Below are 748798 nucleotides of genomic sequence, written 5' to 3'. Positions count from 1 at the left end.
CGATGTCGGCTCATCACATCCTGGGGCTGAAGTCGGTCCCAAGGGTATGGCTGTTCGCCATTTAAAGTGGTACGCGAGCTGGGTTTAGAACGTCGTGAGACAGTTCGGTCCCTATCTGCCGTGGGCGTTGGAGAATTGAGAGGGGCTGCTCCTAGTACGAGAGGACCGGAGTGGACGAACCTCTGGTGTTCGGGTTGTCACGCCAGTGGCATTGCCCGGTAGCTAAGTTCGGAATTGATAACCGCTGAAAGCATCTAAGCGGGAAGCGAGCCTCGAGATGAGTTCTCCCTAAGGCTAAAAGCCTTCTAAAGGGTTGTTGGAGACGACGACGTAGATAGGTCAGGTGTGTAAGTGCTGTGAGGCATTGAGCTAACTGATACTAATTGCCCGTGAGGCTTAACCCTACAACACCCAAGGGGTTTTGACGGACTCAAGTAAGAACACAAAGAGTGTGTAAAGAGAGAGAGCGGTTGCTAGGACCTAGGAAGAGCAACCGCGGTCAGTTTTCCAAGATTTTAATGGGCGTTCCCGGGGCCTAGTCACCCAGGACCGAGAACCCCGATACAGAATTTGCTTGGCGACCATAGCGCTTTGGACCCACCTGATTCCATGCCGAACTCAGAAGTGAAACAGAGCAGCGCCGATGGTAGTGTGGGGTCTCCCCATGTGAGAGTAGGACATCGCCAGGCTTCCAATTTAAGTTATTGTGCTGAACACACAGTAATTTGAGTGGAGCGGTAGTTCAGTTGGTTAGAATACCGGCCTGTCACGCCGGGGGTCGCGGGTTCGAGTCCCGTCCGCTCCGCCACTTCTTCAGAAGCCCTGCTAGCAATAGCAGGGCTTTCTTTCGTTTTTGATACCGAAAACTTTCTCGCTTGAAACCTTCAGACTACACATTCGGCCGTAAGGTGAGTTATAGCGATATGGGGTTCATTTAAAGCTCCCTTGGGTTCAATAACGGCATATCTTATGGTCTGTTTTTGATGTTTACGACAGATCCCGCGACTTCCTTTTACTATCTGCGATGCTTCCCGACAAGACTGCTAAGATTGACATGATCCTTTTTCAGGCGGTGACACCATGAAGAAAAATCTTCTGTTGATCCTGTTTATTTGCATGTTTTTAATCGGCTTCTCTATGGCAGTGGCACAGGCTAATCCATGGGAAAAGGTACAGGCACCTTACCCTGGGGCTGAGAAGTCGATTGGAAGTTATGCCAATGGTTGTTTAAGCGGTGGAGTAGCGCTGCCACTGAAAGGTGAGGGGTATCAGGTGATTCGTCCGTCAAGGAACCGCTATTACGGTCATCCTGCCATGATTGCTTACCTCACCAAGCTTGCCAGAAAGACCAAGGGGTTTGGCCTGGATGATTTGATGATTGCTGATATCGCCATGCCTCGGGGTGGTAACTTCACCCAAGGTCACTCCAGCCACCAAACCGGATTGGATGCTGATATCTGGCTGAGCTTTGCACCAGAGTCGCTGACCCGGGATTCGCTCGAAAGCCCGGTGGCGGTAAGCATGGTGGATTTACAAAACTACGCCTTGAAGCGTGACAACTGGATGAAAGAGCACGCTATCCTGTTTCAGGTAGCCGCGTCAGAACCCGAGGTGGCGAGGATTTTTGTCCATCCGGTGATAAAAGAAACCTTGTGTGATATGGCATGGGAAGACAGACGCTGGCTGCGCAAAGTACGGCCGTGGTGGGGGCACCATTATCACATGCATATTCGCTTGCAATGTCCTGAGGGGAGTGTGAACTGTATCGCCCAAAATACGCCGCCTGCTGGGGATGGCTGTGGGGCAGAGCTTATCAGCTGGCGGCCAACATCGGCAGACCGCCAGAAAACGGTAGCGGCGACAGCAAAGAAAAAGCGTGTGAAGATAAAGCCGGGCCAGTGTGACGTCGTATTAGCCCAGTGATTCACGCAATCCAGAGATAAGAAAAGCGCCTGTCGGCGCTTTTCTACGTTAACCCAATGAGCGTTAAACCAGCCCCTGGAGTTTGACAAACTTTTCCATCAGCTCATCATTGGTTTCCTGATGTTTGGGGTCAATGATAATGCAGTTAGTGATTGGGCACACCGACTGACAGGTGGGTTTTTCATAGTGACCCACGCATTCTGTGCATTTGTCCGGATCAATCTCGTAGATCTCTGCACCGAAGGTGATGGCTTCATTCGGACATTCAGGATCACACATGTCGCAGTTAATGCACTTCTCGGTGATCAGCAGAGCCATCGGTTATGCACTCACAGTTTGAGGCACATTTGGGTTACGCGTATTCGCACCGTCAGCCAGATTTCGCATCAGCAGGGCAAAGTCCAGATCCATGTCTTCCGGTACCGGGATGTACACGAAGTGGCCATTGCCTTTGGCATCATCAATCTCTTCACCCTTACGGTTTTCCATGGTCTCCAGTGTGAACACAACATTGCCTTTTGGTGTCATCAGCTCCAGTGAGTCGCCGACGATAAATTTGTTTTTCACCTCGACTTCTGCCATGCCATCACGGCGCTTACCGGTGAATTCACCTACAAATTGTTGGCTGTCAGATACTGAGTATCCATAATCATAGTTTTGGTATTCACTGTGGGTGTGACGGCGCAGGAAGCCTTCGGTATAACCGCGGTGTGCCAGGCTTTCCAGCGTGGTCATCAGGGTTTCGTCGAACGGTTTACCTGCAACCGCGTCATCAATCGCCTGACGGTAAACCTGCGCAGTACGTGCACAGTAATAGAAAGACTTGGTACGGCCTTCAATTTTCAGCGAGTGAACGCCCATTTTAGTCAGGCGGTCTACGTGCTGGATGGCACGTAAGTCTTTGGAGTTCATGATGTAAGTGCCATGCTCGTCTTCGAAAGCGGCCATCAGTTCACCCGGACGGCGGCCTTCTTCCAGCAGCACAACTTCATCCGTCGGAGCGCCTTCGCCTAGGGTTGGTGTTACTTCCTGAACCTGTACAATCTGGCCTGCATCGTCTTCTTTCGCTTCGTGGACTTTATAATCCCAGCGGCAGGCATTGGTGCAGGTGCCCTGATTTGGGTCACGTTTGTTGATGTAACCAGACAGCAGGCAGCGGCCAGAGTACGCCATGCATAGGGCGCCATGAACGAAGACTTCCAGCTCCATGTCAGGCACTTCCTGACGGATCTCTTCAATCTCTTCCAGCGACAGTTCACGGGACAGGATCACACGCTCAACGCCTTGGGTTTGCCAGAACTTCACTGTCGCCCAGTTCACCGCGTTCGCCTGTACAGACAGGTGAATTGGCATGTGCGGGAACGCCTCACGAACCATCATGATCAAGCCTGGGTCAGACATAATCAGTGCGTCAGGGCCCATATCAACAACCGGTTTCAGGTCGCGGATAAAGGTTTTCAGCTTGGAGTTGTGCGGCTGGATGTTGCAGACCACATAGAACTTCTTGCCAAGGGCATGCGCTTCGTTGATGCCGATTTGCAGGTTCTCGTGGTTGAACTCGTTATTACGCACACGCAGGCTGTAACGTGGCTGACCGGCATAGACAGCGTCAGCGCCATAGGCAAAGGCGTAGCGCATGTTTTTCAGGCTACCGGCCGGGGACAAAAGTTCTGGTACAAACATAGTCATTGCTTCTTTTCATCTGAGTGTAAGTCAGGCCGCATCAAAAAAGTGGTGCGGAGGAGCGGCGATTCTACTGCGATCTTGTTAGCATAGCCAGTTCCGTTCAAGAAACTAATTGCAGAAAAGATTGTCTCTTGGATGAGTCAATACAATATTTAAAATGATTGAATGAATTGACACCAGTTAAAGAAGATAGGTATGTTGGCTCGGTATTTTCCGACGTAACTATGGTGGTGAAACCCTGCGACTTTGAGATGTGGACTGATGTACGAAATTAAAACCAAGAGATTTAGTAACAAGCTGTCTAAATCGTTGCTTGGCCTGATGGGCTTATCGCTGGTGACGGTAGCAGTGTCAATTAATACGCTGCAAAAAGAGCCGATCCGAATTGTCCCTCTCAACCTGCCCGAGTCTGTTGTGCCTGACTTGATACAAAAAGAAGAGGTGGCGAAAGAATCCGGCGACCTCGATCTCCCCGCGTACGAATACGCCATTCAGACCGGTGATAACCTGAGCGAGATTTTCATGCGGCTCGGGTTACCTTATTCCGAGTTGCTGAAGCTGATGGAAGCGGATCTGAACCACCTCCGGATTGATACATTAAGGCCGGGCGATATTTTACGATTCTGGGTTGATCCAACGGGTAAACATCTAAAAAAGCTCGAACTGGAATTCAACATTGCTTCAAAAGTGCAATATGTTCAGCTGGATGACGGCAGTTACGAGTTTAACGAAATAGTGATTCCCGGCACGTGGGAAGAAACGGTTGCAACGGGTGATATTCAGGGCAGCTTCTCTGTTTCCGCACGTCGTGCAGGCCTGAGTTACAACGACGTGCAGATGATTACCAATTTACTGAAAGACAAGATGAATTTCTCTCGCGATCTTCGGGCTGGCGATAAATTCGAGGTCGTGCGTTCAGAACAGTTTGTTGATGGGCAGGCCAGTGGGCAACGTGAAATCAAGGCGATTCGTATCGAACGTCGTGGTGAGCCTATCACCGCATACCTGCACACTGATGGCAACTATTACGACAAAGACGGGCAGAGCCTGCAACGTGCATTCCAGCGTTACCCGACCAACGGTAGGGAGCGCATCAGTTCGCGCTTTAATCCGCGCCGTAAGCACCCGGTCACCGGGCGTGTGTCACCGCATAACGGGGTAGACTTTGCGGTAAGGACGGGTACCCCTGTGCTTTCAACAGGCGATGGTGTGGTGGTGATGGTGCGTAACCACCCTTATGCAGGCAAGTACGTGGTGATCGATCACGGTAACCAGTATAAAACCCGTTACCTGCACAACAGTAAGATCCTAGTGCGCAAAGGGCAGCGTGTGACGCGTGGGCAACGCATTGCCCTGTCTGGTCGCAGTGGGCGTGTTACTGGCCCGCATATTCATTACGAACTCTTGATCCATGGCCGCGCTGTTGACCCGATGAAAGCCAAAATTCCGATGGCAACGTCAGTACCGCGTGGGGAAATGACTGCGTTCAAAAAGTCGGTTTCTGAATACGATAAGAAAATGCTGCAAGCGCAGTTCAGTTAGCGCGGACAGTGAAATCAGCACGGGGCACAATGCCCCGTTCCTGTTCTTGTTGAGTAAGAGAAAGGAAAGCGGTGTTTATTCGCCTTTGTCGATACCACCCAGTTCTTCATAGAGGTTTGGCAGGAAAGCGCCCAGCTCGCCACACATCAACGACAGGTCAGCATCAAGGCGTTGCGCGATATCTTCACGGTCGATGTCGGCATTCTGATCGCGAAGCTCTTCAGAAAACTTGATGCGCTTGATAGACATGTCATCACACAGCATCAGCTCGATGCGGTCCTGCCAGTTCAGTGCCAGTTTGGTCACCTGCTTGTCTGCTTCAATGTGTGCGAGGATTTCATCGCTCGACAAATCCTGCTGTTTACAACGGATGACACCGCCCTGTTCCAGAATGGCTTTGAGCTCTGCTTCTTCACCAATGGTAAAGCCTTTGGGGGCGTTGCCAGAACGCACCCACTCGGTCATGGCCAGCTCAACCGGTTTGTGGGTTTCCACCGGTACCACGGGCAGACTGCCAAGGGATTTACGCAGCAGCGCCAGAGTCTCTTCTGCTTTCTTTGCGCTGCCGGCGTCAACCAGTACCAGCCCTATTTGGGGCATGATTAGCGCATAAGTCTGGCTCATACGGCTGAATGCCCGAGGCAGTAAATCCATCACGATGTCATCTTTGATGCTGTCTTTTTCTTTTTTCTTCAGCGGACGGCCCTGTTCTTGTTCAAGGGTATCGACTTTGGCGTTCAGTGAATCTTTGATCACCGACGCAGGCAGCATTTTTTCTTCTTTGCGCGCACAGATAAGAATATTGCCATCGCTGACATGAGTCATCATGTCACCATGCTTGCCCAACGCAGTTGTCCAGCCAAACTTCTGCATGTCCTGGCTGCCACATGGCGTAAAGCGAAATTCAGATAGCTGTTTTTCGATATGCTCTGGGTCGAGGTCAATATCTCGGGTGAGGCGGTAGGTGAAAATATTCTTGAACCAAATCATGGCGAGGCTTTATCCATCCGGTAATGAGAAAGGCCACATGGTATTGCATTCAGGAAGGATTGTCGCTCCAATGGCGGTAATATTTGTTCTCCACTCAACACGGTGAGTACGCATTCTGTGATTAAAATCATCCACACCTCCGACTGGCATCTGGGCCATCAACTGCATGGTTTTGACAGAGACCACGAACATCAGCAATTTCTCAACTGGCTGTCTGATTTATTGATCACCGAGCAGGTTGATGTGCTGTTGGTCTCTGGTGATGTGTTTGACACCGCCAACCCGCCAGCATCTGCATGGCAAATGCTCTACCGCTTTCTGGCTGAGATATCTAAGGCGCTGCCGGATTTGGATGTGATCATTGCCGGGGGAAACCACGACTCACCCAGCAAGCTGGATGCACCTCACGATTTGCTGAAAGCCTTTGACTTGCACATGGTGGGAGGCATACGTCGTGACAATGACGGTAGCCTGGATACTGATCGCATGCTGGTGTCGGTTTCCGGGAAAGATGGCAGCAAAGCCATCGTTATGGCAGTGCCGTTTTTGCGCAGTGCTGATTTGCGTACCCAGCATCTGGATGAGGTGGATGATCGTTTGATTGCCGGTGTGGAAGACGTCTACCGGGAAATGCTGGAAGCGGCGGAGAAACAGCGCCATGGCGGTGAAGCCATTATCGCCATGGGGCACCTTTACATGGCATCTGGCCAGTTGTCTGAAATGTCTGAGCGCCGAGTACTGGGTGGCAACCAGCACGCGCTGCCTGCATCAATTTTTGATGACAAGATTGACTATGTGGCGCTGGGACACCTGCATCTGGCGCAGAAAGTGGCCGGACAGGAACGTATTCGCTATTGCGGCTCGCCCATTCCCCTGTCGATATCAGAGCGCGATTACAAGCATCAGGTATTGGGTGTTGAACTGGCCGATGGAAAGCTTGCCAGCGTCACTCCCCATTATGTGCCGCGCGCTGTCGATATCCTCCGCAAACCGTCCAAGCCCCAGCCGCTGGATGTGGTGCTTCAGGAGCTAAAAAACTGGCAACCGGATACCTTACCGCGTGAATCCCAGCCGCTGGTGGAAGTGCCAGTGCTGATGGATGCGCCACAGCCTATGCTTCGTGAAAAAATCCATGCCGCGCTGGAAGGCAAGCCGGTGCGATTGGCGCGCATTGCGCCGCATTACACCCAGCAAGGCCAGGCTGAACACTTTGCGGCCAAACGTCTTGATGATGTCTCGCCGGAACAGGTATTCCAGTATGGTTGGGAACAAAAATTTGACGGAGCGCCGCCGCAGGAAATCTGCGACGCATTCCACGCATTGCTCACCATGGTTGAAGAACAAGAAGAGGGTCAGGCATGAAAATCTTGGCGCTTCGTGGCGAGAACCTCGCCAGCATCCAACATCCTTTCGAGATTGATTTCGTCAACAGCCGACTGGGTGAAGCCGGGCTTTTTGCTATCACAGGTAAAACCGGTGCCGGGAAATCCACTCTGCTGGATGCGATTTGCCTAGCGCTGTATGACCGTATGCCACGCCTTCAGGCCAACAAGAAAAATGACGCAGAGATTGGTCTGGGTGACGAGGCTGCAAGGCTTAAAGCCAATGATGTACGCAGCATCCTGTCCCGAGGTAAAGCAGAAGGCTATGCCGAAGTGGACTTCAAGGCCAACGATGGTTCCTGCTGGCGTGCGCACTGGCATGTCCGCCGCGCCCGTGGCAAGGCAGATGGTCGTGTTCAGGCTTCTGAGCAATGGCTGGAAAACCTTGAAAATGGCCAGCGGTTTTCGGGCAAAAAACAGGAAGTGCTGGGCGAAATTGAACGTTTGGTTGGGTTGAGCTATGAACAATTCCGCCGCGCTGTGATGTTACCGCAAGGGGACTTTGCCGCATTTCTGAAAGCCAGCACCGATGAGCGGGCTGCGTTGTTGGAGCGCATGACTGGCGGGGAAATCTACAGCCGGTTGTCTGTCGCCGCCTACGAAAAATCCAAAGCTGAGAAAAATGCCCTGGAGACCCTGCGGGAGAAACTGGGGGGGATCTGTATCCTGCCCGAAGAAGAAAAAACCGAGTTGCGAGAAAAGCTGGAGGCAGAGAAAGCGTCACTGGAAGGTGTGTTGGCACAGCTGGATACCCTGAAAAACTACCGTCAAACCCTGGCTTCACATGCCGAACTGGAAAACGCGTTGGCAGCGGCAATTGCACAGAGCGAGGAAGCGGAAAAAGCATTGAAAGAGGCAACACCACGGCGTGATGAGCTCAGCATGGTCGAAAAAGTGCAGCCTGCCCATGCCGATTTTACCCAACTTCAGCACACACGGCTGTCGTTGACGCAACTAAAAAACAACATTGAATCGCGGACAGCAGCGTTGCAAACCCTAACTGGGGAGATCATCACGGCGACGGATGCGCTGACAGCATCGCAAAATATCCTGAGTACAGCACAGGCCCAGTGGGTGGAGGCCGAGCCAAAACTCCGCCGCGCGTCGGAGATGGACACAGAACACCGTGCCATCAAACAGCAACTGGACGATATGCAGGGTCAACTGCAAGAGCGTGATGGCAAGATAAACAAGGCGCGCGCTGAGTTTGAGCAAAAACGGCGAGCTCACTATCAACTGGAAGAGCAAATAGCGGCACTGAAACACGAACTGGCCCAATTCGGGGATTTTTCGGGGATTGCAGAGCAGTACCAACCTGTGCTGGATAACCTTGAGCAATACCTGGTTGCAAACCGACAATATGCGGAAGCGGAAGCGGAAATCCAGAAACTGCAACATTTCCAGCAACAGGTAGAGCGGGACCTTGCCGGTATTAGCCACCAACAGGAGATTCTGGCCAAAGAACGCGGGCAACTGGAAGAGCAGCTTGCCGACGCGGATACCGACACTCTGGAGAAAGCGCAGAAAGAGGACTATGCCCGTTATGAACAGCTTCAGCAGCGCCATGAGCATTTCCGCAAGCTGCAATATGCCAGCAATGAATGGTTGAACCTCCTGGAACACAAAGCGCGCCTGATCCAGGAAAAAAACAGCCTGACGTCGGTCATTGAAAGTGCCACCAAACAACTGTCGGACATTGAGCCAACGTTCAACACACGGGTGGCCCAATATGAAGAGGCAGAGCGGGCCCTAAACCAGAGCATGGCGGTAGTGAGCCTGGCGGAATACCGCAGCCAGTTGGAAGAAGGTCAGCCCTGTCCGTTGTGTGGTTCGGGGCATCACCCCTACCGCGAGCATAACCCGGTGGTTGAAGGTGTGCTGGGTAGCCAACGCCAGAGGCTACAGACGTTGCAGTCTGAATTGCGCCAACTGGAAAGTGAACGCCATTATTTCCATCAGCAGCGCCAGCAAGCGCAGCAACAAATGCCACACTGGGAGCAGCAGTGGCAGGAGTTGGACTACCATGTGCAACGCCAGAAGGCTCTACTGGCGCCGCTTCTGGAAGAAGCGGGTGAGGTCACTGAGTATTTGGAACATGATGATCCAAATGCATTTGGATCATGGGTAGACGAAAGCCATCAAAAGGCGAAAGAAAACTACCAGGAAATGGAAAGCCTTTATCACACGCTGGAAAACCGTCGCCAGCGTCTGGGGTATGTGCAGCGGTGGCAACAACAGCTCATGCAGTTGGGACAACGTGAAAACCAATTGCAAACTCATGCCCATCAGGTCGCCCAACAGAAGACGCAAAGTGATGAGCGAATCAAGGCGCTGCAGGAGCGCTTAGTGGCAGCGAAAGAAAGCATCCGCTCGCGTCATAACGCGCTGGACGATTTGTACGGAGACAGCTCTTGGCTGAATATGCTGCAGCACTATGGCGCAGAGCGTTATATCCGTGAGATGCAACAACGTATCAAGCACTACCTGTCACTTCGTGAAAAGTTGCAGGAGTGCGAAAAACAGCTCACACCTCTGGTGCCTGACATGGCGGCCCTTGAGCAGGCGTTGAAGACATTACAACTTCACCAAAATGAAGCCATTGACGCTTACCACATTCTGGCGGAGAAAGCGCAGCTGCAATACAAAGCGCGGAGGGCTGTGCTGGATGTCGACGATCTGGCTGGGTATGAAGCGTCACTGAAATCGGCGTTGGAAACAGCCCGTAGCAGGGAAAAAGAGTGTGAAGCCGTCTTGTCGTCACTGACCGAAAAGCGGGCTGCTGACAGGGCGGCGCTGGAAGCCGCAGAGGCACAGCGTAAAGACACTGACAAACAACACCGCGAGGTGGTGCACCGTTGGCTGAAATGGCAACAGACATTCAACCTGACTGAGTCTGCTTTGATCCAATTACTGGCCAAAGATGCGAATTGGGTAACCAGCGAGCGTGCTGCCCTGAAAGCCTTGGATGATGCCATGCAAGTTGCCAGCACCCTGCGCAATGAGCGAGAGGGCCGCTTACGTGAGAGTCAGGAGGCTGTCGATCAAGCGTTGACGTGGTTGACGGAGCGTGGCGCTGACGACGATGAAAAAGCCACGGCATTGAAAAACGCGCTGGATGTGCAGAAAGCGGAAATCGAAGAATCGGTGTTTTCGGTCAGGCGTACATTGGAGGCCTCTGAGCAGGCTGAAGCACAGGCAGGCGAACTCAGATCCCAGCTTGAAAAACAGCAGCAACACGCAGAAATGTGGATGAAAATTGCCGATCTGATTGGCTCTGCTTCCGGCAATAAATTCCGTAACCTGGCGCAGTCGCTCACCTTGCAACAATTGGTGTTGGAAGCCAATGTCCACCTGCAGGAACTGGCGCCGCGCTATGCGCTGCAAACCGTGCCATCCAGTCCACTTTCCCTGCAGGTGGTGGATCATGACATGGGCGATGAAGTACGCAGTGTTGAGTCGCTCTCCGGTGGGGAAAGTTTTCTGGTTTCGCTGGCATTGGCACTGGCGCTCGCATCGCTGGCCGCAGATACGCGGCAGTTAGGTTCGCTGTTTATTGATGAGGGCTTCGGTACCCTGGATCCGGACAGTCTCGAAATGGCGCTTGCCTGCCTTGATACCCTGCAGGCTGATGGCAGACAGATTGGCGTGATATCACATGTTGGCACATTGGTGGAAAGGATTGGCACACAAGTGACTGTTGAAGCGCTGGGCGGCGGTGTCAGCCGGGTACAGGTGCGGGGCTGAATGAATGATAGTCAGAAAATGCCTTTATTATTGGGCGGTTGGTGGCTGCATTTTTATTCATCTCTCACGGAAGGTCACAAAACTGTCATAATAGAATCACATAATGACACCCAAGAAATGCACATAAACCTCTAACTGGGTATGGAAAAATGGTAAGACGGATACTTGTTGTCGAAGATGAAGCACCGATTCGCGAGATGCTGTGCTTCGTACTGGAACAAAAAGGTTATCAGGCCGTAGAAGCAGAAGATTATGACAGTGCTCTGGAAAAAATCTGCGAGCCTTACCCTGAACTGATCCTGATGGACTGGATGCTGCCAGGCGGCTCGGGGATCAACCTGATCAAACACCTTAAACGTGATGAACTGACCCGACAGATCCCGATCGTGATGCTCACAGCGCGTGGTGAGGAAGAAGACAAAGTACGTGGCTTGGAAGTGGGCGCAGATGACTACATCACCAAGCCTTTTTCGCCCAAAGAGTTGATGGCACGATTGAAAGCTGTCATGCGCCGCGTATCACCTACTTCGCTGGACGATGTGATTGATGTGCAGGGCCTCAAGCTTGATCCTGTTTCACACCGCGTCACGTCCAACGATAAGCCGCTGGAGATGGGGCCAACCGAGTTTAAAATGTTGCACTTTTTTATGACCCATCAAGAGCGAGTTTACAGTCGCGAACAGCTTCTTAATAACGTATGGGGCACCAACGTTTATGTGGAAGATCGTACTGTTGATGTGCATATTCGTCGTTTAAGAAAAGCGCTTGAAGAGCACGGGCACGACAAGCTGGTACAAACCGTGCGTGGTGCGGGCTACCGCTTCTCAACGCGCATCTGATAACACATTGTTCATCTGTCGCCCGAAGGCCACCGGGCGATATCGTGGAGACATAAATGGTCGAAAGACTGACATGGAAAAAGCTGGCTCTGGAGCTGGCTTTTTTTTATCTACCCTGGTTTCTTATTGGCGGTTTTTTTGGCGGCCTTCCCTGGCTGTTGCTGCTGGCAACGGTGTTGGTGTTGTTGTGGAACTTCTATCACCAGCTCAAACTGTCTGACTGGCTGTGGAAAGAGCGCAGTCTGATACCGCCGACCGGCTCTGGGAGTTGGACGCCGCTGTTTAATGGCATTTATCGCTTACAAAAACGTAACCGCCGTCGGCGTAAAGAGTTGACGAATCTGATCCGCCGTTTCCGCAACGGCGCTGAATCTTTGCCTGATGCCGTGGTCGTGTTTGAGCATGATGGCTCGATTGTCTGGTGCAACAAGCTGGCACAGGAGCTGCTCGGTTTCCGCATGCCAGATGATGCAGGCCAGTACATTGCCAACCTTATCCGTACTCCGGAATTTATTGAGTACCTGGGGCGCGCAGAGCTTGGTGAACCGTTTGAGATGCGCTCCACGCTGCATGCCTCGAAAACCCTGGAGTTCCGAACCATGCCTTATGCGGAAGGGGAATACCTGATGGTGGTGCGTGATATCACCCAGTTGAAACAACTGGAAGGCATGCGCCGTAACTTCTTTGCCAACGTCTCCCATGAGCTTCGCACCCCGATGACGGTGCTGCGTGGTTATCTGGAAATGTCAGAAGATCCGGACATGCTGGCGGGGCCAATGTGGAATAAAGCCCATGGCGTGATGACAGAGCAGTTAACTCGCATGGAGAGCCTGGTGGAACAACTTCTGACGCTGTCGAAGATAGAAGCGAGTGTGAAAATCGCCCTTGATCAGAAAGTTGATGTGCCGGCGATGCTGGATGTGCTGGAAAAAGAGGCGCGGACCTTGAGTGGCGATAAGGCGCATGACTTTGAATTTGATATCGACCATTCCCTGAAGGTGCTGGGGGATGAAGACCAGCTTCGCAGTGCAATTTCCAACCTGGTGTATAACGCGGTGAAGCACACCCCGGCTAGCGCGAAAATCAAGGTTCGCTGGTTCAAGTCCCGAAAGGGGCCCCGGTTGGAAGTGATTGACAGTGGTGAGGGTATTGCGCCGCAACATATTGACAGGCTGACAGAGCGTTTTTACCGGGTGGATAAAGCGCGTTCACGTGAAACCGGCGGTAGCGGTCTGGGGCTTGCGATAGTGAAGCATGCGCTGAACCATCACGAATCCGAACTTGAAATTAACAGTAAAGTCGGCGAGGGCAGTACGTTTTCATTTACGCTCCCGGAGCGCCTGGCATGCTGATACGGGCTCTGATCTTAATTGGATTGTTATTGATGGTGCCACCTTCGCTAGCTGAAGATCACCTGCCTGCGTATCACCGCATAGAAAATGTGTCCGGCAACCTCTCGACCGTCGGATCAGATACCCTTGCCAATCTGGTGACCCAGTGGGGTAGCCTGTTTAAACAGTACTATCCCAGTGTTAATGTGCAGATTCAAACCTCTGGCTCATCAACCGCTGTGCCAGCATTGATCGAAGCCACGACGCAGTTTGGTACCATGAGCCGGGAGATGCACCCGCGCGAGATTGAACTGTTCGAGCGCAGGTATGGTTATCCCCCGACGGCCATCAAAGTGGCCATTGATGCGATGGCGATTTTTGTCCACCAGGACAATCCCATCGATGTGCTGAATATGAGGCAAGTGGATGCGTTGTTTTCCCAAACGCTGCGGTGTGGCGCCAATGCGCGCATCGAAAAATGGGGGCAGCTTGGTCTGTCGGGCAACTGGAAAAAACGGAACATTCAACGTTTTGGCCGCAATTCAGTCTCAGGCACCTACGGTTTTTTTAAAGATCAGGCGCTGTGTGACGGTGACTTCCGGCCAGATGTGAATGAGCAGCCGGGTTCCGCTTCTGTGGTGCAATCTGTCAGCACGTCGCTGAATGCCATTGGTTATGCGGGCATTGGCTACCGCACGGCTGGCGCAAAAATGTTGCCGCTGGACGTAGATGGCGAGCGGGTTTACGCCACTACCGGAAACGTGATCTCTGGGCGTTATCCGTTATCCCGCTATCTCTATGTCTATGTCAACAAAGTGCCGGGCAAGCCCTTGCCGCGCATGGAGGCTGAATTTATTAGGATGATCCTTTCAAGACAGGGGCAAGCTTTGGTGGGGGCTGAAGGATTTGTTCCCTTGCCAAAAAATCTGATTGAACAACAGCTTAACGAGCTTGACCTGTAACCATACAAACACGGCTTCCTTGCTCTGTCACCTTGACCTTGGCTTGGTTCCGTGTTTTATCCCTTTACCTTGAGCTTCCAGCCCACCGCTTCCCAATAGTTTTTCTCTGTCTCCAAGTCTGCAGCAAGCAGGGTATTCTGGTTTAACCCGTTTTCTGGAAAGGTGAGTGACCAACAATCATCGTTGGTCTCGAGTTTGACATCTTTTACCGGCTCCCCACTTCGCTGTACGTTGAGTACACAGGCCAGACGCAGTGAACGGATAAGCGGATAAATATGTTTTACTTTGAACAGGGTGAATTCAGGCATGTCTGCCAGCTTCAGCGCTTTGCGGTGAAAGCGGGTCAGAGTTGCCAGTACGGTTTGTTGTTCCTGATTAAAACCGGGCAGGTTGGTGTTTTGGAGGATATAGGCAGAATGTTTATGAAAGCCTGAATGGGCGATACTGAGGCCAACTTCATGGAGTAATGCCGCCCAGCTCAGTAAGATAGCCAGCTCTGCCTTTTTCGGACTGAGCTGCGGCTCTGCTTGAAGGTAAAAGTGCTCAGCGATCTGCTGCACATTCTCTGCATGTTGCAGGTCAATATGGTATCGCTGAGCCAGGTCCGAGGCAGTACGGCTTCGGATGTCGCAGTGCTGGAAGCGTTCTTCCATTTCATACAGCAGTCCTTCACGTAGTGCACCGCTGGAAAATACCATGCTGTCGATATTCAGGGCATGAAAAACCCCTGACAGGATTGCAAGCCCCGCGGCAAATACTGGTTGCCGCTCTTCGGGTAAGCCTGGAAGAGTCAGTGTTCGGGCTGATTTAAAGGTGATGACTTGATCAATCAGATCATCAAGGCGTTTTCGGGTGATGATGCCATCTTCGTGTCCACTGGCGATCAGCACTTCACGAATCGCTTTTATCGTGCCCGACGAGCCCATTGCTTCGTTCCAGCCACAATCTTTATATTGCCGGGCAATGCTTTCCAGCTTGAGTTCAGCGGTCAGTTGGGCTTGTGCAAAGCCTCTGACAGAAATCTGCCCATCGTTGAAAAAACGCTGGTTGTAGCTGACACAACCCATATGCTTGCTGGTTACAAGGAGAGGGTTAAAGCCGTTGCCGATCACCAGCTCAGTGCTGCCGCCGCCGATATCAACCACCAGTTTCTTACCTTCCCCCGGTTGGGTATGGCAGACACCAAGGTAAATCAGACGCGCTTCCTCTACCCCGGGAATAATTTCAATCGGATAGGGAAAAACGTTACGGGCACGCCGGACAAAAACCTGGCTGTTCCTGGCCTCACGCAAGGTGAATGTGGCCGCTACGCGCACATTTTGTTCGTCAAACCCCTGGAGACGCTCAGCGAACATGGCCAGACAATCGACACCACGATCAATGGCGGCATTATCCAGATTCTTGTGATCATCGAGCCCGGATGCCAAGCGTACACGCTGCTTATGGCGGCTGATGATTTGAAGGCTTTGCCCGACGACACGGGCAACGACCATATGGAAGCTGTTGGAACCCAAATCAATCGCTGCAATTTCCCGTGGCTTTTCAGTCGGGGTGTAGTCATTCATTTTTTTGTTTGCCTGCTTGACGTTTTTCCGCGCGTTCTACGTGTTTAAGGTATTCGTAAATGGCGAGTTGTGAGCGTACTTTTTTGCGATTTCCGCGTTTAACGTAAGCGTTTGACATCTTTTCGTCGAGCACACGCGCTTTGGCCCGGTCGAGAAACTGCAACTCGAGAATGTCCATAATGCGCTGTTTGAGGCGTTCATCCTTGATGGGCGCCCCCACTTCTATCCGGTTGTCAATGTTACGTGTCATCCAGTCTGCAGAAGAAATGTAGACATCGTGATCGCCCCCGTTTTCAAATGCAAATACCCGGGGGTGTTCAAGGAAACGGTCGACAATACTGATGGCTTTAATGTTATGGCTCAGCCCTTTTACACCCGGAATGAGTGAACACATACCACGGATGACCATGCGGATTTTTACCCCTTCATTGCTCGCTTTGTAGAGCAAATCTACCAGTCCCTTGTCGACCAGGTTGTTCACTTTCAAGGTGATCCCGGCTTTGCGTTTTGCCTTGGCATGCTCAATTTCACGCTCAATCAACCGGTATATCCTTGAACGTGAGTTGCGTGGGGATACAATCAGGTGTGAGAACTTGACCGGTTTGTACGGGTTTTCGATAAAGTTAAACACTTTACGTACTTCTGTGGTGAGGGATTTATCCGCGGTAAACAGTGAAAAGTCCGTGTAGATACGTGCGGTTTTTTCGTGGAAGTTCCCCGTACCGATATGGGCATATTCTTGAAGCCCGTCGTCCTCTCGGCGGGTAATTAAACAGAGCTTCGAGTGGATTTTAAGGCCCGGTGTCCCGAATACGACTTTGACACCTGCATCGGTCAGCATGCGGGCCCATTCAATGTTGGCTTCCTCATCAAAACGGGCTTGCAGTTCCACCACCACGGTCACGCGTTTGCCGTTATTGGCGGCGTCAATCATGGAGTTGATGATACGGCTGTTTTTCGCCACCCGGTAGATGTTTATGCGGATGCTTCTTACTTTCGGATCGAAGGATGCCTGACGTACCAGTTCGGTCATATGACGGAAGGTGTGGTAAGGGTAGTACAGCAAAATATCCCGCTCGCGGATGGCATCGAAGGCGTTTTTTCTGGTTGTGAAATCGGCTGATTCAATCGGGGGCAGCGGCGGGTTTTCCAGGTACTTCATCCCAACATTCGGAAAGCCGATGAAATCTTTAAAGTTGTGGTAGCGGGCACCGGGCAGCACGCTGTCATAATCTGAGAGTTTCAGCATCTGGATGATTTTTTTTACCATCTCATCGGGCATATCACGTTGGTAAACAAAGCGCACTGGCAAGGCAGTCAAGCGCTGGTCCAAACTGTCTGACATGTTTTCAAGCAGGCTGTGGTCGACTTCATTGGTCAGGTCGTATTCTGCATCCCGGGTCATTTTCATGGCGTAGGCTTCGGCACTGTCGTAGTCAAACAGGCCACTGAAAATTTCATCCAGACAGAGACGGATAATGTTGTCGAGCAGGATGATGGTTTTTCGGCGGCGTCTGCCTTTGGGCTCCGGCACCTTGATGAAACGTTCGATCTCATCGGTTGGGATTTCAATCAAGGCGTAATAGGGAAGCTGGTCTGCTTTTCTCAGTTCGATGGCCAGATAGGAGTAGGCATCTTTTAGAAATGCCAGCACATCCATATCATCTGTCAGGATAATCGGCGTGATGTGGGGGAGCAGGTTGCTGACAAAGTGTCTTTTCAGCCAGTTTTGCTGGTATTCGGTCAGTTGTCTTTCGTTGACCAGAAAGATGTGGCGCCGCGCCATTTCCAGCAGAATGTCGTTATAAAGGTGATCGAAATCCTGATTGAGTTTGAGGACTTTATTCTGGATTTTATTGAGGAGCTTTTTGGCTTTGTTGTCGCCACCTTGCTCCTCGTTGATCAATATGCGGCGCTTTACATCGGCAAACCGAACTTGGTAGAACTCATCGAGGTTGCTGGAAAAAATCCCCAGAAAGCGAACCCGTTCGATGATGGGGACGTTTTTGTCTGCCGCTTCCTGCAATACCCGTTCGTTAAAAGACAACCAGCTTAACTCTTTATCAATGTAAAGCGTCTCCTCGCTCATCCTTTTCCCTTTTTAGGCAATATCGCTTTCATCAAACTCCACGATCAGATCATCAGAAAGCTGTTCCAGTGCGTCACCAAGATCGTCCAGCGAGAGGGTGTTAGCGATGTCGAGATCAAACTCGGCGTTGAATATCACGCCGCCAAAATTGGCCGCGCTTTGAGTGTTTGTTTCCAGATTGTTGATGTTGATTCCAAATTTGGCAATTTCACGCGTGACTTCCTGAACTATCCCGGGGCGGTCGTTCCCTGTGACGGACAGCGTATGGGTGGTGGTATCCATTTCTGTTTGTGGTGTTGCGTTTGCGATAAGGACATTTAAATCGGGAATGCGGTTCAGCGCGTCTTTGAGTGCGTCAGCATTGTCTTCATTGATATCAATTTGGACAATGCCTGCAAATTTTCCTGCAAGTTTACTCAGGCTGCTGGCTTGCCAACTTCCCTGATGCTGGAATACGGTATCGGAGAGTGTTTCTACCAGACCTGGGCGATCTGTGCCGATGAGGGTGATAACTAGCTGCTTCATGGTCGAATCCTTTACGTCAACAGCGGAAGGGGAAATGCTCATTATTAGAGCGGTTTGAAACCCCTGTCTACCTTGGGCGAAACAAGCACTTCCGATCTGTGCCTCATATCAATGTTAATCGAGACTATCGATGTTTTATTACACTTTGATTTCGGGTGAGTAATAGCGTCTTAGAGGCTGGGCTGTCACATTTGTGTCATCAAAAATAAATATTATAAACCGCTTAACTAATCGATGAGGTACCAATGGCAAACGCCACCCATGCGCTGACCCAGGGAGATATCCGGCGGCGTTTCAAAGACAGACTTGCGCGCCTTTCCGTCACGGGTGGTGGCATTGCGGTGTTACTGGCGTTGTTGTTGATTTTCTTCTACCTCGCTTATGTGGTGTTGCCGCTGTTCAAAAGCCCGTCGGTTTCGGTTGATCATGTTCTGGAAATTGGTTTTGAGCATCCTGCCGAACAACTGGGCATAGATGATAATAACCAGTTGGGTTATCGCTATTCTGATCAGGGTATGTTGACCGTCTTTTCACTGGAGGGCGAAGGCAACGTCGTCGCACGTGAGCAGTTGGCTGTCGCACCAACCAGCTTTTATTCTCCCCATCCTTATGCCGGGATCAGTGCATATGGATTGAAAGATGGCACCGTCAGCTTTCAGCACCTGCGTTTTCTTTCCCACTATGTTGATGGCGTGCGCACGTTTACTCCGGATATCCAGAAACTGGATAGCGTGAAACTTGGGAACGGTGACCCTATTTCCAGCTTGTCTTTTGCCCAGAGAAACAATAGCCGGGTGATTGCTGCGGTGACGGGAAATATGCTCAATGTGGTGATTGATAATGCGGGCAAAGAGCAACATATTAAATTACCGACTCAGACCGGTGCCAATGTTGTGATCACCCCCAATGGGCGTAGACTGTTTGAATTGGCTGGTCATACGTTGAATGTGTATTCGTTTTCAGAGCGTGAGCTGACGCTGCGTGAGTCGGTCGATATTACCGCAGTAACGGGAGCCATGCCTCAATCCATGACACTGCTTGCCGGCGGTCACTCGTTGATGGTGCGCCTTGATGACGGCAGGATCACCCAATGGTTTGATGTGGCGAAAGCCAACCAGCGTTCGTTAACCATGGTACGTGAGTTCGCATCAGAAAACGGTCTGCTGGCGGTAGAACCTCACCGCAGCGTATTTGTGAATCTGTCATCCAGCGGGGCGTTGACGTTCTGGCACGCCCCGAGTGAGACCCAGGATGTATTCGATATACCGGATGTTGCTGGTCAGATTGATGCGTTGGCTTTTTCTCCCCGCGCCGATCGTTTGCTGGTTGAAAGGGGCGGCTCACTGATCCTGCTGAAGGTGGATAATCCGCACCCGGATGTGAGCATCGGTTCACTGTGGAAGAAAATCTGGTATGAAGGGTATGACGCGCCTGGTTACGTTTGGCAGTCAACCTCTGGCAGTGAGTCGTTTGAAGGTAAGCTCAGTGTCATGCCGGTGGTGTTCGGTACCATCAAGGTGGCTGCCTATGCATTATTTTTTGCCATTCCTCTGGCGGTTGGTGGGGCTATCTATACAGCCTATTTTATGCCCGCTAGCATGAGGAAAGTGGTAAAGCCGACCATTGAGATCATGGAAGCGTTGCCCACGGTAATTCTCGGTTTTCTTGCCGGGCTCTGGCTTGCACCTGTTATCGAAACTCGCCTTCCGGCTGTGCTCCTGATGTTTGTCTCTATGCCGGTTTCATTCCTGCTGTCCGCAGTTATTTGGGCGTTTTTGCCTAAGGTTGTCCGCAAGAAATTGCCCCCCGGTGGTCACCTGTTTGTGCTGGTTCCTCTGATATTGGTGTTAGGTTATGTGTCGCTCACACTTGGGCCTTGGATAGAAAATACCTTTTTAGGTGGAGACAGCCGGGTGTTTGTCACTGACGTGCTGGGTGTGAATTTTGATCAGCGCAACGCTATTGTTGTCGGTGTTGCGATGGGCTTTGCGGTGATCCCAACCATTTTTACCATTGCAGAAGATGCAATTTTTTCGGTGCCGAGCCACTTAACGAATGGATCACTCGCACTCGGTGCAACCCACTGGCAAACATTGACCCGGGTTGTGCTGCTCACCGCCAGTCCCGGGATTTTCTCTGCCATTATGATGGGGCTGGGACGTGCGGTAGGAGAAACCATGATTGTGCTGATGGCAACAGGGAATACCCCATTGATGGAATGGAATCCCTTTGAAGGACTGAGAACCCTGTCAGCCAATATTGCCGTGGAAATGCCGGAATCGGAAGTGGGCAGCTCGCACTATCGTGTGCTGTTTCTGACGGCATTCATTCTGTTCTCATTTACTTTTTTGTTTAACACTGTGGCTGAGTTTGTCCGCCAGCAGTTACGGGAAAAATACCGTGCCTTGTAACTTTATCATCGCCATCCATTTACGCGCTTTGAGGCCAGCAAATGCTTAAGCGGTTAAACAGCAGCTCTCCGTGGGTGTGGGTGACCGCCGGTATGGTTAGCTTGTGTCTGGTGGCAGTGTTGGGCGTGATGTTGTTGATTGGCTGGAAAGGGCTTGCCTATTTCTGGCCTGCACCTGTGTATGAATTCAAGATAGAAACACCCCACGGTGAGGATACGGTGTTTGGCCAGATTTATGGTGTTGAGATGGTTTCCCGCCAGCAACTGGAAGAAGCGGGTGTGACCCTGAAAGCCCCCAATCTTGATGAGTATCAGCGCTTGCTTATCAAGGTTGCTAACCGGGAGCGGGAAGCGCACGATTTTATCTCAGTGCTGCAACAGGACATTCTCTCACAAACCGCACCCCCCCATATAGCGGTCATCGAACGCACGGAAAATGGGGTGTTTTTTGGTATACCGGTTGGCTATATCGACGGTGGGAAACATGTGATTGATGCGCCGGATCACGTGTTTTTTGAACAGAAAATTGCCTCGGCAGATACCCGCAGAAAAGCGATTGCCCAGATTGAACAGCGCGAGATTAAGACGGTTAATTATCAGCTGACCGCGCTGAAAAATGAGAGGTCCGCTTATATCAAAAAGGGACAGGCGGTACCGGCAAAAGTGGAAGAAGGAATTGCAACGCTGCAGCTTCGCTATCAGTCATTGGAAGACGTGCTGATGCAGCGGCGCAATGAGCTGTCGCTGGACCGTTTAGTGGTGAAAGACCGCCATGGCGAGCCCGTTACTATCGCATTAAATGACGTGCTCCGGCTTTGGTATCCTAACAATATGGACTGGCCTGAAAAGCTGACACATTGGGCACAGCAAATTGCCCATTTCGTGACGGAAAACCCACGTGAAGCCAATTCTGAAGGCGGCGTGTTCCCGGCGATATTTGGCACGGTATTGATGGTGTTACTGATGTCTGTCATGGTGACACCGCTTGGTGTATTGGCAGCGGTTTACCTGCATGAGTACGCAGGTAAGAATACCTTTACCCGCATTATTCGCATTGCCGTGGTCAACCTTGCCGGTGTGCCATCGATTGTTTATGGCGTGTTTGGTCTTGGCTTTTTCGTTTATTTCGTGGGAGGCAGCATTGATTCGCTGTTTTATTCTGATGCGTTGCCAAACCCGACATTCGGTACGCCGGGGATACTATGGTCATCACTGACACTGGCTATTTTGACCCTTCCAGTGGTGATTGTTTCTACTGAAGAGGGGTTAGCGCGTATTCCAACGTCGGTGCGCCATGGCTCGATGGCGCTTGGAGCGACACAGGCTGAAACCTTGTGGCGTATCGTGTTGCCTATGGCAAGCCCTGCTATTATGACCGGGTTGATCCTGGCGATAGCGCGGGCGGCAGGTGAAGTAGCTCCTCTGATGTTGGTCGGAGTGGTAAAAGTGGCTCCGGCGTTGCCGCTGGATGCCAACTTTCCATTCCTGCATTTGGACAGAAAGTTCATGCACCTTGGTTACCATGTCTATGATGTAGGCTTTCAAAGCCCGAACATCGAGGCTGCAAGGCCACTGGTTTACGCCACGTCACTATTGTTGGTGACGGTGATTGTCAGCCTTAATTTGGCTGCGATCACTATCCGTAACCATCTGCGGGAAAAGTACCGCGCACTGGAACAAGAGATATAACCCAACATCGCTTTAAGAGGAATTCGCAACGAAATGATATCTATCAATGCCAATATTAGATTGCCAGGTCCGGTTGATCTCTCATCTCTTCCTGATGAGCAGACCGCATTGGTGATCCGTAATCTCAACCTGTATTACAGCAATACCCAGGCATTGTTTAATATCAATATGCGTATTCCCAAAGGGAAGGTAACGGCGTTTATTGGCCCGTCCGGTTGTGGCAAATCAACCCTGCTGCGCTGCATCAACCGTATGAACGATTTGGTGGATGGGTGTAAAGTTGAAGGTGAAATCCTCCTGCATGGCACCAATGTGTACGATGAAACCATCGATGTGCCTGCGCTTCGTCGACAGGTTGGTATGGTGTTTCAACGCCCCAACCCGTTTCCCAAGTCTATCTATGAGAATGTGATTTACGGTTTGCGCCTACAAGGCGTGAAAGAGGTACGTACGCTGGATGATGCCGTTGAGCGCTCGTTACGTGCCGCGGCCCTTTGGGATGAAGTTAAAGATCGCCTTCATGACAATGCGTTTGGTTTATCGGGTGGTCAGCAGCAGCGGTTGGTGATTGCCCGTGCTATTGCGATTGAACCGGAAGTATTATTGCTTGATGAGCCGACATCCGCACTTGACCCGATTTCTACGTTGACGATTGAAGAGCTCATTAACGATTTGAAGCGTAAATACACCGTGGTCATTGTGACACATAACATGCAGCAGGCCGCACGCGTCTCTGATCAAACCGCCTTTATCAACTTAGGCAAATTGGTAGAATATGCCGATACCGACACGCTGTTTACGACACCGAAAAACAAACAAACCGAAGATTACATCACCGGCCGTTATGGTTAAGGAAACACACGCAAATGGACAATCAAAATATCAGTCGCCACATTTCCGGTCAGTTTAATACTGAGCTGGAAGCAATCCGCACCCATGTGCTGGCAATGGGGGGGCTGGTTGAGCGTCAGTTAACGGATGCACTGCGTGCGATACACTATCAGGACATCGAGCTGGCAAAAAAGGTGATCCGTGAAGATCATAAAGTCAATTCGATGGAAGTGGCTATCGACGAGGCCTGCACCCGTATCATTGCCAAACGTCAGCCCACAGCCGGTGACTTGCGGTTAGTGATTGCCATTATCAAAACCATTACCGATCTTGAGCGAATCGGTGATGTGGCTGACAGCATCGCGAGAATGGCGCTGGACAATTTTTCCAATCACCAACAACCATTCTTGGTTTCACTGGAGAACCTTGGTCACAAAGCGGCGCGGATGCTGCACGATGTTTTGGATGCGTTTGCCCGTATGGATGTGGATGCCGCGATGCAGGTTTACCATCGTGATGATCATTTGGATAAAGAGTATGAGGCGATTTTACGCCAGTTGATGACGTACATGATGGAAGACCCACGCTCGATTCCCAATGTGCTTAAAGTGATGTGGTCAGCCCGTGCTATAGAGCGGGTAGGAGACCGCTGCCAGAACATCTGTGAGTACATTATTTACTTTGTGAAAGGCAAAGATATCCGCCATACCAACAAAGAGCAGTTGGAGAAAATGCTGAAATAGCGATTGTCTGGATGCAGATCTGAGAGGCAATAAAAAACCCGCGAAAGCGGGTCAGATTGCTGACTAACCCCGCTTTTTCAAGCGGGGTTTTCTTTTGTTAGCGGCCGAAGGCCGCGATCACGCTATTTTTCCATATTGTTATGTTCAGGCTGCTTTTAGCCCATAGACGCTAAATTGCGTCACTATCTGGACTATTTGGCGCGCATTGAGCCCAGTTTTGCGAAGATAAGCCTCCATCAGGGCTATCTTCTTGATGTTCTGTGCCGCTGCCGCCAGAAAGCACTGGATTTGTACTTTCAACAAGCCTCGGAATCTCGCATAGCGATGACCATGGTGCTGTTTGGCATCCGCGAAGCTGCGCTCCACCGTCTCTGCCCGTCGTCGGTACACTTTCTTTCCCCAGGCAGTCAGTCTCAGAGCGTTGGCATTCTCAACCGATTTCTCGAACAGGTGCCGGGTTATCACCCGTTTGTGGTTTTTACTCTTGGTGCAATCCTCACGCAGTGGGCAGGTTTTGCATGTCTGCGGATCAGAGTGATATTCACGGTATGCCTGACGGTTGGTGGTCTTGTAAATCAGCTCCTGTCCCTGAGGACAGAGATAGCGGTCCGTCTCTTTATCGTAATGAAAGTGCTTTTTCTTGATAGGATTCTTCGTACGGTGAGGCCGGCGGTATCCCATCACCGGCAGGATTTGGCGCTGCTCCAGTTCATGGCAGATAGTCGCGGTGAAGTAACCAGCATCAAGCCCGGCGGCAACAGGCGAGAGCGTAAAGCGCGCTAACGTGGTATCCAGACGAGCGATATACGGTTGGGCATCATTCACATTGCCTGGCGTGACATGGGTGTCGAGGATGATGCCGTGTTTGCCGTCGACGGTGCGATGGTCAAGGTAGAAGAAGCCCTGTGGTTTTTGGTCCCGTGTCATGAACCCGCTGTCTGGGTCGGTGGTGCTGACTTTGGTGTTTTTCTCAATGTGACCATCTTTCGGCTTGAGTGGGCGTTTTCCTTCTGCTGCGCGGTCAGCGTCAACCGCTTCATCCAACAGCTCGGCATAAGCGCTGACGTTTTGTTTCACTAGTTCGTTACGGTATTTACGCTTGTTGGCATTGGCTTTCAGGTGAGTGCTGTCGGTAAACAAGGTACGTCCATCGACCATGCCTTTGCTCATCGCCTGTTCGACGATACGGATGAAGATGCGTTCGAACACGTCGGTATCGTTGAAGCGACGGCGGCGATTCTGGCTCAAGGTGGACGCATCAATCACCTTTTCAGTGAGTGACATTCGCAGGAACCAGCGGTAAGCGACATTGACCTCGATGTCTTTGACGAGCTGGCGTTCACTTTTGGCGCCGAAGAGGAAGCCAAGGAGCAGGATTTTGAACAGGCGAACGGGGTCTATCGCAGGGCGGCCATTGTAGTGGCAATAGAGGTGGGCGACCTCGTCGCGGATAAATTCAAAGTCGACGGCAGCATCGATTTTGCGAACGAGATGGTTTTTGGGGACCAACTGTTCGAGTGTCACCATCTCGATTTCATATTGCTGAGGGCCAGGGTCTTTAAGCATGTCACCACATCCATGATTGGTTTGCTTATCCCTTATTAGATCAAAGCCCCAGCCAAATGGCCAGGGCTTTGTCAGCAGTCTGACCCGCGAAAGCGGGTTTTTTTATTGCACAACTTCAAAAAAACCGGAACTTGGTTGATAGTCCCCTTTCATGCCAATCAACAAGCTATTGTTGTCGAAAGAGAGGATCAGCTCTTTTTGCTCAGACTCTTCATGTCCGGGTTTCACATATTGAACAAAATACCAAGTTTTAGGGTAGCCAGATTCGACTAGCATTGGTGAGCCAAGCAAAAACTTAACTTGCTCTTTGGTCATACCGAATTTGAGCTCTTCAACCGCATTTTGGTCGATGTAATTTCCCTGATTGATGTCTATGCGGTAAACCAGCTTGTTGGCCCAGGAGCAACCTGAAAGGCTGATCAGAACAAGTGCTGCCGTAACGATCTTTTTCCAATGCATGACGTCTTACTTTATGTCCCAAATAAGAAATGATAATAAACGAGCTGGTAAGAGAAGTAAAAAATTCTTGTCTCAATTTATCTATTCAGCTGTGCATTTTGGAATAGTTTGTTTCTCAGGCAGCAACCAGTAATTCCTTGGCGTTTGCCAACGTATGCGCGGTAATTTCACTGCCACCGAGCAAACGGGCTAATTCCTTAACCCGTGATGGGGTATCCAGTAGAGCCATACGAGTTGTAGTTTGGCCGTTTTCACTGGTTTTGGCCACAAACATTTGCTGATGGCCGCAACCGGCAACTTGCGGCAGGTGTGTGACACACATAACTTGTGTGGACTCTCCGAGTTTGCGCAGCAGCTTACCGACAATGGCGGCTGTCGGGCCGCTGATGCCTACATCCACTTCGTCGAAAATCAGGCTTGGGGTATCAACTTTCTGTGCTGTTATTACCTGGATGGCGAGCGAGATACGTGACAGCTCCCCGCCAGATGCCACACGCCCTAGTGCCTGCATGGGTTGGCCGGGGTTAGTAGAAACCAGAAACTCGATATTGTCGATTCCCAGCGGTGATAAGTGGCTGGTTGGCTGGCTATCAAGGGCGATATGGAACTTGCCGTTTTCCATACTGAGTTCGTGCATGCTGGCTGATATCAGATTGTCCAGCTCTTTGGCATAACGTTTACGACTCTTGCTGAGTTTTTCTGCAGCGACCAGACATGCCTGATGTTTTAGATCTACATTGGCGGCCAGTTGTTCAATCTGATTGTCGCTGTCGTTCAGGTTTTCCAGTTCATTTACCAGAGTTTGATGGGTAGCGAAGAGCTCGTCTGGTGATACCTGGTGCTTGCGCGACAGGCGCATAATGGTTGCCATGCGCTCGTCCAGATAACTCAACCGTGCCGGATCCATATCCAGGCGATCCATATAACTTGAGATCTCATGGCTGGCTTCTTGCACTTGGATACACGCTTCATCCAGCATCTGGGTCAATTCGTTGAACCGGTTATCCATCGCAGCGAGCTCTGCCAGTTTTTGCTGGGCAAATTGCAGCAGTTGCATGGCGTTGTTTTCTTCACCATCACTCAACGCCTGCAATACACTTTGGCTGCCAATAGCGATGTCACCGCAATTTGAAAGACGGCGGTGCTCTTCCTCAAGCTCAGGATATTCATTTTCGCCTAATGCCAGTTCATTGAGCTCATTGACCTGATACTCCAGCAACTGGCGCTGTGCTTCCAATGCTTCTTTATTTTTCTCCAGTTGCTTGAGCTCATTCCTCGCCGCGCGCCAGTCTTGATAGCGTTGGCGCATTGTGGCGAGAAGGTGCTGGTGGCCAGCGTACTGATCGAGCAGTGTCAGTTGGTAATCATTTTTCATCAGCAGTTGGTGAGCATGCTGACCATGAATATTGATAAGATGCTGTCCCAGTGATTTTTGTTGGGAAGCCGGAACAGGACTGCCATTGATATAGGCGCGGGAGCGGCCTTCTTTGGAGATAACACGCCGCAAAATACATTCATCACCATCGGCCAGTTCATTGTCTTCAAGCCAACGTCTTGCGGCCGGGTTATTTTGCAAATGAAACTGCACCACAATGTCGGCTTTATCTTCGCCGGGGCGAACCATGGCAGCGTCAGCGCGATCGCCCAAGCATAAGCCTAATGCATCAATCGCGATCGATTTACCTGCACCAGTTTCACCGGTAATAGTGGTCATTCCTGGTTGGAAATCCAGCTCGAGTGCTTTAACAATGGCAAAGTTTTGAATTGTGATGTGTGCCAGCATGACTATATACCTGTATTTATCACCACCTGTTGTTTTGCACAGTATATACTGTGTTTGTATACAGTAAAGATGTTCAGGAATGAATTTGCCATCAAATTGTGATGCAGGTTAAAAAACAAACAGAGGACAGGCCGGGCATAAAAAGAGCAGCCTAAGCTGCTCTTTTTTATCGATATGTTCAGTTCCCTAAAATAACTTACTGGACCAACCCAGTTTGGTGCGCAGGGTTTTGTAGTAACTATAGTTTTTGGGGTGAATTAGCTTCAGCAGTGAAGGGCTACGGTAAATGTGGACTTCATCGCCCGGGTTCACCGGCAGGGAAACCTGGCTGTCGCAACTGACTTCCAGCGTGCTGCCATTGTCCGGCGACACCACCAGTTTGATATGACGTTTGGCATCCACCACTAAGGGCCGGCTCGACAACGTGTGTGGGAACATCGGCACCAGCGAAATAGCGTCAATGCTGGGCGACAGAATGGGTCCGCCACCAGACAGACTGTACGCGGTAGAGCCCGTCGGTGTGGAAATAATGATGCCATCTGAGCGCTGAGAAAACGCGAAGTTGTCATCGATATAGACTTCAAACTCAATCATATGGGCAACTTGCCCCGGATGAAGGACGGCTTCATTGAGCGCGGCGTTATGACTTTTTACTTGGCCGTGACGGTGAACTTCTGCTTCTAAGAGAAAGCGGTGATCTTCCACGTATTCGCCTGCCAGCACTGAGCTCAATGCTTCTTCATAATCATCAGGATCGAGATCGGTGAGGAAACCGAGGTTGCCACGGTTTACACCGACAACAGAAATATCAAACCGGGAAAGGACACGGGCAGCACCCAGCATATTGCCATCACCACCAATCACAATGGCAAGATCAGCTTTTGCGCCCAAAGAGAGCAGGTCGTGAAAATCTTCGGCAGGGATATCCAGGTAGTTATCAAGTCGGTTGTCGATCAGCGTGCGATAACCTTGATGTGTCAACCATTTATAGAGGCTTTCATGGGTTGCGACCGCATCGGGGTTTCGCGGTTTTCCGACCAAAGCAATAGTGCTAAAACGCTTTGCCATCTTGTTGATCCTACACTGTTTAGTGGCTTGAGTATAAGTGATTGCCCTTCCGTTGTCGTGCTTTCGGGGAACAGACACCTTGAAACGTGAGTATTCATCCCCATAATAAGCAAAACCGTCGAGATTGATGACCCAATGTATGAGATTTTGGGGCATCAACACAGTGTATTGTGTCGGAGAGAGCATGAGCAAAGAAGAAAACAAGATCCAGGAAGAAGAGTTGCAAAATGAAGCGGTGGACGCGCAGGCTGAAGAAAATGCCCTAGATGCTGAAACCGATGCAATGATCAGCCGGATCACTGAGCTTGAGGCTGCACTTGAAGCAAGTGAAGCAAAAGTCAAAGAGCAACAAGACAGCGTTCTGCGTGCACGTGCAGATGTGGAAAACATGCGTCGTCGCACAGAGCAGGAAATCGATAAAGCGCGTAAGTTTGCTCTGGAACGTTTTGCCAACGAACTGCTTCCTGTTATCGACAACATGGAACGCGCGGTGGAAATGGCTGACCGCGAAAACGAGACCCTGAAACCCATGGTTGAAGGTGTTGAGCTGACACTGAAAACCATGAAAGACGCGGTGGAGAAATTTGGCTTGAAAGAGCTGAACCCTCAGGGCGAACCGTTCAACCCTGAATTCCATCAGGCAATGTCTATTCAGGAAAGCGAAGAGCACGCACCAAACACTGTGATGCTGGTGATGCAAAAAGGCTATGAACTCAATGGCCGCGTTGTTCGTCCAGCAATGGTCATGGTGTCTAAAGCACCTGCTGGTAACGTAGACGAGCAAGCGTAATCGGCATTTTCAAAGAAAAACCCGCATGTTGCGGGTTTTTTCCATTTCAGGCCTTGAAAGCCAATAAGTCGCCCTTATTTAAGAGGCATCAAAAAGAAAATTTAAAAATTTTTCTTGTGCAGGGTTGAACCCTAAAACGCGACCCCCATATATGGGTTAACGTAACATAGACGTAAGACGAATTTTCGGAGAAAACCAAATGGGTAAGATCATTGGTATCGACTTGGGTACTACCAACTCATGTGTAGCAGTACTGGACGGTGACAAGCCACGCGTAATCGAAAACGCGGAAGGCGATCGCACAACGCCATCAATCATCGCGTACACCCAGGATGGTGAAACCCTGGTGGGTCAGCCAGCAAAACGTCAGGCAGTGACCAACCCAGAAAACACGCTGTTTGCAATCAAACGACTGATCGGTCGTCGCTTCGAAGACGAAGAAGTTCAGCGTGATATCGAAATCATGCCTTACAAAATCGTTAAGGCTGACAACGGCGACGCTTGGGTTGAAGCAAAAGGCCAGAAAATGGCGGCGCCTCAGGTTTCTGCTGAAGTTCTGAAGAAAATGAAGAAAACTGCGGAAGACTTCCTGGGTGAGGAAGTGACTGGCGCGGTTATCACTGTACCTGCGTACTTCAACGACGCACAACGTCAGGCTACCAAAGACGCTGGCCGTATCGCAGGTCTGGAAGTTAAACGTATTATCAACGAACCAACTGCGGCTGCACTGGCTTACGGCCTGGACAAGCAAGGTGGTGACCGCACTATCGCGGTATACGACCTGGGTGGTGGTACGTTCGATATCTCTATCATCGAAATCGACGAAGTTGATGGCGAGAAGACGTTCGAAGTTCTGGCAACCAACGGTGACACTCACCTGGGTGGTGAAGACTTCGACAACCGCATGATCAACTACCTGGTTGACGAGTTCAAGAAAGACCAGGGCATCGACCTGCGTAAAGACCCACTGGCAATGCAGCGTCTGAAAGAAGCGGCTGAGAAAGCGAAGATTGAACTGTCTTCTGCACAGCAAACTGACGTAAACCTGCCATACATCACGGCAGATGCGACAGGTCCTAAGCATATGAACATCAAAGTGACCCGTGCGAAACTGGAGTCACTGGTTGAAGATCTGGTTCAGCGTTCACTGGAGCCTCTGAAAGTGGCACTGGCTGATGCAGACCTGTCTGTTAACGACATCAACGACGTTATCCTGGTTGGTGGTCAGACCCGTATGCCACTGGTACAGGCAAAAGTGGCTGAGTTCTTCGGTAAGGAAGCACGTAAAGACGTGAACCCTGACGAAGCAGTAGCAGTTGGTGCAGCAGTTCAGGGCGGTGTACTGGCAGGTGAAGTGAAAGACGTACTGCTGCTGGACGTAACGCCTCTGTCTCTGGGTATCGAAACCATGGGCGGTGTGATGACCAAGCTCATCGAGAAGAACACCACTATCCCTACTAAGGCGAACCAAGTGTTCTCTACTGCTGAAGACAACCAAAGCGCAGTAACTATCCACGTACTGCAAGGTGAGCGTAAGCAGGCGATGTACAACAAATCTCTGGGTCAATTCAACCTGGAAGGCATCAACCCAGCGCCACGTGGCATGCCACAAATCGAAGTTGTGTTCGACTTGGATGCTGATGGTATTCTTCACGTTTCTGCGAAAGACAAGCAGACTGGCAAAGAGCAGAAGATCACTATCCAGGCATCTGGCGGTCTGAGCGACGAAGAAATCGAGAAAATGGTACAGGAAGCGGAAGCGAACAAAGAAGCCGACAAGAAGTTCGAAGAACTGGCGACTGCACGCAACCAAGCTGACCAAATGATCCATGGCACCCGCAAGCAAATTGAAGAAGCAGGCGATGCGCTGCCAGCTGACGAGAAAGAGAAGATCGAAGCGGCTATCAATGAGCTGGAAACAGCACGTAAAGGCGAAGATAAAGCAGCGATCGACGAGAAAGTGCAAGCACTTATCGCAGCATCTCAGAAGCTGATGGAAGTGGCTCAGCAGCAAGCACAAGCTGCACAAGCTCAAGGCGCCGGTGCAGAACAAACTAAGCAAGACGACGATGTTGTTGATGCTGAGTTTGAAGAAGTAAAAGACGACAAAAAATAAGACCGGAAACAATCACAGAAACAGGCTTTGCTACTGAAACAGGGCAAGGCCTGAATCGAAAGATTTAACCGTTTTATTTCGCACGGGCGCAGGAGGAACCTCTCCTTCGCCCGTAGTTGTATAATACGGGGCGAACTTCATCCGTCCGGTATAAAAGCAGGTGACAAGCAAAACATGTCAAAACGTGATTTTTATGAAGTACTTGGCGTAAGCCGCGACGCCAGTGAGCGTGACATCAAAAAGGCGTATAAGCGCCTGGCGATGAAGTACCACCCGGATAAAAACCCGGGTGATGAAACGGCAGCCGAGAAATTTAAAGAAGTTAAGCTGGCGTACGAAATCCTCACCGACGATCAGAAACGCGCAGCTTATGACCAATACGGTCATGCAGCCTTTGAACATGGTGGCATGGGCGGTGGTGGCGGCTTTGGTGGCGGCGCCGACTTCAGCGATATCTTTGGTGACGTGTTTGGTGACATTTTTGGTGGTGGCCGTCGCGGTGGCCAGGCGCGTGCGCAGCGTGGCGCTGATCTCCGTTACAACATGGAGCTGACGTTAGAAGAGGCGGTTCGTGGTGTAACCAAAGAAATTGATGTCCCTACCTATGTTGGCTGTGACAAGTGTGGTGGCAGCGGCTCTAAACCTGGTTCGTCTCCTCAGACTTGTGGTACCTGCCATGGTCAAGGTCAGGTACAAATGCGTCAGGGATTCTTTGCTGTTCAGCAAACCTGTCCAACCTGTCATGGTCGCGGTAAGATCATTAAAGACCCATGTGACAGCTGCCACGGTCAGGGGCGGGTGCAGAAGACCAAAACACTGAGCGTGAAAATTCCAGCCGGTGTTGATACCGGTGACCGCATTCGCCTGACTGGCGAAGGCGAAGCGGGTGAGTTTGGTGCACCGGCAGGCGATTTGTATGTGCAGGTGCATGTACGTGATCACCACATCTTCACCCGTGATGGTAACAATCTCTATTGTGAAGTCCCTGTGAGCTTTACTATGGCTGCGCTGGGTGGTGAGGTTGAAGTACCAACACTGGATGGCCGTGTAAGCCTGAAAGTACCGGCAGAGACCCAAACTGGCCGTATGTTCCGCATGCGTGGTAAAGGGGTTCAGTCAGTGCGTGGTGGTGGACTGGGCGACCTGATTTGTAAGCTGGTAGTAGAAACGCCAGTTAATCTCAGCAGCAAACAAAAAGAGTTGCTGCGTGAGTTTGAAGAATCGCTTGGCGGCAGTGCAGCGAAAAAGCACAAGCCTAAGTCAGAAGGCTTCTTTGATGGCGTGAAGAAGTTTTTTGATGACCTGACCAGCTAATTATCCGCACCCATTGAAAAACCGGCGACATGATCGCCGGTTTTTATATCCAGCACTTCCCGTTATCTGCAATAGCAACCCCTTGTTTTGTCAAATTAGACTGCTCAGAGGCGGCGTTGATAACCATGGTATGGCAATCCGTATCTTTGTCCTGCCGGGATGTGGATTTTGGTTTGGCCTGGATCTTATACACATTACTGCCAGAACCGCCGGTTGTTATCGAGAAATCATAGTCATCAGACACCTGGCATTTTGCACAAACCAAACTGTTGTTATCGGGATAACTGCCCGTCGCCGTGTATGTCTGCTCGGTATGGGTCTGGAGTTGATACAAATCTACCTGAGCGCGGCTGCGCTCAGACTTTATCAAATACTTTCCTACTGCGGGCATTGCAATGGTTGTGATGGCACCGATGATCGCAATCGCTATCAGGATTTCGATCAATGTCATACCTCTATGTAATGTCTTCGTGCTTGGCGTCATTTTTTGGTTCATTACTCGGAAAATCCAATTTAATTCCAGAAACCTACGTTATCGCCGTTGATAGTATGGAAACAAGGTACAGCAGACGCTAAAGGAATTTGTTGTGAGATATTGGAATCTACAGCGCGGATTTAGCTTAATTGAAATGATAACGACGGTGACGGTATTGGCAGTCATCACAGCCGTTGCTGTGCCAACGTATATCTCTTCCCATAAAGCAGCTGTGGTTGAAAGCAAAGCTTCTCAATTGCTTTCTGTGCTGGAAGTTGGCCAATCTGAGTCTTTACGCCGCCACCGTAATATTTATGTGCATTATGTTCCTGTAACTGAAACAGACAATGGTTGCATTGGACTCAGTGAGAAATCTGATGTGGAGACCTTTAGTTGCTCCGACAGCGAAGGGCTACAGAAAATCATATTAGAGAAGGGGGCTAAGGTGAATATTCAAGAGCCTGCCTTGACGGACCCGGCGAAACTTTTTTACTTCTCCCCGTTATCGGGTATGCCCTCGAATGACAAAACGGTGAAATTGGCCCACGGCGAAGAAACCGGAAAAGAGTCGGGCATTATGATTCGACGATATATGGGGTTGAAAGGTTGCAGCAATACGACAGTAACAGGGTGGGAGTCTTGCCCAACATGACACGCTCCCAGGGGTATACATTGGTCGAAATGATGGTGGGGATGACCGTCAGCCTTATTGTCCTTGCTTCTTCTTTGGCTCTTTTTACCGTCAATACAGAATTCGGCACAAAGCAGCTCAAGAATGACTTTCTGCGAACCCAGCTAAATATCATCGCAGACACCATGAAAAATGAAATCGCCCGGGCAGGGTTTTGTTTCGATTGCACTTTTGTAAATCCATTTATTCACGTCGATGCTGCTGGCGCCGCCTCATCAATATTGATTGATGACAGCGCTTCAAAGGTAATTGCGGGTGAGTGCATAAGATTCGCTTACAACCATGATAAGCGCCCAGGCGCTTTGTCTTTAAATAAAGATGATGCCAAGGGCTATCGCCTTGGCAAAGACAGCAACAACAATCCCGTCATCGAAACGTACGAGAACTGGAAAGGCCTGACTAATTGGAACTGCGGGAGTGACAGTTCAAATGGTGGTATATCAGGGTACTGGCGGGACATGACATATGATCGCTTGTACCTGGAGTCACTTAGCTTCAAACGCTCAATTCTTGAGGGAGTTGCCTCAACAAACAAAATCCAGACTGTCGAAGTGACGCTCTCCGCGTCATTGAAAAATGACCGAACAATAAAAGACACAGTGAACTTTACTGTGTACTTGCCGAATGTAGGTGTCTAGCGCATATGAATCGTCAAAACGGAATGGCGACACTGGCCGTTGTCAGTGGTGTGTTACTTATCGTTGCCTTATTTACTATATCAGTGGCAAGTTCAGGGTTTGCAGATATCAAAAAAGCCCAGAATCTCGTCTTGGATGCAAAACAGCGGGCAAAAGCAAAAGCTGGATTGGATTGTGCTATTGCGGTGTTTGAGCAAAAGGATCTCAATCCGAACGATGTTGGCTTTGATGCAAACTTTAATGTGTGTGAAATCACATCAGGAAGTGTGATTGGGGCTGACCCCCTTCCTGCGCACTGGGTGTTAACGTCGACCTCAGGCTATGCCTCGTCAAGTATTTTGATAAAGCACATTGGCGGCAAGCATGCAGCATTTAAAACGACCGGCGACCTTGTTTTAGAAGGTGGGCAAGATTGGACGTCGGTAAAAGGGAAATATCTTGGAGAGAAGTATGAATGCACGGCGATCATCGCAGGTGGTTCCGTCTCTATTGATGTCGGGAGCAGTGCCGCTGAATTCAAAACAATAACGCCTGAATGCGCCGATGATTACAGCACAAATGTCGCTGCCAATACCCCGAAAATTACCAATGATTTTGAGAGTGACATATTGGTCAACCAAAACGCGTTAACACCTGACGATCCGATGGACATCTTTGAAGAGCTTTTTGGGGTTCCCCGGGAGCAGTATCAAAGTGTGATTGATAAACATAACCCTAAGCAGATTCACATCGCCAATGGTGATATGGCGAGTTGTGGTGCAACAATTAAAAAACGGGTTGATGAAGGAGACAATGAATCCGGTGTTGCTGATTTTATCTGGGTGAAGGGTGATTGCCTGCTAGATGGAATAACCCATGTTGGGACTGATGAAAAACCTGTGACCATTGTTATTCAAAATGGGGTGGTTGCGGTAAATGGTGGCGTTGCGGATTTTAAAGGCACTATTTTTCAGTATGCAGATAGCTCAGCGACGGGTGATATGCGTATGTCCTCTTGGGGAGTCGAAGAAGATAACGGTGGTAACTTATCATGTACAGCTAACGCGCCAGTTGTCAGTCTGTGCAGCGAGCTGATTAATTCGGAAGACATGACAAAAGAGAAGTGGGAGTCGCTAGCATTTTTCTTCAGGGGGGCATTTACCAGCTCGGGAAGTTATATGGTAGATGTACCTGGAGGGACATCAATAATGAGAGGCTCATTCAATGGTGGTGCCCCTGATGATCCGAAAGGGTTTCTTTCCGGGAAGCTGGCGTTGGTTAAAGAGAGCATACATGACTTCTAACAAGGGCTTTTCGCTTATTGAAACGCTTATTGCTATCTTCGTGGTTGTTCTTTCAGGCGTAGGAACGCTTAAGCTCTACAGCTACCTCGAAGTAGAAAAAGCCAATGCACTGATGTTTACCGAAGCCAAGCAAATCGCTGAATCCCAAATGGCATTAATGCAAACACTGAACACGATAGGCTCTGCTTGTGACGGTAAAACGGTTGAGAATATACAAAGCTGCGTGATCGTTTTAGATGAGGATTCGGCATATCTTCTCACTGTTACGCCGACACAGACACTTCAGCACACGCCGGCTGGTGGTGTTGCCGCGACTTACGCAAAAGTATTAGATGTGAAAGTAAGTTGGGATGACAGAAACGGTAATGCACAAGCGCTAGTCTTTCCTGTGTCTGTTTCCAAGTTCACCAATTTGCTTAATTAATGATCTGTTGAGCGTTGTTTTTGGTTTTTTTCTAAAAAAATGCTTGTCAGTCGTCATTCACTCCCTATAATGCCGCCTCGCTGACAGTGATAGCGGCTCCTTTAAAGGTTTTTGTCCATGTCAGTGGGTGTAAGCTTCTTGGCTAAAAGTCTGAAAAATAAAGTCAAGAGGCAAGTCAACAAGGTGTTTTGAAGGTGTGCAAACCACACTGAAAAATCTCAAAATTTCTTCTTGACTTCATCGCCTGGCGGCGTAAAATTCGCAGCCCTGACGGTGAGAAGCAAAGCTTCTTAAAGTCAATGTTCTTTAACAATTTGACCTATGCAATCTGTGTGGGCGCTCGTCATTGATAGACAAAAGATTTATCAACGAACTGAGTGACCAATTCAAATTGGTACAGCCTTGAGCTGTTTTGATTTCACGTTTTCAAACGTGAAAACCAATAAGAGCACAGTCAATTTATATCAGTATTCGTTGAGCCGCCTTTGTTCACTTTTTCAAAGTGAGGAAGGGCAGAAAAGATTCTAATTGAAGAGTTTGATCATGGCTCAGATTGAACGCTGGCGGCAGGCCTAACACATGCAAGTCGAGCGGCAGCGACATGAACAATCCTTCGGGTGCGTTCATGGGCGGCGAGCGGCGGACGGGTGAGTAAAGGCTGGGAACCTGCCCTGACGAGGGGGATAACCACTGGAAACGGTGGCTAATACCGCATAATGTCTTCGGACCAAAGAGGGGGACTTTCGGGCCTCTCGCGTCAGGATGGGCCCAGTTGGGATTAGCTGGTTGGTGGGGTAAAGGCTCACCAAGGCGACGATCCCTAGCTGGTTTGAGAGGATGATCAGCCACACTGGAACTGAGACACGGTCCAGACTCCTACGGGAGGCAGCAGTGGGGAATATTGCACAATGGGCGCAAGCCTGATGCAGCCATGCCGCGTGTGTGAAGAAGGCCTTCGGGTTGTAAAGCACTTTCAGCCGTGAGGAAGGTAGCGTAGTTAATACCTGCGTTACTTGACGTTAGCGGCAGAAGAAGCACCGGCTAACTCCGTGCCAGCAGCCGCGGTAATACGGAGGGTGCGAGCGTTAATCGGAATTACTGGGCGTAAAGCGCATGCAGGCGGTCTGTTAAGCAAGATGTGAAAGCCCCGGGCTTAACCTGGGAGTGGCATTTTGAACTGGCAGGCTAGAGTCTTGTAGAGGGGGGTAGAATTTCAGGTGTAGCGGTGAAATGCGTAGAGATCTGAAGGAATACCGGTGGCGAAGGCGGCCCCCTGGACAAAGACTGACGCTCAGATGCGAAAGCGTGGGGAGCAAACAGGATTAGATACCCTGGTAGTCCACGCTGTAAACGATGTCTACTTGGAGGCTGTGGTCTAGAACCGTGGCTTTCGGAGCTAACGCGTTAAGTAGACCGCCTGGGGAGTACGGTCGCAAGATTAAAACTCAAATGAATTGACGGGGGCCCGCACAAGCGGTGGAGCATGTGGTTTAATTCGATGCAACGCGAAGAACCTTACCTACTCTTGACATCCTCAGAAGCCGGAAGAGATTCTGGTGTGCCTTCGGGAACTGAGAGACAGGTGCTGCATGGCTGTCGTCAGCTCGTGTTGTGAAATGTTGGGTTAAGTCCCGCAACGAGCGCAACCCTTATCCTTGTTTGCCAGCACTTCGGGTGGGAACTCCAGGGAGACTGCCGGTGATAAACCGGAGGAAGGTGGGGACGACGTCAAGTCATCATGGCCCTTACGAGTAGGGCTACACACGTGCTACAATGGTGCATACAGAGGGCAGCGAGACCGCGAGGTGGAGCGAATCCCAGAAAGTGCATCGTAGTCCGGATTGGAGTCTGCAACTCGACTCCATGAAGTCGGAATCGCTAGTAATCGTGGATCAGAATGCCACGGTGAATACGTTCCCGGGCCTTGTACACACCGCCCGTCACACCATGGGAGTGGGCTGCACCAGAAGTAGATAGCTTAACCTTCGGGAGGGCGTTTACCACGGTGTGGTTCATGACTGGGGTGAAGTCGTAACAAGGTAGCCCTAGGGGAACCTGGGGCTGGATCACCTCCTTACCGATGCTATGGATGCGAGTGTCCACACAGATTGTATAGGTTGAAAATGTAAAGAGTGGTTGAGGTACCCAAACCTCAACAAAGGTTGTGTCCCATTCGTCTAGAGGCCTAGGACACCGCCCTTTCACGGCGGTAACAGGGGTTCGACTCCCCTATGGGACGCCATTTTTAATCGCACTTTAGAGTGTTGTTAGAAATGGTGCTTCGAAAGAACATCACATGCTCTTTAACAATCTGGAAAGCTGACTAAACAACTTTGTTTCTACGGAAATAAAGATTGTTTGTAAAAGTTCTCAAAGGTTAACTCTTAGGAGTTAACACCAAACACATTCACGTGTTCTTGGAATTTGAGTCCGGCGAAATCGTTCATGTAAATGAACACCTTGGTTGTTTGAACCTACGAAACCTCTTGGGGTTGTAGGGTTAAGTGACTAAGCGTACACGGTGGATGCCTGGGCAGTCAGAGGCGAAGAAGGACGTAGTAACTTGCGATAAGCCCAGATAAGGCAGTAACAGCCACTTGAGTCTGGGATTTCCGAATGGGGAAACCCACTGGCATAAGCCAGTATCATTAACTGAATCCATAGGTTAATGAGGCGAACTCGGGGAACTGAAACATCTAAGTACCCGAAGGAAAAGAAATCAATTGAGATTCCGGCAGTAGCGGCGAGCGACCCCGGACCAGCCCTTAAGCTGATTGTGAGTTAGTGGAAGCCACTGGAAAGTGGCGCGATACAGGGTGATAGCCCCGTACACGACAACGCACAGTGAGTGAAAACGAGTAAGACGGGACACGTGTTATCTTGTCTGAAGATGGGGGGACCATCCTCCAAGGCTAAATACTCCTGACTGACCGATAGTGAACCAGTACCGTGAGGGAAAGGCGAAAAGAACCCCTGTGAGGGGAGTGAAATAGAACCTGAAACCGTGTACGTACAAGCAGTGGGAGCCCTATCACCAAAGTGCTTATCCGAGCATGAAGGTGACAGCGTGAAGTGAATTCACACTGTTGTCGTTGCGTTGTTTGCAACGACAAACCTCAAAAATCAAGCAGTAGGCTTGAGTGCTTTGGGATAGGGTGACTGCGTACCTTTTGTATAATGGGTCAGCGACTTACGTTATGTAGCAAGGTTAACCGCATAGGGGAGCCGTAGGGAAACCGAGTCTTAACTGGGCGATATAGTTGCATGACGTAGACCCGAAACCGGGTGATCTAGCCATGGGCAGGTTGAAGATTGAGTAACATCAATTGGAGGACCGAACCGACTAATGTTGAAAAATTAGCGGATGACTTGTGGCTAGGGGTGAAAGGCCAATCAAACCCGGAGATAGCTGGTTCTCCCCGAAAGCTATTTAGGTAGCGCCTCGGACGAATACTACTGGGGGTAGAGCACTGTTAAGGCTAGGGGGTCATCCCGACTTACCAACCCTTTGCAAACTCCGAATACCAGTAAGTAGTATCCGGGAGACACACGGCGGGTGCTAACGTCCGTCGTGGAGAGGGAAACAACCCAGACCGCCAGCTAAGGTCCCCAAGTTATCGCTAAGTGGGAAACGATGTGGGAAGGCTCAGACAGCCAGGATGTTGGCTTAGAAGCAGCCATCATTTAAAGAAAGCGTAATAGCTCACTGGTCGAGTCGGCCTGCGCGGAAGATGTAACGGGGCTAAGCGATACACCGAAGCTGCGGCAGTGTGTTTAGGCACATTGGGTAGGGGAGCGTTCTGTAAGCCGTAGAAGGTGTGCTGTAAGGCATGCTGGAGGTATCAGAAGTGCGAATGCTGACATGAGTAACGATAAAGGGGGTGAAAAACCTCCTCGCCGGAAGACCAAGGGTTCCTGTCCAACGTTAATCGGGGCAGGGTAAGTCGGCCCCTAAGGCGAGGCCGAAAGGCGTAGTCGATGGGAAACGGGTTAATATTCCCGTACTGCTGATAACTGCGATGGGGGGACGGAGAAGGCTAGGTGGGCCAGGCGACGGTTGTCCTGGTTCAAGTGCGTAGGTAGGTGAGTTAGGCAAATCCGGCTCGCTATATACTGAGACACGATGTCGAGACACCACGGTGTTGAAGTCATTGATGCCCTGCTTCCGGGAAAAGCCTCTAAGCTTCAGGTTATCAGTAACCGTACCCCAAACCGACACAGGTGGTCGGGTAGAGAATACCAAGGCGCTTGAGAGAACTCGGGTGAAGGAACTAGGCAAAATGGTACCGTAACTTCGGGAGAAGGTACGCTGCCCGCGGTGAAGTCCCTGGCGGATGGAGCTATGGGCAGTCGCAGATACCAGGTGGCTGCAACTGTTTATTAAAAACATAGCACTGTGCAAACTCGAAAGAGGACGTATACGGTGTGACGCCTGCCCGGTGCTGGAAGGTTAATTGATGGGGTTATCCTTAGGGAGAAGCTCTTGATCGAAGCCCCAGTAAACGGCGGCCGTAACTATAACGGTCCTAAGGTAGCGAAATTCCTTGTCGGGTAAGTTCCGACCTGCACGAATGGCGTAATGATGGCCACGCTGTCTCCACCCGAGACTCAGTGAAATTGAAATCGCAGTGAAGATGCTGTGTACCCGCGGCTAGACGGAAAGACCCCGTGAACCTTTACTACAGCTTGGCACTGAACATTGAGCCTACATGTGTAGGATAGGTGGGAGGCTTGGAAGCGGTGACGCCAGTTGCCGTGGAGCCATCCTTGAAATACCACCCTTGTATGTTTGATGTTCTAACTTGGCCCCATAATCTGGGGTGAGGACAGTGTCTGGTGGGTAGTTTGACTGGGGCGGTCTCCTCCCAAAGCGTAACGGAGGAGCACGAAGGTGGGCTAATCACGGTCGGACATCGTGAGGTTAGTGCAATGGCAAAAGCCCGCTTGACTGCGAGAATGACGGTTCGAGCAGGTGCGAAAGCAGGTCATAGTGATCCGGTGGTTCTGAATGGAAGGGCCATCGCTCAACGGATAAAAGGTACTCCGGGGATAACAGGCTGATACCGCCCAAGAGTTCATATCGACGGCGGTGTTTGGCACCTCGATGTCGGCTCATCACATCCTGGGGCTGAAGTCGGTCCCAAGGGTATGGCTGTTCGCCATTTAAAGTGGTACGCGAGCTGGGTTTAGAACGTCGTGAGACAGTTCGGTCCCTATCTGCCGTGGGCGTTGGAGAATTGAGAGGGGCTGCTCCTAGTACGAGAGGACCGGAGTGGACGAACCTCTGGTGTTCGGGTTGTCACGCCAGTGGCATTGCCCGGTAGCTAAGTTCGGAATTGATAACCGCTGAAAGCATCTAAGCGGGAAGCGAGCCTCGAGATGAGTTCTCCCTAAGGCTAAAAGCCTTCTAAAGGGTTGTTGGAGACGACGACGTAGATAGGTCAGGTGTGTAAGTGCTGTGAGGCATTGAGCTAACTGATACTAATTGCCCGTGAGGCTTAACCCTACAACACCCAAGGGGTTTTGACGGACTCAAGTAAGAACACAAAGAGTGTGTAAAGAGAGAGAGCGGTTGCTAGGACCTAGGAAGAGCAACCGCGGTCAGTTTTCCAAGATTTTAATGGGGAGTTCCCAGGGCCTAGTCACCTAGGACCGAGAACCCCGATACAGAATTTGCTTGGCGACCATAGCGCTTTGGACCCACCTGATTCCATGCCGAACTCAGAAGTGAAACAGAGCAGCGCCGATGGTAGTGTGGGGTCTCCCCATGTGAGAGTAGGACATCGCCAGGCTTCTAATTTAGGTTATTGTGCTGAACACACAGTAATTTGAGTGGAGCGGTAGTTCAGTTGGTTAGAATACCGGCCTGTCACGCCGGGGGTCGCGGGTTCGAGTCCCGTCCGCTCCGCCACTTATTTCAAGAGATCCTGACTCTTAGAAAAATAATAGGGGTGTAGCTCCAATTGGCAGAGCAGCGGATTCCAAATCCGCGTGTTGGGGGTTCGAATCCCTCCACCCCTGCCATATATAAGGCCTCGGCGGGTATGCCGAGGCCTTATTACATTTTGATGTAACACTTAGCTTAGATATCTGCGAAGATAGAGCGGGGCCGCCATGTGTTGAGTCTCATGAATGGAGCAGACTGCCACATAGAAAGAGTGTGCTTCCTCATTCTCCAAAATAATCCCGCTGAAGCTTTCTCCTTTTTCCCCCTGAACTTATACCAATTCCATTAATTAGCTAATTAGATTCGCCCAGCTCCTATAAAGCAAGGTGATATTGACCCTGTGTTTATCTTTTCGAAACTGTTCTCAGGCTGAAAAGCTTATTGATGATATCATCGTAACTCTCAAAGCGCCGGCCGATTGGTTACTTCGTTTTTGCCGTAACCAATCCATATCTGCTCTATAGTATTTAGTTCTGGAGAATAAGGCAGAATGTCATGTTACTGAATTCGGTCTGCAAGATACGCCAGATGTCAGCAGTCTCGCACTCATGATGACAAGTGGGTACTATCTACGATGCCGTTCAGTTTTTGTTCATGAAAGCGTGTTAAATTGCAGCTCTAGTGGAGAGGAAAGTAACAATGAAAAAACTGGTTTTATTTTTGCCTGTTCTACTCGTTGTTGGATGTACCAGCACTTCTACGTTTAACGCTGCTCTACATCAGGATTGGGAAGGCCTTGCTGAGCGCGATGTCTCTTTACAGCTTCCTCAGAGATCTGAATCATCGCTTTCAGAATTAGGGGCAATCGATCCCGCCGTACAAGCACTCTATATCTCTGCGTATCAAGTGTCTAAAGATGCTTTTTGTGACCCTGCGCGAGCATTTAAGATGGGGTTTATGGGGGAAAGATACGATGGCTTCTGTGATGACCGGAAGGACGGTTGGATCTTTTACCAAAACTGGAATATTGGCAGAGGTGCATCACAAATGGATCGCTTCCCCCTTTAGTGCTTCCTGAGTCAAAAACACAAAAAAGCTGACATAAAGATGTCAGCTTTTTTCGTTACGACAGGTTGAACACTTAGTTGTTCGCGTGGAGCTCTGCATTCAGTTCAACGGCCGACTTGTTGGTCAGGCATTCAATCTTACCGGTGATAGAGTTGCGGCGGAACAACAGGTCTGGTTTGCCAGCAAGGTCGCGTGCTTTTACAGTTTCTACTTCCTGACCGCTTGAATCCAACATAGTGACCTTGGTGCCTGCAGTGACATACAGGCCCGATTCGATGGTGCAGCGATCGCCTAATGGGAAACCAAGACCCGCGTTAGCGCCGAGCAAGCTATTCTCGCCGATAGAAATCACGATTTGACCACCGCCACTCAGGGTGCCCATGATGGACGCACCGCCGCCGATGTCACTGCCATTACCGACCATGACGCCTGCAGAAATGCGGCCTTCAACCATGCTTACACCTTCCGTGCCGGCGTTAAAGTTGATAAAGCCTTCATGCATCACGGTTGTGCCTTCACCTACATGTGCACCCAGGCGTACACGCGCGGTGTCTGCAATACGAACGCCCGCAGGAACCACGTAATCAACCATCTTCGGAAATTTATCAACGCAGTCAACGGTCAGCGTTTCACCTTTCAGGCGGGCTTCCATTTGGCGTTCCGCCAGCTCAGGCAGGTCGATTGGCCCCTGGTTAGTCCAGGCAATGTTGTGCAGCAGGCCAAAAATGCCATCCAGCACGATGCTATGTGGTTTTGCCAGACGGTGGGAGATCAGCTGAAGCTTCAGAAAGCCCTCTGCAACACTTGCTGGCTTCTCATCCGTACCCAGAATAACCAGTACCAGAGGCTGTTTGGAGTCTGCCGCTTTTGCTGCGAAGCTGGCTGCTGCTTGTTCATCTGCTGAAGAAAATGCGCTAGAAATCGCGCTGCATTGAGAGGCGTCGATGTCGAACACCTGATTGCCTTCACTGTAGCCAACAACATTTGAAAGCGCGGAAACCAGCGCGTCTGAAGGGTTCAATACTGGCGTTGGGAAAAACGCTTCAATGATTTTTCCGTCTTTATTTTTTGTCGCGGTGCCAAACGCAAGAGCAAAACTGGCCATGATGCGGGAATCTCCTTGTCTTTTTTATCTGCTGCTGAGTAAACCAGAAGCAGAATGATAATTGTGATTGCTGGGGACATCTTAAAGTGAACTTCAGCAAGATTGAAGGGTATCAGGGGAGAATACGCTGGATTAACGGTACTTGGGTAAAAATGGCGAGTGATAGACCGAAAATTGGTACGAAAATAAAATAAAAAACGCTCCATCCGGGAGCGCTTTGGGAGGAATCATGCCGCTTCGGCATCATCTTCTTTGGTTGTTTCAGCCTTCTTTTTTGCTGGCTTTGGCGCTGGTTTACGTTTCGCGCCCAAGGCGTAAAGGACTTCTTCACGGTTTTGTGCCAGGAAGAGAGACAGTTCTTCCCGCTGTCCTTCATCACCTACCACATCACTTTTACCCAGCAGTTCAAACAGCTCATCTGCCATGTCGAGCATTTTGTCATACGCATCAGCATCCGCTTTAGAGGTAAAAGTCATCTTCTCTTCTCCGTTGCGTTCAACCACATATTTGACGATAACGGCCATGGTTAACCCCTCTTAATTTGTCTACTGGCTGTTTATACAGTAGAGTAGTTCGACCTGTCTAGTCTAACCGTGATTACTGTGATGGCATTGGAAAAATTCTCAGATATCTATCTTCGAGCAGCAACGAGAAAGGGAAGCAACAGTGATTTAGAGCAACGCCTTGCTTATCCCAAACGTCAACAAGAACTGTGTGAGATCACCGATGATCGTTGGCTGGCAACGTTTAGCCAGACGATTTTCCAGTCTGGTATGAACTGGAAGGTGGTCCGAAACAAATGGCCGGGCTTTGAAGAGGTCTTCTGGGGATTTGACATCGAAAAGATGTGCCTGACACCTCCTGAAATGTGGGAGGAAAAAGCCACCAATCCTGCGATTATCCGTCACCTTGGTAAAGTCATGACGATTCCCCATAACGCACAAATGATTCAGCGTATCGCCAAGCAGCACGGCAGTTTCTCCAGATTTATTGCAGAATGGCCGGAAGACGACATTATTGGTTTGTGGGCGTACCTGAAGAAACACGGCAGCAGGTTAGGCGGGAATACCGGGCCTTACTCCCTGCGTTTGATGGGGAAGGATACGTTTATCCTGTCCGGTGATGTTGAAGCGTATTTACGCGCACACAAGATCATTGATGGCGGGCGTGATACCCGAAAATCATTAGATGCTGCACAGGCTGCGTTTAACCATTGGAAAGAGGAAAGTGGCCGACCGCTTTGCCAAATCAGCCAGATCATTGCCTTCAGCGTGGGTGATAACCGTTATTAATCGCGGATCTGCCACTTTGCTGCAAATGAAAGAAAACGCTCAAACAGTGGTGAATGGTATTTGCTTGTATGGTGGACGAGCCAATACTGGCGTCGCAGATCAAGGGGTAAGGTCAGTTTGTGCAATCGCTTGTTTGCAACCGCGTGCCGGGCTGCCAGGGTAGAAAGATAGGCTAACCCAAGCCCTGCCGCAGCACAGTTAATAATGGCTTCAGTGGTACGAAGTTCAAATGCAACACTCCAGTTTTCCAGTCGGGGCGCCAGACGGGACAGAAAGTGTTCCCGTGTTCCCGAACCGGTTTCTCTCAGTAACCAGGCATGGTTTTCAAGATCAAACAGTGTAATTTCCTCTCGCCTTGCCAAAGGGTGGTCTACGGTACAAACAATACACATTTCATCTGATAGCCAAGGTGCTATTTTCAGGTCTTCATTTTCCAGATAATGCTTATTTTCGCCCTGACCTTCGATAAGACCGATATCGAGTTCAAACGCCAGTATCCTGTCGATGATTGACTGGCTGTTTGATATCACTAATGTCTGGTCGACGTGATGACTTTCAGTCCGGAAATCCCGCAACAGAAAAGGCACCAGTTGGTTGCCAATCGTATCACTGGCCCCAATCCTTAAATGGCCGGTTAGCTCTTTATCTGAATTGAGCACTTTGGTGATTTCATCCGTACGGGTAAGAAGCTCATCGGCTAATGGCAGTAGCCGTCGTCCATGCTCGCTAAGGATGAGTCGGTTGTTGACCCGTTCAAACAGCTTGTGACCGAGCTGGTTTTCCAGTTCGGTGATAGCCATGCTGACAGCAGGCTTGGATAGGTAGAGCATAGCAGATGCGGCGGTGATGGTTTTTTCCTGCGCGACAGCAACGAATACCTGCAATTGGCGAAGTGATACAGACATGGTGAGAAACCTGGGTTATTCCTTATAATTAAGCTTAACTTAACTTAAGGTTAAAAATATTCAGATATACTAAATATCAATGCCGTTCTATCATATTTTATGTGTTTTTCTTCTAAAAAATGTGGCATAGCAATGCGTAGACGTATCAACTTACTTCCTACTCCAATGGCAGGTTTAGCCCTGGCTATCGCCAGCCTTGGCTGGAGCTGGGAAAACGTAGGTAACTTTGGTGGTCATGCCCAGACATTGGGCGCAATCATTGGTGGTGTGATGCTGCTATTGATTGCACTGAAATTTACATTCTCCCCCCAAGGCCTGTGGAACGATTTACAGCATCCTGTTGTGGGGAGTGTGGTGCCGACGTTTGCGATGGGGGTGATGATTGTATCGGCATCCATCGGGAAATGGTCACCATTGGTTGGCGATACTTTGTGGATGCTTGCAATTGTTGCGCATGTTGCATTCCTGGTTTCATTTATTTATCACCGCGCACGAGACTTTTCATTGACACACATGGTGCCAAGTTGGTTTGTACCGCCTGTAGGGTTGATTGTTGCGGATGTGGCTTTCTCAGGAAATCCGGTGCTTCGTCCTGTGGCAGATGCCATTATGCTGTTTGGGTTGCTGGCTTATGCGGTGCTGCTGCCCTTAATGCTGTATCGCCTGATTTTCTGCAGTGAAGTGCCTGATGCTGCAAAACCGACTATTGCGATTCTAGCCGCGCCAGCAAGCCTGTCTTTGGCTGGGTATCTGACTGTAAATCCATCGCCATCGCCAGTGCTTGTCTCTGTGTTGCTGGGAATTGCATTGCTGATGACGCTGGTTATTTACGTGTCATTTGCAAAATTGCTTCGGTTGCCGTTTTCTCCTGGATATGCGGCTTTCACTTTCCCTATGGTGATTGGTGCAACAGCACTGTTTAAAACGGCGGTTTGGCTTGAATCGGTCGGTGTTGCCGCTCACTACGTGAATCAGGTTTTTATCATAGGTGTGATTGAGTTAGTGGTGGCGACTTTGGTAGTCGTCTATGTAGCCATGCACTATCGCCGCTTTATCTCCCTGCAATGGAAAACGCCAGCAATGGCATAAAAACCAGGCCTGCCCTCGCGCAGGCTTTTTCATTTTAGGTTCCATGAGTTACGCTACGCGCATTCAATTGCACTCTTGAGAGCATTCCGCCACAATCTCTGCATTATCGTTCTCAAGAGTCTCACCTGTGTTTACTGTCTATCACTCTAACCAATTGGATCTGCTGAAAAGCCTGCTGGTTGCCATCATTCAAAGCAAACCGTTGGATAATCCATTCCAGAAAGAGTTGATCCTGGTGCAAAGTCCGGGGATGGCGCAGTGGCTGAAGTTAGAAATGGCGAAAGAGCAGGGCATTGCTGCCAACGTCGAGTTTCCGCTTCCTGCTACCTTTATCTGGCAGATGTTTACCCAGATTTTGGATGATGTGCCACAGCGCAGCTTTTTCAACAAAGAGGCGATGACCTGGAAGTTGATGACAGTACTGCCTGAAAAGCTCGATGAGCCAGATTTTGACGAGCTTAGGCGTTACCTTGATGGCGATGACGACCAACAAAAGCTTTATCAACTGGCGGGTAAGATTGCCGATATTTATGACCAGTATCTGGTATACCGCCCTGAATGGATTAAAGCGTGGGAGAATGAGCAGCCGGTTGATGAGCTGGCTGAGGAAAAGCGCTGGCAAGCAGTGCTTTGGCAGGCGCTTTACGACTACACCCTGCAACTGGGGCAATCCCCTTTCCACCGGGCAAACCTGTATGAAGAGTTCATTGATGTGCTTTCTTCTCACAAGGAAAAGCCGGAAGGGCTGCAGGGCATTGACCGGGTGTTTGTATTTGGTATTTCTGCCCTGCCACCGCGTTACCTGGATGCATTGAAAGCGCTTGGTGAGCACATTGATGTCCACTATATGTTTACCAACCCGTGTCGCTACTACTGGGGAGATATCCGGGATAAGCGTTATCTGGCAAAGCGCGCCGCCAGCATGGCGCCGCGAATTAGCCGTGCCAGCGATACGGAAGAGCCCGCACAGTTTGCCTTGCCGCTAATGGGGGAAGATGACACCGCAGAAGTCGGGAACAGCCTGCTGGCCTCGATGGGCAAGCTGGGGCGCGATAACTTACTGCTGATTTCAGAGCTTCAGTGTCATGAGGTCGACCAGGGGTTTGTTGAGGTTCCCCGTGACAGTCTGCTTCACCATATTCAGGCAGACATCCTCGACCTGGTTGAGCCGGAGAATATCCAGGAAACCCTGACCAGCGAAAGTAAGTTGCCGGTGTCTGCCGATGATCGCTCCCTGATGGTTGAAGTTTGCCACAGCCCAATGCGCGAGGTGGAAGTACTGCATGACAGGTTGCTGGACATGCTGGAAAGCGATCCAACCCTGTCACCACGGGATATTATCGTGATGGTGGCGGACATCAATGCTTACAGTCCGGCTATTCAGGCGGTGTTTGGCAACGCGCCCGGTGAGCGTTTTATTCCGTTTTCGATTTCTGACCGCACGGCCGATCAGGAAAGCCCGATCCTGACCACTTTCCTGCGTCTGTTGAGTTTGCCAGATAGCCGTTGCAGCGCGGCAGAGTTGTTGGAAATTCTCGAACTACCGGCCGTAATGCGCAAATTTGGCTTCGACAACCGCCAGTTTGAAAAAGTCAAACTCTGGGTTGAAGAGGCAGGTATCCGCTGGGGACTGGACGACAACACAGCCTCGCATTTTTCCCTCCCACATCAGCACCAGAATACCTGGCTGTTTGGTTTAAACCGCATGCTGTTGGGATATGCGATGCCAAGTAGCGCCGGCCTCTACAACGATGTACTGGCCTATGATGAAGTGCAGGGGCTGGAAGCCGAACTTGCCGGCAAGCTTGGGGCATTTTTCAGGGTGATGACTGCGACCCAAACTGCGTTGCTCGATACCAAAAATGGTGAAGGCTGGATACAGACCCTGACCTCGCTGTTTGATGACATGTTTGCGCTGGATACTGACGAGGAGCTTGCCGGACAGTTGATACGTACCCAGCTGGACAACTGGCTGACGCAATTGGACGATGCCGGGTTCACGCAGACGCTGGCTTTGCCGATTGTCCGTGACTACCTCAAAGAAAAGCTGGGCGGCGAGCGGGTCAGCCAGCGTTTTCTGGCCGGTCAGGTGAACTTTTGTACCCTGATGCCAATGCGGTCGATTCCCTTTCAGGTGGTTTGTCTTCTCGGTATGAATGATGGGGACTATCCCCGTACCATTGCTCCGGTCGGCTTTGATCTGATGGCAGGGCGCACCCGTGCCGGTGATCGCTCCCGCCGTGATGATGACCGCTACCTGTTCCTTGAAGCACTGCAATCGGCACAGCAACGCCTTTACATCAGTTATGTTGGACGTTCGGTGCAGGACAATAGCGAAAAAGTGCCGTCCGTGCTGGTCACGGAGCTGCTGGATTATTGCCGCCAGGGGTACTGTCTGGCAGGCGATCAATCCCTGCCTGAGCATGAGTCAGGTCAGCGTTTACTGGGCACCCTGGTGCATCACAATCCTTTGGTGCCATTCAGCAAACAGGCGTTCAGTCAGAACCGGCGTAGTTATGCGGCAGAATGGCTGCCAGCCGCGCGCGGTGAAGGTCATGCGGCGGCCCCGTTCCTTGATGGCCGAGCATTAAATCCGGCACCGGATCTGGATATCGGGGTCATTGAGCTGGCTGAGCTTCAGCGCTTCTGGCGGTTGCCGGTGCAGTATTTCTTCAACCGTCGGCTGAAAGTGTTTTTTGAATCCCCGGAAGGGGCGATGGAAGAAGCCGAGCCTTTTGCGCTTGATAACCTTCGCCGTTACCAGTTACGTGATGCACTCCTTAGCCATGTGATGGCAAAGGGTGACAGCGAGGCCTCGCTGGACGCATTTTTTAAACAGCAGAAAGCCAGTGGTGCTCTGCCATTGAGTCATTTTGGTGAACTGGCGCTGGAAAGTGAGCAGGCAGGCATTCTGGCACAGTACCAGCGCCTGAAACCTATGATTGCTGACAAACGCCAGGCCCTTGAAATTAACCTCACCCTTGTGACATCCCGGGGCACCGTGAAACTGCAGGGGTGGCTGGATGAACGCTACCGTGCAGGACGAATTCTGTACCGAAGCGGCAAGGTAAGGGCACAGGACAGGCTTTCAGCCTGGATTGACCACCTTTGCCAGTGTGCTGCGGGAGAGGCACTGGATACCTGCTTTATCGGTGTTGACGAAGATGTGGTGTGGTCGGCGGTCAGTGCAGAAAGCGCGATAACGGCGCTTGTTGATTATGTTGAGTATTACCTGGCGGGCACAGAAGCCCCGTTGGCGTTTTTGCCTAATACCGCCATGGCCGGTCTTTCTGCGTGTATCGATAAAGACGGTCACTGGTCAGAAGATGATGTCACTATGGACAAGGCACGCAGTAAGATGCGCGCGGCTTTTGAAGGGGGGTATATGGTGTCAGGAGAAGGGGAAAATACCTATATAGCGCGTGTCTGGCCACAAGCCGACGATGCGCTGCTTGATACCGTGTTTGAACTGGGTAAGGCGGTGCTGTTGCCGGCACTGGACGGTGAGAAAAAACCGGACTGAACCCGCGACCTGTGATGGATTGCTTTGGTCTGAATTCTACGCTTGCACGCCAATTACAAACTGTCACCGCATTGATAAACTAAGGACATTCTTCCCTTGAGCCAACATTGCATGTCAACCCAACTTCTTGAACCCATGACATTTCCCCTTCATGGGCAGCGATTGATTGAAGCCTCAGCCGGTACCGGGAAAACCTTCACCATTGCCGGCTTATACCTGCGCCTGCTGTTGGGGCATGGCAACAAAGACACCGCACACCCCCGGCCACTGAGTGTCGATAAAATTCTGGTGGTGACCTTTACCGAAGCGGCGACCCAGGAGCTCCGTGACCGCATTCGGTCACGTATCCATGATGCGCGTCTGGCGTTCAGTCGGGGGCACAGTGACGATCCAGTGATAAAACCCTTGCTGGATGATATCGCAGACCACGTTCAGGCAGAGCGCTTGCTGTTGCAGGCAGAAAGGCAAATGGACGAGGCCGCCATTTATACCATCCATGGTTTTTGCCAGCGAATGCTGACCCAGAATGCCTTTGAGTCTGGCAGCCTGTTTACCAACGAATTTATCACTGATGAGAGTGCACTGCGTGAGCGCGCAGTGGCGGATTACTGGCGTCGTCAGTTCTACCCGTTACCTAAATCGCTGGCAGGTGTGGTGTGTGGCTACTGGTCGTCGCCCCTGTCACTGCTTAAAGAAATTGGTCCTTACCTGTCCGGGCCTATGGTTACCATCAAGGCCCCAGACATGCCGGAAAGCCTTGATGCGTTGCACCAGCAAAACCTCGCGCGTATTGACGGGGTGAAAACCGCGTGGCTGGCCGCAGTCGCCGATTTAGAGGCGTTAATTGCCGGATCAGGCGTTGATAAGCGCAGCTACAGCAAAAAATCCCTGCCGAACTGGCTGAGGGAAGTCACAGACTGGGCTTCGCGCCCAGCTACAGGGTATGGATTACCCAAAAACCTTGATCGTTTTTCTGCATCGATGCTGGCGGAGAAAACCAAGAAAGGAGAAGTGCCTGTCCATCCGGTTTTTGACGCGATTGATACGCTGGTGGCAAATCCCCCAACGCTGAAAGACGCGTTAACAGCTCATGCCATCCGTGAGGTGCGGTTACTGCTGGCGCAGGAGAAGCGACGTTTTGGCTGGCTGTCATTTGATGACTTGCTTTCCCAGCTCTCCCAGGCCTTGGTGCAGGATGAGCAAGGGCTGTTGGCAGCGCGTATCCGAGAGTTGTATCCGGTTGCGATGATTGATGAGTTCCAGGATACCGACCCGCAGCAGTACCAGATCTTCAGTGACATTTATATGGCTCAGCCTGAGTGTGGCCTGTTTATGATTGGTGACCCGAAACAGGCTATCTATGCCTTCCGCGGTGCGGATATCTTTACCTATATCCATGCGCGCCGTCAGGTCGCTGATCACTACAACCTCGGTATCAACTGGCGTTCCACTGCCAGTGTGGTTGATGCCGTCAACCATGTGTTTAAAGAAGCGGCGTCGCCGTTTGTGTATGACGACGACATTCCCTTCACGCCGGTGGCGCATTCACCGGGCGCGGAAAAAAAACAGTGGGAAGTGGACGGCGTCAAGCAAGCTGCGATGACATTCTGGCTCGACGAAACCCTGGGCTTGGTGACCCGTGGTGATTACGAAACCCAGATGGCAGATGCCACGGCAAGCAGCATCCGCGAGGTGCTGACAAAAGCCGCTGAAGGTAACGCCTTTTTTACCAAGGGAGAAGCCCGTAACCCGGTGAAGGCGGGTGACATTGCAGTGCTGGTCCGCACAGGCAGTGAGGCGGCGAAAGTTAAACGGGCACTGGCAAGACAGGGGATTGCTTCCGTCTACCTTTCCAACCGAGACAGCGTGTTTTCCAGCCCTCTGGCGGCAGATGTGCAAAGGCTGCTTATGGCTGTCCTGACGCCTGATAGTGAGCGGACACTTCGCGCTGCACTTGCCAGTGGGCTATTCGCGTTAACAGCAGGTGAGATTGATACCCTCAACCACGATGAAAAGGCGTGGGAACGGGCGGTTGTTGAATTCTCCACCTACCAGAGTGTCTGGTTCAGTCGTGGCGTCATGCCGATGCTGCGTCAGGTGATGCAGCGCCGGGGTATTGCGGAGCGCTTGCTGAGTGAGGAGCAGGGTGAGCGGGCACTGACTGACCTGATGCACCTTGGTGAGCTATTGCAGCAGGCCAGTCAGACACTGGACAGCCACCATGCTTTAATTCGCTGGCTGGCCGATCATATCGATAATCCCAATGGCAACAGCGAAGAACAGCAGGTACGTCTGGAGTCAGAGCGCGATCTGGTGCAGATTGTGACCATCCACAAATCCAAAGGTCTGGAATACAATCTGGTTTACCTGCCGTTTGCCTGCAACTTCCGTCCGTCAGACCGTCCTTTCTTCCATGATGAGAACCACACGCCAACTCTGTCGTTGAGCGAGCCGGATGTTGCGATTGAGCAGGCAGACAAAGAGCGTCTGGCAGAAGACTTACGTCTGGTCTATGTGGCACTGACCCGTGCGGTATATGGCTGTTTTATTGGTCTGGCTCCCCTTAAAGACGGTAAGAAATCGTCCGGTGATACCGGGCTTCATAAGTCTGCGCTGGGCTATCTTCTCCAGAAAGGCGACGCGACAGACGCCGCCGGACTGGTTGCAGCGGTGGATGCATTGGTCGCTAACACAGACAGCATGGTAAGGCGCCCGCCGCCACCGCGTGTGGAAGGCCTGCTGGCGGTAGAAGCGGCGAGTGATGAAGCCATTGAAGCCCGCAATTTTACTGGCCATATCCGCCGGGACTGGCGCCTGACCAGTTATTCTGGCCTTGTCAAACAAGGGCATGCCAGCGCACTGCCGGATGTGCCGGCCTTCGATATCGATGCAGCCGAGGAAAAGCAGGAGACAGAAGAGACCCAGACGGAAGCCGCGCTGTCGATTTTCCAGTTTCCGAAAGGGGCGCGACCCGGCACGTTCTTGCATACCCTGTTTGAAAATGTCGGGTTTGGCGATGATATGTACAGTGAGGACGTCGCAGGGATGATCCGCCACGCCTTGCTGCTGGAGAACTACGACGAACACTGGGTGCCGGTGTTGCAAAAACTGCTGTCAGATGTGGTGAACCAGCCCCTGAATGCACAGGGGCTGACGCTGGCGCACATTGATGCGCCAGCACGTTTAACCGAAATGGAATTTGTCATGCCGGTAGAGCGGCTCGACAGCGGGCGGCTGAACCGCCTGATTGCGGAACATGATCCCTTATCGGCAAAGGCGGGGGAGCTGCATTTTGAAACTGCAAGTGGCATGTTGAAAGGGTTTATTGACCTGGTGTTTTGCTGGCAAGGGCGTTATTTCGTCCTTGACTGGAAATCCAACTATCTCGGGGGTTCCCCGGCAGATTACACCGAAGAGGCTCTTTGTCAGGCAATGATTGAGCATCGCTATGACTTCCAGTACCAGATTTATTCACTGGCACTCCACCGTTTCCTACGCCAGCGGCTGCCGGACTATGATCCCGCCCGCCACTTTGGTGGTGTTTATTATCTGTTTGTCCGTGGAATTGAGGCGGGAACCCGCCACGGTATTTTTTACACTGCCCCCTCGCCGGAACTGCTGGATGGGCTTGATGCATTGTTTTCTGACGGAGATGTGCTGAATGGCGATAAGTGAAAAACTCGAGGCCCTGTATAAACGCAACGCCATCCGGGCCATTGATCGCCAGTTTTCCCAGTTTATCGGCGAGCAGCTGGGGGATGAAAACTCCCCGGTTGTTGGCTGGGCAGCGTTGGTGAGCTTTGAGCTGGGGAAAGGAAATGTCTGTGTCGATCTCTCTGCCTTGGAAGGAGCGAGACTGTTTGATCTGATGCCGGCTGAATCTGCGTCGCTGGCCGCGTTGATGGTACCGGAAAATGCCCTTTCGATGCTCTCTGCTTCCCCGGTTGTCGGCGATGGCTCGCAGCCTACTCCTCTGGTGCTGAGTGGCAGCCGGCTCTATCTTTATCGCTACTGGGCGGCTGAGTGTCTGGTCGTCAGTGAGATTGCCAAGCGGAGCGGGGAGTTGCCGCTTCCAATGAACTTACGTTCGGTACTGGATGGGCTGTTCACACCAGATGTGGCTTTTCTGCGGGCACGCTATCCGCAATGGACTGACGAAGAAAAAGCGGCGAAGCTGGCAGATTTCTTTGATATCACAGACAGCAGCCAAATTGATTATCACGCACTTCAGGCGGCGTTGGAGGCCGGTGTCAGTGATAACGACGTGCTCAGCCACGTGCCTGACGGTGCAAGGCTTAACTGGCAGAAAGTCGCGGCAGCAGTCGCACTGAGTTCGCGCTTTGCAGTGATATCCGGCGGCCCGGGTACGGGAAAAACCACCACGGTGGCGAAGTTGCTTGCGGCCATTGTCAGCAGCAGTGATAACCCTAATGGGCCTGAAATCAAGCTGGTGGCACCCACCGGGAAAGCGGCTAACCGCCTGACAGAATCCATCGGTAAAGCAGTAGAGGCATTGCCTGTTACAGACAGTGTGCGGCGGAAAATTCCGGCGCAGGCATCGACGATTCACCGTCTGCTGGGCGCCATTCCTAACCGCGTCGAGTTTCGGCATCATCAGGGAAACCGGCTGCACCTGGATGTACTGGTGGTTGACGAAGCGTCAATGGTGGACTTGCCCCTGATGGCAAGGCTGTTGTCTGCGCTGCCAGAGCATGCCCGGGTCATTTTGCTTGGTGACCGTGACCAGCTGGCGTCGGTAGAAGCCGGGGCTGTGCTGGGCGATATCTGTTTGGGGGCAGGGCAGGGCTTTAGCCCGCCGCGGGCTAAGTTGCTGTCAGCACTGACTGGTTTTGTGCTCCCGGAAGCGGCAGGGCTCCCGGCAGTTGCAGACAGTGTCTGTTTGCTCAGGAAAAGTTACCGTTTTCATGCCCAGTCTGGGGTAGGGCAACTGGCATACGCCATTAATGCCGGAGACACCCGAACCCTGGATCGTGTTATTCAATCCGGTTTTCGTGATATTGCCCTTCACGAGCTCGATACTGATATCTACAGCGAGGCAATCCATCTGGCTGTTCAGGGCTACCGGCCCTACCTTACGGCGATGGTGGATGGCTTACCGCCCCGCGATGTGTTGCGGCGCTTTTCTGAATGCCGCCTGCTTTGTGCCCTCAGCGATGGGCCATTTGGTGTTAAAGGGTTGAACAGCGTGATTGAAAAGGCGCTGGCCAAAGCAGGGCTGGTTTCACCCGGCGAAGAGAGTTTCTATCCGGGACGCCCGGTAATGGTGACTCAAAACGATCATGGCCTTGGCTTGTATAACGGTGATATCGGCATTGTCGTGAAACAGGAAGAGGGGCTTCGTGTGGTGTTTGAAATGGCTGATGGCACGGTACGGGCTTTCTTGCCCAGCCGCCTTCCGGAGCACCAGACCGCGTATGCCATGACTATCCATAAATCACAGGGCTCTGAATTCAGTCATACCATTCTGGTGTTGCCGCCAACGCCGACACCAGTAATGACGCGGGAACTGGTGTATACCGGGGTTACGCGTGCCAAAGACAGACTGGATGTGTATGCAACCCGCGCCAGTCTGGAGCGGGCTGTGAAAAGGAAAAACCAGCGTTTCAGCGGGCTGGCAGACGCATTACGCGCCCGTTAAGGGTGAGCGTCAGTACCTTGGAGCGACGCTGCAGGTTATACAGCTCCTGTTTGGCATCCGGTAAGGCACTGACGTCAGCCTCGACAAACCCGTGTTCACGGAACCAGTGAATACTCCGGGTCGTCAGCACAAAAATGGTTTTTAACCCTGACTGCACGGCTTGCTGCTGAATGTATTGCAGCAAGTTCGTGCCCCGGTCGCTGTCGCGGTACTCGGGATGCACTGCCACGCAGGCCATCTCCGCACTTTGTGATTCCGGGTAGGGATAAAGTGCAGCACAACCGATGATCCGTTCATCCCTGTCTATCACGGTAAAGCGGGGAATTTCCTGCTCGAGTTGCTCTCTGGAACGGCGCACCAGGATCCCCTGTTCTTCCAGCGGACGGATAAGCTCCAGTATGCCACCGATATCATCAATGGTAGCCTGGCGGATACGCTCAGCGCTCTCGGTGACAATTTGGGTGCCGATACCTTCTACCGAGAACAGTTCCTGAATCAATGAACCGTCGACTTTATAGCTCAACAGGTGGCAGCGTGGCACACCTGAGCGGCAAGCTGCCACTGCGCCGCGCAGGAAGCGGATTGTCCCGGAATTTATATCTCCGGCCACTTCACGCTGGCGCAGGATTTCTTCGGCCTGATGGGGGAAGAGTTCAGACAGCACATTGCCGTCAGGGCCAATCACGCCCTGTAAAGAGCAGAACCCAATGAGCTTGTCGGCATTGAGTCGAATTGCAAGCTGGGTCGCCACTTCTTCTGAGGTGAGGTTAAAACACTCACCGGTCACCGAGCTTGCGACCGGACCAAGCAATACGATCGCATGCTGATCAAGCTGGCGGTGAACGCCTTCAATGTCGATCCGGCGGATCCGTCCGCTGTGGCAATAGTCGACACCTTCATCCACACCTAACGGTTGCGCGATAACAAAGTTGCCGCTGACGACATTGATCTGGGCACCTGCCATCGGCGTGTTGTTCAGGCTCATAGAAAGCCGTGCTGTGATATCCAGCTGAAGTTGCCCTGCGGCCTGTTTTACGACTTCCAGTGCCGCAGAGTCGGTCACCCTCACGCCTTTGTGATACGGCGTATCAATGCCCTGTTTTTCAAGTAACTGGCTTATCTGGGGTCTGGCCCCATAAACCAGAACCAGCCGAAGACCAAGGCTGTTCAATAGCGCTATATCATTGACGATATTGCTAAAATTGGCATCTGCAATCGCTTCACCGCCCAACATGATAACAATGGTCTTGTTTTGGTGTGCATTGACGTAGGGCGCTGATTGCCTAAATCCATTTACGAGTGCTGTACTGCGAAGTTTCAACACCTTACTCCATAAGTTTGATTTTATATGCTTTTATAGTGACTAATTATTCTTGTTTTGGCAAGGGCAGTGACACAGGTTCAAACTCTCAATGCCTAAGTTGGTCGGCATGAATGTCCCTTTTATAATATTATTGTTATTAATTGATACTATTTTCTCTTATTTGAGATTCCATTTGTGGGCATCATCGGACAATCTTTAACGCTTTTTGTCGTGCTGGTGGGCGGAACCGTTGGCTACCTTGTGGCGAACGATATTCCTATCTTCACAGAAGTGGATCAAACCGCGATATACGGGGAGTGGGTAGAGCAGGGTGTTCCTTCGTATGCGGCTGACCGTTTCGAAGTGCGCAAAGACGGTATCTATACAAAGGGAGCGCGCACCACCAGTTATTATGAGTTTACGGGCAGCAAACTGATTTATACCGTCGGTAATAACACCTACCTCTACACCGTTGAAGACACCAATACGCTACAGCGGGAAAAGCCGTATCATTACAGTACACCTTTTATTCGATATTAAGTTCAGAGCCTCCTGAAGTTTTAGCGTGAAACGTCGCTTTTGATTGCAGAAGCGAAGGGCTTCTGTCACCCTTTCTTTATTGATTTATCTGTCAGGAATTTCTGTGAAAAAAACACTTTTTGTTGTCGGCATTTCCTTACTACTTACCGCATGTGCCCGTCCGACTGATCGTGGTCAGCAATATGCAGATGGACACTTCGATGATGTTTTGAATCCTGTTGACATCGTAGCCTCCGACAAGCCGCGGGATTACTCCCTGTTTCCGGCGCAACTGGAAAAGGTGGAAACCCTGTCCCCGTCACTGGTCAACACTCACCGGCAGGTTTATGAGGCGGTAAAGGCCTGGCTGGCTGAAAGCGGTGAGCCAACAGCGCTGGCAGACTATGGACTCTCGCTGGAACAAATGGGCGGTGGTGACGGCTACGGCAATGTGCTGTTTACCGGTTATTTTTCACCAGTGATTGAAATGCGCCATCAGCCGGATGCATTGTTCCGCTACCCAGTCTATGCCATGCCAGCGTGCGGGGAGCGCTGCCCGACCCGGGAAGAGATTTATAACGGCGCTCTGGAAGGGCTAGGACTGGAGCTGGGGTACAGCGCATCACTGATCGACAATTTCATTATGGAAGTGCAAGGCAGTGGCTTTATTCATTTTGGTGATACTGACCAGCTTGAGTACTTTGCCTATGGCGGTAAGAATGGCCACCCGTATGTCAGTATCGGTAAGGTGCTGATAGAAAGAAACCAAGTGCCGCGTGAGAAAATGTCACTCAAGGCGATCAAAGACTGGGTTGCGGGGCAGGATGAGGCTGCCGTGATTGAACTGCTGAACCAGAATCCGTCCTATGTTTTCTTTACCCCGAAAGCCGCGCACCCGGTGACAGGCACTGCGGGTATTCCCTTGCTTTCCGGCGCTTCTGTCGCGGCCGATCGCGAATACCTGCCAATGGGAACTGTGTTGCTGGCAGAAGTGCCACAGCTTGATGAAGAAGGTAACTGGAACGGACAGCATGTGTTGAAGCTGCTGATGGCGCTCGATACTGGTGGTGCGGTGAAGAAAAACCACCTCGATCTTTATCATGGCATGGGTGAGGAAGCAGGCATTAAAGCCGGCCACCATAAGCATTTTGGCCGGGTCTGGAAGCTGACAAAACCTGCAGGGAATGAAGCACTGGCACAGCCATAACCGAGATATTGGCGATAAAAAAGGCGGGTTTCAAATCCGCCTTTTTCTTTTTATAAGAGTAACTTACTTAATCAGGCCAACTTCTTTGTAGTATTTCGCCGCGCCTGGGTGCAGAGGGGCTGACAGGCCGTCAGACACCATTTCTTCTTTCTTCAGGTTAGCGAATGCTGGGTGCAGGCGACGGAAATCGTCAAAGTTCTCAAACACCGCTTTCGTCACGTGGTAGATCACCTCTTCTGGTACCTCAGCAGAAGAAACAAACGTTGCACCTACTCCAAAGGTTTGTACATCACTGTCGTTACCACGGTACATACCACCTGGAATAGTCGCAGTACGGTAGTAGTCATTGTTTGCAACCAGTTTGTTTGATGCGGCGTTATTTACTTCTACCACCACACTGTCACACGCTGTGGTTGCTTCCTGGATAGCACCACTTGGGTGGCCAACGGTGTAAACCATGGCATCAATTTTGTTATCGCACAGTGCTTTTGACTGTTCCGCAGCTTTCAGCTCAGAAACCTGTTTGAAATCGTCCATGGTCCAGCCCATTTCAGCCATCAGTACTTCGATAGTACCGCGCTGACCAGAACCTGGGTTCCCCACGTTGACGCGCTTGCCTTTCAGATCGTCAAACGTTTTGATACCGGCGTCGGCACGTGCCACAACGGTAAACGGTTCTGGGTGGACAGAGAAAACAGCACGCAGGTCTTTGTAAGCGCCCTGGTCTTTGAATTTGCTTGAGCCATTGTAGGCGTGGAACTGCCAGTCAGACTGGGCGATGCCCATGTCCAGCTCACCTGCACGGATGGTGTTGATGTTGTAGATGGAACCCCCGGTAGACTCAACCGAACAGCGGATGCCGTGTTCTTTCTTGGTTTTGTTTACCAGACGACAGATTGCACCACCTGTTGGATAGTAAACACCAGTGACGCCACCGGTACCGATAGTCACAAATTGGTTAGCCTGTGCGGGTACGGCAGTTAAAGCAGCTGCAAAGCTCATTGCGGCCAAAGTTGGTTTTAACGCTTTCATGCTTTAGTCCTTGTCGATGATGTGATTGCTAACGCGGTGAGAATCCGCTGTTAATAAAATGTGAGTCCATTTGCGACGAAATTATCTGATAGTTGGTTTTTCGATCGCAAGAGATATGCCTCACGATTCAAAGCTACAGAAGATATTTTTTCTTAAATCTTCCGCAGAGTTGATAGATAACCCCATGCTTTGAGACAAGTTGGCGATTTGTTGTACAAGTTCAGCATTGTTCTTCGCATGCTGTCCCTTTAAATTTATTAGGTTGTTTTCAAAACCTACGCGCACGTCCCCGCCAAGAGATATCGCAGCTGCCAAACACTGGTGTTCAAACTGGCCAAATGCACAGGTTGCCCAGGAAATTTTCTCACTGGTTATGCGTTTAAGGTCGAATTCCAGTAAGTCTGCCGGTGAAGACAACATGTCTTTTTTGTACTTGCCCAGTACCAATAGTAGGTGATGGCCGCTATTCGGCAACGTTTTGTCATTAACCATCTGAAAATAAAGCGACAAGTCGGCGGCATCATACAAAATGTACTGCACATAGATTCGGCGTTCATTCAGTTCATGGAAAAAACGGCTGGCCTCTTTCTCAAACGAGGCATTTGGCCGTAACTCGCGAAGCGCAAGGGAGACAGCTTCGGGCTCAGTGCCACGCACCAGTGCCATTTGTTCGTTTGGTTGATAAAGGCCAACGGCCTCTGTGGTTAACTGGATTACAAGTTCAGTATCAAAACGGGCCCGTGTTTCCTCGAGCCATTCCTTGTTTAACCCAACATCCAGGGAGTGTTTACCTTGTGTGTCGCGCACATGCATGTGCGCCATGGTGGCACCGGCAGAGGCGCACTGTGACAGGCAGGTTGCCATTTCATCCATGGTCAGCGGTAATTGCTGGTGGTCATCCCTGCCACGCCTTGCACCATTGGGCGCAACAATAATCGTTCGTCCTTTTTGCACCTGATTTCCTTATCCAAATACGTGATCCAATGTGATTGCCAGACGTTTGACCAGCTCATCCATTTCTTTTTCTTTGATGATAAAGGGCGGCGCAAGCAGCACATGATGTCCACGTTTTCCATCGATTGTGCCGCCCATGGGGTAACACATTAATCCATTCGCCATCGCAGTCTTTTTCACTTCGGCATGCAGTGGTCGGGAGGGATCAAACGGTGTTTTCCCAGGTTTGTTTTCGACAAACTCCATACCGATAAACAACCCCCGGCCCCGGATATCGCCAACGAAAGGGTGATCATCAAAGGTTTGGTTCAGTTGATTGACCAGATACTCGCCCTTGTCTGCCACTTCACTGAGCACGCCAGATTCCAATACATCAAGGGTGGCACAAGCGGCTGCACATGCCAAAGGATGGGCCATAAAAGTGTGCCCGTGCTGGAAATATCCCGTGCCATGAAAAATGGCGTCATAGATTTTATCGTGGATCATCACGGCGCCAATGGGCTGGTAACCGGCCGCCAGTCCTTTTGCCATGGTGACTAAATCTGGCACGATGCCTTCCTGTTCGTAAGCGAAGTAAGTCCCGGTGCGTCCGCAGCCACACATCACTTCATCAAGGATCAGCAGGATGCCGTATTTGTCACAAATCTCCCGGATGCGTTTGAAGTAGCCTTCTTCTGCAACCAACGCGCCTGCTGTTGCACCTACCACCGGCTCAGCCACAAATGCGATGACCGTTTCCGGGCCGACAGCAAGGAGGCGTTCTTCCAGTTCATTGGCAACGCGCTGGCCGTATTCGAAATGGGTTTCGTTATCGCGTTTATCACGGTAGGCATAACATGGTGCTATCAATTCCCCATTCTGCATCAGGGGAGAAAAAGGTTCTTTTCGCCACATATTGCCACCAACACCCAGTGCACCCAGTGTGTTGCCGTGATAGCTCTGGCGGCGGGCAATAAAGCGGGTTCGTGTTGTTTCACCTTTTTCCAGAAAATACTGGCGTGCCATTTTCAGTGCGGCTTCAACCGCTTCCGACCCACCACTGACAAGATAGACATGGTTAAGGAGACCGGGGGCTTTGTCGGCCAATCGTGCCGCCAATTCTTCAGCTACAGGCGAGGTGAAAAAACCAGTATGAGCATATGGAATGGTACGGAGCTGGGCTTCTATCGCGCTCAGAACGCCGGTATGGCTGTGGCCAAGGCAGGATACGGCTGCGCCTCCGCAGCCATCGAGATAGTGGTGGCCTTTATTGTCAAAGAGAAATACGCCATCCCCGCCCGTGACTGTGGGCAATACTGAGTGACAATGTCTTTGAAGTATGTGTGTCATGATATCCCTTAGTGATGAATCCCTGTTGTTATTTTAATCAGTATGGACAGGTTGGAAATTGAACAGCAAACGATATAAATTTGTGGGGTATGCCAAAAATTCATAAGGATCATGTATGGCTATGGCAATACCGCCAATGAAAACACTGCGCACCTTCACCGTCGTGGCGCAAACCCTGAGCTTTTCCAAAGCGGCAAAGTTGTTGAACCTGACCCAAAGTGCCATCAGCAAACAGATTCAACACCTGGAAGAGTTGATGGGCTGTGCACTGTTTGAACGTGCCGGGGGGAAGGTGGAGCTAACGGAAGCGGGGCGGCGTTATTTACCCTCAGTGGTTGAGGCATTGGAAAACCTGCAGCATGCTACTTCTACCGTGATGCAGACGTCTGAAACCAAAAGCCGGATTGAGATTTCGGTACCCCCATCCTTGGCGAGCTTGTGGCTGATCCCTAGGCTTGATGCATTTAGGTGTGCTCACCCAAATATCGAGCTGGCGGTGCGCGCAAGCGTGACATCAGACAGCCACAATCGCTATCAGGGCGATATTGCGATCCATTGTCTGCCGCTGTCCACACATGAAGAAGACGCTGAGCTGCTTGTCCGGGAGCGGCTGATGCTGGTGGCTTCACCTCCAGTGGTTGAAGGTCTTTCGGGTATTGAAGGTCTTTTACCCTTGCCTGCTATCAGTCATATCACCAGACCACAAATCTGGAACCAGTTCTGGCATGAACTGGGGGTTGCGCCAAATAGCCCGACGTATGGCACGGGGGTTGAGCATTTCTACATGGCACTGGAAGCGGTGAAATATCAGCAGGGAATGGCGTTGATCCCCCAGTTTATGGTTCAGGACACCCTTCAGCGAGGTGAGGTTACCAATCCATTGTCACTGGGCTTTTCTAGTCTATATGGGTATTTTCTTTTCAGTCATGGCTATAAAAGGCGGCTGGGGCCTGTAAAGCAAGTGATAGACTGGTTGAAGCGGGAGATGGTACCGCCAAGCTTCCGGTGCGAATCCATGGACATTTTGCGGCCAAGCGAGTATAAACCGCAGTCCACGACGGAAACCGGGAAACAGAGCAAACAACTATGACAACGACACAAGCTGCATCAGAAAGCTACCAGCAACGTTTTGGTGGAACGCGCCGTCTTTACGGGGCGACCGAGCTTGAGATACTGCGCCAGTCACATGTCTGTGTGATCGGTATCGGCGGCGTTGGTTCATGGGCCGTCGAAGCACTCGCACGCAGTGGTATCGGCGAACTGACACTGATTGATATGGATGACGTTTGTGTTACCAACATCAACCGGCAAATTCATGCAATGTCCGGGACGGTTGGCCAGAGTAAGATTGAGGTGATGGCAGAACGAGTCCGGGGTATAAACCCGGATTGCAAAGTCAATTTGATTGATGATTTTATCTCAGAAGACAATATTCCCGAATACATCACCAAAGATTACGATTATGTGCTTGATGCTATCGACAGCATTAAGCCAAAGACTGCGTTGCTGGCATACTGTAAACGTAACAAGATTAAGGTTATCACCGTGGGTGGGGCGGGAGGACAAATCGATCCGACACAAATCCAGGTTGCTGATCTGACCAAAACCATTCAGGATCCGTTGGCGGCAAAATTGCGCAATAACCTGCGTCGTTTCCATAACTTCACTAAAACTCAGGGCCGCAAGTTTGGTATTGACTGTGTTTTTTCCACTGAGCAGCTCAAATACCCGCAACCAGATGGCTCAGTATGTGAAACCAAAGCGACCGCAGAAGGGCCAAAAAGAATGGATTGCGCCAGCGGATTTGGTGCGGCAACCATGGTGACTGCGACTTTTGGCTTTGTAGCCGTCTCGCGCATTATTGCTAAGCTTACTGCGAAGAAATAAGGCAGTATCTTTTCCAATAAAAGAAGGCCGCGAATGTTCGCGGCCTTCTTTATTCCAGCACGTTTCAAGCAACGCTGTTATGCGTCAGCTTTCGCGCGCGACTTCTTTGTGTTTGACTCAGCAATGGCTTGAACAGGAAGCACCTGTTTAACGTATTCACCGGGCGCTGCACTAATCACTGGGAAGTTTTCAGAACCTTGCGCATAAGGTTCCACTTTCTCTTTCGGGCTATAGGCAGATAGCCATGCATCCCAGTGTGTCCACCACGAACCGGCATTGTGCTCTGCTGACTCAAACCATTCGTCGGCAGACTCGCTCAATTCATCGTTGACCCAGAAGCCGTATTTGCCTTTTGCAGGATGGTTAACAATACCGGCAATATGCCCTGACTCACCCAGTACGAAGGTTTTGTTCCCTCCCACATTCTGGGCACCGCGGTATGTTCCTTGCCAAAGGGCAATATGGTCTTCTTTGGTAGAGATGAAGTAGCTTGGCACTTTGATTTTGTTTAGATCAATCCAAACACCGCCTACTTTTACACCTTTGTCCTGGACCAGTTTGTTGTTCAGGTACAACTCGCGCAATAAAAAGTTATGCGTGGCTGCCGCGACGTTGGTACTGTCGCTGTTCCAGTACAGCAAGTCGAAGTCTACCGGGCTATTGCCCTTGAGATAGTTATCGATGTAGTAGTTCCAGTACAGGCTGTTTTCACGCAGCAGGCTAAACGTCACACTCAGTGAGCGTCCATCCATATAACCGCGGGTGTTGTTTTGCAACTCTATTGCACTGATCAGGTTATCGTTGATGTAAGCGCCAACTTCTCCCGGCTGTGCAAAATCAAGCAAGGTGGTAAAGAAGGAGGCTGACTTGATGCGGGCTTTCATGCGTTTCGCTGCGTAGTAGGCAATCGTACTTGCCAGCACAGTGCCGCCAATGCAATAACCTGCCGCGTTGATTTGCTGCTGGCCGGTAATGTCTTCGATAGCTGATACAGCTTTCACCACGCCTTCCGTGACATAGTCGCCAAACTCAACGTTTCTTTGCTCAGCCCCTGGGTTGCGCCAGGACATCATGAACACAGTGTGTCCCTGTTCAACCAGCCAACGTACCATGGAATTTTTCTCGCGCAGGTCGAGAATGTAGTACTTGTTGATGAACGGGGGCACGATCAACAGTGGTGTGGCATTCACTTTTTCTGTCAGTGGACGGTATTGAATCAGCTCAAAGAGCTCATTCTTGAACACAACGTCACCTTGGGTGTTTGCAATGTCTTCACCAATGCGAAACGCATTGGTGTTGGTCATACGAACTTTAAGGATATCCGCGCTCGACTCGATATCTTCCTGAAGGCTTTGCAAGCCCTTCACCAAGTTTTCGCCGTTGTTTTCCATCGTAAGCTTCAACAGCTCAGGGTTGGTACCGACGAAGTTGCTGGGTGACATCGCATTAATGGCCTGTCGGGAGAAAAAGTTCAGGCGTTCTTTTGCCTTGTCATCTAACCCTTCGACAGCATTGATGGTTTCCAGATATGTGCGCCCAAACAACAGGTAAGATTGCTTGATGAAGTTATAGAACACTTCGTCTTGCCACGCTTTATCCTGAAAACGTTTGTCGTCTTTTTCCGGAGATACAACTTCCTGGCTGTTTGCAGCCAAAGCGACGCTTTGCCAGATTTGCAGTTGTTTTTCCCACCACTGCATTTGAATTTGCAGCATTGCAGCGGGTTGATTTGCCGCGCCTTCAAGGAGCTTGGCGGTATCTTCGATACTTTGCTCCTGCATGGCTTTATTCAGGGGGGTGTTTACGGCTGCCTTGCCTTGCTCAAGATCCTTCCACCATTGCTGGTTACTCTCTTGGAGTTTTACAAGGTAGTCCGAGAAGAAGTTCTGGTACATGTGTAAACCCTCTTGATCGGAAATAACGCGCCCTCTGCAGCGAGAGGGCGTGTCTACCTAAAATTAAGCTGGTTGACCAGCTTTCAGGTTTTCTGCAGTCAGTTGCTCCAGATCATCTTTAAATTCTTTGGCGATAGATTGTAGCTTCGCGCTGTCGTCCATCATTTGCTGAGACAGTTTGGTTAATGCGGCCAGTTGCTGGCTGCTGTATGCGGTCATTGACGTTACGTCAGTCACTTCGCTTGCAGCTTTTACTTGTGCCAAACCCATTTCGCTGTACGTTTTCACTGCGCTCAGTTGGAGCTCAGTCAGGGTTTCAACGTTTTTCGCGACCAGCTTGTTGAACTTTATATAAGGTGCCAGTGTTTTTTCAGTTTGCTCAGAGAATGCTTTAAACATATCGGTGTACATGGTGTTTCTCCTAAATGTAGTCATTAGATCCAAGGGGGTTAACGTTCTTAGCTATCAACACGTTTCACGACGACTGCCGTACCCATGCCGCCGCCAATGCAAAGCGAAGCGACACCCACTGTGCCTTCGCGTTTTTTCAGTTCGTGGATCAGGGAGACCAGAATACGGTTACCTGATGCGCCAAGAGGGTGACCCAAAGCGATTGCGCCACCATTGACATTCGCTTTTTGCAAAATGCTGTCAGCGCTCACATGGTGTGTGTCTGCCAATTGGTGGACAACACCCAACGCCTGGGCGGCAAAAGCTTCGTTAAGCTCAAACAGATCCACGTCAGAAATAGAAATCTCTGCTTTTTTCAGGGCTTGTGTTACTGCACCTACTGGGCCTAAGCCCATGATTTTGGGATCTAGTCCAACTTGCGCATAACTGGTGATTTCTGCCAATGGTTTAAGGCCTAGCCGTTGAACGGCAGCCTCTGAGGCAACCACTACTGCACTTGCTCCATCATTCAGGCCCGATGCGTTACCGGCAGTCACTGTTCCTTCGCGGTCAAAGGCTGGACGAAGTTTTGCCAGACCTTCTTGCGTACAATCTGCTTTGGGGTATTCGTCGGTATCAAAAACCACGGTCTGGCGACGTTGCTTGACCTCTACCGGCACGATTTCGTCTTTGAAACGGCCAGCTTCAACTGCAGCAACGGCTTTTTGTTGGCTTTGTTGTGCGTATGCGTCCTGTTGTTCACGGCTCAGGCCGACTTGCTTGGCAACGTTTTCCGCAGTGACACCCATGTGATATTGGTTGTAGACGTCCGTCAGGCCATCGTTGATCAACAGATCTTTAAGGCCTATGTCGCCCATCTTTTGTCCGCCGCGCAGTGAACCTGACGCAGCAAACGGGATTTGTGACATGTTCTCAACACCGGCAGCAACCACCACGTTGGCATCGCCACAACGGATGTGTGAAACGGCGTCCATGACCGCTTTCATACCGCTACCGCAAACCATGTTGATCGCATAAGCCGGTACCGATTCAGGAAGACCGGCAAAGATCGCAGCCTGGCGACCAATTCCCATACCTTGGCCTGCGCTGACGACGTTACCGAGAATGACTTCATTAACAGTTTCCGGTGCGACATTTCCTGCTTCCAGTGCCCCTTTTATGGCAGCTGCGGCCAGTTGTCCTGCGGGTACATCTTTGAGAGAACCGGTAAATGCACCGATCGCGGTACGTTTCGCCGCGACAATAAACACTTTTTCCATGTGTAACCTTTTTCCCGTTAGTTCATGTACAGGCCGCCATTGACTGACAGCGTTTCCCCGGTGATATAAGCCCCTGAATCACTGGCAAGATATGCGACGGCATCGGCGATTTCTTCCGGACGAGCCAGCCGCTTCATTGGAATCTCGCTTTTTATCGATTCAAGCACTTCATCGCGCATAGCTTCTACCATGGGTGTTGCAGTATAGCCTGGGGCGACAACGTTGGCGGTCACACCATATTTCGCACCTTCAAAAGCCAGTGATTTGGTAAAGCCAATCATGCCAGCTTTGGCGGCAGCATAGTTGGTTTGTCCAAACTGACCTTTCAGGCCATTAACCGAAGAAATGTTGATGACGCGGCCACCCCCTTTCTCGCACATGGCGGCAAAAAGGGGCTGGGTGACATTGAAAAGACTGTTGAGGTTGGTATTGATAACAGCATGCCAGTTATCCGCGGCCATTTTCTTGAAAAGACCGTCGCGGGTAATGCCAGCATTGTTGACCACAATGTCTATAGTGCCTTCTTCTTCAAGAAGTTTTGGGAGACGCTCTGCACATTCGGCGGTGTTGGTGACGTCCAGTTCAAACAAGCGGACTTGATCGGTGTTGAACGACTTTTCTTCGAACCACTCCTTGGCGCATTGCAGATTACCGGTAAAGTAGGTAGCAATCACGCGATAGCCCTGACTGACCAACTTTTCCGTGATCGCCGAACCAATACCACCTTTTGAACCGGTGATGAGCGCGAGTTTCTTCATTGATGACTCCATTCTTAACAACAAGCAATTGAAACATGACCCCTGTAACTGCATTTGGTTGTCCAAAAATACAGGCACCTATAATTTTATGATTTAGCGCAATAAGGGCTGAGATGACGGAAACTCAACTCATCTCGGAATATAATAGTTATTGTGTGTGATGGTTTTATGACCACAGAGATCCAAGATATACAATCTATTGAGTAAGGCAAAAAGAAAGAGAGGAGATTTAGAAAAATAAGATCTTGATCGACAATAAAGCGATATAAGTTAACTGTGTGTTAATTTTTGGTTTTCTGTTGGGTTCTTTTAGGTTGTGGTTTGGTTTTGGGGTGATTTGCTCGCTTATATCTCCTTTTGTGACCACTTTACGGTTTCAGTGAAACGGATAAAAATGAAAGTCATTTAAGTTAAAAAATAAAGCGTGGAGTTATCAAACAGGATTTTAGGATAATTGACCAGAAGTCTCAGTTTTATTGTGTTTTTTGTATGGTGAAATAGTCACTTTTGGCGATGTTTTTCAGGTGAATACACCGCCATGCAGTAGGTTTTATATATTTTTTATTTGTTCAACAATGGAGCGGATACCATTACTTCTGGATTGACTGAGGTGAGTGAGGAGATCCAGTTTTTCAAAGTAATGCTCAAAATTAAAGTGGCGAAGTGCTTGTTGTGACTTGCCTTCTGCGGCCGCCAATACAATAGCTAACAATCCTTTAACGATACGTGCATCGGAATCTGCAGCGAAAATGTACTTTTCGTCTTGTTTTCGCCAGATCAGCCAAACTTTACTTTCACAACCTGATACGGAAATACTTTCCGATTTTAATGACTCGTCAAGCGTTGGCAGTTTTTTACCCATCTGGATAACAAGGCGATACTTATCTTCCCAGCTTCGACACTGCGCCATTTGGTGAATGATGTCGTCGACAGAAATCGCGGTGCCAAAGGGATGGGATGGAAAAGTGCTCGTCATAGTATCGGCCTTCAAGTGTCAGGAGTTAGAGGATGTCGCACGCCTTTTGAATGGCGGTGATGCAGTGATCAATATCATCCTCGGTATTATACAGGGCAATAGAGACGCGGACACAGCCGTTAATGTTCAGGGCATCCATCAGCGGGTGAGCGCAATGATGACCGGAGCGTACTGCAATGCCTTGTTGATCGAGAAGCGTCGCAATGTCTGAATGATGGACACCTGCAACAGTAAAGGCCACGACACCGGCGCCTGGTTGCAGCCCGATGATGGTGAGATCTTCGATGTTTTCGATACCTTTAACCAAGCGTTGTTGCAGTGATGCGATATGGGCTTCTGCACCGTCTCTGTCTATATTTTCAACCCATTGAATGGCTTCAGACAGGGCGATAGCGCCGGCAATATTAGGTGTGCCTGCCTCGAATTTAGCGGGGGAATCCGCATATTGTGTGCCGGAGAAACTCACCTTTTCCACCATTTTACCGCCACCATGCCATGGCGGCATTGATTCAAGCAGTGACGGCTTGCCATACAGCACGCCAATCCCTGCTGGTGCAAACAATTTATGGCCTGAGAAAACATAGAAATCTGCATCCATGGTTGATACATCCACTTTCTCGTGTACCACGGCTTGCGCGCCATCAACAACAACAACAGCCCCGGTTTGATGCGCTCTTTCAATGACTGCCTCTATGGGGTTGCGCGTACCCGTCACATTACTGATGTGAGCAATGCACACCAGACGGGTTTTGGGGTTCAATCTTTTTTCAAGCTCAGATAACTCAAGTTGGCAGGTGGTGACGTTGACCGGCCACTTTACCACTTTGGCGCCGGTTTGCTCTGCGACCAGTTGCCAGGGGACGATGTTGGCGTGATGTTCCATTTCACTCACAATGATCTCATCACCGGGCTGGAGTATCTGTCGGGCATAGCTTTGGGCGATCAGGTTCAATGCTTCTGTTGCTCCCCGGGTCCAGATGATCCCTTTCTCTGGCGCATTCAGAAAGCGGGCAACCTGACAGCGAGCCAGTTCAAAGCGGTTGGTCGCTGCAGCGGTTAATGCGTGGGAACCGCGATGAACATTGGCGTTAGCACTGGAATAATACTGACTGATACTGTCGATAACGACCTGAGGCTTTTGGGCAGTGGCCGCATTGTCCAGGTACACCAGAGGCTGGTTATGGATACGCTGCTGCAGCGCCGGAAAGTCACGGCGGATAAGCGCTGCATCAAAAGGGTGGGTCGTCATGGTCTTGTTTCGCCTGAATGTGTCACTAACAGGAGGGAAATGATCGCCTTTTCGTGATATTAACTCAAGGGAAAGTCATCGATATAAAATGTGTTACACGGAGAAACTGCGGGTAAAAAAAAAGCACCGAGAAAACCTCAGTGCTACGACAAATTTTTTGATTGATAGGTTTCAAAAAATACAGCAAGTATGAAAGGTAGATGTCTCTACCAGATTCGGTAAAAACCGAAATATGCAAACACAACATCGCAGCCACAAAATCAGTCGAACATAGGGAACGAAAATCCCGTGGTGCGCGCAAACTATAGGTTTTCTCTGGAGCCAGAACAATCGACATTTTATAATGCTGCTCATTAGAAAATCTTATCTATAAGGAAAGGACAATGGCCCGTCGCCTTCCACCACTAAACTCACTCCGGGTGTTTGAGACTGCAGCCCGACACCTGAGCTTTACCCGTGCTGCCGAAGAGCTTTTTGTTACACAAGCGGCAGTCAGCCACCAGATCAAAGCACTGGAGGAGTTTCTTGGGCTCAAATTGTTCAGAAGGCGTAATCGCTCTCTGCTGTTAACAGAAGAAGGGCAGAGCTATTTTCTTGATATAAAAGATGTTTTTACATCTTTGGCGGATGCCACAGACCGTGTGTTGGAGCGAGGAGCCAAGGGGGCATTGACCATCAGTTTGCCACCAAGTTTTGCCATCCAGTGGCTAGTACCGAGACTGGCTGACTTTAACCAACAACACCCTGAAATCGATGTACGCATTAAAGCCGTAGACATGGAAGACGGTTCTTTAACTGATGATGTGGACGTGGCGATTTACTATGGCCGGGGAAACTGGCCGGGATTGCGTTGTGACGAGTTGTATCCGGAGTTTCTGCTGCCTGTATGCAGCCCAGAAATACTGAACGGCCCTAACCCCCTCCATAATCTGGAAGATCTGAAACATCATACGTTGCTGCACGATCGCTCAAGGAAGGACTGGAAGGCCTATGCCAAGCATTATCAGATTAGTGACATTAATCTAAACTATGGACCGATTTTTAGTCACTCTGCCATGGTGTTACAAGCAGCAGCCCTAGGGCAGGGGGTCGCACTGAGCAATAATGTACTGGCGCAACCAGAACTGGAATCTGGCCGCCTTGTCTGTCCGTTTGAGCATTTCCTGATGAGTAAAAATGCCTTTTACCTGGTGAGCCAACAAAAAGATGCAGACTCTGGTCGTATTGCGGCATTCAGGGATTGGGTTCTGGCAAAGGCCGCGGCAGAACAGGAGAGTATCTCTGCATGAGTACAGTCATCATTGATGGACCGGAATTGGCTGAACATACGTTTATTTTTGCCCACGGTGCCGGCGCAGGCATGGCACATGATTTCATGGCCGACGTTGCGGCGAGGGTTGCCAGCAAGGGTGTTCGTGTGGTGCGTTTTAATTTTCCCTACATGATCAAGCGCGCAGAAGATGGTAAGAAACGCCCACCTGACCGCGCCCCGGTATTGCTGGATACTTACCGTGACATTATCGCCGAATATGGCACGGAAAAAACCGTCATTGGCGGGAAGTCGATGGGCGGGCGAATGGCGAGCCACCTTGGTGATATCAAGGGGCTGAAAGGCATTGTCTGTCTTGGATTTCCGTTCCACCCACCGGGTAAACCTGAAAAAGACAAAGGAGAGCACCTTGCTACATTATCCGTGCCCACCCTTATTTTACAGGGAGAGCGCGATACGTTTGGTAACCGTGCTGAATTGGAAACTTACCCACTGCCAGAGAGCGTGCAGTTAACGTTTATTCCTGACGGAGACCACAGCTTTAAACCGAGAAAAGTATCTGGTCACACTGAAAGCGGAAACCGCCAGTTGGCGGCAGATTTGATCGCGAATTTTATCCAGAGAGTATGCCAATGAATGGACGACAATATGCTGCACTTGGCTGTGTGCTGGCGGGTGTAGCAGTGGCGTTGGGCGCGTTTGCCGCGCATGCACTGAAAGCGCAGTTGCCTGCTTACGAGCTTTCGATTGTAGAGAAAGGCGTCCAGTATCAATTCTGGCATGCCTTGGCCTTGATTGCCCTTGGTCTTTGGCATCAATACCAGCCGCTACGTTTACTGTCGGTTGCCTGCGGGTTTATTGCTGTCGGTATTCTTTGTTTCAGTGGCAGTTTGTACGGGCTTGCGCTGACGGATTGGACATGGCTTTGGCCCGTCACGCCATTGGGTGGGAGCTGCTTCTTGGTTGGCTGGAGCATGGCCACTGTTGCGCTCTGGCGCAAGGCTTGAGTTCACTGGCGGCCTTGATCATAATGTTGCGTCATTTTTATTGCTAACAGCAGGCCGAGATGAACCAGATTTTATTGTATTGCCGCCAGGGCTTTGAAAAAGAGTGTGCCGGTGAGATTCAGGACAAGGCAGCCGATGTTGAGGTGTATGGTTTTCCACGCGTGGAAAAAAACACTGGCTATGTACTGTTTGAATGTTACCAGCAAGGTGATGCAGAAAAACTGCTCAAGACACTGCCACTGAGCTCGTTGATTTTTGCGCGTCAGATGGTTGCGGTGGTTGGCAGCCTGACAGATCTGGATCCGGGCGATCGTATTTCGCCTATTCTGGCGCTTGGCGGCGAACTGCCAAAGTGCGGTGACCTGCGGGTTGAAACTCCGGATACGGCACAGGCGAAAGAACTGCTGAAATTCTGTCGCAAGTTTACTGTGCCGTTGCGTCAGGCATTGCGAAAGCGTGGCGTGCTGCTGGCAAAAGAAAATCCGAAAAAGCCGGTGTTGCATGTTTGCTTTACCGCGCCGGGGTGCTGTTTGGTTGGTTACTCGCTGACTAACAACAACTCACCACATTACATGGGAATCCACCGTTTGAAGTTCCCGCCCGAAGCGCCGAGCCGTTCAACCCTGAAGCTGGAAGAGGCGTTTCATGCTTTTATTCCACGTGAAGAGTGGGATGAACGTCTGGCGCCGGGCATGTGGGCGGTCGATCTGGGCGCCTGTCCCGGTGGCTGGACCTATCAGTTGGTGAAACGGTCGATGTTTGTTCACGCAGTGGATAACGGTGCGATGGCAGAAAGCTTGATGGATACCGGACAGGTGAAACACCATGCCGTCGATGGTTTCAAATTCGAACCACCGCGAAAAAATGTATACTGGCTGGTGTGTGACATGATTGAAAAGCCTTATCGCGTGGCGCAGTTGATGGGGGAATGGCTGATCGCCGGATGGGCAAAAGAAACCATTTTTAATCTGAAACTGCCAATGAGCCGCCGTTATGAGCAGGTGAAGGATGACTTACAGAACCTGAAGATATTCCTGATTGAAAACGGCGTGAAATTTGAGATGCAGGCCAAGCACCTTTATCACGACCGTGAGGAAGTCACTGTGCATATCCGGGTGCTGAGATGAAGGGGGCAGCCACTGGGCTGCCTTTTTTATGCGCCCTGCGCGGAGTAGCGGATATCCTGCAGGTTAAAGCCTAATGTGATGTCGGTTTTCAGTGTCGCGACCTGCTTACAGCGAAGCGCCAGTTCCTGAGTGCCTTCCAGCTTTTTCTGCCATTTGGGTTCGATGTCTTCAGCAGCATAGAGCTGTTCCAACGTGCCATAACGTTGCAATAGGGTTGAGGCCGTTTTGGGGCCAATGCCCGGTACACCGGAAACACCACTCGAGCTAATCCCGGTCAGGCCCCAGTAATCGGTCAACTGCTCTGGTTGTACGGCGAATTCTTTTTCAATAAACGGGCTGTCGAGCCAGCGTTGCTGGAAGTAATCACGAATCCGGACAGTGGGTTGCAGTAACTGACAATAGCCTTTGTCGGTTGACACTATTGTCACCTGACCGTCATGGTTTGCTACTTTGATAGCCAGTGTGGCAATCATATCGTCGGCTTCGTCACCGGATGAGAGCAGCGAATCCACGCCCTCTTCCCAGAATGCATCCTGAATGCTATCCAGCCCCTGTTGAAGTACCTCAGGCATCGGTTTGCGGCCTTGTTTGTATTCGGGTACCAGTTTCGCGCGCCAACCCCGGTCCTGCCCGGTATGGTCAAACACAGCGACAATGTGGGTCGGCTCAGAAGAGCGGATTATCTTGTGTAATGCCCGGGTGCAGACTTGTGCCGTCGATGCAATGTCCTCCGGATTGGGTTGTGCTGCGTGTACCCTGCGAATGAGGTTCATGGCATCAATGATAACAAGATGGATTGACATGGATTACCCAAAGAAAAATGGCCCGATAGGGCCATTCTAATTTGTTGAGCGGTAAATGAAAGCAGAATGACGGGCCATTGAAGACGATGGGTATTATCGTCCGTCAGAACCACGAATAATCTCATAACATGGAATGTACTCAGAACCTGGCAGTTTCATCCGTTGCTGTTCAACAAAGCCGCGAAGCAATTTGTCCATCTTTTTCATCAGCAGTGCGTCGCCGTTGATTTTGAACGGGCCGTGTCGCTCGATGATGCGGATCCCTTCTTCTTTCACGTTTCCGGCAACGATACCGGAGAAGGCCTGGCGCAGGGCTGATGCGAGAAGTTCAGGGCGCTGATTCATGTGGAGATCGAGGTTTGCCATGTTTTCATGGGTTGGTTCGAACGGCAACTGGAACTCGGGGGCGATTTTCAGTGACCAATTAAATGAGTAGGCATCCCCGGTGGATTGGCGGTGCTCTTTTACTGCAGGCATTCCTTGTTTGATAATGCGCGCGGCTTTGACGGGATCATCAATCACAATCTGGTAGTACTTAGTGGCTTCTTTACCGAGTACGTCGCGAATAAATTCATCGATAACCCGGAAATAATCTGCACTCTCTTTCGGCCCGGTCAGCACCACTGGCATCGGCTGGTCTGCATTTTCTGGATGCATCAGGATACCGAGCAGGTATAAGAGCTCTTCGGCGGTACCTGCCCCGCCAGGAAAGATAACGATGCCGTGCCCGATACGCACAAAGGCCTCCAGACGTTTTTCAATATCTGGCATGATCACCAGTTCATTTACGATAGGGTTAGGGGGTTCGGCGGCAATAATGGATGGCTCAGTTAGCCCCAGAAAACGGCTTCCCGTTACACGTTGTTTGGCGTGACCAATCGCTGCGCCTTTCATTGGTCCTTCCATCGCACCTGGACCACAACCCGTGCAGATATTCAGCTCACGCAGTCCTAACTCGTGGCCAACTTCACGGGTATATTGATATTCAACCGGGTTGATGGAGTGCCCGCCCCAGCAAACAACCAGGTTTGGATCTTTACCTGGTACCAGTGCGTTGGCGTTGCGCAGAATATCGAAAATCAGGTTAGTGATGTGGCTGGAATTGGTGAGGTTAAATATTTTGGCATGTTCAAGTTGAACGTTGACATGAACAATGTCACGAAGCACAGAGAACATGTGCTGCTGAATGCCACGGATGATTTTACCGTCGACAAACGCATGCTCTGGGGGATTAATCAGTTCAAGTTTGACGCCACGCTCACGGCGCATTACGCGGATGTCGAAAGATTTATATTGTTCTAGCAACTCTTTAGAGCTGTCAGTGTGGCTGCCGGAGTTCAGCACTGCTAACGAACAGTTACGGTACAGGCGGTAAAGGTTGCTTTTGGCCGTGTCTTTAAGCCTGTCTACCTCAAGTTGGGATAGAAGATCCATGGCCCCAACTGGGCTGATATGTGTGATCATAATCACCTCCTGTGTAGGGAAAGCACACTGTATTAGGGGGAGGGTGTGGATGACACCATTTCATTATTATCAAAATTTCTTTTCAATGGTTTAAAAATCAGTGTGTTAGTTAACCATACACAGAGATGTAGGGTTTAGCCAGTGCAGGGGATAAAAAAGTAGGCCGTAATTCAATTAACTGATTGAAAATTAATGGGTTATGCCAATATTAGTTTGTTGCGTCCATTATCCTTGGCGTTATAAAGGGCATTGTCTGCGCGTTCAAGAACGTCAACGGTGTTGTCATTGTCCTTGAACATGCTGGCACCGATGGAGACAGTGATCGTCAGGCGGTTATCTTTAAATTTGAATGGCAACTTCGCAATGGTTTCACGGACATTGTTTAACAGGACATTGCGGGTTTCCCCATCCGTATTGGGCAACAGTACCACAAATTCTTCGCCACCAAAGCGGGCGATAAAGTCGGTGTCACGCAGGCATTGATGAATCGTGCGGGCGACCACTTTGAGTACTTTGTCGCCCACCAGATGGCCATATTGATCGTTGACGCCCTTGAAGTGGTCAATATCAATCATGGCAAGGCAAAGCGGTGTCTGGTAGCGCATCCAGCAACGGTACTCGTGTTCGAGACGATCATCCAGCGCAGCCCGGTTGTAGACCTTGGTGAGAGGATCCAGCAGAAGTTTTCTCTCTTGATCGCCAAGGCGTTTGCGATAATCCATGGTTTGCTGATACAGGGCTTCCAGTTTCTGTTCATTGTACTGGAGCTTTTCAAGCAATTGTTGCTCACGCTCTTCCAGTGCACGGTTGCGGGTAACAAGAGAAGCAAGATTGACTGATACTTCGGAGATACTAGGCCGTAGATCCTCAAGGGTTTCCGCTTCCTTAAGGTGGTATTGGATTGATTCCACTGACGCGGCCAGTTCTTCATTCAGGGCGTTGCGCTGACTGGTAATGGCCAGTGAGCAGTCAATTGAACGGCCGTTATGACGCTGCACTATAGAGAGATCTTCATTGACCTGCGACAGGAACACCCGGGAGGCCTTCCGTTCGTTACGTGTACCATCAAGGATAAGCTGGACGGACTCCAGCGTCAGCTCCAGCAAGGTTTGTGCGTTAGGGGAAAGCAGCAGTTTGCTGCGGATATCCAAAAGTCGATCGCCTACCTCGCCATCAAAGTCGAGTTCGGTGATCAGGTGTTGAAGTTCGGTGCAAAGTTGGTTGATGCGATCGATGTTGAGCAGATCGCGGGCATTCATGCCGTTGGCGGGCAGGGAGAGTAACTTGAGTGCACGTTCATAAAGTTGCAGCAGTGACACCACTTTTTCTGTGCTGCCTTTTTGTTGCGCAGCAGGACTCGCCAGTAGTGTGCGTAAGTCGCGTTTCAGCTGTGCAGGCAGTCCAGGCAGGCACTTCAGCGTTTCCCCGCTTTGCTGGAATTGGCACTCCAGTGCATCTGTGGCTCGTTCTGTTACCTGATTGTATCTACTGACCATTCGCTCCACCAATGCAAGTTGTGGGATCAATCTACTGACATCTTCCTGTGAGTCAAGTTCACGGCAGATTTGTGAGAGGCGCTCATTAAGGCGGTCGTCGTCATTTACCCGGGATGCCACAATTAAACGTGAGATCAATCGTTTCAGGATCATCGCTTCGCGCCGCGATTTAAGGGCTAAATCTCGGGAAACCAGCTTGTAATGCTGCAACTTTTCTTTTAACAGGATGATATCTTCATCTGACGAGAAGTTGGACATAAAAAGGACTACATCTCCAAACCCCAATTCGGCACCAGAAGTGGCGGAAAATGGGGCTGCAATTCATGAATTGACACGTGCAACGACTAGCTATAACGGTTTAATGCTAGGACTATCAATAAATTGGCATCAGTTTTTGTCAGATTCGTGAACTATCTGTCAGTTAATACCACTGACTGCCGAAGTTTTAACCGTGAACAGTCCGGTCTGGATGCCATCCAGACATGCCTGACGGGCGTTCGAGTATGAAGTTAGCGTTGCTTGAATTCTTCGGCATGCTCCATGGTCTGTTTCAAGTTCGGAGCGGTGTGCGCTTGGGCGCGAATGAGATTAAACATGCACCGCTCTGAGTGTGCGCAGAGGGCGTGAACTGTGGGGATCTTTTGGGTTTCAGCCAGACGATGTCGAATTGAGGTGGGCGTCCACATAAGCGCGGATAAGCAAAGAGCAAGAAAGCAGTGCTGCAGGTAAGAGTCGCATGGCAGAAAATATCGTCCCCTGAGAAGAAAAACAGGCCCTGTTTCCAGAGCCTGTACGACAGATTATTGGCGCGCTAGACGGTTGTTTTCACTTGGCGTTTTACCCATGTTCGTACGGTATGGGTTGATGTCCAGCCCGCCGCGGCGGGTGTAACGCGCATACACCGTCAAAAGTTCCGGCTGACAGTATTTCATCAGGTCGGTGAAGATGCGTTCAACGCACTGTTCATGGAATTCATTGTGACGGCGGAAGGAAACAATATAGCGCAACAGTTTTTCACGGTTAATGCGCTTGCCTTTGTAGGCAATGCGAACCGAACCCCAGTCAGGCTGGCTGGTGATCAGGCAGTTGGATTTGAGCAGGTTACTGTTCAGGGTTTCAGTGACAACCGGGCCATCAGCAGCACCTTCAAGCAGGGCAGGGTTTAAATCGTAATTGTCGATTTCGATGTCCTGCTCATCAATATTTTCTCCCCCGAAGGCAACGACCGGGGTATTGGTGAACTCTTCCAGAGGCGACAGGGTGACATCAACATCCGCACCGGCACAGGCTGACAAATCCTTGGCAAGGGTATCAACCACTTCCTGCCAGCTTTCAAACTTGGTCTGGTTGAAGCTGTTCAGGTACAGCTTGAATGACTTGGATTCAATCAGGTTGGGCGTGGTAGCAGGGAGGCGGACTTCACCAATTGCAACTTGTGGCAGGCCTTTGCTGTTCAGCCATGACAGTTCGTAGAGCGTCCAGATGTCGTACCCGGTAAACGGCAGCGAATCACCCAGATTCAGGTCATCGCGGTTAAGGCTTCGTGGTACGGGTTGCAGCAGCCCTGGCGCATAATGTTCTTGATAGTCCGTTTTCTGACCCAGTGTCAGGCCAGCAAGTTCTTTTGCATCTTGATATTTGCTCATACGGTTTTGCCACGGATCGATTAGAATGCGCAAAGTTTACTGAATCTTGAGGAATCTTGCTAATGAATCACTCTGTCATCCATGCGCTTTGGTCTTTCAGTGCGCGCTTTGTTGATGCCTGGGACCAGAAACATGGTTCGAAACCACAAAGCGAGGGGTATCTTGGCCTAGCATCGCCTTGTGTGGTTCAGGAAACCGACGATGTGGTGATTTGGCAGCCGGTAAAACGTGAGACGCTGGCGGATTTCTCAAACGTAGAAGAGGGCATTGGTATTCGCCTGCATGACGATATCAAGGCGTTTTATGCAGGTCAGTACTGTGGTGATATGACGGCACGCTTTGATGGTCTGGCGCTGGAAATTGTCCAGGTCTGGAGTGATGAAGACCTGCCACGCTTGCAAGAGAACATGCTGGGCCACCTGCTGATGCAAAAGCGCCTTAAGCAGAACCCGACCGTGTTTATCGCTTCTACCCAGGATGAACTGGATGTGGTGTCAATATGCAATGTTTCCGGTGAAGTGATCAAAGAGCGCATTGGCACCCAGCAACGTGACGTGCTGGCGCCGGATGTTGAAAGCTTCCTTGGCCAGCTGGTGCCGGAGGTCTGACAGCCCATGTATGTGGTTGAACTTACCTTTGAATGTTATGACGACACCACCATCTCAGCCGTTGACCGTGCCGTAAATGGCCTGATGGATGCACTGCGTTACAACGGTCAGGTGCTGGGCCGAGAGTTTCCGATGGTGATGGGCGATGGACAATTTCACGTCCGTGCCGTGTGCCCGGAAAAAGACAGCCTGAACCCGAAATACAACAGCCCGCAGGTAAAACAGAAAACCCTGCAACTGACCGATGCCTGCCTGCTATCACCCAAAGTCAAAGTGCTGGGGCGGGATATCAATTCGGAAGAGAGTGCGCCGGATGTTGCGCGCAGCTGGCAGGTCATGTACACCACTTATGTGCATACTTGCTCACCGCTACGCTGCGGCGAAACCTTGCTTCCCATTCCGCTGTACCGTATTCCAGCGACCTTCAATGGCGATCATAAAGCGGAAGTGAAGTGGCAGACAGAGTGGCAGGCGTGCGATGAAATCCAGATGGCCGGTGCATTTAAAGCCGAGCATGCCGCACTGGCAGAAATTCAGGATGTAGACAGCCTGTTGTTCCGTAAAGGGTGGGATATCCGCGGGCGGATTGAATACCTGACCAAGGTGCCAACTTACTATTACCAATACCGTGTAGGCGGCACGGATGCTGACTCTGAACTGGCGAGGAAGTGTCCGAAATGCGGCGGTGACTGGTTGCTCGAATCACCGCTGCATGATGTGTTTCATTTCAAGTGTGACAGCTGCAGGCTGGTCTCCAACCTGTCGTGGGACTTTCAATAACTATGGATGGCGTTGCTCAAGGGCTTCAATGCGTTTGGTCAGCGCTTCCACCTGTGCTTCAAGCGCCTGTATGCGGGCGTTGGCATCGTCTTGTTTTTTCACCAACTCCACTTTAGGCACAGTACCATTTTTCTTCCAGCGCTGAAGTGCACTGATAATCAGTGGCATGGGAACCGGACTTGTAAGCCGGCTTTTGATTAATGCCACGCTGGGCTCTTTTCCGTCGTTGACCAAAGATTGAATGGCTTGTTCGAGCTGTGGGGTAAAATCAATGCTCATCGTGTTTTCCCTAAAATCACGTGTCCGCCATGGCAGCGAAGAAGACAGAGCATCATGAATACCCTAACTTTTTCCCTTGCGCAACAGGGTATCCAGGGTATCTATTTGTTCTACCCAATCCGCATCCTGACATTTTGCTTCTTCAAGGAACTGTTTTTGGCTGGCTGTCCAGAAAGCGGCGGTTGTCAGGTTTTCTCCTGCTTCCAACGAATGGTTGGCAATGAAAATGTCGATCGAACTAGCATCGGATGCCAACCCGAGTTGCCGAAACAGGTTTTCAAGATTGTGGTTAAACATTTCCATAAGTGCCCCCTCCTTTTGGGGTAATAATCCCGTAGGTTCTGTCAGTATAGAAGCCATGATTTGGGGTGGTTGGTATAATGGATGAGGTACGGTAAGCGGGCTGAAGGGTGCTGTTTCATGCAGGAGGACGGAAAAAGCGCTCACGAAACAGGACGCTAATTGTCTGGCACGTATAAACGCCCTGACATTTCGCGGTCTTCTCTTTTGGTGTGTCATTTACGATTCGCTGTCTCTTGATATGGATTCTATCTACTTAAAGAGAGTATTCTAGATGAAAATTCTGTTTCTTTTTTAACCATATTTTTGTCGCAGCATTTTCGTTTCAAGACCATGACTCGCTCCCTTGTGAGATATCTCTTACAATGGCGTGGGATTCTTCAGCTTGAGAGGCAGATTTCCCGAAAAGATGATTTTTCAATCACACTAAAAACAATAAGTTACAAAATTCGTCATTAAGCCTGTATAAAATTGTGACTTTAATCACCTGTTGGTTGGTTGTTTTGGAAATTGGTTAGCGTAATCTTTGTGTTGTCGGAAGGATACTGGCATACGGAACAGGAACTAACACCACGGACTTTGGCAGCTCAGGAAGAGTAGGTAATGCAAGGATTGTGTTACTGACAAGGCAAGGAAAGCGGATTAGGGATACGGAAGGAGCCGTACAGTAGGCAGGATGTTTACTGGTCAGGAAGACACTTAGGACAACCCAGGATGGGGGCTTAAGGAATCCACTTCAGGACGAAGTTAAGGACACCCTCAGGACGAGGATGAGAATCGAGACCGGGATAGCTCGATGGGTCAAGGTAGGACCGAAGGACACCTCCAGGAAGGAGAGATTAAGGATAACGCTGAAGGAATCAGCTACTGATCAGGGAATGATGCAGGGAGCAAATTTCGTAGCCGGATAGCTGCAAGTAAGACCTTAAGGGCGCGACGAAAGTCGCGCCCGTTCTTTTTTATTGGCCATAAAAACCTATCCAATGCCCTGTGCATTATTGTTCCACTATGGGATATGCTGGCATGTAAATCTCTTTGACCCGCATTCCCTGCATGACGGCATAGCCTTGATAGCAATCCAGCCCATTGACGGAAAATTCAAAGTGGTAGCGGGTTTGGATATTGAGTGGACCTTTCGGCCAACCCAAGGAATGGCTGCCCCTGGCAATCGATATCAACTGTAGTTGCGTTTGACGGCAGCGTTGCTGGATATAGTGTTTAGCCAGTTCACTCTGGCGCCGTTGTTGCCAGAACAGGCTGGCAACCAGTGCAATAACGAGTATCCAGAGCAGATCGCCAATCATAGATCACGCTTTCACAGATTGTTGTAATTGCTTCACTGCATCCAGCAGCGCCGGCGAGGCTGAGCCATGGAGCAATGCCAACACCTGTGGCCGAAGTTTGGGGATCATAACCAGATCGGCCACCATTTGCTGGAAGAAAGCCTGGTTGTTTTGTTCGGCAACGGCGATCAGGAAAGTATCCAGTAAGGTGTCTTTTGTCAGTGCTTGCCAGCAGCGTCCGGCAATCGCGATCAACATTTCACGGTGACGCAGCGCATCCAGTGACAGCAGGTGTTCAACCACGCGCTGGACGATTTCCGGTTTTGCTCCAGCCAGAGCACGGACATGAGCCGTTAACAGGAACAGGTCAGTTTCTTCGGCTGACAACATGGCGTGGATCTCTTCTTCAATCCGTATTGCCAGGGAATCCGCGATCGCGCAGTGTTCTAAACATCCCAACACCGCATATTTTGGGGGGGGCGGCATATGAGAGAGCGCTTTTCGCAGACGGGTGAGGTTGTTGTGCTTATCCATACGGGCACAGAGATCGGCAATGCCCTGAAGCCCAACGCCTTGCCATGCATCCCATCCCAGCTCACCGGACATGTAGTGTTGGGCATGATCATAATACTGGCTGGCAGGCTGGCGGAGTTTATCTGTCAGGAATGCGTGGAACATCGCCTTCTTATCATCCTGCGGGGTGAAGGTATACGGGTTGGCGGCCAGCTTTTCCTGCTCTTCTTCGGTGGGGGTTTTATCCAGCGTCGCGCCCATCGCTTGTGCTACGTATTGGATAAAGTCACCCAAAGCGGCTTGGTTTAACAGTCCCCGCTCATCCAGTGGCATTTTTAAAAACCAAATCCAGGGCGCCTGATCAGGCTGCCAGAAGGCGATTCCCATCTGTGCGTGTCGCTGCGTAGGATACGGATAAGGAATGCGGTTTTCTTCAATCGCCACAAAGTCGTTGGTATCAATCAGTGTGACCCGGCGGCTGAGGTCAAAAACCAGAAACTCACAATTGGCCTGGCTGAGAATTGTATTGAGAGAGAGCGTATTTTCCATGGTGACTTCTAATTCGGATTGCCTTCATTGGCGGAGAGTAATTTCCCCTAGTTTACCATCTATCCTGAGTGTGGCAGGTCAACAGACCCTATTTAGTGATATGCTTGCGACACTTTGATTTTTCAACCCACCGCGCGCAAAAGAGAGCAATTCTATGAGCAAGCACGAAAAAACCGGCGCTTTGATTCTGGCACTGAAGGAGGCCATGGAAAAGCATGGCCACTGGGAAAAGGAACCGCCGTCTGCGCAGGCGCTGGCAAGTGTTGAGCCATTTGCTGTTGATACCTTGAGTTGTGCACAATGGCTGCAATGGATTTTTATTCCCAAGATGGCGTTTTTGGTTGAGCACCAGCAGCCGCTCCCAACCTCTTTCGCGATTTCCCCTTACATTGAAGAAGCGATGAAGGGTCTTGATGGCCACAGTGACATTACACGGGCATCGCAAGATCTTGATACGCTGTTTACGCCGTAGAAATGATGCAGACTGAACTGGAAATACTCTACCGTGACGAGTGGTTGGTCGCGGTCAACAAGCCCTCTGGCATGCTGGTACACCGTTCCTGGCTGGATAAGGGGGAAACCCGTTTTGTCATGCAAACGCTGCGAGACCAGATTGGCCAGCATGTGTTTCCGCTTCATCGGCTGGATCGTCCAACATCTGGTGTGTTGTTGTTTGCGTTGTCTTCAGAAATGGCAGCTGAAATGATGCCAAAGTTTGCCGGTCGCGATATTCACAAAACCTATCATGCGGTGGTCAGGGGCTGGATTCAGGAAGAAGCGACGCTCGATTATCCACTCAAAGAAGAGCTGGATAAGGTGGCGGACAAATATGCGACGGCAGAACCTGAAGCCAAGGAAGCGGTGACAGAATATCGCCCTGTGGCGCATGCTGAGCTGCCGATCCCATTGGGGCGCTACCAGAGTTGCCGCTACACCCTGGTGGAAATGAAACCGCACACCGGGCGTAAGCATCAGCTTCGCCGCCACATGCACCATTTAAGTCACCCTATCATTGGTGATGTTAACCACGGTGACGGCAGGCATAACCGCTTGTTCCGTGAGGTGTTTAACTGCCATCAATTGCTGCTCCATGCTTCGCGCACTGCGTTCCAGCATCCGGTCACCGGTGAAAACATCGTGATTGATGCAAACGTTGATGACGTGTGGCGACGGGTCTTGGAAGGCTTGGGGTGGGGAGCTGAGCTCTGAGGAAAAACAGGTCCCAGGAACCTAGTTCCTAGGACCTTCTTTCTATAATTTTTCCAGATCGGATTCGATCTCAGCGATCTTGCTGGCGACCACTTTTTCCAGATGTCTGAGATCGCGAAGGATCTTCTGCTTCACATCATGTTCGGCCTGCTCATGGCGAACAATCTTGTCGAGCTCATCGACCACCAGTGACAGGCTGCGGTTAATCTCGGTTACTTCACGAAATCGGCCACTGCCGCTGTCAATGACCACATTCTTGCGCTGGCGCGGATATTTGAATTTCACACTCTTGGCGAAAAGTTCACCTTTGGCTTTATGGAAATAGATTTTCAGTGTGTCTGAATTGGCTTCCTGGCGCAGGGTGTAACGTTCAATGTTTTCAGGGTGTTCGATACCGATATTTCTCAGGTTCTGATACATGCATTACCCCTTTCTTCTACCAGACCACGGTATTGTTTATTTTAGCAGTATCCAGACAGCAGCCCCAACTCCGGCAACGATCAATGCCTGAGAGTTGTGGCTGAGATCGCCCCCCCGGTTAACCCGCATCATTCAACGCATCAAAGAGTGCATTTTTCAGTGAAGTCTGGGCCTCGTCGGTTAATGCCTGGCGCTCACCGTCTGTGACAATAAAGAAGTCTTCTGCCCGTTCGCCAATGGTGGTGATTTTGGCCGCCTGCAGTGAAACGCCTTCACGGGCAAAGACGGCCCCCACTTTTGCGAGCAGACCCGGAGTATCGAGGGCAATCAGTTCCAGTAATGTGCGCCTTCCAATGCGGGTGGGCAGGAAGTTCACCTGGGTTTTTACTTTGAATGCCATCAGCTTTCTAGGCGCACGTTTGACCGGAATCGTAATGGCGCCTTCTTGCATTAAAGCTTCTGCCACGCTTTCACGGATCCTGTCATGGCGATCCGGCTGAATGGCTTCATTATTGGCATCGAGCACCATAAAGGTATCAAGGGCAAAACCGTCTTTGCTGGTCATGATCTGGGCGTCATGAACGCTGAGGTTTCTCTTGTCCAGTGCCGCTACGACACGGGCAAACAGGCTGGGCTTGTCTTCGCTGTAGACAAAGATTTCCGTACCGCCGCGGGTCGCATTTTTGCTAATCAGCACCAAGGGATCTTTCCCCTCATGCGAGAGGATATTTTCACTGTGCCAGGCAATTTGCTTGTGGGTATGCCGCAGGAAATAGTCTGCTTTAAAACGTTGCCACAATAGTGTGATTTCACGCGGTGAATGACCATTCTTGCGCAGTAATGCAGAGGCTAACTGTTGGTTGTGGCGGATACGCTCGCGGATATCCGGTGGGTTTTCCAGACCCCGGCGCAGGGCTTTTTGTGTTGAATAATACAGTTCTGCCAACAGGGTTCGCTTCCAGCTGTTCCAGAGCTCCGGGTTAGTGGCATTAATGTCTGCCACTGTCAGGCAAACAAGGTAATCCAAACGTTCTTCATCACGCACTTTCTGGGCAAAATCAGTAATGACTTCCGGATCGTAGATATCGCGGCGCTGGGCGGTAACTGACATCAACAGGTGATTGCCCACCAGCCAGCTGACCAGGTTGGCTTCCGGGCGGGATAAGCCGTGATCAATACAGAAGTTGTACGCATCTACCGCGCCAATTTCAGAATGATCGCCACCTCTGCCTTTGCCGATGTCATGGAAAATGGCAGCCAGTAAAAGCAGCTCAGGCTTAGCGAGGCGGGGATAGACATCACAGCAGATTGGGTGTTTTTCACTGTTTTCTTCCTGGCTGTATCCGTTGATGTGTTTGAGCAGACGGATAGTGTGTTCATCCACGGTATAGGCGTGAAAAAGATCAAACTGCATCTGGCCAACGATTTGGCTCCACTGCGGCAAGTAGGCTGACAGAACGCCATGTTTGTGCATCAGGGGGAAGGCTTTATGCAGCGCATTAGGATGCCGGGTCAGTGTAATAAACTTCTCCTTGGCTTCCGGCAGATCGCACAGAAACCGGTTGAGCCGGCGACGGGCAGTACGCAGCTGTCTCAGTGTTGGCGCTGAGATCGATTCAATGGATTTGTCATCGGCAATGTGGAGGAACATATCCAAAATGGTGTCAGGACGCGCCTGGAACAGCGCCGGTTTACGCGCTTCAATCTGTCGGCCGTGGCGCTGGAAATCCTCACTGAGCACGTCAATTTTTTTGCTGTCCGGTTCGTCCTCAATCGCCCTGGCAAACAGACGGATCAGCATTTTATTCAGCTCAGAGACCCTGCTGAGGGTGCGGTAGAAGTCTTTCATCATCAACTCGACGCCGCGATTCCCTTCTCCCTGATACCCCAGTGTTTCGGCAACGGACGGTTGGTGGGAAAACGTAAGACGGTTGTCATAGCGACGAAGTTCGAGGTGCAGGGCAAAACGGATACGCCAAAGCATGGTCTGGCATTCATCCAGTTCACGGAACTCGGCATCGGTGAGAAACCCGTATTTGCTCATCTCACGCAAGCTGGTGGCACCAAAGTGGCGGCGTGCAATCCAGCTCAGGGTGTGAATGTCACGAAGCCCACCGGGGCTGGATTTAATGTCCGGCTCGAGGTTGTAGGCAGTGTCGTGATACCGGGCATGGCGCTCTTTTTGTTCTTTTACTTTTGCTTTGAAGAAGCGTTCACTGGGCCAGAATTGCTTGGCATGGATATGGTTTTTCAGTTCGTGATAAACGCGCTCGCTACCACACAACAATCGCGCTTCTTGCAAGTTGGTCGCAACGGTCAAATCGTCCTGACCCACTTCCATGCATTCAGCCAGAGTACGGACGCTATGACCGACTTCGAGTTTGAGATCCCAAAGCAGGGTAACAAATTCACTGATCCGTGCCTGGTAGGTGCTGTCGATGCCGTTTTCAGAGAGGATCAAAAGGTCGATATCAGAAAGAGGATGGAGTTCCCTGCGACCATAGCCGCCGACGGCAATCAGGGCGAGAGTAGGATGATGGTGAAACGAAAAATGCTGCCACAGGCGGTTAAGCAGGGCATCGATATAATCAGCACGTTGATAAACCAGATCAGTGACAGGTATACGGTTAAGAAAGTCAGCCTTTTGTTGTTCTCCAAACAGTGCCAGTTGCTGCTTGAGTTCGTTGAGGTTGAGTTGTTCGGTACTCAGTTTGTCAGGTGAGATCAGAATGTCGTTCATTGTCATCCTTGATGAAAAAAGCCGACGCAGAGGCCGGCTTTTTACTCATTATGCGTTGTTCAAGAAACGAGGGAGTGTTTCGTCACTGCGCAAGGTCAGTATTTCACAACCGGTGTCGGTGACCAGAATAGTGTGCTCCCATTGTGCGGATTTTTTACCATCAACGGTGTACACCGTCCAGCCGTCGTCTTCGTCCAGAACGGTGCCAAACTTCCCAGCATTGATCATCGGCTCGATAGTAAAGCACATACCCGGTTTCATCACCGTGCGGTCACTGTTTTTATAGTGAACCACTTGCGGCTCTTCATGAAATTCTGCGCCGATACCATGACCGCAATAATCCTTCACGATGGAGTAGCGTTTTGGGCGGCTTTTGATGAATTTCTGGATTTCTGTCCCGATATCACCAATGCGCGCACCGGGCTTCACTTTTTTCAGCGCCTGATAAAGGCTTTCCTGCGCTACATGGCACAGTGCTTTGTCTTCGGCAGAAACCTCACCAATCAGGAACATTTTTGAAGTATCGCCGTGGTAACCCTCTTTAATTACCGTAATATCAATATTGATGATGTCACCGTCTTTCAGTACATCACTTTTGCTTGGAATGCCATGACACACCACATGGTTGATGGAGGTGCAGATAGACTTGGGAAAGCCATGGTAATTGAGCGGCGCGGGAATCGCTTGCTGTATTTCGGTGATATATTTGTGGCAGATATCATCCAGCTCTTCCGTGGTCACGCCTGCTTTGACATGCGGTTCAATCATTTCAAGCACTGCGGCGGCAAGGCGACCGGCCTCACGCATTTTTTCGATTTCTTCAGCCGTTTTAATAGTGGCGCTCATTGCTTTCTCTCAGTTGGCTCCCTGATATTTAGGTCAATATCATTCAGGGAGGATGGGACTGCATTTAGTACATATTATCAATCGCATCGCCATGAGGGAACCTCGCCCAGCGACTCGCGCACTTTTTTATACTGGATTCACAGGCCATGTTTATGGTATAAAGCGCGCCGAAATGCGCCTTAATGGTTAATCGGGTTTCCCGGTTCTGTATAGGTGATTTCGATAAACACTTAATTTATTAACTCACACACATATCGGCACATACGCCGGGGTGCCCTTGAAGGGTCGGATGTATGGGATATGTGGAGGCCTAACCCCAAGAGGAATTAAAATGGCTACTGTTTCAATGCGCGACATGCTGAAAGCTGGTGTTCACTTTGGTCACCAGACCCGTTACTGGAACCCTAAGATGAAACCATTCATCTTCGGTGCACGTAACAAGGTTCACATCATCAACCTGGAAAAAACCGTACCAATGTTCAACGACGTACTGGCTGAGCTGACCAAAGTAGGTGAGCGCAAAGGTAAAGTACTGTTTGTTGGTACTAAGCGTGCCGCTAGCGAAGCTGTTAAAGCAGCAGCTGAAAGCTGTGATCAGTACTACGTGAACAACCGTTGGTTGGGCGGTATGCTGACTAACTGGAAAACTGTTCGCCAGTCAATCAAACGTCTGAAAGATCTGGAAACTCAGTCAACTGACGGTACTTTCGAGAAGCTGACTAAGAAAGAAGCCCTGATGCGCACCCGTGAAATGGAGAAACTTGAGAAGTCTCTGGGCGGTATCAAAAACATGGGCGGTCTGCCAGACGCACTGTTCGTTATCGACGCTGATCACGAGCACATTGCTATCAAAGAAGCAAACAACCTGGGTATTCCAGTGTACGCGGTCGTTGATACCAACTCTGACCCAGATGGCGTTGACTTCGTTATCCCAGGTAACGACGATGCGATTCGCGCAGTTCAACTGTACCTGAACGCTGCTGCTCAAGCATACAGCGAAGGCCGTAGCCAGGACATCGTCGCTCAAGCTGAAGACGAACTGGTTGAAGTCGCAGAGTAAGACACTTGCTCCTTGTGAGCGTTCTTAGCCATCAGGTTGTCACAGACAGTACTGTAAGCTAAGTAGGTTAGCAGGGGCCGCATTATGGCCCCTGATTTTTACCCAAATAGTTTCGAATCGAGGAATGAACAATGGCTGTTACCGCTGCCCTGGTAAAAGAACTGCGCGAACGCACTGGCGCAGGCATGATGGAATGTAAAAAAGCGTTGGTTGAAACTAACGGTGATATCGAACTGGCAATCGAAAATATGCGTAAGTCAGGTGCTGCGAAAGCTGCTAAGAAAGCAGGTAACGTAGCGGCTGAAGGTGCAATCATCATCAAAGAAGCTGACGGTGTTGCTGCACTGGTTGAAGTTAACTGCCAAACTGACTTCGTTGCGAAAGACAGCAACTTCACCACGTTCGCGAATGCAGTAGCGGATGAAGCTGCTGCAACTAAAGCATCTATCGAAGAACTGCAAGCGAAATTCGAAGACGACCGTGTAGCACTGGTTGCTAAAATCGGCGAAAACATCTCTATCCGTCGCGTTGCTTACGTGGAAGGTGCGTCACTGGCTTCTTACCGTCATGGCGAGCGCATCGGTGTTGTTGTTTCTGGTGAAGGCGACGCTGAAACCCTGAAACACATCGCTATGCACGTTGCGGCGTCTCGTCCTGAGTACGTAACACCAGAAGACGTACCTGCTGACGTTGTGGCTAAAGAGCGCGAAGTTCAGGTTGAGATCGCGATGAACGAAGGCAAGCCTAAAGAAATCGCAGAGAAAATGGTTGAAGGCCGCATGAAGAAATTCACCGGCGAAGTGTCTCTGACTGGCCAACCTTTCATCATGGAGCCTAAGAAATCTGTAGGTGAAATCCTGAAAGAGAAAGGTGCTTCTATTTCTGCCTTTGTACGCCTGGAAGTGGGTGAAGGTATCGAGAAAGTTGAAGGCCCAAGCTTCGCAGAAGAAGTTGCAGCTGCTGCTCAGAAAGGTTAATTTCTCTTTGAGCCCCCAAAGACCGCAGAACCCTGCGGTCTTTTCACAATCCCATCCGTAGAAGTAAGTGCCTAAAGGTAGTGACAATGACTACAAACCCAAAACCAGCTTATCAACGAATTTTGCTTAAATTGAGTGGCGAAGCGCTGCAAGGTAAAGAAGGCTTCGGCATCGATCCGGCGGTGCTTGATCGTATGGCGCAAGAAATTAAAGAACTGGTTGAACTTGGTGTACAAGTTGGCTTGGTTATCGGTGGTGGTAACCTTTTCCGTGGTGCAGGCCTTGCAGAAGCGGGTATGAACCGGGTTGTGGGCGACCACATGGGTATGTTGGCGACTGTGATGAACGGTCTGGCTATGCGTGATGCGCTGCACCGTGCCTATGTGAACGCGCGATTGATGTCAGCAATTCCTCTGAACGGTGTTTGTGACAGTTATAACTGGGCGGAAGCGATCAGTCAGCTTCGCAACGGCCGCGTTGTTATTTTCTCTGCCGGTACCGGAAATCCTTTTTTCACTACAGACTCGGCAGCGTGTCTGCGTGGTATTGAAATTGAGTCTGATGTGGTCATAAAAGCCACCAAGGTTGATGGCGTTTTCACCGATGACCCAGCGAAAAACCCGGATGCAGAGCTCTACAGCCACCTGACCTACCAGGATGTGCTGGAAAAAGAACTGAAAGTGATGGATTTGGCTGCCTTTACCCTGGCTCGCGATCACAAGATGCCAATTCGTGTTTTCAATATGAATAAGCCAGGTGCACTGCGCCGAGTTGTGATGGGTGAGCAAGAAGGCACACTAATTAATAACGGTTAATCAAAATTAGTGGCATAATCCCCATCGTTAGAAAAAAGAATCTTCAAGGATATTCTCGTGATCAATGAAATTAACGCAGATGCGAAAGAACGCATGCAGAAAAGCGTTGAAGCGCTGAAGAACACCCTGTCAAAAATCCGCACCGGTCGTGCGCATCCTGCATTGCTTGATGGCCTATCCGTCGACTATTACGGTGCATCAACGCCGCTGAAACAGTTGGCGTCAATTGTGGCTGAAGATGCGCGCACTCTGGCTATCACCGTGTTTGACAAGTCAATCACCCAAGCAGTAGAAAAAGCGATCATGACCTCTGATCTGGGCTTGAACCCAATGTCAGCGGGGACGGTGATCCGTGTTCCATTGCCACCACTGACAGAAGAACGTCGTCGCGATTTGGTTAAGATTGTTCGTGGTGAAGCAGAAGGCGGTCGTGTTGCCGTGCGTAACATCCGTCGTGATGCAAACAGCGAATTGAAAGCACTGCTGAAAGAAAAAGAGATTTCTGAAGATGAAGAACGCCGTGGTCAGGACGACATCCAAAAACTGACAGATGCTGCGGTCAAAGAAATTGACACAATTCTTGAAGCAAAAGAAAAAGAGTTGATGGAAGTTTAATTCCGGCTACACTCCGATTCCATTGCCAAAGCGCTGTGCCAGCAAAGCAGCACAGCGCTTTTTATTTGCGAAGGATTATGATGAGCTCCATATCTTCCCATCAAGAACTCGACCCCAGCCTACTCCCCAAGCACATTGCCGTTATCATGGACGGCAATGGCCGCTGGGCCAAAGCGCGTGGCAAAGCCCGTATGTTTGGGCATAAAGCCGGCGTAGACGCGGTTCGTAAAACGGTATCTGCTGCAAACCGACTTGGTGTACAGGTGCTTACACTGTTCGCTTTTAGCAGTGAAAACTGGCGTCGCCCAGAAGAAGAAGTCAGTCTGCTGATGGAGTTATTTGTCACTGTGCTGGGACGTGAAGTGAAACGCCTTCACAAAAATGGTGTCAGGCTCAAGGTAATTGGTGATACCACACGCTTTAGTCAATCATTACAGGATAAAATTGCTGCCGCCGAAGCCTTGACGGCAAACAATACCCGGTTAGTGCTGAATGTGGCGGCTAACTATGGTGGTCAATGGGACATTATGCAGGCAGTGAAAAAGTTGGCGGCTCAGGTTGAGCGTGGTGAAATTCCAGCTGAGCAACTGACTGAGGCCGACCTTCAGGTGCATTTATCATCTGCAGGTCTTCCCGATGTGGATTTAATGATCCGTACCAGTGGCGAATGCCGAATCAGTAACTTTATGTTGTGGCAAGCCGCCTACGCGGAACTGTATTTTACCGACCAGTTCTGGCCAGACTTCGACGAGACCAGTCTGACAGAAGCTATTGCATGGTATATTAACCGCGAGCGCCGTTTTGGTTGCACTGGTGAGCAAATCAAGGCCATGTTACAAGTAGAAAAATAAGAGGGTTTCGTTTGCTGAAACAACGTGTCTTAACAGCTGCAATACTGGCGCCGCTGGTGATTGCCGGTATTTTCTTTTTGCCGTTACAACTTTTCATGATTGCTGTGGCCGGCGTGACCTTGCTTGGCCTCTGGGAGTGGACCAAATTTGTGGGCACCACAACCCGTTTTCGAGCGTTTGTTTTTCCTGCTGTCTTGCTTTTGGGCTCCCTGTTTGCGCTTCCTTTGACCGGTAATGGATTGGAATTATCGGCAGCCAACGGCAGTGTAGTCGCTATTGCAGGTGCTGTATGGTGGCTGGTTGCGACCGTCATGGTGCTCAGATATCCCAAAGGAGCGTCAGGTTGGTCAGATAAAAATATCGTTCAGCAAGGCTTTGGCGTTTTAACGCTCTTGCCATTTCTGTGGAGTGTGTTGCTTCTTCGTGCTTACCAGTATGAACAATCCCCTCTGTTAGGTGCGAAGATGGTACTTCTGGTCTGTTTACTGGTTTGGTCCGCAGACACCGGGGCTTATTTTGCCGGTAAGAATTTTGGTAAACGTAAGATGGCACCGTCTGTGAGTCCAAATAAAACAGTAGAAGGGCTGATTGGCGGCGTGATCGCCGCTGTTGTTGTCACACTGGTCGCTGCATATTATTTTTCCATTCCCTTTTCTTCCCTTGCGATGTTAGGCCTAGTGGCCTTACTGACCGCCTTTGCTTCGGTCTTGGGTGATTTAGCCGAAAGCATGTTTAAGCGTGTTGCGGGTGTGAAAGACAGTGGCAGTATTTTGCCCGGACATGGCGGTATACTGGACAGGATTGATAGCCTGACAGCCGCATTTCCAGTTTTCACCGTTCTGTATTTCTGGCTTGTGTAAGAAAGTCACCGACGTTAAGTCGGTGACGTATATCTGGGCCTGATGAAACAAAAAATTGAGAATGCTATGCGTAAGATAACGATTCTTGGTGCGACCGGTTCCATTGGCACCAGCACGCTCTCTGTGATTGAAAAGAATCTTCACGCTTATGAAGTGTTTGCGTTGGCGGCGAATGCCAATGTGAATGACATGATTCTGTTGTGCCTGAAGTGGCGTCCTAAATTTGCTGCGATGGCAAACCCGGATGCTGCAGATGCACTGCGTCTGGCACTTCGCAACCAAGGCTGTTCGACGGACGTGTTGAGCGGTATTGAAGGTTTGTCCACACTGGCAGCGCATGATGAGGTGGATACCGTGATGGCGGCGGTAGTTGGGGCCGCAGGTTTGTTACCGACCATGGCCGCCGTGAAAGCAGGCAAACGTATTTTGCTGGCGAACAAAGAAGCCTTAGTGATGTCTGGGCAATTCTTTATTGATGCTGTTCACCGGTATGGTGCTGAGCTGTTGCCGGTGGACAGCGAGCACAATGCGATTTTCCAATGTCTGCCGCAACGTATTCAATCCCAACCGGGTATTTGCGACCTTTCCGCTGAAGGGGTGAGTAAAATCCTGCTGACTGGCTCTGGTGGCCCGTTTCGCTATACCGATTTGGACGTATTACCGTCAGTGACGCCTGCGCAGGCCATAGACCACCCTAACTGGTCTATGGGGCCTAAAATATCTGTGGACTCTGCAACTATGATGAACAAGGGTCTGGAGTATATTGAGGCAAGATGGTTGTTCAATGCTCAGCGTGAGCAGCTGGACGTGATCATTCACCCTCAGTCTGTGATTCATTCCATGGTTCAGTACCGTGATGGCTCTGTGCTGGCTCAAATGGGACGTCCCGATATGTGCACGCCGATTGCTTATGCCATGGCGTATCCAGCACGTATTGAAGCAGGTGTAAAACCACTTGATTTCAGTGAAGTGGGTGAATTGACTTTTCTCAAACCAGATTTCAACCGTTATCCCTGCTTAAAGCTTGCCATTGATGCCTGTTATGTAGGGCAGGCAGCGACCACCACACTGAATGCAGCAAATGAAGTGGCTGTAGACGCGTTTTTGCAACAGCATATTGGCTTTATGCAGATTGCTGAGGTTAACGATGCTGTGTTACAACGGGCAGAGCTCTCTGAACCTTCCTGTCTCGAAAGCCTCTTAGAAATAGATGACAAGGCGCGAGCAATAGCACGTCAAACGATTACGGAGTTAATGGAATGAGCGCCATACTTTGGAACTTACTGTTTTTCCTGATAGCCCTCGGTATCCTGATTGCAGTGCATGAGTACGGTCACTTTTGGGTTGCTCGGAAATGTGGTGTTAAGGTAGAACGCTTTTCTATTGGTTTTGGTAAAGCCATCTGGCAGAAAACCGGTAAGGATGGCACTGAATATACTCTGGCGATGATACCGCTTGGTGGGTATGTGAAAATGCTGGATGAGCGCGTAGGCGATGTGCCACCGGCGCTTCGTGAGCAGGCATTTAACAACCGTCCACTGTGGCAGCGCAGCGCCATTGTCGCGGCTGGCCCTGTAGCTAACTTTCTGTTTGCGGTTGTCGCTTATTGGTTGGTAGCGCTTATTGGCGTACCGGTGGTAAAACCCATTATTGGTGATGTGGTTCCACAATCTATCGCTGCGCAGGCCGGGATCGAGCCGGGAATGGAACTAACTGAGATATCTGGTATCAAAACGCCAGATTGGGAATCGGTTAACCTCCAGCTCATTGCCCATATTGGTGACAATGAAATGATGCTGGCGGTTAAACCTGATGAGCATGCAGGATACGTGTTAGAGAAAAAGCTCGAACTGGATGCCTGGTCTTTTGATCCTGAGTCCGAATCGGCACTGCGTACACTGGGAATGATCCCCTATCGCCCTGATATCACCAATGTGATTGCCCAGGTGATGGAAGGAAGTGCGGCAGAACGGGCGGGGTTGATGGTCAACGATGAGTTGCTGGCTATCAACGGTACGCCGGTTTCTGGCTGGGAGGCAGTGGTTGATTTGATTCGTGCTAATCCAGGCAAAGTCATTTCTATGGTGGTGTTGCGTGACGGTCGTGAGTTGACCCTGATGTTAACCCCTGATTCCAAAGAACAAGAAGGCAAGGCGATTGGCTATGCTGGGTTTGCACCTGAAGTGGCGCCTTGGCCTGAATCACACAAGCTGGTGCTGCAACATGGGCCATTGGATGCCATTCCTGCGGCACTGGATAAAACCTGGCAGGTTGTCACATTGACTGCTGGCATGATTAAAAAGCTGTTCACCGGTGACGTGGCAGTGAAAAATTTGAGTGGGCCTATCTCAATTGCAAAAGGTGCAGGGATGACCGCAGACTTTGGTCTGGTATACTTTCTTGGCTTTCTCGCACTGATCAGCGTTAATTTAGGCATTATAAACCTGTTACCGTTACCGGTTCTTGATGGCGGACACCTGTTGTTTTTTGGTATTGAAGCCGTGACACGTCGCCCCGTCTCTGAACGAGTGCAGGATATGGGATATCGGGTAGGCACTGCTGTCATCGTAGCATTGATGGCAGTCGCGATTTTTAACGATTTCGCCCGACTATAAACATTCAGCGTTTAGCAAGGAAATGTCAGAGCAAGCAATGGCGATGAAAAAACTTCTATTGGCCTCTCTTCTCTTCTCCAGTTCTGTTACGGCCGATGAGTTCGTAGTGGATGATATTCGATTTGAGGGGCTTCAGCGTGTCAGCCTCGGTGCTGCGTTGCTCGCAATGCCGGTAAGGGTTGGCGACAACATCGACGAAAATGATGTGTCCGGGATCATTAAATCTTTGTTTTCTACCGGTAACTTCGAGGACGTCCGTGTATATCGTGATGGTGATGACCTGTTGGTGGAAGTCATCGAACGGCCAACAATTGCCAGCATTTCTTTTTCAGGTAATAAGGCCATTAAAGAAGAAATGCTCCAGGAGAATCTCGCTGCATCAGGGCTCCGCGTGGGCGAGTCTCTGGACCGCACTAAACTGTCGAACATTGAGAAAGGTCTGGAAGATTTTTACTACAGTGTCGGTAAGTACAATGCGTTGGTCGATACCGTGATCACGCCTTTGCCACGTAACCGTGCCGATGTGAAGTTTGTTTTTACCGAAGGTATGTCCGCCAAGATTCAGCAAATCAATATCATCGGCAACGATGTCTTCTCTGATGAAGAGCTGAGAGGTATTTTCAAGCTCCGTGCTGATGTGCCCTGGTGGAACTTTCTGGCTAATGAGCAATACCAAAAGCAGGCATTGGCCGGTGATTTGGAAAACCTCCGCTCTTTCTACCTCAACCGGGGTTACCTGAAATTCCGTGTCGAGTCTGCCAATGTCTCTATTTCTCCGGACAAAAAGGGCGTATATATCACCCTGAATATCGACGAGGGAGAACCTTATACGGTCTCTGAAGTCAATTTCCGTGGCGGTAAAGACAGCGAAACATTTGCGTCTCTGGTCCAGTTTGACGTGGGTGAGACCTATAATGGCGAGAAAGTTACTCACCTTGAAGATGAAATCAAGCGCAAGCTGGGTGAGCAGGGCTATGCCTACCCACAGGTTTCGACCATTCCGGACTTTGATGATGAAGCCAACACGGTTGCGCTGAATGTGAATGTGGAACCGGGTAAACGTATTTACGTTCGCAATATTAAATTTTCCGGTAACCAAATCACTAAAGACGAAGTATTGCGTCGTGAAATGCGCCAGATGGAAGGCTCCTGGCTGAATGCGAAATCTGTCGAGACCAGTAAAGACCGTCTGAATCGTCTGGGTTTCTTTGAGACGGTGGATGTCCGTACCACCCGTGTGCCGGGTACTGATGATCAGGTCGATGTTGAGTATGTCGTAAAAGAAACCAATTCGGGTAGCGTCAACTTTGGTATTGGCTACGGGACTGAGTCGGGTATCAGCTTCCAGGCAGGCTTGCAGCAGGATAACTTTGCAGGTACTGGTAATCGCTTTGGTATCAACGCCATGGTTAATGATTTCCAGAAAAACCTGACATTAGATTACCGTGATCCTTACTTCACCCTCGATGGCATCAGCCTTGGTGGTAAGATTTTCTACAATGAGTTTGAAGCGTCTGATGCAAACATTGTTGATTATACGGATAAAAGCTATGGCACTAGCCTGACCTGGGGCTTCCCGTTTGATGAAATCAATTTCTTTGACTTCTCTTTGGGGTATACCCACCGCCAGATTGAGAATCTGGGGGGATATTACCAGATCCAGAAATTCCTGGACTCGATGGAAGATAATGTGACGGACGATGGGGGACTTGAAGTCGATGACTTTGATTGGTCTGTCAGTTGGACCCGGAATAACCTCAACCGTGGCTTTTTCCCGACAGCCGGTAGCTATCAGCGCGCGTCATTCCGTATGACTGTGCCTGGGTCTGACACCCAGTATTTCAAGTTACAGTACGATATACGCCAGTACTTTCCGCTTGATGAAGACCATAATTTCTCACTATTGATGCGTGGCCGACTGGGGTACGGTAATGGCTATGGTCAAAACGGTGATAACGATTACTTGTTGCCATTTTATGAGAATTTCTACGCTGGTGGTTATTCGACATTACGAGGCTTCCGCTCAAACACCGCAGGACCGAGAGCTGTATATGACCAAGGTGCGGGGAATAACCCGGCATTGGTGGGCAGTAATGACTCCGTTGGGGGGAATGCTATTGCTCTGGCTAGCGTTGAGCTGATTGTGCCAACACCGTTTGTTTCTGCTGAAATGAAAAATTCACTTCGCACCAGTGTATTTGTTGATGCGGCTTCTGTTTGGGATACTGAGTACGACTTAGACAATGCCCGGGTGATCAGCGGACAGGAATATATCTATGATTACAGCGATCCGTCAAACTACCGTGCGTCATACGGGGTAGCAATCCAATGGCGCTCACCGATGGGGCCTCTGGTCTTTTCGCTGTCCAAACCTATTAAGAAGTATGAAGGTGATGATGAGGAATTCTTCACCTTTACCATCGGCCGTACATTCTGATCTCAACGTTAGGAGAAAAGCTTGAAACCTACTATCAAAGCGGCGGGCCTTAGTCTCGCCATTGTTACTGCTTCCATGTATGCAACAGCCGCGGAAGCTGCGCAAAAAATCGGTTATGTTGCAACAGGGCCGGTGATTGCGCAAATGGCGCAGGAAAGCAATATCAACGAAAAGCTGCGCAAAGAGTTCAAAGATCAAATTGCACAGGTTGAACGTCTGAAAGCCGATTTGGAAAAAGGCGTTGAAAAACTGCAACGTAACGGCGAGTTGATGAGCGAGAAAGATCGCACAAAACTGCAGCGTGAACTTCAGTCTATGGATGCAGAGTTTAAACTGAAAGCAAAAAACCTTCAGGAAGATCAGCGTAAGCGTAGCGTTGAAGAAGAGCGTAAACTTTTTCAGAAGTTACAGAAAGCAATCACAGATATTGCCCAAAAAGAAGGCTATGACATGGTGATCGAGCGTCAGGCCGTGCTTTATGCCAGCCCGGAAGATGACCTGTCAGAAAAAGTACTGAAAGCAATGAAATAAGGTAGAGAATGGCTTCTATTACGCTCGCTGAATTAGCGGAAAAACTGGGTGCTGAATTGCACGGTGATGGCAGCGTACAAATCAGCGAAATCGCGGGTATGGATAAAGCTGGCGAAGGGCAAATTACATTTTTGTCCAGCAGTAAATACCGCAAGCACCTTGCCGAATGCCAGGCAAGTGCCGTGATGGTCAAGGAAGCCGACCTCGCTTACTGCACCGGAAATGCATTGGTGATGAAAGACCCGTATTTGGGTTATGCACTCACAGCACAACTATTGGACAGTACCCCTCCGTGTGCGACTGACATTGCACCGAGTGCGTATGTTTCACCTTCAGCCAAATTGGGTGACGGTGTCTCTATCGGCCACAATGCAGTGATTGAAGAGGGGGTTGAGCTGGGCGACAGCGTGCAGATTGGTGCGGGTTGCTTTATCGGTAAAAATGCCAAGTTAGGGGCAAACACACGCCTTTGGGCGAATGTGACGGTTTACCATGACGTGGTTATAGGAAAATCTTGCCTGATTCAATCTGGTACTGTTATTGGCTCTGATGGTTTCGGGTATGCCAATGACAAAGGGCGCTGGGTGAAAATTCCACAGGTAGGCCGGGTGGTGATTGGTGATCGTGTCGAAATTGGTGCTTGTACGACCATCGACCGTGGCGCGATCGAAGATACTGTGATTGCTGATGGTGTGATCATCGACAACCAGTGCCAGATCGCGCATAATGTCTCGATCGGTGAAAACACTGCCATTGCTGGCGCAACGGTGATGGCGGGCAGCCTTAAAGTCGGCAAGCAGTGCATCATTGGTGGTGCGAGCGTCTTTAATGGCCATATGGAAATCACAGATGGTGTCACGATCACAGGTATGGCGATGGTGATGCGACCTATCACTGAACCTGGTATGTATTCTTCAGGTATCCCTCTTCAGACTAACAAGGAGTGGCGCAAAACCGCTGCCCGGGTCCTGAAGATTGAAGAGATGCATAAACGATTGAAAGCCGTTGAAAAACAACTGGAAGACAGCGAGTAACCGCCATCCGCAATGGCCTACTCTGGTGGTTCTGTGTGCGTGGATTTTGAATGGAAACGCCCGTGAACCTGCAGTGTAGGCCATTTGTGTTCTCAGTCATTTCAACGACCTATAATAAGTATTTCACACGGGAATAAAACTTTGAGTCGCGAAAATAAAATCCTGACAGTTAACGAAATTAAAGACTTGCTGCCACACCGTTATCCTTTTTTGCTGATTGACCGCGTGACCGATTTTGAAGAAGGCAAATACCTTCATGCGATCAAAAATGTGTCAGTCAACGAGCCTCAATTTACCGGGCATTTCCCGCAACTGGCCGTTTTCCCAGGTGTATTGATCCTTGAAGCGATGGCTCAGGCAACTGGCCTGTTGGCATTTAAAACGTTTGGTCAGCCAAAAGAAAACGAGCTTTACTATTTTGCCAGCATCGACAACGCAAAATTCCGCGCGCCGGTAACCCCAGGTGATCAACTGGTTCTGGAAGTTGAATTTATCAAAGAGCGCCGCGGTATTGCTGCATTTACCGGTGTGGCAAAAGTTGACGGCAAAGTCGTATGCTCTGCTGATCTGAAATGTGCCAGAAGAGAGTTTTAACCGTGATTCATGAAACCGCACAAATCCACCCAACAGCCGTTGTTGAAGAAGGCGTAACGCTTGGCGCGAATGTCAAGATTGGTGCGTTTTCATTCATAGGTGCTGGTGTGGAAATCGGTGAAGGCACCGAAGTCAACACTCACGTTGTGATCAAAGGACCAACCAAGATTGGCCGTGACAACAAGATCTTCCAGTTCGCTTCTATTGGCGAAGAGTGTCAGGATTTGAAATATGCGGGTGAACCAACCACATTGATCATTGGTGATCGCAACACTATCCGTGAAAGTGTCACCATGCACCGTGGTACGGTTCAAGATAACGGCGTCACGAAAGTGGGCAGCGATAACCTGTTCATGATAAACGCGCATGTGGCGCATGATTGCACTATTGGTGATCGTTGTATCTTTGCCAACAATGCAACTCTCGCGGGTCATGTGACTGTAGGTGACTATGCGATTGTGGGCGGTATGAGTGCGATCCACCAATTTTGCACCATTGGCAGCCATTGCATGCTGGGCGGTGGTTCGATTGTGGTTCAGGACGTGCCGCCTTACGTGATGGCTCAGGGTAACCACTGCGCACCATTTGGTATTAACGTAGAAGGCTTGAAACGTCGCGGTTTTGAGAAGAGCGCCATTAAAGCGATTCGTGCTGTTTATAAGGTGCTTTACCGTTCGGGGAAAACTCTGGACGAAGCCAAACAGCAAGTGGCGGAAATGGCAAAAGAAGAAGAAGCGCTGCAGCTTTTCATCGATTTCTTTGCCAAGTCAAGCCGGGGCATCATTCGCTAATGACTAAGCCACTTCGAATTGGAATCGTCGCCGGGGAACTCTCCGGCGATATTTTAGGTGCGGGTTTTATCCGTGCGGTGAAAGAAATGTACCCGGATGCGGAATTTGTGGGCATCGGCGGTCCACGCATGAAAGCCCTCGGTTGTGAAACCCTGTTCGATATGGAAGAGCTGGCTGTCATGGGGCTGGTGGAAGTGCTTGGGCGGCTGCGTCGGTTGCTGCAAGTGAAACGTGAACTGGTGGACCACTTTATTGCCCATCCACCGGATGTGTTCGTTGGCATCGATGCGCCGGATTTCAACCTTCGGTTGGAAAAATCCCTCAAAGAAAACGGAATAAAAACGGTGCATTATGTCAGTCCCAGCGTCTGGGCCTGGCGACAGAAGCGTATTTTTAAAATCGCCGCTGCGACTGATCTGGTACTGGCGCTCCTACCGTTTGAAAAAGCGTTTTACGACCAATTTGATGTGCCGTGCCATTTTGTTGGTCACACCATGGCGGATGATATCCCTATGGTCAGCGACAAAGCCGCTGCAAAAACCTTGTTGGGACTGGAGCAGGATAAACGCTACCTTGCTGTTTTGCCGGGAAGCCGGGGCGGCGAAATGAAACAGCTGGCACCGGTGTTCATTGAAACCTGCAAACTGCTCAACGCGAAATACCCCGATTTGGCATTTGTGGTTGCCCTGGTGAATGAAAAGCGCCGGGTGCAGTTTGAACAAGCCTGGCAGCAAACAGCACCAGAGCTTGATTTTGTGCTGGTCGACGATACCGCGCGCAATGTGATCACCGCGTCTGACGCTGTGTTGTTGGCATCCGGTACGGTAGCGCTTGAGTGTATGTTGGTCAAACGGCCGATGGTGGTGGGTTACAAAGTGAATGCTATTACCGCCTGGATTGCCAGGCGCATGCTGAAAACCGAATTTGTTTCTTTGCCCAATATCCTTGCAGGCCGGGAGCTGGTGCCAGAGCGATTGCAGGAAGCCTGTGTGCCAGACATCCTGGCGCAAGACGTTTCCGGTTATCTGGAAAGTGACAATGGCGCTTTGATGGCTGAATTCACCCGTTTGCATGACATCATCCGCTGTGATGCCGATAAATCGTCGGCACAGGCCGTGCTGACATTGATAGGACGGTAGTCGATGGATTTCGAACCTTTTGTATACCCTGATGCCAGACTGATTGCCGGCGTAGATGAAGTGGGCCGTGGGCCGCTTGTTGGTGCGGTTGTCACTGCTGCCGTGATCTTAGACCCCAATAACCCGATTGAAGGTTTAACCGACTCTAAAAAGCTGACAGACAAAAAACGTGCTGTGCTGTTTGAAGAGATAAAAGAAAAAGCACTGGCCTGGTCATTAGGGCGAGCTGAACCGGAAGAGATTGATGAACTCAATATTCTTTCCGCAACCATGCTGGCTATGGAACGCGCAGTTGCGGGCCTGAACATCAAGCCTGATTTTGTGCTGATTGATGGCAATCGCGTGCCCCAAGGGTTAACGGTTCCTGCACAGGCTGTGGTGAAGGGAGACCTTCGTGTGGCCGAAATCAGCGCGGCTTCCATTCTGGCGAAAGTAGTCCGCGATCGTGAAATGGAAGCGCTTGATGCCAAATATCCCCAATATGGCTTTGCCAAGCACAAAGGTTACCCAACCAAGGTGCATTTTGAAGCACTGGCTACCCATGGTGCGATCCTTGAGCACCGTAAGAGCTTTAAGCCTGTTAAGAAGGCGCTTGGCATTGCATAATGCTTGTCAGGGAGAGGTTCACTCTCCCTGCATTCAATACCATAAATCAGTCACGTAAGAGTACTATGTCAGACCCACGCTTTATTCATCTCCGTGTTCACAGTGACTTTTCCATGGTCGATGGCCTTGGCAAAGTGCCGCCACTGGTTAAAAAAGTGGCAGAGCTTGGTATGCCCGCCATGGCATTGACTGACTTCACCAACCTGTGTGGCCTGGTGAAGTTTTATAACACGGCACAAAGCAGTGGTGTGAAGCCGATCATCGGCGCTGACTTTAAAATGCAGACAGACACCTTTGGTGATGACCTTTGCCAAATTACCGTGCTGGCTGCCAATAATGCCGGGTATAAAAACCTGACGCTACTGATTTCAAAAGCCTATCTTCGCGGCCATATCCAGCACCAGCCAGTGATTGACATCCAATGGCTGGCAGAGCTTAAGGATGGCCTGATTATCCTTTCTGGCGGCAAAAACGGTGATGTGGGTAAGGCGTTGCTGAAAGGCAATATGGCGCTGGCGGCGCAGTGCGCAGCTTTTTATCAGCAGCATTTCCCTGATGCCTATTACATTGAGCTTATCCGCACCGGTCGTGCCGACGAAGAGGCCTACCTGCACTTTGCCGTGGAGTTTGCAGAAGAGCAGGGACTGCCAGTGGTTGCCACCAATGAAGTGTGCTTCCTGACCCCGGATTTGTTTGATGCCCACGAAATCCGTGTTGCCATCCATGATGGCTATACCCTTGAAGATCCGCGCAGGCCGAAAAATTACAGCCCACAACAATACCTTCGCAGCGAAGAGGAAATGTGTGAGCTGTTCCAGGACATTCCGGAAGCCCTGGCAAACACAGTAGAAATCGCCAAGCGCTGTAATGTGACGGTGCGCCTGAATGAATACTTCCTGCCTAACTTCCCGACAGAAGGCATGGAAATCGGTGAGTTCCTGATCAAAAAATCCAAAGAGGGGCTTGAGGAGCGTCTCGAGTTTCTGTTCCCGGATCCTGAGGTGCGTGCCGAAAAACGTCCGGAATACGATGAGCGTCTGGACATTGAACTTCAGGTTATTAACCAGATGGGATTTCCGGGTTACTTCCTGATCGTGATGGAGTTTATCCAGTGGTCGAAGGACAACAACATTCCAGTGGGACCGGGACGTGGTTCCGGCGCAGGCTCGCTGGTGGCGTACGCCCTGAAAATCACCGATCTGGATCCGCTGGAATTTGACCTGCTGTTCGAACGTTTCCTCAACCCGGAACGTGTTTCCATGCCTGACTTCGATGTCGATTTCTGCATGGATAAACGTGATAAGGTGATCGATCACGTCGCCGAGATGTATGGCCGTGATGCGGTATCACAAATCATCACTTTCGGTACCATGGCAGCGAAAGCGGTTATCCGCGATGTCGGCCGGGTGCTGGGTCACCCCTACGGTTTCGTTGACCGTATTTCCAAGTTAGTACCACCCGATCCGGGCATGACACTGGCGAAGGCGTTTGAGGCAGAGCCCCAGCTGGCTGAACTCTATGAAGCTGACGAAGAAGTCCGCGAGCTGATTGACACCTGCCGTATTCTTGAGGGGTGTACCCGTAACGCCGGTAAGCATGCGGGTGGCGTGGTTATATCGCCTACGACTATTACTGACTTCGCGCCACTGTATTGTGATAGTGAAGGCAATTTCCCGGTAACCCAGTTTGACAAGAACGATGTGGAAACCGCTGGTCTGGTTAAATTTGACTTTCTCGGCCTACGTACCCTGACCATTATCGACTGGGCGTTATCGATGATTAACCCGCGCCTGGAGAAAATGGGTCAGGCGCCAGTGCGTATTGACGCTATTAAAATGGATGATCAGGCGTCATTCCGGTTGCTTCAAAACGCGGAGACAACGGCGGTATTCCAGCTTGAATCGCGGGGTATGAAGGAACTGATAAAGCGCCTGAAACCTGACTGTTTCGAAGACATGATCGCACTGGTGGCGCTGTTCCGCCCAGGGCCACTGCAATCGGGCATGGTAGATAACTTCATCGACCGTAAGCACGGTCGTGAAGCCGTCTCATACCCGGACGAAAAGTGGCAACACGAGTCACTAAAAGAGATCCTTGATCCCACCTACGGCATCATCCTCTATCAGGAACAGGTGATGCAGATTGCGCAGGTGCTCGCGGGCTACTCACTGGGGGGCGCTGATCTTTTGCGCCGTGCAATGGGTAAGAAAAAGCCCGAAGAGATGGCCAAGCAACGCGCGACCTTCGAACAGGGCGCGATCAAAAATGGCGTTGACGGCGAACTGGCGATGCGCATCTTTGACCTGGTAGAGAAATTTGCCGGGTACGGTTTCAACAAATCGCACTCTGCCGCCTACGCACTGGTTTCCTACCAGACGCTTTGGCTCAAAACCCACTTCCCGGCAGAATTCATGGCAGCGGTGATGACCGCTGATATGGATAATACCGACAAGATAGTGGGGTTGGTGGAAGAGTGCCGCCGGATGAAACTCACCATACTACCGCCGGATGTGAATGCAGGTCTTTACCGTTTCAATGTGAACGAGAAAGGTGAGATTGTTTACGGTATCGGGGCGATCAAAGGGGTGGGTGAAGCGCCGATTGAAAACATCATCAAGGCCCGTGAAGAAGGCGGATACTTCCGCGACTTGTTCGACTTCTGTGCCCGCATCGACACCAAAAAAGTGAACAAGCGCGTGATTGAGAAACTTATCCAGTCAGGCGCGATGGACAGGCTGGGACCACACCGAGCTGCCATGATGGCATCACTGGATGACGCACTGAAATCAGCCAGCCAACATCATCAGGCGGAAGCGTTTGGGCAAACCGATATGTTTGGTGTGTTGACTGCTGCTCCGGAAGAGGTTGAGCACAAATACACCAAAGTGCCGCCGTGGCCGGATAAAGTCTGGCTGGAAGGGGAACGAGAGACCCTAGGACTATACCTGACAGGTCATCCAATAAACAGCTATGTGAAAGAGCTGAAACATTACATCACCTGGCGCCTTGAAGATGCCCATGCCACTAAACGTGATGTGGTATCAACGGTCGCGGGGCTGGTGATTGCTGCCCGTGTCATGACCACCAAACGGGGGACACGTATCGGTATCCTGACTTTGGATGATCGCTCGGGCCGTATGGAAGTGATGTTGTTCTCAGATGCGCTGGAAAAGTATCTGGATCTCATCGAAAAAGACCGAATTTTGGTGGTATCCGGACAGGTCAGCTTTGATGACTTCAACGGTGGCCTTAAAATGTCGGCACGAGAAGTGCTTGATATATCCCAAGCGCGTGAAAAGTACCTGCGTGGTCTTGCTATCTCTGTGACTGACAGGCAAATTGATAACAAATTTTTTGAACGGTTCAGTGATATTCTGGTGCCACACCGTGCCGGTACAGTACCGGTGAACCTTTACTATCAGCGTGACAATGCGCGTGCCAAATTGGTCTTAGGTGCGGAGTGGCGTGTTACACCGGATGACAAGCTGATCGACGATTTAAAAACGCTGCTCGGCGACAAACAGGTCGAGCTGGAATTTGACTGATACTTAGGCCCCGTCAGGAATGGGCGGGGCGACGTTATTACCTGAACAGGATTCTTTCTCTATGAGTCTTAATTTCCTTGAATTTGAACAGCCAATCGCGGAGTTGGAAGCAAAAATCGAAGCCCTGCGTGTAGTGTCCAAACGCGGCGACGATCCAGAGGCTGTCAACCTGGATAAAGAAATCGAGCAATTGGAGACCAAAAGCGCCGAGTTAACCCGAAAGATCTTCAACGATCTGGGGGCATGGCAGGTTGCACAACTGGCGCGTCATCCCCGTCGCCCTTATACACTCGACTATACGGACCTGATCTTTACCGAATTTGAAGAGCTGGCCGGTGATCGCGCATATGCGGACGACAAGGCGATTGTGGGGGGGATGGCGCGTATCGACGGACGTCCTGTGATGATCATTGGCCACCAGAAAGGCCGTGAAACACGCGAGAAAGTGATCCGCAACTTTGGCATGCCAAAGCCGGAAGGTTATCGTAAAGCGTTGCGCCTGATGAAAATGGCTGAGCGCTTTAAGATGCCAATCATCACCTTTATCGACACTGCCGGAGCTTATCCGGGCGTTGGGGCAGAAGAGCGTGGTCAGTCTGAGGCAATTGCCCGTAACCTGAAAGAGATGGCAGGCCTGACGGTGCCGATTATTGTCAATGTCGTCGGTGAAGGCGGCTCTGGCGGCGCATTGGCTATCGGTGTGGGTGATTATGTCAACATGCTGCAGTATTCAACTTACTCGGTTATTTCGCCAGAAGGCTGTGCGTCTATCCTTTGGCGTGATTCTGATAAAGCACCACAGGCAGCAGAAGCGATGGGTATGACGGCGCCGCGCCTGAAAGAGCTGGGGCTTATCGATAACATTATCGAAGAGCCAATGGGCGGTGCACACCGCGATTTCGCGAAGACAGCAGAAAACATCAAGGCGCACTTGTTGACTCAGCTTGAAGAGCTGACACAAATGGATCCAGATGTTCTGCGTGAGCGTCGTTACCAGCGTTTGATGAGTTATGGTTACTGCTAAGTCATCTTGATTGATAACGAAAAGGGCCTGCGGGCCCTTTCCTGTTTTTGGGAACATCAACAACATGTTCCGGTGAGTAACTCTTCTGCTATGATTCGGGTAATTCTGTATTGAGAGGCACGTATGTTGTTCTCCCTGTTTGAAAATGTGCTTGATGCGTATACTCCCCAGCCGCGTCAGATTGTTCTGGCTTTCAGCGGTGGGGTAGACTCTCGTGTCATGCTGGATTTGCTCGCGACCTACCGGGATATTCATCCCCAGCACCGTTATCTCGTCATTCATATTCACCACGGCTTGAGTCCAAATGCCGACGAATGGATGATGCGCTGTGAAGCCTGGGCGACAGAAGCAGATTTTGCATTCAAGGGGATCCGCGTCTCCCTGAATCAGCGGGAAGGGAATCTGGAAAATGCGGCGCGTGAGGCCCGCTACCAAGCCATTCTCAACCACGTAGAAAATGACGCATTGGTGCTGACCGGACAACATGCTGATGATCAGGCTGAAACCTTCCTGCTTGCTCTCAAACGTGGCAGTGGCCCCGCCGGGCTTGCTGCCATGCCGGTAACAAGGCCATTGGGTCATGCCGTGTTGTGTCGCCCTTTGCTCAGTATCACCCGTGCAGTAATTGAGCGCTACGCTGAGGACCAGGGACTGAGCTGGCTTGAGGATGAAAGTAATCTGGACTGTCGCTTTGATCGTAATTTTATCAGGCAACAATGGTTACCTATGGCGCAGGAACGTTGGCCGGGGATGGTGAAAGCGATCAACCGTACGGCGCGTCACTGTGCTGAGCAAGAGGCGCTGCTGGATGAGCTTTTGTCAGGTTATGACCATCAGGTGATGCTGGCGGACGGAGGGCTTTCCATCAGCGCTTTGATGGCATTATCCGGTAACATGCAGACAGCGATGACACGGCGCTGGCTGAAGAAGACCGCAGGTGTAGTACCTTCGTCAGTGCAGATGCGTGAGCTTCAGGTTTCAGTGATTGAATCGGCACAAGATGCAAACCCATCACTTCAATTAGGCCCGGTAGATGTGCGTCGTTACCAAGGCACACTCTATGTTGTTCCACCTCACCAAGATGTATCGGCATGGACAGGTCAGCTGGAGATAGGAGAAACACTGGGTTTACCCGATGGCCTTGGGGAGATTGCACTTCAAACCGTGGGATTTGGAGGCAAGATAAGGGCACCGTTTGCCAATGAAACCGTGAGCGTTACGTTTAATCCTGAAGGGCTATCTGCTCACCCTGCAGGAAGGCTGGGTAAGCGAAAGCTTAAAAAGCTGTTTCAGGAATACGGTGTGCCAAGCTGGGAAAGACGCAGAACCCCGATCCTATTCTATGGTGCAAAAATTGCGGCCGTCGCCGGTCTGTTTGTGTGCGAGGGATTTGTTGGCGGGGAGTGTGAGCTTGTCTGGCACAAATGCCGTGCCTTCGATGCGTGAATACGTATAACGTGTAACAATTTAGTCAAATTAACCAAACTAACTGAAAAACAATAAAGTGAGGAAGTGATGAAACGACTGTTACCTTTAGGTCTGGCAGCACTGATGATGGCAGCACCTTCGTTTGCAGCAGGTGATGCTGAAGCAGGAAAAGCAAAAGCAGCAATCTGTGCGGCGTGCCATGGCGCAGACGGTATTGCATTGATCCCCGGGTACCCTAATCTTGCAGGCCAGAATGAGCAGTATCTGGTATCGGCATTGAAAGCGTATAAAAACGGAGAGCGTACCAGTGCACAGGCGATGATAATGAAGCCTCAGGCAGACATACTGAGTGATGCTGACATGGCTAACCTGGCAGCCTACTTCTCGCAGATGAAATAGGTGCAAGAGCAATTACGTAGAGAGCCATGGCCTTTGCCTTGGCTTTTTTTGTTTCCGGTGATCAATTCACCATATCTGTAGATGTTGCCGTGATTTGGATGTCATTGGTGTAAGCGCTACCTGATACATAGGCATTGCCTGAACACTCAAAACGGAAGCTAGGCGCTTCCGCTTTTGATGTTCTGGTGGTGCGATTACCTAAACTGGTTGTGCTCTGGCAGGTATTCAAACCCTGCAGTGGCCAGTTTGGCTTTCAGTGCGGCTTCATCAATATCGAAGTATTTGGTGAGCTCATTCAGAGAGCTGAATTCATCACGTAATTTCATGTTCACGATACTCATCAACATGATGGTATCCATGGCTTCAAAGTTTTTTAGGTTCATTATGCATCCTCGTGGTCACTGATCAGCAGATTCGCGGCGGCAAAGGCGGCTTGTTCACGTTTTTCTTCCGGAATGCGTTCATCAGATGCGATGGCATCCAAAGCGCGGATGGCGCAGGCAATGGCGCTTGGGATATATCCCTGCTCGCCGCTGCCAATTTCTGAATAGCGTTGGCGGATCAAATCGCAACATTCGTAGACTTTCATAGCCACTCCTTTCATAAAACCAAGGGAAATATAACGCAAAAAGCGCTGTAATGGAGCGTTGAAGCTTGATTGGGTGGGGTTAGCGGTGTCGAGACTTATTGCGGTACATGCTTCGGTCGGCACGTTCAAAGATTGACATATGATTGTCGCCCTGACGGTAGGTGGTACAACCGACGGAGCTGGAAATATTGTGGGCTGACAACAGTGAGTCTTTGGCAACCAAGGATTTAAGACGTTCATTTACCAACTGTGCAGATTCTTTTGTAGCCGGTGTCAAAATGACCGCGAATTCATCACCGCCAATGCGATAGCAGCGGTCAGAGGCGCGAATGGCTTCTTTTAGTAACAAGGAGAAGCGGCGTAGCACGTTGTCGCCATCTAAGTGGCCATAGGTATCGTTGACCTGCTTGAAGTTATTCATGTCGAAAATCATCAGGATCAGACCATGGTTGTTCCGCTCGGTCATTGCAATGGACTGGCGGAGATCCTGTTCAAAGCTGGTTCGGTTATTTAATCCGGTCAGGCTGTCAAGCAGGGCCATGTTGCGTACGCGGTTATATTCAATCGCATTACTTAAAGGGCCAGCCAGTAAACGGTGATAAGTATGGATAAGGGCAATTTCGTCATCATCGAGCTTGTAAGGGGTGCAGTATTGCAGCATGCCCAGCGGGGTGTTGGTGAATTTCAGTGAGAAGGTCTGGCGGTAGTCCGATGATCCTCCACGTCGGACGATATGGGAAATTTCTTGGTGCTCCCAGATCAGGCGGGTAATGTCGATTTGTTTTTCCAGCTCTTGGGTGAATACATCAAATAACGGCGCGATATCCAGCTGTCCTTGAAGTTTCTGCATCACCATCAGGCGTTGATCCGCGCCCAAAGGAACACGACGGGTTTGTATCGCCGCTTTTTTAATTTGTTCCAGTTGCGTACTCATCGAATTTGCCTCAGAAACCTAACACTGTCACTGTTTATGCTTTAATCAATAAAAGCAAAAAGCGTTCCAATTTTGAGGTGCTTTTGTACTTCATCAGTGAAGAGAGATCACTCGCCAGCGAGAAATGCGGCTAAATCAGTTCGACGATCCTGAGTGTCTTTATAACCCATGTCAATTAACTGATTGATGTATTTTGATTCAAACAGCAGATAACTGGTCATTGCCGTATCTTCAACGGGACTGATGCCCAGTATTCTCATCAATCCTCTTACTGCAATAGGCATGTCGCAGTAATGGCGTTCGACGAGTGGCTCAAAAGGCTCGGAAGGAGACAGATGGAAGGCATCGACTTGCCGCAATGACAGCGCTTCAGCTTTTGTCTTTGGCATGGCGTTAACCAGAGCATTCATACGATCAAGATGCTCAAGGTCTGCCGATAGCGTGTCGGCAAAAATTGCATCCATCAAGTGCCCGCCCAGAGCGGCCAGTCCGGGAGCATGGGCAAGGCCATGGCTTTGCTCAGATTGTCGGGGGTTTAAATCAATGATGAGTACCCGTTCTGCCCCCATTTTTAATGCAGGCCGTAATGGTGCGATTTGGTGAACGGAGCCATCGCCATAATAGCTATGACCAATTTGTGAGGCTGGGAATACAATAGGAATTGCGGAGGATGCGAGCAAGTGTTCGGTGGTGATCTGGCTGGGAATACCTATCGCTCGTGAACGCGTCCAGGGTTCAATATCCGGCTGTCCTTGGTAAAACGTGACAGATCGGCTGGTCTGGTAGTTGGAGGCGGTGATCGCCAGTCCCCGTAAATTACCTGTCATTATCTGGTGCTCTATCTTATTGAACTGAAGCACATTATTTAAGAGCGTACGAAGAGGGCGGTTGTCTAACAAACCAAAAGGGGGAGCGCAATGATACTGGGCCTGCATACGAGCAAAGCCTTGTCGGCCAATATGGTAAAACATGCCTGAAAATGAGCTTTTGAATATATCCGGTGTTGAAAGGTGAGTCCAAAGCCAAGACAGTTTTTTGACGCCGAGTCGGAAACATGACGCATGGCAAGCCAGTGAGGTGGCATTCAGCGCACCGGCTGAGGTGCCGCAATAAATGGTAAATGGGCTGTGATGTACCCGAGGATACCATTCCGCAATGGCCTTCAATACCCCGATTTGATATGCCGCACGAGCACCACCGCCTGTTAACAGTAAGGCGATATGCTTCTGTGGAGAGGATGGGGGCGTTTTGGCTACCATAACCTGACTACCTGTTGGATTGTCTTTCTTTTCAGTATGAACCAGAAGCGTTGCTTGGGTATAAAAAGGAGGGATACAGACTTCAGCCATGCTGGAAGACACTTACCCGTCAAAAGAAGAGAGAAGGCGTTGGGGGCGCTTTTATGAATATAATATCGTGAACGAAACGGCAGGTTTCAATGAAAATGGCGCCCTGTAAAAACGCCTCCAGTTGGAGGCGTTTGGTAGAACAGGCGAGTATTAAGCGAGTTTTGCTTTTAAGAACTCAACCATGTTTTCCATGTCTACCGGCACTTTCTCACCGTTACGGCGGTGTTTGTATTCAAATACACCGTTGTCCATGCTGCGCTCACCGATGATGATGGTGTGTGGGATACCAATCAGTTCCATGTCAGAGAACATGACACCCGGACGCTCTTTACGATCATCAAACAGCACTTCAATACCTGCAGCAGTCAGTTCTGCATACAGTTTTTCAGCCGCATCTTTAACACGCTCTGACTTGTGCATGTTCATTGGCACGATAGCCACAGTAAACGGCGCAATGGCGTCAGGCCAGATGATACCGTTTTCGTCATGGTTCTGTTCAATGGCAGCTGCCACGACGCGTGACACGCCGATGCCGTAACAACCCATTTCCAGGATCACGTTCTTGCCATCTGCGCCCAGAACGCCACAGCCCATTTTCTCTGAGTAATTGGTGCCCAGCTGGAAGATGTGGCCCACTTCGATACCGCGTTTCAGTTGGATAGTACCTTTACCGCATGGGCTTGGATCGCCCTCTACCACGTTGCGGATATCTGCCACGTCACCCAATTCAACATCACGACCCCAGTTGATACCGAAGTAGTGTTTGTCGTCGATGTTTGCACCAGCGCCGAAGTCACTCATCAACGCAACGCTGCGGTCAACGATAAATGGTACTGTCAGGCCAACCGGACCTAAAGAACCTGGGCCTGCGCCAACCACTGCGCGAATTTCTTCCTCTGTTGCAAACTGCAATGGCGCTTCAACCTGAGGCAGTTTCTCCGCTTTAATTTCGTTGAGCTCGTGGTCACCGCGAACCAACAGGGCAACCAAATCAGCATCAACCGCGTCAGACGCTTTCACGAACAAGGTCTTAACGGTTTTCTCGATAGGCAGGCCAAACTGTTCAACCAACTGCGCGATGGTTTTCGCATCAGGGGTATCGACCAGTGTCATTTCCTGGGTTGGTGCAGCACGTTCACCCGCAGGCGCAACGGCTTCGGCCATTTCAATGTTGGCTGCATAATCCGATTCGCTAGAGAAAGCAATGATGTCTTCACCGCTGTTTGCCAGTACGTGGAACTCGTGAGAGGCAGAACCACCGATTGCACCTGTATCAGCAAGCACTGGGCGGTAGTCCAGACCCATACGGTCGAACGCTGCACAATACGCAGTGTGCATCGCTTCATAAGATTTTTGCAGGCCTTCTTTGTCGAGGTCGAAGCTGTACGCATCCATCATCGAAAATTCACGGGCACGCATCACACCGAAACGTGGGCGCACTTCATCACGGAACTTGGTCTGGATTTGATACAGGTTCAAAGGAAGCTGCTTGTAAGAGTTTACTTCGTTACGAACCAGCGAGGTGATCACTTCTTCCGCTGTCGGGCTCAAAACAAACGGACGCTCATGGCGGTCAGTGAAGCGAAGTAGCTCTGGCCCCATCTTTTCAGAACGGCCTGTCTCTTCCCATAGCTCAAACGGCTGAACCACGGGCATCAGGGTTTCAATCGCGCCTGCGTTGTTGATTTCCTGACGAACGATATTTTCAACCTTTTGCAGCACGCGCAAACCGGTTGGCAGCCAGGTGTACAGGCCTGAAGCCAGTTTGCGGATCATGCCGGCACGCAGCATCAGCTGGTGGCTGACCACTTCTGCGTCATTTGGTGTTTCCTTCAACGTAGAAAGAAGGTATTTACTGGTACGCATCTAAGCTATCCGTTTATCTATTTACAGTAAGGAGGGTATAAGTGCGTCATATTACCAGCGAGAGACCTATTCACCAAAGGCTTCTATCGCTGTGACAGTGATAACGGGTTCATCAACGGTAAACTTTACATTCAAGTCAAATAAGTGAACCGCATACTCTTTGGTATCAGGTTTCCCCTTCTTATAAGCAGGCCTTGGATCCTGAGCAAGGACTTCTTTTATCACTTGCTGTTTATGCTGGCCTGACGGGTCTTTTAACAGCAGATAACTGGCAGCGTCGCTGAACTGGACGTTAAGTGTGGATGGTGCTTCTGCAGCATAGCCGCCAATAGCATCAGCAATGGCATCGGAATAAGGGATATAAGGTTTGATATCAATCACTGGCGTGCCATCGACCAAATCACAGCTGCTGATATCAATAATGATATGTCCTTTCTCTTGTCTTATACCTTTTAACGGAACCACAGACATACCAATCCCGTTCGGGCGGAACGTTGCCCGGCTTGCAAACACCCCAATACGTTCATTTCCACCCAACCGAGGAGGTCGGACAGTAGGCGTCCATCCCTGATCCAGGTTTTGGTTAAATAAAAACAGGATCCATAGATGGGAAAATTGCTCGATACCCCGAACGGTATCGAGATTATTGGCGTCATTTTCCAAGACAATCGATGCGATGGCACTGGGTGCCAGACCGGGTTGCCGTGGTACTGCAAACTTTTCTTTAAAGGGTGACTGTATATGACCGACAGGTGTCAGCGAATAGCTCATAAGCAAGTATCTCTTAATTCAATCGTTGGCACTTTACCATAGATAGCCAAATCACCAGTAAGGGGTGAGGAAGTGCGCCTCTACAGCTTCATAATGGCGGGTGCTTGCGCCACCAATGCATGTCATAATTGAGCTGTAACTATGTATAGAGGGTAGAGCTTTGGCCAGACCAGCGGTTTTTGTCGATAGAGATGGTGTCATTAATGTGGATCACGGCTATGTCAGTACCACAGATGATTTTGAGTATATAGACGGCGTCTTCGATGCATGCCGTGCATTTAAGGATATGGGCTATCTGCTTGTGTTGGTGACGAACCAATCTGGTATTGCACGAGGCTACTACACCGAAGATGAGTTCCTGAGCCTGACCGAGTGGATGGACTGGAATTTTGCCGATAGAGGTGTGGATTTCGACGGCATTTATTATTGCCCACATCACCCTGATTATGGCGATGATAAATACAAGCTGGACTGTGATTGTCGCAAGCCGCAACCGGGTATGTTCTTTTCTGCGCGAGACTTCCTGAATATCGATATGGGTAAGTCTGTCATGATTGGTGATAAAGCCGACGACATGCGAGCAGCAGAAGCGGCTGGCGTGGGTACGAAAATCCTGGTCCGTACGGGGAAGGCGATATCAGAAGAAGGTGAGAAATTAGCGACTGTCGTATTAGACAGTATTGTGGATGTGCCAGATTACCTACGCAATGCTAAATGAGGCGCATTGACATCGAGAACAACGCAGTTAAAGCAGCATTTTTGTCTAACACAGATTCTGTTTGGGCATTGAGCAACTGACCCGAAGAGTACCCTCAGTATTCCAATGACTGAGGGTATTTTTATACCTGTCGCCGTTGATATTGACAGAAGCATGAAGATGGAATGACAACCTGTGTAATTTGTGCATTGAGAGCATTTTCCTGTATTTCATGGCAGTTATTTCTCCATTTTTATGTAAAACAAAGAGTTAATAATGCTTATTACCGGACAATGACGTTAGGATCGGACAGGTTATGGCTGTGTATTTAATGATCTTGATCACAAAAATAGGGTGAATTGGCGGGAAATATCGTTTCAGGCCACGGTGGCGAATTAATACACGGCTAATAAATCATCTTTAATTTATAAAATGTTGTATTTCTATTTTACAATGAAATTTACAAGCATAAAATTCTAAATAAAATCCAAATACAGAACATGTAACTTATGCTTTCGGGGGTTGTATTGATAAATATTTTTTTGAGGGGTGATCGCTGATCGGATCCCATAAACGCTGCGATCTGACGATCTTGAGAGGATCCAGCGTCTGGCTGTTCGTTTTAGCGCCTTGGAATGTTTAGAATAGCGGCAGAAGGATCCTTGTGCATCCTTGGGTGAGCAAACTGCGAAGTGGAAGAGGTAAAGAGGCTGCAATGGAAAATCACTGCCCGGACTGTGGATCGGATCTGACATGGGATGATGGCATTTATCACTGCACGAAATGTGAAAAATGCTTTTTAAAACAGGCGTTTTGTAGGGTGTGTGATGCGCTGTTAGAAAAACTCCAAGCGTGTGGCTCGACCAGTTTTTTCTGTCATACCTGTAACGAGCTTAAATCGAAGTCGAGTGCGAAGATCGTATTCGAGCCGCAAAAAACGGTGTGAGACACCGCCTGTGATGTCCTGATCCTAGTTGACGGTTGACTGGATCTCACCATCACCAAATGACGAAATGATCTGATCCCCGGATTTCAGCATGGATACAGAGCGGATCACTTCCCCTCTCTCATTGCGGGTAATGGAATAGCCACGCGCCAGGGTAGCCAGCGGGCTGACCGCATCCAGTGTTTCCATCTTAAGTGCCAGTGCATGCTGGTGTTGGCGCAATTGCCTGCGCATTGCGTCAATAAGGCGTTGCTCCATATAGCCCAGCAGGGCTTTCTGTCCGGGGATTTGATTGGCGGGTGAGTAGCGTTCCAGTTTCTCAAGCGCCCTGTCCAGACGCTGTGCGTCGGTTTGCAGCCGGTAGCGCATGGATTGGTGCAAACGCCTTTTAAGCTCATCAAGCTGCTGTGCCTGATGCTGTATGCGTGCTTTCGGGTGTTGCAATGCCAGACGGTGTTGCAGCCGGGTCAGTTGCTCCTGTGAGCGGCTTAGATGGCGACTGAAGGCATGGGCAAGCCGGTCTGTGCGCTGTGAAAGCTGTTGTACGCGTACCGACGTATCCCGGCTGACAAGCTCTGCGGCGGCAGAAGGAGTAGGGGCACGCACATCTGCCACGAAATCTGCGATAGTCACATCAATTTCATGACCAACAGCACTCACGATAGGAATCGTGCTGGCAGCAATGGTACGGGCGACAATCTCTTCGTTAAAGCACCAGAGATCTTCGAGTGAGCCACCGCCACGCCCAACGATCAGTACATCACACTCATTGCGGCTGTTAGCACGTCCAATCGCCTGTGCAATCTGGATAGCGGCATCCTTACCCTGTACCTGCGTCGGATAGATCACGACTGGCAGGCTGGGATCGCGGCGTTTCAGCACGTGGAGGATATCATGCAATGCAGCACCGGTACTGGATGTCACCACGCCAACGCGCCTTGGCTGCTCGGGCAGCGGCTTTTTCAGGCTGGCAGCAAAGAGCCCTTCCGCGGCTAATTGCATTTTCAGTTTTTCGAATTGCTGTTGCAGCAGGCCGTCACCTTCCGGCTGCATGCTCTCAACAATGATCTGGTAGTCGCCGCGCGGCTCATATAAGGAGAGTCTTGCGCGCACCAACACCTGGTTTCCGTTGGCGGGCCTGAATGTCACGCGGCGGTTATTCCCCTTGAACATGGCACATTTCACCTGGGCCTGACGGTCTTTCAGGGTGAAATACCAATGGCCGGAAGTCGCCATGGTGAGGTTTGAGATCTCGCCAACCAGCCAGACAATACCCATTTCGTTTTCAAGCAGTAAACGAACTTCGGCATTCAGTCTGGAGACAGTGTAAATATTGGTGTTGGTGAGAGTCATAGCGAAATGCATCTTTTTTTCAGCAAGATGAAGCCATGTTAAAGAGGGCAAATCTGAAAGCCAAATGATTTCGCAAAAATCTGTAGCCAAACGTTTGCGCCGTCAGTATAATGCGGCGGCAATATTTTGAAGTCCCTCATATTATTTTGGCGTGAGATATTGCAATGTTACGAATAGCTAAAGAAGCCCTCACTTTTGATGATGTACTGCTGGTTCCAGCACACTCCACAGTTCTGCCGAACACTGCCGACTTGCGCACACAACTGACCAAATCTATCTCTCTGAACATTCCGCTGATCTCTGCGGCAATGGACACAGTGACCGAAGCGCGTCTGGCGATTGCGCTGGCTCAGGAAGGTGGCATTGGCTTTATCCACAAAAACATGTCTATCGAGCAACAGGCTGAACAGGTTCGCCTGGTGAAGATTTTCGAAGCCGGTGTGGTTTCCAATCCCATCACTGTGACGCCGGAACAAACCATTGCGGATGTGAAAGCCCTGACCGAAAAACATGGTTTTGCGGGTTTCCCTGTGGTAACGGAAAGCAACGAACTGGTCGGGATCATTACCGGCCGTGACGTCCGCTTCGTTACTGACTTAGGCCTGAAAGTGGCAGAAGTGATGACGCCGAAAGAGCGACTGGCGACCGTTAAAGAAGGTGCAAGCCCGGAAGAAGTACAAAAGCTGATGCAAAAGCACCGCGTAGAGAAAATTCTGGTGGTGAATGATGACCACCACATCGCGGGCATGATCACAGCAAAAGATTTCCAGAAAGCCGAGCGCAAACCAAACGCATGTAAAGACGAGCAAGGCCGTCTACGCGTGGGTGCAGCGGTTGGTGCCGGTGCCGGTAACGAAGAGCGTATCGCAGCACTGGTTGAGGCGGGTGTTGACGTTCTGCTTATCGATTCGTCCCATGGTCATTCAGAAGGTGTGCTCCAGCGTATCCGTGACACCCGTGCAAAATACCCTGATCTGCAAATCATCGGTGGCAACGTGGCAACTGGCGCGGGTGCAAAAGCACTGATTGAAGCCGGTGTGAATGCGGTGAAAGTGGGTATTGGCCCAGGTTCAATCTGTACTACCCGTATTGTTACCGGTGTGGGTGTTCCTCAAATCACCGCAATCTCTGATGCGGTTGAAGTGGCGGAACAATATGGCATTCCTGTTATCGCTGACGGTGGTATCCGTTTCTCCGGTGACCTGTGTAAAGCGCTGGTAGCTGGCGCATCGTGTGTGATGGTGGGCTCAATGCTGGCTGGTACTGAGGAATCTCCGGGCGAAGTTGAGCTTTATCAGGGTCGTGCATACAAATCCTACCGTGGCATGGGCTCTCTGGGCGCGATGTCTAAAGGCTCTTCTGACCGTTATTTCCAAAGTGATAACGCAGCAGACAAGCTGGTACCGGAAGGCATTGAAGGCCGCGTGGCATACAAAGGCCGCCTGAAAGAGATTGTTCACCAGCAAATGGGTGGCCTGCGCTCATGCATGGGACTGACCGGTTCTGCCACCATTGAAGATCTGCGTACTAAAGCAGAGTTTGTTCGCATTACCGGTGCAGGCATGACTGAATCACACGCACATGACGTGACCATCACCAAAGAAGCACCAAACTACCGTACTGGCCAGTAATTCACCGCCCGTATTTTAAAGCATGGGGGTGCAAGCCCCCTTGTACCGAAGACTTTTTGAGACAAGCTGAAAATGACCCAAAATATTCATGACCAACGTATTCTGATCCTCGACTTTGGTTCTCAATACACCCAGTTGATCGCGCGACGTATCCGTGAAATCGGTGTTTACTGTGAGCTATGGGGCTGGGATGTTGATGAGCAGGATATCCGAGACTTCAACCCAAATGGCATCATCCTTTCCGGCGGTCCAGAAAGCGTAACAGAAGCAGGTTCACCACGTGCGCCTGAATATGTGTTCAACGCAGGAGTACCGGTTCTGGGTGTGTGCTACGGCATGCAAACCATGTCTGAGCAGCTTGGCGGTAAAGTCGCGGGCTCAACAGAGCGCGAGTTTGGTTACGCGAAAGTGACATTGGATAACGCAGGTAGCTTGTTTGAAGGTATTGAGGATGCCATTAACGAAGACGGCAAAGGCGTGCTGGATGTCTGGATGAGCCACGGTGACAAAGTGGTGGAAATCCCGGCGGACTTTGTCAAAGTGGCATCGACGGACTCTTGCCCGTTTGCGGCTATGGCAAACGAAGAGAAACGCTTCTATGGCGTTCAGTTCCATCCGGAAGTGACACACACCCGTCAGGGGCACCGTATGCTGGAACGCTTCGTGCTAGACATTTGTGGTTGTGAACGCCTGTGGACACCGGCTTCTATCATCGAAGATGCGATTGCACGAATCAAAGAGCAGGTGGGTGATGATGAAGTGATCCTCGGCCTGTCTGGTGGCGTGGATTCGTCTGTGGTGGCGATGCTTATTCACCGCGCGATCGGTGACAAGCTGACCTGTGTGTTCGTAGATAACGGCCTGCTACGCCTTAACGAAGCACAGCAAGTGATGGAAATGTTCGGCGACCACTTCGGCCTGAACATCATCCATGTTGATGCGGAAGAGCGTTTCTTGTCAGCGCTGGAAGGCATCTCAGATCCTGAAGAGAAACGTAAGAAGATTGGTCACGTGTTTGTCGATGTCTTTGATGAAGAATCGAAGAAGCTGAAAAATGCGAAGTGGCTGGCGCAAGGCACTATCTATCCAGACGTGATTGAATCTGCTGCATCCAAGACCGGTAAAGCGCACGTTATCAAGTCTCACCACAACGTAGGTGGTTTGCCGGATGACATGGAAATGGGACTGGTTGAGCCGCTCAAAGAGCTGTTTAAGGACGAAGTGCGTAAGATTGGTCTGGAACTGGGTCTGCCTTATAACATGCTATATCGCCATCCATTCCCAGGGCCAGGTCTGGGCGTACGTGTGCTGGGCGAAATCAAGAAAGAATACTGTGACCTGCTGCGCCGTGCAGACGCTATCTTCATTGAAGAGCTGCACAAAGCCGACCTTTATAACAAGGTTTCCCAGGCATTTACCGTCTTCCTGCCAGTGCGCTCTGTGGGTGTGATGGGCGATGGCCGTAAGTACGATTGGGTAGTGTCACTGCGCGCTGTAGAAACCATCGACTTTATGACCGCGCATTGGGCACACCTGCCGTATGACTTCCTGGGCCGTGTATCCAACCGCATCATTAATGAAGTGGATGGTATCAGTCGCGTGGTTTACGACATCTCCGGTAAGCCGCCGGCAACGATTGAGTGGGAATAGCTCCCTTACTTCCTGTCAATATAAAGATAAAGGCACGCACTGCGTGCCTTTTCTTTTCTCTGAGTCCCTCTCAGTACCACGACACTTTTCCTTTACCAGGTGTTTAATACTCACTGCTTACGCCAAAAGTAACGCTTATGTTTCCTGCGTTATTTATTCTGGCTGTCTTTGTTTGTTTTGTGTTTTTATTGGTGTGTAAATTGAACTAATGTGCTGAAAAAATGGTTTTAATTGAGATTAGTCACTATCAATTTCGTTTCACATGTGTATTTTGTATTGCTTACCAATTATGACGTCGTTTCAAGCTTATCAGCGAATTCGATCATTCTATGCAAACACACTGTAAAAACTCGGAGCTTTAAATGAGTAACCATGCCATGAGCAATCGTCCTGACGCGCCAAGTGGCGGTATGGAAAAGTTCCTGAACTGGATTGAAAAAGCAGGCAATAAGATCCCTGAACCTGCTCTCCTGTTCTTCTATGGACTTCTAATTATATGGGGCCTGTCCGCCGTTCTTTCTCAGGTCGATTTTGGCCTGACCCATCCTGTTACTGGCCAGGCTGTTGAAATTAAGAACCTGTTGACGGGCGAAGCACTGGCGAATTTTCTGGCCAATATGGTGACGACGTTCACCAGTTTTGCCCCCATGGGGATTGTTTTGGTGGCGATGTTGGGCGTAGGCGTCGCTGATGCCTCAGGCTTTATCACTACTGGCCTGAAAAAAATGCTTAACGTGACACCGAAGAAACTGCTGACCCCGGCTTTGATCTTGGTTGCGATTGTGTCACACACAGCAGCAGATGCCGGCTACGTGCTGGTGATCCCACTTGGCGGGATTATTTTCCACGCTGCTGGCCGTCATCCATTGGTAGGGATTGCAGCGGCATTTGCCGGTGTATCTGGTGGTTTTTCTGCCAACTTTATTCCTGCGGGTATCGATCCATTGTTGGCTGGCTTTACCCAATCAGCTGCCCAGGTACTTGATAAAGACTATGTGGTGAACCCGCTGGCAAACCTGTACTTTACCGGCTTGTCATCATTTTTGATTGTGGCGATCGGCTGGTATGTGACAGAGAAAATCATCGAGCCACGTCTGAGCAAATTGCCTATCGACGAGGATGCAGAAAAGGCACCGGATTTGGGCAGCTTCTCGGAGATTGAAAGTAAAGCGTTCAACCGTGCAGGTCTTGCGATGCTTGCGGGCATTGCGCTGCTGGTGGTGGCTTTGATCCCTGAATCTTCCGCGCTGCGTTCTCCAGAAGGCGAGCTGACTGCATTCTCTGCGCCATTGATGAAATCTATCGTGCCACTGATCTTCATCCTGTTTGTGATCCCAGGGGTGGTGTATGGCCGCGTGGCAGGTACGTTTAAGACCCAGGGCGATATCATCAAAGCTATGGGTGATACCATGGCAACCATGGGTGCGTATCTGGTGATGTCTTTCTTCTGTGCGCAATTCCTTGCCGCATTCAGCCAATCAAATATCGGCACATTGTTGGCACTAGAAGGGGCGGCGTTCCTGAAAGCGTTAAATATGCCAGCGCAACTGACCATCGTTGGTATGATCCTGCTGACAGCATCTGTTAACCTTTTGATTGGCTCAGCATCAGCGAAATGGGCGTTGATTGGTCCAATTCTGGTTCCAATGTTGATGGCGCTGGGGATTTCTCCAGAGCTGTCGCAGGCGGCATACCGTGTGGGTGACTCAGTTTCCAACATTATCTCTCCACTGATGGTGTTTTTCCCGCTGGTAGTGGTGTACTGCCAGCGCTATGTGAAGAGCACGGGTATTGGCACTCTGGCATCGATGATGATGCCGTATTCGATTGCGATGCTGATCGGCTGGTCACTGTTCCTGATGGCATACTGGGCGCTGGGTATCCCTCTGGGCATCCAGGCACCTTATACCTATCAGCTCTGATTGTGTTTGCAAGCGGCAATATTCTATTAGCAGTAAATACAATCCAGAACAACAAAACCCGGCCAGTGCCGGGTTTTGTTATTTATGCTGCCTTACGGTGCTGTTAGCCCATGTGTCTGGCATGAAAACGCAGATGGTCTTCAATAAAGCTGGCGATAAAGTAGTAGCTGTGGTCGTAACCTTCCTGCATACGCAGTTCTAACGGATAACCGGCATCTTCTGCCGCTTGCAAAAGGTTTCCGGGTTTGAGCTGCTCATGCAGAAATTGATCTGCATCCCCTTGGTCAATCAGTATCGGCAAATGCTTACCCGCTTGCTTGATCAAAGCGCAACTGTCGTATTGGAGCCAGGTTTCGCGGTTTTCTCCCAGATAATGGGTAAAGGCTTTTTCACCCCACGGAACGGCCGCTGGGTTAACGATGGGGCTAAACGCCGACACTGAACGGTAATCGTCACTGTTTTTCAGGGCAATGGTCAATGCGCCATGACCGCCCATGCTATGACCGGCGATCGCTTTTACGTTGTTGACCGGAAAGTGTGCTTCGATAACAGCCGGCAGTTCTTTTACTACGTAGTCGTACATCTGGTAAAAACGGTTCCAGGGGGCTTCAGTCGCGTTCAGGTAGAAACCTGCACCAATACCGAAGTCGTAGGCACCGTCCGGATCGTCAGGAATGTTTTCGCCGCGGGGGCTGGTATCCGGTGCCACAATGGCTACGCCCAATTCTGCAGCCACGCGGTGCGCTCCTGCTTTTTGCATAAAGTTTTCGTCGCTGCAGGTCAATCCTGATAACCAGTAAAGCACCGGTACCCGGTTGGATTCTGATGCTTGTGGTGGCAGGAAGATTGCAAAGCGCATCTTGCAGTGAACCGTGCGCGAGGTGTGGGTATATTGTTTATGCCAACCGCCGAAGCTGCGGTTACTGCTGATATTTTCAAGGCTCATGTTTGGACTCCAAAGCAGGCGATGTTGTGCCGCCTGCGTGGGGTTTTATTGAGAAAGCGGCTTACTTGTCATAGTGGATGACAGAGCGGATGCTCTTGCCTTCATGCATCAAGTCGAATGCCTCATTGATGGCATCCAGACCCATGGTATGGGTAATAAAATCATCCAGTTTGAATTCGCCAGCCATGTAACGTTCGACGATTTCTGGCAATTCTGAACGCCCTTTCACGCCACCAAAGGCACTTCCGCGCCAGACTCGGCCGGTGACCAACTGGAATGGACGGGTTGATATTTCTTGTCCCGCGCCAGCTACGCCAATGATCACCGATTCCCCCCAGCCTTTGTGACAGCATTCCAGTGCTGAGCGCATCACATTAACATTTCCGATACATTCAAAGGAAAAATCGACACCGCCATCGGTCATTTCCACAATCACGTCCTGAATGGGCTTATCGTATTTGCTCGGGTTAATGCAATCAGTCGCCCCCAGCTTTTTCGCCAGTGCAAACTTACTTTCATTAATATCGATACCAAGGATACGGCTGGCTCCTGCCATGGCGGCACCGATGATGGCAGAAAGGCCGATCCCCCCCAGGCCGAATACCGCGACGGTATCGCCTTTTTGCACTTTCGCGGTATTTAATACGGCACCCATACCGGTGGTGACACCACAGCCCAGCAGGCACACTTCTTCCAGAGGCGCTTCCTTGTTCACTTTTGCCAGTGAAATTTCAGGCAATACCGTATACTCAGAAAACGTCGACGTGCCCATGTAATGATAGATAGGCTGACCGTCTTTGAAAAAACGGGTAGTGCCGTCTGGCATCAAGCCTTTGCCCTGGGTTTCGCGGATTTTCTGACAAAGGTTGGTTTTGCCTGACAGACAGAATTTACATTCGCCGCACTCTGGGGTGTAGAGCGGGATGACATGATCGCCCACTTCAACGCTGGTGACGCCTTCACCGACCATTTCCACAATGCCACCGCCTTCGTGTCCCAAGATGGCCGGAAAAATTCCTTCAGGATCGTCACCGGAGAGGGTGAAAGCATCGGTGTGGCAAACACCGGTCGCAATAATACGTACCAAGACTTCGCCTGCTTTGGGCAGCATGACATCCACCTCTTCGATACTGAGGGGTTTGCCCGCTTCCCATGCAACCGCTGCACGCGACTTAATAAATTGTTCTGCCATGAATACATCCTCTTTTTGATCTGGTCAGTCCCTTATCGTCTAACCCTAGGTGATATATGCAGGGGTAGCGAGTTCAGTTTTGTGACACGTTAAGTGTGACGTTTAGTCTATTTGTTTCTGTTTGTGTGATAATCCACTTTAGTGGCAATAGACTTTTACTGGTAGGGAACAATGTCAGATTGGCAAGGGGTTTCAGAGTTTTTAGCGGTAGTGGAGACGGCAAGTTTTACCAAAGCCGCAAAGCGCCTCGGTGCGTCGACGGCACATATCAGCCGACAGATCTCCCTGTTGGAGGAGCGTTTAAATACCCGGCTTTTATTCCGAACCACGCGAAAGGTGTCAACCACAGAAGAAGGGGATATTTACTACCAGCATTGCCGGCTATTGGCCGATGGTTTAAAAGAAGCCGAGATCGCGGTGACCCAGTTACATGAAACACCCAACGGCCACATCAAGCTGACTGCACCGGTGACGTATGGGGAAAAGGTCGTCATGCCGCTGATCCTTGACTTCATGGATGCGTATCCTGAGATCCAGATTGATGTTGATCTGACCAATGCCACCTTGGATCTTGTCGACGCCTCCTGTGATGTCGCTTTGCGTCTGGGACGTTTAACTGATTCCTCCATGGTGTGCAAACGTCTCTCAACCCGCCGCCTGATTGTCTGCGGTTCTCCGGCGTATCTCTCTAAACATGGCACGCCACATACCCTGTCAGAATTGGCTCAGCACAATTGTCTTCGTGGCCAGCATGATTACTGGCGATTCCGTGAAGAGGGGAAAGAGCGCTCGGTGCGGGTCAGGGGATTGCTTCGTTGTAACAGTGGTATTGCTTTGCTGGATGCGGCGATTCGTGGCAAAGGGCTTATCCAGTTGCCTGACTATTACCTGAACGATGCATTGGCTTCAGGAAAAGTGGTCAAGGTACTCAATGCCTATGAGGACATGGAAGAAGGGATTTGGGCCTTGTTTCCTCACCGCCGCTTACAGCCACTCCGGGTGAAATTGCTGGTGGATTTTCTGGCAGCGAAATTGGCGTATCACCCTAACAAACAGTGAGTGTTATACTCCACCGCAGAGTAAGCTTGAGATTAAAATACCGTGACACAGAGTGAATTAGATCAGCAGTTTATGCGCCGTGCGATGGCGTTGGCAGCCAAGGCCGAAGCAGAAGGAGAAGTGCCAGTCGGTGCTGTGGTGGTCCATAACGGTGTGGTAGTAGGTGAAGGCTGGAATCGCCTGATTGGCCAACATGATGCCACTGCACACGCTGAAATGATGGCACTGCGTCAGGCGGGAAAAAAGCTGCAAAACTACCGCCTGTTAGAGGCAGTACTGTATGTCACGCTGGAGCCATGCCCAATGTGCGCGTCAGCCATGGTGCACAGCCGGATTGGTAAGGTGGTTTTCGGCGCGCCGGATTATAAAACGGGGGCGGCAGGGAGTGTGATGAACTTGCTGAGTTACGACGGTGTGAATCACCATGTACAGTTTCAGGGCGGGGTGCTTGAAGAGGAATGCCGTGAGCAACTGCAGGCCTTTTTCCGCCGTCGCCGTCAGGAGAAAAAAGCAGAGAAAGAAGCGCGCAAAGCGGTGCAGGATCCTTCCAGAAACACCAGCAGTTAATAACGTTCGTCCATCATGGCAAATTCGCGGATTGCGAATGTACGCTGTCGCCACAGCACTTTTTTCAGGGCGACGTTACGCTTACGCTTACGGCGGTTTAATGCTGCACTGGAGTTACGGGCAAAACTGGCTTGGGCTTTTCGTTTTTTCGCAAACATCCGCACTTCCTTTGAATAAACAAGCGCAGTCATGTTCTGCGCTCTGAAGTTGCATTTATAAACACTGAGTGTGAATAGATGATGACAATGCTACAAGCTTAGCCGGATTTGTCGTTTTCTTCCTGCGACTTGGCATCAGTGGCTTTTTTACCGCCAATGGATTGCTCTTCAACCCTCTCTGTCTCATTGTTAACAGTGTCATCTGGCTCATCAACCTTGATGGTTTGTAACCCATCAAGGTTATCTGCCATGTCGCTGGCGATAGCCTGTGCTTCGTCCTGTTCATAGCCGACGATACTCTGGTAGTAACGACGGATATTTTCTACATAGCTCAGTGCTTCATAGCCGCGGGCATATCCGTAGCGTGTTTGCTTGTAGTACTGACGCTTAGCCAATAAAGGTAAGCGCTCTTTCACGTCCGCCCAAGAATCAGGGTTGCCACCTTGGGCTTTGGTTAGTCGGCGCGCATCCATCATATGACCAAATCCGATGTTGTAAGAGGCCAATGCAAACCAGATTTTTTCGTGCTCATTCACACTGTCCGGCACGCGGTGGAGCATTTTGCGAAGGTATTCAGCGCCACCGCGGATACTCTGCTCCGGATCGAGCCGGTTTTTAACACCGACAGATTTTGCTGTTGGCAGGGTCAACATCATCATGCCGCGTACACCGGTTGGTGAAACGGCGCGTGGATTCCAGTGTGACTCCTGATAGGAAAGCGCGGCCAGCAAACGCCAGTCAAATTCATCGGCGTATTTTTTAAACAGTGGTTCCCACTTGGGAAGCTTTTTATCAATAGCCCGTAAGAAGGCACGGGTATCAACAAAGTCAAAACTGTCGACATGGCCAAAATATTTTTCTTCCAGTGCCGCCAGTTCGCCGTTTTTGGCCTTTTTACCAAAAAATTCGATCATCAAGGCATAAACACTGTCGTCCTGTGATTTTTTCATAAACCAGGCTATCGGTTCTTCCTCTGTGAGGCTTAAGGCAACGGCGATCGAAGGGTGTGTGCGCTGTACTAGGGCGATATCCACGGAGTCAGCGATGGTGAAGTCGAGCTTGCCGTCGGCCACTTGTTTCAACAGTTCATCATCATCGGCATCTGTGACGCTCTCCCACTCAAGTTCGGGGGATTCACGTTGAATGGTCTGAAGGGTGAGTGCATGGCTGGAGCCTTCCACTACCGCAACACGGGCTCCACCTTTGTTTATTTCGGTCACTTTACGCGGGCGCCAATGGCCATTTTTGTACACCAGCTGTTGGGTGACGTAATAATACGCCGGCCCAGGGCGAAAATACTCGAGCCGATCTTTGGTGATAGTTAAGCCGGCGGCGATGATATCAACATCGTCGCGCTCTAAGGCCGGAAACAGGCCTGAGAGCGTATAGGCTGGCTGCATCTCAAGTTTGACGCCTAGGCTATGAGCAAACTGGGAGGCGAGTTCGTAGTCCAGACCGGTTGGGCCATCTGGGCCGATGTAGTAGGAAAGCTTGTTATTCAGCGTACCTACGCGTAAAACACCACGGTCACGAATTTTTTCCAGTGCTGTTCTGTCATCATACTTCCATTCGCATCCCGCAAGAAGAAGCGCCAGAAAAAGGCCTGTAAGCAGTTGATAGGTTCGTTTTACAGCGTTCTCGTTCAAAAAATTATGCCTACATCTAGAGTTTGGGGACTGTTATATCAAAGCTGGCTTAAAGCTGAAAGTTAAGCGGTAATTACAACTTGGCGAATGTAGCGAATAGTGGCAGGGAAGTATACCCAACTGCTGTTATCTAAATGATAGGTCATCAACATCTGTGGTGAATCATTGCGCAAAAATAGCAAGGCAAAAAAAGTTGCGCAAACGGTTGCGTCAAGTGTTACATCGCTCACTATTTTCCCCTATAATACCGGCCCGAAGCCATTATAAGTGATATCGGCATGACCGCTATAAATACTCCTTATGTGATAAATCATGGGGTTAGGCCAATATCACTTTAATCCATCGCTAACCGAGAGACGTACGCACATGGAAATTTTGCGTGGTTCCCCCGCTCTGTCTGAATTTCGAATCCAAAAACTGCTGGAAAGCTGCAAAAGTAATGATTTGCCAGTGACCAGCCTCTATGCTGAGTATATTCATTTTGCTGATCTCAGTACTCCTTTGAGTGAAGACGAAAAACAAAAGCTGGATCGCCTGCTTACTTACGGCCCGACCATCGCCGAGCATACACCGACCGGAACCCTTTTCCTCGTCACACCTCGCCCCGGCACCATTTCTCCTTGGTCCTCCAAAGCCACTGACATCGCTCACAACTGTGGCCTGAGTCAAGTCAAACGTCTTGAGCGCGGCACGGCTTATTATGTTGAACTGTCAGCTGACTTATCGGCAGATCAGCAAAAAGAGCTGGCTGGGCTGCTTCATGACCGGATGATGGAAGTGGTGTTTGCTGATATGAATGATGCGGCAACGCTGTTCAAGGAAGCGACACCTGCACTGATGACTGCGGTTGATATTTTATCTGGTGGCCGTGAGGCGCTGGAGAAAGCCAACCTTGAGCTGGGTCTGGCATTAGCGGAAGACGAAATTGACTATCTGGTGGAAAACTTCACCAAACTTGGGCGTAATCCTAACGATATCGAGCTGATGATGTTTGCGCAGGCCAACTCTGAGCACTGCCGCCACAAGATTTTCAACGCAGACTGGACGATTGATGGTGTCGATCAGGAAAAAAGCCTGTTCAAGATGATCAAAAACACCTTTGAACACAACAGCGACTACGTACTGTCCGCCTACAAAGACAACGCAGCCGTGATGGTGGGATCTAAGGTTGGTCGCTTTTTCCCCGATCCTGACTCCCGCCAGTACAGCTACCATCAGGAAGACGCACACATCCTGATGAAAGTGGAAACCCACAACCACCCAACGGCGATTTCCCCATGGCCGGGAGCGTCAACCGGTTCGGGAGGAGAAATCCGTGACGAGGGGGCGACAGGTATTGGCGGCAAGCCAAAAGCGGGACTGGTAGGCTTTACTGTCTCCAATTTGAGAATCCCGGGTTATGAGCAGCCTTGGGAGACGGATTTTGGTAAGCCGGATCGTATCGTGAATGCGCTGGACATCATGCTGGAAGGCCCATTGGGTGGCGCGGCGTTTAACAATGAATTCGGCCGTCCAAACCTGTTGGGGTATTTCCGTACTTACGAAGAAAAAGTTACATCGCATAATGGCGAAGAGGTGCGTGGTTATCACAAGCCCATCATGATTGCGGGTGGCATGGGTAACATCCGTGAGCAGCACGTTCAGAAAAAGGACATCCCTGTTGGGGCGAAACTGATCGTGCTGGGTGGGCCGGCGATGAATATCGGTCTGGGGGGCGGTGCAGCGTCTTCCATGGCATCAGGCCAGTCATCAGAAGATCTGGACTTCGCTTCGGTACAGCGTGAAAACCCAGAGATGGAACGTCGTTGTCAGGAAGTGATTGACCGGTGCTGGCAGCTTGGTGAGAAAAACCCGATTGCCTTTATCCATGATGTTGGTGCTGGCGGTATTTCCAATGCCCTGCCTGAGTTGGTGAATGATGGTGAACGGGGCGGAAAATTCCAGCTGCGTAATGTGCCCAATGATGAGCCGGGCATGAGCCCGTTGGAAATCTGGTGTAATGAATCACAGGAACGCTATGTGCTGGCGGTTGCACCGGAGAACATGGACGTGTTTGATGCGATTTGCCAGCGTGAACGTGCGCCGTATGCCGTCGTTGGTGAAGCGACTGAAGAGCGTCACCTGACACTGGAAGACAGCCACTTCGACAACACGCCAATCGACATGCCGATGGATATTCTGCTTGGCAAGCCACCGAAAATGCACCGTGATGTCACTTCGCTGAAAGTGGAAGGTCAGGCAATCGCCCGTGACGGTATCAACCTCGAAGAGGCAACCCAACGCATTCTGCGTTTACCGGCAGTGGCAGAGAAAACCTTCCTCATTACTATCGGTGACCGTACCGTCACCGGTCTGGTTGCGCGTGATCAAATGGTGGGGCCTTGGCAGGTGCCAGTTGCAAACTGTGCGGTAACAGCTGCGAGTTATGACACCTACCATGGTGAAGCCATGTCCATGGGTGAGCGCACGCCGGTTGCCCTGCTGGACTTTGCCGCGTCTGCGCGTCTGGCGGTGGCGGAAGCACTCACTAACATCGCCTGTGCTGACATTGGCGATCTGAAGCGTATCAAGCTCTCTGCAAACTGGATGGCAGCAGCGGGTCACCCGGGTGAAGATGCGGGTTTGTATGAAGCAGTGAAAGCCGTGGGCGAAGAACTTTGCCCGGCGTTGGATTTGACCATTCCTGTGGGTAAAGACTCAATGTCGATGAAAACCCGCTGGGAAGAAAATGGCGAGCAGAAAGAAAATACCTCGCCACTGTCGCTTATTATTACCGCTTTCGGTCGCGTGGAAGACATCCGCAAGACAGTCACGCCACAGCTTCGCACCGACAAAGGCGACAGCGCATTGGTATTAGTAGACCTTGGCCAGGGACAAAACCGTCTTGGCGCAACGGCACTGGCGCAAGTTTACAAGCAACTGGGTGACAAACCTGCTGACGTTGATAATCCAGAATTGTTGAAAGGTTTCTTCAATGCGATACAAGCTCTGGTGCGGGAAGAGAAACTGTTGGCCTACCATGATCGTAGTGATGGTGGTCTCTACGTCACACTGGCAGAGATGGCGTTTGCCGGGCACGTGGGTGTGGAAGTAGACATTAATACCCTGTCGGCAGAAGGCGAGTGCAACGACGAATTGGCTGCGCTATTCAACGAAGAGCTGGGCGCAGTGGTGCAGGTTCGCACAGAAGATTTGGACTCTGTGCTGTCAACGTTCTCTGCACACGGTCTGGAAGCGTGCAGCCATGTTATCGGTACCCTGAATGATGATGATACTGTCCGTATCTGGAACGGTGATGCACTGGTTCTGGAGCAAAACCGTACTGCGCTTCGCACTATTTGGGCGGAAACGACGTACCAGATGCAGGCTATGCGTGATAACCCAGATTGTGCACAGCAAGAGTTTGCAGCGAAGAAAAACGTGGCTGACCCGGGGCTTTCTGCAAGTCTGACGTTTGATGTACAGGAAGATATTGCAGCGCCATTTATCGCAACCGGTGCGCGTCCGCAAATGGCTATCTTGCGAGAGCAGGGTGTGAATTCCCACGTGGAAATGGCAGCTGCGTTTGATCGTGCAGGCTTTGATGCCAAAGACGTCCATATGAGTGATGTTCTGTCAGGCAAAGTTCAATTGGACGAATTTAACGGCCTCGTAGCGTGTGGTGGTTTCTCGTACGGTGATGTGTTGGGCGCAGGTGAAGGTTGGGCAAAATCTATCTTGTTCAACGAGCAGGCTCGCGACCAGTTCGAGCGTTTCTTCCACCGTGGTGATTCTTTTGCACTGGGTGTGTGTAACGGCTGTCAGATGCTGTCCAACCTGCACGAGCTTATCCCGGGAGCGGATCTGTGGCCGCGCTTTGTCCGCAATGAATCAGAGCGTTTTGAAGCACGCTTCAGCCTGGTACAGGTTCAGGACAGTCCATCTCTGTTCCTGAGTGGAATGGCAGGATCTCACATGCCAATTGCTGTCTCGCATGGTGAAGGCCGTGTGGAAGTGCGTGATGAAGGACACCTGAGCGCCATTGAGGCCTCCGGCACGGTTGCACTGCGTTATCTGGACAACTTCGGCAACGTGACCCAGTCTTATCCAGCAAACCCTAACGGTTCGCCAAACGGTATTACTGGCCTTACGACCCGCGATGGTCGTGTGACTATCATGATGCCACATCCTGAGCGTGTATTCCGTACCGTGGCAAACTCCTGGCACCCAGACAACTGGGGAGAGGACAGCCCTTGGATGCGCATGTTCCGCAATGCCCGCGTGAAGCTTGGCTGACCAGCATGGTTTAAAACCTAGACGTGTGACACAAGCCGCTACCTTCTGGTGGCGGTTTTTTATCTGATTGCATCCAGTATTGGCGAGAGGGTAAAGTGTTTTGGCAATTTTATGGAGAGAAATGCAATGGACAGTGCGATCAGCTTTACGCTTATTCCATCCGGACAAGTCCCGGAATCCCTAAAGCGCCGTTTTCCTTCTCTGGCGCAAGTGAATGCACCTGAAGTCACTCAGGAGATCCCGATGTTAGTGGCTGAAAAAGACGGTGAACCCGTTGCTGTGGCAGTACTTCAACATCAAAAACGTCACAATGGACTTATGGTCGAGGAAGCGACGCTGACCCTGCTGGAAGTGGATCAGGCAAGTCGCCTGCAGGGCATTGGTAAAACCCTGCTCAATGCGCTGGAAGCATATGCATCGACGGTGACATTTGAACTGAAAGTGGACTGTAGTGCAGTGATTGGTCGCAGACCGATGCAGGCGTTGTTGGCCAACTCTGGCTATCAGCCCCCTTTTGCCTGTGACGATGCCAACAGCATGGCATGGAAGAAACCTCTTGTTTAAATTATGCGTGAAAAACGCGCCAACCGGGTACGGTAAGGTTACAATTAACGTATTGAGCCGATTGCTTAATCCAGACTTTAAGGGAATGCGATATGAAAAAAATCGAAGCGATTATCAAGCCGTTCAAGCTTGACGACGTGCGTGAAGCGCTGGCTGAAGTCGGTATTACGGGTATGACAGTGTCTGAAGTCAAAGGCTTTGGTCGTCAAAAAGGCCACACTGAGTTGTACCGTGGTGCGGAATATATGGTGGATTTCCTGCCCAAAGTGAAGTTGGAAATTGTGGTGGCAGATGACGTAGCAGAGCAATGCGTAGAGACCATTGTACAAACAGCACAAACTGGCAAAATTGGTGATGGTAAGATCTTCGTGACTGATGTGGAGCGTGTAGTGCGCATCCGTACTGGTGAAGAAGATGAAGAGGCGATTTAGCCTTTCCTTCGTAAATCCAACAGGTTCTTAAGCGAGATAACATCAACGAACTAGCACATCGACCCGTTAAGTTATCCTACTAATAATGAACAATACCCTCAGTACTTCAAAGACCGAGGGTATTTTTTATATTTGCTCATAGGATCATTGAAGTTGATGATTTTACTGCCCCGAATGATGTAACAAATTCAGTATGAGAGGAGCTATAGACATCACTGGATATGTTTCTTTGCTGTATTTCTGCTCATTATGGCGAGGTTTCGCTCTCTTTTGACTGAAAAGTGATTTTTCTTAAGAAAGGTATTGCCAACAAAAAATTTCCCCCTATAATGCGCCCCTCGTCAGCACTGTGAAGTTTCCTGCTGGCTGGAGGAAAGCAAAAGTGCTTGACTCAAAAAAAGAGTTGCGTTTAAATCCAACTCCGCTCAGCGAAGCTGAGAAGGCTCTTTAACAATTTGACCTATGCAATCTGTGTGGGCACTCGTCATTGATAGACAAAAGATTTATCAACGAACTGAGTGACCAATTCAAATTGGTACAGCCTTGAGCTGTTTTGATTTCACGTTTTCAAACGTGAAAACCAATAAGAGCACAGTCAATTTATATCAGTATTCGTTGAGCCGCCTTTGTTCACTTTTTCAAAGTGAGGAAGGGCAGAAAAGATTCTAATTGAAGAGTTTGATCATGGCTCAGATTGAACGCTGGCGGCAGGCCTAACACATGCAAGTCGAGCGGCAGCGACATGAGCAATCCTTCGGGTGCGTTCATGGGCGGCGAGCGGCGGACGGGTGAGTAAAGGCTGGGAACCTGCCCTGACGAGGGGGATAACCACTGGAAACGGTGGCTAATACCGCATAATGTCTTCGGACCAAAGAGGGGGACTTTCGGGCCTCTCGCGTCAGGATGGGCCCAGTTGGGATTAGCTGGTTGGTGAGGTAAAGGCTCACCAAGGCGACGATCCCTAGCTGGTTTGAGAGGATGATCAGCCACACTGGAACTGAGACACGGTCCAGACTCCTACGGGAGGCAGCAGTGGGGAATATTGCACAATGGGCGCAAGCCTGATGCAGCCATGCCGCGTGTGTGAAGAAGGCCTTCGGGTTGTAAAGCACTTTCAGCCGTGAGGAAGGTAGCGTAGTTAATACCTGCGTTACTTGACGTTAGCGGCAGAAGAAGCACCGGCTAACTCCGTGCCAGCAGCCGCGGTAATACGGAGGGTGCGAGCGTTAATCGGAATTACTGGGCGTAAAGCGCATGCAGGCGGTCTGTTAAGCAAGATGTGAAAGCCCCGGGCTTAACCTGGGAGTGGCATTTTGAACTGGCAGGCTAGAGTCTTGTAGAGGGGGGTAGAATTTCAGGTGTAGCGGTGAAATGCGTAGAGATCTGAAGGAATACCGGTGGCGAAGGCGGCCCCCTGGACAAAGACTGACGCTCAGATGCGAAAGCGTGGGGAGCAAACAGGATTAGATACCCTGGTAGTCCACGCTGTAAACGATGTCTACTTGGAGGTTGTGGCCTTGAGCCGTGGCTTTCGGAGCTAACGCGTTAAGTAGACCGCCTGGGGAGTACGGTCGCAAGATTAAAACTCAAATGAATTGACGGGGGCCCGCACAAGCGGTGGAGCATGTGGTTTAATTCGATGCAACGCGAAGAACCTTACCTACTCTTGACATCCTCAGAAGCCGGAAGAGATTCTGGTGTGCCTTCGGGAACTGAGAGACAGGTGCTGCATGGCTGTCGTCAGCTCGTGTTGTGAAATGTTGGGTTAAGTCCCGCAACGAGCGCAACCCTTATCCTTGTTTGCCAGCACTTCGGGTGGGAACTCCAGGGAGACTGCCGGTGATAAACCGGAGGAAGGTGGGGACGACGTCAAGTCATCATGGCCCTTACGAGTAGGGCTACACACGTGCTACAATGGTGCATACAGAGGGCAGCGAGACCGCGAGGTGGAGCGAATCCCAGAAAGTGCATCGTAGTCCGGATTGGAGTCTGCAACTCGACTCCATGAAGTCGGAATCGCTAGTAATCGTGGATCAGAATGCCACGGTGAATACGTTCCCGGGCCTTGTACACACCGCCCGTCACACCATGGGAGTGGGCTGCACCAGAAGTAGATAGCTTAACCTTCGGGAGGGCGTTTACCACGGTGTGGTTCATGACTGGGGTGAAGTCGTAACAAGGTAGCCCTAGGGGAACCTGGGGCTGGATCACCTCCTTACTGATACTATGAATGAGAGTGTCCACACAGATTGTATAGGTTGAAAATGTAAAGAGTGGTTGAGGTACCCAAACCTCAACAAAGGTTGTGTCCCATTCGTCTAGAGGCCTAGGACACCGCCCTTTCACGGCGGTAACAGGGGTTCGACTCCCCTATGGGACGCCATTGGGTCGTTAGCTCAGTTGGTAGAGCAGTTGACTTTTAATCAATTGGTCGCAGGTTCGAATCCTGCACGACCCACCATCTTCACCACTGGGGATGTAAAACAAACAATGTGGGCGATTAGCTCAGTTGGGAGAGCACCTCCCTTACAAGGAGGGGGTCACTGGTTCGAGCCCGGTATCGCCCACCACTTTTTCTTTATGCTGCATTGAAGCCTTTCTCGTTTAGCGAACTAAACGTCGAAACACTTCATCTTGCTTAAAGAAAAAGGCCACTCGATGGGGCTATAGCTCAGCTGGGAGAGCGCTTGATTTGCATTCAAGAGGTCTGCGGTTCGATCCCGCATAGCTCCACCACGCTTTAAGTGTTCTTACGAGAATATTTAAAAAGTGGTTGTTCGACAGAACACATCACATGCTCTTTAACAATCTGGAAAGCTGACTAAACAACTTTGTTTCTACGGAAATAAAGATTGTTTGTAAAAGTTCTCAAAGGTTAACTCTTAGGAGTTAACACCAAACACATTCATGTGTTCTTGGAATTTGAGTCCGGCGAAATCGTTCATGTAAATGAACACCTTGGTTGTTTGAACCTACGAAACCTCTTGGGGTTGTAGGGTTAAGTGACTAAGCGTACACGGTGGATGCCTAGGCAGTCAGAGGCGAAGAAGGACGTAGTAACTTGCGATAAGCCCAGATAAGGCAGTAACAGCCACTTGAGTCTGGGATTTCCGAATGGGGAAACCCACTGGCATAAGCCAGTATCATTAACTGAATCCATAGGTTAATGAGGCGAACTCGGGGAACTGAAACATCTAAGTACCCGAAGGAAAAGAAATCAATTGAGATTCCGGCAGTAGCGGCGAGCGACCCCGGACCAGCCCTTAAGCTTGTTATGCGTTAGTGGAAGCCACTGGAAAGTGGCGCGATACAGGGTGATAGCCCCGTACACGACAACGCACAGTGAGTGAAAACGAGTAAGACGGGACACGTGTTATCTTGTCTGAAGATGGGGGGACCATCCTCCAAGGCTAAATACTCCTGACTGACCGATAGTGAACCAGTACCGTGAGGGAAAGGCGAAAAGAACCCCTGTGAGGGGAGTGAAATAGAACCTGAAACCGTGTACGTACAAGCAGTGGGAGCCCTATCACCAAAGTGCTTATCCGAGCATGAAGGTGACAGCGTGAAGTGAATTCACACTGTTGTCGTTGCGTTGTTTGCAACGACAAACCTCAAAAATCAAGCAGTAGGCTTGAGTGCTTTGGGATAGGGTGACTGCGTACCTTTTGTATAATGGGTCAGCGACTTACGTTATGTAGCAAGGTTAACCGTATAGGGGAGCCGTAGGGAAACCGAGTCTTAACTGGGCGTTCAGTTGCATGACGTAGACCCGAAACCGGGTGATCTAGCCATGGGCAGGTTGAAGATTGAGTAACATCAATTGGAGGACCGAACCGACTAATGTTGAAAAATTAGCGGATGACTTGTGGCTAGGGGTGAAAGGCCAATCAAACCCGGAGATAGCTGGTTCTCCCCGAAAGCTATTTAGGTAGCGCCTCGGACGAATACTACTGGGGGTAGAGCACTGTTAAGGCTAGGGGGTCATCCCGACTTACCAACCCTTTGCAAACTCCGAATACCAGTAAGTAGTATCCGGGAGACACACGGCGGGTGCTAACGTCCGTCGTGGAGAGGGAAACAACCCAGACCGCCAGCTAAGGTCCCCAAGTTATCGCTAAGTGGGAAACGATGTGGGAAGGCTCAGACAGCCAGGATGTTGGCTTAGAAGCAGCCATCATTTAAAGAAAGCGTAATAGCTCACTGGTCGAGTCGGCCTGCGCGGAAGATGTAACGGGGCTAAGCGATACACCGAAGCTGCGGCAGTGTGTTTAGGCACATTGGGTAGGGGAGCGTTCTGTAAGCCGTAGAAGGTGTGCTGTAAGGCATGCTGGAGGTATCAGAAGTGCGAATGCTGACATGAGTAACGATAAAGGAGGTGAAAAACCTCCTCGCCGGAAGACCAAGGGTTCCTGTCCAACGTTAATCGGGGCAGGGTAAGTCGGCCCCTAAGGCGAGGCCGAAAGGCGTAGTCGATGGGAAACGGGTTAATATTCCCGTACTGCTGATAACTGCGATGGGGGGACGGAGAAGGCTAGGTGGGCCAGGCGACGGTTGTCCTGGTTCAAGTGCGTAGGTAGGTGAGTTAGGCAAATCCGGCTCGCTATATACTGAGACACGATGTCGAGACACTACGGTGTTGAAGTCATTGATGCCCTGCTTCCGGGAAAAGCCTCTAAGCTTCAGGTTATCAGTAACCGTACCCCAAACCGACACAGGTGGTCGGGTAGAGAATACCAAGGCGCTTGAGAGAACTCGGGTGAAGGAACTAGGCAAAATGGTACCGTAACTTCGGGAGAAGGTACGCTGCCCGCGGTGAAGTCCCTGGCGGATGGAGCTATGGGCAGTCGCAGATACCAGGTGGCTGCAACTGTTTATTAAAAACATAGCACTGTGCAAACTCGAAAGAGGACGTATACGGTGTGACGCCTGCCCGGTGCTGGAAGGTTAATTGATGGGGTTATCCTTAGGGAGAAGCTCTTGATCGAAGCCCCAGTAAACGGCGGCCGTAACTATAACGGTCCTAAGGTAGCGAAATTCCTTGTCGGGTAAGTTCCGACCTGCACGAATGGCGTAATGATGGCCACGCTGTCTCCACCCGAGACTCAGTGAAATTGAAATCGCAGTGAAGATGCTGTGTACCCGCGGCTAGACGGAAAGACCCCGTGAACCTTTACTACAGCTTGGCACTGAACATTGAGCCTACATGTGTAGGATAGGTGGGAGGCTTGGAAGCGGTGACGCCAGTTGCCGTGGAGCCATCCTTGAAATACCACCCTTGTATGTTTGATGTTCTAACTTGGCCCCATAATCTGGGGTGAGGACAGTGTCTGGTGGGTAGTTTGACTGGGGCGGTCTCCTCCCAAAGCGTAACGGAGGAGCACGAAGGTGGGCTAATCACGGTCGGACATCGTGAGGTTAGTGCAATGGCAAAAGCCCGCTTGACTGCGAGAATGACGGTTCGAGCAGGTGCGAAAGCAGGTCATAGTGATCCGGTGGTTCTGAATGGAAGGGCCATCGCTCAACGGATAAAAGGTACTCCGGGGATAACAGGCTGATACCGCCCAAGAGTTCATATCGACGGCGGTGTTTGGCACCTCGATGTCGGCTCATCACATCCTGGGGCTGAAGTCGGTCCCAAGGGTATGGCTGTTCGCCATTTAAAGTGGTACGCGAGCTGGGTTTAGAACGTCGTGAGACAGTTCGGTCCCTATCTGCCGTGGGCGTTGGAGAATTGAGAGGGGCTGCTCCTAGTACGAGAGGACCGGAGTGGACGAACCTCTGGTGTTCGGGTTGTCACGCCAGTGGCATTGCCCGGTAGCTAAGTTCGGAATTGATAACCGCTGAAAGCATCTAAGCGGGAAGCGAGCCTCGAGATGAGTTCTCCCTAAGGCTAAAAGCCTTCTAAAGGGTTGTTGGAGACGACGACGTAGATAGGTCAGGTGTGTAAGTGCTGTGAGGCATTGAGCTAACTGATACTAATTGCCCGTGAGGCTTAACCCTACAACACCCAAGGGGTTTTGACGGACTCAAGTAAGAACACAAAGAGTGTGTAAAGAGAGAGAGCGGTTGCTAGGACCTAGGAAGAGCAACCGCGGTCAGTTTTCCAAGATTTTAATGGGCGTTCCCGGGGCCTAGTCACCCAGGACCGAGAACCCCGATACAGAATTTGCTTGGCGACCATAGCGCTTTGGACCCACCTGATTCCATGCCGAACTCAGAAGTGAAACAGAGCAGCGCCGATGGTAGTGTGGGGTCTCCCCATGTGAGAGTAGGACATCGCCAGGCGTCTAATTTTCTTTCACTTTTTAAGAAAGTGAAGACAAAAAGTACGTCAAAAGGCCATCCGCAAGGATGGCCTTTTTGCGTTACGTATATTGAAAATGTTTGACGGAAGATTACACTGTCCCGGATGGTCGTTTGTGTGTATTCTTCTGACTTTGCCTATTAAATGTAAATGCTGAGCGACCGATTACATAATGAAACAATTACGTAGTCTCTGGGTTATTCTCTTCTCTGTCTTTTTTGTTTGCGGTATCGCGTTTACTTATTTTTTTATTGATGTCCCTGATTCTCCACAACTTGCCTCGACTCATGGGCATGGGAAAGTGAGATGTCATGATTACCAGGATGCTTCTGTTATTGATGCATCAATGCCATTGAATATCGCTGTCTGGAATATTTATAAGCAGCAATTGGATGGTTGGGATACCGAATTGAAATCGCTGGCTGCAGAAAATGAGGTGATTTTACTTCAAGAAGCACAGAGTAGGCCTGAAATGATCTCGTATATTGAACAGGGCGGATGGCACAGTAACCAAGCCTATGCCTTTGCAATTAATGGCGAGATAGCGGGAGTAATGACACTGTCTAAGGCTAAGCCGCAAACCGTTTGTGCTTACACCAAGATTGAGCCATATCTGCGTTTGCCAAAAAGTGCACTTTACAGTGCTTTCAAACTGTCGAATGGTGAGATTCTGTCAGTGATTAATCTGCACAGTATCAACTTTACTTATGGTGTCAAAGACTATTCTGAGCAGTTGGATGCCTTGGTTGAGGCTGTCAAGTCACTAGAAGGTCCCTTGATCGTTGCTGGTGATTTGAATACCTGGAGCAATGAAAGACAGTCAGTAGTAAAGACTAAACTTGGCACATTAGGGTTACTGGAAGCTCGTTTCCAACCGGATCAACGACTGAGGGTTTTTAATCATCCTCTGGATCATTTTTTTTATCGTGGCATGCGGTTGGAGAGTGCAAGGTCGGTAGAAACAGAAGCGTCTGATCACGCCAAGATTGAAGTGAGACTTTTCTTTGCAGAAGAAAAAGGAGGCAGCGAATAACGCTGCCTCCTTTTTGCGGTTAGATGGCTCTCGACATTTCGTTGGGAACGTCAGCCATATTGTATAGGGGACGCATCGCCTTAAGCACATCTGAACGGGATATCACACCAACCAGACGATCATTCTCAAGCACTGGCAGGATGTGAGGCTTACTGATTTTTGCTTCACGTACCCGCTCTTTCAGAGGCTTATAAGAAAGGCTGGTTGCGATACCCATGTCCGATACCGGGTACGCTGTTTCTCTGTCGACCACCAGAAACTCTGCAACGTCTACCAAGCTGTCATTGCTGCTCAATGCAGTGACTTCCTCATTCATAAGGTCGCCAACGCATTGTGATGCATCAGGCAGGTAATCCTCACACCATAAATTCACCATCACATCATGGACAGAGAAGAAACCGACCACATGTTTCTGGCTGTCACAAACCGGTGCGCCAGTCAGTTGATTGGAAAGCAAGACATCAATAGCATCTACGGTGCGATCACTGGCTTTCAGGACGATGGGAGTGGTATTCATCAAGTCTTTTACTTTTATACTATTCATCATAGTGGAATCCTTACTTGCTTCGTGAAGAGTCACTGGCGAGTTGACAGCTTGCATATCTGGCTGTTGTAGTTGTTTTCTATAAATTCCCCAGTTGGCGAGTCCAACCAGGACGGCACCGCCTACAATGTTGCCGAGTGTCACTGGAACAAGGTTATTGGTGATAAAGTGGGACACAGTGAGATCGCTATACGCCGATGCTTCCACACCTAACTGCATCCAGAACGCGTCAGGCGAGGTGTGGGCAATGACGATGCCTAAAGGCACCATAAACATGTTTGCGATACTGTGCTCAAACCCGCTTGATACAAACATCGCGACTGGCAACATGGTCATGACGGCTTTCACTGCAGGGTTTGCTGAGCAAAAAGTTAACCAAATGGCAGTGCATACCAAGATGTTACAAAGTACGCCCAGAGTGAACGCTTCAAGCCAGGTATGATGCAATTTGTGTTGGGCGATATTCAGTACGTTTAATCCCCATTGGCCACCATCAAGCTGATATAGCCCAGCTGCTGCTACTAATATCATTATGATCATCGCACCGATAAAGTTACCGACATAGACTTTGCCCCAGGTACTGAAAAGTTTAGTGATGCCAACCTGGTTGTTGGCCCAACAAATGCTGGAAAGCACTGTGCTGGTAAACAGCTCGCCTTCAAAAATAACGATCAGTATCAACCCCATGCTAAAGGCTAGTCCGCCAATCAGACGGTTGGTGCCCCAATTGGTCGTGTCATTGCCGGTTGTTACTGTGATATAGAACATAAAAGCAAGGCCGATAAAGGCGCCTGCCAGTACAGCCAGGCTGATGGTTGCACTACTGCGTTTACTGATTTTTTTCAGTGCATACCTTTCAGCCTCAGACATCATTTCGGCTGCGGAGAATCCTTTTACTGAGACGAAGTGGTGATCAGAATACGCGGTTGACATCGCTTCCCCTCTTGCTTGGTTTCATAGTGTATTCCTTCTTTTGTGAGGCAGGCGAAATGCCTGACTTCCTTTTCAGACTAAATGAGGGTACGACATGTAGTACAATTGATAATCCTTTGTTTTATATTCAGTTTTATTGATGATTTTTTTAGAGTAGGTACAATAAATCCATAATAATAAAGAGGTTTAATGTTCGCCGCTTTTCTGGGGAGGGAAGTGATGCGCTATTCACTTAAACAGTTGGCAGTTTTTGATGCCGTGGCTGATTGTGGCAGTGTCAGTCAGGCTGCAGATATGTTGTCTTTGACCCAGTCAGCGACCAGTATGTCTTTGTCACAGCTGGAGAAAATGTTAGGAAGGCCTCTTTTTGAACGAAAAGGAAAGCGCCTTATCCTGACACATTGGGGATCTTGGCTGCGCCCAAAGGCTAAACGGCTGCTCCGGGACGCCAAACAAATTGAGCTGGGCTTTTACGACCAGCATTTGTTGAGTGGGGAGATCCGGCTAGGGGCGAGCCAAACCCCTGCCGAGCACTTGGTTCCAGACCTTATCAGTATTATTGATAATGATTTTCCAGAAATTCGAATTTCCCTGAAAGTGCACAGTACCAGTTCTATCATCCAAGGTGTGCTGGACTACCGTTATGATCTGGGGATTATCGAGGGGCGTGTTGATGATTGCCGTCTACATCAAGAACCTTGGTGTACTGATCATCTTACCATTGTTGCAGCTGCCCACCACCCTTTTGCTAAATGTGAGCGCGTGAGTATGGCGCAATTGGAGCAGGCGAAGTGGATCCTACGTGAGCATGGCTCAGGGACTCGAATGGCATTTGAAAGGGCTATCGCGGGACATATTGCTGATCTGGATGTGTGGCGGGAGTATGAGCATGTTCCGGTAATTCGTAGCTTGGTTGCTCATGGACAATATCTGACGTGTCTCCCCTATCTGGAGGTAGAGCGATATATTGATAATGGTAAATTGGTAGCGCTGACGGTGCCGGACTTGGATATTTCCCGCTCACTCTCTTTTGTTTGGCGGGCGGACATGGCAGAAAATCCATTGGTAGATTGTTTTAAGCGAGAAGGGATTCGCATGATGAAACGTCATCCGATGGTAATGTAAACCGGCAAATAAAAAAGCGCACGGTGAATACACTGTGCGCTTTTTCAGAAGTAAGAAGGTTATGCGCTGACTTTCGTCACATCGATATGCAGCTTCAGTGTTTGCCCTGGTTGTATATAAGAGTTCTTCTTCAGTGAATTCCATTTCACCAAATCGGAAACGGATACCTTGTAACGCGCAGCAATACCACTCAATGAGTCACCTTCACGGATTTGGTAAACAACAGTACGGATACGTGCGTTTTCCTCTGCTTTTTTCCAAATGACCAGATCTTGGCCTGTTCGCAGAGGATCTTTCGGTGCCATCCCGTTCCAGTGTGCTAGAGAGGCGTGGGACACGCCATGTTTCCTAGCGATAGACCATAAACTGTCACCTTTTTGTACTGTGTGAGTGAGTTTGATGTCACCATGTTTTTGGTTGGTCAGTTTAGCCAAGCGCTGGGGAGCGCTCAGCGTATACAGACTTTCATCTTCAAGCGATGTTGGAATAAGTAGGTGTTCGTCAACACGAATATTACTACCATCTATACTATTGGCACGTTGTATCATTTTGACGGTTGTATTATGGCGCTGGGCAATCAGTCCCAGAGAATCACCGCGTTTAACTTTGTACCGAGTCACTTTGATGCCTTGGTTATTATTTTCAGCAAGGTTATTGTTAAAACGTGTGACACTTTCTTTTGGCAGCAGCAGATGGTTTGCCCCTTCCGGCGCTGTCGCCCAATGGTTGTAACCTGGATTCAGGTTTTGGAGCTCAGATAAGGAGAGCCCAGCATAGTTGGCTGCCAGTGCCAAATCCATCTGCACACCGGGTTCTACCAGTTCAACAACGGGCTTATTCGCAATAGCGGGTAATGCTACCCCGTAGCGCTTTTGGTTTCTTATCACATCGGCGATAGCAAGCAGCTTCGGCACATAGCCGCTGGTTTCTTTTGGCAATGAGAGAGACCAGAAATCGGTAGGTAGGCCTTTGTCTTTGTTGTTTCTAATTGCACGGAAAACCCGACCTTCTCCTGTGTTATAAGCGGCTAAGGCGTGAAGCCAGTCACCATCAAATTTCTTGTGAAGGTATGCCAATAAATCCAATGCAGCATCGGTAGATGCAACAACATCGCGGCGACCGTCATACCACCAGTTTTGATCGAGACCGAAACGTCGACCGGTATCAGGTACAAATTGCCACAGGCCTGCAGCTCTTCCGTGGGAATACGCAAACTGGTCGAAAGCACTCTCTACTATAGGTAGCAAAGCAATTTCTAGAGGAATGCCTCTTGCTTCCACTTTTTCAGTAATGAGGAAGAGAAAAGGCTCAGCACGCTCCGCCACAATCTTCATATGTTGCGGATGCTTCAAATACCAATTTCGGTAGTGTTTCACACGCTCATTCTCAGGAATTTCCATCTTTAGCTGGATGGCAATCCGCTCCCAAACATTTTCTAGCGCCTGTGGGTTTATGGCTGGCACAACCTCCTTGACATGATCAGTGCTGACAGTTGTTTGCATACTGTCAGTTGTGAGAAGAGCTTTTGTTTGTTGCTTTGGTGTATTAGTCGTGGTCGCGACATCACTTTGGCCGGTAATTTGGCATCCTGCGAGAAACATCGATCCTGCTAACACGTAACGGAACATCATCACTCTCTGCACTATCAAAAAAAACGGTCAAATATTATACACAATACCAATTCTCACTAACAAGTGATTTGTATCAAAATTCATCTTTCCAGCGTCTGAGTGCTGCAAAAGTTTCGATATCTGTTAGATCACTCGCGCGCTGAACCACGGCGTCTTTAACACTGTCGATATGAGAGCGGAGGAATGGGTTTATACGCTTTTCCAGACCAATAGAGCTTGGTAGTGTTGGCTGATTTTTCGCCCTAACTTTCTTTGCATCAATAATATAATCATTAAGTGCAATATTGTTTGGTTCCACAGCATGGGCAAATTCTAGGTTAGATAGTGTGTATTCATGTGCACAAAACACCTGAGTATCGTCCGGTAGGGAAGCCAGACGTGTCAGAGATTGATGCATTTGCGTCGGCGTACCTTCAAACAGCCTGCCACAACCGCCAGAGAATAGGGTGTCGCCACTGAACAGCATTCCTTCTGCGTAATAGGCTATATGGTCGAGAGTGTGTCCAGGAACCTGAATGGTAGTGAAGAGGGTATTGAACAAGGTAAAACGGTCTCCATCTTTCAACGGATGGGTAACCATAGGAAAGCGATCACTATCAGGGCCGTAAATTGTCAGGTCAGGGAACGCTTTTTGCAGTTGTTGAATACCGCCGATGTGGTCATGATGATGGTGGGTTACCAGTACGCCATCTAGCGTTAATTTCATTTGGTTCAAGGTTGACAAAACTGGCGCGGCATCGCCTGGATCGACGACAACACAATGATTGTCATCATTTTTTAGCAGCCAGATGTAATTGTCATTGAATGCAGGTATGCTTGTTACAGATAGCATTGAATTTCTCCAGCTATAACTTAAAAAATACTATGAAGCCAGCACGCAGCCAACGCCCACTGGAATACCCTTATACGTGGGACCAATTCGCACACGGCGAGTGGGTTTGCACGCATATACAAACGCGTTTGGATGAATGGTTGCCCCGCCTCTTTGGTTACCACATGCTAAAGCTAGGTGGCCTTAGCTGTGAGCTTGTGACTGGGCATTGTAACATCCAGCATCAGGTCTGTATTGACAAGCTCAACCCTCTGCGCAATATGGAGGCCGATAACTACGATCTGCCATTTGTAGACAAAGCGTTCGATGTTTGCGTGTTGGCTAACCAGCTTGACTACACCGATGATCCCCATCGGCTGTTGCGTGAGATTGACAGAGTCATGATAGACGATGGTTACCTGATCCTCTCAGGAGTAAATCCCAGTAGTTTGATGGGGATCGGTCGTTTGATACCCTGGCGCAAGAATAAGTTGCCCTGGAATGGTAGAATGTTCACGCCATTGCGGATCAGGGATTGGTTGAGTCTATTGAACTATGAAATTGTCGACACGTCCTGTTTTGGGCTACTCCCTGCTACGCGTCACCGAACCTGTGGAGTGTGGTTTGAAAACGCGTGCTCAGAATTGCTTCCGGTCATCGGGTCGTTGTACTTTATCGTCGCCCGTAAACGCACTTACCCATTGAAACCAATTAAACCGAAATGGAAGCTTAAGAAGCAGTTATCGCCGGTTAGCCTGAACTATCGTATCGGTGACAACTGAAGCTAACACCATGGAGTTAGCCGACAGACTCAGGCATCTGGCTGGTAACCGGTATCGGGGCTTGTCGGGTTTTCTGCCGCTGTTCTTGCCAGTTCATCGCAGCGCTCATTCTCAGGATGACCTGCATGGCCTTTTACCCATTGCCAGTCGACAGTGTGGCGCTGGGTTTCACTATCAAGGCGTTGCCAAAGGTCTGCATTTTTCACCGGTTTTTTATCCGCCGTCTTCCAGTCACGTTTTTTCCAGTTGTGTATCCATTGGGTGATCCCCTGACGCACATATTGGCTGTCGGTTGTCAGGGTGACGTTGCAGGATTCTTTCAGGCTAGCTAAACCTACAATTGCTGCCAGCAGTTCCATCCGGTTATTGGTGGTGAGCGAGAACCCTTCGCTCAGCTCTTTTTCGTGTTGTTTATAACGCATAACAACCCCATAACCACCGGGCCCTGGATTACCGAGACAAGATCCATCCGTGAAAATTTCTACCTGCTTGACCATATTTGTTAGTATCTGTGGAAATTAATTGCCAAGTCTGACACAAGTGCCGCTATGAAAGCCAGTTACGACAGAATTATCGTTCTCGATACCGAAACCACGGGTATGAACCGTGAAGGTGGTCCGCACTACGAAGGACACCGCATCATTGAAATCGGTGCCGTTGAAATCATTAACCGCAAACTGACCGGTCGTCATTTTCACGTCTATATCAAACCCGACAGAGAGATCGATCCGGAAGCGATCTCCGTCCACGGTATCACCGATGAGTTTTTGCGGGACAAACCGTCCTATGCCGATATTCATGCGGAGTTTCTGGAATTCATCAAAGGGGCTGAGCTTGTTGCCCACAATGCGCCCTTCGATACCGGCTTTATGGACCATGAGTTCCAGATGCTGGACCCCTCTATCGGTAAAACAGGTGACTTCTGCAAGGTGACCGATACCCTTGCCATGGCGAAGAAAATCTTCCCAGGCAAGCGAAACAACCTGGATGTGCTCTGTGAACGCTATGGCATAGATAACTCGCACCGTACGCTTCACGGCGCATTGCTCGATGCCGAGATCCTGGCCGATGTTTACCTGTTGATGACAGGCGGTCAGACCACGCTCAAGTTTGGTGGTAGCGAATCAAGCGATCAGGACAGTGGGGGAGAAGCCATCCGCCGTGTTGAAGCCGGTACGAAAAAGCTAAAGATTATCCGAGCCTCTGCCGATGAACTTAAAGAACATGAAGCGCAGCTGGATGTCATTGAAAAGAAAGGCAGCTGCCTTTGGAGGCAACAGGAGAGTGTATGAAAACAAGGTGGGCTGGGTTTCTGCTCATTATGCTGACGGCGTTCAATGCCGTTGCGGAGCAGACATCGAATCGTGATATCCGGTTGTTGGACAACCGTTTCCGCATCGATTCCACCATCACCCAGGTCGCGTTTGTTATTTACCGTAAAAATCCTAGCAGACCGGTCATTCTTGTTCAGCCAGATGGCGCCAAGCTCTATGCATGGCGCCATCCAGATAATGTCTCCTGGCATCAGGAAGCGGATATGGACATTGTATCTGTAATGAATCCAATGCCCGGTCCCTGGCAAGCGATAGGCCGGGTTACGCCCGAAAATAAAATCCGTATCCTCTCTGAACTCAGCATGAAGGTTGATACCTTCCCGGATAGACTTTATCAGGGCGAATCCCTCAAATTCACTGCCCGTTTGATGCAGGGTGATAAGCCACTCAATCTCCGCGACTTTCTTGATCGTGTGGAACTGACAGTCACCTTCACCGAGTATCTGGAAAGCGTTGAAGACATTCCTGTCGACCAGCGCCCGCAATCAGTCTCATTGGGGCAGTTTAAAGATGATGGTGCCGGACTGGATGAATATGCTGGTGATGGCGTGTTTACTGTTGAATTGCCTATTAATGTGCCTCCCGGTAAGTACCGGGCCCGGGTGACATCTGGTAATGGGGTGTTTTTCCGCACCCTTGAGCAGGAAGTGTTGGTCTATCCCTCGCCACTGATGGCCACCTTCAAACAGAGCCGTAAGAAAGCTCTGCCGCATAATTTGCTGGTGGAGTCTGATATTGCGAGCGTTGAGCCAGGATCGATTGCGATCCATTCCGAATTTACCGATCCCAAAGGGAAAGCTTCCGTTTATCAGGGCGTGGTGAGCGGTGAAAACGCAGCATTGACGCTCGATATCGACAACTTTGAAGAGCCCGGCCGTCATACATGGCATGCCTGGATTTACGGCACAGAAAAGCTGTCCGGCCGTCCATTGACGTTCCATCTGCCAGAGCAGACATTTGCCGTTGCTGATTATGAAGCCATTGAGCAGGCCAAGCAGGAACGTGAGGCGCGTGAGGCCGAAAGAAAGCGTATTGAAGATGAACGCATTGCGGCAGAAAAGCGCGAGGCAGATCGCAAGATGGCGCTGATCACCATTATTGGCGGCAACATTCTCTTGCTGGTGCTTGCCATTGCTGGTTGGTTTGTGGTGCGTATGCTTAAACGTAAAAAGCTGGCGACAGAAACCGAAGAAGCGCTGGAAGCGCCACCTCCTGAAGATTCGGATAAAGCGACATAATGTGTGACGGTTAAAGAAAAAAAAGGAGAAGCATCCGGCTTCTCCTTTTTACGTTTGACGCTTTGTTTTAGGCGGCGTGAACGACTTTGTCCAGAGTATTGCTTGCGGTGGCAAGTTCCGCTGGGTCAAAATCATCAACGTTAATGGTTTCGAGGCGGCCTTCTTCCGCAATACGGAGGATCTCGGCCTCTTTCTCGGAGATAGCATCTTCACGAAGGCCTATGTCTGCCACCTTGTTGAGAAACATAAAGGGCAGTTTCTGGCCGGTCGCCTGACATACTTTTTGGTAGATAGGCTCTGCGGCCAGAATATCCAGCAAGGCTTTTTCAATCTTACCTACTGGGTTGTGTTCAGACGCTTCCAGGAACTGACCACGGCCAATACGGCTGCGGGTGTCGCCCGGCGTTTGCAAAATTGCAGCGACCTTTCCATCCAGTGAATCACTGGGTTTGGTGCGACGGATGCCAAACGGGAACAGTAGAACGCGAAGCGGCATGGCAACCCAGCGTGCCGGGAAGTTAGCAAGAAAGTCATCCAGTGCTTCTTCAGCCTGATACAGCGCATCTTGCATTCCCCAGTGAACCAGTGGCAGATCCGCTTTCTGGTATCCTTCATCTGCATAGCGCTTCATGGTTGCAGAAGCCAGGTATAGCTGGCTCAGCACATCACCCAATCGCGCAGACAGGCGTTCTTTCCGCTTCAGGTTTCCACCCAAGACAGCCATCGAGACATCTGCAAGCAGAGCAAGGTTTGAAGCATAGCGGTTCATTTGTTGGTAATAACGGGCCGTTTCATCTTTGCGTGGCACGCAGGACGTGCGGCCGTCGGTCAGGCCAAGCCACACTGAGCGTACCAGGTTGCTGATAACAAAACCGACGTGGCCAAACAATGCCTGGTCGAATCCGGCCAGAGCTTCTTGTTCATTGTCTTTGTAAGCGGCATTCATTTCTTCTAGTACGAATGGGTGGCAGCGGATCGCACCCTGACCGAAGATAATCATTGAGCGGGTCAGAATGTTCGCCCCTTCTACGGTGATCGCGATAGGGGCGCCCTGATAAGCACGGGCGAGGAAATTTTTCGGTCCTAGACAGATCCCTTTGCCGCCGACAACGTCCATGGCATCAATCACGCCACGTTGGCCGCGGTGGGTACAGTGATATTTCACGATAGCTGAAATCACGGATGGCTTTTCGCCCAAATCGATGCCTGCGACTGTCAATGCACTGGCGGCATCCATTACGTAAGCATTCCCGCCAATACGTGCCAGCGGCTCCTCAATTCCTTCCATCTTACCGATAGGCAGTTTGAACTGGCGACGGATGCGCGCATAAGCGCCGGTCGCCAGAGCAGCTGTTTTCAGGCCACCGGTTGAGTTGGAAGGCAGGGTAATACCACGGCCAACAGACAGACATTCCACCAGCATACGCCAGCCCTGGCCTGCCATATCAGGACCGCCAATGATGAAGTCGAGCGGTACAAAGATATTCTCACCGCGGGTTGGACCATTCTGGAAAGGCAGGTTTAGCGGGGAGTGACGGCGGCCAATATCTACACCCTCAATATCAGTTGGGATTAGGGCGCAGGTAATGCCGATATCTTGTTTGTCACCCAGTAGGCCATCTGGATCTTTCAGTTTGAATGCCAAGCCCAATACCGTGGCGACCGGTGCCAGAGTGATATAGCGCTTGTTCCAGGTAATTGACATCCCAAGCACTTCTTTACCTTGCCACATGCCTTTGGTCACAATCCCTTCATCTGGGATGGAACCTGCATCCGACCCTGCTTCCGGACTGGTGAGGGCAAAACAGGGAATTTCCAGGCCATTGGCGAGGCGGGGCAGGTAATAGTCTTTTTGATCTTTGGTGCCATAGTGTTGTAGCAGCTCACCCGGCCCCAGACTGTTTGGTACGCCGACAGTTGACGAAAGCACACCGGACACACCGGTCAATTTCTGCAGCACCAGCGATTGCGCATAGGCAGAGAATTCCAGACCACCGTATTCTTTCTTGATGATCATGGCGAAGAATTTGTTGTCTTTCAGGTATTGCCAAACCTCAGGGGGAAGATCTGCGAGTTCATGGGTGACATGGTAGTCATTGACCATTCGGCACACTTCGTTAACGGGACCATCGAGGAAAGCGCGCTCTTCTGCACTGAGACGCGGTGCGGGAATATCATGCAGTTTGTTCCAGTCAGGCGCACCACGGAAAAGGTCGGCTTCCCACCATACAGTGCCGGCATCAATAGCTTCTTTTTCTGTCTGGGACATCTCCGGCATTACGCGTTTAAACATTTTCAGTGCTGGTTTACTCAACCAGGACTCACGGAAAGTGCGGACATTTAGGGGAATGGCTATCGCGATAAACACCAGCCAACTGATCTGGCCAACTATGCCCAACACAGAGCCAACAATTAACATCCCCGCTGCAACAGCGGTAAACAGTTTCAAGCCAGCACGATGGTATGCCAGTGTCGCCATCAGTGCCAGAAACGTTATCAGGTACAGGGTTGTCGCCATTTTTGGATCTCCTTTTCCTTCAACCCAACTTTAAATGGTAAGAGGTCATACCACTTAATTGTAAGCAGATTTTTGCAAAAATGTAAAACGAAAAATCAATAAAAGTGTGCGCATCGATTAATCGGTGCATAGAAAGAAACAGTGTGTGATTTTCAGGCAATTGTTTTTTGGGAAAATCATAAGGTGAGGCGGATTATCGACAGCCTTATTCTTTTACAGGTACACTGCATCTAATTTTTCTGGGCGCTTGCCCTGCAACCTAATCTTCCCCTTTGGTATCTGTTGTACGGTGGGGAAACAATCAACATAAATAGAGAATTGCCCATGTACCAAGATCTTATACGCTCAGAGCTTAACGAAGCGGCCCAGGTGCTGAATGCCTTTCTAAGTGACGACAAAAATATCGCTGATATTGAAGCGGCGGCGAAGCTGTTGGCCGATTCGTTTAAAGCCGGTGGTAAAGTGCTGTCATGCGGAAATGGTGGTTCACACTGTGATGCAATGCATTTTGCCGAAGAACTGACTGGCCGTTATCGTGAAAACCGTCCGGGTTACGCGGCAATTGCGATCTCAGACCCTAGTCACCTCTCTTGTGTGTCGAATGATTTTGGTTATGAATACGTGTTCTCACGTTATGTGCAGGCTGTCGGCTCAAAAGGCGATGTGTTGTTTGGCTTGTCCACTTCCGGCAACTCAGGCAACGTATTAAAAGCGATTGATGCGGCGAAAGAAAAAGGCATGAAGACCATCATGCTGACCGGTAAAGATGGCGGTAAAATGGCGGGCTTGGCTGATATCGAAATTCGGGTGCCACACTTTGGCTATGCCGACCGTATTCAGGAAGTGCACATCAAGATCATTCACATCCTGATCCAGCTGGTTGAAAAAGAAATGGAACAACAAGGGTAACGTAAAGGGATGTGTGAACTGCTTGGCATGAGTGCCAATGTACCCACCGATATTTGTTTTAGCTTCACCGGTCTGATTCAGCGTGGGGGAAAAACAGGCCCCCACCGTGACGGTTGGGGGATTGTCTTTTATGAGGGCAAAGGGTACCGGACTTTTAAAGATCCTAACCCAAGTTGTGATTCAAAAATTGCTGAGCTGGTTCAGAGTTACCCGATAAAAAGCTGCGCCGTAATCAGCCATATCCGACAGGCCAATCGTGGCGAAGTCAGCCTGGTAAATACCCATCCCTTTACCCGGGAGATTTGGGGGCGATACTGGACCTATGCCCACAATGGTCAATTGACCGGGTATGAAGACCTGCCAACGGGACATTTCAAGCCGGTGGGTGAGACGGACAGTGAAAAGGCATTTTGCTACCTGTTGCATGAAATTGAGCAGCACTATCCAGACAAGCCGGAAGACATGACAGACGTGTTCCGTTTTATCGCCAGCCGTTGTGACAAGCTGCGTGCGCTTGGTGTATTCAACATGCTGTTCAGTGATGGCGATTATGTGATGTCTTATTGCACCAATAACCTTCACTGGATCACCCGCCGTGCGCCGTTTGGAAAAGCAAGCCTGATTGATGAGGAAGTGACGGTTGATTTCCAAGAAGAAACCACCCCCAATGATGTGGTGACAGTGATTGCAACCCAACCTCTGACCAACAATGAAACTTGGCACAAAATGCAGCCAGGGGAATATTGTGTGTTCCACCTCGGTGAGGTGATTACCTGTAACCGCGCTGAAATTGCGTTGCAATCAGAAAACACGATCAGTGGGTCTGCTTAGTCCCCACGCTTCCAGATAATAAAAAACGCGCTTTCACAAAAGGCGCGTTTTTTGTATTCAGTGTTGTATCCGGAAAAAAGGCGTTAATCGGCTGCGTAGCCTGACGGGCCTAAGGTTTCACCATCCAGAATAGCTTGCCCATCAGCCATCTTGAGCCTACCCTGACAGAACCAGTTAACCACCAGTGGATAGATTCGGTGCTCCTGCTCCTGAACGCGGGCAGACACACTTTCAGAGTCATCATCATCAAAAATGGGTACCCTGGCCTGAAGGATAACTGGGCCGCCATCTAGCTCCTCAGTAACGAAATGCACTGACGTTCCGTGTTCCTTATCTCCGGCATCAATAGCACGCTGATGGGTATTGAGGCCGGTGTATTTTGGCAATAGCGAAGGGTGGATGTTCAGCATTTTTCCTTGATAATGACGGACAAATGCTGGTGTTAGAATCCGCATGAAACCTGCCAGCACAATCAGGTCTGGCGCGTATTTATCAATAGCCACCATCAGCTGACTGTCGTATTGGTTTCGGTCTGGCATTCCTTTGCTGGTCACGACCAAGGCATCAATGCCCGCTTTTTCTGCCCGGATCAGGCCGTAGGCATCTTCCTTGTTGGCAATCACAGCGGCAATTTCAACGCCATTTTGTCCATGACAACGGTCGATAATCGCCTGCAGGTTGGAGCCGTTACCAGAAACCAGAACAACCAGCTTTTTCATGGTTACCCCTTGATCTCAACCTGTGCTTCACCGGTTACAGCTTTTTCTATAGAACCCAACAGCCAGGCGTTTTCACCTTCCTGATTTAGGATATCAATCGCTTTTTGCGCTTGCTCTGCCGGTAACGCAATGACAAGGCCAACACCACAGTTGAAGGTACGGTACATTTCGTGCTCGGTCACGTTACCGTTCTCTTGTAACCAGTTGAAGATAGCGGGCCATTCCCAGCTGTTACCGTCGATCACAGCTTTGGTGCCGTCAGGGAGAACGCGCGGGATGTTTTCCCAGAAACCGCCACCGGTGATGTGGGAAATAGCGTGAACCTCACAGCTTTCCAACATCTTGAGTACTGGTTTCACATAAATACGGGTGGGTTCCAGCAGGTGGTCAGCCAGAGTTTTGCCTTCAAGCTCTGTATTGACATCCGCACCGGATACTTCGATGATTTTACGGATCAAACTGTAACCGTTTGAGTGAGGCCCGGAAGACGCCACGGCAATGATGGCATCGCCCTGTGAGACTTTTGAGCCATCAATAATGTCTTCTTTTTCCACCACACCTACGCAGAAGCCTGCCACGTCGTAATCTTCTCCGTGGTACATACCCGGCATTTCAGCTGTTTCACCGCCGATCAGTGCACAACCTGCTTGCAAACACCCTTCACCGATGCCGGTCACCACGTTTGCGGCAGTATCAACATCCAGTTTGCCCGTTGCATAGTAGTCGAGGAAGAAGAGGGGCTCAGCGCCCTGGACAATCAGGTCGTTGACACACATGGCGACGAGGTCGATACCAATGGTGTCATGTTTTTTCAGATCCATCGCCAGGCGAAGTTTGGTGCCTACACCGTCAGTACCTGAAACCAGTACCGGCTGTTTGTATTTTGAAGGCAGTTCACAAAGTGCACCGAAACCACCGATACCTCCCATCACTTCAGGACGACGGGTGCGCTTAACAACACCTTTGATTCTGTCGACTAGGGCGTTACCTGCATCGATATCTACACCTGCATCTTTGTAACTTAGAGAAGACTTATTATCGCTCACGGGGGATCCTTACCGAGTTGTGGACTAAAAAGCGGCGCCATTTTAACAGTGGTATTTCAAAAAGGAAAACGTTTGCGTTAGGTTCAAAGTGGCGACTTTGAATGAAAAAGAAACAACCCGCTGTCTGTAGCTATTCGATTGGGTTTTCTTGTGTATAATCCCATGAATTTGTTTTTTTTCAGGAGTCTGTCATGAAAGTCGTCGAAGTTAAACACCCGCTGGTAAAGCACAAAATCGGCCTTATGCGCGAAGGTGACATCAGTACCAAGCGTTTCCGGGAGTTGGCGACAGAAGTAGGCAGTCTTCTGACCTATGAAGCGACCTCTGATTTTGAAACGGAAAAAGTGACCATTGAAGGCTGGAACGGTCCGGTAGAAATTGATCGTATCAAGGGCAAAAAAGTCACCGTTGTGCCAATTCTGCGAGCGGGTCTTGGTATGATGGATGGTGTGTTGGAGCACATCCCAAGTGCGCGAATCAGCGTGGTGGGAATCTACCGTGACGAGGAAACGCTGGAGCCAGTACCTTACTTCCACAAACTTGCCAGTAATATCAATGAGCGTATGGCGCTGGTTGTTGACCCAATGCTGGCAACCGGTGGATCAATGATTGCAACAATTGATCTGCTGAAAGAGCATGGGTGTGAGCACATTAAGGTGCTGGTACTGGTCGCAGCGCCAGAAGGTATTGAAGCACTGGAAAAAGCACATCCGGATGTTGAGCTGTATACCGCTGCTATCGATAAAAAACTGAATGACAAAGGTTACATCGTTCCGGGGCTGGGCGATGCAGGCGACAAGATCTTCGGTACCAAATAACCGAGTTAACAATATGGAAAAGGCTTCCAACCGGAAGCCTTTTTTCGTCTCCGCGTAATGCGTTAATCTTCTATCTGTGCGTTGTCGACAACATGGGTTTCGCCTAAGTCGTGCGGCAGGATAAGGTTCAGTACAATCGCCACGATACCGCACAGGCTGATGCCTTGCAGGCTGAACTCGCCGATACCAAATGCCATACCGCCAATACCGAACACCAGTGTTACCGCTACAATCGCCAGGTTACGCGCTTTGTGAAGGTCAACTTGGTTTTTGATCAGTGTGTTAAGGCCGACCGTGGCGATAGAACCAAACAGCAGGATCATAATGCCGCCCATTACAGGGACAGGAATGGTTTGTAAAACCGCCCCCAGTTTGCCAACAAAGGCTAGAACAATGGCTGTCACTGCCGCCCAGGTCATGATGGCTGGGTTAAATGCGCGAGTCAGCATCACGGCGCCGGTGACTTCACTATAGGTGGTGTTTGGCGGTGCGCCAAACAGAGAGGCTGCCATGGTGGCTACGCCGTCGCCAGTCATGGTACGGTGAAGCCCGGGCTTTTTCAGGTAGTCTTTGTTAGTAACATGGGAAATCGCCAGCATGTCACCCACGTGCTCTACTGCCGGAGCAATCGCGACCGGGATCATGAACAGGATAGCGTTGATGTTGAACTCCGGTACCGTGAAGTTTGGCATGGAAAGCCAGGCCGCATTCTGTACTGGCGAAAAGTCCACCACGCCGAAGAAGAGTGCCACCACATACCCTGAAACGATACCCGCCAGAATCGGTACCAGTTTAAAGAAACCTTTGGCGAACACCGACACCGCAATGGTAGTGATCAGTGATATTGCCGAAATCCAGAGCGCTGCGGAGCCGTCAATCAACTGGATGGCACCGTCGCCGGATTTACCCACTGCCATGTTGACGGCTGCCGGTGCCAGACCCAGACCAATCACCATAATCACCGGGCCAACCACGACCGGCGGCAGTAGCTTATGGATGAAACCAACACCACGTACTTTAATGATGCTGCCCATCAGAACATACACCGCACCGGCTGCCATGAGTCCGCCCATGGTGGCTGGAATACCCCAGCTTTGGACGCCGTACATGATAGGGGCAATAAAGGCAAAAGAGGATGCGAGGAAAATGGGGACAGAGCGTTTGGTAATCAATTGGAAGAGAAGGGTGCCAATACCGGCACCGAAGAGCGCAACGTTAGGATCAAGTCCCGTAAGCAATGGAACCAGCACTAACGCGCCAAAGGCAACAAATAGCATTTGTGCCCCTTGTAAAACTTGCATCATGACGCACCTTCCTGAAGTTTAAAAAAATCGCGGGATACTATCATGGTTTTCAAGGGCATTGCAGTAAGTTGTTATATACAGTCGACGAGAAACACAGAACCTCCCACTTTTTGTCAAAATAGTAGCGACGCAGTCACAAGCACAAAAGAGATGGGGGAGTGGCTCAGCCTTTTGGGGAGATGACGCAATTTCAGTGTTTAGCCATTGCTGACTGTAGGGCTTCACTTTATGATCAACGTTTAAACATCGAGTTATCTGGCAAAGTTATGTTACGAACTTTCATTTTCGTTTTGACGCTCGCATTGGGGCAAACCAGTGCTGTGGCCGCTTCATTGTTCCGTGCAGAAGTGGTATTGAATGACAGTGATACAGCAACGGAACAGGCGGCGAAAGAGACGGCGTTTGTTGATGTACTTATCCGTGCCTCCGGCCAGTCTGATGTGGATAATAACCCAGTAATCCAGAAGGCGTTGCCAACGGTAAATCAATACATCACCCAGCTTGGCTATGGTGATATAGACGGTCAGCGCGCGCTGTTACTTGCTTTTGATGATCGAAAAGTCCGTACCTTGCTGACACAGGCGCAGGCAACCTACTGGGGAACGCCACGTCCGGAAGTGCTTTTCTGGCTGGTGGAAGACAATGGATCCCAACGCAACGTGGTTTGGGAGCAATCAGCCTCGCCATTGGTTAATACACTGAAATCAGAAGGTGAGCGCCGTGGTTTGCCAGTGCTGATCCCCGTGGGGGACTTTGATGATGTTGTTGCGGTGTCGATTCCCGATCTCTGGGGTGGTTTCACCGGCCCTATTGCCGAAGCAAGTGCCCGTTACAACCCAGCAGGCGTCGCAGTCGTGAAGGTACACAACAACCGCATCAACTGGCAGTTATTCCCTAATGCTGCAGGCATTGGTAAAGATGCGCCGATAGAAGGTCGGGCTTCTGGTTCTCCGGAGCAGGCATTTGCGGCCATGATTGACGATATTGCTGATTTCTATGCGGAGCGTTTGGCTGTAAACCTGGGGGCGGCGGACAGCGGTACCAAGTTACTGAAAATCTCGGGTCTGGATGATGCTGAAGATTTCTTTGTGATTGAGCGGATCCTGAAAGCGATGAACTCGTTAGCGACGTTACGTCTGGAATCAATCACGGATGGCGCAGTGGTTTTCCGCATCAGTTTGCTGGCGTCTGAAGATATTTTCCATAACGAGATGATGGTTGATCGCCGTTTGCGCCGCGTTGAAGTTGCGCCGGCATCGGTGGTTGACAATATGCCTGAGATAACAGAAAACGCAGATGGGGTGATTGTCCCGGTTGAGCCCGCTTCAGAGGCAGTACCGGTTGAAACCGCTATCCAATACGAGTGGGTCGGATAGCGGTATCCCAAAGAGAATCAAAAAAGTAAAACTAGAAAAGCAGGTGGGGTCACCTGCTTTTTGAATTTATTCCTTGCCGCAATCCGGGTTACTGCCCGAAACGTGCTTTTTCTTCTTTCTCGACCTCTGAGAGCTTTTTCAATCCCAACCCCTGCTCTTGCCCCTTACGTTTGGCAAAATACACATTGCAGACAAAAGAGAATGAAGTCAGTATCAATTCGATGGTTGCCAGCCAGCGCTCGCCTTCATCCACCCAAAGGATAGTAAGGGCGTGAAGGAAATAAAACATCAGGATAAAGTTCGCCCATGCATGAGTATAGGCTTTTCCTGTCACGATACCTTTTAAGGGGAACAATAGCGGTGCCAGCCAGGCTATCGTAATACCGATAGGATTGACATGGGGATGGGGCGAAATCACGCCATGCCATAATGCCACCCAGCCGATCAGCGCCAGATAAGCACCAAGAGCCAGCGGCCTGAGTGTTGAACTCGAAGAAAACAACGGATAACTCCTTTTATCAATCTTTGAGACGTGAGGCGATCTCAGCCAGACGTTTCCCACCCGCAATCGCCAGATTTTTCTCATCCACATCCGGTTGGCGCCGGTGTTCGGCAGTGATGTGCGATGGTCCGTAAGGCGAGCCTCCGCCCTGTGTGGTGTGAAGTGCTGGCTCAGAGTGAGGCAGGCCGACAATCACCATACCATGGTGTAATAAGGGCAGCATCATGGTGTTGAGTGTGGTTTCCTGACCGCCGTGGAGCATCGAGCCTGAGGTAAAGACCATAGCAGGTTTCCCTATCAAGGTGCCGGCCAGCCACGTTTTTGCCGTGGTGTCGATAAAATGCTTTAGCGGCGCAGCCATATTACCAAAGCGCACCGGGCTGCCGAGAGCGAGTCCGTCACATGCATTGAGGTCATCAAGGGTAACATAGGGATCGTCAGGGATGGTTTCAGCCACTGTCTCTCCGGCAACGGCAAGCTCAGGCACTGTGCGAAGCCTTGCCACTGCGCCAGTGGCCTCCACGCCACGGGCGATCAGGCGGGCGAGGCTTTTCGTCCCGCCGTGACGACTATAGTAAAGAACCAGAATGTCTGTCATCACAGGATGGTCAGTACGTTTTCTGGTGGACGTCCCATTACTGCTTTATCATTGGCAACCACAATCGGACGTTCAATCAACTTTGGATTGTCTACCATCGCCTGGATCAGTTGTTCGTCGGTCGCATCTGCCAGTTTCAGCGCGTTGTAGATGTCTTCTTTGGTGCGCATCATCTGACGGGGAGAATCAAAACCCAACTGGCGTTGCAGGGTTTTGAGTGTGTTGGCAGACAGTGGGGTGTCAAGATATGCCACGATCTCGGGCTCGATGCCTTTCTCTTGCAGCAAGGCCAGAGTCTGGCGGCTCTTTGAGCAACGTGCGTTGTGGTAGATGGTGACTGACATGAAAGCTCCTTTAGTTTTTGTTATTAAATGCCTGACTCAGAGTTTCAGCTCAGCGCCACGCGCTTCCTGCACCCTGAGTTGGTCAATACGTGCATCGTAGCGGGCCTGATCAAGGCTGCCAAGTTCTGCAAGCTGACTGGCTTGTGTATAGTTGCTAATCGCTTTGTGCCATCGCCCTTTAAGCGCATACAGTTCGCCTTGTGCGGCAAGCGCACCGTGTCGGATCCCCTCACTGTCATACGCTTTGCGCAGCAATGACCAGCCGTTAGTGTCATTTGGGTGAGCGTGGGTGAATTTCACCAGCCCTTTTATCGCCGCATTATACCGGCCTGCTTCAACCAACACATAGTCACGGTTTAACAGTAAAACGGCATTGTTAGGCTGGCTTTCCAGTGCTTTGTCCAAGCGTTTAAGTGCTGAGTCGTAGCGCTTTTGCGCGACATCGAGATCTGTCATCGCATCGAGGTAAAAGCGGTTATTGGGCTGCGCTTTATAAAGTGGCGCCAGCAGCTTGCTGGCTTTGTCGAATTCGCGGGTGCCGATGTAGACCAGAGCTTTGCCATAGTTTAGCGACTGTGCCCGCGCCGGAGAGGCTTTTTTCAATTGGCGGTCAAACCAATCATGTGCAGCAGCATGGTCAATACCGGCAAAACGGGCGATGACCCGGGCCCTGGCCAGATGGTATTCCGGCGATAAGGGGACCGTACGTTTTGGGTATTGTTGAGCGCGTGATCGTGAATCAGTAATGCGCGAGTCCGGCAAGGGGTGCGTCAATAAAAACTGTGGTGGTTTGGATGCAAAGCGGTACTGATCAGCCATGCGGGTAAAAAACGTTGGCATGGCATTAACATCAAACCCTGAGCGCGACAGGGTTTCCAGACCAATGCGGTCTGCTTCTTTCTCGTTACTGCGGGTATAGTTGATTTGTCCCTGGATAGAGGCCGCCGCGGTCGCTTGTGCGGCAGCAATGCCGGCTTGGGGAGCCGCAACTGCCAGCATCAGGGATCCGACAAGGGCTGCCATGGTCAACGGCGTCTGTTTTGCCCGCTCTTCCATAGCCCGCGCTAAGTGGCGTTGGGTCAGGTGGGCGATTTCGTGGGCAACAACGGAAGCCAGTTCACTTTCGCTCTGTGCATGGAGAAACAGCCCTGTATGTAGGGCAACGTGACCACCAAAGAATGCGAAGGCGTTGATGTCACGGTCCTGTATCAGAAAAAAATCAAAAGGCGTTTTCACATCATTGGCGTTGGCCACCAGTGATGCACCGAGCGCGGAAATATATTCCACCAGCAGCGGGTCATTCACAATAGGCAGGTTGCCTCGGAGCGTGCGCATATATGCATCGCCGTACTCTATTTCCTTCTCTACAGTCAGGGTACCTGCCGCTGCGGTGCCGATATCAGGCAGATCGGTGTACGACGTCGCCATCACCGGTGAAGTCAGGGTAAGCGACGCAATAAGAAGGCTGATTGTGGCTTTTTTGAAAAGCTGCATGACTGACGTGGGTGCCTCCAGCACGCGAAATCAAAACGGGAACAGAATAGGTAGACAACGTTGCAGGTAAGAGGTTCTGAGCTTCATAGCAAGGTTTTCCAGATCCCCAAACTACTTATCCGCGTTGTTTGAGTATACAATGCCGTCGATAATAGCGGTCAGCGAGAAAGAATGGAAATTCAATCCCTTGATTTGCGTGAACAGCGTTGCCCTATGGCGTTGCTCCTGGCGAAAAGAGCCTGCGGCTCATTGAAGCAGGGACAGCAAATAGCGCTATACATCGCGGACAGTGGCGCGTTGAAGGACATCCCCCGTTATCTGGAAAAACATGGGTTTGTGTTTGAGAGTCAATCTGTTCAGGGAGCGACGGTGCTGAATGTCACTAAATTATAAACAGGAAAATACATGCTAGAAATGATTAACCGTTGGTACAAGCGACGGTTCTCAGACCCGCACGCAGTCAGCTTGATCGCGTTGCTTGTCATTGGCTTTGTTGTCATCTACTTCTTCGGTAACTTGCTGGCGCCGCTCCTTGTTGCCATTGTGCTTGCGTATCTGCTCGAGTGGCCTGTGGCCAAAATGGTCAGGCTGGGCTTGAACCGTACCCTCTCAGTGATCCTTGTGCTGCTGCTTTTTGTCGGCTTCATGATCCTGGCCTTATTCGGATTAATGCCAACCATCTGGAACCAGATCATCAACCTGATTGCTGACATTCCGACCATGTTCAGTGGTTTCCAAGACTATGTGTCACATCTGCCGGAAGCCTACCCGGAGCTTATCCAGCCACACATGGTGAACACTTTTATTGATACCGTGCAAAGCCGTGTGCTGGGCATGGGTGAAACGGTGGTTAAAAGCTCGCTTGCTTCACTGGTAAGTTTAGCAACATTGGCGGTGTACCTCATTCTGGTGCCACTGTTGGTATTTTTCTTGCTGAAAGACAAAGAGGAAATGATGCGATCATTTACCTCCCTGCTGCCGCGAAACCGCCGCCTGACCAACAAAGTCGGTGTGGAGATGAACGAGCAGATCTCCAACTACATCCGGGGAAAGGTGACAGAAATCATCATCGTGGGGATCACCAGTTATATTACTTTCGCCATTCTGGATTTACGCTATGCAGTGTTGCTCAGTGTGGCAACCGGCCTATCGGTGTTGATCCCGTATATCGGCGCGGCCGCAGTCACCTTGCCTATCTTTGTGGTTGCCCTGTTCCAGTGGGGGATAAGCCCGGAGCTGGGTTATCTTATGCTGGCCTACGGTATTATCCAGGCGCTGGATGGTAATGTGCTGGTGCCTATCCTGTTTTCAGAGGCGGTCAACCTCCATCCGGTCGCTATTATTGTCGCGGTGCTGGTGTTTGGCGGGCTATGGGGATTTTGGGGCGTGTTCTTTGCAATCCCCCTGGCGACACTGGTGAAAGCGGTTTGGCATGCATTACCGTCTCACGATCCTGACGGGGAAGTGACGGCGGAAACGAACAACTAAAATGATCTTGGCCGTGATAAAATAAGTACTGTTAGAGACCTGAATGTAGGTCTCTCTTTATTTTCCGCCAGCGTTCATTTGACTGGCTGTGGTGGTTAAGCGATTAGAATGAAAGATAGAGTCGATTTGTGTGCTGAAGGTCGTGCGTTGGCGTCAAACAACACCTTCACTGTTGGCATCGTGGGTGGTGGAGTCGCTGGTTCAACGGCGGCATTGAAACTTGCTGACATGGGGATCCAAGCCCTGTTGTTTGAAGCCGGTGAAAGCCTTGTCAGTGGCCCGCCAATCTGCCACCTTCATGCCGGTGGTAACCTGTATCGGGAAATTTCTGAGCAGCAATGCATTGCCCTGCTTGAACAATCCATCGCGACTGTCCGTGCGTATCCTCACTCGGTCAACCGGCGTCCTACTGTTATCGCGGTGCCCGTCAGTGACCCCGGTGAACCGGAAACCCTCCTAAACCGCCTCGATGTGCTTACTGAGCATTATCGTTTACTTGTCAAACAAGACCCCAATAATGCTGTATTGGGAGCACCAAACGACTACTATACCCTGTTCAGCCGAGAGGACATGGAACGGCTTGCTAGCCTTCCCTTGCCAGCCTTCCCGCAAACACCGGAAGAATGGATGATCCCGGTGGCGCACTATATGCCACACGACAGCTTCAAATACCCGCTGGTGGTGGTACAGGAATATGGACTGAGTGTATTCCGTTTGGCGGCAACAGCGGCATTGGGGCTGGAGCAGTCTGCACATTGTGAAATCAGATTTGGGCACAAGGTGACCAACCTGATTCCTGTGCAAGATGGCTGGCTGATTGAAGCGGCTGTCGACAATGGCGAAGTGGTCTCCTTCCGGGTTGATTTTGTTATCAATGCTGCGGGTTTCCGAACCGGCAAGCTTGATGATATGGCTTCACTACCGAGACGACGCTGGGTGGAATATAAAGCTGCGTATATCGCCCATTGGCCGTCACAACCTGGGCAGTGGCCGGAAGTCATTGTTCATGGTGAGCGTGGCACGCCTCAGGGCATGGCGCAGCTGACCCCTTATCCGCAGGGTTTTATTCAACTGCATGGCATGACACAGGACATTACCTTGTTTGATGGCGGCTTGGTGAAAAGTGATGCATCTTCTGCTTTTCCGCCTTTGCCTGAGAGCATGGTGGTAAAAGCAGATGGTGGCTGGGCATGGTCGGAAGTCCGCGAGAGGACCGAACGTGCCATTGCCCATGTCAGTCGATGGCTGCCAGCGTTTGAGCAAGCTGAAGTGGGCGGAAAGCCACTGTGCGGTGCGCAGCAGATCCCGGGTGACGATCCTAGCCTTCGCGCTGCTGATGCATCGTTTGAAGGTGAGCGTTATGCGCGGATTGAGCTGGTCAAAGCCTCGTCGGCATTACAGGCAGCAAACCGGATACTGGCACATTTCGAGAAACAGGGGTGGGTAACCCTGCCAGAGGGTTGGGATAGTGCATCACTGAGCCTGACTGCATCGTTGACTGAAAACAACGTGGTGGAAAAGGCCAAGCAACTAACCGCATTACGCGGATACCCGGAGGCGTTCGCCATTCCATTTCCGGAAAATAATCCCCTGAAAAAACAACAGGCCGTCAGCTGACGGCCTTTGGCTTTTACTCGCCTTTCAGGTAGTTGATGACCACGTCGTGATGGTCTTTGGTTTTAAACTTGTTGAACACATGTTCAATATGGCCGTTTTCATCCACCAAAAAGCTCAGGCGGTGAATACCGTCGTATTCTCTACCCATAAATTTCTTGCGACCCCAAACGCCGAAAGCGTCAGCCACGGCGTGGTCTTCATCACTAAGCAAGGTGAAGTTCAAGTTTTTCTTTTCTTCAAAGCCCTTCAGCTTTTTCACCGGATCCGGACTGATACCCAGCACCACAGTGTTTAATGCATCAAGCTCTGCCTTGCTGTCACGCAGCGAGCAAGCCTGGGTGGTGCACCCCGGCGTCATCGCTTTCGGGTAGAAGTAAACCAGTACCTTTTTTTTGCCTTTGAACTGGCTCAGAGAGACGGTGTTTCCGTTTTGATCTGGCAGAGAAAATTCAGGTGCTGGTGCACCGGCTTCGAGCGTTTGCATGTTTCTTCCTTTTGTTTTTTGTCGCGAGAAGCATTACGTTCACGCGAACAATATCGTTCATTTTGATGGCAATCAACCGTGCAAACACAGGGGATAAGCCCCGTCAGCAAGCTTGTTTTTGCCCCTCGCCAAAAGTACCATGGAACAAAACGCGTTTTTGGAGATGGAAATGTTTTCAGGAAGTATCGTGGCACTGGTCACACCGATGGATAGCTCTGGTGAAGTTGATTACACCAGTTTAAAAAATCTTGTTGATTTTCATGTCGATGCTGGCACAGACGCTATTGTCTCTGTTGGGACGACAGGCGAGTCAGCGACTGTCACCGTTGAAGAGCACATCAAGATTGTTCTGAAGACTCTCGAATTCGCTGACGGCCGTATTCCGGTGATTGCCGGGACGGGGGCCAATGCGACGCATGAAGCGATCACCTTCAGCAAAATGTTTGCAGGCACCGGCATTGCAGGATGTTTGAGTGTGGTGCCTTATTATAACAAGCCGTCCCAGGAAGGGCTGTATCAGCATTTTAAAGCGATTTCAGAATCCAGCGAACTGCCGCAAATTCTGTATAACGTACCGGGCCGCACCGTGGCAGATATGTTGCCGGAAACGGTAGCGCGCCTTGCCGAGTTCGATAACATCGTCGGTATCAAAGATGCAACGGGTGATTTGGATCGTGTTCGTCTTCACCGTGAACTTTGTGGCGAAGAGTTTATCTTACTCAGTGGTGACGATTTAACAGGCCTGGATTTTATTGCAGCGGGTGGCCACGGTGTGATTTCTGTTACCAATAATATTGCTGCGGCGCAGATGGCGAAAATGGTCAGGCTGGCACTGGCAGGCGAGATCGATGAAGCCCGTTCGATTAATGAGAAGCTGATGCCTCTGCACAAAGATCTTTTTGTTGAAGCGAATCCCATCCCTGTAAAGTGGGCATTGCATGAAATGGGCTTGATTGCTGATGGGACCTTGCGTCTGCCGTTGACCACTTTGAATGCGAAGCTGCAGCCGAAAGTAAGGCAGGCTCTGCTGGATGCAGGCGTGCTGTAACGCTTCTTTGGAGATTAAATGAAACCTGTTTTTAAGCTCGGCTTGAGTGCTGTGATGGCTACCATGCTGGTGGCCTGTTCGGGCGCTGACTCGCGCCGCCAGGCGTCGAGTGATTTTAAATACCTTGAAGCGGCGCCACTGTCCGATTGGAAAAGCCTGCCAGATCAACAACCGGACTTTTCCAACGCCTATCATATCCCTGCCAAGGAGTTTCAGGGGCCAGTGGGCCGGGATATTGATATTCGTCCACCGCAGCAAATCCTTGAGTTGATCCCGGGTGCGCGTTACGAGCGCAGTGCTGAAGGCATAACGGTTTGGGTGCCGCGTGAAGAGCAGACCGCACGTTTGTGGCAAACCATCGATGATATGGTTGCCCAATCGCACATTCCGGTTCGCACTTCATCGCCGGAAGGTATCGAGACAGATTGGGTGCGCTGGGCCATTGATGAAGATGAAGAAGTGATTGAGAGCCGCTACGTGGTGAAACCGGTGCAGGCGCGTGGGCGTTCAGGGTTTCATATTGAGATGGTGGAATGGAAACGTAATGGTTCGTCGGACAATCTGACTCAGGCTTCCCGTGACCGTTACAACGCGCAGATGATCAATATGATCACCGCACATTATGACGCAGATCTCCGCGAAGAAGCGCGTTTACGTGCGCTTGAATTAGTGAAAAACATTCCAATCAGTCTGGGCAAAGACCGTGGCGGTTCGCCGGTCATCATCGCCCGTGCAGCTTATGATGTATTCTGGGAGCGTTTCCCGGAGATGCTTAATGAACTGGGTTTCACTATTGAAGAACGCAACCGTTCCCAAGGCACATTGAGCGTGAATTTCACATCACCCGATGATGAGTTCTGGGAAGAGATAGGCGTGTTGCCGTTGCAGCTTGGCCAGAAGAAATACAACATCCTGCTCGGGGATTTGGGGAACCGTACCTCTGTCAACGTGACTGACAACACAGGCAAACCTGTGCAGGAGGACGTTCTGGCGGGGATGGTACCGGCATTTACCGCAGCAATTGAACGTCTGAACAATGAGTAAGTTCAGTAGGATGTAAAAAGAGGACGTTCAGGCGTCCTCTTTTTGTCTTTCCTTTCAGCAACAATCAATCGATGAGGCCGTATTCTTCTCTCAGGATAGTGATGATTTCCTGCTTTGGATTGGTACTGAGGTGTATCGGCTTACCGGTGATTTTTTCTGCAATATCAATGTAAGTGCGGGAAATATCCATCAAGGCGTCCACGGGCAGGGCGTTATCACGTGCCAGAGCTTCGCGTTCAGGCATTCGGTCTTTATTCAGCAGAATATCCGGGTCAGGGAAGTAGTTCAGTAGGAACTGGCGGAACCCTTCTTTCGAGTTTTCAACGATATTACCTGCGTTGTATTCACTGGCATCCCAGATGCGTGATGAGTCTGGTGTGCCGACCTCATCCATGTAGATCAGTTTTTCCTGGCCTTGTGCATCGGTGACATAACCGAACTCAAACTTGGTATCAACAAAGATCTGTCCGACGGCCTCCAGTGCCTGGCTGATCACCTCAAATCCCTCTTTTAGCAGGGTTTCATAGCGGCTGATATCATCGGCAGATGAGAAATTGAACGCAGCAAAGTTCTCTTCAATGTTCTTACGGGTAATGTTCACGTCATCCGCTTCCGGCACGCCAGGAATACCTTTAAGGATGCCTTTGGTGGAGGGAGTGATCAGGAGCTCTGGTAACGCTTTGTCTTTCTCCAGTCCTTCCGGCAGTTCGATACCACAGAATTCACGTTCACCTTTGGCATAAGCGCGCCACATCGAGCCGGTGAGGTATTTGCGGCAAATCGCCTCAATTTTAACCGGTCTGGCTTTTTGCACGATCCAGACAAAAGGGTGGGGAATATCAAGAATGTGGCTGTCGGCCAGTCCATGCTCTTTAAACAGCTTGAACCAATGGTTGGAGATAGCATTGAGTGCAGCACCTTTACCCGGCACGCCTTTTAACCCTCCCTCCGCGTGCCAGATGCAGTCAAATGCAGAGATGCGGTCACTGATCACCATGATAGCCAGCGGCGCGTCTGGGGCTACGTCATACTTCTTTTCCTGGATCAGACGTTTGCTGTCTTCTTCGGTCAGCCAATATACAGAGCGTACTTTACCGCTGTGAACGGGCTGATGGGTACGAATGGGAAGATCGTCGTTAATGGCGAGAACTTGATCCGCAAGGCTCATTGAGGCATTCCTATCTAAAAGCTGCCGGACGGCGGTCGTCACGGGCATGACTGCAATGCGGTGAGAGCGGCGACTCCTGACTCTCACCCTCCAAACGCATGCATAATACCAGAACTCGAACAGGGCTGTTATCGAAAACGCAAACGTTTGCTTAATTTTTTCTTTTGGGGAGTCTGGATAGAAGAAAGGCGAAAGTCAGTCGCCCTTGAAGGCGCTACCAGAAGGAGGATTTGTCGTCATTGTCTTCATCATCATAAGGTTTTCGCTCTTTTTTCTGCTCGCCATTCTGGTTTTCATCTTTTGGTTTGGGCTTCTGTTTCATCCCGAATTTGGCGTTGGCCGTATATTTGAGCGCCATGATATTGCTGACCACGACAGCGACCACAATAAAGATGATCACATACGGGTTGGTAAGGATGTCCATGATCAGACCTCGCACACGTTGGAGACGTATTGTGAATATATCCAATCCAGCGCATTAAGGACAGTTTCCCGCCCGGCGATGTCTGAAGATGCGATCACAGTGCGCAGTGCATCCGGTGTTAGAATGTCCAGCGTGCCCTGTGTGGTGGCAACATGGCTGATGTGCCAGGGTTCGAAAGCCACGCCTCCCCGATCTTCCCGGTAGGGAAGGTAGAAGCCGAAATGTTCCATGTTGGCTGTCAGCCATTCAAAAAAAGGCCGTTGGTGGCCTGAGAGATATTCCCAGGGTTCCAGCTGGATGTTTACGTCCTCAGGCAAGAGGTTTGAGGCATAGATATCGATATCCGTGCCCCAATGGTGACGGCTGGCGCCGGGCAGGGCAGACCAGCGCAATATCGCACGTACCTTTTCTTCCTCGCTGAGTGAAGCGGTGTCCAGTGGCAGACCTTCGCTATCAAGGATGGGCCGCAGCCCGTGAAACTTGTTGTCCCAAATCATCTGCTGGCGGGCAAAGTCTCGGAAACTGCTGGCAATGGTTAACGTAAAACCGGCTTTTTCTGCTGCGGTTTGCAGCTTGAGGAAGTCGGCTTTTACATTGTGGTGCACCAACCGACCATCTGTCAGTGAAAGCAGATGGTCCTGGGTTTGTCCTGTCAGGGAGGAAAGGGTCCAACTCATTTTGCCAGTATTTTCTCCAGTACCTTCTGGTACATGTCAGTCAGCTTTTCGAGATCGGCCACGTTAACGCACTCGTTCACTTTGTGAATAGTGGCATTCACCGGGCCAAGCTCAATCACCTGTCCACCCATCTGTGCGATAAAGCGGCCATCTGATGTGCCGCCAGTGGTCAACAGTTGGGGCTTTTCGTGGTTAACGTCATCTACGGCTTCCACCACGGCATCCAATAAAGATCCGGCGTCGGTCAAAAACGGTTTGCCGTTAAACGTCCACTTAATATCGTAGTCCAGGCCGTGCGCATCCAGTACCGAATGGGTGCGGCGCTGGATATCTTCATCCGTCAGCTCGGTGCTGTAACGCAGGTTGAACTGAACGTGGAATTCCCCCGGAATGACATTGCTGGCCCCGGTACCGGCTGCCACATTCGGGATTTGGAAGCTGGTTGGTGGGAAGTACTCATTTCCTTGATCCCACTGCATCGCCGTGAGTTCTGCCAGTGCAGGCAGTGCCTGATGAACCGGGTTATTGGCCAGATGCGGGTACGCAACATGCCCCTGAATCCCTTTAACGGTGAGGTCTCCGGTGATAGAGCCCCGGCGGCCGTTCTTGACTACGTCCCCCACGGCATGGGTGCTGCTTGGCTCGCCGACAATACACATATCAATGAGTTCGTCGCGCGCCATCAGGGTATCAACAACACGGGTGGTGCCATTGATAAAAGGCCCTTCTTCGTCGGAGGTGATCAGAAATGCCAGAGAACCTTTGTGATCAGGGTGTTCCGCGATAAAACGCTCTGTCGCCACCACCATTGCTGCCAGCGAACCTTTCATGTCAGCAGCCCCGCGACCATGCAGATACCCATCAATCACGGTAGGCTCAAACGGCGGTGTGTGCCATTGGTCTTCAGGCCCTGCAGGCACAACATCGGTGTGACCGGCAAAGGCAAACAGCGGCGCTTCCGTCCCCCGGCGTGCCCAGAGGTTGGTGGTGTCTTCAAACACCATGCGCTCAATCGTAAACCCCAGTGCTTCGAGGCGTTTAATCATCAGTTCCTGACACCCTGCATCGTCCGGGGTGACGGATGGACGGCCTATCAGCTCCTTGGCCAGAGACAATACTGCACTGTCTGTCATTGTGTTGCGTATCCTTTCTTGTTTCGGGTCAATCGTCCCGGGGTTAGTTGTTAAAAATGGCGTTGTATTCCTCGGCGTTAAAACCAAGGTGATAGGTGTCGTTGTGCACCAGCAGTGGACGTTTGATCATGGCAGGATGCACCAGCATCAATGCTATCGCGTTTGATTCGTCCAGGTTGTTTTTTTGCTCTTCAGAAAGTCCGCGGAACGTGGTGCCACGTTTGTTCACCAATGCTTCCCAGCCCAGTTTTTCCACAAATTGCTTGAGCATTTCCTGATTGATACCGTCTTTACGGTAATCATGGAATGTATACGGTTTGCCTTCTGCATCCAGCCACTTCAGCGCTTTTTTGATCGTGTCGCAGTTCTTTATCCCGTAAACCTTTGTGGTCATTCACAGTTTCCTCAGTCGCGTTTCATTGAGGATGCTAGATTGACATTGCACTGTGTTGAAAGCAAGGCGCAGCAGTATTGTCAGCAACAATGGTTATGGTGCTGGACACCTGAATCCTGAAAACATAATTCAAAATATTCTGTATTAGATTTGACTAATATTTGTTTGTTTAGTTAACTCTAATGTAAAGGTATGCAGGTCAGGGGAAATTGAACATGGCGCAAAATCTTCAGGAACAGGCGACAGAGGCGGCTAAAGTGCTGAGAATTTTATCTCACCCGGAACGGTTGATGGTGTTGTGCCAATTACGTGATGGGGAGAGGAATGTATCCCAGATGCTGCAAAACAGCACCCTGAGCCAGTCAGCGTTTTCCCAGCACCTGACTGTGCTGAGACAGGCTGGCTTGGTTGCCACCCGCAAAGAATCCCAGTCGGTGTACTACCGCATTGGTGACAGCCGTGTCGAAGGGCTGGTGAACGCCATTCAGGGCGCCTGGTGTGGTGATGTCCCCCGCACCTGAAAAACGGTGAAGGACAACGAAAAGCTTGATGACAGCGCAGGGGAGTAAGGGATGATTGCAGACAAGGACAACAATAGGCGCTTTGGCATCGTAGGCTGGTTTATGCAAACCGGCTTTGCACCGGTGTTGATGTTGCTGGCACTGGTTGCCGGAGTGGTAGCACTGATGATGACACCGCGGGAAGAAGATCCTCAGATTGTTGTCCCGATGGCTGATGTGATCATTTCTGCACCGGGATTATCGCCCCGTCAGGTAGAAAACCAGATCACTGAACCTGCTGAACAGTTGTTGTCGCAAATCGATGGGGTGGAGTATGTCTACTCGCAATCGATGAAAGGGAAAGCCGTGGTGATTGTCCGCTTCCATGTCGGCGAGAACCGCGAAGACAGCTTGACCAAGCTTTACACTAAGCTGTATGCCAACCAGGATATGTTGCCCGGTTCCGTAGAAAGCTGGGTGGTCAAGCCGATTGAAATTGATCATGTGCCAATTGTGGTCGGCGCGCTCTATTCGACCAACCCCGACACCACTGACAGTTACGCATTGCGCCGCCTCGCGGAAGAGATGACACAATCGCTCAAAGCCATAGAACAAACTCACCAGGTGACAGTGACAGGGGGGCTTCCTCGTAATATTCAGGTGGCGTTTGATGCAACTGCATTAGCCGCTTACCAAACCACCCTTGATGATGTCCGCTGGGCGCTGTCAGTGACCAATGTCCACCAAAAGGCGGGGCAGGTTAACGAATCCGGCCGAGTGTATACCGTGGAGTCAGGCCAGTTTTTCCAGTCGGCCAGTGAGCTGGAAACACTGGTTGTCAATGTGGTGAATGGCAAACCGGTTTACCTCAGGGATGTCGCTGACATCACTGACGGTCCAGAAATCCCTTCCAGTTACACCCTCTATTCCCCTGGCATGGCGCACCCTGACGCAGAGCCGGGTGTAAGCTGGCCAGCCGTGTTTGTTTCTGTCGCTAAACGCAAAGGTGCCAACGCGGTGTGGGTGGCTGAAGATGTACTGGCGGCCTTTGAGGACATTGAGGCTGAATGGCTGCCTCAGGGGGTTCACATCGATGTGATTCGTAATTATGGCCAGACCGCTGATGACAAGGTGACCAACCTTGTGTCGAGTCTGGGGTTGGCCGTGCTGACAGTGGTGGTGTTTGTCGGGCTGTTCCTCAACTGGCGTGCTGCACTGGTAGTAGCCCTTGCCATTCCGGTCAGTTATGGCGCGACACTGCTTCTTGACCTCCTTTTCGGCTACACCATCAACCGGGTGACCCTGTTTGCCCTGATCCTGGCGCTTGGTTTGATTGTCGATGACCCTATTGCCTCGATTGACAACATTGATCGCTATCTTCGCCGTAAAGGTCTGTCACGCACTACGGCAATAGCGCTGGCGATGGCTGAGATCCGCAGCGCCCTGTTAATGTCGACAGCCGCCATTGTGATTGTTTTCCTACCGATGTTTTTTATCACCGGCATGATGGGGCCATACATGGCACCTATGGCATTCAACGTGCCGGTTGCGGTGATTTTCTCGACCGTTGTGGCGTTTTTTATTACGCCCTGGCTGGCGCTCAAGTTGCTGAAAACGGCATCAGACAAAGGGCACTACCACCTGGAATCGACCCTGATGTATCGCGGTTACAAAAAAGTACTGTCAGCCATACTGGCAACCCGGGGCCGGCGGATCTCGTTTTTGGTAGCGATCGCGGTACTGTTTGGTTTGGCTGTCTCCTTGCCGGCCTTGCGTATGGTGCCTCTGAAATTGCTGCCCCATGACAATAAAAACGAGTTTCAGGTGGTGATTGATTTACCGCAAGGGCAGGCACTTGAATCTTCTGCGGCGGTGAGCCAGGCGCTGGCTGGGTACTTGCTGGAACAGCCCGAGGTGGTGTCGGTTTCCCACTTCGTTGGGCTGGCTTCCCCGATGGATTTTAATGGCATGGTGCGCCATTACTTCCTTCGTGCAGAACCGCACCAGAGTGAGCTTCGTGTTGTATTGCTGGATAAGACCCTGCGTCGCGAGCAATCGAATGAAATGATCACCCGCTGGCGTGACGGTTTGGAAGCCATTGCAAAACAGCATCAGGCTGATATCCAGCTGGTTGAAGTTCCGCCCGGCCCCCCGGTGATAGCCACTCTGGTGGCTGAAATCTACGGTGACGCCTTTACCCCGTACACCACGCTTGAAGCTGCGGGTGATGTGGTGGCAGCGAGGATGCGTCAGGAGGCTTTTGTGACTGAGGTGGCTACATCCTCTACTGATCCTCATGAGGTCTGGCGGTTTGAGGTTGACCGAGAAAAAGCCGCGTTGTCAGGCATTGCGGTGTCGGATATTAACCACACCATTCAGGCTGCCACTCAAGGTTTTGTTATCGGTGAAATGCAATTGGCGGATGAAGTGTCACCTCTGCCTATATTGATGCGATTACCCGCCGGTCAGCGTGACAGCCTGAACCAGATACTTTCGCTGTATGTGCGTGGAAGGGAAGGAGTAGCCCAGGTACTGACCGAGCACGGCATTGAAGCCGCCCCGCGTCCGCTCGTGCAGCTCAGTGAGTTGGGAAGATTTGTCAAAGCGCCTGTCGAACATACCATTTTCCATAAAAACCTTAAGCCGGTGGTGTATGTCTATGGACAGACAACCGGCCGTGTACCTGCTGAAGCAGTTGCCGACATGATGGTGGACTTTGGCGAGGAGCCCGGCGAAGTCCGTGATTTGTCATCGCGTCATTACTTCTCAAACGGTGCGGGGCTTGGCTGGCAGTTACCTGCCGACCTCAACGTGGTATGGAGTGGGGAAGGGGAATGGAAGATAACCCTGGATGTTTTTCGCGATCTCGGTATTGCCTTTGCCGTCGCCCTGCTGGGTGTGTATGGCGTGTTGGTTATCCAGACCGGGCTACCCGGCGTTTCAGGGGTGATCATGCTGGCGATTCCGCTGACCATGATAGGCATTATGCCCGGCTTTTGGCTGCTCAATGTGTTTACCTCTGAGATCAACGGTATTCCCAATCCTGTGCTTTTCACTGCGACTGCCATGATAGGCATGATTGCCCTCGCTGGCATTGTGGTGCGCAACGCTCTGGTACTGATTGAATTTATTCACCAGGCGCTGGCGGAAGGTGCAGAGCTGAAAGAGGCACTCTATCAGGCTGGTGCTGTCAGGATGCGTCCTATTTTGCTGACGGCAGGAACCACGATGCTGGGGAACATTGTGATCACCTTAGATCCCATCTTCAATGGACTGGCCTGGGCGATTATTTTTGGCATTCTCGCCTCAACAATCTTTACGCTACTGGTAGTACCCGTGGTGTATTTCATGATCCACCCTTCACATTCTTCCGGAAAACAATACACGCCAGAGACAGACGAACAAGGAGTATCACTATGATCCGAAAAGCTATCGCATTGACCCTGTCGCTCGTCGTTATGGCCGGAATATTTGCCTATATGGCCGGTGTGTTTACCCCTGATTTACCACAAAAGAAAGCCGTAGCGGCGCCAATCCCCAGTGAGGGATATGTTGAAGTGTCGCTGATTACTATGCCGCAGAAGCGGGTATTCAGTGGCACGGTGCAGGCGCACCAGTCAGCGGCCCTTTCCGCCCGCATTAATGCCCGGGTTGCGGATGTGTTGGTGGATGCCGGTGATTCAGTAAAAGCTGGCGATATCCTGATCCGGCTTGAAAATGAAGATTTGAGTGCCAGAGTGATCCAACAACAACAGGCATTGGCGTCAGCACAGGCAAGGGTCAATGATGCCCGGCTCAATGATGAAAGGGTCAGCAAGCTGGTAGCAAGAGGATTGCTCCCTGTTGCAGAACGCGATGCGATCAAAATGCGACTTGAGACCGCAAACGCCGATCTGGCTGGCCGCCGGGCATCTTTGTCCGAGGCAGAAGTGACACGGGGGTACAGTGTTATCACTGCACCGTTTGACGGCGTCATCCGCAATCGGGACGTGGATCAGGGCGACATTGCAACAGTAGGGGGCAATTTGGTGTCTATTTATAACCCCAACACGCTTCGTCTGGAGGCGGCGGTCAGTGAATCCGTACTTTCCTATGTTCAAGCGTCTGAGACTGTTGATGTGGTGCTGGATGCCAGCGGGGGGAGCCGGAAAGCGCAAGCACTGGAAATAGAGCCCGCAGCCGATGCCGCATCAAGAAGCTTTACGGTGAAGTTTGGTTTCGAGGACAAGACAGATTTGTATCCAGGGATGTTTGGCCGCGTGGCTATTCCTCTGACGCCAATGCAAGTATTGGCCGTACCGGAAAGTGCAGTGGTTTCCCTTGGTCAGCTTCGTTATGTGAATATAAAACAAGATGAGAGTAAGCCTCTGGAGCGCAGGATTGTCCGGCTAGGAGAGCATTTCGTCCTCAATGACACTCACTGGGTCGTGATTTCTTCCGGCCTGAATGAAGGGGAATGGATTCACGTGCCCAGATGAATGCGCATTCAGTTTGATCAAGCGCAATATCTCCTTTGCAATTCATTGAATAATGGGAAACAGTCATAATTAGGAGGTCTCAATGGAACTGAATCCGGTTTTTGCAAGAAGACTGTATCTCGCTTTTTTGGTTGAAGAGATGGAACGCCCTAACGTTCCGCGTTTAATTGAAGCCACAGGTTGGCCACGCCGTACGATACAAGATGTGATCAAATCGCTGGCCGGGTTAGGTATTGAACTCTCTTTTATTCAGGATGGGCGCCGCCATAACGATGGTTATTATCGCCTGACTGACTGGGGGCCATTCAAGCGCGAATGGGTTGAGGAGCGTAAGCAGGAGATCATGGGGACTCTGACGGTGTGAAACAAAAAACGCAGTAACAAAAGCCTGCGTTTTCTCGTTTACGATGCGTCGAGTGTTCCTGGCCTCAGGGCGTTTTGAACATACTTGGGTAGCTTGTTTACTACCAAATGCCACGAGCGGGAGATGATGTTTTGTAACTCGTCGGTTGGCAAGGGGCAGTGTTCGCCAAATTCTATCCATCCCGCCCTTGCCAGGTGTGGCGCAGGCCGACAACCAGGGATCCCTGCCATCATGATGAATAAATCTTCCGGCACCTTGCAGGCCATTTTCCCACCATCGTAAAAGATGCATACCATTTTGGTCTGGTGCACGCTGTAAACATCAACGCCGCCCCATTTGGTATCATGCCGGATACCAACCAATGATTCACAATAAGCTTTAAGTGCAGGGATATCCATTTACTTGATGATCCCTTTCTCCTTCAATGCGTTACGCAGAGTTTCAACACGCTTGCGGTTCACGCCAAAATCCGAATACCCCACGCGGGATTCAGAACGCACAATAAGCTGGTTGCCATCAATACGAAGCTCTAAATCATCAACAAAGCGCAGGATTTTACTGACACACTCTACACGCGCGTACCCCGGTTCCTGGGTTCCCAAACGGGTGCCCGGCATGCCGAGGGCGACCTCCAGTACCGGTGCCAGTGACATTCCTTGTTCCAGTTCAAAGGGCTCGACACGGAATGCATCACGGGTATCCAGGGTCGACACACAATTAGGCTTGTCGCCGCAAGGGGTTCGGGATTTATCAGTCACGCTTTCATCTCCTTGTGCGCATCCAAATATCAATAAGAGTGTGGCACCGACAATAGCGGTAGAAAGCGTTTTTTTCATGGCGATGTCCCTGTTATTGGTTGCTCAATACGAATACGGCAAACCCCGCCCAGCTGAGCACCAGCAGTACCCATGGCAGAAGGTTGCGTGATGTCGGCGAAGCGTGTTCGGTTTCAGTCACATTATGGTCATGTCCAACAATCGACTGCTTTTGTTTGCGCTGCTTTTTCCGTTCCTTATCACGTTCCCGCGCTTTGGCTTTTTGTTGTTTTTTGTATAACGCAATGCCTTTCTCGATGCCTTGGGCAATAAGCTTGGTCTGCTCCTTGGTTTGCCCCGGTTTTTGGGTGGCCTTGGCAATTTTCATGGCTTCTTGTTGTGTTTCCGGTGATGGCGACGCATTACTCATCGTATATTTATCTTTTGTTGCAGTACGTAGTAAGGGATTATACCGATGATAACGATTTGTCACGAAACCAAAATCTGAGAATCGTGTCAAAGTGATAACCCAGTTAAAAAGGAGAAGAACAAGTGATTTTAACGACAACACCGACAGTGCAGGGGCGGGAAATCACACAGTATCACGGCGTGGTGGTAGGAGAAGCTATTCTTGGCGCCAATTTGTTTAAAGATATTTTTGCCAGCATCCGCGACATTGTCGGCGGCCGCTCTGCCGCTTATGAACAAGAGTTGGCAAAAGCCCGTGAGATTGCGTTTCAGGAATTACGTGAACGGGCGCGGGAAGTCGGTGGCAATGCTGTTGTGGGTATCGACCTTGATTATGAGGTCGTCGGCCCGAATGGCGGTATGTTGATGGTGAGTGTCAGCGGCACTGCCGTCACTCTTGGATAAATGGGAGCAAGATAAAAGCCTTGGCTGAAAATTGTTGCGCCACTCCGCAAAATAATGTGCTAGGGCTTGGTTGCTATGTTAATTGCTGACAGAGTGATGTGGAGGGTTATGAACACTGTTTTTTAATGTGTCTGATCGCCATCAGGTGTCACAGACAATAACCCTAAAGACAATAAATTGATGAACACGCTTTTGTACCCCTCTCCTGACGACTATGACAAACACGGCAATGCCAAGCCAAACCTGATGTTCTGGCTGACCTGCTTTTTTCTGGCAAGAGCTTGGCTGGTGTTTGTGGTCGCAGGCGTTAGCCGTGAGCAAGGCAAGGATTTGCTCGCACTGTTTTATCCCAGCCATGACGTATTCTATTTGGGATTGGCTCTGGGTTTTCCGGCTGTCGCACTGATGCTGGTGGCAGGGAACCTTCACCGTTACCCGCCCTTTTTCGGGCGGATTTGGCGGGGTGGGAAAATCATTCTTTTAGCTGCGTTGTCCGGTGATCTGATACTGCAGGTAAGGCACCTGATGGTAGAACATTGGGCCTTTCACTGGCATGGCGCGCTGATGTTGCTGATAGCGGTTTGGCTGTTTTTTTACCTGTTAAGGAGTCGCCGCATGCAGTTTTTGTTTAAAGCCCCGATATCAAGAGTAGAAAAAAATGAATGAGTGGAAAAAAGGGCTTGTCTTGTTCAGCGCAATGCTAAGCCCACTGGCCATGGCTGATTGGCAGGTTGATGTGCACTTTGAGATGGATAGAGCAGGAAAACAGCACCGTGCGCAGACGTCAGTCTCTTTGGTGCCGGGTGAAGAGACAGTGTTGTTTGACAATGGTGAAGAGACAAGGGCGATCATTGGTAAAGCTGAATTACTGGAAGTGACGGCTGATGAAGTGAAAATTTCCCTTTTGGTTCAGGAGCAGTGTGATGATGGTGGATGGCGTACTATCATGTCCCCCGTGGTGAGCGCTGGGTTAAATACGCCCGCTTCCATCAACCAAAGTAACGAGCAATTGGATGAGTTTGCTTCTCTGAAGGTTGAAATTATGTCGGTGTAAGAACACAAAGCCCACTTTCCCGATCTAAAACAAAGCCTCTGACTCTCACCAGTGATATGCTATTTCTTATCACTGAAATGAGAACAAATAGTTTTTTTGGAGGTAACACATGGCGGTTTCTCAACCGGCAATTGTCGCTGAAACAGGGCCTTTTGCGCTCTATACAGTATTAAAGGTGACGGGCGCTATCTCTGATGTCCTGGCACAGTGTCGTACGCTTCACTCTCTTGTTGATGAAATCAATGCGCAGCAGCCCGGTGCAGATCTGAAAGCGGCCGTTTCTTTCTCGCCTTCATTCTGTGCGGCAAACAAGATTGCCACACCGGAAAACTTTACTGAATTTCGACCGCTTGGCGAGGGTGATACTTATGCTCCAGCCACTGATTGCGATATTTTCTTGCATGCGCACTCAAACCGCCATGACCTTAACTTCTTCCTGCTACGCAAGTTCCTGTCACCGATTGCATCATTGGTAAATGTGATAGATGAAACCTATGGATACCGCTATCTCGATTCCCGTGATATGACAGGTTTCATCGATGGCACTGAAAATCCGCAAGGGGAAGAGGCACGCCGCAATGTGGCCATTATCGCAGAGGGCGAATGTGCGGGTGGCAGTGTGGTGATGGTGCAACGCTATGTGCACAAACTGGCTGCCTGGGAACCGATGTCTGTTGAACAACAGGAAAAAGTAATTGGACGGACCAAGGCGGATTCTGTCGAACTTGACGATGTGCCAGCCCAATCGCATGTCGGCCGTGTTGATATCAAAGAAGACGGTAAAGGGCTGAAAATGGTGCGCCACAGCCTGCCTTACGGTTCTGTTTCCGGTGAGCACGGTCTGCTGTTTCTGGCGTATTGCCGCACACAACACGTGCATAAAACCCTATTGGAGAGCATGTTTGGTGAGCGTGATGGCAAAACCGATATGCTGCTTAGATTCACCACGCCAGTGACGGGGGCTTATTTCTATGCGCCTTCAATGGAAATATTGAAAAATATCTGATATTTCAATGTATTGAAAACACCTGATAACAATGAAAGCACCGCAGGCCGGTGCTTTTTCTTTGTCAATTTGTGACCTTGCTTAAACCGCGTTTTTCGATTCTTTGAGCCAGCGTTTGGAATCAATAATTGTCCTTCATGGCTTGCTGTTTTTCTCTCGACGGATAACCGCTTCTATGGTGTTCTCTGCCTTGTTCTTCTTTTTAGAGAGTCGTTGGAAATCTCCCTGATTGTCGTCTCCAGAACATGACGTTTCGCGAACTCTCTTTTACTGAGTGCGGAGAAATAGCGTGACCCAAATATTGCTTAATGGTGAATGGCGCCTGACATCCCTAACGGACGGTGAGATTTCTGTCCCTATCCAAATCCCCGGTGATATTCATAGTGCTTTGTTGGCGGCAGGGAGAATTCCCGATCCTTATTATGGCTGCAATGAAAGTCTGGTCCAATGGGTCAGTGAGCACGACTGGCAGTTGGAAACGTCATTTAATCTGGCGGCCGGATCATTGGAAGTGTCCGGGGTTGATCTTATCCTTAGCATGGTCGATACAGTGGCCTCTGTCGCCGTCAATGGAGAAGTGGTCCTGCTGTGCAGTAATATGTTTCGTGAGTACCGCACGGATATTCGTCATCACCTCCATGAAGGTATCAATACCCTGACAGTGACGCTAAAGCGCGCCGATCTTGAAGCCAAGGCGCGTGCTGGGCGTCTTCCATTTCCCGTGCCATGGGCTGAAGGCAATAACCAGATCCCCCATATGAATACGCTGCGTAAAACCCAGTGCCATGCAGGATGGGATTGGGGAATATGCCTTTTGGCTAGCGGTATCTATGATTCGGTTCGACTTCAGCCCGTGAATCAGGTGCGGTTGAATCACATCAGAACTTCCCAACAATGGCACAGCAATGGCCAGTGCGATTTGGCAGTGTCTGTCGATTGTTCCTCCCTGACTCCTAATGCTGTTAATGCAGTCTGCGAGCTCATCTCGCCTTCCGGAGAGCGATGGACACAGTTTTTGGATGTCACCCGTGGCACAACAGCATGTACTTTTTCCATCTCTGATCCTGAGTGCTGGTGGCCAGCAGGCTACGGTAACCAGCCGCTCTACACACTTATTGTGTCGGTGGATGGTCAGCAGATCTCCAAACGTATAGGCTTAAGAGAACTACACCTTGATACCACACAGGACGAGGCCGGCTCGGCGATGACCTTTATGGTGAACGGGAAAGCCATCATGGCAAAAGGGGCTAACTGGATCCCGCTGGATGCGATGCCGGGCAAGCAGACGCCGGTGCGTTACCGCCGTTTGCTGGAAGATGCCAAAGCTGCCAACATGAATATGATCCGTGTCTGGGGCGGCGGCATGTACGAGCGTGATTGTTTCTATGAGCTTTGCGACGAGCTTGGCCTGATGGTCTGGCAGGATCTGATGTTTGCCTGTGCCCTTTATCCTTCCACACCTAGCTTTATCAAAGATGTTGAGCAGGAAGTGGTGTATCAGGTACGTCGCCTGAGTGACCATCCTTCACTGGCCCTGTGGTGTGGTGACAACGAAGTGATTGGTGCGATTGGCTGGTATCCGGAATCAAAATCCAACCGTGAAAAATACGTCGTTAACTATGATCGCCTCAATCGCGTGCTGCAGGACGTGGTGGAGCGAGAAGATCCATCGCGCCGATTCTGGGCAAGTTCACCATGCAATGGCGAGCTAGACTTCGGTGATGCCTGGCATGATGACAATAAAGGCGACATGCACTTCTGGGATGTGTGGCACTCCGGCAAATCCTTCGATGCCTACCACAACATCAAACCACGTTTTTGCAGTGAGTTTGGTTACCAGTCCTGGCCATCACTGCCAACAGTGAAAACCTTTGCAGCGCAAGAAGATTGGAATGTTACATCACCAACATTTGAGCAACACCAAAAAAACGGCCGAGGCAACAGTATCATCACCGAAATGTTCACCCGCTATTTCCGTTTTCCGAAAAACTTTGCGCAAATGCTGTATCTCAGTCAGGTACAACAGGCGCTGGCAATCAAAACTGCCAGTGAGTACTGGCGTGCCAATAAGCCGGTATGCCGGGGCATTCTCTATTGGCAACTTAACGATTGTTGGCCTGTCAGTTCCTGGTCAAGCATCGAATACACCGGCCGCTGGAAACAGCTTCACTACCACGCCAAGCGTTTCTTTGCCCCACAGGCTGCCGTGTTTGTGGAAGAAGACAATGCACTGAATTTACACCTCATAAACGATGAGCATCGACGCTGTGAAGTGAATGGTCAGGTGACTTGGTACGACTGGCTGGGTGAGGTGATTGATACCTGGCCGGTAGAGGCGTGTTTGGGCGAAGACGACAACCAGATGGTTTGGCAGTGTGACCGCAACATGATCAACGAGCGTCAACACAAGGGCTTTTTCCATGTCGAGATTGACGTGGAAGGCACCCGTTTTGCCAATACCTGGTTTGATGATATCTACAAGCGCTTACCGTTACCAAAGGCTGATATTACCGTGGATGTGGCAGAGTGTGATGGCAGTTTGTTGGTGACGCTAACAAGCGATCTGCCTGCTTTCTTTGTCCACCTTGAGTATGAAGGGGAAGGGCGTTTCAGTGACAGCAGCTTCACCCTGATGCCTTGTTCTCCAGTGACGGTGAGTTATATCGGCAGTGCAGATATTGATGCGTTGAATGCTGGCCTTCATGTATATCAGTTGGCTGGTTCATACTGATAACTGATTGGGCAGTTGATGTTCGCCCAAATGTTGGACACAAAAAAGCGCAACCGGGAAGGCTGCGCTTTTTCTAGCACAACAAGCGTTACTTCTTGATACGCAGTACTGGTGTTTCACCAACAGAAACTGTACCAGAAAGCTTGTTCAGCTCTTTGATTTCGTCCATGTTAGAGATAACAACAGGAGTCAGGGTAGACTTCGCTTTCTCTTCCAGCATCGCCAGATCAAACTCGATGATTGGGTCGCCAACTTTCACAGTCTGACCTTCCTCAGCAATACGTTTGAAGCCTTCACCTTTCAACTCAACGGTATCAATACCAAAGTGAACAAACAGCTCGATGCCGTCTTCAGATTCGATAGAGAATGCGTGGTTAGTTTCGAAAATCTTACCAATGGTACCGTTTACTGGTGCAACCATTTTGTCGCCAGCTGGTTTGATCGCGATACCATCACCCACGATTTTCTCAGCGAAAACAACGTCTGGCACGTCTTCGATGTTTACGATTTCACCAGACAGTGGTGCGATAATTTCAATTGCGCCAGCATCGTTGCTGTCATCGGAAACCAGCTTCTTCAGTTTGTCAAACAGACCCATAGTGTTTGCTCCTAAGCGTTATCAATACTTTGCTGCTCTATCTTAGCAGACAGTGTTCTCGGCAATGAATTTTTCTACGTGAGCAGCGATTTCTTCTGCTGTAGGCATTGCCAGTGCTTCTTCCGCCATTGCTTTAACATCAGCAAAGTTAGCATTACGGATGATCTTCTTGATGCGTGGGATAGAGATACCACTCATGCTGAACTCATCAAGACCCATACCCATCAGCAGCAGAGTTGCGCGCTCATCGCCGGCGAGTTCACCGCACATGCCCGTCCATTTCCCTTCTTTATGAGAAGCGTCAATAACTTGCTTGATAACGGTCAGTACCGCTGGCGACAGTGGGTTGTAAAGGTGAGAGATCAGCTCATTACCACGGTCAACCGCAAGAGTATACTGGGTTAAGTCGTTTGTACCAATGCTAAAGAAGTCAACTTCTTTTGCAAGGTGGTGAGCGATTGCAGCAGCAGCAGGTGTTTCAACCATGACACCAATTTCGATGTTCTCGTCGAATGCCAGGCTTTCAGCACGCAGTTCTGCTTTGTATTCTTCAATCGCTTTTTTCAGCTCGCGGATTTCTTCGACAGAGATGATCATTGGGAACATCACGCGGAGTTTACCGTGTGCCGACGCACGCAGGATTGCACGTAGCTGGTCACGAAGAATTTCACGACGATCCAAGCTGATGCGAACCGCACGCCAACCCAGGAAAGGGTTCATTTCTTTTGGCAGATCCATGTATGGCAGATCTTTGTCACCACCAATGTCCATCGTACGGATGATCACAGGGTGGCCATGCATAGCTTCTGCCACTTCTTTATACGCTCTGTATTGTTCTTCTTCAGTAGGCAGTGCATCGCGGTCCATGAACAGGAACTCGGTACGGTACAGGCCAACACCTTCCCCACCGTTACGGTTTACACCGTCACAGTCTTTCACTGTGCCGATGTTACCGCAGACTTCGACTTGGTGACCATCCAAGGTGATAGCTGGCAAATCTTTCAGTTTTGCCAGCTCTTCTTTCTCTGCCAAGAAAGTGTCACGGATCGCTTTGAATTTGTTTAGTTCTTCTTCACTTGGGTTTATCACAATTTGGTTATTGATGGCATCAAGCACCAGCATGTCGCCATTTTTCACACGTTTAGTGATGTCGTTGGTGCCCACGATCGCCGGCAATTCCAGAGAACGGGCCATGATTGACGTGTGTGATGTACGGCCACCGATGTCAGTAATAAAGCCCAGCACATAGTCCAGATTGATTTGTGCGGTTTCAGACGGTGTCAGGTCGTTAGCAACCAGGATCACTTCTTCATTGATGGCGCTCAGTGAAACGATGTTGATACCCAGTGCGTTTTTGATAAAGCGTGAGCCGATGTCACGGATGTCAGTTGCACGCTCTTTCAGGTATTCGTCGTCCAAAGACTCTAGGGTAGTGGCTTGCTCTTCGATGACGCTATAGATTGCGTATTCAGCAGCAGCATTGTTGTCCTTAATGAAAGCTATGATTTCTTCTTCTAGCTCTTCATCTTCAAGCAGCATGATGTGACCTTCAAAGATCGCTTCTTTCTCTTCGCCGAAAGTTTCGCGCGCTTTGTTTTTAATCACTTCAAGTTGCTGTTTAGATTTTTCGCGTGCGTCGTATAAACGTGCGATTTCTGCGTCTAGCTGGTCAGCTGGAACTGGATTTTTGTTGATGACGATGTCGTCTTCTTGGAGTAGCAGCGCTTTACCAAAAGCAATACCAGGAGATGCCAGGATACCTGAAATCATAGCCTTATCCTACATTGATCAATTGAAATACTAATGGATAGAAATAGAGCTGGATTATTCCAGCTCGTCCATCAGCTTAACCAGGTGATCAACGGCTTCTTGAGCTTGTGCACCTTCCGCTTTGATAGTAACAACAGTACCCTTGGTCAGACCCAGAGTTTGCAGCTTGAACAGGCTGGTAGCGCTAGCTTCTTTACCGCCAGATTCTACAGTGATTTTTGCGTCAAAGCTCTTGGCTTCTTTAACAAACTGAGCCGCAGGACGAGTGTGCAGACCGTTTTCAGCAGTGATTTCTACTTGCTTTTGATACATGTTTTACCCCGATACATTATTTATTTAGGTTTATGTATTAAATATTCGGTTAGCTTAAACTGATTGGTCAGTTTTGGCTATCGATGGACGATAAACTAACCAAGATTTGAGTGCCCTAGCTTAATCCAAGTCAAACTTCTGTGACATTTTCGATCAAAACGACACCTGACTCACAGGTGAGGCGCTCATTATTTTTGAGCCCAAAAATAAAGGGCGAGGAATTTTTACTAGAGCAAGCTTAAAAAATCAAACAAAAAAGCCCCAAAGGGGGCTTTATCGTTGCCAATCATATGATTGGGTCTAGGTGCCCGATGGCTGTTATTGCTGATTTTCGAGCTCTGTGAAGATGCCGGCAAACAGAGCTGTACTCAGATAACGCTCACCAGAACTTGGCAGGATGGTGACAATGTTTTTGTCTGCGAATTCAGGCAAAGCAGCAATCTTGTTAGCAGCCACAACGGCTGCACCAGAAGAGATACCTGCCAGGATGCCTTCTTCTTCCATCAGGCGGCGTGCCATTGCGATTGCTTCATCTGATGTGACCAGTACCGTTTTGTCTACCAGTGACAAATCCAGGTTACCCGGTACAAAGCCTGCGCCGATGCCTTGGATTTTGTGTGGGGCAGGTTGCACGTCTTCACCATTAATAGTTTGGGTAATGACGGGTGATTCTGCAGGTTCAACCGCCACGGTGGTGATGGCCTTTCCTTTGGTTTTTTTGATGTAACGGCTTACACCGGTCAGGGTGCCTCCCGTACCGACACCGGAAACAAATACATCGATTTCGCCTTCTGTGTCTTCCCAGATTTCCGGGCCTGTGGTCTTTTCATGGATTTCCGGGTTTGCCGGATTGTTGAACTGTTGCAACATCAGGAATTTTGCTGGGTCGGTAGCGACAATCTCTTCTGCTTTGGCAATGGCCCCTTTCATGCCTTTCGCGGCTTCAGTCAGTACCAGGTTTGCTCCCAACGCTTTCAGCAGTTTACGACGCTCAAGGCTCATTGACTCTGGCATGGTCAGTGTCAGCTTGTAACCCCGGGCTGCCGCAACATAGGCAAGCGCAATGCCAGTGTTACCACTGGTTGGTTCAACCAGCTCAACGCCCGGTTTCAGTTTGCCACTTTTTTCTGCATCCCAAATCATGTTTGCGCCGATACGGCACTTAACGCTAAAGCTCGGGTTGCGCGCTTCAATTTTTACCAGCACTTTGCCGTTAGATACACGGTTTAGCCTTACCAGCGGCGTGTTGCCGATGGTGGTTGAATTATCTTCGTAAATTTTACCCATCTTCTCAGTTCCTTCGGTTTGCACGGTATTGACGCATTTCAGCATATCCATATTTGGTTTAAAGCAAAGGAATCGTTAGTTATATCTTATTGTTATCGCGTATTTTTTAGAATCAGTGTGCATAAAATATAGCGTGCAAAGAAAAAACACCTTTGCCTATTGAGACAAAGGTGTTTTTTTCTTGCAGGAATAAGAACTTAGTATCTGGCAAGATCACTGCGGTATTTATCTACCCACATCGCTGTTGCACCACAAACGGCGGCAGGCATAACAAAGAGGTTGAGAATGGGAGTCATGGTGAACACCATCACTAAGGCGCCAAAACTCATCGTAGAGCCTTTGTGTTCACGAAGTGTCGCCTTCATGTGAGGGAAAGAGACACGGTGGTTATCGAATGGATAATCACAGTACTGTATACCCATCATCCAGGCACTGAACAAAAACCAAAGTACCGGGCCAAGTGTCTGGCCGATAGCGGGAATCCACATCAATAGTAATAATCCCAGCGCTTTCGGCAGGTAATAGGCCAGTTTCTGCCATTCTCGTTTAAACACCCGTGGCAAATCCTTGATGATGCCTGTCAAGCCATCATCGGGTGGGCGTTTGCCAGTAAGTTTGGCTTCGAGATGCTCGGAAAGAAGGCCATTAAAGGGGGCGGCTATCCAATTGGCGACTGTGCTGAAAAAATAAGAGCAAATCACCAGCACCGCGATGGCAAGCAAGGGCCACAACACATAAGAAAGCCAGTTAAGCATGTCTGGCAGATAGGATAACCAGCCGTTTATCCAGTCACTTAGCTGCGAGAGGACAACGCCAATCAATGTGCCCATTAACAGCAGGTTGACGATTAAAGGAATAATCACGAAGCGACGGATCCCCGGTGTGAAAGCAAGGGAGAAACCGCGGATAAAGTAACTGGCACCGGAAACCGGCTGCTTGGCCATCTGGCTTGGGGTCATAGTGTCTCCTTGTTTACCCAAACATCTAAAAGCGAGTTTCGAACGTTGAGGTGATGACAATCAATATGATTTTGGGCTGCTTAAGCAAGATTTGATCCAATTGAAACCTCTCTTGCTGGTAAAATGAAGAAAAGGTCCGATTCAACCACCGTGTGTGGCCAGTGTTGAAGATATTGGTTTTTTCGTTAATGTCACGCGAAGAGATGATGTATACACTTATGTTATCTTTTTAGACCATAAAGTGGCAATTTATACCACTGGTGAATTATTGAGCCATCATATTGTCAAACAGGGTAGTGAATTTGTTTAATGTATGCTGGCGGGGTGTTTTCGCTGTGAGAGCAGTGACTTTTTCAGTGTTCTCGCGGTATGGACGTTAACTTTTACACGCTTTTTGGTACAGTAGTCAGCAATTTGTATGTGCGACATTGCCAAAGGTTGTACCGAGGTGTTTAGATAGGTCACAACCGCTCGCGGACTCTCGTCGTTAATTGGATAAATGCTGAGATTAAATGATGCAGGAATTGCGCCTTGTTTTAATCATTTTGGGGGCGGTGGCTATCGCCGCGTTGTTGCTCCATGGCTTGTGGACCAGCCGTAAAGAGAAACCTGCCAAGTTTGGTGAAAAGCCCATTGGCAAGTTAAGGAAAAAGGACGATTCAGGGTTTGACCAGGATGGAATTGGTTCTATTCGTGTGCTCAAAGCTGGCAGCAGTGAAAACCCCAAAACAGAGCGTAAAGAGCCTGGGTTACATTTCGGGGAAAAACCTGATGTCGATCCTCTTTTTGCCGGGCAGGATGAAACCACCGCTGTTCGGGAAAAAGATCAGGAAGATTTACCTTTGCCGACATTCTCTGCGGCTGATGCCGATGTTGATCTCGAAAAAACGCCACAAACTGTAGAAAAGCCTGTTGTAGACTCTCCAGACGTAGAAACTGGGCTTACAAAGGAAGTCGCTGAGGATGCTAAGCTTTTGCACAGCGAGCTGGTGGAAACGGTTGAGCCTATTGCAGAGGAAATGGTCGAAGACGCGCCGAAAGAGCCTGAACAGCAGGTTCTGATCATGAATGTGCAGGCCAGCAACAATGCCGAGTTTAATGGCGAAGAGCTGATCAACTGCCTGGAACAGCATGGCATGATCTTCGGTGAGATGGAGATCTTCCACCGCCATGCCGATTTAGCCGGTACCGGAAAAGTGCTTTTCAGTGCCGCGAATATGTTCAATCCAGGTAGCTTTCCATTGGCAACGATTCATCAGTTTACAACGCCGGGGATTACTTTCTTTATGACGTTGCCCTGTTATGGCGAAGCGGAACAAAACTTTAAGCTGATGTTACAAACCGCGCAGCAGGTTGCCGATCAACTTGGGGGACTGGTGACTGACGACAACCGTAACATGATGACGCCACAGCGTCTGGATAGTTACCGTGAAAAAATTAAACGCTTCCACGCCCATGCGTAATGGGAAGAGTTAACGAAAAACGCCCCCTCAACAACTGAGGGGGCGTTTTTATCGGTGCCAGTCTCTTTTTATTAGTAAAAGCCTTTCATTGAATGCGTTATGCCAGCCAGAGGCGGGCCAGTAAACCGGGAGGTGTGGTGATCCCTGTAGTGATTGAGGCAATCTTGCCCGCTTTGACGACAACGATAGTGGGCGTGGCCCGAACGTCCCAGAAACTGCTTACGAACTGTCGCTTTCTCAAGGCCTTGCGCGCTGACCACACTGCTGAGCTTGAGTCCAAGCACCGGCAAATGCGAGCACCAGGACTAAAAGAGAAAGTGTGATGTTGTCCCAGTTGAATGTCGATGAAGACAACATGTGTTCTGTCAGTTCGCAATCGCCTGATGCTGTGCTTTCGTTTGCCTGTGGGGTTTGTTGCGAAAGCCCGGGGACGGCGTCTGTTTTCAGGGGGCATACGTGAAAGAGGCCGGCGTTTTGCGACAGGCACACGAAAATCACCCACCAAACAAAGGCGAGTGCCCACTGTGCGCGATGTTTTGTCGACCTGCTATGCATTTTCTTCAATGTTATTCCGATTTCCACAGGCATTTTGTTGGGCGCCGGGCGAGATTGCAAGTGGCTCTGACATTCTATGAGTCTTAAGGCCGCAATAGCATTCAGTCTCTTTCCGTAAAAAGACCCAAATAGTACAAATAAATGTAAAAAAGCCCGCAAAGGCGGGCTTGGAATGAGGTGATTAAGGCTCTTCAGACACCGGTGTGGGCATGTAATGCTCAGGGCGCAGGTTGGTCATTTCAGGAATGATGGTTGCCACTGTCATGGTCGACCAGGTGCCGGCGACGATACCGATAAACATGGTCACAGAGAAACCATAAAGCGGCTCTCCGCCCAGCAGCCACAGTGAACCCACTGAGATCAGTGTGGTGCCCGATGTGATCAGGGTACGTGAGAGCGTATTGGCGATTGCACGGTTGTTAAGTTCAGTAATAGGCAAGATCACATTGGCTCTCAGCAACTCGCGGATCCGGTCAGAGATAATGATTGAATCGTTGAGTGAGTAGCCCAGAACTGCCAGCAATGCCGCCAACACAGTCAGGTTAAACTCCAGTTCGGTGAAGGAGAAAAAGCCCAGCAGCAGTACCACATCGTGTACCAGCGCAAGGAGTGCGCCGGATGCCAGACGCCATTCGAAGCGGAAACTCAGATAACCCAGGATCACCAGCAGGGTGATCAGTACGGCCAATCCTCCCTGTTCAGCCAGCTCCTGTCCAACTTGCGGTCCGACAAGACTGACATTAATCATTTCCACGGTTTGCGAGAACGACGTCAGGATAGGTTTCAGTTCTGGTTGTTCGGCCAGCATCTCTGGGGCGGCGTAACGTAGCATCCAGTCACCGGGCTCGCCTGCCGATACTACCGTTACAGGCTGGTGGAGCGCAGCTTCCAGTTTGTCCTGAATGTGGTTTGCCGTGAGCGCTGGATCAAGCCGAACTTCACTGATCATGCCGCCGGTAAAATCGAGGCCAAAGTTCAGCCCTTTGGTACCCAGGGAAAAAACAGAGAGTACCATCAGCACACAGGAGATCAGACTGCCGATACGGCGAAGTTTCGTTGCATTTTTCATTGTCACCATGGTTATACCCTCACACCACGACGTGAATCCTTACCCCAAACCAGATTGATCACCGCCCGGGAGGCGAAAATGCCGGTGAACATACTGGTCAGCAAACCTAAACCCAGCGTCAGGGCAAAACCCTGAATGGGGCCATTACCAATGGCGTAAAGAGTGGCTGCCGAAATCAGCGTGGTGATGTTGGAGTCCAGAATCGTGGCGAACGCACTGCTGAACCCTAAATCGATAGATTGCGCCAGGCTTCTGCCTTCACGGATTTTCTCTTTTATGCGTTCGAAGATAAGCACGTTAGTGTCCACTGCCATACCAACAGTGAGTACCAGGCCGGCAATCCCTGGTAATGTCAGTACTGCGCCTGGAAGCAGGGCAATCAAGCCAATCAACATGACCATGTTGATGATCAGCGCCAGATTGGCGACCCAGCCGAGTTTGCGATACCACACTGCCATAAAGAGAAGCGTCAGCCCCATACCCATTGCCAGCGCTGCAAAACCGTTCTGGATATTCTCTGCACCGAGGGAAGGACCAATGGTGCGCTCTTCGACAATGGTGACTGGCGCGGTGAGGGAGCCTGCACGCAGCAGTAATGCTAAATCCTGTGCGTCAGATAACGTACCAACACCGGTAATCCGAAACCGGTTACCGAGCTGGGATTGAATCGTCGCCACACTGATGATGGACGTGGTCTGTTCTGCTTTTCCTTCCGCGTTGCGGCTGTACTCGCTGTAAGCGGTCGCCATCGGTTTGCCAATGTGTTTGGCGGAGAAGTCCGACATTTTCTTGCCGCCAGTGGAATCAAGGGAGATGTTCACTTCCGGCATACCCATCTCACCCATGCTTGCACGCGCATCGACAATGTGATCGCCGGAAAGTACCGGCTTACGGTTAACGTGAACAGGGCGTCCATCCTGCTCGTGGATCACTATCGAACCCGGCTTGCTGTCACTGACGACCTCATAGAATGCAAGGCTTGCTGTCGCACCAATCACGTTTTTAGCGGCGGCAGGATCTTGCACACCGGGGAGCTCAATGCGAATGCGGTGGTCGCCCTGACGTTGAACCGCCGCCTCTGTGATGCCGAGCTCTTCGATGCGTGAACGCATGGTTTGAAGGTTCTGTTGAACCGTAAGGTTAGTGAGCGTTTGCTTTTCAGTTTCTTTCAAGCTGGCGATCAGGGTGTTGTCACCTTGGCCTTTGACGTCCCATTGTGGATATTGCTCACGCAGGAACTGGCGCAGCTCGCTTTCAGCGTGGCCTGAAGGTGCAACAATCTTTACGTTGCCATCACTGTTCACCTGAACGCGCACACCGCGCACGCGAAGTTCCCTGGCATGGTCACGGATATCATCTGCTGCTTGGGTTGCGTGGGCATGGAAAACCTGCTGCATATCAACATCCAACAGGAACTGAACGCCACCGCGAAGATCAAGGCCAAGTTTGATGGGTTTAAAGCCCATATCGAGCAACCAAGAGGGCGCCGCCGGTACCATTGCCAGGGCCACAATGTCCTCTTCAGGCAGGCGTTTTGCCAGGATCTGTTTTGCCACATTTTGCTGGTCGGCATTTTCCAACACAACGGTGGTCGTATTGTCTTTCTGGTCAATACGTGTCACACCGATGTCTTTGTTATTCATCAGGGTTTGGATAGTGACAGCTGACGGTGTGGTGCTTTTGTGTGAAATAAGGATGGCGGGATGCTCACCAAACCAGGAAGGCAGTGCGCTGAACAGCATGACAATGATGGTGGTGACCAGTACCACATACTTCCATGCTGAATAGTGATTCAGCAGAGTTGTTCGATTTGCTCGATTTTGTGTTGTTTTCTGCATAGCTCTCGCTCGTTACCGCAAACTGTTTACGGCAAATACATCAAATCTTCAGCCCGCAATGTGATTTGCGGCCATGTTGGGTGTGCTGACAGGGATCAGCGTAGATTTGAGGCTCAGGCTTGCGCTTGCGAAATAAAGCGATATTGGAGGTTAGAGTCTTTCCAGCCGGCAATCCGGTGTCGTGTGACAGGGGGAGATCGTGTCCAGTCATTCCCGGGGCTTAACGTCTCGTTGCTGTGATGATAATTGAGCAGTGTGGCAGTGCTTGCCAACTCAATCACAAGCTCATATTCCGGCTCAGCATTGGCAAGCTTTTCTGGAAGCCAGGAACCGTGCCGGAGTATCGTTAATGACGTCAACGTTGTGATTGGCGTTTGATGCCCATCGTTTTTGGGAATGAGCACATCCTGGGAAGCCGGTTTAGTGATTTCCTGAAAGGGTTCCGGCATGACAGGCGGGTTTTGGGTGGCACCTGCAAGGGAAGGCACAGAAAAAAAGACGAGCAGCAGCGTGAGCATAATGCCCAGAATGCGCGGATGTCTTTGTGCCAGGAAATGCATTGTGATGCCCATTGATAAAACTAACAGCATCATAATCCCGTGGACGCCAGGCAACAAGCGCTATTTCACGAGCGCGATTCTTTGGCGAGTTCGGTTATACTAACTGCCATTTTGAACCTGAAGCCACGACCATACGTGGCGAAGATAACCTTGGGCAGCAAGCATTGATGACCACAGACATTCAACAAAAACTGCAGTCGCTGAAAACGCAGCTTAACTATCACGGCCACCTCTATTACGTTGAAGATAAACCGGAACTGCCGGATGCGGAATACGACCGTATGATGCAGGAGCTATTGGCGATTGAGGCGAAACATCCTGAACTGGTGACAGCTGATTCGCCAAGCCAGCGTGTCGGTGGAGCGCCATTGGGTGCTTTTGAGCAGGTTCGCCATGAAATCCCGATGCTGTCTTTGGATAACGCGTTCGATGACGGCGAGCTGGAAGCGTTTGAAAAGCGTCTGCGTGACCGGCTGAATACCACAGAACGCTTTGTCTTTAGCTGTGAACCCAAACTCGATGGTCTGGCGGTCAGCCTGATGTATGAAAATGGGGTGCTGGTACAGGCGGCCACCCGTGGTGATGGCACAGTGGGGGAGAACATTACCCACAATGTGCGCACGATTCGCAACGTTCCCCTGCTGTTACAAGGTGAAGGCTGGCCAGTGCGCCTTGAAGTGCGCGGTGAAGTCTTTATGCCCAAAGATGGCTTTGAAGCACTGAACGAAAAAAATATCAAAAAAGGTGAAAAGACCTTCGCCAACCCGCGCAATGCCGCAGCGGGAAGCCTTCGCCAGCTTGACCCGAAAATCACCGCGACACGTCCACTTCGCTTTTACGCGTATTCCGTTGGCGTGATGTCTGAAGCTTTTGGTGATTCACATGTAGGCCGTCTGGAACAGCTCAAACAATGGGGCATTCCACTCAGCCCGGAAGTGAAAAAGGTCGATGGGCTGGAAAACGTCAAAGCCTACTATCAGGACATTGCCGCGCGCAGAAATGATTTGCCTTACGAAATTGATGGCGTGGTGATCAAAGTTGATAATATTGATACCCAGGAACGCCTTGGTTTTGTTGCCCGCGCGCCACGTTGGGCGATTGCCTACAAATTTCCTGCCCAGGAAGAAATCACGGTATTACAGGATGTGGAATTTCAGGTAGGCCGCACTGGGGCAATCACCCCCGTCGCCAAACTTGAACCTGTGTTTGTGGGGGGGGTGACCGTATCAAACGCAACACTTCACAACGCGGATGAAATTGCACGCCTTGGCGTAAAAATTGGCGATACCGTGATTATTCGCCGCGCAGGTGATGTGATCCCGCAAATTGTCAGTGTAGTGGAAAGCCGTCGTCCTGATGATGCCAAAGAGGTGGTGTTTCCCCATGAATGCCCGGTCTGTCAATCCCAGGTCGAGCGTGTAGAAGGCGAGGCTGTGGCGCGTTGTACCGGTGGCCTGATTTGCCGCGCCCAACGTAAGGAAGCTATCAAACACTTTTCATCACGTAAGGCGCTGGATATTGATGGCCTTGGCGACAAAATCGTTGAGCAACTGATTGAAAAAGAACTTATCAAGACACCGGCAGACTTGTTTAAGCTCACCGCTGGTCAGGTCACCATGCTTGATCGTATGGGACCGAAGTCAGCGCAAAACCTGGTTGATGCATTATCAAAAGCGAAAGAGACCACGTTGCCACGCTTTATTTATTCCCTGGGTATCCGTGAAGTGGGCGAGGCAACTGCGGCAAACCTGGCAAACCACTTCTTCACCTTTGAAGCGATTCGTGAAGCAACTGAAGAACAGTTGATAGAAGTGCAGGATGTGGGGGTGATTGTCGCCAAACATGTGGTGAATTTCTTCAATGAAGAGCACAACAAGACAGTCATTGATGCCTTGTTGGCGTGCGGTATTACCTGGCCTGCCATTGAGCAACCGGACGAGAATAAACCCCAGCCATTGGCGGGTAAAACCGTTGTTTTGACTGGTACTTTGTCTCAAATGTCCCGTAACGATGCCAAAGCTGCGCTTCAGGCGCTGGGTGCGAAAGTCACGGGCAGCGTTTCAGCAAAAACCGACTTGCTGATTGCTGGTGAAGCGGCGGGGTCAAAATTAACCAAAGCTCAACAGCTTGGCATTGAAATAGTGGATGAAGATGGAATGATGAGACTGTTGTCACGTTAATTTCAACCAACCTACTCCCTCTCTTACGCCGGCTTAATGCCGGCGTTTGCTATCCCGCATAATCACCGCTTTTGCGAGCCATCTTTAATAATTTTCACCTTGAATTTTCTGCTGCTTTATACCGCAAACCCAGTCTAATCACTTCTAAATCTAAGATGTGATAGTGATCTCAATAGGTATTCTTGGTTCGATTTTTAAATACAGGAATTCAATCAAATAGCTGAAAAATAATAATTTTTTATTTTTACTTTTGTTTTTTATCTAAATTGTCGATCTCGATCACGAACATAAGGGAACTTTGCACCGAGTCATATTTTTTTAATAACAAATAAAGTTCTCGTTGATGTTTTTTTATGTGCAAGTAGTCTGAGATTCATCGGTTGAGGGAGAGTTCAATCGGTGATGAAAAATCTAAAGCGATGAAAATGAAGCGTTTTAGAAAATCGAATAAACAAGTCATTGCTTCGGCGGCCAACCATAACAGCGATGACTTGGAATTCTGAAAAATCCCTTTTTAGGAGTTAATTCCATGGAAAAAATGTTTAAGCGTTCAGTATTGGGTGCAGCAGTAGCTCTGGCTGCAGTTTCTGGTAGCGCAAATGCCGCAATTGAGTTGGCAGGTGATGCGGTTCAACTCTACGGGCAAGCTGCTGGTAGCATCTTTATCTCCAGCCCAGACGGCAAAGACGACTCTGTTAAAGCTGACATCGAATCACGTATTGGCTTCCGTGGCCGTGTACAGTTTGAAGACTTCGGCCCTGACTTTATTTGGCAAATGGAAGGCGGCAATGCCAACAACGGCACTAACACTGGCGGTCTAGGTGCTCGCGATACCTTCTTGGGTTTCGACTTTGATGGTGTAGGTTCATTCAAGTATGGTCGTCAACTGGTAGCTGCTTATAACTACGTTGATTGGCCGCACTCTAACCCTGGTCTTGGCAATGTTTTTGATTGGAATAATGATATCGGTGCTGGCTTCAGTGACCGTGCTGACCATGTGTTACGTTTCGACTCAGCAAGCTTTGGCGGTTTTAACTTCCAAGCAACCGTAAGTGGTATGGGCGATTCAACTGATCAATTGGTTTCGAGCATCGCTGCTTCTTATTCTCAGGATATGTTTACAGTGCATGCCGGTGTATATGACCAAAAAGGTTGGGAAGAGAACGTTGCAGCAACAAAAGACTCTTACGAGTTCGATCCTGAAACAGGTGAAAAGAAACTTGTTCCAGGTAAGGCGGCTTCTATAGATAAGAAGGGCGACTTATCTTACTACATCGTCGGTGGTGCATTGTATCTCGGTGACGTAACTCTGACTGCTGCATTTAAATCAATGGAAAATGGCGTGACAAATGCCGAGCAAGATGCATATTCCGCAACTGCCCAATACATTGCTAACGGCCAATATGTATTCAAGCTGGGTTACGCTGCAACTACCGATTCTGACAACAAAGTTGGTTACACTCAGGATGATTCTGACACTGCAATCACCGGTCGCATCGGTTACCTTTTGCCAAGCGCATATTTGTACTTCGATGTACGTAACTATGACATGGCAAGCTACAACAAAGATGACAAGAAGTTTGAAGAAAACAAAACTACAAACTTCCTGATCGGTGCTGAATACTACTTCTAAGTTTTGAAGCATTCGTAGTACTATTGATGCGGGCGTCATATGACGCTCGCTTTTTTCATGGAGGGCTGTATGAAACGTATTTTCAAATCAATAGTTTTTCTTGGTGGATTAACCCCGCTGCTGGCTTTTTCACAAGTGACTATTAATCTCCACAAAGATGTAGAAGCACTTGTCGTTAATGGTGAAGCTCTTCCTATTTCAGTAATATCAAAATCTAAATTTGAATTAGAAAATGGCACAAACCAGCTTGTGGTTCGTGTTTCTAAGCTAGTTTCTTCTGGTTCTGAGTTTGATAAATTTAAGACAGACCCTTTAGTGATCACCTTTGATGCGAGCGACACCGATCTGACGATAATGCCTTCACGAGATATCACCGCAGAGCGCCAAATAAAAGACTTTAAGCAAAACCCTTCATTTACATTGGTCAGTTTAAACGGTAATCAAATCGAGTCTGAACAAGAAATTTTGCCTGCAGGCCCAGGTTTTTTACGCGATTATGAAAGAGAACTGGTTAAGTTTAATGAAAAACGTGGTTTAAGTTACAGCAAGTCTATGGCTGACACCAAAGCTGAGGCGTCCTCCGACATCAATGAAAAATCTAACTCATCGGTTTATCCTGTCAAAAATGCTGAACTGTCCAATGAGAACGCTTTAATTTTGATGCAAGCTGACTTTTTGAGAATGAGCGCAGAAGAGCAGAAAAAATTCTTGAGTTGGGCAGTGCAGAATGTTCGATCTTGAGTCCGGAACATCATACGCAATGAAGCAGGCTTTAAGCCTGCTTTGCTATTTTTAATGTTGCTACGTCAGAACTGGTTGCCCGGGTTTCTATCAAAACTACCACCTTCTGCAGTGCATAAAAGGGTAGGGATATATTGGGTTTTCCCGCCGCTCATCTTACATTTTACTAAGGGGCCTGCCTGCGTCGCCCATCCACCAGAGCTATTGGCCTGAGCATTTACGCTGATAACAGAAGTAAAACCCACTATAGCAATCAAAGCTACTAGCTTTTTCATCATTGTTCTCCTGACTATTTGTTATATGACTCGCAATTATGTTAGAGGTATTTTACATTTTTTGTTGATAAATAAGATGTGAACCTTATTTTTCGTCTCGAAGCTAAACGTGTGCAGATAAGCCCATGAACGTCACCCGTTTGTAAATATCCTCAGCAGCAGAGATTGTTCACTTCAGTCTGTGCGCTTACAATAAGCGCCAATCGGAAATGCCTCCGTTCAATTTAACAACGCTAAACGTTATAGGATTAACATGACAGTTAAAACTCGTTTTGCTCCAAGCCCAACAGGCTTCTTGCATGTAGGTGGTGCCCGTACTGCACTGTATTCATGGCTTTGCGCCAAACACGCTGGCGGTGAATTCGTCCTTCGTATTGAAGACACTGATCTTGAGCGTTCAACCCAAGAAGCTATCGATGCGATTATCGAAGGGATGGAGTGGCTGGGTCTTGATTGGGATGAAGGTCCTTATTATCAAACCAAGCGTTTTGATCGCTACAACGAGGTTATCGATCAATTGCTGGCTGAAGGTAAAGCTTACAAATGCTATGCGCCGAAAGAGTTGCTTGACGAAATTCGTGAAGAGCAAATGGCAGCTGGCGTGAAGCCCCGTTACGATGCAACTCACCCCAAAGTGATGGCTGCGAATGAGGCGGCGACGGAAGACTCGCCATTTTGCGTCCGTTTCCGTAACCCGAAAGAAGGCTCTGTGGTTTTTGAAGATAAAATCCGCGGCCGTATTGAAATTGCAAACAGTGAACTGGATGATCTTATCATTCGCCGTACTGATGGCAGCCCAACCTATAACTTCTGTGTGGTGATTGATGACTGGGACATGGGTATTACTCAGGTCGTTCGTGGTGAAGACCATATCAACAACACGCCCCGTCAAATCAACATCTATAAAGCAATTGGTGCACCAGTGCCTGAGTTTGCGCACTGTTCTATGATCCTGGGGGACGACGGTGCGAAGCTGTCTAAACGCCATGGTGCAGTCAGTGTCATGCAATATCGTGATGAGGGCTATTTACCACAGGCGTTGCTGAACTATCTGGTGCGTCTGGGTTGGTCTCATGGCGATCAGGAAATCTTCTCATTGGAAGAAATGATCAATCTGTTCAGCCTTGAGTCAGTCAGCAAATCAGCGTCTGCGTTTAACACCGATAAGTTACTGTGGTTGAACAACCATTATATTAAAACATCCGAGCCAGAGTACGTCGCCAAATACCTGCAATGGCATCTTGATGCAAAAGGCATTGATACTGCCCACGGACCGGCAATTACAGATGTGATCAAGCTGGTGGGTGAACGCTGCAACACCTTGGTTGAACTGGCTGAACAGTGTCGCTACTTCTATCAGGATTTTGATGCGTTTGAAGCTGATGCTGCGAAGAAGCATCTTCGCCCTGTGGCAAAAGAGGCATTGGCGCTGGCATTGGCAAAAGCGGAAAGCTTGGGCGAATGGACCACTGCAAACCTTCATCAATTGATTGCGGATGTTTGTGCAGAGCTTGAGCTTGGTATGGGCAAGGTTGGCATGCCGCTTCGTGTTGCTATTACGGGACAAGGCCAGTCACCGTCTGTTGATGCAGTCATGACGCTGGTGGGCAAAGAGCGTGTTGTATCCCGCATCAAACAGGCACTCCAGTTTATTGCTGAGCGCGAAGCCCAGTAATCACCGACTTTCTTGCTCTTCGTAAAGCCCTCGAAAATATCGAGGGCTTTTTTGTCAGATTGTCCGATAGATGTGGAGACTTCTCAATAAGAAATGAGAGACAGGTCAACCTATTAGATATTCTTTTTACCTCGACATAAAAAGGTTCCCACATTTACACGTTTTTTCCGTGATACAGATCTATTGAAGGAAGAGAAAGGTAAAATTTACCTTCTTTTTATGTTTTGGATTTTGCTTAATTAATTGATTTGAAAGGTAATATATTAATTTATGCTTTGATTTTGAAGCATTTCAAACTTCTTAAAGCCTCAGGTTTTATTTTTATTGCTCCGAATTAAGCTTTCGCCTCGTTGATATATGAAATCAATAAACAAAATCGGTGTCGTTTGCTTTCGGCGGCCAACTAAGAGCAAACGCAACTCTCTGCCGGTAAAACACTTTTTAAGGAGTTTTCCATGGAAATAGCTTTCAAACGTTCTTTGTTAGGTATGGCTGTAGCGGTAGCTGCCGTTTCTTGTTCAGCAAATGCAGCAATTGATCTGCATGGCGAAGCCGTACAGCTTTATGGTCAAGCAGCAGGCTTCATGCATTTAACAAATCCAGAAGTCGGAGATAGCGCCGCGCAAGCGGTTATCGAATCACGTGTTGGTTTTAAAGGCCGAGTCGCATTTGATGATTTTGGCCCAGACTTCATTTGGCAAATAGAAAGTGGCGATGCTAACAATACTGATTATGGCGCATTCGGTATGCGCGATACATTCCTTGGCCTAGATTTTGATGGTGTTGGTAGCTTCAAATTTGGTCGTCAGTTAATCGCTGCATACAACTATGTCGATTGGCCGCATTCTAACCCTGGTCTAGGGAACGTATTTGATTGGCATAACGCGTTAGGTGAAGTAAAAGACGGAAAACCAACTGGCATAGCTTTTGAAGATCGTGCAAATAATGTATTCCGTTTTGATTCTGCAACTTGGGGTGGTTTTAATTTCCAGGCTACCCTGAGTGGCATGGGATCAACCACCGATGCTTTAGTTGCTAGTATTGCGACTTCCTACTCAACTGATATTTTTAGTGTTCATGCTGGTTACTATGATCAAGGCAAATACACGGTAGATGTGGCCGCTACGGATCCGTCTTGGGTTTACAATAAAGATAAAGATGAGTGGGAAAGTAAGCCAGGTACGCCAAAAGGAACCAAAGAGGCTGGCGACATTTCTTACGCTATCGTTGGTGGTAGTGTGTTCCTAGGTGATGTTACCCTGACTGCCGCGTGGAAACACATGGAGAATGGCCTGACAGATAACAGCCAAGATGCATACTCTGCTACTGCACAATATGTAATTGACGGAACCTGGGTTCTAAAAGCAGGTTATGCCGCAACGTCCGATACGGATAAAGGTATTGACGATGGTTCTCAGGCAATTACAGGTCGTCTCGGCTACTTGTTGCCAAGTACTTACTTGTATATGGATGTGCGATCATATGATTACTATGGTGCAAACGAAGATAATGATGGCACTAATATCCTGATTGGTGCTGAGTACTACTTCTAACCTATTAAATCGTTTTCCTTACTTTTGACGGGTCTTTGTGGCCCGTTTTTCTTTCCTTGGAATGAGAGAAGGAAAAGGCTTAAGCTGAAGGGTATGAGTGGACGATTATAAGGGAAATCAATGGCGCTCCCACAGGGACTCGAACCCCGATCGGTCGCTTAGGAGGCGACTGCTCTATCCTGTTGAGCTATGAGAGCATTGGGCACCGATTCTGGGTAATGTCAGTGCCAGGCTGTTAGTATACCCAATTGTTTCCCAACGTTAAGGTTTTAAAAGTCTTACTGTGTGTGTTTGGTCACCAAATCACCGATCTGGATGCTGCCGCCAAATTCTACCGGTGCAACGGCCACTTCTGCAGAGCTTTCATACACCCGGGTGACAGTCAGCTCGATTTCACTTTTCTTCAACTGGGTGCGGTACATGCCGTATTGGTCGGTAAACGAAGCATTGTGCCATACGGCCAGTTTGTCTCCATGCTTCACACCATGGAGACGCCCGGCATTGATTTGCCCTGTTTGACCATTCATGGAAACGATTTCCGGTGTCGCTGCATGGCAGGCTAAGTTGCTTTCCAAATCCAGTAAGATATTGCGACTCATGCGCTGCGCCATTTCACCATAGGGTGACGCCCAGAAGCGCGCCGTTTTGGTATCTACCTTACTGTTACGTTCAAACGGCCAGGCGGCGATGTCACGATAGATGTTCTGATAAATTACCTCACCGGATTTTCCATCCAGCACATCAATAGAAAGCGCCAGTTGCCGGTTTGTCTGATCGTTTCTCAGTAGATTTTGATCAATCGTTGCTGTCATGTCTGTGATGGTGCCGACAAGCAGGTACTGTGCGCCTGTGTCTTCCGCCACCATTGCGGCAACATTTGGCTGGGTCGGGGAAATGGCATAAGGCGTGATCCCCTGAACGACAAAGCTTTGTCCCTGTGTCTCAAACTGGCGCTGTAAAAGAACCGTGAAGTCATCGCCAAACTGGAAAATACCACCCAAGGCGGCATGTTGGGGAGAAACAATATCAAACCTTCCCATCAACAACCCTTTTTTGTATTGGTGCTTGTGGCAAGCATTTGCCGTTGGGTAGATGTCTATCCGCGCTGTCAATTTCATGACGCCGCTTCTTTCTTTCGTTTCCAGCACCTGAATATGGCGGATTTCGTCGCCACTGAACAAATAGTTGTCTTTGGCTTCTTTTAAATAAGGACGAATTGCCGTCAGGCCGGCAATGTCAGCACCGGAGAATTTTAATGCTTGGTAAATGGCATCTTCGAGCGCACGTTCCCTTGCTTGCTCCCCACTCTCTAACACTGTGCTGACCCCGGTGACTTGATACCATGCGGCGTTGACAGACGCGGATGCCAGCGCGATACAAGCGACCAGAGGCTTAAGAATTTTATTGCGCATAACCTAGAGTTCCAATAATAGGTATAAAAATTGCTAGACCAGAATACATCGCTCAAAAAGCGGCAAGGTGGTTAGCCAAAAAAGCGAAAACATAACCACTGAATGCAAATAATGTTCCTGAAAATAGGGAAGAATCGTGGACTTGGGCTTTGCCCCTCACGTCATCGGTCAGCCTTTAAATGTGTCCGGAGCCAGACAATAATGAAAAACTGGATAGTGATATTACTGAGTCTAGCAACCATATCTTGTGCTTATCACCCGATCTATAACGGTAAAGAACCGTACTCGGGGAGCAAGTTTCTGTTACAGCAAACCCCACGACACACGTTGGATTACTTTATCGACGGTTTGGCGGATGAGTTGCTGGAAACCAACAACTATCTGACAGCAAGAACCCCGATGGCGGTGGTCTCTTTTGTTGATGTTGAAGAAATGGATGAAACCAACTGGCTGGGGAATTCTGTGACTGAAGGCATGATTTACCAGATGCAGCGCCGTGGATTCACGCTTATTGACTTTAAAAATACCGGGTCTATCCGTGTGACCAAAGAAGGCGATTTTTCTCTGAGCCGCGATTGGAAAGAATTGCACCCTGAGCAACAAATTGATTACGTGCTGACGGGCACGATGTTGCGACAGGGCGGCGGTGTATTGGTGAATGCAAGAATTATTGGTATGCGCTCCCGTGTGGTTGTTGCGTCGGCGCAGGGCTTTCTTCCTTCCGACCGTATAGGGCGTGATATTGATACATTACGTAAAGTGCGTATAGAAGACGGCGTGATCATTCGTGGTGATCAGCGCAAACACCCCACCGACACCATTATTTTGAAACCATAACTCAGGAGCGAGTATGAAAACCTGGTTATCCCTGGCAATGCTGCTGGTATTGACCGCTTGCCAACCTATTACCCAAATTCGTTCAGATGAGCTGTTGACTGCGGTGGGGACAGCGTCAATCAGTGCTCAACGGGGTAAAACCGAAGAAGAGAAGCAATTTCGAGCAATGCGCGCTTCGAAGTTGGAAGCGTATAAAGAACTGTCAGAACAAGTTTATGGGATCCGTGTCGGCGGCAATACCCAAATTGACGATCAACAGCTTGGCGTGGACAAAACCCACGGGGCATCAGACGGCATCATTCGTGCGGCAGAAGTGGTTGCCAGCTATAAAGTGGGCGACAGCTATGTAACTGAGCTTCAGTTGAATTTACGAAAGATGAGGAAAATGGCTGAGTATGGTGAGTCGCACCATGTGCCGAGAAACGATGCGATCATTTTCTGAGATCCAAAATCCCCTAAGGTTTACACGAAAAAAGCAGCATTAAGCAGCTTTTTTGATGCGTTTTGGAAGGTATTTGGACGAAATCAGGCTTTGATGTTGGTGCCAAGTGTGCGGCTGCCTGATGCTTGACCATCGGCATCATAAGTCATTTCATTTTTGCCGGCAGCTTCCTGGAACAGGTTACGAAGTTTGTGCATGCTCAACTGAGCCCGTTGCAGCGCGACACCATTCACGTCGTTTAGCTGGTGGCATTTTTCCAGGGAAGATTGGATTGTGGCAATCATTGCTTGGTTATCGTCAGATAACGATTGCAGCTCTGGGCATTTTGCCAACTGTGCATCTCGTAATTGGATAGCTTGGATCAGAGAGAGCTTGTGTTTAGCGCAGGCGTCAATATCGGCAGCTTTTCTGGAGGCAATGGCCGTGGTTTCCTGTTCCATAACGTCTAGTAGCGCGTTGACGTTGTCTGCCTGAACCTGAAGAAGTTGCTCAAAAGTGAAGGCCTCAGACATGGTAAGTTATTTCATCCCACGAAGATCGTCTTCGTGTTTCATCATATTTTCAGCCAGCCGATCGGCGTCGACTTTATAAGAGCCGTTTGCGATAGCAGCTTTGATGGCAGCGACTTTTGCGCTGTCGAAATGGGTCTCACTGGCCATCTGCTGGTTTAGCGCGCCAATTGCACGGCTTTCGTCACTCATAGAAAACGCATCGCCACGATGATTGCGCACTTCACCAGCCGAGCTGTTTTCAGCGGGACTGCTTTGGGTCTTGCTTTGGTTGCTTCTGTTCGTGCTCAATGGCTGACCAGAACGCAGATGATCGATACTTGCCATAATAAAGCCTTATCTTTGTCCGAACCTTCTGTTGCTCACGGTATCGGCCGCATTACTATGAACTTTAGCACTTAATTGCGCCTTGTTAGAATTTTACTATCACCTGACCGACTGCTGTAATTGTACCATCGACGATTCGGTTCGACTTAGTATTGCGGACTTTAATTTGTTCTCCGAGAGCGCCGTCACTTAATGCCGTGCCTTTTGCAATAATATTCAGTCCGTTACCCGCTGCTGTGATGATAACCTCGTCATTGCGGCAAACCATACAAATATCATTGCCGCTGATGGGCTCACCAATCCCCACAACGCGCTTCACCCGGGAACCGAGAAGAGTGGCGTTGTCAGTATACGTTTGACCGCGCTGGAAACGGGCATCGACCAGTTGGATAATCAGATCCTCTTTGGCAATCGTCACGCCACGATCAAGTGGCCTTTTTGCCACAACAACCGGTGTCAGCAAGCGGATCTGTACAGGCACATAGACCTGCCAGTTATCTTCTTTGCAGCTCACCAGAACGGTCACACTTTTGTTGAGGGATTGACGTCCCGGCACCTCTGTTTGCAAAGGCGAAGGGCAGTGGGAAAGCTGTAACCGGCTATCCAGGTTGCCAGCACGGACCTCAAGTTCACCATATTCCGGTGCAGTGATCAGTGTCTCGACATACGTTTCGGCAGCTTCTTTTACTGTATCGAGTTGACTTGACGGTGCAGCGGCTATAATTGAGCTAAAGCTATAAATAAATGTGCCGATAAAGAGCCAGACTAATCGTTGATAACACATATGTCACATATTGGTTAGTGTGGTGAATTTAGATGCAGTGAGTCTTTCAATTCGCATGCCAACATGTGTGGAACAAGGAAGTTGCTTGCTGCAATACGATAACTAGAACAGGGCAAATGGAGTTTATCTTATGTCGGGGATTCTTGATACGGTCAATCAGCGTACCCAACTGGTCGGACAAAACCGCTTGGAGCTGTTGACCTTTCGTTTGATGCGTAAGCAGCGATACGGCATCAACGTTTTTAAAGTAAAGGAAGTACTCCAGTGCCCTAAGCTGACTTCCATGCCCAATCTTCACCCACTCGTAAAGGGGGTTGCCCACATCCGTGGGCAAACTATCTCAGTTATTGATATGAGCCTTGCGACGGGGGGGTTGCCTATCACGGATCCGGAAAACCGTTTTATCATCATTTCTGAGTTCAACCGTTCAACCCAAGGTTTTTTAGTCGGCTCTGTCGAACGTATTGTTAACATGCATTGGGAAGCGATTTTGCCACCACCAGAAGGTACCGGTAGCTCTAACTACCTGACAGCAGTCACTGAAATCGAGGGTGAGCTTGTCGAGATCCTTGATGTTGAAAAAATCCTGAACCAGATTTCGCCTGTCAATGAAGAAATCAGTGAAGAACTGTTGGCGAACAAGCCTGTGTTCGAAGAAGGAGGCTCAGAGCCAACCACTGTGTTAGTTGCGGATGACTCGAGCGTCGCACGCCGTCAGGTGAAGCGGGCCGTAGAAAGTATTGGTTACAATGTTTTGCTTGCCCACGATGGTCGCGATGCCCTCGAAAAACTGCAAGGCATGACGGCAGACGGTACCATCAGTGATTTGGCGCTTGTTATCTCTGATATTGAGATGCCAGAGATGGATGGTTACACCTTAACAACTGAAATTAAAAAAGATGCTAACCTCAAAGATCTTCATGTAGTATTGCACTCCTCATTAAGTGGTGTCTTCAATGAAGCGATGGTGAAGCGCGTTGGAGCAGATGCATTCATTGCCAAGTTTGACCCGGATGAACTGGGTGCAGCTGTGATGAGCGCGGTAAAAGGTCAAGAAGACTAATCCATGACGAATATAGCGATTACAGATCAAGAGTATCGTGATTTTTGTAAATATCTCGAAAACAAATGCGGCATCGTGTTGGGTGACAGTAAGCAGTACCTTGTAAGAAGCCGACTCAGCCCGCTTCTTACTCGCTACAAACTGGCCTCGATGTCCGAACTGTTTCAACTTGTTCTAACAAACCGTAACCGCGATTTGGCGGTGTCAGCCATTGACGCCATGACGACAAATGAAACCTTGTGGTTTCGGGATGCCTACCCGTTTGAAGTATTGGCAAACCGTTTGTTGCCGGAAGTGGCGCAAAGTAAAAGGCCAATCAAAATCTGGTCTGCGGCCAGTTCTTCAGGACAGGAGCCGTACTCTATCGCCATGACCATTCAAGAAGTTCAGGCGAAAAAACCGGGTATGCTGGGAAATGTTTCGATTACTGCGACAGACATTTCGTCCACCATGCTCGAAAACTGCCGCGCCGGTGTTTATGACAACCTCGCACTTAGCCGAGGTCTATCGCCTGAGCGGAAACGCCAGTTTTTTGAAGATGCCGGTGAAGGGCGAATGAAAGTGAAAGAGACGCTCAAGCGCATGGTCACTTTCAAACCGCAAAACCTGATGGAAAGCTATGGCATGCTGGGCAAATTCGATATCATTTTTTGCCGCAATGTATTGATTTACTTCTCTCCAGAGATGAAATCTAAAGTGCTCAACCAGATGGCTGGCAGTCTCAACCCCGGGGGCTACTTGTTGCTGGGGGCGTCTGAGTCTTTAACCGGCCTGACGGACAGGTTTGAGATGATTCGGTGTAACCCCGGTATTATCTATAAACTTAAATAAGGCAGAGCTCCTCATTCACTAAAGCTCCTCACAGAAAAAGCGGCACAGATGTTGCCGCTTTTTTGTGCTTGTATTCCCTGACTTACCCATAATCCTTTCAATTCATTGTCTTTAAAACATAAATAATCCCAAGTGTGTAGGCGATAAAGTTGGCATCCAATTTGCAAAATATCCAGCATAAGATTTTGGAGGTGCCACATGGCGATAACATTCGACAAAGCGCTTGGCGTTCATCAACACACGGTGGGAGTGCGTGCTCAACGGGCGGAAACGCTGGCGAGTAACCTGGCGAATGCCAATACTCCAGGCTATAAAGCGCAGGATGTTGATTTCGAACAGGCACTGCAGGCGGCAACCTCTGGGGCAAACTTTGGCCTGAGTCGTACCAATGAGCGGCATATCCCTGCCTCCTCACAGATCACTGGCCAGAAAATGTACCGCATTCCAAACCAGCCTGATACTGGCGATGGCAACACTGTGGACGCGCAAGTAGAGCGTAACCTGTTTATGCAAAACGCGCTTGAGTATCAGGCGTCATTGGACTTCCTTGGATCCAAGTTCAAAAACATGTCCAAGGCGTTGAAAGGGGAATAATGGATGAGTCTTTTTAATGTGTTCAACGTAACCGGTTCTGCCATGAGTGCAGAGTCAGTCCGACTTAACACCACATCCAGTAACCTGGCGAATGCCAACTCTGTCAGCAGCTCTGCCGCTGAAACGTACAAAGCGCGTCATCCTGTTTTTGCCGCTGAACTTAACCGTTTCCAACAAGGCGCGAGTGTCCCTGTACAGGTAAAAGGCATTGTTGAAAGCCAGAAACCGCTGCGCGCAGAGTATAACCCTGAACACCCAATGGCGAATGCGGATGGTTATATTTACAAGCCAAATGTCAACGTGATGGAAGAGATGGCCAATATGATTTCGGCCTCCCGTTCTTATCAAACCAACGTAGAAGTTGCGGAAGCCAGCAAGCAAATGCTGATGCGCACCCTACAAATGGGCAAATAAGGTAGGAGTAAGGCACTATGAATCCTATTGACGGCGCAGGTGGAGCAGGGAGCTATATCGACCAGCTCAAAGCGCTGCAAGAAAAACAACGTGCAGAGCGTGGTGATACTGGTGAAAAAGTCACAGGCCAGACTGACCTTAAGCAAGAAGATTTCCTGTCATTGCTGACCAAGCAACTGGCAAACCAGGATCCATTCAAACCGGTGGACAATGAGCAGATGATTGCCCAGATGGCATCATTCGCGACTGTCGACGGTATTGGCAAAATGAACGAACAGTTTGGCTCCCTGAATGCTGCGATGACATCCAGCCAGGCGCTGCAAGCCTCTTCTCTGGTTGGGCAAGATGTATTGGTGCCGGGCAATGAAGGGTTTAAATCTGTAGAGGGGGGTATTGCCGGTATGGTGAAACTGCCGCAGGCGCTGAATGATGTGATTGTCCGCATCCAGAATGCCCGCGGTGAACTATTGAGAACGTTCAATATGGGCGCCAAGTCGCCTGGTGATCACCGGGTCGAGTGGGACGGCAAAGATGATGCCGGCAATCCACTGCCGGAGGGCAATTACACCATGAACGTCAGTGGCAACATTGATGGCAAGTCTCAGGATCTTGAACTTTCTACTTACGCAAACGTAAACAGTGTGTTGTTGGGGAATGGTGACGGCAACGTGATGTTGAACATCGCCGGGTATGCATCTCCGGTCAAACTCACCGAAGTGCTTGAAGTAGGCAAATCCAGTCTTGGCAACGTGAGCAAGGGCTAAAGGACAGAGGAGTTCCAGCAATGGCTTTAAATATCGCACTGAGTGGCCTGGCGGCGGCTCAAAAAGACATGAACACCACCAGTAATAACATTGCGAACGCCAATACTTTTGGTTTCAAAGAGTCGCGTGCTGAGTTTGGTGATGTGTACTCTGCATCTATCTTTTCTAACGCAAAGACCACCACAGGTAGCGGTGTACAAACCTCGATTGTGGCGCAACAGTTCCACGAAGGTTCCAGTATATATACCAATAACCCGCTGGATTTGCGTATCAGCGGTAACGGTTATTTTTCCGTGGCGAATGACAAGCTGGCGACCCAGGATAACGTGTTGACCCGCAATGGCGCTTTCCATCTGGATAAGGACAATAACATCGTTAACTCTGAAGGGCAGTTCCTGCTGGGTTACAACGTTGACAGTGAGACCTTACAGGTTGGCTCTTTTGAACCACGGGCACTGAACGTGCCCGATCAGTTTGGCCAACCCCGAGCGTCTGAAAATGTCGAGATTGGCCTCAACTTGCCGGCGGGTGGTTCGGAAAAAGATCCTGCTCTGTTTAACCCTGAAGATCCTGATACCTATAACAAATCAACTTCAGCGACGATTTTTGACTCACTGGGCCAACCATACAAATTGACCACTTACTACGTCAAAGATAACGTCACCCCGAACAAATGGGCGGTATATTACACAGCGACAGATGCCACTGGTGAGAAACCCCTTAGCCTGACCTCCGGTGAATTCACCAGTGCAAGCGGCCAAGTGGGTCACTCTGTCCAGTTTAACAGTGATGGTTCAGTCAATGCTGTCAATGGTGGTGCACCCATCCAAACCGTTGAGTTTGGTCCAGGTGGCGCTGGTCTTGAGATGAATGGCGCGGATGGGACGCAATCCCTGACCATCAACTTTGAAGAGCCTACCCAGTATGCGTCGCCTTTCGAGATGCGCAGGTTCACAGAAGATGGTGCAACCACAGGGTATCTGGCGAAAGTCGATATTGACCCGAAAGGCACCATTATGGCGACATACAGCAACGGTGAAAACGTGGCGCTGGGCCGTGTCGCTATGGTGCGCGTTTCGAACCAGCAAGGTCTTTCGCAGGCAGGGAACACCCAGTGGAAAGTGACCCAGCAATCCGGTGAAGCAATATGGGGCGAGGCCATGCAGGGTGCGTTCGGTAAAGTGAAAAGCGGTACTATCGAACAATCCAACATTGACATGACCCAGGAGCTGGTGGACCTCATCACTGCCCAGCGTAATTTCCAGGCCAACTCCCGTTCGCTGGAAGTGGGTAACCAGATGCAGCAAACGATTCTACAGATTCGTTAAGCATTGGTTTGAGTCCTTTTGCCGCCCGATCGCCGGGCGGCAATTCTTTTCCTAACACTGCTTTTTTCTACCCCTCTTTCTCGTCAAATCCCTCTCTAACATGTTGTAATTTAGCGGCATCATATTCTGGCACTCTTCTTGCTTTACTGATTGCATAAGCGAGAGGAGAACGTCTGAATGGATCGCGCATTATTTCTCGCCATGAGTGGCGCCAAACAAGATATGCAAGCGTTGCAACTGCGTGCCAATAACCTGGCGAACGCCAGCACCACCGGCTTTCGTGCCGATCTGGAGCAAGCCCGCTCGATGCAGGCATATGGTGAAGGCTTGCCTACCCGGGTGTTCAATATGACAGAGCGTCCCGGTTACAGTTTTGCCCAAGGTTCAACCATTACCACTGGCCGCGAACTTGACGTGGCGATAAAAGGTGACGGCTGGCTGGCGGTATTGGATGGCACCGGTCAGGAAGGGTATACCCGCGTGGGGAACCTGAAAGTTGATCAGACGGGCATGCTGCAAAACGGCCATGGTCACCTGATTCTGGGGGAAGGCGGCGCGCCAATTTTCCTACCACTGCCGGTATCCAAGATTGAAATCGGCTCTGACGGCACGGTGTCTGTGTTGCCTCAGGGCGCGCCACCGGAAGCGATGGAAGAAGTGGATCGCATTAAGCTTGTCCGCCCAAATAACGAAGAGCTTTTCAAAGACAAAAATGGTGTCTTCAAACCGGTGAATCCTGGCACCATTTTTGAAGCTGATGCAGGCGTTTCCCTGCTGACGGGGGCGCTGGAAGGCAGTAACGTCAATCCTATCAATGAAATGACCGGGCTTATCGACCTTCAACGTCACTTTGAAATGCAAGTCAAACTAATGAAAACCGCAGAGGAAATGGATCAAGCCTCCAACTCTCTGCTGCGCATGGGTTAATTGAGAGGAATTCAGTATGCATCCTGCATTGTGGGTGAGTAAAACCGGCCTGGACGCACAACAGACCAATATTTCGACCATTTCGAATAATCTGGCGAACGCCTCAACGGTTGGCTTTAAAAAGTCCCGCGCGGTTTTTGAAGATCTGTTTTATCAAAACATCAACCAGCCGGGTGGCCAATCCTCCCAGAACACGGAACTGCCCAGTGGCCTGATGTTGGGTGCTGGTTCCAAAGTGGTGGCAACGCAGCGCGTTCACACCAACGGCAACGTTCAAACCACCAATAACGCGCTTGACCTGATGATTGAGGGCGATGGTTTCTTCCAGATTTTGCTGCCAGACGGTAATATCGGCTACCAACGTAACGGCCAGTTCACGCTGAACGATGAAGGCGTGATTGTGACATCCGGTGCTGGTTATCCGCTGGAGCCAGAAATTGTGGTGCCACCAGATGCAATTCAGGTGACTGTTGGCACCGACGGTGAAGTCTCAGCCAGATTACGTGGACAACAGGAAAATGCCATTCTTGGCCAGATCACCACCGTTGATTTTATCAACCCGGGTGGCCTTGAGCCGATTGGCCAGAATCTTTACCTGCCTACAGGCGCCAGTGGTGACCCACAAGAGGGTGTGCCAGGGCTTGACGGATTGGGCAGCGTCAGACAATCAATGCTGGAAACCTCCAACGTAAACGTAACCGAAGAATTAGTGAACATGATCGAAGCGCAACGGGTTTATGAAATGAACTCTAAGGTGATTTCGTCTGTCGATCAGATGTTGAGTTACGTCAACCAGCAACTTTAAGGGAGTAACGCGCGGATGAAAAAGCTCATTGCGACAGCCATGATGTTGGCAACTGTATCAGGGTGTACCTTGTTAAATACCGACACATTGCTGGGACAAAACCAGAATGAAGTCGTGCAGGGAACAACGGAAACGGATGCGGTTGAAGGCAGTACCAATCCGGGCAATGAAGGCCTGATTGGCTTGCTGCGTGAGCGTGAAGACCCAGTAGCTGGTGATCCGAGCTGGGCACCTCTTTATCCTGTGCGCCAGCCGGAACATTACACCACCGCAACCGGTTCTCTGTTCAGCGCAGTCAGTGCGCAGGATCTTTATGATGACACCAAGCCCCGCAGCATTGGCGACATCGTCACAGTGATGCTGGAAGAGAAAACGCAGGCGAAAAAGAGCGCCAGCAGCGATGCGGCAAAATCCAGCGACCTGAGCATGGATCCGCTGGAATTGGGTGGCGAGGAAATCACTATTGGCGAGCGTAACCTGTCGTATGCGGCTGCCCATGACAATTCAACCAGTGGCTCAACCAGTGCAGATCAGAGCAACAGCATTTCCGGTTCGATTTCGGTGGAAGTGGTGGACGTCATGTCTAACGGCAACCTGCTGATCCGGGGAGAGAAGTGGCTGACACTGAACACCGGTGATGAATATATACGCTTGAGCGGCACGATTCGTCCGGATGACATTACGCCGGAAAACACCATTGCCTCAACACGCATTTCCAACGCTCGCATTCAGTATTCCGGTACCGGGGATCGTCAGGATACGCAAGATCAGGGATTCTTGGCACGATTCTTTAATGTCGTTCTGTAGTACCTAACCCGGCTGCCGGAGATTTGACGTGAAGAGTTGGCTGAAGCTGTTTTTGATTGCCCTATTAATTGCACCCGCAGCACAGGCTGCGCGCATTAAAGATGTGTCGGAAGTTGCGGGAGTGCGCAGTAACCAGTTGGTGGGGTACGGGTTGGTGGTCGGTCTTGCCGGCACCGGTGAGAGCACCCCGTTTACCGATCAAAGCTTCAATGCGATGCTGAAAAACTTTGGCATCCAGTTACCGCCGGGCACCAAACCAAAAACCAAAAACGTGGCGGCTGTTGCCGTCAGTGCTGAATTGCCGCCGTTTGCCAAGCAAGGCCAGAAAATTGACATCACGGTTTCTTCTATTGGTTCAGCGAAAAGCCTTCGTGGCGGTACTTTGGTACAAACCTTCCTCAAAGGCCTGGACGGTAAAGTGTATGCAGTGGCACAGGGTAACCTGATTGTCGGTGGCTTCAGTGCAGAAGGTGCCGACGGTTCATCCATCGTCGGTAACACGCCCACTGTGGGCCGGGTGACAAATGGCGCAACCGTGGAGCAGGAAGTGCCTTCACCGTTTGGCCGGGGTGATCATATTACCTTTAACCTGTTTGAATCCGATTTTACTACTGCCCAGCGTATGGCCGATTCCATTAACAGCTTCCTTGGACCGAATACCGCTTCTGCTATGGATGCCGCTTCTGTGCGTGTCCGTGCGCCGCGCGATCTGTCCCAGCGTGTTGCCTTCCTGTCTACCGTTGAAAATCTCGAGTTCGTACCGGCAGATGCGGCGGCAAAAATTATCGTTAACAGCCGCACCGGAACGATAGTGGTGGGGCAAAACGTGCGCCTTCGCCCTGCAGCAATTACCCATGGCGGTATGACAGTGACCATTAATGAAAACCTGCAAGTCAGCCAGCCGGGGGCTTTCTCCGGGGGGGAAACGGTGGTGGTGCCAGATTCCGGAGTGGAAGTAACAGAGGAAGATGGCCGTATGTTCCATTTCAAACCGGGTGTCACACTGGATGATTTGGTCCGTGCTGTGAACGGTGTCGGCGCGGCACCTTCGGATCTGATGGCCATCCTGCAGGCACTGAAACAGGCTGGTGCCATCGACGGTCAACTGATAGTGATTTAAGCCATGAAAGCACCTTTAGACACTGGATTTATCCACGATCTCAGCAGACTGGATGTTCTTCGCCAGAAAGCGGCGAGTGGTGAGCAATCAGATGATGCTCTGCGTGCGGCAGCCGAGCAGTTTGAAGCGCTGTTTACGCAAATGCTGTTTAAATCGATGCGCAGTGCCAATGAGGCATTCGAGTCGGATCTTATCGATAACCGCACTTCAAAATTTTATGAGCAAATGGCGGATGAGCAGCTTTCCAGTGCCCTTTCCCGTGAAGGCTCACTGGGGCTTGCTGATTTGATTATCCAGCAGTTTAAAGGGTTACAAAACAGCGAGCCGATGGATGTCGGCAACAACAGCGCCAGCGAACGTATTCGCCTGCAGCCCACAATGCCCCCCGCACCGAACATGACAGAAGATGAAGCCGCAGACCAAGTGCTGTCTCCACTTTCTGATGACACGGTGATTCCAAGCCCTCACATGCTGGCTCAACAGAATGCTGCGCCAAAAGTGGAAAGCAGCAAACCGTTTGAAACCCCTGATGAGTTTGTCAGTCGCCTGACACCTTATGCGAAAAAAGCGGCACGTGCGCTCGGTACTGACCCGGCTATTTTGATTGCCCAGGCGGCACTTGAAACAGGGTGGGGCAAGAAAGTGATTGCCAACGCCCGGGGCTCCAGCCACAACCTTTTCAACATCAAGGCAGATCCGCGCTGGGAAGGAAACAAGGTGGCGACCCAGACCCTGGAGTTCCATGATGATATCCCGGTGCAGGAAATGGCATCCTTCCGCGCTTATCCTTCCTATGAAGACAGCTTTGCTGACTATGTCAGCTTTCTGAACCGTAACCCGCGTTACACAACCGCGCTTCAGCAAACCGCAGAACCGGAACAGTTCATCCGGGGTTTGCATCAGGCCGGCTATGCGACTGATCCACAGTATGCTGACAAAGTGCTCAGCGTGTTTGACCGTGTGAAAGGCATGATGGCGCAATAAATATACCGCAGTAGGTAAAGGAGTGGTTGCGCTGTTAACGCACCCGACCGTATGGTTCCGGCCAGCCTGGCAATCATCGACGCTTGGCGACAATGGAAAGTGAAGGGAAATGACCGAACAGCAATCCAACCAGGACAACAGGCCAGAGCCTGCAGCACAGCCCCTCTCCCGTCATGCTAGGGGAGCTATCCGCCGCGATCCTTTTATCCGCGCATTTCTTGAAAAAACACCCAAAGACGTTGCTGACTCATTTACCGACGCCCAGTTGCTTCAACTGAAACTGAGGTTTGGGACACGGGCCAAAGCGCGCCATGTGATTGATTTCAGAACGATGTTAGGGGGCTTTGGCTGGAATTATTATCTGGTATTCCTGTTTGGTCGCAACCGACGGGAATTGACTCGCCCAGAACAGAAAGCGGCCTTTGCCGGACGGATTATCGCCCTGCTATTGGGCGGTTTTTTACTGTTTTCTGTGGTGATCACGTCCCTGTATCTGGTGAAGTCATTTGCCGGTATTGATCTGTTACCCAATTTTTCATTTGGCCTGTGGCACTGGCTCGGTTCATGACGTTTTTCGCCAAGCTGTGAGTGTTGGCAACTTCCAATTCCCGGCAGGCACAGGCATTGCGGCAACCCCTTGCCATGTGATGTATAAAACAACACCACTCTACCTCATTATATTTATATCCTATTGAAATAAAACATAAAAATGCCATGGCATGATTCTTGAATTATTCTGTTCAATAGACAATTTCGTAAGTTATGCGTTTGCGCATACGGGGGCTTAATGGGGTTTGATCTGCTGACGCTCGGTTCTCAGGGCGTTTTGACAGCACAGCGGCAGCTGAATACAACGGGTCACAACATCTCAAACGTGAATACTGACGGGTATAGCCGTCAGTCTGTTGAGCAGCGAGCCAACGACTCTGCCTATTGGTCGGCAAACCAATGGGGTCAGGGTGTCCATGCCGCTGCTGTTCGCCGGAACTATGACAAATTTGCGGTCAACGAATACAACATCACCACCTCGGCACTGGCACATGCCCAAACCCGCAACAGCCAACTCACTATGCTCGATGACATGATGTCTCACGCGGCCAAGAAAATTCCTGAGAACATGAATGAGTTCTACGGCGCAGTAAAAGGATTGGCCGACAGCCCCAGTGATATGGGGGCCCGTAAAGTGGTGCTTGAAAAATCCCGCCTTGTCGCAGCAGGTTTGAATGATATCAACAATGTACTGCAATCCCAGGAAGCCAATACCACGGTAGAAATCGATGCCACCCTGAAACGGATGAATGATATCGGTGCGGAGATTGTGGATATCCACAAAGCGATTCTGAAAGCCCAGGCGGCAGACAATGACCTGCTTGACCGTCACCAAAAGCTGATTAACGAGCTGTCAGAGTATACCCAGGTGAGCGTCAACCAACGTGATGACGGGCTTTACAATGTGATTATTGGCAGCGGGCATACGCTGGTTTCCGGGTTGCACTCCAGTGAGCTGCAAACCGTGCCCGGCACACCTGATCACCAGAAACGCCGTCTTGCGCTGGTGGAAGGCAAAGCCCTGAAACCTATCGATAATGCCGACATCCGTGGCAGGCTTGGCGCGATGTTTGAATTCCGTGACAATACGCTGGCACAAGCGCGTGATGAATTGGGCCGCCTTGCAGCCGGTTTTGCTATGTCAATCAATGAGCTGCAATCGCAAGGTTATGATCTTGGGGGGCAGGTAGGAGAAAACATCTTTGTTGATTTCAACAGCGATGATTTTGCCCGGGATCGTATTGTCAAAGCGTCAGATTCCACCGCAGCGCTTAAGGTTTATATTGACGACTTGGCGCAGCTGAAAATTGGCGATTATCAGCTGAAATTTGATGGCAGCCAATACACCCTGGTTGATCCGGAAAAGAACACGGTAGCGGTGACCCCATCCGGCTCGCCACCGTCGATTAACTATGATGGCCTGCGTATTCAGGTCGATGTGGGGCTGGTTGCCGGAGAGCGGGTTATCATTCGCCCTGTCAGGCAGGGTGCTGGCCAGATTCACGTCACGATGGAAGACCCGGCAAAAATTGCCGCCCAAAGCTATATCAGCTCAAAATCGATATTGACCGGGCAGGGAGATCTGAAAGTGACCCAACCCGGGGCACAGCAGGAATTCCAGGTTGCTATTTCACCGGATGCTACTCAGTTTGCGGTGCTGGATATGAAGGGCAATATCCTGCTTGCACCACAGGCGTATCCGCCAACAGCGCCGGTCACAGTGAATGGTACGACTTTTGAGCTGACAGACGGGGCTGCGCCGGAAGATGTGTTTGCCGTCAGTCTTCTGCCCGCCGATGGTGAAAATGGCAACCTGATCCGGATGCAGAAGCTGCAAACCCTGAAACTGATGGATGGTGGCCGTTCGAGCCTGATTGATGTGTATGAAGGGTTGAACACCGATTTGGGCGTGCAGAAAGCCTCCTTTGCACGGCTTGAAGATGTCAGCCGTGTTGAGCATGACGCCGCCGCAGGGCGCGTGGCTGAAATTTCCGGGGTTAACCTCGACGAAGAAGCGGCAAACATGATGAAATTCCAGCATGCCTATATGGCATCGTCAAGAATCATGACCGCGGCAAACGAAACGTTTGAAACCCTGCTCAATGCAACCCGATAAGGATCTGAGTGATGATTAGCCGTATTGCCAGTTTTCACAATTACCAGTCAGTGTCCAATGACCTGATGCGCCAACAGGTGAAGTTGCAGGATAACCAGGATGAGCTCGCGACCGGTAAGCGGGTGCTGACGGCCGGGGACGATCCTGTGTCGTCGATTTATATCCAGAACTTTCGCCAACAGGACAAGCAGCTCGATCAGTATGTAGATTCCATCACCCTGGCACGAAACCGCCAGACCCGTGCTGAAATCGCCATTGATGATGCCGAGCAACTGGTTGACAGCGCCAAGCGTAAAACCATGGAAATGATCAACGGCTCCCTGTCTGAAGATGACCGTACGGCGCACCGCCAGGACTTGAAAGGCCTTTACGACAACTTTATGAATCTGGTCAATGCGAAAGATGAGTCGGGCAATTTCCTGTTTTCTGGCACCCAGTCGAGCAAGCAGCCTTTTTACCGTGATGGTGCCCTGAATGTACGATATGCCGGGGACAGCTATCACCGTACCGCGCAGGTTGCGCCGGCGGTCGAAGTGCAAACCAGCGATCCGGGTGATGAAGTGTTTATGACGATCAAAAACCCGTTTGGCGATTATCAGCCCGAGTATGAATTAAACAGCGGATCGTTGCTGCTGCTGGCGCAGGCGAAAAACAGCAACAATACCGATAACGCCGAATATGCAGTCAGCTTCACTGTGGATGGTGCGGGGCAGACCACCTATGAGCTGACGCAGGATGGCAATGTGGTCAGCAGTGGGGTGTACGATCCGCAAACCGGTGTGCAATGGGGAACCCTGAGTCTTAGCTTTGAAGGTGAGATGCTGGATGGCGACAGAATTGTGCTGGAGCGTCAGGACACTTTTAACGTGTTTGATGCATTCAAAAAAGGCATTGAGCTTTCCTACGAGAGTATATTTGATGCGTCGGCCACCGCTGAATTGCATCAGGTGACAGAGCAGTTCTCCGCGGCGTTCAAGCACCTCAACAAGGCGCGTTCTGAAGTGGGGACCCGGCTGACAACCCTCGACAGGCAAGAGAGCATGCATAAAGACTTCAAACTGGTTCTGAACCGTTCACTCGGCACCATGGAGGATTTGGATTACTCCACCGCAGTGATCGACATGAACGAGAATATGCTGGCGCTGCAGGCCTCTCAGCAGGCATTTGCCAAGACCAAAGATCTCTCCTTGTTTAATTACATCTAACGCCATCTACAACCGGATTCTAGGACCTAGGACCTAGGACCTAGGATCCTGACTCTCTAAACTGCTCTTTCACCTTAACCAAACAATGCCCTGAACGCTGTCGGCGTCATCCCTTTGCTGGCTTTAAACTGCCGGTTGAAATTCGACAGATTGGAAAATCCCACCCGCTCAGCCACGACCGAAACGGGCGTTCTTGAGCGAACCAGCAGCTCACAGGCTTTGCCCAGCCGGTAGTTTTTAAGGTGATTGGAGAAGCTGTCAGCGAAGTGCTTTTCGAACATCCGGTAGACCGAGCTTTCACTCATGTGAAGATGACGGCAGATGTCCTGCACGGAGATTTGCGTGTGGTAATTGCCGGCGATAAACTGCTGCGCTTTTTCCAGTTTATCGAGAATGGGTGTGTCTTTCGCTACATAAAAGCAGAACGGGCGAGAGGTCAGCGTTTGCGCGGATTTGTCTTCACTGAGCAAAACGAGGATGTCGACCACCCGCACAAACTGTGCGGCGGGTTTCAGGGTCGATGCCCCCTTCATTAATGGGTATAACGCTGAGAATGTAGCCTGGGATAGTTTCAACCCTTTGTTGGCGCGCGCCAGCATGTCGCTGACGGCGGACAGTGCCGGAACCGTGGTTATCAGGGATTGAACCCAGGCCTGGTCAAGCCAGAGTACATGGGAGCTGCTGGGGCGCTCTGGCGTGGCGGTAGACGCGACACGGGTCAGCATGTGCGGCAAGCCGGGGCCGGTGAGATAGGCATGGTGGTGAGAGGCCTCGCCGATGTAGTCATCAATGATGATTTTACCGGGGGAAACGTTAAGCGGGTCGAAATACAGCACCAGCTCAATTTCATCATGGTAGTGCCAGCCACATTGCATGCCAATGTTGGATTGTGTGCAGGGGTAATCGGCAAAATGCCAGCTAGGGCTGACATCTTTTTGCACGCGCTCAATGGTGGGTTTCATCGTGCACTGTCACTGAATGTTAGTTTAATACTGTTTTACCCAGTTTGTCAGAAGCTTGGAAGCAGTTGAATGAATAGTATCAGTGGTTGCTGGATGGATATCACACAGCATGCATATTTGTTCTTAAACTGCAGCTTCGGGTTGTTGAGATATAACCGTCCGTCCCATTTTTTGTAAGAAGAGAGCAATGAAAACCTACGTGAGTTTTTTAACCAGTAAATCCTCATTGTGTTACCTGCTGGTCAGTTTGTTTGCTGGCCTGAGTGGCGGCTTTTTTTATCCCCTATTGGGCATTTTTGTTGTCGATGGACTCCATGCGTCATCGCTGCAAATGGGGATATTTATGGCCATTTCCATTCTAAGTGGCGTTGTAGTCTCGCAGCGTATTGCCAAGTTGTCCGATGTGGGGTGGGATCGCCGCCAAATCATCTTATTGGCTCAAAGCGCGTTTATTGTCGTTATGATGCTGTTTATGGTGATTCGGGATTTTTATTTGGCACTGGCGGTGATGATCTTCATTTCCAGCTTTACGGCGGCAGCGTTGCCACAGACTTTTGCGATTGGCCGTGAGTTTGCGGATAAAAACCTCGGTGACAAAAGTACCCTGTTTGTGTCGCTGATGCGTGCCATGATATCCCTGTCCTGGGTGATTGGTCCGCCACTGGCGTTTATTCTTTACGATGCGTTTGGTTTTAACGGTGCATTTATGTTTGCGGCTGCCAACATGATGATTTCGCTGTTGATTGTCTGGCGATGGTTCCCGTCAACCAAGCTGAATGAGACAGAAAGTAGTGATGGGTCGGCAATGCGCCAGCCCTGGCATAAGATTCCGGGCGCACCTTTGTACCTGTGTGCCGTTTTTATGCTGTTTATGGCCAATAATATGTATGTGATGTCGATTCCTTTGTATGTCACCAAAGAGCTTGAAATGGCAGGGGCAGTGGCTGGCCAGCTACTTGGACTGGCAGCGTTTGTCGAAATCCCGGTGATGGTGTTGGCAGGGCTTTGGGCCGCGAAAATGGCACCACAGCGCCTGATGGTGTTAAGTGCGGCAGCCGCTTGCCTCTTTTATACCCTGTTGTTTCATGCTGATACGCTCTGGCAAATGTATGCGCTGCAATTGCTGAATGGCCTGGCTGTCGGTATCAGTGCCAGTCTGGGTATGGTCGTTATCCAGAACAAAATGCCAAACCAGATGGGGGTGGCAACGACGTTGTTCAACAGCGCGATTATGGTTGCCAGTCTGGCATCGAGCATGACAGTTGGCGTGGTGGCAGAGCTTTATAACTATCACAGCGTGATGTTGGCGATGTTGCTTGCCGGCGCGGTGGCATTTGGCTTGTTGCTGCTGTCGGCAAGAGAAACCCGACGCCCGCCATGCCCTGCTGATTGGGTCGCAGATGCCTAATTGCCTGTAGTCGTTGCGGGTAATAGTAATCGACAAGAAAAAGAGAAGGTCAGCACCGGCTGACCTTTCTTGTTTGGGGTGTTTAGTCGTTAGAGTGGAGATGGCGGGCGATAGATTCCAACAAAGGATATTTGTTCTCCAGCATCGGCGGATAGAAATAACCAAGCTCGTTATCGCTGTTTAGTGCTTCTGGCTGTGTATAGTCTGCGTCATCGGTTCCAGCAAAGAAAACGTGGCAAGGTGTGCCGACAGCCGTGGTGAGCCGGTGAACAGCCGTACCTGCGGTAACAACGGCATCCAGCCCACTGATAACGGCGGCGGTGCTTTCAAAGTCATCGCGTAGATCCAGCCCATCCAGTTGTATGATGCGCACGCCGGACAGTTTCTCAATCTTACCCAGCTCTTTGCGGCAATCGCCGTATTGGAGGTTGATAAATACGGCATCCGGGCATTGTTTCACCAGATATGCCACTTCTTCAGCAACCAGATAATGCATGTTACGTGTGGCTGCGGTAAGCCCGCTTCGCCAACAGAGACCAACCAGTTTTTTCCCCGGATGTGCGCTGCGAATATCAGCCAGCTTTTCATGCCAGTGAGTTTGGGTCTCTTGCGACAGGTTTATATAACGGGATTGGTAGACGTGTCGGCCATACTGGTGGTAGCACATCCCCGCAAGGCTGCCGCCAGCAACCCATGACGTGATGTTGTTCATCACGTTTTCTGGGATATGAATACCTTCGCCTTCAATACGCTGGATAGGCACCATCTCCGCCTCGGGATAGGCGCGGTATAAGATAGAGGCAAGACGTGGGTCACAGGCTACATACACTTTCTTTGCGTTTTCCAACACCATGCCAAGGTTGTGGAAGTAGAGAATTTCATCCCCGACGCCTTGCTCTGGCATGACCAACACCACATCGTCTTTTGGTCGGCTAAGGTTCCACTGTGGCATATCGCCGCTGTATTGAAGACGGCGGTGGCAGGTCAGGCCCAGCTCATTGGCACGGTAATAGTTTTCCCATTCGCCCAAGGTGCGGTAAACAAAACTGACGTTAAAGCCCGCTTCAATATCATCGGGATGCTTGGCAATGTAGTCTTCCAGCAAGGTTTTCGCGGCGTTTGCCTCACCCTTGTACCAGAGCACTTCAGCCAGGTAGGTAGAAAGACGTAACCTGTTTGCCTCATCGGCGACACGGGCTGCCTGCTCAATATGCTGCTGGCACGCCAGAATCGCTGCCGGTATAAAGTTGTGGCGTGTACGCAGTAGCAGGAAACTTGCGGTTGCCAGCCTGTTCAGCAAATCACTGTCGGCAGGGTATCGCCGGAGAAAGGCTTTCGCCTGTCGGTATGCTTCCAGCCAGTTTTCTTCCCGTTCGTAGCTCAGTACGGTCAGGCGGCAAAACAACGGTTCGTCTGGCCAGGCGCTAAGGCCAAACCGGGCATGCTCTCGTGCGGCTTTGTAATCTTCTATTTTGATGGCGCTGTGGCTAAGAAGCACCACAACTTCTTTTTCAGCATCATCTTCATTGAAGGCGCGCAACAGGTTCTGGCGGGCAAGGCCGAACTTTTCTTCATCGATATAAAGCTTAGCCAGACCAAGCAGCGCTGCTGGGTTATCACCGGCAACGCTGATCACAGCATTAAAAAGCTGTTTCGCTTGCTCCAGGTTGCCGCTTGCCACCATTTGGTTGGCAAGCGTCAGGGTTTCCTGCACTTCTGCCTCTATCACCGCATTTTTGTGCGCACGGGTCTGGATGAACTGTTTTGCCGTGCGGCGGCTTTCACCCCGTTTGCCGATCGCGGCGGTAAGTTGTTGCCGCATTGCCAGCAACTCCTGATGGTCAGGCGCTGCGCCTAACAATGCGTCTACGATGTCCAGCGCCTCTCTGTTCATGCCGTGTTGGGCCAATAGCGCGGCTTTGTCAAACAGGATGGACGCATTGCCGGGCTCGACTGACAGGGCATGATTCAGCTTATTCAGGGCGTCCTGCCAGGCTCCGTCTTCACTGTCTAACACAGCCAAGACCTGCAGAACCGGCAACGCATCCGGCGCATGAGAAAGGATTTGCTCGAACACCTCTCGGGCTTCACACTTTTTTTGATGTTGGTAGAGCGAAACACCATGCTCAAACGCCTGTTCCAGTGTCATACCAAGTTCATTGGTTTGGGAGGGATTGTTCATAAGGGATCCATGTCTGTATTCGCGCAAAAAATATGACGTTTATTGAGAACTAAAGACAGCAAATACCGTGCCGGAAGACGCATTATTCATGGAGAGCTGTGTTTGTTGCTGTTTCATCAGATAAAAACGTCGGAGTATAAAATGTGATTCACCCCTCTTCTTTCCGGGAACTGGTGCTATGTTTATGAGGAGGCAAAGGTTGGGGCGGCAAGTTGCCGATTTTCTTGAGGATAAATGTAAAAAATTTGCCGTTTAGCTATATCACCTTAAATTGTAACGCATTAACTCATTGATAAATAACAACTTTAAATAGTTGGCATGCAAATTGAATAAGTTTCAGCATGAGGTGTCGGTGGTACTGATACCGTTCCTGATAACGAACTGAAGGCTGGTCCCGCTCAACATTCGGACAACTATGTCGCGGGGAGGCTGTTTCGCAAAATACGCGAAAGTCAAAGGAGAGCAAAATGGGTGTAACAGTTAACACCAACGTGTCTGCGATGACTGCGCAGCGTTACCTGAACAAGTCGACAAACGAGTTAAACACGTCGATGGAGCGCTTGTCGTCTGGTAGTCGGATCAACAGTGCGAAAGATGATGCTGCTGGTCTGCAGATTTCGAATCGACTCATTGCCCAGACCCGTGGCCTGGACGTTGCAATGCGCAACGCAAATGATGGCATCTCAATTGCCCAAACGGCAGAAGGTGCAATGCAGGAATCCACCAACATCTTACAACGTATGCGCGACCTGGCATTGCAATCGGCAAATGGTGCGAACGGTATCTCTGAACGTGTCGCGATTCAGGAAGAGGTATCAGCACTTCAGGACGAACTTAACCGTATCGCGGAAACCACTGCTTTTGGTGGCCGCCGTCTGCTGAATGGTTCTTTTGGTGAAGCTTCTTTTCAGATAGGTGCTGATTCCGGTGAAGCGATTATCATGGGACTCACCAGTATCCGTGCTGATGATTTCCGTATGGGGGGAACCGAGTTTATCGGCACGTCGGCGAAAACGGCAGGCTGGGGAGTGACGGCAGCAGCATCAACCCTGACATTGGCGTTTACCACCAAAGACGGTAACTCCATCAATCTCAATATTGATGCCAAAGCGGGCGACGATATCGAGGAATTGGCGACCTATATTAATGGTCAGTCCGATGAGATGCTGACCGCCTCTGTTGACGATGATGGTCAGTTGCAGATATTCATTGCCGAAGAAAAACTGGAAGGTAATGTCACCTTTGGTGGCGCGCTGGCCACATCCCTTGGGCTGGTTACCGGTACGGGTTCTGCCATCACGGCTCAGGATATTGATGTCAGTAATGTGGGCGGGGCACAGATGGCGGTGGGGATCATTGACTCTGCCATGCAGTATATTGATAGCCAACGAGCTGATCTGGGGGCAAAACAAAATCGTTTAAGCCATACCATCAGTAACCTGTCTAACATTCAGGAAAATGTGTCTGCGTCGAACAGCCGTATCCGTGATACCGATTTTGCGAAAGAGACAACCGAGCTGACCAAAGGCCAAATCCTGCAGCAGGCAAGTACCTCTATCCTGGCACAGGCAAAACAATTGCCTCAGGCCGCACTCAACCTGCTCCAGTAGCAGACAGCAACCTCCCTAAAAGCGGCAAGTCATTGCCGCTTTTTTTGTGTTTTCCCTTCTTTCAATCTCAGCTCTGCAACACACTAGATTTTTCTAACACTTTGTATCTAAAGCACTCTTATTGAATCGTCAAGATGCCAGAATAATTTTTCTCATTCCCCACTAAAGTTTTTTCTCCCGAAGGCGAAAACCTTCATAGCGCCATGATATTACGGTCTTTCACCGACATCACGAAGGTGTAAGAGAATAGGAAAAAAAGTGTAAAGGTTTTTCCAAACGGGCCGTTACATGGGGTGTGAGAGATTTAGAACTGGTTTTCCCTGGGTTGCTGGGCGGAAGCCGGACTTAGTACCAAAGGAGAATAGTTATGGCTATTACAGTAAACACTAACGTGCCTGCAATGACCGCTCAGCGCTACTTGAACAGTTCAACGGATTCGTTGAACGCTTCGATGGAACGTTTGTCTTCGGGTTTCCGTATTAACAGCGCGAAGGATGACGCAGCCGGTCTGCAAATTTCTAACCGATTGATTTCGCAAAGCCGAGGCCTGGATGTTGCAGTACGTAACGCCAACGACGGTATTTCGATGTCACAAACGGCAGAAGGTGCGATGGAAGAGTCCACCAATATCCTGCAACGTATGCGTGATCTGGCACTGCAATCTGCGAACGGTGCGAACGGTTCCCAAGAGCGTGGGGCGATTCAAGAAGAGATCGTTGCCCTGCAAGACGAATTGAACCGTATTGCAGAAACCACCTCTTTCGGTGGCGCGAAACTGCTGAACGGTACGTTTGGCACTAAAGCGTTCCAAATCGGTGCTGATGCCGGTGAAGCTGTCTTCATGGAGTTCAAGAACATCCGTGCAGATGAGGCCCTGATGGGTGGTGCAACCTATAAAGCGACGGTTGCTGCTTCTGTGGACATGGCAGCGTGGACAGCAACTGCCGGTGCAACCCTGTCTATGGCTATCACCAATGCTGACGGTACGACTGCAACCATCAACGTTTCTGCGAAAGCAGGCGATGACGTAGAAGAAGTGGCAACCTACATCAATGGTCAGGCAGATGGTCAAGTTTCAGCCTCTGTGACGGAAGACGGCGAACTACAAGTCGTGGCGGCTTCTGGCTCGGACGTGGCGTTTACCGGAGCTCTGGCAACGTCTCTGGGTATTGCCGGTGCGGCAAAAGTTGACGAAACTGTCCAAGATGTCGATGTGAGTACAGTCGGTGGTGCCCAGCGTGCAGTTGGCCTGGTGGACAATGCGATGCAATACATCGATTCACACCGTGCTGAGCTGGGTGCAAAACAGAACCGCTTAAGCCATGCAATAGCGAATCTGGACAATGTTAACGAGAACGTCAGTGCGTCTAACAGTCGCATCCGAGATGTTGATTTTGCGAAAGAAACGACGCAGTTCACTAAATCTCAGATCTTGCAGCAATCCGGTACGTCTATACTTGCACAAGCGAAGCAAGCACCGTCAGCTGCACTGAGCCTGTTAGGCTAACGGCGAGAAAATGACGGTGAGCTTGCCCCTCACCGTCAATAGCTAACAGGAGGTGAACTACGATGGACCTATCATCCGTTTCGACGTCATCCCTGTCCCATGTGACCCCACAGTCCGGCACAAAAATTGCTAGTAATCAAACTGTGGAGCGGGCGCAACCCAATATCACAAACCAGCAGCAGATGGCCGAGAATGTTGAAAAGCTGTCTCAACATCGGGTAGAGCAAGTCCAGCGGCTTGAAGATACCCGGAAGATACAGCAAGAACAGCTCGAAATGCTGGTTGAGCGACTGGATGAGTTTGTGTCTACCTTTAACAAAGGCTTATCTTTCCGACTCGATGAGCAATCTGGACGAAGTGTTGTCACTGTTTATGAAATGAGTAGCGGCGACATTATCCGACAAATTCCAGAGAAGGAAATGCTAGAGCTGGCACAGCAACTGTCCCTTCATGCCAGGGGGCTGGTTGCAGAAAAGGTATAACTGAGGTGAGTAAACCATGGGTGTAAGCGCAACAGGCCTTGGAAGTGGTATCGACATCAACTCCATCGTCAACAAAATTGTTGAAGCCGAGCGTTCGCCCAAACAAGAGCGAATCGTTAAGGGCCTGAATGATGTTGAAACCAACATCAGCGCTTACGGTAGGCTCAAAACTTCCCTCGATACGATGAAAGATTTGATGTACGACTTTCGCCGTAACAATACCTTCGCGGCGCGGAGCACAGTTTCAAGCAATGAAGAGGCTGTCTCCGCCTCCGCCGATCACCAAGCCGTTACCGGCGTATATTCCATCGATGTACAGCAACTTGCTCAGTCCCATAAACTGGTCTCTGACGGTTTGGATGCTGATACCGATTTTGGTGCCGGACAACTGACACTCAGTCTGGGCGGCCGCACCACCACTATCGATATTGATGCCAATAGCAGCACCTTGCTGGACGTTGTGCGATCAATCAACAGCAGCGCCAATAACCCCGGTATCAAAGCGTCTGTCATTAACGATGACAGCGGAGCGCGGTTGATTCTGGGGGGCGATAAAACCGGGGCGGAAAACCAGATTTCTGTTACCGTCAATGCACCGGTATCCTCGCCTTTGCAGGCACTGGCGTATAACCCCGCCAGCGCCACCAATTCCATGAATGAGATGCAGGCAGCATTGGACGCGCGGATTTTGATTGATGGCCTTGCTTCTGTTACCAGTGATACCAATACGTTTTCTGATGCCATCCGTGGTGTAAATATTGACGTAGCCCAACTGACATCTGCACCTGAAGGATCTGTGACCATCAAGGTGGAAGAGGACAGAGATAAAGTAAAAGCCTCGCTGGAAGAGTTTGTGGATGCGTACAATGCCTTTTACCAGGTGACGAAGGCATTGTCGAAATATGATCCGGAAACCCGGCAAGGTGGTCCGTTAGTGGGCGACAGCGTGATCCGTTCTGCCGTCAATCAAATGCGTTCACTCTTTTCGTCGCCGATTGAAGGGGCGCCGAATTCGCTGAGAACACTCAGTGAGCTCGGTATTTCGACGACCATGGAAGGGCGGCTGGAAATCAACTACGACCTGTTAGACAAACAATTGACGCGTAATTACGGTGCGCTTGAAGGCTTTTTCGGCGGAAACCAAGGGTTTGCCCGCAAGCTGGAAGAAACCGTACAAAACTTTACCGGGGTGGACGGTGCGATTCGTAACCGTGAAACCAGTTTGGGTGATCAGCGTATCCGACTGCAGGACGAGCAGGACAACCTTGATCGCCGGATGGAAGATTTAGAAAACCGCACATTAAAGCAGTTTTCTGCCATGGACAGTGCAATGGCCCAAATGCAATCCCAACTGGCAGCCATGATGAGCATTATGCCAACAACGACAGGATGAATATGCAAGCCTTGTTATCTCAACTGTCTGACATTGATGAGCAGCTTCTTGCTGTATTGTATTCAGAATCTGTCGATTCAGACGAGATGGCACGGTTATTGGATAAAAGAAAACAATGCCTGGCTGAAATTACTGTGTCGTCAGAAAAACCTGGACTCGCTGTTTGGACGGAAGCGACTGCCCGCACCAAGCGGTTATTTATCCTTATAAAAACACAGCGTGACAGTGCAGCAGCCCAAGTCAATCAATTTAAAAAAGGGCGTAAGTCAGTACAACTTTACAAAAAATTTGAGTAGGTGAGGAACATTATGAGAGGGTCACTTCAGGCCTACAAAAAAGTCTCCGTAGACAGCCAGTTAAGTGCCGCATCACCACACAAAGTGATCCAGATGCTGATGGCAGGTGCCATAGAACGCCTGATTCAGGGGAAAGCCGCAATGTCTCAAGGTGACGTGGCTGTGAAAGGTGAACGTTTGGGGAAGGCGCTGGATATTATTATCAGTCTGCGCACCTGTTTATCCATGGATGATGGTGGCGAAATTGCCTCCAACCTTGATGCGCTTTACGATTTTATGATCCGTCAGGTCTCGGAAGCAAACCGGGATAATTTAGAAGCGCCTATTGATGATGTCATTGATATTTTGCGCGAAATAAAATCAGCGTGGGATCAAATACCCGCTGAGTATCACAATATCACCTCTGCAGACGCATAAAACCACACTGAATTCACTAAAATCATATCTGTGTTGGCACTGGAGTCACAGCTTTATTGTGTCTCCGGTTGTCATATAGCAAGCAACAATTACAATGGTGACATTATTCAGTTATTAGCGACATCCGTTGCGCCAATAACTTAGAAGGTTTTAGGGCAGATATATCTCACACATGCAAGGTTTAACGAAGATTCTTGTTATCGAGGATGATGAACAGTTTCGTCATGATTTAGGCGTTATCTTGGAGTTTATTGGTGAGCAATGCCTGCTATGTTCAACCACTAAGCTAAATGATTCGCACTGGAAACAGGTTGAAGGTGCCTGTTTTCTGGGTAATATTCACTCACCCCAGCGCTTGTCACAAGTGCTTGATAATTTAGCGATTCATAACCATATTCCCGTTATTGCGCTTGCGAAACATAAAACGGAATTGTCAGGATTGCCAAATTTTGTCGGTGAACTTGAACTGCCACTAAATTACCCACAACTTGCCGATGCACTCCGACACTGTCAGGAGTTTTCGGGTAAACGCGGATTCGATATTCCACAACTTAGCCGAAAAAATACGCTATTTAGAAGCATGGTGGGTCGCAGTGACGCGATCGCCGATGTTCGTCATCTTATTGATCAAGTTGCTGGAACTGATGCCAGCGTATTAATTTTGGGCGAGTCAGGCACAGGTAAAGAGGTGGTTGCCCGTAACATTCACTACCACTCACAACGTGGAAAAGGCCCGTTTGTGCCGGTTAACTGTGGCGCAATCCCACCAGAGCTGCTGGAAAGTGAGTTGTTTGGCCATGAAAAAGGGGCGTTTACCGGTGCAATTTCTGCACGGAAAGGCCGCTTTGAAATGGCAGAAGGTGGCACACTGTTTCTAGATGAAATCGGTGATATGCCGCAGCCAATGCAGGTGAAATTGCTCCGTGTATTGCAGGAGCGTTGTTTTGAGCGGGTGGGTGGAAATAAAACCATTCGTGCTGACGTTCGTGTGGTGGCAGCAACCCACCGCAATCTTGATACCATGATTGATGAAGGCACATTCCGTGAAGATCTCTTTTATCGTCTGAATGTATTCCCGATTGAGATGCCTGCCTTGCGCGAACGCCTTGAAGATATTCCACTGCTTATTCAGGAGTTGATGGCACGTTTGGAAGCTGAAGGTGGAAATCAGATGCACCTTACCCCAAGAGCCATTAGTTCCTTGATGGAACACGACTGGCCAGGTAATGTTCGTGAGCTGGCGAACCTGATTGAGCGCATGATTATTCTCTATCCGGGGCAAATGGTTGATGTAAACCGGCTGCCGAATAAATACCGTTACAGTGATATTCCTGAATTCCAGCCAGAAACATTGGGCGCTTTTCAAGATCAGGAAGATCTGGAGCGTGATGCACTCCATGCTGTATTCGCCATGGATGAGCAGCCAGATGATATGCCGGGCTTTACTAATCCTTCGGCAGCGGGATTGCCGCCTGAAGGTGTGGATTTGAAAGCAATGTTGGCTGATCTGGAAGTTGACATGATCCGTCAGGCGCTTGAAGCGCAGATGGGGATTGTGGCGCGTGCTGCCGATATGCTGGGAATGCGACGCACAACACTGGTAGAGAAAATGCGTAAATATGGCCTGAATAAAGAAGATATCGCCTAAACGCATTTACCGGTTGAAATACGGTGTTAGACAATATGCAAGCGAAGTCATTTTTTTGACTTCGCTTTTTTATTTGTATTTATCTTAATTTGTTGATTTTAAAAGACTTTATGTTTGGCACGTAATCTGCTTAAGGCTGCTTAGCGTCAGAAAAGAGAGCGGAAAGCATTAAGCATCATGGAAGCCAATAATTCGCCACTGGGAACTGTTAATCAGCAGGTTCTCCGATACAAACAAGTATTAGATGTCATGCCAGCTGGCGTCATCATGCTCGATTCCTTCGGTCGTGTGGCGGAAGCCAACCCGGAAGCGCACCATCTATTGGGCACTCCGCTTGAGCAAGAACGGTGGGTGGATGTGATTAACCGGGCATTCTCTCCCCGTGAGGATGACGGCCATGAAGTATCACTCCGCGATGGCCGTCGCGTAAAACTGGCCATTTCCGCCTCAGATTCCGGCCAACTCATCCTTATCACAGATATGACAGAAACCCGCCTGCTGCAATCACGTGTCAGCGATCTACAGCGCCTGTCTTCACTTGGAAAAATGGTGGCATCGTTGGCCCACCAGGTCAGGACGCCATTATCGAGCGCATTGCTCTATGCTGCCAACCTTAGCACACCGAACCTGAGCGAACCGACCCGTCAGCGGTTTCAGATGAAACTGGTAGACAGGCTGCATGATCTGGAAAAGCAGGTAAATGACATGTTGCTTTTCGCTAAAGGCGGCGACAACAAAGTGGTGAACACCTTCACCCTGGAACACTTGCTCAATGAGTTTGAACCTATGGTGGAAGCCTTGGTGAGCAGTCAGCAGGTGGATTTTGAGATCAACGGTGATGATGAATCCCATATGCTGCTTGGCAACATGAATGCTCTGGCAAGTGCGCTTTCCAATCTGGTTGTCAACGCGATTCAGGTTGCGGGTAAAGGCTGCAAGGTGGTGGTAGATGCCCGAGTCATGCAGGGACAACTGTTTTTGTCGGTTGCGGATAATGGTCCCGGTATTGCCCCCGGACTACAAAGCAAAATTCTCGAACCTTTTTTCACTACCCGACAACAAGGCACTGGCCTTGGACTCGCGGTAGTCCAAATGGTCTGCCATGCCCATAAAGGCAGGCTGACATTGCAATCCCAACCTGGCCAGGGGGCTTGTTTTACGCTCTGCCTACCGCTGGCAGATAATGTCGACATCGCGCAACAAAAGGTATCAGGAGAAACACAATGAATCAGAGCAAAGTACTTATCGTTGAAGATGATGAAGGTTTGCGTGAAGCCTTGGTGGATACACTCGCGCTGGCAGGCTATCAGTGGCTGGAGGCAGACAGTGCCGAACAGGCGCTGTTACTGCTGAAAAATGAAACGGTCGATATTGTGGTGTCTGATGTCCAGATGGCGGGCATGGATGGACTGGGGTTGCTGAGAAATATCAAGCTCAACTACCCCAACCTTCCTGTATTGTTGATGACGGCCTACGCCAATATTCAGGATGCAGTCTCAGCCATGAAAGAAGGTGCGATTGATTACATGGCAAAACCCTTTGCACCGGAAGTGCTGCTCAACATGGTGAGCCGTTATGCGCCAGTCAAAACAGACAACAGCGATGCCGTGGTGGCTGACCCGAAAAGCCGGGCCTTGATTGCGTTAGCAGACCGCGTGGCGAAAACCGATGCCAACGTGATGATTCTTGGGCCGAGCGGTTCCGGTAAAGAAGTGATGTCCCGCCACATCCACCGCCAGTCAGTTCGCTCGGAGGGGCCGTTCGTTGCCATTAACTGCGCCGCCATTCCAGAAAATATGCTGGAAGCGACCCTGTTTGGCTACGAAAAAGGCGCGTTTACCGGCGCTGTGCAGGCGTGCCCGGGGAAATTTGAACAGGCTCAGGGTGGGACTATCCTGCTCGATGAAATCAGTGAAATGGATCTGGCGCTCCAGGCCAAACTGCTGCGTGTCCTTCAGGAACGGGAAGTGGAGCGTCTGGGGAGCCGGAAAAGCATTAAGCTGGATGTCCGTGTACTGGCGACCAGCAACCGCGATCTGCGTCAGTATGTGGAAGAAGGTCATTTCCGTGAAGATCTTTACTATCGCCTGAATGTGTTTCCCATTGCGTGGCCGCCACTTTGTGAGCGCACAGGTGACATTATCCCGCTGGCAGAACACCTTTTAACACGCCATTGCTGCAAGCTTGGGCAAGCCGCGCCCCTGCTGACTCAGGAGGCCGCCGAAAAGCTGACGCATTACCGCTGGCCGGGCAATGTCCGTGAGCTGGATAACGTGATGCAGCGGGCGCTTATTCTTTGTCATCAGGGTGTCATTGATGCTGGTGACATCCTGTTAGAAGGCGTGGACTGGAACGATGCGGGCAGCCTGCAAAATCTGGTTGCGGGTTGTGATGCCGTACCACCCAGTATTCAGCGCCGCGCATTATCAAACCATAATGAGGCATACCGTGGTGAGCCTGCGCCTGCTTCTGCTGACAGCCTTGGCAGTGAGCTTCGCGATCAGGAGTTTGCCATTATTCTCGACACTATTCGTGCCTGTGAGGGGCGACGCAAAGATGTGGCAGAACGATTGGGGATCAGCCCGAGAACCTTGCGCTATAAGCTTGCCAAAATGCGCGACGCAGGTATCGACATTCCGCAGTGATGTAAATTGCTCATAGCGTGATGATATTTTTCTGCTTGGCGTGATAATTGCATATCCATTAGTTGGATAACTTCAAATGCCCAGATTGGCGGGATTTGCCAAAGTTTTGACAGCGAGGACGACCTATGAAAATTACCCCGATGCAGCATGAAATGCAGACCATGGCATTGGAAGCGCAGAACACCGCCCGTGCTGCGACCGGTCAACAAGTCTCCCAGGATTTTGGCAAGCTTTTGTCTACTGCCATCAACCACGTGAATGGTATGCAGAAGACTTCTGGTGAACTGGCAACGCGTTTTGACCAGGGAGACCGCAATGTCAGCCTGTCAGACGTGATGATTGCGCGTAATAAATCCAGTGTTGCTTTCGAAGCGACGGTACAGACCCGTAACAAGCTGGTCGAAGCGTACAAAGAACTGATGAACATGCCTGTTTAAGGGAAGTAGGACCTGATTGTGGCGGAAGACAACGACAATACACAACTTGCCTTGAATGACGGTGCTGCGGCATTGCCTGCTACGGCGGACAGCGAAACGTCGCTGGCTGATCCTGATATGATGGAGCGTGACGTGACCCCCACCGGCCCACTGGGGGGGATGGATATTGCACGTCAGTTGATCCTCGTTGCTGCTGTTGCCATTTGTATCTCTCTTGTTGTGCTGCTGTTTATGTGGGTTCAGGAACCGGAAATGCGTCCGCTCGGCACCTACGAAACGGAAGAACTGATCCCCGTTCTTGACCATCTTGATCAACAGAAAATTGATTACACATTGGATGGCAATACCATTCGAGTGCCTGCCAAGGATTACTCCAGCATCAAGCTTAACCTCAGCCGTGCCGGCCTGAATTCCGCCACCGAAGAAGGTGACGATATTTTGATGCAGGATATGGGCTTTGGTGTATCCCAGCAGCTGGAACGTGAGCGTCTCAAACTGAGCCGTGAGCGCCAGCTTGCTGCTGCCATTGAAAAAATCCGCGCGGTCAGCAAAGCGCGGGTCTTGTTGGCGATGCCTAAGCAAAGCGTGTTTGTTCGTCACAATCAGGAAGCGTCTGCAACGGTATTCCTGACGGTTCGCGGTACGACCCAGCTGGGGCAGGAAGAGGTGGACTCCATCGTGGATATGGTGGCCTCTGCTGTGCCGAGCCTCAAGCCTTCCCGGGTGACGGTCACAGATCAACATGGCCGCCTGCTCAGTTCTGGCAGTCAGGATCCAATAGCCTCGCAACGCCGCAAGGAATATGAACTTGAGCGTAAGCAGGAACAGGCGCTTCGCGAGAAAATCGATGCGATTTTGATCCCGGTGCTGGGGCTGGGTAATTATACCTCTCAGGTCGATGTGACCATGGACTTCAGCGCCGTTGAAGAAACCCGCAAACGCTTTGACCCGGCCACACCGTCAACGCGCAGTGAGTATACACGCGAGAATTACAACAACACCGATTATGTGGCCGGCGTTCCGGGCGCCCTGAGTAATCAGCCGCCTGTCGATTCGTCTATCCCGGAAGATATTCAGGATTTGAGAAATGGGGGCGCTGGCGATAAAGGGTCACTGAGCCGCGAAGCAACGCGTAACTATGAACTGGATACGACGATCAGCCACCGTCGTGGGCAAACCGGCACCATTGCCCGCCAGACCGTGTCGGTTGCGGTTGACTATATTGCCTCGACCAATCCGGAAACCGGTGAAATTACCCGTACACCTGTCAGCGATGCCGAACTGGAGAAAATCCGCCGTCTGCTGGTCGGTGGTGTTGGATATACAGAAAACCGTGGCGATATTCTGGAAGTACTTGCCGTACCTTTTGTCGAACCAGAAGTGGTTTCACTGGGTGATGTGCCTATCTGGGAGCATGAAAACTTCAATGATTGGGTTCGCTGGCTGGCGGCATCACTGGTGATTATCGTGGTGGTATTGGTCCTTATTCGCCCTGCGATGTCCAAACTGATCAACCCAACGAAAGATGATGACGCCTTACTGGGGCCAAATGGTGAAATGCTGGGTCCGGATGGACTGCCTTTGAGTCCGGATGACGATATTGGTCTGATTGGGGCCGATCTTGATGGTTCGAATACGTTTGGTATGAGTTCTTCGAATCTCAACCTGCCTGATCTGCATAAAGATGAAGACCTGCTCAAGGCAGTCCGTGCACTGGTTGCAAATGAACCAGACCTTGCTGCGCAGGTCGTGAAAAGTTGGGTAAGTAACGATGGCTAAAGATGATAAAGAGTTGTCTGATAACACCTTTGATGTGTCGCAGCTGACAGGCATAGAAAAAGCGTCCATTCTCCTGCTCAGCCTGACTGAGCAGGATGCTGCCAGCATCATCCGTCATCTGGAACCGAAACAGGTCCAGAAAGTGGGCGGAGCCATGACGCAGTTGTCTGAACTGAGTCAGGATAAGGTAAATGCTGTTCATCGTCTTTTTCTTGAAGATATTCAAGGTTTTACTGCTATTGGTATGGGCAGTGAAGATTTCGTTCGTAATGCCCTCATTGCTGCACTGGGTGAAGATAAAGCGAATAATCTGGTTGACCAGATTGTCCTTGGCAGTGGCTCGAAAGGTCTGGATTCGCTCAAATGGATGGATCCACGTCAGGTGGCTTCCATCATCATTAACGAGCACCCACAGATCCAGACCATCGTACTGTCGTATCTGGAGCCAGAGCAATCAGCGGAAATTCTTACCCAGTTTGCAGAACGTGATGCGCTCGATCTTGTCATGCGTATCGCCAATCTGGAAGAAGTCCAGCCAGCGGCACTGCATGAGCTGAATGAAATCATGGAGAAACAGTTTGCTGGCCAGGCCGGTGCGCAGGCTGCGAAGATTGGCGGCTTGAAAGCGGCTGCCGACATCATGAACTACATGGACAATTCACTCGAATCGGCACTGATGGAACAAATTGGTCAAACCGACGAAGAGATGGCATCGCAAATCCAGGATCTGATGTTCGTATTCGACAATCTGGCGGATGTGGACGATCGTGGTATCCAGACAATTCTCAAAGACGTCCCACAGGAAGCCCTGCTCAAGGCACTCAAAGGTGCCGAAGAAGGGTTACGCGACAAAATTCTCCGCAACATGTCGAAGCGTGCGGCAGAAATGCTGTTGGACGATCTCGAAGCCATGGGGCCAATTCGTGTGGCCGATGTGGAAACCGCACAGAAAGAAATCCTGTCTGTTGCGCGCAAACTGGCCGATGCCGGCGAGATTATGTTGAGCAGCGGCGGTGCAGACGAATTCCTGTAATTCAGGGGCAAAGTCAACATCAATTACGTTTGAACACTGAGTTTTATAAGGTAGCTGCATGAGTTTAGAGCGTCGTCGCGGATATATTCGCACCAGCGAACAGTCAGAAGACGTTCTCGAGCGTTGGGATATTCCTGACTATAACCCGGTTGATGCACCGCCGCGTGACACGGCGATGAACTACGATCCAGGTTGGGAGCCGTCTGAGATCATTGAAGATGATCAGGAATCGGAGCTTGATCTGTCAATGCTGACTGCGGATGCTTTGGATGAAATCCGCCAGTCTGCCGTCGAAGAAGGCATGGCCGAAGGCCGTGAAGCGGGATTTTCTGAAGGAAAAGAAGCCGGTTTTGAAGAAGGGAAAACCGAAGGGTTCGAAGTTGGTAAAGAAGAAGGCTACCAACAGGGGCTGGAAGAAGGCCAAAAACTGATCGAAACGCGCTGCCAGCACCTCGACACTATCCTTTCCAAACTGGCATTTCCTTTAGAACAAGTTGATCACCAGGTGCAAAATCAGGTTGTAGATATGGTGCTGCATCTGGCAAAAGCGGTGATTCAAACGGAAGTACAAACCAATCCACAGGTGATCCTTAACACACTGCGTGAGGCGGTCAATGCACTGCCGATGGCCGGACGTCAAATCACCATTTATTTGCATCCTGAAGATTTAGACGTGGTCACGTCTGCACACAGTGTTGAATCACTCCGAGAACGGGAATGGCACTTGATTGCTGAACCTTCTCTCAACCGTGGTGATATTCAGGTTGCCTGCGGCGATTCTGTGGTGGATTACCGCATGGAAGATCGTATCTGTGAAATGTTGAGCCGTTTTGCCGGGCAAAATATCAGTAAAGGCCCTAACCCGCCGGAAGATGGGATGGGAGCTGATGTTCTTCAGGGGGCAGAACAAGTGGTAACTGGCGATATTCCTGAAATACTGGAGACTGAGCCAGTACAGGAAGATCCGGTTCAGACTGACTCACAGGCGAGTCAGTCTGAACCTGAGCGTGTCGACGAAGCGACAACAGACCTCTGTGATGAGGCAGGAGACGATAATGCTCAACCTGTCTGAACGTTTGAGTGCCCTGAAAACAGACCATTTATCTATCCGACCGGTTGCTTCAGGCAAGCTGGTGAGGGTGGTGGGCTTAACCCTGGAAGCCATTGGCTGTCGTGCGCCGGTTGGCAGCCTGTGTAAAGTTGAAACGCTCAACGGCACGGTTGACGCTGAAGTGGTTGGTTTTTCAGGCGAAACCCTTTATTTGATGCCGAGCGAACAAATCTCTGGTGTCTTGCCCGGCGCACGAGTGACCCCCATCATCGGCGAGCAGGGCATACCTGTAGGCCTTGAATTGCTTGGCCGTGTGATTGACGGCGTTGGCAATCCACTGGATGGGCTGGGCGACATTTTTACCGGCCAAACGGCTCCTTTCACCCCTGCTGTCATTAACCCGCTGGCAAGAAAGCCCATTGATGCGCCGCTTGATGTGGGCATTAAAGCCATTAATGGTTTGCTCACCGTAGGTAAGGGCCAGCGTATTGGTCTGTTTGCCGGTTCTGGTGTTGGTAAGTCGGTGACCCTTGGCATGATGACTCGTGGCACGACGGCACAGGTTGTCGTGGTTGGCCTGATTGGTGAACGTGGCCGCGAGGTCAAAGAATTCATTGACGAGATCCTCGGGAAAGAGGGTCGTGAACGTGCAGTGGTGGTTGCTGCGCCGGCGGATGCATCACCGTTAATGCGATTGAAAGGCTGTCAGACGGCACTGACCATTGCTGAGTTTTTCCGCGATCAGGGGTTGGATGTTCTCCTGCTGATGGACTCACTGACCCGTTTTGCTCAGGCTCAACGTGAAATCGCGTTGTCGGTTGGCGAGCCACCGGCTACAAAAGGGTATCCGCCGTCTGTGTTTGCCAAACTGCCTGCATTGGTAGAGCGTGCCGGAAATGGCAGCGACGGACAGGGGTCGATCACGGCCTTTTTTACCGTACTGACAGAAGGTGATGATCTGCAGGACCCGATTGCCGATGCGGCGCGGGCGATTCTCGATGGTCACATTGTGCTTTCCCGTGAAATGGCCGATGCAGGCCATTATCCAGCCATTGATGTTGAACGTTCGGTCAGCCGCGTGATGCCGAACATTGTCAATGATGAACATATGCTGATGGCCCGTGCCGTGCGGCAAGTGCTGTCCGTGTGTCGCAAAAATCAGGATTTGGTGTCAATCGGTGCTTATAAACCGGGCACGGATCAGGCAATTGATCAGGCTTTTACGTTAAAGCCGCGTCTGGATATGTACCTGCAGCAGGGCATGAAAGAGGTGGTGCCGTACGACATGTGTGTCAATATGTTACGTTTAACGCTCCAGTAGTAGGTGATGCATGTCTGACGGCGCGATGATACTTCTCATTGAACAGGCCAAAGAGCAGGAGCGTCATGCTCATCTGGCATTGATAGCAGCCCAACAGGAATTGCAAAGCTACTACATGCAAGTGGCGCAAATTGAGCGCTACCGCCTCGACTATTTCCGTCAGTTGTCTGAACGAGGTCAATCAGGACTGAGTGCCAGCAGTTATGGCCACCTCAACCGCTTTATCGTCCAGCTTGATGAAACGCTGGCAAAACAGCGCCAGGTGGCGGTGGATTTTGAAGACAATGTGGAACGTTGTCGAGAGCACTGGCAGACGTGTCGCCAAAAAACCAACTCGTTGGAATGGTTGGTGGAGAAACGCCAGAAGGAAGCAAGCATGCGGGCAGAACGTCTGGAGCAAAAGCAGATGGATGAGTTCGCTACCCTTATTTATCCCCGTCAGAAATCCACGTTCTAGCATTTTGGCCTGAAAATTGCTTTTACTTCGTCATAGCTTGCCGGATATACATGCCGGCCTTAAATGACAACGTGCCTGAAGCGGGATCATTATGAGCCAAACCAGTTTTTTACTTTCCGGTTTATCGAACAGTAACGCGCCTGTCAGCGAAGGTAAAGGCGTTGTGTCTCCAGAACTGATTGAAAATAAAGGGGAAGAATTCTTTTTTACGTTGGCTCAGCTGGTGTCTGGTGACAGTGGATCAGTAAACGCAACCGGGGAAGGTGTGTCGGTAACGGAAGATGTCACCGCCAGTGAAGACGTCATCAACCAGGTTCTTGCGACATTGCAGTCTGGAACCGAAGGGACAGACGGCGAAAACTTGGCGCTGGATGATGAAGCTTTTGACGCTGGTGATGAGCGGGTCGCGGCATCAGCCGAAAACGATGAAATTCTTGCGGATGTAGGTCGTAAGCATGTAGCGAAAAAAGATGGAGAAGTATTGCTGCAACGGCTGAATGCGTCAAACCAGGCACTTCAGGCTACTCCTGAACATGTTTCACCGGAATGGCAGGCCATAAAAACAGGCGTGGTGGAGACTGATGGCAAAAGCTTGCCGCAGCCATCAGTAAGCACTGAATCAGTAAGTAATGAATTAGCAGATACCGACATGCTGTCTCAGTCATCAAATACTCAGGGAGCTGTGAACCACGATACGGATATCAAATATTCTGCTAATACAGCATCAGGGCCATCGGCCGGGATCGTGGTTGATGCGCTGCTGTCCAAGCCTGTCAGCGACCTCACGGATGAAGAAAAAATCTTGATTCAGCACATGCTTGCCAACGTGGATACTGAGACTGCCCCTATTTTTATCCGTGCCCATGAATCTGATATTCAGCCTCTCAGCGACACGGAATTGATTGATGAGGTTGATGCTTTGCGTGTATCGACAGCGAAAGCGAGCGAACCTGGTAGTCCTGCCGATGCGCCGGCTCAGGTGGCACCTGAGTGGGTTGCGACCAAAGTCCAGCAAGATACTGTGATGCCTACCCAGCACACTCAGTTGGCTGATACCAAGGTGAGTGGTGAACCGGAAAAAGCGTTGGTGGATGTTCTGGCCAAAGGCTCAGCACCGGCTGTTGAGGCAAAAGGTCTGGCATCGGCTGTTCAGACAAATATAAGCCAGGCTGCATCGGCGGTACAGGCGGCGGTGAATCCACAGACACAACCGGCAGTGCCGCTCCCTGCATATGCAGCAATCCCTTGGACGCCAGCCGCGATGCAAAACAGCCCAGCCCAGACACAACCGGTAACCAGCCAAGCGATGCTTGAATCGACTGCGGCTCAACAAGTGGCAGAAATGGCGCACCGGGGGCCGGAAGTAAAAGTGGATCACTTGGCGCAACAATTGGCGTCAAGCCTTGGTCACACTGCCAGTACCACAGCCGCTAAACTCGATGCTGCCACGGTCCAAACGCCTTTGCAGATGAACCAGAATCAGGCTGAGGTGGCGAATGCGCTGTCTGAGCGGGTGAACATGATGATGTCGAAAAACCTCAAACATGTTGATATCCGCCTTGACCCTCCTGAGCTCGGGCGGTTGCAGATAAAGCTTTCCGTAAACCAGGACCAGGCATCGGTACAGTTCACGGTTGCCAACCAAGCCGCCCGCGATGTGGTGGAGCAATCCATGCCGCGCCTTCGTGAAATGATGCAGCAACAAGGCCTGCAACTGGCGCAGTCCTCTGTCCAGCAGCAAGATGCCGGTGGCAGGCAGTCGTTTGCGGGTAACCAGGCGTCATCAGGTGATGGTCAGGGTGGGCAGAATGGACAAGGCGGAACATCCCGGATCTCCCACGGGGAGGAGCAGGATGCCGATCATTCAGTGGTAAACCACGATTTCTACGTCAACACAGCCAAAGATCGTGTTGACTATTATGCTTAAAGTAGCACATTTGATGCGCTTGTTTTGGAATAGATAATGGAATTAATCCTAACTGAGGTCACTCATGGCAGATGAAGATATCGAAGCCGGCGGTGGTGGCGGTAAAAAGAAACTGATCATCATCATCGTTGCCGCATTGCTTTTACTCGGAGGTGGCGGTGGTGCGTTCTTTTTCCTGATGGGGAGCGATAGCGCAGCACAGGACGACATCGTATTGGAAGAGCCTGAACCTGTGAGTTTGCAGGCAATTTACGTGACGTTACCACAACCGTTTGTGTTTAACGTCACCGGGGATTCGCAGCAGCGACTGGTTCAGGTGAAAGTCCAGTTGATGGTGCGAGGCGACCAGAATGAGACACTGGCGAAGCAAAATCTGCCTTTGGTTGAACACAGCCTTCTGACAACATTTGGGGCGGCAACCGTTGAGCAATTGCGTACACCACAAGGACAGGTGGAAGTGCGCAAGCAGGCTGTCGATACCGTGCAGGCTGCAATGGAAAAAATTACCGGCAAACCTGTGGTTGAGCGGGTGTTATTTACTGGCTTTGTAATGCAATAGGTGCAATGTGACCGATCTCCTCAGTCAAGACGAAATTGATGCGCTCCTTCATGGTGTAGATGATGTTGAAGAGGACGACCAGGACTCCGGCAGTGAAGACGTCGGTGCCGCGTCTAATTTTGATTTCTCGTCGCAGGACCGTATTGTCCGTGGGCGCATGCCCACCTTGGAGCTGATCAACGAGCGATTTGCACGGCATATGCGGATCAGCTTGTTCAACATGATCCGTAAAACCGCAGAAGTGTCGATCAATGGTGTGCAAATGGTGAAATTTGGTGAGTACCAGAACACCCTGTTTGTACCCACCAGTCTGAACATGGTTCGCTTCCGTCCGCTGAAAGGGACAGCATTGATCACCATGGAAGCGCGACTGGTGTTTATTCTGGTGGAAAACTTCTTTGGTGGAGACGGGCGTTTTCATGCCCGGATTGAAGGGCGTGAATTTACGCCAACCGAGCGCCGCGTTATCCAGATGTTGCTCAAGCTGATCTTTGAAGACTACAAAGACGCCTGGGCGCCGGTGATGAGAGTTGAGTTTGAATATCTGGACTCGGAAGTGAACCCGGCGATGGCGAATATTGTCAGCCCGACCGAAGTGATTGTGGTCAGCTCTTTCCATATTGAACTTGACGGTGGTGGTGGTGATTTCCATGTGGTGATGCCATATTCCATGGTAGAACCGATCCGTGAACTGTTGGATGCCGGTATTCAGAGCGACAAGATGGATACTGACAAGCGCTGGTCAAAAGCGCTGCAGGATGAAGTCATGGATGTGGAAGTGTCGCTGACAGCAAAATTGCTGGAAACCACGCTTTCTCTACGCGATTTGATGGAGATGGAAGCCGGTGATGTCATTCCAGTAAAAATGCCGGACGCCTGCACGGTTTACATTGAGGATTTGCCGACTTTTCGCGGCAAATTGGGGCAGTCGAATGACAATCTGGCCATCAAGATAACCGACAAGCTTAAGCGTCCTGAAGTGATGAAGAGTGATGTCACCTTGTTGGAAGACGAACCGATTGAGTTGCTGGAAGACATTAGCGACTTAGGCGAGGCAACGGAAGAATAATTAACACGTTGGTAGATAATCATGAGTGATGTAGAAGACGATTGGGCGGCAGCGCTGGCTGAACAGGCTGAAGTGGAAGGCGGTGATGATGTACAGACTGCCCCGTTGGATGAACTGGTGGATGAAACGCCCCCCATCAATGCTGACGAGGCCCGTAAACTGGATGCGATTCTTGATATCCCAGTCACCATTTCGATGGAAGTGGGCCGTACCAACATCAATATCCGCAACTTGCTGCAACTGAACCAGGGCTCAGTGGTGGAACTTGATCGCCTGGCCGGGGAATCGCTGGATGTGCTGGTAAACGGCACCCTGATTGCCCACGGCGAAGTGGTGGTGGTGAACGACAAGTTCGGTATCCGGTTAACGGACGTGATCAGCCAAACAGAACGTATTAAAAAGCTGCGCTAACCCGATATATAAATGGATTCAAAGGCTTGACGCCTGCCGCATTGCGGTGGGCGTTTTTTTAGGCCTGAATTTTGCTTGGAAGGGGTTATAACCCGAATGAGACAGGCTGAGAAAGAGAGTTCATGGTTTCCCTGCAACGAATTGCGATTGGATTAATGTTTGCCCCGGCGGCCCATGCAGCCGCACCCGACGGTCAGGATCTTGCCACAACCCTGGGGGCATTGGTGCTGGTTATTGGCGTGATCTTTGGCTTGGCCTGGGTGCTGAAGCGTATGCAGGTTCCATCCCTGATGGGGGCCAAAGCCGGGCTGAAAGTTGTCAGCCAGCTGCCGCTCGGTCAAAAAGAGCGTGTGTTGGTATTGGATGTGAATGGTGAACAGGTGCTGGTCGGGGTAACGCCCCAGCAGATCACCTTGCTCAAAACCCTGAATAATCCGATAGAAGAAAGTGAACCTGCGAAATCTTTCTCTTCCCAACTTAACCAGATACTGAAGAAAAATGATGCGCCTTAAATCTGTCACTGCCATTTTTCTGGCGCTCTGTTGCATATTTGTCACACCGTTTGTACTGGCGGAAGAAGAACCGGCACCGGCAACAGAAACTGTCACTGAAACCCTGATTAACGATGCCGGGGAAGCGTCCCTGATCCAAGCTCGTAATGGCGGCGGCATTCCAGCGCTGACCATGACCGTCAACCCGGACGGCACTGAAGATTATTCAGTCACGTTGCAAATCCTGGCGCTGATGACAGCACTGGGCTTTCTACCAGCCATCGTGATTTTGATGACCTCCTTTACCCGGATTGTGGTGGTGATGGCGATTTTGCGTCAGGCCATGGGCTTGCAACAGACCCCCTCAAATCAAGTTATTATCGGCATCGCCATGTTCCTGACCTTGTTTATTATGTCGCCTGTAATAGACCGGATGAATGTCGCCGCTGTTCAGCCTTACCTCAATGAGGAGATCACGGCGCGCGAGGCGTTTGATCGCGTGCAGGTGCCATTGCGCGAATTTATGCTGCAACAGACGCGGGTTAAAGATCTCGAAACTTTTGTCAATATGTCCGGTGCACAGGTCACGGAAGCCGAACAGGTGCCGATGACGGTGTTAATTCCGGCCTTCATTACTTCTGAACTTAAAACGGCGTTCCAGATTGGGTTTATGCTTTTCCTGCCGTTTTTGATTATCGATCTGGTGGTGGCTTCGGTCCTGATGGCGATGGGGATGATGATGCTGTCGCCAATGATCGTCTCGCTGCCGTTCAAGCTGATGCTGTTTGTGTTGGTGGATGGATGGAACCTCATCCTTTCCACACTCGCTGGCAGCTTCGGGTAGGAGTGGGTTATGGCACCAGAGGCTTTTGTTGAACTGTTTCAGGATGCGCTCTATCTCATTCTGATCATGGTGTGCGCCATCATCATTCCCGGCCTGATTGTCGGCTTGCTGGTGGCAATATTTCAGGCTGCCACCTCCATCAACGAACAGACATTGAGCTTTTTGCCGCGTTTAATTGCCACACTGGTGGCATTGATGGTGTTCGGTCACTGGATGACGCGCATGCTGATGGAGTATTTTTTCCGGCTGGTGGAAGAAATCCCCATGCTGCTCTACTGATCAGGCCAAGGGCATGGAGTATCCGACAAGTATCATTCTCGACTGGTTAGCGCAGTATTTCTGGCCGTTTACACGCATCTCCTCAATGATGATGACGATGACGTTTTTTGGTGCCCGTTTTGTGCCTGTTCGCGTTCGCCTGTATCTGTCCCTGGCCATTACATTTGCTGTGATGCCCGCATTGCCCCGGGTGCCTGAAACGGTCGAACTGGTCTCCTTTGGTGGCTTTGTTATCCTTGCCCAGCAGATTTTGATTGGTATTGCTATGGGCACGGTGACCCAGTTTGTTATCCAGACGTTTGTGTTGTTGGGCCAGATTATCGGTATGCAATCGAGTCTGGGTTTTGCCTCCATGGTGGACCCAGCCAACGGCCAGAATACCCCCTTGCTGGGTCAGTTTTACCTATTCGTCGCCACCATGATTTTTCTCTCTACTGATGGGCATTTGCAGATGCTTAACCTGGTGGTGATGAGTTTCAAAACCCTGCCAGTGGGTGACATGCTCGGTGCTGCTGATTACCGCGCGATGGCAAGCTGGTTTGGCATTATGTTCAGTGTGGCTCTGGGGATGGCGCTGGCGGGCATTATCGCATTGCTGACGGTGAACCTTTCTTTTGGTGTGATGACCCGTGCGGCGCCACAGCTCAATATCTTCTCGCTTGGTTTTTCGTTTGCCTTGCTGGTGGGCCTGTTGATTTGCATGTATCTGTTAAACGGTATCTTGCCGCATTACCTGAACCACTGGGACACAGGGGTGAATGCCATCTGTGATCTCATCCGTCTCAACTGTGCTGTCGGCGGAGGTGTCTGATGGCAGAGAATGATGGTCAGGAACGGACAGAAGACGCTACACCCCGAAGGCAACAGCAGGCGCGGGAAAAAGGTCAGGTACCGCGCTCAAGAGAATTGGCATCCGTCGCCGTGCTTGTGGTAGGCGCCGTGGCACTGATGTGGTTTGGAGAGAGCCTGGGTAACGCCTTGATGGCGATGATGCGAAAACTCTTTACGCTCACCCGTGAGGAGATTTTTGATGTTACCTCGCTCGGGCTTATCGGCTATGGTGCCATTTTCCATATTTTCTGGCCTATCACCTTTATTCTGCTAATGCTGTTTATTGCAGGCCTGATTGGTGCGTCGGCTTTGGGAGGCGTCTCTTTTTCGTGGGAGGCGGCAAGGCCCAAATTGTCAAAAATGAGCCCACTTCAGGGCATCAAACGCATGTTTGGTAAGCAAAGCTGGGTTGAGCTTATCAAGTCTATCCTCAAAGTGGCATTGGTGTCTGGCGTTGCGTTTTATCTTATGTGGGCCAGTCTCAATGATTTCTATCAACTGAGTATTGAAACCTTCCCCACTAACCTTTATCACGCGCTGGATATCCTGCTCAATTTCGTGTTGCTGATCTGTTGTTCTCTGCTGGTGGTGGTCGCCATTGATGTGCCGTTCCAAATCTGGCAGCACAATGAACAACTGAAAATGACCAAGCAAGAGATAAAAGACGAATACAAGGAAACCGAAGGAAAACCCGAGGTGAAAGGGCGTATCCGGATGCTACAACGGGAAATGGCACAAAGACGGATGATGGCGGAAGTGCCATCGGCTGACGTGGTGATCACCAACCCGGAGCATTACTCAGTGGCCCTGCGTTATGACAGTAAAATGGATAAAGCCCCGGTGGTGGTGGCCAAAGGCTCTGATTTCCTGGCACTGAAAATCCGTGAAATTGCTGCAGAACATGACATCACCATTGTGCCTGCGCCTCCGCTTGCCCGTGCGGTGTATTACAGCACGGAGCTGGAACAGCAAATCCCGGATGGCCTGTTTACCGCCATCGCACAATTACTCGCTTATGTGTTCCAGCTTAAGCAATACAGAAAAGGACGGGGACGTAAACCCAAACCGCTGGCTGACCAACAATTACCAATACCGCCGGATTTACGTCGCTGATGTGACACTGAATGGATATCGTCTTATAACTGGCTGATAAATGGTAATTTTAAAAGTGGTTCGTTTTTTGCTTCTAAGGTTTAAGACATGAAGCCCTGAAGAACATAAAACGACACATGAAGCTTTCTTTGCCGTTCTACGACAAGGTCCAGGACAAAATCCCTTTTAAGCGTGGGCAAGCTTTCCCCGCTATCGGTGCGCCGCTCCTGGTACTTTCTACTCTCGCGATGGTGGTGCTGCCGATGCCACCATTGCTGCTCGACCTGATGTTCTCCTTTAACATTGCGCTTTCTCTGGTGGTGCTGTTGGTGACGGTCTATACGCGAAGGCCGCTTGATTTCGCCGCATTTCCTACAGTCCTCCTGATAGCCACCCTGATGCGCCTTGCGCTAAACGTGGCATCAACCCGGGTGGTACTCCTGCATGGTCATGAGGGGCCGGGAGCAGCGGGACAGGTGATTGACGCTTTTGGTTCTGTGGTGATTGGCGGTAACTATGCCGTTGGCTTAGTCGTATTCCTTATCCTGATGATCATCAACTTTATGGTTGTCACCAAGGGTGCAGGCCGTATCTCTGAAGTCAGCGCACGTTTCACCCTGGATGCCTTGCCGGGTAAACAAATGGCAATTGATGCCGATTTGAATGCGGGCCTGATTGATCAGGAGCAGGCGCGTACACGCCGCCAGGAAGTGACCAAAGAAGCAGATTTCTATGGTTCGATGGACGGTGCGTCAAAATTTGTTAAAGGGGATGCCATCGCCGGTATTTTAATTCTGGCGATCAACATTATCGGTGGCCTTTCCATCGGTATGATCCAGCATGATGTCAGTTTTTCTGACGCCATTGAAATCTACACCCTGTTGACCATCGGTGATGGTCTGGTCGCGCAAATCCCATCGCTGTTGCTGTCGATTGGTGCCGCCATCATGGTGACCCGCCAAAACACTGACGAAGACATGGGCCAGCAGGTTGTTTTTCAGCTGGTCGATAACCCAAGAGCACTGATCATTGCCACTGGCATTCTGGTGGTGATGGGGATTGTTCCCGGTATGCCGCATATCCCTTTTTTGACGCTGGCACTGGTTTGTGGCGGATTTGCGTTTTGGAAAACCAAAGAGCAGGCCAAGACCAGAAAAGAAGCCGAGGAAGCCCCAAAACAGGATGTGGTGGCACCAAAACCAAAAGAGCTGTCATGGGATGATGTCCAGCCTGTTGATGTGATTGGTCTTGAAGTGGGCTATCGCCTTATCCCTATGGTTGACCGTGATCAGGGAGGCGAATTGCTTGACCGTGTGAAAGGGGTGCGTAAGAAACTGTCTCAGGACTTTGGTTTCCTGATCCCGCCGGTACACATCCGCGATAACCTAGAGCTGCCGCCTAACAGCTACCGCATCACCCTGATGGGGGTTGCGGTAGGTGAAGCGGATATTCGTCCGGATAAAGAGCTGGCTATCAACCCTGGTCAGGTTTTTGGCCCAGTGGATGGCGAAGGCACGGTCGATCCGGCGTTTGGTCTTGAAGCTGTGTGGATTGAAAAAGCCCAGCGTGAGCATGCGCAGGCACTTGGTTACACCGTGGTGGACTCGGCGACCGTATTGGCGACCCATCTCAGTCAGATGCTGACTAACAACGCTGAGCGTTTGCTGGGGCATGAAGAAGCGCAGAACCTCATCGATATGCTGGCGAAACAGTCACCACGCTTGGTAGAAGGCCTGATCCCGGAACAAATCTCACTGGGCGCAGTGGTCAAAGTGATGCAAAACCTTCTCAATGAAGCCATTCCTATCCGTGATGTACGGACGATTATCCAGACCCTCTCCGAGTATGCACCGAAGAGTCAAGATCCCGACATTTTAACCGCAGCAGTACGCATATCATTACGACGATTAATTGTTCAGGAAATCAATGGAGTAGCGCCTGAACTGCCAGTAATTACGCTGGTTCCAGAGCTGGAACAGATATTGCATAAGACTATGCAGGCATCAGGCGGTGAATCGACAGGTATTGAACCGGGTCTGGCAGAGCGTTTGCAACAGAGTCTGTCAGAGGCCACCCAGAACCAGGAGCTGCAAGGGGAGCCTGCAGTGTTACTGACTTCCGGGGTGTTGCGCTCAACACTGGCCAAGTTTGTGAAAAATACCATCCCATCGTTGCGTGTCCTGTCTTATCAGGAAGTGCCGGATGAAAAACAAATAAGAATTGTAAGGGCGGTTGGCAACTGATGTACGCATTAGTAACTCAGGACGACGATTTTGAAAATTAAACGATTTTTTGCCAAAGACATGCGAACAGCCTTGGCCGAAGTGAAAGAAGCACTCGGTGCCGATGCGGTGATCATGTCGAACAAAAAAGTGACGGGTGGCGTCGAAATCGTGGCGGCAGTGGATACTGATGCTCCTGCCCGTGACATGCGTAAAGAAGCGGCCAGAACTCAGATGGCGCAAAGCATGGATCGCGCCCATCAAGCCCGTCGACTGGCCGATGACACTGTCCATGTTCGCCGTGACATCAATAAGGAAGCAGCACGTAAGCCATTGGGTAGTGCGCTGGGCAGCAAGTTTTCCAGTTTGCTGGACCGTTACCAGTCACAACTTACGGACAGCAAACCTGCTGCTGAGTCCCAGCAGGAAGCCGATTCATTGAGTGCATTGCTGGCACGCCAGAATGACGCCCGCCTTCGCAATAGCGAAAGCTCGCATGACGTCCAATCATCCCGTCGACAACATAGTGAGGCCAATGGCAGCAGACATGGCACTTACAACACTTCAAACGGGTTTTCACGCAGTCAGCAGCAACAGAAAAGCCAGGAGCTTGACCGTCTTTATCGTCAAAAACGTGATGAAGTGGACCGCCGTGATCCAAAGCGTGATGACCGTTTTTCAACCCGCAGTGAATCCCGAAAACAGACTACACGCCCTGGCAATGAAGAAATCGAAGCGATGCGCAAGGAAATGGCCACCATCCGTAACCTTTTGGAACACCAACTTTCCGGATTGATGTGGCAGGAAGTGGAGCGTAAAGAGCCGCTTCGCGCCATGTTGATAAAACGTTTGGAAAAAATGGGCATTTCACCGGTGTTGGCTGACCAACTCGCGGGTTATATTCCGGAAGATACCCCTCCTAACGAAGCGTGGTCTGAATTACTTGAACTGGTGGCTGATCAGGTGATTACCACCAGTGAAAACCTGCTGGAGTCTGGCGGTGTGATTGCCCTGCTTGGCCCAACCGGTGTTGGCAAGACCACCACCATTGCAAAACTGGCAGCAAGAGCAGCGATGGACTTCGGTCCTGAAGATATTGCACTGGTAACCACAGACACGTTCCGTATTGGCGCCCATGAACAGCTTGCAACGTACGGCAGAATTTTAGGTTGCCCGGTAAAAGTGGCTAAAGATGCGGATGAGCTGGCCGATATCCTGTATCAGCTACGTCACCGTCGGCTGATCTTATTGGACACCGCAGGCATGGGCCAGCGCGATCTTAGGCTATCAGAACAACTTGATACGCTGATTCAGAACAATGGTTCACACATTCGAAGTCTCCTTGTATTGCCTGCAACTTCCCAGCGCCGGGTGCTGCAGGAGACGATTGATCACTTCCGACGTATTCCGCTTTCAGGCTGTGTACTGACGAAGCTGGACGAATCCCTCAGTCTGGGAGAGCTATTGAGTGTAACCATCGAAAACGCCCTTCCGGTCACTTACCTGGCAGATGGACAGCGAGTGCCTGAAGACATTCGTCAGGCAAATGGGAAATACCTGGTTAATAAGGCGAGTGAGCTGATGGATCAAGATTCAGAGCAGCGAAATCATTTCTGGAGTCATGATGTACCAGAGTCGAATGCGGCGGACTTTTATGATTGAGACAACCATGCACGATCAAGCTAGCGGCCTCCGCCGCCTCACAAACCCGACTCGCACTAAAGTTATTACCGTCACAGGTGGCAAAGGTGGTGTAGGCAAAACCAACATCACACTGGGTATGGCTGCAGCCATAGCCAAACAGGGAAAAAAGGTCATGGTGTTGGATGCGGATCTTGGACTGGCAAATGTTGATGTCTTGTTAGGTTTGCGTGTCGGGAAGAACCTCAGCCATGTTATGCAGGGGGTGTGTGATCTGAAAGACATCATTCTGGAAGGGCCCCATGGCATGAAAATCATCCCAGCCTCTTCTGGTATGCGTGGTATGACAGAATTGAGCACGGCCCAACATGCAGGACTTATCCGGGCATTTGGAACGCTGGACGAGGATGTCGATGTCTTGCTGGTGGATACCGCAGCCGGGATTTCTGACATGGTGCTTAGCTTCTCCCGGGCAGCGCAGGATGTTCTGATGGTGGTCTGTGATGAGCCGACATCCATTACCGATGCCTACGCGCTAATCAAGCTGCTAAGCCGTGAACATGGTGTGACGCGTTTCAAGGTTGTTGCCAATATGGTGCGCAGTTATCGGGAAGGACGCGATTTATTTACAAAATTAACGCGGGTAACAGAAAGATTTTTAAATGCTAATCTAGAATTAGTAGCGTGTGTTCCATTAGATGAGCATGTGCGTCAATCTGTGAAGAAGCAACGTGTGGTGATCGATGCATATCCAAAGTCTCCGGCGGCGCTTGCATTGAATGCGCTGGCGAATAAGGCTTTGACCTGGCCTGTACCGCGCAATCCAGGTGGGCATTTGGAGTTTTTTGTAGAGCGGTTGTTAGTTCGGGATGAAGCGGCGGGGGATTACCTCAGTGAATAAAGCGCTCACCTATAGCAGGACAGGCGCTTCGACGGAAACGGTGTTTGAACAATACGCCACACTAGTGAAGCGCATCGCCCATCACCTGGTTGCCCGCTTGCCGCCGAATGTGCAGGTTGAAGATTTGATTCAGGCAGGCATGGTGGGATTACTGGAGGCGCAGCAAAACTATGATGCCTCTAAAGGGGCCAGTTTTGAAACCTATGCCGGCATCCGTATTCGTGGTGCCATGCTGGATGATATCCGGAAAGGAGACTGGGTACCACGCTCTGTTCATAAGAACAATCGCCAAATCAGCGAAGTGATTGCCCAATTGGAAGGCGAATTAGGGCGGGATCCAAAAGACAAAGAAATTGCGAAACGCCTAGGTATGAGTCTGGAGCAGTACCATCAGGCTCAGAATGACATTAATGCAGGACGACTGATTGGTATCGTTGACCTGGGTGTTTCAGAAGATGCTTTCGTTACAGAAAGTCATCGCGACGAAAACCTTCCCTTTGAGGAGGTAGCCGGGGACAGCTTTAAATCGCATCTTGCGAATGCCATCCGCGGCCTTCCTGAAAGAGAAGCTTTGGTTCTCTCTCTCTACTATGACGAGGAACTTAACCTCAAAGAGATAGGGGCCATTATCGGGGTCAGCGAATCCCGGGTTTGCCAGATTCAGAATCAGGCAATGCAGCGGTTACGGACCAAGCTTTCCGCTTGGTCGAAGTAAGTTTTAACAATAATAAGGAACCTCACCGGAGGCCACTTTGGACACAAACATGAAAATCCTCGTTGTTGATGACTTTTCAACAATGCGACGTATCGTTAAAAACCTCCTTCGTGATCTGGGTTTCAACAATACCGTTGAAGCAGATGACGGCCTGACAGCACTGCCAATACTTAAAAAGGGCGGTATTGATTTTGTCGTCACTGACTGGAATATGCCTGGCATGCAGGGCATTGATTTGCTCAAGAACATCCGTGCTGATGATGATCTCAAACATCTGCCAGTCTTGATGATCACTGCAGAAGCGAAGCGTGAACAAATTGTTGAAGCTGCACAAGCTGGCGTAAATGGTTACATCGTGAAGCCATTTACTGCCGCTACGCTCAAAGAAAAGCTGGACAAGATTTTCGAGCGCATGTGATTTCCCGATTCGCGCAGTGAAGGACTAAAGAGACGATGATAACACTCGACCAAGCTAAAGAGTTGGTCAGTCTGCTCGAAGAAGGGAATCAGGACGCCGCGAACGAATTATTGGTGAAAGTGACCAGTGATACGCGTAATCCGCTCTTCAATGAGGTAGGTAAACTGACTCGGCAACTTCATGATTCGTTGGCAAATTTCCGTTTAGATCCACGTATCAGTGATCTGGCGAATAGTGAGATCCCAGATGCTAAAGATCGCCTGAACTTTGTCATGGAAAAAACGGAACATGCAGCAAACCGCACCATGGATGCGGTTGAAGCCACGCTTCCTATTGCCGATAACCTGCAAGAGTGCCTTTCTCAGGTGAGACCCCAGTGGAATAACCTCATGGGGGGGCGGATTGACGTTGCAAGTTTCAAAGGCCTGTGTCACCAAATCGACGGGTTATTGACACAGGTAGAAGGGGATACCACCAAGCTCCATAGTCAATTGACCGAAATCCTCATGGCGCAGGATTTTCAGGACCTGACAGGTCAGGTGATCCGCCGTGTCATTGAATTGGTGCAAGAAGTAGAAAAACAATTGGTTGAAATCCTGACGGCATTTGGTCTGGACGAAGATCACAAAGAACCAGAAACAGAACAACAATCTGACATTGAGGCGGAAGGTCCTGTTATCTCTGAACAAGAGCGTCAAGAGAAGGAAGTGATGCAGAGTCAGGATGATGTTGACGACCTACTTTCCAGTCTGGGCTTCTAGGGGTGCGTTATGAGCTTTGAAATGGATGAAGAAATCCTGCAGGACTTTTTGATTGAGGCAGGTGAAATTCTTGAATTATTGTCTGAGCAGTTAGTTGATCTGGAAAAGACCCCAGATGACCGGGATCTGCTTAATGCAATTTTCCGGGGTTTCCACACGGTTAAAGGTGGCGCAGGTTTCTTGTCACTCACTGAACTGGTTGAGACATGCCACGGTGCAGAGAACATCTTTGACAACCTGCGTAACGGTGGCCGTGAGCTGACATCAGAAGTGATGGATACCATCCTTCAAGCGCTCGATACTGTTAACGAACAGTTTGCCTGTGTTCAGGAGCGTGAAGCGGTTCCTGCTGCAGAACCCTCGCTGATAGAAGCCTTACACAAATACAGTCGCCCAGCCTCTGAGGACGAAGATACGGAAGCGGCGGCACCAGAACCGGAACCAGAGCCAGAGCCAGAGCCCGTCGACGAAGCCACTGCTGAAGGCGAAGAAGCAATCGCCGGAGATTCTGTTGACGATATCACCGATGATGAATTTGATCGCTTACTGGATGAGTTGCACGGTGCAGGCAAAGGACCACAAGCCGGTGACAGTACGTCGACACCGTCGGTTGATGCAGCCTCATCCGGTGGTGATGACATTACCGATGATGAATTCGAAAAACTACTCGACGATCTTCATGGCACAGGAAAAGGGCCACAAGCTGGTGATGCGGCGACACCTCCTCCGCAAAATGTGTCCGTGGAAAGCCCGGACAGTGACGAAATCACTGACGATGAATTTGAAAAGCTGTTAGATGATCTTCATGGCAAAGGCAAGAGTCCTATCGCCAGTGAAGCATCAAAGACCGCTCCAGAGCCACCCAAAACACCAGCGCCGAAGGTAGAGCCTAAGCCTGCTCCTGCTCCGAAAGCAGAGCCAGCTGCTGCTAAACCACCTGCTGCTGTGGCGAAGCCGCCTGCCAAAGCTGACGACAAAAAGCCGCCAGCCCCTCAGGTTGAGCAGACTGTACGTGTGAATACATCAACTCTCGACACTATCATGAACATGGTAGGTGAGCTGGTGCTGGTGCGTAATCGTCTGGTGAGCCTGGGTGCAAACAGTGACGATGAAAACATGGCGAAAGCCGTGACCAACCTTGATGTGGTCACTGCAGATCTTCAGGGCGCGGTAATGCAAACACGGATGCAGCCCATCAAGAAAGTGTTTGGCCGGTTCCCCCGCGTTGTCCGTGATTTGGCGCGAAGCCTGAAAAAAGACATTGTGCTGGAAATGCGCGGTGAAGAGACCGATCTGGATAAGAACCTTGTTGAAGCACTGGCTGACCCCATGGTCCACTTGGTGCGTAACTCTGTTGACCATGGTATCGAAATGCCGGATGTGCGTGAGCAAAAAGGCAAACCCCGTACCGGGACCATTACCTTAGCGGCCTCACAGGAAGGTGACCATATTCTCCTGACCATCGAAGATGACGGCGGCGGTATGGATGCGGACAAACTGCGATCTATTGCGGTAAACCGCGGTGTAATGGATGCGGATGCTGCCGCCCGCCTGAGTGACACCGAAGCCTATAACCTGATTTTCGCCGCAGGTTTCTCAACCAAAACGGAAATTTCAGACATTTCCGGCCGTGGCGTTGGTATGGATGTAGTGAAAACCGCGATTACCCAGCTAAACGGTACGATTTCGATCGACTCTGAGCTTGGCCGTGGCACCATCATCTCAATCAAAGTTCCACTGACACTGGCGATATTGCCAACACTGATGGTGGGGATCGGAAACAATCCCTATGCCTTCCCGCTGTCAAATGTGAATGAAATCATCAGCCTTGACCTCTCTAAAACCAATACGGTTGATGGTCAGCTGACGCTGATTGTACGTGAGAAAGCGATCCCACTCTTCTACCTGCAGGATTGGTTATGCCCACGTCGTGGTATCGCCAACCGCGAGGTGGGTCATGTGGTCATCATCCAGATGGGTCACCAGCCAGTCGCTTTCGTGGTGGATTCACTGATTGGTCAGGAAGAAGTGGTTATTAAACCATTGGATGAGTTATTGCAGGGCACGCCGGGTATGGCGGGGGCCACCATTACCAGTGATGGTCACATTGCGTTGATCCTTGATGTGCCGAACCTGCTTAAACGATACGCTGGCCGATAATAACCAAAAAGGAATGACATGGCAGTGAAAGTATTGGTGGTGGACGATTCAAGCTTTTTCCGCCGCCGCGTGAGTGAAATCATCAACGGGGATCCCCGCCTTGAAGTCATCGACTGTGCAGTGAACGGGAAAGAGGCGGTAGAAAAAGCGGCAACGCTGAAACCTGACGTGATTACCATGGACATCGAGATGCCGGTGATGGATGGCATTACTGCAGTTCGCGAGATCATGCAGAGTAACCCGACGCCTATCCTGATGTTTTCTTCGTTAACGCACGATGGGGCGAAAGCCACGCTTGACGCTTTGGATGCGGGTGCTCTCGACTTCCTGCCAAAGAAATTCGAAGACATTGCGCGTAACCGCGATGAGGCCGTGAGCCTATTGCAACAGCGAGTCAATGAGATTGCTCGAAAACGTGCATTCATGAGGCGTCCGCCGACTGCGGCACGTCCTGCTGCGGCAACATCGACACCAACCCGTGCTGCTACTGGCAGCACGCTGACACCCTCAACAACGGCACGACCTTTACCTGCCGGTCGTTTTAAAACCAGCGGTAAGCGCTATCAATTAGTGGCGATTGGTACGTCTACCGGTGGCCCGGTGGCGTTGCAAAAAGTGTTGTGTGGCTTGCCTGCCAATTTCCCGTTGCCTATTGTGCTGATCCAGCATATGCCATCAACCTTCACCGCAGCGTTTGCCCAGCGTCTTAACGGTCTTTGTAAGATCACGGTGAAAGAAGCGCAAGATGGCGATCCACTTCAGCCAGGAACCGCATATCTCGCACCTGGCGGAATGCAAATGATGATTGATGGCCGCCCGGGCGCTGCACGGGTGAAAATTATCGATGGCGGTGACCGGATGAACTACAAACCGTGTGTCGACGTTACTTTCGGCTCAGCAGCAAAAATCTATAACGATAAGGTGCTGTCAATGGTACTGACCGGTATGGGTGCAGATGGCCGTGATGGGGCAAGATTGTTGAAACAACAGGGCTCAACAGTCTGGGCGCAGGATGAAGAGAGCTGTGTTGTTTATGGTATGCCGCAAGCGGTCGCGAAAGCGGGTATTTCAACAGAAGATTTGCCGTTGGATCGTATCACTGAGCGTATTCTCGTTGAGCTCAATCTTGTTTAAGGAGCGGCTGTGATAGTCTGGAGCATTGCAAACCAGAAAGGGGGCGTGGGGAAAACCACTACCACCATTACCCTCGCTGGGCTTCTCAGTGAAAAAAACAAGCGTGTGTTGCTGATTGATACCGATCCGCACGCATCGCTGACGACGTACCTGAATTACGATTCGGAGCAGCTTCCCCGCACCTTATTTGATCTCTTTCAATTGCAGGAGATAAACCGGGATACCGTCAAACCGCTGATCCTGAATACTGAATACAAAAATCTCGATATCCTGCCATCACACATGTCATTGGCGACGCTTGATCGCGCCATGGGCAACCGTGGTGGCATGGGGCTTATGCTGAAGAAAACCCTGGCTTGTCTGGAAGATGAATATGATTACGCACTGATTGACTGCCCACCCATTCTCGGCGTGATGATGGTTAACGCGCTGGCGGCGAGTAACCGTATCCTTATTCCGGTACAGACCGAGTTTCTGGCGATGAAAGGCTTGGAGCGTATGGTGCGTACTTTGCAAATCATGCAAAAGTCGCGGGCATCTACGTTTAAAGTGTGCATTGTGCCGACCATGTATGACAAACGCACCCGTGCTTCGCTAGAAACCTTGCAGGAGTTGAAAGTGCGTTATCCGGATCAAGTTTGGACGTCTGCTGTGCCCATTGATACTAAATTCCGTGATGCAAGCTTAAAGCATATGCCGCCTTCGTATTACGCAAAAAATTGTCGCGGCGTGTTTGCTTACAAAACGCTGCTCTCTTATCTGGAGAGACTGGAACAGGATGAAAGATAGCCGTGCCATGTCCAGTGTTCAGGCACTGGATGATTATTTTGATGCCTTGCTGGAGGAAGGTGATTCCCTGCCGCAAGATCACACGGATGTGGCGCTGCAAGCGGTTGACCATGCAATCGATGAAGAGGCGACGTTGGCACCTCAGCCTGTAGTGGTTGAGCCAGTGGGACAATTCAGTGGGACAACACTGACCGAGGATAAGCGCGATCTGTCATCGGTTGAAAAACTCCTCAGCCAGCTCAAGCTGGACGAGGATATGGAAGTAGAAGTCGAAATCTTGACGGAAACAGACGTATCGACAGACAGCAAGTTAGCCGTTGATGTGGATACTGAGGTGCTTACTGGAGCTGTAACCGAAGTGGCGACTGAAGTAACAGAAGAGGTTGTCACTGATACTACTGTTGACACAGATGTCTTCACGGAGCCAGAGCTCGAGATCGCCGTTGGGGAAACCGTTACTGAAGAAGTGACAGGTTCTGTTGATATAGCGACTGAGACCGAATGTGAAGCCGATGTTCAGACCGATGAGGATACAGCACCGCCTTGGCAGAATATCGCCTCAGAATATGCTTTTCAGGTGTTGTTTTTTGAATCGTTTGGTGTGGTTTACGCAGTCCCACTCGCGGAACTGGGCGGAATTCACCGGCTTAAAGAGTGTAACCACCTGATTGGAAGGCCGGATTGGTATTTGGGCCTTCAGACTGAACGGGATCAACAGTTGGACGTGGTTGATACCGCGAAGTGGGTAATGCCAGAAAAAATAACGGATAACAGCCATCGCGAAGACTATAGTTATATTGTGACTTTGGGTAACAGTAAATGGGGCTTGGCTTGTAATGCCCTTCTAGGGACAGAGTCACTCAGTGGTGAACAAGTGCGATGGCGTGAGCAAGCTGGCAAACGGCCCTGGTTGGCTGGTTTGGTAAAAGAAAAGATGTGCGCTTTGATCCACGTTGAAGCGCTGATTGCCATGCTGAATCAAGGTATTGATGCCAATGCGTTGGCGTAAATGACGTAGCACAGCACGTAAAGAGGAAAATAAATGTCTCAGGTAGCTGAAGTTCAAAAAGAAAACGTGAATGACGAGGTCTTGCAGTGGGTGACTTTCCAGCTGGAAGACGAAACCTACGGCATTAATGTCATGCAGGTTCGGGAAGTATTGCGCTACACCGAAATCGCACCGGTACCGGGTGCGCCAGACTATGTGCTGGGCATCATTAATCTTCGTGGTAACGTGGTAACAGTGATTGACACCCGTTCACGATTCGGTCTGGTGCAAGGTGAAGTGTCAGACAACACCCGTGTGATTGTCATCGAAGCGGAATCCCAGGTGATCGGCATCATGGTCGACAGTGTGGCAGAGGTGGTGTACCTCAAAACGTCTGAAATTGATACCACGCCAAGTGTGGGTACAGATGAAAGCGCCAAGTTTATTCAAGGCGTGAGCAACCGAAATGGCCATTTGTTGATCCTAGTTGACCTGAACAAACTGCTCTCTGATGAAGAGTGGTCAGAGATGGCCATGCTGTAATGCCCGACATTGTGCAGTATTGGTTACCACTGGGGATTTCACTCAGTGTTGCGGTTGTTTCTTTGTTGTTGCTTCGTAGGGAAAAGGCAGCGCGCCAGAATCTGGAGGCAAAATTTCAGGCTATGGAGCTGTTGTATAAGAATGCCCGCCAGCAACATGAAAGTCTGTCTAAGCAGTTTAATGAACTGCGCGCGGGTTCTATTGGCATGAGCCAGAAACTCGCAGAGCTTGCACAGCGATTCGACGAGTTGCTGGAAAAGCAAAACGAGATGGAAATGCATGACCAGGATGGTCGGCTTTATAGCCGGGCCAGTAAAATGGTGGAGCTGGGCGCAGACCTTCGCGAGTTGATGGAAGAGTGTGATTTGCCCAAAGCAGAAGCTGAACTTCTGCTAAGCATCAGGAAACAGCGGGCAACAAGGTAGATATTATACCGTTTTGTTTACCACAAACCCCTCCCATCCGGGCGGGGTTTTGCCGTCCAGGTACCAGGCAAACGCAATGAGCTCTGCGATCACCAGGTAAAACTGTTCTGGAATTTCATCGCCCACTTCCAAGGCTGACAGCCAGTTCATTAATGCTTCGTCGCTGTGGATCAATCCCCCGTTTTTCTCCATTTCCTCAATCAGTATTTCAGCCAGTTGATCATAGCCTTTGGCGGAGACCTTGGGCGTATTGATGCCATCATATTTTAAGGCAATGGCACTTTTGGGCTTTTTCATACTTGAATATCCACTCCTGATGACACAGTTTCTGCCGTACTTTCATCCAATGGGGTGATGTCGCAGCGCGCCAGCACCACATGGTGCTGGCGAAGTTTTTCTTCCAACAAAGGTACCGCCTGTTCGAGTTGATGGCATAAGCCTTCTGAATCTGTTGAAAAAGAGAGTGCCAGAGCATTGCCTTCCAGTTCAGCGGTAGCCGTCAGGTGGCGGCTTTTCGACAATGTCAGGTTTACGGTTACGCACCAGCGCAACTTTTTACGCTTTTTACAGGTCTTCTTTTCTACCTGAATATGTAACGGGGACAGAAGGTTATCCCTAAAAGGAAAAAGCCAGTGGTGATCGCCGGGTTTGGTTTGTTCATTGACACGTTGTTCTGCCAACAACATCAACATTGCTTTGAGCTTGCCGTTACTTTCGGCGTCCGGGGATGACGTATCAAGCCGTTTTAGCGCCTCAAGCAATGCTTTGTCAGGTGCTTTGCTGGCTAGCCATGTTGCTGCCAGTTTGGGATCAGAAGGCATCATCATCTGTTTTAACAGTGTGGCCATTAACGTCGCATAGGGTGATTGTTCCAGTTCAGTGCGTTTGATTAGGGGGAAAAGGTTCAGCAAACCAAGTAATTGCGATAATTGTGACTGTTGCAGTGCTTTGTTGTCTTGCTGTATTGCACTCAGGGTAGGGCTTTGTCCTGATACTAACCGGTTTTTCAGGGGGATATTGCGAAGGGATGCCTGAGCTAATGCATTGATGTGGCTGATATTGTCTATTTTCATGTTTGCTCACATTTGGTAACGCTTAGGGCATATACCCGACCATGCTACTGAGAGTAGGATCTGATTACTTTATTGTCATTAGCGAGACCTGTCGGTTAACGATTTTTAACGCCTCTATGATATTATCGAGCAAATTTTTCATTACTTTACCGGGAAAGCCTATTTCTCATGTTGGAAGTGCGCCAGCTAAGCTGCATTCGCGACGAACGGATGTTGTTTGAAGATCTCAGCTTTACGTTATCACCGGGTGATCTTGTTCAGATTGAAGGGCCTAATGGCGCAGGAAAAACCACGCTTTTGCGCATTATTGCAGGCTTGGGTTTGGCGGAGTCGGGAGATGTGCTCTGGCAGGGAGAACCTGTCAGTCGGGTGCGCGAAGCGTTTTACGGAAACTTACTTTTTCTGGGGCATAGTACGGGCGTAAAGCGCGAAATGACCGCCTTTGAAAACCTGGCATTTTACCAGCGTATGCACGGTGATACCGATGAAAGTGTGCTTTGGGATGTTCTGGCCCGTGTGGGGCTTGCCGGGCGCGAAGATGTTCCGGCAGCGCAGCTCTCAGCAGGTCAAAACCGCCGGGTAGCGTTGGCAAGGCTTTGGATCAGTAAATCCAAACTCTGGGTGCTTGACGAGCCATTGACCGCGATCGATAAACAGGGAGTAAAGGTGCTGGAGACGCTATTTGAAGAACACGTAAATAGTGGGGGGATGGTGTTGTTTACCACTCATCAGGATATGTTCAGTGGCAACCCAACGTTGCGCCGTATCAGGTTGGGGGCGTAATGGGATCAGCGATGCTCTACATGATCAGGCGTGAACTGCTTGTCGCATTCCGTCGTCAGTCTGACATGCTAAACCCTCTGTGGTTCTTCATTATTGTGATCACTTTGTTTCCGCTTGGCGTTGGGCCTGGGCCCAACCTATTGGCGGAAATTGCCCCCGGTATCATCTGGGTCGCAGCTCTTCTGGCTGCGGTGTTGTCTTTAGATCGTCTGTTTCGCGATGATTTTATGGATGGCTCGCTGGAGCAGATGCTGCTAATGCCAGAGCCCTTATCTGTGCTGGTGTTTGCCAAGATTTTGGCGCACTGGATGCTCACTGGCCTGCCGTTATTGATCATTAGTCCGCTTTTGGCGGTATTACTTTCTTTAGATTGGGAAGCTTACAAGGCGGTGGTTCTGACCCTGCTTATCGGCACGCCAACGTTGAGCTTTCTTGGCGCTATTGGTGTTGCACTGACAGTCGGGCTCCGAAAGGGGGGCGCATTGCTCAGCCTGCTTGTTTTACCGCTGTTTATTCCGGTGCTTATTTTCGCGACATCCGCGATTGATATGGCCACAAATGGATTTCCAATCAACGGTCAACTCGCTATTTTAGGGGCGATGTTGGTTGGTTCAGCAACACTCTCGCCGTTTGCGGTTTCCGCTGCTCTGCGCGTGAGTATTCAATAACTATTACATATTTAACTGAGAGCGAAATTGCAATGTGGAAATGGCTTCATCCATATGCTAAGCCTGAGGCAACCTATCAACTGTGTAACACGCTGTTGCCGTGGTTTACGGTTTTAGCTGCGCTATCCCTGATCACCGGTACTGTCTGGGGACTGGCATTTGCACCGTCAGACTATCAACAAGGTGACAGCTTTCGAATCATCTATATTCATGTTCCTGCGGCAATTTGGTCGATGGGGGCGTATATGTCGATGGCTATTGCTGCCCTTATTGGCTTGGTCTGGCAAATCAAAACATCAGACTGGGCCGCAGCGGCGATGGCTCCTGTGGGAGCGGTGTTCACCTTTATCGCATTGGTGACTGGCGCAGTGTGGGGTAAACCCATGTGGGGGGCCTGGTGGGTGTGGGATGCACGCCTGACCTCTGAACTGATCCTGCTTTTCCTCTATCTGGGCGTGATTGCGCTTTACAATGCCTTTGATGACGACCGTACAGCCAGTCGGGCGGCTGGTATTCTGGCTATTGTGGGCGTGATTAACCTGCCTATCATCCATTTTTCGGTGGAGTGGTGGAACACACTGCATCAGGGCGCGACAATCACCAAGTTTGCCAAGCCTTCGATTGCAACAGACATGTTGTGGCCACTATTGCTGAACATTTTTGGTTTTGCATTTTTCTTTGGTGCTGTGACCCTGATGGCATTGAAAAATAATATTCTACAACGCGAAGCGCACCGTCCTTGGGTTCGCGAGCTGGTTGAAAGGGGATAAGCTATGCATTTTGATTCCTTCTCTTCATTTCTGGCAATGGGGGGGTACGGCGCTTACGTCTGGAGCTCCTTTGCGATTACGTTTGCCGCGATGGCGTGGGTTGCTTTGGCAACACATTTCACCCGCAGGAAACTTTTTAAAGACATTAAGAACAAAGTTGCCAGAGAGCAACGCATTAAGAATGCCCAAAAAATGGAGAACACGCTATGAACCCGAGACGCAAGAAACGACTGGGGTTGGCGCTTGCCCTGGTGTTTGGTGTAGGTGCCACGATAGGTTTGGTGTTGTATGCACTGAACCAGAACATGGATTTGTTCTACACGCCAACAGAGCTGGTTAATGGTAAGCCGGATGGTACTAAACCCGAAGTTGGTCAACGCCTGCGTATCGGTGGTATGGTGGTGAATGGTTCCGTTCAACGTGATCCCCAGTCTCTGAAAGTGAGTTTCCGTGTGGCCGATATTGGCCCGGAAGTCACGGTGGAATTTGAAGGCATTCTTCCGGATCTTTTCCGTGAAGGGCAGGGCATTGTTGCACAGGGTGTGCTGGTTGATGAGCGTACCGTGTTTGCGAATGAAGTGCTGGCAAAACATGATGAAGAATACATGCCACCAGAAATCGCAGAAGCGATGGATAAGGCTCACACGCCGCTTGATTACACCGAGCAGCAAAAACAGGGTAGCTACTAATGATTGCAGAATTAGGGCACTTTGCCCTCATTGTCTCTCTTGGGTTTTCCATCTTGCTGAGTATTTATCCTCTCTGGGGGGCTCACGTTGGAAACCAATCAATGATGCGTTCTGCGCGTCCACTTGCCATCGGCATGTTCTTGATGCTGCTGATGTCTTTTTTCGCTCTAAGCTGGGCGTTTTACGCCAATGATTTTACGGTCACTTACGTGGCAAGTAACTCAAACAGTGCTTTGCCTTGGTACTACCGCCTCACTGCAGTATGGGGTGCGCACGAAGGTTCATTGTTACTGTGGGTGCTTATCCAGGCAGGATGGACGGTTGCGGTGGCGGTGTTCAGCCGTGGTATGCCGCTTGAATCTGTTTCTCGCGTGCTGGCGATCATGGGAATGATTGGTGTCGGCTTCCTGCTGTTTATCATCCTGACCTCTAACCCATTTGAGCGTACCCTGCCTTACTTCCCGGTGGATGGCCGTGACCTTAACCCGTTGTTGCAAGACCCAGGGCTTATCGTTCACCCGCCAATGCTCTATATGGGATATGTGGGCTTCTCAGTCGCCTTCGCCTTCGCGATTGCGTCTCTGATGGCGGGCCGTTTGGATACCGCCTGGGCGCGTTGGTCACGTCCTTGGACGACAGCAGCTTGGGTGTTCCTGACACTGGGCATCGCGCTGGGCTCTTGGTGGGCTTACTATGAGCTTGGCTGGGGTGGCTGGTGGTTCTGGGATCCGGTAGAGAATGCCTCATTCATGCCATGGCTTGCCGGTACTGCGCTGATGCACTCGCTGGCAGTCACGGAAAAACGAGGTACTTTCAAAGCATGGACTGTTCTGTTGGCTATTTCGGCGTTTTCGCTCAGTCTGTTGGGGACATTCCTGGTTCGTTCCGGCGTACTGGTGTCGGTGCATGCATTTGCGTCTGATCCTACCCGTGGCCTGTTCATTCTGGCATTTCTGGTTATCGTTATCGGCGGTTCGTTGTTGCTTTACGCCTTGCGTGCTTCAGACGTCCGCGTGCGCGGTAATTTTGAGTTGGTTTCCCGTGAAAACGCGCTGCTGGCAAACAACATTTTGTTGGTGGCTGCATTAGTGGTGGTTCTGTTAGGGACGCTGTTGCCGCTGGTGCATAAACAGCTTGGGCTGGGTTCAGTGTCTATCGGTGAACCTTTCTTCAATCTCTTGTTCACTTGGTTGTCTGTTCCTTTTGTTTTCCTGCTGGGTATCGGTCCACTGATTCGCTGGAAACGTGACAACCTGAAGAATGTGAAGAAAGAGCTTATCTTTGGCGGCATTGTGTCTGTCGTGCTGGGCGTTGCACTGGTTGCGGTCTTCGCCGATGTCTTTATGCCGTTGGCTGCGCTGGGTGCAGTGATGGGGCTTTGGGTGGTCATTTTGTCAGCTATTGAGGTCTACCAGCGTGCAACCCACCGTCATGATCTGGTAACGGGTCTGGGGAAACTGGGCCGCAGTCATTGGGCGATGGTGCTTGGGCATGTTGGTCTGGCGATCACCGTTCTCGGTATTGCTATGGTGCAAAATTACGATATTGAACGTGATGTAAAAATGGCGCCGGGTGATCGTATCGTACTTCAAGGCCACGAATTCCATTTTGCAGGCCTGCGTGATAAAGACGGCCCAAACTTTGATGGTTATATTGCTGATTTCGATATCTACCGAAATGGCAGACGCGTGAACACGTTACATGCTGAAAAACGCTTCTACAATGTGCAGCGTTCCATGATGACTGAGGCGGCGATTGACCGTGGTGTCACACGCGATCTGTATGTGGCAATGGGTGAGCGCCTGGATGATGGTTCATGGGCAGTACGTATTTATTACAAACCGTTTGTCCGCTGGATATGGCTAGGCGCACTGGTGATGTCCATAGGTGGCCTGCTTGCGATGTCAGATAAACGCTATCGTTTTCGTCAAAAGGCTAAATCGGCAGTGTCTGCCGAGCCGGTCAAGGAGGCTTAAAGGTGAAGAAACCTTTACTCTTTATTCCGTTTGCACTGTTTATGTTGCTGGTGGCGGTCTTCTTTGTGCAGTTAGGTAAAAACGCAGAGGGTGACGACCCTACCAAACTTGAATCTGTTCTTGTCGGTAAACCTGTGCCGGCGTTTCGTCTTGAAGATCTGGCCGAGGCTGGGAAACTATACGATCAGGATATTTTCCATGGCGAGCCCTTACTGCTGAATGTGTGGGCGACCTGGTGTCCAACCTGTTATGCCGAGCATACTTACCTGAACAAGCTGGCTGCCGAAGGTGTCAAAATCATTGGCCTTAACTATAAGGATGATCGCGTGAAAGCGATTGGCTGGTTGAACAGTCTGGGGAATCCATACCTCGTCAGCTTGTTCGATGGTGATGGCCTATTGGGACTGGATTTGGGGGTGTATGGCGCACCGGAAACGTTCCTTATCGATGCTGACGGGATCATCCGTTACCGTCATGTGGGTGACGTGAATGAGCGTAACTGGAACGATACCCTACGTCCTATGTATGAAGCGCTGGTAGCGGAGGCAAAAGGCTGATGAAACGGTTTTTATTGGCAATCCTGCTGGCTGCGGGCGCGGCATTTTCCGTGTCTGCGGCGATCGAAATCTATGAGTTTGACACACCGGAGCAAGAAGAGGCGTTTAAAAAACTCGGCAAAGAGTTGCGTTGCCCTAAGTGTCAGAATAACAACATTGCGGATTCCAACTCCGGGTTGGCACAAGATCTTCGCCTGAAGGTGTATGAAATGCTCAAACAGGGAAAAAACGAAGACGAAATTGTTGATTACATGGTGGCGCGTTACGGTAACTTTGTGACTTATAATCCGCCGTTGACGGCCTCTACATTTATTTTGTGGGCGGGACCCGCCCTGTTTGTGATCGTAGGTTTTACTGTTCTGGTCATGCGTAGCCGAAAACCCAAGGCAAAAACAACTAACGCAGAACTTGGCCGTGAAGAGCTGGCGCGTCTGGATGCTCTGCTCAATGAAGGTGCTGCGCAAAACAATAATAAGGATAACAACGGATGACTGAAATGTGGTTCTGGCTAATTACCGCCTTAATGATACTCGTCTCTGTTGGCCTGTTTGTGTGGCCGATTTATCGCGGCAAAGATCAGGATGAAACAGCAAGCCGTGACGAGCTGAACAAGGCGTTTTTCCGTGATCGTATGGCCGAACTGAATGAAGAGGCGGAAGAAGGGCTGGTAGAAAACCAGAGCGAACTGGCGCTGGAATTGAAACAATCCTTACTTGACGATATTCCTGTCAGCGAAAAAAACATGTCGCAACATAAAGTGCCCCTGATAGTGCTGGTGCCGGGTATCCTTATCTTGATTGTTATGAGCTATGGCCTTTATAGCACCATGGGTAACTATCGCGAAGTGGTGTCCTGGCAAGAGACTGCATCACGTTTGCCTGAGCTTTCTAAGCGTTTGATGTCGGAATCCGACGAGCCAATGACCGATCAGGAAATGGCCGATCTAACGTTGTCGTTACGCACTAGGCTCCAGCAAACCCCAGACGACGCAATGGGGTGGCTGCTACTCGGTCGCATTGGCTTGGCAAACCGTGACATACAAACGGCGGAAGGGGCGATGGCGAAAGCATACAACCTGATGCCTGACGATAGCGATGTTAAGGTCGGCTACGCCCAGTCACTGATATTGTCTGGTGATGAACAAAGCGGCAATGTTGCGCGTAATTTGCTGCGTGAGGTGATCAAACAGGATCACAGTAACCTTCAGGCGTTTTCACTGCTGGCGTTTGATGCGTTCGAACGCGGCGCCTACGACGAAGCGATTGGTGCTTGGTCGACGATGAAACAGTTACTGCCTGCTGATGATCCGCGGATCTCCATGCTGGAACGCAGTATCCAGCGTGCTGAAGCACAAATGGGTATTGGCAAGGGTGGATCTGTGACTGTGACTATTTCGCTTGATGAGCAAGTCCAACTACCAAGTGAAGGCGTATTGATTGTTTCTGTTCATTCTGCGGATGGTGCACCAATGCCAGTTGCTGCCAAACGCCTGCCACTCAGCCGTTTTCCGGTTAAGGTAGAGCTAACAGACACAGACAGTATGATCCCGGAACGTTTGCTTTCTTCTTTGCCAGAAGTTATGGTCAAAGCGCGTATCGATAACGACGGGAATGTCATGACACGTGATGGCGAGTGGTTTGGGGAAACCTCGCCATTTGAGCTGGGGGGTAGTGCTCAGTTAGTGATTAACCAAAAGTCATAACTGTTTTATACTGTCAAAAAGAATGATAAAGGGCTGGTGTAAACCGGCCTCTTTTTTACCTAAGGGGCAAAAAGTAACAATGTGGAAACAACTTATCCTGGCAGTTGGCGCGCTGGTATTTGTCAGTGGTTGTGCCCAATCGCCCGCAGAGTCTCACGCTGATGCAGAAACGAATGAGACGTTTGATGTCTCTCATCCCAGTGATCCTTTTGAGGGTTTTAACCGCGTAATGTGGACAGTGAACTACGATTATCTTGATCCTTACATTGCCAAGCCCGTGTCACTGGCCTACGTCAATTATGTGCCAGAATGGACCCGAACGGGTATTTCCAACTTTTTAGGTAACCTTGAAGAGCCAGCCAGTATGGTCAACAGTATCGTAATGTTGGATGGGGAGGCTGCGCTTACCCATTTCAACCGCTTCTGGCTAAACACTGTCTTTGGTCTTGGTGGCCTTATTGATATCGCCTCTGCCGCAAATATCCAGAAATTGGGTGATCGCCAGTTTGGGGATGCCATGGGATACTACGATATTGGTCAGGGACCTTACTTTATGTTTCCTGTCTATGGCCCCATCACGTTACGGGAAGGGGCGGGCGATGTCGTTGATGGCTTGTATCCCCCTTTGTCATTGTTAACATTTCCACAATCTGTGCTCAAGTGGTTGTTTGAAGGTATGGAGGACAGGGCGGCATTGGTGCAGCAGGAAAGTTTGCTAAACAGCTCGCCGGACCCTTACGCTTTTGCCCGTGATGCCTATTTACAGAATAAAGCGTTTAAGGCAAGGGGCGGCGTCTCTGATGAGATTGAGCTCGATGATCAATACCTGAACGATGATCTGTTAGATGAAGTTGATGATTATTGACAGGGTTTAACCAAAGAATGCCACTCACAGGAGTGGCATTTTTGTGTTTACTGTTTACAGAAGGCTTAGAAGCGGTAAGTTGCCTGCACACCTGCCAGCCAGACATTGCCAGATGTTTGGCCTTCAAAAGCACCGCCGAACAATACAGAGCCCAGATCTGAGCTGATACCTCTGCGCGGTTCTTTCACATCAGCATCTTTGGCAAAAATGTAAGTAACGCCAGCATCCAGCGTCAGGTTATCAGAGTAGTTGTAACCTGCACCCAGGCTTAACCACAGGCGATCCGTTTCTGGAATCGTAATGGTACGGTTTACATCATTCACTGCGGAGGTGTCATAAGCCACACCTGAACGCAATTGTGTCTTGGTATTCAGCTGATAGGTTGCGCCGATAGCAAAGCGGTAGTTATCTTCCCAGTTTTCCTGTTTAACCGGTTGGTTGGGCTGGGAAAGAGACGGGATATTGGCTTCCAGTTTTTCGAAAGTGCTCCAATCGGTCCAGTTGATGCTGGCATGCACAGCCACTTTATCGGTGAGTTGGTGGAAGCTTGCCATTTCTGCGGTTGCAGGCAGTGTAAGCTCCATGCTTCCTGGAAGCTGGGCCGATGTAGAACCAAATGCCAAACCTGTCGCATAGCCATCCAGCTTTAGATCGACGTTTGAGCGGTAGTTAAAGCCAATGCGGTTACGGTCATTAATTTGCCAGACTGCACCTGCCTGCCAACCCCATGCTGTGTCATCACCCTCCATATATTTGAGAGCAGTTCCTGCGGGGGCTACCTGACCACCAGAACTTTTCGCACCAATGCTGCCTTCACCCAACACATAACGAACACCGACACCTATTGAGAACTGGTCGTTAATGTTGTAAGCGATATTTGGATTGATTTCGACAGTGGTTACAGAAGCTTCGTTACCAAACTGGGTGCCTTTAAAGTTGTCATCCAGCTTGGTATTCATACCAAAGTTAGAGCTTAGCGCCAGGCCCAGGTAAATCTTGTCATTCAGCTGGTGGGACAGATAGAGGTTTGGAATAAACGCGGCGTCAGCAAAATTTTCTGAGGATGTCGCTGTTTGGGTTCCAGTTAGGCTTGTCGTTGTTCCTTCAACATCAATATTTGGGTCAACATAGATCATTCCAGTAGAAATCTGTGTGCCGTCCAGATAAGTCAGCATCGCCGGGTTGCGGAATTGTGCTGATGCGTTGTCTGCCATTGCTGCTTCACCGGCATAAGCGCGGCCTAGGCCGGTTGCCGAATATTCTGCCAACTGGAAGCCCGCAGCCATTATAGGTGTGGAAGACAGTGAGCCAAGTGCTGCAGCAATCGCCAGCGGTAGAAATTTATTCTTATTCATTAGAGTTTTTACTTAATTTATAGGTCGCTACAGGGTACTTCCCCCACTCTAATATGCAATTTTGACGGAAGGTTTTGTGTGTTTTTGGGGATATATTTTGTTTATTTTTCTTGTTGTAGTTATAAATTCTATTTTTAATTGAATGGAAACAGGTGTACGCTGAGTTTCGGCGAACACGTGTTTGTTTTTCTTGCCAATCAAGCGCACTAATGTACGCTGAAATGTACTGTTATCAATGGAATATTTCCTGATTTTTACAAATTTGGGCGAACAAAAAGGGGAGCAATTGCTCCCCTTACATTCGGTATAAATTCAGATTAGAACTTGTAACTGTACTGGATACCGTATAACCAGGCATTTGCACGAGTGGTTGCACTGATGCTGGTGATCCCATTTGACTCTTTTACCTGAATATCTTCGCCCATCAGGTAAGTGACGCCCAGATCGATACTTGCTTTTTTGCTCCAGTTGTAGGTCAGGCCTGCAGATAACCACTGGCGATCAGAATCAGGCACTGAAATGGATTTTTTGCTATCTTGCGCACTGGTGTCATACATATAACCCGCACGCAGTGCCCAATCTTCGTTAACGGTGTAGGTACCACCGAGAGAATAGTGCCAACCGTCTTGCCAGTGATACTCATTTAGCACGGTACCGTTGGTGGTTGTTAACGTGTCAAACGTTTTCCATTCAATCCACTGCACGGAGTAATGAACAGCAAATTTATTGTTCAACTGATGGAAACCGGAGAACTCGGCAATGTCTGGTAGGCGCATCACCAGATCACCGCTCATGTCTTGCAAGCCCGCCATATAAACCATGTTGCCACTTGCTTTGATATCGGGGCTGTGACGATAACTCAGGCCAAAACGATTGTTATCATTCAGCTCATAAACGACGCCTGCATTCCAGCCGAAACCTTCACCCTCTGCGTCAACGTTTAGAAGCGCACTACCCATGCCTAAGCCCGAACGTTTTAATTTGCCTGAGCCTGTGATGAAGTCGATACCTGCACCAATGCTGAATTGGTCGTTAATACGATAGGCACCACTCAAACCGACATTAACGGTTTTCAGATCTGTCAGGCCGCCGAATTCATTGGCTGCGTATGTGTTGCCAAATTCAGTCTTAGTGCCAAAGTTGGAGTAAATGCCAGCACCGACTGAGAATTTATCGTTGATAGGGTGGGCATAGAACAGGTTTGGCACATACGAGATGTCCCCGATTTGCTCTTCATTGAGCGCAGAGTTTCCCAAAGGAGTTGAGTAAGTTGTGTCTTTAACAACCACATCGGTGTCGATGGCAATGACGCCCAAAGAGAGTTCAGGGGAATCAAACAGTGCCATTGCCGCGGGGTTACGTGCCATGACTGATGCGTTATCGGCAATCACGGCATCACCGGCAAATGCTCGGCCAAGACCGGTGGCCGATTGACCATTGAGTTGGAAGCCAGCAGCCAGTGCTGACGTGGAGCTTACTGCAACAGCCATGGCTACTGCTGAACGAATAAACAGACGCTTCTTATTCATAATATGAATTAATCCAGTGAGATTTATAATTTTTCTGGTTTTTTATGCTTATAAAAAAGGTGCGCGGATTCTATTGTGAAGGTACTGGATTGGAAATCTGACCAGTTATAAGACAGTGTATTGTAATCGAAATAGCAGTGCGTAGGTGTCTGTTATTTTAGGAAAAAGAAAGGAGAGCACCTTACTCTCCTCTAATTGTAATAGTTTGTATCAGGCTTTCTGGTTCAGGTGTAATTTGAGTTGCTTAGCGACAGGTATGATGTCTGAGCCTTCTTTGCCTACCACAATCACACTGCTGTTATTTGCAGCGGGCATAGATACTGCTTCCATGTTGCCGTCACTGTAGCTTTCTATCGCTGGGGATTTTTGAGGCACAACGAAGACGGTGAAATTCTCTCCTTTATTGTCTTTGATCACCATATGAACGGCATGGTTATTGGCAAAACTGCAGTGATTGATGTAAGAGACTTCCCCAGGTAATTTACCGTTGAAAGACTGACCGAGTGGTGCAAGCTTGGCATTCACTTGTGTGAGGCTGGCCCCTTCATACACGCCGCTGATGAAGCTTTCTTCGTGGTAGTAGTGTGCTAACGCAATTTGTCCCAACTTGGTTTGTCCCGGTGAGACAGGCAGTGCTTGCCAGTTAAACTGGCCCAGCATGATGCCAAACGCAAAAGCCACAGAAGCAGCAATAGCCAAGTGAAAACGAGGCTGACGAGCCTCTCTTGTGACATCACTGCTTTGCTTGAACAACACTTTATCAACCAGATCATCCGGTACTTCAACGCGAAGAGTTTGATCGAGCAATGCATCCAGTTGATCCAGTTCTGAAGCCAGCTTTTGATTGGCAGGTGAGGCGGATCTTGCTGATAACAATTCTGGGTCTTTGTCTTGGGGATCGGCCAGAATGCGGCGACGGAATTCGAGCTCATCCATTTAGCGCACCTCTCTGACTTGGTGTTTGATTATCCATAGACTCTTTCAATTGGTTTCTTGCCCTGAATAAGCGCGTCATGACGGTATTTTTATTGAGATCCAGAATTTCTGCGATTTCTTCACCGCTGAATCCAGCGACAACTTGTAATACCAATGGCTCGCGATATTCGGGGGCCAAACGCAAGATCTGTTTATGAAGCCACTGCTGCTCTATCGACGCTTCTTCACTGGGGCGAGCATTGTCGGCAACCTGATGGTCGTCAATATCGACCAATTCAAGTTGTTTACGCTCAAACCGACGTGCGTTTTCCCGCCGAAGAATCGTAATCAGCCAGGCTTTAGCGGCATTGTCATCCTGAAGGCTATCAAGCGAGCGCCATGCACGTAGGCAGGTTTCCTGCACCAAATCTTCCGCCACATGTTGGTCTTTCGTCAACCAATAAGCGTAGCGATAGAGATCCCTGTGCCAGGCTCTCACGAGCGCTTCGTATCGTCTCTGTTTTTCCATATCACTAGAGACCTGGGACTCGGACTTTTTATTTCCAAAAAAATGTAAAACCATTTTATCGTCCTAAATTTATTGGCTTAGGCGCAGACGCCAGCTCTGGGTGACGATGGTACTGAAAAAAGCGCAAAGTCATATAGTAATAATTATACCCAAACCCCCTGAAGATGCAGGATTCAGATCGTGTGCCATCCGGTCAATATTTACCATCTGGCTACGAGTGTCCGTAGTTTTACAAAACAAAATGACAAATAAGGATTACTGATGAGTTGTTTTTCTCGATATTGAGCCCTGTGTAAAAAGTGAATTTATGCGCATGGTTGTTTAGTGATGCCTTACTGCAGCGTATTTCTATTCATTATTTTGATAACTCATTCAAAGATCGTGGGTAATCAAACAAAAAATTGATCTGCTTCAACATCACTTGTTGAGGTGTCGGTATAGTAGGCGTTGTCATCTGGTGACGTGTTACAGGCTTCGTTGGTTTACCGAACTTGTTTCGTGGCACCGTGTTGAGCAAGATGACAAACTTCCTTTTTGAAGGCTGACTTTACTTTCTCCTCAGGTCGATGACCTGATTTGCAATTGGCTTTACGTTAATTGATTTAACACGTGATTGCTTTCCACATACGTTACCACACTCATTGAGTGTGGTTTTTTTTGTTTTTTACTCTCAGTTATCCGCCCGCAAAGTGCATCTTTCATCGAGCCCTTATTTCCAAAAATGTCGCTACGATCTATGTTTGTTGAACGGAATTAATTAAAACGCACGTTTTAATTCGATAACAAATTGGTTACACTCTTTCTGGTCTGACCTCTAATTATTACCAAGGAGCGGCAATGAACTCTCCCCAGAACCTGACAACGCGTCAGGGTGAACGTATCGCTGTGGTGGCGGGATTACGTACCCCGTTTGCACGACAATCGACCGCTTATGCCGGTGTACCGGCTGTTGATCTCGGCAAAATGGTTGTTAGCGAAATGCTAAATCGTACTGACATCGATCCCAAACTTATTGACCAACTGGTGTTTGGACAGGTTGTCCAAATGCCAGAAGCGCCTAATATTGCCCGAGAAATTGTGTTAGGCACCGGCATGAATGTTCATACGGATGCCTACAGCGTTAGCCGCGCGTGTGCGACCAGCTTTCAGTCTGTGGTCAATGTTACTGAAAGCATCATGGCTGGTGCGGTGGATATTGGGATAGCCGGTGGGGCAGACTCTTCTTCTGTGCTGCCTATCGGTGTGTCAAAGAAAATGGCCGCAACGTTGTTGGCACTCAGTAAAGCCAAAACCATGGGCCAGCGCTTAAAACTCCTGAGCAAACTCTCCCTTAAAGATCTGACACCGGTGCCTCCCGCTGTGGCGGAATATTCAACCGGCCTTAGCATGGGGCAAACCGCTGAGCAGATGGCGAAAAGCCATGGCATCACCCGTGAGGAGCAAGATGCGCTGGCGCATCGCTCCCACACTTTAGCGGCAAAAGCCTGGGCTGATGGCCTGGTGCGTGATGAAGTGATGACGGCATTCCCTGAACCGTATCGTCAGTGGATTGATAAAGACAATAACGTCCGTGAAGATTCGACCATTGAGGGTTATGCGAAACTGCGTCCGGCGTTTGACCGTAAACATGGTTCCGTCACCGCTGCAAACAGTACGCCGCTGACCGATGGTGCCGCCGCTGTGATGCTGATGCGTGAAGGTCGGGCAAAAGAACTGGGTTTAACCCCGCTGGGTTACATCCGCTCTTACGCATTTTCGGCAATCCAGGTTGAGCACGATATGTTGATGGGCCCGTCTTACGCCACACCGATTGCGTTGGATCGCGCTGGTATTTCGCTGGCTGATCTCACCCTGATTGATATGCATGAAGCATTTGCGGCGCAGACATTGGCAAACGTGAAAATGTTTGCGTCAAAGACCTTTGCCGAACAGAAACTGGGTCGTAGCCAGCCGATTGGTGACATCGATATGGACAAGTTCAACGTGCTGGGTGGGTCGATTGCCTATGGTCACCCTTTTGCTGCAACCGGTGCGCGCATGATCACCCAGACCCTGAATGAGCTTCGCCGCCGTGGCGGTGGTTTAGCATTGAATACAGCCTGTGCAGCGGGAGGCTTGGGTGCAGCGATGATTTTGGAGACGGAATAATGACGGAACAAACAACCTCAACAAACGGTGCGTTTTCGCTGCGCTATGGCAACGACGGTGTTGCCTGGCTGAGCATTGATGTACCTGGCGAGAGTATGAACACGCTGCAAGCAACGTTCGTTGATGAAGTCAGTGCCATTCTGAGCGAGCTTGAAAACAAGGGTGACATTAAAGGTCTGGTACTTTACTCCGCCAAGCCGGATAACTTTGTGGCTGGCGCGGATGTCCGTATGCTGGATGCCTGCAAGACAGCCGAAGATGCACAGGCCATTGCCGAACAGGGCCAGCAGCTGTTTTCCCGGATTGAAAAGCTGCCTTTCCATGTGGTCGCTGCGATTCATGGCCCTTGTCTGGGCGGTGGCCTTGAGCTTGCGTTGGCATGCCACAGCCGGGTTGCCACAGACGATGACAAAACCCGTCTGGGGTTGCCGGAAGTACAGTTAGGCCTGCTGCCTGGCTCTGGCGGAACACAGCGTTTGCCACGACTAATAGGTGTGGCAGGTGCGCTTGATATGATCCTGACCGGCAAACAGCTTCGAGCCAAGAAAGCGAAGAAAATGGGGGTAGTCGACGATGTTGTGCCGCCGTCTGTTTTGCTTCGTGTCGCTGAAGAGCTGGCATTAAAAGGCAAGCCAAAGCGCAAAGGGACCTGGCAGGACTGGGCGATGGGCGGCAACGCACTGGGTCGTTCCGTGGTGTTTGAGCAGGCCGCCAAGAAAACCCGTGAGAAAACCCGCGGCAATTACCCGGCAACTGAAGCCATTCTTGATGTGATCAAGTACGGCTTGGACAAAGGCATTGAGAAAGGGCTGGCGCTGGAGGCCAAGTGCTTCGGTGAGCTGGTGATGTCGCCAGAATCTGCTGCGCTTCGTAGTATTTTCTTCGCCACCACAGCGATGAAAAAAGAAACCGGTGCAGATGCTGAGCCGCGCCTGGTGACAGGGGTGACCGTGCTGGGTGGTGGTCTCATGGGCGCGGGCATTGCCAATGTGACGGCGACGAAAGCGAATATTCCAGTGCGTATCAAAGATGTCGGCAATGATGGCATTCTCAATGCGAAGGCTTATAGCTATAACCTGCTGGATAAGAAGCGCAAACGCCGCATTATCTCCAAAGCGGAAATGCAAAAGATGATGGACCGCATCAGTGGTACGACGGATTATTCCGGCATGAGCCGCAACAATGTGGTCATCGAAGCGGTGTTTGAAGATCTGAAGCTGAAGCACCAGATGGTTGCTGAAGTAGAAGAAAACCTGAGTGAAGACACCCTTTTTGCCACCAATACGTCTTCGCTGCCCATCCATCAAATCGCGCAAGGGGCGAAACGTCCTGAAAATATCGTCGGCCTTCATTATTTCTCGCCCGTAGACAAAATGCCGTTGGTGGAAGTGATCCCCCATGCGGATACGTCAGAAGAAACGGTTGCGACCGTGGTGAAGCTTGCCAAGAAACAAGGCAAAACCCCGATCGTGGTGGCCGACAAAGCTGGCTTTTATGTCAACCGTATTCTTGCGCCTTATATGAACGAAGCGGCGATGACCTTGCTTTCCGGTGAATCGGTTGAGCATATTGACAATGCCCTGCTGGATTTTGGTTTCCCGGTGGGTCCTGTGACCTTGCTGGATGAAGTGGGCATTGATATCGGTGCCAAAATCAGCCCAATCCTGCTTAATGAACTGGGTGAGCGTTTCCGTGCGCCGGATGTATTCGATGTGATGCTCAACGATGGCCGCAAAGGGCGTAAGAGCGGTAAAGGTTTCTTCGTCTACAAGGGCAAGAAGAAAGAAGTAGACAAGCGTGTTTATACCCTGCTGGGTGTGGAGCTGAAAAGCCAGCTGTCTTCCCATGAACTGGCGCTTCGCTGTGTGCTGATGATGCTGAATGAAGCGGCACGATGTCTGGACGAAGGTGTGGTGAAGTCGGCGCGTGATGGTGATATTGGTGCGGTCTTTGGTATTGGCTTCCCGCCATTTCTCGGTGGACCTTTCCGTTATATGGATCATATCGGTATCCCACGCTTGGTGGAGATGCTGGCGCAGCATGAAGCCAAATATGGCGAGCGTTTCGCGCCCTGTGAGTTGCTCAAGGTTATGGCAGGTGAAGGAAAAACATTCCACTAGCGATAGCGCTTACGTCCGAAAAAACGATCCCCAGACATACAATCTGGGGATTTTTAATGCTTTTTCCTGAAAGCGGCAATGGGGACAGGTTCTACTCAGCTGATCCGTTCAAGGCGGTTGCGGCGAAAGGCGGTAATGGACGAGATCTCTTTCAGTCCCTCTGGGCCACACTGGTTGGGGTGAGCACTGCCACAACTGTGCATGACCAAGCGATCAGAGGTTCTCGGCTTTAGTTGCTCCACGACAAATTTCACCATATCAGCCCGCGCCATGTTGCGGATTGCTGCCGCTACTTGCTGTCGTTGGGTGAATTCACTGTCTTTGTTACTGATGCTGACCCACAAACGCTGTGCCCGGGCGCGTAGGTTGGCGTCAGGCTCTTCGATCTGGGCTATCAGGCCCTGCTTGCTGGCCTGCCACTGAGATTCATTCAGTTCCAGCAATACCAGAAAGAACGCATTGAGAAAATCATCAATGGCTTCCATCAATTTGGTTGGTCCTGCCAACGGGGACTGCACATAGAAAATCAGCCCGGGGTGGCGGTTAAGTGGCATATTGCCGGAGCCGACCATATAACCCAGTTGCTGCTTGGTGCGAAGCTCATTAAAGAAAATGGCTGACATTAAGTGTTGTGCAAACGTAAATAGGGCCACATCCTTCGGCGCAGTACCATGGCTCTGGTAGTAAATCAGCACTGCGGAATCCTGACTGTCGCACGTTAAGTGATACGACGCACTACCCGCACCTTTGAGCAGTACCAGAGGGCGAATAGACTCCTGATAACGCTGGTCATGGACGTGCAGAGCATCTTTGATGGTTTTTCCAAGTGCCAGGGTTTGGTGCTTTTGCCAATTGCCGTAAACAAACATCTCAACGTGCAGTTCAGACATTACGCGGTGAACAAAGTCTGGTAGTTCAGAAACCTGTAGCGGTTCCAAGGCTTCAATCAGGGCTTCATACGGCGGATTATTAGGTTGTAAAATCCCCGTCATGGCGTTGTACAAGCGGTTAATCGGCTTATTTTGAGTGGCGTTTTTCCAGCCACGGAGCAACTGGGTTTTTATGACATCGAAACGTTCCGGTTTGAATTCGCGGTTGGCAAATTTCTCCAGCACCAAATCCATCAGTAGCGGCAGTTTTTCGTTAAAGCCGCTGAGCGTTAACGTCACGCCGCCCTGGTGGGCATATAGGTTGTAGTTGAGTCCTGCAACTTCTGCGGGGTAAGCGGTCTCGTTGATGGACTCCATCAACATTTCGACGCTGACACGTGTCTTCACAAGGTTTTCGATCGATTCCACAGCATGCGGGCTGTCTATCGCAACGTAAACGACCCCTTTGGGTACCCGAAACTCGGTATCTTGGAGGTGCCAGAGCCTGAATCCAGGCAACTCCTGGACCATTTCCGGTAAGGTACTATCGGGGGCTTCCAGCTCTGCTGGGTCAAGTTCGTAACTGATGAAGGGATTTGGCTCTGGCAGTGCCAGGGTCGGGGAAATATGGGGTGCCCGCCATTTTTCAAGCTGGGCCGAGGTAAAGGGGTTGACACTGTACGGCGTGTCATACCAGTTCGCGGTACGGTCATGCTTGCCGCCTTTGGCAATCAGGGTCAGGCGAAGGTTCTCTGGTGTCAGGTACCCCAGCATCTGGCGGATCAGCGTCTCGTCATAGCTTTCCATCATGTAATCGCCATACAACACATCATCATCCTGATAGTGCTGCATATTGAGCACCAGATGACTCACGGTATCGATAGGGCGTGAAGGTTCCTGGTAGCGGAATGCCATTTCCTGCACTGCGCGTTTTTCCGCATAGCGCCATTCATCCATCCCGTGCTCGCGGATAAGGTGTATCGCCTGAAAGATGTAGGTGACGATATCGTCAATCTTACTGAGACCTACTTCGGTTAGGCTGACACTGACAGTAAATTCGCGGAAGTTCGAACCGCTAATCCCACCACCGGCGGAGAGGTTGTTGATAAGTCCCTTATTTTTCAACAGCGACATCACGCTGCCAGCCCCCTCATACCCCAACAAGTGGGCAATATAGGAAAGGGGTTTGATTTTGTAATGTTCGTCGGTCGCTGGCAGGGAAAATGCCAGTGTCAGTTTGCGTACATCTTTTAGCGGCTCAATGCTGACAAAATGCTGTGTCTGCGCTTTATCGACAAAGGGGACATCAGGGACAAAAGGGGCCAGATCATGATTAGGTATCGCGCTGAACACCTGTTCGGCGAGTGTTTGCAATTGATCCAGCAAATACGGGCCGGTAATGGCGGCGTTCATCAGGTTCGCACTGTAATTGGCCTTATAGAAAGCAATTAATTCATCACGGATCAGGCTCCCATCACGGTCAGCCAGCGTATCGAGGCTACCGACGGAAAATTTAGAGAAAGGGTGTGCTGGGTTGATGGTCTCTTTTTGAACCTGATAAATGCGGCGGACATCATCCTGAAGCTTCAGGCGATATTCTGAATCCACTGCATTACGCTCTTTATCTACGGCTTCTGCGTTGAACAGGGGAGCTGAGAAAAATTGGCCAAATCTGTCCAGTGCTTCTTCGAAATGTGATGACTGGATGTCAAAGAAAAACGTGGTGTTCTCGGTACCGGTCCAGGCGTTGTTGTGGCCCCCGTGTCTGCTGATAAAGGATTGAAACTCACCGACAACCGGATATTTTTCTGTCCCCAGAAACAGCATATGTTCAAGGAAATGCGCAAGACCTTCCCGCTCTTCGGGATCGTTGAAGTGGCCGACATTTACGGTCAGTGCGGCAGCACTGCGGGTCGCCTGTGCGTCTTCTACCAAAAGGACCCTCAGTTTGTTCGCCAGAGTGATGAGTCGGTAGCTACGATGATCGTTGGGACTGATTTGCACAAGGCACCTTTATGCGTAGGATCTGTTGACCACCGAAGGTTAACAGACCCTAGTGGCAAGTAGTAGCAAGGTCTTAATTATGACCACCTAAGTAAATTGAGGCAAACATCTGTGCGGTCTGTCGTTCCAGAACGGAGACTTGGCTGGTAGCATATCCAAGAATAATCAAAATCAGCTGTTGTGATATGCGAATTTATATTATGCGCCACGGTGAAGCGCACACTTTTGCCGCCAGTGATGAAGAACGCCCTCTGACTGAACGCGGTGAACTGCAATCTGTCGATATAGCGCGCTGGTTAGCACAGGCACTGCCAGACGGAAAACTGGATTTGGTGCTGGTTAGCCCATACCTGCGCGCCCAGCAGACCTGGCAGGCATGTGAAACAGTGCTGCCACCGGCGAAGCGGGTACTGACAGAAGATGGCATCACGCCATATGGTGACAGCGAACACGTGGCTTCCTATCTTCGTGCCCTCGTGTCGGTGGACGCTCCCTCTTCGATTCTGGTGGTTTCACATTTACCGTTGGTTGGCTACCTCACCGCAGAATTTGACGCGGATATGCAACCGCCGATGTTTCCGACATCCTCGGTCTCCTGCATTGACTATGATGCAGCAACCGGAAAGGGCGAAGTGCTTTGGATGAAAAGTCCGTCACAGCTGATGGGATGTGCGTCCTGACAGACAGGAAATGCATTCAGTTTTAAACAGAAAAAACGCCCTGTTGAGCGTTTGTTCTGTTCACCATTCCGGTTACTTCTCCGGGATGTCAATTAATACCAGCAAGGCACCGTCGCCACCAAATTCCAGTGGTGCCTGATGGAAAGCCAGCACATCCGGGTGTTGGGCCAGCCACAGCGGCGTTTTCTGTTTCAGGATATGCTTACCAATACCGTGCATCACGCAGGCACAGCTAATGCTTTCTTTGATGCAGGCTGCTATCAAAGCGCCCAGTTCACGCTTGGCCTCCAGTTGTGTCATGCCATGTAAATCCAGAAACATATCCGGCACATATACACCACGGCGTAGCCTTTTCACTTCGTACTTCGAGACGTCCGAACGCGCATACTGGGTAGGCCCGTCTTCTTTCAGCAGAGGCTCAAATTCGTCAGAAAAATAGAAGGCATGGTCGCGGGCGGTCGACGCTAACTGCTTGTTGCGTCCTCGGTTTGTTGTCTGGCGTCTGGGCGGGTTTATGGTATCCTGCTGTAGTTTTTTAACGCCTTTCACCGCATCGCGGAACAATGACAAATCATCATCGTCTGGGATCGGGGATTTCTTACTCATAAGTCAATTCCAAATTTTGTTAGCTGCATTGTACTTAAAATAAGAACAATGTCTGCTCTCCTGTTGGAATTGGCCTTATCGCGCTGCGATGAGGCTACTGGAGGCCATTTTGGATAGAATTATTGTTGATGAAGTCGTCAATGAACTGCGTACACTGCAGGACATGCTACGTTGGACAGTAAGCTGTTTTAACGCTGGGGGCATTTATTATGGGCACGGTACGGATAACGCATGGGACGAAGCCGTACAACTGGTGCTGCCAACGTTATATCTGCCCATTGATGTGCCTGCGGAAACACAACATGCGCGCCTGACCACCAGCGAACGCCTGCGTATTGTCGAGCGGGTGATGCGCCGCATTAATGACCGCACTCCCGTGGCATACCTGACCAACAAAGCCTATTTCTGTGGTCTGGAATTTTATGTCGATGAGCGGGTGCTGGTGCCACGTTCACCAATTGGTGAGCTGATCCAGAACCAGTTCCGCCCTATGCTGGAGGTTGAACCAACACGCATTATGGATTTGTGCACCGGCAGTGGCTGTATCGGTATTGCGTGTGCCTATGCCTTCCCGGACGCTGAAGTGGATCTGGTGGACATTTCAAGCGATGCGCTGGAAGTGGCAGAAATGAACGTGCAGGAACATGGCCTTGAACAACAGGTTTTTCCTATCCGCTCAGACCTGTTCCGCGATCTGCCTAAAGACAAATATGACCTGATTGTCTCTAACCCGCCTTACGTGGATGAAGAAGACATGAACGCGCTGCCGGATGAATTCCGCCACGAACCGGAACTGGGGCTGGCTGCCGGCAGGGATGGCCTGAAGCTGATGCGGCGCATTATTGCCAACGCGCCGGATTACCTGACAGAGCAGGGGATCCTGATTTGTGAAGTCGGCAATTCCATGGTGCATGTGCAGGAGCAATACCCTGAGTTACCATTGACCTGGCTGGAATTTGAAAATGGCGGCCACGGCGTGTTTATGATGACCTATCAGGATTTGGTCAGCGTTGCCGGTGAATTTTCTATCTACAAAGACTAAACCCGGTATTTAACCCAGGGAAAAGGCTGAAATCACGGATTTCGGCCTTTTTTGTATTTGGAGAGCTATTTTTGCTTTATTTGTTGAAACCAGCCCAGTATTCGCGGGTGTTTCTGTCGGGACAATAAAAAAGCTTTTGCTTCTCAATCCCGGTTATGTTTCATTAAGTGCATGCTAGAGCGGCTGTTTAGCGTCAGCCGGGATGAAACAGAGGAAGTCATGGCAGGCAATTCAATAGGTCAGGTTTTTCGGGTCACCACCTTTGGTGAAAGTCATGGATTGGCGTTGGGCTGTATCGTAGACGGCTGCCCGCCGGGACTGGAAATTTCAGAAGCCGATTTACAGGTTGATCTGGACCGTCGCCGTCCGGGCACCTCAAAATACACCACACAGCGCCGCGAACCGGATCAGGTGAAATTTCTCTCAGGCGTGTTTGAAGGTAAAACCACTGGCACGTCGATTGGCCTTATCATTGAAAACACCGATCAGCGCTCGCAGGATTACTCCAAAATTGCAGATCGTTTCCGTCCGGGCCATGCCGATTATACCTACCATCAGAAATATGGGCATCGTGATTACCGTGGCGGTGGCCGCTCATCTGCGCGTGAAACGGCCATGCGCGTGGCCGCCGGTGCCATCGCGAAGAAATACCTCAAGCAAGAGTTTGGTATTGAAGTCCGCTGTTACCTCTCGCAGATGGGGGATGTCACCATCGACAACGTTGATTGGGATCAGGTCGAACAAAACCCGTTCTTCTGTCCAGATGACACTAAGCTGGACGCGCTGGATGCACTGATCCGTACCCTGAAAAAAGACGGTGACTCCATCGGCGCCAAACTGACGGTAGTGGCAAGTAATGTGCCTGTCGGATTGGGAGAACCGGTTTTTGACCGCCTGGATGCGGACATTGCTTATGCCCTGATGGGGATCAACGCGGTAAAAGGGGTGGAAATTGGTGATGGTTTTGACGTGGTCAACCAACGCGGCAGTGAGCACCGTGATGAACTGACGCCGGAAGGTTTCAAATCTAACCATGCCGGTGGCATCCTTGGCGGTATTTCTTCTGGTCAGGATATCGTTGCACACCTTGCCCTGAAGCCAACTTCAAGCATCACGGTACCGGGCGAGACCATCAATGTTGATGGCGAAACGGTTGATGTGGTTACCCGTGGTCGCCATGACCCCTGTGTGGGTATCCGCGCAGTGCCGATTGCTGAAGCTATGGTCGCCATTGTGCTGATGGATCACCTGCTACGCCACCGTGCCCAAAATGCAGGGGTGCAGACCACCACACCGAAGATTTAAGAGCTTCGCGGTACTGGAGCCTAGGAAGAGCAGGAGCTGGGCCCTAGGAAAATAGATCCTAGGAAGAGCAAAGGCCAAGACATGAAGAAGGGCTGATGGTTTAGCGCCACCAGCCCCTTTTATTTTCTCTTTTCTGTACTATCGTTTCCCAGGACCCAGGACCCAGGACCCAGGACCCAGGACCCAGGACCCAGGACCCAGGACCCAGGACCCAGGACCTAAGACCTAAGACCTAAGACCTAAGACCTAAGACCCAGGACCTTCTTTTCCCAGGACACTTTGTTCTTCCGCTTCAAAACTAAACACCGGCAGGCACCAGCCAAACTTGACCGCAGACATGCGGAAGACAAAGCCTGTTACCAGCGTAGACAGGGTCGCGGTATTTTCATCGATGCCAAACTGACTGCCGTAAGTCATCAGTGCCCAGTACATGGCACCGGCAAAAAATGCCACCGACGCATACAGCTCTTTGTGTAACACCATAGGCTGGCGTGCACACAGCAAGTCACGCAACAGACCACCAAAAATACCGGTCACCAATGCAGACACCATACAAATCAGCGGTGACAGGCCCATATCCATGCCCACGCGGCAACCGATAATGCTGAAAGCAATCAGGCCAAGAGAATCGAGCCGGACGAAAAGCCGATGGTGACGGGCAACCCATGATGCCATCCAGGTTGTCAGAATGCCGGCAACACAGACAATCACCAGATAATGTGGGTTTGCTACCCAGCCCAGCGGGTAGTGACCGAGCAAAATATCACGCACGGTGCCGCCCCCGATCGCTGTGCAGGCAGAGACCAGCATCACACCAAACCAGTCCATATTTCGACGGCCAGCGGCCAGCGCACCTGTCATGGCTTCAGCGGTAATTCCAACAATGTACAAGGTCGATAACAGCATGGTATTCAGTCAGTTGCATTTAAAGTGGCGATTTAGCGCAATCATAGATGCGATTAATCTCCCAATCCAATGAAAGGTTGTGAACCCACGTATGAATTGAATTCATCAATAAGGCAGGTGAAATGACCTAAAACGGTGCTTTTTGCTGCGACATTGACCTCATAGACAGGTAAAATGCTGCCATATCCTGATTTGATGTAACTTCACGATTACAATTCACCCGATGCAACACGATTACAACGACCTGATTTCTGTTTTTAACCAAACGTTTATTGAATCTTTTAATACTGAATTATTACTCGGGGGTGATGAGCCTATCTATCTGCCCGCAGACAGTGAAAACCCGCGTCACCGAATCATTTTTGCCCGTGGTTTCTTCGCCTCTGCGCTGCATGAGGTGGCGCATTGGTGTATTGCCGGCCCGGAGCGACGGCTTCTGGAAGATTATGGCTACTGGTATCAACCTGATGGGCGGGATGAGAAAACCCAGGCTGAATTTGAAAAGGTTGAAATTAAACCTCAGGCGGTTGAATGGATTTTGTCAGCCAGTTGCGGCTATCGTTTCCGGGTGAGCTGTGACAACCTCAATGGTTCGTTTGAGCCAGACCGCGCCGCATTTACCGCAAAAGTACGGGAACAGGTACTGGTCTATCTGGAGCAGGGCATGCCGGCACGTGCCAAAACCTATTCAGATGCATTGAGAACGTTCTATAATCGACCCCCTTTGACGCCCGACGACTTCCCAGAGAGTGAGTAATGATCCAAGAATATGAAGAGAAAATCCTCGACTTGATTGATGCTATGGTAGAAACCGCGTCTGATGACGAATTGTTTGCCAGTGGCTACCTGCGTGGTCATATCTCGCTGGCGGCAGCGGATTGCGAGCAGGAAGGGATGGATGAGGTGGCGACACTGAAAGCGCGCGTTGATGAAAGCCTGAAAAGCAATGCCAATGAACTGAATCCGTCTGATCAGGTATTGGTGCGCAACTTCTGGGCATCCTTGCAGGAACAGGCAGGCTAAGCACTACAACAATACAGAAGAAGGCGCCGGGTGGCGCCTTCTTTGTTTTTGTGGAACTCAGGATTTACAGTGCTTTGCCTTTCAGCAGCTTTCTTACCCACATACGTCCAGGGTGCAGGGCATTGAGCACATCCACCGGCAGTGGCAGCGGATGACCACAAAGCTGGGATGCCAGCAGCTCACCCAGAATCGGTGCTGAGGTCAAACCGCGTGACCCCAGAGCTAGCAGGCTGTAAAGGTTAGGGTAGACCGGCACATCTTCGGCGTTGTCTTTTTTGTCACGCAAATCGCGGTAAACGTTTTTCAACGCGTCAAAGTCGCACACATCTCCGACATACGGCAGATGATCGCGGCTGGCACAGCGAATGCCCACCCGGCCAGCGCCATGGTTGGTATCAATCTCTTTTGGCCATTGGGCAGGAATACAGTCCACCAGACGCTGCTTGTTATCTGCCTGATCGGCCATACGAAAATCCATCGACACATCGTTTCGGCTGTAGCTCGCACCAATACAGTGGGTATCGTTTTTCGGATTGGCAGGTGTGAGGTAACCGTCATAACAGAGGACGGTTTTCAGCGCCTTCAGTGTCGGCGTGGTGTTGATATGAGAAACCTGCCCACGGACCGGATACGCCGGAATCGGCGCGGTCTGCGCAAACTGGGTAAATTTGTGGCCGTTGGCAATCACCACAGTATCGTGGGTAAATGTCCCCTGATTGGATATCAAGGCCCAGATCTCTCCCTGACGCTTGATATCAGTGACTTCGGTATTGTAGTTGCAGGTCAGCAGTCCGGTTTTTTCCGCGTTGGTAATCAGCCCTTGAGTTAATTGCTGCGGACACAGCCACCCGCCAAGGGGGTAAGTTACTCCACTGTGCCCGGTTTCTATGCCGGTCAGTGCTTCGGCTTCTTCTTGGGTCACGCCGTGGATCAGGGGCTCCGGGAAACCGCCGGTCAGCATCTTCGCCAGCTTATCGGCACTTTTTTCATCCCAGCCCAGTTGGGTCACACCGCAAAGGTCATGATCAAAAACGACAGCTTCCGCGGCCTGTTCAATAAACTGGCGGGAAAACAGGAATGCGGGGGCGAAAAAGCGTGAAAGGGCATCGTTGCTGCCGTTTAACAGCGGGTATACCGCACCCTGACGGTTGCCCGATGCGGCGAGCCCCGGTTTGTTATGCTCGCAGTAAAGTGTCACAGCCTTACCACGACGAACCAGTGCCAGTGCCAGCGTCGCACTCGCCACGCCACCGCCGATAATGGCGATGTTGTTGTTGCTTTGTGGCGCTGTCCGTTTGTACCACGGGGCTTGCTGGTTAGGCTGGTGGCGTTTGACTACCGTGCCGATAATCATGTCGCGCTTGGTGCCGTAGCCTTTGGTTTTCTTCATCTCAAAGCCGGCATCAATCAGGCCTCGACGGACAAAACCTGCGGCCGTGAACGTGGCAACGGTACAGTCCTGTTTCGCCAGTCGTGCCATGCCATCGAACAGCGTCTGGCTCCACATCTCCGGGTTTTTGCTTGGCGCAAAGCCATCCAGGAACCAGCAATCCACAATACCGTCATCGGATGTCCATACTTGCGGCATACAATCTTTGATGTCGCCAAACCACAGGTCGAGGGTGATCATGCCGTCGGCCAGTACCAGACGGTGGCAACCCGGCACGGCCGCTGGGTAGTGTTTGCGAAGCGCGTCGGCAAACTCCGCCAGTTCTGGCCATGCCGCGTGGGCTTTTTCCAGATCGGCTACCGACACCGGAAATTTTTCGAAACTGATGAAGTGCAGCTGGCTCACCTGTGCATCAGGGTTTTCCTGTCGGAACCTGGCGAACCATTGCCAGACAGCCAGAAAGTTAAGGCCAGTACCAAACCCGGTTTCGGCAATCACGAAGCGGTCGCGGGCAAAATCATGCCAGCGTTCCGGCAACCGGTTTTGTTGCAAGAACACATAACGTGTTTCTTCCAGCCCGTTGGTATTGGAAAAATAGACGTCGTCAAAGTTGTCTGAGACCGGCGTACCGGCGTCATTCCAGTGAATTTGGGCATGTTCAATACGGGGTTGGGTCACAGGCCTTACCTTAATAAAAACGGTGTTTGCACATAGAGCGCGGATTCTATCGCCAATCCAACAGAATATACAGAACAGGCAGCGTGTCTGTGTCAGTATGGGAAAAGTTTCAGCGTACAACTGTACACTAGGAAAGCTGACCACTTTAGCGGATCAAAACCGCTATCATCGGTGCGAACTCGAATTGTAGGAACAAAAGATGAAACGAGCCGTAATTACAGGTATGGGAATTGTTTCCAGCATCGGTAACAACGTTAAAGAAGTGCTGGAGTCATTAAAGACGGGTAAATCAGGGATTAGCTTTTCCCAACAGTTCGCAGACATGAAGCTTCGCAGTAATGTCTGGGGTGATTTAAAGCTCAATCCTGCTGATCACATTGATCGTAAAAAGTTTCGTTTTATGGGTGATGCCGCAGGCTTCGCTTATCTGTCCATGGAGCAGGCGATTGAAGATGCCGGCCTGACAGAAGATATGGTCTCAAATGACCGCACCGGTCTGGTTGCCGGCTCTGGCGGTGCCTCCTCCATCAATCAGGTCGCGGCGGTTGATACGCTGCGTGAAAAAGGCGTGAAGCGTGTTGGCCCTTACATGGTGCCACGTACGATGTCTTCAACCGTTTCAGCCTGTCTGGCAACACCGTTCAAAATCCGCGGTGTGAACTACACCATGAGCTCTGCCTGTGCGACCTCTGCACACTGTATCGGCCACGCAGTGGAACTTATCCAACTGGGTAAACAGGATATTGTCTTCGCAGGTGGCGGTGAAGAGCTGGATTGGTCACTGACCATGATGTTTGATGCCATGGGCGCATTGTCGACCAAATATAACGACAATCCTGAAAAAGCCTCCCGCACCTATGACGCAGACCGCGATGGTTTCGTTATCTCTGGTGGCGGCGGCATGATGGTGATTGAAGAGCTGGAACATGCACTGGCACGTGGCGCGAAAATCTACGGTGAAATCGTCGGTTATGGCGCGACGTCTGATGGCTATGACATGGTTGCGCCGTCCGGTGAAGGTGCCATCCGTTGTATGAAGATGGCGATGCAACACGTTGATAGTGTTGACTATATCAATACCCATGGTACTTCAACGCCCGTCGGTGATGTGAAAGAGTTGGGTGCGATTCAGGAAGTGTTCGGTAACAACAGCCCAGCCATTTCAGCGACTAAAGCCATGACTGGCCATGCGTTGGGTGCGGCAGGTGTTCACGAAGCGATTTATTCCACCATCATGCTGGATAACAATTTCGTCGCACCGAGCATCAACATCGAAAATCTGGACCCGGCTGCGGAAGGGTTGGATATCGTGACCGAAACCCGTGAGACAGAGCTGAAAACAGTGATGTCCAACAGCTTTGGTTTCGGTGGCACCAACGCCACGCTGGTGATCAAAAAATACGAGGGGTAAGCGCCAACAGCTCCCAGAATTTTCCGGGACGTTTAACAGACGCAGGTATATATCGTTGAGAGCCGATTTATATCTTTCAGATCCTGGATTTTGCCCGGTCAATTGACCGGGTTTTTTCGTTTTATCTGACGCTGAAAAGCGTCACAATAGCGTCAATGGAACATATGTAGGGTACACGCCGTTGAACATTCTGATTGATGAAAACATGCCATATGCTGCTGAGCTATTCGGCAAGCTGGGCAAAGTAACTGCCAAGGCAGGACGCACAATGACTGCCGACGATCTGGTTGACGTTGATGCATTGATGATCCGCTCTGTTACTAAGGTTGATGAAGTACTGCTGGCGAAAGCGAACAAGCTTAAGTTTGTCGGCACCGCAACCGCAGGCACTGACCATGTTGATGTCGATTTACTGGCAAGCAAGGGCATTTTCTTCACCGCCGCGCCGGGCTGCAACAAAGTCGGCGTCGCCGAATACGTGATCAGTGCACTGCTGGTGTTGAGCCAGCAGCAGGGCTTTTCAATCACTGAGCGGAAAGTGGGTATTGTTGGCGCAGGTCAGGTTGGCAGCTACCTGTCGAAATGCCTTTCTGCGCTGAACATCACCCACCTGTTGTGTGACCCGCTGAAAGAGGCAGAAGGTGACGTCCGCGAATTTCACTCCCTGCAAACACTCATCGACGAGTGTGATGTGCTGACCTTCCATACCCCGCTGACCAAAACCGGAGAGCACCCGACTTATCATCTGGTAGGTGATGCTGAACTGAAAGCCATGAAGCCCGGCACCATACTGATCAATGCCGCCCGTGGGCCAGTGGTGAGCAATGATGCCCTGAAAGAGGCGCTGAAAACACAAGCGCTGACTGCGGTGCTGGATGTGTTTGAGTTTGAACCGGAAGTCGATCTGGAGCTGCTGCCACTGCTGGCATTTGCCACCCCGCATGTTGCAGGCTACGGGCTGGAAGGCAAAGCGCGTGGCACCACCATGATTTACAACAGCTACTGTGAATTCCTGGGTATCCAGGAAGAAAAAGTCGAAGCGGCTTCCTTGCTGCCGGTTGCACCAATTCCGAAGGTATCACTCAGCAAACCCTGGGATGAAAGCGACCTGATGGCGCTGTGCCAGCTGATTTATGACATCCGCCGCGATGACGCTGAGTTTCGTCGTGCCATGGCGGATGTTGAACATCAACGCGCAAGCTTTGACCGCTTGCGAAAGAATTACTGGGACAGACGTGAGTACAGTGCAATTACAGTAGCGGGCGAGGCCGGGTTTGGGTTAGAGTCGCTCGCTCATTTAGGTTTTACCGTAGAGGAATAATCATGACACAAGAATTCGATGTGGCTTATGACGTCGCTGTTTTAGGTGCCACAGGCGCGGTCGGGCGCACTATTATCGAGGTGTTGGAAGAGCGTAAATTCCCTGTGCGCAACCTTCACTTGCTGGCGAGTGAGCGCAGTGCCGGTGAAACCATTCGATTTAACGGAAAGAGTGTCCGCGTTAAAGACGTGGAAGACTTTGACTGGAGCCAGGTGCAAATCGCCCTGTTTTCCGCCGGTGCAGAATTGTCAGACCGCTGGGCACCCATTGCTGCAGATGAAGGCGTGATTGTGATTGATAACACCTCACGCTTCCGCTACGACTATGATGTGCCGCTGGTGGTGCCGGAAGTTAACCCGGAAGCGATTGCCGATTTTCGTAACCGTAACATCATTGCCAACCCGAACTGTTCGACCATCCAGATGCTGGTGGCGCTGAAACCTATCTATGACGCTGTGGGTATTGAGCGTATCAACGTGTGTACCTACCAGTCAGTTTCCGGCTCAGGTAAAAAAGGTATTGATGAACTGGCAGGCCAGACGGTGAAACTGCTGAACAGCCAGGAAGCGGAGCCTAACACCTACAAAAAGCAGATCGCATTCAACTGTCTGCCGCACATCGATGAGTTTATGGATAACGGCTACACCAAAGAAGAGATGAAAATGGTGTGGGAAACCCAGAAAATCCTGGGTGATGACTCAGTGGCGGTCAACCCAACCTGTGTGCGCGTACCGGTGTTTTATGGCCATGCAGAAGCGGTTCATATTGAGTGCCAGCAACCACTGGACGCGACAGAGGCGATGGATCTGCTGTCCCGAGCGGAAGGGGTCGAAGTCTACTACGGTGAAGACTACCCAACCCAGGTCAAAGAGGCGACTGGCAAAGATCATGTGATGGTGGGTCGGGTGCGCAATGATATCAGCCATCCAAATGGCCTCAACATGTGGGTGGTCGCGGACAACGTGCGCAAAGGGGCGGCAACCAACTCAGTACAAATAGCGGAACTGCTTATCCGCGATTACCTGTAATCCTTCTCTTCTTACCAAAGGTCAACAGACCCCTGGCTTGTGAACTAAAACAACCGGCAGCAGTGATTTGTTGCCGGTTGTTTGATCACAAAACACAGTTTTATCTTCCCACACTACAGTTTTCAGCTGGGCTTCCGATATAGTTAGGGAAATAACCAGTAATATCAATCGCAGCAGGTGGTTAACGCCTTGCCCCCATCATTTCAACGGGTAAAAGAAGTGCTGTGATTGCGAGTTTTTTCTGCCATAGGGGAATGCGGGCAGTGTCTGACCCAGATTTTTATAACGCGATAAAGCGAACTCTCTTATCCACCTTCTCGGGCTGTCGTCTCGGCAAAACCCTTGTTGTCTCGTCATTATTACTGAGCCTTGGTGCGACATTCTCTGCGCAATCCGCTATCCGCATTCTTGGTCCTGTGGAAGAATCCCCGCCTCCGAGCGCGGCTGAGCGTTTGGCGCCCCAGTCCGCTGTTCAACGTTCCACGGTGAACCGCCGCCAAACCGTCGGTCCCACACGTGACTTTGATACCCTGTGGTCTATCGCCACCCGCTACCAACCTAACAACGGTGTCACCGTTTACCAGACGTTAGGCGCCATTTTCCGCCTTAACCCGACTGCTTTTGAAGATAACAATATTCACGGGCTGATCCCTGGCAGCACACTGCAAATGCCGACACTCACGGAAATCCGCCGTGAAAGCACCGACGATGTAGCAAGCCGGTTGCAGATAGATAAGGCCCGTAAAGAAGCACAGCGTATTGCCAACCAGCCGCTGAGCCAGCAGGTTCAGGCACCGGCTGTGACACCAAAACCTGCACCCAAGCCTCTGCCTGAAACGGCTATGGCAGAACCTGAAAAGCCGCAAACAGCCGATACTATGGCTGAGAATAAGCCAATGGCGGAGAAGGAGAAGGCCGCGCCTTCTGCGGATAGGGCGGGTACTCCTGAAAAACCGACCATGGATGCGGTACAGGAGCAAATCAATGAATCGGATTTGCAAATGGGCAAGCTGGTTGAAAGCAACCACATCCTGAAGATCCGCCTGGCAGAAGTGCAAAATGAACTGGTGGCACTTAAAGACCAAATGTCTGCGGATGAAGACCTGACAGAAGAGATCCGACAGTTTCTCGATATGCAGCGTATGCGTCAGGAACAGATGGAAATCAAAGAGCCTTCATTCTTTGAATCACTGATGGCAAGCCCCCTGATGCTTGCAACCATGGCCATTATTCCCGCGCTACTGGTCATTGGTGCAGCCGCCTTCTTTATTATGCGTCGGCGTAAAGAGGAAGACATGGATGTCAAAGAACCGGAAGGGCTGGATGGCGAAATGCCAGAGGTACCAGTAGCCACAGTGGCTGATGTCGAAGATGAAACTGACGATCTGATACTGGAAGACGATGAGCTTGAGGTCACTGATGAGACTGACGCTGATGAATTGTTCGGTGATGATCTATCGGGCTCAGATCTTGATGATATTAACCTTTCCGATTCGTTCGAATTGTCGGAAGAGAATACCCAGGACACCCAGGCAGAAGACGATCATACATCAAGCTTGGATGTTGATTTGGATGATGATTTTGACATCAGTACAGATCTGGATGTTGAGGCCAGCGCTGATGGCGCAATTGGCCTGAAAGACATGGAGTTAGCGCTCGATGAGATGTCTTCGCAGTCTGAAGCGCCCGAACTCAGTCCGGACGAAGCCCTTGCAGCAATGTGGGAACAATCCCTGGGCGGTGATAGCAATGAAGACGTTGACGATATCGATGCACTTTTGAATGCGGAACAATCCGGGGATGCCGGTGAACCTGAGACGGGGCAAGAACCGGACACCGAACCTGAGTCAACCGCTGAGCCTGAGCCCGTTGCGGAAAATGACAGCGAACCGGAAACGAACGAAGCCCTGTTTGATAACGTGCTGAATGATGAGCCAGAAGTGGACTTATCACAGGATATCGATCTCTCTGATGATGATATCGATGACCTGATTGGTAATGCGCACGCTGACAGTGCCAGTGACAACATTGAGGCTGACGACGATGAAGTGGTTACAGATCCGGACGCCTTGCTTGATGAAATGCTCGACGACAATCTTCTCGAAGAAGACGCTCAGCTTCTTGACGCGGATGAACCAAGCGGGCTGGCGGATTTATCGCCGGAAAGCGAGGACACCGAGGATCTGTCACAGACGGATGCCTTGTTGGATGAGCTGATCAGCGATGATGGTCTTGACCCACTTGATGAGAGTGCACTGCTTGATGAAACCCTTGATGACGACGACCTGCTGGGTGACATGTTGGCCGAAACACAGGAAGACGAGGTTGACTTGGGTGAAACCGATGTGCTTCTTGACGAGTTGGTTGATGACGGTGACGACCTCAATGACGAAAGTGCATTACTCGATGACGTCGCCGACGATGACCTGCTCAGCGAAGATCTGATCGGTTTTGACAACGCACTTGATATTGATGCCAGCGAAGAGTCAGTGACAGAGCCTGTCGGTGATCTTGCCAACGTAGAAGCAGAAGAAGAGGCAGACCAGACAGCTGCCGCGCAAGAGACAGCTCTTCAAGAGCCGGCACAAGCAATGGGCGAGGATGACACAGGCTCAATGGAAGCGCTCGATGCCCTGGTTGAAGACTCGGCACCACCGGAGAACAAACTAACGCCTGAAGCCTCAGAATCAGAGTTAGAGCTGCTTGATGACGTGCTTGAACAGGATGACATTGACGGCGTGCGCGATGGGGAGACTGAAACTGCTGCTGAAGATGTACCTGTCGAAGAGCCTGATGCCACACAAGAAGATATGGATCTTCTGGACAGCCTGCTTGATGAAAGGGCTGAACCAGAAGCGCTGTCAAATGAAGATGCGTTGGATACGCCGGTTCAACCGGATGAGCTTGAAGCAGAGGCAGAGCAGGAAGGGGAACAGCCACTGGATCTCTCGTCGTTGCCAGAGTACGACGAGGAAGCCGCGCTGGCTGACAGTGAAGGCGAGCCTGAGCCTGCCAGTGACGAACGGCCAGAAGAGGACGATGATGATGCGCCGCTGGATTTGGAAAACTTGCCCGAGTTTACTGAAGAAGATGCTGCCAGTGAGTATGACATCGAGCTGTCCCAGACCGATGACACAGACGTTGTTGAACTTGATGGGGCACAAGATGATGAGAGACAAGAAAGTGCCGAAGAACCCCAAGAACCCTCTGCCGAAGATGAGCCGGTAGAAGAGCAACCGGAGGCATTTTCAGCCACCGAGAATAACACTCTGGCGTTTCCGAATGTTGACCCTATCAGTCTGGATGAGCTGGGTGAGTTTGATGAAGATGCTGCATTGGGTGCAGCCCTGGAAGAGCAGCGGGAGTTAGAGGAATTTAGCAAGGGTGAAGACGTTACCCAACCATCGGCACCGGTTTCACAGGCGCCATACCGCGCTGCTGAGCTTGATGACCTGGCGCAGATGGAAGATGACGACCATCAGGTCGCCGGGCTTAACATGGAAGCGTTGCTTTCTGAAGATCGGGAAGAGGCGCCCGCAGGGCTTGGTGATTTTGAAACCGAAGAGCCCGACATTCCGGAAGAGGAAAGTGATGTCTGGCGTGCAGAGCAGGCACCGGAGCCAGAGCTGGAAAGCGAAGATTGGTCAGAACAGCCGGAAGTGCTGGGCGATGAGATCAAATCCATGGATCTGGAAGGCGATTTGGATGGCCTGTTGGATGATGTTGAAAGTGAACTGGTTGAAGAAAGCGAGCTGAAAGAGGACTACATCAGTATCGATGAGCTGATGAAAGATGATGGCGAGCCCCAGGAAGATCCAGATTCCATGAAAATGGATTTGGATGTCGGGCTGGAAGACTTCCCGGATGTCCTGAGTGATATCCAGCCTGCGGATGTTGACAGCGCCGGTGAAGCGGCAACCAACATGGACTTGGCGAAAGCGTATCTGGAGATGAATGACATTGATGGCGCTATCCAGCTTCTTGAAAAGGTGATGCAGGGCAACGATCCAAACCTGAAAGAAGAAGCCAGAAAGATGATTGAGAACCTGAACTGATCTCCATCATCAGGAAAGCAAAACGACAATAGCGGGTTATCCCGCTATTGTTTTATCCGGGGGATTATGCAGAGGCTCGGCGGGATACTGCCTCTACCCGGAATTTGGGTATATAATGCGCCGCCTTAGTTAACCAGCAAGACAGAGAAAACACGATGAGAATTGCCCTGGGTGTGGAATACGATGGTTCCCAGTTTTACGGCTGGCAGCGTCAGCGTGAGGTGCCAAGCGTTCAGGAACACCTTGAAAAAGCCCTGTCCAAAATCGCCAATCAACCGGTCGAAGTGCAATGTGCTGGCAGAACCGATGCTGGCGTGCATGGCACGGGCCAGGTGGTGCATTTCGATATCGAAGGTTCAAGGCCATTGCGTGCCTGGACCATGGGGGTGAATACCCACTTGCCTGATACTATTGCAGTGCGTTGGGCCAAAGAAGTGCCTGATGAATTTCACGCCCGCTTCTCTGCCACGGCGCGCCGTTATCGCTATATCATCTATAATCATGCGTTACGCCCGGGTATTCTTCGCCATGGTGTCAGTCATTATCACGGTGAGCTGGATGAAACCCTGATGCACGAGGCAGGGCAGTACCTGCTGGGCGAGAACGACTTTACCTCTTTCCGGGCGGTGCAATGCCAGTCTAAGAGCCCGTGGCGTAATGTGCACCATATCAATGTGACTCGTCAGGGACGTTTTGTGATCATTGATATCAAGGCCAATGCTTTTGTTCACCATATGGTGCGGAACATCACAGGCAGCTTGATTGTGGTTGGCCGCAAAGAGCAAAAGCCTGAATGGATAAAATGGCTGCTAGAAGCGAAAGATCGCAATCTGGCCGCGGCAACAGCCAAGGCGGAAGGGCTTTATTTGGTCGAGGTGGAGTATCCGCCAGCGTTTGAATTGCCCTCTTCGCCGGTTGGGCCACTGTTTCTGCCAGATGAACAGCTTTAAGGAAAACTTGTCTTCTTGTTACAGAACAAGGGAGACAGAAATTAGACAATCAATAGGTAGTACCAGTTTTTTGTCCAAAGTCTTAACAAGTTGTGTTTTAATTCTCCGTTGAATTCGTAGATATCCAGGCCACTTGCCCACTGATGCCGAATGCGCGTTCATGATGAACGGAACAGTGCACAGTTATGTTGTAAGCGGCGAGTGTTCCAATTGAAAAGGTCGTTCATGAGCTGGCTTGAAAAAATTCTGACAAAAAGCAACATCGGTTCTTCACGTAAGGCATCTATTCCAGAAGGCGTCTGGACCAAATGTTCATCCTGTGAGCAGGTGCTGTACCACGCCGAACTTGAGCGTAACCTGCATGTGTGTCCTAAATGTGACCATCACATGCGTATGACGGCGCGTAAGCGTCTGGACACCTTCCTTGATGAAGCCAACCGCGTTGAAATCGGTGATGAGCTTGAGCCGAAAGATTTGCTCAAGTTCCGTGATTCGAAAAAATACAAAGACCGTCTCTCCGCCGCACAAAAGTCAAGTGGCGAGAAGGATGCCCTCATCGTGATGAAAGGAGAGCTATTGGGAATCCCGGTAGTGGCTGCGTCGTTTGAGTTCACCTTTATGGGCGGCTCAATGGGGGCGGTGGTTGGTGCACGCTTTGTGAGAGCGGTTGACGCGGCCATTGAAAATAACTGTGGTTTGGTGTGTTTCTCTGCCAGTGGCGGTGCCCGTATGCAGGAAGCGCTGATGTCGTTAATGCAGATGGCAAAAACCAGTGCGGCACTTGAGCGCCTTTCTGCCAAAGGTTTACCGTTTATTTCTGTCCTGACGGATCCCACTTTTGGTGGCGTAACAGCAAGTTTTGCGATGTTGGGCGACATCAATATCGGTGAACCCAAGGCATTAATCGGTTTCGCAGGCCAGCGTGTTATCGAGCAAACTGTGCGTGAGAAACTGCCGGAAGGCTTTCAGCGAAGTGAGTTTCTGCTTGAGCACGGTGCGATTGACATGATTGTCGATCGCCGTGAAATGCGTCAGCGTATCGCAAGTTTGCTGGCGAAGATGACCCATCATGAATCACCGCTGGTGGTGTCGGTTGACAAGCCGTTGGAAGGTGAAGTGATTGAAGCTCAACCGGTAGAAAAAGAGTAGGTGGAATGTTCACCTGCATGTCACATCAAAAGAGCGCCTTATGGCGCTCTTTGTCTTTTAGCTGATATGATTGGACCCAACTATCGCATGGTATAGAAAACACAGAAAGAAGACGGAATGTCAAAACTTGTTACGCCAGGCGCGACAGCGCCATTGACTGCATGGCTGCAGTATTTAGAGTCGTTGCATACCAGTGCCATTGATTTAGGGCTGGATCGCGTCTCTCTGATTGCCAATAAAGGTAAGCTCACCAAACCAGCGCCCAAAGTGATTACGGTGGCAGGGACCAACGGTAAAGGTTCCACGTGTGCCATCATTGAAAGCATTCTTCTCAACGCTGGATACAAGGTCGGTGTATACAGCTCTCCTCATCTTGTTCGCTACAATGAACGTGTGCGTATTAACGGGCAGGAACTGGATGATGAGCGTCACACAGAAGCCTTTGCTGCTATCGAGGCACTTCGTGGCAACACCAGCCTGAGCTTTTTTGAGTTTGGTACGCTGGCTGCGCTTTGGTTGTTTCTCGATAACAAGGTCGATGTGGTAGTGCTGGAAGTAGGGCTGGGTGGCCGTTTGGATGCGACGAATGTGGTTGACCATGATGTGTCGGTGATCACCAGCCTGGCAATAGATCATGTGGACTGGTTGGGCGATGACATCGAAGTCATTGGTTTTGAAAAAGCGGGTATTTTCCGAAGTGGTAAACCAGCAGTCTGTGGTCAGCCTGAGCCCCCGGCGAGTGTCGCGGCCCATGCCGACGACATTGGTGCCAACCTGCATCAGGTCGGGTATCAGTTCCATTATGAAAAACAAGGCGATGTGTGGCACTGGCATTGTGGTGCGTTTGATCTGTGTGGCTTACCGATACCTAACTTACCATTGCCGAATGCCGCTACGGCGTTGATGGCGCTTGGGTTATCGGAGTTGACTGTTACTGATGAGCATATTGTTGATGGGTTGTCGTCCGTCAAACTGGCAGGGCGTATGGAGTGTGTATCAAAATCCCCCCTGATTCTGATGGATGTGGCGCACAATCCACATTCTGCCGCGTATCTGGCCACTCAGCTCAATGTGTTGAAAGCGGAAAAAAACGGCAAAGTTCACGCCGTTGTTGCTATGCTCCATGACAAAGATATTGCCGCGACAATCGAGGTGATGAAACCAGTCGTCGACCATTGGTATCCGGCCTCGTTGAGAGGCCCGCGCGCCGCACCGTGGACGCAAATCACTGCGTATCTGCCAACGGGCATTGAAGGTTTTGAGTCTCCGACACAGGCGTTTCAGGCGGCGCAGGCAGCCTTGGCGTGGCAGGGAGATATCCTGATTGTTTTTGGTTCATTCCATACCGTCGGTGAAATCGCCGATTACCTCAGTAAAGAGGAGTAATTGTGGCAACCCAGTTTCAAAACCGACTCGTCGGTACCCTTATTCTGGTGTCTCTCGGGGTTATCTTCTTGCCGGATGTCTTTGACGGTGAGAAGGCACATTATGAAGAGAGTTACCAGGCTATTCCTCTTCGTGAAAATGTTGACGATGCTGTGTTTGCTCAGCCAGTCAAAGCGCCGGAAAAAGTGGAGAGTTTTCTGCCGTCTGAACCGGTTGCGGTGACCATTGACGGCGATAATGGCTCCAGTGAATTGGAAACAGCGACACAAACAGTTACACCACCGAAAGAAGGCTACAGTGATTCAGCCTGGATCATCCGTCTCGGAACGTTTCGTAACATTGAGAATGCGAAAAACCTGGTCGCGACACTTCGTAGCAAAGGATATGCTGCTCAATTAATGCCAAGGGACATTAAAGAAGGTGATCTGGCGCGAGTGGAAGTCGGGCCGGATGTCTCCAAAGAAAAGCTTGAGTCGATGACGGCAGATTTGGAGTCTTTGACAGGTTTGAAAGGCCAACTGCTTAGATTTAACCCACTCAACCCATAAGAAAACGTTTGCGTCGTCATTTTTTCTGTTAAAATGCGCGCGAATCGCTCAGATGATTAAGCAATGAATTGGATAGATTATCTCATTATTGGCGTGATCGGCTTTTCTGCTCTGATTAGTTTGGTCCGTGGATTTGTTAAAGAAGCACTGTCACTGGTGATCTGGTTTGGCGCCTTCTTTGTTGCAAGCAACTTTTACCCGCAACTGGCGGCTTATTTTACTAACATTCATGATGACATGATTCGTAATGGTGCGGCGATAGCGGCACTGTTTATTGCGACCTTGATTGTTGGTGCGGTTGTTAACTATGTGATTGGCCAGTTAGTACAAAAAACAGGTCTTTCAGGTACAGATCGCGTGTTAGGGGTTGTTTTTGGGGGAATACGGGGCGTTTTAATCGTTGCTGCCTTACTGTTTTTCCTCGATGCATTTACGGGCGTTGCCAACAGCCCAGAGTGGAAGCAATCACAGTTAATCCCTAAATTTGGGGTAGTGATTGAGTGGTTTTTTACATATTTGGAGCAAAGCTCCAGCTTTCTGCCTAAGGTGATCTAACGTTTTTCCGGCGGCATTCAGACTGGCGGAGAAACCTGTGACGTTTCCTGGGCTCAATTTTGCGTTACAAGGAACAGCATACATGTGTGGGATTGTTGGGATCGTGGGTGAGACCCCGGTTAATCAGTCGATTTACGATGCATTGACAGTACTTCAGCACCGAGGTCAGGATGCAGCTGGGATAGTCACTATTGACGATAACCGTTTTCGTCTGAGGAAAGCGAACGGTTTGGTGAAGGATGTTTTCCAGCTTAAACACATGCAAAGGCTACAGGGTACAGTGGGTATCGGACACGTTCGATACCCTACTGCAGGCAGTTCAAGTGCCTCGGAGGCACAGCCATTTTATGTTAACTCACCTTACGGTATTACGTTGGCACACAATGGTAATCTTACCAATGCCAATGCGCTTCGTGAGTCGTTATTTGCCCATGACCGCCGCCACCTCAACACCACTTCCGATTCAGAAATACTTCTCAATGTCCTTGCGCACCAAATTGATAAAGCTGCTTCCCATCCACTGACCGAAGAAGATGTGTTTCAAGCCGTTCGTGCAGTGCACCAGGAAGTCAAAGGGGGCTATGCGGCGGTGGCAATGATTATCGGCCATGGTTTGATCGCCTTCCGCGACCCGAACGGTATTCGCCCGTTATGTTTGGGCAAACGCAACGTAAATGGCCGCGAAGAGTATATGGTGGCCTCTGAGTCAGTGGCTTTGGATGCCGTGGGTTTTGACTTCGTGCGTGATGTGGCACCAGGCGAAGCCATTTACATCACGTTTAACGGTCAGTTATTTACCCGCCAGTGCGCGGATAATCCCATTTTGTCTCCCTGTATTTTTGAATTTGTTTACTTTGCCCGCCCTGATTCTTTCATTGATAAAGTGTCGGTGTATGGTGCACGGGTAAAAATGGGCCAGAAGTTGGGGGCGAAAATTCGTCGTGAGTGGGACGATCTGGATATTGATGTGGTTATCCCTATTCCAGAGACCTCTTGCGATATTGCCCTGGAGATCGCCCAGGTACTGGATAAACCTTATCGTCAAGGTTTTGTGAAAAACCGTTATGTTGGCCGCACCTTCATCATGCCGGGCCAACATCTACGCCGTAAATCAGTACGCCGTAAACTGAACGCAATTCGTTCGGAATTCAAAGACAAGTCTGTACTGTTGGTGGATGACTCTATTGTACGCGGTACGACATCAGAGCAGATTGTTGAAATGGCACGGGAAGCGGGAGCCAAGCGTGTGTACATGGCATCTGCTGCACCGGAAATCCGTTTCCCGAATGTATATGGTATTGACATGCCAAGCGCCAATGAGCTGATCGCCCACGGTCGTGAAGTGGATGAAATTTGTAAGACCATCGGCGCCGATGGCCTGATCTTTCAAGATTTAAACGATCTGGAGGATGCGGTCCGTGAAGGCAATCCGGATATCAAACGTTTCGAGAGTTCGGTATTCAGTGGTGACTATGTGACCGGTGATATCAATCAGGAATATCTGGAATACCTGTCAAGCCTGCGAAATGATGAGGCCAAGGCGTTGCGTGAGCAGCAGCAAGAATTAGCAAACCTTGAGATTTATAACGAGAGTTAACCTCGATATAAGGGGATACTGCTTTTATGCACAAAAAACGCAGCCAACGAGCTGCGTTTTTTGTGTTTGCTAAAAAGCACGTGCACATTTAAAAACAGTTATTGGACGAACATCGGGCCGAAACCCACATTCCACATGATCACCGAACTGGCAATAATCGCTACCAGTAAAACCAGCCCACAGGTTACTACCGAACTGGCGTAAATAAAGCCACGCTCTTCGGGAATATGCATGATAATTGGTACGCCAGTGTAAAGTAGATACACTGAGTAGGCGATACCCAATAGCCCAACAAGCATGACAAACCACACTACCGGATACAATGCTGCTAATCCAACCATAAAGATGGGGGTCGCAGTATAAGCTGCCAACTCCAATGCCTGCGTATAGGTTGGGGTTGAGCCAAAAGTGCGGCTCATCCAGAGTGTCAGGTAAGCCAGTGCCATCACACCAGTGATAAGGGCGAAGTACATGGCGAAGGCGATGATGATTGCACTTTGTTGTGTCAGAAAAATGGGGTCACCTACGCCGATTTGCCAACCGATATGTACGCTTGAATAGTATGCACAAAGGGGAGGGATAAGCGCCATGATAGCAGCATGCCCTAAACTGCTCAGTGCTCCTTCATGGCGATCGTCAATATTTTTCCATTCTTCTTTTGGATGTGTATAGAGGCCGAACAGATGTCCCAGAACCATAAGTCGCTCCTTCCAGTCGCGGTCACCAGCATTATGTATCCAACAACAATCAGACGTCGATCGTGTTGTTACATACTAATAACATTTAGTGCTGCAATATGCAGTTCGCAAGTTTTCATTGCGAAATGTGTGACAGCTTGTAATCACTTATCGAAACTGGGACACAGGGTGATCAACATCCCTCTTCCTTATTGGGAGAATGAAAATAACGCATCGAAAAGTCGATAAATACACGAAGCTTTGCAGGCAGGTGGGTTTTGTCGTGATACATCAGGAAGATATCCCTTGGCTCGGTGGTCCAGTCAGGCAGGATTTGTTGCAATTCACCAGATTGAATGTCTTTTTGTACCAGCACATCAGGGATTAACGCGATCCCCAATCCATCTTTTGCTGCTGCCCTCACAACCCTGAGCTCTGATGCTTCGAAGCGTCCTTGGTCTGAAAGACAAAGCTGTTCGCCACTCTCGTTTGATAAACGCCAGCGCATCAGGGGCCAGCCTTTGAGCAGCGCGTGTTTGGACAAATCTGTTGCATCGGTGATCGGGGCATGAGATGCAATGTATTCCGGACTGGCAACCAGAATATCCCGCACAGTGTGGAGCCGCCTCGCTATCATGGTGGAATCACGTTGAGGGCCTATCTTGAAAAAAGCGTGGCGATCATCAAGGTGGGAGGGCGTGGTATCACTGAATAAAGACAGATCCAGCTTGATATCAGGATAGGCGTTGAGAAATGCACTCAACATCGGTTGTAGCATTTTCATGGCAATGTTTGAGGGAGCAGCAAGTCTCAACGTACCCGATGTGCCATGGCAGCACTCCGACAAGCTCTCCGTAGCTTCCAATAACTGTTCAAGAAGTGGTGAACACGTATCGTAAAAGCTTTGTCCCGCTTCCGTGAGTGCCAGTTTACGTGCATCACGATGTAGTAACTTTATTTGGATATCTTCTTCAAGTGCCTGAATACGGCGGGTCAGTGTTGCGACAGGAATGCCTGTTTTTTTTGATGCCTGTGTGTAACTACCATTCTCGACAATTAGCCGAAAGAGATTCAGATCATCTAATTTCATTGGGTTTCACGATGTTGCGAGAGTCTTCACCAAAAAGCGGTATTTTAACTATTTGAAGTTAACAGGTGTTGAATTTCGTTGTCTTATGTCAATAAGTAGGGAGCTTGAAGTCGGTTGACTGTGTCAGAAAGCAGAAAATATATGAAATATTTTCTTTTCTGGATACAGAAAGTTAAGCCCTTCTAAGGCAACTATTGTGTGTTTGCAGCAACCTGGCCCTGATTTTCAAACTATTCTATTAGGAGCTAACGCGCTCCCGTTCAGCGTCAGCAGCCCAAAGGAAACAGGAGAACATAAAGTGTTAGAAGGAAAAGAGGTTCTCATTGTTGAAGATGATCCTATTTTTAGCCGGATTATCAGTCACTTTCTTCGTAAGGAAGGGTGCACAGTAAGAGAAGCTGAAAACGGCCTTGACGGACTAAAGGCTTTGCGGGAGGGAATTCCTGACCTCTTGCTAAGTGATCTTTCTATGCCTGTAATGACAGGGTTGGAATTTGTTGAAGAAGTCAGCATGGAATACCCGATGTTGCCAGTGATAGTAATTTCCGGCACGGGGGGGATGGCTGATGTTGCCCAAGCTCTACGCTTTGGAGTGAAAGACTTCCTGATAAAACCCATTGAGGACGTTATGGTAGTCAAATCTGCCATCCTATCCGTTCTTGAAGAAAATGATGGTGGAGTGAGTAGCGATGCAGATTTCTCTCAGCAATGGTTTAAGGTGTCCCAAGATGGCGATCAACCATTGACAGAAGAATTGAAATGGCACCTGGAAGACTTATTGGATAACCCAGGCAACGCCAGAGATCTATTGATGGGACTGATGCCAGAGCAAGATTCGCAACAAGGTGATTGGCGGTTGTCTTATCACTCACTGCAATCTGCCGATATCAGTCCCATTGTGCTTGATTATACTTGGATGATGGACGGTAAGATGGCGTTTTACATGGTCGACAGTGCCTCTGCCGGTGAAAACGGCACAGCGACGACTTTAATGATCCGCGCTTTCTTCAACGAATACCTTCGTTCACAAATTGCTGATGAAAAAGGATTCATTCATCTTGTTCATCAAATCGAATATGCGATAAAGCGCTCTACGTATGCCAGTCCAATTCGCGCCATGTTTGGTATTTTAAATGCGTCGGACAATCAGCTGGATGTGTTGTCAGCGGGGTTAAATGCGGTGGTCGATGGAACGGGAAAAGCCGTGATTGTAAAAAATAACAACCTGCTTGGTATCGACGCCGCTAGCATACGTTTCCAGACAATTGATTTATCGGGCGGAAGTGTACGGGTATCACTGAGTGAGATTGGATTGACGAGTTTTAGTTTAGACATCCAAAGATTGGACGCCTAATCCCTCGCGTTATCATGTCGAAACCGCCCATCCGGGCGGTTTCTATTTTCTGCTCAAAAAGCAAACAATTATGCAGTGAAACTATGATGCAGTGCAGACTATTTGCCTTGTTAAAGGGAGAGGGTGTTGCTGCTGAAAGGCGAGCCGAATATACTCATTAGTTGCATTTCAAAGACGTTGTAACAACTGGCTAGCGAAAGAAATCAACGAGGACAAATTTTAATGGATCCATGGTATCTGCTCTATTGCAAACGCAGCGAGCAACAACGCGCAGAGCAGCACCTAAAACGACAGGGCGTCGATTGCTATTATCCACAAGTGATGGTGGAAAAAATCCGTCGTGGCAAGCGCTCCAGCGAGTTGGAACCGCTCTTCCCTAATTACGTCTTTGCCTCATTCGATCCTGAAAAAATCTCCTTTACGACTGTGCGTTCTACTCGTGGCGTTGTTGATTTTGTTAGACAAGGCCTGATGCCAACAGTCGTTCCTGCCGAACTTATCACTCACTTGATGGCACATGAAGACAGTGATGAGCAGCGCGAAGCATTAAGTGATGTATTCAAACCTGGTGACCAAGTGGAAGTGCTATCAGGTCTATTCGAGGGAACCGAAGCCATTTACAAGGAAGCGGATGGCGAGCTGCGCTCAATTCTATTGATCAATCTCATCAGTCGTCAGGTTGAAGTCTCTACAGAAAATAAAGTCATCCGTAAGAAATAGCAGTATTGAACATCGATACTATCGCGTGTTTTGGGAACGAGACCTAGGGGCGGTAGCGTGATTGATGGATTTAGATCAAAGAAGGAACTTTGACAGATATCACAACGCTTGATGGCCAATGTTTTAATTACTTATATTTTCAATCCTACACTAAATAGCTAACCCTAATAGTGTTACATCGGTTATGGTCTATTAAATTACAAGGCTTTACGGCAATGTGATTCAAGATCAGTTGCAGCACATGCTGCCAGCTAAAAGCGACAATACCTGAGCAAAGTGCCTGCCAGAGCCTGAGATCTACAATTAGGAACAGTTATTTAGATCATGATTTAAATTTCCTCAACTAGTTTGTCATGGAGTTGTCCATTGAAAACAGTAATAACTTACGGAACATTCGACTTGTTTCATGTAGGGCATATCCGGCTTTTAAAAAGGCTTAGTGAGCTTGGAGACAAGCTTATTGTAGGGATATCTTCTGATAGTTTTAATGAACTTAAAGGAAAGAAATCTTTTTTTTCCTATGAAGAAAGAGCAGAAATTGTGGCTGCTTGTAAATATGTTGATGAAGTTTTTCCTGAGAATTATTGGGAGCAAAAGCTTGAGGATATAAAAAAATATGATGCTAGTGTTTTCGCTATGGGAAGTGATTGGAAAGGGAAGTTTGATTACTTGTCAGATTTCTGTGAGGTAATTTACCTTCCACGCTCAGAGGATATTTCCACGACACAAATCAAGAAAACATTATCATCGATGAATAGAAATGAGTTAGAGAAGATTGAGCGTTCTCTTCATGATGTGATTGAAATTGTAAAAACGATGTCGCAAGACTAAAATTGAGAATTTAATATGCTGAGCAATAAAAATGTACTTATTACAGGTGGCACGGGATCTTTCGGTAAACAATTCATTAAAACTATTTTGAGACAATACTCAAAAGTGAAAAAGATTATTATCTTTTCACGTGACGAACTGAAGCAGTCTGAGTTAAAACAACAGTACCCTATAAATGAATATCCACAGCTTCGTTTCTTTATCGGGGATGTGCGCGACAAGCAGCGTCTCATTCAGGCCTGTGAAGGTGTTGACGTCATTATACACGCCGCCGCGATCAAGCAAGTTGATACCGCAGAATATAATCCAACAGAGTGTATCAGAACTAATGTTGATGGTGCTGAGAACGTTATACATGCAGCACTTCAATGTGGTGTAAAAGACGTTGTTGCACTTTCTACAGATAAAGCCTGTGCCCCAATCAATCTATACGGTGCAACAAAGCTCGTTTCGGATAAACTCTTCACAGCCGCGAATAATATTAAAGGCTCAAAGGATATTCGCTTTAGTGTTGTTCGCTATGGTAACGTTATGGGCTCACGTGGGTCAGTGATTCCCTTTTTCCTTAATAAACGTGCAGAGGGGAACTTACCAATTACTCACAAAGATATGACTCGATTTAATATTTCACTGCAAGATGGTGTTAATATGGTGATGTATGCACTTAAACATCATCTTGGAGGAGAAATTTTTGTTCCAAAAATTCCCTCATATAAAATTTTGGATGTTGCAACAGCGATAGCTCCTGAATGTGAGATTAAGATTGTCGGTATTCGTCCAGGCGAAAAATTACACGAAGAAATGATCACTGATACCGATTCTTTAAATACTATTGACTTAGGCAAGTACTATGCGATTTTGCCATCAGTTTCATTCACCTACACAGAGTCGGAATATTTGGCTCACCATAAAGCAGAAAAAGTGCCATTTGGGTTTAAGTACAATTCTGGTACTAACACAGAGTGGGAGACCGTCGAAAGTTTAAGGTCTCTGGTTCGTGAACATGTTGATCCGAATTTTACTGTGTGAGATGAAAAGTGATCCCTTACGGCAAACAAGATATTACGCAGCAAGATATTGATAGCGTTGTAGAGGTATTGAAATCTGATTTTTTGACCCAAGGACCGAAAGTTCCTGAGTTTGAAAAGACTATCATAGATCATACGGGTGCAAAATATGCGCTCGCAGTGAACAGTGCTACCTCAGCGCTACATATCGCTTGTATAGCATTGGATTTAGGCCAGGGTGATTGGCTATGGACTTCACCTATTACGTTTGTTGCTTCTGCGAATTGTGGGCTTTACTGCGGTGCAAAGATTGATTTCGTTGATATTGATGAAGCTACTTACAATATGTGCCCCAAAAAGCTGGAAGAAAAGTTAATCAAAGCGAAAGCTAATGGGACATTGCCGAAAATTGTAGTGCCAGTACATTTGTGCGGTCAGCCATGTGACATGCAAGCGATCGGAAAGTTGGCGAAAGAATATGGATTCAAAGTTATTGAGGATGCTTCTCATGCGATCGGTGGCAAATACCATGATAAGCCAATAGGAAACTGTGAATATTCAGATATCACTGTATTCAGCTTTCACCCAGTTAAGATAGTAACAACAGCGGAAGGTGGTGCAGTTGTTACAAACAACAAAGCACTCGCAGATAAGATGGCGCTTCTGAGAAGTCATGGTATCACTCGTGATCCGGAACAGATGGAGGAGGAAAGCCATGGAGGTTGGTACTACCAACAAATTGCCCTTGGTTTTAATTACCGTATGACTGAATTACAAGCTGCGTTGGGCATCACCCAAATGCAGCGTTTGGAGCAGTTTATCGAAGCAAGACATCGTTTGGCTGCACGATACAACGACCTATTGAAAAAGCTTCCAGTTGTACTGCCTTATCAGTTAGAAAACACTTACTCCGGATTACATTTATACGTCATCTGTTTAGAGCTGGATAAAATATCCCTTACTCATAAAGAAGTGTTTGAGAATCTTCGAGAAAAAGGTATTGGTGTTAATTTACATTACATTCCAGTTCATACTCAACCTTATTACAAAAAGATGGGGTTTAGTGAAAATGATTTCCCTGAATCTGTAAGGTATTACCGAACAGCTATTTCTTTGCCGATGTTTCATGCCATGACCAATGAGCAGCAGGATGAAGTGATTCGTACTTTGTCCGATGTACTGAAAGGTTAATGTATGAATATTGCAATTATTCCTGCCCGGGGAGGCAGTAAGCGAATCCCCCGAAAAAATATCAAGCTTTTTCATGGTAAGCCGATGATTGCATACTCTATCGAAGCTGCTCTGCACGCGGACTGTTTTGATAAAGTTGTCGTCTCGACTGACGATAATGAAATCGCTGAAGTAGCGAAACAGTTTGGGGCTGAAGTGCCATTTATGCGTCCAAAAAATATTTCTGATGACCATGCAACAACGATGGACGTCATGCATCATGCTGTTTCGTGGTATCAAAAACAAGGGGTGGCATTAAATGCCGTTTGTTGTCTTTACGCAACAGCCCCATTCGTGACCGGTGAGTATCTAAAAAAAGGGTACGATCGTTTGATACAGACCAATGCTGAGTTTGTATTCAGTGCAGCGACATTTGCGTTCCCTATTCAGAGGGCGATTAAGCTGAACTCTGAAGGATGCGTCAATATGTTCTCTCCAGAACATGAATCGGCAAGATCCCAAGATTTGGAAGAGGCATATCATGATGCTGGCCAATTCTATTGGGGAAAAGCAGATGCTTTCCTACAGCGTAAAAGAATCTTTGCGCAACATTCAAAAATAGTTTTATTGCCAAGAAATTGTGTACAAGATATCGATACTATTGAAGATTGGCACTTTGCGGAAGCTTTGTTTTCCCTTTTGGAAAAAAGGTAGGTAGCGTATGCAAATTGTTATACGCGCAGATGCGTCATTCGATATAGGTAGTGGCCATATTATGCGTTGTTTGGTTTTAGCGGATGCATTAAAGCGAAAAGGGCACCAAGTGTCGTTTGCATGTCAGCCATTGCCTGGAGATTTAATTTCTTACATTAAAAAGCGTGGTCACCAGGTCACTGAACTTAACGGAGCACGGGAATCGCAACGAGCTGAAAATATTCCAGAGGGCTATCAGTCTTGGCTACAACGTTCTCAATTAGATGACGTTACGGACTTTTTGGCACGTGTATCTCACGCGGATGTTGTCGTTACAGATCACTATGCCATAGCTGAAGAATGGCAAAGTGTTGCCAGAGAAGCTTTAGGATGCAAAGTTATTGCGATTGATGATCTGGTGCGCAGCCATAATGCTGAAATCATCATTGATCAGACGTTGGGACGAAAGGCAAGTGAATACAAAAATGCAGCAGTGGTATTAGCAGGCAGTGAATTTGCGTTATTGGCCTCAATGTTTGCGAAAAAACGCGAAATGGTATTGGATGGTCATCAACTGCAATCTCCTATTAATGTACTGGTGTCGATGGGGGGAGTAGATGTACCGAACGCGACTTTGCAAATCCTTAACGTACTTATTGACCAAGAAGATATTTTTATTACGGTTCTGCTGAGCTCGCGAGCCCCACATTATCAAGAGGTTGTCCAATGGACTGCTCAATATGACAATGTTGTTCATCATGACTTCACTGAGAATATTGCTGATTTGATGCAATTAAATGATATAGCCATTGGTGCACCTGGGACAACAAGCTGGGAGCGGGCATGTTTGGGGCTCCCTAGCGTAGTCATCCCACTCGCGGATAATCAAAAAACAAACTGTGAAAAGCTGGTTCATCAAGGTGCAGTGGAGGCAGTTCAGCTAAACGCAATTCAAACTGAGTTACTACCAGCCTTTAATAAGATTAAACAGAATTGGTTGAAATATCGTGATGCTAACTTAGCAATATGCGATGGGCTTGGTACAAACCGTGTTGTAGAGAGTATAGAGAGAATATTTTGCTCAGAAGATGATCACAGCATTGAATTACGACGAGCGAATGAGAATGATATTCCCATTGTCTATCAGTGGCAATGCCATCCTGAAACGCGTAAGTATGCACTAAATCCAGAAAGACCTTCCTGGGATGAGCATGAAAAATGGATGCGAAAAAAACTTACTTGCATTCAAAACTACTTCTACATAATAACTTTTTCAAAAAACCAAAAACCGGTTGGGGCATTGCGACTTGACCGAATATCAACGACAAATTATCTCATCTCTATTTTCATAGATCCCGACCATTACGGAAAAGGTATTGCACAGATGTCGTTGGCTAGAATTGATGCGATACATAAAAATATAACAATCCACGCTACAGTATTGAAAAATAATCTGGCATCACAACAGTTGTTCTTAAAAGCCGGTTATGATCGATGCTCAGAAGAAACGTTTATTAGAAAAAATGGGGTTAAATGATGAAACCATTTATTACTATAAATGGCCGTAAAATCGGCCCAGATTATCCGCCTTATATCATTGCAGAGCTGTCAGCGAATCACAACGGTGATATTAACCGTGCTTATCAGATTATGGAAGAGGCCAAGAAAGCTGGTGCGGATGCTATTAAACTTCAGACATATACCCATGACACAATTACAATAGATTGTGATACGGAAGACTTTCAAATTCGCGGTGGGCTTTGGGATGGGCAAACACTCTACCACTTATATAAAAATGCTCATATGCCTTGGGATTGGCACAAACCTCTTTTCGAAAAAGCCAAAGAGCTTGATATCACGATTTTTAGTTCACCTTTTGATTTTACAGCAGTCGACCTCCTAGAAGAATTAAAATCACCTGCTTATAAAATCGCATCATTCGAACTGATTGATTTGCCACTTATCAAACGGGTAGCGCAAACAGGAAAGCCGATGATCATGTCTACTGGCATGGCAAACGAGAGAGAAATAGAAGAAGCAATTCAAATGGCGAGGGATAATGGCTGTCAGGAACTGGTCGTCTTGCATTGTGTGAGTGGATATCCAGCTCCAGCAGAGCAGTATAATCTAAGAACAATTGCTGATATGAGTAAGCGTTTTGGTGTACTGGCAGGGCTTTCTGATCACACAATTGATAATGTGACTGCTTTGGCTTCTGTGGCGTTGGGTGCGTGCCTGATTGAAAAACACGTGACAATGGACAGAAATGGTGGTGGTGTAGATGATAGCTTCTCACTTGAGCCCAATGAACTTACTGAACTATGTCGTGATACGAAGATAGCTTGGAGCACTTTGGGTAAAGTTAATTATGAAAGAACAAAAGCAGAAAAAAATAATGTGAATTTTAGGCGCTCCTTATATGTTGTTCAAGATATTAAACAAGGGGAAATTTTTGATGCCAATAATATAAGAAGTATTCGTCCAGGATTTGGTTTAGCACCAAGATATTATGAGGTTGTACTTGGGAAAAAAGCGGTTTGTGATCTTAAAGCTGGTACTGCATTGAAAGTTGAACATTTCTGAAAAATATAATTTGTTATACTATGATTTTATTGTTAATGGTTTATTTCATGATGCTGCCATATAGATATATAAATTCGATTGGTTGGATGATGTTTTCTTGGATGGGAAAATAATTAGTTTTAATTTTTTCTATCTTTTTTCTGTATAACTTAACCATATGATTCTACTCTAGTAGATAAGTTGAATACATTTTGAAACTATCGGTATTGCACAAGTAATAAATATATTTCTTGTTTGGGTGACGAAAATGAAACCGAAAACGCCTGAACTGACAGAACATGACCTCTTCCGCCTTGAATTGGTCAACATGATTAACCTGAGGCACGAGCTGGTGAAACTGGCTGGATTGATTGACTAGTAGCAATCACTCAATGTTGCCTTCGAGCCTTTATATCAGGAAGGGCAACCTGGTAACAGCATACGATTAATGTGTGGGCTCCATTACCTCAAACATGTCTATGTCCTGTCCGATGAGGACGTCTGTGCCCGATGGGTAGAAAACTCCTATTGTCAGTACGTTTGCGGCAATGTGTATTTTGAGCATCAGTTCCCGATAAATCCCTCGTCAATGACCCGCTTTCGCCAACGTCTCGATGAAGAGTGGGCAAAGCGTTGCTTCAACTGATTGTTGATGCCGGTGTGAAGACCGAAACCGTCAAGCCATCGAGTTTTAAACAGGTGGTGGTTGATGCCACAGTGATGGAAAAGGCCGTCGCGTTTCCCACCGATGCCAAGCTGTTGAAACGGTGTCGTGGACATCTGGCCAAACTCACTCAGAAGCAAGGTATTGGTCTTCGCCAAATCTATGCGTGATTAGATAAGCGTGCCCTTTTGAAAGTCGGGCTCTACGGTCATGCCCGGCAGTTCAAACGAATGCATCGGGAGGTCAAACGGCGTAAGACCTATTTGGGTGGGCTGACCCGGGATATCCAGCGCCAATCGGTTAAACATACTCATCTACCCCCGTTTTTGAAGAGAAACTGGGTCAGGCGGAGCGCCTTCTCACACAAGGGAAAACAGGCAAAAACAAGTTGTACCGTCTGCACGCGCCGGAAGTTGAGTGTATCGCCAAAGTCAAGGCGCACAAGAACTATGAGTTTAGAGTGAAGGAGGAGATTGTCACCACGCTGAAGGAGCAATTTGTGTTATGTAGTCAGGCGTTCCCTGGTCGCCCTTATGATGGTCATACATTGTTTCGCAGTCTGGGAGAAGCCTCTCGGCAGGCAGAAAAGGTCTTGGTTGATCGAGATTACCGGGGCTATCTGAAGCAGGGAGATGACTGCTTTACCATTCACATAGCAGGTCAAAAGAGAGGCTTGACGGTGCATGAGAAACAAAAGCCTAAACGACGAAATGCGACAGAGCCGCACATTGGGCACATGAAGACAGACGATCTATTAGGAGGAAACTCCCTACTGGGTGAGTTGGGCGATGCCATCAACGCCGTACTTTGTAGTGCAGGGCAGAACCTGAGAATGTTCCTTAAGAAGCTGCGGCGTCTTTGGGTCGGGATTGTAGCGCAGATAATGAGCCATCGAAGACCTGTTATCAGACAAGGGTACTATTGCTGCTAAGCAAGCGCGGCTGTCTGAAGAAAATGGAAGCAGATATATCAGCTTCCTTATTTTTTCTTGAGTCTTTACGATAAAAACGGCTTTTTCAGGGGAAATAATTATTAATTATATTTTCTTAGTAATCTGGTGTGATTAGAAAATTAATAATACATCCAATAGGTTAGATTTATTTAAAATCGAAACTTATAAAATAATTTACAATTTAAACTTAAGAGCATCTTATGAAAAATATCCCAACAATACTTGAATGTACCCTTCGTGATGGCAGCTATGAAATTGATTTTCAATTTTCTAAAAAACAAACCTCTGATATATGTAAAGCACTTGATACTGCTGGCTTTGAGTTGATAGAAGTAGGACATGGAGTAGGTCTTGGGGCATCAGAGAAAAATATTGGAGTTGCTCTAGAAACAGACGAAGTTTATATGGAAGCTGCTGCTAATAATGTGAAAAATGGTAAGTGGGGGATGTTTGCAATCCCTGGTATTGCTGAAAAACATCACCTAGATATTGCATCAGATTATGATATGGATTTTATACGTATTGGTTCAACAATTGAAGATTTTCCTAAGAGTTCGGAGTTCATAGATAAAGCTAAGTCACTAAGTATGATGACTTGTGTTAACTTTATGAAATCATATACATCGAAACCAGAAAAGTTAGCTATAGCTTCATCTGCCGCGTTTGAAATGGGTGTAGATGTTGTTTACGTAGTTGATTCTGCTGGGGGGATGCTTCCTAACGAAGTCAAGAATTATGTGGAAGCAATAAAAGCGGAGAATACAAATGCAATCGTAGGTTTTCATGGGCATAACAACCTAGGCTTGGGTATTGGAAATGCACTGGCTGCTTTAAATGCTGGAGCCTCCATTATTGATACATCATTACAGGGATTCGGTAGAAGTGCAGGAAACACAACGACAGAACAAATGCTAGGGTGCCTAGCACGGATGGGGATCGAGGGAAAGATTGACCCAATAGTTGTTATGGATATTGGTGAAGAATTAATTAAACCATTAATTGAAAAACGTGGCCTAACTTCTTTAGATACTGTTTCTGGCATATCTTTATTCCACTCAAGTTACATGCCAACAATACATGATATGTCAGTAAAATATCGTGTTGATCCTAGGCTATTGATAGTGTCTGTCTGTTCGGAAGATATTGTGAACGCAAATGCTGAGTTAGTAGAAAAACACGCTAAACTAATCGCTGAAGAAAATAATAAGAAGGGGGCTTGGAAACCAAGCTATAAAAACTACTTTATAAATGAACAGGCATCCCTATGATACTAAATCTTACATTAAGAACACAGAATCCTGTCATTGAAACTGAAGAAGTAACTATCACTTATGAAGATTTAATGCATAGAATTGAATTTTATAGTGATGAATTTGACAAGTTAGGTTGGAATAAAGGAGATCGTATTTGTTTAAAGATAGATAATGATCTTGAATTTTTTTCCCTGATTTTGACTTGTTTTTGGAGGGGCATCATAGTTTGCCCTTTATCAGCCTCAGTAAATAAATCTTATGAAAAGATGATAATAAATATTTTTAATCCAAAAGCAATTGTAAATGAATTAGAATTATTTGGAAATTACTCAAAAGATAAAAAGGTTAAAAGTATTGCCCCATTTGATGAGAGCATAATGGAATTACCTGCTCTTGTTACATTTACTTCTGGGACAACAGGAGTTCCCAAAGGAGTCGTGCATAGCCTAGGTAATTTATTACGATCTGCTAACACATTTAATAATCATAACATGCTTGATGAACGTACACGAATGCTGAATGTTATGCCTAAGTATTACATGGCTGGTATACTTAATTCTTTCTTGTGTCCGTTACTAGCGGGTGGAACTATTGTATTAAACGAGACATTCACTGCTGCCAATGCTGCTACATTATTCAAGAGAATGAAAAAACATAATATTAATTATGCTTGGCTTAGCCCCTCAATGCTGCTGTTGAGTATAAAAATGTTGCGAGACGAAAGAGTAATAAATTGGGTTAGAAAAAACAATCCAACTCTATTTGTTGGAACCGCTCCATTACCTGAAAAGACAAAAAATATTGTAAAAGAAAAGTTAGGCATTGAAGTGCTAGAGAGCTATGGCACAAGTGAGCAACTGTTCATTGCATGTGCTAAGAAAGGAAGTGGTGATAGCTGCAATGTTGGACCTGTTTTAGATAACATTGAAGTAGAAATAGAAGAAAAAGATGGGTCTATAATAGTTAAATCACCTTGGTCAATGCTAGGTTATATAAATGCAGAAGGTTTAGGTCAAGATACTGGAGACTTGGGAATAATTAAGGACGGGTGTCTTGAAATTATTGGAAGAAAAAAAGATATCATAATAAAAGGTGGGCAAAATATATCTCCTGTATTTATTGAAGAAAATGCCCTAAAATGTAATGGGGTATTTGACGCTGCAGTTGTAGGTATTAATCATGATTTTTGGGGTGAAGTACCAATACTATTCATTATACCAGAAAAAGATTATGATAAAGAATTGTTATCTAGCCAGTTAAGATTATTACTCCCATTTGAATTATTTCCAGAGGAAATAATAACATTAACAGAGTTTCCTAAAACTGTGACTGGAAAAGTTATAAAAAGTGATTTAATTAAGAGTTTGAATTTATGTTAATTGGATTTTCACACCTGACATATAATTGTAGTAATGTAGATAAAAAAACAAGTGAGTTGGTAAATAAAGGATATAAAATTGATTTTGAAGAGAAAAATATTTCAAATAATGTTTTTAAAAAACCATTTTTAAGACACTATGCTCCAAATCATGATATTACACTATTAAAGCACAATGACGAGTACAGTATCGAATTAATTAATCATAATGTTATTGAATTTGATATTCAAGACAGAATTGAATATGGTAAAGATGTCATTGTTTTTGTAAATAACCAATATATAGAAAGAGAGCTTGAGTTTTGGGAGTTACTAGGTCTAACAGTAAATGGACACAAAATATCTCTAAAAAGACCAATAAAAAATTGGTGTCTGGAATTTAATATAATTAAAAGTAATGAAAAATTTAAAGAACAAAAACTTGACCTTAAAGGTATTACATCATTTGTTTTCATTGTTAAGAATATTACTGATTTAAAAGATAAAATAAAGTCTAAAGTTAAAGTGATAACAAATATATTTGATGTCTTCGTCAATAAAAAGAATCTTAACATTTGTTTTGTAGAGTCACCAAGTGGGCTAATAATTGAACTTATAGAGGTGCAAGATGAAAATAATTGATTTATCTATGACACTTGAAGAAGGAATGCAAACATTTTCTGCACACTGGCATCCGTTTTATGAATCTACCCAGCTTGGTAGACATGGGATAGAAAATCGAGAAACAAGAAAAATAGTTTTGGGTACACATACTGGAACTCACATTGATGCTCCGAGGCATTTTATTAATGATGGCGAAACAATAGAAAATATACCTCTTGATCATTTAAATGGTAAAGCTACGATAATTGACTGTACAATGTTTCCTGAAAAACATGAAATAACAAAAGATGAATTAATATACTTGTTGAATAATAAATGCCCTAAACGGTTGATAGCAAGATTTGATTGGGATTTAAAACTAAATACAAATAAATATTATATTAATCATGCTTTTTTTTCCGAAGATGCTTGTCAGTGGCTTGTTGATAACGATTGTATTCTCCTTGCCCTTGATACACCGCAACCAGATAATCCATTAAATGGAAGAGGAGCAGAAAAAGATGCTCCAAATCATAAAATTTTGCTGGGTGCTGGCACAGTAATAGTAGAATATTTGGTTGATATAAGAAAAATTGCATCTAAAGAGGTAATGCTCATCGTTGCACCATTAAAGATAAAGGACGGAGATGGTGCCCCTGCTAGATGTTTTGCAATTGAGGATATTTAATTAATGGACATAAAGGTTAAAGTGATCGATTGGTTTAAATCAGTATCCGGAAAAAAAGATTTTAGCTTGGAGTTGAATTATTTTGATCAAGATTTAATTGACTCATTCGATGTGATTTTATTAATGGAGTTTTGTGAAAGTGAGTTTGAAATACATTTTTCTGAAACTCAGTTTGAAGATCGAAGGTTTTCTACAATAAATGGATTATGTGAGATTATTGGAGAATTAAAGGAGTAAAAATTGAAGCATTGTTACACTAAAACTGACTTGAAAAATACCTTTAAACAAGTCGGTATTGAAAAAGGAGACTTGGTGTTTTGTCATACTAATGTAGGGTTTTTAGGAATGCCTGAAGGAGCAAAAAATAAGGAAGATGCTTTACAGATAATTCTGGATGCATTAATTCAAGTTATTGGTGAAGAAGAAGGGACTTTAGTCGTTCCTACATTTACTTACTCATTTTCAGAAAATACAGACTTTGATCCTGAAAATAGTAAGTCAAACTGCGGCATGTTTTCTGAGTATGTAAAAGACCTCCCAAATAGCATTAGAAATCATGATCCTTCAGTATCTGTAGCTGCCATAGGTCTATTAGCTAATGATATATGTGGAGAAACACAAGAAAATACCTATAGTGAGAAGGGAGTCTTTGGCAAGATGTTAAGAAGAAACGGCAAAATACTTAACATTAATTTTGATGCTGGGTCAACATTTCTTCACTATGTCGAAAGATCTTTAAATGTTCCTTATAGATATGATAAAACTTTCGTAGGAAAAATTATCATTAATGGAGTGACAAAAAAAGTAAGAAGCACAATATGGGTACGTAACCATAATATTGAAAATAGTGAAGCGTATTTTGGAGAATTTAATAAATTAGCTGTAAAAAAGGGACTTTATGTAAAGGAAAGGTGGGTAGGGGAATAATTGGATGTATATCCATGCATGATGCTTTTCATCTTGTAGAAAAAGAAATCGTTAAAAATCCTTGGCTGTTAACGAATAGAATGAACAAGTAATGTTTGAAATTAATAATATTGGAGAGTATATGTACTCTCTTGCTGATGAGTTATTTCCAATCAATAGAAGCTTAACTGGTAAAGGTGTTAGGATAACACTTTCTATTTTAAAAAGAGAACTACCAGATTTGGAAATAAATTTTTTTTTAAGTGGTGATAAAGCGTTTGACTGGGTGATACCCAAGGAATGGGATGTAAAGTCTGCTTATGTGGAAGATATAGATGGTAATCGAATTATTGACTTTAAAGAAAACAACCTTCATCTAGTAGGATATTCAATACCAATAGATAGGTATATGACAATTGATGAATTAAATAAAAATCTATATTCATTACCTAACCAACCTGATGCAATTCCTTATATAACATCATACTATAAAAAAAATTGGGGATTTTGTCTGGCACACAATCAACGTCAAGTGTTACTACAAACACCTAATAAAATAGTAAAGGTGAAAATTGACTCCAAACATTTCGATGGAGTTATGAATTATGGAGAACTTTATATAAAAGGAAAAAGTAATAAAGAAATTTTACTTTCTACTTATATTTGTCATCCGTCTATGGCTAATAATGAACTGTCTGGGCCTGTTAATGCAGTAGCATTAGCTAAGTACATAAGTTGTAGAAGTGATAATAATTATTCCTACAGAGTTCTTTTCCTACCAGAAACTATTGGTGCAATTAGTTACCTTAGTAAAAATCACCTTGATTTAAAGGAAAAAGTTGTAGCAGGTTTTATATTAACTTGTATGGGTGATGAAAAATCTTACTCATTCATGCCGAGTAAATATGGTAATACTCGAGTAGACAGAATTGCTGAGTATGTAATGAATAATTATGTTGATAAATATTCAAAGTATTCATTTTCTGAACGAGGTAGTGATGAGAGACAATACTGTAGTCCCGGGATTGAGTTACCAATAGTATCTATAATGCGGTCGAAGTATGCGGAGTATAATGAGTATCACACATCGCTAGATAATATGAAGCTTATATCACCTAGCGGATTGGAAGGAGCTTTCGATAAGGTAAGTAAGTGTATTGAAATACTTGAAACGGATGAAATTTTCCATTGTAAACTTTTATGTGAACCACAACTTGGTAAGCGAGGACTTTATCCAACAGTAAGTACTAAAGACACAGTAAATCAAATTATGCCTTTGAGAGATGTTCTAATGTATTCAGATGGAAGTAACTCTCTTTTTGATATCGCAATGATAACAGGACACGATTATTTTGAAATTTTAGAATGTTCTAGAAAGTTACTAGAAAGTGATTTAATTGAAAGAGTTTAACATGGATTTAAACATAAGAACATTAAGGCATAATACAATGTTTTGGGGTTTTTTCCAGAATATGGAAGTAAAGTATATTAATTATATCTCTAAGACCTTAAGAATTAAAAAGGTTCATGTGTCAAAATCTTCTGTAAATTATAATATATTTAGGTTGGTATCGAGAAGTGCAACACCTGAAAAAAATTATATATTACCATTAGGTTGGATGGAGAAATTTATAAGTAATCATTTTTATGAGTTTATTTTTAATTATGACAGATACTCAAGTAAATTTGAAAAAAATGCTATAACGGCACACGAGGATAAAACGCACTCTGATTATTTATGTGCTATTAGATATTATTTAAATTTTTTTTACTCCACATTTAAACATCATGATATTAGTCAAGTTATATTTAATAATCCACCTCATCAAGGCATGGATCATGTCATATATTTTTTGGCGGAGGAAATGGGGTTGGATATAAATATACTCTATCAAACAATTATACCAAATAGATTTTTCTGTTATAAGAAGAAATCTGATTTCGGTTACTATGAAAAATTTATTACGTATACAAATGCAGGAGATTATTCATTTGAAAGAAAATTTGAGAAAAAGCTTTTCTATATGGAAAAAGGAGATACATCAAGTCTGTTTGTAGTAAAGGGAATAGTAAGAAAAATTGGTCTATACAGTAGAAAAATACGGAAATTAATAAAGAAATTCAAAAATAAGAATGATTTTGAAAAACTTATTGATCATCGAAAGAAGAAGTTAAGATCTAAGATTGTATATAACTCTCACTCAAGGTTTTACTTAAAGCATAGTAAAGTAGCAGAATCTATTGATATAAACCTTGACGAAAAATTTGTCTACTTTCCATTGCACTATCAACCAGAGCTCACAACGTCTGCATTAGGTGGTTTATATAATGATCAACTTCTAGCCATTGAGAATCTTTCTCAGGTCTTACCTGATAATTGGATGATTTATGTTAAAGAAAATCCAAAGCAAGGGCATTATATGAGAGAGAAATCGTTTTATGAAAGGTTATCGAAAGTCAAAAGTGCTAAATTAGTAAGTAAGAATATTTCCACATATGATTTACTCAAAAGCTGCAAAATTGTTGCTACGATCTCAGGGACAGTTGGTTGGGAATCTTTAAGTGGGGGTAAGCCCGTCGTCATTTTCGGTATGGCATGGTATCGAAATTTCACAGGTTGTTTTAAATATACACATGATATTGACTTAGCAAGTATATCCGAACAACAAGTTAATTATGATGTTTTACAAAATGAGGTAAATGAATTTTCAAATTCATGTAATAAAGGAATTATATCTACTGCATATACAAAATTATTTAATGATTATAATGTAAATATGAATAATACTTATTTACTTAACTTTTTCGATAAGTTAACTAGAGTTGAAATGTGATTTAGGCTTATGAGCTATCTTTTGAATGCAGTAAAGTTATGTACTCTTTTTATCATTGACTTATTTGTTACAAAAAATAAAAAATATATAACCTTATACACATCAACAAATGTACTAGATGCTAATCTTTTATGTATAAATAGCTATATTAGCTTTTATCATAAAAATCATGTTGTAAAATGTCTTAAAAATAATGAAGTCACTATAACCAAAAATGGATTGATATGTCTTTTCCACATGATGCGAAGTCATGTTATTATTGTTGATCATACAATCCCAAGATATATTAGTAGCTGTAATCGAAAAATTTATAATACTTGGCATGGTATACCAGTAAAGAATATTAGATATTTGGATAGTAGTCGTTTTAATATTTCTTTCTTAAAAAGAGAAGCAAGAAAACTTGATGGATTAGTTTGTTCTTCTGAGTTAGATAGGGCTGTTATGTCTGCATGTTTCCAAGTTGAACCTAATAAATGCATTATATCTGGTTTACCTAGAAATGATATTCTATTGTCAGAAAAATTAGAATGGTTTGATGATCCTCAAGAAAAAACTCTTATTGAAAAAATAGCAGGTAGAACTGTGATATCTTGGATGCCAACATATCGTGGAAATTGGTACGAAAATAATGAAGTAGCTCCATTTAACCTTTATGAAGAGTCTCGTTTATCAGAAATCTTGAGTAAAAATAATGCGGTACTTATCGTTAGGCCACACAAGTTCAGTAAAATACAATCATTAAACATTCTAAATTCTAGAGAACAGATCATAGAGGGAGGTGAATTTACTATTACAAATACGATACTTAAGCATACAGATATATTGATAACTGATTATTCTAGTGTTTGGATAGATTATTCTCTCATTTCAGAACGTATAATTCTATTTACATATGATAAAGACGAATATGAAGATGAGCGCGGAACAATATATCCTATTAAATCAATTTTTAAAGGGAAAATAGCTAGCGATTGTGATTCTCTTTTTTTTCAATTAAAGTATTACTTTGATAATTTATCCTTTAAAGATATAAATAACGATAGAAATGATAATAAACTTTTTTTTAAATTTAATGATAGCAATAATACAAGACGGCTTATAAATGAAATACTTTCATCTACTTAAGAAGTTTAATTTGAAAAAAATATTCATTAGATTTAATGTTATCGAATTTAATAATGATATAATATTAGATAAATCAATTAATTTATTCCAACCAATAAGAGTGTTTTTAAGTTTATTTAGCATACAACAGGCGAAGAAATATTATCTTACTTCAGATTATTTTTCCTACTCCAAAGTTATAAATCAATACAGGGATGTTTTTTATAGTTTAGGTTTAGTAAAACCCTTATTAAGAGCTGCACTCTTGTCTGGTGATAATAAAAATGCAAGGATCTTAATGATATATTCTATTGTTGCCGATCCAAGGTGTTGTTCTTTTTATATGTTTCTTCGATTGGTTAAGGAACATAGAATTGATGTAAATGATTTTGTTGATGAATTAAGTAGAATTTTATCCTTTGATGAAATAAAGTTATTCGAATTATATTATTATAAAATCGTTGATAGTGAATACGAATACTCGAATGTTATAGATATAATATACTCCAACTTTATTTCAATGAATTATGACTTAAATGTTAATTTGTATGAATCATCAAAGAGGGAATTTTTCAATTTACCTACACACTGCGTTGATATAGTATTGAAATCATTTATTTTATCTAATAAAGAAACGAAACTTGGTCTAATTAATGAAATTGTTTTTAAACGTGCATCAAGCAAGCTAAAGACTGAGTTCTTTTTGTCATTAGAAATGGTTCGTGAAGGAATGAGCGAAAAGAAAAACAGATATATGGCAGAGTTTCTTGGGAGAAAATATTCTAATAATTTTGTTAATTCAGTTCTAAATATTGATAAAGAAAAACAACTTCTAATTATCAACTCCTGGGGGCCAGGGGATGATATACGTTTCTGCACAATTATTCCAATTTTACAAGAATTAGGCTTCCATAAAATAACATTTACATGCGATCCGAGGCTATTTAATCTTTTTAATAGACTCTATCCGGATGTTAGTTTCATTCCTTCAATCAGAGATAAGGTTGTTACATATCAGAATATCATTCATTTTAATAAATTAAAACATATAAAATTACACCATATTCTTGATAATAATGTAGGTTATCTGATAGATGGGGTTGAACAGTTTACACTTATAACTAGTTTGTTGCCGATATTGAATTTTTCCAAGCCTACAAAAATAGATAAGTTAAGAATACTCAACGGGTATTTACCATCAAAAGAGTTGTCTTCTTTTATTGACGATTTGAAATTATCTAATGGTCTTTTGGTAGGGGTATCATGGAGAAGTATGTATAATGATGGTGTTAGAGGGATAGATACATTTGATATAAAATTGATAGATAAAATTTTCAAGGATACAAATGATGTAAAAGTCATATCTCTTCAATATGATCTCTGTGAATCAGACATAAAATATTATCATAAATCAAATCATAAAAAATTATTTATCCCTCCGATAAATCAAAAAGATGATTTTTTGGCAGTCTTATATCTTATGAACCAGTTAGATTTAATTTTAGCGCCAGGAACTACTGTTCTTGAAATTGCAGGACTTTCGACAACCGATACCATCGGTATGTTGGTAGATCCATTACAAAAATATAGAGTTAATAAATATAAAGATATATGGTTTGATAACTTGAGGTACTTAATGAAACCTGGCACTTGTTCAATGGAAGAGTTGGTGAATATTGTTAAAAAGGAAGTGACACGAATTGAACATGACACGAAAAATAAGTATAAACTTTAGAAAGTTTTTGGGTGTAAGGATAGAAAGTACTTTAAGAACAATAGGTATTGAGATAATTTGTTTTTTAGGAAGAATATTAAGCCACTTTTTTCTAGTAAATGAAAGAAAAATTATATTTGAAAGTTTTAATGGTAAATTCATATGTGATTCGCCTCTTTATCTATTAATTTCTCTGAACAAAAAAAAATGTAATCTGGAAATTGTTATTGTTTTTGATAGTCAGATAAAGACTAAAATTACTGCTGAAAATGGCAATAAAATACAGTGGGTTAAGTTTGGTACATTTCAATATTATAGAGAGTATTTCACTTCAAAGTATTGGGTGGCAAATTGCCGGTTGCCTTTTTTACTTTTCAAGAAGAATAACCAGGTATTATTTCAAACATGGCATGGAACCCCCCTAAAGCGATTAGGTTTTGATATAGAAATTGATAACCACCCAACTAGTTCTTTAAAATCAATACAACAGGCATATAGAATTGAAGGTAAAAGAACTGATTATTTTCTTTCAAATTCTAGCTATCTAACTGAAAAATTGAAATCAGCTTTTTGTTTGAAAGAGAATCAGATATTAGAGTTTGGATTACCTAGAAATGATTTGTTATTGGGAGAACTAGAAAACCAACAACTTATCCAGCAGCTAAAGAATAGATTAGAGTTACCTTTAGGAAAGAGGGTTTTGTTATATGCCCCAACATACAGGGATGTTAATTATTTGAATGGTGAATATTTCACGCGGAACCTTCTTGATGTTGAAAATTTTGTAGATACATTTGGTGACGAGTATGTATTAATGTTTCGAGGGCATTATTTTACATCAAATATAAAAAGTAATAGTTCCTTCATTGATGTATCTAAATACCCGAATATAACAGAGCTGTTGTTAATTACTGATGTTTTAGTCACTGACTACTCAAGTATAATGTTTGATTTTTCTCTAACTAATAGAAATATATTTCTTTTTCAGACAGATTATAGAGATTATTCAAACAATATCCGTGGTGTTTATTTTGATATTAGGCAAGTAGTGCCAGATATATGCTGTGATACTGTTGAGGAACTAATAAAGAAGATAATGAGTTGTGATACTCATACATCTAACTCTTCCTTTCTGAAGGATGAGTTTTCCAAAGATGGTTTGGTAAATAGTTCAGATTATTATATCGACAACTATTTTTTTAAAAGTTTGAGTAAATAAGATGAAATTTTTTAGTGCCATCAAGATTATATTTCGGCGCCTGATTCAAGATTTTTATATAATAAGAGAAATACATGCCCTTGATTATGTTTTGGCTGGTGTGCAAGTATATAAATTGTCTTTTTTTTATTTTCTTGGTGGATTTCTAAATATGCTTGTAATGTTTCTTCCAATTAAAGTTTTTCTGCTAATGTCTGGTGTTAGTCAGATTAGTAAGTTTACTGATCTTAGAGGTGAATATGGTTCAGAACTATTTGTTACAGGTTTGGTGTTTTTAATTTCAAGTGTTTATTTGGTTAATATATTAGTTCAACTTTATACTAGTCGTTTGGAAAAGACCTCTCAAAAAAAGCTTGTTGATGAAACATATAGAACAAAATATGGTGAATATGGAAATGGTTTTGTTTGCTACTCTTTTCGAGTTTTTTCTGGAATTATTGGAGATATAATAATGTTTTCAATATCGACATTACTTTTCTTTTTTGTCTCTCCAACGTTTTGTTTTATTTTTTTACTAAGTCAGATTTCTTATTTATTTATTGTTAAGTATTTTGTTTATACTAACAATAAGTTTCGATTTCTTGATAGAATGCATTTAGAGAAAGGACAAGCAAACAACATAATAAGCAGTTCTTTTTTTATATTTTTATTTGGTGGAATTGTTTTTTCCTTCCATGCTACTGAACTATCAGTTGGTTGGGCTATATTGTTACTTTTACTTTCACGAATTGCTAACAATTCAACTAAGGGAATGTTGAATAAAATACAAGCCATTAAGAAGAAATTAAAAAGAATATGAACAATAGAAAGTACAATTCTCATAGATTAATGATTATGTTATCTGGTTTGATTCCATCATTTATTTCATTATTTTTGAATAGAAATAGTTTGAGAGTTACACTTAATTCTGAATTTAACACTGAATTTAATCATAATACAAAAACACTTTTTTTCTTTCTTATTAACAATTATCCAGAATTTGAGGTTAAATTTGTTATTGCAGATAAAAAAAAGAGAGAGTTATTACTACACCAATATGGTGACCATTTTATAGGAAACAGTAGATTTTCTGACATCTATTATATATTGACATCAAAATATTGGTTCACATCTTCATTAGAAACTCCAGTTGGAGGTGTATTTCATTCCTTTCGGAGAAAAGTTTTTCATTTGGGTCATGGCTCACCAATAAAGGCTATTGGTCTTCTTGAAGGTTACTCTAACTGGCTAAAAAAGGCTTATTATAGAATGGTTAGGACTAACTTCAGCTTTTTTATATCTAGTTCCGATTTGTTCGATATTGCTTGGTCAAACTTTATTGGTGTGGGGAAGGAGAAAGTAGTACGTGCGGGTCAACCTAGAAATGACAATTTAACAATTAAAGATGAGATGAATAGTAGTAAAAAAATTCTTTATGCACCTACTTGGAGACCTTTTTCTGATACACTTTTATTTCCTTTTATTGATTTCTCACCAAATGATTTGAGTTCTTTTCTCTCTGAAAGAGCTCTTGAATTGCATTTACGATTACATCCAAATTTTGAATCTAAACTTCCTGACAATATAGCTCGGTTAGACAATATAACAATCCTAACTAAGGAAAAAATTGACGATATTAATGTCGTTTTAAATCAATATGATATTCTTATTACTGACTATTCAAGTATATATGTAGACTATTTACTATTAGATAAACCTATTGTTTTCATTCCTTATGATTTTGAGGAGTATAGAAGTAAAATAGGATTTTCCATAGACTACTGTACTCTTAGCCCTGGGCCTAAACCAACTACATTTAAATCTCTGCTTAGAGAAATTGATCAGTATATTAAAAATGAAAACTATTACAGAGAAGAACGCAGCATTGTTAACGGTTTGTTAAATCCCATTAAGAGCGGGCACTGTCAAAGTGTAGTTGATATTATGTAGTTGGCCTATAATAAATGATCAATAAACCAGTGATGTGCTATTCCCACTCCATTTGGATCAAAGTTTAACGGTATAAGATCCGATATATCATAGGAAAAGAAGTTGTTACATTTATAGTCTCATCTATAATTTTAGGGGTGATAACAGTTTTCACAATAGATTACGCCTTTTACTTGCAGAGTATTCGCTTCGCTTTTTAGATAACTGAATAAGCTTAGAGTCATCAACTGTAGGGGCAAAGCTTAGAGGAGCTTCCTTTAGTAATCTAATCATACTATCGTCGTCGTATTTGTCACTGAGCTTTTGAATATATTCTAGAAGCCGTTGCATTTCTCCCCAGCTAAGCTTGTCTTCACAGGCTGTCATTATTTTAGGATGAATCGTTCCTTCTACATTGTCACCCACTAAGAGCTCTTCAAATAATTTTTCACCGGGTCTTAACCCTGTAAATACAATCTCTATTTCGTCTTCTGAATTGCATTCTTTTCCATCATTAGTGTCCATCACTACTTCTTTCATGCCCATCAAATGGATCATTTTCCTTGCCAAATCCAGTATTTTGACGGGCTCTCCCATATCTAATACGAAAACTTGCCCATTCTTTCGCATGGATCCGGCTTGAATAACTAACTCAGCAGCTTCCGGTATCATCATAAAATAGCGAGTAATATCCGGGTGTGTAACGGTTACAGGGCCGCCTTTTCGAATCTGATCGCGAAATAGGGGGACAACTGAACCAGAACTGTCGAGAACATTACCAAACCGTACCATTGAGAAGCATGTTGTATCCTGTCTATCTGAGAGTGATTGCAATACCAACTCCGCCAGTCTTTTACTGGCTCCCATAACATTTGTAGGCCTCACAGCTTTGTCGGTAGAAATAAGCACGAAGTCTTGAACACCACTTTCAATTGCGGCTTCAGCGCAAAACCATGTTCCTAACACATTGTTACGTACGCCTTCAATGATATTGGCTTCGACAAGTGGGACATGCTTGAATGCTGCTGCATGGTATATTGTTTTGACTTTATGTTGTTCCGTTACCAATTGAACAAGCGTCTTGTCTTGTACTGATCCTAGAATACTTATAATTGATGTATTGAAGCCTAGGGTCAGCTTGGTTTGTTTCAACTCCCTCTCAATCTTATATAAGTTGTACTCGTTGAGTTCAAAAAGAACTAATCGATCAGGTTGTTGCTTTATGATTTGTCTACATAGTTCAGAACCGATAGAACCTCCCGCGCCAGTAACCATCACCGAACGATTCTTAATACATCTCGCCAGCAATGAGTCGATTGGCTGAACGGGCTTTCTACCAAGCAACTCAGCTACATCTAAATCTCTCAGTTCTGAAATCTTGGCTTTACCACTTGCCAGATCATCTAAAGAAGGTACGGATTGAACCTCTAAAGGTAATGCAGTCAGTTTTTCAACCAGTTTGATCCTATCGGCTTTGTCGATATTGTTGATGGCCAGTAAAATCTTCACGGGTTGGTAATGCGTCAGCAATTTATCAAAGTCACCAAATTTGTGGACTTTGAGTCCCAGCAGTATTGTTCCGCGTTTACCTGGGTCATCATCGAGAAAGGCTACTGGGTGATATTCATTACCTTGCTGCAAGGCATAAGCTAAATCTCGTCCAGTAGCACCCGCACCGTAAATGAGCACATTAGGCTTTTTTCTTTTCCACTGATGATAGTAAAAAGCGCGAAGTAAAATTCTTGGGCCGCCCAGAGCCAGAATTGCCAGTCCGGCGTAAATAGCAGGTACACTTCTCGGTACAAATGCCTGGAATAAAAAGCCAAATACAGGTACAGCTAATGATGAAACCAACACCCCCAAGAAAATATTAGCCAACGCCGGTACAGTGATGTATCTCAGAACAGCTCTGTACATCCCTAACTTAACAAATACGGCAAGCGTGACGAATACCGTACACGCAAAGGTTGTGTATTGCTCCAGTGACAGGTCTAGTATTGGTTTATCCAATCGCAGGGCATAAGCAGCATAAAGAGAGAGCCATATCGCTAGAAAGTCATATGCGATACTGAGTCCGCGTTTTTTGTAGCGAGGTGTCGACAAAAACATTTTGACTGGTTTGAGCATTTACTCGAGCCCTTTTGACGTTACATTTTGCTTAGACTCGTCCTAAAGAAGTAGAAAGCGAGCTGGAATGATGTCATCAGTATGACACGTAATATGGCCCTAGTGTGGAAGTAGCCAGTAGCAAAGCGTTGACTTTTATTACTTAAGTGTAGGTACAATATCGCCAAGGTGAAATAGTGTTGTGAGTAAAATGTGAGATTATTAGTTACCGGTGGTCAAGGTTTTGTCTCCAGTCAATTTATCAAATTACTTCAAAGAGAAGGGATAGAATACATCAGGCACGTAAGAACGTTTGGGGAAAAGGATGACTTTGTCGCTGATTTAACCCAACACGTTGATTGGCTGGACGCTTTATGTGGGATCGACGTAGTTGTTCACTGCGCCGCTCTTGTTCATCAGCCAGACATAAGCCTCACCGATACTTACCATGCCGTTAACGTGGAAGGCACGCTCACTTTAGCACAACAAGCAGCCAATTCTGGTGTAAAGCGTTTTGTTTTTCTCAGCTCTATTAAGGTTAATGGAGAGAAAACGGAAACTGGCTGCCCTTTTACAGAAAGGGTCACTCAGCCTCCATCCGATCTTTATGGCAAATCGAAGTATCTCGCCGAGCAAAGCCTGAGGGAAATCGCGAAGAGTACAGGAATGGAAGTGGTGATTATTCGTCCGCCATTGGTCTATGGACCGGGTGTAAAAGCGAATTTTCGTGCAATGATGTCATGGGTAAAAAAAGGGATCCCCTTGCCATTTGGTATAACCGGTAATGCGCGAAGTTTGGTGTACATTCACAACCTTACCGACTTTATCTTGCTATGCTGTACGTCACCAAAAGCCGCGAACCAAACATTTTTGGTGTCAGATGGTGTAGATGTGTCTACATCCCAGCTATTGAGTGCACTGAGTGACGCGATGGGTAAAAAAAGCCGGTTGTTACCTGTACCTAAATGCATCATGACAAGCTTACTTTCGCTGGCAGGAAAAAAAGCGGTCTCTCACAGGCTATATGACAATCTGCAAATGAATATCGAACATGCTAGAAGCACGCTAGATTGGCAACCTCCCTTTTCCTTTGAGCAAGGCATTCAAGAAACCGTCGACGACTTTATGAAAAATGGTGAGAGGTAATTGATGTACAGAGTGATAGATTTGACGGTTTCCTTTATTGGCTTTTTGATTCTGTTACCAATACTTATCCTCATAATCATTTTGGGCTATTTCGACACGGGGTCTCCCATTTTTTGTCAAACGCGTGTGGGCAAAAATCAACAACCGTTTATGCTGTTCAAGTTTCGGACCATGGCGCTTGATACTGAATCGGTGGCGACGCATCTCGCCAGCGCTTCCTCTGTGACGAAACTTGGTCACTTTCTTCGCAAGACAAAACTGGATGAATTGCCTCAGCTTATCAACGTTCTGAAAGGAGAGATGAGCCTGGTGGGGCCGCGTCCCTGTTTGTTTAATCAACAGGAGCTGATTGCAGAGCGGGAGAGCCGCGGGGTTTTTAAGGTGTTGCCAGGCATTACAGGTCTGGCTCAGGTGAATAATATAGATATGTCGGCACCTAAACGCCTCGCAGAATGGGACCAGAAGATGATTCAGTGTCTTACATTGAAGCGCTATTTTACTTACATTGTTCAAACCATCACTGGTGGTGGTGCCGGTGATAGGGTCAAAAAGCAGCCATAATGGCCACTACTGTATCCCTTGCTGCTACTTCCTTATCGTTTCTTGGTGAGAGAAGCGTTTTTAGCCATATTAATTTCCCTTCATAGGTGTTTTTGCCTACGGCTTCTCGGTGAAACGTAACATAACAAACCCAGGCAACTCGCCATTTTCTGCAATCTAAGATAGACTGCGCCCCCAGATAAAACCCCAAGAGTGTTTCTAATGTCCGTGTCAAATGTTTATGTGATTAGCCTGAAAAGAAGTGTTGAACGCCGTGAAAAGATTGCTAAAGAAATGGCAGAAAAAAACATTGCGTTTACGTTCTTTGATGCGGTGGATGGGCATTTGGGAGAACCTGAGCTTGCGGCTGATTATGATTATCGTAAACGCCTTTGGTTAACCAGTGGCAAAACGCCAAGTAAAGGTGAGCTGGGTTGTTATGCCAGTCATTATGCATTGTGGCTCAAATGTATAGAGCTTGGTGAGCCTATCATTATCTGCGAAGATGACATTGAACTTCATGAAAACGCGAAAAGCATTGTTGAGTACGCCTTGATGGCTGCCAACGAGTACGGTTTTATCAGAATGCAATCTGTCTGCAAGGGGAGCGCTACTACTGAGGTAATCAAAGATGGTGAGTTTTCTCTTCACCTGATGAGGGATAACTACGGAGGTCTTTGTGCTTATGCTATTTCACCAAAAGCGGCATCCAGATTGATTAAACACCGCTGGTGTTTCCCTGTTGATTGTTTTGTCGGTGCCAATTACATTCATGGGCAATATTCCTACCAGTTAGAGCCATGTTTTATGGCTGATCACATTGGTAACGAATCAACTATCCAATTTGAAAAAATGGAAAAACCGCCGTTCTACCGTAAGTTATCCCGCGAACTGTATACGCTCTATAAGAAAATCATGCTTTCGATCATGTATTGGAAAAAATGTCGGGCGCTAAACGTCAAATAACCTCTTGAAATATTGCGCACATCCTGTGCGCATGTCCATAACCTACTAAACTTACATATATTATTTTTCTGCTAGTTGAAGATGTCAGCGATCACTTTTCAAAATATTATCCCATTCAATAAACAGCGTCTTGAGGCGCTATTTTTGCTTAGCCCTCTTGCCGTCTTGTTTCTTGGCATATTTAACATCGCGGAAACCAAATCAATACTTTCCCGATTGATCCCCTTGGTTTGCGTGTATTGTCTGTGGTTTTACCGTGATGCCCTTAAGCAAAATTGGCAGGCTGCGCGCACCCGCCCACTAATGATTACCAGTCTCGTGGCCTTTTTCTACTTTGGTTTTCCACATTTGCTGCGGGGGGATGAATTTGCTTTTTCACGCACGTTAGTGACCTGCCTGATTTACCTGCTTATGCTCCCTTGGGCACAGCTACCCCGTCACTATTTGACGAGGATGTTGATTTTCGCAGCGATCTTGTGTGGCTTGAATGCCATGTATGAATTTTGGGGCTTAGGCATACAGCGGGTTGGTGTAGCGACAAACCCGATCCCTTATGCCTTGTTTTGTGCATTTATGGTGCTGGGTGCATTACACCAATGCTTGATGGCGAAATCATGGCCATGGCGCATTGTTTCCTGGTTGGGTGTTGCGTTGGCTGGCACGGCAATCGTGCTAACAGACGTGCGCGGCGTGATTTTATTCTTGCCAGTGGTCATGGTGTATATGGTATTGCGTATTGTCCAGCCATCCTTTCGCACGTATTTGATGGCGCTGCTAGCGGTTGCACTGTTGTGTGGGCTGGGATACAAAGCCTTTGAAGACAAAATTCAACAACGCATTGCGGTCACAGAGTACGAATTCACGCAGATTGCCAATGGCAATTTTAATACATCGATTGGTATTCGCCTTACCCTTTGGCTGCAAGGAAAAGAAATCGTATCCCAAGCGCCAATTTTTGGTGTAGGCGATGATGCACTTCGGGAAGATATCAGTGCGCGATTCAACCGTGGAGACTCTAATCCTCCCCACCTGCACAACCAATATTTTGATACTTTGGCCCGGTACGGTGTTCTTGGGTTGATGGTGCTGTTAGCGTGGTTTGTGTCGCCACTGCTCTATGTTACATCTTCTGCCCCCCATGGCGGAGTCGGTTTTTCGCTCGATCCGCTGCTAAGCAGTTTGATGTTGATGGTCGCGTTAGCGGGTCTAACCGATGTGCCGTTCCATCACACGCATCTGGTCTATTTGTTTACCTTGTTTACTGGTGCCTGGCTGTTTATGCCATCAGAAGCAGGTAACGAAACGGCTTCAGTACGTTAGCCATCGCAGCGCATATCATTGCTTTACTTTTTTGCATGCTGAAATTTACCATCCCTCTCAGACTTTGTCTGTGAGGGATTATTTTTCTCCCCGCTCGGGCATCATGGTGTGAAATGAAAACCCACACGGGATCGGTAACATGCACATCATTCATCACGGCGCCAAAACCGGTGTGACAGGTTCTTGTCACCAATTGACCACCGAAAATGGAAAGCTCCTTATCGATTGTGGGCTGTTTCAGGGCGATGAAGTACGCGCTTTAGAGATAGATTTTGATGTGCAGGATATTGATGCATTAATCTTAACCCACGCACATATCGACCACATTGGCCGATTGCCCTGGCTGCTTGCCGCTGGGTTTACGTCACCCATTTATTGCACATCCGCTACGGCAAGCCTCGTCCCCTTAATGCTGGATGATGCATTGCGGTTGCAGTTGGGCCTCAACCATAAAGAGAGGCAACGTATTCTCAGGTTGATACAATCACTGATTGTTCCCGTTCACTATGGCACCTGGCACAGTATCAAGCGCCAATCTCACCCTGTTGCCGATATCCGCTTCCAGCCTGCCGGTCATATCCTTGGATCTGCTTACGTAGAAGTGACATTGCCGACTGGGGAGCGCCTCGTTTTTTCAGGCGATCTTGGTCCCAGTCATACGCCATTGCTGCCTGATCCCGTGTCGCCTGAGCGTGCAGATATCCTGGTGATTGAAAGTACCTATGGGGATGGCATTCATGAGTCTATCGAAGCACGCGCCCAAAGGCTAAAAGCACTGATCAACCGATCGCTGCTTGATGGTGGGGTGATTTTGATACCTGCATTCAGCGTTGGGCGCACCCAAGAGTTGTTATTCGATATAGAAGCCATCATAGCCACACAACTGAATGAGGCTGAAAAGCAGGCATGGTCAACCCTTCCCGTGGTGCTGGATTCGCCAATGGCCGCCAAGGTCACGGAACAATACCGGACGTTTAAAGCGCTGTGGGGAGAAGAAGCCAAGTGGCGGGTAGAAGCAGGCAGACACCCACTGGCATTTGAGCAATGCATTACCATTGATTCCCACCAGGATCACCAGGCGCTCGTCAACCGTCTGAAACAAACCGGAGAGCCTGCCATTGTGGTCGCTGCCAGTGGTATGTGTAATGGCGGGCGCATTCTAAACTATCTGGAAGCCTTGTTACCGGATGCCAGAACGGATGTCATTCTGGCGGGTTATCAGGCAAGAGGCACACTGGGGCGCCAGTTGCAGCAGGGATTAAGCCAGGTGGAAATCGACAACCAATGTATTGAGGTGAATGCCCATATACACACCATGTCCGGGTATTCTGCCCATGCGGACCAAGCCGATCTGCTTGCCTTTATTCAGGGGATCCCAACAAGGCCTAAAGAGGTGCGTATTGTTCACGGGGATCACGACGCTCAGGAGGCACTGGCAAACGAAATAGGCAAGCGCGGACTGGCAGAGCGGGTAGTGATGGGAAAAGAAAGATAGGCGAAAAACGGGAATGCTCCCGTTTCTCGCCGTTTTATTTTGCTACCTGTTTGTTCGTCACCTCGTTATTCACTACTTGTGGGTGAACTCCGAGCGGGGGTAGCGTGCATCTGTCATGCTGTAAAGGCTATATTTTCTCGTCAGCATTTGGCCACCATCGCGGGAAAGGGGCGTCCAGCCGATATAGGCGCGGTTAGCACTGGGTTTAACGGTAAAAATGTCAAACGGAATGGAAATATAAAAGCCTTTGTTAAAGCTGCCTTCGCCGAACTCTTCAGCCGAAAGGTTGGTTTTGGCAACATAAGCACCGGCAATCACACCACTGTCAAACTGCTTTGAAATATCCAGGGTGATCCCTTCATCCTCTGCCAGATATTTACCGATACTCGCTTTGATCAGCAAATCATCAAACCAGCGCCACTCCGGGCGGTAATAGGTGGTGAAATGCCCTGTCGGTGTACCGGTTTGTACCCGGTAATAGCGGCCTGTCGTTGGGTCAAAATGGCGCTCCTGGGTAAAAATTCCCCACTCAGAATTCGGATCGCGTTGGGCCACATAGTTCATGTCGATGCCAAACGCCCAGTTGCTGTTCAGCGGACGGTACAGGATTTCCCCCCCGACACCGGCAAACATGGTTTCCAGATAACCGCCATAAGCCTGAACATAGACACTGTCACCAACCTTATCAAACGCCGTCAGCTGCAAGTTATTCACACGTACTGTGTTGTCAGAGATATATTGGCGAACCAGGGTACGAACCCGTTTCAGATCTGTGCCATCAGGCGGTACATCGTACTTGAATTTGTCATAGTTATCGTAAAGGTTAACGTAAACGCCGCCACTCAACTCCACATGATCGCCAAACCAGTAACTGGCCCCGGCCGCAATTCCCACATTGAACATATAAAAATCTTCAGAGCCACCAATTGACTGCTGAAGGTTGGGTGACACACTGACAGACCAGGGCTTACGGGTGTCTACCTGCAGCGTTCCTCTTGGCGAACCGGGATCAACCCGCCGCGTGGCATCTGTCACGCTGGCGCCGATATAATCCTGATTCGCTACCTTGCGATAAGCCTCTGCGTCAATCACTGTCTGGGTAATAGGCTGGTTGGCTTTTTCTTCAATCAGCGTAAAGTGCGTGGCTGTAGATCCTGTGTTTGCCAGGATCATCGCCGCTTTTTCATGGGCAATGTCGCGGTTACGGTATTTAGACTGATTGCCCACGACGGTCACCGAATCATTGTCGGCATAAACCTGAGTATCGCGATAACCTGCAATGTCCGCTAAATCAACGGCAACTTTATCCCAGTCAATGTCAGCAACATCGTTTTCCTGCTTGCCGTTATACGTCGGTGTTGGAGTATCTATCCAGTGTTGCGACAGGGTGTTGAAATTGGTTTTGAGTGTAAAGCCCAGCGTCCAGGTGTTTCCTCGCTCATAACTGGCGCGAATGTCTCCCCAGCGGCCAAAGCGGTACACCAGGCCATAGTTGAAGTCGGAATCTTGCGTTATATTGGGTGCAAAATCAGAGGCATAGTTATTGCCGTCATACTCCACTTTCAAGCGAAGTGGCTCCCAAGGCGTCTGGTATTCCACACCGCCAAACACAGACATACAGCCTGTAAACCACCGATCGTAATCAAAGCTGCCCCCTTTGCCTTTGTAAGAGGTATCCCGCCCACAATCGACATCACCGCGATCATTGCCGCGAAGGTTTGCACGGTTCCCCAGATAACCCCAGCCAACACCTAATGTGACATCCAGTGGCCCAATATGCTTGCTGGCCGCAATATACTCGCCATCAAACAACCCGGTTCCCCCCAGATCGCGAAGTCCTACCGAGGTTTCCGGCAACCAGTAACTCTCTTCCCAAAGGCGCAGCTTTACGTCAATGCCTTTATCGGTGTAATAGGTGTCACCACTGAAGTTCACATCACCGCTGTAAAGGCGCTCAGGCACCTGGGTATAGCGGATAGTTGTCTCCAGCCACGGCATCAACTGTAAGGATGTATGATAGTGGTGATAATCATGGTTAAACGTGGCACCCAGAGAAAACTCGCCTTCCGGCGCAACACGGCCGGTTGGCATTTGCATCAGGCCGACGCCGCCGAAATCACTTTGTGTCGGCTGATAAGGTGGCAGGGAAACAGTGTTCGCGATAACCGGCAGGGCATGCAGTACCGCGAGTGATAAGGTGGATAATTGGAAAAATCGACGGTACATGACTACATCACCCGATGTTGAAGAAGACGTGGAAGCGTATCGTTCAGCGACGCAAGGCCGAAGGGCAACCGCTGAAAAGGCACAAAGATAACCGCCCCTGGCGCAACGTTTTGGTGCTGTGCGTTCCAATAGGCGGTGTGATGGATAGCCAACTCACCATTGGGGGAAATAACCGCCACATCGCTGATCCCAAAGCGGTTTAGCGTGGGTGACTGGGTAAGGTATTCGCGTGCGCTGGTAAGAGCAGTGAAAGGCAAAGTGTGTGGCTGGGTAACCGCTCCAATCACAGATACCTGTTTAGCACGCGAAGGCAGGATCAATGTCACCTTGCCTGTTATCAGAGGATTAGTGTGACTGCCAGCCAGGTAATGGTCTTCATCCAACGGAAGGGGAAGACGTTCTCGGAACGTGGCGTTTTCGACATAATCAATCAACGCATCGACCGCATTGGCATACGTCGGATCATCTGCCCATTCAGCGCGTAATGTCTTTAAATCCTGTTTCACGCTGTCCAGAAGTTGTGCCGTTTCTGGTGACAGCACATGGTTGAAAAGCGCAGCCCCTTGCCAGTCAATCACATTGCTTTGATGCGCTCCGGCGGCAAGGTGGGGGCGAATAACCGCAGCGCTTTCGGAAACCAGCTGGGACACGCGGGGCGGATGTTCAAAGGTGAGAGTGAACCCGGTTTTGCCCTCGATAGACGGCGTGACGAATACCTGCGTGTTGTCGCTGGCTTGCGCAATCAGGGGAAGACAAAGCACGGCAGGTAATGCGCAGCGAAGGAAACGACCAGACACGAAAGAAGAAAAGGAGAGCATAGCGTTATTCCTCACCGGCAAAGGGTTTTAGCACTGTGATTTCAATGTCTGCCAAGCCTGGCGCAGGGGTTTGTCGACTGGCGATCACCCGCCCGCTTGAGGGAGAAATCCAAAACGCGTTCTCAAACTGCACACCAAGCTCGGCGGCGCTGACAGATTCGATAAACAGCAATGCCTCCACCGGTTTTTCATTCACCATAATGGTTTGCAGGCCACGGGGCTCAAAGACAGCATTGAGCGTTACACCGCTGTAATTCCCTGGTTGCCAGTCAACCTGTCTGACCCATGTTCTGGGCGTGCTGGCATTTAACAAGCCTAGAGCCAAAGGATCGGCTTCGTCGCCATAACTGGCCGTCAGGTTGCCGCCAAGCAGGTTCACAGTTTTTACCAGCCGTCCGCTTTCGGTCACCAGCATTTCATTGTTGGCTGAAAGCCATTTCAGGCGGTGAGTGCCAGAAAGTGCGGGGTTGGTGGAAAAGGTGTTCTCTGCATAGGCAAGCACAAGAAAAGCCTGTGCGCTGCCTTCAACCGTGGCGTACAGGCTGGCATACGGCAGATCGATAACCTGCTCTGGTGGCAAAGTAACATCGTCATAGCCAAACAGTGCCAGTGACAGCGTGTCTTGAACGTCTTGGTACTTTTGGCTGCACCCAGAGAGGAGGCTGACAAAAACAAGCGCCAGCATTGAAAAGGTGAGGGGTTGTTTCATCTTCATACTACGTTGTCACCCGCAATTTGGCTGCGGTATCTAAAAACAAGAAAACCGAACAGCTTTCACTGTCCGGTTTCATTACAACCCAACGGCAAATTAGCCTTGGGTAGTGACGGATGTCGTTGTTGCTGTGTCGTTGTCTGACGCATCAACTGCAACCACGGCAGCGGCTGCGACAGCTGCACCAATCGCAACACCGGTTGCCGTTACACCACCTGCCGCTGCACCGGTTGCTGCAGTCGCAGAACCTGCCGCTGAACCAGATGTGGTCGCAGTTGTTGATGTCGTCGTTTCAGTTGCTGCCAGCGCAGGAACAGACATCAACATTGCAGCAATGGCTGCAATCGCTGTTTTTTTCATAAGGATACTCCGTATCAAAAATGTATTGCCTGTCTATAAAAAATAACCAGGTACTTGAAATGCTAAACAGTTGACACAGGTAAGTAAACCTAAACATGACTCAAAAATGAGATTTCATTTTCTATTTTGAGAAAACGAGACATCGCTGGAGCATAATTGCCCCTTGTTGCTGTGCTGAGTAGAAAAGAGCGTCGAGAAATGAAGGTGCTAATGCTGACTACCTCTGATATCAACACGTGCTTAAAGAGGCAAAAGTGCGCGTACCTAAAGATGATGTCCGCCTAATTTTTGACACATTATTCACACTTATTTTTCTTTTCCCTGATTGTAAATCCCTCAATCTTCATTCGCTCCTTCCGTTGTATCTGAAATTATTCAACTTAAAAACAATTAGTTAATCTTTGTTTGTTTGCTTTGTAACACGCGTTTGGGCTGTAAAAATTTTACGTTTATACCCGTACAAATTTATACGCAATTAGTGTTACACTCTGTGCGCCCTAAAAATGAGACATATGTTTCATGTTCGATTTATCTACAGATAATGGGCACACAGTCTAAACATCACACCAAAATTTGAGCTCCCGCGTAGATTAGGAACGACACCTAAGGGCGGTAGCGTGTCCAAAGCGCACGATACGCGAGAGGAAACTGTTAGATTAATGAAGATAAGCAAAGTATTAATAAGCGCATTAGTGGCCACTTCTTTGACGGGATGTGCGATGCCGGGAAGCCATTTGTCCGTGAGTGGCAAGCCGCATGCCGACGTACCAGAAGAGGATAAGGGCATCGACCAGTGGGTGACAGTTCACCGGCTGGAGCCATCCACGATTTCTTCGTTCAAACAAAGCGAAGCAGCAGCCCAATCCAATCCGGAGCTGGATGCGGCGCTCACCCGTTACGAATACCGCGTGGGCCCGGGGGATATCCTGAACGTGACCATTTGGGATCACCCAGAGTTGACTATTCCAGCTGGTTCGTATCGAAGCTCCAGTGAATCCGGAAACTGGGTACACGCTGACGGCACCATCTTTTACCCCTACATCGGTACGGTAAAAGTAGAAGGGAAGACCGTCACCGAAATCCGTGATGATATTGCCCAGCGGTTGGCGCGTTTTATTGAAACCCCGCAAGTCGATGTCAATATCGCAGCATTTCGCTCGCAGAAAACCTACATCACCGGGGAAGTCAATAAACCCGGCAAACAGGCGATCACCAATATTCCGTTAACCCTTTTGGACGCCATCAACAATGCCGGTGGTTTGGCAGAAAATGCAGACTGGCGAAATGTTAGCCTGACACGAAATGGCGAGGAGCAAACCGTCTCGCTGTATGCCCTGATGCAACGCGGCGATTTAACCCAAAACCGCTTGCTGCAACCGGGGGACATTGTTCACGTGCCAAGAAATGACACCCAAAAAGTGTTCGTGATGGGCGAAGTGAACGAACCCAAACTGCTCAAAATTGATCGCGCCGGCATGAGTTTGACAGAAGCCCTTAGTGAAGTCGGCGGTATCAATGAGCTCGAAGCCGATGCCACAGGCGTGTTTGTGATCCGTGCTGAAAAGCGGAAAGAGCAAGAAGTGCAGAAGGAACAGGAAGAGCAGGCGCAGAAGATTGCGAGCATCTACCAGCTTGATATCAAAGACGCCTCTGCACTGGTTCTTGGCACGGAGTTTGAGCTGCAACCTTACGACATTGTTTATGTCACCGCCGCACCTATCACCCGTTGGAACCGTGTGATCCGTCAGCTGTTGCCAACCATCACCGGCTTTAATGAACTGACCGAAGGTGCATTAAGGGTGAAGACGTGGCCTTAGGGTTTAAGAGCGGGACCTAGGGAAGAGCGGACCTGGGTCCTGGGAAGTGTATGAAGAGCGGGACCTGGGGAGAATGGACCTGGGTTCTCGGAAGTGCATTAAGAGCGGGACCTGGGGGAGAGCGGACCTGGGTTCTGGGAAATGCATTAAGAGCGGGACCTGGGGAAGAACGGCCCTGGGTCCTGGGAAATGCATTAAGAGCGGGACCTGGGGAAGAATGGACCTGGGTCCTGGGAAGTGTATGAAGAGCGGGATCTGGGGAAGAATGGACCTGGGTCCTGGGAAATGCATTAAGAGCGGGACTTGGGGAAGAATGGACCTGGGTTCTGGGAAGTGTATGAAGAGCGGGATCTGGGAAAGTAAAGAGTGGACGTATGGAATACGAAAAGCTGAGAGTGTGGCAAGAAGCTTTTGCACTTGCTTCTCAAGCATATAAAGCGATAGGGAATTGTAAGGACTATTCACTCAAAGACCAGATTCGTCGCTCTGCAGTATCGGTTCCGTCAAATATCGCAGAAGGCGAAGAGCGGGAAACCATAAAAGAATCGGTGAGGTTTTTGTACATCGCTAAAGGTTCTTGTGGTGAACTCTATACTCAGCTGTTACTTGCCAGAGACTTCGGTTACTTGGATAAAGCGATATCTAACAGTCTGTTGGGCAAAGCGAAATCTGTAAGCAAGATGATCGCTTCGCTAATAAAGTATCGAGCTGGCAATGTGAAAGAAGCAGATGCTAGCTATTGTATTGACAACAAAATAATCTAAACAAAATCCTGCAGGACCCAGGACCCAGGACCCAGGACCCAGGACCCAGGACCCAGGACCCAGGACCCAGGACCCAGGACCCAGGACCCAGGACCCAGGACCCAGGACCCAGGACCCAGGACCCAGGACCCAGGACCCAGGACCCAGGACCCAGGACCCAGGACCCAGGACCCAGGACCCAGGACCCAGGACCCAGGACCCAGGACCCAGGACCCAGGACCCAGGACCCAGGACCCAGGACCCAGGACCCAGGACCCAGGACCCAGGACCCAGGACCCACAATTGGCTTTAAATTCTATGTTCAACAAAATCCTTGTCGTCTGTGTTGGCAACATCTGCCGTTCCCCTACAGGCGAATACCTTCTAAAAAGCTTGCTGCCCGGGAAACAGATTGATTCCGCGGGCATTGCCGTTGAAAAAAGTAAACTGACAGGAAGACCGGCTGACAGCATGGCTACGCAAGTGGCGGCTGAGCACGGTATCAGCCTGGAAGGACACGCCTCAACACAACTCACCGAAGCCATGGCCCGAGAATATGACTTGATCCTGGTAATGGAAAAAGGCCATATCGACGCGGTGTGCAACATTGCGCCCGCGGCAAGAGGGAAAACCATGCTATTCGGTCAATGGATAGGACAAAAAGAGATCCCCGATCCACACAAACAAAGCCGAGAAGCCTTCGACTTCGCCTGGACACTACTGGACGAAGCCGCAAAAGCCTGGGCGAAAAAGCTGTAAAGGACGTTAAGGGCAAAACGAGAAATATAAGAACGGACCTAGGATTGTTTTCGGACCGGCTTTTCCTAGCTCCCGCTTTTAGCTCTACCTAGGGCCCAGGACCGGATTTTCCCAGTTCCGCTTCTAGCTCTACCGAGGACCCAGGACCAGTTTTTCCTAGTTTCGCTTCTAGCTCTACCTAGGACCCAGGACCGGATTTTCCTAGCTCCGCTTTTAGCTCTACCTAGGACCCAGGACCAGTTTTTCCTAGTTCCGCTTTTAGCTCTACCTAGGACCCAGGACCGGATTTTCCTAGCTCCGCTTCTAGCTCTACCTAGGATCCAGAATCGGTTTTTCCTAGTTCCGCTTTTAGCTCCACCGAGGACCCAGGACCGGTTTTCCCAGTTTCGCTTTTAGCTCTACCGAGGACCCAGGACCGGCTTTTCCCAGTTTCGCTTTTAGCTCTACCCAGGGCCCAGGACCGGCTTTTCCTAGTCCCTTTTTTTCGCTCTACCCCGAGCCCAATATCGCTATAATCAACAATTTTAACTGGCATTTATGACTACATCACACATTTCCCAAGCCCGAACGACAGATTCTGACGAAATCGATCTGGGCAAGCTGTTTGGCATTCTGATTGATGCCCGTTGGATGATTATTTCCGTAACAGCCCTGTTTGCCGTGTTTGGCGTGGCCTATGCACTGTTGGCAACCCCCATTTACAAAGCCGATGCGCTGATCCAGGTAGAACAAAAAAGCAGTGGTTTACCCGCGCTGGGTGAAATGGGCGAGCTGTTTGCCAGTGAATCATCATCCACCACGGAAATTGAAATCATCAAATCCCGGATGGTGCTGGGTAAAACCGTTGACAAATTTAACCTGACGACAGTTGCACAGCCTGACTACTTCCCGGTGATAGGGAAAGGCATTGCCCGCCTGACAGACAGCGAAAAACGCATTGATATTGCCCGTTTTGAATTGCCAGAGCATGAAGAAGAAACCGCGTTTCGTTTAATTGTTACCGACGCTGAGCGGGGTACATACCGACTGGAAAACAGCGATGGTCGTGAAGTGCTGGTGGGTAACGTCGGCGAGCCCGCCCAACAGAACGGATTCAGTATAATGGTGCGTAGCCTGAAAGCGGAAGACGATGACAGCTTTTCGGTAACCAAGCGCAGCCTGTTAGATGCCATTCAATGGTTGCAGGAAAATCTGGGCGTGAGCGAACGCGGCAAGCAAAGCGGTGTGCTGCAGCTTTCCTTTGAAGGGGAAGATCGCGCCCTGATTGAAGCCTTGCTTGACGATATTGCCACCAACTACTTCCTGCAAAACGTGGCACGTAATGCGGCGGAAGCAGAGAAAAGTCTGGAATTTCTAAACAAAAGCCTGCCAGACATCAAATTTAAGCTCACCGCCGCAGAAGACAAGCTGAACGCTTTCCGCCAGAAAAATGAATCGGTCGATTTAAGTCTGGAAGCAAAAGCAACACTGGATGTGATGGTTAAACTCGAAGAGCAATTAAATGAGCTGACCTTTAAAGAAAGCGAAATCAGCCAGCGCTTCACTCAAGAACACCCTGTGTATTCCGCGCTGCTGGATAAAAGACAAACGCTGCTGCAAGAAAGGGAGCGGATCATAAAACAAACCCAGAAACTGCCAAAAACCCAGCGTGAAGTGCTGCGTTTAACCCGAGATGTAGAAGTTAACCAGCAAATTTACGTGCAGCTTCTGAATAAAGTGCAGGAACTGAAAATTGTTAAAGCCAGCACGGTGGGCAACGTGCGCATTCTGGATGAAGCGGCTTCTTACACACGCGCCGTCAAACCGAAAAAACCGCTGATTGCGGTATTAGCCACCTTGTTGGGTGGCATGCTGGGCGTGGGCATTGCCCTGCTAAAAGTGGCCTTTAACCGAGGCGTTGAAAACCCAGATGACATCGAAGCCATTGGCCTGCCAGTATATGCCAGCCTGCCACTTTCTGATGGGCAGCAGGAGATTGAAAAGAAAATCAAAAAACAGCAGGGTCTTGCAGCAAAAGAGGCGCTGCTGGCAGAAGTCAACCCTGCGGATCTGTCCATTGAAGCACTGCGAAGCCTGCGAACCAGCCTGCACTTTGCCATGATGGAAGCCAGAAATAACATCCTGATGATTTCAGGCCCAAGCCCAGGCATTGGTAAATCGTTTGTTTCCGCCAACCTTGCGGCCGTGATTGCCAAAACAGGACAAAAGGTACTGCTGGTGGATGCCGACATGCGTAAAGGCTACATGCAGCGCCACTTCGGCTTGAAATGGGATAACGGCCTTTCAGATATGCTGTCCGGACAGGCGGAAATCCAAGCGGTTGTTAAATCCAGTGGTGTAGACAACCTGGATGTGATCACCCGCGGTAAAATCCCCCCTAACCCGGCAGAGCTTCTAATGCATCCGCGTTTTAAAGCATTCACCGAGTGGGCATCAGAACATTATGATCTGGTGATTATTGATACCCCGCCGGTGTTAGCTGTGACTGACCCTTCTATTATCGGTGCACACGCAGGCACCACGCTAATGGTCGGCCGCTTTGGTAAAAACCCGGTGAAAGAAATTGACGTCGCCAACGAGCGTTTTGCCAAAGCAGGCATTGAAGTCAAAGGCTTTATTCTGAATGCAGTCGAGCGAAAAGCCAGCAATGCCTATGGCGGAAATTACGGGTATTACAATTACAGTTATAAATAAAAATGGCGCCTATACCCGTGATCATTGAAGATGCTTGATTTTCATTGGTATGAGGATCATGCTACGCCCCATGAAAGTAACTCTGACCTACAAGCAAAAACATGAACTCGAAAACCAGCACGATAAAACGCATAATGGTCGAGTGCGTGACCGCATTAAAGCGGTACTGCTTGCTTCTGAAGGTTGGAGTACTGCCATGATTTCCCAAGCCTTGCGCATTCATGAAACAACCGTTCTCCGTCACCTTCACGATTACGCGCAGTCCGAGAAACTCAAACCTGAAAATGGTGGGTCCAGCAGTCGCTTATCGGCTTCACAGACGATGGCGCTCATCGAGCACTTAACAGAGGTGACCTATCACCATACTCACCAGATTGTTGCCTATGTTCTGGCGCAATTCGGCGTCTGCTATACCGTCGCTGGCATGAACAAGTGGCTGCATCACCACGGTTTTAGCTATAAAAAGCCTAAAGGTGTCCCTCACAGGTTTGATGAGGCTAAACAGCAAGAATTTGTCGATGCCTACAAGGCACTTAAGTCCAGCTGCGGCAAAGAGGAAACTATCCTGTTCATGGATGCGGTTCATCCTACTCAAGCCACCAAACTCTCTCATGGCTGGATACGTACTGGGCAGGACAAAGCGATTGAAACCACGGGAAGCCGCAGTCGCCTCAACATTGTGGGGGCATTAAATCTCTCTGAGATTGGCCGCACTGTTATCGATAATGACGAGAGCATCAACAGCGAAAACATCGTTAGGTTTTTGTGCAAGCTGAGAGAAAGCTACCCACTGACGCATAAGCTCCACCTCATTCTGGATGGTGCAGGGTATCACCGAAGCGACTTAGTAAGAGACGCCGCCTTTGTGCTGAATATCGAGCTTCACTATTTACCGCCCTACAGTCCCAACCTCAATCCGATAGAACGGCTTTGGAAAGTGATGAACGAGCAGGTAAGGAACAATGTCTACTTCAAAAGTAAACGGGATTTTGAAGCTGCCATTGGCCGATTTTTCACTGTGATCCTTCCAGAAATCGCAGGCTCTTTAGCGTCTCGTATTAATGATAACTTTCAAGTGCTCAATCCTGCATCTTCAAGTTGAATGGGTATATACCTTAGCGTTTTGTCTCATTTCTATACGCTTCTGTCTTACGTCAATCTAATTAATTCCTGATTGTATTGCTTCCAGTTGCTGATTTTGTAATTGGCTTTGCCATCATCTGTCACTCGTTTTGAGGTTCGAATGATCTGATCTTGGCGACGATGATTAGTTCAACGATTTAGGAAACAACGCCACTTAAAGGTGAAAACCTGATTATTCATTTTTAAAATAACTTGATTAATGTGAACGTGAAAAAACAAGATTTTGATGGTATTGACTAATTATGAATATTGACCTTAGGGAATTCCTCAACATATTGGGCAACAAAATAAATAGTAATGGATTGAAAATTGTCATGATAAGAAATTATGACAAACTACCATTTGAACTATCAGGTAACGATATTGATATCATTGTAAATGAAAGCGATATAAATATCTGGATTGAATCACTTGAAGCAGTATGTAATGAACTTGGATTGAAGTTATTGATTGATCGTAAACTAGATTATTGCTACAAGACTACAATTCATAATGATAATTTTAGGCTAGAGTTGGATCTAAATTTTAAACTTTGTTGGAAAGGTGTTAAGTTTTTTGATACATATGAATTAATCAACAATGCTACACTACATGAGTGGCCCATTTGGAAAGGTCAAGAATATGAATCTGCATATGTAACATTTCACCACTCTTTCTTATATGGTGGGTTTATCAATAAAAAATATACATGTATGTATGAGGTTCTTTTAGAAAGCAAAAATATAGGCAGGTTTAGAAGTGATCTAAATAAAATAATGCCAAGTATTGCCACTTTTTATTTGGAAAGGAAAATAAAAAGTGGGGATTTTAACTTAAGTCGATTTACTTCCAATTTCATTCGAGTTCAAGTGATTTTAAAAAACAAAGTCAGAAATTTATGCTCAAAATAACTAAGAATTTAAGATTATTAGGGATAGTCGAACAGTTCTTAAGTAGTGGAGGAACATTTTTATTTTTTTTATTCAGTTCAAAATATTTTGGAATAGAAAGCTTTGGCAATTTTGCATATATGTATACTGGAGTTCAGTTAGTATATACTATATTCTTACAATGGATAATTTTACCAAAAGTATCATTTGAAAAAAAAATAAATTCTTTTAAAGCATCTTCTACCTTTATAAAGAAGTTTGCATTAATTGTTTTGTGTATACCCATTTTCTGGTTAGTGTACATCTCAAATTTAAAACAAGAAGTTACATTTGAATTAGTCATGAGGTGGCTAATATTTACAATAAGTTATTGTGGATTCGAATATTTAAAAATAAGCCTGATAAAAAGCGAATCCGTAATGGAGTTGATATTAATTCAGATAGTTAGATGGCTAAGTGTAGCTGCTCTTATATTGGTAGAGAAAAGTATATCAATTGCTTTCTTTCTACCAATGTGTATAATATTTTTCCTATATTTAAGAAAGTATAGATATAACTCGGTTTCAACAAAAGAGAAGACGTATAATTACTTATTGGTTAATGCAATTTCTAGCTGTGTCAATAATATGATAATTAATATGGCTTTGATTAATGTCAGTGTTGGAATAGTGGGTTCTTTGTTAGCATTCAGATCTGCAACGAATTTTATACCGCTAATTCTCCAATATATTGAGACTCATCTTGCTAGTGCAGCAAAAAATAAAAATCTAGCTAATGTAATATCGAAAAGTGTATTCTTATGTATCCTATATATTTCGATTACATTAACTCTTATTTCGATATTTACGTATGAGATAATTGTTAGCAAGGTGTGGGGAGAAGACTATTTAGCTCATGGCGAGCTATTCCCTATGCTTGTTTTTATTGTATTGGTACAAGCCATAGGAAGAATAAAAAACACAGAACTCAGACATAAAGGAAAAACAAAAGTATACATGTATAATTCACTTGTTTTTCTGTTATCAACAATGTTTTTAGTTATATTAACCAATTTTGATATGCAGAGCGATATATTATTGTCATCTATTTTATTTATAATGGTAATTACACCAGTAATTCAGTCATCTATTTCGACACTAGCACTAAGGATAAAATAAAAATAATGAAAATTGTTCACATAACGTTAGGGTCACTTAATCCTATTAGTTCAAATGGAATTAATAAGGTTCTTCTCTCTTTGTTACCTAGAATTAAAAGAAAACATGATGTTGAAATCGAGGTGATAACTGTTCGTAAAAAGAACACAAAGGAGATCGAGCAAATAGAAAGAGAAGGAATAAAAGTTACATGCTGTAAGACTGTGAACACATTGGTTAATTATATTAATGAGGATAAGAAAATAAGTATCATACATTATCATAATGTGTGGTCCATATATAATATAGAAATACAAAGAAAAATAAAAGATAGAAGATTACCATATGTAATATCTCCGCACTCTGGTTTTTCTTTTGATAGAGTTAGAGGAAGTAATTACATTGCCAAGAGATTGTTTCATAGTATTCTTCAAAGAAAATTTTTAGATGGAGCCAATGCAATCCACGCACTTTGTCCTGAAGAGTTGTATGAAATAAGTGGGTATACCAATAATACTAGATATAGAATAATCAGCAATGGGATTGATTTTATCCCATCAAAAATAGACTTAAAAAAAAATATAAAAAATAAAATAAATTTTGGTTTTGTGGGTAGAATAGCTGAAGAGAAAAACATACTTGAACTAGTGAAAGCATTCCATATGGTTTCATTAGAATCAGAATATGAGTTAAAGTTATATCTTATAGGAGGTTATGATGGAACGTATGGTAAGTTGGTAAATAAATTAATTTCATCCTTAAAAATTGAAGATAAAGTAAAATTAATAGGTCCTAAATATGGTAAAGATCTAGAGTCTTTCCAAGAGAAAATAGATATATATACTCATGTTTCTAAGTCTGAAGGTTCTTCTATTTCCATATTGGAAGCACTATCTAAAGGGAAAATATGTGTACTGTCGAGAACCTCAAACATATCATATTACTCTCAACATAAAGCATTTCTTATGTGTGAGCCAACAGCAGTACATATTGCAGATAAAATGACAGAAGCCCTCAGTATCTCAACCGGAAACGAATCAAAAAAAATGATAAATAACGCATATGAGTTAGTACAGAGTGAATTTTGCTGGGATAGACTGGTTGAAAAGTATCATGCAATGTACAAAAGTATTTTAGAATATAGATGATATGTTTATAAATTCTTGCTTTTATATCGCCCTCAGCAGCTTATACTTTTTTCTTTCGATCATGGTAGCCTTGAAGCTGGGAGGTGATGCAACATTATATATAATTGCACTACCCATAGTATTATCGTTAATACAGTCATTGCATAACAAAGATATCGCAAAGATATTGTTCTTAATTTTCTTTATCTTGTTCATTATTGTTGAACCCTTTATTTACCTTTTTAAATATGAAATCATGCCCACGTGGTTTGAACAATCATTGCCAAGTGTTTACCTAAAGTATGAATATTTTCATGTTGTAAATTTGTTTATGGGATCTTATTACTTAGGATTGTTTTTTTCATCGTTGCGTTATAATAGAGTTAGCTTACTAGGTGTAACGTCACAGACTAAGTCAATAAGAAGTAACACTGATTTAAAAAGGTTTGGATATCTTGCGTTACTGTTTATTTTTGCTTTAGGACTCTATCCATATCTGAAAAATGGGCTTAATGGCATGATAATATTGCTACTAAGCGGTAGAGAAGATGGCTTTTCTCAATTTGATATTCAAGCGGTAGCTAATACCAATTTCCTATCTATTCTTAGTAACTTTCTAATCGCTACGGGAGTTATTTCTGCATATCTATTATGTGCTAAATGTTATGAGAGTAACTTGGGGAAGATATTACTTATTTTAATACTCTTGCTATCAACTCTGATTATTGCAAGCGGAGGAGGGCGCACTAGAGTCGGGTTTATTATTGTTCCATCTTTGTTTCTCTATATATCATATACATCTTTTAGAATAAAAGAAAAAGTAAAAGTTATTGTATTTTCATTAGCTTCATTACTATTAATATTCTCAATGGTTAGTATTCGTGACCAGGGAGTGTTAAATTCCGAAGATATTAAGTTTGAATTAAAAGGTTTCAATTTAAATAGAGAGCTAGCGTTTATACTTTCCAATAAAGATGAATTTCCTCTAGCATGTAAGTCAACCATTACTTGCACAATTATAGCTCCGATAGAGACTACGCTCAAATTTGTCACTAATCCTATACCAAGATTTTACTATGAAGGTAAGTACTTAGACCCATCATTCGCATTTTATAATAAGTTACGTTTGGGAGATGCAGGATTATATAAAGGGTCTAATATTACACCTACTGCTATAGGTAGATATTTTATGCTTTACGGTATTCCAGGAGTTTTTTTTATAGGTATATTATTTGGCTTTCTATCGGAGTTCTGTGATAGCGGGATAAGAAAAAACAATTACGTGTCCACATTCAAAATTATTATGTTGACTATGTTGTCATACTACTTAGCTCAGTCAGTAAGAGATTTTAATCCAGGGTGGTTATACCCATTATTGTTTACTGCAATATCCTTCCCTTTTATAATTGGAGAAAAAAGTGATCGTTTTAATAGGCCCTGATGGTTGTGGGAAAACTACAATCGCTGAAAAGATTATCAGTAATAAAGCTTGCTATGATGAGATTAGGTCTAAAAATTTTGGTATTATTCCTCAAGCAAAGTTTATCAATAAAGCCATGTGCCGAATTTGTGGTAAAGACTATATAAATAAATATGAACATAAAGAAGGAGAATACATGGCAGGTATGAAACATAGACCAAACTCTTTATTTAAGGAGGTGATTTTGTTTATGTGGTATCTTTTGGATTACATCCTTGGTCATTTTCATGGTAAAAGGAAAAATATAATATTCACTAGATATTATTATGATTACTTTTATCAGAGACAACATATTAATCTTCCAAAGTGGATGCCGATAGTTTTTCATTGTTTGATCCCAAAGCCAAGTTTTGTTTTTTTTCTGCATCAAAACCCTATTGATATATACAATAGAAAGCCTGAACTATCTCTTGAGGAAATACAAAGACAGAATGAAGAAATTATTAAGTTAAAAAATCGTTTTAATATAATTGAAGTTGATGCATCAAAAGGTATTGATGCAACATACATCCAAATCCTAAGAATTCTAACTTAATAAGTTTTGTAAAAATGCTTTCAATAAGATATAAAGACAAGGTCGTTTTCGCTTGGCAAAAAAAAACTAATAAAAAGTCCATAAGTAGAACTATTAATGGGTTTAGTTCTAATACCTTAAAAAGAGCTATTTTTAAGATTGTTTGTTATTTTTGTTCAATGCTATCAATTGGTAGACATTTAGATGATAAAACTGAACTTGCAGTTTCCATAATTAAAGATAGGTTAGAGAAATATTTCAATATTGAGCTGTTTTCTGTTCTTTGGTCTAATTCAGAATCATCAAGGGAACGATACTATATAAAGTTTTACGATCATAAAGGAAACTGTCTTAGCTTCACTAAACTTAGCTTTGAAAACTATAGAGATAGAATAAGAAACGAGGCTCATTGGCTCTATTTTTTCTCTGGTCAGAAATCTATTAATTTTGAAGTCCCAGATGTTCATTTGTTGTTGGAAAATGAACTATTTATAAGTTTATCTGTGCAGCCTATCAGCTCTGATTATTTCAAGTGTGATATCTTTACTTATCCAAACATGGAGAAAGTATTAGAAGATATTAAGTTTGAATCTAGCAGCATAATTAGCAAAGAAGATTTCTTTAAAACAATAAATGAGAATCTTTCTGAAATCAATATTGAATTTACAGAAAATGTCATAACTAGTCGGAATCACAATGATATAGGTTCAGAAAATTTTTTTGTATCAAAAGTAGGCAAGCCCATTTTAATAGATTGGGAGTTTTGCTCTGATTTTTCTCCATTCTATGTTGATCAGGTTTCTTCTTGGTTAGGTTATAATTGCAATAGAATAAAAAATAACACTATAAGTTTAGAATGTCTGAAAATTCATTTTCAGAATAAAGAAATATCTTATCAACAAGTGATGTATTCATTGATATATCTGTCGTATGTAAAGAAGGACTCTTTGGCTCAGCGCTTGCTGAGGAGGAAAAAGTTTATAAGGGTATCTTCTTCTTACTTCCCAGCACTAGAAATGGGAGGTGCTGTCACCGCTGATTTTGGTATAGATAAGCTGATTTCAAAATTCACTGAATTAGAAGTTATGACTACCAATGCAGGTTTGGAAAATAAAATATCCCAAACATGCACTCATTTACTAGAAAATATACCGGTCACTTATTATGAGTATAGCATTGGGAGAAACTACTCTCTAAGTTTTAAACTTTTGTTAGATTTGTTTTTTAAACTTAAGGGTACTGACCATGTTCTGATTTCTGGGATCTGGAACATTCCTGTACTTTTGGCTCCTATGATGTGCAGAGCAAGAGGTGTGGAATATACAATATTCCCTCATGGATCTTTGCACCCAGAGAAATTTATCTTGAAACACGAGATCGTTAAGCACTTAATTTTAAAGTTAATTGTAAAGAAAAGCATCATTAAGGCAAAGTATATTCAAGTTGCTACTAAAGATGAAATGGAAGGTATTAGATTTTTACTCCCAAATATTTGCAATAGATTCAAATTGCTTCCTTTTCCGGTTGAGGACTGCCCGATTTATTATGAAAAAAAGAGCCCATTTGTTCGTCCTAAAGGCTTTCTTTTCGTTGGAAGACTAAACTATATAAAGGCCGTAGACTCTCTTGTGCAAGCTTTTGAAAAAATTAATTTTTTATACCCAGAACTAGTGCTCGAACTTATTGGTCCAGAAGAAGGGATTTCATTTAAAGACCTTATTTCTAAGGTTGGCGATTCAACGAGGAACAAAATCAGTTGGCATGGATGTCTGGCACGGGAAGAGTTAGAGGCTTTTTATAAGGATGACTATATTTTGGTTGTTCCGTCACACTCTGAAAATTTTGGAATGGTGATCATCGAAGCAGCAAGATTCTCTATGCCTTCTATTGTGTCGAGGCATGTTGGGCTCTCTACTCTTTTATCTGAATATTCCGCTGCTTTTATTACTGATAATGATGTTGACTCTTTGTTTAACACTATGAAAATGGCACTAGATGATACAAAAACTACGGAAACTGTATCAAAAAATGCAAAATATTTATTTGAAAATAATTTTTCGGAAAGTGTTATTGATATTCGACTTAGAGAGCTGTTTTTATGACTGTTTCAGTTTTAATACTAACACTCAATGAAGAATTAAACATTAAAAAATGTCTAGACAGCTTATCTTGGTGTGACGATGTCGTAGTTTTAGATTCTTACAGTTCAGATAACACAGAATTCATAGCTAGTCAATATACTAACGTTAGAGTGATAAAAAACAAATTTAAAGGCTATGCTTCTCAACGAAACTTTGGTTTGAAAGAAATAGACTATAAGTATAATTGGTTGTTAATGTTAGATGCTGATGAATTGATTGATGATACATTGCTTTCTGAAATCAAAAAGGTAACATCAGTTCCAAGTTCTGATATATCACTTTATAGATTTAGACGAAAAGACTTCTTTTTTGGTGGGTGGATAAAAAGAAGCAGTGGTTACCCAACGTGGTTTGGACGTCTAATGAAGATTTCAGATGTTAGTATAAAAAGAGAAATAAATGAGGAATATATAACTGAAGGTGGAATAGGTTATTTGAATGGGCATTTACTACATTATCCATTTTCAAAAGGTATGGAGTGGTGGTTTGAGAAACATAATCGTTATTCATCAATGGAAAGCATCCAAAAAAACGATGATAACGATGAGGTCTTAGAGTTTAATACTTTATCGATTAAAGATGCAGTGAACCGACGTAGGCTTATAAAACGTATCCTTTACCGTTTGCCATTTAGGCCTCTGGTAGTGTTCTGTTTACTTTACTTTTTTAGGTTTGGTTTTTTGGATGGTAAAGCTGGTTTTAGATTTTGTCTGCTAAGATCAATTTATGAATACATGATAGACATTAAATTTTTAGAATATAAGTATACAAGAAAGAAAAATGAAGAAAAATAATAACACAAAAGTTGCGCTAATCACAGGTATTAATGGGCAGGATGGTTCATACCTTTGTGAGCTTTTACTTTCTATGAATTATGAAGTTCATGGTATTATCAGGCGCTCATCCTCATATAATACTCAACGCATTGATGCGGTTTTTAACAGCAAAGATAATTTGAGGTTACATTATGGAGATTTGACGGATTCTTCAAATCTAATCAGGTTGGTTAAAGAAATTCAACCAGACGAGATATATAATTTAGGGGCTATGTCCCACGTCGCTGTTTCTTTCGAGTCCCCTGAATATGCTGCGGATGTAGATGCGCTAGGTACTATCCGCCTTTTGGAAGCAATCCGAATTAATGGGCTAGAAAAGAAAACCCGTTTTTATCAGGCTTCTACATCAGAATTATATGGTGAAGTGCGTGAGATCCCTCAGAGTGAAACAACACCTTTTTATCCGCGGTCACCATATGCAGTTGCTAAGATGTATGCTTACTGGATTACAGTGAATTACCGGGAATCATATGGAATATACGCTTGTAACGGCATTCTATTTAATCACGAATCTCCTCGCCGTGGTGAAACCTTTGTAACGCGTAAGATCACTCGAGCTATTGCAAACATATCTCAAGGTCTGGAGTCATGCCTTTACTTGGGTAACATGGATGCGCTTCGTGACTGGGGACACGCGAAAGACTATGTACGTATGCAGTGGATGATGCTGCAGCAAGAAGTTGCAGAAGATTTTGTTATTGCAACGGGTAAGCAGATTTCGGTGCGCGAGTTTGTCCGCATGTCAGCTAAGGAAGCAGGGATTACACTCGAGTTTTCTGGTGAAGGTGTTGGCGAGGTCGCGACAGTTGTTGATGTCGATAATGATAAGGCACCTGCTGTAAAAGTTGGTGACGTTATTGTCCGCGTTAGTCCTAAGTTTTTCCGTCCGGCAGAAGTAGAAACGCTTCTTGGTGACCCATCAAAAGCAAAAGCAAAACTTGGATGGGTTCCTGAAATTACGGTTGAAGAGATGTGTGCAGAGATGGTAGCTGCCGACATTGACAAAGCTAAGCAGCACGTCCTGCTGAAAGAGCATGGCTTTGACGTCGCAATTTCTCTTGAGAATTAAGGGAGAGAGGCATTGGAAAAGAAAAGAGTATTTGTAGCAGGTCACAAAGGAATGGTGGGTTCTGCAATTGTACGTCAATTGTCAGAACGTGATGATGTAGAGTTGGTCGTTCGAGATAGAGCTGAGTTGGACTTACTCAACCAATCAGACGTTGATGAATTTTTCGCTAATAACGCGATTGAAGAAGTGTATCTAGCTGCTGCAAAGGTGGGTGGTATACATGCCAATAATACTCTTCCCGCTGAATTCATCTATGAAAATTTGATGATAGAATGCAATATTATTCATTCTGCTCATCGTCATAGTGTCCAAAATTTGTTGTTCTTGGGTTCGTCTTGTATATATCCAAAGTTTGCAGAACAACCTATGATCGAGTCATCTTTGTTGACTGGGGTGCTTGAATCAACAAATGAGCCTTATGCGGTTGCAAAGATCGCAGGTATTAAGCTTTGTGAATCATACAACCGTCAATATGGTCGTAATTATCGCAGTGTCATGCCGACCAATTTATACGGTATTAACGATAACTTCCATCCGGAAAATTCGCATGTCATCCCCGCACTAATGCGCCGTTTTCACGAAGCCAAACTAAACAATGACCGAGAGGTTATTGTTTGGGGAACAGGCACACCTATGCGAGAATTTTTGTATGTTGATGATATGGCTGCTGCCAGTATCCATGTGATGGAACTGCCAGACAACACATATAAAGCATGCACTCAGCCGATGCTATCTCACATCAACGTTGGTACTGGTGTCGATTGTACAATCCGGGAAATGGCCGAAACGATGGCGAAGGTGGTAGGGTTTAAAGGCACTATTTTCTTTGATGCGACTAAACCGGATGGTACGCCACGAAAACTCATGGATGTATCACGCTTGGCTGATCTGGGTTGGAGATATTCGGTTGATCTAGAAACTGGTCTGTCCAAGACCTATCAATGGTTTCTCGACAATCAACACACCTTCCGCAATTAAAAACTGATAACCATGACGCAACGATTAGATATTGATACCTTCAAAACGGTCGTTGCATCTACCCCATTAGTATCGATTGATCTTATTGTGCGCAATAGCATCAATCAGGTTTTACTTGGACTTCGAAGCAATCGCCCTGCTCAGGGCTATTGGTTTGTCCCTGGTGGGCGTATTTGCAAAGACGAAACATTTGACGAAGCATTTTTACGTCTTACATGTATAGAACTAGGTAAACCAATTCACATAGAAAACGCTAAGTTTATTGGTCCTTATCAGCATCTTTATGACGATAACTTTAGTGGTGAGAAATTTTCCACGCATTATGTCGTTTTAGGGTATGAATTAAGCACAGAGTTATCATTGTCTGAACTTCCGCAAGACCAGCACAATAAATATAAATGGTGGAATATTGACGATCTGTTAGATAGTACAAAGGTACATGGAAATACTAAAGCCTATTTCTCAGATTTATACAAATAATTACAAGGTAAAACTATGTTATTACCCGTCATTATGGCAGGTGGCTCAGGAAGTCGCCTCTGGCCGTTATCCAGAACGCTATACCCAAAACAGTTTTTGTCTCTCACCAAGAATGCAACAATGTTGCAGGAAACAGTAAATAGACTTCAAGGCTTAGCTCACCAACCATCGATTTTTATTTGTAACGAAGAACATAGATTTATCGTTGCTGAACAGTTAAGAAAAGCAAATATCAATAATAACAGTATAATTCTTGAGCCCATGGGAAAAAACACCGCTCCAGCAATAGCACTGGCTGCATTAAAGGCAATTGAGAGTGGTGAAGATCCTTTATTGTTGGTACTAGCAGCAGACCATGTTATTCAAGATACTCAAGCATTTGTTGATGCTATCGAAGTGGCCAAACAGAGTGCAGAGAATGGAAAGTTAGTCACTTTCGGCATCATTCCAAGTCGTCCAGAAACAGGTTATGGCTATATTCGTAGTGGTGAATCTATTTGTGAGAATACTTTCAGGGTCGATGCATTTGTTGAAAAGCCTTCTCTGGATATTGCTCAATATTACTGCGAGTGTGGTGATTGTTTTTGGAACAGTGGGATGTTCTTATTCAAGGCATCAAAGTTCATTAGGGAATTAGAAAATTACTCACCCGAGATCCTGAGAGTGTGTAGAAAGGCTTTGGATAACGCTGAAGAAGATCTGGATTTTTTCCGTATTCCAGCAGATATCTTTTCTGAATGTCCGAGTGATTCTATTGATTACGCGGTGATGGAAAAGACAAACGATGCAGCGGTTGTGCCTCTAGACGCGAAGTGGAGTGATGTCGGCTCTTGGTCATCGTTATGGGAAGTCAGTCCGAAAGACAGTGAAGGCAATGTGATTCAAGGTGACGTGCTGACGGAAAGTACTTCGAACAGCTATGTGTATTCTCAAAGTAAGCTTGTTGCTACTGTCGGTGTCAAGGATTTGGTGGTGGTCGAAACTAAAGATGCTGTTTTAGTTGCTCATAAGGACAAGGTTCAAGATGTTAAGAGTATCGTGAACCAACTTTCAGATAATGAGCGCTATGAGCACCTGCAACATAGGGAAGTTTACCGTCCTTGGGGAACACATGATGAAATAGCTGCTGGTGATAGATTCCATGTTAAGCACGTAACGGTGAAACCAGGTGAAAAAACAGCCACGCAGATGCACTACCATCGTGCAGAACATTGGATTGTAGTAAAGGGCACAGCAAAAGTAAGAAACGGGAAAAACTGCTTTCTCCTGACAGAAAATGAGTCAACTTACATTCCTATTGGAGAGCCTCACTCCATTGAAAATCCAGGGCAAATTCCATTGGAACTTATTGAAGTGAGATCAGGTGCCTACCTTTCTGAGGATGATGTTGTACGTATCGAGAATTACGGCGTAGGGTATTAATGAAAGTAAGTATTATTACAGCTACATATAATAGTGCAGGCACTATCATTGACACGCTTCGCTCACTTGAAGTGCAAACGTATCAAAACATCGAGTATATCATTGTTGATGGTGATTCAACAGATAATACTCTGAATGTGATCTCAGAAAACTGTACACGAGTAAAAACTATTATCTCTGAAAAAGACGCCGGTATATACGATGCCCTTAATAAGGGAATAAGTGTTGCAACAGGTGATATCGTCGGATTCTTACACTCTGATGATGTTTTCGCATATCCTGATGCTGTGGCTGATATTGTATCAACCTTCGATAGAGAGAGCTCTGATGCAGTATATGCTGATCTCCAGTATGTCGATAAGTTAAATATTGAAAAAGTATTAAGGAATTGGGAGTCAAAGCCTTATAGCAGGGAAAAAGTGACTAGCGGTTGGATGCCGCCACATCCCACTTTCTATATGAAGAAGTCACTTTATGACAGACATGGTTACTTTGATCTTTCATACAAAATATCAGCAGACTATGACTCTATTTTGAGATATTTGTGGGTGAGAGAGGTGAAATTGTCCTATCTCCCAAAAGTTCTGATCAAAATGCGTGTTGGTGGTGCAAGTAATCGCAACCTATCGAATATTATTAGAAAAACAAATGAAGATATTCGCGCATTAAAAAATAATAATATTCCTTGGTTTAAGGCAATTATATTAAAGAATACTTCCAAGATCCCTCAGTTTTTTAAAAGGTCATAACATGTTTATTACTTCCAATGTAATAACTGGCTCTGGTGTTCAGTTTGGTACGAGTGGTTCACGTGGTTTGGTTGAAGATTTCACCCCCGAAGTATGTACTGCGTTTACCTATGCATTTATTGGTTCAATACGTGATAAATTTAATTTTGATTCAGTTGCTATTGCGATTGATAATCGACCTAGCAGCCCAAAAATAGCTAAGGCTATTATCAACGCAGTAAAAGAAATGGGCCTAAACCCAATCTACTATGGTGTAGTTCCAACACCCGCATTGGCTTATGTTGCTATGCAAGACGCTATTCCTTGTATTATGGTAACAGGCAGTCATATACCTTTCGATCGCAACGGCCTTAAGTTTTATCGTCCTGATGGAGAAATTACTAAAGATGATGAAATCGCGATTTTGAATGCTGGTGTGGAGTTTACTCTCTCAAGCGATGGGTCGGCGTTAGATATCAGTACAAGAGCAGCTGAAGTTTATATAGAGCGCTACACTTCGCTGTTTAACTCTCAATTTCTAAAGGGGCGTCGAGTTGGCATCTACGAACACTCTAGTGCTGGGCGTGACTTGTACGCAAAAATATTTGAAAGCTTGGGTGCAGAAGTGATTTCACTGGAACGTAGTGATCAGTTTATTCCTATCGATACTGAAGCGGTATCAGAATCTGACAAACTGAAAGCATTCAATTGGTCGAAAGAACATGACTTGGATTTTATTTTCTCCACAGATGGCGATGGTGACAGGCCATTAGTATCAGATGAGAAAGGGAACTGGTTGAGAGGTGATATTCTAGGGTTGTTGTGTGCGAAAGAACTGGGTATTGAAGCGTTAGCACTACCCGTCAGCTGCAATACTGCAGTAGAGCTTTCGGAGGCTTTCACACACACTACGCGCACTAAAATCGGTTCGCCGTATGTGATTGCCGAGTTTGATGACCTGGCGAAAACTTACAAATCAGTTGCTGGTTTTGAAGCAAATGGTGGCTTCCTTCTAGGGACAGATACGGTGTTTGATGGTGTTACTATTAAAGCGCTACCTACACGAGATGCGGTTCTGCCTGCTTTGATGTTGCTTTCAGCATCAAGAAGTACTCCTATTTCTCAAATGGTTGAACAGCTTCCGAAGCGCTATACGCATAGCGATCGTATACAGAATTTTGCAACCGAAAAAAGTGTAGCGATATTGGAAGTAGCTAAAGCAAAATCTGAACTTTTTCTGGCATCGTTGGGATTTGAAAATGTGCAAGTAGAGAGCACAGATCTGACGGATGGTTTGCGCATTACTTTAGTGAATGGCGATATCATTCACTTTAGGCCTTCAGGGAATGCTCCTGAACTTCGCTGTTATGCTGAGTCAGATAGTGAACAACAAGCTCATTTTCTTGTAACGCAAGCGCTGACCAAAATTCAAACTACTGCCTTTGCTTAAATCTGCAAGATAACCATGAAGATTGCCATTGCTGGGACAGGCTATGTCGGCCTGTCCAATGCGATGTTATTGACGCAAAACTACCATGTTATTGCTGTCGATATCGTTGAAGAAAAAGAATTCTTCCATTCAGAAGTGATCACCGATTTAGACGCGTTCAAGGCGAAAGCAGACGTGATTGTCTCAAATCGTATGACGGAAGAACTATCAGATGTGATGGAGAAGGTGTATACCCGGGATCTTTTCGGCTGTGACTAGATGACAGTTGCAAGTTTCTGAATAGCTTTCGTATCTCGCATCGAATATCCCATTGTTCTTATCTCTGTTCTCTACATCCATAGGGCTCTATTCCTGAGCCCTTATTTTTCCAACAACAAAACCGAAAACATCATGTTATTGCCAATCTTAACCACATTTCTGCTGTCTTTTGTGCTGCTTTTCTGTTTCCGGAAGGTGGCTAAAAAGATTGACTTGGTCGATAAACCGAATGCGCGCAAGCTGCATCAAGGGGCGATCCCTTTGGTGGGGGGCGTGTCGATTTATAGCGCGATTTTGTTGGCCTCCCTGTTATACCTCGATATCACCCAAGAAGACTGGCTATATCTGGGGTGCGGTGCCGTGTTGATTGCGGTTGGGGTGCTGGACGATAAGTTTGATATCAGTTTTAAGGTGCGTCTTGCGGTGCAGGCGGGCATTTCCCTGTCTATGATCTGCTTTGCGGGGCTGGGCCTTGAACACCTTGGCAGCATTGCCGGTAACGTGCCGTTAGTCTTGCCGGATTGGGTGAGCTATGTGGTAACGATTCTTGCGGTGATCGGGGCCATTAATGCCTTTAACATGGTGGACGGCATCGACGGGCTGCTGGGCGGGTTGGCGTCGGTATCATTCAGTGCGCTGGCGATGATGTTCTGGCTGCATGGTCATACCTCGCTTGCCTTGAACTGCCTGATGTTTATTGCGGCGCTCATTCCGTATATTTTGCTGAACCTCGGTATTCCGTTGGGGCCGCGGTTTAAGATTTTTATGGGCGATGCAGGCAGCATGCTGATTGGCTTTACTGTGGTGTGGTTTCTTATTCGTGCCTCTCAAGGCGAAAGCGACAGTACCATTCGCCCGGTGGCAGCGTTGTGGTTTATCGCCCTGCCATTGATGGACATGGCAACCATCATGACGCGTCGCATCCGTAAAGGGCACTCGCCATTTCAACCGGATCGTGAACATCTGCACCACATTTGCCAGCGTATTGGATTGTCGCCACGCATGACACTGGGGGTGATTTGCCTTCTGGCGATCACGTTTGCGGGGATCGGTGTGGCCGGTGAAATCTATCAGGTCAATGAAACCGCGATGTTTATCGGCTTCCTGGCGCTGTTTGTGGTTTACTTTATGACCATCAGCTATATCTTCCGCATCACATCAAAAATTCGTCAATGGATGGGTAAAACGCCTTTTATTGAAGAAACGGCCTGAACGGCTAAAACTCTCCTTTTATTTCAGGGCAGCGCCACAGGCTGCCCTGCTTGTTCAGTCAAAAACGCCAATCAGGCATGAAACTGCTCACAGGCCAGCAGTGTATTTTCAATCAGTGTGGCGACAGTCATTGGCCCCACACCACCGGGAACGGGGGTGATATGGCTGGCTCTTTCTGCGGCGACCGCATATTCCACATCACCTACCAACTTGCCATCTTCCAATCGATTAATACCCACATCAATAACTACCGCGCCAGGTTTAATCCACTCACCGGGGATGAAATTCGGCTTACCTACGGCAACCACCAGTAAATCTGCCTGACGAACATGGTGTTCCAGGTCTTTGGTAAAGCGGTGGCAGGTGGTGGTGGTGCAACCTGCCAGCAGCAATTCCATGGTCATCGGGCGGCCGACGATGTTGGATGCGCCTATCACCACGGCATGTTTGCCACGCAGTGGAATGTTGTAGCGATCCAGCAGGGTGATGATACCTTTAGGGGTACAAGAACGCAGTGTTGGGATGCGCTGGCACAGGCGGCCAATGTTATAAGGGTGGAAGCCGTCGACATCTTTCTCTGGATGAATGCGCTCGAGGACGTTGGTGGGGTCCATCTGTGCCGGCAGCGGGAGCTGGACCAGAATGCCGTCAATCTCTGGGTCTTGGTTCAGCGTGTCGATCAGCGCCAGCAGATCAGCTTCTGGGGTGGAAGCGGGCAAGTCATACGATTTTGAGACAAACCCCACTTCTTCGCACACGCGGCGTTTACTGCCGACGTAAACCTGCGATGCCGGGTCGTCTCCGACCAACACCACAGCAAGGCCAGGTGCACGCAAGCCCGCGGCTTTTCTTGCTTCTACACGCGCAGCAACTTCCTGACGAACGGTTTGTGAAATGAGTTTTCCATCAATGATTTGAGCGGCCATGTTTTTCCTTTGGCAAAGAGAGACGGGAAAGTGTCGCTATTTTGACAAAAAAAATGTGACATGGCTACACCGCAAACGTTTGCGTTTAATGTGATTTATCACCCAGAAAATGTGTTGAGACGGTGATCTTTGAGGCGGTGAGGTTCTTGATTGAATCGTCGTAGTAGGCCTCAACCACATTGACCAACCAGGGGCGGATGTGCAGCGTGGAAACAAAGATACTGGTTCTTTCATTGCCCAGTGATGTGCCATCAAGCAGCCTGAACCCTGAACCGGACATACCCGAGACAATCCCCACCAGTTCTCCCTGATGGTTGTAAGTTCCCCCGCCACTCATACCAGACTGAACCGGCGCATCCGTGATACTGGCCGGGCAGTTGGCAAACATCGCACTGTCCACGAAATTGACATCCAGATAGTACTTTCCTTTGCCAACCAGCACCTTGCCCGTCAAACCCATACCCACGGTTGTCACCGACTCTGCCTGTGACACGGTGCCGAGAGAGGCGATGGTTTTGCCTTGGTTGTTCTCTTTAATGACGGCCACATCGCAATCGGGGTGATAAGCCACCACATCGCTGTAATCAAGTTTGGCGATATGTTTTGCAGTCAAGCTTAGTTCTTCAGAGATAGGCACACTGGATCCATGACCGCCCAGCAAAAAGGGCACGCCAATGGGGAGATAGTTGACAGAAGGAGCGTTGGTTTCATCGGCATACTCTAACGGACCATTGGTAAGGAAGCAGCCTTGCAATGTAATGAGAGCAAAAATCGCGGTGGACAGGTTGCGTAACCAAAGAAACATACAACACCTCCTAAACTGTGATGTGTCCCACAAAAGAGACCTTTCATCTTGAGCTTAGAATTGAGTGTTAAATGTACAAAACAATATTGATTAATTAGTAAGTAAAATTAATAACCTATTGAATTTGTTGATTAATAAAAAGACGCGATACAACGTGAGTGACTAAAAGGCGGGTTTGGTGACGATTTTGTGTCGTTGTCTTTTTTTCTGGTTGTTTTGAGTCTATAAAGCTGGCAAACAAAGGAAGAAAGCTGCTAGAAAAAATAGACAAGACGATTAATACAGAACGCGATATGGTTAGATGTTTCCCTGTTCGTACTAAGTCTTTTTCTTGTAAAAGAGTAAGTTAAGCGTTTTCAGGTTGTATTTGTGATGAGTGTCAAAAAAATACGCCAAGAAATTGCGTCCGCTGTACGGTAAAGGGTGTTTTTCCTCAGTCTGTATGGGAAACCTTGCAACGTGAAGTCTGGCACGTTTGCTGCGCAGTAAACGACAGAAGCAGGTTAATGGCAGAAGAAAAACAGGGGAAGAAGGGACAAGGCGCAATCGGTTTGCGCCTTGCTGGATAAATACATGGCAACAGGCACTACATATCAACAGACATGGCTTCGTCGACGCCATCTGTTCCTGTGTGGCGGTTACGTTTGGTAGACAGCAGCATATAAAGCAGCGTTGCGGCAAAGCACACCACAAAGTAAAACATCAAGCCACCTGTCATCGCCATGGCTTTACCTGCTAATACCGGGCCAATCACGGAACCCACACTGTAGCTCAACAGCATCAGCTCGGCGGCAGCCACAATTTTTGATTCGTCAACATAGCGGCAAGCCAGGGTGATCGCCACAGGATAGAGCGCAAAAGCGGATGCGCCCAGCAGAAACATACCCGCCATTACGCCGCCTGCCACGGTGGCAATTTCAATCATGGCAATGGATAACAGGCCCACAGAGCAGCATAGCGCCATCAGCAAGGCTTTATCCATACGGGCGTTTAACCAGCTTACCAGTGGCTGCACCACCATGCCCCCCAGGATCACAATCGCCATCAATGCGCCGACTTTATCGTGGCTGTAGCTGCTTTCCAGATCCAGAGGTAACAGGCCATACACTGCGCCCAATACCAGACCAGAAACGATGCAGCCAATGTAGGCAGCCGAGGGCAAGGTTTTCATTTCGCTCACTTTAATGCTTGTGTGGGCAATCGCTTTGGGGCGGCCTTTTTTAAACACCAAAGGTGGCAGAATGGCCGCAGAGAAAAGGCTTGCAACCACCATCAGTGGCATCGCCCCAGTTGTACCGAACAGCCCAATACCCAGCTGACCCAGTGCGGAGCCACCATACAGTGATGCCATATACAGGCCCAGACGTTTGGCACGTGCTTTTTCTGTGTCTGCCATCAGCAGCCAGGATTCGATCACCACGAAGACGCCTGCAACGGCAACGCCTGCCACAAAACGGGCGAATAGCCAGGCAGCCGCTGAGGCACTGAATGCCATCAGGCCGACGGTACTCACAACAATCAGCAAAAACGCGATTAATGCATGGCGGTGACCAAACTTGCCGACAATGCGCGCACTGATCAGCGCCCCGCCCAGAAGACCAGCGTAAAACACGCTCGCCAGCCAGGAGGCGAGGCTGACAGACATGCTGCGGGCCTCCAGGGCCAGCGGAATAAGGCTCATCAGAAAACCTGATGCGACGGCAAACAGGCTCAGGCTGAGAACCGGTACCAGTGGGCTGTTGCGATCAGCCTGCATAACAGGATTCTGTTGCAATGTTTTTCCTTAATCGTCTGAAATTGAATTGAAAAACCTGCGCAGGAAGCACAGGTTTTGTTTCTGAAGTGTTGCGATCTGGCGCGATTATTATTTCGCCACCAATAAACGTAAAGAGAGATAATTTTATCGTAATCAGAAAAAATACTGATGGAGGTGGCGGTGCTGTGCGTTTGTCATTCAATCGACAACATCGGCATGATTTGCCGGCTTTTTGCGTTTTTTCTCCCAACGTCTGTGTACACCTTTCGTCAGCGATGAAAAGGTGGTTTCTACTTTGTCTATCCCAACTAACACAAACAACACAAATGCACAGAGCAGCACCGCCTGTCGCCAGTAGTCAAAAGCGATAATCAAGCCAAGGCCGGCCATTAACCAAACGACGGCCGCAGAGGTGACCCCCTGAACTTGTCCATCTCGCGCCATCATCACGCCTGCGCCTAAAAAGCCGACACCGGTCACGATCTGGCCCAATACCCGGGCATGGTCAAGTGAGTTGTCAGACAGGGACGTGGCCAGACGCATAAAAAGATATGTACCAAGAATAATCAGAATGGCGGTACGAATACCGACAGGTTTGCCACGGAGTTGACGCTCCAGACCCAACACCCAGCCGCAGGCGGCACATGCGAGCACACCAGCCCAACTAAACGGGGAAATATTCAAAAATTCGCTCATTCTTCTTTCTTCTTAATAATGATATTGATGGCGCTGCAATATCTGCTGTGGACGACAAAAGCACAAGACTCTGGACGATGAAATGATTTTATCGTTGGCACGTGCTTTATTTGTTAATGGAAGGAAACAGTGAAATGAAAATGGATCGAGCGGTATGAAGATAAGTCACCATGTTTGTTTCTTAGGCAGTTAACAGTAAGACGCAAGGAAAACCGTTGACGCCAACACTCCGGCCTTTATAATCCTACCCCACATCCACACTGCGATGTGATTCAAGTGCGCCCTTAGCTCAGTTGGATAGAGCAACGGCCTTCTAAGCCGTGGGTCACAGGTTCGAATCCTGTAGGGCGTGCCACTTTCTGCTTCTTCCTCCTACATTTTCTCATCGCAATTTTTCCCCGAAAGCGTCTAACCGTAACTTCCCGAAGTTGATAATTTAGGCCCTAGGGTAAACAAAAGAGCGATCCTGGGACCTAGGAAAAGAAAGGTCTAGGAAGAGCAAAGAGCTTGACTTTCTCCAAGCACTATCCAAAATCCTGCAGTCCCCAGTCCCCAGTCCCCAGTCCCCAGTCCCCAGTCCCCAGTCCCCAGTCCCCAGTCCCCAGTCCCCAGTCCCCAGTCCCCAGTCCCCAGTCCCCAGTCCCCAGTCCCCAGTCCCCAGTCCCCAGTCCCCAGTCCCCAGTCCCCAGTCCCCAGTCCCCAGTCCCCAGTCCCCAGTCCCCAGTCCCCAGTCCCCAGTCCCCAGTCCCCAGTCCCCAGTCCCCAGTCCCCAGTCCCCAGTCCCCAGTCCTTATTTCCCGCCCCAATCTCACAGAAACATCACGATGGTCTTGACCTGTCTCGACTCAGCAGGGCGGTGCCGCTATAATGGCGCGTCTTAAAAATCATGCCTCATCTTTTGAGGTTATTCGATACCTGTGCAAACGTGCTGTGTATCCAGATTCACAGGCGCTATGGCGAAGATTCGCTGTAGCACGAAAGGATGCTACCGGCAGGAGCCGGGCAACATCACTCAGCGACCCTGAGTAAGTTTTGAGGTTATTAATACAATGCAAGTTACCGTTGAAACCACAGAAGGCCTAGAGCGCCACCTGACTATCACCGTTCCAGCAGCAAACATCGAAGACGCTGTGACTGCAGAACTTCGCAATATTGCTAAAAATCGTCGCTTCGATGGTTTCCGTAAAGGTAAAGTGCCTTTGAAGATGGTTTCACGCATGTACGGCAAAGCTGTACGTAACGACGTGATGGGCGAAGTGATGCAGCGTCACTTCATCGAAGCCATCATCAAAGAAAAAATCAATCCAGCAGGTGCACCAACCTTCACACCGGTTGACACTGAAGAAGGCAAAGATCTGGTCTTTAAAGCGTCTTTTGAAGTGTATCCAGAAATCGAGCTGAAAGATCTGGATAAAGTAGAGGTGGTGAAACCACTGACTGAAGTAAAAGACGAAGACGTTGAAGAAATGATCGAAACCCTGCGTAAGCAGCAGGCGTCTTGGTCAGAAGTGGATGCTGCAGCAGAAGCAACCAGCCGCGTTACCATGGATTTCACCGGTTCTATCGATGGCGAAGAATTCGAAGGCGGTAAAGCGGAAGGCTTTGCACTGGTGATGGGCCAAGGCCGCATGATCCCAGGCTTTGAAGACGGTATCGTGGGTAAGAAAGCGGGTGAGGAATTCACTATCGACGTGACCTTCCCAGAAGACTACCACGCAGAAAACCTGAAAGGGAAAGCGGCGAAGTTCGACATCAAACTGATCAAAGTAGAAGCACAGGAACTGCCAGAACTGACGGAAGAATTCGTTGCACGTTTCGGCGTTGAAGACGGCAGCGTTGAAGGCCTGAAAGCAGAAGTGCGTAAAAACATGGAGCGTGAGCTGAAGCAAGCCGTTAAGAACAAGATCAAAGAACAAGTGATTGATGGCCTGGTAGAGCACAACAACATCGACGTACCGTCAGCCCTGATCGATCAGGAAGTTAACGTTCTGCGCCAGCAAGCGGTTCAGCGTTTTGGTGGCAACATGAAAAATGCACCAGAACTGCCACGTGAACTGTTCGAAGAACAAGCGAAGCGTCGCGTTGTAGTTGGCCTGCTGCTGGGCGAAGTGATCAAGTCAGAAGAGCTGAAAGCTGACGAAGAGCGCGTTAAAGCACTGATTGAAGAAATGGCGTCTGCGTACGAAGATCCAGCTGAAGTGGTTGCTTACTACGAGAAAGACCAGCGTTTGATGGACAACATGCGTAACCTGGCGCTGGAAGAACAAGCGATTGAAGCGCTGCTGGCGAAAGCAAACGTTTCTGAAAAAGCACAATCTTTCTCTGAGCTGATGAACCCAGTTCAAGCATAAGTGCTAGAATTGCTGAGTGGACATTTGACTTAGAATTCACTCTTCTGATAACAATGGTCCGTATGAAATCATTTCATCCGGGCCATTTATTTTAGGGATATAACACTATGAGCTTTCAAGAAAAAAACGGAATGCCTTCTATCATGGATGCATTGGTGCCGATGGTGGTCGAGCAAACCTCCCGCGGTGAACGTTCGTATGACATCTATTCCCGTCTTCTGAAAGAACGTGTGATCTTCTTGACCGGTCAGGTGGAAGATCACATGGCAAACCTTGTGGTTGCGCAATTACTGTTTCTGGAATCAGAAAATCCGGACAAGGACATTTTTCTTTACATCAACTCCCCCGGTGGTTCAGTGACCGCAGGTATGTCTATTTATGACACAATGCAGTACATTAAACCGGATGTAAGCACGGTGTGTATGGGACAAGCGTGTTCAATGGGGGCATTCCTGCTGGCGGGTGGGGCGAAAGGTAAACGTTACTGTTTGCCTAACTCCCGTGTAATGATTCACCAGCCATTGGGTGGGTTCCAGGGGCAGGCATCGGATATTCAGATTCACGCGCAGGAAATCCTGACTATCAAGCACAGGCTGAACACCCTGTTAGCGGAACATACCGGTCAACCGCTCGAAGTCATTGAGCGTGACACCGACCGTGACAACTTTATGGCTGCGCAGGATGCAGTGAATTACGGTCTGGTTGATGCGGTCTTAAATAAGCGCGATTAATAATTGAATTCTGAGACAGTTAGGCGTTCCTGACGTTTCTTGTCCCGGAATTGAGTCTTTCGATGGTCGGAAATTTCGGCCGGGATGATATAGACTCAGATCATGGCAAACATAGGCGAAGGCCTTAAGAGGTTAGCGAATGACAGACAAGCGAAAAGACGGTGGCAGCGGAAAACTGCTTTACTGCTCTTTCTGCGGCAAAAGCCAGCATGAAGTACGCAAGTTAATTGCTGGACCTTCTGTTTATATCTGCGATGAGTGTGTTGACCTGTGTAACGACATCATTCGTGAAGAAATAAAAGAGGTCATGCCTAAGCGCGACAGTAATGAGCTTCCGACGCCACAAGAGATCCGGGCGCATCTTGATGACTATGTTATCGGACAGGATCGCGCCAAGAAAGTGCTTTCTGTAGCGGTGTACAACCACTACAAACGCCTTCGCAATGGTGATACCACGGCTGATGGCGTCGAACTGGGCAAAAGTAATATTCTTCTGATAGGTCCAACAGGTAGCGGTAAGACGCTGCTGGCTGAGACGCTGGCGCGCTTCCTGGATGTGCCATTTACAATGGCGGATGCTACCACCCTGACTGAAGCTGGTTACGTGGGCGAGGATGTCGAAAACATCATCCAGAAGCTGCTCCAGAAGTGTGATTACGACGTCGCGAAAGCAGAACGTGGCATCGTATACATCGATGAAATCGACAAGATTTCACGTAAATCCGACAATCCTTCTATCACCCGTGACGTGTCGGGTGAAGGTGTTCAGCAAGCTTTGCTGAAGCTGGTTGAAGGGACGATTGCGTCCGTGCCACCACAAGGGGGGCGCAAGCATCCACAACAGGAATTCCTGCAAGTCGATACGTCTAAGATCCTGTTTATTTGTGGCGGTGCATTTGCTGGTCTCGACAAAGTGGTCGATCAGCGTGTGGCAAAAGGCAGTGGTATCGGTTTTGGCGCAGAAGTGCGTTCGAAAGACCAGGAAGCTTCCCTGAGCGATCTGTTCAGTAAGGTTGAGCCGGAAGATCTGGTGAAATACGGATTGATCCCCGAATTTATCGGTCGTCTTCCTGTTACGGCTATTCTGGGTGAGCTGGATGAAGACGCGTTAGTACAAATTCTGCGTGAGCCGAAAAATGCCCTCACCAAACAGTATGCAGCATTGCTGGAGCTGGATGGCGTTGAGCTTGAATTCCGTGATGATGCACTGACCGCCATTGCCAAGAAAGCGATGGAACGTAAAACCGGTGCGCGTGGCTTGCGTTCAATTGTCGAAGCTGTGTTGCTTGACACCATGTACGATTTGCCGTCGAGCAAAGGTGTCACCAAGGTGGTGATTGACGAATCGGTGATCAAAGGGGAATCTGAGCCACTGCTGATTTATGAAACGTCGGAAAATCAGGCAGCAGGGGCAGAATAAATCGTACCCCATATAGGGTTAAATTGTTCATTTAACCAACAAACTAGCGCAAAAAAAGGGAGCATTTGCTCCCTTTTTTACTTTCTGCTGGCTATGCCGTTGAATCCTGACAATCTATCCCCATATACTCAGTAGTAACGAAAACGGAAGAGAGAAAAATATGAACTTGGAGCGTTCCGAGCGCATTGATATTCCGGTCCTGCCTTTGCGTGACGTGGTTGTTTATCCGCACATGGTCATCCCGCTGTTTGTGGGACGGGATAAATCCATCCGTTGCCTTGAAGCAGCGATGGACAATGATAAGCAAATTTTGTTGGTCGCGCAGAAAGATGCCGCGACTGACGACCCTTCTATTGCAGATCTTTACAAGGTCGGTACCGTCGCTTCAATTCTTCAGTTGTTGAAACTGCCTGATGGTACGGTGAAAGTCTTGGTCGAAGGTTTACAGCGTGCTGAAATCAAGACCTTCCATGAAGACGATTTCTTCATGGCTGATGCGGAATACATGCTGACGCCGGAAATGGATGAGCGTGAGCAGGAAGTGCTGGTGCGCACGGCGATCAGTCAGTTTGAAGGCTTTATCAAACTGAACAAGAAGATCCCGCCGGAAGTGCTGACATCGTTGAATGGCATTGATGAGGCTGCCCGTCTGGCTGACACCATTGCCGCGCACATGCCGCTGAAGCTCAACGACAAGCAACAGGTGCTGGAAATCATCGACATTGCTGAGCGCCTGGAATTTCTGATGACCATGATGGAGTCAGAAATCGATCTGTTGCAGGTTGAGAAACGCATCCGCAGTCGCGTGAAAAAGCAGATGGAGAAGAGCCAGCGCGAGTACTACCTCAACGAACAGATGAAAGCCATCCAGAAAGAGCTGGGTGAGCTGGATGATGCGCCAGACGAATTCGAAAGCCTGAAGCAAAAGATTGAAGAATCGAAAATGCCTCAGGAAGCGAAAGAGAAAACCGAGCAAGAGCTGCAGAAGCTGAAAATGATGTCGCCGATGTCAGCAGAAGCGACGGTTGTTCGCAGCTATATCGACTGGATGGTGAGTGTGCCATGGTCGAAGCGTTCAAAAGTGAAAAAGGATTTGGCAAAAGCCGAAGAAATCCTCAACGCCGACCACTACGGCCTTGAGCGCGTGAAAGAGCGTATTCTGGAGTATCTGGCGGTACAAAACCGTATTAACAAGCTTAAAGGCCCTATCCTGTGCCTTGTTGGGCCTCCGGGGGTCGGTAAGACGTCTCTGGGGCAGTCGATTGCGAAAGCCACTGGCCGTAAATATACCCGTATGGCATTGGGCGGCGTGCGCGATGAAGCGGAAATCCGTGGTCACCGCCGCACCTATATCGGCTCTTTGCCCGGTAAGCTTATTCAGAAAATGGCCAAAGTGGGCGTGAAAAACCCGCTGTTCCTGCTTGATGAAATCGACAAGATGTCGTCTGACATGCGTGGCGACCCGTCATCTGCACTATTGGAAGTGCTGGACCCGGAGCAGAACAATGCGTTTAACGACCATTATCTGGAAGTGGATTATGACCTGTCTGACGTTATGTTCGTCGCGACATCAAACTCGATGAACATTCCGGGCCCACTTCTGGATCGAATGGAAGTGATTCGCCTGTCAGGTTACACTGAAGATGAAAAACTCAACATTGCCAAGCAGCATTTGGTTGAGAAGCAGGTGAAACGTAACGGCTTGAAGCCACACGAAATCACCATCGAAGACTCGGCAATTATCGGCATTATTCGCTACTACACCCGTGAAGCGGGCGTACGTGGTCTTGAGCGTGAAATCTCCAAGCTGTGCCGTAAATCAGTGAAAGAAATTCTGCTGAACAAAGAACTGAAAAACATCACCATCACACAGGACAACCTGAAAGATTTTCTGGGTGTTCAGCGCTTTGATTACGGCAAAGCCGATGAGAGTAACCGCATTGGTCAGGTAACCGGCCTTGCGTGGACAGAGGTCGGCGGCGATCTGCTGACCATTGAAACCGAGTCGATGCCGGGTAAAGGTAAGTTGACGCAAACCGGTTCTCTGGGTGACGTGATGCAGGAGTCCATTCAGGCGGCAATGACTGTAGTGCGTACCCGGGCGGATAAGCTGGGTATCAACAGCGATTTCTATGAAAAGCGTGATATCCACGTTCACGTACCGGAAGGGGCGACACCGAAAGATGGCCCAAGTGCGGGTATCGCGATGTGTACGGCGCTGGTTTCCAGCCTGACCGGTAATCCGGTACGTGCCGATGTGGCGATGACCGGTGAAATTACCCTGCGCGGCGAAGTGCTTCCGATTGGCGGTTTGAAAGAGAAACTGCTGGCGGCACACCGTGGCGGTATTAAAACGGTGATTATCCCGAAAGAGAACGAGCGTGATTTGGAAGAGATCCCTGATAATGTCAAAGCGGACCTCAATATCCATGCAGTACGCTGGATAGACGATGTTCTCATCCTGGCGTTGCAGGACAACCCTCTCGGAATCGAGCTTGTTACGCCACAAAAGAGTGACGTGCAGCAAAATTAAGCAACGTAAAGCGCTGACAGCCGGCAAAAGGCTTGTCAGCGTTTTTTTTGGGGGCTAAGTTAAGGGAAACGCTGCAAGCCCTTAATTCATAACAGCTACAGCGTTTTGGGTCTTGTTGAGATAACAATGGCGGTCAATATTAACCGTCTCCGCAAAAAATGGGATTTGTGGTTCGTTTGTAAAGGGGATGAAAAAAGTGAATAAGTCGCAGTTAATCGATAAAATTGCAGAAAATGCCGATCTGTCTAAAGCAGCAGCAGGTCGAGCTCTGGATGCGCTGATTGAAGCAGTATCAGACAGCCTGAAAGAAGGTGAGCAAGTCGCTCTGGTAGGTTTCGGTACTTTTTCTGTTCGTGAGCGCTCAGCACGCACAGGTCGTAACCCTCAAACGGGTGCAGAAATCAAGATTGCAGCCGCTAAAGTCCCTGGCTTTAAAGCGGGTAAAGCGCTGAAAGACGCAGTTAACTAATCTTAAACGTTCCGTTTTGCTCTTTGTCGCAGCTGTCCTAGTTTTAAGCTGTAATGTGTGCGGCATCAGCGTATAATCAGGCTCAATCAGAGTGTAAAGGCGCATCTCTCGATGCGCTTTTTTAGTTTTAATCGAAACAACCTCTCTTGGTACAAACTGACGGTATATACAGCGGTGTATCGGTTTTTTTCTGTGCAAGAGAAGGTGTGTAAAAAACGAACGTTTCAATAAGCAGGAGTGACGGCACGTTATGATGGAGCGACTACGCGAGGGTGTAAACAGCATCGCGGTTAAGATCATCTTAGGCCTTATTATCTTTTCCTTTGTTTTCGCTGGTGTTGGTGGTTACCTTGCCAGTGGTTCGGTACAACCTGCCGCCACGGTGGGGAATGAGGAAATTAGCCGCAACCAATTCGAGCAAGCTTACCAAAATGAACGTGCGCTAATGCAGGCACAAGCCGGTGACTTTTTCTCCCAACTATTGAGTGACCCGAATTACCTGGCACAATTCCGTTTCAATGTCCTTGAGCGTATGGTGAATCAGTCGCTGCTGGATCAGGAAGCCCAAAACCTGGGTCTTCGCGTGAGCGATGATCAAATTAAACAAACCATTCGTGAGATGCCCGCATTTCGTGGTGCAACGGGTTTGTTTGACAACGACCTATACCTGGCATCATTGCGCCGTAACGGCCTGACCCCTGATCAATTTGCAGACTATGTGCGCCAGGACTTGGTTCGTGAGCAGTTAGTGAATGCGTTGATCAGCTCCGAATTTGCACTGAAAGGCGAATTGGAAGCCCTGCATAAGCTGGAAGGGCAGACCCGTACTGTCCGTACCCTGACGTTGCCATTGGCCGATTTTGCAGAAAAAGCAGACATTACTGCGGAGCAAAAAACAGCGTATTACGAACAGAACCCTGCCGAGTTTGTCCGCCCTGAACAATTCAAAATTGCGTATGTAGAGCTTTCTGGAGAAGGCATTGCTGATGTGGCTGGCGTTACCGAAGACGAAGCGAAAGCGTACTACGAGGCGAACAAAGCAAGTTATGGGACGGCTGAGCAACGTAAAGTCAGCCATATCATGATCCAAGGTGACGACAACGCGGCGAAAGAAAAAGCGGAAGCCGTGCTGTCTGAGCTCAATGCCGGTGCCGATTTTGCCGAACTGGCGAAAACCCGCTCTGACGATACCTTCAGTGCCGAGCAGGGTGGGCAGTTGGATTGGTTCGACAAAGGTGTGATGGATCCTGCGTTTGAAGAAGCGGCGTTTGCGCTGAACAACAAAGGGGATATTACCGGCGTGGTGCAATCTGATTTCGGTTTTCACATCATCAAGCTTGACGATGTGAAACCGTCAGATGCGAAACCTTTTGCCCAAGTGCGTGATGATATCATGGCGCAACTTAAGCAACAGCATGCCGTAGAGAAATTCTACGCATTGTCTAATGAGCTGGCAGAGAAAGCGTTTGAAATGCCGGATAATCTGGAAGACGCGGCCAATGCTGTGAATGCGAAGGTTGAACGTACCGCGTTTGTTTCGCTGCAGGAGCTTGAAGGTGTGTTGGCAAATCCACAAGTGGTGCAGGCGCTGCAATTGCCTGAAGTGCGTGACGACGGGTTGAACTCAGAACTCATTGAAATCGCACCAGAGCATGTTGTGGTGGTCCGTGTCGATGAAGTGCGCCCTGAGACAGTGCTGCCATTTGACGAGGTGGAAGCGCAGGTAACAGAACAACTGAAGCGCCAGAAAGGGGAAGAGGCGGCGGAAGCATTAGCCAACACTCTGGTTGCTGAGCTGAGTCAGGGTAACGATGCAGGCCTTAAGGCATCCGGTTATGCATTTGGTGATGAAACTGAGCTGACCCGTGTCTCCCCAGAGCGTGAAGTAGTTGATTTAGCATTCACCATGGCTGCGCCTGCTGACGGTAAAGCGCAATATGGCATGACCCGTGCAGTAAGCGGTGATGTGCTTGTGGTTGCACTGGATGCGGTAAAAGAGCCTGCAACGGAATCCATCAGCCTTGACAGCCAGCTGGCAGAGCGGGTGATCCGCGCGACGGCGAACCTTGATCTTGAGTCTGTGATTGCCCAGTTGAAAGAAAACACCAATGTCGTGTATTCCCTGGACAGTGAAGCGCAGTAATCAACGCAATTTGAACTGGTTACCAGCAAGACTGTAACTGATAAGTTGCACTGACGGAGGACAATTTGTCCTCCGTCGTTTTTTCATTGTCGACTTCTCGTTTCTTCTCTTTTATCCGTTATGTTGACGATATCAATTAACCCTATAAGGATATGGACATGAAAACGATTGTATCGGCAATAGTCTTTGCTCTTTCTCTTCTTCTTTCCCCACCGATCATCGCCCAGGATGGTGAACAAGTGACACCTGTTGAAGTGAATATCAATACAGCGGAAGCGGATGAATTAGATAAGTATTTGGATGGGATCGGAAAAGCCAAGGCACAAGCGATTATCGACTACCGCAATGCTAATGGGGCATTTGAATCTGTCGATGATTTGAAAGGCGTAAAAGGCATCGGGACATCAATTGTTGATAAAAACCGCGATCGTATCGTGCTTTAACCCTGAAAACCAATATCCCTACCGTAGTGTGTCGGGGAGCACGCTCTCCCCAATAATGGACTCAATCCAAACAAAACTTGAGAAATTGTGCTGACGACAACAGAATGGGAGCTCGTTTCTCAAATGACGTCAAGGAAGTTATGAGTCAGAAAACCAGCCATTTCTTTGCCCATCTTGCCCGTATGAAATTGATCTACCGTTGGCCTTTGATGCGCAATATCTCCGATGAAAACATTTCAGAGCACAGTTTGCAGGTTGCCTTTGTCGCCCATGCCCTCGCGTTGATTGAAAACAAGAAATTTGGTGGGAAGTATTCGCCTGAGCGTGTGGCATTGCTTGCCATGTTCCATGATTGCAGTGAGGTGCTGACGGGAGATTTACCTACACCGGTGAAATATTTTAATCCCGCGATTGCCGAGGAATACAAAAAGATCGAGCGTATCGCCGAAGACAAGCTGATCAGCATGCTGCCCGAGGCGTTTCGTGAAGACTATCGCCCCTTGATTGACAGTACTGCCATTGATGAACGTGACTATCGGTTGGTGAAACAGGCGGATACGATATGTGCTTACCTGAAATGTCTGGAAGAGCTTTCTGCCGGTAACCATGAATTCCAGCAAGCTAAGCGCCGCCTTGAAAAAACCTTGAGTGAGCGAGGCAGCAACGCGACCGAGTATTTTATGACGACGTTCGCCCCCAGTTTTGAGCTTTCCCTGGATGAGATCAGTGATGAGTGAGTTTATGTTGTCACCGGCCTGGGAAGCGCGCCAGGCACAAGAGAACAAAATGCGCCGCAACGATAAACGCTCGGTGTTCCAGCGTGACAGGGCCCGTATACTACATTCAGCGGCATTTCGCCGTTTGCAGGCGAAAACTCAGGTTCTGGGGGCAGAGCACAGCGAGTTTTACCGCACGCGTCTGACTCACTCACTGGAAGTATCGCAAATCGGCACCGGTATCCTTGCCCAACTTAAAGAGAAGCAGCCTGAGTTTCGTGACATCCTGCCGCCAACCAGTCTATTGGAAAGCCTATGTCTGGCGCATGATATTGGGCATCCCCCCTATGGACACGGTGGTGAGATAGCGCTCAACTACCTGATGCGGAATGATGGCGGCTTTGAGGGCAATGCCCAGACGTTCCGTATTGTCACCTTGCTTGAACCTTACACTGAACATGATGGTATGAATCTGGCCCGCCGAACTTTATTGGGACTGTTGAAATACCCCGCTCCGATAGCCCACCTCCGCCGGTTGGCGTTGCCTGCGGACGTGTCGGATTTTCGCCATCTGAAAGCATCAGAATGGCATCCGGCCAAGGGGATTTACCAGGACGATCTTGAGCGTTTTGAATGGGTGTTGGCGGGATTGTCAGAGGCGGATGCTGCGCTTTTTCAGTCACTTAAAAAAGTGGCAACATCTGATCAGCATGGGCGCACACAATACAAATCACTGGATTGTTCCATCATGGAGTTGGCAGATGATATCGCCTATGGCGTACACGATCTTGAAGATGCCATCGTGATGGGGATTGTTGGCCGTGACCAGTGGCAGGAGGCGGTCGCGAGTAAACTTGCTGAATGCGGCGACCCGTGGCTTGAAGCTCATATCAGCCACCTGAGTGACCAGATGTTTGGCGCCCACTATGAACGCAAGGATGCCATCGGCGCGTTGGTCAATACCTTACTGACGTCGATTGCGATTGAACCGGCAGTCCAGGATGGGGTGAACCGCTTTGAAGAGCCACTTCTACAATGGAACGCCAGACTCAGCGACGTCATGGACCATGTGCTTTCGGTACTGAAAGCGTTTGTCAGTGAGTTTGTGGTAAAAAAACCGGAACTACAGGTGATTGAATATAAAGGGCAACAGCTGGTGATGGAATTGTTTGATGCCTTTGATGCTGACCCCAAACGCCTGCTGCCCATGGCTACCCGCGCCCAGTGGCAAAAAGAGCTGGCAGAAGGGAGAAGTGGTCGGCGGGCTATTGCGGATTACATCTCAGGCATGACGGACGGTAATGCGCAACGGCTTCATGCGACCATGTTTACCGCTTCGAGTCAGGGGCCGTTGTATCCGATTAGGTGAGTTGGAAAAGAAGGTCCTGGGAGAGGAGCAAAGAGCGGTCCTGGGAAAATCAAAGAGCGGTCCTAGGGCCTAGGAAGAGCAAGCTTAACGTCGTAGTCTGCCTTGCAGGACCCAGGACCCAGGACCCAGGACCCAGGACCCAGGACCCAGGACCCAGGACCCAGGACCCAGGACCCAGGACCCAGGACCCAGGACCCAGGACCCAGAACCCAGAACCCAGAACCCAGAACCCAGAACCCAGGACCCAGAACCCAGAACCCAGAACCTATCTTTCCCCCCCATAATGCCGCTCAAATACCCCGGGCGGCATCTGTTTAATCTGAAACTCAATCATTTCATTGAATGCGGTCATCAGCGGCTGGTATTTCTGTCTGTTACCAGTGAGTGCCGACAGGGCATAAAAACCGGCTTCCACGGTAGAAAGTCCACCGTCTTTCGGTGATTTGCGGATACGATAGTTCCCTTTTTGAATGTCATTCAGGCTGACACAGGGCAGTGTCTGGAGGTTTTTGGAGAGCTGGTAGATTTTGAAAGCTTTTCGCCAGGTGCCATCCAGCAAGATAAGCCCGCGTTTTCGGCTTTCCTGCGGTTGCCAGGTGTTGATGGGCAGCGCATGTTCGGCGGGATAAAGCAGGGCGTAGTTCGTGTCGCTGCCAAGCAAGCTGTTGAGTGTGTTGTTATCGGTGAAATCTTCTCCCACAATGCGCTGACAACAAGGCAGTGATAAGGAGAGGATCCGGGCGGTGCCTATCGCTTGATGGACTTCAGACGGGTGCTGGAGAACAATCACCGGCACATCGCAGTCAATCCGTTGAATAAACGGGCAAATGCAGGCTTTTTGTGCTTTTCCGCACTGCGGACAATATCGGCTGGCTTTCTGGTTCATGACCACGGTACTTTATACTCAAACAATCTCAACATCTGGAGTTCGCAGTGACCCAACTCAGGCTTGTTGGCGTGCTCGCCATCACCTTACTTATTGCCCAAATTCCTGCACTGCACCAACTCATGGTGTGGGATCGTTCAGATATTCTTGTCGGACAATGGTGGCGCATCGTAACAGGAAACCTGACGCACACCAATGCTGTCCATCTAGCCATGAACCTTGCAGGGCTGGTGGGTCTGGTATTTATTCTCCGCCCGTATTATGCAAGCCGTTCCCTGATACCAATGATTGGGGTGATGATGGCAGTGATTGGCGGTGTGATGTTTTTCGCTCCCTTTGATAGGTATGCCGGATTTTCTGGGGTTCTGCATGGCCTGTTTGTCTGGGGCATCCTCCGGGACATTCAGCATAAAGTGCCGCTGGGCTGGCTGCTGTTGACGGTTGTGCTCGCCAAGCTTGGTTATGACGCCTATTCCGGTGGTGATGCCATAACAGCACATTTGATTGGTGCCAGTGTTGCGTATCAGGCGCATTGGGCCGGAGCGTTGGTAGGGGTGGTTTTCGCGCTGATTTGGAAAGAAGATCCTGGGAAGAACGAAGAGCGGACCTAGGTCCTGAGAAAAGCAAAAAGCTTGAAACTATTTCGATATAGCTCAAGCTTTTGCAGTACCCAGTACCCAGTACCCAGTACCCAGTACCCAGTACCCAGTACCCAGTACCTATTTTTCTTACTGACGATACGTCGACAGGAAGCGTTCAAAGCGGCCAATAGCCACTTCCAAATCGTCGACGCGCGGCAGCGAGACAATGCGGAAATGATCCGGCTTGTGCCAGTTAAAGCCGGTGCCGTGCACCATCAACACTTTTTCTTGCAGCAGGAAATCCAGCATCATCTTTTCGTCATTGTGAATGCTGTATTTCTTGGTGTCGATTTTAGGGAACAGGTACAGAGCCCCTTTCGGTTTCACGCAACTGATCCCTGGAATTTGGTTCAACAGTTCATGCGCTTTATCACGCTGTTCCAGCAACCGGCCACCAGGCAAAATCAGTTCATTGATACTCTGGTAGCCGCCCAGCGCAGTTTGGATAGCATGCTGCATCGGCACGTTGGCGCAAAGACGCATAGAGGCCAACATATCCAGGCCAGAAATGTAGCCTTTTGCTAAGTGACGCGGGCCTGACAGGATCATCCAGCCTGAGCGGAAACCGCACACACGGTAAGATTTCGACAGGCCACTGAAGGTCACGCAGAACACATCTGGCGCCAGTGGGGCAATGGAATGATGCTGCGCACCGTCATACAGGATCTTGTCGTAGATTTCATCGGCAAAAATGATGAGATTATGCTGGCGCGCAATCTCAGCAATCTGCATCAGAAAATCACGGCTGTAAACGGCACCGGTCGGGTTATTCGGGTTGATCAGAACAATACCCTTGGTATTCGGGGTGATTTTCGCTTTGATGTCATCGAGATCCGGATACCAGTCTGACGCTTCATCACACAGGTAATGAACGGGTTTACCGCCAGAGAGCGATACAGCCGCCGTCCACAGTGGATAGTCCGGCGAAGGCACCAGCAGCTCGTCGCCGCTGTTCAACAGTGCCTGCATCGCCATCACAATCAACTCAGACACACCGTTACCCAGATAGACGTCCTCAACATCCAGCTCCAGCATACCGCGTTTCTGGTAGTGTTGAACCACCGCCTTACGTGCAGAGTAGATCCCTTTAGAATCACAGTACCCCTGGGAAGTTGGCAGATTTCGGATCACGTCAACCAGAATTTCATCCGGGGCGTCGAAGCCAAAGGGGGCAGGGTTGCCAATATTCAGTTTGAGAATTTTATGGCCTTCTTCTTCGAGGCGCTTTGCCTCTTTCATTATTGGACCACGAATGTCGTAACAGACGTTATCCAGCTTTGTCGACATCCCGATTTCTTTCATCATGATTCCTGAACGAAAAGTATCTCAATAGCAGTAAATTACACTAACGAACAATCATTTATAAGTAGTGAATAGCAATAAATCATGAAAAGAAGAAAAATAAGTAATTAAATCCGGTTTGTGCCAGATATTATTCTGGAACATTCGATTTTCATCATAATCAATAAGGTTGTAGAATGTCTTTCCAACAGGAAATTTTTCGAGTTTGTCGTATAACAGCGAAATGTGATGGGGAAATGACCGATATAGCGGTGTTTTGCCCGCTCGTCGCAGGATGACCTGACAAACCCAGAGTTGAACATTTTCGCAGCCTCGCCGTGCAAGTTAACAGGTCGCCCAGGGAATCGGACTTTACCTTCCAGGTTGTGAGTGAAAGAGAGGTTAGTTTGACCGATTTAAGCCATGCTATCGCCAGGCTTGTTGAATCCCTGTCGACAATGTCGCCACTACCATCACAGATCGCTCAGCCATTCTGTTGGCCGGCGCATACCGATTCGATGGACTGGCTTCATGCTCAACCCCTGTTTCCCAAGTTTTATTGGCAAACCCGTGATGCCAACGAAGAAGTTCTGGCATTGGGGCAGGTGAGAACCTTCTCGGATCCTGCCTCAGCGGAGGCGGTATTGGCGAAAGGTCAGCGTGTTTGGGGTGGACGTTCGTTTGATGGCCGGACCGAGCGCAACCAGCGTTGTCTGCAATCTTTCTTTTTCCTTCCTCAAATCGAAGTGACCCGAAGTGGCACCGCATGGGAAATTCGGGTGAACCTGGGTGATGATTTGCTAAAAGTACGAGCAGCCCTGTCCCGGCTATCGTGTGCTGCCCAGCACATCGGGAAACCCGACTGTGAGGTACTGGCGACGGTGCATCAGCCAGTATTCAGTGATTGGTCAACCATGATTGACGAGGCGCTGGAGTCTATTGAAACAACAAGCCTACAAAAAGTGGTACTGGCGAGAAAAACGATTCTGGATTTAGACCGTCCTTTGTCCGCGGCAAGCCTGTTAAAAGCGTCGCGTGATCTGAATGTTTCCAATTTCCATTTCATGCTTGCGCTGGATGAAAAGCATTGTTTTGTCGGCTCGACCCCTGAAAGGCTTTTCTGGCGCCATAACCGTGAGTTATATACCGAAGCCCTGGCAGGTACCATCGGCCGTGGAAAAGATGCGGAAGAAGACTTGTTCCTGGCAACCTGGCTGTTAAATGACAACAAAAACATTTATGAAAACCGCTTGGTGGTCGATGACATCACTCAACGCTTAGCCCCTTACAGCGACAAGGTCGATGTAGAGCAGACCCCCCGTCTGGTTCGTCTTCGTAATGTGCAACACCTGAAACGCGATATTGAAGGTGTGCTGGAGGAGAACGTTTCATCCTCCACCTTGCTTGATACGCTGCAACCTACGGCTGCTGTCGCGGGGTTACCCAGGGATATGGCGGTGGATTTTATCGTCAAACATGAGCCTTTCGCGCGCGGATGGTACAGCGGATCGGTGGGATACCTGAGCCAGGAACAAAGCGAATTTTGTGTCGCTATCCGCAGCGCGTTGGTGGTGGCGGACAAAATCCACCTGTTTGCCGGTGCCGGTATTGTGCCGGGCTCTGATGCGGAAAGTGAGTGGAAAGAGCTCGACCGGAAAATGGCAACATTGAGAAACCTGCTTGGCCCATCACCGGATAACCTGATGGAGAAAAAAGCAGGATGACACCCGCGACAATCAACCGTATCTGGGCACGTCTGGTTCTACATTCGCTGCAACGTGCTGGCGTCACAGATATCTGCATTGCACCTGGCTCTCGATCAACGCCCCTGACACTGGAAGCCGAACTGTTGCGCACAGCATCCCCTGCTATTCGGTTACACACCCATTTTGACGAGCGCGGCCTGGGTTTTCTGGCGCTTGGGTTGGCAAAGGCGTCAGGTAAACCGGTGGCAGTGATTGTCACGTCAGGTACTGCAGTCGCCAACCTGTTACCCGCCGTGGCGGAATCGCGCCTGACACGTGAAAAGCTGGTGCTGCTGACTGCGGACAGGCCCCCTGAGCTTATCCAGTGCGGGGCCAACCAAGCTATCAGCCAGCCGGGGATCTTCGGTGAGCATGTTGAGGTTGCAACCAACCTGCCTTCACCGACGGAACAGATTTCTCCGGGATGGCTGCTTTCCACTATCAGTGAAGGCCTGCATCGCCAAAGCCAAGATGGCGGCAGCTATCACATCAATTGTCCTTTCCCTGAACCGCTATACGGTGACGTAGAAGGGGCGGATGAATATTTATCGCCGATCAGCGATTGGCTTTTGGGCACTGAGCCCTATCTGCGCTTTACTGCCGCGATCCCTGATTTTTCGCCAGCATTGTCCGGCTGGTCTCACCTTCAGCATCAAAAAGGTGTGTTGGTGGTGGGGAAAGTCACACAGGCTGATCGGCTTGCAATTAGCAGGCTGGCAGAAAAACTGGGCTGGCCCTTGCTGTGCGACCCGCAGGCCTGTGAAGGGTCTGGTTATGCCGGGTTTGATATCTGGCTACAAAACGCCGCCTGTAAAGCGGTGCTGGCGCAGGCAGAGCTTGTGGTTCAGTTTGGCAGTCGGTTAGTGTCTAAACGTCTGGGACAGTTTATCCAGGGATTTCAGGGGCAATACTGGCTGGTGGAAAACCATCCCGGACGATTGGATCCCTCGAACCGCAAAGGCACGAGGTTTGTCGCATCGCCGGAATCGGTGGCCGCCAAGATGAGCGACCAGACACAAGCGCCAGCCAATAAAAACTGGGCAAGTATGTTGTTGTCGGCCAGTGAATGCTACTTGCAAAGCCTGATCGGGCAGAAAGAAAGTGATGCAGGCCGACTTTCTGAGCTGGCATTAGCAATAGATTTTGCCAACTGGCTGGATGGCATGAGTGACCTGTTTATCGGCAACAGTATGGCTGTCCGCCTGCTGGATATGTGCTGCAAGCTGCCACCCTGCGCGGTTTACACCAACCGCGGCGCATCAGGAATTGATGGCTTAATCGCAACCGCTTGCGGTGTACAGAGAAGCCGTAAGCGTTCCATGGTGATGCTGGTGGGGGATACGTCTGCTCTGTACGATCTCAACAGCCTTGCCTTGCTGACACGAAACCCGTACCCGCTGGCGCTGGTGGTGATTAACAATAATGGTGGCGGCATCTTTGATATGTTGCCGGTACCAGACGCGAAGAAAGAGGCCTTTTATCGCATGCCCCATGGTGTTGAATTCCGTCATGCGGCAGCCATGTTTGGATTGTCCTATGTCTGCCCGGACACACTGGACAGTGCGCGCGAAGCGTGTCTGCAGGCGCAGCGGGGCGAAGGCACCACCTTGATTGAGCTCAAGGTACCTGCCGGGCAATGTGGTCAGGATCTTAAGTCCTTATTTGTCGAAATTGCTGATGCCAAGCTGTTCTGAACACCTTTCTTATTCGCTGCAAGGGCAGGCTGGAAAGCCGGTCCTTGTTTTTCTCCATGGTTTACTGGGCGACTGTCGTGACTGGCAACCGGTCATGGATTTGCTGACCGACGATTTCCTCTGTCTCGCTATTGATCTGCCCGGACATGGCGGCAGTAAAGGTATTTCAGTCACTGGCTTTGATGATACCTGCGAAAAAGTGGCGGAGACTATCAAGCAGGTGTTGCACCAGCCCTTTTCGCTGGTGGGCTATTCACTGGGGGCAAGGGTGGCGATGTACCTGAGTGTTCACTATGCTTCGTCTTTCAGTGACCCATCACTATCGCTTCAACGGCTGATTGTTGAAAACGGTCATCCCGGTTTACCGGAGCAAGAAAGGAGATCGAGGCAGGAGCATGACGAGGCGTGGGCATATCGCTTTGAAAATGAGCCCATTGTTGATGTGCTTCAAGATTGGTATCAACAACCGGTATTTTCCTCACTAAATCATGCGCAAAGACAAAGTTTGGTCGCTTTGCGCAGTGATAATCTCGGTACAAAAGTGGCCAGCATGCTACGTGCTACATCTTTGTCCAAACAAGCATGTTTACTGGAACCATTGCGAACGAGTGGCATCCCGGTGCATTACCTTTGTGGTGAGAAAGACGCGAAGTTTCAGGCGTTGGCGACGCAGTCGGGACTGGCTTTTTCTATTGTCCCGGACGCCGGACACAATATTCATGCAGAACAGCCTTCGCTGTTTTGCCGGTTGGTAAGACAACTGACCGACACAATTTAACCAATGATTTGAATGGTAACACTATGGCAAGAACAACAGGTTTAACCGAACAGGAACTGTATGCACCGGTAGAGTGGCGCGATTGCTCTGAAGGCTACGAAGACATTCTTTTTGAAAAATCTGCCGATGGTATCGCCCGTATTACGATCAACCGTCCGGAAGTGCGTAACGCGTTTCGTCCAAAAACGGTAAAAGAAATGATCAAAGCACTGGCCGATGCGCGCTACGATGAAAAAATTGGTGTCATTGTGCTGCGTGGTCAGGGTGAGCATGCGTTTTGTTCCGGTGGTGACCAAAAAATCCGTGGCGACTACGGCGGTTACCGCGACGAAGATGGCACCCATCACCTGAATGTACTTGATTTCCAACGCCAAATTCGCACCTGTCCGAAGCCGGTGATTGCGTCTGTTGCCGGGTATGCCGTAGGTGGTGGTCATGTACTGCACATGATGTGTGACCTGACCATTGCAGCGGATAACGCACAGTTTGGTCAGACAGGCCCGAAAGTCGGCTCCTTTGACGGCGGCTGGGGCGCCTCTTACATGGCGCGTATTGTTGGCCAGAAAAAAGCCCGTGAGATCTGGTTCCTGTGCCGTTTCTATGATGCACAGGAAGCGCTCGATATGGGGCTGGTGAACCATGTTGTGCCTTATGCTGAGCTTGAGCGTGAAACCGTGCGCTGGTGCCGTGAAGTGTTGCAACACAGCCCAATGGCGCTTCGTTGCCTGAAAGCGGCACTGAATGCTGACTGCGACGGTCAGGCAGGTCTCCAGGAACTGGCTGGTAACGCAACCATGCTGTTCTATATGACTGAAGAAGGTCAGGAAGGGCGCAATGCGTTTAATGAAAAACGCCGCCCGGACTTCGATAAATTCCCGCGTAACCCATAACAGGGGCCAGCATGAAACAAGCAACGCTTTACCGTTATGCGTTGCCGATGGACAGTGGTGTGATCTTGCGTCACACCCGTCTGGTGCAGCGGGACGGTTTTATTGTTGAGCTTCGGGTCGATGATCGTATCGGGCGTGGTGAAGTTGCTCCCTTGCCGGAGTTCAGTGTTGAATCTATTGAACAGGCCAGTAAAGAACTGGAGGTTTGCCTCGCTGACTGGCTCAACGATCGTGACATTGACTGGAATAATCTGTCGCCATCCGTGGCGTTTGGTCTTTCCGTCGCGATCGCTGAGCTGAACGGGGATATTCCCGGCGAAGGTAACTACCTGTCGGCCCCGCTGTGTAGCGGAGACCCCGATGAGCTGGTGGAAAAGCTGGCTGCGCTGCCCGGGGAAAAAGTGGCGAAAATCAAAGTGGGTTTATATGAACCTATCCGTGATGGCATGGTGGCGAATATGTTCCTGGAAGTGATCCCGGACTTACGTCTGCGCCTTGATGCCAACCGCCAGTGGACCCCAACCAAAGCGGCACAATTCGCCAAATACGTGAATCCGGCTTTCCGCACGCGGATTGCGTTTTTGGAAGAGCCTTGCCAGACACCAGAACAAAGCCTCGACTTTGCGGCAGAAACCGGCATTGCCATTGCCTGGGATGAAACCGTGCGTGAGGATGGCTTTGAGGTGAAAAAACAGCAAGGTGTCTCGGCGATTGTGATTAAACCTACCTTAGTTGGCTCACTGCAAACCGTGCGGAAGCTGGTCGATGAAGCAAAAGCGAAAGGGCTTGAGGTGGTGATAAGCTCAAGCATTGAATCCAGCTTTGGCCTCAATCAGCTCGCCCGTATCGCGAATTGGCTGACGCCGGATACCCTGCCGGGGCTGGATACGGTTTCCCTGTTCAAGACCCAACTGGAAACCGCGTGGCCGGGATGTGAACTGCCACTGACCACACTGAAAGCATGTGACGTGGTATGGCAGGCACAACGCTGACCTTTTCCGGTTGGCCCTGGCAGCACTGGTTGTCTTTAAAGCCACAGGCCACGGCTCTGTATCTTGGAAAAAAGGCGCTGACATGGCAGCGCCTGGATCAGGATATTGCGAAAGTTCCTCCGCTCCCGGCCAGTAAAGGGGATTATGTTGCCCTGATTGCACGCAATGACTACCAGACCTTGTTGGTGATGTTGTCTGCATGGCAGCAAGGTCTGCGCACGTTGCTGCTCAATCCTGCTTTTCCTGATGGTTTAACCCACCAAATTCTTGACCATGCCGGTATTCGGACTGTGATTGATCCGATGGCGGTCGCCCTTGGCGCATCACAAACTCCAAGCGGTATCTCTTTTGATGCCGACCGTCTCCTGACACTGGTTTTAACCTCCGGCTCTACCGGTACACCCAAAGCGGTCACACATACTGCGTCGAATCACTTGGCCAGTGCTGACGGCCTTTTTTCACTGATGCCGTTTGGCGACAAAGATTGCTGGTTACTTTCCCTGCCGCTGTTCCATGTTTCCGGGCTTGCCATTGTCTGGCGGTGGTTATGTAAAGGGGCCACCCTGAAAATTGCGGATACCAAAGGCGATGCCCTGATGATGGCCTTGGAGGGAGCAACGCATGCTTCCTTGGTACCAATCCAGTTGCAACGATTGCTAAGGGCGGAAAGACCACAGTCCTTGCATTCGGTGTTGCTGGGTGGAGCGGTGATCCCGCAACCGCTGGTAGATGATGCTGAGCAAAAGGGGATTCGCTGTTGGTGTGGCTATGGCATGACAGAAATGGCGTCTACCATCACCGCAAAACGGGCGGATGGACGTTTCTCTGTCGGTAAAACCTTGCCCAACCGTGAGCTCAGATTATCGGCTGATGGCGAAGTGTTGGTTGGCGGAAAGACACGGTCGCCAGGTTATTTTATCAAGGGGCAGCTTCATCCTCTCGCTGACCGCTGGTTTGCCACCAAAGACAGGGGCGAGTGGCGGGATGGCGAGCTGTGCATTCTGGGGCGGTTGGACAATATGTTTATTTGTGGCGGTGAGAATGTGCAGCCTGAATCGATTGAAAGGGCGTTGTCATCCTTTGAAGGGATCGAACAGGTTTTTATCCTGCCACAGGCCGATCCGAAATGGGGCAGTGTGCCAGTGGCAATTATTCAGGGCAAGGTGGATGAACAGGCGTTCTTGCAAAAAGCCAAAGCGATGTTTCCACCTCATCAAGTGCCAAGAAGCGTACTGACATTACCTACCAATTTCGGGGAAGGGGGCATAAAGCTGTCGCGAAAGGTATTGGCAGAATGGCTGTCAAATCAGTCGCCAAAGGTAAACAGACCCTAATGAGTGAACACTAACAAACATCACCGCGCAAGGTTTTCACGTCATTAAACAGCCGCTCGCAGCGCGCGTCTTCCGGGGCTACTGGTGTACCCGCAACCACTTCCACTTTTGACCAGAACCGGCGCGGAAACTTAAGCAGTGCCCGGCCACCTTCTCGGCTGAAGTAACTGCCCCACAGTCCCCGGAGCGCAAGCGGTATAACCGGCACCGGGGATTGTTTTAAAATGCAATCCACCCCGCGCTTAAAGGGCTGGATTTCACCGTCTGGGGTCAACTGGCCTTCAGGAAAAATGCAGACTACCTCGCCGTCATCCAGCTGCTTTTTCACTTCTTTCAGAGCGTTGCGGATAGAGGTGCTGGTCAGCTTAATGGGGATAACGCGGCTGGCCCGGAAAAAATAGTGCAATACAGGCAGGCGATAGTAGTCTTCGTCCATGACAAAGCGGATCGGGCGCCGACAGGCACCGGCCAATATCAGGGCATCGACATAGCTGACGTGGTTGCACACCAGCAGCGCTCCGCCTTTTTCAGGAATATGGTGCAGGTTTCGGTGGGTGACACGGTAAAAACTGTGGCTCAAAAACCAGATAACAAAGCGAAGCGCGAACAAGGGCACCTGTTTGCCGACATAGAAGGTGACCACGAGGTTGAGCAGTGCCAGTATCAGGAAAAACTGCGGAATAGAGAGTCCGGCAACCCCCAGTAACACCATGGCAAGGATGGCACTGGTCACCATAAAAAGGGCGTTGTAGATGTTATTGGCAGCAATGACTTGTGAGCGTTCACTCTCTTTCGCCCGTGTCTGCATCATGGCATAGAGGGGAACAATGAAGATACCCCCGAAAACACCAATCAACAGCAAATCGGCAAACACCCACCAGAGGGAGGGATCAGCGACAAAACCCAAAAAAGTCGTGGCGGTGGAGGGAGCCGGCGGTGTAGAAAACATCAGATGGGTACCGAAAAGAGTCAGGCCCAGCGTACCAATAGGCACAATACCGGGCTCAATACGGTGGCCGGACAGTTTGTCGCATAGCAGGGAACCTACCGCAATACCGACAGAAAACAGGGTCAGCAGGAAGGAGACGGTCGCTTCGCTGCCGCCAAGGAACAGCTTGGCGTAGTTGGGAAACTGTGTCAGGTAGCTTGCGCCCAAAAACCAGAACCAGCTTATCCCCAGAATAGACTGCAATACCACTTTATCCTTGTGAGCGATGCCAAGGGTGGTTTTCATTTGGCGAATCGGCGAAAAGCGGACTTTCAGAGACGGGTTGCCTGCTGCAACGTCGGGAATGCGCCGCGCACTGAGATAACCCAACACCGAAAATAGCACCACAGCGATGGCCGCAATATTCCTTGCGTCTTCCTGATGGGCAATCACCCCTGCAACGATAGTGCCGAGCAAAATAGCCAGAAAAGTACCGGTTTCGACCAGGGCATTCCCTGACACCAGCTCTTGTGGCTTCAGGGTCTGCGGTAGCAGGGCATATTTTACGGGCCCAAAGAATGCAGACTGGGTACCCATCAAAAACAATAAAACCAGTAAAGCCTGATAGCTTTCAACGATAAATGCGATGGCCGCTAGCCCCATGATGCCGACTTCCAGCAGTTTCACGCTGCGGATAAATCGGGATTTTTCAAACTTATCGGCGAGTTCACCGGCAAACGCGGAAAAAAGGAAAAAGGGAAGAATGAAAAGCCCTGCCGCCAGATTGATAAAGAGATCAGTACTGAACCCAATGACGCCAGGACCGGCAAAGGCGACCAGAATCAGCAGCACATTTTTATACACGTTGTCGTTGAATGCACCCAAGGCCTGGGTGATGAAGTAGGGCAAAAAACGCCGCTGTTTTAAAAGCCCGGTCTGGGTTGTCATCTTTTCCTTCCTGACGGTCGGTTAAGTATCTGTCCAGCTTCTGAGGTAGCCTGTCAGCAGGTTATCAATGAGCTCAGCACCATTGACCGGGACAGAAGTAAAAAACTTGTCGTCTACAGCTAGCAGGGTAATACCATGTACACCCGCCCACAGCACGCGGCTTGCCTCGACCACTTGCTCGTCGGTTTTCGAAGGGGACAGCTGTTTAAGCAAGCTTTCAAGTATTCCCGTCATGTTCTGGATACGGTTATTTTGCCAATCTGGCAGCTTGTCACCTTGCATACTGTGTTCAAAAACCAGTTGCCAGCGGTACGGGTTGTTTGATGCAAATTCCAGGTATAAATGGGCGAGGGTGAATAATGCCTGTTTGCTATTGGTCACTTCTGTCAGTTTCTGCGCAGCCTGCGAGCGAAGATCATCCAGTGTCCTTGCCACGACATGAAGCAATAAGATGTTGTAACTACCAAACACATTGACCAACGTGCTGGGCACATAACCAATCTGAGCGGCAATTTTTCGCAAACTCAGATTATGGTAGGGCTGGGTGTCTAAGTGCTCTTCAACACAACGAAGAGTCATTTCTACCAACTCTTCGCGACTGTGATCGTTCCTGCGGGCCATTACATCTTGCTGCAAATAGTGAACAATGTTCGATATTCTAGAAGTGGGGTCAGCAAAGGGCAAGTTACGCGCCTCTCAGTTTGACGAAAAGTCAATAACTGAGAGGCTGACAAGGAGCTGATTAGCTGAAGATTTCTGCATTTTTGACCGACACTTGATCGTTCAATGTCCAGAAATCATAAATAACACCGATCAGGAAAAAGCCGCCAGTACACAGATACAGAATACCGGTCAGCCATTTGCCCATGTACATCCTGTGAATACCGAATATGCCGAGAAACGTCAGCAAAATCCAGGCGACAGAAAAGTCGCATTGCCCACTGTGGAAGCGGAGATCGGCTTCACGATCCATGGATGGGATCAGGAACAGATCAATCAGCCAGCCAATGCCCAACAATCCCAGGGTAAAAAACCAGATAGTGCCAGTGACGGGCTTGCCGTAATAAAAACGGTGTGCACCAAGAAAGCCAAAAATCCACAAAATGTATCCAACGACTTTACTGTGTGTATCGTTCATAGCACTAACCTTCATTTTTTAGAGGATAAGAAATGGTAACGCAATGATTCATTGACGAACGCTATCTCCTTTAAGATTTGTTGTATTTTACGTGAAAAGTTGCCCAAAGGAGAAATACCGGTTGGGGATGCCTGTCAACCCATTAAAGGCATTTAAACGATTGGTAACATTTTTCATGTGCATCAAGGTTTGACTTTCGCTTCTACTGGCATAGCATGAGGATACGTTACGCTTGTTGCGTTCTCTAACATTGAAACAAAAGGTTTGCAATGAAACGCTTTTTTAGTCTGTTTGCGCTGATGTTTGTGATGGTGGTTTCGGCACCACATGCAGAAGCGAAGAAGTTTGGTGGTGGTAAGTCTTTTGGTAAGAGCTTTAAGACGGCACCTGCACCCAAATCCCAACCGACCAATACCAATTCGATCAATAAGCAAAGCGATCCTGCTTCAGCAGCAAAATCGTCATCGAAGAAAGGGTTAATGGGCGGTTTGCTCGGTGGCCTGCTGGCAGGTGGTTTGATTGCTGCGATGTTTGGCGGTGCATTTGAAGGCTTCCAGGTCATGGACTTTCTCATCATCGCGCTGATCGCTTTTGTGTTGTTTAAGATCTTCAAGAGCTTGATGGCGGCAAAGAATGGTTCGATTAACCGACCGCACCAGCAAGCTTATGCGGGTAACCCCTCCCCACAGAAGAAAGGTTATTATCATGAGCAACCACAATTCCGTGAGTCTGCTGCGACCTCTTCAACCGGTGGTTTTGGCGCGGTGAATAACGATGTACCGTTCAACTTCCCGCCAAATTTTGATATGTCGGCATTTGTTAATGGTGCGCGTGAGCATTACCGCACATTGCAAGGCGCATGGAACCACAATGAACTGGAAACCATTCAGGAATATGTGACGCCTGAGCTTTATAACGATCTGGCCGAAGAACGCCGCAAACTGGACGGTGAACAGCATACAGAAGTGATGTATGTGGATGCGGAAATTGTGCGTGCTGATTATGACGGTAAACGTGCACAATTGAGCCTTCAGTTCAGTGGCCGTTACTGTGATCGCCATGAAGGCATTGAAGAGGATATCACCGATATCTGGCACTTGGAGCGTGACATGACATTGCCAAACGCCCCTTGGTTGATTGTCGGTATCCAAGCCTAAACAGCGGCGTTGTCTCCCTTCTTCGAAAAGAGCAGTCTTGATGACTGCTCTTTTTTTCAGTAGTGGTGAGCCGTTGCAAGAAGGAGGACCATTCGCTTCTTTGGCAAATCACGGTTACGTTGTTGGCAACTATGTCAGGAACGCACTGGGGAAACAACAGTGTCCATGATGTGGCGTGATTCAAAGTTCTGTGCTTTATCATCCGCGTGGGGTGATCTTATCGGAGAGTTCTTGATCTCGGCACAATTTCTCTTTGTCACGACCAACTATATTCGGGGATAACGAAACACGGATAAATGTTGGAGGCGCTATGCCATTTACCTCTGAACTGGTTGACGAAATGAACGTCCTGGTGAAGTTTTCTCTCTCTTCCGATCTCATGGGCATCAAAGTTCACAGTGATGCAGATCCTGGCCTTGTAGCCGCCACAGAACGTCTTTATGAAAAAAAGCTGATCACAGCACAAGACGGTGGCTATTTAACATCAATTGGGCGCGATGCCGTTGAGCACGCGAAAGAAGCGTTGCGGATATTAAAGTCGATACCTGAATAAACCAAACGGAAGAAAAAGCAAGGGAGCCCAGTGGCTCCCTTTTGATAGGTTGTGTTTTATGTCGGCGATCACCGAAGGTATTACCAAACGTCTTTGTCGATTTGTTTGTCCAGTTTCGGGAACTTAGTGCGGTCAAACGTTGGTTTTTTCCCTGCTTTGCGTTGGGTCTCATAATCTTTCAACAGCGCAAATACGATACCAGACAGTGCCAGAATGGCCACCAGGTTGATGATTGCCATCATACCCATCGACAAATCAGCAAATGCCCACACAGTTGGCAGATCAACGACTGCACCAATGACAACCATCGCCAGCACTGCTATACGGTAGATATTGACAACAGATTTACTCTTGAAAATGTACTCGATGTTTGATTCACCGTAAGAGTAGTTTGCAATCAAAGATGTAAATGCAAACAGCAGGATAGCGATAGCAATAAAGCCAGCACCCCATGCGCCCACTTCTTCAACCAGCGCCGCCTGGGTCAGAGCAATGCCCGTTAGGTCACTATTGGTATCCAGCATACCGGACAGCAGGATGATAGAAGCGGTCGCAGTACAGATCACGATGGTATCAATGAATACGCCAAGCATCTGAACATAGCCTTGAGCCACTGGGTGGTTCGGGCGCGTTGTGGCAGTGGCCGCCGCGTTTGGTGCAGACCCCATACCAGCTTCGTTCGAAAATAACCCTCGTTTGATACCTTGCATCATCGCCGCACCTATGGCACCCCCTGCGGCTTGTTCGATCCCCAGAGCGCTGGTGATGATTGCATGGAAGACATCTGGAAGAAGAGTCATGTTCATGAAGATCACGTAAAGGGCGACAAGCAGGTAACCGATTGCCATAAAGGGAACGATAAGTTCTGCGACGCGGGCAACAGAACGCATACCACCAAAGATGATGGGAGCGGTTGCCAGCGCGAGGATAATACCCACCCAGGTATGATCGGCGCCAAACGCTGTGTTCATAGCGGCAGCAATGGAGTTCGACTGAACACCGTTAAAAGCCAGGCCAAAGGCAATGATTAAGCAGATAGCAAACGTGATACCCAGCCAGCGTTGGCCCAGGCCTTTTTCAATGTAATACGCTGGACCACCGCGGAAGGTGTTATCTTTGTGGTTGACTTTGTACGCTTGAGCAAGGGTAGATTCGACAAAGCTGGTGGACATACCGACCAGTGCGGTTACCCACATCCAGAACACTGCGCCTGGTCCGCCCAGGTAGATAGCAACAGCTACCCCTGCCATGTTTCCCGTTCCGACGCGGGCGGCGAGGCTGGTGCTGAATGCCTGAAAGGAAGAGATCCCGCCATCAGCGCCTTCACGGCTGCCTTTGATAAGCTCAAACATGTGGCCAAATGCGCGGAATTGGAGAAAACCGGTGCGGAAAGTGAAATAAAGCCCTGCGCCGATCAAAAGGTAAATGAGCACGCTTCCCCACAGCAAGCCATTCCCGGCATCAATAAAGGAAACGAATAGTTCTTTTAGTTCCGTCATATACAAACTCTAATGTCGTCAAATGTATACCCAAATAACCTGAATTCGAGCATCTTCAAGTTGCTTGGGTATAAAGTGGCAGTCGAGTGACAAGGAGGAGACAGAGGATCTGAAACCACCTTTCTGCTCTCTGCCCTGGGCAAACAGCTTGCCCTGGCGACGTCTCCATGCAGAGATCTTCGGTCAGTGGATTTGTACTTCTGTTACGAAAACTACAAATTCATTTGAGTAAGATCTGACCGCTTTTGTCTTTCTTTCTACGAAAAAGACAAATTAAAACGGCGGGATAATACTCTAATTTTGGTCGTGAGGCATCTGTAAATTTCAATAAAAGATTAAAATTTAGGCGTTTAGTTTAATAAAAGGCTTCTTTTTTAACACAAATAGCTATGGTAATTAACAATTGTTGTCGGAGTTGGATACCGGGTGCCTTGGGTAAATATTCAATTATTCAAAGCGTTAATCATTTATTTGTTCAAGCTTTCGCTCTAAATCGGATTTGACAATATCTATCGCTTTAAGTGCTGTTTTCGGATCAATCCCGTTACTTTCCAGTAAATAAATCAAATCAACGGCTAATTTGATGTCATCCGGGGCATTTTCTAAGCCAGTGTTGCTCATTTTTATGGGCTCCTTGTTGGGAAATAACTATTCAGTGCAGCGCGTATAAGCTCAGCGTGAAGGGGCACCAGTGTCTCTTGTTCTGTGCGATACCCACCACCGATGACGGCCGCAACGGGGATATTATGCTTTTGACATGCCTTCAGCACAGCTGCATCCCTTTCCGCGATTCCTTGTTGGCAAACGTTTAGGTAGCCTAGCTCATCGTCTTGGTGAATATCGACACCGGCATCATAGATCACCAGATCGGGCTGATATTGTGCCAGGGCAAGGGTAAGACAGGGGATAAACGCCGATAAATAGGCGTCTGATGTTGTTCCCATGGGTAATGGCAAATCAATGTCAGATGCCGGCTTTCGTGATGGGAAGTTTTTCTCGCAGTGAACAGAGAACGTCACGATATCACTGCGCCCAGCAGCTAGGGTTGCGGTGCCATCGCCGTGGTGCACATCACAATCGACAATCAGTACTTTGTCGATACCTTCATGGGTCAGCGCGTGGCTCGCGGCGAGAACAAGATCGTTAAAGAGACAAAACCCACTGCCAAAATCATAATGGGCGTGGTGGTAACCGCCGGTTAAATGAATCGCAACGCCATGTTTAATGGCTTTGTCCACCACCAGTGTTGTGCCACCGAGAGATGTCAGGCTGCGCTGGATAAGTGCTTCGCTCCAGGGAAAGCCAATCCGACGCATTTTGACTAACGGTAATGTGCCTTTGACCAAGGCCTCGACGTATCCGGCATCATGGATTTGTTTGAGCACCTCGCTGTTGATTGGGCGAGGGCGGTATTCGGTCACAGGGAAGGCATGGGTATCAAGATAGTCACGCAGCAATCGGTACTTTTGAAGCGGATAGCGGTGGCCTTCCGGCAAGGGGAAGTCGGAGTAAATCGGGTGGTAGATCACAGGTAACATGGTGCATTCAGCCCTTGCGTTCTCGGAAGGATATACGTTTTTCAATTTTCTGCCGAGCCTCCTTGCAACGGGCAAGACGCTTTTCCAGAACAAGCAGTTGTTTTTGAGCCTGCTGCTGCTCGATAAACGATGAGCAGGTGTCGAGCCTGGCCTCTGCGTCCCTGATCATATCGCTTAAACGGCGTTCCCAGCCTTGGTGTTGAGCGAGATCCTGATAAAGTTGACTGATGGACGCACCGTACTTGGGGGCCATGGCTTTTTCTTGCTGGCGGAGAGACTGGGTGGCTATTTCCCGCTGCAAGGCACCTAGCTGGTTCAGCAGCTTTTCACAAAGATACTCAGCCCGCATTGCGGTGAGTCGTCCGTTGGCTTGCTCGCGTTCAATTGTGTCCACGACACTTTTTGCCTCAATCACGCACGGCGTCAGCAAACGCGCCAGACAGGAAAACAGGCGCTCATCAAACAGGGGGTTGGCACTTTCACCACGTTTCCGGTCGATGTCTGCGGCACTGTTGGCCAGTGCTTGCAGTTGCACTTTCAGGGAAGTTAAATCCATAGGTTACTCTGTGTTTTGCTTAGGCTTAAAACCAGGCGTCAACGGCCAGTTTAACCGAAAGTACCATTACCACGGAGACAAACACTGGGCGAATAAATTTGGCTCCGAACCGGATAGCAGAATGGGCACCAATATAAGCCCCCACCATCAGGCAAGCCCCCATAGTAAGACCGATAGACCAGTTAACATGCCCCAATATAATAAATGTTACCAGGGAGGTGAAATTGCTGGTGAAATTCATCGCTTTGGCAAGACCAGATGACAGCAAAATGTTCATCTTGTACATCGACATGGATGACACGGTCCAGAATGCACCAGTGCCTGGCCCTGCTACGCCATCATAGAACCCCAGGGTAAAGCCCTGCCCCCATTGTTTCTTCTTGAGATTGGGAACGTCATTGGGGAGTGAATGACTCTCTGCTTTCGGCTGTGGATGCCAAAGGGTATACACTGCGGTGGCAAGCACGACGAGAGGCAGTGCTTTTTCCAGCCAATCGGTGGAAATGTAATCAACCACCAGTGTGCCGAATACCGCCCCTATCAAGGTGGCGAGAAAAGCGTGAGACCAGAAACGGGGAGAGAAGAGCTTTTTCCGGTAATAGGTCAATGCCGCTGTCGATGAGGCAAAGGTGGCCGAGAGTTTGTTTGTTCCGAGGGCAATGTGGGGCGGCAGCCCGATAGACAACAGGGCAGGCACGGTCAACATACCGCCTCCGCCGGCTACTGCGTCAATAAAGCCGGCAGCAAAAGCCACCAACCCGAGGATGATGATGGTGTTTGGATCCAGAAGTTCGAGCATTTTTCTTATTCTTTTTAGGTGTGTTCGATCACACGTTTAAAGGGAGGTAACGCGTCAAGAAGGGCTTTTCCGTACCGTCTGGTCACAACCCGTCTGTCAAGCAGCACAACTCTACCAGAGTCGTGCTCTTTACGCAGTAGCCTACCCGCTGATTGTACGAGCTTTTTACTGGCTTCTGGCACTGAAATCTGTAGAAAGGCATTGCCGCCTTTTCGCTCCAGATATTCAGCATGGGCTTCTTCTACCGGTGAGGTGGGGACGGCAAACGGAATTTTAGTAATAATAAGGTTGGTCAGCAGCTCTCCCGGTAAATCTAATCCTTCTGAAAAACTGCCGGTGCCGAACAACACACTGATTTGTCTGTTTTGGCAACACTTCCGGTGTGCCTCAAGGATTGAGGTCCGCGAAGCCTCTCCCTGAACATGCAGGGACCAGCCCCGTATCTTCATTTCTGCCTGCATCTTCTCTGCCACCTGGTTCATTTGCCAGTATGACGAAAACAGTACAAGACTTGCTGTTTCCCCTTCCAGGTATTTCATAAGTACACCGGGTAGCACCTCGGTAAACCTGTCATCCTGCGGCTCACAGGGCATGGAAGGTACTACCAGACGGGCATTTTCCGGGTAATTAAATGGGGAGGGCAGTGCCAGAAAACGGGTGCCATCATGTTCATCCAGCCCTATCTGGCGGCAGAAATAAGAGAATGAGTTAAGCGCGCGAAGCGTCGCGGACAGCAAGCAGACGCCTGCCGCCCGTGACCACAGCAACTGATCCAGTCGCCAACCGATTTCAAGCGGAGACACATGAACAATCAAGTCAGTTTCCCGCTCTGGGCAGCGCTGGATCCAACGGGCCAAGGGAGCACCTTTTTCTGAATTGGGTTGTGCCATCAATGTCCAGACTTTTTCAAGGTTTTCGAGGCGCTGTAAGAAAAATGCAGACTCGGCTAAAAGCGGATCGGCAAGACGGGACGCTATGTCGCCCTCTTTAACCCGTTCAGAGATAAGCTCGTGAAGCTTTGCGAGGGACTGATTGGCCTTTTTAGCCGCTTTTTGTATTTCTTTCGCTTCCTGTTGGAGTGCTTCCGGCAGTTCACCGTCAGTAAATCGATAGATCCCGTCTTTATTCAGTGAGCACTCACCCAGCATATCGCGCACGCCGCGCAAAGACGGGACCAATACTTGAATACCTGACTGGAGGGCATCCAGAAAGCGCCCGCTTCGTTTGATGTCGCCCCCATTGGCAATCTTTGATGCACTCTGGTTAAGCTTTTCCAGCCATGAAGCCGCCCCCATTAAACTGGCTGAGGCTGCAGAGAAGTCCCGGGCGATAGTGGGCAGGTGATGGGCTTCGTCAATCATATACAGTGCGTGCTCTGGCTCAGGGAGGATGACGCCGCCACCCAGTTCGAGATCGGCCATTAACAGGCTGTGGTTCGCTACGATAACGTCAGCTTTGTCCAGATGTTCCCTCGCTTTGGCAAACGGGCAGCTGCGATGAGCAGACAGCCCGGAGTGACAGGTGTGCTTGTCTGAAACAATGGTTTGCCAAAGATAGTCAGGAATGGTTATTGGCCATGCATCCCGGTCGCCATCCCATTTTCCCCGCGAGTAAGCGTCATACAGGGTGTTGAGCAAGTTGATATCACCGCGTTTCGGTTTTTCGGTAAACAGCGTTTGCTGCCCATGTGCTTCAGGGGTTGCGACGGTAGCCAGTTTTTGACCGCAACAATAACGTTGACGCCCTTTAGCTAAAACAAAACTAAATTCCCGTGGCACTACACGGCGGAAAAGAGGCAAATCTTTCCCGATCAGTTGTTCTTGAAGGGCCACGGTAGCCGTGGAAACAACCACTTTTTTGTTGTTATTGAGTGCAAAGCAAATGGAGCCCATCAGGTACGCCATGGATTTTCCGATGCCTGTTCCCGCTTCTGCAACCAAAATCCGGCGCTTAGGGTGGTATTCACCGGCCAAGGTTTTCGCGATTTCGGCCACCAAATAGTTTTGTGCCTTCCTCGGAATAAAATTCTGCAATTGTGCTTTCAGGTTTTCGTAGCTGGATCGGATGTCTTTTTTGGTGGATGGGCTAAGCATGGCTGTCACAATAACGGTGATGGAGGCGCAGTATAACACGGATGGATAATGTGAAAGAGTTCAAGTATTCGATTATTCATTTCAATTTATGCGATGTATATCACGAATATCAATTGAACTAATATTAGCTATCACTATGAAATCCAAAGGGAATGCCATTCACTGTATAAATCACCTAATGACAAAATATAACTCCAAATACCCATCAAAAATTGTTAATTTACAGAATTTTAACCTGTTGTGGTGGTATGACTAATTTTAAAGATTTTTGATGGTATCGCTTCAATTTCGTGAACCTTCTCGATGTTTGCTTTGTAACTGTTTGTTGTTAATCGTGTTTTTTATTTTTTGATGTTGTTTTTATGTAATTTGACAGATTTTAGATTTCTCTGCACTCTAAGTTTCGACGTTTAAGCGTACTTGTTTCCGTGTTTTCGTGACGCTGTGACAAGTACAAACATAAAAGGAATTCCGACACAGGAATTCCAAACTAATAAAGAAAAGGCAGTGGATTAACATGAAAAAGACTATCCTAGCGATGGCAGTTCCAGCTCTGCTGGCTGCTGGTGCGGCACAAGCAAGCGTTAACCTTTACGATGCAGACGGTGTCACAGTTGACCTAAGCGGTGCAGCAGAAATTCAGTATTTCAAAGATTACAGCACAACCGAAGATGCTTACTTGCGCATTGATGATGCAGACCTTCTTCTTACCACATCTATTGAAGTGGCCGACGGTCTAAATGCAGTGGCGGGTATGGGCTTCAAATACGAAGATCAGTTTGCTACTGGTGTTACTGTTTCTAACGATAACGGCACAGTGAAAAACGACGAACTTTATGTCGGTTTGGGTGGTAATTTTGGTACGGTTACGTTTGGTCGCCAACTGCTTCTTTCTGATGATGCAGGCAACCAAAAAGACTACGAATTAGGTTATGAGCAAATTGATTTTGTTCAGACTGAAGGTGGTCAAGTTATCAAGTGGGTTTACGACAACGGCACTTTCTATGCAGGTGCAAACGTAGATTTGGATACTAACAAGTCGGACGTAACAGATGGTCGCCAGATCATCGGTGGCCGTATTGGTGCGCGTTATGAAGGTCTTGACGGTCGCATCTACTTCTATGATGGTGAAGACGTAGATGGCGAAGATATTAAAGGCTTTAACGCTGAGTTGGATTGGACGATTAACGACCAGTTTGATCTGGCACTCAGCTACGGCCAATTAGACTACGAACTACACACTAACAATGCTGTTGGTGATGAAGTTGATGTATTTGGTATCTCAGCTGGTTACCAAGCCAGTGAGAAGCTTGTTTTTGCCATTGGCTATGACTACCTTGACAGCAAAGGTAAAGGTGGAAATCTCGATGGGGATGCAGACAGCATTTACGCGAATGCCACCTATAAGCTGCACAGCAATGCAATGGTGTATGCAGAAGTTGGTGTCGCAGATGGTAAAGTAGGCAATGTTGATATAGACACTGACACAGGTTATGTGCTGGGTATGGAAGTAAAATTCTAAGCCAAGTTTAATCGCGTCATTATTAAAGCCGCCTGTAGGGCGGTTTTTTTGTATAAGGTAAAGAAATGCTAAAAGGTCTGGTTTTCGCGTTGTTATGTTTGTTCTCAGGGGGGGCGCTTGCTGGGACGTTAAGTGCTGAGAATGGGTTGGAATTACTGTTAATAAATGGAAAAGATGCTAAACGTTATGGTGATCACGCAGATAAGGTTGTAGTGCTTTCTCCTGGTACTTACCAAATCGTTGCAAGGTATGATGATGAAGTGAAACGCGGTTCGCGCTCAACGATTTTTACATCAAAACCCTATGTGATGGAATTTGAAATGGGGAAAGAGGATGTCGTTTTAAGCATTCCCAAACTTAAATTTGAAAGCCAGGCAACGGCATTCTTTAGAGAGCCTATTTGGGAATTGAGAAACCCAACGGCAGGATCTGTGACTGTGCTAGCCTCTGAGAAACTCACTGGAAGTGGTTTTGGGTCTTTTGGCAACATGGAAAAGGTGATTGCTGAATATAATCGAGAAAATGGCATTGTATTTGATGGTGGTAAACCTCAAGATCTTGAAGACGTGCTTGTTTCGTTCGAAGATGATGGTCGTGTCAGTATAAAGGGTGACGTGCTTTCTCAGTTGAAACTTTGGTACACGAAAGCAACTAATGAAGAAAAAAAATCATTCAAAAGATGGATGGTTGAGCAAGATTTTCAATAGCGTTTTTGTGATTGATTTTACGCAGTCTTATAAGAACCATGGCCTCAAGAGAGGCCACATTAAGCGTGGTGATAACGGCTGTGAGTGCGGCAGGATCGGCATCGCGATTCGGTAGGGTCGAAAAGAATATCATCCAGTTCTATCTCCTCTTCACAGTCTGCACACAGACCAAATAACCCGGTGTGAATTGCACACAATGCAGCATCAATTTTCTCTAAACGAACGCCGTCGGCATGAATGGATGGGGCTGTTTCGTGTCGACACAGCTTGATGAGATAGGCAGTCGGTACGTTTGTGACATCTTGTCCTGTCAGGCTCATCAGCGTTTCTTCCAACCTGCTGCGTACCGTTTCTTTCTCAATTGCTAGCTTTTGTTGTAGTTGTGCTACAGTTTTTTTATTAATCATTGTTGTTATGTCTCGGTGCGCATTATAACCGAACAGTCTAGTGAAATAGCCTGTCTTTGTTCTGATATATATCAAGACAAAATGAGATAATCCCAAAGGTCAATAGACCTTACGGTTTGTCGGTATTTAGTGGCCGTCGAAACAGGTATATTGCGGTTCATTTCTAATGATAGTCAGAACAAGAAGGATATATAAAGATGGACGCTAACTTTAAAGACCCGTTTAATTTTGCGTATTTTCTGGGCATGATCGCGGTATTACTGCTCCCAACACTGCCCGCTACGCTGACGTGGATTGGTATGTTTAGCCGGTAAAACAATACCCGGGAGGAAGCGTGAAATTATCGTTTAAACGACTGCTTTTGCTGGCGATGGGTTGGCTAAGTGTCTTCCTTGGTGTCATTGGTATCTTTCTCCCGCTATTACCCACCACCCCGTTTCTTTTGCTGGCCAGTGCCTGTTTTATGCGGGGCTCACCGCGTATTGCGAAATGGCTGCATGGTCATCCTACATTCGGGCCGGTAATTAACAACTGGCAACAGCACCGGGCGATAGACAAAAAGGTTAAGCGACGTGCGAGTGTGTTTATTGTGCTGAGCTTTTCATTTTCTATCGTCATTGTTCCTGAACTTTGGCACAAAGCCATGTTGGTAGTGATGGCAGCTGTACTTTTAATATGGATTAACCGTTTACGTGAAATCGAACCGGTTGCCCGCGTCCCTGAAAATACATAACATGGCGGTTTCGCATCCCCTGCTACGGTTCGGTGACGAGCACGAAAATGGGGCCAGTAACGTCCAGAGTATTATCAGAAGCCACGCTGTGTAGTGAATCAATATGAGCCAAGACAAAATCGCATTTATCAAAAACAGTATCAAAACCATCCCTGATTACCCGAAGCCAGGCATCATGTTTCGTGATATCACCAGCTTGATGGAAAACGCAGAGGCGTATAAAGCGACAATCGAGTTACTGGTCAACAAATATAAAGACCGGGGGTTCACCAAAATTGTTGGCACTGAGTCCCGGGGCTTTCTGTTTGGCGCACCACTGGCTTTAGAACTGGGCATTGGTTTTATTCCTGTGCGCAAACCAGGGAAGCTGCCACGTGAGGTGATCAGTGAAAGTTATGAACTGGAATACGGCACCGATACACTGGAAATTCACACCGACGCGATTGTGGAAGGTGATAAAGTATTGATGGTCGATGACTTGTTGGCGACGGGGGGAACCATTGAAGCCACGACAAAGTTGATCCGCCGTCTGGGTGGTGATGTAACACATGCCGCATTTATTATTAATCTGCCAGACATCGGTGGAGAGCAGCGCCTTCACGCGATGGGCATTGATGTATACAGCATTTGCCAGTTTGACGGTCATTAATTCACCGTTTGAACCAAACAGCCTTGTAGAGCGTGATCGGCAGGATCGCGCTCTTTTTGTGTCTGTGCTAGCATGGCGGAAGACTACAGACAGAATTTATCACGCATGAGTTATCAGGTACTAGCCAGAAAATGGCGACCACACCAGTTTCGCGATGTGGTTGGCCAGTCCCATGTTTTGACTGCATTGGCCAATGCACTCGATCATAATCGATTGCACCACGCCTACCTTTTCAGCGGTACCCGGGGCGTAGGGAAAACAACCATCGCCCGGATTTTTGCCAAAGGTTTGAACTGCGAGCAGGGGATTACCTCTACGCCTTGTGGTGTGTGTGCGACCTGCCAGGAAATTGAACAGGGGCGGTTTGTTGATCTGCTCGAGATTGATGCGGCATCGCGTACCAAGGTCGAAGATACCCGTGACTTGCTGGATAACGTCCAGTACAAACCTGCCCGTGGCCGCTATAAAGTCTATCTGATAGATGAAGTCCACATGCTTTCCCGTCACAGCTTCAATGCGCTGCTAAAGACGCTGGAAGAACCGCCTGAGTATGTGAAATTCTTGCTGGCAACGACAGATCCGCAGAAACTGCCTGTCACCATTTTATCCCGTTGTCTTCAGTTTCATCTGAAACACCTGGATGTCACCCAGATTAAAGATCAGCTCAGCCATGTGCTGGAACAAGAATCTGTACCCGCTGAAACACGGGCATTGTCGATGATAGCCCGGGCGGCCGAAGGCAGTATGCGTGATGCTTTATCATTGACCGATCAGGCAATTGCATTGGGCAATGGCGTGGTGCAGGAAAGGCAGGTGACAGAAATGCTGGGTACCCTCAGCACCGATCAGGCTATCTTGCTGCTTGAAGCGCTTGCGGAAGGGCACGCAAACCATGTATTGGCATGTCTGACTCACCTCGCAGAGGTCGGAGTAGAATGGGACGGTCTGCTTAAAGAGATTGCCAGCCAATTGCATCGTGTAGCAATGGCGCAGGCGTTACCGGAATCTGTCGATGGCTCATCACCAGATGCAGAGCGTATTCTTGCTCTGGGTAAGTTGGTGTCACCACAGGATGTCCAGCTGTTTTACCAAATTGCACTGCAAGGACGGCAGGACTTACCTTACGCGCCGGATGGGCGTGCAGGGTTGGAAATGGTGTTGCTGCGTATGCTGGCTTTCCGTCCGGTAACGTCACAGCAGTTTGAACCAAGTGCTGTATCAGTACCTACAACTCAGCCTGTACCTGTTACGGCATCCCCCCAGGCAAATGATCGGTTGGCAATGCTGAAAGCACAGGTCGAGGCAAGCCGTACAGTTCAGCAACCACCAACCCAGCCAACACCGGACGTTGCGTCTACGCCACCACAGGAAGATCCTCAGTTGTCTTCCCATATGGCAGCCATGGAAATGGAAGCACAGCGGGAGGTTGAGACTGGCTATGACAGTTTTCCGCAACAGACACCGTCTGGACAGGCCCATCCCACCCAAGTAACAGGAAGCCAGGGGACGATATCTTCTGCCAATAGTCTGTTGGCTGCCCGCAATATGCTAAGAAGCCGTCTTCGACAGCAAGAGGGCCAGTCGCCAAAAAAGAGTAGTGCGGTATCTGCCGGCAGTGATGCACTGTCGGTCATTGACCGCATTACGGCGAAACATAAGCCAGCTGAGCGCGCCAGTTTTCAGGCAGAGGCGAAGCCACAGGTTGATGCTGGCCCAAAAGATGAGGCATACCGCTGGACACCTTCCTTGACAAAGGCTCAGGCCGATAGGCCTGCTACGGTAACGCCGGATAACATCAAAAAAGCGTTGCAACATGAGCGCACACCGGAAATGCGCGATAAACTCGAAAAAGAGTCTGTCGAACTGGATGAATGGTGTCGCATTGCAACCGCGCTCGACGCACCGAGGCTGGTGAAGCAGATGGCGTTGAACGCATCGATGGAGCGCAATGGCGATCACATTCATCTTTGTCTTCGAGAAGAGCAGGCTCACCTCAATACGGAGCGGGCTCAGACAGCACTGGTTCAGGCATTAAGCCAGCAACTCGGGGGTGGTGTCACCTTGTCTGTTACGCTGGGGCAGGCAGGTACCACGCCACTGGAGTGGCGGGACAAGTTGTACACGGAAAAACTCGCTCAAGCATCACAGAGCTTGAAAACAGATCCCAACGTTCGCTTCATCTTGCAGCGCTTCTCCGCGCAGCTTGATGAAGAGAGCATTAGACCTATATAAACCTAATGAGCTGTCGATGACCACATCGGCACCTCCAAGCAAAATAGAGAGAGAGATATGTTTGGTAAAGGCGGAATGGGCAACCTGATGAAGCAGGCGCAGCTGATGCAAGAGCGCATGCAGAAAATGCAGGAAGAGATTGCAAACATGGAAGTGACCGGCGAAGCGGGCGCAGGTCTGGTGAAAGTCACCATTACCGGCAGCCACAGTGTTCGTCGCGTAGAGCTGGATGACAGCCTGATGGAAGAAGATGAAAAAGAGATGCTGGAAGATCTGATTGCTGCAGCGTTCAATGATGCAGCGCGCCGTATTGAAGAAGCGCAAAAAGAGAAAATGGCATCTGTGACTGGCGGTATGCAGATGCCACCAGGCTTTAAAATGCCGTTCTAAGAATGCGTACAAGCCATTTGCTTGAACAATTGATGGAAGCCTTGCGTTGCTTGCCGGGGGTTGGCCCCAAATCGGCACAACGCATGGCGTTTCATTTGTTGCAACGCAACCGACAAGGCGGCGTGAAGCTGTCAGAAGCGTTACTGTCAGCGATGACAGACATTGGCCACTGCGAGAAATGCCGTACTTTCACGGAAGAAGAGGAGTGCGCTATCTGTGCCAATCCCCGCCGTCAGGAAAACGGACAAATCTGTGTGGTAGAAAGTCCGGCAGACATTGCGGCAATTGAGGCAACAGGACAGTACTCTGGTCGTTACTTTGTGTTGATGGGGCACCTTTCACCGCTGGACGGTATCGGTCCTTCTGACATTGGTCTGGATTTGCTGGAAAAGCGTCTTTCATCAGAATCAATTTCGGAGCTTATCCTGGCTACCAACCCAACGGTTGAAGGTGAGGCGACTGCACATTACATCAGTGAACTGTGTAGTGAGCATGGTGTTATTGCCAGCCGTATTGCACACGGCGTGCCGATGGGAGGGGAGCTGGAGCTGGTGGATGGCACCACGCTTTCCCATTCCATTATTGGGCGACACCGCTTAGGATAAGTAGAAAAGGCCGCTCAGCGGCCTTTTCTATATTTTACATAGTGTTACGATTTGCTGTATAGCACCAGTGAGCCGTGATTCAGGCTGGTCAGCAACAGTGAACCGTCATTCAAGACGTCTATACGGCGCACTTTTTCCGCACCCAAACGGTAGAAAGTACGGACCAATGTCAGATCTTCTTCTGAAAAATCTTCCGTGTCTCCGGTGGTCACATCCTTGATGCTGCCCAGTTTGAGTTTGAGATACCCGCCACTGACCTCCCATTCACCGGATTCGGAAATGGACATGACAACCTGCGTATTTTCCTCTTCGTTTTTCAGGACGATCTGCGTATCACGCGAATAAGTATTGTCCGGCAAAAACACCATGTTGCTTTGTTGCTCGCTCTCTGTAAGCCCGGCGACATCACGGTAGTGTGCCTCTTCAATGTGGTTAATCATGCGTGACTTCCATTCTTTCGACAGCAACAGGTTTGCAGTTCGTATATCCTCCCCAAGGAATACCCAGGCGCTGGCGATAATGGAGATCAGCAGTAAGGCAAAAGGCCCATATCGCTTTAGTTGATCGCGACGTCTTGGCATATTGTGGCTCATCGGCATATTGCGTCGCTCCCTTGTTGGCTGGTTAGAAGTACATAGGTAATGTTGTCGTCCGCATCTTTGGCGCTGTGGATATAGTTCAGGGAAATGTGGTTATCCTGACCACCCGTCACAATGACTTCTTCTAACTCTCTTTCCTTACCATAGAAACCGATATATTTTTCCACACAACGTTGAACCATCGGCTGCCATTGAGAAATGCGTGCGTTCGTCACAGGGATATAAACGGGTACGTTCTCGATGGTCAGGATCTCGCGAAACGCTTCTGATTTTGGATTTGGATTAGATGCGATCTGAAAAGCCAGTGGCACGAGCAGTGTTAAAACAAGCGCCACCCATGAGCCCAATGGCATTTTCGCAGGGGCAGTGGCGTTGGTGGAGACTTTGGGCTCAGTTTGCTCTGCAACAGCGTCAGGAAGAGGGAGTGTCTGGGCAGTATTGTCGGAAAGAAGCTCAGGCTCCTTTTTCGCTGCGGTCTCATCAATGACAGATGCAGCTGGTTCGGGCAGTTCGACTTCCTGCTCGTTATACACTTCAACAGAGCAAACAACCTGATATCCACGTTTGGGCACGGTTTTTACAAACATCGGGCTTTTTGTTGAATCTTTCAGGCTCTTGCGAAGGGTGGAAATGGATTGGGTTAAACTGGAATCATCCACTTCGAAACCCTGCTTTCTCCATACAAAATCATGTATACGGTTTCGGGTAACAATGGCGTGTGGCTCTTCGATCAGAACCATCAGAACTCGGCACTCGTTACTGCCCAGACGAATCAAATCATCATTTTCATAAAGATCGATCAAAGAGCTGTCACTGGGAGAGAAAACAAAACGCTCACCCAGAAGGTAACGGTTCGATTTATTTAACATTCGATTTTTTACCTGCGCGAATCTTGAGCGGTTTAGCGGGTCAACCTCAGGCTTGAGGTAAATAGCGCCTGAAATGGCTAAAAACTATGACGATTATACCTTAAGTAAGAAAATCAGCTCAAGAAATCAAAAAATATATACTTCCCCTTGAATTGAGAAATCGCGGCCATATTTACAGGGAGTGATACAACTAAAATACAAGTTAGTCAGGGGTTAAAATGAGCGATCAAGCAACTCTACAAAGTAAGGAAACACGTGGCTTCCAATCGGAAGTGAAGCAGCTACTGCACTTAATGATCCACTCACTCTATTCCAACAAAGAGATCTTTTTGCGTGAGCTGATCTCCAACGCTTCTGATGCCGCTGATAAGCTGCGTTTCAAGGCGCTTTCAGATGCTGCACTTTATGAAAACGACGGTGAGCTGCGTGTTCGCCTGAGCGTAGATAAAGACGCTGGCACGCTGACTATCGAGGATAACGGTATTGGTATGACCCGTGAAGAGGTGATTGAGAACCTGGGTACTATTGCCAAATCCGGCACGGCTGATTTCTTTAAACAACTGTCAGAAGACCAATCGAAAGACAGCCAATTGATTGGCCAGTTTGGTGTAGGTTTTTATTCTGCGTTCATCGTTGCTGACAAGGTTTCTGTCTCTACCCGTGCAGCCGGTGCGACGGCATCTGAAGGTGTGAAGTGGGAATCTGAGGGTGAAGGCGAATACACCATCGAAGGTATCGAAAAAGCGAGCCGTGGTACGGCTATCACCCTTCACCTGCGCGAAGATGATAAAGAGTTCCTGAACGAGTGGCGTTTGCGCGATGTGATCGGCAAATACTCTGACCACATTGGTATTCCAGTTGAAATGTGGGAGAAAGAGCGCGACGACGAAGGTAAAGAGACCGGCGAAGGGAAATGGGAGAAAGTCAACAAAGCACAGGCGCTGTGGACCCGTTCAAAATCAGACATTTCTGACGAAGAATATAACGAGTTCTACAAGCATTTGTCCCACGACTTTGCTGACCCACTGCAGTGGAGCCACAACCGCGTTGAAGGTAAGAATGACTACACCAGCTTGCTGTACATTCCTTCAAAAGCGCCTTGGGACCTGTTTAACCGTGACCACAAACATGGCCTGAAACTGTATGTCCAGCGTGTATTCATCATGGATGATGCGTCTCAGTTTATGCCGAGCTACCTGCGTTTCGTGCGTGGTCTGATTGACTCGAATGATCTGCCACTGAACGTGTCACGTGAAATCCTCCAGGATAACAAAGTGACCCAGACGCTGCGCAATGCGTGTACAAAACGCGTATTGACCATGCTTGAGCGTATGGCGAGTAACGATGCAGAAAAATACCAGAAGTTCTGGAAAGAGTTTGGTCTGGTACTGAAAGAAGGCCCAGCGGAAGATTTCTCAAACCGCGAGAAAATTGCTGGTCTGCTTCGCTTTGCATCTACGGCAACTGACAGCAGCGAGCAAACCGTATCGCTGGCAGATTATGTGTCGCGCATGAAAGAAGAGCAGGATAAGATTTACTACCTGACAGCAGATTCTTATCAGGCGGCGAAAAACAGCCCACACCTGGAGCAATTCAAAGCGAAGGGCATTGAAGTCATTTTGATGTACGACCGTATCGACGAATGGCTGATGAGCTACCTGCCAGAGTTCGACGGCAAACAGTTCCAGGCGATCACCAAAGCGGATCTGGATCTGAGCAAGTTCGAAGACGATGCCGAGAAAGAGAAACGCGAAGAAACCGAGAAAGAATTTGCTTCCGTGGTTGAGCGTACCAAAGCGTATTTGGGCGATCGTGTGAAAGATGTACGTGCGACCTTTAAGCTCTCTGATACGCCAGCGGTTGTTGTCACCGATCAGTTTGATATGGGCACACAGATGGCGAAACTGTTAGCAGCAGCGGGTCAGGAAGCGCCGGAAGTGAAATACATCTTTGAGATGAACCCTGAACATGCACTGGTTAAACAAATGGCCGATGAGGCGGATGAAGAAGTCTTTGGCCGTTGGGTGGAGATGCTGCTAGGCCAGGCTATGCTGGCAGAGCGTGGTTCAATGGATGATCCTTCCCAATTCCTGAGTGCGGTCAATCAGCTTCTGACTAAAGGCTAATTGAACAACGATTCAATTTCGTTATAACTACAACCAAGCCCAGCGGGATTGCTGGGCTTGTTGCATCCATACCTAGACCATTTTGTAAAATACTCCCTATAAATTCCCAGTGTCATAGATCATGCAGGCATTGGGAGACAAAGGCGGCAATCAGCGCCAATTGTGTTGAAAACGTCGGGTATAAGGTTGTTTAGGTATCAATATCCGTGTATGTTTCGTGTTTTTGCGAAACTCCAAAGTAAAGAAAGGGGATAACTATGCGCATCATTCTTCTGGGCGCACCAGGTGCTGGTAAAGGGACTCAAGCGCAGTTCATCATGGAAAAATATGGTATTCCGCAAATTTCCACGGGTGACATGCTGCGTGCAGCAATCAAAGCCGGCACCGAGCTGGGCAAACAGGCGAAAGCAGTTATCGACGCAGGCCAACTGGTATCTGACGATATCATTCTGGGTCTGGTTAAAGAGCGCATTGCACAAGAAGACTGTGCGAAAGGCTTCCTACTGGATGGCTTCCCTCGCACGATTCCTCAGGCAGATGGCCTGAAAGATATCGGTGTAGAGATTGACTACGTCCTTGAGTTTGATGTGCCAGACAGTGTCATCGTAGAGCGTATGAGTGGTCGCCGTGCGCACTTGCCATCAGGACGCACTTACCACGTGGTTTACAACCCACCTAAAGTGGAAGGTAAAGACGATATCACTGGTGAAGATCTGGTTGTCCGTGATGACGATAAAGAAGAAACCGTGCGTGCGCGTCTGGGTGTATATCACGAGCAAACAGCCCCACTGATTGCTTACTACTCAAAAGAAGCAGAAGCTGGCAACACCAAATACCTGAAATTTGATGGTACCAAGCAAGTGGCTGAAGTAAGCGCAGAAATTGCAAAAGCACTGGATTAATACCCCATGCGTTGAAAAAAGGGCAATCATAGGGATTGCCCTTTTTTGATCTTTTTCTCTTAGGGAAAAGTAATGGTATTCTCTGTTGAAAACCTAACTGTGTTGCAGGACGAAATGGAAAATAAAAACAACAAAATAGGCGTGTTGTTGGCAAATCTTGGCACACCGGAAGCGCCAACCGCTCAAGCAGTCAAAGCGTTCCTCAGTGAATTCCTCCATGATCCGCGAGTCGTAGATATGACGCGTTGGTTATGGTGTCCGCTTTTGCATGGCATTATCCTTCCTTCCCGTTCCCCCAAAGTGGCAAATCTCTATCAAACTATCTGGATGGAAGAAGGGTCGCCGTTGATGGTGTATTCCATGCGGCAAAAAGACGCGCTGGAGCGTGAGACCGGGTTTCCGGTTGAGCTCGGTATGACATACGGAAATCCAAACCTTCTAAGCGGTGTAGAAGCACTGAAAGCACGTGGCTGTGAGAAAATCCTTGTCTTGCCCTTATACCCCCAATATTCCAGCACCACGACGGCCGCGGTGTTTGACAAGCTGGCAAAATCGTTAAAGCAGATGTCAGTATTGCCGGAATTTCGCTTTGTTAATCACTACTACGGTGAAGAGAGCTATATAGAGGCTCTGGCGCAGTCTGTCGAAGCGCACTGGGCAGAGCATGGCAAGCCTGACATGCTGCTATGCTCTTATCATGGCATTCCCAAACGTTACGCGGACAACGGCGATCCCTATCAATCCCATTGTCTGGCGACGACGGAGAAACTCGCTGCACGGCTAGGTAATGACGTACCGCTGAAAACCACATTCCAATCCCGTTTTGGCCGTGAAGAGTGGCTCCAGCCCTACACAGACAAAACCCTTGAACAATTGCCGAAAGAAGGGGTGAAGCGCTTGGATGTGATCACTCCAGCGTTTTCTGCTGATTGTCTGGAGACCCTGGAAGAGATTTCAGAACAGTGCCATGAAAGTTTTATCGAAGCCGGCGGCGAAACATTCAGGTATATCCCATGTTTGAATGATTCACCTGCGCACATTGCGATGATGAAAATGCTGGTGGAGAGAAACACCGCACATTGGTGATATTGCCATTGCGCTTTGTTTTATACCCTGGCAGGTATTCAGGCGGGGTATATGCTTAACAGAAATGTTCCCCGTTGAAATTAGTGTGATAGAATTCTCGTTTTCGCCACAACAATGACACATTGAATCATGAAATTCCCGGGCCAACGCAAGTCTAAGCATTACTTTCCTGTCCACGCACGCGATCCACTTCTGGTGCAAGCCAGTGAGCAACGTAAGTTGAAGCGTCCTCATGTTATCGGTATCGATCAGACGTTGGTGGATATTGAAGCGAAAGTAGGTGATGAGTTTATTGCGAAATACGCACTGAGCAAGGGCCATTCTCTGGTGATTGATGACAAGCGCGCGGAAGCGCTTTACCAAGAACTGAAAGAGAACAACATGATCAGTCACGAATTTGCAGGCGGTACCATCGGCAATACACTGCACAACTACTCTACGCTGGCTGATGACAAATCGATCCTGCTGGGGGTCATGAGTCAGGACATCACAATCGGGAGTTATGCCTACCGTTACCTGTGTAACACATCAAGCCGCATGGACTTAAACTACCTTCAGGCGGTTCAGGGACCAATCGGTCGTTGTTATACGCTGATCAGTGACGAGGGTGAACGCACCTTCGCCATCAGTGAAGGCTTGATGAACCAATTGCGCCCAGATTCCATTCCTGAGCACATCTTCAAAAACGCATCAGCGTTGGTGCTGACCGCATATCTGGTTCGCTGCAAAGAAGGTGACCCAATGCCGCAGGCAACCATGAAGGCCATTGAGTACGCGAAAAAGTATGATGTGCCAGTGGTTATGACCATGGGAACCAAATACGTTATCCAAAGTAATCCACAATGGTGGCGTGATTTCTTGTCGGAACATGTCTCTGTGGTGGCAATGAACGAAGAAGAGGCGGAAGCTCTAACAGGTGAGTCTGATCCACTTCTGGCTGCTGACAGAGCACTGGAGTGGGTAGATATGGTGCTGTGTACTGCCGGCCCGGTGGGTCTTTACATGGCGGGCTACACGGAGGAAGACGCCAAGCGTGAAACCACTTTGCCACTGCTGCCCGGCTCGATTGCGGAATTTAACCGCTACGAGTTCAGCCGCCCGATGAGAAAATCAGACTGTGAGAACCCATTCAAGGTTTACTCGCACATTGCGCCGTATATGGGGGGACCGGAACGCATCAAGAATACCAACGGTGCGGGTGACGGCGCCCTGTCAGCCTTGCTTCATGATATGTCGGCGAACCGTTATCACCGTGAAAACGTGCCAAACTCCAGTAAGCACGTGCACACTTTCCTGACATACAGCTCTTTTTCTCAGGTTTGTAAATATGCCAACCGCGTCAGCTATGAAGTGTTGGCACAACATTCGCCGCGTCTGTCACGCGGCCTGCCGGAGAAGGAAGATTCGTTAGAAGAAGCGTACTGGGAACGTTAAATCACTGCCTTATTTGGCACTTATGCGGCGTTGATTTCATGCTTTCTCTCGGTCACTTAGCGGACTAAGCTCCCGAGCAGAAATCATTTTATCGCCTTGCCTAAGCACCAACTAAGTTGTGATTAACGATGTTCATAAAGAAAAATCCGCCACTAGGGCGGATTTTTCGTGGTTATCGATTTGAAGGTTACGCCTTTGCGTAGGCTTCATTGTGAACGGCAGCAACAGCACGGCCTGAAGGGTCGGCACTGTTTTTAAAGCTCTCATCCCACTCAATGGCTTTGGCACTGGAACAGGCAATTGACGGACCGCCCGGTACACATTCAGCGGCTGATGGCAGCGGGAACAGTTCTTCAAAGATTTCACGGTAAACATAAGCTTCTTTGGTCTGCGGCGTGTTGTAAGGGAAGCGGAAACCTGCTGATGCCATCTGTTGGTCAGTGACTTTCTCTTCCGCAACAGCACGCAGGGTATCAATCCAGCCGTAGCCAACACCATCCGAAAACTGCTCTTTCTGGCGCCATGCGATTGAGTCTGGCAAGTAGTGCTCAAAACACTCACGCAGGATGTGTTTCTCCATTTTTCCGTTGCCACACATTTTGTCTTTCGGGTTCAGGCGCATTGCCACGTCGATAAACTCTTTATCGAGGAAAGGAACGCGTCCTTCAACCCCCCAGGCTGCCAGAGACTTATTCGCACGGGCACAGTCAAACATGTTAAGTGCCAGCAGCTTACGCACGGTTTCTTCGTGGAACTCTTTTGCGTTTGGCGCCTTGTGGAAGTAGAGGTAACCACCAAAGATTTCATCTGCGCCTTCGCCAGACAGTACCATCTTGATGCCCATGGCTTTGATCTTACGGCCCATCAGGTACATCGGGGTAGACGCTCGGATCGTTGTCACATCATAGGTCTCGATGTGGTAGATAACATCACGAATAGCATCTAACCCTTCCTGAATGGTATAGGTCATTTCATGGTGAACCGTACCAATCTTTTCAGCCACTTCACGAGCCGCTTTCAAATCCGGCGCACCTTCAAGCCCGATAGCGAAAGAGTGAAGCTGCGGCCACCATGCAGCGCTCTTGTCATCATCCTCTACACGCATTGCCGCAAAGCGTTTCGCGATTGCCGAAGTGATCGATGAGTCCAGTCCACCGGAGAGGAGTACACCGTAAGGTACGTCGGTCATCAACTGACGTTTTACAGCGGCTTCCAATGCAGCGGTCAGCTCTTCTTTGCTTGAGATGTTGTTTTCTACGGCGGCGTATTCGTTCCAGTCGCGAAGGTAATAGCGAACGGGCTCTGCGTCGTTTGATCCATAGTAGGAACCGGGAGGAAACTCGCTGATGGTTTTACAAACCGGAACCAGTGCTTTCATCTCTGAAGCAACATAGTAGTTGCCATGCTCGTCATAGCCTTGATAGAGCGGGATGATCCCGATATGGTCACGACCAATCAGGTATTGGTCTTTCTCTTCATCGTAAAGTGCAAACGCAAAGATACCGTTCAATTCTTCCAGAAGATCAGCGCCCATGTCCTGATACAGGGCCAGAATCACTTCACAGTCTGAATCTGTCTGGAATTCATACCTGCCGTTATAGCGGGCACGAATCTCTTTATGGTTGTAAATTTCGCCGTTGACAGCCAACACCACTTTGCCGTCCGGGCTGTAGAGAGGCTGAGCACCACTGTTCAGACCAACAATGGCAAGGCGTTCGTGTGCCAGAATTGCACGCTCAGAGGAGTAAATGCCTGACCAGTCTGGTCCGCGGTGACGCAACTTTTTGGACATTTCCAATGCACTTTTGCGAAGTGCTGATGCATCTGATTTAATATCCAGGATGCCAAAAACAGAACACATAAATCCCTCTCTCAAATTCCTGCTGCGGCCCTGATTGGGCGCGTTTTATTTCATCTTGAGTTCAATTTGCCAACATGAATAAAAAAAGCAAGCCAGAGCGAGAAAAAAAATAACAAAGCTGTAAAGTTGGTAAAAAATGTTCGGGGAAATGTATCTTTTAGTGAATAAAGCTTCATTGAAGAACAAAAAAGCACCAATCACAACAGGGGATGGTGCTTTGAACATGCGGAAACCGTTGGCAGGTTATTTTTATCAGTGAAGGTGTTCTTTCACGTGGCGGGCAAAACCGGAACCTGCCTCACGATAGATATTGTAAGCCTCATCAACCCCAAGTGCTTTAAGTTGTTCCAGCTCGTCGGCATAACGTGCGATGGCAGCAACCCGGCCCTTGAAATTGAGCTGATTGATCTGTTCCATTGCGATGGCATTTGCCTGACTGTTTGGCATGGCAAGCAGGATAAGCTCAATTTGTTTTGATGGCGTCACACGGGACCAGAAGTCAGGGTCGGTTGCATCTCCAAATATCACTTTTCTTCCTTCATTATTGTGTCGCTCAACGGAGTCCTCCCGTGCTTCAATACCCAATACAGCTTCAGGGTAATCGCCTGACAGTTCGTCATAGGCACCCGTGCCAATGCGTCCCATACCGAGGATTACTACACGGGCATTACCTAAGCATATTAACTGGTCGTTGTGGTGAAGTAGGTTGGGGCTGGGATCGTGCAACTTGCCTGACGCATAGGCATAGATTTTATGGCTGAATGTATTGAGAGGTGCAGCAAGCACAAAAGAAAGGGAGACTGCTATGGCGATAGCGACCAAAACACTGCCAGGCATGATGCCCATTTGGTATGCAATACCGCCAACAATAAGGCCAAATTCACTGTAGTTAAACAGCGAGAGCGTGGCAAACAACGACGTCCGGACGCGGAACTTAAAACCACTGAAGATGAAATAATACAACAAACCTTTGAGTGGAAGTAAAAGCAGCATCATTACTGCGATGAAAAGGCCCTGGAGGGTAGGTTGCTCTGACAAGCCGATATTAAGGAAGAAACAGACCAGAAACAGCTCTTTCAGGTTGAACAGAGACTTTGCCATTTCTGATGCACGGACATGGCCAGCCATTAGCATGCCGACGATTAAAGCCCCCAAATCCGGTTTCACACCCACGGCGTTAAACAGGCCTGCACCGACAACCAACGCAAGGAAAATAGCATAGAGTACAAGAACCTCGCCGTGACCGGCGTGATCCAACAGCTTGAAAAAGACCGGGCGGACAAGTGGCAGGGCAAAGAGGGCCAAGGCTTCGATTCCTGGTACTTTGCCTGAAGTAATCGTCAGGAAAATCACCGCGAAGATGTCCTGCATAATCAGTACGCCAATCGCAAGTGTGCCATAGGTGGCGTTCATTTCCCCCTTCTCCTGAAGCGCTTTTATCGCAAAAACCGTGCTGGAGAAAGAAAGGGCAAAGGCGATAAGTGCCAGATCACCTATTTCTAGGCCGGAAAACGTTGACATGCCAATGGCTTTGAATCCGAGCAGGCACAAAGTGAACAGTGCGGTTGTAGTGATATTGTGAAGTGTGGCGCCAAACCAGATTTCTTTATTGAGGAGTGATTTGACGTCGAGTTTCAGGCCAATAGTAAACAGCAACAGAGTGACACCCAGATCGGCCAATGTCTGAATCAGAGGGGTACTGGTGTAACCAGCTGCATTGAGGGCAAAGCCAGCGATCAGGAAACCCACCAGTGGCGGCATCTGGCAGCGTAACATAAGAAGGCCGCTGATAAATGCGGCGGCAATAATCACTAAATCCATAAAGTGGTAAACGTCCCCAGAGTCTGTAGAACTTTTTGTGGTTAAATGTTATTCAGCCCAACATGTTTTAGGTGTATCAAGGCGCTGGACTGTGGAAAGCGTCACTCGGTATCAATATTGACAATGAGATTGCAATAATAAAACAAAGGCAATGCCGGTCGCCAGCACTGCCCTTGTAACATTATTCAAAATATGAACCTAATTCAGTATCAGATCGGTATCAATCTTCCAGCAATATTTGGAGTAATGTACCATTTAGCATGGCACGTTTTACCAGTGCAAACGCGCCAAGCGTAGGTGTTGCTGACAGGCCCGCAGCGACGATTGGCAAATTTTGGTGGAAGGTGCGCAGGGATTGGTTTTCCACACAGCGCTGAATGGCAGGGAAGACCACACTTTGTGCCTCCGTAATTTCACCGGAAATCACCACCTGCTGTGGGTTAAACAGGTTAATGGTCATAGCAATCGCTTTGCCAAGGTGGTTGCCGACCTTGACTAATACCTGACGTGCTAGTTCATCGCCGGCAACTGCGGCCCTGCAAATGTCTGATACAGTCAGGTCTTTTTTGCCCTGAAGCATACTTTCGTGACCTTGAGCCAACAGTTGCTGGGCATGCTCGATGATCGCGGGGTTTGACGCGACAGTTTCCAGACAGCCGAAGTTACCGCACTGACACTTCTTTCCGAGTGGGTCAATCTGAATATGACCTATTTCACCGACATTTCGGTTGTAGCCGAGAAACACCTGACCATTCACGATGATACCTGCACCAGCACCATTGTGAACACTTACTAACAGGGTGTCGTAGTAATTTTTACTCACTCCAAAATAATGTTCAGCCAATGCCTGCCCACGGGTATCATTTCCGATAAAACATTGCACACCAAATTCATCCCGAATTAAGTCGCTGAGCGGTAATTTGTTGATCGCAATATGTGGCATGTATTCGACAATACCCGCTTCGGCGTCAACCAGGCCTGGCAGGGAGATGGAGACGGCAATAAGCTCTTTAAGTACATCCTGATTGATGGCAAGGAAGCGGTGAAGCTTGTCGATCAGCCCTTCAATCAGCGATTCTTGGTCTGGGTAGTGGAAGAGTTCATCGTGTTGTGCCAGCGGTGTGCCGGCCAAATCAAACAGTGTCAGTTCGATACGGTCACGCCCTAGCCGGACTGCCAGGGAGTGGAAAGGAGCGCTCTCGGTCGTCAGGGAGATGGCCCGACGCCCACCGGTAGAGGCCTGTTGCGCGACTTCTTTAATCAAGCCGCGCTCCAGTAACTGGCGGGTAATCTTGGTAACACTGGCTGGTGCAAGACTGCTTACATCAGCGATTTGGATTCGAGAAATCGGCCCTTGTTGGTCGATAAGTCGGTAAACGGCGGCACCGTTCAGCTGTTTTACCAGATCTACGTTACCAATTTGTCCGCCTGTCATAAATGTCCTAATTCAGTGAATATTCGCCGTTAACTACAGTCGCTTTGACATTGAAATTGCGGTCGAACACGGTCAGATTGGCGACATATCCTTCTTTGATAGCGCCAAGCTTGTCATCCACACCGATTGCCCGGGCAGGGTACAAGGTAGCCATGCGAACCGCCTCATCCAAAGCGATGCCTACATGTTCGACAGAGTTCTGTACCGCTTCAATCATGGTCAATGCCGAACCGCCAAGTGTGCCATTCTCATCAACACACTTACCATCACGGTAATATACTTTCTTGCCAACAAAAATAAAGTGATCCATGTCGGCTCCTGCAGGCGCTGCTGCGTCGGTAACCAGCACCAGCTTTTCACCTTTAAGCCTATGCGCAATGCGTATGTTTGCATAATCGACATGGAAGCCGTCAGCAATGACACCTGTGTAGACGTCGGGCGTATCGTAAATTGCGCCGACCATACCTGGTTCCCGGCCCGCGATAGGAGTCATGGCGTTGAACAGGTGCGTTGCGAAAGTAATACCGGCTTTGAAACCTTCACGAGCTTCTGCATAGCTTGCGTTGGTATGACCTGCAGAAACCACAATGCCGGCGTTTGCCAGCTTACGGATATGTTCGGCAGGGGTTAATTCAGGTGCAAGCGTGACTTTGGTTACCACGTCTGCATTGGCGGCAATAAAATCAATCATCGCATCATCAGAGCGGCGGATGTAGTCAACACTGTGAATCCCTTTCTTGGCAACGTTCAGGTAAGGACCTTCAAGGTGCAGGCCTAGTGCCTGGTGTTTATATTGTGCCTGATACTCGCGAATGGCACTGACCGAAGCCTTCATATCTTCGTCAGAAGAGGTGATCAGGGTAGGCAGAAAGCTGGTGCAGCCAGACTTAAGGTTAGCCAGATGCATTGTGCGGATGGTGTCCGCTGTCACTGCATCGTTGAACATGACGCCGCCACAACCGTTCAGCTGCAGATCGATGAAGCCTGGCGTGAGGTATGCACCGTCCAGCGAATGGGTTTCCATGCTTTCTGGCAATGCTTTTTCTGGGCAAATGTTCTGGATCAGGCCGTTATGAATGACAACAGCATGATGATCCAACATATCGCTACCGGTGAAAATACGGCAGTTTGTCAGTGCGTACATGAATACTTCCTTACCTTACAGGTTCTTGATGTTTTCTGCTTCCAGCTCTTGGAAGTACTTAACAGTCTTCACTTTCAGCTCAGCCGTTGACGGCTCATCACAAACCATCAGGGCTTTCGGGTGTAGTTGCAGAGCAGAAATTGTCCACAGGTGGTTGACAGAGCCTTCTACAGCGGCTTGCAGTGCCAGTGCTTTATTGTGACCGGTGATCAGGATCATCACTTCTTCTGCATCAAGAAGGGTACCCACACCGATGGTTAGCGCATGCTTAGGTACTTGATTGATATCGTTATCGAAGAAGCGTGAGTTTGCAATACGCGTGTCTTCGGTCAGCGTCTTGATACGGGTACGGGAAGATAAAGAAGAGGCAGGCTCATTAAAGGCAATGTGACCATCGTTCCCGACCCCACCCATGAACAGGTTTATTTTGCCATAAGATTTAATTTTTTCTTCATAGCGTTGACATTCCGCAAAGTGATCTTCCGTATTACCGTTTAACAGGTTGATATTTTTTTCTTGAATATCAATGTGATTAAAGAAATTGTTATACATGAAGCTGCGGTATGACTCTGGGTGATCTGCCGGGATGCCGCAGTATTCGTCCATATTGAAAGTGACAACGTGTTTGAAGCTTACTTCGCCCTGCTTATGAAGATTAATCAGCTGCTTGTAAGTGTTCAGAGGGGTACCGCCAGTCGGTAAGCCAAGAACAAACGGACGATCTTCGGTTGGGGAAAATTTATTAATTGAATCAATAATATATCGCGCTGACCAAAGGCCTACTTCATATGCTGTTTTTAGCGGGATAAGTCTCACGGGATACCTCTCTGTAAATTCAAACTCTGGTGATACATGATAGCGGAATTGTATCTTGGTTTTCATCATAAAATAAGTTTTATGATCGTGCTAGCAAAAAACCGGATCTCGTGGTGTTTTGAGTGACAATAATCACAATTGCATCCGTTTTAATTTGCGGGGCGAAATTAATGAAATAAACTCGTCCTGACTCATATTGGATAGTAAAAAAAGTCCCATGTTGTCATTACACATCTGAGAAAGAACCACTATAGGGGGAACAAAGGTGAATATTCTCGGTTATTTCCAAAAAGTAGGTAAAGCGTTGATGGTGCCCGTCGCCACGCTGCCTGCTGCTGCAATTTTGATGGGTGTTGGTTACTGGATTGACCCGAATGGCTGGGGTGCGAACAGTGCGCTGGCTGCATTCCTGATCAAAGCAGGCGCCGCAATCATTGATAATATGTCCTGGTTGTTCGCAGTGGGTGTTGCGTACGGCATGTCAAAAGACAAGGACGGTGCTGCGGCATTGGCTGGTCTGGTCGGTATGTATGTTGTAACAACCTTGTGTAGCCCCGGTGCGGTTGCTCAAATTGGGCTGATAGACATTTCTGCGGGTAACAATGAACTTGCATTCTCAAAGATTGCTAACCAGTTCGTTGGTATCGTTGTCGGTATCATGTCTGCGGAAATCTACAACCGTTTCTATACCGTAGAATTGCACAAAGCGCTGGCATTCTTCTCCGGTAAGCGCTTAGTGCCGATCCTTGTTTCTGTCGCGGCTATCGTGCTGTCATTTGTGCTGATGTACGTATGGCCTGTTGTTTTCTCTGCACTGGTGTCTTTTGGTGAAGCTATCACAGACTTGGGATCAGTGGGTGCAGGTATTTACGGCTTCTTTAACCGCCTTCTTATCCCTGTGGGTCTGCACCACGCACTTAATGCTGTATTCTGGTTTGACCTTGCTGGCATTAATGACCTAGGTCGTTTCTGGACACCAGGTGCACTGGAGACTGGAGAAGCAATCAAAGGTGTGACTGGTCAGTACATGGGTGGTTTCTTCCCGGTAATGATGTTTGGTCTTCCTGCCGCTGCTTTGGCTATCTACCACACTGCTAAGCCAGAGAACAAAGAAAAAGTGGCTTCAATCATGATTGCAGCAGGTTTCGCCAGCTTCTTCACAGGTGTCACCGAGCCGCTTGAATTTGCATTCTTGTTTGTTGCGCCAGTGCTGTTTGTATTGCATGCACTGTTGACGGGCTTGTCTGTATTCATTGCATCTAGCATGCAGTGGACTGCGGGCTTCGGGTTCTCAGCGGGTCTTGTCGACTTGGTACTTTCTTCCTCAAACCCCGTTGCCAACCAGTGGTACATGCTGATCGTACAAGGTCTGGTATTCTCGGTTCTGTACTACATCGTATTCCGTGTTGCTATCCAGAAGTTTAATCTGGCGACGCCTGGCCGTGAAGAAGACGAAGTAGCAACGTCAGACGTACAAGGTTCAGCAGAAACAGGTATCTTGGCACGTCAATACTTAAAAGCGCTGGGTGGTCATGACAATCTGACTAACATTGACGCTTGTATTACCCGCCTGCGCCTGACCGTGAAAGATGGTAGCCAAATCGATGAAAAAACACTGAAAGCACTGGGTGCAATGGGTGTTGTGAAACTGGGCACCAATAACCTGCAAGTTATTTTGGGTCCATTGGCGGAAATCGTTGCTGGTGAAATGAAAAAAGTCGGCACCACTGAAGATCTGTCTGACGTAAAACTGCCTTAATTTCTAAACGAATTAAGCAGTCAGAACTACCGGCCCTTATTGGGGCCGGTTTTTTTTTACTCAAATAGCGTGCAAGTGTTCAGTATTGGTTGAGTAAATAGCCATGATCGGGGATTATTGGGCATTACTTAAAATCTATCCAACCAAGGCGCTGAACAGCTGCATTTCAAGATCGCCTGGGTACAAGATCTGGATCTTCCAACGAGGTATTTTTGATGAGTGAGTCTGAGGCTCGTCCAACTAACTTTATCCGTCAAATCATCGATAAAGATTTGGCCGCTGGTGTACACAACACTGTTCACACGCGTTTTCCGCCAGAGCCAAATGGCTACCTGCACATTGGCCACGCGAAGTCGATCTGCCTGAACTTTGGTATTGCGCAAGACTACCGGGGCCAGTGCAACCTGCGCTTTGACGATACCAACCCAGAAAAAGAAGACATCGAATTCGTCGAGTCAATCAAGAATGATGTGAACTGGCTTGGCTTCCAATGGGCTGGTGAAGTTCGTTATTCGTCTGACTACTTCGACCGTCTTTACGGTTATGCGGTGGAGCTTATCGAAAAAGGTCTAGCTTATGTGGATGAACTGAGCCCTGAGCAGATCCGTGAATACCGTGGCACCCTCACTGAGCCGGGTAAACACAGTCCATACCGTGACCGCAGCGTAGAGGAAAACCTGGCGCTGTTTGAAAAGATGAAGAATGGTGAGATTGCGGAAGGCAAAGCTTGCCTGCGTGCGAAGATCGACATGGCCTCGCCATTTATGGTGATGCGTGACCCTGTTCTGTATCGTGTTCGCTTTGCCCATCACCACCAAACCGGTGACAAGTGGTGCATTTACCCGATGTATGACTTCACCCACTGTATTTCAGATGCGATTGAAGGCATTACCCACTCATTGTGTACGCTGGAATTCCAGGACAACCGTCGTCTGTATGACTGGGTGCTGGAAAACATTACGATTGACTGTCAGCCGCGTCAGTATGAGTTTAGCCGCCTGAATCTTGAATACACTGTGATGTCCAAGCGTAAGTTGAGCCAGTTGGTGAGCGAGAATCTGGTTAACGGTTGGGACGACCCACGTATGCCAACAATTTCAGGCCTGCGCCGTCGCGGCTACACACCTGCATCTATCCGTGAATTCTGTAAGCGTATTGGTGTGACCAAACAAGACAATACCATTGAGATGAGTTCGCTGGAATCTTGTGTGCGTGATGACCTGAACGAAAGTGCGCCACGCGCGATGGCAGTGTTAGATCCTATCAAGCTGGTTATCGAGAACTATGCAGAAGGCAAAGTAGAGATGCTGACTGCTCCAAACCACCCGAATAAACCAGAGATGGGTGAGCGCGAGATCCCATTCAGCCGCGAGATCTGGATTGAAGCGGAAGACTTCCGTGAAGAAGCGAACAAGAAATACAAGCGTTTAGTACTGGGTAAAGAAGTACGCCTGCGTAATGCGTATGTGGTGAAAGCTGAACGTTGCGACAAAGATGCTGATGGTAACATCACCACAGTCTACTGCACCTATGATCCAGAAACTCTGGGTAAAGACCCAGCAGATGGCCGTAAAGTAAAAGGCGTTATTCACTGGGTTTCTGCGGACGCCGGTGTTGAAGCAGAGTTTCGCCTGTATGATCGCTTGTTTACCGTACCAAACCCAGGTGCTGCAGATGACTTTGCATCAACCATTAACCCGGATTCACTGAAAGTGGTTCGTGGTTTTGTTGAACCAAGCCTGAAAGCGGCGGAAGCAGAAAAGGGTTACCAGTTTGAGCGTATGGGTTACTTCTGTGCAGACAGCAAAGACAGTAAAGCGGAAGCATTGGTGTTTAACCGCACTGTAGGCTTGCGTGATACCTGGGCAAAAATTGAAGCGAACTAATGTCTACTGAGCGAAAAAACCGGAGCCATGTGCTCCGGTTTTTTTGTCTGTGGGATTCGTAAAAACATTAAGCGTCGTGAAGGCTGGGGTCATCTTTGCAGCCGCTTTTTGTGCAGTGGCCGTAAAGATAAAGGCTGTGATTCGTCAGTCTGATATTATATTGATTTGCGATATCTCTCTGGCGCTGCTCGATCACCTCGTCCGTAAACTCGATGACTCGACCGCAGTCCAGACAAACCAAGTGGTCATGGTGGTGCTGGGTCGCCAGCTCAAACACAGATTTACCACCTTCAAAATGGTGACGGGTAACAATTCCGGCATCATCAAACTGGTTAAGTACACGGTAGACAGTTGCCAGCCCGATCTCTTCACCGATATCGATGAGCTTTTTGTAAAGGTCTTCGGCACTGATGTGTTGACAGTCCGGCTCCTGAAGAACTTCTAAGATCTTCAAGCGAGGCAGCGTTACTTTCAGTCCTGCGTCTTTCAGTGCCTTGTTATTATCTGACATCCGGTTCTTTCCTAAGTAATTGCTTTTCCCTGTGTGAGAGAACGGGGAAATTGGCAGTTAGCGTAACAAATGTGGTAAGTCGCCGCCAGTATAAAGGAACAAATATCTGACCTAATTGGTTGGTTTTGCGGCTTGTTACCGCTTTGTAAAACTGGCAGTATTGGCTGGTATGACCAGAAAAGGAATTCCAGTGTACAAATATTACAAACCCGGCATTGTCAAATTCGCCCTCAACTGCTGGCCACCTTTTTGGGGCGCGGGTATTAAAATCTTGGAAATCAGTGAAGATTTTCGTCGGGTAAAGGTTCGCTTAACGCTTAGGTGGTGGAATAAAAATGCCAACCGGACCCAGTATGGCGGCAGCATTTTTTCCATGACTGATCCCACTTACGCGTTAATGCTAATGGGGATCCTGGGCGAGAAATACTTCGTCTGGGACAAAGAAGCGGACATCAACTTTATTAAACCCGGATCTACAGATCTGTTTGCCGAGTTTGTGATTTCCGAAGAGACCATTGCTTCTATTCAACAGGCAACCGCAAATGGCGACAAAGTGTTTCCAGAGTTCATCGTGAATGTGGTTGACACCAGCGGGGAAGTAGTGAGCCGTGTCCGGCGTGTTTTGTATGTGCGCAAGAAACCTAAATACCGGGAAGGGCGTGGGGCGTCAGCGTTGCGTTGACGACAGGCACAAAAAACGCGCCTGGGCGCGTTTTTTCAAGCGGGCTTGCTTTTAGCCTTCCAGCTCCGCCAGACACATTTCTTCGTAGATTTGGTTAACCCATTTCTCTACGCGTGCTGCGGTGAGTTCAGGTTGACGATCTTCATCGATACAAAGGCCGACAAATGTCTCATCATCTACCAGTGCTTTTGACGCCTCAAACTCATAGCCTTCGGTTGGCCAATGGCCAATAATGGTGCCCCCTTTGGTTTCCACGATATCACGGATGGTACCCATCGCATCACAGAAGTATTCTGCGTAGTCTTCCTGGTCACCACAGCCAAAAATTGCAACCAATTTGGTCGAGAAATCAATTTGCTCCAGCTCTGGGAAAAAGTCATCCCAGTCACATTGTGCTTCACCGTAGTACCAGGTTGGGATGCCCAGCAAAAGCAGATCGAAGTTATCGATATCTTCTTTACTGCTCTTAGCAATGTCCTGAACGTGGACCATGTGCTTGCCCAGTTGTTTTTGAATCATCTTGGCGATAGCTTCAGTGTTACCTGTATCGCTACCAAAGAAGAGACCTACGCTCGCCATAATAGAGAATACCTACTTATTGTTAATCGAGCCGTAATATACACAGCCCAGAATCGAATGTGTAGAAGAAGGCCAGGCCTTCTTACCGTTGGAATCTTTGCCGGTGTGGCCGCTGCAAGGTTTAAATGCCTACGCCTTCCCAAAATAACTGGATCACGCCTTTAGTAATAAAACCTGCACATCCAAGAAAGAGCACCAGCCACACAATTTTGCGGCCAAACGGTGGGACCTTTCCTTCATTGAGCACATCCTTGATCGCCATGCCGATAAAAAAGAAAATACCTGCAAACAGCAGATCAAGCCCAATCTTCTCGAGCAATTCGAAGTGCTCGTACAGCATTCCCGCCTCCGTTTGGAACCCATATTTGCCGCGCACTATAGCACAAGAGAGCGTGCTCTGTTAACGCTCTGGGTGTGTTAAAAAGCGAGTGATCACACGGGCAACTGTCTCTGGCTTTTCCGCATGCAACCAGTGGCCCGTATTCGCTATCACATGGGCTTTGGCTCGGGGGAACTGGCGTTCAATGGCTTCGCGGTGTTCAGCGGAGATATAATCTGAATCTGCCCCTTTGAGGAAGAGGGTATTGCCCTCAAAAGTGCCTTTTTCTGGCCATCCAGTAATATCCTGATAATGGGTCTCCAGTGCTTGCACATTGAATCGCCAACCGAATGTTCCGTCTTCCTGTTTGGCTAAGGATTTCAGTAAAAACTGACGTACACCTGGCTCAACAATGTGTTCAGCGAGTTTCGCTTCCGCATCTTTCCTGCTCAGGATGGGTTGTGCCATTGAGGCATTCAGTCCCGGCTAAAACCGCATCATGTCGGCGGACTTTATAGTCAACGGGGGCAATGTCCATGACCACCAAATCTGCCATGTATTCGGGGTAAAGCTGTGCAAGCATCATGGCGACTTTCCCGCCCATAGAGTGACCAACAACTGACACCTTCTCCAGTTTCTGTTGGTCCATAAACACTTTCACAGCAGTCGCCTGAGACACGTAATCGACATGTTCAGAGCGTGGTGAAAGGCCGTGGTTGGGTAAATCAATTTGATAGACCTGATAATGCTCAGCCAATACCTTTGCTAATCCTCCAAGGTTATCCAGGCTGCCAAAAAGGCCGTGGATCAAGAGCAATGGTTGTCCTTGCCCCTGGATTTTGTAGTTTAGTTGCAACGCTGTTTTCTCAATTTGGGGAAGTAGAGCTTAGTATAGCGATCCTTGGAAGGACTCAAAACCTTACCTTGATCACGAAGAGCGTTATTCTCACTGAAACCAGCATCTTGAGGTGGCTCGGGTATGTCTAACTCTGTATAATCGCACCGTTGAATTGTAAACAGGACACGATGATCAAACGATGAAGACAATTGAGGTTGATGAAGAGCTATACCGGTACATTGCTAGCCAGACCCAGCATATTGGTGAAAGTGCATCGGACATTCTGCGTAGATTGCTGATGGCACCGCAGGTGGAGCAACAACCCGTTGCGACGTTGACGCCGAGCCCCCAAATGAAGGGTATCGTGGTCAGCAAAGATGCGGGAAAAAACGAGACCGTCGATCGTGTGAAAGAAATGCGCGCCTTGTTGATCTCAGATGAATTTGCGGCACAAGAGAAAGCGATCGGCCGCTTCATGCTGGTACTTTCGACCCTTTACCGCATTGATAGTCAAGCGTTTGCGGAAGCGACTGCGCTGAAAGGGCGCACCCGCGTGTATTTTGCTGACAATGAGCAAACCTTGCTTGAGAGTGGTAAAACCACCAAGCCTAAGCACATTCCAGGTACGCCTTTTTGGGTTATCACCAATACCAATACGGGACGTAAACGCCAGATGGTCGAGCAACTGATGACCAAAATGAATTTTAGTAGCGATATCACAGAAAAAGTGGTTGGTGAGATCTGAGCCTATTGCTTGGTAGTCTCAAAAAGAATCGAGAGGCCTTGTCACTGACGGGCCTTAATTGTATCTAGGGTTATACCCAAACAACTACCTCAGGTTCTTTGGGGATGCAGACCCTGACCGCTGAGCGAATATTCAGCAAATCCCATGCTTCTCAGCGGATTAATGTTAAAAACATTTAGAAAGGATGCGAGTCAATGGCAAGCCATGAACGCGCTGGGCAACGCGCTCAGCAACAAGACCTCTACAATATTCCTCTATTGGTGTCGAATTATTTCCAGCTGACGCCTGATCCGGCCAATCCCGCACACAAGGTCGAGTTTGGGACGTCCGGTCACCGGGGCTGTGCAGATAAAGCAACGTTTAACCAACACCATATTATGGCAATTGCCCAGGCTATTGCAGACGTACGTGCCGAGAAAGGGATCACCGGCCCCCTGTTTGTCGGTAAAGATACCCACGCCCTGTCAGAGCCGGCTTTCTGCTCTGTCGTGGAAGTGCTGGTGGCAAATGGTATTACTGTTATTGTCCAACAAGAGGGGGGGTACACACCAACACCTGGAATTTCCCACGCAATTCTGACGTATAACAGAAACAATGCCCAAAAGGCTGATGGTATTGTGATCACCCCTTCTCACAATCCGCCTCAAGATGGTGGAATTAAATATAATCCGCCTCATGGTGGCCCGGCGGAAGGTGATATTACTAAGGCTATCGAACAACGTGCCAATACATTGATTGCGGAAGGTCTGGCGGGTGTACGTCGTATGGCATTTGCTGACGCGATAGCAAGTGATGACTTCATCGAAAAAGATTTAGTGATGCCGTATGTTGAAGATCTGGCATCAGTCGTTGATATGGATGCAATCAAGAAGGCTGGTTTGCGTATTGGCGTCGATCCGTTAGGAGGATCAGGCATTGATTATTGGAAGGCGATTGCATCGCACTTTGATCTTAATATCACCTTGGTCAACGACGATGTCGACCCCTCTTTCCGATTTATGTCGCTGGATAAAGATGGCGTTATTCGCATGGACTGCTCATCGCCTTCAGCGATGGCAGGACTTTTGGCTTACAAAGACCAATACGATCTGGCGTTTGGTAATGATCCGGACTTCGATCGCCACGGTATCGTGACACCCACTGGTTTAATGAACCCGAACCATTATCTGGCCGTGTGTATTGATTACCTGTACCAACACCGCCCCCAATGGCGGGCTGATGTGGGTGTGGGTAAAACCTTGGTGTCGAGCGCAATCATCGACAAAGTGGTTGAAAGTCTTGGGCGCAAACTGTGTGAAGTGCCTGTCGGTTTTAAATGGTTTGTTGATGGACTGTATTCCGGTGACATTGGCTTTGGTGGCGAGGAAAGTGCAGGTGCCTCTTTCCTGCGCATGGATGGTACTGCCTGGACGACGGACAAAGACGGTATTCTGCTTTGCCTGTTGGCTGCGGAAATCACTGCGGTGACAGGTAAAAACCCACAGCAATACTATGATGAGCTCGTTGCGAAATTTGGTGCATCCAGTTACGCACGCCTGCAAGCCCCTGCAAATGGTGAACAGAAAGCCGTGCTGAGCAAGCTTTCTGCTGACATGGTGACGGCAGATACGTTGGCAGGCGATCCGATCACGGCGAAGCTGACCCATGCTCCGGGCAACGGTCAGCCGATTGGTGGTCTGAAAGTGACCACGGAATTTGGCTGGTTTGCGGCACGTCCTTCCGGTACGGAAGACATCTATAAAATTTACTGTGAGAGCTTCAAAGGTGATGAACACCTGGCCCTGATCCAAGACGAAGCACAGCGTATTGTCAGTGATGTGTTCAGGGCTGCGGGTCTGTAAGTCATCCCTGTATTGTTAAAGTAAGCCACCGAAAACAGGTGGCTTACTTATTGGGTGGATCTAACAGGAAGGCCAGCTTTCTGGTACGACAAACCACCGTTTGTTGCTTTCGTCTATAAGATGTACGGCGCGAGTCAGCGTGTCCGAGAGGGTAAAGACGGGGAGCGTTTCAATACAAGGCGATGTTATCCATTGGTTACGGCCCAGCACGTAAAAATCCTTATCCTCAGGCAATTGGTGTGGCCAGCACCAATTGCCAGTCATCCGGGCTGTGTTTAGATTTTGCGGTGTTGGCATACCTGCGTTGGAGAGAAAAGGGTTAATGTATAATCTGCCTTGCAGCAACAACCGTCGCTTTGTAATCGGGAATTGAGGATATTGGCGTCGATATTCAGCAGTGCTGGAAAGCATCAGCTGATGGCTTGACATTTTATGGTACTTCTTTGCCAGTGTATCTTTTGCGTTTGGTCCTCGCCACTCTCCTTCAACGCTGAGGTAAAATTTAATGGCCACTTCCCAGTGTTCGATTTCCCCGCAAGCATTTTCAACCACAAAATCTATCGCACCAAGCGTCTGTCTTTCCCTTTCAACCTGTAGCTCCTCTGCCAGCAGTTGGTAGCGGATACTTTGTTTTAAGCATTGCTTGATCAACCATTGATAGTAAAAGCCAATCCGGTGACTCCCTTCATAGCAAGGGAAGCTGTCGAAGGACAAAGAAGACCAAAAGTCGGAAGAAACGGTGAAAACCTGCTTCTGTGAAAGAATGTCTGAGGTGGTTTGAATCCAAGCCACATCTCGAGCGACCTGCGCATTGTTTGCAAACATCATTTACCTTTTTTAGTGGTGCTTGGGAAGCATATAGCAAATACGGTTCACCTGCACTGCCAGGGTAGGTAGAATGGAGAAAAATCTCCTATAGATTCAGGAAGAATAATGAACAACTTCGAGCTCGAAGCGATTTTAAATGACTATCTCAAACCTTTTGCAATCAAAGACTACTGCCCGAATGGGATGCAAGTAGAAGGTAAAGCGAACGTCAGGAAAATCGTGACAGGTGTAACGGCTTCACAGGCACTGATTGATTCGGCAATTGCACAGGGGGCTGATGCTTTGTTGGTGCATCATGGCTATTTCTGGCGTGGAGAGCCTGAGCCGCTTAAAGGGATGAAATTCAAACGTATCAAGGCATTGATTGAACATGGCATTAACCTCTATGCCTATCACTTGCCGTTGGATATTCACCCTGACGTTGGCAACAATGCGCAGTTAGCGAAACTATTAGGTATTGAACAGTTTGGTGGCTTGGAAGACGGAAATCCAAACTCTGTTGCCGTATGGGGAGAGCTGCCGGAAGCCATGTCAGCAAAAGCGTTCAGCGAATTGCTGAGCACCAGGTTAAAACGTGCGCCACTACATATTGACGGTGGTTTGGCTAAACCCATCAAGAAAGTAGGGTGGTGCACAGGTGGTGGTCAGGACTTTATTGATTTGGCCGCCAGCAAGGGAATGGATGCGTTTATATCTGGCGAGATTTCTGAACGGACAACCTATTCAGCGAGGGAACAGGGCATTCACTATTTCAGTGCTGGCCACCACGCGACAGAGCGGTATGGTGTAAAAGCACTGGGCGACTGGCTCGCGAACGAGCATGGGTTTGATGTCACGTTCATTGATATTGATAATCCTGTTTAGGACGCAGACAGCAAGCATAAAAAAACGCCGCGAAGCGGCGTTTCCATTAGGTAAACCTAAATTACTCACGATTTTTCAAAGGTTTGAAATCGCGCTTATCGTAGCCGGTGTACAATTGGCGTGGACGACCAATGCGGTTTTGTGGGTCGCCATGCATTTCATTCCAGTGGGCAATCCAACCGATAGTGCGGGACATCGCGAAAATCACGGTGAACATTGACACTGGGATACCAATAGCTTTCAGGATGATACCGGAGTAGAAATCCACGTTCGGATAGAGTTTCTTCTCGATGAAGTAAGGGTCAGAAAGGGCGATTCTTTCCAGCTCCATGGCAACATCCAGTAGTGGATCATTGATCTTCAGTTCATCAAGCACTTCGTGACAGGCTTCGTTCATCACCGTTGCTCGAGGGTCATAGTTTTTGTAAACGCGGTGACCGAAACCCATGAGACGGAATGGATCGTCCTTGTCTTTCGCACGCTCAATGAACTCTGGAATATTCTCTACTGAGCCGATTTCTTCCAGCATCTTCAAGCAGGCTTCGTTAGCACCACCGTGTGCAGGCCCCCACAAAGAGGCGATACCTGCAGCAATACATGCAAATGGGTTTGCACCGGACGATCCCGCCAGACGGACGGTAGACGTTGAAGCATTTTGCTCGTGGTCAGCGTGTAACGTAAAGATCTTGTCCATCGCACGGGCAACAACGGGATTGACTTCATACTCTTCCGCTGGTGTTGCAAACATCATGTGCAGGAAGTTTTCAGCATAATCCAGATCATTGCGTGGATAGATGAACGGTTGTCCGATCGAATATTTGTAACACATTGCTGCCAGTGTAGGCATCTTTGACAGAAGACGGAACGCAGTGATTTCACGGTGCGTGTCGTTGTTGATGTCGAGAGAATCGTGATAAAACGCAGCAAGTGCGCCTACCACTCCCACCATCACAGCCATCGGGTGCGCGTCACGGCGGAACCCATGGAAAAAGCTCGCGATCTGTTCGTGAACCATGGTGTGGCGAGTGACAATACGACGGAATTCTTCGTATTGTTTACGGGTTGGGGCTTCACCATATAGCAGGATGTAACAAACTTCCAAATAGTCAGCGTTATTGGCTAATTGATCAATCGGGTAGCCACGGTGCAATAAAACGCCAGCTTCGCCATCAATGTATGTAATTTGTGATTCACACGACGCTGTTGCAACGAAACCTGGGTCAAACGTAAAAAAGCCGTTTGCGCCCAATGCACGTACATCGATCACTTCCGGACCGACAGTGCCCCCTTTGATCGGCAGTTCGATAGGTGCTTTCCCTTCAATGTGTAGGGTAGCTTTCTTCTCTGCCATAACATTCTCCTTTGTTTTTTATAATCCTATCCCGGATACGGACCACGTTGTTGTACCGATCGCTGCATAAGATGTCAATTTGCAGAAGTGAACTTTGTCGGGTCTGCGCAAGTATCAAAAAACTGTACGCGTTAAGTTAATGCTCTGTTTCGGGATTTCCGTCAATTTTATTGGTTTGTGTTTAAATGTTACGGGGCATATACTCTGCGGCAGGTCTCTGGATATTACATAAAGCCGGAGCGTTTCGGGGCTCAAATCGATATTTTCTTTGCGAATTTCATTGCTTGAACTGCAGTTAATAGCAGTGGCACGTGAAATCGTATTATTAGATGTTGTAGGTCTGATGCTCCGATGCTTTGGCGGGATGTGATGCCAGGGAATGTAATAACAATAATTTGCTCAATGGAGCTGAGTGGGCCATATCGTGAAAGTAAAAAAGTCAAGACCGGTAAACCTCGACCTTCAGACCATTCGCTTCCCCATCACAGCGATAGCGTCTATTACGCACCGTGTGTCGGGTGTCATCACCTTCATTTCGGTAGCCATCCTCCTCTGGCTGTTAAGCCTGTCCCTGTCATCCCCAAGTGGCTTTGAAGCCGCGTCAGACATCGTAAACAGTTTCTTCGCCAAGTTTGTCCTATGGGGCATTTTGACGGCGCTTGCCTATCACATTGTTGGCGGCATCCGCCACCTGTTGATGGATATGGGCCATTTTGAAGAACTGGAAAGTGGTTCGCAGAGTGCGAAAGTGGGTTTCATTATCACTGCGGTGCTGTCTGTTTTAGCGGGGATTTTAGTATGGTAGGACACGTATCTTCATTCGGCAGAAACGGGGTCCATGACTGGATTTTACTCCGTGCAACTGCCATCATCATGACGCTTTACACCCTCTACATTGTGGGCTTTTTTGCGTTTGGCCCTGAATTGACATATCAGAACTGGATAGCGTTTTGGGGACAAACAAGCAACAAAGTTTTCACCATGTTGGCGCTGGTTTGCGTACTTATACACGCTTGGATAGGTATGTGGCAGGTTTTGACAGATTATATCAAGCCAACCGTACTGCGAATGCTCATGCAGTTTGGCATTGTGGCGCTGCTGTTTGTCTATCTGTTAACTGGCTTTTTTGTTTTGTGGGGTGTGTAAGTGAGTATTCCAGTAAGAGAGTTCGACGCAATTGTTATCGGTGCGGGTGGTGCAGGCATGCGCGCGGCACTGCAAATTTCTGAGCAGGGCTTATCGTGTGCGCTGCTGTCTAAAGTATTTCCGACCCGTTCCCATACAGTATCTGCCCAAGGTGGCATTACTGTTGCTCTGGGTAATTCCCACGAGGATAACTGGGAATGGCACATGTATGACACTGTAAAAGGGTCAGATTACATCGGTGACCAAAATGCGATTGAGTACATGTGTAAAACAGGCCCTCAGTCCATTATCGAACTTGAGAAAATGGGCTTGCCATTCTCCCGCTTTGAAAACGGTTCTATCTATCAACGTCCATTCGGTGGTCAGTCAAAAGCGTTTGGCGGCGAGCAAGCTGCACGTACCGCAGCGGCGGCTGACCGTACAGGCCACGCGCTGCTTCATACCCTGTACCAACAGAATATCAAAAACAAAACCACCATCTTCTCTGAGTGGTACGCACTGGATCTGGTGAAAAACCAGGATGGTGCAGTAGTCGGTGCAACGGCGATGGACATGGAAAGCGGCGAGATCTGCTACTTCAAAGCCAAGGCAACGGTGCTGGCGACAGGCGGCGCAGGCCGTATTTACCAATCCACGACAAACGCACATATCAACACAGGTGACGGTGTGGGTATGGCATTGCGTGCAGGTGTACCAATGCAAGACATGGAAATGTGGCAGTTCCACCCAACCGGCATTGCCGGTGCCGGTGTACTGGTTACTGAAGGTTGCCGTGGTGAAGGTGGTTATCTGCTGAATAAAGACGGCGAGCGCTTCATGGAGCGCTATGCACCAAATGCCAAAGATCTCGCAGGCCGCGATGTTGTTGCGCGTTCTATGATGGTCGAAATCCGTGAAGGTCGCGGTTGCGATGGCCCTTGGGGTCCACACATTAAACTGAAACTGGATCACTTAGGCAAAGACGTACTCGAAGCACGTCTGCCGGGTATTCTTGAGCTGTCACGTACATTTGCACATGTTGACCCAATCAAAGAGCCAATTCCAGTTATCCCAACCTGTCACTACATGATGGGTGGTGTCCCAACACAGGTGTCTGGACAGGCGATCAAGCAAGACGCCAACGGCAATGATGTGGAAGTACAGGGCCTGTTTGCCTGTGGTGAAATCGCAAGCGTTTCTGTCCATGGTGCAAACCGTCTGGGTGGTAACTCGCTGCTTGACCTTGTTGTATTCGGTCGCGCGACCGGTCTGCACTTGGGTGAAACCTTGGCAGCGCAGGTTGAAGCGCGTGATGCGTCTGAGTCTGATATTGAAGCATCTCTGGCGCGTGTTAATCGCTGGAATTCAACCCAGAAGGGTGAAGATCCGGTTCAAATTCGTAAAGACCTCCAGTCCTGCATGCAGAACAATTTCTCGGTATTCCGCGAAGGTGATGCAATGGCGAAAGGTCTGGAAGAGCTGAAAGTTATTCGTGAGCGTCTGAAAGAAGCACGTCTGGATGACACCTCCTCAGAATTCAATACACAGCGCATTGAGTGCCTGGAGTTGGATAACCTGATGGAAACCGCATTCTCTACCGCAGTCGCAGCAAACTACCGCACAGAAAGCCGTGGTGCACATGCCCGCTTTGATTACCAAGAGCGTGATGATGAAAACTGGCTGTGCCACACCATCTACAACCCGGAAACAGAGTCGATGTCCAAGCGTGATGTCAACATGACACCTGTTCATCGTGAAGCTTTCCCGCCGAAAGCGCGTACTTACTAAGGGAGGTAGAAGATTATGAAACTGAACTTTTCTGTATATCGTTACAACCCGGACGTTGATGACGCGCCACACATGAAGGGCTACACCTTGGAAGTGCCTGATGGCTCGGACATGATGGTGCTGGATGCATTGATCCTGCTGAAAGAGCAAGATCCAACACTGGCCTTTCGTCGCTCTTGCCGTGAAGGGGTATGTGGTTCAGACGGCATCAACATGAACGGCAAAAACGGATTGGCGTGTATTACACCACTGTCAGCACTGATGACTGACCAGTCGAGTATCGTGATCCGTCCGCTACCGGGGTTGCCGGTAGTGCGTGATCTGATTATTGATATGAGCCAGTTCTACCAAAACTATGAGCGTGTGAAACCGTATCTCATCAATGACAGTGCACCGCCTGCGCGCGAAAACTTGCAATCGCCGGATGATCGTGCGCATCTTGACGGTCTCTATGAGTGTATCATGTGTGCATGTTGCAGCACGTCTTGCCCGTCTTTCTGGTGGAACCCAGATAAGTTTGTTGGGCCGGCTGGTCTGCTTGCTGCATATCGTTGGCTGATTGACAGCCGTGATACCGCAACAGACGAGCGTTTATCAGATCTGGACGACGCTTTTAGTGTTTTCCGTTGCCATAGCATCATGAACTGTGTAAATGTTTGTCCTAAAGGGCTAAATCCTACGAAAGCAATCGGCCATATTCGTTCAATGCTGCTTAAACGCGCAGTGTAATATCGGCCTCTGTACACCTACATACTTTAAAATTTAAGCTCCCTGTCATGGGAGCTTAAAAGGAACGCCGGTTAACCCCCGGTCGTAGCAACATAAAAAACTAAGTGGTTAAGGGATAACAATGCAAAATGGCGTGATGAAGGCTTGGATTGAGTCTTCTCATTTGGCTGGCGCCAATGCAACTTACGTAGAAGACCTCTACGAACTGTACCTCAGTGACCCCGAGTCTGTAGATAGCGAATGGCGAGCAGTGTTTGATGGACTGCCCGTCGTGAATGGCAACGCAACCGAGCAACCCCACTCAAGAGTTCGTGAATATTTCCGCAGGCTTGCTACCGAGACAGCGCATTTCAGTGCATCAGTCAGTGATCCGGACGTCGACGCGAAGCAGGTAAAAGTTCTTCAACTTATTAACGCCTACCGTTTCCGTGGACACCAACAAGCAAACCTGGACCCTCTAGGTCTTTGGCAGCGTGAGCGTGTGCCTGATCTGGACCCGTCTTTCCATAATCTTAACGAAGATGACTTTCAGGAGTCATTCAACGTAGGTTCTTTTGCCATCGGGCAAGAGAGCATGAAACTTGCCGACCTCTACGAAGCGTTGAAAAAAACCTATTGTGGTTCAATTGGCGCAGAATACATGCACATTACCAACACAGAAGAAAAGCGCTGGATTCAGCAGCGTCTTGAATCTGTGGTTGGCCAACCGCAGTTCTCCAATGAAGAAAAAATCACTCTGTTGGAAGAACTGACTGCCGCAGAAGGCCTTGAGCGTTATCTGGGGGCGAAGTTCCCAGGCGCCAAGCGATTCTCTCTGGAAGGTGGTGATGCGCTGATCCCGATGGTGAAAGAAGTGATTCGTCACTCTGGCACTCAAGGTGTGCGTGAAGTGGTTGTCGGTATGGCACACCGTGGCCGTTTGAACATGCTGGTCAACGTGCTCGGTAAAAAGCCTTCTGAACTGTTCGACGAATTTGCGGGTAAACACGGTGAATCCTGGGGTACCGGTGATGTGAAATATCACCAGGGTTTCTCAAGTGATTTCGCCACCCCGGGCGGTGATGTTCACCTCGTTCTGGCATTCAACCCGTCACACCTGGAAATTGTTAATCCAGTGGTTATGGGCTCTGTTCGTGCCCGTCAGGATCGCCTTGGAGATAAAGATGGTTCGATGGTTCTGCCTATCACCATCCATGGTGACTCCGCGATTGCTGGCCAAGGCGTGGTACAAGAGACGTTTAACATGTCTCAGGCCCGTGGCTACAAGGTTGGCGGAACCGTTCGTATCGTGGTGAATAACCAGGTCGGTTTTACCACGTCGAACCCGAATGATACCCGTTCGACCCAATACTGTACTGACATCGCCAAAATGGTTCAGGCACCTATTTTCCACGTTAATGCCGATGATCCGGAAGCGGTGGCATTTGTTGCGCGTCTGGCGATTGATTACCGCAATGAATTTAAACGCGATGTGGTGATTGATCTGGTCTGTTACCGTCGCCATGGTCACAACGAAGCTGACGAGCCAAATGCAACGCAGCCTCTGATGTACCAGAAGATCAAAAAGCACCCGACGCCGCGCAAGCTATACGCTGACGTTTTGGCTGACAAAGGTGTTGCGGATATCGAAAAAGCCACTGAACTGGTGAATGGCTATCGCGATGCGCTCGACCACGGTGAGATTGTGGTGAAAGAGTATCGCCCAATGGCACTGCACTCAGTCGATTGGTCGCCTTATCTGGGGCATGATTGGACTGCGGAGTGGCCAAATAAGTTCGACAAACAACGCTTGGTTGAGCTGGGTAAGCGCCTTTGCGCCTACCCGGAAAGCCACAAGCTGCACAGCCGTGTCAATAAGCTTTACAACGATCGCCTTGCCATGGCAAATGGTGAGAAACCGTTGGACTGGGGGATGGCAGAAACGCTGGCTTACGCAACCATTGTTGATGAAGGCAAACGCATCCGCATTACAGGCCAGGATTCAGGGCGGGGCACGTTCTTCCATCGTCATGCTGTCTTGCACAACCAGAATGATGCGAGCACTTACGTTCCACTGAGCAATATCCATGACAAACAGGGGCCATTCCAGGTATTTGACTCTGTGTTGTCAGAAGAAGCGGTACTGGCGTTTGAATATGGTTACGCAACGGCTGAGCCGGGTGGTCTGACGGTATGGGAAGCACAGTTTGGTGACTTTGCCAACGGTGCCCAAGTGGTGATCGATCAGTTCATCAGCTCTGGTGAGCAAAAATGGGGCCGTATGTGTGGCTTGACCATGTTGCTGCCACACGGTTACGAAGGCCAGGGCCCAGAGCATTCCTCTGCGCGTCTTGAGCGCTACTTGCAACTGTGCGCTGAACAGAACATGCAGGTGGTTGTGCCTTCTACACCGGCGCAGGTTTACCACATGCTGCGTCGTCAGGTATTCCGCCCAATGCGTCGCCCTCTGATTGTGATGTCGCCGAAGTCCCTGCTTCGACATCCGTTGTGTACATCAACACTGGATGAATTGGCAGACGGTAACTTCCAGCCAGCGATTGGAGAGATTGACGAGCTGGATCCTAAAGCGGTCAAGCGTGTGGTGATGTGTTCCGGTAAGGTTTACTTCGATCTTCTGGAAGCACGCCGCAAAGAAGAAATTACAGATGTCGCCATTATTCGTATCGAGCAGCTGTACCCCTTCCCGAAAGAAGATGTGCAGGCTGTGATCAGCGAATATGTCAATGCCAAAGACTTTGTCTGGTGTCAGGAAGAGCCTCAAAACCAGGGCGCCTGGTACAGCAGCCAGCACAATTTCCGCTTGGCCATTCCGGCTGACGCTACGTTGAGTTATGCAGGCCGTGCGGCTTCTGCGTCTCCGGCGGTAGGTTATATGTCGGTACATTTGAAACAACAAAAAGCGTTAATTGAAGACGCGCTTACTCTGAATTAAGAACTAGAAAGCTAAGGAATTAAACGAAATGACAATCGAAATTCTGGTTCCCGACCTACCTGAATCTGTTGCAGATGCGACAGTGGCGACATGGCACAAACAACCCGGTGATGCGGTTAGCCGTGACGAAGTGCTGGTTGATATTGAAACGGACAAAGTGGTGCTGGAAGTGCCTGCACCAGATGACGGCATATTGGAAGCCATCATTGAAGAAGAAGGTGCGACGGTTTTGTCTAAGCAGTTGCTCGCGAAGATTAAGCCAGGAGCGGTTGCCGGTGAACCAACGCAAGATGCGCCAGCATCCTCTGAGGCGTCACCAGACAAACGCCACACTGCATCACTGACTGAAGAGTCTAACGATGCGCTGAGCCCAGCAGTTCGTCGTCTTCTGGCTGAAAATGACCTGACACCTGATCAGATTAAAGGCACTGGCGTTGGTGGTCGTATCACCCGTGAAGATGTGGATGGCTTCCTGAAAAATGGCGGAGCGAAAGCGGCACCTGCACCGGTTGCGGCGAAAGAAGAAACGCCAGCCTTGGGTCATCGCAGTGAAAAACGTGTTCCTATGACACGCCTGCGTAAACGCGTCGCTGAACGTCTGCTGGAAGCGAAAAACAGCACCGCAATGCTGACTACGTTTAACGAAGTCAACATGAAACCAATCATGGACATTCGTAAGCAATACAAAGATGTGTTCGAAGAGCGCCACGGCATCCGTCTGGGCTTTATGTCTTTCTATGTGAAAGCGGTTGTTGAAGCACTGAAACGTTACCCAGAGGTGAATGCGTCTATCGACGGTGATGACATCGTTTATCACAACTTCTTTGATGTCAGCATGGCAGTTTCAACGCCTCGTGGTCTGGTTACGCCAGTACTGCGTGACTGCGACCGCCTGAGCCTGGCTGAGATCGAGAAAGGAATCAAAGAGCTGGCTATCAAAGGCCGTGATGGAAAGCTGACGGTTGAAGAGCTGACCGGCGGTAACTTCACTATCACCAACGGTGGTGTATTTGGTTCTCTGATGTCGACGCCGATTATCAACCCACCACAAGCTGCTATTTTGGGTATGCACAAGATTCAGGAGCGCCCAATGGCCGTGGATGGCAAGGTTGAAATCCTGCCAATGATGTACCTTGCCCTTTCTTATGACCACCGACTGATCGACGGACGTGAGTCTGTTGGCTTTCTGGTGACAGTGAAAGAGCTTTTAGAAGACCCAACACGTCTGCTGCTTGACGTATAATTTTGCAGCCCGGCATCTGTCGGTCAACAGGGGGCTGGAGCCCCCTGTGTGGAAAGCAAAACAAACTTATAACACGGAAATAAACACGGATAGAACATCATGAATCTGCACGAATATCAGTCGAAACAGCTGTTTGCTGAATACGGGCTGCCAGTATCCGAAGGGTACGCCTGTGATACTCCTCAAGAAGCCGCAGAAGCTGCTGACAAACTGGGTGGCGACAAATGGGTCGTAAAATGTCAGGTACACGCCGGTGGCCGCGGTAAAGCGGGCGGTGTAAAGCTGGTTAGCACCAAAGAAGAAATCAAAGAATTCGCGCAAAAGTGGTTAGGAAAAAATCTGGTCACTTACCAGACAGATGCCAACGGCCAACCTGTTAGCAAAATTCTGGTTGAAGAATGTACTGATATCGCCCAGGAATTGTATCTGGGTGCAGTGGTTGACCGCGGTTCACGTCGCGTGGTTTTCATGGCATCGACTGAAGGTGGTGTGGAAATTGAAAAAGTGGCAGAGGAAACACCTGAACTTATTCACAAAGCTGCGATCGATCCTCTGGTAGGTCCTCAGCCTTATCAAGGTCGCCAGCTTGCATTTAAACTGGGTCTGAAAGGTGACCAAGTTAAACAGTTCACCAAGATTTTCATGGGGATTGCGACACTGTTTATCGAGCGCGATGTGGCGCTGGTGGAAGTGAATCCATTGGTGATCACTGAGCAGGGCAACCTGCATTGTCTGGATGCCAAGCTGTCTATCGACAGTAATGCGGTATATCGCCAGCCTAAAATCCGTGAAATGCACGATCCTTCACAGGATGATCCACGCGAAGCGCACGCAGCACAGTGGGAACTGAACTACGTCGCACTGGATGGCAGCATCGGTTGTATGGTTAACGGTGCGGGTCTGGCCATGGGTACCATGGACATCGTAAACCTACACGGTGGCAGTCCTGCAAACTTCCTGGATGTCGGTGGTGGCGCAACAAAAGAGCGTGTCACTGAAGCATTCAAGATTATTCTCTCTGACGACAATGTAAAAGCAGTTCTGGTGAACATCTTTGGCGGCATCGTGCGCTGTGACCTGATTGCAGATGGCATCATTGGTGCGGTTGAAGAAGTTGGCGTTAAGGTCCCGGTTGTTGTTCGCCTTGAAGGTAACAACGCTGAACTTGGTGCGAAGAAACTGGCTGAGTCAGGCCTGAACATTATTGCTGCGACCTCACTGACTGAAGCAGCAGAGAAAGTTGTTGCTGCAGCGGAGGGTAAATAATGTCTGTTTTGATCAACAAAGATACCAAAGTAATCTGTCAGGGCTTTACCGGTGGTCAGGGGACTTTCCACTCAGAGCAAGCGATTGAGTACGGAACGCAGATGGTTGGTGGTGTATCACCAGGCAAAGGTGGCACAACACACCTTGGTCTGCCTGTGTTTAACACTGTTGCAGAAGCGGTAGAAGCGACCGGCGCAACGGCAACCGTTATCTACGTACCGGCTCCTTTCTGCAAAGATGCGATTCTGGAAGCGATTGATGCAGGGATTGAGCTGATTGTGACTATCACTGAAGGTATTCCTACACTGGATATGCTGGAAGTGAAAGTGAAGCTGGATGAAGCGGGTGTTCGCATGATCGGGCCAAACTGCCCAGGCGTTATTACTCCGGGCGAATGTAAGATTGGTATCATGCCAGGCCACATTCACAAGCCGGGTAAAGTGGGCATTGTTTCCCGTTCAGGCACCCTGACTTATGAAGCAGTTAAGCAAACCACTGATGAAGGCTTCGGCCAGTCTACTTGTGTTGGTATCGGTGGTGACCCAATCCCAGGCTCTAATTTCATCGACATCCTGAAAATGTTCGAAGAAGACCCACAGACTGAAGCGATTGTGATGATCGGTGAAATCGGTGGTACGGCTGAAGAAGAAGCAGCGGCATTCATCAAAGAAAATGTCACTAAACCCGTTGTTTCTTACATCGCTGGTGTGACTGCGCCTCCAGGTAAGCGTATGGGTCACGCAGGTGCGATCATCTCAGGGGGTAAAGGCACAGCAGAAGACAAGTTTGCTGCGCTTGAAGCCGCTGGTGTCACGACGGTTAAGAGTTTGGCTGACATTGGTAAAGCACTACGCTCCCGCACAGGTTGGTAAGTAACAGCCTGACGAAAAAAACCGCTCAATCGAGCGGTTTTTTATACGCAAATTTTACTATTCAGTTTGCCGGTAAAACTGGCTGAGAAAGAAAAGTACAGCGGCAGCCACAACAACAGATGGTCCGGCTGGGGTATCTTTAAACCAGGAAAGCGCAATACCACCGAGCACAGCGAGCACCCCGATACCGCTGGCGAACATTGCCATTTGCTCCGGGCTTCTTGAAAACCGGCGCGCAGTGGCGGCAGGAATAATCATCAGGGAAGTAATGATAAGGGCTCCGACAAACTTCATCGCTACTGCGATCACCACACCCACCAACAACATCAGGATCAGTTTCAGTCTGTCGACATTGTAGCCATCGACCCGTGCCATTTCTTCATCGACAGTAATGGCAAGAAGGGGATTCCACAGTCGGTAGATAGCCGCGAGCACCAACGCACATCCAACAGCAATCCAGCCAACATCAGGACCGCTGACTGACAGGAGATCGCCGAACAGATAAGCCATCAGATCGACACGCAAATCATCCACAAAGCTGATAGTGACTAAACCAAGAGACAGTGATGTGTGGGCGATAATGCCTAAAAGCGTATCTGTAGAGACATTGCTTTTTCGCTGTAGGCTCACCAACAAAATAGCCATCACGACACAGGTAAGAATCAACGCCATATTGAGGTTAACTTGCAGCATAAAGCCTAGCGTAAGCCCGAGCAAAGAGCCGTGAGCCAGAGTATCCCCGAAATAAGCCATTTTACGCCACACAACAAATGAACCCAGAGGACCAACCGTTGCCGCAATCAAGATGCCGGCAACCAATGGGATGGCAATAAACTCAAACATTGTGTTGGCCTCCATGTTGGCAAGGCCCAACTAAGCTGCCTGATAAGTCATGGTCATGATTGTGTTGGTGATGATACAGCGCGAGCTGTTCACTTTCTCTTCGGCCAAACAAGGCGACATACTCAGGATGGGAAGAGATCGCTTCCGGTTCACCTGAACAGCAGACATGGTGTTGGAGACAAATCACCTCATCGGTTTTGGCCATGACAAGATGAAGATCGTGGGAGACCATCAGGATCCCGCATTTCAATTTTTCTTTCAACGTAGAAATCAATCTATAAAGTTCAAGTTGCCCTGACACATCAACACCTTGTACAGGTTCATCCAAAACCAAAAGCTCGGGTTTTTTCAGCACAGCACTTGCCAGCAGTATACGCTGGCACTCCCCGCCGGATAAGGTATGCATGTTGGCATGTAGAAGCTTTCTGGCACCGACCAGAGTCAATGCATCTTCGATATCTTGTCGGCTCACCCCCGGAGAAAGCTTCAAGAAACGTTCAACATTCAAGGGAAGACTTTCATTGAGTTTCAGCTTTTGCGGGACATAACCAATTTTTAATCCTTTACGTTTCTCAACAGTGCCTTTTGTTGGGCAGGTTAAGCCGATCACGGCTTTAACTAGCGTGGATTTTCCTGCACCATTTGGGCCGATCAGCGTGATGATTTTGTCCCTTTCTATCTTGATAGAAACGTTATCGAGTACATTCCGGCCGTCATAGACGACGGTAACGTTGTTGAGTGTGACAAGTACTGAGGACATATTTTGAACGAACAGTTTAAAAATGAAATGTTATAATATAACATTTCTTGCCTGATTAAAATTCTATATGCCGGACAACGAGATGATGAGTCGTACAAAGACGTTTATTATTGCCCTGTCGTTACTCCTTCCACTTTCAGCAGTCGCAAAGCCACACCTGGTTACCACGATCAAACCACTTGGCCTTATTGCCAGCGATATTGCCGGAAATTATGCCGAGGTAGATATTCTGTTGCCAGACCGTGCATCGCCCCATGATTATGCCCTTAAGCCTTCAGATATCAAGCGGCTTAACGAGGCTGATGCAGTGTTTTGGGTTGGACCGGAAGTGGAGTTATTTCTTGAAAAAGTGATAGCTGGGAAGAACCATTCGGTCCAGTTAACGGCCTACCCGGGGATGCCAGTACGCTATTTTGATGAAAGTATACACGGCCATGATGACCACAGCCATCATGGGCACAGCCATGAAGGTATTGATGGGCATATTTGGCTTGGGCCTAATCAAAGTGTGGTGATTGCAAAAGCGGTGAAAGATACGCTCATCAAGCTTGATCCGACGAATGCAGATGTGTACGAAGAAAACTTTGCAGATTTCTCTGCCGGGGTGGAGAATACAAAAAATACCTTGTTGAGACAGTTTTCCGCGATCGACAATAAAGGGTATTTCCTGTTTCACGATGCTTATGGCTATTTTGAAGATGCTTTCAACTTGAATCCACTCGGACACCTGACTATTAATCCGGAACGTAAACCCGGTGCTAAGACCCTGATTTCCATACGGAGTGTGATTAAAAAGGGCCAGGCGCAGTGTGTATTCAGTGAGCCTCAGTTTAACCCGGCTATGGTGTCTAATCTGGTGAAAGGTACTGACACCAAAATTCTGGTGCTGGATCCCTTGGCAACGGATTTTGCCGTAGGTAAAAATCACTATGTGGATTTTTTGAACAGTTTAGGGCGTCAGTATCTCTCTTGCTTCATGCCGATTTAACCGTCAATGCGTCGGGTTGCAGTGAGATGTTAGCCGCATAACCATTGCAAGCTTCACTGTCGCCCGATGGAAATCTGAGAAAATACAGTGACATTAAAAAAACACCAAAAAAAACAATGTCACGACTTTTCCGCTACCTGCTTGCGCTCAATAAATACTGCTTTATCGCGATATTGACAGCCTTTACTTGGGGAAACCTGGCTTCGGCATCGCCAGTATTCCATGCGTTTCCCTATACATCTCCCGATGCTCCCGCAAAGATCACAGACATTGAATATGCCGATGGACGTGGAGTATGGATACTGGACAGCCGTGGGGATGTCAGTTTCTACGATGGACTGCACTACCATAGACTTTCAGCGTTTACACCAATCGGTGCTGATGTGTCACACATTGCCGTGTTTGAGGGCGCACTCTGGCTTATTTCTAAAGGCCAGCTTCTCCGCTACGACATCGATAGCAATAGCCTAACGCCGCAAACGATAACAGGCCAGGTGTCAGACATTGTCTCTACTTCAGAGGGGTTGTGGGTTGCCACATCCACAGATCTCTATCTGATCCAATCAGGGACAACCAATCCCATATATAGGGGAGAGAACCGTTACCAGCGTTTGTTACCTTTTGATAATACCTTACTGGGCACCGCTGACAGCGCGCTCTATGTGGTGGCATCCGGTGAGTTGTTTTTATCGTTATCGGGAGAGCAGGCTTTGAGTCTGGCATCTGATGGTGTGACTGTTTATCTGGGACATGAAAAAGGACTCTCTCTGTATCGTCAGGGAATGCTTGTAGAACGCTTTCTGGATGGAAAGCAGATTAACCATGTCATTGCAAGCGATGAAGGCGTTTGGGCGGGAGGTGAGTCGGGGCTCTACTTAGGGGGGGGAAAAAGGGATAGTTTCACCTTCAAGGAGATAACCGGTGACAATGATGATGCTTTCAGCTTCTCTGGGCGTATGGTGACCGATATTGTACCAGGGCAAGGCGATACGCTTTGGGTGTCTTCAGAGACGAGGCTGCACTTCCGGTCGTCGATAGCGAGAGACATTCGCCGTTTTCCGATGTTTTTACTTTCTTCTAAGCCTGCTCAAGATCAATTAACCGGGCTTGAAGAAAGGGAAGAAGGCTATCTTTTGACCACGCATTATAAGCTGGTTTCTTTAGATGCAGACATGTTACCCAAACGGGTGGTGAGATCAGAGATGGTTATCAATGACATGATACTGTTTGACGATACACTCTGGTTAGCATCCGGTTCAGGACTGAAAGGCATGAACCCTGACACCTTGAAAGAGCGACCTGGTACTGTCCCTGGGTCCTTAAATAGCCTGGTAGTAGACAGGATCTTCAAAGATAGACACTCACTCTGGCTGGTCTCCGGGGAACGGGTGATACGTTTCTGGCCCCGTAGCCGCACAGTCGTGGATTTTGGGCGTGATTGGAGTGGCTCAGAGGCTAACCGGTTGACGTCGATAGCCGAGGTTGCGGAGGAAGGGACGTGGCTGGGTACGACCAATGGGCTTTATATTTACTTCGATGGCCGGTTTCAGCGTGCATTGGCACGGGAAGAGATTGGCACCATTAAGTCTTTGCAATTAGAGCCATCAGGCAAACTTTGGCTGCTGACCGATCAGGGGGTTTACACATATGACAGAAACCGCGCTCTCATGCTTTATGAAGTCTTCGCCAACACCCCAGATGATACTGTGAAGTGTTTATCTGTAAACGGTGATATGGCATATTTTATTGCGACCAAGGGCATTTATGAATACAGTCTTTTGACCGGGTCAAACCGCTTTGTTCAGGGAACGTCTCGAGTTATCCAATCGACACAACATGTCTGTCAGAAGACAACGGATAACATGCTGATCGCGGGAGACTATGGCGTATTCGTCATCCCTAACCCGGCGCTAGATGCATTATTCAAAGTCCCTTCTGTGAGCCTCTCCCCGGGCGCTGTGTATGTCAATGGTATCCCTTGGCGGCTTGGTCCTTCTCAGGATAATCTTTTGCAGCTGACAACTAAAAGCACCGTCGTCATCGAGGTTAGCCGCATGCCTTTTGGTGCCATTTCCCCACTGGTTTATCGGTTAGAAGGCAATTCAGACCCCAACTGGTACTCGACGAATGATCAGCAGTTAGTGTTTAGTGCGCTGGATGCGGGCGAGTACACGTTGACGTTAAAAGTCGGGTACGAAAAAAACGGACTTGATGAGATAAGGCTACTTTCTTTTGTGGTGGTTTCTCCCTGGTATCAACAGGTTGGTTACGTCTTTCTTGTCGTTATTCCGCTCATTATGTTGATGACGCTTTATTACCAACGTAAAAATACGTCGATTAAAGCTCAGAACAAGCAGCTACGTGAAACCGTTCACCGGAAGGTGATAGAGATAGACATGCGTCAGGAGTCAACCCGGCGTTTTTGTCATGGGCTCCCGTTACTGGAGAATAAGGCATTCACTGAGATACTTGTCCCAGAGCCGTGCAGCGAGGAATCGATGGAACACCATCGTTGGCGGACTGCTGCAATGGATGAGATTAATGCCCATTTTCATGACCCTGATTATTCAACGTCTGTATTGGCGAAAGCGATGTGTGTTTCGGAGCGGAGTCTCCAGCGCAGGTTTAAACTGGAATTTGGTATAACGTTCAAAGAAGCATTGATTACAACGCGGCTTGAGAATGCAAAACGTATGCTGTGTCAGGGGGACAAAATCACGGATGTTGCTGTCGCTTGTGGTTTCAATGAGCCGTCTTACTTTACTAAGTCGTTTAAGGCCAAGTATGGCAAGACGCCGTCACAATTCAGGGAGGAGTGTTGTGAAGGTGAAACAGTCGGTCAAGGAAGGTAAGAAAAAAAGAGCGTGGTATAGCCTGATGGCCATACCACGGGCGTCAAAGACACCTTCGCTTGCTGCCGGTAGTGGTGGGAGACCACACACTACCTAGAATCAGGTTCTGATGTGTGTTCATTAAACTGTTTTTTCCCGCTAGTCAGCCAGTAATTTCCCGCCATTGTTTCAAATCGATGAAATAACCGTTATTTATTTGCACCTCCTCGAAATTTTAAGGCGGTTTTTTATGTTGAGAAATCTGCTTTTAACGGTTTTAACGACGGGTTTACTGCGAGTCTGACAGGTAAAATAGGGATATAGATGTGCTTCAACGAAGAAGCGTAGACATGATATTTACAAAGTTAACGTCATAATTGACGTATTTGACGAGCGGAGAACAACACAAATCTGGCTTAACCCATTTATCACCTTCTTTTGTTGATCAAAAACAACTTTCCTTGGGAAACAATTTGCAATACTTTTACGCGTAAATGTTTATGATTCTCATTTTGGTTGTAATTATGAAGCTGACCGAACTTAAACCCGGCATGGTTGGGCGGGTGATTTCCCTTTCTGCGGTACCCACTGTTTCAAGAAAAAAACTGATGACGATGGGGTTGTTGCCTGATACCGATGTCAGTGTTGTGCGCTACGCACCGATGGGGGATCCCATCCAGATCAGGGTGCGGGGATGTGATATAGCACTTCGCTTGTCGTTGGCACAGCACATTGAGGTGGTTGGTCATGAAAAGTAAGCAGTTACTGATAGTCGGAAATCCAAACTCAGGAAAAACCACGCTGTTTAACCGTTTGACAGGCTCGCGACAGGAAATTGGTAACTGGGCCGGTGTAACCGTGGATAAAAAGCAGGGACAGTTGCAACTGGAGGGGGTGTCAACAACACTGACTGATCTCCCAGGCATTTACACTTTAGATAATGTGGATGGAGAAAACAGTCTTGATGAATCCATTGCAATCTCAGCCCTTTTTAATTTTCCTTGTGATTTGATTGTCAATATTCTCGATGCCAGCAGCTTGGAGCGCAGCCTTTATCTCACTTTACAACTGAGAGAGCTCGGCCGCCCGATGGTGGTCGTATTGAACAAAATGGATGTGGTGAAAGCGCAAGGCTTTGAGCTGGATATTGATAAGCTCTCCTCATTGTTGAAATGCCCGGTATTGTGCGTGACAGCCACAGATATGCGTTCAGTCGAAAACCTGAAAGCGTCACTTCTGTCTGCCATCGAACAAGCGGATGAGATGGAGGCAGTGAAGCTTGATTATGGGGCGGAGTTGGAAAGCACTATTGTTAATATTGCTGATGCTTTGATGCAGGACGGTGGCGAATATGCCCGTGCCAATGCAATACGATTGTTATGTGGCGACAGCGCATTGGCAAGGCAGGCATCACCGAACGCTTTGGCGGTCTGTGAGCGTGAAGTCGCTGTGCTCCACACAATGGATACCGATTTGGTCATTGCGGATGTGCGTTACTCCCATGTCGCAGATATATGCCGTGCGACCAAAACCCAGATTGTGCCGCTGAAAGCACGCATCACAGATGCCATTGATGATGTGGTACTTAACCGCTACATCGGTTTGCCGATCTTTTTTGCTGTGATGTACCTGATGTTTATGTTCTCCATCAACATTGGTGGTGCATTTATCGACTTCTTTGATATCGGTGTTGGTGCGTTGCTGGTTGATGGCGGTCACTACCTGCTGGATGACCACCTCCCAGTCTGGTTGGTAACTCTCATTGCTAACGGACTGGGTGGAGGTATTCAGACGGTCGCAACCTTTATTCCTGTCATCGCCTGCCTCTATCTGTTTATGTCGCTACTGGAAGCCTCGGGGTACATGGCACGCGCGGCCTTTGTGCTGGATAAAGCCATGCAGCGTATTGGTTTGCCCGGCAAGGCCTTTGTCCCTCTGGTGCTGGGATTTGGTTGTAATGTCCCTGCAATCATGGCCACCCGGACACTGGATCGGGAACGTGAGCGCAGGTTGGCGGCGGCGATGGCGCCTTTTATGTCATGTGGTGCGCGTCTTCCTGTGTATGCGCTCTTTGCGGCGGCCTTTTTCCCGGAGAACGGACAAAACGTTGTCTTCTTACTCTACTTACTTGGCATTGCCGTTGCCGTTTTCACCGGTGTGGTAATGCGCCGAACTCTGTACCCGGGCGACAGTGAGGCATTGCTGATGGAAATGCCACGCTACGAATGGCCACGTGTGCGGGATATCTGGATGAAAACCTGGCAGAAGCTGAAGCGCTTTGTTTTGGGCGCAGGTAAAACCATCGTTGTTGTGGTCACTGTGTTGAGCTTTGTTAACTCACTGGGTACCGATGGTTCCTTTGGTAATGAGGATTCAGAAAATTCTGTATTGGCGAAAGCGGCACAACTTGTGACACCGGTTTTTTCGCCTATTGGTATTGAAGAAGATAACTGGCCAGCGACCGTGGGGATTATTACCGGTATTTTCGCCAAAGAAGCGGTGGTGGGAACGCTGAATAATCTCTATGCATCGCCCGCCAGTGAAGAGGTGACAGAGTATGATTTGCTGGGTAGCCTGATTGAAGCTGTGCAGACCATACCGGAAAATCTGGTTGGCCTGAATTTCGCTGATCCACTGGGTATTCAAGTGGGCGACCTGCCAAACAAAGAAGCGGTTGCTGAAGAGCAGGAAGTGGATCTGAGTATTTTTGCCAACCTTAGCGCCAACTTCACCGCGGCCAGCGCCTTTGCCTATCTGGTATTTGTTTTGCTTTATACCCCTTGCGTGGCAGCAATGGGCGCTTATGTGCGTGAGTTTGGAAAGCCTTTCGCCGTGTTTATTGCCAGCTGGACGATGCTGCTTGCGGTTGTGGTGGCGACGCTTTGTTATCAGGCAATGATGCTGGCAGTGACACCGGTAACCAGTGTGTCTTGGATGGCTGGCAGTATTGTCTTGATGGCGGCAGCCATTGCGCTGTTGAAGCGGCAAAGCCTCATCAGCAATGCGTTAAGGGTGATTGCTGTATGATTTTGTTTGCCTTGAGAGATTATATTCAGGCTCACCCCAACTGTACGCTGGAGGCGTTGGCAAAGCAGTTCTCCCTGTCTGAAGACGGAGTCGATGCCATGCTGTCTGAATGGATCAAACGTGGCAGGCTCAAAGTCTCAGTGTCTGAAAGAAAAGGAGGCCAGGTAAAGCACTTTACCTGGGTGGAGGGACAGGAACTCGGTGTTACTGTCCTGTATTGACAGACACAGACAGAAAGCGCGGATATGACTCCGCGCTTTCTTTACGCTGCCGGGATAAATCCTTCAATATCACTCAAATGTTTGCGCCACTTCTCTGCCGCATCATTCTGGGCAAGCTCATGGCGCTGAATACCATTGGTATTTCCCCACACAGGACCGGGCCAAGCCGCATCTGTCTGGTAACGGGCGATGTGGTGAACATGGAGTTGGGGCACCATATTGCCTAACGCTCCAATGTTGAGTTTATCTGGTGAGGCATACATCTCCAGTCTTGCTGATACGGCAGAAGACTCGCGGATAAATTGCTGTTGTTCAGCGTCTGAAAGGTGATGGATTTCGGAAATGGATTTGATGCGGGGAACCAATATCAGCCAAGGCCCGATATCCTCTTTGCTCAACAATACACGACAAAGCGGTAAATCGCCGAGCCATGTTGTATCAGCATCAAGGCGTGGATGAAGTTCGAATGGCATTGTTATTCTCTATTTATGCGGAAATCTTCCCAAAGCTACTGCCATTCGTTCCGAATGTAAACCGCAGAGGCAAATACGGTGTGTGTCATTTCCCTCAGTGTTACACCGTGTCGTGATATGACAAAGATTAAACTCTTTGTGGGGCAGCCTTATGCAGTTTGCGTAATAGTCATAGAAAAATCACAAAACCAGTGCCAATTGTGTCATTGAACCACGGTATTTCCAATAAGCGATTAGGCTAAAAAGAGTGCTTTTTTGGGCGTCACATGGAGGCGCATATGGATTACACTGAGGTGCTGGAGTATTGGTTTGGGGATGATGAGAAACCAAAGACCGGTGATGTGCTGAAATCAATGTGGTTTGGGAATGATAAGGATCTGGACAGGCAAATCCGGGATCAGTTCTTACCCTATGTCAGTATGGCGGGGGAAGGTAAGCTGTCCCTGTGGCTGACGTCGCCACAGGGAACGTTAGCCGTCATTATTTTACTCGATCAGTTCAGCCGACGGATTTACCGGGGCCTGAGTGCCGCATTCCGATACGATGAGTTTGCTCTGGCGGTGTGTAAGCGCGGCATGGCAGAAGGGCAGGACCAGCAATTGCCCATCATCCAACGTGTGTTTTTCTATATGCCGCTGCAGCATTCTGAGCATATGGAAGATCAGGAAGAAGCGCTGTTTCTCTTTAGTCAACTGTGCAACTTCGCCAGCCAGGAAGATGCAGGTCTTTATGAGAACATTTTCCGCCGTGCGAGAAATAACTTTGATGTGATCAAACGGTTTGGACGTTTTCCTTCCCGTAATGCCTTCCTTGGGCGTTTATCGACAGAGGAGGAGTTGCAGTGGCTGTCAGGAAAGGGCGCAGGAATGGTACCTTAAACGCCACCTGGTGCCAGTAACAGATTACGGGAAGAAAAAGCCCCACAGTTGTAGCGTGGGGCTTCGTGTTTATAGCCTGTTGTATTCAGTACTTACATGCGCTCAAGGGTTTTAATACCCAACAGCTCCAGACCCTGTTTAATGGTTTTCGCTGTAAGTGCAGCCAGTTTGAGTCGGCTTTGCTTGGTTTCACCTTCTGCATTCAGGATTGGGCAGGCTTCGTAGAAGCTTGAGAATGTGCCCGCCAGTTCAAACAGGTAGCCACACATAATGTGAGGCTGGCCTTCACGGGCGACGCCGTCCACTGCTTCTTCAAATTGCAGCAGTTTAGAGACCAGTGCTTTCTCTTTGTCTTCTGCAACAATGATCTTGCCTTCGATATTGTCTGCATCAATGCCTGCTTTGTTGAAGATAGAAGCAACACGTGTGTAGGCATACTGCATGTAAGGCGCAGTGTTGCCTTCAAAGGCTAACATGTTGTCCCAGTCGAACACATAGTCCGTGGTGCGGTGCTTGGAAAGATCGGCATACTTCACCGCCGCCATTGCAACTGTGGTGGCAATATTGGCTTTTTCTTCTGCAGACAGCTCAGGGTTTTTCTCTTCGATTAGCTTGTTAGCACGCGCTTCTGCTTCATCCAGCAGGTCTGCCAGGCGCACAGTGCCACCTGCACGGGTTTTGAACGGTTTGCCATCTTTACCCAGCATCATGCCAAATGCATGGTGTTCAAGGCTCATGGTCTCTGGTACATAACCGGCCTTGCGGACAATGGTCCATGCCTGCATCAGGTGCTGGTGCTGGCGTGAGTCGATGAAATACAACACGCGGTCAGCATTGAACGTCTCGTAACGGTATTTCGCACAGGCGATGTCAGTGGTGGTGTACAGGAAGCCACCATCACGTTTCTGGATGATCACACCCATTGGCTCGCCGTCTTTGTTCTTGTATTCATCCAGGAAAACGACCATCGCGCCGTCGTCTTCTACCGCCAGGCCTTTCGCCTTCAGGTCTTCAACGATACCGGCCAGCATGTCGTTGTACATGCTTTCGCCCATCACATCCTTGTCAGTCAGTGAAACGTTCAGGCGGTCATAGTTGCGCTGGTTTTGTTCAAGGGTGATTTTAACCAGTTGCTGCCATTTTTCTTTGCAGTATTCATCACCACTTTGCAGGCGAACCACGTAGTTACGTGCGGTTTTCGCGAACTCTTCGTCTTCGTCATAAAGCTTCTTGGACTCGCGGTAGAACCCTTCGATGTCGGAAAGATCCATCGAAATGTCACCACCCTGTGCTTCATGGCGCTCAAGGTTGGCAATCAGCATACCGAACTGGGTTCCCCAGTCGCCAAGGTGGTTAGCTCGGATTACATTGTGACCAAGAAACTCCAGCGTGCGCACAACAGCGTCACCGATGATGGTTGAGCGCAGATGGCCAACGTGCATCTCTTTCGCTACGTTAGGTGCGGAATAGTCAACCACGATGTTTTGTTTTTCTGCTTCAGCAACACCCAAACGGTCACTTGCCAGCGCCGCGTCTGCCTGCTCAGCCAGCCACTCACTGCTCAGGAAAATATTGATAAAACCTGGACCTGCGATTTCGGTTTTCGACGCCATGCCGTCCAATTCGAGAACATCCAGCACTTTCTGTGCGAATTCACGTGGGTTACAACCCAGCTTTTTAGCAACACCCATGATGCCATTAGCCTGATAGTCACCAAATTGTGGTTTCGCTGATTGACGAACAGCCGCCGGGCTGCCTTCCGGGGCACCTGCAGCAACCATGGCCACAGCGACTTTTTCATTAAGAAGGGCTTGAATATTCACTTGCTTACCTTATTTTCGACACCCGGCGAATCGTCTGCCGGGTTAAAGTAAAAATCCGTCAACAATACCGGGTGCAAAGCATATTGCTCTGGGCATGGTTGACGGCTTTAGTACTGAGATTCAGGCACCAAAAGAGGTGCAAAAAGTTAGCGGTAATAATACCCACAAAGTGACGTGGTTTGAAAGCTGAATCCTATGAAATAAGCTGAATTCATCGTGATCGGCGGGTAACGGGAAACCCTGACATTTCAGCATGATTTATGCTGTGGTACATTGCGTCCACTTTTGTCCACAACGAGACCCGATATGTCTGCGCTAACTGTTGAATCGTTATATGCGTCCCTGCCCGGTTTTGCCCTTCGCGTGAAGGAATTGTTGACAACCCTTGAACTGGATTTGGGGGCATACCCTGCCGATCATATTGCCCTCAGGGTGAATGACAGGGCGCTGGCTGAATCACTGCATCAGTCATGGTGCTCGCAGGGGAAAGAACTATCGGTAAATACTATCAATGGCAGACCGATTGTGGTGATCAAGGCCAGTCAGCCATTGGTCTTTGGTGAATGGCAAACCGATTGTGTTGAACTGCCTTACCCGGGTGACAAAGCCTATCCTGAGGAAGGGTGGGAGCATGCAGAGTGGGTGGTACCATCACACGCCACCACGCCAGAAGCCTTGCTCGATGATGTGTTTTTGCTGTTCCCCGCGCTTAAAGCGAAGTGGGACGAGCTGGCTACGCTGGGAGTAAAAGTAAAACTGAGCGCTCCAGCGGGGGAAGGGGAACGCATTGCTAACCCCACGGTGGCATTTAAAGCCAATGGTGTGTGTGTGAAACTCCACCCAGTCAGTCTTGAACAGGTGATTGAAAGTGAAAAAGGAGCCTGAGGCTCCTTTTTGTTATCTACCGGTTCTGGGTTACAAAATCACTGTTTTATTGCCGTAAACGAAAACCCTGTCTTCCAGTACCTGACTCAGTGCATTGCTGAGCACGGTTTTCTCAACGTCTCTGCCTGCCTTAACCATATCTTCCGCGCTGAAAGTGTGGTCGACGTGCTTGGTATTCTGATCGATGATTGGGCCTTCATCCAGATCATTGGTGACAAAATGCGCCGTGGCCCCGATAAGCTTCACGCCGCGCTCCCACGCCTGGTGATAGGGGCGGGCACCGATAAAGGCAGGCAGGAAGCTGTGATGGATGTTGATGATCTTGCGGGGGAATTTCGCGACAAATCCCGGTGTCAGCACGCGCATAAATTTTGCCAGTACGATGTAATCCGGCTGGTAACCATCGATGACATCAACTATCTGGGCTTCATGTGCTTCGCGCTCCAACCCTTCATGACTGACAAAATGGAACGGAATATCAAACTTCTCTGTCAGTGTGGCCAGTTTGTCGTGGTTGCCAATGACAGCAGCTATATCCACGTCCAAGGAGCCGTCATAGGCTTTCATCAGGATATCGCCCAGACAGTGGGATTCTTTGGTCACCATGATCACAACGCGTTTGCGTCGCTTGGCATTGACCAGCCTGCGATGGCTGCCCTTGGGTAGGGCCTGATCGATATCCAGCAGGAAGGTTTCATCATTGAAAATACCTTCCAACTCGGTACGCATAAAAAACTGACCCGTGCTGTGGTCGACGTACTCGTTGTTGTGGATGATATTAAGTTGGTGCTTGTAACAGATGTTGGTGATTTTGGCGATGAGGCCTTGTGCATCGGGGCAGTCCGTCAGCAGGATTTTTCTTTCCATAGAAACGTGTTTCTCGTGATGAATTGTCATTCTGTGCTTCATCACGTTTTACTCTGAATTGGCCTGAAGGTCAAAGCGTTACCACCTGTGTGGCGATGTGGATGGATTGTTGGCATAATGCAATCCTTTCAAATACTGTATAAATGACCAATGATTTCTAAGGTTTTCTCGACGACAGGCGCCTTGGCCCGTGCGATAAAAGGCTTCCAACCTCGTCAGCCACAGACAGACATGGCACTTTCCGTGGATCGTGCGATTAAAAACCGCACCCAATTGGTCGTGGAAGCCGGAACGGGAACGGGGAAAACCTATGCCTATCTGGTGCCTGCGCTGTTAAGTGGCAAGAAAACCATTATCAGTACCGGCTCGAAAAACCTTCAGGAACAACTGTTTCACCGTGATCTCCCCTTGATGATCGATACCCTGGGTTTCACCGGCCGTGTTGCCCTGTTGAAAGGGCGAGCCAATTATCTTTGCCCTGAGCGACTCAGCCGCCAGATGATTGAAAGCCATGATGGTCACGCGGATCCCACACTTCTCAGCCAACTGGTGAAAGTGCGTGGTTGGTCATCGGAAACCAAAACCGGCGATCTCGGTGAATGCGACGATCTGGCGGAAGACAGCCCAATCATTCCTACTATCACCTCGACCAATGACAACTGTCTTGGCAAAGAATGCCCAAGTTATGACGAGTGCTTTGTGGTGAAAGCGCGAAAACGGGCAATGGATGCCGATCTGGTGGTGGTGAACCATCACCTTTTCCTCGCTGACCTTGCTATTAAGGAAACCGGTTTTGGTGAGCTTATTCCGGAAGCTGATGTATTCATCTTCGATGAGGCGCACCAAATCCCGGATATTGCCAGCCAGTATTTCGGCCAGAGCCTGTCGAGCCGCCAGCTTCAGGAACTGGCGAAAGACATCAATATTGCCTACCGCACTGAGCTCCGTGACACCAAGCAGCTGGAAAAAGTGGCCGATCGCCTGTCGCAGTCAGCGTCAGATCTGCGCATTGTGCTTGGTGAACCGGGCTTTCGTGGCAACTGGCGCGAAATCTGTGCCTCACCGTCTGTGGCAAGGGAGTTGGTGCGTCTGAGCGATGCACTGGAGCTTGCGCATGATGTGATGAAGCTGTCCCTTGGAAGAAGTCAGTTGTTGGATGCGGCGTTTGACCGGGCGACATTGCTGAAAGCAAAACTTGAGCGCCTGAAAGATACCTCGATCCCGGGCTATTCCTATTGGTACGAGTGCAGTCGTCACCATTTCAGCCTGAATATCACGCCACTGTCTGTAGCGGAAAAGTTCCGTGAGCAAATCCAGCTACAGGATGGGGCATGGATTTTTACCTCGGCAACACTGGCGGTGAACGATGATTTCAGCCATTTCAGCCATCGCCTCGGTCTGGAGCCAGCTGAACAATTTACCCTGCCCAGTCCCTTTGATTATGAAAAACAGGCGATTCTCTGCGTGCCACGTTTTTTGCCCGAACCCAACAGCTATGGGCTTGCCGATAAGCTGGTACATATGTTGATGCCAGTGATTGAGCAAAACAAAGGCCGGTGTTTCTTTCTTTGTACCTCACACCAGATGGTGCGTGATTTATCTGAGCGGTTCCGTGAATCTCTCGACTTGCCTGTGCTTGTTCAGGGAGAGACCTCCAAGCAGAAACTGTTGGCAGAATTTCTGGAACTGGGGAATGCGCTACTCATTGCTACCGGTGCCTTCTGGGAAGGGATAGACGTTAGAGGACAGGCGCTGAGCTGTGTTATTATCGACAAATTGCCGTTTACTGCGCCGGATGACCCACTCTTGAAAGCCCGCATCGAAGATTGCCGCATGCAGGGGGGCGATCCTTTTTCCCAGGTACAAATTCCGGATGCTGTGATCACCCTGAAGCAGGGGGTTGGACGACTTATCCGGGACCGAAGCGATCATGGTGCGCTGATTATCTGTGATAATCGTCTGGTCAGCCGCTCCTACGGCCAAACCTTCCTGCGCAGTTTACCGCCAATCCCACGCACGCGGGATCTGGCAAAAGTCGGTGAGTTCCTTGCCGAAATAGATAAGAACAATGAATCTGCAGCAACGTCTGCTGCGTCAGAGGTATAGATGACGTCTAAGATCCTTGCCGTTGATACGGCCACTGAAAACTGCTCCGTTGCCCTGAAAGTCGGGAGTGACGTGATTGCGCGCTGTGAAATGGCGCCGCGTGAACATACCACGAAAATCCTGCCAATGGTCGACAGTGTGTTGGCGGAAGCCGGGTTAACCCTGAATCAGCTCGATGCACTGGCGTTTGGCCGTGGACCCGGCAGCTTTACCGGTGTACGTATCGGGATTGGTATTGCACAAGGTTTGGCGTTTGGTGCGGGTTTGCCGATGATTGGCGTTTCAACCCTGGCTGCGATGGCCCAGCAGGCGTACCGTATCCAACAGGCAACACATGTGCTGTCCGCGATTGATGCCCGAATGAACGAAATTTATGTCGGTGGCTACCAACGCCTTGCTAATGGCGACTGGGAGACTGTCGTATCGGAAGCGGTAATGGCTCCTGAAATGTTTACCCCGGCACTGACAGAGGCCGCGTGGTCGGTAGCAGGAACGGGATGGCAAGCTTACCCGGATTTGCAAGGCCAGCTACACTTGTCAGTGAGTGACAGCGGTGTGCTTTATCCTGAATCACAGGACATGTTAATTCTTGCACATCACGCGTTTGTGCGCGGTGAAGCAGTGGATGCGGAACATGCGAGCCCTGTCTATCTTCGTGATACCGTGGCCTGGAAGAAACTGCCCGGTCGCGAATAAACACTGTTTCGGCAGGTGATGTGAATCTATTCAGGATCAGCCATGGTTTCAATTCAGGGAGTACCACAGCAGGCTTTGCGTGCTGGAAAGGCGGGGCGCAAACAGCCACAGAAAAAGCAGGCGACAAATGATGTCTCTGAGCCTTCACAGGTGGCAAAAGCCGTATCCCTTGGGATTCGTAATCCGGAAAGGGCTCAGGATGCCTTCGAGCACATTCACTATGACCTGCCGGACGGACGCAGCAGACATGCATTAGCGTCCTATATGGATGTGAAAAATCAGGACAAACGGGATGAACTTATCGCCATGTTCGGCGTAGATGTCTTCGTTTAGCCAGCTCCTCGTACCACTTGCCTTCCCCTCTCTGTGGTAGGCTTCGCGCGCTCTCAATCGGACATTGTCCCACTATGGCATTAGAAGAAAAAAAATATGCAGTAAGGTTTGGCAATCTTGCTGCCCAGGTATATCTCACTGAGCGGAATAAGCCCATCTTGCTGATGCTGCATGGCTGGCAAGATAACAGTGGCAGCTTTGAGCCGTTGGCTCCCTTGCTCTACGAGCATTTTGACTTGGTGATGCCGGACTGGCCGGGGCACGGGTATTCTGATCACAAGGGTGCGGGCAGCTTCTACCCTTTCTTTGATTATGTCGATGACCTGCACCAATTGATCCTTCAATTGGGAGACTGGCCCATTTACCTTGTCGGACATTCACTGGGAGGGCTGGTGGCGTCATCCTGGTGCGCGGCGTTTCCGGAAAGGGCAAGGGGTTTGGTGATGATTGAAGCCTTAGGGCCAATGTCTGAGCGTGACGACAACGTGGTTGAGCGTTTGCGTAACAGTATTGACAGTCGCTCGGCCATGAAAACATCCCGTGAACTACCATCACTGGAGGCGGCACTCAAGCTTCGCCGGGGAATCAATAAAGTCAGCATTCAAGATCTGACCCCCATGGTGACCCGGGGTATTGAGCAAGTAGGGGCGGTGTGGCGTTGGCGACATGATGCTAAGCTGAAAACTGACGCTATTTACCGGATGTCTACGCACCATGCCGAGCATCTGATCCGCGGGATCAAATGCCCGGTGCTGGCGATTCTCGGTGAGGATGGTTATCCGGCGCTTCGCAGCCCACTGGCAGAAAAACGTATGGCGTGGTTTCAGGACCTGACTGTAGAAAAGGTGGCGGGAACCCACCATTGTCACCTTCAGAGTCAGGCAGAAACGGCGTCATTAATCATTGATTTTGTGACCAAGCTACATCTCATCACAGCGCATAGTGATGTTAATTGAATGTTATTTCTGGTCTAATTGCGAGTTAAAACACTCGTTTGAATTTTATTGCGTCTGGCGCGGACCGCTTGGTCTGCGGGAAAAAATAGGAGAGATCAAGTGGATAAGGTTTGGCTTAACCGCTACCCATCAGATGTACCAGCGGAAATCTCTTCGGACACGTACCCATCATTGGTAGAGATGTTCGAAAAGTCTGTGCAGAAATATGCGGATCAGACAGCCTTCATCAACATGGGGCAGGTGATGACTTTCCGTAAGCTGGAAGAGCGCAGTCGTGCGTTTGCCGCTTACCTGCAAAATGATCTTGGCCTTAAGAAAGGCGACCGTGTCGCGGTGATGATGCCAAACCTGTTGCAATATCCGATTGCCCTGTTCGGTATTCTGCGTGCCGGCTGTGTGGTGGTGAACGTGAACCCGCTATACACCCCGCGTGAGCTGGAACACCAACTGAATGATTCTGGTACAACCGCGATCGTTATTGTCTCCAACTTCGCACATACGCTGGAAAAAATCGTTGATAAAACCAGTGTGCGCCACGTCATCCTGACCAGTCTGGGTGACCAGCTACCACGCGCAAAAGGCACCATCGTTAACTTCGTGGTGAAATACATCAAAAAGATGGTGCCGAAGTACAGTTTGCCACACGCAACCTCCATGCGCATGGCGCTGAGAAAAGGCCGCCGTATGCAATATGTGAAGCCGTTTATGACCGGGGATGATATTGCCTTTTTGCAATACACCGGTGGTACGACCGGCGTCGCAAAAGGGGCGGTACTGACCCATAACAACATGCTGGCAAACGTGAATCAAGCCAAAGCTATGTATGGGCCGGTATTGAAAGAAGGCCGAGAGCTGGTGGTGACCGCCCTTCCTCTCTATCACGTGTTTGCACTGACGGTGAATGGCCTGCTGTTTATCGAAATGGGGGGGCAAAACCTTTTGATCACCAATCCGCGTGATATTCCCGCATTTGTGAAGGAGCTGAAACAGCATCCGTTTACGGCAATTACAGGGGTAAATACCCTGTTCAACGCGCTGTTGAACAATGAAGATTTCCATGAGCTGGATTTTAGCAACCTCAACCTGACTGTTGGCGGAGGTATGGCAGTGCAGCGCTCGGTTGCCGAAAGCTGGATGAAACTAACGGGCAAACACCTTCTTGAAGGGTATGGTCTGACTGAATGCTCACCACTGGTTGCGGCGTATCCCTATGATCTGAAAGCATACAATGGCTCGATTGGCCTGCCAGTGCCTTCTACGGAGGTACGTATTGTGGATGATGAGGGTAACGTGCTGCCAAATGACCAAGTGGGTGAGCTGCAAGTGAGAGGGCCACAGGTCATGCAGGGCTACTGGCAACGCCCAGAAGCCACCAAAGAAGTGATCACTGAAGATGGTTGGCTGTCCACCGGTGATATCGTGAAATTCGATGAAGAGGGCTTCCTGCACATTGTTGACCGTAAGAAAGACATGATCCTGGTGTCGGGGTTCAACGTTTATCCAAACGAAATTGAAGATGTGGTAGCCCTGCATGGCAAAGTGCTGGAAGTGGCTGCGATTGGCCTACCACATGAAACATCTGGTGAAATCGTGAAGGTGTGCGTTGTAAAACGTGATCCTAGCCTGACCAAAGAAGAGCTCTTGGCGCATTGCCGCGAACACCTGACTGGTTACAAAGTGCCGAAAGTGGTCGAGTTCCGCGAGGAGCTGCCGAAGACTAATGTGGGCAAGATCCTGCGTCGTGCACTGCGCGAAGAACAGGAAGTGAAAGACGCAGAAGCGTAATCGGCGCATGCGCTGACGTGGTTAAGTGCGTACAATAGGTAAATAACCTATGCCTTTGAAAACATGCTGGCCTGGGCCAGCATGTTTGCTTTCTGTAACCGGTAATTTTACTGCGGCAGAAACAACCCAGATGGAAGATTGCGTGAATTTCGAAATTATAACTGAACCGTCCCAACTTGAACGTGTTTGCCAACAGGCCCGTCAGGTACCGGCTGTGATGCTGGATACCGAATTTGTGCGTACCCGGACTTTGTATCCACGACTGGGTCTTATCCAATTGTATGATGGTGAAACACTGTCTTTGATTGACCCAATTGAACTTGACGATCTTTCACCGCTATGGGGGTTGCTGACGGATGAATCGGTAGTGAAAGTGCTACATGCCTGTAGTGAAGACCTGGAAGTTTTTTACCATTACGCAGGTGCGATGCCAACGCCGATGGTAGATACCCAGATTATGGCGGCTTTTTTGGGGCATGGCCTGTCGACGGGTTTTGCCTCCCTGGTGGAAGAATACCTTGTCGTTACGTTGGATAAAGGTGAAGCGAGAACGGATTGGTGTGCCCGTCCCCTGAGCGAGAAACAGCTCGAGTATGCCGCGGCAGATGTCTATTACCTGCTCCCACTGTATAACGAGCTCTCCAAGCGGGTATCTGCTGCAGGCTGGGATGAAGCCGTGAAGCAAGAGTGCGCCCTGATGGCCAGCAAGCGTGGCAAAACCCCGGAACCGGAAAAAGCCTACCTTGATATTAAAAATGCGTGGCAGCTTCGCCCCAAGCAACTGGCGGTGCTCCAAAAGCTGGCAAGCTGGCGCCTAAGGGAAGCCCAGCGCCGGGATTTAGCACTGAATTTTGTGGTCAGGGAACTCCACCTTTGGAAGATGGCACGGTTTAACATCCGTTCACTCGACAAAATGGCGGAAGAGGGCTTTGATCGCTTTGAAATTGAGCGCCATGGTAGCCGTTTGATCCGGATGGCACAGGAAGCGGATAAAACACCCGCTTCCCTTTACCCAGAAGAAATCGTGCGTTTGGTGGATATGCCAGGCTACAAGCAGATGGTGAAAAACATCAAAGAGCAAACCAATGCCGTCGCGGAAAAACTGGGTGTGGTGCCTGAGTTTGTCGGTTCGAAAAAACAAATTCATCAGGTATTGAAATGGGCATGGATGAATGATCGTAACCCAGAGAAAATGCCTGATATGTTGACAGGATGGCGAAAAACTTACTTGGCGGACAAGGTGTTAGCTGTGTTAGATGGACAATAACTCAGGCTAACAACCTCCAACAAACCAGAAAAGAAAACCGGCTTTTCCGCCGGTTTTTACGCTTTATTTATCGTCAGGCAGTGTCACATTCAGTTCCAGAACGGACAAATCGTCGTCCCGTTGCTCCAGTGCCACAGAGACTTGCTCGGGTGAGATATCAACGTATTTACGGATCACATCGAGAATATCTTGCTTCAATTGAGGTAAGTACGTTGGCTCCGTACTTCCTGCATTGCGGCGTTCAGCGACAATGATCTGCAGGCGCTCCTTGGCAACCGACGCACTCGCCTTCTTTTTGGGACGGAAAAACTCCAACAGTGCCATGGGTTACCCCCCAAACAATCGTTTCAGAAACCCTTTCTTTTCTTCTTCCAGGAAGCGGAAAGGACACTCATTGCCAAGCAAGCGGGTGATGGCATCGCTGTACGCCAGGCCTGCGTCTGACTCCTTATCCAGGATCACGGGCTCGCCTTTGTTGGATGCATGCAGGACGGATGGGCTTTCCGGTATCACACTCAGCAGTGGTATGCGCAATATTTCTTCTACATCTGCCACACTCAGCATTTCGCCACGGGCAACACGTCCCGGGTTATAACGGGTCAGTAGAAGGTGTGTTTTGACCGGCTCTTCGCCATTTTCAGCCCGGCGGGATTTGGAATCCAGGATGCCCAGAATCCGGTCAGAGTCGCGAACAGAGGAGACTTCTGGATTGGTGGTAACAATGGCTTCGTCAGCGAAGTACAGTGCCATTAAGGCGCCAGCTTCAATACCTGCCGGGGAGTCACAGATGATGAACTCAAAGTCCATCGCTTTCAGGTCATCCAGCACACGTGCCACGCCTTCTTTGGTCAGCGCATCTTTGTCACGGGTTTGTGACGCTGGCAGTACGTAAAGGTTGTCGACACGTTTGTCTTTGATCAACGCCTGATGTAGGTTGGCTTCGCCGTTGATCACGTTAACGAAGTCATAAACCACGCGGCGTTCACAGCCCATAATGAGGTCTAGGTTACGCAGGCCGATATCAAAGTCGATAACCGCGGTTTTCTTTCCTGCCAACGCAAGGCCGGTGGCAATGGCAGCGCTCGACGTGGTTTTACCCACGCCACCTTTACCGGAAGTAATTACGATAATTCGAGTCATTCCTCAGTCCTTTGGAAAGTTAGAGTGTGAGGTGTTCAATATTTAATGAGTCGTTTTGCAGTGACACCTTTACCGGACGTGCAGTGTACTGCTCGGGAATAGTCTCACTGAGCCAGTAAGTGCCTGCGACTGAGAGCAACTCAGATTGCAGGTTCTGGCAAAAAATATGGGCTTCTTTCTGACCACTGGCGCCCGCAATCGCCCGGCCTCTCAGCACACCGTAAATATGGATACTGCCGTCGGCAATGATTTCGGCACCGGCACTGACATGGTTAAGCACCACCAAATCCGCATTCTTTGCATATATTTGTTGTCCAGAGCGAACCGGTGAGGTGATCACTTTAGTCGGTGTTTGGATCGGATCATTAATGCGTGCAGCTTGCTTGGCAGGATTCATCACCGCCAGCCCCGCTTGCTTGGCTGCGTCACGCACCTGATTTTGTTTACAACCAGTAACACCGACAACCAACATACCGGTTTTCTCGATGGTTGCTTTAAGCTGTACAAAGTCAGGTTGATTGTGAAGGCGGGCAATATCAACAACGACAGGTGCGCCATCGAAAAACGCAGGAGCCTGATTGACTTTATCAGACAACACTTGCATGGCGCTGTCTATATCATCATCCATCAGATGAAGCACAGAAAGCGTAAATGAACTGCCTTTGAGTTCAGCATTTTTTGTCATTGAACGAGTTATCCAGCTGGCACGGTAGTGTTGATATTGACAACACGAGCGCGAAGTTTCATCACCCAATTTCCCCTTTGCCCCCATTTTTTAATGGTGCACATTCTTTGGTTTTCTTGGGTGTATTAGACAGTGATCTGCATGGTATATTCATGGCATCTTTGCGGCAAGCATGAAGACCCAATGTGGTGCTTTAATCGCCGATTTCATTTTGATTTTTTAAGCCGTTTCTCTTAATCGGGAACAGAACAAATGGTGCATGCCTCAAACTGGCATGAAGAATGAGAGGTACAAGGTGTATTGCGCAATTTATAAAAGCAGTAAAAAGGATTCGACCTATCTTTATGTTAACCGTAAAGATGATTTTAGCGATGTGCCTGAACAATTGTTACACACTTTTGGGAACCCGCAGTTCGTTATGATGGTCAACTTAGAAAAGCGCGAAAAACTGGCTATTGCAGATATCAATCATGTCCGCAATAACCTCAAGAATAAAGGTTATTACCTGCAGCTTCCGCCAGCACCAGACGCGGCACTGCAACATATTAGACAGAAAAATACTAAATTATAAAGGAGCGCTATGCGTAAGGGATTAATCGGGATCCTTATTGGGGCTGCGTTGTCTATATCAGCACCTGGGATGGCAGAAGAAAAGCAAAGTTTTGAACATTACGTTGATGGTTTAAAAAAAGAGAGTGCAGAAAAGGGTTTTGATACCACACTCATCGAGCAGGCTTTCAGCAATCTGATGTATCGCGAGCGAGCGGTCAAAGCAGACCGGAATCAACCAGAGAAACGTTTAACGCTGGATGAATATATTCCCCAGGCAGTTCCAGACTGGAAAGTTGCACAAGCACGAAAACTGTATGACCAGCATTATAATGACCTGAAACGTATCGGTGATATATATGGTGTCCAACCCCGCTTTTTGGTCGCCCTATGGGGAGTAGAGAGTAACTTCGGTAAATTCACGGGAAATTATAATGTAATTGAAGCGTTATCAACGATGGCCTACGACGGTCGTCGGGAAGCCTTTTTCCGTAACGAGGTATTTGAGGCATTAACCATTTTACAACAAGGTCATATTGATATAGATAAGATGAAAGGTTCCTGGGCGGGGGCGATGGGACAATGTCAGTTTATGCCCAGCTCATTTAATGCTTTCGCTGCCGATGGTAATAATGACGGTAAAAAGGATATCTGGGCTTCTCAGCCCGATGTATTCGCCTCGTCTGCCAACTATTTAAAAAATGCAGGTTGGGATGAAAAGTATACTTGGGGGCGTCAGGTAATTGTTCCTGGGAACTTGCCCAAGGGGCTGTCAGGGTTGAGTCAGGATAAGGCGAAAACGTTATCTGAATGGCAGGCTCTTGGCGTACGTCGTATGAATAATGCTTCATTGCCAGATGTGGAAATAAAGGCGTGGTTAATCCAACCTGATGATGAATATGGCCGAAGCTATTTAGTTTACAGTAATTACCAAAGCCTGATGAAGTGGAATCGTTCACACTATTTTGCACTGGCCGTCAGTCATTTAGCTGATCGTATTAAATTCGGCTGAGATGAAGGTTGTATTGTCCAGAGGAGTGCGTTATTTGACCGAAAAAGGAATGAAAGACGTTCGGGGGATGTAATGACGCTGAGTGACAGTCAATTGCTGGATATCTTGATACAAAAAAGGAGCGTTTAGCTCCTTTTTTCTGAGATGACAATTTAGGCCACTGTCATTTGTTCAATTTTGATTCAGAGCAGGAAGTCTTCGATCTTACCGCCGTTATCCAGTGCTTCTTTGATCGCTTTCGGTGTGCGACCCTGGCCTGTCCAAGTTTTTTCTGAACCGTCGACGTCAATGTATTTGTATTTCGCCGGGCGGGCAGCGCGTTTAGATTTTGGCTTGGTGCTGCCAAGAGTTGCCATCAATTCTTCTGGATCAATACCATCCTGGATTAACATTTCACGGTATTTTTCCAGTTTTTCAATGCGCTCTTTTTCAGCTGCACGGGCTTCAGCTTCCGCCTCTTCTCGTTCGCTTACTACTGCTTGTAGTTTTTCCAGTGCTTCTTGTAGTTGTTCCAGAGTAAGTTCACGTGCAACGGCACGAAGGCTGCGCAGGTTTAACAATACTTTTAATGCATCAGACATTATGCCAATCCTATTATCTCGTTATGTAATAATTTAGTGCTTCACTAAGAATAGCAAGAATAAATAATTCTTTGCAATGTTTAAGTAATTAAATTCTTGCCTATTAAATATCGAAATTAATTAAAGTGCAAATTTAATATAAAAAGGGCAGTTGATTTGATAAGAAATCGCCACTTTTTTGAGAGGTTGTACAATAAATTTGGCATCCTTGTTAGGTTTTGTGTGCGACAAATAGTAAAGGCCAGTGGAAGGCGATGATTTTGTAACCCTGTTTAGCGCGTTGTGTAAAAATTTTTATCTTTATATTGCAAACAAACCAATGTCACATAAAATACGCTGGCTTATTACCCAAACGGACGTACTTTATAGGTATGGCGGCGAAAACCGTGTCATTTCTATATGTTGTTTGGGGTTATACACGTAGAGGTGCGCTGTTTATCAGTAGGTTGTCTTAGGGTGATGCCAGTGAGGGCAAGCGAAAGGAAACCGCGCCGAAGCACAATGGGTTTATCAGACTTTTGTGCTGGGGTTGTGCTCGAAAAGACACAACACTGCCATAGTATTGGGATTTAACTATGGAGCGCTACTGTAGGGTTTAACGATATGCATAACCGTTTTGTTTGTTCATTCAGGTTTTCCGTTTCTGCAGTAGATCTCCAACCGAATAGGTTGATACAGAGATCATGAATTTAGTTGATTTTTCCTCTTCTTCACTTTCCCTTCTCCCGGCAATTTTAGCATTGGGGCTGGCCATTATTACCCGCCGCGTTTTGCTGTCTTTGGGGGTAGGTATTCTTTCTGGTGCCTTGTTACTTAACGATTTTTCGTTCTCTGTCACTGCGTCATACTTGGGCAATTTGATCGTTGGATTGTTCATTGATGGTGGCAGTATTAACAGTTGGAACCTGAGCATTGTGGCTTTCCTGCTGTTGTTAGGAGCAGTGACTGCGTTGCTGACGCTTTCCGGCGGTACCCGTGCTTTTGCTGAATGGGCACAGCGCCGGGTGAAAAGTAAGCGCGGGGCCAAGTTGCTGGCAGCGTTGCTGGGTGTATTCATTTTTGTTGACGACTATTTTAACAGCCTTGCCGTCGGTGCCATTAGCCGACCAGTGACTGATCGTTTTCATGTGTCTCGCGCCAAGCTTGCTTATATCCTGGACTCCACTGCTGCACCAATGTGTGTGATTATGCCCGCATCCAGTTGGGGGGCATATATTATCACGGTGATTGGTGGCATCCTTGTCAGCCACGGCGTGACGGAATACAGCCCATTGAGTGCGTTTGCATATATGGTTCCAATGAACTTCTATGCCGTATTTGCATTGTTGATGGTATTTGCTGTGTCTTGGTTCCAGATGGATGTGGGGTCGATGCGTCGCTTTGAATATCAGGCCTCAACCGGCAGCCGTTTGGGTGACGAAGACAGTGGTCATGAGCCGATTGAAGACGAGCTGGGTATTGAAGAAAGCGACAAGGGCCGCGTCTCAGATCTGGTTGTGCCGATCATTGTCCTGATTGTCGCAACGATGTCCTGGATGGTGTATTCAGGGGCTCAAGCATTACAAGCCGATGGGAAAGCATTTTCAGTACTGGGTGCGTTTGAAAACACGGATGTAGGTATGTCGCTGCTTTTCGGTGGTGTTGTTGGATTGTTGTCAGCATTGGTCACGGTGATAAAACAAGGTATTCCAGCGGCTGACATTGCACGTACTACTTGGATTGGTGCTAAGTCAATGTTTGGTGCCATTCTGATCCTGTTCTTTGCCTGGACCATTGGCAGCGTGATTGGTGACATGGCGACAGGTAAATTCCTGTCTACCTTGATTCAGGGGAATATGCCGACCCAATTGTTGCCAGTACTGTTGTTCCTGTTGTCGGCCGTGATGGCATTTTCAACCGGCACATCCTGGGGTACATTCGGTATTATGTTGCCGATCGCTGGTGACTTGGCAGGAGCAACCGATATTGCGCTGATGTTGCCTATGCTATCCGCTGTATTAGCGGGGGCGGTATTTGGTGATCATTGTTCGCCAATCTCAGACACCACTATATTGTCTTCCACCGGTGCACGTTGTGGCCATATCGACCACGTATCCTCCCAGTTGCCTTACGCGCTTGCGGGCGCAGTGATCGCCTCTGTGGCGTATTTGGTGCTTGGTTTTACCGATTCTCTCAGCATTTCGCTATTGGCGGGGTCGGGGGTGTTTGTATTGGTTTGCACTTTGTTGAGTTGGCTGTCCCGCCGACCAGGTAAATTAGCCTGAAGGTTTTCAGCCCCCGCTTTCGGGGGCTTTTTCATAACGCGGTCTGAGCCGCTTTTAGGTAGCATGCGTCAGTCTTATTTTCGGAGAATTACATGGCCCAGCTGTATTTTTATTACTCAGCGATGAATGCGGGTAAATCCACTACGCTTTTGCAGTCATCATTCAATTATCAGGAAAGGGGAATGAACCCGCTGATTTTCACGGCAGCAATCGATGACCGCTTTGGTGTGGGTAAAGTCAGCTCTCGGATTGGTCTTCAGGCAGAAGCGCAACTTTTCTCGCCAGAGGATAATATTTTTGCTGCGGTCAGTGATATTAATGTTAATAATAAAGTGGACTGTCTGCTGATTGATGAGTGTCAGTTTTTGACCAAAGAGCAGGTCTATCAAATCACCGAAGTGGTCGATAAATTACGTATTCCTGTGCTTTGTTATGGCTTGCGTACTGATTTCCGTGGGGAGTTATTTGAAGGGTCGCAATATCTGTTGGCGTGGGCAGATAAACTGGTCGAGTTGAAAACAATTTGTCATTGTGGCCGCAAAGCAAACATGGTTATTCGCACCGATGCAGACGGTAATGCTATTGCTGATGGGGATCAGGTCGTGATTGGAGGCAATGACAGGTACGTGTCTGTTTGCCGTGTGCACTATAAAGAAGCATTGGGTAAGTAAGCCTATAAAAAATAATTATGCCGCTGAATTCAGCGGCATAATTATTTCTGTTTATCAGTCGCTCAAAGCCGCGAAATAAGCGGTATTATCGTGACCCGATCGCCAACCTCAGCACTTTCTACTTGCGGTGACACCTCAATTAAACAGTTGGCCTCATGCATGGAGCGCAAAATTCCGGAGCCCTGTGAACCGGTAGAGTGCACTTCCAATTGACCACTGGCACTAACGTGATAAATACCGCGGATGTATTCTGTCCGGCCAATACGTGAGCGGATTTTTTCCTGGGTGATGGCGGAAAGACATTGCGGTTGCCAATGTTTATCACCCTGCATTTTACGAATGGCAGGCTCAACAAACTGCAAAAAAGTGACCATGACAGCAACGGGGTTTCCGGGTAAACCGAAAAACGGTGTGTTGCCTAATTTGCCAAATGCCAGAGGGCGTCCCGGGCGCATGTTTACCCGCCAGAAGTTAATCTCTCCGAGGCTGTCCAGCACGTTTTTAATATAATCGGCATCACCGACGGAAACACCGCCGGAGGAAATAATGACATCCGCTTTATCCATTGCGGTATTCAGCGTTGCTGATAGTGCGTCTTCACTGTCTTCAATAATGCCAAGATCCAGGATGTTGCAGCCAAGTTTTTCCAGCATGCTGCGGACAGTGAAACGGTTAGCGTCATAGATACAATGTGCTTTTGCTGGCGTACCTGGTGCCTGGACTTCATCACCGGTCGAAAACAGCGCAACAGTCAGCGGCTTAAAACACGTGGCTTCATTGAAACCCAGCGAGGCCATCATACCGACAGAGGCTGCATTCATACGGGTACCAGCTTGGAAAACGGGCAACCCTTTTTTTAAATCTTCCCCCGCTTGGCGCACGTTCTGGCCAGGACGTGCCGCACCTTTACGGGTATCAAACCGTACCTTGTCACCGTCGACGCAGGCTTGTTCACGCATTACGACAGTGTCAGCGTTTGGCGGTAACGCTGCGCCCGTCATGATACGGACACACTGACCGGGTTCAAGTGCTTTACTGAAGCCGTGGCCTGCATAGACTTCCCCGATGATTTGGTAGCTGGCACGTTCCAGATCATCACTGCGAATGGCAAAGCCATCCATTGCCGAGTTGGTGGTTGATGGGACATTCACCGGTGCAATCACATCTTCTGATAACACGCGCCCGGATAAGGATTCCAGTGCCAGAACCTCACTGACAGAGGGCTCGGAAATTGCCGCCAGAATTTTTTCCCTTCCTGCATCGACAGAAAGCATGGTTGGTGACAGGGAATCACAGGTGGCGGTTTGGGCCTTGTGGCCTTCCATCCATCGTAGGATAAAGCCTTTGAGGGCATCAATGTCATTGATATCAAGCTTTGGGAGGGCGGTATCCGGATCGCCGTCGCAGGCGACGGCAATAATATTGCTGTCGTCAGGGTGAAGCCAGGGCTTGCCCAGTGCCTGACGATGGAGTTCGATTTTCGGGAAGTTTTCATGCTTGAATCCTTCCACCAACACCAAATCTGCGCGATTGTGGTCAACACGGGCAAGTAATTGGTTGAGGGTATATTCCTCTTCCGGTGTTTCTGTCATCAGGGCATGGCGGTAACGCGAACTGATGAGCATCTGGGAGGCACCGGCTTTTCTTAACCGGTAACTGTCTTTTCCTGGCTTATCAACATCAAACTCGTGATGAGCATGCTTTATCATCGCAATACGAATACCGGAAGCGACCAATGTGGGGATCAGTTTCTCTAACAGAGTGGTTTTTCCGGTGCCACTGAAAGCCGCAAAGCCAAGTACGGGCAGTGAATAATGGGAAAAACTCATGACAAATCTCCAAACTTCTCCAGCTCTTCAGGTGTGTTGAGGTTGATGAAAGCGTCGTGCTCTGCGCTGAAGTCGACAAAAACGGTATTACAAAGATCGTAAAGCAGTACGATTTTCCGATCGCCATTGTTTAGGAAGTTTTCGAGCCGTTCAAAGACAGTATGTTTAAACATGGTCACAACAGGTTGTAAGGACTCTCCATCGTGAGCGACAACGATTTCTGTGTCGTCGGCGATCGCCTGGTACATTTTTTCCAGCAAGTTATGTGGCAGATTTGGACAGTCACAGGGGACAAAGCCAAACCACTCGCTGTTAAGCTGTGCCATCGCTGCATGTATGCCCCCCAGTGGTCCCGGAAACCCTTCAAACACGTCGCTGAAAACCTGGCCATATTGTGCATAGGTTTCCTGGTTACGGTTAGCATTCACGGCAACCTTAGCACCCTGTCCGATGAGGCGTTCATGAACGTATTCGATGAGAGGTTTGTTATTAAGGGTGACCAACCCTTTGTCTTTTCCGCCCATGCGGCGAGCCTGTCCGCCGGCAAGAATGATCCACGTGGTTTCAGAAAGCGAATGCATGGTTATCCTTGTTGATTATGTTAAGTATCGGCTTACAGACCAGTGACTGGTTTTCAATTAACCAGTGCTGGTTGCAGCAAGCGGTGAGTGAGTTGGGATGATGGCTGGTGATCACCAGACTGGCACCACGCTTGAGCAAATCTTCCACCATCATCCTTTGTGCATCTATGGCGTTAGGATCCAGATTGGCGCATGACTCATCCATCAACAGAATAGAAGGGCTCAGAGCCCAGGCTCGAGCCATCGCGACTTTTTGTTTTTCCCCACCTGAAAGCACGGAAATGTGCTCCCGGCTTAAATGTTCCAGCCCAATCATCTGTAAAGCCTGCATGGTAATCATTCGACGCTCTTTTGGGCATAGCGGCCTGCTTTTTAAGCCATATGCGACATTGTCGGCAACGGTTCCGTCGAATAAATAGGCGGATTGATGCATGTAAATCACGTCACTGTGCCCGGAAAAACCAGCCAGACGTTGCATGAAACTCGGACGGCGCAAGTTAAGCTTTCCTGTGGTGGGCTTTTGGATACCTGCCAGCACTTTCAGCAACGAGGTCTTGCCAATACCATTTGGACCCGTGAGGTAAATGGCATCCCCCCGGCAGATTTTTAGCGACGGAATGTGAAACAGCAATCGATGCTTGTATCTCACTGACAGGTTGCTGGCTTCCAAAACAATCTGGTTCATTCTTTCCCCTAACTTGTTTTTAAGTGGCCGTTGCCGTGTGCATAGCTGATAAAAACATTCATCGTTAGTGCCAATACTAATAGTACCATTCCCAGCGCGACACCTTGGGCGAAGGCACCCTTTGAGGTTTCCAGCGCAATAGCGGTAGGGATATTTCGCGTGTAGTTGAGAATGTTGCCGCCGACCATCATAGAGCAACCCACTTCAGTGATGATTCGACTAAAGGCGGTGACCGCGGCTGCAAGTAAAGGAAAGCGGATTTCCCACATCAATGTCAGCATGGCGCGCGGAATGGACGCGCCCAGAGTATAGGCGGTCTCCCAAGCTCTTCGATCGCTGTTTTGGAATGCCGCATGCATCATTGACACCAGAATGGGCATCGCAATAAGGATTTGTCCCAGGATCATTGCTTTTTGGGTAAACAGCATTTTCCAGTCACCCATCGGACCTGCCCGGGACAGTACCATATAAAGCAACAAGCCAATCACAACGGTTGGCACAGACTGAAGTGTATTTATCAGTGACAGTACCATCCATTTCCCGGGGATGTCCCAGTACGCCAACGCAAAGCTGATGAGAAGGGCTGGTAAGATCACCAGCCCAATAGCAAACAGCGACACTGAAAACGATACGCCGACAATACCCCATAGTGTGGTATCGCCACTAAACAGCAAGGCAATGGCTTGTCGGGTTGTTTCCAGCATTTCCATTAGTCAGCATCCGCCACAAACAGTTGTTCGCCGTTGACTTTAAACGCGTTGATCAGCGATTGTGCTTTGGGGTTTACCAACCAGTCGCTGAATTCTTTGGCCCCTTTGTAGTTCATGTCAGGATAACGGCTTGGGTTGACAATGATGACCTGATAAGGATTAAACAGTCGTTTATCACCTTCAACCAGTACGTTAAGATCTAGCTTGCTTTGATAGGCGAGCCAGGTACCGCGGTCAGTCAGGGTGTACCCCTGCATCTCGTTTGCCATGGTCAGTGTTGGCCCCATGCCCTGACCGATGGCTTTATACGCATTAAATTCAGGACGTTGACCCGCAGCTTCCCAAAGCAGAAGCTCTTTTTTGTTCGTGCCTGAGTCATCACCACGGGAGATAAAGTTGGCGTTAGCGGAAGCAATTTTTTTCAAGGCCTCAGTAACATCAGCTGTTCCTTTCACCTTGGCAGGATCTGACGCAGGACCTACCAACACAAAGTCGTTGTACATCAGGCGACGAGGTAACACTCCAAACCCATTTTCCACAAAACGGGCTTCAGCATTGGGGGCGTGTGTCATGACCAAATCCACATCGCCGTTTTCGCCCATTTTCAGGGCTTTACCTGTTCCCGCGGCCAGAATCTGCACATCATAGCCCGTCTCTTTTTTGAACTCAGGGAGCAGGTAATCCAAAAGACCTGAGTGGTAAGTACTGGTGGTGGTGGCTAACCGGATGACTTCCTCTGCATTGACAGAGAAAGTGAAAAGAAAAGTAATTAGCGCAAAGACTTTCATTTTATTCATGCGTTTCAGTTTCATTAAGGCTTCCTGACGTTCTGTAGTTCTTTAGAATCTATGGGTTTACTTTGCTCACGTGAAGCGAGCGTAGTCGAACTTGCAACAAAAATGCCAAAAATTCAGCACGCTCATTAACGTGCTTAATCTATTGAAAGTAAAGTAATTTAACCGAAAAGCAGAGCGTGTGCGGGCTGTGTCGCAGACAACATAGGTTTATGTCTTTATTGGACCGAGTCAAAATGTCCCATGTATGATGTCGGGTATATAAATATAACCCTCTTGATGATGTTGCTTGAGGGGCATCCAATAAAGACATGAAGGTTAATCGTGACATGAAGGACGTATTGCAGCAATTTGGTTTTTCCGCACTGGTTGTCGATGATGAGCCAGGGATGCGCGCGATACTGAATAAAGCGCTTTCTAAAAAACTGACGCAGGTTGAAACCGCATCGTCGCTAGAAGAGGCGGAAGCCTTGAGGCAACGTAACCATTTTGATCTCCTGATTGTGGATATCAATCTCCCGGGCCGCTCCGGTATCGACTGGCATGAAGCGTTTTCCGATGCATCACGTCGTAGCGATATTATTTTTATGACTGGCTATGCTGAACTGGAAACGGCGATTAAGGCGTTGCGTGCGGGGGCGTCTGATTTCATCCTTAAACCCTTTAATCTCGAGCAGATGTTGCAGTCAGTACAGCGTTGCCTCGACAAACGCATGATGGAACGGCGTAATGTGGCACTGCAGCGTGATGTCGCACGTTCGTTTCCTGTCGATATCATTGGTGATGCCCCGAAAACACAGGCAATGAGAGAGATGGTCGCCCGGTTGGCACCCTCCCCGGCAGCGGTATTGATAGAAGGTGAGTCAGGCACAGGGAAAGAGTTGGTCGCACGGGCGCTGCATTCGCTCAGTGGCCGTAAAGGCCCTTTTGTACCGCTTAACTGTGGGGCGATTGCGCCTGAATTGCTGGAGAGTGAACTGTTTGGTCATGTATCTGGTGCGTTTACCGGTGCCCGTAAAAGCAAAGATGGCCTGTTCCGTGTTGCGGATGCAGGCACGCTTTTTCTTGATGAAATCGGAGAGATGCCCATTCTTATGCAGGCGTCACTGCTTCGTACGCTGGAGCAGAAAACCATCCGTCCTGTCGGTGCCGAGCGTGAAGTGAGTGTCGATGTACGGATTGTTGCAGCAACCAACCGAAACTTACAGGAGGAGGTGGCAGCAGGCCGTTTCCGCAAAGATCTCTATTATCGCCTGAATGTGCTTTCTGTTGAATTGCCGCCGCTTCGTGAGCGTGTTGAGGACATAGGCCTGCTGCTCAATCATTTTTCTGACACCCTGTCCCGAGAGATGGGGTTAAAACCTGTGGTATGGTCGACGGAAGAGCTAACCGCCATGCAGGGCTATGACTGGCCTGGTAACATCCGTGAGCTTAAAAATACGGTAGAAAGGGCAATACTGCTTGGTAAACCTGACTTGCAGCAGTGGGGAGGGCATGAGCATATTCATGCAGCCCCAGATGGTGAGGCCAATATGGTTACTGTGCATGAAAAAGGGTATCCGCTTGAATGGCAATTGAAAGACGTAGAGCGCGCGCACATTGAAAAAGTGGTCGAGGCCTGCGAGGGCAATAAGTCAGCGGCGGCAAGGCAGCTTGGGGTGGCGAGAAAAACCCTGGAGCGTAAATTTAAAGAATGGCATGGTGAGTAGTCATGGAGCAGGCAAATCCGATGAGATGGCTCAATAAGTGGCGGCTTCGGTTCCGTACCATGGTGCGTTACCGTTTGCTGATGCTGACGTCTGTTCCTATTTTCATTACGTTACTAGCATTGATTGCCTTGACCATGTACTGGACGCTTGCCTATTCATGGAAAAGTGCCCTTGCCGGGGTGATGGCTGATTTGGCCGTTGCCAGTAACAGTATGGAAGTGTTACAACGGGAACAGCGGTTGCAACTTAAAGCGATTGCTGATTCCTACGATTTCCAGATCCAGATTGAACGTGACCCCAGCGGTATCTTGTCTTGGGCCCGTTCTCGTGCCAAAAAGTATGATGTTGACTTTCTCGCCGTCTATCCAGCCCAAGAGATTAAACGTCTGCCGCAAACCCTTCGTCGTCCTCTTCTGGAAGGTCGTGAACGCACGTTTTTCCAGGTGATGTCGGCCATTGAGCTTGATGCCATCCTCCCTGAGTTTTCAGCGCGTGCAGAAATTCCACTTCTCAATGAGCAAGTCATAGAATCACGTGGGTTGATTAGCCGGAGCTTATTGCCATTGTTTGATGAAAATGGCGAGCTGGCGTGGATTATTGATGGGGGGATCTTACTTAACAACAGTACTGAGTTGGTAGACAGGATCCGTGATTTGGTTTTTCCAGAAGGCACTTTGCCACCGTCGAGCGTTGGTACGGTAACCCTGTTTATTGACGATATCCGTGTCAGTACTAATGTGCCTTTAGACAGTGAAAACCGGTTTGGCCGTGCTATTGGTACCCGGGCGTCGGATGAAGTGCGTGAAACGGTATTGGAAAACGGGGACGAATGGGTGAACAGGGCTTATGTCTATGATGCCTGGTACATTTCTGCCTATAAGCCAATCCGGGACTTTAACAACAATGTCATTGGTATGTTATATACAGGATTTCTGGAATGGCCGCTGATTTCACGTTATTTCACTAATCTGCTGGAGCTTAGCATGGGGATCCTTGCCACACTGTTTGTCACTGGCTTGCTGGTCTACCGTGGGTCGAGAGATCTCTTCAGGCCAATAGAGCGAATTCACCGTGTTGTGCGTTTGGTCAGCTTTGATCAGGACGTGCGGATTGGCAAGCTTCAGCTTGATCCCCAGCATGAACTGGCTATTCTTGCCAGACAGTTTGACACCATGCTTGACCAGTTGAAACAGCAAAATGAAGCCATTCGCCAGAATACGCTGGAGCTGGAAGACAAGGTTCGGGAGCGCACCGCCAGTCTGCACGAAACCACGAAAAAGCTTAGACAGAATATTTCCCTGCTTGAACAGACGCGTAATAAGTTGTTGCTAAATGAAAAGCTGGCCGCATTGGGAGAGTTGACCGCAGGTATTGCCCATGAAATTAACAACCCGACCGCTGTTATTCTTGGCAACATTGAATTGATGGAATATGAACTTGGCGATAACGCTAAATTAGTGTCAGAGGAAATCGCCATGGTGCTTGAGCAGATAGACCGCATCCGCAATATCACACGGAGCCTGCTGCAATACAGCAGACAAGGTGGTGTGCAGGATGAAATTACATGGCAACATGTGAACCCTATTATTGAAGAGAGCGTTACTCTGGTTCGCTCAGGCACCAAGAAATCAGACATAGAAGTGGTCACTGAACTCAATGCGAAATGTTGTGTGGAGATCAATCGCCATCAGTTATTGCAGGTATTGGTTAACTTGCAAATGAACGGCATCCACGCCATGAATGAAAAGGGACGCTTAGTGGTGCGCTCAGAGGATTGGTTGGATGAGAATGGCCACCCGATGGGGGCGACAATCTCCGTGCAGGATTTTGGCTGTGGGATTGCCAATGAAAATCTGACAAAAATCTTCGACCCCTTCTTCACTACCCGACGTTCTGGCACTGGCCTTGGGCTGGCGGTAACACATGGTATTGTCAGTGGTCTGGGGGGCGAAATTAAGGTGGAGTCAGAGCTGGGTAAGGGCAGTACATTCACCCTTTATCTGCGAGAGAAAATTCACGTCGATGACGAAATCACGTCGTTGCGTGTTATGGATTAGAAAGAGGGGGGGACGGGTGTTATCCCGCCGCCCACATTTGTTTTCCCGCCTGTTGAAGATTATAGCCACCAAGCTGCTTACTCAGTTTGATGATGTCATCATCGTCAAAGTGCTGTATCAGTTGCTGGACCAGAGAACGGAAATAGATGTTTTTGGGGATCACCAGTTCAAACGCCTCGTTAGCAATAGGATGGAATGCGAGGCCAAATTCCCCTGCGGCACTTTGGCTGCCAAAGCCAATATCTGCTGATCCACGGGCGATCGCTGAACCCAGTTCACGCTCATTGAGACATGTCACCACCGAGTTCAGCATCTCAGCAGTCATCCCGTTCCTGAATAGCCATTCATCCAGTGCTCGGGCGCTCCCGGCCCCCTTTTGGCGACCGGCCCATCGCCATCGCTTGTCAGTAAAGTGATGCGGATCGTTAATCTGCTCTGCCAGTTCTGGACGAATAATCAGCCCTTGTTGGCGTTCATAGGCATGCAGCAGCACCCAGTTTTTATGCCCTGCATATTGTTGAATCAGCGCTGGATGTCGCAATCGGGCCTCTTCTGCATTTCCCCAATGGATGGCACAGATATCCACGTGGCCTTTTTCCAGCATTGACAATCCCTGTTTGGTGCCAGTTGCGGTATAGCCCACCAGCGCTGTACTGCCAAGGGAGTTCGCCATCCTGCTGACAATATGCTGAAGCAGAGGATCGTCAGATCCGGCAATTAACAGCCTGTCATTGAATACGCCATTATGGCTGGATTCAAGCAGCCAGCGGTCAAGCAGGCTTTTCGGAAACAGCCACTTACCGGTGACTTTGGTTGCGGGAAGCACGCCATCATTGGCAAGGCTATAAACCTTTTTCTCGTTCAAATCGAGGTATTCAGCGACTTGCCGGGCATTCATAAATACCGGGAAATCACCCATCCAAGCCACCTTTCACATCGAAATCGATATTGTCAGCACCGTTGAATACTTGGAAACGGTGGCCTTTGGCACGGGCGATCATAGTAATACCAAGTTGTTTGGCAAGATCGTAACCCATTTGGGTCACACCAGAGCGGGACAACAGTACAGGAATGCCCATTTGCGCCACTTTAATCACCATTTCAGACGTTAAACGCCCGGTGGTGTAGAACACTTTGTCTTCTCCGGTTTCACCTTTCAACCACATTTCACCCGTCAGGGTATCGACGGCGTTGTGGCGGCCAATATCTTCAACAAAAGAGAGAATTTTCGTGCCTTTGCAGACTGCGCAGCCATGTACGGCACCAGCGGCTTTGTAGGTGTCATTATGATGGGTGAGGGCTTCCAGTAACCCATACAAAGAGGATTGTTTGATGCGATGCGCAGGAAGTCTTAAATTTTCAAGTTTTTTCATGACGTTGCCGAACATTGTGCCCTGCCCACATCCCGACGTGACAGTTTTCTTTGAGAGCGTCTCGTCGATATTGTCATTTTGTTCTGCTGTGATGACCGCCGCAGACTGGGTTTGCCAATCGATGATCACTGAATCCAATGCGTTGACATCGTTGATGAGCCCCTGGTTTTTCAAATAACCAAGCACCAGCATGTCCGGTCGGGCGCCGAGTGTCATCAGGGTAACAATCTCTTTCCAGTTGAGGTAGACCGTCAGCGCTCGTTCGCAGGCGATCTGTTTGGTCATGGGCTCGCCGTATTCGTCAAATACGGTGACGTTAATCGTTTGGGGGATGTCTGTCTGGGTTTGAATAATCTTGGGTTGGCTCATTTACCCGGCTTCCTTTGGTGTTATCGCAAGACATTTATAGCAAAGTTAGCAATTCCTGTTCCAATCGTGAATAAGTGAACCGTCGATGGTATGTGTTTTGCTTTATTAGAGGAGTACTCGGTTTCCCCACTCCCCTCGCGAGTGATTCGAATCCTGGAATTTGAAGGAGTGATGCGTGACAAGAATAATAAAAGATCCTAATTGCTGGTTGATACAGTTTGATCTGGAATCAACCGATGTCGCTATTGGGCGTTGGAAGACTAAGCGCTGGTCGATTGTGAACCTGAATTTTCCCAAGACAGAAGATGAATGTTCAGATTCACAAATTTCATTGCCTTTAGAGCTGTTTAAAGATGAACGGACGGACTACCGTTTCAACCTCAGTTCTCGGGATCCTCACCTCTTTTTCATCTTTGAGGTAGAAGAGGATGAGTCTCTCAATCCCTTACAGGTTACGGCTTCGCAAAGCAATGCAGCCAGTTTTATGGATGGGGATTATCTGGTGCAGTCCGTACCCATGCCACTGACGGTGCAAGCCTGGATGGAAGCGTTTATTGGCCGTCATGGTGAGTTATTGGAAGTCCGTAAGAAGAAGCGCAAAGGCGCGGGGAGGTCAAATGGTAACTGATTCCTTCCTCCATCGCTGGTCAAGGCGTAAGCAAGGGCTAGCATCTTCGGAAGAAGAAAAGCCGATTGACGTGGCATGCGCTGGCGACAGTGAAGATATCACCTGTGCGGAAACGCAGCCTGAATCTGATGAAACGGACGTACCTTTACTCTCTATGGAAGATGTTGATCGTTTGAAAGAGGGGGATTCCGCGGCCGTATTTCTGGCGAAAGGTGTTTCTTCACAGATCAAGAAGGCTGCACTCAGAAAGCTTTTTCACAGCGACACTTACAACGCACTTGATGGTATGAATGAGTACGATCTCGACTATTCCAAACCCACAAAGCTCACGGTAGAAGTGGTGGAATCTTTGAGAAAGTGGACCAGAGAGCAGATTGAGGAATCCTTTGAACAGTCTGAACAGATAGAGGAGACGACGCAGCATACCCAAGCGCCCGTTGATGCTTCTTCTGACAGTGAGACAAAAAGTCCCCATGATGAATCAGGAGACAATTTGTCCTATAGGGTGGAACAAAATGTCCCACTCGAGGATGAAGGTAAGTCTTCAAACGGATCCTGACTCCGTTTTTGTTATTTTTCTTCCTATAAAGCTGGTTCATAACTTGCTGTAACAAAGAGTCTTAGTCAAAGGTGTAGCTAAGCCATTGTCCAGCAAGCTAAACGGCATGCATAAATGAGGCATTGAAACGGATTAACGCCGTTTGCCGATTAGGAAACAGGTGTTTTATGGCTACACAGACAACAGCAACTGAGAATATGTCGACGGAAAAAAATATCACAACACTCAATCAGTATCTTGAATGTCAGAAAGATACCAATGGGTTAGCCAGACTGTATGCGCTAAAAAATACAGTCACATTGGGCAACCTCATCCCGCCTACGATAAGTTTTGAAAGCCGTGGGTTTGCATTGGTAGTTGGCAGTGCAGCGGCATTGGTGGAATTCGGTGCCTTGGTATCTGGTGCGTTCAAAGAACGTGTGGTGCTGCTTTGTAATGAAGCGGGTGGCACCGTGTCTGGATTGACAGAGGAGCTTTCACTTTTTTATAGCAGTGATGTCACCATTGATGGGTTTTTAGGTGCTTTCCACGTCGCTGTAAATTACAACGGTATTCAGCAAAACCTCGCACAGGTTGCAATGGGGCGGGATCACTTTGACTTGATCGTTGACCTAACGGAAAAAGGTCTCCATGCAGCCGAAGTGCCTCCCTTTGGCTATTATGCTGTTGGTCGTGGATTGATATCAAAAGAAGAGGCTGTTGAAGCGTTACGAGAAACGGTTGGTATTTTCGACAAACCTAAATTCTTCCGTTTGGATACTGAGCGCTGCGCACATGCTTCGCGGGGATTGGAAGGGTGCACCCGCTGTATAGATGCTTGTCCGGCGGAGGCATTAAGCACCATTAACCAAACGATCACTATCAATCCTTACCTGTGTCAGGGAATCGGATCCTGTGCAACAGTATGCCCGACAGAAGCGATTAGCTACGCACTGCCGGATCCTGAAAATACACAACATTTTGTGTTTGACCTTATTCAGCACTATCGCCAACAGGGCGGTGAAGTGCCAACGATTCTGTTTTATGCGGAAGCGGATGAAGCGTCTCTGGTAGAAGCGATGTCGTCGCTGCCAAACAGCACGATTCCAGTAAGATTAGAAGAATTAGCCTCTGTAGGGCTGGATACCTGGTTGAGTGCACTGGTTTATGGGGCCTCCCAAGTGATCCTGGCTATGGCGCCTAATCTGCCTGCTAAAACCCGCCATGTATTGGAGCAAGAACTTGACGTCGCAGCCTCTTTCCTGAGCAGTCTTAATATCGAGCAGGACCGCATCACGCTGAAAGCATTGGACTCGCTGTTTACGCTGACGCCATTTAGCAACGTGCTGCTGACACACCCAACAAAGTTGACTGGCACCAAACGCGAGAGACTGAGTACGGCATTGGATTTGTTGGCGGCACATGCCGGTCAACACCTGACGGTTACCCCTGTGCCACAAGGTGCGCCATATGGCCGTATCAATGTGAAAACCCATGATTGTACCCTTTGCATGGGCTGTGTCGCAGTGTGCCCGACAGGCGCCTTGTCATCCATTGGTTCTCGTCCAGGTATCACATTCCGGGAGCAGGATTGTGTGCAGTGTGGTCTTTGTGAATCGAGCTGTCCGGAATCGGTGATCACGCTTGAGCCACGTTTCAATTGGAACAGCGAACAGCGCCAGCAACGTGAAATCCTGTATGAAGAAGAAGCGGCTGCATGTATCACTTGTGGCAAGCCATTTGCGCCTGTTTCGATGGTCAATATGTTGATTGGGAAATTGCAAAATCACAGTCATTTTCGGGAAAACGCTATCAAACGCCTGTCCATGTGCGAAGACTGCCGGGTCCGCGACATTGTTGCTGACATGATTGAAAACCCGGATAAGCAGATGAAGGTTTAAGGAGATGGCAATGGCAGTACAAATTAACATTGAAGATGTGACCAACGAAGAAAACCAAATCCGTCAGAACATCTACAACCTATTGGCACATCTTTTTAGACAAGCACCGGATCAGGACACACTGAACTGGCTATCGGCACTTGAATTGGAAGGTGATGAGCATTCACCGGGTATGGTGGCGGCTTGGTCCGTTCTTAAGCTATCAGCCAGTAAGACGACACCCATCCAGGCCGCTGATGAGTATCAGTTGTTGTTCATTGGTGTCGGGCGGGGAGAGGTGATGCCATTTGGCTCTTGGTATCTCACCGGTTCGTTGATGGAATTACCGTTGGTATCACTGCGTCAGGACTTGCGTCGTCTGGGCTTTGAGCGTCAGGATGAGACGAAAGAACCGGAAGACCATATTGCGGCATTGCTGGAAGTGATGGCTATGCTGGTGGAAGAGGGAGATGTCCAGGCACAGAAAACCTTTTTCAACCGTCATATCGCGCCTTGGTTTGAGGGGCTGTGTGACGATACCAAACAAGCAGAAGCTGCGGTGTTCTATACCGCTGTGGCTGAACTTGCAAAACAATTTCTAACGATAGAGAAAATCAGTTTTATCCAGCGCCCTTGGTAGTTCTACTTCATAACAAGTAGAAAATCAGCGTTGATAGAAAGCATGAGGAGCATTGTGATGTCAGAAAACCAAAAAGAAACAGGTACGCCAAATGAAGCGCGTCGCCAGTTCCTTAAGGGGCTGGGGGTTGCCGCAGCCGTAGGTGCTGCCACCACCGCAGTCAGTGTTACTGCTCAGGCGGAAGTGACGGTGAAAACCCCAGAACCGAAGCGCCAATCGGGGTACCGTGAAACCCAACACATTCGTGATTATTACGATTCCCTGTAACCTACAGATGGAGTGAGACTATGAAACTGACTAAACGCTCTGACGCCGTCAATAGGGAAGAAAAACGATTGGGTGTCTCCCGTCGTACCTTTATGCGTAACTCCATGCTGGCGACAGCAGGAGGGGTTGCTGCGGCAGGCATGTTCACGCCAGGTATGATGCGAAAAGCTGAGGCTAAAGATGTTGATCCAAGTAAGCCAGTCGAACAGAAACGGACGATTTGTTCTCACTGTTCGGTAGGCTGTGGTGTGTATGCTGAAGTGCAAGACGGTGTATGGGTGGGCCAAGAGCCTGCGTTTGACCATCCGTTTAATGCTGGTGGTCACTGTGCTAAAGGTGCGGCATTGCGAGAGCACGGCCATGGTGAGCGCCGCCTGAAATATCCGATGAAGCTGGTGGACGGTAAGTGGCAGAAAATTAGCTGGGAGACCGCCATCAATGAAATCGGTGACAAGTGCCTGGAAATCCGCGAACAGTCAGGGCCGGATTCGGTTTACTTCCTGGGGTCGGCGAAGCACAGCAATGAGCAAGCGTACTTGTTCCGTAAAATGGCGTCACTTTGGGGCACAAATAACGTTGACCATCAGGCGCGTATCTGTCACTCCACTACCGTTGCCGGTGTTGCTAACACCTGGGGCTACGGCGCGATGACCAATTCTTTTAACGACATGCATAATTGCAAGTCGATCCTCTTTATTGGCTCTAACCCTGCTGAAGCACATCCGGTGGCGATGCAGCACATTCTGATCGCGAAGGAAAAGAATGGCTGTAAGATTGTGGTTGTTGACCCTCGTCGCACCCGCACCGCAGCGAAAAGTGATCACTATATATCATTGCGCCCTGGTACAGATGTTGCGTTTATATGGGGCCTGCTGTGGCATATTTTTGAAAACAGTTGGGAAGACAAAGAATTCATTCGCCAGCGTGTGTTTGGTATGGATGAAATTCGTGCAGAGGTGGCGAAATGGACGCCACAAGAGGTGGAGCGCGTGACAGGTGTCAACCGCGAAGATATGTATAAAGCGGCGAAAATCCTGTCTGAGAACCGCCCGGGTTCAGTTGTGTGGTGTATGGGGGGAACCCAGCACACGACAGGTAATAACAACACGCGCGCTTACTGCATACTGGAATTGGCACTTGGGAATATTGGTAAATCTGGTGGCGGGGCTAACATCTTCCGTGGTCACGACAATGTTCAGGGCGCAACAGATTTAGGCGTACTTTCACATACTTTGCCGGGTTACTATGGCCTAACGGATGGGGCATGGAAACATTGGTCGACAGTATGGGATGTGGATTTAGACTGGATCAAAGGCCGTTTTGATCAGACCGCCTACAATGGTTCTAAACCAATGAACAGCAATGGTATTCCGGTATCCCGTTGGGTGGATGGTGTGTTGGAAGACCCAGAGAAAATGGCACAGAAGGAAAATATTCGCGCCATGTTCTATTGGGGACATGCGGTGAACTCCCAAACCCGGGGACCAGAAATGAAAAAGGCGATGGCGAAGCTGGACATGATGGTCATCGTTGATCCGTATCCAACGGTTGCCTCTGTGATGAATGACCGTAAAGACGGTGTTTACCTGTTGCCCGCGACCACCCAGTTTGAGACTCGTGGTTCGGTTACCGCCTCCAACCGTTCCCTACAATGGCGCGATCAGGTGATTGAGCCGCTGTTCGATTCCAAGCCAGACCACACCATCATGTACTTGCTGTCTAAAAAGTTGGGTTTTGCAGATCAGTTGTTCAAACACATTTCAGTGCAAAATGACGAGCCAAACATTGAAGACATTACCCGTGAATTTAACCGCGGCATGTGGACAATTGGTTACACGGGCCAGAGCCCTGAACGTCTCAAAGCGCACCAACAGAACTGGCATACATTCCATAAAACCACACTCGAAGCAGAAGGTGGGCCAGTCAGTGGTGAAACTTACGGTCTGCCCTGGCCTTGCTGGGGAACGCCAGAAATGAAGCACCCTGGAACCCACATTCTTTATGACACATCAAAAGAAGTGGCCAAAGGTGGCGGTAACTTCCGCACCCGCTTCGGTGTGGAATTCGAAGGCGAGAGCTTGCTGGCCGTTGATAGCTACTCAAAAGGCTGCGAGCTGGAAGACGGCTATCCGGAATTCAGTGACAAGCTGCTCAAGCAACTTGGCTGGTGGGATGATTTGACCGCTGAAGAGAAATTGGCTGCTGAAGGCAAAAACTGGAAAACCGACCTGTCCGGTGGTATTCAGCGTGTTGCGATTGCCCACGGCTGTATACCATTTGGCAACGCCAAAGCCCGTGCGATTGTCTGGACCTTCCCAGACCGTGTGCCACTGCACCGTGAACCGCTTTACACGCCGCGCCGCGATCTGGTTGCAGACTATCCAACCTGGGACGACCAGGCCGATCTCTATCGCCTGCCAACCCTGTATAAATCTATTCAGGCTCGGGATGTTTCCGGCGAGTACCCTATTATTCTGACGTCTGGTCGATTGGTGGAATATGAAGGGGGCGGTGAAGAAACGCGTTCCAATCCTTGGTTGGCGGAGCTTCAACAGGAAATGTTTGTTGAAGTGAACCCTGTGGATGCGAACAACCTTGGGATAAAAGACGGCCAAGAAGTCTGGGTTGAAGGTGCAGAAAAAGGCCGGGTTAAAGTGAAAGCCATGGTCACACGACGTGTGAAAGAAGGTATGGCATTTATGCCATTCCACTTTGGCGGTAAATTTGAAGGTAAAGATCTGCGTTCTAAATATCCTGAAGGTTCCGACCCTTACGTGGTGGGTGAAGCGGCGAATACCGCGACTACCTATGGTTACGATCCGGTTACCCTGATGCAGGAAACCAAAGTGACGCTTTGTAAGATCAGCGCAGCGTAAAAGGAGCAGATGTTATGGCGAATATGAAATTTCTGTGTGATACCAAACGCTGCATTGAATGTAACGGCTGTGTCACGGCGTGTAAAAACGCAAACGATGATGCGGTAACCTGGGGAATCCAGCGTCGCCGTGTCGTTACCCTGAATGACGGTGAACCAGGCGAGAACTCTATTTCGGTGGCTTGTATGCACTGCACGGATGCGCCTTGTATGGCGGTTTGTCCGGCAGACTGCTTCTACAGAACTGAAGACGGTATTGTTCTGCACAACAAAGATACTTGCATCGGTTGTGGTTACTGTCTGTTTGCCTGTCCGTTCGGGGCGCCACAGTTCCCGAAAACCTCAGCGTTCGGCGAGCGCGGTAAAATGGATAAATGTACGTTCTGTGCTGGCGGTCCAGAGCCGGATGGTTCGGCTGCAGAACGTGAGAAATATGGTGCAAACCGTATTGCCGAAGGCAAGCTGCCAATGTGTGCAGAGCTTTGTTCAACCAAGGCGCTACTTGCCGGTGATGCCGAGAAAGTGTCTGCTATTTTCCGCCAACGCGTGGTAGAGCGCGGTGCGAAAGGCGCGGGTTGGACCAATGGCGATGACCTCGCTTATGATGCAACCAAAAGCTGATTAGCATGAGACACTGCGGAGCAGTTACTCCGCAGTGTCGGGAGGAGAGATATGTTTAGAGCATTGCTCGCGATGTTCATGGTGATAATAAGTATTTGGTCACCGTTGGGTACTGCCGAAGAAGGCGCCAAGGCCGATCCCCAGAAAGAAATGGTGCAGTTGGCGGGGGCAGAATTCTGGAAAGAAGTGCGTGCTGGTGAGTCCGGCTATACCACTGCGAAGGGGGCAGAGGCAGGCCAACTTATCAATGTGGATGGTGAGCGCTGGCGACGGATCCGCAATGAGTGGATCAGTCCGATAGGCCTGCTTTTCCTTGGTGGTTCTGCAGGTGGCCTGCTGTTGTTTTACCTTTGGGCAGGACGTGTTGCGCTGGCACATGAACGCACGGGTAAGAAGGTGATGCGCTGGACGCCATTTGAACGCGCCCTGCACTGGTTTACTGCGATTAACTTTTTGATCCTGGGGATCACGGGTGTATTGCTGCTTTACGGTAAGCATTTCATCAAACCAGTGGCTCCGGAAGTGGTGTGGGGAAGCATCATCTACGCAGCGAAATTGGCGCACAATTACCTTGGTCCGCTATTTGTGATTGGTCTGCTTTGTATGCTGGTGAAGTGGATGAAAAACAACTTCATCAACAAAGTCGATATTGAGTGGTTCAAGCAGGGCGGTGGCATCTTGCCTAATGGCAAACACCCCGATGCAGGGTTTTGTAACGGTGGTGAGAAAGCCTGGTTCTGGTTGCTGGCAACTGTCGGTGTCGTGGTATGCATTACCGGCCTTGTGATGGATTTCCCTATCTTTGGTCAAACCCGTGACAATATGCAGATAGCAAACCTGTTGCATGGCATAGCGTCATTGGGCTTGTTAGCGGCTGCATTCGGTCATATATACATCGGTACTGCTGGTACTGAAGGTGCGTTAGAAGGTATGACGACGGGCTATGTGGATGAAAGTTGGGCGAAACAACACCACAAGCTTTGGCTGGATGAAATTCAAGGTGAAAGTGCTGCCCCATCGACAGAAGCGAAAGAGCAGCAAAGGACCTGAGAGTGTAATCATTAAATGACACAAGGCCCACGTGAGTGGGCTTTGTTTTTTCGTTTCAGTCGTTAGTAAATCAAATCCCAACTTAAGGCTGTACCGCGAGGGATGTCATGCCGAGCTATTTTTCCCATAACAGCATCAAAATGCTTTGGTGCAAGGCCCAAGCCTGGACGAATACTCCGCACGTTTTGTGCAGTCAGGGTTTCGCCTTTCTTTATGTTCTGGACCACATAAAGCGAACGGCGAAACTGCACATTGCCTTTCTCTGCATCCTTTAGCTGGTAACCCGCTTGACCTAATGCCTGCCATGCGGTTTCTGTCTCTTTGCAAAGCGTTGTCAATTCATCCGGTTCTAATGAAAAGGTGGCGTCTGGACCTGGTTCGTTGCGGCTCAATGTGACGTGTTTTTCAATCACCGACGCGCCAAGTGCAATTGCCGCCACAGACACTGTGGTACCTAAAGTGTGGTCAGACAACCCACTTATCACGCCAAAGCGCTTTGCCAAATCAGGAATGGTGCGAAGGTGGCTCTGTGATGCTGGCGCAGGGTATGCACTGATACAATGCAATAACACCAGCTGTTGGCAGCCATTATCACGCGCAGTGACAACGGCTTCTGCAATCTCTTCATTGTTTGCCATACCTGTTGAAATGATCATCGGCTTGCCGGTTTGTGCGACATAACGAATCAAGGGGAGATCGACGGCTTCAAATGAGGCGATTTTGTAGGCTGGTACATTGAGATCTTCCAGCAAATCCACGGCCGTAAAATCAAACGGTGTGCTAAACAACGTGATGCCAACTTCTCGCGCTTTTTCGAACAGCGGTTTGTGCCACTCAAACGGTGTGTGGGCTTCTTGATATAAATCGTAAAGCGTTCGGCCATCCCACAGCCCACCTTTGATTTGAAATGCCTCCGAATCGCAGTTCAGGGTAATGGTGTCAGCGGTGTAGCTCTGCATCTTAATCGCATCCGCGCCTGCGCGTTTTGCCATTTCGATGGTCTGAAAAGCGCGCTCAATCGAACCGTTATGGTTGGCCGACATTTCAGCAATAATATAAGGTTTGTGCTCAGGGCCAATCTTACGGCCATTGATGGTAATACATTGCGTCATAATGTTGTGCCACCTTTCCACGCTTCGCACGAAAGGAAGAAAGAAAAATAGTCTATGTTTCCGTCTACAGTGATAAGGGTCTGGATGTCCTTGCCCTTCGAAAAGCCAAGTTTGTCATGAAGGTGAATCACGTTTGGGTTGATGCAAAGTACTCGACTGCGAATACCGTCCAATCCAAGGTTCTTGAATCCCAAACTCAAAGCTTCGGATAACATGGCAAAGCCAGTGCCTGCGGGTGCTTCGGGTGATTTATAGAATCCCCACTCTGCAGTGTTGGTTTGTCTTTCAATATTGGTAAAAGAGACCATGCCAACCGGCGTATCCTCAGACATCGCAATAAAAAACTGATTTGCTGTATCGCTCGAGGCGTTGGCAAACCAACGTTCATGTTCCTCTGCGCTGATTTCATGTTGAGTGAACATCTTGTTCCTGACATGTGGTGCATTTCGCCAGCTTCGTACCATTGCAAGGTCATCTGTAGTCATTGCACGAAATGCGATATTTCCAGGCATATACGCACGTTGTTCCATCATCTCAACTACCCGCGTAGCGCCGTTGCCGTCGATATCGGATTTTTCAAGACGATAGGGCAGGGTGTTCCAGTTATCTGACAACCACCTCAATTCGCTGACATAGTCATATTCTGTGGTGTTATTACTTACGCCCAAGTAACGATAAAGGCCACTGGCACCAAGATGCTCTGCCATCAAACGCTGGTTCTCGGCCATGGATACCAAGGTGCCAGGAATACCTAGGCTTGCACGTTCAATAGCACTGACACCTGCGCCACCAAAAGCATAGCGACAGGCTGCAAGCTCCGCTTCATAATCAGCAAGGCTTTCGGACAGCGTGACGAATTCAGGCAGTGGAAACGCGCGTAGTTCAGCCTTTTGGGGATTAGAGAGGCCGTAAACAATGTGGAGCCTGAAAGGCAAAGAGTCAAAATGTTTGCAGGCATTGAGCAGTTTCATGCACTCGCCACTGGGATCTGTGCCGCTGAAAAAGGCCAGTATCACATTCTTCAGTGCAGGTGGATGTTGGCGGAGTTCTGAAAAGTGTGGGCGGAGTAATCCGAATTTTGGCCCTAAAAGTTGAGTACAGTCTTTTGGCACAAGTTGATGATAGCGGTTTTCAAAGTCCGGCCAGGGATTGTGATCGAGTAACACATCACAATCATGATGGCGATTGGCAAGATCGTCGATGACAAGTACTTTTATCCCTAAAGAACGCATTTGTGTTTGCCAAGTGCGGTCCAAGGCGTAGTGATCCATGATTACCCAATCAGGATTAACGTGTTGCAGTACAGCCACTGTTTCCTTCACATCGGATTCCTGAGTCACTCCTAGCCAATGTCGGTAGTCTCCGGCGTCAGGGAGAAAGGTTTCTTCAATAGCACTCAAAGAAATAACGTCAATGCCCTGGTTTTTACAGTAATCAATAAGGTTGCCGGTCAGGGGGCGGCTGACCATGATGGCTTGATGGCCGCGTTCAATCAGCTTTTGGGCCAGTACCAGACACCGCATGATGTGCCCAGTACCAATCTGGCGGGAGGCGTCAACGCGAATCGCTATCTTCATAACTCGTCCCGTTGCTTAAGGATTTGATAGAGCATTTCGGCGCGAATCCAGTCATCCGGTTCATCGATATCCTGGACACGGAAATGGGGGATCTGCACCGCTTTGGAGTGCGGAGCGAAAATCGGTAAACCGGAAAGAAATGCCTCTGGCTTACCCCAGTAGAACATTCCTGCATCATGGTAAGCGGTTTCTAAATCCTGTGAGCGGGTAGAGAAATGTTCTGGCCAGAACATGTCCACATTGCCTTCATCATTTATTCGAATACTGCGTTGAATAGGGAAGGAGAAACGCGTGGCAGCGAAAGTGTACTGGGTTTGCTCTTTGTCCAGTAGCGTCAGGCCTTTTTCAAGATCCTGAACGCGGATAAACGGCACCGTGGCGTAAAGGCAACAGACTGCATCCAGAGAACGGGCATCGTTCTCTTGCAGCCATTCAATAGCGTGTTTGATGACATCTAATGTCGTGGCATGATCATCAGCAATGTCTGCAGGACGGAGGAACGGTACCTCAGCGCCATGCTCTTTGGCGATGCTTGCAATCTCTTCGCTGTCTGTCGATACCATGATGCGGTCAAACAGGCCTGATATTTTTGCCACATCAATGGCGTAGGCAATGATTGGCCTGCCAATAAAGGCCTTGAGATTTTTCCCCGGAATGCGCTTGCTGCCACTGCGGGCAGGAATAATACAGACTTTCATTTTGTCCTCAGTACAACGCATCAGCCAGTGCCTGAATCACAGTGTCCTGTTCCTCTTCTGTCATATCAACGTAAAGCGGCAGGCTGAGCGCAGCGTGATAATAGTGTTCTGCAACAGGAAATTGCCCCCATTTAAACCCTAACGCGCGGTAATACGGTTGAGTGTGAACCGGGATGTAATGCACATGCACGCCGATGTTTTTAGCGCGAAGTGCATCAAATACGCGCTGGCGGCAATCTGGTTCCGCTAACTGGATAACATACAAATGCCATGCTGATTTACTCTCGGGAAGCAATGTCGGTGTGGTCAGTGGCAATGCTGAAAGCTTTTGGTTGTATCGATCGGCAAGTGTCTGACGGCGTTCAACAAACGCATCCAGCCTCGTCAGTTGGGATATTCCCAATGCGGCTTGTAGGTCAGTCATGCGGTAATTAAATCCAAGCGATTGTTGCTCGTAGTACCAAGCGCCTTGGCCTTGATCGACCAGTGATTCACTATCCCGCGTAATACCATGGCTGCGGAGGTTTTCCATCGCTTTGGCAAGTTTGGGATTGTTGGTCAGTGCCATCCCACCTTCTGCGGTGGTGATGATTTTAACTGGATGAAAGCTGAAGACGGTGATGTCACTGTACTGGCAGTTTCCGACATACAGATCCTGATATTTGCTACCAATAGCATGAGAGGCGTCTTCAATAATGTGGAAACCATACTGCTGGGAAAGCAGGTGGATGGCCTCCATGTCGCAGCTTTGTCCACACATATGTATAACCACCACCACGTTCGGAAGGGTGTCTGTTCGTTTTGCCAGCTCCAGTTTTGCTGCTAAACGCTTTGGACAGAGGTTGTAGGTGATGGGGTCAATATCAACAAAGTCGACCTTTGCGCCGCAATACAAACCACAATTCGCCGAGGCGACAAATGTGTTGGGGGATGTCCAAAGGCGTTGACCTTTACTGAGTCCCAAAGCAAGGCAGGCAATATGCAGTGCTGATGTGGCGCTGTTTACTGCAATGGCATGCTTTGCGCCCACTTTCTCTGCAACTGCATGTTCAAATTGGGTAACTCGCGGCCCTTGGGTGATGAAGTCGGACGTTAAGGCGTCAATGACGGCATCGATATCGTCTTGGCTGATGTTCTGTTTGCCGTAAGGGATCATGCTTGTTGCTCGAATTCCAGGATCTGTTCGACGTCTAGAAAATCTGGATTGCTTCCGTAATGGTATTCAAAACCAGCCGCGACAGGTTCGCCTTTTTCGCCGAGTGGATTGACCGAATAGTCGTAATCCGCCGCATAGAATTTAATGGTTGGTCGAATCACATAGTGATCCTCGAATTCCAATGTCAGGTGTGAGTCATCACTTGGGCACATGATTTCATGCATCTTTTCGCCCGGACGAATGCCGATTTCTTTCACAGACAGACCGTTGCCGTAAGCAGTTGCCAGATCCATTAAACGCACAGAAGGGATTTTCGGTATAAAAATCTCACCACCTTGCATGCGTTCGAAATTCTTCAGGACAAAGTCGACGCCTTGCTGGAGCGTGATCCAAAAACGGGTCATGTCAGGATGGGTAATGGGCAATGCATCAGCCCCTTCCTCAACCAGTTTTTTGAAAAGCGGTACCACAGACCCACGTGAACCTACCACATTGCCATAGCGCACTACTGCAAAGCGTGTCAGCCCACCGCCCGTCATGTTATTGGCAGCGACAAACAGCTTGTCAGAACAAAGCTTAGTCGCACCGTATAGGTTGTTTGGACTCGCGGCTTTGTCGGTGGAGAGAGCGATGACTTTTTCGACCTTGTTAGCAATGGCTGCGCGGATGATGTTTTCTGCGCCATGCACATTGGTTTTGATACATTCCATCGGGTTATATTCGGCAGCAGGCACTTGCTTTAAGGCCGCGGCATGAATGACATAATCGACGCCATTCATGGCTTCCATCATCCGGCCAGCATCGCGTACATCACCAATAAAATAGCGCATGCAAGGTGCGTTGAACTCTTGCTGCATTTCGAATTGTTTGAGCTCGTCTCGGGAGAGAATGATAAGTCGTTTAGGCTTATAACGCGCAAGGATGGTTTGGGTGTATTTCTTTCCAAATGATCCGGTTCCACCGGTGATCAAAATCGACTTGCCGTTAAACATTTCAATCCTTAAGCATTCGTATCAGTATCTGATTGAAATTCTAACTGATAGCGCCAATGACGGTGGGAGAAAAATGCCTACATCGTGATTAGGTGATGAAAAAAAGACAATCTCTTTCGACATTGCCTTTTCTTGGTCACAGTTAGGCGTGTGACTTGTGACGTTCCTTTAGTTTATTGACCACGTCTTCGAGCGAAAAGCCCTGATCTTGCAGCAGTACCAAAAGATGGTACATCAGGTCTGCTGACTCATTGATCAACTCTTCTTTATCGCCCGACGTCGCTGCAAGCGCGACTTCGACGCCTTCTTCGCCCACTTTCTGCGAAATGCGCTTGGCGCCCTTGGCATACAGGGACGCCGTATAAGACGTTGAAGGATCGGATCCTCGACGGGAAGCCAGCACCTGCTCCAGTTGATGAAGAAACACCAGAGCAGGTTTGTTGGTGTCGTCTTCTCCCCAGCAGGTTTCAGTGCCAAGATGGCAGGTTGGGCCAATAGGGTCGGCTTGAACCAGCAGGGTATCTCTGTCGCAGTCCACAGTGATGTGTTTGAGACGCAGCACATTGCCGGAGGTTTCGCCTTTGGTCCAAAGGCGCTCCTTGGTACGGGAGAAAAAGGTGACCTGCTCGGTATCCAGCGTTGTTGATAATGCATCTTGATTCATATATCCCATCATCAGAACCTGTCCGCTTTTCGCGTTCTGGACAATGGCGGGCACCAGACCGTCTACTTTTTCCCAGTCGATACTATCAGCGAGTGCCGCGTTTGATGGTGTATTGCTCATAAGCGGATCTCCACGCCTTGTTGTTTTAAGTATTGTTTCAGCTCACCAATGTTGATGATTTGCTTGTGGAATACAGATGCTGCCAGTGCACCGTCAACATTCGCTTTATTAAACGCATCAGCAAAGTGGAACATTTCACCGGCGCCGCCTGAGGCAATCAGGGGAACGTGGCACACTTCGCGTACCATATTGAGTTGCTCAAGGTCGTAGCCGCTACGCACGCCATCCTGGTTCATCATGTTCAACACGATTTCACCAGCGCCACGCTTCTGCACTTCCTGTACCCAGTCGCGGGTTTCCCACTGGGTCGCTTTGGTACGGGCTTCATCACCGGTGAACTGGTAGACCTGATATTTGCCAGTATCTTTGTCGTAGTAGGAGTCAATACCTACCACGATACACTGCACGCCGAATTTCTCAGCGAGCTCGGTGATAAGTTCAGGGTTTGCCAGTGCCGGGGAGTTAATGGAAATTTTGTCTGCGCCGAATTCCAGAATGCGTTTGGCATCTTCTGCGGTTTTAATGCCGCCCGCGACACAGAAAGGAATGTCAATGACTTCTGCTACGCGCGCGACCCAGCTTTTATCCACTACACGGCCATCACTGGAGGCAGTGATATCGTAAAACACCAGTTCGTCTGCGCCTTCTGTCGCATAACGTGCTGCCAAGGGAACGATATCGCCGATGATTTCGTGGTTACGGAACTGAACACCTTTCACCACCTGACCATCGCGAACATCAAGACACGGGATTATCCTTCTTGCCAGCATGCGAATGCCTCCTCTGCCGTAAACTTACCGTCGAGCAATGCGCGACCGACGATAACACCCGCCACACCCGTGCCTTTCAGTGCTTCGATGTCAGCCAGTGAGCCGATACCGCCTGAAGACTGGAACTGAACCTGCGGGTAGGCGGCACACAACTCTTTGTAAAGATCGACGTTGGAACCCGCCAGCGTGCCGTCGCGAGAGATATCGGTACACAGCACGTGCTTGAGACCCACCGTCAGGAAATCATCCAGCAGCGCTTCTATAGTGACGCCAGAATCTTCCTGCCAGCCGGAAACTGCGACCATACGGTTGCCGTTGTCATCAATGTTGATGTCGAGCGCCAATACAATTTGCTCTGCGCCGTATTTTTCTATCCATCCTTTGACCAGCTCAGGTTGCTTAACGGCGGTCGAACCGATGACGACACGTTTGGCGCCAGCACGCAAAAGCTCAACTACGTCGCTTTCTTTGCGCACGCCACCGCCAATCTGGATATTGGCTGGCGTGCTGGCAATCAGTTTTTCAATCAATGGCAACTGACGGGCGGATGTGTCTTTCGCACCGGTCAGGTCTACCAAGTGCAGCCAGTTTGCGCCGGCGTTGTGGTAAATCGCGAACTGTTCACTGGGGTCAACGTTGTATTCGGTAACTTGTCCGTAGTCACCCTGATAGAGACGGACAACCTGCCCGTCGATTAAATCCAAAGCGGGAATGATCATCCTGAATTACATCTCCAAAAAGTTCTTAATCAGTTGCGCGCCAGCTTTGCTGGAACGCTCAGGGTGAAATTGCACACCGTAATAGTTGCCACTTTGCACCGCCGCAGTAAACGGCTTGCCGTAGTCGCACTGGCCAATGGTGTAATCACCCACTGGCATGGCGTAGCTGTGAACAAAGTAGAAATAGCTGTTTTCCGGAATGTCTTTAAACAGCGGGTGATTGTTCACTGGAGTTACCGTATTCCAACCCATGTGGGGAAGTGGTAATTCGCCCGTTTCCATTAAGGTGGTGTCGGCACCTACATGGCCTAAGCAGTTCACCTGCTCTTTGCCTTCCTGCGAAGATTTACCCAGAAGCTGCATACCAAGGCAAATGCCGAGAAGTGGCTGTTTGACTTCACGTACCAGTGAAATCAGGTCTCGCTCTTCAAGGTTTTTCATCGCCTCAGACGCAGTGCCTACACCCGGCAGAAAGAGTTTATCTGCGGCCAGCACGACGTCTGGGTCGCGGCTGATAGTGACGTCGTAACCGAGGCGTTCAATCGCAAAACGCACCGAGCTGACGTTTGCGCAGCCCGTGTCGATGATGACAATTTTTGCATCGCTCATTACAACACCCCTTTGCTGCTTGGCAACTCATTACCTTCTACGCGGATTGCCTGACGCAATGTGCGGCCGTAGGCTTTGAACAGGCTTTCCACGATGTGGTGCGTGTTGTCGCCGTCTGATGACAGATGCAGGGTACAGGCCATGGTGTCGGTCAGTGAGCGGAAGAAGTGCTCAACCATTTCGGTCGAAAGATCGCCAACTTTGTCTTGAGAGAACGTCGCGTCGAACTTGAGGTAAGGGCGGCCAGACAAATCCAGCGCACACTGTGCCAGACACTCATCCATGGGCAAACTGAAACCGAAACGGCCAATGCCACGTTTGTTACCCAGCGCCTCTTTGAGTGCCTGACCTAGCGCCAGCGCCGTGTCTTCTACGGTGTGGTGATCGTCGATGTGCAGGTCGCCTTCTACTGCCACTTCCATACGAAAGCCGCCGTGGGTCGCGATTTGATCCAGCATGTGGTCAAAGAAGCCCAGACCGGTGTTGATTTTGTTGCCGCCGGTTTCGTCGAGGTTCACCGTGATGCGGATGTCCGTTTCTTTGGTGGTACGTACAACGGTTGCCACGCGCGGGTTAGTGGTTAAATCCTTCAGAATTTGCTGCCAGCCCATGGTCTCCGGATTGTATTGAATGCCACGGATGGCCATGTTTTCTGCCAGTTGCAGGTCGGTCTGGCGATCGCCAATCACGGCAGAGGTTTTGAAATCTACGCGGCCTTGTTGGAGATAGTCTTTTACCAGGCCGAGTTTTGGCTTACGGCAGCTACAACCTTCGTGGTCGAAGTGCGGGCAAATCAAAACGTCAGCAAATTTCACGCCCTGAGATTCGAAAATCTCCATCATCATGTTGTGTGGGACGTCGAAATCTTCCTGTGGGTAGCTGTCAGTGCCCAGACCGTCTTGATTCGTCACCATCACCAGCTTGTAGCCAGCGTCTTGCAGTGCCAGCAGGGCAGGGATGACGAAAGGCTCTAGCTTGAGCTTGTCGAGGCGGTCGACCTGAAAATCGACTGGAGGCTCAACAATCAGCGTGCCATCACGGTCAATAAAGAGGATTTTTTCTTTCACTACAAATTCCTTTTTGTTGTGCTCTTTATGCCAGTTGCTGGCGGATAAAGGTCAGGGTTTTTTCACATTCTTCACGGTTGCCCACGCTGATACGGATGCAACTTTCAATCGGTGAGCGGCGCAGGATAATACCGTTGTCCCAAAGGACTGAAAACAGAAGCTCGGCGTCTGGGAATTTCACCAGCAGGTAGTTCCCGTAACCGTCGAACACTTGCACGCCCGGCAACATGGATAATCCCGCCTGCAAATAGGCGCGGTTGGCATTCAAATCCAGCACCTGGTATTTCATGCGGGCAAGACCCGCTTCGTTCAGCGCCTGCAAGGCAATTTCTGTCACCGGTACCGGCACCGGGTATGGCGCAATCACCTTGGTCATCAGTTGGATGATTTGCGGATTTGCCAGCGTAAAGCCACAACGTAAACCTGCTAATGCAAAGGCTTTGGACAGGGTGCGCAGAATCGCAAGATTCGGATAACGCACTAACAGGTCGACTGTTGAAGCTTCCGGGCAGAAGTCGATATAGGCTTCGTCCATCACCACCAGTGCGCGGCCAGCGGTTATTTCCAGCAGGGCTTCAATGTCACCTCGGTTAATCAGGTTGCCGGTGGGGTTGTTAGGGCTACAAACAAACACCAGTTTTACGCTACTAAGGTTCTTCTCGATTTCCGGCAGGTTCAGTTGCCATTCATCAGTCAGCGGCACGGTTTTACGCGCCACACCCGCAGTTTCCGCGCTGATGGCATACATGCCATACGTCGGCGGGCAGAACAGAATGCTGTCTTCTCCGGCTTCACAGAAGGTTCGAATCAGCAGTTCTATGCTTTCGTCAGCGCCGCGGGAGGTGAGTACCTGCTCCGGGCGAACGCCAGCGTAGTCTGCGTAGGCACGGATCAACGCTTCCGGTTGACAGCTGCTGTAGCGGTTCAGGCCGGCGCCATTGATGGTGTATTCGTTGTTGAATGGCGATTCATTGGCATTCAGCCAGACATCGCCACAACCGCCCAACCGACGGGCGGACATATAAGGCGTGAGCGCCTGAATGTCTTTACGGGCTAATTTTTCAATATCCATTGCATCCTCTTTTATTAATTATTGTTATTGAGTTTTTCTACGCGGAGGGTGACGGCGTTTCTGTGTGCATCCAGACCTTCGGCATTAGCCATGGCAACCACAGTTGGTGCGAGTGCCTGCAAGCCATCAGAAGACAACTCTTGCACTGTCATACGCTTACTGAAATCAGCAAGGCCAAGGCTCGAGTAAGTGCGTGTATGGCCATATGTTGGCAGCACATGGTTGGTACCGGATGCGTAGTCGCCCACAGACTCCGGTGACCATGCACCAAGGAAAATCGAACCGGCGTTATCCAATTGTGGAAGTAATTCGCGTGGGTTCTGGGTCTGGACAATTAAGTGCTCAGGGCCGTAGTTGTTCGAAATGTCCACGCATTGGGCCAGACTGTCCGCAACGATAATCAGGCTTGAATCCAATGCCTGACTGGCGATATCCGCGCGGCTCAGGGCTTTCAGTTGTCTTTGAACCGCATCTGCCACTTTTTCTGCCAGCACCGGTGAGGGGGTGACAAGCACAACCTGAGAATCTGGACCGTGCTCAGCCTGACTCAGCAAATCAGCGGCGACGAAATCGGCATCTGCGCTTTCATCCGCAATCACCAGCACTTCTGACGGGCCTGCGGGCATATCAATGGCCGCGCCCTGATGAGCATTGCTGACCTGACGCTTGGCTTCGGTCACGAAGGCATTTCCCGGGCCAAAAATCTTGTCCACCTTGCTGACAGTTTCAGTGCCGTAAGCCATGGCGGCAACCGCCTGTGCGCCGCCAAGGTTGTAAACTTCATCGATGCCACAAAGCTTGGCGACATAAAGAATTTCATCAGCGATAGGCGGTGGTGAACAGAGCACCACTTTTCGACACCCTGCGATTTGCGAAGGCACGCCAAGCATCAATACTGTTGATGGCAAAGGTGCGCTGCCGCCGGGAATGTAAAGGCCAACGCGGTTAATAGGGCGGGTCACCAGCTCACACACCACGCCCGGCATGGTTTCTACCGTCAGGGGCTGCGCTTTCTGTGCTTGGTGAAAGCAGGCAATGTTGTCGTAAGCCTGTTTCAGCGCCGCTTTGATTTCATCGCCCAGACGCGTTTCTGCGACTTCAATTTCACCTTGTGATACCTGAATGTTTTCAGGCACCACTTTGTCGAACTTCTCCGTCAGTGCTTTCAGCGCGGCATCACCGCCAGTACGTACTTGTTTGATCACACCTTCAACGGCTTCAGTGATTGAGGCACTTTCAGAGATAGCAGGACGTTCAAGTGCTTTTTCGCGCTGTTCGTCAGTAAGAGATTTCCAAACCACTGTTTTCATGGCTTACTCCATCATCTTCTCGATTGGCAGCACCAGAATCGAACTTGCACCCAGCGCCTTCAGCTTTTCCATGGTTTCCCAGAACAGGTTCTCGGTACTGACCAGGTGAACAGCAACGCGTTGTTTATCGTGCGCCAGCGGCAGGATGGTTGGGTCTTCGGCACCCGGCAGCAGTTCAACCACTTGCTCTAGGGTTTCACTCGGTGCGTGCAGCATGATGTATTTAGATTCTTTGGCTTGGATAACACCGTGAATACGGGTCAGCAGGCGGTCAATCAGAGCTGCCTTATCATCGGCAAACTCACCCATACGCTGAATAAGTACCGCTTTTGAACGGAAGATCACTTCGGCTTCTTTCAGGCCGTTGGCTTCAAGCGTTGCACCGGTAGACACCAAATCACAGATGGCGTCGGCAAGGCCTGCGCGTGGTGCGACTTCTACCGAACCGTTAAGCATACAGGTGCTGAACCTGACATCCTGTTTGTCGAGATACGCTTTAAGAATGTTCGGGTACGTGGTGGCGATACGTTTGCCCGCCAAATCCTGTGGGCCGTTGTAGGTTTTATCTTTATCAATCGCCACAGAGAGGCGGCAACCTCCAAAGTCCAGACGGCGAAGTTTTACATACTCGTTTGGCTCGCCCAGTGCGACTCGCTCCAAGCGGACTTCTTCCAGCTCGTTTTCGCCAATCACACCGAGATCGACCACACCGTCCATGATTAGGCCTGGAATGTCATCGTCGCGTACCAGCAATAAATCGATGGGCATATTTTCCGCGTGCACGACCAGACGGTCACCGGAGAAGTTGATTTTTACCCCACAGCGCTTGAGTAGTTCCTGACACTCTTTCGCAAGGCGGCCTTTTTTCTGGATGGCAATTCTTAGACGTTCTGTTTGCATGATCTATTCCCTGTCTCTTTTCGCAGTAGTGTTTATCTGTTCCTGAAAACACCAAAGCAATTTTTTAAATCCTAAAAGTGAAAACCCCCGGAAGGTTCGCTTCCGGGGGTCTGAATCTTGTGCTCGCTTTGATGACCGGTGGAAGAACCTTACTCCTTGTCTTCCAGTCGAAACCACATCTCCCGAAAGACTAGTCAGGATGATGATGGTGGTGAATGGTCATCAGCGATTTTTGCATATTTCTCTTCTCTACTTGCTTAAACGGTTTAACGTTTGCTTGGCTTCAACACTAACAAACTCTTTAAATATTGCAACTGGTAATTTCCCTGATCAGCGAATTAGTCGCAGTGGAAGAAAAAAGTAGAAAAAGTGGCGCAACATGCCGTAAATCAGACATAGATATCTAGCAGGCCATCGTTGTCCTTTTTGCTTTCACCGGTGGCTTTGTCTTTTCCCTCTTCCGGGTGCTCATCTTTCTCAGCACGTTTTTGTTGCTGCTGTTTCGTTTTATCCTGTTTCACGACATTACCCACTTTTTGTGGTGAGTATTCAGAGATGTTGGGGAACCAGTTCATCACAATAACCTCATGATTGTTCCTCCAACATATCGGCTACCCATCAGAAAGCTTGATGGTTTTTTAACCGCAGCACTTTTTGTATTTTTTGCCGCTGCCACATGGGCAAGGATCGTTTCGGCCAACCTTTTCCGCTTTCGGGTACTCACCGTCGATGTAATACCAAAGGGCATGTCCGTCTTTTTCTTCTGTGACAAAACGCGACTTTTCATGCAGGCAGTACTGTTTTCCGGCCTCTTTGTAGTGGGCTTTGAATTCGACAAAGCCTTGTTTGCCGCTCTCATCCACAGAGCTTGACAGCACTTGAAGCATCAGCCATTCACTGTTGATAGACTGGACGATAGCATCGCGGTGTTGTTCCGCCCCGCAGGAAGGGTGATAGGTATCGACAATGAAATCGACCAGCCCCTTCACATGGGCTGAATAGCGCGAACGCATCAGTTTTTCAGGGTGATCGGCTGCAGCGTGGTTTTGATGAACACGTTCGCAACATTCGCTGTACGGTTTTTGGCTGCCACAGGGGCAACGTGATGTAGTCATAAGTGGAAACCGTTATGAATAAAAACGGGGCTATTCTCAGAGTGGGGAAGGGGTTAGTCAATCGGAATTGCATGCCCCGGATGGATTGACAAATTGAGGTTCTTCTGCCTTTTACAGATTGTTCCCCGTGAGGATTCAGGCCACGTGTGAGAAAAAGATCCGTTCTGGTTTACTGAGCTGGAAACCCTGAAAGTAATCGAACCCCAACGCAATCGCGACACGATACTCTTCTTCCGTTTCAATCTTCTCTGCCAGCAGTTTGAAGTCAAAGCGCTTACGGTACTTGTTCACAAACTGGGAAATTTCCTGCAGTGACTGTGCCCGGAAGTCAATTTTCACGATATCAGCCAGCCTTAAAAACGGTAGCCAGTCAGGGGATGGAACGAAATCATCGAAAGCGATTTGATAGCCATGGGATTTCAGATCTTCAAGTGCTTTGTATAAGACAGCGTTTGCTTCGCAATTCTCGAGAACTTCTATAACCAGATCCTCTGGCGGATAGTTGAATGCAATACCCTGGATCAGGCTTTGATGACAGAAATTAACAAAGCAGGGAAGGCCATCTGAAATATATTGGATCCCGACAGTGCCTTCGTGAAAAAGGCCGTCAAGGATGGATACTGTTGCGACTTCCGATTCGATGTCGGGGAAAGAGTCACAGCAGCCTTCGCGGAACAATAATTCGTAGGCAATTATCTGTTGCTGTGAATTATAGATCGCCTGCCGTGCAATGTTTGAACACATAAAATGCCAATAGGATCTTAATGAGAAATACGAAACTAAGTGTATACACTGTCTCATATATGAGAGCATCAAGAAAGACTGATATTTCGCTTTAACAACTAATACATTTTTTCATACTTTTCTCATCTTGACCTCTGGGCGGATAAGATGTGCTTTTCATTTAAATCCAAGGGATTGCAGCATGCAGCCTTTTTCGGTACAGACTAAGACCGAACCTTGCGTGTACCAGTCCCCCAACACTATTCGTTGTGCGGGATCAGACCCAAGCGAAATCTCGTGAACAGCTGGCCGGTGAGTGTGACCATGAATCAATTGTGTCACCCCAACGCTTGCCATGACGCGTTTCACTTCATCTTGATCAACATCCATGATCGATAGCGATTTCTGCTGGTTGCTCTTAGTGCTGCCAGCCCGTAACTTTTCACCGATACGCTGACGGTAAGAGAGTGGCAACCGGAAAAACAGCCATTGAATAAAACGATTGTGCACTTTTTTGCGATAGCGTTGGTAGGCTTCATCCTGAATGCAGAGGGTGTCGCCGTGCATGATAAGGGTTGGTTTACCAAACAGGTCGATGACACATTGCTCGGGCAGTATTGTGAATCCTGCTGCGTTTGCATAGTGCTGACCAATAAGAAAATCACGGTTTCCGTGGATAAAGTAAATGGGAACGCCTGAATCGCTCAGCGTTCGGAATGCAGCCGCGACCTCTGTGTGCAAAGGTGTTTCATCATCATCACCCACCCAGGATTCAAACAGGTCACCCAGAACATAAAGCGCCTGCGCCTTCGACGCTTCCTCTTTCAAAAACCGGTGAAAGCATTGTGTGATTTCAGGGTGGGAAGGGCTGAGATGAAGATCTGATATAAATAATACGGTCATAGAGTAATGAGACAGCAGAAACTCTGCTGTCCCTCAGTGCTTTATTCTTCGACTGTTACGCTTTCGATCAGCACTTCTTCTACAGGCACATCCTGATGAACGTAGCCCCAGTTTCCAGTAGCGACGCTCTTGATTTTGTTCACCACGTCCATACCTTCAACGACTTCACCGAACACGCAGTAACCCCAACCGTCTGGTGTTTCCGATTTGAAGTCCAGGAAGGTGTTGTCGTTGACGTTGATGAAGAATTGGGAGCTTGCTGAATGCGGCTCCATGGTGCGTGCCATTGCAATGGTGCCGACTTTATTGCTCAAACCATTATTAGCTTCGTTTTTGATTGGTGCGCGGGTTTCTTTTTCTTCCATACCTGAAGCCATACCGCCACCTTGAATCATGAAACCGTCAATCACGCGGTGGAACAGGGTGCCGTTGTAGAAACCGTCGCGGCAGTATTGCAGGAAGTTTTCCACAGTGACCGGCGCTTTTTCGCTGTTCAGTTGGATTTTTATGTCACCAAAATTGGTATGAAGCGTAACCATGATGTGTTCCTATAAATTCGCGTTTAGCTATAAAGGGTTGATTCTATCCTAGTGGTCGCGACATTCAACAGATCGCACCAGAAAAATCCGTGTCACGACGCAGCAGAGTGCCTGCCTGCGTTAATTGCATACACGAGGGGGTTCATTCTTGCCTAAACCGGGCGGAAAAGGTGTAATATGCGATTCCTGATAATCATTTAATATTTGTAATGGGTAACCCGACTACCATGTTGAAGATTTACAACTCCCTCACCAAGCAAAAAGAAGAATTTAAACCTATTCATCCTGGCAAGGTTGGCATGTATGTGTGTGGGGTTACCATTTACGATTTGTGCCATATCGGCCATGGCCGTACCTTTGTTTCGTTCGACGTGGTCTCCCGTTATCTGCGCTATCTGGGCTATGACCTGACCTTTGTCCGCAACATCACCGACATTGATGACAAAATCATTAAACGTGCTGCAGAAAATGGCGAAAGCTGTGAAGCCCTGACAGAGCGCCTGATTGGCGAAATGTATGCTGACTTTGATGCGCTGAACATGAAACGCCCGGACATCGAACCACGTGCTACCCAGTATATTGCTGAAATTATTGCGCTGGTCGAACGCTTGATTGACCGTGGTTTCGCGTATGTAGCCTCTAACGGTGATGTGCTGTTTGAAGTGGCTAAGTTTGACGAATATGGCAAGCTGTCCCGTCAGGATTTGGAGCAGTTGCAAGCCGGTGCGCGCGTGGATGTGGAAGAAGCGAAGAAAAGCCCACTGGACTTTGTGCTGTGGAAAATGTCTAAGCCCGGTGAACCGACATGGGAATCGCCTTGGGGCCCTGGCCGTCCTGGCTGGCACATTGAATGCTCGGCCATGAACTCTGCGATTCTGGGCAACCATTTTGACATTCATGGTGGCGGCTCAGACCTGACGTTCCCGCACCACGAAAACGAAATCGCTCAGTCTTGCTGCGCGCATGATACCCAGTACGTCAATACCTGGATGCACAGCGGCATGGTGATGGTTGACCGTGAGAAGATGTCTAAGTCACTGGGGAACTTCTTCACCATCCGTGATGTGCTGGCGCATTACGATGCTGAAACGGTGCGTTACTTCCTGATGTCTGGTCACTACCGTAGCCAGCTGAACTACAGCGAAGAAAACCTGAAGCAAGCGCGCGCGTCGATGGAGCGTTTGTACACGTCACTGCGCGGTCTGGATACATCTGTAGCGGCAGAAGGTGGTGAAGCATTCGTTGAGCGCTTTAAGGCTGCAATGGATGATGACTTCAACACACCAGAAGCCTATTCCGTGTTGTTCGATATGGCGCGTGAAATCAACCGCCTGAAAGCAGAGGATGTTGCAGCCGCGTCGAAACTGGCAGCCCGTATGCGCGAGCTGGCAGAAGTGCTCGGCCTGCTGGAGCAAGATCCTGAAGCCTTCCTGAAAGGAAACACCGAAGGTGGCGACGATGAAGTGGCTGAAATTGAAGCATTGATCAAAGCGCGCAATGACGCCCGCGCAAATAAAGACTGGGCAGCGGCAGATGCAGCCCGTGATGCACTGACTGCGATGGGAATTGTGCTGGAAGACGGTGCCCAAGGTACAACTTGGCGCCGTAAGTAGCCAAGCTGGCTCTGACACTGAATGTGAAAAAGCGATGCTCAGGCATCGCTTTTTTCGTCAATAAGATAACTGGGAGCAGGTAAGTTGCCAGTCTGTGACAATCATCGGAATCTATATCACGTCAGGATTTGGCGAATGTCGGAGGAAATGTCATCTATCAGACGTCTGTCTGACTTTCCAATGCGGAAATCATTATGTGTAAATTAACCTTTTGAATATAAAGTATTAATTCATATTTTTTGAGTCTGATACAGCAATAATCCCTCAGTATTCCAAAGCAATACACCTTTAAGAATAACTTTAGCTGTGATTATTATCACCAAATGGGAATATGTAATTCCGTACGATTGCCCGCAATTCTCCTAACGAAGAAACAGAAAATGAAAATTGATTTAACCCGCCTGATCACGGAAAGCCGTAATCCAGCCAGTACACAAATAGACACCCTGCCAACATTGGAAATGCTGGAAGTGATTAACCAGCAAGACCAACTGGTTGCGCTTGCTGTAGCACAAACATTGCCGCAAATCGCTTTAGCAGTGGATGCCATTGCCGCTGCCTTTGCACAGGGTGGGCGCCTGATTTATATGGGGGCCGGTACATCAGGTCGTTTGGGTATTCTGGATGCCAGTGAGTGTCCGCCAACCTACGGCAGCGATCCCAACATGGTAATCGGCCTGATTGCCGGTGGTCATCAGGCCATCCTCAAAGCGGTGGAAAATGCCGAAGATAACCGAGAGTTGGGTAAAGCCGATCTGGTGGATTTGGAGCTGTCATCACGTGACGTTGTCGTGGGCATTGCTGCCAGTGGTCGCACGCCTTACGTCATCGCCGGGATGGAGTACGCGCAATCTGTTGGGGCGACGGTCGTTTCCCTAGCCTGTAATCCGGGTTGTCCGATGGAAGCGCACGCTGACATCATTATAACCCCGGTTGTTGGCCCGGAAGTGGTGACTGGTTCATCGCGTATGAAAGCCGGTACTGCCCAGAAGCTGGTGCTTAATATGCTCACCACTGGCGCAATGATCAAAAGTGGCAAAGTTTTCGGCAATTTAATGGTAGATGTCGAAGCGACCAACGCCAAGCTTATCCAACGTCAGACCAATATCGTTGTTGAGGCGACGGGTGTTTCTGTAGAAGAAGCGGAGAAAGCCCTGTCTGTCTGCAACCGTCACTGTAAAACCGCGATCTTAATGCTTCTCGGTGGCTTTGATGCTGAAGAAGCAAAACATAAACTGGCGCAACACCAAGGCTTTATCCGCGCAGCGTTAAATGACCGTTAATTGGCGGCGGTTTCCTCAACGCTTTTCATTTCCGGTTCGGGGGTAAAGTCAACACTTCAACGAACTGTCAAACTTAGCTCAAACCAGGAAACAGTGCCCGCAACCCATTGGTAATAAATTCGATGCCCAAGGCTGCCAGAATCAGACCCATAATACGGGTGATCACGTTGATCCCCGTTTGTCCCAGAAATTTCACGATGGTTGGAGCCAGACGAAGCAGCCCCCAAATGCCTGTGGCAAAAATGCAGATCGACGCAATCAGGCCCACTGTATCTACTGAACTTGGATAGCGGCTGGCATAAACAATGGTCGAGCTAATGGCGCCCGGACCTGCCAACAGGGGCATGGCTAAGGGGACAACCCCAATCTGTTCACGGCTTACCGACTCAGATTGCTCTTGTTTGTTTTGCTTATCTTCCCCTAACTTACCGCTCATCATGGTGAAAGCGATACTGACCAGCAACAAGCCTCCCGCCACGCGGAAAGAATCGAGGGAAATGCTGAAAAAATCCAACAATAGCTGCCCGGCTAATAATGAAACAACCAAGATAGCAGCCACGGCTAGACTTGCCGTATATGCAGTTTTGTTCCGTTCAACAGGATCCTGGTGTGCGGTCAGGGAAACAAAAATGGGCATGATGCCCAGTGGATTCACCGCTGCAAACAAGCCGATGAAAAACTGAAAAAATATTACAAGCTCGATGCTAGTCATTCCCAAACACTCGAAATCTGAGAAACGAAAAGGTTAGACATGGTTCGCAAACGTATTTATTGCGGACGTTAGTATAACGCTGAAATGTCAAATGCCAATCGGTGGGACAATTATCCATGCAAATATTTTCCATATTGGCGGAAGGGCAGTGGATAAGGCACTTTCAGCAATAAATATTCTAGATGTCATTTACTTTCAATGCATAGATATTGATTTTTCACCAGTGTGTACAAAATTTATGATGTGACATAGATCACAGATGTAATTCTGTCATAGATAATGGAATCAAAAGCCGTTATACAGGTATGTGAGACACAATGCATATGTGTTACATTTATGTGATTGCTTTGCCATTCAGGCTTTCAAAACGTTTAATCTGCGGTTAATACGAATAGGGATTGAGCGTGAGATGGAAATGATTGTGAAAGTTTACTACGCATGATCCCGATCAATTTTATCGTTTGCTGAAAATCTATAATCAATTTTGAAAGTTATTTACTAAATGCCTGCCAAAGATCACTAAGGGAAGCGTGATGCTTAGGCTTTTCACCTGATAAGCATGTGGTTACTAAATAATTTTCAACTTTAGGTATGTAGGAGACAACTATGCCTGTAACTAACGTAGCCGAACTTAACGCAATGGTTGAGCGTGTTAAAAGAGCGCAGAAAGAGTTCGCCACTTTCTCCCAGGAGCAAGTTGACAAAATCTTCCGTGCTGCATCACTGGCTGCTAACAACGCCCGTATTCCCTTGGCCCAACAAGCCGTTGAAGAATCTGGCATGGGTATTGTCGAAGACAAGGTCATCAAAAACCACTTTGCTTCCGAATTTATCTACAACAAATACAAAGACGAAAAGACCTGCGGTATTCTGGAAGAAAACGAAGAGTTTGGTACGTTCACTATCGCAGAGCCTGTAGGTATCATTTGCGGTATCGTTCCAACGACCAACCCGACTTCAACCGCTATTTTCAAATCTCTTATCTCTCTCAAAACACGCAACGGCATTATTTTTTCTCCACACCCACGTGCGAAAAACTCTACCAACGCTGCAGCGAAGCTGGTTCTGGACGCGGCAGTTGCAGCGGGTGCACCTAAAGACATCATTGGTTGGATTGACGAGCCTTCTGTAGAACTCTCTAACGCATTGATGAAGCATGATGACATCAACCTGATCCTGGCAACAGGTGGTCCAGGTATGGTGAAAGCCGCTTACTCTTCAGGTAAACCAGCAATTGGTGTTGGTGCGGGTAACGTTCCTGTTGTTATTGATGAAACGGCTGACATCAAACGTGCGGTAGCGTCTATCTTGATGTCAAAAACCTTCGACAACGGCGTAGTATGTGCGTCTGAGCAGGCGGCGATTGTCGTTGACGCGGTATACGATGAAGTGAAAGCGCGTTTTGCGTCTCACAAAGGTTTTGTTCTGAGTAAAGAAGAGGCGGAAAAGGTACGTAAAGTCCTGCTGATTGATGGCGCACTGAACGCGAACATTGTAGGTCAGCCAGCCGTGAAGATTGCCGAAATGGCAGGTGTGAGTGTCCCAACTGATACCAAAGTGTTGATCGGTGAAGGTCTGGGCAAAGTGTCTGTTGACGACGCATTCGCACACGAGAAACTGTCTCCAACTCTGGGTCTGTTCCGTGCAACTGACTTCGAAGATGCCGTTGCCCAAGCGGTAACGATGGTTGAAATCGGCGGTATCGGCCACACCTCTGGCCTGTACACCAACCAGGACATCAACCAGGAGCGTATCAAGTACTTTGGTGACAAGCTGAAAACCGCGCGTATTCTTGTAAACATCCCAACCACGCATGGTGGTATCGGTGACCTGTACAACTTCAACGTTGCACCATCACTGACACTGGGTTGTGGTTCTTGGGGGGGGAACTCTATCTCTGAAAACGTGGGTCCTAAGCACCTTATCAACAAGAAAACTGTCGCGAAGCGAGCTGAAAACATGCTGTGGCATAAACTACCGAAATCTATCTACTTCCGTCGTGGCAGCCTGCCAATCGCACTGGGGGATCTGGAAGGCAAGAAGCGCGCATTTGTGGTCACTGACCGCTTCCTGTTCAACAACGGTTACTCTGACGAAGTGGTTGCCCTGCTGAAAGCACAAGGCATGGAAGTTCAGACTTTCTTCGAAGTTGAAGCTGATCCAACGCTGACTGTTGTTGAGAAAGGCGCAGAAGCAATGAAGAGCTTCCAGCCAGATGTCATCATTGCCCTGGGCGGTGGTTCACCCATGGACGCAGCGAAAATTATGTGGGTAATGTATGAGCACCCAGAAACGCACTTCGAAGAACTGGCAATGCGCTTTATGGACATTCGTAAACGTATTTACAAGTTCCCTAAAATGGGCAAGAAAGCGGAACTGGTGTGTATCACTACCACTTCAGGTACTGGTTCAGAAGTGACACCATTCGCCGTTGTCACTGACGACAAGACTGGCGCGAAATACCCACTGGCTGATTACGAACTGACACCACATATGGCCATCGTCGATGCGAACCTGGTTATGAACATGCCTAAGTCGCTGACTGCATTTGGTGGTTATGACGCAGTGACTCACGCATTGGAAGCATACGTTTCTGTTCTGGCGAACGAATACTCTGACGGCCAGGCTCTGCAAGCGCTGAAGATGCTGAAAGAATACCTGCCATCAAGCTACACGAATGGTGCAAAAGACCCCATCGCTCGCGAGAAAGTGCACAACGCAGCAACCATCGCGGGTATCGCGTTTGCGAACGCCTTCCTGGGTGTATGTCACTCAATGGCACACAAAATCGGCGCTGAGTTCCACCTGCCACACGGTCTGGCGAACGCACTGCTGATTGCTAACGTTGTCCGTTACAACGCAAACGACAACCCAACCAAGCAAACGGCATTCTCTCAGTACGACCGTCCACAAGCACGCCGTCGTTACGCAGAAGTGGCTGACCATCTTGGCCTAAGCCATGAAGGTGACCGTACTGCTCAGAAAATTGAGCGTCTGCTTGCATGGCTGGACGAACTGAAAGCGAGTTTGGATATCCCAATGTCTATCCAGGAAGCGGGTGTGAAGGAGGCTGACTTCCTGGCGAAAGTGGATGAGCTGGCTGTTGAAGCGTTCGATGATCAGTGTACCGGTGCGAACCCACGTTATCCGTTGATCTCTGAGTTGAAAGAAGTGCTTCTTGCTTCTTACTACGGTAAAGCTTTCGTTGAAGGTGAAACGTTCGAAGGCACGACTGTCATTAAGAAGAAAGCCGATCAGGAAGCGGCAGCAGCTAAACCCGCAGCGAAAGCACATGTGAAAAAAGAAGCCACTAAAGCATAGCGTTTGATTCAATATGAAAGAAGAAGCCCGCGTCAGCGGGCTTTTCTATTGGCAGTGGTTAACCCTTTGAAGTGGTAGCTCCCTGACGGTGAAAGGTCACCGGTCTGGGGTTTTGTCACTCCTCATTCGAAGGGCCTAGAAGCGGCTACAGCAAAGTTCACCGGCCGTTTAACTTGCAGCTTCCAAGATACGGCCAGTGAAACTGTCATTCTCTACAATGTAGGCAGCACCATCAATCATGTCATAGTTCACGACAGGAAGATAATGTACGTTCCCATCAGCACTGTGACGAAGTCTCGGTAATACGCCAGCTACACGAATATTTGCGTGCTGTAACTCCTGAGCCCAGCTTTGGGTGAGTCCTTTAATGACGGCATTGGAACTGTCGATGGTGGGTAAGTTACCTTTATTACTTAAAACACCGGGGATGTTTACAATCACGCCTTTCCGGCCTTTGTCCAGCATATTGAATGCGGCTCCTCGCCCAAAGAGGTAAAGGTTAGAGGCAACATCAGCGATCGTATCTTTCACTACACCATTCGCAGCCTCCTGGCTAGCCAGAAGGCTAGGAAGGCCACCAGCTTGCCAGTAGTTGATAAGTACATCCACAGCCCCCATTTCCCGGTTCACTTCCTCAAACAGGTAGGAAATGTTTTCCACACTGCGGTTAGCAAGAAAGAATGAGAAGCACGTCCCCCCCGCATTCAGGCAAGATTCATACGTCGTCTGAAGCTTGTGGCTATCAATATCTACGAGAGCTACACGGGCATTTAGCCTACAAAAATGTTCAGCCAAGGCGCGACCTGTTGGAGTCCCTGCTGCTGTAATCACAATGACGGATTTGGCAATATCCATTGTCTGACCTTTCTATTCTGATTCGACTCTTTTCATTGTTATACGACGATAACTAACAACTTATGCCCAGCTTTTTAAGAGGTGGATAACAATCTTGGACCATGAAAGACAAAAGTGGTGTGAATTTGTTCAAAAAAGGTTGTGCAAGCTGTGTGCAAAATGATTTTTTTAGTAAGTGATCACAGTTTGATTTTTTGGGGTGGAAGAAGTTGAACCAATATGATGTCTATGGTAATAGAGTTAAAGATTTATTTAAAAACAATAGGTTAAGCATATGCAAGCAGTTCATTGTAGCGTTTCGCTGTAACTAATTGATTATATAGATTTACCGGATCTAATGCGGTAGTTTTATCATTTTCGCTATCTAATTGTCTGCGCTGATGTCCGGACAAATTATGATATATATCTTCGCCCAAATTGTGTGTTCCTGAGGCGGGAAAATGTAACGCGGAAGGGGTGACACAATAATTCAGCCGTGCACTTGCCAGTCCCCCTTTGTGAAAAGCATGTGCTTGGGAACCGCAAAGCTCGTAGTCTTTTTCTTCAGCAATCAGTCGCATAGGCTCAGGTAAGTTGAACGCGTTACGAAGGTGCGCTTCTGTCAATTTTTCTGGATGCGTTGGATCGTGTGGCGTCGTTTCCGTGACATCGCCAGAAAGCAGGGCCAACATTAACGCAAAATCCGAACGACGCCCCTGGCACACAGCATGGTTTAGGTTTCCACCTAGCTGTATATCTGAAATGAGTTGGGCTTTGTCGAGCGTGTGAACCTGCATATGAACCTGACAATCTCTTTTGACCCTCTTTGTATCGGAAACGGGATGGAATACTTTAATAAAAAGAGAGAATTGTTTTCTTGGCTGAAGGTGTTGAGATTGTCAGTGACAAAGCCGGAAAAACCCGCCAGTCAGCGGCGGGTTGCGATTGATCTGTTTTACATTCAGGCGTTCAATGCCTGCTCTAGGTCGGCAATGATGTCGTCTATATGTTCAATGCCCACAGAAAGACGGATCATTTCCGGAGACACGCCTGCTTGCGCTTGCTCTTCCACACTCAATTGGCGGTGTGTGGTTGATGCTGGGTGACAGGCTAGTGACTTCGCATCACCAATGTTGACCAAACGTTTGAACAGAGTTAGCGCATCATAGAAACGTACGCCTGCGTTATAGCCCTCTTTCAGCCCAAACGAGAGGATAGCAGAAGGCTTGCCGCCCATGTATTTTTGCGCCAGTTCATAGTGCTCAGATTCAGGTAGACCGGCATAGCTCACCCAGCTTACTTTTTCATGCCTTTTCAGGTATGCCGCTACCTTCATCGCGTTTTCGACGTGACGCTCCATGCGGAGTGGAAGGGTTTCCAGACCTTGCATCAAAAGGAATGCGTTCATTGGTGAGAGGGCTGCGCCAGTATTGCGTAGTGGCACCGTGCGTGCACGTCCGATAAAAGCGGCTTCCCCGAATGCTTCTGTGTATACCACACCATGGTAAGAAGGCTCTGGCTTGTTGAAGACGGGGAAGCGTGCTTTGTGCTGTGCCCAAGGGAATTTGCCGGAATCGACAATGACACCTCCGAGCGTGGTGCCATGACCACCGATGTATTTTGTCAGTGAGTGAACCACAATATCTGCACCGTGTTCAATGGGTTTGCAAAGCACTGGCGTTGCCACAGTGTTATCAACGATAACCGGCACGCCTTTGGCGTGGGCCAGCTCTGCGACATGTCCAAGGTCGACAATGTTCCCTGCGGGGTTGCCGATACTTTCGCAGTAGACCGCTTTGGTGTTGTCATCAATGAGCTCAGCCAAGGATTCAGGATTGTCATCTTTTGCGAATTTCACGTTGATGCCTTGCTTTGGCAGCATATGGGCGAACAGGGTGTAAGTGCCACCATAGAGCTGTGGCGTGGAAACGATGTTGTCACCCGCTTCAGCCAGTGTCAGGATCGCGTAGTTGATGGCAGCGCTACCTGCGCTCACCACCAATGCAGCGAGGCCGCCTTCAAGGGCTGCCATGCGTTGTTCCAGGACATCATTGGTTGGGTTCATGATGCGGGTGTAAATATTGCCCGGGACTTCCAAGTTAAACAGATCAGCACCATGCTGGGCACTGTCAAATTCATAAGCCACCGTTTGGTAAATAGGGGTGGCGACCGATTTAGTTGTAGGATCGGTTTCATAGCCAGCGTGGATAGAGAGCGTTTCGTCTTTCATACTGCGTCCTTGTAAATGATTGGGTCAAAAGCACTCACTATGGCATAAACCTAAGATCAGGGGGTTGTCTCCCTTCAAGATTTTTAAATATCGCGTAACCGTATATGGGCTTGCTGCATATGTGTGCGGTAAATGATGGCCAGAAAAGCACAGAGAGTGGCTGGGCCTGCAAAGGCATAGGCACCCAAAACAGGAAACACGACAGCACTGACTACACCGCCAAGTACAAAGCCGATAGCGATGATCCAAAACAGTACCAGCTTACGCTGGTTGAGGGGGTGACCGCGCAACCGTGCGCCGAACATCAATCCAAGATCGGTAATGATCCCAGTGATATGGGTGGTTCGTACAATCGCGCCACTGTAACTGGTCACCAGCCCATTTTGGATACCACAGGCTGCAGCGGCGAAATAGAGGCCATAGAATGACGTTTGGCTCATCGGATAAATAGCCCCGAATAGCAGGGTGGCTTCAACCAATAACAGAAAATCATACCTGCGCCCCAGCGATAAGGTACCGTCTTTCAGTATAAAACCGGAAAGCAAAGCGCCACCAAAAAAACTCGCCAAGATACCCAGCAGATGAATGAGCTTAACGGGGTGGTTATTAATGATGTCGGTGCCAATGAGAGTCACTGTTCCTGAAAGGTGCGAAATCGCCTGTTGCTCAAATCCGAGCAACCCGATGCCGTTAACAAAACCTGCGTTAAGGGCCAGGATAAATGCCCCATACTCAACCCATTTGGGTAGTTTGGATATCACGATGAAACCTTTATTGAAGTGAATGTACTGTTTGGGGCAGCGTGCCCGGAGAAAAGCATGATTTTACCGCATTCCGGGTCAGTACATACGGTATAGATCAAACACTCACGTATATTTTTAAGAGAGTTTTCCCTGTAACCTGCATCTTCAGGTCGCTTGGGCATAAGGTTTTAATTCAACGGGGTAATTGTTACGTCACCGTGAAGCTTGCATTGGCATGCAAGTCGGCGTTTGTCACCATCCATATTAAGATCATCCAGGAGGTCCTGTTCTTCTTCTGTTCTGGGACTAAGGTTACTCATCCCCACCTCAACGTCGATGGCACAGGTACCACAGGCTGCAGAACGACAGCCAAAAGGCACTTCGCTTCTTCCGGAGTCTTCCAGATCAACCAATGAACTTCCGCTGGGAAGCGTTACGCTGTTCCCAGATTGACTGAATGTGACAGTAGGCATGTGATATCTCCCTGAAGGCCATATTTTTGTTTTTAAATAAAAGCGTAGATTCAACAGCCGGATAATTCGAATTTTCTGACAAAGAGAATAGGGGATGCGAATGTTTTATTTAAAAGACATGATGGAACGTAATTAAAAGTTCACATTTCATTAAACTTAGTGTCACACCCAACCCCTAGCTTTGTCCTCAGTTTTTGAATCAACATCGAAAAACAGTCAGTGGAAATACTGACCAACTCAAAAAACTATCGACTTGGAGGTTGATGTGAAACTTAAGGCCTTGATTGCGGTATCGACAGTGTGTCTGTCTGCATTTACAGCTAACCACGCAGCAGCTGCTAACCGTGATTACATTAGCATTGTGGGTTCTTCAACAGTGTATCCGTTTGCTACCGTTGTCGCGGAACGTTTCGGTCGCACGTCAGAATTCTCAGTACCCAAAATCGAATCCACCGGCTCGGGCGGCGGTCTGAAACTTTTCTGTGCAGGCGTTGGCGAGAACACACCTGACATTACTAACGCATCACGTAAAATCAAAAGCTCTGAAGTGGCGTTGTGTGCGAAAAATGGTGTGAAAGACATCACTGAAATTAAAATCGGTTACGATGGCATCGCTTTCGCAAACTCCAAAAAATCCCAGCAGTTAGACCTTACCCTGAAAGACCTTTTTACTGCATTGGCAAAAGTCGTTCCTGACGCAAACGGTAACCTCATAGAAAATCCGAACAACACCTGGAAAGACGTTAATCCATCCCTTCCGGCAATCAAAATTGAAGTGCTTGGCCCGCCTCCAACGTCCGGGACCCGCGATGCATTTGTTGAACTGGCAATGGAAGGCGGCTGTAAGCAATATCCCGAGCTAAAAGCCATGAAAAAGCAAGATTCGAAGAAGTACAAAGCGGTTTGCCATGGTATTCGTGAAGATGGCGCATTCATTGAAGCTGGTGAGAACGACAATCTAATCGTGCAGAAACTGGATGCGAACCCAAATGCATTTGGCATCTTCGGTTACAGCTTCCTTGAGCAAAATGCTGACAAGGTTCAGGGGGCGAAAATTGGCGGAGTGGTACCCACGTTTGATGCCATCGGTGATGGTTCATATCCGATATCCCGCTCACTGTATTTCTACGTGAAGAAAGCACATGCAAACGTGATCCCTGGTCTTCAGGCATATGTCAGCGCTTTCACGTCTGAAGATGCCATCGGTGAAGAAGGTTATTTGACGGATCGTGGCCTGATCCCGCTGTCTGCACGCGATTGGAAACTGGTTCGCAATGACGCAGTTGACCTGAAACCGAATCTATAAAATCGTGCACTCTGAGGTGGCGTACTGACGAGGGTACACCACCTTGCCCAAATCGGATTGAAACACGGTTTGAGTAAAAAGGAATTAAGGAATAGGGATGCAGACGTCGACATTGATGGTAATTGTTGCGTTGTTAGCGATTAGTGCTTTTGTGCTCGCTAAAAAACGTTCCCGGGAAGTGGCAGCCATTGAAGGTGGGTTGGATAAACTTCACTCCCGCCCCGCTTATTACGGTGCTTTTGCCGCGATCCTGGCGGCAGTGCCAGCAGTGATTCTTCTACTCTTATGGCAAGCCTTTGAACCTAGCACGGTTTATTCTCTGGTGATGGCTCAGATCCCATCTTCAACGCTTCAGATGCACGAGAATACGACACTGCTGTATAGCCAAATTGTCCATATTGCTAATGGCGTATTGAAAACTGAAGATCCTGTATTACAGGCGGCGTCCGAGTACTACCAACACCTGCAAAATATCGGATTAACACTCAGATGGGTGGTGGTTTTCACCGTGTCACTGGTGGGGTTAGCGACAGGGTGGCGAATGGTGTGTCCAACGCTGAAAGCGCGCCATTATGTGGAAAAATGCCTGCAAATATTTCTGATGTTTTGCTCAATGTTGGCAATCCTGACCACGGCAGGTATCGTCCTGTCAGTGTTGTTTGAAGCAGTACGTTTCTTTCAGATCATTCCAATATCTGACTTCCTGTTTGGTACAGAATGGTCGCCGCAGATTGCATTGCGTGCAGATCAGCAGGGGGCGAGTGGTGCATTTGGCGCGATTCCCCTGTTTACCGGCACACTGATGATTTCCTTTATTGCCATGTGTATTGCTGCTCCCATCGGTTTGATGAGCGCGATCTATCTGGCGGAATATGCGTCTCCCCGAGTTCGCAATATAGTGAAACCGGTGCTGGAGATCTTGGCCGGTATTCCCACTGTGGTTTATGGCTTCTTTGCAGCCCTGACCGCTGCGCCATTTATTCGCGATCTTGCTCAGGCGATTGGATTGAGTCATACCTCGTCAGAAAGCGCCTTGGCGGCTGGGGCGGTGATGGGCGTGATGATCATCCCTTTTGTTTCCTCCTTGTCAGATGACGTGATCACGGCTGTGCCCCAATCCTTGCGAGATGGCTCTCTGGGGCTGGGGGCAACACATTCTGAAACCATTCGTAAGGTCATATTGCCCGCTGCATTACCCGGTATTGTGGGGGGCTTGCTGCTCGCCGTTTCCCGCGCGATTGGTGAAACCATGATCGTGGTGATGGCGGCGGGTTTGTCTGCAAACCTGACAGCCAATCCATTGGATTCAGTCACAACAGTCACCGTGCAAATCGTCACTTTGCTGGTCGGCGATCAGGAATTTGACAGCCCGAAAACACTCGCGGCTTTTGCCCTTGGCTTGACCCTGTTTGTGGTGACATTAGCCCTTAACTTTGTCGCCCTTCGAATCGTGAAGAAATATCGGGAGCAGTATGACTGATCAATTATTAAAACTGGCAGAGACAAAACGCGAACGGGTCAAAGCGGGTGTCGCCCGTCGGCGGGCCAGGGAAACACGTTTTCGCTTCTACGGTATTGCGTCAATTTCGATGGCATTCGCGTTTCTGATAGTGATGATGACAACCATTTTTTCTGAAGGTTATACCGCGTTTCTCACCACGGAAATTAAGCTTCAGGTCGATCTTTCGCCAGAAATGCTCGGGATTGATGGTGATGAAACCGATCCGAAAGTGCTGATGGGAGCAAGCTATCGCAAAGTGCTTCGGCAGGCACTGCGTGACGAAATTGCTGTTGATGGACGCAATCAGCGCCGTGCGCTTTATCGCTTTATCTCGAACGGTGCAGAATATGAGCTGCGTAATAAGGTCGTGAGTGACCCCTCCTTAATCGGTCAAACTATCACGTATTGGGCGCAGGCCGGTGACAACCTAAACCAATACAACAAAGGCAACATCAAGACGGACGCACCGGAAGATGACCGGCAGTTCAAAAACCTTCAGATTGAATGGTATGGCGAACTGAAAAAAGAGGGCCGTGTACGTACTGTCTTCAACACAAAGTTTTTTACCCACGGTGACAGCCGGGATCCAGAACTTGCCGGGATCTGGGGGGCAACTGTCGGCTCATTCTACACCTTGCTGGTGACCTTGGTACTCAGCTTCCCCATTGGGGTTGCCGCTGCGATTTATCTGGAAGAGTTTGCACCGCGTAACCGTGCAACAGAACTGATTGAAATCAATATCAACAATCTTGCTGCCGTGCCTTCTATCGTGTTTGGCCTTCTGGGGCTTGCTGTGTTCCTGAATGTGGCCGATTTGCCCCGATCAGCACCTCTCGTTGGCGGTTTGGTGCTGACCTTGATGACATTGCCAACAATCATCATTTCTAGCCGTGCTGCGATTAAAGCCGTACCACCTTCAGTGCGAGATGCTGCTTTGGGGGTGGGTGCATCAAAAATGCAGATGGTGCTTCACCATGTATTGCCATTGGCGATGCCAGGCATGCTGACCGGCACCATTATTGGTATGGCTCAGGCGCTGGGTGAGACTGCTCCGCTTCTGATGATTGGCATGGTCGCATTCATTGTCGATGTGCCATCTGGGCCTCTGGATGCGGCGACCGCACTGCCAGTGCAAATTTATCTCTGGGCGGAAAACCCGGAAAAAGGTTTTGCTGAGAATACCTCGGGCGCAATCATGGTATTGCTGGCGTTCCTGGCACTCATGAATGCATGTGCCGTTATCATGCGTAAGCGCCTTGAGCGCAGATGGTAGGAGTATGGATATGACAACCGTAACACCCCACACAGGTGAAATGACCCCCATCCGTCACCAAGTGGCTGCGGAAAAAACAGCCGCACCGAAAGAGACCTGTGGTCTGCCATTTGTTGACGACCCACGAATGACAGCGCGTGATGTCAGCGTGAGCTACGAAGGCGGTGCTAAATTAGCCATTCGTAACATCAATCTTGATATTGGAGAGAAACAGGTTTTAGCGATGATTGGCCCGTCAGGTTGTGGTAAATCCACGTTCCTGCGTAGCCTGAATCGGATGAATGACACCGTGCCTGGCTGTGAGGTGAACGGTGAGATCCTGCTGGACGGTCACAATATCTATGCCAAAAATCAAGAAATCGTCGAGCTTCGTTCCCAGGTCGGTATGGTATTCCAACGTCCCAACCCGTTCCCGAAATCAATTTATGATAACGTCGCTTACGGCCCCCGTATTCACGGCTTGGTAGACAGTAAAGATGATCTGGATGGCGTGACTGAACAGTCTCTGCGTCGTGCCGGTTTGTGGGACGAAGTGGCAGATCGTCTCGATCAACCCGCAACGGGTCTTTCTGGCGGTCAGCAGCAGCGTTTATGTATCGCCCGTACCATTGCGATTGCGCCGGAAGTGATCCTGATGGATGAACCTTGTTCGGCGCTCGACCCTATCGCAACCGGCATCATTGAAGCGCTGATTGACGAACTGAAAGAAAACTTCAGTATCGTGATGGTGACGCACTCAATGTCTCAGGCGAAACGTGTTTCTGATCGCACGGCGTATTTTCACCTCGGCGATCTGGTGGAAGTTAACGAAACCGCCCGTGTGTTCGAGCAACCGGAGCACAAGCTGACCCGTGATTATATTGGCGGCCGATTTGGCTAATCGGTGATGTCCCACTTTTTTAAAGAGGGCTTTGGTTTTCCTTGTTCGTTTACTCTGTATTTGACGCTGATGTGCGCAACGTGTTTAAACCCTGCTCAAGTAAACATGTTTCCGTAAATTCAGGCTTTACAAGCTCGCGAGGGCTTTGTAATATTTGCCGCACTTACGGAGAGATGGCTGAGTGGTTGAAAGCACCGGTCTTGAAAACCGGCATACGTTAATAGCGTATCTAGGGTTCAAATCCCTATCTCTCCGCCACATTTGAAAGCCCGCTGAACTCAGCGGGCTTTTTCGTATCAGGAATAATACGCTATAGAGATGCAGAATCTAGACCCCAGCGGTTCAGTCGATTGAAGCAAGCACAATATTTGAGTGACGGGTGTTAATTTTCTACATATTTATCCCCAAGCGATCTGAAGAGGCATGGGGATAAAAGGCGAGAATGAGGGTGACTGGCTTGAAGCAGATAATCACCCTCAGTGATTATTTAATGACTATAAGTTAACAATAGGTAGTTGGCTATGCTGGCTATCTTGGTGATGGCTGAAAATAACCTCGTAACCGCATGATAAGTCGAGATGACAATGCGCGCCATATTGTATATTGGTTTTTATCGCAGTTTTTTTAGCATCAAAATGTACTATATCCCATGATGTTGGCATGAGAATAGAGACGATTTTTTCGCATATGAACTTGTATTCTTCATTAATATTTAAGTTTGTTTCTAAGCTTACGTAAGAACTATTTTCTTCAGGAGTAATATGAATAGTTGCATACTTATCTCCTTTGATGGCGTTGACTGAATAGCCATAAGGTGAAAACGTAAAATCATCTAATTCAAAACCAGAAAATAGCGTATCTAAACATAAATGCTTGCGGATTTCTTCTACGGTTTGATTCTCACTCCGCAAGTATTGTGCAACCTCTCCACGAATATGATACATCAAAAGTTCAGACGTATGATCAGCCTCTAACGGTTTGTAGGCCTTGTCATAATGCATCAGATAATGGTGGTGACTATCTAAGTAGCCTAGTCGATATGCTTTAATCGGCAAAAATTCTCGTAACCTTTCTAGGTCTTGCTCAACACTGGTTACCTGTAAATTAGACTTATATTCATTCTTACGCTGGTAACTGAAGAAGTCGATAACACGTTCATTTTGAGACTCAATAAAATATATAATAGATTCAATAAGAGTCGTTGTGCCACATGTCAACATTAAGAATCGATTGTCCCAGACAAAAAGGCTAGATTCACTGAGCAAGTAGGCATCACAAAAATCATTGCTAATTTCAGATATGATTTTTGCATTCGCTTTTTCTACCATTTCAACCCAGAAATCTCGTCCTAAGGAACGTAATGAGGAAATACTGTCGTTGACGATAACTTCAACTTTTTTTTCTGAACCTTCAAAAAACATCACACTAGCCCTGATTTACCATTAACTACTGATTGCTACTTGCATTTGCAATTGCCTGGTTAACAAAGTTAGGAAGCGCAAAGCTCGCAACATGCACTTGTGGGTTATAGTATTTAGTAATGATATTTGATGCGTTATATCGTTCAGATATTGTTTCAATCGATGTATATCGAAGCGCTTTATTCTCAGATCCCCAAGCTAATGCCATTTGACCACCGACATAGGTTGGTACACATGAGGTATAAAAAGTCACGTCAGAAAAATAGGCTGATAGTCTTTGTTGGCTTGTTGTCAGCTCATCAATCTGCATAAATGGAACACCATTTTGCGCAACGAAAACCCCATTTTCTTTCAGGCATCGTTTGCAACCAGCATAAAATGCGGATTCAAATAAAACTTCTCCTGGTCCAACAGGATCAGTACAGTCTGAAATAATAACATCAAAGTGTTCGGTAGTAGTGTTGACATATTCAGCACCATCAGAGATGACAAGATTAACCCTCGGATCTTCGTATGCCCCTGCAGAATGATTAGGGAAATACGTTTTACACATATCTACGACAGTATTATCGATCTCAACCATAGTGATGTTTTCGATATGTTGATGCTTGACAACTTCACGAAGTATACCGCCATCACCACCACCAATAATTAGAACACTTTTGACATTTCCATGGGCAAGAATTGGAGTGTGAGTCAATGTTTCATGGTAGATAAATTCGTCTCTTTCAGTCGTTTGGATAATACCATTAAGCGCCATCACTCGCCCAAAATTTGGATTATCAAAAATCACCAAATGCCATTGTGGTGTTTTTTGTTCAAACAGAATCTCAGTGATATCAAAATATTGACCATAACCGCTGTGAAGTGTTTCGAAGAATCGTTTTTCAATTAACATTATTGTTCCTTTAACAAATAAAGATGAATGGCCTAATTGACGCGAAGATGTCAGTACGTTACGTTAGCGCGATATGCGCATCATACTGTCATCAGGTTCATCTTGTTTGCTCATAGGAATCTTGCGGCAGAAAGAAAAACAGCGTGCAGGCAGCAGGCTAATAAAGTTGCCTAGTGGAGCGATAAGATACGACGAGAAGCACTCGATCAAGCGATTTTTGGTTGAAATTTTAATCATTTTGAACCTGTTTCATATATACCGTACAAACTTGGTTTGCACGGCTTACGCCTTGAGAACCATAAAAACCTTATAAGTTTAGTTTTTGGAGTTGAATTTTTTAGAGCCGCGAATTTAACACCAATGTATCAGTAATAGCAATCCCCTTTGACCTTTTCGTATCTAGACATGCGTGAAGGTGCGTGGCTTGAGTTGGGTGAACTGCACCCATGAATAAAATGAATACATCCTTGCCATACACAGCAGACTTTGAATGCGTTATAGGTATCGACAAAAAGGGAATGTTAGGCCGCTGAGCTATTCGATAAGCACCTTTGCCTGGTAGATAAACGGTGACTGGAGTTGCCATTCTCTGGTTTTAGTTTTTCGGAGTGCTTATAATTTTAGAGACGATTGAGCACCGTTATTTCATTAATATGTCATATATGTGCGAACATTTCATTAGCATGTGGTTTACATAAAATATTATTTCAATCAACAAAATGGAGGGGCAGATGTTGCCAATAGTAAACGTAAGATTAATGCAAGGTTATGCTTCTGAAAGTGTCTGCGATACTACGATTAGTAAAATAAAATCAATGAAAGAAGAAATAGAAAGCGCAGTTAGTAAACATACTATTTGTGATGCTAAAGCACAGGAAATACTGAGGACTATACGAAAAAATAATATTTTATGGTCTGAGTGTAAGGATAAATTGAAAGTGAGGGTGATTAAATCGTTGGATGGATGTTTATCACTTCACCCAAAAGATGAAGATGAAGAAAGATGGTCAGGAAAATATCATGTATATATAACAATTGAAAATGAGGGAGAAGAATTAGCTATTGATCCTTATATCGGAGGGGATGATTCATGTGCAAGTCTAAGTGAAAAGAAATGGATTGAACATAATTGGAGAGGTGAAGAAGGTAAGGATTATATTCTTGAAACTATAGCGCCGAAAGAAGAGTTTTATGATAACAAGGATAACTATGAGCCAGCATTTAGGTTAGAAGATTTTATGTATAATTCATTTGATCCCGATACATATGCTTCTCATGCTTATTACTATCAGTGTGACTAATTGTACAGCTATCTTCTTAATATATATACCCAAGCCCTTTTAAGTTGCTTGGATATATATTTAATAAGTGGATTTTCTGGTGTCTTACTTATAATCTGGTCAGAAGAATAAAAGCCTGTGGAGTGGTAAAACTCAACAGGCTTTTACTATTTAATCATGTATTAGATTAAGATTTGGAAACGTTACCCAGCTTCATCCAGGTATCGACAACCGTATCTGGGTTCAGCGATACCGAACTGATGCCCTGATCCATCAACCATTGTGCCAAGTCTTCATGGTCTGATGGTCCCTGACCACAGATACCCACATATTTTCCGGCTCGGGTAGCAGCATCAATTGCCATTTTCAGCATGGCTTTCACTGCCGGGTTACGCTCATCAAACAGATGGGCGACATCACCAGAGTCGCGGTCCAGGCCAAGAGTCAGCTGGGTCATGTCGTTAGAACCGATTGAGAAGCCATCAAAGTATTTGAGGAAGTCATCGGCAAGCACCGCATTTGAGGGCAGTTCACACATCATGATCACCTTCAGGCCCTGCTCGCCGCGGCGTAGGTTATGTTTCGCCAGCAGGTCGTTCACTTCAGCAGCTTCACCGGTGGTGCGGACAAACGGGATCATGATTTCGACGTTTTTCAGACCCATGTCATTGCGTACACGCTTTATTGCCTGGGTTTCCAGCTCGAAGCAATCTTCAAACACCGGTGAGATGTAACGTGATGCCCCGCGGAAGCCCAGCATCGGGTTTTCTTCATGCGGTTCGAACTCGCTGCCGCCAATCAGGTTGCTGTACTCATTCGATTTGAAATCGGACATGCGCACTATCACCCGCTTAGGCCAGAAGGCCGCAGCAATGGTGGCAACCCCTTCGGTGAGCTTGCTGACGTAGAAATCAACCGGATCTTTGTAGCCGCGAATACGCGTTTTAATGGTTTCCTTCAGTTCCTCGCTCTGTGCATCGAAATTCAGCAGGGCTTTCGGGTGAATACCAATCATTTTGTTGATGATAAATTCCAGTCGCGCAAGGCCAACCCCCTCATTGGGAATTTGGGCAAAATCAAAGGCACGATCCGGGTTGCCGACGTTCATCATCACTTTGGTGGAAAGCACAGGCAGTTTATCAACCGCGGTTTGGTTCACGGCGAAATCCAGCTTACCGTCATACACGTAGCCTGTTTCGCCTTCCGCACAGGAAACCGTCACTTCTGCACCGTCACCCAGTTTGCTGGTGGCGTCGCCACAACCAACAATGGCAGGAATGCCAAGTTCACGGGCAATAATCGCAGCATGGCAGGTGCGGCCCCCCCGGTTGGTGACAATCGCAGAAGCTTTTTTCATCACCGGTTCCCAGTCCGGGTCGGTCATGTCAGTGACCAGGACATCGCCTTCTTGCACCAGTGACATTTCATCCAATGATTTTACGATGCGAACCTTACCACTGCCGATGCGCTGGCCGATGGCACGGCCTTCAACCAGCACACCTGCTTTACTGCTGAGCTCGTAACGCTCAATCACATTGGCCTGTTTTTGCGAGCACACGGTTTCAGGGCGCGCCTGAACGATGTAGAGCTTGCCATCGATACCGTCTTTCGCCCATTCAATGTCCATCGGGCGCTTATAGTGCTTTTCGATGATCATGGCCTGCTTTGCAAGTTCTGCGACTTCGTCGTCGTTCAGTGAGAACTGGTTTTGTTCTTCCGCAGAGGTATCAACGATTTCTACTTGCTTGCCGATGATCTGGCTGTCGGCATAAACCATTTTGATAAGCTTGGAACCAAAGGTGCGTTTCACCACTGCCGGGTGACCTGCTTCCAGCAGCGGTTTGTGAACATAGAATTCGTCTGGGTTGACCGCTCCCTGAACCACCATTTCTCCCAGCCCCCAGGAAGACGTAATAAAGACCACCTGATCAAAGCCTGATTCGGTGTCCAGCGTGAACATCACGCCTGATGAGGCTTTATCTGAACGTACCATGCGCTGGATGCCGGCAGACAGGGAAATACCACGGTGGTCAAAGCCTTGGTGTACACGGTAGGAAATCGCGCGGTCATTAAACAGGGAGGCAAACACGTGCTTGGTGGCTTCCAGCACCGCATCAATACCTTTCACGTTAAGGAAGGTTTCCTGTTGGCCGGCAAAGGAGGCATCGGGCAAATCCTCGGCAGTCGCAGAAGAACGTACCGCCACGGAAATTTCTGGGTTGCCGTCAACCAGCGCTTCGTAATTGTTCCGAATATCTTGCTCAAGATCAGCAGGGAAGGGGGCATCCAGTACCCATTGGCGGATTGTGGCGCCGGCTTTACGCAGGGCTTCAACGTCTTCAATATCCAGTTCGTCGAGCACGTGGTGAATGCGATCATCCAATCCTTCGTAATCGAGAAACTGGTTAAACGCATATGACGTGGTCGCAAACCCATTCGGGACAGAAACGCCTGCATTGGCGAGGTTGGAAACCATTTCGCCCAGTGACGCATTTTTGCCGCCGACCTTATCAACATCGTCCATTGACAGGGTATCGAACCAGAGGGTGTTCTTTTGCATGTCTTTCTCCAGAAACTATGCAGTTTTTTTATGGGGTTTTGTTGGGTAAACCTTCAATCCGGGCTAAAAAACACAATGTGTTTCAAAAGCTGTGCGGACAGTAATAGCTCACCAATTGTTGTTATTGTTATGTTTGTATCCTATAAAACTTTTGCGAGCAGATTAACCGTTTATGTCGATAGAAATTCAAACCCGAGACGTCTTTTATGTCTCGGACGGGACAGCCATCACATGCGAGACACTGGGGCATGTTGTTTTGGGACAGTTTTCTTTTATACCGAATGAGAAAACGTTCCCTTTTATCGAGTCTGAAGACAAGCTCGCGGATTTGGTCAAACAAATCCAGCAATCCCATGACAGAAACGGGGTAAAACCGCTGGTTTTTTTCTCTATGGTCATTCCCGCCTTGCGGGAGCAACTTCTGCAAGCGCCAGCCTTTTTTTATGATGTACTGGAAAGCATCGTCCAGCGTGTGGCGGAAGATACTCAGATTGAGCCCAAGCCAAAGCTTCAGCGTTCGCGCAGTGTCAGCAAAGACTCTGACAACTACTTTGACCGTATTTCGGCCATTGAATACACACTGGCCCACGACGACGGTATCTCCCTCAAAGGCCTCGAACATGCTGACATTATCCTGCTTGGCGTTTCCCGAAGTGGCAAAACCCCAACCAGCCTGTATATGGCAATGCAATTTGGCCTTCGCGTTGTGAACTATCCGTTTATTGCGGAAGACCTGAAAATGCTGCGCCTGTTGCCCGAGTTTGAATTCCAGCGCCATAAGTTGTTTGGTTTAACGATCGAACCCGAGCGCCTCACGCAAATCCGCCAGAACCGGCTGTCTGGCAGCGAATATGCCAGCAGTGAGCAATGTGAACAGGAAATTGCCACCATTGAATCCCTGTTCCGCCGTGAAGCCATTCCTTACATCAACACCAGTTCACTGTCGGTTGAGGAAATCTCAACCCGTATCCTTGAGAAAACCGGATTAAAACGACGTTTGTTTTAATCCGGATGTGTTTGCATGAAACAGTAAAAGAGCGGCATTCAGCCGCTCTTTCTTTTTTACATCATCAATACATCAGTCATCTTCAGGCCGTAAATCGCCACCATGCCAATCACGCCTGCTGCCAGCAGGTAATAGATTGTCGGCAGAACGGTTTTACGCAATGTAGCACCTTCACGGCCCAGCAAACCAACCGTGGCGGATGCAGCAACCACGTTGTGAATCGCTATCATGTTACCGGCAGCGGCGCCAACCGCCTGCAAAGCGATAATGATAACGCTGGAGATGCCCAGAGTTTGCGCTACCTCAAACTGGAACTGGCTGAACATCATGTTAGACACAGTGTTTGAACCGGCGATAAACGCGCCCAATGCACCAATGGCGGCACTCAGCATAGGGAAGGCATCACCAACCAGACCTGAGGCAAAGTTCGCCGTGGTGACGGGCATACTGGCCAGATCCGCGCCGTTGATGCCGGAGTTGATGAATATACGCACCATCGGAATGGTGAACACCAGCACAAAGCCTGCACCAATCAGGGTTTTGGTCGACTCTCCCAATGCTTTCCCAAGAGGTTTGGCACTTCCTGCCTGAATAATCACCGCAATCAGGGCAACAAACACCAGAATACCGCCCGGCAGATACAGAGGCTGGATAGCAGCACTGATCCCGGTTTCACCCAGAATATTACTGAAAGTGACGTTTACGCTGAGCAGCAAGGATTTGAATTCTGCACTGACGCGGCTGGCGACCAGAACAACAGCCAGCAGTACGTAAGGTGCCCATGCCAGTGCCAGGTTCATTGGCTTGCCGGCGTTTTCATTCAGATCCATTTTCAGGGAGCCCAGCCACTCGGCAGGCCACTCATTTTCAGGGCTGAAATCCCATTGGCTTTTCGGTACCAGAAACCCTTTTTTGGCGGCAGTAACCACAATGGCAAGACCAAACAGACCGCCAATCAATGAAGGGAATTCCGGGCCAAGGAACACGCCGGTCAGGGCATAGGGGACTGTAAACGCCAGACCGGCAAAAATGGCGAAAGGCAAGATGTCGAGGCCTTCAGTCCAGCTTTTGTTTTTGCCAAAAAAGCGGGTCAGCATCATTGCCATCAGTACCGGCATCAAAATACCGACAATGGCATGGATAATTGCCACGCTGGAAGTGATTTGCTGTAGGTAAATTTCCCAGGTGGAGCCATTTTCAACCAGTGCCTGTCCGATGTTGTGGGTATCCAGACCCTTGTTCACACCGACAATAATTGGCGTACCGACTGCACCAAACGAGACTGGTGTTGACTGGATCATCATTCCCATCAATACCGCTGCGAGAGCTGGGAAACCGATTGCGACCAGAAGCGGTGCTGCGATAGCTGCCGGTGTGCCGAAACCCGACGCACCTTCAATGAAGGAGCCAAAACACCAGGCGATGATAATGGCCTGTACGCGGCGATCCCCTGAAATGTTGGTAAAGCCGTTACGAATGGTAGTAATGGCGCCAGTATGTTTGAGCGTGTTCAGCAGGAAAATGGCGCCGAACACAATCCAGAGTACGGAAACGGTAATCCCTAACCCCTGGAAGACAGAGGCGAGAACACGGTTGGCAGACATATCCCAAAAGCCAATGGCAATGACAACAGTCAGGCCAAAGGCGACGGGCATGGCTTTTTTGGCAGGCCAGTTCAGGCCAACGAGAAGAATGGCCGCCACCACGATAGGTGAGAAGGCGACCAAGGCCAGTAAGGTATCATTCATTGCTGACTTCCTTGTTGCGAGCCCAACTTCATAATGAAGGCCTCATCTGCATGGTAGGGCGCAGAGAATAAGGGCGAGAGCTCAGTTTAGATTTTTATAGTTGTGACACGGTTGTTGCTTTGGCGTGAATGTACTGCTTTATTTTTAATGGATATAGGGAAATAATGAAATACATTGTTTCCCTATTTGGTTTAATAATATGCGCGCCGATGATCTTATTTTGTTTTCCCAGGTGGTTGAGTTGGGAAGTTTCAGCAAAGCGGCTGAGCAAAATAATCTTACAAATTCGGTAGTTAGTAAGCGGGTGGCCCGTCTTGAGGAAGAGCTGGGTGTGCAACTACTTTACCGCACTACCCGGAAATTAACCCTGACCGAAGCAGGGAAAGCATTGTTGCATGGTGCTAAAAATGTGAAGCAAGCCACTCAGGAGGCTGTCAACTCGGTGATTGGTTTTGGTGAAAACATCACCGGGCATATCAAAATGTCGGTCCCTACCATTTCCGGCGATCTGTTACTGGCGGATGCAGTCGCAGAATTTTGCAGCCAGAACCCCGGTCTCACCGTAGATATGTCACTGAATAATAAGTTTGTTGACCTTATTGAAGGCGGCTACGATCTGGTTATCCGCACCGGTTATCTGGAAGACTCCAGCCTCATCGCCCGCCACTTTTTAGACTCGCAGTGGGTGGTGTGCGCGTCGCCTGAATACCTATCACGCTACGGTAAGCCGGCCACACCGGAAGCCTTGGTTGATCACAATTGCCTGCAATATGCCTACCAGACCACCGGTGCGTCGGAGTGGGAATTTAAAGCATCAAAGGGGAATTATATCGTCCGGGTTTCCGGCAGTTTCTCAACCGACAACGCAACAGCCCTACGTAAAGCTGCGCTGGGGGGCTATGGCATCGCGTATGTGCCGCGTTGTCTGGTATATCACGATCTGCTGGAGGGAAACCTGATTGATATTTTCCCCGAGCAAGTCGGCAAGAAACTTGGCATTTATGCCGTATATCCTTTCACCCGTCAGCCTCCCACCAAAGTCAAAATGCTGATTGAGCATATACGTAAAAGGTATCTTGAGATTGCCCACTATTTTTAAATTGTCCTGTTAGTTGCTTAAACGTTGGGTGACGTTTTCAAGTCCTGGCGAATATCTATGCCAGTCATGCCATGGGCGCACCTTATTGCACGTTGCTATTTTCCAGATAGAGAAGCGTGATCCCCCTTCAAACGTGCAATCTGGGGGGGAAGTGATGCATTTCACACAATGTTTTCCATGCGACTTTTTTCCAGTAAATGTTAGTTATTTAATATATTTGGCTGGTTGAGAAAGTCATATCATTTCGGCATCTGAATCAAACAGAAAAACATCCTATGAAAGTTGTTGCTATTACCGCTTGCCACACAGGAATCGCCCATTGCTACATGGCAGCCGATCGTTTGGTTGAAGCGGCCCGCTCCCTGAATATTCAAATAAAAGTCGAAACACAGGGGGCGATGGGTATCGAAAACAAAATATCCAAACGCGAGTTTGATTCCGCGGATCACATATTGTTGGCAACTGAAATCAGCCCCTCTGAAAGCGAACGTTACGCAGGTAAACCACTCACCATGGTCTCGGTGCAAGAAGCCATCAATCACCCTATTGCTCTTTTGAAAAAGCTTAAATGAAGAATATGAAAAAAGAAGTCGCATTTACCTGTGAGCTGCCAAACGGCATTCATGCGCGTCCCGCCAATCATCTGGAAGCAGTCTGTGCCCAGTTCAAGAGTGAAATCACCTTGCGCAATCTGCGTAATAACAACGCAGGCTCTGCAAAAAGCGTTTTGTCGTTGGTCGGAACGGATACCCTGCTTAACGACCCCTGTTTACTCATTATCGAAGGTGAGGATGCAGAAGCTGCCTTCGATGTGCTGACAACATACCTGAACGACGTATTCCCGCATTGTGATGAAGAGCTGGTGGCGATAGATGAAGGCGATGTCACGCTGCCACAGTCGTTGATGCGTCATAATCCTACCTTGATCAAAGCGAAGCGTTTGTCTGCCGGTATTGGCAAAGGAAAATTGGTGTGCTACCGCGACGTAGCGCTTTCCCTGTTCGCTAATGCGGTTTCTACTCTGTCGTTTGATGACGTTAAACAGCAAGTGGCCATGGCGCTGCTGGACAAAGCTGAACAGGCGAGCGGTCAGGAAAAAGAGATCATCAATGCCCACCTCGGCATGTTGAAAGATGAGGCGCTAAATGACGCTGTTGCTAACGGAGTGGCACATGGGAACACATTGGCACAGGCCATCATCAACGCCGTAGACAGTATCAGTGCGACTCTGTTGCAATCATCGTCTGATTACCTTAAAGAGCGTGTGCTTGATATCAAAGACATTGCCCTGCAACTGCTTATTGCCGCTCACCCCGAACTGAACGTTTCCACCGAGTTCACCCTGACAGAACCTTCTATTGTGATTGCTAACGATCTGACACCAAGTCAGTTTCTGGGGCTGGACCGCCATCACCTGAAAGGGTTGATCCTGACGCAGGCAGGGTCAACTTCCCACACGGTGATTCTGGCGCGCGCATTTAACATTCCCGCGGTTTCTGGCGTGGCGGTGGAAGAGTGCGCGGCGCAGGAAGGTGAGCTTATTTACATTGACGGCGGGCTGGGAGTGGTTTCCCTCGATCCATCGCAGCACGTTGTCACCTATTTTGAACGCGCCATCTGGCTGGCAGATCAAAGAGCGAAAAAAGAGAGCGAGTTTGTAAACCAGCCCGGTAAGACCCGCGATGGCAAAGAAATAGAAATCGCGGCGAACATTGCGTGTACCGTTGAAGCAACACCCGCGTTTGAAAAAGGTGCCGAAGGCGTAGGCCTGTTCCGTACTGAAATGCTGTTTATGGACCGTGCGACCGCACCGGGCGAAGAAGAGCAATTCAACGCTTACAAAGCGGTACTTGAGGCGGCAGAAGGCAAGCCGGTTATCATCCGTACCATGGATATCGGTGGCGACAAGCCGATTGAATACCTGAACTTGCCACACGAACACAACCCGTTCCTGGGTTACCGTGCAGTGCGCATTTACCCTCAGTTTATCAGCCTGTTCCACACCCAAATCCGCGCCATTTTGCGTGCCGCACCGTTTGGGAAAACCAAAGTGATGATCCCGATGATCCAAAGCATCGAAGAGATCCGCTGGGTGAAAGAGCAAATCAGCATTGTCCAAGCGCAGCTGGAGGGTGACGGCGTCGCGTATGGCGAGTTTGAGCTTGGCATCATGGTAGAAATTCCCTCTGTGGCTTTCCTCATGGATCAGTTCTGCAAAGAAGTGGATTTCTTCAGTATTGGCTCAAATGACATGACCCAGTACCTGCTGGCAGTCGATCGTGATAACGATAACGTCGCGAAACTGTACAACAGCTTGGCTCCGTCATTCCTGCGCCTGCTGGATGCGGTTGTGAGCGGCGCACATGAGCATGGTAAATGGGTTGGCTTGTGTGGTGAGCTGGGCGCGAACAAGAAAGTACTGCCACTGCTGGTGGGGGCGGGACTGGATGAGCTGAGCATGGCGGCGCCAAGTATTGCCCCAACCAAAGCGCAACTGAGCCAGATGGACAGCAAACAGTGCCGTGAGCTTTTCGTTCAGGCATGCAACTGCCCAACCATCGCAGATGTTGAAGCGTTGCTGGAAGCGTTCAGTCGCTCACAGGAAGATAAACCACTGCTGGCAACGGAATGTGTGTTGCTGGATTGCGATTTCAACTCCAAAGAAGAAACCATTCAAACGCTGGTTGGCAACCTGGGTATTCAAGGCCGCACCAATCTGGTAGGTGAACTTGAAGGCGACATCTGGGCACGTGAAGCGGTATTTACCACAGGGCTTGGTAACGGTTTTGCGATCCCACACACCAAGTCAGACAACATTGTCCATTCCTCCATTTCTATTGCACGCCTGAACAAACCGGTGCGTTGGAGTGATGATGAAGAAAGCGACGTCGAGTTCGTGATCATGCTGACGCTGAACAAAAATCAGGGCGACCAACATATGCGCATCTTCTCGGGCCTGGCGCGAAAATTGATTCACGAAAACTTCAGAAACACCCTAAAAACCATGAAGACAGAAGAGGACATGATCGCCTTTCTGACCTCAGAGCTTGCGCTGTAACACCCATGTGAAATCCCAAAGATGCCACTTCTGCTGGTGGCATCTTTGCTGAAAGGTAACACCATGAAAATGAAATTTGCTCCTTGTGCATTGGCGATTGCCATTACGCTGTCTCTGGCTGGCTGCCCTTTAGACGACAACAATATTGGTGCAGGAACATCAGCGCCTTCCGTGGGTGTGGTCGACATGTCTGTCCTGAAATATGTTGACCCAATGATCGGTACGGCGGCTTCTGGGCATACCTTCCCCGGTGCAGTGGTGCCGGCAGGTATGGTTCAGCTCTCACCGGATACGTTTATTGGTTCCAACCGTGATCATGAATCCGGGTTAAATGCGTGGCACTCCGCATCCGGTTATTGGGATTCATCGAATTATGAAACAGGTGAGATTGTCGATACAGACGTGCCAATCTATGGGTTTTCGCACACGCACCTTTCAGGAACCGGAGCGACGGATCTTGGTGATATTCTGGTTTTACCTTATTCAGACATGAATGATTCGCTGATCAATGCGTTTGATAAAGCCAACGAAGTGGCGACAGCGGGGTATTACAAGACCAAACTAAACAAAGGCAATATCGATGTTGAGCTGACCACGACCAAACGCGTAGGCTTGCACAAATACACCTTTGCGGCAGGTGCAGACCGAAATGTGAAGTTTGATCTTGGTCATACCTTGCTGAACAACAACGGTGCGTCACTCAAGAACAAAATTGAGCTGATTGACGCGTACACCATTCGTGGTCGGAAGTCGTCAACAGGCTGGTTCCAAGGACAGGATCATCAAGGTCATGACATCTTTTTCTATGCCAAGTTTAACCAGCCCGTTGTAAAGGCGTTGTTAGGTGAAGCAGAAAATGCGCCATCACGTGAAATGCGTAATAACGCAGTCTATCAGGGGGATGACCTGACCGCGTACCTGAATTTTGGTAAAGGCGAGGAGCCGATTGAAATTCGCGTGGGTATCTCACCGGTAAACTGGCATGGCGCGCAGAAGAACCTTGAGAAAGAAGCGGCGACATTTGATTTCGCGAAGGTGAAATTAGACGCCGAGTATGCGTGGGCGGAAAAACTGTCCAAGGTGAAAGTCACTGGTGGCACGGAGGCTGAGAAGACCAATTTCTACACCGGTATGTACCACATGATGATCGCGCCTATCGAATTCTATGATGTGGATGGCCGTTATGTAGATATGCTGGGAACCGTACGCACGCTGGAAGAAGGTGATATTCCTAATTATTCCATCTATTCAACCTGGGACACGTTTCGTGCAGTACACCCGTTCTGGACCATTATCGATCCTGAGCAGGCAACACGTTATGCCAAGGATCTGATCCGTAAATCTAACGATGAATTCGGCATGCTGCCGAAGTGGGAAGGCCACGGCTCAGAGACGGGCACTATGATTGGGTATCCATCAACGGCCATTCTTGGTGATGCCGTCGCGAAAGGGCTGATTGATGCGAAAGAAGCGCTTCAGGCATCCGTGAAATCTGCGCGATACCGACCACATGATTTCCCTCAAATTCACGATGGCATTCTCAGCTCGCTGATGGCGGGTCAGCTGAACTACCACATCAATGAAAAGTGTGTCCGTGTGCCGAACTGGAACTCTGTTTCTTACTCGCTCGAATTCTCTTTCTACGATTGGACGATCGCAGAAATGGCAAAAGCGGCTGGCGATATGCACACTTACGACGAGTTCAAAGCACGTTCATATAACTCGCTGACGCATTGGGATGAAGAATCCGGTTTCTTTGTTCCAACGGTTCAGGTGGGCGACGATAACTGTGCGCCACTGGCAGGCTCTGGTACATCTTGGGCACAGGAGCTGTACCCGAAAGGTGTTTTTGACCCATACGTTGCAAACCCCTATGCCTTTACAGAAGGCAATGCCTGGCAATGGCAGTGGGCATTCATGCAAGATCTGGACAAACTGACCGAGATGATGGGGGGCACGGCTGGCTTGAATGAGAAGTTGAATAACCTGTTTAACGCAGATTCCAATCAGGGCGATCAGCATCAGGATATGACCGGTTATATTGGCCAGTATATCCACGGTAACGAACCGTCGCACCACGTGATTTATTTGTATAACCGCACTGAGGAATCCTACAAAACCCAGGAATACCTGGACCAGGTTTACGATCAATTCTATAAGCCAACACCGGACGGCATTATTGGCAATGAAGATGTTGGTCAGATGTCAGCGTGGTATTTGATGTCGGCGTTGGGCTTCTACCAGATTTCACCCACGGATCCGACCTACACCATCGGTCGTCCAATTTTCGATCATGTCACTTTGCCAATGGGTGAGGGGTATTTCAACGTCATCGCCGAAAACAATGGCCCAGATAACCTCTATGTGAAAGAGGTGACCATCAATGGTAAACCGTTGGATAAATACAACACATTTAAACATTCAGAGTTTAAAGCCGGTGGTGAATTACGGTTTGTCATGACAGCAGATAAATCAGAAGCGATGGCGGCAAACTTGTAGAAAGTTCTTAAAAAACACCATTTAAATAACTGCAACCGTCTTGTGCTCATCTGTAATCAGCAGGTGCAGGATGGTTGCATCTCTAAAAGGAAAAATTAAAAGCTAAGCCTCTACCAAAAAATAAAAATTAAAAAATAGAATTAACACATCCAATAAAAGAAAAGGTTGATAATGAATAGTAAACGTTCGTCGCTATCCTTGGTGATTTTGCTTGCTATTGCTGGCTGTAATTCTGATTCAAATACTGCTGGCATTCCTGACGATTTAAACGTCCCGATGGATACATCATTAACGAAATATGTGAACCCTCTGATTGGCACAGGTGCTGATGGCCATACGTTCCCAGGGGCAGTGTATCCAAATGGTATGGTTCAACTGTCTCCGGACACTGAAATGGAAGGCTGGGGATCCGCCGCTGGCTATTTTGACCACGGCAAGTCGGTTGATATTCCTGTCTACGGCTTTTCACATACCCATCTCTCTGGAACGGGCATCACTGATTTAGGAGATATTCTTGTTCTTCCATTCACAAAAAAAGAGAACGCGGTATTCAATACGTTTGATAAAGAAAATGAAGTTGCAGAAGCAGGTTATTATTCTGTTGAATTAAATAAAGGGGAAATTAAAGCGGAGTTAACTGCAACACCACGTGTGGGTTATCATCGCTATACCTTTAAAGAAAACACCACGCCGTTTATTAAATTTGATCTTGACCATACCTTGAATAAAGGTCATTTCAATAATCGCACGATGGACGGTGATATTGAATTTATTGATGCTTATACCATTCGCGGTATTCGTAGCTCAAATGGCTGGGCGAACAACCAACATGTTTATTATTATGCGAAATTCAACCAGCCAATTATTAAGGCAACCGTACTGGTCGATGGCGTTGAAACGGAAATCGATGTAAACGCAGATACCATTGATGGCATCAAGACAGTGGCTTATCTGGAATTTGCCCCTTCCAGGAACCCGCTTGAAATTCAGGTTGGTTTGTCACCAACGGGAAGAGAAGGTGCCCAGAGGAATCTGGAAGCGGAAACCAAAAACACCAACTTTGATACAGCCCGTGCCAATGCGAATAATGCCTGGCACAACGCGTTGACAAAAATGCGTGTATCAGGTGGTACAGAAACGCAAAAAGAAATTTTCTACACCGCGCTTTACCATGCTTCTATTGCCCCAATGATCTTCCAGGATGTTGATGGGCAGTACCCAGCAATGCGTACCCGTACCATTAAAGATGCGGGTGACACGCCGAATTATTCTGTTTATTCGATGTGGGATACTTTCCGAGCGTTCCATCCGCTGCAAACCATTATTAATCCGGAGCGCGCTGAAGATTATGCCAACGATCTGATCCGTAAATATCAAGACGGTGGCATTTTGCCTAAGTGGGAACTACACGGCCATTACACAGGGACTATGATTGGTTTCCCCGCGGTTTCCATTATTGCAGATGCGATGGTGAAAGGACTGGATATTGACCCACAACAAGCCAAAGAAGCGGCTGAGTTTACTGTTCGTTACCACGAAAAATCTGAGTTCCCAGATTGGACCGAGGATAACAACATCGGTGCAGCCAATGTCGTGCAAGTGAAGGCATATGAAGAAAATGGTTTTGTTCACCACGGTTACTGGAACAGTGCCTCTTACACGCTGGAATTTGCCTATGGCGATTGGGCTATGTCTGAGATTGCACGCATGGCTGGCGATGTCGAGTTACAGGAAGAGTTCCTGCTACGTTCAAAAAACTGGCTGCACCATTGGGATGCTTCAACCGGCTTCCTGCGTCCGAAAAATCACCCGCTAAGTTCATCTCCCAACAAACCTCCCCTTGAGTTTTACCAGCCTATTGATGAAGCGCGCAGGGATGAGTGTGTGTCTGTGGAATGGCCAGAAGGTTCAGGTACATTTAAGGAAAAATGCCCACTACTGCCGTTTGACCCTTACTTCGTCGATGAATTTGCCTTTACCGAAGGTAATGCATGGCAGTGGAAATTCCAGCCGATGCATGATTTCGCCCGCCTGAAAGCTGAGATCTACGCAGCGGATATCGCCAACGGTAAAGACACCACGCCGGAGAAAGCCTTCCGTGAAGATTTGGATGAACTGTTTAACGCACGTTCTTCTAACACCGGTGAGGAACTTCCGGATCTGACCGGCTATATCGGTCAGTACATGCACGGTAATGAACCCTCGCACCATATTCCTTACCTCTACGCCATGACTGACGAGCCATGGAAAGCCCAGGAGTATCTGGATCGCATCATGGCTGAAATGTACACCTCGGCGCCGACCGGGCTTATCGGTAATGAAGACGTGGGCCAGATGAGTGCCTGGTACTTGATGTCCGCGATGGGCTTCTATCAGGTGACTCCGGCAGACCCAACATACACCATCGGTCGTCCGTTGTTTGATGAAATCACGATTCCGGTTAAAGGCGGTGAATTCAAAGTGATTGCAGACAACAACAGCCCGCATAACAAGTACGTGAAATCTGTCACCATCAACGGAAAACCCCTGGATAAGCACTTTACGTTCAAGCATGACGAAATCCGTGCCGGTGGTGTCCTTCACTTTGTGATGACCGGTGACAAGCTTGAAGCCCTGCAAGCGCAGTAATCTCATTTTTTGATAAAGGGGAGGCGGCTCCCCTTGTAAGGAAGCTTAATGAACATTTCAAAAACCGCTGTCGCAAGCGCAGTGATCGCCAGCTTGTTAGGGCTTGCCGGTTGCAATGATGACGACAACCATGGCAATTCATCGGCCCTGAATGCGGACACCAGCAAACTGAAGTATGTCGACCCCTTTATCGGCACCGGCTTTAATGGCCACACCTTCCCTGGCCCCGTTGCACCAGAAGGCATGGTACAACTCTCGCCAGATACAGAGTTGATAGGCTGGCACTCCTCATCTGGCTATCACTTCGATAAAAACACCCTGTTTGGTTTCTCGCACACCCACCTGTCTGGCACAGGCATGGGAGGGCTGGGGGATATCCAGTTTCTGCCGTTTACGGAGGATAAAGCCAAATACATCGAAGATTCGGATGACTATCGCAAAGCGGTTTCGGTGAAGATGGATAAAACCTCGGAAGTGGCAGAGGCAGGTTATTACTCAGTGAAGATCGCTGAAAACGGCATTATTGCTGAATTGACGGCATCCGAGCGCGTAGGATTCCACCGTTATACTTACCCCAAAGATCAGCCACAACGCCTGAAAATCGATCTTAATTCCATCCTGAACAGCGATTGGGGTTCAACCTCACTGCGTAACAAACTCACTGTCAGTGAAGACGGCTACACCATCACCGGCGAGCGTGATGCGGCCCATTTTTCGGGTTGGGCGAAAAACCAGAAGATCTTCTTCCATGCGACCTTTGATAAAAAAATCAAAGAGGTGTACATCCTTGCCAACGGTAAGCCGGTGGAAGGTTTAACCGCTGAGCATACGTCTGAACTGATTTATGACGAGACGGGCAAACCAGTTAAACGCGTCAAAGCGGATGTGACGGCTTATGTCGAATTCGAATCTGAGGGTTCACAACAGCTCAATGCGCGAGTGGCGCTGTCAGCTGTTGATGCGGAAGGAGCAGCGAATAACCATCAGGCTGAAGCAACGGTCTCTTTTGATCAAGCGCGTGAAAATGTACGCCAGAAGTGGGCAAAAGCACTGAATTTTTCGATTGAAGGCGGGACGGAAGATCAGAAAGAGATTTTTTACACCGCGCTATACCACACCAAGATTGCCCCTATGGTACATCAGGATGTTGACGGCCGCTTCCGCGGCATGGGGAAAGGGTCTATTCGTGATGGGGTGCCTGCTATTGCTTACGGGGAAGCCACCGATGAACGCCCCAATTTCTCGGTCTATTCATTGTGGGACACTCATAAAGCGCTGCACCCACTTAAAACGATTACAGAGCCAGCCCGTGCGGTTCAGTATGCGAAGAACCTGGTACAGAAATACACCGAAAGTGGTTTGCTGCCGAAGTGGGAACATCTGGGCGATGAAACCGGCACCATGGTGGGGTATCCAGCCGTGGCCGTGATCGCGGATGCGATAACCAAATTCCCGGATGCATTTAGTCAGGAAGAAAAAGCGCTGGCACTGAAAGCGGCTATTGATTCCTCTACGTATGATAACTACAGCCAGTTGGCAACAGAGTGGGACACCGCGGTTCTGGATCGCACCCTGACCAAGCATATCGATTACATCGAGAAAAATGGCTTTGCCCCAGCAATACAACGTGTGGAGGGGGAGCCAGTTTTCGCTGACTATACGCTTGAGTCCGTCTCTTACGGTTTGGAAAACGCCTTTTACGATTGGGCCATTGCACAAATTGCCAAAGCGGCAGGGGATGTTGAAACCGAAGCCACTTACTTAAAACGATCAGAAGGCTACAAGCACTACTTTGATTACAACCCGTCGGAATACGTAGAGTTTGGCGTGACTGGCTTTATGCGCCCATTGATGATCGATAAAAGCTTCATGACACCGTTTGACCCTTATGGCACAGAGCATGAAACCGGTAACTACACCGAAGGCAATGCGTGGCAGTGGACCTGGTTTGTTCCACACGATGTCAATGGATTGAAGGACATCATGGGCGGAAATGAAGCGTTTGCGAAAAACCTTGAAGCGACCTTTACCGCCGAAAGTAATGGCACAGAAACCCCGGATATGTCCGGCCTGATTGGTCAGGTAGCGTTTGGTAATGAACCATCACACCACATTCCTTATCTGTTCAACTGGACTGACACCCCTTGGCGCACCCAGGAAGTGGTGGATTACATTCTGGACGACATGTACTTCGCCGCACCGGAAGGCGTGATTGGTAACGAAGATGTGGGTGCCATGTCTGCATGGTATGTGATGTCAGCACTCGGCTTTTATCAGGTGAATGCGGCAGAGCCAGTTTATACCATTGGTCGTCCATTGTTTGATAAAGCCATTATTCCAGTTCAAGGCGGCACATTCACCATCACGGCAGAAAACAACAGCGATAACAACATGTACATCAAGTCTGTTTCTATTAATGGCAAACCGCTTGATCAAGGATTGTTCTTCAACCATGCCGAATTTAAAGCCGGTGGCGAGCTTCATTTCGTCATGACGGGCAATAAATCCGAAGCCATGTCAGCTAACCAATAAACAATGTCAGTGAAATATAAGGTGCCCAATGAAAATAAAACGTTCTGCAATATCGTTAGCGATATTATTTGCCATTGCAGGCTGTCAATCTGATGACAATCCTTTTTTCCAAGGAGGATTGGATAACACACTGCCAACCGTTCCAGATAATAGCAAACCTGTCTGTCCGCCAATAACGGACGGTGACTGCTCTGATAAACCTAATCCGGAAAAGCCGTCAGTAGATATGGGTGTGCACAAACCGGTTGAGTTTGCTGATATGGACCTGACCCGTTATGTGAACCCCTTTATCGGCACAGGGAATCTGGGTAACACCTATCCGGGGGCGACCACGCCTCATGGCATGGTGCAGCTTTCACCAAACAATGGTGCAAATGGCTGGGAGTATATTTCTGGCTACTACTACCATGACCCACGTCTCTCGGGTTTCTCCCACACCCACCTTTCCGGTGCTGGTGCGGGGGATTTGAATGACATTCTGGTGATGCCAATCAACTCCCGCTCGAATTACATGATCAATGAAGGTTCTGCGACCTTGCACCTTGAAGCATCGCGCTTCCAGCATAAAGATGAGCAGGCAACGGCCGGTTATTATAAAGTCGATCTGCTTGACTACGGCATCAAGGCGGAATTAACCGCGTCAGATCGTGTTGGTGTTCACCGTTATACTTTCCCCCGTGACAGAAAATCAGAAATTATTGTGAATACCGGTTTTAAAATTAACTGGGATTACACTTCAGATTCTTACCTGAAATGGGATAAGAAAAATAACCGAATCGAAGGGCACCGTTTCTCTGATGGTTGGGCGCCAAGCCAAAAAGAATTCTTTGTAATGGAATTCGATCAGCCAATAAAAAATGTCCGCTTTGCTTATTACGACAAAGACCAGAAACGTTATATGGACGTGCCGGAAGGCATTACAGAGATCGGAAATGAAACCCGCGGCAAATACCAATATGCACGTGCCTATGTGGAATTTGATACCGCTGAAAAAGGCCTGACTGTTGAAGCCAAACTGGCGTTATCCAACGTTGAAATCGGTAAAAATGGCCAATCCGGCGCGTCACTGAACATGACAGAAGTCGCGGGCATGGACTTCGATGCAGTGCGTGAAGCAGCGACGAAGAAGTGGGAAGCTGAGCTTGGTAAAATCCGCGTGACCGGTGATGAAGAGTACAAACAGACTTTCTATTCTGCGCTCTACCATGCCTACCTCGGCCAGACTATCCATTCCGACTTGGATGGCCGCTATCGTCAGGTTCATCAAGGGCGTAACGCTTACCCCGATGGCAATACGCCATGGGGCGATAAAATTGACACCCTGAAAGAGTCAATTCGTATCGCGGATGCTAACAAAGATGGCAAAGCCGACTTTACCCGTTACGACACCTTCTCGCTATGGGATACCTATCGCGCCGTTCAACCGCTCTCTTCCATTCTGGAACCAGACCGTTTGGCAGATGTGGTGCTCTCTATGCTCTCTTATGCGGAAGAAGAGTGGGTTGATGACAAAGGCAACCTGCGCAAAGGCCGCTTACCTGAATGGACGTTTAAAGGTAACGAAACCGGCATGATGATGGGGATGCACGCCACGTCAGTTATCCACGATGTGCTGTCAAAAGGTTCACTCGATAAGCGCATGATTGACCTTGGTTTCACCGAGGAAGAGCGCAATGATGTAAAAGCACGTCTGATTGATGCCATGGTGACCGATGCACGTGCGGCAACCAGTCAGGGGGTTGCGTGGATTAAAGAGTACGAAGAGCAAGGTTATGTGCCAGCACAGTTGCATGACACGCCACCAGATCCATACGGCGCACATTCACCATTCAAAGATTCGTGGACGGCGTCTTACTCCCTGGAATATTCGATGAATGACTGGGCGATCGCACAATCTATTAAAGAAGTGTTTGGTGAAGATGATCCACGTTACGACGAGTTCGCCAACCGCTCCAATAACTGGCAGGCACAATTCGATTTCGGCGGCAGTCAGTACCAGGGCTGGTTCAAAGCCCGTGACTACAATGGGGAGTTCATCGATGCCAACTGGGTTGACCCCGTCACTGGCCGTGCTGTGGGTAAGGACTGGCGCCCAGACATGTTTAACTGGGCATTCTCAGAATCGAATGGCTGGCAATATTCTTTCAGTGTGCAGCACGACATTCATGGCCTGATTGACCTGATGACGCGCTTCGACCAAACCCAAGATCCTGAAGCCAAACGAGGGGAGTTGTTTACTGAGCGTTTGGATGAGTACTGGTCGACCTACCCGGATCGCAACGCCGGTGATAACCAGTTTCCGGTATTTAACACCGGCAATGTTGGTCAGCACGTTCAGGGTAACGAGCCGGACATTCACGTACCATATCTTTACAACTATGTCGGCCAGCCTTGGAAAGGGCAGGCGGCTATCGCAGCAGCAACCAATGTTTGCTACGACAATACTGCCGATGGCATCTGTGGCAATGATGACTTCGGTACGTTGTCAGCATGGTTCGTGTTTCGTGCGCTAGGCTTCTTCCCGGTCAACGCTTCTTCCGGCATTTACGAAATGGGTACGCCGCTGTTTGAAACCACATCCATTGATGTGGGCAATGGCCAGACCTTCACCATCAAAGCCAAAAACATCAGTCGCGACAACATCTTTATTCAGTCAGCACGCTTCAATGGCAAAGACTTTAATCGCACCTATCTGACCCATGACGAAATCATGTACGGCGGTCAGTTGGAATTTGTGATGGGTGACCGTCCAAACCCACGCTGGGGTTCGCTTGAGAGCGATCTGCCTCCGTCCCAGGGCATTGGTGTGTTCCTGCATGAAGACGAGATGCCAGCAGGCTCCCGTTAATCAATCACCTTTCAGGGGGAGCAAAACTCCCCCCTTTTTAGCATCCAAGTGGTATCAGAATGTTTAAACGAAATATCGTGCACCTGGCAGTTGTTCTCGCGCTGTCTGGCGGGATGGTGGCCTGTAATGATGACAACACCGTGGCAAATCCGGGCGACTTTAATACCGGATCTTCGGTTCTGGGTTATGTCGATACCCTGATCGGCACTAAGGGGTTGGGCAATGTAAACCCCTCGCCAGTGATGCCGGCAGGGATGATCCAGCCATCACCGGATAATTTCGATCCGACAGGCTGGAACGGCAAAGGTTCTCCGGTTGAATATGATCCTGCCCACGCGTTGCTGTCCGGTTTTTCGATGACGCATATTTCTGGCGCAGGGAAAGGTGACTTGAACGATTTCGCGTTTTTGCCTTACACCGGCTTTAACACGGATCCGGTCACCATGGATAAAAGTACCGAAGTGGCAGAAGTCGGTTACTATGCCGTCGAGTTAATGGAAACCGGGGTAAAAGCAGAGCTGTCAGCGACTGATCGCGTGGCCTTCCTGCGCTTTACTTTCAAGAAAGGGGAAGATCGAAAAGTGCGTATCGATCTCCAGCATGAATTGCTGGAACAATACGGCAACCACTCCCGTAACGTGTATTACAAGCGCGTGAATGACAGGACGGTGGTCGGTGCGCGAACGTCTAACGAATGGGGTCAGTGGCAAACCGTATTCTTTGCCGCCGAATTTTCTGAACCCGTGGTTGAAGAAAACCTGTATGCCAAACTCGCGTCTGAAAGCAAGCTCACCCCGACAGATGCCACGGAAGTCGGTCTGGAAGATTACCGTGGTTACGCAGAGCACAAACCCATGCCGGGTGAACCAGAGCCCGAAGCTGATCGTTTGGCAAAACGTGTTAATGATGTGATGACCCACCTGAACTTTGGTAAGGGTGATAAGCCTTTGATGGTTAAAGTGGCTATTTCAGGCACGGGGGTGGACGGCGCACTGAAAAACCTGCAAGCAGACACGAATGGTTGGGATTTCAATAATGTTGTCAGACAAAACCGTGATGCATGGCAGGATGTGTTAGGCGAGTTTGAGCTGGAAGGTGCCAAATCAGCCGATAAGACCATGTTCTATACCTCGCTTTACCGCACATTCGTTGCGCCATTCGTTTATCAGGATGTGGATGGCAAATACCGTGGTATGGACGGGAAAGTACATCAGGCTGAAGATGGGCTGGTGAACTATTCCGTGTATTCCATGTGGGATACTTTCCGTGCAGCACACCCGCTGAAAACCATCATTGATAAAGACCGCGCGGTTGAGTATGCACGCGACCTGCTGAATAAATATAAAACCGGTGGCGTGTTACCAAAATGGGAACTTCATTCTGATTACACCGGCGAAATGGTGGGGCATCCGGCGGTTTCCGTCCTTGCTGATATCATGGTGAAACACCCTGAAGCCTTCACCAGTGCTGAGTTTGATTTGGCATTGCAGGCGGCGGAAGAGACCGTCAATTTCAATCTGGATAAAACCGATAGCTGGGTACCTTACCGCGATGCGTGGAATGGCGACAAACGATTCACCGTCATGACCCGGCACAACGATTACCAGGAAGCACACGGCTTTATCCCTGCAAATACCAAATGGGCAGCGGATTCGGGCGACAAGCCTGCTTACGTTGAGGGCCTGAGGGTCGACAAATACGACGAGCTGGTTAACGAGTCGGTCTCCTATGGTCTTGAGAATGCTTACTACGACTGGTGCATTGCCCAAATCGCAAAACTGGCAGGTAACGATGCGCTGTTTAACCGCTATATGTCGCGTTCTGAGTCGTTCAAAAACTACTTTGATTACAACCCTGACTATTACGCCAATCTGCGTGATCCTAACGGCCACCCACTGGGTGTTACCGGCTTTATGCGACCGGCCTATTTGAATGTGGGTGACAAAATCTGGGCGAACAACATCAAGGCAGAGTGTCTCGATGCGAACATGGCTCTCTCAATTCCAGACGGAATGGATTACAACAGCTGCAAAGACCATAAGGCGCTGACTGAAAACGATTTGTTCTGGCCTTACCGCGCCGAGCACCGTGGTGAAGACTTTACCGAAGGTAACACCTGGCAGTGGACGTGGTTTGCGCCACACAACCTGAACGGGCTGGCAAACGTCATGGGCGGTGAGTATATCAAGCGAACCGATTTTTCTTTGCCTGAAAGCGTGACCTCAGCGGGTAAAGCGGCGTTCCTGACCAACCTCAATGCCCTGTTTAATGCTGATGCCAATGCTGACACCAGCCAGTCGCATGATATGTCCGGGTATATCGGGCAGTTTGTAATGGGGAACGAGCCGGATCATCACGTGCCTTACCTTTACAACTGGACAGCAGAGCCATGGAAAACACAGGAAGTGGTAGATCAGGCAATGAACGCGTTTTACCATCCGACATTGGATGGCTTGATTGGTAACGAAGATGTGGGACAGATGTCCGCCTGGTATGTGATGTCTGCACTGGGCTTTTATCAGGTCACGCCGGGTGAAGCGACCTATACCATCGGCAGACCGGTGTTCGATAAAGCGGTTATCCCGGTTGACGGTGGAAAGTTCACCATCAGTGCGGAAAACAACAGTGAAGAAAACATCTACGTGAAATCCGTTTCCATTAACGGTAAGCCTTTGGATGCCAACTTCTCGTTTGCCCACAGTGAGCTGAAAGACGGGGGCGAACTTCACTTTGTAATGACAGGTGACAAATCAGAAGCGATGAAAGCCGTGGACTGATTTGTGCGGCATTGAAATTGAAACAGCAAAAAGGGTCATGCGTGATGACCCTTTTCTTGTTTCTTATGGCGTAAGCAGATGTGGCGTTTATTTTAACGGTAGAATGACGGTACCGTGTCCATGATTGCCAGCATGGATTTATGTCGATAATAATCGATACTCACTCGGCGTTTTTCCTGTCTTTTGCTTAAACACCCTGCAGAAATAGTTGGTGTCTTTAAAGCCGCAGCGGTGAGCGATTTCGTCGACTTTGAAGTTGTATTTCTTGAGCATAAACTTGGCGCGGTCGAGGCGTACATAAGTGACGTAATCAGCGTATCTCACAGATCCTTCCTGATTGAACAAGCGGGAAACGTGGGCGGAGGAAACACCAAAACGGCTGGCGACGGACGTGCGGGTGATGTTTTTATGAAAGTTTTCCTGCACATAAATACACATGCTGCGATAGAGTTTTTCACGGCGGCTGACTTTTTCCTGCTGGGGGCCTTGCAGCAATTCATTGCAGTATGTGACCAGAGCATTGGCAAGATGCCCTGCCATCACCATAGAGCGGCTTTCGTCTGACATGCTATTGAGAGCATCCAGCACATGTTCTACGGCCATTGAGGTCGGCAGTGGCATGGCATATTTTTGTACATCTACGAAGCCATTTCCCACTTCATGATGCACAAAACTAAACCCAATCTGGTGCTTACTGAACAGAATAGACAGTATTTTGCAGGTGCTTTCCCAGGTCGGTTTGCTCCAGGCGTTGGAAGGAATATAAACCATTTCACCCTGTTGGAGCAGGAGCTTTTTCTCACCGGTACGGGCATCCACAATCAGGTCGTATTCGCCATCCAGTATCAGTTCAAGGCGGTTGAAGTTTACTTGATACGCCCCTTGGGGAGGGGTGTTTTTGCTTAAACAAACTTTAGACAGTTTGCCGTTGAAGTTAATCAAGTACTCGGCAATGTTGTGGTGCATGAAGAGAGCCTTTCAACAGAAAATATCGATATACAGTGAAAGACAGGATGATAAGAGGGTTTATATGTTAAAGGAAACTGAAAAAACGCGATATGGAAACGGTATCCATATCGCGGTATTGAGAGTTATGCTTGAGCTAGCATGCTTTCTAGTTTCGCGACGATTTCAGGTGCCTGTTTCGCCGCTTGGGTGACGGTGACACGCACAATTTTCTTACCTGCAAAACGCTCTTCATTCTTAATGGCGATGTCCTTGGTCAGGACCACAACATCTGCTGATTCTACATCGGCTGGAGTGAGTTCATTTTCGATACCAATGGCACCTTGGGTCTCAATCTTCGCTTCCCAGCCTCGTGCTTTTGCTGCGGTCTCCAGTGCTTCAGCGGCCATGTAAGTGTGTGCTACACCAGATGGACAAGACGTTACACCAATCAATTTCATGCTTATTTACCCGTGTTTTTATTTGAGTTGTTTAGTCGAAGGACAATTCCAGTTCTTCGGTTTTTGCTTGTTTATCTTCTTCGTGGACAGTGATGGTTTTTTTCAGTGCGTTCACGATCAGGGCTGTGGTTACAGCACCAGCGATGACGGCGGCGACGTACATGATGCGACCTTCAACCACTGGCAGGACAATTAGCCCCCCCCATGGCGCATGGTTGATTACGCCGCCCAGAAATGCCACGACATTACCTACGATACCGCCTGCAACGATGGCTGGGATAACACGTGCAGGATCGTTTGCAGCAAAGGGGATCGCACCTTCAGTAATACCGATACAGCCCATGATCGTTGCTGCCTTGCCTGCTTCACGCTCTTCAGGGGTGTATTTTTTCGGAGACAGGAAGGTAGCCAGTGCCATGCCCAGTGGCGGAACACAGATGGCTACACCAACACCGCCCATCAGCCAAGGTTGCGTGCCAACCTGAGTCTGTGCAAACAGGGTCGCCACTTTGTTGATTGGGCCCCCCATATCGAATGCGGTCATACCACCCAAGATCGCGCCTAGCACCGCTTTAGATGTACCAGCCATGGATTGTAAGCCTTCATTCATGAATGTCATGAATGCAGCAATGGGCTGACCGATAACCCACACCACCAGTGCAGAAACGATAAAAGTACCGCCGATAGGAATGATGAAGTAAGTGGACAGCGCTTTAAGTTTGTTAGAAAGAGGGATGCGCTTCAGTTGCAGAACCACGTAACCAGCGATGAAACCCACGACGATGGCGCCGAGGAAACCGGCTTGCACTTGGTTTGCCAAATATGCCCCAATCATACCCGGTGCCAGGGCAGGGCGATCAGCGATAGAATAAGCAATGTAGCCCCCTAGAACTGGTACAAACAGGGTGAAACCTGCAATACCCATGTCCCACAGACCTTCCAGAAATACGCCTTCTGGTACTGCGCCTTTGCCATTTAGCATGACTGACAGAGCAAGCAGTACACCACCTGCTACAACAAATGGCAGCATATGACTGGTACCGGTTAGGAGGTGCCGTTTGAGTTCAGCGAAGTTTGTTTTCATAAGTTAGACCTTGTACTCGAGTTATTGGGTTATGTCTCGTGATGGTCTGATTATGCGTCGGCAGAACTGCTTGGGATATTGGACAAATCATTCCTTTACTGGAGAAATGTTGCATATTGACCTCATTGAGAAGGCAGTCACATATCTCAATCAATCAGCACTTTACGGTTTTTTATATGGTGATGAAGGCGTGAAATATCGTATTAAAGCAACAATGTTGACAAGATTTGGCAAATATAATGACAAAAAAATCGGGCCGGAGCCCGATCATCGGTGTTTTGGAGTATGCGTACCGCAGAAGTTCTTGGCTGCATAGGCGACACGTTCTTCCGGCGTGGTCATATGCGTTGTTTCTCCCATGGCTTCAATGTGTCGAAGCCTTGGTAGCAAACCACAGCCATTGGCAATTTGGATTGCCAATCCTGGGCGGGCATTCAGTTCTAATACCATTGGGCCCTTTTCTTTGTCGAGCACCATATCTGTGCCCAAATAACCCAGTCCTGTCATTTCCCAGGCACTGGCCGCCAGAGTGAGCAACTGTTCCCATTGTGGTACCTGTAGCTCGCTCAATAAGCGGCCGGTATCGGGGTGTCGCTCGATAGGACGATTGAACTGCACAGCGCGCAGGGCTTTGCCTGTGGCAATATCAATACCGACGCCTACTGCCCCCTGATGTAGGTTGGCTTTGCCGTCTGATGCTGAGGTTGAAAGGCGCATCATCGCCATTACCGGATAACCCTTGAACACGATCACACGGATATCGGGGACACCTTCGTAGCTGAATCCGTCAAAGACATCGTCAAACTGGATAAGGTTTTCCACCACAGCGACATCGTTCTTGCCTCCTAGGGAAAATAATCCTGCCAGCGTATTGGTGATGTGACGCTCGACTTCTTCTTTGCTGACCTCAGAGCCTGACGGTTTTTTGTAAACGCCATCCTTGTTTGACGTCACAACCAAAATCCCTTTTCCCCCAGAGCCTTGTGCAGGTTTGATCACAAAACCCGGCCAGTCTTTTACCATGTTATGAATGGTAGGGACATCGTGTTGTTCACTGATCACGCCAATAAGTTCGGGCACGGTTGCGCCTGCTTTCTGGGCAATCCGTTTGGTTTTGAGCTTATTATCCACCAGCGGGAACAAGCTCCGTCTGTTATACCGGCCTATATAGCTGATATTGCGGCGGTTCATTCCCATAATCCCCGCATGGTGGAGCTTGAATGGCGAGGTGTATTTCTTAAGAAACCCCAGCATGCCGTTAATCCTTCACCAGTGGCTTAAAGCGTTTCAACTCACTTAAACGGTAACCGGTGTAGTTACCCAGCATCAGGATAAGTGCCAGAATGACTAACTGGATGCCGATAAAGTTGAAGGTGATGTGACGGACGAAATCATTGGTCATCGCCAGGTACACCAGCACTGCAGTCAGCAGTGAGCCACCGCCCTGAACCAGCACTTCTTTTGCCCCTTCTTCTTCCCAGAGGATCGACATACGTTCGATGGTCCAGGAAAGAATGATCATTGGGAAGAAAGTGATAGTCAGGCCTTCTACCAAGCCAATCTTGAACGCCACGACAGTGAACACAGAAATGATCATGATAACGGTAATGATGACCGCTGAAATCCGGGCAACCAGCAACAGGTTAAGCCTTGAAAGGTAACTTCGGATAATAAGGCCAGTGCCAACAATCAACAGGAACCCGATAATACCGGGCAGCAATTGTGTCTGGACGAAGGCAACCGCAATCAACACGGGCATAAAGGTGCCCGAGGTTTTCAGGCCGACCAATACCCGAAGTAATACGACAACCAGGGCTCCGATTGGGATCAGCATGATAGTCTTGAACATTGCCTGTTCTTCAATCGGCAGGCTGTGGATGGAGAAGTTCAGCAGGCTTTCAGCCTGTATTTTCTCATCGGTTGCCTGTTTAGGGCTGATGTCCTGAGCGATGATCGAGAAGCTGATTTGGCTGTTGCTGCCACCCGTGACTTCCAGCAGCGGCGCGCCTTTTTCATTCCAGATCAACAGGTTCTGAAAAGTATCCTGTGTGCCGGTATCCAGGTTAAACAGCTGCCACTCAGCGTTATCCCAGACTTCGACCATAGGAATAATGCTCTGGCGGCGTCGACCATCTTCCAGTTGCAAGGCACCGACAACACGGGCATGAATGCCTTCCAGTGACAGGATTGAAACGATGGCATCCGCTTTACTCATTTCTTTGGTCAGCAAGGCGGCATTTTGGCTCTCTTTATCGTTGAACTGCTTAATCAACTCGCGGGCAAGGGTGACATTGTCAGCAGAACGCTGGCGGGCTTGAGTAAGCAGGGCTTCTGCCGCTATTTTGATAGGACCATCAAGCAGACTTGCTTGTGCTTCGCCTACGGGTGGCTCGATAGGATAGTTGGCGTTTTCATCCACCAGCATCTGGTTTTTGAAATAAAGGATCTGTTGCCCGACAGCTTCCCGTTTGGTCCACTCTGCACGGCGACCTTCTTCGGTACTGACCAGCGCAAAACCATAGCCGGGAGAACTGGTGTTTTCGTTGATCAGGGTAAACCCTTCCTGGGTATCTGGCGTTGCCAGAGAGACTTTAACCGGCCCGCCTTTAGCATCAAATTCTACCCGGGCCTCTACTTCCCACACCTGATGTTTTTGCCCGGCTGTCCATGGCACCCCATAGACAGTATGGCGGTAAATACTCATGCCAATACCAACAATGATCAGCAGGCTGATGAACACATAAAAAGGAACGCGTGAAGTCATTCTTTCCTCGTTAACGGTACTGAGTATTCAGGTCAGTACACTATTTATTTTCGGCGACAAATTTGGGGTGAATGTAGGACTGAGAGACATCAATGATGGCTATGTCCTTAAAAAACTCTCGGCCTAACAGCACAGGAAACTCCATGTGTGAGCGATCTGCCAAGGTAAATTGGGCTTTTTCGTGGAGAGCGCCTAGTCTGACACGCAGTTCGACGACAGGACGGCGCTCGAGCCCATCGGTGGATGACTGACGGATCTTGACCCAGCGAGTGACAGGAGCTTCGATGCTGGCAACCGGTTCGACGTCGTTGTTACTGTCTTGCGTGTGCGCCAGGTTGAATCGCACCCAGGTTTTTCCATCACGTTCAAATTCCTGAATATCTGTGGCATTCAAGGAAGAGGTTGTTGCGCCAGTATCAACACGTGCCTGGTAGTTTGAGCCAGCTGAATCAATCCAAACCCATTCCTGCTCACCGAGAATGGTTTTATTGGCTTGCTGTGGCACTGGAATTTCTTTCTCGACGTACACAACCTTTGGCTCTGACCGGTTTGCCATTTCACGTGCCTGATTCTGCCGCATGATTTTCAGCGTGTCTGACATATTGGCAACCTGTTGCTCCAGAGTTGCGATTTGCGCCTGCTGCGACTTCACGCTTTCATTAAGCAATGCATAGTTTGCCTGGATATTGGTCTCTATGTTGCTGATCGCGTTCAGTGTCTGCTGATGTTGTTCCTGAGATGTAACGCTGCAGCCAGATAAAGCGGCAGAAAAAAGAATCAGCAATCCGCTGCGTGTTAGCATGTGTAGCTCCGTACTGGGCGTTTAAGGTATTGAATTTAGGGTCGTAGTTTAGCTCGAAATGAAGGAGCCGAGAAGGAGGATTTGTCATGGGGAAGTCAGGATTACACCAGATCCGGAAATTATCTTTGACAGTAACTCCCGCGTAAACAGACTATTAAATAAAAGTTGTAAATTTTGAGTAAAAGAAAGAAGCCGGAAAACTTAAGTGGAGGTATGCAAATATAGTTCAACTTTTCGGAATTGAAATACTGTTTAAGAAATAAGGATAATGGCTCACACGAGATAATAGGGTCTGGTCTGTTTGTATCTTGCACCGGGAACCGCATACTCTCATTTAATACAATAGAAAGAGTCTGACTTGTATTGGGCTGGCCGCGAAGAATAAAAGGGCAGCCATGAAAGACTGCCCATAGGGAGAGGGCTGTGCTTAGTCAGGATTTCTGGCAACCAGAATGGCCCGTTTGGGGGCAGGGTAGCCTTCAATGGTCTTGGTCGGATCGTTCGGGTCCAGATAATCCGGCAGTGAATTGTGGGTCATCCAATCGGTCGTGCGTTGCTCGTCGGTGGTTGTCACACACTCATCGACGATACGCACGTCAGCAAAACCGACTTTCTCCAGCCATACTTTCAGCGCTTTTGCCGATGGGAAGAAATAAACGTTGTGCATTTGCGCGTAGCGGTCAAATGGCACCAACACGGCGTTTTCATCCCCGTCGATCACCAGAGTCTCCAACACCAGCTCCCCGTTTTTCACCAACTGGTTTTTCAGTTGGATCAGGTGATCAAGCGGTGAGCGACGGTGATAAAGCACTCCCATGCTGAACACGGTATCGAAGGCTTTCAGTGCCGGGAGCTTTTCAATGCCCAGTGGCAGCAGGTGTGCGCGCTGGTCATTGCCCATCAAACGGCGGATAGCCTCAAACTGAACCAGAAACAGCTCGGAAGGGTCGATACCTACCGTCAACTCTGCACCTTCACCCAGCATGCGCCACATGTGATAGCCATTGCCACAACCTACATCCAACACATAGCGGCCTTTCAGCGGCGAGATGTGCGGCAGCACACGATCCCACTTCCAGTCTGAACGCCATTCAGTATCAATATGGATACCGTGAACATGATAGGGGCCTTTGCGCCACGGATGGAACGCACGCAACAGGTTTTCAATTTTTGCACGCTGCCCGGCAGGCAGTTCGTTTTCTGTTCCTATGGTGACGCTGTCTTTGATGTCAACCATGGAAGGGGCATCCATCGGGATCTTCTTCAGCACGCGCATCCATTTTGGCAAGTCGCCATGCGGTTGGTTTTGCCATTCCGTCAGTTGGGCTGGCAATACATTCAGCCAGCTTTGCAGGCGGTTTTTCGCAATCAGTTGGTAGAAATCAGAAAAATCGAACATGGGTATCGTCTTATTGTTTTTGCTGTGCGCTGGAAGGTGCCAGCGCCCTTAACTTATTGAATGGCGAACCATCACTTTATGGCGAACATTGAACCAAAGTTAAAGCACTGGAACCACACTGCCACGCTGCTGAACCCAATGTCTGTCAGACGCTGCTTATGGGTGTCGATGCTGTCGGGTTTCATCACATTTTCCAGCGCACTGCGTTTTTGGCTGATTTCCAGTTCGCTGTAGCCATTGGCACGCTTGAAATCATGGTGCAAATCGATAAGCAGTTCATTGGCGTTGTGATCGGCAAAATGGTACTTCTCGGACAGGATCAGGATGCCACCTGGCTTCAGTCCGTTAAAGATTTTCTCCAGCAGTGCCTGGCGGTCGTCCGGGTTGAGAAACTGCAGGGTAAAATTGAGCACTACGACAGATGCATTGTGGATGTCGATATTGCGAATGTCGTCTTCGATGATTTGCACATCGGTCTCTGAGCGGTAAGCATTGACGTGTAATTTGCAGCGTTCAACCATTGCCGGCGAGTTATCAACACCGATAATAGTGCAATTTTTCGCTTTGATATGGCGGCGCATAGAAAGTGTTGCAGCGCCCAAAGAGCAGCCCAGATCGTAGATGTGGCTATCATCCGTCGCAAAACGTTCAGCCAGCATACCAATGGCGGAGATGATATTGCTGTAGCCCGGCACTGAGCGTTGAATCATATCCGGAAAAACTTCAGCGACATTTTCGTCAAAGGTAAAGTCACCCAGTTTTTCAATTGGCGCAGCAAAAATGTTGTCGCGATTTGCCATCTGAACCTGCCTAAAAAGAACCGAATACCGTCAAACTCTGCTTTCCTGAGACGCGGCACAACTACAAGGTTTGGATGCTGGTTTCCATCCTGCATCAAAAGGGCGCGTATTGTAGAGAATTTTCGGTGGATTGTCTCTCTTTGCTGTGTATTGCGGGATAGTGCAGTTCTAGTTATGCATCGTGCTTTCTCGTAAGGATGCGAAAGTACAGCGGCTACAACAAACGTATCTGGCTGCTGTCCGGTTGCGCTGGCATCAGAGGGGCCAAGGGGGGCAGGGCAATTTTCCCGCACAACTTCTCGTAATACCGAACAGCCAATTGTGGCGCTTCATCGTTATTGGCGGTGTGGATGAACAGATACGGCGTTTTTCCTTCGCCAATCCACTCAGGGATCTTCTTTAGCCAGTTAGTGAAAAATGTGTCGTTTCGCTCAAGCGTGGGATCACCGATAAATCGTATCATCGGCGTGTCTGCGGTCGAAATGGCGTGAACAGGTACGTTGGGTTTTTTCTGTTGGGCGTCGAGCAGGGCATCGGTATCCGCTGGCACGGCAAACACCGGCCGGCTGTCCATGATAATGCGGTTAGCGCCACATTCCATCAGCATTGCATTCAGTGCGCGCTCTTCCTCTCCTTTGGCAAAAAATGCCGGATGGCGCACTTCCACCCCGACCTTAAAACCCTTTGGCATACCGGTAAGGAAGCGTTTCAGGTCCGGAAGGTTCTGTGGGCCAAATGCGGCGGGGAGCTGGATTTTCCAAAGACCGATACGTTCATGAAGGGGCTGCATGAGCCGAATGAATTCCGACACCATTTCATCCGAGTGGCGCAGCATCATTTGGTGCGTGACAGGCTGTGGAAACTTAAAGGTAAAACGGAACGCATCGCTGGTGGCCGCTTTCCAGTTGGCTACCGTTGCGTGAGAGGGACTGGCATAAAACGTGGTGTTGCCCTCTACGGTATTAAACACTTCGGCGTAGCGTGCGAGGCGTTCGCCGCTCTTAGTACCCGGTGGATAAAACACCCGCTGCCAGCTATTGTGCGACCACTGGGTCATGCCCAAGCGAATAGGTGGTGAAGTGAGTTGTGACAGTGGCGTTTGCACCGGTGAATCCTTTCTTGTTGGCGGGGGGCCATTTTGCGTGCAGTAGGCGTGAAAGGTCAATCTATGTTGTTTTTTTGCGCAATCGCGACGGATTTTTTGATTCGTCTGGCTACGATTTACCGCAGGCTCAATTTTTCCTTTATAATGTTTCGTCTTTTTGAAATATTCAGACTTTGGCTGTTTGCATTCAATCAGCGGAAGTCAGCAGAGATGTCTGCATACCCTCATTCGACACTTTGCGCCCCAAGGCGTGAAAGGACAGTAAGTAACAGATCGGGAAATTCATATGCGCACCCAATATTGTGGTCACCTGAACAAAGCCCTGGCAGGGCAAACTGTAGAACTATGCGGCTGGGTTAACCGTCGCCGTGATTTAGGCGGTCTTATCTTCATTGATATGCGAGATCGTGAAGGTATCGTTCAGGTAGTGGTCGACCCGGATATGAAAGATATCTTCGAGGTGGCGAACCAACTGCGTAACGAATTCTGTATCAAAGTCACCGGTGAAGTGCGTCTGCGCCCTGACAGCCAGATCAACAAAGGCATGGCGACCGGTGAAGTCGAAGTGCTGGCACGTGGCGTTGAAATCATCAACCGTGCGGCACCGCTTCCGCTGGACTTCAACCAGAACAACTCTGAAGAGCAACGCCTGAAGCACCGTTATCTGGATCTGCGCCGCCCTGAAATGAGCGATCGCATCAAGATGCGCGCGAAAGCATCCAGCTTTGTCCGCCGCTTCCTGGACGACAACGGCTTTCTGGATATCGAAACCCCGGTACTGACGAAAGCGACCCCGGAAGGTGCGCGTGACTATCTGGTGCCGAGCCGTGTGCACAAAGGCAGCTTCTATGCACTGCCACAGTCACCACAGCTGTTCAAACAGCTGCTGATGATGTCTGGTTTTGACCGCTACTACCAAATCGTGAAGTGTTTCCGCGACGAAGACCTGCGTGCAGACCGTCAGCCAGAATTTACCCAAATCGATATCGAAACCTCGTTCATGAGCGCGGAGCAAGTGCGTGAAGTGACGGAGCGCATGGTACGTGAAATGTGGCAGGAGCTGCTGAACGTGGATCTGGGTGCGTTCCCAACCATGACATTCGAAGAGGCGATGCGTCGTTTCGGTTCAGACAAGCCTGACCTGCGTAACCCACTGGAAATGGTTGACGTAGCAGACCTGCTGAAAGACGTGGAATTCAAAGTATTCTCTGGCCCGGCGAACGATCCGAAAGGCCGCGTAGCTGTTATTCGTGTACCGGGTGGTGCAGAGCTGTCTCGTAAACAAATTGATGAATACACCAAGTTTGTCGGCATCTACGGAGCGAAAGGGCTGGCGTGGGTGAAAGTGAACGACCGCGCAGCGGGCATGGAAGGCATCCAGTCTCCGGTTGCCAAGTTCCTGACAGAAGACGTGGTAAATGCGATTCTTGAGCGCACCGGTGCAGAGTCTGGCGATATTATCCTGTTCGGCGCGGACAAGAATAACATCGTGACTGAAGCGATGGGCGCACTGCGTTTGAAACTGGGTACAGATTTGGGCCTGACAGACACCAGCAAATGGGCACCACTGTGGGTAGTTGACTTCCCAATGTTCGAAGAGGACGACGAAGGCAACCTGCACGCGATGCATCACCCATTCACGTCACCGCTGAATGTGTCGCCTGAAGAACTGAAAGCAAACCCACAGAACGTCAACTCGAACGCGTACGACATGGTGCTGAACGGCTATGAAGTGGGCGGCGGTTCTGTGCGTATCCACAACCCGGAAATGCAAACGGCGGTGTTCGATCTGCTGGGCATCGATGCTGAAGAGCAACAAGTGAAGTTTGGCTTCCTGCTTGAAGCGCTGAAATATGGTACGCCACCACACGCGGGTCTGGCATTCGGTCTTGACCGTCTGGTGATGCTGCTGTGTGGTACGGAAAACATCCGTGATGTTATCGCGTTCCCGAAAACCACCGCAGCGGCGTGTCTGCTGACCGATGCGCCAAGCGAAGCAAACCCGGCTGCATTGGAAGAGCTGGCACTGTCGATTACAGCGGCAGCAAAGAAAAATGAAGAAGTCGACGCCTGATTCGCGCTGATTTCAAAAACATAAGGCCAGATTATCTGGCCTTATTCGTTTCTAAACCTGACAGACATGGGTTCTATCCCGGAAAGGACCATGCTGTTTTGCTATAAATCCAAGACTTGAAGTAATTAATCAGTGGTATCTGTGGTCATCAGGGCCGGCCACTGGGGGAGGAGATTCAAATGGCAGGTCATAGTAAATGGGCAAACATTAAACACCGCAAGGCAGCGCAAGACGCGAAACGCGGTAAAATTTTTACTAAACTGATCCGCGAAATCGTGGTTGCAGCCAAAGAAGGCGGTGCGGAAGTAGAAAACAACCCACGTCTGCGTGCAGCGGTTGATAAAGCGCTGTCGAACAACATGACCCGGGACACGGTGAACCGTGCGATTTCCCGCGGAGCAGGCGGCGAAGGTGACGAGAACATGGAAACCGTGATCTATGAAGGTTACGGCCCGGGTGGCACCGCCGTCATGGTGGAATGTATGACTGACAACCGCAACCGCACTGTGTCCGGTGTTCGTCACGCTTTCTCGAAAGCCGGTGGCAACCTTGGCACCGATGGCAGCGTAAGCTACCTGTTTGAGAAAAAAGGGGTGATCTCCTATGCGCCGGGTCTGGATGAAGACGCAGTGATGGAAGCGGCGCTGGAAGGTGGTGCTGATGATGTAGAAACCCACGACGACGGTTCTATTGACGTCTACACCACACCGGAAGATTTTGGCGCGGTAAAAGATGCGCTGGATGCAGCAGGCTTTGAAGCACAAAACGCGGAAGTGACGCTGGTGCCTTCCACTAAATCTGAGCTGGATGCGGATACTGCACCGAAGCTGCTTCGTCTGATTGACGCTCTGGATGATCTTGACGACGTTCAGGAGGTTTACCACAACGGCGATATCTCTGACGAAGTCGCTGCAACGTTGGAATAATCCTTCGTGGCTATTATTCTCGGGATTGACCCGGGTTCGCGGATCACCGGTTACGGCGTGATCCGCCATCAAGGCAGCCATCTGGAGTATCTGGGCAGTGGTTGTATCCGCACGGACTCAGAAGATTTGGCAGGGCGACTGGGCCAGATTTATGCCGGTGTCAGTGAGGTGATCACCCAATTTCAGCCTGATACCTTCGCCATTGAACAAGTGTTTATGGCACGAAACGCGGATTCAGCCTTGAAGCTTGGGCAGGCACGCGGCAGCGCGATTGTGGCGGCAGTCAATGCGGGGTTGCCGGTCAGCGAATACGCCGCACGTTTGATTAAACAATCGGTAGTGGGCAAAGGCAGTGCCGACAAGAAACAGGTGCAGCACATGGTGGTTCATATGCTCAAACTGCCTTCCACACCGCAGGCTGACGCCGCAGATGCCTTAGCTGTCGCGATTTGTCATGCCCACACCAACCACACGCTGGTGGCAATGGCAGGAAAGGCGAAAAGTGCACGGCGGGGTAGATACCGATAGCTCCATAGAAAAGCGGCGTTATGCCGCTTTTCTGTTATCGCGACCTGTCACCGTGGCTGGTTGTCGCACAATAAACGCCTACCAAGGAAGGAGATAAACCGTTGAACAACCCCCGGCGCATACAGGGCAGTACTTTCTCTGTCGTAGCATGGATAATGGCATTCCTGAAACCCTATCGCAGCCGGGTCGCAGGCGCAGTTTTCTTCCTGTTTTTAGGATCGTTGAGCTGGCTGGCGCTGGGACAGGCGGTGAAGCTGGTTGTGGATGAAGGGTTTCTTTCCAGTGATGCTGCTGAGTTAAACCGCCTTGTCCTGCTCATACTCGGCATTACCCTGGTCAGCGGATTTGCAACATTCTTTCGCTTTTACCTGATGAGCTGGCTTGGCGAGCGCGTCAGTGCGGATATTCGTATGGCGGTGTATCAACACCTGCTCAGACTCTCTCCTTCGTTTTATGCCAAAGCGCGCACCGGTGAGGTGATAAGCCGGTTTACTGCAGACACGACATTGCTTCAAACCGTTGTAGGCTCCAGCCTTTCCATGGCATTGCGATCCGCTGTGTCTGTGATGGGCGGTTTGGTCATGATGGCCATTACCAGCATCAAATTGACGGGCTTTGTGTTGCTTGCCGTCCCTGTGGTGTTGGTTCCTATCTTTGTGCTGGGGAGAAAAGTGCGCAAGCTGGCGCGTGTGAGTCAGGATAAAGTGGCTGATCTTGGTGCCCATGTCGATGAAACACTGCATGAGATCCGCACCGTCCAGTCTTATAACCATGAAGATGCCGATGCGCGCCATTTCAATCACCGCGTCGAGTCGGTGATGGGGGCGGCTAAACAGAGGATCCAGTACCGCGCTGCGCTGATGGGGTCGGTGGTCTTTCTGTCGATTGTGGCCATTGTGCTGGTCACCTGGGTTGGGGCGCTCAATGTGTTAGAGGGGTCCCTGACAGCCGGTGAGCTTTCTGCGTTTATGTTTTACGCCCTGCTGGTTGCCGGCGGCGTCGCGACCATCGGAGAGGTTATCGGTGATATCCAGCGTGCTGCCGGGGCAACAGAACGGCTGATTGAACTGTCTGCCATGGAGCCGGATATCAAAGAGCCGGTCCAACCTGAAAGCTTGCCGCAGCACGTGCTGGGAAACGTCAGCTTCGACAACGTTTCTTTCTGTTATCCCGGTGATGAGAACTTGCCTGTGTTCAAGGGACTTTCCTTTACCGTGAAGGCGGGGGAGCGCATTGCACTGGTGGGTCCGAGTGGGGCGGGGAAGAGTACTGTTTTTGCGTTGCTGCAGCGCTTTTTTGACGTTCAGGCCGGGCAGATAGTGATTGATGGTGTGCCGGTCTCCCGTCTCCCTCTTGAATCTTTACGTAAGCAGTTTGCTTTGGTGCCGCAAGAGTCTGTGATCTTTGCTACCACCGTGCTTGAAAATGTCCGCTACGGCGCACCGGATGCCAGTGAAGACGCTGTAATAGCCGCCTGTAAAGCCGCGAGGGCCCATGAATTTATTATGGAATTTCCAGATGGGTATTTCACTGAACTCGGCGAGCGGGGCGTGCGTTTGTCCGGCGGCCAGAAGCAGCGGATATCTATTGCGCGGGCAATTTTGGCTGACAGGCCAATCCTGCTGCTTGATGAAGCAACCAGCGCATTGGATGCGATCAGTGAGCACAAAGTAAAATCGGCACTGGATGCCCTGATGTCACATAAGACTTCGATAGTGATTGCCCACCGACTGGCGACTGTGGTTAATGCTGATCGGATTTTGGTGTTGGACAAAGGGAAAATTGTGGCGACAGGTACCCATGAAGAGCTGATGGCGTCGTCATCGCTTTACCGGGAGTTTGCGGCACTTCAGCTAGTCTCGGCACTGGAAGAAAAAGCGCGGGTGAGTGGTAAGTGAATTCCAAACACCGGACGAGTGACTTTACCGTACAGGCACCAGTCTGATGCAATGTGAAAATTCGTTTGAAACAAGATGTGTCTTTTTAATGCCTGGCTTGTTTCGCGAAAAATGAATTGGCGTTTTTGTGATTTCAATGTGTTTAAAACTGGATATCTATCCAGTTGTTCATTATCCTACCCATCAATGATTAGCAATAAATTGAGTTTTCATTGTGATTGGTCGATTACGCGGCATTTTGCTGGAAAAGCAACCCCCTGAGATCCTGCTGGAAGTTAACGGTGTAGGCTACGAAGTGAGCATGCCGATGAGCTGCTTTTACGAATTGCCGGAAGTGGGAGAGGAGGCGATCATCTACACCCATTTTGTGGTGCGTGAAGATGCCCAGCTTCTCTATGGTTTTAATACCACGGTAGAGCGTGCGCTATTCCGCGAAGTGATTAAGGCTAACGGCGTCGGCCCTAAATTGGGCTTGGCCATTTTGTCAGGTATGACGGCAACCCAGTTTGTTGACAGTGTTGAGCGTGAAGATGTCTCTACACTGGTGAAAATCCCTGGTGTAGGCAAGAAAACGGCCGAGCGTCTGGTGATTGAAATGCGCGATCGCCTGAAAAACTGGCATGCGTTCGATCTCTTCACTCCTCACGCAGACGCTGCCGTCCGCCGTGCAAATGGCACGGAGACCGTGGTTGCTGCATCCACCGATCCGAAAGATGAAGCGATCAGCGCACTTATTGCACTGGGCTATAAAGCTGCCCAGGCTGAAAAGGTTGTCAAACAGGTGGCGGTTGATGGCATGAAGAGTGAAGCCATTATCCGTGACGCCCTGCGTTCAATGGTCTAGTGGAGTGAACTGGGATGATTGAAGCAGATCGACTGATGGGTACAGTGCCACCGAGCCGGGAAGACGATATCATTGACCGCGCTATCCGCCCTAAAATGTTGGCCGATTATCAGGGGCAGGATCATGTGCGCGACCAGATGGAAATTTTTATCCATGCAGCGCGCAAACGTAAAGAAGCCCTTGACCACCTGCTAATTTTTGGGCCTCCTGGATTGGGGAAAACCACCCTGGCCAACATTGTTGCCAATGAGATGGACGTAAATATCCGCACCACCTCTGGCCCGGTGCTTGAAAAAGCCGGGGATCTGGCAGCACTCCTGACCAACCTTGAACCCAATGACGTACTCTTTATTGACGAAATTCACCGTCTGAGTCCCGTGGTGGAAGAGGTGTTGTATCCGGCGATGGAAGATTACCAGCTGGATATCATGATTGGCGAAGGCCCGGCAGCCCGTTCAATCAAAATCGATCTGCCACCTTTTACGCTGGTGGGGGCCACCACCCGTGCAGGCTCCCTGACATCACCGCTTCGCGACCGTTTCGGTATTACCCAGCGTTTGGAGTATTACAACATTGCTGACCTGAAAGGCATTGTTCAGCGTAGTGCGAATTACCTAAACCTGGAAATAGATGAAGAAGGGGCGTACGAAATCGCGCGGCGCGCGCGCGGTACACCCCGTATCGCGAACCGCTTGCTGCGTCGGGTTAGAGATTATGCTGAAGTGAAAGCGGACGGCAAAATCGATGCAGATATTGCATCAAAAGCCTTGGATATGCTGGATGTCGATAATCAGGGCTTTGATTATATGGACCGAAAATTGCTGACTGCCATCATTGAGAAATTCGATGGTGGGCCAGTGGGCTTGGATAACCTTGCCGCTGCAATCGGCGAAGCAAAAGACACGATAGAAGATGTGCTTGAGCCTTACCTGATCCAACAGGGCTATTTGCAGCGCACGCCTCGGGGGCGTATTGCCAGCCAGCGCGCATACCTGCATTTCGGCTTTGATAGACCAGAGTAACTTTTCTCCTGTTCTTACTTTTTTCAAAGGCTGACTTTCGTTGGCCTTTGTGCTATTTCTCCATGGTCAAACCGTGCAAACAGAAGTGTTGTTTGCCATTCATGTACGGGCAGGTCTCTAAACGACAAGACTGATTTTTGTATTGATCTGACGCTTGGATTTAGGCTATTTCTTTGCCTCATATTGATTAATTTGACATCACTCACCGTGAGAGTATGTCAAATACTTTGAAGTAAGGGGGCATAATGTTTAGTATTAGTTGCCACTACATTAGAGGTTGCTCAACAAAATTCTAACTGTCGTGGTACATTTGTGCAACACAAAAAGGTGGCCGTTTACACGGTTCCCGCAAGGAAGCCTGATTGATCGAAATGGAATACGGTTTGTTAATGATTAGGTATTTACTTAACGATGTGTAGATATCGTGCGTCAGTCAGCCTGACGATAAAGGAGTTACTATGTTAACTGATATTGTGGATCTGTCGCGGTTCCAATTCGCTATGACCGCGATGTATCACTTCCTGTTTGTCCCATTGACTCTGGGCTTGGCATTCCTGCTTGCAATTATGGAGTCGTTGTATGTGATGACCGACAAGCAAATCTATAAGGACATGACCAAGTTCTGGGGTAAGCTGTTCGGTATCAACTTCGCGCTCGGTGTTGCTACCGGCCTGACCATGGAGTTCCAGTTTGGTACAAACTGGGCTTACTATTCTCACTATGTCGGCGATATTTTCGGTGCCCCTCTGGCAATTGAAGCGCTGATGGCTTTCTTCCTTGAATCCACCCTTGTCGGGATGTTCTTCTTCGGCTGGGATCGCCTGTCCAAACGCCAACACCTTGCTGTGACCTGGCTGACTGCTGTTGGTTCTAACTTCTCAGGGCTGTGGATTCTGGTTGCAAACGGCTGGATGCAAAACCCGGTAGGCGCTGAGTTCAACTTCGAAAGCATGCGTATGGAAATGGTGAGCTTTGCTGAAGTTGTACTTAACCCGGTTGCCCAGGTGAAATTTGTTCACACCGTGGCGGCGGGCTACACAACAGGGGCAATGTTTATACTGGGTATCAGTGCTTACTATCTGCTAAAAGGCCGTGACATTGCTTTTGCGCGCCGTTCTTTTGCCATTGCGGCGTCTTTCGGTATGGCGGGTATACTGTCGACTATCGTTTTGGGTGACGAATCAGGTTACGAGTTAGGCGATGTTCAGAAGGTGAAACTGGCGGCGATTGAAGCCGAGTGGCACACTGAACCTGCACCGGCTGCATTTACCCTGTTTGGCTTCCCTAACCAGGAGACCATGGAAACGGACTACGCCATTAAGATCCCCTATGTCATGGGCATTGTTGCGACGCGTTCGTTCGACAAAGAAGTGACGGGGTTGCGTGATCTGATTAAAGAGCATGAAGTGCGTATCCGTAACGGTATGCTGGCTTACAGCCTGCTTGAAAAACTGCGTGCTGGCGAACGTACTCCTGAAAATCTGGCTGCGTTTGATGATGTGAAAAAAGACTTGGGCTATGGCCTGTTACTCAAAGCGCACACACCAAATGTCGTTGATGCGACGGAGGCACAAATCAAACAAGCAGCGAAAGACTCTATTCCTCAGGTCGCACCGTTGTTCTGGAGCTTCCGCATCATGGTGGCCTGTGGTTTCGCAATGCTGTTTGTGTTCGGTATGGCGTTCTACCAGACTTGCCGTCAGAAGATCGACGAGAAACCTTGGGTTTTGAAAGCAGCGCTATGGTCAATTCCATTGCCATGGATTGCGGCTGAAGCCGGTTGGTTTGTTGCGGAATATGGTCGTCAGCCATGGGCTGTGGGTGAGATCCTACCGGTTCATCTGGCAGCATCAAACTTGCCAGCGTCTGAAATCATTACGTCATTAGTTGCTATCGTTACACTGTATACCGTGTTCCTGATTGCTGAAGTTTACCTGATGGTTAAGTTTGCTCGTAAAGGCCCAAGCAGCCTGAAAACTGGCCGTTACCACTTTGAACAGCTAAAGACTCCGGAAGCGGATTTGGCGCGTCAGGTTGAAGCATAAGGGGAGCTTGAGCAATGTTTGATTATGAAATTCTACGTTTAATCTGGTGGCTGCTGATTGGCGTGCTGCTGATTGGTTTTGCTGTGACTGACGGCTTTGACATGGGGGTTGGTGCGTTGGTACCCGTTATCGGTAAAACCGACAACGAGCGCCGTGTCATGATTAACTCTATCGCCCCACACTGGGATGGTAATCAGGTTTGGTTGATCACAGCGGGTGGTGCGCTGTTCGCAGCATGGCCGCTGGTTTATGCGGTGTCATTCTCTGGTTTCTACCTGGCGATGATCCTGACGTTGGCGGCATTGTGGTTTCGTCCTGTGGGCTTTGATTACCGCTCTAAAATTGAAGACACACGTTGGCGCAGTGCTTGGGACTGGGCCATCTTTATCGGTAGTTTCGTGCCGCCTATCATCTTCGGTGTGGCGTTCGGTAACCTGTTACAAGGCGTGCCGTTTGAACTGAGCGACCTGTTGATCCCAACGTATCATGGCTCGTTCTTTGGCCTATTGAATCCTTTCGCGATTCTGTGTGGCCTGGTCAGTCTGTTTATGATTGTGACCCAAGGTGCGACCTGGCTGCAGATGAAGACGACAGATGTGCTGCATGTTCGTGCGCGTAATGTGGCGCAAATCAGCGCAGTTTTGACGGCTGTCTGTTTTGCGATTGCAGGTTTTTGGGCACAAAGCATTGAAGGTTACGTTATTACCAGTCAAATCGTAACGGATGCTGTGTCCAATCCGCTGAACAAAGATGTCACGACACTGACTGGTGCGTGGTTTAACAACTATGAAACGTATCCAATACTTTGGGTAGCTCCCGTGCTGGCTGTGGTGATGCCTCTGCTGTCTGCGGTTGCATCTCGTCTTGAGCGCGGTGGCTTTGCTTTCCTGTTCTCAAGTCTCGCCATTGCCAGTGTGATCTTGACGGCAGGCTTTGCAATGTTCCCATTTGTCATGCCTTCTAGCCTGTTCCCATCACACAGCCTGACTATGTGGGATGCGACCTCCAGTGAACTGACGCTGAACATCATGACGGGTGTCGCGTTGGTGATGGTGCCCATCATTCTTGGTTACACTATCTGGTGTTACTACAAAATGTTCGGTCGTCTTGATGACAAGTTCATCGAAGACAACCAAAGTTCACTGTACTAAAAGAAGGGGTAAACCATGTGGTATTTCGCTTGGATTCTGGGATTATTGCTGGCGTGCTCATTCGGTATCATCAATGCGCTTTGGTTAGAACATACCGAAGCGATGGATCACGACAGTGAAGACTAAGTTCGGGACTATGCTAGACGGTTTGTATGACCGTCTTCATATCCGTGTTCTTACGCTGTTATCGCTGGCTTTGGCGTTAACATGCAGTGGCTTGGTGATGTGGGATCCCCAGAGCTTTGCTGACAGGATAGGCGGCTTTTCCGTTGCTAACGGCCCGGCCCTCGTTTGGGCGACTTGTACGGGAATGATCCATGGTATGGGATTTAAGCCGCGATTCTGGTTGTGGCAACTGGTCTTCTTCCCGCCATTCGCCTGGCTGGTGATGATATCTGTGCTTGCAAAAGCATTTGCCTGATATTCCCTGTGATACAACACTAAACAGCCTGGTTATAACAGCCGGGCTGTTTTATTTTGCGTCAATCGTGACCTTCCGCGCTGCTTGGTGCATTTAAACTGTTAAGCAAGTCAGTTATAGTAATCCGCTAAACCTTACTATGGATTTCAGGTAATTATCAGGATGAGGAATCTCCATCCATTCTGCTGGCCTGTTCGTATCTATTACGAAGACACCGATACCGGTGGACTTGTTTATCATGCGAACTACCTCAAATACTTCGAGCGTGCGAGAACCGAACTTCTGCGCAGCATCGGTGTCCATCAACATACGTTATTTGAAGAACATACGGCATTCGTTGTGCGTCACATGGATATAGACTTCCTGAAAGGAGCTACCCTTGACGAACAACTTACCGTTGAAACAAGGGTAGCTGAGTTGCGTCGGGCGACCATCACATTCTGTCAGGATTTGGTGAATTCAGACGGTGACGTGTTGTGTCGGGCCACGGTTAAGGTAGCCTGTGTCGACTCTGAGAAAATGAAACCAAAATCCATTCCTAAAACGATTCAATCGGAGATGTTAAGTGAGCGCTGAACTTTCAATTCTTGATCTGTTCTTGCAGGCGAGTCTGCTGGTAAAAGCGGTGATGTTGGTTCTGCTGGGCATGTCTATCGTGTCTTGGACAATGATCATTAAGCGCTCTCAGGTGCTGTCAGAAGCATTTACCAAAGCCGAGCGCTTTGAAGACCGTTTCTGGTCAGGGGTGGACTTATCGCAATTGTTCCAGGAAGTGCAGGCACGCAAAGATAAATTGTCTGGCAGTGAACAAATTTTCTATTCTGGCTTTAAAGAGTTTGCCCGCCTTCATCGTAGTAATGGCAAGGTGCCGGAAGCGGTGATGGAAGGGACGTCCCGTGCGATGCGTGTTTCTTTGTCGAAAGAAGTTGAGTCTTTAGAAACCAACTTACCGTTTTTGGCGACTGTCGGCTCTATCAGCCCATATATCGGCCTGTTTGGTACGGTTTGGGGCATTATGCATGCGTTTATTGCACTTGGCGCAGTTAAGCAGGCCACGCTGGCAATGGTGGCACCGGGTATCGCAGAAGCACTGGTAGCAACAGCTATGGGTCTGTTTGCGGCGATTCCTGCGGTGATGGCGTACAACAGATTGACATCGAAAGTCGGTAAACTTGAAAACAACTACATAAATTTCATGGAGGAGTTTTCAAGTATTCTTCACCGCCAGGCATTCGCGGCGCCGAAGGAGTAAGCCATGCCTTATCAGCGTAAACGGCGCAAGATGACTGCTGAAATCAACGTGGTGCCCTATATCGACGTCATGCTGGTACTGTTGATCATCTTTATGGTAACGGCACCTTTCGTGACGCAAGGGGTGGATGTTGATCTTCCGCAAACCACCACTGCGAAAACGGCCGCTGAGCTGGCAAAAGAAGAGGACAGCGGCGCATTTATCATCGTGGAAGTGGATCAAAACGGCGGCTTAGGGCTTTCCGTGAACAACGGAGATATGCAGCGCGGTCTGTCACTGCAGGATCTGTTGATCCGGGTGAAAGCTGAACTGGAAGTTAATCCTAAATCACCCGTGCTGGTCGGCGGTGATGGGCGCGTACCTTATTCAGAAATCATTCTTACTCTGGATGCGCTGAACCAAGCAGGAGTCTCGTCAGTGGGACTGATGACGGAACCGCTTGATTCATGAGAATTGGAATGAAAAATAAGCAGAAAACAAGCTATACAGGCGCAATAGTAGCTTCAGTATTGCTTCATGCCTTGTTGATTGGTGGCCTGCTTTGGGGAGCGGACTTTACAAAAGTGGCGCACCAACCAAGTGGCCAGAGCATTGAGGCGGTTGTGATTGACCCAAATGTGGTGAATGAACAAGCGCGTAAAATCCGCCAGCAGCGAGATGAAGCCAAGCGCCAAGAGGATGCTCGTCTTCGCCGCCTTGAACAGCAGGCACAGTTGTTAGAGCAACAGCGCGAACAGGAAGAAAAGCGTCTGCGGGAGTTAAAGGCAGAAAAGCTGGCCGCTGAAAAAGAAGCGCGTGAGGCCGAAACCGAACGTAAACGTATCGCTGAAGCGAAAAAGAAAGCAGCTGAAGAGCAACGTCAAGCTGAAGAAGCGGCACGATTAGCGAAAGAGAAAGCCGTGGCAGCAGAAGCTGAGCGACAACGCGTGCTTGAGGAACAACGCAAAGCGGAAGAGGAGCGCCAACGCAAACTGGCTGAGAAAAAGCGTGCTGAAGAAGAAGCACGCAAGGCCGAAGAGGAGCGTCAGCGTAAACTTGCGGAGAAGAAAAAAGCCGAAGAAGCAGCCCGTAAAGCAGAAGCTGCACGTAAAGAAGCCGAGCGCAAAGCAGCTGAAGCCAAGCGTAAGCAAGCAGAGCAGGAGGCTGCCCTCAATGAGCTTTTTAGCGGTCTCGAGTCGGAGTCCGCCACGCGGGATACGGCTCGGGGACGTTTCGTGAATGACGAAGCAGCCCGTTTTGGTGCTATTTACACGCAAATGATTAAACAAAACTTGCTTGTTGATAACAATCTTCGCGGGCAGGAATGTATTGTTAAAATGCGAATATCCGGCTCCGGACTTTTGTTGGATGTGAATGAAGTGGGGGGAAACCCTTCACTTTGTCGTGCAACTAAAGCGGCGGTATTGAAAGTGTCATCTTTCCCAATGCCAGATGACAAAGAAATCGCAGCCCAGCTTCAAGATATTGAGCTGACTGTGAAACCAGAGTAAGAGGGATCCTTCATGTTGAAACATTTACTCTTCGGGGCAGTAGCGATGATGTTGGCAGTGATTCAACCTGCACAGGCAGAGTTGAAGCTGGTCATCACCGAAGGGATTAACTCCGCACGACCTATTGCCATTGTCCCTTTCAAATGGGAAGGCGAGGGCAAGCTTCCTACGGATGTTTCAGCGGTCGTTGCTTCCGATTTGCAGCGAAGCGGTAAGTTTAGTCCCATACCTACTGACAAGATGCCGCAGACACCTTACAACGATACTGAGGTGGATTTTAATGACTGGACAGCAATAGGTGTAGATGCTTTAGTGACCGGAACAGTGAAGCCTGCTGCGGGAGGAAAATACCAGATTGAATATCAGTTAATTGATATTGTCCGTGGTCAGTTAACCGGGGGGCAAAGTAAAGGCTTATCAGCGTCCGGCGAACTGGTTATCACTAAAGATCACCTGCTGATTCATTCTAGACACACGGTGGGGCAAGAGGCGTTAAGAAAGTTGGCACACCTTATCGCTGATAGAATATATGAAAAATTAACCGGTGAGAAAGGGGCGTTTTTGACCCGTATAGCCTACGTGGTGATTGATGAGAAATCTGACCATCCTTATCAACTCAGGATTTCAGACTATGACGGGTATAATGAACATCGTGTTCTGAGTTCAACACAACCGTTGATGTCTCCCTCATGGTCGCCAGATGGTAAGCAACTGGCTTATGTGAGCTTTGAGAATGGTCAGGCGCAGATATTTCTCACCAATATTTATACAGGTGAGCGTCAAATGATTTCTTCATTTCCGCGTCACAATGGCTCGCCGCGCTTCTCGCCGGATGGCAGTAAACTGGCGATGGTGCTGTCAAAAACCGGCAGTCTGCAAATTTATGTAATGGATTTGAATACCCGCCAGCTTGAACAAATCACCAAGGGGCGGGCCAATAATACCGAGCCATTCTGGGCGCCAGACGGGCAGTCTTTGATCTTTACATCAGACCGGGGTGGTAAACCACAGATTTATCGAGTAAATTTATCTGATGGGTCCACCAACAGGATTACTTGGCAAGGCAGCCAGAATCTCGGCGGTCAGCTCACTCCGGATGGTCGATACTTGGTAATGGTTCATCGTTCGGACTCAGGCTACAACATTGCAAAACAAGATTTGCAAACGGGTGCTGTAGAGATTCTAACGAAAACGATGTTGGATGAATCTCCTAGTCTTGCGCCAAATGGCAGCATGGTGATTTACAGCTCAGTATACGGGCGTAGTAATGTGCTTTCTATGGTGTCTATTGATGGGCGCTTCAAAGCACGTCTGCCAGCGACTAATGGTCGGGTGAGAGCCCCAGCATGGTCCCCGTTCCAATAATATTTGCGCTTATTTGATATAAGGAAAACAAGATGCAAGTTAATAAAGTACTTAAAAGTTTGGCTGTAGCTCTGCCTATGTTTACTCTGGCAGCATGTAGCTCAAGCGACAGTTCTACTGACAGTACTGGCACTGAAACAAATACCGGTTCGCAAACAACCGTTGTCACGCCGGTAGACGGTGGTCAGGGCGGTTTAACTGAGCAGGAAATCCGCAATAACGAACTGCGCCAGTCACAAACTGTTTACTTTAGCTTTGACGACTACTCAGTGTTGCCACAATTTGAAGACATGCTGGATGCTCATGCAGAATTCCTGCGCGCAAATGCTGATATCAAAGTGGTAGTAGAAGGTCACGCCGATGAGCGTGGTACGCCGGAGTACAACATCGCACTGGGTGAGCGCCGTGCAAACGCAGTCGCTAAATACCTGCAAGCGTTGGGTGTGCCGTCTTCTCAAATCTCTATCGTAAGCTACGGTGAAGAAAAGCCACTGGTTCTTGGTCAGGGTGAAGACGCGTACTCAAAGAACCGTCGTGCGGTTCTGGTTTACTGATTAAAAGGTAAATCTTATGAGCAGTAACACTTTGCGTTTTCTTTCGCTGGCGTTACTGGTGAGTGTGGCGGCCCCGGTGGCTGCCGCACCTGCTCCGGTGACTGAGTTGGGCGGTAGTGGTAGCTCTTTCGAGCGCTTGGAGCGTATGCTGGAAGCACGAAACCAGATGCAAATCGACATGCAGCGTCAGCTTGACCAAATGGCCGGTGAGCTTGACGAATTACGCGGTACTGTCGAAAGAAATAGCTATGAGTTAAATCAGATGCTGGAGCGTCAGCGTGATCTTTACCGCGAGATTGATACGCTAAGAAACACAAAACCTGTACCTGCAGTCGAGCGTGAACCGGACGGAAAGAGTTCGGAAGCGTCTTACTCGACGAATCAGTCGGAAAATGCAGAATATGATGCGGCGGTGAATCTCATCCTGAAGAAAAAGAATTATGCCGGTGCTGTCGATGCGTTCAATGCATTCCTGACTAAATACCCTGAATCGATTTATAAGCCAAACGCCCATTACTGGCTCGGTCAGCTCTATTTTTCAAAGAGCCAGCTGGATGATGCGAAGAAAAATTTCACTGCTGTCAGCCAGTTTGCTAAATCCAGCAAACGGGCGGATGCGCTCCTGAAGCTGGGTATCATTGCCGAACGTCAGAGTGATGGCGCTTCTGCGAAGGCACTCTTTGAACAGGTTGTGAAGGAATACCCTGGCACAACAACAGCGAAGCAGGCTCAAAAGCAGCTTAGCCAGTAATCGAATTCTATAAAAATAAGAAGGCCAGCATTGCAACTGGCCTTCTTGCCGTTTAAAAGGCGTTGGATAGGGCGGATGTGTTATTAATGGTGAAAGTTCCCGGCCAAGCTGGGTATAATACCCGAATTGGAAGCCAATTTGAGTAAGCTGATGAGCCAGATTCTTAATACTGCAGAGACAGTATATCCCTTCCCTCCGAAGCCGGAGGCATTGTCCGAGCAACAAAAAGCTGACTACATCGCGAGCATCAAACAACTGCTCAAGGACAAAGATGCAGTCATGATTGCTCACTACTACACCGACCCGGAAATTCAGGCACTGGCTGAAGAAACCGGCGGCTTTGTGGGTGATTCACTGGAAATGGCCAAGTTTGGTAACAAGCATCCAGCCAAAACCCTTCTGGTGGCGGGCGTCCGTTTTATGGGCGAAAGTGCCAAAATCCTCACGCCTGAAAAAACCGTTCTGATGCCGACCCTTGAGGCCGAATGCTCGCTGGATTTAGGCTGTCCTGAAGACAAATTCACTGAATTTTGCGATGCCCATCCTGACCATACTGTGGTGGTTTATGCCAACACCTCTGCCGCGGTAAAAGCGCGAGCAGACTGGGTGGTGACATCCTCGATTGCACTTGAAATCGTTGAGCACCTGGATGCCCAGGATAAGAAAATTATCTGGGGGCCAGACCGCCATCTTGGCTCATATATCGCAAATAAAACCGGTGCTGACATGCTGCTGTGGCAGGGTGAGTGTGTGGTTCATGATGAGTTTTCGGCTAAAGCGCTGAAAGACATGAAAGCCGTGTATCCTGATGCAGCGATTCTGGTGCACCCTGAATCACCAGCAAGTGTGGTTCAACTCGCTGATGCCGTGGGTTCAACCAGCCAGCTTATCAAAGCGGCAAAAGCGCTACCTCACCAACAATTGATTGTGGCAACGGATAAAGGCATCTTCTTTAAGATGCAGCAGATGGTACCGGAAAAAGAGTTGATTGAAGCGCCGACAGCAGGTGCAGGTGCAACCTGCCGCAGCTGCGCGCATTGCCCCTGGATGGCGATGAATGGCCTGAGAGCGATTGAGCGGGCACTGCATGAAGGTGGCGAAGCGCATGAGATCCATGTCGATGAAGCAATTCGCGTTAAGTCTCTTGTGCCACTGAACCGGATGTTGGATTTCGCAGCCTCACTACAACTGCAGGTAAAGGGCAACGCCTGACATATGGGTTTATTGTATATACCCAAGCATTTTCAGGTTGCTTGGGTGTAAAGGCGGGCATGGTGTTCGCCTTTTTTGTGATTGAAGAAATGAAGGAGCATGATGGCACAGGCAATGTTAACAATCGGGCTTCCTTTGGCGCTCGGCTGGATGATGTTCTGCGTGGGTATAACGCTTTCGGTGGCAGATTTCAAACGTGTGGTTGATTATCCTGGCAAGATTGCAGCGGGATTGGCAGCGCAGCTTATTGGCCTTCCGCTAATTGCTTTCACCATGGTTCATGTGTTTGCTCTTCCGGACATGGTTGCTGTAGGGCTTTGGATCTTGGCATTAGCACCTGGCGGGGCTTCTTCCAATGCAATCAGTCATCTTGCAGGTGGCGATTCTGCACTCTCGATTACCATGACTGCGGTGAGTAGCCTGATTATTCCTTTTAGCCTGCCTCTTCTGCTCCCTGTCGTTCTGACAGATGTTTCAGCGGCCATTCCGGTTAAGACTGCGATTTTACAGTTGGTTGCGGTCACCTTATTGCCAGTGACACTGGGGATGGCAATAAGGCACGTTATGAACGGGGAAGGGTTTGCCCGGTTTTCCGCATTTGCTGCGAGTTCAGCGCTGTGGGCCCTGTTTTTTACTGTAGCTGTCACGCTGGCTGCCAATACGGCGGTATTCTCACAATTGTTCTCAATTGCCTCTGTGATGGTGCTTCTGTTGTGTCTGCTGGGAATGGGGTTGGGTGTCGCTGTCGCTAAGCTGTTTTCAGGGGATAGCAAGCTTTCCAAAACGTTTGCCATTGAAGTGGGGATCCAGAACGCAGGAACAGCGATTTTCGTTGCTATCGTACAGCTTCAGCAGCCGGAGTTGGCGTTAACACCACTGCTTTACGGCGTGTTGATGAATATCCCGGCAATTATTCTGATCTTACTGAACAAGCGCATGGGAAAATCGCTCACTATATAGACAGCGCCAATGTGCCTCAGCCATGGCTGAGGCGTCTTTGGGTTTTCAGCCTTGCGCAGTCACCAAACACGATAGGTGCGGCTTATTATATTGTGAATGCCACGGGAGCGTGTTGGGATAAAAGGTGGCCCTTAAAATAGTCACTTTTCAAATAAGAAAGTCGCAAGGGTATTATTGTTGCTCTGCCATCTGGTATGCACGTATGGCAAGGCCACAAAGCATGACAGGCATACCATTAAAGACCTCTTCAAACTGTGCCAGTTCACCAGCGCCTTGTTCTGCCATGGCCGCTAGCGCTGATTCTGGATCAAACAACAGGCTGATAGATAACAACACGCCACCCAGCAGCGCATTTTCCTGAGAGTCTTCTGGCATCAGGGTTTCCCAGTCATCACGGCATAGGGTCCAACCCTGAAGCATGCCTTCGCAATATTCGCGGGTTGCCTGATTAACAATGTCGCTTTCACTCAATGCACAGGCTTCAGGCCATTTCCACTCATTGGAAAGCAGGGCACCGCGCTGCGTGTTCCACATATTTACGATGATATTGGCATACTGTTCCAGTTGTTCATGGCTAGCAAACGGCGCTTCCTCTTCACCACCCCACATAAACGCCAGCCATTCGCTGGGATCAATAAGATGTGGCGCAGCCGCCATCGCCGTAACAAACCCTTCAGTTTGTACAGCAGACAACAATTTTTGTTCCAGACCGTTTTCGGCGATAAATTGTGATAGCGAGATAGACATGAAACACTCTCTTTTCCGATTTAAGCGGCCATTCTACCAGTGTGGGTGAGAAACGCAGAGAGAAAAGCAATCAGCTCGCGCAAATTACCCAATGTCGTTTGATTCTTAAACACTTGCGTGTTTTTTTTAGGAATTTTATTGACCTTATTTCCTGGCTTCCCTATAGTAGCGCCCCGTTGAGGCGATAAGCCCAACCACAATATGGTGAGGTGTCCGAGTGGCTGAAGGAGCACGCCTGGAAAGTGTGTATACGGCAACGTATCGAGGGTTCGAATCCCTCCCTCACCGCCATATTCAAAACCCAAGCAGAAATGCTTGGGTTTTCTCGTTTCAGGGAAAGAGAAAGTGCGAGGAGGATGAAAGCCCTCGACAGGGCTCGCATAGCGGCGAAGATGAATTAACACATTTCAACCAGTTAAGTTTAAACGAAGAGATTTGGTTGTTCCCTGTGCGAACGTGACTCCAATCTTCAGCAAACCATTGACCCTGTATGCCGAACTCACTATAGTACGCTCCGTTGAGACGACAAGCCCAATCACAATATGGTGAGGTGTCCGAGTGGCTGAAGGAGCACGCCTGGAAAGTGTGTATACGGCAACGTATCGAGGGTTCGAATCCCTCCCTCACCGCCATATTTAAAACCCGAGCAGAGATGCTTGGGTTTTCTCGTTTCAGGGCCAAGGAAAATGTGTAGGGAGGGTGAGAGCCCTCGACAGGGTTCGCACAGCGGCGAAGCCGCGCAACGTCGGCTTGCCGACGGCCCCGAAGGGGTGAGGAACGAAGTGACGAATCATCCCTCCCTCACCGCCATATTTAAAACCCGAGCAGAGATGCTTGGGTTTTCTCGTTTCAGGGCCAAGGAAAATGTGTAGGGAGGGTGAGAGCCCTCGACAGGGTTCGCACAGCGGCGAAGCCGCGCAACGTCGGCTTGCCGACGGCCCCGAAGGGGTGAGGAACGAAGTGACGAATCATCCCTCCCTCACCGCCATATTTAAAACTCGAGCAGGGATTCTCGGGTTTCCCTCGTTTCTATCTTATGGAGAAAGTGCAAGGTAGCCTTGCAGTGCATTTCATTACTTACAATACACCACCCCAGTACATTGCATTGAACACGGTGAATGCAATAGCGACGCCTACTAGAACGAATAATGGTACATAGTTGGAAACCTTAGCAGCGATCTTTTTTGACACAGTAGGATCCTCTTGGTGATTAATTGCGCAAATTATGCTCTAAGGTGTGATGTGCATCAATATTTTGCATGCAGTGTTTTAAATCGAATTTTAAGGGTTTTCTAGTTATATCGACTAGCAGAGAGGGATAAAGAAATAATGGTGGTTGCTTTTGTCAGGTAAAAGCAAGGAGGGAATGTCAATATTCTTTTATTTTCAGTCGATTAGAAGGGTGGCGTTACAATAAAAAGGGCGGTAGCCCGCCCTTTTTAAAGATTATGCAAAGGCTTCCTGAAGTGGTGGAACGACTTGCTTCTTACGGCTTAATACACCGTCCAGCCAAACACGACCGTTTTCGGTTTGTTTACCGTATGCACGCTCAACAACCGCGACATCATCAGAAACAACCAACAACTCTGACCCTTCCTTCATAATGTCAGTGAGAAGCAGCATCACGGTATGGCGTTTGCCTTCCTCTTTCAGCGTTGCAATGTCTGCTTCCAATTCGGCTTTGATGTCGTCAAAGACAGTCAGATCAACAACTTCCAGCTGGCCAATACCCACTAGATTACCGTTCATATTGAAGTCTTTGAAATCACGCATTACAAGGTCACGGATTGGGGTGCCTGCTACTGCAGACTTCACATTGAACATTTCCATGCCCAATGCTTCAAAATCATCAACATCGGCGATTTTCGCTAAGTCTTCCACACAACGGATATCAGCAGTGGTGCAGGTTGGTGATTTGAAAATGACGGTGTCACTCAGGATCGCACACATCATGATACCTGCGATTTCTTTTGGAATATCGACACCGTGGAAATCGTACATCATCTTGATGACGGTGTTAGAACAGCCTACAGGGCGAATCCAGCATTCAAGCGGGGTAGACGTTGTCAGGTCGCCCAGTTTGTGGTGGTCAACAATACCTACGATAGTCGCTTCTGCGATATCGTCAGGTGCTTGAGTCAGCTCAGAGTGGTCAACGATGTAAACTTCTTCACCTGCATAGCTTAGCTTTAGCTCTGGCGCTTCGAAACCAAAACGCTCCAGAATGAATGCCGTTTCAGGCGAAACTTCACCCAGACGTGTTGCAACCGCAGGCTCACCGATTTGGTTTTTCAGGTACGCAAGTGCAATCGCACCGCAGATTGAATCAGAATCAGGGATCTTATGACCCACAACATACATTGGCATAGTTGGCTCTCGTCATGCTCACATTTAAATTTGGGCGCATTTTACCAGAGTAGGTTTAAATGTACATTCATCCATTGTATGAGGATGTCGCAGGTAACCACCAGAAAAACGCTGCCGAAGCAGCGAAAAGAAAGGTTCGTTGTTATTGCCTTGTATTCTTATAAATCTCTCATCAATATTTCAAGCTCTTCTGAGGCTTCTTCGATGAGGTTTTCCAGTTCTTTGGCATCATCATTCGCAAGTGGCAGTTGCCAATGAACCGGTTTGCCGTTTGACGTATGTTTGCCTACCAACTTCGTTACGCGTCCGCTGCGTTCAAATTTTAAATGTTCAAACTCAGCGGCGTGACGTTGGCGTTTTTCTAAGATTTCAACTTCCACGAGTCCAGTGGGATTAACCTGGACATGAGCATGTAATTGCTTTGTGTCTTTCAATAAATAGTGTCTGTGTCGAGCTAGCATAGCTTCCCCTTAGCAGCATTCCCATTCCGCATTTAAAGTGTAGTCAACAGTGGGTATCTGGGGCGGTTAAAACGGTATAAGTATGCATTAATATCGATCAAGACACTGATGTTCAAACGGATCTTTTTTCTCGTATTTTGTGCGGTAAATCTTTCGTCTTTTTAAAGAGTTGCAGATGATGAGTGGGAAAATACACGTAGTGTCCGCACGTGTCCCAAAAACTATAACAGTGGGCTGAACATATAAAAAAACTGCTCAACAGGGCGATTCAACACGGAGCGCCTTTCCCACTTTTGTTGATCAACCAGGGTAGAATCAGCCATATACGACGCCTGTAGCGCGACTAAGTCTTTGCAGAATTCTGGATCATCAATACAGAGCGTTAATTCAAAGTTTAGCCACAGACTTCGCATGTCCAGATTGACAGTGCCAATCAAACAAAAGTTGTTATCCACCATGACAGACTTGGTGTGCAACATACCTCCTTTGAAACGATAGATATTGATGCCAGCCCGAAGAAGATCGTTAAAGAAAGAGCGGCTTGCCCATTCCACCATTAAGCTATCGTTTTTGGCTGGAATAATGATATTCACGGTAACTCCGCGTTGAGCCGTGGTTTGTAAGGCATTAAGCAGGCTTTCGCTCGGCACCAGATAGGGGGTCGTGATTGTCAGGCTCTTTTTCGCCTGATGAATGGCCAACATGAGGACTTGTTGGATAATGCCATCTGGCATTCCCGGTCCAGATGGCACCACCTGCACAGAGTGATTGGCATGTTGGTGCTCTTCAATCAGGCTGCACTCCGGCAATTCTGGTAGATAACGAAGGCCAGTTTCCACTTCCCAATCCCAGGCAAAAATGCTGTTAAGGACCGGCACTGAGGGACCTTCTGATTTCACCATAATGTCTACCCATTGACCGACACCGGCATATTGTTTGAAAAACCGTGGGTCGACCAGGTTCATTGAGCCTGTATAACCAATTTTATTGTCGATAATCACCATCTTGCGGTGTTGGCGAATGTCAAGACGACGGAGGAACATACGGGCTGGGCTCACGGCCAGCGCTTCAATCAGTTCTACGCCTGCCTTTCGCATGGCGTCTGGCCAATGGCTGCGGAAGAATTGCTTACTGCCTGCTGAATCCAACAGGATTCGTACGGTAACACCGCGTTGTGCAGCATCACACACGGCTTTTGCCACATCATCTGCGTGACCGCCTAAATGCCAGATGTAGAACACCATATTGATAGAGTGCTGTGCTTCTTTCACATCTTGGGCAATGTTGCGAAGGATATCGGCAGGTTCATTGAAAAGAGTCAGTTGATTCCCTGCAAGTGCAGGAATACCTGCCCGTCGCAAGCATAAATCATGCACAGGGCGGGAAAGAAAGCTTTGATGTTGAGGACGATGGGCTTCGCATTCGTTTATTGTTTCAAACCACTTGCCATAAGGGGCAAACATTGCTTTTGCACGTTCGGCCCGCTTTCGCCCTAGGTTGAGTTCACCAAACAGCAAATAAAGAAACACTCCGACAATCGGGATAATGTAGATGATCATTAACCAGGCAATGGACACACCGAGTGCCCGACGTTTAAGGACAACACGGATCGTAACACTTGCAATGAGTAACCAATAAAAAAAGACACTTGCCCAAACCAGAAATTGATAAACCTTTTCCATTTCAATCTACTTAGTTCTAAACCCGCCCCAATATAGGCTCTTCAGAAACAGTATGCACTGTATTTAGCATTGCATATTCCCAAACCCGAGGCTGGAAAGAGAGGACTTGTTGATGGCGTTGACAGATGTGAAAAATATTGAGTCACAAGTGTTTACAAAGTAGTCGATTAGAGGCAAAAAATGGGGAAATATGTTGCTTAGATGAAAAATGTAGCTCTATCGCTTCAAATTTTATTCTCAAACTGGTTTACTCGCCATATCTGATTCGGAAACAGGAAATCTGTTAACTGTAATTTATAGTTTACACCCGGCGGGAGACACTAAGGAGCGGTAAATAGATGCTGGGAAGGCGTACTCATTTAATTCCCGCTGATACCAGGGTTAACAGACCCGGGCGCTACGGGGCAATGTGGGTAGTTATCAAATTCTTATCTAGAGAGTGATTATGGCAAGCGGTAATAGGGCCCAATTTTCAACCCGTTTAGGATTTATTTTTGCGGCTGCAGGTTCTGCGGTCGGTCTTGGCAATATTTGGGGTTTTCCAACCCAAGCGGCTAGCAATGGCGGGGCTGTATTCCTGTTGATTTACCTTTTTATGGTGTTTGTTCTGGCTTATCCGCTGCTAGTGGCAGAACTCACCATTGGCCGTTATGGCGCGTCAAACCCTATTCGATCCCTTATTTCAGTGGCACCAAAACAAAAAGCCTTTGGCTCTGCGGTTGGTATTGCGGGCATGTTGGGCGTGAGTGGTATTTTAAGTTTTTATGCGATTGTGGCGGGGTGGTTTTTCGGCTTTTTGGTTGGGCCTCTATTGAGCGCGGTCGGTCTGGAAAACGCTGCTGCCTGGCTAGAAAGCTTCAGTGTGGAGCGAAATCTGGTATTGATGGCGTTGTTTATGTTGCTGACCATTCTGGTGGTCCGTAACGGTGTAGCTGAGGGCATCGAGAAATGGTCAAGCCGCCTGATGCCGGTGCTATTCTCCCTCTTTGTTCTGATGGTGGCTTACACTCTGTTCCAGCCGGGTGCCTTTGAAGGTTTGAAAATGTACCTGATCCCTGATGTCTCGCATATATCGCCAGGCTTACTGGTCAGCGCAATGGGACAGGCGTTCTTTTCGCTTTCAATCGGCGTGTGCACCATGATGGTCTACGGGTCTTATCTGCGTAAAGATGCGAATTTGCCGAAAACGGCAGCTCAAGTGGCCTTACTGGATAGCGGTGTTGCGTTTGTTGCGGGCCTGCTTATTTTACCGGCGATGTTCGTCGCTCAGCACAATGGCGTTCAAATCTATAACGACGCGGGCGAGTTGTTAGACGGTGATACGCTTGTGTTCAGTGTGCTGCCTGCCATGTTTGATACCATGGGGGGGGCTGGGCTTATTGTCAGTGTGGCGTTTTTTGCCCTGATGGTCATTGCCGCGCTAACTTCGTCGATTTCTATGCTGGAAGTGCCGGTATCCTGTGCGTCTGAAGAGCTGAACAAAGACCGTAAAACTGTAGTGTGGTGGATTGGTGGAGCAATCGCACTGTTTTCTACGGTGATTGTCTTCAACTTTAGTACCTTGTTTGGCACAGTGATAAGTATCACCACTGAGTATATGCAGCCTGTTCTGGGGTTGATTATGGCCCTGATCGCGGGTTGGATCTGGAAGCGTAACCAGGTACTTCAAGAGCTAAGTGAGGGTTATCCTGAGCTGAAAGACAGCGTATTCTGGAAAATTTGGCCGACGTATGTTCGTGTTGTCTGTCCTGTCCTGATGGCGCTGGTATTTCTTTGGCCAATGTTCAAGTAGTCCTTGTTTAATCCCCGGTCTTGCGCCGGGGATTTTCTTTTCCAGCAAAGACTGACGAGAATTTTGGCAAAAATGGGTTTAAACTCGGCGCTGAATTTTCTCAGAGACAAGTTTTTCATGTTTACCCTGATTTTTCAGAATGACGATTTTCTGGTTATCGACAAACATCCTGGCATCAGTGTCCACAAAGATGATAATGACCAGCCGCTTTTAAGTGAGGTGGCAAAAAAAACGGGAAACGAAAAGCTCTACCTGATTCACAGGTTGGACAAGATGACGTCGGGTCTTCTTCTGCTTGGTAAGCACCCGCAGGCGGCATCAGACCTGTCGTTGATGTTCGCAGAAAAAACGGTGCAGAAATTTTATCTTGCATTATCAGCCAAAAAGCCGGGTAAAAAACAGGGCACCATTGTGGGTGATATGGCGAAAAGCCGCCGCTCGATGTGGAAACTCCTGCCAACGAAATCCAACCCTGCTATTACCCAGTTTTTTTCAACGGCAGGAGGGGAGGGAAAACGACTTTTCCTGTGTAAGCCTTACACGGGTAAAACCCACCAAATCCGTGTGGCCTTGAAAAGTGTCGGTTCACCTATTTTGGGGGACAGTACTTACCGTGGTGCAGACGCGGACAGAGGCTACTTACATGCCTTTGCTTTGCAGTTTACCTATCAGGGAGACGTGTTTTCTTTCCAACAGCTGCCGACAATAGGCGAAAAATGGCCTGTGTTGCCGAAAGAATGGCATTCGCCGGAACAATTACATTGGCCTGTGTTGCCGAAAAACAAGTAACAATCAAGTACTCCAGGGATGGACAGAGTATGGAGTCAAGCATGGCGCTTAAACAAAAGAAATCGCGCATCTTGCGTAAAGCCGGTGGATCCAGCCGATATTGGAATTTGGCGAACCTGCGTCGCCAATGGAAAAAGAAACAGGCACGTATAAGGAATCGTCGTTGCTCAAAATTTTATAACCTGCAATTAGACAGTCAGTGTGTCGAAGTCGCAATACTGGCTGACCCCCCAAAGGAAACTGCATGATGAAAGCGGCTGCTTTGCCTCTGTTTTTTGAACGTGTCACTGAGCGGCTTGCTGATTGTAGCCATGAAATCAGACGTGTCTTTCATGGTCGGGGGCGTTGCTATGAAGGCCTGGAACAACTGACGGCTGACTGGCTGGGGGAGGGCATCCTCCACATTGCGGTATTTAAACAAGCTGAGCCAGACTTTTATCGAGCGCTGGAAGCGGGTGTTAACCAACTGGTGAAGCATCCTGTCTGGGCAATGCGCAAAGGTAAAACGGTGATCATTCAGCATCGTGACCGGGAAGGGACCGAAACTGAGATCCTGACAGGCGAAATGCCTGCGCAGGTTGAAGTGATAGAAAATGGCTTGAAATACAAACTGGATTTGGGCAAACGCCAGAACAATGGTCTGTTTTTGGATATGCGTTTGGGACGCCAGTGGGTTAAGGAACACGCCAAAGGAAAACGTGTACTCAATTTATTTGCTTACACTTGTGGTTTTTCTGTCGCAGCCATCGAGGGGGGCGCCGAGAAAGTTGTCAATCTGGATATGGCGAAATCGTCCCTTTCCCGTGGTCGTGAAAACCACCATCTGAACCAACATGATCTCAGTAAAGTCCGCTTTCTTGGCCATGAGCTTTTCAAATCCTGGGGGAAGGTGAAGAAGTTGGGTCCTTATGACTTAGTGATTATTGACCCGCCTTCTTTCCAGAAAGGCAGCTTTGTGCTGACCAAAGATTACGCCAAAATCTTGCGACGTTTGCCTGAGCTGGTGGCTGAAGGAGGAGAGGTTCTGGCCTGTGTCAATGCACCAGACGTCAAGCCTTCATTCCTGACGGAACAGATGGCCGCGTTGGCACCGGATTTTTCGTTTGTTTCACGCCTCGACAATCCACCTGAATTTGAGGATATTGATGCGGACAGCGCGCTGAAAGTGATGCACTTCAAACGTCTTTGCTTAACGCATGTCTTGTGAGATGCAAAACAAAGCCCGCATTTAAAAGCGGGCTTGTTATTAACTGTGTTTTGCGCACTCTTTGTGAGTGATCACCCGTTCTAACACCGGGCGGCCACGGGCATCGCGGAAAAGCAGCTTGTAGTTCACGCCTTTCTCCATCAGCGAGGCAATTTCCGTGTCCTGACAATACGTTTTTTCAAGGCGCTCGGCTAATGCGGCTGGAGCGATATCGCCACTGCCTGCATACAACAATGTCAGTTCAATTTGCGTGCTGTTGGCTTTCGCACGAACCAAGTTGTAGCCGTTCATTGGTACCGGCACGATTTTGCTCAGCATATCAGCCCGCTGTAAGGCGAATGATTCTGCGATCTCCAGATCAGATGTGCTTGAACAGGCTGATAAGAGCAAGGTGATCACACCGATCAGCGCGACACGTCCTGTTTTTAGCGTTTTTTGCATTGAAAGTTCCTATGCGTTTCATCGCCGGAGCCATTACGCCGGCAGTACTTTTTTGAATGGTTTGACGATAATGTCTTTGTAAACGCCCGCTGCAATATAAGGGTCGGCATCTGCCCAGCGTTTTGCATCATCTAGATTGTCAAATTTCGCTATCACAGTCGACCCGGTAAAGCCTGATTCACCTGGGTCTTCGCTATCAACGGCTGGGTTTGGGCCAGCAATCAACAGGCGGCCTTCAGCGTCCAATTCCCGTAAACGTGCCAGGTGTTGTTCTCTAACCTGTAGCCTTAAAGGCAAACTGTTTTCTACATCTTGTGAAAAAATGACATACCACATCCGTGCTTTTCTCCGTGTGAATGTTCAGCCTGTTGTGTGCAAGGCTACAGCATTACGCAGGCAAGTTTTCTGATTTATAGCTTATTTATTGGCCTTGGGCGGCCATTACCATCAATAGCAACGTAATTAAAGATGGCTTCGCACACCTTATGACGAGTGCCGATACCGTCAATCGCAACTGGCTTTACCCATACTTCCAGGCTCACGCTCATTGATGTGCGGCCAATGTGGGTACATTCGCCGTAACAGCAAACCACATCACCCACCGAGACGGGGTGTTTAAATACAATTTCCTGCACAGAAACCGTCACCACACGTCCATGGGAAATTTCTTTGGCCAAGATAGCACCGGCAAGGTCGAGCTGAGACATGATCCAACCGCCGAAAATATCACCATTAGCATTGGTGTCAGCGGGCATAGCAAGTGTTCGCAGTAACAGTTGACCGCGGGGGCAATTATTCGTTTCCGACATGATACAACTTCCGGGAAATGAAATTAAAAAGAGTGAGCTTAATCACTCTGTGTACTGAGAGTTTATTGTTTTTCTGAGTCAGTCTTTCTTGGCATGTGCTTGTAGATATACACGCCACTGGTCAGAGTAAATACCAACGTCAGGGCCAGCAAGCCGAATACTTTGAAGTTCACCCAAACATCCAGTGGCATCTGGTAAGCAATGTAGACATTTAATACAGCAAGCACAGTAAAGAAACAAACCCAGGCCGTGTTGATGTTGCGCCATACTTTATCTGGCAAGGTAATTTCTTTGCCAAGCATCCCCTTGATTAGGGGTTTACCTAACATCTGGGAAACAACCAGTCCTATCGCAAAGAGGGCATAGACAATGGTCACTTTCCATTTGATGAAGTTGTCGTCGTGAAAGAACAGGGTCATTCCACCAAACAGTGCCACTAAACCGGCTGTGATGAGCTGCATTTTCTCTACTTTTTTATACATCACCCAAGTGACGGCGACCTGGATGACTGTCGCTACGATCAGTGCGCCGGTTGCGGTGTAGATGTCGTACATCTTGTAGAGGGCAAAAAAGATGATCAGTGGGATAAAATCGAGAAGTTGTTTCATTCAGATGCCGGTCCTGGTCTTTGTCTTTTTAAAGGGCGCTTTTGCATGAACCGCAAAGTTTACCGAAAACTCGCCATAGTTAAAATGCAATAAAACAGAAAGGCCAGCAACGCTGACCTTTAAGATTTATGGATCAGTTTTACTTCCGTGTTGCCACCTTCATCGAAGCAACAAACTCGCCAAGCGCCCTGAGCATATTGGTTTCATCTGCCAGGTTACGTTCGATGATTTTTACAACGGCTGAACCGGAAATTGCTCCTGCTGCCCCGGCTGTAATCGCTTCTTTCACCTGTGCGGGTTCAGAGATACCAAAACCCAGAAGGGGACGGGGGGCATTGTAGGCAGAAAGCTGAGACAGCAAGTGTCCAATCGGCTTACCTGCTTTGGTTTCCGCGCCGGTGACGCCTGCTCGTGACAACAAGTAGGTATAACCACCACCCAACTCAGAAATGGTTTTCAGCGTTTCTTCATTGGCGTTTGGTGGCGCGATAAAGATGGCGTGAATGCCATGCCTGGCAGCAGACTCACGGAATTCTGCTGATTCACCCGCTGGCACATCGGCAATCAGCACTGAATCCACACCGGCTTCTGCACATTTTGCGTAGAAGTTGTCAATGCCATTGGCGAAAACCAGATTCGCATACATCAAAAGACCAACAGGAATATCTGGGTGGCGTTCACGAACCTGCTTCAGAATATCAAAGCAGTTGTTTGGCGTGGTACCTGAATCAAGCGCCCGGATGGCGGCGCCCTGAATGGTGGGGCCGTCAGCCAACGGATCGGAGAACGGAATGCCCAGTTCTAGCGCATCGGCGCCATGCTCAATCAGGGTTTCAATGATGCGCAGTGATAGTTCTGGGTTTGGATCGCCGATGGTGACGAAAGGAACGAAGGCACCTTCACCTTTGGCATCCAGTTTTTTAAACATCGCTTCATAGCGGTGAGATAAGGTGGCAGCCATTACATCACTCCTTTTTGTTGCAAAATGTCGTGGACAGTAAAGATGTCCTTGTCACCGCGACCAGACAGGTTTACGACCAGCAGTTGTTCTTTTTCCGGGTTCTCTTTGGCCATTTTCAGCGCATATGCCAAAGCATGCGCAGATTCCAGCGCCGGGATAATGCCTTCATGGCGTGCCAGTTCCTGGAAGGCATCCAGTGCTTCATCATCAGTGATCGCCACGTACTCTGCTCGGCCAATCGCGTTAAGGTGAGCGTGCTGAGGACCCACTGATGGAAAATCGAGACCGGCAGATACGGAGTAAGACTCTTCAACCTGTCCGTTAGGATCCTGCATCAGTGGCGCTTTCATACCAAAGAAGATACCCAGCTTTCCATGCTTGAGCGGTGCACCGTGTTGGTTTGTATCCAATCCCAGACCTGCTGGCTCAACACCAATCAGGCCGACATCGGTTTCGTCAATGAAGTCTGCGAACATACCAATGGCGTTAGAACCACCGCCGATACACGCGATCACGCTGTCGGGCAGGCGACCTTCGATGTCCAGAATTTGCTGTTTGGTTTCTTCCCCAATCATCTTCTGGAATTCGCGTACGATAGTTGGGAATGGGTGAGGGCCTGCGGCTGTGCCCAGCAGGTAATGCGCTTCTTCATAGCTGGCTGACCAGTCACGCAATGCTTCGTTGCATGCATCTTTGAGCGTGGAAGAGCCGGAATGAACTGGGATGACTTCCGCGCCCATTAGCTTCATGCGGAATACGTTCGGGCTTTGGCGCTCAACGTCTTTTGCGCCCATGTAAACACGGCATTTCAGATCGAGCAGTGCACACGCAAGCGCTGTTGCCACACCGTGCTGTCCTGCACCGGTTTCGGCAATGATTTCTTTTTTACCCATACGTTTCGCCAGCAGCGCCTGACCCAATACCTGATTAGTTTTGTGCGCACCACCGTGAAGTAAATCTTCACGTTTTAGGTACAGCTTGGTTTTTGTCCCTTTGGTCAGGTTGCGACACAGGGTCAGTGCGGTTGGTCGGCCTGCGTATTCTTTCAGCAAGGAGATAAATTCTTTCTGAAAGGCAGGATCGTTTTGTGCGTCGATAAATGCTTGTTCCAGCTGATCGAGTGCTGGCACCAGAATTTGTGGGACATACTGCCCGCCAAATTCGCCAAAATAGGCGTTCAACTTAGTCATAACCGTCCTTTAGTAATCTCTGAGCGCCATAAAGGCAGCGTCCAATTTGTCTTTGTCTTTGATACCTGGTTCGCTCTCGACACCCGAGTTGAAATCGAGCCCCGCACAGCCAATTTGTGCGGCTTCTTTTGCGTTGACTGGTGACAGGCCACCCGCCAGCATCAGGCTTTCTTTTTGTTCATCCGGCACCAGTGACCAGTCGAATTGCGTGCCAGTGCCTCCGCGTTGGTTACCGACACGGCTGTCCAACAGGTTGCGGTCAGCGTGTACTTCGATGTGAGGCACCGAGTCGCTCACAGCGTGGGCCTTCCAGATTTGTGTGCCTTCGGGCAGGGCAAGGCGCAGTTGTTTAATGTAGTCGGTGTCTTCATCGCCATGAAGCTGTACCGCCGCGAGATTGAGCGTGCTTGCAGTGTCTGCAACGTGGTTCAAGTCATGGTTCTGGAATACCCCCACGTATTGCAGTGGCGCACCTTCCATCACGTTACGTGCCACCTCTGAATTGACGTAACGAGGCGACTTTTCAACAAAGATCAGGCCGCCATAGTTGGCTCCGGCGTCGTAAGCCGCTTTGGCGTCTTCGGCACGGGTCAGTCCGCAGACTTTGTTGTCGCCATAAAGTACCCGGCGGACCGCCTGTTCAACATCTGTTTCTGCCATTAATGAGCTGCCAATCAGGAAGCCATTGGCAAACGGTGCCAGCTCGCGGATTTGCTGGTGGGTATAGATACCTGACTCTGAAATCACAATGCGATCATCGGGCAGGCGCGGTGCCAGCACTTTGGTACGATTGAGGTCGATAGTCAGATCCCGAAGATTGCGGTTATTGATCCCGACTACCCTGGCATTCAGCGCTATTGCACGCTCCAGCTCTTGGTCATTGCTGACTTCTGTCAGCACACCGAGATTCAGCTCATGGGCAACAGTGGCAAGCGTTTGATACTCCTCATCGTTCAACACAGACAACATCAGTAGAATGGCGTCTGCCTGATAGTAGCGCGCAAGGTAGACTTGATAGGTATCGACCATAAAATCTTTGCAAAGTACAGGGCAGGGCACCTGGCTTCGCACAACAGGCAGAAAATCAAAGTTACCCTGAAAGTATTTTTCGTCTGTCAACACAGAGATGGCTGCCGCGTAGTTACCGTAAACGCCGGCGATGTAATCGAGATCGAAGTCATTACGAATCAATCCCTTAGACGGTGACGCCTTTTTATACTCGAGGATAAACTTCGCCGGACGACCTGACAGTGCGTCGTAGAAGCTGCGATCGCTGGGTACGACGTCTTTGATAAAACTCTCGAGAGGCTGTGACACCTTGCGTGCAGCAACCCACTCTTTCTTGTCTTCGACAATTTTTGCTAATACGGTTTCCATGGGGTCAGTTGCTCCGTGATGCCAGTTGCTGAACCAGTTCGAACGGTGTTCCGCTGCGCATAACGTCCAGTGCTTTTTGTGTATTTGTTTTTAAATCTTCGTGCCCAAACAAGCGCAGCAGTAAAGCGACATTCACGGCAACTGCTGATTGTTGCGCATCGCTACCTTTGCCTTGCAGGATCTGGCTAGTAATCTCACGGTTTTCTTCCGGTGTGCCACCCTTGATGGATTCAATAGGATAAGTCTGAACGCCAAAGTCTTGCGGTGTCAGGGTGTATTCAGTGATCGTACCGTCTTTGATTTCTGCCACCATGGTTTCACCATGAATTGCAACTTCATCCAGACCGCTGCCATGTACAACGATGGCTCGTTTCATATTGAGGTTCAGCATGGTTTCGGCAATCGGACGCACCAATGCTTTGTCGTACACGCCCATCAGTTCCAGTGTTGGTTTTGCTGGGTTAATCAATGGCCCTAACAGGTTAAAGATAGTGCGGGTTTTCATTGTCTGGCGGACAGGCATTGCGTGGCGAACACCGCTGTGATACTGCGGGGCGAACAGGAAGCAAACGCCTAATTCGTCTAATGCGCTGCACGCAGTGTCTGGGCTCATGGCCAGATCGATACCGAAGGCAGCCAGCAGATCCGAAGAGCCGGATTTGCTCGACACGCCGCGATTACCATGTTTGGCAACTTTCACACCACACGCAGCGGCAACAAATGCGGCGGTGGTCGAAATATTAATCGTGTTTGCACCATCTCCTCCGGTGCCGACGATGTCGGCAAAATCGTAATCCGGTGTTGGAAATGGGGTCGCATTTTCAGTTAATGCAGATGCCGCACCTGCAATTTCCTCTGGTGTTTCCCCTTTAATTTTCAGTGCTGTCAACGTGGCTGATAGCAGGATGGGATCGAGCTCGCCTTTGATGATCGTGTCAAATAGCTGATGGCTTTCTTCCCGCGACAACGATCTTTGCTCGTACAGTTTGTTAATAATCGCTTCCATAATGCTCTCCTTGTCCTTTTTCCATCAGCGTGATTGCGTGGCCCAGTTTATGGTAGTGGTTAAAAGGTCTGCGCCTTTTGTCGTGAGGATGGATTCCGGATGGAACTGAAAGCCCACCACTTTGTCCTTGTCGTTGACCACAGCCATGACCAGCCCATCAACGTCAGCAATCACATCCAGTGAATCCGGCACTTTTGTGGCAACCAGTGAATGATAACGGGCGATGGTCAGCGGGCTTTCAATGTTGCCAAACACGGCATGGCCGTTGTGTGTCATCAATGATGCTTTACCATGGACAATTTCTCCGGCGCCAGCCACTGTGCCGCCATAAGCTTCGGTGATTGCCTGTTGGCCAAGGCAAATACCAATCATGGGCGCCTTGCCTTTGAGTTTTTTAATCAGTGTTGGCATACAACCCGCTTCAGACGGTGCACCCGGACCGGGTGACAGCACAACCACTGGATTTTCCAGCTCAGAAATGGCTTGCTCTATTTGTTCGGCGCTCAGGCTGTTTCGGTAAATAGTGACCGGGTAACCGAGAGAGCGGAACTGATCGACCAGGTTGTAAGTGAATGAGTCAAAGTTATCGACGAGCACAATGTGTGTATTAGCCTGATTGTTCATACTTGTGCTCCTGTGTGTGCTGCGCGAATGGCAGTAAGAACCGCAGCGGCTTTACCACGGGTTTCATCCGCTTCAGCCTGAGGCACGGAATCAAAGACGACACCGGCACCGGCCTGAACCTGAGCAACGCCATCTTCCACGTATGCAGAGCGGATCACGATGCAGGTGTCCATATCGCCACGGCCGGTGAAATACCCGACTGCCCCGCCGTAACTGCCCCGCCGGCGTTGTTCAAACTCGCGGATCAGTTGCATGGCACGAATTTTCGGTGCACCGGTCAGGGTGCCCATGTTCATGCAGGCTTGATAGGCATGCAGGGCATCCAGATCGTCACGAAGCTGACCGACAACACGCGACACCAAATGCATGACATGACTGTAACGGTCAACTTTCAATAAATCAGCCACATAGCGTGTACCCGGTTCACTGATGCGAGCCACATCATTACGGGCCAAGTCGACCAGCATCATGTGCTCAGCGTTTTCTTTGGTATCGCTACGCAGCTCAAGCTCAATGCGGCCGTCCAAATCAAGGTTGATTGAGCCGTCGCTGTTTTTGCCACGGGGACGTGTCCCAGCAATAGGATAGATTTCAACCTGGTTGGTGTCCTTGCTGTATTTCAGGGCACTTTCCGGTGAGGCACCAAACAGGGTGAACTCGCTGTCATGCATGTAAAACATGTATGGGCTAGGGTTTCCCTGTTTGAGTTTGATGTACGCATTGAGCGGGGAAGGGCAAGGCAGGGTAAAGCGGCGGCTTGGTACGACCTGAAATACATCGCCCTTGACCACATAGTCTTTCAGCTTGTTCACTGCATGGCAGAAATCGTCGTCGCTGACGGATACGTCAACATCCACAGCGCTGAGCTGCTCTGCCGGTGGCAGCTCTGTTGGGTTAAGACAGTTTTCCCTGATGGTTTGCAGGCGGCGGCTCAGGTCAAAATAGGTTTCAGTGTTCTCATTGCCGCCAAACTGGGTCGCCTGAAGCTTGGCTTTACGGCGTTGGTGGTCAATAACCAGCAAGGTTTCGGCAACATAAAACAGATAATCCGGACACCGGTTTCCTGACGCGACCGCTGGCAATGGTTCAAATTGTGCCACCAGATCGTAGGCAAAAAGGCCGCCAATCATTAAAGCGTCATGGGGCAATCCATCAAGGTTGAAAGCCTGTTGCACTAAACGAAGGGCATCAAAAGGGGAAGGCTGGCGAAGGCGCGCATCTTCATCCAGCGTGCGGTTTTCTTCGGCGAAGTGCAGTATTAGCCGTTCAGACAGGCGCTCACGTTCGATAACAAGTGCCTGACGCACCAGTTCTGCGTCTACGGCATCCAGCAGGTTGCGGCCGTTTTGGCTCTTGGCTTCCAGCTCAACAGTGCGGCCACGACAGACAATACGCACTGCCGTGTCAATCAACATCAGGCTTTTCAGATCCTGCTTGGAATCAATTTCTGCTGATTCCAGTAACAGGCTATGCGGGCGCCCCTGACAGACCGCCGAATACAATTCCGTGGGCGCGGCGATATACGGCACATCCAGGCTCAATACGTCGAGTTCGCCTCTTTTTAACGCGTGGTTCTTCATAGTGCTCTCCCTGCGGCTTCAACAAAGGGACTCAGGTTCCACTCGGTGGCTTGTGGCTTTAGCACGATAATCATCATTTAAATCCTTTTACGTCCTGTTCTAGGGCAACCTTCGATCATTGTCGGGAAAATGGGTACAAAAAAACCCGCGTTATGCGGGCTTGGTGACGTCTTTTTTACGCGATAACGCATCACACTGCCCGATTATTGGGAGTGCCACCAACGTGTAATCAGCGCTGTTTGTTGAATGAGATTATGCGGTACCATGAAGACATCATCCATTAAACTGAGTAATTGTGTACTAGTTAACTGGTTCGCAATGACAAAGTCAAGCAACAATATAGAAGAAAATGAATGCTATTTGATTTACACAGCCACACAACCGCATCTGATGGACGCTTCACACCGGAGCAACTGGTGAAACGCGCCGTTGATTTTCGCGTTAATGTTCTGGCTATCACAGATCACGATACGGTTGCTGGACTTGACGAAGCGAAAGCCGCTGTTGCCCGTGACAAGTTGCCGCTTCACCTGATTGACGGTATTGAAATCTCCACGGTCTGGCAAAATAAAGATATCCATATTGTTGGTTTGAATATTGATCCGCAGTCCCCGGTACTCCAGGCGCTGATTGCCGAACAGGCCGGGCGTCGCAAAGCCCGTGCTGAAATGATTGCCGAACGGCTGGAGAAACAACGCATCCCGGGGGCGCTGGAAGGGGCACAGGCACTGGCGGGGGAGGTACCGCTAACCCGGGCACATTTTGCCCGTTGGATGGTAGAGCAGGGACACGTAAAAAACATGCAGTCAGTGTTCAAAAAATATCTGACACGTGGCAATCCGGGATATGTACCACCGAACTGGTGTTCCATCGAAGAAGCCGTTGATGTTATTCACAAAGCGGGCGGTCAGGCCGTGCTGGCGCATCCCGCGCGGTATAAACTTACTGCTAAGTGGTTGAAGCGCTTGTTGCAGGCCTTTAAAGAGGCCGGAGGCGAAGCCATGGAAGTTGCCCAACCACAACAATCACCGAATGAACGTCGCCTGTTGGGCGACTATGCAATTCAATATGGGCTTGCCGGTTCTCAGGGGTCTGATTTTCATTACCCTTCACCATGGCTGGAGTTGGGTCGTAATTTATACTTGCCGAAAGGCTGTAAAGAAATCTGGGAATCCTGGTCGTTGCCCGAATTTTCCGGGGCAGAGATGCCCCACGAGGAGGAAGTGTGAGCCAATTTTTTTATGTGCATCCTGAAAATCCGCAAGCCCGCCTGATCAATCAAGCTGTGGCGATTGTCCGTAACGGCGGTGTGATTATCTATCCCACCGATTCAGGTTATGCACTCGGGTGCCAATTGGAGAACAAACAAGCGCTTGAACGGATTTGCCGTATCCGTCGTTTGGACGACAAACACAATTTCACGTTAATGTGCCGTGACCTGTCAGAATTGTCCCTGTATGCAAGGGTAGATAACAGCGCATACCGGTTGATCCGTAATAACACCCCAGGGCGCTACACCTTTATCCTGAAAGCGACCAAGGAAGTGCCGCGCCGCTTGCTCAACCCAAAACGTAAAACCATCGGTATCCGTGTACCAGACAACCAAATTGCATTGGATTTGTTGGATGCATTGGGTGAACCCATGATGTCGACATCCCTGATCCTGCCGGGCAATGAGCATACTGAATCCGATCCGGAAGCAATTCGCGATCAACTGGAGCACGCGGTTGATTGTATTCTTAATGGAGGCTATCTCGGGGAGCAACCAACGACGGTGGTGGATATGAGTGACGGTGAACCTAATATCCTGCGCCGCGGGACTGGCGACACTTCTCCGTTTGAATAAGTTGAAAGGGGGGGGGGGTAGAAAGCGGCAGCCCCGCGACATCTCCCGATGAGATAACGGATGTTCAGGGCAAACGAAAATTGGCAATTGCCTCGTTACTGCCTGAGCGAAATCGCTTGGTGTCGTTGTGTACATTTTGGCATAATACGCCGTTGCCTTAGATCCGCGTTCAGTCGCGCCTCGAAAGGTTTTCTTCCGACATCGACGCCTGTGAAGGCGACAGTAAGGTAATTAAATAAATGAGCGAAAAATTACAGAAGGTGCTTGCCCGTGCAGGCCTAGGTTCACGCCGTGAAATCGAAAGCATGATTCAGGCAGGCCGAGTGAGCGTGAATGGTGTGGTAGCGAAATTGGGTGACCGTTTGGAAGACCTGAATGCCGCCATACGTGTTGACGGACATCATGTGTCGGTTTCTGCATCTTCTGAACAGGTTTGTCGTGTTCTGGCATATAACAAACCTGAAGGTGAGCTGTGTACCCGCAGTGATCCGGAAGGCCGTCGTACTGTATTTGACCGTCTACCACGCCTGAATGGTGCGCGCTGGGTTGCTGTTGGCCGCCTGGATGCCAACACGTCAGGCCTTTTGTTGTTCACGACAGATGGTGAACTGGCAAACCGCCTGATGCATCCAAGTCGTCAGGTTCAACGTGAATACATGGTACGTGTCTTTGGTGAAGTGAACGAGCAGATGGTGAAAAATCTGGTTCGTGGCGTTGAGCTGGAAGACGGTGAAGCGCGCTTTGAAGATGTGGTTTATGCCGGTGGTGAAGGTGCAAACCATACTTTCTACGTAGTTATCACCGAAGGCCGTAACCGTGAAGTGCGCCGTCTGTGGGAAACCCAGGGGGTGACCGTCAGCCGCCTGAAACGTGTCCGTTATGGCGATATCTACCTGAGCAAAGAGCTGCCACGTGGTGGGTGGATGGAACTGGAACTGAAAGACGTCAACTACCTGCGTGAAATGGTAGAACTGCGTCCAGAATCAGAAACCCTGATCAACCCAGAAGCGAAAAAACGTAAATCCCGCGTGCAGAAGATTCGTCGCGCCGTTCGTCGTTACGAAGAGCGTGTAGAGTCTGGTGAAACCCGTAAACCACGTAACCGCCGTGGGGGGCAGCCTGCAGGCAACCGCACCCGCGTTGGTGGTGGTCGTTCTGGTAAGCCGGGAGCAAGCCGTCCGGGACAATCTTCAAATCGTCAGAAGAAATCTGGCGGAAACCGCAACCCTAATTAACGGTGTTAATGCGTAAAGTAAAGGAAAGCCAGCAGAAAATGCTGGCTTTTATCGTTCTAGATCAACATATCTCTACCGCTTCGGCTGCGCATCAATACACTGACCATTAATGTCTTTTCCTTCCGGTGCCATCAAATAAAGGTAGAGGGGCATGATATCCAGCGGTGTTTTCAGATTGTTAGCATCTTCTGCTGGAAACGCCGACGCACGCATTTTTGTACGGGTACCACCAGGGTTGATCGCATTTACCTTCACCCGCGTGTTGCTCAGCTCATCAGCCAGTACTTGCATCATGCCCTCGGTGGCGAATTTTGAGATAGCATACGTGCCCCAGAAAGCCCGACCTGAGTGCCCAACGGTTGAAGAGGTGAAGACAATGCGGCCATCGTCTGATTTTTGAATCAGGGGCAGCAGTGCCTGAGTCATCAGGAAGGTTGCTTTCACATTGACCTGCATGACGTCGTCGTAGGCTTTTTCTTCGATTTGATCGAATGGGCTTAATACACCCAGCATACCGGCATTGTGTAATACGCCATCGAGTTTACCGAATTGCTGTTCAATGGTGTCTGCCATGTCGAGATAGTGCTGGCGTATTGCACCTAACATATCCAGTGGAATGATCGCGGGCTGCGGATATCCTGCCGCTTCAATCTCGTCATAAACGCTTTCCAGCTTCTTCACTGTGCGTCCCAGCAGAATGACGGTTGCACCGTGTTGCGCGTAACTGAGGGCAGCCTGGTGGCCAATACCGTCACCTGCGCCGGTAACCAGAATCACTTTGCCATTCAATGCATCGGCTGCTACTTGATACTCCACGTTACAATATTCCTTTTCTTTTGGTCTTGAGTGCTTGCTAATTTGTTGCCCGCAAGCTGCGAGCCAGAAGCACGTTGGGTATGTCACATTGTAAAGTGGCTTTGGAATCAGAAACAACAGTGCAATGAAGAGAAAGCGACATGGGTTGTTAGAACAGCATGGGATGCCTCAATCATGAATCTGATTTTGGCTTACTGAAACTTCGGGTTGTTTGGGGCTCAATGTCTAGTAGAATGGCGCGATACCTAACATTCTGCGTATTATTAAACCCCATGCAGAAATAACAATAAACGAGGATAAAGTTTGGAATTCTTGCTTGATTACGGCCTTTTCCTGGCGAAAGTGCTGACCTTTGCAGTTGCCGTGATTGTGGTACTGTTGATAGTGAAAAGTGCCGGTGGAAAACACGGCCCAAAAGGTGAGTTGGAAATTACTAATCTGACTGAAAAGCATAAAGATCTTATCCATTCAATGGAATCCCATCTTTATGATGAAGCAGTATTGAAAGCACGTGACAAGGCGGATAAAAAGGCCGAAAAAGCTAAGGCGAAAGAAGCCAAAGCTGAAGCGAAGAAAATGACTGACAAGGCCTCCTTGGAGCAAAGCCGTAAACCGCATGTGTTTGTGGTGGACTTTAAAGGCAGTATTGATGCCCGTGAAGTGGCCTCATTGCGCGAAGAAGTGACGGCGATTCTGGCCGTTGCCAAAGCAGGCGATGAAGTGCTTGTCCGTTTGGAAAGCGGTGGCGGCATGGTTCATGCCTATGGCCTTGCGTCTTCCCAGCTTGATCGTATTAAACAGGCGGGTATTCCCCTGACTGTCGCCGTTGATAAAGTGGCTGCAAGCGGGGGATACATGATGGCATGTGTGGCGGATAAGATCGTTGCTGCACCATTCGCTGTAGTCGGGTCTATCGGGGTGATTGCCCAACTGCCAAACTTCAATAAGCTTTTGAAAAAACATGATATTGAGTTTGAGCAACTGACTGCCGGTGAGTTTAAACGGACACTGACCATGTTTGGTGAAAACACGGACAAAGCACGTGAAAAGTTTCTCACTGAACTTGAAGAAACCCATGCCCTGTTCAAACAGTTTATTGCTGATCACCGTCCTTCACTGGATCTGGAAAAAGTGGCGACCGGTGAACACTGGTTTGGTAATCAGGCACTGCCGCTGGGATTGATTGACAGCATTGGAACCAGTGATGATTACCTGGTGTCAGCAGTGAAAGAAAAAGATGTTCTGGGCGTAAAATATGTTCAACGTAAGAAGCTGGCTGAGAAATTGGCAGGCGCATCAGCAGATGTACTTGATCGGGTGCTGTTGAAGTGGATCAGCCGCGGTCAGCGACCAATCGTTTAGGAGTAAAGATGAACAACCAAAAGTGGGCGCTGCTTTCTTTTGAAGGCCGAATGAGACGCCGTGATTACTGGCTTTACAGTATTCCTGTGTTAATCATGGTGTTGCCAACTTTCTTTTATCAAGGCGGTAATGTGATGTTAGATGCATTGGCATTGGCGATTTCACTCTTTGCCATATATGCTTCGATTGCATTGAATATCAAACGCCTTAAAGACCGGAATAAAAGTCCCTGGTGGATTGTTGTCACTTTCCTGCCTTTAGTAGGGCCAATTTTTGCACTGGTGGAACTGGGCATTTTGGATGGAACACCAGGACCAAACCAATATGGCTCAGACCCCAAAGGGCGCGGGCAGAAGCCGGGTTCAGGCGGTGGTGATATTCATAAAGACGAAAATAAAGACACCGCCGTGTTTGAAGGTTAAAAAAGACGCAAATGCCACTCTAAACGGTGGCATTCTTTTACCGAACAGGCATCATTTCTCAAGTGTATATTGCTTTGACAAGTGGTGTGCCAGGTATTTAAACATATTAAATACCGCCGTGGTTTTTGGGGTAGGTAATCCGTTGCCATCTAAGAAATATTCCCCTTTAAACACCATGACGCCGGCTTTTTCTTCCACAGAGTCAGCGTGCATGCCATCAATGTAAGCGTCGTGCTCACGGATCATTTGGTTTGCGATTTTAAGCAAGTCTTCAGCGCAGATAGATGTTTTTTCAGCCATTTTCTTTTCGGTTCGGGTCATAAAATCAGGTGACATTATAGCGCTGGAAAACCAAAAAACAGCAGGTTTGAAACTGCTTAAAGAATTAGCGCCTTGTGGTCCTTATTGTGAGCTAAGCCAGAAAAATTCGATATGGGATGGCAAAGAGGCGCCGGTCAATGGTAATGATTAGCCCGCTTATTAATGCAGAGATGGCAAATCACCGTCGGTGGCTAGAACTTGAAGTTAACAATTGGTAAACAAGTGCGGAAGCAGCAACCAATCGGGGCCATTTAGACAGAAACTGGTTGATATTCGGATCGAGTCGCCCAATATTAAAAAAAGCGTCAGTATGCGCTCCGAGTGAAAAGCACTCATTGCATACATACGATTTGAATAATTTTAATGAATGAGAAACGCGAGGGCGTATTAGGTCACTATGGGTAAATCTCTCGTTATCGTGGAGTCCCCGGCAAAGGCAAAAACGATCAATAAATATCTGGGCAAAGACTTCATCGTGAAATCGAGCGTTGGTCATGTCCGCGATCTGCCTACCGGTGCCGCACAAGGCGGCAAGAAAGCAGCGCCTGTTTCAACGAAAGGGTTGAGTGCGGAAGAAAAAGAACGCATCAGAAAAGAAAAAGAGAAAAACGCGCTAATCAATAAAATGGGTGTCGACCCCTACCGTGACTGGAAAGCGAACTATCAAATCCTTCCAGGCAAAGAAAAAGTCGTACAGGAACTGAAAGCGCTGGCAGAGAAAGCGGATTACGTTTATCTCGCAACGGATTTAGACCGCGAGGGAGAGGCGATTGCCTGGCACTTGCGGGAAATCATCGGTGGCGAAGAAAGCCGTTTTAAGCGTGTTGTCTTTAACGAAATTACCAAGAACGCCATCCAGCAAGCTTTTGAAGCTCCGGGTGAGCTGAATATGTCGGGTGTCAATGCCCAACAGGCACGTCGCTTCCTTGACCGCGTTGTCGGCTTTATGGTTTCGCCGCTACTTTGGAAAAAAGTGGCGCGTGGTTTATCTGCAGGCCGTGTTCAGTCAGTCGCTGTAAAACTGCTGGTGGAACGTGAGCATGAAATCAAAGCGTTTGTTCCGCAGGAGTATTGGGATATCCATACCGATACGACCACGGCGAGCCAACATGTGCTGCGCTTGGTTGTAGCCCAGCAAAACCATGAAGCCTTTAAGCCGCTCAATGAAGCACAGGCGATGGCGGCAACGGATGCGCTGAAAAAGGCAACGTATAAAGTGGTTGATCGTGAAGATCGCCCGACCAGCAGCAAGCCATCTGCCCCCTTTATTACCTCGACGCTGCAACAGGCGGCGAGCACCCGTATGGGCTTTGGCGTTAAGAAAACCATGATGCTGGCACAGCGCCTCTATGAAGCGGGTTACATCACCTATATGCGTACCGACTCCACCAACCTGAGTAAAGAGGCTGTGGAAGCCGCACGCGGTTTTATCAGCAGTGAATACGGCGAGAAATACCTGCCACCGTCTGCCAACGTCTACGGTTCAAAAAGCAATGCACAGGAAGCGCACGAGGCGATCCGTCCTTCAAGTGTGGATGTGAAAGCCGACGATCTGCAAGGTATGGATCCAGACGCCCATCGACTCTATGACCTAATTTGGCGCCAGTTTGTCGCGTGCCAGATGACACCGGCGAAATACGATTCCAGCACCATTACCGTGGAAGCAGGGGAGTTTACCCTGAAAGCCAAAGGCCGTACTTTGCGCTTTGATGGTTGGACACGCGTTCAACGCCCAATGGGTAAAAATGAAGACACCACATTGCCACATGTTGATGTTGGTGAAGTGCTGACGCTGGACAAGGTCGACCCGAAACAACACTTCACCAAACCGCCAGCCCGTTATACCGAAGCAGCACTGGTTAAAGAACTTGAGAAGCGTGGTATCGGCCGTCCGTCGACGTACGCATCTATTATCTCAACCATTCAGGATCGCGGTTATGTACGCGTTGAGCAGCGCCGTTTTTACGCAGAGAAGATGGGTGAGATCGTTACCGACCGTCTGGATGCAAGCTTTGCCGATCTGATGGACTACGACTTTACGGCACGCATGGAAGAGCAGCTCGACCAGATTGCGATGGGCTCTGAAGACTGGAAAGCGGTGCTGAACAACTTCTTTAAAGACTTCACCGGCGACCTTGAAAGGGCGGAGCTGGATGAAGGCGAAGGCGGCATGAAACCAAACAGTATTGTGCTGACTGACATCGACTGCCCAACCTGTGGCCGTAAAATGGGGATCCGTACGGCGTCGACCGGTGTATTCCTGGGATGTTCAGGGTATGCGCTGCCGCCGAAAGAACGCTGCAAGACCACCATCAATCTGATGGATGAAGAAGGCATCGTCAATGTGTTGGAAGAAGACGTTGAAACCGAAGCCTTGCGCGCGAAGAAACGTTGCCCGAAATGTGAAACCGCGATGGACGCCTACCTGATTGATCAGGAGCGTAAACTGCATGTTTGTGGTAACAACCCAAGCTGTGACGGCTACGTGGTTGAGAAAGGCGAGTTCAAGCTCAAAGGGTATGATGGTCCGGTAGTGGAGTGTGATAAGTGTGGCTCTGATATGGTGCTGAAAAATGGCCGTTTTGGTAAGTACATGGATTGCACCAGCGAAACCTGTAAAAACACCCGCAAGATCCTGAAGAACGGTGAAGTTGCACCACCAAAAGAAGATCCGATCCACTTCCCTGAACTGCCTTGTGAAAACTCAGACGCGTACTTTGTGCTTCGTGACGGTGCATCAGGCTTGTTTCTGGCTGCGAGTAACTTCCCGAAATCGCGTGAGACCCGTGCGCCGCTGGTAGAAGAACTGGCCCGTTTTAAAGATCGCCTGCCCGAGAAACTCCAGTATTTGGCAGAGGCGCCGACCGCAGATCCTGATGGTCGTAAAGCCGTAGTTCGTTTTAGCCGCAAGAGCAAAGAGAATTATGTGCGTACCGAAGATGACGGTAAACCAACCGGTTGGACGGGGTTATTTGTTAACGGCCAGTGGGAAATTACGGATAAACGCAAGAAGAAGTAAATACTTCCCACCTATTTAAAAAGCAGCGAAAGCTGCTTTTTTCAGGAACCAGTGTGACCCTAACAAGCAGGCATAAAAAACGCGCCATAGACAGCGGCGCGTTTTTCTTCTTGTTTCCTCAAGGTTAACCGATGGAAAACTTACCTACAATCTCATTAACACCTTGTGTGATTTTTGTTAGGTCGTTGGCCTCTTTGGAGAGCTTCTCAGCGCCGGAAGCCGTGCCTTTACCCAACTCATTCAGGTGCTCAACAGATTCACTGATACCAGATACCACAGTATTTTGCTCTTCAGCAGCGACCGCGATCTGATGGTTCATATCGCGAATCGTAGCGACGGATTCTGTGATCGCATTGAGGGCATCGCTGGTCTTGTTGGCTTTTTCTGCGGTCTCTTCCGCTTCGACGGCACTTCTCTGCATGGACTCAACAGAACGTTTGGATTCACTTTGCAACCGGGTGATAAGGGTTTGGATTTCCTCTGTGCTTTGTTGTGTACGGCTGGCGAGACTGCGTACTTCATCGGCGACGACGGCAAACCCGCGGCCTTGTTCACCGGCTCGTGCTGCTTCGATGGCGGCATTTAGCGCAAGTAAATTGGTCTGTTCAGCAATGTCACGAATCGTATCAAGAATGCTGCCGACGTTTTTGGTTTCATTTTCCAGGTTACTGATGATTTGGCTGACATCGCCGATGTTGTTCACCAGATTCTGGATGCTCATGCGGGTATCTTCCAATACCATCTGACCTTCCTGAGAGTGCCTGTCTGCTTCGTTGGCAACGTCTGATGCTTGTTGAGCGTTTTTGGCGATATCATCGACAGTCGCAGAAAGCTCATGCATTGCTGTGGCAGTTTGCCCCAACTGGTCGGCTTGATCCTCAGAATTTCGTGCCGTCTCTTGTGTCACATTAACCAGCGTACCGGAAGCACTGGTCAGTGTTTTGACCGAATCAGAGAGCTGGACAACGATTTCCCTGAGATTACCGTTCATTTCACCCATCGCAGCAAAGATACCGGTTTTGGCACCTTTACTGTCGAAGGACTGAGTAAGATCGCCTTTGGCGATTTTTCGCGCTATTTCGGCAATTTGGACGGGTTCTCCGCCAATAGGTTTTCGGATAGCCCGGGTGACGAGAACACTGAGCAGCATGCCAATAAGAATCGCGACAGCTGATACTGTGATCACTGTTTGTACAGCTGTTTCGCTGTTGGATTGAGCTTCTGGGCCCAAGGTATCCTGAGATGCTCGAATGGATGCTCTAAAATCGGTGAGGCTGTCGGTAACTCGCGGTCCGATAACATCTAATGTGCCTGAAATTCTCTCGTTTCGGTCTTTGATGATCTCCGCCGTCCGTTGTAAAGCGGAAATGTATGCCAGATGCGAATCAGAAAACGCGTCAACCATCGCTTTTTCTGATGGAGAAGTGAGGAGACGTTTCAGGTTATTCAAGGGTTGGACGACTTTATTAAGCTCTTCGAAGGCGCGTTGCAGGTCAGTTTCGGTGTTACTGATCAAATACTGGGCAGCATATAATCTGCCCAACAGTAAGTGTTCCTGTGCGATCGAGGCATAAAAGAGAGAACCCACTTCTCCGTCTGCTGATGAATCCTCAATGATTTTTGTCATTGTCTGACGCATCTTGAGGCCGTTGGGGTGAAGCGCTTTGTTGACGACGACGTTCTTGTCATCAAAATCATTTACCACCAGTTTGAATGTCTCGCCATATCGATTAATTAGCTGTCTTGCTTCATTTAGATCACTGATCCTGCTGGGGTTAGTCTCGGCTTCAAGAATGGATTCAATGACCTTTTCAACGTCAGCGATGTCTTTCTCGACCTTGTCGATTTGATCTGGATCTTGTGTTTTCAGGTATTTCAGGGCAGAAAGCCTAGCGCTGAGTAGCAGCTTTTGGGCTTCACTGGCTTGGTTTGAGCTACGGGCAAGACCGCGGTAATCGGTGAAATTAGTAAACCCTTCAGACAGGCCACGATAGGCCATTGTTGAAACAACGAGCAGTAGCACCAGTACTGCTGAAAAAGATAATGTAAGTTGTTGCGCAAGCTTAAGTTTGCCTAACATCTTATTAGCCTCCCGCTAAATGGCATTTAAACAGACCGCCGACGTCGACGTGTGCTTTTGTGTGTTGTTCCACATTGTTGCGCGTAAGCGCATTGGTATATCCCTCCGCTCCCTGAATACACACTCTGACAAATTTGCTCATTTTCCTTAAAAAACATTTAGTGAGCTTGTCGTCAGTTATTTAACAGATAGTTCATAAATGAATTACCCACCAGATTATTTTGGAAATAGCGTCTCGTCATCAGGACTGCAGCAAAGATACGTGCATCGTTTTAATACGCTTGCTTGGTTTGGGGGCGGGAATCTTTAAAATTATCTTAAATTACATCATGTTATGAGTGTTTCTTTGGTGTGTTTAATATTTTAGACTTTCATGTTTATCTAAGTGGTCATGCTGTTATTAGTTTGCAGCTAAGGTGATCTGGCATTTCTCTTTGATGGTTATCGAATGTCCTGATTTATTACATCTCATACTTTATTAGTTATTTTAAATGCCACTTTTGTCGTTATTTACGCCTGGAGCATTAAACCTGCACCATGATAATTGCGTGATCTTTCTCCAAAACTATTGCTATTGATTGTCTTGTCAATAAAACTCCTGTCACATCTTAGTGCTGAAAGTATGTCGTGATCTTAACGTTGAGTGCATAACGATACGTGCGATCACCCATTGCTGGGATGAGTAGCCGTCCTCGCCACACCATCAGCACAGTGAATAACAACAATTGATGAGATAAGGACATGGCAGATATCAAGGGAACAGGCAATGCGAACTTTTTGTACGGAGATAAAAATCATTCAAACTTACTGATGAACGGTGATTTCGATGCCTGGGGAAATGATGCTTCTGATCAGTGGGGCTTGTTCCACGATCATCAAGTTGCTGGCTGGTATACGCCAGGCAACATGAAAATTGAACTTCAGCAGGGAGATTTCGGTGGCACACCAAGCAATTCCTCTTCAAACACTGTGCTAGAGCTGGATTCTACCGGGAATACCTGGGTTCAGCAGGATGTTGATATCAGTAGCCTGACCACATCGAGTGATGCGTCCTTTTCCCTTTCTTTTGACTATGCCAACCGTTACAAAGGCGACAACCATGCTACCAGCCAGTTCCAGGTTAAGGTGATGGATGACGACGGTAATGTTCTTTATTCGAAGTACGTTGCAAATACCCAATCCAACGAAAGCTACCAAAGCTTTGAGGTGGATTTTTCCGTTCCGGAGGGCACTTCCGGTCTTACCCTGCGCTTTGAAGGGAAAGGGGCTTCTGACGGTTACGGCGCACTGATCGATAATGTTTCACTGACTAACGCAAAAGCCGGTAGCCTCGATGACACTATCAATGGCTTTGAAGGCGAAGATAACATCGATGGCGGTCAGGGTAACGATACCCTCTTTGGCGGGGAAGGGAATGACACCCTCAAAGGCGGAGAAGGGAATGATACGATTTACGGTAACAAAGGCACCGGCCCAGGCGCGCGTGAACTCATGGTCAATGGTGACTTCGAACTGACCTACGGAAACAACACATCCAATCAATGGGGCCTGTTCAATGACCACCAGGTTACTGGCTGGTACACGCCAAATTCCAGCAAAATTGAATTGCAGCAGGGCGCATTTGGCGGCACACCGAAAAATGATGTCACCAATACGGTTCTGGAACTCGACAGCCACCGAAACACCTGGGTTCAACAGGATGTTAATGTCGAAGGGCTTGCTGCTGACGGTGATGTGGTGCTTGCTCTCTCTTTTGATTACGCAAACCGCTACCGTGGCTGGGATACGTCAACCGGCCAGTTCGAAGTGAACGTCTTGGATACTCAGGGTAATGTACTGTATTCCAAGTATTTTGCTAACACACAAGCGAACGATCACTACGAGTCGTTTTCTGCCGATGTAGTGTTACCGCAAGGGGTCGATTTCATCACTGTCCGGTTTGAAGCGGAAGGGCGCTCCGACAGCTATGGTGCGTTGATCGATAACGTGTCATTGAAACAGAAAGTGCTCGCGGAAGGTGACAACGACACCATTCTGGGTGGTAGCGGTGATGATACCATCTACGGTGAGCAGGGCGATGATTACATTGAAGGCAACGAAGGGGATGATACCCTGCGTGGTGGTGCCGGCAATGACACGATTTATGGTGGTGCAGGCAACGATGTGCTGCTGGGCAATGAAGGTGATGACATTCTTTATGGTGGTGATGGCGATGACATCCTGCGCGGCGGTAGCGGGAGTGATGCGTTGTATGGCGGTGCGGGTAATGATTATCTGCAAGCCGGCTACGATGATGACTACATTCTGGATGGTGGCTCTGGCCTAGATCTTTATCGCGGCAGTGAAGGGAACGACATCCTGCTTTTTGATCAGGAAGATTTTTCTGACGTCAATTTCCTGAAGGAAAATGGCAATATTTATCTGGGAGACCGTGGTTTTGACCAACTGATCGTCAACGGTGATGCGAATGTTGACTTGACCGGTAAATCATATGGTGTCACATCTGGACCAAAGCCTATCGCACAAGTGGAAGCGGTGATCGGTGATGAAGGAGACCAGACAGTCACTGCAAATGCGTTTGCCATCCGTGCGCAATCAGATCCTTACCAGTCAGCCTCTCTGACCGATCCGGGGGACTGGGATGGCTTTGTGGCATACCTTGGGGAAGGGGATGACACCTTCAATCTGGACGCCGGAGGCTGGAGCCACAATGCTGGTGCGGAGCCGACAGCGGAACTTTCTGCTGAGATGATTGCCTTTATGGGGTTGAATGTCCCTCAGGTTAACGCGCTGGAAGCCTATGTATTTGAAAGCTCATCGGGTTCGACTATTACGGTATGGACAGATGCTGAAAACATCACATTAAACGGTGATGATCTCTTCTAAACCGTTAGTATATAGTGCCTAGGAACCCGGCTTTACGCCGGGTTTTCTTTTGTTAGCTCATGCTTATGTCAGAGAATGTGTTGGCAAGAGCTCATACTGTTTCTCATTATGCTTATAACGATGGACTGAGTTTAGTCTGATCGTCAGCCTGCCTAATTGTTTCGATTTCCCACACCGTTAAAGTTTCTGTTAACTCACGTACTTTTTTAGCGATTTTGAACGCCGATGCCTTGTTCTTGAGGAGAGAACCTTGTCTTTGAGTGCATCCTTTGTTGCCGTTCGAACCAGAGAAAAGTGCGACAAGACAACATAAAAAAAGACAAGAAGAAGAGGATAAAGATATGGCTCAAATTAATGGTACTAGCGGTGTTGATACGTTGTATGGTGACATCGGGCAAAACAGTAATCTCCTGAACAACGGTGACTTTGAAGCATGGGGAAATGACACCTCAAACACCTGGGGATTGTTTAACGACAACCAGGTCGCGGGCTGGTATACGCCAGACAACATAAAAATTGAACTTCAGCAGGGTGATTTCGGCGGCACGCCGAGCAATTCTTCCTCAAATACGGTATTAGAGCTGGATTCTACCGGGAATACCTGGGTTCAGCAGGATGTGGATGTGACTGCGCTGACTGAAACGGATGATGCCACACTCAATCTTTCTTTTGATTACGCCAACCGTTATCGCGGGACAAACCACGCAACCAGCCAATTTGAAGTCAAAGTGCTCGATAACAATGGGAATGTGCTTTACAGCAAATACTTCGAAAATACCCAATCTAACGACAGCTATGTGAATGCTGATATTGACGTTACTGTTCCCGAAGGCACGACAGGCATTTCCTTACGCTTTGAAGCAAAAGGCGCATCTGACAGCTATGGCGCATTGATTGATAACGTTGTGCTCACTCAGTCTTCAGGGGCTGATGTGAATGACACCATCAATGGGTTTGAAGGCGATGATTTTATCGATGGTCTGACGGGTAACGACACGCTTTTCGGCGGCAATGGTAACGATGAGGTTTATGGCAGTGAAGGCAATGACGTTATTTATGGTAACGATGGCTTTGAGGTCAACGGGCCCAGAGAGTTGCTGGTAAACGGGGACTTTGAGGACTATGGCAATAACACCACCAACCACTGGAGCCCGTTGCATGATCATCAGGTAACAGGCTGGTACACACCCGATAACAGTATCATCGAGTTGCAGCAGGGAACATTTGGGGGCACGCCACAAAATGATGTCACCAATACGGTGCTTGAACTTGACAGCTACGCCAATAGCAGGGTACAGCAAGACGTTGACATGACAGGCCTTGCCGCCGATGGAGATACGGTATTGGCGTTATCATTTGATTATGCGAACCGTTACCGTGGATGGGATACATCAACCAGCCAGTTTGAAGTGAAAATCTTCGATCAGCAGGGTAACGTTATTTATTCCAAATACTTCAACAACACCCAGGCTAACGATCACTACGAATCGTTCACCACGGATGTTGTTATCCCACAGGGCAATGATTTTATCAGTATTCGCTTTGAGGGTGAGGGCAAGTCAGATTCTTACGGTGCGTTGATTGACAATGTTTCGCTTAAGCAAAAGCCTGACAGCGAAAGCGATGATGACATGCTATATGGCGGGGCCGGTGATGACACCATTTATGGTGAGCAGGGCGATGATTACATTGAAGGAAACGAAGGCAACGACACGATTCGTGGCGGTACCGGCAATGATACGATTTATGGCGGTGCCGGGAATGACGTGCTGTTGGGTAATGCAGGCGATGATATCCTTTATGGTGGTGAAGGGGATGACATTCTGCGCGGTGGTAGCGGGAGCGACTTATTGTATGGTGGGGCAGGGAATGATTATCTGCAAGCCGGCTACGATGATGATTACAGTCTGGATGGAGGCACCGGTCTAGACCTTTATCGCGGCAGCGAAGGGAACGACACCCTGTATTTTGATCAGGAAGACTTTTCAGACCTTAACTTTCTCAATGAACATGGCAACATCTATCTGGGTGATCGTGGATTTGACCAACTCATCGTAGACGGGGATACCAACGTTGACTTTACTGGAGCATCATACGGTTATACGTCGGGGCCAAAGTCCATCGCACAGGTAGAAGCGGTTGTGGGTGATGAAGGTGATCAAAGCGTGACGGCGAGTGCGTTTGCTATTCATGCTCAATCAGATCTTCCCCAGCCAACGACCTTCACTGATCCCGGTGAGTGGGACGGCTTTGTGGCATACCTGGGTGAGGGAGAAGACAGTTTCAACCTTGATGCGGTTGACTGGACCTATAATGCCTTTGCGGCACCCTCGGCCGAATTGTCTGCAGATATGATTGCATTTTTAGGGTTGAGTGGCAGCCAAGTGGGCGAGATGCAGGCCTATGTGTTTGATCATGCCGTTTACGATACCATCACCATTTGGACAGATGCGGAACATGTCTATCAGGACGGCGTCAGCCTGGTTTAACCGCCTTTGATAAAGTGGATCAGACTGACCAAGTGTCTGGCTTTCCGCAGAGAACTAGCGGTTATTCTGGATAAAGGGGGGCTGTCTCACGATTGCCCCTTCTTTGTTTTGCGTCTTGGTAAATAGGTATGTATAAATAAACAGTGCTTTCAATAAATATCGAGGACAAACATGGAACGTTGTAGCTGGGCCAATGTGAGTGAACGGGATCAGGCATACCACGATAAAGAGTGGGGCGTGCCAGTGCATGATGACCAACGGTTGTTTGAGATGTTGATTCTGGAAGGTGCTCAGGCAGGGTTAAGTTGGGCTACTATCCTCAAAAAACGTGAAGGTTACCGTGAGGCGTTTGACCATTTCCACATCGAAACGGTGGCGGCCTATGATGAAAACAAAATTGCAGCGCTTTTAGCAAACCCTGCCATTGTTCGCAATAAACTCAAGGTGAATGGCACAGTGATCAACGCCAATCTGGTGCTGAAAATCCAGAAAGAGTATGGCAGTTTCAATGAATATATCTGGCAGTTTGTGGATGGCAAACCCCGTATCAATCACTGGGAAACAATGGCAGATGTGCCGACATCAACCCCTGAGTCAGATGCTATGAGCAAGGCGCTGAAAAAGAAAGGCTTTAAGTTTGTGGGCTCTACGATTTGCTACGCGTATATGCAGGCGACCGGTATGGTTAACGATCACCTGACAAGCTGTTTTCGTTATGGCGTGGATGTGGGTGAATAACGTTAAATCAGCACAATGATGAGGAAAAAAGAGCCCGGCAACACGCCTTGAAAGGTGAGTTGCCGGGCATCAGAGGACGATTGGGGTTAGTAAGTTATACCTTATTTTTCAGTCGCTGTTGTTTGGGTCTCAGACACGCATGAAGCATAGGCTGGATCGCTAAGATAACCGATCATCCAAGAAGTCGCGTTTTTCATATTGACCAAATCGTAATAACCTTGATAAGGAACATAATCCTGGTGACCACTGGTCATAGTCCAGTATTCAAATGATGCAGGCCAGCCCAAGCCTTCACCAGTTTTCGAATCGCCATTTTCTCCATTCCATATACTGCCCCCCACTTTGCGATACAGGGACAGCATTTCTTGCATAGTAGCTCTGCGCCAGTCTGTGCGGCCAGCAAAATTTTTGCTGTTCAGGTCTTCACACCAGAACGCCCACTGTCCGGTTTTTTCTTCAACATCTATTACAAAAATATTACAAAAATTTATTGATGGGGAGGTGATGTTGTAATTGATTAATTTTTGGAGAGAAATGCGGTCGCCATAAAGACTGACGGAGGTTATCGACAAAACTCATCTTTTTGGTTTGCGCCATAGCGGTAATAAAAAGTCCCCCAGGTCAGATACCTGACGGACTTCATTAAAGGCCATGAGAGAGAGGAAAATTAGATAGCGTCCGCCACCTTGATAACAAGCTTACCGAAGTTTTTCCCTTCCAGCAGTCCCATAAAAGCTTCTGGGGCATTTTCCAGACCGTCAACGATTTGTTCTTTATACTGAATTTTTCCTTCAGAAATCCATTGGGACATATCCGCCGCAAATTCTTCGTAGCGGTGTCCGTAGTCATCAAAAATGATGAAACCTTGCATTCGGATGCGTTTAGTCAGCAGGGTGCTCATCAACAGTGGCATGCGATCGGGGCCTGCTGGCAGTTCAGTTGCATTGTACTGAGAGATCAATCCGCAGACAGGAATGCGAGCGCTGGTGTTGAGCAGGGGGAGTACTGCGTCAAATACCTTGCCGCCGACATTTTCGTAGTACACATCAATGCCTTTGTCACACGCTGCTGCCAGTTGCTTGGCAAAGTCGTCCGCCTTGTGGTCGATACAGATATCAAACCCTAAATTTTCCACTGCATGGCGGCATTTTTCTTCACCACCGGCAATACCCACCACTTTACACCCTTTCAGTTTGCCAATCTGACCAACTGTTGCACCCACCGGCCCGGTTGCAGCGGCAACAACCAGCGTTTCCCCTTCTTTTGGCTGACCGATATCGAGAAGTCCCATGTATGCAGTGAAACCTGGCATACCCAATACACCGAGCGCATAGGAAGGATTTTCCGGATTTTTACCCAGTTTCAATAAACCGTCACCGTTGGACACGGCGTAAGACTGCCAGCCTGTGTAGGCGAGAACCCACTCACCTTTTTCAAAATCAGGGTGGGTGGAGGCTTCTACCTGGCAGACGGTGCTGCCAACCATGATATCGTTAACGTCTACGGGATCCGCATAGGATTTGGCATCGCTCATACGGCCGCGCATGTAAGGGTCCAGTGAAAGATAAATCGTGCGGAGCAGCACTTCACCGTTTTTCAGGTCTGGAACGGGTTGAACTTCTAAGCGGAAGTTATCGGTAACAGGCGCCCCAACAGGGCGGGATGCAAGAACAATTCGGTTATTTTCCAGTGAAGCTGACATAATGATTTTCCTCAACTAGACCAGTCGTCTAGTGCTTGGGTAAAAAAATCCGCCACGATAGTTTGGCGGTTTTGTGCGGTGCCGATCACCGCGTTAGATTAGAACGGATGTTGGCCTGACAACAAATGCTGGGTGGTCTTCAGTGCCTGTTTCATCGGTTCAACATTCTGGTTAAGTTTGCTCATCAGGCTTGCACCAATCCACAGGTGATAAAGCTGGTTCGCGGTTTGATAGGCATCTTCAACCTTAACAGAGCCATCATCAATCCCGTTCTGAACACAGTCAGCGAGAATAGCAACAATACGGTTTGCGCCGTTGAGCAGCGATAAACGCATAGATTCGGACAGGTCAGAGACTTCCGCACTGAGTTTTACCACCAGACAGCGCTGGGTGGCACACATGCCATCGTCCATTTCAAGCCACTTCGCCCAATACCCCATCAGCTTGTCGTAGCCATTGGCGGTAGAGTCGCTGAAGTGGGCATCCATCTTTGCCCGGTATTGGGCAAAATATTCCTCAATCAAGGCTTCGCCGAACTGCTCTTTGGATTTGAAATAGTGGTAGAAGGAGCCTTTCGGCACCCCTGCATGGTTTAACAACTGTGCCAGACCAACGTTATAAAAGCCTTTTTCAACGATCAGTTCATAACCGACGTTGAGGATGTGTTGGCGTGTAGATTGAGTTTCTGTGTTCATGGTTTGGGATAATACATAAAATTAGACCAGTCGTCTAGTGAATGGTGAAAATGATAAAAACGGCTTAGGTTTTGGGGATGTGTTTTTGGGATGCGTTATTGATAACTTATTGAATAAAAACGTGAAAATGTGAAAAAGCCGGTGGTTACCGGCTCTCGTACGGGTAAGACAGGCGCACTACACCCTGAAAATTGGCCCTAAAGCTTGTGCCACCTCACCTTCTGATGCATCGCGGGACAGGGTGAAAGAGCGGTAGGTATCACCACGGCCAAATGCGCGGTCAATCTCTGCCAGACAGTGGATGACAGGGCCATCGAGAATGAAAGAAAGCTCGATTTCTGTCTTGTTGAACATGCTGCTGTTTTGGAATTCAAGCTCCTGATAGCAGCCAGACCTAGACACAAAGCCGTTACCACGCAGCTGGCCTTTCTCAACATCGGCTTTCATCATGGTGAAGCCTTCTCGCTCCAGCGCAGATAGCACCCGCTGAACAGCCGGTAACGGGCGCACTTCAAGGTAATCGCGATCGGTTGGGTCGATGGCAAAATCAATATCGAGGACAGTTTCAACCCAGACATGGCTTTGGTTAAAGCGCGCATTCACGGCGGTAACCGGGGTTTCGTCGTGCAGCTTCAGCTCGAACGGCACGTCTTTTTCTTCACCCGGTTGAATGGTGAAAGGGGTATTGGCCTGGATATGCCCAAGCACGAACGGTTGGTAACTGGCTCCTGAGTCGGTTTCCACTTTTACTTCGGTGCAGAGTTTCAGGGTGATGCAATCAATCTCTTGCTCAACATCACCGCCTTTGATGTGGACTGTGCCACGCAGTGTTTCGCCTTGGTAAACCGATGCATTGTGCAGGATGGTATCGACTTTTGCTGCGCCAATGCCGAAAGAGGCTTTCAGTTTCTTGAACATAGTAATCCCTGGTTGCTCAGATTTGTGTCTTGTTTACCGAACAATTGAAAGTGAAGCAAGTCTTGGCGCGGAGAAAGAAAAAGCCGGGGACAAATGCCCCGGCTTTACAAGGTATTAGGCCGCCAGTTGCGGTACGCCGCTGTGAAAACGGAACATATCATCAGGGGTTTGGATAAGCTCTGCTTCTTTCTCACCAATCGCTTTAACACGGTCGCTGATATCACCACCGGCAATGGCCGCTGCCAGCGTGAGGTAGTCCTGATAGTGGCGTGCTTCTGAGCGCAGCAGGGAGATGTAGAACTTGCGCAGCTCTTCATCAAGGTAAGGGGCCACTTTTGCAAAGCGCTCACACGAGCGGGCTTCAATGTAGGCACCGATGATCAACTTGTCGATCAGCATGGCGGGTTCGTGGGTGCGCACCACTGACATCAATCCGCGTGCGTAGCGGCCTGCATTCAACGGGCTGTATGGCATGTCGCGCTTTTCCATGATCTCGATAACCTGTTCAAAGTGATGGAACTCTTCTTTGATCAGTCGGACCATTTTGTCGATCAAATCCTGCCCATGTTCGAAACCTTCTTTCGGTTTTAGCGGGGCGCTCAGGCCGTTTTTGGTGGCATGGAAAATGCCCTCACGAATACCGCGATAGACGAAGTCCTCATAAGGTTTAGCCCATTCGAGCAGCAAGGCCCCGCTGGATGCATCAATGGCGTATTTGCGGATCAGCCACATCGCCGTTTGGCTGGCTTTTAACTCACAGTTGGCATGATCGCGCAAAAGAATAGTTTCGTTCTCTGGCTTAATCGCTTCATCAATCCACGCTTGTGGGGTTTCGCAATGCAGGAAACCGCGTACTGGTTCGAGTAAACGTTCTAATTCTGGGCTTAACGACATCGATTCTTTAGATCTTTTCTTCGTGTTTCGGGGATTGGCAAGTATACCGGGCATATCCAGCGAGAGAAACACTCCTGACATGATCTGTCAGTAGGTGTCAGTAATCTTTTCTCAACCCCACACCAAAGGAGAAAACGCCATGGAAAATGTGATTGAGATAGTGCAGTTCAAACTGAAAGAGGGAACTGATACAGCCCAGTTTTTGGCAGATTCGGAAGCGACCTTGTCGTTTATCACCAAGAGTGAAGGCTTTTTATACCGCTCTCTAAGTCTGAATGAAGAAACCTTGCAGTGGACTGACGTCACTTATTGGAAAACCATGGAAAATGCGAAGGCAGCATTCGATGATTTTATGAAGCATGAACAGGCACAACAAATGGTTTCTCACATCGAGGAGAATTCTGTTGTGATGTCTCACGGAGTCGTCAAAATGGATGCGATGAGTAAATGTACTTAAGCTGCTTAACTGGAAATCTCAATGAGTAAATCGGAGCGCTTGTTTGAGCTTCTCACATTACTGCGTAGTAAACGTTATGCGGTGACGGCAAAGGCATTAGCCGAGGAGCTAAATGTCAGCGAGCGCACGATTTACCGTGATATCCAGTCCCTGCAGCTTTCAGATGTGCCAATTGAAGGTGAAGCAGGGATTGGATATTTGCTCGGAAAAGGATCACACCTTCCACCTCTCATGTTTACCGAAGAAGAAATCATTGCGCTGGAGTTAGGGATGCAGATGGTGCGTGCCTGGTCAGATAAGCGTCTGGCCGCTGCGTCTGAGTCTGCATCGCATAAAATTCATTCTGTGTTGCTAGACAGTCTTAAGGCGAAAATTGAAGCACTCCCCCTTGCTGTGCCAGCGTTTCATGTTGAATCAGAATGTGCGGTCTGTGGCGAATTACTGCGTCAGGCAGCGACGGATAAGCGAAAGGTTTTCATCAACTACCAAACCGGCGAAGGCAAATATTCAGAGCGGATTATCCACCCTCTGGGGCAGGTCTACTGGGGGAAAGTCTGGACGCTGGTGGCCTGGTGTGAGCTACGAAAAGATTATCGAAGTTTCCGCGTTGACCGGATTGAACATATTGAAGTGCTCAACGAACATTTTGAAGCCAGTGACGTTAAATCTTTTCAGCACTATTTGTCGCTTTGCGAAGGATAAGCGGCGCGAGTGGTACTTGAACACCAACGATAAACAGACCTTGGTGGCATGTTTCGCACGGGTACTTTTTGGGCGCTTCGCGCGACGCGGTTGCTCACAAGCAGGAGCGAAGAACGACATAATGGCTGTTGCCGCTGGCAGCGAGGGCTTTCGCAGGTACGTAGAAGTGAAAAAGGGGGCTTTCCGGAGAAAGCCCCAACGTCACCTAACGGTGATTAATACAACTCAGTTTCCCCTTTCCGGTAAAGGCAGGTTGACCCACTCTTTGTAGAAGGTGTCGATATCCGGCTCAAAATCATGCAAAACGGGATACCAGGGGGTAGGTGCTTCGACATCGTGCATGATGCCGCAAGTAGGGCAGTAATATTCCCGGTACACTTGCCATTCTGTATCAGGGTGCATGTTTTCCGGATAGACCTCCAGCATGGCGGCTTTGGTGTCGCGTACGTAAATCACTGCGTTGAGTTTCCAGTTGTCGCGATAATCACCGAACTCGTAGCCGCATTCGCATTTGTTGACCCATTTTTTCGTGTCCGGCTGCTGGGTAATGTAAAGGTGGGGCCCCAGCGGTAGGACGATGCGATCCGGCCAGCTGACCTTGGCCTGTAATGCTTTCAGGTACTGCTCAAAGCGGGATGCGTCCTTTGGTATGGACAGCATACGCATCGTGGTTTTCCAATCCAGCTTACCATCGATCAGTTTGGTAATCTGCTCATCAGTATATTGTGACATCCTTTTTCTCCTGTCTGTTCAAGGCGGCATAGATAGCCCTATGCCGCGTCGATAGGGGATTACTCTTCGACCAGGGTGATGGTAGATACATCCGGCATACGTGACAGATCCATCCGGTAGTGTGAACCATAGGAAGGTACACCCAAATCCTCTTCTTTCAGCGTCCAGCTTTCTGGTAGCTCCCAGAATGTGCGGAAGTTGTTAAGGAACGTCTGTGACAGGCCAAAGCTGGTGGCGAACATGTGCTTCACCGGTAAGGAGGCTTTCTGTGCCAGGATCCGCTCCCTTTCCTTGGCTATCCAGTCACGGGTAGGAATGGCCCGGGCAAGACGGGCTTTTCGGATTTTCGCGCGGTTTTTAGCGGTTTCCGCTTCATCCACTGTCCAAAGATTGTTTTCATCCTGATGGATCACTGCACCGTACACGTTGCGGGCAAATTCCGGCAGCACGAACTTTTCATTGAGGTCATTAGCAATAGCAGGACAGTCCCTGTCGAGTGGGTCACCAAAGCCGGGGCCTCCACGTAAGTAGTTCAGATATAGATCGTGGTTGTCATAGCAGTCTTCGGTTGTCATGCATTGTTGGTCACGTTTGACCCGTGCTCCCGGTGAAAGGTGTTTTTCATAATCGGGCGCGGCAGGGTTGAGATCTGCACCGAGTGGTAAGGTATCACCTTGCGCGATGCGCTCTTTCAGGCCGGTCATATGCGCTTCAAAACGGTATCCTGTAGCAGGGGGGTAGCCACCCATCATGCCCCAGTCGCTGTTCATGTAACCGTTGCCCATGAAGAACATGGTCCAGTCATGCGCGTTCCATACCATCCGCAGCGATTCAAAGCCACAACCGCCACGGTATTTCCCGTATCCGCCGGAGTTACATTTCACGTTCCGTCCAAGATACAGAAGCGGCTCTGCCATCTCCCAAATCTCGACGTCCCCCATGTCGCCTTCAGGGTTCCAGATGGCAGCCGCATGGTTAAGCCCGTCTTTGACTGCACAGGCTCCGGTGCCGCAAGAGGACGCTTCAAAGCTGTTCACGGCGTGGATCTCGCCTTCCTGGTTGATCCCGCCACCCTGTAACCAGTTGGAGGTATTGGCATTACCGGCGTTCACTTCTTCCAGATAACCGCGGCTGAAGTAACTCTGTCCCAGCCCGCGCCACAGGGCGCTCCAGCCAGAGACAAGGAAGTGCCAGGCGTAAGCATGTCCGGTTCTGCGGTCATCCGGGTTCATCCATGCCCCTTTAGGCAACCGGAATTCGGTACCATAGTACGCACCGTCATTGATGCGTTGGGTCGGTACGAGGGTTTGTGTCATCATCACCCAGATTCCGCTGGTAAAGGCGACCTGGTGGGCGTTGTAGGAGTGCCAGCCCCAGCGGCTTGCTCCTTCAAAATCAAGCCGCCATGAACCGTCTCCCCGGATTGTCATTTCTACCGGTGAGTGCATGATGGTATCAAGTTTGGCAAAGGCTGACGGCGTCTGTACATCAGGGTGGGCGTAGGGCACGTCAACAAACGCCACTTTGCGATAAGTGCCGGGGAGCGTCATCGCTTTCACGCGGGTTTGCAGGCCACGGCGACCATCTTCAACCACTTCATAGGCAAATTTCTGGTACGCTTCAATTCCTTCTTCCCGGATTACTTCTTCCACCAGATCGCGGATCATATGGCATCCGGCAATGCGGGTTCGTTCATCAAGGATCCAGTATTTGGGCGTACGTACAGAACGTTGGGATTCGTGCAGCCAGTCTCGGAAGGGCTCGTCATTTGCACCGGTTTTGCGGCAGGTGATCATGTAACCATCCCCAAACCGCTGTACCTGACCTGTAGACATGGAGCCCGGGGTGACAGCGCCCGTGTCGATAACATGGGTAACGCCGCCCACCCAGCCAATTAATTTGCCTTCCCAGAAAATGGGGACAATGGTCGCGATGTCACAGGGATGCACATTACCGATGGCGCAGTCATTGTTAGTAAACATGTCCCCATCGTTGATGCCCGGATTCATTTCCCAATTGTTTTCAATCATGTATTTGATTGCCGCGCCCATGGTTCCCACGTGGATGATGATCCCGGTGGACGTGAGTACACAGTCACCGGCAGCGTTATACAAGGTAAAGCACAGTTCACCTTCTTGCTCCACGATAGGGCTGGCGGCGATTTTTTTTGCCGTTTCCCGGGCATGGACCAGACCGCCACGAATTTTGGAAAACATTTTCTCGTACCGGATGGGCTCGCTCTCGCGCAGGTCAAGGTGCTTCAGCCCGTTATAAAATCCGGTGGACGTTGTTTTGGCCATGACTTTGTCACGGAAGGTTTTCAGTGACTCTCCCGTACCGAGCAGATCGGCATGGGGACGTACTTGTGTGATGTCATCCATGGTTCAGTCCTCCTTCAGAGACTTGAGATGGAACAGGCGGTGTTTATCGAGGTAAGTTTCAAATCCGTCCGGTACAACAAAGGTGGTGGCGTCAGATTCGATGATGGCAGGACCTGTGATGCGGTTACCGGGTTTGAGCAGTTCCATTTGGAACAGTTCTGCGTCCAGCCACTGTTTGTGGCGGTAGAAGGGACGGTGGCCCAACCGGGCGTTATCCGGTGGGATGGGACCCTCTTCTTTGTCTTCCGGCAGTGAAGGTTTCACGGTGGCAACCAGGCCGTGCATAATGGCGCCCGTGACCGAGAAACCGAGTTCCGGCGAACGGGCAGCACTGGCATAGACCCGGGAGTAAGTATCTTCAAAGGTGTCAACCAGCTTGTCCCAGTCGTCGGCGGTGGTTGCGCTGTTGATAGGAGAGTGGATCTCAAGGTCATTCAGCTGGCCCATGTACTGCATTCGGAAACCGGGACGGAGGATGACATCTTCAGGCTTGAAGCCATTGATGACGAACTCTTCGATAACTTTCGCTGCCAGCTCGTTCCATGCAGATTGCATAATGTTAGCGGCGGCGATTTTATCTTTTTCCGGTGCAACCTGTGGAACGGCGATATCAACGCTCTTGTCGTAACGGTATTCAAAATCGGCGCAGGCACAGCCAAAGGCTGAAAAACCAGCCGCCCATGCGGGAACAATGATGTCTTTAAAACCCAGCCCTTCGGTATACCCATAGGTATGTACCGGACCGGCACCACCGTAGGAAAAACAGACGTATTCTGTGGGGCTGTATCCCTTGGCACCGATATTGGCGCGAAGGTATTCGCGAAGCTGCAAATCGAGTAATTCGATGACGCCGGACGCTGCCTCTTCCACACTAAGACCCATGGGATCGGCAATCTGTACTTTGATGTGTTCCCGGGCCCGTTCGACATCCAGCTTGATCGCGCCTCCGAGAAAGTTCTCTGGATTCAGATAACCAAGCACAACATGGCAATCAGTCACGGAAACGGTGTCCAGCCCACTGTCTTTCCAGCAGGTTCCTACCCGATAGCCAGCGCTGTCAGGGCCAAGGGTAATGGCGTTGCTGTAGGGATCAATACGCACGAAACTGCCGGCACCCGCACCGACAGAGTCCATTACAACCAATGGCAGGGAAAGCACCAATCTTGCCATATCAGGGTCGGCGGCGATGGCAAAATTTCCTTTGGTGATCAATGCCATGTCAAAGCTGGTTCCGCCAATGTCTGAGCAGGCAATGTTGTCATAGCCCAACATTTTACCGAGCAATTTTGAGCCGATGACGCCCCCAATGGGGCCAGATACGATGGAACGCGCCAACTCCTTGGCTTTCCAGGAAATTGTCCCTCCATGGGTCGCCATGACCCGCAAGTCAAAATGGGCGCCATGTTTCTGGAACCTGTCGCTGACTTTTTTCAGGGTCTGTCGTGAAGGCTCGGCCGCATAGGCTTCCAAAACAGTGGTGTTCATCCTGTGGCTTTCTTTGCGAGAGGGGTAGTAGTCCACTGAAGCAAACACGGGAATATCTACGCCCATGTCCTTGAGTTTTTCTTTGCAGATATCACGCGCATTTTTTTCACTCTGCGGGTTTTTATGTGATTGCAACAGACAAATCACGATGGCATCGGAACCGGCTTTGACCAGTGCCTCTGTTGCATCAGCGACTTCCTGTTCACGCAAGGGAATGACGATATTGCCTTGCACGTCAGTCCGTTCAGTGACACCACGGATACGTGAGAGAGGCACCAGTGGCGGATCATATTTGTGGGTATTCAGGTGGATACGATCTTCAAGGGCGTAACCAAGGTAACTTTGGATAGCCCGTCCCATCGAGTGGGTCTGCTCAAAGCCTTTGTTGCAGATAAGACAAACATCTAACCCTTTGCGCTGCACGACCCGGTTTAACATCGCAGTACCGGAATAGACCCCGGTAACCAGCTCTGGATAGACATCGTCTACAGTGCGTTTCCAGTGGGCAAGTGCATCTTCGGATGAGTTGTAAATTGCCAGCGATTCGTCGTCGGGATTGCTTTGCGCCTTACCGACAACAAAGCGTCCGTCTGAGCGGACGAAAAAGGTATCGGTCATGGTGCCACCGGCATCAATGCCCAGTACTTTGACCGCGCCGTCTTGCTGTTGCATGTCGCTCTCCTTTTCCCCCTTTTGGGGATGTGTTGTCCATTGATTGGAGGGCGGAATCACGGCATGAATCCGTGGTGCGCCACCCCGATGCTTTACAGCAAGGGACATGCCAGTGAAAGGAGAATGAATTTATTTCTTTCTAATCAGCTTGTTGTGCTTTTTGGAGGGGGAGGTGGTAGCCCGGAAGTGTCCGAATGGCGAACGGTGATTCGGCCGTATACCGTTCTGATTCTGGACGTGGGGTCAGTGTCTTTTTCGTCTCAATGGCTTGCACGGATAGCGTTGACTTCCTGGTTAAGGCCATATTTTTTCAGCTTGAGGTATAGCGTGCTTTTCGCAATGCCAAGCTTTTGGGCCACCAGTGTTAAGTTGCCTTCACACTGGTGCAGGGTGGTGCGGATCTGGTGGCTTTCCACCTGCTCCAGCGGTGAGCGCCCGGAGAGGCCTGATTCGTTGACGGAGCTGCATGTGCAGAATGGGTTAGCGATCTCTGGGGGTAAGTCTTCAACAGACAACGTATCGCTGGTGGACATAAGCAACATGGATTCAATGATATTTCGCAGTTCCCTGACATTCCCGGGCCAGCTGTATGCTTCCAGCATAGAGCGTGCTTCAGCAGACAGGCTTTGTAATGGTAACTCATGATGTTGACAGAGGTGCTGGATCAGCCAGTCAGTGAGTAATGGAATGTCGCCACTGCGATCCCGCAGCGGTGGAATACGGATGCTGGTGACGGCGATACGGTAAAACAAATCCATCCGGAACACCCCTTCATCGACAGACACTCTCAGATCGCGGTTTGTGGCTGCAATCAGCCGAAACCGGACACGCCTGGGCGTGTTTTCGCCTAGACGGTATATTTCACCGGACTCGAGAACGCGAAGCAAATGGGGCTGGATATCCATTGGCATTTCCCCGATTTCATCGAGAAACAGGGTGCCCCCGTCTGCCGCTTCGATTTTCCCTGCCAGTCCACCTTTACGGGCGCCCGTAAACGCGCCGTCTGCGTAACCAAACAGTTCACTGCTCAGCAGATCTTTAGACAAGCCTCCGCAGTTAAGTACAACGAATGGCTCTTTTTCATCCTGACTGGCTTGATGTATCCCTTTGGCAAATAATTCCTTACCCACCCCCGTTTCACCCAAAAGGAGAACTGGAACACGTGCTTTCGCTAACTGGCGTGCCTTGGTCAATGCTTCGACAAGCTGTGGAGATTGTCCTACGATGCCATTCAAGCTTGCGGCAACACGGTTTTTGCCCGTTTTGGATTTGGTTCTGAAACTGGTTAAGCGAGGAATAGGAATGTGGACAATACTGCCAATGATATGACCGTTATTTACAACGGCTTCTACCCACTCCGGGCGTAACCAGTCTGGACAGGCCGGACGCTCATGTTCTGGGATATCGAGGTTGAGGGCATTAATACGGACTGGTGAGTTCAGTGACTTGAACCCCGCCCCGACCAGCACAGGCGTGGCACGTCCGTCAGCTTTGACCAAATATCCGCGTCGGTCAAATAACAGGTAACCATTGCCGTTTTTTGTTACCAGCCTGTTGATGCCACTTTCCACCAAATGGTAACGATGCTCCATTTCTTGACGGGATAGCCGGCTTTCAATGCGGGCTGCTGTTGTCATGGCCAGGGCGAGGCTGTGCCGACTGTAGTTTTGGCTCAAGCCAGAAACGTCAATAACGCCCAGAATTGCCTTGTCTATTGGGTCGCGGATCACCGTGGCAGAACATGTCCATCGCTGAATACCTTCGCAAAAATGCTCTGCGGCATGGATTTGGACTGGCTGCCCGGTCTGGAGTGCAGTGCCAATCGCATTGGTGCCCATATCCGATTCCGACCACCGTCCACCGGGCACCAGCCGTGTCGCTTGCAGCGGATCCCGTACTCTGGCACTGGCATCCCCTTCCACATCGAGAATGGTGCCGTTGGGATCGGTCAATATCATCACCGTTCCTGTGGGGGATAAGATGTCATGGGATTGTGCCATGCATGGCGTGCTGGCATCGATCAGGCGGGCATGACGGTGGCGAAGCTCGGCAAGCCCATCGCTGTTCAAGGTGAGACTGGCTTTAGCGCGCATTGGATCGACATGGTCGATCTGACAGCGAAGCCAAGATTGGTGAATCAGATGGCGAAGGTTTGGTGTCTGAAGCGAGGAGGCTTCAAGTGAAGGCATGGCATCATTGATGAATGCTTCCCAGCTGGCTTTCACTCCCGCATTTTCTTCTGGAACTGAATATCTGTCATCCTTGTTCGTTTTTGACACTGTATTGTCTCCATATGGCACACTGCGATCACTACGTTGTTGCCTACATCTTGAAGAATATGTGTACTCCGCCTGTTGCGCCAATTTTGGGCAGGCATTGTTCTCCTTGATATCCGACCTGTCTTTTGCCCTCTTGTGATATGAACCGATTGCTGATGTCAACAGAGCAAATTCTGTTCCTGTTACTGGTTTTCACAACCTATTGAAAAAATAAATTTTTCATTCTGGGGGAGGTATTTTCTCGTGTTTGGTTTTCGGTCACCGTCCGATATTCATCCGCGCGGCGATGTGTCTGAGCCTTGATAGGTTGTTGCCAGTAACACACGTGTTCTATCGTTTACGAGGCACATGAAAAGAGTCCTGACATGTTTTATTCAAGATAACGGTGCGCAAAAGATGGTGTCTCATATTGATGGCGCTACACGTGTTATGGCGTATGAGCGCATCAAAATGAATGCAATGGGCGCGTGTATCGCATCGGCTTAACGATTGAAGAAGAGATGAGTAAATCGAAGCGCACGATTTACCGTGACATTGGTTACTGCCAGTCAGCGTAACTGACTGGCATTAGGTTATTAAAAGCCCACTTTTCGTATTTCAATGTTCGCTTTATTACGCCAGAACGTCAGTCGCTACTTTATAACTTGGGTCTTCAATGTGGTTGATTTCAACCAGGCTGCCTGCTTTTGTCAGCAAGGCCAGACAGTCTTGTGACAGGTGACGGAGATGCAAGGTTTTTCCTGCTTTGTTGTAGCGCTCGGCAAGTGTTTCAATCGCCTCAATCGCAGAGTGGTCAGCCACGCGTGACTTACCGAAATCAACAATCACATCTTGTGGGTCATTCGCAGCATCAAACAGTTCAAGGAAGTTAGCGACAGAACCAAAAAACAGGGGACCATTCACTTCATACACTTTCGAACCATGTTCATTGATGTGGCTGGCCGCATAAATGTGTTTTGCGTGCTCCCAGGCAAACATCAGGGCAGACACAATCACACCGACAGTAACTGCAATCGCCAGGTCTGTCATCACAGTGACGACGGTAACAAGCACAATAACGAAAAAGTCACGTTTCGGTACGCGTCTTGCCAACTTGAACGTTGCCCATTCAAATGTACCTATGACCACCATAAACATCACACCAACCAAGGCTGCCAGTGGGATCATTTCAATCAATGATGAAGTGAACAGAATAAAGCAGAGCAGGGCAAGTGCAGCTACGATGCCTGACAAGCGGCCACGGCCACCGGAATTTACGTTGATCATGGACTGTCCAATCATCGCACAGCCCCCCATAGCGCCAAATACGGAGCATGTCATGTTTGCTACACCCTGACCGACGCATTCACGGTTACCGCGCCCACGCGTGCCGGTCATTTCATCGACCACTGTTAGGGTCAGCAACGATTCAATCAAGCCCACAGCCGCAAGGATCAGCGAATAAGGAAGAATGATGTACAAGGTTTCAAGATTGAAAGGCACAGAAGGAATGGCAAAGGTGGGCAATGAGCCTGCCAGTGTGGCGTTTTCGTTACCACTCATCGAGCGCAGGAAATCAACAACTGTGCGGGTGTCCAAATCCAGAAGTACCACCGCTGCTGTGACCGAAACAATCGCCACCAGTGAAGAGGGAACTGCCGTGGTCAGTTTAGGCAGAAAGTGGATGATAGCCATGGTAATGGCGACCAGACCAAGCATTAGGTAAAGCTGTTCGCCTTGAAGCCAGGTCATTTCGCCGTTCAGTCCTGGTACCTGGAACTGGCCAAGCTGTGCCAGAAAAATAACGATAGCCAAGCCGTTAACAAAACCAATCATGACAGGGTGCGGCACCATACGGATGAATTTACCCAGTTTGAACACACCCGCGAGAATTTGAAATGCGCCAGCCAGCATGACCGCTGCAAAAAGGTATTGGATGCCGTGTTCTGCAACCAGACTGACCATAACGACAGCCATGGCACCGGTTGCACCGGAAATCATGCCGGGACGACCACCCAGTATTGATGTGAGCAGACCCATGATAAAGGCGGCATAAAGGCCGACCATAGGGTCAACGCCTGCTACAAAGGCGAATGCGACAGCTTCAGGGACCAAAGCCAGTGCAACGGTTAGCCCAGAGAGGATATCGTTTTTCGCGGAATGACGAGGAAATTTGGGGAATTCAAACATTGTTTAAGGGTACTTCTTCAAGGTGATTGTATTTGGCTTTTCGACAAAGGTTGGGATACTACCGAAAAGTGTGATTTTGTTCAATGTTGGTAACATTTTTGTGAAAAAGTAATGCGGTTGCTTTGCTTATTGAACAAGGCGTTATACCTGTCAGCCAACAACCGTTAAGATAAAAAAGGCCACGCAGTGCGTGCAATGCTGATCAGTTAAGGATCGGTTGACCGATCCTTCTGATGAGTCAGAATCTGAAATCATTCATTGATTTCAGATTTTTTATGCCTATTACCTCATATCTAAGTGATTTTCTCGAAGAATCACCCGTTGATGTTTCCCAACTCACGACGTTTGCTGAGCATGTCCCTTCAGAATGGGTTGCTGCAGCCGCATCCCTCTCTACTCAAGCCACCATCAGGCGTAGAAGATTACCCAGCGATATGGTCCTGTGGTTAATCGTGGGGATGGCATTCTTCAGAAATGAACCGATTGCTGAGGTAGCCCGTCGGATGAACATCTGTGCTGAAGGGCTTGCTGACGAAGCGCTTCTCGCCAAAAGTGCGCTGACTCAGGCTCGTCAACGACTCGGCTCTGAAGCACCTAAATGGTTGTTTAAAAAGTGTAGTGAGGGATGGGGCAAAGAAAGATACCCAGAGGATGATTGGCATGGCCTCCAGGTTTTTGCTGTTGATGGTGCATTATTCAGAACGGCAGACACTCCAGAGCTTCGCGAACACTTCGGCTCTGGGAACACCTCGGGTAAACGTCAAACACCCTACCCAGTTCTCCGACTTGTTACCATGATGAATGTGCGTTCTCATATCATCATTGATGCGGATATCAGTCCCTACCGTCGAGGTGAAATCCCCCTCGCTCAGCCCTTCATTAGTTCGCTTCCTGATAACTCGGTAACGCTGTTGGATAAAGGGTTCTATGGCGCAGATTTGTTGCTGAGCCTATCGGCTAGCGGTGTAAACCGTCACTGGCTCATTCCGGCTCGAAAGGGATTGGTGTACACGATTCTCGATGAGGAAGAAACCAATGACAATCTTATCGAAATGAAAGTCTCCCCTCAGGCCAGAAAAAAGAATCCGAGTCTACCTGAGAAGTGGCAAGTCAGGGCGGTGACTTATGAAGTGGATGGAAAAGAGAAGACCGTGTTTACTTCACTGCCACGAGAGAAGTACAGCGCTGAGCAAGTGGCCACGCTCTATCATGAGCGGTGGGAGATAGAGTTGGGATATCGAGACATCAAAAGCTCTATGCAGCACAATGCCATGACGTTGAGAAGTAAGACAGTCGAGCTTGTTTATCAGGAGTTATGGGGACTGCTTCTTGGATACAACCTGGTGAGACGAGAGGCCAGCCAAGCCGCGGTAGCTCATGGTCGTGCACCAAATGAAATAAGCTTCAAATACGCTTGCCAGTATATTGCGAGTCAACTAAGGATAATGAGCAAAGCTTTATCTCCGGGCAATACGCCTAAGAGGCTTAAGGCATTGAGAGGAGACTTATCTGTCCTGTTCATAGAAAAACGCCCCAGACCATCAAGACCTAGGGCAGTTAAAATGTCAAAGACCCGTTATCCGATTAATCGCAAAGCGGCTCCGCTTAAGTGAACTGCATTGCACGCAGTGCGTGGCCCTGTATCGCAGTTGTTTTCTATTATTGGAAGTCAGGTTTTGTCGCTGGCGCTGCCGCGCTGCTGGTGGCCGTTTGACTGCCTGCCTGACGGGGTTGTTCAAGCTCATTGCGGAATGCTGCGATAGCAACCTGAATAGCGGTTTCATTGTTTTCCGGTGCAGGTGCTTTCGTCATCGGTGATGTCGCACGCCCCATGCGAATGGCTGGTTTAACGGGCTTTTCAGCTTCAACCGCCAGAATTTCGCTTGCTTCCATCACTTGCTTCACATCAGACGCTTGTGATTCAGACGCAGCAGGCGCTGTGTCAACAACCGGTGTTTCAACCACTGACGTTGCTTCCGCTTCGCTCACTTTTCCAGTCATGAGCAATTCTTCACTCAGAGCTTCATCTTCCGCTTTGGCTTTTTCTTCCAGTACAGACGATGTAGAGCGACGGATAATCACTTTCCCCATTGCCATTTCCGGGAAGGCCACACCGCCATGAACCGGTTTTTTAGGAGCCTCTTGTTCAGATTTAGCGTCGGTTTTCGTTGTATCCGTTTCTATGTCAGCAACAATTGGCGCTTTAAGTGCTGCTTTTGAAGGCCACACTTTCCCCATTGCCATTTCCGGAGAGGCAACGCCAGACTTCAATACCACCTTGTTACGTTTCTCGACAAAAGAAACCGCGGTTTCCATCATATCCAGCTGGTCAAGCCCTTGTTCTGCGTCTGTGCTGTCATCACGGTTGTTGCGACGACGGCGCTGGCCACTGGCGCGAAGATGTCGGGGAGATCGGCGGTTACGGCGCTTCTCTTCGCGTTGTTCTCCATTGTCAGCCGATTCAGCCACATCCATTTCACCCGCGTGGGATTCTGCTTTCGCTTCTTCCGCGACGGCTTTACCGACTTCCAGCAGTGGGTGGGCTGTTGTGGTGACGACTTCTGTTTCTTCCACAGCATCAGCAATACGCACTTTCTTGCTCAGCTTACGGCGTTGACGGCGCTGTTTGACTTTCTCCGTCTTTTCCGCTTTTTCTTGCTTCTCTGCCTGTGATTCATCTTTCACTGGCTTAGCGGTTTTTGTTTGCTTGCGCTGCTCGGCTTTCTCTGTTTTTTCTACAGGCTTACGGCTTGACTTCTTCGCAGCTTTCTCTTGGCGTTCAGTGTTTTCTGGACGCTCTTTGCGACGCGCTTTCTTCTCGCCATATTGTTCAGCATTTTTGCTGCTTTCTTCACGCTGACCATTGTTGTTGCGTGATCCACGGCGGGTACGGTCTTGTGAACGTTTGCTGTCACGACGGTTGCGGTTATCACGCTTCGACGCAGATTCTTCTTGCTCTTCCTTCCCATCTTGTTTGCCACCGGAAAACAGGCCAGAAATGAAAGAGGTCAGACGGGAGAACAACCCCGGTTTTGCTTCCTCTTTTACTGCCGCAGGTTTTGCAACAGGCGCAGGAGAAGCAGGGGCAGTAAAGCCTTGTAGTGCAGGCTCTTCACGTTTCTTCACAACACGTTCTGTCGGTGCGTCGTCTTTTGCGTCGTTTTCACGCATTGCTTCCAGATGTTCTGGCAGACGGTAAGACAGGGAAGAAATTTCATCGCCACCGCGGATACGAACCACTTCAAAGTGTGGCGTTTCCATGTTGGCGTTTGGCACCACAATCACACGTACATTGTGGTATTTCTCAACGTGCTGTACAGAGCGGCGTTTTTCGTTGAGCAGGTAAGAGGCAACAGGAACAGGCACCACAGCCATCACCTGAGCGGTGTTCTCTTTCAGTGCTTCTTCTTCTATCAGGCGAAGAATAGACAGGGACAGGGATTCGTTGTCACGAATCACACCGGTACCGGTACAGCGTGGACAGATGTGGTGACTTGCTTCTGCCAGGGAAGGGCTCAGGCGCTGACGCGACATTTCCAGCAGACCAAAGCGTGAAATACGGCCAATTTGAACGCGAGCACGGTCCATGCGGACAGCTTCACGCAGACGGTTTTCCACTTCGCGTTGATGGCGAACCGGGGTCATATCAATGAAGTCGATAACAACCAGGCCACCGAGGTCACGCAGGCGCAACTGACGTGCAATCTCGTCTGCGGCTTCCAGGTTGGTTTGTAGCGCCGTTTCTTCGATATCAGACCCCTTGGTTGCGCGGGCGGAGTTGATGTCGATAGAGGTCAACGCTTCCGTTGGGTCAATAACAATCGAACCACCGGAAGGCAGGCGTACTTCACGCTGGAATGCCGATTCAATCTGGCTTTCGATTTGGTAGTGGCTGAACAGTGGTACTTCGCCTTCATAGCGTTTCACGCGGCTCAGGAAGTCAGGACGGGTTGCCTGGATACGTTCACGCGCCTGATTGTAAACTTTCTCGCTATCGATCAGCACTTCGCCGATGTCACGGCGCAGATAATCGCGGAATGCACGTGCGATCACATCACTTTCCTGATAGATCAGGAAGGGCGCGGTTTTAGATTCGGCAGCACCTTGGATGCGTTCCCAGTTGTTCAGCAGGTAGTTTAAATCCCATTCGAGCTCTTCAGCCGATTTGCCTACACCCGCTGTGCGCACGATAAGGCCCATACCCTGAGGTAGAGTCAGGCCAGACATTGCTTCTTTCAGCTGGCTGCGCTCTTCACCTTCGATACGGCGGGAAATGCCACCAGCGCGAGGGTTGTTTGGCATTAAAACCAGATAACTGCCGGCGAGCGAGATGAAGGTGGTTAAGGCAGCGCCTTTGTTACCACGTTCTTCTTTATCAACCTGAACAATCACTTCCTGGCCTTCTTTTAACACCTCTTTGATGTTTGGACGACCTTGGTAGCTGTAATTGTCAGGAAAGTATTCGCGGGCAATTTCTTTAAGAGGAAGGAATCCGTGACGCTCTGAGCCATAGTCTACGAATGCGGCTTCCAGACTGGGTTCAATGCGGGTAATACGGCCTTTGTAGATGTTTGCTTTTTTCGATTCATGGCCAGGGCTTTCGATATCCAGATCGTATAAGCGCTGACCGTCAACCAATGCGACGCGCAACTCTTCCTTTTGAGTTGCGTTAATCAACATTCTTTTCATATCAAATTGTTCTCGATTATTTGTTGTTATTAGTTGTTGGAAACGAGAGAAAGAACGCAATGCTGCCAGGTCCCAAGTCTGACGTTAATGCAGCCTCACGGCTGGGAAATCAGGGACGCTCCAGGGCACTACCTATCTACCCACTGATACGGAAATAGTGTATTCACTCCGATTTATTCAGTCGGCTATTCGCCACAAATGGCGACAGTCTCTTTGACACTGGTTATTTATCCCGTCGTGCCAACAATCTAACGGGTGCTTTATTCTTCATGTCTTACGCCGAGTGCGGCATGATTAGGACACCCTTACTTACCAACGAATCAGATACTACTTAGACATAGTGCTTGTGGCAGTTAGGGGTCTGAGATAAAGCGGTAAAGATTTACTCTATTTGTCGACATTTTAGTCGTAATGAGCAAAAAAGCTTCACACTTTTCTGCTTTACGGCGCAACTATAGCAGGGACACTTTTTTGCAGCAAACTACTTTGATGCAATGTAGAATCTACGGCCTATGAATACTGAAAAACCTAAAGTGCAATTCATCGACATTTCAGATGACATTGCGGGCCAACGGATCGATAACTTTCTCCGAAATAGGCTCAAAAACGTACCTAAAAGTATGATTTATCGCGTTCTCCGCAAAGGAGAAGTGCGAGTTAATAAAAAACGCATAAAACCTGAATATAAGCTTCAGGCTGGGGATGTTATCCGCGTGCCGCCTATCAAGATCCCAGAGACGGCGCAGGCTGAGGCACCCAGCACCAAACTTAATCGGGTAGCTGAGCTGGAAAAATGTGTGATTTATGAAGATGATCACATGTTGGTGCTCAATAAACCGTCAGGGACAGCGGTTCACGGTGGCAGCGGTTTGCACTTTGGTGCGATTGAAGCAATGCGGTCTCTTAGACCAGATGCCCGCTTTTTGGAACTGGTGCACCGCATTGACCGTGATACATCCGGTATCTTGTTGATTGCCAAAAAGCGTTCAGCACTTCGTCATTTGCAGGCGCAGTTTCGTGAGAAAACGGTGCAGAAGTACTACTTTGCGCTGACGATGGGGAACTGGAAGCCTTCGATGAAGAAGGTGACGGCACCACTTTTGAAAAATGAAGTCAACAGTATTGTGCGTGTGAACCCTGATGGTAAACCCTCAGAGACCCGCTTTAAGGTGTTGGAGCAGTTTGATCAGGCCACCTTGGTGCAAGCCAGTCCAATTACGGGGCGTACTCATCAAATCCGCGTACATGCACAGTATGTGGGTCATCCTCTCGCGTGGGATGATCGCTATGGCGATCCGCGCTTTGATGCCTACACCAAAAAGTTCGGTTTGAACCGTTTGTTCCTTCATGCTGCCAACATCAAGTTTACCCACCCGGGCTCCGGGGAAATGATGGATATCTCTGCACCGATGGACAAGCAACTGGAAAAAACGCTGGAAGGGTTAAGGAAAGCGTCACGCGTTAACTGATCACAAGCGGGTAGTATCTGCTTGCGATCCATAAGATTTATTACCCTTAAGAAAAGGGGCTGTGCCCCTTTTCAAAGCACGTCTACCCCTTCAGCGTTAAGCATTTCGCACAAACGAATCAGGGGCAATCCAACTAATGTATTCGGATCCCGGCCTTCCAGTCTGTCAAACAGCGCAATGCCCAGACTCTCGCATTTAAAGCTGCCTGCACAATCGAGCGGCTTTTCCCTTTCCACATAGCGACGAATTTCTCCTTCGCTTAGGTTACGGAAATGAACATGAAAGGGCTCTACGTCCGTTTGGGCTGTGCCTGTTTTCGCATTGAGTAGGGTAAGACCTGTATAAAAGGTAACGTGTTTCCCGCTGGCTGCATTGAGCTGCGCGATTGCTTTTTCTTCTGTATGAGGTTTACCCAGGATCTTTCCGTTGATCACACAAACCTGATCGGATCCTATGATCAACGCCTCGGAATAAATGTCTTGACAGGCCTTTGCTTTTTCCAGAGAAAGACGTTTCACCAAATCTGTGGGAGTTTCATTTTCCTTCGCAGATTCATCGATATCCGGTGAGTGGGGCAAAAAGGGGAGGCCAAGTTTTTGCAGAAGTTGCTGTCGATACCAGGATCCAGACGCCAGCACAATTGTTTGTTTATTCATCTAACGATGATCCTTTACCTGAATATTCGTATACGTGAGTTAGTGTAATGTTTTAAACTTGCGTAGGCGAGTGGGCATCTGGTGTGCGTTGGCAGTTGTCGCCCATTCAAAGATCAATTGTGCTAAGTGCCTGTTGTTCAGAAAGCAACCTTGTTTTTATTTCTCAGGGCGTTTGAAGCGCTGAATAGAAGTAAAGGCATAAATTTCTTTGACTCAGGCTACATAGGAGGCTAGAATTCGCGCCCTATGCAAAAGGTAAAGCTACCACTAACGGTTGACCCGTTTAGAAGTGCGCAAAAGCGGCTTGATTACGATGGCATCATCACTGTTAAGCAACTGGCGCGTATTGCTGAAGCAACTGAAGGTGTAATCAGTGATGCCGAAGTGAAGCTTTCGTTTGACATTGATGCTCAAGGGCTGAAGATTGTACGCGGTAACGCCAAGGTCGACGTCAATTTAGAGTGTCAGCGTTGTTGGAAAACCTTCCCGCATCATTGTGAAGTCGAATTTATTTACAGCCCGGTTTTCAATGAAGATCAGGTTGGCAATTTACCGGATGCTTATGAGCCGGCATTAGTCGACGAAAATGGTGAGATTGACTTGCTTCAACTTATCGAAGATGAGTTGATTGTGGCTTTGCCACAGGTTGCCATGCATGACGAAGAAGATTGCGAAGTTGATTCTGAGAGCATGGTATTTGGGGAAATCCCGCTTGCTGATGAGCGTCCGAATCCATTTGCCGTTTTGAAAAATTTAAAGCAAAGTAACGAGGAGTAGGGTCAATGGCCGTACAACAGAACCGTAAAACCCGTTCTAAGCGTGGTATGCGTCGTTCACACGATGCGCTGGGCACTGCAGCACTGTCTGTAGATGCAACTTCTGGTGAAACTCACCTGCGTCACAACGTGACTGCTGACGGTTTCTACCGTGGCCGTAAGGTAATCAACAAGTAAGGTTGAGCCTTGACAGGTCTAACCATTGCACTTGATGCGATGGGCGGGGATTTCGGTCCTCAAGTAACAGTGCCTGCCTCCGTGCAGGCATTGTTGCATTTCCCCTCGTTAAAAGTGGTACTCGTCGGTGATCAATCTGAGATCACCCGCCAGCTTGTATCGCTGGGGCAAAAAGAAAATCCCCGCATATCGATTGTTCATGCGGAATCTTTGATCGCCAATGACACAAGACCCTCACAAGCACTGAGATCGAGTAAAGGGACATCCATGCGTATTGCCCTTGAACTGGTTGCAGACGGTCAGGCTGATGCCTGTGTCAGTGCCGGAAATACCGGTGCATTGATGGCGCTTTCCCGTTCGCTGTTGAAGCTTCTTCCTGGCATAGACCGTCCCGCATTGATCTCAGAACTGCCCACCGTTGGTGATCAGCAGAGTTGGTTACTGGATTTGGGCGCCAATGTTTCTGTGGATGCAGACACCCTGTTTCAATTTGCAGTAATGGGCTCTGTGCTGGCAGAAGAGCAGTTGGGCTATAAGCCTTCAGTGGGCTTGCTGAATATCGGTGAAGAAGAGATCAAAGGTAATGACTTGGTTAAGCGTTGTTCAGAGATGCTGCAACAGTGCTCAGCGGTCAATTACATTGGTTATGTAGAGGGTGACCAGCTTTATACCGGTAAAGCTGATGTCATTGTCTGTGACGGATTTGTCGGTAATGTGAGCCTTAAAACCAGTGAAGGTGTCGCCAGGCTGTTTTTAGAGAGCCTGAAGATACATGTCTTGGCTAATCCTTTTAAGAAACTGGTAGCTAAATGGTTATTTGGTGGGCTGTTTAATCGCCTCAAAGACCTGAACCCCGACCAGTACAATGGTGCAAGTCTGTTAGGATTGCGCGGCATTGTAGTGAAAAGCCACGGACGGGCTGATATTTCCGCTTTCCAACATGCTATCGGAGAAGCGGTACACGAAGTCGAACGGCAACTACCGAATAAAATATGTGACCGTTTGGAAGCCGTACTACTCGAGAGGCATTATTAGTCTTCATGTACAGTAAGATTCTAGGCACAGGCAGTTATCTGCCTGCGCAAATCCGCACCAATGCGGATCTTGAAAAAATGGTGGATACCAGTGATGAGTGGATCACTGCCCGTACAGGTATCAAAGAACGCCGTATCGCCAGTGCGCAAGACACTGTTGCTACTATGGGTTACCATGCTGCTTGCCGGGCTATTGAAATGGCCGGCATGGATAAACAAGATATCGATCTGATTATTGTTGCTACCACCAGTGGCGAAAGTGCATTCCCCTCAGCGGCCTGTGAGATTCAGGCAATGCTGGAGATCAGTGGTTGTCCGGCGTTTGATATTGCGGCTGCGTGCTCAGGTTTTGTTTATGCACTGAGTGTGGCCGATCAATATGTAAAGTCAGGTATGGCGCGCAATGTACTGGTGATTGGTGCAGATCGTCTCTCCCACTTGTGTGATCCAGAAGACCGCTCAACCATCATCCTGTTTGGCGATGGCGCGGGTGCGGTTGTTGTCGGTGCCAGTGAAGAACCCGGCATTATTTCAACCCATCTTCGTGCTGACGGTAAATTCGGCGAGTTGCTGAAGGTGAAATACCCACAACGCGTGAAAGCAGGAAGCCAGGTGGATGCTGATGCATGGCTGTATATGGCGGGTAACGATGTGTTCAAGGTCGCGGTAACGCAACTGGCAAACATCGTGGCGGAAACACTGGATGAAAACCAGATGGATAAGTCTGAAATAGATTGGTTGGTCCCTCACCAAGCAAACTACCGCATTATCAAGGCAACGGCGAAAAAACTTGCCATGTCGATGGATCAGGTAGTACTCACACTTGATAAGCATGGCAATACATCGGCTGCTTCCGTGCCCACTGCGCTTGATGAAGCGGTACGTGACGGACGCATTCAACGCGGCCATACGATTTTGCTCGAAGCCTTTGGTGGTGGTTTTGCCTGGGGCTCAGCTCTGATCAAATTTTAAAAAGGAAAACGCTATGTCTAATTTTGCTGTGGTTTTTCCCGGCCAGGGTTCTCAAGCTGTGGGTATGCTGGCAGAACTGGCTGAACAATTTCCTGTAGTACAAGAAACCTTTGCAGAAGCTTCTGAAGTACTTGGCTATGACCTTTGGGCACTGGTCCAAAATGGTCCTGCGGAAGATCTGAACCAAACCAACCGTACCCAGCCAGCGCTGTTAACGGCATCTGTTGCCATTTGGCGTGTTTGGCAGCAAGAGGGCGGAGCGCAGCCTTCTGTGATGGCAGGGCACAGCCTGGGTGAATACTCTGCGCTGGTGTGTGCCGGCGTTATCGACTTTAAACAAGCGGTTAAGCTGGTAGAGCTGCGCGGCGAGCTGATGCAAGAAGCCGTTCCTGCTGGTGTTGGCGCCATGTCTGCCATCATTGGCCTCGACAATGACGCTATCGCAAAAGCGTGTGAAGAAGCGGCGCAAGGTCAGGTCGTGTCGCCGGTTAACTTTAACTCTCCGGGTCAGGTAGTTATCGCAGGTAATAAAGAAGCGGTTGAACGTGCAAACGCGCTTTGTAAAGCGGCGGGAGCCAAGCGTGCTCTGCCACTGCCAGTGTCTGTGCCATCTCACTGTGCATTGATGAAACCTGCTGCTGATAAACTGGCGGTTGCGCTGGAAGAAATCGAATTTTCGGCACCTTCTATTCCTGTAATTAACAATGCTGATGTTGCGATTGAAACTGATCCGGCTGCAATCAAAGATGCGTTAGTTCGCCAATTGTACGGTCCGGTTCGCTGGACAGAAGGTTGTGAGAAAATGGCCAATGACGGCGTTGAACTGCTGCTCGAAATGGGACCAGGCAAAGTGTTGACTGGCCTCGCCAAGCGTATCGACAAACGTCTGAACGCAGCAGCAGTGAATGATCCAGCTTCTCTGGAAGCGGCGAAGTAATCAATTCTGGGATTCACAGCCGGTGAAAGCTGGCTGTTTAATAAAGGAACGAAAACTGATGAACCTGAACGGTAAGATTGCTCTGGTAACAGGTGCGAGCCGCGGCATTGGCCGTGCAATTGCTGAACTGCTGGTTGAGCGCGGTGCAACGGTTGTAGGGACTGCCACTTCTGAGAGCGGTGCCTCAGCAATTAGCGAATTTCTGGGTGAAAATGGTAAAGGTTATGCGCTTAATGTAACCTCTGCTGAATCCATTGACGCTGTACTTAAGGCAATTAAAGAAGAGTTTGGTGATGTCGATATTCTGGTGAACAACGCCGGCATCACCCGTGACAACCTTCTGATGCGAATGAAAGACGACGAATGGCAAGACATTATGGACACCAACCTGACGTCTATCTTCCGCATGTCTAAAGCCGTATTGCGTGCGATGATGAAAAAGCGTAACGGCCGCATCATTAATGTTGGCTCAGTGGTTGGCACCATGGGTAACGCTGGTCAGGCAAACTATGCTGCTGCGAAAGCCGGCGTTGTGGGCTTTACCAAATCTATGGCACGTGAGGTTGCATCACGTGGGATTACTGTAAATACTGTTGCCCCGGGTTTCATCGAAACCGACATGACAAAAGCGCTGAATGATGATCAGCGTGCAGCGACATTGGCTCAGGTACCTGCTGGACGTCTGGGTGAACCACGTGAAATTGCGGCTACTGTCGCATTCCTTGCATCAGATGATGCAGCGTATATCACGGGGGAAACACTGCATGTCAATGGCGGCATGTACATGATTTAAACAATAAAGTTGCACCTCTAAATGATTCAGGTCAAAATCCGATGGTTTATCAGCCAAATCGTGGTTTGACCAGCATTTCGGGTGTTGCAACTTCCACGTTATTGAATAAACTACTGCACATATCGCATCTGCGAATCTTGTAAGGAATAGTATTAATATGAGCAACATCGAAGAACGCGTAAAAAAAATCATCGTTGAGCAACTGGGCGTAGACGAAGCAGAAGTTAAAAACGAAGCATCTTTTGTTGACGATCTGGGCGCAGACTCACTGGATACCGTTGAGCTGGTAATGGCTCTGGAAGAAGAATTCGATACCGAGATTCCAGACGAAGAAGCAGAGAAGATTACGACTGTACAAGCGGCTATCGACTACGTTGTTAGCGCGTCTGAGTAATCAGAACAAGATCCCCCCAGGCGGTCACCTTGACCGCCTGAGTTTTTTATACCATCCGCGAAATTTCGTTATAACACCTTTCTCCGGAGAATATCATCGTGTCTAAGCGTCGTGTTGTTGTCACTGGCATGGGGATGTTATCGCCTGTAGGTAACACCGTTGAATCATCTTGGAAAGCACTGCTGGCTGGCCAGAGTGGTATTCAGAGTATCACCCATTTTGATACGTCTGACTTCGCGACTAAATTTGCTGGTCTGATAAATGATTTCAACAGTGAAGATTACATCTCTAAGAAAGATGCCAAAAAAATGGACCTGTTCATCCAATATGGCATTGCAGCAAGTGTGCAAGCACTTAAAGATTCTGGTCTGGAGATCACAGAAGAAAACGCAGACCGTATTGGCGTAGCCATCGGCTCTGGCATTGGTGGTTTGGGGCTTATTGAAGCTAACCACCGTGCGTATGTCGAAAAAGGCCCACGCAAAATCAGCCCGTTTTTTGTACCGTCGACCATCGTAAACATGATCGCCGGTCACGTTTCCATCAACTATGGTCTTCGCGGTCCAAACATCGCGATTGCGACCGCGTGTACTACTGGCCTTCACAACATTGGCCATGCAGCACGTATGATTGCCTATGGTGATGCTGACGCTATGGTTGCCGGTGGTGCAGAGAAAGCATCGACCGAACTGGGTATTGGCGGTTTCGCCGCAGCGAAAGCACTGTCTACCCGCAATGACGATCCTCAGGCAGCATCACGCCCCTGGGATAAAGACCGTGACGGTTTTGTTCTGGGTGACGGTGCAGGTGTGATGGTATTGGAAGAATACGAACACGCGAAAGCGCGTGGCGCGAAAATCTACTGTGAGCTCGTTGGCTTCGGTATGAGTGGTGATGCGTACCACATGACCTCGCCAAGCGAAGACGGTTCAGGTGGCGCGCTGGCAATGAAAGCAGCTATCCGCGACGCAGGTATCACGCCAGATCAAATCGGTTATGTGAATGCGCACGGTACGTCAACACCGGCAGGTGACATTGCTGAAACGAAAGGTATTCGTCTGGCGTTGGGTGATGCGGCAGACAAAACGATGGTCTCTTCCACCAAATCGATGACAGGTCACCTTCTGGGTGCCGCGGGCTCTGTTGAAGCCATTATTACCGCGATGTCTCTGGTTGATCAGGCGGTTCCGCCAACCATCAACCTGGATAACGTTGGTGAAGGCTGTGACCTGGATTACGTTCCTCACGAAGCACGCCAAGTGAAGATGGAGTATGCACTGTGCAACTCTTTCGGTTTCGGTGGCACAAATGGTTCGCTGATCTTCAAGAAAATCTAAGTTTATTTGCCCGCTTAGTTTCTTTGCTAACAAGGTTTTTTGATAGAATAGAATGGCTCGGTACTTGGTGACCGGGCCATTTTTTTATCGGTGTTCAGGGAAGGGGCATGCTCTTAATGAATGGTCATTCCACCAGTAAGGTGGAAGCAAGCGACCGTGCATTTCAGTACGGTGATGGTGTGTTCACCACCATGTTGGTTAAAAATGGACAGGTCTGTGACTGGTTGCGCCATAAAAAGCGTCTGAAAGATAACGTGGCAACACTGAAAATCGCCGGTGTGAACTGGGGAGATGTCACTCATTGGGTTAAGATTGCCGCTGATGCTGTCAAAGAAAGTGAACGGGCAGTGATGAAGGTGATGGTCACCCGGGGCACTGGTGGCAGGGGGTACAGTCCGGCAGGCTGCGTAACGCCTAATGTGGTTGTCAGCACCCATCCTTTTCCTGCCCATTACCTTTCATGGCGTGAAGACGGTATCACCATGAAAGTGTTGAGCCAGCGGATTGGGCTGTCGCCGATAGCAGGACTGAAACATTTAAACCGTCTTGAGCAAGTTCTGCTAAAGCAGGAAGTGGAATTGCTTGGTGTGGATGATGGTGTCGCCTGTGATATGAATGGCCACGTTGTGGAAACCTCGGCATCAAATATCTTCTGGCGAAAAGGAAAGAGTCTTTATACTCCTCCGGTTGAACTGGCGGGAGTGGCAGGCACGATGCGTGCTCAGGTCATGGATCTTGCCGTGCTGGACGGTTATCCAATAAAAGAAGTGTCGGTTACGCATGACGAGTTACTCGATGCTGACGAAATATTTATCACCAATGCAGTGATGGGTTTGGTTCCTGTTCGCTGCTTAGAAGGAAAGGACTACAGCGATTTTGACGTTTGTAGAGCAATCACTTTAAGGTTAGATGTGTGATTAAAAAACTTGCGCTGGTTATTTTATTCTTGGTACTGGCAACCGCTGGTGGTGCATACTGGGTTTACACCCAAATTGAGAATTATGTTAACAGTGAAATCAAACCGACGGAGACACTATTGGTCACTGTACCAGAGGGAGCGAATTACTACTCGTTTACCCGCAAGCTGGTTTCTGATGGCATTGTTGACGCTTCACCTTGGTCACGATGGGCGGCCAAAACACACCCTGAGCTTACCCGGCTGAAAGCAGGCACCTTTCAAGTGCAGCCAGGCCTGACGTTGGCTGAATTGTTTGCATTGGTGCGAAAGGGTAAGGAGCACCATTTCTCGATCACTTTCGTCGAGGGGAGCACCTTTAAGGAGTGGCGTGAGCAACTGGCAAGTACGGATTATCTGACCCATGACACCACTGATCTTTCAGAAGCAGAAATCGCCGTAAAGCTTGGACTTTCTACAGAAAAGTTGGAAGGGTTATTACTGCCTGAAACCTATTATTATGTGGCGGGGCAGAGCGAGTTGTCGATCCTCAAAAGGGCGGCAAGCCAGCTGCAATCAGCATTGGATGAAGCCTGGCAGGGGCGTGCAAAAGATCTTCCTATCAAGAATTCCTACGATTTGCTCACACTGGCTTCGATCATTGAAAAAGAAACTGCCGTCGATAATGAGCGCGGGAAAGTGGCCTCGGTGTTTGTGAACCGGCTGAATAAAGGTATGCGCCTGCAGACGGATCCAACGGTGATTTATGGTTTGGGTGACAAATATGACGGTAACATTCGTAAAAAAGACTTGCGCACACCTACGCCATATAACACCTATGTGATTTTTGGCCTGCCGCCTACGCCAATAGCCATGCCGGGTAAAGCCTCTATTCTTGCCGCAGCCCAACCTGCGGACACGTCCTATTTTTATTTTGTGGCAGATGGACGGGGTGGCCACACGTTTTCTAAGACGCTGGCGGAGCACAACCGCGCAGTAAGACAGTATCTCAAAGCATTAAGAAGCCAATGAAAAACGGAAAATTTATCGTTGTAGAAGGTCTGGAAGGCGCGGGTAAAACCACCGCAATCCGCAATGTGATTGACATTCTGAAAGCGCAGGGTATTGCGCACATTGAAACCACACGTGAACCGGGTGGAACGCCTTTGGCAGAACAAATGCGTACGCTGGTAAAAGAAGGGCACCCCGATGAACCTCTGACCGATATGGCAGAGCTATTGCTGCTTTATGCAGCGCGCATTCAGTTGGTGGATAATGTGATCAAACCTGCATTGGCGAAGGGGGCCTACGTCGTGGGGGATCGTCATGATATGTCTTCACAGGCTTATCAGGGCGGTGGCCGTGGATTTGATAAGGCATTGATGCAAAATCTGCGTGATACCGTGTTGGGCGACTTCCGTCCTGATTTCACGCTCTATCTCGATTTGGATCCAGCGATTGGCCTTGAACGCGCCCGTGCCCGTGGAGAGTTGGATCGTATTGAGCAGATGGAGCTCGATTTTTTCCACCGCACCCGCGCACGGTATTTAGAACTGGCAAACGAAGATGAAAACGTTGTGATCATCGATGCTTCTCAATCCATTGAAAACGTCTCGGCAGACATTCGCAAGGCGTTGGAGCACTGGCTGAACCATGCAGGCTAAGCGTTATCCCTGGCATCAGGAAATCTGGCAAAGCTGGCAGCAGCTGCTTGGTCAGGATCGCCTCCACCATGCCATTTTACTGAGTGCACCTACAGGCAGTGGCAAGATTGAACTTGCCGCTATGCTCGCGAAGACCATTCTGTGTAAAAACGGGGTGACCGAACCCTGTGGCATCTGCCATAGCTGTCAGCTGTTTGATGCAGACACCCATCCGGACTTCCACTGGCTGAAACCTGAGGCTGAGGGTAAACAGCTGGGGGTTGATGCGATTCGCGCCGGTAACCAGTACGCATGGGAAACCTCACAGTTAGGGGGGCAGCGTGTCATCCTGATCCAGAATGCTGACCGCATGGGTGAAGCGGCGGCCAATGCGCTGCTGAAAACGTTGGAAGAACCGCCTTCCCATTGCCATTTTATCTTGCTGTCACAGTCAATGGACACCATGTTGCCAACAGTAGTCAGCCGCTGTAACAAGTGGAAACCGAAACTGCCGGAAGAGTCTGTCGTAAAACGCTGGGTGGAAGGCGAACTGTTTGAATCTGTACCTTTGCAGGTCCTTCGTATTAACCGTGGTGCGCCGCTTGCTGCAAAGGCGTTTGTTGAAAACGGCAGTGTGGCCAGACATAAAGCGGTGGTGGATGGGTTTGCCAGCTTTGTCATCCAAAAACAAGGCTTGTTCACTGTGACTGAACAGGTGGTCAAAGCCCAGCAGGAGGGGTTGCAGTGGTTGAGCTTCCTGCTGCTTGATGTGGTGAAAATCCAGCAAGGTTCAGATGAAGCAATTGTTCACTGCGATGAAATGAAAACACTCCAGACCCTGGCTTCCTCACTGCCGCACTCCCAAGTGATGGCCCAGTTGATGGGGCTGAACCGCATGAAAGCAGAACTTGCCAGACACACAGGCTTGAACAGCGAGTTGCTCATCAGTCGTTGGCTGACAGAATTTATCACAGCCTGATAGAAACAAGAGCTGAACCTCGAAAGTGGGAGATTGAACTATCCCGCTTCAAATGGCGTATAATCGTCAGCTTTCGTTAACAACCTACCGGAGAAAAAACGTGCTAGTCGACTCGCATTGCCACCTCGACAAACTGAACTATAAAGATTTACACACAGATGTGGGCGCTGTGATAGAAAATGCCAGACAGCGTGGTGTGGATTATCTGTTGTCTGTCGGTGTGACCCTCAAAAGCTTTCCGAAAATGATGGAGTTGATTCGCCCGTTTAATAACGTGTTTGCCTCTTGCGGTGTCCACCCACTGGATATTGAAGAGGGCTTTGATTACGACACCCTGAAAGCCTTAGCGTCTGATGAGCGTGTGGTGGCAATTGGTGAAACCGGGCTTGACTACCACTACCAGCCAGAACTGGCTGAAAAGCAGAAAGAGGCATTCCGCCAGCATGTCCGTCTGGCCGTTGAGCTGGATAAGCCCCTGATTATCCATACCCGCATGGCCCGCGAAGATACCTTACAAATCCTGCGTGAAGAAAACGCCCAGAAAGTAGGTGGTGTATTGCACTGCTTCACCGAAAGCTATGAAATGGCAGAAGCCGCAATTGAATTGGGTTTTTACATTTCTATCTCAGGCATTGTCACGTTCAACAAAGCGTCTGAACTGAAAGATGTTGTTCGTCGCTTGCCATTGGAGAAACTGCTGGTTGAAACCGACTCGCCATACCTCGCGCCGGTCCCTTACCGTGGCAAGGAAAACCAGCCTGCGTACGTCCGCGAAGTGGCAGAATATGTAGGCTTGCTGAAAGGCGTCTCCTATGAAGAAGTGGCAAGAGTGACAACTGAAAACTTCTTCCGCCTCTTCAAACTTGCCGCCTAACGCTGCCCTTAGCAATAAACCATGCGACTGCGAACAACCATGCGGTTGACAGTAGCATGGTTTATTTGGGAGGCAGTCAAGACCGGATGGTGAAAATTCGGGACTTCACCTCTCAATTAATCAAGGCTGACTGGCAACAGCTCTCATTGGTTTATAAAATTAAGATAACTTAGCCTCCCATCCCATTCATTTCACCTCAACATTTCAGCCTGGAAGGTCAGAATGAAGGAAACACAGTCAACGCTTATCCGGGGTTTTGTTATCCTGGAAAAGATAGTGAAAGCAGATAAGCCATTATCCAGCGTTTATCTGGCTGAAGAACTGGGCTTACCGAAACAGACAGTGCATCGAATTGCGCAGCAACTGGAAGAGGAAGGGCTGCTTCAAAGAGAGCCAGACGGAAAACGGTTTACTGCCGGAAACCGGTTACGGGCGCTTGCGCGTGATACCCTGAAAAACTCAGCGATCAATGTACATCGCTTTTCTATTCTGAAAGAACTGTCTGATCAAATAGGTGAAACGTGCAACATTACCATCCTGGATGGCACGGAGATCTTGTACCTTGAACGGGTTGAGACAAACTGGCCTTATCGCATTCACTTACCTGTTGGCAAGCACTACCCATTACACTGCACGGCATCGGGCAAGCTGTTTCTTGCGGACATGAAACCTGCCACGCGTAAACGTCTGTTGAAAAGCGTACCCCTTTCGCGAGAAACCCCGCAAACCATTACCGATGTCAATGAACTTGAAAAACACTTGGTAAACATTGCCAAGGATGGTGTTGGCGTAGACACCGGCGAGTTTCTTGATGATATGGTTGCGATTGCCGTTCCTGTGATTGATAACGACAACCGTGTCGCATTTACGGTCGCGGTTCATGCACCTTCAGCACGTAAGTCACTGGAAGAACTCCGGCAATACCTGCCACTTTTGCGCCGGGCTGCCCAACGACTGGCTCTAGCAGAATTTGGCATCGCCGATGATGTTACCGCTAACTGATATACCCAAGCACCTTCAAATCGCTTGGGTATACGCCAAGATGTGGTGTGATGGACTCAGGTAGATAGCCCATGCGTAACCATTTTATGGTCTTCTAAAATCATATCCGATGCTTTTTCGGCGATCATTATTGTTGGGGCGTTGGTATTACCGGATGCGATTTCCGGCATGATAGAAGCGTCCACCACACGTAAATGTTCCACACCATAGACTTGTAACCTGGGATTTACGACTGCCATCTTATCTGTTCCCATCTTGCAGGTGCTGGTGGGATGGTAAATGGTTTGACTGAACTGCCTTGCCGCCATCAAGAGTTCTTCATCTGTCTGGTATTTCGTGCCTGGCACATATTCGTCCAATATATATTCAGACAGTGGGGAAGTATGCGCAATCTTTCTTGCCAGTTTAATGGCGTTGATGATGACCTCTTGATCACGGGTATCCGAGAGGTAGCACGGCTGGATATCAGGGTGTTTGAACGGATCCTTTGAGGTGATTTTTATACTGCCACGGCTATAGGGGCGGAGTTGGCACACGGAAGACGTGAAAGCAGAAAATGGGTGAACGCCATCCCCAGGTTTATCTGCACTCAGTGGTTGCATGTGAAACTGAATGTCTGGACGCTCGAGCCCGGGAGAGGAGGTGGTGAAAATTGCCACTTGGCTTGCAGCCAGTGTCAAAGGCCCAGTACGTTTAAAGAGATATTCCAGCCCAACGAGCGCACGCTTGAACAGGCTGTTAAGCTCATCATTTAACGTGCGCTCACTGGTTTTAAACACCAGCCTTACCTGAAGGTGATCCTGCAAATTTTCCCCAACACCCGGTAAGTCATGTATGACAGGGATACCCAGTTCATTGAGCAATGTGGCGGGGCCGATACCAGAGAGTTGTAACAATTGGGGGGAGCCAATCGCACCGGAAGAAAGGATCACTTCTTTTGATGCATAGATATCCCGTGCTTCTCCTTTCTGGTAAACCTTGACGCCAACAGCAACCTTACTGTCAAAAAGCACTTTCATAACATGGCTATCTGTCAGTATATCTAGGTTGGGACGGTGCTTTGCCGGACGCAGAAAGGACTTTGCCGTGCTGCAGCGAAATCCTTTGTAAGCAGTTTGCTGAAAATAGCCAACACCTTCTTGGTGTTTCCCATTGCAGTCTGGGTTGTAAGGGATCCCCAGATTCACCGCCGCTTTGATAAAGTGGTCTGCAATCGGTCGCCGCAAGCGCAAGTCGCTGACCTTTTGCAAGCCATGGACACCATGGTAGTCGTTTGCACCGCGTTCCTGATCCTCGGATTTTTTGAAATAAGGCAACACGTCTTTGTATGACCAACCGTGGTTTCCCAGCGTCTCCCAACGATCATAATCTTCTGCCTGACCTCTCACATACAGCAGCCCATTCAGTGCGCTTGAACCACCAAGTACTTTGCCCCTTGGCCATTGGAGCTGGCGGAAGTTAATGCCAGGATCCGGCTGGGTGACATAACACCAGTCAGTTTTAGGATTGTGCATTGTCTTGAAGTAGCCGACCGGAATATGCAACCAAGGGTTGTTATCCTTTCTTCCTGCTTCAATCAACAGCACGCGATTGGTCGTGTCTTTGGACAGTCTGTTGGCAAGAACACAACCTGCAGAGCCTGCTCCCACGACAATAAAGTCATAGCGATTTGAAGATACGCCCATCTAACTTACTCTCCTTGTCGGTTAGCGAATGTCGTGAAATCAATACGGATCCGGTGCGACCCTTGCAATTCTCAAACATTAAAATATGAGACTAGTTATCTCGATTTTTTTAGTCAAGGCTTGAATTTTATTTTTTCTATGCCATTAATGAAGTGTTCGAGGTTAAAAAGTAACCATTTATTAACATCTGAGTGTGTTGTTGAGCTTGTTTGAAGCGATCTCGAATTCAACAAATGTGCGTTAAGGTGCTGGAGTCGTAGGACGCATTGCTCATAAGAAAGGGGCCTCATCTGGAAGCGTGACATTTGACATGCCAGCGTAAAAGTTTGAGCGACAGCCAATACAAAGGAGTGCAAGCATGAAAAAACATCGGGAGACGATAACACGCCGGGATTTTATGAAGGTTTCTGCCCATTTTGGGATGACATCAACATTGATAGCGGCCGGGACGTTGGGCGCGGGTGCGACCCTTTCGTCTTTAGCAAGGGCGGCGGAGAATACGCAGAAAGACAGATATTCAGCACCGCCGAAGTTTCAGCTCAAATTTGGTGCATCAGGATTTAATGAGAAAAATCTCGACATCCAGAAATCGGGCCAGCTTTTTTTCGCCAGGGATTTAGAACAGCGCACAAACGGGGCGATTCGTGTCGAGTTCATTGGCAGCAACCAGATATGTGGTCAGACAAATTGCGTGAAAAAAACTCAGCAGGGCATTGTTGATATTTATTCTGCCTCAACCCAAAACTCTGCGGGGGGAGCACCTTATCTTAATGTGCTTGATTATGCGTATATGTTCCCGTCGCGCGCATCCCAGTATCACTTTTTCTACAGTCCTAAGAGTGAAGCCTTGTTCAGGGAACCTCTGAGGAAGCGTCATAAACTGCAATTTCTTTTTACCCACTGCGAACTTCGCGGCATTCAACTTGGCTTAAAGTGGCAGGACAAACCTCTGGTGACCTCAGTAGAACAGCTTGCCGGTACCAAAAACCGGGTGACCGGCACCCAGCTTGGGCGTATAGCCATGCAACTCATGAACCTTAACCCTGTTCCCATTGCCTGGGAGGAGACCTTGGATGGTTTGAAACAAGGGCTTATTGATGGTGCAGAAACCTGGATGGGGGCAGTGGCTTACGCCGGGATGGCGCCAGTCGTGTCACAATGTGTCGACCTTAAATTCTTTTGTGGTACTGAGCATACCGCGATGAGTCTGCCTGTGTTCGATAAGCTGGGCTCTGATTTACAAGATGATGTGATGGAGTCAGCATACGTCGCGCAAATTTTTACACAGGGTATGAACGAGGCTGCACTCACCGATATTGTTGGCGCAACAAACCCGCCTAAACCCGGCACGATTTTTGCGGAAAATAATACCCGTGTAGCAACGCTTTCTGATGCAGAGCTCAGAAAAGCAGAAGAGATGTGCTCACCAGAATTTAATCCCAAGCCTTGGGAGCAATGGAGAGACCGGCTGAATAAATGGTCGGGTGGCCATGATACGTACCAAGCAATCTATGATATCGCCCGGGAAATTCCTCGGGACACCTCTGCGGTCAATGTACCACCACAACGTTGGTGGCTGGGCTAGAAATGATGGCGCAGGTTTTACCGATGACTGACGCGAAAAGACTGCACGTCAAGCGATAGATAATCCCTGCGTTAATTTGCTGTTTGCTTGCCGAGGTGGATATGAGACTGCTTTATGCGTTAATGCAATGGTTAGATGAAAACACGGAAAAGGTTATCATCCTGATCACCTATTCAACGATGGCCGGGATTATTTTTGTTGAAGTTGTCAGAAGGTTCCTGTTCAACGAACAGGTTGCCTGGAGCACGACAATTCCGGTGCTGCTTTTTCTATGGGTGACTTGGTTTGGCGCTTCTTACAATATTAAAAAACGCACCCATCTGGCGTTAACAGAGATACGCGCGCGGCTGTCTTACCGACTCCAGTTTCTTTGTTTGATCCTCGATGCCGTTCTTTGGATTGTGTTTGCAGGAATTGTGATTTTCCATGCCACGAACCAGGTTTGGATCGCCTACGACAATTTCGCGATCGTGGGGGGGACAGATGACGTGATGGAGTGGTGGTTCTATTTGGCGACCCCTCTCGCATGGGGATTGATAGTGATCCGGGTTATTCAAAATCTGGCAAAAGATATTCAAACGTTCAAGCGCAGAGAGCCTTTTGTGCTTCAGGCATCCTTGGTGGATTAGGAGTAGGAGGCGTTATGGAAGACGGCACATGGATTGCGCTGATATCTGCGGGTGTCACCCTGTTGTTTGTGATTGGTGTTCCCATTTTTTTAGTGATCGGTTTTTGGATTGTTGGCTGTAGCCTCGTTGTAGATTTCACGCTTGCCAATATCGGCGTAACCTTGTTTGAAGGACTGAACTTCTTTGGCCTCTTGGCGTTGCCGTTATTTATTATGACAGGAGACCTGATTAATGCCGCCGGTATTGCTAAACGGATGTCTGACTTTGCCTATTCCATATTAGGGTGGGTGAGAGGTGGCCTTGGCATGGCAACCATTGGTGCCTGCGGGATGTTTGCCGCGATCTCTGGTTCCAATGCAGGAACAACGGCAACCATTGGGTCGATCATGCAACCAGAAATGTCAAAGAACAATTATGATGAGCGTTTCGCCGCAGCAACGGCAGCAGCCGGTGGCACAGTAGGCATCATTATTCCCCCCAGCATTATCTTCATTGTGTACGGCTTTTTGCTCGACCTTTCTATCAGCGATCTATTTATTGGTGGGATGCTGCCGGGAATGTTGATGGTTATCGCAATGCAACTGGCATGCTATTTAGTCTGTAAGAAAAAAAAGTGGGGGAATATCATTGCATTTGAGCCTGTGCGTATACTGAAGACTGGCTTGAAGGCCTACCTTGGCCTGATTGCGATTGGTATTGTGATCTATGGTATTTATTCCGGCGCATTCTCGCCCACAGAAGCTGCGGGCGTAACTGTTGGGTTTTGCCTGATTGCTGGCGTATTTGTCACACGTCAAATACAAATCCGAGCTTTGCCAACAATCTTGCTGAGGTCAGGACAAATAACAGGAATGCTGGCGCCACTCATTGCCGTGTCAGTTGTCATGCAGCAGTTGTTGTCCCTTCTGGGTGCGGGAGATGTCGTGCGGGGATGGATGTCGGCGATTGGCGATTCGACCCTTGTGCTTGTGGCGTGTATGCTACTTGTTTTGGCGGCAGGTACGGTATTGGAAAGCTTGCCAAACACCATCATTCTTGCTCCGATCCTTGCCCCCATTGCGTACAGTGTCGGTGTTGATCCGATTCATTTTGCCGTTATTTTTCTGGTCGGGGATGCCATTGGCTTTATCACGCCCCCATACGGCCTGAACCTTTACGTGGCGAGCGGCATTACCGGTATACCCTATTTCACGATTGTTCGTTTTGTTTTGCCATACCTGTTTGCCTTGAGTGTCGCTTGGGTCATTATCGCGTTTTACCCCCCATTATCGACTTATCTCTTGCAGTTTACCGGTGCAGGATGATGTAACTCTGTTATTAACGATTGTCCGGCCCAGGCTACAGGCCTCAGATTACGCAGAGGTTTACTTCAGTGTTTTTTGATAAAAACATTATTTTTCAATAAATTACATTTTGGTTTGCAGCCTTGGAGCTGAGGGGTTGTGTTAAATAAATCGAATGTAATTTTGAGGGGAAAATGATGATTTTTAATGTAACTGTCCGCATCGCATAAATTGTAATTTTGTTACACGAAATAACCTTGTGTGAAGTTATTAGAGAACAGCGCAAAAAATATACCACTTCTCTTTATTTTCAATTTTTTGTTTTAAAAACAATGAATTACCGAGTATTAAAACTGCTATAAATGGCTTCAAATATGTGATCTATATTTACTTTTTAGACGATGACAAGGCGTTACCTAGAGTCAATGTTTCGGCAGCCTTACTATTATCTGCAATTAACAAAGATAACGGGTTGTCAAGGCTTAGTCATTTTCTGGAGTCGATGTACAGCTCACATTCAAATCAGGAGTGAAGCATTATGTTTAAAAACCTGTTTGCTAGCCTGCAGAAAGTCGGTAAGGCGCTTATGCTCCCTGTATCGGTTCTGCCGGTAGCAGGTATTTTACTGGGCGTTGGTGCCGCAGACTTTAGTTGGTTGCCAAGTATTGTATCTGGGATCATGGAAAGTGCCGGTGGTTCTGTATTTGGCCAAATGCCTTTGCTGTTTGCCGTCGGTGTTGCATTGGGTTTTACGAATAATGATGGCGTAGCAGGTCTTGCTGCAATTGTTGGTTATGGCATCATGTCAGCGACGTTGGGTGTCATGGCACAGGTGTTGGGTGTAGATAAAATCGATACTGGCGTATTAGGTGGTATTCTGGTTGGTGGTGCGGCTGCTTGGGCATTCAACCGTTTCTTCCGCATCCAGTTGCCAGATTACCTGGGCTTTTTTGCGGGTAAACGCTTTGTACCTATCATGACAGGTTTCTGTGCTATTGGTCTGGGTCTGGCACTCTCTGTTATTTGGCCACCGGTTGGTGCTGCAATCGGTTCGTTTTCTCATTGGGCAGCGAACCAAAACCCTGTTATGGCTTTCGGTATTTACGGTATCGTTGAGCGTTCACTTATCCCATTTGGTCTGCACCACGTCTGGAACGTCCCTTTCTTCTTTGAAGCAGGCTCGTGTGTGAATGCGGCAGGTGAAGCGCGTACCGGTGTTCTGACTTGCTATCTCGAGGCGGATGCTATCTCCCGTGCAGCAGGTAATGGCTTTGGCCAGTTGGCGGGTGGTTTCATGTTCAAGATGTTTGGTCTGCCAGCTGCAGCCATTGCTATGTGGCACACTGCAAAGCCAGAAAACCGCGCGAAAGTTGGCGGTATCATGGTTTCAGCAGCATTGACCTCATTCCTGACGGGTATTACTGAACCTATCGAGTTCGCATTCATGTTTGTTGCGCCTGTGCTGTATGCTATTCACGCGGTGTTGGCAGGTACGGCTTATGTGCTGACAAATATGTTGGGTATGGTTCACGGTACATCGTTCTCCCACGGTTTGATTGACTTCCTGGTGTTGTCTGCAAACTCTCAGAAACTGTGGCTGTTCCCGCTGCTGGGTCTGGGCTATGCCGTGTTCTACTATGTCGTGTTCCGCATTGCTATCGTTAAGCTGGATCTGAAAACGCCAGGTCGTGAAGATGAAGATAAGAATGCAGCCGCTGCGGGTGGTGAGTCTGAAATGGCGAAAGAGCTGGTTATGGCATTTGGTGGTAAAGACAACATTACCGGTCTGGATGCTTGCATTACCCGTTTGCGCGTATCGGTAGCGAGCGTTGATAAAGTTGACCAGGACAAACTGAAGAAACTGGGCGCGGCAGGTGTAGTGGTTGCTGGTAGCGGTGTTCAGGCTATTTTTGGTACTAAGTCTGACAACCTGAAATCAGACATGGATGAATGGATCCGCAATAACTGATATCGATGGATTCCCTGATCTGTTGATATAAAAAGTCTGTTGATACATAAAAGGAGAGCCTCGGCTCTCCTTTCTTTTAGGGATAATATATCGGTTATAGCGCAACAAAGAACAGCATTAAAACGGGCACCAGAAGGCTGAGGACAAAACCGCTGACAATGGCAATAGGCACGCATTTAACACCCCCGGTAGTTTGAATGATCGGCAGGGTGAAATCCATGGATGTTGCTCCGCCATAACCAATTGCAGTTAATGGATATCGGGCAATCAACAGTGGTATCAGTATAATCGCAACCAATTCCCGGGACAGTTCCAGCATAAAAGAAGCACCGCCGTACACTGGCCCTAGCGCGTCTCCCATTAAAATGCCTGCCAGTGAATACCAGCCAAAACCGGATGCCATCGCCAAGCCATAGTAATAAGGTATGTCGAGTAACCAAGCGGCTAACAGGCCTCCTGTCCAGGATGCCATTATCACGATAAACGCTACGCTCAGCCCTTTTTTATTGAGGATGATTTGCTTTAATGTCATACCGCTGTTTCTTAATTGAATACCGATCAAGAACAGCAGGATAAGAAGAATGCCTTCGCTTGCTGGCTCAACCCAATCAAGGGGAATGGGAAGTAGCAACCCCAGAATCAAACCGCCACCGACAACAAACACCAACTTCACGGATTCCATCGCCATGGCTGAGACAGGCACCGTATTTTTATGCTGTTCAGTCTTGGTTTTCAGCAGCTTATCTAATAGTGGAAGCGAGAGAAGGGTGAAAATACTAATACAGAAGAAGAAAGTCACCGCCAATAACAGGATTTGGTTGAGATTACTGGAAAGGTTATCCAGCCCTGCGAGACTGAGCCCCATCAATCCAAGAATAACAAAGACAAGGCGGGCAGTGGACCGGTTGATCGTATCGAGCAACGCTGCGCTTTTGATGGTAATAAAATAGCCAATCACCAACGGTAGGAAGATATAAAGCATGCCGGGGAGCATTGTATTAAAACCTTTTTGATAATAACGAAATCGCGATGAGGGTATCAGTCGCGATCTGATCAGGTCAATTGGTGTTCGGCAAGTTTGAAGGCGAAAGCAGGGATACAGAGATGTGAAGGCTAGAAACCGCAGTTATCCATAATATTGTTTAGTTGATGGTGAAAGTCCGTGTCATTAAGATTAGAAAGTTCATACAGGGCTTCGGCACCAGCAAGGGTTATTTCGACATCATGTTCTTCAATCTCTGCATTTTCTGTCCTGAACAACAAAAGGTGGTTGGCCATTTTTGCAATGTTGAGATATGAAACACCATGACTTGATTTCCGCATCTGGCGGTTCGATGACACCTCAATGAAATCTAAATCAAAGCCCCAACTTTTCAGGATAAAGCAGCTAGCCTCTTTGCTCACGCTGAAGAAGACGTGGCTGGCGATGTCAAAATCAAGGTAATTCCCTTCTTCCATGTAGGTATGAAATGCTTTTACGGCACTGTAAATACCAATGTCAGCCAGCAAGCCGATAAGCAGAGACTTTTCCACTTCCAAGTGAAGGTTTTCATCGTCATAACTTCTGACCCGCTGGCAAATCAGTGCCATCGTTGAACCAAACTCCCGTGAGGCAGTTGCACTTTTCTTCAATAAAGCATTGCATTCGTGGCTGAAAGGAGAGTTATTTTTCAAGGCCTGGATAGCATGGGCAGTTGCTATGCCCAGAACACGCTGAATACCCAAACGGGATACCGCCATATTAATGTCATGGCAGGGGCGGTTATTACGTGGACTGAAAACCGCCGAATTTGCCGATCGAATCACGGCTGCCGTGAGAGAAGCATCATCTAATAACAGGGCTGAAATGTCTCTGACCGTCGTGTTGGGTTGATTGCATGCCCGCTGTAATTTCGCTACCACATCAGGAATAGGCGGAAGTTCCAGAGTGCCGTCTTTCAGAGATTGGTAAACCCGCTGAAAAAAATCGCTTTCGATAGCGTTAAGGTACTTGTCACGGCTGGGGGATACCCAGAACAACGATAGGTGATCCATCTTTTTAGGCTCGTTAACACACTGGTTTAATAGTAATTGGACTGCGTTTCAAATGAAATCCGCTTGTTGATAAATTTGAATTTAAGGCAACCTTTGTATGGTTATCAATGCAGTTCAGTGATTGAAAAGTCAATGTATGGTGAAAATGCAAGGGCAGTGACATTGGGTATTTATATTTTGAATTAATCTAACGTTTATTTAGAAACACCGCTGCAAGTAAGCGCAATAATTTGCGTGCGCAATCATCCGGTTAACAAACTTTAAACACAAAAATTACATTCATTAATCGTGATGAGTGTTGCAAATAAGAGACACTTTTGGGCATTGGGTGATCTGGTGCATGGTTTTCTATGCCTTAATGCGTCATCATTAATTCGCGTTGAGAAATTACAATATTTGAAACCGAGGAATTGGTTTGTTTTTTTGGGAGAAAGGAGGCACACGTGTTGGAAGTTAAAAGTGGCTTTGTTGAATACTTATCGCAATTTGGCGAAACGGAAAAACGCTCCATGTTTGGTGGTACTGGTTTTTTCGTCAGCGGAGCAATGTTCGCATTAGTCAAGGAAGATCGTATTTACTTGCGTGGTAACGACGAGTTAACGCAGCAACTTATCGACAAAGAGTGCAAGAAGTTTGTTCATGTTAAGAAAAGCTCAACAGCAATCGTAAACTACTACGACATCACTGATCTCTACGAAGCGAAAGATCAGGGGTTGGACGCAATGGTAAAAAAGTCCGTAGAGAACTCGGTTGCCGAGAAAGAATACCGCGATTCCAAATCCAACAAACGTCTGCGCGATTTACCCAATTTGCGTTTGACCATTGAACGTATGCTCAAGAAAGCCGGAGTCGAAGATGTTGACACTTTCTTCTCCATGAGCCCGGAAGAGCTTTTCCGTAAAGTGCAGGAAGCGCACGGTTACGATGTTGATGTAAAACTACTTTGGATGTTTGCCGGTGCGCAAAAAGGCATGCATTGGACATTGTTGAGCGAAGAAACTAAACAACAACTGCTTCGTGCTGTTTAAACTCAATGCGTACTGACTTGTAACGTTCAAGCGCCGACCTGAAGTGACCCCCAATAGTTGGACAACCAATTATTGGGGGCTTTTTATTGTCCTCGCTGTACCCACCATTGGAATATTGTTAAAGTCACGAAATGACTTAAATAACTGTCGAAAAGAATGAAACTGCCCCAGCTTTCGTCCTCACTGTTAGCAGGATTGCACTGTTTTTCGGTTGTAGCTGAAACCATGAGTTTCACCCGAGCAGCAGAAGAGCTTCACCTCACCCAAAGTGCAGTCAGTCACCGGATAAAAAAACTTGAACAGAGGCTGGATGTGACATTGTTTGTCAGGAGGCCACGTCAGCTGTCGCTCACTAACGAAGGTGAACAGTTGAAGTTGGTTGTCTCTGAGCAATTTTCAGCTATCAGCCTCAAATTACTGGAGCTGAACCGGGCGCGTCCTGTTGGGGATTTCATTATCTCTGCGCCGCCGACGTTCTCACAGAAATGGTTGGTGCCGCGTCTTTCTTTGTTTGCTGAATCATTTCCAGATCTTACGCTTCATTTGCGTACCCGCAACGATCTTATTGATTTCAAAGCGGAAGCCTTTGATTGTGCGATCTACTTTGGACACGGCCGCTATAACGGACTTATCAGCCACCATTTAATGGATGACGCCATTGTGCCCGTTTGCAGCCCATCGTATGCCGAACATCACGCGCTGTATAATGCCCCTGAGAAACTGGCACAATGCCAACTGCTCCACGATGCTGCACCTTGGGCGAGTGCCAGCCTAAGTGATGAATGGTTGTATTGGGCTAATGCAAATGGACTGGAACTTAAAGGCACCAACCACAGTTTCGATCGCGCAGATCTCGCACTGGATGCAGCAACGCATGGTATGGGGGTTGCGATAGGCCGCATGGCGTATATTCAGGAATACCTTCACAATGGCAAGTTAGTTGCGCCAGTCGATAAGCCAGTCAAATCGCCCTATAGCTTTTACCTTGTGTACCGTGAGGAGCACCAGGGCAATGCAAAAATCCTCGCATTTAAGGAGTGGCTCGAAAGCCAGCTTGCCTGAATTATCCAAGCTACTTGTCCTGTCTTTTCAGATCGCTTGGGTATCTGCTTTCAAATTAAACCCGTTTCATATATTCGTCTCCCAGAGGCAAAATACGGGGATGATGATTGATTTTTAAGCGTTATTTTTGGCATGGATTGGTCTTTAACTTATAATTTGTCTCGAAAATAGTGGGGATAACGGTAACCATGTCGTCCTGTTATTTTGAGCAAGGCGCTGATTTGGCGGACAGGAGCATGACGAAAAGGGCAATGGCAAAAAATACCAAAGAGGGCGCACTGCAAACAGAAGTGCTTATCTATCAAACTATCATCGACGTCTTTATGGAGGAAGGCTGGGAGGGCGTGACTTACGGCTCCATTGCCAAACGGACAGGCATGAGCCGAAGCGGGATTCAACGGGTTGTCCCTACTAAAGAATCGATGGTTTCAGCGTTTCAAGGGCAAATGCTTGCTTATGTCACCAGCAAAATTGACACGACAGACAGTGAGACCATCAAGCAAAGTTGGATGCTGGCCCTGAAGGAAACGAAGTTTGCTAATTGTATTCGCTATCTTCTTGGTGCTGTCAACGGTGGTCATGAAGGGAAACAAAAGGTCGTTTGGGGTATAACAACATTGATAGAACAATATGGTCAAACGCTGGTTGTTGAACTTATTGGACTGTCAGCGATTCACCTGCTTGATATTGAACTTGATAACCCGTTTTGAACTCAGGATGGGAGGAAAATGAACAAGAGACCGGCGTTGAAAGCGTCAATGTTAACCACATTTTTGGCGACTATTCTGGCGGGCTGCGCCATTAAGCCTGCTGAAAAAGTCACCGTGTATAAAACCCGTGGTGTGATTCAGTGTGAATCCCAAGGCATGTCGTTAGTACAAAGCGAACTGCAGTTGACAGGTGTGGGAGTAAAAATCATTGATTCACAGTGTGCAGTATTGGATGGGAGAGTATTTGCATCCGTCTGTGGTGCGGAAACCGGAGATATCGTGTTGCACACTATCGACCGTCGTCATGAAAAACTGGCAGGAGCGATGGGCTATCGAAATGTGCTTCAATTGAAAACACCTGACACGCCAGAAGGGTTTCAGCCGGTTGAGTGTCAGTAAGTAAAAAGGCCTCTATGTGCGAGGCCCTTTGAGTATTCTATAGTTAGAACTTGAAGCGGGTGGTGAACATAAATTGGTCACCGTAAACGTCATTGAAACGCAGTTGGGTGCCGATAGAGAACAGCTCAGTGGCGTGGAAACGGGCGTTAACAGAGCCGAAAATCTCATCATCGTCAGCGATAGAGACGTGGCCGATTTCACCACCCACCTCAAGCTGTGGGCTCAGCCATTGACGCAGCCCCAAACTCACTTCAACACCATATTCAGTATTATGGTTAAAGCGACCACGTTGCTTCATCGTACGTAGACCCAATTCACCATACACATCTGCCCAGTTATTCACGGGTGCATGAAAACCAACCGCTGCTGTGGAATCAAAATCTGATTCGAATTCAGTGTCGATCTCTGCTCGGATGTGCGCATTAGGGTGAATAGAAGTGCTGAAACCAACACCGTAAGTCACTGGGCTGATGCCAACGCGTGCTTCAAAATAATCGTAACTGAAGTTACTCATGGTGCTTTCGTTGGCAACACTCGCGGCAGAGAAGATTGCTGAAGTCGCGGCCGCCAGTACAATGCCGGCAATATTGGTTTTGCGCATGAAAGGTCTCGTGATAAAAAATTGTGATTACTATTCTAATAGAAGTCGCTTTTGCGAAACAACATCATAGCGCTTTAATATGGCGCTATGACCGTTATTTTTGATAAAAACGGCTGATGAAGTGCGATCGGAGCGGGTGGATTGAAACCCATCCGCGACGGTTAAGTATCAGAGTAACTCAGTCGGTTATTACTGATGGCCTCCATGATGCGTTCTGCATTTAATACACTCACCCAGGGCAATAGGTTTGAATCGTTCTCAATCACGAAGGTTGTAAGCTGGTCAGAGACAATCTGTTGCAGGGTACTCCCTTCCCAAGGTTTGGCGATGAAATAGTCCAGACTGGCGTGATTGACAGCTTGAACCGTCTCTTCCATACCGGCCTGGCCTGTCAGCAGCAGTTTGCGTGCATTGTGGGTGTCAGGTGATTTGTTTAACTCAACCAGGAAATCAACTCCCAGCTCCTCTGGCATAATGTGGTCACAGAGGATCAGAGCAAGCTCCAAGCCATCGGCGGCTGCATCAGCCAGTATGTCACGGGCTTCTGCCACGGATTCTGCCGCTTCTATAACGAAATGGCTTTCAAGCGCTGAAAGATCATTGATTACGCTATCCAGCACATCACGTTCGTCATCAACACACAAAATAAGATATCTGCTCATTTTTCCTCCATGCATGGCGTGATAAGCGGGGAGTAGGGAAGTATGACGTCCATAGCGGTGAACTCACCCGAAGAAGAGCTGACATCAATAGTACCGCCATGTTGTTCAACAATCTGGCGACAAACCGACAGCCCAATACCAAGGCCAAAATGGCCTTCGCGTTTGGTGGTGTAATTCAGTTCAAACACTTTGTCTTTAATGGCGTCAGGAATACCGACACCGTTATCGCGCACTGTCACTTTTATCGCCTTCCTGCTGCGATAAACCGTTTCACGTGTGCTGACATGAATCTCACCGTTTTGTCCAACGGCATCGAGTGCATTCGATACTAGATTAGTCCAAACCTGTTGTAACGCAATGGGTTTGCAACGGATAGGCTGAACCTGTCCGTACTCTTTGAACAACCGGATACGTTTGATCTGGTTTTCAAACATGATCAGGGTGTCTTCAATGCCTTCATGGATATCTACCACATGCATGGTTTCATCATCCTGGCGGGCATAAGTTTTCAGGCTTTTTACCATATCAGCGATCCGTTGGGCGCAGACATGGGTAGAACGCAGCAAGCTACCTGCTTGGTAAAACATATCCCACTGGCTAAGCGTTTCATTGAAATCTCTGCCCAATTTTTTCATCCAAAACGTGACGTCTTCGGGGGCATCAAGCCCCATATTGACGGCCTTGCGGGCAAGGTTCCGGTTTCCGAGCAAGGGTTCTATGCCCTTTGTAAGCTTTCTTGCATCCGCTGTTGACATAGGGCGAGAAAGCAGGGCATTTGCCATGATGGTATTGGCTTTATCCCGTGCCTGTGAATGCATTTCGACGTTGATCAGGGCGCCAATACTGTCCCGCAGTGTCTCGCTGTTTCGTAAAATTGCTGATATGGGGTTATTCAGCTCATGGGCAACACCAGCCACTAACTGGCCCAGCATGGCCATTTTTTCTTTCTCGATAAGCTGTTTATGGGCAAGCTCGAGTGATTGTAGGGTCTGCTGCAGTTTTACTTCTGTGGTGATGCTGCGCTTCAATCGGCGATTGAAATGGCGGAGCAGGTAATTTGAGAAAAGCGGCAAAAGGTCGTTTCTGGCCTGCATCACCTGAGAAAACAGGGTTCGGTTAAGCTTTAACACTTTAGTGGGTTTGAGCGTGATACCCGTGGAGAAAGAGACATCGCCTGTTACAAAGGACATGCCGCCAATTAAACTGCCCTGACTGAGTCTGGCGACTTCATGGGAAGCGCCGGTTTCGTCCCGTTTTAGCAGGGCAACTTCACCTTCCACCACAAACCAGAGAAAAGAATTGGGCTTGCCTTCATGGGTCAGGATATGGTTTTCACTGTAGCGTCGGCTGACATGGTGTCCGCTGTTTTGGCTAAAGTAATCGGCGATGCCATCGATCAATTGTGTGGAGAGCTCTTCATCAGAAACCCCCAGTGACGATTCAATAAATCCGCTGCGGTAAGTGGCCAGTTTCCTTTCTATATGCGCATCTAACAGGCGGCGTTGATCCAGCGTGTTGCAGTACTTGAGTAAGTCATCCTGATTGAATTCCAGTACATATTGCGTCAACTCTTTTTTCGCCAGATCCCGGATTTCATTCTTCACCCAGGGTTTGGTCAGACAGTAGTTCAAGCGACCTTCGTTGACTGCCTGCATGATTTTGCCCAAATCAGGTTGATCGTTCAAAAGAACTGTCCGTGCGCCTCGGGAGGCAGGATGATTGTCGATGTTGATAAGCAGGTTAATACCTTCATTGTCACCCAGGCTATGATCACAAATAAACAAAGCGATACGTCGCCCCGCTTGGTGGAGCTGTTCGAGTGTGTTGTTGGTAATGTAGGCTGAGCCGGCACAAACGACATCAAAGGTTTCAGCGAAAACCGAGAGTTCACGTTTAATACGTGCTAAAACGGAAGGGTCGTCGTCCAGACAAAGGATGACATTGGCATTCATTCTCTTACCCTAAGTTTGTTTTTTATGAGTGTATCTTTTCCGGCATCTTTACGCTGAGAAGAGGGCTGCAAATTGGCAGAGATCTTCTGAAATCCTTCTCACTGCATAGGGTTATGCGAGCCAATAGGGTAAACTCAGACCTAAATCACAGATGCCGAGTCAGTTGGAGTAGAAATGATATTTGGAAAATATGCGGCAATAGCGGGAGCTGTGGCGGTTGCTGCAGTCTGGCCGTTTGCAACGGGCCAGATTGGGCAGTCGCAATACCAAGCCGAGATCGAAAAGGCCCAGCTACCTTATCTCACCATAGAAAACGTCAAATACGATCGCGGTTATCTCTCGTCCGATGTTATCACCCGGTTCTCACTGACTGGCGCAACCAAGGCGTATTATGAAGAGGAAGGCCTGCCGACAACGTTCTCCGTGGTCAGTCAGGTTAACCATGGATTTTTGAGTGTGAGTTCGACCTCTTCGTTGGAAATGACACCTGAAGTGAAAGCACTGAGTGAAGCACTCTGGTCATCGGATGAATCACCATTCGTTTTAAAGACCCAAACATCGATCTTTGGTGATACTGAATACCACATGACCGTACGTGCCATTAATGGTGGGGACAATGAAATCACGGTGATGACTTCACCGATGGACATTACCGGGACAGCGGATAGAGAGGGCAACATTGTCTACCAGCTGGATATACCAAGTGCTGAGCTGATTGGCGTTGAAAGTGAAAAATTGACTTTCAGCAACATCACCGGGCAGGGCCAAGGCAAAATGGTGGATGAAATGTGGGTCGGCAAACAGGTGTTCAATACGGCCAGCGCAAGCTTGACCGATGTCTCAGGCGTGGTGGCAACCATGACAAACCTAGTGTTGGATATCGATAACAATCTGGTTTCTGCCAGTGGTGGTGATGTCGCCACGGCCGAAACATCAGATCTGCGTATTTCCAACAACAACACGTTTTCGTTTGAAAAGCTGGATGTGCCACAAACCATCGCGCTGGACAACTTCAAGCTGGGTATTAACTTCAGAAATCTCGATTACAGTGCCTTGCTGGCCCTTGCCAACACCGCCGATTCGATGAGCGCAGAGCCGACAGAAGATGAGTTAATGACATTGATGACGTTGCTCGACAGGTTGGTGGAAAAAGGCATGGCATTTGAGCTGCTACCACTGGAAATGGGAACGCCGGAAGGTCAGGTGGATGCCAAATTTACACTGAGTATTGAGCCAGGTCTGGGCAGCGTGACCCAAAACATCGGTGCATTGATGTCGAAGCTGCAAGGCAACGTGTTTATGAATGTGCCAGCGGCGTATGTGCATGACGTCCCCGCCGTTGCAGCGTCAGTGAATAATCTGGAACCGTATGGTTTTATCAGCGAAAGTGAAAAGGGTGTAACCCTTAAAGCCAAAATTGAAGGTGATGAAGCCGTATCGCCAAGTGGAAAACGGATCCCGCTGGCTCTGTTGATGATGATGTTTATGTAAAACACCATACCGACAGGTGACAACAAAAAACAACAAAGCCGGTCCAAAGTGACCGGTTTTTGTTTTTTACGTGAAACTTTTCGTACAAGTCGCCTTTCATTTGTGACAAAGGATAAAAATACTTCTGTCGTCACTAGTAATTCTGTTGGCTTGATCAACACTGATAGGAATATACCCTAACAATCTGAAATCCTGCCTCTTCAGGTAGTCTGGGTGTAAACACAGAGATTTATCCCTGTTTTAACAACATCTCATATAACAATTAAGGGGGATGCATGGAATCAATTAAAGTGAAAGATTACATGAACAAAAGACCGGTTACCTTCACCGTTTCCATGCCGCTTTCCAGCGCGTTGGAGAAAATGCTCAGTGCCAACCAAACCGGTGGGCCGGTTGTTGATGACAGAAATAAGGTGGTTGGATTCCTTTCTGAGCAAGACCTCATTCATAAACTGCTCAAAGTCGGCTATCACTGTCAGGACAGCGACAACGTTGCAGATTGTATGAGAAGTGAAGTAAAGGCTGTGTTGCCGGATGATAGTATTATTGGGCTTGCAGAAGAGATGATGCCGACAAAACCGAAAGTTTACCCTGTGATAGATGAAGACGAGCGTTTGGTGGGGGTGATTTCGAGACGTGATATATTGCGTGCTATTGCTGCGCAAATAGATGATTGTTTCCACCATCCAGTCTAGTTGTTCATAAAAACTGAATATGCTGTTTCAAAGAAGGTGCTTGAGGCACCTTTTTTTCATGGCATGATAGCCCGCAACTTTAAACACTATCGAACGCCACATAAAGCAGGTCCTTTGATGTCAGATCAACACCAGGCCAAGTTTGTAAATGGCGCTATCATGCGGCATATCACCGTGATGTCCACCTCTGGTGCGGTCGGGCTCATGGCACTGTTTTTAGTCGACCTTGCGGATATCTTTTTTATCAGCTTATTGGGACAGGTTGAGCTTGCTGCTGCAGTGGGTTTTGCCGGTACTATTATTTTTTTCTCCACGTCTGTTTCTATTGGAACATCCATTGCCATGGGAGCCTTGGTCAGCCGGGCTCTGGGTGCCGGTCGCCGGGAGGAAGCGCGTAAAATCACTGGCAGTGTTATGGTGTTTGCCGCGTTGGTAAACATGGTAACTGTCGGGGTGATCCTGACATTTATCGATCCAATCCTCGCTGCAATAGGCGCGGAAGGGGAGGTGGCAGAAAAAGCCAGTGATTTCCTTTGTATCCTGTTACCCGGCTCGCCACTGATGGCGATGGGGATGGCTGGTGGTGCTGCGTTACGTGGTGTCGGAGATGCGAAACGTTCTATGGCGGCGACACTGGCGGCAGGCGCAACGAATGCGGTGCTTGACCCGCTATTTATCTTTGGCTTCTCAATGGGGTTGGAAGGTGCTGCTATTGCGTCACTGATATCTCGCTTTGTCATGTTCGGCGTCGCCTTCCAGGCGGTTTACCGTAAACACGATCTGGTGGTGATGCCGCAGATTGATGATCTGAAAAAACACCTGAAAGCGATTGTTAACATCGCAGGCCCGGCAATCATCACCAACACGGCAACACCGATTGGCAATGCGATTGTCACTGCACAAATTGCCAAGTTCGGTGCCGATTACGTGGCTGGTTTTGCGGTTGTGGGGCGATTACAGCCTGTGGCATTTGCATTGATTTTTTCCCTTTCCGGCGCAGTAGGGCCAATCTTGGGGCAAAACTACGGTGCGTTGCGGTTTGATCGCGTAAGGCGCACGCTGACGGATTCGGTTAAATTTGTGGCGGTATACTGCATCAGTGTTGCCATTCTCCTGTATTTTGCTCAGGATCTTGTTATTGATGCCTTCAGCCTGGAAGGCAACGCCGTCGCCATGGTGACACTCTTTTGTACTTATATCGCGATCACGTTTATTTTCAACGGCACTTTGTTTGTCTCAAATGCTGCCTTCAACAACTTGAGTCGTCCTACATGGTCCACCATGCTGAATGTCGGAAAAGCGACAATTGGCACCATCCCATTTGTGTATATCGGCGGAGAGCTTGCGGGAGCGGAAGGGGTGTTGATTGGACAGGCTGTAGGTTCTGTGCTGTTTGGTCTGGCCGGTTACTGTCTGGTCCAACGTCTGATCAATCAACTGGCTGCTGACCATCAAACGAAAGCCGGTGACAAGGTGCTTCACTCCTCAGAGCCGGAAGCCGGGTTGGCCAGCGGTTGTGAGCTTATGGCTAAAGATCACAAGGACCGGCTTGAAAAGGCACCTCCGTTTCGTACTTCACACCTACGGTAAATGGGTAACAGACGTTGCCTGACAGCATCTTTCCATTGCTGGAATGGCTCAGTGTCATTGTGTAATCCGGGGGGCGATATTGGAAAGGTGCACCAAACTGTCTACTATTCACTGCATTTTATTGATCTAATTCAGTATCTCATCATGGTATTGCGCGCAGAATAACCGTGTTGCCCGCAAAAATGCGTGGGCGTTTAGCTTTAAGGGACTACAAGCGATTATGCGTATTCAGGCAAAGTATATTCTTCCAATACTGATACCGTTACTGGTATTAATTCTTCCAGCATCAGCCTTTCCATTCGACACGCTCACCGTGATGCAACAACGTGCCATCGCCCTGTTTCTGCTGGCGGCGTTATGTTGGGTTTTAGAGCCCATACCCATTTACGCCACATCAGTGGTGGTCATTGTGTTGGAACTGTTATTCCTTTCTGACAAAGGATTGATCTGGTTCCGTAGTGATGCTGGCTCGACACAGTTTGGGGAGCTTTTGCAGTACAACACCATCATGGCAACCTTTGCCAGCCCCATTATTATGCTGTTCCTGGGGGGATTTTTCCTGGCCATGGCGGCGACCAAATACCGGCTTGATATCAACCTCGCGCGCGTGCTGCTAAAACCATTTGGCAAAAAGCCGCAAAGGGTGATGGCAGGGTTAATGCTTATCACCGCGATCTTCTCCATGTTTATGTCAAACACTGCCACCACTGCCATGATGCTGGCGATCCTGACGCCAATTCTGGCGTTGTTTAAACCCAATGATCCAGGAAAGATTGCGTTTGCATTGTCGATTCCTGTTGCCGCAAATATTGGGGGGATTGGTACGCCTATCGGGACGCCACCGAATGCAATCGCCCTCAAATACCTGACGGGAGACAACCTGATTAGCTTCGGGGAATGGATGGCGTTTGCAGTGCCGTTTGTGGTGGTGCTGATGCTGTTGGCCTGGTTCCTGCTCTGCTTACTGTTCCCTTCTGATGAAAACGAGATCACACTTTCCATCAAAGGTAAGTTCCTGAAAACGCCAAAAGCGATCACTGTATATGTGACATTTACAGTCACCATCTTGCTTTGGCTGATGGGATCCAGCCATGGAATGAACGCATACACCGTAGCCTTGATCCCTGTCGCGGTGTTTTCTATGACCGGTATTATCAATAAAGAAGATCTGAAAAAAGTCTCATGGGATGTGCTTTGGTTGGTATCCGGCGGTTTTGCCCTTGGTCTTGCTTTGGATAAAACCGGTTTGGCGAGATTGCTGGTGAGCAGCATTCCTTTTGAACAATATGCACCGGAAATGGTGTTGGTAGGGGCAGCGGCACTCTGCCTGTTAATGGCTAACTTTATGTCTCATACCGCAACGGCAAACCTGTTGATGCCAATCATGGCAGCACTGGGGAGCTCCATGGCGTCTTTGTCACCGCTGGGCGGCGAAACAACGTTGATTTTGGTGGTCACGTTTGCCGCATCGCTCGGTATGTCACTCCCCATCAGCACACCACCCAATGCGTTAGCGCATGCCACAGGGCATGTCAGCAGCAATCAAATGGCGAAAGTGGGGGCGATTCTTGGCGTTGCCGGCGTCGCTCTCAGCTTTGTTATGGTCTGGATTCTACAGGTTGTAGCATTCCTTTAACGGTAAAAGGTGAAACAGATGGAAAAAGTGAACATCGTATGTGTGGATGATCAACGGGAAGTGCTTAGCGCGGTGCTGAAAGATCTTGCCCCACTTGCCGTAGCATTCCACATCGAAGATTGTGAGTCTGCCGATGAAGCACTGGCGTTGATTGATGAACTCGATGCGGAAGGTGAACATGTAGCTCTCATCATCTCAGACCACGTGATGCCGGAGAAAACTGGGGTAGAACTGTTGACAGAAGTTTCCCTCGACCCACGCTTCCGTTTTACTCGCAAGGTGCTGCTCACCGGTCAGGCAACGCATGCCGATACCATTGAAGCGATCAATCATGCCCGTATTGAACGCTACTTTGAAAAACCCTGGCAGGCGGAGATATTGCTGGAGGAAGCCAAGCGTTTGGTGACCCACTATGTCTTCGATGTCGGGTTAGATTATCGTGAGTATGCCGAGGCGCTTGATACCCAGACAGTGCTGGACAGGTTGAAATAAAATATACACTTGATGACTTGACATTGGAGTTGTCTCCAAGGTTTATACTGATGGCATATCAGACAAGGAGAAAAGCCTATGTGCCATTCATGCCAATCAGTAAAATGCAAAAACCCCGTGCAGCATACCCGTCAACCAGAGGCAAAAACGGATGTATGTTGTGTGTCAACAACAACCAGTACAACATGTTGTACAACCACAGAGAAACCAGACGGGGAGCCTGACGATCCGGCGTCCCAGGGCTGTTGCAACAGCACATCTTGCAACAGCCAGTCTGAGTCTACTGAACCTGAACAAAGCCCGCTTTCATCATCTGACAGCCTTTCATGGCGAGTCACTCATATGGATTGCCCGAGCTGCGCCGCCAAGCTGGAAACGGCGCTGGGCACGCTGGAGGGTGTCGCGTCTGCCCATGTGCGCTTTGCGACCGAGAAACTCATTGTCACGTTAGACAAGCCAGATACACCGGCACTGAGACAAGCGATTGAAGATAAAGCCATTCAAACCGGCTTTCCACTGGTTAACCTTGGCGGCCCTCAAGGTACTGAACAAGCGGCTTCTGGGTTTGCCAGATTAAGGAAAGATGCCTTTTTGGTGTCACTGACAGCGGTGATGTCACTGGCAGCGATTCTGTCCCAGTGGCAACCACAAGCCGGAACAATACTTTTCATGCTGGCGACGATATTGGGGCTGCTTCCCATCGTGAAAAAAGCAATTACGCTAGCGCGCTCCGGTTCTCCCTTTTCCATTGAAACTCTGATGTCGGTTGCGGCATTGGGCGCACTCTATTTGGGAGAAACCGTAGAAGCGGCCATGGTATTGGTGCTGTTTCTCATTGGTGAGCGGCTGGAAGGTTACGCCTCTGCGAAAGCGCGTGCAGGCATTCAGGCATTAATGGCGCTGGTGCCGGAATCGGCAATTCGTGTTTATCCAGATGGTCGTCGAGAATCTGTTCCGGTCTTGTCATTGCAGCCTGGTCAAGTGATCGAGATAGCACCGGGAGGACGTTTACCGGCTGACGCTGTACTCCAAAGTCAGACAGCAAGTTTTGATATGAGTGCGCTGACCGGTGAGTCGATTCCTGTAGAGAAAGGGCAGGGCGAGAAAGTGCCAGCCGGCGCGATGTCGGTGGATCGTGTTGTCACACTAGAGGTGGTGTCAAAGCAGGGCGAAAGCGCCATCGACAGGATTTTGACCTTGATTGAGGATGCGGAGTCACGCCGGGCGCCGGTAGAGCGTTTTATCGACAGGTTCAGCCGCTGGTACACCCCATTGATGATTTTGGTTGCTGCCTTGGTGGTGGTGATTCCACCGGTGCTGTTGGGCGGGAGTTGGGATACCTGGGTGTATCGAGGCCTTGCCCTGCTATTGATTGCCTGCCCGTGTGCGCTGGTGATCTCTACCCCTGCGGCCATGACATCCGGTCTGGCAACAGCAGCGCGGTATGGCGCGTTAATCAAAGGGGGAGCAGCATTGGAAGCACTCAGCAACGTTGAGTGGGTAGCGTTTGATAAAACCGGCACCCTGACAGAAGGAAAGCCCGTTGTTACTGATGTGTTGAGTTGGGAAGCTGATGAAAACAAGCTGTTGGCATTGGCAGCTGGCGTTGAGCAAGGGTCACATCATCCACTTGCGAAAGCTGTGGTTGCCATGGCAACCTCCCGAGGTATTGCGCCCAGAGTGGCACAAAACATCCATGCCACCGCCGGAAAAGGTGTGGCAGGTGAGATAGACGGTCAGTCTATTGAAATGATTGCCTTGGATAAGCTGCCCGACAACCGGGTGATAGAAGTGGAGCAACAGCAGGCCGCACAGCAAATGGCCGATGAAGGCAAAACGGTGGCAATCGTATTTGCGGGTGGGAATGCCATCGGTGCCCTTGCCTGGCGTGATGAACTACGTGCGACGGCAAAGGATACCATTGCGGCACTAAACCGTGTTGGCGTGAAATCCGTGATGCTGACGGGCGATAACCCGCATGCAGCGGCTGGTCTTGCCCGCCTGCTTGGTATGGATTTCCGTGCCGGATTAATGCCTGAAGGTAAAGTGGATGCCATTCGTGAAATGTCAGCGACAAGTCGGGTGGCGATGGTCGGTGATGGCATTAATGATGCACCGGCAATGAAGTCCGCAACGATTGGTATTGCCATGGGGGGCGGCACGGATGTTGCGCTGGAAACCGCAGACATTGCACTGAGCCAGAACCGGATAGAGCACATACCTTCTGTTATTGCATTGTCACGCGCAACCATGCGAAACGTCAGACAGAATGTGGCGTTGGCGATTGGCCTGAAAGCGATTTTTTTGGTGACCAGTGTGTTGGGGCTTACTGGCCTGTGGGTTGCCGTGTTGGCAGACAGCGGCGCAACAGCCATTGTGACCCTGAATGCTCTGCGTCTACTTCGCTTTAAAAACAATAGGTTGAGAGAAAGTGGTATAAAATAATGATGAACATTTTCTTATCAATAAAAGTGATCTCAATCACCATGAAATGAAATGCATTGAAATTAAAATGCATTAAAAGTGAGATTTGTCACTTTAATTTCTGGATCACTTGGTATGGTGGGAACCCGTTGTATTTTGTCGTGAGAGGGCCGGCACAGATGCCGGTTTAGAAGGAGTCAATAATGTCTGAGCAAACCGTATTCCACCTGGGTGTGAGTCAATCTGATCTTGAAGGCGCAACCATGGCGATCATTCCGGGCGATCCTGCCCGCGTTGAAAAGATTGCCGCACTGATGGATGCACCAAAATTTCTTGCAAGCCATCGCGAATATACCCTGTATCTGGGTAAATTGGATGGTCACTCAGTGGTGGTTTGTTCAACTGGTATTGGTGGGCCTTCTACCTCGATTGCGGTTGAAGAGCTGGCACAACTGGGTGTGCGCACTTTCCTGCGTGTTGGTACGACGGGGGCGATTCAGCCAAACATCAATGTGGGTGACATCATTGTAACGACAGGCTCTGTCCGTCTTGACGGAGCAAGCCTGCACTTTGCACCGATGGAGTTCCCGGCAGTGCCTGACTTTGATGTGACAACGGCGATGAAACAAGCCGCAGAAGAATCTGGCGCAGCGGTACACACAGGTGTGACAGCATCGAGTGATACTTTCTATCCGGGTCAGGAGCGGTATGACACCTTCAGTGGCCGTGTTGTGCGTCGCTTCCAGGGCTCAATGAAAGAGTGGCAGGAAATGGGTGTACTGAACTTTGAGATGGAATCTGCGACATTGTTGACCATGTGTGCAAGCTCTGGTCTGAAAGCAGGTTGTGTTGCCGGTGTGATTGTCAACCGCACACAAAAAGAGATCCCAAGCCCAGAGTTGATGAAAGACACCGAAGGCCGTTCTATCAGCGTGGTTGTCGAAGCGGCACGTAAGCTGCTGACCGCGTAATCCTTCAGTAAACACAAAAGCCGACGCAATTTTGCGTCGGCTTTTTCATGCCTGTTTGGTGCTATTTAAAGGTTGATCAGTTAAACAGGCCTTTGTCATGGCCACCTGCACGCAGGAACCACTCATAGAGGTGGGTTTTCAGGTCACCCAGCTGGTCCGGTCCAATCAATGCCAGCCCTAAATCCGTTGCACGGGTAATATCATGATGGCGCAAAGGGCGGAAGCTGACCAACATCGCCCGGGCTTGCAGGCCACCCAACAAGTCACGGATCGATTCAAGCTTATAAAGGGTATCGTCACCGTCGCTCGACATGCCTTTGGTCTTGCATTCGATAATATGAAGCTTATTGTTTACCACTGTGGCAACATCCAGCTCATTGCGAACTTCTTTGTCGCCAATCTTCCGGTAAACCTGAACGCCCAGCGATAAATCCTGAATCGTCAGCAACTCATGCTGGATTTCTTCCACCACGTGGTGAACATACCACTCCAACCATTCGCCATTGGCAAAGCGTCGGGCAGCTTCGCTTGAAAATGTCAAAACGCCGTTGTGGTAAGTTGACAAGCCTGCTTCATTCAGATCATCAATCAATATACCCAGTTCACGGTAGCCTTGCTGTTTTTCGCTTAGCTCAACGTCCAGCCTTTGTTCTTTGCGGCAGGTGGTTGCCAGATAGTTCAGCGTTGCCAGACCCGGGCCCAATTCGTACGCATTGCTGGCCCATTTGTGCCCCAAGGTCTCAATGGTGGTATCCAGCACGCTGCGGATATCCTCTTCAGGCAGTTCGCAACGGGCGCCAAAAATGGTCAGATAATCACTGATATTGATGTGATCTTCTACCTGCTCCTGCTTTTGTCCATCAGGGTACAGCCAGCAAAGTTCATCGCTGAAGGGCTCAATCACATAGATTGGCCAGTGGTAGGTGCGGAAAATTTCATAAGCGGTCAAAAGGCGGTGACGCAACCCACAACTGGCGTTGAAAAAGACGTCGTTGCACTCATCTTTCAGGCGACGCGCCAGCGCCTCAATCTTACTTTTGATAAGTGGAATATTGATGTCTGAGGGGATAAGGAAAAACTCTGTTTTAACCCCTTTGGGCGACAGCACTTTGCTTAGCTGTTCGTACTGGGGGATTTGACATTCAACGCCAATAAAAATCACTTTATCGGCCTTGGACTTTCGGTGCAGCAAGGCGGTGACCAACCGGACAGGATCTTGGTCAATGATACCGACATGTGTGGCCATAATCACTCCGTTAGGAACGAATAGAAAATATTTCGTTCTTATTCCTTATTGTTCTTCACCGTAATATCTGGGCATCGGTCGCAATATTCAAGTACTTACTTGCAAATTCTAGCGAAAAGCAGCGTTGCTTTGTCCGGATGCTGAGAACAGCCAAAGAACAATTGAGAAAAGTTGGTACGACTCTCCCTCATTTTCCTACCATTAATAGTGTCATTTGTGTCAGTAACGAGATGGGGTTGCGTTAACGCGATGGAAACCTGTCTCAGAAATTCTCAATGTTGAGCATTACATACAACTAGCCGGGTAGAGATAAGACAGCGACAACACCACTGGTTAAACTCTGTGCACAACAGGTAACGACATGGATTCGCATGAAAAATTGCGAGCGTAAGTTGGGAAAAAGTTATGATTGGTCATGAGTTCGATATTGGATTTAACGTCGACAAGGTACAAGGGCAAGCATATTTGGTGTCAGAGGATGCCCGTATCGTCAATCTCCGTGAAGGAATGCAAATCGCACCGAATCAGGTTGTGTTGACAAACGTCAACAGTTCTGTCGTTGTCAGCAATAACGAACAACGTTTCGTCTTTGATGGGAAGTGTGCATCTTGTTTAACGCCGATGAGCGATGCGGAATTTGTACTTTACTCTGCAGGACATGGCGTCACCTTCAATCCTGATGCGTTCAACGACAGTAATGTGCCTTTTGACCTTGATGTTGCCCAACTCCAACAACTGATTCTTGACGGTGTTGACCCAACAGAAGTGTTTGAAGCGCCCGCTGCTGGTGAAGGAGCGGGGTCTGCCAATGCGGGTTTTATTGTGGTGGATTATGGTTATGCGGAAACTCTGGCCGAAGCCGGGTTTGATACCACAGGCCCACTGGATAGCCGAGACAACGAACAGGATCTTCTGGGGGCAGATGGCGCGGCCGATGTTGTTGAGGATGAGACGCCCACAGTGACACCACCGGACATTGATGCTGTCGGCGGACAGCGTGCCGCACTTTCTGTTACCGAAGGCGATTGGGATATCCTCCCTTACGGGACGCCGGACACCACCAATTTTGTGATTGAAGCGGGCACAGAAGCCCTTATTCCCGGCTCGTTGCAGATTGCGCCAAGCGATTTGGCGATTGTTGATGCCGAACTTGCACAGATCACCGCTAATGGCGACGCAGTTGTGTTTACCCGCCAAACCAACGTTGATGCAAGCGGTGTGGGTACTTTCACCCTCACAGGGACAGTCAACGGGGACGTCGTGGTGGAGCTGGTGATCACCGCGACCCCAAATGGCAATGACCTGAGTGTCAGCGCCACATTGATTCAAAACGGGCCACTGGATCATACATCGGGCGCCGGTACTTACGTTAATGTCGATGGTGAAAGGATTACCATCAACCTGCCGCTGCAAGTGGCGGACACTGGCGGCGATTTGATGCAAAACCCGGCGCAACTCACGCTCGAAAGTAATGATGGTGCTGCACCGGCCATTGCTGATGCCAACGTAGAACTGACAGAGGTGGCTGCCTCACTGGTCGGGAATACGGCGACCTCGACAGAAGGGGGCGATCTCGGCAGTGATTCGATAGCCAGCGTCAACTTTGATGCGTCTGCTGCTGAGGCCCAGTTTGTTGGCATCACCAGCCATGGACAGCCAACCACGGTAGATACCTCGGTCCCGGGTGTGATCACGCTTTACACTGACAATGGCGATACACCGGAAAAAATCCTCGAAATTTCACTGAAGCCGTCCGACACACCGGGCGAGCCTGCCGAATATTCCGTTACCCAATACCAACCGTTTGACCAGCATGGCGACAGTGACGGAGATAATGATGATGACAGCACAACGTTTACTTTCCCCTTCACAGTGACGGATGCTGATGGCGATGTCAGCAACGAGTCGGAGGTGTCATTCAAGCTGATTGATGGTGAAGTGGCAGAGGGGGGTAAACGAACGGACGAAGGCGGCTTTGCCTTGGATGTGGTGGCGCTGTTTGAACAGGGAACACCAACAGATCAATCCACGCCCAGCAGTGTGTCAGAGACGTTTACGATTGAGGCGACAACAGACAGGCTGAATCCGGTCACGCTTTCTATCGAAGAGATGGACGTACTGCAAACTGAGCTGTTGGAGCTTCAGAATAATGCCGGTGAGCACGTTGACGACGTGACTCTCACTCAAACCACAGATTCAGAAGGTAACCCGATGTTCACCATCACTGCCAGCATTAATGGTGAGACGGCTCTCGAACTTTCCATGTCAGCAAAACAGGGGGCCAATGGCCTTGATGTTGATCTTGAATCCACCCTTACTCAATACCAGCCGCTTATCCACCCACAGGATCCCAGTGCCGAAAATATGTCTGGCCGGGTAACTGCGGATGGCTCGCAAATTGTGATTGAAGTGCCGGTGCAGGTTGAAGACACCGATGGTGACAGGCTTGTTGACCCGGATGACCCTACTACTGAATCTGCCCGGGTGATCACCTTTGCGGTGCTGGATGATGATTCTACCCTTTTTGGTATCGATGCCAGTGATACTGTGCGGGTAGATGAAAGTGGCATTGATGACGGAACAGGCGCTCATCCGGGCTCTCAGGCCAGCGGCACACTGAACTTTGACAATGCGGGTGATGATGACAGCGCCCTTACACTCAACCCAGATAAAACGTTCGGTGACACGGTATCCGGTTTTGGGCTGAGAACCAATGAGCCCATATTAGTCAAAAACTCAGAGGGTGAAATGGTTCCGCTGACAGCGGTGGCCGACCCCGGTGACGGCGAACATCAAGTCGGGACACCCGTCATGCTTGTCGAAGATGATGCCGGGAGCAATACCTATCCCAAAACCTATTTTGGCCAGGCGGATGATGGCAGTGGCAATACCCGTAACGTGTTCCAGATCCAGTTATATGAAGACGGTACGTTTGATTTTGAGCTCCTGTCAGCGCTGGTACACGAACAAGGCGATGGCGCCAATGAACTGACCTTTACCCTGTCAGGGTACGCGGTTGATGCAGATGGCGATGAGTCTCCCCGCATTAATGTGCCGATTGTGGTGACCGATGACGTTCCACATACCCAGGGTACGCTCAACATGACGTTGGATGACGCGCCATCCGGTGAAATTACCGCGACAGTGGATGTCTTTGCGCTGACAGACCCTGCTTCTGTGCCGGGGATTGAAAACCTGAGCGGTGCCGACGCGATGACTTTCATTACTGCCATCTTTAATGGCAGTGAGTGGGTCGACGTTTCTACAACACGCCCAACTGACATCGACATTTTTTCAGTCGGTGACGCGTCGCTGAAGCTGGGCACTGTGGCTATTGATCCACGCAACGAGCCTGTAGGCGAAATCACCTTTACTATGCAGCCGAATCTGGAAAACCCGGAGGAAGTGCTGCAACAAGGCCTGCAATATCGGGTGACCGACTTTGACGGCGACACCGCAGAAGGTGAAATCACACTGACCATTACCGATCAGATACCTACTTTGTCCTTCACCGATGTCACAGGTAACGAAGATCAGGGACAGGCTGACACCAATACCGAATCTGCCGGCGTTGATGGTAGTGCAGGCATCCCCATCAATATGCAGCTCAACCTGGGTGACAATGATTTAGGCGAAGCCTTTGAAGACGGTGGCAGACTGGTACTGAACGGTGAAGTCACGCTGGCCACTCGGGATGAAGCTGGCGATATCGGGGGCACCTTTTACTTTAATGGCGCAGAAATCTTGCCGGATGCCGATGGCAACATAGTACTGAACGCCGATATGTTTGACGCTGTCAGTACAGATGAACCGCTGATTTTTGACCTTACTGGCGTTACCTTTGTGCCGGATCCGGATTACTCCTCTTTTGATGGCACCGACCTCATCCAGTTTGATGTTGAACTGGACGTGAATGGTCATGCGCCGGTGATGGCTGTGGATACCCTCGACATCACGGTGGAAGGTGTGGCCGATGTGCCAAACCTGAGCCTGATCGGCGAAGCCGCTGATGGTGTGTTTGAAGTGGATGAAGATCACGTGCGTTTCGGTGCGGATGATTTTGTTTTGGCAGATCTTATCTCAGCAGAGTTGCAGGATTCAGATGGCTCTGAAACCCTCAGGTACGAGTTTACTCTGTCACCGGACAGAGGAGAGCTGCTGGGAGGATTCATTTCCGGCGGAAACGGATCATATGTACTCTCAGACCCATCCCAACTGGATAAGGTGCGTTTTGTGCCAGATCCGGATTTCAGCGGTGATGTGACGCTGACAGTTAAAGCCATTTCTACCGAATCTGCACCGGCCAGCGCGGAAGAAGCGTCAGCAGAAACCTCGTTAATCTTCCGTGTGGAACCTCAAGCCGACGAGGCACGCCTGACAGTTCAGCGGGTGTTTGGTAGTGAGGATGCCGGTAACCCGGAACCGGAACTTGCTGAAGGTGATGCGATCTCGCTGGCGGGCAAAATTTCACTGACCACACTGAGCTCGGACAACGATGGTTCAGAATCACTGTTTGTCAGGCTGTTTGATTTGCCAGACGGCGCGGTATTACAACTCAATAAGGATGGTGTCCTGACGCCGCTGACTGACACAGACCGCATTTCCGTCGATGACATCGATAAACTGGAAATCATCCCGCCTGTCCACAGCAACGAAAACTTCACCGTTCAGGTGGAAGGCATTGTTGTAGACACCGCACCGGACTCGCCTGTTGATGAGCGCATTATTCCTGCGACGTCACTGGCGGTGATTGTCACGGGTGTGGCTGACGCGCCAGCATTCGAGGTTGAAAATCCGGGAACGGAACCGGGGCAATGGCTGGTGGATGATGCCACGGGCAAGGTCACGACAACAGTGCCTGAGGACGGTGTCGATGGCGACGGCTTGGTGGCTGTTGATTTTACCGTGATCTCCGGTGAAAAAGCACAGGCACCGGATGACACCTCCGAGTCGCTCTCAATGATCATTGTCAATCCGCCACAGGGCGTTGGGTTTGTTGTCAAGCATGCAGACGGATCACTGACGGAGGTTGAACTGGCATTTGCCGGGTGGGAAACCGATGACAACGGCATGTCAGTGCCGGCTTACTCGGTCGATCTTGCTGCGCTGGCAGGGCAGGATGTGTATATCAAGTTGCCGACACATACCACCGAAGATCTGCACATTGTCACACGCTTGATTGCCACCGAAAATGACGGTGATACTAAAGCGATTGACACGGTAGTGGAAGTCATCATTGACTCGCCAGTGATTGATGCCGATGACCGTTATACCAACCCGGAAATCACAGGGTTTGAAGATCGTTGGATCACTGTCAACTGGCAGCCAGATCTAACCATTGTTGGTGCACCGGACTCCGATGCTCCAGGCGTGGTGGAAAACGTGGTGGGTGCGACAATCTCCGGCTTTGCAGATACCGACGCCGTACAATTGGTTAAAGGTTCTGACGTGATCAGCCTGATACCGGTAGGAGGAGAAATCACCCTGACCGACACCCAGATTGCTGACGGTTACCAATTGCAGGTGAAACGCGCAGAGCACAGCGATGCCGACCTGACATTGACCACGTCTGTTACCGTCAGGCAAGAAGATTTTGAAGGTGCCAGCCAGGCTGAGAAAGTGGTAGAAGGCACTATCAATATCAATATTGAAGCCCGGGTAGAAACCGAAGCCGGTGAATTACAATTGCTGCAAGGCGGAACGCCAGTAACAGAGATTTCTACAGACAGTAAAGGGCGGATAGTTATTCAGGAAGGGGTGAATTTCGCCCATCCGGATGATTCCAGCGACGAAGTGGTTATCCGTATTGTGATCACCGATTTGGAAGATGGTTTCTATGTCGACAACGCCGAAAGTGATGGTAAGGGTGGCTGGGTGCTGAACGATCCCAATGATTTCACCATCATGGCGCCACCACAATCTTCTGGACAGACCACGTTTACTATTTCTGCCATGGTGCAAGATGAAGGTGATGCAGGGGAAGGCGACAGTAGTGCACTGGCACCTGTCTCAAGCGCAGTGATCACCCTAAACTATGAAAACACCACATCCTCGCCGCACGAAGCGTATCAAGTGGAGCCACCGGCTGAAACCGTGGTGATTGAAGGGTTTGAGGACAACGAAATCTCATTGGCGGCCGTGGGCGAAGCATTGGTTTTTCCATCGGGTGGTAGTGGAGCGTCACCGTTTGATCAGGTCACGGTAGTCATTAACGGCTCAGATATTCCTGCTGGTACGGTCATTGGAGGCGCACGCTACCATATTGATAACGACACTTACATCTATGAAATACCGGGGCGTCGTGACAATGGTAATCCTTATCCCGACGGGCTCGATCTCTCCGGCTTGACAGTGACACCGCCGGATGATTATGCAGGGGAACTGACCATTCCAGTTACCGTGGTCAATATTGACAGCCGCAGTGGTGACACCAAAACGACTACTTTTCCGGTTCAACTGAATGTGAAACCGCTGGTTGATCTTCCGCCGCCAGATGGGGCTGAGCAGCCGAGTGATAATTCTGGTGAGCTGGCATTTGTGCTGGCGGTGAATGGCACCACTGGTCTGAATGATAAAATCTCCCCTCAACCGCTTGAACCGGGTGAAACTGAAGGCGCGTATCCGGGGCAGGCACTGGAAGATGGCCTGATTTCCCTGAGTCTTCGTGCAACACTTGCGGACACCGACGGTGCTAACGGGGAAGAAGCGATCAGTGGTGCTGTACTGACCGTTCCCGCCTCCGCAGGCGTCTTTGTGCTGAGTGATGGTTCTGAAGTTTCCACGATTACGCTGACAGGCGCTGAACTGGGCGATATAAAATTCAGACCGGCTGAAGATTTCAGTGGCACGGTAGAGTTTGATGCCCAAATCTCTGTTACGGACACGGCCACAACGGGCACAGACCAGCGCGATATCTCCACCACCTTATTTTTCGATGTCACCGCCGTGAACGATGAGATGACATTCACCCAAAACGGCAGCGAACTGGCAGAAGATGCGGTAGCGGAAATCCGGGGGGACGAAGACTCCTCCGGCGGTATTTCTCTGGCTGAGCTCGGGGCATCTTTCAACGATATTGATAGCTCTGAACATCTGGTTTCAGTTTTGATCCAAAATCTGCCAGAGGGCTTCACTTTGGCTGCTCCGGCGGTGAACGCAGGCGCAGGCAGTTGGGTCATCCCGGCAGATGCGATAGCAGATTTAGCATCGCTCTCGGCAATTACAGTGCAGCCACCGCTTGATTTCAGTGGCACCGTCGCATTCAACGTCACGGTTTTCACACAAGAAGGCAGTCTGAACCAGCCACACGGGTTCAGCCAGTCGGTCTCTGTCACCGTCGATCCAGTAGGCGATGGCGCAAATGTGTTTGTCGCAGGCTCAGCGGCAACCACAGAAGATACCGCGGTGGCACTGGATGTCGAAGTCCGCGCCAAAGACGACCGTGATGCCGTGCAGGAAAGCCCGGGCGTGAATGAAAATGCGCCGGAAACCTTGTTGATCACGATTGCCGGTGTGCCGGAAGGCGGGCAAATTGTGTTGCCTGATGGGGTAACCGGGACAGTCACACCGGAAACCGCTGACGGCGGAAATGTGGTTGTTGAAGTGGCAGATACCCAACTCGATGGCCTGACTTTCGTTCCGCCGCAGGATGGTAATGGCGTTTTCACATTGGATCTGGTGATTCAGACCGTGGATAACGGCGCGGTGTCTGACGATGTCGTGAACAAGCAAATTACGGTGAATGTCAGTGCGGTGAACGATGCACCGGTCAATATTCTGGCAGACAGTTATGACGCTGAAGAAGATACAGTGCTGACTATCACCGATCTTCTGGTCGAGGATGTAGATGCCCGTGAAGGCACAGGCATTGTGAATGTTCAGCTTTCGGTTGGCGCAGGCAGCACGCTGTCGCTGTCGGGAGAAAACGCAGAGATCGATATTTCTGGTGAAGGTACCAATCTTCTCAGATTGGAAGGGAATATTGATGCCATCAATGCCCTGCTGCAAGAAGGGGTTGAATACCAGTTTGCCGGAGAAAACACGTCAGGCGAAGACAGCCTGACCATGACGGCCCGTGATCGCAGCAATGCGGGTGCCGGTGGACAGAAATTTGATCGTGACACCGTGGCGATTGTCGTCGCACCGAAATCCGATACACCGGCGCTTACTGCTGCGTCGCAACTTGCGTCTGTGCGCGCAGCCACCGGCGCACTGGTGCCACTGCTTGGCTTGATGGCAACCTTGGTTGACCCGATTGACAATGAGTTCTCGCTCACTTTCAGTGGCCTTGGCATCGCCGCAGAGCTGGTGGACGTCTCTGGCGCACCGGTCGGCACCAATAACGGCGACGGCTCCTGGACACTCAGCCAAACTGAGCTTGAATCCCTGACACTGAGCGATCTCAACCTGCGCTTCAGTGCGCAGCCGCCAAGCGATATTGCGGTCACAGCACTGTCAGATGTCGGGGATGGCGATCCGAAAGAAGCCACACTTACCATCAATGTCAACGTGGTGGACACAGAGACCACAGGCGTATTGAACGATGCTGACAACAGCGCGGACAATCTGGTTGTCGATGGCAATGCGCCGGCACAGGTCCATGGCGGTGCGGGTGAAGATGTCGTCGTGGGTGGTCTGGGTGAAGATATCCTGGTCGGTGGCGCAGGTGATGACGATATCTGGGGCGGCGAAGTCGGTGGCACGGGTGATGGCGACGCTGACACCTTTAAATGGGTCTCCGGCGACTTTGGCGATGCCGCTAATGTCGCGACCGATACCATCAAAGACTTCGAAGCCGGTATTGACGTGATTGATATCTCAGATGCGTTTGATACCAACGGCATGATTACATTCACCGATTTGGCGAACCGTCTGGATATCCAAACCGTCGAAAGCAACACCCGCATTCAGGTGCTGGACGACACCAGCGCACCGATTCAGAACATCATCGTCGAAGGTGTTACGCTGAATGAGTTGCTCGGTATGGATGCGACCGGGCTGACACAGGATGAAATCCTCGAATCCATGATGATGTCCGGCCAACTGGTGGTATTCGATCTCACCACCACCCAGTTTGGCACTGAGGCTGATGACACACTGACAGCCGGTGATGATGGCGAACGTATTTATGCCGGAGACGGTGATGATACGCTGACGGGTGGCCTTGGCGATGACATTCTGGTCGGTGGCGCAGGGGATGATCTCCTGACAGGGGGTACGGGCGATGACACCTTTGCATGGTCAGGGTCAGACGTTGAAGCCGGCACGGTTGCTGTGGATACCATTACCGATTTCGACCTCGGTAACGAAACCACGGGTGACAAGCTGGATATTTCCGCGCTTCTGCCAGACACCGTGGACAGCAATACCAGTGTTGATGTCTTGCTGGGCTACATTACGCCAGAAACAACGGATGACGGGCTGACGCTGCATATCTCCCAGACCCCAGGCAGTATGAAGGTTCAGGATGTGGTACTTGGTGGCATGGGCCTGACTGACCTTGGTCTGACAGACAGTGCTACGCCTTCGCAAATCCTGACGGAGCTGGTGCAGCTCCAAACACTCAAGCTGGATTAAACGAACCCGTTTCACCCTGCTAAAGCACTGCGAAAGCGGTGCTTTTTTACGATTATTGCTCGATGAATCAATAAGCTTGAGGTAGTTTATATCTAGACAATCACAAGTGGCGACAAGAACAATGAAAACCCTATACGCACACCGGGGAATGTCTGCCCTGGCCCCGGAAAATACACTTTCTGCCTTTGCCCTTTGTGCCGAACATGGCCTGAAGTGGGTGGAGTGTGATGTTGATATCCTTGCTGACGGCACCGTTGTCATCAGCCACGACGACACCCTTGACCGATGCACCAACCGCACAGGCAGCCTGTACGACCAGACCATTGACGATCTGGCTGACATTGATGCAGGTAGCTGGTTCAGTGATGATTTTATCGGAGAACCGCTTCCCACCTTTGAGCAGTTCATTGCGCTGGCCAACAAACACCAGCTTAACGTGAATGTAGAAATTAAATCCTGCACCTCCGGCTGGGATAATACCGAACGCCTGATCGACGGAGTGATTGAAGGGTTGGAAAAGCTCGACAACAACCTGGATCTGTTGGTTTCCAGCTTCAACCCACTGGCTTTGGCTGAATTTAAACGCCGTTGTCCGGATGTGCCGGTCGCCTGCTTGTTTGAACCTCAACTGCCGGAAGAGTGGCTCTCCATCTTGCAAGCATGTAAGGCAGAAGCCATTCATGTTGCCAACGAAGGCCTGACCAAAACAATGGTGTTGGAAATGAAAGAGCAGGGCTATGCCGTGAATGTTTACACCGTGAATGACCTGATGCGTGCCAACCAGTTGTTCAACTGGGGGGTAGACGGCATATTTACCGACATCGGCCACCAATTCCCATCCCGTTACCGTAGCGGCTAAAAACCCCACAAAAGTGATAGGTATGACATATTGAATCTATACGCATCAACGATTATACCTATCACTTAGCACGTCATAAGATAGTTCCATAAACGGTTGAGGCATGAACCTCGCCAATCACAGTGCAAGAGATAAGGGGACGGATATGACAACAATTAATATTGGTATTCAAGAGCAAGACAGGATTGCAATTGCAGAGGGCCTGAAACGTCTGTTGGCGGATTCATACACCTTGTACCTGCAAACCCACAACTTCCACTGGAATGTGACCGGTAAGCAGTTCCGCGAACTCCACGCGATGTTTGAAGAGCAGTACAATGCGCTGGCATTAGCGGTAGATGAAATCGCAGAGCGGATCCGTACGCTGGGCGTGGCTGCACCGGGCACCTACAAAGCGTTTGCCGCGTTGAGCGCCATTGAAGAAGTAGAAGGTGTGCCATCAGCTGATGAGATGGTAGATATCCTCACCAAAGGCCATGAGCAGGTTGTCCGCACAGCCCGCAACGTACTGAAGCTGGCACAGGATGCCGACGATGAATCTTCAGCATCACTGGTTTCAGACCGTATGCGTGAGCACGAGAAAACTGCCTGGATGCTCCGTGCCATGTGTGAAAACGGCTAAGCCGTAAAGATTCTTGTAAGCCATGTTCCGTAAGACAGGGGCCGCCGATGGGCGGCCTCTGTGTTTTGGGGTTTAAGGCCGGATCTGGTGCGGTGCTAGAAGAAGTGGATTTTCCAGAAAACGTCAGCCAATCACCTGGAAGAACATCTTGATACTGAGTATGACGCAAAGCACCCCAATGATTTTCTTGAGTGTTTCACTTGGAAAGTAGCAAGCCAAACGAACGCCAATGCGTGTGGCGAAATAACTGCTTATTGAAAAGGTAACCATCGCGGGCAGGTAAATATAGCCTAATATCATGCTGTCCAGATCAGTGTTACTCCAGCCGTTAATCAGGTAACCCAAACTGCCAGACAGTGCGATAGGAAAACCGATGGCAGCCGATGTGCCTATTGCCCGTTTTATCTCGAAATTTTGTTGAGCCAGATAGGGAATAGTGAGTCCCGCCCCGCTTATTGATACCAGTGCGGAAACTGAACCTATTACAAACCCGGCAAAGGTATTGGCTACAGGCCCGTGCGGATGAGGGTTAAAACTATATTCTTTTTCCCTGAACATTTTATATGCCACAAAAAGCATAAACAGACTAAAGAATCCGGCAAGGTATGTTCCCTGTAAATACGAGGCGGTGAACGTTGCTAAAAATGTCCCGACAAGCACCGCGCCAGACATTTTTATTGCCATGTTTGAATCAACATTTCCTTTTTTTAAATGGGCTCTCATGCTGCCAAATGTTGTCACAATCATCGCGGCCATGGATGTTCCCAGCGCCAGATGAACCACGTCTTCATTTCCTATTCCTTGTTTTGTAAATAGAAACGTAAAAACAGGAACTGCCATTCCTCCGCCGCCAACACCGACAAGCCCGGCAAGCAAGCCAATGCCCGCGCCTGCTGCTACATAATAGAAAATAAACAAATACTCATTCATAAAAACTCCATGTCACACGAATTCGGAGGGCTTCTTAAAATGCTAAAAGAAAACAAGCCTGCCGTGATAACGTCATATGGACATTAAATAATGAAAAGTGGTCATTTATGGTTCGCCGGATACAGAATGAAAATTGTGATTACAGCGAGTGGCGGGAAGGTGCTGACCTCATTGCACGCAAATGGTCACTTGAGTGCGATGACAGGGTTCATCTTTCTCAACGCCCGTATGCAATGCACAGTCACCACCGGGGACAGCTACTGTGCATTGATGAAGGACTGATACAGGTAAACACCGAGGAGGGGACGTGGTTGCTGCCACCTCACCGTGCGGGATGGATACCGCCAGAGGCAATGCACAGCGTCTCTTTTCATGGTTCGCTGAAAGGCTGGTCATTATTGTTTTCGCCTTTTTCATGTCATCAGCTGCCAAGCTCTCCCTGCGTTGTCGAAATGAATGAGGTGCTTAACGTTTTATCAGACCGGGTGGTTAGCTGGAGTAAAACCAATGATTTATCTCCAGAGCAGTCACGCATTCTCGGCGTCATTCTCGATGAAATTGGCCGGGCACCCCAAGAAAATCTCTATTTCCCGTTGCCGAAAGACCCGAGATTACAAAAGATAGCCCAGTCGATGTTGGATGAGCCCGGAAACACAAAATCTGTAGAGCACTGGGCCAGTGTGGGTGCCATATCTTCAAGAACACTCAGGCGGCTGGTTCGGTCTGAGTTCATGATGAGTTTCAGCATGTGGCGTCAACAGATATTGTTAATACATGCATTAGAAATGTTAGCAAGAGGAATATCTGTCGGTGACGTTTCATTTGCTCTGGGTTACTCAACACCGAGCAACTTTATTGCGATGTTTCGAAAAGTCTATGGAGAGTCTCCTGCACGTTATTTTTCCAAACGTGGATAGGGTGAATTTTAGTCAAATCTAACATGGCTTGTAGGGAAAGCCTTCGACTTCAATATGTGTCAATGAATAAGATAAAAATAGGTTAAAAAATATCAACACTATTACCTTAAGTAATGAGATTAATTTATGTAAATTTTGTTTTATTTACAAAGAAAGTTGTCTCCCTATAGGCCAGCTGATTCACTTTCAAAGTGATTTTAATTTAGTACATTCTTTTAGACTCAATTTTAAAAATTACCACGTTTTGTATTTTCCATCCACTTTGCCGAAATCATGTCCTAATCTGATCCAGAAGTTGGTGTAAAGTTAAACATTAACGTCATTGATATAAAGATAGACAAGGTATCTAGAAAAACATATTTTTTCATAAAAAACCTCGTGAGAATATTTTTGATTGGTGAGTAATATTTCTGTCGCTCTGGTCATATTTGATTGATTAATATGCAAAATATTTAATCAATCAGAACCTTGAACCAAAATGTTGCAACAACTGGTTGTATTAACAGTGGTTCTATTTTAGCAAGAGTTAAAAGTGAGTGATTATTATCTCTCTCATACTTCTATTGTCTATTTATAGGAGATGGTTAAATGTTTAGCAATGTAAGAAATAATATTTTAAGAATCGAGTCATCGGTAAAAACATACTCTGATAAAAAGAATATATCATGTAATATAATGTCATTAAAACAATTAAGTCGCAGTGACATTAAAAAAACAAATAAAAATTCACTTGAAGAACCCGGTTCATTTCTTCTTTGCATGAAAAAAAATGTTGAGTTTCGTCAAGAAGAATCATTGGTGAAAGCCATTGAAAAAAAATCAAGTTTATCAGTAAAAAATAATAGCAACTATTATAATAACCAATGCTTATATTGGAATGGCAATGGCTTTAGCATAAAATCAGACGGTAATTCTGAAACGGTAAGTCTACACAAGCAAATTGATATATCACCTATTTCAATTACTAACGGCCTAAAAAAAGAATATGAACATAAGAAAATTAAAGTAAAAGACTTTACAATTAAAAACCTTGAAATTGCAAAAGAAACCATCGATATGGTTAAGGCTGGACTATGTTATGGCTCAGGAAATCAGATTGTCGACCTTTTTGCATCAGCAGGAGAAAGTGATCTAAGAACTATTCATGCTAGAACAAATACAGCTGTAACACATCCATTTTCTCCCCTGATTTCAGGTAGTAGCAATTGTGGCGGTGTTGCTCAACTTACGGCAGCGTTACTTGTTAGAAATGAAAAGTTAAAAGATCATCCTGTTAGTATTGTGAAAGGTGGTGTGTATGCTGATGGAAAGCCTTATGATCATGACTATGTGATTATAGGTGATCCTTCTGACCCTGAATATGGTCCCGAAAATACAGTTGTTGTGGATCCATGGGGTGTGCTTGCGATCCCCACTACACTTAGTGAGTCAGTTTTTCCAAATCCTAACATTGCTGTGACAAAACCTAAAGGTGTTGTAAAAGCATTTAATAAAGATGATATGGAAAATCTTTTTAGAGAATCCACTTCTAATATTGAAGCTAGTGTCAGAAAAGAATTTGGCGTTGATCTAAAACACGGTAAAGAATTACTTCAATCATTAATCAGTGAAGATGATGAGGATAGATTTTGGAATGTGTTTATAACAGCTAAAGATCCAAGTACACAGTATTATAGTGATAATATTCATCTGGCTCGTTCTTTTGATGAAGTGCCTAAAAATCTGTTCGAGGTTAAATTAAAAGGATTCATTTTATTACAAAAACTTGGATTTGGTATGTCTACAAATAAACAAGCTTGGATCAGTATAAGTAATACTGACTTTCAACATCAAAAATCTGAGAGAATTTCTTTATTTGACAAGATGGAAGAGTCAAAGCTTTGATCTAATAAAGAGTGAAAGCTTAAAAGCAATATGTAAATGTTTATTTTAATTGTTTTCCTATAAGTTCATTTATAAGATAAGAATAAGGAAGCAGGCTTATTGCTTCCTTTGCTTATAAAGACTAATATTCACTAAATTAATAAAACATAGCCAAGGGCATATATGATGAGTTTTAAATTATTTATCCATAAAAAATAATTTAGACTATAATTCTTTTGATATCGAGTGAAATTTCTTTTTGTGATGTGATTTTTTGTGGGTGGAAATAGTCAAGAATCTGTGCGGTAGCCTTTATCTTAATACTCGATACTAGGAAGGAAAATATATGTAAAAAATAAAATGGTACAGTACCTTTGCGTTGGAGTAACCGGGTAGAAAATAAGTGGTCTGTTTTTAAAACACATAGAACAATAGGTAGAGGGAAATATGCAAACCAAAATACTCATGTCATTTGTATTGGCGATATTGTGTTTCAGCGTAAGCGCCAATGAAATGAAATACCAATCTGCGCTAACCGTAAAAACGGTATTCAGCGATGACAGGGGCAAGCCTGTTGACGTGTATTACTGGTATCCCACCAAGAGCGACAAAACCAACTTCACCTTTGGCAATGGCAAGCTTTTTAAGCTGGTCGAAACGCAGTTAGATGCCCCGTTAGCTGATGGAAAATTTTCAGCCGTACTCTTGTCTTTAGGTGGCACACGGTCAGCCTTTTCCCATACGGGATGGATAGCATCAAACCTGGCGCAACAAGGTTACGTGGTCATTGTGCCTAAGCCGCCTGCACCAAACGAAATCACGGCTGACATGGCGGTCGATGAAATCATATTCAGGACCAGTGACTTGGTACTCGGGTTGTCTCAACTTGATACGGTTGAGGCATTTGCCACGGGCGTGGAATTTGACCAGGTGTCCGGTGTGGGCTTTTTTCTGGGCGGCACATCGATGCTGATGCTCTCCGGCGCGAAAATAAGCCCGGAAAAATACCGGGCATCATGCGATAACAACACCAATATCGACTGTCGTTGGTTAAGCAAAGGCAACGTTGATATTGCAAATATTCCAGATGAAAAATTCCGCCAAATTAAGACAAAAGATACGCTGACATCTGTCGTCGTCATCAGCCCTGAGCTGACCAAAACGTTTGTTCCCGAAACGCTGACATTGATAAAAAATCCCGTCACAGTCGTCTCGCTTTCTGCCAATCAACACCCCGCGCTGGTGCCTGCCGAATCACTCGTTAACCTTCCTAATGTGACACTTCAAAACATTCCAGGCGCGACCCAGTTCAGTGCGTTTGCCGAGTGCACCGAACGTGGCATAAAAATTATCACTTCAGAAGGAGAGGGGGCGCTTTGTCACGAGCCCGGAGAGGTTTCAAGAAAGGACAATCATCAGCAAATGTTAGAGGTTATTTTGGCAGCATTGATTCGTCCATCGAATTGAGACATCAGCCATGGTACGAAAGGTGTATCACGAGCAATCTTTCTTAGAGGAAAGGCCACCGGACGGTGGCCTTGGTGTTTTTAGGCTCTTTGGCTCTGAAGTACTTTTGGACAAAATGAGCTAGGAAATGCCAACTTCAGATAATTTTAAGTAAGACAATATCATTAAACAGTACTCTCATACTCATCCAGTGCATATACAGCCACAACAAGAAATGTGGCTGTATTGTAACTTTCTTGAACAGAGCCTTCCGAAATCGAGATTATTAGCCTATTGATCGAACGTAGCTAACCTCTACTTTTGGGCTGAAAAGTAGCTCTTTGGTCAGTTTTTAGTGGTACTTTTATGATGGTGTCTGCAAATTTATATATGCAATCAATTTAATTATTGAGTGTAATTCAATGGCGGCCTATTTTTAAAGCAATAGTAATGCAAATACAAGCGTTAACGTCTTATATAATAAAGGGAATATTATGATCCTAAGATTACTACTTACTCTGCCGATATTGGTGTTGCTCTCAGGCTGTCCAATCGAAGAGGATGGCAATGCAGGTATTAATTGTTGGGATTCTAATATGAATAGTGTTAATGACTTGAATGAAGATATAAATGGTGATGGAGTGTATGATACAAGAGACTGTACTTCTCGACTAAATACTGCAGAAGCAGTTTTGCAGAATCAAGATGCCATTTTTAATCACCATCATTTTTGTGAAGCATTTGCTGCTTTAGGTCAATACCCAGACGGTTGCCCATCGATCACACATTCCACTCCAACAGGTACACTTACTAAAATTACTACCGGTGTTCTATTTGATGATTCAAACAACGGTTATACCTCATGTAATTACTCCCCGAGTAATGGGCCTCTAAGTCTTGAATACCGCCCTGAAACAGGTTTAGCTTACTGGGTTCTGAAGGGTGGATTTACTGCAAATCGCGTAGTTTTATCAAGACAGGATGTGATAACAAATAATAGTTGCGTCGCTCTTTGTTCAAATGACAGTAAGTGTATCGCCTCATTTGCTCGCACCCACACAAATGAGTCGTTTGATTGTTTTACGATGTATCATTCCGATACCGTATCCGATTTTGAATCCTTATGTGCTTTAGATGAAACAGGGAGGCCTGGTACTGCAGCTCAAGATTGTTTAAGTGGTCTGGGGATTAATTCAAGGTGGTATTCAATTTGCCCATAAGATGACGACGATATAAGAGGCAGGATTTAATAGCGATATTTACGATATGCACTGGTATGTGCTTGTTGCATTAATTTGGACATCTCAATAGACGTTTGACCTCTTATCACTGAGGCACTCGCCTATCCCTGTTACGCTGGGGCAATGCCATAACACCAGACTGTGAGAATAAATGACCAAGGCTCGATACCAGCCTTGGTGCGACACCGTATTATCATAGCATTACTCTTGATAAACCTGTTCCTGCATAAGGTTTTTTTAATGAATACGTTATTGGTTTTGTACCCGGCGGCATTTCTCAGGGAAAGCGCAATACCGCTCAGGGAGATTCGAATAGCGATAACCCGGGTGGTCAATATCAAAACCCATCCTGAATATCATCGCCAGGGGGACTCGCCGACGTATCGCTACATTGGCAGGGGCTCATATTGGGGTAACCCATACACCATGTATGAAAACAATGAGACAAGGGAAGAGGTGATCAGGAAGTTCAAATACGACTTTGATTTTGACAAGTTCCCGAATAAAGAAAAATCAGAAGTGTTTAAATTGGCAGGGAAAAGGTTGGTGTGCTTTTGCAAGCCAGAGAGCTGTCACGGCGATGTGCTGACTGATTTCTTAAACGCCTGAGATGATGGAAAGTAAACGTAGTGATTGGACAGGTTTAAGGCAGAAACAGCAGGCACACATTTCCCATGTTTGCCTGCTGTTTTCATTTCGACCTCCTACAGAAAGTTTCCCTGTCAGGGGCGTAGATGAATCCGCTCGCTATCATGGATGTCGGTTCCAGACACTGGTTTTGACGGTTTTCCTGACGTACTCATGAAAGTCCGTTGCCGGGCGGCCAAGGGCGTCCTCTGCACCATTGACGGTGTGGCTGTTCGCCCTGCAGGTTTCAAAAGCTAACGCTAAAAAAACGGGACAAGAAGGATGCCTGTCCCGTTTGAAAGCCTGTCTTGATAAAAACTGGTCTGAATTATTGCGCCACCAGAGCTTCCAGTGCAGCGAGTGAGGCCAGTCTTTCCCCGGCTATCATCACGTCAGCTTCGTTAACGTATTGTCCGACGCCTTCTTTCACATCCTGCTGGTACAGCACCACATTATTCAGGACTGATGCTACCTTGATTCCGCGCAAGCGGCCGACGGTGTAAAGTGCGGAGGTTTCCATGTCTGCACCCAGAATACCTTTTTTGCTCCAGTATGCGCAGATGGCCTCTTCATCATCGGTGTAGAAGCTATCGTGTGAGCGCACCACACCAAAATGGCAGGGCGTGGATTGGGTGGAAAGGTAATCACTGAGCGCTTTCAGCAGAGAGAAATCGGCATACGCCGGATAAGCGGCATCGATATAGGCTTTTGAGCCGCCTTCGTCCCGCACGGCGCCTTCTGCCACAATCAGCTCACCAAGTTGAATGCCTGCTTGCATCGCCCCAGCAGAGCCAACACGTATGACATGGGTAACGCCGCATTGCCTGAGTTCTTCTACGGCGATGATCATCGAAGGCGCACCAATACCTGTGCTGCAGACGGATACCGGCTTGCCGTGGTACGTACCGGTAAACAACCGGTATTCTCGGTTTTCTGAAACTTGCTCGGCGTGGTCGAACAGGGCGGCGATGCGGTTGGCGCGATCCGGTTCACCGCAAACGATGACCCGAGGTGCGATCTGCGTTTCATCCACACCGATATGGGGCTGCTTAGTCATTGGGTATCCTCATGTTATCCGGCGCGTACTGTGTCCAGTTCGGCATCACCGGAATTCTTTGTCTCTCAGGTTAAATGTCCTCGATATTAGTGTTGTTGCGCGGCTGGCAGGGAGGACTTTTGTCCTGCCATTGCGGATTAGGTGCCGTTTTGAGCGACGTTTCTGACAGAAATCAAAATAGTGATCCCATGAATGGGGAAAATACGCTTCCCCTGAATTTTTCGTAGGTATTTTTCCGTGCCAATGAGAATCAAACCTTACGCGAGAGGCCGCTTTAAAACCTTGCTCGACCATAAAAGCACGGCGTTTCATGATTTTATTTACCAGTGTCAGGTAGGTAGCCGCTTCTTCAATGCGGGTGAAGCAATGTTGCAGCAGGGTGAGCCACTCGAGCACCTCTATGTCGTGCCGGTCGGGCGGGTGTCGATGAGCATTCTGGCGGCCAATGGCCGTCGCTTCCAGTTGGGAGAGACGCACTGCGATGACCATATTTTCGGGGAAATGGAATTTTTCACCCAAACGCCATGCCAATGGAGTGTGGTGGCGGATGAGCAAATGCAGGTCGATATTATCTGTCCTAAAAAGCTGGATGAGGGTTTGCAGCAAGCGCCGGACATGCTGTTCTTTTTTGCCTCTGCACTGGCGGATGATTATCAGGACTCGCTGGATATCTACACCAGCCGCCTGTTACACCCTATCACTTATAACATCGCCTATGATTTGCTGGCACAGCCGCAACAGAGCCGCGCGTTGTGTGGGTTTGGTAAGGTGGATCAGGAAGCAGAGCGCTTTGGCACCTCTGGCCGCGTTTACCGCCGCGCCGTAAAAAACCTGATGGACAGGAATTTAATACGCAAAGGCGAACACGGGCTGGAGATTGTGGATGAGAAAGCGCTGAAAGCGTTCCTCGACACCTATGAGTGATACGGCGTTGACGCTGCTATGCCATAAAGAAAAACGCCACTGGCATTGAAAGCAGTGGCGTTTTTGTTGGGAATGGGGCAGGAGTTAAACGAACAGGCCCACAATTGCCGCGTTCATCAGGTTCGCCAGTGTGGCAGCCAACAGCACTTTCATACCCAGTTTACCGGTAACACCGGCAGATCAGAAAGAGACTGACAAGCGTTAAATTGTGTTGTTGCTACCTGCCGCAAGCATATCCCTGCACGTTTACTTTCAGGAGGACAAAAGTCCTTCCAGTCAGGAGTCAGGTCAAAACTTTCAACATTCGTTTTCTGACCGTCGATGTCTTGTTGGGAAAATACTTTTGGCGCGCGAATTCTATGTCAACGTTTCCAAGACGCCAGCTTTTTATTGCTGGGGTAGCCTGACACTGCACGTTGGCAAAAAAAGAAGGTCTCCCCCAGTTGGAATGGGGGAGAAGCTCATGACTTCGAGCCTTTGAGGGCTTTCTTCGCCAGCTCGTCGGTCAGCATATGCATTTCCGGCAAGATTCGGTGAATCAGGTGCAACTGCTGTATCACCATGCGGGCGGAACTGCTTTCCTCTTCCCGCCAGCGTGCCAGGTGTTTGCCCAGAGTTTCATCAAGCGTTGGGGGATTTTCGAAAGGTTCGCCTGCCAGTTTCGCCACCAGACAATCCAGTTCATGGTGAATGCCACGGTGCGCTTTGGAGACCAGTTCGTGAATGCTGTCATCATCCATCTGCATGCGGTGCGCCCCCAGTGCCGAGATATAGCTCAGCATGGCGTGGCTCAAGCACAGAAAGCGGAAGCTTTCATCTGTCGCGGTGCGGTAGCGGCCGGGCTCTGCCAGCATATTACTGATGGCGGTGGTGAGTTGGGCATCGTTGTTGTGTGCTTCACGGCGTGCAACACGGTAGGCCATGTTATCGCGCTTGCCAATACGGTATTGGCCGATGATTTGCGCGAGGTAATCACGGTTTGCTGCGATGGCATCTTTCATGATCCCGCGAAGGCGGTGCGCCTGCCAGTCTGGCAACACAAAACGGACGGCTAGCACGGCAAGGGCACAGCCAATCAGAGTATCACTAAGCCGTGGTAGGATAACGGCATAGCCTTCGCCTAACTGGCTAAAGCACATTAACACCAGAAGGGTCATAAACGTTGTTGCGGCGGTGTAATGCGTTGTGCGGAAGGCAAAGAACAATACGCCGAACAACACCATGAGCACCCGTTGTCCGGCGAGATCTAAGAAGGTGAGCAGTAGAAAACCCACCAACAAACCAATCAGGGTGCCAGAAATACGCTCGGTCATTTTGCTGCGGGTGGCCGAATAATTGGTTTGGCAGACAAACAGAATAGTGAGCAAGATCCAGTAGCCACGTGTGAGATCAAAGCCTTGGATAATACCGTAGCCGACAGCCAGTGTTAGACTCAATCTCACCGCATGACGGAATAGCAGGGATTTTGGGGTCAGTTGGGCACGGACACGGGCAACCATTTCGCGGAAACTGTGAGCATCATAGTCTGCAATTTCTCTGTCTTCATCACCCTGTGCGATATCGGGGGTACTGATGTTGGCAAGCTGGCGTTCAACGTCGGCAAGGTTTCTGAACAGATACTCAAGCTGTGGCAAGTGGGGTATCCATGCCGGGTTTTTCTGTGCCTTGATATATGCCAATGACTCATTCAGCTCATCGAGTGCTTTTACACTTTCTTCGCTGTGGGAATAAGGTTGCCCTAGCGTCAGGCAGTGAGAGACGTCAAGACACGCTTTCGACTGGAGCTTGAGCAAGCGCTGTATACGGAACATCACGTCGCTGTGGAAGAAGGCTTCTGCCAGCTCTTGATACCGGTAGTGTGAGGAGTTGGCACGTTCGTGAATATCCTGGGCGAGGAAATAGATTTTCAAAAACTGACGCTTGCTGTCGCTGAGCCTGCCACCTCGAACCCGGTTCAATAGGGCGGTTTTTGCGGCATTCAGTGCGGAAACGACTTTGGCGTTTTCTCTGGCATCCTGCAGGCGCAGTGGCTGTGGGTTTAAGTGATGGCATGCCTGGAACATAGCTGATCTCTGGTCAAAATATCCAGACAGGGTGTTAAACAGGGCGGCAAGGCTTTGCTGAATCGGTTGATGCGGCCAGAGAAGCAGCCAAATCAACGAGATCACGCCGTAAAGTGTGGCGCCTACCAGCAAGAGTGAAGGTTGGTACCAGAGGTTTTGCGACTCATGTGCGCCCAGCATGGTGTAAACAGCAATCAGGATGGAAGCGAATGCAATGCTGGCGTATCGCGTTCCTATCGCCCCTAACATAATAAAGCCGAACGTTGAGGCCATAAGACCGGTAACAAACAGTAAGGGGTAGTCGAAAAGCAGCTCGATCGAGAACGTTGCGATAGCAAAACAGACAAGGGTTGTGATCAAGGCAGATAACCTGCCGAAAAAATTGTCGTCGGTTTCAGCCAGTGCGGACGCGATAATACCAAGGATAAGCGGTGTGATGGCTTCAGAGGTTCCATACCACCAACAGGGGATGGCTACACCGATAAGCGCGATAAAGACCCGGACACTGTAATTGATGCGGCTGTTGGTCCAGTATTCCCGGATTGTGAGAGAAGCTTTCTTTGAAATCATAACGACACTAAGCGGGATGGAATGGAGCTAAGATAGCAGAATAAAGATTGCTTCCAAGGGAGGAGATTAAAAAGGATGCGCATTTGCTTTATTTTTCATCTACTCAGCCAAACACGTGCGTCTGTATGTTATCAATAACCGCTCAAATTGATATGCTGTACATATAGACAGGAATACAGAATCCATACATGAAACTCTCTGCCTCCAATCTGGCCCAGTGGTTTGTTCAGGGCGCGCACTACAGTATCGTGCTGGACGAAGAACAGCTGGTTTTTGAATCCAAGCATATGACGGAAACCGTTCCTTTTTCTATCTGGGATGGACAATGTCGTGTGTCCCGTGGGCTAGTGTGGGGCAGGTTGACGTTTGTGGTCTCGCCCGCTGACCAGCCAGCCAGAACCCTCACGGTTTATGGCCTGCCGTGGAGAAAAGTGCATGCGTATGCCGGAAAAGTCACTGAGCAATACCAGTGTTGGCTTGGCAAACAGCAAAGCAAATTTATGCTGGTGGAACATGAACTGGTGGCATTGCGCGATGTGCTCCGTGATCACCGGGGTTACTTGCGCGTTGAAGATCTGAAAGCGTGGCAACAAAAAGCCCGGGAGGTGTTTGAACGTTGCAATATTCACCCGCAGGTTATGGCAACGGCCAATCCGTCGCTTTATCAGGCGCTGTATGGCTGGCTGCAAAATGGTGAAGCACAGCGGGCGGCCAGAAATGCCCAGTGGTGTGACGGGGAACTGGAGCGTTGGTCAGGCTGGTTTGATGGTGTGGAAGCGTCGCCACTGAATGCATCCCAGCGTCAGGCGGTATTGATGGATGACAACCACAACCTGTTACTTGCGGGGGCGGGCTCGGGAAAAACCAGTGTGTTGATGGCAAGGGCACAATATCTGGTCGCCAGCCAACAAACCGAACCCTCCCGTATCCTGATGCTGGCATTTGGCAAAAAGGCCAGCGAGGAAATGGCTGGGCGTCTGGAAAAAGCCGGGCTGCATGGCGTGGAAACCTCAACCTTCCACGCGTTTGCGCTCAAGGTTATCCGTGAAATATCCGGTCAGGAAGCGAAGGTCGCACCGTTGGCAACGGATGAGGAAGCCAAACACAGCTGGCTGACGCTGTGGCTGGCAGAAAACCTGGCCCAGCCAGCAGTTGAAAAGCGCTGGCTGAAGCACCTCGAACAATGGTCAGTGCCGGGACTGACCCGCGAACGGCCTTTGGTGGAACAGGCGCATGACGGCAAACTGCAAACGTGGTTATGGCGTCATCTTGATTTGCTGGTACAGCAGAGCCAACCGGCGACTGCCATCAGGGCAGTGATTAAAGGCGATGAGAAGGCTGAAAGTGAATTCGCGTTGGTGCAGCCGGTATTGAAAGGGTATCTCAATGCACTTAAAGAACAGAAAGCACAAGATTTTAATGGACTGATCCGCGAAGCGACCAAGCTGCTTTCAAAGAAAAGCGAAACCTTTGGTGCCCGTTACGATCACATCATGGTGGATGAATACCAGGATATCTCTCCGGCCCGGCTGGCACTGCTTGAAGCGCTTTGTGGTGGTAAACGCAACCGCGCACCCTCGCTGTTTGCGGTAGGGGATGACTGGCAGGCTATCTACCGTTTTGCCGGTTCAGATGTTAGCCTGACCACAGGGTTTATGAACCGCTTCCCGGCAGGGGTTATCCGCTATCTTGATACCACATATCGCTTTAACTCCCAGATTGGGGAGGTGGCAAACCGTTTTATTCAGGTTGACCCACAGCAACTGAATAAACCGTTGAACAGCCAGCGTATACAAAAGAAAAAAGCAGTACACCTGATGCCTTCAGAGGCGATAGATAGCGTGCTGGAAAAGCTTGCCAAGAGTGCGGGCGACAAAGGGGCAAGTGTATTGCTGATTGGCCGCAACAACGCCAATAGACCTTCCCGGTTAGAAGAATGGCAACAAGGCTACCCGTCGCTTTCTGTCACGTATGTTACCGCCCATGCCAGTAAAGGCCTTGAGGCGGATTTCACTCTGCTGCTGGATGTGAATGAGGGGGTATTCCCTGCCAGATCTGCGACAGAAGGGCTTGAAGCGGCACTGCTGAAAGTGGATGGGGAAATGGAACACGCCGAGGAAAGGCGCTTGTTTTATGTTGCGCTCACCCGGGCAAAGCATGAGTGTTGGATATTTGCTGATCCGGAGAAACCCTCCGTGTTCGTAAAAGAGTTGTGGCAAGGAAGTTATCCTGTCACGTCCAAACTTTCCAAGGCGGTGCTTCAGGCGGTTTGATCTGCTTTCATATCGGCGGCTTTGTCATCCATGTATCAAAGCCCTTAAGGATAAACGGGTACTCTTGTTGAAAAGAAAACCTGACTATCACTTTGAAAATATGCCATCTTTTGCCTATAAACTAATAATGTAATCTGCCGATATCGACCCGAGCAAGTTGTTGTCAAAATACCCGACAATGTTCAAAAGCATGGTTGATAGCAACAAACACGACGAGCTTTTTTCTCAGCATAAGCCTTCCCGGTGAGGACGTTATATGGACATACATTCGGCTCACGCAAAAAAAACGCAAGCCAACCAGAAAGAGCGCGTTATCATGGGCCTTCAGGCCATGGATTTTATCCAGCACGGCAGTGAAGCATCTTTGGAAGTCGTCACGCCTTTAGGACAACGTCTTCACTTCAAATCTAATTTCATCGGTTTCGATGACCAACAACATATCTTCTTCACCATGCCCCGACTGACAAGAAAAGAGTATGACGAGTTTTTTACTGAGGGGTTTAATGTCGACATTGAAGGTATATCGGAACACGGAGAAGGAGCGCTCGTGCGTTTTAGGACACGCATTGAGTATGTTATTTATCGCCCGATCCAGATTCTGGTGTTTCCTGTTCCGCAACAGGCCAAGCTCATCGTGTTGAGAAATGAAGTGCGTTATGAATTAAATTTGCCGGGTGATATTCAGCTTTCAAACCGGAAGTTGGAAGTGGTGTTAACGGATGTTTCTTCGGGGGGCTGTGGTTTTTGCTTTGATGCAATATCGCCGGAGTTTGATATCGACCAGAAAATTGTGCTCGAAGTGGTAAATGGCAGCGATGGCGATATCTATGCCTTGAGTGGTTCAGTAAAAAATGGGCGAAAAAAACGTGGCAGACAGATCTACGGCATGGTATTTGATGAGCCAGGTAAAGCCAATTGTCGGCGCTTGCTAAAAAGCCTGACTTATGATGGCACCAAATACATTTTCAAAAGCCCTAAACAAGATCATGTACTCGGTATTTAAACCGTAATAGCACCGTACTGACGGGGCTTTTTTCTCCGTTTATCCTCAGACACCCAATCTCCAGTGAAGGGGCAACGTCACAGGCTTTCAATAAAAGTGTCTCATTTGTGAACACTCTGCGATTGTTGTCTAAACTTATCGAAGATGCCATTAAATCAGATACATCCATGACAGAATTAAATACTGAAAGTCATTTTGTTACCGCAGCGGTTGTGGCAGCAGAACTGCATAAAGCCAGGGAAATTGCCAATGACATTTCACTGACAGCGAGCAATGCGCGGGCATTGGCATTGCGAGCTGGTCAAGGCGCTGCTGGCTTTCGTGCTATTACTGATTTTATTGACCAGTTGGCAGAAACCACCGTGAAGACCTCAGACGTGATTAATCTTAAAGCGGTCACAATTAGCAGGCTGGCGACCAATGCTGTGCGAAAAGAGCGTTCGATTGAGTGTTTTCAAAAAGCGTCTAATAAAAGCACTGATGCCGCTTTTCAGGACAGTATTTACGAACCCCTTGAAGGGATAAAAGCCGATTATTCCATGATCCTGCGACAATTCCACCGGGAAGTGGCCTCACTTTCTGAACTGCTGGAAAACCTCGCCCGTGAAATCAAAACGGCGTCGGTGTTATCGGCCATGTCGAGAGTAGAAGCGTCCCAGTCAGGAAAGAAGTTTGAAGAAGGGCTCAACGTTGTTGCGGACAACGTTTCTTCTGCGGCAGAAAAAATCCAGTTACACGTCATGATGTCTCAGTCGTTGTGCCGCGATTTAGCAGAAGAATATTGATCATCCCAATCTTTGATAGTGGGGATTATAACCAGACTGCACACCAATGCCGGAGACTGATCGAATGATCACAAAAGAAATCTATTCAGGAGAATCACACCAATGGTTCATGTTTGGGCGTGATCCCTCCAAGCCTGAAAAAATTATCGACACCAACCAGTATATGATTCGCACCCACAGCAATGCGTTGTTGATGGACCCGGGTGGCATTGAGATTTTTTCCGCGATGTTGGCGGCGGTAGTCAAGCAGGTACCTGTGAATCAGATCAAGCATCTCTTTGCTTCACATCAGGACCCAGACATTATCTCTTCGCTGGGGCTATGGGATACCGCGATTTCAGATGCCAAACTTCATGCCCCTTGGCTCTGGGAAGGCTTTGTACGCCACTTTGGGATGGAGCATATTGAATATGCACCTATCGCCGATGATGGGGGAACGCTTGTACTCAACGGTGTAGAGATCCGGTTTATTCCTGCCCATTACCTCCATTCATCCGGCAATTTTCATGTGTATGATCCGGTGGCTAAAATTTTGATGAGTGGTGATGTGGGAGCGGCGTTGGACGCTGACAATGCGCCATTTGAAGTCGATAACTTTGATGAACATATTCCTAAAATGAAAGGCTTTCACCAACGATGGATGCCCTGTAACAAAGCCAAAAATGATTGGGTAAAACGGGTGAGATCGCTTGATATTGATATGATGTGTCCGCAGCACGGGCGAGTCTTTACAGGCGATAACGTGGGTAAGTTTCTCGATTGGTTTGAAAGCTTGGATGTTGGCGTGGCTATCAAATAGGCCAAACAAGATGTAAAAAGGGTGCATCAGCACCCTCAGGGTTGAGCAAAACAGAAACCTGGCTACTCCCTGAAGACCAGCAAGAGATTCAATGCTTCGCCTGGATCAATCTCGTGAGCAGTATCATCATCGAAGAAGCGGTTGAAGCCTTCCAGTCTGGGATCATCACTGTTGATGTGGTGAAACCCCATACTCCATTCTTTGAACTGGCGTTCCACAATAGGCTTTCGCATCATCTCAACTACGGAATAGTGACGTTTGTCCTGACAGATCTTTTTGAACAAAGGGGTAAGCACAGGCTCCTCACCTTCGATGACCTGGATAAAATCGCCATCTTTATAGAGCAGCATACCGGTAACGCCGTTTTGTTCATTATTTTTACGAATGGCTGCCAGCATTTCCGTAAACTCTTCGTCGGTAAAGGGATGCTCAGCACTGCTAATGTAAACTATCTGTTGTAATTGATCGCTCATCCTAATCTCCCATGATAACTGTCGTTTTGTTGACACTAACGGCAGTGCAATCAGTACCTGAATAGGGATTGGGTATTTCTTTTAAGTATGTATTAATTTTGAGTTTTTGCTTATTTAGTGAGGCAATTATTCATGTTTTTTATCAGTTATTGGCTCACTCTTGATGCAACAATGATGTCTTTCATTTTTGTATAGTCTCTATACCTAAACTCCCTGCTACCTCGGGTCGTTGGGGATAAAACCAACCGGTGATTTGCCGTATGGTGTCAATGAACGGGAAGTCAAATAACATGGGAACAATCAGCCAGTGGGCATAACGCAATGCGTTTTAGGGATGCTTTTCCTTGTTTCATCTGGAGCATGGGCAAATCAGGACAACGCCATCAATAGTACGTTGCCGATTGAGGCAGCAGATTGCTTAATCGTGGACAACGACAAAAATATTTTGATGGTGGATGAAACCATCAGTGGTCGCTTTTCGATTCCCGGAGGTTCAATCACTGGGGACGAAACCCCGGAGCAAGCGGCAAAACGTGAAGTGTTTGAGGAAACGGGGCTTGATGTGATTGTGGGGCAGCAAATTGCCCGCACCTACAACTCTGCCATATTTGCCTGTCAACTGGCTGTACCGGTGCCGTATTTTATCGACTCGTTTAAACGTAAGGTCTTGATGGCTTGGTCAGCGCCTCATTTCGGCAAAGAGGTGAGGCGTGTATTGATGCTTCCTGACATCAAAGTGGTGCGGGACAATTACCGCTTTCCCGAGCACAAGTGGCGGTTCCAGCAATGGATAAAAGATGTACCGCCGAGCCAGTTTGTGTTAGCGCCCGGAGAAGATGAAGTACTGACGCCTTTTTATCAGGCCCAGCTATCGGCGCTCCAGACCTTACATCAATGGAAAACAGATAATCCACTACTGGCTTTGTTTTCCAGCGGAAGCATTGTTGTCGGCAGCCTGGTTTCTCCGGTGTTTTTCCTGCTAACTCTGGTAGTTATCCGGACGTATCAAGGGCATCGGGCGGCACTGGTTTATGGTGCCGGATTGTTGGCAATTTCGGTTTTTGTGTTGGTGCTGACAACAGTACTGGTGGTGCCAAGGCCATACTTTATCGATCCGGTTTTTGGAGAACAGGATACGTTGGGTTATACCTTTCCGAGTACCATGGTGGCCCTTATTACGTTCTTCTTCTGCTGGTTGCTGATTAACTGGAACAAAGAAAAGCACCCTAAAGGCCGCAAGCGCTTCGCTCTTGTCGGAGGGCTCTTTGTCTCGGTTATCAGTGCCAAAGTGATGTTGCAAGGGGAGCATTATCCCACCGATATTCTGCTTGGTGCTCTTATTGGGATTGGTTTCAGTCTGGGGCTGAAGCGAGTAAGTGATTGGCGATATGCCAACCAGAAAAAAGTGCTGACATCTGCCCGATTCTGGTTGGGTGCGTTTGCGGTTACGGGAACCGTGGGTATAGCAATTCATCACCCCCACATTGTTTACCTAGCTGCGTGTTGTTTGGGGGTTTACAGTGCGTTGCTATGGCTTAAGGCTTTCCCACACTACGTGACGGCCGTTCACCGTTCTGACAAGCTGACGTTTTTCCTGATTGCTGCTGGCGGCATACTGACCATTGTGCTCGTGGAAAATTATGTGTCGTCACGTTATGCGGTTAACTGGGTGATTGTGGCATTAAATTGCGCCTCTGTCTGGGCGATTTCGGTGTGGTTGCTGGTGGTGACACCCCGGATTTTTCATCAATTTGTTCGGTAGCACGTAAACGTTTGCGTTGTTGTATTTATTAGGCTTCAGAACACCTAGAAACGCTTTGATGCTTCTTTTGAGTGAGGTAAAGTGATGGCAGTCGTTCATTCATAAGATTGCCAGAGGCCGTATAAATACCCAAACAACCTGAATGCTGCACTTTCAGGTGAATGGGGTATAAGGAGAACGGGCTCAAAAATGGCTTCAGGGAGCATGATGTTACCAGCACTGTCACACCAGCATACGCTCGACCCAACTGTCGGGCGTTTTCTTGATGCATTAAAAGAAAAAGGTTTCCAGGGAGAAACGGAGACTTTCTACGCCAGCCGTCTTGCCGTTGCAACGGATAACTCGATCTACCAGCTTCTTCCCCAGGCGGTGGTATTTCCAACCTCGACCTTAGACATTTCCCTGTTGGGGGAGGTGTGCAAAGACGCAGCGTTCGCTGACATTAAATTCTCCGCACGTGGCGGTGGCACCGGCACCAACGGTCAGTCGCTGACCCGGCATATTGTTGTCGATATGTCCCGCCATATGCGCAATATCCTTGAGATCAATACTGAAGAAGGGTGGGTGCGTGTTCAGGCCGGGGTGGTGAAAGATGCGCTGAATGATGCACTTCGTCCCCACGGTTTTTTCTTTTCGCCCGACCTTTCTACCAGTAACCGCGCAACCGTGGGTGGCATGATCAATACCGATGCATCCGGTCAGGGGTCATTGCGTTACGGTAAAACATCCGATCACGTGCTGGCGCTTAAAGCGGTGCTGGCAGACGGTTCTGTACTGGATACTGAGCCACTGCATATCAGCGATGTTTCCGGTAACACACGTGATGACTATGCCGGAAATGCGCTGAGAACCGTCGCAGAAATTTGTCGCACCAAGCGCCCGGAAATCGAGGCCAAGTTCCCGCCTTTGAACCGGTTTCTGACCGGTTATGATCTTAAAAATGCCTACCAGCCAGAAAACGAAACGTTTGACATTGCACGTGTGCTTTGTGGCGCGGAAGGTTCATTGGCGTTTATTACTGAGGCGAAGCTGAATATCACGCCAATCCCCAAAGTGCGTACGCTGGTTAACGTGAAATATGACAGCTTTGACTCAGCACTTCGCAGTGCGCCAGTAATGGTGGAAGCCAATGCACTTTCGGTGGAAACGGTGGACTCACGCGTGTTGAACCTGGCGCGTGAAGATATTGTCTGGAACACGGTGAAAGACTTACTGACCGACGTGCCGGGCAAGGATATGCAGGGCATCAATATTGTTGAATTTGCCGGCAACGATGCTGACGAAACTGAACGTCAGGTTTCATCGTTGTGTAAACGCCTGGATACGTTGGTTGAAGCCGGTGACAAGGGGGTTATCGGCTATCAGGTCTGCAACGATCTGGCATCTATCAACAAAATCTACAACATGCGCAAAAAGGCAGTTGGCCTTTTAGGTGCCGCGAAAGGAGCCGCAAAACCTGTCGCCTTTGCTGAAGATACCTGTGTGCCACCGGAAAACCTCGCTGATTTCATTGTTGAGTTCCGTGCCTTGTTGGACAGCCATAACCTTAATTACGGCATGTTTGGCCACGTGGATGCGGGTGTGCTGCACGTTCGCCCTGCGCTGGACTTCTGCGATCCGGAACAAGAGCGCCTGATGAAGACAATTTCTGATCAGGTGGTCGCACTGGTGGCGAAATATGGTGGTTTGATGTGGGGTGAGCACGGCAAAGGCTTCCGTTCTGAATATGGCCCTGAGTTTTTCGGTGAGACATTGTTCAACGAGCTTCGCAAAGTCAAAGCCGCGTTCGATCCGCATAACCGTATGAATCCAGGAAAAATCTGTACCCCCATTGACAGTACCGACCCGTTGGTGGAGGTGGATGGTGAGAAACGTGGCACTCTGGATCGCCAGATCCCAGTCACTGTGCGCGACAGCTTCAAGCAAGCCATGGAGTGTAACGGTAACGGCCTGTGCTTCAACTACGACACCAGCTCGCCAATGTGTCCGTCGATGAAGATCAGTTACGACCGCCGTCACTCACCTAAAGGCCGTGCTGGTATTGTTCGTGAGTGGCTGCGACTGCTGGCAGAGCAGGGTGTTGATCCCGTCACCCTGGAAAAAGAACTGATGGAGAAAACGCCGTCAGTCCGGCAGATTGTTGCGCGTTTCAAGAATACCTGGCTTGCCAAAAAAGACGATTATGACTTTTCCCATGAAGTGATGGACGCGATGAATGGCTGTCTGGCCTGTAAAGCCTGTGCAACCCAGTGTCCTATTAAGGTCGATGTGCCGAGTTTCCGTTCGCGTTTTATTCATCTCTATTACAGCCGTTACCAACGTCCAGCCAAAGATTACCTGGTTGCCAACATTGAAACCATGTTGCCGTGGATGGCAAAAGCCCCGGTGATAGTAAATGCCTTAACTCAGCCAAAATGGGCGCAGGCAATAACAGAGAAAACCATCGGGTATGTTGATGCGCCTGCGCTGTCCGTGCCGACACTGATGGAATCACTCGATGGCCACCATGCGACCAAGTTCGATCTGGCATGGCTGAAAGCCCTGAGCCATGAGGAGCGAGCCCGTTACGTGCTTATCATCCAGGACCCGTTCACCAGCTTTTATGAAGCGGATGTGGTGAAGGATTTGGTTACCTTGGCAGAGAAGCTGGGTAAAAAGCCGATGCTGGTGCCGTTCAAACCAAACGGTAAAGCGCAGCACATCAAAGGTTTCCTGAAGAAATTTGCCAAAACTGCCCGCAATACGGCTGACTTCCTGAATCAGTTGGCCGCATTGAATGTACCCATGGTGGGTGTTGATCCTGCGCTGGTGCTTTGCTATCGCGACGAATACAACGACATTCTGGGCGAAAACCGTGGTGATTTTCAGGTGCAGACAGCGCACGAGTGGCTGCTCAACGTGATTGCAGATGTGCCGCCAAAAGAGAATGTTGATAAAGATACTTGGTATCTTTTTGCACACTGCACAGAGAAAACCAAGTTGCCGAATGCAGAAGCTGAGTGGGGCAAAATCTTTGCACACTTTGGCGGCAAGCTGGAAGCTGTGGCGGTGGGCTGTTGCGGCATGGCGGGTACGTATGGGCATGAATCTGACAAGCTGGAAAATTCCAGAGGCATTTTCGGTTTGAGCTGGAAACCCCGCTTGGAATCCTTACCGGCATCGCGTTGTATGGCGACAGGTTATTCCTGCCGAAGCCAGGTAAAGCGCTTTGAGGGCAAAAAACTGCAGCACCCTGTGCAGGTATTGGCAAAACTGGCGTAATCTTCAACCTCTCCTCGCTGAAGCCTGCAGCTTGAGGCTGTTTGAGTATCCAGCAAGAAATCAATGAGCGTCTTAATTATTAGGCGGAGAAGCGGGGAGTAGCTGATAATCTGGTTGGTAGACACATGTAGAAATGGAAGGAGTCAGGCATGATCGGGTTAAAACCACATGTGACGTTCCATGGCGTTTGTAGGAATGCCCTCGATTTTTACAGTCAGGCACTGGCTGGGGAAGTGAAACACATTGCTACATATAATGACTCGCCGGTAGAGTTTCCTGAACACTTACTCAATCGGATCATGCATGCTGAGTTTGCGTCACCTGAAGTGGGGTTTTACGCCTCTGACGGTTTGGATGACTCCTTAGCGCAAGGATCAGGAGATGTTGCCTTTCACGTCGGCTTTGACAATGAAAAAAGACAGAGCGAAGTGTTTATGGCGCTGTCAGAGTTGGGACAAATCGTGATGCCATTGGATTATACGTTTTGGAATGTCAGGTTTGGTATGGTCACCGATAAATACGGTATTCGCTGGATGTTAAGCTGCCCGACAGATCATCTTAGCGAATAAAACAAGGTTGAATATCCTGGGCTGCCATTTGATGGGGGCCTGATGATAACAATCAAGGCCATTATTATTTCTGTGATGAGTCTAGAAAACGCCACATCGCGCTTTGGTAACGCGTTGCCATAGCTGTTATACCCAGCACGAATCTGCCTCTATATTCGAGAATCACATTGTTGGATAAAAAGGTAATACAACATAAGGCTGGCACTCTGTCGCCTGTTGTGTGATAGTCTTTAAAAATCAAAAAGATGTTTAGCCAATGAGCAGCTCTGTTATAAAGGTCTGCTAAATGGGTATCATGCCGGGGTATCAGAATGGTAAAAGTTGTATTTATTGTCGGCCTTATTCTCATTGGTTTTTTTGCTACCAAGTTCCTTGATGAAACGTCTCAGAAGAAGCTAACGATTGGTGCCGTTACGGTGGCTGCTGTTGCTGTAGTGATATTGGTCATTTCGGAACTGATGCGCTGATATATTGCTATCAGAACACTTTCATCGCTTCAAACAGACAAAAAGCGAACCTTTCGGTTCGCTTTTGTGTTTTATGTTCCTGCCAAGAGGTTATCTTACTGCCGGGCGTTTTTTACCCGCTTGAGCTGGTTTACCTGTGTTTGAGTGGGCTTTCGGCTTGCCACCTGGAGAAACAGGTTTACCATTTGCCGGTTTCTTGCCCGCAGGTTTTCCGTTGCGCGAGTTAGGTTTACGGATATCCGGTTGATTCGGATGCTTGGTTGCAAACCGTTTCGCGCCATGACGGCTGGAACCACGGCGGTGTGCCGGTGTCATTTCTGCTTCTGAGCCTTCACGGGGAACCAGACAACCCGGGCGATCGCCAATCAGGTGACGTTTACCCATGCTGATCAGCGCTTCACGCAGCAATGGCCAGTTGGCCGGATCGTGATAACGTAGGAAGGCTTTGTGCAAACGGCGCTGGCGTTCACCTTTTGCAACAAACAATTCTTCGCGCTTTTTATATTTCACCCGTTTCAGCGGATTGGTTTCCGCGTGATACATCGCCGTTGCGTTGCACATCGGGGATGGGTAGAAGTTTTGTACCTGATCGCAGCGGAAGTCATTCTCTTTCAGCCACAGTGCCAGGTTCATCATGTCCTCATCGGTACAACCCGGATGCGCGGCGATGAAATATGGGATCAGGTATTGCTTCTTACCAGCTTCTTTTGAGTATTTTTCGAACAGCTCTTTGAAGCGATCATAGGTGCCCATGCCCGGCTTCATCATCAGATCGAGCGTGCCTTTCTCAGTGTGCTCCGGTGCGATTTTCAGGTAACCACCAACGTGATGGGTGACCAGTTCTTTTACGTACTCGGGCGATTCTATAGCAAGGTCGTAACGCACGCCTGACGCAATAACCACTTTCTTGACACCCTCAAGTTCACGCGCTTCACGGTAGAGGTCAATAGTGTGTTTGTGGTCGGTATTCAGTTTTTCACAGATTTTCGGGAACACGCACGACGGACGGCGGCAGTTTTTCTCTGCACGCGGATCAGAACAGCCAAGGCGGTACATGTTCGCCGTTGGGCCACCCAAATCAGAAATAACACCGGTAAAGCCCGGTACTTTCTCTCTGATATCTTTGATTTCGTTGATGATCGACTCTTGTGAGCGGTTCTGGATGATGCGGCCTTCGTGCTCGGTAATCGAACAGAAAGAGCAGCCACCAAAACAACCGCGCATGATGTTAACCGAGGTTTTGATCATCTCATATGCAGGGATTTTTGCATCGCCGTAGCGGGGGTGGGGCACTCGTGCAAACGGCAGTCCGAATACGTAGTCCATCTCTTCTGTTGTCAGGGGGATCGGCGGCGTGTTGACCCAAAGTTCACGCTCACCATGTTTTTGTACCAGTGCGCGTGCAGAATAGGGGTTGGTTTCCAGATGCATCACGCGGCTGGCATGCGCATAGAGGATTCGGTCGTTCAGCAGTTTCTCGTAAGAAGGCAGGCGTACGAAGCTGTTTTCCGCATCATGCCGTGAAGGACGGACCATCACAGGTTGTGCGGCTTCTTCTTTCTCGCTGCTTTTGTCAGTTGCACACGCTGATTCGGTCGCGTATGGGTTTGGCATTACCATCGCTTTGCCGGGTTTATCGATACGTGAGCTGTCGATTTCCGTCATCCCTGCCGGCACTTTTTTCAGCATCACTGCGGTGCCGGGAATACGGGCCATGTCGGTAATCTTTTCACCACGGGACAGGCGGTGTGCAACCTCGACCAGTGCACGCTCGGCGTTACCAAAAAGCAGGATGTCAGCTTTGGCGTCACACAACACAGAACGGCGTACTTTGTCTGACCAATAATCATAGTGTGCAAGGCGGCGAAGGCTTGCCTCAATACCACCTAAAACGATCGGAGTATCTTTGTAGGCTTCCTTACAGCGCTGCGAGTAAACCAATACCGCACGGTCAGGGCGTTTACCGCCTTCATTACCCGGCGTGTAGGCGTCATCGTGTCGTGGTTTGCGGTCAGCGGTATAACGGTTGATCATGGAATCCATGTTCCCGGCGGTGACACCGAAGAAGAGGTTTGGCTGACCCAGTGCCATAAAGGCTTTTTTATCCTGCCAGTCTGGCTGTGCAATAATCCCCACGCGAAAGCCCTGTGCTTCAAGCACTCGCCCGATAACCGCCATACCAAAACTGGGGTGATCGACATAAGCATCACCGGTAACAATGATGATGTCACAGCTATCCCAGCCGAGCATGTCCATTTCTTCCCTGCTGGTTGGCAGGAATGGAGCCGGACCAAAACACTCAGCCCAAAATTTTGGGTAGTCAAAAATTTTCTTTTCAGTCAATCTATTCGAGTTCATCTTTATTATCTTCGGGCTTAGGTGGGACACTGAAATCTAGCGTAACTGACTCTCCACTTTTCGACTTCATCACTGTCAGTTTGGCCGGTTTATTTTGGTGGAGGAGTGACTCATTGTTTTTTCTGTATATTGAATTCACTCCGGCGCTCAGTGCCCTGCAAGTGCTTGGTCGTTTTGCAGGTGTGTTGATCTTTCAATCAGGCCCAGTATTGAGGTTCATTCTTATGGGTCTCAATGGGCGTTGAACAACAACCCTCAACATGCATCATTAAAAAGTAGGTTGGGTTTGGTGCGACTGGATTGTAGTGCTTTGATGACAACAAGTACAAGGGTGATCACATTATTTCGTAGGAAAACAGAAAAAACGCAAATTGAGTGAAGGAATGGATTGCGTGTTCTGTACTAAACATGTCACACGCTTTGCTTAAGCACCGAAGGATAGGGTATTCCCAAGTGACCTGAGCCTGTCTCTCTGGTCACTTGGGGAGCTTGGTAGGGACACCGTCAGTGAACGGGTTTCTGCCAAGTGTGTATCGTCAGGCGTTTTTTAATGCTCTGCCGATACCATTAAAAGTAGTAGTTGGTATAAATATTCAGAGACAATGTATCTGCATAACTGTCGAATTGGTATTTTACATTACTACCGATCGCCAGTTTAGGTAGCACTTTGTATTCTGCTCCCGCAGCCAACATTGCACCCACTCTCTTTGATTTATCTGATTGGTGATAAAGCGATTCGCTGAATTCAACATCGTTATTGGTGACCAATTCATAGTCTTTATGCTTGTTAGCCTGCGCCTTATATTCAGTGTATGTCAGACCGGCTTTGAATTTGGCTGTCCATTTGTCGTTCAGCGTATAGTGATATACCGGTGCCAGCGAAAGTTGCTTAGCTTTGATGGATGCGTCCCACTCATGTTCAGTGAGGTAATCCTGGCCATTGACTTTTTCAACACCAAGGTATTGTGAACGGCCATCATCTGGCTCATATTGGCTATAGCCCAGTTCTATGGCCCAGGTGTCATTAAATGAATAGCCGACGATACCGCTGAAAATACCTTCGTCGAGGTCAGGTTTCAGTACCAGGTTATCCTGTAGGAAATGGGCCTCTACATTATGATTTGTATGACCAATTCCATATTCTAAACCGATGTAAGGGGCCGCTGAGGCTGAAAAAGAGCTTGTTATTAACAGTGGAAGTAGTAATTTTTTCATTGGACATTCCCTACATTTAAAAAGCCGTATCGCACTTTACAACCGGTAATGTGAAGTGTTCGTGAAAAGTGTCGTTAAATAGGGCTTCTTGTGCATGTAACTAAAAACTAATCTAACGAATGATGTTTGTGTAGAAGGCGTACAGGGGGTCTGCCCGTCATGCTGTTTATGCTTGTTCAATCATTTCGCAGCAAAAGGCCAGGCTGATAGGCGGTCTGGCCTTCGGGTGGAGGCTCTCCAACAGCACGCAATTATCTGCTACTGGGTTGTTTACGCAATATAGAAATTACTGAACGATGCGGATACTACTGACATCAATGGTTGTGTGGGTGAATTCTTTATCAATTTCTCCCATGATGACCACTTTCGTTGTCGGCTTAACGATTTGACCTTGCCAATCTTCGGCATCGATCTCCACATTGATTGTGCCGGTTTCATCCTGGAACTGATACATTTCACCACCCAGTGCTTGTGTGATGTAACCTGTAAGAGCAACAGGCTGATCGTCGCTAAATATACCTACATCCAGCACAGATTGAACGGTGTTAATGGCGCTGACTGGGCCAGAGAAACCACCACCAACGGTTGATTGTGGTGAAATAATGTTTTCTGCCATCACGGTTGAACTGATTGATGAAAAAGCGATAAACGCCAATGCTGTAAAATATGATTTCATGACAAACTCATCCTCTATATAGACTAAACGCAAGTTTATTATACTGGGCAACATGCTTTTATGTTGTCTTAAGCTATAAAGCGGGTGCATTTTAGATTAGCTAGATCTCACACGTCAGCTTACATTTTTGTAAAGTTGCGGACAGTAATATGCAAAGTTGGCGTGCTCAGGCGTCGGCATGTCTGAAGGCACACAAACGCCATGTTGTTCGTGAAACAACATGGCGTTTGTGTGGTGATTGAATAGCTAGGTCCAACAGCCCCTAGAATTGGTAGGTAATGCCGACAGAGCCAAAGAATTCGCTGGCGTCATAAAAATCGATGTTGGAATCTGTGTTGTTGTAGCCAGCGAGGGTGATGAATGAGAGCGGGGGAATGTCAAAAAAGTGCGCATATTCGTAAGCGAGAAAGGCTCCGTATTCAGTGTCGCTGCGGGTTTCTCCAAAAAGGGGATGGGACGCATCGTAATCGCGGATATGGTATTTCCCAGTCAAGACAATATTGTTACGCCCGGCAAAACTGAAATAGGTTAGCTCACCGCCGTATGACTGGTGTGACATCGCTTCGCCATCGGCGTCATTGTTGATATAGATGAAAGCAGGGGAAATGCCTTGGCCCTTGCCAAGAAACTGGCGGTAACCTAATTTGGAATAGAAGGTGTCACTGTTTCTGTCCAGACGTTGCTGCTCGGCATTGGAAAGTCCTTGTCCAGCGCCGCTTTGCTCGTTATCGACGTCTGTTTGCGCGTAGGCAAGATCGATAGAAAGCATGGAGCCACCGATACGATCAAGCTTGAGACGGTAAGCATCCCCGGATTTTTCGGTTTCTGTTCTTGGTGAACCTAAAGTGAAAGGGTTTGCCCAGACATCTTCTGCCAGTACCGTCGGCAGATAGGAAAAAGAAATCTGTGTGCCTGATGCCAGTTCCTGTTTATAACCCATCTCAAGCGCAATGATACCAACGGCGATATCGTCACGGGATGTTCCCACAAAGAGTTGTTTATCCAGCCCTTGCCCAAAGGTAAAAGACAGGTTCCCCAGTGCGCCCAAAAACGAATCTGTTTTGCGGTCACCCACCGAATTGAGTGGCGCACTTTTTGTCTCATTGTTACTGGTCGACAAGTTTGAGTCAGTCGATGTGACACCGCCAATGACGGAAATCTCACCACTGAATCCTCCTTTATCTGCTAGTTCAGCATGCGTAATGAAAGGTAAAAATGCCAAGGTAGTTAGCAAGGGCGTTGTGTTTTTCATTCATTTCACTCCCTGAAATTAATGTTATTGAGTGCGTATGCTAACAGAGTGGGGAGTGTAATAAATATACCTGTGCACCAATCAAGCGAACGAGCGTTTCGATCGCTCTGTTATTTATTACGTTGTACAAAATCGATAAAAGCGCGGTTGGCCAAGGAAAGATAACCATGTTTACGCCATGCCATGGCAATGTCCAGTGTCACTGGTTCTTCAAAAGGAATGGGAACCAACCCCGGTTCATGTTCAGTGACCAGTTCAAGGAGGGCAGTGATGGCAAAACCATGCCTGACAATATTGAGAATCATCGCAAGCAGGTTAGTTTCAAAGGAAAGTTGGGGGGTGATTTTATGATCGGCGCAGATTCGATCGATAAACTCACGGTGGAAATACCCTTTTTTAAACATCACCAGTTCTTCATTAAAAAACTCATGAAAACGAATGGATTGCCTATCTGCCAGTGCGTGGTCAGTGGAGGTGACAGCCACCATTTGTGATGAAATCAAATGGGTGGTTTCGAGCGCAGAAGGTACATCCTGATTATGGATAACGCCAATATCCAGTTCGCCATCAAGCAGCATCTGGCGGATGGATTGGGTACCGGCTTCTACCACACTGAGTTTGAGATCCGGGTAACGGCTTTTAAAGCCCATCAAGATGGAGGGGAAGAAGTACGAGCCCAGCATACCGGGTACACCGACACGCACTTCACCTTTCTGCAACCCTCTTAATTCCGCCATCGCCGTGTTGGTATCTTCCACCTGCTGGAGTACCCGCAAGGCGTAAGGCAACAGGGTTTCACCTTCATGGGTAAGGTGAACCTGCCTTTCGTTGCGGTCAAATAATGGCAGCCCAATAGATTGCTCGAGCTTTTTGATGGCAATACTCAGGGCAGGCTGGGCGATGTTGAGCTTTCTTGCTGCGCGGGTGAAGTTCTTTTCTTCTGACACGCAGACAAAATAACGTAACTGGCGGATATCCATGTCATTACCATATCTTTTAGATCTTACTTCTATATATTTAATATACTTCTTTTATCGCTGATAGCTTGTTAATTTCCCTGCATATTGTAAAGAAAGTGAGCGAACCCCATGATTGAATTGCAGACACCCGCCTACAGAAAAGCTGCCTTTGCCCTGTCGTTTGGCTCTTTTCTTGTGTTCTGTAATCTTTACCTGTTTCAGCCTATGCTGCCGGTTTTTGCGGGTGCATTTGAGGTAACAGCGACAAAAGCAAACTGGTTACTGGCCTCTTCTACGCTCGGGTTGTCATTGAGCCTGCTTCCTTGGGCGCTTGTCTCGGAAAAAGTCGGTCGCCGTCCGGTGATCCTGTTGAGTTTATTGTCCATGCCTGTTGTCGGTGGGCTGTCCCTTTTGGTGGATTCTTTTTGGGGATTGGTTGCGCTGCGGGGCTTGATGGGGATTGCGTTAGCAGGTTATGCCGCTGTTGCCGTGGCCTACATGGCGGATGAATTCAGTCCGACAGCGCTGGTGGTTGCCGTCGGCGCCTACATCAGTGCCAACTCCCTGGGGGGAATTACAGGACGTTTGGCAGGCGGGATGTTAGCGGATGTCTTTGGCTGGGAAGGGGCAGTGGCTGCGATGGCGACATTCACCGCACTGGGTATGGCGCTGGTGTATTTCCTTTTACCTCCACAGCGTTGTTTTGTTCCGTCACAAGATTCCTATTTCAAGCAATTGCGTGTTGTCGGGACACACCTGCGCAATCCTATCCTCTGGGGGGCAATGGTGATAGGCGGTATCAACTTTGCGCTGTTTGTGAATATCTACTCGGTAGCAACGTTCCGTCTTATCGAAGCGCCATTTAACCTGCCTGTCAGTGTCGCGTCTGCGATTTTTATCTGTTATCTGTCTGGGACATTGACCTCAAGATTGGGCGGTCGTTGGGCGAACCGCTATTCCCCTATATCTGGCATGACGTTTGGTACATTGGTGACCCTGGGTGGTGTGTTGGTGGCCAGCATTGAGCATGCTGCAGCAGTGATCATCGGCCTATTGATTATCAGCGGTGGCGCATTCTTTACCCACTCACTGGCTTATGGCTGGGTTGGGCGTCGTGCAAACCAGGGAAAGGCTACCGCGACAGCCTTGTATCTGGTGCATTATTATATCGGCGGCAGCCTTGGGGGGTTTTACTTAATAGGTTGCTGGGAAATGGGAGGCTGGAATGCGGTTACCCTGGGGGCACTTTCCCTTGCCGCTGCCAATATTGTGCTTATCCAATTGCTGGGGGCAAAAAATAAAAAAGTTCCTGTGCAGGAACAGGAGCCGTGTTGAGATAAGGGGCTTTCTAACTCAGCCTCTCCAGCCATGGTTGTTTTTGGTTAGCATCCATTTGCTGTTGATGGTTATCGTAAGCGTGGCTTCGGTCGCGCCCGGCGTTTTTCGCGATGTAGAGTGCCTGGTCGGCCTGAGTAAGGATGGACGACAAGTCATCATTCTGGTTCCGGCTGGTGCTAATGCCAATTGATGTGGTGACTTTCAGGGGATTAGACAGCCCTTCTACCTTGATTTCCATATCCCGCACACGGGTCATGATGCGATCTGCAACCAACTGGGCGTTGTCCTCACTGCATTTCGGCAGAAACAGAATAAATTCTTCGCCGCCAAACCGTCCAAAAATATCGCTTTTACGTTGCGTTTCCTGTACCGCATGGGTAAACGCTTGCAGCACCAAGTCACCTGCATGGTGCCCATATCTGTCGTTGATGCGTTTAAATTTGTCTAAATCCATCAGCAACACAGAGTAGGGACGGGAGTGAATGCGGGTGTTTTCAAAATCTCTTTTGGCCAACGTTAACAGCATGCGGCGGTTGTAAATGCCTGTTAGCGGGTCAAGGGTCGCATGGCGGTAAAGGCGTAACATCATATGCAGTTTTGATGTTTGTGCCCAGATAACCAGAAATCCGACAACAGTTTGTAACCAGTAAAGGGCGAAGGTTTCAAACGAGAGCAGCGCACTGCTCTGCATATCAACGTAGAGCTGGGAAGCGGCGGTGATCACCATCAAGCTCACTGATTCTTTTACTGTCAGGGGCAGGATGGCCAAGAGCACAACATACACAAACGGCAGGAGGTTATAACAGTAACTGAACGCATTAATACTGTTTGGGTAACCCAGAGTATGGTTTGCCAAGATATAAAACATGTTGAGACAGACAACCAGCGCCAGCATGATATGCCGACAGGCATTAAGTGTGCCGCGTTGGCTCATTACCCAACCAATAAGTAGCAATGCAGCAGCGAGCGTCAGGCGTAGAATGGTGAGTTTATCGGTGGCTGCTTCAAGGAGCAGTGCGTCAACAGGAATCCAGAGTACACAAAGTACTGCCCACAGGTAGCAAAGTGATACAAGTCGCGTTCGTAAATAAGTAGCACGGGTAGTGTTGAAGGCGGCTGCGTGCGACGTTGAACTGAGCACTTCCTTAAATTGGGTTTTGTACTGTGAGAAGGACATCTCCAAATCCCGCACGTGCAATCCTGTTGTTGAGTTGTTTGAATGCCCATGGCTTACACCAGTATCGGGGCTTATTTCTGAACCGTAGTCACAAATATAACGTAGATAAAAACACAGTTATATATCAATGCGACTGAATGCAAAATAATCATTAATTTATGTGAGCATTCCAACGTTGTTGCACCTGATGTGGTACGACATATAATGTCGACCACAAAGGATACAGGTGAAGTAGAAATGTACGAGTTAGTTAGCGCAGTGGTGCTTGCGGGTGTGCTTGGTGCCCAGGCAGTGTTGACCCTGGTTTTGCTGAAAGGGGATATTTGCCCCGGCCAACGCGGCCGTCTGCATAAAGCGTTTTGGTATTTGGTAGCAGGATGGGGGGTGACGATCCCATTTTTTCCGTTTTCTGTACTGCCTTTTATCACTCTCGGTATTTTCTCTTTACGGTCTAAATCTGGCAAAACGCGCCAGTCTGGTCCCGTTCCCCTGTTGCATCTCTCCAATGCATTCGGTGTGTTGGTGCTTGTTGTTACCGGGATGGAGCAAGGTGTGCTAACAGCGTTGCTGATGCTGGCTCAGGTTCTGTTGGTTGGAACAGTCACCGCTCACTGTCTGATGGTTAAGGCGCGCTCACGTTTGCAAGCTTTTCACCGTATTCTGCCTGTCACTGGTATTGTCGCTGCAATGCTGACCGCCATCACACTGGCGGTGGCAAGCCAGTCCATGGAGCCGGCAGCAGCAGAATCCATGGTCACATCCGTGCTTGTCAGCTTAGGCCTTGCAGTGGCAGGGGTGTTGGTTTGGGTTTCCCATTTGCTTCGTCAAAAGGCGCCGCATTTAGCGCAGCTTTGTGTTTCTTTGCTGGTGATTGGCTGTGCCTCGGGAGTCGCGTTGTCAACGGTGATTTAATCCTGTCTCAGCAACAATAAAAGGCACGTGAAGTGCCTTTTTTAATGTCTTTTCACCCTGTTTCGCGTTGTTGCAGTCTATGCTTTTCCTGTGTGCCTAATCTGTGACTTCGGTGGGAAAGCGAGTATGGAAATACATAACCTTGATAGTCTGGACAGCGACATCATGTATGGCATTGTCAATGAAAAACTTCGCTTGGAGTGCGCCTCTTTAGATGATCTGGTGTCCCGGTTCGATCTGGATTTACAAGAATTTCAGGCCAAGATTGATGCGATGGGCTGTTACTACGATCCGCTGACGAACCAACTCCGGCAAAAATAACCGTTCCTGTCTTTATGCTACACGCGCTTGATGCCTTCCAGGTGCGTGTGGCATTGGTTCCGGGCGGTGGAAAAAAATGCCTGTAAATACGGGCGCTGTGCTTCCTGGCTCCGCACCGCCGCAAACAATCTTCTCCAAAGGCCTGCTCCCAGTGGCCTGTCAACAACCAGTCCCTGTCGCGAAAACTCACTGATTGCCCAGTTTGGTAAAGCCGCAACGCCTAATCCTGCTGTCACCATTTGTATCAGCATCAAGGTGTTGTCTGCGGATTTGAAGTGCGCAGGTTCGATGCCTGCTGGTTGCAGGAAGTGTTTAATCACATCCATGCGTTGGCGTTGTACTGGGTAGGTGAGTAAAGTTTCGTTGGCCAAATCCTCTGGTTCAATCTGCTTTTTCTTAGCCAGTGGATGGTTGTCTGCCAACACCAGACGCATTTCAAAATCAAATAACGCTTCAAAGTGAATTTCACTGCGGGGTGAAATATCAGACGTGATCACCAAATCCAGCTCACCGCCTGCGAGTGCTGGCAAAGGTTCAAACCCAAAACCAGATGAAAAATCCAGCGTTACCAATGGCCAGCTGATTTTGTATTCCTTCAGGGCAGGCATTAGCCATTGGAAGCAGGAATGGCACTCAATCGCCATGTGCAGGCGTCCCTGGGCATCTTCCTTTAGCGCCGCCAGTTCAGTTTCTGCCTGTGTCAGCCTTGGCAGCACATCATCAGCCAGTTTTAACAGCACCTGTCCTTCTGCGGTAAAGCGCACAGGACGGGTTTTGCGCAGGAAGAGCTGTGCACCCAGACGTTGCTCGAGATCTTTGAGTTGATGGCTCAGTGCTGACTGGGTCAAACAGAGTTGGGTTGCCGTTGACGTCAGCGAGCCTGTATCCCTGAGTACCGCCAGTGTTCGTAAGTGTTTTACTTCTAGCATGAATTTTTCTCAACATTCGTTTGAGTAATTTGAGTTTGTTTTATGCACTCTAATCAATCAATGTGGACATGTAAACATCTGGACGGCTAAATAAAGGAATTCGCTATGACCACAACACATATTCTTGGCTACCCCCGCATTGGTAACAAACGAGAACTGAAATTTGCACTGGAGCAATACTGGCAAGGTGATATTAATCAACAGGGCTTGTTAGATGTGGGGGCGACAATCCGTCACCATAACTGGCAAGTACAAAAGGACGCAGGCCTGACGTTTGTCACGGTGGGTGATTTTGCCTGGTACGATCAGGTGCTGCAAACCAGCTTGACACTGGGCCATATCCCTAAGCGTCACCGCAGCGGCCATCCTGATCTCGACACCCTGTTTCGCATTGCACGGGGTAAAGCGCCAACAGGGTGCAGTTGTGCTGCCTCTGACATGACCAAATGGTTTAATACCAACTATCACTATATTGTTCCCGAATTTACTCATGACGATAATTTCTCGCTGAGCTGGAACCAGCTGTTTGATGAAGTCAATGAGGCACAGCGAGCGGGCCATAACGTCAAGCCTGTCGTGTTGGGACCGGTGTCATACCTTTACTTGGGTAAGGAAAAAGAAGCAGGTTTTAACCGTTTGGATCTTCTTCCACGCCTGCTTTCTGTTTACCAGCAAATCTTTGCCAAACTCAAAGCGCAGGGTGTTGTATGGGTGCAAATTGATGAGCCGGTTCTTGCACTCGAACTGCCTGATGAATGGCGCAATGCCTATAAGCTCGCTTACCAGGTCATTGGCGGTGATGTGAAGCTGCTGTTGACGACCTACTTTGACTCTGTTGAGCAACAACTGGACATTATTTCAGCGCTGAATGTGAATGGCCTGCATGTTGACCTGAGTGTGGCACCACAGCAGTTAGATGCGGTTATCAGCGCCGTGCCGGATGACTGGGTGATTTCGCTGGGAGCGATTAACGGACGCAATGTCTGGAAAGCGAATCTCGACAACTGGTTGGAAACGCTGTCGCCGGTCATTACAAAGCTGGGTGACCGGGCTTGGATAGCCACCAGCTGCTCGCTGCTGCATTCCCCGGTCGATTTGGAACAGGAAACCGGTCTGGATCCGGAAGTCCACGCGTGGCTGGCATTTGCCAAACAGAAAACCCATGAAGTGGTGCTGCTGGCGGATGCACTTTCCGGTAATGATACAGCGGTTGCCCGATGTGGTGAGTACAGTGAGGCAATTAAAGCCCGTGCGACAAGCACACGGGTGAACAAGCCCGAGGTACAGGCGCGCGTCAATGGTATCACCGCAGCCCTTGCAGAACGTGAAGCAGGGTACACCGAACGGGCGAAAGCGCAGAAAGCAGCGCTGAATCTGCCTCTGTTTCCCACCACAACCATTGGTTCATTCCCGCAAACGGGCGAAATCCGTCAGCAGCGCCGCGCCCACAAAACCGGCAGTTTGTCTGATGCTGAATATAAGGCAGCGATGAAAGGCCACATCAAAGAGGCGATTGAGCGTCAGGAAAAACTGGGTCTGGATGTTCTGGTTCACGGCGAACCTGAGCGTAACGACATGGTGGAATATTTTGCCGAGAACCTCGACGGCTTTGCAGTCACCCGTTTTGGCTGGGTGCAGAGCTATGGCTCCCGCTGTGTGAAACCAGCGGTGATAGTTGGGGACATCTCCCGTGAAGCACCGATCACAGTGGAATGGGCCGCTTATGCCCAATCGCTGTCTGACAAACCGGTAAAAGGCATGTTGACGGGCCCTGTGACTATTCTCGGCTGGACATTCCCGCGTGAAGATCTGCCCCGCCGGGAAATTGCACAACAAATTGCGTTGGCACTACGTGATGAAGTGGCGGATCTCCAATCCGCAGGGATCAGCATTATCCAAATTGACGAACCGGCAATTCGTGAAGGGATGCCGTTGAAAACCAGTGAATGGAAAGACTATCTGGGCTGGGCAGTTAACGCATTCAGGCTTTCAGCGGCAAGCGCTGTGGCAGGTACCCAAATCCACACCCATATGTGTTACAGCGAGTTCAATGACATCATAGATTCAGTGGCAGCATTGGATGCCGATGTCATCACTATTGAAACGTCGCGCTCTGATATGGAACTGCTCCGGGCATTTGAAGAATTTTCGTACCCCAACGAGATTGGACCAGGTGTGTATGATATCCACTCGCCGAATATTCCTGCGGTAGAGAGTATCGAAGCCTTGTTGCAAAAAGCACGCAAAACCATTCCGGATGAGCGGCTGTGGGTTAATCCGGACTGTGGTCTGAAAACCCGTAACTGGGCCGAAGTGGATGCCGCATTGACTAATCTGGTACAGGCAGCAAAAAACCTGCGGGGACAGGCTTTGCAGCCTGATTAATGGTGCTCAGGCAGATAAGCCCGTGCTGGTGTTTCAGCCCGGGCTTTGCTGTGTCCAGTGCTTCCAGAGGGAAGGGGGGCGTACTGTATCGATGCTCCAATGCTGGCGGGATTTAAGATTATGTCCAACAATTAGTTGACATATAACGTGGGGCGTTTAGGGATGGCAAAGCGGGTTTTCTATTCAACGGTACTTACAGTCTTAGTTGGGCTGTTTTTTTCGTTTCTCGCTGCCATGTCACTTTACCAGTCGGAACAGCAATCCATTAAGCATGAAATCCAAAAAGATGTTGAAAACGCCGCCTTGTCCCTGGGTAGAGAACTGAACATTGGCATCGAGTTGATGTATGCACTTCGTAACCAGTTGCTGATGAGTGAGCAAATCAACGAAACGGTCTTTGTGGGTTTGTCCCAGGCTGTGATGGACAGACACCTCACCATCAAATCCATGCAATGGGCAGAAATTGTCAGTGGTGAAAACCGGGATCTTTATGAGGCGGAAGCTGAGCTGGAGTTTGCACTGTTTGAAATTGTGGAACTGAGTGAAGAGGGTAACCTGATCCCGGCAGAAAAAAGGGAGCGATATTTCCCTGTTCGTTATATTCATCCTTATGAAGAAAACCAGAATGTGCTCGGCTTTGACTTGGCGTCACGTCCGTCGATGAAAGAGGCACTTGAAATGAGCTGGTATCGGGGTGTACCGATTGCCACACCTGCCATCCGCCTGAAGCGGGAGTTTGAGGATCACAGCGGCTTTTTGATGTTGCTCCCGGTGTTTTACGGTGAACCGGAGACAGATGCAGAGCGTGAATCCACGCTGAAAGGGTTTCTCGTTGCCCTGTTCGATGTATCAGATATTTTCAACATGGCCATTAATAACACGGTAAAAGAATCCGTTAATCTTAAATTGCTGGACAGCGGGCTGTCAGCCCAAAGTGGCGTGATTTACAGCAATGTGGTGGACTTGTCTGAGCCTCCAGCTGAAGCGCTTAGTTACCGTTCTGCGCCCATCTATTTTGCCGGGCGGGAATGGCTGTTATATGGGACCCCATCGGCATTCTATATTCGTGACAGAATGAGTATTTATCCCCACCTTATTTTCTTTATCGGTGTGCTGATTTTCACCCTGTTGGCCTATTTGATTTATATGCTCCAGCATCGTGCACTGACGATTCAAAAGCGTGTAGACGAGAAAACACGGGCGCTGCGTGAAGCAAACAAAAAGCTGGAGCGCCTTTCTAAAAGTGATGGTTTAACGGGCTTCTACAACCGGGATTACTTTGAAGATATGTTGGCCGCGGAAGTACGACGTACAAAGCGCGATAACCTTTGCCTGAGTTTGATGATCATTGAAATCGACCATATGTCGCGCTACAACGCTAAACATGGCCGGGTGGCCGGGGACAAGGCGATGCGACTGATTGGTTCTTCCATTTCCGATACGTTGAAGCGCCCGGGAGACTTACTTGCCCGTTATGATGGGGCGTCTTTCGCGGTACTGTTGCCGAATACCAAAGATGGCGCCCCGATGGCAGAAGCCTGTATGGATGCCATTAAAACGCTCCATTTGCCTTTTGACAAAGAAGAAGGGGATGAGGTGATCTCTATATCGATTGGTGGTGTGACCATGCTGGAAGCCGCTTTGCTTGATGCGTCTAATGTCATGGCTTATGGCGAGATAGCACTGGGGAAAGCTATTTCAGAAGGGCGTGGACGTTATCGCTGGATTTACCTGCCGGAAACATATCAGCCTCCGGTGGGAGGCTGATTGACAAAACATAGCATCAACAGGGATCAGTTAACCCAGTCACGCAGTTGGAAAGTCAGGACGTGTTCACCGTTTTCCAATACCAGCTTTTGATTGGTCAAGGTGATATTGCTCCAATCGCTTAATACGTCAGTCATGACGGTTTCCAGCTTCATCGCTGGCTCGGGACACGCCATCATGGTGCTTGCCATTTTGTCGATCCGGAACTTATCGCCTTTCAGCTCTGCCTGACCAAAATAACGGTTACAACCGCCATGGCCATTTGCCGTGAATGACTCACCAATTTCCAGGTTAGGTGCAGCGAAACCTTCCGGCAGGTTCAGTGGTTGACCATCTACGCTTTCCAAAACCCAGTTATGATGCTGCATGTTTGCTTGAGACACTTCCATCGCATCACCATTACCTGACGTGTTGGTGGCACAGCCTGCCAGAATTGCAGGGGCGACCAACATAGCGATTGCCATCTTTTTCATTATGTACTCCAGATTGACGTTCTGAGTGTTTCTACATGTTTGTCACGTAGAGACAGCGCCTGATTAACTTGGTTCCATGATTATTATGAATCTTAGTCTGTTAGCAAGTCAGAAATGTATCAAATGGGGAGTTTATTGCGTAATTTGTACGTGCGTTATTCTTTTTACAGACAGCACTAACGATTCATTAACGGGCTTGATAAAATTTTATAAATATCAGATGGTTATTTTCAATTCTTGTATTGACTCAGGACATGCATGCCCCCAGAAATGGGGGCAGGATCTTTTTCGAGTTAGCCAAAATCGCCGTTCACATAGCCACGGGTACGCGCATCCCGGGGATGAGTAAACAGGTTTACTGTGTCATCATGCTCGACCAGTTCTCCCATCAGGAAGAAGGCAGTACGGTCTGAAATACGGCGCGCTTGCTGCATGGAGTGGGTAACGATCACGATGGTGTAATCCTTTTTAAGCGCCTGCATCAGATCCTCAATTTTTTTGGTCGCGATAGGGTCAAGGGCGGATGTCGGCTCATCCATCAGAATCACTTCGGGTTCCATGGCGATAGTACGGGCGATACACAGACGCTGCTGTTGTCCCCCTGACAAACCAAACGCATGGGATTTCAAGCGGTCTTTTACTTCGTCCCAAAGCGCTGCACCCCGCAGGCTTTTTTCAACCACTTCGTCGAGTATTTGTTTGTCTTTCACCCCCTGTGCGCGCAAACCGTATGCCACATTGTCATAGATGCTCATCGGGAAGGGGTTGGGCTTTTGGAATACCATACCGACCTTAATACGCAGGCTGGCAATATCAATGTCGCCATAGATATCCTCACTGTCCATTTTCACCCGTCCGGTAATTTTTACCCCTTCAATCAAATCATTCATCCGATTCAGGCAACGGAGCAGGGTGGATTTACCGCAACCTGAAGGGCCAATGAGTGCCGTTACTTTTTTGTCTGGAATGGGCAGTGTGATGTTTTTCAGTGCGTGGTTAGCGCCGTTGTTATAAAACAGGTTCAGGTTTTCGATGTCGAATTTGTTCGTTGTTTTAATGGCAGTTGCAGTCATCATGGTTTTCTCTCCCGGGCTCAGTAAGTGGCTTTGCTGAATTTGCTGGCGATAAATTTGGTCAGCATGTTGATAAGCAGCACAACAACAATCAGAACTGTCGCGGTGGCATAGGCCTGATTCCATTCGTGAATGGTGTAGAGCTCCTGGGTTAATTTATAAAGATGTACAGTCAGTGTGCGTCCAGAGTCCAGCACGCTTTCTGGGATGCGTGCCACCATGCCTGCGGTTAGAAATACCGGTGCAGATTCGCCGATGACACGGCCTACACTCAAAATGATGGATGTGACGATACCCGGCATGGCACTGGGTAGAATCAATGTCCAAATGGTGTAACTCTTTGATGCACCCAGACCATAAGCACCTTCACGGTAGGCTTGTGGAACAGCCATCAGCGCTTCTTCTGTCGTGCGGATGATGACCGGCAGAATAAGGATGCTCAGTGTCAGTGCTCCGGACAGGATAGAAAAACCAAGGCCAAGTACGGCAACAAAAAAGGTCATACCGAACAGACCAAAGATAATCGATGGAATACCTGCCAGTGACTCGGTACAAAAGCGAATCACTTTTACTGTACGGCTGCCGACACTTGCGTATTCAGTCAAGTAGATGGCGGTCATGATACCGATGGGGGCCGCGACAATGATGGACGCGATAATCATATAGAGAGTAGAAACAATCATCGGCCAGATACCAGATTGTTCACCGATCCGGGTGTAATCACCGGTAACAAATGCCCAATCAACATATTGCAGGCCATTACTCAGGATGTACCAGATAATCCAGAACAGGAAACCGATAGTGGTTGCGGCAGCAGCCCAAACGGTAATCAGTGAGATGTTGTCTTTCATTTGACGGGTAAGCATAGTGATTATCTCGCTTTTTCGCGGTTTAGGTAAAGCAGAGACGCGTTCAGGATCATGACAAAGACCAGCAGAACGATGCCTGTCGCATACAAGGCGCTGGCATGAATACCGGAGGCATAAGACATTTCAAGAGCAATATTGGCAGTCAGGGTTCGGGCGGATTCAAGCAACCCACTTGGCATAGCCGGTGCGTTACCCATCACCATGATGATTGCCATGGTTTCACCCAGCGCCCTTGCGATTCCGAGGACAACGCCCGTCATGATGCCGGAGCGTGCAGCAGGGACCAGCAGTTTAAACGTCGTGAACATCGAAGAGGCCCCGAGTGCCAGTGAGCCTTCCTTATAGGTTTTAGGCACGGCGCGCAGCGAGGTTTCAGACACGGTAATGACGGTTGGCAAGATCATGACAGCCAGAACGATAATGCCAGCCAGTAATGTGTTTCCCGCCGGAACATTAAAGACATCCTGGATCATGGGTACGATGATGACAAGGCCAAAGAAACCATAAACCACCGAAGGAATGCCTGCGAGAAGCTCTACCGCTGGACGGACAATATTAGCCAGCCATTTTGGCGCCACTTCAGCGATAAATATGGCAGTCAGTACTGCGACCGGTACACCCAGCGCGATAGCACCTGCGGTTGATACCAGCGATGCAACAATCATTGGGGCGATGCCATACAGAGCGGGAGGAAGCCATTCAGCCCCTGTTACAATGCCGGTCACGCCGGCTTCCTGCATCGCTGGAAAACCTTCGCGGAAAATAAAGTAGCCAATTGTGGCTAAGGAAAGCACGCCCAGGGTTGCGGCGGTCAAAAAAAGGAAACGGAAGATTTCCTCGCGCCAGTCACGACGTTTACTTTGCCCGAGTTTCCTTTTTGGCAACGTAATGGACTGTTGAGTTGCGATATTCATAGCGATTCTCTGCTTTATCCAAAAATGCAGTAAGAAGATTTAAAAGTGGCCTGGTCAAAAGGCCACAGATCAGGGTATTAAAAACTAATTCACTGGCACATAGCCTTGGTTTGATACGATTTTCTGTCCCTCTGCGGACATGACCCAGTTCAAGAATGCATCCGCAGCGGGTGAAGGTTCGCCAGCTTTGCTCAGGACCAAGAAAGGACGTGCAACTTTGTAATCACCGGCGGCTACTGCTTCAGGCGTTGGGGCCACACCATTAACCTTCACCGCTTTCAGTGACTCATCGACAGAGCCGAGAGAAATGTACCCGATAGCAAAGGGGTTGTTTGCGACAATGGTTTTAATGACACCGTTACCGTTGCCGACCTGTGCCCGCTGGGAAATAGCAGAGACTGTTATGCCGTTGACGTCGCGTTTCAGGCCCATGATGTCTTCAAATGCGCCGCGGGTACCGGATGCGGCGTCACGGGTCACAACAACGATAGGCTTATTTTCGCCACCCACCTGTGACCAATTTTGCACTTCTCCACGGTAGATTTGAGCGATTTCTTCAATCGTCAGGTTGTCCAGGGCGTTTGCGTTGTTCACCACTATTGCAATGCCGTCACGGGCAATCACTGTTGCTTTCAGGGACGGTTCCTTTTCATCCTCTTTTAGCGCACGTGAAGCCATACCGAACATTGACGTACCATTCTTTGCCGCTTTTACTCCCGCAGAGGAGCCGGTTCCCTGTACTTCAATAAAAATGTTGTTGTGTTGGCGTTGGTAAGTTTCAGCCAGCACTTCCATCACTTCCGTGACAGACGTTGAGCCAGATACCGTGATGGTTTCCTGAGCTGTTGCCGCCTGTGCTACCAGCGCACCTGTCAGACAAAGTACACTGAAAATATTTGATTTCATGAGAGGTTTCCTAAATTGTCGCCTTTTGAGAGGGCGGTGTATGAACCAACGGTGACAACTTTAGGTCGCTTTTATGACAGGTTTGTTTCAGCAAAATTAAGCATTGATGACGGAATAAAGTGGGATTCAGGTGCTGTGTTTCAATGTATAGCTGATGCGAGAGAGGATGTTGTGGCGGTGTCAGTTTTGACTGACAACACGTGAGTTGACCAAAAAAGTTTCATTCAACCAGGCGTCGGTTTGGGCAAGGTTCATCGGGCGGCCATACCAGTATCCCTGGAGTTTGTCGCAACCTATGGAGATCAGGTATTGTCCCAGTGCTTCGGTTTCAACGCCTTCCGCAACAACCCGGCAGTCAAGACTATGGGCAAGGTAAATTGTTGATCTTACGATAGCTTCGTGATTACTGCTGTAGAGCAGATCTGTGACAAAACTGCGATCAATTTTTATTTCATCGATCGGCATGTTACTCAGGACGGAGAGAGAAGAAAAACCGGTGCCAAAATCATCGATACTGAGTGATACGCCGAGTTTTTTGATTTTCTCCAATACTCTGCGCGTTTTGACTAGGTTTTGCATCATGCTGGTTTCAGTGACCTCTAATGTTAACTGAGCAGGATTAATGGCGTAACGTTTGAGGAGTTTTGACAGGTATGCTGCCAGAGAATCATCTTCAATATCCTTTGCTGACAGGTTGACCTGAATGTGTGGCGTGAGGGACTGACTCCGCCAAACCGCCAGCTGCGCGACACTCGTTTCCAGCACCCAGTGTGTAATGTGTTTGATGGTATTGATCTGTTCGGCAATGGGAATGAAATCATCTGGGCCGACACTGTAGCCGTCTCCTAATGGCCACCGTATAAGCGCTTCAAACGTGGTCTGATGTGGGTTGTGTATATTCAGCACAGGCTGGAAATGGAGCTCGAAATCCATGGTTTGCATTGCACTGTGCAGCAGGGTTGCTAGCTCAGTATGGTCATAGAAATGGCTGGAGACCGCAGGTTCATAAATTGCGTAAGGGGCTTGGATACGCTTGGCGTTATACATGGCGACCTCTGCACGCTTTAGGATGTCCTCAGCATTGTCAGCGTGTTCAGGGAAAAGGGCGACACCGACGGTGTTTGTCAGGTTAATGTCATGGTCATTGATCGTAAGAGGATGATCCAGATAGTCCTGCATATTTTCGATGTATTGCGCGATATTGACCGTTTCATGGTCATTTAAAACCAGGGTGAAACGGTTATCACTTGATCGGGCGAGGAAGATTTCCTCATCAACGAACTCTTTCAACCGGGTTGAAAATTGTGCGAGTAACATATCGCCTTTCTGGTGACCGAACACTTCGTTGATATTGTTAAAGTTATTGATATCAATGATGATAATGGCAAAGCGTTGTTGTGAAGCTTCAAAATCAACGGCTTGGCGAGTAATTGTTTTCAGCAAGAAATGCCGGTTGGAAAGCCCTGTTAGGGGGTCATGGGATTTGTTGTGTCTTTGTTGAAACTCAGCAAACGCGATGCGCTCCATACTTTGCGAGACAACGCCAAAGATCATCACACAGAAAATACCTCCTCCAAAAAACACCATGGCGACAATCAGTTCAACGGTTGTTGCGGCAGGTTGACGGGATAAAAAGCCTGCGAATACGACGTAACCCAAGACAAATCCAAGCATGACGGGGATAAAACTGAATGAGGACGGATAGCGATCGCGCCGGTATAGTGCAATAGAGGATTTGAGCGCCGAGATAAGGGCGAGCATGCCGAGTATGACAAGAACGATCGAGATGGTTTTTATCATCGCCGAGTTGATGTCTCCCTAATGCAAGGAAAATGAGAAGGCCGTCTCAGCATTCTGAAACGGCATATGTTGCTTTAAATGTAGTCGATATTTATCAATATTGAGAAAGGTGTCACTGCACCAAAGAAGTGAATGTTAACGATTGCAGACAGAGCATGCAGGGTGTTTAGGTAGGTTGAAGCACCGCCATTCGCTGCTCATTGCATCGTAGAGCATCACTTTGCCGGTTGGTGCAGGCGCAAAGCCTGATAACAGTTTAATGGCTTCTAATGCCTGAGTGGCACCGATGATCCCCACCACGGGAGAGAGGATACCGGCCTCAACACAACTTAACGCCTGCTCACCAAACAGTGCACTTAAACATTGGTAACATGCTTCTTCGTCACGGTATGTAAACACAGCGATCTGTCCTTCAAGGCGAATGGCGGCGCCACTGACCAAAGGCGTCCGGGTCTCATGGCAGAGCCGGTTGAGCTGGTTTCTGGTCTGGACATTGTCGCTGCAATCTACCACCAAATCATGCTGGTCGATCAGCGTTTTTATTGCATCATCACTTAACCGTTCTGCGATGGTTTCAACCTTGGTGTGCGGGTTAAGCTGACGCAGTGATTTCGCCGCAGATTCTACTTTTAACTCACCGATGGTCGCATCGCTGTGTAGCACCTGACGCTGAAGGTTCGAGAGTTCAACCCTGTCATCATCAATCAAAGTGAGTGTACCGATGCCCGCTGCCGCAAGGTACTGTGTGGCGGCACATCCAAGGCCGCCGGCACCCAGTACCAGAATCCGCCCTTTTTTCAGCGCTTCCTGACCGTCGAAGTCAAACTGGCGCAGTATGATCTGACGGTTATACCGGAGTTCTTCTTCTGGAGAGAGAATGTCCACGTGAGCCCTTAATTGAGTATTGCACTGAATGGTTCAATGGTGACTGTTTCACCCACGTCAATATGACCACGCTCTTGCTCCAGCACAGCAAAGCAGTTTGCTATGGAAAGTGAACTGAAGGCGCCTGAGCCCTGATTTCCCGTGCTTGCAACAACCAGTTCACCGTTTTCGTTAGTACGATAAATAGCGCGCTGATAGTCCGTACGCCCCGGTACTTTTTTAAAGCGGGTCTCCGCTTTGGCTTTCAGGGTTATGGCGGGTTGCCAACGGGAATGGCCCGCAAGTTTGGCCAGAAGGGGCTGAACCAACACATGTAGCGTGACCAGCACAGAGACAGGGTTACCTGGCAGACCACAAAAAAGGGCATTTTTCACTTTACCGAATGCAAATGGCTTACCCGGTTTGATGGCAATTTTCCAAAAACCGACTTCACCTTCCTGGGCCAGAATGTCTTTGGTGTAGTCGGCTTCACCCACGCTGACACCGCCGGAAGTGATGATCACATCAGCTAGATCAGCAGCTTTAAGGAATGCGTCACGAAGCTTTTCTGGGCAGTCTGGGATAACGCCGAGGTCGATAGCTTCACAGTGCAGTTTCTCAAGCAAGGCACGGATGGTGTAGCGGTTGCTGTCGTAAATTTCGCCTTTGCCCAAGGGTTCACCGACTTGGCGCAACTCGTCACCCGTGGAAAAAAAAGCCACTTTGGGTTTACGCATGACAGTGACGGTGGCAATACCCAGTGTTGCCAGCATCGGCACTTCTCGTGGTGTCAGCAGGGTGCCTTTGGGGATAACCACGTCGCCTGCTTTTACGTCATCACCGATTGGGCGGATGTTTTGCTGTGGTTTTGCACTTGCAGTGAAGGTAATGTTATCGCCTTCGGCAATGGCTTGCTCTTGCATGATCACGGCATCGGCACCTTCCGGTACTTCTGCACCTGTCATGATGCGAATACAGCTGCCTTTAGGCCATTTCCCCTCAAACGGCACACCGGCAAATGAACGGCCTGCCAGTTTTAGCGTGTTGCTTTCAGCAAGATCGGCAATGCGCAGCGCATAGCCATCCATCGCAGAATTTGCAAAAGGCGGTACATTTAATGGAGAACGGATATCCTCAGCAGTAATGCGGTTTTGGGCATCCACCAGCGAGACCACTTCTGTCTGTGTCAGTGGCGTCGTGTTTTCAAGAAGGGTAGTGATGGCTGTTGGTATAGGCATCAATCCTGGTGTATCGCAGCAACCCATATAAAGACTCTCAGTAGTTATTTGAATAATGTAGCCGACTGCATCTTTAAAGGCATATCACGTGGCGTTAACGCTTAGCCTATGATTTGAATAGGCTGGTGGCGATAAATGACCCGCAATCAGAGCCATGAGATTGGTCTGTCGATGCACTATCGGCAATTCCTAGGATGAAAAAGCATTATCGCAAACTTTACAGATGGAAACTAATGACCACACGCAATTCGAGGTGTAATTTTCCTACTATTAACGTTATGCTTCAGAATTCTGACAACCATTGATCCTTGTCCTCAAAAGGCGAGTAATACACAAAATGATAACATTGGAACGATCCGAGGAATGACTATGACAGCATTGAGCGATTCTGCAAAACGCGTCCGTGAAGCGCTGATTGCATGCGGTATTGAGACGCCGATGCAGGCCGGTTCGTCGATGACAGCCCAAGAGAAGAAAGAGAAAATCGAATATCACATGCGGGAGATTCTGTCTGTTATCGATCTTGACCTGGACGATGACAGCTTGACAGAAACGCCCGCACGTATTGCAAAGATGTATGTGGACGAGATCTTTTCTGGGCTGGACTACAGAAATTTCCCCAAGATCACGGTTATCGACAATAAGATGGGCTGTGATGAGATGGTAAGAGTGAAAGACATTACGTTGACCAGTACCTGCGAACACCATCTGGTAACGATCGACGGCAAGTGTACAGTGGCTTACCTGCCAAAGAATAAGATTATCGGCCTTTCGAAAATCAACCGCATTGTACGTTTCTTTGCCCAGCGTCCACAAGTGCAAGAGCGTTTGACCCGTCAAATCCTGGTTGCGCTGCAAACCCTGTTGGAAACCGAGAATGTCGCGGTTCATATGAATGCAACACACTACTGCGTGAAGGCCCGTGGCGTGATGGATGCGACCAGTGCGACAACCACTACGGCGTTAGGGGGCGTGTTCAAATCTAACGCATCTACCCGCGCTGAATTCCTCCACGGCATTGGTTAAGGTAACAACGTAACACCATGATAAAACAAAAGCGCCAGTGGGCGCTTTTGTTGTTTATGCAGGTATCGTTATTTCAGTACCGCAGCAATGGCTTTACACAGCGGCCCCATGTTTGAGCGGGTCATACCAGCAACGCTGATACGGCCAGAACCGACAATGTACACACCAAATTCAGTTTTGAGTTGATTTACTTGCTCTTTGGTCAGGCCAGAGAAAGAGAACATACCGTTTTGGTGCTCGATAAAGCTGAAATCGCGTCCAACACCTTCCGCTTTCAGGGTGGCGACAAACAGCTCGCGCATTTCCTGAATGCGAGCGCGCATGTCAGCCACTTCCTGTTCCCATTCCGCTCGTAAAGCATCATCGTTCAGAATGACAGTGACCACAGCAGCGCCGTGGGCGGGAGGATTGGAATAAATGACACGTGCAATGCTCTTTACCTGGCTGAATGCTGTTGCCGCTTCTTCTGCTGATTTACCGACCAGCGTAAAGGCGCCCACGCGCTCATTATAAAGGCCAAAGTTTTTCGAGAATGAACTGGCGACCAGAAGTTCTGGGCAGCTTTCCGCGAAGATACGCAAACCCGAAGCATCTTCTTCAACGCCTTTTGCAAAACCTTGGTAAGCAAAATCAAACAGTGGCAAGAGGCCTTTTTCTTTCACCAGCGCTGCCAATTGTTGCCATTGACCTGCATCTGGGTCGATGCCAGTAGGGTTGTGGCAGCAACCGTGCAAAAGCACAACATCACCTGCACTGGCTGCTTGCAGATCTGCCAACATGGCATGGAAGTCCATGTCTTTGGTTTCAGCGTTGTAGTAGCTGTATTGCACCACTTCCAGACCTGCTGCAGCAAATACGCCGTTGTGGTTTGCCCAGGTTGGATTACTTACCCACACTTTTACATCACCAAGCTGGCGCTTAATGAATTCAGCCGCAAGGCGAAGTGCACCGGTGCCACCGGGAGCTTGTGCGGTTTGTGCCCGTTTGTCTGAAATAATCGGTGCATCTTCGCCAAACAACAGTTTTTGAACTGCCAAGCCATATTCAGGGATACCTGGGATAGCCAGATAAGACTTGGTGGTTTCATTTTCCAACAAGAGGGCTTCTGCCTTCTTGACGGTTGTCAGAACAGGGGTATTTCCAGATTCGTCCTTGTAAATACCTACACCGAGGTTAATTTTATCAGCACGGGGATCGGCTTTGAATTCTTCAGTGAGGCCTAGAATAGGGTCGGCGGGAGCAGCAGCAATTTTTTCAAACATTGTCGTTCATCCATGGCGTTAGTAACTTTCTTTTTTTATAACATTTGGCTGATCGTAATAAAACGGATATTTAAGGATTTTTTACGATTACAGGCTGTTTGGGAGGTTGTTGTCTGCAAACCCTCCATTTTTATAACTTTTGGCTTTGTGTATGGAAAACACCCAAGGCTAAATATAAGGCATGTGTTGGCCATTTATCGTGCCTGACTAGCGGTTGCCCGAAGCGTGATATCAGATCGCCAATAGGCTGAGCAAAAAACAATCAATAAGAAAAGGCCGCTTGCGCGACCTTTTTGAATATCCAGAAAAGGTTAGAAGTTTGCACTGCGAGGCGTACGTGGGAATGGGATAACGTCACGTACGTTGCCCATACCGGTTACGTAAGAAACCAGACGCTCAAAGCCCAGACCGAAACCAGCATGAGGCACAGTACCATAGCGACGCAGGTCGCGATACCAGTCCATATGTTCTGGATCAATGCCGATTTCGCGCATACGGGCATCCAATATGTCTAAACGCTCTTCACGCTGTGAACCACCGATGATCTCACCAATGCCCGGTGCCAGTACATCCATTGCTGCCACTGTCTTACCGTCATCGTTCAGGCGCATGTAGAATGCTTTGATGTCTTTTGGATAGTTTTTCACGATAACTGGCGCTTTAAAGTGCTCTTCGGCCAGGTAGCGTTCATGCTCAGAGGCGAGATCAATACCCCATTCAACAGGGAACTCGAATTTTTTGCCAGATTTGAGCAGAATGTCGATAGCGTCGGTGTAGTCCACCTGGGCGAAGTCAGACTCCACAAACTTCTCAAGACGGCTGATAACGTCTTTATCGATACGCTGAGCGAAGAACTCCATATCGTCACGGCGTTCTTCGAGCACGGCTTTAAACACATATTTCAGCATGTCTTCAGCCAGTTTCGCGACATCGTCCAGTTCAGCAAAGGCGACTTCTGGCTCAACCATCCAGAATTCTGCCAGGTGACGGCTGGTGTTGGAGTTTTCTGCACGGAAAGTCGGGCCGAAAGTGTAAACCTTGCTCAGGGCGCAGGCATATGCTTCAGCATTCAGCTGGCCTGACACTGTCAGGAAGGTTTCTTTGCCGAAGAAGTCTTCGCTGTAATCAACGTCGCCTTTCTCGGTGCGTGGCAGGTTTTCCATGTCCAACGTAGATACGCGGAACATTTCTCCGGCACCTTCTGCGTCGGATGCTGTGATCAGTGGCGCTGAAACCCAGTAATAGCCGTTTTCATGATAAAAACGATGGATAGCTTGAGCCAGGCAGTTACGCACGCGGGCAACTGCACCGATAACGTTGGTGCGTGGACGAAGGTGAGCCACTTCGCGCAGGTATTCGATAGAATGGCGGGTTTTCGCCATTGGGTAAGTCTCTGCATCTTCAACCCAACCAACCACTTTAACGTCGGTCGCTTGCAGCTCGTATGCCTGGCCTTGTCCCGGACTTTCTACCACTTTACCGGTCACTTCTACAGAGCAGCCTGTGGTAAGACGCAATACTTCTTCCTGGTAATTATTCAGCTCATTAGGAACAACCGCCTGAATAGGGTCAAAACAAGAGCCGTCATAAATGGCGAGGAAAGAAATACCGGCTTTTGAATCACGACGTGTGCGGATCCAACCGCGAACAGTGACTTCTGTGTCTACTGCCGCTTTGCCGTGCAGGACGTCTGCTACAGGCACATAGTTCATAATTTGCATCTAACTCCATTGAAGATTATCCGACGACGCCTTGACGTCACCGGACTAGGATAATTCGCGCTAGGAATGGCAAGTTTAACCGCATACCTGAACTACCTCAAGACGCAGCCATACTCAGGTGTTATGGTGTGATGAGTTCGAAGAAAAAAACAGCAGAAACGGCGGATGAAAAATGAAAAGGGAGGCATGTCGCCTCCTCCTGGTTTATCTGTGCCTTTGACGTGCTCAAGCGAGCTTGAATTGATCGATCAGATGCTCCAACTGATCAGCAAGCGCCTTTAAGTGCGTGCTGATTGTTTGGGTTTGGTTGGCATTGGATGAGGTATCTTCTGCATGTGCCTTGATTGTCGCAACTTGTTCGCGCAACCCATCAGCCATTTTTGCTTGATGCACGGTGTCTTGACTGATCTCTTTTGCATTGCTGTTCACGATCAGGATCTCTTCGGCAATTTGTGCCAATGCATTGGAAAGTTGCATCACGGTATCAGCCCGTTCGGTTGTGTTGGTACAGGTTGTTTCAATAGCCGATGCCGAGCGTTCAGCATCGTTTGTGAGTTGCGCGATAATGTTCTGAATATCACCGGTTGCATCATGGGTGCGGCTGGCGAGATTTCTGACTTCATCTGCCACTACCGCAAACCCGCGGCCTTGTTCTCCGGCCCTTGCCGCTTCTATAGCTGCATTCAGGGCGAGTAGGTTGGTTTGCTCTGCAATGCCGCGAATGACTTCAAGGATGCTGTTCACTTCCTTACTTTGTTGGTTTACCGCCAGGATCTGATGACGGACCTGCTCAATTTCATTCACTAACTGTTGGATCTGCTCTGCGGCAACATTTGCAACATGACGCCCTTGTTGGGCGTTCTCTGCGAGTGTCTGGCTCAGTTCAGCCGCTTCGGTGGTTTTTTCTCCGACAATGTGCTGGTGACGCTGAACCTCGTCGATGGATAACGACATTTCCTCTGTTTCCCGACGTTGGTTTCCCACAAGTTTGTTGGTTTCGCTTGAAACATTGGTCAACACAGTGGCTTCGTCAAGTAAGGAGACAGCGGTTGTTTTCACGTGGTTCATACTATCGGAAAAGCTGTCAAGTAAGGTGTCACAACTTGCCGCCAACTGACCGATTTCATCTTCTCTGTGCATGTCAAGACGTGGGCTAAGGTTCTTTTCATCGCTGCAACGTCGCATGAAGTGGGAAATACGTTTCATCGGAGAAACCAAGCTCACACGGATAAAGCCGAAAGTCAGAGCAAAGCCACCCAGCGTAATCGTGGTCATGATGCCAGCGGTCACCAGCATTTCATGGTCGATGTTTTTGTAAAGTAGGGAGAGGTTATATTCCAGTCTGACCACCCCCAAAACCGTACCTTCTGGCACGATATGACATTGCAAGCAGTTGGTGCCGCGGTAGTTTGAACTCGCTTTCATCGGGAGAGCGACGACAATGCCTGGTCCGTAATCGCGGTTGACGCGTTTGACAAGGGTTTCTCCTGCTACAGCCTGTTGGTCAATGCTGTCAAGAACAGCCTGGTTAGCATTACCCGGACCAAACACCTTCGTAATACCTTCGGCGCGGATCACCCTCGCATCTTCAATTCCATTTTGTTCAAGCACTTTGTTGCGCAGCGCTTCTTTCTGGTGAATAGTACCCGTTAGCATCATCAGATTCAGGCTGTCAAAATAATTACTGGCTTTGTCCAGGGTCTGTTGGCTAACAATATCGGTAACAAAGCTTTTCTGTTGGTTTTTTTGATACAGCAAGGAAACTGCCAGAACGACAGAAAAAATAGCAAAAAGAACAATAAGGATTTTTGTTGCTATGGGTAGACGCATTGTTACAGGTCACTTACAAACCATGATTGTTATTCACAGTTTATGGGTGTTTGTGTGAATGCGTCTTATACATGATGTTAATGTGTGATTATCGCAACACAAATTATATGCATCTACTCGCATTTAGCATGAAACATCACTGTGCATTCAATTTGAGCTGGACGTCATAATTGAGTAGCATCGCCGCGCCAAAGAAAAATTTGCGATCACAGGAATGCTCACTATGTACACTGAACTGTTTAAAGAATTCATGTTTGAAGCGGCACACCGTTTGCCACATGTTCCGGAAGGGCACAAATGTGGCCGTCTACATGGTCACTCTTTTTTGGTTCGTCTCTATGTTGCTGGCGACGTGGATCCGCACACTGGCTGGGTGATCGATTTTTCTGAAATCAAAAAAGTGTTTCAACCTATCTATGACCGTCTTGATCATCATTATTTGAATGATATTGAAGGCTTGGAAAACCCAACCAGTGAAGTGTTGGCAAAGTGGATATGGGATAAACTGAAGCCCGAATTGCCTTGCCTGAGTAAAGTCATGATTAAAGAGACGTGCACAGCAGGCTGTATTTACACTGGTGAGTAAGCGGATTACCGAAGTAGAAAGGGCTGGAACAGCCCTTTTTTTACGCCTGAAAATATCATCCCTACACTTTCTACAATATCAGGTTGTTTAGGTATCTCTTTTGGCCAGAAGTGTCAGGCAATGTTGAGGTACTTATGCGTTTGCACCGAAAGGCGCCAGTTGCGTGCAATGCAGGTTTCGATGCACAACGCGGTGGCCCGTGCCTTTTGGCTTATAGGTTGAAGGGCGACTTCTTTTCCCTTTAGATCAACGTGTTTTAGAAGTTCGTCCAGCTTTTCAATATCACTTTCAGTGCCAACTGGGTGTTTGATTTCATTGGCACGATCAAGTGCTTCTTTTAATATCGGTAATTTACCACGCATGTTGATTTTCGGTGATACGGTTACCCAGGTGTTTTCTGTCGCGTATACAACATAAGTGCCACTGGTTTCAATTTGGCACCGGTAACCATGTGCATCTAGAAGTGACGTTAGGGGCATCAGATCAAACATACAGGGTTCACCACCGGTGATCACAATGTGCTTCGCGGTGTAACGGGACTGTAGATGGGAGAGGATATCTTCTGCGGAAACTCGGGCCCAAAGCGGACTTTCGTCATTTTTTGCAATGATTGTTCCGAAATCACGTTGATCTAAAGGCAGCGTATCCCAGGTCTGGCGAGTATCACACCATGGGCAGCCAACAGGGCAACCCTGCAGGCGGATGAACACGGAAGGAATGCCGGTGAAGGTGCCTTCTCCCTGAATGGTTTCGAATATTTCGTTGACGTTGTACATACCGCATTGAGAGTCAGATTTTCAAGAGAGGGCAGATTATGTCAGTTTCAGCCCTGACTGTCTCGGGCCGAAATAACCGGGAATGACTACTGTTCGTCGCTATGTCACTAACTCTTTGATTTTTAGGCGATGGGAAATTTTATTTAACGTTGAACCAATTAGCCCGTGATGTGGTTCACGACATTACCGCATGGCGCTTCACAATTACTTCGCAAAGTAAAAAAATTCACTATCAACACATTTCATAGGGAGCAAGGGATGATCCTCGCCCAGCCAGGACATATAGATCACATCAAGCGTAATAACGCTGGAGCAGTGTATAAGTTGATCGATCAGCTAGGGCCAATCTCCCGAATTGAACTCTCAAAGCGTAGCCAGCTTGCACCTGCCAGTATTACTAAAATTACCCGTGAGTTGATAGATGCCCACCTGGTGAAAGAAACCGAGTATGGTGAGCCTGCGAGCCGGGGGCGTCCTGCTATCGGTTTGGTGCTTAACAATGAAGGGTGGCAGTTTCTCTCTATTCGGCTGGGCCGTGGTTACATTACTCTGGCCCTGCACGAATTGGGGGGCAACCTTATTGTGGAAGAGCGGCATGATATTTTAGTGCTGGAGCAAGACCTGTTACTTGAGCTTATTGTGCAGCACATCAATCAGTTTTTCTCTGTGCATTCTAAGATCGTTGATCGTATTACTGCCATTGCGGTATCCCTTCCCGGTTTGGTAAACAGTGCGCAGGGCATTGTGATCCAAATGCCTCATTATCATGTCCAGAACATGCCGCTTAGTGCGGCCATTCACCGTGCAACAGGGCTGCCTGTGTTTATTGGCAACGATACCCGTGCCTGGGCACTGGCAGAAAAGCTGTTTGGCAATGCACGCGACATAGAAAACTCGGTGCTGGTTTCTATTCACCATGGCGTCGGTGCAGGCATTATGATCGATGGAAAAGTGTTGGAAGGGCAGGTAGGTAACATTGGTGAACTGGGACATATTCAAATCAAACCGTTTGGTAAACGCTGCTATTGCGGCAACAGCGGCTGCCTTGAGACAGTGGCGAGTTTGCAGGCGGTGTTAGAAGAAACCCAGGCACTGTTGGATCAGGGGCATGACAGTGTATTGCAAGATAAGCCATTAACCATTGATACTCTTTGCGAAGCTGCGGTCAATCGTGATGGTGTAGCGGTCAAGGTCATTACAGAGTTGGGGCACTATCTGGGGCAAGCGATTGCTATCATGGTCAATCTGTTCAACCCTGAGCGTATTCTGATAGGGGGTGAATTTAATCAGGCGAAGTCAGTATTATACCCGGCAATCATGGAATGCATCCAAAACCAAACGCTGCCCCGTTATTTTGAACACCTGATGTTGGAAGAGAGCTTTTTCTACACCCAGGCGACCATGCCAGGCGCGGCATTGGTGAAAAGGGCAATGTATGATGGCCATCTGCTAATGAAGGTATTGGAAGGGTAAACTATATACTTAATATGTCTTACAGAAAAAGGAGCTTGCAAGCTCCTTTTTCTGTCGTCTTCTGGCGTCTTAAAACGGATACCAGATCACACCGTTGTCATGGGCGCGCTTGGTCAGGGCAAGTGCCACACATATTGCGATAAGCGCCAGTACCCCCCCATCTTTGATGGTCAAAGGGCGGTAGTGATACCAGGTACGTGATGTGTTGCGGCCAAAGCCGCGTAAAGTCATGGCGTTTGAGATTTCATCAGCGCGATCTAGACTGGAGAAAATCAACGGGATCAAGATTTTTGCCACGCCCCGAAACCTTGCCATCAGCGGGGCATTCTTAGAAAAATCGACACCGCGTGCCTGTTGGGCATGCATGATATTGACAAAATCATTTTTGACTTCCGGCAGATAGCGCAAGGTCAGGCTGACGGCATAGGCAATTTTATAGGGAACGCCAATGCGGTTCAGGCTCGATGCAAACTCAGTCGGGTGCGTAGTAAATACAAACACCAGCGCAATCGGGAACATACTGAAATACTTCAGGGTGACCGTCACGAGATAAAACAGGGTTTCTTGTGTTAACGAATAGTTACCCGGTAACGCAATGATTTCTGTGGTTGTGTTTGTCCATTCTGAACCCTGCTGGGGGGCGACAAGGAACATAAACACTGCGTTCATCCCAAGCACACTCAACGTCCCCAAAAGAATCGGCTTATACACCTGGAATGCAACGCCTGTCATTTTAAGAAGCGCCAGCCCCAGTAATACCATTCCAATAATGATCCGCAAATCAAAGGTCGTGAGGACCACCGTTACCCATGCCATAAACAGGGCAAACTTGGTGATACCATTCAGCGCATGAAGTGGTGATTGCGTATCAATATAGTTAATACCAAACTTCATTTTGGAGGCTTTCATTGGGTCTTGCTCTCTGTGTCGATAAACTGCTGCATGAATCCATTAATATCCTGAATGCCAGCACGCTCGGCCAGTTGATAAAGACTGGTGGTTGTCAGGTTTGCGGCATCCAGCAATGCAGGCTGGCTGAATACGTCTGTCATTGGTGCGTCGGCAATGAGTTTGCTGTCAGCAATCACGATAGAACGTGTTGTGTTTTCCAATACCAGATGAAGGTCATGTGAAATAATTATCACGGTGACACCACGCTCTTTGTTCAACCGTTTGATAAAAGAGAGCATGGCGCTGTAGTTACGATAGTCCTGCCCCGCAGTGGGCTCATCGAGGATCAAAAGCGTCGGTTCCATCACCAGAATTGATGCAATGGTGACCCGTTTTTTCTGGCCGTAACTTAATGCATCTACCGGCCAGTGGCGATATTTGGCAAGGCCGCAAAATTCCAGCACGTCCAGGACACGGCGTTCAATCTCAGCATCACTCAATCCCAGATTTTTCAGACCGAAAGCCACTTCGTCCATGATCATATGGTGAGAGATCATGTGGTTGGGGTTTTGCATCACCACACCCACTTTCTTGCTGCGCTCAAAAATAGACAGTTGACTGAAGTCCTGACCATCAACGTAGATACTGCCAGCATCCGGAGCCAGCACACCCATAATGAGTTTGGTAATGGTCGATTTGCCGGAGCCGTTTTTGCCCAGCACAGAAACCATCTCACCCCGGCGCACGTTGAAAGACACGTTTTCCAGTGCGTTTTTCTCGCCATCGTAAGAATAAGTAAGCCCCTGAATGTCGAGCAGGACATCCCCTTCCTGTTTTGCATGGTGCTGTGTGGGTGTCGTTGACCAGTGTTTCAGGGCATCGGCAAATTTCTCTACAGGCAGGGTAGAGAGATACGCCGGTGTATCGGCTTCTTCCAGATGACATCCGGCATGATTCAGGGCTGAGATGTAAAGAGGCTGGCGGATCCCGTGCTTTTCCAGCAGACCTGACATCATTAGTGCATCGGGTGTGGTGTCAGCCACAATGGTGCCGTTGTCCATCAGGACCACTCTGTCGATATGGCGGGTCAGCACGTCCTCAAGGCGGTGCTCGATGATAATGATCGTTTTACCGGTATCACGGTGAAGCTGGTCGATGATCTCGATAGTGCGCTTCCCGGTTTTGGGGTCAAGCGCGGCCAGTGGTTCATCGAAAAGCAGTATGTCGACATCATCGACCAATACGCCGGCCAGTGAAACACGTTGCTTCTGGCCGCCGGATAGGTCATGTGGCGCATGGTTCAGCAAGGCGTCAAGATCCACCATTTTGGCGGTGGCTTTTACCACCGCGTACATGTCGCCCACCGGTACTTGCTGGTTTTCCAGTGCAAATGCAATGTCTTCACCGACGGTGAGGCCAACAAACTGGCTGTCTGTGTCTTGCAGTACGGTACCGACTTTCTCTGTATACTGCACCAGGTTCATGCCGGATGAAGGTGTCCCTCCAATGTAGAGCTCGCCGTCAATATCGCCTTCTATCGCATGAGGAATGAGGCCGTTAATACACTGGCCCAGGGTTGATTTACCGCTGCCGCTTGGGCCGATAATCAGGACTTTTTCACCTTGTTCAATGCGCAGGTTGATGTCTTTCAACGTAGGGTTGACCAGCGCGTCGTAACGGAAGCCGAAGTGTTTGAATTCGATGGTCATACAGGATTACGCCTCGGTCAGGTTGCGGCATTGGCCGTTGCGTTTAGCGACAGATTGCAAAATGAAATAGCCGACCACTGTCACCAGCAGGGCGTTACCGGCCGCAATAATACAAAGCTGAATGAAGACTTTAGTGAAAGGTTCGGCATACAGCAGGGTATCCAGAAGTGCAGAGCATCCGTATCCGACAACATTACCGGTCAGGGCCAGCAGAGCGAACAGCAATATATCTGGTAATGAAAAATGACCGTATTTCAGGCGTTGTTTAGTCAGGATCGGAAACAAACCGATCACCATGCCTACAATGCCTGAACCAAGTACCCAGGTTAACCACACTCCCCAGCCGGCAAACAGATCCGTCACCCAATGGCCGATGAAACCGACAAAGAAACCCACGCCAGGACCAAACAATACGCTGAACAGTGCCAGTATCGCCATGGCAGGTTTTAGTGTTGTGTTGGCGAAAACAGGAATGCCGAACATCGGCAACCCCCCAATCCCATACAGGGCAGCGCCAATGGCAATAATAACGACGGTTTTTGCTGAGAAGTTCATAGATACCCTTTTACGCCCGTAAAATAGGTGGATGCCCGGACGTGATGTAATGCAAACTTTTAAGCGGCTCACAAAATGAGGCGGGATTATAGGAATTATTTTCGGGAAAGGAAAGCTATCTATCTAGACGTCTAAACCTTTCTGTAAGCCAAGGTAGACGGCTGCCGAAACATCAACCGGATTGATGTTGAGAATGAAGCATAAGGTGAAAGAAAAAAGGCGCCGAAGCGCCTTTGATAAAGGGGGGGGAGGCAACTGGTCGGTTATTTCGCCAGTTTTTCCTGCATCGCTTCACGCTCGACTGCACGACAGGCTGCCGCGGTGAAAACCACGTCCGTTGAACTGTTCAGCGCCGTTTCAGCAGAATCCTGAACCACACCGATGATAAAGCCAACCGCGACAACCTGCATGGCGATGTCATTCGGGATACCGAACAGGTTACACGCCAGAGGGATCAGCAGCAGTGAACCACCCGCTACGCCAGATGCCCCACATGCTGACACTGCTGCAACCACACTCAGCAGCACAGCTGTCGCGAGATCAACCTGAATACCCAGCGTATTGACTGCAGCCAGTGTCAGTACGGTGATAGTGATTGCCGCGCCGCCCATGTTAATGGTTGCACCCAATGGAATAGAAACCGAGTACGTGTCTTTGTTCAGTTTCAGTCGGCTACACAGTTGCATGTTAACTGGAATGTTTGCCGCTGAGCTGCGGGTGAAAAAGGCCGTCATACCGCTTTCACGCAGACACTGGAATACCAGCGGGTAGGGATTGGCGCGGGTTTTGACATAAACGATAGCTGGATTCACCACCAAGGCAATAAACGCCATACTTCCCAACAATACTGCCAGCAAATGTGCGTAGCCCATTAATGCTTCGAAGCCTGTTTCCGCAAATGTCTTTGCGACCAGGCCGAAGATACCCAAGGGAGCCAGCTTGATAATATTGCGAACAATAAAAGAAACGCCTTCCGCAATATCACCGAAAACCATTTTTGTGGTGCCATTGGCATGGTGCAATGCGATTCCCAGACCAATCGCCCAAGCCAGAATACCGATGAAGTTGCCATTCATCAGTGCACTGATAGGGTTGTCAACAATGTTGAACAGCAAGGTAGTGATGACCTGAACAATGCCTTCTGGTGGTGCAATGGCCGAATCGGAGGTGCTCAGGGTCAGCTCGGTTGGGAACAAAAAGCTCATGGTGACAGCGGTGAGCGCTGCCGCGAAGGTACCAACAAGATAAAGCGTAATTATGGGTTTAAGGTGAGTATGTTGGCCCTTTCGCTGATTTGCGATAGATGCCGCCACCAGAATAAACACAAGAATAGGGGCGACAGCTTTTAATGCGCTGACAAACAAACTGCCTAAAAATCCTACTGCTTTGGCACTTTCCGGCGAGAAGCTTGCCAGGGCAACACCGGCAATAATACCTATCAGGATCTGCACGACCAGGCTGGCGTTTGTTATTCGGGCTAAAGGTGATTGTGTTTGCGTCATTATAATCTCACTTCACTGTGTAAGGGTCTTAGGCCCTATTTACCTAATTTTTCTGGAGACATGGGGCCTCCCGTCGATTTAGGTTTAACCTACAACACCTCAAATACCCGCGTATCTGAGGTAAAAACTGTTAATGCATAGTTAGCGAAAGGGATTAAATCAGTTGGGCACTCATTCTGTAAAGTGGAAATTGACACAAAATATACTGTGAGATCGCATATGCATGATTTTATAAAGGTATATGGGCAGAATAAGATGTGAATCGTTGGATAATTAAACGTTTTATAGGTGAAATGCAAGAAAAAGCGTCATTAATGACGCTTTCAATTACGATTGTCACTGAGCTGACAACACTTATGGGTTTAATAAATCACCCTGCCGACCGCATTTAACAGTTGGCTGACTCCCTTAGTGAAGTGCAGGGGAGCGTCTGCCACTGTGTAACATAGGCAGCCGTCATGCGTACGTGGTGTGTGGTGGTGAGAGCTGTCCAAGACAATGAAATCGCCGGGCACATAGGTGTCCTGTTCATCTTCAAAATGGCCGCTCAATAGCAGAGTCACTTCCATGCCTTTATGTGTATGGCTGGGAACAGACCCGTTTATCCCGATATGAAGCAGACTTGCGCGTGTGTCACCTTCATTGAGTGGCAGCCTTGCACGGCTGATAGCCCCCATTGAACTCCATCCCAGGTGATGATAACGGCGCAATGCGACGGGTAACACGTATCTTTCGCCGGCAACCTCGATCTCAGAAGAGGGAGAGGCAGATACTTTTGTCTGAGGCTTGGTTTCATCATTAATGATCGATGACAGCATGCTTGCGAACATGTCATTTACTGAGGCATCAACGGGGATTTTTTCGTCATTTGAGAACGCGTTGTTGGCTGCTTCTGTTTCGTAGATAGTGCTCTTTTCTGCGCAATCCTGGCATAGCTCGCAGTGAGCGGCTACAGCAATAGACATGGATGCCACCAGTTCACCCGCCGCATGTGATTTCAATAGAGCGTCAGACGGATGATACTTAATCATTGTTAACCTCCAGATGAGTACGCAGTTTTTGTAGGCCAAGTCTTAACCGTGATTTGATAGTACCGAGAGGTACATTTAACTGGTCGGCAATTTCCTGATGCGTCAACTGTTTCAGGTATACCCCCCGGACGACTTGTTGCTGCAAATCAGGCAGGAGGTCAATGTAAGAGAGTAACTGCGACTGGATTTGTTCTTGCAATGCTTCTTCTTCCTGATCGCCAACCTCTCCGTCAATCAATGGCCAGATATCACCACTGAGGCAATCTTCCCTATTACTTTTCACTTTCCTGAGCATGTCAAAACTCACGTTTCGCATGATTGTGAAAATCCACGTTGATGCACCGCCTTTCGACCCATCGTAGAGGTATGCTTTTCGCCACACCAGGATCATGGTCTCCTGGACCAGCTCCATTGCTTGCCCATCTGCTCGCAGATGACGCAAGCCATATGCCCGCACTTTGGGTGCAAAATGACTGAACAGCGCTGAAAATGCGGCGTCGTCTCTGTCGTTAGCAACGCGATGAAGCAATTCTGCCAGATACTCTGGCGTGGGTGATGACATAGTAGACCGGCTTTGGGAAGGTTTCTGGTAGTTTGAATTATAAGTGCTTTCGACCCGTTCCATGATGTTAGTGTCCTGTAAATGTCTTATCAGTCGAAACGTATCCGGATACCATTTGGATCACGTGAATATCAACTATTTTCTTCGCTGAGAAGCAGAGAAATGAATTGTTTTACTTCAGCGAGATCTTGTTGGGCAAGGAACCATTGTCGTTGGCTGTTCGCCAGCGGAAGTACTTCCAGCCAGCGTTGGCAAACCCAGAGCATGTCATCAAAGCGCTTTTCGTTCCCGTATTGGGCGGCGTGTTCTGGATGTGCTTCGAACAAATCCTCTAACACCTCGCCAAGCATGCCGGCTTCAGACTGTTCCTGCCATGCAGGCAATGTGTCGGCATTCGCTACCCACAGACCATCTTCTTCCTGTCCAATGTTCGACAGGCTGACCCGTGATGCGCCGCGGATGGTGATACCCAGCAGTCCATCGGGGAGCGTTTCGAAGTCGACAATTTTTACATGGGTGCCGAACCGGCAAATTGCATCGCCGTCTTTCATCGCCAGCACAAACCCTGAATCGGTGGCCATGGATTCTTTTACCAACCGTACATAACGTGGCTCGAAAATCCTGAGCTTGGTGATGCCTCCCGGAAGAAGGAAAAGTGGTAACGGGAAAAGACCTAAACGCATTGAAACCTCCATTTATTTCTGTGGAGAATTACGGAGGAATCAACGACGACGATCACCTTGCCTAACGATTGGCCGGTTATTGCTCATCTAAACCAGTACGAATTGCGTCAACCAGTTGCTGTAATTGCATAGGGGTGATGTCATAGGGGGGCATGATGTAAACCAGTCGGCTGAAGGGGCGGATCCATACGCCTTTTTGAACGAAGTGTTTCTGGATGGCCTCAACATTGACAGGATGATGGGTTTCTACCACGCCAATAGCGCCCAGCCAGCGAACCGCCTTGACGGCATCTGATGACAGTAAAGGCGGCAATAGTGTTGAAAGTACAGATTCAATACCCAGAACTTTTTCCTGCCAGGGGGTATCAAGCAATAACTGAAGGCTGGCGTTGGCAACCGCAGCGGCCAGCGGGTTTCCCATAAACGTCGGGCCATGCATAAAGCAACCTGCCTCGCCGCTGCATACCGTATCAGCGACATGCTGGGTGGTGAGGGTAGCTGCCATGGTCATATACCCTCCGGTAAGGGCCTTACCAAGGCATAGGATGTCAGGCTCAATACCAGCATGTTCACAGGCGAACAATTTGCCTGTCCGGCCAAAACCGGTGGCGATTTCATCACAAATCAGCAGCACCCCATACTCATCACACAGCTCCCGTACTCGTTTCAGGTAGCTGGGGTGATAAATCCGCATGCCGCCGGCGCCCTGAACAATCGGTTCAAGAATAACAGCGGCGATATTGGCGGCGTTTGCCTTGAGCTTATCTTTGAAATCGGCAATGTCGCTTTCATGCCACTCATCGTAGAAACCACAGGCAGGGGAGTCGGCAAAGATATGCTCGGGCAAAAAGCCTTTGTAGAGCCTGTGCATGGAATTGTCTGGGTCCGTTACAGACATCGCAGCAAAGCTGTCACCGTGATACCCATGGCGAAGAGTGAGGAATTTGGCCCGGCTTTCTCCTTTTGCATGCCAGTACTGCAAGGCCATTTTCAATGCAACCTCGACCGATATTGACCCGGAATCGCACAGGAACACCTTTTCCAGTGACGCGGGCGTCATCGCTACCAATTTTTTACAAAGCGCGATAGCTGGCTCGTGGGTGATGCCGCCAAACATAACGTGCGACATCTGTGCAAGCTGGTCAGTCACGGCGTTATTCAACGCCGGGTGGTTGTAGCCATGAATGGCGGCCCACCAGGACGACATACCATCGATCAATGGAGTGCCATCTTCAAGGTAAATGTATACGCCTTCGGCCCTGGTGACGGGATAACAGGTCAGAGGGGTGATTGTTGATGTGTACGGGTGCCAGATGTGGTTGCGATCGAATGCGATATCCATGCTTTTAAAGTGCTCAGTTGTAAACTATGTAATGTTGTTTATGTTGACATTGTAAGGGTCGACCTTAGACTGAACAAGTATTACAAGACGATCTCTTTACGGATCTATTCAACTAACACTGGAATCAACGTGAGGTAATACAGGTGGAAGTACGCCATAACTGGACTGTCGGCGAAGTGCAGGCCCTTTTTGAAAAACCTTTTATGGATCTGATGTTTGAAGCGCAGCAGGTACACAGGAAATACCAGCCGGCGAACCAGGTTCAGGTCAGCACGCTGCTTTCCATCAAAACCGGTGCCTGCCCGGAAGACTGCAAGTACTGCCCACAGAGCGCACATTACCGCACAGATGTGGAAAAAGAGCGCCTTCTTGATGTAGAACGCGTATTGGATGCCGCGCAAAAAGCCAAGAGCGCTGGTGCGACCCGCTTCTGCATGGGGGCGGCATGGAAGAATCCGAAATCGCGTGACATGCCTTACCTGAAAGCAATGATCTCAGGGGTGAAAGACATGGGGCTCGAAACCTGTATGACTCTGGGTATGTTGACGCCAGAGCAGGCCAATGAACTGGCAGGGGCAGGGCTTGATTACTACAACCACAATCTGGATACCTCTCGCGAGCACTATAGCAATATCATCACCACCCGTACTTTCCAGGATCGCCTTGATACCCTTTCTCATGTGCGCGAAGCTGG

General features: G+C 48.9%; 646 protein-coding genes, 13 tRNA genes, 8 rRNA genes, 2 other RNA genes, 4 pseudogenes, 1 riboswitch and 2 other annotated features (1 of these 676 cut by a window edge). Of the genes and pseudogenes, 422 read left to right on the top strand and 251 right to left on the bottom strand.

Annotated features, from left to right (window positions below):
• The 4 genes from VHA_RS18355 to mepA form a co-directional block, all read left to right on the top strand.
• Positions 1-404 (top strand): 23S ribosomal RNA (locus tag VHA_RS18355); the annotation flags it as partial.
• A 169-nt stretch (positions 405-573) separates the two neighbouring features.
• A 5S ribosomal RNA gene (gene rrf, locus VHA_RS18350) occupies positions 574-689 on the top strand.
• A gap of 42 nt (positions 690-731) precedes the next feature.
• Positions 732-808: transfer RNA gene (locus tag VHA_RS18345), tRNA-Asp, on the top strand.
• 272 nt (positions 809-1080) lie between these two features.
• Positions 1081-1923 carry a penicillin-insensitive murein endopeptidase gene (gene mepA / locus VHA_RS18340; protein ID WP_005507079.1) on the top strand — a complete coding sequence of 281 codons (843 nt, stop codon included), beginning with the start codon at positions 1081-1083 and terminating at the stop codon, positions 1921-1923.
• 63 nt (positions 1924-1986) lie between these two features.
• On the opposite strand, the gene VHA_RS18335 is transcribed toward mepA, so the two are convergent.
• Together VHA_RS18335 and trhP are read right to left on the bottom strand one after the other, a co-directional pair.
• A complete protein-coding gene (locus tag VHA_RS18335) occupies positions 1987-2241 on the bottom strand; it encodes a YfhL family 4Fe-4S dicluster ferredoxin (protein WP_005507077.1) in 255 nt (84 codons plus the stop codon).
• A gap of 3 nt (positions 2242-2244) precedes the next feature.
• Entirely contained in the window at positions 2245-3606 is a 1362-nt protein-coding gene (gene trhP / locus VHA_RS18330) for a prephenate-dependent tRNA uridine(34) hydroxylase TrhP (protein ID WP_005507076.1), read from the bottom strand.
• A 264-nt stretch (positions 3607-3870) separates the two neighbouring features.
• On the opposite strand from trhP, the gene VHA_RS18325 reads away from it, so the two are divergent.
• Entirely contained in the window at positions 3871-5151 is a 1281-nt protein-coding gene (locus VHA_RS18325) for a peptidoglycan DD-metalloendopeptidase family protein (protein WP_005507073.1), read from the top strand.
• Between the two features lie 75 nt (positions 5152-5226).
• Here VHA_RS18325 and rdgC read toward each other — a convergent pair whose 3' ends face one another.
• On the bottom strand, positions 5227-6138 hold the full coding sequence (rdgC, locus tag VHA_RS18320) for a recombination-associated protein RdgC (protein WP_172465028.1): 912 nt from the start codon (positions 6136-6138) through the stop codon (positions 5227-5229).
• Positions 6139-6258: 120 nt separating this feature from the next.
• On the opposite strand from rdgC, the gene VHA_RS18315 reads away from it, so the two are divergent.
• The 5 genes from VHA_RS18315 (at position 6259) to VHA_RS18295 (ending at position 14399) form a co-directional block, all read left to right on the top strand.
• Positions 6259-7503, top strand: a complete 1245-nt coding sequence (locus VHA_RS18315; RefSeq protein ID WP_005507068.1) for an exonuclease SbcCD subunit D C-terminal domain-containing protein — start codon at positions 6259-6261, stop codon at positions 7501-7503.
• A complete protein-coding gene (locus VHA_RS18310; protein ID WP_005507066.1) occupies positions 7500-11267 on the top strand; it encodes an AAA family ATPase in 3768 nt (1255 codons plus the stop codon). Before VHA_RS18315 ends, VHA_RS18310 begins: the two co-directional genes overlap by 4 nt.
• A gap of 149 nt (positions 11268-11416) precedes the next feature.
• Positions 11417-12106 (top strand): phosphate regulon transcriptional regulator PhoB, encoded by a 690-nt coding sequence (gene phoB, locus VHA_RS18305; protein ID WP_005507064.1) that lies wholly within the window; start codon positions 11417-11419, stop codon positions 12104-12106.
• Positions 12107-12162: 56 nt separating this feature from the next.
• Positions 12163-13458: a phosphate regulon sensor histidine kinase PhoR gene (gene phoR / locus VHA_RS18300; RefSeq protein WP_005507061.1), complete on the top strand. Its 1296-nt coding sequence runs from the start codon at positions 12163-12165 to the stop codon at positions 13456-13458.
• A complete protein-coding gene (locus tag VHA_RS18295; protein ID WP_005507059.1) occupies positions 13452-14399 on the top strand; it encodes a PstS family phosphate ABC transporter substrate-binding protein in 948 nt (315 codons plus the stop codon). The genes phoR and VHA_RS18295 overlap by 7 nt, the downstream gene beginning before the upstream one ends.
• A gap of 56 nt (positions 14400-14455) precedes the next feature.
• On the opposite strand, the gene ppx is transcribed toward VHA_RS18295, so the two are convergent.
• Genes ppx through VHA_RS18280 form a run of 3 tightly spaced genes read right to left on the bottom strand, consistent with a single transcriptional unit; the run spans position 14456 to position 18578 of the window.
• Positions 14456-15964, bottom strand: a complete 1509-nt coding sequence (ppx, locus tag VHA_RS18290) for an exopolyphosphatase (protein WP_005507045.1) — start codon at positions 15962-15964, stop codon at positions 14456-14458.
• Positions 15957-18053 carry a polyphosphate kinase 1 gene (gene ppk1, locus VHA_RS18285; RefSeq protein WP_005507043.1) on the bottom strand — a complete coding sequence of 699 codons (2097 nt, stop codon included), beginning with the start codon at positions 18051-18053 and terminating at the stop codon, positions 15957-15959. The genes ppx and ppk1 overlap by 8 nt, the downstream gene beginning before the upstream one ends.
• Before the next feature lie 12 nt (positions 18054-18065).
• Positions 18066-18578, bottom strand: coding sequence for a glycine cleavage system transcriptional repressor (locus VHA_RS18280; protein ID WP_005507040.1), 513 nt, complete (start codon positions 18576-18578; stop codon positions 18066-18068).
• A 245-nt stretch (positions 18579-18823) separates the two neighbouring features.
• Here VHA_RS18280 and VHA_RS18275 point away from each other — a divergent pair, with 245 nt between their 5' ends.
• From VHA_RS18275 to phoU, 4 genes are read left to right on the top strand one after another with little or no spacing between them, the layout of a single operon-like run.
• Positions 18824-20989 (top strand): ABC transporter permease subunit, encoded by a 2166-nt coding sequence (locus VHA_RS18275; RefSeq protein ID WP_005507038.1) that lies wholly within the window; start codon positions 18824-18826, stop codon positions 20987-20989.
• Positions 20990-21030: 41 nt separating this feature from the next.
• Positions 21031-22677: a phosphate ABC transporter permease PstA gene (gene pstA, locus VHA_RS18270; RefSeq protein WP_040529217.1), complete on the top strand. Its 1647-nt coding sequence runs from the start codon at positions 21031-21033 to the stop codon at positions 22675-22677.
• A 33-nt stretch (positions 22678-22710) separates the two neighbouring features.
• Complete coding sequence (pstB, locus tag VHA_RS18265; protein WP_005507034.1) at positions 22711-23529, top strand: phosphate ABC transporter ATP-binding protein PstB; 819 nt, start codon at positions 22711-22713, stop codon at positions 23527-23529.
• Positions 23530-23543: 14 nt separating this feature from the next.
• The gene (gene phoU / locus VHA_RS18260) at positions 23544-24251 is read left to right on the top strand and encodes a phosphate signaling complex protein PhoU (RefSeq protein WP_005507032.1); all 708 of its coding nucleotides are present in this window, start codon (positions 23544-23546) and stop codon (positions 24249-24251) included.
• 144 nt (positions 24252-24395) lie between these two features.
• On the opposite strand, the gene VHA_RS18255 is transcribed toward phoU, so the two are convergent.
• From VHA_RS18255 to nadK, 4 genes are all read right to left on the bottom strand, one after another.
• The gene (locus VHA_RS18255; RefSeq protein ID WP_005502426.1) at positions 24396-25817 is read right to left on the bottom strand and encodes an IS1182-like element ISGho1 family transposase; all 1422 of its coding nucleotides are present in this window, start codon (positions 25815-25817) and stop codon (positions 24396-24398) included.
• 102 nt (positions 25818-25919) lie between these two features.
• Complete coding sequence (gene bamE, locus VHA_RS18250) at positions 25920-26276, bottom strand: outer membrane protein assembly factor BamE (RefSeq protein WP_005507030.1); 357 nt, start codon at positions 26274-26276, stop codon at positions 25920-25922.
• Between the two features lie 115 nt (positions 26277-26391).
• On the bottom strand, positions 26392-28059 hold the full coding sequence (gene recN / locus VHA_RS18245) for a DNA repair protein RecN (RefSeq protein ID WP_005507028.1): 1668 nt from the start codon (positions 28057-28059) through the stop codon (positions 26392-26394).
• 186 nt (positions 28060-28245) lie between these two features.
• Positions 28246-29127, bottom strand: coding sequence for an NAD(+) kinase (gene nadK / locus VHA_RS18240; RefSeq protein WP_005507027.1), 882 nt, complete (start codon positions 29125-29127; stop codon positions 28246-28248).
• Between the two features lie 184 nt (positions 29128-29311).
• Between nadK and grpE the strand changes: the two genes are divergently transcribed.
• From grpE to dnaJ, 3 genes are all read left to right on the top strand, one after another.
• A complete protein-coding gene (grpE, locus tag VHA_RS18235; protein WP_005507026.1) occupies positions 29312-29917 on the top strand; it encodes a nucleotide exchange factor GrpE in 606 nt (201 codons plus the stop codon).
• Between the two features lie 199 nt (positions 29918-30116).
• Entirely contained in the window at positions 30117-32033 is a 1917-nt protein-coding gene (dnaK, locus tag VHA_RS18230) for a molecular chaperone DnaK (protein ID WP_005507025.1), read from the top strand.
• Between the two features lie 174 nt (positions 32034-32207).
• The gene (gene dnaJ / locus VHA_RS18225; RefSeq protein ID WP_005507024.1) at positions 32208-33347 is read left to right on the top strand and encodes a molecular chaperone DnaJ; all 1140 of its coding nucleotides are present in this window, start codon (positions 32208-32210) and stop codon (positions 33345-33347) included.
• Positions 33348-33390: 43 nt separating this feature from the next.
• Here the strand turns inward: dnaJ and VHA_RS18220 are convergent, their stop codons facing one another.
• On the bottom strand, positions 33391-33798 hold the full coding sequence (locus VHA_RS18220) for a type IV pilin protein (RefSeq protein ID WP_005507023.1): 408 nt from the start codon (positions 33796-33798) through the stop codon (positions 33391-33393).
• A 136-nt stretch (positions 33799-33934) separates the two neighbouring features.
• Here VHA_RS18220 and VHA_RS18215 point away from each other — a divergent pair, with 136 nt between their 5' ends.
• The 11 genes from VHA_RS18215 to VHA_RS18165 all read left to right on the top strand — a co-directional run bounded on the left by VHA_RS18215 (position 33935) and on the right by VHA_RS18165 (position 43813).
• On the top strand, positions 33935-34474 hold the full coding sequence (locus VHA_RS18215) for a pilus assembly FimT family protein (protein ID WP_040529212.1): 540 nt from the start codon (positions 33935-33937) through the stop codon (positions 34472-34474).
• Positions 34471-35151 (top strand): PilW family protein, encoded by a 681-nt coding sequence (locus VHA_RS18210; RefSeq protein WP_005507020.1) that lies wholly within the window; start codon positions 34471-34473, stop codon positions 35149-35151. The genes VHA_RS18215 and VHA_RS18210 overlap by 4 nt, the downstream gene beginning before the upstream one ends.
• A 5-nt stretch (positions 35152-35156) precedes the next feature.
• Positions 35157-36434, top strand: a complete 1278-nt coding sequence (locus VHA_RS18205) for a hypothetical protein (protein WP_005507018.1) — start codon at positions 35157-35159, stop codon at positions 36432-36434.
• Positions 36424-36858: a type IV pilus modification PilV family protein gene (locus VHA_RS18200; protein ID WP_005507015.1), complete on the top strand. Its 435-nt coding sequence runs from the start codon at positions 36424-36426 to the stop codon at positions 36856-36858. Before VHA_RS18205 ends, VHA_RS18200 begins: the two co-directional genes overlap by 11 nt.
• A 525-nt stretch (positions 36859-37383) precedes the next feature.
• Positions 37384-38935, top strand: a 16S ribosomal RNA gene (locus VHA_RS18195).
• An 89-nt stretch (positions 38936-39024) separates the two neighbouring features.
• Positions 39025-39100, top strand: a tRNA-Glu gene (locus VHA_RS18190).
• A 256-nt stretch (positions 39101-39356) separates the two neighbouring features.
• Positions 39357-42364: ribosomal RNA gene (locus VHA_RS18185) — 23S ribosomal RNA — on the top strand.
• Between the two features lie 170 nt (positions 42365-42534).
• Positions 42535-42650 (top strand): 5S ribosomal RNA (gene rrf / locus VHA_RS18180).
• Positions 42651-42692: 42 nt separating this feature from the next.
• Positions 42693-42769 (top strand) — tRNA-Asp (locus tag VHA_RS18175).
• Positions 42770-42805: 36 nt separating this feature from the next.
• Positions 42806-42882: transfer RNA gene (locus tag VHA_RS18170), tRNA-Trp, on the top strand.
• Positions 42883-43444: 562 nt separating this feature from the next.
• Positions 43445-43813: a DUF2799 domain-containing protein gene (locus tag VHA_RS18165; RefSeq protein WP_040529210.1), complete on the top strand. Its 369-nt coding sequence runs from the start codon at positions 43445-43447 to the stop codon at positions 43811-43813.
• Between the two features lie 73 nt (positions 43814-43886).
• Here the strand turns inward: VHA_RS18165 and dapD are convergent, their stop codons facing one another.
• Positions 43887-44918: a 2,3,4,5-tetrahydropyridine-2,6-dicarboxylate N-succinyltransferase gene (dapD, locus tag VHA_RS18160; RefSeq protein WP_005507013.1), complete on the bottom strand. Its 1032-nt coding sequence runs from the start codon at positions 44916-44918 to the stop codon at positions 43887-43889.
• 227 nt (positions 44919-45145) lie between these two features.
• Positions 45146-45442 carry a YebG family protein gene (locus VHA_RS18155; protein ID WP_005507011.1) on the bottom strand — a complete coding sequence of 99 codons (297 nt, stop codon included), beginning with the start codon at positions 45440-45442 and terminating at the stop codon, positions 45146-45148.
• 81 nt (positions 45443-45523) lie between these two features.
• Here VHA_RS18155 and VHA_RS18150 point away from each other — a divergent pair, with 81 nt between their 5' ends.
• Complete coding sequence (locus VHA_RS18150) at positions 45524-46210, top strand: DNA-3-methyladenine glycosylase I (RefSeq protein WP_005507008.1); 687 nt, start codon at positions 45524-45526, stop codon at positions 46208-46210.
• Here VHA_RS18150 and VHA_RS18145 read toward each other — a convergent pair.
• Complete coding sequence (locus tag VHA_RS18145; protein WP_005507006.1) at positions 46207-47115, bottom strand: LysR substrate-binding domain-containing protein; 909 nt, start codon at positions 47113-47115, stop codon at positions 46207-46209. The genes VHA_RS18150 and VHA_RS18145 overlap by 4 nt on opposite strands.
• Before the next feature lie 132 nt (positions 47116-47247).
• Between VHA_RS18145 and VHA_RS18140 the strand changes: the two genes are divergently transcribed.
• From VHA_RS18140 to recD, 4 genes are all read left to right on the top strand, one after another.
• The gene (locus VHA_RS18140) at positions 47248-48204 is read left to right on the top strand and encodes a TDT family transporter (protein ID WP_303645095.1); all 957 of its coding nucleotides are present in this window, start codon (positions 47248-47250) and stop codon (positions 48202-48204) included.
• A gap of 127 nt (positions 48205-48331) precedes the next feature.
• The gene (gene recC, locus VHA_RS18135) at positions 48332-51727 is read left to right on the top strand and encodes an exodeoxyribonuclease V subunit gamma (RefSeq protein WP_005506995.1); all 3396 of its coding nucleotides are present in this window, start codon (positions 48332-48334) and stop codon (positions 51725-51727) included.
• Between the two features lie 111 nt (positions 51728-51838).
• The gene (gene recB / locus VHA_RS18130) at positions 51839-55402 is read left to right on the top strand and encodes an exodeoxyribonuclease V subunit beta (RefSeq protein ID WP_005506993.1); all 3564 of its coding nucleotides are present in this window, start codon (positions 51839-51841) and stop codon (positions 55400-55402) included.
• Complete coding sequence (gene recD / locus VHA_RS18125) at positions 55389-57386, top strand: exodeoxyribonuclease V subunit alpha (RefSeq protein WP_005506991.1); 1998 nt, start codon at positions 55389-55391, stop codon at positions 57384-57386. Before recB ends, recD begins: the two co-directional genes overlap by 14 nt.
• Here the strand turns inward: recD and argA are convergent.
• The gene (gene argA / locus VHA_RS18120) at positions 57352-58707 is read right to left on the bottom strand and encodes an amino-acid N-acetyltransferase (RefSeq protein ID WP_172465014.1); all 1356 of its coding nucleotides are present in this window, start codon (positions 58705-58707) and stop codon (positions 57352-57354) included. The genes recD and argA overlap by 35 nt on opposite strands.
• A gap of 177 nt (positions 58708-58884) precedes the next feature.
• Between argA and VHA_RS18115 the strand changes: the two genes are divergently transcribed.
• Together VHA_RS18115 and mltA are read left to right on the top strand one after the other, a co-directional pair.
• The gene (locus tag VHA_RS18115; RefSeq protein WP_005506988.1) at positions 58885-59229 is read left to right on the top strand and encodes a DUF2850 domain-containing protein; all 345 of its coding nucleotides are present in this window, start codon (positions 58885-58887) and stop codon (positions 59227-59229) included.
• A 103-nt stretch (positions 59230-59332) separates the two neighbouring features.
• Positions 59333-60415, top strand: coding sequence for a murein transglycosylase A (mltA, locus tag VHA_RS18110; protein WP_005506986.1), 1083 nt, complete (start codon positions 59333-59335; stop codon positions 60413-60415).
• 63 nt (positions 60416-60478) lie between these two features.
• On the opposite strand, the gene VHA_RS18105 is transcribed toward mltA, so the two are convergent.
• The 3 genes from VHA_RS18105 to VHA_RS18095 form a co-directional block, all read right to left on the bottom strand.
• Positions 60479-61447 carry a TAXI family TRAP transporter solute-binding subunit gene (locus VHA_RS18105; RefSeq protein WP_005506984.1) on the bottom strand — a complete coding sequence of 323 codons (969 nt, stop codon included), beginning with the start codon at positions 61445-61447 and terminating at the stop codon, positions 60479-60481.
• A 120-nt stretch (positions 61448-61567) separates the two neighbouring features.
• Positions 61568-62401 (bottom strand): beta-keto acid cleavage family enzyme, encoded by an 834-nt coding sequence (locus tag VHA_RS18100; protein WP_005506982.1) that lies wholly within the window; start codon positions 62399-62401, stop codon positions 61568-61570.
• A 9-nt stretch (positions 62402-62410) separates the two neighbouring features.
• Positions 62411-63730: an aspartate aminotransferase family protein gene (locus tag VHA_RS18095; protein ID WP_040529209.1), complete on the bottom strand. Its 1320-nt coding sequence runs from the start codon at positions 63728-63730 to the stop codon at positions 62411-62413.
• Positions 63731-63845: 115 nt separating this feature from the next.
• Here VHA_RS18095 and VHA_RS18090 point away from each other — a divergent pair, with 115 nt between their 5' ends.
• The gene (locus VHA_RS18090; protein WP_005506976.1) at positions 63846-64820 is read left to right on the top strand and encodes a LysR family transcriptional regulator; all 975 of its coding nucleotides are present in this window, start codon (positions 63846-63848) and stop codon (positions 64818-64820) included.
• Positions 64817-65617, top strand: a complete 801-nt coding sequence (gene tcdA / locus VHA_RS18085) for a tRNA cyclic N6-threonylcarbamoyladenosine(37) synthase TcdA (protein WP_005506974.1) — start codon at positions 64817-64819, stop codon at positions 65615-65617. Before VHA_RS18090 ends, tcdA begins: the two co-directional genes overlap by 4 nt.
• Positions 65618-65694: 77 nt before the next feature.
• Here the strand turns inward: tcdA and phaC are convergent, their stop codons facing one another.
• From phaC to csdA, 6 genes are all read right to left on the bottom strand, one after another.
• Entirely contained in the window at positions 65695-67512 is a 1818-nt protein-coding gene (phaC, locus tag VHA_RS18080) for a class I poly(R)-hydroxyalkanoic acid synthase (RefSeq protein WP_005506971.1), read from the bottom strand.
• Positions 67513-67575: 63 nt separating this feature from the next.
• Complete coding sequence (locus VHA_RS18075; protein WP_005506969.1) at positions 67576-67923, bottom strand: phasin family protein; 348 nt, start codon at positions 67921-67923, stop codon at positions 67576-67578.
• Between the two features lie 47 nt (positions 67924-67970).
• Positions 67971-69182 carry an acetyl-CoA C-acetyltransferase gene (locus VHA_RS18070; protein ID WP_005506967.1) on the bottom strand — a complete coding sequence of 404 codons (1212 nt, stop codon included), beginning with the start codon at positions 69180-69182 and terminating at the stop codon, positions 67971-67973.
• Between the two features lie 17 nt (positions 69183-69199).
• On the bottom strand, positions 69200-69940 hold the full coding sequence (locus tag VHA_RS18065; RefSeq protein ID WP_005506965.1) for an SDR family oxidoreductase: 741 nt from the start codon (positions 69938-69940) through the stop codon (positions 69200-69202).
• 550 nt (positions 69941-70490) lie between these two features.
• Entirely contained in the window at positions 70491-70916 is a 426-nt protein-coding gene (gene csdE / locus VHA_RS18060; RefSeq protein WP_005506958.1) for a cysteine desulfurase sulfur acceptor subunit CsdE, read from the bottom strand.
• 25 nt (positions 70917-70941) lie between these two features.
• Positions 70942-72165 carry a cysteine desulfurase CsdA gene (csdA, locus tag VHA_RS18055; RefSeq protein ID WP_005506957.1) on the bottom strand — a complete coding sequence of 408 codons (1224 nt, stop codon included), beginning with the start codon at positions 72163-72165 and terminating at the stop codon, positions 70942-70944.
• Positions 72166-72548: 383 nt separating this feature from the next.
• Here csdA and VHA_RS18050 point away from each other — a divergent pair, with 383 nt between their 5' ends.
• From VHA_RS18050 to rlmM, 4 genes are read left to right on the top strand one after another with little or no spacing between them, the layout of a single operon-like run.
• A complete protein-coding gene (locus tag VHA_RS18050; protein WP_005506956.1) occupies positions 72549-73454 on the top strand; it encodes a transcriptional regulator GcvA in 906 nt (301 codons plus the stop codon).
• A complete protein-coding gene (locus tag VHA_RS18045; protein WP_005506955.1) occupies positions 73451-74071 on the top strand; it encodes an alpha/beta family hydrolase in 621 nt (206 codons plus the stop codon). Before VHA_RS18050 ends, VHA_RS18045 begins: the two co-directional genes overlap by 4 nt.
• Positions 74068-74442, top strand: coding sequence for a DUF423 domain-containing protein (locus VHA_RS18040; protein ID WP_005506953.1), 375 nt, complete (start codon positions 74068-74070; stop codon positions 74440-74442). Before VHA_RS18045 ends, VHA_RS18040 begins: the two co-directional genes overlap by 4 nt.
• Positions 74443-74501: 59 nt before the next feature.
• The gene (gene rlmM, locus VHA_RS18035; RefSeq protein ID WP_005506950.1) at positions 74502-75569 is read left to right on the top strand and encodes a 23S rRNA (cytidine(2498)-2'-O)-methyltransferase RlmM; all 1068 of its coding nucleotides are present in this window, start codon (positions 74502-74504) and stop codon (positions 75567-75569) included.
• A gap of 26 nt (positions 75570-75595) precedes the next feature.
• On the opposite strand, the gene xni is transcribed toward rlmM, so the two are convergent.
• From xni to queF, 4 genes are all read right to left on the bottom strand, one after another.
• Entirely contained in the window at positions 75596-76372 is a 777-nt protein-coding gene (xni, locus tag VHA_RS18030; protein ID WP_005506942.1) for a flap endonuclease Xni, read from the bottom strand.
• A gap of 93 nt (positions 76373-76465) precedes the next feature.
• A complete protein-coding gene (gene ppnN, locus VHA_RS18025; protein WP_005506940.1) occupies positions 76466-77836 on the bottom strand; it encodes a nucleotide 5'-monophosphate nucleosidase PpnN in 1371 nt (456 codons plus the stop codon).
• A 197-nt stretch (positions 77837-78033) separates the two neighbouring features.
• Complete coding sequence (locus VHA_RS18020; protein WP_005506937.1) at positions 78034-79590, bottom strand: GGDEF domain-containing protein; 1557 nt, start codon at positions 79588-79590, stop codon at positions 78034-78036.
• Positions 79591-80132: 542 nt separating this feature from the next.
• On the bottom strand, positions 80133-80978 hold the full coding sequence (gene queF, locus VHA_RS18015; RefSeq protein ID WP_005506935.1) for an NADPH-dependent 7-cyano-7-deazaguanine reductase QueF: 846 nt from the start codon (positions 80976-80978) through the stop codon (positions 80133-80135).
• A gap of 62 nt (positions 80979-81040) precedes the next feature.
• On the opposite strand from queF, the gene syd reads away from it, so the two are divergent.
• Complete coding sequence (gene syd / locus VHA_RS18010) at positions 81041-81586, top strand: SecY-interacting protein (protein ID WP_005506933.1); 546 nt, start codon at positions 81041-81043, stop codon at positions 81584-81586.
• 6 nt (positions 81587-81592) lie between these two features.
• Positions 81593-82366 carry a Zn-ribbon-containing protein gene (locus tag VHA_RS18005; RefSeq protein ID WP_005506931.1) on the top strand — a complete coding sequence of 258 codons (774 nt, stop codon included), beginning with the start codon at positions 81593-81595 and terminating at the stop codon, positions 82364-82366.
• Here VHA_RS18005 and VHA_RS18000 read toward each other — a convergent pair whose 3' ends face one another.
• From VHA_RS18000 to VHA_RS17985, 4 genes are all read right to left on the bottom strand, one after another.
• Entirely contained in the window at positions 82367-82645 is a 279-nt protein-coding gene (locus VHA_RS18000) for a hypothetical protein (RefSeq protein ID WP_005506929.1), read from the bottom strand. It abuts the gene before it with no gap.
• A 63-nt stretch (positions 82646-82708) separates the two neighbouring features.
• Positions 82709-82948, bottom strand: coding sequence for a DUF2789 family protein (locus VHA_RS17995; protein WP_005506927.1), 240 nt, complete (start codon positions 82946-82948; stop codon positions 82709-82711).
• A gap of 992 nt (positions 82949-83940) precedes the next feature.
• Complete coding sequence (locus tag VHA_RS17990; RefSeq protein ID WP_005506926.1) at positions 83941-84249, bottom strand: DUF3301 domain-containing protein; 309 nt, start codon at positions 84247-84249, stop codon at positions 83941-83943.
• 3 nt (positions 84250-84252) lie between these two features.
• Positions 84253-85290 (bottom strand): DUF3549 family protein, encoded by a 1038-nt coding sequence (locus VHA_RS17985; RefSeq protein WP_005506925.1) that lies wholly within the window; start codon positions 85288-85290, stop codon positions 84253-84255.
• A gap of 154 nt (positions 85291-85444) precedes the next feature.
• Here VHA_RS17985 and VHA_RS17980 point away from each other — a divergent pair, with 154 nt between their 5' ends.
• Both VHA_RS17980 and truC read left to right on the top strand, forming a co-directional pair.
• The gene (locus tag VHA_RS17980) at positions 85445-85762 is read left to right on the top strand and encodes a YqcC family protein (protein WP_005506924.1); all 318 of its coding nucleotides are present in this window, start codon (positions 85445-85447) and stop codon (positions 85760-85762) included.
• 5 nt (positions 85763-85767) lie between these two features.
• Positions 85768-86499: a tRNA pseudouridine(65) synthase TruC gene (gene truC / locus VHA_RS17975; protein ID WP_005506923.1), complete on the top strand. Its 732-nt coding sequence runs from the start codon at positions 85768-85770 to the stop codon at positions 86497-86499.
• A 42-nt stretch (positions 86500-86541) separates the two neighbouring features.
• On the opposite strand, the gene VHA_RS17970 is transcribed toward truC, so the two are convergent.
• From VHA_RS17970 to map, 3 genes are all read right to left on the bottom strand, one after another.
• Positions 86542-86919, bottom strand: a complete 378-nt coding sequence (locus VHA_RS17970; RefSeq protein ID WP_005506921.1) for a DUF3461 family protein — start codon at positions 86917-86919, stop codon at positions 86542-86544.
• Between the two features lie 118 nt (positions 86920-87037).
• Complete coding sequence (glnD, locus tag VHA_RS17965; protein ID WP_005506919.1) at positions 87038-89659, bottom strand: bifunctional uridylyltransferase/uridylyl-removing protein GlnD; 2622 nt, start codon at positions 89657-89659, stop codon at positions 87038-87040.
• A 48-nt stretch (positions 89660-89707) separates the two neighbouring features.
• Positions 89708-90505 (bottom strand): type I methionyl aminopeptidase, encoded by a 798-nt coding sequence (gene map / locus VHA_RS17960; RefSeq protein ID WP_005506917.1) that lies wholly within the window; start codon positions 90503-90505, stop codon positions 89708-89710.
• Positions 90506-90836: 331 nt separating this feature from the next.
• Here map and rpsB point away from each other — a divergent pair, with 331 nt between their 5' ends.
• The 19 genes from rpsB (at position 90837) to VHA_RS17865 (ending at position 111826) form a co-directional block, all read left to right on the top strand.
• The gene (gene rpsB / locus VHA_RS17955; RefSeq protein WP_005506915.1) at positions 90837-91565 is read left to right on the top strand and encodes a 30S ribosomal protein S2; all 729 of its coding nucleotides are present in this window, start codon (positions 90837-90839) and stop codon (positions 91563-91565) included.
• Between the two features lie 131 nt (positions 91566-91696).
• Positions 91697-92542 (top strand): translation elongation factor Ts, encoded by an 846-nt coding sequence (gene tsf / locus VHA_RS17950; protein ID WP_005506912.1) that lies wholly within the window; start codon positions 91697-91699, stop codon positions 92540-92542.
• A gap of 86 nt (positions 92543-92628) precedes the next feature.
• Positions 92629-93357 carry a UMP kinase gene (pyrH, locus tag VHA_RS17945; protein WP_005506910.1) on the top strand — a complete coding sequence of 243 codons (729 nt, stop codon included), beginning with the start codon at positions 92629-92631 and terminating at the stop codon, positions 93355-93357.
• 57 nt (positions 93358-93414) lie between these two features.
• On the top strand, positions 93415-93972 hold the full coding sequence (gene frr, locus VHA_RS17940) for a ribosome recycling factor (protein WP_005506908.1): 558 nt from the start codon (positions 93415-93417) through the stop codon (positions 93970-93972).
• 80 nt (positions 93973-94052) lie between these two features.
• Entirely contained in the window at positions 94053-94823 is a 771-nt protein-coding gene (uppS, locus tag VHA_RS17935; RefSeq protein WP_005506899.1) for an undecaprenyl pyrophosphate synthase, read from the top strand.
• An 11-nt stretch (positions 94824-94834) separates the two neighbouring features.
• Complete coding sequence (locus tag VHA_RS17930; RefSeq protein ID WP_005506897.1) at positions 94835-95683, top strand: phosphatidate cytidylyltransferase; 849 nt, start codon at positions 94835-94837, stop codon at positions 95681-95683.
• Positions 95684-95749: 66 nt separating this feature from the next.
• Entirely contained in the window at positions 95750-96946 is a 1197-nt protein-coding gene (ispC, locus tag VHA_RS17925) for a 1-deoxy-D-xylulose-5-phosphate reductoisomerase (protein WP_040529207.1), read from the top strand.
• On the top strand, positions 96943-98298 hold the full coding sequence (gene rseP / locus VHA_RS17920; protein WP_005506895.1) for a sigma E protease regulator RseP: 1356 nt from the start codon (positions 96943-96945) through the stop codon (positions 98296-98298). Before ispC ends, rseP begins: the two co-directional genes overlap by 4 nt.
• 37 nt (positions 98299-98335) lie before the next feature.
• Complete coding sequence (gene bamA, locus VHA_RS17915; RefSeq protein ID WP_040529339.1) at positions 98336-100735, top strand: outer membrane protein assembly factor BamA; 2400 nt, start codon at positions 98336-98338, stop codon at positions 100733-100735.
• A 21-nt stretch (positions 100736-100756) separates the two neighbouring features.
• Entirely contained in the window at positions 100757-101266 is a 510-nt protein-coding gene (locus tag VHA_RS17910) for an OmpH/Skp family outer membrane protein (RefSeq protein ID WP_005506892.1), read from the top strand.
• Between the two features lie 8 nt (positions 101267-101274).
• Positions 101275-102300 carry a UDP-3-O-(3-hydroxymyristoyl)glucosamine N-acyltransferase gene (lpxD, locus tag VHA_RS17905; RefSeq protein WP_005506891.1) on the top strand — a complete coding sequence of 342 codons (1026 nt, stop codon included), beginning with the start codon at positions 101275-101277 and terminating at the stop codon, positions 102298-102300.
• A gap of 141 nt (positions 102301-102441) precedes the next feature.
• A complete protein-coding gene (gene fabZ / locus VHA_RS17900; protein WP_005506890.1) occupies positions 102442-102894 on the top strand; it encodes a 3-hydroxyacyl-ACP dehydratase FabZ in 453 nt (150 codons plus the stop codon).
• A gap of 2 nt (positions 102895-102896) precedes the next feature.
• Complete coding sequence (gene lpxA / locus VHA_RS17895) at positions 102897-103685, top strand: acyl-ACP--UDP-N-acetylglucosamine O-acyltransferase (protein ID WP_005506889.1); 789 nt, start codon at positions 102897-102899, stop codon at positions 103683-103685.
• The gene (lpxB, locus tag VHA_RS17890) at positions 103685-104824 is read left to right on the top strand and encodes a lipid-A-disaccharide synthase (protein WP_005506888.1); all 1140 of its coding nucleotides are present in this window, start codon (positions 103685-103687) and stop codon (positions 104822-104824) included. The genes lpxA and lpxB overlap by 1 nt, the downstream gene beginning before the upstream one ends.
• Positions 104825-104827: 3 nt before the next feature.
• On the top strand, positions 104828-105430 hold the full coding sequence (rnhB, locus tag VHA_RS17885) for a ribonuclease HII (protein ID WP_005506886.1): 603 nt from the start codon (positions 104828-104830) through the stop codon (positions 105428-105430).
• Between the two features lie 65 nt (positions 105431-105495).
• A complete protein-coding gene (dnaE, locus tag VHA_RS17880; RefSeq protein WP_005506885.1) occupies positions 105496-108975 on the top strand; it encodes a DNA polymerase III subunit alpha in 3480 nt (1159 codons plus the stop codon).
• A 61-nt stretch (positions 108976-109036) separates the two neighbouring features.
• Positions 109037-109999 carry an acetyl-CoA carboxylase carboxyl transferase subunit alpha gene (accA, locus tag VHA_RS17875; RefSeq protein WP_040529205.1) on the top strand — a complete coding sequence of 321 codons (963 nt, stop codon included), beginning with the start codon at positions 109037-109039 and terminating at the stop codon, positions 109997-109999.
• Positions 110000-110122: 123 nt separating this feature from the next.
• Positions 110123-111445 (top strand): tRNA lysidine(34) synthetase TilS, encoded by a 1323-nt coding sequence (tilS, locus tag VHA_RS17870; protein WP_005506881.1) that lies wholly within the window; start codon positions 110123-110125, stop codon positions 111443-111445.
• A gap of 69 nt (positions 111446-111514) precedes the next feature.
• The gene (locus VHA_RS17865; RefSeq protein WP_005506879.1) at positions 111515-111826 is read left to right on the top strand and encodes a c-type cytochrome; all 312 of its coding nucleotides are present in this window, start codon (positions 111515-111517) and stop codon (positions 111824-111826) included.
• A gap of 194 nt (positions 111827-112020) precedes the next feature.
• Here VHA_RS17865 and VHA_RS17860 read toward each other — a convergent pair whose 3' ends face one another.
• From VHA_RS17860 to tsaA, 6 genes are all read right to left on the bottom strand, one after another.
• Positions 112021-112209 carry a DUF4250 domain-containing protein gene (locus VHA_RS17860; protein WP_005506877.1) on the bottom strand — a complete coding sequence of 63 codons (189 nt, stop codon included), beginning with the start codon at positions 112207-112209 and terminating at the stop codon, positions 112021-112023.
• Entirely contained in the window at positions 112209-112415 is a 207-nt protein-coding gene (locus tag VHA_RS17855; RefSeq protein ID WP_005506875.1) for a YaeP family protein, read from the bottom strand. Before VHA_RS17855 ends, VHA_RS17860 begins: the two co-directional genes overlap by 1 nt.
• A 79-nt stretch (positions 112416-112494) precedes the next feature.
• Positions 112495-113349, bottom strand: coding sequence for a GGDEF domain-containing protein (locus VHA_RS17850; RefSeq protein ID WP_005506873.1), 855 nt, complete (start codon positions 113347-113349; stop codon positions 112495-112497).
• A 107-nt stretch (positions 113350-113456) separates the two neighbouring features.
• Positions 113457-114608: a patatin-like phospholipase family protein gene (locus VHA_RS17845; protein ID WP_040529336.1), complete on the bottom strand. Its 1152-nt coding sequence runs from the start codon at positions 114606-114608 to the stop codon at positions 113457-113459.
• A 240-nt stretch (positions 114609-114848) separates the two neighbouring features.
• Entirely contained in the window at positions 114849-116564 is a 1716-nt protein-coding gene (locus VHA_RS17840) for a proline--tRNA ligase (RefSeq protein ID WP_005506867.1), read from the bottom strand.
• Positions 116565-116630: 66 nt separating this feature from the next.
• Positions 116631-117335, bottom strand: a complete 705-nt coding sequence (tsaA, locus tag VHA_RS17835) for a tRNA (N6-threonylcarbamoyladenosine(37)-N6)-methyltransferase TrmO (protein ID WP_005506865.1) — start codon at positions 117333-117335, stop codon at positions 116631-116633.
• A 160-nt stretch (positions 117336-117495) separates the two neighbouring features.
• On the opposite strand from tsaA, the gene gmhB reads away from it, so the two are divergent.
• A complete protein-coding gene (gmhB, locus tag VHA_RS17830) occupies positions 117496-118053 on the top strand; it encodes a D-glycero-beta-D-manno-heptose 1,7-bisphosphate 7-phosphatase (RefSeq protein WP_005506862.1) in 558 nt (185 codons plus the stop codon).
• Between the two features lie 694 nt (positions 118054-118747).
• Positions 118748-118978 (top strand): zinc ribbon domain-containing protein, encoded by a 231-nt coding sequence (locus VHA_RS18785; RefSeq protein ID WP_005506859.1) that lies wholly within the window; start codon positions 118748-118750, stop codon positions 118976-118978.
• Positions 118979-119002: 24 nt separating this feature from the next.
• Here VHA_RS18785 and xseA read toward each other — a convergent pair whose 3' ends face one another.
• The gene (gene xseA, locus VHA_RS17825; RefSeq protein ID WP_005506851.1) at positions 119003-120331 is read right to left on the bottom strand and encodes an exodeoxyribonuclease VII large subunit; all 1329 of its coding nucleotides are present in this window, start codon (positions 120329-120331) and stop codon (positions 119003-119005) included.
• A gap of 164 nt (positions 120332-120495) precedes the next feature.
• Between xseA and guaB the strand changes: the two genes are divergently transcribed.
• The 3 genes from guaB (at position 120496) to VHA_RS17810 (ending at position 125534) form a co-directional block, all read left to right on the top strand.
• The gene (gene guaB, locus VHA_RS17820; RefSeq protein ID WP_005506849.1) at positions 120496-121962 is read left to right on the top strand and encodes an IMP dehydrogenase; all 1467 of its coding nucleotides are present in this window, start codon (positions 120496-120498) and stop codon (positions 121960-121962) included.
• Between the two features lie 72 nt (positions 121963-122034).
• Positions 122035-123612: a glutamine-hydrolyzing GMP synthase gene (gene guaA / locus VHA_RS17815; RefSeq protein WP_005506847.1), complete on the top strand. Its 1578-nt coding sequence runs from the start codon at positions 122035-122037 to the stop codon at positions 123610-123612.
• A gap of 362 nt (positions 123613-123974) precedes the next feature.
• Positions 123975-125534 carry an AbgT family transporter gene (locus tag VHA_RS17810; RefSeq protein WP_005506846.1) on the top strand — a complete coding sequence of 520 codons (1560 nt, stop codon included), beginning with the start codon at positions 123975-123977 and terminating at the stop codon, positions 125532-125534.
• A gap of 103 nt (positions 125535-125637) precedes the next feature.
• Here the strand turns inward: VHA_RS17810 and fghA are convergent, their stop codons facing one another.
• Positions 125638-126480 carry an S-formylglutathione hydrolase gene (gene fghA, locus VHA_RS17805; RefSeq protein ID WP_005506845.1) on the bottom strand — a complete coding sequence of 281 codons (843 nt, stop codon included), beginning with the start codon at positions 126478-126480 and terminating at the stop codon, positions 125638-125640.
• Between the two features lie 61 nt (positions 126481-126541).
• A complete protein-coding gene (locus tag VHA_RS17800) occupies positions 126542-127672 on the bottom strand; it encodes an S-(hydroxymethyl)glutathione dehydrogenase/class III alcohol dehydrogenase (protein WP_005506844.1) in 1131 nt (376 codons plus the stop codon).
• Between the two features lie 171 nt (positions 127673-127843).
• On the opposite strand from VHA_RS17800, the gene VHA_RS17795 reads away from it, so the two are divergent.
• Together VHA_RS17795 and tadA are read left to right on the top strand one after the other, a co-directional pair.
• Positions 127844-128731, top strand: a complete 888-nt coding sequence (locus VHA_RS17795; RefSeq protein WP_005506843.1) for a LysR family transcriptional regulator — start codon at positions 127844-127846, stop codon at positions 128729-128731.
• A gap of 42 nt (positions 128732-128773) precedes the next feature.
• Complete coding sequence (gene tadA, locus VHA_RS17790) at positions 128774-129298, top strand: tRNA adenosine(34) deaminase TadA (protein WP_005506834.1); 525 nt, start codon at positions 128774-128776, stop codon at positions 129296-129298.
• Here tadA and VHA_RS19060 read toward each other — a convergent pair.
• The 3 genes from VHA_RS19060 to VHA_RS18940 form a co-directional block, all read right to left on the bottom strand.
• Positions 129295-129456, bottom strand: coding sequence for a hypothetical protein (locus VHA_RS19060; RefSeq protein WP_005506833.1), 162 nt, complete (start codon positions 129454-129456; stop codon positions 129295-129297). The genes tadA and VHA_RS19060 overlap by 4 nt on opposite strands.
• A gap of 98 nt (positions 129457-129554) precedes the next feature.
• Positions 129555-131102 (bottom strand): membrane-bound lytic murein transglycosylase MltF, encoded by a 1548-nt coding sequence (mltF, locus tag VHA_RS17785; protein ID WP_005506832.1) that lies wholly within the window; start codon positions 131100-131102, stop codon positions 129555-129557.
• Between the two features lie 62 nt (positions 131103-131164).
• A complete protein-coding gene (locus VHA_RS18940) occupies positions 131165-131332 on the bottom strand; it encodes a hypothetical protein (RefSeq protein ID WP_154124449.1) in 168 nt (55 codons plus the stop codon).
• A 136-nt stretch (positions 131333-131468) separates the two neighbouring features.
• On the opposite strand from VHA_RS18940, the gene purL reads away from it, so the two are divergent.
• The 11 genes from purL (at position 131469) to VHA_RS17730 (ending at position 143712) form a co-directional block, all read left to right on the top strand.
• Entirely contained in the window at positions 131469-135377 is a 3909-nt protein-coding gene (gene purL / locus VHA_RS17780; RefSeq protein WP_005506831.1) for a phosphoribosylformylglycinamidine synthase, read from the top strand.
• Between the two features lie 126 nt (positions 135378-135503).
• Positions 135504-135941, top strand: a complete 438-nt coding sequence (locus VHA_RS17775) for a GNAT family N-acetyltransferase (RefSeq protein WP_005506830.1) — start codon at positions 135504-135506, stop codon at positions 135939-135941.
• Between the two features lie 92 nt (positions 135942-136033).
• Positions 136034-136372, top strand: coding sequence for a nitrogen regulatory protein P-II (glnB, locus tag VHA_RS17770; protein ID WP_005506829.1), 339 nt, complete (start codon positions 136034-136036; stop codon positions 136370-136372).
• Between the two features lie 666 nt (positions 136373-137038).
• Positions 137039-138590, top strand: a 16S ribosomal RNA gene (locus VHA_RS17765).
• A gap of 89 nt (positions 138591-138679) precedes the next feature.
• A tRNA-Glu gene (locus VHA_RS17760) sits at positions 138680-138755 on the top strand.
• Positions 138756-138757: 2 nt separating this feature from the next.
• Positions 138758-138833 (top strand) — tRNA-Lys (locus tag VHA_RS17755).
• Positions 138834-138866: 33 nt separating this feature from the next.
• A tRNA-Val gene (locus tag VHA_RS17750) sits at positions 138867-138942 on the top strand.
• A gap of 90 nt (positions 138943-139032) precedes the next feature.
• A tRNA-Ala gene (locus tag VHA_RS17745) sits at positions 139033-139108 on the top strand.
• Between the two features lie 260 nt (positions 139109-139368).
• Positions 139369-142375 (top strand): 23S ribosomal RNA (locus tag VHA_RS17740).
• Between the two features lie 169 nt (positions 142376-142544).
• Positions 142545-142660 (top strand): 5S ribosomal RNA (gene rrf, locus VHA_RS17735).
• A gap of 191 nt (positions 142661-142851) precedes the next feature.
• Complete coding sequence (locus VHA_RS17730) at positions 142852-143712, top strand: endonuclease/exonuclease/phosphatase family protein (protein WP_005506827.1); 861 nt, start codon at positions 142852-142854, stop codon at positions 143710-143712.
• A gap of 19 nt (positions 143713-143731) precedes the next feature.
• Here VHA_RS17730 and focA read toward each other — a convergent pair whose 3' ends face one another.
• Positions 143732-145189 (bottom strand): formate transporter FocA, encoded by a 1458-nt coding sequence (focA, locus tag VHA_RS17725; protein WP_005506826.1) that lies wholly within the window; start codon positions 145187-145189, stop codon positions 143732-143734.
• A gap of 219 nt (positions 145190-145408) precedes the next feature.
• Between focA and VHA_RS17720 the strand changes: the two genes are divergently transcribed.
• On the top strand, positions 145409-146314 hold the full coding sequence (locus tag VHA_RS17720) for a LysR substrate-binding domain-containing protein (protein WP_040529334.1): 906 nt from the start codon (positions 145409-145411) through the stop codon (positions 146312-146314).
• A gap of 59 nt (positions 146315-146373) precedes the next feature.
• Here the strand turns inward: VHA_RS17720 and VHA_RS17715 are convergent, their stop codons facing one another.
• Positions 146374-147945, bottom strand: a complete 1572-nt coding sequence (locus VHA_RS17715; protein WP_226926533.1) for a LysM peptidoglycan-binding domain-containing protein — start codon at positions 147943-147945, stop codon at positions 146374-146376.
• Between the two features lie 73 nt (positions 147946-148018).
• Entirely contained in the window at positions 148019-148777 is a 759-nt protein-coding gene (gene gloB, locus VHA_RS17710; protein WP_005506823.1) for a hydroxyacylglutathione hydrolase, read from the bottom strand.
• Positions 148778-148809: 32 nt separating this feature from the next.
• On the opposite strand from gloB, the gene VHA_RS17705 reads away from it, so the two are divergent.
• Positions 148810-149538, top strand: coding sequence for a methyltransferase domain-containing protein (locus tag VHA_RS17705; protein WP_040529202.1), 729 nt, complete (start codon positions 148810-148812; stop codon positions 149536-149538).
• A gap of 29 nt (positions 149539-149567) precedes the next feature.
• Here the strand turns inward: VHA_RS17705 and rnhA are convergent, their stop codons facing one another.
• A complete protein-coding gene (rnhA, locus tag VHA_RS17700) occupies positions 149568-150035 on the bottom strand; it encodes a ribonuclease HI (protein ID WP_040529201.1) in 468 nt (155 codons plus the stop codon).
• A 51-nt stretch (positions 150036-150086) separates the two neighbouring features.
• On the opposite strand from rnhA, the gene dnaQ reads away from it, so the two are divergent.
• Positions 150087-150830, top strand: coding sequence for a DNA polymerase III subunit epsilon (dnaQ, locus tag VHA_RS17695; RefSeq protein ID WP_005506808.1), 744 nt, complete (start codon positions 150087-150089; stop codon positions 150828-150830).
• Entirely contained in the window at positions 150827-152110 is a 1284-nt protein-coding gene (locus VHA_RS17690; protein WP_005506807.1) for a TIGR03503 family protein, read from the top strand. The genes dnaQ and VHA_RS17690 overlap by 4 nt, the downstream gene beginning before the upstream one ends.
• Positions 152111-152177: 67 nt before the next feature.
• On the opposite strand, the gene fadE is transcribed toward VHA_RS17690, so the two are convergent.
• On the bottom strand, positions 152178-154628 hold the full coding sequence (gene fadE, locus VHA_RS17685) for an acyl-CoA dehydrogenase FadE (RefSeq protein WP_005506806.1): 2451 nt from the start codon (positions 154626-154628) through the stop codon (positions 152178-152180).
• Positions 154629-154952: 324 nt separating this feature from the next.
• Between fadE and lpcA the strand changes: the two genes are divergently transcribed.
• On the top strand, positions 154953-155537 hold the full coding sequence (lpcA, locus tag VHA_RS17680; RefSeq protein ID WP_005506804.1) for a D-sedoheptulose 7-phosphate isomerase: 585 nt from the start codon (positions 154953-154955) through the stop codon (positions 155535-155537).
• Positions 155538-155546: 9 nt separating this feature from the next.
• Positions 155547-156368 (top strand): class II glutamine amidotransferase, encoded by an 822-nt coding sequence (locus VHA_RS17675; RefSeq protein WP_005506802.1) that lies wholly within the window; start codon positions 155547-155549, stop codon positions 156366-156368.
• An 83-nt stretch (positions 156369-156451) separates the two neighbouring features.
• Here the strand turns inward: VHA_RS17675 and purN are convergent, their stop codons facing one another.
• Both purN and purM read right to left on the bottom strand, forming a co-directional pair.
• Positions 156452-157087: a phosphoribosylglycinamide formyltransferase gene (purN, locus tag VHA_RS17670; RefSeq protein WP_005506800.1), complete on the bottom strand. Its 636-nt coding sequence runs from the start codon at positions 157085-157087 to the stop codon at positions 156452-156454.
• Positions 157088-157089: 2 nt separating this feature from the next.
• Complete coding sequence (gene purM, locus VHA_RS17665; RefSeq protein WP_005506799.1) at positions 157090-158133, bottom strand: phosphoribosylformylglycinamidine cyclo-ligase; 1044 nt, start codon at positions 158131-158133, stop codon at positions 157090-157092.
• A gap of 191 nt (positions 158134-158324) precedes the next feature.
• On the opposite strand from purM, the gene upp reads away from it, so the two are divergent.
• Positions 158325-158951, top strand: coding sequence for a uracil phosphoribosyltransferase (upp, locus tag VHA_RS17660; RefSeq protein WP_005506791.1), 627 nt, complete (start codon positions 158325-158327; stop codon positions 158949-158951).
• Positions 158952-159013: 62 nt separating this feature from the next.
• Here the strand turns inward: upp and VHA_RS17655 are convergent, their stop codons facing one another.
• The gene (locus VHA_RS17655) at positions 159014-160255 is read right to left on the bottom strand and encodes a uracil-xanthine permease family protein (RefSeq protein WP_040529200.1); all 1242 of its coding nucleotides are present in this window, start codon (positions 160253-160255) and stop codon (positions 159014-159016) included.
• 266 nt (positions 160256-160521) lie between these two features.
• On the opposite strand from VHA_RS17655, the gene VHA_RS17650 reads away from it, so the two are divergent.
• Positions 160522-161631 carry a DUF2066 domain-containing protein gene (locus VHA_RS17650; RefSeq protein WP_005506785.1) on the top strand — a complete coding sequence of 370 codons (1110 nt, stop codon included), beginning with the start codon at positions 160522-160524 and terminating at the stop codon, positions 161629-161631.
• Positions 161632-161719: 88 nt separating this feature from the next.
• On the opposite strand, the gene VHA_RS17645 is transcribed toward VHA_RS17650, so the two are convergent.
• Genes VHA_RS17645 through bepA form a run of 4 tightly spaced genes read right to left on the bottom strand, consistent with a single transcriptional unit; the run spans position 161720 to position 164569 of the window.
• Positions 161720-162133 carry a DUF2069 domain-containing protein gene (locus VHA_RS17645; RefSeq protein WP_005506783.1) on the bottom strand — a complete coding sequence of 138 codons (414 nt, stop codon included), beginning with the start codon at positions 162131-162133 and terminating at the stop codon, positions 161720-161722.
• Positions 162134-162149: 16 nt separating this feature from the next.
• The gene (gene wrbA, locus VHA_RS17640; RefSeq protein ID WP_005506782.1) at positions 162150-162731 is read right to left on the bottom strand and encodes an NAD(P)H:quinone oxidoreductase; all 582 of its coding nucleotides are present in this window, start codon (positions 162729-162731) and stop codon (positions 162150-162152) included.
• Positions 162731-163075, bottom strand: a complete 345-nt coding sequence (gene arsC / locus VHA_RS17635) for an arsenate reductase (glutaredoxin) (RefSeq protein ID WP_005506781.1) — start codon at positions 163073-163075, stop codon at positions 162731-162733. Before arsC ends, wrbA begins: the two co-directional genes overlap by 1 nt.
• A gap of 36 nt (positions 163076-163111) precedes the next feature.
• A complete protein-coding gene (bepA, locus tag VHA_RS17630) occupies positions 163112-164569 on the bottom strand; it encodes a beta-barrel assembly-enhancing protease (protein ID WP_005506780.1) in 1458 nt (485 codons plus the stop codon).
• A 171-nt stretch (positions 164570-164740) separates the two neighbouring features.
• On the opposite strand from bepA, the gene VHA_RS17625 reads away from it, so the two are divergent.
• The 3 genes from VHA_RS17625 to VHA_RS17615 all read left to right on the top strand — a co-directional run bounded on the left by VHA_RS17625 (position 164741) and on the right by VHA_RS17615 (position 167674).
• A complete protein-coding gene (locus VHA_RS17625) occupies positions 164741-164962 on the top strand; it encodes a sulfurtransferase TusA family protein (protein WP_005506777.1) in 222 nt (73 codons plus the stop codon).
• A gap of 12 nt (positions 164963-164974) precedes the next feature.
• Positions 164975-166057 (top strand): AI-2E family transporter, encoded by a 1083-nt coding sequence (locus VHA_RS17620; protein ID WP_005506774.1) that lies wholly within the window; start codon positions 164975-164977, stop codon positions 166055-166057.
• A gap of 108 nt (positions 166058-166165) precedes the next feature.
• The gene (locus VHA_RS17615) at positions 166166-167674 is read left to right on the top strand and encodes an FAD-dependent oxidoreductase (protein ID WP_040529199.1); all 1509 of its coding nucleotides are present in this window, start codon (positions 166166-166168) and stop codon (positions 167672-167674) included.
• A gap of 13 nt (positions 167675-167687) precedes the next feature.
• Here VHA_RS17615 and bcp read toward each other — a convergent pair whose 3' ends face one another.
• On the bottom strand, positions 167688-168158 hold the full coding sequence (gene bcp / locus VHA_RS17610; RefSeq protein ID WP_005506772.1) for a thioredoxin-dependent thiol peroxidase: 471 nt from the start codon (positions 168156-168158) through the stop codon (positions 167688-167690).
• Positions 168159-168327: 169 nt separating this feature from the next.
• Here bcp and dapA point away from each other — a divergent pair, with 169 nt between their 5' ends.
• Both dapA and bamC read left to right on the top strand, forming a co-directional pair.
• Positions 168328-169206 carry a 4-hydroxy-tetrahydrodipicolinate synthase gene (gene dapA / locus VHA_RS17605; RefSeq protein ID WP_040529329.1) on the top strand — a complete coding sequence of 293 codons (879 nt, stop codon included), beginning with the start codon at positions 168328-168330 and terminating at the stop codon, positions 169204-169206.
• 18 nt (positions 169207-169224) lie between these two features.
• Entirely contained in the window at positions 169225-170250 is a 1026-nt protein-coding gene (bamC, locus tag VHA_RS17600) for an NlpB/DapX family lipoprotein (protein WP_005506762.1), read from the top strand.
• A gap of 64 nt (positions 170251-170314) precedes the next feature.
• Here bamC and VHA_RS17595 read toward each other — a convergent pair whose 3' ends face one another.
• The 5 genes from VHA_RS17595 to VHA_RS17575 form a co-directional block, all read right to left on the bottom strand.
• Positions 170315-171418 carry a phosphoribosylaminoimidazolesuccinocarboxamide synthase gene (locus VHA_RS17595; protein WP_005506760.1) on the bottom strand — a complete coding sequence of 368 codons (1104 nt, stop codon included), beginning with the start codon at positions 171416-171418 and terminating at the stop codon, positions 170315-170317.
• Positions 171419-171632: 214 nt separating this feature from the next.
• Positions 171633-171842 (bottom strand): DUF2897 family protein, encoded by a 210-nt coding sequence (locus VHA_RS17590; RefSeq protein ID WP_005506759.1) that lies wholly within the window; start codon positions 171840-171842, stop codon positions 171633-171635.
• Positions 171843-171844: 2 nt separating this feature from the next.
• Positions 171845-172519, bottom strand: coding sequence for a M15 family metallopeptidase (locus tag VHA_RS17585; RefSeq protein ID WP_005506742.1), 675 nt, complete (start codon positions 172517-172519; stop codon positions 171845-171847).
• On the bottom strand, positions 172516-173652 hold the full coding sequence (gene dapE / locus VHA_RS17580; RefSeq protein WP_005506740.1) for a succinyl-diaminopimelate desuccinylase: 1137 nt from the start codon (positions 173650-173652) through the stop codon (positions 172516-172518). The genes VHA_RS17585 and dapE overlap by 4 nt, the downstream gene beginning before the upstream one ends.
• 43 nt (positions 173653-173695) lie before the next feature.
• Positions 173696-174046 carry an ArsC family reductase gene (locus VHA_RS17575; RefSeq protein ID WP_005506738.1) on the bottom strand — a complete coding sequence of 117 codons (351 nt, stop codon included), beginning with the start codon at positions 174044-174046 and terminating at the stop codon, positions 173696-173698.
• 215 nt (positions 174047-174261) lie between these two features.
• On the opposite strand from VHA_RS17575, the gene VHA_RS17570 reads away from it, so the two are divergent.
• The 4 genes from VHA_RS17570 to VHA_RS17555 all read left to right on the top strand — a co-directional run bounded on the left by VHA_RS17570 (position 174262) and on the right by VHA_RS17555 (position 179388).
• A complete protein-coding gene (locus tag VHA_RS17570; protein ID WP_005506736.1) occupies positions 174262-174567 on the top strand; it encodes an ArsR/SmtB family transcription factor in 306 nt (101 codons plus the stop codon).
• Positions 174568-174618: 51 nt separating this feature from the next.
• Positions 174619-177966 (top strand): efflux RND transporter permease subunit, encoded by a 3348-nt coding sequence (locus VHA_RS17565; protein WP_005506734.1) that lies wholly within the window; start codon positions 174619-174621, stop codon positions 177964-177966.
• Positions 177963-179024, top strand: coding sequence for an efflux RND transporter periplasmic adaptor subunit (locus VHA_RS17560; RefSeq protein ID WP_005506732.1), 1062 nt, complete (start codon positions 177963-177965; stop codon positions 179022-179024). Before VHA_RS17565 ends, VHA_RS17560 begins: the two co-directional genes overlap by 4 nt.
• Before the next feature lie 82 nt (positions 179025-179106).
• Entirely contained in the window at positions 179107-179388 is a 282-nt protein-coding gene (locus VHA_RS17555) for a winged helix-turn-helix domain-containing protein (RefSeq protein WP_005506730.1), read from the top strand.
• A 38-nt stretch (positions 179389-179426) separates the two neighbouring features.
• On the opposite strand, the gene VHA_RS17550 is transcribed toward VHA_RS17555, so the two are convergent.
• The 3 genes from VHA_RS17550 to VHA_RS17540 are packed head-to-tail and all read right to left on the bottom strand — an operon-like array spanning position 179427 to position 180573.
• Entirely contained in the window at positions 179427-179786 is a 360-nt protein-coding gene (locus VHA_RS17550; RefSeq protein WP_005506729.1) for an MmcQ/YjbR family DNA-binding protein, read from the bottom strand.
• Positions 179787-180224: a DUF1499 domain-containing protein gene (locus tag VHA_RS17545; RefSeq protein WP_005506728.1), complete on the bottom strand. Its 438-nt coding sequence runs from the start codon at positions 180222-180224 to the stop codon at positions 179787-179789. It lies immediately after the preceding gene.
• A gap of 13 nt (positions 180225-180237) precedes the next feature.
• Positions 180238-180573 (bottom strand): DUF2956 domain-containing protein, encoded by a 336-nt coding sequence (locus VHA_RS17540; RefSeq protein WP_005506727.1) that lies wholly within the window; start codon positions 180571-180573, stop codon positions 180238-180240.
• A gap of 122 nt (positions 180574-180695) precedes the next feature.
• On the opposite strand from VHA_RS17540, the gene VHA_RS17535 reads away from it, so the two are divergent.
• The 5 genes from VHA_RS17535 to VHA_RS17515 all read left to right on the top strand — a co-directional run bounded on the left by VHA_RS17535 (position 180696) and on the right by VHA_RS17515 (position 185807).
• Positions 180696-181016 (top strand): heavy metal-binding domain-containing protein, encoded by a 321-nt coding sequence (locus tag VHA_RS17535; protein ID WP_005506726.1) that lies wholly within the window; start codon positions 180696-180698, stop codon positions 181014-181016.
• Positions 181017-181196: 180 nt separating this feature from the next.
• Complete coding sequence (locus tag VHA_RS17530) at positions 181197-181682, top strand: DUF2919 domain-containing protein (RefSeq protein ID WP_005506725.1); 486 nt, start codon at positions 181197-181199, stop codon at positions 181680-181682.
• Positions 181675-182070 carry a hypothetical protein gene (locus VHA_RS17525; RefSeq protein WP_005506723.1) on the top strand — a complete coding sequence of 132 codons (396 nt, stop codon included), beginning with the start codon at positions 181675-181677 and terminating at the stop codon, positions 182068-182070. The genes VHA_RS17530 and VHA_RS17525 overlap by 8 nt, the downstream gene beginning before the upstream one ends.
• A gap of 109 nt (positions 182071-182179) precedes the next feature.
• The gene (locus VHA_RS17520) at positions 182180-183076 is read left to right on the top strand and encodes a Dyp-type peroxidase (protein ID WP_005506721.1); all 897 of its coding nucleotides are present in this window, start codon (positions 182180-182182) and stop codon (positions 183074-183076) included.
• 289 nt (positions 183077-183365) lie between these two features.
• Positions 183366-185807, top strand: a complete 2442-nt coding sequence (locus tag VHA_RS17515; protein WP_005506719.1) for a beta-mannosidase — start codon at positions 183366-183368, stop codon at positions 185805-185807.
• An 88-nt stretch (positions 185808-185895) separates the two neighbouring features.
• Here VHA_RS17515 and crr read toward each other — a convergent pair whose 3' ends face one another.
• From crr to cysZ, 5 genes are all read right to left on the bottom strand, one after another.
• Positions 185896-186405: a PTS glucose transporter subunit IIA gene (gene crr / locus VHA_RS17510; RefSeq protein WP_005506717.1), complete on the bottom strand. Its 510-nt coding sequence runs from the start codon at positions 186403-186405 to the stop codon at positions 185896-185898.
• 42 nt (positions 186406-186447) lie between these two features.
• Positions 186448-188175, bottom strand: a complete 1728-nt coding sequence (gene ptsI, locus VHA_RS17505; RefSeq protein WP_005506716.1) for a phosphoenolpyruvate-protein phosphotransferase PtsI — start codon at positions 188173-188175, stop codon at positions 186448-186450.
• A 54-nt stretch (positions 188176-188229) separates the two neighbouring features.
• Positions 188230-188487: an HPr family phosphocarrier protein gene (locus VHA_RS17500; protein WP_005506715.1), complete on the bottom strand. Its 258-nt coding sequence runs from the start codon at positions 188485-188487 to the stop codon at positions 188230-188232.
• A gap of 318 nt (positions 188488-188805) precedes the next feature.
• Entirely contained in the window at positions 188806-189774 is a 969-nt protein-coding gene (gene cysK / locus VHA_RS17495) for a cysteine synthase A (RefSeq protein ID WP_005506714.1), read from the bottom strand.
• Positions 189775-189971: 197 nt separating this feature from the next.
• Positions 189972-190733 (bottom strand): sulfate transporter CysZ, encoded by a 762-nt coding sequence (cysZ, locus tag VHA_RS17490; protein ID WP_005506712.1) that lies wholly within the window; start codon positions 190731-190733, stop codon positions 189972-189974.
• Between the two features lie 512 nt (positions 190734-191245).
• Between cysZ and zipA the strand changes: the two genes are divergently transcribed.
• A complete protein-coding gene (gene zipA / locus VHA_RS17485) occupies positions 191246-192196 on the top strand; it encodes a cell division protein ZipA (RefSeq protein WP_005506711.1) in 951 nt (316 codons plus the stop codon).
• Between the two features lie 97 nt (positions 192197-192293).
• On the opposite strand, the pseudogene VHA_RS19170 reads toward zipA, so the two are convergent.
• The 4 genes and pseudogenes from VHA_RS19170 to VHA_RS17465 all read right to left on the bottom strand — a co-directional run.
• Positions 192294-192407, bottom strand: a pseudogene (locus tag VHA_RS19170) (protein disulfide oxidoreductase); the annotation flags it as partial.
• 525 nt (positions 192408-192932) lie between these two features.
• Complete coding sequence (gene secF / locus VHA_RS17475) at positions 192933-193829, bottom strand: protein translocase subunit SecF (RefSeq protein ID WP_005506710.1); 897 nt, start codon at positions 193827-193829, stop codon at positions 192933-192935.
• A gap of 2 nt (positions 193830-193831) precedes the next feature.
• Positions 193832-195658 carry a protein translocase subunit SecD gene (gene secD / locus VHA_RS17470; protein ID WP_081456044.1) on the bottom strand — a complete coding sequence of 609 codons (1827 nt, stop codon included), beginning with the start codon at positions 195656-195658 and terminating at the stop codon, positions 193832-193834.
• A gap of 113 nt (positions 195659-195771) precedes the next feature.
• On the bottom strand, positions 195772-196248 hold the full coding sequence (locus tag VHA_RS17465; protein ID WP_050778578.1) for a hypothetical protein: 477 nt from the start codon (positions 196246-196248) through the stop codon (positions 195772-195774).
• Between the two features lie 137 nt (positions 196249-196385).
• Between VHA_RS17465 and ligA the strand changes: the two genes are divergently transcribed.
• From ligA to VHA_RS17450, 3 genes are all read left to right on the top strand, one after another.
• The gene (ligA, locus tag VHA_RS17460) at positions 196386-198398 is read left to right on the top strand and encodes an NAD-dependent DNA ligase LigA (RefSeq protein ID WP_005506708.1); all 2013 of its coding nucleotides are present in this window, start codon (positions 196386-196388) and stop codon (positions 198396-198398) included.
• A gap of 529 nt (positions 198399-198927) precedes the next feature.
• Positions 198928-200031 carry a porin gene (locus VHA_RS17455; protein ID WP_005506706.1) on the top strand — a complete coding sequence of 368 codons (1104 nt, stop codon included), beginning with the start codon at positions 198928-198930 and terminating at the stop codon, positions 200029-200031.
• A 69-nt stretch (positions 200032-200100) separates the two neighbouring features.
• On the top strand, positions 200101-200772 hold the full coding sequence (locus tag VHA_RS17450) for a YccT family protein (RefSeq protein WP_005506705.1): 672 nt from the start codon (positions 200101-200103) through the stop codon (positions 200770-200772).
• Between the two features lie 65 nt (positions 200773-200837).
• Here VHA_RS17450 and VHA_RS17445 read toward each other — a convergent pair whose 3' ends face one another.
• The gene (locus VHA_RS17445) at positions 200838-201047 is read right to left on the bottom strand and encodes a hypothetical protein (RefSeq protein ID WP_040529196.1); all 210 of its coding nucleotides are present in this window, start codon (positions 201045-201047) and stop codon (positions 200838-200840) included.
• 253 nt (positions 201048-201300) lie between these two features.
• Here VHA_RS17445 and gltX point away from each other — a divergent pair, with 253 nt between their 5' ends.
• Together gltX and VHA_RS17435 are read left to right on the top strand one after the other, a co-directional pair.
• Entirely contained in the window at positions 201301-202722 is a 1422-nt protein-coding gene (gltX, locus tag VHA_RS17440) for a glutamate--tRNA ligase (protein ID WP_005506704.1), read from the top strand.
• 455 nt (positions 202723-203177) lie between these two features.
• Positions 203178-204275, top strand: coding sequence for a porin (locus tag VHA_RS17435; protein ID WP_005506703.1), 1098 nt, complete (start codon positions 203178-203180; stop codon positions 204273-204275).
• A 121-nt stretch (positions 204276-204396) separates the two neighbouring features.
• On the opposite strand, the gene VHA_RS17430 is transcribed toward VHA_RS17435, so the two are convergent.
• Both VHA_RS17430 and VHA_RS17425 read right to left on the bottom strand, forming a co-directional pair.
• A tRNA-Arg gene (locus VHA_RS17430) sits at positions 204397-204472 on the bottom strand.
• An 81-nt stretch (positions 204473-204553) separates the two neighbouring features.
• Entirely contained in the window at positions 204554-205687 is a 1134-nt protein-coding gene (locus VHA_RS17425) for a flagella assembly protein FlgT (RefSeq protein WP_005506702.1), read from the bottom strand.
• Between the two features lie 201 nt (positions 205688-205888).
• On the opposite strand from VHA_RS17425, the gene VHA_RS17420 reads away from it, so the two are divergent.
• The gene (locus VHA_RS17420) at positions 205889-206524 is read left to right on the top strand and encodes a FlgO family outer membrane protein (RefSeq protein ID WP_040529194.1); all 636 of its coding nucleotides are present in this window, start codon (positions 205889-205891) and stop codon (positions 206522-206524) included.
• A 13-nt stretch (positions 206525-206537) separates the two neighbouring features.
• Positions 206538-206966: an LPP20 family lipoprotein gene (locus VHA_RS17415; protein WP_005506700.1), complete on the top strand. Its 429-nt coding sequence runs from the start codon at positions 206538-206540 to the stop codon at positions 206964-206966.
• Between the two features lie 83 nt (positions 206967-207049).
• Here VHA_RS17415 and VHA_RS17410 read toward each other — a convergent pair whose 3' ends face one another.
• The 3 genes from VHA_RS17410 to flgA form a co-directional block, all read right to left on the bottom strand.
• On the bottom strand, positions 207050-207478 hold the full coding sequence (locus tag VHA_RS17410) for a flagella synthesis protein FlgN (RefSeq protein WP_005506699.1): 429 nt from the start codon (positions 207476-207478) through the stop codon (positions 207050-207052).
• A gap of 6 nt (positions 207479-207484) precedes the next feature.
• Positions 207485-207802: a flagellar biosynthesis anti-sigma factor FlgM gene (gene flgM, locus VHA_RS17405; protein WP_005506698.1), complete on the bottom strand. Its 318-nt coding sequence runs from the start codon at positions 207800-207802 to the stop codon at positions 207485-207487.
• 85 nt (positions 207803-207887) lie between these two features.
• On the bottom strand, positions 207888-208586 hold the full coding sequence (flgA, locus tag VHA_RS17400; RefSeq protein ID WP_005506697.1) for a flagellar basal body P-ring formation chaperone FlgA: 699 nt from the start codon (positions 208584-208586) through the stop codon (positions 207888-207890).
• A gap of 130 nt (positions 208587-208716) precedes the next feature.
• Between flgA and VHA_RS17395 the strand changes: the two genes are divergently transcribed.
• The 14 genes from VHA_RS17395 to flgL all read left to right on the top strand — a co-directional run bounded on the left by VHA_RS17395 (position 208717) and on the right by flgL (position 222093).
• Positions 208717-209649 (top strand): chemotaxis protein CheV, encoded by a 933-nt coding sequence (locus tag VHA_RS17395; RefSeq protein WP_005506696.1) that lies wholly within the window; start codon positions 208717-208719, stop codon positions 209647-209649.
• Between the two features lie 3 nt (positions 209650-209652).
• Positions 209653-210480, top strand: coding sequence for a CheR family methyltransferase (locus VHA_RS17390; protein WP_005506695.1), 828 nt, complete (start codon positions 209653-209655; stop codon positions 210478-210480).
• Positions 210481-210678: 198 nt separating this feature from the next.
• Positions 210679-211074, top strand: a complete 396-nt coding sequence (gene flgB / locus VHA_RS17385) for a flagellar basal body rod protein FlgB (RefSeq protein ID WP_005506694.1) — start codon at positions 210679-210681, stop codon at positions 211072-211074.
• A gap of 3 nt (positions 211075-211077) precedes the next feature.
• The gene (flgC, locus tag VHA_RS17380; protein ID WP_005506693.1) at positions 211078-211488 is read left to right on the top strand and encodes a flagellar basal body rod protein FlgC; all 411 of its coding nucleotides are present in this window, start codon (positions 211078-211080) and stop codon (positions 211486-211488) included.
• A 17-nt stretch (positions 211489-211505) separates the two neighbouring features.
• The gene (flgD, locus tag VHA_RS17375; RefSeq protein ID WP_005506692.1) at positions 211506-212252 is read left to right on the top strand and encodes a flagellar hook assembly protein FlgD; all 747 of its coding nucleotides are present in this window, start codon (positions 211506-211508) and stop codon (positions 212250-212252) included.
• A gap of 20 nt (positions 212253-212272) precedes the next feature.
• On the top strand, positions 212273-213580 hold the full coding sequence (gene flgE / locus VHA_RS17370; RefSeq protein WP_005506691.1) for a flagellar hook protein FlgE: 1308 nt from the start codon (positions 212273-212275) through the stop codon (positions 213578-213580).
• A gap of 177 nt (positions 213581-213757) precedes the next feature.
• Positions 213758-214507, top strand: coding sequence for a flagellar basal-body rod protein FlgF (gene flgF / locus VHA_RS17365; RefSeq protein WP_005506690.1), 750 nt, complete (start codon positions 213758-213760; stop codon positions 214505-214507).
• A gap of 16 nt (positions 214508-214523) precedes the next feature.
• The gene (gene flgG, locus VHA_RS17360; RefSeq protein ID WP_005506689.1) at positions 214524-215312 is read left to right on the top strand and encodes a flagellar basal-body rod protein FlgG; all 789 of its coding nucleotides are present in this window, start codon (positions 214524-214526) and stop codon (positions 215310-215312) included.
• Positions 215313-215327: 15 nt separating this feature from the next.
• Positions 215328-216119 (top strand): flagellar basal body L-ring protein FlgH, encoded by a 792-nt coding sequence (locus VHA_RS17355; RefSeq protein WP_005506688.1) that lies wholly within the window; start codon positions 215328-215330, stop codon positions 216117-216119.
• A 28-nt stretch (positions 216120-216147) separates the two neighbouring features.
• Entirely contained in the window at positions 216148-217239 is a 1092-nt protein-coding gene (locus tag VHA_RS17350) for a flagellar basal body P-ring protein FlgI (RefSeq protein WP_005506687.1), read from the top strand.
• A gap of 3 nt (positions 217240-217242) precedes the next feature.
• Positions 217243-218223 carry a flagellar assembly peptidoglycan hydrolase FlgJ gene (gene flgJ / locus VHA_RS17345; RefSeq protein WP_005506686.1) on the top strand — a complete coding sequence of 327 codons (981 nt, stop codon included), beginning with the start codon at positions 217243-217245 and terminating at the stop codon, positions 218221-218223.
• 109 nt (positions 218224-218332) lie between these two features.
• Positions 218333-218791, top strand: coding sequence for a hypothetical protein (locus VHA_RS17340; RefSeq protein ID WP_005506685.1), 459 nt, complete (start codon positions 218333-218335; stop codon positions 218789-218791).
• Positions 218792-219010: 219 nt separating this feature from the next.
• Positions 219011-220888, top strand: a complete 1878-nt coding sequence (flgK, locus tag VHA_RS17335) for a flagellar hook-associated protein FlgK (protein ID WP_005506684.1) — start codon at positions 219011-219013, stop codon at positions 220886-220888.
• Positions 220889-220899: 11 nt separating this feature from the next.
• The gene (flgL, locus tag VHA_RS17330; protein WP_005506683.1) at positions 220900-222093 is read left to right on the top strand and encodes a flagellar hook-associated protein FlgL; all 1194 of its coding nucleotides are present in this window, start codon (positions 220900-220902) and stop codon (positions 222091-222093) included.
• 74 nt (positions 222094-222167) lie between these two features.
• Here flgL and VHA_RS17325 read toward each other — a convergent pair whose 3' ends face one another.
• Positions 222168-223055, bottom strand: a complete 888-nt coding sequence (locus VHA_RS17325; protein ID WP_005506682.1) for an AraC family transcriptional regulator — start codon at positions 223053-223055, stop codon at positions 222168-222170.
• A 187-nt stretch (positions 223056-223242) separates the two neighbouring features.
• Here VHA_RS17325 and VHA_RS17320 point away from each other — a divergent pair, with 187 nt between their 5' ends.
• A complete protein-coding gene (locus VHA_RS17320; protein WP_005506681.1) occupies positions 223243-224463 on the top strand; it encodes a sugar efflux transporter in 1221 nt (406 codons plus the stop codon).
• A gap of 82 nt (positions 224464-224545) precedes the next feature.
• Here VHA_RS17320 and VHA_RS17315 read toward each other — a convergent pair whose 3' ends face one another.
• Positions 224546-226645, bottom strand: coding sequence for a tetratricopeptide repeat protein (locus VHA_RS17315; protein ID WP_005506680.1), 2100 nt, complete (start codon positions 226643-226645; stop codon positions 224546-224548).
• Between the two features lie 467 nt (positions 226646-227112).
• On the opposite strand from VHA_RS17315, the gene VHA_RS17310 reads away from it, so the two are divergent.
• From VHA_RS17310 to VHA_RS17135, 36 genes are all read left to right on the top strand, one after another.
• Complete coding sequence (locus tag VHA_RS17310; RefSeq protein WP_005506679.1) at positions 227113-228255, top strand: flagellin; 1143 nt, start codon at positions 227113-227115, stop codon at positions 228253-228255.
• A 367-nt stretch (positions 228256-228622) separates the two neighbouring features.
• Positions 228623-229762 (top strand): flagellin, encoded by a 1140-nt coding sequence (locus tag VHA_RS17305; protein WP_005506678.1) that lies wholly within the window; start codon positions 228623-228625, stop codon positions 229760-229762.
• Between the two features lie 62 nt (positions 229763-229824).
• The gene (locus tag VHA_RS17300) at positions 229825-230244 is read left to right on the top strand and encodes a flagellar protein FlaG (RefSeq protein WP_040529190.1); all 420 of its coding nucleotides are present in this window, start codon (positions 229825-229827) and stop codon (positions 230242-230244) included.
• A 16-nt stretch (positions 230245-230260) separates the two neighbouring features.
• Complete coding sequence (gene fliD / locus VHA_RS17295; protein WP_005506676.1) at positions 230261-231637, top strand: flagellar filament capping protein FliD; 1377 nt, start codon at positions 230261-230263, stop codon at positions 231635-231637.
• Between the two features lie 2 nt (positions 231638-231639).
• The gene (locus VHA_RS17290) at positions 231640-231933 is read left to right on the top strand and encodes a hypothetical protein (protein WP_005506675.1); all 294 of its coding nucleotides are present in this window, start codon (positions 231640-231642) and stop codon (positions 231931-231933) included.
• A gap of 12 nt (positions 231934-231945) precedes the next feature.
• Positions 231946-232350 carry a flagellar export chaperone FliS gene (gene fliS / locus VHA_RS17285; protein WP_040529188.1) on the top strand — a complete coding sequence of 135 codons (405 nt, stop codon included), beginning with the start codon at positions 231946-231948 and terminating at the stop codon, positions 232348-232350.
• Between the two features lie 172 nt (positions 232351-232522).
• Entirely contained in the window at positions 232523-233998 is a 1476-nt protein-coding gene (locus VHA_RS17280) for a sigma-54 dependent transcriptional regulator (protein WP_005506673.1), read from the top strand.
• 177 nt (positions 233999-234175) lie between these two features.
• Positions 234176-235225 (top strand): sensor histidine kinase, encoded by a 1050-nt coding sequence (locus VHA_RS17275; protein ID WP_005506672.1) that lies wholly within the window; start codon positions 234176-234178, stop codon positions 235223-235225.
• Positions 235222-236643 carry a sigma-54-dependent transcriptional regulator gene (locus tag VHA_RS17270; RefSeq protein WP_005506671.1) on the top strand — a complete coding sequence of 474 codons (1422 nt, stop codon included), beginning with the start codon at positions 235222-235224 and terminating at the stop codon, positions 236641-236643. Before VHA_RS17275 ends, VHA_RS17270 begins: the two co-directional genes overlap by 4 nt.
• A gap of 125 nt (positions 236644-236768) precedes the next feature.
• The gene (gene fliE, locus VHA_RS17265; protein WP_005506670.1) at positions 236769-237080 is read left to right on the top strand and encodes a flagellar hook-basal body complex protein FliE; all 312 of its coding nucleotides are present in this window, start codon (positions 236769-236771) and stop codon (positions 237078-237080) included.
• Positions 237081-237098: 18 nt separating this feature from the next.
• Positions 237099-238859 (top strand): flagellar basal-body MS-ring/collar protein FliF, encoded by a 1761-nt coding sequence (gene fliF / locus VHA_RS17260; protein ID WP_005506669.1) that lies wholly within the window; start codon positions 237099-237101, stop codon positions 238857-238859.
• Positions 238852-239892, top strand: a complete 1041-nt coding sequence (gene fliG, locus VHA_RS17255; RefSeq protein WP_005506668.1) for a flagellar motor switch protein FliG — start codon at positions 238852-238854, stop codon at positions 239890-239892. The genes fliF and fliG overlap by 8 nt, the downstream gene beginning before the upstream one ends.
• Positions 239893-239950: 58 nt before the next feature.
• Positions 239951-240964 carry a flagellar assembly protein FliH gene (fliH, locus tag VHA_RS17250; RefSeq protein WP_005506667.1) on the top strand — a complete coding sequence of 338 codons (1014 nt, stop codon included), beginning with the start codon at positions 239951-239953 and terminating at the stop codon, positions 240962-240964.
• Positions 240948-242264: a flagellar protein export ATPase FliI gene (gene fliI / locus VHA_RS17245; RefSeq protein WP_005506666.1), complete on the top strand. Its 1317-nt coding sequence runs from the start codon at positions 240948-240950 to the stop codon at positions 242262-242264. The genes fliH and fliI overlap by 17 nt, the downstream gene beginning before the upstream one ends.
• Positions 242265-242274: 10 nt before the next feature.
• Positions 242275-242721 carry a flagellar export protein FliJ gene (fliJ, locus tag VHA_RS17240; protein WP_005506665.1) on the top strand — a complete coding sequence of 149 codons (447 nt, stop codon included), beginning with the start codon at positions 242275-242277 and terminating at the stop codon, positions 242719-242721.
• Positions 242722-242812: 91 nt separating this feature from the next.
• A complete protein-coding gene (locus VHA_RS17235) occupies positions 242813-244648 on the top strand; it encodes a flagellar hook-length control protein FliK (RefSeq protein ID WP_005506664.1) in 1836 nt (611 codons plus the stop codon).
• A 64-nt stretch (positions 244649-244712) separates the two neighbouring features.
• A complete protein-coding gene (gene fliL, locus VHA_RS17230) occupies positions 244713-245207 on the top strand; it encodes a flagellar basal body-associated protein FliL (protein WP_005506663.1) in 495 nt (164 codons plus the stop codon).
• A gap of 7 nt (positions 245208-245214) precedes the next feature.
• Positions 245215-246276: a flagellar motor switch protein FliM gene (fliM, locus tag VHA_RS17225; RefSeq protein ID WP_005506662.1), complete on the top strand. Its 1062-nt coding sequence runs from the start codon at positions 245215-245217 to the stop codon at positions 246274-246276.
• 21 nt (positions 246277-246297) lie between these two features.
• Positions 246298-246687 (top strand): flagellar motor switch protein FliN, encoded by a 390-nt coding sequence (fliN, locus tag VHA_RS17220; protein ID WP_005506661.1) that lies wholly within the window; start codon positions 246298-246300, stop codon positions 246685-246687.
• A gap of 122 nt (positions 246688-246809) precedes the next feature.
• Positions 246810-247199: a flagellar biosynthetic protein FliO gene (fliO, locus tag VHA_RS17215; protein WP_005506656.1), complete on the top strand. Its 390-nt coding sequence runs from the start codon at positions 246810-246812 to the stop codon at positions 247197-247199.
• Positions 247189-248022, top strand: coding sequence for a flagellar type III secretion system pore protein FliP (gene fliP / locus VHA_RS17210; RefSeq protein ID WP_005506655.1), 834 nt, complete (start codon positions 247189-247191; stop codon positions 248020-248022). Before fliO ends, fliP begins: the two co-directional genes overlap by 11 nt.
• 9 nt (positions 248023-248031) lie before the next feature.
• Complete coding sequence (fliQ, locus tag VHA_RS17205; RefSeq protein WP_005506653.1) at positions 248032-248301, top strand: flagellar biosynthesis protein FliQ; 270 nt, start codon at positions 248032-248034, stop codon at positions 248299-248301.
• A 13-nt stretch (positions 248302-248314) separates the two neighbouring features.
• Positions 248315-249112, top strand: coding sequence for a flagellar biosynthetic protein FliR (fliR, locus tag VHA_RS17200; RefSeq protein ID WP_040529186.1), 798 nt, complete (start codon positions 248315-248317; stop codon positions 249110-249112).
• Positions 249112-250245 carry a flagellar biosynthesis protein FlhB gene (gene flhB, locus VHA_RS17195; protein WP_005506650.1) on the top strand — a complete coding sequence of 378 codons (1134 nt, stop codon included), beginning with the start codon at positions 249112-249114 and terminating at the stop codon, positions 250243-250245. Before fliR ends, flhB begins: the two co-directional genes overlap by 1 nt.
• A gap of 116 nt (positions 250246-250361) precedes the next feature.
• Positions 250362-252467, top strand: coding sequence for a flagellar biosynthesis protein FlhA (gene flhA, locus VHA_RS17190; RefSeq protein ID WP_005506649.1), 2106 nt, complete (start codon positions 250362-250364; stop codon positions 252465-252467).
• Between the two features lie 30 nt (positions 252468-252497).
• A complete protein-coding gene (flhF, locus tag VHA_RS17185; RefSeq protein ID WP_005506648.1) occupies positions 252498-254108 on the top strand; it encodes a flagellar biosynthesis GTPase FlhF in 1611 nt (536 codons plus the stop codon).
• Positions 254101-254988 carry a MinD/ParA family protein gene (locus VHA_RS17180; protein ID WP_040529184.1) on the top strand — a complete coding sequence of 296 codons (888 nt, stop codon included), beginning with the start codon at positions 254101-254103 and terminating at the stop codon, positions 254986-254988. The genes flhF and VHA_RS17180 overlap by 8 nt, the downstream gene beginning before the upstream one ends.
• Positions 254981-255703 carry an RNA polymerase sigma factor FliA gene (locus VHA_RS17175; protein ID WP_040529182.1) on the top strand — a complete coding sequence of 241 codons (723 nt, stop codon included), beginning with the start codon at positions 254981-254983 and terminating at the stop codon, positions 255701-255703. The genes VHA_RS17180 and VHA_RS17175 overlap by 8 nt, the downstream gene beginning before the upstream one ends.
• A 49-nt stretch (positions 255704-255752) precedes the next feature.
• Positions 255753-256121 (top strand): chemotaxis response regulator CheY, encoded by a 369-nt coding sequence (gene cheY / locus VHA_RS17170; protein WP_005506645.1) that lies wholly within the window; start codon positions 255753-255755, stop codon positions 256119-256121.
• A 35-nt stretch (positions 256122-256156) separates the two neighbouring features.
• The gene (locus VHA_RS17165) at positions 256157-256882 is read left to right on the top strand and encodes a protein phosphatase CheZ (protein ID WP_005506643.1); all 726 of its coding nucleotides are present in this window, start codon (positions 256157-256159) and stop codon (positions 256880-256882) included.
• A 9-nt stretch (positions 256883-256891) separates the two neighbouring features.
• Positions 256892-259042, top strand: coding sequence for a chemotaxis protein CheA (locus VHA_RS17160; protein WP_005506642.1), 2151 nt, complete (start codon positions 256892-256894; stop codon positions 259040-259042).
• Between the two features lie 18 nt (positions 259043-259060).
• Entirely contained in the window at positions 259061-260176 is a 1116-nt protein-coding gene (locus VHA_RS17155; RefSeq protein ID WP_005506640.1) for a protein-glutamate methylesterase/protein-glutamine glutaminase, read from the top strand.
• Between the two features lie 9 nt (positions 260177-260185).
• Positions 260186-260965, top strand: coding sequence for a ParA family protein (locus tag VHA_RS17150; RefSeq protein ID WP_005506638.1), 780 nt, complete (start codon positions 260186-260188; stop codon positions 260963-260965).
• Positions 260955-261974 (top strand): chemotaxis protein CheW, encoded by a 1020-nt coding sequence (locus VHA_RS17145; RefSeq protein ID WP_040529180.1) that lies wholly within the window; start codon positions 260955-260957, stop codon positions 261972-261974. Before VHA_RS17150 ends, VHA_RS17145 begins: the two co-directional genes overlap by 11 nt.
• 33 nt (positions 261975-262007) lie before the next feature.
• Complete coding sequence (locus tag VHA_RS17140) at positions 262008-262496, top strand: chemotaxis protein CheW (RefSeq protein WP_005506634.1); 489 nt, start codon at positions 262008-262010, stop codon at positions 262494-262496.
• Positions 262496-262921 carry a DUF2802 domain-containing protein gene (locus VHA_RS17135; protein ID WP_005506632.1) on the top strand — a complete coding sequence of 142 codons (426 nt, stop codon included), beginning with the start codon at positions 262496-262498 and terminating at the stop codon, positions 262919-262921. Before VHA_RS17140 ends, VHA_RS17135 begins: the two co-directional genes overlap by 1 nt.
• A gap of 3 nt (positions 262922-262924) precedes the next feature.
• Here VHA_RS17135 and VHA_RS17130 read toward each other — a convergent pair whose 3' ends face one another.
• Together VHA_RS17130 and VHA_RS17125 are read right to left on the bottom strand one after the other, a co-directional pair.
• Positions 262925-263218: an EscU/YscU/HrcU family type III secretion system export apparatus switch protein gene (locus tag VHA_RS17130; RefSeq protein ID WP_005506630.1), complete on the bottom strand. Its 294-nt coding sequence runs from the start codon at positions 263216-263218 to the stop codon at positions 262925-262927.
• Complete coding sequence (locus VHA_RS17125) at positions 263215-263994, bottom strand: hypothetical protein (protein ID WP_005506628.1); 780 nt, start codon at positions 263992-263994, stop codon at positions 263215-263217. Before VHA_RS17125 ends, VHA_RS17130 begins: the two co-directional genes overlap by 4 nt.
• Before the next feature lie 168 nt (positions 263995-264162).
• Here VHA_RS17125 and ccmA point away from each other — a divergent pair, with 168 nt between their 5' ends.
• The 10 genes from ccmA (at position 264163) to VHA_RS17075 (ending at position 272004) form a co-directional block, all read left to right on the top strand.
• Positions 264163-264777: a cytochrome c biogenesis heme-transporting ATPase CcmA gene (gene ccmA, locus VHA_RS17120; RefSeq protein ID WP_005506627.1), complete on the top strand. Its 615-nt coding sequence runs from the start codon at positions 264163-264165 to the stop codon at positions 264775-264777.
• Positions 264777-265445, top strand: coding sequence for a heme exporter protein CcmB (gene ccmB / locus VHA_RS17115; RefSeq protein ID WP_040529178.1), 669 nt, complete (start codon positions 264777-264779; stop codon positions 265443-265445). Before ccmA ends, ccmB begins: the two co-directional genes overlap by 1 nt.
• A 32-nt stretch (positions 265446-265477) precedes the next feature.
• The gene (locus VHA_RS17110) at positions 265478-266215 is read left to right on the top strand and encodes a heme ABC transporter permease (RefSeq protein WP_005506625.1); all 738 of its coding nucleotides are present in this window, start codon (positions 265478-265480) and stop codon (positions 266213-266215) included.
• A gap of 3 nt (positions 266216-266218) precedes the next feature.
• Positions 266219-266425, top strand: coding sequence for a heme exporter protein CcmD (ccmD, locus tag VHA_RS17105; RefSeq protein WP_005506624.1), 207 nt, complete (start codon positions 266219-266221; stop codon positions 266423-266425).
• On the top strand, positions 266422-266904 hold the full coding sequence (gene ccmE, locus VHA_RS17100) for a cytochrome c maturation protein CcmE (RefSeq protein WP_005506622.1): 483 nt from the start codon (positions 266422-266424) through the stop codon (positions 266902-266904). The genes ccmD and ccmE overlap by 4 nt, the downstream gene beginning before the upstream one ends.
• Positions 266904-268880, top strand: a complete 1977-nt coding sequence (locus VHA_RS17095; RefSeq protein ID WP_005506620.1) for a heme lyase CcmF/NrfE family subunit — start codon at positions 266904-266906, stop codon at positions 268878-268880. The genes ccmE and VHA_RS17095 overlap by 1 nt, the downstream gene beginning before the upstream one ends.
• 2 nt (positions 268881-268882) lie before the next feature.
• Positions 268883-269437, top strand: coding sequence for a DsbE family thiol:disulfide interchange protein (locus VHA_RS17090; RefSeq protein ID WP_005506618.1), 555 nt, complete (start codon positions 268883-268885; stop codon positions 269435-269437).
• Complete coding sequence (locus tag VHA_RS17085; protein WP_005506615.1) at positions 269437-269928, top strand: cytochrome c-type biogenesis protein; 492 nt, start codon at positions 269437-269439, stop codon at positions 269926-269928. The genes VHA_RS17090 and VHA_RS17085 overlap by 1 nt, the downstream gene beginning before the upstream one ends.
• Positions 269925-271139 (top strand): c-type cytochrome biogenesis protein CcmI, encoded by a 1215-nt coding sequence (ccmI, locus tag VHA_RS17080; RefSeq protein WP_005506613.1) that lies wholly within the window; start codon positions 269925-269927, stop codon positions 271137-271139. Before VHA_RS17085 ends, ccmI begins: the two co-directional genes overlap by 4 nt.
• A 79-nt stretch (positions 271140-271218) precedes the next feature.
• Complete coding sequence (locus tag VHA_RS17075; RefSeq protein ID WP_005506611.1) at positions 271219-272004, top strand: MlaA family lipoprotein; 786 nt, start codon at positions 271219-271221, stop codon at positions 272002-272004.
• Between the two features lie 65 nt (positions 272005-272069).
• Here the strand turns inward: VHA_RS17075 and VHA_RS17070 are convergent, their stop codons facing one another.
• From VHA_RS17070 to VHA_RS17055, 4 genes are all read right to left on the bottom strand, one after another.
• The gene (locus VHA_RS17070) at positions 272070-273359 is read right to left on the bottom strand and encodes an outer membrane protein transport protein (protein ID WP_040529175.1); all 1290 of its coding nucleotides are present in this window, start codon (positions 273357-273359) and stop codon (positions 272070-272072) included.
• Positions 273360-273676: 317 nt separating this feature from the next.
• Complete coding sequence (locus VHA_RS17065; protein ID WP_005506609.1) at positions 273677-274888, bottom strand: outer membrane protein transport protein; 1212 nt, start codon at positions 274886-274888, stop codon at positions 273677-273679.
• Between the two features lie 210 nt (positions 274889-275098).
• Positions 275099-275824: a DUF3379 family protein gene (locus VHA_RS17060; RefSeq protein WP_005506608.1), complete on the bottom strand. Its 726-nt coding sequence runs from the start codon at positions 275822-275824 to the stop codon at positions 275099-275101.
• Complete coding sequence (locus VHA_RS17055) at positions 275817-276386, bottom strand: sigma-70 family RNA polymerase sigma factor (protein WP_040529173.1); 570 nt, start codon at positions 276384-276386, stop codon at positions 275817-275819. Before VHA_RS17055 ends, VHA_RS17060 begins: the two co-directional genes overlap by 8 nt.
• A 783-nt stretch (positions 276387-277169) precedes the next feature.
• Here VHA_RS17055 and fadI point away from each other — a divergent pair.
• Positions 277170-278480 carry an acetyl-CoA C-acyltransferase FadI gene (gene fadI, locus VHA_RS17050; RefSeq protein ID WP_005506605.1) on the top strand — a complete coding sequence of 437 codons (1311 nt, stop codon included), beginning with the start codon at positions 277170-277172 and terminating at the stop codon, positions 278478-278480.
• Complete coding sequence (gene fadJ, locus VHA_RS17045; protein ID WP_005506603.1) at positions 278480-280600, top strand: fatty acid oxidation complex subunit alpha FadJ; 2121 nt, start codon at positions 278480-278482, stop codon at positions 280598-280600. Before fadI ends, fadJ begins: the two co-directional genes overlap by 1 nt.
• Positions 280601-280695: 95 nt before the next feature.
• On the opposite strand, the gene VHA_RS17040 is transcribed toward fadJ, so the two are convergent.
• Positions 280696-283473 (bottom strand): insulinase family protein, encoded by a 2778-nt coding sequence (locus VHA_RS17040; protein ID WP_040529171.1) that lies wholly within the window; start codon positions 283471-283473, stop codon positions 280696-280698.
• Positions 283474-283658: 185 nt separating this feature from the next.
• On the opposite strand from VHA_RS17040, the gene sixA reads away from it, so the two are divergent.
• Entirely contained in the window at positions 283659-284153 is a 495-nt protein-coding gene (gene sixA, locus VHA_RS17035; RefSeq protein WP_040529169.1) for a phosphohistidine phosphatase SixA, read from the top strand.
• Between the two features lie 72 nt (positions 284154-284225).
• On the opposite strand, the gene smrB is transcribed toward sixA, so the two are convergent.
• Positions 284226-284759 (bottom strand): endonuclease SmrB, encoded by a 534-nt coding sequence (gene smrB, locus VHA_RS17030; protein WP_005506582.1) that lies wholly within the window; start codon positions 284757-284759, stop codon positions 284226-284228.
• Positions 284760-284868: 109 nt separating this feature from the next.
• Between smrB and prmB the strand changes: the two genes are divergently transcribed.
• Positions 284869-285801, top strand: coding sequence for a 50S ribosomal protein L3 N(5)-glutamine methyltransferase (gene prmB / locus VHA_RS17025; protein ID WP_005506581.1), 933 nt, complete (start codon positions 284869-284871; stop codon positions 285799-285801).
• A gap of 219 nt (positions 285802-286020) precedes the next feature.
• A complete protein-coding gene (aroC, locus tag VHA_RS17020) occupies positions 286021-287106 on the top strand; it encodes a chorismate synthase (protein ID WP_005506579.1) in 1086 nt (361 codons plus the stop codon).
• Between the two features lie 246 nt (positions 287107-287352).
• Here aroC and VHA_RS17015 read toward each other — a convergent pair whose 3' ends face one another.
• Positions 287353-288012, bottom strand: a complete 660-nt coding sequence (locus VHA_RS17015) for a trimeric intracellular cation channel family protein (protein WP_005506577.1) — start codon at positions 288010-288012, stop codon at positions 287353-287355.
• Between the two features lie 223 nt (positions 288013-288235).
• Here VHA_RS17015 and VHA_RS17010 point away from each other — a divergent pair, with 223 nt between their 5' ends.
• Complete coding sequence (locus VHA_RS17010) at positions 288236-288769, top strand: elongation factor P hydroxylase (RefSeq protein WP_005506575.1); 534 nt, start codon at positions 288236-288238, stop codon at positions 288767-288769.
• Entirely contained in the window at positions 288769-289035 is a 267-nt protein-coding gene (locus tag VHA_RS17005) for a YfcL family protein (RefSeq protein WP_005506573.1), read from the top strand. The genes VHA_RS17010 and VHA_RS17005 overlap by 1 nt, the downstream gene beginning before the upstream one ends.
• A gap of 64 nt (positions 289036-289099) precedes the next feature.
• Here the strand turns inward: VHA_RS17005 and mnmC are convergent, their stop codons facing one another.
• The gene (gene mnmC / locus VHA_RS17000) at positions 289100-291103 is read right to left on the bottom strand and encodes a bifunctional tRNA (5-methylaminomethyl-2-thiouridine)(34)-methyltransferase MnmC2/FAD-dependent 5-carboxymethylaminomethyl-2-thiouridine(34) oxidoreductase MnmC1 (protein WP_005506571.1); all 2004 of its coding nucleotides are present in this window, start codon (positions 291101-291103) and stop codon (positions 289100-289102) included.
• A gap of 199 nt (positions 291104-291302) precedes the next feature.
• Between mnmC and fabB the strand changes: the two genes are divergently transcribed.
• From fabB to purF, 10 genes are all read left to right on the top strand, one after another.
• Complete coding sequence (gene fabB / locus VHA_RS16995; protein ID WP_005506569.1) at positions 291303-292514, top strand: beta-ketoacyl-ACP synthase I; 1212 nt, start codon at positions 291303-291305, stop codon at positions 292512-292514.
• A 181-nt stretch (positions 292515-292695) separates the two neighbouring features.
• A complete protein-coding gene (locus VHA_RS16990) occupies positions 292696-293835 on the top strand; it encodes a 4-phosphoerythronate dehydrogenase (RefSeq protein WP_005506567.1) in 1140 nt (379 codons plus the stop codon).
• Between the two features lie 2 nt (positions 293836-293837).
• The gene (locus VHA_RS16985) at positions 293838-294863 is read left to right on the top strand and encodes an aspartate-semialdehyde dehydrogenase (RefSeq protein ID WP_005506564.1); all 1026 of its coding nucleotides are present in this window, start codon (positions 293838-293840) and stop codon (positions 294861-294863) included.
• 254 nt (positions 294864-295117) lie between these two features.
• Positions 295118-298918 carry a FimV/HubP family polar landmark protein gene (locus VHA_RS16980; RefSeq protein WP_040529166.1) on the top strand — a complete coding sequence of 1267 codons (3801 nt, stop codon included), beginning with the start codon at positions 295118-295120 and terminating at the stop codon, positions 298916-298918.
• 155 nt (positions 298919-299073) lie between these two features.
• On the top strand, positions 299074-299868 hold the full coding sequence (truA, locus tag VHA_RS16975; RefSeq protein ID WP_005506561.1) for a tRNA pseudouridine(38-40) synthase TruA: 795 nt from the start codon (positions 299074-299076) through the stop codon (positions 299866-299868).
• 225 nt (positions 299869-300093) lie between these two features.
• Positions 300094-301017, top strand: a complete 924-nt coding sequence (accD, locus tag VHA_RS16970; RefSeq protein ID WP_005506559.1) for an acetyl-CoA carboxylase, carboxyltransferase subunit beta — start codon at positions 300094-300096, stop codon at positions 301015-301017.
• Between the two features lie 117 nt (positions 301018-301134).
• Complete coding sequence (gene folC / locus VHA_RS16965; protein WP_005506557.1) at positions 301135-302403, top strand: bifunctional tetrahydrofolate synthase/dihydrofolate synthase; 1269 nt, start codon at positions 301135-301137, stop codon at positions 302401-302403.
• 2 nt (positions 302404-302405) lie between these two features.
• Positions 302406-302951 (top strand): SPOR domain-containing protein, encoded by a 546-nt coding sequence (locus VHA_RS16960; RefSeq protein WP_005506554.1) that lies wholly within the window; start codon positions 302406-302408, stop codon positions 302949-302951.
• Between the two features lie 63 nt (positions 302952-303014).
• Positions 303015-303506 carry a colicin V production protein gene (cvpA, locus tag VHA_RS16955; protein WP_005506553.1) on the top strand — a complete coding sequence of 164 codons (492 nt, stop codon included), beginning with the start codon at positions 303015-303017 and terminating at the stop codon, positions 303504-303506.
• Positions 303507-303588: 82 nt separating this feature from the next.
• On the top strand, positions 303589-305103 hold the full coding sequence (gene purF, locus VHA_RS16950; RefSeq protein WP_005506551.1) for an amidophosphoribosyltransferase: 1515 nt from the start codon (positions 303589-303591) through the stop codon (positions 305101-305103).
• A 98-nt stretch (positions 305104-305201) separates the two neighbouring features.
• On the opposite strand, the gene VHA_RS16945 is transcribed toward purF, so the two are convergent.
• Together VHA_RS16945 and VHA_RS16940 are read right to left on the bottom strand one after the other, a co-directional pair.
• Positions 305202-305801 carry a Yip1 family protein gene (locus tag VHA_RS16945; protein WP_005506549.1) on the bottom strand — a complete coding sequence of 200 codons (600 nt, stop codon included), beginning with the start codon at positions 305799-305801 and terminating at the stop codon, positions 305202-305204.
• A 172-nt stretch (positions 305802-305973) separates the two neighbouring features.
• On the bottom strand, positions 305974-306870 hold the full coding sequence (locus tag VHA_RS16940; protein ID WP_005506548.1) for a LysR family transcriptional regulator: 897 nt from the start codon (positions 306868-306870) through the stop codon (positions 305974-305976).
• Positions 306871-307168: 298 nt separating this feature from the next.
• On the opposite strand from VHA_RS16940, the gene VHA_RS16935 reads away from it, so the two are divergent.
• From VHA_RS16935 to VHA_RS16830, 22 genes and pseudogenes are all read left to right on the top strand, one after another.
• Entirely contained in the window at positions 307169-308224 is a 1056-nt protein-coding gene (locus VHA_RS16935) for a response regulator (protein WP_040529324.1), read from the top strand.
• Positions 308225-308446: 222 nt separating this feature from the next.
• Positions 308447-308944, top strand: a complete 498-nt coding sequence (rfaH, locus tag VHA_RS16930) for a transcription/translation regulatory transformer protein RfaH (protein WP_005506544.1) — start codon at positions 308447-308449, stop codon at positions 308942-308944.
• A gap of 366 nt (positions 308945-309310) precedes the next feature.
• Positions 309311-309775, top strand: a complete 465-nt coding sequence (tagD, locus tag VHA_RS16925) for a glycerol-3-phosphate cytidylyltransferase (RefSeq protein ID WP_040529163.1) — start codon at positions 309311-309313, stop codon at positions 309773-309775.
• Positions 309776-309790: 15 nt separating this feature from the next.
• A complete protein-coding gene (pseB, locus tag VHA_RS16920) occupies positions 309791-310804 on the top strand; it encodes a UDP-N-acetylglucosamine 4,6-dehydratase (inverting) (RefSeq protein ID WP_005506533.1) in 1014 nt (337 codons plus the stop codon).
• 8 nt (positions 310805-310812) lie between these two features.
• Positions 310813-311973, top strand: a complete 1161-nt coding sequence (gene pseC / locus VHA_RS16915; protein ID WP_005506531.1) for a UDP-4-amino-4,6-dideoxy-N-acetyl-beta-L-altrosamine transaminase — start codon at positions 310813-310815, stop codon at positions 311971-311973.
• 3 nt (positions 311974-311976) lie between these two features.
• On the top strand, positions 311977-312666 hold the full coding sequence (gene pseF, locus VHA_RS16910; RefSeq protein ID WP_005506530.1) for a pseudaminic acid cytidylyltransferase: 690 nt from the start codon (positions 311977-311979) through the stop codon (positions 312664-312666).
• Between the two features lie 7 nt (positions 312667-312673).
• Positions 312674-314182 carry a UDP-2,4-diacetamido-2,4,6-trideoxy-beta-L-altropyranose hydrolase gene (gene pseG / locus VHA_RS16905; protein WP_005506529.1) on the top strand — a complete coding sequence of 503 codons (1509 nt, stop codon included), beginning with the start codon at positions 312674-312676 and terminating at the stop codon, positions 314180-314182.
• Complete coding sequence (gene pseI / locus VHA_RS16900) at positions 314182-315228, top strand: pseudaminic acid synthase (RefSeq protein WP_005506527.1); 1047 nt, start codon at positions 314182-314184, stop codon at positions 315226-315228. The genes pseG (VHA_RS16905) and pseI (VHA_RS16900) overlap by 1 nt, the downstream gene beginning before the upstream one ends.
• A gap of 247 nt (positions 315229-315475) precedes the next feature.
• Positions 315476-316802 (top strand): annotated as a pseudogene (locus tag VHA_RS18775) (IS5 family transposase).
• Positions 316803-317023: 221 nt separating this feature from the next.
• On the top strand, positions 317024-318091 hold the full coding sequence (locus tag VHA_RS16890; protein ID WP_005506523.1) for a hydroxymethylglutaryl-CoA lyase-like TIM-barrel protein: 1068 nt from the start codon (positions 317024-317026) through the stop codon (positions 318089-318091).
• Positions 318088-319455: a class I adenylate-forming enzyme family protein gene (locus VHA_RS16885; protein ID WP_005506521.1), complete on the top strand. Its 1368-nt coding sequence runs from the start codon at positions 318088-318090 to the stop codon at positions 319453-319455. The genes VHA_RS16890 and VHA_RS16885 overlap by 4 nt, the downstream gene beginning before the upstream one ends.
• Positions 319449-320075: a hypothetical protein gene (locus VHA_RS16880; RefSeq protein WP_040529161.1), complete on the top strand. Its 627-nt coding sequence runs from the start codon at positions 319449-319451 to the stop codon at positions 320073-320075. The genes VHA_RS16885 and VHA_RS16880 overlap by 7 nt, the downstream gene beginning before the upstream one ends.
• Complete coding sequence (locus tag VHA_RS16875) at positions 320062-320724, top strand: cyclase family protein (protein WP_040529159.1); 663 nt, start codon at positions 320062-320064, stop codon at positions 320722-320724. Before VHA_RS16880 ends, VHA_RS16875 begins: the two co-directional genes overlap by 14 nt.
• A gap of 3 nt (positions 320725-320727) precedes the next feature.
• Positions 320728-320961 (top strand): acyl carrier protein, encoded by a 234-nt coding sequence (locus VHA_RS16870; protein ID WP_040529158.1) that lies wholly within the window; start codon positions 320728-320730, stop codon positions 320959-320961.
• Between the two features lie 3 nt (positions 320962-320964).
• Positions 320965-321651, top strand: coding sequence for an AAC(3) family N-acetyltransferase (locus VHA_RS16865; protein ID WP_040529157.1), 687 nt, complete (start codon positions 320965-320967; stop codon positions 321649-321651).
• Between the two features lie 91 nt (positions 321652-321742).
• Positions 321743-323041 (top strand): DUF4910 domain-containing protein, encoded by a 1299-nt coding sequence (locus tag VHA_RS16860; RefSeq protein ID WP_005506519.1) that lies wholly within the window; start codon positions 321743-321745, stop codon positions 323039-323041.
• 1 nt (position 323042) lies between these two features.
• Entirely contained in the window at positions 323043-324464 is a 1422-nt protein-coding gene (locus VHA_RS16855; RefSeq protein ID WP_005506517.1) for a capsular polysaccharide export protein, LipB/KpsS family, read from the top strand.
• A 9-nt stretch (positions 324465-324473) separates the two neighbouring features.
• A complete protein-coding gene (locus VHA_RS16850) occupies positions 324474-325592 on the top strand; it encodes a CDP-glycerol glycerophosphotransferase family protein (protein WP_005506516.1) in 1119 nt (372 codons plus the stop codon).
• A 10-nt stretch (positions 325593-325602) separates the two neighbouring features.
• The gene (locus VHA_RS16845; RefSeq protein WP_123912580.1) at positions 325603-327306 is read left to right on the top strand and encodes a hypothetical protein; all 1704 of its coding nucleotides are present in this window, start codon (positions 325603-325605) and stop codon (positions 327304-327306) included.
• A complete protein-coding gene (locus VHA_RS16840; protein ID WP_050778576.1) occupies positions 327278-328504 on the top strand; it encodes a CDP-glycerol glycerophosphotransferase family protein in 1227 nt (408 codons plus the stop codon). The genes VHA_RS16845 and VHA_RS16840 overlap by 29 nt, the downstream gene beginning before the upstream one ends.
• Position 328505: 1 nt before the next feature.
• The gene (locus VHA_RS16835; RefSeq protein WP_005506510.1) at positions 328506-329303 is read left to right on the top strand and encodes a hypothetical protein; all 798 of its coding nucleotides are present in this window, start codon (positions 328506-328508) and stop codon (positions 329301-329303) included.
• Positions 329304-329338: 35 nt separating this feature from the next.
• Entirely contained in the window at positions 329339-330433 is a 1095-nt protein-coding gene (locus VHA_RS16830) for a CDP-glycerol glycerophosphotransferase family protein (protein ID WP_158161628.1), read from the top strand.
• A gap of 150 nt (positions 330434-330583) precedes the next feature.
• Here the strand turns inward: VHA_RS16830 and VHA_RS16825 are convergent, their stop codons facing one another.
• On the bottom strand, positions 330584-332539 hold the full coding sequence (locus VHA_RS16825) for a polysaccharide biosynthesis protein (RefSeq protein ID WP_005506506.1): 1956 nt from the start codon (positions 332537-332539) through the stop codon (positions 330584-330586).
• Between the two features lie 192 nt (positions 332540-332731).
• Between VHA_RS16825 and VHA_RS16820 the strand changes: the two genes are divergently transcribed.
• From VHA_RS16820 to VHA_RS16800, 5 genes are all read left to right on the top strand, one after another.
• Complete coding sequence (locus VHA_RS16820; RefSeq protein WP_005506504.1) at positions 332732-333664, top strand: UDP-glucose 4-epimerase family protein; 933 nt, start codon at positions 332732-332734, stop codon at positions 333662-333664.
• Positions 333665-333667: 3 nt separating this feature from the next.
• Positions 333668-334225 (top strand): sugar transferase, encoded by a 558-nt coding sequence (locus VHA_RS16815; RefSeq protein WP_040529155.1) that lies wholly within the window; start codon positions 333668-333670, stop codon positions 334223-334225.
• A 222-nt stretch (positions 334226-334447) separates the two neighbouring features.
• Positions 334448-335170, top strand: coding sequence for a glycosyltransferase family 25 protein (locus VHA_RS16810; protein WP_236994874.1), 723 nt, complete (start codon positions 334448-334450; stop codon positions 335168-335170).
• Between the two features lie 303 nt (positions 335171-335473).
• The gene (locus VHA_RS16805; protein ID WP_226926532.1) at positions 335474-336490 is read left to right on the top strand and encodes an O-antigen ligase family protein; all 1017 of its coding nucleotides are present in this window, start codon (positions 335474-335476) and stop codon (positions 336488-336490) included.
• A gap of 139 nt (positions 336491-336629) precedes the next feature.
• Positions 336630-337985: an MBL fold metallo-hydrolase gene (locus VHA_RS16800; RefSeq protein WP_005506498.1), complete on the top strand. Its 1356-nt coding sequence runs from the start codon at positions 336630-336632 to the stop codon at positions 337983-337985.
• A 72-nt stretch (positions 337986-338057) separates the two neighbouring features.
• On the opposite strand, the gene VHA_RS16795 is transcribed toward VHA_RS16800, so the two are convergent.
• The 4 genes from VHA_RS16795 to VHA_RS16780 all read right to left on the bottom strand — a co-directional run bounded on the left by VHA_RS16795 (position 338058) and on the right by VHA_RS16780 (position 342101).
• Positions 338058-340211 (bottom strand): YjbH domain-containing protein, encoded by a 2154-nt coding sequence (locus VHA_RS16795; RefSeq protein ID WP_005506497.1) that lies wholly within the window; start codon positions 340209-340211, stop codon positions 338058-338060.
• A gap of 2 nt (positions 340212-340213) precedes the next feature.
• Positions 340214-341029, bottom strand: a complete 816-nt coding sequence (locus tag VHA_RS16790; protein ID WP_005506496.1) for a capsule biosynthesis GfcC family protein — start codon at positions 341027-341029, stop codon at positions 340214-340216.
• Between the two features lie 4 nt (positions 341030-341033).
• The gene (locus tag VHA_RS16785) at positions 341034-341744 is read right to left on the bottom strand and encodes a YjbF family lipoprotein (RefSeq protein WP_005506495.1); all 711 of its coding nucleotides are present in this window, start codon (positions 341742-341744) and stop codon (positions 341034-341036) included.
• A gap of 93 nt (positions 341745-341837) precedes the next feature.
• Positions 341838-342101: a hypothetical protein gene (locus VHA_RS16780; RefSeq protein ID WP_005506494.1), complete on the bottom strand. Its 264-nt coding sequence runs from the start codon at positions 342099-342101 to the stop codon at positions 341838-341840.
• A 659-nt stretch (positions 342102-342760) separates the two neighbouring features.
• Here VHA_RS16780 and VHA_RS16775 point away from each other — a divergent pair.
• From VHA_RS16775 to wecA, 20 genes and pseudogenes are all read left to right on the top strand, one after another.
• The gene (locus VHA_RS16775; RefSeq protein ID WP_040529153.1) at positions 342761-343918 is read left to right on the top strand and encodes a polysaccharide export protein; all 1158 of its coding nucleotides are present in this window, start codon (positions 342761-342763) and stop codon (positions 343916-343918) included.
• Between the two features lie 374 nt (positions 343919-344292).
• Entirely contained in the window at positions 344293-344682 is a 390-nt protein-coding gene (locus VHA_RS16770; protein ID WP_040529152.1) for a four helix bundle protein, read from the top strand.
• Between the two features lie 297 nt (positions 344683-344979).
• Positions 344980-345420, top strand: a complete 441-nt coding sequence (locus VHA_RS16760) for an arsenate reductase/protein-tyrosine-phosphatase family protein (protein WP_005506486.1) — start codon at positions 344980-344982, stop codon at positions 345418-345420.
• Positions 345421-345957: 537 nt separating this feature from the next.
• The gene (locus tag VHA_RS16750; RefSeq protein ID WP_005506485.1) at positions 345958-348114 is read left to right on the top strand and encodes a polysaccharide biosynthesis tyrosine autokinase; all 2157 of its coding nucleotides are present in this window, start codon (positions 345958-345960) and stop codon (positions 348112-348114) included.
• A gap of 70 nt (positions 348115-348184) precedes the next feature.
• The gene (locus VHA_RS16745) at positions 348185-349216 is read left to right on the top strand and encodes an IS630 family transposase (protein ID WP_005506484.1); all 1032 of its coding nucleotides are present in this window, start codon (positions 348185-348187) and stop codon (positions 349214-349216) included.
• Positions 349217-349499: 283 nt separating this feature from the next.
• Positions 349500-350147: a hypothetical protein gene (locus VHA_RS16740; protein WP_040529148.1), complete on the top strand. Its 648-nt coding sequence runs from the start codon at positions 349500-349502 to the stop codon at positions 350145-350147.
• A complete protein-coding gene (locus tag VHA_RS16735) occupies positions 350135-351283 on the top strand; it encodes a polysaccharide biosynthesis protein (protein WP_005506481.1) in 1149 nt (382 codons plus the stop codon). The genes VHA_RS16740 and VHA_RS16735 overlap by 13 nt, the downstream gene beginning before the upstream one ends.
• A 5-nt stretch (positions 351284-351288) precedes the next feature.
• Positions 351289-352410, top strand: coding sequence for a glycosyltransferase family 4 protein (locus VHA_RS16730; protein ID WP_005506479.1), 1122 nt, complete (start codon positions 351289-351291; stop codon positions 352408-352410).
• A gap of 1 nt (position 352411) precedes the next feature.
• Positions 352412-353830 carry an O-antigen polymerase gene (locus VHA_RS16725; protein ID WP_005506478.1) on the top strand — a complete coding sequence of 473 codons (1419 nt, stop codon included), beginning with the start codon at positions 352412-352414 and terminating at the stop codon, positions 353828-353830.
• Positions 353808-354404 carry a nucleoside/nucleotide kinase family protein gene (locus VHA_RS16720; RefSeq protein ID WP_040529147.1) on the top strand — a complete coding sequence of 199 codons (597 nt, stop codon included), beginning with the start codon at positions 353808-353810 and terminating at the stop codon, positions 354402-354404. Before VHA_RS16725 ends, VHA_RS16720 begins: the two co-directional genes overlap by 23 nt.
• Positions 354405-354418: 14 nt before the next feature.
• Positions 354419-356485, top strand: a complete 2067-nt coding sequence (locus VHA_RS16715) for a glycosyltransferase (RefSeq protein WP_005506475.1) — start codon at positions 354419-354421, stop codon at positions 356483-356485.
• Positions 356482-357318 (top strand): glycosyltransferase family 2 protein, encoded by an 837-nt coding sequence (locus VHA_RS16710; protein ID WP_005506474.1) that lies wholly within the window; start codon positions 356482-356484, stop codon positions 357316-357318. Before VHA_RS16715 ends, VHA_RS16710 begins: the two co-directional genes overlap by 4 nt.
• On the top strand, positions 357305-358429 hold the full coding sequence (gene gmd, locus VHA_RS16705) for a GDP-mannose 4,6-dehydratase (protein WP_040529145.1): 1125 nt from the start codon (positions 357305-357307) through the stop codon (positions 358427-358429). The genes VHA_RS16710 and gmd overlap by 14 nt, the downstream gene beginning before the upstream one ends.
• Positions 358430-358441: 12 nt before the next feature.
• The gene (fcl, locus tag VHA_RS16700) at positions 358442-359407 is read left to right on the top strand and encodes a GDP-L-fucose synthase (RefSeq protein ID WP_005506471.1); all 966 of its coding nucleotides are present in this window, start codon (positions 358442-358444) and stop codon (positions 359405-359407) included.
• A 12-nt stretch (positions 359408-359419) separates the two neighbouring features.
• The gene (locus VHA_RS16695; RefSeq protein ID WP_005506469.1) at positions 359420-359887 is read left to right on the top strand and encodes a GDP-mannose mannosyl hydrolase; all 468 of its coding nucleotides are present in this window, start codon (positions 359420-359422) and stop codon (positions 359885-359887) included.
• 15 nt (positions 359888-359902) lie between these two features.
• Positions 359903-361309 (top strand): mannose-1-phosphate guanylyltransferase/mannose-6-phosphate isomerase, encoded by a 1407-nt coding sequence (locus tag VHA_RS16690; protein ID WP_005506467.1) that lies wholly within the window; start codon positions 359903-359905, stop codon positions 361307-361309.
• Positions 361309-362058, top strand: a complete 750-nt coding sequence (locus tag VHA_RS16685) for a glycosyltransferase family 2 protein (protein WP_005506465.1) — start codon at positions 361309-361311, stop codon at positions 362056-362058. The genes VHA_RS16690 and VHA_RS16685 overlap by 1 nt, the downstream gene beginning before the upstream one ends.
• A gap of 1 nt (position 362059) precedes the next feature.
• Complete coding sequence (locus VHA_RS16680) at positions 362060-363487, top strand: phosphomannomutase (RefSeq protein ID WP_005506463.1); 1428 nt, start codon at positions 362060-362062, stop codon at positions 363485-363487.
• 111 nt (positions 363488-363598) lie between these two features.
• Positions 363599-363745: pseudogene (locus VHA_RS19270) on the top strand (UDP-glucose 6-dehydrogenase); the annotation flags it as partial.
• A gap of 132 nt (positions 363746-363877) precedes the next feature.
• The gene (wecA, locus tag VHA_RS16670) at positions 363878-364957 is read left to right on the top strand and encodes a UDP-N-acetylglucosamine--undecaprenyl-phosphate N-acetylglucosaminephosphotransferase (protein WP_005506455.1); all 1080 of its coding nucleotides are present in this window, start codon (positions 363878-363880) and stop codon (positions 364955-364957) included.
• Positions 364958-365028: 71 nt separating this feature from the next.
• Here the strand turns inward: wecA and folD are convergent, their stop codons facing one another.
• The 4 genes from folD to VHA_RS16650 form a co-directional block, all read right to left on the bottom strand.
• On the bottom strand, positions 365029-365883 hold the full coding sequence (folD, locus tag VHA_RS16665) for a bifunctional methylenetetrahydrofolate dehydrogenase/methenyltetrahydrofolate cyclohydrolase FolD (RefSeq protein ID WP_005506453.1): 855 nt from the start codon (positions 365881-365883) through the stop codon (positions 365029-365031).
• A gap of 85 nt (positions 365884-365968) precedes the next feature.
• Complete coding sequence (locus VHA_RS16660) at positions 365969-366688, bottom strand: trypsin-like peptidase domain-containing protein (RefSeq protein WP_005506451.1); 720 nt, start codon at positions 366686-366688, stop codon at positions 365969-365971.
• A gap of 586 nt (positions 366689-367274) precedes the next feature.
• Positions 367275-368462, bottom strand: a complete 1188-nt coding sequence (locus VHA_RS16655) for an MFS transporter (protein ID WP_005506446.1) — start codon at positions 368460-368462, stop codon at positions 367275-367277.
• A 180-nt stretch (positions 368463-368642) separates the two neighbouring features.
• On the bottom strand, positions 368643-369140 hold the full coding sequence (locus tag VHA_RS16650) for an MgtC/SapB family protein (protein ID WP_005506445.1): 498 nt from the start codon (positions 369138-369140) through the stop codon (positions 368643-368645).
• 278 nt (positions 369141-369418) lie between these two features.
• Between VHA_RS16650 and VHA_RS16645 the strand changes: the two genes are divergently transcribed.
• The 10 genes from VHA_RS16645 to VHA_RS16595 all read left to right on the top strand — a co-directional run bounded on the left by VHA_RS16645 (position 369419) and on the right by VHA_RS16595 (position 381315).
• Positions 369419-369495: transfer RNA gene (locus tag VHA_RS16645), tRNA-Arg, on the top strand.
• A gap of 694 nt (positions 369496-370189) precedes the next feature.
• Positions 370190-371491, top strand: coding sequence for a trigger factor (gene tig / locus VHA_RS16635; protein ID WP_005506444.1), 1302 nt, complete (start codon positions 370190-370192; stop codon positions 371489-371491).
• Positions 371492-371598: 107 nt separating this feature from the next.
• Positions 371599-372222, top strand: a complete 624-nt coding sequence (gene clpP, locus VHA_RS16630; RefSeq protein WP_005506443.1) for an ATP-dependent Clp endopeptidase proteolytic subunit ClpP — start codon at positions 371599-371601, stop codon at positions 372220-372222.
• 139 nt (positions 372223-372361) lie between these two features.
• Entirely contained in the window at positions 372362-373642 is a 1281-nt protein-coding gene (clpX, locus tag VHA_RS16625) for an ATP-dependent protease ATP-binding subunit ClpX (RefSeq protein ID WP_005506442.1), read from the top strand.
• Between the two features lie 160 nt (positions 373643-373802).
• On the top strand, positions 373803-376175 hold the full coding sequence (lon, locus tag VHA_RS16620; protein ID WP_005506441.1) for an endopeptidase La: 2373 nt from the start codon (positions 373803-373805) through the stop codon (positions 376173-376175).
• 196 nt (positions 376176-376371) lie between these two features.
• On the top strand, positions 376372-376644 hold the full coding sequence (hupB, locus tag VHA_RS16615; protein WP_040529314.1) for a nucleoid-associated protein HU-beta: 273 nt from the start codon (positions 376372-376374) through the stop codon (positions 376642-376644).
• A 250-nt stretch (positions 376645-376894) separates the two neighbouring features.
• Entirely contained in the window at positions 376895-378787 is a 1893-nt protein-coding gene (gene ppiD, locus VHA_RS16610) for a peptidylprolyl isomerase (protein WP_005506438.1), read from the top strand.
• 158 nt (positions 378788-378945) lie between these two features.
• A complete protein-coding gene (locus VHA_RS16605; protein WP_005506436.1) occupies positions 378946-379230 on the top strand; it encodes a ComEA family DNA-binding protein in 285 nt (94 codons plus the stop codon).
• 140 nt (positions 379231-379370) lie between these two features.
• Positions 379371-379967 (top strand): 5'-deoxynucleotidase, encoded by a 597-nt coding sequence (gene yfbR, locus VHA_RS16600; protein WP_005506433.1) that lies wholly within the window; start codon positions 379371-379373, stop codon positions 379965-379967.
• Positions 379960-381315 (top strand): anti-phage deoxyguanosine triphosphatase, encoded by a 1356-nt coding sequence (locus VHA_RS16595; protein WP_005506431.1) that lies wholly within the window; start codon positions 379960-379962, stop codon positions 381313-381315. The genes yfbR and VHA_RS16595 overlap by 8 nt, the downstream gene beginning before the upstream one ends.
• A 265-nt stretch (positions 381316-381580) precedes the next feature.
• Here VHA_RS16595 and VHA_RS16590 read toward each other — a convergent pair whose 3' ends face one another.
• Positions 381581-382201 carry a tRNA-uridine aminocarboxypropyltransferase gene (locus VHA_RS16590; protein ID WP_005506429.1) on the bottom strand — a complete coding sequence of 207 codons (621 nt, stop codon included), beginning with the start codon at positions 382199-382201 and terminating at the stop codon, positions 381581-381583.
• Positions 382202-382248: 47 nt separating this feature from the next.
• Here VHA_RS16590 and rrtA point away from each other — a divergent pair, with 47 nt between their 5' ends.
• Positions 382249-382812, top strand: a complete 564-nt coding sequence (rrtA, locus tag VHA_RS16585; protein ID WP_005506427.1) for a rhombosortase — start codon at positions 382249-382251, stop codon at positions 382810-382812.
• A gap of 117 nt (positions 382813-382929) precedes the next feature.
• On the opposite strand, the gene VHA_RS16580 is transcribed toward rrtA, so the two are convergent.
• Entirely contained in the window at positions 382930-384144 is a 1215-nt protein-coding gene (locus tag VHA_RS16580) for a pyridoxal phosphate-dependent aminotransferase (RefSeq protein ID WP_005506422.1), read from the bottom strand.
• Positions 384145-384530: 386 nt separating this feature from the next.
• Between VHA_RS16580 and VHA_RS16575 the strand changes: the two genes are divergently transcribed.
• The 6 genes from VHA_RS16575 to menE are packed head-to-tail and all read left to right on the top strand — an operon-like array spanning position 384531 to position 391556.
• Entirely contained in the window at positions 384531-385847 is a 1317-nt protein-coding gene (locus VHA_RS16575; RefSeq protein ID WP_040529143.1) for an isochorismate synthase, read from the top strand.
• The gene (menD, locus tag VHA_RS16570; protein ID WP_005506416.1) at positions 385844-387562 is read left to right on the top strand and encodes a 2-succinyl-5-enolpyruvyl-6-hydroxy-3-cyclohexene-1-carboxylic-acid synthase; all 1719 of its coding nucleotides are present in this window, start codon (positions 385844-385846) and stop codon (positions 387560-387562) included. The genes VHA_RS16575 and menD overlap by 4 nt, the downstream gene beginning before the upstream one ends.
• Positions 387546-388340, top strand: a complete 795-nt coding sequence (menH, locus tag VHA_RS16565; RefSeq protein WP_005506414.1) for a 2-succinyl-6-hydroxy-2,4-cyclohexadiene-1-carboxylate synthase — start codon at positions 387546-387548, stop codon at positions 388338-388340. The genes menD and menH overlap by 17 nt, the downstream gene beginning before the upstream one ends.
• Positions 388341-388363: 23 nt before the next feature.
• Positions 388364-389230: a 1,4-dihydroxy-2-naphthoyl-CoA synthase gene (gene menB / locus VHA_RS16560; RefSeq protein WP_005506412.1), complete on the top strand. Its 867-nt coding sequence runs from the start codon at positions 388364-388366 to the stop codon at positions 389228-389230.
• A gap of 11 nt (positions 389231-389241) precedes the next feature.
• On the top strand, positions 389242-390222 hold the full coding sequence (gene menC, locus VHA_RS16555) for an o-succinylbenzoate synthase (protein WP_005506410.1): 981 nt from the start codon (positions 389242-389244) through the stop codon (positions 390220-390222).
• A complete protein-coding gene (gene menE / locus VHA_RS16550) occupies positions 390204-391556 on the top strand; it encodes an o-succinylbenzoate--CoA ligase (protein ID WP_005506409.1) in 1353 nt (450 codons plus the stop codon). The genes menC and menE overlap by 19 nt, the downstream gene beginning before the upstream one ends.
• Positions 391557-391566: 10 nt before the next feature.
• Here menE and VHA_RS16545 read toward each other — a convergent pair whose 3' ends face one another.
• From VHA_RS16545 to VHA_RS16535, 3 genes are all read right to left on the bottom strand, one after another.
• Positions 391567-393432, bottom strand: a complete 1866-nt coding sequence (locus VHA_RS16545; protein WP_005506407.1) for an MFS transporter — start codon at positions 393430-393432, stop codon at positions 391567-391569.
• Between the two features lie 21 nt (positions 393433-393453).
• On the bottom strand, positions 393454-394053 hold the full coding sequence (locus tag VHA_RS16540) for a TetR/AcrR family transcriptional regulator (protein WP_005506405.1): 600 nt from the start codon (positions 394051-394053) through the stop codon (positions 393454-393456).
• A 121-nt stretch (positions 394054-394174) separates the two neighbouring features.
• Positions 394175-394570 (bottom strand): NINE protein, encoded by a 396-nt coding sequence (locus VHA_RS16535; protein WP_005506404.1) that lies wholly within the window; start codon positions 394568-394570, stop codon positions 394175-394177.
• Between the two features lie 269 nt (positions 394571-394839).
• On the opposite strand from VHA_RS16535, the gene VHA_RS16530 reads away from it, so the two are divergent.
• Together VHA_RS16530 and VHA_RS16525 are read left to right on the top strand one after the other, a co-directional pair.
• Positions 394840-395727, top strand: coding sequence for a Tim44 domain-containing protein (locus tag VHA_RS16530; protein WP_005506403.1), 888 nt, complete (start codon positions 394840-394842; stop codon positions 395725-395727).
• 310 nt (positions 395728-396037) lie between these two features.
• A complete protein-coding gene (locus tag VHA_RS16525; RefSeq protein ID WP_005506402.1) occupies positions 396038-396280 on the top strand; it encodes a TIGR02647 family protein in 243 nt (80 codons plus the stop codon).
• Between the two features lie 80 nt (positions 396281-396360).
• Here the strand turns inward: VHA_RS16525 and VHA_RS16520 are convergent, their stop codons facing one another.
• The 6 genes from VHA_RS16520 to dinG form a co-directional block, all read right to left on the bottom strand.
• The gene (locus tag VHA_RS16520) at positions 396361-397779 is read right to left on the bottom strand and encodes an alanine/glycine:cation symporter family protein (protein WP_005506401.1); all 1419 of its coding nucleotides are present in this window, start codon (positions 397777-397779) and stop codon (positions 396361-396363) included.
• Between the two features lie 459 nt (positions 397780-398238).
• Positions 398239-398400 carry a pleiotropic regulatory protein RsmS gene (rsmS, locus tag VHA_RS16515; protein WP_005506400.1) on the bottom strand — a complete coding sequence of 54 codons (162 nt, stop codon included), beginning with the start codon at positions 398398-398400 and terminating at the stop codon, positions 398239-398241.
• 2 nt (positions 398401-398402) lie between these two features.
• On the bottom strand, positions 398403-399317 hold the full coding sequence (locus VHA_RS16510; protein ID WP_005506399.1) for a histone deacetylase family protein: 915 nt from the start codon (positions 399315-399317) through the stop codon (positions 398403-398405).
• Positions 399318-399324: 7 nt separating this feature from the next.
• Positions 399325-399873: a primosomal replication protein PriC gene (priC, locus tag VHA_RS16505; protein ID WP_005506397.1), complete on the bottom strand. Its 549-nt coding sequence runs from the start codon at positions 399871-399873 to the stop codon at positions 399325-399327.
• Positions 399874-399898: 25 nt separating this feature from the next.
• Positions 399899-400672 (bottom strand): TSUP family transporter, encoded by a 774-nt coding sequence (locus tag VHA_RS16500; protein ID WP_005506395.1) that lies wholly within the window; start codon positions 400670-400672, stop codon positions 399899-399901.
• 14 nt (positions 400673-400686) lie between these two features.
• Positions 400687-402765: an ATP-dependent DNA helicase DinG gene (gene dinG, locus VHA_RS16495; protein ID WP_005506393.1), complete on the bottom strand. Its 2079-nt coding sequence runs from the start codon at positions 402763-402765 to the stop codon at positions 400687-400689.
• A gap of 517 nt (positions 402766-403282) precedes the next feature.
• On the opposite strand from dinG, the gene VHA_RS16490 reads away from it, so the two are divergent.
• Both VHA_RS16490 and VHA_RS16485 read left to right on the top strand, forming a co-directional pair.
• The gene (locus VHA_RS16490; RefSeq protein ID WP_040529142.1) at positions 403283-404287 is read left to right on the top strand and encodes a porin; all 1005 of its coding nucleotides are present in this window, start codon (positions 403283-403285) and stop codon (positions 404285-404287) included.
• 65 nt (positions 404288-404352) lie between these two features.
• Positions 404353-404994, top strand: coding sequence for a YccT family protein (locus tag VHA_RS16485; RefSeq protein ID WP_040529141.1), 642 nt, complete (start codon positions 404353-404355; stop codon positions 404992-404994).
• A 59-nt stretch (positions 404995-405053) separates the two neighbouring features.
• Here VHA_RS16485 and VHA_RS16480 read toward each other — a convergent pair whose 3' ends face one another.
• Entirely contained in the window at positions 405054-405401 is a 348-nt protein-coding gene (locus tag VHA_RS16480) for a TraR/DksA family transcriptional regulator (protein ID WP_005506386.1), read from the bottom strand.
• A 334-nt stretch (positions 405402-405735) separates the two neighbouring features.
• Here VHA_RS16480 and VHA_RS16470 point away from each other — a divergent pair, with 334 nt between their 5' ends.
• From VHA_RS16470 to recR, 5 genes are all read left to right on the top strand, one after another.
• Entirely contained in the window at positions 405736-406134 is a 399-nt protein-coding gene (locus VHA_RS16470; RefSeq protein WP_005506383.1) for a YbaN family protein, read from the top strand.
• Positions 406135-406237: 103 nt separating this feature from the next.
• Positions 406238-406783, top strand: coding sequence for an adenine phosphoribosyltransferase (gene apt, locus VHA_RS16465; RefSeq protein ID WP_005506381.1), 546 nt, complete (start codon positions 406238-406240; stop codon positions 406781-406783).
• A 105-nt stretch (positions 406784-406888) separates the two neighbouring features.
• Entirely contained in the window at positions 406889-409015 is a 2127-nt protein-coding gene (gene dnaX / locus VHA_RS16460; RefSeq protein WP_005506379.1) for a DNA polymerase III subunit gamma/tau, read from the top strand.
• A gap of 57 nt (positions 409016-409072) precedes the next feature.
• Entirely contained in the window at positions 409073-409405 is a 333-nt protein-coding gene (locus tag VHA_RS16455; protein WP_005506377.1) for a YbaB/EbfC family nucleoid-associated protein, read from the top strand.
• Between the two features lie 2 nt (positions 409406-409407).
• Positions 409408-410010, top strand: coding sequence for a recombination mediator RecR (gene recR / locus VHA_RS16450; protein WP_005506375.1), 603 nt, complete (start codon positions 409408-409410; stop codon positions 410008-410010).
• Positions 410011-410054: 44 nt separating this feature from the next.
• Here recR and VHA_RS16445 read toward each other — a convergent pair whose 3' ends face one another.
• Entirely contained in the window at positions 410055-410591 is a 537-nt protein-coding gene (locus VHA_RS16445; RefSeq protein ID WP_226926531.1) for a regulatory protein ToxS, read from the bottom strand.
• Positions 410592-410599: 8 nt separating this feature from the next.
• Positions 410600-411478, bottom strand: coding sequence for a transcriptional regulator (locus tag VHA_RS16440; RefSeq protein WP_005506370.1), 879 nt, complete (start codon positions 411476-411478; stop codon positions 410600-410602).
• 218 nt (positions 411479-411696) lie between these two features.
• On the opposite strand from VHA_RS16440, the gene htpG reads away from it, so the two are divergent.
• From htpG to VHA_RS16420, 4 genes are all read left to right on the top strand, one after another.
• The gene (gene htpG, locus VHA_RS16435; protein ID WP_005506369.1) at positions 411697-413604 is read left to right on the top strand and encodes a molecular chaperone HtpG; all 1908 of its coding nucleotides are present in this window, start codon (positions 411697-411699) and stop codon (positions 413602-413604) included.
• Between the two features lie 257 nt (positions 413605-413861).
• Entirely contained in the window at positions 413862-414506 is a 645-nt protein-coding gene (gene adk / locus VHA_RS16430) for an adenylate kinase (RefSeq protein WP_005506367.1), read from the top strand.
• 114 nt (positions 414507-414620) lie between these two features.
• Positions 414621-415592 carry a ferrochelatase gene (hemH, locus tag VHA_RS16425; protein WP_040529313.1) on the top strand — a complete coding sequence of 324 codons (972 nt, stop codon included), beginning with the start codon at positions 414621-414623 and terminating at the stop codon, positions 415590-415592.
• Positions 415593-415721: 129 nt separating this feature from the next.
• Positions 415722-417026 (top strand): inosine/guanosine kinase, encoded by a 1305-nt coding sequence (locus tag VHA_RS16420; RefSeq protein WP_005506363.1) that lies wholly within the window; start codon positions 415722-415724, stop codon positions 417024-417026.
• A gap of 187 nt (positions 417027-417213) precedes the next feature.
• Here the strand turns inward: VHA_RS16420 and asnB are convergent, their stop codons facing one another.
• The 5 genes from asnB to nagB all read right to left on the bottom strand — a co-directional run bounded on the left by asnB (position 417214) and on the right by nagB (position 424103).
• Complete coding sequence (gene asnB / locus VHA_RS16415; protein WP_005506361.1) at positions 417214-418887, bottom strand: asparagine synthase B; 1674 nt, start codon at positions 418885-418887, stop codon at positions 417214-417216.
• A gap of 252 nt (positions 418888-419139) precedes the next feature.
• Positions 419140-420708 (bottom strand): cation:proton antiporter family protein, encoded by a 1569-nt coding sequence (locus tag VHA_RS16405; RefSeq protein WP_005506357.1) that lies wholly within the window; start codon positions 420706-420708, stop codon positions 419140-419142.
• 220 nt (positions 420709-420928) lie between these two features.
• The gene (nagC, locus tag VHA_RS16400) at positions 420929-422143 is read right to left on the bottom strand and encodes a DNA-binding transcriptional regulator NagC (protein ID WP_005506355.1); all 1215 of its coding nucleotides are present in this window, start codon (positions 422141-422143) and stop codon (positions 420929-420931) included.
• A 7-nt stretch (positions 422144-422150) separates the two neighbouring features.
• Positions 422151-423287 carry an N-acetylglucosamine-6-phosphate deacetylase gene (gene nagA / locus VHA_RS16395; protein ID WP_005506353.1) on the bottom strand — a complete coding sequence of 379 codons (1137 nt, stop codon included), beginning with the start codon at positions 423285-423287 and terminating at the stop codon, positions 422151-422153.
• A gap of 15 nt (positions 423288-423302) precedes the next feature.
• Complete coding sequence (nagB, locus tag VHA_RS16390; RefSeq protein WP_005506351.1) at positions 423303-424103, bottom strand: glucosamine-6-phosphate deaminase; 801 nt, start codon at positions 424101-424103, stop codon at positions 423303-423305.
• Between the two features lie 265 nt (positions 424104-424368).
• On the opposite strand from nagB, the gene nagE reads away from it, so the two are divergent.
• Together nagE and glnS are read left to right on the top strand one after the other, a co-directional pair.
• Positions 424369-425862, top strand: coding sequence for an N-acetylglucosamine-specific PTS transporter subunit IIBC (gene nagE / locus VHA_RS16385; RefSeq protein WP_005506349.1), 1494 nt, complete (start codon positions 424369-424371; stop codon positions 425860-425862).
• Positions 425863-426077: 215 nt separating this feature from the next.
• Positions 426078-427748 (top strand): glutamine--tRNA ligase, encoded by a 1671-nt coding sequence (glnS, locus tag VHA_RS16380; RefSeq protein ID WP_005506347.1) that lies wholly within the window; start codon positions 426078-426080, stop codon positions 427746-427748.
• Positions 427749-427815: 67 nt separating this feature from the next.
• Here glnS and fur read toward each other — a convergent pair whose 3' ends face one another.
• Entirely contained in the window at positions 427816-428259 is a 444-nt protein-coding gene (gene fur, locus VHA_RS16375) for a ferric iron uptake transcriptional regulator (protein ID WP_005506345.1), read from the bottom strand.
• Positions 428260-428449: 190 nt separating this feature from the next.
• Between fur and VHA_RS16370 the strand changes: the two genes are divergently transcribed.
• Complete coding sequence (locus VHA_RS16370; RefSeq protein ID WP_040529311.1) at positions 428450-428941, top strand: DUF4442 domain-containing protein; 492 nt, start codon at positions 428450-428452, stop codon at positions 428939-428941.
• Positions 428942-428992: 51 nt separating this feature from the next.
• Here VHA_RS16370 and fldA read toward each other — a convergent pair whose 3' ends face one another.
• The 3 genes and pseudogenes from fldA to VHA_RS16355 all read right to left on the bottom strand — a co-directional run bounded on the left by fldA (position 428993) and on the right by VHA_RS16355 (position 430695).
• Positions 428993-429520 carry a flavodoxin FldA gene (gene fldA / locus VHA_RS16365; RefSeq protein ID WP_005506341.1) on the bottom strand — a complete coding sequence of 176 codons (528 nt, stop codon included), beginning with the start codon at positions 429518-429520 and terminating at the stop codon, positions 428993-428995.
• Between the two features lie 121 nt (positions 429521-429641).
• On the bottom strand, positions 429642-429860 hold the full coding sequence (locus VHA_RS16360; protein WP_005506339.1) for a DUF2788 domain-containing protein: 219 nt from the start codon (positions 429858-429860) through the stop codon (positions 429642-429644).
• Between the two features lie 60 nt (positions 429861-429920).
• Positions 429921-430695 (bottom strand): annotated as a pseudogene (locus tag VHA_RS16355) (alpha/beta fold hydrolase).
• Between the two features lie 181 nt (positions 430696-430876).
• Here VHA_RS16355 and seqA point away from each other — a divergent pair.
• Complete coding sequence (gene seqA / locus VHA_RS16350; protein WP_005506337.1) at positions 430877-431422, top strand: replication initiation negative regulator SeqA; 546 nt, start codon at positions 430877-430879, stop codon at positions 431420-431422.
• 194 nt (positions 431423-431616) lie between these two features.
• On the top strand, positions 431617-433263 hold the full coding sequence (gene pgm, locus VHA_RS16345) for a phosphoglucomutase (alpha-D-glucose-1,6-bisphosphate-dependent) (RefSeq protein ID WP_040529139.1): 1647 nt from the start codon (positions 431617-431619) through the stop codon (positions 433261-433263).
• Positions 433264-433323: 60 nt separating this feature from the next.
• Here pgm and VHA_RS16340 read toward each other — a convergent pair whose 3' ends face one another.
• Positions 433324-434091 carry a DUF1853 family protein gene (locus VHA_RS16340; RefSeq protein WP_226926530.1) on the bottom strand — a complete coding sequence of 256 codons (768 nt, stop codon included), beginning with the start codon at positions 434089-434091 and terminating at the stop codon, positions 433324-433326.
• Between the two features lie 105 nt (positions 434092-434196).
• Between VHA_RS16340 and VHA_RS16335 the strand changes: the two genes are divergently transcribed.
• The gene (locus tag VHA_RS16335) at positions 434197-434955 is read left to right on the top strand and encodes a Nif3-like dinuclear metal center hexameric protein (protein WP_005506332.1); all 759 of its coding nucleotides are present in this window, start codon (positions 434197-434199) and stop codon (positions 434953-434955) included.
• A 61-nt stretch (positions 434956-435016) separates the two neighbouring features.
• Here the strand turns inward: VHA_RS16335 and VHA_RS16330 are convergent, their stop codons facing one another.
• Positions 435017-436306: a citrate synthase gene (locus VHA_RS16330; RefSeq protein ID WP_005506331.1), complete on the bottom strand. Its 1290-nt coding sequence runs from the start codon at positions 436304-436306 to the stop codon at positions 435017-435019.
• A 412-nt stretch (positions 436307-436718) separates the two neighbouring features.
• Between VHA_RS16330 and sdhC the strand changes: the two genes are divergently transcribed.
• From sdhC to sucD, 8 genes are all read left to right on the top strand, one after another.
• Positions 436719-437111 carry a succinate dehydrogenase cytochrome b556 subunit gene (gene sdhC, locus VHA_RS16325; protein WP_005506329.1) on the top strand — a complete coding sequence of 131 codons (393 nt, stop codon included), beginning with the start codon at positions 436719-436721 and terminating at the stop codon, positions 437109-437111.
• Positions 437105-437452, top strand: coding sequence for a succinate dehydrogenase, hydrophobic membrane anchor protein (gene sdhD / locus VHA_RS16320; RefSeq protein ID WP_040529137.1), 348 nt, complete (start codon positions 437105-437107; stop codon positions 437450-437452). Before sdhC ends, sdhD begins: the two co-directional genes overlap by 7 nt.
• Positions 437453-439219 carry a succinate dehydrogenase flavoprotein subunit gene (gene sdhA / locus VHA_RS16315; RefSeq protein ID WP_005506327.1) on the top strand — a complete coding sequence of 589 codons (1767 nt, stop codon included), beginning with the start codon at positions 437453-437455 and terminating at the stop codon, positions 439217-439219.
• Positions 439220-439234: 15 nt separating this feature from the next.
• Positions 439235-439948, top strand: coding sequence for a succinate dehydrogenase iron-sulfur subunit (locus tag VHA_RS16310; protein ID WP_005506326.1), 714 nt, complete (start codon positions 439235-439237; stop codon positions 439946-439948).
• Between the two features lie 121 nt (positions 439949-440069).
• Entirely contained in the window at positions 440070-442880 is a 2811-nt protein-coding gene (sucA, locus tag VHA_RS16305; RefSeq protein ID WP_005506325.1) for a 2-oxoglutarate dehydrogenase E1 component, read from the top strand.
• Positions 442881-442908: 28 nt separating this feature from the next.
• Positions 442909-444123, top strand: coding sequence for a 2-oxoglutarate dehydrogenase complex dihydrolipoyllysine-residue succinyltransferase (odhB, locus tag VHA_RS16300; protein WP_005506324.1), 1215 nt, complete (start codon positions 442909-442911; stop codon positions 444121-444123).
• A gap of 99 nt (positions 444124-444222) precedes the next feature.
• Positions 444223-445389, top strand: coding sequence for an ADP-forming succinate--CoA ligase subunit beta (gene sucC / locus VHA_RS16295; protein ID WP_005506323.1), 1167 nt, complete (start codon positions 444223-444225; stop codon positions 445387-445389).
• Positions 445389-446261: a succinate--CoA ligase subunit alpha gene (sucD, locus tag VHA_RS16290; protein WP_005506322.1), complete on the top strand. Its 873-nt coding sequence runs from the start codon at positions 445389-445391 to the stop codon at positions 446259-446261. Before sucC ends, sucD begins: the two co-directional genes overlap by 1 nt.
• A 57-nt stretch (positions 446262-446318) precedes the next feature.
• Here the strand turns inward: sucD and znuB are convergent, their stop codons facing one another.
• Complete coding sequence (gene znuB, locus VHA_RS16285) at positions 446319-447104, bottom strand: zinc ABC transporter permease subunit ZnuB (RefSeq protein WP_005506320.1); 786 nt, start codon at positions 447102-447104, stop codon at positions 446319-446321.
• On the bottom strand, positions 447097-447864 hold the full coding sequence (znuC, locus tag VHA_RS16280) for a zinc ABC transporter ATP-binding protein ZnuC (protein ID WP_005506314.1): 768 nt from the start codon (positions 447862-447864) through the stop codon (positions 447097-447099). The genes znuB and znuC overlap by 8 nt, the downstream gene beginning before the upstream one ends.
• A gap of 82 nt (positions 447865-447946) precedes the next feature.
• On the opposite strand from znuC, the gene znuA reads away from it, so the two are divergent.
• From znuA to VHA_RS16255, 5 genes are all read left to right on the top strand, one after another.
• The gene (gene znuA / locus VHA_RS16275) at positions 447947-448852 is read left to right on the top strand and encodes a zinc ABC transporter substrate-binding protein ZnuA (protein ID WP_050778574.1); all 906 of its coding nucleotides are present in this window, start codon (positions 447947-447949) and stop codon (positions 448850-448852) included.
• 116 nt (positions 448853-448968) lie between these two features.
• Positions 448969-451704 carry a helix-turn-helix domain-containing protein gene (locus VHA_RS16270; protein WP_040529308.1) on the top strand — a complete coding sequence of 912 codons (2736 nt, stop codon included), beginning with the start codon at positions 448969-448971 and terminating at the stop codon, positions 451702-451704.
• 503 nt (positions 451705-452207) lie between these two features.
• On the top strand, positions 452208-452441 hold the full coding sequence (locus VHA_RS16265) for a FeoA family protein (RefSeq protein ID WP_005506308.1): 234 nt from the start codon (positions 452208-452210) through the stop codon (positions 452439-452441).
• A complete protein-coding gene (gene feoB / locus VHA_RS16260; protein ID WP_005506306.1) occupies positions 452431-454710 on the top strand; it encodes a Fe(2+) transporter permease subunit FeoB in 2280 nt (759 codons plus the stop codon). The genes VHA_RS16265 and feoB overlap by 11 nt, the downstream gene beginning before the upstream one ends.
• On the top strand, positions 454707-454931 hold the full coding sequence (locus VHA_RS16255) for a FeoC-like transcriptional regulator (protein ID WP_005506304.1): 225 nt from the start codon (positions 454707-454709) through the stop codon (positions 454929-454931). The genes feoB and VHA_RS16255 overlap by 4 nt, the downstream gene beginning before the upstream one ends.
• Positions 454932-454972: 41 nt before the next feature.
• On the opposite strand, the gene VHA_RS16250 is transcribed toward VHA_RS16255, so the two are convergent.
• Positions 454973-455404, bottom strand: a complete 432-nt coding sequence (locus VHA_RS16250) for an HIT domain-containing protein (RefSeq protein WP_005506302.1) — start codon at positions 455402-455404, stop codon at positions 454973-454975.
• 278 nt (positions 455405-455682) lie between these two features.
• On the opposite strand from VHA_RS16250, the gene VHA_RS16245 reads away from it, so the two are divergent.
• Positions 455683-456282: a DUF924 family protein gene (locus VHA_RS16245; RefSeq protein ID WP_005506300.1), complete on the top strand. Its 600-nt coding sequence runs from the start codon at positions 455683-455685 to the stop codon at positions 456280-456282.
• Positions 456283-456374: 92 nt separating this feature from the next.
• Here the strand turns inward: VHA_RS16245 and argS are convergent, their stop codons facing one another.
• Positions 456375-458105 (bottom strand): arginine--tRNA ligase, encoded by a 1731-nt coding sequence (gene argS, locus VHA_RS16240; protein ID WP_005506299.1) that lies wholly within the window; start codon positions 458103-458105, stop codon positions 456375-456377.
• Positions 458106-458411: 306 nt separating this feature from the next.
• Here argS and VHA_RS16235 point away from each other — a divergent pair, with 306 nt between their 5' ends.
• Positions 458412-458990, top strand: a complete 579-nt coding sequence (locus VHA_RS16235) for a VOC family protein (protein WP_005506298.1) — start codon at positions 458412-458414, stop codon at positions 458988-458990.
• Positions 458991-459020: 30 nt separating this feature from the next.
• On the opposite strand, the gene purU is transcribed toward VHA_RS16235, so the two are convergent.
• Complete coding sequence (purU, locus tag VHA_RS16230; protein ID WP_040529307.1) at positions 459021-459857, bottom strand: formyltetrahydrofolate deformylase; 837 nt, start codon at positions 459855-459857, stop codon at positions 459021-459023.
• 150 nt (positions 459858-460007) lie between these two features.
• Here purU and yoaA point away from each other — a divergent pair, with 150 nt between their 5' ends.
• The 6 genes from yoaA (at position 460008) to rnd (ending at position 467000) form a co-directional block, all read left to right on the top strand.
• Positions 460008-461963, top strand: coding sequence for a DNA repair helicase YoaA (gene yoaA, locus VHA_RS16225; protein WP_005506295.1), 1956 nt, complete (start codon positions 460008-460010; stop codon positions 461961-461963).
• The gene (tsaB, locus tag VHA_RS16220; RefSeq protein ID WP_005506293.1) at positions 461964-462659 is read left to right on the top strand and encodes a tRNA (adenosine(37)-N6)-threonylcarbamoyltransferase complex dimerization subunit type 1 TsaB; all 696 of its coding nucleotides are present in this window, start codon (positions 461964-461966) and stop codon (positions 462657-462659) included.
• Between the two features lie 42 nt (positions 462660-462701).
• Positions 462702-462992, top strand: coding sequence for a hypothetical protein (locus tag VHA_RS16215; RefSeq protein ID WP_005506286.1), 291 nt, complete (start codon positions 462702-462704; stop codon positions 462990-462992).
• 74 nt (positions 462993-463066) lie between these two features.
• Positions 463067-463948 (top strand): alpha/beta fold hydrolase, encoded by an 882-nt coding sequence (locus VHA_RS16210; RefSeq protein WP_040529134.1) that lies wholly within the window; start codon positions 463067-463069, stop codon positions 463946-463948.
• A 99-nt stretch (positions 463949-464047) separates the two neighbouring features.
• Positions 464048-465733, top strand: a complete 1686-nt coding sequence (gene fadD, locus VHA_RS16205; protein WP_005506272.1) for a long-chain-fatty-acid--CoA ligase FadD — start codon at positions 464048-464050, stop codon at positions 465731-465733.
• A 142-nt stretch (positions 465734-465875) separates the two neighbouring features.
• Positions 465876-467000, top strand: a complete 1125-nt coding sequence (gene rnd / locus VHA_RS16200; protein ID WP_040529306.1) for a ribonuclease D — start codon at positions 465876-465878, stop codon at positions 466998-467000.
• A 63-nt stretch (positions 467001-467063) separates the two neighbouring features.
• Here the strand turns inward: rnd and minE are convergent, their stop codons facing one another.
• From minE to minC, 3 genes are read right to left on the bottom strand one after another with little or no spacing between them, the layout of a single operon-like run.
• Positions 467064-467324 carry a cell division topological specificity factor MinE gene (gene minE / locus VHA_RS16195; protein WP_005506267.1) on the bottom strand — a complete coding sequence of 87 codons (261 nt, stop codon included), beginning with the start codon at positions 467322-467324 and terminating at the stop codon, positions 467064-467066.
• Positions 467325-467327: 3 nt separating this feature from the next.
• Entirely contained in the window at positions 467328-468140 is an 813-nt protein-coding gene (minD, locus tag VHA_RS16190) for a septum site-determining protein MinD (RefSeq protein WP_005506265.1), read from the bottom strand.
• Between the two features lie 19 nt (positions 468141-468159).
• Positions 468160-468825: a septum site-determining protein MinC gene (gene minC, locus VHA_RS16185; protein WP_005506263.1), complete on the bottom strand. Its 666-nt coding sequence runs from the start codon at positions 468823-468825 to the stop codon at positions 468160-468162.
• 295 nt (positions 468826-469120) lie between these two features.
• Between minC and VHA_RS16180 the strand changes: the two genes are divergently transcribed.
• Together VHA_RS16180 and VHA_RS16175 are read left to right on the top strand one after the other, a co-directional pair.
• Positions 469121-469396, top strand: coding sequence for a YcgL domain-containing protein (locus VHA_RS16180; RefSeq protein ID WP_005506262.1), 276 nt, complete (start codon positions 469121-469123; stop codon positions 469394-469396).
• 9 nt (positions 469397-469405) lie between these two features.
• Positions 469406-470386 (top strand): lytic murein transglycosylase, encoded by a 981-nt coding sequence (locus VHA_RS16175; RefSeq protein WP_005506254.1) that lies wholly within the window; start codon positions 469406-469408, stop codon positions 470384-470386.
• Positions 470387-470568: 182 nt separating this feature from the next.
• Here VHA_RS16175 and VHA_RS16170 read toward each other — a convergent pair whose 3' ends face one another.
• Entirely contained in the window at positions 470569-470967 is a 399-nt protein-coding gene (locus VHA_RS16170; protein ID WP_005506252.1) for a DUF3037 domain-containing protein, read from the bottom strand.
• A gap of 413 nt (positions 470968-471380) precedes the next feature.
• Positions 471381-471561, top strand: a riboswitch (Lysine riboswitch).
• An 89-nt stretch (positions 471562-471650) separates the two neighbouring features.
• Between VHA_RS16170 and VHA_RS16165 the strand changes: the two genes are divergently transcribed.
• Positions 471651-473231, top strand: a complete 1581-nt coding sequence (locus VHA_RS16165; RefSeq protein WP_040529131.1) for a Na+/H+ antiporter NhaC family protein — start codon at positions 471651-471653, stop codon at positions 473229-473231.
• A 92-nt stretch (positions 473232-473323) separates the two neighbouring features.
• Positions 473324-473902 (top strand): thymidine kinase, encoded by a 579-nt coding sequence (locus tag VHA_RS16160; protein WP_005506235.1) that lies wholly within the window; start codon positions 473324-473326, stop codon positions 473900-473902.
• Between the two features lie 62 nt (positions 473903-473964).
• Here VHA_RS16160 and VHA_RS16155 read toward each other — a convergent pair whose 3' ends face one another.
• From VHA_RS16155 to VHA_RS16135, 5 genes are read right to left on the bottom strand one after another with little or no spacing between them, the layout of a single operon-like run.
• Positions 473965-475731, bottom strand: a complete 1767-nt coding sequence (locus VHA_RS16155; protein WP_005506234.1) for a bifunctional molybdopterin-guanine dinucleotide biosynthesis adaptor protein MobB/molybdopterin molybdotransferase MoeA — start codon at positions 475729-475731, stop codon at positions 473965-473967.
• Entirely contained in the window at positions 475728-476312 is a 585-nt protein-coding gene (mobA, locus tag VHA_RS16150; RefSeq protein WP_005506232.1) for a molybdenum cofactor guanylyltransferase MobA, read from the bottom strand. Before mobA ends, VHA_RS16155 begins: the two co-directional genes overlap by 4 nt.
• Positions 476296-476997 (bottom strand): energy-coupling factor ABC transporter ATP-binding protein, encoded by a 702-nt coding sequence (locus tag VHA_RS16145; RefSeq protein WP_005506230.1) that lies wholly within the window; start codon positions 476995-476997, stop codon positions 476296-476298. Before VHA_RS16145 ends, mobA begins: the two co-directional genes overlap by 17 nt.
• A gap of 8 nt (positions 476998-477005) precedes the next feature.
• Entirely contained in the window at positions 477006-477707 is a 702-nt protein-coding gene (locus VHA_RS16140; RefSeq protein WP_005506228.1) for an ABC transporter permease, read from the bottom strand.
• Positions 477707-478504, bottom strand: coding sequence for an ABC transporter substrate-binding protein (locus VHA_RS16135; protein WP_199249668.1), 798 nt, complete (start codon positions 478502-478504; stop codon positions 477707-477709). Before VHA_RS16135 ends, VHA_RS16140 begins: the two co-directional genes overlap by 1 nt.
• Positions 478505-478830: 326 nt before the next feature.
• Here VHA_RS16135 and VHA_RS16130 point away from each other — a divergent pair, with 326 nt between their 5' ends.
• Together VHA_RS16130 and VHA_RS16125 are read left to right on the top strand one after the other, a co-directional pair.
• Complete coding sequence (locus VHA_RS16130; protein WP_005506224.1) at positions 478831-480210, top strand: sigma-54-dependent transcriptional regulator; 1380 nt, start codon at positions 478831-478833, stop codon at positions 480208-480210.
• Between the two features lie 20 nt (positions 480211-480230).
• Complete coding sequence (locus VHA_RS16125) at positions 480231-482267, top strand: sensor histidine kinase (protein WP_040529304.1); 2037 nt, start codon at positions 480231-480233, stop codon at positions 482265-482267.
• 19 nt (positions 482268-482286) lie between these two features.
• Here VHA_RS16125 and VHA_RS16120 read toward each other — a convergent pair whose 3' ends face one another.
• A complete protein-coding gene (locus tag VHA_RS16120) occupies positions 482287-483186 on the bottom strand; it encodes a substrate-binding domain-containing protein (protein WP_005506220.1) in 900 nt (299 codons plus the stop codon).
• Positions 483179-484009 (bottom strand): formate dehydrogenase accessory sulfurtransferase FdhD, encoded by an 831-nt coding sequence (locus VHA_RS16115; RefSeq protein ID WP_005506218.1) that lies wholly within the window; start codon positions 484007-484009, stop codon positions 483179-483181. Before VHA_RS16115 ends, VHA_RS16120 begins: the two co-directional genes overlap by 8 nt.
• 175 nt (positions 484010-484184) lie before the next feature.
• Between VHA_RS16115 and VHA_RS16110 the strand changes: the two genes are divergently transcribed.
• From VHA_RS16110 to VHA_RS16075, 8 genes are all read left to right on the top strand, one after another.
• Positions 484185-484637: a DUF3305 domain-containing protein gene (locus VHA_RS16110; protein WP_040529130.1), complete on the top strand. Its 453-nt coding sequence runs from the start codon at positions 484185-484187 to the stop codon at positions 484635-484637.
• The gene (locus VHA_RS16105) at positions 484627-485196 is read left to right on the top strand and encodes a DUF3306 domain-containing protein (protein ID WP_040529129.1); all 570 of its coding nucleotides are present in this window, start codon (positions 484627-484629) and stop codon (positions 485194-485196) included. Before VHA_RS16110 ends, VHA_RS16105 begins: the two co-directional genes overlap by 11 nt.
• A gap of 167 nt (positions 485197-485363) precedes the next feature.
• On the top strand, positions 485364-487076 hold the full coding sequence (locus tag VHA_RS16100) for a 4Fe-4S binding protein (protein ID WP_005506214.1): 1713 nt from the start codon (positions 485364-485366) through the stop codon (positions 487074-487076).
• A gap of 4 nt (positions 487077-487080) precedes the next feature.
• Positions 487081-487695: a TorD/DmsD family molecular chaperone gene (locus tag VHA_RS16095; protein WP_040529128.1), complete on the top strand. Its 615-nt coding sequence runs from the start codon at positions 487081-487083 to the stop codon at positions 487693-487695.
• A 57-nt stretch (positions 487696-487752) separates the two neighbouring features.
• Positions 487753-487962, top strand: coding sequence for a twin-arginine translocation signal domain-containing protein (locus VHA_RS16090; RefSeq protein WP_005506210.1), 210 nt, complete (start codon positions 487753-487755; stop codon positions 487960-487962).
• A 20-nt stretch (positions 487963-487982) separates the two neighbouring features.
• Positions 487983-490838, top strand: coding sequence for a formate dehydrogenase subunit alpha (locus tag VHA_RS16085; protein ID WP_005506208.1), 2856 nt, complete (start codon positions 487983-487985; stop codon positions 490836-490838).
• 14 nt (positions 490839-490852) lie between these two features.
• Entirely contained in the window at positions 490853-491458 is a 606-nt protein-coding gene (gene fdh3B, locus VHA_RS16080) for a formate dehydrogenase FDH3 subunit beta (protein ID WP_005506206.1), read from the top strand.
• A gap of 51 nt (positions 491459-491509) precedes the next feature.
• Positions 491510-492508 carry a formate dehydrogenase subunit gamma gene (locus VHA_RS16075; RefSeq protein ID WP_005506205.1) on the top strand — a complete coding sequence of 333 codons (999 nt, stop codon included), beginning with the start codon at positions 491510-491512 and terminating at the stop codon, positions 492506-492508.
• A 62-nt stretch (positions 492509-492570) separates the two neighbouring features.
• On the opposite strand, the gene pseI (VHA_RS16070) is transcribed toward VHA_RS16075, so the two are convergent.
• From pseI (VHA_RS16070) to VHA_RS15985, 18 genes are all read right to left on the bottom strand, one after another.
• On the bottom strand, positions 492571-493620 hold the full coding sequence (gene pseI, locus VHA_RS16070; protein ID WP_005506203.1) for a pseudaminic acid synthase: 1050 nt from the start codon (positions 493618-493620) through the stop codon (positions 492571-492573).
• Entirely contained in the window at positions 493617-495197 is a 1581-nt protein-coding gene (gene pseG, locus VHA_RS16065) for a UDP-2,4-diacetamido-2,4,6-trideoxy-beta-L-altropyranose hydrolase (RefSeq protein WP_005506202.1), read from the bottom strand. Before pseG (VHA_RS16065) ends, pseI (VHA_RS16070) begins: the two co-directional genes overlap by 4 nt.
• Entirely contained in the window at positions 495194-495895 is a 702-nt protein-coding gene (gene pseF / locus VHA_RS16060; protein ID WP_040529301.1) for a pseudaminic acid cytidylyltransferase, read from the bottom strand. Before pseF (VHA_RS16060) ends, pseG (VHA_RS16065) begins: the two co-directional genes overlap by 4 nt.
• 7 nt (positions 495896-495902) lie before the next feature.
• Complete coding sequence (gene pseC / locus VHA_RS16055; protein ID WP_005506197.1) at positions 495903-497051, bottom strand: UDP-4-amino-4,6-dideoxy-N-acetyl-beta-L-altrosamine transaminase; 1149 nt, start codon at positions 497049-497051, stop codon at positions 495903-495905.
• The gene (gene pseB, locus VHA_RS16050) at positions 497048-498043 is read right to left on the bottom strand and encodes a UDP-N-acetylglucosamine 4,6-dehydratase (inverting) (protein ID WP_005506195.1); all 996 of its coding nucleotides are present in this window, start codon (positions 498041-498043) and stop codon (positions 497048-497050) included. Before pseB (VHA_RS16050) ends, pseC (VHA_RS16055) begins: the two co-directional genes overlap by 4 nt.
• Positions 498044-498185: 142 nt before the next feature.
• A complete protein-coding gene (gene hisIE, locus VHA_RS16045) occupies positions 498186-498827 on the bottom strand; it encodes a bifunctional phosphoribosyl-AMP cyclohydrolase/phosphoribosyl-ATP diphosphatase HisIE (RefSeq protein ID WP_005506193.1) in 642 nt (213 codons plus the stop codon).
• The gene (hisF, locus tag VHA_RS16040) at positions 498824-499597 is read right to left on the bottom strand and encodes an imidazole glycerol phosphate synthase subunit HisF (RefSeq protein WP_005506192.1); all 774 of its coding nucleotides are present in this window, start codon (positions 499595-499597) and stop codon (positions 498824-498826) included. The genes hisIE and hisF overlap by 4 nt, the downstream gene beginning before the upstream one ends.
• The gene (gene hisA, locus VHA_RS16035; RefSeq protein WP_005506191.1) at positions 499579-500316 is read right to left on the bottom strand and encodes a 1-(5-phosphoribosyl)-5-[(5-phosphoribosylamino)methylideneamino]imidazole-4-carboxamide isomerase; all 738 of its coding nucleotides are present in this window, start codon (positions 500314-500316) and stop codon (positions 499579-499581) included. Before hisA ends, hisF begins: the two co-directional genes overlap by 19 nt.
• A gap of 6 nt (positions 500317-500322) precedes the next feature.
• Positions 500323-500925 (bottom strand): imidazole glycerol phosphate synthase subunit HisH, encoded by a 603-nt coding sequence (gene hisH / locus VHA_RS16030; RefSeq protein ID WP_005506190.1) that lies wholly within the window; start codon positions 500923-500925, stop codon positions 500323-500325.
• Positions 500925-501992 (bottom strand): bifunctional histidinol-phosphatase/imidazoleglycerol-phosphate dehydratase HisB, encoded by a 1068-nt coding sequence (gene hisB, locus VHA_RS16025; protein ID WP_005506189.1) that lies wholly within the window; start codon positions 501990-501992, stop codon positions 500925-500927. The genes hisH and hisB overlap by 1 nt, the downstream gene beginning before the upstream one ends.
• A gap of 25 nt (positions 501993-502017) precedes the next feature.
• Positions 502018-503058 carry a histidinol-phosphate transaminase gene (gene hisC / locus VHA_RS16020; protein WP_172465029.1) on the bottom strand — a complete coding sequence of 347 codons (1041 nt, stop codon included), beginning with the start codon at positions 503056-503058 and terminating at the stop codon, positions 502018-502020.
• A gap of 20 nt (positions 503059-503078) precedes the next feature.
• A complete protein-coding gene (gene hisD, locus VHA_RS16015) occupies positions 503079-504374 on the bottom strand; it encodes a histidinol dehydrogenase (RefSeq protein WP_005506185.1) in 1296 nt (431 codons plus the stop codon).
• Positions 504375-504377: 3 nt separating this feature from the next.
• Complete coding sequence (hisG, locus tag VHA_RS16010; protein ID WP_005506183.1) at positions 504378-505274, bottom strand: ATP phosphoribosyltransferase; 897 nt, start codon at positions 505272-505274, stop codon at positions 504378-504380.
• 75 nt (positions 505275-505349) lie between these two features.
• Positions 505350-505489, bottom strand: a sequence feature (His leader region).
• A 174-nt stretch (positions 505490-505663) separates the two neighbouring features.
• On the bottom strand, positions 505664-505849 hold the full coding sequence (locus VHA_RS16005; RefSeq protein WP_005506181.1) for a hypothetical protein: 186 nt from the start codon (positions 505847-505849) through the stop codon (positions 505664-505666).
• 63 nt (positions 505850-505912) lie between these two features.
• Positions 505913-506389, bottom strand: a complete 477-nt coding sequence (locus VHA_RS16000) for a YchJ family metal-binding protein (RefSeq protein ID WP_005506179.1) — start codon at positions 506387-506389, stop codon at positions 505913-505915.
• A gap of 135 nt (positions 506390-506524) precedes the next feature.
• Positions 506525-507133, bottom strand: coding sequence for an EAL and HDOD domain-containing protein (locus tag VHA_RS15995; protein WP_040529124.1), 609 nt, complete (start codon positions 507131-507133; stop codon positions 506525-506527).
• Positions 507134-507289: 156 nt separating this feature from the next.
• On the bottom strand, positions 507290-508015 hold the full coding sequence (gene lpxH, locus VHA_RS15990) for a UDP-2,3-diacylglucosamine diphosphatase (protein ID WP_005506173.1): 726 nt from the start codon (positions 508013-508015) through the stop codon (positions 507290-507292).
• 41 nt (positions 508016-508056) lie between these two features.
• On the bottom strand, positions 508057-508554 hold the full coding sequence (locus tag VHA_RS15985) for a peptidylprolyl isomerase (protein WP_005506172.1): 498 nt from the start codon (positions 508552-508554) through the stop codon (positions 508057-508059).
• A 227-nt stretch (positions 508555-508781) separates the two neighbouring features.
• Here VHA_RS15985 and cysS point away from each other — a divergent pair, with 227 nt between their 5' ends.
• Both cysS and murQ read left to right on the top strand, forming a co-directional pair.
• Positions 508782-510167 carry a cysteine--tRNA ligase gene (gene cysS, locus VHA_RS15980; RefSeq protein WP_005506171.1) on the top strand — a complete coding sequence of 462 codons (1386 nt, stop codon included), beginning with the start codon at positions 508782-508784 and terminating at the stop codon, positions 510165-510167.
• A 380-nt stretch (positions 510168-510547) separates the two neighbouring features.
• Positions 510548-511450 carry an N-acetylmuramic acid 6-phosphate etherase gene (gene murQ, locus VHA_RS15975; protein ID WP_005506170.1) on the top strand — a complete coding sequence of 301 codons (903 nt, stop codon included), beginning with the start codon at positions 510548-510550 and terminating at the stop codon, positions 511448-511450.
• Between the two features lie 73 nt (positions 511451-511523).
• On the opposite strand, the gene VHA_RS15970 is transcribed toward murQ, so the two are convergent.
• Positions 511524-512162: a YchE family NAAT transporter gene (locus tag VHA_RS15970; protein ID WP_040529123.1), complete on the bottom strand. Its 639-nt coding sequence runs from the start codon at positions 512160-512162 to the stop codon at positions 511524-511526.
• A 606-nt stretch (positions 512163-512768) separates the two neighbouring features.
• On the opposite strand from VHA_RS15970, the gene adhE reads away from it, so the two are divergent.
• Complete coding sequence (gene adhE / locus VHA_RS15965) at positions 512769-515483, top strand: bifunctional acetaldehyde-CoA/alcohol dehydrogenase (RefSeq protein WP_005506167.1); 2715 nt, start codon at positions 512769-512771, stop codon at positions 515481-515483.
• Positions 515484-515651: 168 nt separating this feature from the next.
• Here adhE and VHA_RS15960 read toward each other — a convergent pair whose 3' ends face one another.
• The 5 genes from VHA_RS15960 to VHA_RS15940 form a co-directional block, all read right to left on the bottom strand.
• Positions 515652-516338 carry an SDR family NAD(P)-dependent oxidoreductase gene (locus VHA_RS15960; RefSeq protein WP_040529122.1) on the bottom strand — a complete coding sequence of 229 codons (687 nt, stop codon included), beginning with the start codon at positions 516336-516338 and terminating at the stop codon, positions 515652-515654.
• Positions 516339-516604: 266 nt separating this feature from the next.
• The gene (locus VHA_RS15955; protein ID WP_040529120.1) at positions 516605-517114 is read right to left on the bottom strand and encodes a VC2046/SO_2500 family protein; all 510 of its coding nucleotides are present in this window, start codon (positions 517112-517114) and stop codon (positions 516605-516607) included.
• 164 nt (positions 517115-517278) lie between these two features.
• Positions 517279-518547 (bottom strand): O-acetylhomoserine aminocarboxypropyltransferase/cysteine synthase family protein, encoded by a 1269-nt coding sequence (locus VHA_RS15950; protein WP_005506165.1) that lies wholly within the window; start codon positions 518545-518547, stop codon positions 517279-517281.
• An 83-nt stretch (positions 518548-518630) separates the two neighbouring features.
• The gene (locus VHA_RS15945) at positions 518631-519308 is read right to left on the bottom strand and encodes a YoaK family protein (RefSeq protein WP_005506164.1); all 678 of its coding nucleotides are present in this window, start codon (positions 519306-519308) and stop codon (positions 518631-518633) included.
• Between the two features lie 170 nt (positions 519309-519478).
• Positions 519479-519763, bottom strand: coding sequence for a 2Fe-2S iron-sulfur cluster-binding protein (locus VHA_RS15940; protein ID WP_040529119.1), 285 nt, complete (start codon positions 519761-519763; stop codon positions 519479-519481).
• Between the two features lie 265 nt (positions 519764-520028).
• Here VHA_RS15940 and VHA_RS15935 point away from each other — a divergent pair, with 265 nt between their 5' ends.
• From VHA_RS15935 to VHA_RS15915, 5 genes are all read left to right on the top strand, one after another.
• A complete protein-coding gene (locus VHA_RS15935) occupies positions 520029-521069 on the top strand; it encodes a PstS family phosphate ABC transporter substrate-binding protein (RefSeq protein WP_005506163.1) in 1041 nt (346 codons plus the stop codon).
• Between the two features lie 97 nt (positions 521070-521166).
• Positions 521167-522549 carry a phosphate ABC transporter permease subunit PstC gene (pstC, locus tag VHA_RS15930; RefSeq protein WP_005506162.1) on the top strand — a complete coding sequence of 461 codons (1383 nt, stop codon included), beginning with the start codon at positions 521167-521169 and terminating at the stop codon, positions 522547-522549.
• The gene (pstA, locus tag VHA_RS15925; RefSeq protein ID WP_005506161.1) at positions 522542-523843 is read left to right on the top strand and encodes a phosphate ABC transporter permease PstA; all 1302 of its coding nucleotides are present in this window, start codon (positions 522542-522544) and stop codon (positions 523841-523843) included. Before pstC (VHA_RS15930) ends, pstA (VHA_RS15925) begins: the two co-directional genes overlap by 8 nt.
• A gap of 127 nt (positions 523844-523970) precedes the next feature.
• A complete protein-coding gene (gene pstB, locus VHA_RS15920; protein ID WP_218564430.1) occupies positions 523971-524723 on the top strand; it encodes a phosphate ABC transporter ATP-binding protein PstB in 753 nt (250 codons plus the stop codon).
• A gap of 167 nt (positions 524724-524890) precedes the next feature.
• Positions 524891-524981, top strand: a tRNA-Ser gene (locus VHA_RS15915).
• 236 nt (positions 524982-525217) lie between these two features.
• On the opposite strand, the gene VHA_RS15910 is transcribed toward VHA_RS15915, so the two are convergent.
• A complete protein-coding gene (locus tag VHA_RS15910; protein ID WP_005506159.1) occupies positions 525218-526144 on the bottom strand; it encodes an adenosylmethionine decarboxylase in 927 nt (308 codons plus the stop codon).
• Between the two features lie 25 nt (positions 526145-526169).
• Entirely contained in the window at positions 526170-527042 is an 873-nt protein-coding gene (speE, locus tag VHA_RS15905; protein WP_005506158.1) for a polyamine aminopropyltransferase, read from the bottom strand.
• Between the two features lie 731 nt (positions 527043-527773).
• On the opposite strand from speE, the gene VHA_RS15900 reads away from it, so the two are divergent.
• On the top strand, positions 527774-528343 hold the full coding sequence (locus tag VHA_RS15900) for a hypothetical protein (RefSeq protein ID WP_040529117.1): 570 nt from the start codon (positions 527774-527776) through the stop codon (positions 528341-528343).
• 166 nt (positions 528344-528509) lie between these two features.
• On the opposite strand, the gene ppsA is transcribed toward VHA_RS15900, so the two are convergent.
• Positions 528510-530882 (bottom strand): phosphoenolpyruvate synthase, encoded by a 2373-nt coding sequence (gene ppsA / locus VHA_RS15895; protein ID WP_005506157.1) that lies wholly within the window; start codon positions 530880-530882, stop codon positions 528510-528512.
• A 172-nt stretch (positions 530883-531054) separates the two neighbouring features.
• On the opposite strand from ppsA, the gene ppsR reads away from it, so the two are divergent.
• A complete protein-coding gene (gene ppsR, locus VHA_RS15890; RefSeq protein ID WP_040529116.1) occupies positions 531055-531888 on the top strand; it encodes a posphoenolpyruvate synthetase regulatory kinase/phosphorylase PpsR in 834 nt (277 codons plus the stop codon).
• Positions 531889-531944: 56 nt separating this feature from the next.
• Here ppsR and VHA_RS15885 read toward each other — a convergent pair whose 3' ends face one another.
• Complete coding sequence (locus VHA_RS15885) at positions 531945-533636, bottom strand: L-lactate permease (protein WP_005506153.1); 1692 nt, start codon at positions 533634-533636, stop codon at positions 531945-531947.
• 199 nt (positions 533637-533835) lie between these two features.
• Here VHA_RS15885 and VHA_RS15880 point away from each other — a divergent pair, with 199 nt between their 5' ends.
• The 8 genes from VHA_RS15880 to VHA_RS15845 all read left to right on the top strand — a co-directional run bounded on the left by VHA_RS15880 (position 533836) and on the right by VHA_RS15845 (position 551077).
• Positions 533836-534735 carry a LysR family transcriptional regulator gene (locus VHA_RS15880; RefSeq protein ID WP_005506151.1) on the top strand — a complete coding sequence of 300 codons (900 nt, stop codon included), beginning with the start codon at positions 533836-533838 and terminating at the stop codon, positions 534733-534735.
• Positions 534736-535010: 275 nt separating this feature from the next.
• A complete protein-coding gene (locus VHA_RS15875) occupies positions 535011-535307 on the top strand; it encodes a PTS fructose transporter subunit IIB (RefSeq protein WP_005506149.1) in 297 nt (98 codons plus the stop codon).
• 5 nt (positions 535308-535312) lie between these two features.
• Complete coding sequence (gene ptsP / locus VHA_RS15870) at positions 535313-537793, top strand: phosphoenolpyruvate--protein phosphotransferase (RefSeq protein ID WP_005506147.1); 2481 nt, start codon at positions 535313-535315, stop codon at positions 537791-537793.
• 69 nt (positions 537794-537862) lie between these two features.
• Positions 537863-540292, top strand: coding sequence for a GH92 family glycosyl hydrolase (locus VHA_RS15865; protein WP_040529300.1), 2430 nt, complete (start codon positions 537863-537865; stop codon positions 540290-540292).
• Positions 540293-540463: 171 nt separating this feature from the next.
• Complete coding sequence (locus VHA_RS15860; RefSeq protein ID WP_040529114.1) at positions 540464-542920, top strand: GH92 family glycosyl hydrolase; 2457 nt, start codon at positions 540464-540466, stop codon at positions 542918-542920.
• A gap of 48 nt (positions 542921-542968) precedes the next feature.
• Positions 542969-545452 carry a GH92 family glycosyl hydrolase gene (locus VHA_RS15855; RefSeq protein WP_005506139.1) on the top strand — a complete coding sequence of 828 codons (2484 nt, stop codon included), beginning with the start codon at positions 542969-542971 and terminating at the stop codon, positions 545450-545452.
• 28 nt (positions 545453-545480) lie between these two features.
• Positions 545481-548300 (top strand): GH92 family glycosyl hydrolase, encoded by a 2820-nt coding sequence (locus VHA_RS15850; RefSeq protein WP_005506137.1) that lies wholly within the window; start codon positions 545481-545483, stop codon positions 548298-548300.
• 59 nt (positions 548301-548359) lie between these two features.
• Positions 548360-551077, top strand: a complete 2718-nt coding sequence (locus VHA_RS15845; protein ID WP_005506135.1) for a GH92 family glycosyl hydrolase — start codon at positions 548360-548362, stop codon at positions 551075-551077.
• 138 nt (positions 551078-551215) lie between these two features.
• Here VHA_RS15845 and VHA_RS15840 read toward each other — a convergent pair whose 3' ends face one another.
• The 9 genes from VHA_RS15840 to VHA_RS15800 form a co-directional block, all read right to left on the bottom strand.
• The gene (locus tag VHA_RS15840) at positions 551216-552043 is read right to left on the bottom strand and encodes an AraC family transcriptional regulator (RefSeq protein ID WP_005506133.1); all 828 of its coding nucleotides are present in this window, start codon (positions 552041-552043) and stop codon (positions 551216-551218) included.
• A 125-nt stretch (positions 552044-552168) separates the two neighbouring features.
• Positions 552169-552483 carry a PTS fructose-like transporter subunit IIB gene (locus tag VHA_RS15835; RefSeq protein WP_005506127.1) on the bottom strand — a complete coding sequence of 105 codons (315 nt, stop codon included), beginning with the start codon at positions 552481-552483 and terminating at the stop codon, positions 552169-552171.
• Between the two features lie 31 nt (positions 552484-552514).
• Positions 552515-553567: a PTS fructose transporter subunit EIIC gene (locus VHA_RS15830; protein ID WP_040529112.1), complete on the bottom strand. Its 1053-nt coding sequence runs from the start codon at positions 553565-553567 to the stop codon at positions 552515-552517.
• A 267-nt stretch (positions 553568-553834) separates the two neighbouring features.
• The gene (locus tag VHA_RS15825) at positions 553835-554821 is read right to left on the bottom strand and encodes an alpha-L-glutamate ligase-like protein (RefSeq protein ID WP_005506123.1); all 987 of its coding nucleotides are present in this window, start codon (positions 554819-554821) and stop codon (positions 553835-553837) included.
• 4 nt (positions 554822-554825) lie between these two features.
• Positions 554826-556331, bottom strand: a complete 1506-nt coding sequence (locus VHA_RS15820; protein ID WP_005506116.1) for an inactive transglutaminase family protein — start codon at positions 556329-556331, stop codon at positions 554826-554828.
• A 40-nt stretch (positions 556332-556371) separates the two neighbouring features.
• Positions 556372-557133 (bottom strand): ATP-dependent zinc protease family protein, encoded by a 762-nt coding sequence (locus VHA_RS15815; RefSeq protein WP_005506108.1) that lies wholly within the window; start codon positions 557131-557133, stop codon positions 556372-556374.
• 427 nt (positions 557134-557560) lie between these two features.
• Entirely contained in the window at positions 557561-558532 is a 972-nt protein-coding gene (cmoB, locus tag VHA_RS15810) for a tRNA 5-methoxyuridine(34)/uridine 5-oxyacetic acid(34) synthase CmoB (protein WP_005506107.1), read from the bottom strand.
• Positions 558533-558603: 71 nt separating this feature from the next.
• Complete coding sequence (gene cmoA, locus VHA_RS15805) at positions 558604-559332, bottom strand: carboxy-S-adenosyl-L-methionine synthase CmoA (RefSeq protein WP_005506106.1); 729 nt, start codon at positions 559330-559332, stop codon at positions 558604-558606.
• Between the two features lie 214 nt (positions 559333-559546).
• Positions 559547-560401: a DUF72 domain-containing protein gene (locus VHA_RS15800; protein WP_172465030.1), complete on the bottom strand. Its 855-nt coding sequence runs from the start codon at positions 560399-560401 to the stop codon at positions 559547-559549.
• A 322-nt stretch (positions 560402-560723) separates the two neighbouring features.
• Here VHA_RS15800 and aspS point away from each other — a divergent pair, with 322 nt between their 5' ends.
• From aspS to VHA_RS15705, 19 genes are all read left to right on the top strand, one after another.
• Complete coding sequence (gene aspS, locus VHA_RS15795) at positions 560724-562511, top strand: aspartate--tRNA ligase (RefSeq protein WP_005506102.1); 1788 nt, start codon at positions 560724-560726, stop codon at positions 562509-562511.
• Between the two features lie 179 nt (positions 562512-562690).
• Positions 562691-563437 carry a YebC/PmpR family DNA-binding transcriptional regulator gene (locus tag VHA_RS15790; protein WP_005506101.1) on the top strand — a complete coding sequence of 249 codons (747 nt, stop codon included), beginning with the start codon at positions 562691-562693 and terminating at the stop codon, positions 563435-563437.
• A gap of 6 nt (positions 563438-563443) precedes the next feature.
• On the top strand, positions 563444-563965 hold the full coding sequence (gene ruvC / locus VHA_RS15785) for a crossover junction endodeoxyribonuclease RuvC (protein ID WP_005506100.1): 522 nt from the start codon (positions 563444-563446) through the stop codon (positions 563963-563965).
• 101 nt (positions 563966-564066) lie between these two features.
• Positions 564067-565863 carry an ABC transporter transmembrane domain-containing protein gene (locus VHA_RS15780; RefSeq protein ID WP_040529110.1) on the top strand — a complete coding sequence of 599 codons (1797 nt, stop codon included), beginning with the start codon at positions 564067-564069 and terminating at the stop codon, positions 565861-565863.
• Between the two features lie 214 nt (positions 565864-566077).
• Positions 566078-566707: a Holliday junction branch migration protein RuvA gene (gene ruvA / locus VHA_RS15775; protein WP_005506098.1), complete on the top strand. Its 630-nt coding sequence runs from the start codon at positions 566078-566080 to the stop codon at positions 566705-566707.
• A 14-nt stretch (positions 566708-566721) separates the two neighbouring features.
• Positions 566722-567729 (top strand): Holliday junction branch migration DNA helicase RuvB, encoded by a 1008-nt coding sequence (ruvB, locus tag VHA_RS15770; RefSeq protein WP_005506096.1) that lies wholly within the window; start codon positions 566722-566724, stop codon positions 567727-567729.
• A 458-nt stretch (positions 567730-568187) separates the two neighbouring features.
• On the top strand, positions 568188-569774 hold the full coding sequence (gene cydA / locus VHA_RS15765) for a cytochrome ubiquinol oxidase subunit I (RefSeq protein WP_005506094.1): 1587 nt from the start codon (positions 568188-568190) through the stop codon (positions 569772-569774).
• 14 nt (positions 569775-569788) lie between these two features.
• A complete protein-coding gene (cydB, locus tag VHA_RS15760) occupies positions 569789-570925 on the top strand; it encodes a cytochrome d ubiquinol oxidase subunit II (protein ID WP_005506093.1) in 1137 nt (378 codons plus the stop codon).
• A 15-nt stretch (positions 570926-570940) separates the two neighbouring features.
• Positions 570941-571051 (top strand): cytochrome bd-I oxidase subunit CydX, encoded by a 111-nt coding sequence (gene cydX, locus VHA_RS18755; RefSeq protein ID WP_040529108.1) that lies wholly within the window; start codon positions 570941-570943, stop codon positions 571049-571051.
• A 10-nt stretch (positions 571052-571061) separates the two neighbouring features.
• Positions 571062-571346 carry a cyd operon protein YbgE gene (gene ybgE, locus VHA_RS15750; protein WP_005506089.1) on the top strand — a complete coding sequence of 95 codons (285 nt, stop codon included), beginning with the start codon at positions 571062-571064 and terminating at the stop codon, positions 571344-571346.
• 162 nt (positions 571347-571508) lie between these two features.
• Complete coding sequence (gene ybgC / locus VHA_RS15745) at positions 571509-571922, top strand: tol-pal system-associated acyl-CoA thioesterase (protein WP_005506087.1); 414 nt, start codon at positions 571509-571511, stop codon at positions 571920-571922.
• Positions 571912-572598, top strand: a complete 687-nt coding sequence (tolQ, locus tag VHA_RS15740) for a protein TolQ (RefSeq protein WP_005506085.1) — start codon at positions 571912-571914, stop codon at positions 572596-572598. Before ybgC ends, tolQ begins: the two co-directional genes overlap by 11 nt.
• 3 nt (positions 572599-572601) lie before the next feature.
• Positions 572602-573048: a protein TolR gene (tolR, locus tag VHA_RS15735; RefSeq protein WP_005506084.1), complete on the top strand. Its 447-nt coding sequence runs from the start codon at positions 572602-572604 to the stop codon at positions 573046-573048.
• A gap of 8 nt (positions 573049-573056) precedes the next feature.
• Entirely contained in the window at positions 573057-574088 is a 1032-nt protein-coding gene (gene tolA / locus VHA_RS15730) for a cell envelope integrity protein TolA (RefSeq protein WP_005506083.1), read from the top strand.
• A gap of 12 nt (positions 574089-574100) precedes the next feature.
• Positions 574101-575453: a Tol-Pal system beta propeller repeat protein TolB gene (gene tolB, locus VHA_RS15725; RefSeq protein WP_005506082.1), complete on the top strand. Its 1353-nt coding sequence runs from the start codon at positions 574101-574103 to the stop codon at positions 575451-575453.
• A 32-nt stretch (positions 575454-575485) separates the two neighbouring features.
• A complete protein-coding gene (pal, locus tag VHA_RS15720) occupies positions 575486-576007 on the top strand; it encodes a peptidoglycan-associated lipoprotein Pal (protein WP_005506081.1) in 522 nt (173 codons plus the stop codon).
• A 16-nt stretch (positions 576008-576023) separates the two neighbouring features.
• Positions 576024-576758: a tol-pal system protein YbgF gene (gene ybgF / locus VHA_RS15715; protein ID WP_005506079.1), complete on the top strand. Its 735-nt coding sequence runs from the start codon at positions 576024-576026 to the stop codon at positions 576756-576758.
• A 150-nt stretch (positions 576759-576908) separates the two neighbouring features.
• Entirely contained in the window at positions 576909-577970 is a 1062-nt protein-coding gene (gene nadA, locus VHA_RS15710; protein ID WP_040529107.1) for a quinolinate synthase NadA, read from the top strand.
• A 102-nt stretch (positions 577971-578072) separates the two neighbouring features.
• Positions 578073-578930: a bile acid:sodium symporter family protein gene (locus VHA_RS15705; RefSeq protein WP_005506076.1), complete on the top strand. Its 858-nt coding sequence runs from the start codon at positions 578073-578075 to the stop codon at positions 578928-578930.
• A 171-nt stretch (positions 578931-579101) separates the two neighbouring features.
• Here the strand turns inward: VHA_RS15705 and VHA_RS15700 are convergent, their stop codons facing one another.
• A complete protein-coding gene (locus VHA_RS15700) occupies positions 579102-579677 on the bottom strand; it encodes a UPF0149 family protein (protein WP_005506075.1) in 576 nt (191 codons plus the stop codon).
• Between the two features lie 203 nt (positions 579678-579880).
• On the opposite strand from VHA_RS15700, the gene VHA_RS15695 reads away from it, so the two are divergent.
• From VHA_RS15695 to VHA_RS18750, 4 genes are all read left to right on the top strand, one after another.
• Positions 579881-579968 (top strand) — tRNA-Ser (locus VHA_RS15695).
• Positions 579969-580221: 253 nt separating this feature from the next.
• Positions 580222-580309 (top strand) — tRNA-Ser (locus tag VHA_RS15690).
• Positions 580310-580356: 47 nt separating this feature from the next.
• Positions 580357-580487, top strand: a non-coding RNA gene (locus VHA_RS15685) — RtT sRNA.
• Positions 580488-580534: 47 nt separating this feature from the next.
• Positions 580535-580665, top strand: a non-coding RNA gene (locus VHA_RS18750) — RtT sRNA.
• A gap of 458 nt (positions 580666-581123) precedes the next feature.
• Here the strand turns inward: VHA_RS18750 and VHA_RS15680 are convergent.
• From VHA_RS15680 to cls, 3 genes are all read right to left on the bottom strand, one after another.
• A complete protein-coding gene (locus tag VHA_RS15680) occupies positions 581124-582044 on the bottom strand; it encodes a manganese-dependent inorganic pyrophosphatase (protein WP_005506074.1) in 921 nt (306 codons plus the stop codon).
• Positions 582045-582202: 158 nt separating this feature from the next.
• Positions 582203-582505: a hypothetical protein gene (locus tag VHA_RS15675; RefSeq protein ID WP_040529105.1), complete on the bottom strand. Its 303-nt coding sequence runs from the start codon at positions 582503-582505 to the stop codon at positions 582203-582205.
• A gap of 221 nt (positions 582506-582726) precedes the next feature.
• Positions 582727-584187 (bottom strand): cardiolipin synthase, encoded by a 1461-nt coding sequence (cls, locus tag VHA_RS15670; RefSeq protein WP_005506068.1) that lies wholly within the window; start codon positions 584185-584187, stop codon positions 582727-582729.
• Positions 584188-584632: 445 nt separating this feature from the next.
• Here cls and VHA_RS15665 point away from each other — a divergent pair, with 445 nt between their 5' ends.
• The 4 genes from VHA_RS15665 to VHA_RS15650 all read left to right on the top strand — a co-directional run bounded on the left by VHA_RS15665 (position 584633) and on the right by VHA_RS15650 (position 587975).
• Positions 584633-585979, top strand: a complete 1347-nt coding sequence (locus VHA_RS15665; protein WP_005506067.1) for a sodium-dependent transporter — start codon at positions 584633-584635, stop codon at positions 585977-585979.
• Positions 585980-586096: 117 nt separating this feature from the next.
• Positions 586097-586768: a TIGR01621 family pseudouridine synthase gene (locus VHA_RS15660; protein ID WP_005506064.1), complete on the top strand. Its 672-nt coding sequence runs from the start codon at positions 586097-586099 to the stop codon at positions 586766-586768.
• 41 nt (positions 586769-586809) lie between these two features.
• Positions 586810-587016 carry a hypothetical protein gene (locus tag VHA_RS15655; RefSeq protein ID WP_104439908.1) on the top strand — a complete coding sequence of 69 codons (207 nt, stop codon included), beginning with the start codon at positions 586810-586812 and terminating at the stop codon, positions 587014-587016.
• Positions 587016-587975, top strand: a complete 960-nt coding sequence (locus VHA_RS15650) for a class I SAM-dependent methyltransferase (protein WP_172465031.1) — start codon at positions 587016-587018, stop codon at positions 587973-587975. Before VHA_RS15655 ends, VHA_RS15650 begins: the two co-directional genes overlap by 1 nt.
• Before the next feature lie 39 nt (positions 587976-588014).
• On the opposite strand, the gene gspS2 is transcribed toward VHA_RS15650, so the two are convergent.
• From gspS2 to VHA_RS15600, 10 genes are all read right to left on the bottom strand, one after another.
• Complete coding sequence (gene gspS2 / locus VHA_RS15645; RefSeq protein WP_005506060.1) at positions 588015-588416, bottom strand: type II secretion system pilot lipoprotein GspS-beta; 402 nt, start codon at positions 588414-588416, stop codon at positions 588015-588017.
• A 33-nt stretch (positions 588417-588449) separates the two neighbouring features.
• Positions 588450-588752: a YciI family protein gene (locus tag VHA_RS15640; protein WP_005506058.1), complete on the bottom strand. Its 303-nt coding sequence runs from the start codon at positions 588750-588752 to the stop codon at positions 588450-588452.
• 74 nt (positions 588753-588826) lie between these two features.
• Positions 588827-589225 (bottom strand): acyl-CoA thioester hydrolase YciA, encoded by a 399-nt coding sequence (yciA, locus tag VHA_RS15635; RefSeq protein ID WP_040529101.1) that lies wholly within the window; start codon positions 589223-589225, stop codon positions 588827-588829.
• A 62-nt stretch (positions 589226-589287) separates the two neighbouring features.
• Positions 589288-589833 carry a septation protein A gene (locus VHA_RS15630; RefSeq protein WP_005506050.1) on the bottom strand — a complete coding sequence of 182 codons (546 nt, stop codon included), beginning with the start codon at positions 589831-589833 and terminating at the stop codon, positions 589288-589290.
• Between the two features lie 139 nt (positions 589834-589972).
• Positions 589973-590794: a tryptophan synthase subunit alpha gene (gene trpA, locus VHA_RS15625; protein WP_005506048.1), complete on the bottom strand. Its 822-nt coding sequence runs from the start codon at positions 590792-590794 to the stop codon at positions 589973-589975.
• Positions 590794-591984, bottom strand: coding sequence for a tryptophan synthase subunit beta (gene trpB, locus VHA_RS15620; protein ID WP_005506046.1), 1191 nt, complete (start codon positions 591982-591984; stop codon positions 590794-590796). The genes trpA and trpB overlap by 1 nt, the downstream gene beginning before the upstream one ends.
• A 9-nt stretch (positions 591985-591993) precedes the next feature.
• A complete protein-coding gene (gene trpCF, locus VHA_RS15615; protein WP_005506045.1) occupies positions 591994-593361 on the bottom strand; it encodes a bifunctional indole-3-glycerol-phosphate synthase TrpC/phosphoribosylanthranilate isomerase TrpF in 1368 nt (455 codons plus the stop codon).
• Positions 593362-593365: 4 nt separating this feature from the next.
• Positions 593366-594367 carry an anthranilate phosphoribosyltransferase gene (gene trpD, locus VHA_RS15610; RefSeq protein ID WP_005506043.1) on the bottom strand — a complete coding sequence of 334 codons (1002 nt, stop codon included), beginning with the start codon at positions 594365-594367 and terminating at the stop codon, positions 593366-593368.
• 24 nt (positions 594368-594391) lie between these two features.
• Complete coding sequence (locus tag VHA_RS15605; RefSeq protein ID WP_005506041.1) at positions 594392-594991, bottom strand: aminodeoxychorismate/anthranilate synthase component II; 600 nt, start codon at positions 594989-594991, stop codon at positions 594392-594394.
• Positions 594988-596571: an anthranilate synthase component 1 gene (locus VHA_RS15600; RefSeq protein WP_005506040.1), complete on the bottom strand. Its 1584-nt coding sequence runs from the start codon at positions 596569-596571 to the stop codon at positions 594988-594990. The genes VHA_RS15605 and VHA_RS15600 overlap by 4 nt, the downstream gene beginning before the upstream one ends.
• 135 nt (positions 596572-596706) lie before the next feature.
• Positions 596707-596798 (bottom strand) — a sequence feature (Trp leader region).
• 126 nt (positions 596799-596924) lie between these two features.
• Between VHA_RS15600 and rnm the strand changes: the two genes are divergently transcribed.
• From rnm to rluB, 3 genes are all read left to right on the top strand, one after another.
• Entirely contained in the window at positions 596925-597800 is an 876-nt protein-coding gene (rnm, locus tag VHA_RS15595) for an RNase RNM (RefSeq protein ID WP_005506038.1), read from the top strand.
• Entirely contained in the window at positions 597797-598417 is a 621-nt protein-coding gene (locus VHA_RS15590; RefSeq protein ID WP_040529099.1) for an L-threonylcarbamoyladenylate synthase, read from the top strand. The genes rnm and VHA_RS15590 overlap by 4 nt, the downstream gene beginning before the upstream one ends.
• Before the next feature lie 239 nt (positions 598418-598656).
• Positions 598657-599652 (top strand): 23S rRNA pseudouridine(2605) synthase RluB, encoded by a 996-nt coding sequence (gene rluB / locus VHA_RS15585; protein WP_005506031.1) that lies wholly within the window; start codon positions 598657-598659, stop codon positions 599650-599652.
• 72 nt (positions 599653-599724) lie between these two features.
• On the opposite strand, the gene VHA_RS15580 is transcribed toward rluB, so the two are convergent.
• Positions 599725-600468 carry a YciK family oxidoreductase gene (locus tag VHA_RS15580; RefSeq protein WP_005506029.1) on the bottom strand — a complete coding sequence of 248 codons (744 nt, stop codon included), beginning with the start codon at positions 600466-600468 and terminating at the stop codon, positions 599725-599727.
• Between the two features lie 303 nt (positions 600469-600771).
• Here VHA_RS15580 and sohB point away from each other — a divergent pair, with 303 nt between their 5' ends.
• Positions 600772-601830: a protease SohB gene (sohB, locus tag VHA_RS15575; protein WP_005506027.1), complete on the top strand. Its 1059-nt coding sequence runs from the start codon at positions 600772-600774 to the stop codon at positions 601828-601830.
• 8 nt (positions 601831-601838) lie between these two features.
• Positions 601839-602252 carry a DUF805 domain-containing protein gene (locus VHA_RS15570; protein ID WP_005506025.1) on the top strand — a complete coding sequence of 138 codons (414 nt, stop codon included), beginning with the start codon at positions 601839-601841 and terminating at the stop codon, positions 602250-602252.
• 51 nt (positions 602253-602303) lie between these two features.
• Here VHA_RS15570 and VHA_RS15565 read toward each other — a convergent pair whose 3' ends face one another.
• A complete protein-coding gene (locus VHA_RS15565) occupies positions 602304-602552 on the bottom strand; it encodes a YciN family protein (protein ID WP_040529298.1) in 249 nt (82 codons plus the stop codon).
• A 418-nt stretch (positions 602553-602970) separates the two neighbouring features.
• Here VHA_RS15565 and topA point away from each other — a divergent pair, with 418 nt between their 5' ends.
• Positions 602971-605592 (top strand): type I DNA topoisomerase, encoded by a 2622-nt coding sequence (gene topA, locus VHA_RS15560; RefSeq protein WP_005506017.1) that lies wholly within the window; start codon positions 602971-602973, stop codon positions 605590-605592.
• A 124-nt stretch (positions 605593-605716) separates the two neighbouring features.
• Here the strand turns inward: topA and VHA_RS15555 are convergent, their stop codons facing one another.
• Entirely contained in the window at positions 605717-607672 is a 1956-nt protein-coding gene (locus tag VHA_RS15555) for a methyl-accepting chemotaxis protein (RefSeq protein WP_005506015.1), read from the bottom strand.
• A 741-nt stretch (positions 607673-608413) separates the two neighbouring features.
• Between VHA_RS15555 and VHA_RS15550 the strand changes: the two genes are divergently transcribed.
• The 3 genes from VHA_RS15550 (at position 608414) to VHA_RS15540 (ending at position 613785) form a co-directional block, all read left to right on the top strand.
• Positions 608414-610558: a calcium-binding protein gene (locus VHA_RS15550; RefSeq protein WP_040529098.1), complete on the top strand. Its 2145-nt coding sequence runs from the start codon at positions 608414-608416 to the stop codon at positions 610556-610558.
• A gap of 341 nt (positions 610559-610899) precedes the next feature.
• Positions 610900-613047, top strand: coding sequence for a calcium-binding protein (locus VHA_RS15545; protein WP_005506013.1), 2148 nt, complete (start codon positions 610900-610902; stop codon positions 613045-613047).
• A gap of 171 nt (positions 613048-613218) precedes the next feature.
• Positions 613219-613785, top strand: a complete 567-nt coding sequence (locus VHA_RS15540; protein ID WP_005506011.1) for a DNA-3-methyladenine glycosylase I — start codon at positions 613219-613221, stop codon at positions 613783-613785.
• 101 nt (positions 613786-613886) lie between these two features.
• Here VHA_RS15540 and VHA_RS15535 read toward each other — a convergent pair whose 3' ends face one another.
• From VHA_RS15535 to miaE, 5 genes are all read right to left on the bottom strand, one after another.
• Positions 613887-614357, bottom strand: coding sequence for an Lcl C-terminal domain-containing protein (locus tag VHA_RS15535; RefSeq protein ID WP_040529097.1), 471 nt, complete (start codon positions 614355-614357; stop codon positions 613887-613889).
• Between the two features lie 95 nt (positions 614358-614452).
• Positions 614453-615487, bottom strand: coding sequence for an NADPH-dependent curcumin/dihydrocurcumin reductase (curA, locus tag VHA_RS15530; protein ID WP_005506007.1), 1035 nt, complete (start codon positions 615485-615487; stop codon positions 614453-614455).
• A 98-nt stretch (positions 615488-615585) separates the two neighbouring features.
• On the bottom strand, positions 615586-616182 hold the full coding sequence (locus VHA_RS15525) for a TetR/AcrR family transcriptional regulator (protein ID WP_005506005.1): 597 nt from the start codon (positions 616180-616182) through the stop codon (positions 615586-615588).
• A gap of 177 nt (positions 616183-616359) precedes the next feature.
• The gene (locus VHA_RS15520) at positions 616360-617100 is read right to left on the bottom strand and encodes a sporulation protein (RefSeq protein WP_005506003.1); all 741 of its coding nucleotides are present in this window, start codon (positions 617098-617100) and stop codon (positions 616360-616362) included.
• Positions 617101-617214: 114 nt separating this feature from the next.
• Positions 617215-617994: a tRNA isopentenyl-2-thiomethyl-A-37 hydroxylase MiaE gene (gene miaE, locus VHA_RS15515; protein ID WP_005506001.1), complete on the bottom strand. Its 780-nt coding sequence runs from the start codon at positions 617992-617994 to the stop codon at positions 617215-617217.
• 139 nt (positions 617995-618133) lie between these two features.
• Between miaE and VHA_RS15510 the strand changes: the two genes are divergently transcribed.
• Both VHA_RS15510 and VHA_RS15505 read left to right on the top strand, forming a co-directional pair.
• Positions 618134-618451, top strand: a complete 318-nt coding sequence (locus tag VHA_RS15510; RefSeq protein WP_005505999.1) for a hypothetical protein — start codon at positions 618134-618136, stop codon at positions 618449-618451.
• A gap of 21 nt (positions 618452-618472) precedes the next feature.
• The gene (locus tag VHA_RS15505; protein ID WP_005505997.1) at positions 618473-619153 is read left to right on the top strand and encodes a helix-turn-helix transcriptional regulator; all 681 of its coding nucleotides are present in this window, start codon (positions 618473-618475) and stop codon (positions 619151-619153) included.
• Between the two features lie 225 nt (positions 619154-619378).
• Here the strand turns inward: VHA_RS15505 and VHA_RS15500 are convergent, their stop codons facing one another.
• From VHA_RS15500 to VHA_RS15480, 5 genes are all read right to left on the bottom strand, one after another.
• Positions 619379-619885, bottom strand: coding sequence for an acetone carboxylase subunit gamma (locus VHA_RS15500; protein ID WP_005505995.1), 507 nt, complete (start codon positions 619883-619885; stop codon positions 619379-619381).
• A 59-nt stretch (positions 619886-619944) separates the two neighbouring features.
• Positions 619945-622266 (bottom strand): hydantoinase B/oxoprolinase family protein, encoded by a 2322-nt coding sequence (locus VHA_RS15495; RefSeq protein ID WP_005505993.1) that lies wholly within the window; start codon positions 622264-622266, stop codon positions 619945-619947.
• Positions 622267-622269: 3 nt separating this feature from the next.
• A complete protein-coding gene (locus tag VHA_RS15490) occupies positions 622270-624423 on the bottom strand; it encodes a hydantoinase/oxoprolinase family protein (protein ID WP_005505988.1) in 2154 nt (717 codons plus the stop codon).
• A 260-nt stretch (positions 624424-624683) separates the two neighbouring features.
• Positions 624684-626702, bottom strand: coding sequence for a sigma-54-dependent Fis family transcriptional regulator (locus VHA_RS15485; RefSeq protein ID WP_005505987.1), 2019 nt, complete (start codon positions 626700-626702; stop codon positions 624684-624686).
• 612 nt (positions 626703-627314) lie between these two features.
• Positions 627315-628871 (bottom strand): SulP family inorganic anion transporter, encoded by a 1557-nt coding sequence (locus VHA_RS15480; RefSeq protein WP_005505984.1) that lies wholly within the window; start codon positions 628869-628871, stop codon positions 627315-627317.
• A gap of 275 nt (positions 628872-629146) precedes the next feature.
• On the opposite strand from VHA_RS15480, the gene VHA_RS15475 reads away from it, so the two are divergent.
• On the top strand, positions 629147-630484 hold the full coding sequence (locus VHA_RS15475) for an IS4 family transposase (RefSeq protein ID WP_040528107.1): 1338 nt from the start codon (positions 629147-629149) through the stop codon (positions 630482-630484).
• A 46-nt stretch (positions 630485-630530) separates the two neighbouring features.
• Here the strand turns inward: VHA_RS15475 and rne are convergent, their stop codons facing one another.
• Positions 630531-633551 carry a ribonuclease E gene (gene rne, locus VHA_RS15470; protein WP_005505981.1) on the bottom strand — a complete coding sequence of 1007 codons (3021 nt, stop codon included), beginning with the start codon at positions 633549-633551 and terminating at the stop codon, positions 630531-630533.
• Positions 633552-634072: 521 nt separating this feature from the next.
• On the opposite strand from rne, the gene rluC reads away from it, so the two are divergent.
• A complete protein-coding gene (gene rluC / locus VHA_RS15465; RefSeq protein ID WP_005505979.1) occupies positions 634073-635029 on the top strand; it encodes a 23S rRNA pseudouridine(955/2504/2580) synthase RluC in 957 nt (318 codons plus the stop codon).
• A 71-nt stretch (positions 635030-635100) separates the two neighbouring features.
• On the opposite strand, the gene VHA_RS15460 is transcribed toward rluC, so the two are convergent.
• Positions 635101-635685, bottom strand: a complete 585-nt coding sequence (locus VHA_RS15460) for a Maf family protein (protein WP_005505977.1) — start codon at positions 635683-635685, stop codon at positions 635101-635103.
• Positions 635686-635931: 246 nt separating this feature from the next.
• Here VHA_RS15460 and yceD point away from each other — a divergent pair, with 246 nt between their 5' ends.
• The 14 genes from yceD to VHA_RS15390 all read left to right on the top strand — a co-directional run bounded on the left by yceD (position 635932) and on the right by VHA_RS15390 (position 647498).
• The gene (gene yceD / locus VHA_RS15455) at positions 635932-636462 is read left to right on the top strand and encodes a 23S rRNA accumulation protein YceD (RefSeq protein ID WP_005505975.1); all 531 of its coding nucleotides are present in this window, start codon (positions 635932-635934) and stop codon (positions 636460-636462) included.
• A 5-nt stretch (positions 636463-636467) separates the two neighbouring features.
• Entirely contained in the window at positions 636468-636638 is a 171-nt protein-coding gene (gene rpmF / locus VHA_RS15450) for a 50S ribosomal protein L32 (RefSeq protein WP_005505973.1), read from the top strand.
• A gap of 9 nt (positions 636639-636647) precedes the next feature.
• On the top strand, positions 636648-637673 hold the full coding sequence (gene plsX / locus VHA_RS15445; protein WP_005505971.1) for a phosphate acyltransferase PlsX: 1026 nt from the start codon (positions 636648-636650) through the stop codon (positions 637671-637673).
• A 5-nt stretch (positions 637674-637678) separates the two neighbouring features.
• Positions 637679-638644, top strand: a complete 966-nt coding sequence (locus VHA_RS15440) for a beta-ketoacyl-ACP synthase III (protein ID WP_005505970.1) — start codon at positions 637679-637681, stop codon at positions 638642-638644.
• A gap of 13 nt (positions 638645-638657) precedes the next feature.
• Positions 638658-639581 (top strand): ACP S-malonyltransferase, encoded by a 924-nt coding sequence (fabD, locus tag VHA_RS15435; RefSeq protein WP_005505968.1) that lies wholly within the window; start codon positions 638658-638660, stop codon positions 639579-639581.
• Positions 639582-639639: 58 nt separating this feature from the next.
• The gene (gene fabG / locus VHA_RS15430; protein WP_005505966.1) at positions 639640-640374 is read left to right on the top strand and encodes a 3-oxoacyl-ACP reductase FabG; all 735 of its coding nucleotides are present in this window, start codon (positions 639640-639642) and stop codon (positions 640372-640374) included.
• A gap of 157 nt (positions 640375-640531) precedes the next feature.
• Positions 640532-640768 carry an acyl carrier protein gene (gene acpP, locus VHA_RS15425; RefSeq protein WP_002541727.1) on the top strand — a complete coding sequence of 79 codons (237 nt, stop codon included), beginning with the start codon at positions 640532-640534 and terminating at the stop codon, positions 640766-640768.
• Between the two features lie 98 nt (positions 640769-640866).
• Positions 640867-642105 carry a beta-ketoacyl-ACP synthase II gene (fabF, locus tag VHA_RS15420; protein WP_005505962.1) on the top strand — a complete coding sequence of 413 codons (1239 nt, stop codon included), beginning with the start codon at positions 640867-640869 and terminating at the stop codon, positions 642103-642105.
• Positions 642106-642212: 107 nt separating this feature from the next.
• Complete coding sequence (pabC, locus tag VHA_RS15415; RefSeq protein WP_005505960.1) at positions 642213-643022, top strand: aminodeoxychorismate lyase; 810 nt, start codon at positions 642213-642215, stop codon at positions 643020-643022.
• The gene (gene mltG / locus VHA_RS15410; protein WP_005505958.1) at positions 643019-644032 is read left to right on the top strand and encodes an endolytic transglycosylase MltG; all 1014 of its coding nucleotides are present in this window, start codon (positions 643019-643021) and stop codon (positions 644030-644032) included. Before pabC ends, mltG begins: the two co-directional genes overlap by 4 nt.
• A complete protein-coding gene (gene tmk, locus VHA_RS15405) occupies positions 644029-644664 on the top strand; it encodes a dTMP kinase (protein WP_005505956.1) in 636 nt (211 codons plus the stop codon). Before mltG ends, tmk begins: the two co-directional genes overlap by 4 nt.
• Complete coding sequence (holB, locus tag VHA_RS15400; protein ID WP_005505954.1) at positions 644654-645622, top strand: DNA polymerase III subunit delta'; 969 nt, start codon at positions 644654-644656, stop codon at positions 645620-645622. The genes tmk and holB overlap by 11 nt, the downstream gene beginning before the upstream one ends.
• A 100-nt stretch (positions 645623-645722) precedes the next feature.
• Positions 645723-646496 carry a TatD family hydrolase gene (locus VHA_RS15395; RefSeq protein ID WP_005505952.1) on the top strand — a complete coding sequence of 258 codons (774 nt, stop codon included), beginning with the start codon at positions 645723-645725 and terminating at the stop codon, positions 646494-646496.
• Between the two features lie 222 nt (positions 646497-646718).
• Complete coding sequence (locus VHA_RS15390; RefSeq protein ID WP_005505950.1) at positions 646719-647498, top strand: IclR family transcriptional regulator; 780 nt, start codon at positions 646719-646721, stop codon at positions 647496-647498.
• A gap of 56 nt (positions 647499-647554) precedes the next feature.
• Here the strand turns inward: VHA_RS15390 and VHA_RS15385 are convergent, their stop codons facing one another.
• Entirely contained in the window at positions 647555-649183 is a 1629-nt protein-coding gene (locus VHA_RS15385; protein WP_005505947.1) for a GMC family oxidoreductase, read from the bottom strand.
• Positions 649184-649604: 421 nt separating this feature from the next.
• On the opposite strand from VHA_RS15385, the gene VHA_RS15380 reads away from it, so the two are divergent.
• From VHA_RS15380 to ptsG, 4 genes are all read left to right on the top strand, one after another.
• Positions 649605-650768, top strand: a complete 1164-nt coding sequence (locus VHA_RS15380; RefSeq protein WP_040529296.1) for a TRAP transporter substrate-binding protein — start codon at positions 649605-649607, stop codon at positions 650766-650768.
• 101 nt (positions 650769-650869) lie between these two features.
• Complete coding sequence (locus tag VHA_RS15375; protein WP_005505944.1) at positions 650870-651397, top strand: TRAP transporter small permease; 528 nt, start codon at positions 650870-650872, stop codon at positions 651395-651397.
• A gap of 14 nt (positions 651398-651411) precedes the next feature.
• Positions 651412-652701, top strand: a complete 1290-nt coding sequence (locus VHA_RS15370) for a TRAP transporter large permease (RefSeq protein ID WP_005505941.1) — start codon at positions 651412-651414, stop codon at positions 652699-652701.
• A 517-nt stretch (positions 652702-653218) separates the two neighbouring features.
• The gene (ptsG, locus tag VHA_RS15365) at positions 653219-654649 is read left to right on the top strand and encodes a PTS glucose transporter subunit IIBC (RefSeq protein WP_005505939.1); all 1431 of its coding nucleotides are present in this window, start codon (positions 653219-653221) and stop codon (positions 654647-654649) included.
• Positions 654650-654743: 94 nt separating this feature from the next.
• Here ptsG and VHA_RS15360 read toward each other — a convergent pair whose 3' ends face one another.
• Together VHA_RS15360 and VHA_RS15355 are read right to left on the bottom strand one after the other, a co-directional pair.
• The gene (locus VHA_RS15360) at positions 654744-655643 is read right to left on the bottom strand and encodes a LysO family transporter (protein WP_005505937.1); all 900 of its coding nucleotides are present in this window, start codon (positions 655641-655643) and stop codon (positions 654744-654746) included.
• Positions 655644-655762: 119 nt separating this feature from the next.
• A complete protein-coding gene (locus VHA_RS15355) occupies positions 655763-656683 on the bottom strand; it encodes an HDOD domain-containing protein (RefSeq protein WP_005505935.1) in 921 nt (306 codons plus the stop codon).
• 443 nt (positions 656684-657126) lie between these two features.
• Here VHA_RS15355 and VHA_RS15350 point away from each other — a divergent pair, with 443 nt between their 5' ends.
• From VHA_RS15350 to VHA_RS15335, 4 genes are all read left to right on the top strand, one after another.
• On the top strand, positions 657127-657711 hold the full coding sequence (locus VHA_RS15350) for a TfoX/Sxy family DNA transformation protein (protein ID WP_005505933.1): 585 nt from the start codon (positions 657127-657129) through the stop codon (positions 657709-657711).
• A gap of 156 nt (positions 657712-657867) precedes the next feature.
• On the top strand, positions 657868-658773 hold the full coding sequence (gene dsdC, locus VHA_RS15345) for a DNA-binding transcriptional regulator DsdC (RefSeq protein WP_005505931.1): 906 nt from the start codon (positions 657868-657870) through the stop codon (positions 658771-658773).
• A gap of 251 nt (positions 658774-659024) precedes the next feature.
• Positions 659025-659483, top strand: coding sequence for a TetR/AcrR family transcriptional regulator (locus VHA_RS15340; protein WP_040529095.1), 459 nt, complete (start codon positions 659025-659027; stop codon positions 659481-659483).
• 18 nt (positions 659484-659501) lie between these two features.
• Complete coding sequence (locus VHA_RS15335; RefSeq protein ID WP_040529093.1) at positions 659502-659882, top strand: hypothetical protein; 381 nt, start codon at positions 659502-659504, stop codon at positions 659880-659882.
• A 43-nt stretch (positions 659883-659925) separates the two neighbouring features.
• Here the strand turns inward: VHA_RS15335 and VHA_RS15330 are convergent, their stop codons facing one another.
• The 3 genes from VHA_RS15330 to VHA_RS15320 all read right to left on the bottom strand — a co-directional run bounded on the left by VHA_RS15330 (position 659926) and on the right by VHA_RS15320 (position 663097).
• Entirely contained in the window at positions 659926-660483 is a 558-nt protein-coding gene (locus tag VHA_RS15330) for a hypothetical protein (RefSeq protein WP_005505923.1), read from the bottom strand.
• A 161-nt stretch (positions 660484-660644) separates the two neighbouring features.
• Positions 660645-661145, bottom strand: a complete 501-nt coding sequence (locus VHA_RS15325; RefSeq protein WP_040529091.1) for a response regulator — start codon at positions 661143-661145, stop codon at positions 660645-660647.
• A complete protein-coding gene (locus VHA_RS15320; protein WP_005505919.1) occupies positions 661142-663097 on the bottom strand; it encodes an ATP-binding protein in 1956 nt (651 codons plus the stop codon). Before VHA_RS15320 ends, VHA_RS15325 begins: the two co-directional genes overlap by 4 nt.
• Positions 663098-663271: 174 nt before the next feature.
• On the opposite strand from VHA_RS15320, the gene VHA_RS15315 reads away from it, so the two are divergent.
• The 7 genes from VHA_RS15315 to udp all read left to right on the top strand — a co-directional run bounded on the left by VHA_RS15315 (position 663272) and on the right by udp (position 672396).
• Positions 663272-664588 carry a DUF945 family protein gene (locus tag VHA_RS15315; protein ID WP_005505917.1) on the top strand — a complete coding sequence of 439 codons (1317 nt, stop codon included), beginning with the start codon at positions 663272-663274 and terminating at the stop codon, positions 664586-664588.
• Positions 664589-664863: 275 nt separating this feature from the next.
• A complete protein-coding gene (locus VHA_RS15310) occupies positions 664864-665283 on the top strand; it encodes a CBS domain-containing protein (protein ID WP_005505915.1) in 420 nt (139 codons plus the stop codon).
• Positions 665284-665400: 117 nt separating this feature from the next.
• Positions 665401-666873 (top strand): MATE family efflux transporter, encoded by a 1473-nt coding sequence (locus VHA_RS15305; protein WP_005505913.1) that lies wholly within the window; start codon positions 665401-665403, stop codon positions 666871-666873.
• Positions 666874-667093: 220 nt separating this feature from the next.
• The gene (locus VHA_RS15300) at positions 667094-668509 is read left to right on the top strand and encodes an SLC13 family permease (RefSeq protein ID WP_040529088.1); all 1416 of its coding nucleotides are present in this window, start codon (positions 667094-667096) and stop codon (positions 668507-668509) included.
• An 18-nt stretch (positions 668510-668527) separates the two neighbouring features.
• Positions 668528-669001 (top strand): response regulator, encoded by a 474-nt coding sequence (locus VHA_RS15295; RefSeq protein ID WP_005505909.1) that lies wholly within the window; start codon positions 668528-668530, stop codon positions 668999-669001.
• 78 nt (positions 669002-669079) lie between these two features.
• Positions 669080-671446 (top strand): zinc/cadmium/mercury/lead-transporting ATPase, encoded by a 2367-nt coding sequence (locus tag VHA_RS15290; protein ID WP_050778572.1) that lies wholly within the window; start codon positions 669080-669082, stop codon positions 671444-671446.
• A gap of 182 nt (positions 671447-671628) precedes the next feature.
• Complete coding sequence (gene udp, locus VHA_RS15285) at positions 671629-672396, top strand: uridine phosphorylase (RefSeq protein ID WP_005505903.1); 768 nt, start codon at positions 671629-671631, stop codon at positions 672394-672396.
• 76 nt (positions 672397-672472) lie between these two features.
• On the opposite strand, the gene VHA_RS15280 is transcribed toward udp, so the two are convergent.
• On the bottom strand, positions 672473-673642 hold the full coding sequence (locus VHA_RS15280; RefSeq protein ID WP_005505901.1) for a Card1-like endonuclease domain-containing protein: 1170 nt from the start codon (positions 673640-673642) through the stop codon (positions 672473-672475).
• A gap of 405 nt (positions 673643-674047) precedes the next feature.
• Between VHA_RS15280 and VHA_RS15275 the strand changes: the two genes are divergently transcribed.
• The 3 genes from VHA_RS15275 to VHA_RS15265 all read left to right on the top strand — a co-directional run bounded on the left by VHA_RS15275 (position 674048) and on the right by VHA_RS15265 (position 684699).
• Entirely contained in the window at positions 674048-683218 is a 9171-nt protein-coding gene (locus VHA_RS15275) for a retention module-containing protein (protein ID WP_005505899.1), read from the top strand.
• A 121-nt stretch (positions 683219-683339) separates the two neighbouring features.
• Positions 683340-684077: a glycerophosphoryl diester phosphodiesterase gene (locus VHA_RS15270; protein WP_005505897.1), complete on the top strand. Its 738-nt coding sequence runs from the start codon at positions 683340-683342 to the stop codon at positions 684075-684077.
• 145 nt (positions 684078-684222) lie between these two features.
• Positions 684223-684699, top strand: coding sequence for a Dps family protein (locus VHA_RS15265; protein ID WP_040529087.1), 477 nt, complete (start codon positions 684223-684225; stop codon positions 684697-684699).
• A gap of 123 nt (positions 684700-684822) precedes the next feature.
• On the opposite strand, the gene VHA_RS15260 is transcribed toward VHA_RS15265, so the two are convergent.
• On the bottom strand, positions 684823-685629 hold the full coding sequence (locus tag VHA_RS15260) for a sulfite exporter TauE/SafE family protein (protein ID WP_005505893.1): 807 nt from the start codon (positions 685627-685629) through the stop codon (positions 684823-684825).
• Positions 685630-685755: 126 nt separating this feature from the next.
• Between VHA_RS15260 and VHA_RS19155 the strand changes: the two genes are divergently transcribed.
• From VHA_RS19155 to VHA_RS18745, 6 genes are all read left to right on the top strand, one after another.
• Positions 685756-685911 (top strand): hypothetical protein, encoded by a 156-nt coding sequence (locus tag VHA_RS19155; protein ID WP_005505892.1) that lies wholly within the window; start codon positions 685756-685758, stop codon positions 685909-685911.
• On the top strand, positions 685863-686546 hold the full coding sequence (locus VHA_RS15255; RefSeq protein ID WP_335596789.1) for an AraC family transcriptional regulator: 684 nt from the start codon (positions 685863-685865) through the stop codon (positions 686544-686546). The genes VHA_RS19155 and VHA_RS15255 overlap by 49 nt, the downstream gene beginning before the upstream one ends.
• A gap of 588 nt (positions 686547-687134) precedes the next feature.
• Positions 687135-688430: a hypothetical protein gene (locus VHA_RS15250; protein WP_005505888.1), complete on the top strand. Its 1296-nt coding sequence runs from the start codon at positions 687135-687137 to the stop codon at positions 688428-688430.
• Between the two features lie 492 nt (positions 688431-688922).
• Positions 688923-689876 (top strand): alpha/beta hydrolase family protein, encoded by a 954-nt coding sequence (locus VHA_RS15245; RefSeq protein WP_238323663.1) that lies wholly within the window; start codon positions 688923-688925, stop codon positions 689874-689876.
• A 473-nt stretch (positions 689877-690349) separates the two neighbouring features.
• The gene (locus tag VHA_RS18930) at positions 690350-691075 is read left to right on the top strand and encodes a hypothetical protein (RefSeq protein WP_005505883.1); all 726 of its coding nucleotides are present in this window, start codon (positions 690350-690352) and stop codon (positions 691073-691075) included.
• 261 nt (positions 691076-691336) lie between these two features.
• A complete protein-coding gene (locus tag VHA_RS18745) occupies positions 691337-691705 on the top strand; it encodes a DUF4326 domain-containing protein (RefSeq protein ID WP_081456042.1) in 369 nt (122 codons plus the stop codon).
• A gap of 346 nt (positions 691706-692051) precedes the next feature.
• Here the strand turns inward: VHA_RS18745 and VHA_RS15235 are convergent, their stop codons facing one another.
• Complete coding sequence (locus tag VHA_RS15235; protein WP_005505875.1) at positions 692052-692780, bottom strand: nucleoside phosphorylase; 729 nt, start codon at positions 692778-692780, stop codon at positions 692052-692054.
• A 243-nt stretch (positions 692781-693023) separates the two neighbouring features.
• On the opposite strand from VHA_RS15235, the gene VHA_RS15230 reads away from it, so the two are divergent.
• Positions 693024-693704, top strand: a complete 681-nt coding sequence (locus tag VHA_RS15230; protein WP_005505870.1) for a Crp/Fnr family transcriptional regulator — start codon at positions 693024-693026, stop codon at positions 693702-693704.
• A 461-nt stretch (positions 693705-694165) separates the two neighbouring features.
• On the opposite strand, the gene yccS is transcribed toward VHA_RS15230, so the two are convergent.
• Positions 694166-696337 carry a YccS family putative transporter gene (gene yccS / locus VHA_RS15225; protein WP_005505868.1) on the bottom strand — a complete coding sequence of 724 codons (2172 nt, stop codon included), beginning with the start codon at positions 696335-696337 and terminating at the stop codon, positions 694166-694168.
• Positions 696338-696525: 188 nt separating this feature from the next.
• Here yccS and helD point away from each other — a divergent pair, with 188 nt between their 5' ends.
• The 4 genes from helD (at position 696526) to VHA_RS15205 (ending at position 701197) form a co-directional block, all read left to right on the top strand.
• Positions 696526-698610 carry a DNA helicase IV gene (gene helD, locus VHA_RS15220; RefSeq protein ID WP_005505867.1) on the top strand — a complete coding sequence of 695 codons (2085 nt, stop codon included), beginning with the start codon at positions 696526-696528 and terminating at the stop codon, positions 698608-698610.
• Positions 698611-698866: 256 nt separating this feature from the next.
• Positions 698867-699613, top strand: coding sequence for a flagellar brake protein (locus VHA_RS15215; RefSeq protein ID WP_040529085.1), 747 nt, complete (start codon positions 698867-698869; stop codon positions 699611-699613).
• A gap of 107 nt (positions 699614-699720) precedes the next feature.
• On the top strand, positions 699721-700398 hold the full coding sequence (locus tag VHA_RS15210) for a chemotaxis protein (protein WP_226926528.1): 678 nt from the start codon (positions 699721-699723) through the stop codon (positions 700396-700398).
• Positions 700399-700462: 64 nt separating this feature from the next.
• Positions 700463-701197 (top strand): oxygen-binding di-iron domain-containing protein, encoded by a 735-nt coding sequence (locus tag VHA_RS15205; RefSeq protein ID WP_005505864.1) that lies wholly within the window; start codon positions 700463-700465, stop codon positions 701195-701197.
• Positions 701198-701259: 62 nt separating this feature from the next.
• Here VHA_RS15205 and VHA_RS15200 read toward each other — a convergent pair whose 3' ends face one another.
• Positions 701260-701670, bottom strand: coding sequence for a BLUF domain-containing protein (locus VHA_RS15200; protein ID WP_005505863.1), 411 nt, complete (start codon positions 701668-701670; stop codon positions 701260-701262).
• A gap of 334 nt (positions 701671-702004) precedes the next feature.
• On the opposite strand from VHA_RS15200, the gene VHA_RS15195 reads away from it, so the two are divergent.
• The 4 genes from VHA_RS15195 to VHA_RS19055 all read left to right on the top strand — a co-directional run bounded on the left by VHA_RS15195 (position 702005) and on the right by VHA_RS19055 (position 707729).
• On the top strand, positions 702005-703432 hold the full coding sequence (locus tag VHA_RS15195) for a bifunctional NUDIX hydrolase/phosphatase PAP2 family protein (protein WP_104439934.1): 1428 nt from the start codon (positions 702005-702007) through the stop codon (positions 703430-703432).
• 207 nt (positions 703433-703639) lie between these two features.
• Positions 703640-706693: a D-2-hydroxyglutarate dehydrogenase YdiJ gene (gene ydiJ, locus VHA_RS15190; protein ID WP_005505860.1), complete on the top strand. Its 3054-nt coding sequence runs from the start codon at positions 703640-703642 to the stop codon at positions 706691-706693.
• A gap of 149 nt (positions 706694-706842) precedes the next feature.
• The gene (locus tag VHA_RS15185; RefSeq protein WP_005505859.1) at positions 706843-707262 is read left to right on the top strand and encodes a VOC family protein; all 420 of its coding nucleotides are present in this window, start codon (positions 706843-706845) and stop codon (positions 707260-707262) included.
• A 311-nt stretch (positions 707263-707573) separates the two neighbouring features.
• Positions 707574-707729: a hypothetical protein gene (locus VHA_RS19055; protein WP_005505858.1), complete on the top strand. Its 156-nt coding sequence runs from the start codon at positions 707574-707576 to the stop codon at positions 707727-707729.
• A 90-nt stretch (positions 707730-707819) separates the two neighbouring features.
• Here the strand turns inward: VHA_RS19055 and VHA_RS15175 are convergent, their stop codons facing one another.
• From VHA_RS15175 to VHA_RS15155, 5 genes are all read right to left on the bottom strand, one after another.
• A complete protein-coding gene (locus tag VHA_RS15175; RefSeq protein ID WP_040529084.1) occupies positions 707820-710087 on the bottom strand; it encodes a YgiQ family radical SAM protein in 2268 nt (755 codons plus the stop codon).
• A 567-nt stretch (positions 710088-710654) separates the two neighbouring features.
• Positions 710655-711302 (bottom strand): AcfA family outer membrane beta-barrel protein, encoded by a 648-nt coding sequence (locus VHA_RS15170; protein WP_005505855.1) that lies wholly within the window; start codon positions 711300-711302, stop codon positions 710655-710657.
• Positions 711303-711588: 286 nt separating this feature from the next.
• Positions 711589-711978 (bottom strand): YgiW/YdeI family stress tolerance OB fold protein, encoded by a 390-nt coding sequence (locus VHA_RS15165; protein ID WP_005505853.1) that lies wholly within the window; start codon positions 711976-711978, stop codon positions 711589-711591.
• A 262-nt stretch (positions 711979-712240) separates the two neighbouring features.
• Complete coding sequence (locus VHA_RS15160; protein ID WP_005505851.1) at positions 712241-713230, bottom strand: DUF2860 domain-containing protein; 990 nt, start codon at positions 713228-713230, stop codon at positions 712241-712243.
• Between the two features lie 110 nt (positions 713231-713340).
• Positions 713341-714210: a LysR family transcriptional regulator gene (locus VHA_RS15155; protein ID WP_005505850.1), complete on the bottom strand. Its 870-nt coding sequence runs from the start codon at positions 714208-714210 to the stop codon at positions 713341-713343.
• Between the two features lie 108 nt (positions 714211-714318).
• Between VHA_RS15155 and VHA_RS15150 the strand changes: the two genes are divergently transcribed.
• On the top strand, positions 714319-715524 hold the full coding sequence (locus tag VHA_RS15150) for an MFS transporter (protein WP_005505849.1): 1206 nt from the start codon (positions 714319-714321) through the stop codon (positions 715522-715524).
• Between the two features lie 13 nt (positions 715525-715537).
• Here VHA_RS15150 and VHA_RS15145 read toward each other — a convergent pair whose 3' ends face one another.
• Positions 715538-716704: a GGDEF domain-containing protein gene (locus VHA_RS15145; protein WP_226926527.1), complete on the bottom strand. Its 1167-nt coding sequence runs from the start codon at positions 716702-716704 to the stop codon at positions 715538-715540.
• Positions 716705-716941: 237 nt separating this feature from the next.
• On the opposite strand from VHA_RS15145, the gene VHA_RS15140 reads away from it, so the two are divergent.
• Complete coding sequence (locus VHA_RS15140) at positions 716942-717616, top strand: HI_1241 family integral membrane domain (RefSeq protein WP_005505846.1); 675 nt, start codon at positions 716942-716944, stop codon at positions 717614-717616.
• 126 nt (positions 717617-717742) lie between these two features.
• Positions 717743-717937: a DUF4250 domain-containing protein gene (locus tag VHA_RS15135; RefSeq protein WP_005505845.1), complete on the top strand. Its 195-nt coding sequence runs from the start codon at positions 717743-717745 to the stop codon at positions 717935-717937.
• Between the two features lie 17 nt (positions 717938-717954).
• Here the strand turns inward: VHA_RS15135 and metR are convergent, their stop codons facing one another.
• Positions 717955-718866 carry an HTH-type transcriptional regulator MetR gene (gene metR / locus VHA_RS15130; RefSeq protein WP_050778571.1) on the bottom strand — a complete coding sequence of 304 codons (912 nt, stop codon included), beginning with the start codon at positions 718864-718866 and terminating at the stop codon, positions 717955-717957.
• 105 nt (positions 718867-718971) lie between these two features.
• On the opposite strand from metR, the gene metE reads away from it, so the two are divergent.
• The gene (metE, locus tag VHA_RS15125; RefSeq protein ID WP_005505842.1) at positions 718972-721251 is read left to right on the top strand and encodes a 5-methyltetrahydropteroyltriglutamate--homocysteine S-methyltransferase; all 2280 of its coding nucleotides are present in this window, start codon (positions 718972-718974) and stop codon (positions 721249-721251) included.
• 162 nt (positions 721252-721413) lie between these two features.
• Positions 721414-723018 (top strand): CHASE domain-containing protein, encoded by a 1605-nt coding sequence (locus tag VHA_RS15120; RefSeq protein ID WP_040529083.1) that lies wholly within the window; start codon positions 721414-721416, stop codon positions 723016-723018.
• Between the two features lie 26 nt (positions 723019-723044).
• Here VHA_RS15120 and VHA_RS15115 read toward each other — a convergent pair whose 3' ends face one another.
• The 8 genes from VHA_RS15115 to moeA all read right to left on the bottom strand — a co-directional run bounded on the left by VHA_RS15115 (position 723045) and on the right by moeA (position 731182).
• Positions 723045-723491 (bottom strand): META domain-containing protein, encoded by a 447-nt coding sequence (locus tag VHA_RS15115; RefSeq protein ID WP_005505838.1) that lies wholly within the window; start codon positions 723489-723491, stop codon positions 723045-723047.
• A 293-nt stretch (positions 723492-723784) separates the two neighbouring features.
• Positions 723785-724567, bottom strand: a complete 783-nt coding sequence (gene pstB, locus VHA_RS15110; protein WP_005505836.1) for a phosphate ABC transporter ATP-binding protein PstB — start codon at positions 724565-724567, stop codon at positions 723785-723787.
• Between the two features lie 17 nt (positions 724568-724584).
• On the bottom strand, positions 724585-725430 hold the full coding sequence (gene pstA, locus VHA_RS15105; protein WP_005505833.1) for a phosphate ABC transporter permease PstA: 846 nt from the start codon (positions 725428-725430) through the stop codon (positions 724585-724587).
• Between the two features lie 5 nt (positions 725431-725435).
• The gene (gene pstC / locus VHA_RS15100; protein ID WP_005505832.1) at positions 725436-726347 is read right to left on the bottom strand and encodes a phosphate ABC transporter permease subunit PstC; all 912 of its coding nucleotides are present in this window, start codon (positions 726345-726347) and stop codon (positions 725436-725438) included.
• A gap of 84 nt (positions 726348-726431) precedes the next feature.
• Entirely contained in the window at positions 726432-727253 is an 822-nt protein-coding gene (locus VHA_RS15095; protein WP_005505831.1) for a phosphate ABC transporter substrate-binding protein, read from the bottom strand.
• A 180-nt stretch (positions 727254-727433) separates the two neighbouring features.
• Positions 727434-729053 (bottom strand): putative bifunctional diguanylate cyclase/phosphodiesterase, encoded by a 1620-nt coding sequence (locus VHA_RS15090; protein ID WP_040529082.1) that lies wholly within the window; start codon positions 729051-729053, stop codon positions 727434-727436.
• 135 nt (positions 729054-729188) lie between these two features.
• On the bottom strand, positions 729189-729938 hold the full coding sequence (gene moeB, locus VHA_RS15085) for a molybdopterin-synthase adenylyltransferase MoeB (RefSeq protein ID WP_005505828.1): 750 nt from the start codon (positions 729936-729938) through the stop codon (positions 729189-729191).
• Between the two features lie 8 nt (positions 729939-729946).
• Entirely contained in the window at positions 729947-731182 is a 1236-nt protein-coding gene (gene moeA, locus VHA_RS15080; RefSeq protein ID WP_040529081.1) for a molybdopterin molybdotransferase MoeA, read from the bottom strand.
• 342 nt (positions 731183-731524) lie between these two features.
• Here moeA and folE point away from each other — a divergent pair, with 342 nt between their 5' ends.
• Positions 731525-732181: a GTP cyclohydrolase I FolE gene (folE, locus tag VHA_RS15075; protein ID WP_005505824.1), complete on the top strand. Its 657-nt coding sequence runs from the start codon at positions 731525-731527 to the stop codon at positions 732179-732181.
• A 68-nt stretch (positions 732182-732249) separates the two neighbouring features.
• Here folE and VHA_RS15070 read toward each other — a convergent pair whose 3' ends face one another.
• The 3 genes from VHA_RS15070 to VHA_RS15060 all read right to left on the bottom strand — a co-directional run bounded on the left by VHA_RS15070 (position 732250) and on the right by VHA_RS15060 (position 736994).
• Positions 732250-733443: an amino acid aminotransferase gene (locus tag VHA_RS15070; protein ID WP_005505822.1), complete on the bottom strand. Its 1194-nt coding sequence runs from the start codon at positions 733441-733443 to the stop codon at positions 732250-732252.
• 311 nt (positions 733444-733754) lie between these two features.
• Positions 733755-735155, bottom strand: a complete 1401-nt coding sequence (gene asnS, locus VHA_RS15065) for an asparagine--tRNA ligase (RefSeq protein ID WP_040529285.1) — start codon at positions 735153-735155, stop codon at positions 733755-733757.
• A 234-nt stretch (positions 735156-735389) separates the two neighbouring features.
• Positions 735390-736994 (bottom strand): methyl-accepting chemotaxis protein, encoded by a 1605-nt coding sequence (locus tag VHA_RS15060; RefSeq protein WP_040529080.1) that lies wholly within the window; start codon positions 736992-736994, stop codon positions 735390-735392.
• Between the two features lie 223 nt (positions 736995-737217).
• Here VHA_RS15060 and queD point away from each other — a divergent pair, with 223 nt between their 5' ends.
• Positions 737218-737580 (top strand): 6-carboxytetrahydropterin synthase QueD, encoded by a 363-nt coding sequence (queD, locus tag VHA_RS15055; protein ID WP_005505815.1) that lies wholly within the window; start codon positions 737218-737220, stop codon positions 737578-737580.
• A 113-nt stretch (positions 737581-737693) separates the two neighbouring features.
• On the opposite strand, the gene queE is transcribed toward queD, so the two are convergent.
• The gene (gene queE, locus VHA_RS15050) at positions 737694-738356 is read right to left on the bottom strand and encodes a 7-carboxy-7-deazaguanine synthase QueE (protein WP_005505813.1); all 663 of its coding nucleotides are present in this window, start codon (positions 738354-738356) and stop codon (positions 737694-737696) included.
• Between the two features lie 258 nt (positions 738357-738614).
• Between queE and mlc the strand changes: the two genes are divergently transcribed.
• Positions 738615-739829, top strand: coding sequence for a sugar metabolism global transcriptional regulator Mlc (gene mlc / locus VHA_RS15045; RefSeq protein ID WP_005505812.1), 1215 nt, complete (start codon positions 738615-738617; stop codon positions 739827-739829).
• Between the two features lie 69 nt (positions 739830-739898).
• On the opposite strand, the gene VHA_RS15040 is transcribed toward mlc, so the two are convergent.
• From VHA_RS15040 to bioA, 8 genes are all read right to left on the bottom strand, one after another.
• Positions 739899-740738 carry an energy-coupling factor transporter transmembrane component T family protein gene (locus VHA_RS15040; RefSeq protein ID WP_005505811.1) on the bottom strand — a complete coding sequence of 280 codons (840 nt, stop codon included), beginning with the start codon at positions 740736-740738 and terminating at the stop codon, positions 739899-739901.
• Complete coding sequence (locus VHA_RS15035; RefSeq protein WP_005505810.1) at positions 740735-742429, bottom strand: ABC transporter ATP-binding protein; 1695 nt, start codon at positions 742427-742429, stop codon at positions 740735-740737. Before VHA_RS15035 ends, VHA_RS15040 begins: the two co-directional genes overlap by 4 nt.
• 6 nt (positions 742430-742435) lie before the next feature.
• Positions 742436-742984 carry an ECF-type riboflavin transporter substrate-binding protein gene (locus VHA_RS15030; protein ID WP_005505809.1) on the bottom strand — a complete coding sequence of 183 codons (549 nt, stop codon included), beginning with the start codon at positions 742982-742984 and terminating at the stop codon, positions 742436-742438.
• Positions 742985-743247: 263 nt separating this feature from the next.
• On the bottom strand, positions 743248-744486 hold the full coding sequence (sstT, locus tag VHA_RS15025; protein WP_040529079.1) for a serine/threonine transporter SstT: 1239 nt from the start codon (positions 744484-744486) through the stop codon (positions 743248-743250).
• 362 nt (positions 744487-744848) lie between these two features.
• A complete protein-coding gene (locus VHA_RS15020; RefSeq protein WP_005505807.1) occupies positions 744849-745517 on the bottom strand; it encodes a ChrR family anti-sigma-E factor in 669 nt (222 codons plus the stop codon).
• A complete protein-coding gene (locus VHA_RS15015) occupies positions 745510-746142 on the bottom strand; it encodes a sigma-70 family RNA polymerase sigma factor (protein WP_040529077.1) in 633 nt (210 codons plus the stop codon). The genes VHA_RS15020 and VHA_RS15015 overlap by 8 nt, the downstream gene beginning before the upstream one ends.
• Positions 746143-746210: 68 nt before the next feature.
• Positions 746211-746762: an LON peptidase substrate-binding domain-containing protein gene (locus VHA_RS15010; protein ID WP_005505787.1), complete on the bottom strand. Its 552-nt coding sequence runs from the start codon at positions 746760-746762 to the stop codon at positions 746211-746213.
• A 76-nt stretch (positions 746763-746838) separates the two neighbouring features.
• Positions 746839-748104, bottom strand: a complete 1266-nt coding sequence (bioA, locus tag VHA_RS15005) for an adenosylmethionine--8-amino-7-oxononanoate transaminase (RefSeq protein WP_005505785.1) — start codon at positions 748102-748104, stop codon at positions 746839-746841.
• A 143-nt stretch (positions 748105-748247) separates the two neighbouring features.
• Between bioA and bioB the strand changes: the two genes are divergently transcribed.
• Positions 748248-748798 carry the 5' portion of a biotin synthase BioB gene (gene bioB / locus VHA_RS15000; protein ID WP_005505783.1) on the top strand. The gene runs 502 nt beyond the window's last position, so 551 of the gene's 1053 nt are visible here — the first part of the coding sequence; its start codon is at positions 748248-748250; the stop codon falls past the right edge of the window.

This window comes from Grimontia hollisae CIP 101886 (assembly GCF_000176515.1).
Classification (GTDB): Bacteria; Pseudomonadota; Gammaproteobacteria; order Enterobacterales; family Vibrionaceae; genus Enterovibrio; species Enterovibrio hollisae.
This window is presented reverse-complemented; position numbering and strand designations above follow the sequence as displayed.

Excerpts from the sequence above, each read along its gene's own strand:
- mepA (WP_005507079.1), top strand. The coding sequence starts at position 1,081 with ATGAAGAAAAATCTTCTGTTGATCCTGTTTATTTGCATGTTTTTAATC.
- VHA_RS18335 (WP_005507077.1), bottom strand. The coding sequence starts at position 2,241 with ATGGCTCTGCTGATCACCGAGAAGTGCATTAACTGCGACATGTGTGAT.
- trhP (WP_005507076.1), bottom strand. The coding sequence starts at position 3,606 with ATGTTTGTACCAGAACTTTTGTCCCCGGCCGGTAGCCTGAAAAACATG.
- VHA_RS18325 (WP_005507073.1), top strand. The coding sequence starts at position 3,871 with ATGTACGAAATTAAAACCAAGAGATTTAGTAACAAGCTGTCTAAATCG.
- VHA_RS18310 (WP_005507066.1), top strand. The coding sequence starts at position 7,500 with ATGAAAATCTTGGCGCTTCGTGGCGAGAACCTCGCCAGCATCCAACAT.
- phoB (WP_005507064.1), top strand. The coding sequence starts at position 11,417 with ATGGTAAGACGGATACTTGTTGTCGAAGATGAAGCACCGATTCGCGAG.
- phoR (WP_005507061.1), top strand. The coding sequence starts at position 12,163 with ATGGTCGAAAGACTGACATGGAAAAAGCTGGCTCTGGAGCTGGCTTTT.
- VHA_RS18295 (WP_005507059.1), top strand. The coding sequence starts at position 13,452 with ATGCTGATACGGGCTCTGATCTTAATTGGATTGTTATTGATGGTGCCA.
- ppx (WP_005507045.1), bottom strand. The coding sequence starts at position 15,964 with ATGAATGACTACACCCCGACTGAAAAGCCACGGGAAATTGCAGCGATT.
- ppk1 (WP_005507043.1), bottom strand. The coding sequence starts at position 18,053 with ATGAGCGAGGAGACGCTTTACATTGATAAAGAGTTAAGCTGGTTGTCT.
- VHA_RS18280 (WP_005507040.1), bottom strand. The coding sequence starts at position 18,578 with ATGAAGCAGCTAGTTATCACCCTCATCGGCACAGATCGCCCAGGTCTG.
- VHA_RS18275 (WP_005507038.1), top strand. The coding sequence starts at position 18,824 with ATGGCAAACGCCACCCATGCGCTGACCCAGGGAGATATCCGGCGGCGT.
- pstA (WP_040529217.1), top strand. The coding sequence starts at position 21,031 with ATGCTTAAGCGGTTAAACAGCAGCTCTCCGTGGGTGTGGGTGACCGCC.
- pstB (WP_005507034.1), top strand. The coding sequence starts at position 22,711 with ATGATATCTATCAATGCCAATATTAGATTGCCAGGTCCGGTTGATCTC.
- phoU (WP_005507032.1), top strand. The coding sequence starts at position 23,544 with ATGGACAATCAAAATATCAGTCGCCACATTTCCGGTCAGTTTAATACT.
- VHA_RS18255 (WP_005502426.1), bottom strand. The coding sequence starts at position 25,817 with ATGCTTAAAGACCCTGGCCCTCAGCAATATGAAATCGAGATGGTGACA.
- bamE (WP_005507030.1), bottom strand. The coding sequence starts at position 26,276 with ATGCATTGGAAAAAGATCGTTACGGCAGCACTTGTTCTGATCAGCCTT.
- recN (WP_005507028.1), bottom strand. The coding sequence starts at position 28,059 with ATGCTGGCACACATCACAATTCAAAACTTTGCCATTGTTAAAGCACTC.
- nadK (WP_005507027.1), bottom strand. The coding sequence starts at position 29,127 with ATGGCAAAGCGTTTTAGCACTATTGCTTTGGTCGGAAAACCGCGAAAC.
- grpE (WP_005507026.1), top strand. The coding sequence starts at position 29,312 with ATGAGCAAAGAAGAAAACAAGATCCAGGAAGAAGAGTTGCAAAATGAA.
- dnaK (WP_005507025.1), top strand. The coding sequence starts at position 30,117 with ATGGGTAAGATCATTGGTATCGACTTGGGTACTACCAACTCATGTGTA.
- dnaJ (WP_005507024.1), top strand. The coding sequence starts at position 32,208 with ATGTCAAAACGTGATTTTTATGAAGTACTTGGCGTAAGCCGCGACGCC.
- VHA_RS18220 (WP_005507023.1), bottom strand. The coding sequence starts at position 33,798 with ATGACATTGATCGAAATCCTGATAGCGATTGCGATCATCGGTGCCATC.
- VHA_RS18210 (WP_005507020.1), top strand. The coding sequence starts at position 34,471 with ATGACACGCTCCCAGGGGTATACATTGGTCGAAATGATGGTGGGGATG.
- VHA_RS18205 (WP_005507018.1), top strand. The coding sequence starts at position 35,157 with ATGAATCGTCAAAACGGAATGGCGACACTGGCCGTTGTCAGTGGTGTG.
- VHA_RS18200 (WP_005507015.1), top strand. The coding sequence starts at position 36,424 with ATGACTTCTAACAAGGGCTTTTCGCTTATTGAAACGCTTATTGCTATC.
- VHA_RS18165 (WP_040529210.1), top strand. The coding sequence starts at position 43,445 with ATGAAAAAACTGGTTTTATTTTTGCCTGTTCTACTCGTTGTTGGATGT.
- dapD (WP_005507013.1), bottom strand. The coding sequence starts at position 44,918 with ATGGCCAGTTTTGCTCTTGCGTTTGGCACCGCGACAAAAAATAAAGAC.
- VHA_RS18155 (WP_005507011.1), bottom strand. The coding sequence starts at position 45,442 with ATGGCCGTTATCGTCAAATATGTGGTTGAACGCAACGGAGAAGAGAAG.
- VHA_RS18150 (WP_005507008.1), top strand. The coding sequence starts at position 45,524 with ATGGCATTGGAAAAATTCTCAGATATCTATCTTCGAGCAGCAACGAGA.
- VHA_RS18145 (WP_005507006.1), bottom strand. The coding sequence starts at position 47,115 with ATGTCTGTATCACTTCGCCAATTGCAGGTATTCGTTGCTGTCGCGCAG.
- VHA_RS18140 (WP_303645095.1), top strand. The coding sequence starts at position 47,248 with ATGCGTAGACGTATCAACTTACTTCCTACTCCAATGGCAGGTTTAGCC.
- recB (WP_005506993.1), top strand. The coding sequence starts at position 51,839 with ATGTCAACCCAACTTCTTGAACCCATGACATTTCCCCTTCATGGGCAG.
- recD (WP_005506991.1), top strand. The coding sequence starts at position 55,389 with ATGGCGATAAGTGAAAAACTCGAGGCCCTGTATAAACGCAACGCCATC.
- VHA_RS18105 (WP_005506984.1), bottom strand. The coding sequence starts at position 61,447 with ATGAAAGCGTTAAAACCAACTTTGGCCGCAATGAGCTTTGCAGCTGCT.
- VHA_RS18095 (WP_040529209.1), bottom strand. The coding sequence starts at position 63,730 with ATGACACACATACTTCAAAGACATTGTCACTCAGTATTGCCCACAGTC.
- VHA_RS18090 (WP_005506976.1), top strand. The coding sequence starts at position 63,846 with ATGGCTATGGCAATACCGCCAATGAAAACACTGCGCACCTTCACCGTC.
- tcdA (WP_005506974.1), top strand. The coding sequence starts at position 64,817 with ATGACAACGACACAAGCTGCATCAGAAAGCTACCAGCAACGTTTTGGT.
- phaC (WP_005506971.1), bottom strand. The coding sequence starts at position 67,512 with ATGTACCAGAACTTCTTCTCGGACTACCTTGTAAAACTCCAAGAGAGT.
- VHA_RS18075 (WP_005506969.1), bottom strand. The coding sequence starts at position 67,923 with ATGTACACCGATATGTTTAAAGCATTCTCTGAGCAAACTGAAAAAACA.
- VHA_RS18070 (WP_005506967.1), bottom strand. The coding sequence starts at position 69,182 with ATGGAAAAAGTGTTTATTGTCGCGGCGAAACGTACCGCGATCGGTGCA.
- VHA_RS18065 (WP_005506965.1), bottom strand. The coding sequence starts at position 69,940 with ATGAAGAAACTCGCGCTCATCACCGGTTCAAAAGGTGGTATTGGTTCG.
- csdE (WP_005506958.1), bottom strand. The coding sequence starts at position 70,916 with ATGACGAGCACTTTTCCATCCCATCCCTTTGGCACCGCGATTTCTGTC.
- csdA (WP_005506957.1), bottom strand. The coding sequence starts at position 72,165 with ATGACGACCCACCCTTTTGATGCAGCGCTTATCCGCCGTGACTTTCCG.
- VHA_RS18050 (WP_005506956.1), top strand. The coding sequence starts at position 72,549 with ATGGCCCGTCGCCTTCCACCACTAAACTCACTCCGGGTGTTTGAGACT.
- VHA_RS18045 (WP_005506955.1), top strand. The coding sequence starts at position 73,451 with ATGAGTACAGTCATCATTGATGGACCGGAATTGGCTGAACATACGTTT.
- VHA_RS18040 (WP_005506953.1), top strand. The coding sequence starts at position 74,068 with ATGAATGGACGACAATATGCTGCACTTGGCTGTGTGCTGGCGGGTGTA.
- rlmM (WP_005506950.1), top strand. The coding sequence starts at position 74,502 with ATGAACCAGATTTTATTGTATTGCCGCCAGGGCTTTGAAAAAGAGTGT.
- xni (WP_005506942.1), bottom strand. The coding sequence starts at position 76,372 with ATGTCAATCCATCTTGTTATCATTGATGCCATGAACCTCATTCGCAGG.
- ppnN (WP_005506940.1), bottom strand. The coding sequence starts at position 77,836 with ATGATCACACATATCAGCCCAGTTGGGGCCATGGATCTTCTATCCCAA.
- VHA_RS18020 (WP_005506937.1), bottom strand. The coding sequence starts at position 79,590 with ATGTCCAACTTCTCGTCAGATGAAGATATCATCCTGTTAAAAGAAAAG.
- queF (WP_005506935.1), bottom strand. The coding sequence starts at position 80,978 with ATGAGCAAATATCAAGATGCAAAAGAACTTGCTGGCCTGACACTGGGT.
- syd (WP_005506933.1), top strand. The coding sequence starts at position 81,041 with ATGAATCACTCTGTCATCCATGCGCTTTGGTCTTTCAGTGCGCGCTTT.
- VHA_RS18005 (WP_005506931.1), top strand. The coding sequence starts at position 81,593 with ATGTATGTGGTTGAACTTACCTTTGAATGTTATGACGACACCACCATC.
- VHA_RS18000 (WP_005506929.1), bottom strand. The coding sequence starts at position 82,645 with ATGAGCATTGATTTTACCCCACAGCTCGAACAAGCCATTCAATCTTTG.
- VHA_RS17995 (WP_005506927.1), bottom strand. The coding sequence starts at position 82,948 with ATGGAAATGTTTAACCACAATCTTGAAAACCTGTTTCGGCAACTCGGG.
- VHA_RS17990 (WP_005506926.1), bottom strand. The coding sequence starts at position 84,249 with ATGATTGGCGATCTGCTCTGGATACTCGTTATTGCACTGGTTGCCAGC.
- VHA_RS17985 (WP_005506925.1), bottom strand. The coding sequence starts at position 85,290 with ATGGAAAATACGCTCTCTCTCAATACAATTCTCAGCCAGGCCAATTGT.
- VHA_RS17980 (WP_005506924.1), top strand. The coding sequence starts at position 85,445 with ATGAGCAAGCACGAAAAAACCGGCGCTTTGATTCTGGCACTGAAGGAG.
- truC (WP_005506923.1), top strand. The coding sequence starts at position 85,768 with ATGCAGACTGAACTGGAAATACTCTACCGTGACGAGTGGTTGGTCGCG.
- VHA_RS17970 (WP_005506921.1), bottom strand. The coding sequence starts at position 86,919 with ATGTATCAGAACCTGAGAAATATCGGTATCGAACACCCTGAAAACATT.
- glnD (WP_005506919.1), bottom strand. The coding sequence starts at position 89,659 with ATGAACGACATTCTGATCTCACCTGACAAACTGAGTACCGAACAACTC.
- map (WP_005506917.1), bottom strand. The coding sequence starts at position 90,505 with ATGAGCGCCACTATTAAAACGGCTGAAGAAATCGAAAAAATGCGTGAG.
- rpsB (WP_005506915.1), top strand. The coding sequence starts at position 90,837 with ATGGCTACTGTTTCAATGCGCGACATGCTGAAAGCTGGTGTTCACTTT.
- tsf (WP_005506912.1), top strand. The coding sequence starts at position 91,697 with ATGGCTGTTACCGCTGCCCTGGTAAAAGAACTGCGCGAACGCACTGGC.
- pyrH (WP_005506910.1), top strand. The coding sequence starts at position 92,629 with ATGACTACAAACCCAAAACCAGCTTATCAACGAATTTTGCTTAAATTG.
- uppS (WP_005506899.1), top strand. The coding sequence starts at position 94,053 with ATGAGCTCCATATCTTCCCATCAAGAACTCGACCCCAGCCTACTCCCC.
- ispC (WP_040529207.1), top strand. The coding sequence starts at position 95,750 with ATGCGTAAGATAACGATTCTTGGTGCGACCGGTTCCATTGGCACCAGC.
- rseP (WP_005506895.1), top strand. The coding sequence starts at position 96,943 with ATGAGCGCCATACTTTGGAACTTACTGTTTTTCCTGATAGCCCTCGGT.
- bamA (WP_040529339.1), top strand. The coding sequence starts at position 98,336 with ATGGCGATGAAAAAACTTCTATTGGCCTCTCTTCTCTTCTCCAGTTCT.
- lpxD (WP_005506891.1), top strand. The coding sequence starts at position 101,275 with ATGGCTTCTATTACGCTCGCTGAATTAGCGGAAAAACTGGGTGCTGAA.
- lpxB (WP_005506888.1), top strand. The coding sequence starts at position 103,685 with ATGACTAAGCCACTTCGAATTGGAATCGTCGCCGGGGAACTCTCCGGC.
- rnhB (WP_005506886.1), top strand. The coding sequence starts at position 104,828 with ATGGATTTCGAACCTTTTGTATACCCTGATGCCAGACTGATTGCCGGC.
- dnaE (WP_005506885.1), top strand. The coding sequence starts at position 105,496 with ATGTCAGACCCACGCTTTATTCATCTCCGTGTTCACAGTGACTTTTCC.
- accA (WP_040529205.1), top strand. The coding sequence starts at position 109,037 with ATGAGTCTTAATTTCCTTGAATTTGAACAGCCAATCGCGGAGTTGGAA.
- tilS (WP_005506881.1), top strand. The coding sequence starts at position 110,123 with ATGTTGTTCTCCCTGTTTGAAAATGTGCTTGATGCGTATACTCCCCAG.
- VHA_RS17865 (WP_005506879.1), top strand. The coding sequence starts at position 111,515 with ATGAAACGACTGTTACCTTTAGGTCTGGCAGCACTGATGATGGCAGCA.
- VHA_RS17860 (WP_005506877.1), bottom strand. The coding sequence starts at position 112,209 with ATGAACCTAAAAAACTTTGAAGCCATGGATACCATCATGTTGATGAGT.
- VHA_RS17855 (WP_005506875.1), bottom strand. The coding sequence starts at position 112,415 with ATGAAAGTCTACGAATGTTGCGATTTGATCCGCCAACGCTATTCAGAA.
- VHA_RS17850 (WP_005506873.1), bottom strand. The coding sequence starts at position 113,349 with ATGAGTACGCAACTGGAACAAATTAAAAAAGCGGCGATACAAACCCGT.
- VHA_RS17845 (WP_040529336.1), bottom strand. The coding sequence starts at position 114,608 with ATGGTAGCCAAAACGCCCCCATCCTCTCCACAGAAGCATATCGCCTTA.
- VHA_RS17840 (WP_005506867.1), bottom strand. The coding sequence starts at position 116,564 with ATGCGTACCAGTAAATACCTTCTTTCTACGTTGAAGGAAACACCAAAT.
- tsaA (WP_005506865.1), bottom strand. The coding sequence starts at position 117,335 with ATGAGCTATTCGCTGACACCTGTCGGTCATATACAGTCACCCTTTAAA.
- VHA_RS18785 (WP_005506859.1), top strand. The coding sequence starts at position 118,748 with ATGGAAAATCACTGCCCGGACTGTGGATCGGATCTGACATGGGATGAT.
- xseA (WP_005506851.1), bottom strand. The coding sequence starts at position 120,331 with ATGACTCTCACCAACACCAATATTTACACTGTCTCCAGACTGAATGCC.
- guaB (WP_005506849.1), top strand. The coding sequence starts at position 120,496 with ATGTTACGAATAGCTAAAGAAGCCCTCACTTTTGATGATGTACTGCTG.
- guaA (WP_005506847.1), top strand. The coding sequence starts at position 122,035 with ATGACCCAAAATATTCATGACCAACGTATTCTGATCCTCGACTTTGGT.
- VHA_RS17810 (WP_005506846.1), top strand. The coding sequence starts at position 123,975 with ATGAGTAACCATGCCATGAGCAATCGTCCTGACGCGCCAAGTGGCGGT.
- fghA (WP_005506845.1), bottom strand. The coding sequence starts at position 126,480 with ATGAGCCTTGAAAATATCAGCAGTAACCGCAGCTTCGGCGGTTGGCAT.
- VHA_RS17800 (WP_005506844.1), bottom strand. The coding sequence starts at position 127,672 with ATGGCAGAACAATTTATTAAGTCGCGTGCAGCGGTTGCATGGGAAGCG.
- VHA_RS17795 (WP_005506843.1), top strand. The coding sequence starts at position 127,844 with ATGTCAGATTGGCAAGGGGTTTCAGAGTTTTTAGCGGTAGTGGAGACG.
- VHA_RS19060 (WP_005506833.1), bottom strand. The coding sequence starts at position 129,456 with ATGTTTGCGAAAAAACGAAAAGCCCAAGCCAGTTTTGCCCGTAACTCC.
- purL (WP_005506831.1), top strand. The coding sequence starts at position 131,469 with ATGGAAATTTTGCGTGGTTCCCCCGCTCTGTCTGAATTTCGAATCCAA.
- VHA_RS17775 (WP_005506830.1), top strand. The coding sequence starts at position 135,504 with ATGGACAGTGCGATCAGCTTTACGCTTATTCCATCCGGACAAGTCCCG.
- glnB (WP_005506829.1), top strand. The coding sequence starts at position 136,034 with ATGAAAAAAATCGAAGCGATTATCAAGCCGTTCAAGCTTGACGACGTG.
- VHA_RS17730 (WP_005506827.1), top strand. The coding sequence starts at position 142,852 with ATGAAACAATTACGTAGTCTCTGGGTTATTCTCTTCTCTGTCTTTTTT.
- focA (WP_005506826.1), bottom strand. The coding sequence starts at position 145,189 with ATGTCAACCGCGTATTCTGATCACCACTTCGTCTCAGTAAAAGGATTC.
- VHA_RS17720 (WP_040529334.1), top strand. The coding sequence starts at position 145,409 with ATGCGCTATTCACTTAAACAGTTGGCAGTTTTTGATGCCGTGGCTGAT.
- VHA_RS17715 (WP_226926533.1), bottom strand. The coding sequence starts at position 147,945 with ATGATGTTCCGTTACGTGTTAGCAGGATCGATGTTTCTCGCAGGATGC.
- gloB (WP_005506823.1), bottom strand. The coding sequence starts at position 148,777 with ATGCTATCTGTAACAAGCATACCTGCATTCAATGACAATTACATCTGG.
- VHA_RS17705 (WP_040529202.1), top strand. The coding sequence starts at position 148,810 with ATGAAGCCAGCACGCAGCCAACGCCCACTGGAATACCCTTATACGTGG.
- rnhA (WP_040529201.1), bottom strand. The coding sequence starts at position 150,035 with ATGGTCAAGCAGGTAGAAATTTTCACGGATGGATCTTGTCTCGGTAAT.
- dnaQ (WP_005506808.1), top strand. The coding sequence starts at position 150,087 with ATGAAAGCCAGTTACGACAGAATTATCGTTCTCGATACCGAAACCACG.
- VHA_RS17690 (WP_005506807.1), top strand. The coding sequence starts at position 150,827 with ATGAAAACAAGGTGGGCTGGGTTTCTGCTCATTATGCTGACGGCGTTC.
- fadE (WP_005506806.1), bottom strand. The coding sequence starts at position 154,628 with ATGGCGACAACCCTGTACCTGATAACGTTTCTGGCACTGATGGCGACA.
- lpcA (WP_005506804.1), top strand. The coding sequence starts at position 154,953 with ATGTACCAAGATCTTATACGCTCAGAGCTTAACGAAGCGGCCCAGGTG.
- VHA_RS17675 (WP_005506802.1), top strand. The coding sequence starts at position 155,547 with ATGTGTGAACTGCTTGGCATGAGTGCCAATGTACCCACCGATATTTGT.
- purN (WP_005506800.1), bottom strand. The coding sequence starts at position 157,087 with ATGAAAAAGCTGGTTGTTCTGGTTTCTGGTAACGGCTCCAACCTGCAG.
- upp (WP_005506791.1), top strand. The coding sequence starts at position 158,325 with ATGAAAGTCGTCGAAGTTAAACACCCGCTGGTAAAGCACAAAATCGGC.
- VHA_RS17655 (WP_040529200.1), bottom strand. The coding sequence starts at position 160,255 with ATGATGCAAGTTTTACAAGGGGCACAAATGCTATTTGTTGCCTTTGGC.
- VHA_RS17650 (WP_005506785.1), top strand. The coding sequence starts at position 160,522 with ATGTTACGAACTTTCATTTTCGTTTTGACGCTCGCATTGGGGCAAACC.
- wrbA (WP_005506782.1), bottom strand. The coding sequence starts at position 162,731 with ATGACAGACATTCTGGTTCTTTACTATAGTCGTCACGGCGGGACGAAA.
- arsC (WP_005506781.1), bottom strand. The coding sequence starts at position 163,075 with ATGTCAGTCACCATCTACCACAACGCACGTTGCTCAAAGAGCCGCCAG.
- bepA (WP_005506780.1), bottom strand. The coding sequence starts at position 164,569 with ATGCAGCTTTTCAAAAAAGCCACAATCAGCCTTCTTATTGCGTCGCTT.
- VHA_RS17625 (WP_005506777.1), top strand. The coding sequence starts at position 164,741 with ATGGAAATTCAATCCCTTGATTTGCGTGAACAGCGTTGCCCTATGGCG.
- VHA_RS17620 (WP_005506774.1), top strand. The coding sequence starts at position 164,975 with ATGCTAGAAATGATTAACCGTTGGTACAAGCGACGGTTCTCAGACCCG.
- VHA_RS17615 (WP_040529199.1), top strand. The coding sequence starts at position 166,166 with ATGAAAGATAGAGTCGATTTGTGTGCTGAAGGTCGTGCGTTGGCGTCA.
- bcp (WP_005506772.1), bottom strand. The coding sequence starts at position 168,158 with ATGCAAACGCTCGAAGCCGGTGCACCAGCACCTGAATTTTCTCTGCCA.
- dapA (WP_040529329.1), top strand. The coding sequence starts at position 168,328 with ATGTTTTCAGGAAGTATCGTGGCACTGGTCACACCGATGGATAGCTCT.
- bamC (WP_005506762.1), top strand. The coding sequence starts at position 169,225 with ATGAAACCTGTTTTTAAGCTCGGCTTGAGTGCTGTGATGGCTACCATG.
- VHA_RS17595 (WP_005506760.1), bottom strand. The coding sequence starts at position 171,418 with ATGAGCCTTGCGGATCAAGTTCTCGCCATTAACGACGATCTTCCCATT.
- VHA_RS17590 (WP_005506759.1), bottom strand. The coding sequence starts at position 171,842 with ATGGACATCCTTACCAACCCGTATGTGATCATCTTTATTGTGGTCGCT.
- VHA_RS17585 (WP_005506742.1), bottom strand. The coding sequence starts at position 172,519 with ATGAGTTGGACCCTTTCCTCCCTGACAGGACAAACCCAGGACCATCTG.
- dapE (WP_005506740.1), bottom strand. The coding sequence starts at position 173,652 with ATGACAGACAGTGCAGTATTGTCTCTGGCCAAGGAGCTGATAGGCCGT.
- VHA_RS17575 (WP_005506738.1), bottom strand. The coding sequence starts at position 174,046 with ATGACCACAAAGGTTTACGGGATAAAGAACTGCGACACGATCAAAAAA.
- VHA_RS17570 (WP_005506736.1), top strand. The coding sequence starts at position 174,262 with ATGGCGCAAAATCTTCAGGAACAGGCGACAGAGGCGGCTAAAGTGCTG.
- VHA_RS17565 (WP_005506734.1), top strand. The coding sequence starts at position 174,619 with ATGATTGCAGACAAGGACAACAATAGGCGCTTTGGCATCGTAGGCTGG.
- VHA_RS17560 (WP_005506732.1), top strand. The coding sequence starts at position 177,963 with ATGATCCGAAAAGCTATCGCATTGACCCTGTCGCTCGTCGTTATGGCC.
- VHA_RS17555 (WP_005506730.1), top strand. The coding sequence starts at position 179,107 with ATGGAACTGAATCCGGTTTTTGCAAGAAGACTGTATCTCGCTTTTTTG.
- VHA_RS17550 (WP_005506729.1), bottom strand. The coding sequence starts at position 179,786 with ATGGATATCCCTGCACTTAAAGCTTATTGTGAATCATTGGTTGGTATC.
- VHA_RS17545 (WP_005506728.1), bottom strand. The coding sequence starts at position 180,224 with ATGAAAAAAACGCTTTCTACCGCTATTGTCGGTGCCACACTCTTATTG.
- VHA_RS17540 (WP_005506727.1), bottom strand. The coding sequence starts at position 180,573 with ATGAGTAATGCGTCGCCATCACCGGAAACACAACAAGAAGCCATGAAA.
- VHA_RS17530 (WP_005506725.1), top strand. The coding sequence starts at position 181,197 with ATGAACACGCTTTTGTACCCCTCTCCTGACGACTATGACAAACACGGC.
- VHA_RS17525 (WP_005506723.1), top strand. The coding sequence starts at position 181,675 with ATGAATGAGTGGAAAAAAGGGCTTGTCTTGTTCAGCGCAATGCTAAGC.
- VHA_RS17520 (WP_005506721.1), top strand. The coding sequence starts at position 182,180 with ATGGCGGTTTCTCAACCGGCAATTGTCGCTGAAACAGGGCCTTTTGCG.
- crr (WP_005506717.1), bottom strand. The coding sequence starts at position 186,405 with ATGGGTCTGTTTGACAAACTGAAGAAGCTGGTTTCCGATGACAGCAAC.
- ptsI (WP_005506716.1), bottom strand. The coding sequence starts at position 188,175 with ATGATTTCAGGTATCCTGGCATCTCCTGGTATTGCTTTTGGTAAAGCG.
- VHA_RS17500 (WP_005506715.1), bottom strand. The coding sequence starts at position 188,487 with ATGTATCAAAAGCAAGTAGAAATCACTGCTGAAAACGGTCTGCACACT.
- cysK (WP_005506714.1), bottom strand. The coding sequence starts at position 189,774 with ATGGGTAAAATTTACGAAGATAATTCAACCACCATCGGCAACACGCCG.
- cysZ (WP_005506712.1), bottom strand. The coding sequence starts at position 190,733 with ATGACCCCAAGCCAGATGGCCAAGCAGCCGGTTTCCGGTGCCAGTTAC.
- zipA (WP_005506711.1), top strand. The coding sequence starts at position 191,246 with ATGATGCAGGAATTGCGCCTTGTTTTAATCATTTTGGGGGCGGTGGCT.
- secF (WP_005506710.1), bottom strand. The coding sequence starts at position 193,829 with ATGGTGACAATGAAAAATGCAACGAAACTTCGCCGTATCGGCAGTCTG.
- secD (WP_081456044.1), bottom strand. The coding sequence starts at position 195,658 with ATGCAGAAAACAACACAAAATCGAGCAAATCGAACAACTCTGCTGAAT.
- VHA_RS17465 (WP_050778578.1), bottom strand. The coding sequence starts at position 196,248 with ATGCTGTTAGTTTTATCAATGGGCATCACAATGCATTTCCTGGCACAA.
- ligA (WP_005506708.1), top strand. The coding sequence starts at position 196,386 with ATGACCACAGACATTCAACAAAAACTGCAGTCGCTGAAAACGCAGCTT.
- VHA_RS17455 (WP_005506706.1), top strand. The coding sequence starts at position 198,928 with ATGGAAAAAATGTTTAAGCGTTCAGTATTGGGTGCAGCAGTAGCTCTG.
- VHA_RS17450 (WP_005506705.1), top strand. The coding sequence starts at position 200,101 with ATGAAACGTATTTTCAAATCAATAGTTTTTCTTGGTGGATTAACCCCG.
- VHA_RS17445 (WP_040529196.1), bottom strand. The coding sequence starts at position 201,047 with ATGAAAAAGCTAGTAGCTTTGATTGCTATAGTGGGTTTTACTTCTGTT.
- gltX (WP_005506704.1), top strand. The coding sequence starts at position 201,301 with ATGACAGTTAAAACTCGTTTTGCTCCAAGCCCAACAGGCTTCTTGCAT.
- VHA_RS17435 (WP_005506703.1), top strand. The coding sequence starts at position 203,178 with ATGGAAATAGCTTTCAAACGTTCTTTGTTAGGTATGGCTGTAGCGGTA.
- VHA_RS17425 (WP_005506702.1), bottom strand. The coding sequence starts at position 205,687 with ATGCGCAATAAAATTCTTAAGCCTCTGGTCGCTTGTATCGCGCTGGCA.
- VHA_RS17420 (WP_040529194.1), top strand. The coding sequence starts at position 205,889 with ATGAAAAACTGGATAGTGATATTACTGAGTCTAGCAACCATATCTTGT.
- VHA_RS17415 (WP_005506700.1), top strand. The coding sequence starts at position 206,538 with ATGAAAACCTGGTTATCCCTGGCAATGCTGCTGGTATTGACCGCTTGC.
- VHA_RS17410 (WP_005506699.1), bottom strand. The coding sequence starts at position 207,478 with ATGTCTGAGGCCTTCACTTTTGAGCAACTTCTTCAGGTTCAGGCAGAC.
- flgM (WP_005506698.1), bottom strand. The coding sequence starts at position 207,802 with ATGGCAAGTATCGATCATCTGCGTTCTGGTCAGCCATTGAGCACGAAC.
- flgA (WP_005506697.1), bottom strand. The coding sequence starts at position 208,586 with ATGTGTTATCAACGATTAGTCTGGCTCTTTATCGGCACATTTATTTAT.
- VHA_RS17395 (WP_005506696.1), top strand. The coding sequence starts at position 208,717 with ATGTCGGGGATTCTTGATACGGTCAATCAGCGTACCCAACTGGTCGGA.
- VHA_RS17390 (WP_005506695.1), top strand. The coding sequence starts at position 209,653 with ATGACGAATATAGCGATTACAGATCAAGAGTATCGTGATTTTTGTAAA.
- flgB (WP_005506694.1), top strand. The coding sequence starts at position 210,679 with ATGGCGATAACATTCGACAAAGCGCTTGGCGTTCATCAACACACGGTG.
- flgC (WP_005506693.1), top strand. The coding sequence starts at position 211,078 with ATGAGTCTTTTTAATGTGTTCAACGTAACCGGTTCTGCCATGAGTGCA.
- flgD (WP_005506692.1), top strand. The coding sequence starts at position 211,506 with ATGAATCCTATTGACGGCGCAGGTGGAGCAGGGAGCTATATCGACCAG.
- flgE (WP_005506691.1), top strand. The coding sequence starts at position 212,273 with ATGGCTTTAAATATCGCACTGAGTGGCCTGGCGGCGGCTCAAAAAGAC.
- flgF (WP_005506690.1), top strand. The coding sequence starts at position 213,758 with ATGGATCGCGCATTATTTCTCGCCATGAGTGGCGCCAAACAAGATATG.
- flgG (WP_005506689.1), top strand. The coding sequence starts at position 214,524 with ATGCATCCTGCATTGTGGGTGAGTAAAACCGGCCTGGACGCACAACAG.
- VHA_RS17355 (WP_005506688.1), top strand. The coding sequence starts at position 215,328 with ATGAAAAAGCTCATTGCGACAGCCATGATGTTGGCAACTGTATCAGGG.
- flgJ (WP_005506686.1), top strand. The coding sequence starts at position 217,243 with ATGAAAGCACCTTTAGACACTGGATTTATCCACGATCTCAGCAGACTG.
- VHA_RS17340 (WP_005506685.1), top strand. The coding sequence starts at position 218,333 with ATGACCGAACAGCAATCCAACCAGGACAACAGGCCAGAGCCTGCAGCA.
- flgK (WP_005506684.1), top strand. The coding sequence starts at position 219,011 with ATGGGGTTTGATCTGCTGACGCTCGGTTCTCAGGGCGTTTTGACAGCA.
- flgL (WP_005506683.1), top strand. The coding sequence starts at position 220,900 with ATGATTAGCCGTATTGCCAGTTTTCACAATTACCAGTCAGTGTCCAAT.
- VHA_RS17325 (WP_005506682.1), bottom strand. The coding sequence starts at position 223,055 with ATGAAACCCACCATTGAGCGCGTGCAAAAAGATGTCAGCCCTAGCTGG.
- VHA_RS17320 (WP_005506681.1), top strand. The coding sequence starts at position 223,243 with ATGAAAACCTACGTGAGTTTTTTAACCAGTAAATCCTCATTGTGTTAC.
- VHA_RS17315 (WP_005506680.1), bottom strand. The coding sequence starts at position 226,645 with ATGAACAATCCCTCCCAAACCAATGAACTTGGTATGACACTGGAACAG.
- VHA_RS17310 (WP_005506679.1), top strand. The coding sequence starts at position 227,113 with ATGGGTGTAACAGTTAACACCAACGTGTCTGCGATGACTGCGCAGCGT.
- VHA_RS17305 (WP_005506678.1), top strand. The coding sequence starts at position 228,623 with ATGGCTATTACAGTAAACACTAACGTGCCTGCAATGACCGCTCAGCGC.
- VHA_RS17300 (WP_040529190.1), top strand. The coding sequence starts at position 229,825 with ATGGACCTATCATCCGTTTCGACGTCATCCCTGTCCCATGTGACCCCA.
- fliD (WP_005506676.1), top strand. The coding sequence starts at position 230,261 with ATGGGTGTAAGCGCAACAGGCCTTGGAAGTGGTATCGACATCAACTCC.
- VHA_RS17290 (WP_005506675.1), top strand. The coding sequence starts at position 231,640 with ATGCAAGCCTTGTTATCTCAACTGTCTGACATTGATGAGCAGCTTCTT.
- fliS (WP_040529188.1), top strand. The coding sequence starts at position 231,946 with ATGAGAGGGTCACTTCAGGCCTACAAAAAAGTCTCCGTAGACAGCCAG.
- VHA_RS17280 (WP_005506673.1), top strand. The coding sequence starts at position 232,523 with ATGCAAGGTTTAACGAAGATTCTTGTTATCGAGGATGATGAACAGTTT.
- VHA_RS17275 (WP_005506672.1), top strand. The coding sequence starts at position 234,176 with ATGGAAGCCAATAATTCGCCACTGGGAACTGTTAATCAGCAGGTTCTC.
- VHA_RS17270 (WP_005506671.1), top strand. The coding sequence starts at position 235,222 with ATGAATCAGAGCAAAGTACTTATCGTTGAAGATGATGAAGGTTTGCGT.
- fliE (WP_005506670.1), top strand. The coding sequence starts at position 236,769 with ATGAAAATTACCCCGATGCAGCATGAAATGCAGACCATGGCATTGGAA.
- fliG (WP_005506668.1), top strand. The coding sequence starts at position 238,852 with ATGGCTAAAGATGATAAAGAGTTGTCTGATAACACCTTTGATGTGTCG.
- fliH (WP_005506667.1), top strand. The coding sequence starts at position 239,951 with ATGAGTTTAGAGCGTCGTCGCGGATATATTCGCACCAGCGAACAGTCA.
- fliI (WP_005506666.1), top strand. The coding sequence starts at position 240,948 with ATGCTCAACCTGTCTGAACGTTTGAGTGCCCTGAAAACAGACCATTTA.
- fliJ (WP_005506665.1), top strand. The coding sequence starts at position 242,275 with ATGTCTGACGGCGCGATGATACTTCTCATTGAACAGGCCAAAGAGCAG.
- VHA_RS17235 (WP_005506664.1), top strand. The coding sequence starts at position 242,813 with ATGAGCCAAACCAGTTTTTTACTTTCCGGTTTATCGAACAGTAACGCG.
- fliL (WP_005506663.1), top strand. The coding sequence starts at position 244,713 with ATGGCAGATGAAGATATCGAAGCCGGCGGTGGTGGCGGTAAAAAGAAA.
- fliN (WP_005506661.1), top strand. The coding sequence starts at position 246,298 with ATGAGTGATGTAGAAGACGATTGGGCGGCAGCGCTGGCTGAACAGGCT.
- fliO (WP_005506656.1), top strand. The coding sequence starts at position 246,810 with ATGGTTTCCCTGCAACGAATTGCGATTGGATTAATGTTTGCCCCGGCG.
- fliP (WP_005506655.1), top strand. The coding sequence starts at position 247,189 with ATGCGCCTTAAATCTGTCACTGCCATTTTTCTGGCGCTCTGTTGCATA.
- fliQ (WP_005506653.1), top strand. The coding sequence starts at position 248,032 with ATGGCACCAGAGGCTTTTGTTGAACTGTTTCAGGATGCGCTCTATCTC.
- fliR (WP_040529186.1), top strand. The coding sequence starts at position 248,315 with ATGGAGTATCCGACAAGTATCATTCTCGACTGGTTAGCGCAGTATTTC.
- flhB (WP_005506650.1), top strand. The coding sequence starts at position 249,112 with ATGGCAGAGAATGATGGTCAGGAACGGACAGAAGACGCTACACCCCGA.
- flhA (WP_005506649.1), top strand. The coding sequence starts at position 250,362 with ATGAAGCTTTCTTTGCCGTTCTACGACAAGGTCCAGGACAAAATCCCT.
- VHA_RS17180 (WP_040529184.1), top strand. The coding sequence starts at position 254,101 with ATGATTGAGACAACCATGCACGATCAAGCTAGCGGCCTCCGCCGCCTC.
- cheY (WP_005506645.1), top strand. The coding sequence starts at position 255,753 with ATGAAAATCCTCGTTGTTGATGACTTTTCAACAATGCGACGTATCGTT.
- VHA_RS17165 (WP_005506643.1), top strand. The coding sequence starts at position 256,157 with ATGATAACACTCGACCAAGCTAAAGAGTTGGTCAGTCTGCTCGAAGAA.
- VHA_RS17160 (WP_005506642.1), top strand. The coding sequence starts at position 256,892 with ATGAGCTTTGAAATGGATGAAGAAATCCTGCAGGACTTTTTGATTGAG.
- VHA_RS17155 (WP_005506640.1), top strand. The coding sequence starts at position 259,061 with ATGGCAGTGAAAGTATTGGTGGTGGACGATTCAAGCTTTTTCCGCCGC.
- VHA_RS17145 (WP_040529180.1), top strand. The coding sequence starts at position 260,955 with ATGAAAGATAGCCGTGCCATGTCCAGTGTTCAGGCACTGGATGATTAT.
- VHA_RS17140 (WP_005506634.1), top strand. The coding sequence starts at position 262,008 with ATGTCTCAGGTAGCTGAAGTTCAAAAAGAAAACGTGAATGACGAGGTC.
- VHA_RS17135 (WP_005506632.1), top strand. The coding sequence starts at position 262,496 with ATGCCCGACATTGTGCAGTATTGGTTACCACTGGGGATTTCACTCAGT.
- VHA_RS17130 (WP_005506630.1), bottom strand. The coding sequence starts at position 263,218 with ATGAAAAAGCCCAAAAGTGCCATTGCCTTAAAATATGATGGCATCAAT.
- VHA_RS17125 (WP_005506628.1), bottom strand. The coding sequence starts at position 263,994 with ATGAAAATAGACAATATCAGCCACATCAATGCATTAGCTCAGGCATCC.
- ccmA (WP_005506627.1), top strand. The coding sequence starts at position 264,163 with ATGTTGGAAGTGCGCCAGCTAAGCTGCATTCGCGACGAACGGATGTTG.
- ccmB (WP_040529178.1), top strand. The coding sequence starts at position 264,777 with ATGGGATCAGCGATGCTCTACATGATCAGGCGTGAACTGCTTGTCGCA.
- VHA_RS17110 (WP_005506625.1), top strand. The coding sequence starts at position 265,478 with ATGTGGAAATGGCTTCATCCATATGCTAAGCCTGAGGCAACCTATCAA.
- ccmD (WP_005506624.1), top strand. The coding sequence starts at position 266,219 with ATGCATTTTGATTCCTTCTCTTCATTTCTGGCAATGGGGGGGTACGGC.
- ccmE (WP_005506622.1), top strand. The coding sequence starts at position 266,422 with ATGAACCCGAGACGCAAGAAACGACTGGGGTTGGCGCTTGCCCTGGTG.
- VHA_RS17095 (WP_005506620.1), top strand. The coding sequence starts at position 266,904 with ATGATTGCAGAATTAGGGCACTTTGCCCTCATTGTCTCTCTTGGGTTT.
- VHA_RS17085 (WP_005506615.1), top strand. The coding sequence starts at position 269,437 with ATGAAACGGTTTTTATTGGCAATCCTGCTGGCTGCGGGCGCGGCATTT.
- ccmI (WP_005506613.1), top strand. The coding sequence starts at position 269,925 with ATGACTGAAATGTGGTTCTGGCTAATTACCGCCTTAATGATACTCGTC.
- VHA_RS17075 (WP_005506611.1), top strand. The coding sequence starts at position 271,219 with ATGTGGAAACAACTTATCCTGGCAGTTGGCGCGCTGGTATTTGTCAGT.
- VHA_RS17070 (WP_040529175.1), bottom strand. The coding sequence starts at position 273,359 with ATGAATAAGAATAAATTTCTACCGCTGGCGATTGCTGCAGCACTTGGC.
- VHA_RS17065 (WP_005506609.1), bottom strand. The coding sequence starts at position 274,888 with ATGAATAAGAAGCGTCTGTTTATTCGTTCAGCAGTAGCCATGGCTGTT.
- VHA_RS17060 (WP_005506608.1), bottom strand. The coding sequence starts at position 275,824 with ATGGATGAGCTCGAATTCCGTCGCCGCATTCTGGCCGATCCCCAAGAC.
- VHA_RS17055 (WP_040529173.1), bottom strand. The coding sequence starts at position 276,386 with ATGGTTTTACATTTTTTTGGAAATAAAAAGTCCGAGTCCCAGGTCTCT.
- fadI (WP_005506605.1), top strand. The coding sequence starts at position 277,170 with ATGAACTCTCCCCAGAACCTGACAACGCGTCAGGGTGAACGTATCGCT.
- fadJ (WP_005506603.1), top strand. The coding sequence starts at position 278,480 with ATGACGGAACAAACAACCTCAACAAACGGTGCGTTTTCGCTGCGCTAT.
- sixA (WP_040529169.1), top strand. The coding sequence starts at position 283,659 with ATGCGAATTTATATTATGCGCCACGGTGAAGCGCACACTTTTGCCGCC.
- smrB (WP_005506582.1), bottom strand. The coding sequence starts at position 284,759 with ATGAGTAAGAAATCCCCGATCCCAGACGATGATGATTTGTCATTGTTC.
- aroC (WP_005506579.1), top strand. The coding sequence starts at position 286,021 with ATGGCAGGCAATTCAATAGGTCAGGTTTTTCGGGTCACCACCTTTGGT.
- VHA_RS17015 (WP_005506577.1), bottom strand. The coding sequence starts at position 288,012 with ATGCTGTTATCGACCTTGTACATTGTTGGAATTACCGCTGAAGCCATG.
- VHA_RS17010 (WP_005506575.1), top strand. The coding sequence starts at position 288,236 with ATGCAACACGATTACAACGACCTGATTTCTGTTTTTAACCAAACGTTT.
- VHA_RS17005 (WP_005506573.1), top strand. The coding sequence starts at position 288,769 with ATGATCCAAGAATATGAAGAGAAAATCCTCGACTTGATTGATGCTATG.
- fabB (WP_005506569.1), top strand. The coding sequence starts at position 291,303 with ATGAAACGAGCCGTAATTACAGGTATGGGAATTGTTTCCAGCATCGGT.
- VHA_RS16985 (WP_005506564.1), top strand. The coding sequence starts at position 293,838 with ATGACACAAGAATTCGATGTGGCTTATGACGTCGCTGTTTTAGGTGCC.
- VHA_RS16980 (WP_040529166.1), top strand. The coding sequence starts at position 295,118 with ATGCGGGCAGTGTCTGACCCAGATTTTTATAACGCGATAAAGCGAACT.
- truA (WP_005506561.1), top strand. The coding sequence starts at position 299,074 with ATGAGAATTGCCCTGGGTGTGGAATACGATGGTTCCCAGTTTTACGGC.
- accD (WP_005506559.1), top strand. The coding sequence starts at position 300,094 with ATGAGCTGGCTTGAAAAAATTCTGACAAAAAGCAACATCGGTTCTTCA.
- folC (WP_005506557.1), top strand. The coding sequence starts at position 301,135 with ATGTCAAAACTTGTTACGCCAGGCGCGACAGCGCCATTGACTGCATGG.
- cvpA (WP_005506553.1), top strand. The coding sequence starts at position 303,015 with ATGAATTGGATAGATTATCTCATTATTGGCGTGATCGGCTTTTCTGCT.
- purF (WP_005506551.1), top strand. The coding sequence starts at position 303,589 with ATGTGTGGGATTGTTGGGATCGTGGGTGAGACCCCGGTTAATCAGTCG.
- VHA_RS16945 (WP_005506549.1), bottom strand. The coding sequence starts at position 305,801 with ATGGTTCTGGGACATCTGTTCGGCCTCTATACACATCCAAAAGAAGAA.
- VHA_RS16940 (WP_005506548.1), bottom strand. The coding sequence starts at position 306,870 with ATGAAATTAGATGATCTGAATCTCTTTCGGCTAATTGTCGAGAATGGT.
- rfaH (WP_005506544.1), top strand. The coding sequence starts at position 308,447 with ATGGATCCATGGTATCTGCTCTATTGCAAACGCAGCGAGCAACAACGC.
- pseB (WP_005506533.1), top strand. The coding sequence starts at position 309,791 with ATGCTGAGCAATAAAAATGTACTTATTACAGGTGGCACGGGATCTTTC.
- pseF (WP_005506530.1), top strand. The coding sequence starts at position 311,977 with ATGAATATTGCAATTATTCCTGCCCGGGGAGGCAGTAAGCGAATCCCC.
- pseG (WP_005506529.1), top strand. The coding sequence starts at position 312,674 with ATGCAAATTGTTATACGCGCAGATGCGTCATTCGATATAGGTAGTGGC.
- pseI (WP_005506527.1), top strand. The coding sequence starts at position 314,182 with ATGAAACCATTTATTACTATAAATGGCCGTAAAATCGGCCCAGATTAT.
- VHA_RS16890 (WP_005506523.1), top strand. The coding sequence starts at position 317,024 with ATGAAAAATATCCCAACAATACTTGAATGTACCCTTCGTGATGGCAGC.
- VHA_RS16885 (WP_005506521.1), top strand. The coding sequence starts at position 318,088 with ATGATACTAAATCTTACATTAAGAACACAGAATCCTGTCATTGAAACT.
- VHA_RS16880 (WP_040529161.1), top strand. The coding sequence starts at position 319,449 with ATGTTAATTGGATTTTCACACCTGACATATAATTGTAGTAATGTAGAT.
- VHA_RS16875 (WP_040529159.1), top strand. The coding sequence starts at position 320,062 with ATGAAAATAATTGATTTATCTATGACACTTGAAGAAGGAATGCAAACA.
- VHA_RS16870 (WP_040529158.1), top strand. The coding sequence starts at position 320,728 with ATGGACATAAAGGTTAAAGTGATCGATTGGTTTAAATCAGTATCCGGA.
- VHA_RS16860 (WP_005506519.1), top strand. The coding sequence starts at position 321,743 with ATGTTTGAAATTAATAATATTGGAGAGTATATGTACTCTCTTGCTGAT.
- VHA_RS16855 (WP_005506517.1), top strand. The coding sequence starts at position 323,043 with ATGGATTTAAACATAAGAACATTAAGGCATAATACAATGTTTTGGGGT.
- VHA_RS16850 (WP_005506516.1), top strand. The coding sequence starts at position 324,474 with ATGAGCTATCTTTTGAATGCAGTAAAGTTATGTACTCTTTTTATCATT.
- VHA_RS16840 (WP_050778576.1), top strand. The coding sequence starts at position 327,278 with ATGACACGAAAAATAAGTATAAACTTTAGAAAGTTTTTGGGTGTAAGG.
- VHA_RS16835 (WP_005506510.1), top strand. The coding sequence starts at position 328,506 with ATGAAATTTTTTAGTGCCATCAAGATTATATTTCGGCGCCTGATTCAA.
- VHA_RS16830 (WP_158161628.1), top strand. The coding sequence starts at position 329,339 with ATGTTATCTGGTTTGATTCCATCATTTATTTCATTATTTTTGAATAGA.
- VHA_RS16825 (WP_005506506.1), bottom strand. The coding sequence starts at position 332,539 with ATGCTCAAACCAGTCAAAATGTTTTTGTCGACACCTCGCTACAAAAAA.
- VHA_RS16815 (WP_040529155.1), top strand. The coding sequence starts at position 333,668 with ATGTACAGAGTGATAGATTTGACGGTTTCCTTTATTGGCTTTTTGATT.
- VHA_RS16805 (WP_226926532.1), top strand. The coding sequence starts at position 335,474 with ATGATTACCAGTCTCGTGGCCTTTTTCTACTTTGGTTTTCCACATTTG.
- VHA_RS16800 (WP_005506498.1), top strand. The coding sequence starts at position 336,630 with ATGCACATCATTCATCACGGCGCCAAAACCGGTGTGACAGGTTCTTGT.
- VHA_RS16795 (WP_005506497.1), bottom strand. The coding sequence starts at position 340,211 with ATGTACCGTCGATTTTTCCAATTATCCACCTTATCACTCGCGGTACTG.
- VHA_RS16790 (WP_005506496.1), bottom strand. The coding sequence starts at position 341,029 with ATGCTCTCCTTTTCTTCTTTCGTGTCTGGTCGTTTCCTTCGCTGCGCA.
- VHA_RS16785 (WP_005506495.1), bottom strand. The coding sequence starts at position 341,744 with ATGAAGATGAAACAACCCCTCACCTTTTCAATGCTGGCGCTTGTTTTT.
- VHA_RS16780 (WP_005506494.1), bottom strand. The coding sequence starts at position 342,101 with ATGAAAAAAACAGCGATTGCAGCCATTGCTGCAATGTTGATGTCTGTT.
- VHA_RS16775 (WP_040529153.1), top strand. The coding sequence starts at position 342,761 with ATGAAGATAAGCAAAGTATTAATAAGCGCATTAGTGGCCACTTCTTTG.
- VHA_RS16770 (WP_040529152.1), top strand. The coding sequence starts at position 344,293 with ATGGAATACGAAAAGCTGAGAGTGTGGCAAGAAGCTTTTGCACTTGCT.
- VHA_RS16760 (WP_005506486.1), top strand. The coding sequence starts at position 344,980 with ATGTTCAACAAAATCCTTGTCGTCTGTGTTGGCAACATCTGCCGTTCC.
- VHA_RS16750 (WP_005506485.1), top strand. The coding sequence starts at position 345,958 with ATGACTACATCACACATTTCCCAAGCCCGAACGACAGATTCTGACGAA.
- VHA_RS16745 (WP_005506484.1), top strand. The coding sequence starts at position 348,185 with ATGAAAGTAACTCTGACCTACAAGCAAAAACATGAACTCGAAAACCAG.
- VHA_RS16740 (WP_040529148.1), top strand. The coding sequence starts at position 349,500 with ATGAATATTGACCTTAGGGAATTCCTCAACATATTGGGCAACAAAATA.
- VHA_RS16735 (WP_005506481.1), top strand. The coding sequence starts at position 350,135 with ATGCTCAAAATAACTAAGAATTTAAGATTATTAGGGATAGTCGAACAG.
- VHA_RS16730 (WP_005506479.1), top strand. The coding sequence starts at position 351,289 with ATGAAAATTGTTCACATAACGTTAGGGTCACTTAATCCTATTAGTTCA.
- VHA_RS16725 (WP_005506478.1), top strand. The coding sequence starts at position 352,412 with ATGTTTATAAATTCTTGCTTTTATATCGCCCTCAGCAGCTTATACTTT.
- VHA_RS16715 (WP_005506475.1), top strand. The coding sequence starts at position 354,419 with ATGCTTTCAATAAGATATAAAGACAAGGTCGTTTTCGCTTGGCAAAAA.
- VHA_RS16710 (WP_005506474.1), top strand. The coding sequence starts at position 356,482 with ATGACTGTTTCAGTTTTAATACTAACACTCAATGAAGAATTAAACATT.
- gmd (WP_040529145.1), top strand. The coding sequence starts at position 357,305 with ATGAAGAAAAATAATAACACAAAAGTTGCGCTAATCACAGGTATTAAT.
- VHA_RS16695 (WP_005506469.1), top strand. The coding sequence starts at position 359,420 with ATGACGCAACGATTAGATATTGATACCTTCAAAACGGTCGTTGCATCT.
- VHA_RS16690 (WP_005506467.1), top strand. The coding sequence starts at position 359,903 with ATGTTATTACCCGTCATTATGGCAGGTGGCTCAGGAAGTCGCCTCTGG.
- VHA_RS16685 (WP_005506465.1), top strand. The coding sequence starts at position 361,309 with ATGAAAGTAAGTATTATTACAGCTACATATAATAGTGCAGGCACTATC.
- VHA_RS16680 (WP_005506463.1), top strand. The coding sequence starts at position 362,060 with ATGTTTATTACTTCCAATGTAATAACTGGCTCTGGTGTTCAGTTTGGT.
- wecA (WP_005506455.1), top strand. The coding sequence starts at position 363,878 with ATGTTATTGCCAATCTTAACCACATTTCTGCTGTCTTTTGTGCTGCTT.
- folD (WP_005506453.1), bottom strand. The coding sequence starts at position 365,883 with ATGGCCGCTCAAATCATTGATGGAAAACTCATTTCACAAACCGTTCGT.
- VHA_RS16660 (WP_005506451.1), bottom strand. The coding sequence starts at position 366,688 with ATGTTTCTTTGGTTACGCAACCTGTCCACCGCGATTTTTGCTCTCATT.
- VHA_RS16650 (WP_005506445.1), bottom strand. The coding sequence starts at position 369,140 with ATGAGCGAATTTTTGAATATTTCCCCGTTTAGTTGGGCTGGTGTGCTC.
- tig (WP_005506444.1), top strand. The coding sequence starts at position 370,190 with ATGCAAGTTACCGTTGAAACCACAGAAGGCCTAGAGCGCCACCTGACT.
- clpP (WP_005506443.1), top strand. The coding sequence starts at position 371,599 with ATGAGCTTTCAAGAAAAAAACGGAATGCCTTCTATCATGGATGCATTG.
- clpX (WP_005506442.1), top strand. The coding sequence starts at position 372,362 with ATGACAGACAAGCGAAAAGACGGTGGCAGCGGAAAACTGCTTTACTGC.
- lon (WP_005506441.1), top strand. The coding sequence starts at position 373,803 with ATGAACTTGGAGCGTTCCGAGCGCATTGATATTCCGGTCCTGCCTTTG.
- ppiD (WP_005506438.1), top strand. The coding sequence starts at position 376,895 with ATGATGGAGCGACTACGCGAGGGTGTAAACAGCATCGCGGTTAAGATC.
- VHA_RS16605 (WP_005506436.1), top strand. The coding sequence starts at position 378,946 with ATGAAAACGATTGTATCGGCAATAGTCTTTGCTCTTTCTCTTCTTCTT.
- yfbR (WP_005506433.1), top strand. The coding sequence starts at position 379,371 with ATGAGTCAGAAAACCAGCCATTTCTTTGCCCATCTTGCCCGTATGAAA.
- VHA_RS16595 (WP_005506431.1), top strand. The coding sequence starts at position 379,960 with ATGAGTGAGTTTATGTTGTCACCGGCCTGGGAAGCGCGCCAGGCACAA.
- VHA_RS16590 (WP_005506429.1), bottom strand. The coding sequence starts at position 382,201 with ATGAACCAGAAAGCCAGCCGATATTGTCCGCAGTGCGGAAAAGCACAA.
- VHA_RS16580 (WP_005506422.1), bottom strand. The coding sequence starts at position 384,144 with ATGAAAGAAATCGGGATGTCGACAAAGCTGGATAACGTCTGTTACGAC.
- menD (WP_005506416.1), top strand. The coding sequence starts at position 385,844 with ATGACACCCGCGACAATCAACCGTATCTGGGCACGTCTGGTTCTACAT.
- menH (WP_005506414.1), top strand. The coding sequence starts at position 387,546 with ATGCCAAGCTGTTCTGAACACCTTTCTTATTCGCTGCAAGGGCAGGCT.
- menB (WP_005506412.1), top strand. The coding sequence starts at position 388,364 with ATGGCAAGAACAACAGGTTTAACCGAACAGGAACTGTATGCACCGGTA.
- menC (WP_005506410.1), top strand. The coding sequence starts at position 389,242 with ATGAAACAAGCAACGCTTTACCGTTATGCGTTGCCGATGGACAGTGGT.
- menE (WP_005506409.1), top strand. The coding sequence starts at position 390,204 with ATGGCAGGCACAACGCTGACCTTTTCCGGTTGGCCCTGGCAGCACTGG.
- VHA_RS16545 (WP_005506407.1), bottom strand. The coding sequence starts at position 393,432 with ATGACAACCCAGACCGGGCTTTTAAAACAGCGGCGTTTTTTGCCCTAC.
- VHA_RS16540 (WP_005506405.1), bottom strand. The coding sequence starts at position 394,053 with ATGGCCCGCAGGAACGATCACAGTCGCGAAGAGTTGGTAGAAATGACT.
- VHA_RS16535 (WP_005506404.1), bottom strand. The coding sequence starts at position 394,570 with ATGAACGATACACACAGTAAAGTCGTTGGATACATTTTGTGGATTTTT.
- VHA_RS16530 (WP_005506403.1), top strand. The coding sequence starts at position 394,840 with ATGAAACGCTTTTTTAGTCTGTTTGCGCTGATGTTTGTGATGGTGGTT.
- VHA_RS16525 (WP_005506402.1), top strand. The coding sequence starts at position 396,038 with ATGCCATTTACCTCTGAACTGGTTGACGAAATGAACGTCCTGGTGAAG.
- VHA_RS16520 (WP_005506401.1), bottom strand. The coding sequence starts at position 397,779 with ATGACGGAACTAAAAGAACTATTCGTTTCCTTTATTGATGCCGGGAAT.
- rsmS (WP_005506400.1), bottom strand. The coding sequence starts at position 398,400 with ATGAGCAACACTGGCTTAGAAAATGCCCCGGATGACATCAAATTAGCC.
- VHA_RS16510 (WP_005506399.1), bottom strand. The coding sequence starts at position 399,317 with ATGTTACCTGTGATCTACCACCCGATTTACTCCGACTTCCCCTTGCCG.
- priC (WP_005506397.1), bottom strand. The coding sequence starts at position 399,873 with ATGGATTTAACTTCCCTGAAAGTGCAACTGCAAGCACTGGCCAACAGT.
- VHA_RS16500 (WP_005506395.1), bottom strand. The coding sequence starts at position 400,672 with ATGCTCGAACTTCTGGATCCAAACACCATCATCATCCTCGGGTTGGTG.
- dinG (WP_005506393.1), bottom strand. The coding sequence starts at position 402,765 with ATGCTTAGCCCATCCACCAAAAAAGACATCCGATCCAGCTACGAAAAC.
- VHA_RS16490 (WP_040529142.1), top strand. The coding sequence starts at position 403,283 with ATGAAAAAGACTATCCTAGCGATGGCAGTTCCAGCTCTGCTGGCTGCT.
- VHA_RS16485 (WP_040529141.1), top strand. The coding sequence starts at position 404,353 with ATGCTAAAAGGTCTGGTTTTCGCGTTGTTATGTTTGTTCTCAGGGGGG.
- VHA_RS16480 (WP_005506386.1), bottom strand. The coding sequence starts at position 405,401 with ATGATTAATAAAAAAACTGTAGCACAACTACAACAAAAGCTAGCAATT.
- apt (WP_005506381.1), top strand. The coding sequence starts at position 406,238 with ATGAGCCAAGACAAAATCGCATTTATCAAAAACAGTATCAAAACCATC.
- dnaX (WP_005506379.1), top strand. The coding sequence starts at position 406,889 with ATGAGTTATCAGGTACTAGCCAGAAAATGGCGACCACACCAGTTTCGC.
- VHA_RS16455 (WP_005506377.1), top strand. The coding sequence starts at position 409,073 with ATGTTTGGTAAAGGCGGAATGGGCAACCTGATGAAGCAGGCGCAGCTG.
- recR (WP_005506375.1), top strand. The coding sequence starts at position 409,408 with ATGCGTACAAGCCATTTGCTTGAACAATTGATGGAAGCCTTGCGTTGC.
- VHA_RS16445 (WP_226926531.1), bottom strand. The coding sequence starts at position 410,591 with ATGCCAAGACGTCGCGATCAACTAAAGCGATATGGGCCTTTTGCCTTA.
- VHA_RS16440 (WP_005506370.1), bottom strand. The coding sequence starts at position 411,478 with ATGTTAAATAAATCGAACCGTTACCTTCTGGGTGAGCGTTTTGTTTTC.
- htpG (WP_005506369.1), top strand. The coding sequence starts at position 411,697 with ATGAGCGATCAAGCAACTCTACAAAGTAAGGAAACACGTGGCTTCCAA.
- adk (WP_005506367.1), top strand. The coding sequence starts at position 413,862 with ATGCGCATCATTCTTCTGGGCGCACCAGGTGCTGGTAAAGGGACTCAA.
- hemH (WP_040529313.1), top strand. The coding sequence starts at position 414,621 with ATGGAAAATAAAAACAACAAAATAGGCGTGTTGTTGGCAAATCTTGGC.
- VHA_RS16420 (WP_005506363.1), top strand. The coding sequence starts at position 415,722 with ATGAAATTCCCGGGCCAACGCAAGTCTAAGCATTACTTTCCTGTCCAC.
- asnB (WP_005506361.1), bottom strand. The coding sequence starts at position 418,887 with ATGTGTTCTGTTTTTGGCATCCTGGATATTAAATCAGATGCATCAGCA.
- VHA_RS16405 (WP_005506357.1), bottom strand. The coding sequence starts at position 420,708 with ATGGATTTAGTGATTATTGCCGCCGCATTTATCAGCGGCCTTCTTATG.
- nagC (WP_005506355.1), bottom strand. The coding sequence starts at position 422,143 with ATGACAGGCGGACAAATTGGTAACGTAGATCTGGTAAAACAGCTGAAC.
- nagA (WP_005506353.1), bottom strand. The coding sequence starts at position 423,287 with ATGTACGCACTGACAAACTGCCGTATTTTCACCGGTAGCGATATGTTG.
- glnS (WP_005506347.1), top strand. The coding sequence starts at position 426,078 with ATGAGTGAGTCTGAGGCTCGTCCAACTAACTTTATCCGTCAAATCATC.
- fur (WP_005506345.1), bottom strand. The coding sequence starts at position 428,259 with ATGTCAGATAATAACAAGGCACTGAAAGACGCAGGACTGAAAGTAACG.
- fldA (WP_005506341.1), bottom strand. The coding sequence starts at position 429,520 with ATGGCGAGCGTAGGTCTCTTCTTTGGTAGCGATACAGGTAACACTGAA.
- VHA_RS16360 (WP_005506339.1), bottom strand. The coding sequence starts at position 429,860 with ATGCTGTACGAGCACTTCGAATTGCTCGAGAAGATTGGGCTTGATCTG.
- seqA (WP_005506337.1), top strand. The coding sequence starts at position 430,877 with ATGAAGACAATTGAGGTTGATGAAGAGCTATACCGGTACATTGCTAGC.
- pgm (WP_040529139.1), top strand. The coding sequence starts at position 431,617 with ATGGCAAGCCATGAACGCGCTGGGCAACGCGCTCAGCAACAAGACCTC.
- VHA_RS16340 (WP_226926530.1), bottom strand. The coding sequence starts at position 434,091 with ATGATGTTTGCAAACAATGCGCAGGTCGCTCGAGATGTGGCTTGGATT.
- VHA_RS16335 (WP_005506332.1), top strand. The coding sequence starts at position 434,197 with ATGAACAACTTCGAGCTCGAAGCGATTTTAAATGACTATCTCAAACCT.
- VHA_RS16330 (WP_005506331.1), bottom strand. The coding sequence starts at position 436,306 with ATGGCAGAGAAGAAAGCTACCCTACACATTGAAGGGAAAGCACCTATC.
- sdhD (WP_040529137.1), top strand. The coding sequence starts at position 437,105 with ATGGTAGGACACGTATCTTCATTCGGCAGAAACGGGGTCCATGACTGG.
- VHA_RS16310 (WP_005506326.1), top strand. The coding sequence starts at position 439,235 with ATGAAACTGAACTTTTCTGTATATCGTTACAACCCGGACGTTGATGAC.
- sucA (WP_005506325.1), top strand. The coding sequence starts at position 440,070 with ATGCAAAATGGCGTGATGAAGGCTTGGATTGAGTCTTCTCATTTGGCT.
- odhB (WP_005506324.1), top strand. The coding sequence starts at position 442,909 with ATGACAATCGAAATTCTGGTTCCCGACCTACCTGAATCTGTTGCAGAT.
- sucC (WP_005506323.1), top strand. The coding sequence starts at position 444,223 with ATGAATCTGCACGAATATCAGTCGAAACAGCTGTTTGCTGAATACGGG.
- sucD (WP_005506322.1), top strand. The coding sequence starts at position 445,389 with ATGTCTGTTTTGATCAACAAAGATACCAAAGTAATCTGTCAGGGCTTT.
- znuB (WP_005506320.1), bottom strand. The coding sequence starts at position 447,104 with ATGTTTGAGTTTATTGCCATCCCATTGGTTGCCGGCATCTTGATTGCG.
- znuC (WP_005506314.1), bottom strand. The coding sequence starts at position 447,864 with ATGTCCTCAGTACTTGTCACACTCAACAACGTTACCGTCGTCTATGAC.
- znuA (WP_050778574.1), top strand. The coding sequence starts at position 447,947 with ATGATGAGTCGTACAAAGACGTTTATTATTGCCCTGTCGTTACTCCTT.
- VHA_RS16270 (WP_040529308.1), top strand. The coding sequence starts at position 448,969 with ATGTCACGACTTTTCCGCTACCTGCTTGCGCTCAATAAATACTGCTTT.
- VHA_RS16265 (WP_005506308.1), top strand. The coding sequence starts at position 452,208 with ATGAAGCTGACCGAACTTAAACCCGGCATGGTTGGGCGGGTGATTTCC.
- feoB (WP_005506306.1), top strand. The coding sequence starts at position 452,431 with ATGAAAAGTAAGCAGTTACTGATAGTCGGAAATCCAAACTCAGGAAAA.
- VHA_RS16255 (WP_005506304.1), top strand. The coding sequence starts at position 454,707 with ATGATTTTGTTTGCCTTGAGAGATTATATTCAGGCTCACCCCAACTGT.
- VHA_RS16250 (WP_005506302.1), bottom strand. The coding sequence starts at position 455,404 with ATGCCATTCGAACTTCATCCACGCCTTGATGCTGATACAACATGGCTC.
- VHA_RS16245 (WP_005506300.1), top strand. The coding sequence starts at position 455,683 with ATGGATTACACTGAGGTGCTGGAGTATTGGTTTGGGGATGATGAGAAA.
- VHA_RS16235 (WP_005506298.1), top strand. The coding sequence starts at position 458,412 with ATGTCTGCGCTAACTGTTGAATCGTTATATGCGTCCCTGCCCGGTTTT.
- purU (WP_040529307.1), bottom strand. The coding sequence starts at position 459,857 with ATGGAAAGAAAAATCCTGCTGACGGACTGCCCCGATGCACAAGGCCTC.
- yoaA (WP_005506295.1), top strand. The coding sequence starts at position 460,008 with ATGATTTCTAAGGTTTTCTCGACGACAGGCGCCTTGGCCCGTGCGATA.
- tsaB (WP_005506293.1), top strand. The coding sequence starts at position 461,964 with ATGACGTCTAAGATCCTTGCCGTTGATACGGCCACTGAAAACTGCTCC.
- VHA_RS16215 (WP_005506286.1), top strand. The coding sequence starts at position 462,702 with ATGGTTTCAATTCAGGGAGTACCACAGCAGGCTTTGCGTGCTGGAAAG.
- VHA_RS16210 (WP_040529134.1), top strand. The coding sequence starts at position 463,067 with ATGGCATTAGAAGAAAAAAAATATGCAGTAAGGTTTGGCAATCTTGCT.
- minE (WP_005506267.1), bottom strand. The coding sequence starts at position 467,324 with ATGGCACTGTTGGAGTTTTTCCGTCCCAAAAAGAAGGCGAGTGCGTCG.
- minD (WP_005506265.1), bottom strand. The coding sequence starts at position 468,140 with ATGACTCGAATTATCGTAATTACTTCCGGTAAAGGTGGCGTGGGTAAA.
- minC (WP_005506263.1), bottom strand. The coding sequence starts at position 468,825 with ATGACAAAAAATGCTGAACTCAAAGGCAGTTCATTTACGCTTTCTGTG.
- VHA_RS16175 (WP_005506254.1), top strand. The coding sequence starts at position 469,406 with ATGCGTAAGGGATTAATCGGGATCCTTATTGGGGCTGCGTTGTCTATA.
- VHA_RS16170 (WP_005506252.1), bottom strand. The coding sequence starts at position 470,967 with ATGTCTGATGCATTAAAAGTATTGTTAAACCTGCGCAGCCTTCGTGCC.
- VHA_RS16165 (WP_040529131.1), top strand. The coding sequence starts at position 471,651 with ATGAATTTAGTTGATTTTTCCTCTTCTTCACTTTCCCTTCTCCCGGCA.
- VHA_RS16160 (WP_005506235.1), top strand. The coding sequence starts at position 473,324 with ATGGCCCAGCTGTATTTTTATTACTCAGCGATGAATGCGGGTAAATCC.
- VHA_RS16155 (WP_005506234.1), bottom strand. The coding sequence starts at position 475,731 with ATGAGTTTTTCCCATTATTCACTGCCCGTACTTGGCTTTGCGGCTTTC.
- mobA (WP_005506232.1), bottom strand. The coding sequence starts at position 476,312 with ATGCATTCGCTTTCTGAAACCACGTGGATCATTCTTGCCGGCGGACAG.
- VHA_RS16145 (WP_005506230.1), bottom strand. The coding sequence starts at position 476,997 with ATGAACCAGATTGTTTTGGAAGCCAGCAACCTGTCAGTGAGATACAAG.
- VHA_RS16140 (WP_005506228.1), bottom strand. The coding sequence starts at position 477,707 with ATGGAAATGCTGGAAACAACCCGACAAGCCATTGCCTTGCTGTTTAGT.
- VHA_RS16135 (WP_199249668.1), bottom strand. The coding sequence starts at position 478,504 with ATGAATAAAATGAAAGTCTTTGCGCTAATTACTTTTCTTTTCACTTTC.
- VHA_RS16130 (WP_005506224.1), top strand. The coding sequence starts at position 478,831 with ATGAAGGACGTATTGCAGCAATTTGGTTTTTCCGCACTGGTTGTCGAT.
- VHA_RS16125 (WP_040529304.1), top strand. The coding sequence starts at position 480,231 with ATGAGATGGCTCAATAAGTGGCGGCTTCGGTTCCGTACCATGGTGCGT.
- VHA_RS16120 (WP_005506220.1), bottom strand. The coding sequence starts at position 483,186 with ATGGGTGATTTCCCGGTATTTATGAATGCCCGGCAAGTCGCTGAATAC.
- VHA_RS16115 (WP_005506218.1), bottom strand. The coding sequence starts at position 484,009 with ATGAGCCAACCCAAGATTATTCAAACCCAGACAGACATCCCCCAAACG.
- VHA_RS16105 (WP_040529129.1), top strand. The coding sequence starts at position 484,627 with ATGGTAACTGATTCCTTCCTCCATCGCTGGTCAAGGCGTAAGCAAGGG.
- VHA_RS16100 (WP_005506214.1), top strand. The coding sequence starts at position 485,364 with ATGGCTACACAGACAACAGCAACTGAGAATATGTCGACGGAAAAAAAT.
- VHA_RS16095 (WP_040529128.1), top strand. The coding sequence starts at position 487,081 with ATGGCAATGGCAGTACAAATTAACATTGAAGATGTGACCAACGAAGAA.
- VHA_RS16090 (WP_005506210.1), top strand. The coding sequence starts at position 487,753 with ATGTCAGAAAACCAAAAAGAAACAGGTACGCCAAATGAAGCGCGTCGC.
- VHA_RS16085 (WP_005506208.1), top strand. The coding sequence starts at position 487,983 with ATGAAACTGACTAAACGCTCTGACGCCGTCAATAGGGAAGAAAAACGA.
- fdh3B (WP_005506206.1), top strand. The coding sequence starts at position 490,853 with ATGGCGAATATGAAATTTCTGTGTGATACCAAACGCTGCATTGAATGT.
- VHA_RS16075 (WP_005506205.1), top strand. The coding sequence starts at position 491,510 with ATGTTTAGAGCATTGCTCGCGATGTTCATGGTGATAATAAGTATTTGG.
- pseI (WP_005506203.1), bottom strand. The coding sequence starts at position 493,620 with ATGACGCAATGTATTACCATCAATGGCCGTAAGATTGGCCCTGAGCAC.
- pseG (WP_005506202.1), bottom strand. The coding sequence starts at position 495,197 with ATGAAGATAGCGATTCGCGTTGACGCCTCCCGCCAGATTGGTACTGGG.
- pseF (WP_040529301.1), bottom strand. The coding sequence starts at position 495,895 with ATGAAAGTCTGTATTATTCCTGCCCGCAGTGGCAGCAAGCGCATTCCG.
- pseC (WP_005506197.1), bottom strand. The coding sequence starts at position 497,051 with ATGATCCCTTACGGCAAACAGAACATCAGCCAAGACGATATCGATGCC.
- pseB (WP_005506195.1), bottom strand. The coding sequence starts at position 498,043 with ATGTTTAACGGCAAGTCGATTTTGATCACCGGTGGAACCGGATCATTT.
- hisIE (WP_005506193.1), bottom strand. The coding sequence starts at position 498,827 with ATGAGCAATACACCATCAAACGCGGCACTCGCTGATAGTATCGACTGG.
- hisF (WP_005506192.1), bottom strand. The coding sequence starts at position 499,597 with ATGCTGGCAAGAAGGATAATCCCGTGTCTTGATGTTCGCGATGGTCAG.
- hisA (WP_005506191.1), bottom strand. The coding sequence starts at position 500,316 with ATGATCATTCCCGCTTTGGATTTAATCGACGGGCAGGTTGTCCGTCTC.
- hisH (WP_005506190.1), bottom strand. The coding sequence starts at position 500,925 with ATGAGCGATGCAAAAATTGTCATCATCGACACGGGCTGCGCAAACGTC.
- hisD (WP_005506185.1), bottom strand. The coding sequence starts at position 504,374 with ATGAAAACAGTGGTTTGGAAATCTCTTACTGACGAACAGCGCGAAAAA.
- hisG (WP_005506183.1), bottom strand. The coding sequence starts at position 505,274 with ATGCAAACAGAACGTCTAAGAATTGCCATCCAGAAAAAAGGCCGCCTT.
- VHA_RS16005 (WP_005506181.1), bottom strand. The coding sequence starts at position 505,849 with ATGAACTGGTTCCCCAACATCTCTGAATACTCACCACAAAAAGTGGGT.
- VHA_RS16000 (WP_005506179.1), bottom strand. The coding sequence starts at position 506,389 with ATGACTACATCACGTTGCCCCTGTGGCAGCCAAAAACCGTACAGCGAA.
- VHA_RS15995 (WP_040529124.1), bottom strand. The coding sequence starts at position 507,133 with ATGTGTTCAAACATTGCACGGCAGGCGATCTATAATTCACAGCAACAG.
- lpxH (WP_005506173.1), bottom strand. The coding sequence starts at position 508,015 with ATGACCGTATTATTTATATCAGATCTTCATCTCAGCCCTTCCCACCCT.
- VHA_RS15985 (WP_005506172.1), bottom strand. The coding sequence starts at position 508,554 with ATGGTTACGCTTCATACCAATTTTGGTGACATAAAAATCCAACTGAAC.
- cysS (WP_005506171.1), top strand. The coding sequence starts at position 508,782 with ATGTTGAAGATTTACAACTCCCTCACCAAGCAAAAAGAAGAATTTAAA.
- murQ (WP_005506170.1), top strand. The coding sequence starts at position 510,548 with ATGAAAATTGATTTAACCCGCCTGATCACGGAAAGCCGTAATCCAGCC.
- VHA_RS15970 (WP_040529123.1), bottom strand. The coding sequence starts at position 512,162 with ATGACTAGCATCGAGCTTGTAATATTTTTTCAGTTTTTCATCGGCTTG.
- adhE (WP_005506167.1), top strand. The coding sequence starts at position 512,769 with ATGCCTGTAACTAACGTAGCCGAACTTAACGCAATGGTTGAGCGTGTT.
- VHA_RS15960 (WP_040529122.1), bottom strand. The coding sequence starts at position 516,338 with ATGGATATTGCCAAATCCGTCATTGTGATTACAGCAGCAGGGACTCCA.
- VHA_RS15955 (WP_040529120.1), bottom strand. The coding sequence starts at position 517,114 with ATGCAGGTTCACACGCTCGACAAAGCCCAACTCATTTCAGATATACAG.
- VHA_RS15950 (WP_005506165.1), bottom strand. The coding sequence starts at position 518,547 with ATGAAAGACGAAACGCTCTCTATCCACGCTGGCTATGAAACCGATCCT.
- VHA_RS15940 (WP_040529119.1), bottom strand. The coding sequence starts at position 519,763 with ATGCCTACTGTCACATTCAGTCAATCTGGGAACAGCGTAACGCTTCCC.
- pstC (WP_005506162.1), top strand. The coding sequence starts at position 521,167 with ATGCAGACGTCGACATTGATGGTAATTGTTGCGTTGTTAGCGATTAGT.
- pstA (WP_005506161.1), top strand. The coding sequence starts at position 522,542 with ATGACTGATCAATTATTAAAACTGGCAGAGACAAAACGCGAACGGGTC.
- pstB (WP_218564430.1), top strand. The coding sequence starts at position 523,971 with ATGACAGCGCGTGATGTCAGCGTGAGCTACGAAGGCGGTGCTAAATTA.
- VHA_RS15910 (WP_005506159.1), bottom strand. The coding sequence starts at position 526,144 with ATGTTTTTTGAAGGTTCAGAAAAAAAAGTTGAAGTTATCGTCAACGAC.
- speE (WP_005506158.1), bottom strand. The coding sequence starts at position 527,042 with ATGTTAATTGAAAAACGATTCTTCGAAACACTTCACAGCGGTTATGGT.
- VHA_RS15900 (WP_040529117.1), top strand. The coding sequence starts at position 527,774 with ATGTTGCCAATAGTAAACGTAAGATTAATGCAAGGTTATGCTTCTGAA.
- ppsA (WP_005506157.1), bottom strand. The coding sequence starts at position 530,882 with ATGCAAAAGAACACCCTCTGGTTCGATACCCTGTCAATGGACGATGTT.
- ppsR (WP_040529116.1), top strand. The coding sequence starts at position 531,055 with ATGTCGATAGAAATTCAAACCCGAGACGTCTTTTATGTCTCGGACGGG.
- VHA_RS15885 (WP_005506153.1), bottom strand. The coding sequence starts at position 533,636 with ATGAATGATACCTTACTGGCCTTGGTCGCCTTCTCACCTATCGTGGTG.
- VHA_RS15880 (WP_005506151.1), top strand. The coding sequence starts at position 533,836 with ATGCGCGCCGATGATCTTATTTTGTTTTCCCAGGTGGTTGAGTTGGGA.
- VHA_RS15875 (WP_005506149.1), top strand. The coding sequence starts at position 535,011 with ATGAAAGTTGTTGCTATTACCGCTTGCCACACAGGAATCGCCCATTGC.
- ptsP (WP_005506147.1), top strand. The coding sequence starts at position 535,313 with ATGAAAAAAGAAGTCGCATTTACCTGTGAGCTGCCAAACGGCATTCAT.
- VHA_RS15865 (WP_040529300.1), top strand. The coding sequence starts at position 537,863 with ATGAAATTTGCTCCTTGTGCATTGGCGATTGCCATTACGCTGTCTCTG.
- VHA_RS15860 (WP_040529114.1), top strand. The coding sequence starts at position 540,464 with ATGAATAGTAAACGTTCGTCGCTATCCTTGGTGATTTTGCTTGCTATT.
- VHA_RS15855 (WP_005506139.1), top strand. The coding sequence starts at position 542,969 with ATGAACATTTCAAAAACCGCTGTCGCAAGCGCAGTGATCGCCAGCTTG.
- VHA_RS15850 (WP_005506137.1), top strand. The coding sequence starts at position 545,481 with ATGAAAATAAAACGTTCTGCAATATCGTTAGCGATATTATTTGCCATT.
- VHA_RS15845 (WP_005506135.1), top strand. The coding sequence starts at position 548,360 with ATGTTTAAACGAAATATCGTGCACCTGGCAGTTGTTCTCGCGCTGTCT.
- VHA_RS15840 (WP_005506133.1), bottom strand. The coding sequence starts at position 552,043 with ATGCACCACAACATTGCCGAGTACTTGATTAACTTCAACGGCAAACTG.
- VHA_RS15835 (WP_005506127.1), bottom strand. The coding sequence starts at position 552,483 with ATGAAATTGATTGGTGTAACGTCTTGTCCATCTGGTGTAGCACACACT.
- VHA_RS15830 (WP_040529112.1), bottom strand. The coding sequence starts at position 553,567 with ATGAAAACAAACTTCGCTGAACTCAAACGGCACCTCCTAACCGGTACC.
- VHA_RS15825 (WP_005506123.1), bottom strand. The coding sequence starts at position 554,821 with ATGCTGGGGTTTCTTAAGAAATACACCTCGCCATTCAAGCTCCACCAT.
- VHA_RS15820 (WP_005506116.1), bottom strand. The coding sequence starts at position 556,331 with ATGACTTCACGCGTTCCTTTTTATGTGTTCATCAGCCTGCTGATCATT.
- VHA_RS15815 (WP_005506108.1), bottom strand. The coding sequence starts at position 557,133 with ATGCTAACACGCAGCGGATTGCTGATTCTTTTTTCTGCCGCTTTATCT.
- cmoB (WP_005506107.1), bottom strand. The coding sequence starts at position 558,532 with ATGTTCGATTTTTCTGATTTCTACCAACTGATTGCGAAAAACCGCCTG.
- cmoA (WP_005506106.1), bottom strand. The coding sequence starts at position 559,332 with ATGGCAAATCGCGACAACATTTTTGCTGCGCCAATTGAAAAACTGGGT.
- aspS (WP_005506102.1), top strand. The coding sequence starts at position 560,724 with ATGCGCACCCAATATTGTGGTCACCTGAACAAAGCCCTGGCAGGGCAA.
- VHA_RS15790 (WP_005506101.1), top strand. The coding sequence starts at position 562,691 with ATGGCAGGTCATAGTAAATGGGCAAACATTAAACACCGCAAGGCAGCG.
- ruvB (WP_005506096.1), top strand. The coding sequence starts at position 566,722 with ATGATTGAAGCAGATCGACTGATGGGTACAGTGCCACCGAGCCGGGAA.
- cydA (WP_005506094.1), top strand. The coding sequence starts at position 568,188 with ATGTTAACTGATATTGTGGATCTGTCGCGGTTCCAATTCGCTATGACC.
- cydB (WP_005506093.1), top strand. The coding sequence starts at position 569,789 with ATGTTTGATTATGAAATTCTACGTTTAATCTGGTGGCTGCTGATTGGC.
- cydX (WP_040529108.1), top strand. The coding sequence starts at position 570,941 with ATGTGGTATTTCGCTTGGATTCTGGGATTATTGCTGGCGTGCTCATTC.
- ybgE (WP_005506089.1), top strand. The coding sequence starts at position 571,062 with ATGCTAGACGGTTTGTATGACCGTCTTCATATCCGTGTTCTTACGCTG.
- ybgC (WP_005506087.1), top strand. The coding sequence starts at position 571,509 with ATGAGGAATCTCCATCCATTCTGCTGGCCTGTTCGTATCTATTACGAA.
- tolR (WP_005506084.1), top strand. The coding sequence starts at position 572,602 with ATGCCTTATCAGCGTAAACGGCGCAAGATGACTGCTGAAATCAACGTG.
- tolA (WP_005506083.1), top strand. The coding sequence starts at position 573,057 with ATGAAAAATAAGCAGAAAACAAGCTATACAGGCGCAATAGTAGCTTCA.
- tolB (WP_005506082.1), top strand. The coding sequence starts at position 574,101 with ATGTTGAAACATTTACTCTTCGGGGCAGTAGCGATGATGTTGGCAGTG.
- pal (WP_005506081.1), top strand. The coding sequence starts at position 575,486 with ATGCAAGTTAATAAAGTACTTAAAAGTTTGGCTGTAGCTCTGCCTATG.
- ybgF (WP_005506079.1), top strand. The coding sequence starts at position 576,024 with ATGAGCAGTAACACTTTGCGTTTTCTTTCGCTGGCGTTACTGGTGAGT.
- nadA (WP_040529107.1), top strand. The coding sequence starts at position 576,909 with ATGAGCCAGATTCTTAATACTGCAGAGACAGTATATCCCTTCCCTCCG.
- VHA_RS15705 (WP_005506076.1), top strand. The coding sequence starts at position 578,073 with ATGGCACAGGCAATGTTAACAATCGGGCTTCCTTTGGCGCTCGGCTGG.
- VHA_RS15700 (WP_005506075.1), bottom strand. The coding sequence starts at position 579,677 with ATGTCTATCTCGCTATCACAATTTATCGCCGAAAACGGTCTGGAACAA.
- VHA_RS15680 (WP_005506074.1), bottom strand. The coding sequence starts at position 582,044 with ATGCCAATGTATGTTGTGGGTCATAAGATCCCTGATTCTGATTCAATC.
- VHA_RS15675 (WP_040529105.1), bottom strand. The coding sequence starts at position 582,505 with ATGCTAGCTCGACACAGACACTATTTATTGAAAGACACAAAGCAATTA.
- cls (WP_005506068.1), bottom strand. The coding sequence starts at position 584,187 with ATGGAAAAGGTTTATCAATTTCTGGTTTGGGCAAGTGTCTTTTTTTAT.
- VHA_RS15665 (WP_005506067.1), top strand. The coding sequence starts at position 584,633 with ATGGCAAGCGGTAATAGGGCCCAATTTTCAACCCGTTTAGGATTTATT.
- VHA_RS15660 (WP_005506064.1), top strand. The coding sequence starts at position 586,097 with ATGTTTACCCTGATTTTTCAGAATGACGATTTTCTGGTTATCGACAAA.
- VHA_RS15655 (WP_104439908.1), top strand. The coding sequence starts at position 586,810 with ATGGCGCTTAAACAAAAGAAATCGCGCATCTTGCGTAAAGCCGGTGGA.
- VHA_RS15650 (WP_172465031.1), top strand. The coding sequence starts at position 587,016 with ATGAAAGCGGCTGCTTTGCCTCTGTTTTTTGAACGTGTCACTGAGCGG.
- gspS2 (WP_005506060.1), bottom strand. The coding sequence starts at position 588,416 with ATGCAAAAAACGCTAAAAACAGGACGTGTCGCGCTGATCGGTGTGATC.
- VHA_RS15640 (WP_005506058.1), bottom strand. The coding sequence starts at position 588,752 with ATGTGGTATGTCATTTTTTCACAAGATGTAGAAAACAGTTTGCCTTTA.
- yciA (WP_040529101.1), bottom strand. The coding sequence starts at position 589,225 with ATGTCGGAAACGAATAATTGCCCCCGCGGTCAACTGTTACTGCGAACA.
- VHA_RS15630 (WP_005506050.1), bottom strand. The coding sequence starts at position 589,833 with ATGAAACAACTTCTCGATTTTATCCCACTGATCATCTTTTTTGCCCTC.
- trpA (WP_005506048.1), bottom strand. The coding sequence starts at position 590,794 with ATGGCTGCCACCTTATCTCACCGCTATGAAGCGATGTTTAAAAAACTG.
- trpB (WP_005506046.1), bottom strand. The coding sequence starts at position 591,984 with ATGACTAAGTTGAACGCCTATTTTGGCGAATTTGGCGGGCAGTATGTC.
- trpCF (WP_005506045.1), bottom strand. The coding sequence starts at position 593,361 with ATGGAAACCGTATTAGCAAAAATTGTCGAAGACAAGAAAGAGTGGGTT.
- trpD (WP_005506043.1), bottom strand. The coding sequence starts at position 594,367 with ATGGAAGCGATTATTAACAAACTGTACGAGCAAAGATCGTTGTCGCGG.
- VHA_RS15605 (WP_005506041.1), bottom strand. The coding sequence starts at position 594,991 with ATGAACAATCAGGCTAATACACACATTGTGCTCGTCGATAACTTTGAC.
- VHA_RS15600 (WP_005506040.1), bottom strand. The coding sequence starts at position 596,571 with ATGAAGAACCACGCGTTAAAAAGAGGCGAACTCGACGTATTGAGCCTG.
- rnm (WP_005506038.1), top strand. The coding sequence starts at position 596,925 with ATGCTATTTGATTTACACAGCCACACAACCGCATCTGATGGACGCTTC.
- rluB (WP_005506031.1), top strand. The coding sequence starts at position 598,657 with ATGAGCGAAAAATTACAGAAGGTGCTTGCCCGTGCAGGCCTAGGTTCA.
- VHA_RS15570 (WP_005506025.1), top strand. The coding sequence starts at position 601,839 with ATGAACAACCAAAAGTGGGCGCTGCTTTCTTTTGAAGGCCGAATGAGA.
- VHA_RS15565 (WP_040529298.1), bottom strand. The coding sequence starts at position 602,552 with ATGGCTGAAAAAACATCTATCTGCGCTGAAGACTTGCTTAAAATCGCA.
- topA (WP_005506017.1), top strand. The coding sequence starts at position 602,971 with ATGGGTAAATCTCTCGTTATCGTGGAGTCCCCGGCAAAGGCAAAAACG.
- VHA_RS15555 (WP_005506015.1), bottom strand. The coding sequence starts at position 607,672 with ATGTTAGGCAAACTTAAGCTTGCGCAACAACTTACATTATCTTTTTCA.
- VHA_RS15550 (WP_040529098.1), top strand. The coding sequence starts at position 608,414 with ATGGCAGATATCAAGGGAACAGGCAATGCGAACTTTTTGTACGGAGAT.
- VHA_RS15545 (WP_005506013.1), top strand. The coding sequence starts at position 610,900 with ATGGCTCAAATTAATGGTACTAGCGGTGTTGATACGTTGTATGGTGAC.
- VHA_RS15540 (WP_005506011.1), top strand. The coding sequence starts at position 613,219 with ATGGAACGTTGTAGCTGGGCCAATGTGAGTGAACGGGATCAGGCATAC.
- curA (WP_005506007.1), bottom strand. The coding sequence starts at position 615,487 with ATGTCAGCTTCACTGGAAAATAACCGAATTGTTCTTGCATCCCGCCCT.
- VHA_RS15525 (WP_005506005.1), bottom strand. The coding sequence starts at position 616,182 with ATGAACACAGAAACTCAATCTACACGCCAACACATCCTCAACGTCGGT.
- VHA_RS15520 (WP_005506003.1), bottom strand. The coding sequence starts at position 617,100 with ATGTTCAAGAAACTGAAAGCCTCTTTCGGCATTGGCGCAGCAAAAGTC.
- miaE (WP_005506001.1), bottom strand. The coding sequence starts at position 617,994 with ATGTCGTTAAGCCCAGAATTAGAACGTTTACTCGAACCAGTACGCGGT.
- VHA_RS15510 (WP_005505999.1), top strand. The coding sequence starts at position 618,134 with ATGGAAAATGTGATTGAGATAGTGCAGTTCAAACTGAAAGAGGGAACT.
- VHA_RS15505 (WP_005505997.1), top strand. The coding sequence starts at position 618,473 with ATGAGTAAATCGGAGCGCTTGTTTGAGCTTCTCACATTACTGCGTAGT.
- VHA_RS15500 (WP_005505995.1), bottom strand. The coding sequence starts at position 619,885 with ATGTCACAATATACTGATGAGCAGATTACCAAACTGATCGATGGTAAG.
- VHA_RS15495 (WP_005505993.1), bottom strand. The coding sequence starts at position 622,266 with ATGGATGACATCACACAAGTACGTCCCCATGCCGATCTGCTCGGTACG.
- VHA_RS15490 (WP_005505988.1), bottom strand. The coding sequence starts at position 624,423 with ATGCAACAGCAAGACGGCGCGGTCAAAGTACTGGGCATTGATGCCGGT.
- VHA_RS15480 (WP_005505984.1), bottom strand. The coding sequence starts at position 628,871 with ATGTTTGAATTCCCCAAATTTCCTCGTCATTCCGCGAAAAACGATATC.
- VHA_RS15475 (WP_040528107.1), top strand. The coding sequence starts at position 629,147 with ATGCCTATTACCTCATATCTAAGTGATTTTCTCGAAGAATCACCCGTT.
- rne (WP_005505981.1), bottom strand. The coding sequence starts at position 633,551 with ATGTTGATTAACGCAACTCAAAAGGAAGAGTTGCGCGTCGCATTGGTT.
- rluC (WP_005505979.1), top strand. The coding sequence starts at position 634,073 with ATGAATACTGAAAAACCTAAAGTGCAATTCATCGACATTTCAGATGAC.
- VHA_RS15460 (WP_005505977.1), bottom strand. The coding sequence starts at position 635,685 with ATGAATAAACAAACAATTGTGCTGGCGTCTGGATCCTGGTATCGACAG.
- yceD (WP_005505975.1), top strand. The coding sequence starts at position 635,932 with ATGCAAAAGGTAAAGCTACCACTAACGGTTGACCCGTTTAGAAGTGCG.
- rpmF (WP_005505973.1), top strand. The coding sequence starts at position 636,468 with ATGGCCGTACAACAGAACCGTAAAACCCGTTCTAAGCGTGGTATGCGT.
- VHA_RS15440 (WP_005505970.1), top strand. The coding sequence starts at position 637,679 with ATGTACAGTAAGATTCTAGGCACAGGCAGTTATCTGCCTGCGCAAATC.
- fabD (WP_005505968.1), top strand. The coding sequence starts at position 638,658 with ATGTCTAATTTTGCTGTGGTTTTTCCCGGCCAGGGTTCTCAAGCTGTG.
- fabG (WP_005505966.1), top strand. The coding sequence starts at position 639,640 with ATGAACCTGAACGGTAAGATTGCTCTGGTAACAGGTGCGAGCCGCGGC.
- acpP (WP_002541727.1), top strand. The coding sequence starts at position 640,532 with ATGAGCAACATCGAAGAACGCGTAAAAAAAATCATCGTTGAGCAACTG.
- pabC (WP_005505960.1), top strand. The coding sequence starts at position 642,213 with ATGCTCTTAATGAATGGTCATTCCACCAGTAAGGTGGAAGCAAGCGAC.
- tmk (WP_005505956.1), top strand. The coding sequence starts at position 644,029 with ATGAAAAACGGAAAATTTATCGTTGTAGAAGGTCTGGAAGGCGCGGGT.
- holB (WP_005505954.1), top strand. The coding sequence starts at position 644,654 with ATGCAGGCTAAGCGTTATCCCTGGCATCAGGAAATCTGGCAAAGCTGG.
- VHA_RS15390 (WP_005505950.1), top strand. The coding sequence starts at position 646,719 with ATGAAGGAAACACAGTCAACGCTTATCCGGGGTTTTGTTATCCTGGAA.
- VHA_RS15385 (WP_005505947.1), bottom strand. The coding sequence starts at position 649,183 with ATGGGCGTATCTTCAAATCGCTATGACTTTATTGTCGTGGGAGCAGGC.
- VHA_RS15380 (WP_040529296.1), top strand. The coding sequence starts at position 649,605 with ATGACATCAACATTGATAGCGGCCGGGACGTTGGGCGCGGGTGCGACC.
- VHA_RS15375 (WP_005505944.1), top strand. The coding sequence starts at position 650,870 with ATGAGACTGCTTTATGCGTTAATGCAATGGTTAGATGAAAACACGGAA.
- VHA_RS15370 (WP_005505941.1), top strand. The coding sequence starts at position 651,412 with ATGGAAGACGGCACATGGATTGCGCTGATATCTGCGGGTGTCACCCTG.
- ptsG (WP_005505939.1), top strand. The coding sequence starts at position 653,219 with ATGTTTAAAAACCTGTTTGCTAGCCTGCAGAAAGTCGGTAAGGCGCTT.
- VHA_RS15360 (WP_005505937.1), bottom strand. The coding sequence starts at position 655,643 with ATGCTCCCCGGCATGCTTTATATCTTCCTACCGTTGGTGATTGGCTAT.
- VHA_RS15355 (WP_005505935.1), bottom strand. The coding sequence starts at position 656,683 with ATGGATCACCTATCGTTGTTCTGGGTATCCCCCAGCCGTGACAAGTAC.
- dsdC (WP_005505931.1), top strand. The coding sequence starts at position 657,868 with ATGAAACTGCCCCAGCTTTCGTCCTCACTGTTAGCAGGATTGCACTGT.
- VHA_RS15340 (WP_040529095.1), top strand. The coding sequence starts at position 659,025 with ATGGCAAAAAATACCAAAGAGGGCGCACTGCAAACAGAAGTGCTTATC.
- VHA_RS15335 (WP_040529093.1), top strand. The coding sequence starts at position 659,502 with ATGAACAAGAGACCGGCGTTGAAAGCGTCAATGTTAACCACATTTTTG.
- VHA_RS15330 (WP_005505923.1), bottom strand. The coding sequence starts at position 660,483 with ATGCGCAAAACCAATATTGCCGGCATTGTACTGGCGGCCGCGACTTCA.
- VHA_RS15325 (WP_040529091.1), bottom strand. The coding sequence starts at position 661,145 with ATGAGCAGATATCTTATTTTGTGTGTTGATGACGAACGTGATGTGCTG.
- VHA_RS15320 (WP_005505919.1), bottom strand. The coding sequence starts at position 663,097 with ATGAATGCCAATGTCATCCTTTGTCTGGACGACGACCCTTCCGTTTTA.
- VHA_RS15315 (WP_005505917.1), top strand. The coding sequence starts at position 663,272 with ATGATATTTGGAAAATATGCGGCAATAGCGGGAGCTGTGGCGGTTGCT.
- VHA_RS15310 (WP_005505915.1), top strand. The coding sequence starts at position 664,864 with ATGGAATCAATTAAAGTGAAAGATTACATGAACAAAAGACCGGTTACC.
- VHA_RS15305 (WP_005505913.1), top strand. The coding sequence starts at position 665,401 with ATGTCAGATCAACACCAGGCCAAGTTTGTAAATGGCGCTATCATGCGG.
- VHA_RS15300 (WP_040529088.1), top strand. The coding sequence starts at position 667,094 with ATGCGTATTCAGGCAAAGTATATTCTTCCAATACTGATACCGTTACTG.
- VHA_RS15295 (WP_005505909.1), top strand. The coding sequence starts at position 668,528 with ATGGAAAAAGTGAACATCGTATGTGTGGATGATCAACGGGAAGTGCTT.
- VHA_RS15290 (WP_050778572.1), top strand. The coding sequence starts at position 669,080 with ATGTGCCATTCATGCCAATCAGTAAAATGCAAAAACCCCGTGCAGCAT.
- udp (WP_005505903.1), top strand. The coding sequence starts at position 671,629 with ATGTCTGAGCAAACCGTATTCCACCTGGGTGTGAGTCAATCTGATCTT.
- VHA_RS15280 (WP_005505901.1), bottom strand. The coding sequence starts at position 673,642 with ATGGCCACACATGTCGGTATCATTGACCAAGATCCTGTCCGGTTGGTC.
- VHA_RS15275 (WP_005505899.1), top strand. The coding sequence starts at position 674,048 with ATGATTGGTCATGAGTTCGATATTGGATTTAACGTCGACAAGGTACAA.
- VHA_RS15270 (WP_005505897.1), top strand. The coding sequence starts at position 683,340 with ATGAAAACCCTATACGCACACCGGGGAATGTCTGCCCTGGCCCCGGAA.
- VHA_RS15265 (WP_040529087.1), top strand. The coding sequence starts at position 684,223 with ATGACAACAATTAATATTGGTATTCAAGAGCAAGACAGGATTGCAATT.
- VHA_RS15260 (WP_005505893.1), bottom strand. The coding sequence starts at position 685,629 with ATGAATGAGTATTTGTTTATTTTCTATTATGTAGCAGCAGGCGCGGGC.
- VHA_RS19155 (WP_005505892.1), top strand. The coding sequence starts at position 685,756 with ATGAAAATTGTGATTACAGCGAGTGGCGGGAAGGTGCTGACCTCATTG.
- VHA_RS15255 (WP_335596789.1), top strand. The coding sequence starts at position 685,863 with ATGCACAGTCACCACCGGGGACAGCTACTGTGCATTGATGAAGGACTG.
- VHA_RS15250 (WP_005505888.1), top strand. The coding sequence starts at position 687,135 with ATGTTTAGCAATGTAAGAAATAATATTTTAAGAATCGAGTCATCGGTA.
- VHA_RS15245 (WP_238323663.1), top strand. The coding sequence starts at position 688,923 with ATGAAATACCAATCTGCGCTAACCGTAAAAACGGTATTCAGCGATGAC.
- VHA_RS18930 (WP_005505883.1), top strand. The coding sequence starts at position 690,350 with ATGATCCTAAGATTACTACTTACTCTGCCGATATTGGTGTTGCTCTCA.
- VHA_RS18745 (WP_081456042.1), top strand. The coding sequence starts at position 691,337 with ATGAATACGTTATTGGTTTTGTACCCGGCGGCATTTCTCAGGGAAAGC.
- VHA_RS15235 (WP_005505875.1), bottom strand. The coding sequence starts at position 692,780 with ATGACTAAGCAGCCCCATATCGGTGTGGATGAAACGCAGATCGCACCT.
- VHA_RS15230 (WP_005505870.1), top strand. The coding sequence starts at position 693,024 with ATGAGAATCAAACCTTACGCGAGAGGCCGCTTTAAAACCTTGCTCGAC.
- yccS (WP_005505868.1), bottom strand. The coding sequence starts at position 696,337 with ATGATTTCAAAGAAAGCTTCTCTCACAATCCGGGAATACTGGACCAAC.
- helD (WP_005505867.1), top strand. The coding sequence starts at position 696,526 with ATGAAACTCTCTGCCTCCAATCTGGCCCAGTGGTTTGTTCAGGGCGCG.
- VHA_RS15215 (WP_040529085.1), top strand. The coding sequence starts at position 698,867 with ATGGACATACATTCGGCTCACGCAAAAAAAACGCAAGCCAACCAGAAA.
- VHA_RS15205 (WP_005505864.1), top strand. The coding sequence starts at position 700,463 with ATGATCACAAAAGAAATCTATTCAGGAGAATCACACCAATGGTTCATG.
- VHA_RS15200 (WP_005505863.1), bottom strand. The coding sequence starts at position 701,670 with ATGAGCGATCAATTACAACAGATAGTTTACATTAGCAGTGCTGAGCAT.
- VHA_RS15195 (WP_104439934.1), top strand. The coding sequence starts at position 702,005 with ATGCTTTTCCTTGTTTCATCTGGAGCATGGGCAAATCAGGACAACGCC.
- ydiJ (WP_005505860.1), top strand. The coding sequence starts at position 703,640 with ATGTTACCAGCACTGTCACACCAGCATACGCTCGACCCAACTGTCGGG.
- VHA_RS15185 (WP_005505859.1), top strand. The coding sequence starts at position 706,843 with ATGATCGGGTTAAAACCACATGTGACGTTCCATGGCGTTTGTAGGAAT.
- VHA_RS19055 (WP_005505858.1), top strand. The coding sequence starts at position 707,574 with ATGGTAAAAGTTGTATTTATTGTCGGCCTTATTCTCATTGGTTTTTTT.
- VHA_RS15175 (WP_040529084.1), bottom strand. The coding sequence starts at position 710,087 with ATGAACTCGAATAGATTGACTGAAAAGAAAATTTTTGACTACCCAAAA.
- VHA_RS15170 (WP_005505855.1), bottom strand. The coding sequence starts at position 711,302 with ATGAAAAAATTACTACTTCCACTGTTAATAACAAGCTCTTTTTCAGCC.
- VHA_RS15165 (WP_005505853.1), bottom strand. The coding sequence starts at position 711,978 with ATGAAATCATATTTTACAGCATTGGCGTTTATCGCTTTTTCATCAATC.
- VHA_RS15160 (WP_005505851.1), bottom strand. The coding sequence starts at position 713,230 with ATGAAAAACACAACGCCCTTGCTAACTACCTTGGCATTTTTACCTTTC.
- VHA_RS15155 (WP_005505850.1), bottom strand. The coding sequence starts at position 714,210 with ATGGATATCCGCCAGTTACGTTATTTTGTCTGCGTGTCAGAAGAAAAG.
- VHA_RS15150 (WP_005505849.1), top strand. The coding sequence starts at position 714,319 with ATGATTGAATTGCAGACACCCGCCTACAGAAAAGCTGCCTTTGCCCTG.
- VHA_RS15145 (WP_226926527.1), bottom strand. The coding sequence starts at position 716,704 with ATGTCCTTCTCACAGTACAAAACCCAATTTAAGGAAGTGCTCAGTTCA.
- VHA_RS15140 (WP_005505846.1), top strand. The coding sequence starts at position 716,942 with ATGTACGAGTTAGTTAGCGCAGTGGTGCTTGCGGGTGTGCTTGGTGCC.
- VHA_RS15135 (WP_005505845.1), top strand. The coding sequence starts at position 717,743 with ATGGAAATACATAACCTTGATAGTCTGGACAGCGACATCATGTATGGC.
- metR (WP_050778571.1), bottom strand. The coding sequence starts at position 718,866 with ATGCTAGAAGTAAAACACTTACGAACACTGGCGGTACTCAGGGATACA.
- metE (WP_005505842.1), top strand. The coding sequence starts at position 718,972 with ATGACCACAACACATATTCTTGGCTACCCCCGCATTGGTAACAAACGA.
- VHA_RS15120 (WP_040529083.1), top strand. The coding sequence starts at position 721,414 with ATGGCAAAGCGGGTTTTCTATTCAACGGTACTTACAGTCTTAGTTGGG.
- VHA_RS15115 (WP_005505838.1), bottom strand. The coding sequence starts at position 723,491 with ATGAAAAAGATGGCAATCGCTATGTTGGTCGCCCCTGCAATTCTGGCA.
- pstB (WP_005505836.1), bottom strand. The coding sequence starts at position 724,567 with ATGATGACTGCAACTGCCATTAAAACAACGAACAAATTCGACATCGAA.
- pstA (WP_005505833.1), bottom strand. The coding sequence starts at position 725,430 with ATGCTTACCCGTCAAATGAAAGACAACATCTCACTGATTACCGTTTGG.
- pstC (WP_005505832.1), bottom strand. The coding sequence starts at position 726,347 with ATGAATATCGCAACTCAACAGTCCATTACGTTGCCAAAAAGGAAACTC.
- VHA_RS15095 (WP_005505831.1), bottom strand. The coding sequence starts at position 727,253 with ATGAAATCAAATATTTTCAGTGTACTTTGTCTGACAGGTGCGCTGGTA.
- VHA_RS15090 (WP_040529082.1), bottom strand. The coding sequence starts at position 729,053 with ATGATAAAAACCATCTCGATCGTTCTTGTCATACTCGGCATGCTCGCC.
- moeA (WP_040529081.1), bottom strand. The coding sequence starts at position 731,182 with ATGGGTTGCTGCGATACACCAGGATTGATGCCTATACCAACAGCCATC.
- folE (WP_005505824.1), top strand. The coding sequence starts at position 731,525 with ATGACAGCATTGAGCGATTCTGCAAAACGCGTCCGTGAAGCGCTGATT.
- VHA_RS15070 (WP_005505822.1), bottom strand. The coding sequence starts at position 733,443 with ATGTTTGAAAAAATTGCTGCTGCTCCCGCCGACCCTATTCTAGGCCTC.
- asnS (WP_040529285.1), bottom strand. The coding sequence starts at position 735,155 with ATGAACTATGTGCCTGTAGCAGACGTCCTGCACGGCAAAGCGGCAGTA.
- VHA_RS15060 (WP_040529080.1), bottom strand. The coding sequence starts at position 736,994 with ATGCGTCTACCCATAGCAACAAAAATCCTTATTGTTCTTTTTGCTATT.
- queD (WP_005505815.1), top strand. The coding sequence starts at position 737,218 with ATGTACACTGAACTGTTTAAAGAATTCATGTTTGAAGCGGCACACCGT.
- queE (WP_005505813.1), bottom strand. The coding sequence starts at position 738,356 with ATGTACAACGTCAACGAAATATTCGAAACCATTCAGGGAGAAGGCACC.
- mlc (WP_005505812.1), top strand. The coding sequence starts at position 738,615 with ATGATCCTCGCCCAGCCAGGACATATAGATCACATCAAGCGTAATAAC.
- VHA_RS15040 (WP_005505811.1), bottom strand. The coding sequence starts at position 740,738 with ATGAAAGCCTCCAAAATGAAGTTTGGTATTAACTATATTGATACGCAA.
- VHA_RS15035 (WP_005505810.1), bottom strand. The coding sequence starts at position 742,429 with ATGACCATCGAATTCAAACACTTCGGCTTCCGTTACGACGCGCTGGTC.
- VHA_RS15030 (WP_005505809.1), bottom strand. The coding sequence starts at position 742,984 with ATGAACTTCTCAGCAAAAACCGTCGTTATTATTGCCATTGGCGCTGCC.
- sstT (WP_040529079.1), bottom strand. The coding sequence starts at position 744,486 with ATGACGCAAACACAATCACCTTTAGCCCGAATAACAAACGCCAGCCTG.
- VHA_RS15020 (WP_005505807.1), bottom strand. The coding sequence starts at position 745,517 with ATGATTAAGTATCATCCGTCTGACGCTCTATTGAAATCACATGCGGCG.
- VHA_RS15015 (WP_040529077.1), bottom strand. The coding sequence starts at position 746,142 with ATGGAACGGGTCGAAAGCACTTATAATTCAAACTACCAGAAACCTTCC.
- VHA_RS15010 (WP_005505787.1), bottom strand. The coding sequence starts at position 746,762 with ATGCGTTTAGGTCTTTTCCCGTTACCACTTTTCCTTCTTCCGGGAGGC.
- bioA (WP_005505785.1), bottom strand. The coding sequence starts at position 748,104 with ATGGATATCGCATTCGATCGCAACCACATCTGGCACCCGTACACATCA.